General features: G+C 71.6%; 833 protein-coding genes, 8 tRNA genes, 1 other RNA gene, 3 pseudogenes and 2 riboswitches (2 of these 847 only partly in view). Of the genes and pseudogenes, 318 read left to right on the top strand and 527 right to left on the bottom strand.

The window, feature by feature from the left end; genetic code table 11:
• The 4 genes from IW249_RS17360 to IW249_RS17345 all read right to left on the bottom strand — a co-directional run.
• A protein-coding gene (locus tag IW249_RS17360) for a VOC family protein (RefSeq protein ID WP_196921711.1) crosses the window boundary here: on the bottom strand, positions 1 to 85 show its start. 335 nt of this gene lie to the left of the window's left edge; only the first 85 of its 420 coding nucleotides appear in the window; the start codon lies at positions 83 to 85; its stop codon lies beyond the left edge, outside the window.
• Positions 82 to 486 (bottom strand): VOC family protein, encoded by a 405-nt coding sequence (locus IW249_RS17355; protein WP_196921710.1) that lies wholly within the window; start codon positions 484 to 486, stop codon positions 82 to 84. The genes IW249_RS17360 and IW249_RS17355 overlap by 4 nt, the downstream gene beginning before the upstream one ends.
• A gap of 161 nt (positions 487 to 647) precedes the next feature.
• Positions 648 to 1823 (bottom strand): sensor histidine kinase, encoded by a 1176-nt coding sequence (locus IW249_RS17350; RefSeq protein WP_196921709.1) that lies wholly within the window; start codon positions 1821 to 1823, stop codon positions 648 to 650.
• Positions 1820 to 2488, bottom strand: a complete 669-nt coding sequence (locus IW249_RS17345) for a response regulator transcription factor (protein WP_196921708.1) — start codon at positions 2486 to 2488, stop codon at positions 1820 to 1822. The genes IW249_RS17350 and IW249_RS17345 overlap by 4 nt, the downstream gene beginning before the upstream one ends.
• Before the next feature lie 142 nt (positions 2489 to 2630).
• Here IW249_RS17345 and IW249_RS17340 point away from each other — a divergent pair, with 142 nt between their 5' ends.
• Positions 2631 to 3782, top strand: a complete 1152-nt coding sequence (locus IW249_RS17340) for a C39 family peptidase (protein WP_231392557.1) — start codon at positions 2631 to 2633, stop codon at positions 3780 to 3782.
• Here the strand turns inward: IW249_RS17340 and IW249_RS17335 are convergent, their stop codons facing one another.
• Complete coding sequence (locus IW249_RS17335) at positions 3783 to 5066, bottom strand: outer membrane protein assembly factor BamB family protein (protein WP_196921707.1); 1284 nt, start codon at positions 5064 to 5066, stop codon at positions 3783 to 3785.
• Positions 5063 to 6343 (bottom strand): outer membrane protein assembly factor BamB family protein, encoded by a 1281-nt coding sequence (locus tag IW249_RS17330; protein ID WP_196921706.1) that lies wholly within the window; start codon positions 6341 to 6343, stop codon positions 5063 to 5065. The genes IW249_RS17335 and IW249_RS17330 overlap by 4 nt, the downstream gene beginning before the upstream one ends.
• A 126-nt stretch (positions 6344 to 6469) precedes the next feature.
• On the opposite strand from IW249_RS17330, the gene IW249_RS17325 reads away from it, so the two are divergent.
• A complete protein-coding gene (locus IW249_RS17325; protein ID WP_196924826.1) occupies positions 6470 to 8356 on the top strand; it encodes a DUF6311 domain-containing protein in 1887 nt (628 codons plus the stop codon).
• A gap of 24 nt (positions 8357 to 8380) precedes the next feature.
• On the opposite strand, the gene IW249_RS17320 is transcribed toward IW249_RS17325, so the two are convergent.
• Together IW249_RS17320 and IW249_RS17315 are read right to left on the bottom strand one after the other, a co-directional pair.
• On the bottom strand, positions 8381 to 10177 hold the full coding sequence (locus IW249_RS17320) for a DUF6311 domain-containing protein (protein WP_231392556.1): 1797 nt from the start codon (positions 10175 to 10177) through the stop codon (positions 8381 to 8383).
• Positions 10177 to 11952, bottom strand: a complete 1776-nt coding sequence (locus IW249_RS17315) for a DUF6311 domain-containing protein (protein WP_307788820.1) — start codon at positions 11950 to 11952, stop codon at positions 10177 to 10179. The genes IW249_RS17320 and IW249_RS17315 overlap by 1 nt, the downstream gene beginning before the upstream one ends.
• Before the next feature lie 323 nt (positions 11953 to 12275).
• On the opposite strand from IW249_RS17315, the gene IW249_RS17310 reads away from it, so the two are divergent.
• Positions 12276 to 13469 carry a hypothetical protein gene (locus IW249_RS17310; RefSeq protein ID WP_196921704.1) on the top strand — a complete coding sequence of 398 codons (1194 nt, stop codon included), beginning with the start codon at positions 12276 to 12278 and terminating at the stop codon, positions 13467 to 13469.
• A gap of 192 nt (positions 13470 to 13661) precedes the next feature.
• Here IW249_RS17310 and dxs read toward each other — a convergent pair whose 3' ends face one another.
• The 3 genes from dxs to IW249_RS17295 form a co-directional block, all read right to left on the bottom strand.
• Complete coding sequence (gene dxs / locus IW249_RS17305) at positions 13662 to 15608, bottom strand: 1-deoxy-D-xylulose-5-phosphate synthase (RefSeq protein ID WP_196921703.1); 1947 nt, start codon at positions 15606 to 15608, stop codon at positions 13662 to 13664.
• Between the two features lie 125 nt (positions 15609 to 15733).
• Positions 15734 to 16951: a class I SAM-dependent RNA methyltransferase gene (locus tag IW249_RS17300; RefSeq protein WP_196924824.1), complete on the bottom strand. Its 1218-nt coding sequence runs from the start codon at positions 16949 to 16951 to the stop codon at positions 15734 to 15736.
• 70 nt (positions 16952 to 17021) lie between these two features.
• Positions 17022 to 19106 (bottom strand): APC family permease, encoded by a 2085-nt coding sequence (locus tag IW249_RS17295; RefSeq protein ID WP_196921702.1) that lies wholly within the window; start codon positions 19104 to 19106, stop codon positions 17022 to 17024.
• A 163-nt stretch (positions 19107 to 19269) separates the two neighbouring features.
• On the opposite strand from IW249_RS17295, the gene IW249_RS17290 reads away from it, so the two are divergent.
• Both IW249_RS17290 and IW249_RS17285 read left to right on the top strand, forming a co-directional pair.
• Positions 19270 to 19935 carry a potassium channel family protein gene (locus IW249_RS17290; protein ID WP_196921701.1) on the top strand — a complete coding sequence of 222 codons (666 nt, stop codon included), beginning with the start codon at positions 19270 to 19272 and terminating at the stop codon, positions 19933 to 19935.
• Positions 19936 to 19938: 3 nt separating this feature from the next.
• Entirely contained in the window at positions 19939 to 20628 is a 690-nt protein-coding gene (locus IW249_RS17285) for a potassium channel family protein (protein ID WP_196921700.1), read from the top strand.
• A gap of 24 nt (positions 20629 to 20652) precedes the next feature.
• On the opposite strand, the gene IW249_RS17280 is transcribed toward IW249_RS17285, so the two are convergent.
• From IW249_RS17280 to dut, 4 genes are all read right to left on the bottom strand, one after another.
• Complete coding sequence (locus tag IW249_RS17280) at positions 20653 to 21336, bottom strand: DUF3159 domain-containing protein (protein ID WP_196921699.1); 684 nt, start codon at positions 21334 to 21336, stop codon at positions 20653 to 20655.
• 25 nt (positions 21337 to 21361) lie between these two features.
• A complete protein-coding gene (locus IW249_RS17275; RefSeq protein ID WP_030489360.1) occupies positions 21362 to 21742 on the bottom strand; it encodes an OB-fold nucleic acid binding domain-containing protein in 381 nt (126 codons plus the stop codon).
• A gap of 114 nt (positions 21743 to 21856) precedes the next feature.
• The gene (locus IW249_RS17270) at positions 21857 to 22519 is read right to left on the bottom strand and encodes a DUF3710 domain-containing protein (protein WP_196921698.1); all 663 of its coding nucleotides are present in this window, start codon (positions 22517 to 22519) and stop codon (positions 21857 to 21859) included.
• Positions 22520 to 22544: 25 nt separating this feature from the next.
• Positions 22545 to 23081, bottom strand: coding sequence for a dUTP diphosphatase (gene dut, locus IW249_RS17265; protein ID WP_196921697.1), 537 nt, complete (start codon positions 23079 to 23081; stop codon positions 22545 to 22547).
• A gap of 84 nt (positions 23082 to 23165) precedes the next feature.
• On the opposite strand from dut, the gene IW249_RS17260 reads away from it, so the two are divergent.
• Positions 23166 to 23699: a DUF3093 domain-containing protein gene (locus IW249_RS17260; protein ID WP_372432971.1), complete on the top strand. Its 534-nt coding sequence runs from the start codon at positions 23166 to 23168 to the stop codon at positions 23697 to 23699.
• 115 nt (positions 23700 to 23814) lie between these two features.
• Here IW249_RS17260 and IW249_RS17255 read toward each other — a convergent pair whose 3' ends face one another.
• Positions 23815 to 24693 (bottom strand): hypothetical protein, encoded by an 879-nt coding sequence (locus tag IW249_RS17255; RefSeq protein WP_231392555.1) that lies wholly within the window; start codon positions 24691 to 24693, stop codon positions 23815 to 23817.
• Between the two features lie 116 nt (positions 24694 to 24809).
• Positions 24810 to 25106, bottom strand: a complete 297-nt coding sequence (locus IW249_RS17250; RefSeq protein WP_007075406.1) for a DUF4193 domain-containing protein — start codon at positions 25104 to 25106, stop codon at positions 24810 to 24812.
• A gap of 433 nt (positions 25107 to 25539) precedes the next feature.
• Between IW249_RS17250 and IW249_RS17245 the strand changes: the two genes are divergently transcribed.
• Entirely contained in the window at positions 25540 to 26052 is a 513-nt protein-coding gene (locus IW249_RS17245) for a LytR C-terminal domain-containing protein (protein WP_196924823.1), read from the top strand.
• A 114-nt stretch (positions 26053 to 26166) separates the two neighbouring features.
• On the opposite strand, the gene IW249_RS17240 is transcribed toward IW249_RS17245, so the two are convergent.
• Positions 26167 to 26985, bottom strand: coding sequence for an inositol monophosphatase family protein (locus IW249_RS17240; RefSeq protein WP_196921695.1), 819 nt, complete (start codon positions 26983 to 26985; stop codon positions 26167 to 26169).
• A 667-nt stretch (positions 26986 to 27652) separates the two neighbouring features.
• On the opposite strand from IW249_RS17240, the gene IW249_RS17235 reads away from it, so the two are divergent.
• The gene (locus IW249_RS17235; RefSeq protein WP_196921694.1) at positions 27653 to 29263 is read left to right on the top strand and encodes an RNA polymerase sigma factor; all 1611 of its coding nucleotides are present in this window, start codon (positions 27653 to 27655) and stop codon (positions 29261 to 29263) included.
• A gap of 245 nt (positions 29264 to 29508) precedes the next feature.
• Positions 29509 to 29742 carry a DUF7455 domain-containing protein gene (locus IW249_RS17230; RefSeq protein WP_030337431.1) on the top strand — a complete coding sequence of 78 codons (234 nt, stop codon included), beginning with the start codon at positions 29509 to 29511 and terminating at the stop codon, positions 29740 to 29742.
• A 768-nt stretch (positions 29743 to 30510) separates the two neighbouring features.
• On the opposite strand, the gene IW249_RS17225 is transcribed toward IW249_RS17230, so the two are convergent.
• From IW249_RS17225 to IW249_RS17215, 3 genes are all read right to left on the bottom strand, one after another.
• Positions 30511 to 32244, bottom strand: a complete 1734-nt coding sequence (locus tag IW249_RS17225; protein ID WP_196921693.1) for a DEAD/DEAH box helicase — start codon at positions 32242 to 32244, stop codon at positions 30511 to 30513.
• A gap of 190 nt (positions 32245 to 32434) precedes the next feature.
• Entirely contained in the window at positions 32435 to 33097 is a 663-nt protein-coding gene (locus IW249_RS17220) for a trimeric intracellular cation channel family protein (protein WP_196921692.1), read from the bottom strand.
• Between the two features lie 40 nt (positions 33098 to 33137).
• Positions 33138 to 33356 carry a DUF3039 domain-containing protein gene (locus tag IW249_RS17215; RefSeq protein ID WP_007456912.1) on the bottom strand — a complete coding sequence of 73 codons (219 nt, stop codon included), beginning with the start codon at positions 33354 to 33356 and terminating at the stop codon, positions 33138 to 33140.
• Positions 33357 to 33444: 88 nt separating this feature from the next.
• Between IW249_RS17215 and IW249_RS17210 the strand changes: the two genes are divergently transcribed.
• Positions 33445 to 34380 carry a pseudouridine-5'-phosphate glycosidase gene (locus IW249_RS17210; protein WP_196921691.1) on the top strand — a complete coding sequence of 312 codons (936 nt, stop codon included), beginning with the start codon at positions 33445 to 33447 and terminating at the stop codon, positions 34378 to 34380.
• Complete coding sequence (locus IW249_RS17205) at positions 34377 to 35276, top strand: carbohydrate kinase family protein (RefSeq protein WP_196921690.1); 900 nt, start codon at positions 34377 to 34379, stop codon at positions 35274 to 35276. Before IW249_RS17210 ends, IW249_RS17205 begins: the two co-directional genes overlap by 4 nt.
• Before the next feature lie 57 nt (positions 35277 to 35333).
• On the opposite strand, the gene IW249_RS17200 is transcribed toward IW249_RS17205, so the two are convergent.
• Complete coding sequence (locus IW249_RS17200) at positions 35334 to 35693, bottom strand: DUF3099 domain-containing protein (RefSeq protein ID WP_196921689.1); 360 nt, start codon at positions 35691 to 35693, stop codon at positions 35334 to 35336.
• 103 nt (positions 35694 to 35796) lie between these two features.
• Between IW249_RS17200 and IW249_RS17195 the strand changes: the two genes are divergently transcribed.
• Both IW249_RS17195 and IW249_RS17190 read left to right on the top strand, forming a co-directional pair.
• Positions 35797 to 36084 (top strand): hypothetical protein, encoded by a 288-nt coding sequence (locus tag IW249_RS17195; RefSeq protein ID WP_074318059.1) that lies wholly within the window; start codon positions 35797 to 35799, stop codon positions 36082 to 36084.
• 13 nt (positions 36085 to 36097) lie between these two features.
• Complete coding sequence (locus tag IW249_RS17190; RefSeq protein ID WP_196921688.1) at positions 36098 to 36409, top strand: YlcI/YnfO family protein; 312 nt, start codon at positions 36098 to 36100, stop codon at positions 36407 to 36409.
• A gap of 28 nt (positions 36410 to 36437) precedes the next feature.
• On the opposite strand, the gene IW249_RS17185 is transcribed toward IW249_RS17190, so the two are convergent.
• Entirely contained in the window at positions 36438 to 37025 is a 588-nt protein-coding gene (locus IW249_RS17185; protein WP_196921687.1) for an HhH-GPD-type base excision DNA repair protein, read from the bottom strand.
• Positions 37026 to 37120: 95 nt separating this feature from the next.
• Between IW249_RS17185 and IW249_RS17180 the strand changes: the two genes are divergently transcribed.
• Both IW249_RS17180 and dtd read left to right on the top strand, forming a co-directional pair.
• The gene (locus IW249_RS17180; RefSeq protein WP_196921686.1) at positions 37121 to 38605 is read left to right on the top strand and encodes a DUF7782 domain-containing protein; all 1485 of its coding nucleotides are present in this window, start codon (positions 37121 to 37123) and stop codon (positions 38603 to 38605) included.
• Entirely contained in the window at positions 38605 to 39027 is a 423-nt protein-coding gene (dtd, locus tag IW249_RS17175) for a D-aminoacyl-tRNA deacylase (RefSeq protein ID WP_196921685.1), read from the top strand. Before IW249_RS17180 ends, dtd begins: the two co-directional genes overlap by 1 nt.
• On the opposite strand, the gene IW249_RS17170 is transcribed toward dtd, so the two are convergent.
• Positions 39024 to 39812 (bottom strand): sporulation protein, encoded by a 789-nt coding sequence (locus IW249_RS17170; protein WP_196924822.1) that lies wholly within the window; start codon positions 39810 to 39812, stop codon positions 39024 to 39026. The two genes, dtd and IW249_RS17170, sit on opposite strands and share 4 nt — an antisense overlap.
• 232 nt (positions 39813 to 40044) lie before the next feature.
• Between IW249_RS17170 and sigB the strand changes: the two genes are divergently transcribed.
• From sigB to IW249_RS17150, 4 genes are all read left to right on the top strand, one after another.
• Positions 40045 to 41061 carry an RNA polymerase sigma factor SigB gene (sigB, locus tag IW249_RS17165; RefSeq protein WP_269215274.1) on the top strand — a complete coding sequence of 339 codons (1017 nt, stop codon included), beginning with the start codon at positions 40045 to 40047 and terminating at the stop codon, positions 41059 to 41061.
• A gap of 123 nt (positions 41062 to 41184) precedes the next feature.
• The gene (locus IW249_RS17160) at positions 41185 to 41580 is read left to right on the top strand and encodes an ArsR/SmtB family transcription factor (RefSeq protein ID WP_196921683.1); all 396 of its coding nucleotides are present in this window, start codon (positions 41185 to 41187) and stop codon (positions 41578 to 41580) included.
• Complete coding sequence (locus tag IW249_RS17155) at positions 41577 to 42083, top strand: SRPBCC family protein (protein ID WP_196921682.1); 507 nt, start codon at positions 41577 to 41579, stop codon at positions 42081 to 42083. Before IW249_RS17160 ends, IW249_RS17155 begins: the two co-directional genes overlap by 4 nt.
• The gene (locus IW249_RS17150) at positions 42080 to 42487 is read left to right on the top strand and encodes a VOC family protein (RefSeq protein WP_196921681.1); all 408 of its coding nucleotides are present in this window, start codon (positions 42080 to 42082) and stop codon (positions 42485 to 42487) included. Before IW249_RS17155 ends, IW249_RS17150 begins: the two co-directional genes overlap by 4 nt.
• A gap of 10 nt (positions 42488 to 42497) precedes the next feature.
• On the opposite strand, the gene IW249_RS17145 is transcribed toward IW249_RS17150, so the two are convergent.
• Genes IW249_RS17145 through IW249_RS17135 form a run of 3 tightly spaced genes read right to left on the bottom strand, consistent with a single transcriptional unit; the run spans position 42498 to position 47168 of the window.
• The gene (locus IW249_RS17145) at positions 42498 to 45053 is read right to left on the bottom strand and encodes a bifunctional acetate--CoA ligase family protein/GNAT family N-acetyltransferase (protein WP_196921680.1); all 2556 of its coding nucleotides are present in this window, start codon (positions 45051 to 45053) and stop codon (positions 42498 to 42500) included.
• A gap of 24 nt (positions 45054 to 45077) precedes the next feature.
• Complete coding sequence (locus tag IW249_RS17140; protein WP_196921679.1) at positions 45078 to 46259, bottom strand: acetoin utilization protein AcuC; 1182 nt, start codon at positions 46257 to 46259, stop codon at positions 45078 to 45080.
• Positions 46260 to 46307: 48 nt separating this feature from the next.
• Positions 46308 to 47168 carry a sulfurtransferase gene (locus tag IW249_RS17135; protein WP_196921678.1) on the bottom strand — a complete coding sequence of 287 codons (861 nt, stop codon included), beginning with the start codon at positions 47166 to 47168 and terminating at the stop codon, positions 46308 to 46310.
• A gap of 100 nt (positions 47169 to 47268) precedes the next feature.
• On the opposite strand from IW249_RS17135, the gene IW249_RS17130 reads away from it, so the two are divergent.
• Positions 47269 to 47958, top strand: a complete 690-nt coding sequence (locus IW249_RS17130) for an iron-dependent transcriptional repressor DtxR (protein ID WP_196921677.1) — start codon at positions 47269 to 47271, stop codon at positions 47956 to 47958.
• A gap of 19 nt (positions 47959 to 47977) precedes the next feature.
• On the opposite strand, the gene IW249_RS17125 is transcribed toward IW249_RS17130, so the two are convergent.
• Both IW249_RS17125 and IW249_RS17120 read right to left on the bottom strand, forming a co-directional pair.
• Complete coding sequence (locus tag IW249_RS17125; RefSeq protein ID WP_196921676.1) at positions 47978 to 48526, bottom strand: hypothetical protein; 549 nt, start codon at positions 48524 to 48526, stop codon at positions 47978 to 47980.
• Positions 48527 to 48624: 98 nt separating this feature from the next.
• On the bottom strand, positions 48625 to 48879 hold the full coding sequence (locus tag IW249_RS17120; protein WP_196921675.1) for a DUF5522 domain-containing protein: 255 nt from the start codon (positions 48877 to 48879) through the stop codon (positions 48625 to 48627).
• Positions 48880 to 49027: 148 nt separating this feature from the next.
• On the opposite strand from IW249_RS17120, the gene IW249_RS17115 reads away from it, so the two are divergent.
• Genes IW249_RS17115 through IW249_RS17105 form a run of 3 tightly spaced genes read left to right on the top strand, consistent with a single transcriptional unit; the run spans position 49028 to position 51427 of the window.
• Positions 49028 to 49591: a dihydrofolate reductase family protein gene (locus IW249_RS17115; RefSeq protein ID WP_196921674.1), complete on the top strand. Its 564-nt coding sequence runs from the start codon at positions 49028 to 49030 to the stop codon at positions 49589 to 49591.
• A gap of 3 nt (positions 49592 to 49594) precedes the next feature.
• A complete protein-coding gene (locus IW249_RS17110; protein ID WP_231392551.1) occupies positions 49595 to 50452 on the top strand; it encodes an alpha/beta fold hydrolase in 858 nt (285 codons plus the stop codon).
• A 33-nt stretch (positions 50453 to 50485) separates the two neighbouring features.
• Complete coding sequence (locus IW249_RS17105; protein WP_196921673.1) at positions 50486 to 51427, top strand: MerR family transcriptional regulator; 942 nt, start codon at positions 50486 to 50488, stop codon at positions 51425 to 51427.
• A gap of 47 nt (positions 51428 to 51474) precedes the next feature.
• Here IW249_RS17105 and IW249_RS17100 read toward each other — a convergent pair whose 3' ends face one another.
• Positions 51475 to 52410 (bottom strand): DUF2332 domain-containing protein, encoded by a 936-nt coding sequence (locus IW249_RS17100; protein ID WP_196921672.1) that lies wholly within the window; start codon positions 52408 to 52410, stop codon positions 51475 to 51477.
• A gap of 146 nt (positions 52411 to 52556) precedes the next feature.
• On the opposite strand from IW249_RS17100, the gene IW249_RS17095 reads away from it, so the two are divergent.
• Positions 52557 to 53669: an FAD-dependent monooxygenase gene (locus IW249_RS17095; RefSeq protein WP_307788613.1), complete on the top strand. Its 1113-nt coding sequence runs from the start codon at positions 52557 to 52559 to the stop codon at positions 53667 to 53669.
• A gap of 23 nt (positions 53670 to 53692) precedes the next feature.
• On the opposite strand, the gene IW249_RS17090 is transcribed toward IW249_RS17095, so the two are convergent.
• Positions 53693 to 54664 carry a CU044_5270 family protein gene (locus IW249_RS17090; protein WP_196921671.1) on the bottom strand — a complete coding sequence of 324 codons (972 nt, stop codon included), beginning with the start codon at positions 54662 to 54664 and terminating at the stop codon, positions 53693 to 53695.
• Positions 54665 to 54674: 10 nt separating this feature from the next.
• The gene (locus IW249_RS17085) at positions 54675 to 55244 is read right to left on the bottom strand and encodes an RNA polymerase sigma factor (RefSeq protein ID WP_196921670.1); all 570 of its coding nucleotides are present in this window, start codon (positions 55242 to 55244) and stop codon (positions 54675 to 54677) included.
• 131 nt (positions 55245 to 55375) lie between these two features.
• A riboswitch (ZMP/ZTP riboswitch) is annotated at positions 55376 to 55457 on the top strand.
• Between the two features lie 13 nt (positions 55458 to 55470).
• Here IW249_RS17085 and IW249_RS17080 point away from each other — a divergent pair.
• A complete protein-coding gene (locus IW249_RS17080) occupies positions 55471 to 56370 on the top strand; it encodes a bifunctional 5,10-methylenetetrahydrofolate dehydrogenase/5,10-methenyltetrahydrofolate cyclohydrolase (RefSeq protein ID WP_196921669.1) in 900 nt (299 codons plus the stop codon).
• 219 nt (positions 56371 to 56589) lie between these two features.
• Here IW249_RS17080 and IW249_RS17075 read toward each other — a convergent pair whose 3' ends face one another.
• Together IW249_RS17075 and nrdR are read right to left on the bottom strand one after the other, a co-directional pair.
• Entirely contained in the window at positions 56590 to 59451 is a 2862-nt protein-coding gene (locus IW249_RS17075; RefSeq protein ID WP_372432970.1) for a vitamin B12-dependent ribonucleotide reductase, read from the bottom strand.
• A 67-nt stretch (positions 59452 to 59518) separates the two neighbouring features.
• Positions 59519 to 60019: a transcriptional regulator NrdR gene (nrdR, locus tag IW249_RS17070; RefSeq protein ID WP_091400542.1), complete on the bottom strand. Its 501-nt coding sequence runs from the start codon at positions 60017 to 60019 to the stop codon at positions 59519 to 59521.
• 540 nt (positions 60020 to 60559) lie between these two features.
• Here nrdR and lexA point away from each other — a divergent pair.
• Positions 60560 to 61345, top strand: a complete 786-nt coding sequence (lexA, locus tag IW249_RS17065; RefSeq protein WP_112586701.1) for a transcriptional repressor LexA — start codon at positions 60560 to 60562, stop codon at positions 61343 to 61345.
• 73 nt (positions 61346 to 61418) lie between these two features.
• Here lexA and IW249_RS17060 read toward each other — a convergent pair whose 3' ends face one another.
• Together IW249_RS17060 and hflX are read right to left on the bottom strand one after the other, a co-directional pair.
• Positions 61419 to 63173: a hypothetical protein gene (locus tag IW249_RS17060; protein ID WP_196921667.1), complete on the bottom strand. Its 1755-nt coding sequence runs from the start codon at positions 63171 to 63173 to the stop codon at positions 61419 to 61421.
• A gap of 50 nt (positions 63174 to 63223) precedes the next feature.
• Positions 63224 to 64678, bottom strand: coding sequence for a GTPase HflX (gene hflX / locus IW249_RS17055; RefSeq protein ID WP_196921666.1), 1455 nt, complete (start codon positions 64676 to 64678; stop codon positions 63224 to 63226).
• A 183-nt stretch (positions 64679 to 64861) separates the two neighbouring features.
• On the opposite strand from hflX, the gene IW249_RS17050 reads away from it, so the two are divergent.
• Positions 64862 to 66328: an NAD-dependent malic enzyme gene (locus tag IW249_RS17050; RefSeq protein WP_196921665.1), complete on the top strand. Its 1467-nt coding sequence runs from the start codon at positions 64862 to 64864 to the stop codon at positions 66326 to 66328.
• Between the two features lie 222 nt (positions 66329 to 66550).
• Here the strand turns inward: IW249_RS17050 and dapF are convergent, their stop codons facing one another.
• The 3 genes from dapF to IW249_RS17035 are packed head-to-tail and all read right to left on the bottom strand — an operon-like array spanning position 66551 to position 69097.
• Positions 66551 to 67402, bottom strand: a complete 852-nt coding sequence (gene dapF / locus IW249_RS17045) for a diaminopimelate epimerase (RefSeq protein WP_196921664.1) — start codon at positions 67400 to 67402, stop codon at positions 66551 to 66553.
• Positions 67403 to 67409: 7 nt separating this feature from the next.
• Positions 67410 to 68345 (bottom strand): tRNA (adenosine(37)-N6)-dimethylallyltransferase MiaA, encoded by a 936-nt coding sequence (gene miaA / locus IW249_RS17040; protein ID WP_231393645.1) that lies wholly within the window; start codon positions 68343 to 68345, stop codon positions 67410 to 67412.
• Positions 68330 to 69097 carry a class III extradiol ring-cleavage dioxygenase family protein gene (locus IW249_RS17035; protein ID WP_196921662.1) on the bottom strand — a complete coding sequence of 256 codons (768 nt, stop codon included), beginning with the start codon at positions 69095 to 69097 and terminating at the stop codon, positions 68330 to 68332. The genes miaA and IW249_RS17035 overlap by 16 nt, the downstream gene beginning before the upstream one ends.
• 150 nt (positions 69098 to 69247) lie before the next feature.
• Between IW249_RS17035 and IW249_RS17030 the strand changes: the two genes are divergently transcribed.
• The 3 genes from IW249_RS17030 (at position 69248) to IW249_RS17020 (ending at position 74358) form a co-directional block, all read left to right on the top strand.
• Positions 69248 to 70456 (top strand): DUF349 domain-containing protein, encoded by a 1209-nt coding sequence (locus IW249_RS17030; RefSeq protein WP_196921661.1) that lies wholly within the window; start codon positions 69248 to 69250, stop codon positions 70454 to 70456.
• Positions 70457 to 71184: 728 nt separating this feature from the next.
• A complete protein-coding gene (locus tag IW249_RS17025; protein WP_196921660.1) occupies positions 71185 to 72771 on the top strand; it encodes a cellulase family glycosylhydrolase in 1587 nt (528 codons plus the stop codon).
• A 237-nt stretch (positions 72772 to 73008) separates the two neighbouring features.
• Positions 73009 to 74358: a pectate lyase family protein gene (locus IW249_RS17020; RefSeq protein ID WP_196921659.1), complete on the top strand. Its 1350-nt coding sequence runs from the start codon at positions 73009 to 73011 to the stop codon at positions 74356 to 74358.
• 48 nt (positions 74359 to 74406) lie between these two features.
• Here the strand turns inward: IW249_RS17020 and miaB are convergent, their stop codons facing one another.
• Positions 74407 to 75900, bottom strand: coding sequence for a tRNA (N6-isopentenyl adenosine(37)-C2)-methylthiotransferase MiaB (miaB, locus tag IW249_RS17015; protein WP_196921658.1), 1494 nt, complete (start codon positions 75898 to 75900; stop codon positions 74407 to 74409).
• A 220-nt stretch (positions 75901 to 76120) separates the two neighbouring features.
• Here miaB and IW249_RS17010 point away from each other — a divergent pair, with 220 nt between their 5' ends.
• The gene (locus tag IW249_RS17010) at positions 76121 to 77029 is read left to right on the top strand and encodes an alpha/beta fold hydrolase (RefSeq protein ID WP_307788612.1); all 909 of its coding nucleotides are present in this window, start codon (positions 76121 to 76123) and stop codon (positions 77027 to 77029) included.
• A gap of 54 nt (positions 77030 to 77083) precedes the next feature.
• Here the strand turns inward: IW249_RS17010 and fxsT are convergent, their stop codons facing one another.
• From fxsT to IW249_RS16980, 6 genes are all read right to left on the bottom strand, one after another.
• A complete protein-coding gene (fxsT, locus tag IW249_RS17005; RefSeq protein WP_196921656.1) occupies positions 77084 to 80953 on the bottom strand; it encodes an FxSxx-COOH system tetratricopeptide repeat protein in 3870 nt (1289 codons plus the stop codon).
• A complete protein-coding gene (locus IW249_RS17000) occupies positions 80950 to 82221 on the bottom strand; it encodes a TIR-like protein FxsC (RefSeq protein WP_196921655.1) in 1272 nt (423 codons plus the stop codon). The genes fxsT and IW249_RS17000 overlap by 4 nt, the downstream gene beginning before the upstream one ends.
• Positions 82218 to 82877: a TIR-like protein FxsC gene (locus tag IW249_RS16995; RefSeq protein WP_196921654.1), complete on the bottom strand. Its 660-nt coding sequence runs from the start codon at positions 82875 to 82877 to the stop codon at positions 82218 to 82220. Before IW249_RS16995 ends, IW249_RS17000 begins: the two co-directional genes overlap by 4 nt.
• A 52-nt stretch (positions 82878 to 82929) precedes the next feature.
• Positions 82930 to 83754, bottom strand: a complete 825-nt coding sequence (locus IW249_RS16990; protein ID WP_307788611.1) for an AAC(3) family N-acetyltransferase — start codon at positions 83752 to 83754, stop codon at positions 82930 to 82932.
• On the bottom strand, positions 83738 to 86014 hold the full coding sequence (locus IW249_RS16985) for an FxsB family cyclophane-forming radical SAM/SPASM peptide maturase (RefSeq protein WP_307788610.1): 2277 nt from the start codon (positions 86012 to 86014) through the stop codon (positions 83738 to 83740). The genes IW249_RS16990 and IW249_RS16985 overlap by 17 nt, the downstream gene beginning before the upstream one ends.
• Before the next feature lie 63 nt (positions 86015 to 86077).
• The gene (locus IW249_RS16980; protein WP_196921652.1) at positions 86078 to 86266 is read right to left on the bottom strand and encodes a hypothetical protein; all 189 of its coding nucleotides are present in this window, start codon (positions 86264 to 86266) and stop codon (positions 86078 to 86080) included.
• 163 nt (positions 86267 to 86429) lie between these two features.
• Here IW249_RS16980 and IW249_RS16975 point away from each other — a divergent pair, with 163 nt between their 5' ends.
• A complete protein-coding gene (locus tag IW249_RS16975) occupies positions 86430 to 86678 on the top strand; it encodes a DUF2277 family protein (protein ID WP_196921651.1) in 249 nt (82 codons plus the stop codon).
• A 48-nt stretch (positions 86679 to 86726) separates the two neighbouring features.
• Here the strand turns inward: IW249_RS16975 and IW249_RS16970 are convergent, their stop codons facing one another.
• Together IW249_RS16970 and selD are read right to left on the bottom strand one after the other, a co-directional pair.
• Positions 86727 to 87206 carry a hypothetical protein gene (locus IW249_RS16970; RefSeq protein ID WP_196921650.1) on the bottom strand — a complete coding sequence of 160 codons (480 nt, stop codon included), beginning with the start codon at positions 87204 to 87206 and terminating at the stop codon, positions 86727 to 86729.
• A gap of 230 nt (positions 87207 to 87436) precedes the next feature.
• Positions 87437 to 88426, bottom strand: a complete 990-nt coding sequence (selD, locus tag IW249_RS16965; protein ID WP_196921649.1) for a selenide, water dikinase SelD — start codon at positions 88424 to 88426, stop codon at positions 87437 to 87439.
• A 196-nt stretch (positions 88427 to 88622) separates the two neighbouring features.
• Here selD and IW249_RS16960 point away from each other — a divergent pair, with 196 nt between their 5' ends.
• Genes IW249_RS16960 through IW249_RS16945 form a run of 4 tightly spaced genes read left to right on the top strand, consistent with a single transcriptional unit; the run spans position 88623 to position 92039 of the window.
• Complete coding sequence (locus IW249_RS16960) at positions 88623 to 89378, top strand: amino acid ABC transporter ATP-binding protein (RefSeq protein WP_088946762.1); 756 nt, start codon at positions 88623 to 88625, stop codon at positions 89376 to 89378.
• A 56-nt stretch (positions 89379 to 89434) separates the two neighbouring features.
• Positions 89435 to 90310, top strand: a complete 876-nt coding sequence (locus IW249_RS16955) for a glutamate ABC transporter substrate-binding protein (RefSeq protein ID WP_196921648.1) — start codon at positions 89435 to 89437, stop codon at positions 90308 to 90310.
• 41 nt (positions 90311 to 90351) lie between these two features.
• Positions 90352 to 91059 (top strand): amino acid ABC transporter permease, encoded by a 708-nt coding sequence (locus IW249_RS16950; protein WP_196921647.1) that lies wholly within the window; start codon positions 90352 to 90354, stop codon positions 91057 to 91059.
• Positions 91056 to 92039 (top strand): amino acid ABC transporter permease, encoded by a 984-nt coding sequence (locus tag IW249_RS16945; protein ID WP_196921646.1) that lies wholly within the window; start codon positions 91056 to 91058, stop codon positions 92037 to 92039. Before IW249_RS16950 ends, IW249_RS16945 begins: the two co-directional genes overlap by 4 nt.
• 200 nt (positions 92040 to 92239) lie before the next feature.
• Here IW249_RS16945 and rny read toward each other — a convergent pair whose 3' ends face one another.
• From rny to IW249_RS16895, 10 genes are all read right to left on the bottom strand, one after another.
• Positions 92240 to 94006, bottom strand: a complete 1767-nt coding sequence (gene rny, locus IW249_RS16940; RefSeq protein WP_196921645.1) for a ribonuclease Y — start codon at positions 94004 to 94006, stop codon at positions 92240 to 92242.
• A 661-nt stretch (positions 94007 to 94667) separates the two neighbouring features.
• Positions 94668 to 95747 carry an IS110 family RNA-guided transposase gene (locus tag IW249_RS16935; protein WP_196920513.1) on the bottom strand — a complete coding sequence of 360 codons (1080 nt, stop codon included), beginning with the start codon at positions 95745 to 95747 and terminating at the stop codon, positions 94668 to 94670.
• 575 nt (positions 95748 to 96322) lie between these two features.
• Complete coding sequence (locus IW249_RS16930) at positions 96323 to 97021, bottom strand: regulatory protein RecX (RefSeq protein ID WP_196921644.1); 699 nt, start codon at positions 97019 to 97021, stop codon at positions 96323 to 96325.
• A gap of 14 nt (positions 97022 to 97035) precedes the next feature.
• Positions 97036 to 98082, bottom strand: coding sequence for a recombinase RecA (gene recA, locus IW249_RS16925; protein WP_007456801.1), 1047 nt, complete (start codon positions 98080 to 98082; stop codon positions 97036 to 97038).
• A gap of 184 nt (positions 98083 to 98266) precedes the next feature.
• Positions 98267 to 98467 carry a DUF3046 domain-containing protein gene (locus IW249_RS16920; protein WP_030489422.1) on the bottom strand — a complete coding sequence of 67 codons (201 nt, stop codon included), beginning with the start codon at positions 98465 to 98467 and terminating at the stop codon, positions 98267 to 98269.
• A 5-nt stretch (positions 98468 to 98472) separates the two neighbouring features.
• Entirely contained in the window at positions 98473 to 99861 is a 1389-nt protein-coding gene (locus tag IW249_RS16915; protein ID WP_196921643.1) for an MFS transporter, read from the bottom strand.
• A 181-nt stretch (positions 99862 to 100042) separates the two neighbouring features.
• Positions 100043 to 100510, bottom strand: coding sequence for a hypothetical protein (locus IW249_RS16910; protein WP_196921642.1), 468 nt, complete (start codon positions 100508 to 100510; stop codon positions 100043 to 100045).
• Between the two features lie 239 nt (positions 100511 to 100749).
• Entirely contained in the window at positions 100750 to 102354 is a 1605-nt protein-coding gene (locus tag IW249_RS16905) for a flavin monoamine oxidase family protein (protein WP_196921641.1), read from the bottom strand.
• 208 nt (positions 102355 to 102562) lie between these two features.
• Complete coding sequence (locus IW249_RS16900; protein ID WP_196921640.1) at positions 102563 to 103267, bottom strand: UdgX family uracil-DNA binding protein; 705 nt, start codon at positions 103265 to 103267, stop codon at positions 102563 to 102565.
• 250 nt (positions 103268 to 103517) lie between these two features.
• Entirely contained in the window at positions 103518 to 104858 is a 1341-nt protein-coding gene (locus IW249_RS16895) for an aminotransferase class I/II-fold pyridoxal phosphate-dependent enzyme (RefSeq protein WP_196921639.1), read from the bottom strand.
• Between the two features lie 36 nt (positions 104859 to 104894).
• On the opposite strand from IW249_RS16895, the gene IW249_RS16890 reads away from it, so the two are divergent.
• Both IW249_RS16890 and leuE read left to right on the top strand, forming a co-directional pair.
• Complete coding sequence (locus IW249_RS16890) at positions 104895 to 106139, top strand: bifunctional pyridoxamine 5'-phosphate oxidase family protein/GNAT family N-acetyltransferase (protein WP_196921638.1); 1245 nt, start codon at positions 104895 to 104897, stop codon at positions 106137 to 106139.
• On the top strand, positions 106139 to 106810 hold the full coding sequence (leuE, locus tag IW249_RS16885) for a leucine efflux protein LeuE (protein WP_124853315.1): 672 nt from the start codon (positions 106139 to 106141) through the stop codon (positions 106808 to 106810). Before IW249_RS16890 ends, leuE begins: the two co-directional genes overlap by 1 nt.
• 105 nt (positions 106811 to 106915) lie before the next feature.
• On the opposite strand, the gene IW249_RS16880 is transcribed toward leuE, so the two are convergent.
• From IW249_RS16880 to IW249_RS16835, 10 genes are all read right to left on the bottom strand, one after another.
• The gene (locus IW249_RS16880; RefSeq protein ID WP_196921637.1) at positions 106916 to 107845 is read right to left on the bottom strand and encodes a sporulation protein; all 930 of its coding nucleotides are present in this window, start codon (positions 107843 to 107845) and stop codon (positions 106916 to 106918) included.
• A 140-nt stretch (positions 107846 to 107985) separates the two neighbouring features.
• Positions 107986 to 109050, bottom strand: a complete 1065-nt coding sequence (locus IW249_RS16875) for a hemolysin family protein (protein WP_196921636.1) — start codon at positions 109048 to 109050, stop codon at positions 107986 to 107988.
• A 52-nt stretch (positions 109051 to 109102) separates the two neighbouring features.
• Complete coding sequence (locus IW249_RS16870) at positions 109103 to 110458, bottom strand: hemolysin family protein (protein ID WP_196921635.1); 1356 nt, start codon at positions 110456 to 110458, stop codon at positions 109103 to 109105.
• Positions 110459 to 110639: 181 nt separating this feature from the next.
• Positions 110640 to 110999: a monovalent cation/H(+) antiporter subunit G gene (gene mnhG / locus IW249_RS16865; protein ID WP_196924818.1), complete on the bottom strand. Its 360-nt coding sequence runs from the start codon at positions 110997 to 110999 to the stop codon at positions 110640 to 110642.
• Positions 110999 to 111262, bottom strand: a complete 264-nt coding sequence (locus tag IW249_RS16860) for an MrpF/PhaF family protein (RefSeq protein ID WP_112586633.1) — start codon at positions 111260 to 111262, stop codon at positions 110999 to 111001. Before IW249_RS16860 ends, mnhG begins: the two co-directional genes overlap by 1 nt.
• Complete coding sequence (locus IW249_RS16855) at positions 111259 to 111870, bottom strand: Na+/H+ antiporter subunit E (protein WP_196921634.1); 612 nt, start codon at positions 111868 to 111870, stop codon at positions 111259 to 111261. Before IW249_RS16855 ends, IW249_RS16860 begins: the two co-directional genes overlap by 4 nt.
• Positions 111867 to 113372, bottom strand: coding sequence for a Na+/H+ antiporter subunit D (locus tag IW249_RS16850; protein ID WP_196921633.1), 1506 nt, complete (start codon positions 113370 to 113372; stop codon positions 111867 to 111869). Before IW249_RS16850 ends, IW249_RS16855 begins: the two co-directional genes overlap by 4 nt.
• The gene (locus IW249_RS16845) at positions 113372 to 113851 is read right to left on the bottom strand and encodes a Na(+)/H(+) antiporter subunit C (RefSeq protein ID WP_196921632.1); all 480 of its coding nucleotides are present in this window, start codon (positions 113849 to 113851) and stop codon (positions 113372 to 113374) included. The genes IW249_RS16850 and IW249_RS16845 overlap by 1 nt, the downstream gene beginning before the upstream one ends.
• Positions 113848 to 116682, bottom strand: coding sequence for a Na+/H+ antiporter subunit A (locus tag IW249_RS16840; RefSeq protein ID WP_196921631.1), 2835 nt, complete (start codon positions 116680 to 116682; stop codon positions 113848 to 113850). Before IW249_RS16840 ends, IW249_RS16845 begins: the two co-directional genes overlap by 4 nt.
• Before the next feature lie 139 nt (positions 116683 to 116821).
• Positions 116822 to 117208: a hypothetical protein gene (locus IW249_RS16835; protein WP_196921630.1), complete on the bottom strand. Its 387-nt coding sequence runs from the start codon at positions 117206 to 117208 to the stop codon at positions 116822 to 116824.
• 178 nt (positions 117209 to 117386) lie between these two features.
• Between IW249_RS16835 and IW249_RS16830 the strand changes: the two genes are divergently transcribed.
• A complete protein-coding gene (locus IW249_RS16830; protein ID WP_196921629.1) occupies positions 117387 to 122057 on the top strand; it encodes an ATP-dependent helicase in 4671 nt (1556 codons plus the stop codon).
• A 113-nt stretch (positions 122058 to 122170) separates the two neighbouring features.
• On the opposite strand, the gene IW249_RS16825 is transcribed toward IW249_RS16830, so the two are convergent.
• Positions 122171 to 122731 carry a hypothetical protein gene (locus IW249_RS16825; protein WP_196921628.1) on the bottom strand — a complete coding sequence of 187 codons (561 nt, stop codon included), beginning with the start codon at positions 122729 to 122731 and terminating at the stop codon, positions 122171 to 122173.
• A 100-nt stretch (positions 122732 to 122831) separates the two neighbouring features.
• Between IW249_RS16825 and IW249_RS16820 the strand changes: the two genes are divergently transcribed.
• Both IW249_RS16820 and IW249_RS16815 read left to right on the top strand, forming a co-directional pair.
• Positions 122832 to 123332 (top strand): SAM hydrolase/SAM-dependent halogenase family protein, encoded by a 501-nt coding sequence (locus IW249_RS16820; protein WP_196921627.1) that lies wholly within the window; start codon positions 122832 to 122834, stop codon positions 123330 to 123332.
• Between the two features lie 25 nt (positions 123333 to 123357).
• Positions 123358 to 123600 (top strand): CPCC family cysteine-rich protein, encoded by a 243-nt coding sequence (locus tag IW249_RS16815; RefSeq protein WP_238671784.1) that lies wholly within the window; start codon positions 123358 to 123360, stop codon positions 123598 to 123600.
• 33 nt (positions 123601 to 123633) lie between these two features.
• On the opposite strand, the gene IW249_RS16810 is transcribed toward IW249_RS16815, so the two are convergent.
• Positions 123634 to 124896 carry a DUF8814 domain-containing protein gene (locus IW249_RS16810; RefSeq protein WP_196921626.1) on the bottom strand — a complete coding sequence of 421 codons (1263 nt, stop codon included), beginning with the start codon at positions 124894 to 124896 and terminating at the stop codon, positions 123634 to 123636.
• Between the two features lie 109 nt (positions 124897 to 125005).
• On the opposite strand from IW249_RS16810, the gene IW249_RS16805 reads away from it, so the two are divergent.
• Together IW249_RS16805 and IW249_RS16800 are read left to right on the top strand one after the other, a co-directional pair.
• The gene (locus IW249_RS16805) at positions 125006 to 125815 is read left to right on the top strand and encodes a DNA-formamidopyrimidine glycosylase family protein (protein WP_196921625.1); all 810 of its coding nucleotides are present in this window, start codon (positions 125006 to 125008) and stop codon (positions 125813 to 125815) included.
• A 164-nt stretch (positions 125816 to 125979) separates the two neighbouring features.
• On the top strand, positions 125980 to 129591 hold the full coding sequence (locus tag IW249_RS16800; protein WP_196921624.1) for a hypothetical protein: 3612 nt from the start codon (positions 125980 to 125982) through the stop codon (positions 129589 to 129591).
• Between the two features lie 77 nt (positions 129592 to 129668).
• On the opposite strand, the gene pspM is transcribed toward IW249_RS16800, so the two are convergent.
• The 7 genes from pspM to IW249_RS16765 all read right to left on the bottom strand — a co-directional run bounded on the left by pspM (position 129669) and on the right by IW249_RS16765 (position 136132).
• Positions 129669 to 130454: a phage shock envelope stress response protein PspM gene (pspM, locus tag IW249_RS16795; protein WP_196921623.1), complete on the bottom strand. Its 786-nt coding sequence runs from the start codon at positions 130452 to 130454 to the stop codon at positions 129669 to 129671.
• Positions 130455 to 130477: 23 nt separating this feature from the next.
• Positions 130478 to 131350, bottom strand: coding sequence for a PspA/IM30 family protein (locus tag IW249_RS16790; protein ID WP_196921622.1), 873 nt, complete (start codon positions 131348 to 131350; stop codon positions 130478 to 130480).
• 198 nt (positions 131351 to 131548) lie between these two features.
• Positions 131549 to 131983 carry a helix-turn-helix domain-containing protein gene (locus IW249_RS16785; RefSeq protein ID WP_091400451.1) on the bottom strand — a complete coding sequence of 145 codons (435 nt, stop codon included), beginning with the start codon at positions 131981 to 131983 and terminating at the stop codon, positions 131549 to 131551.
• A gap of 209 nt (positions 131984 to 132192) precedes the next feature.
• Positions 132193 to 132687 (bottom strand): CinA family protein, encoded by a 495-nt coding sequence (locus IW249_RS16780; RefSeq protein WP_307788609.1) that lies wholly within the window; start codon positions 132685 to 132687, stop codon positions 132193 to 132195.
• 264 nt (positions 132688 to 132951) lie between these two features.
• The gene (gene pgsA / locus IW249_RS16775) at positions 132952 to 133542 is read right to left on the bottom strand and encodes a CDP-diacylglycerol--glycerol-3-phosphate 3-phosphatidyltransferase (RefSeq protein ID WP_196921620.1); all 591 of its coding nucleotides are present in this window, start codon (positions 133540 to 133542) and stop codon (positions 132952 to 132954) included.
• A 77-nt stretch (positions 133543 to 133619) separates the two neighbouring features.
• On the bottom strand, positions 133620 to 135128 hold the full coding sequence (gene rimO / locus IW249_RS16770) for a 30S ribosomal protein S12 methylthiotransferase RimO (RefSeq protein ID WP_196921619.1): 1509 nt from the start codon (positions 135126 to 135128) through the stop codon (positions 133620 to 133622).
• An 80-nt stretch (positions 135129 to 135208) separates the two neighbouring features.
• The gene (locus IW249_RS16765) at positions 135209 to 136132 is read right to left on the bottom strand and encodes an ornithine cyclodeaminase family protein (protein ID WP_196921618.1); all 924 of its coding nucleotides are present in this window, start codon (positions 136130 to 136132) and stop codon (positions 135209 to 135211) included.
• Between the two features lie 92 nt (positions 136133 to 136224).
• Positions 136225 to 136295, top strand: a riboswitch (guanidine-III (ykkC-III) riboswitch).
• Positions 136296 to 136355: 60 nt separating this feature from the next.
• Between IW249_RS16765 and sugE the strand changes: the two genes are divergently transcribed.
• Both sugE and IW249_RS16755 read left to right on the top strand, forming a co-directional pair.
• Positions 136356 to 136670 (top strand): quaternary ammonium compound efflux SMR transporter SugE, encoded by a 315-nt coding sequence (gene sugE / locus IW249_RS16760; protein ID WP_112586602.1) that lies wholly within the window; start codon positions 136356 to 136358, stop codon positions 136668 to 136670.
• An 82-nt stretch (positions 136671 to 136752) separates the two neighbouring features.
• Entirely contained in the window at positions 136753 to 136998 is a 246-nt protein-coding gene (locus IW249_RS16755; RefSeq protein ID WP_196921617.1) for a hypothetical protein, read from the top strand.
• Between the two features lie 66 nt (positions 136999 to 137064).
• Here the strand turns inward: IW249_RS16755 and IW249_RS16750 are convergent, their stop codons facing one another.
• Positions 137065 to 139524, bottom strand: coding sequence for an FtsK/SpoIIIE family DNA translocase (locus IW249_RS16750; protein WP_196921616.1), 2460 nt, complete (start codon positions 139522 to 139524; stop codon positions 137065 to 137067).
• 113 nt (positions 139525 to 139637) lie between these two features.
• Between IW249_RS16750 and IW249_RS16745 the strand changes: the two genes are divergently transcribed.
• Positions 139638 to 140117, top strand: a complete 480-nt coding sequence (locus tag IW249_RS16745) for a type III secretion system chaperone family protein (protein ID WP_196921615.1) — start codon at positions 139638 to 139640, stop codon at positions 140115 to 140117.
• Entirely contained in the window at positions 140114 to 141778 is a 1665-nt protein-coding gene (locus tag IW249_RS16740) for a type III secretion system chaperone family protein (RefSeq protein WP_196921614.1), read from the top strand. The genes IW249_RS16745 and IW249_RS16740 overlap by 4 nt, the downstream gene beginning before the upstream one ends.
• A 63-nt stretch (positions 141779 to 141841) precedes the next feature.
• Here IW249_RS16740 and IW249_RS16735 read toward each other — a convergent pair whose 3' ends face one another.
• The 5 genes from IW249_RS16735 to IW249_RS16715 all read right to left on the bottom strand — a co-directional run bounded on the left by IW249_RS16735 (position 141842) and on the right by IW249_RS16715 (position 147989).
• Positions 141842 to 143530, bottom strand: a complete 1689-nt coding sequence (locus IW249_RS16735) for a ribonuclease J (protein ID WP_196921613.1) — start codon at positions 143528 to 143530, stop codon at positions 141842 to 141844.
• A gap of 52 nt (positions 143531 to 143582) precedes the next feature.
• The gene (gene dapA / locus IW249_RS16730) at positions 143583 to 144509 is read right to left on the bottom strand and encodes a 4-hydroxy-tetrahydrodipicolinate synthase (protein ID WP_196921612.1); all 927 of its coding nucleotides are present in this window, start codon (positions 144507 to 144509) and stop codon (positions 143583 to 143585) included.
• A 47-nt stretch (positions 144510 to 144556) separates the two neighbouring features.
• On the bottom strand, positions 144557 to 145297 hold the full coding sequence (gene thyX / locus IW249_RS16725; RefSeq protein WP_030336847.1) for an FAD-dependent thymidylate synthase: 741 nt from the start codon (positions 145295 to 145297) through the stop codon (positions 144557 to 144559).
• Positions 145298 to 146092: 795 nt separating this feature from the next.
• Positions 146093 to 146755 carry a DUF2752 domain-containing protein gene (locus IW249_RS16720; protein ID WP_196921611.1) on the bottom strand — a complete coding sequence of 221 codons (663 nt, stop codon included), beginning with the start codon at positions 146753 to 146755 and terminating at the stop codon, positions 146093 to 146095.
• Positions 146756 to 146759: 4 nt separating this feature from the next.
• A complete protein-coding gene (locus IW249_RS16715) occupies positions 146760 to 147989 on the bottom strand; it encodes a winged helix-turn-helix domain-containing protein (protein ID WP_196921610.1) in 1230 nt (409 codons plus the stop codon).
• Positions 147990 to 148068: 79 nt separating this feature from the next.
• Between IW249_RS16715 and IW249_RS16710 the strand changes: the two genes are divergently transcribed.
• Positions 148069 to 148620, top strand: coding sequence for a GNAT family N-acetyltransferase (locus IW249_RS16710; protein WP_196921609.1), 552 nt, complete (start codon positions 148069 to 148071; stop codon positions 148618 to 148620).
• Here IW249_RS16710 and IW249_RS16705 read toward each other — a convergent pair.
• Entirely contained in the window at positions 148519 to 149793 is a 1275-nt protein-coding gene (locus IW249_RS16705; protein ID WP_196921608.1) for a glycosyltransferase 87 family protein, read from the bottom strand. The genes IW249_RS16710 and IW249_RS16705 overlap by 102 nt on opposite strands.
• Before the next feature lie 35 nt (positions 149794 to 149828).
• Here IW249_RS16705 and IW249_RS16700 point away from each other — a divergent pair, with 35 nt between their 5' ends.
• From IW249_RS16700 to IW249_RS16690, 3 genes are all read left to right on the top strand, one after another.
• A complete protein-coding gene (locus IW249_RS16700; RefSeq protein WP_196921607.1) occupies positions 149829 to 150425 on the top strand; it encodes a GNAT family N-acetyltransferase in 597 nt (198 codons plus the stop codon).
• Between the two features lie 92 nt (positions 150426 to 150517).
• On the top strand, positions 150518 to 151489 hold the full coding sequence (locus tag IW249_RS16695) for a sigma-70 family RNA polymerase sigma factor (RefSeq protein WP_196921606.1): 972 nt from the start codon (positions 150518 to 150520) through the stop codon (positions 151487 to 151489).
• 74 nt (positions 151490 to 151563) lie between these two features.
• Positions 151564 to 153138: an MFS transporter gene (locus IW249_RS16690; RefSeq protein WP_196921605.1), complete on the top strand. Its 1575-nt coding sequence runs from the start codon at positions 151564 to 151566 to the stop codon at positions 153136 to 153138.
• A gap of 54 nt (positions 153139 to 153192) precedes the next feature.
• Here the strand turns inward: IW249_RS16690 and IW249_RS16685 are convergent, their stop codons facing one another.
• From IW249_RS16685 to IW249_RS16670, 4 genes are all read right to left on the bottom strand, one after another.
• Positions 153193 to 154080 (bottom strand): carbohydrate ABC transporter permease, encoded by an 888-nt coding sequence (locus IW249_RS16685; protein ID WP_196921604.1) that lies wholly within the window; start codon positions 154078 to 154080, stop codon positions 153193 to 153195.
• A 1-nt stretch (position 154081) separates the two neighbouring features.
• Positions 154082 to 155203, bottom strand: coding sequence for a carbohydrate ABC transporter permease (locus tag IW249_RS16680; protein ID WP_196921603.1), 1122 nt, complete (start codon positions 155201 to 155203; stop codon positions 154082 to 154084).
• 70 nt (positions 155204 to 155273) lie between these two features.
• The gene (locus tag IW249_RS16675) at positions 155274 to 156524 is read right to left on the bottom strand and encodes a sugar ABC transporter substrate-binding protein (RefSeq protein ID WP_196921602.1); all 1251 of its coding nucleotides are present in this window, start codon (positions 156522 to 156524) and stop codon (positions 155274 to 155276) included.
• 25 nt (positions 156525 to 156549) lie between these two features.
• Positions 156550 to 157539 carry a LacI family DNA-binding transcriptional regulator gene (locus IW249_RS16670; protein WP_196921601.1) on the bottom strand — a complete coding sequence of 330 codons (990 nt, stop codon included), beginning with the start codon at positions 157537 to 157539 and terminating at the stop codon, positions 156550 to 156552.
• Between the two features lie 145 nt (positions 157540 to 157684).
• On the opposite strand from IW249_RS16670, the gene IW249_RS16665 reads away from it, so the two are divergent.
• Positions 157685 to 159793, top strand: a complete 2109-nt coding sequence (locus IW249_RS16665) for an amylo-alpha-1,6-glucosidase (RefSeq protein ID WP_196921600.1) — start codon at positions 157685 to 157687, stop codon at positions 159791 to 159793.
• A 256-nt stretch (positions 159794 to 160049) separates the two neighbouring features.
• Here IW249_RS16665 and IW249_RS16660 read toward each other — a convergent pair whose 3' ends face one another.
• The 17 genes from IW249_RS16660 to rimP form a co-directional block, all read right to left on the bottom strand.
• Positions 160050 to 160520 carry a GNAT family N-acetyltransferase gene (locus IW249_RS16660; protein ID WP_196921599.1) on the bottom strand — a complete coding sequence of 157 codons (471 nt, stop codon included), beginning with the start codon at positions 160518 to 160520 and terminating at the stop codon, positions 160050 to 160052.
• Positions 160521 to 160591: 71 nt separating this feature from the next.
• Entirely contained in the window at positions 160592 to 161359 is a 768-nt protein-coding gene (gene dapB / locus IW249_RS16655; RefSeq protein ID WP_196921598.1) for a 4-hydroxy-tetrahydrodipicolinate reductase, read from the bottom strand.
• Between the two features lie 84 nt (positions 161360 to 161443).
• Positions 161444 to 162841 (bottom strand): M16 family metallopeptidase, encoded by a 1398-nt coding sequence (locus tag IW249_RS16650; protein ID WP_196921597.1) that lies wholly within the window; start codon positions 162839 to 162841, stop codon positions 161444 to 161446.
• Positions 162842 to 162888: 47 nt separating this feature from the next.
• On the bottom strand, positions 162889 to 165276 hold the full coding sequence (locus IW249_RS16645) for a polyribonucleotide nucleotidyltransferase (RefSeq protein ID WP_196921596.1): 2388 nt from the start codon (positions 165274 to 165276) through the stop codon (positions 162889 to 162891).
• 227 nt (positions 165277 to 165503) lie between these two features.
• On the bottom strand, positions 165504 to 165773 hold the full coding sequence (rpsO, locus tag IW249_RS16640) for a 30S ribosomal protein S15 (RefSeq protein ID WP_030337594.1): 270 nt from the start codon (positions 165771 to 165773) through the stop codon (positions 165504 to 165506).
• Positions 165774 to 165972: 199 nt separating this feature from the next.
• Entirely contained in the window at positions 165973 to 166902 is a 930-nt protein-coding gene (locus IW249_RS16635) for a bifunctional riboflavin kinase/FAD synthetase (RefSeq protein WP_196921595.1), read from the bottom strand.
• Positions 166903 to 166978: 76 nt separating this feature from the next.
• The gene (truB, locus tag IW249_RS16630; protein ID WP_196921594.1) at positions 166979 to 167863 is read right to left on the bottom strand and encodes a tRNA pseudouridine(55) synthase TruB; all 885 of its coding nucleotides are present in this window, start codon (positions 167861 to 167863) and stop codon (positions 166979 to 166981) included.
• Between the two features lie 104 nt (positions 167864 to 167967).
• Positions 167968 to 169290 carry an MATE family efflux transporter gene (locus tag IW249_RS16625; RefSeq protein ID WP_196921593.1) on the bottom strand — a complete coding sequence of 441 codons (1323 nt, stop codon included), beginning with the start codon at positions 169288 to 169290 and terminating at the stop codon, positions 167968 to 167970.
• A 466-nt stretch (positions 169291 to 169756) separates the two neighbouring features.
• Positions 169757 to 169966, bottom strand: coding sequence for a DUF6186 family protein (locus tag IW249_RS16620; protein WP_030489477.1), 210 nt, complete (start codon positions 169964 to 169966; stop codon positions 169757 to 169759).
• Positions 169966 to 170373 (bottom strand): hypothetical protein, encoded by a 408-nt coding sequence (locus IW249_RS16615; protein WP_196921592.1) that lies wholly within the window; start codon positions 170371 to 170373, stop codon positions 169966 to 169968. Before IW249_RS16615 ends, IW249_RS16620 begins: the two co-directional genes overlap by 1 nt.
• 106 nt (positions 170374 to 170479) lie before the next feature.
• Positions 170480 to 171529, bottom strand: coding sequence for a DHH family phosphoesterase (locus IW249_RS16610; RefSeq protein WP_196921591.1), 1050 nt, complete (start codon positions 171527 to 171529; stop codon positions 170480 to 170482).
• The gene (gene rbfA / locus IW249_RS16605) at positions 171526 to 172026 is read right to left on the bottom strand and encodes a 30S ribosome-binding factor RbfA (protein ID WP_196921590.1); all 501 of its coding nucleotides are present in this window, start codon (positions 172024 to 172026) and stop codon (positions 171526 to 171528) included. The genes IW249_RS16610 and rbfA overlap by 4 nt, the downstream gene beginning before the upstream one ends.
• Before the next feature lie 126 nt (positions 172027 to 172152).
• Positions 172153 to 172449: a DUF503 domain-containing protein gene (locus tag IW249_RS16600; protein ID WP_091400377.1), complete on the bottom strand. Its 297-nt coding sequence runs from the start codon at positions 172447 to 172449 to the stop codon at positions 172153 to 172155.
• A 90-nt stretch (positions 172450 to 172539) separates the two neighbouring features.
• Positions 172540 to 175557: a translation initiation factor IF-2 gene (infB, locus tag IW249_RS16595; RefSeq protein WP_196921589.1), complete on the bottom strand. Its 3018-nt coding sequence runs from the start codon at positions 175555 to 175557 to the stop codon at positions 172540 to 172542.
• 93 nt (positions 175558 to 175650) lie between these two features.
• The gene (locus IW249_RS16590) at positions 175651 to 175983 is read right to left on the bottom strand and encodes a YlxR family protein (RefSeq protein WP_081884157.1); all 333 of its coding nucleotides are present in this window, start codon (positions 175981 to 175983) and stop codon (positions 175651 to 175653) included.
• Positions 175984 to 175999: 16 nt separating this feature from the next.
• Positions 176000 to 177043: a transcription termination factor NusA gene (gene nusA / locus IW249_RS16585; protein ID WP_196921588.1), complete on the bottom strand. Its 1044-nt coding sequence runs from the start codon at positions 177041 to 177043 to the stop codon at positions 176000 to 176002.
• The gene (gene rimP, locus IW249_RS16580; RefSeq protein ID WP_196921587.1) at positions 177040 to 177729 is read right to left on the bottom strand and encodes a ribosome maturation factor RimP; all 690 of its coding nucleotides are present in this window, start codon (positions 177727 to 177729) and stop codon (positions 177040 to 177042) included. Before rimP ends, nusA begins: the two co-directional genes overlap by 4 nt.
• A gap of 155 nt (positions 177730 to 177884) precedes the next feature.
• Here rimP and IW249_RS16575 point away from each other — a divergent pair, with 155 nt between their 5' ends.
• The 7 genes from IW249_RS16575 to IW249_RS16545 all read left to right on the top strand — a co-directional run bounded on the left by IW249_RS16575 (position 177885) and on the right by IW249_RS16545 (position 184417).
• Entirely contained in the window at positions 177885 to 178412 is a 528-nt protein-coding gene (locus IW249_RS16575; protein WP_231392546.1) for a hypothetical protein, read from the top strand.
• Positions 178409 to 178846 (top strand): ferritin-like domain-containing protein, encoded by a 438-nt coding sequence (locus IW249_RS16570; RefSeq protein ID WP_196921585.1) that lies wholly within the window; start codon positions 178409 to 178411, stop codon positions 178844 to 178846. Before IW249_RS16575 ends, IW249_RS16570 begins: the two co-directional genes overlap by 4 nt.
• A 52-nt stretch (positions 178847 to 178898) precedes the next feature.
• Positions 178899 to 179498 carry a PadR family transcriptional regulator gene (locus IW249_RS16565; RefSeq protein ID WP_196921584.1) on the top strand — a complete coding sequence of 200 codons (600 nt, stop codon included), beginning with the start codon at positions 178899 to 178901 and terminating at the stop codon, positions 179496 to 179498.
• Entirely contained in the window at positions 179495 to 180229 is a 735-nt protein-coding gene (locus IW249_RS16560) for an ABC transporter ATP-binding protein (RefSeq protein WP_307788608.1), read from the top strand. The genes IW249_RS16565 and IW249_RS16560 overlap by 4 nt, the downstream gene beginning before the upstream one ends.
• Positions 180226 to 183012, top strand: a complete 2787-nt coding sequence (locus IW249_RS16555) for an FtsX-like permease family protein (RefSeq protein ID WP_307788607.1) — start codon at positions 180226 to 180228, stop codon at positions 183010 to 183012. The genes IW249_RS16560 and IW249_RS16555 overlap by 4 nt, the downstream gene beginning before the upstream one ends.
• A gap of 74 nt (positions 183013 to 183086) precedes the next feature.
• Entirely contained in the window at positions 183087 to 183587 is a 501-nt protein-coding gene (locus tag IW249_RS16550; protein ID WP_196921582.1) for a nitroreductase family deazaflavin-dependent oxidoreductase, read from the top strand.
• Between the two features lie 92 nt (positions 183588 to 183679).
• Complete coding sequence (locus IW249_RS16545; protein WP_196921581.1) at positions 183680 to 184417, top strand: nucleotidyltransferase domain-containing protein; 738 nt, start codon at positions 183680 to 183682, stop codon at positions 184415 to 184417.
• Between the two features lie 6 nt (positions 184418 to 184423).
• Here the strand turns inward: IW249_RS16545 and IW249_RS16540 are convergent, their stop codons facing one another.
• Positions 184424 to 185137, bottom strand: a complete 714-nt coding sequence (locus IW249_RS16540) for a VIT1/CCC1 transporter family protein (protein ID WP_196921580.1) — start codon at positions 185135 to 185137, stop codon at positions 184424 to 184426.
• Entirely contained in the window at positions 185134 to 185991 is an 858-nt protein-coding gene (map, locus tag IW249_RS16535; RefSeq protein ID WP_196921579.1) for a type I methionyl aminopeptidase, read from the bottom strand. The genes IW249_RS16540 and map overlap by 4 nt, the downstream gene beginning before the upstream one ends.
• Before the next feature lie 95 nt (positions 185992 to 186086).
• Between map and IW249_RS16530 the strand changes: the two genes are divergently transcribed.
• Complete coding sequence (locus IW249_RS16530; RefSeq protein WP_196921578.1) at positions 186087 to 186401, top strand: STAS domain-containing protein; 315 nt, start codon at positions 186087 to 186089, stop codon at positions 186399 to 186401.
• 77 nt (positions 186402 to 186478) lie between these two features.
• Here IW249_RS16530 and IW249_RS16525 read toward each other — a convergent pair whose 3' ends face one another.
• The 12 genes from IW249_RS16525 to pcaF form a co-directional block, all read right to left on the bottom strand.
• Positions 186479 to 190138, bottom strand: a complete 3660-nt coding sequence (locus IW249_RS16525; protein WP_196921577.1) for a SpoIIE family protein phosphatase — start codon at positions 190136 to 190138, stop codon at positions 186479 to 186481.
• A gap of 193 nt (positions 190139 to 190331) precedes the next feature.
• Positions 190332 to 190883: a pyridoxamine 5'-phosphate oxidase family protein gene (locus tag IW249_RS16520; protein ID WP_196921576.1), complete on the bottom strand. Its 552-nt coding sequence runs from the start codon at positions 190881 to 190883 to the stop codon at positions 190332 to 190334.
• Between the two features lie 47 nt (positions 190884 to 190930).
• Entirely contained in the window at positions 190931 to 191629 is a 699-nt protein-coding gene (locus IW249_RS16515; RefSeq protein WP_196921575.1) for a gamma-glutamyl-gamma-aminobutyrate hydrolase family protein, read from the bottom strand.
• Positions 191626 to 192393: a 3-oxoacyl-ACP reductase gene (locus IW249_RS16510; protein ID WP_196921574.1), complete on the bottom strand. Its 768-nt coding sequence runs from the start codon at positions 192391 to 192393 to the stop codon at positions 191626 to 191628. Before IW249_RS16510 ends, IW249_RS16515 begins: the two co-directional genes overlap by 4 nt.
• 5 nt (positions 192394 to 192398) lie before the next feature.
• Positions 192399 to 193748, bottom strand: coding sequence for an aldehyde dehydrogenase family protein (locus tag IW249_RS16505; protein ID WP_196924816.1), 1350 nt, complete (start codon positions 193746 to 193748; stop codon positions 192399 to 192401).
• Positions 193749 to 193778: 30 nt separating this feature from the next.
• Positions 193779 to 195143 (bottom strand): glutamine synthetase family protein, encoded by a 1365-nt coding sequence (locus tag IW249_RS16500; RefSeq protein WP_196921573.1) that lies wholly within the window; start codon positions 195141 to 195143, stop codon positions 193779 to 193781.
• A gap of 126 nt (positions 195144 to 195269) precedes the next feature.
• The gene (locus IW249_RS16495; protein ID WP_196921572.1) at positions 195270 to 196856 is read right to left on the bottom strand and encodes an amino acid permease; all 1587 of its coding nucleotides are present in this window, start codon (positions 196854 to 196856) and stop codon (positions 195270 to 195272) included.
• A 351-nt stretch (positions 196857 to 197207) separates the two neighbouring features.
• Entirely contained in the window at positions 197208 to 197900 is a 693-nt protein-coding gene (locus IW249_RS16490) for an MBL fold metallo-hydrolase (RefSeq protein ID WP_196921571.1), read from the bottom strand.
• 66 nt (positions 197901 to 197966) lie between these two features.
• Positions 197967 to 198467: a DUF456 domain-containing protein gene (locus IW249_RS16485; protein WP_196921570.1), complete on the bottom strand. Its 501-nt coding sequence runs from the start codon at positions 198465 to 198467 to the stop codon at positions 197967 to 197969.
• A 109-nt stretch (positions 198468 to 198576) separates the two neighbouring features.
• Entirely contained in the window at positions 198577 to 200772 is a 2196-nt protein-coding gene (locus IW249_RS16480) for a putative bifunctional diguanylate cyclase/phosphodiesterase (protein ID WP_196921569.1), read from the bottom strand.
• A gap of 4 nt (positions 200773 to 200776) precedes the next feature.
• Positions 200777 to 201589 carry an SAM-dependent methyltransferase gene (locus tag IW249_RS16475; protein WP_196921568.1) on the bottom strand — a complete coding sequence of 271 codons (813 nt, stop codon included), beginning with the start codon at positions 201587 to 201589 and terminating at the stop codon, positions 200777 to 200779.
• Between the two features lie 110 nt (positions 201590 to 201699).
• Complete coding sequence (gene pcaF, locus IW249_RS16470) at positions 201700 to 202905, bottom strand: 3-oxoadipyl-CoA thiolase (protein WP_196921567.1); 1206 nt, start codon at positions 202903 to 202905, stop codon at positions 201700 to 201702.
• 106 nt (positions 202906 to 203011) lie between these two features.
• On the opposite strand from pcaF, the gene IW249_RS16465 reads away from it, so the two are divergent.
• The 4 genes from IW249_RS16465 (at position 203012) to IW249_RS16450 (ending at position 207251) form a co-directional block, all read left to right on the top strand.
• Complete coding sequence (locus tag IW249_RS16465; RefSeq protein ID WP_196921566.1) at positions 203012 to 203977, top strand: glutathione S-transferase family protein; 966 nt, start codon at positions 203012 to 203014, stop codon at positions 203975 to 203977.
• Entirely contained in the window at positions 203970 to 204653 is a 684-nt protein-coding gene (locus IW249_RS16460) for a DUF998 domain-containing protein (RefSeq protein ID WP_196921565.1), read from the top strand. The genes IW249_RS16465 and IW249_RS16460 overlap by 8 nt, the downstream gene beginning before the upstream one ends.
• 168 nt (positions 204654 to 204821) lie before the next feature.
• Positions 204822 to 206114, top strand: a complete 1293-nt coding sequence (locus tag IW249_RS16455; protein ID WP_196924815.1) for a dicarboxylate/amino acid:cation symporter — start codon at positions 204822 to 204824, stop codon at positions 206112 to 206114.
• Positions 206115 to 206183: 69 nt separating this feature from the next.
• Entirely contained in the window at positions 206184 to 207251 is a 1068-nt protein-coding gene (locus tag IW249_RS16450; protein ID WP_196921564.1) for an NADH:flavin oxidoreductase/NADH oxidase, read from the top strand.
• A 48-nt stretch (positions 207252 to 207299) separates the two neighbouring features.
• Here IW249_RS16450 and IW249_RS16445 read toward each other — a convergent pair whose 3' ends face one another.
• The gene (locus IW249_RS16445) at positions 207300 to 210887 is read right to left on the bottom strand and encodes an ATP-binding cassette domain-containing protein (protein ID WP_196921563.1); all 3588 of its coding nucleotides are present in this window, start codon (positions 210885 to 210887) and stop codon (positions 207300 to 207302) included.
• A 944-nt stretch (positions 210888 to 211831) separates the two neighbouring features.
• Here IW249_RS16445 and IW249_RS16440 point away from each other — a divergent pair.
• On the top strand, positions 211832 to 212392 hold the full coding sequence (locus IW249_RS16440; protein WP_196921562.1) for a hypothetical protein: 561 nt from the start codon (positions 211832 to 211834) through the stop codon (positions 212390 to 212392).
• Between the two features lie 436 nt (positions 212393 to 212828).
• Here the strand turns inward: IW249_RS16440 and IW249_RS16435 are convergent, their stop codons facing one another.
• Entirely contained in the window at positions 212829 to 213668 is an 840-nt protein-coding gene (locus IW249_RS16435; protein ID WP_196921561.1) for a GNAT family N-acetyltransferase, read from the bottom strand.
• Between the two features lie 5 nt (positions 213669 to 213673).
• Positions 213674 to 214927 carry an MFS transporter gene (locus IW249_RS16430; protein ID WP_196921560.1) on the bottom strand — a complete coding sequence of 418 codons (1254 nt, stop codon included), beginning with the start codon at positions 214925 to 214927 and terminating at the stop codon, positions 213674 to 213676.
• 112 nt (positions 214928 to 215039) lie between these two features.
• On the opposite strand from IW249_RS16430, the gene IW249_RS16425 reads away from it, so the two are divergent.
• Positions 215040 to 215630 carry a PadR family transcriptional regulator gene (locus IW249_RS16425; RefSeq protein WP_196921559.1) on the top strand — a complete coding sequence of 197 codons (591 nt, stop codon included), beginning with the start codon at positions 215040 to 215042 and terminating at the stop codon, positions 215628 to 215630.
• Positions 215631 to 215724: 94 nt separating this feature from the next.
• On the opposite strand, the gene ispG is transcribed toward IW249_RS16425, so the two are convergent.
• The 7 genes from ispG to IW249_RS16390 form a co-directional block, all read right to left on the bottom strand.
• Positions 215725 to 216897: a flavodoxin-dependent (E)-4-hydroxy-3-methylbut-2-enyl-diphosphate synthase gene (gene ispG / locus IW249_RS16420; RefSeq protein WP_112588507.1), complete on the bottom strand. Its 1173-nt coding sequence runs from the start codon at positions 216895 to 216897 to the stop codon at positions 215725 to 215727.
• A gap of 9 nt (positions 216898 to 216906) precedes the next feature.
• Complete coding sequence (locus IW249_RS16415; RefSeq protein ID WP_196921558.1) at positions 216907 to 218157, bottom strand: M50 family metallopeptidase; 1251 nt, start codon at positions 218155 to 218157, stop codon at positions 216907 to 216909.
• Complete coding sequence (gene dxr / locus IW249_RS16410; RefSeq protein ID WP_196921557.1) at positions 218157 to 219368, bottom strand: 1-deoxy-D-xylulose-5-phosphate reductoisomerase; 1212 nt, start codon at positions 219366 to 219368, stop codon at positions 218157 to 218159. The genes IW249_RS16415 and dxr overlap by 1 nt, the downstream gene beginning before the upstream one ends.
• Before the next feature lie 43 nt (positions 219369 to 219411).
• Entirely contained in the window at positions 219412 to 220059 is a 648-nt protein-coding gene (locus IW249_RS16405) for a Uma2 family endonuclease (RefSeq protein ID WP_196921556.1), read from the bottom strand.
• 127 nt (positions 220060 to 220186) lie between these two features.
• A complete protein-coding gene (locus IW249_RS16400) occupies positions 220187 to 220639 on the bottom strand; it encodes an LppU/SCO3897 family protein (RefSeq protein ID WP_196921555.1) in 453 nt (150 codons plus the stop codon).
• A gap of 351 nt (positions 220640 to 220990) precedes the next feature.
• Entirely contained in the window at positions 220991 to 224959 is a 3969-nt protein-coding gene (locus IW249_RS16395) for a CARDB domain-containing protein (RefSeq protein WP_196921554.1), read from the bottom strand.
• 450 nt (positions 224960 to 225409) lie between these two features.
• A complete protein-coding gene (locus IW249_RS16390; protein ID WP_196921553.1) occupies positions 225410 to 225961 on the bottom strand; it encodes a GNAT family N-acetyltransferase in 552 nt (183 codons plus the stop codon).
• A 51-nt stretch (positions 225962 to 226012) separates the two neighbouring features.
• Between IW249_RS16390 and IW249_RS16385 the strand changes: the two genes are divergently transcribed.
• The gene (locus tag IW249_RS16385; RefSeq protein WP_196921552.1) at positions 226013 to 226873 is read left to right on the top strand and encodes a YhjD/YihY/BrkB family envelope integrity protein; all 861 of its coding nucleotides are present in this window, start codon (positions 226013 to 226015) and stop codon (positions 226871 to 226873) included.
• An 81-nt stretch (positions 226874 to 226954) separates the two neighbouring features.
• Here IW249_RS16385 and IW249_RS16380 read toward each other — a convergent pair whose 3' ends face one another.
• The 4 genes from IW249_RS16380 to IW249_RS16365 are packed head-to-tail and all read right to left on the bottom strand — an operon-like array spanning position 226955 to position 230586.
• The gene (locus tag IW249_RS16380) at positions 226955 to 228166 is read right to left on the bottom strand and encodes an ABC transporter permease (protein WP_372432968.1); all 1212 of its coding nucleotides are present in this window, start codon (positions 228164 to 228166) and stop codon (positions 226955 to 226957) included.
• Positions 228163 to 228852 (bottom strand): ABC transporter ATP-binding protein, encoded by a 690-nt coding sequence (locus IW249_RS16375; RefSeq protein ID WP_196924813.1) that lies wholly within the window; start codon positions 228850 to 228852, stop codon positions 228163 to 228165. The genes IW249_RS16380 and IW249_RS16375 overlap by 4 nt, the downstream gene beginning before the upstream one ends.
• On the bottom strand, positions 228852 to 229985 hold the full coding sequence (locus tag IW249_RS16370) for a peptidoglycan-binding domain-containing protein (protein WP_196921551.1): 1134 nt from the start codon (positions 229983 to 229985) through the stop codon (positions 228852 to 228854). The genes IW249_RS16375 and IW249_RS16370 overlap by 1 nt, the downstream gene beginning before the upstream one ends.
• Entirely contained in the window at positions 229972 to 230586 is a 615-nt protein-coding gene (locus IW249_RS16365; RefSeq protein WP_196921550.1) for a hypothetical protein, read from the bottom strand. The genes IW249_RS16370 and IW249_RS16365 overlap by 14 nt, the downstream gene beginning before the upstream one ends.
• A 113-nt stretch (positions 230587 to 230699) precedes the next feature.
• Here IW249_RS16365 and IW249_RS16360 point away from each other — a divergent pair, with 113 nt between their 5' ends.
• The 3 genes from IW249_RS16360 (at position 230700) to IW249_RS16350 (ending at position 234948) form a co-directional block, all read left to right on the top strand.
• A complete protein-coding gene (locus IW249_RS16360) occupies positions 230700 to 231398 on the top strand; it encodes a response regulator transcription factor (protein ID WP_196921549.1) in 699 nt (232 codons plus the stop codon).
• Complete coding sequence (locus tag IW249_RS16355; protein WP_307788606.1) at positions 231388 to 233232, top strand: HAMP domain-containing sensor histidine kinase; 1845 nt, start codon at positions 231388 to 231390, stop codon at positions 233230 to 233232. The genes IW249_RS16360 and IW249_RS16355 overlap by 11 nt, the downstream gene beginning before the upstream one ends.
• 120 nt (positions 233233 to 233352) lie before the next feature.
• Complete coding sequence (locus IW249_RS16350; protein ID WP_196921548.1) at positions 233353 to 234948, top strand: phytoene desaturase family protein; 1596 nt, start codon at positions 233353 to 233355, stop codon at positions 234946 to 234948.
• 100 nt (positions 234949 to 235048) lie between these two features.
• On the opposite strand, the gene IW249_RS16345 is transcribed toward IW249_RS16350, so the two are convergent.
• Positions 235049 to 236629 carry a Rieske 2Fe-2S domain-containing protein gene (locus IW249_RS16345; RefSeq protein WP_196921547.1) on the bottom strand — a complete coding sequence of 527 codons (1581 nt, stop codon included), beginning with the start codon at positions 236627 to 236629 and terminating at the stop codon, positions 235049 to 235051.
• A gap of 197 nt (positions 236630 to 236826) precedes the next feature.
• On the opposite strand from IW249_RS16345, the gene IW249_RS16340 reads away from it, so the two are divergent.
• Positions 236827 to 237048: a DUF2631 domain-containing protein gene (locus tag IW249_RS16340; protein ID WP_130408195.1), complete on the top strand. Its 222-nt coding sequence runs from the start codon at positions 236827 to 236829 to the stop codon at positions 237046 to 237048.
• A gap of 85 nt (positions 237049 to 237133) precedes the next feature.
• Here the strand turns inward: IW249_RS16340 and IW249_RS16335 are convergent, their stop codons facing one another.
• From IW249_RS16335 to IW249_RS16325, 3 genes are all read right to left on the bottom strand, one after another.
• Positions 237134 to 238297, bottom strand: a complete 1164-nt coding sequence (locus IW249_RS16335) for a DivIVA domain-containing protein (protein ID WP_196921546.1) — start codon at positions 238295 to 238297, stop codon at positions 237134 to 237136.
• 31 nt (positions 238298 to 238328) lie between these two features.
• Positions 238329 to 239486 (bottom strand): dual-specificity RNA methyltransferase RlmN, encoded by a 1158-nt coding sequence (gene rlmN, locus IW249_RS16330; RefSeq protein WP_196921545.1) that lies wholly within the window; start codon positions 239484 to 239486, stop codon positions 238329 to 238331.
• 104 nt (positions 239487 to 239590) lie between these two features.
• On the bottom strand, positions 239591 to 240970 hold the full coding sequence (locus IW249_RS16325) for a phosphatidate cytidylyltransferase (protein ID WP_196921544.1): 1380 nt from the start codon (positions 240968 to 240970) through the stop codon (positions 239591 to 239593).
• A gap of 381 nt (positions 240971 to 241351) precedes the next feature.
• Here IW249_RS16325 and IW249_RS16320 point away from each other — a divergent pair, with 381 nt between their 5' ends.
• Positions 241352 to 241795 (top strand): hypothetical protein, encoded by a 444-nt coding sequence (locus IW249_RS16320; RefSeq protein WP_196921543.1) that lies wholly within the window; start codon positions 241352 to 241354, stop codon positions 241793 to 241795.
• 72 nt (positions 241796 to 241867) lie between these two features.
• On the opposite strand, the gene frr is transcribed toward IW249_RS16320, so the two are convergent.
• From frr to IW249_RS16295, 5 genes and pseudogenes are all read right to left on the bottom strand, one after another.
• Complete coding sequence (gene frr, locus IW249_RS16315) at positions 241868 to 242425, bottom strand: ribosome recycling factor (RefSeq protein ID WP_088946658.1); 558 nt, start codon at positions 242423 to 242425, stop codon at positions 241868 to 241870.
• Between the two features lie 86 nt (positions 242426 to 242511).
• The gene (gene pyrH, locus IW249_RS16310) at positions 242512 to 243279 is read right to left on the bottom strand and encodes a UMP kinase (RefSeq protein ID WP_030335195.1); all 768 of its coding nucleotides are present in this window, start codon (positions 243277 to 243279) and stop codon (positions 242512 to 242514) included.
• A 161-nt stretch (positions 243280 to 243440) separates the two neighbouring features.
• A complete protein-coding gene (tsf, locus tag IW249_RS16305) occupies positions 243441 to 244268 on the bottom strand; it encodes a translation elongation factor Ts (RefSeq protein WP_196921542.1) in 828 nt (275 codons plus the stop codon).
• A gap of 134 nt (positions 244269 to 244402) precedes the next feature.
• Complete coding sequence (gene rpsB / locus IW249_RS16300; RefSeq protein ID WP_196921541.1) at positions 244403 to 245305, bottom strand: 30S ribosomal protein S2; 903 nt, start codon at positions 245303 to 245305, stop codon at positions 244403 to 244405.
• Between the two features lie 402 nt (positions 245306 to 245707).
• Positions 245708 to 246809, bottom strand: a pseudogene (locus tag IW249_RS16295) (hypothetical protein).
• 157 nt (positions 246810 to 246966) lie between these two features.
• Here IW249_RS16295 and IW249_RS16290 point away from each other — a divergent pair.
• The 5 genes from IW249_RS16290 to IW249_RS16270 all read left to right on the top strand — a co-directional run bounded on the left by IW249_RS16290 (position 246967) and on the right by IW249_RS16270 (position 252690).
• The gene (locus tag IW249_RS16290; protein WP_196921539.1) at positions 246967 to 247326 is read left to right on the top strand and encodes a YraN family protein; all 360 of its coding nucleotides are present in this window, start codon (positions 246967 to 246969) and stop codon (positions 247324 to 247326) included.
• Between the two features lie 30 nt (positions 247327 to 247356).
• A complete protein-coding gene (locus IW249_RS16285) occupies positions 247357 to 248877 on the top strand; it encodes a YifB family Mg chelatase-like AAA ATPase (protein ID WP_196921538.1) in 1521 nt (506 codons plus the stop codon).
• Positions 248874 to 250091 carry a DNA-processing protein DprA gene (locus tag IW249_RS16280; RefSeq protein WP_196921537.1) on the top strand — a complete coding sequence of 406 codons (1218 nt, stop codon included), beginning with the start codon at positions 248874 to 248876 and terminating at the stop codon, positions 250089 to 250091. The genes IW249_RS16285 and IW249_RS16280 overlap by 4 nt, the downstream gene beginning before the upstream one ends.
• A 332-nt stretch (positions 250092 to 250423) precedes the next feature.
• Positions 250424 to 251464 (top strand): tyrosine recombinase XerC, encoded by a 1041-nt coding sequence (locus tag IW249_RS16275; protein WP_196921536.1) that lies wholly within the window; start codon positions 250424 to 250426, stop codon positions 251462 to 251464.
• 44 nt (positions 251465 to 251508) lie between these two features.
• Positions 251509 to 252690, top strand: a complete 1182-nt coding sequence (locus IW249_RS16270) for an aminotransferase class V-fold PLP-dependent enzyme (RefSeq protein WP_196921535.1) — start codon at positions 251509 to 251511, stop codon at positions 252688 to 252690.
• Here IW249_RS16270 and IW249_RS16265 read toward each other — a convergent pair.
• Positions 252624 to 253310 (bottom strand): murein hydrolase activator EnvC family protein, encoded by a 687-nt coding sequence (locus IW249_RS16265; protein WP_196921534.1) that lies wholly within the window; start codon positions 253308 to 253310, stop codon positions 252624 to 252626. The two genes, IW249_RS16270 and IW249_RS16265, sit on opposite strands and share 67 nt — an antisense overlap.
• Positions 253311 to 253555: 245 nt before the next feature.
• Here IW249_RS16265 and IW249_RS16260 point away from each other — a divergent pair, with 245 nt between their 5' ends.
• Positions 253556 to 254698, top strand: a complete 1143-nt coding sequence (locus IW249_RS16260) for a sulfite oxidase (protein ID WP_196921533.1) — start codon at positions 253556 to 253558, stop codon at positions 254696 to 254698.
• Positions 254699 to 254764: 66 nt separating this feature from the next.
• On the opposite strand, the gene IW249_RS16255 is transcribed toward IW249_RS16260, so the two are convergent.
• The 12 genes from IW249_RS16255 to proS all read right to left on the bottom strand — a co-directional run bounded on the left by IW249_RS16255 (position 254765) and on the right by proS (position 263091).
• Positions 254765 to 255088: a DUF2469 domain-containing protein gene (locus IW249_RS16255; RefSeq protein ID WP_007075222.1), complete on the bottom strand. Its 324-nt coding sequence runs from the start codon at positions 255086 to 255088 to the stop codon at positions 254765 to 254767.
• Positions 255085 to 255897, bottom strand: coding sequence for a ribonuclease HII (locus IW249_RS16250; RefSeq protein WP_196921532.1), 813 nt, complete (start codon positions 255895 to 255897; stop codon positions 255085 to 255087). Before IW249_RS16250 ends, IW249_RS16255 begins: the two co-directional genes overlap by 4 nt.
• Entirely contained in the window at positions 255891 to 256424 is a 534-nt protein-coding gene (locus IW249_RS16245) for an NUDIX hydrolase (protein WP_307788816.1), read from the bottom strand. The genes IW249_RS16250 and IW249_RS16245 overlap by 7 nt, the downstream gene beginning before the upstream one ends.
• Positions 256425 to 256477: 53 nt before the next feature.
• Positions 256478 to 257113, bottom strand: coding sequence for a signal peptidase I (gene lepB, locus IW249_RS16240; protein ID WP_196921530.1), 636 nt, complete (start codon positions 257111 to 257113; stop codon positions 256478 to 256480).
• A 10-nt stretch (positions 257114 to 257123) separates the two neighbouring features.
• Positions 257124 to 257993 carry a signal peptidase I gene (gene lepB / locus IW249_RS16235; RefSeq protein WP_196921529.1) on the bottom strand — a complete coding sequence of 290 codons (870 nt, stop codon included), beginning with the start codon at positions 257991 to 257993 and terminating at the stop codon, positions 257124 to 257126.
• A 181-nt stretch (positions 257994 to 258174) separates the two neighbouring features.
• Complete coding sequence (rplS, locus tag IW249_RS16230) at positions 258175 to 258531, bottom strand: 50S ribosomal protein L19 (RefSeq protein ID WP_030335223.1); 357 nt, start codon at positions 258529 to 258531, stop codon at positions 258175 to 258177.
• Between the two features lie 143 nt (positions 258532 to 258674).
• The gene (trmD, locus tag IW249_RS16225) at positions 258675 to 259448 is read right to left on the bottom strand and encodes a tRNA (guanosine(37)-N1)-methyltransferase TrmD (protein WP_112588424.1); all 774 of its coding nucleotides are present in this window, start codon (positions 259446 to 259448) and stop codon (positions 258675 to 258677) included.
• 11 nt (positions 259449 to 259459) lie between these two features.
• Positions 259460 to 260062, bottom strand: a complete 603-nt coding sequence (rimM, locus tag IW249_RS16220) for a ribosome maturation factor RimM (RefSeq protein ID WP_196921528.1) — start codon at positions 260060 to 260062, stop codon at positions 259460 to 259462.
• Positions 260062 to 260322 (bottom strand): RNA-binding protein, encoded by a 261-nt coding sequence (locus IW249_RS16215; RefSeq protein WP_172862164.1) that lies wholly within the window; start codon positions 260320 to 260322, stop codon positions 260062 to 260064. The genes rimM and IW249_RS16215 overlap by 1 nt, the downstream gene beginning before the upstream one ends.
• Positions 260297 to 260785: a 30S ribosomal protein S16 gene (rpsP, locus tag IW249_RS16210; RefSeq protein WP_196921527.1), complete on the bottom strand. Its 489-nt coding sequence runs from the start codon at positions 260783 to 260785 to the stop codon at positions 260297 to 260299. Before rpsP ends, IW249_RS16215 begins: the two co-directional genes overlap by 26 nt.
• 229 nt (positions 260786 to 261014) lie before the next feature.
• Complete coding sequence (locus tag IW249_RS16205; RefSeq protein WP_196921526.1) at positions 261015 to 261635, bottom strand: ribonuclease FAU-1 family protein; 621 nt, start codon at positions 261633 to 261635, stop codon at positions 261015 to 261017.
• A 49-nt stretch (positions 261636 to 261684) separates the two neighbouring features.
• Positions 261685 to 263091, bottom strand: coding sequence for a proline--tRNA ligase (gene proS / locus IW249_RS16200; protein WP_196921525.1), 1407 nt, complete (start codon positions 263089 to 263091; stop codon positions 261685 to 261687).
• Between the two features lie 206 nt (positions 263092 to 263297).
• Between proS and IW249_RS16195 the strand changes: the two genes are divergently transcribed.
• A complete protein-coding gene (locus tag IW249_RS16195) occupies positions 263298 to 263900 on the top strand; it encodes a TetR/AcrR family transcriptional regulator (protein WP_196921524.1) in 603 nt (200 codons plus the stop codon).
• Positions 263901 to 264082: 182 nt separating this feature from the next.
• Here IW249_RS16195 and IW249_RS16190 read toward each other — a convergent pair whose 3' ends face one another.
• From IW249_RS16190 to ftsY, 10 genes are all read right to left on the bottom strand, one after another.
• Entirely contained in the window at positions 264083 to 265162 is a 1080-nt protein-coding gene (locus IW249_RS16190) for an amidohydrolase family protein (protein WP_196921523.1), read from the bottom strand.
• An 18-nt stretch (positions 265163 to 265180) separates the two neighbouring features.
• The gene (locus tag IW249_RS16185; RefSeq protein WP_196921522.1) at positions 265181 to 265759 is read right to left on the bottom strand and encodes a Uma2 family endonuclease; all 579 of its coding nucleotides are present in this window, start codon (positions 265757 to 265759) and stop codon (positions 265181 to 265183) included.
• A gap of 67 nt (positions 265760 to 265826) precedes the next feature.
• Complete coding sequence (gene ffh, locus IW249_RS16180; RefSeq protein ID WP_196921521.1) at positions 265827 to 267386, bottom strand: signal recognition particle protein; 1560 nt, start codon at positions 267384 to 267386, stop codon at positions 265827 to 265829.
• A 114-nt stretch (positions 267387 to 267500) separates the two neighbouring features.
• A complete protein-coding gene (locus tag IW249_RS16175) occupies positions 267501 to 268157 on the bottom strand; it encodes a response regulator transcription factor (RefSeq protein WP_196921520.1) in 657 nt (218 codons plus the stop codon).
• Positions 268154 to 269308 carry a sensor histidine kinase gene (locus tag IW249_RS16170; RefSeq protein ID WP_231392545.1) on the bottom strand — a complete coding sequence of 385 codons (1155 nt, stop codon included), beginning with the start codon at positions 269306 to 269308 and terminating at the stop codon, positions 268154 to 268156. The genes IW249_RS16175 and IW249_RS16170 overlap by 4 nt, the downstream gene beginning before the upstream one ends.
• 297 nt (positions 269309 to 269605) lie before the next feature.
• Complete coding sequence (locus IW249_RS16165; RefSeq protein WP_196921518.1) at positions 269606 to 271936, bottom strand: [protein-PII] uridylyltransferase; 2331 nt, start codon at positions 271934 to 271936, stop codon at positions 269606 to 269608.
• Positions 271937 to 271953: 17 nt separating this feature from the next.
• Positions 271954 to 272292, bottom strand: coding sequence for a P-II family nitrogen regulator (locus IW249_RS16160; RefSeq protein WP_172862163.1), 339 nt, complete (start codon positions 272290 to 272292; stop codon positions 271954 to 271956).
• A 25-nt stretch (positions 272293 to 272317) separates the two neighbouring features.
• The gene (locus tag IW249_RS16155) at positions 272318 to 273730 is read right to left on the bottom strand and encodes an ammonium transporter (RefSeq protein ID WP_196921517.1); all 1413 of its coding nucleotides are present in this window, start codon (positions 273728 to 273730) and stop codon (positions 272318 to 272320) included.
• Between the two features lie 275 nt (positions 273731 to 274005).
• Positions 274006 to 274869, bottom strand: coding sequence for a phosphotransferase (locus IW249_RS16150; protein WP_196921516.1), 864 nt, complete (start codon positions 274867 to 274869; stop codon positions 274006 to 274008).
• Between the two features lie 6 nt (positions 274870 to 274875).
• On the bottom strand, positions 274876 to 276057 hold the full coding sequence (gene ftsY, locus IW249_RS16145; protein ID WP_196921515.1) for a signal recognition particle-docking protein FtsY: 1182 nt from the start codon (positions 276055 to 276057) through the stop codon (positions 274876 to 274878).
• 152 nt (positions 276058 to 276209) lie between these two features.
• On the opposite strand from ftsY, the gene IW249_RS16140 reads away from it, so the two are divergent.
• The 5 genes from IW249_RS16140 (at position 276210) to IW249_RS16120 (ending at position 281222) form a co-directional block, all read left to right on the top strand.
• Positions 276210 to 277937, top strand: a complete 1728-nt coding sequence (locus tag IW249_RS16140; protein ID WP_196921514.1) for an alkaline phosphatase D family protein — start codon at positions 276210 to 276212, stop codon at positions 277935 to 277937.
• Between the two features lie 9 nt (positions 277938 to 277946).
• A complete protein-coding gene (locus tag IW249_RS16135) occupies positions 277947 to 278387 on the top strand; it encodes a MarR family winged helix-turn-helix transcriptional regulator (protein WP_238661343.1) in 441 nt (146 codons plus the stop codon).
• 145 nt (positions 278388 to 278532) lie between these two features.
• On the top strand, positions 278533 to 280152 hold the full coding sequence (locus IW249_RS16130; RefSeq protein ID WP_196921513.1) for an MDR family MFS transporter: 1620 nt from the start codon (positions 278533 to 278535) through the stop codon (positions 280150 to 280152).
• 9 nt (positions 280153 to 280161) lie between these two features.
• Entirely contained in the window at positions 280162 to 280656 is a 495-nt protein-coding gene (locus IW249_RS16125; RefSeq protein WP_231392544.1) for a universal stress protein, read from the top strand.
• Positions 280657 to 280700: 44 nt separating this feature from the next.
• The gene (locus IW249_RS16120) at positions 280701 to 281222 is read left to right on the top strand and encodes a DinB family protein (RefSeq protein WP_196921512.1); all 522 of its coding nucleotides are present in this window, start codon (positions 280701 to 280703) and stop codon (positions 281220 to 281222) included.
• Between the two features lie 12 nt (positions 281223 to 281234).
• Here IW249_RS16120 and IW249_RS16115 read toward each other — a convergent pair whose 3' ends face one another.
• On the bottom strand, positions 281235 to 282209 hold the full coding sequence (locus IW249_RS16115; protein WP_196921511.1) for an ArsR/SmtB family transcription factor: 975 nt from the start codon (positions 282207 to 282209) through the stop codon (positions 281235 to 281237).
• Positions 282210 to 282285: 76 nt separating this feature from the next.
• On the opposite strand from IW249_RS16115, the gene IW249_RS16110 reads away from it, so the two are divergent.
• A complete protein-coding gene (locus IW249_RS16110; RefSeq protein WP_196921510.1) occupies positions 282286 to 283236 on the top strand; it encodes an SMP-30/gluconolactonase/LRE family protein in 951 nt (316 codons plus the stop codon).
• A gap of 13 nt (positions 283237 to 283249) precedes the next feature.
• Here IW249_RS16110 and IW249_RS16105 read toward each other — a convergent pair whose 3' ends face one another.
• The 3 genes from IW249_RS16105 to IW249_RS16095 form a co-directional block, all read right to left on the bottom strand.
• Positions 283250 to 283870: an HAD family hydrolase gene (locus IW249_RS16105; RefSeq protein ID WP_196921509.1), complete on the bottom strand. Its 621-nt coding sequence runs from the start codon at positions 283868 to 283870 to the stop codon at positions 283250 to 283252.
• Positions 283870 to 287484: a chromosome segregation protein SMC gene (smc, locus tag IW249_RS16100; RefSeq protein WP_196921508.1), complete on the bottom strand. Its 3615-nt coding sequence runs from the start codon at positions 287482 to 287484 to the stop codon at positions 283870 to 283872. The genes IW249_RS16105 and smc overlap by 1 nt, the downstream gene beginning before the upstream one ends.
• Positions 287485 to 287832: 348 nt before the next feature.
• Positions 287833 to 288027 (bottom strand): hypothetical protein, encoded by a 195-nt coding sequence (locus tag IW249_RS16095; protein WP_007456482.1) that lies wholly within the window; start codon positions 288025 to 288027, stop codon positions 287833 to 287835.
• Positions 288028 to 288399: 372 nt separating this feature from the next.
• Here IW249_RS16095 and IW249_RS16090 point away from each other — a divergent pair, with 372 nt between their 5' ends.
• Entirely contained in the window at positions 288400 to 289605 is a 1206-nt protein-coding gene (locus IW249_RS16090) for a CAP domain-containing protein (protein ID WP_307788605.1), read from the top strand.
• A gap of 117 nt (positions 289606 to 289722) precedes the next feature.
• On the top strand, positions 289723 to 290565 hold the full coding sequence (locus IW249_RS16085; protein WP_196921507.1) for an endo alpha-1,4 polygalactosaminidase: 843 nt from the start codon (positions 289723 to 289725) through the stop codon (positions 290563 to 290565).
• Between the two features lie 51 nt (positions 290566 to 290616).
• On the opposite strand, the gene IW249_RS16080 is transcribed toward IW249_RS16085, so the two are convergent.
• The 9 genes from IW249_RS16080 to rsmD all read right to left on the bottom strand — a co-directional run bounded on the left by IW249_RS16080 (position 290617) and on the right by rsmD (position 298589).
• Positions 290617 to 292836, bottom strand: coding sequence for an MMPL family transporter (locus tag IW249_RS16080; RefSeq protein WP_196921506.1), 2220 nt, complete (start codon positions 292834 to 292836; stop codon positions 290617 to 290619).
• 220 nt (positions 292837 to 293056) lie between these two features.
• Positions 293057 to 293914: a bifunctional DNA-formamidopyrimidine glycosylase/DNA-(apurinic or apyrimidinic site) lyase gene (mutM, locus tag IW249_RS16075; protein ID WP_196921505.1), complete on the bottom strand. Its 858-nt coding sequence runs from the start codon at positions 293912 to 293914 to the stop codon at positions 293057 to 293059.
• A complete protein-coding gene (gene rnc / locus IW249_RS16070; RefSeq protein WP_231392543.1) occupies positions 293907 to 294830 on the bottom strand; it encodes a ribonuclease III in 924 nt (307 codons plus the stop codon). Before rnc ends, mutM begins: the two co-directional genes overlap by 8 nt.
• Positions 294827 to 295810 (bottom strand): phosphate acyltransferase, encoded by a 984-nt coding sequence (locus tag IW249_RS16065; protein WP_196921504.1) that lies wholly within the window; start codon positions 295808 to 295810, stop codon positions 294827 to 294829. The genes rnc and IW249_RS16065 overlap by 4 nt, the downstream gene beginning before the upstream one ends.
• 114 nt (positions 295811 to 295924) lie before the next feature.
• Positions 295925 to 296098, bottom strand: a complete 174-nt coding sequence (rpmF, locus tag IW249_RS16060) for a 50S ribosomal protein L32 (RefSeq protein WP_030335284.1) — start codon at positions 296096 to 296098, stop codon at positions 295925 to 295927.
• A 5-nt stretch (positions 296099 to 296103) separates the two neighbouring features.
• Positions 296104 to 296667, bottom strand: coding sequence for a YceD family protein (locus IW249_RS16055; RefSeq protein WP_091393061.1), 564 nt, complete (start codon positions 296665 to 296667; stop codon positions 296104 to 296106).
• A gap of 109 nt (positions 296668 to 296776) precedes the next feature.
• A complete protein-coding gene (locus IW249_RS16050) occupies positions 296777 to 297274 on the bottom strand; it encodes an SPFH domain-containing protein (protein WP_196921503.1) in 498 nt (165 codons plus the stop codon).
• A 272-nt stretch (positions 297275 to 297546) separates the two neighbouring features.
• The gene (gene coaD, locus IW249_RS16045) at positions 297547 to 298029 is read right to left on the bottom strand and encodes a pantetheine-phosphate adenylyltransferase (RefSeq protein ID WP_091393067.1); all 483 of its coding nucleotides are present in this window, start codon (positions 298027 to 298029) and stop codon (positions 297547 to 297549) included.
• Complete coding sequence (gene rsmD, locus IW249_RS16040; RefSeq protein ID WP_196921502.1) at positions 298026 to 298589, bottom strand: 16S rRNA (guanine(966)-N(2))-methyltransferase RsmD; 564 nt, start codon at positions 298587 to 298589, stop codon at positions 298026 to 298028. Before rsmD ends, coaD begins: the two co-directional genes overlap by 4 nt.
• Positions 298590 to 298987: 398 nt before the next feature.
• Between rsmD and IW249_RS16035 the strand changes: the two genes are divergently transcribed.
• Positions 298988 to 300130: an LPXTG cell wall anchor domain-containing protein gene (locus IW249_RS16035; protein ID WP_196921501.1), complete on the top strand. Its 1143-nt coding sequence runs from the start codon at positions 298988 to 298990 to the stop codon at positions 300128 to 300130.
• A gap of 76 nt (positions 300131 to 300206) precedes the next feature.
• On the opposite strand, the gene recG is transcribed toward IW249_RS16035, so the two are convergent.
• Positions 300207 to 302405 (bottom strand): ATP-dependent DNA helicase RecG, encoded by a 2199-nt coding sequence (gene recG / locus IW249_RS16030; protein WP_196921500.1) that lies wholly within the window; start codon positions 302403 to 302405, stop codon positions 300207 to 300209.
• Entirely contained in the window at positions 302402 to 304015 is a 1614-nt protein-coding gene (locus tag IW249_RS16025) for a DAK2 domain-containing protein (protein ID WP_196921499.1), read from the bottom strand. Before IW249_RS16025 ends, recG begins: the two co-directional genes overlap by 4 nt.
• A 287-nt stretch (positions 304016 to 304302) precedes the next feature.
• Here IW249_RS16025 and rpmB point away from each other — a divergent pair, with 287 nt between their 5' ends.
• Positions 304303 to 304494, top strand: a complete 192-nt coding sequence (gene rpmB / locus IW249_RS16020; RefSeq protein ID WP_007456456.1) for a 50S ribosomal protein L28 — start codon at positions 304303 to 304305, stop codon at positions 304492 to 304494.
• 183 nt (positions 304495 to 304677) lie between these two features.
• Here rpmB and IW249_RS16015 read toward each other — a convergent pair whose 3' ends face one another.
• Both IW249_RS16015 and IW249_RS16010 read right to left on the bottom strand, forming a co-directional pair.
• Positions 304678 to 305139 (bottom strand): GNAT family N-acetyltransferase, encoded by a 462-nt coding sequence (locus tag IW249_RS16015; protein WP_196921498.1) that lies wholly within the window; start codon positions 305137 to 305139, stop codon positions 304678 to 304680.
• Between the two features lie 29 nt (positions 305140 to 305168).
• Positions 305169 to 306158 carry a thiamine-phosphate kinase gene (locus IW249_RS16010; protein ID WP_196921497.1) on the bottom strand — a complete coding sequence of 330 codons (990 nt, stop codon included), beginning with the start codon at positions 306156 to 306158 and terminating at the stop codon, positions 305169 to 305171.
• Positions 306159 to 306254: 96 nt separating this feature from the next.
• Here IW249_RS16010 and IW249_RS16005 point away from each other — a divergent pair, with 96 nt between their 5' ends.
• Together IW249_RS16005 and IW249_RS16000 are read left to right on the top strand one after the other, a co-directional pair.
• Positions 306255 to 306488, top strand: a complete 234-nt coding sequence (locus IW249_RS16005) for an Lrp/AsnC ligand binding domain-containing protein (protein WP_030487446.1) — start codon at positions 306255 to 306257, stop codon at positions 306486 to 306488.
• A gap of 9 nt (positions 306489 to 306497) precedes the next feature.
• Positions 306498 to 307181, top strand: a complete 684-nt coding sequence (locus tag IW249_RS16000) for a DUF3515 family protein (protein WP_196921496.1) — start codon at positions 306498 to 306500, stop codon at positions 307179 to 307181.
• Between the two features lie 54 nt (positions 307182 to 307235).
• Here the strand turns inward: IW249_RS16000 and IW249_RS15995 are convergent, their stop codons facing one another.
• Both IW249_RS15995 and IW249_RS15990 read right to left on the bottom strand, forming a co-directional pair.
• On the bottom strand, positions 307236 to 308336 hold the full coding sequence (locus IW249_RS15995; RefSeq protein ID WP_196921495.1) for a D-alanine--D-alanine ligase family protein: 1101 nt from the start codon (positions 308334 to 308336) through the stop codon (positions 307236 to 307238).
• A gap of 195 nt (positions 308337 to 308531) precedes the next feature.
• Positions 308532 to 308750, bottom strand: coding sequence for a hypothetical protein (locus IW249_RS15990; RefSeq protein ID WP_196921494.1), 219 nt, complete (start codon positions 308748 to 308750; stop codon positions 308532 to 308534).
• Between the two features lie 278 nt (positions 308751 to 309028).
• Between IW249_RS15990 and IW249_RS15985 the strand changes: the two genes are divergently transcribed.
• Positions 309029 to 309874 carry a helix-turn-helix domain-containing protein gene (locus IW249_RS15985; RefSeq protein ID WP_196921493.1) on the top strand — a complete coding sequence of 282 codons (846 nt, stop codon included), beginning with the start codon at positions 309029 to 309031 and terminating at the stop codon, positions 309872 to 309874.
• A 5-nt stretch (positions 309875 to 309879) separates the two neighbouring features.
• The gene (locus IW249_RS15980; protein ID WP_112582016.1) at positions 309880 to 310080 is read left to right on the top strand and encodes a DUF397 domain-containing protein; all 201 of its coding nucleotides are present in this window, start codon (positions 309880 to 309882) and stop codon (positions 310078 to 310080) included.
• 41 nt (positions 310081 to 310121) lie between these two features.
• Here the strand turns inward: IW249_RS15980 and IW249_RS15975 are convergent, their stop codons facing one another.
• The 5 genes from IW249_RS15975 to IW249_RS15955 form a co-directional block, all read right to left on the bottom strand.
• Positions 310122 to 311171 (bottom strand): ROK family protein, encoded by a 1050-nt coding sequence (locus IW249_RS15975; protein WP_196921492.1) that lies wholly within the window; start codon positions 311169 to 311171, stop codon positions 310122 to 310124.
• A 171-nt stretch (positions 311172 to 311342) separates the two neighbouring features.
• Positions 311343 to 312128: a putative protein N(5)-glutamine methyltransferase gene (locus IW249_RS15970; RefSeq protein ID WP_196921491.1), complete on the bottom strand. Its 786-nt coding sequence runs from the start codon at positions 312126 to 312128 to the stop codon at positions 311343 to 311345.
• A 144-nt stretch (positions 312129 to 312272) separates the two neighbouring features.
• Positions 312273 to 313391, bottom strand: coding sequence for a cystathionine gamma-lyase (locus IW249_RS15965; RefSeq protein ID WP_196921490.1), 1119 nt, complete (start codon positions 313389 to 313391; stop codon positions 312273 to 312275).
• An 8-nt stretch (positions 313392 to 313399) separates the two neighbouring features.
• Complete coding sequence (locus IW249_RS15960; protein ID WP_196921489.1) at positions 313400 to 314407, bottom strand: NAD(P)H-dependent glycerol-3-phosphate dehydrogenase; 1008 nt, start codon at positions 314405 to 314407, stop codon at positions 313400 to 313402.
• Positions 314408 to 314554: 147 nt separating this feature from the next.
• A complete protein-coding gene (locus IW249_RS15955) occupies positions 314555 to 315292 on the bottom strand; it encodes a lysophospholipid acyltransferase family protein (protein ID WP_196921488.1) in 738 nt (245 codons plus the stop codon).
• A 128-nt stretch (positions 315293 to 315420) separates the two neighbouring features.
• Between IW249_RS15955 and cofC the strand changes: the two genes are divergently transcribed.
• Genes cofC through IW249_RS15930 form a run of 5 tightly spaced genes read left to right on the top strand, consistent with a single transcriptional unit; the run spans position 315421 to position 321145 of the window.
• Positions 315421 to 316068, top strand: coding sequence for a 2-phospho-L-lactate guanylyltransferase (cofC, locus tag IW249_RS15950; RefSeq protein WP_196921487.1), 648 nt, complete (start codon positions 315421 to 315423; stop codon positions 316066 to 316068).
• 50 nt (positions 316069 to 316118) lie between these two features.
• Positions 316119 to 316316 (top strand): cold-shock protein, encoded by a 198-nt coding sequence (locus IW249_RS15945; protein WP_030335323.1) that lies wholly within the window; start codon positions 316119 to 316121, stop codon positions 316314 to 316316.
• 54 nt (positions 316317 to 316370) lie between these two features.
• A complete protein-coding gene (locus tag IW249_RS15940) occupies positions 316371 to 318734 on the top strand; it encodes an RNA degradosome polyphosphate kinase (protein ID WP_196921486.1) in 2364 nt (787 codons plus the stop codon).
• Between the two features lie 24 nt (positions 318735 to 318758).
• Complete coding sequence (locus tag IW249_RS15935) at positions 318759 to 320279, top strand: CYTH and CHAD domain-containing protein (RefSeq protein WP_196921485.1); 1521 nt, start codon at positions 318759 to 318761, stop codon at positions 320277 to 320279.
• The gene (locus IW249_RS15930; RefSeq protein ID WP_196921484.1) at positions 320267 to 321145 is read left to right on the top strand and encodes an NUDIX hydrolase; all 879 of its coding nucleotides are present in this window, start codon (positions 320267 to 320269) and stop codon (positions 321143 to 321145) included. Before IW249_RS15935 ends, IW249_RS15930 begins: the two co-directional genes overlap by 13 nt.
• A gap of 27 nt (positions 321146 to 321172) precedes the next feature.
• Here the strand turns inward: IW249_RS15930 and IW249_RS15925 are convergent, their stop codons facing one another.
• The 4 genes from IW249_RS15925 to leuC all read right to left on the bottom strand — a co-directional run bounded on the left by IW249_RS15925 (position 321173) and on the right by leuC (position 326194).
• Complete coding sequence (locus IW249_RS15925; protein WP_196921483.1) at positions 321173 to 323128, bottom strand: endonuclease/exonuclease/phosphatase family protein; 1956 nt, start codon at positions 323126 to 323128, stop codon at positions 321173 to 321175.
• A 162-nt stretch (positions 323129 to 323290) separates the two neighbouring features.
• Positions 323291 to 323974 (bottom strand): HU family DNA-binding protein, encoded by a 684-nt coding sequence (locus tag IW249_RS15920; protein WP_196921482.1) that lies wholly within the window; start codon positions 323972 to 323974, stop codon positions 323291 to 323293.
• Positions 323975 to 324146: 172 nt separating this feature from the next.
• A complete protein-coding gene (gene leuD, locus IW249_RS15915; RefSeq protein WP_196921481.1) occupies positions 324147 to 324734 on the bottom strand; it encodes a 3-isopropylmalate dehydratase small subunit in 588 nt (195 codons plus the stop codon).
• A 14-nt stretch (positions 324735 to 324748) separates the two neighbouring features.
• Positions 324749 to 326194, bottom strand: a complete 1446-nt coding sequence (gene leuC / locus IW249_RS15910; RefSeq protein ID WP_196921480.1) for a 3-isopropylmalate dehydratase large subunit — start codon at positions 326192 to 326194, stop codon at positions 324749 to 324751.
• Positions 326195 to 326243: 49 nt separating this feature from the next.
• On the opposite strand from leuC, the gene IW249_RS15905 reads away from it, so the two are divergent.
• Entirely contained in the window at positions 326244 to 326930 is a 687-nt protein-coding gene (locus IW249_RS15905; RefSeq protein ID WP_007456408.1) for an IclR family transcriptional regulator, read from the top strand.
• Between the two features lie 155 nt (positions 326931 to 327085).
• Here IW249_RS15905 and IW249_RS15900 read toward each other — a convergent pair.
• The 4 genes from IW249_RS15900 to IW249_RS15885 form a co-directional block, all read right to left on the bottom strand.
• Positions 327086 to 327158 (bottom strand) — tRNA-Glu (locus IW249_RS15900).
• 187 nt (positions 327159 to 327345) lie between these two features.
• Positions 327346 to 327418, bottom strand: a tRNA-Glu gene (locus IW249_RS15895).
• Positions 327419 to 327552: 134 nt separating this feature from the next.
• Positions 327553 to 327624, bottom strand: a tRNA-Gln gene (locus IW249_RS15890).
• Positions 327625 to 327732: 108 nt separating this feature from the next.
• On the bottom strand, positions 327733 to 328536 hold the full coding sequence (locus IW249_RS15885) for a fumarylacetoacetate hydrolase family protein (protein WP_196921479.1): 804 nt from the start codon (positions 328534 to 328536) through the stop codon (positions 327733 to 327735).
• A gap of 174 nt (positions 328537 to 328710) precedes the next feature.
• Between IW249_RS15885 and IW249_RS15880 the strand changes: the two genes are divergently transcribed.
• Together IW249_RS15880 and IW249_RS15875 are read left to right on the top strand one after the other, a co-directional pair.
• On the top strand, positions 328711 to 330150 hold the full coding sequence (locus IW249_RS15880) for a hypothetical protein (RefSeq protein ID WP_196921478.1): 1440 nt from the start codon (positions 328711 to 328713) through the stop codon (positions 330148 to 330150).
• Positions 330151 to 330184: 34 nt separating this feature from the next.
• Positions 330185 to 331051 (top strand): 3-methyladenine DNA glycosylase, encoded by an 867-nt coding sequence (locus tag IW249_RS15875; protein ID WP_196921477.1) that lies wholly within the window; start codon positions 330185 to 330187, stop codon positions 331049 to 331051.
• Positions 331052 to 331081: 30 nt separating this feature from the next.
• Here the strand turns inward: IW249_RS15875 and arfB are convergent, their stop codons facing one another.
• The 7 genes from arfB to IW249_RS15840 form a co-directional block, all read right to left on the bottom strand.
• Positions 331082 to 331507 carry an alternative ribosome rescue aminoacyl-tRNA hydrolase ArfB gene (gene arfB / locus IW249_RS15870; RefSeq protein ID WP_196921476.1) on the bottom strand — a complete coding sequence of 142 codons (426 nt, stop codon included), beginning with the start codon at positions 331505 to 331507 and terminating at the stop codon, positions 331082 to 331084.
• 34 nt (positions 331508 to 331541) lie between these two features.
• Positions 331542 to 331838: a hypothetical protein gene (locus IW249_RS15865; protein WP_196921475.1), complete on the bottom strand. Its 297-nt coding sequence runs from the start codon at positions 331836 to 331838 to the stop codon at positions 331542 to 331544.
• A 98-nt stretch (positions 331839 to 331936) separates the two neighbouring features.
• Positions 331937 to 332806, bottom strand: a complete 870-nt coding sequence (locus IW249_RS15860) for a S1C family serine protease (protein WP_196921474.1) — start codon at positions 332804 to 332806, stop codon at positions 331937 to 331939.
• Between the two features lie 38 nt (positions 332807 to 332844).
• Complete coding sequence (locus IW249_RS15855) at positions 332845 to 333804, bottom strand: VWA domain-containing protein (protein WP_196921473.1); 960 nt, start codon at positions 333802 to 333804, stop codon at positions 332845 to 332847.
• The gene (locus tag IW249_RS15850; protein WP_196921472.1) at positions 333801 to 334814 is read right to left on the bottom strand and encodes a DUF58 domain-containing protein; all 1014 of its coding nucleotides are present in this window, start codon (positions 334812 to 334814) and stop codon (positions 333801 to 333803) included. The genes IW249_RS15855 and IW249_RS15850 overlap by 4 nt, the downstream gene beginning before the upstream one ends.
• Positions 334811 to 335860: an AAA family ATPase gene (locus tag IW249_RS15845; protein ID WP_196921471.1), complete on the bottom strand. Its 1050-nt coding sequence runs from the start codon at positions 335858 to 335860 to the stop codon at positions 334811 to 334813. The genes IW249_RS15850 and IW249_RS15845 overlap by 4 nt, the downstream gene beginning before the upstream one ends.
• A gap of 292 nt (positions 335861 to 336152) precedes the next feature.
• On the bottom strand, positions 336153 to 336662 hold the full coding sequence (locus tag IW249_RS15840) for a hypothetical protein (protein ID WP_196921470.1): 510 nt from the start codon (positions 336660 to 336662) through the stop codon (positions 336153 to 336155).
• Between the two features lie 341 nt (positions 336663 to 337003).
• Between IW249_RS15840 and IW249_RS15835 the strand changes: the two genes are divergently transcribed.
• The gene (locus IW249_RS15835; RefSeq protein WP_372433041.1) at positions 337004 to 337987 is read left to right on the top strand and encodes an endonuclease/exonuclease/phosphatase family protein; all 984 of its coding nucleotides are present in this window, start codon (positions 337004 to 337006) and stop codon (positions 337985 to 337987) included.
• A gap of 145 nt (positions 337988 to 338132) precedes the next feature.
• On the opposite strand, the gene cimA is transcribed toward IW249_RS15835, so the two are convergent.
• Positions 338133 to 339716, bottom strand: coding sequence for a citramalate synthase (cimA, locus tag IW249_RS15830; RefSeq protein WP_196921468.1), 1584 nt, complete (start codon positions 339714 to 339716; stop codon positions 338133 to 338135).
• 315 nt (positions 339717 to 340031) lie between these two features.
• On the opposite strand from cimA, the gene IW249_RS15825 reads away from it, so the two are divergent.
• From IW249_RS15825 to IW249_RS15810, 4 genes are all read left to right on the top strand, one after another.
• Positions 340032 to 340229 carry a hypothetical protein gene (locus IW249_RS15825; protein WP_196921467.1) on the top strand — a complete coding sequence of 66 codons (198 nt, stop codon included), beginning with the start codon at positions 340032 to 340034 and terminating at the stop codon, positions 340227 to 340229.
• A gap of 2 nt (positions 340230 to 340231) precedes the next feature.
• Positions 340232 to 340762, top strand: coding sequence for an alkylhydroperoxidase, AhpD family (gene ahpD, locus IW249_RS15820; protein ID WP_196921466.1), 531 nt, complete (start codon positions 340232 to 340234; stop codon positions 340760 to 340762).
• Positions 340763 to 340845: 83 nt separating this feature from the next.
• Positions 340846 to 341304: a PRC-barrel domain containing protein gene (locus IW249_RS15815; RefSeq protein WP_196921465.1), complete on the top strand. Its 459-nt coding sequence runs from the start codon at positions 340846 to 340848 to the stop codon at positions 341302 to 341304.
• Between the two features lie 19 nt (positions 341305 to 341323).
• The gene (locus IW249_RS15810; protein WP_196921464.1) at positions 341324 to 342130 is read left to right on the top strand and encodes a tyrosine-protein phosphatase; all 807 of its coding nucleotides are present in this window, start codon (positions 341324 to 341326) and stop codon (positions 342128 to 342130) included.
• 50 nt (positions 342131 to 342180) lie between these two features.
• On the opposite strand, the gene IW249_RS15805 is transcribed toward IW249_RS15810, so the two are convergent.
• Positions 342181 to 343278, bottom strand: a complete 1098-nt coding sequence (locus IW249_RS15805; protein ID WP_196921463.1) for a branched-chain amino acid aminotransferase — start codon at positions 343276 to 343278, stop codon at positions 342181 to 342183.
• 162 nt (positions 343279 to 343440) lie between these two features.
• Positions 343441 to 344472, bottom strand: coding sequence for a 3-isopropylmalate dehydrogenase (locus IW249_RS15800; RefSeq protein ID WP_196921462.1), 1032 nt, complete (start codon positions 344470 to 344472; stop codon positions 343441 to 343443).
• A 228-nt stretch (positions 344473 to 344700) separates the two neighbouring features.
• On the opposite strand from IW249_RS15800, the gene IW249_RS15795 reads away from it, so the two are divergent.
• Complete coding sequence (locus IW249_RS15795; protein WP_196921461.1) at positions 344701 to 345543, top strand: FAD:protein FMN transferase; 843 nt, start codon at positions 344701 to 344703, stop codon at positions 345541 to 345543.
• A 309-nt stretch (positions 345544 to 345852) separates the two neighbouring features.
• Positions 345853 to 346209 carry a hypothetical protein gene (locus IW249_RS15790; RefSeq protein ID WP_124774447.1) on the top strand — a complete coding sequence of 119 codons (357 nt, stop codon included), beginning with the start codon at positions 345853 to 345855 and terminating at the stop codon, positions 346207 to 346209.
• A 76-nt stretch (positions 346210 to 346285) separates the two neighbouring features.
• On the opposite strand, the gene serA is transcribed toward IW249_RS15790, so the two are convergent.
• A complete protein-coding gene (serA, locus tag IW249_RS15785; RefSeq protein ID WP_196921460.1) occupies positions 346286 to 347884 on the bottom strand; it encodes a phosphoglycerate dehydrogenase in 1599 nt (532 codons plus the stop codon).
• Positions 347885 to 348151: 267 nt separating this feature from the next.
• On the opposite strand from serA, the gene IW249_RS15780 reads away from it, so the two are divergent.
• Entirely contained in the window at positions 348152 to 349141 is a 990-nt protein-coding gene (locus tag IW249_RS15780; RefSeq protein WP_196921459.1) for a hypothetical protein, read from the top strand.
• An 89-nt stretch (positions 349142 to 349230) separates the two neighbouring features.
• Here the strand turns inward: IW249_RS15780 and ilvC are convergent, their stop codons facing one another.
• From ilvC to IW249_RS15760, 4 genes are all read right to left on the bottom strand, one after another.
• On the bottom strand, positions 349231 to 350244 hold the full coding sequence (gene ilvC / locus IW249_RS15775) for a ketol-acid reductoisomerase (protein ID WP_112625850.1): 1014 nt from the start codon (positions 350242 to 350244) through the stop codon (positions 349231 to 349233).
• Positions 350245 to 350337: 93 nt separating this feature from the next.
• Positions 350338 to 350853 carry an acetolactate synthase small subunit gene (ilvN, locus tag IW249_RS15770; RefSeq protein ID WP_124815780.1) on the bottom strand — a complete coding sequence of 172 codons (516 nt, stop codon included), beginning with the start codon at positions 350851 to 350853 and terminating at the stop codon, positions 350338 to 350340.
• Entirely contained in the window at positions 350853 to 352733 is a 1881-nt protein-coding gene (locus tag IW249_RS15765; RefSeq protein ID WP_196921458.1) for an acetolactate synthase large subunit, read from the bottom strand. The genes ilvN and IW249_RS15765 overlap by 1 nt, the downstream gene beginning before the upstream one ends.
• Before the next feature lie 188 nt (positions 352734 to 352921).
• Positions 352922 to 355276 carry a putative bifunctional diguanylate cyclase/phosphodiesterase gene (locus IW249_RS15760; protein WP_231393572.1) on the bottom strand — a complete coding sequence of 785 codons (2355 nt, stop codon included), beginning with the start codon at positions 355274 to 355276 and terminating at the stop codon, positions 352922 to 352924.
• Between the two features lie 129 nt (positions 355277 to 355405).
• Between IW249_RS15760 and ilvD the strand changes: the two genes are divergently transcribed.
• The gene (ilvD, locus tag IW249_RS15755) at positions 355406 to 357253 is read left to right on the top strand and encodes a dihydroxy-acid dehydratase (protein ID WP_196921456.1); all 1848 of its coding nucleotides are present in this window, start codon (positions 355406 to 355408) and stop codon (positions 357251 to 357253) included.
• A gap of 195 nt (positions 357254 to 357448) precedes the next feature.
• The gene (locus IW249_RS15750) at positions 357449 to 358285 is read left to right on the top strand and encodes an SCO4651 family lipoprotein (RefSeq protein WP_196921455.1); all 837 of its coding nucleotides are present in this window, start codon (positions 357449 to 357451) and stop codon (positions 358283 to 358285) included.
• 184 nt (positions 358286 to 358469) lie between these two features.
• Here IW249_RS15750 and IW249_RS15745 read toward each other — a convergent pair whose 3' ends face one another.
• The 3 genes from IW249_RS15745 to IW249_RS15735 form a co-directional block, all read right to left on the bottom strand.
• On the bottom strand, positions 358470 to 359282 hold the full coding sequence (locus IW249_RS15745) for a DUF4352 domain-containing protein (protein ID WP_196921454.1): 813 nt from the start codon (positions 359280 to 359282) through the stop codon (positions 358470 to 358472).
• A gap of 418 nt (positions 359283 to 359700) precedes the next feature.
• Positions 359701 to 360528 carry a DUF3152 domain-containing protein gene (locus IW249_RS15740; protein ID WP_196921453.1) on the bottom strand — a complete coding sequence of 276 codons (828 nt, stop codon included), beginning with the start codon at positions 360526 to 360528 and terminating at the stop codon, positions 359701 to 359703.
• Between the two features lie 164 nt (positions 360529 to 360692).
• Positions 360693 to 361871: an ROK family transcriptional regulator gene (locus IW249_RS15735; protein WP_196921452.1), complete on the bottom strand. Its 1179-nt coding sequence runs from the start codon at positions 361869 to 361871 to the stop codon at positions 360693 to 360695.
• Positions 361872 to 362034: 163 nt separating this feature from the next.
• Between IW249_RS15735 and IW249_RS15730 the strand changes: the two genes are divergently transcribed.
• Genes IW249_RS15730 through IW249_RS15705 form a run of 6 tightly spaced genes read left to right on the top strand, consistent with a single transcriptional unit; the run spans position 362035 to position 367064 of the window.
• Positions 362035 to 362763, top strand: a complete 729-nt coding sequence (locus IW249_RS15730; protein WP_196921451.1) for an amino acid ABC transporter ATP-binding protein — start codon at positions 362035 to 362037, stop codon at positions 362761 to 362763.
• 19 nt (positions 362764 to 362782) lie between these two features.
• Positions 362783 to 363751 carry a glutamate ABC transporter substrate-binding protein gene (locus tag IW249_RS15725; RefSeq protein WP_196921450.1) on the top strand — a complete coding sequence of 323 codons (969 nt, stop codon included), beginning with the start codon at positions 362783 to 362785 and terminating at the stop codon, positions 363749 to 363751.
• 16 nt (positions 363752 to 363767) lie between these two features.
• The gene (locus IW249_RS15720; protein ID WP_030337216.1) at positions 363768 to 364412 is read left to right on the top strand and encodes an amino acid ABC transporter permease; all 645 of its coding nucleotides are present in this window, start codon (positions 363768 to 363770) and stop codon (positions 364410 to 364412) included.
• Positions 364409 to 365278 carry an amino acid ABC transporter permease gene (locus IW249_RS15715; protein WP_196921449.1) on the top strand — a complete coding sequence of 290 codons (870 nt, stop codon included), beginning with the start codon at positions 364409 to 364411 and terminating at the stop codon, positions 365276 to 365278. The genes IW249_RS15720 and IW249_RS15715 overlap by 4 nt, the downstream gene beginning before the upstream one ends.
• Complete coding sequence (locus IW249_RS15710) at positions 365275 to 366324, top strand: asparaginase (RefSeq protein ID WP_307788602.1); 1050 nt, start codon at positions 365275 to 365277, stop codon at positions 366322 to 366324. The genes IW249_RS15715 and IW249_RS15710 overlap by 4 nt, the downstream gene beginning before the upstream one ends.
• Entirely contained in the window at positions 366321 to 367064 is a 744-nt protein-coding gene (locus IW249_RS15705; RefSeq protein ID WP_196921448.1) for a copper homeostasis protein CutC, read from the top strand. The genes IW249_RS15710 and IW249_RS15705 overlap by 4 nt, the downstream gene beginning before the upstream one ends.
• 80 nt (positions 367065 to 367144) lie before the next feature.
• Here IW249_RS15705 and IW249_RS15700 read toward each other — a convergent pair whose 3' ends face one another.
• From IW249_RS15700 to IW249_RS15690, 3 genes are all read right to left on the bottom strand, one after another.
• Positions 367145 to 368851 carry a SulP family inorganic anion transporter gene (locus IW249_RS15700; protein ID WP_307788601.1) on the bottom strand — a complete coding sequence of 569 codons (1707 nt, stop codon included), beginning with the start codon at positions 368849 to 368851 and terminating at the stop codon, positions 367145 to 367147.
• The gene (locus IW249_RS15695; RefSeq protein WP_196921447.1) at positions 368848 to 369186 is read right to left on the bottom strand and encodes an ArsR/SmtB family transcription factor; all 339 of its coding nucleotides are present in this window, start codon (positions 369184 to 369186) and stop codon (positions 368848 to 368850) included. The genes IW249_RS15700 and IW249_RS15695 overlap by 4 nt, the downstream gene beginning before the upstream one ends.
• A gap of 307 nt (positions 369187 to 369493) precedes the next feature.
• A complete protein-coding gene (locus tag IW249_RS15690) occupies positions 369494 to 371938 on the bottom strand; it encodes a glycoside hydrolase family 2 protein (protein ID WP_307788600.1) in 2445 nt (814 codons plus the stop codon).
• 112 nt (positions 371939 to 372050) lie between these two features.
• Here IW249_RS15690 and IW249_RS15685 point away from each other — a divergent pair, with 112 nt between their 5' ends.
• A complete protein-coding gene (locus tag IW249_RS15685) occupies positions 372051 to 373070 on the top strand; it encodes a LacI family DNA-binding transcriptional regulator (RefSeq protein WP_196921445.1) in 1020 nt (339 codons plus the stop codon).
• Between the two features lie 6 nt (positions 373071 to 373076).
• Here the strand turns inward: IW249_RS15685 and IW249_RS15680 are convergent, their stop codons facing one another.
• The gene (locus IW249_RS15680; RefSeq protein WP_307788599.1) at positions 373077 to 375443 is read right to left on the bottom strand and encodes an EAL domain-containing protein; all 2367 of its coding nucleotides are present in this window, start codon (positions 375441 to 375443) and stop codon (positions 373077 to 373079) included.
• 217 nt (positions 375444 to 375660) lie between these two features.
• Here IW249_RS15680 and IW249_RS15675 point away from each other — a divergent pair, with 217 nt between their 5' ends.
• A complete protein-coding gene (locus tag IW249_RS15675; RefSeq protein ID WP_196921443.1) occupies positions 375661 to 376053 on the top strand; it encodes a PH domain-containing protein in 393 nt (130 codons plus the stop codon).
• On the opposite strand, the gene IW249_RS15670 is transcribed toward IW249_RS15675, so the two are convergent.
• Positions 376047 to 376973, bottom strand: a complete 927-nt coding sequence (locus tag IW249_RS15670; RefSeq protein WP_196921442.1) for a 2-hydroxyacid dehydrogenase — start codon at positions 376971 to 376973, stop codon at positions 376047 to 376049. The two genes, IW249_RS15675 and IW249_RS15670, sit on opposite strands and share 7 nt — an antisense overlap.
• Positions 376974 to 377158: 185 nt before the next feature.
• On the opposite strand from IW249_RS15670, the gene IW249_RS15665 reads away from it, so the two are divergent.
• The 3 genes from IW249_RS15665 to IW249_RS15655 all read left to right on the top strand — a co-directional run bounded on the left by IW249_RS15665 (position 377159) and on the right by IW249_RS15655 (position 381900).
• Positions 377159 to 378976, top strand: coding sequence for a SpoIIE family protein phosphatase (locus IW249_RS15665; protein WP_196921441.1), 1818 nt, complete (start codon positions 377159 to 377161; stop codon positions 378974 to 378976).
• Between the two features lie 92 nt (positions 378977 to 379068).
• Positions 379069 to 380241: a PQQ-dependent sugar dehydrogenase gene (locus tag IW249_RS15660; RefSeq protein WP_196921440.1), complete on the top strand. Its 1173-nt coding sequence runs from the start codon at positions 379069 to 379071 to the stop codon at positions 380239 to 380241.
• 60 nt (positions 380242 to 380301) lie between these two features.
• Complete coding sequence (locus tag IW249_RS15655; protein WP_196921439.1) at positions 380302 to 381900, top strand: metallophosphoesterase; 1599 nt, start codon at positions 380302 to 380304, stop codon at positions 381898 to 381900.
• Between the two features lie 43 nt (positions 381901 to 381943).
• On the opposite strand, the gene IW249_RS15650 is transcribed toward IW249_RS15655, so the two are convergent.
• The 6 genes from IW249_RS15650 to ligA form a co-directional block, all read right to left on the bottom strand.
• On the bottom strand, positions 381944 to 384301 hold the full coding sequence (locus tag IW249_RS15650) for a thiamine pyrophosphate-binding protein (protein ID WP_196921438.1): 2358 nt from the start codon (positions 384299 to 384301) through the stop codon (positions 381944 to 381946).
• A gap of 124 nt (positions 384302 to 384425) precedes the next feature.
• Positions 384426 to 385925, bottom strand: coding sequence for an Asp-tRNA(Asn)/Glu-tRNA(Gln) amidotransferase subunit GatB (gatB, locus tag IW249_RS15645; protein ID WP_196921437.1), 1500 nt, complete (start codon positions 385923 to 385925; stop codon positions 384426 to 384428).
• Positions 385926 to 385938: 13 nt separating this feature from the next.
• Positions 385939 to 387414 (bottom strand): Asp-tRNA(Asn)/Glu-tRNA(Gln) amidotransferase subunit GatA, encoded by a 1476-nt coding sequence (gene gatA, locus IW249_RS15640; RefSeq protein ID WP_196921436.1) that lies wholly within the window; start codon positions 387412 to 387414, stop codon positions 385939 to 385941.
• A gap of 76 nt (positions 387415 to 387490) precedes the next feature.
• Positions 387491 to 387796 (bottom strand): Asp-tRNA(Asn)/Glu-tRNA(Gln) amidotransferase subunit GatC, encoded by a 306-nt coding sequence (gene gatC, locus IW249_RS15635; protein ID WP_091393256.1) that lies wholly within the window; start codon positions 387794 to 387796, stop codon positions 387491 to 387493.
• A gap of 145 nt (positions 387797 to 387941) precedes the next feature.
• Positions 387942 to 390584, bottom strand: coding sequence for a putative bifunctional diguanylate cyclase/phosphodiesterase (locus IW249_RS15630; RefSeq protein ID WP_196921435.1), 2643 nt, complete (start codon positions 390582 to 390584; stop codon positions 387942 to 387944).
• Between the two features lie 155 nt (positions 390585 to 390739).
• A complete protein-coding gene (ligA, locus tag IW249_RS15625; RefSeq protein ID WP_196921434.1) occupies positions 390740 to 392875 on the bottom strand; it encodes an NAD-dependent DNA ligase LigA in 2136 nt (711 codons plus the stop codon).
• Positions 392876 to 393452: 577 nt separating this feature from the next.
• Between ligA and IW249_RS15620 the strand changes: the two genes are divergently transcribed.
• On the top strand, positions 393453 to 393989 hold the full coding sequence (locus IW249_RS15620; protein ID WP_196921433.1) for a type II toxin-antitoxin system PemK/MazF family toxin: 537 nt from the start codon (positions 393453 to 393455) through the stop codon (positions 393987 to 393989).
• A 224-nt stretch (positions 393990 to 394213) separates the two neighbouring features.
• Here the strand turns inward: IW249_RS15620 and IW249_RS15615 are convergent, their stop codons facing one another.
• The 7 genes from IW249_RS15615 to IW249_RS15585 form a co-directional block, all read right to left on the bottom strand.
• Positions 394214 to 395224: an ADP-ribosylglycohydrolase family protein gene (locus IW249_RS15615; protein WP_372433040.1), complete on the bottom strand. Its 1011-nt coding sequence runs from the start codon at positions 395222 to 395224 to the stop codon at positions 394214 to 394216.
• A 196-nt stretch (positions 395225 to 395420) separates the two neighbouring features.
• Positions 395421 to 395786, bottom strand: a complete 366-nt coding sequence (locus IW249_RS15610) for a VOC family protein (RefSeq protein WP_181539234.1) — start codon at positions 395784 to 395786, stop codon at positions 395421 to 395423.
• A 36-nt stretch (positions 395787 to 395822) separates the two neighbouring features.
• On the bottom strand, positions 395823 to 396827 hold the full coding sequence (locus IW249_RS15605; protein WP_196921431.1) for a methionine synthase: 1005 nt from the start codon (positions 396825 to 396827) through the stop codon (positions 395823 to 395825).
• Positions 396828 to 396864: 37 nt separating this feature from the next.
• Positions 396865 to 397938, bottom strand: coding sequence for a tRNA 2-thiouridine(34) synthase MnmA (mnmA, locus tag IW249_RS15600; RefSeq protein WP_196921430.1), 1074 nt, complete (start codon positions 397936 to 397938; stop codon positions 396865 to 396867).
• Positions 397939 to 398116: 178 nt separating this feature from the next.
• On the bottom strand, positions 398117 to 399292 hold the full coding sequence (locus IW249_RS15595; protein ID WP_196921429.1) for a cysteine desulfurase family protein: 1176 nt from the start codon (positions 399290 to 399292) through the stop codon (positions 398117 to 398119).
• A gap of 104 nt (positions 399293 to 399396) precedes the next feature.
• Complete coding sequence (locus tag IW249_RS15590; RefSeq protein WP_196921428.1) at positions 399397 to 400050, bottom strand: class F sortase; 654 nt, start codon at positions 400048 to 400050, stop codon at positions 399397 to 399399.
• Entirely contained in the window at positions 400047 to 400877 is an 831-nt protein-coding gene (locus IW249_RS15585; protein ID WP_196921427.1) for a DUF4397 domain-containing protein, read from the bottom strand. Before IW249_RS15585 ends, IW249_RS15590 begins: the two co-directional genes overlap by 4 nt.
• Before the next feature lie 230 nt (positions 400878 to 401107).
• On the opposite strand from IW249_RS15585, the gene IW249_RS15580 reads away from it, so the two are divergent.
• Complete coding sequence (locus IW249_RS15580; RefSeq protein WP_196921426.1) at positions 401108 to 401710, top strand: RNA polymerase sigma factor; 603 nt, start codon at positions 401108 to 401110, stop codon at positions 401708 to 401710.
• Positions 401664 to 402473, top strand: coding sequence for an anti-sigma factor (locus IW249_RS15575; RefSeq protein ID WP_196921425.1), 810 nt, complete (start codon positions 401664 to 401666; stop codon positions 402471 to 402473). Before IW249_RS15580 ends, IW249_RS15575 begins: the two co-directional genes overlap by 47 nt.
• Positions 402474 to 402568: 95 nt before the next feature.
• Here the strand turns inward: IW249_RS15575 and IW249_RS15570 are convergent, their stop codons facing one another.
• From IW249_RS15570 to IW249_RS15555, 4 genes are all read right to left on the bottom strand, one after another.
• Positions 402569 to 403528, bottom strand: a complete 960-nt coding sequence (locus IW249_RS15570; RefSeq protein ID WP_091393283.1) for an electron transfer flavoprotein subunit alpha/FixB family protein — start codon at positions 403526 to 403528, stop codon at positions 402569 to 402571.
• 15 nt (positions 403529 to 403543) lie between these two features.
• Positions 403544 to 404323, bottom strand: a complete 780-nt coding sequence (locus tag IW249_RS15565) for an electron transfer flavoprotein subunit beta/FixA family protein (protein ID WP_112582103.1) — start codon at positions 404321 to 404323, stop codon at positions 403544 to 403546.
• A gap of 187 nt (positions 404324 to 404510) precedes the next feature.
• Positions 404511 to 404924, bottom strand: a complete 414-nt coding sequence (locus IW249_RS15560) for a hypothetical protein (RefSeq protein ID WP_196921424.1) — start codon at positions 404922 to 404924, stop codon at positions 404511 to 404513.
• Positions 404921 to 405718 (bottom strand): GNAT family N-acetyltransferase, encoded by a 798-nt coding sequence (locus IW249_RS15555; protein ID WP_196921423.1) that lies wholly within the window; start codon positions 405716 to 405718, stop codon positions 404921 to 404923. The genes IW249_RS15560 and IW249_RS15555 overlap by 4 nt, the downstream gene beginning before the upstream one ends.
• A gap of 42 nt (positions 405719 to 405760) precedes the next feature.
• Between IW249_RS15555 and IW249_RS15550 the strand changes: the two genes are divergently transcribed.
• Genes IW249_RS15550 through IW249_RS15540 form a run of 3 tightly spaced genes read left to right on the top strand, consistent with a single transcriptional unit; the run spans position 405761 to position 406896 of the window.
• On the top strand, positions 405761 to 406153 hold the full coding sequence (locus IW249_RS15550) for a YidH family protein (protein ID WP_196921422.1): 393 nt from the start codon (positions 405761 to 405763) through the stop codon (positions 406151 to 406153).
• A complete protein-coding gene (locus IW249_RS15545) occupies positions 406150 to 406455 on the top strand; it encodes a DUF202 domain-containing protein (protein WP_196921421.1) in 306 nt (101 codons plus the stop codon). Before IW249_RS15550 ends, IW249_RS15545 begins: the two co-directional genes overlap by 4 nt.
• A 27-nt stretch (positions 406456 to 406482) precedes the next feature.
• Positions 406483 to 406896: a PLD nuclease N-terminal domain-containing protein gene (locus IW249_RS15540; RefSeq protein WP_196921420.1), complete on the top strand. Its 414-nt coding sequence runs from the start codon at positions 406483 to 406485 to the stop codon at positions 406894 to 406896.
• A gap of 48 nt (positions 406897 to 406944) precedes the next feature.
• Here the strand turns inward: IW249_RS15540 and IW249_RS15535 are convergent, their stop codons facing one another.
• On the bottom strand, positions 406945 to 408567 hold the full coding sequence (locus IW249_RS15535; protein ID WP_196921419.1) for an acetolactate synthase: 1623 nt from the start codon (positions 408565 to 408567) through the stop codon (positions 406945 to 406947).
• Positions 408568 to 408689: 122 nt separating this feature from the next.
• Positions 408690 to 409463 carry an enoyl-CoA hydratase/isomerase family protein gene (locus IW249_RS15530; protein ID WP_196921418.1) on the bottom strand — a complete coding sequence of 258 codons (774 nt, stop codon included), beginning with the start codon at positions 409461 to 409463 and terminating at the stop codon, positions 408690 to 408692.
• Positions 409464 to 409561: 98 nt separating this feature from the next.
• Here IW249_RS15530 and IW249_RS15525 point away from each other — a divergent pair, with 98 nt between their 5' ends.
• From IW249_RS15525 to IW249_RS15510, 4 genes are all read left to right on the top strand, one after another.
• Entirely contained in the window at positions 409562 to 410041 is a 480-nt protein-coding gene (locus IW249_RS15525) for a DUF6232 family protein (RefSeq protein WP_196921417.1), read from the top strand.
• A gap of 359 nt (positions 410042 to 410400) precedes the next feature.
• A complete protein-coding gene (locus tag IW249_RS15520) occupies positions 410401 to 410883 on the top strand; it encodes a DUF6232 family protein (RefSeq protein ID WP_196921416.1) in 483 nt (160 codons plus the stop codon).
• The gene (locus tag IW249_RS15515) at positions 410880 to 411269 is read left to right on the top strand and encodes a DoxX-related protein (RefSeq protein ID WP_196921415.1); all 390 of its coding nucleotides are present in this window, start codon (positions 410880 to 410882) and stop codon (positions 411267 to 411269) included. Before IW249_RS15520 ends, IW249_RS15515 begins: the two co-directional genes overlap by 4 nt.
• A 47-nt stretch (positions 411270 to 411316) precedes the next feature.
• A complete protein-coding gene (locus tag IW249_RS15510) occupies positions 411317 to 412045 on the top strand; it encodes a hypothetical protein (RefSeq protein ID WP_196921414.1) in 729 nt (242 codons plus the stop codon).
• Between the two features lie 24 nt (positions 412046 to 412069).
• Here IW249_RS15510 and IW249_RS15505 read toward each other — a convergent pair whose 3' ends face one another.
• Complete coding sequence (locus IW249_RS15505) at positions 412070 to 412528, bottom strand: rhodanese-like domain-containing protein (RefSeq protein ID WP_196921413.1); 459 nt, start codon at positions 412526 to 412528, stop codon at positions 412070 to 412072.
• 70 nt (positions 412529 to 412598) lie between these two features.
• Here IW249_RS15505 and ftrA point away from each other — a divergent pair, with 70 nt between their 5' ends.
• Positions 412599 to 413627 carry a transcriptional regulator FtrA gene (gene ftrA, locus IW249_RS15500; RefSeq protein WP_196921412.1) on the top strand — a complete coding sequence of 343 codons (1029 nt, stop codon included), beginning with the start codon at positions 412599 to 412601 and terminating at the stop codon, positions 413625 to 413627.
• A gap of 39 nt (positions 413628 to 413666) precedes the next feature.
• Here ftrA and IW249_RS15495 read toward each other — a convergent pair whose 3' ends face one another.
• Both IW249_RS15495 and IW249_RS15490 read right to left on the bottom strand, forming a co-directional pair.
• Positions 413667 to 414563 carry a ribokinase gene (locus IW249_RS15495; RefSeq protein ID WP_196921411.1) on the bottom strand — a complete coding sequence of 299 codons (897 nt, stop codon included), beginning with the start codon at positions 414561 to 414563 and terminating at the stop codon, positions 413667 to 413669.
• 23 nt (positions 414564 to 414586) lie between these two features.
• Positions 414587 to 415429, bottom strand: a complete 843-nt coding sequence (locus IW249_RS15490; protein ID WP_307788598.1) for an ABC transporter ATP-binding protein — start codon at positions 415427 to 415429, stop codon at positions 414587 to 414589.
• Positions 415430 to 415560: 131 nt separating this feature from the next.
• On the opposite strand from IW249_RS15490, the gene IW249_RS15485 reads away from it, so the two are divergent.
• Positions 415561 to 416559 carry an ABC transporter ATP-binding protein gene (locus tag IW249_RS15485; RefSeq protein WP_196921409.1) on the top strand — a complete coding sequence of 333 codons (999 nt, stop codon included), beginning with the start codon at positions 415561 to 415563 and terminating at the stop codon, positions 416557 to 416559.
• Complete coding sequence (locus IW249_RS15480) at positions 416556 to 417566, top strand: ABC transporter permease subunit (RefSeq protein ID WP_196921408.1); 1011 nt, start codon at positions 416556 to 416558, stop codon at positions 417564 to 417566. The genes IW249_RS15485 and IW249_RS15480 overlap by 4 nt, the downstream gene beginning before the upstream one ends.
• Before the next feature lie 124 nt (positions 417567 to 417690).
• Here IW249_RS15480 and IW249_RS15475 read toward each other — a convergent pair whose 3' ends face one another.
• Positions 417691 to 418866, bottom strand: a complete 1176-nt coding sequence (locus IW249_RS15475) for an ROK family transcriptional regulator (protein WP_196921407.1) — start codon at positions 418864 to 418866, stop codon at positions 417691 to 417693.
• A gap of 169 nt (positions 418867 to 419035) precedes the next feature.
• On the opposite strand from IW249_RS15475, the gene IW249_RS15470 reads away from it, so the two are divergent.
• From IW249_RS15470 to IW249_RS15455, 4 genes are all read left to right on the top strand, one after another.
• Complete coding sequence (locus IW249_RS15470; protein ID WP_196921406.1) at positions 419036 to 420490, top strand: glycoside hydrolase family 3 N-terminal domain-containing protein; 1455 nt, start codon at positions 419036 to 419038, stop codon at positions 420488 to 420490.
• 134 nt (positions 420491 to 420624) lie between these two features.
• Positions 420625 to 421194, top strand: coding sequence for a hypothetical protein (locus tag IW249_RS15465; protein WP_231392540.1), 570 nt, complete (start codon positions 420625 to 420627; stop codon positions 421192 to 421194).
• Positions 421191 to 421685 (top strand): thiol-disulfide oxidoreductase DCC family protein, encoded by a 495-nt coding sequence (locus IW249_RS15460; protein ID WP_196921405.1) that lies wholly within the window; start codon positions 421191 to 421193, stop codon positions 421683 to 421685. The genes IW249_RS15465 and IW249_RS15460 overlap by 4 nt, the downstream gene beginning before the upstream one ends.
• Entirely contained in the window at positions 421648 to 422346 is a 699-nt protein-coding gene (locus IW249_RS15455) for a TetR/AcrR family transcriptional regulator (RefSeq protein ID WP_196921404.1), read from the top strand. Before IW249_RS15460 ends, IW249_RS15455 begins: the two co-directional genes overlap by 38 nt.
• A 220-nt stretch (positions 422347 to 422566) precedes the next feature.
• Here IW249_RS15455 and IW249_RS15450 read toward each other — a convergent pair whose 3' ends face one another.
• Positions 422567 to 423229 carry a GNAT family N-acetyltransferase gene (locus IW249_RS15450; protein ID WP_196921403.1) on the bottom strand — a complete coding sequence of 221 codons (663 nt, stop codon included), beginning with the start codon at positions 423227 to 423229 and terminating at the stop codon, positions 422567 to 422569.
• A gap of 170 nt (positions 423230 to 423399) precedes the next feature.
• On the opposite strand from IW249_RS15450, the gene IW249_RS15445 reads away from it, so the two are divergent.
• Positions 423400 to 423591 (top strand): DNA repair protein, encoded by a 192-nt coding sequence (locus tag IW249_RS15445; protein ID WP_196921402.1) that lies wholly within the window; start codon positions 423400 to 423402, stop codon positions 423589 to 423591.
• 149 nt (positions 423592 to 423740) lie between these two features.
• Positions 423741 to 424259, top strand: a complete 519-nt coding sequence (locus IW249_RS15440) for a hypothetical protein (protein WP_112582133.1) — start codon at positions 423741 to 423743, stop codon at positions 424257 to 424259.
• A gap of 10 nt (positions 424260 to 424269) precedes the next feature.
• On the opposite strand, the gene IW249_RS15435 is transcribed toward IW249_RS15440, so the two are convergent.
• A complete protein-coding gene (locus IW249_RS15435) occupies positions 424270 to 424998 on the bottom strand; it encodes a Clp protease N-terminal domain-containing protein (RefSeq protein WP_196921401.1) in 729 nt (242 codons plus the stop codon).
• A gap of 62 nt (positions 424999 to 425060) precedes the next feature.
• Positions 425061 to 426071, bottom strand: coding sequence for a glycosyltransferase (locus IW249_RS15430; protein WP_196921400.1), 1011 nt, complete (start codon positions 426069 to 426071; stop codon positions 425061 to 425063).
• Positions 426072 to 426170: 99 nt separating this feature from the next.
• Between IW249_RS15430 and IW249_RS15425 the strand changes: the two genes are divergently transcribed.
• Positions 426171 to 427010 carry a DUF72 domain-containing protein gene (locus IW249_RS15425; protein ID WP_504871055.1) on the top strand — a complete coding sequence of 280 codons (840 nt, stop codon included), beginning with the start codon at positions 426171 to 426173 and terminating at the stop codon, positions 427008 to 427010.
• Between the two features lie 9 nt (positions 427011 to 427019).
• Here IW249_RS15425 and IW249_RS15420 read toward each other — a convergent pair whose 3' ends face one another.
• Entirely contained in the window at positions 427020 to 428849 is a 1830-nt protein-coding gene (locus tag IW249_RS15420; protein ID WP_196924803.1) for a glycoside hydrolase family 15 protein, read from the bottom strand.
• A gap of 142 nt (positions 428850 to 428991) precedes the next feature.
• Between IW249_RS15420 and IW249_RS15415 the strand changes: the two genes are divergently transcribed.
• Positions 428992 to 429417, top strand: a complete 426-nt coding sequence (locus IW249_RS15415) for a VOC family protein (protein WP_196921399.1) — start codon at positions 428992 to 428994, stop codon at positions 429415 to 429417.
• Between the two features lie 18 nt (positions 429418 to 429435).
• On the opposite strand, the gene IW249_RS15410 is transcribed toward IW249_RS15415, so the two are convergent.
• From IW249_RS15410 to IW249_RS15400, 3 genes are all read right to left on the bottom strand, one after another.
• The gene (locus tag IW249_RS15410; protein WP_196921398.1) at positions 429436 to 430653 is read right to left on the bottom strand and encodes an FUSC family protein; all 1218 of its coding nucleotides are present in this window, start codon (positions 430651 to 430653) and stop codon (positions 429436 to 429438) included.
• A gap of 65 nt (positions 430654 to 430718) precedes the next feature.
• Positions 430719 to 431015 (bottom strand): DUF6582 domain-containing protein, encoded by a 297-nt coding sequence (locus tag IW249_RS15405; protein ID WP_196921397.1) that lies wholly within the window; start codon positions 431013 to 431015, stop codon positions 430719 to 430721.
• 132 nt (positions 431016 to 431147) lie between these two features.
• Positions 431148 to 433367, bottom strand: coding sequence for a M6 family metallopeptidase (locus tag IW249_RS15400; RefSeq protein ID WP_196921396.1), 2220 nt, complete (start codon positions 433365 to 433367; stop codon positions 431148 to 431150).
• 336 nt (positions 433368 to 433703) lie between these two features.
• Between IW249_RS15400 and IW249_RS34285 the strand changes: the two genes are divergently transcribed.
• Positions 433704 to 434891, top strand: coding sequence for a DUF1996 domain-containing protein (locus IW249_RS34285; protein ID WP_196921395.1), 1188 nt, complete (start codon positions 433704 to 433706; stop codon positions 434889 to 434891).
• 43 nt (positions 434892 to 434934) lie between these two features.
• Here the strand turns inward: IW249_RS34285 and IW249_RS15390 are convergent, their stop codons facing one another.
• Entirely contained in the window at positions 434935 to 437610 is a 2676-nt protein-coding gene (locus IW249_RS15390) for an RICIN domain-containing protein (protein WP_372432966.1), read from the bottom strand.
• Positions 437611 to 438328: 718 nt separating this feature from the next.
• On the opposite strand from IW249_RS15390, the gene IW249_RS15385 reads away from it, so the two are divergent.
• Genes IW249_RS15385 through IW249_RS15375 form a run of 3 tightly spaced genes read left to right on the top strand, consistent with a single transcriptional unit; the run spans position 438329 to position 441845 of the window.
• Entirely contained in the window at positions 438329 to 438931 is a 603-nt protein-coding gene (locus IW249_RS15385; protein ID WP_196921393.1) for a DUF4956 domain-containing protein, read from the top strand.
• Positions 438928 to 439749, top strand: a complete 822-nt coding sequence (locus tag IW249_RS15380; RefSeq protein WP_196921392.1) for a polyphosphate polymerase domain-containing protein — start codon at positions 438928 to 438930, stop codon at positions 439747 to 439749. The genes IW249_RS15385 and IW249_RS15380 overlap by 4 nt, the downstream gene beginning before the upstream one ends.
• Positions 439746 to 441845: a CotH kinase family protein gene (locus IW249_RS15375; RefSeq protein WP_196924802.1), complete on the top strand. Its 2100-nt coding sequence runs from the start codon at positions 439746 to 439748 to the stop codon at positions 441843 to 441845. The genes IW249_RS15380 and IW249_RS15375 overlap by 4 nt, the downstream gene beginning before the upstream one ends.
• Before the next feature lie 52 nt (positions 441846 to 441897).
• Here the strand turns inward: IW249_RS15375 and IW249_RS15370 are convergent, their stop codons facing one another.
• Positions 441898 to 444882: a glycoside hydrolase family 3 protein gene (locus IW249_RS15370; protein ID WP_196921391.1), complete on the bottom strand. Its 2985-nt coding sequence runs from the start codon at positions 444880 to 444882 to the stop codon at positions 441898 to 441900.
• 262 nt (positions 444883 to 445144) lie between these two features.
• Between IW249_RS15370 and IW249_RS15365 the strand changes: the two genes are divergently transcribed.
• Both IW249_RS15365 and IW249_RS15360 read left to right on the top strand, forming a co-directional pair.
• The gene (locus tag IW249_RS15365; RefSeq protein WP_196921390.1) at positions 445145 to 448018 is read left to right on the top strand and encodes an FtsX-like permease family protein; all 2874 of its coding nucleotides are present in this window, start codon (positions 445145 to 445147) and stop codon (positions 448016 to 448018) included.
• Positions 448019 to 448038: 20 nt separating this feature from the next.
• Positions 448039 to 448746, top strand: coding sequence for an ABC transporter ATP-binding protein (locus IW249_RS15360; protein WP_269215270.1), 708 nt, complete (start codon positions 448039 to 448041; stop codon positions 448744 to 448746).
• A gap of 8 nt (positions 448747 to 448754) precedes the next feature.
• Here IW249_RS15360 and IW249_RS15355 read toward each other — a convergent pair whose 3' ends face one another.
• A complete protein-coding gene (locus tag IW249_RS15355; protein ID WP_196921389.1) occupies positions 448755 to 449105 on the bottom strand; it encodes a DoxX family protein in 351 nt (116 codons plus the stop codon).
• 76 nt (positions 449106 to 449181) lie between these two features.
• Complete coding sequence (locus IW249_RS15350) at positions 449182 to 450120, bottom strand: oxidoreductase (RefSeq protein WP_196921388.1); 939 nt, start codon at positions 450118 to 450120, stop codon at positions 449182 to 449184.
• A gap of 95 nt (positions 450121 to 450215) precedes the next feature.
• Between IW249_RS15350 and IW249_RS15345 the strand changes: the two genes are divergently transcribed.
• The 6 genes from IW249_RS15345 (at position 450216) to IW249_RS15320 (ending at position 458164) form a co-directional block, all read left to right on the top strand.
• Positions 450216 to 450851 (top strand): acyl-CoA-like ligand-binding transcription factor, encoded by a 636-nt coding sequence (locus IW249_RS15345; protein WP_196921387.1) that lies wholly within the window; start codon positions 450216 to 450218, stop codon positions 450849 to 450851.
• A 64-nt stretch (positions 450852 to 450915) separates the two neighbouring features.
• Positions 450916 to 454038: a hypothetical protein gene (locus tag IW249_RS15340; RefSeq protein WP_196921386.1), complete on the top strand. Its 3123-nt coding sequence runs from the start codon at positions 450916 to 450918 to the stop codon at positions 454036 to 454038.
• Between the two features lie 236 nt (positions 454039 to 454274).
• Positions 454275 to 455450 (top strand): outer membrane protein assembly factor BamB family protein, encoded by a 1176-nt coding sequence (locus IW249_RS15335; protein ID WP_196921385.1) that lies wholly within the window; start codon positions 454275 to 454277, stop codon positions 455448 to 455450.
• 307 nt (positions 455451 to 455757) lie between these two features.
• Positions 455758 to 457257: a SulP family inorganic anion transporter gene (locus tag IW249_RS15330; RefSeq protein ID WP_196921384.1), complete on the top strand. Its 1500-nt coding sequence runs from the start codon at positions 455758 to 455760 to the stop codon at positions 457255 to 457257.
• A complete protein-coding gene (locus tag IW249_RS15325) occupies positions 457257 to 457709 on the top strand; it encodes a MerR family transcriptional regulator (RefSeq protein ID WP_196921383.1) in 453 nt (150 codons plus the stop codon). Before IW249_RS15330 ends, IW249_RS15325 begins: the two co-directional genes overlap by 1 nt.
• A gap of 110 nt (positions 457710 to 457819) precedes the next feature.
• Positions 457820 to 458164 carry a YnfA family protein gene (locus tag IW249_RS15320; RefSeq protein ID WP_196921382.1) on the top strand — a complete coding sequence of 115 codons (345 nt, stop codon included), beginning with the start codon at positions 457820 to 457822 and terminating at the stop codon, positions 458162 to 458164.
• Between the two features lie 257 nt (positions 458165 to 458421).
• Here IW249_RS15320 and IW249_RS15315 read toward each other — a convergent pair whose 3' ends face one another.
• The 5 genes and pseudogenes from IW249_RS15315 to amcA form a co-directional block, all read right to left on the bottom strand.
• Positions 458422 to 458991: a kinase gene (locus IW249_RS15315; protein WP_196921381.1), complete on the bottom strand. Its 570-nt coding sequence runs from the start codon at positions 458989 to 458991 to the stop codon at positions 458422 to 458424.
• A 15-nt stretch (positions 458992 to 459006) separates the two neighbouring features.
• Positions 459007 to 459669, bottom strand: coding sequence for a pentapeptide repeat-containing protein (locus IW249_RS15310; RefSeq protein WP_196921380.1), 663 nt, complete (start codon positions 459667 to 459669; stop codon positions 459007 to 459009).
• Positions 459670 to 459792: 123 nt separating this feature from the next.
• Positions 459793 to 459927: pseudogene (locus IW249_RS15305) on the bottom strand (cyclophane-forming radical SAM peptide maturase AmcB); the annotation flags it as partial.
• Positions 459924 to 460271 (bottom strand): hypothetical protein, encoded by a 348-nt coding sequence (locus tag IW249_RS15300; RefSeq protein WP_196921379.1) that lies wholly within the window; start codon positions 460269 to 460271, stop codon positions 459924 to 459926. The gene IW249_RS15300 and the pseudogene IW249_RS15305, both read right to left, overlap by 4 nt.
• Positions 460268 to 460432, bottom strand: coding sequence for a multiple cyclophane-containing RiPP AmcA (amcA, locus tag IW249_RS15295; RefSeq protein WP_196921378.1), 165 nt, complete (start codon positions 460430 to 460432; stop codon positions 460268 to 460270). The genes IW249_RS15300 and amcA overlap by 4 nt, the downstream gene beginning before the upstream one ends.
• A gap of 371 nt (positions 460433 to 460803) precedes the next feature.
• Between amcA and IW249_RS15290 the strand changes: the two genes are divergently transcribed.
• Complete coding sequence (locus tag IW249_RS15290) at positions 460804 to 462030, top strand: helix-turn-helix domain-containing protein (RefSeq protein WP_196921377.1); 1227 nt, start codon at positions 460804 to 460806, stop codon at positions 462028 to 462030.
• A gap of 6 nt (positions 462031 to 462036) precedes the next feature.
• Here the strand turns inward: IW249_RS15290 and IW249_RS15285 are convergent, their stop codons facing one another.
• Positions 462037 to 462717, bottom strand: a complete 681-nt coding sequence (locus IW249_RS15285; protein WP_196921376.1) for a YdcF family protein — start codon at positions 462715 to 462717, stop codon at positions 462037 to 462039.
• A gap of 179 nt (positions 462718 to 462896) precedes the next feature.
• Positions 462897 to 462972: transfer RNA gene (locus IW249_RS15280), tRNA-Lys, on the bottom strand.
• A 186-nt stretch (positions 462973 to 463158) separates the two neighbouring features.
• Between IW249_RS15280 and IW249_RS15275 the strand changes: the two genes are divergently transcribed.
• On the top strand, positions 463159 to 464421 hold the full coding sequence (locus tag IW249_RS15275) for a L,D-transpeptidase (RefSeq protein WP_196921375.1): 1263 nt from the start codon (positions 463159 to 463161) through the stop codon (positions 464419 to 464421).
• A 248-nt stretch (positions 464422 to 464669) separates the two neighbouring features.
• A complete protein-coding gene (locus IW249_RS15270) occupies positions 464670 to 465962 on the top strand; it encodes a L,D-transpeptidase (RefSeq protein WP_196921374.1) in 1293 nt (430 codons plus the stop codon).
• 116 nt (positions 465963 to 466078) lie between these two features.
• Here IW249_RS15270 and IW249_RS15265 read toward each other — a convergent pair.
• A tRNA-His gene (locus IW249_RS15265) sits at positions 466079 to 466151 on the bottom strand.
• Positions 466152 to 466264: 113 nt separating this feature from the next.
• On the bottom strand, positions 466265 to 466855 hold the full coding sequence (gene orn, locus IW249_RS15260) for an oligoribonuclease (RefSeq protein ID WP_130407816.1): 591 nt from the start codon (positions 466853 to 466855) through the stop codon (positions 466265 to 466267).
• A gap of 72 nt (positions 466856 to 466927) precedes the next feature.
• Here orn and IW249_RS15255 point away from each other — a divergent pair, with 72 nt between their 5' ends.
• Positions 466928 to 468211, top strand: coding sequence for a glycosyltransferase 87 family protein (locus IW249_RS15255; RefSeq protein WP_196921373.1), 1284 nt, complete (start codon positions 466928 to 466930; stop codon positions 468209 to 468211).
• 95 nt (positions 468212 to 468306) lie between these two features.
• Here IW249_RS15255 and IW249_RS35215 read toward each other — a convergent pair whose 3' ends face one another.
• The 3 genes from IW249_RS35215 to IW249_RS15240 form a co-directional block, all read right to left on the bottom strand.
• A complete protein-coding gene (locus IW249_RS35215; RefSeq protein WP_196924800.1) occupies positions 468307 to 469320 on the bottom strand; it encodes a hypothetical protein in 1014 nt (337 codons plus the stop codon).
• 149 nt (positions 469321 to 469469) lie between these two features.
• Entirely contained in the window at positions 469470 to 470204 is a 735-nt protein-coding gene (locus tag IW249_RS15245; RefSeq protein WP_196921372.1) for a YcnI family copper-binding membrane protein, read from the bottom strand.
• A gap of 17 nt (positions 470205 to 470221) precedes the next feature.
• Complete coding sequence (locus tag IW249_RS15240; protein ID WP_196924799.1) at positions 470222 to 471889, bottom strand: copper resistance CopC/CopD family protein; 1668 nt, start codon at positions 471887 to 471889, stop codon at positions 470222 to 470224.
• Between the two features lie 172 nt (positions 471890 to 472061).
• On the opposite strand from IW249_RS15240, the gene IW249_RS15235 reads away from it, so the two are divergent.
• From IW249_RS15235 to IW249_RS15220, 4 genes are read left to right on the top strand one after another with little or no spacing between them, the layout of a single operon-like run.
• Positions 472062 to 472652, top strand: a complete 591-nt coding sequence (locus IW249_RS15235; protein ID WP_196921371.1) for a sigma-70 family RNA polymerase sigma factor — start codon at positions 472062 to 472064, stop codon at positions 472650 to 472652.
• A gap of 33 nt (positions 472653 to 472685) precedes the next feature.
• A complete protein-coding gene (locus IW249_RS15230; protein ID WP_196921370.1) occupies positions 472686 to 473210 on the top strand; it encodes a MauE/DoxX family redox-associated membrane protein in 525 nt (174 codons plus the stop codon).
• Positions 473203 to 473919 carry a DsbA family protein gene (locus tag IW249_RS15225; protein ID WP_196921369.1) on the top strand — a complete coding sequence of 239 codons (717 nt, stop codon included), beginning with the start codon at positions 473203 to 473205 and terminating at the stop codon, positions 473917 to 473919. The genes IW249_RS15230 and IW249_RS15225 overlap by 8 nt, the downstream gene beginning before the upstream one ends.
• Positions 473916 to 475028: a hypothetical protein gene (locus IW249_RS15220; protein ID WP_196921368.1), complete on the top strand. Its 1113-nt coding sequence runs from the start codon at positions 473916 to 473918 to the stop codon at positions 475026 to 475028. Before IW249_RS15225 ends, IW249_RS15220 begins: the two co-directional genes overlap by 4 nt.
• Here the strand turns inward: IW249_RS15220 and IW249_RS15215 are convergent.
• The 4 genes from IW249_RS15215 to IW249_RS15200 are packed head-to-tail and all read right to left on the bottom strand — an operon-like array spanning position 475012 to position 477685.
• Positions 475012 to 475770 carry an energy-coupling factor ABC transporter ATP-binding protein gene (locus IW249_RS15215; RefSeq protein WP_196921367.1) on the bottom strand — a complete coding sequence of 253 codons (759 nt, stop codon included), beginning with the start codon at positions 475768 to 475770 and terminating at the stop codon, positions 475012 to 475014. The two genes, IW249_RS15220 and IW249_RS15215, sit on opposite strands and share 17 nt — an antisense overlap.
• Complete coding sequence (gene cbiQ / locus IW249_RS15210; protein ID WP_196921366.1) at positions 475767 to 476537, bottom strand: cobalt ECF transporter T component CbiQ; 771 nt, start codon at positions 476535 to 476537, stop codon at positions 475767 to 475769. The genes IW249_RS15215 and cbiQ overlap by 4 nt, the downstream gene beginning before the upstream one ends.
• Before the next feature lie 15 nt (positions 476538 to 476552).
• Entirely contained in the window at positions 476553 to 476963 is a 411-nt protein-coding gene (locus IW249_RS15205) for a PDGLE domain-containing protein (RefSeq protein ID WP_196921365.1), read from the bottom strand.
• Positions 476960 to 477685: an energy-coupling factor ABC transporter permease gene (locus IW249_RS15200; RefSeq protein ID WP_196921364.1), complete on the bottom strand. Its 726-nt coding sequence runs from the start codon at positions 477683 to 477685 to the stop codon at positions 476960 to 476962. The genes IW249_RS15205 and IW249_RS15200 overlap by 4 nt, the downstream gene beginning before the upstream one ends.
• Before the next feature lie 220 nt (positions 477686 to 477905).
• On the opposite strand from IW249_RS15200, the gene bcp reads away from it, so the two are divergent.
• From bcp to IW249_RS15180, 4 genes are all read left to right on the top strand, one after another.
• The gene (gene bcp, locus IW249_RS15195) at positions 477906 to 478382 is read left to right on the top strand and encodes a thioredoxin-dependent thiol peroxidase (protein WP_124855233.1); all 477 of its coding nucleotides are present in this window, start codon (positions 477906 to 477908) and stop codon (positions 478380 to 478382) included.
• Positions 478383 to 478914: 532 nt separating this feature from the next.
• Entirely contained in the window at positions 478915 to 479238 is a 324-nt protein-coding gene (locus IW249_RS15190) for a hypothetical protein (protein ID WP_196921363.1), read from the top strand.
• Positions 479224 to 479306, top strand: a tRNA-Leu gene (locus IW249_RS15185). The genes IW249_RS15190 and IW249_RS15185 overlap by 15 nt, the downstream gene beginning before the upstream one ends.
• Positions 479307 to 479427: 121 nt before the next feature.
• Complete coding sequence (locus tag IW249_RS15180) at positions 479428 to 479955, top strand: GNAT family N-acetyltransferase (protein ID WP_196921362.1); 528 nt, start codon at positions 479428 to 479430, stop codon at positions 479953 to 479955.
• A 4-nt stretch (positions 479956 to 479959) separates the two neighbouring features.
• Here the strand turns inward: IW249_RS15180 and IW249_RS15175 are convergent, their stop codons facing one another.
• The 3 genes from IW249_RS15175 to IW249_RS15165 all read right to left on the bottom strand — a co-directional run bounded on the left by IW249_RS15175 (position 479960) and on the right by IW249_RS15165 (position 482718).
• Positions 479960 to 480949: an expansin EXLX1 family cellulose-binding protein gene (locus tag IW249_RS15175; RefSeq protein WP_196921361.1), complete on the bottom strand. Its 990-nt coding sequence runs from the start codon at positions 480947 to 480949 to the stop codon at positions 479960 to 479962.
• 112 nt (positions 480950 to 481061) lie between these two features.
• Entirely contained in the window at positions 481062 to 481880 is an 819-nt protein-coding gene (locus IW249_RS15170; RefSeq protein WP_196921360.1) for an MOSC domain-containing protein, read from the bottom strand.
• 4 nt (positions 481881 to 481884) lie between these two features.
• Positions 481885 to 482718 carry a class I SAM-dependent methyltransferase gene (locus tag IW249_RS15165; RefSeq protein ID WP_196921359.1) on the bottom strand — a complete coding sequence of 278 codons (834 nt, stop codon included), beginning with the start codon at positions 482716 to 482718 and terminating at the stop codon, positions 481885 to 481887.
• Positions 482719 to 482837: 119 nt separating this feature from the next.
• Here IW249_RS15165 and IW249_RS15160 point away from each other — a divergent pair, with 119 nt between their 5' ends.
• Entirely contained in the window at positions 482838 to 483902 is a 1065-nt protein-coding gene (locus IW249_RS15160) for an LCP family protein (protein WP_196921358.1), read from the top strand.
• Between the two features lie 268 nt (positions 483903 to 484170).
• Positions 484171 to 485601 carry a sugar transferase gene (locus IW249_RS15155; protein ID WP_196921357.1) on the top strand — a complete coding sequence of 477 codons (1431 nt, stop codon included), beginning with the start codon at positions 484171 to 484173 and terminating at the stop codon, positions 485599 to 485601.
• Positions 485602 to 485632: 31 nt separating this feature from the next.
• Here IW249_RS15155 and IW249_RS15150 read toward each other — a convergent pair whose 3' ends face one another.
• The 4 genes from IW249_RS15150 to IW249_RS15135 form a co-directional block, all read right to left on the bottom strand.
• The gene (locus IW249_RS15150) at positions 485633 to 486895 is read right to left on the bottom strand and encodes a DUF1501 domain-containing protein (RefSeq protein WP_196921356.1); all 1263 of its coding nucleotides are present in this window, start codon (positions 486893 to 486895) and stop codon (positions 485633 to 485635) included.
• Position 486896: 1 nt separating this feature from the next.
• On the bottom strand, positions 486897 to 488165 hold the full coding sequence (locus tag IW249_RS15145; RefSeq protein ID WP_196921355.1) for a DUF1800 domain-containing protein: 1269 nt from the start codon (positions 488163 to 488165) through the stop codon (positions 486897 to 486899).
• A gap of 99 nt (positions 488166 to 488264) precedes the next feature.
• The gene (locus tag IW249_RS15140) at positions 488265 to 489749 is read right to left on the bottom strand and encodes a glycosyltransferase family 39 protein (RefSeq protein WP_196921354.1); all 1485 of its coding nucleotides are present in this window, start codon (positions 489747 to 489749) and stop codon (positions 488265 to 488267) included.
• Positions 489750 to 489887: 138 nt separating this feature from the next.
• Positions 489888 to 490772, bottom strand: a complete 885-nt coding sequence (locus IW249_RS15135; RefSeq protein WP_196921353.1) for a GH25 family lysozyme — start codon at positions 490770 to 490772, stop codon at positions 489888 to 489890.
• 319 nt (positions 490773 to 491091) lie between these two features.
• Between IW249_RS15135 and IW249_RS15130 the strand changes: the two genes are divergently transcribed.
• On the top strand, positions 491092 to 493140 hold the full coding sequence (locus IW249_RS15130) for a S8 family serine peptidase (RefSeq protein ID WP_196921352.1): 2049 nt from the start codon (positions 491092 to 491094) through the stop codon (positions 493138 to 493140).
• Positions 493141 to 493237: 97 nt separating this feature from the next.
• Here IW249_RS15130 and IW249_RS15125 read toward each other — a convergent pair whose 3' ends face one another.
• Genes IW249_RS15125 through IW249_RS15100 form a run of 6 tightly spaced genes read right to left on the bottom strand, consistent with a single transcriptional unit; the run spans position 493238 to position 500314 of the window.
• Entirely contained in the window at positions 493238 to 494353 is a 1116-nt protein-coding gene (locus tag IW249_RS15125) for a glycosyltransferase (protein WP_196921351.1), read from the bottom strand.
• A gap of 53 nt (positions 494354 to 494406) precedes the next feature.
• Positions 494407 to 495237, bottom strand: coding sequence for a glycosyltransferase family 2 protein (locus IW249_RS15120; protein WP_196921350.1), 831 nt, complete (start codon positions 495235 to 495237; stop codon positions 494407 to 494409).
• On the bottom strand, positions 495234 to 496385 hold the full coding sequence (locus IW249_RS15115) for a glycosyltransferase (RefSeq protein ID WP_196921349.1): 1152 nt from the start codon (positions 496383 to 496385) through the stop codon (positions 495234 to 495236). The genes IW249_RS15120 and IW249_RS15115 overlap by 4 nt, the downstream gene beginning before the upstream one ends.
• Positions 496385 to 497494 carry a polysaccharide pyruvyl transferase family protein gene (locus IW249_RS15110; RefSeq protein ID WP_196921348.1) on the bottom strand — a complete coding sequence of 370 codons (1110 nt, stop codon included), beginning with the start codon at positions 497492 to 497494 and terminating at the stop codon, positions 496385 to 496387. Before IW249_RS15110 ends, IW249_RS15115 begins: the two co-directional genes overlap by 1 nt.
• Entirely contained in the window at positions 497491 to 498930 is a 1440-nt protein-coding gene (locus tag IW249_RS15105; RefSeq protein WP_196921347.1) for an MATE family efflux transporter, read from the bottom strand. Before IW249_RS15105 ends, IW249_RS15110 begins: the two co-directional genes overlap by 4 nt.
• A complete protein-coding gene (locus tag IW249_RS15100) occupies positions 498917 to 500314 on the bottom strand; it encodes an O-antigen ligase family protein (RefSeq protein WP_196921346.1) in 1398 nt (465 codons plus the stop codon). The genes IW249_RS15105 and IW249_RS15100 overlap by 14 nt, the downstream gene beginning before the upstream one ends.
• Before the next feature lie 568 nt (positions 500315 to 500882).
• Here IW249_RS15100 and IW249_RS15095 point away from each other — a divergent pair.
• Positions 500883 to 502130: an acyltransferase family protein gene (locus tag IW249_RS15095; RefSeq protein WP_196921345.1), complete on the top strand. Its 1248-nt coding sequence runs from the start codon at positions 500883 to 500885 to the stop codon at positions 502128 to 502130.
• A gap of 20 nt (positions 502131 to 502150) precedes the next feature.
• On the opposite strand, the gene IW249_RS15090 is transcribed toward IW249_RS15095, so the two are convergent.
• Positions 502151 to 503521: a hypothetical protein gene (locus tag IW249_RS15090; protein ID WP_196921344.1), complete on the bottom strand. Its 1371-nt coding sequence runs from the start codon at positions 503519 to 503521 to the stop codon at positions 502151 to 502153.
• Positions 503522 to 503650: 129 nt separating this feature from the next.
• Between IW249_RS15090 and IW249_RS15085 the strand changes: the two genes are divergently transcribed.
• From IW249_RS15085 to hutH, 6 genes are read left to right on the top strand one after another with little or no spacing between them, the layout of a single operon-like run.
• Positions 503651 to 504502, top strand: a complete 852-nt coding sequence (locus tag IW249_RS15085; protein ID WP_196921343.1) for a MurR/RpiR family transcriptional regulator — start codon at positions 503651 to 503653, stop codon at positions 504500 to 504502.
• A gap of 17 nt (positions 504503 to 504519) precedes the next feature.
• Entirely contained in the window at positions 504520 to 506175 is a 1656-nt protein-coding gene (hutU, locus tag IW249_RS15080) for a urocanate hydratase (RefSeq protein ID WP_196921342.1), read from the top strand.
• On the top strand, positions 506172 to 507374 hold the full coding sequence (locus tag IW249_RS15075; protein ID WP_196921341.1) for an allantoate amidohydrolase: 1203 nt from the start codon (positions 506172 to 506174) through the stop codon (positions 507372 to 507374). Before hutU ends, IW249_RS15075 begins: the two co-directional genes overlap by 4 nt.
• Positions 507365 to 508732: a formimidoylglutamate deiminase gene (locus IW249_RS15070; RefSeq protein WP_196921340.1), complete on the top strand. Its 1368-nt coding sequence runs from the start codon at positions 507365 to 507367 to the stop codon at positions 508730 to 508732. The genes IW249_RS15075 and IW249_RS15070 overlap by 10 nt, the downstream gene beginning before the upstream one ends.
• Entirely contained in the window at positions 508729 to 509913 is a 1185-nt protein-coding gene (gene hutI / locus IW249_RS15065) for an imidazolonepropionase (protein WP_196921339.1), read from the top strand. Before IW249_RS15070 ends, hutI begins: the two co-directional genes overlap by 4 nt.
• Positions 509910 to 511448 (top strand): histidine ammonia-lyase, encoded by a 1539-nt coding sequence (hutH, locus tag IW249_RS15060; RefSeq protein WP_196921338.1) that lies wholly within the window; start codon positions 509910 to 509912, stop codon positions 511446 to 511448. Before hutI ends, hutH begins: the two co-directional genes overlap by 4 nt.
• Positions 511449 to 511511: 63 nt before the next feature.
• Here hutH and rdgB read toward each other — a convergent pair whose 3' ends face one another.
• From rdgB to IW249_RS15005, 11 genes are all read right to left on the bottom strand, one after another.
• Positions 511512 to 512129: an RdgB/HAM1 family non-canonical purine NTP pyrophosphatase gene (gene rdgB / locus IW249_RS15055; protein ID WP_196921337.1), complete on the bottom strand. Its 618-nt coding sequence runs from the start codon at positions 512127 to 512129 to the stop codon at positions 511512 to 511514.
• Positions 512130 to 512181: 52 nt separating this feature from the next.
• A complete protein-coding gene (gene rph / locus IW249_RS15050) occupies positions 512182 to 512907 on the bottom strand; it encodes a ribonuclease PH (RefSeq protein ID WP_196921336.1) in 726 nt (241 codons plus the stop codon).
• A gap of 9 nt (positions 512908 to 512916) precedes the next feature.
• A complete protein-coding gene (locus IW249_RS15045; RefSeq protein ID WP_307788597.1) occupies positions 512917 to 514086 on the bottom strand; it encodes a glycosyltransferase in 1170 nt (389 codons plus the stop codon).
• Positions 514083 to 515225, bottom strand: coding sequence for a glycosyltransferase family 4 protein (locus tag IW249_RS15040; RefSeq protein WP_196921335.1), 1143 nt, complete (start codon positions 515223 to 515225; stop codon positions 514083 to 514085). Before IW249_RS15040 ends, IW249_RS15045 begins: the two co-directional genes overlap by 4 nt.
• A gap of 110 nt (positions 515226 to 515335) precedes the next feature.
• The gene (locus IW249_RS15035) at positions 515336 to 516079 is read right to left on the bottom strand and encodes an MBL fold metallo-hydrolase (protein WP_196921334.1); all 744 of its coding nucleotides are present in this window, start codon (positions 516077 to 516079) and stop codon (positions 515336 to 515338) included.
• Positions 516080 to 516303: 224 nt separating this feature from the next.
• On the bottom strand, positions 516304 to 517269 hold the full coding sequence (locus IW249_RS15030; protein WP_196921333.1) for a PLP-dependent cysteine synthase family protein: 966 nt from the start codon (positions 517267 to 517269) through the stop codon (positions 516304 to 516306).
• Between the two features lie 11 nt (positions 517270 to 517280).
• The gene (locus tag IW249_RS15025) at positions 517281 to 517664 is read right to left on the bottom strand and encodes a MoaD/ThiS family protein (RefSeq protein WP_196921332.1); all 384 of its coding nucleotides are present in this window, start codon (positions 517662 to 517664) and stop codon (positions 517281 to 517283) included.
• A gap of 66 nt (positions 517665 to 517730) precedes the next feature.
• The gene (locus IW249_RS15020) at positions 517731 to 518219 is read right to left on the bottom strand and encodes a M67 family metallopeptidase (protein ID WP_196921331.1); all 489 of its coding nucleotides are present in this window, start codon (positions 518217 to 518219) and stop codon (positions 517731 to 517733) included.
• A gap of 52 nt (positions 518220 to 518271) precedes the next feature.
• Positions 518272 to 518772 (bottom strand): DUF2017 domain-containing protein, encoded by a 501-nt coding sequence (locus IW249_RS15015; protein ID WP_196921330.1) that lies wholly within the window; start codon positions 518770 to 518772, stop codon positions 518272 to 518274.
• Positions 518769 to 519059 (bottom strand): ATP-dependent Clp protease adapter ClpS, encoded by a 291-nt coding sequence (gene clpS, locus IW249_RS15010; protein ID WP_030331276.1) that lies wholly within the window; start codon positions 519057 to 519059, stop codon positions 518769 to 518771. The genes IW249_RS15015 and clpS overlap by 4 nt, the downstream gene beginning before the upstream one ends.
• Positions 519060 to 519207: 148 nt before the next feature.
• Positions 519208 to 520758 carry a P-loop NTPase family protein gene (locus IW249_RS15005; RefSeq protein ID WP_196921329.1) on the bottom strand — a complete coding sequence of 517 codons (1551 nt, stop codon included), beginning with the start codon at positions 520756 to 520758 and terminating at the stop codon, positions 519208 to 519210.
• 194 nt (positions 520759 to 520952) lie between these two features.
• On the opposite strand from IW249_RS15005, the gene IW249_RS15000 reads away from it, so the two are divergent.
• From IW249_RS15000 to IW249_RS14985, 4 genes are read left to right on the top strand one after another with little or no spacing between them, the layout of a single operon-like run.
• Positions 520953 to 523631: a LuxR C-terminal-related transcriptional regulator gene (locus IW249_RS15000; RefSeq protein WP_196921328.1), complete on the top strand. Its 2679-nt coding sequence runs from the start codon at positions 520953 to 520955 to the stop codon at positions 523629 to 523631.
• 16 nt (positions 523632 to 523647) lie between these two features.
• Positions 523648 to 524934: a nicotinate phosphoribosyltransferase gene (locus IW249_RS14995; RefSeq protein ID WP_196921327.1), complete on the top strand. Its 1287-nt coding sequence runs from the start codon at positions 523648 to 523650 to the stop codon at positions 524932 to 524934.
• A gap of 44 nt (positions 524935 to 524978) precedes the next feature.
• A complete protein-coding gene (locus IW249_RS14990) occupies positions 524979 to 525560 on the top strand; it encodes an isochorismatase family protein (protein ID WP_196921326.1) in 582 nt (193 codons plus the stop codon).
• A 40-nt stretch (positions 525561 to 525600) separates the two neighbouring features.
• Complete coding sequence (locus IW249_RS14985) at positions 525601 to 526848, top strand: MFS transporter (protein ID WP_196921325.1); 1248 nt, start codon at positions 525601 to 525603, stop codon at positions 526846 to 526848.
• A 319-nt stretch (positions 526849 to 527167) separates the two neighbouring features.
• On the opposite strand, the gene ctaD is transcribed toward IW249_RS14985, so the two are convergent.
• Both ctaD and IW249_RS14975 read right to left on the bottom strand, forming a co-directional pair.
• Positions 527168 to 528928, bottom strand: coding sequence for an aa3-type cytochrome oxidase subunit I (gene ctaD / locus IW249_RS14980; RefSeq protein ID WP_196921324.1), 1761 nt, complete (start codon positions 528926 to 528928; stop codon positions 527168 to 527170).
• Between the two features lie 130 nt (positions 528929 to 529058).
• Complete coding sequence (locus IW249_RS14975; RefSeq protein ID WP_196921323.1) at positions 529059 to 530165, bottom strand: FAD-dependent monooxygenase; 1107 nt, start codon at positions 530163 to 530165, stop codon at positions 529059 to 529061.
• Positions 530166 to 530465: 300 nt separating this feature from the next.
• On the opposite strand from IW249_RS14975, the gene IW249_RS14970 reads away from it, so the two are divergent.
• Positions 530466 to 531590, top strand: coding sequence for a glycoside hydrolase family 12 protein (locus IW249_RS14970; protein WP_196921322.1), 1125 nt, complete (start codon positions 530466 to 530468; stop codon positions 531588 to 531590).
• Between the two features lie 55 nt (positions 531591 to 531645).
• Here the strand turns inward: IW249_RS14970 and IW249_RS14965 are convergent, their stop codons facing one another.
• From IW249_RS14965 to IW249_RS14955, 3 genes are all read right to left on the bottom strand, one after another.
• Positions 531646 to 532611: a golvesin C-terminal-like domain-containing protein gene (locus IW249_RS14965; protein ID WP_112582243.1), complete on the bottom strand. Its 966-nt coding sequence runs from the start codon at positions 532609 to 532611 to the stop codon at positions 531646 to 531648.
• Positions 532611 to 532763, bottom strand: a complete 153-nt coding sequence (locus IW249_RS14960; protein ID WP_196921321.1) for a hypothetical protein — start codon at positions 532761 to 532763, stop codon at positions 532611 to 532613. Before IW249_RS14960 ends, IW249_RS14965 begins: the two co-directional genes overlap by 1 nt.
• Before the next feature lie 126 nt (positions 532764 to 532889).
• Positions 532890 to 533678, bottom strand: a complete 789-nt coding sequence (locus IW249_RS14955) for an aldo/keto reductase (RefSeq protein WP_196921320.1) — start codon at positions 533676 to 533678, stop codon at positions 532890 to 532892.
• A gap of 94 nt (positions 533679 to 533772) precedes the next feature.
• Here IW249_RS14955 and IW249_RS14950 point away from each other — a divergent pair, with 94 nt between their 5' ends.
• Together IW249_RS14950 and IW249_RS14945 are read left to right on the top strand one after the other, a co-directional pair.
• Complete coding sequence (locus tag IW249_RS14950; RefSeq protein WP_196921319.1) at positions 533773 to 534822, top strand: DNA polymerase ligase N-terminal domain-containing protein; 1050 nt, start codon at positions 533773 to 533775, stop codon at positions 534820 to 534822.
• Positions 534823 to 534836: 14 nt separating this feature from the next.
• A complete protein-coding gene (locus tag IW249_RS14945) occupies positions 534837 to 536027 on the top strand; it encodes a threonine synthase (RefSeq protein WP_196924797.1) in 1191 nt (396 codons plus the stop codon).
• 51 nt (positions 536028 to 536078) lie between these two features.
• On the opposite strand, the gene IW249_RS14940 is transcribed toward IW249_RS14945, so the two are convergent.
• The 4 genes from IW249_RS14940 to IW249_RS14925 all read right to left on the bottom strand — a co-directional run bounded on the left by IW249_RS14940 (position 536079) and on the right by IW249_RS14925 (position 541085).
• Positions 536079 to 537464, bottom strand: coding sequence for a pectate lyase (locus IW249_RS14940; RefSeq protein ID WP_196921318.1), 1386 nt, complete (start codon positions 537462 to 537464; stop codon positions 536079 to 536081).
• 256 nt (positions 537465 to 537720) lie between these two features.
• A complete protein-coding gene (locus tag IW249_RS14935; protein WP_196921317.1) occupies positions 537721 to 539523 on the bottom strand; it encodes a glycoside hydrolase family 15 protein in 1803 nt (600 codons plus the stop codon).
• A gap of 42 nt (positions 539524 to 539565) precedes the next feature.
• On the bottom strand, positions 539566 to 539958 hold the full coding sequence (locus IW249_RS14930; protein ID WP_196921316.1) for a cupin domain-containing protein: 393 nt from the start codon (positions 539956 to 539958) through the stop codon (positions 539566 to 539568).
• 248 nt (positions 539959 to 540206) lie between these two features.
• Positions 540207 to 541085, bottom strand: a complete 879-nt coding sequence (locus IW249_RS14925; RefSeq protein ID WP_196921315.1) for a sulfotransferase domain-containing protein — start codon at positions 541083 to 541085, stop codon at positions 540207 to 540209.
• A 91-nt stretch (positions 541086 to 541176) separates the two neighbouring features.
• Between IW249_RS14925 and IW249_RS14920 the strand changes: the two genes are divergently transcribed.
• Complete coding sequence (locus IW249_RS14920; protein ID WP_196921314.1) at positions 541177 to 542247, top strand: beta family protein; 1071 nt, start codon at positions 541177 to 541179, stop codon at positions 542245 to 542247.
• Positions 542248 to 542256: 9 nt separating this feature from the next.
• Here the strand turns inward: IW249_RS14920 and IW249_RS14915 are convergent, their stop codons facing one another.
• Entirely contained in the window at positions 542257 to 542538 is a 282-nt protein-coding gene (locus IW249_RS14915; RefSeq protein ID WP_091393621.1) for an adhesin, read from the bottom strand.
• 191 nt (positions 542539 to 542729) lie between these two features.
• Positions 542730 to 543803 carry an NAD(P)-binding domain-containing protein gene (locus IW249_RS14910; RefSeq protein ID WP_196921313.1) on the bottom strand — a complete coding sequence of 358 codons (1074 nt, stop codon included), beginning with the start codon at positions 543801 to 543803 and terminating at the stop codon, positions 542730 to 542732.
• 109 nt (positions 543804 to 543912) lie between these two features.
• On the opposite strand from IW249_RS14910, the gene IW249_RS14905 reads away from it, so the two are divergent.
• Positions 543913 to 544629: an MIP/aquaporin family protein gene (locus IW249_RS14905; protein ID WP_196921312.1), complete on the top strand. Its 717-nt coding sequence runs from the start codon at positions 543913 to 543915 to the stop codon at positions 544627 to 544629.
• Between the two features lie 66 nt (positions 544630 to 544695).
• The gene (gene dacB, locus IW249_RS14900) at positions 544696 to 546279 is read left to right on the top strand and encodes a D-alanyl-D-alanine carboxypeptidase/D-alanyl-D-alanine endopeptidase (protein ID WP_196921311.1); all 1584 of its coding nucleotides are present in this window, start codon (positions 544696 to 544698) and stop codon (positions 546277 to 546279) included.
• Positions 546280 to 546324: 45 nt separating this feature from the next.
• Here dacB and IW249_RS14895 read toward each other — a convergent pair whose 3' ends face one another.
• The 3 genes from IW249_RS14895 to IW249_RS14885 form a co-directional block, all read right to left on the bottom strand.
• Complete coding sequence (locus IW249_RS14895) at positions 546325 to 546654, bottom strand: hypothetical protein (RefSeq protein WP_030331319.1); 330 nt, start codon at positions 546652 to 546654, stop codon at positions 546325 to 546327.
• A gap of 117 nt (positions 546655 to 546771) precedes the next feature.
• Positions 546772 to 547629: a hypothetical protein gene (locus tag IW249_RS14890; RefSeq protein WP_307788596.1), complete on the bottom strand. Its 858-nt coding sequence runs from the start codon at positions 547627 to 547629 to the stop codon at positions 546772 to 546774.
• 284 nt (positions 547630 to 547913) lie between these two features.
• The gene (locus IW249_RS14885; RefSeq protein ID WP_196921309.1) at positions 547914 to 548507 is read right to left on the bottom strand and encodes a pentapeptide repeat-containing protein; all 594 of its coding nucleotides are present in this window, start codon (positions 548505 to 548507) and stop codon (positions 547914 to 547916) included.
• 97 nt (positions 548508 to 548604) lie between these two features.
• Between IW249_RS14885 and IW249_RS14880 the strand changes: the two genes are divergently transcribed.
• Positions 548605 to 549837, top strand: a complete 1233-nt coding sequence (locus IW249_RS14880; protein WP_196921308.1) for a serine hydrolase domain-containing protein — start codon at positions 548605 to 548607, stop codon at positions 549835 to 549837.
• Between the two features lie 52 nt (positions 549838 to 549889).
• Positions 549890 to 550531 carry an NAD(P)-dependent oxidoreductase gene (locus tag IW249_RS14875; protein ID WP_196921307.1) on the top strand — a complete coding sequence of 214 codons (642 nt, stop codon included), beginning with the start codon at positions 549890 to 549892 and terminating at the stop codon, positions 550529 to 550531.
• 22 nt (positions 550532 to 550553) lie between these two features.
• Here IW249_RS14875 and IW249_RS14870 read toward each other — a convergent pair whose 3' ends face one another.
• Both IW249_RS14870 and IW249_RS14865 read right to left on the bottom strand, forming a co-directional pair.
• Positions 550554 to 551018, bottom strand: a complete 465-nt coding sequence (locus IW249_RS14870; protein WP_196921306.1) for a PPOX class F420-dependent oxidoreductase — start codon at positions 551016 to 551018, stop codon at positions 550554 to 550556.
• Positions 551019 to 551060: 42 nt separating this feature from the next.
• Complete coding sequence (locus IW249_RS14865; RefSeq protein ID WP_196921305.1) at positions 551061 to 551699, bottom strand: DUF6642 family protein; 639 nt, start codon at positions 551697 to 551699, stop codon at positions 551061 to 551063.
• A 302-nt stretch (positions 551700 to 552001) separates the two neighbouring features.
• Between IW249_RS14865 and IW249_RS14860 the strand changes: the two genes are divergently transcribed.
• A complete protein-coding gene (locus IW249_RS14860; protein WP_196921304.1) occupies positions 552002 to 552781 on the top strand; it encodes a D-Ala-D-Ala carboxypeptidase family metallohydrolase in 780 nt (259 codons plus the stop codon).
• Between the two features lie 102 nt (positions 552782 to 552883).
• Here the strand turns inward: IW249_RS14860 and IW249_RS14855 are convergent, their stop codons facing one another.
• From IW249_RS14855 to IW249_RS14840, 4 genes are all read right to left on the bottom strand, one after another.
• Positions 552884 to 553237 (bottom strand): hypothetical protein, encoded by a 354-nt coding sequence (locus tag IW249_RS14855; protein WP_225855057.1) that lies wholly within the window; start codon positions 553235 to 553237, stop codon positions 552884 to 552886.
• A gap of 145 nt (positions 553238 to 553382) precedes the next feature.
• The gene (locus IW249_RS14850) at positions 553383 to 554807 is read right to left on the bottom strand and encodes a DUF234 domain-containing protein (RefSeq protein WP_307788595.1); all 1425 of its coding nucleotides are present in this window, start codon (positions 554805 to 554807) and stop codon (positions 553383 to 553385) included.
• Positions 554808 to 554903: 96 nt separating this feature from the next.
• Positions 554904 to 555644, bottom strand: a complete 741-nt coding sequence (locus IW249_RS14845) for a response regulator transcription factor (protein WP_196924796.1) — start codon at positions 555642 to 555644, stop codon at positions 554904 to 554906.
• Positions 555623 to 556876, bottom strand: a complete 1254-nt coding sequence (locus IW249_RS14840) for a sensor histidine kinase (protein WP_196921302.1) — start codon at positions 556874 to 556876, stop codon at positions 555623 to 555625. Before IW249_RS14840 ends, IW249_RS14845 begins: the two co-directional genes overlap by 22 nt.
• Before the next feature lie 132 nt (positions 556877 to 557008).
• Here IW249_RS14840 and IW249_RS14835 point away from each other — a divergent pair, with 132 nt between their 5' ends.
• From IW249_RS14835 to IW249_RS14820, 4 genes are read left to right on the top strand one after another with little or no spacing between them, the layout of a single operon-like run.
• Positions 557009 to 557905 (top strand): ABC transporter ATP-binding protein, encoded by an 897-nt coding sequence (locus tag IW249_RS14835; protein ID WP_196921301.1) that lies wholly within the window; start codon positions 557009 to 557011, stop codon positions 557903 to 557905.
• A complete protein-coding gene (locus IW249_RS14830) occupies positions 557902 to 558699 on the top strand; it encodes an ABC-2 transporter permease (RefSeq protein ID WP_196921300.1) in 798 nt (265 codons plus the stop codon). The genes IW249_RS14835 and IW249_RS14830 overlap by 4 nt, the downstream gene beginning before the upstream one ends.
• 2 nt (positions 558700 to 558701) lie before the next feature.
• Complete coding sequence (locus IW249_RS14825; protein ID WP_196921299.1) at positions 558702 to 559451, top strand: YqeB family protein; 750 nt, start codon at positions 558702 to 558704, stop codon at positions 559449 to 559451.
• 32 nt (positions 559452 to 559483) lie between these two features.
• Entirely contained in the window at positions 559484 to 560047 is a 564-nt protein-coding gene (locus IW249_RS14820) for an SOUL family heme-binding protein (protein ID WP_196921298.1), read from the top strand.
• Between the two features lies 1 nt (position 560048).
• Here the strand turns inward: IW249_RS14820 and IW249_RS14815 are convergent, their stop codons facing one another.
• Genes IW249_RS14815 through IW249_RS14805 form a run of 3 tightly spaced genes read right to left on the bottom strand, consistent with a single transcriptional unit; the run spans position 560049 to position 564267 of the window.
• A complete protein-coding gene (locus IW249_RS14815; RefSeq protein ID WP_196921297.1) occupies positions 560049 to 561059 on the bottom strand; it encodes a hypothetical protein in 1011 nt (336 codons plus the stop codon).
• A 41-nt stretch (positions 561060 to 561100) separates the two neighbouring features.
• The gene (locus IW249_RS14810) at positions 561101 to 563524 is read right to left on the bottom strand and encodes an FtsX-like permease family protein (RefSeq protein ID WP_307788594.1); all 2424 of its coding nucleotides are present in this window, start codon (positions 563522 to 563524) and stop codon (positions 561101 to 561103) included.
• The gene (locus tag IW249_RS14805) at positions 563518 to 564267 is read right to left on the bottom strand and encodes an ABC transporter ATP-binding protein (protein ID WP_196921296.1); all 750 of its coding nucleotides are present in this window, start codon (positions 564265 to 564267) and stop codon (positions 563518 to 563520) included. Before IW249_RS14805 ends, IW249_RS14810 begins: the two co-directional genes overlap by 7 nt.
• Positions 564268 to 564435: 168 nt before the next feature.
• On the opposite strand from IW249_RS14805, the gene IW249_RS14800 reads away from it, so the two are divergent.
• The 3 genes from IW249_RS14800 to IW249_RS14790 are packed head-to-tail and all read left to right on the top strand — an operon-like array spanning position 564436 to position 566826.
• Positions 564436 to 565593 (top strand): sensor histidine kinase, encoded by a 1158-nt coding sequence (locus IW249_RS14800; protein ID WP_307788593.1) that lies wholly within the window; start codon positions 564436 to 564438, stop codon positions 565591 to 565593.
• Positions 565590 to 566258 (top strand): response regulator, encoded by a 669-nt coding sequence (locus IW249_RS14795; protein WP_196921294.1) that lies wholly within the window; start codon positions 565590 to 565592, stop codon positions 566256 to 566258. The genes IW249_RS14800 and IW249_RS14795 overlap by 4 nt, the downstream gene beginning before the upstream one ends.
• 28 nt (positions 566259 to 566286) lie before the next feature.
• Positions 566287 to 566826, top strand: a complete 540-nt coding sequence (locus tag IW249_RS14790; protein WP_196921293.1) for a DUF1697 domain-containing protein — start codon at positions 566287 to 566289, stop codon at positions 566824 to 566826.
• 42 nt (positions 566827 to 566868) lie between these two features.
• Here IW249_RS14790 and IW249_RS14785 read toward each other — a convergent pair whose 3' ends face one another.
• Both IW249_RS14785 and IW249_RS14780 read right to left on the bottom strand, forming a co-directional pair.
• The gene (locus IW249_RS14785) at positions 566869 to 567846 is read right to left on the bottom strand and encodes an MBL fold metallo-hydrolase (protein ID WP_196921292.1); all 978 of its coding nucleotides are present in this window, start codon (positions 567844 to 567846) and stop codon (positions 566869 to 566871) included.
• A gap of 154 nt (positions 567847 to 568000) precedes the next feature.
• On the bottom strand, positions 568001 to 568924 hold the full coding sequence (locus IW249_RS14780; RefSeq protein ID WP_196921291.1) for a serine hydrolase: 924 nt from the start codon (positions 568922 to 568924) through the stop codon (positions 568001 to 568003).
• 52 nt (positions 568925 to 568976) lie between these two features.
• Between IW249_RS14780 and IW249_RS14775 the strand changes: the two genes are divergently transcribed.
• From IW249_RS14775 to IW249_RS14765, 3 genes are all read left to right on the top strand, one after another.
• Positions 568977 to 569942, top strand: coding sequence for a LysR family transcriptional regulator (locus IW249_RS14775; RefSeq protein WP_196921290.1), 966 nt, complete (start codon positions 568977 to 568979; stop codon positions 569940 to 569942).
• 97 nt (positions 569943 to 570039) lie between these two features.
• Positions 570040 to 570891, top strand: coding sequence for an aldo/keto reductase (locus IW249_RS14770; protein WP_307788592.1), 852 nt, complete (start codon positions 570040 to 570042; stop codon positions 570889 to 570891).
• 77 nt (positions 570892 to 570968) lie between these two features.
• On the top strand, positions 570969 to 571664 hold the full coding sequence (locus IW249_RS14765; protein ID WP_196921288.1) for a hypothetical protein: 696 nt from the start codon (positions 570969 to 570971) through the stop codon (positions 571662 to 571664).
• Positions 571665 to 571740: 76 nt separating this feature from the next.
• Here IW249_RS14765 and IW249_RS14760 read toward each other — a convergent pair whose 3' ends face one another.
• Positions 571741 to 572271: a nuclear transport factor 2 family protein gene (locus tag IW249_RS14760; RefSeq protein ID WP_196921287.1), complete on the bottom strand. Its 531-nt coding sequence runs from the start codon at positions 572269 to 572271 to the stop codon at positions 571741 to 571743.
• A 130-nt stretch (positions 572272 to 572401) separates the two neighbouring features.
• On the opposite strand from IW249_RS14760, the gene IW249_RS14755 reads away from it, so the two are divergent.
• Positions 572402 to 573409 (top strand): winged helix-turn-helix domain-containing protein, encoded by a 1008-nt coding sequence (locus tag IW249_RS14755; protein ID WP_231393513.1) that lies wholly within the window; start codon positions 572402 to 572404, stop codon positions 573407 to 573409.
• On the opposite strand, the gene IW249_RS14750 is transcribed toward IW249_RS14755, so the two are convergent.
• Positions 573367 to 574209, bottom strand: coding sequence for a helix-turn-helix transcriptional regulator (locus IW249_RS14750; protein ID WP_196921285.1), 843 nt, complete (start codon positions 574207 to 574209; stop codon positions 573367 to 573369). The two genes, IW249_RS14755 and IW249_RS14750, sit on opposite strands and share 43 nt — an antisense overlap.
• Positions 574210 to 574311: 102 nt before the next feature.
• On the opposite strand from IW249_RS14750, the gene IW249_RS14745 reads away from it, so the two are divergent.
• Positions 574312 to 575064, top strand: coding sequence for an SDR family oxidoreductase (locus IW249_RS14745; protein WP_196921284.1), 753 nt, complete (start codon positions 574312 to 574314; stop codon positions 575062 to 575064).
• An 80-nt stretch (positions 575065 to 575144) separates the two neighbouring features.
• Positions 575145 to 576131, top strand: coding sequence for an aldo/keto reductase (locus tag IW249_RS14740; protein ID WP_196921283.1), 987 nt, complete (start codon positions 575145 to 575147; stop codon positions 576129 to 576131).
• Positions 576132 to 576156: 25 nt separating this feature from the next.
• Here IW249_RS14740 and IW249_RS14735 read toward each other — a convergent pair whose 3' ends face one another.
• Positions 576157 to 576672 (bottom strand): GNAT family N-acetyltransferase, encoded by a 516-nt coding sequence (locus IW249_RS14735; RefSeq protein WP_196921282.1) that lies wholly within the window; start codon positions 576670 to 576672, stop codon positions 576157 to 576159.
• A gap of 129 nt (positions 576673 to 576801) precedes the next feature.
• Between IW249_RS14735 and IW249_RS14730 the strand changes: the two genes are divergently transcribed.
• From IW249_RS14730 to IW249_RS14720, 3 genes are read left to right on the top strand one after another with little or no spacing between them, the layout of a single operon-like run.
• Positions 576802 to 577356, top strand: coding sequence for an NADPH-dependent FMN reductase (locus IW249_RS14730; RefSeq protein WP_196921281.1), 555 nt, complete (start codon positions 576802 to 576804; stop codon positions 577354 to 577356).
• A 26-nt stretch (positions 577357 to 577382) separates the two neighbouring features.
• Positions 577383 to 578396 (top strand): ATP-binding cassette domain-containing protein, encoded by a 1014-nt coding sequence (locus IW249_RS14725; protein WP_196921280.1) that lies wholly within the window; start codon positions 577383 to 577385, stop codon positions 578394 to 578396.
• Complete coding sequence (locus IW249_RS14720; protein WP_196921279.1) at positions 578393 to 579250, top strand: ABC transporter permease; 858 nt, start codon at positions 578393 to 578395, stop codon at positions 579248 to 579250. The genes IW249_RS14725 and IW249_RS14720 overlap by 4 nt, the downstream gene beginning before the upstream one ends.
• A gap of 139 nt (positions 579251 to 579389) precedes the next feature.
• Here the strand turns inward: IW249_RS14720 and IW249_RS14715 are convergent, their stop codons facing one another.
• Complete coding sequence (locus tag IW249_RS14715) at positions 579390 to 582785, bottom strand: ATP-binding protein (RefSeq protein ID WP_196921278.1); 3396 nt, start codon at positions 582783 to 582785, stop codon at positions 579390 to 579392.
• Between the two features lie 168 nt (positions 582786 to 582953).
• On the opposite strand from IW249_RS14715, the gene IW249_RS14710 reads away from it, so the two are divergent.
• A complete protein-coding gene (locus IW249_RS14710) occupies positions 582954 to 583406 on the top strand; it encodes a helix-turn-helix domain-containing protein (protein ID WP_196921277.1) in 453 nt (150 codons plus the stop codon).
• On the top strand, positions 583399 to 583767 hold the full coding sequence (locus IW249_RS14705) for a DUF4180 domain-containing protein (protein ID WP_196921276.1): 369 nt from the start codon (positions 583399 to 583401) through the stop codon (positions 583765 to 583767). Before IW249_RS14710 ends, IW249_RS14705 begins: the two co-directional genes overlap by 8 nt.
• A 5-nt stretch (positions 583768 to 583772) precedes the next feature.
• Here IW249_RS14705 and IW249_RS14700 read toward each other — a convergent pair whose 3' ends face one another.
• A complete protein-coding gene (locus IW249_RS14700) occupies positions 583773 to 584408 on the bottom strand; it encodes an 8-oxoguanine DNA glycosylase OGG fold protein (RefSeq protein ID WP_196921275.1) in 636 nt (211 codons plus the stop codon).
• A gap of 333 nt (positions 584409 to 584741) precedes the next feature.
• Between IW249_RS14700 and IW249_RS14695 the strand changes: the two genes are divergently transcribed.
• Positions 584742 to 584963 carry a hypothetical protein gene (locus IW249_RS14695; protein WP_196921274.1) on the top strand — a complete coding sequence of 74 codons (222 nt, stop codon included), beginning with the start codon at positions 584742 to 584744 and terminating at the stop codon, positions 584961 to 584963.
• Between the two features lie 66 nt (positions 584964 to 585029).
• Here IW249_RS14695 and IW249_RS14690 read toward each other — a convergent pair whose 3' ends face one another.
• Positions 585030 to 585935: a hypothetical protein gene (locus IW249_RS14690; RefSeq protein ID WP_196921273.1), complete on the bottom strand. Its 906-nt coding sequence runs from the start codon at positions 585933 to 585935 to the stop codon at positions 585030 to 585032.
• 206 nt (positions 585936 to 586141) lie between these two features.
• On the opposite strand from IW249_RS14690, the gene IW249_RS14685 reads away from it, so the two are divergent.
• Complete coding sequence (locus IW249_RS14685) at positions 586142 to 587023, top strand: cellulose binding domain-containing protein (protein ID WP_196921272.1); 882 nt, start codon at positions 586142 to 586144, stop codon at positions 587021 to 587023.
• A 108-nt stretch (positions 587024 to 587131) separates the two neighbouring features.
• Here IW249_RS14685 and IW249_RS35010 read toward each other — a convergent pair whose 3' ends face one another.
• From IW249_RS35010 to IW249_RS14670, 3 genes are all read right to left on the bottom strand, one after another.
• Positions 587132 to 588556: an HNH endonuclease gene (locus tag IW249_RS35010; RefSeq protein WP_196921271.1), complete on the bottom strand. Its 1425-nt coding sequence runs from the start codon at positions 588554 to 588556 to the stop codon at positions 587132 to 587134.
• Positions 588557 to 588604: 48 nt separating this feature from the next.
• Positions 588605 to 589051, bottom strand: coding sequence for a hypothetical protein (locus IW249_RS14675; protein ID WP_196921270.1), 447 nt, complete (start codon positions 589049 to 589051; stop codon positions 588605 to 588607).
• A 269-nt stretch (positions 589052 to 589320) separates the two neighbouring features.
• Positions 589321 to 590427, bottom strand: a complete 1107-nt coding sequence (locus tag IW249_RS14670; RefSeq protein ID WP_231392535.1) for an FAD-binding oxidoreductase — start codon at positions 590425 to 590427, stop codon at positions 589321 to 589323.
• Positions 590428 to 590642: 215 nt separating this feature from the next.
• On the opposite strand from IW249_RS14670, the gene IW249_RS14665 reads away from it, so the two are divergent.
• From IW249_RS14665 to IW249_RS14655, 3 genes are all read left to right on the top strand, one after another.
• Entirely contained in the window at positions 590643 to 591161 is a 519-nt protein-coding gene (locus IW249_RS14665; protein ID WP_196921269.1) for a flavoprotein, read from the top strand.
• Between the two features lie 82 nt (positions 591162 to 591243).
• The gene (locus IW249_RS35400) at positions 591244 to 592800 is read left to right on the top strand and encodes a helix-turn-helix domain-containing protein (protein ID WP_504871054.1); all 1557 of its coding nucleotides are present in this window, start codon (positions 591244 to 591246) and stop codon (positions 592798 to 592800) included.
• Positions 592797 to 593357 carry a GNAT family N-acetyltransferase gene (locus IW249_RS14655; protein WP_196921267.1) on the top strand — a complete coding sequence of 187 codons (561 nt, stop codon included), beginning with the start codon at positions 592797 to 592799 and terminating at the stop codon, positions 593355 to 593357. The genes IW249_RS35400 and IW249_RS14655 overlap by 4 nt, the downstream gene beginning before the upstream one ends.
• Before the next feature lie 146 nt (positions 593358 to 593503).
• Here the strand turns inward: IW249_RS14655 and IW249_RS14650 are convergent, their stop codons facing one another.
• Both IW249_RS14650 and IW249_RS35005 read right to left on the bottom strand, forming a co-directional pair.
• A complete protein-coding gene (locus IW249_RS14650; RefSeq protein WP_307788591.1) occupies positions 593504 to 594202 on the bottom strand; it encodes an SLATT domain-containing protein in 699 nt (232 codons plus the stop codon).
• A 154-nt stretch (positions 594203 to 594356) separates the two neighbouring features.
• On the bottom strand, positions 594357 to 594800 hold the full coding sequence (locus tag IW249_RS35005) for a cell division protein SepF (protein ID WP_196921266.1): 444 nt from the start codon (positions 594798 to 594800) through the stop codon (positions 594357 to 594359).
• A 651-nt stretch (positions 594801 to 595451) separates the two neighbouring features.
• Between IW249_RS35005 and IW249_RS14640 the strand changes: the two genes are divergently transcribed.
• Positions 595452 to 598535, top strand: a complete 3084-nt coding sequence (locus IW249_RS14640; RefSeq protein ID WP_196921265.1) for a DEAD/DEAH box helicase — start codon at positions 595452 to 595454, stop codon at positions 598533 to 598535.
• Between the two features lie 60 nt (positions 598536 to 598595).
• Here the strand turns inward: IW249_RS14640 and IW249_RS14635 are convergent, their stop codons facing one another.
• Positions 598596 to 599360 carry an alpha/beta fold hydrolase gene (locus IW249_RS14635; protein ID WP_196921264.1) on the bottom strand — a complete coding sequence of 255 codons (765 nt, stop codon included), beginning with the start codon at positions 599358 to 599360 and terminating at the stop codon, positions 598596 to 598598.
• A gap of 97 nt (positions 599361 to 599457) precedes the next feature.
• Between IW249_RS14635 and IW249_RS14630 the strand changes: the two genes are divergently transcribed.
• Positions 599458 to 599886 carry a VOC family protein gene (locus IW249_RS14630; protein ID WP_196921263.1) on the top strand — a complete coding sequence of 143 codons (429 nt, stop codon included), beginning with the start codon at positions 599458 to 599460 and terminating at the stop codon, positions 599884 to 599886.
• Between the two features lie 54 nt (positions 599887 to 599940).
• Here the strand turns inward: IW249_RS14630 and IW249_RS14625 are convergent, their stop codons facing one another.
• A complete protein-coding gene (locus IW249_RS14625; protein ID WP_196921262.1) occupies positions 599941 to 601146 on the bottom strand; it encodes a hypothetical protein in 1206 nt (401 codons plus the stop codon).
• A gap of 151 nt (positions 601147 to 601297) precedes the next feature.
• Between IW249_RS14625 and IW249_RS14620 the strand changes: the two genes are divergently transcribed.
• Positions 601298 to 601990 carry a hypothetical protein gene (locus IW249_RS14620; protein ID WP_196921261.1) on the top strand — a complete coding sequence of 231 codons (693 nt, stop codon included), beginning with the start codon at positions 601298 to 601300 and terminating at the stop codon, positions 601988 to 601990.
• Between the two features lie 9 nt (positions 601991 to 601999).
• On the opposite strand, the gene IW249_RS14615 is transcribed toward IW249_RS14620, so the two are convergent.
• Together IW249_RS14615 and IW249_RS14610 are read right to left on the bottom strand one after the other, a co-directional pair.
• Positions 602000 to 602533: a WapI family immunity protein gene (locus tag IW249_RS14615; protein WP_196921260.1), complete on the bottom strand. Its 534-nt coding sequence runs from the start codon at positions 602531 to 602533 to the stop codon at positions 602000 to 602002.
• Between the two features lie 45 nt (positions 602534 to 602578).
• Complete coding sequence (locus tag IW249_RS14610; RefSeq protein ID WP_196921259.1) at positions 602579 to 603727, bottom strand: hypothetical protein; 1149 nt, start codon at positions 603725 to 603727, stop codon at positions 602579 to 602581.
• A gap of 169 nt (positions 603728 to 603896) precedes the next feature.
• On the opposite strand from IW249_RS14610, the gene IW249_RS14605 reads away from it, so the two are divergent.
• Positions 603897 to 605438, top strand: coding sequence for a gluconokinase (locus IW249_RS14605; protein WP_196921258.1), 1542 nt, complete (start codon positions 603897 to 603899; stop codon positions 605436 to 605438).
• Positions 605439 to 605447: 9 nt separating this feature from the next.
• On the opposite strand, the gene IW249_RS14600 is transcribed toward IW249_RS14605, so the two are convergent.
• Positions 605448 to 605732, bottom strand: coding sequence for a putative quinol monooxygenase (locus IW249_RS14600; RefSeq protein ID WP_196921257.1), 285 nt, complete (start codon positions 605730 to 605732; stop codon positions 605448 to 605450).
• Between the two features lie 156 nt (positions 605733 to 605888).
• On the opposite strand from IW249_RS14600, the gene IW249_RS14595 reads away from it, so the two are divergent.
• Entirely contained in the window at positions 605889 to 607205 is a 1317-nt protein-coding gene (locus IW249_RS14595; RefSeq protein ID WP_196921256.1) for a serine hydrolase, read from the top strand.
• 7 nt (positions 607206 to 607212) lie between these two features.
• Here the strand turns inward: IW249_RS14595 and IW249_RS14590 are convergent, their stop codons facing one another.
• The 8 genes from IW249_RS14590 to IW249_RS14555 form a co-directional block, all read right to left on the bottom strand.
• Entirely contained in the window at positions 607213 to 607983 is a 771-nt protein-coding gene (locus IW249_RS14590; RefSeq protein ID WP_196921255.1) for a hypothetical protein, read from the bottom strand.
• Between the two features lie 52 nt (positions 607984 to 608035).
• A complete protein-coding gene (locus IW249_RS14585) occupies positions 608036 to 608794 on the bottom strand; it encodes a MerR family transcriptional regulator (RefSeq protein ID WP_196921254.1) in 759 nt (252 codons plus the stop codon).
• Positions 608795 to 608844: 50 nt separating this feature from the next.
• On the bottom strand, positions 608845 to 611100 hold the full coding sequence (locus IW249_RS14580; RefSeq protein ID WP_307788590.1) for a putative bifunctional diguanylate cyclase/phosphodiesterase: 2256 nt from the start codon (positions 611098 to 611100) through the stop codon (positions 608845 to 608847).
• 343 nt (positions 611101 to 611443) lie between these two features.
• Positions 611444 to 611677: a zinc-ribbon domain-containing protein gene (locus tag IW249_RS14575; RefSeq protein WP_196921253.1), complete on the bottom strand. Its 234-nt coding sequence runs from the start codon at positions 611675 to 611677 to the stop codon at positions 611444 to 611446.
• Positions 611678 to 611854: 177 nt separating this feature from the next.
• Positions 611855 to 612724: an SRPBCC family protein gene (locus IW249_RS14570; RefSeq protein WP_196921252.1), complete on the bottom strand. Its 870-nt coding sequence runs from the start codon at positions 612722 to 612724 to the stop codon at positions 611855 to 611857.
• Positions 612717 to 613274, bottom strand: a complete 558-nt coding sequence (locus tag IW249_RS14565) for a winged helix-turn-helix domain-containing protein (protein ID WP_030490876.1) — start codon at positions 613272 to 613274, stop codon at positions 612717 to 612719. Before IW249_RS14565 ends, IW249_RS14570 begins: the two co-directional genes overlap by 8 nt.
• Before the next feature lie 101 nt (positions 613275 to 613375).
• Complete coding sequence (locus tag IW249_RS14560; protein ID WP_196921251.1) at positions 613376 to 614719, bottom strand: class I SAM-dependent methyltransferase; 1344 nt, start codon at positions 614717 to 614719, stop codon at positions 613376 to 613378.
• On the bottom strand, positions 614716 to 616113 hold the full coding sequence (locus IW249_RS14555) for an FAD-binding oxidoreductase (protein ID WP_196921250.1): 1398 nt from the start codon (positions 616111 to 616113) through the stop codon (positions 614716 to 614718). The genes IW249_RS14560 and IW249_RS14555 overlap by 4 nt, the downstream gene beginning before the upstream one ends.
• A 93-nt stretch (positions 616114 to 616206) precedes the next feature.
• Between IW249_RS14555 and IW249_RS14550 the strand changes: the two genes are divergently transcribed.
• From IW249_RS14550 to IW249_RS14540, 3 genes are read left to right on the top strand one after another with little or no spacing between them, the layout of a single operon-like run.
• Positions 616207 to 616677, top strand: coding sequence for an aminoacyl-tRNA deacylase (locus tag IW249_RS14550; protein ID WP_196921249.1), 471 nt, complete (start codon positions 616207 to 616209; stop codon positions 616675 to 616677).
• A gap of 52 nt (positions 616678 to 616729) precedes the next feature.
• Positions 616730 to 617014, top strand: coding sequence for a DUF427 domain-containing protein (locus tag IW249_RS14545; RefSeq protein WP_196921248.1), 285 nt, complete (start codon positions 616730 to 616732; stop codon positions 617012 to 617014).
• 46 nt (positions 617015 to 617060) lie between these two features.
• Positions 617061 to 617774 carry an RICIN domain-containing protein gene (locus IW249_RS14540; protein WP_196921247.1) on the top strand — a complete coding sequence of 238 codons (714 nt, stop codon included), beginning with the start codon at positions 617061 to 617063 and terminating at the stop codon, positions 617772 to 617774.
• A gap of 19 nt (positions 617775 to 617793) precedes the next feature.
• Here the strand turns inward: IW249_RS14540 and IW249_RS14535 are convergent, their stop codons facing one another.
• Entirely contained in the window at positions 617794 to 619149 is a 1356-nt protein-coding gene (locus tag IW249_RS14535) for an MFS transporter (RefSeq protein ID WP_231392532.1), read from the bottom strand.
• A 1-nt stretch (position 619150) separates the two neighbouring features.
• Here IW249_RS14535 and IW249_RS14530 point away from each other — a divergent pair, with 1 nt between their 5' ends.
• A complete protein-coding gene (locus tag IW249_RS14530; protein ID WP_196921245.1) occupies positions 619151 to 620158 on the top strand; it encodes a GlxA family transcriptional regulator in 1008 nt (335 codons plus the stop codon).
• Between the two features lie 223 nt (positions 620159 to 620381).
• On the opposite strand, the gene IW249_RS14525 is transcribed toward IW249_RS14530, so the two are convergent.
• From IW249_RS14525 to IW249_RS14490, 8 genes are all read right to left on the bottom strand, one after another.
• Positions 620382 to 620846: a hypothetical protein gene (locus IW249_RS14525; RefSeq protein ID WP_196921244.1), complete on the bottom strand. Its 465-nt coding sequence runs from the start codon at positions 620844 to 620846 to the stop codon at positions 620382 to 620384.
• A 28-nt stretch (positions 620847 to 620874) separates the two neighbouring features.
• Positions 620875 to 622830, bottom strand: coding sequence for a vWA domain-containing protein (locus tag IW249_RS14520; protein WP_196924791.1), 1956 nt, complete (start codon positions 622828 to 622830; stop codon positions 620875 to 620877).
• Positions 622830 to 624290, bottom strand: coding sequence for a magnesium chelatase ATPase subunit I (locus IW249_RS14515; protein WP_196921243.1), 1461 nt, complete (start codon positions 624288 to 624290; stop codon positions 622830 to 622832). The genes IW249_RS14520 and IW249_RS14515 overlap by 1 nt, the downstream gene beginning before the upstream one ends.
• Positions 624291 to 624346: 56 nt before the next feature.
• The gene (locus tag IW249_RS14510; protein ID WP_196921242.1) at positions 624347 to 625423 is read right to left on the bottom strand and encodes a hypothetical protein; all 1077 of its coding nucleotides are present in this window, start codon (positions 625421 to 625423) and stop codon (positions 624347 to 624349) included.
• A gap of 76 nt (positions 625424 to 625499) precedes the next feature.
• The gene (locus tag IW249_RS14505; RefSeq protein WP_196921241.1) at positions 625500 to 626150 is read right to left on the bottom strand and encodes a response regulator transcription factor; all 651 of its coding nucleotides are present in this window, start codon (positions 626148 to 626150) and stop codon (positions 625500 to 625502) included.
• Positions 626147 to 627391: a sensor histidine kinase gene (locus IW249_RS14500; RefSeq protein ID WP_196921240.1), complete on the bottom strand. Its 1245-nt coding sequence runs from the start codon at positions 627389 to 627391 to the stop codon at positions 626147 to 626149. Before IW249_RS14500 ends, IW249_RS14505 begins: the two co-directional genes overlap by 4 nt.
• Positions 627392 to 627446: 55 nt before the next feature.
• Positions 627447 to 627953 (bottom strand): hemerythrin domain-containing protein, encoded by a 507-nt coding sequence (locus IW249_RS14495; RefSeq protein WP_112582361.1) that lies wholly within the window; start codon positions 627951 to 627953, stop codon positions 627447 to 627449.
• A complete protein-coding gene (locus IW249_RS14490; RefSeq protein ID WP_196921239.1) occupies positions 627950 to 628930 on the bottom strand; it encodes an aldo/keto reductase in 981 nt (326 codons plus the stop codon). Before IW249_RS14490 ends, IW249_RS14495 begins: the two co-directional genes overlap by 4 nt.
• Before the next feature lie 70 nt (positions 628931 to 629000).
• On the opposite strand from IW249_RS14490, the gene mgrA reads away from it, so the two are divergent.
• The gene (gene mgrA, locus IW249_RS14485; protein ID WP_196921238.1) at positions 629001 to 629996 is read left to right on the top strand and encodes an L-glyceraldehyde 3-phosphate reductase; all 996 of its coding nucleotides are present in this window, start codon (positions 629001 to 629003) and stop codon (positions 629994 to 629996) included.
• 27 nt (positions 629997 to 630023) lie between these two features.
• On the opposite strand, the gene IW249_RS14480 is transcribed toward mgrA, so the two are convergent.
• Positions 630024 to 630944: a lytic polysaccharide monooxygenase auxiliary activity family 9 protein gene (locus IW249_RS14480; RefSeq protein WP_196921237.1), complete on the bottom strand. Its 921-nt coding sequence runs from the start codon at positions 630942 to 630944 to the stop codon at positions 630024 to 630026.
• Positions 630945 to 631068: 124 nt separating this feature from the next.
• Between IW249_RS14480 and IW249_RS14475 the strand changes: the two genes are divergently transcribed.
• A complete protein-coding gene (locus IW249_RS14475; protein WP_030490864.1) occupies positions 631069 to 631191 on the top strand; it encodes a 50S ribosomal protein L36 in 123 nt (40 codons plus the stop codon).
• 141 nt (positions 631192 to 631332) lie between these two features.
• Complete coding sequence (locus tag IW249_RS14470) at positions 631333 to 631593, top strand: YciI family protein (protein WP_196921236.1); 261 nt, start codon at positions 631333 to 631335, stop codon at positions 631591 to 631593.
• A gap of 146 nt (positions 631594 to 631739) precedes the next feature.
• Here IW249_RS14470 and IW249_RS14465 read toward each other — a convergent pair.
• Together IW249_RS14465 and IW249_RS14460 are read right to left on the bottom strand one after the other, a co-directional pair.
• Positions 631740 to 631812 (bottom strand) — tRNA-Ala (locus IW249_RS14465).
• A gap of 88 nt (positions 631813 to 631900) precedes the next feature.
• A complete protein-coding gene (locus IW249_RS14460; protein ID WP_030490862.1) occupies positions 631901 to 632491 on the bottom strand; it encodes a YqgE/AlgH family protein in 591 nt (196 codons plus the stop codon).
• A gap of 322 nt (positions 632492 to 632813) precedes the next feature.
• On the opposite strand from IW249_RS14460, the gene mdlC reads away from it, so the two are divergent.
• On the top strand, positions 632814 to 634409 hold the full coding sequence (gene mdlC / locus IW249_RS14455) for a benzoylformate decarboxylase (protein WP_196921235.1): 1596 nt from the start codon (positions 632814 to 632816) through the stop codon (positions 634407 to 634409).
• Between the two features lie 6 nt (positions 634410 to 634415).
• On the opposite strand, the gene IW249_RS14450 is transcribed toward mdlC, so the two are convergent.
• From IW249_RS14450 to pruA, 10 genes are all read right to left on the bottom strand, one after another.
• Positions 634416 to 635369, bottom strand: a complete 954-nt coding sequence (locus IW249_RS14450; RefSeq protein ID WP_196921234.1) for a hypothetical protein — start codon at positions 635367 to 635369, stop codon at positions 634416 to 634418.
• Positions 635370 to 635418: 49 nt separating this feature from the next.
• Positions 635419 to 635928, bottom strand: coding sequence for a hypothetical protein (locus IW249_RS14445; RefSeq protein ID WP_231392531.1), 510 nt, complete (start codon positions 635926 to 635928; stop codon positions 635419 to 635421).
• Between the two features lie 173 nt (positions 635929 to 636101).
• Entirely contained in the window at positions 636102 to 636779 is a 678-nt protein-coding gene (locus tag IW249_RS14440; RefSeq protein WP_196921233.1) for a hypothetical protein, read from the bottom strand.
• Positions 636780 to 636850: 71 nt separating this feature from the next.
• Positions 636851 to 637226, bottom strand: a transfer-messenger RNA (tmRNA) gene (gene ssrA / locus IW249_RS14435).
• Between the two features lie 104 nt (positions 637227 to 637330).
• Entirely contained in the window at positions 637331 to 637810 is a 480-nt protein-coding gene (smpB, locus tag IW249_RS14430; protein ID WP_112582503.1) for an SsrA-binding protein SmpB, read from the bottom strand.
• A 148-nt stretch (positions 637811 to 637958) separates the two neighbouring features.
• Positions 637959 to 638834: a permease-like cell division protein FtsX gene (gene ftsX, locus IW249_RS14425; protein WP_196921232.1), complete on the bottom strand. Its 876-nt coding sequence runs from the start codon at positions 638832 to 638834 to the stop codon at positions 637959 to 637961.
• Between the two features lie 67 nt (positions 638835 to 638901).
• Complete coding sequence (gene ftsE, locus IW249_RS14420; protein WP_030331491.1) at positions 638902 to 639582, bottom strand: cell division ATP-binding protein FtsE; 681 nt, start codon at positions 639580 to 639582, stop codon at positions 638902 to 638904.
• A gap of 118 nt (positions 639583 to 639700) precedes the next feature.
• Positions 639701 to 640822: a peptide chain release factor 2 gene (gene prfB, locus IW249_RS14415; RefSeq protein WP_196921231.1), complete on the bottom strand. Its 1122-nt coding sequence runs from the start codon at positions 640820 to 640822 to the stop codon at positions 639701 to 639703.
• 121 nt (positions 640823 to 640943) lie between these two features.
• On the bottom strand, positions 640944 to 641459 hold the full coding sequence (locus IW249_RS14410; RefSeq protein WP_196921230.1) for a PadR family transcriptional regulator: 516 nt from the start codon (positions 641457 to 641459) through the stop codon (positions 640944 to 640946).
• A 176-nt stretch (positions 641460 to 641635) separates the two neighbouring features.
• Complete coding sequence (gene pruA / locus IW249_RS14405; RefSeq protein ID WP_196921229.1) at positions 641636 to 643264, bottom strand: L-glutamate gamma-semialdehyde dehydrogenase; 1629 nt, start codon at positions 643262 to 643264, stop codon at positions 641636 to 641638.
• Positions 643265 to 643555: 291 nt separating this feature from the next.
• Between pruA and IW249_RS14400 the strand changes: the two genes are divergently transcribed.
• Complete coding sequence (locus IW249_RS14400; RefSeq protein ID WP_231392529.1) at positions 643556 to 644704, top strand: hypothetical protein; 1149 nt, start codon at positions 643556 to 643558, stop codon at positions 644702 to 644704.
• A gap of 52 nt (positions 644705 to 644756) precedes the next feature.
• Here IW249_RS14400 and IW249_RS14395 read toward each other — a convergent pair whose 3' ends face one another.
• The gene (locus tag IW249_RS14395) at positions 644757 to 645266 is read right to left on the bottom strand and encodes a DUF6912 family protein (RefSeq protein WP_196921228.1); all 510 of its coding nucleotides are present in this window, start codon (positions 645264 to 645266) and stop codon (positions 644757 to 644759) included.
• A gap of 215 nt (positions 645267 to 645481) precedes the next feature.
• Here IW249_RS14395 and IW249_RS14390 point away from each other — a divergent pair, with 215 nt between their 5' ends.
• Positions 645482 to 645709: a helix-turn-helix domain-containing protein gene (locus tag IW249_RS14390; RefSeq protein ID WP_196921227.1), complete on the top strand. Its 228-nt coding sequence runs from the start codon at positions 645482 to 645484 to the stop codon at positions 645707 to 645709.
• A 417-nt stretch (positions 645710 to 646126) separates the two neighbouring features.
• Complete coding sequence (locus tag IW249_RS14385; RefSeq protein ID WP_196921226.1) at positions 646127 to 646723, top strand: Rv3235 family protein; 597 nt, start codon at positions 646127 to 646129, stop codon at positions 646721 to 646723.
• A gap of 630 nt (positions 646724 to 647353) precedes the next feature.
• On the opposite strand, the gene secA is transcribed toward IW249_RS14385, so the two are convergent.
• A complete protein-coding gene (gene secA, locus IW249_RS14380; RefSeq protein ID WP_196921225.1) occupies positions 647354 to 650281 on the bottom strand; it encodes a preprotein translocase subunit SecA in 2928 nt (975 codons plus the stop codon).
• A 168-nt stretch (positions 650282 to 650449) separates the two neighbouring features.
• Here secA and IW249_RS14375 point away from each other — a divergent pair, with 168 nt between their 5' ends.
• Together IW249_RS14375 and IW249_RS14370 are read left to right on the top strand one after the other, a co-directional pair.
• Positions 650450 to 651601, top strand: coding sequence for a GNAT family N-acetyltransferase (locus IW249_RS14375; RefSeq protein WP_196921224.1), 1152 nt, complete (start codon positions 650450 to 650452; stop codon positions 651599 to 651601).
• On the top strand, positions 651598 to 652710 hold the full coding sequence (locus IW249_RS14370; protein WP_196921223.1) for a GNAT family N-acetyltransferase: 1113 nt from the start codon (positions 651598 to 651600) through the stop codon (positions 652708 to 652710). The genes IW249_RS14375 and IW249_RS14370 overlap by 4 nt, the downstream gene beginning before the upstream one ends.
• A gap of 66 nt (positions 652711 to 652776) precedes the next feature.
• Here the strand turns inward: IW249_RS14370 and hpf are convergent, their stop codons facing one another.
• The 8 genes from hpf to efeU form a co-directional block, all read right to left on the bottom strand.
• On the bottom strand, positions 652777 to 653412 hold the full coding sequence (gene hpf / locus IW249_RS14365; RefSeq protein WP_196921222.1) for a ribosome hibernation-promoting factor, HPF/YfiA family: 636 nt from the start codon (positions 653410 to 653412) through the stop codon (positions 652777 to 652779).
• A gap of 245 nt (positions 653413 to 653657) precedes the next feature.
• The gene (locus IW249_RS14360; protein WP_196921221.1) at positions 653658 to 654365 is read right to left on the bottom strand and encodes a ComF family protein; all 708 of its coding nucleotides are present in this window, start codon (positions 654363 to 654365) and stop codon (positions 653658 to 653660) included.
• 4 nt (positions 654366 to 654369) lie between these two features.
• Complete coding sequence (locus tag IW249_RS14355; RefSeq protein ID WP_196924789.1) at positions 654370 to 656145, bottom strand: LpqB family beta-propeller domain-containing protein; 1776 nt, start codon at positions 656143 to 656145, stop codon at positions 654370 to 654372.
• A 32-nt stretch (positions 656146 to 656177) separates the two neighbouring features.
• Entirely contained in the window at positions 656178 to 657932 is a 1755-nt protein-coding gene (mtrB, locus tag IW249_RS14350; protein WP_196921220.1) for an MtrAB system histidine kinase MtrB, read from the bottom strand.
• 12 nt (positions 657933 to 657944) lie between these two features.
• Positions 657945 to 658634: an MtrAB system response regulator MtrA gene (gene mtrA / locus IW249_RS14345; protein ID WP_030331519.1), complete on the bottom strand. Its 690-nt coding sequence runs from the start codon at positions 658632 to 658634 to the stop codon at positions 657945 to 657947.
• Between the two features lie 132 nt (positions 658635 to 658766).
• Positions 658767 to 660044, bottom strand: coding sequence for an iron uptake transporter deferrochelatase/peroxidase subunit (efeB, locus tag IW249_RS14340; RefSeq protein WP_196921219.1), 1278 nt, complete (start codon positions 660042 to 660044; stop codon positions 658767 to 658769).
• 25 nt (positions 660045 to 660069) lie between these two features.
• Entirely contained in the window at positions 660070 to 661203 is a 1134-nt protein-coding gene (gene efeO / locus IW249_RS14335; RefSeq protein ID WP_196921218.1) for an iron uptake system protein EfeO, read from the bottom strand.
• Between the two features lie 22 nt (positions 661204 to 661225).
• Positions 661226 to 662125: an iron uptake transporter permease EfeU gene (gene efeU, locus IW249_RS14330; RefSeq protein WP_231392528.1), complete on the bottom strand. Its 900-nt coding sequence runs from the start codon at positions 662123 to 662125 to the stop codon at positions 661226 to 661228.
• A gap of 161 nt (positions 662126 to 662286) precedes the next feature.
• On the opposite strand from efeU, the gene IW249_RS14325 reads away from it, so the two are divergent.
• Positions 662287 to 662445 (top strand): hypothetical protein, encoded by a 159-nt coding sequence (locus IW249_RS14325; RefSeq protein ID WP_196921217.1) that lies wholly within the window; start codon positions 662287 to 662289, stop codon positions 662443 to 662445.
• A gap of 93 nt (positions 662446 to 662538) precedes the next feature.
• Here IW249_RS14325 and ahcY read toward each other — a convergent pair whose 3' ends face one another.
• The 14 genes from ahcY to IW249_RS14255 form a co-directional block, all read right to left on the bottom strand.
• The gene (gene ahcY, locus IW249_RS14320) at positions 662539 to 664038 is read right to left on the bottom strand and encodes an adenosylhomocysteinase (protein ID WP_196921216.1); all 1500 of its coding nucleotides are present in this window, start codon (positions 664036 to 664038) and stop codon (positions 662539 to 662541) included.
• A gap of 276 nt (positions 664039 to 664314) precedes the next feature.
• Complete coding sequence (manA, locus tag IW249_RS14315) at positions 664315 to 665478, bottom strand: mannose-6-phosphate isomerase, class I (protein ID WP_196921215.1); 1164 nt, start codon at positions 665476 to 665478, stop codon at positions 664315 to 664317.
• Between the two features lie 3 nt (positions 665479 to 665481).
• Positions 665482 to 666483: a cation diffusion facilitator family transporter gene (locus IW249_RS14310; protein ID WP_196921214.1), complete on the bottom strand. Its 1002-nt coding sequence runs from the start codon at positions 666481 to 666483 to the stop codon at positions 665482 to 665484.
• 67 nt (positions 666484 to 666550) lie between these two features.
• Positions 666551 to 667747: an SIS domain-containing protein gene (locus tag IW249_RS14305; RefSeq protein ID WP_091394020.1), complete on the bottom strand. Its 1197-nt coding sequence runs from the start codon at positions 667745 to 667747 to the stop codon at positions 666551 to 666553.
• Positions 667744 to 667929, bottom strand: a complete 186-nt coding sequence (locus IW249_RS14300; RefSeq protein ID WP_091394023.1) for a Trm112 family protein — start codon at positions 667927 to 667929, stop codon at positions 667744 to 667746. The genes IW249_RS14305 and IW249_RS14300 overlap by 4 nt, the downstream gene beginning before the upstream one ends.
• 61 nt (positions 667930 to 667990) lie before the next feature.
• A complete protein-coding gene (locus IW249_RS14295) occupies positions 667991 to 669376 on the bottom strand; it encodes a phosphomannomutase/phosphoglucomutase (RefSeq protein ID WP_196921213.1) in 1386 nt (461 codons plus the stop codon).
• 70 nt (positions 669377 to 669446) lie between these two features.
• Complete coding sequence (locus tag IW249_RS14290; RefSeq protein WP_196921212.1) at positions 669447 to 670514, bottom strand: hypothetical protein; 1068 nt, start codon at positions 670512 to 670514, stop codon at positions 669447 to 669449.
• Positions 670515 to 670661: 147 nt separating this feature from the next.
• Entirely contained in the window at positions 670662 to 671426 is a 765-nt protein-coding gene (locus IW249_RS14285) for an endonuclease V (protein ID WP_372432963.1), read from the bottom strand.
• A 17-nt stretch (positions 671427 to 671443) separates the two neighbouring features.
• Positions 671444 to 671692: a hypothetical protein gene (locus tag IW249_RS14280; protein WP_196921211.1), complete on the bottom strand. Its 249-nt coding sequence runs from the start codon at positions 671690 to 671692 to the stop codon at positions 671444 to 671446.
• A gap of 233 nt (positions 671693 to 671925) precedes the next feature.
• Positions 671926 to 672255, bottom strand: coding sequence for a hypothetical protein (locus IW249_RS14275; protein WP_196921210.1), 330 nt, complete (start codon positions 672253 to 672255; stop codon positions 671926 to 671928).
• A 53-nt stretch (positions 672256 to 672308) separates the two neighbouring features.
• Entirely contained in the window at positions 672309 to 672593 is a 285-nt protein-coding gene (locus tag IW249_RS14270; protein WP_196921209.1) for a hypothetical protein, read from the bottom strand.
• A gap of 25 nt (positions 672594 to 672618) precedes the next feature.
• Positions 672619 to 676566: a toxin glutamine deamidase domain-containing protein gene (locus IW249_RS14265; RefSeq protein ID WP_196921208.1), complete on the bottom strand. Its 3948-nt coding sequence runs from the start codon at positions 676564 to 676566 to the stop codon at positions 672619 to 672621.
• Between the two features lie 14 nt (positions 676567 to 676580).
• Entirely contained in the window at positions 676581 to 676913 is a 333-nt protein-coding gene (locus IW249_RS14260) for a hypothetical protein (protein ID WP_196921207.1), read from the bottom strand.
• Positions 676910 to 677332 (bottom strand): YbaB/EbfC family nucleoid-associated protein, encoded by a 423-nt coding sequence (locus tag IW249_RS14255; RefSeq protein ID WP_196921206.1) that lies wholly within the window; start codon positions 677330 to 677332, stop codon positions 676910 to 676912. Before IW249_RS14255 ends, IW249_RS14260 begins: the two co-directional genes overlap by 4 nt.
• Before the next feature lie 79 nt (positions 677333 to 677411).
• On the opposite strand from IW249_RS14255, the gene IW249_RS14250 reads away from it, so the two are divergent.
• Positions 677412 to 678653: an SUKH-3 domain-containing protein gene (locus tag IW249_RS14250; protein WP_196921205.1), complete on the top strand. Its 1242-nt coding sequence runs from the start codon at positions 677412 to 677414 to the stop codon at positions 678651 to 678653.
• Between the two features lie 18 nt (positions 678654 to 678671).
• Here IW249_RS14250 and IW249_RS14245 read toward each other — a convergent pair whose 3' ends face one another.
• Positions 678672 to 680111: an aldehyde dehydrogenase family protein gene (locus IW249_RS14245; protein WP_196921204.1), complete on the bottom strand. Its 1440-nt coding sequence runs from the start codon at positions 680109 to 680111 to the stop codon at positions 678672 to 678674.
• A gap of 142 nt (positions 680112 to 680253) precedes the next feature.
• On the opposite strand from IW249_RS14245, the gene IW249_RS14240 reads away from it, so the two are divergent.
• Complete coding sequence (locus IW249_RS14240; RefSeq protein WP_196921203.1) at positions 680254 to 681690, top strand: gamma-aminobutyraldehyde dehydrogenase; 1437 nt, start codon at positions 680254 to 680256, stop codon at positions 681688 to 681690.
• Between the two features lie 27 nt (positions 681691 to 681717).
• On the top strand, positions 681718 to 683025 hold the full coding sequence (gene gabT, locus IW249_RS14235; RefSeq protein ID WP_196924787.1) for a 4-aminobutyrate--2-oxoglutarate transaminase: 1308 nt from the start codon (positions 681718 to 681720) through the stop codon (positions 683023 to 683025).
• 56 nt (positions 683026 to 683081) lie between these two features.
• Here gabT and IW249_RS14230 read toward each other — a convergent pair whose 3' ends face one another.
• From IW249_RS14230 to IW249_RS14170, 13 genes are all read right to left on the bottom strand, one after another.
• A complete protein-coding gene (locus IW249_RS14230; protein WP_196921202.1) occupies positions 683082 to 683756 on the bottom strand; it encodes an RlpA-like double-psi beta-barrel domain-containing protein in 675 nt (224 codons plus the stop codon).
• 56 nt (positions 683757 to 683812) lie between these two features.
• Positions 683813 to 684490, bottom strand: a complete 678-nt coding sequence (locus IW249_RS14225; protein WP_196921201.1) for a M15 family metallopeptidase — start codon at positions 684488 to 684490, stop codon at positions 683813 to 683815.
• Positions 684487 to 685617: a D-alanine--D-alanine ligase family protein gene (locus IW249_RS14220; RefSeq protein ID WP_196921200.1), complete on the bottom strand. Its 1131-nt coding sequence runs from the start codon at positions 685615 to 685617 to the stop codon at positions 684487 to 684489. The genes IW249_RS14225 and IW249_RS14220 overlap by 4 nt, the downstream gene beginning before the upstream one ends.
• Positions 685614 to 686624 carry a threonine ammonia-lyase gene (locus IW249_RS14215; RefSeq protein WP_231392527.1) on the bottom strand — a complete coding sequence of 337 codons (1011 nt, stop codon included), beginning with the start codon at positions 686622 to 686624 and terminating at the stop codon, positions 685614 to 685616. Before IW249_RS14215 ends, IW249_RS14220 begins: the two co-directional genes overlap by 4 nt.
• A gap of 72 nt (positions 686625 to 686696) precedes the next feature.
• On the bottom strand, positions 686697 to 687761 hold the full coding sequence (locus IW249_RS14210) for a sensor histidine kinase (RefSeq protein ID WP_307788588.1): 1065 nt from the start codon (positions 687759 to 687761) through the stop codon (positions 686697 to 686699).
• Positions 687758 to 688423 (bottom strand): response regulator transcription factor, encoded by a 666-nt coding sequence (locus IW249_RS14205; protein ID WP_196921199.1) that lies wholly within the window; start codon positions 688421 to 688423, stop codon positions 687758 to 687760. Before IW249_RS14205 ends, IW249_RS14210 begins: the two co-directional genes overlap by 4 nt.
• Positions 688424 to 688772: 349 nt before the next feature.
• On the bottom strand, positions 688773 to 689585 hold the full coding sequence (locus tag IW249_RS14200) for a type IV toxin-antitoxin system AbiEi family antitoxin (protein ID WP_231392526.1): 813 nt from the start codon (positions 689583 to 689585) through the stop codon (positions 688773 to 688775).
• A 281-nt stretch (positions 689586 to 689866) separates the two neighbouring features.
• Positions 689867 to 691048 (bottom strand): saccharopine dehydrogenase family protein, encoded by a 1182-nt coding sequence (locus IW249_RS14195; RefSeq protein ID WP_196921197.1) that lies wholly within the window; start codon positions 691046 to 691048, stop codon positions 689867 to 689869.
• On the bottom strand, positions 691048 to 692508 hold the full coding sequence (locus IW249_RS14190; protein WP_196921196.1) for an NAD(P)/FAD-dependent oxidoreductase: 1461 nt from the start codon (positions 692506 to 692508) through the stop codon (positions 691048 to 691050). The genes IW249_RS14195 and IW249_RS14190 overlap by 1 nt, the downstream gene beginning before the upstream one ends.
• Complete coding sequence (locus IW249_RS14185; protein WP_196921195.1) at positions 692505 to 693320, bottom strand: ABC transporter permease; 816 nt, start codon at positions 693318 to 693320, stop codon at positions 692505 to 692507. Before IW249_RS14185 ends, IW249_RS14190 begins: the two co-directional genes overlap by 4 nt.
• A complete protein-coding gene (locus IW249_RS14180) occupies positions 693320 to 694228 on the bottom strand; it encodes an ABC transporter permease (protein ID WP_196921194.1) in 909 nt (302 codons plus the stop codon). The genes IW249_RS14185 and IW249_RS14180 overlap by 1 nt, the downstream gene beginning before the upstream one ends.
• Positions 694225 to 695376, bottom strand: coding sequence for an ABC transporter ATP-binding protein (locus IW249_RS14175; protein ID WP_196924785.1), 1152 nt, complete (start codon positions 695374 to 695376; stop codon positions 694225 to 694227). The genes IW249_RS14180 and IW249_RS14175 overlap by 4 nt, the downstream gene beginning before the upstream one ends.
• Before the next feature lie 5 nt (positions 695377 to 695381).
• Positions 695382 to 696566 (bottom strand): polyamine ABC transporter substrate-binding protein, encoded by a 1185-nt coding sequence (locus tag IW249_RS14170; RefSeq protein WP_196921193.1) that lies wholly within the window; start codon positions 696564 to 696566, stop codon positions 695382 to 695384.
• Between the two features lie 215 nt (positions 696567 to 696781).
• Between IW249_RS14170 and IW249_RS14165 the strand changes: the two genes are divergently transcribed.
• Positions 696782 to 697294 (top strand): Lrp/AsnC family transcriptional regulator, encoded by a 513-nt coding sequence (locus IW249_RS14165; protein ID WP_196921192.1) that lies wholly within the window; start codon positions 696782 to 696784, stop codon positions 697292 to 697294.
• A 486-nt stretch (positions 697295 to 697780) separates the two neighbouring features.
• Entirely contained in the window at positions 697781 to 699127 is a 1347-nt protein-coding gene (locus IW249_RS14160) for an aspartate aminotransferase family protein (RefSeq protein WP_196921191.1), read from the top strand.
• 107 nt (positions 699128 to 699234) lie between these two features.
• Here the strand turns inward: IW249_RS14160 and IW249_RS14155 are convergent, their stop codons facing one another.
• Positions 699235 to 699603: a DUF3499 domain-containing protein gene (locus IW249_RS14155; RefSeq protein WP_124822852.1), complete on the bottom strand. Its 369-nt coding sequence runs from the start codon at positions 699601 to 699603 to the stop codon at positions 699235 to 699237.
• A 153-nt stretch (positions 699604 to 699756) separates the two neighbouring features.
• Between IW249_RS14155 and IW249_RS14150 the strand changes: the two genes are divergently transcribed.
• Positions 699757 to 700206 carry a metallopeptidase family protein gene (locus tag IW249_RS14150; protein WP_074316962.1) on the top strand — a complete coding sequence of 150 codons (450 nt, stop codon included), beginning with the start codon at positions 699757 to 699759 and terminating at the stop codon, positions 700204 to 700206.
• A gap of 87 nt (positions 700207 to 700293) precedes the next feature.
• Here IW249_RS14150 and IW249_RS14145 read toward each other — a convergent pair whose 3' ends face one another.
• The 6 genes from IW249_RS14145 to IW249_RS14120 all read right to left on the bottom strand — a co-directional run bounded on the left by IW249_RS14145 (position 700294) and on the right by IW249_RS14120 (position 706833).
• Positions 700294 to 700551 (bottom strand): WhiB family transcriptional regulator, encoded by a 258-nt coding sequence (locus IW249_RS14145; protein ID WP_007455784.1) that lies wholly within the window; start codon positions 700549 to 700551, stop codon positions 700294 to 700296.
• A 458-nt stretch (positions 700552 to 701009) separates the two neighbouring features.
• Complete coding sequence (locus IW249_RS14140; RefSeq protein ID WP_196921190.1) at positions 701010 to 701339, bottom strand: phospholipase; 330 nt, start codon at positions 701337 to 701339, stop codon at positions 701010 to 701012.
• Between the two features lie 19 nt (positions 701340 to 701358).
• Positions 701359 to 702753, bottom strand: a complete 1395-nt coding sequence (locus IW249_RS14135; RefSeq protein WP_196921189.1) for a DUF4331 domain-containing protein — start codon at positions 702751 to 702753, stop codon at positions 701359 to 701361.
• Positions 702754 to 702804: 51 nt separating this feature from the next.
• Complete coding sequence (locus tag IW249_RS14130) at positions 702805 to 703083, bottom strand: hypothetical protein (RefSeq protein ID WP_196921188.1); 279 nt, start codon at positions 703081 to 703083, stop codon at positions 702805 to 702807.
• A 38-nt stretch (positions 703084 to 703121) separates the two neighbouring features.
• A complete protein-coding gene (locus IW249_RS14125; RefSeq protein ID WP_196921186.1) occupies positions 703122 to 705665 on the bottom strand; it encodes a bifunctional FO biosynthesis protein CofGH in 2544 nt (847 codons plus the stop codon).
• Positions 705666 to 705840: 175 nt separating this feature from the next.
• Positions 705841 to 706833 (bottom strand): hypothetical protein, encoded by a 993-nt coding sequence (locus IW249_RS14120; protein ID WP_196921184.1) that lies wholly within the window; start codon positions 706831 to 706833, stop codon positions 705841 to 705843.
• 98 nt (positions 706834 to 706931) lie between these two features.
• Here IW249_RS14120 and cofD point away from each other — a divergent pair, with 98 nt between their 5' ends.
• Both cofD and IW249_RS14110 read left to right on the top strand, forming a co-directional pair.
• Positions 706932 to 707879, top strand: a complete 948-nt coding sequence (gene cofD / locus IW249_RS14115; protein WP_196921182.1) for a 2-phospho-L-lactate transferase — start codon at positions 706932 to 706934, stop codon at positions 707877 to 707879.
• Positions 707876 to 708961 (top strand): coenzyme F420-0:L-glutamate ligase, encoded by a 1086-nt coding sequence (locus IW249_RS14110; RefSeq protein WP_196921180.1) that lies wholly within the window; start codon positions 707876 to 707878, stop codon positions 708959 to 708961. The genes cofD and IW249_RS14110 overlap by 4 nt, the downstream gene beginning before the upstream one ends.
• Positions 708962 to 709073: 112 nt before the next feature.
• Here the strand turns inward: IW249_RS14110 and IW249_RS14105 are convergent, their stop codons facing one another.
• Both IW249_RS14105 and IW249_RS14100 read right to left on the bottom strand, forming a co-directional pair.
• A complete protein-coding gene (locus tag IW249_RS14105; RefSeq protein WP_196921178.1) occupies positions 709074 to 710072 on the bottom strand; it encodes an ArsR/SmtB family transcription factor in 999 nt (332 codons plus the stop codon).
• 278 nt (positions 710073 to 710350) lie between these two features.
• Positions 710351 to 711397 carry a hypothetical protein gene (locus IW249_RS14100; RefSeq protein WP_196921176.1) on the bottom strand — a complete coding sequence of 349 codons (1047 nt, stop codon included), beginning with the start codon at positions 711395 to 711397 and terminating at the stop codon, positions 710351 to 710353.
• A 48-nt stretch (positions 711398 to 711445) separates the two neighbouring features.
• Here IW249_RS14100 and IW249_RS14095 point away from each other — a divergent pair, with 48 nt between their 5' ends.
• On the top strand, positions 711446 to 712054 hold the full coding sequence (locus IW249_RS14095) for an NUDIX hydrolase (protein ID WP_307788814.1): 609 nt from the start codon (positions 711446 to 711448) through the stop codon (positions 712052 to 712054).
• Here IW249_RS14095 and IW249_RS14090 read toward each other — a convergent pair.
• Entirely contained in the window at positions 712023 to 713114 is a 1092-nt protein-coding gene (locus tag IW249_RS14090; protein WP_196921174.1) for a mannose-1-phosphate guanylyltransferase, read from the bottom strand. The genes IW249_RS14095 and IW249_RS14090 overlap by 32 nt on opposite strands.
• Positions 713115 to 713177: 63 nt before the next feature.
• Complete coding sequence (locus tag IW249_RS14085) at positions 713178 to 714323, bottom strand: glycosyltransferase family 4 protein (RefSeq protein WP_196921172.1); 1146 nt, start codon at positions 714321 to 714323, stop codon at positions 713178 to 713180.
• A 154-nt stretch (positions 714324 to 714477) separates the two neighbouring features.
• Between IW249_RS14085 and IW249_RS14080 the strand changes: the two genes are divergently transcribed.
• Entirely contained in the window at positions 714478 to 715167 is a 690-nt protein-coding gene (locus tag IW249_RS14080) for a TIGR03089 family protein (RefSeq protein WP_196921170.1), read from the top strand.
• A 207-nt stretch (positions 715168 to 715374) separates the two neighbouring features.
• Here the strand turns inward: IW249_RS14080 and IW249_RS14075 are convergent, their stop codons facing one another.
• Together IW249_RS14075 and IW249_RS14070 are read right to left on the bottom strand one after the other, a co-directional pair.
• The gene (locus IW249_RS14075) at positions 715375 to 717357 is read right to left on the bottom strand and encodes an acetoacetate--CoA ligase (protein WP_196921169.1); all 1983 of its coding nucleotides are present in this window, start codon (positions 717355 to 717357) and stop codon (positions 715375 to 715377) included.
• A 143-nt stretch (positions 717358 to 717500) separates the two neighbouring features.
• Positions 717501 to 718019 (bottom strand): acyl-CoA thioesterase, encoded by a 519-nt coding sequence (locus IW249_RS14070; protein ID WP_196921167.1) that lies wholly within the window; start codon positions 718017 to 718019, stop codon positions 717501 to 717503.
• Positions 718020 to 718042: 23 nt separating this feature from the next.
• Here IW249_RS14070 and IW249_RS14065 point away from each other — a divergent pair, with 23 nt between their 5' ends.
• A complete protein-coding gene (locus IW249_RS14065; RefSeq protein ID WP_196921165.1) occupies positions 718043 to 718714 on the top strand; it encodes a hypothetical protein in 672 nt (223 codons plus the stop codon).
• A 49-nt stretch (positions 718715 to 718763) separates the two neighbouring features.
• Here IW249_RS14065 and IW249_RS14060 read toward each other — a convergent pair whose 3' ends face one another.
• The gene (locus tag IW249_RS14060; RefSeq protein ID WP_231392525.1) at positions 718764 to 720056 is read right to left on the bottom strand and encodes a multidrug effflux MFS transporter; all 1293 of its coding nucleotides are present in this window, start codon (positions 720054 to 720056) and stop codon (positions 718764 to 718766) included.
• Positions 720057 to 720362: 306 nt separating this feature from the next.
• Between IW249_RS14060 and IW249_RS14055 the strand changes: the two genes are divergently transcribed.
• Genes IW249_RS14055 through IW249_RS14035 form a run of 5 tightly spaced genes read left to right on the top strand, consistent with a single transcriptional unit; the run spans position 720363 to position 724545 of the window.
• A complete protein-coding gene (locus IW249_RS14055) occupies positions 720363 to 720914 on the top strand; it encodes an RNA polymerase sigma factor (RefSeq protein WP_196921164.1) in 552 nt (183 codons plus the stop codon).
• On the top strand, positions 720911 to 721714 hold the full coding sequence (locus IW249_RS14050) for a cupin domain-containing protein (protein WP_196921161.1): 804 nt from the start codon (positions 720911 to 720913) through the stop codon (positions 721712 to 721714). The genes IW249_RS14055 and IW249_RS14050 overlap by 4 nt, the downstream gene beginning before the upstream one ends.
• Before the next feature lie 34 nt (positions 721715 to 721748).
• Entirely contained in the window at positions 721749 to 722549 is an 801-nt protein-coding gene (locus tag IW249_RS14045) for an ABC transporter ATP-binding protein (RefSeq protein WP_196924782.1), read from the top strand.
• The gene (locus IW249_RS14040; RefSeq protein WP_196921159.1) at positions 722546 to 723934 is read left to right on the top strand and encodes a hypothetical protein; all 1389 of its coding nucleotides are present in this window, start codon (positions 722546 to 722548) and stop codon (positions 723932 to 723934) included. Before IW249_RS14045 ends, IW249_RS14040 begins: the two co-directional genes overlap by 4 nt.
• A complete protein-coding gene (locus IW249_RS14035) occupies positions 723931 to 724545 on the top strand; it encodes a hypothetical protein (protein WP_196921157.1) in 615 nt (204 codons plus the stop codon). The genes IW249_RS14040 and IW249_RS14035 overlap by 4 nt, the downstream gene beginning before the upstream one ends.
• Positions 724546 to 724638: 93 nt before the next feature.
• Here IW249_RS14035 and IW249_RS14030 read toward each other — a convergent pair whose 3' ends face one another.
• Positions 724639 to 725805: an acyl-CoA dehydrogenase family protein gene (locus IW249_RS14030; RefSeq protein ID WP_196921155.1), complete on the bottom strand. Its 1167-nt coding sequence runs from the start codon at positions 725803 to 725805 to the stop codon at positions 724639 to 724641.
• Positions 725806 to 726055: 250 nt separating this feature from the next.
• Between IW249_RS14030 and IW249_RS14025 the strand changes: the two genes are divergently transcribed.
• Entirely contained in the window at positions 726056 to 727483 is a 1428-nt protein-coding gene (locus tag IW249_RS14025) for a UDP-glucose dehydrogenase family protein (protein ID WP_196921153.1), read from the top strand.
• A gap of 150 nt (positions 727484 to 727633) precedes the next feature.
• A complete protein-coding gene (locus tag IW249_RS14020; RefSeq protein WP_196921151.1) occupies positions 727634 to 732529 on the top strand; it encodes an SCO7613 C-terminal domain-containing membrane protein in 4896 nt (1631 codons plus the stop codon).
• Positions 732530 to 732707: 178 nt separating this feature from the next.
• On the opposite strand, the gene purE is transcribed toward IW249_RS14020, so the two are convergent.
• The 6 genes from purE to mca form a co-directional block, all read right to left on the bottom strand.
• Positions 732708 to 733199, bottom strand: coding sequence for a 5-(carboxyamino)imidazole ribonucleotide mutase (purE, locus tag IW249_RS14015; protein ID WP_196921149.1), 492 nt, complete (start codon positions 733197 to 733199; stop codon positions 732708 to 732710).
• A 32-nt stretch (positions 733200 to 733231) separates the two neighbouring features.
• Entirely contained in the window at positions 733232 to 734407 is a 1176-nt protein-coding gene (locus IW249_RS14010; RefSeq protein WP_196921147.1) for a 5-(carboxyamino)imidazole ribonucleotide synthase, read from the bottom strand.
• Positions 734408 to 734528: 121 nt separating this feature from the next.
• The gene (locus IW249_RS14005) at positions 734529 to 736565 is read right to left on the bottom strand and encodes a thioredoxin domain-containing protein (protein ID WP_196921145.1); all 2037 of its coding nucleotides are present in this window, start codon (positions 736563 to 736565) and stop codon (positions 734529 to 734531) included.
• A gap of 69 nt (positions 736566 to 736634) precedes the next feature.
• Complete coding sequence (locus tag IW249_RS14000; protein ID WP_196921143.1) at positions 736635 to 739166, bottom strand: putative bifunctional diguanylate cyclase/phosphodiesterase; 2532 nt, start codon at positions 739164 to 739166, stop codon at positions 736635 to 736637.
• 179 nt (positions 739167 to 739345) lie between these two features.
• The gene (locus tag IW249_RS13995; protein WP_091394183.1) at positions 739346 to 739639 is read right to left on the bottom strand and encodes a hypothetical protein; all 294 of its coding nucleotides are present in this window, start codon (positions 739637 to 739639) and stop codon (positions 739346 to 739348) included.
• A gap of 48 nt (positions 739640 to 739687) precedes the next feature.
• Entirely contained in the window at positions 739688 to 740569 is an 882-nt protein-coding gene (mca, locus tag IW249_RS13990) for a mycothiol conjugate amidase Mca (protein WP_124854725.1), read from the bottom strand.
• A 202-nt stretch (positions 740570 to 740771) separates the two neighbouring features.
• Here mca and IW249_RS13985 point away from each other — a divergent pair, with 202 nt between their 5' ends.
• Both IW249_RS13985 and greA read left to right on the top strand, forming a co-directional pair.
• A complete protein-coding gene (locus IW249_RS13985) occupies positions 740772 to 741212 on the top strand; it encodes a DUF4307 domain-containing protein (protein WP_196921141.1) in 441 nt (146 codons plus the stop codon).
• Between the two features lie 156 nt (positions 741213 to 741368).
• A complete protein-coding gene (greA, locus tag IW249_RS13980; protein WP_091394193.1) occupies positions 741369 to 741866 on the top strand; it encodes a transcription elongation factor GreA in 498 nt (165 codons plus the stop codon).
• Positions 741867 to 741958: 92 nt separating this feature from the next.
• On the opposite strand, the gene ilvA is transcribed toward greA, so the two are convergent.
• The 4 genes from ilvA to IW249_RS13960 form a co-directional block, all read right to left on the bottom strand.
• Positions 741959 to 743179 (bottom strand): threonine ammonia-lyase, encoded by a 1221-nt coding sequence (gene ilvA, locus IW249_RS13975; protein ID WP_196921139.1) that lies wholly within the window; start codon positions 743177 to 743179, stop codon positions 741959 to 741961.
• Positions 743180 to 743330: 151 nt separating this feature from the next.
• Entirely contained in the window at positions 743331 to 744272 is a 942-nt protein-coding gene (locus IW249_RS13970) for a DUF4328 domain-containing protein (RefSeq protein WP_231392520.1), read from the bottom strand.
• Positions 744273 to 744345: 73 nt separating this feature from the next.
• Positions 744346 to 745755: an amidase gene (locus tag IW249_RS13965; RefSeq protein WP_196921131.1), complete on the bottom strand. Its 1410-nt coding sequence runs from the start codon at positions 745753 to 745755 to the stop codon at positions 744346 to 744348.
• A 13-nt stretch (positions 745756 to 745768) separates the two neighbouring features.
• Positions 745769 to 746911 carry a cystathionine gamma-synthase gene (locus tag IW249_RS13960; RefSeq protein WP_196921129.1) on the bottom strand — a complete coding sequence of 381 codons (1143 nt, stop codon included), beginning with the start codon at positions 746909 to 746911 and terminating at the stop codon, positions 745769 to 745771.
• 97 nt (positions 746912 to 747008) lie between these two features.
• Between IW249_RS13960 and IW249_RS13955 the strand changes: the two genes are divergently transcribed.
• The 4 genes from IW249_RS13955 (at position 747009) to IW249_RS13940 (ending at position 749981) form a co-directional block, all read left to right on the top strand.
• The gene (locus tag IW249_RS13955; RefSeq protein WP_196921127.1) at positions 747009 to 747431 is read left to right on the top strand and encodes an HIT family protein; all 423 of its coding nucleotides are present in this window, start codon (positions 747009 to 747011) and stop codon (positions 747429 to 747431) included.
• A 76-nt stretch (positions 747432 to 747507) separates the two neighbouring features.
• On the top strand, positions 747508 to 748170 hold the full coding sequence (gene msrA / locus IW249_RS13950) for a peptide-methionine (S)-S-oxide reductase MsrA (RefSeq protein ID WP_124854717.1): 663 nt from the start codon (positions 747508 to 747510) through the stop codon (positions 748168 to 748170).
• A gap of 369 nt (positions 748171 to 748539) precedes the next feature.
• Positions 748540 to 749469 carry a ribonuclease Z gene (locus IW249_RS13945; protein ID WP_196921125.1) on the top strand — a complete coding sequence of 310 codons (930 nt, stop codon included), beginning with the start codon at positions 748540 to 748542 and terminating at the stop codon, positions 749467 to 749469.
• Positions 749466 to 749981 (top strand): GNAT family N-acetyltransferase, encoded by a 516-nt coding sequence (locus IW249_RS13940; protein WP_196921124.1) that lies wholly within the window; start codon positions 749466 to 749468, stop codon positions 749979 to 749981. Before IW249_RS13945 ends, IW249_RS13940 begins: the two co-directional genes overlap by 4 nt.
• Positions 749982 to 749999: 18 nt before the next feature.
• Here IW249_RS13940 and IW249_RS13935 read toward each other — a convergent pair whose 3' ends face one another.
• Positions 750000 to 751370, bottom strand: a complete 1371-nt coding sequence (locus IW249_RS13935; protein ID WP_196921122.1) for a cystathionine beta-synthase — start codon at positions 751368 to 751370, stop codon at positions 750000 to 750002.
• Positions 751371 to 751443: 73 nt separating this feature from the next.
• Positions 751444 to 751800, bottom strand: a complete 357-nt coding sequence (locus IW249_RS13930) for a YkvA family protein (RefSeq protein ID WP_112582466.1) — start codon at positions 751798 to 751800, stop codon at positions 751444 to 751446.
• Positions 751801 to 751950: 150 nt separating this feature from the next.
• Between IW249_RS13930 and IW249_RS13925 the strand changes: the two are divergent.
• From IW249_RS13925 to IW249_RS13915, 3 genes and pseudogenes are all read left to right on the top strand, one after another.
• Positions 751951 to 753014 (top strand): annotated as a pseudogene (locus tag IW249_RS13925) (SGNH/GDSL hydrolase family protein); the annotation flags it as partial.
• Positions 753000 to 753812 carry an SGNH/GDSL hydrolase family protein gene (locus IW249_RS13920; RefSeq protein ID WP_196921119.1) on the top strand — a complete coding sequence of 271 codons (813 nt, stop codon included), beginning with the start codon at positions 753000 to 753002 and terminating at the stop codon, positions 753810 to 753812. The pseudogene IW249_RS13925 and the gene IW249_RS13920, both read left to right, overlap by 15 nt.
• A gap of 78 nt (positions 753813 to 753890) precedes the next feature.
• Complete coding sequence (locus IW249_RS13915; protein WP_196921117.1) at positions 753891 to 755153, top strand: acetyl-CoA C-acetyltransferase; 1263 nt, start codon at positions 753891 to 753893, stop codon at positions 755151 to 755153.
• A gap of 12 nt (positions 755154 to 755165) precedes the next feature.
• Here IW249_RS13915 and IW249_RS13910 read toward each other — a convergent pair whose 3' ends face one another.
• The 4 genes from IW249_RS13910 to IW249_RS13895 form a co-directional block, all read right to left on the bottom strand.
• The gene (locus tag IW249_RS13910; RefSeq protein ID WP_196921116.1) at positions 755166 to 755486 is read right to left on the bottom strand and encodes a hypothetical protein; all 321 of its coding nucleotides are present in this window, start codon (positions 755484 to 755486) and stop codon (positions 755166 to 755168) included.
• A gap of 46 nt (positions 755487 to 755532) precedes the next feature.
• Positions 755533 to 756291, bottom strand: coding sequence for a Bax inhibitor-1/YccA family protein (locus tag IW249_RS13905; RefSeq protein WP_196921114.1), 759 nt, complete (start codon positions 756289 to 756291; stop codon positions 755533 to 755535).
• Between the two features lie 135 nt (positions 756292 to 756426).
• Positions 756427 to 757242, bottom strand: coding sequence for a Bax inhibitor-1/YccA family protein (locus IW249_RS13900; RefSeq protein WP_196921112.1), 816 nt, complete (start codon positions 757240 to 757242; stop codon positions 756427 to 756429).
• Between the two features lie 106 nt (positions 757243 to 757348).
• A tRNA-Leu gene (locus IW249_RS13895) sits at positions 757349 to 757429 on the bottom strand.
• 101 nt (positions 757430 to 757530) lie between these two features.
• On the opposite strand from IW249_RS13895, the gene IW249_RS13890 reads away from it, so the two are divergent.
• Complete coding sequence (locus IW249_RS13890) at positions 757531 to 759390, top strand: hypothetical protein (protein WP_196921110.1); 1860 nt, start codon at positions 757531 to 757533, stop codon at positions 759388 to 759390.
• 73 nt (positions 759391 to 759463) lie between these two features.
• Here the strand turns inward: IW249_RS13890 and IW249_RS13885 are convergent, their stop codons facing one another.
• The 16 genes from IW249_RS13885 to eno form a co-directional block, all read right to left on the bottom strand.
• On the bottom strand, positions 759464 to 760795 hold the full coding sequence (locus IW249_RS13885) for an NAD(P)/FAD-dependent oxidoreductase (protein ID WP_196921108.1): 1332 nt from the start codon (positions 760793 to 760795) through the stop codon (positions 759464 to 759466).
• Between the two features lie 102 nt (positions 760796 to 760897).
• The gene (locus IW249_RS13880; protein ID WP_196921106.1) at positions 760898 to 761458 is read right to left on the bottom strand and encodes a hypothetical protein; all 561 of its coding nucleotides are present in this window, start codon (positions 761456 to 761458) and stop codon (positions 760898 to 760900) included.
• Positions 761459 to 761565: 107 nt separating this feature from the next.
• Positions 761566 to 763008 (bottom strand): DUF58 domain-containing protein, encoded by a 1443-nt coding sequence (locus tag IW249_RS13875; RefSeq protein WP_196921104.1) that lies wholly within the window; start codon positions 763006 to 763008, stop codon positions 761566 to 761568.
• Positions 763008 to 764015: an AAA family ATPase gene (locus tag IW249_RS13870; protein WP_196921102.1), complete on the bottom strand. Its 1008-nt coding sequence runs from the start codon at positions 764013 to 764015 to the stop codon at positions 763008 to 763010. Before IW249_RS13870 ends, IW249_RS13875 begins: the two co-directional genes overlap by 1 nt.
• Positions 764015 to 764599, bottom strand: coding sequence for a hypothetical protein (locus IW249_RS13865; protein WP_196921100.1), 585 nt, complete (start codon positions 764597 to 764599; stop codon positions 764015 to 764017). The genes IW249_RS13870 and IW249_RS13865 overlap by 1 nt, the downstream gene beginning before the upstream one ends.
• Entirely contained in the window at positions 764596 to 765381 is a 786-nt protein-coding gene (locus IW249_RS13860; RefSeq protein ID WP_196921098.1) for a DUF4129 domain-containing protein, read from the bottom strand. Before IW249_RS13860 ends, IW249_RS13865 begins: the two co-directional genes overlap by 4 nt.
• Before the next feature lie 22 nt (positions 765382 to 765403).
• Complete coding sequence (locus tag IW249_RS13855) at positions 765404 to 766117, bottom strand: uracil-DNA glycosylase (protein ID WP_196921096.1); 714 nt, start codon at positions 766115 to 766117, stop codon at positions 765404 to 765406.
• Positions 766118 to 766136: 19 nt separating this feature from the next.
• Entirely contained in the window at positions 766137 to 766823 is a 687-nt protein-coding gene (locus IW249_RS13850) for a dienelactone hydrolase family protein (RefSeq protein ID WP_112671006.1), read from the bottom strand.
• 198 nt (positions 766824 to 767021) lie between these two features.
• Positions 767022 to 767612, bottom strand: a complete 591-nt coding sequence (locus IW249_RS13845) for an LppU/SCO3897 family protein (RefSeq protein ID WP_307788587.1) — start codon at positions 767610 to 767612, stop codon at positions 767022 to 767024.
• A gap of 128 nt (positions 767613 to 767740) precedes the next feature.
• Complete coding sequence (locus IW249_RS13840; protein WP_196921094.1) at positions 767741 to 768742, bottom strand: HAAS signaling domain-containing protein; 1002 nt, start codon at positions 768740 to 768742, stop codon at positions 767741 to 767743.
• Positions 768739 to 769071, bottom strand: coding sequence for a PadR family transcriptional regulator (locus IW249_RS13835; protein WP_196921092.1), 333 nt, complete (start codon positions 769069 to 769071; stop codon positions 768739 to 768741). The genes IW249_RS13840 and IW249_RS13835 overlap by 4 nt, the downstream gene beginning before the upstream one ends.
• A gap of 162 nt (positions 769072 to 769233) precedes the next feature.
• Positions 769234 to 770178: a Ppx/GppA phosphatase family protein gene (locus IW249_RS13830; protein WP_196924780.1), complete on the bottom strand. Its 945-nt coding sequence runs from the start codon at positions 770176 to 770178 to the stop codon at positions 769234 to 769236.
• A 51-nt stretch (positions 770179 to 770229) separates the two neighbouring features.
• On the bottom strand, positions 770230 to 770766 hold the full coding sequence (locus IW249_RS13825) for an amino-acid N-acetyltransferase (protein WP_196921091.1): 537 nt from the start codon (positions 770764 to 770766) through the stop codon (positions 770230 to 770232).
• Positions 770763 to 771320 carry a DUF501 domain-containing protein gene (locus IW249_RS13820; RefSeq protein ID WP_196921089.1) on the bottom strand — a complete coding sequence of 186 codons (558 nt, stop codon included), beginning with the start codon at positions 771318 to 771320 and terminating at the stop codon, positions 770763 to 770765. Before IW249_RS13820 ends, IW249_RS13825 begins: the two co-directional genes overlap by 4 nt.
• A 28-nt stretch (positions 771321 to 771348) precedes the next feature.
• The gene (locus IW249_RS13815; protein WP_196921086.1) at positions 771349 to 771987 is read right to left on the bottom strand and encodes an FtsB family cell division protein; all 639 of its coding nucleotides are present in this window, start codon (positions 771985 to 771987) and stop codon (positions 771349 to 771351) included.
• Positions 771988 to 772017: 30 nt separating this feature from the next.
• Positions 772018 to 773301 (bottom strand): phosphopyruvate hydratase, encoded by a 1284-nt coding sequence (gene eno / locus IW249_RS13810; protein ID WP_196921084.1) that lies wholly within the window; start codon positions 773299 to 773301, stop codon positions 772018 to 772020.
• A 213-nt stretch (positions 773302 to 773514) separates the two neighbouring features.
• On the opposite strand from eno, the gene IW249_RS13805 reads away from it, so the two are divergent.
• Positions 773515 to 774207, top strand: coding sequence for a hypothetical protein (locus tag IW249_RS13805; RefSeq protein ID WP_196921082.1), 693 nt, complete (start codon positions 773515 to 773517; stop codon positions 774205 to 774207).
• Complete coding sequence (nudC, locus tag IW249_RS13800; protein WP_196921081.1) at positions 774204 to 775073, top strand: NAD(+) diphosphatase; 870 nt, start codon at positions 774204 to 774206, stop codon at positions 775071 to 775073. The genes IW249_RS13805 and nudC overlap by 4 nt, the downstream gene beginning before the upstream one ends.
• Before the next feature lie 25 nt (positions 775074 to 775098).
• Here the strand turns inward: nudC and IW249_RS13795 are convergent, their stop codons facing one another.
• The 4 genes from IW249_RS13795 to mfd all read right to left on the bottom strand — a co-directional run bounded on the left by IW249_RS13795 (position 775099) and on the right by mfd (position 782335).
• Entirely contained in the window at positions 775099 to 776718 is a 1620-nt protein-coding gene (locus tag IW249_RS13795; RefSeq protein ID WP_196921079.1) for a DUF885 domain-containing protein, read from the bottom strand.
• Positions 776719 to 776826: 108 nt separating this feature from the next.
• A complete protein-coding gene (locus IW249_RS13790) occupies positions 776827 to 777825 on the bottom strand; it encodes a nucleoside triphosphate pyrophosphohydrolase (protein WP_196921077.1) in 999 nt (332 codons plus the stop codon).
• 2 nt (positions 777826 to 777827) lie between these two features.
• Positions 777828 to 778580 carry a hypothetical protein gene (locus tag IW249_RS13785; RefSeq protein ID WP_196921075.1) on the bottom strand — a complete coding sequence of 251 codons (753 nt, stop codon included), beginning with the start codon at positions 778578 to 778580 and terminating at the stop codon, positions 777828 to 777830.
• Between the two features lie 116 nt (positions 778581 to 778696).
• A complete protein-coding gene (mfd, locus tag IW249_RS13780) occupies positions 778697 to 782335 on the bottom strand; it encodes a transcription-repair coupling factor (protein WP_196921073.1) in 3639 nt (1212 codons plus the stop codon).
• A 301-nt stretch (positions 782336 to 782636) separates the two neighbouring features.
• On the opposite strand from mfd, the gene IW249_RS13775 reads away from it, so the two are divergent.
• From IW249_RS13775 to ppc, 3 genes are all read left to right on the top strand, one after another.
• Complete coding sequence (locus IW249_RS13775; protein ID WP_196921072.1) at positions 782637 to 783551, top strand: cyclase family protein; 915 nt, start codon at positions 782637 to 782639, stop codon at positions 783549 to 783551.
• A gap of 115 nt (positions 783552 to 783666) precedes the next feature.
• On the top strand, positions 783667 to 784719 hold the full coding sequence (locus IW249_RS13770) for a hypothetical protein (RefSeq protein WP_307788586.1): 1053 nt from the start codon (positions 783667 to 783669) through the stop codon (positions 784717 to 784719).
• A 129-nt stretch (positions 784720 to 784848) separates the two neighbouring features.
• Entirely contained in the window at positions 784849 to 787635 is a 2787-nt protein-coding gene (ppc, locus tag IW249_RS13765) for a phosphoenolpyruvate carboxylase (RefSeq protein ID WP_196921071.1), read from the top strand.
• 69 nt (positions 787636 to 787704) lie between these two features.
• On the opposite strand, the gene IW249_RS13760 is transcribed toward ppc, so the two are convergent.
• The gene (locus IW249_RS13760; protein WP_196921070.1) at positions 787705 to 788541 is read right to left on the bottom strand and encodes a hypothetical protein; all 837 of its coding nucleotides are present in this window, start codon (positions 788539 to 788541) and stop codon (positions 787705 to 787707) included.
• Between the two features lie 54 nt (positions 788542 to 788595).
• Between IW249_RS13760 and IW249_RS13755 the strand changes: the two genes are divergently transcribed.
• Both IW249_RS13755 and IW249_RS13750 read left to right on the top strand, forming a co-directional pair.
• Positions 788596 to 789756: a DNA recombination protein RmuC gene (locus IW249_RS13755; RefSeq protein ID WP_112698465.1), complete on the top strand. Its 1161-nt coding sequence runs from the start codon at positions 788596 to 788598 to the stop codon at positions 789754 to 789756.
• Between the two features lie 148 nt (positions 789757 to 789904).
• Positions 789905 to 793207 (top strand): S8 family serine peptidase, encoded by a 3303-nt coding sequence (locus tag IW249_RS13750; protein WP_196921069.1) that lies wholly within the window; start codon positions 789905 to 789907, stop codon positions 793205 to 793207.
• A 70-nt stretch (positions 793208 to 793277) separates the two neighbouring features.
• Here the strand turns inward: IW249_RS13750 and IW249_RS13745 are convergent, their stop codons facing one another.
• Complete coding sequence (locus tag IW249_RS13745) at positions 793278 to 793712, bottom strand: hypothetical protein (protein ID WP_196921068.1); 435 nt, start codon at positions 793710 to 793712, stop codon at positions 793278 to 793280.
• A 40-nt stretch (positions 793713 to 793752) separates the two neighbouring features.
• Positions 793753 to 794739 (bottom strand): 4-hydroxy-3-methylbut-2-enyl diphosphate reductase, encoded by a 987-nt coding sequence (locus IW249_RS13740; protein ID WP_196921067.1) that lies wholly within the window; start codon positions 794737 to 794739, stop codon positions 793753 to 793755.
• Between the two features lie 154 nt (positions 794740 to 794893).
• Between IW249_RS13740 and xseA the strand changes: the two genes are divergently transcribed.
• Together xseA and IW249_RS13730 are read left to right on the top strand one after the other, a co-directional pair.
• Complete coding sequence (xseA, locus tag IW249_RS13735; protein WP_307788585.1) at positions 794894 to 796138, top strand: exodeoxyribonuclease VII large subunit; 1245 nt, start codon at positions 794894 to 794896, stop codon at positions 796136 to 796138.
• Between the two features lie 45 nt (positions 796139 to 796183).
• Positions 796184 to 796405 carry an exodeoxyribonuclease VII small subunit gene (locus tag IW249_RS13730; protein WP_030486721.1) on the top strand — a complete coding sequence of 74 codons (222 nt, stop codon included), beginning with the start codon at positions 796184 to 796186 and terminating at the stop codon, positions 796403 to 796405.
• A gap of 42 nt (positions 796406 to 796447) precedes the next feature.
• Here IW249_RS13730 and IW249_RS13725 read toward each other — a convergent pair whose 3' ends face one another.
• Positions 796448 to 797293 (bottom strand): hypothetical protein, encoded by an 846-nt coding sequence (locus IW249_RS13725; protein WP_196921066.1) that lies wholly within the window; start codon positions 797291 to 797293, stop codon positions 796448 to 796450.
• Positions 797294 to 797500: 207 nt separating this feature from the next.
• Entirely contained in the window at positions 797501 to 798169 is a 669-nt protein-coding gene (locus IW249_RS13720; protein WP_196921065.1) for a DUF4245 domain-containing protein, read from the bottom strand.
• A 159-nt stretch (positions 798170 to 798328) separates the two neighbouring features.
• On the opposite strand from IW249_RS13720, the gene glpX reads away from it, so the two are divergent.
• Complete coding sequence (gene glpX / locus IW249_RS13715; protein ID WP_091394313.1) at positions 798329 to 799360, top strand: class II fructose-bisphosphatase; 1032 nt, start codon at positions 798329 to 798331, stop codon at positions 799358 to 799360.
• The gene (locus IW249_RS13710) at positions 799357 to 800346 is read left to right on the top strand and encodes a DMT family transporter (RefSeq protein WP_307788584.1); all 990 of its coding nucleotides are present in this window, start codon (positions 799357 to 799359) and stop codon (positions 800344 to 800346) included. The genes glpX and IW249_RS13710 overlap by 4 nt, the downstream gene beginning before the upstream one ends.
• 50 nt (positions 800347 to 800396) lie before the next feature.
• Here the strand turns inward: IW249_RS13710 and IW249_RS13705 are convergent, their stop codons facing one another.
• The 7 genes from IW249_RS13705 to IW249_RS13675 all read right to left on the bottom strand — a co-directional run bounded on the left by IW249_RS13705 (position 800397) and on the right by IW249_RS13675 (position 807511).
• A complete protein-coding gene (locus tag IW249_RS13705; protein WP_196921064.1) occupies positions 800397 to 802127 on the bottom strand; it encodes a hypothetical protein in 1731 nt (576 codons plus the stop codon).
• Between the two features lie 65 nt (positions 802128 to 802192).
• Positions 802193 to 803161 (bottom strand): NAD(P)/FAD-dependent oxidoreductase, encoded by a 969-nt coding sequence (locus IW249_RS13700; protein WP_196924777.1) that lies wholly within the window; start codon positions 803159 to 803161, stop codon positions 802193 to 802195.
• A 106-nt stretch (positions 803162 to 803267) separates the two neighbouring features.
• Positions 803268 to 803921, bottom strand: coding sequence for a rhomboid family intramembrane serine protease (locus IW249_RS13695; protein ID WP_196921063.1), 654 nt, complete (start codon positions 803919 to 803921; stop codon positions 803268 to 803270).
• 106 nt (positions 803922 to 804027) lie between these two features.
• Entirely contained in the window at positions 804028 to 804705 is a 678-nt protein-coding gene (locus IW249_RS13690) for an aggregation-promoting factor C-terminal-like domain-containing protein (protein ID WP_196921062.1), read from the bottom strand.
• 277 nt (positions 804706 to 804982) lie between these two features.
• On the bottom strand, positions 804983 to 806398 hold the full coding sequence (gene phoH2, locus IW249_RS13685; RefSeq protein ID WP_196921061.1) for an RNA 5'-3' helicase PhoH2: 1416 nt from the start codon (positions 806396 to 806398) through the stop codon (positions 804983 to 804985).
• Positions 806399 to 806799: 401 nt separating this feature from the next.
• Entirely contained in the window at positions 806800 to 807135 is a 336-nt protein-coding gene (locus tag IW249_RS13680; protein WP_196921060.1) for a hypothetical protein, read from the bottom strand.
• 31 nt (positions 807136 to 807166) lie between these two features.
• Positions 807167 to 807511: a hypothetical protein gene (locus IW249_RS13675; protein ID WP_030328857.1), complete on the bottom strand. Its 345-nt coding sequence runs from the start codon at positions 807509 to 807511 to the stop codon at positions 807167 to 807169.
• A 264-nt stretch (positions 807512 to 807775) separates the two neighbouring features.
• On the opposite strand from IW249_RS13675, the gene IW249_RS13670 reads away from it, so the two are divergent.
• From IW249_RS13670 to otsB, 3 genes are all read left to right on the top strand, one after another.
• Positions 807776 to 808219 carry an XRE family transcriptional regulator gene (locus IW249_RS13670; protein ID WP_030328859.1) on the top strand — a complete coding sequence of 148 codons (444 nt, stop codon included), beginning with the start codon at positions 807776 to 807778 and terminating at the stop codon, positions 808217 to 808219.
• Between the two features lie 162 nt (positions 808220 to 808381).
• The gene (locus IW249_RS13665; RefSeq protein WP_196921059.1) at positions 808382 to 808735 is read left to right on the top strand and encodes a hypothetical protein; all 354 of its coding nucleotides are present in this window, start codon (positions 808382 to 808384) and stop codon (positions 808733 to 808735) included.
• Positions 808736 to 808802: 67 nt separating this feature from the next.
• Positions 808803 to 809627, top strand: coding sequence for a trehalose-phosphatase (gene otsB, locus IW249_RS13660; RefSeq protein ID WP_196921058.1), 825 nt, complete (start codon positions 808803 to 808805; stop codon positions 809625 to 809627).
• 41 nt (positions 809628 to 809668) lie between these two features.
• Here the strand turns inward: otsB and IW249_RS13655 are convergent, their stop codons facing one another.
• The 4 genes from IW249_RS13655 to IW249_RS13640 form a co-directional block, all read right to left on the bottom strand.
• On the bottom strand, positions 809669 to 810439 hold the full coding sequence (locus tag IW249_RS13655; protein WP_196921057.1) for an isoprenyl transferase: 771 nt from the start codon (positions 810437 to 810439) through the stop codon (positions 809669 to 809671).
• A 31-nt stretch (positions 810440 to 810470) separates the two neighbouring features.
• Entirely contained in the window at positions 810471 to 811613 is a 1143-nt protein-coding gene (locus IW249_RS13650; protein WP_196921056.1) for a geranylgeranyl reductase family protein, read from the bottom strand.
• Between the two features lie 337 nt (positions 811614 to 811950).
• Positions 811951 to 812820, bottom strand: coding sequence for a hypothetical protein (locus tag IW249_RS13645; RefSeq protein ID WP_196921055.1), 870 nt, complete (start codon positions 812818 to 812820; stop codon positions 811951 to 811953).
• Positions 812821 to 813022: 202 nt separating this feature from the next.
• Positions 813023 to 814867, bottom strand: coding sequence for a phosphoenolpyruvate carboxykinase (GTP) (locus IW249_RS13640; RefSeq protein WP_196921054.1), 1845 nt, complete (start codon positions 814865 to 814867; stop codon positions 813023 to 813025).
• A gap of 439 nt (positions 814868 to 815306) precedes the next feature.
• On the opposite strand from IW249_RS13640, the gene IW249_RS13635 reads away from it, so the two are divergent.
• From IW249_RS13635 to IW249_RS13625, 3 genes are all read left to right on the top strand, one after another.
• Positions 815307 to 815843, top strand: coding sequence for a GtrA family protein (locus IW249_RS13635; protein WP_196924776.1), 537 nt, complete (start codon positions 815307 to 815309; stop codon positions 815841 to 815843).
• A gap of 63 nt (positions 815844 to 815906) precedes the next feature.
• Positions 815907 to 816614: a GtrA family protein gene (locus IW249_RS13630; RefSeq protein WP_196924775.1), complete on the top strand. Its 708-nt coding sequence runs from the start codon at positions 815907 to 815909 to the stop codon at positions 816612 to 816614.
• The gene (locus IW249_RS13625) at positions 816611 to 817291 is read left to right on the top strand and encodes a MaoC/PaaZ C-terminal domain-containing protein (RefSeq protein ID WP_196921053.1); all 681 of its coding nucleotides are present in this window, start codon (positions 816611 to 816613) and stop codon (positions 817289 to 817291) included. Before IW249_RS13630 ends, IW249_RS13625 begins: the two co-directional genes overlap by 4 nt.
• A gap of 45 nt (positions 817292 to 817336) precedes the next feature.
• Here the strand turns inward: IW249_RS13625 and IW249_RS13620 are convergent, their stop codons facing one another.
• Both IW249_RS13620 and IW249_RS13615 read right to left on the bottom strand, forming a co-directional pair.
• Positions 817337 to 817909, bottom strand: a complete 573-nt coding sequence (locus IW249_RS13620) for a PH domain-containing protein (RefSeq protein ID WP_196921052.1) — start codon at positions 817907 to 817909, stop codon at positions 817337 to 817339.
• Between the two features lie 80 nt (positions 817910 to 817989).
• On the bottom strand, positions 817990 to 818865 hold the full coding sequence (locus tag IW249_RS13615) for a biotin--[acetyl-CoA-carboxylase] ligase (protein WP_196921051.1): 876 nt from the start codon (positions 818863 to 818865) through the stop codon (positions 817990 to 817992).
• 84 nt (positions 818866 to 818949) lie between these two features.
• Between IW249_RS13615 and IW249_RS13610 the strand changes: the two genes are divergently transcribed.
• Positions 818950 to 820533, top strand: a complete 1584-nt coding sequence (locus tag IW249_RS13610; RefSeq protein ID WP_196921050.1) for an acyl-CoA carboxylase subunit beta — start codon at positions 818950 to 818952, stop codon at positions 820531 to 820533.
• Between the two features lie 28 nt (positions 820534 to 820561).
• Here IW249_RS13610 and IW249_RS13605 read toward each other — a convergent pair whose 3' ends face one another.
• From IW249_RS13605 to IW249_RS13590, 4 genes are all read right to left on the bottom strand, one after another.
• A complete protein-coding gene (locus IW249_RS13605; RefSeq protein WP_196921049.1) occupies positions 820562 to 821416 on the bottom strand; it encodes a hypothetical protein in 855 nt (284 codons plus the stop codon).
• A complete protein-coding gene (locus IW249_RS13600) occupies positions 821409 to 821909 on the bottom strand; it encodes a SigE family RNA polymerase sigma factor (protein ID WP_196921048.1) in 501 nt (166 codons plus the stop codon). The genes IW249_RS13605 and IW249_RS13600 overlap by 8 nt, the downstream gene beginning before the upstream one ends.
• A gap of 62 nt (positions 821910 to 821971) precedes the next feature.
• Entirely contained in the window at positions 821972 to 822955 is a 984-nt protein-coding gene (locus IW249_RS13595; RefSeq protein ID WP_196921047.1) for a ketopantoate reductase family protein, read from the bottom strand.
• 160 nt (positions 822956 to 823115) lie between these two features.
• A complete protein-coding gene (locus tag IW249_RS13590) occupies positions 823116 to 823859 on the bottom strand; it encodes a M50 family metallopeptidase (RefSeq protein ID WP_196921046.1) in 744 nt (247 codons plus the stop codon).
• 100 nt (positions 823860 to 823959) lie between these two features.
• On the opposite strand from IW249_RS13590, the gene IW249_RS13585 reads away from it, so the two are divergent.
• Both IW249_RS13585 and IW249_RS13580 read left to right on the top strand, forming a co-directional pair.
• Positions 823960 to 824505 carry a Uma2 family endonuclease gene (locus tag IW249_RS13585; RefSeq protein ID WP_196921045.1) on the top strand — a complete coding sequence of 182 codons (546 nt, stop codon included), beginning with the start codon at positions 823960 to 823962 and terminating at the stop codon, positions 824503 to 824505.
• Positions 824506 to 824634: 129 nt separating this feature from the next.
• Positions 824635 to 825387 (top strand): GH25 family lysozyme, encoded by a 753-nt coding sequence (locus IW249_RS13580; RefSeq protein WP_196921044.1) that lies wholly within the window; start codon positions 824635 to 824637, stop codon positions 825385 to 825387.
• 82 nt (positions 825388 to 825469) lie between these two features.
• Here IW249_RS13580 and IW249_RS13575 read toward each other — a convergent pair whose 3' ends face one another.
• Complete coding sequence (locus IW249_RS13575) at positions 825470 to 825697, bottom strand: hypothetical protein (RefSeq protein ID WP_196921043.1); 228 nt, start codon at positions 825695 to 825697, stop codon at positions 825470 to 825472.
• Positions 825698 to 825762: 65 nt separating this feature from the next.
• Entirely contained in the window at positions 825763 to 827808 is a 2046-nt protein-coding gene (locus IW249_RS13570) for a serine/threonine-protein kinase (protein ID WP_196921042.1), read from the bottom strand.
• 90 nt (positions 827809 to 827898) lie between these two features.
• Here IW249_RS13570 and IW249_RS13565 point away from each other — a divergent pair, with 90 nt between their 5' ends.
• The 5 genes from IW249_RS13565 to IW249_RS13545 all read left to right on the top strand — a co-directional run bounded on the left by IW249_RS13565 (position 827899) and on the right by IW249_RS13545 (position 832735).
• Positions 827899 to 828093, top strand: coding sequence for an acyl-CoA carboxylase subunit epsilon (locus tag IW249_RS13565; RefSeq protein ID WP_196921041.1), 195 nt, complete (start codon positions 827899 to 827901; stop codon positions 828091 to 828093).
• 92 nt (positions 828094 to 828185) lie between these two features.
• On the top strand, positions 828186 to 828644 hold the full coding sequence (locus tag IW249_RS13560) for a hypothetical protein (protein WP_124823398.1): 459 nt from the start codon (positions 828186 to 828188) through the stop codon (positions 828642 to 828644).
• A gap of 1408 nt (positions 828645 to 830052) precedes the next feature.
• Positions 830053 to 831156 carry a type VII secretion-associated serine protease mycosin gene (gene mycP, locus IW249_RS13555; RefSeq protein WP_196921040.1) on the top strand — a complete coding sequence of 368 codons (1104 nt, stop codon included), beginning with the start codon at positions 830053 to 830055 and terminating at the stop codon, positions 831154 to 831156.
• A gap of 260 nt (positions 831157 to 831416) precedes the next feature.
• Entirely contained in the window at positions 831417 to 832085 is a 669-nt protein-coding gene (locus IW249_RS13550) for a Maf family protein (protein ID WP_196921039.1), read from the top strand.
• A complete protein-coding gene (locus tag IW249_RS13545) occupies positions 832082 to 832735 on the top strand; it encodes an O-methyltransferase (protein ID WP_196921038.1) in 654 nt (217 codons plus the stop codon). Before IW249_RS13550 ends, IW249_RS13545 begins: the two co-directional genes overlap by 4 nt.
• 72 nt (positions 832736 to 832807) lie before the next feature.
• Here the strand turns inward: IW249_RS13545 and IW249_RS13540 are convergent, their stop codons facing one another.
• The 3 genes from IW249_RS13540 to IW249_RS13530 all read right to left on the bottom strand — a co-directional run bounded on the left by IW249_RS13540 (position 832808) and on the right by IW249_RS13530 (position 835274).
• Complete coding sequence (locus IW249_RS13540; protein ID WP_091394415.1) at positions 832808 to 833563, bottom strand: ABC transporter permease; 756 nt, start codon at positions 833561 to 833563, stop codon at positions 832808 to 832810.
• A gap of 18 nt (positions 833564 to 833581) precedes the next feature.
• Positions 833582 to 834541 (bottom strand): ATP-binding cassette domain-containing protein, encoded by a 960-nt coding sequence (locus IW249_RS13535; RefSeq protein ID WP_112601935.1) that lies wholly within the window; start codon positions 834539 to 834541, stop codon positions 833582 to 833584.
• 121 nt (positions 834542 to 834662) lie between these two features.
• Positions 834663 to 835274, bottom strand: coding sequence for a PadR family transcriptional regulator (locus IW249_RS13530; protein ID WP_196924774.1), 612 nt, complete (start codon positions 835272 to 835274; stop codon positions 834663 to 834665).
• Between the two features lie 150 nt (positions 835275 to 835424).
• Here IW249_RS13530 and IW249_RS13525 point away from each other — a divergent pair, with 150 nt between their 5' ends.
• Positions 835425 to 837173 (top strand): acetyl/propionyl/methylcrotonyl-CoA carboxylase subunit alpha, encoded by a 1749-nt coding sequence (locus IW249_RS13525; RefSeq protein WP_196921037.1) that lies wholly within the window; start codon positions 835425 to 835427, stop codon positions 837171 to 837173.
• Positions 837174 to 837189: 16 nt separating this feature from the next.
• Here the strand turns inward: IW249_RS13525 and IW249_RS13520 are convergent, their stop codons facing one another.
• Positions 837190 to 838083: a LysR family transcriptional regulator ArgP gene (locus tag IW249_RS13520; protein WP_196921036.1), complete on the bottom strand. Its 894-nt coding sequence runs from the start codon at positions 838081 to 838083 to the stop codon at positions 837190 to 837192.
• Positions 838084 to 838153: 70 nt separating this feature from the next.
• Between IW249_RS13520 and IW249_RS13515 the strand changes: the two genes are divergently transcribed.
• Both IW249_RS13515 and IW249_RS13510 read left to right on the top strand, forming a co-directional pair.
• Positions 838154 to 838750 (top strand): LysE/ArgO family amino acid transporter, encoded by a 597-nt coding sequence (locus IW249_RS13515; protein ID WP_196921035.1) that lies wholly within the window; start codon positions 838154 to 838156, stop codon positions 838748 to 838750.
• Between the two features lie 207 nt (positions 838751 to 838957).
• Positions 838958 to 840397: a GuaB1 family IMP dehydrogenase-related protein gene (locus tag IW249_RS13510; protein WP_196921034.1), complete on the top strand. Its 1440-nt coding sequence runs from the start codon at positions 838958 to 838960 to the stop codon at positions 840395 to 840397.
• Positions 840398 to 840565: 168 nt separating this feature from the next.
• Here the strand turns inward: IW249_RS13510 and IW249_RS13505 are convergent, their stop codons facing one another.
• Positions 840566 to 841126 (bottom strand): TetR/AcrR family transcriptional regulator, encoded by a 561-nt coding sequence (locus IW249_RS13505; RefSeq protein WP_196921033.1) that lies wholly within the window; start codon positions 841124 to 841126, stop codon positions 840566 to 840568.
• 82 nt (positions 841127 to 841208) lie between these two features.
• On the opposite strand from IW249_RS13505, the gene IW249_RS13500 reads away from it, so the two are divergent.
• From IW249_RS13500 to IW249_RS13485, 4 genes are all read left to right on the top strand, one after another.
• Positions 841209 to 841655, top strand: a complete 447-nt coding sequence (locus IW249_RS13500; RefSeq protein WP_196921032.1) for a DoxX family protein — start codon at positions 841209 to 841211, stop codon at positions 841653 to 841655.
• A 25-nt stretch (positions 841656 to 841680) separates the two neighbouring features.
• Positions 841681 to 842163 carry a MarR family winged helix-turn-helix transcriptional regulator gene (locus IW249_RS13495; RefSeq protein ID WP_091394443.1) on the top strand — a complete coding sequence of 161 codons (483 nt, stop codon included), beginning with the start codon at positions 841681 to 841683 and terminating at the stop codon, positions 842161 to 842163.
• Entirely contained in the window at positions 842157 to 843890 is a 1734-nt protein-coding gene (locus IW249_RS13490) for an ABC transporter ATP-binding protein (RefSeq protein ID WP_196921031.1), read from the top strand. The genes IW249_RS13495 and IW249_RS13490 overlap by 7 nt, the downstream gene beginning before the upstream one ends.
• 176 nt (positions 843891 to 844066) lie before the next feature.
• The gene (locus tag IW249_RS13485; RefSeq protein WP_372433039.1) at positions 844067 to 845992 is read left to right on the top strand and encodes an ABC transporter ATP-binding protein; all 1926 of its coding nucleotides are present in this window, start codon (positions 844067 to 844069) and stop codon (positions 845990 to 845992) included.
• Between the two features lie 39 nt (positions 845993 to 846031).
• Here the strand turns inward: IW249_RS13485 and thrS are convergent, their stop codons facing one another.
• Positions 846032 to 847249, bottom strand: coding sequence for a threonine--tRNA ligase (gene thrS / locus IW249_RS13480; RefSeq protein WP_196921030.1), 1218 nt, complete (start codon positions 847247 to 847249; stop codon positions 846032 to 846034).
• Between the two features lie 508 nt (positions 847250 to 847757).
• On the opposite strand from thrS, the gene IW249_RS13475 reads away from it, so the two are divergent.
• From IW249_RS13475 to IW249_RS13465, 3 genes are all read left to right on the top strand, one after another.
• Positions 847758 to 848387 carry a DedA family protein gene (locus tag IW249_RS13475; RefSeq protein WP_196921029.1) on the top strand — a complete coding sequence of 210 codons (630 nt, stop codon included), beginning with the start codon at positions 847758 to 847760 and terminating at the stop codon, positions 848385 to 848387.
• A gap of 149 nt (positions 848388 to 848536) precedes the next feature.
• Entirely contained in the window at positions 848537 to 848869 is a 333-nt protein-coding gene (locus IW249_RS13470; protein ID WP_124823083.1) for a helix-turn-helix domain-containing protein, read from the top strand.
• Positions 848870 to 849045: 176 nt separating this feature from the next.
• The gene (locus IW249_RS13465) at positions 849046 to 849696 is read left to right on the top strand and encodes a DUF998 domain-containing protein (RefSeq protein ID WP_196921028.1); all 651 of its coding nucleotides are present in this window, start codon (positions 849046 to 849048) and stop codon (positions 849694 to 849696) included.
• Between the two features lie 70 nt (positions 849697 to 849766).
• Here IW249_RS13465 and IW249_RS13460 read toward each other — a convergent pair whose 3' ends face one another.
• A complete protein-coding gene (locus IW249_RS13460; protein WP_112588199.1) occupies positions 849767 to 851170 on the bottom strand; it encodes an NAD(P)H-quinone dehydrogenase in 1404 nt (467 codons plus the stop codon).
• 106 nt (positions 851171 to 851276) lie between these two features.
• On the opposite strand from IW249_RS13460, the gene IW249_RS13455 reads away from it, so the two are divergent.
• Positions 851277 to 851732, top strand: a complete 456-nt coding sequence (locus tag IW249_RS13455) for a gamma-glutamylcyclotransferase family protein (protein WP_030486670.1) — start codon at positions 851277 to 851279, stop codon at positions 851730 to 851732.
• 75 nt (positions 851733 to 851807) lie between these two features.
• Here the strand turns inward: IW249_RS13455 and IW249_RS13450 are convergent, their stop codons facing one another.
• The 4 genes from IW249_RS13450 to IW249_RS13435 form a co-directional block, all read right to left on the bottom strand.
• Positions 851808 to 852767 carry a GNAT family N-acetyltransferase gene (locus IW249_RS13450; protein ID WP_196921027.1) on the bottom strand — a complete coding sequence of 320 codons (960 nt, stop codon included), beginning with the start codon at positions 852765 to 852767 and terminating at the stop codon, positions 851808 to 851810.
• A gap of 84 nt (positions 852768 to 852851) precedes the next feature.
• The gene (locus IW249_RS13445; RefSeq protein ID WP_196921026.1) at positions 852852 to 853586 is read right to left on the bottom strand and encodes an SCO6745 family protein; all 735 of its coding nucleotides are present in this window, start codon (positions 853584 to 853586) and stop codon (positions 852852 to 852854) included.
• Between the two features lie 92 nt (positions 853587 to 853678).
• Positions 853679 to 854653, bottom strand: coding sequence for a hypothetical protein (locus IW249_RS13440; RefSeq protein ID WP_196921025.1), 975 nt, complete (start codon positions 854651 to 854653; stop codon positions 853679 to 853681).
• A 4-nt stretch (positions 854654 to 854657) separates the two neighbouring features.
• Positions 854658 to 855290, bottom strand: coding sequence for an MBL fold metallo-hydrolase (locus IW249_RS13435; protein ID WP_196921024.1), 633 nt, complete (start codon positions 855288 to 855290; stop codon positions 854658 to 854660).
• Positions 855291 to 855383: 93 nt separating this feature from the next.
• Between IW249_RS13435 and IW249_RS13430 the strand changes: the two genes are divergently transcribed.
• The gene (locus IW249_RS13430) at positions 855384 to 856349 is read left to right on the top strand and encodes a DUF4349 domain-containing protein (protein ID WP_196921023.1); all 966 of its coding nucleotides are present in this window, start codon (positions 855384 to 855386) and stop codon (positions 856347 to 856349) included.
• Here the strand turns inward: IW249_RS13430 and IW249_RS13425 are convergent.
• A complete protein-coding gene (locus tag IW249_RS13425) occupies positions 856306 to 857565 on the bottom strand; it encodes an amidohydrolase (protein ID WP_196921022.1) in 1260 nt (419 codons plus the stop codon). The genes IW249_RS13430 and IW249_RS13425 overlap by 44 nt on opposite strands.
• A 467-nt stretch (positions 857566 to 858032) precedes the next feature.
• Positions 858033 to 859616, bottom strand: a complete 1584-nt coding sequence (locus IW249_RS13420) for an acyl-CoA mutase large subunit family protein (RefSeq protein WP_196921021.1) — start codon at positions 859614 to 859616, stop codon at positions 858033 to 858035.
• Between the two features lie 206 nt (positions 859617 to 859822).
• On the opposite strand from IW249_RS13420, the gene IW249_RS13415 reads away from it, so the two are divergent.
• Both IW249_RS13415 and IW249_RS13410 read left to right on the top strand, forming a co-directional pair.
• On the top strand, positions 859823 to 861886 hold the full coding sequence (locus IW249_RS13415) for a serine/threonine-protein kinase (RefSeq protein WP_196921020.1): 2064 nt from the start codon (positions 859823 to 859825) through the stop codon (positions 861884 to 861886).
• 48 nt (positions 861887 to 861934) lie between these two features.
• Positions 861935 to 863602 (top strand): phospho-sugar mutase, encoded by a 1668-nt coding sequence (locus IW249_RS13410; RefSeq protein ID WP_196921019.1) that lies wholly within the window; start codon positions 861935 to 861937, stop codon positions 863600 to 863602.
• A 150-nt stretch (positions 863603 to 863752) separates the two neighbouring features.
• On the opposite strand, the gene IW249_RS13405 is transcribed toward IW249_RS13410, so the two are convergent.
• Positions 863753 to 864430, bottom strand: coding sequence for a GOLPH3/VPS74 family protein (locus IW249_RS13405; protein ID WP_112588219.1), 678 nt, complete (start codon positions 864428 to 864430; stop codon positions 863753 to 863755).
• Positions 864431 to 864502: 72 nt separating this feature from the next.
• Positions 864503 to 865135 carry a uracil phosphoribosyltransferase gene (gene upp, locus IW249_RS13400; protein WP_109819875.1) on the bottom strand — a complete coding sequence of 211 codons (633 nt, stop codon included), beginning with the start codon at positions 865133 to 865135 and terminating at the stop codon, positions 864503 to 864505.
• A gap of 133 nt (positions 865136 to 865268) precedes the next feature.
• Here upp and deoC point away from each other — a divergent pair, with 133 nt between their 5' ends.
• The 10 genes from deoC (at position 865269) to IW249_RS13350 (ending at position 876898) form a co-directional block, all read left to right on the top strand.
• Complete coding sequence (deoC, locus tag IW249_RS13395) at positions 865269 to 866228, top strand: deoxyribose-phosphate aldolase (RefSeq protein ID WP_091394490.1); 960 nt, start codon at positions 865269 to 865271, stop codon at positions 866226 to 866228.
• Between the two features lie 6 nt (positions 866229 to 866234).
• Positions 866235 to 867665: an aldehyde dehydrogenase family protein gene (locus IW249_RS13390; protein ID WP_196921018.1), complete on the top strand. Its 1431-nt coding sequence runs from the start codon at positions 866235 to 866237 to the stop codon at positions 867663 to 867665.
• Entirely contained in the window at positions 867658 to 868482 is an 825-nt protein-coding gene (locus tag IW249_RS13385; RefSeq protein ID WP_196921017.1) for an aldehyde dehydrogenase family protein, read from the top strand. Before IW249_RS13390 ends, IW249_RS13385 begins: the two co-directional genes overlap by 8 nt.
• A gap of 281 nt (positions 868483 to 868763) precedes the next feature.
• Positions 868764 to 869237: a BlaI/MecI/CopY family transcriptional regulator gene (locus tag IW249_RS13380; protein WP_091394501.1), complete on the top strand. Its 474-nt coding sequence runs from the start codon at positions 868764 to 868766 to the stop codon at positions 869235 to 869237.
• Between the two features lie 10 nt (positions 869238 to 869247).
• Positions 869248 to 870153: a M56 family metallopeptidase gene (locus tag IW249_RS13375; protein WP_196921016.1), complete on the top strand. Its 906-nt coding sequence runs from the start codon at positions 869248 to 869250 to the stop codon at positions 870151 to 870153.
• Between the two features lie 270 nt (positions 870154 to 870423).
• Complete coding sequence (locus tag IW249_RS13370; RefSeq protein ID WP_196921015.1) at positions 870424 to 871677, top strand: cytochrome ubiquinol oxidase subunit I; 1254 nt, start codon at positions 870424 to 870426, stop codon at positions 871675 to 871677.
• Between the two features lie 10 nt (positions 871678 to 871687).
• The gene (locus tag IW249_RS13365) at positions 871688 to 872695 is read left to right on the top strand and encodes a cytochrome d ubiquinol oxidase subunit II (RefSeq protein WP_196921014.1); all 1008 of its coding nucleotides are present in this window, start codon (positions 871688 to 871690) and stop codon (positions 872693 to 872695) included.
• Positions 872692 to 874368 carry a thiol reductant ABC exporter subunit CydD gene (cydD, locus tag IW249_RS13360; RefSeq protein ID WP_196921013.1) on the top strand — a complete coding sequence of 559 codons (1677 nt, stop codon included), beginning with the start codon at positions 872692 to 872694 and terminating at the stop codon, positions 874366 to 874368. Before IW249_RS13365 ends, cydD begins: the two co-directional genes overlap by 4 nt.
• The gene (cydC, locus tag IW249_RS13355; protein WP_196921012.1) at positions 874365 to 876155 is read left to right on the top strand and encodes a thiol reductant ABC exporter subunit CydC; all 1791 of its coding nucleotides are present in this window, start codon (positions 874365 to 874367) and stop codon (positions 876153 to 876155) included. Before cydD ends, cydC begins: the two co-directional genes overlap by 4 nt.
• A 68-nt stretch (positions 876156 to 876223) precedes the next feature.
• Positions 876224 to 876898, top strand: coding sequence for a permease prefix domain 1-containing protein (locus IW249_RS13350; RefSeq protein WP_196921011.1), 675 nt, complete (start codon positions 876224 to 876226; stop codon positions 876896 to 876898).
• A gap of 22 nt (positions 876899 to 876920) precedes the next feature.
• On the opposite strand, the gene IW249_RS13345 is transcribed toward IW249_RS13350, so the two are convergent.
• Positions 876921 to 877259, bottom strand: coding sequence for a PadR family transcriptional regulator (locus IW249_RS13345; protein ID WP_112680778.1), 339 nt, complete (start codon positions 877257 to 877259; stop codon positions 876921 to 876923).
• Positions 877260 to 877417: 158 nt separating this feature from the next.
• Here IW249_RS13345 and IW249_RS13340 point away from each other — a divergent pair, with 158 nt between their 5' ends.
• Both IW249_RS13340 and IW249_RS13335 read left to right on the top strand, forming a co-directional pair.
• Positions 877418 to 878392 carry a SatS C-terminal domain-containing protein gene (locus IW249_RS13340; RefSeq protein ID WP_196921010.1) on the top strand — a complete coding sequence of 325 codons (975 nt, stop codon included), beginning with the start codon at positions 877418 to 877420 and terminating at the stop codon, positions 878390 to 878392.
• Positions 878393 to 878431: 39 nt separating this feature from the next.
• Positions 878432 to 880876 carry a transposase gene (locus IW249_RS13335; protein ID WP_196924772.1) on the top strand — a complete coding sequence of 815 codons (2445 nt, stop codon included), beginning with the start codon at positions 878432 to 878434 and terminating at the stop codon, positions 880874 to 880876.
• A gap of 271 nt (positions 880877 to 881147) precedes the next feature.
• On the opposite strand, the gene IW249_RS13330 is transcribed toward IW249_RS13335, so the two are convergent.
• The 4 genes from IW249_RS13330 to IW249_RS13315 form a co-directional block, all read right to left on the bottom strand.
• Positions 881148 to 881741 carry a GTP-binding protein gene (locus IW249_RS13330; protein ID WP_007455465.1) on the bottom strand — a complete coding sequence of 198 codons (594 nt, stop codon included), beginning with the start codon at positions 881739 to 881741 and terminating at the stop codon, positions 881148 to 881150.
• Position 881742: 1 nt separating this feature from the next.
• Positions 881743 to 882120, bottom strand: coding sequence for a DUF742 domain-containing protein (locus IW249_RS13325; RefSeq protein ID WP_030329021.1), 378 nt, complete (start codon positions 882118 to 882120; stop codon positions 881743 to 881745).
• Positions 882121 to 882218: 98 nt separating this feature from the next.
• A complete protein-coding gene (locus tag IW249_RS13320) occupies positions 882219 to 882623 on the bottom strand; it encodes a roadblock/LC7 domain-containing protein (RefSeq protein ID WP_030329023.1) in 405 nt (134 codons plus the stop codon).
• Positions 882620 to 886237, bottom strand: coding sequence for a sensor histidine kinase (locus tag IW249_RS13315; RefSeq protein ID WP_196921009.1), 3618 nt, complete (start codon positions 886235 to 886237; stop codon positions 882620 to 882622). Before IW249_RS13315 ends, IW249_RS13320 begins: the two co-directional genes overlap by 4 nt.
• Positions 886238 to 886739: 502 nt before the next feature.
• Here IW249_RS13315 and IW249_RS34255 point away from each other — a divergent pair.
• Positions 886740 to 887033 (top strand): hypothetical protein, encoded by a 294-nt coding sequence (locus tag IW249_RS34255; RefSeq protein ID WP_231392511.1) that lies wholly within the window; start codon positions 886740 to 886742, stop codon positions 887031 to 887033.
• A 2-nt stretch (positions 887034 to 887035) separates the two neighbouring features.
• Here IW249_RS34255 and IW249_RS13305 read toward each other — a convergent pair whose 3' ends face one another.
• Positions 887036 to 888109, bottom strand: coding sequence for an adenosine deaminase (locus IW249_RS13305; RefSeq protein ID WP_196921007.1), 1074 nt, complete (start codon positions 888107 to 888109; stop codon positions 887036 to 887038).
• A gap of 140 nt (positions 888110 to 888249) precedes the next feature.
• Between IW249_RS13305 and IW249_RS13300 the strand changes: the two genes are divergently transcribed.
• Positions 888250 to 889119, top strand: coding sequence for a putative RNA methyltransferase (locus IW249_RS13300; RefSeq protein WP_196921006.1), 870 nt, complete (start codon positions 888250 to 888252; stop codon positions 889117 to 889119).
• A 2-nt stretch (positions 889120 to 889121) separates the two neighbouring features.
• Here IW249_RS13300 and IW249_RS13295 read toward each other — a convergent pair whose 3' ends face one another.
• The 14 genes from IW249_RS13295 to IW249_RS13230 all read right to left on the bottom strand — a co-directional run bounded on the left by IW249_RS13295 (position 889122) and on the right by IW249_RS13230 (position 904963).
• A complete protein-coding gene (locus tag IW249_RS13295; RefSeq protein WP_112677367.1) occupies positions 889122 to 889802 on the bottom strand; it encodes a DUF4272 domain-containing protein in 681 nt (226 codons plus the stop codon).
• A 110-nt stretch (positions 889803 to 889912) separates the two neighbouring features.
• A complete protein-coding gene (locus IW249_RS13290; protein WP_196921005.1) occupies positions 889913 to 891196 on the bottom strand; it encodes a thymidine phosphorylase in 1284 nt (427 codons plus the stop codon).
• 168 nt (positions 891197 to 891364) lie between these two features.
• A complete protein-coding gene (locus IW249_RS13285; RefSeq protein WP_196921004.1) occupies positions 891365 to 892075 on the bottom strand; it encodes a cytidine deaminase in 711 nt (236 codons plus the stop codon).
• 192 nt (positions 892076 to 892267) lie between these two features.
• Positions 892268 to 893548, bottom strand: a complete 1281-nt coding sequence (locus IW249_RS13280) for an ABC transporter permease (RefSeq protein ID WP_196921003.1) — start codon at positions 893546 to 893548, stop codon at positions 892268 to 892270.
• Positions 893549 to 893551: 3 nt separating this feature from the next.
• Entirely contained in the window at positions 893552 to 894925 is a 1374-nt protein-coding gene (locus IW249_RS13275; RefSeq protein ID WP_196921002.1) for an ABC transporter permease, read from the bottom strand.
• Positions 894922 to 896469: an ABC transporter ATP-binding protein gene (locus IW249_RS13270; protein WP_307788813.1), complete on the bottom strand. Its 1548-nt coding sequence runs from the start codon at positions 896467 to 896469 to the stop codon at positions 894922 to 894924. The genes IW249_RS13275 and IW249_RS13270 overlap by 4 nt, the downstream gene beginning before the upstream one ends.
• A 250-nt stretch (positions 896470 to 896719) precedes the next feature.
• Positions 896720 to 897787, bottom strand: coding sequence for a BMP family lipoprotein (locus IW249_RS13265; RefSeq protein ID WP_196924770.1), 1068 nt, complete (start codon positions 897785 to 897787; stop codon positions 896720 to 896722).
• Between the two features lie 276 nt (positions 897788 to 898063).
• Positions 898064 to 898405 (bottom strand): hypothetical protein, encoded by a 342-nt coding sequence (locus tag IW249_RS13260; protein WP_091397247.1) that lies wholly within the window; start codon positions 898403 to 898405, stop codon positions 898064 to 898066.
• Between the two features lie 69 nt (positions 898406 to 898474).
• On the bottom strand, positions 898475 to 899845 hold the full coding sequence (locus tag IW249_RS13255; RefSeq protein ID WP_196921001.1) for a hypothetical protein: 1371 nt from the start codon (positions 899843 to 899845) through the stop codon (positions 898475 to 898477).
• Between the two features lie 4 nt (positions 899846 to 899849).
• On the bottom strand, positions 899850 to 900260 hold the full coding sequence (locus IW249_RS13250) for a hypothetical protein (RefSeq protein ID WP_196921000.1): 411 nt from the start codon (positions 900258 to 900260) through the stop codon (positions 899850 to 899852).
• Entirely contained in the window at positions 900257 to 900979 is a 723-nt protein-coding gene (locus IW249_RS13245) for a glycosyltransferase family 2 protein (protein WP_196920999.1), read from the bottom strand. Before IW249_RS13245 ends, IW249_RS13250 begins: the two co-directional genes overlap by 4 nt.
• A gap of 167 nt (positions 900980 to 901146) precedes the next feature.
• A complete protein-coding gene (locus IW249_RS13240) occupies positions 901147 to 902076 on the bottom strand; it encodes a sugar ABC transporter permease (RefSeq protein ID WP_196920998.1) in 930 nt (309 codons plus the stop codon).
• The gene (locus tag IW249_RS13235) at positions 902073 to 903713 is read right to left on the bottom strand and encodes an ABC transporter permease subunit (protein ID WP_196920997.1); all 1641 of its coding nucleotides are present in this window, start codon (positions 903711 to 903713) and stop codon (positions 902073 to 902075) included. Before IW249_RS13235 ends, IW249_RS13240 begins: the two co-directional genes overlap by 4 nt.
• Positions 903713 to 904963 (bottom strand): sugar ABC transporter substrate-binding protein, encoded by a 1251-nt coding sequence (locus IW249_RS13230; RefSeq protein WP_196920996.1) that lies wholly within the window; start codon positions 904961 to 904963, stop codon positions 903713 to 903715. The genes IW249_RS13235 and IW249_RS13230 overlap by 1 nt, the downstream gene beginning before the upstream one ends.
• A 199-nt stretch (positions 904964 to 905162) precedes the next feature.
• Here IW249_RS13230 and IW249_RS13225 point away from each other — a divergent pair, with 199 nt between their 5' ends.
• From IW249_RS13225 to IW249_RS13215, 3 genes are all read left to right on the top strand, one after another.
• Positions 905163 to 906209, top strand: coding sequence for a LacI family DNA-binding transcriptional regulator (locus tag IW249_RS13225; RefSeq protein ID WP_196920995.1), 1047 nt, complete (start codon positions 905163 to 905165; stop codon positions 906207 to 906209).
• Positions 906210 to 906241: 32 nt separating this feature from the next.
• Positions 906242 to 907876 carry a glycoside hydrolase family 13 protein gene (locus IW249_RS13220; RefSeq protein ID WP_196920994.1) on the top strand — a complete coding sequence of 545 codons (1635 nt, stop codon included), beginning with the start codon at positions 906242 to 906244 and terminating at the stop codon, positions 907874 to 907876.
• A gap of 205 nt (positions 907877 to 908081) precedes the next feature.
• Positions 908082 to 908453, top strand: coding sequence for a VOC family protein (locus IW249_RS13215; protein ID WP_196920993.1), 372 nt, complete (start codon positions 908082 to 908084; stop codon positions 908451 to 908453).
• A gap of 4 nt (positions 908454 to 908457) precedes the next feature.
• On the opposite strand, the gene IW249_RS13210 is transcribed toward IW249_RS13215, so the two are convergent.
• From IW249_RS13210 to IW249_RS13185, 6 genes are all read right to left on the bottom strand, one after another.
• The gene (locus IW249_RS13210; protein ID WP_091394593.1) at positions 908458 to 908895 is read right to left on the bottom strand and encodes a hypothetical protein; all 438 of its coding nucleotides are present in this window, start codon (positions 908893 to 908895) and stop codon (positions 908458 to 908460) included.
• An 81-nt stretch (positions 908896 to 908976) separates the two neighbouring features.
• Complete coding sequence (locus IW249_RS13205; RefSeq protein WP_196920992.1) at positions 908977 to 909363, bottom strand: GntR family transcriptional regulator; 387 nt, start codon at positions 909361 to 909363, stop codon at positions 908977 to 908979.
• On the bottom strand, positions 909363 to 910289 hold the full coding sequence (locus IW249_RS13200; protein ID WP_196920991.1) for a YihY/virulence factor BrkB family protein: 927 nt from the start codon (positions 910287 to 910289) through the stop codon (positions 909363 to 909365). The genes IW249_RS13205 and IW249_RS13200 overlap by 1 nt, the downstream gene beginning before the upstream one ends.
• Positions 910290 to 910368: 79 nt before the next feature.
• Entirely contained in the window at positions 910369 to 910950 is a 582-nt protein-coding gene (locus IW249_RS13195) for a 2'-5' RNA ligase family protein (protein WP_372433038.1), read from the bottom strand.
• A 13-nt stretch (positions 910951 to 910963) separates the two neighbouring features.
• Entirely contained in the window at positions 910964 to 911989 is a 1026-nt protein-coding gene (trpS, locus tag IW249_RS13190) for a tryptophan--tRNA ligase (protein ID WP_196920989.1), read from the bottom strand.
• 33 nt (positions 911990 to 912022) lie between these two features.
• A complete protein-coding gene (locus tag IW249_RS13185) occupies positions 912023 to 913192 on the bottom strand; it encodes a hemolysin family protein (RefSeq protein WP_231392508.1) in 1170 nt (389 codons plus the stop codon).
• 249 nt (positions 913193 to 913441) lie between these two features.
• Here IW249_RS13185 and galE point away from each other — a divergent pair, with 249 nt between their 5' ends.
• Together galE and galK are read left to right on the top strand one after the other, a co-directional pair.
• A complete protein-coding gene (gene galE, locus IW249_RS13180; protein WP_231393443.1) occupies positions 913442 to 914371 on the top strand; it encodes a UDP-glucose 4-epimerase GalE in 930 nt (309 codons plus the stop codon).
• A 115-nt stretch (positions 914372 to 914486) separates the two neighbouring features.
• Positions 914487 to 915656 carry a galactokinase gene (gene galK, locus IW249_RS13175; protein WP_196920987.1) on the top strand — a complete coding sequence of 390 codons (1170 nt, stop codon included), beginning with the start codon at positions 914487 to 914489 and terminating at the stop codon, positions 915654 to 915656.
• Positions 915657 to 915785: 129 nt separating this feature from the next.
• Here galK and IW249_RS13170 read toward each other — a convergent pair whose 3' ends face one another.
• From IW249_RS13170 to glmU, 7 genes are all read right to left on the bottom strand, one after another.
• Positions 915786 to 917039, bottom strand: a complete 1254-nt coding sequence (locus IW249_RS13170; protein ID WP_196924769.1) for a sulfate adenylyltransferase subunit 1 — start codon at positions 917037 to 917039, stop codon at positions 915786 to 915788.
• 74 nt (positions 917040 to 917113) lie between these two features.
• The gene (gene cysD, locus IW249_RS13165; protein ID WP_091394617.1) at positions 917114 to 918025 is read right to left on the bottom strand and encodes a sulfate adenylyltransferase subunit CysD; all 912 of its coding nucleotides are present in this window, start codon (positions 918023 to 918025) and stop codon (positions 917114 to 917116) included.
• Positions 918026 to 918100: 75 nt separating this feature from the next.
• A complete protein-coding gene (locus IW249_RS13160) occupies positions 918101 to 918931 on the bottom strand; it encodes an inositol monophosphatase family protein (RefSeq protein ID WP_124774352.1) in 831 nt (276 codons plus the stop codon).
• 132 nt (positions 918932 to 919063) lie between these two features.
• Positions 919064 to 919654: an aminoacyl-tRNA hydrolase gene (gene pth, locus IW249_RS13155; RefSeq protein ID WP_196920986.1), complete on the bottom strand. Its 591-nt coding sequence runs from the start codon at positions 919652 to 919654 to the stop codon at positions 919064 to 919066.
• 94 nt (positions 919655 to 919748) lie between these two features.
• Positions 919749 to 920444 (bottom strand): 50S ribosomal protein L25/general stress protein Ctc, encoded by a 696-nt coding sequence (locus tag IW249_RS13150; protein ID WP_196920985.1) that lies wholly within the window; start codon positions 920442 to 920444, stop codon positions 919749 to 919751.
• A gap of 332 nt (positions 920445 to 920776) precedes the next feature.
• On the bottom strand, positions 920777 to 921757 hold the full coding sequence (locus IW249_RS13145) for a ribose-phosphate diphosphokinase (RefSeq protein ID WP_030329105.1): 981 nt from the start codon (positions 921755 to 921757) through the stop codon (positions 920777 to 920779).
• A gap of 58 nt (positions 921758 to 921815) precedes the next feature.
• Positions 921816 to 922746, bottom strand: partial view of a bifunctional UDP-N-acetylglucosamine diphosphorylase/glucosamine-1-phosphate N-acetyltransferase GlmU gene (gene glmU / locus IW249_RS13140; RefSeq protein ID WP_196920984.1) — the 3' portion only. 629 nt of this gene lie beyond the right edge of the window; 931 of the gene's 1560 nt are visible here — the last part of the coding sequence; the start codon falls outside the window, past its right edge; it ends in the stop codon at positions 921816 to 921818.

Here is a 922746-nt window from a genome sequence, read left to right as displayed (position 1 = left end):
GGCAGTCGAAGACCTGCGACCAGAAGCCAGCCAGGGCGTACGTGTCGTGACAGTCGATGCTGATGTTGTGGATCGTCGAACTCATGCTTGGTCCTCCACAGTGGTGTCGACCCGCTCCCCGGCGCTGCGGACCACGCAGAACTCGTTCCCCTCCGGGTCGGCGAGAACCGCCCAGCCCGTCCCGTCGGTGCGCCGCTGGTCGGTGATCATGGTGGCCCCGAGGCCGAGAACCCGCTCGATTTCCTCGTCGCGGGTCCGGTCGACCGGTTCCAGGCAGATGTGGACCCGGTTCTTGGTCACCTTGTCCTCGGGCACCGCTTGGAAGAACATGTTCGGCGTGGCACCGTCCGGCGGCAGCAGGGCAGCTTCCGGGTCACCCGGAACGTCCTCCGGGAGCCGGGCGTAGCCGAGCACCGCCGACCAGAAGCCGGCCAGGGCGTACGTGTCGTGACAGTCAAAACTGATGTTGCGGATCCGTGGATACACGGGTGTTCCCTCCGTGCGGGATGGGACGCTCCGCTTCCGGGAGTCAGCCGGCGCAGACCCGGGGTGCGGAGTCATGATTGGCGAACATCGACGCACCCCCCTTCGCTTCTTGGGCTGACGCGGCGATCTTGCCATCGGCCGAGCCTCCTCCGCAACCCCGTTCAGCCGGGGCTGGGCACCGCGCCGTTGACCACCGGGGCGTCCGCCGACGGCAGGGTGACAGTCACCTCCAGACCACCACCCGACTGCGCGATCACCCGCACGGTGCCGCCGTGGGCAGTGCAGACCGCCCGGACGATGGACAACCCCAGGCCGGAGCCACGGGCGCCGGTGCGTTCCCGGCCACCACGGCGGAACGGCTCGAACAGCCCCGGCACGTCGGCCTGGTCCACCTCGAAACCGGTGTTCCCCACCACCAGCCAGGACCGGTCGCCGTCGGTGCCGGTACGCACCCAGAGCCGGCCGTGCAGGTGGTTGTAGCGGACCGCGTTCTCGATCAGGTTTCCGGCCAGCCGGTCGAGCAGCCCCGGGTCGCCGACGACCGGCGCGGACTCCAGCGACGTCTGCACCCGCAGGCCGATCCGTTCCACCTCGCGGCGCATCGCCGACAGCGCGTTGGCGGTGCCCGCGGCCAGATCACACTCGGTACGCCGGCCCAGCTGCCGCCCGGCCTGCGCCTCACTGCGGGCCAGCACCAGCAGCGCGTCCACCAGGCCGTTGGCCCGCTCGGAGGCGTCGCGGACCACTGTGGCCATCCGTCGGTACTCGGCGGCGTCCGCGTCGTCGTCGCTGAGCGTCACGTCGATCTCGGTCCGCATCACCGCGAGGGGGGTACGCAGCTCGTGCGAGGCGTTCGCCACGAAACGCTTCTGGGCCTCGAACGCGGACGCGATCCGGTCCAGCATGGCGTCGAACGTCTTCGCCAGCTCGGCCACCTCGTCGTCGGCGCCCGAGTAACCGATGCGCTGGTCCAGGGTCGCCTCACCGAGCCGCTGCGCGGTCGCTGTGACCTGGTGCAGGGGGCGCAGCGCCCGCCCTGCCACCGCGTACGCGCCGGCCACCCCGACCACGCTGATCGCCAACAGCGCGACCAGGCCCTTGGCCAGCAGCTCCCCGGAGGCGGCGTCGACCAACTGTCGCTGCCACTCAGCGGCGTCCATCTGCCGACCGTCGGAGAGCAACACGATCGTGCCGGGCACCAACTCGTCGGTGGGTCGCAACGCGTCGCGGACCAACAGCCAGGCCAGCACCACCAGGATCGCTCCGGCCCCGACCAGCAGCACGCCGTTGAGCACTGTCAGCCGCAACCGCAGGGTGGGCCGCAACCGGCGGCTCATGCGCCCACCTCGGCGGTGCGGTAGCCCGCCCCGACCACCGTCTCGATCAACGGCGGGTCACCGAGCTTCTTGCGCAACGTCATCACTGTGACCCGGACGATGGTGGTGAACGGGTCGGTGTTGGCGTCCCAGACCCGTTCCAGCAGCTCCTCACTGGAGACCACCGCGCCGCGCGCCTTGAGCAGTTCGCAGAGCACCCCGAACTCCTTGTTGGTGAGGTCCACCGGCACACCGGCGCGGGTGGCCACCCGCCGGGCCGGGTCGAGCACCAGGTCGGCCAGTTCGAGCACCGGCGGCGCGGCCGGGGTGGCCCGCCGTCCCAGCGCCTGCACCCGGGCGACCAACTCGTCGAACGCGAACGGTTTGGGCAGGTAGTCGTCGGCGCCGAGCTGCAACCCCTCCACCCGGTCAGCCACGGTGCCGCTGGCGGTCAGCATCAGCACCCGGGTCAACGCACCGGAGGCCGCCAGGTCGGCACAGATCTGGTCGCCGTGCACGCCGGGCAGGTCGCGGTCGAGCACCACAACGTCGTACCGGGTGATGAAGGCCGCCTCGTGGCCGGCGTCGCCGTCGTACGCCACGTCGACGGCCATCCCCCGCTTGCGCAACCCGCGCGCGATCGCGTCGGCGAGGTTGCGCTCGTCCTCGACCACCAGTACCCGCATCCCGGCCTCCTCGCTGCTGACCACCGACAACCTAGTGCCGGCCGGCAACCATCGTCCCTCGCCGTCCGCGCCGGCCGGCGTTGCGGGCCACCACGGCGTACGCGATGCTGGCCGGCGGCACCGAGCGACGGACGGACCTGGCATGACCACTGCGGCACCACCCACCCGACGGGACATCGCCTACCGGGGTTTCCACCTGCCGGCCGACACGGCCAGCGGCAGCGGCGACGGCCTGCGCGCCAGCGGTCGAGGGCTCGCCCTCGACGGCGTCGCCTCGCGGGGCACCTGGACGTCGCCGCCGGTACCGGTCGGCTTCGCCGTCGCCGAGGTGGTGCCGTCCTGGACGGCGGACACCCCGGACGGCTGCTGGATCGAGGTCGACCTGCGCGGCTGGCACGACGACGCGCCCAGCACCGACTGGTACCGGCTGGCCCGCTGGGCCGCCGGCGACCACACGGTACGACGCACCTCGCTCCCCGGACAGCGCGACGGTGCCGCCCGGGTCGACACCGACACCCTGATCATGACCGGAGCGACGGTCACCGGTTGGCAGGCGCGAGTGACCTTGTGCCGGCCCGCCGGCAGCCCCACCGGCCCGGTGCTGCGCAGCATCGGCGCGGTCGCCACCGGGCCCACGACCCCCGACCACTGGTACGCGCAGGAGCCCACCTCGTCCGCCGCCTGGGGCCGGGTGCTGGACGTGCCCCGCTACTCGCAGCGGCTGCACGCCGGCCAGTATCCGCAGTGGGGTGGTGGCGGCGACTCCTGGTGCAGCCCCACCTGCACCTCGATGGTGCTCGCCTACTGGGGCGCCGGGCCGACCCCGGACCGCTACGCCTGGGTGGAGCCGTCCGGCCCGCGTCCGGTGGTGGTGCACGCCGCCCGACACTGCTACGACCACGCGTACGCCGGGGCCGGCAACTGGCCGTTCAACACCGCGTACGCCGGTCTGCACGGGGTGAACGCGTTCGTCACCCGACTGCGGTCGCTGGCCGAGGCGGAGGCGTTCGTCGCCGCCGGCATCCCCCTGATCGTCTCCGCCGCGTTCCGCGCCGACGAGGTGCCGGGGCTCGGGTACGACACCGGAGGGCACCTGATGGTGCTGGTCGGCTTCACCGCCGACGGCGACCCGGTGCTCAACGACCCGTACGCCTCGGACGACGACGCGGTCCGTCGTACCGTGCCCCGGCGGGGTTTCGAGGCGGTCTGGCAGCGCGGCAGCGGCGGGGTGGCGTACGTGTTGCGACACGACTCGGTGCCGCTGCCCCCGCCGCCCGCCCAGGCCAACTGGTGATCAGTCGGCCAGTTTCCAGAGCTGGTAGGAGCCGGCCGCGGCGGCGCTGCACACCAGGTAACCGGTGATCGCCTGACACTCCCCGGTGGCATCGGGCAGCACGTCCACAATGCGCACCTTTCCGGCGGCGATGTCCAACTCGCTGACGAGCATCCCTCCGTCGGGATGCCGTCGTATGCCGACCAGCCGACCGCCGACATCGAGTTGGTACAGCTCCCACTTGCCCAGGTCGGCCAACTGCCGGCCGGTCAGCGCATCGATCACGACGTACTGCTCCATCGGACCGAAGCCGCTGATGTTGGCCATCAGCCGGCCTCCGTACGGCCAGCCCCACAGCCAGCGGTCACTGCGCCAGCGCACGTCGCCGGTCGCGGGGTCGAGCGCCTGTAGCTCGTTGCCGCCGGTGCGCAGACACACGATGGGCCCACAGTCGAGCGCGAACTCGATCGGGCCGCTCGCGCGTGTCCAACGCCGATCCAGCCGGTCCAACCCGTACGCGTTGATCGTGCCCGAGCCTCTGTCGATGGCCAGCAGCAGGTCGTCGATCAGATCGATCCCGAGCCGCGCCCCGCCGGGTGGGCGCATGTCGGCGTGGGCCAGCGCCGCGCCGGTGGTGGCGTCGCGTACCTCGACCATCCCGTTCTCCTGGTTGAGCACCAGCCGGTCCACCCCGTGCCCGGTGTCCCGGACGCTGACCTCGGCGGTGGTGGGAGGTAGCTGCCAGCGCACGGTCCCGCAGCACGGATCGACAGCGCGCAGATTGGACGGCAGGGTCTCGCCACCGCTCCGCAGCAGCAGGTTGCCGTCGGCCAGCCTGGAGACGCTGCCCGGCTGCTGCCACCGGTACGCCCCGGTCGCCCGGTCCAGGGCGACGGTGAGTATGTCCCGACCCTCCGGGCCGATCTCGAACCCGGTGGCCAGCAGCATGCCGCCCAGCGGCTTCATTCCCCAGTAGCGGGCCTCCGCCGACAGCGGCGCCTGCCAGACCAGCTCGCCGCCGGGCAGCCGGTACGCGGACAGCCGCCCCTGCCGGGTCGAGGTGTTGACCGGCTCCATGACCAGCAGAAGGTCACCGTCGACCATGATGTCGGACCCGCGTTGGGCCTGCAGTGTCACAGGGGTTCGCCGGGGTGGCGACACCGCGGCGGCGGCGAGCGTGACGAGTGCGAGCAGCAGGACCAGCGCGCAGCGCAGCGGGCGACCGTGGCCGCGGGGCGGGCGGGGCATCGGGTCCGGGTCCGAGTCGTGCCGTAGCTCGCCGAGGTCGATCACCGAGTCGCTCACCGCGTCAACCTCCACAGCGCGGTCGTGCCGTCGAGACGCTGGCACAGCAGGACCGGCAGGGACGCCTGGCAACTGCCGGCGATGCCCGGCAGCACGTCGACGATCCGCGATCGGCCGGCCACCAGATCGAGTTCGGCGACGACCATCCCACCGCCGTCGCCCCGCCGCACACCGACAAGCGGATCGTCCGGTCCGAGCACCGGCAGCAGGACCCACGCACCCAACTCGATGCGCACCTGTCCGGTTGCCGCGTCCCGCACCGTGTATCCCCGACCGGGACTGGCCATGAGCAACCGACCGGACCGGACGTCGGCCAGGTTGTCCTGGCCCGCTTCCGACCACCGCACCGCGCCGGTGACCGGGTCGAGCACCTGGAGGCCGCCGGTCTGTGGCACCGCGCAGAGCAGACCACCGCAGGCGAGCACATGCGACACCAGCGTCACCTCGGCCGTCCACCGTGGCTCCAACTGGGCCAGCCCGAAGGCCACCAGCCGGGTGCTGCCGGGCGGAACGAGCAGCAGCAGGTCGTCCACGACCTGCACCCGCTGGTACGCCGACCGGTCACCGGGCAGCGTGTCGACGCTGCGCAGCAGGTCGCCGGTGCCGGCGTCGTGCACCTGCACCTCGCCGGTCGGTTGCAGGAGCACGAACCGGTCGACCTGGCCCTCGGAATCGAGATGGGAGGTGGGATTGGCGGCCGGCGGGATCGGCACCGACCAGAGCACCCGGCCGGTGTCGGGCTCGACCCCGCTAATCGTGCCGGACCCGTCCTCCCGGACGTCGGTCAGCAGCAGGCCGCCGCCGACGGTCGGTTGCAGAGCACCCGGATGCTGCCAGCGTTGCCGGCCCGTGGCGCCGTCGAAGGCGGTGGTCTGGAACAACCGGTTCGGGGCGTTGACCGCCATCGCCAGCACCAACCCCCGTTCGGCCCGGACGTCGAGGTAGTCACCGGTGCGGGCCAGCGACGCCTGCCACCGCCGCCGCACACCGGCGCCGACCGGTGCGGGCTGGGCGTACGCGGTGAGGTACCGGTCGCCGTCGGGTGCCGGCGGGTCGACCACGAAGACGCCGTCCCCGGCCAGGTACGCCGTGGACCTCCGCGACGCCGGCACCTCGCTCACCGTTCGCTGCGGTGGCGGCGTGGCGCCGGCCAGCACCACCAGGCTGAGGACCAGCACCGCCCCGCTGCGCAGCGGGCGACCGGCGGCGCGGGGGCGCCGAACCGCAGGCGCCGACGCGGGCTCGTCCCGGATCTCGCCCAGCTCGATGATCGACAACGACCGTCCTTCCGTCACCAGTAAGGCTGGCCGACGGGTCGCCATCCGGCAAACCGACCGCGAGCGCACCGGGCCGGCAAAAGCGACGGAACCCCGCCTGTACGATGGCGCGTCGTGGCTGTGCCGGTGGTAGACCCTTCGCTGAATTCCCTGACCGACGCCGACCCGGCCGAGGCCGAGTCGACACGGCGGCCTCGACGCCGTCCGGCCCGAGCCGACCTGTTGGCCCTCGGAGCCTATGTGCTGCTGGGCGTCTTCGTCTGCCTCAACTACTGGGGTGACGTCACCGGCCGGGTCTCCTCGCACCTGCCCACCGATCACAGCTGGTTCGAGTGGCTGTTCGCGCACGGCGCGTACTCGGTGCGGCACCTGGAGAACCCGCTGTTCACGGCCCGTCAGAACGCCCCGGACGGGGTGAACATGATGGCCAACACCTCGCTGCTCGGGGTGACCCTGCCGCTGGCCCCGCTGACCATGCTGCTCGGCCCCCAGGTGATGTACGCGCTCTACCTGGGCGCGGCGCTGGCGGCCACCGCCGGCACCGGGTACTGGATGCTCTCCCGCCACCTGGTGCGCTCCCGGGCGGCGGCGTTCGTCGGTGGCGCGTTCCTCGGCTTCGCGCCGGGAATCATCCACCACGCCAACGGCCAACCGAACTTCGTGTCCAACTTCCTGCTCCCGCTGATCGTGGTGCGGGTGCTGAGCCTGGGTGAGCCGGGCCGGTGGCGACGCAACGGGCTCGTGCTCGGTGCGCTGGTGGCGTACCAGATCTTCATCAACGAGGAGATGTTGCTGCTCACCGCGCTGGCCTGCCTGGTCATCGTGCTGGCGTACGCAGTGCAGCGGCCGCGCGCCACCCGGGCCGCCGCCGGCACGTTCCTGGCCGGGCTCGGCGTCGCGGGCGGGCTGGCCCTGGTGCTCACCGCGTATCCGATCTGGTTCCAGTTCAACGGTCCGCAGTCCTACCGGGGTCTGCAGGGTGGTGTGTTCCACAACTGGGGCGAGGATCTGGTCGCCTTCGTCACCTTCGCCCGGGACACCTGGGCCGGTGACCCGGCGGTGGAGAAGACGATCGGCCTGACCGAGCAGAACACCTGGTTCGGTTGGCCGCTGGTGCTGCTCTCGGTGGTGGCTCTGGTGCTGCTCGTACGCCGCTCGCTGGCCACCCGGATCGTCGCGGTGCTCATCGTGGTGTTCAGCGTGGCCGCGATCGGGCCGTGGGTGCGGTTCAACGGCGTGGAGACCGGTGTACGGGGCCCGTGGTCGTACGTGTCGGACGACCTGCCGCTTGTCGAGATGATGATGCCGACCCGGTTGACGCTTGTGGTCGCCGCCGCGGTGGGCGTACTGCTCGCGCTGACCTGGGACGCCGCGCACCGCCAGGGGCGCCCGGTGGCCGACCCGCCGCGGGTGCCGGCCCAGCGCACCGCCGAAGCGGCCACGTCCGCCGAACGGGCCGAGCCCGCCGCGCCGGCCGCGGCGCGCCGTCGGTGGCTGCGTCCGGTGGGGTACGCGGCGGTCGCCCTCGCCGTGCTGCCGCTCTTCCCGCGGCCGCTGCCCGCCCAGCAGATCGACCCGCCGCCGCACTTCATCAGCGCGGGCGGCTGGCGGCCGTACGTGCCGGCGGGTCGGACCCTGGTGCCGGTGCCGATCCCGAGCAACGTGCACGGTCTGCCGACGCTGCGCTGGAGTGCGCTGACCGGGCAGGAGTTCCCCGTTCCGGGCGGCTACTTCATCGGGCCGAACGAGCTGGGTGAGGGGGTCTTCGGTGCGCCGAACCGACCGACCAGCTCCCTCATCTACTCCACCATGGACAGTGGCCTGGTCCCGGCACTCACCGACGAGAACCGCCGCCAGGCCGTCGAGGACCTGCGGTTCTGGCGGGCGTCGGTGGTGGTGCTCGGGGCGCACCCCCGCGAGGCGGTGCTCCGTGAGCTGGTCACCGCCCTGATCGGGCCACCGCAGCGGGTCGACGACGTCTGGGTCTGGGACGTCCGCACCCTGGTGGGCTAGTCGAGGACCGGGCCATCGGTCGGCTCAGCCCACCCGGTCCCGGACGTCCCACAACCATCCGCCGTCGACCGGTCGGCCCGGTCCGATCAGGTCGTCGACGGTGCGGCGGACCGGGTCACCGTGCTCCAGCTGGCCGAGTACGACCACCGCGGCCCGCCAGTGCCGCAGGTCCTCGACGGCCTGACGACGGTCGTCGTCGCTGAGCACCGGCACCGCGCCGGTCTCGGCCACCTGCCGCAGCAGCACCGACGTGGGCCGGTCCGGCGCGCCCCAGCGGGCCGCCGGGTCGTCCGGGCCGCTGGGGCCGATGAAGTAACCGCCCGGCGCGGAGAACCCCAGGCCGGTACGGGCGGACCAGAGCATCACCGGGCTACGCGCGGCACCGGTGACCGGGGGCACCGCGACCACCGTCCGGCCGGGCGGCACCAGTGGACGCCAGCCGCCGGCGGCGACGAACGCCGGCACCGGCGCGACCGGCACCACGCGGATCGGCGTCGGCGTCAGGGGCAGCAACGCGGCGGCGACCGCGCCGGCCCACAGCAGCCGCACCGGTGGGCCCGCCGCCACGTCCGGCCCGCGCGCGGCCCGGACCCGGTCCACTGACAGCGCCACCAGCACGCCCAGCACCGGTACGCAGACCAGCGCGAACCGGGCCGGCACCGCGAGGTCGAGCAGCGGTACCCCGGCGACCAGCCGGTACGGTCCCGGAATGCCTGTGGCTTCACCGTCCAGCCGCAGTTCGCCGCCGAGCGAGAGCACTGCGAAGACCACGCCGCAGGCGGCCAGTGCCCGGACCATGGGTCGTCGCCACTGCCAGATCACGATCACCACGGCGAGCACCAGCAGACCCGGGCCGAAGAACGAGTTCTCCTCGGTCGGGTTCGGCGAGAGCAACCCCGGCAGCCAGTCGTCACCCAGCACTGTCTGCCGGGCCGACGCGGTGAACGAGGCGACGTCCAGCTGAAAACCCTGCGTGGCGAACGCCATCCCGGAGTAGTGCTGCGGGCCGTGGAACTGGAACCACAGCGGATACGCCAGCGGCACCGCCGCCACCCCGGCCGCCACCGCGAGCCGGCCGAACAGGGCCGGCGCGAGCCGCCGCGCGGCCACCCGGTCGGCGAGCGCGTAACCCAGCGCGAAGACGCCGGCCGCGAGCGCCAGGAAGACCAGCACCTCCTCGCCGATGAAGACCTGCCAGACGAGCAGCAGTCCCAGTCCGACGCCGGGGCGCCACACGCCGTGCCGCGTCGTGTCCGAGGCGGGCCGGAACACCAGGGCGAGGATCGCGGGCACCAGGAACTGGGCGGCGATGTGCAGATGGGCGCCCGCCTGAGCGATCATGCCCGGGGCGAAGCCACAGATCAGCCCACCCACCGCGGCTGCGCGCCGGGTGCCGACCAGCCGGCGGCGCAGCAGCACGTACCAGGCGACGGCGGTCCCGGCGAGGCAGCAGACGACCGCCACGCAGAACGCCACCTGCGAGCCGAAGAGCAGTGTGACAGGGGTCAGCGGGACACCCAGGCCGAGCACCGAGGTGTTCGCCATCAGGTTGACCCCGTCGGGCGCGTTCAACCCGGTGCCGAAAAGCGGGTTCTCCCCCTCGACCACGGCATGCGCCGCGTGGGCCAGCATCCACTCGAAGAGGATCTGGTCACCCGCCTGGTGGAACAGCCGCCACGGGCGACCCCACTGCCCGCTGGTCACCATCACGGCGAGGCCCAGATAGCCGACCACCACCAGCGCGTCCCGCAGCCAGGCCGGACGGGACGCGCCGACCGTCGCCGGGCGCGAGATGTTCGGGGACGTCGTCCCGGTGGTCATCAGACCGAACGGTCGGTGAGCGTCCGGACGTCCCAGACCCAGACGTCCAACTCCTGGCGGCCCGGGCCGACCAGCTCCTCGACCGTACGTCGCAGCGGCTCGGCGTTCTGCTGCCGCACCGGCAGGACCAGGATCGCCGCCCGCCAGTGCCGCAGCTCGTCGGTGAAGCGCCGACGCTGCCGGTCGTCGAGCTTGGGCGTACGGCCGGTGGTCGCCACCTCCTCCAGCATCTGACCCACCCCGCTGGGACGACCGCCGAACCGGCCCGCGTCGCCGGTGTTGCCGTTACGGGGTGCGAGGAAGTAACCGCCGGGGATCTTGAAGTCGAGGTTGGTAGCCGCCGCCCAGCGCATGCCGTGCGTGTTGCCCATGCTGGGCACCGGGATCGGCACCAGCGTCTGGTCCGGTCCGACGTACGCCCGCCACCGGTCCGCCGTGATGAAGTCCGGCACCGGCGGCCGGGAGACCATCCGCAGCGGCATCGGTGCGATCGGCAGCAGCGCGAAGGCCAGGCCCGCCGCGGTGAGCACGCGGACGGTGCGGCGGTCGGCCGGGCGGAGCGCCCAGGCCCGCTCGACGGCGAGCGCCAGCAGCAGACCGACCACCACGCTGGTGATCAGCCCGAACCGGGTCGGCACCACCGCGTCCAGCAGCGGCAGGTGCACCAACCACTGCCACGGCCCGGTGATCAGCTCGCGGTCCCACCAGGAGACCCGCTCGCCGAGGGAGAGCACGGCGAAGAACACGCCGGTCACCGCGAGCGCGCGGACGATCAACTCCCGGCGCAGCCAGACCACGATGCCGATGGCCAGCATCGACAGGCTCCAACCGAAGAAGGCGTTCTCCTCCGAGTAGTTCGGCGCCAGGTTGATGTTGGCGCGCTGGTTGCCGCCGAGGGTGGGCGAGCCGGGGGCGAAGAACGCGGCGATGTCGTTGCCGTAGTCCTGCACCGCGTCGCTGAGCCCGTGGTAGGCCATCGGCCCGGCGAACTGCACGTAGAGCGGGTACGCCAGCAGCGCCCCGGCCAGCAGCGCGCAGGTCGCCACGCCGACTCCCAGGGGTCGCCACGCCGCCCGCCACCGGGCCGGCTCCTGGGCGAGCACCGCCAGCAGGAAGACGCCGCACGCCAGCGCCGTGAAGAGCAGGATCTCCTCGTTGATGAACGCCTGCGCGGCGACCAGCAGGGCGAGCAGGGCCCCGTCCCGAACCGGTTTTCCGGACCGTGTGAGCACCAGCACCCGCCACACGATGAACGGCAGCAGGAACTGGCTGATGATGTTCGGGTGCCAGCTGGCGTGCGAGAGCATCGCTGGCGAGAACCCGCAGAACCAGCCGCCGACCGCCGCCGCGAGCGGGGTACGCACCAGATGGCGGGAGAGCATGAGGTACCAGGCCATGGCGGTGCCGGCGAGACCGAGCGTGACCAGCACCACGAAGGAGACCGCCGGCCCGAAGAGCAGCGTCACCGGGACCATCGGGATACCCAGCGCCAGCACGGCCGTGTTGGCCATCAGGTTGACGCCGTCCGGGTAGTTGAACTGCTCGGTGTAGAACGGGTACTCGCCGTGCAGCACCACTCGTACCGAGTGGGCGAGGAAGAACTGCACCTGCGCCGGGTCTCCGGTGTAGAGCGAGGCCACCCGGCCGGACGGGTCCAGCCAGATCCGGCTGGTCACCCAGAGCGCGGCGAGCAGGAACAGCCCGCCCACCGCCAGGTGCTGCCGACGCCGGGTCCACCGACGCCACCGCGACGGCACCGCGCTCTCCGTTGGCACCTCAGGCTCGGCCGGCGCCTCGGGCACGGCTGGTTCCGTGGTGGGGGCGCTCAGCGCGGGCGGGCCGGCGAAGAGGCCGACCGGTGTGCGGTAGCTCACCAGCTCGGCGGAGTCGGCTGCCGCCTCCGTGTGCGGCGCGGGCAGGGCGCGGGACTCGGCAGGCGTCACAGTCGGCGGAGTCTACCGGAGCAACCAAAACGCCCTAAACCCCCGGGGGCGTCCACTGTGGTGGGTCGGGCGCCGGCCAACTGAGGTGGCGCACCGGACATCTCGTACTATGGCGCTTTCCGACAGCGACTGCGAGGCGATCGGGGGCGGGCCAGGTGACTCCAGGCCGTCGGTACGGCAGGGCGCTTCCCGTCCTGCTGAGCGCGCTGCTGGCCGCCACGGCCTGCGGTCCGGTAGCCGAGCGGAAGCCGCAGGACCTCCGGGTCGGGTACGACAGCCTGGACGGCACTCTCGCCGTATGGCCGCCCCGCGGCGACCTCTCCGGGGACGACACGGCGACGTCGGCGGTCACCGCGGCGGTCCGCGACTGGCGGTCGCCGGCCGACGACCGCGCGCACCTGCCCTCGTCCGGCATCCTCTTCTCCGGTCGGGTCGACGGCGCCCCGATGGCGCTGGTGGCCGCCGACGTACCCGGCGAGAGCGCGTCCTGGCTGCTGCAACTGACGCGCGAGGGCGACCGGTACGCGGTGACCCGCGCCACCGAGTACACCGACCCGGGTTACCTCGTCTACTCCGACGTGCTGCCGGTGCAGACGGCCGGCGGCCGGCGCTACCTGGTCTCGGCCCGGGTGCAGACCCTCCTCGGGCCGCAGGACCGGACGCTCGCCATCGCGGACGGCCTCAGCGCACCGGTCGACGTGCCGTCCTGCACTGCCGTCGGGGTGACCGCGACCCTGCGAACCACTGAGTCGCTGCCCCGGGGGCGGGCCGCCGACCGGCTACTCGACCTGGGCACCGGCACCGTCGATCCGCGCTACCCGCTGGTTCGCGACGAGTCCGGCACGGGCCGGCGGGCGCTCACCGGCCTGGACACCTGCGTGCTGGCCGGCGATCGGGGGCCGTTCGGCAGCATTCCACGCCGGATCGGGGACCGGGACGCCCCACGCTCGGTGCCGACGTCCTGGCCGATGGCGAAGCTCACCGTGCGCTCGCTCGGCGAGGTCGCCCTCGGCGGCGGCGAGCCGGCCGAGTTGCAGCAGCTCAGCTGGGACACCGACGCCGGCGCGATGACCGCGGTGATCTATCGACCGGCCGACGGGAGTGCGCCCGTGGTCTCACCCGCCGACCGGGCCACCCCGTTGCAGGCGTACCAACTGCCGGTGCCCGGTCAGCCGCTGGTGGTGCTGAGCTGGCGGGCCACCCGGGACAGCTCCCTGTCCGTCCCACCGGGAACTCCCCTGCTTGTCGAACGGCCCGGCCTGGCGGTCGTCCCCACCCCGTCCCGTTCCCAGACCTACAGCCTCGCCAACACCGACAAGACCCACTACCGCTCGATCTCCCCCCGCTAACCCCCCGGGCAGCGCGCTCCCCACCCACCCCCTGCCCGCGCGATCTTGCACTTTCTGCGCCGACAAATCGGGGCTCAAGGCGCATCACGCCGACCGAAAGTGCAAGATCGGCGAGGCGGGGCGGGGCGGGGCGTTGGGCAGGGATACACGACGGCGGGCGCCCCGAGGGACGCCCGCCGTCGTTCGTTCTCGTTAGTTCTGCGCTGCCGCGTCGCTGGCGGTGAGGCGGTCCGGAGTGGCGTCCAGGCCGGAGATCCAGCCGGTGACGTTGCGGGCCACGTCCTGGGCGGTCAGGCCCAGGTCGGCGAGGATCTGCGCGCGGGTGCCGTGCGGGTGCCAGTCGGCCGGCACACCCAGGTCCTTGAGCGGCACCCGGACGTCGGCGTCACGCATCGCCTGGGCGAGCGCGTCGCCCACCCCGCCGACCCGGACGCCGTCCTCGACGCTGACCACGAGCCGGTGGCGGGCGGCCAGGTCGACCAGCTCCGCCGGGACCGGACGCACCCAGCGCGGGTCGACGACGGTGACCCCGTAGCCCTGCTCGGCGACCCGGGCGGCCACCTCCATGCCCAACTGGCCGAAGGAGCCGACCGCGACGAGCAGCACGTCGGTACGGGCGGACTCGGCCAGCACGTCGACAGTGCCGACCCGGCGCAGCGCCGGCAGGTCCGCGGCGACCGCACCGGTCGGGAACCGCACCACGGTCGGGCCGTTGTCGACGGCAACGGCCTCGCGCAGCTCCTCCCGGAGGGTGGCGGCGTCGCGGGGAGCGGCGATCCGCAGCCCCGGCACCACCCCGAAGACCGACATGTCCCAGATGCCGTAGTGGCTCGGCCCGTCCGGGCCGGTGATGCCCGCCCGGTCCAGCACGAAGGTCACCGGCAGCTTGTGCATCGCCACGTCCAGCAGGACCTGGTCGAAGGCGCGGTTGAGGAAGGTGGCGTAGACCGCGACCACCGGGTGCAGGCCACCGAGCGCCAACCCGGCCGCCGAGGTGGCAGCGTGCTGCTCGGCGATGCCCACGTCGTACACCCGCTCGGGGTACTTGCGGGCGAGCTTGGCGATGCCGGTCGGCTCGGCCATCGCGGCGGTGATGCCCACCACGTCCGGGCGCTCGTCGGCGATGGCCAGCAGCTCGTCGGCGAAGACGTGCGTCCACTTCACCGACGGGGCGGCCAGCAGCGCGCCGGTCTCCACGTCGAAGGCGCTGCCGGGGCCGTGCAGGCAGTCCGCCTCGTCCTCCTCGGCGGGACGGTAGCCGTAGCCTTTGCGGGTGACCGCGTGCACGATGACCGGGCCGCCGAAGTTCTTCGCCGCGCGCAGCGCCGCCTCGACCGCCGTCACGTCGTGCCCGTCCACCGGGCCCACGTACTTGATGCCGAGGTCCTCGAACATGGCCTGCGGGGCGACCGCGTCCTTGATGCCCTTCTTGACCGCGTGCAGCACCTCGTACATCGGCTTGCCGACCAGCGGCGTGGAGCCGAGGGCGTCCTTGACGGTGTCGAGGACCTTCTCGTAGCCGGGGTTGAGCCGCAGCGAGGAGAGGTGGTCCGCCAGGCCACCGATGGTGGGCGAGTAGGAACGGCCGTTGTCGTTGACCACGATCACCAACGAGTTGCCGGCGGTGGCGATGTTGTTCAGCGCCTCCCAGCACATGCCGCCGGTCAGCGCGCCGTCGCCGACCACTGCCACGACGCTGCGCGCCTCACCCCGGAGGGCGTACGCCTTGGCGAGGCCGTCGGCGTAGGACAGCGCGGTCGAGGCGTGCGAGTTCTCGATGAGGTCGTGCTCGCTCTCCGCCTGGCTGGGGTAGCCGGAGAGGCCACCGCGCTGGCGGAGCTTGTCGAAGCCGGCCTGACGTCCGGTGATGATCTTGTGTACGTACGCCTGGTGGCCGGTGTCGAACAGGAGCCGGTCCCGGGGGGAGTCGAAGACGCGATGCATGGCGAGCGTCAGCTCGACCACACCGAGGTTGGGTCCGACGTGCCCGCCGGTGCGGGAGACCTTGGTGATCAGGAAGTCCCGGATCTCGGCGGCGAGGACGTCCAGTTCCTCGCCGGACATCCGCTTGACGTCCTGCGGACCGCGAACCGTCCCCAGCAGCCGGCCGTGGTTGGCCGTGTCCTCTTCAACGCTCATGACCGGAGAGTCTATCGGCCGCCCGGTACTCCGCAGCCCGGCCCGAGCCCCGCCCACCCGGGGTGGGCGGGGAGTCGGCAGCTGAGTAGCCGGTCAGGCGCCGACAAACGCGGACGCGCGGTGTTCTACCTCTCCGGCGGAAGCAGCAGCCCGACCTGCTCGACGTGCTGCGTCATCGGGAAGAGGTCGAAGCCCCGGAGCGCCGCCAACCGCCAACCGAGGTCGGCGAAGGTCCGCACGTCCCGGGCGAAGGCGGCCGGGTCACAGGCCACGTACGCGACCGCCCGCGGGCCGGCGGCGGCCAGCGCGCGCACCACCGGGGCGCCGGCCCCGGAGCGCGGTGGGTCGAGCACCACCACGTCGACCGGGCCGGTGATCCGTCGGCGGGCCAGCGCGGTCTCCACCCGGGCCGACACCACCTCGACGCGGGGCAGGTCGGCGAGGTTCTCCCGGGCGGCGGCGACACCCTGCGCCGCCGCTTCGACAACTGTCACCCGCCCTGTCGCGCCGACCCGTGCGGCCAGCCCGGCGGCGAACAGCCCAGCGCCGCCGTAGAGGTCCCAGGCGATCTCACCCGGCTGCGGGTCCAGCAACTCCAGCACCGCCGCGGAGAGGGCGTCCGCCGCGGCCGGGTGCACCTGCCAGAACGCGGACGCCGGCAGCGCCCAGTCCCGTCCGGCGGCGACCTCGCGGACCTCGGCCGGGCCACTGACCGGGGTGGGCACCCCGTCGCGGATCTCCGTGACGGTCACGTCCCCGCCGGTGCTGGCGACGGTCTCCACCGCCTCGGCGGCCGGCCAGCGCGCACCGGTCGGGGTGAGCACCGGCAGCTGCTGGATGGCCGGGTGGGCGATCCGGCAGCGGTCGATCGGCACCACCTCGTGCGAGCGGTGCTTGAGCAGGCCGGCCCGGTCCGCGGCGTCGACCGCGTAACGGACCCGGGAGCGCCAGCCGAGCAGCCCACCGGGCAGCGCTTCGACACCGACGCCGAGCCGGTCCAGCTCGACGTCGGTCAGCCCGCCGAGGCGGACCAACTGCTCGCGGACCACTGCGGTCTTCCAGGCCAGCTGCGCGGCCGGGGCGACGTGCTGGAGGTCGCAGCCCCCGCAGGCACCCGGCTTCGCGTACGGGCAGGGTGGCTCGACCCGGTCCGGTGAGGGCTCCAGCACGGTCACCGCGTCGGCCCGGACGAACCCCCGGTGCACCTCGGTGACCTCGGCGATGACCCGTTCACCGGGCAGGGCGTGCCGGACGAAGACCACCTGCCCGTCCACCCGGGCCACGCAGTGCCCGCCGGGGGCGACCGCGTCGACGGTCAGCTCGACCCGGTCCGCCTCGGCCAGGCCCCGCTCGAACGCCGACGGGGCCGACGCCGACGGCGTCCGGGGTGTCGCGGTCCGCTGACCGCCCGACTCAGTCACGGGTGTTCCCCATCGTTTCGTTGTTCTCGGGACCACCCTCGCCGGGCGGCGCGGAGACCACCGGCGGGGCGGCGACCAGCGGCGGCACGACGCTGCGTGGCCCTCGCGCCGGGGTCCGGGACAGCGTGGCGTCCAGCCGGTCCAGGTTCTTGCTCGCCGTCGAGGCGAGCTGCCACGGCACGCTGACCACCATCACCCCCGGTTCGAAGAGCAGCCGGCCCTTGAGGCGCAGGGCGCTCTGGTTGTGCAGCAGGTTCTCCCACCAACGGCCGACCACGTACTCCGGGATGAACACGGTGACCACGTCCCGGGGCGACTTGCGGCGGGTGGAGGCGACGAAGTCCAGGATCGGGCGGGTGATCTCCCGGTACGGCGAGTCGATCACGGTGAGCGGGATGGCCATCTCCCGCCGCTCCCAGTCTGCCTGCAGGTCCCGGGTGTCCTTCTCGTCCACGTTCACGGTCACCGCGGTGAGCGTGTCCGGCCGGGTGGCGCGGGCGTAGGCGATGGCCCGCAGCGTCGGCTGGTGCAGCTTGCTGACCAGCACGATGGCGTGGTTGCGGGCCGGCAGCACGGCACGGCCCTCGTCCGGCGGGGTCAGCTCGACGGCGATCCGGTCGTAGTGCCGGCGGATGGCCAGCATCAGCACGTAGATCACCGCCATCGCGGCGATCGCGATCCAGGCGCCGAGCAGGAACTTGGTGATCAGGACGATCACCAGCACCGCGCCGGTCAGGCCCGCGCCGAACGTGTTGATCGCCCGGGAGCGGTGCATCCGGCGACGCGCCTCCGGGTCCCGCTCGGTGCGCAGGTGCCGGTTCCAGTGCCGGATCATGCCGACCTGGGAGACGGTGAACGAGACGAAGACCCCGACGATGTAGAGCTGGATCAGCTTCGTCACCTCGGCCTGGAAGCCGACGATCAGCACGATCGCGAAGAGGGCGAGGAAGGTGATGCCGTTGGAGAAGGCCAGTCGGTCGCCCCGGGTGTGGAACTGGCGGGGCAGGTAGCGGTCCTGGGCGAGGATCGAGCCGAGCACCGGGAAACCGTTGAACGCGGTGTTCGCGGCCAGGAAGAGGATCAGGGCGGTCACCCCGGCCAGCACGTAGAGCAGGACCGACCCGGAACCGAAGACCGTCTCCCCGAGCTGGGTGGTGACCGTCTTCTGCACGTACCCCTCGGGGCCGGAGACGATCTGCAGGCCCGGATCCTCGACGAACTGCAGGTGGGTCAGCCGGGCCAGCCAGATGATCCCGACCAGCATGCTCACCGAGATGGTGCCGAGCAGCAGCAGGGTGGTGGCGGCGTTGCGGCTCTTCGGCGCCTTGAACGCCGGCACCCCGTTGGAGATCGCCTCGACGCCGGTGAGCGCGGCGGCGCCCGAGCTGAACGTCCGCAGCAGCAGGAAGACGAGCGCGAAACCGGTCACGCTGTGCTCGGCCTGGATCACCAGGTCGGCGCTCGGCGCACGGAGTTCGTCACCCAGGACGAAGACCCGGAACAGCCCGGTGAGCAGCATCCCGAGCATCACGATCACGAAGCCGTAGGTGGGGATGGCGAACGCGGTGCCGGACTCGCGCAGGCCGCGCAGGTTGACAGCGGTCAGAAGGACCACCGCGAGCACCGCGATCAGGACCTTGTGGGTGGCCACGAACGGCACCACGGAGCCCAGGTTGGCCACGCCGGAGGAGACCGACACCGCCACCGTGAGCACGTAGTCGACCAGCAGGGCGCTGGCCACCCCGACGCCGAACTTCGGCCCCAGGTTGACAGTGGCCACCTCGTAGTCGCCGCCACCGGACGGGTAGGCGTGCACGTTCTGCCGGTAGCTCGCCACCACAGTGAGCATGACCACGACCACGGCCAGTGCGATCCACGGCGAGAAGAAGTACGCGGACGCACCGGCGATGGAGAGGGTCAGCAGGATCTCGTCAGGCGCGTACGCGACGCTGGACAGCGCGTCGGAAGCGAACACGGGCAGCGCGATGCGCTTCGGCAGGAGGGTGTGTTGGAGCCGGTCGGACCGGAACGGTCGACCGAGAAGAAGCCGCTTCAGCAGCGAGGTGGGACTGGCCACGAACGCCAAGAGTACGACCACCACGGCGGGAGCACGGGGGTGGGCGATCACCGCTGCTCGCGACGGCGGGGTACGGTCGGTCCCCGCTCGCGACCGGGACGTGGCAGGCTCGCACTCGAAGGCCACCGGCAGCGGGAGTGGTACGCACCTTGGGAGGGACAGCGTGCACGTCGTGATCATGGGATGTGGTCGGGTCGGGTCGACCCTCGCCCACAGCCTGGAGTCCCGAGGGCACTCGGTGGCGGTGATCGACCAGGACGCCGACGCGTTCCGCCGGCTCGGCCCCGACTTCGCCGGGATCACGGTGACCGGTGCCGGTTTCGACGGCGAGGTGCTCCGGCAGGCCGGCATCGAGCGCGCGGACGCCTTCGCGGCGGTGTCGAGCGGCGACAACTCCAACATCATCTCGGCCCGGCTGGCCCGCGAGACGTTCGGCGTGTCCCGGGTCGCGGCCCGCATCTACGACCAGCGCCGGGCGCAGGTCTACGAGCGGCTGGGCATCCCCACGGTGGCGACCGTGCGGTGGACCGCGGACCGGATGCTGCGACACCTGGTGCCGGAGGGCAACGTGGAGATCTTCCGCGACCCCACGAGCACTGTGTCGATCGTCGAGGTGCCCGTACACAAGGACTGGATCGGCCGACCGGTGCGGGCGCTGGAGGACACGACCGGCGCGCGCGTGGCCTACCTGATCCGCTTCGGCATCGGCACGCTGCCCACCGGCTCCACAGTCATGCAGGAGGGCGACCAGGTGTTCATGCTGGTCAGCGATGACATCGTGGCGACTGTCACGTCGGTGGCGGCGACGCCGCCGGAAGGAGGGCACTGAGCCATGCGGGTCGCCATCGCGGGCGCGGGCAACGTGGGCCGCTCGATCGCCCAGGAGTTGATCGACAACGGCCACCAGGTGATGCTGATCGAGCGCCAACCGAAGATGCTGCGCCCGGACCGGGTGCCGGCCGCCGAGTGGGTGCTGGCCGACGCGTGCGAGCTGAGCAGCCTGGAAGAGGCCGACGTCGCCGGATGCGACGTGGTGGTCGCGGCGACCGGCGACGACAAGACCAACCTGGTGCTGTCGCTGTTGGCCAAGACCGAGTTCGCGGTGCCCCGGGTGGTCGCCCGGGTCAACCGGGCCGAGAACGAGTGGTTGTTCACCGAGCAGTGGGGCGTGGACGTCGCGGTGAGCAAGCCGCGGGTGATGGCCGCGCTCGTCGAGGAGGCGGTCACCGTCGGCGACCTGGTCCGGCTGATGACCTTCCGACAGGGCGAGGCGAACCTCGTCGAGATCACCCTGCCGCCGACAGCGCCCTACGTCGGCCAGCCGATCCACGCCGTGCCGCTCCCCCGCGACTCCGCCCTGGTGGCGATCCTGCGCGGCAAGCGGGTCCTGGTGCCCAGCCCGGACGACCCGATCGAGGCCGGCGACGAGCTGATCTTCGTCTGCACCGCCGAGGTGGAGGACCAGGTCCGCGCCGTGATCCTCGGACCGGACAGCGTCGAACGGACCCGCGGCTCACGCTGACCGGCCCGGGTGACCCGGCCTCGCTCAGGCGCTGGGCAGCGGGGCCGGCGGCGACTCCCGGGTGACCCGGCGCACCGTCCAGACCGTGATCAGCAACAGCAGCGCGTACGGCGGGTAACCCAGGGCCAGCCGGGCCACGCCCAGCGCGGTGTCCTGGTGGGCCAGGTAGAGCCCGGCCTGCACGCCCACCTTGGCCAGCCAGACCACACCCCAGAGCACTGTCAGCTGGGTGAAGGTGCGCACCAGCTTCGGGTCGGCCCGCCACTCCGAGCGGCCCTTGGCCACCAACACCGACCAGATCCAGCCCACCAGCGGCTGCCGGATCGCGGCCGAGATCAGCAGGGCCACGCCGTACCCGATGCCGTAGAGGATGCCGGGGAGGTAGAAGTCACGCTCGTCGCCGGTACGCCAGGCGATGGCCGCGCCGACGCCGACGCCGAAGAGCCCGTTGACGGCGTGCCGGATCGGCCGACGCTGGGCCAGCCGCAGCCCGGCGATCAGCACGGCGACCGCGATCGACGCGATCACCGCCGGCCGCAGCTCGCCGATGATGTTGGCGACGACGAACACCACGACCGGGATGCTGGACTCGACCAGCCCGCGCCACCCGCCGAGCTGGTCGGCCATCTGCTCGGCGATCGTCGGCAGCGGCTCCTCGCCCTCGGGGTCAATCTCCGGCTGTGCCGCCCGGTCCTGTCCCGTCGTCATCGCCGGCCTTCCGTCCGCAGTGCCGTCACTTGGGCGAGTCCAGCTCGTAGTAGGGGTTGTAGATGACCTTGCGGTCGTCCCGCACGGCCACCCGACCACGGGCGGTCAGGTGCCGGCCCGGCTCGATCCCGGCGATGTGCCGCCGACCCAGCCAGACCAGGGTGACCACGTCACTGCCGTCGTACAGGTCGGCCTCGAGGGTGGGCAGGTTGGTGCGCGGCGTGTAGACCACAGTGCGCAGCCGCCCGGCGACCGAGACCAGCTGGCCCCGGGAGCACTGCTGGGCGGGGATCCCGCCGCACTCGGCGCTCTCCCGACGCAGCTCCTGCGCGTCGATCTCGGCCTCGCTGGCGGTGAACCTCTGCAGGATGCGCCGTAGCGACACCCGGCTCTCGTCGGTCGTCATGACCTCCGCGTCACCCTCTCCACGCTCGCCGTCCCCGGCCGGCCCCGGCGGCGCCGGAACCGTGCCGCCAGCGTACGCCGACGGGGCTGGTTCCGGCGGGCCGGTGCGCGCGGGTCAGACCTGACGCGGCGCGGCGGCGGCGTCGCCCGCCTCGGCCTCGGCCTGGTCGGCGACCTCCCGGGGCAGCCGCAGCGGCAGCGGCTCGCGGACCGGCTTCGCCTCCTGCCCACGGTCGACCACCAGGCCGTCCAGGCACTCGACGAGCGGCCCGGCCATGGCCGGGTCGGTGGCCACCGGGCCCTGGAACACGCCACGGACCATCCAGCGCGGCCCGTCGATCCCGACGAACCGCAGGTTCGTCACCCCGTCCGGGGTACGCACCTGGGCGTGCAGCTCCGGGCCGTACTCCCCGGCGACCTCCTGCGCGCTCGCGCCGTCACGGAGCAGCGACTGTCGGATCTCCTCACGCACCTCGTCCCAGATCCCCTCGGACCGGGGGGCGGCGAAGACGCCCAACTGGAGCGCGTTGTCGCCATGCACCAGCACCACCTGCTGGATCACACCCTGCGGGTCGGCCTGCACCCGCACCTCGACGTCGGCGATCGCCGGGATGTGCAGGCTGCCCAGGTCGAGTCGCTGCACGTCGTCGTAGCTCTCGGAGATGTCGTACGGGCCGCGCTCCAGCGTCGGCGCCGCATCGCCCTGGTCCGGGACCTGGGTGGCCCGCTCGTCACGGGTCTGCCGCTCGGCATCGGCCCGCTTTCGGGAGAAGATCACTGCGCCTGCCCTCCGCTGTTCACACTCACCCTGCCACCTCTTCCGCCTGCCCGCGGCCCAGCTCGCTCGGCCGCCGCTCGACCCGGTCCTGGCCCGTCGGCGACGGCACCAGCCCGGCGTGCCCACCGGTGGACCCGTGCCCACCGGTCCCGCGCCGGGACGCGGGCAGCTCGAGCACCGGCTCGAACCGCGCCCGTGCGACCTGCTGGACCACGAGCTGCGCGATCCGGTCGCCGCGGGAGATCTTCGCCGGCACATCCCGATCATGATTGATCAGGTTGACCAGGATCTCACCCCGATAGCCGGCGTCGACCGTACCGGGCGCGTTGAGCACCGTCACGCCGAGCCTGGCCGCCAGACCGGACCGGGGATGGACCAGGCCCACGTACCCCTCCGGCAACGCGATGGCCACGCCGGTGGGCACCAGGGCACGACCGCCGGGCGGCAACTCCACGTCCGCGGCGGCCACCAGGTCGGCCCCGGCGTCGCCGGGATGGGCGTACGTGGGCAGCGGCAGCTCCGGGTCGAGCAGCTGCACGAGCACGGGTACGACGTCGGTCACGGGTCCCCTCTTCCGTCCGGTTCGCGGGGTGACCCTGCCATCCTGCCGGTTCGTCGAGTCGCCGTGCGCCGTACCCTCGCAGGAGTGAGCATGTCGCCCTCCCCGTCCACCGATCAGCCGCCGGTCGCCGCCCGCTCGGCGTACACCGAGCGGCTGGATCTGCCCTGGTGGCTGTGGCTGGCCGGGCTGGTCGCCGCCGCGTTGCTGGCCGTCGAGATCTGGATGGGCGCCTCCGGCGTCCGCACCTGGCTGCCGTTCGCCGTGCTGGTGCCGCTCACCGCGGCCGGGCTGTGGTGGCTGGGCCGGATCCGGATCGGGGTGGCCGAGGCCGAACTGCGGGTGGACGACGCCCGCCTGCCGGTCCGTTTCGTGGCCGACGTGGTGCCGCTGGACGTGGCCGGCCGACGTGAGGTGCTCGGCGTCGGCGCGGACCCCCTCGCCTTCGTGGTGCAGCGACCGTGGATCGGCGGCGCCGTGCAGGTGATCCTCGACGACCCTGCTGATCCGACCCCGTTCTGGGTGGTGAGCACCCGCCACCCGGTCGAGCTGGCCGAGGCGGTGCTGACCGCACGGGACGCCCTGGCGGCCTCCCAGCCGGCCGCGGGCGAGCCGGGCTGATCCGACGGCCCAGGCCGGCCTGGGCCGGCCCAGGCGCCGGTCCGGCGGTGAAGGTCGTCAGGTGCCGGTCCGGGGCCGCAGGCGCTCAGGTGCCGGTCCGGCGGTGCACGCCCGCTCAGGTGCCGGTCGGCGGGCCCGGGAGGGCGTTCGGTGGCGCGGGCCGGGCGATGCCCCGCCGACGCAGGTCGACCTGGAGTTGGTCGGCCATCTGCTGGGTGGCCCGGCGGTTGAGGAAGCTGGCCACCGCCGCGCCGGTCAGGAACGGCCCGAGCGTGGTGAGGTTGCGACCGAAGCGCCGCAGCAGCATGTCCCGCAGTTCCTTGCGGGCGGCGGTGCCGAGCACCGCTCCCACTCCCACGCCGGGCACCATCGGGTTGACGCCGCGCTGAGTGGCCCAGGAGTGCACCAGTGCGACCGCCCGCTGGCTACCGGTGGCCGGTAGCGCCACTCCATGGATCTCGTGCAGCTCGCCGACCAGCTTCAGCTCCACCGCCACCACGGCCACGGTCTCCGCGGCGAGCAGCACCGGCGCGGAGAGCAGGGTCGGGGCCACCGTCCACTCGACGGCGGCGACGCCTCCACCGGCCGCGCCGATCGCGGCGGTGGTCCTCGACGCGTTGCGGATGAGCCGGTCGGCCAGGGCGGCGTCGTCCAGACCGGGGAAGTGCCGGCGCAGCGTGTCCAGGTCCCGCACCGGCACGTGCGGGGCGATCTCGGTGACGGTGTCGACCATCCACCGTACGGCGGCGCGGGGCTTGAACAGGTCGGAGATGCCACGCGCACGGGCCTGCCCGACCATCCGGGTCAGCAGTTGGCGGCGCCGGGCCGGCTCGATGTCGTCCGCGGTCAACGCCGCAACAGTGGCACCAAGGTCATCCGTACGCGCGGCCGCACCAAGGTCGTCCGTGCCACGGGCGGCGTCAAGGTCGTCCGTGGCACGGGCTGCACCCAGGCCGTCCGTGCCGCCATCGGTGGTGCCGCCTCGATCGCTCATCGGACCTCCCGGTGCTGTGGCTACCCGCTACGAGTCAAGCAGGTACCCACCGCTGCCGCATGCCTACACCGGCAGCGGCGGCCCCGTTCAGGAGGCCGCCGCTGGTGTCATGGCTGTCAGACGCACTCGCGGCAGATCAGCTCGCCGTTACGCTCGACCGCCAGCTGGCTACGGTGGTGGACCAGGAAGCAGCGGGCGCACCGGAACTCGTCCTGCTGCATCGGAAGCACCTTGACCGTGAGCTCCTCGTCGGCCAGATCGGCACCGGGCAGCTCAAAGCTCTCGGCCACCTCGGCCTCGTCGACGTCCACCGCGCCCGACTGTGAGTCGACGCGCCGTGCCTTGAGCTCTTCCAGGCTGTCCTCGCCGAGGTCGACCTCGTCGCGACGCGGGGCGTCGTAGTCGGTGGCCATCGGTTTCACTCTCCCATATCGATGTTGTCGCTTCCGGTTGTAACGCCGGACGACGCTGTTTCGGTTCCGCTGGCCGGCCACCACTTGTGTCGGGCACCCGACCCGAGGACCGAACGGGTCGAGCTCGCCGGGGCGACTCCCCTGCGAGCGCGGAACCTTACCCCCCCTTGGGCGAGGCATGTATACCGCCCTTGCGGCTGAGATGTACGCCCCCGCACGCGAAGTTGTTCCCAATGTGATTCAGGCGACACGAAGATAGGGGTAGTAGTACCCGGTTCGCGGTCGCCGCGCCGGCATGTCGGGCTGTTTCCACGCGACGGCCGGACAACCGTTAACCTCAGCGGCGTATTCGACGGCCGGCGGCCTGAGCGATCGTTTCTGGCCGTCACCACCCACCTGAGGTCCGGGGAGTGCCCTGATGAGTTTTGCGCGCGTGCGAGCACTCGTCGTCGTCGGCCTGCTGGCGGTCATCGCCCTGGTCTTCGTCGTCGTGGCCGTGGTCCGCGACAGCCAGGGCAACGCGGGCACCGCGGCGGGTTGCCCCGAGGGCTGGCCGCTGGCGGATCTGACCCTGCGCGAGCGCAAGGACGTCAAGATCAACGTCTTCAACGCCACGGATCAGCCCGGCCTCGCCTCCACCGTCGCCGACGAGTTCAGCAATCGACAGTTCCAGGTCAAGAAGACCGGGAACGAGAAGAAGGTCAACAGCGTCGCGGTGCTGCGGTACGGCCCGAAGGGCGTCGGGTCCGCGCACCTGCTCCAGGCGTACTTCCTCAACAACGCCACCCCGGGCTACGACCCGAAGCGCACCGACGACACCGTGGACGTGGTGCTGGGCAACAACTTCCAGCAGCTCGCCACCACGACCGAGGTGAACCAGTCACTCGGCGACTCGGGCCCGCCGGAGGCGCCGAAGGGTTCCTGCCCGTCCCCACCCGCCAAGTGACGGCGTAACCGACCCACAGCGGCGCCGGGTCGGCGGCCAGGCCCGGCCAGGCACCGACGTGGTCCGCAGGGTCGTGGCCCGGCCGTTCACGACCCGCTGGTCAGGGCCGGCCGCTCAGGGTCCGCCGGCGGCGTCCAGCGCGGCCAGCCGATCGTGCAACGGCGCGAAGAGAGCGGGCGGGGCCGCGACCACCAGGTCCGGCCCCGGCGGCCGACCGGCCAGGCCGGCGACCCGAACCCCCGCCTCGGCGGCCACCAGCCCGCCCGCCGCCAGGTCCCAGGCCGCAAGACCCTTCTCGAAGTACGCGTCGAGCCGCCCCTCGGCGACCAGGCAGAGGTCCAGCGCGGCGGCGCCGAGCCGGCGAATGTCGCGTACGTGTGCGATCAGCCCGGCCACCACCTGCGCCTGGTGTGACCGACGGGCGGCGTCGTAGCCGAAGCCGGTGCCGACCAGCGCCTGCCCGAGGTCGACCTCACCGGAGCAGCGCAGCCGGTTGCCATCGCGCCAGGCCCCACCACCGGCCGTGGCGGTCCACTCCTCGCCGGTGTTCACGTTGCGCACGACGCCGGCAACCACCGTCCCGTCCACCTCGGCGGCCAGCGAGACCGCGGAGTGCGGCAGCCCGTACAGGTAGTTCACTGTGCCGTCGATCGGGTCGACGATCCAGCGCACCCCGCTGCGTCCCGTGCCGGAGGTCTCCTCGCCGTACTCCTCACCGAGCACCGAGTCGTCCGGGCGCAGCGCGGCCAGCGCGTCGAGGATCTGCCGCTCGACCGCCCGGTCGGCGGCGGTGACCACGTCGGTGACGGTGCTCTTGGTGGCGGCGACAACGACCCCCTCGGCGCGCATCCGGTACGCGGTGTCCGCCGCGTCCCGGGCCACCTGCACCGCGATGCTCAGCAGCTCCGATGACGTCGTCGCCGAGTTGGTCATGATTCGCCTCTTTCCGCACTCCGGGTGCATGTGGATGTGTGGAACTACCGACCCGGCTTTCAAAGATCATCGTTCCGGACAGCGCGCGACGGCGCCAGACCAGGATCTCTGGTGCTCCACATCCCGAGGCCAGGGGTGTGCCGATACCGCCCGCGCGACTCAAGGGGCCAACCTCCGGCAATATGCCCCTTTAGGTCCGGTAATGTGGCTTAAGTGCTTACCACCCCGTCCACGCTCGGCCCGCAACCGTTGCCCAACCGCGACCTGGTGGGGACGCCACCGGCCGGACCACCAGCGACCTCGGTGATCCGCACGCGCTCCCTCGCAGCCGCCCCGCTGACCCGGTACTGGCTGCTCAGACGGCAGTTCGGACACGATCTGCGCACCCTCGGGCTCGACGACGGAAGCCCTTCGCCGGCCCGGCGGCTATCATTACCGCGAAGCCCATACCTCCGCCGCACCGACGGTCCCCACCGGCGGTACGCGGTGCGGAGCAGGATGATCGCCGCAGACGGCGTTACAATTCACCCCTGCCCACGCGGCACGGACCGCCGACCACCGGCCGGACCGTGACACGAGGGTCCCTCAACCACATCGCCCGGCACGGTAACCCTCGCTGCGCCGGACGAACCCGCCGTGCCCGCTCTTCGCCTCCGGAAGGTCATTCGTGACAGAACCCCGCCAGCCCGGCGCCGACGTTCGCTCGCTCACCGACACCCTGATCGCCCACGCGCAGAGCGCCGGTGGTCAGCTCACGTCGGCTCAGCTCGCGCGCACCGTCGAGTCCGCCGAGGTGACTCCGGCCCAGGCCAAGAAGATCCTGCGCGCGCTCTCCGAGGCGGGAGTGACCGTCGTGGTGGACGGCTCGGCGAGCACCCGTCGCCGCGTCGCCGCGGCCCGCTCGACCACGCCAGCGTCCCGGGCCACCACCGCCAAGACCACCAAGAAGGCCGCCGCGCCGGCCCCGAAGCAGGCGCCCTCCCTCGACGACGCCCCGGCGACGTCGGCCCCGCGCAAGGTGGCCGCCCGCAAGGCGACCGGCACCGGCGCTGAGGCTGCCGCCGCGACCCCGGCGAAGGCGACCCGGTCGACCCGCGCCACCAAGGCGACGGTGGCCGCAGCTGCCGGAGCCAAGCCGACCAAGGCTGCCGGCAAGGCCAAGGGCGAGGGCGCCGAGGGCGAGATCGACCCGGAGGAGCTTGCCGCCACGATCGAGGACGTGGTGGTCGAGGAGCCGGCCGAGCTGGCCCAGGCCGCCGAGACCGACGCCGCCGCCTCGGCGACCGACAACGACTTCGAGTGGGACGACGAGGAGTCCGAGGCCCTCAAGCAGGCGCGACGCGACGCCGAGCTGACCGCCTCCGCCGACTCCGTCCGCGCGTACCTGAAGCAGATCGGCAAGGTTCCGCTGCTCAACGCCGAGCAGGAGGTGGAGCTGGCCAAGCGGATCGAGGCCGGGCTCTACGCCGCCGAGCGGCTGCGGGCTGCCGACGAGGGCGAAGAGAAGCTCGTCCGGGACATGGTCCGTGACCTGGGCTGGATCTCCCGCGACGGCGAGCGGGCCAAGAATCACCTCCTGGAGGCGAACCTCCGACTGGTGGTGTCGCTGGCCAAGCGCTACACCGGCCGTGGCATGGCCTTCCTCGACCTGATCCAGGAAGGCAACCTCGGTCTGATCCGGGCCGTGGAGAAGTTCGACTACACCAAGGGCTACAAGTTCTCCACGTACGCCACCTGGTGGATCCGCCAGGCCATCACCCGCGCCATGGCCGACCAGGCCCGCACCATCCGCATCCCGGTGCACATGGTGGAGGTCATCAACAAGCTCGGCCGCATACAGCGTGAGCTGCTCCAGGATCTGGGCCGCGAGCCCACTCCGGAGGAGCTGGCCAAGGAGATGGACATCACACCCGAGAAGGTGCTGGAGATCCAGCAGTACGCTCGGGAGCCCATCTCACTGGACCAGACCATCGGCGACGAGGGCGACAGCCAGCTCGGTGACTTCATCGAAGACTCCGAGGCCGTGGTCGCGGTCGACGCGGTCTCGTTCTCGCTCCTGCAGGACCAGCTCCAGCAGGTGCTGCAGACGCTCTCCGAGCGTGAGGCGGGTGTGGTACGCCTGCGCTTCGGCCTGACCGACGGCCAACCTCGGACGCTCGACGAGATCGGCCAGGTCTACGGGGTGACCCGGGAGCGGATCCGGCAGATCGAGTCCAAGACGATGTCCAAGCTGCGCCACCCGTCCCGGTCGCAGGTCCTCCGGGATTACCTGGACTGAGCGGGTTTCGTCAACCGAACGTGTCGTTTTGACCACCTGGTGTGCAACACCAGATGGTGATCGTCCGGATGCACGAATGTGATCGTTGACGTGGCACCCTGGGTGCACGGCACACTGTCCCTTCCAGGTGTGACCTCGGTCCCCCGCGGGCACACAGGGAAGGCAGTGCCTAGTAAGGGTGTTGCACGATAGGTGAGCAACGACCGAAGAGATTGTTCATCGGTGACGACCAGAGGAGGAAGGCGATGACCCCGACCCTCACGCCGCCGCCCGAGACGGTGGCGCCCCCAGCCGCCGATGAACGGTGCGACCGCTGCAATGCTGCCGGGAAGCTCCGGATCACTCTGGCGGGTGGGAGCGAGCTGGTGTTCTGCGGGCACCACGCGAACAAGTACGCGGAGGATCTCGTGAAGATCACCGAGCGGTTCGCAACGGAGCCCGATTTCAGCTGGCGTGGCGCCGATCTGATGGCGAACTAAATCCGCAAACCGACATAGTCGGCCGGAGGCACCCCGAGGGTGCCTCCGGCCGACTTTTACCTGTCCAAGCCTTCCCGCGCCCCGCGCCCCGCGCCCCGCGCCCCGCGCCCCGCGCCCCGCGCCCCGCGCCCCGCGCCCCGCGCCCCGCGCCCCGCGCCCCGCGCCCCGCGCCCCGCGCCCCGCGCCCCGCGCCCCGCGCCCCGCGCCCCGCGCCCCGCGCCCCGCGCCCCGCGCCCCGCGCCCCGCGCCCCGCGCCCCGCGCCCCGCGCCCCGCGCCCCGCGCCCCGCGCCAGGATCTCCGCAACTTCCCCGAAGTTGCTGCCTCCGACACGCGGGAAGCACCAACATCCCCGAAATTGCGCGGACCTTGACGACGCATACCGCCCCGAGGGACCGGGAACAGGTTGCGAGCGCCCATGAACTCCACGATCGTGCTCGAACCAGGATGTAGTGGTCTCACCGACGCACCGATGCCACTACTTCCCGGATATTGCGCGATCTTGAAGTAGGGGCACCCCGCAGAGGCCCACCAGCGCGGGCGTTTCAGGAAGACAATCCTCGGCCCCACCCCGGACCAAAGCCGTGATCCACTCGGTTTCAAGGAAGTCGCGCCCTCCACGCCGCTCCAAGACCGCGTCTTCAAGCAAACCGAGTGGATCAAACCGCCAGCACGGCCACCGACCCCACCGCAGGCACGGGCGCAGTCAGTGCCTTCCAAGCGGGCGCATACAGGACCACCCACCGGGCAGGACCACCCACCGGGCAGGTCTAGAGGGTTTGCACGGTGGCGATGCGTTCCTCGAGCTGCTCGATCGTGGCCTGGGCGCTCGGCGGGCCGCCGCAGAGTCGGCGCAGTTCGGCATGGATCTTGCCGTGTGGCTGGCCGGTGCGGTGGTGTCGGGCGGCCACCAGAGCGTTCAGTTGGCGCCGGAGGGCCACGCGGCGCTGGGCGGCGCTCATGGGTGCGGGTGGCGCTGCTGTGGCCGCAGCGGCCGGCTGAGCGGCTCCGTCGGCCGTACGGCGGCGTTGGGCGGCGAGTTGTGCGGCCTGCCGCTTGGTCAGCAGGAGCGAAACCTGGTCGGCGGTGAGCAGGCCGGGCAGGCCGAGGTATTCCTCTTCCTCGGGGGTGCCGGCCTGGGCGGCGGTGCCGAACGAGGCGCCGTCGAAGATCACCTGGTCCAGTTCGGCGGTGGCCGAGAGCGCCGCGAACCGCTTCTCCAACTCCCCGCTGGCCTGGTCGTCGCGCTGCGCGCGTTCCAGCAGGTCGTCGTCGAAACCGTCGGCTTCCTTGGGTTTGCCGAGGACGTGGTCGCGCTCGGTCTCCATCTCGCTGGCCAAGCCGAGAAGGTGCGGCACGCTGGGGAGGAAGACCGACGCGGTCTCCCCGGGTCGGCGGGCCCGCACGAACCGGCCGATCGCCTGGGCGAAGTAGAGCGGGGTGCTGGCGCTGGTGGCGTAGACCCCGACCGCCAGTCGGGGGATGTCGACCCCCTCGGACACCATCCGCACCGCGACCAGCCACCGCTGGTCGGACGCCGCGAACGTCGCGATCCGGGCGGACGCGCCCTGGTCGTCGGAGAGCACCACGGCGGCCTTCTCGCCGGTCACCTGCTCGATCAGCTTGGCGTACGAGCGGGCGGTCTGCTGGTCGGTGGCGATGATCAGACCGCCGGCGTCGGCCATGCCCGCGTTGCGCAGCACTGTGAGTCGGGCGTCGGCGGCCCGCAGCACCTGTGGCATCCAGTCGCCGGCCGGGTCCAGGGCGGTACGCCACGCCTGCGCCACCAGGTCCTGGGTCATCGGCTCGCCCAGCCGGGCCGCCAGCTCCTCCCCCGCGTTGGTACGCCAGCGGGTCTCCCCGGAGTACGCCAGGAAGAGCACCGGCCGGACCACGCCGTCGCGCAGCGCGTCGGAGTAGCCGTACACCGAGTCGGCGCGGGAGCGCAGCAGCCCGTCTCCGCCCCGCTCGTAGCTGACGAACGGGATCGGGTTGTCGTCGGAGCGGAACGGCGTCCCGGTGAGCATCAGCCGGCGTACGGCGGGTTCGAAGGCGTTCTTCACCCCGTCGCCCCAGGACCGGGAGTCGCCGGCGTGGTGGATCTCGTCGAGGATGACCAGGGTGCGTCGGGTCATGGTGCGCCGCCGGTGCACCTGCGGGGCCATCCCCACCTGTGCGTAGGTGACCACCGCGCCGTGGAAGTCGGCCGCGGAGTGCAGGTCGGCGTTGCGGAACGCGGCGTCGAGTTGGATGCCCACCCGGGCCGCCGCGTCGGCCCACTGGTTCTTCAGGTGCTCGGTCGGCGCGACGACGGTGACCGCCTCCACGGTGCCGTCACCGAGCAGTTCGGCCGCGATCCGCAGGGCGAAGGTGGTCTTGCCGGCGCCGGGCGTGGCGACAGCGGTGAAGTCGTCGCTGCGGCGACGCAGGTATTCCACCAGCGCCTTGCGCTGCCAGGCGCGCAGCGCCGGGAACGTCTCGAGCACCGGCGTCCGGGCTGCCACGCGAAGCTCCTCTCCGACCGCACGATGGCGGACCCCGGGCGAGGGCCACGAGGATCCGCCGCCCATGAAAACGCCTCCGCGCAGAAGCTGCCGCGAAGGCCGACTCAGCATAACCAGGCCGGGCCGTCGGGCCCAGGCGACGCCACGCTGGTCACAATCCCGCACCCGGTCGAACAGCGGCCCGACCGTCTCACCACTCCCGGTCGGTGCGGGGATCCGCCCCGTCAGCACGCGGTGGGCGCAGGGTGGCCACCGGCGCGGACCAGCGTCGACGCAGCGCGATCAGGCGCAGCCCGAAGACCAGGACGGCGGCGGCGGTGAGCGGTGCGGGCCCGGTCTGCCCGGTGACGTACAGCAGCACCACCAGGACCGCACCGGCCAGTGCGGCCAGCGCGTAGATCTCCCGGCGCAGCACGACAGGGATCTCGGCGGTGAGCAGGTCCCGGCCGAGCCCACCGCCGATCGCGGTGAGCATGCCGATCAGGCAGGCGCCGACCGCGGGCACCCGGGCGTCGAGCGCCTTGAGCGTGCCGGTGACGGTGAACAGCGCCAGGCCGGCCGCGTCGAGCACCAGCACTGTGGTGCGCAGTCGGGCCAGTTGCGGGTGCAGCCAGAAGACGGCGAGTGCGGTGATCGCGGCGGTGGCCACGTACCGCCAGTCGGCGAAGGCCAGCGGCGGCACCTCGTCGATGACCAGGTCCCGGAATATCCCACCGCCGAGGGCTGCCACGAAGCCGACGAAAGCGACGCCGAACAGGTCCAGTCGCTTGGCCACCGCCGCCGAGGCTCCGGACGCGGCGAACACCGCCACCCCGGTCAGGTCGGCGAGGAGCAGGGCGGTGGAGGTGGTCACCGCCGCAGGCTACGTCGCCGGCCGGAGCGCCGGCCGAGGTTCACTCACGGTAGGAGTCGTAGATCTCCTTGCACTTGGGGCAGACCGGCGAACCCGGCTTGGCCGCCTTGGTGACCGGGAAGGTTTCGCCGCAGAGAGCGACGACAAAAGTGCCCATGACGGCACTCTCGGCGATTTTCTCCTTGCGGACGTAGTGGAACATCTCGGGACCGGTGTCGGCGTCCTTCAGCTCCGGACGCTCGAGAACCTCTGTGCTCACGTCTGCACCTCCAACCGACAAGTTTGGCAGGTCATCACGGCCGGGTCCACTTGAGGCCGGCCGAGGCCCCACCCCGTACGGTGCCCGTGTGACTGACTTTCACATCAGCTACGGCACCGAGGTGGCCGAAGCCCTGCGCGACGGCCGGCCCGTCGTCGCCCTGGAGAGCACCATCGTCTCGCACGGCCTGCCGCGACCGGAGAACCTGCGCGTGGCCAGGGAGATCGAGCGGACGGTTCGGGACGCCGGGGCCGTTCCGGCGACGATCGGCATGATCGCCGGCGAGCTGGTGGTCGGCCTGGACGACGCGCAGCTGACCCGGCTGGCCACCGTCGACGGAGTGACCAAGCTCTCCGTCCGTGACCTCGCGGTGGCTGCCGCGACCGGCGCAGACGGCGCGACCACGGTGGCCGCGACCAGCGCGGTGGCCGCCGCCGCCGGTATCGGCGTGTTCGCCACCGGCGGGCTGGGTGGGGTGCACCGGGAGGCCGCGCACACCTTCGACGAGTCGGCGGACCTGGTCACCCTGGCCCAGACCCCGATCGCTGTGGTCTGCGCCGGGGTCAAGTCGATCCTCGACGTGGGCGCGACGCTGGAGCGCCTGGAGACCCTCGGCGTCGCGGTGGTCGGTTACCGCACCCGCCGGTTCCCCGGCTTCTACCTCACCGACGCCGGCTTCGACCTGGACTGGTCGGTGGACTCACCGGAGCAGGTCGCTGCCGTGCTCGCCGCCCGGGACGAGCACGCAGTGCACACCGGCGGACTGCTCATCGCCAACCCGCTGCCGGTCGACGAGCAGCTCGACCCGGAGCTGCACGACCGGACCCTCACCGACGGCCTGGCCCTGCTGGAGCGGGACGGGATCACCGGCAAGGCCGTCACCCCGTACCTGCTCGCGCACTTCCACTCGGCCACCGAGGGCGCGAGCCTGGCGGTGAACGTGCGGATCATCCTCCGCAACGCCGACCTGGCCGCGCGGATCGCGGTCGCCTCGGCGGCCCGCGGCACCGCCGTCCCGGCATGACCCGACCGGCCCGGATGGTCGTCGTCGGGGACGTGATCACCGACGTGGTCGCCGTGCTGTCCGGGCCGCTCGCGGCCGGCTCGGACACCGGGGCCGAGATCAGTCTTGGTGGCGGCGGTCAGGCGGCCAACACCGCCGCGTGGGTCGCCGCGCAGCGGGTGGACGTCACGCTCGTCGGCGCGGTCGGCGACGACGACGCCGGGCGGGACCGGGTGGCCGAACTCGACCGGGCAGGCGTCGACTGCGCGATCGAGCGGGTCGAGGGCGCACCGACCGGCACTGTCATCGTGCTGGCCGCCGACGACGAACGCACCATGGTCAGCCAGCGGGGCGCGAACCTGCGGCTGAGCGCCGCGCACGTCGAGCAGGCCCTCGCGGCGGCGCCCGACGCTGGGCATCTGCACCTGTCCGCGTACACACTGCTGGACGCCGAGTCGCGCGGCGCGGGGCTGCGGGCGCTGGCTGCCGCCCGCGAGCGCGGGCTCACCATCAGCGTCGACGCGGCCTCCGCGGCGCCGCTGCGGCGAGTCGGCGCGGCGGCGTTCCTGAGTTGGGTACGCGACATCGACCTGCTCCTGGTCAACGCGGACGAGGCAACGGTGCTGGCCGGCGGGCTGGACCCGGCGGCGCAGGGGCGGGCGCTGTCGGCGACGGCTCGGCGGGTCGTGGTGAAGCGTGGCGCGGCCGGCGCGGTCTGGGTCGACCGCACCACGCCGGTCTGCGTGGCACCGGCCCGGCGGGTGGCGGTGGTGGATGTCACGGGCGCGGGCGACGCCTTCGCGGCCGGTCTGCTCACCGCGTGGCTCGGCGGTGCCACCCCGACCGCGGCGTTGAGCCGGGCCACCGACCTGGGCGCGCTGGCCGTCTCCACGGCCGGCGCCCGGCCACAGCCGTAACGGCCCGCGCCGGGCCTGGCGCGGTGGGGACGGATGGAACCCTGGCCCGTTCGCGGGTCAGGGTTCGACGTCGATGACCTTGTGCGGGCGCTCCTCGGCGGTGAGGCTCATCGGCGGGGTGTCGTCCGTGTGCCGGCGGTGGAACCGGTTGGCCAGCCGGTGCTCTTCCTTCGGTGGCCGGTCGTTGGCCAGCAGCACGGCCAGCCAGGGGATGAGCACCATGCCGAGGGCGCACAACGGCAGCCAGAGCCAGAGCAGCGGGGCGTTCGCACCGACCAGGATCGCGCCGACGATGATGCAGGCCACCCGGATGCCCATCATCAGGACGTAGCGGCGCTGACGGCTGGTGAGTTGATCACCCTGGCTGCGTGAGGCGTCGGTGATCAGAATCGGCTGGTACGCCTGACGCTTCACCATGGACCTCCTCGAGGGGTTACGCCTCATCCTGTCACCGCAGGCCCGTGATCAGCGAACTTCGACTCATCCCGTCGCGTGTTACGTGCGTGGTACGCTCCGCAACGTGGGCAGCAGGTTCAGCTTCACCGACGAGGCGTTGGCCAACCTGAGGGTCTACGACGTCACACCCGGGGAAGTCTGGGAGGCGCTGCACAGCGCCCGACGGGTCATCCGGCATCTGGGTGACGACGTGATGGTGGTCTACGCCGCCGCCCGTCGGGGCCGCCGGCTGGCGGTGCTGCTCGCCGAGGCCGATGGCACCGACAACGACTGGGACATCCTCTCCGCCCGCGAGTTGAGCGACGTCGAGTCCAAGCGCTACGACGAGGCCGTGCGGAGATCTCGCCGATGAGGAGGCCGTGACGATGCACCGTAACGACGCGACCAAGCAGTTCCACGGCGGCGGCGACCGGATCGCCGACCTGATCGACGAGAGCCCGGCGGCAGACCTGCCCACCCCCGACACCGACGTGCCGATGGTGAGCCGCTCGGTGCGGCTCCCGCTGGACACCTACGAGCGGGTTCGCGCCGCCGCCGACGCCCGGGGCATCGGGGTCACCACGCTGATGCGCCAGTGGATCGAGGCCGGCCTGGCCGACCTGGACGACTCGGCGACCGTCTCGCTCGCCGACGTCCGGCGCGCGCTGGCCTCGCTGGCGCACCCCACCGCCGCCTGAGCAGACCGGCCCTCACCGGGCCGGTCGGTCAGCCGCCGGTCTTCGCCTTGGCCGCCGCCTTCATCTGCTGCTTGAACTCCCGCACCCGGCGCAGCGAGTCGGCGTCCGTGACGTCGGCCACCGACCGGTACGCGCCCGGGTCGCCGTAGTCCCCGGCAGCCTTCCGCCAGTCCTGCGGGGTCACCCCGAACCGCTTGCCGAGCAGGGCCACGAAGATCTGCGCCTTCTGCTTGCCGAAGCCGGGCAGCGCCGAGACGCGGCGCAACAGCTCCGGCCCGTCGGCGACCTCGGCCCAGAGCAGCGCCGCGTCACCGTCGTAGCGCTCCACCAGCACCTGGCAGACCTCCTGCACCCGGGCCGCCATGGCCTTCGGAAACCGGTGCAGCGCGGGCGGCTGGGCGAAGAGCGCGACCAGGGCCTCCGGGTCGTACCCGGCCAGCTCCGCCGCGTCCAGCTCATGGCCGAGCCGCTGCTGGAGCACGTACGGCGACGAGAACGCCTTCTCCATCGGCACCTGCTGGTCGAGGACCATGCCGAGGAGCAGGGCCAGCGGACTGCGCTCCAGCAGCCGGTTGGCCTCCGGGTCGATGGGCAGCACAAGCGTCATGCGGACCATCCTGCCTGGCCCACCGACCCGGGCCGCCACCGACGCTCCGACATGTACCGGCGGGTGACGCTGACCCGGGACGCGACGGCAGGCAGGATGTCGGGGTGGACGAACACGACATGCTGCTCTCCCCCGCCGGTGTCGACGCGCTGCGAACCGCGCTGACCCGGACCGGTTTCACCAGCCACGGCATCGCCGAGCGGCTGGGCGCCCAGGCGACCGCGGCGGTCGCCCGCAACGACTACCGGGCCGCGCTGCGCGCCACCGAGGACGGCGACCCGCTGGGCACCCTGATCCGGGTGTTCATCTGCGACCGGACCGAGCCGGAGGCCGCGGTGGCCACCGCGCTGGCGCCGCTGAGCCTGGACGAGGCCCTGGCCGGCGGGCTGGTCGAGCGGTACGGCGACGGCCTGCGCGCGGGCGTCGACCTCGAGCCGTACGGCGAGGACTGGTGGGTGCTCGCCGATGTGCCGGCCAGCGCCCGACCGGGTCGCCCGTTGCACGCCGAGCACGTCCTCGGCGTCGGCGGGGCGACCCACACCCTGATCGGCGCGACCATGCGCCGGCCGGTCGACACCGCACTGGACCTGGGCACCGGCTCCGGCGTCCAGGCCCTGCACCTGGCCACCCATGCCCGGTCGGTGACCGTCACCGACCTCTCCGAGCGGGCGCTGCGTTTCGCCGCGACCACCGCCGCCCTCAACGGCCAGGACTGGGAGTTGCTCCGCGGCGACATGGTCGCCCCGGTGGCCGGTCGGCGGTTCGACCTGGTGGTGAGCAACCCGCCGTTCGTCGTCGGCCCGGGCACCACCACGCACGTGTACCGCGACTCCGGCCGGGTCGGCGACGCGATCGGCGCCGAACTGGCCGCCGCCGCCCCGGGCCTGCTCACCGAGGGCGGCACCATGCAGTACCTGGCGAACTGGGTCCACGTCGCCGGCGAGGAGTGGGACGAGCGGGTGGCCGGGTGGTTCGCCGGGACCGGCCTGGACGCCTGGGTGATCCAGCGCGAGGTGGCCGACCCGATGGCGTACGTCGACCTGTGGCTCACCGACGTCGGCGAGACCGCCGACCCGCAGCGGATGGCCGCCTGGCTGGACTGGTTCGACGCGCACAAGGTGGAGGGCATCGGCTTCGGCATCGTGTCACTGCGCCGGGGCGGGCACGCCGACCCGGTGGTCCGGGTGGAGGACCTGCGCCAGCGGGTGCAACCACCGCTGGGCGACCAGGTCGCCTCCTGGTTCGACCGCCAGGACTTTCTCCGGGTACGCGACACAGAGGCGTTGCTCGCCGAGCGCTATCGGGCCGCCGAGGGCCTCCAGCTGCGACAGGAGGCCACCATGGGCGACGAGGGCTGGGGGGTGGACCGGCAGGTCCTGGCGATGCCACACGGCCTGCGCTGGACCGAGGAGATCGACCCGCTGGTGCTGGCGCTGGTCGGTGGCGCCGACGGCCGGCTGCCGCTGCGTGACCAGCTCGCCCTGCTCGCCGCAGCGCACGACGTCGAGCCCGACGAGATGGCCGAGGCCGCCGGCCCGATCGTGGCGCACCTGGTGGAACGCGGCTTCATCGAGCCGGTGAGCGCCTGATGCGGGCGGTGGTGCAGACCGTTGGCCGGGCCAGCGTGACGGTCGACGGCGAGGTGGTCGGTGCCATCGAGAACGGCCTGCTGGTGCTGCTGGGGGTGACCCACACCGACACCACGGAGACCGCTCAGACGATGGCCCGCAAGGTGCACGAGGTGCGCATCCTGGACGGTGAACGGTCCGCGGCCGACACCGGCGCGCCGATCCTGGTGGTCAGCCAGTTCACCCTCTACGGCGATGTCCGCAAGGGCCGCCGCCCGAGCTGGACCGCCGCCGCCCCCGCCGAGGTCGCCGAGCCACTGGTGACAGCGGTGGTCGACGCCCTGCGTGAACGAGGAGCCAAGGTCGAGACTGGCCGTTTCCGCACCCATATGCTGGTGGAAAGCACCAACATAGGCCCCCAAACCCTCCTCCTGGACCTCTAACCGAAGAGGCCTCGGCGGGTCAGGGACTGGCGGAGCCAGTTGTCGAGTTCGGCAGTCCAGTCGGTGCGGTCGGCGGTGGCGTGGTCGACAGTGAACCGGCCGAAGGCGTCCCGGCCCTCGGTGAAGACACCGCCGCGCTTGTCGACCTCCAGCACCACCTGCATCTGCTGCGCGTCGGCGATGAAGGTGACCTCCAACTGGTTGATCGAGCGGGCGTACTGCGGCGCCGGGCTGAACTCGATCTCCTGGTAGAACGGCAACGTCTGGCGTACGCCGTAGATGTGACCACGCTCCACGTCGGCGCGGGCGAACCGGAAACCCAGCCGCAGCAACGCGTCCAGTAGTCGCTCCTGCGTCGGCAACGGGTGCACCGACACGGCGTCCAGGTCACCCTTGTCGACAGCGCGGGCGACCTCCAGCTCGGTACGCAGGCCCATCGTCATGCCGTGCAGGTGCTGCCCGTACAGCTCGGTGACCGGTGTCTCCCACGGCACGGCGAAGCGGAACGGGAGGTCGTAGCGCTGCCCCGGCTCCAGCCGGAAAGCGCCGGTGACCTGCTGACGGTGGAACTCCTGAGTGGTGTCGTAGTCGTTGTCGCCGCTCTCGACCTCGACCCGGGTGACCAGGCCGAGGGTGACGTGGTCGATGTCGACCTGGTGGTCGCCGCCCATCACCTGGATGCGTCCCTCCAACTGGCCGCCCGGGCGGCAGTTCGGGTTGGCCAGCACCGTCTCGACCGACGGGCCGCCGACGCCCATCGCCTTCATGAGCCGCTTGAAGACCACACCGTCCTCCATCTGTCGTCCTCGGCCGACCAGAGGTGGCCGGCCGTCCGCAACGTAGCCGGGGCGGGCAACCACTCACCGGGACGACACACCGCACCAGCGATCCGACGCAATTCCTGTCGGGTGCCCGATCGCCTCACTCCCGTTTTACGCCCCGCCCGCCAAGCTGTTGTCACACCGGCACCACTGGGCCGGGAACACGGCACCGACGTGGAAACGGGGAGAGACAGAGATGGTCCTGCAGATGACGGAACACCGGACGCGCCCGGCCACCACGACCAACACCGACGGGGCCTCCGAGGCCCTCGTCGACCTGGACGCCACCGACGAGCGCAGCATCTCCACCGACCTGGTCCGGGCCTACCTCAACGGTATCGGCCGGACGAAGCTGCTGACCGCCGCGCAGGAGGTCGACCTGGCCCGACGCATCGAGGCCGGCCTGTTCGCCGACGAGAAGCTGGCCACCTGCACCCCCGTCTCCGCGGAGCTGCGAGCCGACCTGGAGCTGATCGTCGCGGAGGGTCGGGCGGCCAAGGACCACCTGTTGGAGGCGAACCTGCGGCTGGTCGTCAGCATCGCCAAGCGCTACACGGGCCGTGGCATGGCGTTTCTCGACCTGATCCAGGAGGGCAACCTCGGTCTGATCCGGGCGGTGGAGAAGTTCGACTACGCCAAGGGCTACAAGTTCTCCACGTACGCCACCTGGTGGATCCGCCAGGCCATCACCCGCGCAATGGCCGACCAGGCCCGCACCATCCGCATCCCGGTGCACATGGTCGAGCAGGTCAACCGGATGGTCCGGGCCCGCCGAGAGCTGGCCGTGACGCTGGGCCGCGAACCGACGGTGGCCGAGGTGGCCCGCGCGCTGGAAATCCCCGAGATTCAGGTCATCGAGCTGATCTCCTACGACCGGGAGCCGGTGAGTCTGGACCAGGCCGTCGGCGACGACGGTGAGAGCGCGCTCGGCGACTTCGTGGCCTCGGTGGACCCGCGTAGCGAGCCGGGCGACACCGCCGCTCAGGGCGAGCTGCGCAACGAGGTCAGCATCGTGCTCTCCACCCTGTCCCAGCGGGAGCAGGCGGTCATCCGGCTCCGGTTCGGCCTGGACGACGGCCGGCAGCGCACCCTGGACGAGGTCGGCCGGGAGTTCGGCCTGTCCCGGGAGCGGATCCGGCAGATCGAGAAGGTGACGCTGCTGAAGCTGCGCGCCCCGGAGCGGGCCCAGCGCCTGGAGGCGTACGCCTGCTGACGCACCTGGTTCCCACGGAAGGCCCTGGCGGTTCGCCGGGGCCTTCCGTGCTGTCGGGTGCTTGACGGCGGCCCCCAGCTGCGATAAAACCAAGTGGTTATTTAACCAGGAGGTTATGAGCGAATGGCTGTCGAGTTGTTGGACGCGACCTTCGCAGCGCTGGCCCACCCGACCCGGCGGGCCATCCTCGCCCGGCTCGCGCTGAGCGAGGCCACCGTGACGGAGTTGGCGGAGCCCTTCGAGATGAGTCAGCCGGCCATCTCCAAGCACCTCCGGGTGCTGGAGCGCGCTGGCCTCGTCACCCGGGGGCGGGACGCCCAGCGCCGGCCGTGCCGGTTGGAGGCCCGACCACTACGCGAGGCGACGGCCTGGCTCGCCGACTACCGCGACTACTGGGCGGAGAGCTACCAACGCCTCGACGCCCTGCTCGGTGAGCTCCAGACCAGGGAACGGGCCGACACCACCGTGGAACAGGCCGCCGAGCCCCGGCACGACCGACCGGACGGGACGGGCCGGTGACCGGCCTCGATGACGCGCTCGTCGTGCACGCCCCGAGCGACCGGGAAATAGTGTTGAGTCGGCTGTTCGACGCCCCGGTGGACCTGGTGTTCGCCGCCTTCACCCAACCCGAGCTGCTGATCCGGTGGTACGGCGCACGCGGTTGGCGGCTGGCGGAGTGCGACGTCGACCTGCGGGTCGGCGGGCGGTGGCGGTTCATGTCACTGGGCCCGGCGGGTGCCCGGATGGTCCAGGCTGGGGTCTACCGGCAGATCGAGCCGCCGCACCGGCTGGTCTACACCGAACTCTTCGACGACCAGTCCTACCCCGGCGAGACCCTTGTCGGCCACGAGTTCACCGAGCTGGCCGGTCGGACGACGGTCACCACCACGCTGCTGTACGCCACCGCGGAGGGACGGGACATCGTCTTGCGCTACCCGATGGCTCGGGGCGTCGGGCAGAGCTACCTGCGGCTCGCCGAGTTGCTGCACCTGACAACGACGACACGAGGAGAACAACCATGAACTGGACGTTGGAAGTGGTGATCGTGCCGGTCTCCGATGTGGACCGGGCCAAGAAGTTCTACGCCGACCAGCTCGGGTTCACTGTCGACCACGACACCGTGATCAACGACGAGGCGCGCATCGTCCAGCTGACCCCGCCGGGCTCCGGCTGCTCGATCGTGATCGGCAAGGGCGTCATCCCCGAGATGCCACCCGGCTCAGTCAAGGGCCTGCAACTGGTGGTGCCCGACCTGAAGCGGGCCCACGAGGAACTGGTCGGGCGGGGTGTGGAGGTCAGCGAGATCCAGGTGGTGGGTCAGAACCCCCGGCCGGTGCCGGATCCGCTGGACAACGTCGGCTTCGTCTTCTTCGCCGACCCGGACGGCAACACCTGGGGTGTCCAGCAGATCTCCAGCCGCGCCTGACCGGGCCCGCTCAGAGGCGGCGGGGGCCGGTGTCCGGGCGGGCGACCACGCCACCCACCCCCACCTGGGCGTGCAGGACTGAGATGCCGTCCGGGCGGGCGAGCACCGGGTTGAGGGTCAGCGACCGCACCCGGGGTTGTTCGTCGGCGAGCTGACCCACCCGCAGCAGCAGGTCGGCCAGGGCCGCCCGGTCGACCGGCGCGGCCCCTCGGTGCCCGCGCAGCAACGGCGCCGCCCGGGGCTCGTCGACCAGCTCGGCCGCGTCCCGGTCGGTCAGCGGCACCGCCCGCCAGGCCCGATCGCCGAGCAGTTCGGTGGCGACCCCGCCGAGGCCGAAGCCGACCACCGGCCCGAACGCCGGGTCTTCCACCACCTCCACCACGCAGGCCACCCCGGGCGGGACCATCGGCTGGACCAGGGCGTCCGCGCCGAAGGTCGCCGCCAGGTCGGCGTACGCGCGACGGAGGGTCTGCTCGTCGGACAGGTCGAGCCGGACCGCGCCCAGGTCGAGTCGGTGCCGCAGCCCGGGGGCGGCCGCCTTGAGCGCCACCGGGAAACCCAGCCGCACGGCCGCCTCGACCGCCGCGTCGGCGGAGTCGACGTGCACCGACGCCACCAGGTCGATGCCGTACGCGGCCAGCAGCGGGCCCGGGTCGGTGGTGTCGGCCCGGAGCGCGGCCTGCGCGGCCGTCCGATCGAGGCCGGGCAGCTGCGGTGCCACCCCGGGCGGGCGGCGAAGCCACTCGGCGTACCGGTGGGCGCGGGCGAGCGCGCGGACCGCCTCCTCCACGCCGCCGTACGCCGGCACCCCCGGCGGCAGCCGCCCGACCAGGAACGTCGCCACTGTCGGCTTGCCCAGCGCGAGGGCGGCCGGCAGCGCGGCGGTCACGTCGGCGTCCACCTCGGTCAGCTGGCCGGGCAGCGGTGGGGCGAAGACCACCACCAGCGCGTCCACCCGTTCGTCGGCGGCCGTCTCGGCGAGCGCGGCGGCGAACTCGGCGGCACCGGCGCTCGGCCCGACGTCACGCGGGTAGCCGTCGGCCACGCTGAGGCCGTGCCCGACGCACGCGGTCGCGGCGAGCCCGGTGAGGGCCGAGGAGTTGCCGACCACACCTACCCGGCCGCCGGCCGGCAACGGCTGGTTGGCCAGCAGCACCCCCACGTCGAGCAGCTCCGGCACGGTGTCCACCCGGATCACCCCGGACTGGGCGAAGAGCGCGGCCACCGCCACCTCGTCCGGGCCGGCGGCGTCACCGACCCCCGGCGGGCGGGCCGGCGAGGCGAGCGCGACGACCGGTTTGGCCCGGCCGATCCGTCGGGCCAGCCGGGCGAACTTGCGCGGGTTCCCGAAGGTCTCCAGATAGAGCATGATCACGTCGGTGCCGGGGTCGTCCTGCCAGTACTGCAGAAGGTCGTTGCCGGAGACGTCGGCCCGGTTGCCGGCCGAGACGAAGCTGGACAGCCCGAGGCCCCGCCGGTCCGCCTCGGCGAGTAGCGCCACCCCGAACGCACCGGACTGACTGAAGATGCCCACCCGACCGGCCGGCGGCAGCGCCGGGGCGAGGGTGGCGTTGAGGCGTACCGTCGGGTCGGTGTTTGCCACGCCCAGACAGTTCGGGCCGACGACCCGCATTCCGGCAGCGTGCGCCGCGCGGACCAGCGCCCGCTGGGTGGCCGCGCCCTCCGGGCCGGCCTCGGCGAAGCCGGCCGAGATGACCACCAGGCCGTGCACCCCAGCGGCGGCAGCGTCGGCGACCACCGCTGTCGCCGCCTCCGGCGGAACCGCCACCACGGCCAGGTCCACCGGCGCTCCGGCGTCCACCGCCGACGGGTACGCGGGCAGACCCGCCACCGTCGCCGCGCTCGGATGCACCGGCACCACCGCACCGGTGAACCCGCCGTCGCGCAGGTGCCCGAGCACCGCGGCGCCGACGCCCTGGCCGGTGGCGCTGGCGCCGTAGACGACGATGCCGCGCGGGGCGAGCAGCCGGGCGATCGAGCGGGCCTCGGTGCGGTGCTCCCGGCCCCGCTGCACCTCCAGGCTGGCCTCGGTGGGCGCGATGGGGAAGCTCAGGTGCACCACGCCGTCGGCGTACTCGCGCTGGACCTGGTAGCCGAAGTCGGCGAAGACCCGCAACATCGTCCCGTTGGCCGGCAGCACCTCCGCGACGAAGCTCATGATGTCGTTGCGGCGGGCCGCGTCGGCCAGGTGTTCCATCAGCACCGAGCCGATGCCCCGCCCCTGGTAGGCGTCCTCCACCACGAAGGCCACCTCCGCCTCCGGAGCCTGCGGGCCGAGCCGCTCGTACCGGCCGACCGCGACGATCTGGTCGGCGACCAGCACCACGAACGCCTCCCGGTCGTGGTGGTCCACCGTGACGAAACGGATCAGATCCCGCTCCGGGATGCGCGGGTACGGCGAGAAGTACCGCAGGTAACGGGTGCGCTCGGAGAACCGGCTGTGCATCGCCACGATGCCCGGCGCGTCGGCCGGGTCGATCGGTCGCAACTGGACGGTGCTGCCATCGCTGAGCAGCACGTCGACCGGCTGGCCCACTGTCGTCACCGGAACGCCCTCCCCCGGCCCGGCTCAGTCCCGTGGATCGTGCGGGTCGAGCCCGAGCAGCGGGAAGACCGTCTTGCGGGTGGCCGCGATCGCCCGGTCCACAGCGTTCGGCTCGCCGGTCGGCTGCCACGGCTCGTACGACGGGTCGGCGTCGTCGGTCATCCGCAGTGGCACCTCCCGGCCCAGACGGCGGGAGGCGACCAGGTCCCGCCAGGCGGGTGGGGTGAGCGTGGCCGGGTCGATGGGGTCACCGGTGGCCACGGCCAGCAGGTGACTCCAGGCCCGGGGCACCACCTCGACGAGCGCGTACCCGCCGCCGCCGGTGGCCACCCACCGGCCGTCGCACAACTCGTCGGCGAGCGCCCGCATCGCCAGGTAGGTGGCCCGCTGCCCGTCCACTGTGAGGTTCAGGTCGGCGAGCGGGTCCAGCCGGTGCCCGTCGGCGCCACACTGGCTGAACAGCACCTGCGGCCGGAACGCGCGCAGCACCGACGGCACGATCGCGTGGAACGCCCGCTGCCAGCCGCTGTCGTCGACACCCGGCGGCAACGGCATGTTGACAGCGGTGCCCTGCGCGCGCGGCCCACCCGTCTCGTCCGGGAAACCGGTGCCCGGGAAGAGCGCCAGCGGCGTCTCGTGCAGGCTGACAGTGAGCACCCGAGGGTCGTCCCAGAAGATGTCCTGCACCCCGTCGCCGTGGTGCACGTCGACGTCCACGTACGCGACCCGCTCGGCGCCCAGGTCCAGCAGGCGGGCGATGGCCACCGCGGGATCGTTGTAGACGCAGAAGCCGGAGGCCCGGGCGGCCATCGCGTGGTGCAGCCCGCCGGCCACGTTCACCGCCCGCCGGGCGTCGCCGCGCCAGACCGCCTCGGCGGCGGCCACCGTCGCGCCGGCGATGAGCGCGCTGGACTCGTGCATCCCCTCGAAGACCGGGTTGTCGGAGGTGCCCAACCCGTACCCGGCGAAGAGCGGGTCGCGCGGCGCGTTGCGCACCGCGGCGAGGTAGGCCGGCTCGTGCACCCGGGTGAGCAGGGCGTCGTCTGCGGGCTCTGGCTTGACCACCCGCACCCCTGGCCGGTGCAGGATGCCCAGCTCGCGGGCGAGCGCGATGGTCAGCTCCACCCGGACCGGGTCGAGCGGATGGTCACCCATGTCGTAGGCGAGCAGCGACTCGTCCCACACCACCACCGTGTCGTCGGACATGAGCCCATCGTCGCACGAGGACCGGCGCCGGCCCACCGCACGCGCTGGTCAGCGGCCGGGTGTCGGCCCGGAGGCGACCGGCCGGGCCGGGTCGGCCACCCAGTTGCTCCACGATCCAACGTAGAGCGCGGCGTCCGTGCGGCCGGCCAGGTGCAGCGCGAGCACCGCCTGCGCGGCGGTCACCCCCGAGCCGCAGTACGCCCCGACGGCCCGCCCCTCGGTCACCCCGGCGGCGGCGAACCGCTCGCTCAACACGTCGGCGGCCAGGAACCGGCCGTCCGGTCCGACGTACTCCCCGGAGGGCAGGTTCGCCGCTCCCGGCACGTGCCCGGCGACCGGGTCGATCGGCTCGACCTCACCCCGGTAGCGCGACGCCGCCCGTACGTCGAGCAGCACGGCGTCGTCCGCGGCGGCCAGCGCGGCGGCCTCCCCCGCGTCGAGCACCGGGAGATCACCGGGGCGCACCACGACGTCGCCGGGGCTGGGGGCGGGCGCGTCGGTGGAGACGGGCCGGCCGGCGCCGACCCAGGCCGGGTAGCCGCCGTGCAGCAGGCGCACCTGGCGGTGCCCCGCCCAGCGCAGCGTCCACCAGGCCCGCGCGGCGGCCATGCCGTCGCCGCCGTCGTACACCACCACTGGGTGACCGGCGCGGACGCCGGCGGCCCGGAGCGCGGCCTCCAACGCGGCCGGGTCAGGCAGGGGGTGTCGGCCGCCGGCGCCCGGCGCCCCACAGAGCGCGGTGTCCAGGTCGACGAAGACCGCCCCGGGCAGGTGGCCGGCGAGGTAGTCGTCACGGCCGGGCGGGCCGACGAGCCGCCAGCGGACGTCGAGCAGGGTGGGCGGATCGGCCTGGTCGAACTCGGCGACGAGCCGCTCGACCTCGACCAACGGCCCCTGGGTACCGGACATGGCGACCATCCAACACCATTCGCGTAGACGGCACGCGGTTCGGCGGCGGTCGCCAGTCGTTCACCGAGGTAACATCGTGCACCGGAGGGCCGCTGACCTTATGAAGTCTCACGACCTGGTCGACACGACCGAAATGTACCTGCGCACCATCCTTGAGTTGGAAGAGGAGGGGGTGCCGCCGCTGCGTGCCCGGATCGCCGAGAGGCTGCAGCAGAGTGGCCCCACAGTGAGCCAGACCGTCGCCCGGATGGAGCGCGACGGCCTGCTCACCGTCGAGGGAGACCGGCACCTGACGCTCACCGCCCTGGGTCGCGGCAGCGCCGTCTCGGTGATGCGCAAGCACCGCCTCGCCGAACTGCTGCTGGTCAACGTCATCGGGATGCCCTACGAGGAGGCCCACGAGGAGGCCTGCCGTTGGGAGCACGTGATGAGCGACGCAGTGGAGAAGCGGGTCTACGACCTGCTCAACCGGCCGACCCGTTCCCCGTACGGCAACCCGATCCCCGGGCTCCAGGAGCTGGGTTCGCCCGCTGCGGAGACGACCGACGTCGCTGAGGGCGAGCGCAACCTGGCCTTCCCCGGCCTGTCCGGGCCGGTCGTGGTGCGCCGGATCTGCGAGAGCGTGCAGAAGGACGCCGACGTGCTGCGCCAACTACACGCCGCCGGTGTCGACCCGGGCGCCACTGTGACAGTGGCCCAGGAGCGCGACGGGGTGTCGATCGACCGCTCCGGCGACCGGGTGCGACTGCCCCGCGAGGTCGCCTCCCGGGTCTTCGTCGCCGCCAACTGACCAACCGGGCACCCGGGCGTCACAACGCCCGGGTGTCCACCTTTTTGGCCAATGCGGTCAGATCCCCGGTCAGCTTCTCCACCGCCGAGCGCTCACTGCCCCGGGCCGCGGTCCAACTCACCGTTGCCAGCCGCCCGTCGCCGGCCAGCCAGCCCACCTCGGCGACCGGCCCCCGCCCGCTCGCCGCGGCGGTGGTCCGCTTGTACGCCTGCTGGCCCAGCCCGGTGACCTTCGCCGCCTTGTCCGGCACCACGTCCGCGCTGAAGCTGGCCTTGTCGATCGTGGTCTCGGTCACGCTGAGCGTCAACTCCGGCAGGGTCGCGCCGGAGGCCCGGACCACGCAGGTGTGGGTGTCGCCCTGTTCGCTGGCCGCCGCCACGTCGAAGCGGACCTTCACCACCTGCTCGATCACCGTGAAGTCCAGCAGACGGCAGGCGCCGCCCGAGGAGGCCGCCGCCGCGTCCACCGTGATCGGCACCGGCGGCGGCACCGCCACCGGCTCCGCCTCGTCCGCGCAGCCGCTCACCAGCAACCCGGCCAGCCCGACGACCACGATCCGACCGCGCACGTCCCACCCTCTCGCCGACCGACGGCGGAAGGCGCCCGCCGGATGTCCGTCGGACACCGTACGGGGTGCCGGTGTCGCGCGGAAGTCCTCGTTGACGCCTATTCCGACGGTGGATCGTCCACGTACGGACAGTGCCGGCAGCCGCGCCCGCAGCACGTGCCACGGCGGGCCAGGAAGGCGGCGCTGAGCACGAACAGCCCGCTCTCCGGGTCGAGGTAGCCGGCCTCACCGGCGGCCAGCGCGGCGGTGTGCGCGGCGAGGATCCGGGCCCGGTCGGGATGGTCGGACGGCAGCCGGGACGGGTGCGGCTCGGTGAGCGGCCGGTCGGCCAGGGGTCGTCGCTCTCCGGTCACCCGCAGCAGTCTAGGGACGGTTCGTGGTCGGCCTCCCACCGCCCGGATGTCCGACATGCCCCCGGCGTCGTCGCGGCGGGTGGTCGTTTCGTCGTACGGTCCGACGACGATCGGGTTCGACACCCGTCAACGCGTACGGAGGGGAACCATGCGGAAGATCGTTGTGCAGATGAGCGTGTCGTTGGATGGGTTCTTCGAAGGGCCGGGCGGCGACATCGGTTGGCACCAGGTCGACGAGGAGTTGCACCAGCACTTCAACGACGTGATCGCCCCGATGGGCGGGTTCCTCAGCGGCCGGGTCAGCCACGAGCTGATGGCCGCCTACTGGCCGACCGCCGATCAGGACCCGACCGCCAGCGGCCCCGAGCGCGAGTTCGCCCGCATCTGGCGGGACATGCCGAAGATTGTCTACTCGCGCACGCTCGACCACGCCGACTGGAACGCCACTGTCATGCGCGAGGTCGACGTCGAGCAGGTCCGCAGGCTCACCGCCGAGCCGGGCGGCGACCTGGCGCTCGGCGGGGCCGACCTGGCCGCGACGTTCGCTCGGCACGACCTGATCGACGAGTACCGGATCTACGTCCACCCGGTGCTGGTCGGTCGGGGCCGCCGACTCTTCCCCGAGGCGGACGCCCCGACCGGCCTGCGACTTGTGGAGAGCCGCGTCTTCGGCAACGGCGTGGTCCTGCTCCGTCACGAGCGGGTCCGCTGACCGATGATCACCACCTTCGACGCGATCGACGGGACCACGCTCGCGTACCGGACCGTCGGAACCGGAGACCCACTGGTCTGTCTGCCGGGCGGCCCGATGCGCGACTCCGCGTACCTCGGTGACCTCGGCGGTCTGGGCGCCCACCGGACGCTGGTCATCCTCGATCCGCGGGGCACCGGCCGGTCGGCGGCCCCGGCGGACGTCTCGACGTGCCGCTGCGACCGCCTGGTCGACGATGTGGAGGCGCTTCGCGGGCACCTGGGCCTCGACCGGCTGGATCTGCTCGGGCACTCCGCCGGCGCCAACCTGGCTCTGCGGTACCTGACCGGGCATCCCGATCGGGTGGGCCGACTCGCGCTGGCCACCCCGAGCATCCGAGCGGTCGGGCTGGAGGTGACAGCAGCGCAGCGTCAGGAGGTCACCCAGGCCCGGGCCGGCGAGCCATGGTTTCCGGTGGCAGCAGCAGCGTTGGAGTCCATCCTCGCGGGTCGAGCCGGGCCAGCCGCCGCGCAGGAGATCGCGCCGTTCCTGTACGGCCGGTGGGACACGGCCGCTCGGGTCCACCAGGCCGCCGAGTCCGGCCAGCGCAACGAGGAGCTGGCGCGGGTCTTCAGCTCCGAAGGCGCCTTCGATCCGCCGGCCACTCGTGGGGTGCTCGCCGCACATCGAGGTCCGGTGCTGCTGCTCGCCGGTGCTGTCGACCTGGCCGCACCGCCGGGCCTGGTGGCCCAGTTCGCCGAGCTGAGTCCACGCGCCGAGCTGGTCGTCCAGCCGGGCGCCGGGCACTACCCGTGGCTCGACGACGCCGGGGCGTTCACCGCGACGGTCGCGGCGTTCCTCGCTGGCTCGGATGGTGCTTGAGTCTCCACCGGGGGGAGACACGAGGGTGGGGGCATGAACGGGGAGACGCGTCACACGATCGGCGAGCTGGCCCGGCGGACGGGCCTGAGCGTCAAGACCATCCGGTACTACGCCGACAGCGGGATCGTGCCACCGACGGACCGGAGCCCGGCCGGCTACCGGCGGTACGGCCCGGAGGCCGTGGCCCGGTTGGAGCTGGTCCGGACGCTGCGTGACCTGGGCCTGGACCTTGCCACCATCCGGCGGGTGGTGAACCAGGAGGTGACAGTGCCCGAGGTGGCCGCCGCACACGCCGAGGCGTTGGCCGTGCAGATCCGGGTACTGCGGCTGCGCCAGGCGGTGCTCACCGTCGCGGCGAGGCGCGGTTCCGGCCCGGCCGAGGTGGACGAGCTGCACCGGCTGGCCCGGCTCACCACCCGGGAACGGGGGCAGTTGGTGGCCGACTTCCTGGACAGCGTCTTCGCCGGCCTCGGCGACCAGCCCGCGTACCCGGGTGTGATCGTCTCGATGACACCGGAGCTTCCGGACGATCCCAGCATCGAGCAGGTCGAGGCGTGGCTGGAGCTGGCCGAGCTGTGCCAGGAGCCGGATTTCCGAGCCCGGATGCGGCGGTTGGCCCGACAGCACGCCGCCGACCACGACGTGCCGGGGTTGCCCCGCCCGGGCGCCGTCGCGGTGGTCCGGGACGCGGTGGCCCCCGCCCTCGCGGTCGGTCTCGACCCGACCAGCCCGGACGCCGACCCGGTGGTCGCGGCCGTCACCGGCCGGTACGCGAACCTGCACTGTCACCCGGACGACGCCGACCTGCGTCGACGGTTGCTCGACCGGCTGGTTCCGGCCAACGACCCCCGCCGGGACCGCTACCTCGACCTGTTGGCGGTGGTCAACGGCTGGTCGACCGGCGATGCGACGGCACCGGCGGTGGACTGGTTCATCCGGGCCCTGCGCGCCCGGATGCCCCAGCCGGCTCGTTGAGCTGACCGGGCCCCGGGCGGCTTGGCGGTCGGGCCGGCTTGGCGGCGTCAGCCGAACCAGGTCATCGCCTGACCGTGGCCTCTGGCCCAGGCCAGCGGTTTCCCGTCGAGCGCGAGGACGTTGTGCAGCGCATCGCTCGGCGGGGCGGGCAGCCCGTCGTACCGGAGCACCTCCGGCCCCTCGTTCGCGACCCAGTGCCCGGGCAGCTCGCGGACCAACCGGACGAACGCGTCCCGGCGCGGCGGCGGCACCTGGTAGAGCACTGACGTGTGGAAGACCACAAGCGTCGCGCCGGTCGGCGCCCGCGCGGCCAGCGCCGGCAGGTCGTCCACCAGGTCGCCGCGGACCAGCAGCGGCGGGTCGGCCGCGGCGACCGCCGCCGCGGCCCGCAGCCGGGCCCGACGGTGGCCGTGCTCCGGCCAGATCAACGCGTCCAACCAGGACACGTCTTCGGGGTCGGTCACGTCGAGCGGGTTGAGGTCCAGACCGGCCCGCCACACCACCCGGGGTACGCCTGCCGGCGGCACCAACCCGTTGGCCGCGCAGTCGAGGACCGGCTCACCGGAGCCGACTTCATGATCGCCGTACCGGTACGCGTACCGGTCGGGGTAGAGGCAGAGCCCGGCCGACGCGCCGACCTCCAGTAGGGCCAGGGGCTGCGGCAACGCGGCGAGCACCGGCAGCAGGACCGCGCACCGGCCCGCCTCGTTCGTCTGGGTGGCCCGGGTGAGCAGTTCCGCCTCGATGGCCGGCCAGTGCGTCACCACGAAGTCGTGGAAGGTGACCGGGTCGTTCACCGGGCCGCCGAGCCAGCGGACGACGCCGAACAGCAGATTCGGCTGCCGCTTGGCCGGCGGAAGCCTGTCGAGCAGGGTGAGCAGGTCGTCGTCGCGGGCGACGGCCTGCGACAGTCGCTCGTACGTGGGCGACACCCCGCGCGCCTCGCGGCTGCCGAACTCGGCGTACGTCCCAGCGGTCGTCATGCCCTCATCGTCGCAGCCCATTCCTCGGAAATTCAGCCCCCATTCCCGTGCGCTGACTCACCCGCCTCATAGAGTGCGGCGGCGGTCGGACCGTTGAGCAGCAGCTCAGCGGGGGTTCGGGCCAGGGCAACGGGGAGGAAAGTGTCGTGCGGGGTGACGGTGTACGGGTACTGATCGTCGGCGGAGGTGTCGCCGGCCTGGCGGCGGTGGCCGCGCTGCGCGAGTGGGGCGCGACGATCGACGTCGTCGAGCGGGCGCCCGGGCCGACCGACTCCGGCACCGGGATCTACCTCACCGGAAACGCGACCCGCATGCTCGACGTACTCGGTCTGCGGGAGTCGGTCGCCGACGTCGCCGTGGAGATCAGCCGGCAGCGCAGCGCCAACCAGCGCGGGCGTCGCCTCTTCGACATCGACGTGGCCGCACTGTGGCAGGGCGTCGGGCCGTGCGTGTCGCTGCCCCGGGCGCAGCTGCACCGGGCGTTGCTCGACGGCGTCGGCGACGCCCCGATCCGCTGGGGCCGCCAGCCGGTCGCGCTCCTTCCGGAGGGCGACCAGGTCGCCGTCGAGTTCGACGACAACAACACCCAACGGTACGACCTGGTGCTCGGCGCGGACGGGGTGAACTCGACGGTCCGCCGGCTCGCCTTCGACGGCCAGGCCGCCCGCGACCTCGGCCAGTACGCCTACCGGTGGGTCGCTCCCCGCATCGACGACGAGCCGGTCTGGTCGGTGCAGTTGGGGCGCGGCAGGCAGTTCCTGACCATCCCGATCAGCGATGGGCAGACGTACTGCTACTACAACGACGGCCCGGTGGCCGACCGGCCCGGCTGGCGCGACGAGCTGGCCGCGACGTTCACCGAGCCGGCGGCCACCATGCTCAAGGCCCTCGACTACGACGACAGCACCCTGCACGCCGGGCCGAACCAGGAGGTCGTGCTCGACTCCTGGTCCCGGGGGCCGGTGCTGCTGATCGGCGACGCCGCCCACGCCACCTCACCGAACATGGCCCAGGGCGCGGCGATGGCAGTGGAGGACGCCGTCGTGCTCGCCTCGTCGTTGGCCAACTCCGACTCCGTCGCCGACGCGCTGCGGGGTTTCGAGGCGCGGCGGCGCCCCCGTACGAACTGGGTGCTCAGCCAGACCCACCGCCGCGACAAGGCCACCGGGCTCCCACCCGCGCTGCGCGACCTGGTGATGCGCCGTCTCGGCGAGCAGATGTTCCGCTCGAACTACGGCCCCCTGTTCGCCCAGCCCTGACCGGTCCGCCGTGGCCGGCCCGCTCACGGCAGCTGGCCCGGCCGGTCGACGATGGCGATCCGCAGGAGCGCGGCAGCCGACTCCAGTGACTCCTTGCCGTTACGCACCACCGAATTACGGGTGCCAAGGTAGACGTGGGAGTCCCGATCGAAGATGAGATCCAGATTGCCGCCGATCACACCGGGCATCCGAATCGCCACCCCGTGCCGGCCGGCGACGTCCACCACGTCACCCGATATGACGACCGCTCCGGGCTGCCGTGCCAGCACTTCGAACAGCGCCGCCAGCGCTCGGGGCGGCACGTAGCCGTCGAGCATCGACCACGCGGTGGTGTACGCCATGCTCTCGTCGCCGTACACGGCCTCCTCGTCGGCGCCTTCGGGAAGGTGCAGGTCGACCGGGTGTTCCCGAAGGTATCGAAGCAGCTCGTCCGGATCGGTGGGCAGGTCGCCGTGGTACGCCGGCGGCTGGAACGCGTCGAGCTCCTTCGTGGGATCGGCGGGATCATCGATGCGGAGCACCCTCAGCTCGCCCCACCCGTTCGGATCGGTCTCCGGTCGGTAGCGACCCTGCGTGTACGCGACTCCGCCAGCCGACTGCCACAGTTGGTTCCGGATGGTCTGGTACGGGCCGCTGTCCGGCAACTCCCGGACGGTCGCCAGGGTTTCCGTGAAGACGTACTGCTCGGGCCGGGCGGTGAGTTCCGGCTGCTGTCGGGCCGCGTCGGCCGCCAGATGGAAGATCTCCGACGCGCTGGCCGTCGGCGGCGGCTGATCGCCCAGCCTCATCGTCTGGACCGCCAGACCACCGGCGGTCAGCGCGACCGCCAGCCCGAACGCTCCGGCGAGGCGCCAACCGCGCAGGAAGCGGCTAGGGCGCCCCTCGGGATGGGCCGCCGACGCCATCTCGGCCCGCCCGGCGACGTGTGCGGTCAGATCCCTGAGGAGCCGCTCCTCGAAGCCCTGCGGCGACCGTTCGATCTCGTGCATCGTCATCTCCGTCTCATCAGGCGAGGGTGGTGGCGGGGCGGGCGAGCACGGCGCGGACGACGCGGCGGGCACGATGCAGGCGGACCCGAGCGGCGACCGGCGAAACCCCCAGCACTGTCGCGGCCTCCGCGACGCTGAGGCCGTCCACGGCGACGAGTTCGACAAGGGCCCGGGTGCCCTCCGGCAGCTCGCTCAGCGCCCGATGGGTGCGGCGGGCCGCCGACTCTGCGTCGATCCGCTCCTCGATGCGGGCGATGTCATCGGGGCCCAGGTCCCGCCGTCCGGCCAGGCGGCCGGTCACCCGCAGCCGTTGAGCCGCCCGACGCCGCTCGTCGCCGATGACGTTGCGGGCCACCCCGTACAGCCAGCCGATCTGGCTACCCCGGTCCGGCCGGTAGCCGGCCGCCGACTCGATCACCGCCAGGAACACGTCGGCGGTGAGGTCGGCGGCGAGATGCGGGTCGTCGACCCGCCGCGCCACGAACCGGCCCACCGCCTCCAGGTGCCGCCGGTAGAAGACCTCGAAGGCAACCGGATCGGCTCCGATGCCGCAGATGTCGTCGTCGGCGTGGCTCGGCTCATTCACAGGCCGTCCTCCCTCGTAGCCCTCACACCCCTTCTTCGTCAGACGGAGCACGGGTGTTACCGAACCATCCAGCCCGTATGGGGCGGCACTGCCGGTCCAGTTGGGCAACCGCCCTGGTGATGCGGCATTATCGAAGCACCGGCGACTGGCGGCACGGGGATGGTGGAACCATCGGGGAGCCTCTCGCGGGCGTCGACCGCCTGGGCGCCTGCGTCGAGGAACCGTCATGACCACGACCAGCCAATCCGCGGAACAGCACACCCCGTCGGGCCTTGCCCGGCTCCTGCCGGGTGCACCCGTCGCCGAAGCCGTCCTGGCCGAGACCGCCGACGCGGTCGCCCGCCTGCGCAGCCGCGGCATCACACCGAGCCTCGCCACCATCCTCGTCGGCGACGACGACGCCAGCGCCGGTTACATCGCCATCAAACAGCGTCAGGCCGCCGCGCTCGGGTTCGCCTCCCCGCACGTGCACCTGGCTGCCACCGCCACCCAGGCCGAACTGCACCAGGCCATCGCCCGGTTCAACACCGATCCGGCCGTGCACGGGCTGCTCGTGCAGTACCCCGTGCCGGGGCACCTGGACTACGACGCGGCGCTGCAGACCATCGACCCGGACAAGGACGTCGACGGGATGCATCCGCTGAACATGGGGCGTCTCGCCGTCGGCCTGCCCGGCCCGCTGCCGTGCACCCCCGCCGGCATCGAAGCCCTCCTGGCGTACCACGAGATCCCCGTCGCCGGTCGTGAGGTCGTCATCCTGGGCCGGGGCGCCACTCTCGGACGGCCCCTGGCCATGCTGCTCGCCCAGAAGCGCCCGACCGCCAACGCCGCCGTCACCGTCGTCCACACCGGCGTGCCGGACTGGGCCCGCTACACCCGCCGCGCCGACATCCTCGTCGCCGCCGCCGGCGTACCCGGGATCGTCCAGCCCGAGCACGTCAAGCCCGGCGCCGTCGTCATCGGCGCCGGCGTCCGCTACGAGGGCCGGCGCCTCCTACCGGACGTGGACGAAGCGTGCGCCGCGGTCGCCGGCGCGATCACGCCCCGGGTCGGCGGCGTCGGTCCGACCACCGTCGCGATGCTGTTCCGCAACGCCGTGCGCGCCGCCGAGCGCGCAAGCCAGTAGCCTGGTTCCGCCGCCATCGTCGAGATCACTTGATGCTGAGCTGGCAGCCCCACCGCGCAACACCCTGACGAGTGTGATGCCTGTGAGTCATCAAGATGACTCACAGGCATCACGGCCACCGACAACATGCCCTCCCGCGCGAGCCTCCAGGGGACCCGGAAACAGCGCTGCCCCGGCCTCCGACGAGGGAGACCGGGGCAGCGCCGCGTTTCGCGTACGTCAGCTGCAGCCGCTGGTGGAGCCGCAGCCCTCGCAGACGTAGCAGCTACCGGCGGGGCGCATCTTCGTACCGCAGGTGAAGCAGAGCGGTGCGTCGGCGGCCTTGCCGATGACGGCCTCCAGCAGTTCGGTGCTGGAACCCACGCTCGGAGCCGGCTTGGCGGCGGCCACGTCTGCCATCTCCTGGGCCGGCTGGGCGACAGCCTCCGGCTTGGCCGTCTCCACCGGCGCGGACGACGCCATCGCGGTGAGCTCGACACCGGTGACGGCGGCGGCCTCCGCGTCGGCCTCGGCCCGCAGCTGCGCGGCACGCTCCGAGGCGGTGAAGATGCCCAGCTCGGCGCGGCGCTCGTAGGGCAGGAAGTCCAGCGCCAGGCGACGGAAGATGTAGTCCATCACCGAAGCCGCCATCCGCACGTCCGGGTCGTCGGTCATGCCGGCCGGCTCGAAACGCATGTTGGTGAACTTGCTGACGAACGTCTCCAGCGGCACGCCGTACTGCAGGCCGATGCTGATGGCCACCGAGAAGGCGTCCATCACGCCGGCCAGGGTCGAGCCCTGCTTGGACATCTTCAGGAAGACCTCACCGAGGCCGTCGTCCGGGTAGGACGACGCGGTCAGGTAGCCCTCGGCGCCACCGACGGAGAAGCTGACCGTCTCGGACGGGCGCTTCTTCGGCAGGCGCTTACGCACCGGCCGGTACTCGATGACCTTCTCGACCGCGGCCGGCGCGGTCTCGACGGCGGCCGGCTCGGTGGCCTTGTTGGACTTGGCCACCGAGAGCGGCTGGCCGACCTTGCAGTTGTCCCGGTAGATCGCCAGCGCCTTGAGGCCGAGCTTCCAGCCCTCGAAGTAGATCTTCTCGACGTCCTCGACGGTGGCCGCCTCCGGCATGTTGACCGTCTTGGAGATGGCGCCGGAGACGAACGGCTGGATGGCCGCCATCATCCGCACGTGACCCATCGGGGCGATCGTCCGCTCCCCCATGGCGCAGTCGAAGACCGGGTAGTGCTCCGGCTTGAGGCCCGGGGCGTCCACCACGTGGCCGTGGTCGGCGATGTGCTCGACGATCGCCTCGACCTGCTCCTCGGGGTAGCCGAGGCTGCGCAGGGCGCGCGGCACGGTCTGGTTGACGATCTGCATCGAGCCGCCGCCGACCAGCTTCTTGAACTTGACCAGCGCCAGGTCCGGCTCCACGCCGGTCGTGTCGCAGTCCATCATGAAGCCGATCGTGCCGGTCGGGGCGAGGACGCTCGCCTGCGCGTTGCGCCAACCGTTCTTGTCACCGATCTTGTTGCCCTGGGTCCACTGCTTGGTCGCCTCGCGGACGATCGCGGTGGCCACCGGGCTGGTCGGCTTGATCTCGTCGTTGGCCGCAGCGTGCTTGCGCATGACCCGCTTGTGCGGCTCGGCGTTGCGGGCGTAGCCGTCGTACGGGCCGACGACGCCGGCCAGCTCCGCCGAGCGGCGGTAGGCGGTGCCGGTCATCAGCGACGTGATCGACGCGGCGACCGAGCGGCCCTGGTCCGAGTCGTACGGCAGGCCGGTGGCCATCAGCAGGGCGCCCAGGTTGGCGTAGCCGATGCCGAGCTGCCGGTAGGCGCGGGACGTCTCACCGATCTTCTCGGTCGGGAAGTCCGCGAAGCAGATCGAGATGTCCATCGCGGTGATGACGAACTCGACGGACTTGACGAACTTCTCCACCTCGAAGCCACCGTCGGCGCGGAGGAACTTCATCAGGTTGAGCGAGGCCAGGTTGCACGAGGAGTTGTCCAGGTGCAGGTACTCCGAGCACGGGTTCGAGGCGGTGATCCGCCCGGTCTCCGGGCAGGTGTGCCAGTCGTTGATCGTGTCGTCGTACTGCAGGCCCGGGTCGGCGCACTCCCAGGCGGCCTGGGAGATCGTGCGGAACAGCTTCTTGGCGTCGACGGTGTCGATCACCGAGCCGTCCAGCCGGCCGCGCAGGTCGAAGCCCTTACCGTTCTCGACCGCCGACATGAACTCGTCGGAGACGCGGACCGAGTTGTTGGCGTTCTGGTACTGCACGCTGACGATGTCGGAGCCGCCGAGGTCCATGTCGAACCCGGCGTCGCGCAGCGCGCGGATCTTGTCCTCCTCGCGCGCCTTCGTGACCACGAACTCCTCGATGTCCGGGTGGTCCACGTCGAGGATGACCATCTTGGCCGCCCGGCGGGTCGCGCCACCGGACTTGATGGTGCCGGCGGAGGCGTCCGCGCCACGCATGAAGCTGACCGGGCCGGAGGCGGTGCCACCGGAGGAGAGCAGCTCACGGGACGAGCGGATGCGCGACAGGTTGACCCCGGAGCCGGAGCCGCCCTTGAAGATCAGCCCCTCCTCCTTGTACCAGTCGAGGATCGAGTCCATCGAGTCGTCGACGGCCAGGATGAAGCAGGCGCTGACCTGCTGCGGCGACGGCGTTCCGACGTTGAACCAGACCGGCGAGTTGAAGCTGAACACCTGGTTCAGCAGCATCCAGGTCAGCTCGTGCGCGAACACCTCGGCGTCGGCCGGGCTGGCGAAGTAGCCGTACTCCTCACCCGCGGTGCGGTAGGTGGTGACCACCCGGTCGATCAGCTGCTTGAGCGACCACTCGCGCTCCGGGGTCCCCACCGCGCCCCGGAAGTACTTCGTGGTGACGATGTTGGCCGCGTTGACGCTCCACGACTCCGGGAACTCCACCCCACGCTGCTCGAAGTTGATCGAGCCGTCCCGCCAGTTCGTCATGACGACGTCCCGGCGCTCCCAGGAGACCTCGTCGTACGGGTGGACCCCCTCGGTCGTCCACACCCGGTCGATCTTCAGCCCCGCGCCTGCCTTGCTTCGTGAACGGCTAGTTGTCACGCCGTCGCCCCCCTCGTCTGCGCGGTGCCCCACCGCGCGTCCCAATCTCTCGAAAAACTGTGAAGACTCAGCTGGTACGGCCGGCGGCCTCAACCGCATCGGCCCGGCCCTGCTCCCGGGCTCGCGCCGCGGCCCGCAACGTCTCGATCTCGCGCTCGAAGTCGGCGAGCGAGTCGAACGAGCGGTAGACGCTGGCGAACCGCAGGTAGGCGATCTCGTCCAGGTCGCGTAGCGGACCCAGGATCGCCAGGCCCACGTCGTGGCTGGGGATCTCGGCGGCCCCCTTGGCCCGGACGGTCTCCTCCACCCGCTGCGCGAGCAGCGCGAGTGAGTCGTCGTCCACCGGCCGGCCCTGGCACGCCTTACGCACCCCGCCGATGATCTTCGTGCGACTGAACGGCTCGGTCACCCCGCTGCGCTTGACGACAGCGAGGACCGCCTCCTCGACGGTGGTGAACCGCTTGCCGCACTCCGGGCAGGAACGCCGCCGTCGGATGAGCTGGCCGTCGTCGGCCTCCCGCGAGTCGACCACCCGGGAGTCAGCGTGCCGGCAGTACGGACACCGCATCGCCCACCTCCTAATAAATGATCAACTGCGAGCACACCGGACACCCCCGGGCACGCCTCACCGCGACGGTGCCATCCTCGGATGACGCCCGTCGTGATCGACGTTACGGGAGTGCGGTCGGTAGTCAGACCCAACCTGTAGGCAACTTACGCCCGTGTCACTACTACATCTAGGGGTCGACCGTATGTCGCCGGGGAAGCCGGGTCAAGTTGGCCGGCGTGTCCGGCGCGTCACGGACCATCCGGTCATCCATGCCCCGCACAACGCCCGAAGACCCAACGTCACGACCCCGCCCGGGTTACCGGCCAGCCGGCCGGATCCGGCCGGAAAACGGTCGACGATCGAACACCAGTGCTACCTGACGTACCATTTATCAGAACATCCGTACGACCGGAGTGCTTTTTCACCCCGACACGCCGGTGAGAGGTCGTACAGATGTTTGAAAATGACTGATCTCACCTATACGGTCATGAACAACGTGGCACCACCGCACGCACCACGAGCCGACGAGGCACCCAGCGCCGACCAGGGAGGACGGACGTGACCGAGGACCGGGCCAGCCGGCCGAAGAGCCCGCAGCAGATCACCGAGGCGGGCCCCCCGGCCACCCGACGCCGCAGCGCCGCGCGGAGCCGGACGGGCCAGCCCGCCGTGCGCGCGGTCACCCCGGTGGTCAGCACCTTCCCCGACCCGGCGACGGTCGACCTGACCGCCCGCCAGCGCCGCATCCTGGAGTTCATCCGCAACTGGGTGGAACGACACGGCTACCCGCCGAGCGTGCGCGAGATCGGCGAGGCGGTCGGCCTGGTGTCGCCGTCCAGCGTCGCCTACCAGCTCAAGGAGTTGGAGAAGAAGGGCTTCCTGCGCCGCGACCCGAACCGGCCGCGCGCGGTGGACGTGCGCGCCCCCAGCGAGGCGATCGACGACGAGCTGTCGAGGGCACAGCGACCCACCCCGGCGTACGTGCCGATGCTCGGTCGGATCGCAGCGGGTGGGCCGATCCTCGCCGAGCAGGCCGTGGAGGACATCTTCCCGCTCCCCCGCGAGCTGGTGGGTGAGGGCGAGGTCTTCATGCTCCAGGTCAAGGGCGACTCGATGCTCGACGCGGCGATCTGCGACGGCGACTGGGTGGTCGTCCGGCAGCAGCCGACCGCCGACTCCGGCGAGATCGTGGCCGCCATGCTCGACGGCGAGGCGACAGTGAAGACCTACCGGCGGCGCGACGGGCACGTCTGGCTGATGCCCCAGAACCCGGCCTTCGACCCGATCCCCGGTGATGACGCCACCATCATGGGCCGGGTCGTGGCGGTGCTACGGCGGATCTGACCGATCGGCGGGTGGGTGCCGACAGCGCTCACCCGCACCGCTCGCCCGGGGCAGGTGAGCGCCTCAGCGTCGATCAGTAACGGTCGCCCCGGGGACCACGACCGCCCCCGGGATACTGCCCGTACGGGTCGATGGGCGCGTCGTCGTCACGTCGCCGACCGGGCCGCTGGCCCCGGTAGTCGGGCTCCTGCCCACCCCGCCGGGGCGGCTCCGCGCGACCGGGCTGAACGCCGTCGGCGCCGTACACGCCGCCGCCAGCACGGCCACCGCCACCGGCCGGGGGACGACCACCGCCGCCACCCTGCGGGCGACCGGCGCCACCAGCCGGCGGACGACCGCCACCACTGACCGGAGGACGAGCGGCGCCACCAGCCGGCGGACGACCGCCACCTGCCGGGGGACGTCCCGCGCCACTGGCCGGGGGACGTCCGCCGCCGTAGACACCGGCACCGCCGCCGTCCGGTCGCGCCGCACCGTAGCCGCCGCCACCCGAGGCCGGCCGGCCGCCACCGCCGTACACGGCACCACCCGCCGGGGCCGGGCCGCCGCGGCCCGCACCACCGCCGTAGACCGCACCGCCGGCCGGAGCGCCGCCCCCGTAGACACCACCCCTGAAATCGTCGTCGGCCGGGAAGCCGTCGACGGCACGACCCGCGCGCGGGCCGAACGGCTCGCCATCCGGGTCCGACGTGTCGGACTCGTCAGCGGTCGGCGGCCGACGGCGCGCGCGGACGATGCCGAAGATGCCGGCGGCCACCAACAGCAGGCCGATCAGCCCGACCGCCCCGACCAGGTACGTGATGTCGTCGAGGCTCAGCCCGTCGGTCCAGGATTTCGAGGCGGCCGGCTTGCCGCCCTCCTCCGGCCCCAGGGGCACGGCGGTCGAACTGGACGGGGCGTAGCTGAGGATGTCGAGCGGCTCGTCTTCGGTGAACCGGCCCGCGTCGGAGACGGTGAGGAACGACTTCCCGTCCGAGGTGTAGCTGATGGCCTCGCCGAACGGGTCGGCCAACGGCGTCACCCGCGGCTTGCCGCTGGTGAGCGCGCCCACGATGTCGCCACCGCTCACGTCGAACTCGAAGGCGTCCGCGTAGGTGCGAAGGACCACCCGGGAGCCGTCCGGTGCCCGGGACGCGCCGGTGATGGCGATCCGGCCGAACGTGTTGAGGGTGTTCTCCGTCTGGGTCTTCGGCAGCGTGATCTCGCCGGCCTTACGCATCGGCACCGGGTCGGTGTCACCGGTCTTCAGGGCGGCCGACGGCGTGTAGATCTCGGCTTTTCCGCTGGTCACCTTGGTGATGATCAGCGGTTTTCCGTCGTCGCCGATGAGCAGCGCCTCGGCGTCGTGCGGTTTGGCCTCGGGGTAGGCGAGCCGATGCAGCGTCGGCTGCCTGGCGCCGGTGACCGGCATCGACCAGAGCGCGACGCGGCTGCGGCGCTCCTTCGAGTCGGGGTTGTCACCGGTGTCGGCGATCCAGAGGGTTTTGCCGTCCTTGGACAGGGCGAGATCCTCGGTGTCGAACGGACCCTGCCCCGAGTAGCGGACCGGCTCCTTCGAGATCTTGCACTTGCTGTCCAGGAAGAAGACCCGCTTGCGTGCCGCGTCCTCGGTGCCGTCGTTGACGACGATGAAGCCGCTCTTGGTGGCAACCAGCCCGGACAGCTCCCGCAGGCGCTCATCGGTGATCGTGCAGCGCTTCTTGCCGGGAGTGGCGGCGGGCGGCTCGGACGACCCGGGAGCGGGAGCCGCCACGGCGACTCCGGCGAGCGCCACGGTTGCCCCGAGCAGGCCGAGGGCAACCGTGACCGAGGAAACAACGCGGCGCATTCGGCCAGTGTCGCATGCCACGCGTTTCCGATGGATGACGCCGTGGCCGCTCAGGACCGGCTGCCGGCCGCCTGCCCCTGCCGCTCCACGTCGAACGCCGCCAACTCCGCCGCCAGCTCCGCACCGACGCGGACGTGCACCAGGGTGCCCTCCGGCAGGTGCGACGTGCTGAGCACCTCACCCGTGCGGTGCGCCCGAGCAACCAGGTCACCCCGGTCGTACGGCAGCACGGCCCGGACCTCCACGGCCGGGCTGGGCAGCCGCTCCTCGATCGCCGCGCGCAGCTCGTCCATGCCCCGCCCGGAGTACGCGGAAACGAAGATCGCGTCCGGCCAGAGCCGCTTGAGCCGCAGCAGAGTGTCCTCGTCGGCCGCGTCGGTCTTGTTGACCACCAACAGCTCGGGGAGCCGGTCCGCGCTGACCTCGGCGAGCACCGCGTGAACCGCCCGGACCTGCTCCTCCGGATCCGGGTGGGTGCCGTCGACGACGTGCACCACCAGATCCGCCTCCGCGACCTCCTCCAGCGTCGAGCGGAACGCCTCGACGATCTGGTGCGGCAGGTGCCGGACGAAGCCGACAGTGTCGGAGAGGGTGTAGAGCCGCCCGTCCGAGGCGGTGGCCTTGCGGGTCGTCGGGTCCAGCGTGGCGAACAGAGCGTTCTCCACCAGCACGCCCGCGCCGGTCAGGCGGTTGAGCAGGCTGGACTTGCCGGCGTTGGTGTAGCCGGCGATGGCCACCGCGGGAACGGCGTTGCGGGAACGCCGGGCGCGCTTGGTCACGCGTACCGTCTTCATGCTCTTGATCTCGCGACGCAGCCGGGAGATGCGGTGACGGATGCGTCGCCGGTCGGTCTCCAGCTTTGTCTCACCGGGACCACGAACACCCACACCGCCGCCGGCGCCGCCGCCCCGGCCGGAACCACCGGTCTGCCGGGAGAGCGTCTCACCCCAACCGCGCAGTCGGGGCAGCAGGTATTCGAGCTGGGCCAGCTCGACCTGCGCCTTACCTTCCTTGCTCTTGGCGTGCTGGGCGAAGATGTCGAGGATCAGCGCCGTGCGGTCGACGACCTTGACCTTGGTGCGCTGCTCCAGGTTGCGCAACTGCGACGGGGACAACTCACCGTCACAGATGACGGTGTCGGCGCCGGTGGAGAGCACCACCGCACCGAGGTCGTCGACCTTGCCGCGGCCGATGTACGTGGCCGGGTCGGGTCGGGTACGACGCTGAATGAGCCCTTCGAGCACCTGCGAACCGGCGGTCTCGGCCAGCGCGGCGAGCTCGGTCAGCGAGTTTTCCGCGTCGGTGACTGTGCCTTCGGTCCAGACGCCCACCAGGACGACCCGCTCCAGCCGCAGCTGGCGGTATTCCACCTCGGTGACGTCGGTGAGCTCGGTCGACAGGCCCGGGACGCGTCGAAGGGACTGCCGCTCTGACAGCTCCATCTCGCCGGTGGTGACGTCGTCGAGCTCGTCCTCGACGGGGACAAAGCTCTCCTGGTCTCGCAAGCGGTTCTCCTGTCCGTTTTGATAAGTAGAACGTAATCCTGACATGACACAACGCCGAACGCACCTGCTATATGCCCATGGTGAAGGTCGCCAAAAGTGGGGGCGAATGCTGGTCGGCCGCGACAACCCGGTAGAAATGCGGGCGGCGGCCGAACGGTCGCACAGCCGTTACGGAGGGATCCCGTGGCCATCACCCGACTGCCGAGCGCCGGATTTTCGATCACCATCCGGATCGCCGTGACCGCGGACGCATCCTCGATCGGCCGGCTCACCACCTCCGTCGGCGAGGCCGGTGCGATCGTCACGGCGCTGGACGTGGTGGACTCGGACCCGACCCACGTGATCGTCGACCTGACCTGCGACACCGCCGACGCCGGTCACGCCGACCAGGTGGTCGACGCGCTGACCGCGCTGGACGGCGTTGACGTGCGCAAGGTGTCGGACCGGACGTTCCTCCTGCACCTGGGCGGCAAGATCGAGGTGACCTCGAAGGTCGCGCTGCGCAACCGCGACGAGCTGTCCCGCGCGTACACCCCCGGGGTGGCCCGGGTCTGCATGGCGATCGCCGAGAACCCGGCCGACGCCCGGCGACTGACCATCAAGCGCAACACCGTCGCGGTGGTCAGTGACGGCTCGGCGGTGCTCGGCCTCGGCAACCTCGGCCCGGCCGCGTCGCTGCCGGTGATGGAGGGCAAGGCCGCGCTGTTCAAGCGCTTCGGCGGGGTGGACGCCTGGCCGGTGGTGCTGGACACCCAGGACACCGACGAGATCGTGCAGATCGTGAAGGCGATCGCGCCGGCCTACGGCGGCATCAACCTCGAGGACATCGCCGCGCCGCGCTGCTTCGAGATCGAGGCCCGGCTGCGTGAGGCGCTGGACATCCCGGTCTTCCACGACGACCAGCACGGCACCGCGATCTGCGTGCTGGCCGCGCTGACCAACGCGCTGCGGGTGGTGGGCAAGCGGCTCGAGGACGTCCGGGTGGTCGTCTCCGGAGCCGGCGCGGCCGGCACAGCGATCATGAAGCTGCTGCTGCGCCAGGGCGTCGGCGACATCATCGCGTACGACCGGGAGGGCGCCCTGCACCGTGGGCTGACCGGGCTCAACTCGGCGTGGCAGTGGCTGGCGGAGAACACCAACAAGGAGAACTACTCCGGTGACCTGCCCGGCGCGATCCGGGGCGCCGACGTGTTCATCGGGGTCAGCGCGCCGAACCTGCTCACCGGCGATGACATCGCGCAGATGGCGAAGGACTCGATCGTCTTCGCGCTGGCCAACCCGGACCCGGAGGTCGACCCGCGGGAGGCGCGCAAGCACGCCGCCGTGGTCGCCACCGGCCGCTCGGACCAGCCGAACCAGATCAACAACGTGCTCGCGTTCCCCGGGGTGTTCCGGGGCATGTTGGACGCGCACGCCGAGGAGTTCACCGAGGAGATGGCCATCGCGGCCGCCCGGGCCATCGCGGACGTGGTCGGCGAAGAGAAGATCAACCCGACGGTGATCGTGCCGAGCGTCTTCGACTCCCGGGTCGCCCCGGCGGTTGCCGCCGCCGTCCGCGCCGCCGCGCACAACCCCAGCCCGCTGCCGGCCGCCGACCCCGGCCCCGCCGACCTCCCCGAGATCGCCGCTAACGCCAGCGCCACCCCGTGACGAACAGGCCCGGCATCCGCGTGTGACACCGCGAGCCGCGGAACGGCCGGGCGAACAGGTCGTCTCCCGTCCTTTGCTCTGCTTCAACCAAGGAAACGGCCCGTGTCCGACTACCGGACACCGGGTGTTTCGCGGGCTGAAGCAGAGCAAAGGACGCCAGCGGCAGACGGCCGGCCGACGCGCGCACAGCGCGCACAGACAGACAGCGCAGACAGCGCGGCGTCAGACGTTGGCGGGCAGGGTGGAGAGATCGACCTCGCCCGTGGCCACCAGGACGGCTGGGCCGGAGAGCCAGCAGGAGTCCGACGTGACAGTCACCGTGAGGCGGCCGCCGGGCACGTCCACGGCTACCACGCCGGTGTCCCGGCCGGCGTCGCGCAGCGCCACCGCGCCCACCGCGCAGGCACCGGTACCGCAGGACAGGGTCTCGGCGCTGCCGCGCTCGTACACCCGCATCAGGGAATGTTCGTCGGTGCCGTCGACCGGGTCGCCCGCCACGATGAACTCCACGTTCACCCCGCTCGGGAAGACCGCCGGATCGAACCCCGGCGCGACGGTCAGGTCCAGCGCCGACAACTCCACGCCGGCCGGCAGCACGCAGACCAGATGCGGGTTACCGACGTCCACCACCGCACCGGTCAGGGTCAGCCCGCCGAGGGTGGCGGCGGAACTGTCGTACACCCGGGGTCGGCGCATCTCCACTGACACGGCGTCGCCCTCGACCAGCGCGCGCACGACGCCCGCCCGGGTGGCCACCGGCAGCGCCGCGCCGGCGGGCGTGGCCAGGCCGGTGTCGAGCAGGTAGCGCACGAACACCCGGGCGCCGTTGCCGCACATCTCGGCGAACGAGCCGTCGGCGTTCCAGTAGTCCATGAACCACTCGGCCTCGCCGGCCATGCCCGCGCCGTCCGGGTGCTTGGCCGCGCGGACCACCCGCAGGACGCCGTCCGCGCCGATGCCCCGACGCCGGTCACAGAGCGCCGCGACCAGCCCAGGAGTCAGGTCGAGCTGACCGTCCGGGTCGGGAAGGAGGACGAAGTCGTTGCCGGTGCCGTGGCCCTTGGTGAACTCCACTCCCCCATCATCGCGCAGCGGCCGGCACCAGACGCAGGGCGGCCCCGATCAGGTCCGGGGTCGTCGAGTCCAGCCAGTGGATCCGCGGGTCACGCCGGAACCAGGACCGCTGCCGGCGGACGAAGCGCCGGGTGGCCCGGACCGTCTCGTCGTGCGCCTGCGCCTCGGTCAGCTCACCGGCGAGCAGGCGCAGCACCTGCTGGTAGCCCAGCGCCCGGCTCGCCGTCCGCCCCTCCGGCAGCCCGCGTGCGACCAACTCCCGGGTCTCCGGCACCAGACCGTCGGCCCACATGCGGTCGACCCGCAGCGCGATCCGCTCGTCCAGCACGGCGGTGTCCAGGTCGACGCCGAGCTGCACCGACGGGTAGTACGGCGTGGGCTGCGGCAACGACGCGGCGAACGGCGCTCCGGTGAGCTCGATCACCTCCAGGGCCCGCACGATCCGCCGACCGTTGCCGGGCAGGATGCCCTCGGCGGCGACCGGGTCGGCGGCGCGCAGCCGCGCGTACAGCGGGGCCGGACCGACCTCGGCCAACTCCCGTTCCAGCCGCTCCCGCAGCGCCGCGTCGGTGCCGGGGAACTCGAAGCGCTCCAGCACCGCCCGCACGTACAGCCCGGAGCCTCCGACCAGCAGCGGCACCCGCCCCCGGGACAGGATGTCGTCCACCGCCGCGCGGGCCAGCCGCTGGTACTCCGCGACGCTCGCCGGCTCGGTGACCTCCCAGATGTCCAGCAGGTGATGCGGCACCCCGTCCCGCTCGGCGAGGGTCAGCTTGGCGGTGCCGATGTCCATGCCCCGGTAGAGCTGCATCGAGTCGGCGTTGACTACCTCCCCGTCTAGGGCGTGCGCCAACGCGATGCTCAGCGCCGACTTGCCGGCCGCCGTCGGGCCGACCACCGCGACGACAGTGCCGACCGTGTCGCCTGTCACATCCGCTCCCAGGACGCCACGAAGTAGGCCACCCCGTAGGGGGCGGAGTCGTGCAGCAACTCGCCGCGCCACCCACCACCGGCCGCGCGGGCCGCGCCGGCGAGAACCTGCCAGGGGGCCCGACCGGCGGCCTTCAGCTCCGTCGACACCACCGGGTCGAGGTCGAGCAGGGCATCCAGGTCCGCGTCGGCCAGCGCCGCGGCAACCGCCTGGTCGTACGGGAGGGCGCGCGCGTCGTCGTACCCGGGTGCCTTCTCACCCCGGCAGGCCGACCCGTCCCCGAGCACCAGCGCCGCCACCCGGTCACCGGCGGCGCCGACCTCGTCGGCGAGCGCGGCAAGCTCGGCCGGGCCGGCGTCAGCGGCCACCTGCACGGCGGTCACCGGCGGCCGGGCGTCGTGGCGGGCCAGCAGCCACGCGCCGACGGTCAGGCTCAACGGCAGCACCGCGCCCCGGTCCGGCTGGCCGGGCACCAGCGGCACGTCCAGGTCGACACCCCAGGGCTGGAGGGAACCGGTCGCCGGGGTGCGGATCGGGCCGGTCACCGGGCCGGTGCCCAGCACCAGCAGAATGTCCGGATCGGCGGCCAGCAGCCGGCGTACGGCGGTGTCACAGGCCGCCCGCAGATCATCCAACTCCGGGGCTGCGGAGCCCGCCACCTCGGGCACGAGCAGGGGCGGATGCGGGCAGACTGCGGCGGCGACCAGTGGCACCCGTTCACCGTAGCGGGAATCCCCGGTGCGTCTCCGAGCCGATCCGGTCATTAGGCCCCTAGGACACCGTATGGTCACGGTCGGCGATAGGCGCTCGACGCGGACCGGGTCGGACCTGTGACAATGCCGGAAGCAACTTGGCTGCGCCGTGGCGGCGACGGGGGATCAGTCCCTCGACGCCGGGAGAACGAGGATGGGCACATGAGCGACTGGACTGCCTTCGGACGGGTGGACGCGGACGGCACCGTGTACGTCAAGACCACCGAGGGCGAGCGGGTGGTCGGATCCTGGCAGGCGGGAGCACCGGAGGAGGGCCTGGCTCACTTCGCACGTCGCTTCGCCGACCTGGTGACCGAGGTGGACCTGACCGAGGCGCGACTCAAGTCGGGTGCGGCGGACGCCGGGCACTCGTTGAGCACGATCCGGCGGATCCGCACCACGCTGCCCGAGGCCAACGTGGTCGGCGACATCGACGCGCTGGCCGCACGCCTGGACAAGCTGGCGACCCTCGCCGAGGAGAAGGCCGGCGAAGCACGCGCCGCCCGGGACGCCGCTCGCGGTGAGGCTCTGGCCCGCAAGACCGCGCTGGTCGAGGAGGCCGAGAAGCTGGCCGCCGAATCCACCGGGTGGAAGACCGCCGGCGACCGCCTCAAGGAGATCCTCGACGAGTGGAAGACCATCCGCGGGGTCGACAAGAAGGCCGACGGTGAGCTGTGGAAGCGGTTCGCCGCCGCGCGGGACGGCTTCACCCGCCGCCGCGGCGCCCACTTCGCGTCCCTGGACTCGCAGCGCAAGCAGGCGCAGACGGTCAAGGAGGAGCTGGTCGCCGAGGCGGAGAAGCTTCAGGAATCCACCGACTGGGCGGCCACCGCCAACCAGCTCAAGGACCTGATGACCCAGTGGAAGGCCGCGCCGCGCGCCTCCAAGGAGGCCGAGCAGAAGCTCTGGGAACGGTTCCGGGGTGCCCAGGACGCGTTTTTCAGCCGGCGTAGCGAGGTCTTCTCCGCACGGGACAACGAGCAGCGCGGCAACCTGGAGCGCAAGCAGGCCCTGCTCGCCGAGGCCGAGGCGTTGGACATCGACGCCGACCCCAAGGGCGCCCAGGCCAAGCTGCGCGAGATCCAGGCCCAGTGGCACGAGGCCGGCCGGGTCCCCCGCGAGGCGGCCGCCGGGCTGGAGCGCCGACTGCGCGTCATCGACGACAAGGTCCGTGACGTGATGGACTCGGCGTGGCGCCGCACCACCAAGGAGGACAACCCGCTGCTCGCCCAGATGCGGGCGCAGGTGGCGGAGGCCGAGGACCGGCTGGCCCGGGCGCAGAGCGCCGGGGACGCACGCCGGATCAAGGAGGCTGAGCAGGCCCTCGCCTCCAAGCGGCAGTTCCTCCAACTCGCCGAGCAGGCCGGCTGAGCTGACGACGTCCGGAGCCCCCGGTCCCGCTCGGGACCGGGGGCTCCCGCGTGTCCGCCCCCACGCCCTCGAACGCCCGCACCCCACCTCACGCGCCCCGCGCCCCGCGCCCCTCGGTCCTCGCGCCCTCGCGCCCTCGCGCCAAGATCTGCGCACCTTCCCGGATGTTGCTGCCTCCGACGCGCGAGAGACAGCAACATCCCTGAAACTGCGCGGATCTTGACGACGAACACTGTTCCCGAGCGGCCGGGGCGGGTGTTGGGCGCCTGGGACCGTCAAGGTCACGCTCGAACCTGGATGTAGTGGCCACGAAGCGGCCCGGATGCCACTACATCCATGTTCTAGCGCGATCATCCAGGGGGCACGCGGCGCAAAGGGCTGCGGGGTGGGGCGCGGGGTGGGGGTGGCGCACGGGACGGGCGGGCCGTGGGCGGGTGTGCACCGGTCGGGCCGGACGAGGCGGCGTGCGGCGGCGCGACGGGGCAGGTTGACGCATTGACGCGGGCTGATCAGAATGAGCGACGGAGCCAGGTAGGGCCACCGGCACGAGGGCGACGAAGGCGGAACATCCGCCGTCGAGGGTGGCCGGTGCGCTGCCGCGAGTGACTACGTCCGCGTGACATGGGCCGTCGCGCACTGTCCGCGTACCCATTGGGGACCGTGACGTGCGGACGGCCGCCCGCCGGCGTCGTCTCCGGACGGCGCCGGACCTCCGAAGTGGAGCTCGAATGTTCCGTCCCAAAGCTCTCGGCGGCGCGGTCACCGCGCTCGTCACCGTCGCGGCCGGCGTGTTCCTCGCCGCCGCCGTCAGCACCAGCCCGGCCGTTGCCGCTGGCACCGGTACCGGTTATCTGCATACCAGCGGCAACCAGATCGTGGACAGCACCGGCGCGACGGTCCGGTTGACCGGCATCAACTGGTTCGGCATGGAGACCGACAACAAGACCTTCCACGGGCTGTGGTCGAACAACCCGTGGCGGGGGCAGCTCGACACCATGGCTCGGCTGGGCTACAACACGTTGCGGGTGCCGTACTCGAACGACGCGCTGAAGCCGGGCGCGACCGCCAGTGGGATCAACGACTTCGTCAACCCGGACCTGATCGGGCTGTCGCCGTTGCAGATCCTGGACAAGGTGATCGACTACGCCGGCAGCAAGGGCATGCGGATCATCCTGGACCGGCACCGGCCGACGGCGGCCGGGCAGTCGCCGCTCTGGTACACGTCGACGGTCTCCGAGGCGACCTGGATCAACGACTGGAAGATGCTCGCCCAGCGGTACGCGGGCAACCCGACGGTGATCGGCGCCGACCTGCACAACGAGCCGCACGCGGAGGGCACCAACCCGGCGGCCACCGGGGCGTGCTGGGGCTGTGGTGACACCACCCGGGACTGGCGGCTCGCCGCCGAGCGGGCCGGGAACGCCATCCTCGGTGTCCAGCCCAACTGGTTGATCTTCGTGGAGGGGGTGAGCTGCCCGAGCGGCGGCCTCTCCAACGTGTGGGACGGCGACACCAGCAACGACGAGGACTGCGGTTGGTGGGGTGGCAACCTGTCGAAGGCGGGGCAGTTCCCGGTCCGGTTGACCGTGGCGAACCGGTTGGTCTACTCGCCGCACGAGTACGCCACCTCGGTGTACCGGCAGACCTGGTTCGACGCCCCGGACTACCCGGCGAACATGCCGGCCATCTGGGACAAGTACTTCGGTTACCTGTACAAGCAGAACATCGCGCCGATCATGATGGGCGAGTTCGGCAGCACCCTGGTCGACCCGAAGGACAAGGTGTGGCTGGAGAAGCTGATGGCGTACACCGGGACCGGGGTGACCGGGATGTCCTTCACCTACTGGTCGTGGAACCCCAACTCGGGTGACACCGGCGGTATCGCTCTTGACGACTGGACCAACGTCAACACCGCCAAGCAGGCGATCCTCCAGCCGTACCTGATCGCGCCGTCCGGTGGCGGCGGGCCGACCGGTGGTCCGACGGACCCGCCGACGGACCCGCCGGCCGGCGCCTGCACGGCCACCTACCGGCAGGTCAACGCCTGGCAGGGCGGCTTCCAGGGCGAGTTGACAGTGAAGAACACCGGTTCGGGCGCGGTGAACCCATGGGCGGTCACCTGGAGTTGGCCGTCCGGGGTGACGTTGGGCAGTGGCTGGAACGCCACAGTCACGCAGTCCGGCACGACGGTCACCGCGGCCGCTCCGAGCCACGCTCCGTCGCTGCCGGTGGGCGGATCGGTCACAGTGGGCTTCACTGCCAACGGCACGGCGAGCGCGCCGGGCACTGTGAAACTCAGCGGCGCCAGCTGCTGACCCACCCGGGACGGCCGGTGCGCACCGCATCGGCCGTCCCGGCCATTTACATCAAGGTTCTTCTATGCTTTCATCGGGAAAGCGCTTGCCTCTTCGTCGGTGAGCGCGAGCGCGGGAGCCGCTTTCCTTCACGAACCTGCACTGGCGGGCCCGAGGACCACTGGTCCCGGCCGAGACTCGCCGCCCACGGGCATGGGCGTCGCGACACCTCCGTCCGCCTTCTCGAAAGGAAGCAGCATGCGCACAGGACGGCGTCGAATGACGCTGATCGCCACCACCGCCGCAGCCACCGCCACCCTGGTCACCGCCGGGCTGCTGACCTCCGTGTCCGCCCAGGCGGCCGCCGGCTGCCAGGTGGCCTACACGGTCGCCAGCCAGTGGCCGGGCGGATTCACCGGCAACGTCACAGTCACCAACCTCGGCGACCCGGTCTCCGGATGGACGCTGCGCTGGTTGTACGGGGCCGGTCAGCAGGTCAGCCAGGCGTGGGGCGCCACCGCCTCGCAGAGCGTCAACCAGGTCTCCGCGACAAACGTCGACTACAACGGCAGTCTGGCGACCAACGCCAGCGCCACGTTCGGCTTCAACGCGAGCTGGAACAACTCCAGCAACCCGGCTCCGAGCGGCTTCACACTGAACAACGTCGCCTGCACCGGCAGCACCACCCCGACCACGCCGCCGCCGACCACCCCGCCACCGTCGAGCACTCCCCCGCCCAGCACCCAGCCGCCGTCGACACTGGTCGGGTGGGCCACCCAGAACGGGGGCACCACCGGTGGCGGCACCGCGGCCACCACCACCGTCACCACCGCCTCGGCGCTGACCAGCGCGCTGAACGCGACAGGCGCCGCGGTGATCCGGGTGTCCGGGACGATCACCTGCTCGGGCATGCTGCGGGTCCGGTCCAACAAGACCATCCTCGGCAACTACGGCGCGACCATCGCCGGCTGCGGGCTCAACGTCAGCGGTGACCGCAACGTGATCATCCGCAACCTGACCTTCCGCAGCTGGAACGACGACGCGATCAACGTGCAGGAGTCGGCCACCAACATCTGGATCGACCACAACAGCTTCAGCAACGGGTACGACGGCGCCGTCGACATCAAGCGCGGCTCCGACTTCGTCACCGTCTCATGGAACCGGGTCTCCAGCCACGACAAGACAATGCTGCTCGGCCACAGCGACGACAACGCCAGCCAGGACGTCGGCCACCTGCGGGTGAGCTACCACCACAACTGGTTCGACGGCAGCAACCAGCGCAACCCCCGGGTGCGCTTCGGCAACCCGGTGCACGTGTACAACAACTACTACCGGGCCAACGGCGGCTACGGCGTCGCGTCCACCGAGAACGCCGGGGTGCTCGTCGAGGGCAACTACTTCGAGAACGTCGACGACCCGTACCACCTCGGCGAGGGGGACTCGGGGCCCGGCAGCCTGGTCGCCCGCAACAACCACTTCGTCAACTCGCCCACCGGCCAGGCCGGCGGCAGCGTGGCCAGCATCCCGTACTCCTACCAGCTGGACACCGCGAGCACCGTCAAGTCCATCGTGACGGCGGGCGTCGGCGCCGGCCGGATCACCGTCTGACTCAGCCCTTCACGGAAGGGCCCCTCGTCCGGGGGCCCTTCCGTGCGGTCAGTGGGTGGCGCAGCCAGCGACGGGGGCAGGCGCGACCGGCGGTGCGCCGATCGTCGGCAGACCGAGCAGAACCCCGGGGGTACGCGGGGAGCGACCCGCCTCGGCGGCGTCGCCGGCCCGGGTGCGCCGGTGCGCCACCGGCGGTCCGTCGGCGTTCAGGTGGTGGGGCGCCGCGTACGTGATGGTGGTGTGGACGATGTCGCCCGGCCGGATCTGCCCAGCGAGGGACTCCCCACCGGCGGTCTCGGTCGCGAAGTGCACCAGTCGACCGTCGCGGGCCCGACCCGACATTCGGCCGGTCCGCTCGTCCTTGCGGCCCTCGCCGACCGCTACCAGCACCTCGACGGTCTCCCCGACGAGGCGCTTGTTCTCCGCCCAGGTGATCTCCTCGACGGTAGCGACCAACCGCTCGTAGCGCTCCTGCACGACCTGCTTGGGCAGCTGATCGTCCATGGTCGCGGCGGGGGTGCCGGGCCGCTTCGAGTACTGGAAGGTGAAGGCCGAGGAGAACCGGGCCTCGCGGACCACGTCCAGGGTGCGCTGGAAGTCGGCCTCGGTCTCACCGGGGAAGCCGACGATGATGTCGGTGGTGATCGCCGCGTCCGGCATCGCCGCGCGGACCTTCTCGATGATCCCCAGGTAGCGCTCGGAACGGTAGGACCGGCGCATCGCCCGGAGCACGTCGTCGGAGCCGGACTGCAACGGCATGTGCAGCGAGTGGCAGACGTTCGGCGTCTCGGCCATCGCGGCGATCACGTCGTCGGTGAAGTCCTTCGGGTGCGGGCTGGTGAACCGGACGCGCTCCAGCCCGTCGATGTCGCCGCAGGCCCGCAGCAGCTTGCCGAACGCGTACCGGTCGCCGAACTCCACGCCGTACGAGTTGACGTTCTGCCCGAGCAGGGTCACCTCCAGCACGCCCTCGTCGACCAGGGCGCGCACCTCGGAGAGGATGTCGCCGGGGCGCCGGTCCTTCTCCTTGCCGCGCAGCGCCGGCACGATGCAGAACGTGCAGGTGTTGTTGCACCCCACCGAGATCGACACCCAACCGGCGTAGGTGGACTCGCGGCGGGTGGGCAGCGTGGACGGGAAGACGTCGAGGGACTCCAGGATCTCCACCTCGGCGGCGGCGTTGTGCCGGGCCCGCTCCAGCAGCACCGGCAGCGCGCCGATGTTGTGGGTGCCGAAGACCACGTCCACCCAGGGGGCCTTGCGGACGATGTCGCCCCGGTCCTTCTGGGCCAGGCAGCCGCCGACAGCGATCTGCATCCCGGGGTGCTTGTCCTTCACGGGGCGCAGGCGACCGAGGTTGCCGTAGAGCCGGTTGTCCGCGTTCTCCCGCACCGCGCAGGTGTTGAAGACGACGATGTCCGGGGTGTCGTCGGTCGGCACGGCGCGCACGTAGCCGGCCTGTTCGAGCAGGCCGGAGATCCGCTCAGAATCGTGCACGTTCATCTGGCAGCCGTACGTCACGACGTTGTAGGTCCTAGCCACCCTCTTGGTGCCCCTTCCCCTCGGGCTACCAGGGTAGCGGCCCGTTCGGGTGGCCCAACCCACCGGCATTGACCCGCTGGCCCATGGCGGGCATCCACGACGGGCAGTACGCTGCACAACAAGAATGTGTTCTGGGCGATTTCGGGGGCTTTGCACTCGGCGCCGACGATGCGCGGCTCCGTTCACGGGGGAGCACATGACGACCCGCGGGAGGCCAACCGTGACGCGACAAGATGCGACACAGCGCACCGTCACGACCCCGGACGGACGGCACCTCGCGGTGGAGACTTCGGGATCGCCGGACGGGCCGGCGGTCTTCCTGCTGCACGGCACCCCGGGCAGCCGCAGCGGCCCCCGGCCCCGGGGCATCGTCGTCTACCGCCTCGGTGTGCACCTCGTCTGCTACGACCGACCCGGGTACGGCGACTCCGACCGGCACGAGGGTCGGCGGGTGGCCGACGCCGCGGCCGACGTGGCAGCGATCGCCGACGACCTCGGCATCGACCAGTTCTCGGTGGTGGGCCGGTCCGGTGGCGGGCCGCATGCCCTGGCCTGCGCCGCGCTGCTGCCGGACCGGGTCACCCGGGCCGCCGTGCTGGTGGGGCTCGCCCCGGCCGGCGCGCCTGACCTGGACTGGTACGCGGGCATGGCGGAATCGAACGTGGAGGACTACGGGCAGGCCGACGAGGACCTGGCCGAGCTCACGCTCAACCTGAAGGTTCGCGCGGAGGAGGCCCGCCGGGACCCGATGACGCTGCTGGACTTCCTCCGCCCCCAACTGCCCGACGAGGACATCCGGGTCGTCGACGACGTCGCGATCCGGCGACTGCTGACCGACATGTACTCCGAGGCGCTGCGACACGGCCCCGAGGGTTGGATCGACGACGTGTTGGCGATCCGGCGCGGCTGGGGGTTCGACCTGGGGGCCATCCGCGCGGAGGTCCGGCTCTGGCACGGCGAGCAGGACCGCTTCTCCCCGGTGGAGCACTCCCACTGGCTCGCCTCGCGGATCCCGCGCGCCGAGGTGCAGGTGCAGCCCGGCGCCGCGCACTTCGGGGCGGTGGAGATCCTGCCGCAGACCCTGACCTGGCTGGCCACGCCGGACCTCGCGACCAGCCCGCGGCTCTGAGCGCCCGGCCCGACCGGACCGGCCCGACAACGACCTGCCCGCCGGACGACCCGGTCAGATCGTGTGTGGGTCGATCACCCGGACCACGAACCGCCGTTCGCGCAGGGTCTGCACCGTGGGATGTTCCAGACCGATCACCTCGGCCAGCCGGTCCGCCACGTCGCCCACGTCCTCGCTGGCCGCGCCGTCGCCGGCCCGCCTCGACACCAGGGCGAGATCGCCGAGGCAGCGCAGCGTGTCGGGGTGGTCCGCGCCGATCACCGCGGCCAGCCGGCCGGCGGTCTCCCGCAGCCGGTCCCGCGCCGACTCCCGGTCGCCCTCCTCGGCGAGGCACACCGCCTGGTTGACCTCCGCGGCGAGGGTGTGCGGGTGGTCCGGGCCGAGCACCTTGCGCAACTCCCCGACCGCCCGGGCCGCCGAGGCGAGCGCGTCCGACCTGCGCCCCAATGCGCGCTCCGCCGCCGAGATGTTGCTCACCGTCGCCAGTGTGTGCGGGTGCTCCGGGCCGAGCCGGAGCTGCTCCTCGAACGCCAGGCGCACAGCTGTCATCTCGGTCAGCGCCCGAGCCGCGTCACCGACGGCCAACAGGTTCGCCGCGCGACTCGACCGGCACGCCACCGTGTCCGGGTTGTCCGGACCGAAGCGTTCGTCGAGCTCACGGTAGGCGGTCTCGAACAACGGCGCGGCCTCGCTGCCCCGACCGGAGCTGCGCAGCGACACCGCCAGGTTGACCTGAGCGGCGAGACTCTGGCCGTCGTCCGGCCCGAGCACCTCGCAGTACGTCTCGTACACAGTGCGCAGCAGGGCGGCGGACCGCTCGTACTCGCCGGCTTCCCGCAGGTCGCTGCCGAGCCGCACCGCCGAGACGAGGGTGTACGGGTGTGTGGGGCCGAGCACCAGCCGCCGCCGCTGGTGCACCTCGTCGTCCCATCGTCGGGCCGACCGGTAGTCGCCGACCAGCCGGTACGAGACGGCGAGGTTGTTGGCGGCGCTCAACGTCCGGGGGTGGTCCTCGCCGAACACCTGGAGCCAGGAGGCGTAGGTGGACCGGTCCCGTTCCAGGGCCTCGGCGTAGCGGCCGAGCGCCCGCAGGTCACCGCCGAGGCTGCCGGCGGTCATCAGACTGTGCGGGTGCAGCGGGCCCAGCAGCCGGCGTTGCTCGGCGAGCACCGCCTCGTCCAGGTCCCGCGCCTCGTCGAACCGGCCCAGGCTGCGCAGGATGTTCGCCCGGTTGAACCGCAGGTGCAACAACTGGCGGCCCAGCGGCGACGCCTCGGTCTCCTCGCGCGTGTCGCCGAGCCGCGCGCTCCAGGTGTCGTCCACCTCCTGGCTGAACACGTCGGCCTGGTCCAGACCGCCGCGCTGCCACAGATAACGGACCCGGTCGATGAGCAGCTGACACACCGACTCGTCCGGGCAGGTCAACGCCTCGGAGACCTCCAGGTGCGGCCAGAGCATGCGCAGCCGGGCCCAGGTGGTCGGGTCGTCCACGTCGCCACGGGGTCGGGAGGCTGCCAGCACCAGGTGCACCTGGTGTCGGGCGGCGGTGATCTCGTCGTCGGTCATCCGGTCGCGGACCACCGCCTGCAACAGCCGGTGCACCTGGACCCGACCGCCCTGGACGTCGAGCTTGAGCAGTGCCAGGCGGTTGATCTGCTGGACCAGGGCGCCGCGCACGAGCCGCTCCGACACCGACGGGTCGAACGGCACGAGGGCCGCCGCCATCTCGTCGCTGTAGATGAGTTCGAGGGCGATCTCCGGGGCCAGCACCGAGCAGAGCTGCAACAGCCGGTACGCGGCGGGCGCCCGCTCGAGCAGCCGGTTCAGCGACAGGTCCCAGGTCGCCTCCACGGAGAGGGCGCTGGGGCCGTGCCGTTCGATCTGCCGCAGGTAGTCGGCGACCGACGTGCCGGTGTCGGCGAGCCAGGCACCCGCCGCGGCCACCGCGATCGGCAGGTCGCCGAGCGCCTCGGCAACACGGTCGGCCTCCTCCGGGCTGATCGTGGGCACCCGCTGGGCGAGGTGCGCCACGCTCTCGGTGCGGTCGAAGACGTCCACCTGGATCGGGTTGGCCCGGTCACCCCACGCGCGGTTGCGGGAGGTCAACAGGACGTGCCCGGGGCCCTGCGGCAGGAAGGGCTCGATCTGGTCGAGTTCCTCGGCGTTGTCGAGCACGACCAACCACCGCTCGTACGGCTCACCACGGCCGAGCACCTGCAGCACCGACCGGACCGTGTCGGGCAGGGTGGGACCGACGAGGATGCCGAGGCGACCGGCGAGGTCGGCGAGGGCGGTGTCGACGAACTGCGGCGGGTCCGCCACGATCCACCAGACCACGTCGTACGCGGCCTTGAACCGGTGCACGTATTCCAAGGCCACCTGCGTCTTACCGACGCCGCCCATGCCCTGCAGGGCGACCGGCAGCACCACAGCGCTGCCCCCGCTCTGCAACTGCGCGCGCAGCCGGGCCAGGTCGTCCTCCCGGCCGGTGAACCGGGCGTTCCGGTTGGGGGCGTTGAAGATCAGTGGCTCGGTGCCGGGGTAACGGGTGGCCCCGCCCGCCGGCCCGTCCGCCGACGACGGCACCGGCCGGCCGACCAGCCGCAACACCCGCTCCACGGCGGTCGTGGCGCTCACGTTGACCAGGTTGGTGGAACTCTGGGACGGGAACTCCGCCAGCGGCCGCAGGTCGGCGACGTACACGGCCAGGGCCGTGGAGCCGGTGCTGGTGTCCCGGTCGGGCAGGCCACCGGACGGCGTCGCCACGTAGGCCGGCGAGACCACCGTCAGCGTGCGCGGGGCCGGCGTACCGGCCGACCCCACGGCGGCAGTGGGCTCCACCACCCGCAGCCCGGCCGAGCTGAGCACCCGTTCCAGCCACTCGGCCCAGATGGCGTCCTCCGGCGCGTACCGGAGCACGATCTGGTCGTCGATCGCCTCGGTGCGTCGGCGGAAGCGAGCCTTGCCCCGCTCCCGCACGGACTCGTCCATCAGTGGCAGCGCGGTCACCGCGCCGTCGGTGAGGATCCCGGTCAACGTCTCGAACGCGGCCAGCAGCGACGTCGGTGAGCCCGGCGGGTCGCCGAACGTCGCGAGGGTCTCCTCGTACGCGTAGAACGGCCGGTAGGGGACCTCCACAGCGGCCCAGTACCGCCGCCGTTCCGCCTCGGTCATGCCGGCGGGCAACCCGGCGAACCGGCGCATGGCCAGCAGGCGACCCGCCTCGGCCCGCTCCTTCTCGGCCTGGTCGACGCGCATCGGCACCGGCAGGACCCGGATGTCACGTCGCCGGTACCGGTCCCGTACCGAGTGCGCCACCCGGGCCGCGCCGTCGATGCCCTGGTCGCTGAGGGTGAAGCAGTCGACAAGGGTGTCCGGCAGGTGCAGGGTGCAGATGTCGGCGACGTCGCTCAAGCCCGTCCGGCTGTCGATCAGGGTGAAGTCGTACTGGCGCTTCATGTCCGCCCGCAGCGCCTCGAAGAACTGCGCCCCGCCCAGCCGGTTGTAGAAGTTGTCCCAGTCCAGCCCACTCACCGAGACGGCGTAGTCGCTGTTCTGCCGGCCGGCGGAGAGGAAGTCGAGGCCGCCGCCGTCGGGGAAGTTCCAGCGCAGGGAGAACGCGTGCCGCCCGACCCGGGCGTACTGCTCCATCCAGCGGTCCGGTCGGTCGTCGACCCGGGTGGTCTCCCACTCGTAGTCGCGGATCATGTCGATCACGCCGCTGGTGCCCTGGATCGCCTCGGCGTCGAGGAACGGGTGGAAGAAGCGGTGCAGACCGGGTGACTCGAGGTCCCAGTCGGCGACGAGCACCCGCCGGCCGCTGGCCGCCAGGATCCAGGCCACGTTTGCCAGCGCCATCGTCCGGCCCGTTCCACCCTTGAACGAGTAGAAGGTGACGACCTGGCCTTCGCGATCGTTGTTCATCGGTTTTCTCCGTGGGGACGCGGTGGGGCCGGATCATCAGGCGGGGACGCGGGGTCGGTGGAAACAGTCGAACCGGCGGCGGGCAGGCCGTCACGCAGGCTCGGCACCGGCTCCGGCGGTGGTTCGAAGGGCACGACCGGGCCGTACTTGAGGAACTGCCGGCGAGCCTCGGTGACCAGCGCCGGCATCAGGTCGACGAACTCCGGCATGCTGCACGCGCGCTTCACCTGGGGCAGACCGGCGTCCTGCAACAGCTGGGTGACCTCGGTGGCCCAGCGGGTGGCGTCCTGGCTGTCGTCGTCGTCGGTGACCACCAGCGGAACGACCCACTCCCGCAGGCCGTGCAGCAGGCGGGCGAGGACCCCGGCCGCGTCCGGCGCCGCCGCGATCCACGGGTCGACCAGCAACACGGCCGGCCGCCGGTCGAGCAGCGCGGATGCCTGCGCGAAGTCCTCGGTACGGGCCGACAGCCCGAGCCGCTCGGCGGTGCTGACCGCGTACTCGGCGGCGGGCAGTTGCTGGCTACGCCCGTACGGCCGCCAGAGCCGGCCGCTGGCGGCGTAGCCGGCGGGGTCGCGATCGGCCGGCAGCCGGTCCCGGGTCGGGGCCAGGACGGCGACGACGAAGTCCGGGTCGGTCGGCGCGGGACGGACCACCTCGTCCAGGCCGGGCGCCCGGGACGGGCCCATCGGTCGCCGCTCGGCGGTGTGCACGATCCGGCTCGCCAGGCGGCTCAGCAGCAGCTCGTACTGGGCTCGGTAGGAGGCCAGCATGCAGAATGCGCGCAGGCCGTCGGCGGCGTACTCCGGGACGTCCCTGCCCAGGTCCAGGGCGCCGTCCAGCTCCGGGTGGGCCTCCCACGGGGGGAACGGGATCCACAGCACCGGGGTGAGGTGGCCGGCGGTGAGCCGGGCCGACCCGGCGGCGGCCAGCCGGGCCCGGAAGGACTCCTGCTCTCCCAACGCCCAGGGGCGGCTGAAGTAGCCGGGTGAGTAGAGCGGGACGAAGACCTCGGCGTCACCGAGCGCCTCGGCGAGGGCCGCCTTCCAGTCGGCGCCCAACGGGATGTGCTGGTCGAAGAAGCCGATCCGCATTCCGGCGACCGGGCGCGCCTGCCGCCGCACCTCGTCGGTCAGGTCGGCGAAGAACTGGCCGACCCAGACGTCGGCGTCGGCCCGGGCACCCGGGGGCGGCGCCGAGTGGGCGTAGCTCAGGAAGAAGTACGTTCCGCGCGCCCCGGTTCGGCGCCGGTCCGCCGGCGGGCTCACGTCGACTCCTCGGCGAACCGGTTGCACAGCTCGTCCACGCTCGCCGGCACCCAGGGTTCGACAAGGTACGACCGGTGGATGGCCACGATCCGCTGCGCGAGCCGCCAGACCACCGCCCGGTACGCGTTCTCCCACTGCATGGTCAGCAAGCCGTAGACCCCGTCCCGCTGGTAGTGCACCGCGATGTCGGGATCCGGCATCGCGGTCGGGGTGAAGCGCTGGATGTCGCGGAGCACCCGGGGCAGAACGGTGCCGTTCGTCGGCGACCAGGTCACCGGCACGATCGCCGTCTCGTGGACCGAGGCGGAGCTGTGTCGCGGGGTGATCCGTCGGCGGGAGAACGCGTCCCACTCCCGGCCACACCACTCGCTGCCGAGCAGCGCGCTGGACACCAGCGGAACGAAGACCTGGCAGGTGCCGGCGGCCTGGAGAAGCTCCGGGCTCCAGCGTTCGCCGCCGGCGATGGAGGTGTCCAGGAAGCCGGCGTCCACTCCGGTCACCGGGCCGACCAGCTCGCTGACGTGGACGGAGAGGTCCTCGAAGAAACGGGAGACGTACTCGGCGGGTTTGCCGGTGGCCCGGCCGACCGGTGCCCGCGAATAGCTGATGAAGAAGAGCGGGGCGCGTGCTCTGGAGGGTGCGTCCACTGTGCTCACCGCTGCCCCTCCGCCCTCCCCACGCGGCCGGAACATCAGCGTAGTCCCCGCGTCAACGCCGCGCCGCCAACCGGTTCGTGGCGAACCAACCAGTCGCGAAGTCGACAGCGGCCCGCGCCGGCAGCAGCCGGGCGGTGGCCCGCCCCACCCGACCGCGGCGCACCAACGGCGTCTCGTCGAGCGCGGCCCCGACCATCGGGAAGTCCCTGTCGTCCAGGTCGAGCGCCCGGAAGTCGAGGCGGACCCGCCGCCCGTCGACGAGCCGGAAGCAGTGGTATTCGCGCTCGGGCAACGGCACCGGCAGCCGGTACTCGGCCAGGTGCAGGGCGCTGCACGCCTCGTAGCCGAGGCCGAGCAGCAGGATCTGACCGTCCGCCGCGTAGAGGCCGCCAACCGGTGAGCGTTCCCCCAGGTGGCAGGTGAGGTCATGGCCGTCGGTGAGCTGCCGGGCCCGAGGGCCCAGCGCGGCGAAGGAAGTCTGTGGATGGTCACTGCGCACGGCACCGGGAGTGCACCGGACGTACTCGGCGAGCGCACCCATCCGCTGGGAGGGGGTGGTCCGGCGGTCCCAGCCGGGCAGCGCCGCCTCGTACCGTTCGCGCTGCGCCTGGTCCATGCCGGCGGTGGCTGCCAGGTGGGCTCGGGAGGTGGTCGAGTTGCCATCGGTCTGGGTGGGCACCAGCAGCGTGCCGGCCGGGCCGAGGACGTCGCGCAGCGCGCCGGCGAGGGTCGCCGGGCCGTGCTCCAGCGGGCCGACCCGACGGAGGCCACAGTGCACCAGCAGGCACACCCCCGGGCGTACGCCCAGCGCCCGCAGGTCGTCGGCGAGGCGGGGGCGGCCCAGTCTGGGCAGTGCGTGCTCATCTGGACCCGACACGGGTCTCCTCCAGGGCGTGGCGCAGCTGGCCGACGAACCGCTCACCCGCCGCGGTGAGCGACCGGCTGGCCAGCAGCGCGTCGACGCCGTCCCGGGTCCAGGCCAGGAAGTGGGCCGCGTGCGCCGACGCGTCCCGCTGGTCGGTGGCCGCCCGGGACTGCCAGACCTGGGTGACGGCGAGGTGGGCGTACACCCCCTGGAGCACGCCCTCCGGTGGCCGCGGGTCGGGGCGCCAGGGCACCCGGATCCGGCCTTCCTGCCCGGGTTCGACCAGGTCGTACAGGTCGAGCACCGCACCCAGCTTCGCGTGCTGCCACTCGTGCACGAGCAGCACCGCCATCGCCTCCGGGTCGGGATGCGGGGTGACGGCGACCGCGCCGAACGCGTGCCGGGCGGTCGCGCTCCGCAGGGGTCGCGCCGGGTCGGGCGCCAACGGGACGACGGCACGCAGACCGCCGTCGAGCGCGGCCGCGTGCGCCGGCACGTCCCGGTGCACGACCTGCCAGGCCTCCGCCAGGGTACGGCCCAACGCCCGCGCCGCCGGCACCTCCAGACGGGATTCCACCGGCTGGCCGTAGCAGTCGCGGTACGGGTCGCCGTCCTCCAGGAGCAACCGGCCACCGGGCACCGGCACGTCGCGGGTCGGAAGCCAGCCGGTCGACGGCGACGCCAGCGGATCGAGGAGCACCGTCTGCGCGACCGACCCGCCCCGGATCTGGACCTCGCCGGGCCGGACGGTCACCTCGGCGCTCTCCCCCAGGCCGGGCAGCACCAGGCTGCCGAGCGTGGGCAACGTGATCGTGTCGGCCCGCACCGGGACGGGCATCGCGGCCGGGACGCCGGCCCGCAGCGCCGCCGCGATGGCGAGGGCCGGCAGTGGGTCGACCGCCGCGCCGAGACCGGGCGGGGCCGACGGGTCGAGGCGGTGCACCAGCGCGGGCCGGACGAACGGGTGCGCCAGGACCGCCCGAACCGCCTCCGGCGCCGCCTGGTCGAGGTGGACGAGAAGCTCCCAGGCGGCGCTGGTGCCGGACCGGTCCCGGCAGGCCGCCAGCAGCGCCCGGGTGATGGAGAGCTGGGTGGCGGCGAGCAGCGCGAGCGTCGACGTCGACCCGTGCCCGGTCGCCAGGTCGTCCAGCAACTCGTCGACCGGCGAGGTGGCGGACCATTCGCCCGACGCGGGCGGTGTGGGCGGCGGGTGGGCGTCCACTGTGTCGATCAGGCGGAGCAGGTCGGCGCAGTACACCGAGGGGTTGTCGAAGCCCGACCCGGTGCGCCAGCGGTGGGCGTACAGGCCACCGCCGCACCGGTCGACCACCGGGCAGGACCGGCAGGTCGCGCAGAGCCCGTCCACGCCGTCCTGCCGGACGGCGACCCCGGGGTGCCGCGCGACCTCGTCCACCGGGTGGTCGAACACGTCGAACCCGGTGCCGGCCGCACCGTGGTACGCGGTCTTCAGCGAGTCGACCTGCTCCCAACTGCCGTCCGCCTCGATGACCAGCACGTCGGCCGGCGCGAGGCCGAACGCCTCGGTACCACCGCCGCCCGGGCGCAGCGCCTCGAACATCCGGATCGACATCGGCCGCCCGTCGTCCACCCACCGCCGGTGGATCCGCCCCAGCCAGTCCGCGTACGGGGTGGGGTCCGCGCCGGGGCGCTGCGGGGGGTGGTCCCAGGTGGCGTGGGGCAGCAGCAGGTCGACGCGGGGCGGGCTCTCGGCCAGCAGTGCCTCGTACACCCGGTCCGGGTCGTTGCGGACGTCGATGGTGCAGAGGATGCCGGCGTAGCTGGAGCGGTGCTCCGGTCGCCGGAGCAGAGCCAGCGCCCGCCGGACCTGGTCGTGGCTGCTGCCGCCGTGGGCGAAGACCCGGTGGCGGTCGTTGGCGGCGCGGTCGCCGTCGAAGGAGACCCCGACCCGCACGTCGTACTCGACGAAGAGCCGGCACAGCTCCTCGTCGAGCAGTACGCCGTTGGTCTGCATGCGCAGGTCGAGCCGCGCCCAGGGGGTGATCGTCGTGCGCAGCTCGGCCAGCACCTCCCGCAACCCGGCGGCGCCCAGCAGCAGCGGCTCACCCCCGTGCAGCACCACGTGCACGACCGGCAGGCCGTGCTCGCGGGCGTGTTCGGCGATCCGCCGTGCGGCGGCCTGGACCGTGGCCGGCGGCATCCGCGCCGGGCGGCCACGCCAGGTCTGGTCGGCGTGCTGGTAGACGTAGCAGTGGTCGCAGCTGAGGTCACACCGGCTGTGCACCTTCAGCACGAACTGACTGATCCGCCGGCAGGATCCGCCCACTCCGGGTGCACCGCACCGGCAGGCCATCGCTCAGATGGACGAGTTGAAGGCGGCGACGGCCACGGTGCCGGACGGCACGGAGTCGTTCGTGACGACGCGCCTGCGCACCGCCTCGATCAGATCGGCGTGCTCGACGGGGATCCGGTCCAGCGGGGTGTGCAGGCTACGGGTGAGATTGTCTAGGTCGGGACGGGATGTGCGGGCGGGGGCATGGTCCACAATGAGTCTCCGGGGGCCCGGGGCGCTGGGAGCGCGAGCGGCGGCTGTGGCTCGAACGGCTCTGGTCCGTGACCAGGATAGACAAATATCGACCCAGTGTCACCGTCGGTACCATAGCCGGCACGGCGAGTGGTAGACCGCGTTGGACCGAGGAGGAGCTGACATGTGCCGGAGCATCAAGACGCTGCGGGAACCGTTCACCCCGCAGGTGACCGACGCGGACGTCGAGGCGGCGGCGTTGCAGTACGTCCGGAAGATTTCTGGTTTCCGGGCGCCCGCCGCGCACAACGCCGCCGCGTTCGACGCCGCGGTGGCCGCCGTGGCCGAGGCGACGCGCACCCTGCTCGACCAACTGGTGGTGCGGGGTGCCGGATCGGGCACCCCGGACCGGTCGGCCACCGCCGCCAGCTGACCGCCGCTCACCGGCTCGGCACCCGGCCGGGCCTGACCCTGAAGAGGGTCAGGCCGCGGCGAGCGCTGGGGCGACGGTGTCCGGCGCCCAGCGTGAGCGGTGGCACTGCGACCAGCCCCGACAACCCGGGTCGCCCAGCGAGCAGAGCCGCAGCCTGCTGAGCACCTCACCGTCGTCGGTGTCCCGCACGTCGAAGTGCACCGGACGGACAGTGCCGTCCGGGGCGACGAGCAGGTGCCGGCCCGCGTCGAGCGTGTCGTCGCGCAACAGGCAGTTGCGGCCCAGCAATCGGGCCAGTGCGGCGATGCACGCGTGCTCGGAGAGCTGCTCGGGCACCCCGTAGCAGTCCACCACCGTCGCGAATTCGCCCGGCGCCTCCCAGACGTCACACACCACCGCGTACGCCGGCAGCCGCGCCGGGTCGGCCGCCGCCAACGGCATGACCACCCGACCAAGCGCCTCGGCCAGCGCCGGGTAGACCTCCACGGGTTGAGCCCCGTCGATTCTCCAGTTCCACAGCTCGGTCATTCCGCCTCCTCGCTGCGTTCGTCCCCACCGGCCTCCGGATCGGGCCTTACACACGATGGTGGGGGGCATTTGACCCCAGCCGGGGGCAAGTTACCGGTCTGTGACCATTCCGGGCAAAATTTCCCTGAGCAGCATTGCTCGGAGTAGCGGGAAGGTGACAGTTTATCGGGTATGGTGCGCCCTCCGCACCACCGCCACCGCGTGTCCTCCCGCAGGTCCACCGCCCCCCGTCAGCGCAGGACGACCCGGTGCTCCCCCCGGGGCAGCAGCTCGCCCACCACCGGAGCGCCCGGCACCTCGCCGGCGACCAGCAGGCCACCGGAGGTCTGCGCGTCGGCCAGCAGCAGCCGCTCCGCCTCGTCCGCCACGCCGAAGTCGGTCCACGGGGTCACCCAGTCCAGATTGCGCCGGCTACCGCCGCTGACGAACCCGTCGCGCAGCGCCTCGCGCGCGCCGGCCAGGTAGGGCACCCGGGCGGTGTCGATGGCCACAGTGACCTGGCTGGCCCGCGCCAGCTTCGAGGCGTGCCCGAGCAGCCCGAACCCGGTCACGTCGGTGCCGCACCGGATGCCGGCGGCGACCGCCGCGCGGGCGGCGTCCCGGTTGAGCGCGCTCATCGTGGCCACCGCCTCCGGGAAGCTCTCACCGGTCGCCTTGTGCCGGGTGTTCAGCACGCCGACCCCGAGCGGCTTGGTCAGCGACAACGGCACCCCGGCCCGCCCGGCGTCGAGGGTGATCAGCTCCTCCGGCCGGACCGTGCCGGTGACCGCGAGACCGTACTTCGGGCCGTCGTCGTCCACGCTGTGCCCGCCGGCCAGGTGACAGCCGGCCTCCCGCGCCACGTCCTGACCGCCGCGCAGCACCTCACGGGCCAACTCGAGCGGGAGCACGTCGCGCGGCCAGCAGAGCAGGTTGAGCGCCACCAGCGGGGTGCCGCCCATCGCGTACACGTCGGAGAGCGCGTTGGCCGCGGCGATCCGACCCCAGTCGTACGCGTCGTCGACCACCGGCGTGAAGAAGTCGGCGGTGCTGACCAGACCGGTGCGCTCGTCGAGGCGCACCACCGCCGCGTCGTCGCCGTGGTCCAACCCGACCAGCAACTCGGCGGTGCCGGTCGCCGGACCGAGACCGGCCACCATGATCTCCAGCTCGCCCGGCGGGATCTTGCAGGCGCAGCCACCGCCGCGGGCGTACTTGGTCAACCGTACGGGTTCGGTCATCCCCCCATGATCTCGACAAGGCGCCACGATCGCCACCGCGACCACCCATCCGGTGACCGAAATCGGACGCCCGAGAACGATCGTGACCGGTGTTACCGCTCCGTGACCCGCCGGGTTGCGTTCTGCCACATCAGGCCGCCTACAGTGGCCGCACCGGGGGTCAACCGACCCCGTATCCGGGAGACGACAGGGGACGGTGGACGACGTGACGACGGGCGAACCGCTCATCGTGCTGGACGCGGTCAACAAGTGGTTCGGGCCGCTGCACGTGCTGGACGACGTCTCACTGTCGGTGGGTCGGGGCGAGGTGGTCGTGGTGATCGGCCCGTCCGGCTCCGGCAAGTCGACGCTGTGCCGCACGATCAACCGACTGGAACCGATCAACTCGGGCACCATCACCTTCGACGGTCAGCCTCTGCCGGCCGAGGGTAAGCCCCTCGCGAAGCTGCGCAGCGAGGTGGGCATGGTCTTCCAGTCGTTCAACCTCTTCGCGCACAAGACCATCCTGGAGAACGTCACCCTCGGCCCGATCAAGGTCCGCAAGGAGAAGCCGACCGCCGCCCGCGAGCGCGGCCTGGCCCTGCTGGACCGGGTCGGCATCGCCAACCAGGCGGACAAGTTCCCGGCCCAGCTCTCCGGCGGCCAGCAGCAGCGGGCGGCCATCGCCCGGGCGCTGGCCATGCAGCCCAAGGCGATGCTCTTCGACGAGCCGACCAGCGCCCTGGACCCGGAGATGGTCGGCGAGGTGCTCGACGTGATGACCTCGCTGGCCAGTGACGGCATGACGATGGTCGTGGTGACCCACGAGATGGGCTTCGCCCGGCACGCGGCGAACCGGGTCATCTTCATGGCCGACGGGCAACTGGTCGAGGACGCCCCACCGGCGGAGTTCTTCGCGAACCCGCGCAGCGAGCGGGCCCGAGACTTCCTCTCCAAGATCCTCACGCACTAGGCGTCCGTAGTGGAGCGCGCCGTACTCGGTGGGCTCCGTTGAAGAAGGAGAAGAGTATGCGTATCAAGCGCGTTGCGGCAGTCGCCGCGGTCGCCGCTCTGGCGCTCGGCCTCACCGCCTGTGGTGGCGACGACGGCGGGGACACCGGTGCTGGCAGCAAGTCCTTCACCGCCGGCACCACCATGGAGAAGCTGAACAAGGCCCAGAAGATCAAGGTCGGCACCAAGTTCGACCAGCCCGGCTTCGGCCTGAAGGGCCTCTCCGGCAAGCCGGAGGGCTTCGACGTCGAGATCGCCAAGATCATCGTCAAGGAGCTCGGCATCCCCGAGGACAAGATCGAGTGGGTCGAGGCCCCCTCGAAGGTCCGCGAGGACGTGATCGTCAACGGCACTGTCGACCTGGTCGCCGCCACCTACACGATCAACGACAAGCGCAAGGAGCGGATCGCCTTCGCAGGCCCGTACTACGAGGCCGGCCAGAACATCCTGGTCAAGAAGGACGACACCACCATCACCGGCCCTGACTCGTTCAAGGACGGCACCAAGAAGGTCTGCTCCGTGACCGGCTCCACCCCGGCCGAGACGATCAAGCAGTACGTCAAGGACGTCGGCACCCAGCTGGTGCTCTTCGACACCTACGACAAGTGCCGGGACGCCCTCAAGGGTGGCCAGGTCAACGCCGTCACCACTGACAACGTGATCCTCCTCGGCTACATCGCCAAGGACGAGGCGTCGTTCAAGCTGGCCGGCAGCAACTTCACCAAGGAGCCGTACGGCATCGGGGTGAAGAAGGAGGACGCGGACTTCCGCAGCTTCATCAACGACACGCTGGACAAGGCGGTCGCCGACGGCAGCTGGAAGAAGGCCTGGGACGGCACCGCCGGCAAGTTCGGCGCGGAACTGGGCTCGGCGCCCACCATCAACCGCTACTGATCTGATCCTTCGATCTGGAGGGTGGGGAGGAACACCGACCCGTGAACGTGCTCATCGACAAGTTCGACGTCTTTGCGGGTGGTTTCTGGCTCACCCTCCAGATCTGCATCCTCGCCGCGATCGGTGCCCTCGTCCTGGGCGCCATCGTGGCGGTGCTGCGCATCTCACCGGTGCCCCCGCTCCGCGCGCTCGGCACCGGCTACGTGAACGTCTTCCGCAACATGCCGCTGACAGTGGTGATGTTCTTCGCCGCGTTCGGCCTACCGGCGCTCGGCTCCAACGCGGACTTCCTCCGCATCCCGGTGCTCGACTCGCTGTTCACGCGGCTCGGCACCGACCTGCCGTACTTCCGGTTCGCGTTGATCGCCCTGGTGCTCTACACAGCGGCGTTCGTCTGCGAGGCGCTGCGGTCCGGGGTCAACGCGGTGCCCGCCGGCCAGGCGGAGGCGGCGCGGTCACTGGGCCTGACCTTCGGGCAGAACCTGCGCCACGTGGTGCTGCCACAGTCCTGGAAGGCCTCGATCGTCCCGCTCGGCTCGGTGATCATCGCGATGATCAAGAATTCGGCGCTGGCCGGCTTCTTCGGTGTCGTCGGTGACCTGTCGGCCACGGCCGACCAGCTCACCGGAGCCGAGGGCTACGCCTTCATCCCGGTCGCCATCGGCATCTCGATCGGCTACCTGATCATGACCGTGCCGCTCGGCGCCCTGCTGGACCGGATCGAGAAGCGACAGGCGGTGGCCCGATGAGTCAGCAGACCAGCGTCCTCTACGACGTCCCCGGGCCGCGGCAACGGCGGATCACCCTGATCAGCAGCATCGTCGCCGGAGTCGTCCTGCTCGTCGGGGCCTACTTCCTGATCTACCAGCCCTTGGACGAGAAGGGCCAGCTCTCGATGGAGCTGTGGGGGCCGCTGCTCGACCCCTCCAACGAGAACTTCTCCCAGGTGTGGGACCGGATCGGCCTCGGCTTCAAGAACACCCTGATCGCGGCAGCGCTGGCCATCGTCTCCTCACTGGTGCTGGGCACACTGCTCGCCCTCCTGCGGATCCAGCTCAAGAGCCTGACCCGGCTCCGGTTCACCGGTGTGGCAACGCCGGTGGCCTACCTGCTGCGTGGGCTGAGCACGCTGCTGTCGGCGATCACCCGGGTCTGCGTCGAGGTGTTCCGCGGCCTGCCCGTCGTGATCACCATCTTCTTCGTGGCCCGCGGCTTCCCCGAGTTCGGCCTCTACTTCGACAACCTCTGGTATCTGGTCATCGGCCTCACCATCTACAACTCGGTGGTGATCGGCGAGATCCTCCGCTCCGGCATGGAGGGGCTGCCGGGCGGCCAGGCGGAGGCCGCCGCCGCCATCGGGCTCTCCCCGTCCCAGACCACCCGGATGATCCTGCTGCCGCAGTCCTTCCGGATCATGCTGCCGGCCCTGATCAGCCAACTGGTCGTGGTGCTCAAGGACACCTCGCTGGGGTTCATCATCAGCTACGAGGAGACCCTGAACATCGGCAAGCAGATCATCGGCGTGCTGGGCAACCCGATCCAGGTCTACGTCGTGATCGCCGTGCTCTTCATCGTGGTGAACTACTCGCTGTCCAAGCTCGCCCAGTACGTCCAACGGCGGCTCGCCCGGGGCCGCAAGACCGCCAACACCCCGGCGCAGAACCCGCCGCCCGCGGCCCTGATCTCCCAGGCCGAGGGCGGAGGCGGGGGCGGCGGAGGCGGCGCCTGAGCCACGCCACACCGACCAGAAGGCCCGAAGGCCGCCCCGAGCAATTCGGGGCGGCCTTCGGTCATCTGCACGGGTTGTGCGTGTCGCGCCGCTGCGTGCGCGGACGCTGCGGGAGGGTGATCGACTCGGTTTTCAGGAAATCGCGGTGTCCCGACGCGTGCGACCCACCGACTTCCAGGAAGCCGAGTCGATCAAACGGCTCAGCGGGCGATCTCGGTGACCCGGGACTCGCGAACCACTGTGACCCTGATCTGACCCGGGTAGGTCAGCTCCTCCTCGATCTGCTTGGCCACGTCGCGGGCCAGCACGGCCGCCCCGATGTCGTCGACGTCGTCCGGCTTGACCATCACCCGGATCTCCCGGCCGGCCTGCATGGCGAAGACCTTGTCCACGCCGAGCTTGCCAGCCGCGATCTCCTCGATCCGCTCCAGCCGCTTGACGTACGCCTCCAGGCTCTCCCTGCGCGCGCCCGGCCGACCGCCGGAGCAGGCATCGGAAGCCTGGGTCAGCACGGCCTCGATGGTCTGCGGGGGCACCTCGTTGTGGTGCGCCTCGATGGCGTGCACCACGTCCTCGTGCTCGCCGTACTTGCGGGCGAGGTCCGCGCCGATGATGGCGTGGCTGCCCTCCACCTCGTGGGTGAGCGCCTTGCCGATGTCGTGCAGGAACGCCGACCGTTTGATGATCGGCACGTCCAGCCGCAGCTCGGCGGCCATGATGCCGGCGATGTGGGCGGTCTCGACCAGGTGCTTGAGCACGTTCTGCCCGTACGAGGTGCGGTAGCGCAGCCGGCCGAGCAGGGTCACCAGCTCCGGGTGGATCTCGGTGATGCCGACCTCGACCAGGGCGTCCTCGGCGGCGCGCAGGCAGAGCTGCTCGACCTCCTGCCGGGCCAGGTCGTAGACCTCCTCGATCCGGTGCGGGTGGATGCGGCCGTCCAGGACCAGCTTCTCCAGGGTCACCCGGCCCACCTCGCGGCGGACCGGGTCGAAGCAGGAGAGCAGCACCGCCTCGGGGGTGTCGTCGATGATCAGGTTGACGCCGGTCACCGACTCGAAGGCGCGGATGTTGCGCCCCTCCCGGCCGATGATCCGCCCCTTCATCTCGTCACCGGGCAGGTGCAGGACGCTGACCACACTCTCCGCGGTCTGCTCGCTGGCGACCCGCTGGATCGCGTCCACCACGATGTGTCGGGCGCGCTGCTCGGCCGTGTTGCGCGCGTCGGACTCGATGTCCCGCACGAGCAGTGCCGCTTCCCGCTTGGCCTGCGTCTCGATGGCCTCGATCAGCTCCAGTCGCGCGGAGTCGGCGGTGAGCCCGGCGACCCGCTCCAGCTCGCGGCGACGCAGTTCTTCCGACTCGGTTAGCTCTGCCTCGCGCTGGGCGAGCGCGGCCTCCCGGGCGGCGAGGGCGGCCTTCGCGGCGGTGAGCTGCCGCTCCCGCTCGGCGAACCGCTCCACCTCCTCGGTGTGCATCCGCTCCCGCTCGTCCATCCGGGCTGCCCGACGTTCCACCTCGGCGGCCTGCTCCCGGGTGGTGGCGGCGAGCACCGCGACCTCCCGCTCGCCACTGCGCCGGGCTGCCGTCCGCAACTGTTCGGCGTCCGCCTCGGCCTGCTTGTGGGCGCGCTCCAGGACGGTGTCCGCCTCGGCCCGGGCGTCGTCGAGGACCCGCCGCGCCTCGGCGCGGGCCGCCTTCGCCTCGGCCTTCGCCGCCGCCGCTTCGGTACGGGCTGCGGCGGCCGCTGACTTCGCCACGTCGATCGTGCTGTTCGCCTCGTCGGCCGCGGTCCGCAGGGCGGCCAGGGACTGCTCCTGGCGGTCCTTCTCGGCGATGAAGGCGGGATCCTCCGGAGCCGGCGCGGCGCCCATCCGGCGCATTGTCCGGATGCCGACCAGCACGGCCCCGATCACCACCACCGCGAGGACGAGGACGGCCGCGAGGAGCACGACGTCGAACGCGTTCATGCCGGGACCCCGTCGGGTCTACCGATGAACCTGTGCCGCCGCCCCGCCATGGCCGCCTCCCCTAACGTCGAGACCGCAGCGACCGTGCCGGGGGCACACTCCTGCGGCTGTGGACGCCCGACCGGAGCGGCTGGCCGTGGGTAGCTTTCTCCGCCGGCGGTGCCCGTGGGCAGCGTCGGCGACCGGGTGCAGTTGTCGCAGCGTTCCGGACCGGCCTGTCCGGAACTGCCGCCAAAGGCCGCGGAGTCGGCCAAAGTGATGCTGTTCTGTTACGCGATCTATGTTGTGCGCTTAGCCTGCGCTGGTCGGGCAATGTGAGCCTGTATGGCGAGGCTAGGTCGCCGGGGGTGCTCTGGTCAAGGACTCATGATCAAACCCCCCAAACGGAGCGAAGTTGCGGCGTCACTCAAAGCTGATGTCGTGTCGGACACGGAAGGACAAACACGGCGAGCCGACGGCCTCGATACGGATGTCGTGCCTGTTCAGAGACTGCGGCGCCCCGCGTAAGAGCCGACTTTGTGACACCAGCGACCCCCCGCTCGCGCCCAGCCCTCTCGTCGGGCTCGTCACTTCAAGATCGCGCTCGATCCTGAGAGTCAACACCGTTGCGTGAGGGCTGCAGCCGGGCGAGAAGATCGCACCGATCTGTGAGTGGGGGTTGTCAAGGGGTGCGGTGGTGGGTGGTGATGGTGCGGTAGAGCTGTCGGGCGATGTAGCGCTTGAGGCAGCGGTTGATTTCTCTGGTGGTGCGGCCTTGGGCGCGGCGTCGGTTGATGTAGTCGCGGGTTTCGGGGTGGATGCGGCGGCGGGTCAGGGCGATGGTGTGTAGGGCGCTGTTGAGGGTTCTGTCGCCGCCGCGGTTGAGGCGGTGTCGGTCGGTGCGGCCGCTGGCGACGGGTATGGGGGCGGCGCCGGCGAGGGTGGCGTAGGCGGCTTCGGAGCGGACGCGGCCGGGGTGTGACCAGGCGGTGAGGGCGATCGCGGCGGTGACGGGTCCGACTCCGGGTTGGTCGAGCAGGGGTGGGCAGAGTTCGGTGACGAGGGCGCGGAGGCGTCGGTGGTTGTCGGCCAGTGCGGCGTCGAGGGTGTGGATGTGACGGGCGAGGGTGCCCAGTTCGCGGCGGCGGGTGTGTTCCTCGGTGGGCAGGTGGGTGCTCTCGGGTAGGTCGAGGGCGGCCAGGCGGGCGATCTGGTGGGTGGTGCTCAGCCCGCGTAGGGCGTGGCGCAGGGCGTCGTCGGCGGTCAGGATCAGCGCTTTGACCAGGTTGACCGTGGCGGTGCGCGTGTCGCTGTGGTGGCGGCGGCAGACCAGCAGCAGACGCAGCGCTTCGCGTGGTCCGTCGCTGCGGGGCACAGCGATATGGTCGGTGGACAGTGCCAGCACCGCGTGGGCGGCGGCGACCGCGTCGAGTTGATCGGACTTCCCGCCCCGGCGGCGGGCCGCCGGGGCGGGTTTGGGTGCCTCGCAGACCGGTTCACCGGCAGCGCTCAACAGCCGGCACAGTCCCTGACCGTGCGCCCGGGTGCCCTCTACCGCCCACAACCGGCGCCCGTCCGGCGGGGTGTGCGCGGCGGCGAAGGCCACCAGCTGGCTCAACCCGTCCGGGTCGGTGGACACGGTGACCTGCGCCAGCACCGCCCCGAACCGGTCGAGCACGGCAGCGGTGTGCGTGTCGGTATGGGTGTCCACCCCCACCACCACGTCATAGCGATCCGTGACCCGCTCTACGATCTGTGCCATCTCGGGTTGTTGCTCCTTTGCCAGTGACGACCGGGACAGTCGGCGTCGGCTCGGGATGCAGTCACCTCGGCGGCAAATCTGTGATGGGCCACGTGTGCTCGCACGGGCAGGCTTCTGATCAGGCCAGCAAGGTGGGCCGGGCCGGCGCCGACGACCACCTGGGGACAGGTCTTGCACAAGGCACACCCGCACTCCGAGCGGCCGGATCGGCAATGAGCCACCCAAGCGATCATCGACGCCGAACCTAGCGGCAACCAGCCGAACCGATCACCACATACATAGAAGCGTCTTGCAGTTTCGGTTGTCGATATGGGTGGAATGCCCCTTATATCGGGACAGAAAGTGCAAGATCGCGGAGCAGCGGCGGCGCGAGGTCGAGGATCATGGAGTTGTGGTGCCCGGATTAGTGCTTTACGGGCGTTTGGTTGCCCACCACAACTCCATGATCGGCGAGGCAACGCCGGTTGTTGACTTCCGGTACCGAGCACGATCTTGGCGCCGGTCGCTCGGCGGGCGCCGATGCTCCCCCCGACGGGCGGCCCTCAGCATCGAGGCGACACACCTATCGCGCGCGCTCAGTCGAGCAGACGGTTGTCGCGCTCCAACTCGCCCTCGGCCTCGGCGAGCGCGTCGGCGTCGATCTGCTCGGCGAACTCGGCTGCCTCGGCGCTCTGCGCGGCGAGCGCGTCCTTCACCGCCCGGATGGCCACACCAGGCGGGTAGCCCTTGCGGGCCAACATGCCCACCAGTCGGCGGAAGACCGCGTCCGGCTCGCCTCGGGCGGTGCGTAGCTTGCGCTCCACGAGACTTCGGGCGGTGTCCGCCTCGGTCTCCTCGTCCAGCTCATCCAGCGCCTCGGTGGCCACCTCGCCGTCCACGCCCTTGCGGCGCAACTCGTTGGCGAGCGCCCGGCGAGCGAGGCCGCGCCCGGCGTGCCGGCTGGACACCCAGGCCCGGGCGAACGCGGCGTCGTCGATGATGCCGACCTCGTCGTACCGGTCGAGCACCTCGGCCGAGACCTCCTCGGAGATGCCCCGCTTGGCCAACGCCCCGGCCAACTCGGCCCGGGTGCGGGGCCGGACGGCAAGCTGGCGCAGGCAGATCTCGCGGGCCACCTCGGACTCGTCGCGTGGGGGCGCCGGAGACTCGACGGTGTCGGTCTCCTCGGACCGACCCCGGCGGCCTCGCCGAGGGCGGGGCGGATCGGTGGCGTCGCCCGTACGAGGCGGACTGGCATCCCAGCCCCGCCCCGTACGAGCGCGTCGTCCTGCCATGGGTCAGCGACCGGTCAGAAGTCGACCGGCGGCAGCTCCGGGCCACCGGCGGCGTCACCCGCGCCGACCCCGACGCCGAGCTTCTCCAGGATCTTCTTCTCGATCTCGGCGGCCACGTCCGGGTTTTCCTTCAGGAACTCCCGGGCCTTCTCCTTGCCCTGGCCGAGCTGGTCGCCGTCGTACGTGTACCACGCTCCGGACTTGCGGATGATCGCCTGCTCCACGCCGACGTCGATCAGCGAGCCCTCGCGGGAGATGCCCTTGCCGTACATGATGTCGAACTCGGCCTGCTTGAACGGCGCGGCGACCTTGTTCTTCACGACCTTGACCCGGGTGCGGTTACCGACCACGTCGGTGCCGTCCTTGAGGCTCTCGATGCGTCGCACGTCGAGCCGGACCGAGGCGTAGAACTTCAGCGCCCGACCACCGGTGGTGGTCTCCGGGCTGCCGAACATGACGCCGATCTTTTCCCGCAGCTGGTTGATGAAGATCGCCGTGGTGCCGGTGTTGCTGAGCACACCGGTGATCTTCCGCAGCGCCTGGCTCATCAGCCGGGCCTGGAGGCCCACGTGGCTGTCGCCCATCTCGCCCTCGATCTCGGCGCGCGGCACCAGGGCCGCCACCGAGTCGATCACGATGATGTCCAGAGCGCCGGAGCGGATCAGCATGTCCGCGATCTCCAGCGCCTGCTCGCCGGTGTCCGGCTGGGAGACCAGCATCGCGTCAGTGTCGACGCCGAGGGCCTTCGCGTACTCCGGGTCGAGCGCGTGCTCGGCGTCGATGAAGGCGGCGATGCCGCCGTTGCGCTGGGCGTTGGCCACCGCGTGCAGTGCCACAGTGGTCTTACCGCTGGACTCGGGACCGTAGATCTCGACCACCCGGCCACGGGGCAGGCCGCCAATGCCGAGGGCCACGTCGAGCGCGATGGAGCCGGTCGGAATGATTGCGGTCTGGACGACCGGCCGGTCACCCAGCCGCATCACCGAGCCCTTGCCGAATTGCTTGTCAATCTGAGCGAGAGCAAGGTCGAGTGCCTTCTCCCGGTCAGGCCCTGCTGCCATGGTTGCCACCCCTGCCTTCGCCGGCGTCTTTGCTGAGCTTCGCGTCACGCGGACACGCTAGGCGCTAGGTCCGACAGAAAACCAGCCGACGGGCCGCGAGCTGTGGACGAGCACCCCGCTGTGGACAATAGCCGAACAGGTGTACGACTCGACAAGCGACACGCGGAACCGGCGAAAAGGCTGCTCAGCGTAGTCGAGCAGGCACTCGGTCGGGGTACGCGGCGCAGACCGCCCGCCACACCACGTGCGTCTGCTCCCCCGACGCCAGGGCCTGCTCGATGGTCCGCCCGCCGAGCTGGGACAGCACCTGATCTCGGGCGATGCTGGCCGCGTAGCCGGGCCCGAACGCCTCGTCCAGCCGCGTCCAGAAGTCGGTCAGCCGCACAGTGATCAGCCCTCCTCGTCCGGTACCCCGGTCGGCACCGGGCGCAACGCTAGCGCCACCAGGGGCGCCGCCGCGACCGCCGCGAGCAGGGTGAGCACGGGATAACCGGCGAACTGCATGACAAACCCGCTGACCACGGCGGCCCCGGCACCGGCCAGTCCCATGATCAGATCGGACAGCCCCTGGACGCTCGGCCGCACAGCGGCCGACACCGACTCCGACAGCAGGGTCGAGCCGGCCACCATCGTCCCCGACCAGCCCAACCCGAGCAGGACCAGACCGACCGAGAGCCGAGGCGTGTGGTGCCCGGCGGTTCCGGCGACCGCGCAGGCGGCCAGCAGCAGCCCGACCCCACCGAGGATCACCGCCCGTCGACCGAGCCGGTCGGTGAGCCAACCGACCACCGGGGAGAACGCGTACATGCCGGCGATGTGCAGGCTCAGCACGATGCCGACCAGCCGCAACACGTCGGCGTCGGCGTGCGACTCACCGAGCCGGACCGGAGTCATCGCCATCACCGCCACCATCACCAGGTGACCCACCGCCACGGCGGCGATGCCGAGTCGGGCGGCGGGCTGTCCGCGTACCACCGACCAGGCCGCACGCATCCCGGCGCCGCGCGGCGCGCGCTCCTTGACCGGCGCGGCGGCCGGGGTCGCACCGCCGGCCGCTGGCGCCCCGGCCGCCACCGCGGTCGCCGTCGCGTCGGTGACCGACGGCAGATCGGCTGCCGGCGCCTCGGCGGCCGCGAGCCGCCGCGCGGTGAGCAGCGGGTCGGGCCGGAGCAACCCGAGGAGTACGACGGCAGCCAGCACGAACGCCGCCGCGCTGAACGCGAACGGGCCGGCCAGCGGGGGCAGCCCCCAGCCGGTGGTGACCCGATCGGCCAGCGCGGCGAAGTTCGGCGCGGCCACCGCACCGATGGTGGTGGCCCAGACGATCAGGGAGAGCTGCCGCCCCCGGCGGGCCGGCTCGGCGAGATCCACCGCCGTGTAGCGGGCCTGCAGGTTCGCGGCGGTGCCCCCGCCGAAGAGCAACATGCCGACGAAGAGCAGCGGCACCCAGCGGGTGGCTGCGGCCAGCACCACCAGCAGGCCGCCGACGGCGCCGACCGCGTACGCCAGCACCAGGCCCGGCCGGCGACCGTGCCGCGCCATGATCCGGGTGACCGGGACGGCGAGCAGCGCGGCACCGACCACCCCGGCGCTCTGCGCGACACCGGCCACCGCGGTCCCGGCGATCCGGGCCGCGAGCAGCGCGCCCACGGCGATGCCGATGGTCACGCCGATCCCGCCGATGATCTGGGTGGTGAAGAGCAGCCGCAGGGTTCGCCGCTGGATCGACGCGACGTCGGGTCGGGCGGCGGTACGCGGCGCGGTCAGGTCGGTCGCCATCGGCGCTCCTGTCGGAAGGGGGTGACTCATCCTCGCGCACCCGCACCGACCAGCGGCAGTGGGTTTTGCCGGAACGGGGTCGCTCCCGGCACGACCCACCCCTGTGTGCCCCGGTGAACGGCGCTGTTGGTCGCCGCCAAGGACGTGTTCAGCAAGATCACGGCGGGCAGCCGCGCCGCCCTCACCCTCGCGATAGTGGTGTTTCCGGTGGGTTGGGCGCGGCCAGCAGGGATGCCAGCCGACGGATCCGGGTCAGGGTGCGCGCGGCGACGGCCACACTGGCGGCGGCGACCACGCCGAAGATCACCGCGAAGCCCTCGTTGTCGGCGGCGAGCAGAGCGAGCAGGACCAGCCCGAGGCAGATGCCCAGAATGGCCAGCAGCGCCGCCCAGGTGGCGCGCCGCTGCCCTGCCACGTAGCGGGGCAGCGCGGCCCGCGCCGCGGCGTCCTCGGGCACGGTGCCGGTACGCACTGCCCGGCGCAGCGCATGCCCTTCGGGATCCTGCCGGGCCTCGCCCACAACGCGCTGCCCCAGATAGATCGAGTGGCCGATCCAGACGGTGTTCAGAGCGGCGCGCAGCACGGCTTCGACCAGTGATTCCTGTCGGTCGAAGAGCCAGCGCACCGGCAGCCCGATGAACACCGTCATCGGAACCCAGTAGACGGCCATGAGTTGCAATCCGGTCGCCCGCTCGAGGAGCCGCTTCCCTCTCCCGCGACGCCCGGCGGCCACAGAGGGCGCACCCGCACGACGCTCCTCGTTGTCAACCTCCATCGACACCCGTTACCCACTCGCTCGATCCGCGACGCACCGTCAATCTTGGACAGTCCCCGTTCCGCGGGCGAACGGAAACTGTCCAAGATCTGGCCGGCGCACGGCTGGGTCGGTCAGCCCGCCATCACCCGCTGGTGCAGCGCGGAGACCGCCGAACGCGCCGCGACGAACGCGCCGTGCTGCCAGGCCACCTCGTGGCTGAGCCAGTCCCCGGCGAAGTAGACCCGCCCGGCCGGCTGGAGCAGCAGGTTGTAGCCGGCCGTGCCGTACCGGGGAGACGTCCAGGCGCCCTCGATGTAGCGGGTCCGGTCCCAGGCGTGGGAGTACGAGGTGACCAGCTCACTGCGGTACTTGTCACCGTGGATCTTCACACCCTGGCTGATCGCGCGCTCGCTGCGCTGCTCCGGCGTGAGCCCGCTGTACGCCCTGGCGTTCGCCCCGGTGTTGTAGTAGCCGACGACCAGGCCGCGCTTGCCGTGGAAGCCGTAGGACGGATACCAGATGTGCGACAGGTCCAGGTCGGTCTCGGTGATACCGCCGTAGATCCGCTGATCGGTCTCCCACCAGCGGCTGCGGTACTCCAGGCCGATCTTTCCGGAGGCGGTGACCGGGAAGTCGGCCAGGGCCGCGGTCACCGCCGTGCCGAGATTGTGCGGTACGCGGGCCATCAGGTGTGGCGGTAGCGCCGCCACGCAGTAGTCGGCGGTGATCTGCGACTGCCGACCGCCCTGCCGGTAGGTCACCTCGACCCGACTGCCCCGGTCGGTCACCCCGGTGACCTCGGCGTTGAGTCGGATCCGGTGCGGGCCCACCGCGCGGGCCAGGGCTCGGGGGATCTGGTCCATCCCGCCGACCGGCTGGAACATCAGCATGGCCTGGTCGTAGCCGAACTCGAAGGAGAAGTACCGGCCGATGTTGCTGGCGAACACGTCGGAGAGTGCCGGTGGCGTACCGAGTGGGCTCCCCACGTCGTTGCCCGCCCCCGGGTAGGCGAGGTAGCCGCGACGGTTCGTCCCGGTGTAGGCCCAGTCGCTGGTCCGTCCGCCGATCGCGCCGAAGCTCTGCAGGAACGACAGCAGCCGGTCACGGTCCTCGGTGGTGAGCCGGGCGTCCAGAGCGCCCTGGTCGGTGGCCTTGGCGAGCAGTTCCGAGACGTAGCCGTACACGTCGGCCTTGGCGGTGCGGTACCGCACCGGCTCGGTCATCCCGGCGGACTCGTTGTAGATCCAGGCGTCGGCGTTCTGATTGGTGAAGACCTCGATGGGTACGCCCAGTTCCCGGCAGTAGTCCATCGTGACCATCCACTGTGCGATGCGGCCCGGCCCGGCGTTGAAGTAGACCCCGTCGGAAAAGCTGGCCCGCTGGGTGCGTCCGTCGAGGTCGGTCTCGACGTCGCCGCCCCGAATGGTCAGGTTCCGCCCACCGACGCGGTGCCGCGCCTCCAGGATCGTGCAGTGGTAGCCCGCCTTGCCCAACTCGTACGCCGTGGTGAGCCCGGCGATGCCGCCGCCGAGCACGACCACACTCGCGCCCGACCGTCCGGTGAGAGTGAAGTCGGACCGCTCCGGCGGCCGGAAGGCCGGGGTAACCGACGCCGCCGCGCTGGGGGCCAGCCCCATGGCGCCCATGGTGGCGAGCATCGCTCCGGCACCACCGCTGATTCCGACAGTACGCAGAAACCCACGCCGGCTGACCATCGACTGCGTCTGATCGCTCATAACGGCCTCCCCTACAAGATCGACTCGCATGAGTCTGCAGAGGATCTGTTACGCGGTTCACGCATTGCCGTTTCCGGCGGGTATCGCCTCGCCGCGCGACCCGCGTGGCACTTTCCGCCAACCCGGGACGGGGCGACCGCGTTTCGCCGGCTCCGGGCGGGCCGGCGGCGTTTCGCCCGCTCCGGGCAGGGCGGCTTGCGGTCGCCGGTCAGCCGGGCAGGGCGCGGGTGACGACGGTGAGGTCGGCGACCAGCCCCTCGTACGCCTTGTCCTGGTCATCGGCCCGCAGCACGGCGGACGGGTGGATGGTGGCCAGCAGCCGAGCCTGCGGGGCGTCGGCCCGCTTTCCGGCGTTGTCCACCGGCACCTGCTCGAAGTCCGCGGGGTGCTGCGCCGACTCCGGCCAGGGCAGCAACTCGCCCCGCTGCCGGGTGACCCGGAAGGACGGGCCGAGCAGCGCCTTGGCGGCGGTCGCGCCGAGCACCACCACGATCTCCGGACGCAGCCGGGCGAACTCCGCGACCAACCACGGCCGGCAGGCGGTGATGTGCGCCTGGTCCGGGGTCTGGTGGATCCGCCGCTTGCCACGCAGCTCAAAGCGGAAGTGCTTTACGGCATTCGTCAGATAGAGGTGACCGGGGTCCAGCCCGGCGTCGTCGACCGCGCGGCGCAGCAGGCGACCGGCCGGACCGACGAAGGGCAGCCCCTTCTGGTCCTCCATGTCGCCGGGCTGCTCGCCGACCAGCACCACACGAGCGCTCTCGTCGCCCCGGCCGAAGACCGTCTGCGAGGCGTCCCGGTACAGCTCACAGCCCCGACAGCCGCCGGCGGCGGTGCGCAGGTCGTCAATGGTGTCGGCGTCGGGCGGAATGAACCGCTGGGCGCCCGGAGCGCTCCCGGTCTGCTCGGCCATGCCGACTGTTATATACCCGTTCGATGCTCGCCGCCGGATACGCCCCGGCGCACCGGCATCTTCGCGTCAGTAGCCGTCACCGCCCCCGTCGCCGCCGGACGCGATCGCGATCAGCACGATGACGATGATGATGATCGCCACCGCAATCGCGATCCAGATTCCCTTACGAGCCCCACCAGTAGCCATGTCCCACACCTCCGGGCGCCCGCATACCCGTCCCGACCGTCCCAAATCCCCCCGATGGAGTGGCTCAGGTGGGGAAACCTCGGGAGGGGGGTGGGTTTTCGGCCTGGGCCAGGGCCGCCGCCAGGGGGGCCAGGTCGGTGGGGTCCAGGGAGCTGACGGTGATGCGCAGGGCGGGCGGGGCGGCGATCCGGTAGAGAGCGCCGGGGGCCACCGCCCAGCCGGCGTCGCGGAGCGCGGTCACCGTGCTGGTCTCGTCCGCGACCGGCAACCAGACGTTGATGCCGCTGCGACCGTGTGCGGTCAGGCCGTGCTCGGCCAGCGCGGCGAGCAGCCCTTCGCGCCGCTGCTCGTAGCTCCGCGCCGCCCGCTCCACCAGCCCGGTGACCGCCGGGTCCCGCCACAGGGAGAGCACCAGGCGTTGCAGCACCGTGGAGACCCAGCCGGCGCCGACCCGGGTACGGCCACTCACCCGAGCCACAGTCGTCTCGTCGCCGACCAGCACCGCCAGCCGCAGGTCCGGGCCGAAGGGCTTGCTCACCGAACGGACGAAGGCCCAACTCTCTGTCGCACCGGCGAGCGGGTGCAGGGGTACGCGGGCCAGTTCGGCAGCGTGGTCGTCCTCGATCAGCAGCAGGTCCGGGCGGCCGGCGAGCAGCGTCCGCAGCGCCTCGGCGCGGGCCGCGGAGACGGCGGCGCCGGTCGGATTCTGCGCCCGGCTGGTGACGATCAGCGCCCGCGCTCCGGCGGCGAGCGCCGCGGCCACCCCGGCGACCAGTGGGCCCTCGTCGTCCACCGGTACGCCGATCGGGCGCAACCCCAGCGCGGCGACCAGGTCGAGGAGGTTGGCCCAGCCCGGGTCCTCGACCGCCACCGCGTCGCCGGGGCGCAGGTGGGCGCCGAGCAGCCGTTCGATGCCGTCCAGCGCACCGCCGGTGAGGGTCAGCTCACCGGCCGGTACTCCGTCGGCGCGCAGCCGGGTGCGGGCCGCCTCGGCCAGTTCGGGCAGCACTCCGGCGTCGGAGTAGCCGACCGACGGGCCGTCGTTGGCGGCGAGCGCCGCCAGGTGCGGGCCCAGCGGGGGAAGCAGCCGGGGGTCGGGTTCACCCCGGGACAGGTCTCGGGCGCCGGGCAACGGTGGGGGGCGCAGCGCGGAGCGGCGGGCGGCCACCGGCGGGCGGGGGCGTACCCGGGTGCCGTGCCGACCGGCGGTGGCGAGCAGGCCGCGCTGGCGCAGCTCCTGGTAGGCGCGGGCGACGGTGGCGGGGCTGACGCCCAGCTCGGCGGCGAGAGCCCGCACGGGCGGCAGGGCGGCCCCGGGTGACAGAGCGCCGGTCCGGATGCCCGACTCGATGCTGGCCGAAATCTCGACGGCTGTCGTACCGGTGAGCTGATAGTGTGCTGACACAATTAAGAGATTGTACTAGAACAAAGGGGCGCGCGCATGTATCCACCCACCGCCCGGACCACACCCCACCGTTCCCGCGACAAGATGAGCTACGACCAGGACGCCGCCCACGCCGTGCTCGACGAGGCGTACGACTGCGCGCTCAGCTTCACGGTCGACGGCCAGCCACGGGTGCTTCCCACCCTGCACGTCCGCATCGGTGACACGCTCTACCTGCACGGCTCCACCGGCAGTCGGCCGCTTCTCGCCGCCCGGGGTGACGACGGGCTGCCGGTCTGTGTCGCGGTGACTCTGCTCGACGGGCTGGTCTACGCCCGCTCCCAGTTCCACCACAGCGCCAACTACCGCTCGGTCGTCGCGCACGGCACCGCCCGGCTCGTCACCGACGAGCGGGAGAAGCTCGCCATGCTCACCGCGCTGGTCGAGAAGGTCGGTGCGGGACGCAGCGCCGCCACCCGTCCGCCCAGTCGTCGCGAGTTGGCCGAGACCGCCGTACTGGCGCTGCCACTGCGTGAGGTGTCCGTCCGGGCCCGCACCGGCGGAGTGCGCGAGGACGAGGCCGACCTGCACCTGCCGCACTGGGCCGGCGTGCTGCCGCTGCGACTGACCGCCGGGCCACCCGAGCCGGACGCCGGGGTCACCGCGCCGCTGCCGGCGTACCTGCGGACGCCCCGCACGCCCTGGCACGACCCGGTGCCGCTGCACGGCGAGCACGTTCGGCTGGAGCCGCTGGAGATGGCGCACACCGACGAGTTGCACGCCGCCACCGCGGACCCGGAGGTGTGGCGGCACCTCAGCGTCGCGCCGCCCACCGCGCCCGCCGAAACCGCCGAGGTGATCGGCACCGCCCTGGCCGCCCAGCACCGGGGCGAGCGGGTGGCCTGGGTGCAGCGGTGCGCGGCGACCGGGGCGGTGGTGGGCAGCACCTCCTACTACGACATCGACCCGGAGCGGCGGGCGGTGGCGATCGGGCACACCTTCCTCGGCCGGCCCTGGTGGCGTACCGGGATCAACACCGAGGCGAAGTTGCTGCTGCTCAGTCGGGCCTTCGACGACCTGGGCGCGGTACGGGTCGCCTGGCACACCGACATCCGCAACGTTCGCTCCCAGGCCGCCATCGAACGGCTCGGCGCCACCCGGGAAGGGGTGCTGCGGATGCACCGGCAACGCCCGGACGGCTCCTGGCGGGACACCGTGCAGTACGCGATGACCGTCGACGAGTGGCCGAACGCACAGGCCAGGCTGCGAGAAAGACTTCTGCGGACGGCACCGGTGGCGTGATGATGGCGGGCGTGCTGGGGATCACCGACATCTGGACGTACGTGCTGGGCACCGTGGCCATCATTCTGCTGCCCGGGCCCAACTCACTCTTCGTGCTTTCCACCGCGGCGAAGCGGGGCGTCGCGGTCGGCTACCGGGCCGCCGCTGGCGTGTTCGTCGGCGACGGGGTGCTGATGTTCCTCTCCGCCGCCGGGGTGGCGTCGCTGCTCAAGGCGTACCCGCCGCTGTTCATGGTGATCAAGTACGCCGGCGCCGCGTACCTCGGTTATGTCGGGGTGACAATGCTGCTCGGCGCCGTGCGGCGCTGGCGTGACCGCAACGACCCGAGCACGCCGCGGCTCATCGACGCCGCGGAGCCGGCGGCGATGCGCAGCCCGTTCCGCAAGGCGCTGGTGATCAGCCTGCTGAACCCGAAGGCGATCCTGTTCTTCATCTCGTTCTTCATCCAGTTCGTCGACCCCGGCTACGCCTGGCCGGCGCTGTCGTTCCTGCTGCTCGGGCTGATCGCGCAGGTGACCAGCGCGCTCTACCTGACCGCGTTGATCTTCGCGGGCACCTTCCTGGCCGCCCAGTTCCGCCAACGCCGGCGCCTGGCGGCCGGCGGCACCACCGCCGTGGCAGCCCTCTTCCTGGCCTTCAGCCTCAAGCTGGCCACCGCCAGCGCGGGCTGACACCCAACGGCGCGTCGATCATGGAGTTGTGGCGCCTCACAAAAGGTGTAGTACGGGATATTCATCCCACCACGACTCCATGATCGACGCGGGCCGGGCGGACGGTCAGGTGCCGTCGCCGCCGGAGCCGCCGCCTCCCACGCCGGCGCCGCCGGCGGTGCCGCCGAGGCCGTAGCCGGGTCGGATCGGCTCGTCGGGATGGCGGCTCACGTGGGCCGACCCGGCGATCTGCGCGGACCAGTCGGCGTGCGCGGCCGCGGCGGCGTGCCGGTTGATCGCCTGGCGGATCCAGCCGTCCACCGTGGCGACCCAGTCCCGCCGGCCGGCGTCCTCGTGCCAGAGCCGGAACCGGCTGATGCTCTGGTGGGTGATTCCGGCCAGGGCCAGCCGGCGATCCATCCAGAGGATCGCCTCCAGGCCCGCCGAGTTGGTCACGAAGATCACCTCCAGCTCGGTGATCGGGCCGGCGTAGAGCGGCCCCACCCAGTAGCCCCAACGCTGGTGCAACGGCAGCGTGTGCTCCACCCCCGGCAACCCGCCCTCCTGCAACCCGGACTGGCGGATCATGAAGCCCAGCGTGTCCAGCGCCGCCAGCACGTGCTGCTGCGTGGGGAGCGGGTGCACGAAGACCGGCACCATGGCCCCCTGGTCGAGGTCGGGGTCGAGGGACACCTCGGTCCGCAGGCCCATCCGCAGGCTCAGCAGCGGCACACCGCCGAAGGTGGTCACCGGGGTCTCCCACGGCAGCGGGAACGCGAAGTCGACCGCCCGCCGCCGACCGGCCGGTACGACGAACCGGCCGGCGATCGGCAGGTGGTGGAACTGCACGAGACGTCGGGCCTTGGCCGGATCATCCGGCTCGACAGTGGTGACGAGGCCGAGCCGGATGTGCCGCACCAGCACGTCGTCCGGGCCGGCCGCGAGGGTCACCCGCCCGGGCAGGCGCAGGCCCGGCCGGGTGCTCGGGTTGGGGAGCGTGGTCTGCACGGAGAGCCCGGTCCCACCGGACTCCGGTGACACTCCCGTCAACCGCACCGCGCGCCCCCTCCCGGAACGGGGACAGCACGCCCCGCACCAGCCGCGCCTACCCCGTCGAGGTGATCTCAAGCCCGCCGACGTCGAACAGCGCCGGCGCTGACCCGGCCGCACTTCGTCAGTGCGGCCGGGTCGGGCGGTCAGCGCAACCGACGCCCGCGCGGCACCGTGTCGGTTTCGTCGTCGAACTCCCCGATGACCTCCTCCAGGAGGTCCTCCAGGGCCACGAAGCCGATCGGCCGGGCCGGGCCACCGCCGTTGCGGACCAACGCGAGCTGCGACTGCCGGGCCCGCATCGCCGCCACCGCCTCGGTGACCGTGGACGTCGCGGGCAGGGTGAACGCCGGCGTCATCAGCTCGCCCGCGGTGGCGACCCGGCCGGTGGTGACCACCCGTACCGCCTCCCGCACGTGCACGAGCCCACACACGTCGCCCGCCTCGTCGAGCACCGCGAGCCGGGATCGGCCGCTGTCCCGGCTGACCTCCTCGATCCGCCCGGCCGAGTCGTCCCGGCGGACGGTGACCATGGTGGCGAACGGTTCCATCACCTGCGCCACCGACGTGCCCTGCAACTCCAGCATGCTGGTCAGCAACTGGTGCTGCTCGGCGCCGAGCAGCCCGTGCTCACGGGACTGTTCCAGCAGGATCCGCAGCTCGTCCGGGCCGTGCACCTGGGCGAGCTGGTCCTGCTGGTTGACGCCGAACAGCCGCAGGATCGCGTTGGCCAGGGCGTTCAGCGCGGAGAGCACCGGCCGGGAGACCCGGGCGAAGGCGCGGAACGGCAACGCGAGCAGCGTCGCCGAGCGCTCCGCGTCGGTGATCGCCCACGACTTCGGCGCCATCTCCCCCACCACCAGGTGCAGGAAGGTCACCACGCCGAGGGCGAAGACCAGGGCGACCAGGTGACTGGCCGCGTCCGGTAGGCCCACCGCGTGCAGCAGGGGGCTGAGCAGGTGCTCGATCGCCGGCTCGGCCAGCGCGCCGAGACCCAGGGTGCACAGCGTGATCCCCAACTGCGCGCCGGCCAGCATCAGCGACAGTTCGCGGACGCCGTCGAGCGCGGCCCGGGCCGCCCGACCACCGTTCGCCGCCGCCTGCTCCAGGCGGTAGCGCTTGCTGGCCACCAGGGCGAACTCGGCGGCCACGAAGAACCCGTTCAACGCCAGCAGGATCCCCGAACTGAACAGTGCGATCCCGGGGCTCATCGGTGCTGTCCTTCGTTCGCGACTGCGGGGCTCGCAAGCTCACTCCTCGCGCTCATGCGATCACCTCGGGTTTGGTCAGCTGCAACCGCACCGAGTCGGCCACGTGCCGGTCCACGGCCAGCACCTCGACAAGGGCCCGGGGCTCCGCCTCGCCGTCCTCGCCGTCCGCCCCCTCGGGTTGCAGGCTGATCTCCAGCCGGTCGCCGACCTCCGGCACCCGGCCCAACTCCCGCATCACCAACCCGGAGAGGGTGTCGTACTCCGGGGCCTCGGGTAGGGCGATGCCGGTGCTGTCGGCGACCTCGTCGATCCGCCAGCGGGCCGGCACCACCCAGGACCCGTCGTCCTGCCGGGCCGGTGCCCGCTCCGGTGGGTCGTCCTCGTCGCGGATCGGGCCGACGAGTTCCTCGGCGATGTCCTCCAGCGTGATGACACCGGCGAAGCCGCCGTACTCGTCGACCACGCACGCCATCTGCCGGTGCCCGGACCGCAGGCGGTCGAGCACCGTGGGCAGGGGCAACGTCTCCGGTACGAGCAGCGGCGGCCCGGCCACCGCACTCACCGGGGTGGTGGCCCGCTCCCCCGGGGGTACGCCGAGCACGTCGGCGATGCCGACGATGCCGAGCAGGTCGTCGACGCCCTCCGCGCCGCGTACCGGGAAGCGGGAGTGGCCGGTGTCCAGCAGCTCGACCACCCGACTGACCGGCTCGTGCGCCCGGACGGTGTGCACGTCGACGCGCGGCACCATGGCCTCACCGGCGGTGAGTTCGCGGAAGTCCAGACCTCGGTCGAGCAGCGTCGACATCTCGGCGTCGAGGCTGCCCTCCTCGCGGGACTCGGCGATGATCTGTTCCAGGTCCGCCGGGGTGGCGCCGCTGGGCAGTTCCTCGATCGGCTCGATGCCGATGCGGCGCAGCAGCCGCACCGAGGCCCGGTCGAAGAGCCGGATCAGCGGCCCGGCGACGGCCAGGTAGAGCAGGGTGGATCGGCTCAGCGCCCGGGCCAGTTGCTCGGCCCGGGCGATGGCCAGGTTCTTCGGGGCCAGCTCACCGAGGACCATCTGCACGATGGTGGCGATGACCAGGGCCAACGCCACCGACAGCGGCAGGCTGACCGCTTCGCTGACGCCGGCCACGCCGAGCAGTTCGGCGAGACCACCGCCCAGGTACGGCTCGGCGACGTAGCCGACCAGCAGCGCGGTGACGGTGATGCCGAGTTGGGCGCCGGAGAGCATGAAGGAGAGCCGGCTGGTGACGGTCAGGGCCCGGGCGGCGGCCTGATCGCCGTCATCGGCGAGCTGGCGCAGCTTGCCCCGGTCCACGGCGACGTAGCCGAACTCCTGCGCCACGAAGTATCCGGTGGCGGCAGTGAGAAGAATGATCAGAAGGAGACCAACGACGATCAACACGGGTCGCTCAGGGCTCCCGGGGTCGTCGGTACGGGGATATGCCGGGCACGACCCGGCTGGCTACTGCTGCCCTCCTGGGCAGAAGAGTCGATCATGCCCTCATTTTATCGGCGCTGGCTGGGACTCCGCTGGGGGTGGGCCGAAGGAGCGCAACGTCCGGTTCGGCGGGCGCCGCCGGTCGTCACGCCGGCCCCGTCGACCCGCCGCCCGGCCCGCGTTCGGCCAGCTCATCGGCATCGAGCAGGCTCCGGTCGAGCCGCCCCGACCGGTACGCGGCCCGCCCGATCATCTGCGCCGCGACCGGCGCTGTCGCCAACTGGAAGACAGCCACCAGCAGGATCATGCCGAGGTCCGCCGGGGCCCTCAGCCGCAACGCGATGCCCAGCAGCAGCAGGAGCACCCCCAGCACCTGAGGCTTGGTGGCCGCGTGCATCCGGGACAGCGCGTCCGGGAAGCGCAGGACGCCGATCCCGGCGGCCAGGCCGAGCAGCGCGCCGGCCACCAGGCAAGCGGCGCCGAGCCAGTCCAGGATCGTCGCGATCACTGCTGCTCCCGGACAGCGAAGCGAACCAGCGACACCGAGCCCACAAAGCCGAGCAGGGAGAGCACCACCAGCACGGGCAGCGTGGTGGCGTGCCGGTTGACAGCCGCCTCGGCGCCCACCGCGCCGACCATCGTGGCGAGCAGCATGTCCGCGGCGATCACCCGGTCCACCAGCGACGGGCCACGGTAGAGGCGGGTCAGCGCGAGGAGCGCGGTGACCGACAGCAGTGCGGTGAGGACGACGGCCAGGAACGTGGTCACGGACGGGTTCCCTTCTCGGGTGAGGTGACGTCGAGGTGGCGCAGTTCGGCGGTGGAACCCACCGCGCGGACGATCCGCCGCTCGACGGCGAGGGTGCGGTCCCGGGACACGTCCAGGTCCCCCGGGCCGTGGGTGTCCAGGACGTGCAGGTAGAGCGTTCCGGAGTCCCGGTCCACCTCGAGGATCAGCGTGCCCGGCACCAACGAGACCGCCTCGGCGGTGAGCGCCAGGTTCAGGTCGGTGGACACCCGCAACCGGACCGCGATGATCGCGCCGCGCGGCCGGTAGCCGGGCTGCACGGCGATCCGGGCGACGTGCAGGCTCGCGCGGACCAACTCGACGGCGAACCGGCCCGCGAACACCAGCAGCGCCCGCGGTCGCAACCGGCCACCGAAGCTGACCGCCGGCAGCGGGAAGAACACCAGCACGGCCGCGCCCACCAGCAGGCCACCGATCAGGTTGGTCCAGTTGATGTCGCCCCAGAGCAGGTTCCAGACCACCACCAGCCACCCGAGCGCCACCGCCTGGTCCCGCCAGCGCCCGAGCCGGCCCCGCCCCACCACGGCGGTCCGGGGGGCGTCGGGAGCCGGCTCGGGGGAACCGGTCACGGCACACCGCCCGGCAGCACGGCACGCACGTACGGGGTGCGCAGCCGCAGGTCCGCGGCCGCGTCAGCGGTGACGTCGAAGAGCGGACCGGCCAGCACTGTCAGCGCCAGCCCGAGGGCGACCAGGGCCACTGTGGCGCCCACCATCAGCCTCGGCAACTGGACGACCGGCTCGCTGGTGGCCAGCCGGGGCGCGCGCCAGAAGGCGATGTTCCAGACCCGCGACGCCACGTACAGGGTCAGCAGGCTGGTCAGCGTGCCGGCCGCGACCAGCACCCCGGGCAGCGGCCCACCGGCCGCCACCCCGGCCTGGAGCAGGCCGAGCTTGCCGAGGAAACCGGAGAACGGTGGCACTCCGGCGAGGTTCATGGCCGGGACGAAGAAGAGCACACCCAGCAGCGGCGCCACCCGGGCCAGCCCGCCGATACGACGCAGGTCGGTGCTCCCGGCGCGCTCCTCGACCAGGCCGGCGACGAGGAACAGCGTGGTCTGGATGGTGATGTGGTGCACCACGTAGAAGATCGCGCCGGAGAGGCCGGCGGCGGTGCTCAACGCCACCCCGAAGATCATGTAGCCGATGTGACTGACCAGGGTGAACGAGAAGAGTCGCTTCAGGTCGGACTGGGCCACCGCACCGAGGATGCCGATCACCATGGTCAACCCGGCGACGACCATGAGCAGCACGTGGGCACGCCCACCGGGAAACAGCAACGTCTCGGTGCGGATGATCGCGTAGACGCCCACCTTGGTGAGCAGACCCGCGAAGACGGCAGTGACCGGGGCCGGCGCGGTGGGATAGCTGTCCGGCAGCCAGGCCGACAGGGGGAAGACCGCCGCCTTGATCGCGAAGGCCAGCAGCAACATCAGCTCCAGGGCCAGTCGGACGCCGTCGGGCAGGTCGTCGAGGCGCTGGGCGAGCTGGGCGAGGTTGAGCGTGCCGGTGGCCGCGTACACCAGACCCACCGAGGTCAGGAAGATCATCGAGGAGAGGATGCTGACCACCACGTACGTCGACCCGGTCCGGATCCGGGTCTCGGTACCTCCCAGGGTGATCAGCACGAAGCTGGCGGCCAGCAGGATCTCGAACCCGACGAAGAGGTTGAACAGGTCACCGGCCAGGAACGCGTTGGTGACGCCCGCGGTGAGCACCAGGTACGTCGGGTGGAAGATCGACACCGGCGAGCTCTCGCTCGTGTCGCTGCGCCCCTGCCCGATCGAGTACAGCAGCACGCAGAGGGTCACCGCCGAGGAAACCACCAGCATCAGCGCGGCCAACTGGTCGGCCACCAGGACGATGCCGACCGGCGCCGGCCAGCCTCCGACCGCCACCACCACAGGCCCGTGCCGGTACGCCTGCACCAGCAGCAGCACCGCCACGGTGAGCGTGCCGCTCAGGCACAGCACACTGATCGCCCGCTGGAGTCGGGGCTTCCCGGCCAGCAGCAGGGTCAGGGCCGCGCCGAGCAACGGCACCACCACCGGCAGCGGCACCAACGTGCTCATCACGAGTCACCCCCGCGACGTAGCCGTCGGCGGGCCGGCTCGGGATCGACCTGTTCCGGGTCACCGTTCGGGCCCTCGCCACCGCGATCGACGGCGCCCACCTCGTTACGCTCGGCCCGGCCGATGATCTGCCGGTCCTCCAGGTCGTCGGGGACCTCGTCGTCGCCGGAGAGATACCAGCTGCGGTACGCCACCGCGAGCAGGAACGCGGTGAACCCGAAGGTGATCACGATCGAGGTCAACACCATCGCCTGCGGCAGCGGGTCACTCATCCGTTCCACCGGCCCGGTGCCGACGACCGGCGCCCCACCCGCACGCCCGCCCAACAGGATCAACAGGTTCACCCCGTTGCCGAGCATGACCACCCCGAGCAGGATCCGGGTCAGGCTGCGCTCCAACAGCAGGATCACCCCGCACCCGACCAGCACCGCGACGGCCAGCACCAGCACCAACGTCGGCCCCGCACCGCTCCGCGTCATGCCCGGTCCCCCTTGTCGACGGCCAACCCGCCGGTGGCCGGTGCGGTGGCCTCGATGTGCCGGTCCACCTCGGCACCGAGGCTGCGCAGGATGTCCAGCACCAACCCGATCACGACCAGGTACACGCCGATGTCGAAGAAGAGCGACGTGACCAGGTGGGCGTCGCCGATCAGTGGCAGGGCCTGGTCGACCTTCGCGCTCTCGAGGACCGACCCGCCGATCAGCAGCGCCACCACGCCGGTGCCCACCGACAGGGCCAGCCCGGCGCCGAGAATCGCGCCGGCGCCGATCGGGGCCGCCTCGGTCAGCTCGTACCGCCCGCCGGCCAGATAGCGGACCACCAGGGCGAGACCGGCCACCAGCCCACCGGCGAACCCGCCGCCCGGCGCGTTGTGCCCGGAGAAGAGCAGGAACAGGGAGAACAGCACCACGGTGTGGAAGATCAGTCGGATGACCACCTCCAACACGATCGAACGGCGCTCCTCGTAGAGGGTCGGGCCACCGCGCAGCCACACCGGCCGGCCGCGTGCACCCACCCGTTGGTCCGACTCGGGCCGACGCGGTCGCGGCCCGGTGCGGGAACGCTCGAAGATCAGGCTGGCCACCCCGGTCGCGGCCACCACCAGCACCGCCAGCTCGCCCATCGTGTCCCAGGCCCGGATGTCGACAAGGGTCACGTTGACCACGTTGCGGCCGTACCCTTGCGCCACCGCCAGATCCGGGAAGGCTGCGGAGATGTCCGGCGCCCGGCGGGCGCCGACGGCGGTGAGGGCCAGCCCGGCGGCCACCACCCCCGCGCCCACCCCGATCGCCCGACGGACCCACCGGGTACGGCGCAGCGGGCGGGCCGAGAACCGCTCCGGCAGGCGACGCAGCACCAGCACGAAGACGGCGATCGTCGAGGTCTCCACCAGGAACTGGGTGAGCGCCAGGTCGGGCGCTCCGTGCAGCACGAACAGCATCGCCGTGCCGTAGCCGGTCATGCCCACCAGCAGCATCGCGGTCAGCCGGCGACGGGCACCCACCGCCAGCACCGCCGCCACCGTGATCACCAGCACGACCACCGGTTGCAGCGGGCTGTCCCAGAGCGGAATCCGCGCCCTCCAGGGGCTGGCGGAGAGCATCGCCGTGCCGGGCACCAGCACCAGGGTGACCAGGATGATGCCCAGGTACTGCGGCAGGGAACCGCGCTGGGTCGCGCCGGTGACGTCGATGGCGAGCCGGTCGAACCGGCCGATGACCCACTCGTAGCCCTGGTTGCCCCCCACGGGTGACCGGAGCCGGGTCAGCACCGGGGCGAGCGGCCCGCGCACGGCGAAGAGCAGGCCACCGCCGACGAGCGCCAGCACGGACAGGCCGAGCGCCGGGGTCGGTCCGGCCCAGAGCGCCAGGTGCGCGTCGACCCCGCCGAGCAGATCGGCGTACGGGCGCAGCAGGTGGTCCAGCACGCTCGCGGCCGGGCCGGCGAGCAGACCGGCACCGGCGAGGACCGCGGGCGGCACCAGCAGCGACGCGGCGATCGACCCCGGCGGGACCGGTGCCACGCCCGGCCGGTCAGCGAACGCGCCCCAGAGGAAGCGGGCGCTGTACGCCACGGTGAGCACCGTCCCGGCGACGAGGCCGGCGAGGAGCACCGGTTGGTCGGTGAACGCCCCGAACACCGCCTCCTTGGCCACGAAGCCGACCAGCGGCGGCACCCCGGCCATCGACGCCGCGGCCAGTACGGCGACCACGAACAGCGGCCGGGACCAGTGCCGCAGCCCGGACAGCTCGCGCAGGTCACGGGTGCCGGCACTGTGATCGATGATGCCGACGACCAGGAACAGCGCCGCCTTGAACAGGGCGTGCGCCAGCAGCATCGCGGTACCGGCCAGCGCGGCGTCCGGGGTGCCCGACCCGGTCACCGCGACCAGCAGGCCGAGCTGACTGACCGTCCCGTACGCCAGCAGCAGCTTGAGGTCGGTCTGGCGCAGCGCGGCCCAACCGCCGAGCAGCATCGTCGCCACACCGGCGACCTGCACCACCGGCCGCCACGGGCCGACAGTGGCGAGCACCGGCGCGAGCAGCCCGACCAGGTAGACGCCGGCCTTGACCATGGCGGCGGCGTGCAGGTAGGCGCTGACCGGCGTGGGAGCCGCCATCGCGACCGGCAGCCACGAACTGAACGGCAGCACCGCCGACTTGGACAGCGCGCCGGCCAGGATCAGCAGCACGGCGCCCACCAGGTACCCGCCGCCGGGCAGCGACTGTGCGCTGATCTCCGACCAGCGGTAGGTGCCGGCGTGCTCGCCCAGCATGATGAAGCCGACCAGCATGGCGAGGCCGCCCAGCGTGGTGACTGTCAACGCCTGCGCCGCCGCCCAGCGACTGGACCGCCGTTCGGTGCTGTGGCCGATCAGCAGGTACGAGAAGATCGTGGTCAGCTCCCAGCCGACGTAGAGCAGCAGCAGGTCGTCGGCGAAGACCAGGACGAGCATCGCGCCCGCGAACGCGACCAGGACCGCGGCGAACCGCGCCAGCCCGGTGGAGCCGGCGCTGAAGTAGCGGGCGCTGTAGACCAGCACGAGCGCGCCGACGCCGCCGATCAGCAGCGTCATCAGCCAGGAGAGCGTGGTGAGCCGGAACGCGATGTCGAGGCCCAACTGCCGGATCCACGGGTACGTCTCGACCACCGCACCGCCGTGCGCGACGGCCGGGGTACGGGCCACCGCCCAGCAGAACGCGGCGGCCGGCGCGAGCGCCAGCGGGTAGCACGCGCGCGGACCCCACCAGCGGACGAGCAGGGGCGCGGCGAGAGCCGCCACGAGGTGGAGGATGAGCAGTACCAGCACCTGCGCTCCCGATCGACATGGCCGACGCCCGTGGCAGCGGTGGCGCCTAGCAGCGATCAGACGCCAGTTCGTTCCGCGCCGGGCGGTTTTGCCGGAATTCGCCCGGTAGCCGCCGTGCGGTGCCTGTGGCGGAAGGTGGTCAGCGCAGCAGGGCGTTGTTGAGGGGTTGCGCGTCGTCGGGTGTGGGGCGGTCGTGGCGCAGCTCGGCCAGCAGGTCGGAGCGGCCGAGTTGGCGGGCGACCCGGTCGACCACCCGCTCGGCGGCGGTCAGCGACCGCACCGACAGCAGGCGGCCGCGGCTCTCGCGACGCAGCACGAAGTAGTGGACGGCGACACGTACCTGACCCCGGTCGGCGGCGCTGGCCTGGGCGGTGCAGAGGACCAACTCGCGCAGGCAGCGGGCGAGGCGTTCGGCGAGCTCGAGTTCGGGGCCGTGCAGGCCGGAGCGGAGCGCGGCGAGGTGGCTGTCGACCTTGCGAATCAGCACGTCGGTGCCCGGTTCGACGGTGCGCTGCTCGCCGGCCATCACATCCCCTCACCCCGGTTCGCGTTGCGGGTGAAGTTACTTTATGTTGCTCCTTAGAAGCAAGCAGTTAAGTGAGACTTAACGTATTAAGCGCACGTTCCACGCTTTTTGCCTTTTGCTGGTTCATTCCGTCGTGAGGTCGTTCGTGGATGTCGGACCGGCGGGGCACGATGGACCGGTGACCGGGGCAGACGCAGACGCCGGCGCGGTGCTCGCCGGGTTCGGCCCGGCCACCCGCGCCTGGTTCGACAACGCCTTCGCCGCCCCGACCGCCGCGCAGACCGGCGCCTGGCGGTCCGTCGCCGCCGGTCGCAACGCCCTCGTGGTGGCGCCCACCGGCTCGGGCAAGACGCTCGCGGCCTTCCTCTGGTCACTGGACCGACTCGCCCGCGAGCCGGCGCCGGCCGAGGCCCGCCAGCGGTGCCGGGTGCTCTACGTCAGCCCCCTCAAGGCCCTCGCCGTCGACGTGGAACGCAACCTGCGCGCTCCGCTGGCCGGCATCAGGCAGGCGGCCACCCGGCTGGGCGTCGCGCCGCCGGACATCACCGTCGGGATGCGCACCGGCGACACCCCCGCCGACGAGCGACGAGCCTTCGCCCGCACCCCACCGGACATCCTCATCACCACGCCCGAGTCACTGTTCCTGCTGCTCACGTCCGCGGCGCGCGACTCGCTGCGTGGCATCCAGACGGTGATCGTCGACGAGGTGCACGCGGTGGCCGGCAGCAAACGCGGCGCCCACCTCGCCCTCTCCCTCGAACGCCTCGACGAGCTGCTTCCCGCCCCGGCCCAGCGCATCGGCCTCTCGGCCACCGTCCGACCGATCGACGCCTGCGCGCAGTTCCTCGGCGGCGCCCGCCCGGTCGACGTGGTCCAGCCGGCCACTCCGAAGACCATCGAAGTCAGCGTGCAGGTCCCGGTGGAGGACATGACCCGCCTGGACGAGCAGGAGCAGCCACCGGAGGACGACCTCGGCGGCCCCGGCCCCCGGCGGGCGTCGATCTGGCCGGCCGTGGAGGAGCGGGTCTTCACCCTCATCGGGCAGCACCGCTCGACGATCGTCTTCACCAACTCCCGGCGCAGTGCCGAGCGCCTCTGCGCCCGGCTCAACGAGCTGGCCGCCGAGGCGGTGGCCGCCTCCGCGTCGGACGAGGAGGCGATCGGCGTACCGGAGGGGTTGCCGGCGGGCGACGACCCGGCAGGCGACGGTGACCCGGCGTCCGGCGCGCAACGTTGGGGTGGCCCCGCCGGTCCGGTGCGCAACCGGCCGCCGGCCGAGGTGATGGCCCAGTCCGGCGCGGCCACCGGCGCGGCGCCCGTGATCGCCCGCGCCCACCACGGCAGCGTCTCCCGGGAGGAGCGCAAGCACATCGAGGAGGCACTCAAGTCCGGTCAGCTCCCGGCGGTGGTGGCCACCTCCAGCCTGGAGCTGGGCATCGACATGGGCGCCGTCGATCTGGTGGTGCAGATCGAGGCCCCACCGAGCGTGGCCGCCGGGCTGCAACGGGTCGGCCGGGCCGGGCACCAGGTGGGCGCCGTCTCCCGTGGGGTGGTCTTTCCCAAGCACCGCGGCGATCTGCTCTCCTGTGCGGTGGTCGCGGAACGGATGACCGACGGCGCGATCGAGGAGCTGCACTACCCGCGCAACCCACTGGACGTGCTGGCCCAGCAGATCGTCGCGATGGTGGCGCTGGAGCCGTGGGCGCTCGGCGACCTGGCCGTGCTGGTCCGCCGGGCCGCGCCCTTCGCCGAGCTGCCCGACTCGGCGCTGCACGCCGTGCTGGACATGCTCTCCGGCCGCTACCCGTCCACCGCCTTCGCCGAGCTGCGCCCCCGCCTGGTCTGGGACCGGGCCACCGACGTGCTCACCGGCCGGCCCGGCGCGCAGCGACTCGCGGTGACCAGCGGCGGCACCATCCCCGACCGGGGCCTGTTCGGGGTCTTCCTGGCCGGCGCCGAGCGGGCCGCCCGGGTCGGCGAGCTGGACGAGGAGATGGTCTACGAGTCCCGGGTCGGCGACGTCTTCCTGCTCGGCTCGTCCTCCTGGCGGATCGAGGAGATCACTCCGGACCGGGTGCTGGTCTCGCCCGCTCCGGGGCAGGCCGCGCGCATGCCGTTCTGGAAGGGCGACCAGTTGGGTCGTCCGGTGGAGCTGGGCCGGGCCATCGGCGCCCGGGTGCGCACCCTGCTGCGACAGACCGACGAGGCGGCACTGGCCGCGCTGCGCGACGGCGGGCTGGACGACTGGGCCGCCGGCAACCTGATGGCCTACCTGCGCGAGCAGCGGGAGGCCACCCGCTCGTTGCCCGACGACCGCACGGTGGTGGTCGAACGGTTCCGCGACGAGCTGGGTGACTGGCGGCTGGCCGTGCACAGCGTGCTCGGCGCCCGGGTCAACGGGCCGTGGGCCCTCGCGGTGGGCCGCCGGCTGGCCGAGCGGTACGGGGTGGACGCCCAGGTGATGCCCTCCGACGACGGCATCGTGGTGCGACTACCGGACACCGCCGACGAGCCCCCCGGCGCCGACGTGGTGGTCTTTGAGCCCGACGAGATAACCCAGCTCGTGGAGGAGTCGGTCGGCACCTCCGCCCTCTTCGCCGCCCGTTTCCGGGAGTGCGCCGCCCGGTCACTGCTGCTGCCGCGCCGCGACCCGCGCCGCCGTCAACCGCTCTGGCAGCAACGGCAACGCGCCGCGCAGCTGCTCGACGTCGCCCGCGAGTACGCGGACTTCCCGGTCACCCTGGAGGCCGCACGGGAGTGCCTTCAGGACGTCTTCGACCAGCCGGCGCTGGCCGGGCTGATGCGCGACCTGGCCACCCGCAAGGTGCGGCTGGTCGAGGTGGAGACCAGCGCCCCGTCCCCGTTCGCGCGGTCGCTGCTCTTCGGCTACGTCGGCGCGTTCCTCTACGAGGGCGACGCCCCGCTCGCCGAGCGCCGCGCCGCCGCGCTCGCCCTCGACTCCACGCTCCTCGGCGAGCTGCTCGGCCGCGTCGACCTGCGGGAGTTGCTCGACCCGGCGGTGCTCAGCGAGACCGACCGGCAGCTGCGGTGGCTGACCGAGCAGCGCCGCCCCCGCGACGCCGAGGACGTCGTCGAGCTGCTGCGTGTGCTCGGTGACCTGAGCGACGCCGAGTTGACCGAGCGCGGGGTGCCGGAGACGTGGCTCGGCGAGCTGGAGGCGACCCGCCGGGTGCTGCGGGTCCGGATCGCGGGCGAGCAGCGCTGGGTGGGCGTCGAGGACGCCGCCCGCCTGCGCGACGCCCTCGGCGTGGCGCTGCCGATGGGTGTGGCCGAGGCGTACCTCGCCCCGGTGGCCGACCCGCTCGGTGATCTGGTGGCCCGCTACGCCCGCACCCACGGGCCGTTCGCGGCTGCCAGCTGCGCGGCCCGATTCGGGCTCGGCGTGTTCGTCGTCGAGCAGGCGCTACGCCGGCTCGGCGCCACCGGGCGGGTGGTCTCCGGGGAGTTCACCCCGGACTCGGCCGGTGCCCAGTGGTGCGACGCCGAGGTGCTGCGGATGCTGCGCCGCCGCTCCCTCGCCGCGCTGCGCCGGGAGATCGAGCCGGTGCCGCCCCGGGCGCTGGCGACGTTCCTGCCCCGCTGGCAGCAGGTCGGCTCGTCCGCCCGAGGTGTGGAGGCGCTCGCCGCCACTGTGGAGCAGTTGCAGGGTGCGGCGGTGCCGGCGTCCGCCCTGGAGCGGTTGGTGCTGCCCGCCCGGGTCGCGGACTACTCCCCCGCCCAGCTCGACGAGCTGTGCGCGAGTGGGGAGGTGCTCTGGGCCGGGTCGGGCGCGATCTCCGGGGGCGACGGCTGGGTCACCCTGGCGTACGCGGACGCCGCGCCACTGCTGCTGCCACCGCCCGACGAGGCGTTGACCCGTACCCCGCTGCACGACGCGGTGCTCGACGCGCTCGGCGACGGGCAGGCGCTGTTCTTCCGCCCACTGGCCGACCGGGTCGGCTCGACCGACGACGCCGCACTGACCGGGGTGATCTGGGACCTGGTCTGGGCGGGGCACCTCAGCAACGACACCCTTGCCCCGCTGCGCGCGGTGCTCGGCGCCGGCGGGGCGCACCGCTCCCGGCCGTCCGCGCCCCGCACCCGTTACCGGCGGCCCGGTCGGGTGGCGCTGCCGACCCGGGGTGGCCCGCCGACCGTCGCCGGCCGCTGGTCACGTCTCCCGGAGCGGGATCTCGACCCGACCCGGCGGGCCGCCGCGCTCGCCGACCTGCTGCTGGAACGGCACGGGGTGGTCACTCGGGGGGCGGTGATGGCCGAGCAGGTGGTCGGCGGGTTCTCGGCGGTCTACCCGGTGCTGTCGGCGCTGGAGGAGCGTGGCGCGGCCCGCCGGGGTTACTTCGTCGAAGGGCTCGGCGCGGCGCAGTTCGCCGTACCCGGTGCGGTGGACCGGCTGCGCGCGCTCGCCGAGCCGAGCGACGGTTCCCGGGGGCGGGGCGCGGCGGCCACGGTGCTCGCCGCGACCGACCCGGCCAACCCGTACGGCGCGGCGCTGCCCTGGCCGGAACGGGTTGTCGACTCCGGCGACGGCGCCACCCCGGCGACCGGGCACCGGGCCGGCCGCAAGGCGGGCGCCTTGGTGGTGCAGGTCGGCGGTGACCTCGTTCTCTACGTCGAACGCGGCGGTCGGACGCTGCTGTCCTTCAGCGACGACACCGACACACTCGCCGCGGCCGGCAAGGCGCTCGCCGACGCCGTCCACTCCGGGGCGTTGGGTGCGATGTCGGTAGAGCGGGCCGACGGCGAGGCGGTGCACTCCTCGCCGCTGCGCGACGCGCTGACCACCGCCGGCTTCCGGGCCACCCCCCGCGGCCTGCGCCTGCGCGGCTGACGCCGGGGCCCCGCCGAGGGCAATCCCGCACAGAGCCTGATGTCTGTGAGTCATCACGATGACGCACAGACATCAGAGTCAAGAGAACGACATGCTTCGGCCACGCCGACGCCTCAGCGCAGGCCGTTGAGCACCTTCTCGTAGCGGGGGCGGTCGGCGGCGGGGGTCTTCGCCTCCAGGTAGTTCAGCACCACCGCGCCCCGCTGGTACGACTGGCCGCCCCAGGTCTCGGCGATGTCGCTGGCGCTGGTCTCGTCCGGGAACACGTAGACAGTGACGGCGTCGGTGGCCATCAGCTCGGAACAGCCCAGGCCGAGACCGTCCGGCCCACAGTCGACCGAGCGGTCCTTCGGGTGCGGCACCTTCAGGCCGGCGGCCCGGAACGCATCGATAACCTGCTTCGCGCCGGGCGCACTGGTCGGGCGCTTGGGCAGCACCACCGGCGGCGGGCTGGCCGGCCGCCGCTCCGTCGTGCCCTGCGCGGCGGCGGAGGGCGGGGACGCAGCATCGGCGGAGGGTGAGGTCTGGGGCGTCGGCAGGCCGGTCGGAGCCGCCTCGGAGGAGACGGTTGGGGTCGCCGCGTTCGGGCTGCCGTCGTCGTCACTGCCACAACCGGCGCTGAGGGCGACGGCGACCAGCAGGATTCCGAGTGCGGGGAGGTTCCGAGTTGTCACCAGGGCAGTCTGCCCAACGTCCTCCGGCGACGGGAGGGGCCGGTCGGCCACTGCGCTGTCCCGTATCCGCCAGCACCCGCGGTTCCACTAGCCTGCGGGCATGTCCGCCGTGCCCTGGATCTCGCTGACCACCGACTACGGCCTCACCGACGGCTTCGTGGCCGCCTGTCACGGGGTGATCGCCCGGATCGCACCGGCCGCCCGGGTGATCGACGTGACACACCTGGTGCCGCCGGCGGATGTCCGGCGGGGGGCCGCAGTGCTGGCGCAGACCGTGCCGTACCTGCCGGTGGGAGTGCACGTGACCCGGGACGCCGAGGGCTTCACCGCCGAGGTGCTGACAGTGGACCACTTCGGCAACGTCCAACTGGCCGCACCGGCCGAGTTGCTCGATCCGCTGCCGGCCGACCTTCGGGTGGGTCCGCCCGGACCGACACCGGCCCTCGCGGCGGTGCACGGGCGGACCTTCGGCGACGCCCCGGCCGGTGGCCTGGTGGCGTACGTCGACTCGGCCGGTCTGGTCGCTGTCGCTGTCAACGGCGGGCGGGCCGCGGACCTCCTCGCGGCGTCCCCGGGGGACCTCCTGCGGGTATCGGGCTGATGTTCGACTGTGGAATGCTTCTCCGGTGGGTGAGCATGTGGTTCCTGTGGGCTGTCCCTGCTGTGCATCCCGGACCGGCGGGGGGACCTGCCCCGTCTGTTTCTGGACCGACGACGGCCAGACCGACGCTGACGCCGACGCCGTCCGGGGCGGCCCCAACGGCGACCTGAGCCTCACCCACGCCCGCCTCAACTACGCCGTCTACGGTGCCAGCCACCCGCGCTACCAGGACATGGTGCGCACGGCTCGCCCCGACGAGCGCCCCTGACACCGACGGGGCGCCCGACGGGGTGGGCGTGGCTCAGCAGGCCGGCACGCTGCCGCCGTACACGGTGGAGATGTACGCGTGGCTGACGTACTGGCCACTGGCCAGGCGGTTCCAGCGGGTGGTGGTCCGGTAGGGGCCGGCCACCGACTGACCGGTGACGTAGCACTGGATCGGCACGTGGGCCAGCCGGGCGGCGAGGCCACGGGTCGCGTACGACGTGCTGGCCCCGGTGCGGATGTTGAGCGGTCCGTCGCCGACCACGCCGCGCGGGCCGCCTCCGGTCCACAGATAGGCGACGTCGACCCAGGCATTGGTGGTCAGCCGCAGCCCGTCCCAGAACGTGCCGTCGGCCAGGTCGATGCCGGCCGGGTTGAGCACTGTCCGCCCGAACTGGTCGCGTCCGCCGTTGTAGCCGGACTGGTACGCGGCCTGCGCCTCGGGCCGGCCCTGCGGCAGGTTCTTCCAGTTCTCCCGCACCGATGACGGGTTCCAGTAGTCGTCGCGGGTGTTCCACGGCCCGACGTCCCAGACCGGGGCGTACTCGCAGCGGGAGCCGCTGGTGGTGCAGACCCGCACTGTGTAGTCGCCGGTGTTGAGCGGGGAGAGACCCCGCCGCGACGGCAACGCCGCGAAGTGGTCCCGGGGTTGCACGGTACGGCCGTTGGCGGTCAGTTCACCGACCAGCCCGATGCGGGTGGCGTACACCCGGTAGGTGCGGCCGGGCGTGGCGGCGGACACGGCGGCGTTCGCGTCGGCGGTGAGCCGCACGCCCCGGACAGTCGCCGTGGCGCCGCCGTTCGGGGTGGTGAGCACCACCCGGGTCTGCACCCGGGTGACGGGCCGGTCGAAGACCGCGCCGGCGGTGGCCGCCCGCCACTCCGTCCAGCCGGCGGCCCGCCAGCCGCGGACCTGCGCCTCCACTGTCGCCCCGGCCGGAACTGCGGCGCTGACCTCGGCGTGGACCCGGGTGGCTGGTCGGGCGAGGGTGCGGGGAGCGGTCACCAGCATCCCCTCGGCGACAGCGCTGTGCGGGCTGCGGGCGCCGCGCCCGGTGGGCCGGGCCTCCCGCAGGCGTAGGCCGGCGGCGGTGCGCCGGACGTTGACGTCGTCGCGGTCGACGATGGTGAGGTCGGCGCTCCACCGTTCGTCGCCGGGCGCGGCGGCGACGAGGCTGATCGGGGCGCCGCTGGACGCGGCCGGAACCGGGCCGGCGGCGGGTAGGAGCGCTGCGGTGAGCAGGAGGGCGAGGGTGGCGATGAGGGCGACGGATGGGATACGACAACGCGGTCGCGTCATGGGCATTCTCCTCAGAACCCCCTGACCTTCGCATGTCAGGAGATCATGAGGAACCTGAGTACAAATAGCGACACATGCGAATCTTGCTCGAAAGAGGGAGGATGGCAGGGTGCCCGAAGGCGACACCGTCTGGAACACCGCGCGCGTGCTGCACCGCGCGCTGGCCGGCGCGCGGATCACCAGCAGTGACTTCCGGGTGCCACAGCTGGCGACCACGGACCTCGCTGGCTGGACCGTCCGCGAGTCGGCCAGCCGGGGCAAGCACCTGCTGCTGCGGCTCGACGCCCCGACCGCGGAGCACTGGACCCTCCACTCCCACCTGCGGATGGACGGCGCCTGGCGGGCGTACGCCCCGGGGGAACGCTGGAGCGGCCGGCCCGCGCACCTGATCCGGGTGGTGCTGCGCAGCCCCGGCGCGGTCGCGGTCGGCTACCACCTGCACGACCTGACCCTGGTGCCGACCGCCGAGGAGGACCAACTGGTCGGCCACCTCGGCCCCGACCTGCTCGGCTCGGACTGGGACCCGGCCGAGGCGGTCCGTCGGCTCGCCGACCACCCGGAGCAGACCATCGGCGAGGCGCTGCTCGACCAACGCAACCTGGCCGGTGTGGGCAACCTCTACAAGTGCGAGGTGCTGTTCCTGCGCGGCGTGTCACCGTGGACCCCGGTCGGCGGGGTGCCCGACCTGCCGGGCCTGGTGGCCCTCGCACAGCGTCTGCTCGCCGCCAACCGGGGTCGGTGGACGCAGAGCAGCACCGGCTCGCTGCACCGGGGGCAGACCAGCTACGTGTACGGCCGCCGCGCCCAGCCCTGCCGCCGCTGCGGCACCGCCATCCGCAAGGAGGAGCTGGGTGAACGGGTCACCTACTGGTGCCCGGTCTGCCAGCCCGAGCGTCCGGGTCCGCCGTCATCCGGCTGACCAGGCTCTCGCCAGACGAGACACATGGCAGAAACGGACGATTGGGTAATTCCTAACCGGCCGCCGGAGTCGCATGCTGCGGTTGAGCGCTCACCGACCGTCAGCAGAGTGCCGAGGTTCCCACGCCGGGGTGGCGGACCTCGCGCCCCGAACCGGGGAGAGTCATGGCGATGTTCCGCAGACTCCGCTCCACCTTCTTCGAGCGGACCACCAGCGACACCGACGCCAACGGCCGGGCGGCGTCCGTGCCGGCCGCGCGTACCGCCGAGGAGGCCGTTGTCACGCCGAGCCTGGACCCGGCCGTCGTGCCCCGCTACTTCGGCCCGGTGCCGAACTTCGCCCACAGCCCCCGCCCGGGGTGGGACCCCGACGGGCGGGTCGCGGCCGGGACCGGGCTGCGCAAGTTCATCGACCCGCTGCCCCTCCCCGGCCAGCCGGGCCACGGCGATCTCGGCAGTCACCTGCCGGTGGCAGCGCCGGACACCATCAGCTACCCGGGCTGCGACTACTACGAGATCGGCCTCCAGGAGTACGCCCAGCGGCTGCACCGGGACCTGCCGGCCACCCGGCTGCGCGGCTACCGGCAACTCAACCTGGGCACAGACCCGGCCGGGCACAACACCGTGGTGCCTCCGGAACGGCAGTGGCACCTCGGGCCGATGATCCGCGCCCGTCGGGGTCGACCGGTCCGGGTGAAGTTCATCAACCAGCTCCCCACCGGTCGGGCCGGCGAGCTGTTCCTGCCTGTCGACGACACCATCGAGGGGGCCGGCCTCGGCCCACTGGACGGGCCGGCGCCGTACCCGCAGAACCGGGCCGTGCTGCACCTGGCCGGGGCGCAGACCGGCTGGACCAGCGCGGGCAACCCGGGGCAGTGGATCACCCCGGCCGGGGAGATCACCCCGTACCCGACCGGGCCCGGCCTGGCCCACGTGCCGGACATGCCGGCCCCCGGCGCCGGGGCCACCACGCTCTACTTCCCGAACGAGCAGAGCGGCCGACTGCTGTGGTTCCACGACAACACCCTCGGCCTGGCCCGGCTCACCGTCTACGGCGGACAGCTCGCGCTCTACCTGCTCACCGACCCGGCCGAGGACCAACTCGTCGCCGACGCGGTGCTACCGGCCGACCAGGTACCGCTGGTGATCGAGGACAAGACGTTCGTTCCGGACGACACCCAACTCGCCGCCGAGGACCCGACCTGGGACCGGGAACGCTGGGGCGCCCGGGGCAGCCTCTGGCACCCGCACGTCTACCAACCCCGGCAGAACCCGTACTCCTCCGGCGGACGCAACCCGACCGGCCGGTGGGACTACGGCCCCTGGTCCCACAACTCCGCCCCGGACGATGCCCACGCCGACGGCTGGGTGCCGAACCCGTACCACGACCCCGTCGGCGCGCCGGACGAGCCGCCGCTGAGCCCCGGCGTACCGCACCCGTCGGCCGTCCCCGAGGCGTACGGCGACACCCCGCTCGTCAACGGCGTCGCCTACCCGTACCTGGAGGTGGGGCCGCGCGCGTACCGGTTCCGGATCCTCAACGCCTGCCTGGACCGCAGCCTCAACCTCCAGCTCTACCGCGCCTGCTCCGACGCGCCCATGTGGACGGCCGACGGGGCCCTCGCCGACCCCGACGCCGGTGAGGTGCCGATGGTGCCCGCCGCACGGGCGGCGGACCGTCCAGCCTGGTGGCCGACCGACGGACGCGACGGCGGGGTGCCGGACCCGCGCGCCGCCGGACCGGAGTTCATCCAGATCGGCAACGAGGCCGGCCTCCTGCCGGCGCCCGTGGTGCTGCCGAACCGACCGGTCGGCTACCGCTACGACAGGCTCGACCCGACAGTGCTGAACGTCGACGGGCACACACTGCTGCTCGCCCCGGGCGAACGGGCCGACGTGCTCGTCGACTTCTCCGCCGTGCCGCCGGGCAGCACGCTGATCCTCTACAACGACGCCCCGGCCCCCCTGCCCGGCTTCGACGCCCGCTACGACCAGCACACCGATGCCCCGGACCGCAGCGCCGAGGGCGGCCCGCCCCCCACCGAACCGGGGTACGGCCCGAACACCCGCACCCTGCTCCAGTTCCGGGTCACCGGGACGCCGGCGCCGCCGTACGACCTGGACCGGCTGCGCGAACGGCTACCCCAGGCGTACGCGGCCAGCCAGCGCCCGCCGATCGTCCCGCAGCCGGCGTACGACCCGGCGTTCGGCACCCGGACTCCGGCGCAGACGACGGTGCCGGTGCACGCCACCACTGTGACGTTCACGCCGACGGCCGGCACGGGACCGGTGACAGTGCCGATCGCGGTCAAGGCCGCACAGCAGATCTTCGAACCAGATCACGGTCGGTTGGCGGGTCGGCTCGGCGTCGGGCACCCGCACGCCGGGCCGCTCAACCCGACGACGCTGCCGCTCGGCGCGACCGACCCGGTCACCGAGGTGCTCTTCGCCACCGACTCCGCCGTGCCGGTGGGTACGCCCACCGACGGCACGCAGCTCTGGCGGATCAGCGGCAACGTCCGGCAGACCGAGCCGTTGCACGTGGGCGGCTGCGACGTGCAGGTGATCAACCGGGTTGGCTGGGACGGCACGCTGCGACTCCCGCACGGCACGGAGTTGGGCTGGAAGGGGATCATCCGGGTCAACCCCCGGGAGGACGTGGTGGTGGCGCTGCGCCCGGTCGCGCCGGCACTGCCGTTCAAGCTGGGTGACAGCGTCCGGCTGCTCGACCCCTGTCGCCCGGCCGGAGCGCGGACCGGGTCGACGCCGGTCAGCCCGGCCGACGGGCGACCCGCCACTGTGGTCAACCAACTGGTCAACCTGGGCTGGGAGTACCGCTGGCACAGCCAGCTCGCCGGCCACCGCGACGGTGGGATGAGTCGCCCGCTGGTGCTGCGGGTGGCACCGAAGGCACCGACCGGGCTGACCGCCACCCCGGTGCCCGGCTCCGCCACCGCGCTACCCGCGATCGCGCTGGCCTGGACCAGCAACGGTGGGCGTCCACCCGCCACCAGCCACCTGCTGCAACGGGCCACGGACGCGACCTTCGGCGGTGAGGTCACCACGATCACCGTCGCGGCCGCCGCCACCCGGTACACCGACGCGACAGTCACCCCCGGCGTGACCTACCACTACCGGATCCGGGCGGAGAACGCGGTCAGCTACTCGTCCTGGTCGAACGGGGTACCCGCCTCGGTGCACCTGGCCGCGCCGAGCGGTCTGGTCGCGACGCTCCCGCCGGCCGCGCCGCTGCGCGTGGCGCTGCGCTGGACGAACCGCTCCTTCGCCACCGGCATCGACGTGCAGCGGGCCACCAACCCGACGTTCACCAGCGGCCCGGGCACCACGGCGATCGGGGTCGGCGACAACCACCTGGACGCGACTGTGGCACCGGACACCACGTACTACTACCGGGTGCGGACCACCTACCTGGGTGCCGCCTCGGCGTGGTCGACTGTCGCCACGGTGACCTCGCCTCCAGCGCCGGGCACCCCGACCGCGGTGACCGCCACCGCCAGCGCGCCGGGCCCGGACACCGCGACGGTGATCCTGGCCTGGGCGGCGAGCACACCCGGCGGCCCGGGGTCCGGGTTCACAGTGCAGCGGGCGCTCGACCCGGCCTTCGAGCACGAGGTGGCCACCTTCACGGTGACCGGCCGCGGCTTCACCAACACGGGGTTGGCCCGGGGTGTGACCTACCACTACCGGATCCGGTCGTTCAACGTCGTGGGCACCTCGCCGTACACCGGGCTGGTCCCGGTGACGACACCACAGTGACCGGCCGGGGTCGGCGCGCGGTCTCGCGGGACGCGAGCTGTCAGCGCGTGGCGCGCGGTCTCTCGGGGCGTGTGCCGTCAGCGGGTCGGCGCGCGCAGCGGGGTGCCGACGGCGCGCAGCTCGGCAAGGGCCCCGGCCACCCCGTGCAGGAGGTCGGTCGCCTCGGTGAGCCGGTCGGCGGCCGGGTGGGCGGTCTCCGGTCGGGAGTCCTCGGCCAGATAGCCGGCGGCGGCCACCACCAGCCGCTCGTACGCCGCCACCCCGCCCACCAGTTGAGCGGTCAGCGCGGCGTGCGCCTCGGCCAGCGGCGGCCGGGCGTCGGCCGGGGCCAGCCGCAGGGCGCGTTCGACGCTGGCCACCCGTGTGGCCAGGTCACGCAGCGAGCGGTCCGCGGCGGCGGCTTCCAGCACCGCCGGCTCGGCCAGCCCGGTGAGCCGGGGGGCCATCCCGGCCAGGGTGAGCGCCGCCCGGTCCAGTCGGGCCCACTGCTCCCCGGCGCTGGTGCCACGCAGGGCGATCCGGGAACGGACCCGACGCACCTCGGCCAGCACGCCCGGGCCGACCGGCAGCCGCTCGACGGCGGCGATCAACCGGGCCCGCGACCGGGCCGCCGCCTCGGCCGGGTCGAGAGCGGGAGGCGCCGGCTGGGCGGCCAGCGCGCGCACGTCGACCCAGCGCCAGGCGGCGAGCGCCACCGCACTGCCCGCGGCGCCGGCCCAGGCCGCGTCGGGCAGACCAAGGCCGGCGTACGGAGTCAGCACCGCCGCCGCACCGCCGAGCCCGCCGGCCAGCACACTCCACCGTCGGGCCGACCGGCGCAGCCGACCCAACCTTCGGAAGTAGCGTGTCCGCTCGTCTGCCACAGTGACCCCCTCGATCCGGTCGTTCAGCCGGCGGCGGTCGGGTCGCCGGTGCCCCGCTCGCGAGCCATGCTGGCGCGCAGCTCGTCCAGGCGGGCGGCGGCCGTCGGGTCGTTGGCCGGACCGGCCTTCTCGGCCTGCGGCACGGCCGGTCGCTGGGCCGCGCCGCCGAGCTGCTCCCCCGCCATGCTGGACCGGATCTGCTCGAGCCGGGCGGAGCCGGCCGAGTCGATCGTGGCCTTCTGAATTTCCAACATACGGCCCTCGACGGAGTTGCCGGCCAGTTCGGCGCGACCCATCGCGTTGGCGTACCGCCGCTCGATGCGGTCGCGCACCTCGTCCAGAGACGGGGTGTTGGTGGGCGCGGTCAGCGACGACATCGACTCCAGCGAGCGGGCCACCGTCTCCTGCATCTTGGCCTGCTCCAGCTGGCTGAGCAGTTTGGTGCGCTCGGCGAGCTTCTGCTGAAGGATCATCGAATTGTTCTCGACCGCTCGGCGGGCCTGGGCTGCGGCGCCCAGCGCCTGGTCGTGCAGGGTCTTCAGGTCCTCGGTGGCCTGCTCGGCGGAGACGAGCTGGCTGGCCAGCGTCTGCGCGGACTGCTCGAACCGCACCGCCTCGGCCTCGTCGCCCTTGGCCCGGGCCTGGTCGGAGAGCACCAGCGCCTGCCGGGCGTTGCCCTGCAACCGCTCGACCTCGGTCATCTGCCGGGACAGCTTCATCTCCAGCTGACGCTGGTTGCCGATCACGGCGGCCGCCTGCTGAACCAGCGCCTGGTGCTGCCGCTGGGCATCCTCGATGGCCTGCTGGATCTGCACCTTGGGATCGGCATGCTCGTCGATCTTCGCACCGAAGAGCGCCATCAGGTAGTTCCAACCCTTGACGAACGGGTTCGCCATCTCCGTGGTATCCCCTCAGTAGCGTCGCTCCACCACGGCCGGGCCGGCTGAACCGACCGACCGTGACCGGCCGGTCTCCATCGTCCCAGCCGAACGCCAATGGGGCATCCGTACCGGGCGGTCGACAGCACCGGCGGCTCCTGCGAGCAACCCTACGCGGCCGGGGCCAGCCCGCCCACGGTCAACCGGATCGGCGGCTCAGGCCGCGCAGACCACGTCCCGGTCGCGCTCGGTCGGGCGGACCCGGGTGCTGCGCAGGGTCGCCTTGAGCGGCGAGTCCTGGCGGACCGAGACAGCGACCTTGCCGTCGGAGGTGACCTGACGGACACCCCGGTTGGTGCTCTTGGCTGCGGCGTCGGCCGGCTCGTCCTGCATCGAGACCAGCACCCCGGGCATCTGCTCGGCGAGCGCCACGGTGTCGCTCACCTCACGCAGCAGCTCGGACAGGCGGGCACCGAGGGCGTCACAGATCGCGGCGAGCAGCTCGCTCGACGGCTCCTTGTGCCCCCGTTCGATCTCGGAGAGGTAGCCGAGGCTGACGTTGGCGGCGGTGGAGACCTCACGCAGCGTGCGCTGCTGGCCCTGCCGGCGCGCTCGCAGTGCGTCACCGATCACCCGGCGTAGCAGGATCATCGCACCTCCCCCTGAGGGATACCTCGCGCCCGCCGCTGGGCAGCCGGTCGCGGCGGACCGCGCCGACCCCGAACGTCGGAGCCTTCCCGCAACCGTACCCGTTGCGGGCCCGGGCGACATCCCGCCCCGCCCGTCGGTTCGCCGGGACGGGCCCACCTGGTCGCGTGTGGCGTCGGCTTGGGTGGCTCTGACCGCTTCGGCCCTGGCCTTCATGACGTCGTGGCGGCGAGCTGTTCGGCGAGCAGCCGCAACGCCTCGACAACCGCTTCCGCCCGGACGTGGTCCCGCCCGGTACCCAGGTCGAGCTGGCGGACCTCACCGCCGTTCGGGCCGGCGACCGCGACGTAGACCAGGCCCACCGGTTTCCCGTCCTGCGGCTCCGGGCCGGCGACGCCGGTGGTGGCCAGCCCCCAGTCCGCACCGCACCGCTGCCGGCCCCCCTCGGCGAGCGCCGCCGCCACCTCCGGGTCCACCGGCCCCCGCTCGGAGAGCAGGTCGGCGGGGACGCCAGCCAGGGTCGACTTCAACTCGGTGGCGTAGACCACGAGGCCACCCCGGTAGATCCCGCTGACCCCGGCGATGTTCACGATCGCAGCGGCCAGCGACCCACCGGTGAGCGATTCGACGGTGGCCAGGGTCTCGTGCCGCTCGGCGAGCCGGTGCACGACCGCTGCCGCCGCACTACCCACCTCGGAGCCGTCCACGTCAGCACCATTCACCCCAGCACCACCCACCGCAGTACCACCCACCCCAGCACCGTCCGCCCGGCCACCGTTCCCCGACATCCCAACCCCCGTCGCACAAACCAGTCCTTCCCCACCCACCAATCCCCAACCCACCTGCCCCCAACCTCGCCCCAATCGCGGCGATCATGGAGTTGGCGGCACGACACGCCGTCCCGACGGGCAATAACCTCATGATCAACCGCAGGAGGTGGCCGGGAGGCCCGAAGGGCCGGTAGGGGTGGTTCAGCGGGGGCGGCGGAGACGGAGGGCTTGGGCTATGTAGTCGAAGCCGGTGGCGACCGTGACCAGGACGGCGGCGGCCATGATCCAGGGGCCGACGGCGGCGAGCGCGGCCGGCATCGGCCAGAGGTACCAGGCGATGGCCAGGATCTGGAGCGCGGTCTTGACCTTGCCGCCTCGGCTGGCGGCGATCACGCCGTGGCGGATCACCCAGAACCGCAGCCCGGTGATGCCCAGCTCGCGGACGAGGATCAGCGCGGTCACCCACCAGGGCAGTTGGTCGTACCAGGAGAGCAGCACCAGCGCCGCGCCGGTGAGCGCCTTGTCGGCGATCGGGTCGGCCACCTTGCCGACCGAGGTCACCAGCCCGAAGCGGCGGGCGATCCAGCCGTCCACCAGGTCGGTCGCCGAGGCCACCGCGAAGATCAGGCAGGCCGCCATCCGCCAACCGGCGTGCGTCATCCCGGACACGATCACCGAGGCGGCGAAGACCGGCACCAGCACCAGCCGCAGGGCGGTCAGCGCGTTTGCCGCATTGACCACGGGCACCACTGCCACCACCCGGGCCGGCGTCGACTCCGTCGCCCCGGTCACCGCCGCACTCCGCTCGGGCCGCCGTGGCGTTCCCGGCACCGCACCACCTGGGTCCCCCGCTCCGCTCGGGCCCGCCGTCACCGTGCCGCGCCGGGCGCCGCCGAGATCATCTCATCCGGCACGGCGAGCAGGTCCACCCCTTCGGTGCCGGTCACCGTTGCGCGTACCAGATCGCCGGGGCGCAGCGCGGCCAGGTCGACCCCGCCCTCGGCCGGGGCGACCAGTGTGGTGGAACCGTCCACCTCCGGCGCCTGGTGGGCCGCCCGGCCCTCCACGACGCCGTCCTCGATCGAGTCGACGAGCACCTCGACGGTGGAGCCGAGCCGGTCCTCGGCCCGCTGCGAGCAGAGCTCGTCGGCGAGGGCGCTGAGCCGGTCGTAGCGCCGCTTGATCGTCGCGGCGGAGACCTTGCCGGGCAGGCCGGCGGCCTCGGTGCCGTCCTCGTCGCTGTAGTCGAACATGCCGATCGCGTCGAGCCGGGCCTCGGTCAGGAACCGGACCAGCTCGTCGACGTCGGCGCGGGTCTCGCCGGGGAAACCGACGATGAAGTTGCTCCGGGCCCCCGCATCCGGAGCCAGGGCGCGGGCACCGGCCAGCAGCTCCAGGAAACGGTCGGTGGAGCCGAAACGCCGCATCCGGCGCAGCACCGGCTCGCTGGAGTGCTGGAACGACAGGTCGAAGTACGGGGCCACGCCCGGGGTGTTGGCGATCGCCTCGACCAGCCCGGGTCGGGTCTCGGCCGGCTGAAGGTAGCTGGCCCGCACCCGGACGATGCCGGTCACCGCGGCGAGCTGCGGCAGCAGCTTCTCCAGGGCGCGCGGGTCACCCAGGTCCTTGCCGTACGAGGTGGAGTTCTCGCTGACCAGCACCAGCTCCCGTACGCCGGTCTTGGCCAGCCACTCCGCCTCGGCGAGCAGCTCGTCCGGCGTACGCGAGACGAAGGCCCCCCGGAAGGCCGGGATGGCGCAGAACGCGCAGCGGCGGTCGCAGCCGCTGGCCAGCTTCAGCGACGCCACCGGGCCGGTGTCGAGCCGTCGGCGCAGCACCTGGCGCAGGTGTGCCGGGGTGTGCTCGTCGGTGTCGACGACGGTACGGCTCACCGTGCCGTGGCCGGGCAGCGACACGGTGCTGTCGCGGCGCTGCACCGGGGTCAGCGGCAGCAGCTCGCGCCGGTCCCGCGGGGTGTGCGCGGTGATCTGCTCACCGGCGACGACGGCGTTCAGCCGGGCGGCGATGTCGGGGTAGTCGTCGAAGCTCAACACCGCCTGCGCCTCGGGCAGGCTGTCGGCCAGCTCCCGGCCGTACCGCTCGGCCATGCAGCCCGCGGCGACCACCTTGGCGCCCGTCCCGGCGGCGGCGAGCAGGGTCTGGATGGAGTCCTGCTTGGCCTTCTCCACGAAACCGCAGGTGTTGACGACCACCACGTCGGCGCCCTCGCCGTCGGTGGTCACCTGCCAGCCGTCGGCGTGCAGGCGGGCGGCCAGCTCCTCCGAGTCGACCTCGTTGCGGGCACAGCCCAGGGTCAGCAGGGCGACGCGACGGCCCTCGGCGTGGTCAGCGGGAGAAGGAGAGGTTGCAGACACCATCCGAGGGTACCGGGCCGACCGGGGAAGCCCACGCACGCGGGCTGCGGAGACGGTTGACAGGGAGGCGAACGTCATTCCGGTCAGCGCGCCTCGGCGCCGACCCGGGTGAGCGCGTCGAGCAGGAACACCTCGGTGCCGGCCAGGCCGGTGGAGCAGAAGACGGAGATCTGGTCCGCGGTGGTCCGGCCGGGGACCGCCCCGGCCAGGATGCCGCCCAGGTCGCGCAACCGCCCGGCGTACGGGGGTGTGGCCGCGAGCATCGGCGGTTGGTAGTCCGCCGCCTGGGCCGGTGAATCGGTGACCAGCAGGTCGGCGGTGTCCAGCAGGTCGGTGCCGAACTCGCTGCGGTCGCGCTGCTTGAAGCCGACCGCGTTGACGTGCGTGCCGGGGCTGAGGTCGGCGGCGCAGAGCACCGGGGTCGGGCTGGTGGTCGCCAGCACCACCAGGTCACGCCCGGCGACGGCCGAGCCCGGGTCGGCCACCACACGGGCCGGCACACCCAGTTCGGCACGGACCCGGGCGGCGAAGGCCTCCCGGCGGGCGGCGGAGCGGCTGTGCACCACCACCTCGCGCAGCGGACGGACCGCGGCGGCTGCCCACACCTGGGTCCACGCCTGCCGGCCGGAGCCGATCACCCCGAGGGTGGCGGCGTCGGGACGGGCCAGCGCGTCGACAGCGAGGCCTCCCAACCCTCCGGTACGACGGGAGCCCAACTCCTCGCCGACCGCGACGGCCCGGATCGCCCCGGTCCGGGCGTCGTGCAGCACGACCAACTGCTCGCCCTGCGGATGGCCGAAGGTGTCGTACGAGCGGAAGCCGTACCACTCGCCGACCAGGTGCCCGGCGGTGAGCACCATCCGCCCGCCGCCCAACGGTGCGGCGGCCCGGGGAGGCGCGATCAGGCGTCCCTCGTACGCGGCCAGGAGGGCGGCGCGCATGGCGTCGACAGTGGTGGCGGCGTCCAGCGCGGCGGCGACCTCCGGGTCGGCGTAGAGCATGGTCATGCTGGCGATACTGCAAGTTGAAGTCAGGTAGAGGTCAACGGACCGTGGCGGTGGTCACCGCCCCGCCACCGGGGTCGGTGCTAGCGTCGGCACCGGCGGCCGGATGCTCGTGGCCGCTCCGGACGAGTGGTGGGCGTACCCGGTCAGGCCAAGACGCCCCGCGTGACGTGCAGACTCGACTCGTCCCGGCGCGGCAGCCCGGGCGCTTCCGGTGAGGTGAACGATGGCCTGGCTCGTACTGGTGATCTCGGGACTGTTGGAGACGGCCTGGGCGATCGCCCTGGACCGCAGCGCCGGTTTCAGCCGGCTGGTCCCGTCCGTGGTGTTCGTGGTGACCCTGCTGCTGAGCATGGCCGGGCTGTCGTACGCGCTCCGGGACATCCCCGTCGGCACCGGCTACGCGGTCTGGGTCGGCATCGGCGCGGTCGGCACGGCGCTGGTCGGGATGCTGGCGCTCGGCGAGTCGGCGAGCCTGCCCCGGATCCTCTGCCTCCTGCTGGTGGTCGCCGGCGTGATCGGTTTGAAGATCTTCCACTGAGTTGCCCCGTCGGCAGGCGTGACCAGCGCCCACAGTGGGTAGTGATCGATTCGTCACGACAGGCTCTCACCCGGAGGAAGACATGGCCGACATGCCGAGCACCGCCCGTCCCCGCAGCAACGCCGCCCGCATCCTCACCATCGTGGGCTTCGTCTTCGCGGTCCTGGCCCTGCTGCTCAACCCGATCATCTTCGGCGTGCTCGGCGTCATCGCGGGCGTCGTCGGCGCGGTGCTCGGTGACAAGCCGCTGGGCTGGTACGCCGCCGCGGCCAGCGTCGTCGCCGCGATCATCAGCCTGGTGATCTTCTCCGCGCTGATCAACAACTGACCACTCCCCCGTCGCGGGCCCGCCGGATACCGGCGGGCCCGTCGTGCGTCCGGGGTCGACTGTCGTTCAGTCCACGTCGCCGCGCAGGCCGGCCAGGACCTCGTCCAGCTCGTCCGGTTTGACCAGCACGTCGCGCGCCTTCGACCCCTCGGACGGCCCGACCACTCCCCGGGTCTCCATCAGGTCCATCAGGCGGCCCGCCTTGGCGAAACCGACCCGCAGCTTGCGTTGCAGCATCGAGGTGGAGCCGAACTGCGAGGTGACCACCAGCTCCACCGCCTGCACCAACAGGTCCAGGTCGTCGCCGATGTCCTCGTCGATCTTCTTCTTGTTCTCCTGCGCAGGGGCCAGCACGTCCTTGCGGAACTCCGGCTCACGCTGGTCCTTGCAGAACTTCACCACGTCGGCGATCTCGCGCTCGGTGACCCAGGCGCCCTGGATGCGGACCGGCTTGGAGGCGCCCATCGGCAGGAAGAGCCCGTCACCTCGGCCGAGCAGCTTCTCCGCGCCCGGTTGGTCGAGGATGACCCGGGAGTCCGCCAGGGAGGAGGTGGCGAACGCCAGCCGGGACGGCACGTTCGCCTTGATCAGACCGGTCACCACGTCGACCGAGGGGCGCTGGGTGGCCAGCACCAGGTGGATGCCGGCGGCCCGGGCCAACTGGGTGATCCGGACGACCGAGTCCTCCACGTCGCGCGGCGCGACCATCATCAGGTCGGCCAGCTCGTCCACGATCACCAGCAGGTACGGGTACGGACGCATCTCGCGTTCGCTGCCCGGCGGGGCCTTGATCTCGCCGTTGCGGACCTTGCGGTTGAAATCGTCGATGTGCCGCACCCCGTTGGCGGCGAGGTCGTCGTAGCGCATGTCCATCTCGCGGACCACCCAGTCCAGCGAGTCGGCCGCCTTCTTGGCGTTCGTCACAATCGGGGTGACCAGGTGCGGGATGCCCTCGTAGCCGGTCATCTCGACCCGCTTCGGGTCGATCAGCAACAGCCGTACCTCGTCCGGGGTGGCCCGGGTGAGGATGGAGACCAGCAGGGTGTTGAGGCAGCTCGACTTGCCTGCGCCGGTGGCGCCGGCGATCAGGATGTGCGGCATCTTGGCGAGGTTGGCCACCACGTAGCCGCCCTCGATGTCCTTGCCGAGCGCCACCACCATCGGGTGGTGGTCACTGGTCGCCGCCCGCGAGCGCAGCACGTCGCCGAGGGCGACGTTCTCCGGGTCGGTGTTCGGGATCTCCACGCCGACGGCGCTCTTGCCCGGGATCGGACTGAGGATCCGCACGTCCGGCGACTTCACCGCGTACGCGATGTTGCGGGACAGTTGGGTGATCCGCTCGACCTTGACCCCGTGCCCCAGCTCCACCTCGTAGCGGGTGACGGTCGGGCCGCGGGTGAAGCCGGTGACCGCGGCGTCCACGTCGAACTGGTCGAACACGCCGGTCAGCGCGGCGATCACCTCGTCGTTGGCCTTGCTGCGGGTCTTCGCGGCCGCCCCGGCGCTGAGCATGTTGGCCGGCGGCAACGTGTAGTCCCCGGCCAACCCGGTCAACGCGAGCTGCTCGGCCCGGGTCGGGGCGGGTGAGTGCTCCGGCGGGTCGACCGGCGGCTTGCGGCTCGCCGGCACCTTCGCCGGAGACTTGCGCGGCAGCACCATGGTCTCCTGGAGGTCCGCGCCCTCCAGGTCCTCGAAGTCGTCCGGGTCCAGTGGCGCGGGCATCCGCTTCGGCTGCCGCTTGCGCGCCGGCTTGGCGGCCGGTTCGTCCGTCTCCTCGTCGGCCTCCGGTGCGCTGACCAGCCCACCGGCGAGCAGGCCCAGCCGCTCGGGGATCTTGTTGATCGGCGTCGCGGTCACCACGAGCAGACCGAAGAGCAGCAGCAGGATGAGCAGCGGCACCGCCACCCAGGCGGTCACGGCCCGCTCCAGCAGCCCGCCGACGCCCGCGCCGACCAGGCCACCGGCGAAGTCACGCTCCAGCGTGTCGGCCGGGTTCTGACCGATCTGGAGCAGCGCGGCGGTCGACACCAGCAGCGAACCCCAGCCGATCAGCCCACGGCCCCGGTGCTCCGGATCCGCCGGCTGACGCATCAGCCGCCACGCCCCGATCATCAGCAGCACCGGTACGACCACCGAGATCGCGCCCAGGAACAGCCGGATCGTGTCGGCAAGTTGTGCGCCCACCGGCCCCGCCCCGGACAGCCAGAGCGCCACGGCGGAGAGCAGGGCGAGCCCGAACATGAGCAGGCCCGCGCCATCGCGACGGTGCTCCGGGTCGAGGTCGCGGGCCGAGGCGGCCTGCCGGCCGGCGGCGCGCACCGCCCAGCCCATGCCGTGCGCCAGCCCCATCCACAGTGCACCGACCGCACGGCCGACGTAGACCGCCGGGCTGGGCCGGGGCGGCGTGGTGCGACGTCGGACCGGTGCCCGGGTGGTCTTCTTCGCCGGTTGACGGGCACGACTGTTGGTGCCACCGCGCGGCGACGCGCCGCGCCGCCGGCTCGCCTGAGAGGTACGGCCCGCCATAGAGTCACGGTAACGGTGGGGCCGGGCAGAACCCCGCTTTTCCGGGTCGTGTCCGCGCGTCGTAACACGAACCCCACCGCCGGTCGTGATATCCGCCTCAGAAGGGATGCCCCATGGCGTCGCCGGAGATCGAGGGTGATCCGGACGATCCGCTGGCCGGCCACCCTGGCGCACTGCGTCCGCTGACCGGCGAACTGGTCGCCGCGGTGCTCGCTGCCCGCGGCCGGTCCGCCGACCCGACAGTGGACGGCGAGCTGGTGGGCAACTTCGACGACAACCTGATCTGGTTCCTCCGCGTCGGCGGCGACGGGGAGCTGCTCCAGATCCGCACCATGGTCGATCCGACCTTCGGCATCGAACGGGTGCCCGACCTGTACGCGTTCTGCAACTCCTGGAACCACGACCGGCTCTGGCCGAAGGCGTTCGTGCACGTCGACGACAACGGGCGGGCCCGGGTGTACGGAGAGGTGATCACCGACCTGGAACGCGGCGTGACCCCACACCAGCTCGACCAACTGCTCGACTGTGGCATCTCCACCGGCTGCCAGCTGGCCGTGGCGGTCCGCCGACTGCCCGGCGCGGTGCCGTCGTGACCGGCCGGGACGAGTTCACCGGCAGCCGCACCGGCACGCCACCCACCGGCACCGGTGACCGCCCGGGGCGGGGCCGCATACCGGCGTTGGAGGCCGCGCTCGCCGACGCCCGGGACCTCCCCGACGGCCCGGCGCGGCAGGTGGCCCTGGAACGGCTCGCCGAGCGCGCCGACGCGGCCGGCGACGTCCGGTCCGGGATGGACGCGCGGTTCGCGCTGATCGAGGCGTACCTGCTGCACGGGGAGCGGTGGCGTCTGGTCGAGCCGGTCCGGCGCTGCCGGGCCGCCGCCGACCACCGGCCCGACCTGCTCACCGACCCGGAGACCGGGCTGCTGCTGCGCTACCAGCGGTACGCGGTGGAGGCGCTGCTCGGCACCCCCCGGGTGGGGCTGGACCAGACCCGGTCCCTGCTGCACGACCTGGCCCACCGGGTCGGCGCGGACGGTCCGGACACACCGACCGTCGCGGAGCTGCACTGCCGCATCGCCGACCACCTGGGCGACGAGCCCACCGCCCGGCACTGGTACGAGCGATGGGCCGGCAAACGGCCCGGCCCGGCCGGCGGCTGCCCGGGCTGCGCCTCGGCCCGGCGCGCCGAGCTGCTGGCCGGCTGGGGCGAGTGGACCGCGGCGCTCACCGAGCTCGCGGAATCCGACGGCGACCCGCGGTCCTGCACCGACCAGCCCGAGCGGGACCTGGTCGCCGGTCTACTGCCGGCACTGCGCACCGGCGAGTCGGCGCGCGCGGCGGCGGCACACGTGCGGGCGTACCGCCGACACCGGCACGAGCGTGCGGCGTTCCCGCACCTCGCCGCGCACCTGCGGTTCTGCGCGCTGGGCGGGCACCTGGAACGCGGGCTGGCCATTCTGGCCGAGCAGCTGCCCCGGTTGGACCGGCCGACCGACGACCTCGCCGCGATGGAGTTCGCCGCCGCCGGGGCACTGGTCTGCGGGCTGGCCGCCGACGCCGGGCTGGGCGGGCGGACGATGCCCCGCCCGGCGTACGGCGAGCGGACGGCCACCGAGGTGGACGTCGACACGCTCGGGGCGCTGCTGCTCGGGGTGGCCAGCGAGCTGGCCGGCAGCTTCGACGCGCGCAACGGCACCGGGCACCACTCCGGACGGATGGCCGCCTGGCTGGCCGAGCGCCCGCTCGCGGCACCCGTTCCGTTGCCCACCGACGACGAACCCGACGGGCTCGACGAGCCCGACACCGACCACTCCGACGCGGAGGCCGAGGCCGAACTGGGTGAACGCGAGCTGTCGGCGCTGTCCCTCGCCATGATCACCGCGATCCTGGACGGGCGCGGCGACAAGTACCTGATGGACGAGGGCGGCACCGTGGTCGGCCACTGGGAGGGTGCGGTGATCCAGTTCCGGCGGGCCGGTGAACGCGGTGAGGTGTTGCACGCCCGCGCCATGGCCAACCGCCGGCTGCCGGCGGCCCGCCGCGCCGAGGCGTACGCCTTCTGCAACGCGTGGAACCACGACCGGCTGCTGCCCAAGGCGTACGCGCACGACCTCGGCGACGAGTTGGTGCTGGCCGGCGACGTGGCCACCGACCTGGCGCACGGGGTCGCCCCGGCGCAGCTGCGGATCCTCATGGACGCCGCCATCGCCACCGGCGTCGCGTACGCCGAGGCCGTCGCCGCCCTGCCCTGACCTCCCGGGTACGGCGGACGCCGGCCCACCCCGTTCGGGTGGACCGGCGTCAGCGGGAGTTGCTCAGACCTCGACGACGGTGGGCACGATCATCGGCCGGCGACGGTACTTGTCGTTGACCCACCGCCCCACGGTCCGCCGGACGATCTGCTGGAGCTGGTGCGGGTCGGTGATGCCGTCCGCCGCGGCCCGGTTGAGCGCCTCGGTGACCAGCGGCACCACCGGGTTGAACGCCTCCGGGTCCTCGGAGAAGCCCTTCGCGGAGAGCGTCGGGCCGGCGACCACCTTGCCGGTGACCGAGTCGACGACAACGGTCGTGGCGATGAAACCGCCGTCACCGAGGATCCGCCGTTCGGTGAGCAGCGACTCGCTGACGTCACCGACGGCGAGGCCGTCCACGTAGACGTACCGGCTCTTCACGTGCCCGACCAGGCTGGCGCGGCCCTCGACCAGGTCGACGACGTCGCCGTCCTCGCAGAGCACCACCCGGTCGGCGGCGACCCCGGATTCGATGCCGAGCCGGGCGTGGGCGCGCAGGTGACGCCACTCGCCGTGCACCGGCATCAGGTTGCTGGGCCGGACCACGTTGAGCAGGTAGAGCAGTTCCCCGGCGGGGGCGTGCCCGGAGACGTGCACCTTGGCCACGTCCTTGTGCACGACCACCGCGCCGGCCCGAGCGAGCCGGTTGATCACCCGGTAGACCGAGGTCTCGTTGCCCGGCACCAGCGACGAGGCCAGCACGACGGTGTCACCGGGGGCGATGGTGATGTGCCGGTGGTCGCCGCTGGCCATCCGGCCCAGGGCGCTCATCGGCTCACCCTGGGACCCGGTGGACATCAGCACGATCTCATCCGGCGGCAGCGTGGTCGCCTCGTCGATGCTGATGACCAGGCCGGCCGGGATGTTGAGCAGGCCGAGGTCCCGGGCGATGCCCATGTTGCGGACCATGGACCGGCCGATCAGCGCGACCTTGCGGCCGTGTTCGGCGGCGGAGTCGAAGACCTGCTGCACGCGGTGCACGTGCGAGGCGAACGAGGCCACGATGATCCGGCCCTTGGCCTTCGCGAAGATCGAGTCGAGCACCGGCCCGATCTCCCGCTCCGGGGTGACGAAGCCGGGGATCTCCGCGTTGGTGGAGTCGGACAGCAGCAGGTCGACGCCTTCGGCGCCGAGCCGGGCGAAGCCGGCCAGGTCGGTGATCCGACCGTCCAGCGGCAGCTGGTCCATCTTGAAGTCGCCGGTGTGCAGCACCAGGCCGGCGGGGGTCCGGATGGCCACCGCGAGGGCGTCCGGGATCGAGTGGTTGACCGCGAAGAACTCACACTCGAACGGGCCGAGCCGCTCGCGGCCGCCCTCCCGCACGGTAAGCGTGTACGGCTGGATGCGCCGCTCGGCCAACTTCGCCTCGACCAGGGCGAGGGTGAACTGTGAGCCGACCAGCGGGATGTCGGGCTTGTGGGCGAGCAGGTACGGCACCGCGCCGATGTGGTCCTCGTGACCGTGCGTCAGCACGATCGCCTGCACGTCGGCCAGCCGGTCCAGGATCGGACCGAAGTCGGGCAGGATCAGATCCACACCCGGCTGCTCGACGTCGGGGAACAGGACCCCGCAGTCGACGATCAGCAACTTGCCGTCGTACTCGAAGACGGTCATGTTCCGACCGATGGCGCCGAGCCCGCCGAGCGGGATGATCCGCAGGCCACCTTCCGGCAGCGGCGGGGGTAGTTCCGCCTCGATGTGCGCCTCGGTCACGCGTCCACCTCATTCTGCGACGCCGTCACTCGGCGCCCATCGTGTCGTTCGTTCATTCGGGCAGCTCCAGGCCCGCTGCCGCGAAGTCCGCGCGCAGCTGGGCGATCTCGTCGTCGGTGGCGTCCACGAGCGGGGGCCGCACCGGGCCGGCCGGCAGGCCCAGCGACGCCAGGCCCGCCTTCACCAGGATGGTGCCCTGGGTACGGAAGATGCCGGTGAACAGCGGCAGCAGCCGCCGGTGCAGGGCCAGCGCGGTCGGCATGTCCCCCGCGTCGTACGCCTCGATCATCTGTGCGGTCAGCGCCCCGGTGAAGTGCGTCGAGGTGCCGACCACGCCCACGGACCCGACGGCCAGCGCCGGCAGGGTGAGGGCGTCCTCGCCGCAGTAGAAGGCGAGGGCGGTCCGGCTGGTGACCCAGCTGGTGGCGGTCAGGTCGCTCTTGGCGTCCTTGACCGCGACGATCCGGCCGTGCTCGGCGAGCCGGACCAGCGTCTCGGTGTCGATCGGTACGCCCGAGCGGTGCGGGATGTCGTACAGCATCACCGGCAGGCCGCTGGCGTCGGCCACCGCTGTGAAGTGGCGCAGCAACCCACTCTGCGGCGGCTTGTTGTAGTACGGGGTGACCACCAGCAGGCCGTGCGCACCCGCCTTCTCGGCGGCGGCGGCCAGCTCGATGGTGTGCCGGGTGTCGTTGGTGCCGACGCCCGCGACCACCTTGGCGCGGTCACCGACGGCCTCCACCACGGCCCGGATCAGGTGCTCCTTCTCCGCGTCGGTGGTGGTCGGCGACTCGCCGGTGGTGCCGTTGACCACCAACGCGTCGTTGCCCTGCTCGTCGACCAGGTGGCTCGCCAGCCGGGCGGCGCCGTCGAGATCGAGGGAACCGTCGGGGGTGAACGGGCTCACCATGGCGGTGAGCATCCGGCCGAAGGGGCGGGACGCCGGTCGGGCCGCGGCGTCGAGGTGGTCGTGCGTCATACCCTCCAACCTAGCGGACGACCAGCCGGGGCCCGTCGGGGAAGGGCTCAGGACGCCTCGTGCGGGCTGGCCGCCACTTCGGTGCCGTCCGGCAGCGTGGAGATCACGAAGTCGGCGAACACGTTCGGGGCGACGCCCTGGAGCTGGCGAAGGCACTCCACGGCCAGCTCACGGATCTCCACGTCGGCGTGCTCGGTGGCCCGCATCGCGACGAAGTGCCGCCAGGCCCGGTAGTTGCCGGAGACCACGATCCGCGTCTCGGTGGCGTTGGGCAGCACCGCCCGGGCCGCCTGCCGGGCCTGCTTGCGGCGCAGCGTCGGGTTCGGCTCGTCGGAGAAGCGCTGCTCCAGGCCCTCCAGCAACTCGGTGTACGCCCGAACGCTCGCCTCGGCGGCCTCCACGAACTTCTTGTGCAGCTCCGGGTCGTCGGCGATGACGGCCGGCTCGACCATGGCCGCGTCCCGCTCCGGGACGTACCGCTGAGAGAGCTGGGAGTACGAGAAGTGCCGGTGCCGGATCAGCTCGTGGGTGAAGGAGCGGGACACCCCGGTGAAGTAGAAGGTGACCGACCCGTGCTCCAGCACGCTCAGGTGACCCACTTCGAGGATGTGCGCCAGGTAGCCGGCGTTGGTGGCGGTCGCCGGGTTCGGCTTCTTCCACGACTGGTAGCAGGCCCGGCCGGCGAACTCGGCGAGCGCCTGGCCACCCTCCGCGTCGGTCGACCACGGCACGTCGTCCGGGGCCGCGAATTGGGTCCACGCGATCAACTTGACCTGGGGCTGCACCATGTCCGGCATTCCTGGGACTTTAGTGGTGGGGTGCCGCCCGGCCCAACTCAGGCGCGCCCCGTGCAATGTCGATCACTCAGCAGCGGTGAAGTCGCCGAAACCCCGGGCGAGGTCCGGGGCTTGGGGCCCGGGGCTTGGGGTCGGGCGCTTGGGATCCCGGGCCCGGGCGTGGGGTCCCGGGCCCGGCGTCCGGCGCCCGGCGTCCGGCGCCCGGCGTGATCGTTGTCGAGGCCGGGGCGGACAGTCCCATCGGCGTCCTTTGGAGCTGAATCGTTTGCGACATCAGCCCGACGGATGGGGCTCTCCATCAGGCACGTCTCTCTGCGGAGGATGGGCCCTCCCAACCCGACGAGCGTGGCCCGAGCCTCGCCCAGGCGTCCAAGCGCCCCGAACAATTCAAGCGCGACCCGAGCGACCCGGCAGCCGCTTCCGCCCGCAAGATCGCGCAACATCCCGGATGTAGTGGGATCCGCCGCGCCCGACACCACTACATCCAGGATCGAGCACGATCTTGGGGCGAAATGCGTCGGCCGCGGTGCGCCGCGAGGCGTGGGCGTCCGGCTGCCTACTGGGTGATCGACTCGCGTTCCTGCAAGTCGGGGTATCCGGGTCGGGTGGATGGCCCGGTTTCCTGAATGCCGAGTCGGGCATGAAGTGGCGGCGGAGGAGGCCCGTGATGTCGTAAACGAATCAGCTCCAAAGGACGCCGAACAGAGCATGCCGGCCGAGCCCCGCATCGCGCGCCGGCGCACTCGGTTACCAGCGAGGCGGGGGCGGCAGTCGGCGGCAGGGCGGTCAGACGTAGAGCGACGTGAACGGCGCCCAGGGCAGGTTGCGGAGCACCGAGAAGGCCAGCCACGCGGCCAGGAAGCCGCCGATGACCTTCGAGCTGATCCGCAGTTCGGGCAGTCGCCAACCGAACGCCTGGCTGCCGGCCCAGGCCACGAAGAGGTACGCGAGGAACGGCAGCGCGAAGATGAAGACGAAGTGGTGCCGGGCGGCGGCCGGCAGGTCACCGTGCAGCACGTACCAGAGTGCGCGGGTGCCACCACAGCCCGGGCAGTCCAGCCCGGTGGTCAACTTGAGCAGGCAGGTGGGCGCGGCGTCCGGGTCGGCGTGGGTCGGGTTGCTGAGCAGCGCGTAGCTCATGCCGATGGCGACGCAGCCGAGCGCGGCCAGCGGCACCGCCCAGCGCGGGGATCGTTCGTAGAGCCGCAGCACGAACCGGGTGAGCCGGTCCGGCTCAGGAGCCGCATAGCCACCAGGCGGGGTCGTCGGCCAACCCTCCGGCGCCGAGCCACCGAAAGCCGCGCCACCGGGACCAGAGCCACCAGGACCCGCGCCACCGGGACCGAACCCACCGGGACCCGCGCCGCTGGGAACAGAGTCCGCGGGCGCCGTGTGGACCGCCCCGGGGGCGGGCTGCGGCTGGTCGACCGGTCCGGGAGCGCTCGTCACGCGCTCACGGTACACCGGACACGCCGGCCAACGCGGCGGTGAGCGGACCGGCCAGGTCGCCGGCGGCGGGCGGTGCCACCGCGTCCAGGCCGAGCCAGCCGGCGAGCCGGTACAGCTCGGCGGCGAGCGCCACCGCGGTCTCCCCCGGGTCGGCGCCGGGTTCGAGCCAGGCGGCCGGGACGAGCAGCACCCCGGCCTTGCGATCGGCCTTCAGATCGACCCGGGCGGTGAACCGGTCGCCCTGTAGGAATGGCAACACGTAGTAGCCGTAGACCCGCTGTGGTGCCGGGACGTAGATCTCGATCCGGTAGTTGAAGCCGAACAGCCGCTCGGTGCGGGCCCGTTCCCAGATCAGCGGATCGAAGGGGCTGACCAGTGTGTTGCCCCGCACCCAGCGGGGCAGCCGGGCGGACGCGTGCAGCCAGGCGGGCTGGCGCCAGCCCGCCACGGTGACCGGCACCAGCTCACCGGCCTCGGCCAGCTCGGCGACGGCCTGCCGGGCACCGGCCAGCGGCAACCGGAAGTAGTCGCGCAGCTCCGGCTCCGCGGCCACCCCGAGCGACCGTGCCGCGAGGGCCACCAACGTGCGGTACGCCTCGGCGTCGGTCGGGGTGGGTGCGGCCAGCACCGCCGCGGGCAGCACCCGCTCGGGCAGGTCGTAGCGGCGCGCGAAGGAGGTGCTGCGCTCGGCGGCGGCCACCTCCCCGGCCCAGAACAGGAACTCCAACGCCCGCTTGACCGCCGACCAGTTCCACCCCCAGTTGCCGGTCTCCCGGGGCGCGTCGTGCTCGATCTCGGCGGCGGTCAGCGGCCCCCGGGCGGCCACCTCGTCCCGGACCCAGGCGACCAGTTCCGGCTGCTCCTGGGCGATCCGCCGCATGCCGCCCCAGGATTCGCTGTGCGCGCGGGCCATCCGCCAGCGCAGCATCGGGTGCAGCTCGACGGGGACCAGCGACGCCTCGTGGCCCCAGTATTCGAACAGCTCGCGCGGGCGTCGGTAGGCGGCCTGGTCGAGCAGGGTGGTCGGGTAGGGCCCGAGTCGGCTGTAGAGCGGCAGGTAGTGCGCGCGTTGCAGCACGTTGACCGAGTCCATCTGGATCAGCCCGACCCGGCCCAGCACCCGACGGAGGTGCCGGCGGGTGGGCACGCCCGTCGGCGCCGGGTCGGCGAAGCCCTGGGCGGCGAGCGCCGCGCGGCGGGCCTGGGCGAGCGAGAGTGATTCCGGTGCGGTCATCGTCGGCGACCTTAATTCATCGGTACGACGCCGGTGCGGGAAGCTGGACGTGACGACCAACGAGGCATAGAACGGTGCAATGCTGACCATCCGTCGGGAGGAGCCGGACGACGCCGAGGCGGTCGCCCGGGTACACGTACACGGCTGGCAGGCGGGCTATGCCGGCTTCATGCCGGACGAGGTGCTCGGACGGCTCAACGTGGTGGCCTGGGCGCAGCGTCGCCGCGACGTCGGCACCGCCGACCTAGAGCACCCGTTCACCACTCTGCTCGGCGAGGTGGACGGGTCGGTCGTGGGTTTCACCACTTTCGGGCCGTACCGCCGCAACCAGGACCGGGACGACCTGGACCCGACGGTCGGCGAGGTGGTGGCGCTCTACGTGGAGCCGGCCTACTGGGGTGACGGGACCGCCGCGGCGTTGCTGGACGCCGCCCGGATCGGGCTCACCGAGCGGGGCTGGGCCGGGTACCGGGCGTGGGTGCTGGCGGACAACCGGCGGGCCCGGCGGTTCTGCGAGCGGGCCGGCCTGTCACCGGACGGTGAGGAGTCGACCTACCAGGTGCCGTTGGCCGGTGGGGGCCCGCCGGTCGGGCTGGTCGAGCTGCGGTACGCCGGACGCCTCGACCGTTGAACCGTCCGGGGTCAGCCACCGGCGGATCGGCAGGAAGGCCAGCAGCGCCAGACTGACCCACACGTAGGCGTTGCTGCCCAGGAAGCCGTCGACGCCGGTGAAGTCCTTCTCCCAGAGCCAGACGGTCCGGCTGATCAGCAGCGCGTACCCGATGGTCGCGGCGACCAGCAGGACCTGCCGGCGGCGGCCGGCCGGCGCGGCCATCGCGTTGTCGACCAGCAAAATCAGCGCGGGCAGCAGCCAGACCAGGTGGTGCACCCAGGTGACCGGGCTGACCAGGCACATCACCGCGCCGGTCAGCGCCAGGCCGGTCGCCTCGTCGCCGGCCGCGACGGCGGCCCGGGACCGCCAGGCCCAGAGCGCCAGGGTGCCGAGCACCAGCAGCAGCCACAGCAGGGTGCTCGGGTGCTCCGGGTCGAGCCGGGCGACCACCCCGCGCAGCGACTGGTTGGAGACGAAGGCCAGCTCACCCACCCGCCCGGTGTTCCACAGCGCCTCGGTCCAGAACTCCCGGGACGCGTCGGGGAAGAGCGCCGCGGCCAGCAGCGACACAGCGGCGGCCGTACCGCTGGCGGTGAGCGCCGCCCGCCACCGACCGGTCACCAGCAGGTAGACGATGAACACGCCAGGGGTCAGTTTGATCGCCGTGGCGAGGCCGATGCCCACCCCGGTCCACCGGTTGCCGGCCGGAAGCAGCCGCAGCAGGTCCACGGCCACCAGGAAGAGCAGCAGCGTGTTGACCTGGCCGAAGTTGACCGTCTCCCGCATCGGCTCGAACGCGGCGGCCAGGCAGAGCGCCACGGCGAGGGCGAACCACCGGGTCCAGCCGGCGCGGCGGGCGATCGGGTCGACCAGCCACCAGATCAGCACCGTGGTGGTGGCCACGCTGGCGAGCACGCTCACCACGATCGCCGCCGTCCACGGCAGGTACGCCATCGGCAGCATGACCAGCGCGGCGAACGGCGGATAGGTGAAGCCGTACTGGGTGCCCGGCTTGAGGTAGTCGTAGATCTCCCCGCCGTCGTGCACCCACCACGTCAACGCGCCGTAGTAGACCTTCAGGTCGAAGAAGCCGTGCCGGACGGCGGCGACGGCGAGGAACCCGGCGACCGCCGCGGCGAGCACCACCACCCCGACGACCTGCGCTGTCGTCCTGTTGGCACCCTGCGCCACCGTCGTCTCCCTCGCCCTGCGTAGGCTTCCGTCCCATGGCTCTCGGGTACGTCCGCCCGGCGCGTCCCGAGGACGCCGGCGAGATCGCACGCATCCAGCTCGCGACCTGGCGGGTCGCGTACCGCCGGATCCTGCCTCGGCATGTGCTCGACAACCTGGACGAGGCGTTCCTCGCCCGGCGGTGGAGCGCCGCGGTTCTGGAGCCGCCCTCGGGCGCGCACCGGGTGCTGGTCGCCGTCGAACAGGCCGAGCAATCGTATCTGGTGGGGTTCGCCGCCTCCGGCCCGGCCGACGCCGAGGCGTTGGCCCCGGGTGAGCCGGCCGACGCGCTCGGCCCGGACGTGGCGGCGGTGACCGACCTGCTGGTCGAGCCTCGGTGGGGCCGGCGCGGGCACGGCAGTCGGCTGCTCGCCGCCGCCGTCGACCTGTGGCGGGAGGACGGGATGAGTCGGGCGGTGGCCTGGGCGTTCGACGGTGACGAGGCGACCCGCAAGTTCCTCACCAGCACGGGGTGGGAGCTCGACGGCGCGGCCCGGGCGCTGGACGTCGACGACATGCTGGTGCCTCAGGTGCGCCTGCACGTGGGCGTGCCGACCGAGAAGGTGCCGGTCGACGACGAGCCCGTTGGCTGACCCGCGCTGACGCCCGGACCGATACCGGCACGGGTCGGCGCGCCCCGGCCAGAGTGGGCGCCGATGTCCGACCGGTCGCCTACGGTCGGCCCATGAGCTCAGCCACCGCGCCGCTGTCGACGCCGACCGCCGAGGGTCACCTGGAGGAGTTCCGGGTCGAGCTGACCGGCTACTGCTACCGGATGCTCGGTTCGCTGTTCGACGCCGAGGACGCGGTGCAGGAGACTCTGCTGCGGGCCTGGCGCGGGTGGAGCGGCTTCGACGGCCGCTCCAGCACGCGCACCTGGCTGTATCGGATCGCCACCAATGTCTGCCTGGATCTGCTGAGGGGTCACCGGCGGCGGGCCCTGCCGACGGATTTCGGTGACCCGTCGCCGCCGGTGGCCCCGAGCCTCGGTGAGGCGGAGGCGGGTTGGGTGGGGCCGGCGGCGGACGCGGCGGTGCTGCCCACTGCGGATCCGGCGGAGCTGGCCGTGCTGCGGGATTCGGTCCGGTTGGCGTTCGTCGCCGCACTCCAGCACCTGCCTGCCCGGCAGCGCGCGGTGCTGATCCTGCGGGACGTGCTGAGCTGGCATGCCGACGAGGTCGCCGGTCTGCTCGAGACCAGCGTGCCCGCCGTCAACAGTGCGCTGCAACGTGCCCGGGCCACGCTGGCCGAGCGTCCCGGTGCGACGCCCGGCCCGGCCCTGGACGAGGAGCATCGCGACCTGCTGGACCGCTACGTGCGGGTGTTCGAGCGCTACGACATCGACGCTCTCGTGGGTCTGCTGCGCGAGGACGCGGTGCACAGCATGCCTCCGTACCGGATGTGGTTGTCCGGGGCGGCCGACATCGGCCGGTGGATGGCTTCCTGGCCGGCGTCCGGCTGCCAAGGTTCCCGGCTGGTGCCGGTCTCGGCCAACGGCGGTCCGGCGCTGGCGCAGTACCGCCCTGACGAGGCTGGGGGGCGGCGAGCGTTCTCCATCCAGCTCGTCGACGTCGCCGACGGCCGGATCACCCGGCTCACCCACTTCCTGGAGCCGGCGCTCTTCGCCCGCTTCGGCCTGCCCGACAGAATCGCCTGACCGTCGACCGATGAGTTCGGGGCCGGTCCGTCGTCCACCCTCCGACACCAGCCGTCACCAGAAGGGTGAGACCCATGCGGACAGCACACCCCGCAGCCGGGCGTCGGGAGTGGATTGGGCTAGCCGTGTTGGCCCTGCCCACCCTGCTGCTGGCACTCGACCTGAGCGTGCTCTACCTGGCTCTGCCGAGCCTCAGCGCGGACCTCGGCGCCGACAGCACGCAGCAGTTGTGGATCACCGATGCGTACGGTTTCCTGGTGGCCGGTTTCCTGGTCACGATGGGCACCCTGGGCGATCGGATCGGTCGTCGGCGCCTGTTGTTGATCGGGGCCGGTGCCTTCGCCGTGGTCTCGGTGGTGGCCGCCTACGCACCGAACCCGCCGCTGCTGATCGCCGCGCGGGCCCTGCTCGGTGTCGCCGGGGCCACGCTGATGCCCTCCACGCTGGCCCTGATCAGCAACATGTTCCAGATCCCGGCTCAGCGCGCGGTAGCGGTCGGGGTCTGGATGAGCTGCTTCATGGGCGGGATGGCGGTCGGGCCGGTGATCGGCGGGGTGCTGCTGGAGAATTTCTGGTGGGGCTCGGCGTTCCTGCTGGGTGTGCCGGTGATGGCGGTGTTGCTGGTGGTCGCGCCGCTGCTGCTTCCGGAGTTCCGCGACCCGCACCCCGGCCGACTGGACCTGGTCAGCGTCGCGTTGTCGCTCGCCACCATCCTGCCGGCGGTCTACGGCGTCAAGGAACTGGCCCGGCATGGATGGCGGCCGCTGGCCGTGCTGGCGATCGTGACCGGCCTGCTGGTCGGGGTGGTCTTCGTGCGGCGGCAGCGCCGACTGCCTCACCCGCTGCTGGACGTGGGCCTCTTCAACAACCGCACGTTCACCGCCGCACTGCTGGTGTTCCTGCTCAACGGTCTGTTGATGGGCGGCACCTTCCTGCTGGTCAGCCAGTGGCTGCAACTGGTCGAAGGGCTGACCCCGCTACGCGCCGGGCTGCTACTGGTGCCGCAGGCGGTGGCGATGATCGGCGCGACCACACTGGCTCCGTTGCTGGCCCGGCGGTTCCGACCGGGGCACGTGATGGCCGTCGGGCAACTGGTCACGGCGGCGGGCTTCCTGCTCCTCACCGGCGCGGATGGCGACCACGCCCTGTTTGTCGTCCTGGTCGCCTTCGTCGTCACCTCCGCCGGGATCGCGTTGCCGTCGGCCCTGGTCACCGACCTGATCGTCGGGTCGGCGCCACCGGAACGGGCCGGCTCGGCAGCGTCGCTCTCGGAGACCAGCGGCGAGTTGGGCATCGCCCTGGGTGTGGCGGTCCTGGGTAGCGTGGGCGCCGCCGTCTACCGCTCCGAGCTGGGTCCGGCGCTGCCCGCGGGGCTGCCCGCCGAGGCGGCGGCCCGTGCCCGCGACGGGCTGGCCGGGGCGGTGACGGTGGCCGGTGAGCTGCCGGGCGGGGTGGGCGGCCCGCTGGTCGAAGCCGCCCGGGCGGCGTACACGAGTGGGCTGGTCGTGACGGCCGCCGTGGGCGCCGTCGTGCTGCTCGGGCTGGCCGTGGTCGCCGCGTTGGCGTTCCGGTCGGTGCCGCCCTATGCGCCGGTCGGTGCCGAGCCGGCGCAGCCCGAGGAGTCCGCGCCGACCGCCACCCGACACTGACGCCCGCTGCCGACCGGTGTGGCGGCCCCGGTCGGGGCCGCCACACCGGGCCGGTCAGCCCTTGTCCGAGCCGTCGTTGGCGTCGCGGACGAAGTACCGCTGGAACACCACGAAGATGATCGCCACCGGGATGGTGGCCAGCAGCGCGGCACCGAGCTTGAGCGGGTACTGGGTGCCCTTGCCGAGCGAGCCGCTGACCAGGTCGGCCAGGCCGCGTGGCAGGGTGAACAGGTCCGGGTCCTGCACCGACACCAGGCTGTGCGGGAACTCGTTCCAGGAGCTCTGGAACGACAGGATGGTGAGGGTGATCAGCGCCGGTTTCGCCATCGGCAGCACCACCGACCAGAAGGTACGGAAGATGCTCGCCCCGTCGATCCGGGCGGCCTCCTCGACACTCACCGGGATCGACTCGAAGAACTGTTTCATGATGAACACGCCCGCCGCGTCGGCCAGCAGCGGCACCACCAGACCGGCGTAGCTGTTGTAGAGGCCGAGCTGGTTGAGCACCAGGAACTTCGGGATCAGCAGCACCACCCCGGGGACCGCCATCACCGCGATGACGGCGGCGAACAGCCCGCTGCGGCCCCGGAACCGCAGCCGGGCCAGCGCGTACCCGGCGAGCGAGTCGAAGAAGACCCGGCCGATGGTGACCAGCACCGTCACCAGCAGCGAGTTGCCCAGCCAGAGCGGGAAGTTGGTGCCGGCGAAGATCCGTTCGAAGCCGGCCAGCGTGAGCGGGTCCGGGAACGGTGACAGGGGGTTCGCCGCCGCGTCGGGTTCGGTCTTGAGCGCGTTGCCGATCTGGATGACGAACGGGTAGAGGAACACCAGCCCGAAGAAGACCAGCGTGGCGTACCCCAGGAAGCGGGTGGCCAGGGTGCGGGCCGCGCGCTCGTTGCGCCGCGCGGGCGCCGCCGCCGGGCGGTCGGTGAGCACGGCCATCTCAGGACCTCTCCGGTACGCGTCGACGCCACCAGCCGCGGCGCGGTCGGTCGGTGTCCCGCTCGGCCAGCGCCCGGCGCTGGATCAGTGTGAGCACGATGATGATCAGGAACAGCACGAAGGAGATCGCGGCGCCGGAGCCGTAGTCGAAGTCGGCGAAGGCGGTCCGGTACGACAGGTACGCCGGGGTGAGTGTGGTCTTGGCCGGGTCGCCCTGGCTCATCACGTACACCTGGTCGAAGACCTGCCAGGAGCCGATCATGCCGAGGGTGAGCACCAGGAACATGGTGGGTCTGATCATCGGCAGGGTGACGTAGCGGAAGCGCTGCCACCGGGAGGCGCCGTCGAGGTTGCTCGCCTCGTCGAGGGTGACCGGCACGTTCTGCAGGCCGGCCAGGAACATCAGCATGAACGTGCCGGAGGTGGTCCAGACGACCAACGTGATGATCGAGATCATCGCCACGCTCGGGCCGGCCAGCCAGTCCCACCAGGTCAACCCGAACGGGCCGCCGTCGGTCAGTGCCGCCGGTGGCGAGTCGACGCCGACAGCGCCGAACAGCAGGTGCAGCACGCCCCGGGAATCGGCGAACCACTCCGGGCCGTCGATCCCGACGAAGCCGAGCAGCGCGTTCACCGCGCCCGAGTTGGCGAAGAGGAAGAGAAACACCACGCTGATCGCGACCGAGCTGGTCACCGAGGGGAAGTAGAAGGCGCTGCGGAAGAAGCTCTTGCCCTTGAGCATCCGGTTGTTGACGACCAACGCCAGTCCGAGCGCGAGCACTGTCTGCGCCGGCACCACGATCGCCACGTAGTAGATGTTGTTGCGGATGCTGGTCATGAAGTCGCGGCGGGCCAGCCCGTCCTCGGTGAACAACTGGGTGTAGTTGTGCGCGCCGACGAACGGGACGTTGCCGGTGAACGGGCTGCCCTGGCCGTTCCAGTCGGTCAGGCTGACCCAGAGCGCCATCAGGATCGGCAGCAGCAGGAACAGCCCCAGAATGACGATCACCGGCGCGACGAAGAGCCAGCCGGCGAGGTTCTCGTTGCTCCGGATGCCGCCCCTGCTGCGGCGGGGGCCCGCCCCGCCCGCGGTCGCCACGGCGGTCAGTGTCTCGGTTGCCATCTTCCCTCCCTTCCTCTCTCCGGCCGACGTGCGGCGGGGCCCCGGTGGTCGCCGGGGCCCCGCCCTCACCTCAGCTGCCGCCGAGCGCGGCCTTGGCGTTCTTGTCGAAGTTCTGCAGCACGGTCTTCGGGTCGCCGTTGGCGAGCCCCTGCAGACCGGTGTCGAGGTCCTTGAGGACGCTGTCCATCTTCGGAGCGTTCACCGGGCCCTGGGCGTACGCGACGCCGTCGACGAACACCTTGTCCGCCGGGAACGCGGCGGTGTACTGGTCACGCGCCGACTGGCGGGACGGCATGACACCGAACGCCTTCGCGAAGGTCATCTGCTGCTCGCCGCTGGTCATCGCCTCGACGAACTTGATCGCCTGATCCTTGTACTTGCTCTTCGCGGCGATGCCCCAGCACTGGGTGAAGGAGAGCGTGCCCTGCCCCTTGGGGCCGGCCGGCAGCGCCACGACCTTGTACTTCACGTTCGGGAAGTCGTTCTGGAGGGCACCCTTGATCCAGTTGCCCTCGATGGTCATCACGGCCTTGCCCTTGCCGAACGCCTCACCGGACCAGCCGGAGTCGAGCTGCTTCGGGTACTTGGCCAGGCCGGTGCTGAGCATGGTCTTGACGTACTGGAGGGCGGCGAGGTTCTCCGGGGTGTCGGCGGTGGGCTGCTTGCCGTCCTTGCTCACCAGCCAGCCGCCGTTCTGCACCATGAAGGCGCCGATCCGGTCCCGGGTGTCACCGAGGGCCAGCGGGACCTGCCCCTTGGCCTTGATCTTCTGGGCGGCGGCGGTGAGCTGCTCCCAGGTCGTCGGCACGTCGGCGTCGGTCAGCCCGGCCTTGGCCCACAGTTCGGTGTTGATCTGCAGGGCCAGGGTCGAGAAGTCCTTGGGCGCGCAGTAGAGCTTGCCGTCGTACGTGAAGGCGCTGCGCAGGCTCTCGTAGAAGTCGCCCGAGTTGCTGACCTTGTCGCCGTACGGCTCGAGGGCGCCGACGCTGGCGTAGTTGGCGAACTGGGCCGCGTCCACGTAGAAGACGTCCGGCGGGGTGCCGCCGGCCAGGCCCTGGCCGAGCTGCTGGGTGAGGTCCTGCGCCGGGGTGACCGTCGCGGTGTTGCCGGAGCTGGTGGCCCACTTCGCGGCGGCGTCCTGCACGGCCTTGGTCTCGGCGTCACCGGACGAGCCGATCAGGATCTGCAGGCTCGCGGGGCCACTGGACTGGGCGGTGTCGCCGGACGAGTCGTCGAAGCCGCTGCCGCAGGCGGCGGAGCCGAGGAGGGCGACGGCGGCGAGGCCGGCCACCGCTGCCCGGGTGATTGTTCGGGGTGCCATGGTTTCTCCTGGTGGGGGGGTGGGACTACGCGGTGTGCCGCAGCGCCAACGAGGGCTGAAGCAGCACGGGGGTGGGGGTCTCGTGGTCGCCGTCGAGGACCCCGGTGAGCAGGTCCACGCAGCGGGCGGCGGCTTCGCCGAGCGGTTGGCTGACGCTGGTCAGCCCGACCGCGGCGGCCACCGGCGTGTCGTCGAAGCCGATCACCGACACGGGCGGGTCGACGCCGCGGATGGCCTGGAGGGCGCCGAGGGCGAGCGAGTCACTGGCGCAGACCACGGCGCTCGGCGCCACGTCGACCAGCAGGTCACGCATCAGGCGTTCGCCCTCGGCGATGCCGTCCTCGGTCTCCCGGTGCAGCCCGGTCGGGTCGACGCCGGCCGCGTGCAGCGCGTCGCGCCAGCCGGCGCGCCGGTCGTCGCCGACGCCGGAGCCGACCGGCCAGCCGAGAAAGGCGATCCGCCGGTGGCCGGCGTCGAGCAGGCGCCGGGTGGCCTGGGCGGTGCCGGCGGCGCCGTCCACGTCCACCCAGGGGTGCGCGTCGAGCGCGTCCCACGGGCGACCGAAGGTCACGAACGGTACGTCCCGGTCGGCGAGCCATTCGGTACGCGGGTCGCCGTACTTGGTGCCCACCAACACGAACGCGTCCAACTCGTAGGTGCCGAGCAGGTCGCCGTAGGTGGCGATCTCCCGGTCGTCGTCGGTGGCGGTGTAGAGCAGCACCCGGTAGCCGGCGGCGTCGGCGGTCTCGGTGAGGCCGTGCAGGAAGCGGTCGAGCACGGAGCCGTTGATGCCGTCGCGGGTCGGTTCGATCCGGGCGGCGATGAGGCGGGAGCGGCCGGTGCGCATCTGCCGGGCGGCCTGGTTGGCCCGGTAGCCGAGCGCGTTGATCGCGTCCTCGACCCGCTGACGGGTCTCCTGCCGCACGATGTGCGGGGCGTTGAGCACGTTGGACACCGTCTGCCGGCTGACTCGGGCGTGCCGGGCCACCGTCGCGATGGTCACCTTTTCGGCCACTTAATCCCTCTCGCCGTCTTGAACGATCCAATTTGGATAAGGCAGGATTGGATCGTTCAAGTTTCTGGAATGTTTCGCACTTTGCACCGCCAGGGGCGCGTTGTCAAGATGGCCGCCCCGCACCCCGAGGATCTGGAGCCACACCGTGACCGAACGCCAGCTGCAACCCCTCCTGCACGAGCTGGTCGGGGTGGTCTTCGCCCCGACCAGCGCGCTGGGGGACGCGACCGGGCAGATCCGCCCCACCGGCGTCCAGGGCGTCTTCCACGCCGACGCCCGGGTGCTCTCCCGCGCCGAGCTGCGGGTCGACGAACGGGAGCTCGAAGGGCTGACCCGCGGCGACGACGGCCCGCACGGCGCACACTTCGTGAGCCTGGCCCGCTGGCTCGGTGACACCACCCCCGACCCCACCGTCCGCGTCGACCGACTCCGGCGGGCCACCCGCAACGGCCTCACCGAGGAACTGCGGATCGCCTCCACCGCCACTGTCGACGTACAGGCCACAGTCACCGTCGACCTCGGCTGCGACCTGGCACCCATCGAGGTCGTCAAGTCCGGCGGCACCACCGACGCGCTGGCGGCCACGACCGGCCAGCCGGGCACGCTCACCTGGTCGGGCACCGGAATCACCGTCACCGTCAGCGCGCCGGGCGCCGACGTGCTCGCCGACGGCGAGCGGGCCACCACGCCCCGGCTGGTCTGGCCGGTCGACCTGCCCCCCGGCGGCGAGACCGTGCTGCGCTGGCAGGTGACAGTCGACGACCCGCGCGCCGTCGTCGTCGGCCCGGCCGGCGAGCCCGAGTGGTCCCGGCCCGAGGTGACCGCCGACGACCGACGCCTCGTCCGACTGCTCGACCGCAGCCTGGACGACCTGCGCGGCCTCCGACTGGCCGAGACCGGCGCACCCGGCGACGTGTTCCTCGGCGCCGGGGTGCCCTGGTTCCTCACCCTGTTCGGCCGGGACAGCCTCTGGGCCGCCCGGATGATGCTGCCGCTCGGCACCGACCTGGCCGCCGGCACCCTGCGCGTGCTCGCCCGTCGGCAGGGCACCCGCGTCGACCCGGCGACCGGCGAGGCCCCCGGCAAGATCCTGCACGAGCTGCGCCGCCACGCGTTCGCCCTGCCCGACAACGGCCTGCGCCTGCCGCCGGCGTACTACGGCACCGTCGACGCCACGATGCTCTGGGTCAACCTGCTGCATGACGCGTGGCGTTGGGGAATGCCCGCCGAGCAGATCGAGCCCCTGCTGCCGCACCTGGAGGCGGCGCTGCGCTGGCTCGGCGAGCACGCCGACCCGGACGGCGACGGCCTCGTCGAGTACATCGACACCACCGGCCACGGCCTGTCCAACCAGGGCTGGAAGGACTCCGGCGACGCCGTCCGCTTCCACGACGGGTCCCTGGCCACCGCGCCGATCGTGCTCGCCGAGGTGCAGGGGTACGCGCACGAGGCCGCCGTCAACGGCGCCGCCCTGCTGGACGCCTTCGGCCGGCCGGGCGCCGACCGCTGGCGCGAACACGCCGCCGCACTGGTCGGCCGGTTCCGCAAGAGCTTCTGGGTCGACGGTCGCCACGGCCCGCAACCGGCGCTGGCCCTCGACCGCGACAAGCGCCCGGTCGACTCGCTGACCAGCAACATCGGCCACCTGCTCGGCACCGGCCTGCTCGACCGGGACGAGGAGGCCCAGGTCGCGCACCTACTCACCACCGACACGATGGCCGCCGGGTTCGGGCTACGCACCATGTCCAGCGACGACGCCGGCTTCAGCCCGTTGTCGTACCACTGTGGCTCGATCTGGACCCACGACACAGCGATCGTGCTCGGCGGGCTGGCCCGCGCCGGGCACCGCGAGGCCGCGCTCGGCCTGGCCGACGGGCTGCTCAGCGCGGCCGAGGCGTTCGACTACCGGATGCCGGAGTTGTACGGCGGCGACGACCGGGCACAGGTGAGCCGCCCGGTGCCGTACCCGGCCTCGTGCCGGCCGCAGGCGTGGGCCGCGACGGGCGCGGTGCTGCTGCTCCAGGCCGCCACCGGGCTCTACCCGGACGTACCGGGCGGCACGGTCCGGCTGGCGCCCCTGGCGGGAGCGGAACTCGGCGCCGTAGCGGTCGACGGCCTCCGGGTGGCCAACACCCCGGTGCACGTCACTGTCGACAGCACCGGCGAAGCCACAGTCACCGGCCTCCCCACCCCACTGACAGTGACCCCGATCCTCCCCACCCAACGCCGCCCCACAACCCCCCTCCCCCACTAATCCCCAAACCCCGCCCGCCCCGCCCCACCCGCCCCACCCGCCCCGTCCCGTCCCGTCCCGTCCCGTCCCGTCCCGTCCCATCGATCATGGAGTTGTGGTGGGCGACAGCTCCACGTGTGCCCCTTATGTAGGGCACCACAACTCCATGATCGACGCGGGCCAGACCCGGTGCGTCGGCGATCTTGCGGTTTCGGTTGCCCGGATGGGTGGGATGTTCTTTATGTCGCCGCAGAAAGTGCAAGATCGCGGGACCGGTTCAGGGGGTTTGTTCGGCGATCAGCTCGTCGTCGTCCATGGCGCCGGTGGGGTGGAAGCCCAGCGTGGCGTATAGGGCGGCGGCCGCTGTGTTGTCGGGGTGGTACGAGAGGCGGACCGGGGGGTTGCCATCCCGGGTCGCCAGCCAGGGGGCCAGCGTCTGCACCGTGGCCCGGCCGACGCCCTGGCCCTGCTCTGCGGCGTCGATCAGCATCCCGCCGATCCAGTGCGAGCCGTCGTCGTCCACGCCCCACATGACGTGGCCGACGACGGTTTCGTCGGCGTACACCGCGAGCGAGTTCCACACCTCGGAGCGCATGCTGAGCAGCAGATAACGCGCGCCCAACGCGGCCACGAACCGGCGCTGGTCGTCACGCGGGGCGACGTCGGCCACCGCCCGCCAGTTGTCGTCGTCGACCGGCCGCAGCGTCACTCGCCGCCCGACCCGGTCACCGTGTCCACCATCGATCATCGGGGCAGCCTAGGGGCGGCCAGGCCCGCGCCGCGACCAGGTTTCACCCCGGGGGGAAGGACCCGGCCCGGTCAGTCGAGCAGGGCGTCCAGGCCGACGGTGAGGCCGGGGCGGTTGCGCACCGCGCGGACGGCCAGCAGCACGCCCGGCATGAACGACACCCTGTCGTACGAGTCGTGCCGGATGGTCAGCGTCTCGCCGGTGCCGCCGAACAGCACCTCCTGGTGGGCGACCAGGCCGGTGGCGCGCACCGCGTGGACGCGTACCCCCTCGATGTCGGCGCCGCGCGCACCCGGCACCTCGTCCTTGGTGGCGTCCGGCACCGGGCCGAGGCCGGCTTCGGCGCGGGCCTGGGCGATCTGCCGGGCGGTGTGGGTGGCGGTGCCGCTCGGGGCGTCCAGCTTGCGCGGGTGGTGCTGCTCGATGATCTCGACGGACTCGAAGTGTCGGGCGGCGCGCGCGGCGAACTGCATCATCAGCACCGCGCCGATGCCGAAGTTCGGGGCGATGACCACGCCCACCTCGGGCCTGTCGGCCAGCCAGCCGCGCACCTGCTCCAGCCGCTGCTCGGTGAAGCCGGTCGTGCCGACCACCGCGCTGATGCCCTGCTCGATGCACCACCGGAGGTTGTCCATGACGACGTCCGGCGTGGTGAAGTCGACGACCACCTCGGCGGTGGAGACGGCGGAGCGGCTGTCGCCCTGGTCGATCGCCGCGGCGAGGGCGAGATCGTCGGCGGCGTCGACCGCCTTGCAGACCTCGACGCCCATCCGGCCACGCGCACCAAAAACGCCGACCCGCAGCTGCTGGGCCGGTGCCTTTCCCTGCTCGTCAGTCACGGGGCACAACCTATCCCAATCGGGACGGGCCCTTCCGGCCGGATGCGGTGTGCTCCACCGGCCGGGACACCCGGGCGGCAGACCTCAGACCGCGAAGTCGCCGGCGCCGAACGGGCCCACCACGGCCAGCGACATCGGCCGGCTGAGCAGCTCGGCGGCGAGGACGTTCACGTCCTCCACGGTGACCTCGTCGACCCGGCGGAGCAGCTCGTCGACAGGCATCAGGTCGCCGTAGAGCAGCTCACCCTTGGCCAGCCGGCTCATCCGGGAACCGGTGTCCTCCAGGCCGAGGACGAAGGAGCCCTTGCTCATCCCCTTGCCCCGGGCCACCTCGGCCTCGGTCAACCCGTCGGCGGCCACCCGGGCCAGCTCGGCACGGGTCAGGGCGAGCACCTCGTCCACCTTGCCCGGCGCGCAGCCGGCGTAGACGGCGAAGAGGCCGGTGTCGGCGTACTGGCTGGCGTAGGAGTAGACCGAGTACGCCAGGCCGCGCTGCTCGCGGATCTCCTGGAACAGGCGGCTGGACATGCCGCCGCCCAGCACGTTGTTGAGCACCCCGAGGGCGAACCGGCGATCGTCGAGCCGGTCGATGCCGGGGCAGCCGAGGATGACGTGCGCCTGCTCGGTCTCCTTCGGCTCCACCAGCGTGGTCGCCGGCTTGGTGCGTACCGCCGGGGTCGCCGCGCGGTGCGGCGCCGGGCTGGCCGGGTCGCTGTCCAGCGGGGTGCCGCGCACTGCCTGGCGGACCAGCTTGACCACCGCAGCGTGGTCGAGGTTGCCGGCGGCGGCGATGACGATCTGCGGCGCGGTGTAGCGACCCCGGTAGAAGCTCTGGATCTGCCGGCGGGTCATCGGCGTGACGGTCTCGGCCGTGCCGGAGATCAGCCGGCCCAGCGGGTGATCGCCGTAGACGGCCTGGACGAAGAGGTCGTGCACCTCGTCACCCGGCTCGTCGTCGTGCATGGCGATCTCTTCCAGGATCACGCCACGCTCGGTCTCGACGTCGGCCGGCTCCAACAGCGAGTCGGCGACCAGGTCGCACATCACGTCGATCGCCAGCGGCAGGTCCTCGTCCAGCACGCGGGCGTAGTAGCAGGTGTATTCCTTCGTGGTGAAGGCGTTGGTCTCACCACCCACCGCCTCGATCTGCGAGGAGATCTCCAGTGCGGTGCGCTTGTGGGTGCCCTTGAAGAGCAGGTGCTCGAGGAAGTGCGCGGCACCGGCCTGCGGGCCGGTCTCGTCGCGCGAGCCGACCGCCACCCAGATGCCGAACGAGACGCTGCGCATCGCCGGAATCGCCTCGGTGAGGACGCGCAGGCCGCTGGGCAGCACGGTACGACGTACCGTGCCGCCCAGCGGGTCGTCGCTGAGCGTCCGGGTCACCGCGCGGGCGGTGCCGCCGGAGCGGCCCGCCCCGGTGTCCCGAGACGCAGCCACCCCCCGTCGATCCGGTGGAAACGGCGCGCTGATGGCCCGACTCACGTCTTGCTCCCGGTTCGACGAGGGGTGGGTGATGCGTTGTACGACGGTCAGCTGTGCCGGGTCCGACGGCGCGGACGCTCGCCGCCCTCGCCACCCTCGCCGCCGCCGTTGCCGCCCTCGCCGCCGCGCTCCGGGCCACGCCCGCCACGGTCGCCGCCACGCTCACGGTCGCCGCGGTCACGCGGAGCCCGGTCGCCGCGGTCACGGCCAGCCGGCCGGTCGCCAGCGGCGGCCTCACCGGCGGCCGGAGCCTCGGTGCCCTCCGGGCGGACCTTGTCGAGGTAGATCTTGCCGCGGGCGTCGATGTCCGCGATCTCGACCTCGACCCGGTCACCGACGTTGAGGAAGTCCTCGACGCGCTCGACCCGCTTGCCGTCGCCCACCTTGGAGATGTGCAGCAGGCCGTCACGGCCCGGCAGGAGCGAGATGAACGCACCGAACGCGGCGGTCTTGACCACAGTGCCGAGGAACCGCTCGCCCTGCTTCGGCAGCGTCGGGTTGGCGATGCCGTTGATCCGGTCGACGGCCGCCTGGGCCGACGGGCCGTTGGTGGCGCCGACGTAGATCGTGCCGTCGTCCTCGATGGAGATCTCGGCGCCGGTCTCGTCCTGGATCGCGTTGATGGTCTGCCCCTTCGGGCCGATCACCATGCCGATCTTGTCGACCGGGATCTTGACGGTGGTGACCCGCGGCGCGTAGTCGGACATCTCGGCCGGAGCCTCGATCGCCGCCTTCATCACGCCGAGGATGACCTGCCGGGCCTCGTTCGCCTGCTGCAACGCGGCGGCCAGCACGTCCGACGGGATGCCGTTGAGCTTGGTGTCGAGCTGGAGCGCGGTGACGAACTCCGGGGTGCCGGCGACCTTGAAGTCCATGTCACCGAACGCGTCCTCGGCACCGAGGATGTCGGTCAGCGTCACGTACTGGGTCTTGCCGTCCACCTCGTCGGAGATGAGCCCCATCGCGATGCCGGCGACCGGCGCCTTCAGCGGGACACCCGCGGAGAGCAGGCCCAGCGTCGACGCGCAGACCGAACCCATCGAGGTGGAGCCGTTGGAGCCGAGCGCCTCCGACACCTGCCGGATGGCGTACGGGAACTCCTCGCGCGACGGCAGCACCGGGATCAGCGCACGCTCGGCGAGCGCGCCGTGGCCGATCTCGCGACGCTTCGGCGAGCCGACCCGGCCGGTCTCACCGGTCGAGTACGGCGGGAAGTTGTAGTTGTGCATGTAGCGCTTGCGGTTCTCGGGGGACAGCGTGTCCACCATCTGCTCCATGCGGAGCATGTTCAGCGTGGTGACGCCCAGGATCTGGGTCTCGCCCCGCTCGAACAGCGCCGAACCGTGCACCCGGGGCAGCACGCCGACCTCGGCGGTCAGCGACCGGATGTCACGCGGGCCACGCCCGTCCATGCGGACCTGCTCGCGCAGCACGCGGTTGCGCACCTCGGACTTGGTCAGCGACCGGAAGGCAGCGCTGAGCTCCTTCTCCCGACCCTCGAACCGGGCGCCCAACTCCTCGGCGACCCGGGCCTTGACCCGGTCCAGGGCCTCCTCGCGGTCGGCCTTGCCGGCGATGGTGATCGCCTCGGCCACCTCGCCACGGGCCAGCTCGGAGACGGCGTCGTACACGTCGTCCTGGTAGTCCAGGAAGACCGGGAACTCGGTGACCGGCTTGGCGGCGACCTCGGCCAGCTCGCTCTGCGCGCGGCACAGCTCACGGATCGCCGGCTTGGCGGCCTCCAGGCCGCTGGCGACGACCTCCTCGGTCGGGGCGGTGGCACCGGCCGAGATGAGGGCGACGGCGTTCGGGGTGGCCTCGGCCTCGACCATCATGATCGCGACGTCGCCGTCTTCGAGCGTGCGGCCGGCCACGACCATGTCGAAGGTGGCGCGAGCCAGCTCCTCCAGGGTCGGGAAGGCGACCCACTGGCCGTCGATGTGGGCGACGCGGGTCGCACCGATCGGGCCGGAGAACGGCAGGCCGGAGAGCTTGGTCGACATCGAGGCGGCGTTGATCGCCACGACGTCGTACGGGTGCTGCGGGTCGAGCGCGAGGATGGTCTCGACGACCTGGACCTCGTTGCGCAGGCCCTTGACGAACGACGGGCGCAGCGGCCGGTCGATCAGCCGGCAGGTGAGGATCGCGTCCTCGCTGGGCCGACCCTCACGGCGGAAGAACGAGCCGGGGATGCGGCCCGCGGCGTACATCCGCTCCTCGACGTCGACGGTCAGCGGGAAGAAGTCGAACTGCTCCTTCGGGTGCTTACCGGCGGTCGTGGCGGAGAGAACCACCGTCTCGCCCAGCTGGGCGATGACGGAACCGGCGGCCTGGCGAGCCAGCCGACCGGTGGAGAAGGTGATCTCGCGGGTGCCGAAGGACCCGTTGTCGATCACGGCGGTGCGGGATTCGGTGCCGAGTTTGGTCTCGGTCATGTGCTGTCGTGCTCCTTCGCGTCGTGGGCCCACGACATCGGGGAGCTGCTCAGCCGGCCGGTCTTCGATCGAAGCGCCCGGGTGGCCGGCATGATGCCGGGGTTCCCGGGGGCCACTACCGGAGACCGGTACGCTGACCGGCTCCCTCTCGGGTGGTCGCGCGGCCCGTGTTTCCTCAGGTGGGACGCGGTACGGGGGAGCGGCCGTCCGGCCACTCCCCCGTCACGTCACCGGCGCAGACCGAGCCGCTCGATGAGCGACCGGTAGCGGGCAATGTCCTTCTTCTGGACGTAGTTGAGCAACCGACGGCGCCGGCCGACCAGCAGCAGCAGCCCACGGCGGCTGTGGTGGTCGTGCTTGTGCACCTTCAGGTGCTCGGTCAGCTCGGCGATCCGCTTGGTGAGGACCGCTACCTGGACCTCCGGCGAACCGGTGTCGCCCTCGGCGGTCGCGTACTCCGCGCGGATGCTGGCCTTGGCTTCCTGATCGAGCGCCATGTTCTCCCTGTTTCGATGGGTTGATCAAGTGGGTGTCCGTCGTCCCGGTGGACCGGGAACGGACCGGTTCCTCGCACCCGCGGCGTCGAGCAGGCACGCGAGGCCCCACGCCGGTCACCCGACGTCCCGGCAAGACTACCAGCACTCGCCGGTAACACCCGGCGAAGGGCCTCGGTGGCGGCCCGTCACCCCACCACGATCAGGCCAGTACGCGCCGGGTGCGCTCGACGTCCTGATTCATCTGGGCGATCAACGGCTCGATCGAGTCGTACCGGATCTGACCACGCAGGTGCGCCACGAAGTCCAAGGCCAGCCGCTCGCCGTACAGGTCGCCGGAGAAGTCCAGCGCGTACGCCTCCACCCGCCGTTCCCGGCCGGAGAAGGTCGGGTTGGTACCCACGGAGACCGCCGCCAGCAGCGGCTCGTGCTGGCCCCGGCGGATCAGCCGGGCCGCGTACACGCCGTCGGCGGGCACCGCCGCGTACCGGTGGCAGAGCAGGTTGGCAGTGGGGAAGCCCAGCTCCCGGCCCCGCTGGTCGCCACGGACCACGACGCCCTCCACCCGGTGCGGGCGGCCCAGCGCGGCAGCCGCCGCCCCCACGTCGCCCGCGTCGACGCAGGACCTGATGTACGTGGAGGAGAAGACGGTGCCGGCCTCGGCGACCAGCGGGGCGCCCTCCACGCCGAAGCCGAACGTCTGACCCAGCCGTTCCAGCAACGCCACGTCGCCGGCAGCCCGGTGCCCGAAGCGGAAGTTGCCGCCGACCACCACCAACGCCGCGTGCAGGTGCTCGACCAGGACGTCGTGCACGAACTGTTCGGCCGGCACCCGGGAGAACTCCGGGGTGAACGGCACCACGCAGAGCACGTCGACGCCGAGCGCCTCGATCAGCTCAGCCTTGCGGGCCGGCTCGGTGAGCACCGCCGGGTGCGAACCGGGGCGGACCACCTCGGCCGGGTGCGGGTCGAAGGTGACCACCACCGACTGCACGCCCAACTCGCGGGCCCGGGCCACTGCGTGCCCGATCGTCGCCTGGTGCCCCTTGTGCACGCCGTCGAAGACGCCGATGGTGACCACCGAGCGTCCCCACCCGCCGGGCGCCGCGTCGTAGCCCCGCCACCGCTGCATGCCGTTCCTCTCTGCTGTCCCGCCGGCCGGCGGGTCGACACCGCCGGCTGCGGGCCGACGGACCTGCGTCCCGCGGTCAGGCCGGGGCGAGCACGATCTCCGCGCGGGCCCGTCCGTCCCGCTCGCTGACGATAGCGATCAGGCCGCCGGCCGGCCCGAAGACGGCGTACGGCCCGGTGAGGCCGGCCGGGTCCAGCGGCCCCCCGTGGGCGAGCACCCGGGCCTCGTCGGGTGTCGCCTCCCGGCGCGCGAAGAACCGGTCGGCAGCCGCGTCCAGCGGCAGGTTCACCACGTCCGGCGCGCGCTGCTCCAACTCGTCGAGGGTCGCCGCCTCGGCGAGGGTGAAGCCACCCACAGCGGTGCGCCGCAGCGCCGTGAGGTGCCCGCCGACGCCGAGCGCCAGGCCGGCGTCCCGGGCGATGGCCCGGATGTACGTACCGGAGGAGCAGGTCACGTCCACGTCCACGTCCACCACGTCCGGCTCGGTACGGCGGATCGCCAGCACCTCCAACCGGGAGATGGTGACCCGCCGGGCCGGCAGCTCGACGCTCTCCCCGTCGCGGACCCGCTTGTACGCCCGCTGCCCGTCGATCTTGATGGCGCTGACCGCGCTCGGCACCTGGTCGACCTCGCCGCTCAGCCCGGCCAGCGCCGCCCGGATCGCCTCGTCCGTCACCTGCCCGGCGGGCACTGTGGCGGTCACGTCGCCCTCGGCGTCGTCGGTGACGGTGGTCTGGCCGAGCCGGATGGTGCCGGCGTAGCTCTTGCCGGCACCGATCACGTACGTCAGCAGCCGGGTGGCCCGGCCGACACCGATCACCAGCACGCCTGTCGCCATCGGGTCGAGGGTGCCGCCGTGCCCGACCCGTCGCGTCTTCGCCAGTCGGCGGATGCGTGCCACCACGTCGTGCGACGTCATGCCGCCGGGCTTGTCGACCACGATCAGACCATCGGTGCTCACGTCGGCCAAGCCTGCCAGATGGGCCGTACTCCGTAGTGCGTGGGCACGCCCGGCGTGACCCCAGCCTCCGCGCCGACCACCACGCGCTGCTGATGGCGAGCCGGTCAGCGGACCGCGCCGGTCACCGCCCAACGGCCGTTGCGCAGTCGCAGCAGCAGGGCGACCAGCCGGATCACCACGAACACTGTGAGCCCGGCCCAGATCCCGCCCAGCCCGAGGTTGAGCGCGTACGCCAGCCAGATGGCCGGCAGGAAACCGCCGAGCGCCGCCACGATGGTGAGGTTGCGCAGGTAACGCACGTCGCCGGCGCCGATCAGCACGCCGTCGAGGGCGAACACCACCCCGGCCAGCGGCAGCATGACGACGAACCACGGCCAGGCCACCATGGCCTGCTCGCGTACCCCCTGATCGGAGCTGAACCACGACGGCACGACGCCGGCGCCGGCGGCGACGAGCAGCGCGAAGGCCACGCCGCAGACGCCGCCGAGCAGGCCGATCCGGCGGGCGAGCGCCCGCGCCCCCGCGTCGTCGCCGGCCCCGAGCGCGGCGCCGACCAGGGACTGCGCGGCGATGGCGAGGGCGTCGAGCACCAGCGCGGTGAAGAACCAGAGTTGCAGGGCGATCTGGTGGGCGCCGACGGCGGCGGCGCCGAAACGGGCGGCGACGGCGGTCGCGGACAGGAAACTGGCCTGGAACGCCAGCCCACGGATCAGCAGGTCCCGACTGAGCACGAGTTGCTGGCGGATCACGCGGGGTTGGGGTCGCAGTGACACGCGCTCGCCGACCAGGGCGGCGGCGAAGAGCACCCCGCAGAGCGTCTGCGCGACGACGTTCGCCACCGCCGAGCCGACCAGACCCAGCCCGCCGGGGTAGACCAGCAGCGGGCAGAGCAGCGCGGAGAGCAGGTTGGGGCCGAGCACGAAGAACAACGGGCGGCGAGTGTCCTGCACACCGCGCAGCCAGCCGTTGCCGGCGGCGGCCAGCAGCAGGCCAGGAGCGCCGAGGGCCGCGATCCGCAGCCACTGCGCGGCGGCGTCGGCCACCTCGCCACCACCCCCGGCGAGGGTACGCGCGAGCGCGCCGCCGCCGACCTGCATGCCGATCGCGATCAGCAGACCGACACCGAACGCCAACCAGGACGACTGGACGCCCTCCGCGACTGCGGCAGCGCGGTCACCGGCGCCGAAGCGGCGGGCCGCGCGGCCGGTGGTGCCGTAGGCGACCACGGTGCCCACCCAGGCGGTGAGCGTCATGACCGTGCCGCCGACGGCGAGCGCGGCGAGCGGCACCCGGCCGAGGTGACCGACCACCGCGGTGTCGACAAGCACGTAGAGCGGCTCGGCGGCGAGCACTACGAGGGCCGGCAGGGCGAGCGCGGCGATCCGCCGGGGCGAGGCGGGTCGGTGGGCGGTGGCGGCGTGGTTCATCGCCGCCGATCCTGGCACGGCTGCGGTAAGGATCGCAATCCAGGCGACTGCTTACGTCGCCAGCGAGCGCGGGCTCGGTCGCGGCCCGCGCGGTCCCTAACTCACTGGCGGGTGTCCATCGACGTCTGCAGCGCGCGGCGGGCCTGCTCGCGGGCGTCGTCGGTGGTGGTCTCGGGCTTGGGCTTGTTCGGCATGGTGGCGCTCCTCTTCCCAGGGCGTGAGCCGCCGACACGCGGCGGCCCTCACGGGCGGTCGTGCTGAGCGCCCCACGGCGGTCCGGGGTTACCGGAGCAGCCGACTGGGCAGCGTGAGCCCGGGTCGATCCGACCCTGGAGGGAGGCGGTACGGGGTGTGGCACCACCGCCCATGACCTGCACCGCCAGGCGGTACCGGCCTTCTCCCAAGTTATCGTTCAGGTCCACATACTGCTCACGGTTCCCGCCATCTGGACAGTCGACAACCCGGCTCAGCGAGCCAGGAAGTGCCAGCCCAACCACCACCAGAACCCGAACAGACCGATCCGGCCCACCGGCACCGAACCGACCTCGTAGCGCATCACGTAGGCGCAGACCTCGCCCAGCGTGGGGATCCGCGACCCCTCCCGCCGGGCCATCCACTCGACCACAGCGAAGAGGACCAGCGCGGTGAGGAAGCCGCCGATCGCGAGCGCTCGCATCATCGCCGCACCAGCCCCCAGAAGGCGGCCAACCAGGCGAACCAGACCGCCGACCGGGTCAGGTGATCCTCCAGGAGAGGGTCGGCCAACCGGGAGAAGGTGGGGAAGTCATCGCCGGCGGCCAGCACGAAGGTCGCGCCCTCGAAGACCCCGAAGACCACCACCGGCACCGCCCACCAGGCCGCACCCGCGCCCAGCCGGCGCGGCGCCGGCCGACGGGGCACCCGGTTGCTCAGACCGAGCCAGATCAGCACCCCGCCGGTGCCGACGGTGAACAGATTCGCCTCAGTGGAGAAGGACGCGAACCGGCCACCGACGAGCGACAGGCAGACGAGGACGGGAACGGAGACGGCGGGCCGGTCCCAGGCGCGGGGGGCCTCCACGGTGAGGTCGTGCGGCTGCTCCATCCCGCAATTCTTCCCGGTCTCACGGAGCGCGGGAAGACCGACACTCCCCGGAGCTGACCCTGATCTTCGGGACCGCCCGATCGATGGCCGCCGATCAGGGCCGGCGTCAGCCGATCAGCGCCGCGTCCAGCTGACCGCGAATCGACTCGACCACCTGCTCGACGGTGCCCCGACCGGTGAACCCGGCCGCGAACGTGTGCCCACCACCGCCCAGCGCGACAGCCACCCGACTGACGTCCACCGCGCCCTTGCTGCGCATCGACACCGCCCACTCGGCCGGTTTGGTCTGCTTCACCACACAGCTCACATCCGCCTCGGCCGTGCAGCGCACCGAGTCGATCAGCGCCTCCAGCACGTACGGCCGCTGGTCGTGCCGGGCCAGGTCGTCCAGCGTGGCGAAGGTCCAGACCAGCCCCCGACCCCCGGCCGCGGCCGGCTCCAGCCGAGCCCGGCCGAGCACCTCACCGAAGAGGCGGACCGCGCCGAACGGCCGGGTGTCGAAGACCCGCCGGGAGATGTCACCCGGCGAGATGCCGGTCGCCAGCAACCGGGCGGCCATCTGATGCACCGCCGGAGTGGTCGCCTCGAACCGGAACGAGCCGGTGTCAGTGGTCAGCGCCACGTAGAGGCACTCGGCGATGGCCTCATCCACCACCACCCCGAGCCGGGCCAGCAACTGTTCGGCCACGACCGACGTGGCCGCCGCCCCCGGGTCGACCAGGTTGACAGTGCCGAAACCGGGGTTGGAGGCGTGGTGGTCCAACACCAGCGCCGCACCCGCCGACGACAACCGCCCGGCCAGCTCGCCGAGGCGCGACTCGCTGGCCGCGTCGAAGCAGATCACCAGATCGGGCGCCGGGTCGGCGGCCTCCGCCGGGACCAGCAGGTCCAGCCCCGGCAGCCCACGGAACGGCTCCGGCACCTCCGGCGGCCCGGGAAAGGTCGCCTGCAGCTCGCGTACGCCGAACTGCCGCAGGCCCAGACCGAAGCCGAGCATGCTGCCCAGCGCGTCGCCGTCCGGGTTGATGTGGCAGATCAGCAGAACCCGGCCGCTCGGCGGGAGAGCCCGCACCAACGCCTCGGCCGCAGCCCAGTCCGCCTCGGCGGGACCGAGCCCGGCAGCCCCGGCGAGCGGGGCGCTGGCGGTGCTGGTCACCGCGTTTCCCCACCCCGCGGGGTCTCCTTGACGTCGGAGGCCTCGTCGGCCTCGTCCGTCTCGTCGGCCTCATCGGTCTCGTCGTCCACCCGGTACGGCTGGGCCTCGCCCGCGTACTTCGCCTGGGCGGCGAGCCGCTGCACCTCGGCGTCGGCGTTCCGGGCGGCCGCGAGCAGGTCGTCGATGTGCTTGACCTGGTCCTGCACGTCGTCGAGGACGAACGTGAGGGTCGGCGAGTGGCGCAGCCCGAGCGCCTTGCCGACAGTGCTGCGCAGCAAACCCTTGGCGCTCTCCAGAGCCGCCGCGGTGTCCGCCTGGGCCACCGAGTCACCGAGCACCGTGTAGAACACCGTCGCGTCGCGCAGGTCAGCGGTAATCCGGGCATCGGTGATGGTGATCATCCCGAGCCGCGGGTCCTTGATCTGGCTCCGCACCACCGACGCGACCAGCTCACGCACCCGTTCCGCGTGCCGGCGTACCTTGGCCGGATCAGACATCTCGCCACCTCCACGGCGTCCTGCTCCCGGTCGAGCCGGCGGCCCGGAGGCCGCCGGCCGACCGGCCAACATCTCGAACATTACCTTCGGGGCCGCTCCGGTCGCCCGGCACAGCCGGCACCATGGTCAGTCGTCGTCCACGCCGTAGAGCCGGCGTCGGACCGACAGCAACTCGACCTCGGGGCGATTGGCCACCAGGCGCTCACAGGAGTCGAGCACCTCGCGGACGTGCGCCGTCTCGGCGGCCACCACGGCCACCGCCAGCTGCGCTCGACCATGCAGGTCGAGCGCACCCACCTCGGCGGCCGACACCTCGAAGCGGCGCAGCGCCGCCACGATCGGCCGTACATATGATCTCTTGGCTTTGAGCGACCTGGAGTCGCCCGGCAGCAGCAGGTCGAAGACCGCGGTTCCGGTGAACATCGCCCCGGACGATACCGCCAACCCGCCCCGCATGATCAAGGGGTTTACGCCGAGTGGCGTAAACCCCTTGATCAGCGTGTCACTGCCGGATCAGGCGCGAACCTTCTCCCGCATCTCGAAGGTCTCGATGACGTCGCCGACCTGGACGTTGTTGTAACCACCCAGGGTCAGACCGCACTCGAAGCCCTCGCGGACCTCGGTGGCGTCGTCCTTGAACCGCTTGAGCGAGGTGATCGTGAGGTTGTCCGCCACGACCGTCCCGTCCCGAAGCAGGCGAGCCTTCGCGTTGCGCCGGATGACGCCCGACCGGACGATGCAACCGGAGATGTTGCCGATCTTGGACGAGCGGAAGACGTCGCGGATCTCCGCGCTGCCCAGCTCGGCCTCCTCGTACTCCGGCTTGAGCAGGCCCTTGAGCGCTGCCTCGATCTCCTCGATGGCCTGGTAGATGACGGTGTAGTACCGGATCTCCACACCCTCGCGGTCGGCCATCTCACGGACCTTGTTCGAGGCCCGCACGTTGAAGCCGATGATCGTGACCGGCTCCGACGAGGCACTCGCGAGCATGACGTTGCTCTCGGTGATCGCGCCGACGCCCCGGTCGAGGACCTTGAGCTGGACCTCCTCGGGGATGTCGAGGTTGAACAGCGCGTCCTCCAGGGCCTCCACCGAACCGGAGACATCGCCCTTGAGGATGAGGTTGAGCGAGGTCTTCTCGCCCTCCTTGAGCTGCTCCATGAGCGTCTCGAGGGTGGCCCGACCACGGGAGTTGGCGAATGCCGCCGCCCGCCGCCGTGCCTGTCGCTGCTCGGCGATCTGCCGCACCGTGCGGTCGTCCGCCGCGGCGAGGAACGTGTCACCCGCACCGGGCGGCGCGGTCAGACCCAGAACCATGACCGGACGCGCCGGACCAGCCTCGGAGAGCTGGTTGCCGTTCTCGTCGAGCATGGCCCGGACCCGGCCGTGCGCCCCACCGGCGACGATCGAGTCGCCCGCCCGCAGGGTGCCCTTCTGCACCAGCACCGTCGCCACCGCACCGCGGCCCTTGTCCAGGTGCGCCTCGATGGCCACACCCTGCGCCGGCCCGTCGATCGGAGCGGTCAGCTCCAGCGACGCGTCGGCGGTCAGCAGGACAGCCTCGAGCAACTCCTCGATGCCGATGCCGGGCTTGGCTGCCACGTTGACGAACATGGTCTCGCCGCCGTACTCCTCGGCGACCAGGCCGTACTCGGTCAGCTGCTGGCGGACCTTGTCCGGGTTGGCCTCCGGCTTGTCGACCTTGTTGACCGCGACCACGATCGGCACGTCGGCCGCCTTGGCGTGGTTCAACGCCTCGATGGTCTGCGGCATCACGCCGTCGTCGGCCGCGACGACCAGGATCACGATGTCAGTCACCTGGGCACCACGAGCACGCATGGCGGTGAACGCCTCGTGACCCGGGGTGTCGATGAAGGTCACCGCGCGGTCCACACCATCGTGCGGAACGTGCACCTGGTACGCACCGATGTGCTGGGTGATGCCACCCGCCTCACCAGCGACGACGTTCGCCTTACGGATGGCGTCGAGCAGCTTGGTCTTACCGTGGTCGACGTGACCCATGACGGTCACGACCGGCGCACGGCTGACCAGACGCTCCTCGGCCACCTCCGCGTCGAGGTCGATGTTGAACTGCGCAAGCAGCTCGCGGTCCTCGTCCTCCGGGCTGACGATCTGGATGTCGAAGCCCAGGTGCTCACCCAGCAGCTGCAGGGTGTCGTCAGAACAGGACTGGGTCGCGGTGACCATCTCGCCCAGGTTGAACATCTCCTGGACCAGCGAACCCGGGTTGGCGTTGATCTTGTCGGCGAAGTCCGACAGCGAGGCGCCACGGGAGAGCCGGACGACCTGACCCTGACCCCGGGGAGCACCCGAGCTCATGGTCGGAGCCGACAGGTTGTCGAACTCCTGTCTGCGCTGCTTCTTGGACTTGCGACCGCGCGTCGGCCGGCCACCCGGACGCCCGAAGGCACCCGCGGCACCGCCGCCACGGCCACGACCACCGGCACCCGGACGACCGCCACCGCCGGACGGAGCACCCGGACGGAAACCGCCACCGGGAGCACCGCCACCGCCGCCGGGACCGCCACGGTAGCCACCGCCACCGCCGGCACCCGCGCCGCCACCGGGGCCGCCGCGGTAACCGCCACCGCCACCGGCGCCACCGCCGGGACCGCCACGGAAACCGCCGCCACCGCCACCGGGGCGACCAGCGCCACCACCGGGACGACCAGCGCCACCGGGACCGGGGCGACCGGCAGCCGGACGCTGGCTCGGCATGGACGCCGGGCTGGGCCGCGGCGGCATGGAGTTCGGGCTCGGCCGCGGCGGCATGCCCGCCGGGCTGTTCGGACGAGGGCCACCCGCACCGGCGGCCGGGGGCCGCTGCTGCTGGCCACCCTGGATGCCGAACGGGTTGTTACCGGCACCGCGCGCCGGCGGACGACCGCCCGGCCGGGCACCCGGACCGGGAGCCGGCGTGCTCGGACGAGCTGCCGGCGAACCGGGACGGGGCGGCATCGCCGCAGGACCCGGCCGAGGGCCGGGGCGGTTGCCACCGTCTGCCGGAGGCTCCCGGCGAACGGGGTTGTCCCGCTGCTGCTGGCGGGCGGCCTGCGCGGCCTTGACCGCGGCCTCCTGCTCAGCCTTCAGCGCGGCGGCACGCGCCTCCGCGGCCGCCACCTCGATGTCGTGGGCACTCGCCGGCTTGGCGACCGGGGTCGCCGTCTGCGGCGCACCGGGAACCGGACCCTTGGGCTTCGGACCGGGTGCCGGCGCGGCCGGCCGCCGAGGCGGCATCGGCTTGGCCGAGACCCGGGGCGCGCCCGGGGTCGGGGTTGGCGTCGGGGTCGGGTTTGAAGCCGGCGTCGACGCGGGCGCCGACGGGGCGGCCGGAGCCGGGGCTCCGGCGGACGCGACGAATGCGTTCCGCAGCCGACGGGCGACGGGCGCCTCGACGGTGCTGGACGCGGACTTCACGAACTCGCCCATTTCCTTCAGCTTGGCGAGAACGGTCTTACTCTCGACCCCGAGCTCTTTTGCAAGCTCGTGTACGCGGGCCTTGCCTGCCACTGCACTCCTCACTCCGAGGTCGTGCGGGCAGCACCCGCAGCGACCTCACTCGTGCACTTGAAGCCTGGTCATTTCAGGGACTTCATCGTGTGCTCATGTCGGTCGTCCTACCCTGCTAGCGACCCTCGCCCGGTCGGGCTGACCGGACGTAGTGGTTGGCGCATCGACGTGCTCCGCCAGCACACCGTGGTCGAGGACCTCGGTGCTGCGCAGCGCACGCCCGAAGGCGCGGCGCCGCACCGCCAGCGCGAAGCAGGCCGGATCCGGGTGCATGTTCGCTCCCCGACCCGGCAGCCTGCGGAGCGGATCAGGCCGGAGGCTGTGACCAGCCTCGTCCCTGACCGCGACGATCCGCAGCAATTCGCTGGCCGGCGCACGTTGCCGGCAACCCACACAGGTGCGCTCCGGCTGCGCGCGTCGTACCACTGGAGGAAGTCTACCCCTAGCTGCCCGAGATCGCGCCGCCCGGCTCCCGCACGTGATCAGTTCCCCCACGCGCTGCCGGCGCCGTCTGCTCCGCATCGGACCGAATGTCGATTCGCCAACCGGTCAATCGGGCCGCGAGTCGGGCATTCTGCCCCTCCCGACCGATCGCGAGCGAGAGCTGAAAGTCGGGAACGGTCACCCGGGCGGCTCGACCGGCCAGGTCGACAACCTCGACCCGCAGCGCCTTGGCCGGCGACAGAGCGTTACCGACGAAGGTGGCCGGGTCGTCCGACCAGTCGATGATGTCGATCTTCTCACCGTGCAGCTCGCTCATCACGGCACGCACCCGCTGACCCATCGGGCCGATGCAGGCGCCCTTGGCGTTCACCCCGGGGGTGGTGGAGCGGACGGCGATCTTCGTGCGATGGCCCGCCTCACGGGCGATCGCACCGATCTCCACGGTGCCGTCGGCGATCTCCGGCACCTCCAGCGCGAACAGCTTCTTGACCAGAGCCGGGTGCGACCGGGACAGGGTGATCTGCGGCCCGCGCATGCCCTTGGCCACGTGCACCACGACGCAGCGGACCCGCTCGCCGTGCGCGTACCGCTCACCGGGCACCTGCTCGGACTGCGGCAGCACGCCCTCCAGCTTGCCCAGGTCGACGCTGACGATGCCCTTCTCGGTACGCGTCTCGTGCGCCTGCACCACGCCGGTGACCAGGTCACCCTCGCGGCCGACGTACTCACCGAAGTGCACCTCGTCGGTGGCCTCCCGCAACCGCTGGAGGATCACCTGCTTGGCGGTCATGGCGGCGATCCGGCCGAAGTCGTGCGGGGTGTCGTCCCACTCCCGCACCAGGCTGCCGTCGGCGTCCATCTCCTGCGCGTACACCAGGGCGGCGCCCGACTTGCGGTCGATCTCCACCCGGGCGTGGGGTTCGGCACCGTCGGTGTGCCGGTAGGCGGTCAGCAACGCGGTCTCGATCGCCGCGAGAATCGTGTCGAACGGGATCTCCCGCTCGCGCTCGAGTGCGCGCAGCGCCGCGAGGTCGATGTTCACCTCTCCTCGTCCTCCACATCATCTTCGTCGTCGATGTCGTCTGAATCGTCGATCTCGTCGGAATCATCCGCGTCGTCGAACTCGTCGTCCGGCTCACCGAGCTCGGCGAGCCGGGTGAACTCGACCTGCACGCGGCCGGGGCCCAGCTGGGCGTACGCCCAGGCGGCGCGGCCGTCGTCGGTCTCCAGGTGCACGCCCTCGTCGTCGGCCGCGACCACCCGGCCGGTCAGCTGACGGTCACCGGCGGGCTGCTCGCCACGCTGGCCGGGCAGCGCGGCCGCGCCCCTGACGGTGACCTTGACCAGCCGGCCCACGTTGCGCCGCCAGTGGCGGGGAAGGGTGAGCGGCCGGTCGACGCCGGGCGAGCTGACCTCCAGTTGGTACTCGCCGGCGACGATGTCGCCACCGGTCTCCTCCGCGGCGTCCAGCGCGGCCGAGACCGCGCGGGAGACGTCCGCGACGGCGTCCAGGTCGATCCCGCCGTCGGTGTCCACCATCACCCGCACCACGTGCCGGCGGCCGGCCCGGGAAACCGACAGGTCCTCCAGGTCGTAGCCGGCGCCGTTGACCACCGGCTCGATCACGGCCCGCAGTCGGTCCCGCCGCGCGGCGAGGTCACCACCGCGGGGACCCGCGGCACCGCGGGGTCGACCCGTCGGCCTGGTGGCACGGCCACGCTGCGTCATCTCCGCACCCTCTCCCTGGTCGACGGGGACCGTTCGTCCCGCCATGCCGGCACGCCACCGGAGTGGACACGCCGGTGGTTGCGCAGAGCGTAACGCGCCTGCCCGGCGGCGGACCGGGCGGCGCACCGACGCCGGTGGCCCCCGGAGCGGCGCGCATGGTGTTGACTTGGCCGGTGGGGATCGGCAGAACGACGCAGCGCGACCAAGCATCCGGACATTCCCGGCGAAAGCTCCTGAGTGCCGGGGCGCTGCTGGTGCTCGGCGGCGCCGTGACGCCGCTGACCGGCTGTGATCTTTTCGACCGCGACGATCAACCAGCCCCACCGCCCGACCCACTGCGGCCGATGGTGGACGAGTCGCTCGCGCTGGCCGCCGCGTACCGGGCGAGCGCCACCGCGCACCCCGAACTCGCCGACCGGCTCAACCCGATCGCCGAGACACACACCGCGCACGCCACCGAGCTGGCCCGGGTGATCGGCGTGACAGTGCCGTCGGGGGCCTCCGCCGCGCCGACCGCCGCCCCGGCGGCCGATCCGAACGGCGCGCGTGCCGCCCTGCGGGCACTGGAGAAGACCGCCCAGAAGTCCGCCACCGCCGCCTGCGCCGCAGCGCCCGCGGAGCGGGCCGCACTGCTCGGGTCGATCGTCGCCGCCCGGGCCACCCATCAGGAGGCACTGAAGTGAGGCAGCCGTCCGCCGGGGAGGCGCTCGCCTCCGCCCTCTCCGCCGAGTACGCGGCCATCTACGCCTACGGACGGATCGGTGTCCGGCTCAGCGGAGCGGCCCGGGACGCGGCACGCCAGGCGGAGGCCGCACACCGACGCCGGCGCGACGCGCTGGTGGTGCAGCTCACCACGGCCGGCGGGGTGGTCCCGGCGGACCGCGCGGGGTACGCGCTGCCGTTCCCGGTCATCGACCGGGCGAGCGCCCTGCGGCTCGCCGCCGAGGTGGAGGAGCGCACGGCCGCGCACTGGCGGGCGGCCCTGGCGTCCACCACGGGCGCCGACCGGGACCAGGCGCTGGCCGCCCTGGTCGAGTACGCCGTGCGGGCCACCCGATGGCGGAAGACCGCCGGCCTGACCCCGCTGACTGTCCCGTTTCCCGGTCGGCCGGCCTGAACCGATCCGCCCCGGTTGCGGTACGCATACCAGGTATGCATACTCCGTTGCCATGTCCATCCGTCACGGGTTGCTCGCCCTGCTCGAACGCGGTCAGATGTACGGCTACCAGCTGCGCGCCGCGTTCGAGGAGTCGACCGGCTCGACCTGGCCGCTGAACATCGGGCAGGTCTACACCACGCTGTCCCGACTGGAACGTGACGGGCTGGTGCGCCCGCTGCCGGAGAGCGAGGCCGGGCAGCGCCCGTACGAGATCACCGACGCCGGCCGGGCGGACCTGGCGCTGTGGTTCGCCACCCCGATCAGCCGTACCGACCGGCCCCGCGACGAGCTGGCGATCAAGCTGGCGCTGGCGCTGACCACCCCGGGGGTCGACGTCCGGTCGGTGGTGCAGGCCCAACGCAGCGCGACGATGCGGGCCCTGCAGGAGCTGACCCGGTTGAAGTACGGCAGCAACCGGCCGGAGGACCTCCCCTGGCGTCTCGTGCTGGACTCGATGGTGTTCCAGGCCGAGGCCGAGGTGCGGTGGCTGGACCACTGCGAGACCAGTCTGGTCCGGCACCAGCCCAGCGGCCCGGCACCTCCCCCTCCCCGGCCCGGTGACGACGTGCGGGACGCGGCTCGATGGGCCGGCGAGGAGGCGCGACGGTGAGCGGGCCGGACGACGCGGTGCTGGAGCTACGCGCCGTCCACCGCACCCACGGCGCCGGGCCGGCGGCGGTGCACGCGCTGCGCGGCGTCAGCCTGGTCGTCCGGCCCGGCGAGCTGGTCGCCGTGATGGGGCCCTCCGGCTCCGGCAAGTCGACCCTGCTGGCTCTCGCCGGTGGGTTGGACCGCCCGACCGGCGGCGAGGTCCGGGTCGAGGGGCAACCACTGGGGGCACTGGACCGGCGTGGGCTGGCCCAGCTGCGTCGCCGCCGGATCGGCTACATCTTCCAGCAACTCAACCTGCTGGGCAGTCTCAGCGCACTGGAGAACGTGGCGCTCCCGTTGGAACTCGACGGCACCAGTGGACGTCGGGCCCGCGCACTGGCCATGGCCGCGCTCACCGAGGTGGGTCTGCCCGCGTTGGGCGACCGCTTCCCGGACCAACTCTCCGGCGGGCAGCAGCAGCGGGTGGCGATCGCGCGGGCGCTGGTGGGCGAACGCCGGCTGGTCCTCGCAGACGAGCCCACCGGGGCGTTGGACTCCCAGACCGGTGAGGCGGTGCTGCACCTGCTGCGCCGCCGGATCGACGCGGGTGCCGCCGGAGTGCTGGTCACCCACGAGGCGCGGCACGCCGGCTGGGCCGACCGGGTGGTGTTTCTCCGCGACGGCGTCCTGGTCGACACGACGGCGCCGCTGGGCAGCGTCGAGCAACTGCTGTCCGGCAGCGAACGGTGACCATCCGCCGCCCGACGCGGGCCCCCGGTCGGGCCGACACCGCGTCGCCGCGGCTGGTCACACCGCCCGCCCCGGTCGGCCGACGGCGGTTCGCCGAGCTGACCGGCTCCTGGCGGGCGGCGCTACGGATCGCCCGGCGGGAGTCACGCCGGTCGCGACGGCGCACCGCCCTGGTGCTCGCGATGATCGCCATGCCGGTCGCGGCGCTGGCCTTCCTGGCGGCGAGCTACGACATGGCCGAGCTGACCCCGGAGGAACGCGTCGACCGCCGGCTCGGGGTGGCCGACGCGCAGTTGCAGTGGATCGCCAACGCCCCGGTGGGGCAGGACGAGTGGGGTGAGGGCTGGTACACCCGCGACGGCAAACTCCCCGCGAAGGTCACCGCGGCACAGCTGACCGCACTGCTCGGGCCGGGCAGCCGGGTCACCGAGGTGCGTCAGCGCGTTCCGCTGACACTGCGCGGCCCACACCGCGACGAGGTCGTGAACGGTCGCGTGCTGGACCTCACCGATCCGCTGGCCCGCGGGCTGGTGCGGTTCCGGGCCGGCCGGGCACCGCAGCAGCCCGGTGAGGTCGCCGTCAGTCCGGTGGCGCTGCGCCGCCTCGACCTGCGCCTCGGCCGCGCCGTGGCCGCCGCCGACGGGAGCAGGGCGTACACAGTGGTGGGGGTGGTCGAGTTTCCCGACGACCTCGGACCGGTCGTGGCGCTGCATCCGGGTGCCGTGCCGTCGACCGGTCCGGGGCCGGACCCGGACGGTGTCTGGCTGGCGGACGTGCCGGGCACCGTCGACGCTGCGCTGGTGTCCCGGCTCAACGACCGTGGGGTGGTGGTCACCGCGCGACACGGGATCGGCCCGGCGACCGGAGCGGACCGGACGTGGCTCGGTTCGATCGTGGGAGACAACCCCAACGACCTGGGCACCGGCGTCCTGATCGCCGGCCTCGGGCTGCTGGAGGTCGTCCTGCTGGTCGGGCCGGCCTTCGCCGTCGGCGTCCGTCGCCGCCGACGGGATCTGGCGCTGGTCGCGGTGGCGGGAGGGGACGCCGCCCAGCTCCGCCGGGTCGTACTGGCCGACGGTGTGGTGCTGGGGGTGCTGGGGGCCGCCGCCGGCCTGCTGGTCGGCGTCGGCGCGGCGTTCGCCGGTCGCCCGCTGATGGAGCAGTACGTCTTCAGCGCCCGCTTCGGCGGCTACCGCTGCTGGCCGAGCGCGCTGGTCCTGCTCGGTGGCGTCGCGGTGCTGGCCGGGGTGCTCGCCGCGCTGGCACCGGCCTGGACCGCCGCCCGGCAGGACGTCACCGCCGGGCTCGCCGGGCGACGCACCCCGGCGAAATCCCAGGGCCGGTGGTTGGCCCTCGGACTGGCGCTGGTGGCCGGCGGGGCGGGGCTGGCGGCGTTCGGGGCCACCCAGACCTCCCCGGCGGTGATCCTCACCGGGCTGATCCTCGGCGAGTTGGGCCTTGTCTGCTGCACACCCACGCTGCTCGGGGCGCTCGCCCGCCTCGGCCGGGTGTTGCCGCTGGCACCACGGATCGCACTGCGCGATGCCAGCCGCAACCGGGCCGCCGCGGCACCGGCCATCTGCGCCGTGATGGCCGCCGTCGCCAGCAGTGTCGCTCTCGGCGGATACCTGGCCAGTGACGGCGCCCGCGACGCGCGCGCCTACCGGCCGGCGCTGCCGACCGGCCACGTGCTGGTCTACCCGATCGGAACGACCGGGCAGCCCACGCTGGCCCAGATCACCGACGCGGCCCGCAATCAGCTCGGAGTCGGCGCGGTCGCCCCGGTGCAGACACCGAACTGCGGGACGGCGCGCACCGGCTACTGCGACATCGCGCCAGTGCTCCCGCTGACCCGGGCCTGCCCCTGGCAGCCCGGTGTTCAACTCCCGGAGGCGCAGCGCCAGCAGGCCCGCGCGGATCCCCGCTGCCAGATCCGCGAGATCGACCACCTGGGCGGCTACGTGGAGACCGGAGTCGACGACGGGACGGCGCTCCCCCTGCTCACCGGCGTGGACCCGGCCGCGGCCGCCGCCGCCGCGGCGGTGCTGCGGGCCGGCGGCGTGGTGGTGACCGACCCGCGCTACCTGCACGACGGCCTGGTGACCGTCCGGGTCCGCGAGGTGGAGGCCGCCCCGGACCGGGAGACGAGCACCGTCCGGGACCTTCCGGGGTACGCGCTGCCTGGGGCGACCGGCCAGTCGCGCCTGCTGCTGTCCACCACCGCGGCCCGACAACTCGACCTGAACTGGTCCCCGACCGGCTGGGTGATCGGCACCACGACCCCGCCCGACGAGGAGCAACAGGCACGGTTCGCCGCCGCCCTGCGGCCCTTCGGCACGCTCTCGCTGAGCGTGGAGAACGGCGGCCCGCCACGCGACGTCTCACCGCTGCTCCTGCTGCTCGCGGCGGCGGCCGGGCTGATCACGGTGGGGGCGGCCGGGGTCGCCACCGCGCTCGCCGCCGCCGAGGGGCGTGCCGAGCTGACCACCCTCGCGGCCGTCGGCGCGGCCCCCGCGGTACGCCGGCTGCTGGCGATCTGCCAGGCCGGGGTCATCGCCGGTCTCGGTTCGGTGCTCGGCATCGTGGCCGGTCTCGGCACCGCCGCGATCGTGCTGGTCTCGGTGAACCGGCAGTACGCCAGTGACTGGCCGGTGTCCGACCCGTACCCCTTCCTGGTGCCGTGGCCCGCGCTCGGGGTCCTGGTGCTGGTGCCGGTGGTGGCGATGCTCGGGGCGGGCCTGTTCACCCGGGCCCGACTGCCCATCGAACGGCGGCTGGACTGACCGATCCGCCGGACGATCGAAAGGGGACCGCGCGGGGGTGCCGCCGAGGCTGGGCAGCCGGCAGACTGATCCGCGTGTCAGTGCTCAGGAATGTCGTCCGTCGAGTCGGTCATCATCGCTGGTTCGGCGCCACCGCGCGCCTGCTGGTTCCGGCCGATCGGATGGTTGGTCGACTCACCCGGGGCCGGGTGGTCGCGCTCGGCCTGCTCCCCTCCCTGCTGATCACCACAACGGGCCGCCGCTCCGGCAAGCCCCGCAGCAATCCGCTGCTCTACGTGCCCGACGGCGACGCGTACGTGGTGATCGGCTCCAACTGGGGGCAGACCCACCACCCCGCCTGGGCGATGAACCTGCTCGCCGAGCCCACCGCCGAGGTGGACGTGAAGGGCCAGCGGGTCGCGGTGCGGGCCGAGCGGGCCTCCGGCGCCGAACGGGACCGGTTGTGGCAGCTGCTGGTCACCGCCTGGCCCGCGTACCACACGTACGTGCAGCGGGCCGGTGGCCGGGAGATCCACATCTTCCGGCTGGCCCCGACCGGGCGCGGCGCGCCCGAAGCTCCGCCGTCGGCTGGCTAGGCTGACGCTCGGTAGCCAAGGCGAGGTGGTCCCGTGAGCGCGAGGAGTGAGCCGGGGTTGCGAGCCCCGCAGCCGCGAACAAAGGCGGTCCCGTGAGCGCGAGGAGTGAGCCGGCCGGTGTCGACCGGGGCCTCGACGATCGACGGTGGACGGTCGCCGAGCGGGTGGCCGAGGCGGTCCGGCGGCGGTTCCCGGCCGATGCGCTCGCGATCGCGGTGCACGGGCCCCTGGCGCACGGTGACGACGACGGCGGCGGGGACCGCGAGGCGGGAATGCTGGTGGTCACCTATCGGCCCGGGACCGGGCCGCCGCCGGCGACCCGGCGGGTGGACGGGGTGCTCGTCGATCTGACCGTGGCCGCCGCCGAGGACTACCTGGCCCAGGCCCGGGTGCTCTCCCCGCTCTGGCCGTTGACCGCCGACAGGTACGTCACCACACAGCCGCTGCACGATCCGACGGGCTGGTTGCGGACGTTGCGCGACGAGCATCTGGGCCGGCTGGCCCGGGCCCGGCCGGCGGAGTTCAGCACCGCGGCCCGGCAGGCGTGGTACCGGGGCAGCGCGGCGCACTCCCGGGCGGCCCGGCTCGCCGAGTGGTACGAGACCGATCAGGCTCTGCTGATGCTCGGTGAGGCCCGGCTGGCTGCGGCCACTGTGACCGGCCTGCTGAGTCGCACCTACTTCCGTGACCCGGGGGACGCGGTGCGGCGCACCGGGTTGGCCGGGGCGGACATGACCGAGGTGGGTGTGGTGCTGGCCCGGCAGGCCGAGGAGTTGGCGGCCCGTGGTCGTGCGGTCGACGGCACTGTGGACGAACTGCTCAGCGCCTGAGCCGCGTCACAGCCCGCCCGGTACGCCGATCAGCGAGCCGATCAGGTAGGTGGCACCGGCCGCCGCGGCGCCCAGCAGCAGCTGACGCATCCCACTGGTCCACCAGGGACGGCGGGTGAACCGGGCCACCACGGCACCGGCGGCGAACAGCCCGAGCCCGCCGACGGCGAGCGCCAGCCACAGTTCGGTGGCGCCCAGCAGGTACGGCAACAGCGGGACCAGCGCGCCGACGGAGAAGAACAGGAACGACGAGATCGCTGCGGCCCACGGGCTGGGCTGGTCGTCGGGGTCGACGCCCAACTCCTCCCGGACGTGCACCCGCAGCGCCTCCTCCGGGTCGCGCCGCACCGCCTCGGCGACCTGGGTGGCGAGGTCCCGGGGCAGGCCCCGGGCCACCCACGCGTCGGCCAACTCCCGGGCCTCCGCCTCGGGGTGCCGTTCCAGTTCCCGTCGCTCCTTGGCCACCTCGGCGGCGACCTGCTCGTTGGCGGAGCGCACGCTGGTGTACTCGCCGAGCCCCATCGAGATGGCCCCGGCCACCAGGCCGGCGCTGCCGGTGAGCACGATGCTGCGCGGCGACACCCCGCCACCGCCGACGCCTGCGATCAGGGCGATGTTGGTGACCAGGCCGTCCATCGCGCCGAAGACGGCCGGCCGTAGCCAGCCGCCGGAGACGTCCGCGTGGTGTGCCTCGCGCAGTGCCGCTGGGGTGTCGGTCACGGCAGGGTCAGGATCTCGTGGCCGTCGTCGGTCACCACGATGGTGTGCTCGAACTGCGCCGTCCACTTCCGGTCCTTGGTGACCACTGTCCACCCGTCGTCCCACATGTCGTACTGGTAGGTGCCGAGGGTGATCATCGGCTCGATGGTGAACGTCATGCCCGGCTCCATGATGTCAGTGGGGCGCGGGCTGTCGTAGTGCGGCACGTAGAGGCCGCTGTGGAAGGCCTCGCCGATGCCGTGGCCGGTGAAGTCGCGGACCACGCCGTAGCCGAACCGCTTGGCGTACGACTCGATGACCCGGCCCACCACGTTGATCTGCCGGCCCGGGGCGACGGCGCGGATGCCGCGCATCATCGCCTCGTGGGTCCGTTCGACAAGCAGCCGGGCCTCGTCGCTGACCTCGCCGACGCAGAAGGTGGCGTCGGTGTCACCGTGCACCCCACCGATGTACGCGGTCACGTCGACGTTGATGATGTCGCCGTCCTCCAGGACGGTGGAGTCCGGGATGCCGTGGCAGATGACCTCGTTGAGGCTGGTGCAGCAGGACTTTGGGAAGCCCTTGTAACCAAGCGTCGACGGGTACGCGCCGTGGTCGCAGAGGAACTCGTGCACCACCTTGTCGATCTCGTCGGTGGTCACGCCCGGCTTGCAGTGCTCACCGGCGAGCTGGGTCGCCTGGGCGGCGAGCCGGCTGGCGATCCGCATCTTCTCGATGGTCTCCGGCGTCTGCACGTGCGAGCCACGCCACTCCTGCGGGCGCTTCTTGCCCACGTACTCCGGTCGGGCGATCTGGGATGGCACCGGTCGCATCGGGGAGAGCGTGCCTGGTGTCAGCGGCGGACGGACGGTCATGCCACAAGCCTATCGCCGGGACCGCTGGTGACCCGCGCCACGGCCGCCCGGTGGAGGTTGTTGCCCTGGCAGGGTGGCTGTGCCATGGTGTCTGCGTGGATCAAGGGGGAGCACCGCCCGTCTTCTCCGCCAGCGCCGAGATCGACGGTGACCACCTCCATGTCGTGGTGGCCGGCGAAGTCGACATGGCGACCGCGGACACGATGCTCCAGACGGCGCTGCGCGAGCCCGCCGGGAAGATCACTCTCGACCTGAGCGCTGTCACCTTCTTCGACTCGGCCGCCATCCACGCAGTGGTCCGGCTCGCCCAGCAGTTCCCGGGCATGCTCACCGTCCGTCCGTCCCGGCAGGTCCGTCGGGTGCTGGAGATCTCCGGCCTCGGCGAGCAGAGTTGGCTGGACCCGGCCTAGGGCCGGCGTCGCACACTCCTCGACCGGCCGGGCAGAGCCCAGGCCAGGCCCGAAGGCCCGCGCCGCCGGGCGCGCGGTCAGTCCTGCAGCTGCCGGCGCAGCGTCACCTCGGTGCCCTCATCGGTACGCCGTACCGACAGCTCGCCCAGCGCCTTGATCAGGGCCAGGCCGCGGCCCCGGAAGCCGGCGCCGGTCGACTCCCGCCACTGCCCGCTGTCACGCACAGTGGCCGTCACCGTCCGATCCTCGATGGCCACCTCCACACTGATCATGGCCTCGGCGGGGTGGATCGGGTGCTCGATGGCGTTGGCGGCAGCCTCGGAGACGGCGACGGTCAGGTCGAACAGGTCGGTCTCGCCGACGGAGTGCGCGACAAGGAAATCCTCCAGCCGCTTCCGCAGCACGCTGAGCCGGGTCGGGTCCGCCGGTAGCCGCAGCGCGAAGCGGTTCAGCTCCGCCGCCTCCAGGGCGAGGACCGCCACGTCGTCGCGGCGCGGCCGTCCGGTGACCCGCTCGACGACCGCGTCGATCAGGTCCACCACGTGCTCACTCGGGACGGCCGCGTCGATGCGGAGCTGGGCCAGGGAGGCGTCGATGCCGAGCTGGCGGTCCTCGATCAGCCCGTCGGTGTAGAGCAGCAGTCGGGTGCCGGCCGGCAACTCGCCCTCGACCGACTCGTAGGTCGCGCCGGGGAGGGCGCCGACCGGTGGACCGAGCGCTCGGTCGTGCAGGAACGCCACGTCGCCTCCGGTGATCAACAGTGGGGACGGGTGACCGGCGCTCGCGTACCGCAGCCGACCGGTGCGGGGGTTGAACAGCAGGCAGACCACTGTCGCGAAGGAGCGGCCCTCGGTGGAGCCGACCAGCCGGTTGAGCCGGGTCAGCGACTCACCCGGATCGAAACCCTCCAGCACGTACGCCCGCAGCGCGTTGCGCAGTTGCCCCATCGCCGCGGCGGCCCGGACGCCCTTGCCGACCACGTCGCCGATGACCAGCACCAGCTCGTCGCCGTTCAGCGCGATCGCGTCGTACCAGTCGCCGCCGACCTCGACGTCGGCGCTGCCGGGCAGGTAGCGGCTGGCCACCACCGCGCCGGGCAGTTGGGGCAACGACCGGGGCAGCAGGCTGTGTTGCAGGGTGGTGGCGATGCGGTGTTCGGCTTCGTAGAGCTGCGCGTTCTCCAGTCGCACCCCGACGAGCCGGGCCAGCTGGGTCAGCGCGGCGTCGTCGGCCTGCGCCTCGTCGCCATCCGCCCGCCAGACCTGCAGCTCACCGAGCTGCTTGCCGGTGGTGCCAGTCAGCTCGGCCACGAAGGACGGGTCGGCGGCGGTGGTGCCACCGCCGTCCGCCTCGAAGCGCGCCTCGGCCGCGGTGACCACCACCCGAGCCGCCTCGGCGAGGCTCAACGCGTGCCGGGCGGCGACCTGGAGCACGTCGGCGGTGGATCGGGCGGTGTTCACCGCCACCGCCGCGTCGGCGAGCGCGCGGAGACGGCGGATGATCTGCCCGCGCAGCTGGCCCAGTTCCACGTTTGCCCGTACCCGGGCGATCAGCTCCTGCGCGGAGAACGGCTTGGTGAGGTAGTCGTCGGCGCCGACGGCGAGACCGGCGACGGCCTCCGCGGAGCCGGCGCGGGCGGAGAGCAGCACGATCGGCACATGCCGGGTACGCGGGTCCGCGCGCAGCGCGCTCACCAGCCCGAACCCGTCCAGCCGGGGCATCATCACGTCGGTGAGCACCAGGTCGAAGCCGCCCTCGCGGGCCAGCGGCAGGGCATCGAGCCCGTCGTTCGCGGTGACCACGTCCCAGGTCGGGGAGAGTAGCCGGCTGACGTGCTCCTGTAGGTCGGCGTTGTCGTCGACGACCAGGATCCGGCCCGCCGAACTGGTCTTCGCCGGCTGACCGTCGAACTCGGGCGTCGGCGCGACACCGGCCCAGAGCGCGGTCTCCGCCACGAAGAGCCGGGCCTGCTCCGGTTCACCCACGGGCAGCGGGTCGAACGCCGCCACCCGGTCCGCCGGCAGGTGCGCCGAGCCGAACGGAATGGTGACCGTGAAGGTGCTGCCCTCGTCGACCTGGCTGGTCAACCCGACCTCACCGCCGTGCATCTCGACCAGTTCCCGGACCAGCGCGAGGCCGATGCCGGTGCCCTCGTGGGTGCGCGCGCGCACCCCGGGCACCCGGTGGAACCGTTCGAAGACGTGCGGCAGCTCGTCCGGCACGATGCCGACGCCGGTGTCCGTCACCTCCAGCCGGGCCGCGCCCTCCACGGCCCGGATCCGCACCCGGATCTCGCCGTCGAAGGTGAACTTGACTGCGTTCGACACCAGGTTGAGGACGATCTTCTCCCACATGTCCCGGTCGACGAAACCCGGCGTCGGCAGCGGCGGACAGTCCACCACCAGTCGCAACCCGGCCCGTTCGGTGGCCGAGCGGAAGGTGCTGGCCAGTCGGGCGGTGTAGCCGGCGAGGTCGGTGGGCTGGTAGCGGGCGGCGAGCCGACCGGACTCCAGCCGGGAGAAGTCCAGCACGGTGTTGACCAGCTTGAGCAGGCGCAGTGCGTTGCGGTGCATCATGGTGAGCCGGTCGGTTTCGGTGGCGGGCAGCTCCGGATCGGCCAGCATGTCCTCCAGCGGGCCGAGCACCAGGGTCAGTGGAGTGCGGAACTCGTGGCTGACGTTGGCGAAGAAGTTGGTCTTCGCCCGGTCCAGCGCGGCCAGTTCTGCGGCACGGGCCCGTTCCTGCTCGTACGCCCGCTGAGCGCCGACCGCCCGGGAGATCTGGGCGGCGACCAGGCCGAGGAAGTCGCGGTAGTCGTGGCTGAGCGGCAGCTGACGGGCCACGCCGACGACCAGCGCGCCAACCGTCTGGTTGGTCGCCGCGAGCGGCAGCACGAGGGCCTGGTCGGCGGCGTCGACCGGCAGCGCGTCGAGCAGAGCGGCCACCTCGACCGTGGCGGGCGTGCCATCGGCGGTCAACCGGGCCAGCAGCTGCGACGTGACGTCGGTGACGGGCGGGGTGGTGCCGGTGTGACCGGCCAGGGTGAGCTGGCCGCTGTCGTCAGCCAGATAGATCAGGGCGAACGGCACGTCCGCCCGGTGCCGGCCGAGCACCCCGGCGGCGGTCCGGCCCAGTTCCCCGGCGCTGCCGATGTCGCTCAGCTCGGCACCCAACTCGGATAGCGCCCGTAGCCGGCGCTCGCCGAGCACCCGCCCTGTGGTCTCGCTGACGATGCAGTAGACGCCACTGACCGAGCCGTCGTCACCTCGGATCGGGTCGTACGAGACGTTGAAGTAGGTCTGCTCGACGAAGCCGTAACGGTCCAGCATAAAGGGATGGTCCTCGCCCCGGTAGGAGCGGCCGGTGCTCCGGACGTCGTCGAGCAGCGGGCCGAGCACCGCCCAGGTCTCCGCCCACCAGAAGCGGGCCGGTTGGCCGATCACGTCCGGGTGTTTGCCACCGATGGTCGGCCGGTAGGCGTCGTTGTAGAAGGCCAACTGCTCGTCGCCCCAGAACATGACGATCGGCGCGCTGGAGGCGAGCATCATCCCGACCGCGTTTGTCAACGCCGGGGGCCACTGGCCGGGCTCACCGAGCGGGCCGGAGGACCAGTCGAAGGTGGCCAGCCGCTCGCCCATCTCGCCGCCGGCCGCGAACGCGGCCGCCAGCATCGGCGGGGTCTCCCGGCTGGACAGGGCGGCATGCCCGATGTCCGCGCCCCCCTGGGCCGAGCTCATGCAGCCTCCCGCTCCGGCCGTACCCCTCGACCGTTGATCTTCACCCGCCGTGCTCCGACTTGTACCCCAGCGGACCAGCAACGTAACGCATTACGAGCGATGGACGCTGGTTACGTACGCCGGAGCCGTCGCGCACCGGACAGTGCGGGTGGACGGCGGCGTCGGGCAGCGGTGGCCGGAGCGCCCTGACGAGTCAGAAGACCGGCAGCCCGTCGATGCTCGCCGCGTTCCTGGTGGCCCGGTAGTCGACAAGGTCGTCGGTGCTGCGGCGGGAGTGTGAGGTGAGTAACAAGTCGCGCTCGGCCCGGAAGTCCATCAGCGGCACCGCATATCCGCAGGAGTCACTGACCCGCTCCACCTCGACAGTGATGACCGCCCGGACGGCGTGCACGTCCGGAGGCGCGGGAAACTCGGCGAGTCGATCGGCGAAGGCGTCCTCGGTGACCGCGACGCTGCTCCCCCGTCCGTGCAACCGGACGATCTTCGGCGGGCCGTCGAAGGCGCAGAACATCAGCGTGATCCGGCCGTTGTCCCGCAGGTGGGCAATGGTCTCGGCTCCGCTGCCGTGATAGTCGAGGTAGGCCACCCGGTGCGCGTCGAGGATCACGAACGTGCCACGCATGCCCTTCGGCGACACGTTGATGTGCCCCTCGGCACCGGACGGGGCGGTCGCCACGAAGAACAGCGGCTGCGCCACGATGAAGTCACGCAGTCGTCCGTCGATCTCCGGATAAACCTTGCCCATGCGCCGATCCTCCCACCGGTGCCGCCTGCGGGCGGGGGCGATCTCAGTCACACCCGCTTGCCGGCAGCCCGCACCAGCGCCGTGATCGGGCGGGGATCCGACTCGTTCTCCGGATGCCACTGCACCCCCAGCACGAACGGCAGGGCCGGATCCTCGACCGCCTCGACCACGCCGTCCCCCGCCCAACCGGTCACCGTGAGCCGGCCCGGATCGGCGACCGCCTGGTGGTGGTACGAGTTGACCTGCTCGACCCCCGCCAGGACCGAGGCGGCGAGGCTCCCCGGCGCGAACCGCACCGCGTGCGCCCCGTACACGCCGGGCGCTGGACGGTGCTCCTCGTGACCGACCACGTCGGGCAGGTGCTGATGCAGGGTGCCGCCGTACGCGACAGCGAGCAACTGCATCCCCCGGCACACGCCCAGCACCGGCACCTGGCCCGCAAGCGCGGCGGCCAACAGGGCCAGCTCGCCAGCGTCCCGGTCCGGCCGGTCCTCGGTCCGCGGGTCGGGCGGCTGGCCGTACCGCACCGAGCCGACGTCCGCGCCACCGGCCAACAGCAACCCGTCGAGGACGGCCACCACGTCCGCGTCCACGTCGTCCGGCGGCAGCACCACCGCCCGGCCACCCGCGGCCGTCACCGCCCGCGAGTACGCCTCCGGGACCAGCACCGCCCGCACCCCCCGCCAGACGGCCCAGTCGGCGGGTTCGACGTACGCGCTGACCCCGATCAGCGGGCGTCGGCTCATAGAGGCGTGACGTAGGCGCCCGTGATGCCACCGTCGACCACGAACTGCGCGGCGGTCATGAACGAGGCGTCGTCGCTGGCCAGGAACGCCACCGCGGCGGCGATCTCCTCCGGTTGCCCGAAGCGACCCATCGGCACGTGCACCAGCCGACGGGCGGCCCGCTCCGGGTCGGCGGCGAAGAGTTCCAGCAGCAACGGGGTGGCCACCGGGCCGGGGCAGAGGGCGTTGACCCGGATGCCCTCGCGGGCGAACTGCACACCCAACTCCCGGGTCATCGCGAGCACCCCGCCCTTGCTCGCGGTGTACGCGATCTGCGACGTCGCCGCGCCCATCAACGCCACGAACGAGGCGGTGTTGATGATCGACCCCTTGCCCTGTCGCCGCATGTGCGGAATGGCGTACTTGCAGCACAGGTAGACGCTCGTGGTGTTGACCCGCAGCACCCGTTCCCATGCGTCCAGGCCGGTGTCCAGGATGGAGTCGTCGTCCGGCGGTGAGATGCCGGCGTTGTTGAACGCGATGTCCACCCGGCCGTGCCGGTCGGCCACCCCGTCGAACAGCTCACGCACCGCCGACTCGTCGGCCACGTCGGTGGCCACGAACTCGCCGCCGCACTCCTCGGCGGCCTTCGTACCGGCCGCCGCGTCGATGTCCACGCAGACCACTCGGGCCCCCTCGGCGGCGAACCGCCGCACGGTGGCCAACCCGATGCCGCTGCCCGCTCCGGTGACCACGGCCACCCGGTCTTGCAACCGACCCTGCACTGGCGTCACTCCTCCGTCGCGATGAACACGTTCTTGACGTCCGTGAAGGAGTGCAGCGCGTCCGGGCCCAGCTCACGACCGAGCCCGGAGCGCTTCATCCCGCCGAACGGGGTCCAGTAGCGCACCGAGGAGTGCGAGTTGACGCTGAGGTTGCCCGAGTCGACGGCACGGGCCAGGCGCAGGGCCCGCCCCACGTCCCGGGTCCAGATCGAGCCGGAGAGGCCGTACTCGGTGTCGTTGGCGAGCCGGACCGCGTCCGCCTCGTCGTCGAACGGCAGCACCGAGACCACCGGGCCGAAGATCTCCTCCCGCCAGTGCCGGTCGGCCGGCGAGTCGGCCAGCAGCACTGTGGGTGCGTGCCAGAACCCGGGGCCGTCGGGGCAGGAGCCGGTGAAGGCGACAGCCGCCCCGGCGAGGTAGCCGGCGACCCGGTCCCGTTGGGCGGCGGAGATCAGCGGGCCCATCTCGGCGGTGTCCCGGGACGGGTCCTCGACGCGTACCGCGCGTACCGCCGGTTCGAGCAGTTCCAGGAACCGGTCGTACACCGAACGCTGGACCAGGATCCGCGACCGGGCGCAGCAGTCCTGGCCGGCGTTGTCGAAGACCGCGCCCGGCGCGGTCGCGGCGGCGCGTTCCAGGTCGGCGTCGGCGAACACGATGTTCGCGCTCTTGCCGCCCAGCTCCAGGGTGAGTCGCTTCACCTGGGCGGCGCAGCCGGCCATGATCCGGGTGCCGACCTCGGTGGAGCCGGTGAAGCAGATCTTGCGGACCGCCGGGTGGCTGACGAACCGCTCCCCCACCACCGAGCCCTGGCCCGGGACGACGGTGAAGACGCCGTCGGGCAGGCCCGCCTCGCGGGCCAGCTCGGCCAGTCGCAGCGCGGTGAGCGGGGTCAACTCGGCGGGCTTGAGCACCACTGTGTTGCCGGCGGCGAGCGCCGGGACGAACCCCCAGGCGGCGATGGGCATCGGGAAGTTCCACGGCACGATCACGCCGACCACACCGAGTGGCTCGTGGAAGGTGACGTCCAACCCGCCGGGCACCGGGATCTGCCGCCCGGTCAACCGCTCGGGCGCGCCGGCGTAGTAGTCCAGGACGTCGCGGACGTTGCCCGCCTCCCACCGGGCGTTGCCGATGGTGTGCCCGGAGTTGCGCACCTCCAGCGCGGCCAACTCGTCCAGGTGCGCGTCGACCACGGCGGCGAACCGCCGCAGCATCCGCGCCCGGTCCCCCGGCCCCACCCGACGCCAGGTCTCGAAGGCCGTGGCGGCGGCAGCGATCGCCGCGTCCACGTCCTCGATCGAGGCCCCCGCAACCTCCCGGAACCCCACCCCGCTAGCGGGATCCACCACCATGGTCACGCCGCCACCCCCATCTTCACGTGGTCAGAGGCGTTCGAAGCCACGGGTCAGCTCCCAGTCGGTTACCGCGGCGTCGAAGGCGGCCAGCTCGACTCGCGCCTGGTTGGCGTAGTGGGCCACCACCTCGGGGCCGAACGCCTCCCGCGCCGCCGTGGAGTTCTCCCAGAGGGCCAGGGCGTCGCGCAGGGTGCGGGGGACGCGCTCGGCCTCCGGGTCGTCGTACGCGTTGCCGGTGCACTCCTCGGCCAACTCCAGCTCACCGTCGATGCCGTGCAACGCCCCGGCGACCAGCCCGGCGATCGCCAGGTACGGGTTGACGTCCGCGCCGGGCACCCGGTTCTCCACCCGCATGCCCTGCCCGTGCCCGACCACCCGCAGCGCGCAGGTGCGGTTGTCCACCCCCCAGCGCAGCGCCGTCGGGGCGAACGACCCCGGTTGGTAGCGCTTGTAGGAGTTGATGTTCGGGGCGAAGAGCAGGCTGAACTCCCGCATGGTGGCGAGCAGCCCGGCGAGCACCCGCTGCCCGGTCTGCGACAGGTGCGCCGGCCCGTCGCCGAGCATCGCCGACGAGCCGGACGAGTCCCGTAGTGAGAAGTGGATGTGGCAGGAGTTGCCCTCCCGCTCGTTCGGCTTGGCCATGAAGGTGATCGCCATCCCCTCCTGGGCGGCGATCTCCTTGGCGCCGTTCTTGTAGATCACGTGGTGGTCCGCGCAGGCCACCGCCTCGTCGTACCGGAAGGCGATCTCGTGTTGCCCGAGGTTGCACTCGCCCTTGGCGCTCTCCGGGGTGAGCCCGGCGCCGGCCATCTCCACGCGGATGCGGCGCAGCAGCGGCTCCACCCGGGCGGTGCCGAGCAGTGAGTAGTCGACGTTGTACTGGTTGGCCGGGGTGAGGTCACGGTAGCCGCGCTGCCAGGCGTCCTCGTACGAGTCGCGGAACAGCACGAACTCCAACTCGGTGCCGGCGTACGCGGTCAGCCCGTGCTCGGCCAGCCGGTCCAGCTGCCGGCGCAGGATCTGCCGGGGTGAGGCGACCACGTCGCCCGAGCCGTCGAGCCAGGTCAGGTCGGCCAGCAGTAGCGCGGTGCCGGGCTGCCAGGGCACCCGGCGCAACGTGGCGAAGTCCGGCACCATCGCGAAGTCGCCGTAGCCGCGTTCCCAACTCGACATCGCGTACCCGTCGACGGTGTTCATGTCGACGTCCACGGCGAGCAGGTAGTTGCAGCCCTCGCTGCCGTTGGCCACCACCTGGTCGAGGAAGAACGGCGCGTGGAACCGCTTGCCCTGCAACCGGCCCTGCATGTCGACGAGGGCCAGCACCACGGTGTCGATCTCGCCCTCGGCGACGGCGACCCGCAGTTGTTCCAGCGTGAGCGGAGCTTTCCTCATTCGCGGGCCTCCATCACCAAGGTCTACTGGCAAACCGGATCACCGTCAATGCCCCCGGCGCCACGTGCGGCAAACCCGACCGCCGGCCGGCGGGACGGCAGCACCGCCCGTCCCGCCGGGTGCCGATCAGACCGGGCCGTCGGCCGGCGCCGGGTCGGCCGCCGCCGCGGGTTCCTCGACGGTACGAACCGGACCGGTGAACCACTTGCGGGCCGAGGCGTACCACCAGACGGCGACCAGCAGCAGCACCCCGCCGACGGCGAGTGGCGCGTAGTTCACCGCCGACCAGGTGAACCCGTCGTTGCCGGGCACCCCGGCGGGCACGATCGGCAGCACGAAGTAGACGGCGATGATCGCGATCTCGATCACCGCGATCCAGCCGAGCAGCTTGTACTTGCGGCCCAGCGTCCACGGCCCGGGGACGAACCGGTCGCCCATCCGCAGCCGGAGCGCGATCGGGATGAGGAACGACAGGTAGAGCCCGAGCACCGCGACGGAGACGACAGCGTAGAAGGCGATCGGGATACCGGCGGAGCTCTCGTAGAGCGCCGGCAGGGTCAGCACCAGGCCGGCCACTGTGGCGCCGATGATCGCGTTGACCGGGGTGCCGTTGCGGTCGACAGTCGACCACAGCCGCCAGCCCGGCACCGCACGGTCCCGGCTGAACGCGTACGCCATGCGGCTCATCGAGGTCACGCAACTCATGCCGCAGAAGAACTGCCCGATTGTCGAGATGATGATGACGATCTTGAAGAAGACCGGGGTCAGCGCGGACTCGAAGATCGCGCCGGAGAAGCCGCCCGCGGCGTTGACCGCCTCGACGTCGGTGGCAGCGAAGAGGAACGCCAGCAGCAGGATCCACCCACCGACCGCCGAGTAGAAGATCGACTGCCAGAGTCCGCGGGCCGCCGCCTGAGAGGCACCCCGGGTCTCCTCGGAGACGTGCGCGCAGGCGTCGAAGCCGGTGATCGTGTACTGGGTCAGCAGGAAGCCCAGCGGCAGCACGTAGAACCAGAACGTCAGCCCGCCGATGTCCCCGTCACCGAAGCCGGAGTTGTTGAACCGCTCGGTGAACACGAACTGGAAGCTCTGGTGGTTGTCGGGCACGAAGACCAGGATGGCCACCACGACGGCCGCGCCGGCCACGTGCCACCAGACCGAGACGTTCTGGAGTACGTCGATGATCCGGTGCCCGAAGATGTTGATCAGCCCGTGCAGCACCAGGATGATCACGAAGAGGACGAACGCCTGACGCAGCGTCCCGGCCCAACCGTCGAAGAGCGCCGACAGAGTGAGGTTGAGGAACGTCGCGCAGCCGTAGTCGACCGAGGCGGTGACCGCCACCAGACCGATCAGGTTCAGCCAGCCGGTGAACCAGCCGTGCACCGGACGGCCCATGGTGGCCGCCCACCAGTAGATCCCGCCCGCAGTCGGGTACGCCGACACCAGCTCCGCCATGCAGAAACCGATGATCAGGATGAACAGCGAGATCAGTGGCCAACCCCAGGAGATGGCGACCGGCCCGCCGTTGTTCCACGCCTGACCGAAGGTGGTGAAGCAACCGGCCAGAATCGAGATGATCGAGAAGGAGATGGCGAAGTTGGAGAAGCCACTCCACTTGCGGCGCAACTCCTGTTTGTAGCCGAGTTCAGCGAGCCGTCGGGCATCCTCGTCCATCGGTTGCTCGGCGGTCGGCACGGGCGTCGTGGCCACTGCACACCTCCCTGAGGTGGTTCCGCGTGCGAGTGGGCAAAGTGTCGTCCCGGCCGATCAAGGCGGTCAATACGTAGTCGGTGGGAATCTCACCGACGTCGCGGCTAATTGTGTTGCCACCCCGGCCACCCCGGCCGCATCCTTGACCACGTGACCAGCCCGTTCGCGACGGGCCTACCCGGGCACTCGGACCGCCCGGACCGCGGCGGCGCGGGGCACAGCCTCTCTCTCAGTACGGCGATCCGCCGTGCCCGACAAGTGCCCCGCGCCCCCGACCCGTCAGGACGGGACCTGACGTCCGGCGGGCAGATCGACCAGCAGGCCCGACCGGGCCACGGCGACCGGACCGCCCTACGCCCGCCGTGCCGCCGCGACCGCCGCGTCGGGGTCCGTGCCCGGCCACAGGTGCGTCAGCAGAACCGCACTGGTCCGTGCCGCAGTGGCGTAGCGACCCACCTCGGCGGCGCTCGACAAGAATCCGACATGCCGGTCCGGGATCTCGTCGACATACGTGGCGTCGGCGATCAGCAGGTCGGCGTCGCGGGCCAACTCGACGAGCATCGGGCTCGGCCCGGTGTCCCCGGTGTAGGCCAACACCGTTCCGCCAGCGGAGAAACGCACACCGGCGTTCGGCACCCAGTGCGGCAGTGACCAGGTCCGCACGGCGAACGGGCCGACATCGAAGTTGTCGCCGGGGCTGAACGCGTGCAGTCGGTACGCCGTGTCGACCAGCCCTGACTCGTCGATCGCGAGCAGCGCGTCGAGGCCGCCGGTCGGCGCGTACACCGGCAGGGCCGGCGCGAAGCGGTCGGACAACACCCGTGCCCGCAGCAGTGGCTGGAGGTCGGCGCAGTGGTCGGGATGGCCGTGGCTGACATACACCGCGTCGACAGCCGAAGCGGGCAGCCGACTCAGCAGCGGTTGCACCGTCGCGTAGCCAGGATCGATCAACAGCCGAAAGCCGTGGTGCTCGACCAGAAACCCCGCACACCCCTGTTCGGCGGAGGGCCAGGCACCACGACCGCCGAGCACCACGACGCGCATGGGACCGACCCTAGCCGCAGCGGCTCCGCCGTCCCGCCCCGAACTCGTCCGACCGAGGGCGGCGGGTCACGTCATCAGCAGACCGGCCACCCACAGTGCGGCAATGACCAGGCCGGCGGCGAACTCGACAAGCATCGACAGGCCGGCGGCCTTCAGAGCCTGCACGGTGGACGGCCAGGCCAACTGGTTGCTGCCCAACCGGAGGCGTTCGGCCGCCCACACCCCGGCCACGAAGCCGAGCACCAGGCCGACCACCGGCACCACGAAGAACCCGATGACGCCGAGCACCCCGCCGGCGAGCAGCGTGGAGGTCGGCACACCGGTGCGCTTCAGGTTCCGGCCCGGCCACGCGTACTTGATCACGGCGCCGCCCCCAGCGACCACTGTGGCGGCGGCGAACACCGCCCAGCCACCCAGGCCGGCGCCGCCGAAGACCGCCCAGAGCAGCACGCCGCCCCAGCACAACGGCAGCGCCGGCAGGCCGGGCACCACCACTCCTGCCAACCCGGCCAGGATGGCCAGCCCGGCCACCACTGTCACCGCCGTCTGCGAGTCCGTCAGGTCCACGTCGCCACCCTCCGTCGCCACCCTCCGGACCGGAACGGTCCCCCGCTCCGCCGCGTGCCGTCGCTTCGCGCCACGCTGCTGTGCCAGCCGGTTCGCTCGCTGCGCTCGCTCACGCCGCCGCCGCCCCGCCGCCGCGCAGCCGGGCGGTGATCGCCTCGGCCGGCGCGGGCGCGCCGAAGTACCGGCCCTGCCCGGTGTCGCAGCGCAGCGCCCGCAGCCGTTCCGCCTGCACGCCCGTCTCCACCGCCTCGGCTGTGACCCACAACTCCAACGCGTGCGCCAACCGGACCAACGCGTCGACGATCCGTTCGTCGCGGTGGTCGGCTGCCTGGTCGGTCCCGTCCGCGCGGATGCCCTCGACGAACGGGCCGGCGAGCTTCAGGCAGTGGATCGGCAACCGACGCAGGTACGCCAGATTGGAGTACCCGGTGCCGAAGTCGTCCACGGCCAGCCGGACGCCGAGCGCGGCGAGCCGGTGCAGGCTGCGCAGGGGTTCACCGGCGCTGCCCATCACGGCGCTCTCGGTCAGCTCCAGTTGCAGCAGCTCGGCGGGCAGCCCGCTGGTCTGCAACGCGTCGGCGACAGTGTCCACGATGGCCGGTTCGTCGGCCTGCCGGGCGGCCAGGTTGACGCTGACCACCAGCCTGGCGTCCGGGAACTCCCGCCACCACCGTTCGGCGTCGGCGCAGGCCTGCCGCAGCACCCACTCGCCGAGCCGGACGATCAGGCCGGTCTCCTCGGCCAGGCCGATGAACCGGTCCGGCCCGATCAGGCCCAGCTCCGGGTGCTCCCAACGGACCAGCGCCTCCACGGCGAGCATGGTCCCCTCCAGCAGCGACACGATCGGCTGGTAATGCAGCACGAACTCGCCCCGGTCCAGTGCGGCGGGCAGCCCGGCCACCAGCGCCGATCGGGCGATGTCCCGGGCGCCGCGCTCCGGGTCGTAGACCGCCCACCGGCCCCGACCCGCCGCCTTGGCCCAGTACAGCGTGGTGTCCGCCGCCTTCATCAGCTCGGACGCGGTGGTCTCCGAGGCGGGACAGTGCACGATGCCCACACTGGCCGAGACTGCCAACTGGTGCTCACCGACGTGGACCGGGGCGGCGACGGCGGCCAGCGCGGCCTCCGCGACGGCGACCGGGTCGTCGGTGTCGTCCCCTCCGTCGACGAGGATCACGAACTCGTCGCCCCCCATCCGGGCGACCAGGTGGCCGTGGTCGGCCACGCACGCGGCCAGCCGGCGGCCGATCATCACGAGCAGTCGGTCACCGAGGTCGTGGCCGAGGCTGTCGTTGATCGCCTTGAAGCCGTCCAGGTCGAGGAAGCACACCCCGACCCGCTGGCCGACGCCCGCGGTGTCGAGCACCCGTCCCAACGTCTCGAAGAACAGCGTCCGATTGGGCAGCCCGGTCAGCGGGTCGTGCAGCGCCTGGAAGCGCAGCCGCTGCTGGAGTTCGTACCGCTCGGTGATGTCCTCGATCATCGCGACGGTGAATCGGGGTCGCCCCTCGTGTCGGATCAGCGAGACGGCCAGGTCCGTCCAGACCACGCTGCCGTCCTTGCGGTGGTAGCGCTTCTCCACCCGGGCCGCGTCGTGCTTGCCCTCGATCAGCTCCTGGTAGAGCTCCCACATCCCGGCGGCGTCGTCGGCGTGGAACAGCGCCGCCACGTTGATCTCGCGCAACTCCTCGATCGTGTAGCCGAGCATCTCGGCGAACGCCTGGTTGACGTCGATGATCCGGCCGTCCACGCCTGCGATCCCGATCCCGATCGCGGCACCGGTGAACACCGCCCGGAACCGCGCCTCGCTCTCGCGCAGCGCCTGCTCGACCTCGTCGCGCGCCTGCCAGGCCGACCGGGCGATCCGCTCCTGCTGACTGAAGGTGCGGTCGCGCAGCGCGCGGGCGAACCCGGCGGCCAGGCCGCCCTGCATCGCCGCGATCCGCTCGGCGAGATCCGCCGGCCGGTCACCGTCGCCCAGGACCCGCCGCCCGAAGGTCGCACCGAGCGCCTGCAGCGTCCACTCCAGGGCCTGCGGCTCGGTGAGGTGCGCCTCCACCAGGGCCCGCCCGACCTCCTCGGCCGGGCGGGTGGTGAACGGCTCCGCCCGGACCGCCTGGGCCAGCCGGATCGTGTGCGCCAGCAGCAGCCGCTCGGTCTCGGCCACGCTGAGTGGCACGAAACCGAGGCGGCGCACCGCGCGCGCCCAGTCGGCGGCGTACCCCTGAGGGTCGGCCCGGCCGGCGACGACCCCGGCGGGGTCCCGGCCGGCATCGACCCCGGCGGGGTCCGGGACGGCGACCACGGGATCAGCCGGCGGGCTGGTCGTACCGGGCGACGCCCCCGAAGGCGCCGAACCGCTCCGGGTGCTCGTCCACGTCGGACGGTGAGTCGGGGCGCCAGAGCGGCATGTGCACCACTCCCGGCTCCAGCACTGTCCAGTCGCCGAAGAAGCCGGTGACCTGCGCCCGGGAGCGCAGGGTGATCTCGGTGGCGGTGCGGGCGGAGAGCCGCTGGGCGTCCAGCATCTCCTGCGGCTGGTCCTCGAATGTGGAGTGCGAGACGACCAGGAAGCTGCCCGGCGCGGCGGCGTCCCGCAGGGTGGCCAGGATCGCCTCGGGTCGGTCGGCGTCCGGGATGAAGTGCACCACCCCGGCCAGCAGGATGCCCATCGGTCGGCTGAAGTCGATCAGGCCGAGCCGTCGGGTCTCGGCGAGGATCCGCTCCGGCTCACGCAGGTCGGCGTGGATGACCCCGGTCAGCTCGTTGCCGGCCAACAGCTCCCGGCTGTGCGCGACGGCCACCGGGTCGATGTCGACGTACACCACGCGGGCCTTGGGGTTCACGCCCTGCGCCACCTCGTGCACGTTGCCCACTGTGGGAATTCCGGAGCCGATGTCGAGGAACTGGTCGATGCCGGCGTCGAGCAGCACCCGGACGGCCCGACGCAGGAACTCCCGACCGGAACGCATGGTGGCGGCGAGATTCGGGGTCATGCTGGCGATCTGCTCGGCCAACTGCCTGTCGATCTCGAAGTTGTGCGCCCCGCCCAGGAAGTAGTCGTACACCCGGGCCGCGCTCGGCCTGGTCAGATCGATCTCGGTCGGCAGTCCGTCCGGCATCAGTGTGCTCCCCAGTTCATCGCCGCGGCGCGGGACGGCACCGGCGAATGGGCGTGCCCCGGGCACGCGCGAGCACCGGTCGACCCGCGGGTCGTGTGGTGTGGACCACTCTAGGCGGCTGACTCCAGCAACAGCGAGATGCCTTGACCAACGCCGATGCACATGGTGGCCAACGCCCGCCGGCCACCTCGACGGCGCAGTTCCAGCGCGGCGGTCAGCGCCAGCCGCGCGCCGCTGGCACCCAGCGGATGCCCGAGCGCGATGGCCCCACCGTTCGGGTTGACGTGGTCGGCGTCAACGGGCAGCCCCAGCTCCCGCAGCACCGCCACGGACTGCGCGGCGAATGCCTCGTTCAGCTCCACCACGTCCACCGCACCCAACTCGACGCCGACGCGGTCGAGCAGCTTGCGGGTGGCCGGCACCGGGCCGATCCCCATGATCCGGGGCGGCACACCGGCCGCCGCCGCGCCGACGATCCGGGCCAGCGGGGTCAGGCCGTACCGGGCGACCGCCGCCTCGCTGGCCACCAGCAACGCCACAGCGCCGTCGTTGACGCCCGAGGAGTTGCCGGCGGTCACCGTGCCGCCGTCGCGGAACGGGGTGGGCAGCGAGGCCAGTTTGTCCAGCGAGGTCTCCCGGGGATGCTCGTCGACCTCGACCAGCCGGGTCTCCCGACGACCGGCCGGCACGGACACCGACACGATCTCCTCGGCGAACCGACCGTCGGCCTGCGCCTTGGCCGCACGCTGCTGCGAGCGGTACGCGAAGGCGTCCTGCTCGGCGCGGCTGACGCCGTACTCGGCGGCCACGTTCTCCGCCGTCTCCGGCATCGAGTCGACCCCCCACCCGTCGCGCATCAACGGGTTCACCAACCGCCAGCCCAGTGTGGTGTCGTACACCTCGGCCGAGCGGGAGTACGCCGACGTCGCCTTCGGCATGACGAACGGCGCCCGGCTCATGCTCTCCACCCCGCCGGCGATCACCAGCTCCGCGTCCCCGGCGACGATGGACCGGGCGGCGGTGGCGAGCGCGTCCAGGCCCGAGCCGCAGAGCCGGTTGACAGTGCTGCCCGGCACCTCCTCGGGCAGGCCGGCCAGCAGCGCCGCCATCCGGGCCACGTTGCGGTTGTCCTCGCCGGCCTGGTTGGCGCAGCCGAGCACGACGTCGTCGACCCGCGCCCAGTCCACCGACGGATGACGGGCGACCAGTTCACGGATCACGTGCGCGGCCAGGTCGTCGGGGCGGACGCCGGCCAGCGCGCCCGCGTACCGGCCGATCGGGGTGCGGACACCGGCCACCAGGTATGCCACGGTCATCGCGAGTCCTTAGGGGGTGCAGACGGCGGGGGTGGGGCACGCCCACCGGGTCACGAGGGCTGCTGGCCGCCAGGATATCCGCGCCCGTAGCGGATAGGTTGACGGCATGGCCCGGGCCCAGTTCAGCGCAGAGACCAGCGGCGGCGGCGCGTTCGTCCGCCAGCCGAACCGGTTCACCGGTCGGGTCACCGCCGACTCCACCTCGCCACCCGGTGGCGGCCCGGACGAGCAGGACCGCTGGCCGCTGGAGGCCGGCCGTTACCGGCTGATCTGGTGCCGGGCCTGCCCGTGGGCACACCGGGCGAGGATCGTGCGGGGCCTGCTCGGGCTGGACGACGCGATCTCGCTGGGCACCGTCGACCCGATCCGGGACGAGCGGGGCTGGGCGTTCGCCCTCGACCCGGACGGTTTCGACCCGGTCCTCGGCGTAAGCTTCCTCTCCGAGGCGTACCTGGCCACCGACCCGGACTACACCGGCCGGGTGACAGTGCCGGCGCTCGTCGACACCCTGACCGGCCGGGTGGTCACGAACGACTATCCGCAGCTCACCCTCGACTTCTCCACCGAGTGGCGGTCGCTGCACGGTGCGGGGGCGCCGGACCTGTACCCGGTCGAACTGCGCCCCGAGATGGACGCGCTGATGGCCGAGATCCACACCGACGTGAACAACGGCGTCTACCGCTGCGGGTTCGCCACCTCCCAGGCGGCGTACGACGAGGCGTTCCGGGCGCTCTTCGCCCGGCTGGACGCGCTCTCCGAGCGGCTGGCCGGGCAGCGTTACCTGATGGGTGACGCGATCACCGAGGCGGACGTGCGGCTGTTCACCACGCTGGTCCGCTTCGACGCCGCGTACCACGGGCACTTCAAGTGCAACCGCAACAAGCTGACCGAGATGCCGGTGCTGTGGGCGTACGCCCGCGACCTGTTCCAGACGCCGGGTTTCGGCGAGACGGTGGACTTCGACCACATCAAGCGTCACTACTACGGCACACACCGGGAGATCAATCCCAGCGGCATCGTGCCACTCGGGCCGGACGAGTCGGGCTGGCACACCCCGCACGGGCGTGGCTGAGCAGGGTCGGCCGGCCACCCCGACCGCGCCGAGGGCCCGCGGCGACGTCGCCCGCCGGGTCGCCGGGTCCGCAGCGGCCGGCTGCACCCTGGCCGGTGCGCTGGCGGTGACGCTCGCCGTGGTCGCCGGTCCCGGTCCAGGGTTCACCGGGTACGTCAGTGAGGCGGGCATCGCCGGCAGCGCCCACGCCACGACGTACCGGATCGGGATCCTGGCCCTCGCCGGCGCGTTGCTGCTGATCGGCGCGGCGCTTCCCCCCGGGGTGTGGGCGGCGGCCCCGGCGCTGCTCGCCGCCGGGGCCGTGTTCACCGCCGTGTCCGGGGCGGTGACCTGCTCCGACGGCTGCCCGTTGCCACCGTTCGAGCGCGCGACGACGGCGGACCTGGTGCACGGCGGCGCGAGCATAGCGGCGACCGCTGCCGTGGTCTTCGCCATGATCACGCTGGCGGTCTCCGGGTCGGCCGGCCTCACGGTGCGCCGGCTGGCCGGCGCGGCCGCCACGCTGGCCCTGCCGCTCTGCGCCACTGTGGGGCTGGCGATGCTCGTCGTCGGCCGGGGTCCGGTGGTGGGGGTGCTGGAACGGCTGATCCTCGCCCTCGCGGTGCTGTGGGGCGTGAGCACCGCCACCGCGCTGGCTCTCTGTAAGGAGCCTCACGCCGTCCGGTCCTTCCGATGAGCGGGAATCGGCGTAACGTCGGCCAGCGATGACCAATGTCTGGGGCCTCACTGTCCGCCTGTATGTCGATCTCCGACTGCAGGCCAGTGGCATCTGTCCGGGCTAGCCGCGTTCCCACGCCTGCCCCGATCGGACCGGACAATTGGATACATCTCAATGCCCTTCAGCCTGCGCAAAATTCCCTTCTCCGTGCAGATCCTGCTCGGCCTCGTGCTCGGCGTCGCGCTCGGCTTCCTCGCCCGCAGCAACGACCTGAGCTGGCTGACCAGCACCCTGCACACAGTCGGCAGCCTCTTCGTCCAACTGCTCAAACTGGCCGTGCCGCCACTGGTCTTCACCGCCATCGTGGTCAGCGTGGTCAGCCTGCGCGGGGTCGCCAACGCCGCCCGGCTCGCCCTCAAGACCCTGCTGTGGTTCGGCATCACCGCGCTGATCGCGGTGAGCATCGGCATCGGCCTCGGCCTGCTCACCAACCCCGGCAAGGGCGTGACCCTCGACCTGGGCGGAGCGGCCCCGCCGAAGAACACCGGCTCGTGGACCGACTTCCTCACCGGCATCGTGCCCACCAACCCGGTCGGCGCGTTCGTCGAGGGCAACGTCCTCCAGATCGTCTTCCTCGCCATCGTCATCGGTGCCGCGGCCCTGCTGGTCGGCGAACCCGCCGAACCGTTCGTGGCGCTCAACCGCTCCCTGCTGGAAATCGTCCAGAAGGCGCTCTGGTGGGTCATCCGGCTCGCCCCGATCGGCACCCTCGGCCTCATCGGCAACGCCGTCGCCTCGTACGGCTGGGACCTGCTGGCCCCCCTCGCGAAGTTCACCACAGCCGTCTACGTCGGCTGCGCCATCGTGCTGTTCGTGGTCTACCCGCTGGTGCTGATCCTCGCCGGCCGCCTCAACCCGCTGCGCTTCTTCGCCGGCGCGTGGCCGGCGATCGAGCTGGCCTTCGTGTCCCGCTCCTCGGTCGGCACCATGCCGGTGACCCAGCGCTCCGTCGAGCGTCTCGGTGTGCCCCGCGAGTACGCCTCGTTCGCGGTGCCGTTCGGCGCCACCACGAAGATGGACGGTTGCGCCGCCATCTACCCGGCCCTCGCCGCGATCTTCGTGGCCCAGGTGTTCGGCGTGGACCTCGGCATCGGCGACTACCTGCTGATCGCCTTCGTGTCGGTGGTCGGCTCGGCGGCCACCGCCGGCCTGACCGGCGCGATCGTGATGCTCACCCTGACCCTCAGCACGCTGGGCCTGCCGCTGGCCGGCGCCGGCCTGCTGCTGGCCATCGACCCGATCCTGGACATGATCCGCACCGCCACCAACGTCGCGGGGCAGGCCCTGGTGCCGACGGTGGTCGCCGCCCGCGAGGGCACCCTCGACCGCGCCGCGTACGAGTCCGCCGGCCGGCGTGACCTGACCGACCCGGAGCCGGTCGCCGACACCCGGCCCGAGCTCACCCCCGTTCCTGCCTGACCGGTTCACCAGTACGGCGACGGGCCCCTCTCCCCGGGGGCCCGTCGCCGTGTCGGAGAGGATGACCCCATGAGTTCCCTGTTCACTCCCCTGGCCCTGCGCGGGGTCACAGTGCCCAACCGGGTCGCCATGGCGCCGATGTGCCAGTACTCCGCCGGCCCCGACGGCCTGCCCACCGACTGGCACCTGATCCACCTCGGCAGCCGCGCGGTGGGCGGCGCCGGCCTGGTGCTGACCGAGGCGACCGCCGTACTTCCCGAAGGCCGGATCAGCCCCCAGGACACCGGCCTCTGGTCGGGTGCCCACGTCGACGCCTGGCGGCCGGTGACCGCGTTCGTCGCCGCCCACGGCGCGGTGCCGGCCGTGCAGCTCGCGCATGCCGGCTTCAAGGCCTCCACCTACCGGCCGTGGGCGCCCGAGCGCGGTGGCGTGCCGGACGCCGAGGGCGGCTGGACGCCCGTCGCCCCCGGTTCGGAGCCCTTCACCACCGGCTACCGGACACCGACCAGCCTCGACGAGGCCGGCATCGCCGGTGTGGTCGAGGCGTTCGCGGCCGGCGCCCAACGCGCGCTGGACGCCGGCTTCGCCGCCGTGGAGATCCACGCCGCCCACGGTTACCTGCTCAACGAGTTCCTCTCGCCGCTGACCAACCACCGCACCGACGCGTACGGCGGCGACCGGGCCGGCCGGATGCGACTCACACTGGAGGTGGCCCGCGCGGTCCGTGCCGCGGTCGGCGAGGACGTGCCGGTGCTGACCCGGATCTCCGCCACCGACTGGGTCGACGGCGGCTGGACGATCGAGGACAGCGTGGTGCTCGCCGGCGAGCTGGCCGGCGTCGGCGTCGACCTGGTCGACGCGTCCTCCGGTGGCGTGAGCGTGGACCAGCGCATCCCGCTCGGCCCCGGCTACCAGGTGCCGCTGGCCGCCCAGATCCGCCGCGAGGCCGGCGTGCCGACCGGCGCGGTGGGCCTGATCGTGGAGCCCGAGCACGCCGAGCAGATCGTCGCCAGCGGCGAGGCCGACCTGGTGCTGCTGGGCCGGGAGTTGCTGCGCGACCCGTACTGGCCGCGCCGGGCCGCCGCGAAGCTCGGCGTCGCGTACTCCGGGCCCGCCCAGTACGCCCGCGCCTCCTGATCCCGGCCGGTCGGGCGGCCGCTCACGCGGCGGCCGCCCGACCGTCGGTCAACCGGCCAGGTGCGACCAGTCGCCCTCCAGGTCCTGCCAGGTGCCCTGGGCCGCCACAGTGCCGCCGAGCAGAACCACCACGTGGTCGGCCCGGACCAACGCGGCACGCTTCGCGGTCGAGCCGACCACCGTCACCCCGTGGCCGCGCAACGCCTGCCACAACGCCAGCTCGGTGGTGACGTCCAGCGCCGACGACACGTCGTCGGCGACCAGCAGCTCGGTACGCGGAGCCAACGCCCGGGCCAACGCCAACCGCTGCAACTGCCCGCCAGAGAGCCGGGTGCCCTTGTGCCCGATGAGCAGGCCCAGCCCACCACCGGCGGCGGCCAGGTCATGGTCGAGCTGGGCGGTGCTGACCGCCCCGGCCGCGTCCACCTGGTGCCCGAGGGCGATGTTGTCGGCGACAGTGCCGGACAGCACCCGGGGCAACTGACCGACGTAGCCCACCTGGTTGGGACGCAGGAACAGCTCCGGCTCGGTGACCGGGTCACCGTTCCAGGCCAGCTCGCCGGTGTGGTGCACGATCCCGGCCAGCCCGCGCAGCAACGACGACTTGCCCGACCCCACCGGCCCGACGACCAGCACCAACTGCCCCCGCTGCACGGTCAGGTCCACGTCCCGGACGGCCACCGTCCCGTCGGAGTGCACCACCCCGAAGCGACGCAACTCCAGCCGGCGCAGCGGATGCCGCGGCGGCATGGTCGGCGCGGGGGCCGTCCCGGCCGTCAGGTCGACCTCCGGCACCCCCGCGGAGTACGCGCTCACCCCGGTCATCGCCGCCGTGCGCCGGGTCCAGACCCGCGCCGAGGGCAACTGCGAGATCAACGACGCCGTCGTCCAGGCGAACCAGCGGGCCGCGCCCAGGGTAGAGACGGCCACCAGCACCGCCCCGGCGGAGAGCGAGCCGTTCAGGTAGAGCGCCCACGCGCCGATCGGCAACAATCCACTGGCCATCGACGGCGTGGAACGCGCCCACACCTGCACCGAGATCTCCCGCCGCTGCCGGTCGCTGCGCAGCACGTCCAGGCCCGCCAGGTGGCGCAGCACCGCCGTGGTCGCGCCGGCGAGCTTCACCGTCCGCGCCGCGGAGAGCGCGGAGACCAGCGCCGTGGCGAAGGACGCCCGCGCCGCCACCGTCGCCCGGGCGGCACGCTCCAGCTTCGGCCCGAACAATGTCGCGGCCAGCCCGGAGACGACCATCGTGCCGAGGAAGAACAGCCCCGGTACGACGCTGCCGGTGACCGCCGTCATGGCGACCACGAGCACCAGCGCGACGGTCTGGTCCAGCACGTTGTCGGCGAGCTGGACCACCCGCTCGGTGTCCCCACCCTGCGCCACCACCTCCGCGGGGGTGTGCGAGCTGACCCGACGCGGCCCGGTCTGGCCGTGCACCAGGCGAAGGCCGATCCGCAGCATCTGCCGCACCCACCACTGCGGAAACCAGACGTGGGTGTAGAACGGCAGCGGCAGGGTCACCAGCAAGCCGGCGACGATCCCCACCGCCGGCAGGTACGGGTTGCCCGTCCCGTCGACCAGGTCCGCCCAGAGCCAGGGCAGCACCGGGCCGTCCAGCCCCAAGAGGCTGAGCCCGAGGAACAGCACGATCGCGGCCGCCCCGTACCGGGGGTCGTTGGTGCAGAGGCGGAAGATCTCCCGCAGCGTCCGGGCCGGCGGCACCGGCGGCAGTGGCGGCGGGTCGGCCCGGGTCGGCGCGACCGCGCCCTGCGTGCCGTCCGACGGTGTCGCCGGCTCGGCCCGCGTGGGTGCCGGCTCGGTCGGCCAGGCGGCGGCCTGCTCGTCCGCCGCGTCCGGCCCGGCCCGCGTCGGCGCCGGCTCGGTCGGCCAGGGGTCGGCCGGGCCGGGCCCGACCAGCAGGTCGGTGCCGACGCCGGTGCGGCCGGCCGGCGCCACCGTCGCGTACGCGGCGGCGTGGCTGGTCGCCAACAGTTCGGCGAAGCGCGTCGACGTCTCCAACGGACCGGCCTCGACCACCGCGCCGTCGGCCAGGACGACCACCTCGTCACAGCGGCGCACCGAGGAGAGTCGGTGCGCGATGACGATGCCGATCCGGTCGCGCAGCAGGCGTTCGGTGGCCCGTTGCACCCGCGCCTCGGTGACCGGGTCCAGCCGTGCGGTGGCCTCGTCGAGGATCACCACGTGCGGCTCCCGCACCAGGATCCGCGCGAACGCCACCAGCTGCTCCTGACCGGCGGACAGCACATGCCCGCCCTCCCCCAGCCGGGTTGTCAACCCGTCCGGCAGCTCGGCGATCCAACCGGCCAGGCCCAACTCGTCGAGCGCCCGAGCCGCGGCGTCGAGCAGTTCCCTGTCGAAGAGCGCCACGTTCTCGGCGAGCGTGCCGGCCAGGATCTCGGTGCGCTGCGGCACCAACGCCACCCAACGGCGCAGCTGCTCGACGTCCAGGTCGCACAGGTCGGTGCCGCCGAGGAAGACAGTGCCCGGCGGCACGTCGACCGCCCTGGTGAGCACCTTCGCCAACGTCGACTTGCCCGAACCGGTCCGCCCGATCAGCGCGTACGAGCGACCACGGGCGAAGGTGAGGCTGAGCCCGCGCAGCGCGGCCCCCCTGTCACTCTCCCCGTACCCGAAGGTCAGATCCCGGATGCGCAGGTCACCCTCGCTGGGACTGGCCCCGCCGACCGGCTCCTGCCGGGCCTGGTAGAGCAACTGCACCCGCGCCCACGCGCCGAGCGCCTCCTGGATCTCCGGCACCATCCGGCTGACGTGTTCCGCGGTCGCCCCGAAGGCCAGGGCGAGCAGCCAGATGGCGGTGAGCCGGGCGGCGTCGATCCGGTCGGTGGCCAACGCCCACGCCCCACCGAGCACCACCACGCCGATGCCCGCGCGGATCGTCGCGGTGGCCACCGTCGCCACGCGGGCGGACAGCACCCAGACCACCAGGCCACGGGACAGCACGGCGGAGGCCCGCCGGGCATACAACCGCAGCACGTACGGCCGCGCCAGACTGGTGCGGACGTCGTCCTGGCCGTGCACCGCCTCCTCCATCACGGCCGCCAGGTCGGACCACGCCTCCTCCTCGGCCATCCGCGCCGGGCCGATCCGCGCCGTGGGCCGGCGCAGACCGACCGCGAGCACCACAGTGAGCAGCAGCATCGCGATCCCCGCCGGCCACCACACGAACAGCGCCACGACCATCGACAACAGACCGACGCAGAGGCCCTGGGCCAGCCGGGTGCCCTGGTTACGGATCGCCGACGCCACCTGGTAGACATCCCCGTCGATCCGGTCCAGCAGCTCACCCACCGGGGTGGTCTCCAGGGTCGGCAGGTCCTGCCCGAGAGCGACGCGACAGAGCCGTCGACGCACGTCGGCCGACCAGTCGGCGGTCAGGCCGGCCATCAGCAGACTCACCGCGAGGTCACTGAGGACCACGGCGACCAGAGCCGCAGCCAGCACCGCGAAGAAGCCAGCCGAACGATGCACCAACACCGCGCCGGCCAGCGCCGACGCGCCCGCCTGCCCCGCAGCGCCCAACACGATCAGGACGGCCACGATCGTCATTCGGCGGGTCGACGTGTCCCACAGATCACGGAGCAAGCGCATGGAAAGTCCTCCGGGACGTGGGTGGCGGAGACCTCAGCCTGCCGGCACCAAACCTCCAACTCAACCGATTTTCCGGTCCTGAGCAGGGCATCCATCGGTTCAGGCAGCAGCGGCGGCGGACCTGCTCGACGCCGCCCAATGCCTGAACCAGACCCTGGGACACCGAGCCGGCGGTTCCCGCGTCAGCGCCGCCAGCGGCCGACCAGCGCGGCAACGGCCGGGGCATGGCCGGCGCGGTGGGCGCGGGTCACGGCCGACGGTTCGGGCAGTCCGCCACGGTGGGCAGATCAGGGCCGACTAGCTCGGTCAGAGCCGGAAGACCTGGCGGTGCAGCTGACCCCATAGGCGTTTTGACCGATTTGATGCGACCTATCCACTCGGCGACACCCTCGGAGTTTTTGGTCGACTCGGGTTCCTTGATGTCGCGGTGTCCTGCCGTCCCGGATGCCCCGACTTCCGCAAACCCGAGTGAATCACCCCGGTGAGGGGTGGATTGACGCCGTAGGCCGCGTGCCCGTGTGGGCGGTTTGGTCGCTGGTGGGCGGTGTGGGTTGTGACCGGGTGCACCGGTGGGCTGGAATCGTGGGCGGGCGGGGGTCGTTACATACCCTGACGATCGCAGCACCACGACCCGCCGCCCGGGCCCGCACGGGGTTGGGATGCAGGTCGCGCAGGTTGGAATGCCAGCCTCCGCCCGGTCGTTACAGTCCCCACGAACGACCGCAGGCACCGCCACGATGAGGGTGCCGATGGATGGGCCAAACCCCGGAATGACCCCGGCCCGCCGGTCGTTACACAGGGTCCCGGCGCCACGAGCCCCCGCTCGCCAGGTCGCCGACCCCCCAGACTTTTCCCCTTTGTACGTGCAGCGCCGGACGAGGTGCTCACACCCTGCCGCCGCCCCCTGGTGGTTCGGGTGTTCCTACCCCCGAAGGAGCTACCCCATGAACACGATCTTCCGCAAGAGCATGCTGTCCGTTGCTGGTCTCGCGTTCGCCGGTGGTGTGTTCGCCGGTCCGATCGCCGCCCACGCCAACCCGGTCGACGCCAAGCCCGTCGCCGTGGCCGTGCAGACCAACGCGCCGAAGCCGCAGGGCGACCAGTCCCACATCAGCCTCAACGATGAGCAGACCGCCAACGTCAAGGCGATCATCGCCGCCACGAAGAAGGCCGGTCTCCCGGAGCGGGCCGCGGTCATCTCGATCGCGACGAGCCTGCAGGAGTCGAAGCTGGAGAACCTCGGCCACCTCGGCGATATGAATGACCACGACTCGCTGGGCCTGTTCCAGCAGCGCCCGAGCTCGGGTTGGGGCACCCCGGAACAGATCACGAACCCGGAGTACTCGACCACCGCGTTCCTCAAGGGTCTGAAGCAGGTCGACGGGTGGCAGGACATGGCCCTGACCGACGCCGCGCAGACCGTCCAGGTGTCGGCGTACCCGGACGCGTACGCCCAGTGGGAGCAGCAGGCCACCGACCTCGTCGCCCAGCACTGGAACAGCTGACCCACACCACAGCACCACAGCAGAACAGCACGACACCGACCGCTGGCCGGCACCCGCAACCCGGGGTGCCGGCCAGCGGCATTCCTGCTGCCACCGATCGCCACCCGCCACGCCACCCGCCAGCCACCGATCGCCAGCCGCCACCCGCCACCCGCCGTTCTTCGGTCGCCGACCGCCGTTCGCCACACGCTGGCCGCTGTCAGCTGACCGCCGTTCGCCATTCGTTGGCCCGGGCCGCTCACGGCCTGCCGCCTGGGCTGGGGACGCCGATCTCCCCCAACGGAGGCGGATGGCGTCGACCAACCGGAGCCCGCCTACAGATCTTGGACACTTCCCGTTCCGCGGGCGGGCCGCGTGAACGGAAACTGTCCAAGATCTACAGAGATAGGGGCACCCGCACTGCCGGGACAGGGCACCCGCACCCACCCCGCAGCGGTCAGAAGAGGACGGTGGCCAGGGTGCCGATCGGCTGGAAGCCGCAGCGCTCGTAGACGCGGCGGGCCGGGAGGTTGAAGTCGTTGACGTACAGGCTGACGGTGGGGGCGACCCGCAGCAGCGCGTCGCGGACCACCGCTGCCATGGCGGCGGTGGCGATCCCCCGGCCGCGCCACTCCGGTGCGACCCAGACGCCCTGGATCTGCGCCGTGCGTTTGGTGACCACGGCCAGTTCGGCCTTGAACACGACCTTGCCATCGATGATGCGGGCGTACGCGCGACCGGTCCGGACCAGGTCGTTGACCCGTCGGCGGTAGCTGCGTCCGCCGTCCTCGGCCAGCGGGGAGACACCGACTTCTTCGGTGTACATGGCCACCGCCGCCGGGAAGAGCCGGTCGACCTCGCCGGATCGAACCTGGCGTACCTCCGGGTCGGCCGGTACGGGTGGCAGCGTGTCGGTGACCAGCAGTGGCTGGTTGGGGCGGACGTCTCGCGCTGGCCCCCAGGTGTCGGAGAGCCGGTCCCAGAGCCCGAGTACGGCGTCGGCCCGGCCGACGATGGAGGAGCAGAGCCGTTCCTCGCCGGCGAGCAGGTCGGCGAAGGCAGCCACCGCGGCGTCGCTGGCCAGCACCGGGGTCAGGTTGCCGCCGAGCCAGCAGAGTGATTCGAGGTTGCGGCGGGCCCCGTACCCCAGGATTCTGCCCTCGGCCCGCCACCAGGAGAGTCCGCGCGCGGCGATCCGCTCGGCGACCTGCGCGCCCGCGAACGGGTCATGGTCGAGCAGTCGCTCGACCGCGCGGCGCTCCGATTCCCCCAGTTGGCGTACCGGCACCGTCAGCACGACTATCAGCCTGCCAGATCGACCCCCCGCTCCGCCGGTCGAGTGACAAGGCCGGCACAGGCTTCACGGGGCGGCGTCCGCCCGGCCCACCGGACGACCGGGGGCACCAGGGCTCCGAGCAGGAGGAACAGGGCACCGAGCAGGAGCCAGCCCGGTACGCCCCAACCGAGGGCGAGGGTGGTCACCACCACCGGTGCGAGCATCTTGCCCAGTTCGTAGCCCATGCCGTACGCCCCCTGGTACTGCCCCTGGGCGTCCGCTGGTGCCAGCCCGAAGGAGATTCCCCAGCCGGCGGCGGAGTGCCACAGTTCCCCGGTGACGTGCGCGACCGCCCCGAGGCCGAGCAGGCTCACCGCGCCGGCGGTGGGAAGCTCGCCGCTGGCGGCGAAGAGTACGCAGGCCAGGGCGATGGCCACGCCCGCTCGCCGGGCGGCGCGGGCGGCTCCGGGCACTGTGGCGGCGGAGTTCGCGGCGCGTACCTGGAGGAGTACCACGAGCACCGTGTTGACCAGCGTCAACGCGGAGATCATCCAGGCGGGGGCCCGGGTGTGACCGGCGATCCACAGCGGCAGGGCGATGGTGAGCAGGCTGAAGTGCATCGACATCAGCCCGTCGACCACTGTGAAGGCGAGGAACGGGCGGTCCCGTAGGGCGATCAGCCGAGGGCCGTGCGTGGGCGCGGCGACCGGGGCGATGGCGGGCAGTCGGAGGAAGACCACCGCTGCGGCCAGTGACGTCGCCGCCGAGGCCAGGATCAGCGCGACGTATCCGGCTCGGGTGTCGGCGGCGATGGCGAAGCCGCCGAGGACGGCGCCGACGGAGATCCCGACGTTGGTGGTGGCTCGCAGGTACGCGCGGGTGCGGACCCGCTGGTCGGCCGGGATCGCTCCGGCGATCAGCGCGCCGCGGGCGCCGCGCTCGACCGCGTCGGCGAGCGCGGTGGCCGCTCCCACCAGCACGAACGTGGGGAACGACCGGACGGTGATCAGGCCGATGGTCAGGGTGCCGGCGACGAACAGCGCACCGACCTGCACTCCGCGCGGGCCGACGCGGTCGGCCAGGTAGCCGCTCGGGGTGCTGGCCAGCACGCCGACCAGGGCCGAGATGGTCAGCCCGATGCCCACCTGGGTCGCCGACAGGCCGACCGACCGGGTGAGGAAGAGCGCGCTGGCGACGAGCCAGAGGCCCCTCCCGACGGTCTTGACCAGGGTGCCGAGGGTGAGGACCCGGGCCGGGCCCGGTGCGGGAAGCAGGCGCATGACCGACACCCTAACAAGACGTACGTACGGTTTGGTAAATCAGAGTTGTCGCCGATGCATTGCCGATATATCGTTGATGCATCAGCGATAGTCCCACGGAAGGAAGAACCCGATGAGGTTCCACCGACAGCACCACCCGATGCACGAGGCCCGGATGCGGGGGTTCGGCTTCCCGCCGGTCCCGCCCGGTCCGCACGGCGGCCACGAGCACGGACACGGCGGCCCCTGGGGCGGCCGAGGCCGTGGACGGGGTCGGGGCCGACGCCCCAACGTCCGATCCTCGGTGTTGGCCCTGCTCACCGAGCGGCCGATGCACGGCTACGAGATGATCCAGGAGATCGACTCCCGCACCGGCGGTGCGTGGCGGCCGAGCCCAGGCTCGATCTACCCCACCCTCCAGCTACTGGAGGACGAGGGAGTGATCGTCGCCAGCACCGAGGAGTCCGGTGGTGGGCGGAAGCGGTTCACTGTCACCGAGGCCGGTCAGGCCGAGGCCACCGAAGCCGCGCAGACCCCGCCGTGGGCGGACGTCGCCCAGGGCACGGTGAGCAGCTGGCACGACATCCGCGACTCCGGCGCGCAGGCGATGAACGCCCTGCGCCAGGTCATGATGAATGGCACCGACGACCAGCGCGAGCGGGCCGCCCAGGTGCTCGACGAGACCCGGCGCAAGCTGTACGCGATCCTCGCCGAATCCGAGTGACGCCAGCCCGCACCACAGCGCCACAGCGAGATCAGCACAAACGCACAGCGGCCGTTCCCCACATGGGGAACGGCCGCTTTTTCCAAACGGAAAATCAGTGCACTGTGACGGTCGGGCCGGTGACCAGACCGCGCAGCTCCTCGGGGAGCTCGGCGCCCATCTCGTCGGCGATCCGCAGCGCCTCCTCGATCAGCGTCTCGACGATCTGCGCCTCGGGCACCGTCTTGACGACCTGACCCTTGACGAAGATCTGGCCCTTGCCATTGCCGGAGGCGACCCCGAGGTCGGCTTCCCGGGCCTCGCCCGGACCGTTCACCACGCAGCCCATGACGGCGACCCGCAGCGGCACCGGCAGCCCTTCCAGGCCGGCGGTGACCTCCTCGGCGAGCTTGTAGACGTCCACCTGGGCCCGCCCGCAGGACGGGCACGAGACGATCTCCAGGCCCCGCTCGCGCAGACCGAGGGACTCCAGGATCTGGTTGCCGACCTTGATCTCCTCGACCGGCGGGGCGGACAGCGACACCCGGATCGTGTCGCCGATCCCCTCGGCCAGCAGCGCGCCGAACGCGACAGCCGACTTGATGGTGCCCTGGAACGCCGGCCCGGCCTCGGTGACGCCGAGGTGCAGCGGGTAGTCGCACTGCTCGGCGAGCTGCCGGTACGCCCGGATCATCACGACCGGGTCGTTGTGCTTGACCGAGATCTTGATGTCACGGAAGCCGTGCTCCTCGAAGAGCGAGCACTCCCACAGCGCCGACTCGACCAGCGCTTCGGCGGTGGCCTTGCCGTACTTGCTCAGCAGGCGCTTGTCCAGCGACCCGGCGTTGACGCCGATCCGGATCGGCACCCCCGCCGCCCCGGCGGCCCGAGCGATCTCCTTGACCTTGTCGTCGAACTGCCGGATGTTGCCCGGGTTGACCCGGACCGCCGCGCAGCCGGCGTCGATCGCGGCGAAGACGTACTTGGGCTGGAAGTGGATGTCGGCGATCACCGGGATCTGCGACTTCTTGGCGATCGCGGGCAGCGCCTCGACGTCGTCCTGGGACGGCACCGCCACCCGCACGATCTGGCAACCGGACGCGGTCAGCTCGGCGATCTGCTGGAGGGTCGCGTTGATGTCGGAGGTGAGGGTCGTGGTCATCGACTGCACCGACACCGGCGCACCACCACCCACCGGGACCGAACCGACCATGATCTGGCGGCTGGCCCGACGGGGAGCGAGCGGCGGGGGCGGCACGGCTGGCATACCGAGACTGATAGCTGTCACTTCAGGCACTCACCTTGAGAAGAGCGTGATGGGGTTGACGACGTCCGCGGCGATGGTCAGCAGCGTGAACGCGCCGCCGATCAGGATCACCACGTACGTGAAGGGCATCAGTTTGAGGTAGTCCACCCGGCCTGGGTCGGTCCGGCCGATCCGCGCGTAGACCCAGGAGCGGGCCCGTTCGAACCAGGCGATGGCGATGTGGCCGCCGTCCACCGGGAGCAGCGGCAGCAGGTTGAACACGCCGATGAAGAAGTTCAGCGACACGAAGAGCATGAAGAAGACCAGCCAGGCGTTGTTCTCCACCGCCTCGCCGCCGAGCCGGCTGGCGCCGACGACGCTGATCGGGGTGTCGACGTCCCGCTCGCCGCCGGTCAGGGCGGTCCACAGGGCGGGGACCTTCTGCGGGAGGCGCTGGAGCGCCTGGGCGGTGCCGACGGCCAGCTGACCGGTGAAGTCGGCGGTGGCGCCGAAGGCGCCGACCGGGCCGTACGTCACACGGGTCGGGGTGCTCGGGACGAGCCCGACGCCGAGCGCGGCGACCGGCGCGGCGGCGCCGTTGGGGTCGTTCAGCGGCGGACGCTGGGTCTGCGCGAGCACCGTGCTGGTGGTGGCCGACTGCCCGTCGCGGACGTACGCGATCTGTGCGGTGTCGCCCGGCTTGAGCCCGCGCAGCGTGGTGAGCAGGTCGCCGTAGGAGTTGATCGGGGTGCCGTTGACCGAGGTGATCCGGTCCCCGTTGCGCAGTTGCCCCTGGGCGGCCGGGCTGGCCGCGTCGGCGGGGGTGCACGCCCGCACCGCGTTCTCCGGGACCACGCACTCACTGAGCTGGATGACGGCCGGCTCCTGGCGGGCCTGCGCGTCCGTGGTCGGGAAGTCGGGGTTGGGCAGGCCGGCGGAGACGGCGAGGATCCAGATCGTGACCAGGGCGAGCGCGAAGTGCGTGATCGACCCGGCGGCCATCACGATCGTCCGCTTCCAGACCGGGTAGCGCCACATCACGCGTGACTCGTCGCCCGGCTCGACGTCGTCGTCCTGCGGCGTCATCCCGACGATCTTGCAGAAACCGCCGAGGGGAATGCCCTTGAGGCCGTACTCGGTCTCACCCCGCCGGAACGACCAGATGGTGGGGCCGAAACCGACGAAGTACTTGGTGACCTTCATCCCGAACATCTTGGCGGTCAGCAGGTGACCCGCCTCGTGCAGACTCACCGAGATGAGAATGGCCAGGGCGAAGAGGACCACCCCGAGCAGGTACGACATCAAGCTCCTTCCACCGAACCCGCGATGATCTCCTGCGCGTGCGTGCGTGCCCACGACTCGGCCGCGAGCACGTCCTCGACGGTACCTGGTTCGTCGAAGTCCGGAGCCTCCTCCAACACCCGTTCGAGGGTGTCGACGATGCCGAGGAACGGCAGCCGGCCCGCCACGAACGCGGCCACGCACTCTTCGTTCGCCGCGTTGTAGATCGCCGGTCGGCAGCGCCCGGTCTCCCCGGCGGCCTTGGCCAGGGCGACGGCCGGGAACGCCTCGTCGTCGAGCGGCGCGAACTCCCAGGTGTGCGCGGCCGTCCAGTCGACGGCGGAGGCGGCCTCGGGCACCCGGTCCGGCCAGCCGATGCCGAGCGCGATCGGCAGCCGCATGTCCGGTGGGCTGGCCTGGGCGATCGTCGACCCGTCGACGAACTCGACCATCGAGTGGATCACCGACTGCGGGTGCACCATCACTGTGATGTCGGCGTAGGGCACGTCGAACAGCTCGTGCGCCTCGATCACCTCAAGGGCCTTGTTGACCATGGTGGCCGAGTTGATCGTGACGACCGGACCCATGTTCCAGGTCGGGTGCGCGAGCGCCTGCTCGGGTGTGACCTGCGTCAACTCGTCGCGCCGCCGCCCCCGGAACGGGCCACCGCTGGCCGTGACGATCAACCGGCGCACCTCACCGCGCGTCCCGGAGCGCAGGCACTGCGCCAGCGCCGAGTGCTCCGAGTCGACCGGGACGATCTGCCCCGGCCGCGTCACGGCAGCCCTGACCAGCGGGCCGCCGGCGACGAGGGACTCCTTGTTGGCCAACGCGAGAGTACGACCACCGCGCAGCGCGGCCAGCGTAGGAGCGAGGCCCAGCGAGCCGACCACCCCGTTGAGCACGATGTCGCACGGCCACTGGGCCAGCTCGGTCATGGCGTCCGGGCCGGCCACGATCTTGGGAAGCTTGAAGTCTCCGGTGGCCCACCCGCGCCGGCTCGCCTCGGCGTAGAACGCGAGTTGCAGGTCCTGTGCGGCGGACGCCTTGGCCACCCCGACCGCCTCGACGCCCAGTTCGAGGGCCTGCGCGGCGAGCAGTTCGACGTTGCCGCCGCCGGCACCCACGGCGACCACCCGGAACCGGTCCGGGTTACGCCGGACGATGTCGATGGCCTGGGTGCCGATCGAGCCGGTGGACCCGAGCAGAACAAGGTCGCGGGGGGAAGTCACCCGGCCATTCTCTCCCACCGTCACTGAACGCCCGCTGGGAGCCTCAGCCCTCCCCGTCCGCCGACGCTTCCGGCAGCGCCTCCTCGCCCAGCAGGTCGGCCGGATCAATGGAGAACTCGAACGGCTCCCGCATGACGAAGCGCGTCCCGGCCGCAGCGGCAGCCACCGGCCGGTACTCCCCCTCGGTCAACTCGTACAAGGCGATGGTGGGCACCCGATTGCGCAGGTCAACCCGGAGGAAGAAGGGCACGCGGGCGGCAGCGTACTCACGCGGGCGGTCGATGATGTCCTTGCGCCGGTTTCCGGGCGAGACGATCTCCCCGAGAAGCACAGCGTGCCTGATGTCCATCGTCGTTCGACCGCCGCCGGGAGCGTCGAGAATGACGATGTCCGGGATGAAGAGATCCGGGCCCGAGACGATGTTCGTCTCAAGATAGAGCCACAGCTTCGCCCGACGGGCCGCCTGCTTGAGGAGATAGGCGAGGCCCAGCTCCGCGTCCTGATGGTCGTACCCGGCATGTGGTGTCACGATCACGCTTCCGCTCAGGACCTCAACCTTGGGGCCGTTGGTCTCCGGCAACAGGTCGAGGGCGAGCTGCGCGGTCCACGGCTCGTCGTGCCACCGCAGCACGTCGAACGACGGCTCGGTGTGCTGCGGCGCCGGTTCCGGCGCGAACGCTGCCTGGGCCATCCGGGCTCACCCCCTCAGCGGACCATCCTGCTCAGCTCAGCCTAGTCGCGCCGCCCCGCCCGGCACGGCATCGCACACGCGGTGCGACAGATCGGGATATCGGCCCGACCCCGGGTGCTGGCGGCGTTCAGGCCGGGGCGACGCAGAACACGACGTCGAGGTAGTCGGAGCGTTTTGTCCAGTTCGAGTAGTGGTAGTCGATGAAGCCGGGCGCCTGGGCCTCGCACACCGCGTCGGCCTGCGCCTCGTCGACGACGACCTGTTCGATGCGAGCCAGCACCCGCCATGTCCCGCGATCGCACGGGGCGATCTTGTACACCACGCTGGCCGCGTCACCGGCGTTACGCACACACTGCCCGGCCTGCACGAACTGCTCATCGCCGTTCGCCTTGGCGGCGGGGGTGGCGACGGTCGGGCTCGCTCCCGCGCTGGGCTTCGCCGTTGGCGTGGCGCGGGAACCGGCCCATTCGATCACCTGGAACACCACGCCCACGATGCCGGCGATCGCGGCAGCGGCACCCAACCAGGGCAGTAGGGCACGCAGCGGCCGGCTTGCGGTGGACCCGGTTTCGTCATCCATTCTCGCCTCCGACCCGTTGTGGTGCAGCCCTCCGCGGTCGCGGCGCCGATCCACCCTCCACATTGACAGGTCGCCACGAGGCACGTCACGCACCCTGGATCGCCAACAGGGGGCCGCACGATCTCCGCTACCCACCCTGTCGAACCAGGCCAACGGCCGTCCTCGGCGATCAGGACCGGTCCGAACCGTCGGCGGTGGCGTCGGATGTCCGACTGACGCCACTCGCCGGCGATCGACTCGGGCTTACGGAAATCGGGGCGTCCGCGGCATGCGGACACCCCGACTTCACTGAAACCGTGCTGATCGTGCGGGATCGTCGACCGGGGGCCGCCGGAGCGGCCCCGGTCGGGGTCAGCCGCCGTTGATGACGAACTGCGAGCCCGGCTGGATGACGATGTTGCCGTCGGCCGAGTTGGTGATGGTCACGTTGGTCAGGTTGGCGTTGCCGCGCGCCCCGCTCATCGCGAGGATGCCGGCACCGTTGACGGACCTGTCGATCCGTACGTTGGTGATGGCGACGTTCGGCATGTTGCCACCGCCGTTCTTGAACTGGAGGCCGTCGTACGTGGAGTCGATGATGTCGGTGTCGCGGATGGTGACCCCGACGATGTCCCTGGTGGAGGGGAAGAGGGTGATGGCACCGAACTCCTGGTCCTCGTTCCAGAACGCGCCGCCGGTGCGGTAGAGCCCGTTGTTGGCGATCAGCGTCGTGCCGGAGAACGGCAGCGGGTCGTGGTCGGTCGCCAGCATGATGCCCGGGTAATTGGCGGTGTCGTAGATCAGGTTGTTCTCGATCGAGTTGTCGTAGCCGCCGTAGATGGCGATGCCGTTGGCCCGCCAGGGCAGTTGGATGGTGTTGTTGACGAAGTGGTTGTCGTGGGCGATGTCGACGGTGCGGTCCTTGACGTACGGGTTGGCCCAGACGGCGAGCGCGTCGTCACCGGTGGTCCGGAAGGACGAGTTGAACACCCGCGAGTTACGCGTGCCGTTGCTGAAGTTGATGCCGTCGGCGTACGTGTTGCGGATCCGCATGCCGCTGAAGTCCAGCCCGTCGGCCGGCCCCCACAGGTCGGGGATGTTGTCGTAGTCGCGGCCCACCCAGACGCCCACGTTGGCGTGCTCGATCCAGACGTTGCTGATCCGGGTGCCGGTGCCGAAGCGACCGTTCAGACCGACGCCGCCCTCGGCGTTGCCGTCACCGCCGCGGATCCGGCCGGAGCCGAAGATGGCGATGTCGGAGATCTGGGTGTTCTTGTCGATGTCGAAGCCGAAGTTGCCCTCGTGCGGGTGGTTGATGCCGCCCACCACGTTCTGCGGTTCGGTCAACGTGTAGAGCTGCGAGTGCCACATGCCGGCGCCCCGGATGGTGACGTTGCTGATGCCGACCTGGTTGTGCGTGCCCCGGTTCAGCGGGTCGTCGGTCAGGATCTTCTGCTCCTGCCGCCACTGCCCGGCGGGGATCCAGACGCAGCTGATGACACCGTTCTGGTCGTCGGTCACCGCCCGCTGGATGGCGGCGGTGTCGTCGAGCCCGTCGTTCGGGACCGCACCGTACGAGGTGATCGAGGTGCAACCGGTCGGCTGGCTCGCCGCCGGCGCCACCTGCTCCAGATCGATCATGTCGATGACGTAGAAGGAGGCAGTGTCACCCGAGTCGCGCTGCAACTTGAACCGGGTGCCGGCCGGGTACGACTGCGCCAGCAAGGCGTTCGACTCGTCGAAGAGCCGTCGGGCGTCGGCCTGCGGGGTGTTGGTCAGCGCCTCCGGACCGTCGGTGTTGCCGTAGAGCCAGCTGTGCTTGGACGACAGTGTCAACTTCCGGGAGAAGACGTCGTTGACGTAGAGGCTGATGGTCGCCTCGATGCCGCCGCCACCGGGCGCGTCCGGGATGGAGTTACGCACCACTATGGAGTTGGCCTGGTTGGCCGAGGTGAACTCGACGAACTGGCCGGTGCTGGCGAGTCGTACCGACTTGCGCCCCGAGGACTCGCTGGCGAAGTTGGTGTGCCCGAAGGTGCGCAGCGGGTCGGTCTCCAGCAGCGTGCCCTGGTAACGGCCGGCCTCGGCCTCGTAGGAGACGTACGGGACGGCAGCTCCGCGGCCGACCACGATCGACTGGCTGAACGCGTTGTTTGTCTCGTTGGTCTCGGTGACCACGTTCGTGGCGTCGGCGGTGGCGGTGATGGTGGCGCCGCCGCTGGTGGCGGTCCAGCTGCCGCTGACGGCCACTGTGACCGTCGCGCCGGCCGCGATCGAGGCGGTGTTGGTGTTGAGCGTGGTGCTGCCCGCGACCAGCCGGGTGACTGTGGTCGCGCCGGTCGCGGTGGTGCCCCGGTTGCGGACCGTCACGGTGAAGGTGACGGACGCCCCGACGGCCGGGTTCGGCGGGTTCGAGGCGATGCTGAGCACCTGGAGGTCGGGGCCGGGGGCCTGCGCCACCACCAGCGGTGACGCGGCCGTGAAGCTGTTGTTGCCGTTGTTCTGCTCGACGATCGTGTTCGCCGGGTCGACCACCGCCGAGACGGCGTAGCTGCCCATCGGCCGGGTGCCGGCGTTGAACGAAACCGTGGTCGAGGCGCCCGCGGCGAGCGCGCCCACCGAGGCGCTGCCGACGACAGCGCCGGCCAGGCTGAAGTTCACTGTGGTCGCGCCGGCGGCGGCGGAGCCGATGTTCTGCACCACGGCGGAGAGGGTGACCGGGGAGACCTCGCTGGGCGACGTGGGCGACCAGGTCACCGAGCTGACGACCAGGTCCGGGTTGGGCGCCGGGGTGCCGCACACCTCCAGCTCGGCGACCTGGCCGGACGGGGCGCCGGTGTTGCCGGTGAACCGCAACTGCACGTCAGCGGTGGTGGCGGTGACCGGGATGGTCACCACGTTGCTGCCCTGGGCGAACTGGTAGGCCGCCGCCGACACCAGGCTGGTGTACGAGGACGACGCCTGGTCGCGACCGAGGACCTGGATGGTCTGGGTACGGGTGCCCCAGGCCGGGTCCGGGTTGAGCTTCACCGTGACACCGGAGATGGAGTGGTTCGCGCCCAGCGCCACTGTCAGGTTCTGCGGGTAGCTCGCCGCGCCCTCCCAGTAGGTGGTCAGCTGCCCGTCGTTCGCCTTGTCCGGGGTGAAGCTGAAGGTGGAGCCACTCGCCGTCATGCTCTTGCCCTGCGCCACGTTGGTGCAGGCGGGCGGGTTGCTGCCGGTCCGGGTGACGGTGTTGCTGTTGCCGGAGAGGTTGCCGGCGCCGTCGCGGGCGCGGACGTAATAGGACACGGTCGCCGTCGCCGGTTGGGTGTCCTGGTAGGTGAGGACGGTGCCCAGCGTGGCGATCAGGTTGCCGCCCCGGTAGACGTTGTAGCCGGCGAGACCGCTGCCGCCGGAGTCGGTGGAGGCCCCCCAGTTGAGCGTGATCGTGCTGCCCGACGTGCTCTGCGACAGCGTCCCGGGGACGCTCGGCGCGGTGGTGTCACCGCTGCCGGTACGGGTCACCGTGTTGCTGTTGCCGGAGAGGTTGCCAGCGGCGTCGCGCGCCCGGACGTGATACGACACGGTCGCCGTCGCCGGCTGGGTGTCGTTGAAGGTGGTCACGTTGCCGATTGACTGGAGGAACGCGCCGTTGCGGTAGACGTCGTAGCCGGCGATGCCGCTGCCGCCCGCGTTGTCGGTGGACGCGACCCAGTTGAGGCTGATGGTGGTGCCCGACTGGGTGTACGAGAGGTTGCCCGGCACGCTCGGCGCGGTGGTGTCCGGGGTGGTGCCGCCGCTGCCGTACACCTCCAGCTCGGAGAGCTGCCCGGCCGGCCAGCCGCTGTTGGCGGTGATGGTGATGCGGACGTAGCGGGTGGAGGTCGAGCTGAAGTTGATCGTGGCGGTGCTGCCGCTCGCCGGGTTGAAGGTGTACGTCTGTGACCCGACCAGGTCGATGAAGGACGAACCGTTGGCACTGCCTCGCACGCTCAGCGTCTGCGTCCGGGTCCCCCAACCGGAGGTCGGCAGCTTCAGCACTACCTGGTTGACGCTCTGCGACGCGCCGAGATCGACCTGCACCCACTGCGGGAACGCGTTGTTGACGCTCTCCCAGTAGCTGCCCGCGTTGCCGTCGACGACCTTCGACGAGTCGTAGACGTCGGCGTGGCCGCTCTCCTGGGTGGGACGGCCCTGGGCGAGGTTGGTGGCCGCCGGGGCGAAGCCGGCGCTCGGTGCTGCTGCCGACTCGGCGGGGCCGGCGGCGGCCGGGTTCGCGACGGCGGTCGCCCCGGCCGTGGCGATCAGCGCGGCGGCGGCCGTGGCCGCCACCATCCTGAACAGATTCGTTCGTCTCATCACTGTCCTTGTCGTCGGGGGACGGTTGCCGCGGTGGCTGGACCACGGGGGTGGGGGTGCGGCGGTGCAGCGCCGGCCGACGCGAACGGGCCGGTGTCGAGAGAGACGGGGTGGCACGGGCGGCGCGGGGGCGCCGCTCGTCCCGGAAACACCAGATGGGTACGACCATCAACGGGCCTCCCCAGGAGGCCCGTTGAATCTTCCGAGAGCGTGCGCAGAACCATGCACGCCTTTGTCAAAATCTTGCGTTACTTTGGCCCAAAGGTTACTGACGTGCTACGGGAGCGTCAACACTTCGACACCCGTGACTATTGACGGACTTGTCTGCCCTGATGGCCGTCGTCCCCGCTGAACTGCCCACAATTTCGGGGAAGGTGCCACCTCCCGACGACTGGAGGCCACACCTTCCCCGAAGTTGCGCGGATCTTGCGTCAGGTCGTACGGGAACGATCAGGCATCTGGAGCCGTCAAAACGAAGGTCTCCAGCAGCTCTCCGCCGTACCAGTCGGTGCGCTGGCCCACATGGGTCATGCCCAGCCTCCGAGCGACAGCCATCGACGGCTCGTTGCCCGGCGACACGACCGCGTAGATCTCCCGGGTGCCGGCGGCGAACTCCCGCGCGACGAGCACACGAGCGGCTTCGGTGGCGTAGCCGTGACCCCACGAGTCGGGGTGCAGGTGCCACCCCGTCTCGATGTCCTCGGTACGCACCGCCTCGTCCCGCCCCGGCAGCGGCTTGAGCAGCGCCGTACCGACCACCTGACCGGTCTCACGTACCTCGACCGCCCAGGTGCCGTACCGGCCACCGTCGTCGGCGTGCCGGTCCTGCCAGATCCGCAGCCGCTCGACGGCCTGGGCCGGGTCCGTCATCGGCAGGCCCGGCGAGGCGCCCAACCAGCGGGTGATCTCCGGACGGCGGTAGATGTCGTAGATCCGGGCCAGGTCGGCCGGATCGTCGGTCCAGTCACGCAGGATCAGGCGTTCGGTGGTGAGAACAGTCATGGTCGGCGATCTTAAGGAGTGGCGGGGCCGACGACAGGGAAGGAGGACCCGATGGGCAACGGCTGGCAGCGCGCGAAACGGATCACCAGTGCCGCGTTCCGTCCGGTGCGCGGACGGGACCTGTCGCTGCACGCCGCCGCGATCACCTTCTACGGGGCGATCGCTGTGGTGCCGGTCGCCCTGCTGGCGATCTGGCTCACCGCACTGGTGGCCGGGGCCGACCGGGTACGCCGGCTCACCTCGTACGCCGTGGAGGCCCTGCCCACCGCGATCGGCGCGCCCCGCGCGGTGGAGGCGCTGGTCGACGCCGGGGTGGGGTTGACCCCGCTGCTGGCGCTGGCCTCCCTGCTGCCCGCCTCGCTCTACGGCGAGGGCCTGCGGCGGGCTTTCGTCTCGGTGGCCGCTCCCCTTTCCGACGAGCACCTGGTCGGCTGGCGGGGTCGGCTCCTGCTGTTGCCACTGCTCGCACCGGCCCCCGCGCTGCTGCTGTCGATCCTGCTGGCGCTCCCGCTCACCACCCGCCTCGTCCGCCAGGGCGGGTGGCTCGGTGTGCTCGGCGTGGTGCTGTCGTTCCTGGCGGTCTGGCTGGTGCTCACGCCGGTGCTGGTGTGGGTGTTCCGGGTCGTCGGGCCGGCCTCACCGGACTGGCTTTCCACCCTCGGCATCGGGTCGTTCACCGCGGCGAACCTCTCCGGTTTCCTGCACGGCTTCGTGCTCTTCGCCTCCCTCCCACTGGACCTGGGCGTGCCGTTCGGCGGCTTCGACGAGATCGGCGGCGGCGTCGCCGTCCTCCTCTGGCTCTACCTGTTCCACGTGATCGTCCTGGCCGGCTACTCCGCCACCCTGGCCCTCTCCCGCTGGCGCACCACCCACCCCAACACCCCCACCCCCACCCCCACCCCGCCGGGTTGATCAAGAGGTTGGCGTCACCGCGAGGCCATTCCTTGACGAAAACCTCTTGATCATCGGGAGGGGTGAGGCGGGGGCAGGGGGTTAGGGGGTGGAGAGGGCTTCGGTAGGGGTTAGGCGGGCGGCTCGGATGGACGGGTAGACGCCGGCGATCACCCCTACCAGGAGGGCGCCGGCTATCCCGCCTACCACCGCGGTCAGCGGGATGGTGGGCGGCCAGCCCTGGTAGCTGGCGTAGCCGACAGTCGCGAGCACTCCGAGGGCTGCCCCGGCCGTGCCGCCGAGCACGCTGAGCAACACCGACTCGGTGAGGAACTGCACCCGGATCTGGCCACGGTTCGCGCCGAGCGCCCGGCGCAGGCCGATCTCCCGACGGCGCTCCAACACCGAGATGACCATCGTGTTGGCCACGCCGATCCCACCGACCAGAAGGGCGACCGCCGCCAACCCGAGGAACAGCGCGGAGAAGCTGTCCTCGGTGGCCCGTTTCGCGGCGAGCGCGTCGGAGGGGCGGCTGACCTGGACCAGCCCGGGCAGCTGCGGGTTGAGGGTGGCCGGCAGCACGGCACGGACGTCCTCCAACGCGTCCTCTCTCGCCCGCAGGTAGACGACTGTGGGGTGACCGTCGAAGCCGAGCATGGCCTTGGCGGCGTCCCAGCCGACCAGCACCGATCGGTCGAGATCCGGGGAGAGCGGCAACGGGTCCAGGATGCCGATCACTGTGAACCAGCGCTCGCCGATGAACACCTGGGGTGGTTGCCGGGGATCCACTGTGGCGAAGCCGAGCCTGCTCGCCGCGACGTAGCCGAGGACGGCGGTCGGGAGCCGGGCCGTCCCGGCGTCGAGGGCCCGGCCGCTGCGGATCCGGCCGTTGACGGTCCCCAACAGGTCCGGCCGGGACGCGAGCACACTGAGCCCGGACGTGTCGTACCGGTCGAGCAGGTCGTTGCGGCGTACGGCGGTGTGGGTGTTCGCGACCGCGCTCGCCGTGTGGACCGGCCCGATCCGCGACGCCATGGCGGCGGCGTCCTCCGGCAGGAGGACCGGCGGGTTCTGATCCGGCACGGGCTCGGCCCGCAGCAGGTTGGTGCCGAGGGCGGAGAGCTGGTCCATCAGGTCGCGCTGGCTGGACGCGGGGATCCCCACCACGACGACCAACGTGGCGATGCCGATGGAGATGCCCAGAGCGGAGAGGACGGCCCGCATCCGGCGGGTGGTCAGCCCGAGCAATCCAAGCCGGAGTACGTCCGCCGGGGCGAGCCGGGTCGACCGGGCGACACCCGGGCGGGCGCTCACGCCCCGCTCCCGGCAACGGTGTCGGCGACGATCCGGCCGTCGCGGATCTCCACCTGTCGAGGCGTACGGGCGGCGAGATCGCGGTCGTGGGTGATCACGGCGATGGTGGTGCCCTCCGCGTTGAGGTCCGTGAGCAGGGCCAGAACCGCCTCCCCGTTGACCGTGTCGAGGGCGCCGGTCGGCTCGTCGGCCAGCACCAGCGCCGGCTCGTTGACGAGTGCCCGAGCTATCGCCACCCGCTGCCGCTCCCCGCCGGAGAGCTGCTGCGGCAGGTGGTCGACCCGGTGCGCCAGGCCGACCCGGGCCAACGCCTCGATGGCGGTTCGGCGGCGGCGACGGCGGGGCACCCCGGCGTAGAGCAGGCCGGTGGCGACGTTCTCGGCGGCATCCAGCCCGTCGGTGAGGTGGAACTGTTGGAAGACGAAGCCCAGCCAGCGGCCCCGCAGCGCGGAGAGCCGACGGTCTGACAGCGCGGTGACCTCCTGCCCGGCCACGCGCACGCGGCCGCTGGTCGGCAGGTCGAGGGTGCCCATGATGTTCAGCAACGTGGACTTGCCGGACCCGGAGGGCCCGACGATGGCGAGCATCTCGCCAGCGCGCACGGTCAGTGAGACGTCGTCCAGCGCGGTCACCCCGCCGGGGTACGTCCTACTGACCCCCTCGACGTTCAGCACCGGCTCGGCGATCACGATGCCGTCACCACGTCGAGGCCCTCGGTCACGCCGGTGCCGCTGATCTCGACCAGACCCCTGGCGAACATCCCGGTCTCCACGGCCACCAACCCACCGTCGGGCAGTTGCAGCGCATGCCCGCCCTCGCGGAGCGCCACCAGCGCGCCGACCGGCACCGCCAGCACGTCCTTGTGGACGGAGGTGGTGAACCGGACCTGGACCGCGGCCGCGTCCAGCTTGGCCACGTCCGCCGCCCGGGTCGGGGCGACGAGGACGTCCACCGTCGGGGGGCTGCCCTGCCCGGTGCCGCCGTCCGGGCCACCGCCACGCACCGTCTGGGAGATCGAGGCGACTTTGGCCGGGATCTCGGAGCTGTCGGGCAGGGCGACGACCACGGCGGCGCCGACCGTGATGGTGCCGACCTCGGTGGCCCCGACCGGCACGGTGACCAGCTTGACCTTCTCGGTGACGGCAAGCAGCTCACCGGCGACCGGGTCACCGGGCAGCGCCTTCACCGCGCTGACCCGGGCCGGCCCGCTCAGCACCGCGACCTGCCCGACCCCGATCGTGCCGGTGGGATCCAGGCCGACGGCCTTCTGCCACTTCTTGATCGCGGCGACGAGGCTTCCGGTGAGCACTGCCTGACCCGTGCCGATCTTCGTGCCGTCGGTGCCCCGGGACGGCTGCGAGCCGGTGTGGTAGCCCAGCGCCGTCAGGTTGTCCCACACGATCCGTACGTCGCTGCCCACCAGTCCGGGTTTGTCGAGCGTGCGAAAGAGCGGGGTCCCGCCGAACAGCACCGGCACGGGTCGGTCGTTGACCCGGTAGAGCGGCTTGCCCCGGGCCACAGTGTCGCCCACCTTCGGCAGCCGGGTGACGACACCCTCCCCGGCGCCCTTCACCACCCGTTCCGGGCCGAAGCCGAGCGTGCCGTTGAGCGAGCGGGTGTCCGACAGGTCGGCCCGGGTCACAGTCGTCGTGGCCACCGATGGTGGGGTGCTCGCAACGTCGCCGTCGGCGTGACGTCGCAGCGCCAGCACCCCGACGCCGGCACCCACGGCGATCACCAGGGTCACCGTCGCCACCACGATCGCGGTACGCCGGGTCGTCCGCCGACCACGATCGTCGGTCGGACTACTTCTTGGCACCGAAGATCTCCATCGTGCATTCCCTCTCGGCCTTGTCCAGCGCGGGACCCTCAAGGCCGCCGGCCGGGTCGGCGACCCCGTCGTCGTAGGTCCAGCCGGAGCCGTCCGGCAGCGAGTGGATCTTCATACCGCGTCCACGTAGGCACTGGACGTAGTCGTTCCACTGGCTCACGTAGTTCGGGTTCTTCTCCGGGTCCAGCTCCGGCGGCTGGAGCGGCAGTTTGTTCGCGCACGCCACGTACGCCGCCTTCGGTTCCCCGCTCTGGTCGAGGGACAGACCCGTACCGTCCCCCACCGGGCCGGGTTGTGACCGGCCCTCGTTCAGCTTCACGCCGTTGTCATGCAGGCAGATGTTGTACGTCCCCCAGAGCCGCTCCTCCTCCTCGTCGGTCATGTCCAGGCGTAACTGCGGCCGACCGTTCGCGGCACCACCGGCGGGGGTGGTGTTCACCGGGGCGGACGGGGTGGTGAGCGACGCGACGTCACCGCTGGCGGTGCCCTTGTCGGCGTTGGACGCGCCGCCGCCGCAGCCGGTGAGGGCGACCGCGAGCACTGTGACCGCGGCGAGCCCGGCCGCGACCCGATGGGTTGAGTTGGTCATGACGTGGAGCTTCACGCCCACCTGTCAGAGACCTGTCAGGAACCGGTCGTCATCCGATAGCCCCAGCTCAGCGGCCGCGCTGGAACCGGCGGGTGCCACGTACAGTCGCTGCCGTGTGTGCGTACGTGCTGGTAGCCGAGGACGACCCGAAGCAGGCGGAGTTGGCGCGCCGGTATCTGGAACGCGAGGGGCACGAGGTGGTCGTGGTGTCCGACGGGCGGGCCGCCCTGGAGCGGATCCGGCAGCGGCCCCCGGAGCTGCTGGTCCTCGACGTGATGATGCCGAAGGTCGACGGCCTGGACGTCTGTCGCATCCTGCGCCGGGAGTCCGACCTTCCGGTGCTCATGCTGACCGCCCGGTCGACCGAGGACGACCTGCTACTCGGACTCGACCTGGGCGCCGACGACTACATGACGAAGCCGTACAGCCCGCGTGAACTGGTTGCCCGGGCCCGCAGCCTGCTGCGCCGGGGCCAGCGGACGGCGCAGGCGGACCCTGTGCTGCGGGTCGGCGCCGTGCACGTCGACCCGGTGCGCCACGAGGTACGCAGCGACGGACGCCTCGTCGACTGCACCCCCGGCGAGTTCCAACTGCTCCAGGCGATGGCCGCCCAGCCCGCCCGGGCGTTCACCCGGGATCAGCTCCTGGGCTACCTGCACGGGTTCGACAGGTACATCACCAACCGGACCGTGGACGTGCACGTCATGAACCTCCGCCGGAAGATCGAACCGAACCCGCGCAAGCCGGCCCGGCTGGTGACCGTGTACGGCGTTGGATACAAGTTGGTCGAAGAGTCATCCCGTGTCGGGTGAGGTTCCGCTGCGCCGCAGCCTGCTGCTGCGACTGCTGGCGCTGGCCATCCTCATCGCCATCGGCTCGATCGCGGCTACCGCGTGGCTGGCCGTCCGCACCACCACCGGAGCGATCCGACAGGAGCAGGGGCAGGCGCTCGCCGACGACGCCCGCATCTACGACACAGTGCTCGCGTACGCGGCGACCCACCCGAACTGGGACGGGGTCGACGCGGCCCTTCGGCCGCTCGCCCAGGACGTCGGCCGCCGGATCGCCCTGACCACCGACACCGGTGCGCCGATCGCGGACTCGGCACCCGGCGCGGGCCCGCTGCCGACGACGTCGTCGGCGACCGTCGACGCGCTGGCCGTCGACACCGCCCTGATGCCCGGGACCACCCCGCCGACCGGCGGTGACGGCGGCACCAGCCGCATCGACCCGCGCACCACCGGGCCGTACCTGCTGCCGCCCGAGGAACGCGCGGCGCTGCGCGACAGGGCGGCCCAAGCGGTCCAGTGTCTCCGGATGCGAGCGCAGATCGACGCCAGCGTCGTGGACGGGCCCACCGGCCGCCCACGGATCGACACCCCCGGCACCGACCTCGCCGACAGTGCCGCCTGTGTCCAGCTGAGAGAGGACCTCGCGGCTCACACGGCCACCGAGGGGAAGGCGCTCGCCCAGCTCAACGCCCTGGTGAACACCTGCCTGGCGCGGCGGCGACTGCCCGCCGTGCAGGTGGACCTGAACTGGACCTGGACGAGGCAGCCGGCGGCCAGCGCACCAGACTCCCGGAGCGCGGCCGGCGTCGACCAGGAGCACAACCGTGCGGTCAGCGCCTGCGTCGGCACCAGTCGACGTGAACAGCTCATCCCGTACGTCGCCCCGGCCGCGACCCTCTTCGTCACCGACCCGGGCGGCCACCCCTCGACCACCTTCGACCTCTCCCCTGCCAACCAGACCCGCATCGTCGCGGTCGCCGGTCTCGTCCTGCTGGTGACGATCGGCTTCACCGTCCTCGCCGGCATCCGGCTGACCCGCCCGCTGCACGCCCTGACCGGGGCGGCCCAGCGGATGCGCGACGGCGACGGGTCCGCCCGGGTCCGGGTGACCGGTCGCGACGAGATCGCCCGGCTGGCCGAGGTCTTCAACGACATGGCCGAACGGCGCGAGCGGCTGGAGCAGCTGCGCCGGGCCATGGTCAGCGACATCGCCCACGAGATGCGTACGCCGGTGAGCAACATCCGGGGCTGGCTCGAAGCGGTCGAGGACGGCGTCGCGGCCCCCGACCGGCGGCTGCTCTCCTCACTGCTGGAGGAAGCGACAGTGCTCCAGCACGTGATCACCGACCTGCAGGACCTGGCCGAGGCAGACGCGGGCGCGCTGCGGCTGCACCGCGAACGGGTCTACCTCACCGACCTGCTCGCCCAGGTCGGTGAGGCGCACCGGGTCCAGGCCGACCGGGTCGGCGTCACCATCACGGTACGTACGGAGGCCGACCCGCAGGTGGACGCCGACCCGGTGCGACTCCGTCAGGCCGTCGGCAACCTGGTTGCCAACGCGGTACGGCACACCCCGTCGGGCGGGCGCGTGACGATCAGCGCCAGCGCGACCGACGCCGAGATCGTCGTCTCCGTGACCGACACCGGCAGCGGCATCAGCGCCGAGGACCTGCCCCGGGTCTTCGACCGCTTCTGGCGGGCCGAGAAGTCCCGGAGCCGGCAGACCGGCGGCAGTGGCCTGGGCCTCGCCATCGTGCGCAAACTCATCGAAGCCCACGGCGGCACGGTCACTGCCACCAGCACCCCCACCCAAGGGTCCACCTTCGCCCTCCACCTACCCCCTCCCCACCCCTGAACCGGTGATCAAGAGGTTTGCGTCACCGGAGGGCCGTCGAACGACGCAAACCTCTTGATCACCGAGGACGCGCGCGGAAGGGCTGACCTGGCCGGGCGGCGCGGACTAGGCTGCCGCGGCATGAGCAGTGAGATTCCGGCCCGCGCCGATGTCGTGATCGTCGGTGCCGGGCACAACGGTCTGGTCTCCGCGGTCCTGCTGGCCCGCGCCGGCCTGGACGTCCTCGTGTTGGAGGCCGCCGACGTGATCGGCGGCGCGACGCGCACCGAGAACCCGTTTCCGAAGGTGCCGGGGCTACGCCACTCCACCGGCTCGTACCTGCTCGGGCTGATGCCCCCGGAGCTGCTCGCCACGCTCGACGTACGGATCCCGGTGCTGCGCCGCGACCCGCACTACTTCCTGCCCACCCCGGGCGGCCTCGGCTCGCCGTACCTGCTCTTCGGCAGTGACACCGCCGCCACCCGGGCGCAGCTCGCCGAGTTCTTCTCCCCCGCCGACGTGGCCGCCGACGATGCCATGCAGGCCGAGTTGGCCGCGCTGCGCGAAGACCTCGCCCCGGCCTGGTTGGCGGAGCCGCTGAGCGTCGAGGAGACCGCCGAGCGGCACGTCCGCCCGGCGTTGCGCCAGGTCTTCGTCGACCTCGTGCAGGGCTCGGTCGCCGACTACCTGGCCCGGTTCGAGTTCCGCTCGGAGCTGCTGGTCAGCATGTACGCGGTCACCGACGGGCTGTCCGGGCTCAACGCCGGCCCCGACGACCCCGGCACCGGTCACAACTTCCTCGTGCACAACATGTGCAGACTGCCCGGCTCCGGCGGCACCTGGATGATCGCCGAGGGTGGGATGGGCACGGTCTCCCGGACGTTCGCCGAGGCCGCGCGCGCCGCCGGAGCGACGATTCTGACCGGTACGCCGGTGCACGCGGTGACACTGGACGGCGGCGCGGCGAGCGGAGTGGTACTGGCCGACGGCCGGGAGGTCGCCGCCCGGGTGGTGCTCGGCGCGTGCGACCCGTACCGCTTGATGGACCTGTTGCCCGACGGCGCGTTGCCGGCGCGGCTCGGCGAACGGATGGCGGCGGTCCGCCGGCCCGGCACCACGCTCAAGCTCAACCTGGCGCTCACCGGCCTGCCGAACTTCTCCTGCCTGCCGGCCGGTACGCCGAGCCCGTTCGGCTCGACCATCCACCTGCTGCCCGGGTCCGCGTCGCTGGTCGGCGGGGCGGAGGCGTCGCCGATGACCGCGCTGCGCGCGATGTGGGCGGACGTGCAGGCCGGGCTGCTGCCCTCGGAGCCCACCATCGAGTGGTACCTGCACACCACCGTCGACCCGTCGCTCTCCGACGCCGCCGGGCACCACTCCTCGGCGCTCTTCGTGCAGTCCGTCCCCTACGAGCTGGCCGGCACCACCTGGGACGCGGAGCTGCCCGGCTACGTCGACCGGCTCGTCGGGATCGTCGAGCGGTACGCGCCCGGGACCGCCGACCTGATCGCCGACGCGGTGCCGCTGCCGCCACCCGGCATCGAGGAGCACTTCGGCATCACCGGCGGGCACATCCACCACGTCGACAACACCGTCTCGTTCACCGACCGGATGCCCTACGCCACCGGCATCGACGGCGTGTACGCCGGCAGCGCCGGCTGCCACCCGGCCGGCAGCGTCATCGGCGCGGCCGGCCACAACGCCGCCCGCAAAATCCTCACCGACCTGGGCAGCTAACCCGAACTCCCCCGCGATCTTGCACTCTCGGCCGCCGCCATGGGTGGTATGCCCTGGTTCGGCGGGACAGAAAGTGCAAGATCGCGGCGGTGAGGTGGGGTCAGATCACGGCCTCGCCTGCGGGGGCCGGGGTCTCCGCGTCCACGCGGTGGGCTCTCACCTTGTGGCCGACGCTGGTCAGGCAGCGGCCGCTGGGCAGGTCGAAGCGCCAGCCGTGCAACTGGCAGGTGAGCTGGTCGCCGTCGACGATGCCGAATCGGGTCAGGTCCGCCTTCAGGTGCGGGCAGCGCCGCTGCACCACCCAGTCGCCCAACGTGATGTCCTCGGCGTCGGTGCTGCGCTCGTGCTCGTCGTACCAGCCCTCGGCGTACTGGAGCCGCTCCTCGGAAAGGCACTTGAAGAACGCGTAGACGAACTCGTTGTACTGGCCGATCCGGGCCGCCGAGAACCGGCAGGACAGGAAGAGCGAGTTGACCCAGTCCACCTCGTCGATGAAGAGCAGGTGCTCGATCAGCGACCGCTCGGTCCGGAACCGGTAGCGCACCTTCTCGTCCGCGTACGGCCGGACCTCCTTGCCCGGGAAGTCCACCACGATCGACTCGACGCTCTCACCGTCATACCCCACCAGGTCGAAGCGGACCGGGCCGCCGACCCCCTTGGCCAGGTAGATCGACTCGTCGAGCAGCGGCTCGATCCGACGCTTCATCTCGCCGAGCACGTCCACCTCGGGGTGCCGCCAGGACGCCTTCTCCGCCTCGATGATCGGGCGCTTGCGCTCCCGCATCTCCTCCAGGTGGGCGACCTTGTTCGCGAAGAACTCCTCCACCGGCACCGGGTGGGTGGTGCTCGCGCCCTCTGTGGTGACCTCGGCGACGCTGCCCGGCAGCAGGACGATCCCGTTGGTGCCGCCGACCTTGGCGTACTCCGACAGGAAGACGGACTGGTCGGGGAAGATGTTGCCCTCGTCGCCGTGGATGTCGTTGAACTGCCACAGGGCGTCGTCGAGGAAGCACGGCGGACCGGCGATCGGGAAGACGTGCGACGCCTTCAGGTCGTCGATGTACCGCCAGGTCCGGTCGAACTGCCGGTCCCGCTTCTGCTTGCCGAACGCGGTCTTCGCCGCCTGCGGCAGTTCGTAGACCATCGGGTACCAGATCGCACCGGAGAACTGGAGCAGGTGCGCGTGCACGTGCCCCAACTCGGCGAAGACGCTCAGGTCGGTGGGGCGGGCGTCGTTCTGGTTGAGCAGCCGCACACCCTCGTACTCCACCCAGAGCGAGGAGTCGCCGATCGGCCCGTCGGTCGGGCTGGTCAACGCCTGAATCATGATCTTCAGGCCGCCGGGCAACTCCACCACCTGCTCGTTGGGCGCCTTCAGGAACTTGGTGAAGCCCAGCGCCCGGAACTCGTCCTCCATCTCCGAGGTCGGGAACTCGGGGAGCAGGACCGTGGCGTCCTTGGAAACGAAGTCGCGCAGGTGCTTCGCGTCGAAGTGGTCCCGGTGCAGGTGGGAGACGTACAGGTAGTCGACCTGCCCCAGGGTTTCCCAGTCCAACAGTGAATTGTCCGGGAACGGGAACCACGACGCGAAGTAGGCCGGATTCACCCACGGGTCGCACAGGATGCTGCCCGCGGCCGTGTCGATCCGCATGCTGGCGTGCCCGGTTCCGGTCACTCGCACCGCACAGTCCCCCTCAAACAGACAATCAGGTGTACGCCAAACGCTACCGGAGCGAGTCTGACCACCACCCCGCGACGCCGGTAGTGCCGTTCAGCCCGGGTAGGCAGGGCCGATGGCCAGGAAACCCCCACCCCACCGCGCCGCGCACGAGGCGTGCCAGACTAACCAAAGATCCGATCGCGAGGGAAGGACCGACAGTGGCAGGAAGCGAGCCGGTAACGTCGCCAGACCAGCACAAGCCCGGGCACCGCAAGGCCGGGCAGATCGGCGCCGTGCTGTCCGCACTGGCGCTGCTGGCGATGATCTGCGGCAACCACGAGGGCAGGGTCGAGGACATCTGGCTGATCGGCCTGGCCGCACTGCTGCTGATCATCGTGATCGGCGACATCGTGCTGCGGCGCAACGGTCTGCGCTCCTGACCCGACCCACCGCCGGACGACCGGCCGAGAACGCCGAGGGCCCGCCCCCACCCGGGGGACGGGCCCTCGTCCGTACGCGTCGGGGTCAGCGCCCGAAGAGGATGTCCTGCACGTCCTTGAGCGCGGCGTCGACCTCGGCCTCGAAGTAGCCACCCGGCACCAGGCCGAACCGGAGCGTGTCCAGGTCCTTCGGGTCGACCGGCATCGGGTTACGGCGCTGCATGCCACCGAGCAGGGTGTCGAAGAAGCGGTCCACCTGGTCGGGGTCGTACCCGCTGCCGAACCGGCGCACCTGGAAGCTGCGGCGGATCTGGTCGACCCGGTACAGGTCGCTGCCGGGCGGACCGGCCATCGGCGGGCCACCCATCGGGGGACCACCCATCGGCGGGCCGGCGACCGCGGGCGGGCCGGCCATCGGCGGACCACCCATGCCCTGCTGCGGCAGCGGAGGCGGACCGGCCGGACCACGGCGCATGTCGCGCAGGTCCCGCTCCGGCATCCGGATCTCGGCGGTCATGTCGGCGCGACCGTGCCGCCCGGCCTCGAAGCCGTCGAAACGCGGCTCCTCCGGCGGCGGCGGATAACCGCCGGGGGTGCGCTGGTCGTCGGGGCCGTACCCGCCGCGCTGATCATCCGGGCCGTACCCGCCGGGTGAGCGCTGGTCGTCCGGGGGGCCGTACCCACTGGGGCCGGCGGGCAGGCCGCGCTGCGGCATGCCCTGGCCACCCATCGGGCCGGGGCCCATCGGGCCACCGGGACCCATCGGCGGGCCGGCCGGGCCACGTGGCGCGTCGTAACCACCACCGCGGGGGGCGTCGTACCCACCGGCGAAGGCACCGGTCGGCTCGTCGTAGCGACCGTAGGGCGGGCCGGCCTGCGCGGGCATCGCCCGGGGCGGCATCGGCTGCGGCACCATGCCCCGGTCGTCACGCATGGGCGGACCCATGCGGTCCGGTGGGCCCATCCGGTCACCCATCCGGGGGTCGCCACCGCGCCCGGCGCTGTTGCGCTCCTCCAGCTCGGCCAGCTGCCGCTCGACCCGGTCCAGGTGAAGGTCGACCTGCCACTCGTCGTAGCCGTTGAAGCGGACCCGGAAGACGACGTCATGAACCTCCTGGGAGGCCACCGGGGCACCGACCTGTCGGCCGTCGAGCGTCGACTCGACCCGGTCGAGGAAGGCATCCACCTCGTCGACCTTGTATCCCCGGCGGAGCGCCTTGCGCCGGAAACGCTGACCCTGACTCGCCACTATGTCTCCTGGTCTCGTTCGCCACGCCCGGTCACGCCGGTGCCTCTCCGGCGCGGTCGGTGTTGGTGTCGTTGTCCTCGGCGGCGGCGAGTTGGCCACACGCGCCGTCGATCTCGCGACCCCGGGTGTCCCGAACTGTGGTGGACACCCCGGCGTCGCGCAACCGCCGGACGAACTCCCGCTCGACCGGCTTCGGGCTGGCGTCCCAACGACTGCCCGGCGTCGGATTGAGCGGAATGAGGTTCACGTGGGCCAATTTGCCGGCCAGCAGCCGCCCGAGCAGGTCGGCTCGCCACGGCTGGTCGTTCACGTCCTTGATCATCGCGTATTCGATCGACACGCGACGGCCCGTCCGGGCGGCGTAGTCCCACGCTGCGTCCAGCACCTCGGCTACCTTCCAGCGCTGGTTTACCGGCACGAGTTCGTCGCGCAGATCATCATCGGGCGCGTGCAACGACAGCGCAAGGGTCACTGAGAGGTCTTCGCTGGCCAGTCGGTGGATGGCCGGAACCAGGCCGACCGTGGAAACGGTGATGTGCCGCTGGGACAGGCCGAGCCCCTCCGGAGCCGGGCTGACCAGCCGACGGATCGCCGCGATTACCCGGTTGTAGTTGGCCAGCGGCTCGCCCATGCCCATGAAGACGACGCGCGACAGCCTCGGCGGGGAACCCGCGACCACGCCGGAGGCAGCCACCCCGGCCATGTACACCGCCTGGTCGACGATCTCCGCCGTCGACAGGTTGCGGGTCAGCCCGGCCTGGCCGGTCGCGCAGAACGGACACGCCATGCCGCAGCCCGCCTGGCTGGAGATGCAGACGGTCACCCGGTCCGGGTAGCCCATCAGCACGCTCTCCACCAGCGCACCGTCGTGCAGCCGCCAGAGCGCCTTGCGGGTCGCACCGTCGTCGCAGGCCAGCTCGCGCACCGGGTTGAGCAACGTCGGCAGCAACTGGTCGGCCAGCCGCTCCCGGGTAGCCGCAGGCAGATCGGTCATCTCCTGCGGGTCGCGGACCAACCGCCCGAAGTAGTGGTTGGAGATCTGCTTGGCGCGGAAGGCCGGCTCACCCAGCCCGGTGACCAACGCCTGGCGGCCGGCCAGGTCCAGGTCAGCGAGGTGCTGAGGGGGCATGGAGGCCCGGCGCGCGGCGGGGGCGACCGAGATGGCGGGGATCAGGGGCAGGCTCGTCATGGCTGGTCCAGTGTGTCACGCCGTCGGCGGCGGCTGCCGGTCCGGAGGTGTCGAACGGGCCGCGAGCGCCGGAGCCGGATGACCAGGTCGCCGTGATTCATACCTCAGCTCACCACCGGTACGAAGACCGCCAGCAGCAGGTAGGCCGTCGGCACCGCGAACAGGATCGAGTCGAGCCGGTCCATCAGACCGCCGTGGCCGGGCAGCAGGTTGCTCATGTCCTTCACGCCGAGATCCCGCTTGATCATCGACTCGGCCAGGTCGCCGAGGACCGCCGCGCAGGAGACGGCCACCCCGAACAGCGCGCCCCACCAGGGGGCCACCTCGAACATCAGCCACAGCAGCACCGCGCTGCCCAGGGCCGCCGCGGTGACCGAGCCGGCGAAGCCCTCCCAGGACTTCTTCGGGCTAATCGACGGGGCCATCGGGTGACGGCCGAAGGAGACACCGGCCGCGTACCCACCGGTGTCGGAGAGGACCACCCCGATCAGCGTGGCCAGGATGCGCAGGTGGCCGTCGTCGGGGGCCGCCGCCAGCAACGCCGCGAAACCGGCGAGGAACGGCACGTAGACGGCGATCAGCGTGGCCGCGGTGATATCCCGCTGGAAGCCGGCCGGCCCGTCACCCAACCGCCAGATCATGGTGCCGAGCACTGTGACCAGCAGCCCCAGGCTGAGCGCGTCCGGGCCGGCGTACCAGGCCAGACCCACCGTCAACACGCCACCGGCGATCAACGGCACCAGCGGCGGGTGCGCGCCGCTGCGTCGAACCGCGCGGGCCATCTCCCAGATGCCGATGGCGACCGCTGCGGCGATCACCGGCAGGAACGCCAACGGGTAGACCAGCAGCGGCACCACGATCAGCGCGCCGAGGCCGAGCCCGACCCCGATCGCCGCGGGAAGGTTGCGCCCCGCCCGCCCGGTGCCCACCTGCTGGGTGGCCGGTCGGTCGAGGCTGGCCCGACGGCGCCCCTTCGCCCGTCGACCGGTCGTCGGAGCCTCGTCCGGCACCACCTCGGCCCGCACGGGCGCGAGCTGCTCGGTCGGGTACCCCGGGTCGTCGAGGCGGGCGGGAGGGCCCGGCTCGACGAAGTGCCCACGGTCCGGGCCGTCGTAACGGGGCGGCCCGTCGCCAGCCGCGGGAGGTCGACCCGGGTACCGGTCACCGCGCCCCCGGTCGTCGTACCGGTCGGGCTGGTTGCGGTCGTCCACGTGCCGGTCCCGGTCGTCGAAACGATCGTGCCGGTCCCGGTCGTCGAAGCGGTCGTCCGGACGGACCGGGCGGCCGCGCTCGTCGAACGGGTCCGCGGAATGCGGGTCGGCGTACGGCCGGGCGTGCGGGTCGGCGTACAGCTCAGGGCCAGCGGCCGGACGCCGGATCCACTGGCCGGCCTCCAGCTCCTGCTCCGGCCAGGGCAGCGCCACCGGGCGCTCCGGCCGGTCCCAGCCGCGAGGCTCGCTGCCGTAGGGGTCGGGGTGGGACATCACGCACCGCGACGCGGCACGAGAACCACCACATGACGCAAGACCACAAGCATCCCCTACACGTGCGATGTTCCTCCGATTGACCGCCCCGACGGTCGGTCGATCCCCGGTGTTCACCACCCGGTGGCCGGGAATCCTGCCGAGCCTACTGCACACACCGGACCGGCACGGCGGACGAGGCACGCCGACGGACGTCACCCTCGCCGCCAGGCCGTCGGCCAGCGGCGCCCACCCGTCCGGTACGGCAGACCGCAGCCGATCCGCAGCCGTCGATCCGACTCGTCCGGTGCGCGATCGAGTACTGAGCGAACACGTCCCGCGTGGTCCGCTGGTGCCGCGCTGGCACCCGCCCGCGCGTCGGAACGGGGGAAGGGCACTCACATGTACAACTTCGGTCTCGCGGTGCTGACGGTGGCCGCCATGGTCCTGGGAGCAGGGTCACCGGCCGCCGCCACCACGGCACGGACCAGGATCACCATCGACCGCCACACCAGCGAACTGTTCCCCTTCGAGCCGCCCGTCGGCGAGCCGGGAGTGACGTACCCGGCGGCGGGGGTCACCGCCACCGCCCGGCACTGCCCGGCCGGCATCGTCCTCATGTCGGCCTCGCTGGTGCAGGACGGCCTGCCGACCCTCTGGGCCACCGGCGGACACGGCGCCGGCGAGATCCTCTGCGACGGCGGCACCGTCGAACTCGGGATGGCGTTCGCCCGGATCGCCCCGGCGCTGCACCCCGGCCGGGCCACCGCACACTTCTCGCTGCGCGACTCGGCCACCGGCGAGCAGTTCGCCGAGAGCACCAGGACCGTCTGGATTCCCTGCTGACCTACCCAACGAGGCCCGTTCCCGACGTCGGGAACGGGCCTCGGCGCAGCTCAGCCGCCCAGCCGGGGGCGGTCACACCTCGAGCAGCTCGGTTTCCTTGTGCTTCACCAGGTCGTCGATGCTGGCCACGTACCGCTGGGTCAGGTCGTCGAGTTCCTTCTCGGCGCGGCGACCGTCGTCCTCGCCGGCCTCGCCGTCCTTGACGATGCGGTCCAGCTCCTCCTTGCCACGGCGGCGGACGTTGCGGATCGCCACCTTGGCCTCCTCGCCCTTGTGCCGAGCCACCTTGATCATGTCGCGGCGGCGTTCCTCGGTCATCTGCGGGAGCAGGATGCGCAGCTGGTTGCCCTCGTTGTTCGGGTTCACCCCGAGGTCCGAGTCGCGGATCGCCTTCTCCATGGCGTTGATCTGCGAGTTGTCGTACGGCTTGATGATGGCCATCCGCGGCTCGGGGACCGCGATGGACGCCATCTGCGTCAGCGGCGTGGGCGTGCCGTAGTAGTCGATGATGACCTTGGAGAACATGGCGGCGTTGGCGCGACCGGTACGGATGGCGCCGAACTCCTCCTTGGCGTGCTCAACCGCACGCTCCATCTTCTCCTCGGCCTCGAGGAGGGTGTCGTCGATCACCGGTCTCCTCGCCTCCTTCTGTGCTCGTCGTGGGCTCTGCTGAAAGTCGTCAGACCCGCTGCTGCTGTCGTCGCCGTCGGCGCGACTCAGGCGGTGATCAGGGTGCCGATCTTGTCGCCACCCACCGCGCGGATGATGGTGTCGTCACCCTGCGCGCCGAAGACCAGCATCGGCAGGCCGTTCTCCATGCAGAGGCTGAACGCCGCCGCATCCGCCACCCGCAGGTTGCGGCGCAGCACCTCGGAGAAGGTGATCGAGTCGAGCTTGCTGGCGGTGGGGTCGATCCGGGGGTCGGCGGTGTAGACGCCGTCCACGCCGTTCTTGCTCATCAGCACCACGTCGGCCCGGATCTCCAGCGCCCGCTGGGCGGCCACCGTGTCCGTGGAGAAGTACGGCATTCCGGCGCCGGCGCCGAAGATGACCACGCGGCCCTTCTCCAGGTGCCGGATGGCCCGCAGCGGAATGTACGGCTCGGCGACCTGGGCCATGGTGATGGCGCTCTGCACCCGGGTCTCGATGCCCTCCTTCTCCAGGAAGTCCTGGAGCGCGAGGCAGTTCATCACGGTGCCGAGCATGCCCATGTAGTCGGCGCGGGCCCGGTCCATCCCACGCTTCTGCAGCTCCGCCCCGCGGAAGAAGTTGCCGCCGCCGACCACCACGGAGACCTGCACACCGCGGCGGACCACTGTGGCGATCTGCCGGGCGATGGCCTGGACGACGTCCGGGTCGACGCCGATCGCGCCGCCACCGAAGACCTCACCGGAGAGCTTCAGCACCACCCGGCGGGCACGCCCCGGCGGCGGTGCCGTCGGATCGTCCAGCTCCAGCGTCCGGTCACTCACAACCTGCGTCATCCGCCCCGCCCTTCCCCACGCGCACGCCCCGTGCGGCGCGTACCGCGAACCTGCCGCTGCCGACCCTATGTGACGAGGAGGCCGCGGTGCCTGTCACGTACACCGGCGGCCTCCTCGTTGATGTCTCCTGCCCACGGGCGCCAGCGGCGCCCGGTGGCGGCTCAGGCCTGGCCGACCTCGAACCGCACGAAGCGGGTGACCTCGATGCCGGCCTCGGCCAGCAGCTGCTTCACCGACTTCTTGTTGTCAGAGACGGACGACTGCTCGATCAGGACGAAGTCCTTGAAGAAGGAGTTCACCCGACCCTCGATGATCTTCGGCAGGGCCGCCTCGGGCTTGTTCTCCTCGCGGGCGGTCTGCTCGGCGATGCGCCGCTCGGACTCGACGACCTCAGCCGGAACCTCGTCCCGGGTGAGGTACTTCGGCCGCATCGCGGCGATCTGCATGGCCACACCACGGGCGTCGGCGTCGCCAGCCTCGTCGGTCTTGCCGGTGTACGACACCAGCACGCCAACCGCCGGCGGCAGGTCCTGGGCCTTGCGGTGCAGGTAGACGGCGGTGGTGCCCTCGACCCGGGCGAACCGGTTGAGCACCAGCTTCTCGCCGATCTTGGCGGACTGCTCCTGGATCAGGTCCGCGACGACCTTGCCGTCGAGCTCGGAGGCGAGCAGTTCCTCGGCGGAGTTCACGCCGGCGCGCTCACCGTGCTCGACCAACTGCTGGCCCAGCGCGATGAACGACTCGGTCTTGGCGACGAAGTCGGTCTCGCAGTTGAGCTCGAGCAGCGCCTTGCCGGAGTGGGCGACCAGGCCGTTCGCGGCCGTACGGCCGGCCCGCTTGCCAACATCCTTGGCGCCCTTGACGCGCAGGATCTCGACGGCCTTGTCGAAGTCGCCCTCGGCCTCGGTCAGCGCCTTCTTGCTGTCCATCATGCCGGCGCCGGTGAGGTCGCGGAGCTTCTTGACGTCCGCGGCGGTGATTTGGGACATGGCTCTCTCTTCGGTGTTGAGACGGCGTGTGGATGGTCAGAGATGCCGGTTACCCGGATCCGGGCGGATCGTGCCCGGCGTACCGTCGCTGCCCGCCGTTCGCGAAAACGGACGGCGGGGCAGCGACGGTGCGATCACTCCGCGGTGGCGGCTGCCGGCTGCTCGGTGGCGGCCTGCGCCGGCTGCTCCGGGGTGGCGGGCTGCTCGGCGGCGGCAGCGGCGGGCTGCTCGGCCGGGGCGGCCGACTCGTCGGCCTTCTTCGGCTCGAGCAGCTCGCGCTCCCACTCGGTCAGCGGCTCGTCGCTGGCGACACCCTCGGGCTTCTCGTCGTTGCCCCGGCGGCGGCCGGAACGCGCGATCAGACCATCCGCGACGGCGGCGGCGACGACCTTGGTCAGCAGCTCGGCCGAGCGGATCGCGTCGTCGTTACCCGGGATCGGGAAGTCGACCTCGTCCGGGTCGCAGTTGGTGTCCAGCACCGCGATCACCGGGATGCCCAGCTTGCGGGCCTCGTCGACGGCGATGTGCTCCTTCTTGGTGTCGACGATCCAGACCGCGGCGGGAAGCTTCTGCATGTCCCGCAGGCCACCGAGGGTGCGGGTCAGCTTGATCTTCTCGCGGGAGAGCTGCAGGGTCTCCTTCTTGGTGTAACCGGCGGCGGTGCCGCTCAGGTCACCCAGACCCTCCAGCTCCTTCATCCGCTGGAGCCGCTTGTACACGGTCTGGAAGTTGGTCAGCATGCCACCGAGCCAGCGGTGGTTGACGTACGGCTGGCCGACCCGGGTCGCCTGCTCGGCAATCGCCTCCTGGGCCTGCTTCTTGGTGCCGACGAACAGGATGCTGCCACCCTCGGCGACGGTCCCACGCACGAACTCGTACGCCTTCTCGATGTACTCGAGGGTCTGGCGCAGGTCGATGATGTAGATGCCGTTGCGCTCGGTCATGATGAAGCGCTTCATCTTCGGGTTCCAGCGCCGGGTCTGGTGCCCGAAGTGGACACCGCTCTCCAGCAGCTGACGCATGGTCACGACGGCCATGGTTGGGGTACTCCTCAAGGTCCCTGGTTGTCACGCCCGGCCGGTGGCCGGGCGTCCTGGCGCCTGGTCGCCGACCCATGGTGGACCCGATCAAGATCGGGACCAGGGAGGCCGTCGCTCCACGACGATTCGTGAAGAGGGCGCGCGAGGTCGACCGCACGAGGCGGTCGCCAGTTGGCCAGTGTACGCCCCTCACCTGTTCAGCCGCCCCGGGGTGCGCGTGGCGTGCTGCTCCGCCGCTCCGCCGCTCCCAGCCCCGTCGCTTCCGGCTCCCGGCGCGAGTTGCTTGGCAAGATCGCGCTACTTCATGGAAATGGTGGCCTCCGCGTCGCCGGAGGCCACCATTTCCTGGTTGTTGTCCGAATCATCAGCGCGGGTCGGGCAGCGGCGGGTGCTCGCGGGTCAGCCGGCGGCGAGCGCGGCGGCGACGAAGAGCACCAGGCCGACGGTCAGGTAGGCCGTCGGTGGGCGCAGCCAGCCCCGGCCGTTGTCGGCGAGCGCCAGACCTCCGGTTCGTAGCCCGTACAGCCCAGTCGCGAAGATCGGCAGTCCGGCGACCAGGGCGATACCCACCACCACGTTCCCGGCGTCCACCGGGTCGCCGGTCACGCCTGCCAGCAACACCCGCAGCGCGGGGACCTCGAAGATCAACACCAGCAGAGCGAAGAGTACGGCCAGCACCGGTCGACGGGTCCGATAGACGCCGTCGGCGGCCGGCGGGTACACCGGCGGCTCGGCTGCGGGCAGGTCAGGTCGAGGACCGATCCCCGGCATCGGGCCGGTCGGCATCTCCAGCGGATGCGGTGTGTCGCCGCCGCCCCGGGTCGGCTCGATGATCGGGTACCCGGCGAGCGGAGCGGGACGGGCCTGATCGGCGAGCACGCTGGCCGGCGCTGTCGATGTGCTGTCGCGGGACGTCTCCGGCACCGCGCTGCTCACCGGAGATCCCGCTGCCGTCGCTTCGCGGGCGGCTCGGCGTCCGGGCAGCTCACCGGAGGTCTCCGAGGGGTCCCGGTCCGCCCGCCGCGACCGGGTGGCCCGGTAACCGTCCACCTCCGGTCGCGCGGCACCCAACGGGTCGACCGCGCCGAAACGCCCCGAATCTGCCTCACTCGCCCCGAACCGGCCGGTCTGATCGTCCAGGGCGCCGAAGCGACCCGAGTCCGGCTCCGACGCACCGAACCGACCCGCGTCGACGGCGCTCAGGCGACCCGAGTCCGACTCCGGCGTACCGAACCGGCCCGCGTCGACGGCGCCGAAGCGTCCCGAGTCCGGCTCGCGGCGGCGGCCGACGCCGGTGTCCTCGACGGAGCGGCCGTCTTCCGCGCCACGCTGCTCGGGGATCTCGCTGTCCCGGTACCGCGATTCGCCCGCGCCGCGCCACTCCGACTCGCCGTAACCGCGACCCCGCTCGTCGGGGTACCAGCGCGACTCCTGATCTTCCGGAAAACTCCGTCGTCCGTCCACGTCAGGCACCGTATGCGACCGGCCACGCGCGCGCCATTTCAGCCCGGAGCGCGGCCGGCCGCGCTACCGGCCGCGGTCGGAGGCCCTAGCACACCGTGAGCATGATCGTCCGACTGTCCACAGCAACCCTGTTGTCCACAGTTGGGCCGCCGCCGGGTCGCGGCGATCGCCCTCCGGCGGGCACCGTGCCGGCCATGACGAAGCGGAACCAGGCGGTTGGCGCGTACGGCGAGCGGTGCGCGGCCCGGCATCTGACCGAGGCGGGGCTGCGCCCGATCGCCCGAAACTGGCGCTGCTCGGCCGGGGAGATCGACATCATCGCGTGGGACGGGCCGGTGCTCGCCTTCTGCGAGGTGAAGACCCGGCGGGGTGAGAGCTTCGGCACCCCGGCCGAGGCGGTCGTGCCGGCCAAGGCCCGCCGACTGCGAGGGCTCGCCGCCCGGTGGCTGACCGAGACCGGTACGACCGCCGAGGAGGTGCGTTTCGACGTGCTGTCGGTGCGGCTGCCCGACGTCGGGCCGGCGCAGGTCGACCACCTCAAGGGCGCGTTCTGACATGCGTACCCGAAGGACCGGTGACGCGCGGTGAGCTACGCGAAGGTGCTCTGCGTGGGGCTGGTCGGGGTGACCGGCCACCTCGTCGAGGTGGAGGCGGACCTGTCCGCCGGGCTGCCGGCGGTGGTGATCTCCGGTCTGCCGGACACGGCCCTGCATGAGGCCCGCGACCGGGTCCGGGCCGCCGTGGTCAACTCCGGCCAGCGCTGGCCCAACCGGAGGATCACCCTCAACCTGCTGCCCGCAACGCTGCCGAAGTTCGGCTCGGCCTTCGATCTGGCCATCGCCGCGGCGCTGCTGGGCGGCTCGGGTGAGTTGCCATTGCTCCCGCTGGAGGGGGTGGTGGTCCTCGGCGAGCTGGGGCTCGACGGGACGGTCCGGCCGGTGCGCGGCGTACTCCCGATGGTCGCCGCCGCGGCCCAGGCCGGCGTCGCGCGGGTGATCGTCCCGGTCGGCAACGCCGCCGAGGCCGCCGTCATCCCCGGGGTACGGGTGCGAGCGGTGGACACCCTGCACCGGCTCGTCGCCTTCGTTCGGGACGGGACCCCGCTGATCGAACCACCGGCGGACATCCCGGAGCCACAGGCCGGTGGGCCGGATCTCGCCGACGTCGCCGGTCAGCAGCTGGGTCGGCGCGCCCTGGAGGTCGCCGCGGCCGGCGGGCACCACGTGGCACTGCTCGGCCCTCCGGGCGCCGGCAAGACGATGCTCGCCGAACGACTGCCGTCGATCCTGCCCGAGCTGGACGACGACGCGGCGCTGGAGGTCACCGCGCTGCACTCGGTCGCCGGGCTGCTGCCGCCGGGCGGTCGGTTGCTGCGTCGCCCGCCGTTCCAGGCGCCGCACCACACCGCGACCGTGCCGTCGCTGGTCGGTGGCGGCTCGGGGCTGGCCCGACCCGGGGCGGTGTCACTGGCCCATCGCGGGGTGCTCTTCCTGGATGAGGCTCCCGAATTCAGCAAGGGTGCGCTGGAGGCGCTGCGCCAGCCGTTGGAGCACGGCCGCATCCAGCTGAACCGCAGCGGAGGCGGCACCGTGTACCCGGCCCGCACCCAGTTGGTGCTGGCGGCCAACCCGTGTCCGTGCGCGAAACCGGCCGGCGATGCGAACTGCGAGTGTTCGCCGCTGGTCCGCCGCCGCTACCTGGGAAGACTCTCCGGGCCGCTGCTCGACCGGATCGACGTCCAGGTGCGCCTGATGCCGGTGCGGGCGGCCGAGCTGATGGCGACCGACGGCGATGTCGAGCCCTCGGCGACCGTCGCCGCCCGGGTGGCGGCGGCCCGGCAGGCGGCGGCCAGCCGCTGGGCCGACCTCGGCCGGCGGCTCAACGCCGAGGTGGAAGGCCCACACCTGCGCCGACCGCCGTGGCGGCTACCGGCCCGGGTCACCGTCGAGCTGCGGGGCCGGCTCGACTCCGGCTCGCTGTCGGCGCGCGGCTTCGACCGGGTGATCCGGATGGCCTGGACCATCGCTGATCTGGACGGTCGCGACCGACCGGATCGGGACGACGTCCGGGAAGCGCTTCAACTACGGACGGGGGAGGCGACATGAGCGCCGAGGAGGAACGCAGACTGGCCCGGGTCGCCCTGACCTGGCTGGCGGAACCGGGTACGCGGGCGGTGCATCACCTGGTGGAACGGCACGGCCCGGTGGCCACCCTGGATCTGCTGCTCGACGGCGGCAGCCCGGACGGCTGGCTGCACACCACTGTCGCCGCACGCTCGGCGGCCGGCGACGCGCGGGCGGTGGCGGCGGAGGCCCTGGAGCGGGCGGAACGACTGGGTGCCCGGCTGGTCACGCCGGACGACGAGGAGTGGCCGGCCCAGGTTGCCGGCCTGGCGACGTTGCGCCTGCCGGACGTCAGCCGCCGGGTGGACGGTGAGACCGCCCCGCCGCTCTGCTTCTGGGTACGCGGGAGCTGGCCGCTCGGCGAAGCTCTGGATCGCTCGGTGGCAGTGGTGGGGGCGCGGGCGGCCACCGGTTATGGGCAGCACGTCGCGACCGAGCTGGGGTACGGCCTGGCGGAGCGGGACTGGACGGTCGTGTCCGGTGGCGCGTTCGGCATCGACGCCGCCGCCCACCGGGGTGCCCTCACCGCGGGCGGTCTGACAGTGGCGGTGCTCGCCTGCGGGCTCGACCGCCCGTACCCGATGGGCAACACCGCGCTCTTCGACCGGATCGCTGAGACGGGGTTGCTGGTCAGCGAGTGGCCGCCCGGTGCCGAGCCGCTGCGGCCCCGGTTCCTGATCCGCAACCGGGTGATCGCCGTGGGCACCCGGGGCACCGTCCTGGTGGAGGCGGCGGCGCGCAGTGGCGCGACGCAGACCGCGCGGCGAGCCATTCACGCCAATCGGGTGGCCATGGTGGTGCCGGGGCCGGTGACTTCGGCGATGTCCGTCGGCGCGCACGAGTTCCTGCGCGAGCACCCCGACAAGGCCCGGCTGGTGACCGGGGTGGCGCACGTGCTGGAGGAGGTCGGCCGGATCGGGGCGGACCTGGCCCCGCTGGCGCGTGGACCACAGCGGGCCACCGACGCGCTGGACGACGACGCGCGGTCGCTGCTGGAGGCGCTGCCCCGTCGGGGCGCGATGGGCGTGGACCGGCTCTCCGCGCGCGCCGGTGTCGACGTACGGACCGCGTTGCGCAAGCTGTCACTGCTGGAGGAGCTGTCCATGGTGGTCCGTCGCGACGACGGCTATGCCCTTGCCCCGCCCGCCAAACTGAAGCGTGCAGCGGCGGAGACATCTGGCCGGGCTGGCACCTGAGCGGATGTGTCACCGCCGTCCGGCCGGCGTGGCCGTCCGGACGCCCCTCGCGCTCGGGTCCTCGGCCGACCGGCACTGCCGGTACCGTGCCCGGTCATGGGTGCAATCAAGCCGTGGCACATCAGCGTGCTCTGCTGTCTCGTCGTGACCGCCGTGCTCGTTGTCGGCCTGGTCGTGGTCCTGACGAAGAGGAGCAACCGCCGATAGTCGGGGTGGAGACCGGCGCCGTCGTGGCCGGTGGCGTACCTGTACCGGCCGTAGGCTGGTGCCGTGCCAGCCGACAGTGAGGGTGACCGGGCCGTGGGACCGGCCGGCACGCCGGCGCGGCCACGATGAGCCGGCCAGACCGGGGCACCCGGGCCATGCACCAGGCACTGCCGCCAGCGCTGCGCGACGCGGTCGACGATTTCGCCGAGCACCTGTCCCGGGTTCGTAACCGGTCGGCGCACACCGTCCGCGCGTACGTCACCGATCTGGTCTCGCTGCTCGACCACGCCGTCCGGATGGGCTGCGTCGACCTCGCCGAGCTGGACCTGTCCGTGCTGCGCAGTTGGCTGGCGCGACAGCGCACCACGGGGGCGGCCCGCACCTCGTTGGCCCGGCGGGCCGCGTCGGCGCGGGCGTTCAGCGCCTGGGCACACCGGGCCGGGCTGCTCCCCGCCGACGTGGGCGCCGCGCTGGCCAGCCCTCGTGCACACCGGGACCTACCCAGCGTGCTGCGCGCCGACCAGGCCGCCGCTCTGGTCGAGGCACCGTCCCGGCAGACACCGCCACCCACGAACCCAGCCCGCACGGACCAAGCCCGACCGGACGCCGAGCCCGCGGACACAGCAGCCGAATCAGCGCAGGGCGCAGCGGAAGGATCCGAGGCGGTGCCGCTGCGGGACCGGGTGCTGCTGGAACTGCTCTACGCCACCGGCGTACGGGTCAGCGAGGCGTGCGGGTTGGACGTCGGGGATGTCGACCACGGCCGGCGGGTGATCCGGGTGTTCGGCAAGGGTGGGCGGGAACGCTCGGTGCCGTACGGGGTGCCCGCCCAGCGGGCGTTGGACGACTGGCTGCGCCGGGGCCGCCCGGCGATGGTGGGCGCCCGCTCGGGCGACGCGCTGCTGCTGGGCGCGCGGGGTGGTCGGCTCAACCCGACGACCGCGCGTCAGATCGTCGGTGCGTACGCCGAGGCCGCCGGGCTGCCCCGGACCAGCCCGCACGATCTACGGCACTCCGCGGCAACCCACCTCCTGGAGGGTGGCGCGGACCTGCGCGCCGTGCAGGAGCTGCTCGGTCACTCGTCGTTGGCGAGCACGCAGATCTACACCCACGTGTCGGTCGAGCGGCTGCGTGCCGCGTACCGACAGGCGCACCCACGCGCCTGATCGAGCACCGGAGGGCGCGCACGGGCGGCGGTTACGATCATCAAGTGAGCGTCCCGAATCCCCCTGAGCCGATCCCGGGCGCCCGCCTGCTCTTCTCCCTGGACCCGGCGGTCAGCCACCTCAACCATGGTTCGTTCGGTGCGGTGCCGATCGGCGTGCAGCGCGCCCAGCAGCGGCTGCGCGACGAGATGGAGGCGAACCCGCTGCGCTTCTTCACCCAGGGGCTGGTGGACCGGATCGCGCACACCCGCCGGCACCTCGCCGGGTTCCTGGGCGCCGACCCGGACGGCAGCGCCCTGGTGGGCAACACGACCACCGGCGTCGCAGTGGTGCTCCAGTCGGTGGGCCTCAAGGCCGGCGACGAGGTGTTGAGCACCGACCACGGGTACGGGGCGGTGAGCCTGGCCATCCAGCGCGAGTGCCGCCGGACCGGCGCGGTCAGCCGGGTCCTGCCGGTCCCACTGGCCGCCACCGACGAGCAGATCGTGCAGAGCATCCGCGCCGGCCTTCGCCCCGGGCGGACCCGACTGCTCGTCGTCGACCAGCTCACCTCGGCAACCGCGAAGCTCTTCCCGACCGCCGCGATCGTCGGGGTGGCCCGCGAGCATGGCGTGCCGGTCCTGGTGGACGCCGCGCACGCCCCGGGCATGCTGCCCATCCCGGTGGGCAGCATCGACGCGGACTTCTGGGTGGGCAACCTGCACAAGTGGGCGTACGCCCCGCGCGGGACCGCCCTGCTGTCCGTGGCACCGCAGTGGCGGGATCGGATCGAGCCGCTTGTGGTGTCCTGGGAGCAGGAGTCGGGTTTCCCGGCCCGGCTCGAGTGGCAGGCGACTCTGGACTACACGCCCTGGCTTGCCGCCCCGGCGGGCCTGTTCACGATGCGCAGTCTCGGCGTCGACCGGGTGCGGGCGCACAACGCGGCGCTCGCCGCGTACGGCCAGCGGGTGGTGGGGGACGCTCTGGGGGTGGCCCCCGCCGACCTGCCGGAGCCCGGCGGACCGGGGGTGGCGCTGCGCCTCATTCCCCTGCCGCTCGGCACGGGCACCACCATCGACGCGGCGCGGGCGTTGCAGGCGCGGATCGGTGAGCGGCTCGCCGCCGAGGTGGCGGTGATGAGCTGGAACGGCCGGGGGTGGCTGCGGCTCACCGGCCAGGTCTACAACGCCGCCGACGAGTACGAGCGGCTGGCCGCACGGCTGCCGGCACTGCTCGCCCAGCGCTGACCGGACGGCCGGGAGCGGGCATCGGAAGCGGACACCGGGAGCAGGCGCACCGGGCCGAGGCCGAGCAGGGCCAGCGGGTCGAGATACTCCTCGCCCCGGCGCAGGCCCCAGTGCAGGCACGCCTCGGTCGGGCAACCCGGATGCCCGGACAGCAGCTCGCCCAGCGGCGCGCCGGCGGTGACCGGCTGGCCGGGGTGTACGGCGGGTTGGACCGGCTCGTGGGTTGTCCGCAGCCCGTCGGCGTGGCCCACTGTGACCACCGGTCGACCGGCCACCAGGCCGGCGAAAAGCACTGTGCCCGGCCCGGCGCTGCGGACCACCGCTCGGGCCGGGGCGGCCAGGTCGACGCCGCGATGACCGGGCAGCCAGGGTCGGGGCGGCCTGTCGAACCGGCGTACCGGACGGGGTGGCCCGTCGAGCGGCCAGCGGAACCGCCCGGCGGGCGCCGGGTCGACGACCTGCTCTGCCAGGGCCGCGACCGGCACTGTCGGCGTCGGTGGTTGGCCGGGCACCGCAGCGACCAGCACCGCCAGCCCGCAGAGCTGGACGGTCAGTGTGAGCGGGAGCGCGGTGCAGAGCAGCACCGTGCGGCGGATCGAACGGACGGATGGCTGTCGCATGACGGCAGCCTCCGGCCGACGCCGGGTCGCCCACCAGCCCGGCCGACGCAGCTGTGGACAACCGGAGGTGCTGTGGACGACCACCCAACGGCGTCGATGATCTGTTATGCCCGGGACGGCGGGAGGCTGTCCACGGCCCGCCGCGCGAACGCCGCCGTACCTCCGGTGGCGTTTTCGGGCCACCCGGGAGGGCCTAGGCTGGGCCGCGTACGGCGGGTGCCGCCGTCTGCACCGGGGAGGCCCGCATGACCACTCTCGATGACCGGACGTCGTCCCCCACCGGGCCAACGGTGGCCGACGTGAGCGGCCCGTCCCGGCTCGCGGAGCCGGACGAGACGATCAGCGCCGAGGAGTTGCAGCTCGCGGCCCGCAACCACGGCATCCCACTGGAGGCGCTCCGCTACGACGTCACCCCGGCCGGGCTGCACTACCTGCTGATCCACTACGACATCCCGGAGCTCGACCCGGCGACGCACACGCTGACCATCGGCGGCGCGGTGGAGCGTCCGCTGACGGTCACCCTCGCCGACCTGCGCGAGCGGCCCCGGATCACCCGGCAGGTGACCCTGGAGTGCGCCGGCAACGGGCGGGCCCTGCTGCACCCCCGGCCGGTCAGCCAGCCCTGGCTGGTCGAAGCGGTCGGCAACGCGGAGTGGACCGGCACTCCCCTCGCTCCGCTGCTGCGGGAGGCGGGCATCGACCCGGACGCGGTGGACGTGGTCTTCACCGGCGCCGATCACGGCGTGGAGCGCGGGATCGAGCAGGACTACCAGCGGGCGCTTCCGGTCGCCGACGCGCTGCGCGAGGAGGTGCTGCTGGCGTACGAGATGAACGGCGCTCCCCTGCTGCCGCAGCACGGCGCGCCGCTGCGGCTGATCGTGCCGGGCTGGTACGGCATGGCGCACGTGAAGTGGGTCCACTCCATCGAGCTTCGGACCGAGCCGTTCGAGGGGTACCAGAACGCGGTGGCCTACCGGGTACGCCGCGACGCTGACGACCCGGGCGTGCCGGTGACGCGGATCGAGCCGCGTGCCCTGGTCCGCCCGCCCGGCTTCCCCGACTTCATGTCCCGCCGTCGGGTGCTGCGGCCCGGCCCGTGCACCCTGGACGGTCGGGCCTGGTCGGGGCACGCGCCGGTGGTTGCCGTGGAGGTCACCACCGACGGCGGGCAGAGCTGGACACCGGCCGAACTGGACCCGACGGACGCTGGGGACTTCGCCTGGCGGCGTTGGCGGCACGAGTGGGTCGCCACCCCCGGCCGGTACGTGCTCGGCGCGCGGGCGACCGACGCGTCCGGGCGGACCCAGCCGGTCGAGCAACAGTGGAATCGTGGCGGCTTCGCCAACAACATGGTGCAGCGGGTCGAGGTAGTGGTGCCGGCCGAGTGATCGGCGGCCCGTGTCACGCCACGGGTGGGGGGCCCGTGGCACGGCCCAGCAGTGGCTGGGGTGAGCTCAGCCGCCGAAGCCGGAGTCGGCCGGCAGCGAGATGTCGGGCTTCTCCAACTCCTCGACGTTGACGTCCTTGAAGGTCATCACTCGGACGTTCTTCACGAAGCGGGCGGGACGGTACATGTCCCACACCCAGGCGTCGTGCATCTCGACCTCGAAGTAGACCTCGCCGTCGGAGTTACGCACGTGCAGGTCGACCTGGTTGGCCAGGTAGAACCGGCGCTCCGTCTCCACCACGTAGGAGAATTGGCGGACAATGTCGCGGTACTCCCGGTAGAGCTGCAGCTCCATCTCGGTCTCGTACTTCTCGAGATCTTCCGCGCTCATCGCACTCCGCCTTCCATGGCCACATCTTCCCCCACCGGCGTCGGAGGCCGAGGCTGCTCGCCCAACGCCACGCCGACGGTACCCCCTGACGCCCACGAGCGCTCCATCGGCTCATCCGAGCCGTGGCCGCCGGGCCGTCGAGCGCGCGGCGGCCGGCCGTCGCGGCCGGAGACCGCGGCGACATTGACGTACGAGAACCGGTGCTCCCGGCACGGCCCGTGCTCCCGCAGCGCCGCCGAGTGCTCCGGGGTGATGTAGCCCTTGTGCTCGGCGAAGCCGTACGCCGGGTACACCCCGTCCAACTCCACCATGAGCCGGTCCCGCGTGACCTTGGCCAGCACGCTGGCCGCCGCCACACACGCGGCCACCCGGTCGCCCTTCCACACCGCCAGCCCGGGCACACCCAGGCCGTCCACGCCGAAGCCGTCGGTCAGCACGTACTCCGGGCGGGTGGTGAGCGAGGCGAGCGCCCGGCGCATCGCGGCCAGGTTGCACACGTGCAGGCCCCGGGCGTCGACCTCGTCGGCCGGGATGACCACCACGGCGTACGCGAGCGCGCGGTCCACGACCTCCGCGTACACCCGTTCCCGGCTGGCCGGGGTGAGCAGCTTCGAGTCGGCCAGCCCCTCGATTTCGCCGCGCCGCCCCTCGGGCAGCACTGCCGCGGCGGCGACCAGCGGACCGGCGCACGCCCCCCGGCCCGCCTCGTCGGCACCGGCGACGTGCCGGAAGCCACGCCGCTGCAACGCCCGCTCCAGGGCGTACAGGCCGGCCTCGCGACGCACCACTGTGCGCGGCGGGGTCAGCACGACGCCTCGCCCTGGCCGGCGGTGGTCGGCAACCCCAGCCGGGTCAGCAGGGCGGGCAGCTCCGGGGGGTAGAACCGGTCGCCACTGGCCACCAACTCGTCGGGAAGCCACCAGCGGTGGTCGGCGATGCTGCGCCGCTCGACGTCGTTGAAGCCCGTGGTGTCCACCCGCCAGGATTCCACCCGGAAGAGGAAGAAATCCTGCTCCTGGCGGTACCAGACGCCGTCGAACGAGAACTCGGTCGCGTCGGACCAGACCGGCTCGCCCAACTCGGCCGGGTCGAGCCGCAGGCCGGTCTCCTCGGCCAACTCCCGGGCGGCACCCGACGCCGGGGACTCCAGCGGATCGAGCCCGCCGCCCGGAGTGAACCAGTATCGGTGCCCGGGTCGGGCCGGGTCGAAGCCCTCGAAGAGCAGGACCCGGCCGGCCGCGTCGACGAGCAGCACGCGGGCCGCGCGTCGAGGGGTGTAGGCACGGTCGCCACTGCTCGCGCCTGCGGGGCTCGCAAGCTCACTCCTCGCGCTCACGGTCACCGCACCAGCCTGCCAGACCGACGCCGGATCGCCCACGCCCCGTCGGCCTACGGCTTGGGAATGCCGTCGAACCCGTCGGGCACTGTCAGCCAGGTGGCCCGGTTGACCGGCCAGAAGACGGTGAACGCCCGCCCGACCACGTCGTCCTCGGGGATGGTGGCCTCGGTGATGTTCTGCCCGGACTGCTGCCAGTGCTCCAGTGAGTCACCGGAGGCCGAACGGTGGTCGCCCATCACCCACAGCCGACCCTCGGGCACTGTGATGTCGAACTCCTGGTCGGCGGGCTTGTCGCGAATCCCGTCCATGGAGAAGATGTACGGCTCGTCCAGCGACTTGCCGTTGATCATCAACCGCTCCTCCGGGTCGCAGCAGACCACGTGGTCCCCGGGGATGCCGATCACCCGCTTGATGAAGTCCTCACCGTCGGGGTTACCGCTCCACTCGGTCGGAGCCTTGAACACGATCACCTCGCCGCGGTGCGGTGACCGGAAGTCGTAGACCAGCTTGTTGACCAGCACCCGGTCGTCGATCTTGAGGGTGTTTTCCATGGACGGGGAGGGGATGAAGAAGGTCTGCAGCACGAAGGCGCGGACCAGCACCGCGACCAGGATCGCCACACCCAGCAGGATCGGCAGCTCCTTCCAGAAGGAGCTGCGCGGCTTGTCGGTCTGCTCGTCAATCACGCCAAGGAGCCTACGTTGCCCGGCTGGACGGCACCGTCCGGAACGCGCGGGAAGCACGTAGCGCGGCTGCCAACGGAAGCATCAGCAGCACACCGCCCTGCGGAGTCGGTCGCACCGGAGGCGCGCCGGGGGACGCGGTGGCTGGGCCGGAGACGTCCTCGAACGTCGACGGCACCGACAGCCCGCTCCACCGCGACGAGGGCCAGACCACCATGAAGGCCCGGCCGACCACGTTGTCGATCGGCACCGGCCCCTGGCACCGCGCGTCCTGGGAGACCTCACGGTGGTCACCCATCACGAAGATCTGACCGGGCGGCACGACGATCTCGTCGAAGCGTCGGGAGCGACACTCCGCCGGGTTGGGTGGCAGGTCCAGTGGTGAGTCCCGCAGGACGTACGGCTCGTTGAGCGGGGTGCCGTTGACTGTCACCCGCCCCTGGCTGTCGCAGCACTTGACCCGGTCGCCGGGGAGACCGATCACCCGCTTGATGAAGTCCTTCTCACCGGGGCGGCTCACCCCGACCAGGTCGCCGACGGTGCGGGCGAGCCGGCCGGCTACACCGGGCTTCGGCTGCTCGTCGACCTGCGGCGCCCAACGGTCGGTGCCCCGGAACACCACCACCTCGCCGCGCAGCGGGTCACGAACGTCGTAGACGACCTTGTTGACCAGCACCCGGTCACCGACGAGGAGAGTGTCCTCCATCGAGCCGGACGGGATGAAGAACGCCTGGAGCAGGAAGGTGCGGATCAGCACCGCGAGGCAGAACGCGACCACCAGCAGCAGCGGCAACTCCTGCCAGAGGGGCATCTGCCGGCGGGTACGGCGAGCCCGTCGGCGCCACGGATCGACGGTGCCGTCCTCGTCAAGCGTCTGCACCACGCCACTCCCCGGTCCGCAGAAACACCACCGCCCGGGAGCCTCGTCGAGGCTCCACGGGCGGTAGTGGACAGCTGCCCGCCACGTGGGCGGGACCGCCGCCTCGCTGCGCCCGTACGACCAGGGTAGTGCGCTCTGGTCGGTACGGCATACGCGCAGCTCGGGCGGCGTGGCGAGCGGGAAGTCAGCTGGGCTGCTTCTCCCGCTTCTCCTTGATCTTGGCCTTCTTGCCGCGCAGCTCGCGCAGGTAGTAGAGCTTGGCGCGACGCACGTCACCGCGGGTCACGACCTCGATCCGGTCGATGCCCGGGCCGTTGAGCGGGTAGGTCCGCTCGACGCCGACACCGAAGCTGACCTTGCGGACCGAGAAGGTCTCGCGCAGACCGTCACCCTGGCGGCGGATCACGACGCCCTGGAAGATCTGGACACGGGACCGGTTGCCCTCGACGACGCGGGCGTGCACCTTGACGGTGTCACCGGCCCGGAAGTCGGGAAGGTCGGTCCGCTTCGACTGGGCGTCAAGGGCGTCCAGGATGTTCATCGCTGCGTCCTCGTAAGGCTCACGGCGCACCGTCACTCGGTGCGCGGGTGGGTGATTCTGATTCCCGGGTGGTGATCGGCGGACCGACCCCGGTCGGGGATCCTCGCAGCCGACCGCGGGCGCGGACGGATGCGGCAACCCCCCTACTTTGCCACATCCCCCGGTGGAGGTTGAAATCCGGCCTGGTCCAGGGCCGCGATGTCCCGTTTGTCGAGCCGATCGGCCGGCAACGCGGCCAGCAGGTCCGGACGGCGGGCTGCGGTCCGCAGCAGACCCTCCTCGCGCCGCCAGCGGGCGATCTTGCCGTGGTCGCCGGAGCGGAGAACCTCCGGCACGTCGTGCCCACGCCAACTCGGCGGCTTGGTGTAGATCGGCGCCTCCAGCAGCCCGTGCGCGTGCGACTCCTCGTCCAACGAGCCCGCGTTACCCAGCACCCCCGGCAGCAACCGGGTGACCGCCTCCAGCATCACCAGGACCGCGACCTCACCGCCGAAGAGCACGTAGTCACCGAGGGACACCTCGGTGACCGGCATCCGGGTGGCGGCGTGCGCCAGGACCCGCTGGTCGATCCCCTCGTAACGACCGCAGGCGAAGAGCAGGTGCGACTCGGCCGCCAACTCGTACGCCATGGCCTGGGTGAACGGGGCACCGGCCGGCGACGGCACCAGCAGCCTTGGCGGCGGGGCGTCGAGCGGCGCGAGGGCATCCAGTGCCTCACCCCACGGCTCCGGGCGCATCACCATCCCCGGCCCGCCACCGTAGGGGGTGTCGTCGACGGTGCGGTGCACGTCGTGGGTCCAGGTCCGCAGGTCGTGCACGGCGAGCTGGAGTACGCCGTTGGCCCGCGCCCGTCCGATCAGCGACAGGTCCAGCGGGGCGAAGTACTCCGGAAAGATCGACACGACGTCGACGCGCATGCGGGCTGGTCCTAAAGGTCGAGCAGTCCGGCTGGCGGGTCGACGATCACACGTCCACCGGCCAGGTCGACCTCCGGAACGATCGCCCGGACGAACGGGATCAACGCGGTACGCCCCTCGGGGCGGCGCAGCACCAGCAGGTCGGACGAGGGTGCGTGGTCGATGCGGGCGACCTCGCCCAGGCGTTCGCCGGCCGGAGTCACCACGGCCAACCCGACCAGCTGGTGGTCGTGGAACTCCTCCGGGTCGTCCGGTGGGGCCACGTCGGCGCTGTCCACCACGAGCAGCGTCCCGCGCAACGCCTCGGCGGTGTTGCGGTCCAGAATGCCGTCGAACGCGATCAGCACCCGGCCCTGGTGGAAACGGGCTTCCTCGATGGTCAGCTCCGCCGGAACCCGGAACGGCATGCCGGGCTCGTCGGTGGTTGGAGGGGGCGTCGCCCCCGGCTCAGCGCCCGGCACAGTGTTGCGCGCAGGCGGGGGCGTCGCCCCCGGCGCAGTGCGCAGCACTGTGCCGGGGGCGAACCGTGCCTCGGGCTCGTCGGTCCGCACTTCCACGGTGACCTCACCGCGGACACCGTGCGGCTTGCCGATCCTGCCGACGACGAGCTGCATCAGTACGAGTCGACGATGTCGACGCGAACCCCGCGGCCGCCGATGGAGCCGATCACCTGGCGCAGCGCCTTGGCGGTCCGGCCGGACCGCCCGATCACAGTGCCGAGGTCCTCGGGGTGCACGCGGACTTCGAGCCGCTTGCCCCGACGGGAATCGACCATCCGCACCCGGACGTCATCCGGGTGGTCGACGATGCCCTTGACCAGGTGCTCCAACGCCGGACGCAGTGGCATGTCAGGCCTGCTCACCGGCGTCGGCAGCGGCCGGAGCCTCGGTCTTCGGCGCCTCGGCGGCCGGAGCCTCAGCCGGAGCCTCGGTCTTCGGAGCCTCGGCAGCCTTGGCGGCCTTCTTGGCCGGCTTGGCCGGGGTCTCCGGGGCGAGCCCGGCGGCGGCCTTCGCCTCAGCCTCGTACGCCGCCTTGCGGTCGGCCCGCTCGGGGGCAACCAGGAGCGGCGGCGGGGCCGGCAGGCCCTTGTACTTCTGCCAGTCACCGGTCAGCTCCAGCAGCCGCTGCACCGCCTCGCTCGGCTGAGCGCCGACGGACAGCCAGTACTGGACCCGCTCCGACTTGACCTCGATGATCGAGGGGTCTTCCTTGGGCTGGTAAACCCCGACGAACTCGATCGCCCGACCGTCACGCTTGGTGCGCGAGTCGGCGATGACGATGCGGTACTGCGGGTTGCGGATCTTGCCCATCCGCAGGAGCCGGATCTTTACGGCCACAGTTGTTTCGCTCCTGTTGCGATCTCACCGGCCCAGGCGGGCGGTGTGCATGGGTGAGCGCCGACCGGACCCGTGGGGTTGGGCCGGAGACTACTCGGTGGACTGGCGACGTGCCCGGGTTAGAGGGCGCCGGACGCGCGCCGGATACCAGCGACCCATTCTGCCAGATCCGCTGCCGATCGCACGCATCGGACCCGTACCCCGCATTGTCGGTGACCGGGAACACCGCTCAACGCACCGGCGGACGGTCCCATCCCGGCGGAAGCTTGTCCGGTACGCCCCATTTCGACGGGGCTACGAAGTCACACCAGGTGCCGTCGAACGGGAACTCGCCGGCCTCGGCGAGCGCGATCACCCGCTCCCCCTCGGCGCGAACCGCCTTCTCGTCGGTCACCCAGTAGTCGGCGCCGAAGGCGAGCCGCTCGACGAACTCGTCCTCGTCCTTCCACTCCCACCTGCGGTCCGGCCACACCACCACGTCCAGGTCCTGGTCCACCACGTCGACGCCGGCCACCGGGCCGTCGTCCCAGCGGACACCGGGCTCCTCCAGGTTGACGTACCAGTGGGCGAACCGGCCCTGGGCGTCGGAGAACCACCAGACGGAGTGCGCCGCCCCGGTGGGCAGGAACTTCAACAGCGGCGGGCCGTTCCAGCGCCCCTCCGCCAACCGGTACGTCGACGAGATCCACTCGGCGAACGGCATCGCCCGCATCCCCAGCCCGGCCTCGGTCACCTCGTGGGCGACCGGCGAGTCCCGGGCGATCCAGACCAGCAACCCTCGATCGTCGTCGCTGACCACGCGGGCCGGCCGGACCCACCCGATCCGGCCGTGCCGCACGTTCCGATGCATGATCAGCCGACCCGGCTCGAACCGGTCGACGGGGTTGCCCGGCCGCACCTCAGTAGGCGCGGGCGAGGATGGCGATCAGATCCGGCTCGTCCTCCGAGTCCGGTACCGAACCGTCGGCGCGCAGCAGGCAGCGCACCGTGACGCCCTGACCGTTCGCCTCCGCCTCGCCGGCCACGCCCACCGCCGACCACGGCACCCGTGCCCAGCCGGTCGCGGCGGCCTCGATCGCCTCGGCCAGGGTGGCCACCTCCACGGTGCGGGACTCGCGGTTGGCCAGCGCCTGGTCGTGCAGCACCTGCTGGTCGGTCTCCAGGGCGGCCAGTACCGCGGTGACCACGTCGGCCACCGGGGTGGGGGTCTTCGAACCGTCGGTCCGACGCACCACCGTCGCGTTGCCCACGGCCAGGTCACGGGGGCCGACCTCGACGCGTACCGGATAGCCGCGCAGCTCGGCGTCGACGGCCCGGCGGCCGAACGGGGTGTCGGTCCGATCGTCGAGCGCGACCCGGACACCGGCGTCGCGCAGGCCGTCGCGCAGCTTGGCCGCCGCCTCGCCGACGCCGTCGCCGTCCTTGACGATCATGACGTACGCCTGGATCGGCGCCAGCCTCGGCGGCACGCGCAGCCCGTTGTCGTCGCCGTGCGCCATGATCAGACCACCGAGCATCCGGGTGGACGTGCCCCAGGAGGTGGTCCAGGCATGCTCCCGGCCGCCCTCCTTGGAGGAGTAGCTGATGTCGAACGCCTTGGCGAAGTTCTGACCCAGCTCGTGGCTGGTGCCCAGCTGCAACGCCTTGCCGTCGCCCATCATGCCTTCGCAGGTGTACGTGGCCGTCGCGCCCGCGAACCGCTCACGCGCCGTCTTCAGGCCGACCACCACCGGAATGCCGATCACGTTGACCATCAGGTCCTCGTACGCCTCGTGCAGGATCCGCCGCGCGTACGCCCGGGCGTCCTCACGGGTGGCGTGCGCGGTGTGCCCCTCCTGCCAGAGGAACTCGCTGGTACGCAGGAAGATCCGCGGACGGAGCTCCCACCGGACCACGTTCGCCCACTGGTTGAGCAGCAGCGGCAGGTCCCGGTACGAGTCGATCCACTTGGCCATGAACTCGCCGATGACCGTCTCGCTGGTCGGACGCACCACGATCGGCTCGGCCAGGGGCTTGCCACCACCGTGGGTGACGACCGCCAGCTCCGGCGAGAAGCCCTCGACGTGCTGCGCCTCGCGCTTGAGGTAACTCTCCGGGATGAACAACGGGAAGTACGCGTTCTCCGCACCCGCCGCCTTGATCCGAGCGTCCATCTCAGCCTGCATACGCTCCCAGATGGCGTAGCCGGCCGGTCGGATGACCATGGTGCCGCGAACCGGGCCGTTGTCGGCCAGCTTCGCCTTGGCGATCAGGTCCTGGTACCAGCGGGGGAAATCCTCCGCACGGGGAGTGAGCACGCGTGCCATGACCGCACATCCTATGCGCCACGCGGGCGGACACCGCGTCCGGGAGTCGCCACGCCATGCCGTGCCCCTCCGCCGACGGGCCGCGACGACGCCGGGCAGGTCGACGAAGCCGACGGACCGACGGTGCCGGACGGACCGACGGTGCGGCCGGGCGGGCGACGACGACGCTGGGCGGGCCGAGGGTGCGGCCGTAGAATTCGACCACCATGGCTACATCGACGGACTCCCCCCGCCAGCGGCTGCGGGACACGATCGTGGACGCCGCCCGCGCGCGGACCATCGCCGCCGGGTGGGACGCGGTCCGGATGGGCGGGGTGGCCACCATGGCCGGGGTGAGCCGGCAGACCGTCTACAACGAGTTCGGTAGCAAGGCGGGCCTCGCCGAAGCGCTCGCCCGCGCCGAGGTGGACCGGTTCGTCGGCGACGTTCGCGACGCGCTGCTCGCACACGGCTCCGACGTACGGGCCGGCGCATACGCCGCCATCGCGCGCACCCTCTTCACGGCGTCGGACAACCCGCTGGTCAAGGCGATCCTGACCAGCGCCCGAGGTGGGTCGGACGAGCTACTGCCGTACCTCACCACCCGCGCCGAGGTGGTCCTCACCGAGGCGTCCGGCGCGCTGATCGACTGGGCCGGCGACCACCTGCCCGGGGCGGACCAGGCCGCGCTGGCCTTCGCCGCCGACACCATCGTCCGCCTGGTGGTCAGCCACATCGTGCTCCCCCGCGAACCGATCGAGCAGACCGCGACGGCCCTCGCCGACCTTGCCGTACGCCTCTTCAGCGCCGCCGCCCGCCCAGCCCTCTGACCCTCCGCGCCCCTCCACGCCCCGCCCCGCCCCAAGATCCGAGCAACTTCTCGGATGTTGCTGCCTCAGGCGCGCGGGAGGCAGCAACATCCCCGATGTTGCGCGGATCTTCGTCGTCGATCTCGCCGCACACCACGATCGTGCTCGATCCTGGATGTCGTGGCATCCCCCGAACGCCGAGGTCAGCGGATGACGCGGCCGCGGAGGATCGTGCGGGACGGGGCCCGGACGACGCGCAGGTCGCTACGGGGGTCTTCGGGGTAGACGGTCAGGTCGGCGAGGCCGCCTTCGACCAGGCCGGGGAAGCCGAGCCATTCGCGGGCGCCCCAGGAGGCGGCGGCGAGGACGTCGGTGGGTGCCATGCCGGCCTGTTCGTGCAGCAGCAGCATCTCCTCGGCGGCCAGCCCGTGGTCGATGCCGCCTCCGGCGTCGGTGCCCACGTAGATCGGCACCCCAGCCTCGTGCGCGGCACGCACCACCTCGGGGAAGCCGTCGCGCAGCGCGAGCATGTGCTCGGCGTACCCGGGGAACTTGCCCCGCGCCTGCTCGGCGATCCCCCCGAAGGTGGCAATGTTGATCATTGTGGGGACCAGCGCGGTGCCCTGGCGGGCCATCTCGTCGATCAGGTCGAGGCTGAGCCCGGTGCCGTGCTCCACCGAGTCGACGCCGGCCCGCACCATGATCTCGACGGCCGACTCGGAGAAGGTGTGCACCGCGGCGCGTACCCCGGCTTTGTGCGCGGCCTGGACTGCCGCGGTGAGGGTGTCCGCGTCCCAGGCCGGCGCGAGGTCACCAACGCCCCGGTCGATCCAGTCGCCGACCAGCTTGACCCAGCCGTTGCCGGCCCGCGCCTGCGCGGCCACCGTCGCCGCCACGTCGGTGGCGTCGACCTCCACGCCGATGTCGCGCAGATAGCGCTTCGGCGGGGCGACATGCTGGCCCGCGCGGGCCAGTCGCGGTAGGTCCGGCTCGTCGTCGAGTTCCGGGTACGGGTACGGCGAGCCGGCGTCCCGGATCGCCAGCACCCCGGCGTCCCGGTCGACGTGGGCCAACTCGCGGGCCTGGTCGAGCGAGGTGATCGGGGCACCACCTCGGGCGATGCCGATGTGGCAGTGCGCGTCGACAAGCCCGGGCAGGACGAAGCCACCGTCGACGACTGTCTCCGCACCGGGCACCGGGGTGAAGGTCACCCGGTCGCCGACCAGCCAGAGATCCCGGACCTCGTCGTCGGGGAGCAGCACACAGCGCACGTGAAGAGCCATGCGCACAGTCCTACCCGATCACTCCTCGTCGGGGGCGAGCAGGTCGTTCTTCCGGGTGGTCAGGGCGGGCAGGTCCACGGAGACCTTCCACGGCTGCTCGGTGACGAACAGGTCCTCGGTGTGGGCGACCTGCTCGTACTCCCGGTTGGCGCCAAGGGTGTACTCGGTGAGCGTGACGCGCTCCTGGAGCGGGTCCACCACCCAGTAGGACCGGACGCCGGCGTGCGCGTAGACCTTCGCCTTGTCGTACATGTCGCGGAAGGTGGAGGTCGGCGAAACGACCTCCACGGCGAGCAGGGCGTCCTCGACCGGGACGGGTGACCGGCCGGCGTGCTTGCGGCGGATGACCACCACGTCGGGGCGCGGCTCGTTACGCCGGTCGACCCGCATCGACAGGTCGATGCTGACCAGATACTCCGGCGGGCAGTTGACGCGGAGCGTGAGCAGCATTTCGACGCACAGCTCTTGATGCACCGCAGTTGGGGACGGCACGATCAACCTTCCGTTGATCAGTTCGTACGGAAGGTCCTTCGGCAGTTCGCCGAGGTCGTCGACCGTCCACTCGTGCCGTTCGGGCAGGATCGGGGCCGCGGTCATGACACCTCCTTCCCGCGGGGACATCACCCTAAGCGCCGGATCAGTCGCCCGCCGTCACCGACACGCGTCAGCGCGGGCCCTTGTCGCCGCCCTTGCCGAGCTTGTTGAAGTCGATCTTCGGGAGCTTGAAGCCGGGCGGCAGGCCCTGACCGCCGGCAAGATCGTTCGGGTCCATCCCCGGCGGGAGCTGCGGCATGCCACCTGGGAACCCGGCGGGCATCCCGGCGCCGGCGCCGGTACGCGGCCGACCGCCGCCCTTGGTGCCCTTGCGCTTGTTCTTCGGCGACTTGGTCGCCTTGCGGCGGCCACCACCGGGCAGGCCCATCATGCCGCCCATCTGCTTCATCATCTTCTGCGCGTCGGCGAAGCGGTTGAGCAGCTGGTTGACGTCCATCACGGTGACCCCGGAACCGTTGGCGATGCGCGCCCGGCGGGAGCCGTTGATGATCTTCGGGTTGGTCCGCTCGCCCGGGGTCATCGACCGGATGATCGCGGTGACCCGGTCGAAGTGGCTGTCGTCCAGCTCGGAAAGCTGGTCCTTCATCTGCCCCATGCCGGGCATCATGGCCAGCACGTTTGCGATCGGGCCCATCCGCCGCACCGCGATGAGCTGGTCGAGGAAGTCGTCCAGGGTGAACTGCTCACCGCCCATCAGCTTGGCGGTCATCTTCTCCTTCTGATCGGAGTCGAAGGCCTGCTCGGCCTGCTCGATCAGAGTGAGGACGTCGCCCATGCCGAGGATCCGGCTGGCCATCCGGTCGGGGTGGAAGACGTCGAAGTCTTCCAACTTCTCACCGGTGGAGGCGAACAGGATCGGCTGCCCGGTGACCTCGCGGACCGACAGCGCGGCACCACCACGGGCGTCGCCGTCGAGCTTGGAGAGCACCACACCGGTGATGCCGACGCCGTCGCGGAACGCCTCGGCGGTGCGGACGGCGTCCTGACCGACCATCGCGTCGATGACGAAGATGACCTCGTCCGGCGAGACGGCGTCGCGGATGTCGGCGGCCTGCTGCATCATCTCGGCGTCGATGCCCAGGCGGCCGGCGGTGTCGACGATGACGATGTCGCGGGCGGCGCGCTTCGCGTGCTCGATCGACGCGCGGGCCACCTGCACCGGGTCACCGGTGCCGTTGCCGGGCTCCGGGGCGTACACCTCGACACCGGCCCGGCCACCGAGCACCTGGAGCTGCCCGACGGCGTTGGGGCGCTGGAGGTCGGCGGCGACGAGCAGCGGCTGGTGGCCCTGGCCCTTGAGCCAGCGGGCCAGCTTGCCGGCGAGGGTCGTCTTACCGGAACCCTGGAGGCCGGCCAGCATGATCACCGTAGGCGGCTGCTTGGCGAACTGGAGCCGTCGCCCCTCGCCGCCGAGCACCTTGATCAGCTCTTCGTTGACGATCTTGATGATCTGCTGGGCCGGGTTCAGCGCCTGGGAGACCTCGGCGCTGCGTGCGCGCTCCTTGACGGCCGCGATGAAGCCCTTGACCACCGGCAGCGCGACGTCCGCCTCCAGCAGCGCGAGGCGGATCTCGCGCGCGGTGGCGTCGATGTCGGCGTCGGTGAGCCGACCCTTGCCGCGGAGCTTGGTGAAGATCCCGGACAGGCGGTCACTCAAGGTGTCAAACACGCGAACATCCCGTTTGTCAGTGTTCCGGCGGGCACAACGCGGCCGGCACTGCGGAGTCCGGCCACCGCTAGGGTAACCGCCCGGCCGTAGGGCCGCTGTCGCCCGGCCCGGGCCTCACCCCGACACCAACCCCGACTGGTACGCGAACACCACGAGCTGGGCCCGATCCCGGGCTCCCAGCTTGCCCATCGCCCGGCTGACGTGGGTCCGCGCGGTCGCCGGGCTGACCACCAACTGTGCGGCGATCTCCTCGTTGTTCAGGCCCTCACCGACCAGGCCGACGACCTGACGTTCCCGGTCGGTCAGGGTGTCCAGCCGGGGGTGCGGGCGAAGCACCCGGGACGGCCGGGTGGCGAACTCGCGCACCACCCGACGGGTCACCGACGGCGACAGCAGCGCCTCCCCCTCGGCGACGAGCCGGATGGCGCGCAGCAGCTCAGCGGGCCTGGTGTCCTTGGTGAGGAACCCGCTCGCACCGTGCCGCAGTGCGTCGAAGACGTACTCGTCCAGCTCGAAGGTGGTGAGCACCACCACCCGGGTACCGGTCAGGTCGGGGTCGGCGACGATACGACGGGTCGCCTCGATGCCGTCGATGCCGGGCATCCGGATGTCCATCAGCACCACGTCCGGCCGCTCCTGACGGGCCAACTCGACCGCCCGCAGCCCGTCGGACGCCTCGCCGGCCAGCGCCAGGTCGTCCTCGCTCTCCACCAGCGCGCGCAGCCCGAGCCGGACCAGGTCCTGGTCGTCGGCGATCAGCACCCGGATCACGTGGCCGGCTCCACGGGCAGACCGGCGTACACCCGGAACCCGCCTCCGGCGCGCGGCCCGGTGGTCAACCGTCCGCCCAGCGCCGCGACCCGCTCGCGCATCCCGGCCAGACCGTGACCGCCCTCGTCGTCCGTCGGACCTGTCGTGGCACCCGCCCCCTGGTCGGTGACCTCGACGGTCAGCTCGTCGGCGCGGTAGTCCACTGTCACCTCAGCGCTCGCCACCCCCGCGTGACGCAGCACGTTTGTCAACGCCTCCTGCACCACCCGGTACGCGGCCAGGTCGACAGCGGCCGGCAACTCCCGGGGGTCACCGACCACGCGCACCTCGACGGCGAGCCCCGCCCCGGCGAGCCGGTCGCGCAACGCGGGGAGCCGGGCCAGGCCGGGTACCGGCTCACGCTCGGCACCCCGCCGCACCGCACCCAGGGTGACCCGCAGCTCGTCCAACGCCTCGCGGCTGGTCCGGCTGATCGCGGTCAGTGCCACCTCCGCCTGCTCCGGGCGCTTCGGCAGCAGGTGCAGGGCGATCTCCGCCTGCATGCTGATCGCGGCGAGCCCGTGCCCGACCACGTCATGCACCTCCTGCGCGATGCGCAGCCGCTCCTCGTCGGCCTGCCGTCGCGCCTGTTCCGCACGGCCGCGGGCCTCTTCGGCACGGGTCCGCGCGGCCGCCTCACGACTCACCCGTACCACCACCCCCACCGCGAACGGTACGACCACCCAGGCCGACGCGGGCAGCACTCCCGTCCAACCCGGGGCCGGCCCCCGGCCGAGGAAGACGTGCGCCAACAACAGGACGAACGCGCCACCGGTGGCGAGCGCCGCCGGGCGTACCGGCAACCAGACGGCCACTGTGTACACAGCGACCAGGAACGCGATCAGGATCGGTCCGTACGGGTAACCGATCAGCAGGTACGTCGAGGTCGCCACGGTGACCACCGCGAGGGTGGCGACCGGGGCGCGTCGCCGGACCAGCAGGGCGAGCGCGGCGACGGCGATCAGCGCCCGACAGGCGGCGTCCACCGGCCTCGACCCCGGCTGGTTGTCCGCGGCCAGACCGGTGGCGAGCAGCCCGAACCCGAGCAGCACCAGGGCGAGCGCGGCATCCGCCGCCGCCTCCGGCCACCGCCACCGCCCACCTCGTCGCATGGCCGTCATTCTGCCCGCGCCAACGCCACTCGACGTGCGTCCACGAGCGGCACCGCCCCTACGCCCCCGGACGTACCCCGCCGCCCCGTCTCATCCCACCCCTCGACCCCTCGGCCCCGCGACCCCGCGACCCCGCGACCCCGCGACCCCGCGACCCCGCGACCCCGCGACCCCGCGACCCCGCGATCTTGCACTTTGCGTCGCCACTATGCGGCTTTTGCACGGTACGCGGGGACACTAAGTGCAAGATCGACGCGGGAGTGCGGGGGCGGGGCGCGGGAGGGCGGGGCGGGGCGGTTAGACGGCGGCTAGGACCGCGGCCTCCAGGCGGGCCCGGGTGGCGTCGTCCGGCCAGCCGCCGACCAGGTAGAAGGCGTCGACCACGTCGGCGCCGAGGGTGGAGATGCGGGCCGCGCGGACCAGGGCGCCGGCCTCGTCGAGCGCGCAGGCGACCCGGTAGAGCAACCCGGCGGCGTCGGCGGCGCGCAGTTCCAGCAGTACGGCGTCGGTGGCCGCCTCGCGGTGCCAGACCACCCGGGGAGCCGCGCCGCCGCCCCGGCTGGCGAGCGCACGGCCGCGCAGCCGTTGGGTGACCGACACGTCGCCGGCGACCGCCCGGCGCAGGTCGGCGCGGAGCGGGACCGGGTCCGGCGGGAGGCCGTAGCGGGGCTGTACCCGGCACTCGACCAGGGCCCGGCCGTCGACGGCGGAGGCGTCCGCGGAGATCACTTCCAGTCGGTGCAGCGCCAGGCAGCCGGCCACAGTGGCGAGCAGACCCCGCCGGTCGGCCGCCGCGACCGACACCCGGTCGCCGGTCAGGTGGACGACCGGCAATGGCCCGGCCAGCAGCTCCGGGTCCGGGGCGGGCGGCTCGGGGAGTACGCCGGTGTCCAGCGCGGTACGTACCCGGGCGACCAGTTCGGCGACGAGTCGGCCCTTCCAGTCGGACCAGGCAGCCGGCCCGGTCGCCGCCGCGTCGGCGCGGACCAGGGCGTGCAGCAGGTCGAGGGTGCCGGTGTCGCCGACCGCCTCGGCCACCGAGGCGATGGTGACCGGGTCGCTCAGGTCCCGGCGGGTGGCCACGTCGGGCAGCAGCAGGTGCAGTCGGACCAGCTTGCCGATCAGCTCGACCTCCGGGGCGGGCAGACCGACCCTGGTGGCCACCGCCTGGGCAACCGGCACACCGACGGTGCTGTGGTCACCGGGGAGGCCCTTGCCGATGTCGTGCAGGAGGGCGCCGAGCAGCAGCAGGTCGGGGCGTTCCACCTCGCGGGCGTGCCGGCTGGCCTCGTGCGCGGCCTGCACGAGGTGCCGGTCGAGGGTGAAGCGGTGCACCGGGTTGTGCTGCGGCAGGCTGCGCAGCCGGGTCCACTCGGGGAGCCAGCCGTCGACCAGCCCGTACCGGTCGCTGGTCTCCCAGGCCGGCACCAGGCCGGCACCGGCGCCGAGCAGGGTGATCAGCGCGGCCCGGGCCTCGGCCGGCCAGGGGGCGGGCAGCGGCGGGCAGTACGCGGCCAGCCACTCGCAGGTGGCCCGCGCGATGGGGATTCGGGTCGTGGCGGACGCGGCGGCCACCCGCAGCGAGAGGCTCGGGTCGGGGCGCGCGCCGATCGCCGTGCGGGCGAGCACCAACTCGCCGTCGTGTTCGACCACGTCGCGGGCGACCGGGCGGCGGGCCGGGCGACCGTTCCCGCCCCGCGACCGGCCGGAGCGCAGCCGGTCGGCGGCGCGGAAGGCGTCGTCCAGGGCGTGGCTGACCGTACGGGCGTCACCGGCGACCCGACGCAGCAGCGCGTCGCCGTCTTCCACGACGGCTCCAGGCCGCCGCGCGGCGTCAGACGCGCCGGGCTGGAGTCGTCGCAGGTCGAGCAGTGTGGCCACTCCGTCGCGTTCCTGGGCGACCAGCCGGTCGACCCGTCGGCCGACCTGCTGGTGCAGCGCGTCGCGGGTGTCCAACAAACGCAGGTGGGCGGCGCGTACGGCGGGACGCAGCGCGTCGGTGATGCCGGCGGCGGAGATCGCCCGCAGCAGCCCCACGTCGCGCAGACCTCCGGCGGCCTCCTTGAGGTCGCCCTCCAGCAGGAACGCCAACTCGCCGTGGGCCTGCCAGCGGGCCTCGGTGACCTCCCGCAGGCCGGGCAGGTGCCGGACGGCGGTGCGCCGCCAGTGATCGGCGGCGGTACGGATCAGCGCGTCGGCCAGCGCCTGGTCCCCCACGACAAGCCGGGCGTCGAGCAGCCCGAGGGCCACCTTGACGTCGTCCTGCGCCACCGAGAGCGCCTCGGCGACGGTGCGGACGGAATGGTCGAGCCGCAGGCCGGCGTCCCAGATCGGGTACCAGACGGAGGCGGCCAACTCGTCGGTGCCGGGCACCCCGGCGTGCACCAGCACCAGGTCGAGGTCGCCGTACGGGGCGCACTGCCGCCGGCCCAACCCCCCGACCGCCAGCAGCGCCACCCCGTCCCGCTCCGGCAGCAAACCCCGCAGAAACGAGTCGTACGCGGCAGCGCGCCCCCGCCGAGCGGCTTCCCCGATCCCCCCGGGAACGCCGACGACCTCGTTGATCAAGAGGTTCGCGTCGCCGTCATCGGCGGGTCCTGACGCGTTCTTCTTGATCAACGAGGTCATGTCGGTAGTGGTCGCGGTCAGAGGGCGTCGAGGCCGCGTTCGCCGGTACGTACCCGGACGACCTCTTCGACACCGGTGACCCAGACCTTGCCGTCACCGATCTTGCCCGTGCGGGCCGCTCCGACGATGGCGTCCACCACCTTGTCGACGTCGATCTCGTCGGTGAGCACCTCTACCCGGATCTTGGGCAGGAACTCGACCGTGTACTCGGCACCCCGGTAGACCTCGGTGTGCCCCTTCTGCCGCCCGTACCCCTGAACCTCGCTGACGGTCAGCCCGGCCACCCCGAGGGCGTGCAGGGCCTCCTTCACAGCGTCCAGTTGGTACGGCTTGATGACTGCGGTCACCAGCTTCATGTCCAACCCCTCCATCCCAGGAACGTTAACCGGCGACCTTTTCGCTGACCGGCTCGGCGGGCTCCGCCTCCGGCTTGGCGCCGCTCGTCGTGCTGCCACCGGGGGTGCCGATGCCGGCCATCGCGAACGCGCCGCCCGTGCCGCCACCGGCCGGGGACAGGTCGTAGCTGCTCTCGGCGTGCTCGCCGATGTCGATGCCCTCGACTTCGGCCTCGGCCTTGACCCGGAACCCGATGGTCTTCTCGATGACGAAGGCGAGCACCCAGGCGATGCCGAACGACCAGACGGTGACGATCAGGCCGGCGAGGGCCTGCCGCCCGAGCTGGGTCGCGCCGCCGCCGTAGAAGAGACCGTCGGAGGCGCCCACCACGTCGGTGATCGCGGCGTTAACCGAGTTGGTGGCGAAGAGACCGAGCCAGAGCGAGCCGATCCAACCACCGACGAAGTGCACGCCGACCACGTCGAGCGAGTCGTCGTAGCCGAGCTTGTACTTGAGGCTGACGGCGAGCGCGCACACCACGCCGGCGACGATGCCGAGCAGGACGGACGCCCACGGTGCGATGAAGCCACAGGCCGGGGTGATGGCGACCAGACCGGCGACTGCGCCGGACGAGGCGCCGACCATCGTCGGCTTACGGTCCTTGACCCACTCGACTGCGATCCAGCCGAGCACCGCCGCCGCCGTGGCGAGCTGGGTGTTGATGAAGGCGAGGCCGGCGACCGAGTCGACGGTCAGCTCCGAGCCGGCGTTGAACCCGAACCAGCCGAACCACAGCAGACCCGCACCGAGCGCGACCAGCGGGATGTTGTGCGGCTTCATGCCCTCACGCGGCCAACCGAGCCGCTTGCCGAGGACCAGGGCCACGGCCAGGGCCGCCGCACCGGCGTTGATGTGCACAGCGGTGCCACCGGCGAAGTCCAGCGCGTGGATGTCGGCGCCGATGATGCCGCCGCCCCACACCCAGTGCGCGACCGGGAAGTAGACCAGGGTGGCCCAGCCGAAGGCGAACAGCAGCCAGCCGGCGAACTTGGCCCGGTCGGCGATGGCACCGCTGATCAGCGCGACGGTGATCACCGCGAAGACCATCTGGAAGGCCATGAACACGTAGAGCGGGACCCCGATGCCGCTGGGGTTCTCCGCCGTGGCACCCCACAGGTCGGTCTCGGCGAGGAAGGTCTTGGTGCCGAGGTACGCGCCCGGGTCACCCCAGAAGCCGTTCACGTCGGTCCCGAAGGCGACGCTGAAACCGTAGAACCACCACAGAATAGAGATGAGCCCGATAGCCGAGAAGCTCATCATCATCATGTTGAGTACGCCCTTGGCCCGGTTGAGGCCGCCGTAGAACAGCGCCAGTCCGGGGGTCATGAGCAGCACGAGCGCGGTCGAAACCAGCAGCCACGTGGTATTGGCGCCGTCGATCGTCGGTGCTTCAGGCACGCTGGCCTCCTAAAGGTGAAGTCCTCCTTCGCGGCTTTCCGGGGCAGCGTCGCCCGTAGGCCGGTTGCGCGGAAGCTTCGCGGCCGGCTGTTTCACTTTGGGTCCCGTGCGGGTTTCCGTTTCGTGACGGGTTGTTTCGGACGTGTCACCAACTCCGCACAGTCAGCAGCATGGACGACTGTGGATCGACCGGACGGCGCGCGTCGATGGCTGACCGGTCAGCGGCATCGACCGGTGCGCTCGACGGGACCGGCCGAGCATCGACCGAAAGGCACTCAGCGGAGGGCGTTCTCCAGAGCGTGCCGCTCGTAGTCGAGCAGCCGCAGATCGCGCATCGGCCGACGCAGGTGGCCCTTGTGCACGATTCGGACGAACGCCGGCTCACCGGCGGCGGCCATCCGGCGGATCCCCTCGACGTGGTCCACGATCCGTTTGCGGATGGTCCGGATCAGCCGGTGCCGGTCCCGGGGGATCAGCCCGTACGCGTCGGCGAAGAGCCGGAGCCGGCGCGGCCGGTCCGGGTGCTTCCAGCCCAGGGTGATCGAGTCGCGGTCCGCGAAGATCGGCACCCAGGTCCAGGCCGCGTACGCCACGTCGTAGATGCGGGCCCCGGGCGAGGCGAGGTCGAAGTCGATCAGCCCGAGGGTGCCGTCCGGACGCCAGATGACGTTGTGCGGCGCGGCGTCGTGGTGGCAGATCACCTCGGTGTCCGGTGGTGGGGGCCCGAACGAGCGCCAGACCGCCGACTGCGGAGGGGTGAAGCCGTACTGCGCGTCGTGGAACATCCGCAGCATGGTGGCGACGGTGACCAGGGCCTCGTCGGTCACCCAGTGCGGGGCGAGCGGATATTCTCCGCACTCCCCCTCCAGGTACGACAGCACCTCACGGTTGCGCTCGTCCATCCCGAGCGCCCGGGGGGCGCCGGTGAACCCCACGTACTCCAGGTGGCGCAGCAGCGCGTGCACGGACGGGGTCCACGGTCCGGCGTTGCGCCGGACCGTGTCACCCACGCGGACAACGGTGCTCACGTTGCCGCCGTGCAGCGGGATCTCCTGCGAAGTCACGTACGGTCTCCCGAGGCGCTGCGAAGGATGGCCGGGGTCGCGCCAGCCCGCGTACGCGCGATCGTCAGTGGTCACCCGAGACTACGCGTCCCGGCCGGTGGCCTCGGTCCCCAGCAACGCGTCGACGAACTGCGCCGGGTCGAACGGGGCCAGGTCGTCCTTGCCTTCGCCGAGGCCGACCAGCTTCACGGGGATGCCGAGCTTGCGCTGTACGGCGATCACGATGCCGCCCTTGGCGGTGCCGTCGAGCTTGGTCAGCACCACTCCGGTCACGTTGACCACGTCGGTGAAGACCCGGGCCTGCTCCAGGCCGTTCTGCCCGGTGGTGGCGTCCAGGATGAGCAGTGTCTCGTCGATCGGGCCCTGCTTCTCCACCACGCGCTTGACCTTGCCCAGCTCGTCCATCAGGCCGACCTTGTTCTGCAGGCGGCCGGCGGTGTCGATGAGCACGGTGTCCACGCCGGTGTCGATGCCACGCTTGACGGCGTCGAAGGCGACGCTGGCCGGGTCGGCGGCCTCGGGTCCGCGGACGGTCTCCGCGCCGACGCGCGAGCCCCAGGTCTCGAGCTGGTCTGCCGCGGCGGCCCGGAAGGTGTCCGCCGCGCCGAGCAGCACGCTGCGACCGTCGGCCACCAGCACCCGGGCGATCTTGCCGCAGGTGGTGGTCTTGCCGGCGCCGTTGACGCCGACGACCAGGACCACCGCCGGCACGCCGTCCTTGGGGGCGGTCCGCAACGAGCGGTCCAGGCTCGGGTCGAGCGCGTTGACCAGTTCGGCGGCGAGCAGTGCCCGCAGCTCGGAGGCCGAGCGGGTGCCGAGCACCCGGGTGCGCTCGCGGAGCCGGTCGACGATGTCGCGGGTGGCGTCGACGCCCACGTCGGCGGTGATCAGGCTGTCCTCGATCTCCTCCCAGACGTCCTCGTCGAGGTGGTCGCGGGCGAGCAGGCCGAGCAGGCCCTTGCCGAACACGTTCTGTGAGCGGGACAGCCGCGAGCGGAGCCGGACCAGCCGCCCGGCGGTCGGCTCGGGGACCTCGACCTGCGGTTCGAACACCGGCGGCGGCTCGACCAGGACGCCGGTGGACAGATCGGACTCCGGTGCCTCGACCGGCGGTCCGGCGAGATCCTCCTCGGCCCTGGTGTCGACCTCGGTGCGCGGCAGCGGGGGCTCGGGCCGCCGCCGCAAGCGCGGCACGACCAGCCCGACTGTGCCGGCGATCAGCACACCGAGCAGGACCAGAGCGAGGACGAGATATTCGGCCATGCCGGAATCCTGTCAGATGCGGACGGCGGCGTCCCAGCCACCGCACCCCGAGCCGCGCCCGGAGCCTCAGCCCACCGCTCCCAGGTGCGGTGCTGGGGGGTCTCAGCACCGCACCCGGCCGGCACCGTCGAACCGGCGGTAGGCTCGGCCGCATGCCCGCCGCACACCTCCTCATCGGCCCACTTCTGCGGCGAGTGGTGGACACCCGGGCGACGATCTGGGTGGAGACGGCGGCGCCCGCCGTGGTCACCGTCCGCACCGCCGGCGGCGCCACCGGCACCGCGCCCACCTTCTCGGCGTACGACCACCACTACGCCCTCGTGGTGGTGGAGGGGCTCACTCCGGACAGCGAGACCACCTACGAGGTGCTGGTCGACGACGAGATCGTCTGGCCGGTGCCGAGCAGCGGGTTCCCGCCGAGCGTGATCCGCACCCGGGCAGCCGACGATCGGGACCAGCCGGTCAGTCTGATCTTCGGCTCGTGCCGGGAGACCACCCAGCACGCCACCACCCGCAAGCTGCCGCCGGACGCGCTGGACGCGTACGCCCGGCGGTTGATGGCCGACCCGGAGTCGAACCCGCTGCCGGACCTGCTGGTGCTGCTCGGTGACCAGGTCTACGCCGACGTCACCTCGCCCACGGTGCGGCGGCTGCTGCGTCGACGGCGGCGGCGGCCGAAGGGCGCCCCTGCCGACCAGGTGGTGAGCTTCGACGAGTACACCAAGCTCTACCTGGAGTCCTGGCGTGATCCGGAGATCCGCTGGCTGCTCTCCACGGTGCCGAGCGTGATGATCTTCGACGATCACGAGATCATCGACGACTGGAACACCTCGGCGGCGTGGCGGGCCGAGGTGCGCGAGCAGCCGTGGTGGCAGGAGCGGATCGGCAGTGGGCTCGCCTCGTACTGGGTCTACCAGCACCTGGGCAACCTCTCCCCCGACGAGATCGTCGCCGATCCGGTCTTCGCGAAGGTCGCCGCCGCCGAGGACGCCACCGGCGTGCTGCGCGAGTTCGGCCACCGGGTCGACCAGGAGTCCGACCTGGCGCACGACACCGAGCGTTGGCGCGCGGTGCAGTATCAGTGGAGCTACGCGCTGGACCTGGGCCGGACCCGGCTGGTCATGCTGGACAACCGGTGCAGCCGGGTGCTCGAGTCCAACAGCCGGGCGATGCTGCCGCCCGGCGAGTGGGCCTGGTTCCTCGACCAGGCGCACGGGGTCTACGACCACCTCGTGGTGGGCGCCTCGCTGCCCTGGTTGCTGCCGCAGGGCATCCACCACATCGAAGCGTGGAACGAGAAACTGGCGGACTCGCGCCGACAGTGGGTGGCGCGCGGGGCGGAGAAGCTGCGCCGCGCCCTGGACCTGGAGCACTGGGCGGCGTTCCGGCGGTCCTTCGAGGCACTCGCGGAGACGTTCGCCCGCATCGGCACCGGCACGCCGCGGCAGTCCGGCGCGCGGATCGGGGCCGGCCCGGCGTACGCGCCACCGGCGTCGATCAGCGTGCTCTCCGGTGACGTGCACCACTCGTACGTGGCGCGGGCCCGGTTCGCCGACCCGGCGGTGGTCACTCCGGTGCACCAGCTCACCTGTTCGCCGATCCACAACCAGGTGCCGGCGGGTATCCGTCCGCTGATGCGGTTGGGGTGGTCGCCCGGTCCGGCCGGGGCCACCCGGGCGCTGGCCCGTTCGGCGGGCGTACGCCGGCCGGGGGTGCGTTGGCGCAAGCTGGCCGGTCCCTACTTCGGTAACGCGGTCGCCACTCTGACCCATCAGGGGCGCGGGGCCGACGTGGTGATCGAGGGCACCACGAAGGACGGGCACCTACGCCCGGTGATGCGGCGTCGACTCTCCGGCGGCGGCGAGCCGACCGCGCCGTAGTCTCTACGCGTGGACGAGCACCTGCCGGAGCCGATCCGGGCGGTCGAGCACGAGTTGACCGCTCTGCTGCGCCGTGGTCGGGCGGTCTCCTGGGAGATCGCCCGGGAGGTGCACCCGAACCTGGAGCCGAACACCTACGGGTTGCTGCTCTGGTTGCGCCGTAGCGGGTCGATCCGGTTGACGGAGTTGGCGGCGCGGCTGGGCGTGGGCAAGGGGACGCTGAGCCGGCAGATCAACGCGTTGGAGGTCCTCGGCCTGGTCCACCGCGATCCCGATCCGAGTGACCGGCGGGCCGCGCAGATCAGCCTCACCGAGGAGGGGCAGCGCCGGTTCGACGTGGCGCGCGCGGCCCGGCTGGGCGAGTTCCTGCGTGCCCTCGACGGCTGGCCGGAGCGGGACGTCGAGGAGTTCGCCCGGCTGCTCGGCCGGTTCAACGACTCCTGGCAGTAGCGGCTGAGGCGAGGGAATAGGGCGTCGGTCCGACAAGTTGTTGCTTCAGGCAACCAAGGCTTACGGTTGCCTCAGGCAACTCACAGGCGGCTCGTGCGTACCAGCCCCGCCGTTCCACCTCGACTCCGCTCGGAGGCAACAAACGATGAGCCAGGCGACAGTGCCTCCCCAGGCGACCGCCGTGACCATGACCCACCGGCAGATCCTGGAAGCACTCTCCGGCCTGCTGCTGGGCCTGTTCGTCGCGATCCTCTCCTCCACTGTCATCTCGAACGCGCTGCCGCGGATCATCACCGAACTGCACGGCGGCCAGTCCGCGTACACCTGGGTGGTGACCTCGGCCCTGCTCGCGACCACCGCGACCACCCCCATCTGGGGCAAGCTGGCCGACCTGACCAGCAAGAAGACCCTGGTCCAGCTCGCCCTGGGGATCTACGTGCTGGGCTCGGTGCTCGCCGGTCTCGCCCAGGGCACCGGTGAGCTGATCGCCTGCCGGGTGCTCCAGGGCGTCGGCGCCGGCGGCCTCACCGCCCTGGCCCAGGTGATCATGGCCACGATGATCGCGCCCCGCGAACGCGGTCGCTACAGCGGCTACCTCGGCGCCGTGATGGCAGTGGGCACCATCGGCGGCCCGCTGATCGGCGGCGTCATCGTGGACACCTCCTGGCTCGGCTGGCGCTGGTGCTTCTACGTCGGCGTGCCGTTCGCCATCCTCGCGCTGATCGTGCTCCAGAAGACCCTGCACCTGCCGGTGGTCAAGCGGAAGGCCCAGATCGACTGGTGGGGCGCCACCCTGATCACCGCGGCCGTCTCGGTGCTGCTGATCTGGGTCTCGCTCGCCGGCGACCAGTTCGCCTGGACCTCCTGGCAGACCGCCGTCATGGTCGTCGGCGCGCTGGTCCTCGGCGCGCTGGCGATCCGGGTCGAGACCCGGGCCGCCGAGCCGATGATCCCGCCGCGGCTGTTCCGCAACCGCACCATCACCCTCGCCGTCGTCGCCAGCATCGCGGTCGGCGTGGGCATGTTCGGCGCGTCGATCTTCCTGGGCCAGTACTTCCAGATCAGCCGCGGTCAGAGCCCGACCATGTCCGGTCTGATGACCCTGCCGATGATCCTCGGCCTGCTGGTCGCGTCCACCGTCATCGGGCGGGTCATCACCAGGACCGGCCTCTGGAAGCGGTACCTGGTGATCGGGTCGGCGCTGCTCACCATCGGCTTCGCGCTGATGGGCACCCTCCGCGCCGACACCAGCTTCACACTGCTCAGCGTCTACATGCTGCTGATCGGCGTCGGCCTGGGCATGACCATGCAGAACCTGGTCCTCGCCGTACAGAACACCGTCGGCCCGCACGAACTCGGCGCGGCCAGCTCGGTGGTGGCGTTCTTCCGCAGCCTGGGTGGGGCGATCGGCGTCTCCGCCCTCGGCGCGGTCCTCGCCCACAAGGTGAAGGACTACACCGCCGACGGGCTGGCCCAGCTCGGTATCCCGGCCTCCAGCTCCGGCAGCGGCGGCGCCCTGCCCGACGTGCACACCCTGCCCGGCCCGCTGCGGGCCGTTGTGGAGAGCGCGTACGGCCACGGCGCCGGTGACATCTTCCTGGCCGCCGCCCCGTTCGCGCTGATCGCGCTGATCGCGGTGTCCTTCATCAAGGAGGTGCCGCTGCGCCAGCACAACGGCAACCCGGTTTCCGACGAGGTCGAGCGGGAATCGACTCTCGCCGCCGGCGCTGGCGCACCCGTGATCCGTACCGGCGAGCAGAGGTGAGGTAGAGCCATGGGCGTGGGAGCACCGGACCGCGAGGAGTACGGTCCCCGGACCCGACCGTTGCCCTTCGAGCGCGGCACGGACGGACCACGGGTGATCATGGTGGGCATCGACGGCACCCGCACCTCCGAGCGGGCCGGCTCCTACGCCGCCGGCCTGGCCCGTCGGCAGAGCGCCGCACTGGTGGTGGTCTTCGTCAGCTCACCCAGCGGGCTGACCGCCCTGGTGCCCGGGATGGACGCCGGCGCGGTCCAGCGCACCCACGACGAGTTGGCCGACGAGCTGCGCCGGGAGTGCCGGCGCGGGGCCGAGCAGTGGGGCATCCCGGTGACCCTGCTGGTGCGCCGCGGCGACGCGTACGGCGAACTGTGCGCGGCGGCCGACGAATTCCAGGCCGACATGCTGGTGGTCGGCGCCTCCGAGCAGGCCGGACACCGGCTGGTCGGCTCGGTCGCCACCCGGCTGGTCCGCGCCGGCCGCTGGCCCGTCGTCGTGGTGCCCTGATAACCCGTCGCGCAGTGTCCGAGGTGCCGGGCAGGATGCGCGGCATGACCTGGATCGCACCGGAGATCACCCGGACCCCCGAACCGTACGTCGGCGACGAGCGCACCATGCTCGACGGCTGGCTCGACTACCACCGACAGACACTGCTACTCAAGTGCGCCGGCCTGACCGAGGAGCAGTTGCGGACCCCGAGCGTGGAACCGTCCGGGCTGACCCTGCTCGGTCTGGTCCGGCACCTGGCCGAGGTCGAGGCCTGGTGGTTCCGGGAGAACTTCGCCGGCGAGCGTGTCGACTACCCGTACTTCACCCCGGAGAACCCGGACGCCGACCACGACGTCAGCGCCGCGAACGCCGAGGCCGACTTCGCCACCTTCCACAGCGAGGTGGCGCTGGCCCGCGAGGCCGCCGCCGGCCACTCGCTCGACGAGACGTTCACCGAGGTCGGCGCGAAGAAGCGCACCTTCAACCTGCGCTGGGTCTACGTGCACATGATCGAGGAGTACGCCCGGCACAACGGTCACGCCGACCTGATCCGGGAACGCATCGACGGCGTCACCGGCGAGTGACGAGCGGTCCCGTCACCCGGTGTGCCCGGCGCGGAGCAGGTGCTCGCCCAGCGGGGTGAGCGTGTGCCGCACCGCCGGGCCCGCCCGGTGGGTGGTGACCAGCCCGGCCGACCGGAGGACGGAGGCGTGCTGGCTGGCCGAGGCGAGGGAGATGCCGACCGCCCGGGCCACCTGTGAGGTGCTCGGGCCGTCAGCGATCGCACCCAACACCGCCGCTCGGGTCCGCCCCAGCAGGTCAGCCAGGGGTTTGCTGCTCACCAGCGCCCGCTGGGCGGTGGGACGGATCGGATAGGCCAGCACCAGCGGGCCGGCCGGGTCGTCCAGCACGCAGGGCCGGGGCAGCAGGTACGACGGCACCAGGGTGACGCCTCGGCCGGCCGGCGCCAGGACGATCCCGTCAGCGAATCCACACTCGTACGACAACTCGTACCGCTCGCCGTACGGCTTCCAGAACAGGTACGGGCTCAGGTCACGCAGGACGCGGTCGATCCCGGCGTCCACCATGGTGTGTGCCCGCACGGCGCGGTCGCCGCGAACCGCTGCCGTGATCGTCTGCTGGTACGGCGCGACCGCGATCTGGTGGAACGCCCGCATCGCCACGCAGAGTCGCTGCCGGGCGGCCGTGTCGCCAGAGGCGAGGGCACCGACCCGGGCCGGCAGGTCGCCGGCGGCGATCCGGGGTCGTAGCTCCGCCGCCAGCGTCGCCGTCGGGGTGGCCAGCACCTCGTCCAGGGCTGCCGGCAGGTCGCTGCCGAGGCTGGGCGGGGTGAGGAAGTCCGGAAACCACCCGGGCAGCCGGCACAGGTCGAGGTACGGACGCATCTCCGGACGCAGCGCCGCCCGGGTGCGTGCCCGCCAGGCCGCGAGGTGTTCCGGTGCGGCCTCGAACAGCCGCTGGCCGGCCGCCCCGAGTTCGAGCAGCACAGCGGGTTCGGGGCGCAGGACGGTGCGGCTCAGATCCGTCGCGGTGAGCTGCAACGTCAGCATGAGCCGACGCTAGCCACAGTTCGGCCCTGCCTGAAAGGGCATGGAGCAGGCCGCGACCGGACCGGATCCTCGTCGCATGAACACCTTCCTTGTCCTGGCCACCAGCGTGGTCCTGCTCGCCGGCACCTCTGGCGCCCCAGCCCACGCCGCCGTCGAGCGTGCCGACACCTACGTCGTCTCCACTGAACCGGGCGTGTTGCCCGAGGGCATAGCCGTCACCCGCGCCGGCACCATGTACGTCACCAGCCTCGCCACCGGGGCCGTCTACCGCGGTGACGTCCGGCACCGGCGGCTGCGTCCGTTCCTCCCCGCGGGCTCGGACGGGCGAACCCACGCCGCCGGGGTCCACGTCGATCGCGCCGGCCGGCTCTTCGTGGCCGGTTACGACACCGCGACCCTCTTCGTGTACGACCCGGACGGGCGCCTGCTGGCGAAGCGGAGCGCGGTGACCGGTGCAGCTCTCAACGACCTGGTGATCACCGACCACGCCGTGTACGTGACCGACTCGGTCGGCGGCACGATCTGGCGGGCCACGCTGGACGGTGGGCGCGTGGGCCCGCTCGAACCGTCGCTGCGGCCGTCCGACTTCCCGACCGCCCCTGGCTTCCTCAACGGCATCGTCGCCAGCGCCGGCGATCGGCTCGCGCTCGTCGCCGACCAGGGCACCGGGGCGCCGGGCACCGAACGTCTCTGGCGCATCGACCTCGCCGACGCCACGGCCAGCGAGGTCCGGGTGTCGGGTGGACAGCTCGGTGCCGACGGGCTGTTGCTGGAGGGCAACCGCCTCTACGGTGTGGTCAACTTCCCCGACCCCGCTGACGGGTACCGCTTCGCGGTGAACCTGGCGGTGCTGGACGGTGACCTTCGGGCCGCCCGGGTGGTCCGGCAGTCCCGCACCGCCGGCCTGGAGCAGTCCCCGACCACCCTGGCCCGCGACCGCGACCGGCTGCTGTGGGTCAACAGCCAGCTCAACGCGACCGCGCCGGCGCCACCGTTCACGGTGACCGAGGTCCCCGGCCTGAACTGAGAGGCGGCCCGACTCAGTAGTCCAGGGCGGCCCGGAGGTAACGCAGGTCGGCGTGGCCGCCCCAGCGGTGCGCCGACAGCCCGGCGGCGCGGGCGCCCCGCACGGCCCAGTCCTCGTCGTCGACGAAGAGGACCCGGGCCGGCGGGGTGGCCAGGGCCACGCAGGCGGCCTTGAAGTATTCCGGGGCGGGCTTGTGCACGCCGATCACCGAGGAGTTGACCACCACGTCCAGCTCGCCGACCAGGCCGAGCGCGGTCAGGTCGGCGTCGAGCAGGTCGGTGGCGTTGGTGCCCAGCCCGACCCGGATGCCCGCCGCACGGACCTCCCGGACGAACGCCAACACCTCCTGGTCGACCTCGCCCCGGTAGCTCTGCCACTGCTCCACAGCGGCGCGGGCCCGTTCCGGGCTGCCCACCGATTCGGTCAGGGCGTCCGCCACGCTGCTCATCCACTCGGCGTGGTTGACCTGGCCGGTGAGCACCGGCTGGAGCCGCCCCCACTGCATGGCGATCTCGCCGAGCACACCCTCGGAGAGGCCGTACTCCCGCTCGACAACGGCGGCCACCGCCGGGTCCCACCGGCGCAGTACGCCGTCGAAGTCCAGCAGGAGCGCCGTCGCGCGTTCCCGAGCCACTACCCGTTCTCCTCGCCGCGGCCAGGCCGCTGGTCGTCCTCGTCGGCCCGGTTGAGCCGTTGGCTGATCACCTGAGTGACCCCGCTGCGCATCGTCACGCCGTAGAGCGCGTCGGCGATCTCCATCGTCCGCTTCTGGTGCGTGATGACGATCAGCTGACTCTTCTCCCGCAACTGTGCCAGCAAGGTGATCAGCCGGCCCAGGTTGACGTCGTCCAGGGCCGCCTCCACCTCGTCCATGATGTAGAACGGGCTGGGTCGGGCGCGGAAGATCGCCACCAGCATGGCCACCGCGGTCAGCGACCGCTCACCACCGGAGAGCAGCGACAGCCGCTTGATCTTCTTGCCCGGCGGGCGGGCCTCCACCTCGACGCCGGTGGTGAGCAGGTCGTCCGGTTCGGTGAGGATCAGCCGCCCCTCGCCGCCGGGGAAGAGCACTGTGAACACCTGCTCGAACTCGCGGGCGGTGTCCTCGAAGGCGCTGGCGAAGACCTCCAGGATCCGCTCGTCCACGTCCTTGACGACGGTGAGCAGGTCCCGGCGGGTGGCCTTGAGGTCCTCCAACTGCTCGGAGAGGAACTTGAAGCGCTCCTCCAGCGCGGCGAACTCCTCCAGCGCGAGCGGGTTGACCTTGCCGAGCAGGGCGAGTTCGCGTTCCGCCTTCGCGGCCCGCTTCTCCTGCACCGGCCGCTCGTAGCGCACCGGCTCGGGCACCGGCAGACCGTCACGTTCAGCAGCCGCGACGTCGACAGGGGTCGGCGGAACGGGCTGGGTGGGGCCGTACTCGGCGACCAGCGTCTCCACGTCCAGCCCGAAGTCCTCGGCGGCCTTCGCCTCCAACTGCTCGATGCGCAGCCGCTGCTCCGCCCGGGCCACCTCGTCGCGGTGCACCTGACTGGTCAGCCGCTCCAGCTCCGCGCCGAGCCGCTTGGCGGCCCCGCGTACCTCCTGAAGCTCTGCCTCGCGCGCGGCGCGCTCCAGGGCGACCGCGTCGCGGTGTTCCTCGGCCGTAGCGATCGAGGTGGTCAGCCGGGTCAGCGCCTCCCGGGCGCCGCCGGCGACGGACCGGGCGATGCCCGCCCCCCGGGCGCGGGCGGCCCGCCGGGCCGCCGCGCGTTCCCGGGCGGCCCGTTCCGCGATGGCCTGCCGGGCGAGCGAGTCGGCCCGGCCGGCGATCGAGGAGACCCGCTCCTCGGCGGTACGCACGGCGAGCCGGACTTCCATCTCGTTCTGCCGGGCCTGCGGCACCATGGCCGCCAGTTGATCGCGTTCCTCGGTGGAGGGCTCGGCGTCGACCGGGGTCTCCTCGGCCAGCCGCAGCCGCTCCTCCAGCTCGGCGAGCGCGGTGAGGTCCCGTTGCCGGGCGGCCTCGGCGCGGGAGCGGGAGTCGCCGAGCCGGTCGGTCTCGGCCTTCGCGGACCGGGCCGCCGCGCCCAGCTCGGCCAGCCGGCGAGCGGCGGCGTTGCGGTGGCTCTCCGCCTCGCGCTTCTCGGCGGCGGCGTGCTGTACGGCCTCCTTGGCGGCGGCCACCTCGGCGCGCGCCTCGACCAACTGATCCCGCAGCTCCAGCCCAGCGCGTTCGGCGGTGAGCCGGTTGGCGCGGGCCTCCTCGACGGCGGCCTGCACCTCGATGTAGCTGGGGGCCTTGGCCGACCCGCCCGCCGCCGCGTACGCCCCGACCACGTCACCGTCCGGGGTGACCGCCCGCAGCTCGGGGTTGCTGGCGACCAGCTCGGCGGCGGCGGCCAGGTCGTCGACGAGTGCCACGTCCCGCAGGGCACGGTGCACCGCCGGACGCAGCTCGGCGCTGCACTCCACCAGGTCGGGCGCCCACCGGGCGTCGTCGGGGAGCTTCGGGCGCAGCGCGTTCGCGGAGCCGGTCATGCCGGGCCCCGCCGGGCTGCCGACCAGCAGGCCGGCCCGGCCGGCGTCGGAGATCTTCAGCAGCCGCATCGCCTCGACGGCCTCGTCCACCCCGCTGACGGCGACCGCGTCGGCGAGGCCGCCGAGCGCGGCGGCCAGCGCGGCCTCGTGGCCCGGCGCGACGGTGAGCAGGCCGGCGAGGCTGCCGAGCAGGCCGGGCACGTCCCCGGCGCGGGCGAGCAGTGCCCCGGCCCCGTCCTTGCGCCGCAGCCCCAGGGCGAGCGCTTCCTCCCGGGCCTTCCAGGTGGCGGCGTCCTTCTCCGCCGCCCGCTCGGCGTCGGCCAGCGACCGGACGCTGGCCTGCGCCCGCTCCTGCACGGCGACCGCCTCGGCGTGCCGGGCGTCCAGGTCCGCGTTGTCCCTGTCCGCCTCGGTGGACTGGGCGGCGACCGCGTCCAGCTCGGCCTGCGCCTGCTCGGCGCGGCCCAGTGCGTCGGCGTGCGCGACCGCGAGGCGTTCGATCTCCTCACCGGCACTGGTGGTCCGGGCCCGTGCGGAGTTGACCTGGCCGGTGAGCCGGGCCATCCCCTCCCGCCGATCGGCGATGGCCTTGGCCGCGGCGACCAGCTCCCGCTCGGCGGCGGCGAGCTGCCGCTCCAGCTCCTGGCGGTGCTCGACCGCCTCGGCGAGGCGGATCTGGTCGTCGGTGAGCGCGCCGCGCAGCTCCTCCTCCTGCTCGCGGACGCGTTCGGCCTCGGCCTCCAGCTGGTCCGGGTCGCGGCCGGGTCGCTCGTCGTCACCGGTGGCGCTGAGGTGCCGCAGCCGCTCCCGGGCCAACTGCTCGATCGAGCGGAACCGTTCCTGGAGGGCGGAGAGCTTGTACCAGGTGTCCTGGGCGGCGGCGAGCAGCGGAGCGTCCTCCGCGAGGGCGGCCTCCAACTCGCCGAGCCGACCCTGCACCTCGGCGTGCTCACCCTCGATCTGCTCGCGCCGCTCACGCAGCGCGGTCTCGTCGGCGATCTCCCGGTCCAGGGTGGTCCGCAGCGTGGCCAGGTCGTCGGCGAGCAGGCGCAGCCGGGCGTCACGCAGGTTGGCCTGGATGGCGGCGGCGCGCCGGGCCACCTCGGCCTGCCGGCCCAGCGGCTTGAGCTGACGACGCAGCTCGGCCGTGAGGTCGGTCAGGCGATTGAGATTCACCTGCATCGCGTCGAGCTTGCGCAGCGCCTTTTCCTTGCGCTTGCGGTGCTTGAGGACGCCGGCCGCCTCCTCGATGAACGCCCGGCGGTCCTCCGGCTTTGCGTGCAGCATGCCGTCGAGTCGGCCCTGCCCGACGATGATGTGCATCTCCCGGCCGATGCCGGAGTCGGACAGCAACTCCTGGATGTCGAGCAACCGGCAGGAGTTGCCGTTGATCTCGTACTCACTCTCGCCGGAGCGGAACATCCGGCGGGTGATGGAGACCTCGGTGTACTCGATCGGCAGCGCGCCGTCGGTGTTGTCGATGGTGAGGGTGACCTCGGCACGGCCCAGCGGTGCCCGGCCGGCGGTGCCGGCGAAGATGACGTCCTCCATCTTGCCGCCACGGAGGGCCTTGGCGCCCTGCTCGCCGAGGACCCAGGCGATGGCGTCGACGACGTTGGACTTGCCCGAGCCGTTCGGGCCCACCACACAGGTGATCCCGGGCTCCAGCTTCAACGTCGTCGCAGAGGCGAAGGACTTGAACCCCTTCACCGTCAGGCTCTTGAGATACACCTACTCGATCCTCGTCCGGTGGCCGCCGTACCGTCGCCGGCTGTGGGGACCTGGGTGAACTCGCAGACTAACCCGGCGGTGGGAGCGGGCCGCCACGCGACCCGCCCCGGGTCGCGTCGACAGTGGGCGCGCTGTGGCTCCGTCGACCGCGGGAAAGACAAGCGCCTTTCATGATCGGCTTCATCAGTCGGCGCGCTTTCCGGTAACTGTGCGGTGCGCTTCCCACACCATCGACCACAAGATCATGAATCGTCGGCACCGAAAAGGCGCCGGACAGTGTTACGCGCCGGCACAGAGGTGTCGGCGCGCATTTTTGCGATGGTGCGATTCAGTTTTACGACCTGAAGATCAGGTCAGCGCCGGCTCGGCCAGACGGAGCAGATCGTCTGCCTCCGCCGCAGCCGCCGCGAGCCGATCATTGTCGGCACGCAGACGCGTGATCTCGAACTCCAGTGCCTGAACCCTGGCACGCAGTCGGGTGACCTCGTCGAGCAGACGCCGGTCGGGCGCTGCACCTACGTGGCCGTAGAGGGCCTTCGCCATGCTGACTCCTTGATATGCGCTGCCGGAAAGGCCGGCCAACGCGCGCCCATTTGTACGCGGCTGTCATTCCAGGCTGTATCTGGGCATGACCGGGCGCGACTGGCGACACCTATATATTGAGCCGCAAACCCCTCCTTCGTCAAGTTCTCGCAGGCCGTAGATCATCTCTACGTCGACCTGTCCACTTGTCGGGGGGGCTGCCGCAAGGCACGGACACTCTCTGTCCGGACGCCTTTACTGTACGCCCGGATCCGCGGAAGTCCGCACCCTGGCGTCCGACTTCCCCTTAACTCTTTCTTAGCCACGTTGCCGCAGGTCGTAGGCGCGCCGTAGCGTCACCCCGGCCCGCAACCGACCCCTGGAGGCATAGGCGTGTACGGCTGGACCGATCCGATGGACCCGAACGGCGCCCCCCGGCGCGCCGAGGGACCGACCGACGAGCCGGCCTGGCTGCACGACCGCCCGGAGCCCCGCTCGGCCTACCTCTTCGGCGACGAGCCCGGTCAGCCGGGCGACGAGTGGCACCCGCAGCAGCCCACCGGCGGCCGGCAGACCGACCCGGGAACCCGCGCCGAGGCGGCCGACGCCCACACCGCCGCCTGGCCGGCCCACCAGCCGGAAGGCGAGACCGGCGGTTGGGGCGACAACCGCCCGGCCCAGGACACCGCCGCTGGTTGGGGCGACAACCGCCCGGCCCGGGACACCACCGACGGCTGGCGCACCGAGGCGCCCGGCGGCTGGCACACCGACACCGACCCGGAGACCACCGCCGACGGCTGGCGCGGCGCCGCCGAGACCGGACGGCCCGGCGAGGGACGGCACCGCTCCCCACGCCGCTGGCGCCGACCGCTGATGATCGGAGGCGCCGCCGCGGCCGCCACCCTCGTGGTGAGCTTCGGCGTCGGCGCGCTCACCCTGCCCGGCGGTGACGACGGAGGTGCGCAGCCGACGGCCGTCGACGACACCTTCGCCCAGTCGGCCGCGCCGACCGAGGAAGCGGCGCTGGACACCCTCGCCGCGCCCTCCCCGTCCGCCACCCCCAGCCCGACGTCTCCGAGCCCGACGCCGAGCAAGGTCGTCAAGCCCACGCCGGCGTCGTCGCGGAGCACCGCCGCGTCGCGCCGCAGCGTCGAGCGCAGCAGCGCGCCGAGCAACACCGGCACCTCCACCGGTTCCAACGGTTCCAGCGGCACCGTGAGCGCCCAGGCCCGCGAGGTGGTGGACCTGGTCAACGCCGAGCGGGCCAAGGCCGGCTGCAAGGCGCTGAGCATCGACACCAAGCTGATGACCGCCGCCCAGCGGCACAGCCAGGACCAGGCCGACCACAAGAACATGTCGCACACCGGCAGTGACGGCAGCAACGCCGGAACCCGGCTGGACCGGGTCGGCTACACCTGGCGTACGTACGGCGAGAACGTGGCCTGGAACCAGCAGACCCCGGCCGCGGTGATGGACGCCTGGATGAACAGCTCCGGCCACCGGGCCAACATCCTGAACTGCGCGTTCACCGAGATCGGCGTCGGCATCGCCAACAGCAACGGGCCGTACTGGACGCAGGTCTTCGCGGCACCGCGCTGACCGCGCGTCGTTCCCGCCCCCGCGCTCGTTTGACCCGGTGAGGTACGTCGGGCCGGAGCGTGCGGGCCGCGTACCGGTGCGGACGGCGACCGGCCGTCCGGGACCCGGGAGCTGCCGATGCGGATCCGGCCGCGGCGACACGTCGCCGTACGCCCACTGCGACGCGTCCTGTCCGCTGGCGTCGTCCTCGTGCTGGTGGTGCCGGCGTACGGGTGCCGGCCCACGCTGACCCCGCCCGGCGCGCCCACCGCGTGGCCGGCGGCCCAGGCCCGGCACTGGCAGTGGCAGTGGCAGGTCAGCGGCCCGCTCGACCCGATGGTGGACGCCGACGTCTTCCTGCTCGACCCGGTGGCCACCACCGCCGCGCAGACCGCTGAGCTGCGCTCCCGGGACCGCCGGTTGATCTGCCAGGTCAACGTGGGGTCGGTCCGCTCCGACGACCCGGACGCCAGCCGGTTCCCGGAGGTCGTCCGGGGCGCGGCCGGACGTCGACCCGACAGCCGGTGGCTGGACGTCCGCAGTTGGGACGCGCTCCGACCGGTACTGACCGACCGGTTCCGGCTCTGCCGGGGCAAGGGATTCGGCGCGGTGGCGCTCTTCGACGCCGACGGGTACGCGGCGCGCACCGGCTTTCCGCTCGACTTCGACGACCAGCTGCTGTTCAACCGCCGGCTGGCCGAACTGGCCCGCTCGTTGAGCCTCTCGCCCGGGCTGGTCAACGACGTGCCGCAGCTCGCCGCACTGGCCCCGGACTTCGACTTCGCTGTCAACGAGGAGTGCGTCCGGCTGGCCCAGTGCGCCAAGCTGCTGCCGTTCAGCGACGCCGACAAGCCGGTCTTCCACGTCGAGTACACCGGCTCGACCGACGACTTCTGTGTCACCACCGTCGGCTACGGCTTCGCGTCGATCCGCAAGGACCGCACGCTGGACGCGTCCCGAGAAGCCTGCCCACTCCCCTGAGCCCGCTGGACCGGGCCTCGATTCGTGGCCTGGCCCAGCGGGTTCGGGCGGTCAGGGGACCGGCACCAGCTCCGGGGCGGGGGCGGGTGGGTCGGTGGGCGCGGGCGCCGGGCGAGGTCGCAGGAAGCGCGGGGCCCACCAGTTGGCGTCGCCGAGCATGGTCATCAACGCCGGCAGCACCACGCCGCGGATGATCGTGGCATCCAGCAGGATCGCCGCCGCCAGACCGATGCCGAGCTGCTTCATGTCGATGGTGCTCAGCGTGGCGAAGATCGAGAAGACCCCGACCATCACGATGGCCGCGCTGGTCACCACCCCGGCCGACGAGGTGATCCCGTACGACACGGCCTCGCGGTTGGGCAGGCCGGACCGGACTCCCTCGCGGATCCGACTGACCACGAAGACGTGGTAGTCCATCGAGAGGCCGAAGAGCACCACGAAGAGGAACAGCGGCAGCCAGGACACGATGGCGCCCATCGACGTGAAGCCGAGCAGTCCCTCCGCCCACTCACCCTGGAAGATCAGCACCAGCAGGCCGTACGCGGCGCCGGCGGAGAGCAGGTTCAGCGCGATCGAGCTTGCCGCGATCACCACCGACCGGAAGGTGAACGCCATGACCAGGAACGTCAGCACCAGCACGAAGCCCATGACCAGCGGCAACTTGTCCCGGACGTGCTGCGCGTAGTCCTCGCTGTCGGCCACGCCGCCGCCCACCGCGTACTCGATGCCGGGGATGCCGCGCAGCTCGGCCGGGACCAGGCCGCCGCGCAGCTTCTCCAACGACTGCACCGACCGGTCGTCCCGACTGGCGTACGGGGTGGGGACGTCCAGCACCGAGACCCGCCGGTCGGCCGACACCTCGATCTTCGGGCCGTCCGCCTCGGCCGGGGCGAACAGCGGATCACCGGCCGCCCGGGTGGACAGGTCGGTGAGGGCGGCGCGTACCCGGTCGGCCTGGTCGGCCGGCGCCCGGACGGCCACCACGTGATTGGTGCCGGCGCTCGGGAAGGCGGCGGTGAGCCTGTCGTACGCCTGCATCGCCGGAGTCGTGCGGGGCAGGTCCTCCATGCCGGGGAACTTCAGCTTCATGCCGAGCGCCGGTGCGGCCAGCGCGAGCAGCAGCCCGACCGAGATGACGAGCGTCGCCACCGGCGCGCGCAGCGCGGGCCGGAGCACCGCCGGCCACAGCCGGGGCGCGCGGGGCTCACCGTGCCGGCCGGTACGCGGGGCGGTCAGTCGCCAGAGCAGCGGCACCCGGGGCCGGTCCACCCAACGGCCGAGCCGGGCCAGCAGGGCGGGCAGGACGGTCAGCGAACCGGTCACCGCGACGGCCACCACGAGGATCGAGCCGATGGCGAGGGACGAGAAGACCACGTCACCGGCGAGCAGCAGCCCGGCCATCGAGATGATCACCGCGAAGCCGGAGACCACAACGGCGTGTCCGGAGGTCTCCGCGGCGATCTCCACAGCGTCCAGACCGGACCGGCCCTTGGCGCGTTCCTCCCGCTCCCGGCGGATGTAGAACAGCGAGTAGTCGACGCCGACCGCCATGCCGATCAGCAGGATCACCGGTGCGGTGGTGTCGGTGGCCGGCACCAGGTGCGAGGCGAGAGTGGACAGACCCATCGCGGCGGCCACCGAGGAGAGCGCCAGCAGCACAGGCACGCTCGCCGCGATCAGCGCGCCGAACGCGATGATCAGGATTGCCAGGGTGACCGGCAGGCTGAGCAGCTCGGCGCGCTTGAAGTCCTTGCCCAGGGTGTCGTCGAGGGCCTGACCGATCGACGGCCCGCCGACCTGCTCGACGCGCAGCTCGGGGTGCGCGGCCTGCACGGTGGCGGTGGCGTCCCGCAACGGTTGCACCCGCTCCGAGGCCGTCTCCGGGTCACCCGACATGGTGATCGGCAACAGCAGTGCCGATCCGTCGCGCGCGGTGACCGGCTGGCCCACCCCGGCCACCCCGGTGACCGTACGCAGCCGTGCCGCCGCGTCGTCGGCCGCCGCCTTCGCCGCCGCCTGGTCCAACGTGCCACCCCGGGAGGTGATGAGGACGTTGTCCTCGGCCGGGTCGTCGAAGTCACCGGCGTCCACGATCAGGCTGGCCCGCCCCGCCTCGCCGATCGCCTGGTCACCGCTCGTGGCCTCGTTGAGTCCGGCGGCGTTGCCGCCGACGAAGCACACCGCCACGAACACGGCCCACAGTGCGATCGCCCGCCACGGGTGCTCGGCGCTCCACCGCGCCAGCCGCACCGTCACCGGTCTTCTGCCCATCTCGGGTCCCCCTGTCACGTCAACCCCCTGTCAACGGTGCTGACGCTAGGTGCGTGACGAGGCGGTCACATCGGGGATCGACCCGGGCCCACCCTGGAACCACCGGACCGGGCGCGGGGGTGCGTTCGTCGGACGTCAGCCCGCGATCCGGACGTACACCGGGGTCCTGCCCGGAGCGACCCGCCGCGACCCGCCGGTATCGCCCCGAGCCGGCTCCGGGTCATCCCCGAAGGGAACCCCGGGGCCGTGGCTGACAGTGCGGGCAGCTGTACGAGGAGCGGTTCATGAACGCCTCGCGGCGGATGGGCGCGCCGCACCGCCGGCACGGCTCGCCCTCGCGGCCGTAGGCGTTCAGCGCCCGGTCGAAGTAGCCACTCTCGCCGTTGACGTTGACGTAGAGGGCGTCGAAGCTGGTGCCGCCCTCGCTGATCGCCTCGGCCAGCACGTCGCGGACGTGTCCGAGCAGGCGCTGCGCGGCCGGGCCGGTCAGCGCGTCGGTGGGTCGGCCGCCGTGCAGCTTGGCGCGCCAGAGCGCCTCGTCGGCGTAGATGTTGCCCACCCCGGAGATCAGGGTCTGGTCGAGCAGCGCCCGCTTCACCTCGGTGTGCCGGCGGCGCAGCGCCGCGACGAACGCCTCGTCGGAGAACTCCGGGTCCATCGGGTCGCGGGCGATGTGCGCGATCTCGTCGGGCAGCTCGGCACCGCCCTCGCTCACCGAGAGCCCACCGAACGTGCGCTGGTCGACGAAGCGCAACTCCGGGCCGTCGTCGGCGAACCGGAACCGGACCCGCAGATGGGTCTCGTCGGTCGTGCCGGGTGGCTGGAGCAGCAGCTGACCCGACATACCGAGATGCCCGACGATCGCGTCACCGCTGTCCAGTGGCAGCCACAGGTACTTGCCGCGACGGCGGGCGTCCAGCACCGTCCGGCCGGCGAGCACGTCGGCGAAGTGCACGTCGCCCGGACCATGTCGGCGGACCGCACGCGGGTGACGAACCTCGACCGAGGCGATCCGCCGGCCGACGACCCACTGGGCCACCCCCTGCCGGACGGTCTCCACCTCGGGCAGCTCAGGCACGCCGCCGACCCGTCTCGTGGCCGTCGGCACCCCCGGCCGGCAGTGCCTGCGCCAGGTGGTCGGCCTGCTCGGCCTGGGCCGCCCGCTCGGCGCGCTCCAGCGGCCCGAACGGTTCGTCCCGGTCGGCCGAGTCGTCCCGGACGTCTGACTGGTCCTGGCGGTCGTCGCCGGCCCGACCATCCTGGCCCTCGTCGCCGTTCTGGCCGTTCTGCTCGGCGAGCGTCCGCCAGGCGGCCTCGGCGGCCCGCTGCTCGGCCTCCTTCTTGCTGCGCCCCTCGGCGCCGCCGTACCGGTTGCCGGCCACCACCACCCAGGCGGTGAACGTCTTGAGGTGATCCGGGCCGGTGCCCTCGATCCGGTACTCCGGCACGCCGAGCCCAAGCGCCGCCGTCAGCTCCTGGAGGCTGGTCTTCCAGTCCAGGGCGGCCCCGCGACCAGCCGACTCGGCCATCAGCGGGTCGAAGAGCCGGTGGATGACGATCCCCGTGGTGTCCAGGCCGTACTGGAGGTAGATCGCGCCGAGCAGCGCCTCCAGCGTGTCGGCCAGGATGCTCGCCTTGTCCCGACCCCCGGTCGTCTCCTCACCCTTACCGAGCAGCAGGTACGCGCCCAGCCCGTCCGGGCCCAGACCGCGGGCCACGTCGGCGAGCGCGCGCATGTTGACCACGCTGGCCCGCAGCTTGGCCAACTGCCCCTCGGGCAGATCCGGGTGGTTGTGGAAGAGCGCCGTGGTGATAACCACGCCGAGCACCGAGTCGCCGAGGAACTCCAGCCGCTCGTTGGTCGGCAGCCCGCCGTTCTCGTACGCGTACGACCGGTGGGTCAACGCGCGCTGGAGCAGCTCGGGTTCCAGGCTCACTCCGAAGGCGGCTTCCAGGTGACCGACGGACGCCCGCCGCCGCTTGTCGTTGCTCATGTGCGTACCTCGGTGTCGGTGGAGCAATCGGTGCGATCCGTCGCGGCGTCGCGGTCGAGCAACGCGGAGACCAGATCGGTGGCGCGCCGCCGCCACAGGTGGGCGGCGAGAGCTATGCCGGAGGCGACGTCGTCGGCGCGGGCGGACCCGTGGCACACGACCACCGTCCCCGCGACGCCCAACAGGGCCGCCGCGCGAGGCGCGCCGCCCTGGGCGGGTGGGCCGCCGGCCATCGCGTACGCGCCCTCAATGGCCTTGAGCAGCACGTTACCGGTGAAGCCGTCGGTGACGACCACATCGGCGCGCGCGCCGAGGGCCACGTCGTACCCCTCGACCAGACCGACGTAGCGCGCCCCACCGGGCAGCGGTTCGACGGCGAGCAGCGGGTCGGTGGCGCGGCGGACCCGGTCACCCTTGCCGGCCTCGGTGCCGACCGACAGCAGCCCGACCCGGGGCGCGGCGATCGAGTGGGCCACCGCCGCGTAGGCGGCGCCGAGCACGGCGTGGCGGGCGAGGGTGGCCGGGCGGGGTTCCAGGGAGCCGCCGACGTCGAGCAGCACGACCGGCCCCGCCACGGCGGGCAGGGTGGCGGCCAGCGCGGGTTGGCGGATCTCCGGCGAGCGGCCGAGGCCGAGCACGGCGGCGGTGACCGTGGCACCGGTGGCGCCGGCGGAGACCAGGGCGTCGGCGGTCCCGTCACGGACGGCGGTGACCGCGGCCCGGACGGTGCTCTCGGAGCGGGCGGCGCTGGGATGGTCGGCCATGCCGACGACATCGCGGACGGGCCGCACCGTGATCCGGGCGCGTTGCGCCGGATCGAGGGCAGCAATCAACTCGTCGGCGACCTCGGTCGGACCGACGAGAAGCAGATGCAGGTCAGGGTCGGCGCGCATGGCCCGCAGAGCGCCGTCAACCACGACGGCGGGAGCGTCGTCCCCGCCGAGGAGGTCAACGGCGATCCGCGCGGCGCCCGGCTCCACCGGAACGCCGGCCGGATTGGGCCGGCCGGCGTCGGAGGGAGCCGGAGCACCGGGCGAATGCCAGGATGCGCGCGCCGCCCGACCTGGGGTCGGGGGCGTCACTCGGCGTCCAGGTCAGACCTCGAGAACCTGGCGGCCGTTGTAGGTGCCGCAGACGGAGCAGGCGGCGTGCGGCAGCTTCGGGGACTTGCACTGCGGGCACGCAACGGTCGCGACCACTGTCGCCTTCCAGTTCGCCCGGCGGGACCGGGTGTTGCTGCGCGACATCTTGCGCTTCGGGACGGCCACGGTTCTTACTCCTCTGTAACGGTCAGTTGCGACAGGCCCGCCCAACGCGGGTCGATCTGCTGGTGACTGTGGTCGGCCGGCAGATCGTCCCAGTGCGCCCCGCATTCGGGGCACAGTCCTGGGCAGTCCTCCCGGCAGAGCGGGTTGGTCGGCAGCGTGAGCACCAACGCGTCCCGCAGCGCCGGCTCCAGGTCGATCAGATCGCCCTGCATCCGGCCCACCTCGTCCTCGTCGGTCGTGGCGTCCGTGGTGCTGTCCTCGTACGCGTACAGCTCCTGGATCGTCACGCCCATCGAGTCGTTGATCTCGCGCAGGCAACGGCCGCACTCGCCCCGGACGGGACCGGTGATGGTCCCGGAGACGAGCACGCCCTCGGACACCGACTGCAACCTCAGATCGAGGTCGAGGTCCGCGCCCTCCGGCACGCCGATCAACTCCACACCGAGGTCCGCCGGTGCCGGCACGACCCGCCGGACCTCACGCAACGCGCCAGGGCGACGCGGGAGGTCCCTCGTGTCGAGGACCAACGGCGACCTGGGGTTGAGTGTCGATGGCGAGTGCTTGGGCATAGTTAGACTCCGGCCGGTGAGAGGCCGACAAAAAAGGTTACCTGGACGACCACCGGACCGTCGAACCGGGGGCGACGCCCGCCTGAGAAGTCGGCTGGTGAGGTGCCGCTCAGAAGGGTAGCGGGCGTTCCGCCTCATCCCCAGCGAAGGTGCCGATCTCCCGCAGCGCGTGCATCTTGTCCCGGCCGCGCTCTATCGAGGCCAGCGCCCGGGTGAGGAACTGCTCGAAGTTGGCCAGCGCGGTGTCGACGTAGTCGTCGACCTCCTCACGCAGGCGCTGCGCCTCGGCACGGGCCTCGCCGATGATCCGGGCGCCCTCGTGCTCGGCCGACACGGTGATCTCGTTCACCGAGACCAGGCGGGCGTGTTCTGCCTCACCCTCGCTGATGATCCGGTCCGCCTCACGCTTGCCGGCGTCCATGATCTTGTCGCGCTCCTCCAGGAGTGCGGCGGCGCGACGCAGGTCGGCGGGGAGATCGGCACGCATCTCATCGAGGGCAGCGATCATCTCACCCCGGTCGACCATGCAGTTGTTGCGCGACATCGGGACGGAGCGGGCCTGCTCCAGGATGGCGATCAGTTCGTCGATGCGATCGAGCGGGTCCACCGGCTACCTCACTCCTGTCGTTCGTCGGCCGACCTCCATGATGCGGGCTACGGCCGTTCCCCGCGCCACCAATCATGTCGTGCCCGCCCCACCACCGCCCCACTCACCCCAACCCGGCGAGTCGCGACATAGTCACCCCTGGCTCTCCCGCGCCACCATCCCGGCCTCCCATTCCGTCGATCTTGCACTTTCGGTTGCGCCAAACCGCGCCGAAAGGGGCGATCCGGGAACCACAAGTGCAAGATCGCGGGGTGGGAGGGAGGCAGGGCGGGTCAGGGGCGAGGGCCCAGGCGGGCCTGGAGGGCTTCGCGGACCGGGTCGGGGACGTGGGCGGAGATGTCGCCACCCCACTTGGCCACATCCTTGACCAGGCTCGACGAGAGGAACGAGTAGAGCGGGTTGGTCGGCATGAAGAGCGTCTCGACACCAGCCAGCCCGATGTTCATCTGGGCCATCTGCAACTCGTAGTCGAAGTCACTGACCGCCCGCAGCCCCTTGATCAGCACACTGGCCTGCTGGGCCCGGCAGAAGTCCACCAGCAGCCCTCGGAACGACTCGACCCGCACGTTGCCGTACGACGAGGTCACCTCGCGGAGCATCTCGATGCGCTCCTCGACGGTGAACAGGCCACTCTTCGACTGATTCACCAACACACCGACGATCACCTCATCGAAGAGCCGACTGGCCCTTCCGATGATGTCGAGGTGTCCGTTGGTGACCGGGTCGAACGAACCGGGACACACCGCACGTCTCATGATCGGCGACCGTACCAAAGGGTGGTCTCGCCGTAACGGCGACTGCGCTCGGCGGTGATCCCCTCCACCCAGTCGAACTCCCTGGTCCGGCGGGAACGCTCCACCACCACCAGCGCGTCGGGCGCCAACCAGCCCCCGTCGGCCAGCGCGGCCAACATCGCGGTGATCTCCTCGTCCGGCACCGCGTACGGCGGGTCGGCGAAGACCACGTCGTACGGCTCGCCGTCCGGCCCGGAGGCCAGCACCGTCGCCACCTTGCCGGTGACCAGACGGGCCGCCGGACCGGCGCGGAGGGTCGCCACGTTCTCCCGGATCACCCGAGCCGCCCGCGGGTCGGACTCGACAAGCAACACGTGCCGGGCCCCCCGGGACAGCGCCTCCAGCCCGACCGCGCCGGAGCCGGCGTACAGGTCGGCGAAGCGGGCGCCGTCGAGATCGACCTCGGCCTGGACGGCACTGAACAGCGCCTCCCGGACCCGGTCCGAGGTGGGTCGGGTGCCGGCGCCGGGCGGCGCGGCGATCCGCCGGCCACCGAGCGTCCCGGCCACGATCCGGGTCACCGTTTCCTCCTGCTCATGCCCGCGACGCTACGCGATGCGGCACGGACCCGGTCAGCACGGCGCGGATCCGAGGAGCCGGCCGGCCGGCGAAGACGCGGAGCACCTGAGCAGCCCCGACGGTGCGGTATCCACCGTGGAGCCCGCAGCGGACGCACCGTCCCCAGTGACCGGACAGACACCTTCGGTATATCAAAGATCACGAATCGACTACATTGCCGGATGGCAATGATCTGAACTCCCCTCATTAACCACCCATCAGTACAGTCTCCCCCTGTCCCCGCTTTCGCCGCGGGAACACCGCCGCGTCGCGCGACGCCCCGGTGAGCAGGTGACCCCCCGGTCACGATGCCTCCCGGCCTCCCGCCACGCGATCCGTACCCCCCTCACCAGGAGCAGGCGTGAACCCTCCCAAGTCTCCGTTCCGGCGCGTCGCGGCCATCGCCGCAGGCGCGCTGATCGGCCTCGCCGGCGTCGTGACGTTCGCCGCACCCGCCAGCGCCCACCACAGCGAGATCCAGGTCAAGGCCGACTGTGACACCGCCACCGGCGAGTGGGTGGCCACCTGGACCGTCAAGACCTTCGCCCCGGGCGACGTCACCAGCTACAAGTTCAGCGAGGTCTCGGCGAAGACGTACGTCGGCGACACCGCCAGCGACGCCACCATCGACGGCATCGCGGCGACCGAGGACAAGGTCTACCCGTACGCCGTCAGCGACGCGGTGACCGCCACCCAGCGCCTGGACGCGAAGACCACCAAGGCCACCCTGTCGGTGCGGGCCATGTGGAACAACGAGTTCGAGGACAAGGAGCTGCGCTCCGCGTCGATCGAGTTCAGTGGCACCTGCGCCAAGGAGCAGCCCCCGGTTCCGGCCACCCCCAAGCCGACCGCCAACGTGGCCGCGGACTGTGACGGCGTCGTCGTCGTCAAGCTCGGCAACGCCGAGGACGCCACCGCGCCGGCGAAGTTCACCATCACCGGTGCCGGCGACTTCACCAAGGACGCCACCGTCGCACCCGGCGAGAGCAAGTCGGTGAAGGTGCCCGCCAAGAACGCCACCTCCATCAAGGTGGTCGCCGACGGGCTGGACAAGCCGCTCTTCGAGGGCACGCCCGCCACCGCTGAGAACTGCGTCGAGCCCGGCGAGCCGGCCGGCAGCTACAAGTCGACCTGCACCGAGCTGATCTTCGACATCGCCAACCCGGCGGATGGCAAGACGATCACCATCACCTTCACCCCGAACAAGGGCAAGGCCCAGACGCTGACCGTCGAGCCGGGCAAGAGCGGCACCGTCACCTTCCCGGCTGAGGAGGGTCTGACCGTGACCCCGACCGCCGAGGGTCTCGACGACAGCAGCCCGATCGCCTGGGAGAAGCCCGCCGACTGCACCCCGGGTCAGGGTGGCGGCGACAAGGACGAGCCGGCCCTGCCGCTGACCGGTGCTGCCACCGGCGGCATCATCGCCGGCGCGGCGGTCCTGCTGGCCGCCGGCGTGGCGCTGTTCATGGTGGCGCGTCGTCGTCGGGTTCGCTTCACCGCCTGAGACAACACGCTCTGACACCTGAGGGCGCGTCGACCACCCGGTCGGCGCGCCCTCAGCCATGTGATGGCCCTGCTGGTCAGCCCTTTTCCAGGTACTCCGCGCGGTCCTCGTCCACCAGGGCGGCCACCGAGGCGGCCAGCGCCGGGCTACGGGTCAACTCGGGGTCGTCCTCGATCAGGGTGATCGCCTCGGCGCGGGCGTCGCGGATCAGATCGGCGTCGCGTCGCAGGGACAGCAACCGCAGGTGCGAGCGGTGCCCGGACTGGGTGGCACCCAGCACGTCGCCCTCGCGGCGCTGCTCCAGATCCAGTTCGGCGAGCTTGAAACCGTCGCCCGTGGACGCCACCGCGTCCAGTCGCTCCCGCGCCGACGACCCCTCGGCCGCCTCGCTGACCAGCAGGCACAGCCCGGCGGCAGCGCCCCGGCCCACCCGGCCCCGCAGCTGGTGCAGCTGGGAGACGCCGAACCGGTCGGCGTCCAACACGATCATCACTGTCGCGTTCGGCACGTCGACGCCAACCTCGATCACTGTCGTCGCCACCAGCACGTCCAGGTCACCGGCTGCGAAGGAACGCATCACCGCGTCCTTCTCGTCGGCCGGCAGTCGACCGTGCAGCACCCCGATCCGCAGGCCGTGCAGCGGGCCCTCGGCGAGCAGCGGAGCAACCTCGGTGACCGCCAGCGGTGGCCGCCGGCCGTTGTCGTCCTCCGGTGGCGGTTCCTCGTCCGACGCAGGTCCGTCACCAATTCGCGGGCACACCACGTACGCCTGGTGGCCGGCGGTCACCTCCTCGCGCAGCCGCCGCCAGGCCCGCTCCAGGTAGGCCGGTTTCTCGGCGGCCGGCACCACGTGCGAGGCGATCGGCGACCGCCCCCGGGGCAACTGGGAGAGGGTGGAGACCTCCAGGTCGCCGTAGACGGTCATCGCCACCGTGCGCGGGATCGGGGTGGCCGTCATCACCAGCACGTGCGGCGGCTGGGCCGCCTTGGCCCGCAGGGCGTCGCGCTGCTCCACGCCGAAGCGGTGCTGCTCGTCGACCACCACCAGGCCCAGGTCGGCGAAGTCGACCCCCTCGTAGAGCAGGGCGTGGGTGCCGAGCACGATGCCGGCGGCGCCGCTGGCCACCTCTCCGAGCGCCCGGCGGCGGGCTGCCGCGCCCAGCGAGCCGGTGACCAGCTCGACCCGGGTGGCGTGCTCGGCGGAGCCCAGCTCACCGGCCCGCCCGAGCGGCCCGAGCAGGTCGAGCATGCCGCGGTGGTGCTGGGCGGCCAGCACCTCGGTGGGCGCCAGCAGCGCGGCCTGTCCGCCCGCGTCGACCACCTGGAGCATCGCCCGCAGCGCCACCACCGTCTTGCCCGAGCCGACCTCGCCCTGCAACAGGCGGTGCATGGGGTGCGGGGTGGCCAGGTCCGCAGCGATCTCCACACCCACCTCCCGCTGACCGGCCGTCAGTTCGTACGGGAGTCGGGCGTCGAAGGCTTCCAGCAGCCCACCCGGGCGCGCCGGGCGGGGGCGGGCCGGCCAGTCGGCCGCCCGGTGTTTGCGCTGCACCAGTGTCACCTGGACGGCGAAGGCCTCATCCCACTTGAGTCGCCGGCGCGCCTGGTGCAGCGCCTCCTTGCTGGACGGCCGGTGGATCTCGGTCAGCGCGGCGCCGAGCCCGACCAGCTTGCGGCTGGCCCGCACGGCGCTCGGCAGTGGATCGTCCGGTGGGGTGAAGGTGTCCAGTACGACGCGCACGCAGCGCGCGATCACCCACGTCGGCACGGCCGCGGCGGCCGGGTAGACGGGGATCAGCGCCCCGGCGAACTCCTCGATGTCGTCGCTGACCGCCGCCTCGCCGTCGCCACCCTCGCCGAGCAGGACGTACTCCGGGCCGTTGAGCTGCCGCTTGCCCCGGAACTCGGTGACCTTTCCGGCGAACAGGCCCCACCGGCCGGGTCGCAGCTCCCGCTCGCGCCACGCCTGGTTGCCGAAGAAGGTCAACGTCAGGACCCCGCCGGAGCCGTCGCCGACTGTCACCTCCAGCAGGTTGCCCCGCCGCTGACGCATCGGACGCACCGCTGTGCGCTGCACCTGGGCCATTACGGTGACCTGCTCACCGACGTCCAGTGAGCGGATGTCGGTGTGCTCACCACGCTCGTCGTAGCGACGCGGGAAGTGGTAGACCATGTCACCCGCGGTGTGCAGGTCGAGGTGCGAGGCCAACGCCTTGGCTGTCTTGTCCCCGACCAGCTTCTTCAGCGGAGTGTCCACCGTGGCTGGTTCGCTCATTCGATCCCTACCAGGAGCGGATAAAACGGCTGACCGCCCGGGTACGCGTGCACCTCGACGAACGGCCAACGTCGCGCGACGTGCGCGCGGACGGCATCGGTGAGCCCGGCCGGAGCGTCCAGCCCGGCCAGCAGGGTGACCATCTCGCCGCCACCTCCGAGCATCCGGTCGACAACTGCCGCGCAGGTGTCGGTGAGGTCGGTGCCGATGAGGTGCACCTCCCCCTCCACCAGCGCCAGCACGTCACCGGGACGGCACGGACCGGCCACTGTCAGCGCTTCCCGGCTGGCGTGGCAGACCTCGGCGTAACGGCAGGCACCGGCCGCCTCGGCCATCGCGATGACGTCGTCCTCGAAACGGCGGTCACCGTCGCGGACCGCGAGGGCGGCCAGTGCCTGCACCGGCGAGCGGGTCGGCACCACGCTCACCTTGATGCCGTAGCGGTGGGCCTCGCGGGCGGCCGCGCTCGCCACCGCCTCGGTGTTGGCGTCGTTGGGCAGCACCACCACCCGGGCCGCCCCGGTGCCGCGGACGGCGTCCAGCAACTCGCCAGTGGACGGGTTGCCCGGCACCACTGTGGCGCCCTCCGCGGCGAACAGGTCGGCGATGCCGCCGCCGGTGGCCACCACCACCGCGGCCCGGCCGGCCACCACCGGGCCGGAGGGCGACTCAGACTGGTCGGCGAAACGGGTCACCGAGATCCGGTACGGGCGGCCGGCGGCGACACCGGCCTCGACCGCCGCGCCCACATCGTTGACGTGCACGTGCACGTTCCAGGTGCCTTCCGGCTCACGCCCGTCGCCGACGACGACGAGCGAGTCGCCCAGGGCGTCGAGTGCCCGCCGCAACCCGTCGACCGCCTCGGCGCGGGCGTCGAGCAGGAACTGCACCTCGTAGGCGTATTCATCCGAACCGGTCTCGCGGGCGACGGTGGCCGCCGGGCGGGCGGAGCGCGGTGTCGGCGCGGGCCGGGCCGTGCTCTCCCCGGTGAGCACCTCGACCAGGGCGTCGAGCAGCACGCAGAGCCCTCGGCCACCGGCGTCGACCACGCCCGCGCGGGCCAGCGCCGGCAACTGCTCCGGCGTGCGGGCGAGCGCCTCGGCCGCCGCCCGGGCCGCGACGGCGGCCACCGTCGGCAGGTCGTCGCTGGCCGCGCCCTCGGCAGCGGTGGCGGCGGCCGCGACCACGGTGAGCAGTGTGCCCTCGACCGGCCGGGAGACCGCGGTGTACGCCGCTGTGGTGCCGGACCGCAGCGCGGCGGCCAGCTCACGGCCGCGCACCGCCGGCACCCCGGCGGCCTGGTCGGCGAAACCACGCAGGATCTGCGAGAGGATCACCCCGGAGTTGCCCCGCGCGCCGAGCAACGCGCCCTGGGCCATCAGCCGCAGCGCGTGCCCGTGCGCGGTCGGCCCGCTGTCGGGGAGAGTGTCCAGATCCATGGCGAGGGCCTGCTGGGCCGAGGTGAGGGTCAGCACCAGGTTGGTGCCGGTGTCGCCGTCGGGCACCGGATAGACGTTGAGCTGGTCGATCTCGCCCTGGTGGCGCTTCAGTGCGGCCAACCCGCTCGCACACCAGCGGCGGACCGCTGCGGCGTCGAGGGTGTCCAGCACGGGCAGAAGCCTACTGGCGCGCACCGACACCCGTCGGACTCGTCCGGCGTGTCCCCCGCGCCCCAGGCCGGCGCTGGCCGCGGCGGGGACGACCCACTCCGGTACCCTTGCCGCCGGGCCGGCCCACCGTCGGGCGGACGGGCCCACGACCAGGCGTGAGCCGGGGCACGGGCGAGCGCCGGACCGGGCCGGTTGGCCGGGTCGGCGAGTCATCGGGTAACCTGACCAGGTTGCCCGGGCAGCACCTGCCGGCGACCTCATGAACGTATCAATCCCAGGAGTATCCCGTGGCTAGCGTGTGCGACGTCTGTGGCAAGGGACCGGGCTTCGGCCACAACGTGTCCCACTCGCACCGGCGGACCAACCGCCGCTGGAACCCGAACATCCAGTCGGTGCGTACCCCGGCCGGTGGCGGTAACACCAAGAAGTTGCAGGTCTGCACCTCGTGCATCAAGGCCGGCAAGGTCACCCGCGCCTGACGCGGTAGCACCCACCTTCTCGTTCGGCTCAGCCGGCGGACCCCGAGGGTCCGCCGGCTGAGTCGTGTCCGTGGGCCGATGCCGCACGCCGGCCCGCCAACGCCTGGCGCGGAGGCCTCTCCGGGCCCGACCGTGACCTGGCACACCGACCGGTCGGGCGCCCGGCAAGGGCTGACCCGCAGGTCAGAGGGTGCGGCCGAAGGAGACGCAGCCCTCCGCGTCCTTGTAGAAGCCGAAGTTCGGGATCCGCTCGTACCCGGCGGAGCCGTACATGGCGATCGCCTCGGGCTGCTTGTCGCCGCACTCCAGGACCACCCGCTTGCGGCAGTGCTCGCGGGCTGAGCGCTCGACGGCCGCCAGCACCGCGCGGGCCACCCCCCGCCCCCGCGCCGCCGGCGCCGTGTACATCCGCTTCAGCTCCGCGGTGTCGGCGCCGTGGCTGCGCCAGCCGCCGCAGCCCACCGGCTCCCCGGCCAGGTAGGCCACGAGGAACGCGCCATCGGGCGGCTCGAACTCGGCCGCGTCCACCGGGGTGTCGTCGCCGGTGCCGCCGTAGCGGGCACCGAGGTCGGCCAGTGCGGCGTGGATCAGGTGCTGCGCCACCGGTGCGTCGAACCGCACCGCCCGGATCTCGATCTCACTCACGGTATCCAGGGTACGGCGACGCGCCGGCCTCACCGGAAGTGGTCCCAGCCGGCCGGGCCGTCGTAGGCGACGCCATCGACAGTCACGCCGGCACCGTCGGTGACCAGGCCGATCCGCCGCCAGCCCGACGGCAGCGCCACCGCCGGGGGGAAGGTCGCGGCCAGCGCGTGGTCGTCGCCACCGGCGAGGATCCAGGTGTACGGGTCGACGCCGAGTGCCTGCGCCGCGTCGGCCATCTGCCGGGGCACCTCGAACCCGTCCCGGCGTACGTCGATCGCCACCCCGCTGGCCGCCGAGACGTGCCCGAGGTCGGCGAGGAGCCCGTCCGACACGTCGATCATGGAGGTGGCGCCGAGCTGGGCGGCCTGCGGGCCGGCCGGGTAGGGCACCTGCGGCCGCCGGTACGCCTCGACCAGCAGCCGGGGGGTCCGGAAGCCCCGGGTCAGCACTGTCAGCCCGGCTGCCGCGTACCCGGTGCGCCCGGCCAGGGCGAGCACGTCCCCGGGGCGGGCGCCGGACCGCAGCACGGGCGGACGGCCAGCCAGGTCGCCCAGTGCGGTGACCGCGACGGTCAGGGTGGGGCTGGCGGACATGTCGCCGCCGACGACGCTCGCGCCGACCGTCGCGGCCTCCGCGGCGAGCCCGTCGGCCAACTCCTCGGCCCAACTGGTGTCCAGGTCCGCCGGCATGCAGAGAGCCACCAGCAGGGCGGTCGGCGTGGCACCCATCGCCGCGATGTCCGCCAGGTTCGCCGCTGCCGCCCGGTGCCCGACGTCGCGGGCCGAGGACCAGTCCCGCCGGAAGTGCCGGCCGTCGACCAGCACGTCGGTGGAGGCCGCCACCCGGCCGTCCGGCGCGGCCACCACCGCCGCGTCGTCGCCCGGGCCGAGCAGGGTCGTCGGTCCGTACGACAGCCGAGCGGTGATCTTCCCGATCAGCCCGAACTCCCCGATCCCGGACACGCCGACGCCACCGCGGGCGTTCCGCCCGTGCTGCCCGGCTCCGCCGTGCTCGCTCACCGCTGCTCCTTGACGACCGATAGGGATCAGACCTGGTCCGTAAGGTAGTTTCACCCTTCGGGCCGCTCCCGGGCGGCGACGGACGGAGGTCGAGTCGTGGTACAGGCGTACATCCTCATCCAGACCGAGGTCGGCCGCGCACGTGACGTGGCGGGTCTCATCGCGGACATCCCCGGCGTGGTACGCGTCGACGCCGTCACCGGGCCGTACGACGTGGTCGTCCTCACCGAGGCGAACACCGTCGACGAGCTCGGCAAACTCATCGTCAGCAAGGTGCAGATGGTGCCCGGCATCACCCGCACCCTCACGTGTTCGGTGGTGCGGCTGTAAGTGGACGAGATGACGACCTCCTCCTCGGCCCTGGACGACGACGGGCCGCGCGACGCGGCCGACGGGACGCCCGAGCCGGCTGACGGTAACCGTGAGTCGACCGATCCCGCGGCCGCCGCGCCGGCCGGCCGCGATCGGACCATGCGTGGCGCGGCCCTGCTCGCCACGTTGATCGCGCTGCCGATCACGCTGCTGGTGGCCGTGCTGGCCTTCAGCAAGCTCAGCCCGGACACGCCGGCCGCCGCCCCGACACCCTCGGCGACCACCGCCCGGGTGCAGTCCACCACCCCGGTGGAGATGGCCGCCCCGGCGCTGGCCGCCCGCCCGGCCACCGTCTGCCGGGCGCTGCTCTCCCAGCTTCCGGCGAGCATCCGCGACCTGGCCCAGCGGCCGGTCACCGCCGGTCCGGAGCAGAACGCCGCGTACGGCGACCCCGCGCTCACCGTCGCCTGCGGCGGCACCGAGCCCGCCTTCCCCAGCACCGACGAGGTCTGGACGGTCAACCAGGTCTGCTGGCACCTGGCCGAGCAGGCCGACGCGGCGGTCCTCTCCACTGTCGACCGGGAGACGCTGATCACCGTGCGCGTCCCGCGCTCGTACGAGCAGCCGTTGCAGTGGTTGCCGACGATCTCCAGCACGATCGTGGCGAGCGTTCCCTCCGGCGGTGCCATCCCGTCCGGCTGCCAGCACTGAACGCGAACCGACTCCGCCCGCGCCGGCTGACCGGCGCGGGCGGGGCCGGACTGCTCAGTGCAGGCCGACGCCGCGCCGCTGGGCGGTACGGATCAGCCGGTTGACCAGCTTCGGGTACTCCAGGCCGGAGGCCGCCCACATCCGCGGGAACATCGACGTCGGGGTGAAGCCGGGCATCGTGTTGATCTCGTTGAGGTAGACGTCCAGCTCGGGGGTGACGAAGAAGTCGGCCCGGGCCAGACCGGCGCAGTCCAGCGCGGTGAACGCGCGGACCGCGTACTCCTGCACCTGGCGGGTCACCTTCTCCGGCAGGTTGGCCGGAATGTCGTACTCGCAGGAGTCGTCGAGGTACTTCGCCTCGAAGTCGTAGAAGTCGTGGTCGGCGACGACCCGCACCTCGGCCAGCACGGACGCCTCGGGCGCACCACCGGCCTCGCCCTCCAGCACACCGCACTCGATCTCGCGGCCGACGATCGCGGCCTCGATGATGACCTTCGGGTCGAACTGCCGGGCGCCGGCGACCGCCGCGTCCAGCTGCGCCCAGTCGGTGACCTTGCTGACGCCGAACGACGACCCGGCCCGGGACGGCTTGACGAAGACCGGCAGGCCGAGCCGCTCCTTGTCCTGCTCGCTGAGCGTCATTCCGTTGCGCAGCACGGCGTACGTGCCGACCGGGATGCCCTCGACGGCACAGAGCTTCTTGGTGAACTCCTTGTCCATGGCGGCCGCGGAGGCGAACACGTTCGCCCCGACGTAGGGGATGCCGGCCATCTCCAGCATTCCCTGGATGGTGCCGTCCTCGCCGTACGTGCCGTGCAGCACCGGGAAGACCACGTCCACGTCGGCCAACGCCCGGGGACCCTCGGTCGGGTCGAGCACCATCAGCCCGTTGCCGGTGGGGTCGGCACGCAGCACGATGTCGTCGCCGGAGTCGGCGGTGATCTCCGGCAGCTGACGGGCGTTGATCGCGAGCTGGGCGGGGTCCCCGTTGGTCAGCACCCATTGGCCGGCCCGGGTGATGCCCACCGGCACCACCTCGAACTCGTCCGGGTCGAGTGCGCCGAACACGCTGCCGGCGCTGACGCAGGAGATGCCGTGCTCCGGGCTGCGGCCGCCGAAGACGATCGCCACGCGGGTCTTGCCTGGGGTGGTCACTCCGGTCACCTCTTCGTACGCGACTGCGGCTGGTCGTGCTCGCCGGTGGCGCTCACCCGGTTGACCTTACTGTGCGTGGCCGCGGGGCGAGGCGATACCCGGCGAGCCACGGCACGACACGGCAATCGGTCATCGGAGGATATACGGTGCGTGATCGGACGGTGGCGGCGTCGTGGGCCGCTGACCTGGGTCTGCTCAGTCCCGGGAGTGCCGGCGACCGACCGCTATCACCTTCACCCGCTGCCGTCCGGCCCGCACCATGCCCAGCGCCATGAACGCTCCGGCGATGCGGTCGGCGGCCTCCCGGCTGCTGGCGCCGACGACCTGCCGGCGTCGTTCCGGCGCGACCCGCTCGTTGCGGTTGATTCCCTCGACGGGGCGCACGTCGGTGAGCACCACGAGGAAGCGGGTCATTGCGTGCCGCCCGAGGGTACGGCGGGGGGCTCCGGGCGGGTTCGCACGTCGTCTCCTTCCGGCAGGCCGGGGTGGCGGGGCGGCACGCGACGATCGGGTACGGGGGAGAAACCCGATCGCCGCGCGCCCCATCCCCTCCGGTCGCTCACCACCACCGTCGCCACGACAACCGGCGGTGAGGACGCCATAACAGATTGACACGTGTACAGCCGTGAATGCAACTCTCATCGACGTTCTCTCATGCAGACGTTCCCGCAAATGTGTGCGACCATCGATGCATGGCTCCGAAGACCGCCCGTGCCCGCCGGCTCGGCATCGCCCTGCGTCACCACCGGGAAGCCGCCGGGCTGACGCTGGAGACCGCGGCGGATGAGATCAACAGCACCCGCAGCACCCTCTCCCGGTACGAGAACGCCCAGACCCTGATCACCCCGGCGACCGTGCGCGCCCTGCTCACGTCGTACGGGGTGGGCGCCGACGAGGTGGCCGCGGCGGTGCAGCTCGCCAAGGACGCCCGCAAGCCGGGCTGGTGGGTGTCGTACTCCTACGTGCTGGATCGGCGCACCATCGACTTCATCGCGCTGGAGGCCGAGGCGACCGCCATCGCCAACTTCGAGCCTTCGGTGGTGCCCGGCCTGCTACAGACCGCCGACTACGTCCGGGGCGTGATGCGGGGCGGGCCGCACACCCTCAGCGACGACATGGTGGAGCAGCGGGTCAAGGTCCGCCTCGACCGGCAACAGCGACTCACCGGCGAGAACCCTGCCATCTTCGACGCGATCATCGACGAGGGCGCGCTGCTACGCCCGGTCGGTGAGCAGTCGGTGATGAACGGGCAACTGCGGCACCTGGTCAAGATGGCCGAGCTGCCGAACATCAGCGTCCAGGTGATCCCACTCTCCGCCGGCTACCACCGGGGCACCCGGGGTTCCCTGCACATTCTCGAGTTCGCCGACCCGGAGGACCCGATCATCGCGTCGGTGGAGACCGTCGCGGGTCAGATGATCCTCGACCGCGCCGGTGAGACGCGTACCTGCACCAAGATCATGGAGCATCTCCGAAGCGTGGCGCTCAGCCCGGCGGACAGCCGCGAGATGCTCCTGTCAGTCCTGAAGGGACGGTAGGACCGATGACCCCGATGATCACAGCGGCCTTGGCCGCGGCGCGGTGGCGCAAGAGCAGCCGCAGCGGCGACGAAGGCGCCTGCGTGGAGGTGGCCGCGATCCCGCGGCTCGTGGCCGTCCGCGACTCCAAGGACCCGGCCGGCCCGGCCCTGCTGTTCCCAACGGCGGCCTGGGCCGCCTTCGCCCAGGCGCCGCCCCAGCGCTGACCAGAGACGCCGAGCCGGCGCGGGTCGTGGCCCGCGCCGGCTCAGGCAACCAGCGGGCGGGGCTCCGGAACGGCGCGCAGCGCCTCCAGCGCGGCGATCGCGACGCCCCGGGCACCGGCCATGTCCCGGTCCGGCACCAACGCGAAGGTGGCCACCGCCGCCTGCTCCTCGCGGAGCACCGTGTGCTCGCGAACCGTCGCCAGGAACCAGTCGCGGAACTCCGGTGCCGCCTCCACCACCCCGCCGCCGACGAAGTACGCGTGCGGGTCGGTGAAGTTCGCAGCGACTGTGAACAGCCGCCCCAACGCCATCGCCTGCTGGGTGAAGAGCTCCCGCGCGAGGGCGTCCTTCCGCTCGCCGTACCCCCGGACCAGCTTGGCCGCCCGGGCCACCGGCTCGGCGGCGAGCGGGTGGTCCGGGTACCGGGTCAGCCAGTACGGCAGCAGGTTGCGTTCGATGCCGGTCAGCGAGGCGACGCTCTCGACATCACCGGTGAAGCCGCAGGCGCAGGTGGGTTCCGGCTGACCCGGACCGAGCAGCCCGCTCAGCGGGATGTGCACGTGGCCCAACTCCCCCGCCATCCCGGCCGCACCGGCGATCACCCGACCGCTCTCGACCACACCCCCGCCGAGGCCGGTGCCCACGATCGCGGACACCGACGAGCGGTTCATCGCGTCGGCGCCGAAGTGGAGGTGGTGCGCGTACAGCGCTGCCGCGTTGCCGTCGTTGTGATAGATCACCGGCAGACCGAGCCGCCGTTCCAGCGCCCCTCGTACGTCGAAGCCGCGCCAGGCCGGCTGGGAGAAGTTGGTGGAGCCCCGCGACGAGATGACGCCCTCGGCGCTGGCCGGGCCGGGCGTGTCCAACCCGACCGCCTGGACCAGGTCACGCGGCACGCCGGTCTGCGCCAGGGCGCCGTCCAGCGCCCGCGCCAACGCCTCGATCGCCGCCTCCGGCCCGGACCGCACCTCGCTGGGGATCTCCAACAGCCCGTCCACCAGGAAGCGGCCGTCCACCGTCAGCACGGTGGCGTTGTTGCTGGTGCCGCCGTTGTCCAGCCCGACGACCACCGGCACCCCTGCGCTGCCCACCGAAACCACCTCCCGCCGTCGTGAGTGTGAGCCGAGGCTAGTGCCAACCCCTCTCCCCCGCCACGCCTGGCCCGCCCGGCAGCTCCCAACCGTCGATCAAGGAGTTGTGGTGGGGGATGAAATACCTGGTATGGCGCTTATCGGGCACCACAACTCCATGATCGACTCGGGTCAGGGGAGGCGGGCGAAGACGGCGGTGGCGTCCAGGTCTTCGTCGTGGCGCACTGTTGGCAGCAGGCCGGCCGCGCCGAACGCGTTGCAGAGTGTGTCGACCTGGGTGGTGCCGGCCTCGACCACCAGGTGACCGCCGGGGGCCAGCCAACCGGCCGCGTCGACACCCACCCGGCGCAGCACGGAGAGCCCGTCCGGGCCGCCGTCGAGCGCCACCGGGGCCTCGTGCAGTCGCGCCTCCGGCGGCATCAGCGCGACCGCGTCGGTCGGCACGTACGGGGCGTTGGCGACCACCAGATCCAGCCGACCCCGCCACCGCCGGGGCAGCGGCGCGAAGAGGTCACCCTCGTACACCTCGGCGTTCAACCCGGCGACGTTGCGGCGCGCGCAGGCCACCGCCGCCGGATCGATGTCGGCGGCGGCCAGCCAGCGCGGCGCGAGCCGGTGCGCCAGCGCGACAGTGGTGGCCCCGGAGCCGCAGCACAGGTCGACAACGGCCGGCGCCGCGCCGGTCAGCTCGGCCGCCACCTCGACCAGCAGGGCGGTGCGGGCCCGGGGCACGAAGACGCCCTCGTCGACGGCGATCCGCAGGCCGCAGAACTCCGCCCAGCCGAGCAGGTACTCCAACGGTTCACCGGCCACCCGGCGGTCGGTCAGCTCGACCAACGCCGCCGGGGTGTGCGCGGCGGCCAGCAGCAGCTCGGCCTCGTCCTCGGCGTAGACGCAACCGGCGGCGCGCAGCCGGCGTACGAGGGCAGGACGGTCGGTGGGGAACGGTGGTGCCATGGGAATCCTCCGGGGAACGCTCGCCGGCGCTCCCGCGGCCGCTATCGCGGCAGGGACACGGGAGGAAGCGCCGGTCCTGTCTGTTGGCGGATCGGACTCACCTCCTCCGGTCGTGGCCGCCGGTGCGGCCGCCGACACCCTAACTCAGACCGGGCCGGTGGCGTCGAGCGCGGCGGCGATGTCAGCCACCAGGTCCGCGGTGTCCTCCGCGCCGCAGGAGAGCCGGACGAAGCCGGGAGCGGTGTCGTCGCCCCACTGCGCCCGCCGGTCCGCAGTGGTGTGCAGGCCACCGAAGGAGGTCGCGGCCGCCACCAGCCGGGCGGCCTCGACGAACCGGCCCACCCGGTCGGCGTCGCCCAGGTCGAACGAGAGCACCCCCGGTATCCGGCGCATCTGCGCCGAGGCCACCGGGTACGCGGGGTCGTCCGTCCGCCCCGGCCACCGCAGGCCGGTCACGTCCGACCGGCCGGCGAGCAGGTCGACGACCGCGGCGGCGTTCGCGCTCTGCCGGGCCAGCCGCAGGTCGAGAGTGGCCAGTGACCGGTGGGCCAGCCAGGCGTCGAACGCGCCCGGAACCGCCCCGGTGGTGGTCCGCCAGGTCGTCACCGCGTCGATCAGCTCGGCGGACCGGCTGGCCAGGTAGCCCAGCAGCAGGTCGGAGTGGCCGGTGAGCGCCTTCGTGCCGGAGGCGACCACCAGGTCGGCACCGAGATCCAGCGGGCGCTGACCGAGCGGGGTGGCGGTGGTGTTGTCCACAGCGAGCAGCGCGCCGTCGGCGTGCGCCCGCTCGGCCAGGGCCGCCACGTCGACGACGTCCAGGCCCGGGTTGGCGGGCGTCTCCACCAGCACCAGCCGGACGCCCTCGAAAGACGGGTACGGCCCGACGGTCGGCACGAACAGCACCCGGACGCCGATCGCCTCCAGCACATTGGTGGCGAACGCCCGGACCGGGAAGTATCCGTCGGTGGGGAGCACCACCGTGTCCCCCGGCCGCAGCAGTGTGAGCAGCAGGCCGGTGATGGCCGCCTGACCGGTCGAGAAGACCCGGCAGTCACCGCCCTCCAACTCGCCCACCGCCGCCTCCAGCAGCCGCCGGGTCGGGTTGTCGGGGCGGCCGTAGCCGTTCGGCGACGTGCCCTGACCCTCGAACGGGTCGAGGTGGTACGGCGCGGCGAAGACCGGCCCGGGCAGGAACGGGTCCCCCGGTGCCGGCTCGGGCAGGCCGGCGCGGACGCAGCGGGTGCCGTCTCCCCACTCGTTCATCGGGTTCCTCACTCGTACGACTCGGGTTTGGCGGTGCGGCTCATCAGGGTCTCCACGGCGAGGCGCGGGTCCATCCCCTCGTGGCAGATCCGCTCGACGTGCTCGGTGATCGGCATCTCCACGCCGTGCGCCCGGGCCAGGTCGCGGATCGCCAGGCAGCTCTTCACGCCCTCGGCGGTCTGCCGGGTGGCGGTCTGGGCCTGCTCCAGCGTCTCGCCCCGGCCAAGGTGCTCCCCGAAGGTGCGGTTGCGGGCCAGCGGGGACGAGCAGGACGCGACCAGGTCACCCATACCGGCGAGGCCGGCGAAGGTGATCGGGTCCGCGCCGAGCGCCACGCCCAGCCGGGCCGTCTCGGCCAGCCCACGGGTCATCAGCATGGCCCGGGTGTTGTCGCCGAAACCCATCGCGGTGGCGATGCCGTACGACAGGGCGATCACGTTCTTGACCGCCCCGCCCAGCTCACAGCCGATCACGTCGTCGTTGGTGTAGGGGCGCAGGTACGGCGTCCGGATCGACGACTGGACGAGCGTGGCGCGGGCACTGTTCGTGCCGGCGACCACTGTCGCGGCGGGCTGCTCGGCGGCGATCTCCGGGGCCAGGTTCGGGCCGGACACGACGACCACCCGGTCCGCGGCGACCCCGGCGGTCTCCACGATGACCTCGCTCATCCGCTTGGTGGTGCCCAGCTCGATGCCCTTCATGAGCGACACCAGGGTGGAATCCGGGTGGAGGTGCCCGGCCCATTCGGCGAGGTTGCCGCGCAGGGTCTGCGACGGCACGGCCAGCACCACCACCTCGGCGCCGGTGATCGCCTCGGCGGCGTCGGCGGTGGCGGTGACGCGCGCCGGCAACAGCAGGTCTGGCAGGTACTCCGGATTGCGGCGCTCGGTCCGGATGCACTCGGCGACCGGCGCCCGGCGGGCCCACACCGTCACGTCCCGCCCCGCGTCCGCGAGGATCTTGGCGAACGCGGTGCCCCAGGAACCGGCACCGAGCACCGCGACGTGACCGTTCATGCCACCGCTCCGCTTCGCTCCGCGGCGGCCTGAGCGACACCGCTACTGAGCCGGATGCTTCGCTCGCTCATGCCACCGCTCCGCTTCGCTTCGCGGCGGCCTGAACGGCACCACTGCCGAGCCCGATGATTCGCTCGCTTCGCTCGCTCATGCCGCTTCGTCCCGCGGCTCGCGGCCGACGGAGGACCGGGCCGGTCGCTCCCACAGTGGCGGCGGGGTACCGCCACGGATCTCGGCGAGCATGTCCCGCAGCCGCAACATGATGGTGTCCGTCATCTCCTCGAGGGTGGCCCGGGTCGGCTGGGCGTCCGCCCACCGGCTCAGGTCGATCGGCTCCCCGGCGGCAACGGTCACCGGGATCCGGGGGCGCAGGCTGACACGGGTCGTCCGCGGGTCGAAGATCCGTTCCGGCCCCCACATCACCACCGGTACGACCGGGGCGCCGGTGGCCAGGGCCAGCCGGGCCGCACCGGTCTTGGCCTTCATCGGCCAGAGCTCCGGCTGTCGTGTGGTGGTGCCTTCAGGGTAGATCACGACCGCGCCGCCCTCGTCGAGCGCGGCGACCAGTGCGTCCAGCGAGCGGACGGCGTCCACGCTGCCCCGCTCGACCGGGATCTGCCGGCACCGGTGCAGAATCCAGCCGACCACCGGCACCCGGAACACGCTGGCCTTGCCCAGGTACTGCGGCCAGCGCCCGGAGTCGTAGATGAAGTGCGCAGACACCAGCGGGTCGGCGTGTGAGATGTGGTTCGCCACGATGATCACGCCACCGTCGCGGTGGAGATGCTCCTGACCACGCCAGGTACGCCGGGTCCAGACGGTCATCACCGGCTTCACCAGCCCCACGGCGAACCGTTGCCAGAACCCCAGCCTCCGCCGTGCCACTGTGCCTCCTCGTCGCGCCCCAACCCCGCCGCGAAATCCCGCCCGCGACACCCGCAGCGGAAATCATGCCTGCTCGCCCCCGGTACGGCCAGCGAGGGGCCCGTCGTCCGGCTGGCAGGATTGCGGACGTGAGTCAGCCGAGGTGGGCCGTGGTGGTGCCGGTGAAGCGGCTGGCCGTGGCCAAGAGCCGGCTGCGGGGCGCGCTGCCCGGCGTACCGCATGAGGAGTTGGCGCTGGCCCTGGCAGCCGACACGCTCCGCGCGGTGCTGGCCTGCCCGGCGGTCGCCGAGGCCCTGGTGGTGACCGACGACGACCGGGTGGCGGCGGCGGCGCGGGCCGCCGGCGCGCGGGTGCTGCCGGACGAACCGGACGCCGGCCTGAACGCCGCGTTCCGGCACGGGGCGGCGGGGGCCGCCGCCGGATGGGTGGCCGGGATCACCGCAGACGTGCCGGCGCTGCGCCCGGCCGAGCTGGCCGGCGCGCTGCTCGCGGCGCAGAACGGCCGACCCGGGGTACGCCGGTTCCTGCCGGACGCACCCGGCGGGGGCACTGTGCTGCTCACCGCCGGGCCGGGCGTGCCGCTGGATCCGCGCTTCGGGGTGGGCTCGGCGGTCGCGCACGCGGCGAGCGGGGCGCTGCCGCTCGACGGCGACTGGCCCAGCCTGCGCCGGGACGTGGACACCGCAGCGGACCTGGCCGCCGCCGCCCGCCTCGGGCTGGGACCGCGCACCGCCGCCCTCGTGGCCGCCGGTCGCCCCGCCCGCGCCGCCGGCTGAGCTTGCCTGGCCCGCTCCGCGGGCTGAACCCCCGGGTGTACGGTGCCAGCATGCAGGGCACGGTGGCCAGCTACGACGCGGCGACGCGCAGCGGTGTCCTGCTGCTCGACGACGGCACCGAGATGCGCTTCCCCGCCCGGGCCTTCGACGCCTCCGGGCTGCGACTTCTCCGGCTCGGCCAGCGGGTCCGCATCGACACCGATCCCGACGGCGAGGTCGTCCGGGTGACATTGCCGACGATGATCTGACCCGGCGAGCCCAAGTTCATTTTGCGTTTACCGTAATCGGGTGATTATGAGCGGGTGAGCACCCCTCGCGAGCAACCCGCCCACCCGCCCGCCACCGACCTCCGCAACGGCTCCCGTACGCGCGGCACCGATGGGCGCTTCCGCCCGTCCCGCGCCGAACACGCCAGCGCCGCCCGCGCCGACACGCTCGCCGACGATCCCGGCGCCGCCTCCTCCGGGCTGGACGAGGTCATCGACCCCGCCCCGACGATCGAGTCGGACGGCCCTGCCGCCGGTGACGTCCACCCGGTCCTGCCGGACGACCTGCCGGCCAGCGCCGGGCAGGAGGACGACGACGAGCCCTCGGCGGCCCCGCCGCTGCCGGAGGACCGGTTCCTCAACCGGGAGCTGTCCTGGCTCGACTTCAACGCCCGGGTGCTCACCCTGGCCGAGGACCAGCGCACCCCCCTGCTGGAACGGGCCAAGTTCCTGGCCATCTTCGCGAGCAACCTCGACGAGTTCTACATGGTGCGCATCGCCGGGCTGAAACGGCGGCTCTCCGCCGGCCTGCCGGTGCGCGGCGGGGACCGGCTGCCGCTGCGTACGCAGCTGGAGCGGATCGCCGAGCGGACCGCCGCCCTGGGTGCCCGGCACGCCGCCTGCTTCGTCGACGACGTGCTGCCCAAGCTGGCCGACGAGGGCATCCGCATCCTGCGCTGGGGCGAGTTGGGCGACGGCGAGCGGGAGCGGCTGCGCACCTACTTCCGGGAACACATCTTCCCGGTGCTGACCCCGCTCGCTGTGGACCCGGCGCACCCGTTCCCGTACATCTCGGGTCGGTCGCTGAACCTGGCGGTGGCGGTCCGTGACCCGGACGGCGGTTCGGAGCTGTTCGCCCGGGTGAAGGTGCCCAACAACGTCCCCCGCTTCGTCCGGGTGGACCGGGACCAGCCGGGCGTCCGGATGTTGCCGGTGGAGGACCTGATCTCGGTGCACCTGGGGCAGCTGTTCAGTGGCATGCAGGTGGTCGAGTGCCACCTGTTCCGGGTCACCCGCAACGCCGAGGTGGAGGTCGACGAGGACCGCGACGAGGATCTGCTCCAGGCCCTGGAGCGGGAGCTGGCCCGGCGACGGTTCGGCCCCCCGGTCCGGCTGGAGGTGGCCGCGTCCATCTCCGACCACATGTTGGAGCTGCTCGTCCGCGAGTTGGACATGGACGACCAGGACGTGCTGCGGGTGCCCGGCCTGCTGGACCTGTCCGCGCTGTGGCAGGTCTACGGCGAGGCGGACCGGCCGGACCTGAAGGACCCGCCGTTCGTGCCGGCCACCCACCCCCGGCTCGCCGAGGGTGAGGTGCCGCGCAGCGTCTTCTCCACACTGCGCGACGGGGACATCCTGGTGCACCACCCGTACCACTCGTTCGCCACCAGCGTGCAGCGCTTCATCGAGCAGGCAGCGGCCGACCCGAACGTGCTGGCCATCAAGCAGACCCTCTACCGGACCAGCGGCGATTCCCCGATCGTCGACGCGCTCGTCGACGCGGCCGCCGCCGGCAAGCAGGTGGTGGTGCTGGTGGAGGTGAAGGCCCGCTTCGACGAGGTGGCCAACATCGGCTGGGCCCGCACGCTGGAACGCGCCGGCTGCCACGTGGTGTACGGCCTGGTCGGCTTGAAGACGCACTGCAAGACCGCGCTGGTGGTCCGGCAGGAGGGCAACCAGATCCGTCGCTACTGCCACATCGGCACCGGCAACTACCACCCGAAGACGGCCCGACTGTACGAGGACTTCGGCATGCTCACCGCCGACCCGGAGATCGGCGCCGACCTCACCGACCTGTTCAACGTGCTCACCGGGTACAGCCGGCAGACCGCGTACCGGCGGTTGCTGGTCGCCCCGCAGGGCATCCGCAGCGGCCTCATCGAGCGGATCGAGCGGGAGATCTCGCACGTCCGCCTGGGCATGCCCGGCCTGGTCCAGTTCAAGGTCAACTCTCTGGTCGACGAGGGGGTGACCGACGCGCTGTACCGCGCCTCCCAGGCCGGCGTCCACGTCGACCTGCTCATCCGGGGCATGTGCACGCTGCGCCCCGGGGTGCCGGGGTTGTCGGAGAACATCCGGGTCCGCTCGATTCTCGGCCGGTTCCTGGAACACTCCCGGGTCTTCCGGTTCGGCAACAACGGCGCGGCCGAGTTCTGGATGGGCTCGGCCGACCTCATGCACCGCAACCTGGACCGTCGGGTGGAGGCGCTGGTGCAGGTGACCGACCCGATCGCCCGCGCCGAACTGGACCATGTGCTCACCGCCGCGATGAGCCCCGACGTGGACGCGTTCGAGCTGGCCGGCGACGGGACCTGGACCCGGCGTACCGGCGGTGACAACGCCCCCCGGGCCCATCTGCAGGAACTGCTGCTGCGCCGCGTCGGTGGCACGGCCAGCTGACCGCGCAGCGCATAGGCTGAGCTGATGGTCGAGGAGGAGCAGAAGTACGAGGTGGACGACGCCTACGTGCTGCCGGACCTGGCCGGCACGGCCCCGGCCGGCGGCCGGGTCCGGGCCCTGCCACCGGTGACGCTTGTCGCCCGCTACCTCGACACTGTCGACCTGCGACTGGCGCGGGCCGGTGCCTCGCTGCGCCACCGCCGGGGTGACGAGCTGCCCTGGACTGTGAAACTGCCGACCGGGACGCCGGGCGTCCGGCACGAGATCTCCCGTCCCGGGCCGAAGGGGCAGCCGCCTCCGGAGCTGGTGGAGTTGGTCACCGTCCTGCACCGGGGAGCGCCGCTGGCCCCGGTGACAGTGGTGCGGACGGTGCGGCACGCGTACGAGGTGTGTGACCGGGCCGGCACCGTCCTGGCCGAGGTGGTGGACGACCGGGTCACGGTGCTCGACGACGCCGGCGCCACCACCGACACGTTCCGCGAGGTGGAGGTGGAGCTGAAGGCCGGCGACCGGAAGCTGCTCGACCGGGTCGGCGAGGTGCTGCGCGAGGCCGGCGCCCAGGGCGGGTCGTTCACGCCGAAGCACGTACGGGCGCTGGGCGCGACCGCGCAGGCCGATCCGGACCTGGTCGCGCCGGCCGGGCTGCCCGACGAGCCGACCGCCGGTGACGTGGTGACCGAGGCGGTCCGCAAGGAGATCCGCCGGCTGTTGGCGCACGACCCGCTGGTCCGGCTGCGCGCCCCGGCCGCCGGCGGCGACACCGCCGTGCACCAGATGCGCGTGGCCTGTCGACGCCTGCGCAGTGATCTGCGCACCTTCAAACCGTTGCTGCGCAAGACCTGGTCCGGCCCGCTGCGCACCGAGCTGCGCTGGTTGGCCGGTGTTCTCGGCGCGGCCCGCGACGCCGAGGTGCTGCGCGCACGACTGCGTCGCACCGCCGACGCCGATCCGCTGAGCCCGCTGGACCGGGGCGCTGTGGACCGGCTCGACGAGGTGCTCGCCGCACGGCAGCGGCAGGCGCTCGCCGCCATCGACGAGACGCTGCGCTCCGCGCGCTACCTGGCCCTGGTGGATTCTCTGGTGCTGGCCGCCCGCGCCCCCCGACTCACCCGCCGGGCGTCCGCCCCCGCGGCGGAGGCGCTACCCGCGCTGGTGGCGCGCCCGTGGCGGCGGTTGACCGGGCCGGACGGCGTCGACGGGCTCGACGCGCAGTCGCCGGACGACCACTGGCACGCCGTTCGCAAGGAGGGCAAGCAGGCCCGGTACGCGGTCAACGCGGTGGCCCCGACGGTCGGCAAGGCGGCACGCCGGCTGTCCCGCGCCCTCGCCCAGGTGCAGGACGTGCTCGGCGAGCACCAGGACGCGGCGGTGGCGGCGGACACCTGGCTGGAGATCGCCGCCGAGCGACCGGACGACCACGAGCTGGCGGTCACCGCCGGGCGGCTGGCCGAGCGGGAACGCCTGTCGGTACGCCGGACGCGGGCTCTCCTCCCGGCCGCCTGGCACCGGGCCACCCGACGCCGGCGCACCAGTTGGCTGCCGTGACGGGGATCCGGGCGGCCGGCGGGGTGGCCTGGCGGCCGACCGCCGACGGCGTGCACGTCTGCGTGGTGCACCGCCCCCGCTACGGCGACTGGACGCTGCCGAAGGGCAAGCTGGAGCCGGGCGAGCACGCGCTGGCCGCGGCGGTCCGTGAGGTGGCCGAGGAGGCCGACGTGCGGGGCGTGCCGCAGGTGCGGCTGCCGTCGGTGCGGTACCGCAGCGAGGGGCAGCCCAAGCTTGTCGACTACTGGTCGATGCTCGCGGTGGCCAGTGGCGGTTTTCAACCGGGCACCGAGGTGGACGACATCCGCTGGCTCGCTGTGGACGACGCGATCCGGTTGGTCAGCTACCCCCACGACGCCGAGGTGCTGGCGGCGTTCGCCGCGCTGCCGTCGGTCACGGCGACTGTCGCGGTGGTCCGGCACGCGCACGCCGGTAAGCGGGCCACCTGGTCCGGCCCGGACGTCGGACGCCCCCTCGACGCCGAGGGGTGGGCCCAGGCGAGCACGCTGGCCGGGCTGATCGCCCTGATCCGACCGGCCCGGCTGGTGTCGGCGTCGCCGCGACGGTGCGTGCAGACACTCGACCCGGCCGCCACGTTGCTCGACCTGCCGATCGAGGTCTGCGGCGACCTGGACGAGCCACAACCCGGCCAGCAGAGCGACGAGCAGATCCTGGCCACCGCAGCCCGGCTGCTGGAGTTGGCCGGCACCGGTGGGCAGTCGGCGGTGTGCAGCCAGGGCAAGGTCCTGCCGGGCGCCCTGGAGCGGCTGACCGGCCGCACCGACGAGGACTTCACCACGCCGAAGGGCGGCGGCTGGCTGCTCGCCTTCGCCGCCGACCGGCTGCTGGCCACCGATCGCCTGTAGGGCCCCGGTTCGACGGGCCCGGCTCCGTCAGCGGGGCGGCAGGGTCACTGTGACCGCGACCGGCAGGTGGTCGCTGGCCGTGCTGCGCGGCGCGACCGGATCGCCGGGGGTCAGGCCGGGCGAGACGAAGATGTGGTCGATCTGCTGGCGCGGGTCGTCCGCCGGGCTGGTCGCCAGCGGTCGGGCGGCCGCCAACGCGTCGACCAGGCCGGCGTCGGCGAACTCCGCGAACGCCTCGTCGCCCGGCTCGGTGTTCAGGTCACCCGCCACCACCAACGGCCGACCGGCCGCGTACCGGGTGGCGAAGTCGGCGACCGCGCGGGCCTGGACCACCGGACCCTTGCCGGGCGGCGGTTGCAGATGGGTGCTGACCACTGCGGTACGGACACCGTCGCCGAGGTCCAGTGTCACGGCGAGGGCCTGCGCCCCGGTGGGCGCGCCGACGGCGGCCAGCGGCAGGGTCCGCGGATCGCGTACCGGCCAACGGCTGAGCACCGCGTCACCCCAGACGGGATCGGCGGCCGGCCCGAAGACGTACGGCATACCGAGCCGGTCGGCCAACAGGTCCAGGGTGTCGTGCCCGCCGTTGAGCAGCCAGGCCCGGTCCACCTCGCTGAGCAGCACCACGTCGGGCCGTTGCCGCTCGACGACCTCGGCGAGGCCGGTCAGGTCGAACCGGCCGTCCAGCCCGAACCCCATCCGGATGTTGTACGCCACCACTGTCAACCGTTCCGGCGGGCCGTCCCGGTTGCTGGCCACCGGCACCTCGTCGGCGAGCACCGGTGCCAGCAGGGCCAGCGCGGTGACCGCGGCGGCTGCCCGGAGCGGCGGAAACGGCCCGGGAAGCCGGTGGACGACGGGACGGGCGGTGAACGCCACGGCGGCGATCAGCACGGCCACCACCACCGGCACCACCGCGTTGGGGTAGCCGAGATCGTAGGCCGAGTAGTACCCGACGGCCCCCAGCGCGAAGACGAGCATGCCGGCGGTGACCGCGTACCCCCGCCGGGAGGCGCTGGTGCCGGCGCTCGCGGTGTCGCTGTCCGGGTGGTTGCCGTCGTCGGTCAGGGCCAGGCAGGCGCCGAGGCCCACCGCAGCGAGCAGGACGGCGGGCAGGAGCAGGTCGCCCCGGTCGCTGGCGAACAGCACCGCGCCAGCGATCAGTGCCACCGGTCCGTACGCTCGGCCCCACCCGCGAGGCGGCCGGGTCAGCGCGGCGCCCAGGAACCCGGCGACCGCCACCGGCACCGGTGCCAGGCCGAACAGCGGCGACCGAGCCACACCGTCCCCGGCGACCAGGTACGACATCCCGGTCCGGGCCAGTGCCGGTGACAGCGCCACCATTCCGGCCAGCAGCAGCGCCGGCCCGGCCAACAGCCAGGCCCGACCACCACCAGGGCCGGCAGGGGCGTCAGCGGGGCCCACAGGGGCGTCAACGGGGCCAGCGAGGGCGTTACCCGCACCGCCGTGCCGGCCGGATCGCGCCGCCGTGCCGGCCAGGAACACCGCCACCGCGACGGCGCTGAGCAGCCACGCCACCCAGTCACCCCGCCAGACCAGGTCGACGGTGTCCAGCACCGCGTGCACTGCCGCGTTGACAGCCAACCCCAACGCCAACCCCGGGACCGGGCGGTCGGTGTCGGCGGCGACGCCGACCAGCCAGACCAGCCCGGCGAGCAGACCGGCGGTAGCCAGCCAGAGCTGCGTACGTCCGCCGGGGGCGGCGGTGAGCGTGAGCCGTGCGACGGCGAGCGCGACAGCGGCGGCGACAGTGACCGGGCGTGCTCCGACCCGGCGGACCACGGCGGGTGCGCCCATCGCGAGCACGAACCAGCCGAGGGCGAACGCCCCCATCAGCTCGGCCGGGGTGGACGCCGCCTGACCGAAGATGGTGATGATGCCGGGTAGCCAGACCCGCAGCACGTCGATGAGGAGGAGCACACCCAGCGCGAGCGTGCCGGTGGTGACCTGGCGGTAGCGCACCGGCGCCCCATTTCCCGTCGGCGTGCCGGCGGAGGGGTGGCCGGCACGGCGATTCTGCGCGAGCACGGCAACCCGGTCAACGGTTCCCGTACGCCGAGAGACCGTTCCGGTACGCCGCAAGGGCGCCCACCCACTGGTGGACGCCCTTGCGGTACGGGTCGGTCAGCGCTTGCTGGCCGCCTTCTTGGCCGGAGCCTTCTTCGCCGGCGCCTTCTTGGCCGCCGTGCTCTTGCTCGCCGCCGCGGTGGTCTTCTTCGCCGCGGTCGACCGGGTCGCGGCGGTGGTCTTCTTCGCCGCGGTGGTCTTCTTGCTGGCGGCCGTCTTGGTCGCCGTGGTGCTCTTGCTCGCCTTGGCCGGGGCGGTCTTCTTGCTGGCGGCCGTCTTGGTCGCCGTGGCGGTCTTGCTCGCCTTGGCCGGGGCGGTCTTCTTGCTGGCCGCCTTCGCCGTGGTCGCCTTGGTGCCCGCCGCCTTCGCGGTGGCCGCCTTGGTGCCGGTCGCCTTCGTGCCCGCCGCCTTGGCCGTGGCGGTGCTGGTGGTGGCCTTCTTCGTCGCCACCGTGGCCTTCGGCACCTTGCCGCTGGCCACCATTTCCTTGAACCCGGCGCCGGGGCGGAAGGTCGGGACTGACGTCTTCTTGACCTTCACCGCCTCGCCGGTACGCGGGTTGCGCGCTGTTCGCGCGCCACGCACACGCTTTTCGAATGCTCCGAATCCGGTGATCGCCACCTTCTCGCCCTTGGTGACCGCCGCCTGGACCTCGGTGAGGACCGCGTCGAGCGCGGCCGTCGCCATCTTCCGGTCCCCCAGGCGAACGGCGAGCGCCTCGATGAGCTCGGCCTTGTTCACGACTTCCTCCCGATTGTGCAACTGACTCGTCGCGAGCCATTCTGCGCGCACGGTATGCCCTGTGCTGCCGGGACACAAACATTCGGTAGAAAAAAGCCCTTGTGTCGCAACGGATTCACCCCCACCGGATGGCCCGATGGGGGTGAAATCCGCTGTGCGAGCGGCCTAACGGCTATGCCACGGAGGGCAGGAACGGCAGTCTGCGCGCCTCGTAGGAGTCGATGTCGGCGGCGTGGCGGAGGGTGAGTCCAATGTCGTCGAGGCCCTCCAGGAGGCGCCAACGGCTGAAGTCGTCCAGCGGGAACGACCAGCTCGCGTCCCCCGCCCGCAGTTGGCGGGCGGTCAGGTCGACGGTCACCGGAGTCGTCGGATCCGCCTCGATCAGGTCCCACAACTCTTCGACGGCTTTCAATTCCAACTCGACCGGCAACAGACCTTCCTTGAGGGCGTTGCCGCGGAAGATGTCACCGAAGCGCGGGGCCACCACCGCGCGGAAGCCCCAGTCCCGTAGCGCCCAGACGGCGTGCTCCCGGGAGGAGCCGGTGCCGAACTCCGGACCGGCGATGAGGATCGACGCCCCGGAATAGTTTTCATCGTTGAGCACGAATGCCGGATCTTCCCGCCAGGCGCTGAACAGCCCGTCGGCGAAGCCCGTCCGGGTCACCCGCTTGAGGTACACGGCGGGGATGATCTGATCGGTGTCCACGTTGGACCGGCGCAGCGGCACGGCGGTGCCGGTGTGGGTGGTGAACTTGTCCATCTCGTCGGTCCCTTCTACAGGTCGGCGGGGGCGGCCAGCCGGCCGACCACGGCGGTGGCGGCGGCCACCGGCGGCGAGACCAGGTGGGTACGCCCACCCCGGCCCTGACGGCCCTCGAAGTTGCGGTTCGAGGTGGAGGCGGAGCGCTCGCCCGGCTTCAGCGTGTCGGGGTTCATCCCCAGACACATGGAGCAGCCGGCGAACCGCCACTCCGCCCCAGCGTCGGCGAAGACCTTGTCCAGCCCTTCGGCCTCGGCGGCCTCGCGCACGGCGGCGGAGCCGGGCACCACGAGCATCCGGACACCGTCGGCGACCCGGTGGCCCCGCAACACGTCCGCGGCGGCCCGCAGGTCCTCCAGGCGGCCGTTGGTGCAGGACCCCACGAAGACCACGTCGATGGGCAGCTCCCGCAGCGGGGTGCCGGGGCGCAGGTCCATGTACTCCAGGGCCCGGCGGGCGGCGGTGCGCTCCGAGTCGGTGGTGAACTCCTCCGGGTCCGGCACCGGGGCGCTCAGCGGGGCGCCCTGCCCGGGGTTGGTGCCCCAGGTGACGAACGGGGTGATCCGGCTGGCGTCCAGGGTCACCTCGGCGTCGAAGCGCGCGCCCTCGTCGGTGGGCAGCGTCCGCCACCACGCCACCGCCGCGTCCCAGTCCGCGCCCTGCGGCGCGTTCGGTCGACCCTTGAGGTACGCGAAGGTGGTCTCGTCCGGCGCGATCATGCCGGCCTTGGCGCCCCACTCGATGGACATGTTGGCGATGGTCATCCGCCCCTCCATGGAGAGGGCGCGGATCGCCTCGCCGCGGTACTCGACGATGTGCCCGCGACCGCCACCCGTGCCGACCTGCGTGATCAGCGCGAGCACCAGGTCCTTGGCGGTCACGCCGGGCGCGAGGCGGCCGGTGACGTTCACGGCCATCGTCTTCGGCCGGCTCTGCGGCAGCGTCTGGGTGGCCAGTACGTGCTCCACCTCGCTGGTGCCGATGCCGAAGGCGAGAGCGCCGAAGGCGCCGTGGGTGGCGGTGTGCGAGTCGCCACAGACGATCGTCAGGCCCGGCTGGGTGAGACCGAGCTGCGGGCCGATCACGTGCACGATGCCCTGGTTGTCGTCGCCGAGCGGGTGCAGCCGCACCCCGAACTCGGCGCAGTTGCGGCGCAACGTCTCGATCTGCGTACGCGACGTGGGGTCCGCGATGGTGAGCAGGTCACCACGGCGGAGGCGGAACGCCGGGTCGGCGTACCCGGTCGGGGTGTTGTGGTCCTCGGTCGCGAGGGTCAGGTCGGTACGACGCACCCGGCGCCCGGCGAGCCGCAGCCCGTCGAACGCCTGCGGGCTGGTCACCTCGTGCAGCAGGTGCAGGTCGATGAAGAGCAGGTCCGGCTCACCGGCGGCGGACCGTACGACGTGCGCGTCCCAGACCTTCTCGGCCAGGGTCCTCGGCTCAGGAGTGACTCCCACCATCTGGACATCCTAAATTCTGGGAGGTAAGTTTCGGCTTGTGGGACACAGTATGAGCGGTGTCGGCGTTCTCGACAAGGCGGTGGTCATCCTGGCCGCCTGCGTGGACGGCGCCAGCCTGGCCGAACTCGTCGAACGCACCAAGCTGCCCCGGGCCACAGCACATCGCCTGGCCCAGGCCCTGGAGATCCACCGAATGCTGGTGCGGGACACCCAGGGCAGATGGCGGCCCGGCCCCCGCCTGGGCGAGCTGGCCAACGCCGCACCGGACGTTCTGCTGACCGCCGCCGAGCCACTGCTGGCCGCGCTGCGCGACGCCACCGGTGAGAGCGCCCAGCTCTACCTGCGCCGCGCGGACGAGCGGATCTGCGTGGCGGCGGCGGAACGCGCCAGCGGTCTACGGGACACAGTTCCGGTCGGTTCGGTGCTGCCGATGACTGCAGGCTCCGCGGCCCAGATCCTGCTCGCCTGGGAGCCGCCCGAGGCGGTGATGCCGCTGCTGCCGCGCAGCAAGTTCACCGGCCGCACCCTCGCCGAGGTACGCCGTCGCGGCTGGGCGCAGAGCGTCGCCGAGCGGGAGGCCGGTGTGGCGAGCGTCTCCGCCCCGATCCGCGACCGTACCGGCCGGGTCATCGCCTCGGTCAGCATCTCGGGCCCGATCGAGCGCCTGGGCCGCCGCCCCGGCGAACGCCACGCCATGGCCGTAGTAAGAGCCGGCCAACGCCTATCCGGCCTCTAACCCCGCCCCCGGTCCCCCCACCCGCTTTTCCCCGGTTGATCATGAGGTTAACGCCAGCGACATCGGCGTGTCGTGACCGCTAACCTCATGATCAACGGGAGGTGTGTGGGCAACGAGAAAGGCTCATCTCGCTTGGCGAGATGAGCCTTTGGTTGTAGCCCCGACCGGATTCGAACCGGCGCTACCGCCTTGAGAGGGCGGCGTCCTGGGCCGCTAGACGACGGGGCCAGAACTTTTCCGTTCACCACCCTCGCGGGCGGTGCGACTGTAGTCTAGCGGCACCGTACCCGGGCACGAGCGCGGGGTGCGCCGTCGCCCGAGGGCCCGGCAGCAGACCGGAACGACCCCGGCGGCGGACCCGGGACGCGGACACGAAACAGCCCGCCTCACCAGGTGAGACGGGCTGTACACGATGTAGCCCCGACCGGATTCGAACCGGCGCTACCGCCTTGAGAGGGCGGCGTCCTGGGCCGCTAGACGACGGGGCCAGAACAACTTTTGCTCCCCCACCTCAGCGGCGGAGGAGCTGTACTCTACCGAAGACCGCCCTCCGCCCCCGAAGGGGCGGAGTCGAACTCCGTCAGAATCCAGCGTCTGGAAATTCTCGCGAATTCCAGCAGCGCTGGGGTACCAGGACTCGAACCTAGACTAACTGAACCAGAATCAGTCGGGCTGCCAATTACCCCATACCCCATTGGCCCCTTGCGGCGCCGGGAGTGAACTTTACCCTCCCGGTGCCGGCAGGCCAAATCCGATCCCCCCGAACCACCCGTGAGCTGCGGAAACAGGGGCATCAGACGGATCAGGCGACGGGAACCACCGGGTTGGTGAGCTCGCCGATGCCGTCGATCCGCACGGTGACCGTATCCCCCTCGACAAGCTGGCTAACCCCGGCCGGAGTGCCGGTGAGAACGACGTCGCCGGGCAGCAGGGTCATCACGTGCGAGATGTACGACACCAGACCCGGCACGTCGAAGACCATGTCCTTCGTCCGGCCGAGTTGGCGTACCTCCATCTCCTCCGGGTTGCGACCCACCTCACAGCGGATCTCCAGGTCGGAGACGTCCAGCCCGGTGGTGATCCACGGGCCGATCGGGCAGAACGAGTCGAAGCCCTTGGCCCGGGTCCACTGCCCGTCCGAACGCTGGAGGTCCCGAGCGGTGACGTCGTTGGCGCAGGTGTAGCCGAAGATGGCGCGTTCGGCGGCGGCCCGGTCGGCGCGGCGCGCACCCGGCGCCCCGATCACGACCGCCAGTTCCGCCTCGTGCTCGACCTGCTTCGAGAAGATCGGCAGTCGGATGGCGTCCCGGGGACCGATCACCGAGGTGGACGGCTTGAGGAACAGCAGCGGCTCCCTGGGCACCTCGTTGCCGAGTTCGGCGGCGTGGTCGGCGTAGTTGCGACCGACGCAGACGACCTTGCTGGGCAGGATCGGCGAGAGCAGCCGGACGTCGGAGAGGGCCCAGCGGGCCCCACTGAAGGAGAGGTTGCCGAACGGGTGGCCCTCGATCTCGGCGATGGTCAGGCCCTGCGGCCCGGCCTCCGGTTCGCCTTCGACGGCACCGAACGACATTCCCTTGGCATGGGCAAAACGAGCGATACGCACCCGGCCAATCTAGCCCCGCCGGCGCCCCAACCGGCCAGGACCGGCGGTCCGGTGTGCTCAACCCGTCACCGCGCGGCACCCTACCGGAGCTGGAGGTGACCGGGGCGGACTTCTCGACTTCGTACCCGCACGGAGGCGACTCGCCCCTAGCGTCGGCTCCGGAGGTTCGTTCGTATGCCTGCATCGACACGACACCACAGAGCCCTCGCAGTGTTCGTGCACTGCCTCGGCATCCTCGCCGCCGTGCCGGCCCTGCCGACGGCGGCTCCGGAGGCGGCGGCCGCGCCACGACCACCGGCCGCCACGCCACGACCAACGGCCGCCGCACCAGGGCCACCGGCCGCCACAGCAGCACCAGCGGCCACCCGGCCGCCGGTGGCGATGGTCGCTCGGGTGACCGAGCCCACCCCGCCCTCGGCGCCGCCGGCGATCGCACCGCCTTCCCGGGCACCGGCGTCGGCGCCCCCGCAACAGGTCACGGTGGCGGTCGCGACGGAGAGCAGCCCGGCACCGAGGTACCGGATCCAGGTGCGCAACGTGAGCAACTCGCCGCTGGAGACCACAGTGCGTCAGGAACTGCCGCCCGGTTCGTCGACGACGGCGATCAGCGGTGGTGGCCGGTCCACCCCGGCCGGCGGATCGGCCACCGAGGTCACCTGGCGGTTGCGACTGCCCGCGCACAGCACCACCACGCTGGGCACCGCGCTCACCGCTACCGCGCCGGGCCGCCCGCTGACCGCGCCGACCTGTGCGTTCACCAGTGACGGCAGCCGGCCGTACGACTGCGCCACGGCCACCTGGCAGGCGGCAGCGGCACCAGCGGCCGAGGTGACCGAGGCGCCGCCGTGGCGCCGCTACCCGGTGCTGCTCGCCGGACTGGCGGCCCTGCTGCTGATCAGCGCCGCCCTGGTGTGGGTGTGGCGACGTCGGCGCGGGCGTCGGGTGACGGCTGCCGCACTCGCCACCGGCGGCGGAGCCGAGCGTGGCCCCGGAGCCGAGGTTGGCCGCGGGACGATCTATCCCCGACCGGCGGCCCCGAGCCCGGTGCGGCGTCGGCGTACCCCGCCGGTCTGGATGTTGGTGGGCGCCGCCGTCGTGGTGCTGGCCGGTGTGGTCGGCACCGCGGGTTGGACGGCGACCCGGCAGGTCGCGGCGATCGACACGCAGAAGCAACCCACCAGCGGCGCGTGGAGGGGCACCGGGGTCACCGGGTCGCTGGGCGTGCCGTTGCGCGAGTCGGCGTTCGAGTTCACCGTGTACCGGATGACCTGCGGCGCGCCCGGCACCGCAAGGAAGGCCGACGGTGGCGGTGCCGCACCGGCCAACGGCCGACGCTGCGAGGCCACCGTTGGCGTGCGCAACGTCACCGGCGACCACCAGCCCTGGCACAGCGAGCTGCAACGGGCGTACCTGCCGGGCGGCCGCTGGGTGAGCACCGACGAGTCGGCCACCCGGATGGCGAACCTGGGCCGGGACGTCTTCGCCGACCCGATGGCGGCGGGCACCCGGATGGTGCTCCCGCTGGTCTTCACAGTCGACGGGCGGGATCCGCCCCGGCAGTTGGAGCTGCGCAGCGGGGTGTTCTCCGCCGGAGTCCGGGTGCAGATGCCCTGACCGGTGTGCGGGCGGCGGTCGTACCCTGGGGTGCGTGACCGCCGCCCTTGCCCCCGCCGTGCTCGACGCGGCGCAGTGGCAGGCCCGCCGGCGGGCCCACGAGGAGCGGGTGGACGTCTGGCTGACCCCGCACCTGGCCCGGCGACGACGCGGTGAGCGGCATCCGGTGGCCGACTTCCTGTTCACCTACTACTCGCACCGCCCGGCCCAGCTGCGTCGCTGGCATCCGGGGCCGGGGGTCGAGCTGCGGGACGCCGATCCGGCCGAGTTCGGCCGCGACTACCGCGCCGGCACCGCAGGGGTCACCCTCGACACCGATGGGGTACGCGCGCGGCGCGGCGAGTCGATCGCCTGGATCCGCTCCCTGCTGGCGGCGACGCGGGGACGGGCGCCGCACTTCGGCTGCTTCGGGATGCACGAGTGGGCGATGGTCTACCGGCAGACCCGGGAGGAGCTGCGGCACAACGCCTGGCCGCTGCGGCTGAGCGCGGAGCGCACCGCCGAGGTCGTCGAGGAACGGGGCGTGCGGTGCAGCCACTTCGACGCGTTCCGGTTCTTCACCCCGCCGGCCCGCCCGTTGAACCTGCTCACCCCGACCCGGGAGACGCAGCACGCGCACGAGCAGCCGGGCTGCCTGCACGCCAACATGGATCTGTACAAGTGGGCGTACAAGTTGTCGCCGTTGGTCTCCTCGGAGCTGGTGGCCGATGCCTTCGACCTGGCCCGGGACATCCGCACGCTGGACATGCGGGCCAGCCCGTACGACCTGGCGGCACTCGGCTACCCGCCGGTGCGTGTGGAGACTCCGGACGGCCGGGCGGAGTACGCGGCGGCGCAGCGCGGGTTCGCCGAGCGGGCCGCGGTGCTGCGCGACCGGCTGCTCGCCGCCGTCCCGGACTAGTCGCCGTCCCGGGCTGGTCGTCGTCCCGGATCAGTCGTCGTCGGCGCGGCGGTCCCGTTTGCGCTGGGACTGGCGTTTCTTCTCGGCGAGCCGGCGTTCCTTGGCCCCACGGGACGGGCGGGTCGCCCGGCGGGCCGGCGGTGGTGGTGCCGCGGCCTCTCGCAGCAGGGCGGTCATCCGGGCCCGGGCCGCCTCCCGGTTGGCAAGCTGGGCCCGGTGTTCGCTGGCGGCGATCGTCAGCACCCCGTCGACCAGGCGGTTGGCCAGCCGGGCCAGCGCCCGCGGCCGCAGCCAGTCGGGCACCGCTGGGGAGTTGGCCACGTCGTAGCTCAGCTCGACCCGGGAGTCCGCGGTGTTGACCCCCTGCCCGCCCGGCCCTGACGAGCGGGAGAAGCGCTCCCGTAGCTCTCCGGCGGGGACGACCCACCGGTCGGTCACCCGCAGTCCGTCGTCCACGCCCCGAGGCTAACCCGCGACGACCCGCCGGGGGCTATCGGTGCGGAGGCTCACTCTGCGTCGGCGACTGGCTGGGCGCCGGCCCGGCGGTCTCGTCGTCGGAGCCGACGGCCGCGTACGCCACGGCGCCGAAGAGCAGCACCCCGATCACCGCGGCCTTCACGGCGACGCCGCGGATCAGGGACCAGGCGCCCCGGCGGGCGCCTGGCACCGATTTCTTGACGGTCTGGTAATCGTTCCACCCGCGTCGTGCCCGGGCGTACGCCGACCCCACTGCACATCCGATGACCAGGCCCACCAGCAGGAGGACCGTGAGAAGAGGACGCTCCACCTCCGCCAGTATCCATACCGAGCGTAATATTTCCATGCTCCGATGCTGTCCGGCCGGATATCTGACAGTGGCAGCCCCGGTCAGGGCGTTCGGGCAGCTCAGCCGCCCTTGCCGATGATGGTGTCGGCGGTCTGCTGCACCTGGTCGATCGGGATGGCGAACCCGATGCCGATCGAGCCGTTTCCGTCGATGGTGGCGATGGCGGTGTTCACCCCGACCACCTCCCCGCGAGCGTTGACCAGTGGCCCACCGGAGTTGCCGGGGTTGATGGACGCGTCGGTCTGCACCGCGCTGTGCCGGTTGTTGCCGAGCCGTACCTCCCGGTCGAGCGCGCTGACGATGCCCGCGGTGACCGTTCCGGCCAGACCGAGCGGCGAACCGACCGCGAGCACCGGCTCACCGACCCGGGTCGCACCCGGCTTGGCCAGGGGCAGCGGGGTGAGACCGGCCGATGCCGGCACCTTCAGCACCGCCAGGTCGCTGCGCGGCTCCCGTCCGACCACCTCGGCGGCGAACCGGCGGCCGTCGGGCAGTTCCACTGTCACCGGCCCGCCACCCCCCTTGGCCAGGATGTGGTCGTTGGTGATGAGGTGCTGCTGGTCGTCGACGGCGAAGCCGGAGCCGGTCGCTGACCCGCTGGTCGCTGACCCGCTGGTCGCGCCGCCGGCCAGCACCGACACCACCCCGGGTACGGTCCGCTCGGCCGCCGTGACCAGTTCGGCCGGCACCGGGGCGGCGGACGCGGCGGCCGGGCCACCAACCCCGTCCCGGCTGGCCACCACGCCACCGGCGAGGGCACCGGAGACGGCCGAGACCGCCACCACCGCCAGCACGGCGAGCAGCCGCCCGGGCCGTCGCCCGCCCGGGTCGCGCTCGGGCGCGTCCCACCATCCGCGCCCGTCCGGGTCGAGTTCCGGCGAGATGAACCAGGGACCGCGCGGTTCGCCCAGTCCGGTCTGCACTGCCATGCGTACTCCTCACTGTCGACGTCGGTTGTGCGCGGCGGTCAGGGCAGTCGGGAGAACCAGCGCATCGAGCCGGCGGCGGCGCCCATCGCGAACACCAGTCCGAGGCCGATGAACCGGGCCGAGACGTCCTGCCGCTCCGTGCGGTAACCGACCGAGCTACCGATGTCTTCGTAGACGGCCCGCAGTTCGTCGGTGGTGCTGGCCTCGTGGAACATGCCGCCGGTCTCCTCGGCGACCGCCTTGAGGGTCTGTCCGTCCACCGGCACCTGGATGGGCCGCCCACCGCGGTCGACGAACCCGGACGGTGTGCCGAACGAGATCGAGTGCACCGGCACCTCCGCCTTCACCGCTTCCGCGGCCGCCTCCATCGGGTCCATCCCGGAGGTGTTGGCGCCGTCGGAGAGCAGGATGACCCGGGCGGGTGGGGTCTCCTTCGCGGCTTCGCTGTCCAGGCTCTTGACCGCGCCGAGTGAGGTGTTGATGGCCTCGCCGATCGCGGTGCCCTGGACGCCGGTGATGCCCTCGGCGAGCCGGTCGATCCCCTCGTCGAGGGCGCCCCGGTCGGTGCCTGGGGGCACCAGCACGGCGGCGCTGCCGGCGAAGGCGACGAGACCCACGTTGAACTCGTCGGGCAGGCCCTCGACGAAGCGCCGGGCGGCCTCCTTCGCCGCGGCCAACCGGTCCGGTTCGACGTCGGTGGCGAGCATCGACGTGGAGACGTCCACCGCCACCATCACGGTGGCCCGTTCCCTGGGCACCCGGACCTCGGCGCTCGGGCGGGCGAAGCCGACCACGAGCAGCGCCAGCATGGCCAGGAAGAGCCCGGCCGGTACGTGCCGACGCCAGGCTGGCCGCTGCGGCGCCACCCGGTCCAGCAGTCGCAGGTTGGTGAAGCGGACCGCGTACCGGCTGCGCCGCCGCTGCATCACCAGGTACGCGACGACCAGGGCGAGCACGCCGAGCAGCAGCCAGAGTCGCAGCGGCGACTGCCAGATCACGCGGCACCTCCCCGGGGCTGGCCGGCCGGCGCGGCGGCCAACCGACGTTGGGCGTGCACGTGCCGGACGATGTCAGCGCTCCAGTCCCCGTCGGTGCGCAGCGGCAGGTGGGTGGCCCCACTGCGTCGCAACGCCTGGTGGACCTGTTCGCGCTGGGCGGCGGCGGCCTCCGCGTACCGCTCGCGCAGCCCACGGTCCGATGTGCACACCTCGCGGTGCCGGCCGGTCTCCGGGTCGACGAGCGTGATCAGGCCGACGTCCGGCAGTTCCAGCTCACGCGGGTCGGTCACCTCGATCGCCAGCACCTGGTGTCGGACGGCCAGCCGGCGCATGGTCCGCTCCCAGGGCGCGGTCAGGCCGGGGTCGTCGGGCAGTCCGTCGAGGAAGTCGGAGACCACCACGACCAGCCCACGCCGGTTGGCGATCCGGTGCAGCGCGTCGAGCCCGTCGGCCAGATCGGGCGGTCGGGCCGCCGGCTCACGCCCCGGCCGGTCGGTGGGCGCGGTGGCCCGCGGGGCGGCGAGCAGCGCGCGGAGCAGTGCGAGCAGATGGGTACGACCGCTGCGGGCCGGGAAGCGGCGTACCCCGTCGGCGCGCAGCACCTGGGCGCCGAGGCGGTTGCCGACGCCCGCGGTCAGGAAACCGACCGCCGCGACGGCGGCCACCGCCAGTTCCCGTTTGTCCAGCTCGGCGGTGCCGAACTCCATGCTGGCGCTGCCGTCGACGAGCAGCCAGGTGGTCAGTTCCCGGTCGGCGTCGACCTGCCGGACGTGTGGCACCGCGGTCCGGGCCGTCACCGCCCAGTCCATCCGGCGGACCTCGTCCTCGCCCGGCCGGTACTCGCGACTGCCGGACGGTTCACTGCCGGGGCCGGGCAGCAGGCCGCGGTACTGGCCGTGCAGCAGGCCGTTCAGTCGACGGGTGACGGTCAGCTCCAGGCGGCGCAGGCGCTGGTCCGGGGCCAGGTCGGCCAGGCCGGGGTCGGCGGGCGCGGTGGTGGCGCGTCTCATGCCGCCGCCAGATCCGGTGTCTGCTGCGGGTGTCCGGTGGCCAGCCGGGGCGGCGGCACCGCCTCGACGAGTCGTCGCACAAGGCTCTCGGCCGACACCCCGTCGGCCACCGCGTCGAAGGAGAGCACCAGACGGTGGGCGAGCACGTCGACGGCCAGCTCACGGACGTCCTCGGGCAGCACGTACTCCCGCCCCCGCAGCAGGGCCTGTGCCCGGGCGGCCGCGACCAGGCCCAGGGTGGCCCGGGGGCTGGCCCCGTACGCCAACAGTGGGGCGATCTCCGGCAGCCCGAACCGGCCCGGGTCGCGGGTGGCGAGGATCAGCCGCACCACGTACTCGGCCAGCGCGTGGTGGACGAAGACCCGCTCGGCGTGGAGCTGGAGGTCCCGCAGCCGTTGCGCGTCGAGCACCGGGCGCGGGGTCGGCCGGTCGGTGCTCATCCGGTAGAGGATGGCCAGTTCGTCGGCGTCGCTGGGGTAGTCGACCACCACCTTCATCAGGAACCGGTCGCGCTGCGCCTCCGGGAGCTGGTAGACCCCCTCGGACTCGATCGGGTTCTGGGTGGCCAACACCAGGAACGGCTCCGGGACCGGCCAGCTGCGCCCGCCGATCGAGACCTGCCGTTCGGCCATCGCCTCCAGCAGCGCCGACTGGACCTTGGCCGGGGCCCGGTTGATCTCGTCGGCCAGCACCAGGTTGGCCATGATCGGGCCCAGCTCGATGTCGAAGGTCTCCTTCGACGCCCGGTAGATCCGGGTGCCGACGATGTCGGAGGGCACCAGGTCCGGGGTGAACTGGATCCGGGAGAAGGTGCCGCCGACCACTGTCGCGAGGGTCTGCGCGGCCAGTGTCTTGGCCACGCCGGGTACCCCCTCCAGGAGGCAGTGTCCGTTGGCGACCAGGGCGGTGAGCAGGCGTTCGACGAGGCGATCCTGCCCGACGATCACGCGTTTGACCTCGAAGAGGGTCTGTTCCAGCTCGATGCCGGTCGGCTCCGGATCGACCGGGCTGGGCATGCTGGCCAGGGTGTCCGAGATGTCCGTCACGGTGCTTGCTTCCCTGGCACACGCTCGGCAAACGTCGGATTGTGCGGGCCGGACCGGCCCGGAGTGGCCGGAATGGGGATGAGCCGCGCGGAAGGGTGACGACCGTCGCGAGTCTGTCGAGGAGCGCTCAAGGGTCAAGCGACCGGCCAGTGAGCGCTCGACCGGCACGAACCGCTCGAGGAGGCATGCCCCCCCGTGGACCGCCGACCCGGCCGGGCAGCCCGCGCCGGGCGGACAGGGTCCGGCCCCCGCGCCGGAGGCGACGGGGGCCGGGTGTCAGGTGTCGGTTCGGTCAGGGTGTGTGGGTGAGCAGTGTGAAGCCCAGGTTGGCCGGGGTCCCGAAGGAGTTGCGGGTCTGCACGAAGACCGCGTTGGGTGTCAGGATCCGCGGGGCGACCGAGACCTCGCCACCGGGCGGGATGCAGCAGGAGCCGGACAGGGAAAGGGTGGCCAGGAAGGCGCCGGCCGAGACGGTGTGGCCGAAGATCACCTCGTACTCCCCGACGCCGTACTTGACCACGGTGCCGCCGCCGCGCGCTTTGGTGCCGTTGGAGTTGACGACGGTGAAGACGTTGGTGGCCACCAGTGGGGTGGCCGCACCCGCCTTCAGCGCGGCTTTCGCGATGCGCGCCGACTCGGCGCTGACCGGCGGCTGGGCGTTCGTGCCGCGTGCCGCCGGCTGGACCGCTTCCTGCGGCGCTTTCGCCGACGGCTGGGCGATAGCGATGCCCCCACCGGCGAGACTGAGCCCCAGGACAGCGAACGTGACCGCCGCCACCTTACGTCGGAAGGATGTGCTCATGACAGGTCCCCCTTGTGTGACCGTGCGAATTCGGCCGACCCGCGGGGCGGGACGGATGACTGCCCATGAATAGGCGTACGACGACGGCTGGGCGAGGTAAAGCTGCCTCGCTCACACCCGAAGAGATTGGTTTCTCAACAATCTGCATCCCCTCTGAGCTGCGGATACTACTCAGAGTTGCGTCGTTTAAGCCAGATGGAACGTAGCACCGGAAAAAGCCGCCAGTCAATAGTTGATCTCGCTTTTCCGGACTGTCAACCAGCCGTCAGATAATTGTGAAATGTGAGCGCACCACCATTCATGAAATGGCTTCGCCGGGCCCGACTACGATCATTCTCGTGATCATCGACGCTCCGCCCGCGCGCCGGAACGCTCGGCTCGGCACGGTGCTCTGCTGGCTTGCCGTCGTACCCACCGCCCTCTGGGCAGTGGCCCGACTGCTCGGCCTGGACCGGGGACCGTTGGTGCAGGCGTTCGCCTTCACGCCGTACGTCGCGGGGGCCAGCGTGCTGGTCCTGGCCCTCACGCTCGCCCTGCGGCGCTGGTGGCCGGCGGCGCTCGCGGCCCTGGCGGCGGTGGCGTTGCTCGGCACCGTCACACCTCGGGCGCTGGCGAGCCCGCAGCCGACGGCGGCCGGGCCGACAGTGCGGCTGCTCACCGCCAATCTGCTCGCCGGCGCCGGTGACGCGGGAACGCTTGTGGAGCTGGTCCGCCGACACCAGGTGGACGTGCTCACCGTGCAGGAGTTCACCCCGGACGCGCAGGCCGCACTGGATCGGCTCGGCCTGGACACGCTGCTGCCGCACCGGCAGCTCAACGCGGAGGTCGGCACCGCCGGCTCCGGGCTCTACTCACGGTGGCCGCTCACCGACGTCGGCGTCCGACGCAACCTTGAGGGGTGGGGCTTCAGCCAGGCGTACGCGACGGTGTCCGTCCCCGGCGGGCCCCCGGTCCGCGTCGAGTCGGCCCACCCCTCGGCGCCGTACGCGCTGGACCAGGTGGGCGCCTGGCGTGCCGACCTGACCGCCCAACCACCGGCCACCCCGGACGGTGGCCTGCGGATCCTCGCCGGAGACTTCAACGCGACCCTCGACCACAGTCCACTGCGGGCCCTGCTGCGCACTGGTTACGTCGACGCCGCCGACGCCACCGGGCAGGGCCTGACCGGCACCTGGGGTCCGTACGACGGCGACCTCATCCCACCCGTCACCATCGACCACGTCCTGGTCGACCACCGCATAGCGGTCCACTCGGTGAAGGTGCTGAACCTCCCCGGCAGCGACCACCGCCCCGTCCAAGCCACCCTCACCCTCCCCACCCCCTGACCACTCACCACCCCCACCCCGCCCCCGCCCCCACCCCGTCGATCTTGCACTTACTGTCCCGACATCAGCGACATAAGCCGCATCCCGTCGACACAAAGTGCAAGATCGCGAGGGCGGGGTGGGCGGGGGAAGGGAGGGGGTGGGGTTAGACGGAGGCGGGGGCCAGGCCGTAGGTGAGGGCGTCCACCAGGGCGTGCCAGCTGGCCTCGACGACGTTGGGGTGGACGCCGACGGTGGTCCAGTCCCGACCGCTGCCGTCGGAGGTTTCCAGCAGCACCCGGGTGACCGCGCCGGTGCCGTGGCTGCCCTCCAGGATGCGCACCTTGTAGTCGGCCAACTCGAAGTCACGCAGCTGCGGATAGTGCCGCGTCAGCCCCACCCGCAGCGCCTCGTCGAGGGCGTTGACCGGGCCGTTGCCCTCGGCGGTGGCGATCACCCGCTCACCGCGAACCCGGATCTTGACGGTCGCCTCGGAGACCACCGCGCCGTCCTCGCGGTGCTCGACCAACACCCGGTACGACTCCAGGGTGAACGGTCGAGCGGGGCTGCCCTCCGGCAGCTCGGAGCGGACCAGCAACTCGAAGGAGGCATCGGCCGCCTCGAAGGACCAGCCCCCCGCCTCCAACTCCTTGACCCGCTTGGTGACCCGGGTCAGGGCTTCCGGGCTGCCGGCCAGGTCCAGGCCGAGCTCACGACTCTTGAGCTCGACGCTGGCCCGACCGGCCATCTCGGTGACCAGGATCCGCATGTCGTTGCCCACCACCGACGGGTCCACGTGGTTGTAGAGCAACGGGTCGACCTTGATCGCGCTCGCGTGCAACCCCGCCTTGTGGGCGAAGGCAGCGGCCCCGGCGTACGCCTGGTGGGTGTCGGGGGCGATGTTGGCGATCTCGGCGATGGCGTGCGAGACCCGCACCATCTGCGCCAGGCAGCCCTCCGGTAGGACGGGCATGCCGAGCTTGAGTTGGAGGTTGGCGACGACAGCGAAGATGTCGGCGTTGCCCGGGCGTTCGCCGTACCCGTTGGCGGTGCCCTGCACGTGGCGGACGCCCGCCTCCACCGCGGCGATCGTGTTGGCCACCGCGCAGGCGGTGTCGTTCTGGGCGTGCATACCGAGCAGCGCGGCGTCGATCCCCAGCCGGTCGGTCAGGTCGCGGATCACTGCGGTCACCTGGGACGGCAGCATGCCGCCGTTGGTGTCGCAGAGCACCATCCGCTCGGCGCCGGCGGCGAGCGCGGTCTGCACCACTGCCGCGCCGTACGCGGGGTCGTGCCGGTAGCCGTCGAAGAAGTGTTCGCCGTCGACGAAGACCCGTCGGCCCTCGCGGACGAGATGGTTGACGGTGTCGTGGATCATCGCGAGGTTCTCCGCGCCGGTGGTGCGCAGCGCGCGCTCGACATGCCGGGTGTCGGCCTTGGCGACCAGGGCCACCGCCGGCGTCTGCGCATCCAGCAGGGCGCGCACCTGGGGGTCGTCCGCGACCGGAACCCCGGCCTTGCGGGTGGCGCCGAACGCGACGAGTACGGCGTGCCGCAGGTCCAGTTCGGTGCGGGCGCGGCGGAAGAACTCGGTGTCCTTGGGTACCGCGCCCGGCCAGCCGCCCTCGATGAAGCCGACGCCGAACTCGTCGAGCAGTCGGGCCACTGCCAGCTTGTCGACCACCGAGTAGGTGAGCCCCTCGCGCTGGGCGCCGTCGCGCAACGTGGTGTCGAAGACCTGGAACGTCATCAGGATCCTTTCTCGGAGCAACAAAAAGACCTCCCGCGGATGCGGGAGGTCTGCGCGCTCGGCAGAGGGGAGAGCCGGCGCGCTAGGTCGCAATAATCAGGGCGGTGCTGGTCACGGTGGCTACTCTGCCACCCCTCCCCTGTTTTGGGAGAAACAATCCACATAGCGGGATGGTGACGGAGAGTTCGTTCGCACCGGGCCGCCGCTCGTGATCGGCTTCACAAGCCAACGGGCCACTCATTGGCGGAAACTGCCGTGCGGAAGCATCTGGAACGGATCCGATGACGGCCACCGCGTCGTCTGCAAGGAGGACCTGTGCTCACCGTCAGTGACCGCTTACCTGAGCACGGACTCGCCGCCTGCGTATCGCTGGGCGCCAACAACGCGTCCAAGACGATCAACCACACGTCCCACGAGGGCACGTGGTGTGTGGTCTTCGTCGGGCCGATGGACTTCACCTCCATCAGCCCGACGAAGATCGCCGACGAGACCCTCTGCGCCGCCGGGGTCTGACCATGGGCCTGGACGCGATCACGGCAGCCCTGCCTGAGTACGCCACTGACATCAGGCTCAACCTGGGCTCCACCATCGGCACCTCGGCGTTGACCCCGGCGCAGAGCTGGGGCACCGCGCTGGCCTGTGCGGTGACCGCCCGCAACCCGGTGGTGCTGCGGGAGATCGCGGCCGAGGCTCTCGGGCACCTCGGGCCGGAGGGTGTCGAGGCGGCCAAGGGCGCTGCGGCGATCATGGCGATGAACAACATCTACTACCGGGCCAAGCACCTGATCGGCGACGAGCAGTACGCCTCGATGCCGGCCCGACTGCGGATGCAGATCATCGCGAGGCCGGGGGTGGACAAGGGCGACTTCGAGCTCTGGTGCCTCGCCGTGTCGGCCATCGCCGGCTGCGGGGTGTGCCTGGAGTTGCACGAGAAGAAGCTGCGCAGCATCGGCTTCACCCGGGAGCAGCTGCACGAGGCTCTGCGGATCTCCGCAGTGGTGCACGCCGCGGCGGTCACCCTGGACGCCGAGGCCGCACTGGCCTGAGCCGGTCGCCGTTTCCGGCCCCCGACGGCCGGGTAGCTCCTGCGGAGACATGAGTTGATCGGTGACAGTCAGGAGTGAACGGCATGGACAGGATCGATCCGCACGCCACCCACGCCGGGCCGGACCCGCTGCGCGGCGGCGACCAGGGCGCGGTGCCCGGCGGCGCGCCGGCCGGCACGTTCGACCCCTGGCGCTACCGGGACCAGGCCGGCGTGGCCGACGCCGACCTGGTCGGCTACAAGGTCGAGGCCACCGACGGCGGCATCGGCAAGATCGACAGCGCCAGTCACGAGGTGGGCGGCAGCTATCTGGTCGTGGACACCGGGCCCTGGATCTTCGGCAAGAAGGTGATGTTGCCGGCCGGCACCGTCAACCAGGTCGACCACGACCAGCGCACCGTCTCCGTCGACCGAACGCGGGACCAGATCAAGGCCGCCCCCGAGTACGACGAGGCCAGCCACAGCGACCCGAGCTACCGGGATCAGCTGGGTGGCTACTACGACGAGACGTACGGCGCGCTCCCACCCGGCACCGCACGGTGACTGTTCGGCCCGACGGCCGGTGGGACGCTGTCCCACCGGCCGTTACCGTGTGAGCGTGGACGTCACCGAGAACGACCCCCAGCTCTCGCTTCCTGCCACCTTCAACTTCCGCGACGTCGGTGGCTACGTCGGCCACGACGACCGACCCGTACGCCGAGGCCGGCTCTACCGCTCCGACTCGCTGCACCGCCTCACCGAGCAGGACCGGGACGCGTTCGCCGCGATCGGGATCCGCACCGTCATCGACCTGCGCCGCCCCACCGAGGTGGAGCGGGACGGCCGGGTGCCGGCGTACCAGGGACTGACCTACCGGCACATCCACCCGGAGCACGCCGACTGGGCGGGTACGCCGCACGAGGAGGGCGCGAGCCTGGCCCGGTACCTCGCGGACCGGTACGCCGACCTGGCCCAGACCGGCACCGCCGGGCTGGCCGAGGCGGTCGGGCTGATCGCCGACTCCACCAACGCCCCGGCGGTGGTGCACTGTGTCGCCGGCAAGGACCGCACCGGCATCGTCTGCGCGCTGACCCTCGCCGTGCTCGGCGTCGACGACGCGGACATCACCGCTGACTACGCGTTGAGCAGTGCGGCGTCGGCCCGGTACAGCGCCTGGCTGGCCTCAGTCACCCCGGGCGGGGTGGACGTGCCGGCGCCGTTCCTGAGCTCACCCGCCGAGGCGATGCAGATCTTCCTCGACGAGCTGCGCGCGGGGCACGGCTCGGTCGAGGCGTACCTGCGTCACGCGGGGGTGACCGACGAGCAGCTCGCCGCGCTCCGTGACCACCTGCTCGACGAGCCCGCCCAGGAGCAGCCCACCGACGCGTAGGCCGACCGCGGCGGCCCGTCCGGGTGGACGGGCCGGCGCGGTGACTGAGGTCAGAAGACCCGCTGCACCCAGCCGTGCGGGTCGGCCGCCTTGCCCCGCTGGATGTCGACCAGCTGCTGACGCAGGGCCATGGTGACCCGGCCGGGTTCGCCACCACCGATCAGGAACTCGCCGTCCGGGAAGCGGACCCCGCCGATCGGGGTGACCACCGCTGCGGTGCCGCAGGCGAACACCTCACGGAGGCGACCGCTGGCGGCGTCGGCCTGCCAGTCGGCGAAGCTGACCGGCCGCTCCTCGACCTGGTGCCCGGCCGCGCCGGCCAGCGTGAGGACGGCGTCGCGGGTGATGCCCGGCAGGATCGTGCCGGTCAACGGTGGGGTGACCACAGTGCCGTCGTCGTAGACGAAGAAGACGTTCATGCCGCCCAGTTCGTCGACGAAGCGACGCTCCACCGCGTCCAGGAAGACCACCTGGTCACAGCCGGCCTCGATGGCCTCCGCCTGGGCCGCCAGCGACGCGGCGTAGTTGCCGCCGCACTTGGCGGCGCCGGTGCCACCGGGCGCGGCCCGGGTGTAGTCCGGGGAGACCCAGACGGTGACCGGCTTGACGCCACCGGTGAAGTACGCCCCGACCGGTGAGGCGATCACCATGTAGAGGTACTCGTTGGCCGGGCGGACGCCGAGGAAGACCTCGCTGGCGAACATGAACGGCCGCAGGTAGAGGCTGCCGTCCTCGCCGGTGGGGATCCACTCCCGGTCGATCTCGATGAGCTTGTGCAGCGAGTCGACGAACACCTCCGGCGGCAGCACCGGCATCGCCATCCGCTGCGCGGAGGTGGCGAAGCGGGCGGCGTTGGCGTCCGGCCGGAACATCGTCACGCCACCGTCGGCCGTGCGGTACGCCTTGAGCCCCTCGAAGATCTCCTGCGCGTAGTGCAGCACCGCGCTGGCCGGGTCCATCGGGATCGGGCCTCGCGCCTCCACCCGTGCGTCGTACCAGCCCTTGCCGTCGGCGTAGCGGACGGTGACCATGTGGTCGGTGAAGACGCGGCCGAAACCGGGGTTGGCCATCAGGGCGGCCCGGTCGGCAGCGGATACCGGCGCGGCATTCGGACGGATCTCGAAGTCGAGCTTGTCACCACCGCTCATCGCGCGGACCTCCCTGCGGAACAACGGCATGCGGGACCGCACACCGACATGGCTGTGCCAGAAACTTACCCCGAACGGTCGTTCAGCCGGTAGCGCCGGTCCGGTGGGCCGGTCCGCCCGGGCAGACCGGCCGCGGGCCGGTCGCCACTCGGGTCGGGAAGGTCAGGCTACGGCGTGGGCGGCAAGCCGGTCGCCTACCTCTTCGGTACGCAGCGTCACGCCCGGAACCCGGCTGGCCAGCTCGGCGGCGACCGCCGCATTGACCCGGGCGGCGGACTCGCTGTGCCCGAGCTGCTCCAGCAGCAACGCGGCGGAGAGCACCGCGGCGACCGGGTCGGCGATGCCCTGCCCGGCGATGTCCGGCGCCGAGCCGTGCACCGGCTCGAACATCGAGGGGTACGCCCCCTCGGGGTTGATGCAGCCGCTGGCGGCCAGCCCGATGCCCCCGGTGACGGCCGCGGCGATGTCGGTGAGGATGTCGCCGAAGAGGTTGTCGGTGACCACCACGTCGTAGCGCTGCGGCTGGGTGACCAGGAACATGGCCGCCGCGTCGACGTGCTGGTACTCGGTGGCGACGTCCGGGTGCTCGGCGGCGACCGCGTCGAACGTGCGCGCCCAGAGCGACCCGGCGTGGGTCAGCACGTTGGTCTTGTGCACGAGGGTGACCTTGCGCCGCTCCCGGCGGCCGGCGCGGGCGAACGCGTCGCGGATCACCCGCTCCACGCCGTGCCGGGTGTTCAGGCTCTCCTCGGTGGCGACCTCGGCCGGGGTGTCCCGGTGCAGGGAACCACCGGCACCGGCGTAGAGCCCCTCGGTGCCCTCGCGCACCACCACGAGGTCGACCTCGCCCGGCTTCACGTTGCCCAGCGGGCCGGCGACCCCGGGCCAGAGCCGGGACGGGCGCAGGTTGACGTACTGGTCGAAGGCGAAGCGGAGCTTGAGCAGCAGGCCCCGCTCCAGCACACCCGGTGGGACCGTCGGGTCACCGACCGCGCCGAGCAGGATCGCGTCGTGCCCGGCCAGCTCGGCCAGCACCGAGTCGGGCAGCACCTCTCCGGTACGGTGCCAGCGGGCGGCACCGAGGTCGTACTCGGTGGCCTGCACGTCGGGCAGCACCGCGTCGAGGACCTTGCGGGCCTGCGCGACCACCTCGGGCCCGATGCCGTCTCCGGCCACCACCGCGATCCGCGCCACGACCGCACTCCTCTGCTCAACGGTTCCGTTCGGGCAACGGTACGTCGCCGTCCCGCCTCCCGGTACGCTGCGTCCACGATATGGGACGCGGGAATGCACAGCACCCTCTCAGCTGGGACTCATGGGGCGGTCATCTCCGCTGCCTACGGTAGTACCCAGCGGGTCGCGGGGGCCCGCTGAGCAACGGGGTCGCGAGGACGCGGCGCCACGTGCGAGGGGGCAGATGCGATGCGCATCGACGAGCAGCCACGGACCCGCTGGCCGGACCCGTCCGCGTTCCGCAACCGTCGGCCGGATTTTCGACTCGGCAGCCGCCGGCACCGGATCGACCCGGCCGCCGCCACCGAGGGCCGGATCGCGGTGCAGCACACCGTACGCACCGCGACCGCCGAGTACACCCTGCTACTCAACGCACCCGAGTGGCTCGGCCGCCGGGGGGTGGGCGAGGCGCTGCGGGACAGCGTCGCCGAGCTGCGCGCCATCGACCTCACCTACGGCCCCAACCGCCCGGAGAGCCTGGTCTCCCGGCTGCGTCGGGACGAGATCAGCCCCGAGTCGTACCCGCCGCTCGCCGATCTCGTGGACCGCTGCGCCGCGATGCGGGCGGCCACCGACGGGTGGTTCGACGCCTGGGCAGTGCCCGGCGGCTTCGATCCGGGCGGCCTGCTCGGCGGTTGGGCGGTGGAACGCGCAGCGGAGCGACTGCGCGCCGCCGGCATCCACGACTACGCCGTACTCGCTGGCGCTGACCTCGTCGTCCGGGGTCGCGCGCCGCACGGCGGGCCCTGGCGGGTCGCGGTGCACCACCCGACCGCACCCGAGCGCGCGCCGCTGGTGCTGGAGATGACCGCCGGCGCGGTCGGCACCTCCGGGGTGACCGGGCGGCAGGGGCACGTGGTGGACCCGCACACCGGCGAGCCGGCCGATCACCTCGTCGCCGCCACCGTTGTGGGCCCCGATCTGGCGATCGCCGACGCCTACGCCACAGCGCTCTACGCGGCCGGCCCCACCGGCCTGGCGTGGTTCCGGGGCAACTCCGACTATCGCGCGCTCTTCGCACACCGTCGCTGATCTGGTCGGGCGCGCGATCGGCCCCCACCGTCTCGGCAACGACAGTGGGGGCCGGTCAGCGACGAGTGCGCGTGGCTCGCACAACCGAGGGGTGCGGACCGGTCGGGCCGGACGTCGACCGCGCCACCCGAAGACGGGCCGGCGCCTCGAACTCGGCCAGTGACCGCAGTGCGTACGCTAGCGAATCGACGCAACTCGACGCAAGAGTCTCCACACCGGACCGTCCCGGCCGGAGCCCGCGGTGATCGACGGTTGACCGGCGGCGAGGCAGTTTCGACATGGTGAACGGCGGATGGCACGCTATCGGCCGTGAGTTTCGATCTGAGCGTGTGGGCCCTGGAGGACGGGGCGACGCCCGAGGACGTGCGGACAGCGGTCGACGGTTGCCGACAGGGACGGCACGTGGACCGCTACCCCGACCCGCGGGTGGTCAGCTTCTACCGGGCGATCACCGCGTCCTATCCGGACCGTCACCCCGGCCCGAACAGCCCGTGGGCGGTGGCGCCGCTGCACGCGGCCCACGACCACGTCGAGCTGAACCTGCATCCGACCTGCGCGGATCAGGTGCTACTGGACATCGAGCGGCTGGCCGGCGAGCACGGGCTGATGCTGTTCGACCCGCAGGACGGCTCGGTCTACCCGCCGCCGGCGCGACTGCCCGGCTGACAAGACCGGCGGCACCAACGGGGAAATGACGAGGGGCCCGGCGAATCGCCAGGCCCCCCACGGTGCTTGTCGTCTACTACTCGTCGCGCAGGTCGGCGGCGCTGGCCGCCGTGGCGCCGATCGACTCGGCGGCCGAGGTGAGCAGCTCAGCGCCGAGCGCCTGGTCGACGGTGAGCGTCATCAGCGTCTCACCGCCCGCCTCCCGACGAGCCACCTGCATGGCGGCGATGTTGATGCCCGACTCGCCGAGCAGGGTCCCGACGGTGCCGACCACACCGGGCCGGTCGGCGTAGCGCAGGAAGAGCAGGATGCCCTCCGCGCCGATCTCCACGTCGAAGCCGTCCACCTCGGTCAGCTTCAGGACGTCCCGAGCGCCGGAGTGGGTGACAGTGCCCGAGACACTGACCGTCCGACCGTCAGGCAGCGCGCCGCGCACCGTGACCAGGGTCGGCTGCTCGGCCGTCTCGGCCAGGGCGGCAAGGGTGACCTCGACGCCACGCTCGGCGGCCAGGTGCGGGGCGTTGACGTAGGTGACCTGCTCCTCGACCACGGAGCTGAACAGGCCCTTGGTGGCGGCGAGCTTGAGCACCGACACGTCGTGGCTGACGATCTCACCGCGGACCTCGACAGTGACGCTCGCCGCGACCCCACCGGCGACAGCGGTGAACGCCCGGCCCAGCTTCTCCGCCAGCGGCAGCAGCGGCCGAACGTCCTCGGCGACCACACCGCCGGCCTGCACGTTCACCGCGTCCGGGACGAACTCGCCCTGCAACGCCAGCTTGACGCTCTTGGCCACGGCGAGACCGGCCTTGTCCTGTGCCTCGTGGGTGGAGGCGCCCAGGTGCGGGGTGGCCACCACGTTGTCGAAGGCGAACAGCGGCGACGAGGTGCACGGCTCCTTGCTGTACACGTCGACACCGGCGCCGGCGACCCGGCCCTCGGCGATCGCGTCCGCGAGCGCCTGCTCGTCGACCAGCCCGCCACGGGCGGCGTTGACGATGCGAACGCCGGGCTTGACGATCGCCAGCTCCTTCTCACCGATCAGGCCCACCGTCTCCGGCGTCTTCGGCAGGTGGATGGAGATGAAGTCGCTCTCCCGCAGCAGCTCCTCCAGCCCGACAAGGCGGACGCCGAGCTGCGCCGCACGGGCCGGCTGGATGTACGGGTCGTACGCGATCAGCCGGGTGCCGAACGCGGCGATGCGCTGCGCGAAGAGCACCCCGATACGACCAAGCCCCACCACGCCGACGGTCTTGCCCTGCACCTCGACGCCTGTGTACTTCGACCGCTTCCACTCCCCCGCCTTGAGCGCGGAGCTGGCGCTCGCCGTGTTACGGGCGACGGCGAGCAGCAGCGCGACGGCCTGCTCGGCGGCGGAGACGATGTTGGAGGTGGGCGCGTTGACGACCATGACGCCCCGCGCGGTGGCGGCCGGCACCTCGACGTTGTCCAGCCCGACGCCCGCCCGGGCGACCACCTTGAGTCGCGGCGCGGCGGCGACCGCTTCGGCGTCGATCTGGGTCGCGCTGCGCACGATGACGGCGTCGGCCTCGGAGAGCGCCGAGAGCAGGGCCGGACGGTCGGTGCCGTCGACGTGACGGACGTCGAAGTCGTGGGCGAGCACCTCGATGGCGGCGGGGGCGAGTTCTTCGGCGATCAGTACGACAGGATTCATCGGTCCTCGTAGAGGTCGTGTTTGCGATCGGCCCGGGCGGCGGGGGGCGCCGCACTGCGCCCTGCGCTGATCCGTGCCGTGGCCGTCAGGTGCCGGCTGCTGCACCTACAGGCGATCGTAGGGGCCACGCTGGTCGGCGTGTTCCGGTCTTCGGGGTGAGTGCCCTCACACGCCCGGTCGGTCGACGGACATCGGCCGTTCACCGGACCGACACGGTTGCTCGCGCCCACTACAACCGGAGGTACACCCCTGCGGGAGGATCCGCCCTTGTCGCTCGCCGTGCGCATCACGCTGCTCCGACAGCTGACCCGCGTCGATCTCGCGCGGTTCGGTCCGAAGCTGGCCGAGGCGTTGGTCACCCGGTCCCATCAGGTGAAAATCCGACGCAGCTTCGTGCCCCGGCGCACCGCCGCCGCGGACGATGCGGTCGCGCTCTACCGGCGGCTGGTCCAGGACCGGCCGGGCCGGCACGAGGTGGGGTTGGCGCGGGCGCTCGTCGCGCAGGGTTCGGTCCCGGACGACAGCACCGTGGGATCCGCGCTCGCGCAGGGCCGGGAGGCGATCGGGTACGTCGAGGACGCGACCGACCGGGACGGCCTCGTCGTCCTGGCCGCGGCGCAGCTGATGGTGGCCATGCAACTCCGCTCCGACGCACCCCGCGACGCGCTGCCGCTCGCCGACCAGGCCCGAGAGACCTGGCTACGGTGCGCGCCACTCGGTGCCCGTGAGCGGGTGGAGTTGGCCCGGTCCCTCACCGTGCTCGGCTACTGCCGGGCGGTGCTGGGCGAGCCGGCCGAGGCGCTCGCCGCCCGGGAGGAGGCGGTCGAGTTGTTCCGGCGGCTTCCCCTCTGGAAACGGCTGAAGTACATGCCCGCCCGACTCGAGGCGATGAGCGGGCTGGCGGACTCCCTCGCCTCCCATCGTCGGTTCGCCGAAGCGCTGACGCTGGCCACGGGTGCCCGCGAGGACCTGACCTACATGAGCCGTGTGGAGCCACTGCGGTTCCGACCGACGCTCGGCAATCTGTTGTTCGTGATCGCCCGGTGCCACCTGGGGCTTCGCGAACAGGACGCGGCAGTGGCGGCGGTCGAGGAGGCCGTCGGGCACTACCGCTGGCTGGCCAAGCACGACCCCGTTCGGTATCAGCCACGGCTGGTCGTCGCGCTACGCACGCTCGCCGGCACTCTCAAGGCCCTCGGGCTGTACGAGAAGGCCGCCTGGGCCACCTCTGAGGCCGAGGCGATGGAAAGCCGCTGACGGAAGGGCTGCGGCCAGCGGCCGGCGACCCGCGCTGGGGAGAGCGCTGGATCGCCGGCCGCTGGTGGACCGTTCCCTTGTCGAACGGGTCAGGCGGTCTCGGTGATCGGGCGGTCCACCCAGCTCATCATGCCGCGCAGCTTCTTGCCGGTCTCCTCGATCGGGTGCGCCGCACCCTCGGCCTGCCACTTGGTGAAGTTGGGCCGGCCGGCCTCGTCCTCGGCGACCCACTCGCGGGCGAACTCGCCGGACTGGATCTCACCCAGGATCTTGCGCATCTCGTCCTTGACCCGGGAGTCGATGATGCGCGAGCCGCGGGAGAGGTCGCCGTACTCGGCGGTGTCGGAGATGCTGTAGCGCATCTTCGCGATGCCGCCCTCGTACATGAGGTCGACGATCAGCTTCAGCTCGTGCAGGCACTCGAAGTAGGCGACCTCCGGGGCGTAGCCCGCCTCGGTGAGCACCTCGAAACCGGTCTGCACCAGCGCCGAGGCGCCGCCGCAGAGCACCGCCTGCTCGCCGAAGAGGTCGGTCTCGGTCTCCTCGGTGAAGGTGGTCTTGATCGCGCCCGCGCGGGTGCCGCCGATCCCCTTCGCGTACGCGAGGGCGAGCGCGAGCGCGTTGCCGCTGGCGTCCTGCTCGACGGCGACGAGACAGGGCACGCCCTTGCCGTCGCTGTACTGGCGGCGGACCAGGTGGCCGGGGCCCTTGGGCGCGACCATGGCGACGTCCACCTCGGCCGGCGGCTTGATCAGGCCGTACCGGATGTTGAAGCCGTGGCCGAAGAAGATGGCCTTGCCGGGGGCGAGGTGCGGGGCGATCGACTCCGCGTAGATCCCGCGCTGGGCGGTGTCCGGTGCGAGCACCATGATCACATCGGCCTCGGCGGCGGCCTGCGCCGGCGTGACCACCCGCAGGCCCTGCTCCTCAGCCTTGGGACGGCTCTTCGAGCCCTCCGGCAGACCGATCACCACGTCGACGCCGGAGTCCCGCAGCGACAGCGCGTGGGCGTGGCCCTGGCTGCCGTAACCGATCACCGCGACCTTCTTGGCCTGGATCAGGCCGAGGTCGGCATCGTCGTCGTAGTACACCTCAACGCTCATGAGAACTTCCCTTTCGTACGACGGCCGGGGCGGCCCGTCGTGGTCTGTGCGGATGGATTCCGGGACGGCCCGCAGGGGCCGACCGGTGGCAGGTCAGGCGGCCCGCAGCGCGGGACCGGCGGTGATCGAACGCGAGCCGCGCCCGATGGCCACCAGCCCGGACTGCACCATTTCCTTGATGCCGAAGGACTCGAGGTCGCGCAGGAGCGCGTCGAGCTTGTCCGGGGTGCCGGTGGCCTCGATGGTCAGCGTGTCCGGTGCGACGTCGACCACCCGGGCGCGGAACAGGTTGACGGTCTCCAGCACCTGCGACCGCGCGGACCGGTCGGCGCGAACCTTCACCAGCAGCAACTCCCGGGCAACCGAGACCTGCGGATCCAGTTCGACGATCTTGAGCACGTTGACCAGCTTGTTCAGCTGCTTGGTGACCTGCTCCAGCGGGGACGACTCCGCGTTGACAACGATGGTGATCCGGGAGACGTCCGGGTTCTCGGTCTCGCCGACGGCGAGGCTGTCGATGTTGAACCCGCGCCGGGAGAACAGGCCGGAGACTCGGGCGAGCACGCCCGGCTTGTTCTCCACCAGCACGGACAGGGTGTGCATGGTCATTAAATGTCATCCTCGTCGAAGACCGGGCGGACGCCACGGGCGAACATGATCTCGTCGTTGCTGGTGCCGGCGGCGACCATCGGCCAGACCATCGCGTCCTTGCCGACCACGAAGTCGATCACCACGGGCGCGTCGTTGATCTCCATGGCAGCGGCGATGGTCTTGTCCACGTCAGCCGCGGTCTCACACCGCAGCCCGACGCAGCCCAGGGCCTCGGCGAGCTTGACGAAGTCGGGGATGCGGTGCTTGTGGGTGCCGAGCTCGGTGTTGGAGTAGCGCTCGTTGTAGAACAGCGTCTGCCACTGTCGGACCATACCGAGATTGCCGTTGTTGATAACGGCGATCTTGACCGGGATGCCCTCCAACGCGCAGGTGGCCAACTCCTGGTTGGTCATCTGGAAGCAGCCGTCCCCGTCCACCGCCCAGACCACCGTGTCGGGCTTGCCGACCTTGGCGCCCATCGCCGCCGGGACCGCGTAGCCCATCGTGCCGAGGCCGCCGGAATTCAACCAGGTGTACGGCTTCTCGTAGGAGATGAACTGCGACGCCCACATCTGGTGCTGGCCCACCCCGGCCACGAAGATCGCGTCCGGGCCGACGATCTCGCCCAGCCGCTTGATCACGTACTGCGGGGACAGGGTCCCGTCGACCGGCTCGTCGTAGCCCAGCGGGTAACGGTTGCGCAGGTCGTCGAGCTGCGTCCACCAGTCACCGAGGTCGGCGGTGCGCCCCGTCGACCGCTCGGCGGTGACCGCGGTGATCAGCTCGTCGATGACGTGCTTGGCGTCGCCGACGATCGGCACGTCCACGTGCCGGTTCTTGCCGATCTCGGCAGGGTCGATGTCCGCGTGGACCACCGCCGCGTCCGGGGCGAACGAGTCCAGTTTGCCGGTGACCCGGTCGTCGAAACGTGCGCCCAGCGCGACGATCAGGTCCGCCTTCTGCAGGCCGTAGACCGCGGCGACAGTGCCGTGCATGCCGGGCATCCCCAGGTGCTGCTGGTGCGAGTCGGGGAACGCCCCGAGCGCCATCAGCGTGGTGACGACCGGGATGCCGGTCAGCTCGGCCAGCCGGCGCAGCCCGTCGGTGGCACCGGCCTTGAGCACCCCGCCACCGACGTAGAGGACCGGCCGCCGGGCCGCGGCCATCAACCGCGCCGCCTCCCGGATCTGCTTGCCGTGCGGGTGCAGGGTGGGCCGGTAGCCGGGCAGGTCCAACGTGGGCGGCCAGGAGAACGTGGTCGACGCCTGGAGCACGTCCTTGGGGATGTCGACAAGCACCGGGCCGGGTCGCCCCGTGCTGGCCAGGTGGAACGCCTCGGCCAGCACCCGGGGGATCTCCTCGGCGTTCTGCACGAGGAAGTTGTGCTTGGTGATCGGCAGGGTGATGCCCTGGATGTCGGCCTCCTGGAAGCCGTCGGTGCCGATCAACGGGCTGGCCACCTGCCCGGTGATCGCCACCATCGCCACCGAGTCCATGTACGCGTCGGCGATCGGTGTGACCAGGTTCGTCGCGCCCGGGCCGGAGGTGGCGATGCAGACACCGACCTTGCCGGTGGCCTGCGCGTAGCCGGTCGCCGCGTGCCCCGCCCCCTGCTCGTGCCGCACCAGGATGTGCCGGACCGTCGAGTCGTAGAGCGGGTCGTACGCCGGCAGGATCGCGCCGCCCGGAATGCCGAAGACGACGTCGACCTCGAGTGCCTCAAGGGACCGCACGAGCGAGCCGGCCCCGGAGATCGGGGTCGCGGCGGCGGGCCGTACCGCCGGGACGGCCGGGGTGGCCGTGCGCGTGGCGGCCTGGTCGACGTCGACGGTCGGGTCGGCGGCCGCGCGGGCCCGGCGGGCGGTGTGGGCGAGGGTCTCGGGCGTGGGTCTCGTCATGGCGGTTCTGGCCTTCGGCTGGAGTGGCTGGTGGCTAGTCAAGCGATGCGAGGCGGGCGAGGCCCGCTTCGCCAGGTTCCGATGGCAATAAAAACGGCCCTCGTGCAGATGCACGGGGCCAGCGCACTCTCGGTGAGGGAGAGTGCGCTCAGGTAAGTACTCGCAGCGACCGGTACGACGACATGCGGCTAAGCCTGACGCATCTCACGCGATGAGTCAACTGATCCCACATGTTGGTTAACGGAGGTCGGCGCGTCGGCCTGCGACGCGCCATCGGCAGGCGGGGTGAGCTGCCCAGACCCGCGCGGAACCCGACGTGGCGGGGGCACCTGAGCGGGACGCGCACCCGGTGACGTGGCCGCCTCCAGCATCGCCTCCAGGTGCTCGGCCGGCACCCCCCAGCCGAAGAGCGCGCCCTGGCCGAACCGGCATCCGGCGGCCACCACGGCGGCCAACTCGGTCGGGGTGGTCACCCCCTCGGCGATCACCTCCAGCCCCAGCTGGTGACCCAGTCGCATCACGATGTCGACCATCGGGGCGAACGCCGGACCGTCCTGGCCGACCGGGCGGACCGGCTCGTGCTCGGCGACCAGACTGTGGTCGATCTTGAGGATGTCGATCGGCAACCGGCGCAGATGCCCCAGCGACGAGTAGCCGGCCCCGAAGTCGTCCAGCGCGATCCGTACACCGGTCAACCGCAGCGCGGTGAGCCGCCGGATCAGCTCGTCCAGGTCGGTGGCGACGGCGTGCTCGGTGACCTCCAGCACCAGCCGCTGCGGCGGCACGTGGTGGGCGCGCAGCGCCTCGGCGACCTGGACCACGTACTCCGGGGCGTGCAGCTCGCGCGGGGAGACGTTCACCGACACCCAGACGTCGTGCCCGTCCGCCAACCAGCGGGAGAGCTGGTAGCAGGCCTGGTGCAGCACCCAGGCGCCGAGCGGGGCGATCATGCCGCACTCCTCGGCGAGCGGGATGAACTCGTCCGGACGCACGTTGCCCAGCTCGGGATGGTGCCAACGGAGCAGCGCCTCGGCGCCGACCGGCCGCACCGACGGCAGCGACGCCACCGGCTGGAACGCCAACCGCAGCTCGTCGCGGTCGATGGCCCCGCGCAACTCGTGCTCCACTGTCGTACGGCGGCGCAGCAGCTGGTCGTACGCGGCGTCGTACCGCTCGATCCGGTTCTTGCCGCGCTGCTTGGCGTAGCGCAGCGCCAGGTCGGCGTGGCGTAGAAGCAACTCCACGTCCGGCTCGTCTGCCCAGTCGGCCACCCCGATGCTCACCGACAGGAAGACCGGCCCCTCCGGCTGGTCGTACGGCCGGTTGAGCACCCCGAGGAGCCGTTCGGCGACCCGGTCCGCCTCGACCGCGCGGCCCTGCATGAGTACGGCGAACTCGTCGCCGCCCAACCGGGCGGCCACGTCACCGGGGCGCAGGTTGCCACGCAGCCGCCGGCCCACCTCGGCCAGCACGGCGTCGCCCACGTCGTGGCCGCGCATGTCGTTGACGTTCTTGAAGCCGTCCAGGTCGAGGCCGAGCAGCACACAGGGTTTGCGGTCCGCGGCGTTCTGGTGCAGGGCTCGGAGCAGGCCGCGCCGGTTGGCCAACGACGTCAGCGGATCGGTGTGCGCCAGCTCACGGAAGTGCGCCTCCCGCTCGACCAGCCGGCCCGCGTATCCCCGCACGTCGCGAAGGGTGAGGTACTGCCGTGCCACCAGGGCGAACCCCTCCACGCTGCCGGCCACGATGCCGGCGGCGGTGAACCGGCCGTCCTGGGCGAGGTGGTACATCGCCGAGGCGGCCATCGCCAGCATCGGGGCGACGGCGTACTCGCCGTCGCTACCGACCAGGTCCAGGTCGACCTGCCCCGGCCGGTCGGCCCGGTACACGACGAGCGCGACGGTCAGCAGGCCGGCGGCGAGCACCACCGCACCGGTCAGGGCCATGGTCGGCCCGGCCTGGCAGAGCCCGGCGCTGAGACCCAGCCCGCCGAAGGTCACCGCGCTGATGCCGGTGCCCAGCGCGGCCAGCCGTCGACGTGGTGTGGCGGCCCGGAAGACGACGATCACGACGAGCCCGGCGCCGAGCGCGGCGCTCACAGTGGCCACCAGAATCGCCGGGCAGGCCATCGGGGTGGCGGCACCGAGCAACCGGGTGGGCTCGGAGAAGAGCACCCAGCCGACGAACCACAGCGCCGCCGCCATGACCAACCCGTCCAGGGCCAGCCGGGCGGTTCCCGCGGCGGTGGCGGCCACCCCGGGCAGCCGGAGCAGACCAGCGGCGAAGGCCAGCCCGGCCACCGCCGTGCCGATCGCCACCGCTGTCGCCCAACCGGTGCGCTGCCCCTGCTCGTGGGCCCAGTGGTCGTTCGCACTGAGGGCGGCGAGCACCCCGGCCAGGAGGCTGAGCAGGGCGACCCCGGCGGCCGCCGCGAGCAGCACGTGCGCCGGGCGGCGCGGCCTCGTCCGCCGCCGGGCGACGAGGGTCAGCAGTACAGCGGCCACCGCGGCGACGAGGCCGCTGAGCGCCGCGACAGCGACCATGCCCGGTGGAAAATGCACGCCTCCAAGAGTGCCGGATGGGCGCACCTCATGGGGGGTTGAGTGTGCATCTGTTGGGACACGGGAGATAGCCGGGTGGCCCGGCGGGTCGATGGTGTCATGCTGGTATGCATGCCTGAGCTGCGGTCGAGGACCTCCACACACGGTCGGACGATGGCCGGCGCCCGGGCCCTCTGGCGGGCCACCGGGATGACCGACGACGATTTCGGCAAGCCGATCGTCGCCATCGCCAACAGTTTCACCCAGTTCGTGCCTGGTCACGTACACCTCAAGGACATGGGTGGCCTGGTCGCCGACGCGGTCGCCGAGGCCGGCGGGGTGGGCCGGGAGTTCAACACCATCGCTGTCGACGACGGCATCGCGATGGGCCACGGCGGCATGCTCTACTCGCTGCCCAGCCGTGAGCTGATCGCCGACGCTGTCGAATACATGGTCAACGCGCACTGCGCGGACGCCCTGGTCTGCATCTCCAACTGCGACAAGATCACCCCCGGGATGCTGCTGGCCGCGCTGCGGCTCAACATCCCCACCGTCTTCGTCTCCGGCGGCCCGATGGAGGCCGGCAAGACGATGGCGATCGAGGGCGTCGTCCACAGCAAGATCGACCTGATCGACGCGATGATCGCCTCCTCGAACGAGGCGGTCACCGACGAACAGCTCGGTGAGATCGAGCGCTCCGCCTGCCCGACCTGCGGCTCCTGCTCCGGCATGTTCACCGCCAACTCGATGAACTGCCTCACCGAGGCTATCGGGCTCGCGCTGCCCGGCAACGGTTCCACGCTGGCCACCCACGCCGCCCGCCGGTCACTCTTCGTCGAGGCCGGCCGGACCGTCGTGGAGATCTCCAAGCGGTGGTACGACGGCGACGACGACTCGGTGCTGCCGCGCACTGTCGCCTCCAAGGCCGCCTTCGAGAACGCGGTCGCCCTGGACGTGGCGATGGGCGGCTCCACCAACACGGTGCTGCACCTGCTCGCCGCCGCCCGCGAGGCGGAGATGGACTTCGGCGTCAGCGACATCGACGCGATCTCCCGGCGCGTGCCGTGCCTGGCCAAGGTCGCACCGAACTCGCCGAACTACCACATGGAGGACGTGCACCGGGCCGGCGGCATCCCGGCGATCCTCGGCGAACTGGACCGGGCCGGGCAGCTCAACCGCGACGTGCACGCCGTGCACTCCCCCTCCCTCGCGCAGTGGCTGACCGACTGGGACGTGCGCGGTGGCTCCCCCACCCCGACGGCCGTCGAGCTGTTCCACGCCGCACCCGGTGGGGTGCGCACCACCGAACCGTTCTCCACCACCAACCGGTGGTCGTCGCTGGACACCGACGCGGCCGGCGGTTGCATCCGGGACCGCGAGCACGCCTACTCCGCCGACGGTGGGCTGGCCATCCTGCACGGCAACCTGGCGCCCGAGGGCAGCGTGGTGAAGACCGCCGGCGTGCCGGACGACTGCCTGACCTTCCGTGGCCCGGCCAAGGTCTACGAGTCGCAGGACGACGCCGTGACCGCGATCCTCGCCAAGCAGGTGGTCGCCGGGGACGTCGTGGTGATCCGCTACGAGGGGCCCAAGGGCGGCCCCGGCATGCAGGAGATGCTCTACCCCACCTCGTTCCTGAAGGGCCGCGGGCTGGGCCGTTCCTGTGCGCTGCTCACCGACGGCCGTTTCTCCGGCGGCACCTCCGGGCTCTCCATCGGGCACGTCTCCCCCGAGGCGGCGTCCGGCGGGCTGATCGCCCTGGTCCGCGACGGCGACGAGGTCGTCATCGACATCCCCAGCCGGTCGATCGAGCTGAACGTGCCCGCCGAGGAGTTGGAGGCGCGCCGGGTGGCCGAGGAGAAGCGCGACAAGCCGTACACCCCGACCGATCGGCAGCGCCCGGTGTCGGCGGCGCTGCGCGCGTACGCCTCGATGGCCACCTCGGCCAGCGACGGCGCCTACCGCCGCGTCCCGGAGTAACCACCCGCTCCCGCCCGTACCGCCGACATCCGCGATGTCGGGGTGTCCCGTCGACCCGGATACCCCGACATCAACGATCGCGTCTCGATCAGGGCGGATCGGCGAAAACGCGGTGCCCCCGCATCGACCGCGTGGGCTAGCGTGTCGTCGGTCTACTGGGGATCGCCCCAGATTCTTACGGGGGAAGGCGTGTACGTGTCTTTTTGGAAGAAGCCGGCTCTGGTGGCGGTCTCGGCGCTCACCGCGTTCGCCGTCTCCGCCTGCGGTGTGACGTCCGGCGCGTCGGACGAGCCGAAGCAGCCGAAGCAGCCCAGCGTCCTGGAGTTGCTGGCCAGTGATCTCAAGGGATCGCTGCTGAAGACGGCCGAGACCACCGACAAGACCGACTCGGTGACCGTGACGATGACGGGCACGATGGGCGGCGAGAAGATCTCTATGCAGGGCGTCCTCGACCTGGGTGACCCGCTCAAGGCCGAGATGAAGATGACCGACGCGAAGGGCGACACGACCACCGTCCGGATGATCGGTGCCGTGATCTTCGCCGAGATTCCAGCGGAAAACCGCACGGGTACGGGTGGGAAGCGCTGGATGAAGATGGACCTGACCGGACTGAGCAAGATGGCAGGCACGGACTTCACCAAGCAGTTCGAGGACGCCGACCCGGTCAAGCAGGTCAAGACGCTGCTCGCCATCGACGGCACGACGGTGGTGGGGCAGGAGACGGTGAACGGGGTGCCAACGGTCCACTACACCGTCACCACTCCGGTGGCGACCTACCTCAAGCAGATCGATGCCAGGCGCCGGGACGCCACCGAGCAGACGCTGGCGACGCAGGGCGTCAAGGAGTTGAAGGTCGACCTGTGGGTCGACGAGCAGTACCGCCCACGTCGGGCCGGCCTGGTGATGGGCACGATGGGCGACATGGTGATCGACTACACCGACTACGACAAGGCGGTGGCCATCGAGACGCCACCACCGGCAGAGACCACCGATCTCGCCGAGATGCTGGAGGGCCTGACCACCACCCGCTGATCAGTTGCCGGTGGCTGGCTGCCCCGCAGCGCCGTAACGACGAGGCCCCCGGCGTGTGCCGGGGGCCTCGCTCTTCACTGAGGCGCGACCAAGCGCGACGGTCGGTTGGGCACTTCAATGGACGGGCCGGACGTCAAGCGCATCGTGACAGCGGTCGGGGCGTCGTCGCCGGGAAGTTTGGCGATCACAGGGTGACGACGGCGTCCTCGGCGAGGGTGAACAGCCCGGCGTCCAAGGTGATCGTCTTGAGCTTGGTGCCCTTCGGAACGTCGAAGAAGACGTTCGCGGTCACCGAGTTGCCCGGATTGATCTCATCGAGGAATCCTTGCCCGTCATCATTGCCGTAGATCCCGGCCTCTCCGTCGACCTCGTATTTCCGGCCACTCCCGTCCTGCGCGGAAATACTGCCGTCGGCGTGGAAGCTGTGCGCCTTCTTAGTAACGTTCTTGACCGTCACGCTGACTCTGCAGAACGTGCCCTGCGCCTTGGTGTTGAGGAACTCGCTGCCCACCTTCGCGATCCCACACTTCACGCTCTTGACGGTGAATTCGAAATCACCGCCGCGTACCTTGTCGCCGATGCCGGCCGCCTTGGGCTTCGTCTCTGCGGGAGCCGCCGAAGTCTTGGCCGGTGTGGGTGCGACCGCCTCGTCTGCGAGTGGCGCTGCGCTCGCGGCAACGCTGTTCGTGGCGGCGGGTGCGCCACTGCTAACGGCGGCGGCGTCAACCTTGTTGTCATCAGCGGTAAGACTGACCACCACGGCACTACCACAGCAGAGCACCACGACGGCGCCGATCCCGATGAGAGTGGGCAGTAGCCAGGATGCACGCTTCTTGGGGGTGGGCGACGGCGGGAACTGGTTGGGCGGCAGCGGAGACTGACCTGCCGGGGCCGGCGGGAACTGCCCGGCGGGCACCTGCGAGAACTGAGCCGTCGGCGGCATCGGCGACTGGCCGGCGGGGAACTGATTCTGGGCAGGCTCGTTGGGTACCGTCATCGAGTGGTGTCTCCCGGGTCTTGACTGGCGCTGGTGCGCAGAGAACCAAAGCGCTTCGCACAGTGCCATAGGCACACTCGGAAATTAGTCCTCCGGCCAGGCGGAAACCACATGACGAGGCAGCTCAGAACGCACCCACTCTGACAGTTCAATGTCAGCCGTTCAGGCAATTCTTGAACTCGGTCCAGCAAATATCGAATGCCTCCACGCTCAGCTCTGTCAGATATCCTACAAAAGGCCTCTTTGTCTGACGGCTGGCCTGTTGATTCCCCGATCAGGGGCCGAAGGAAAGAGCGCCTTCGCCGCAGAGCCGGCACAGCTGGGAGGACATCGACTGCGGCACCCATTCTCGAGCATGCGACCCCATGGAAACCGTCCAATTCGGTGGACCGCAGGCCATCAGGTCCGGATCATCAGGTCAGGACGGCGCCCAGGGTCCGCTGACGAACTGCCCGTTGCCGACGAACGGGCTGACGTTGGGCACGCACCCGCCCAGGCCCATCGTCTGGGTCATCATGACCGGGGCCGGCTTGCCGCGACCGCCGCACTTCATGTGGGCGAAGCCGAGGAAGTGACCGAACTCGTGATTGATCACGCCGGCGTGGTACTCGTCGATGCTGACCGGATATCCCGGTGAGCCCTGGAGCCACCGCCGCAGGTTGATCATGATGGTCTTGCCGTACTTGCAGGAGTAGACGCCCTCGGTGTCGACGCCGCTCGCGCCGCAGAGTCGGTCCACCGCCCTCGGTGTCGCGAGCCGCACGTCGACGTCGACAGTCGAGCTGCCGACCCGCTGGAAGGACCACGACGCCCGGGTCAGGTTCACCGCGGAGTTGGTGACCGGGTGCTGTGCCGACGTGGCCCACCCGTTCGGCGCCGCCAACACCTGCTCAATGCTCGCAGCGAACCGGTCCGGCTTCCAGGCCGGGATGTCACCCCAGGCGATGCCCTTCTCCACCGAGACGCTGTACCGCACTCGCTTCTTGCCCTTGCCGATCACGCGACCGTTGCCGCTTGCGGTGGTGAAGGTGCCGGCGGCCCTGGTGGGGATCTGCGCGTCGGTCGGAATCTTCGGAGTCGGGCTGGAGGTCGGGGTGTCGCTGCGGCTCGGAGCCGAGCTCTGCGCACTCGGGCCGGTGTGTGGGACCTCGACCTGCCCGGACGCCGGTGTGGACAGGCCACAGGCGGCGGTCGCCAGCACCGCTGACAACGAGATCGGCACGAGCAGCCGTCCGTTGATCCGCACGTCGAAACCTCCAGGAGGGATCACGGGTCAGTGAGAACACCGGGAGGTTACGTGACTGCCTGTAAGGAAAATGTCAGGACGATGTGCGGCGGGAACCGGCCGATAGCTCACATATCTGGCTTGCTGCCCAGGACGGATCACGCTGGGTATCGGAGCAGGCGAGGTCAGGCGGCCGCTACGACGTGATCGATCACCAGGTGGGCGGCACCGGTGATGCCGACGTCCTGGCCGGCGGCGACCCGCTCGATGAGCAGGGTCTGGGTGGCCAGCGGGAGACACCGCTCGTAGAGGGTGGCGCGCATGCTGGCCAGCAGCGGCTCACAGTCGGCGAGCCGACCGCCGATGGCCACCACCTGCGGGTTGAAGAAGTTGACCACCACGGCCAGGATCTCGCCGACGGCACGGCCGGCCTGTCGGGCGAGGGCCGTGGCCTGCCGGTCACCGTCGTCGATCAGGCGGATCACACCGGTCAGGTCGGACACCGGTACGCCCTGACCACGGAGCGCGGTGACCAGTGCGGCGCCGCTGGCCACCGCCTCCAGACAGCCGGCGTTTCCACAGGTGCACGGTGGCGCGGGATCGGCCACCACCCGGCAGTGGCTGATGTCCCCGGCCGAGCCCTGCGCGCCCCGGTGCAACCGTCCACTGGAGATCACACCGGAGCCGATCCCGGTGCCAGCCTTGATGTAGACGGCGTGGTCCAACTCGGGGTGCGCGGTGCGGTGCGCGCCGAGCGCCATCAGGTTGGCGTCGTTGTCCACGATGACGGGCACGTCGACCCGGCCGGCGCAGAACGCGGCGACGTCGAAGCCGTTCCAGCCGGGCATCCGCGACGGGCTGACGATCCGCCCGGTGGCGTGCTGGACCGGGCCGGGGATCCCGATGCCGACGCCGCGGAGCGCGCCTGTCGCCGAACCGCCGGACGAGGCCGCCGGTTCGCCGTCCACCAGGGTGGCGACCTCGGTGAGGAGCGCACCGAGCACCGCCTCCGGGCCGTCCTCGATGCGGACCGGCAGGGTGCGGGCCTGGACCACCCGCCCGGAGAGATCCAGTGCGCCGACGCGGGCGTGATGGGCGCCGAGGTCGATGGCGCCGACCACGGCACCGCCGGTGGGCACGGCGAGCTGGCGGGGTCGCCGCCCGCCCCGGGACCGCCCGGCGCCGGTCTCCTCCAGCAACCCCTGGCTGATCAACGCCTCGACCCGCTGGGACACCGTCGACGGGGAGAGCCCGGAGAGGCGGGACAGGTCGGCCCGACTGACGGCCGCACCGGTGGCCACCCAGCGCAGTAGCTCCCGGGGGCCGCCCCGGAGGGCTTCGCGTGGCGCGTCGTCAATCGTCACGTCAGCTTCTTAGCACCCGCAGTTTGTTCAAGCAACCGGTTGACTTAGTTTCCTGGCTACTTTTAGATGGCGCTGTTGGTTCGATATGAAGCTGACTTAGTTTTGCAGTCGAAGGAAGTGGGGCCGTCTGGTGGCACCGGAGACGACGGGTGCGAACCGACCGATGGTGTCGGTACGCGGCCTGAACAAGTGGTTCGGTCCGCTGCACGTGCTCAAGGACATCGACCTCACCGTGGCCGCCGGCGAGGTGGTCGTCGTCGTGGGGCCCTCCGGCTCCGGCAAGTCGACACTGTGCCGCTGCCTCAACCGGCTGGAGACCGCCGGGCAGGGCAGCATCGAGATCGACGGTGAGCCGCTGCCCGCCGAGGGCCGCGCCCTCGCCCGGCTGCGCGCCGACGTCGGCATGGTCTTCCAGTCCTTCAACCTCTTCGGCCACAAGACGGTGCTGGACAACATCACCCTCGGCCCCACCCGGGTCCGCCGGATCGCTCGACCCGAGGCGCGGCAGCAGGCGATGGCCCTGCTGGAGCGCGTCGGTATCGCCGACAAGGCGGACCACCACCCGGCCCAACTCTCCGGCGGGCAGCAGCAGCGGGCCGCGATCGCCCGGGCCCTGGCGATGCAGCCGAAGGTGCTGCTCTTCGACGAGCCGACCTCGGCCCTCGACCCGGAAATGGTCAACGAGGTGCTCGACGTGATGGTCTCCCTCGCCGCCGAGGGGATGACCATGATCGTGGTGACCCACGAGATGGGTTTCGCCCGTCGCGCCGCCGACCGGGTGGTCTTCATGGACGACGGCCGGATCGTCGAATCCGGCGCTCCCGACGAATTCTTCGCAGCTCCGCGCACCGAGCGGGCCCGCGACTTCCTATCCAAGATCCTCCAGCACTAGCCCCCAACGGGAGGGTGTCATGTCAATCCTCAAGATGAGCTTCACCGGGCGGCGGTCGCTCGCCCTCACCGCCACCGCGGTGGCGGTGACCCTCGCCGCCGCCGGCTGCGGCGGCGACAGCGGCGGCGGCGCACCGACGTTGCCCGGCAACCCCGGCCTGGGCGGGGACGGCGTGGTCGCCCAGTCGGTGTACGACGCCGCACCGGTCGCCACCGACGCGGACATCCCGGCGGGTTCGACGATGGAGGCGATCCGCAAGCGCGGCTACCTGAACATCGGTGGTTCCCTGGACGCGCCGCTGCTCGCCCAGCAGAACCCGGTCAGCGGCACCATCGAGGGCTTCGACGCCGACATGGCGAAGCTGCTGGCGAAGTACATCATCGGCAAGCCCGAGGTGAAGACGACGACCATCGGCACCCAGACCCGGGAGGCCATGCTCCAGGCCAAGTCGGTGGACGCGGTCTTCCAGACGTACACGATCACCCCGCAGCGGGCCACCCAGGTCGCCTTCGCCGGGCCGTACCTCACCTCCGGCCTCGCCGTCGGGGTCCGCAAGGACGACACCTCGATCAAGAGCGTCAAGGACCTCGCCGGCAAGACCGTGATCGTCGGGGCGAACACCCCCGCCGTCACCGCGCTGCCCTCGGCCGCGCCCGGCTCGAAGCAGATCGCCTTCGGCACCGACCCGCAGGCGTTGCAGGCGCTGCTCCAGAAGCGCGGCGACGCGTACGTGCAGGACTTCACGCTGCTCGCCTCGGGCGCCAAGGCGAACCCGGGGATGAAGGTGGTCGGCGAGCCGTTCACCACCGAGGCGTACGGCATCGGCCTCAACAAGGAGGACGCGCAGTTCAAGGAGTTCGTCAACAACTGGCTGAAGAAGATCCAGGCCGACGGCACGTGGGCGAAGGTCTGGGAGGGCACCCTCGGCTCGGTGGTGGAGGGTGGCGCGCCCACCCCGCCCGCCCTCGGTTCCGCCGACGGCTCCTGAGCAGTCTCCCGTACCGATGGAAGCCCTCACCGCCCACCTGAGTCAGCTTGGCCACGGCCTGGTCACGACGGTCGAACTGACCGTCGTGACCACCGTCGGCGCGATGCTGCTGGGCATCGTCGTGGCCACCCTGCGGATCGCTCCCGTCCCGCTGCTGCGTGCCATCGGCACCGCTTACGTCGAGGTGTTCCAGAACCTGCCGCTGCTGGCGCTGCTGGTGCTCTTCGTGTTCGCGCTGCCGACCATCGGCATCACGTTCCCGCTGTTCACCTCCGCCGCCATCGTCATCGCGGTGTACGAGGGGGCGTACCTGGCCGAGGCGATCCGCGCCGGGATCAACACGGTCGGTGTGGGCCAGGCCGAGGCAGCCCGTGCCATCGGGCTCACCTTCGGCCAGTCCCTGCGGCACGTGATCCTGCCGCAGGGACTCCGGGCGGTGATCCAGCCGATCGGCAACATCTGCATCGCGCTGCTGATGAACACCTCGCTTGCCGCCGCCGTCGGCGTGGTCGAGCTGACCCAGGCGGCCAACAACGTGAACCTGGTCGAGGCCCAACCGATCGCCGTCTTCACCGGCGCGGGCCTCGCCTACATGCTGCTGGCGCTGATCATCGGTCAGGTCACCGGCCTGCTCGAACGAAGGCTGGCGATCGTCCGATGAACAAGACGCAACAGATCCTCTTCGACGAGCCCGGCCCCCGCGCCCAGCGGCGGATCCGGATCGCCACAGTGCTGGGCGCGATCCTCCTGGTCGGCGCCCTGGTCGCGGCCGTCTACCAGTTCGCCAGCCACGGCGAGTTGGCCGCCGCCCGGTGGGAGCCGTTCACCACCTGGCCGATCTGGCGGTACCTGCTCAACGGTCTGTGGGCCACGCTGCGCGCCGCCGCCGCGACAGCAGTGCTCAGCGCCGCGCTCGGGCTGCTGCTGGCGCTCGGTCGGCTGTCTACGCATCGACCGCTGCGCTGGCTGGCCGGCGCGTACGTGGAGATCTTCCGGACCGTACCCACCCTGCTGCTGATCTACGTGACGCTGTTCGCCCTGCCGCAGTACGGGCTGAACTTCCCGCTGTTCTGGAAGCTCGTGGTGCCGCTGGTGGTCTCCAACTCGGCGGCGTTCGCGGAGATCTTCCGGTCCGGCATCCTGGCGCTGGACCGTGGCCAGACCGAGGCCGGCCTCGCGATCGGCCTGCGCCGTGGGCAGGTGATGGCGCTGGTGGTCCTGCCGCAGGCGCTGCTCCAACTCGCCCCGTCCCTGGTCAGCCAGCTGGTCGGGCTGCTCAAGGACACCTCGCTCGGCTTCGTGGTCAGCTACACCGAGCTGCTCTACAGCGGGCAGGTGCTCGCCTCGTACACCCACCTGCTGATCCAGACGTTCCTGGTGGTGGCGCTGATCTACCTGGTGGTCAACGCCTCGCTGTCGAAGTTCGCCCGCGTACTCCAGGCCCGCAACGGCCGCTTCGGCGGCCGGCGCGGACGGCGGACCGCTGAGCTGCCCCCGCCGCTTCTCGAAGGGAACACCCCCCGGTGACCATCTTCCGCTACGCCGAACTGGCCCGGGTCGTGCGCAACGGCTTCGTCGAGAGCCGGCACTACGGCAGCGTCGTGGTGCTCGCCCCGGACGGGACTGCCGCCCTCTCCGCCGGCGTACCCGACGAGCCGGTGCTCCCCCGCTCCACCCTCAAGCCGGTGCAGGCGTTGGCCTGCCGGATCGCCGCCGGCGACGAGCTGACCGGCCCGGCGCTGGCGCTCGCCGCCGGTAGTCACACCGGCGACGACCGGCACGTCGAGGTGGTTCGGGCGATGCTTGCCCGGGCCGGCCTGACCGAGGACGCGCTCGGCTGCCCGGAGGACTGGCCGGAGGACGAACCGACCCGGGATCGGCTGATCCGCGCCAACGGACAGCGCGACCGGATCCGGATGAACTGCTCCGGCAAGCACGCCGCGATGCTCGTCGCCTGCGTCGCCCGGTCCTGGAGCACCCACGACTACCTCGACCCGAACCATCCGCTCCAGCGGGAGACCGCCGCCGCCGTCGCCCGGCTGGCCGGCGCGCCGATCGCGCACCACGCTGTCGACGGCTGCGGCGCACCGCTGTTCGGCCTGTCGCTGACCGGCCTGGCCCGCACCTTCCAGGCGTTGGTCAACGCGCCCGCCGGGAGCGACGAGGCACTGGTGGCGCAGGCCATGCGCGAACACCCGGAGTACGTCGGCGGCTGGCACGGGCACCCGAACACCGACCTGATGCGGGCGCTGCCCGGCGTCCTCGCCAAGGGTGGGGCCGAGGGCGTGCTCGGGGTGGCCGCACCGGACGGTCACGCGGTGGCGGTGAAGGCGATCGACGGTTCACCCCGAGCCACCACTGCCATCGCCCTCGCCGCCCTCGCCGCCCTCGACGCCGTGGGCGTACCGGTGGGTGGGGCCGACGCGCTGCGCCAGGTGCCGGTGCTCGGCGGCGGCGTACCGGTCGGTGCCGTCACGGCCGTCATCGACTGGACCACAGCATCGTCTCGGACCGAAGCGGCATCGTCTCGCACGGAGGCGGCATCGCCTCGCACGGAAAAGGAAGAATCATGAACACATTCGAGATCTGCATCGACAGCGTCGAGGGCGCGGTCGCCGCCGAGGAGGCCGGCGCCGACCGGGTGGAGCTGTGCTCCGCGCTCTTCGACGGCGGGCTGACCCCCAGCCTGGGCACCATCGAGACGACGCTGCGCGCGGTCAGCCGGATCCGGGTACACGTGATCGTCCGCCCCCGGGCCGGCGACTTCATCTACTCGCCGTTCGAGATCGAGGCCATGGAGCGGGACGTGCGGGCCGCTGTGGCGGCCGGCGCGCACGGCATCGTGATCGGCGCGTTGACCGCCGAGGGCGACGTCGACGTGCCGACCACCCGCCGGCTGATCGCCGCCGCGGGCGACGCCAGCATCACCTTCCACCGGGCGTTCGACATGACCCGCGACCCGCACGCGGCGCTCGAGCAGCTGATCGAGCTGGGCGTGCACCGGGTGCTCACCTCGGGTCAGGAGGTCAGCGTGCTGGAGGGTGCTCCGCTCATCGCCGACCTGGTGCGCCGGGCCGCTGGCCGGATCGTCATCATGCCGGGCGGTGGCATCACCCCGCGCAACATCGCCCGGATCGTCGAGGCGACCGGCGCCGACGAGTACCACTTCGCGGCCCTGGTCAGCTCGGACAGCCCGGCCGTGCACCGCAACCCGGCGCCGCTGATGGGTGGCAGCCTGAACCGGCCCGAGTACGAGCGCTCCGGCACCTCCGGCGCCCTGGTCGGCCAGGTGCTCGCCGCCGCCCGCGCCTGACCGCCGCATCGCGCCCCCGGGCGTGATGATCGTGCGCGAACATGGAAGTAGTGGCCTCCCCAGCGTGGGAGGCCACTACTTCATGGATCGAGCACGATCGTGGCAGCAGTCTCCGCCCCGGTTCGTCCGCCGCCTAGCGCGACGGTGCGGGCGTACCGGATGGCGGCGGGCGTGTCCGGGAAGAGCAACTCCTCGCTGCGCAGGTCGTCAGCCACCCCCAGTGTGGCCAGCACCTGGTCGTGTGCGGGGGTGATGCCGGAGAGCAGGACGACGATCCCGCGTCCGCGTAGCCGCCGGATCGCATCGCCGAGGACGTGCGCGCCGGTGGCGTCCATGGTGGTCACCCGGGACATTCGCAGGATGACGACACGGACGTCGGTGACCTCGGAGAGTTCGAGGAGGAAGGTGTGGGCCGCAGCGAAGAAGAGCGGCCCGTCCAGCCGGTACGCGACGATGTGTTCAGTGAGCAGCGCGTACTCCTCGGCGCTGTGTTCCCCTGGGTCGAGGGGCACCTGTTCCAGCCGGGCGCTGCGGGCCACCGCGCGCAGGGCGAGCACCACGGCGACGCCGACGCCGACCGCGACGGCGGTGACGAGGTCCCAGATCACCGTGACGGCGAAGGTGAGTACCAGCACGACGGCGTCACCCCGGGTGGCCCGGGCCAGCGCCCACAGCGAACCAGCCTCCACCATGCGGACGGTGGTGGCCAGCAGCACCCCGGCCAGGGCGGCGAGCGGGATCCGGCCGACCAACGGCGCGGCGGCCAGCACGATGGCCGCGAGGGCGACGGCGTGGGTGAGGGCCGCCAGCTTCGAGGCCGCCCCGGCGCGGACGTTGACAGCCGTCCGGGCGATGGCGGCGGTCGCCGGGATGCCGCCGAAGAGGGGGGCGGCGAGGTTGGCCATCCCCTGACCGAAGAGTTCCCGGTCCGGGTCGTGCCGCTCGCCGACGGTCATGCCATCGGCGACGGTGGCGGACAGCAGGCTCTCCAGGGCGGCGAGCGCGGCGACGGCGAGGGCGCTGGGAAGCAGCACGCCCAGTGCGCCGAGGTCGAGGAAGCTGAGCGAGGGCGCGGGCAGGCCCTGCGGCAACGCGCCGATCCGGATCAGATCGACCGGGATGACCTCGGCGAGGACGGTGGCGGCCCCCACACCGAGCAGCGAGAACGGCAGGCCGGGTCGCCACCGGCCACCCAGCAGCATCAGCGCCGCGACGGCGAGGGCCACCGCGAGCGCGGCCGGCCGCGGGTGTACGACGAAACGGGCGACCGCGTCGAAGGCGACGGCCCAGACCTTTTCCCCGTGCGCGTCGCTGACGCCGAGTGCGGCGGGCACCTGTTGCAGCGCGATGACCACGGCGATGCCGGCGGTGAAGCCCTCCAGCACCGGGGTGGGCAGGTAGCGGACGTACCGGCCCAGGCGGGCCACGGCGAGCGCGATCAGCACCAGGCCGGCCATCGCCCCGACCATCAGCACGCCGGTGGCTCCGAACTGCTGCACCACCGGCACCAGCACCACCGTCATCGCCCCGGTCGGCCCGGAAACCTGGAGGTTGGAGCCCCCGAAGACAGCAGCCACCGCACCGGCGATCACGGCGGTGATCAACCCGGCCTGGGCGCCCAGGCCGGAGGTGACACCGAACGCCAGGGCCAACGGCAGCGCCACCACCGCCACGGTGAGCCCGGCCAGCAGGTCCCGGCGCGGTGAGCGGTGGACCGCGGCCCAGTCGGCCCGGCCGGGCAGCAGCCCGAGCAGCCGCTCTCGGGCCACCGGGATGGCGCTGCTCACCTGTCCGCGCCGGTGGAGCGCAGCTCCCCGAGGAGGCCGTCCCGGTCGGTGAGGACCGCGCCGAGGATCCGCCGCCCGGCGGCCAGCAGGTCGGCCACGTCCGGGGTGCTGAGCGCGTACATGACGAGGGGACCGTCGCGGTGTGAGGTGACCATCCCGGCGCGGCGCAGCACGGCGAGCTGCTGGGAGAGGTTGGAGGCCTCGACCTCGATGACGGCGAGCAGGTCCCGGACCGGCTTCGGGCCGTCCTGGAGCAGTTCGAGGACCCGGATACGCACCGGGTGCCCGAGCGTGCGGAACAGTTCCGCCTTGGCCTGGTACAGCGGCACCGACATGAGATCCCCCCCTCGACGCGAAGACTTTATCACTTGAACAAGTCTTCAACTTGATGTCACGACGCTGTCCCAGGCAAAACCGGCGGGATGGAGCGCACCATAGTGCCGACCTTGATCAGCAGCCGGCCCCTCGCCCTGGTGAGGGCGCACAGGCCACCCCCACCCCCTTTGCTCTGCACCCCAATAAGCACCAGCCGCAGACCGTAGCCGTCGCGCCCGCGGGTGCAGAGCAAAGGACATCAGGAAGTAGTGGCCTCCGCAGCCACGGGAGGCCACTACTCCATCGATCGAGCACGATCTTGGAACGTCAGGCGAGGTCGTTGACGCAGCGCAGCACCGGGCGGGCGACGAGGGCCGCCGGGTCCAGCAACCCGTCCGCGTGCACGGTGAAGGTCGTCGACTCGCCGTGCAGCAGAGTGACCAGGGCTGTGTCCACAGTGGCCGACGCATCCAGCCGGTCCGGGAAGAGCGTCAGGTCGCGCAGCACCGTGCGCGCCGTGACCCTGACCCGCTGCCCACCGTCGACCGGCTCGACCGTCGCGTCCCAGGCCGCCGCCGGCCACTCCACCTCCCGGTCCTCGGCGAAGAACCACAGGGCGCGCTCCGCGGTGCCACCGGCCTCCGCGACGAGCAACTCGCGCCGGGCATCCTCCGGCCGCACCAGGTCCGCCGGCAGCGCCAGCACCACCGAGGAGTACGCCGGGACGTCGAGGTCGACCGAGGTCTTCGCCCTCGGCTCCCCGGTGAGCGTGAACCGGGTGACCGAGACCGGCGCGGTCCATGGCTCGGCGGTCTCGTTGACAGCGACCAGGGCCAGCCCACCGTCGCGGGGCTGCACGGTGAGCAACCGGTCGGCGTACGCGTGGCGCAGCGCGTACCACAGGGGTTTGCGGCGGCCGTCGCCGTCGACGGCCGACCAGGAGGTCACCGGCCAGCAGTCGTTGAGCTGCCAGACGATGGTGCCCGCGCAGACGTCCCGGTGGGAGCGGAAGTGCTCCACGCCGAGCCGGATCGCCCGGGCCTGGTTGAGCTGCGTCAGGTAGTGCCAGTCGTCGAAGTCCGCCGGTGCGGGCAGGTGCGCGTCGAGGCCCCGCTGGAGCTTGACGTCACCGCCGGCCGCCTTCTGGTGGTGCGCCATGCCCGGTGAGTCGTGGGCGAGGGGTTCGTCGCTCAACGCCCGGCGCAGCGTCGCGTACGCCGGTGGGGCCTGGTAGCCGAACTCGGCGACGAAGCGCGGGACGTACTCCCGGTATTTGGTGTAGTCGTCGGTGTTCCACACGTCCCAGATGTGGGTGGTGCCGTGCGCCGGGTCGTTGGGGTGGATCGCCTCGCTGCCCGACCAGGGGCTGCCCGGCCAGTACGGGCGGGTCGGGTCCAGCTCTCCGACGATCCGGGGCAGCACGTCGAGGTAGTAGCCGCGCCCCCAGGTGCGCCCGGCGAGGGCCTGCTGCCAGTCCCAGTCGTGCCAGCCCCAGATGTTCTCGTTGTTGCCGGTCCAGAGCACCAGCGACGGGTACGGCGCGAGCCGGGTCACCTGCTCGGCGGCCTCGGCGGCCACCTCGGTGCCGAACGGCTCCTCCTCCGGGTACGCGGCGCAGGCGAAGAGGAAGTCCTGCTGGACGAGGAGACCGCGTTCGTCGGCGAGGTCGTAGAAGTCCGCCGACTCGTACCGGCCGCCGCCCCAGACCCGCAGCAGGTTGACGTTGGCCGCGACCGCCTGGTCGAAGCGTTCGGCCAGCCGGGCCCGGGTGATCCGGGTGGGGAACGCGTCGTCCGGGATCCAGTTGACCCCGCGCACGAAGACCGGGACGTCGTTGACCGACAACGCGAACGGGGTGCCGTGCTCGTCGGGTGTGGTGTCGATCCCTACCGAGCGGAAGCCGATGCGGTGCGACCAGGCGTCCACTGTGTCGCCGTCCGGTGCGTGCAGAGTCACCTCGATGGGGTGACGGGTCTGGTCGCCGTACCCCCGGGGCCACCACAGCGCGGGCTCGCGGACGGTGAGGGTCAGCACGGCCGTGCGCTGCCCGGCCGGGACGACCACCTCGGCGCGGACGTCGGCCACGGCGGCCCGGACGGTCAGCGGGACGTCCGCGACCCGGTCGACCTCGACGTGCACCTCGACCCGGCCGTCGCGACCGTCCATTGTGACAAGTGGGCGGACGGTGGCCAGTCGGGCGGTCGACCAGGCGTGCAGGCTGATCTCCTGCCAGATGCCGGCGGTGACCACTGTCGGCCCCCAGTCCCAGCCGAAGTTGCAGGCCATCTTGCGGATGAAGTGGAACGGCTCCGGGTAGGCGTTGGGCCGGTCGCCCAGCCGCTCCTGCTGCGCCTCGGCGTAGCGGTACGCGGAGTCGAACGTGACGACCAGGTCGTTGTCCCCGTCCCGCAGCAGCGCTCGGACGTCGAAGCGGTAGCCGCGGTGCATGTTCGCGGTGCGGCCGACCTCGACCCCGTTGACTGTGAGCGTGGCGACGGTGTCCAGGCCGGCGCAGACCAGGTCGACGCGCTCGTCGTCGCCCGTCCGGTGGACGAAGGTGGTCTGGTAGACCCAGTCGGTGCGCCCGATCCACGCCACCGCCCGCTCGTTGTCGTCGAGGTAGGGGTCGGGGATCAGCCCGGCGTCCAGCAGATCGGTGTGCACGCAGCCAGGTACTGTCGCCGGAACGGACCGGCCGGCGACAGCCTCCGGCACCTGCGCTCCGGGGACCGCTCGCACTGTCCAACCGTCGTAGAGTGCCTGTCGGCTCACGATTTCCCCGCACCTTCTGCATCGAAAGATGCTGACTGAACCGGATAAGCTGAGCCACCGTACGGTTCGGAAATCCGGGCTGTCAACGGCCACAGAGCGAAGGAGCACGCCGGTGAAGCGGCCGACCATCGCCGACGTCGCCCAACGCGCCGGGGTGTCCAAGGGCGCCGTGTCGTACGCGCTGAACGGGCAGCCCGGCGTCTCCGAGGCCACCCGGCAGCGCATCCTGGCCATCGCCGCCGAGATCGGGTTCAGCCGCAGCAGCGCCGCCCGCGCCCTGTCGGCCGCCGCCGCCGGGGCGATCGGTCTGGCCCTGTGCCGACCGGCCCGGACCCTCGGCGTCGAGCCCTTCTTCATGGCTCTGATCAGTGGCGTCGAGGCCGAACTCTCCGCCCGCTCGTACGCGCTGACCCTCCAGGTGGTGGCCGACCACGACGCCGAGATCGCCGTCTACCGGCGCTGGTGGGGCGAACGGCGCGTGGACGGGGTGCTCGTCTGCGACCTGCGCACCGACGACCGGCGCATCCCCGCACTCGAACAGCTGCAACTGCCGGCGGTGGTGATCGGCGGCCCCGGCGGCACCGGTGAGCTGGCGAGTCTCTGGTCCGACGACGCCGCCGCGCTGACCGAGACGGTGGAGTACCTGGTCGCGCTCGGGCACCGGCGCATCGCCCGGGTCGCCGGCCTGCCCGACCTGCGGCACACCGAGATCCGCACCGACGCCTTCGCGGCGGTCCGCCAACGGCTCGGCCTGGTCGACGCGGTCACCGTCTGGTCCGACTACACCGGCGAGGAGGGCGGCCGGGCCACCCGCCGGTTGCTCAGCTCGGCCAACCGGCCCACAGCTGTCATCTACGACAACGACGTGATGGCCATCGCCGGGCTCTCCGTCGCCCAGGAGATGGGCCTCACGGTGCCCGGCGACCTGTCCATCGTGGCCTGGGACGACTCGCCGCTGTGCCGCCTGGTGCACCCGCCGTTGACCGCGCTGGGCCGGGACATCCCGGCGTACGGGGCGCACGCCGCTCGGCAACTGCTCGCCGTCGTCGCCGGGCAGCCCGCCGGCCGGGTGCAGGACGAGACGCCCCACCTCACGCCGCGCGGCAGCACCGCACCGCCCCGCGACAGATGAACCGGTTCAGCGCGACGCTGAGGGAAACTCCTCGAAGTACGCCTCGACCCGCTCGGCCGTCGCCGGACGGGCCAGCGCGAACCCCTGCCCGTACCGGCAACCACCCCGGCGCGCCCCCTCGACCTGGGTCGACGACTCCAACTCCTCGGCGACGATCTCGACGCCCAGCCGCTCGCCCACGTTGACCACCACGTCGATCAGCGGCGGTTGCCCGTCCGGCCGGGCGCCCACCAACTCCGGGCCCACCTTCAGCAGGTCGATCGGCAGTCGGCGAAGCTGGGCCAGTGAGGCGTGCTCGGCCCGGAAGTCGTCCAACGCCGTGCGGACGCCCAGCGACCGGAGCCCGGCCAGCCGAGCCACCACTGTCGGCAGGTCACCGGCGACCCGCGGCTCACTCACCTCCACCACCAGTCGCTCCGGCGGCACCCCGTACGCGGCCAGCACGGCCGCGAGCCGCTGGACGAAGTCCGGAGTGGTCAGCTCCCGGGTCGTCACGTTGACCGCCATCCACAGCTCCCGGACGCCCACCGACCAGTCGGACAACTGCCGGCAGGCCCGGTCCAGCACCCACCACTCCAACTCGCCGACCAGGTCCAGGTCCTCGGCGACCGGCAGCAACTCGGCCGGGAGCACCGTCCCGAGCACCGGGCTGCGCCAGCGCAGCAGCGCCTCCGCGCCCACCGGCTGCCCGTCGGCCAGGTCGACCACCGGCTGGTAGACGAGGTCCAGCTCGCCGCGCGCCACCGCACCGGGCAGCTCGCGCTCCAGGTCGAGGCGGCGCACCAGCTGTTCCTCCAGGAACGCGTCGTACCACTCCACCCGGTCCCGGCCCAGCTGCACGGCTCGGCGTCGGGCCAGCTCGGCCTGCCGGAGCACGTCCGCCGGCCCGGCGCCGCTCACCTCGGCCAACCCGACGCTCGTCTGCACGCGCAGCATCGCGCCGGCCAGCCGGTAGGGCGGGCTGAGCGCGGTCAACAGTCGGGTGCCCAGCGCGTACGCCAGCACCGGGCCGGCGGCGGTGACCACCGCGAAGCCGGTACCCGTGCAGCCGGTGACCAGATCGTCAGGAGCGATGACCGCGCGGGCCCGGTGCACCGCCTCGGCCAGCACGTCCTCCCGGGCCGTCGGGCCGACCCCCTCGGTGCCGTGCAGGTCCACCAGCAGCAACGCGCCGGCCGGTGCCGGAACGTCGCCGATCGCGGCCAGGGCGTCCAGCAGGGCGGCCCGGTCACCGCGGCTCCCCGCCGCGGGCCGCCGGTTGAGCCCCGACCACGCGGAATCGTGATCAGGCGACCAGGTCGAGCCGGCACCCATCGTGGTGGCCGCGCCCTCCCGGGGGGCGGGCCCCCGCTCGGGCGGCGACTCCGGCGTGCCCGGCCAGCGTCCCGGGGCCGCCCGGCGGTGCCGCAGCGACCGGCCGGCCGGTCGCCGGTGGGCGGCCCGTCGACCGGACACGGGCGCGTCATTCGCCCGCAGCAGCTCGCGCAGCACCAGGGGTGGCACCGCCGCCAGGGCCAACAGCACGCTCGTGGGGTCCGGTGCGCGGCCGGCCCCCAGATGCAGACCCGACGCCAGCAGCAGCACCGCCGCGGGGAGCACCAGACGGGGCCAGGCCGCGGCGACCGGCTCCGCAGGCTCCGCGTCGTCCACCGCATCCGCCGCACCGACCGCGACGAGCAACATCCCGAACACCAACGGGGGTACGGCCAGCAGGGCCGCCCGCCCGCCCGGCGCGGACGGCAACGTGGCCAGCAGCACCAGCCCACCCATTGTGAGCAGGACGCCGCCCCGGCAGACCGCCGCACCGGAGCGCCGCCGCGGCCCCGCGAACGCGTTCAGTGCGGCCATGCCCAACCCGCCGAGCGCCAACGCGCAGACCAGCCGAACCGGGACCGGCGGGCCGCCCTCGGGCAGCAGCAGCCAGCCGGCGAGGGCCAGACCGACGGCCGGACCTGTCGACTCGACCAGCCACCGCAGCCGGACCGAGGCCGCCGGCCGGGAACGGCCGGGGAGTCGGTACAGGCCGGTCGTCGAGAGGGCCGCCACGACCAGTGACCCGATCAGCACGGCCAGGGTGTGCCCGATGCCGGCCAGGGGCAGCACGACGGCGGTGAGGCCCGCCGTGACCACCGCCGCGTCGAGCAGCACACCCGCCGCACGCGGTGTCGGGTCGGCGCCGCGCCGGGCGGCCAGTCGGGAGAGGCGCAGCCCGGCGAGCGTGGCGCCGGCACCGGCGGCCAGCGCGATCACCACCGACGTCGGGACCAGGTCGACGGCACCGGCGAGGAGGAGCAGCGCCACCGCCACGGACGTGGCGGCCTCGGGTGCCGCACGACGGGGGACGAGGACGCGGAACGGGTACGCGAGGAGCACGGCGGTCGCCTTCGTGAGGGGGCACGGGGGCGGTGCGGCGGTGCGGGACATCGGACGTTGCGAGTCCGCTACCCACGATTGGCAACGATGGACGGCCGAATTGGTTACTTGCCGGTCACTCAGAGGAGACAACGACCTGTGTCACTGTACGGCGTGCCGCGCGCTGCTGGCACCGCCCGCCGCGAGCCGAAACGACAGGGAGTGGGATCATCGGAGGGTGAGTAAGCCCGACACGGTCCGCTTCCGGTACAACCAAGCCATCCTGGTGGCCGCGATCATCGCCTTCGTCGGCGCCCTGCCGTTGGCGAACGCCTCGGTCTACCTGCTGCCGGTGCTGCTCGTCCCGCTCGCCGTCGCGATCTGGGCCTGGCGGGCCGGCACCGACGCCGACGCGCGGGAGCTGCGCATCCGGGCGCTGGTCGGGCAGCGTCGGATCGGTTGGGACCAGGTCCTCGAGCTGACCACCGACCAGCGCGGGCGCGCTGTCGCCCGGCTCGACGACGGCCGCCAGGTCATCCTGCCGGCCGTCCGTGGGACGGATCTGCCCCGGCTGGTCGAGGCAACCGGCCAGACACTGCCCGACGCCCCGGCGGACGCGACCGGTCAGTAGCCGTCGACCACCGTGTTGATCAGCGGTTGCCCGGCGGCGAAGCGGCGTACCTGATCGCCCACCAGTCGGTAGGCCCGTGGCAACAAGCCACGCACCGACCCAGCCACGTGCGGGGTGAGCAGCACGTTCGGCATGGCCCACAGCGGCGAGTCGGCGGGCAGCGGCTCCGGGTCGGTGACGTCCAACGCCGCCATGATCCGACCGGTGCCCAACTCGGCGACGAGCGCCTCGGTGTGCGCCACCGGGCCCCGGGCCCCGTTGACCAGCAGTGCCCCGTCCGGCATCGCGGCCAGGAACGCCTTGTCGATCAGGCCACGGGTCTGGTCGGTGAGCGGCACCAGCACCACCACCACGTCCGCGTCCGGCAGCAGCCGGGGCAGTTCCTCGACGGCGTGCACCCCCTGCTCCGGACGGGCCGTCCTGGCGACCAGGGTGAAGCTCACGTCGAACGGGGCGAGCCGGTCACGCACCGCGGTGCCGATCGAGCCGGCGCCGATGATGAGCACCCGCTTGCCGGTCAGCTCGTCGGTCGGGGTGTTCTCCGCGAACGTCCAGCGCCGCTCGGCCTGCGCGCGAACGAACGCCGGGAACGCCCGCAGCTGGGTGAGGATCGCGGTGACGACCCACTCGGCGGTGGACGGGTCGTGCACACCCCGGGCGTCGCAGAGCGTCACCGTCGGCGGTGTCCGGCCGGCCCAGGCGTCCGCCCCGGCCGAGAGCAACTGCACCACCGCCAGGTCGGGCAGCTCCCGCAGCACCGTCGTCGCGTCCGAGCCACCCAGGAAGGGCGGCACCCAGAAGCGGACGTCGGCCGCCTCCGACGGCATCCGGTCGGTGTGCTCGAAGACCTCCACTGTCACGTCCGCGGGCAGCTCGCCCACGAGGTTCAGGCCGGCCTGGTGCGGAATCCATACCTTCACGTCCGTCGACGATAGTCCCCGACGCCGAGGCCGGTGGAGGCACGGCGGCGAACCGGCGCCCCAGGGGATGGCGCGTGGGGCCGGGGCGGGCGAGACTCAGCACACCGATGTTCGACTCCGACCCCAACGAGGTATAACGAGGGTCGGAGGGCCGGTCGGCCTCCGCCCCGGCAGACAGGTGCTCGATGACCGACGGCTCCCCCGGCCCCGCCCGGCGTTCGATCGCGCCACCTTCGGTGCTCGGCGACCCGGACCGGCTGCGCGCGCTCTCCGACACCGGGCTGGACGCCGCCCCGGACGAGGCGTTCGACCGGTTCGCCCGGCTGGTCAGTGACCTGCTGGACGTGCCTGTCGCGCTGGTCTCCCTGGTCTCCGCCGACCGGCAGTTCTTCCCGGGTGCGGTCGGGTTGCCGCAGCCCTGGTCGGAACACCGGCAGACCCCGCTGAGCCACTCGTTCTGTCAGCACGTGGTGGACATCGAGGTGCCGATGGTGCTGCCGGACGCCCGGCTCTACCCCCGCGTCCGGGACAACCTGGCCATCGACGACCTCGGCGTGGTCGCGTACGCCGGGATGCCGCTGACCGACCTCTCCGGCCGGGTGCTCGGCTCGCTCTGCGCCATCGACAGCAAACCTCGCGCCTGGACGGCCGCGCAGCTGCGAACCCTGGCCGACCTGGCCGCCGCCTGCTCGTCGGAGCTGCGACTGCGGATCGCGCTCGACGGCGCGCAGGAGGCCCGGCGGCGGGTCGTGCAGGCGCACGAGCGGCTGGAGCTGTTGGCCGGGGTGAGCGAGACCCTCGCTGGCACCCTGGACGTGGGCACCGCGCTGCGCCGGCTCGCCGCCACCATGGTGCCGCTGCTCGCCGACTGGTGCCTACTCACCCTGATCGGGCCGAACGGCCTGCCCCGCGAGGTGGTCTCGGTGCACCGGGACCCGGCCCGCGCGGCGGACGTCGACCGCTTCGGCGAGCTGCTGCGCACCGGGCTGAGTTCCGAGTCGAGCATCCGGGCGGTGCTCCGGACCGGCCAGCCCCGGCTCGGCAGCGTGGCGTCCCTGGCCGACGTGACAAGGGGCACCACAGACCCGGAGATGGCCTCCATCGCCAGTCGGCTGGGCATCGCCTCCTACCTGAGCGTGCCGGTGCGGGGCGTCGGCGGCACGGTGCTGGGGGCGATCACCCTCGTCAACGGCGGCCAACGTCAGCAGTTCGACGACCGGGACCTGCTCACCGCTGTCGACATCGGCCGCCGGGCCGGTCAGGCCGTCGGCAACAGCTCGATGTACGGCGAGCAGCGGCACGTCGCCGAGGTCCTGCAACACAGCATGCTGCCCCGACTGCCGGTGGTGGCGGAGCTGGAGTTGGCGGCCCGCTACCAACCGGCGGCCGACCGTGTCGAGGTGGGCGGTGACTGGTACGACGCCTTCGTGCAACCCGACGGCGACGTGATCGCCGCGATCGGGGATGTGGCCGGGCACGACATCGAGGCGGCGGCGACCATGGGTCAGCTGCGCAACCTGGTGCGGGGCAACGCCTTCGGCCGCCCGGACGCGGTCGGGTCACTGATGAGCAACCTGGATGGCGCCATCCGTGGCCTGCGGCTACCGATCGCCGCCACCGCGACGCTGGTCCGGATCTGTCCGCAGCGCTCCGGCGTGCACGAGGTGACCTGGTCCAACGCCGGGCACCCGCCGGCCCTGGTGGTCCGCGTCGGCGGGGCGGTCGAGGCCCTGGAGGCGACACCGGAGCCGCTGCTCGGCCTGGCCCGCCCGTCGCCCCGGAGCAGCCGGTCGACCAGCCTGGCCACCGGCGACACCCTGCTGCTCTACACCGACGGGCTGATCGAACGGCGGGACCGCTCGATCGACGAGGGATTGGCCGAGCTGGTGGGCCGGCTCACCGGCACCGACACGCTGCCCCTCGATGACCTGTGCGACCTGCTGCTCACCTCGATCGGCCACCGCGAGGACGACACCGCGCTGCTGGCCGTCCGGGCACGGTGAGTGGTCCACCGGGGGCCATCGGGCGGGTGCATCGGCACCCGTTGGACCTCGACGGGCCCGGCTGGGCCGCGCGGCGGGCTACCCTGGGCCGGGTGAGCGCCCGTCCCCCGTACCCTCGCATCCGCCGCCTCCGGGTGGCCCTCGCGGCGTCCTGCGCGGCGCTGCTGTTCACCGCCGGTTGCAGCTTCGGTGAGCCGGATCCCGACCCGGCGGGTGAACCGCCCAACCTGCCGACCCCGTCCGCGTCGGCGAGCCCCGGCGGCGCCGGCCAGCAGGCGGTGGCGACAGTGCTCGCCAAGAATCTGCGGGTGCCCTGGGCCATCGCCTTCCTGCCGGACGGCGGCGCGCTGGTCACCGAACGGGACAACGGCAGGGTCCTCCAGGTCGGGCCCGAGTCCGGTCCGGACGGGCTGCGGGTCCGCCCGGTGCAGACCATCCCGGACGTGGCGGCGGCGGGCGAGGGTGGCCTGCTCGGCATCGCCGTCTCCCCCGACTACGCCCGCGACCGCACGGTGTTCGTCTACTACACCACCGAGCGGGACAACCGGGTCGCCCGGCTGCAACTCGGCGGGCAGCCCACACCGATCCTCACCGGCATCCCCAAGGCCAATGTGCACAACGGCGGGGGGCTGGGCTTCGGCCCGGACAAGCAGCTCTACGTCAGCACGGGTGACGCCGGTCAGCGTCCCCTCTCGCAGGACGTGAAGAGCCTCGGCGGCAAGATCCTCCGGATCACCCCGGACGGCAAGCCCGCCGCCGGCAATCCGTACCCCAACTCCCCGGTCTGGTCGATGGGGCACCGCAACGTCCAGGGTCTCGCCTGGGACGCCGCGAAGCGGATGTACGCCGTCGAGTTCGGCCAGAACACCTGGGACGAGATCAACCAGATCACCAAGGGCGGCAACTACGGGTGGCCGGAGGTCGAGGGCCAGGCCGGCGACAAGCGGTTCACCGACCCGATCGCGCAGTGGGCGACGTCTGACGCGTCCTGCTCCGGTCTGGCCGCCACGGACCGACTGCTGGTCACCGGCTGCCTGCGCGGCAAGCGCCTCTGGGTGATGGAGTTAACCGACACCGGCACGTTGCTCGGTCAGCCCAGTGAGCTGCTCACCAACCGCTACGGTCGACTGCGGGCGGTGGCCGCCGCGCCGGACGGGTCGCTCTGGGTGAGCACCTCCAACCACGACGGGCGGGGCAACCCGGCGGGCGACGACGACCGGCTCCTGCGGGTGGTCTTCGCGGGCGGTGACGGCGGGCGCAGCTGACTTCGTCACCATCCGTTCAGGTTTGCCAAGATCTTCCGACGGGCAGGTCAGACTTTCAGCATGGACGGCCAACGCGACGAGCGGCACGACGACGCCGATGACCGGGACGACCCGGTGACCGGCGACGATCGGCCGCGCCCGGCGGGCTGGCGGGCCGGTGCGGCCGGCCCGCTGCGCCGCCTCGGCCTGATCGTCGCCGTCCTCGCCGTGGCCCTGGGCGGGGCGGTGCTCGGGGTGCTGGCCGGCGGTCAGGTGAGCACCGACATCGGCCCGTTCCGGGCCAACCTCAGCATCTCCCCCGCCCGGGACGGCGGCACCACCGTCGACATCCCGCCGCTCGGCGCGCTGCTGCTCGACAGCCACGACGGGCCGACTCACCTCACCGTCCGGCTGGGCGCGCTCGACCAGGGACGCACCGAGGCGCTAATCGACGACCCGGCCAGCATCAGCCGGGCCAGCCAAAGCGCCGTGGAGGACGTCCGCTCCGGGGTGATGCGCCTCGGCCTGCGTACCCTCGGCGCGTCGGTGCTGGTCACGTTGATCCTGGCCGGGCTGATCTTCCGCGACGTCCGGCGCACCGCCTGGGCGGGTGGGCTGGCGCTGCTGGTCACCGCCGGCAGCCTCGGCACGGCTGCGGCGACACTTCGTCCGCAGGCCATCGAGGAACCCCGCTACGAGGGGCTGCTGGTCAACGCGCCGGCCATCGTCGGTGACGCCCGGCGGATCGCCAACGACTACACCAAGTACGCGGAGCAGTTGCAGCGCCTGGTCGGCAACGTCAGCCAGCTCTACACCACCGTCTCGGCACTTCCGCTGTTGGAGCCGACCCCGGGCACCACGCGGGTGCTGCACGTCTCCGACATGCACCTCAACCCGACCGGCTGGCAACTGATCCGGACGGTCGTGGAGCAGTTCGGCATCGACGTGGTGATCGACACCGGGGACATCACCGACTGGGGCAGCGAACCGGAAGCCTCCTTCGTCGCCTCGATCGGCCTGCTGAAGAAGCCGTACGTCTTCATCCGGGGCAACCACGACTCCGGCAAGACCGCCGCCGCGGTGGCCCGCCAGCCGAACGCGATCGTGTTGAACAACACGACCACCACTGTCGCCGGGCTGACCATCGCCGGCATCGGCGACCCGCGCTTCACCCCGGACAAGAACACCTCCCCGGCCGGCAGCGGGTTGACCCAGCAGGTGGCCGACCAGGTGATCGGGGCCGGCAACCAGCTCGCCGCGACGATCCGCAGCTCACCCCGACCGGTCAACATCGCTCTCGTGCACGACCCGGCGTCGGCCGGGCCGCTCGCCGGCACCTGCCCGCTGGTGCTTGCCGGGCACACCCACTCCCGGCAGGTCTCCGAGCTGCCGCAGACACCCGGGCAGCAGCGCACCACTCTGATGGTGGAGGGCTCCACCGGCGGTGCCGGGCTGCGCGGCCTGGAGGGCGAGAAGCCCACCCCGCTGTCGATGAGCGTGCTCTACTTCGACCAGCAGAAGCTGCTCCAGGCGTACGACACCATCACCGTCGGCGGCACCGGCCAGGCCCAGGTCAACCTGGAACGACGCCTGGTGGAGAACCCGACCGCCACCGCCACACCCACGCCCACGCCGACCGGCGGTGTCCCCGCCACGCCCACGCCCACGCCGACCGGCTGACCCGACGCCGACACCCGCCGGCGGACCGGCGGGCACCGACGGGTCAGCGCAGGGCGATGGCGGCCAGGGCGGCGTTGACGATGCTGCCGGGCAGCAGGTCGTGCAGTTCGTACAGCTCGGCGACGCTGCCGGACTGGCCGAACTCGTCCACACCGAGCGGCACCGCCGGCGCGCCGACCGCCGAACCGAGCCAGGCCATCGCGTGCGACGCGGCGTCGTGCACCGTCACCACCGGCACCCGGTCGGCGAACGCGGACCGCAGTGCACCCGGCACGCTGGGCACCGTGGCCGTCCGTACGCCCTGGCGCAGGGTGCGCTGCCAGGCCCGGTAGAGCCGGTCCAGCGAGGTCACGTCCACCACGTGCGCGGCGATGCCCTCGTCGGCCAGCTCCGCCGCGGCGGCCAGCACCTCGGGCAGCACAGCGCCCGAGGCGGCCAACTGCACCACCGGGGCGTCGACCAGGTGCGGGTACGCCTGGTGCGCGTCGACCAGCCGGTACGCCCCGGCGACGACCTGCCGGCGCAGCACCGCGTCGCCGAGGCGGGCCCGGGCCGCCTCGAACGGCGCCTGGTCCAGCGGTCGGGTGCTCAACCGGAAGTAGTACGCGCCGTCCTCGGCGGGTGCGGCGGTCGCGGCCGGGGACGACCCGCCGGCGATCTGACCAAGCGCGTCGCAGAGCAGCCAGTCGAGGGTTGCCGCGTACGCCGGCTCGACGAAGGTCACCCCGGGCAGCTCCAGGCCGACCGACGCGGTGATCGTGGACTGGTGGGCGCCACCCTCCGGGGCGAGGGTGATGCCGGACGGGGTGCCGGCCACCACGAACCGGGAGCCGGAGTAGGTGCCGTACAGGAACGCGTCGAGGCCGCGCAGCACGAACGGGTCGTAGACAGTGCCCACCGGCAGCAGCGGCTGCCCGGACAGGTCCCAGGAGAGCCCGAGCTGGCCGAGCAGCAGGAACAGGTTCATCTCCGAGATGCCCAGTTCGATGTGCTGCCCGGCCGGGCTCTCCGTCCAGCGCAGCATCCGGTCCTCGGTCCAGGAACGCTGCTCGGTGGGGGCGAACACCCCGGTCTTGTTGATGAACCCGGCGAGGTTGGTGGAGGTGGCCACGTCCGGGGCGGTGGTGACCAGGTAGCGGCCCACCTCCCGGTCCCGCGCCAGGTCCACCAGCACCCGACCGAAGGCCTCCTGCGTGGAGATCGGCTTGTTGGCGCGTACTCCCGTGCTCTCCGGAACGGTGACCCCCAGCGCACGCTCGCGCGGCGCGCGGGACAGCGCCTCCCGGCGGGCGCCGGCCTGGATGCCGGCGGGTGACGCCGGGTCGAGGCGATCCCACTCGGTCTCGGTGGTCAACCCCTGCGCGGCGCGCAGCGTGTCGACCTGCTCCGAGCTGAGCAGCGCGGAATGGTTGCGCGGATTGCCGGCGATGGGCAACCCCCAACCCTTCACCGTGTACGCGAAGACGACGCTGGGCCGGTCGGTGACCGCGTCGCACTGGGCGTACGCGTCCAGCATCGCCTGAAGGTCGTGCCCGCCCAGGTCGGTGACGAGCGGGCCCAACTCCTCGTCGTCGACGTGGGCGATCAGCTCGTCGATGCCGGCCGGAGCGCCGTCCAGGAACTGCTTGCGCAGCGCCGGCCCGGTCAACCCGAACAGCGACTGGTACTGCTCGTTGGGCATCGCGTCGATCCAGTCGCGCAGCGCCTCGCCGCCCGGCCGGGCGTACGCCTCGGCGAGCCGGCGGCCGTACTTGACCTCCACGACGTGCCAGCCGGCCGCCTCGAACTGGCCCCGCCACTGGTTGATCCGGATGCCGGGGACCACCCGGTCCAGCGACTGGCGGTTGAAGTCGACGAGCCACATGACGTTGCCCAGCCCGGTGGTCGCCGGGTCGGCCACCGCCTCCCAGATATTGCCCTCGTCCAGCTCGGCGTCGCCGATCAGCGCCACGAACCGGGAGTGCGGGCGGGCCCCGAAGTGCGCGTCGACGTACCGCCGGGTGGCGGCGGCGAAGAGCGGCGCCGCCGCGCCCAGGCCGACCGAACCGGTGGAGAAGTCCACAGCGTCCGGGTCCTTCGTGCGCGACGGGTACGACTGGAGGCCGCCACGGGCCCGCAGCCTGGGCAGGTACGAGCGGTCCAGGTTGCCGAGCAGGTACTGGATGGCGTGGAACACCGGGGACGCGTGCGGCTTCACGGCGACCCGGTCCTCGGCGTCCAGGTGCGCGAACCAGAGCGCGGTCATGGCCGTGACCAGGGAGGCGCTGGACGCCTGGTGGCCGCCGACCTTCACACCGTCGCCGGTGGCCCGGTCATGGTTGGCGGCGTCCACGATCCGGGTGGCGAGCCAGAGCACCCGCCGCTGGATCTCGTCGAGGACATCGAGGTCGTGCTCGGTCACGGTGGCTCCATCCAGGCGTCGTCGTTGACGCCCTCGCGAGGGGTGCGGGGTGGCCGCGTAGTCGGCAGGGGGTTACGGAAGGCCGCCGCCGGGTCGCGGCGGCGGCCTGCTCCGGGTGGGTCTCTCAGCCCTGGACGCCGAGGCGCTCCAGGATCAGCTCACGCAGGGTCTTCGCGTCGGCCTGACCCCGGGTGGTCTTCATGACCGCGCCGACCAGCGCGCCGACCGCAGCGACCTTGCCGCTGCGGATCTTGTCGGCGATGCCCGGGTTCGCGGCGATCGCCTCGTCCACGGCGGCGGTGAGCGCGCCGGTGTCCGACACGACCTCCAGGCCCCGGTTGGTCATGATCTCGGTGGGCGAGCCCTCACCGTCGACCACGCCCTCCAGCACCGTGCGGGCCATCTTGTCGTTGAGCTTGCCGGCGTCGACAAGCCCCTGCAGCTCGGCGACCTGGGCGGGGGTGGCACCGATCTCGGCCAGCTCCACGCCGCTCTCGTTGGCCCGGCGAGACAGCTCACCCAGCCACCACTTGCGGGCCGCGGCCGGGGTGGTGCCAGCGGCCACGGTGGCCTCGATCAGCTCGACCGCGCCAGCGTTCAGCACCGACTGCATGTCCAGGTCGGAGAGGCCCCACTGCTCCTGGAGCCGACGCCGGTGCACCCGGGGCAGCTCCGGCAGGGCGGCCTTCAGCTCGGCAACCCAGGCCCGGTCCGGGGCGATCGGCACCAGATCCGGCTCCGGGAAGTACCGGTAGTCGGTGGCCGTCTCCTTCGAGCGACCCGGGGTGGTGTCGCCGGTGTCCTCGTGGAAGTGACGCGTCTCCTGGGTGATCCGGCCGCCCGCGTCGAGCACCGACGCCTGCCGCAGCATCTCCGAGCGAACCGCCCGCTCCACCGACCGCAGCGAGTTGACGTTCTTGGTCTCGGTACGGGTGCCCCACTCCGCGCCCGGCAGGTTGAGCGAGGTGTTCACGTCGCAGCGCAGCGAACCCTCCTCCATCCGCACGTCGGAGACGCCGAGGGTGCGGATCACGTCGCGCAGCTCGGCGACGTACGCCTTCGCCACGTCGGGGGCGAGCGCGCCGGTGCCCGTGATCGGCTTGGTGACGATCTCGACCAGCGGGATGCCGGCACGGTTGTAGTCGACAAGCGACTCCGTCGCGCCGTGGATGCGGCCGGTGGCGCCACCGACGTGCAGCGTCTTGCCGGTGTCCTCCTCGAGGTGCACCCGCTCGATCTCGATCCGCACCGTCTCGCCGCCCACCTCGACGTCCAGGTAACCGTCGACGCAGATCGGCTCGTCGTACTGGCTGATCTGGAAGTTCTTCGGCATGTCCGGGTAGAAGTAGTTCTTCCGGGCGAAGCGGCACCACTCGGCGATCGAGCAGTTCAACGCCAGGCCGATCCGGATGATCGCCTCGATGGCCGCCTTGTTGGCCACCGGCAGCGAACCGGGCAGACCCAGGCACACCGGGCAGACCCGGGTGTTCGGCTCGCCACCGAAGTCGGTCGGGCAACCGCAGAACATCTTGGTGTTCGTGCCCAGCTCGACGTGGGTCTCCAGGCCGATCACCGGTTCGAAGCGCGCAACGACCTCGTCGTACGCGGGCAGTGTCGTGGTCATCGGGGCTCCTGCCTCACAGCGTCGGTGGGGTGAACGTGCCGACGGCGGACTCCAACGCGGCGGCGACCCGGTACATCCGGTCGTCGGCCATCGTCGGGGCCATCACCTGCAGACCGACCGGCAGCCCCTCAGAGAGCCCGCAGGGCACCGAGATGCCCGGCCCGCCGTACAGGTTCGTCGGGATCGTGTACAGGTCGGCCAGGTACATCTGGTACGGGTCGGCGGTCCGCGCGCCCATCGGGAACGCCACCGACGGGGTGGTCGGCGAGATCAGCGCGTCGACCCGCTCGAACGCGGCGGTGAAGTCCCGGGTGATCAGCGTCCGGACCTTCTGCGCCTGCCCGTAGTACGCGTCGTAGTAACCCGACGACAGCGCGTACGTGCCGATCATGATGCGGCGCTTGACCTCCGGGCCGAAGCCGGCCTCGCGGGTCAGCGACATGACCTCCTCCAGCGACCGGTTGCCGTCGTCGCCGACCCGCAGGCCGAACCGGACGCCGTCGAACCGGGCCAGGTTGGAGGAGCACTCGCTCGGGGCGATCAGGTAGTACGCCGGCAGCGCGTACGCGAACGTCGGGCAGGACACCTCGACGACCTCGGCGCCCATCTTGGTCAGCGCGTCCACCGACTCGCGGAACGCGGCCATCACGCCCGGTTCGGCGCCCTCGCCGACGAACTCGCTCACGATGCCGAGCCGCACACCGGTCAGGTCACCGGTCGCGCCGAGCTTCGCCGCCGCAACCACGTCCGGCACCGGCTGCGGGATGGAGGTGGAGTCGCGCGGGTCGTGCCCACCGATCACCTGGTGCAGCAGGGCCGCGTCGAGCACCGTCCGGGCACACGGGCCGGGGGTGTCGAGCGACGAGGAGAAGGCGACCAGCCCGTAACGGGAGGTGCCGCCGTAGGTGGGCTTGGCGCCCACGGTGCCGGTGACCGCGCCGGGCTGGCGGATCGAGCCGCCGGTGTCCGAGCCGATCGCCAGCGGCGCCTCGTACGCGGCCAGCGCGGCGGCGCTGCCACCACCCGAGCCACCGGGGATCCGGCTCAGGTCCCACGGGTTGTGCGTCGGGCCGTACGCCGAGTATTCGGTGGAGGAGCCCATGGCGAACTCGTCCATGTTGGTCTTGCCGAGCATCACCGTGCCGGCCTCCCGCAGCCGTTGCACGATCGTCGCGTCGTACGGCGGGCGCCAGCCCTCCAGGATCTTCGACCCGACGGTGGTCGGTACGCCCCGGGTGGCGAGCACGTCCTTGACCGCGACCGGCACACCCGCGAGCGGGCCCAACTCCTCGCCGGCGGCCCGGCGCTCGTCCACCGCGCGGGCCGCGGCGAGCGCGCCGTCGGCGTCGACGTGCAGGAAGGCGTGCACCCGGTCGTCGACCGCGGCGATCCGGTCCAGGTGCGCCTGGGTCACCTCGACGGCCGAGGTCTCGCCCCCGGCGACCAGGGCCGCGATCTCCGTCGCGGTCATCTTGATCAGGTCGCTCATGCCGTCACTCCGCTTCGCTCCGCGACGCCATGAGGCACCACGGCGCTGCACTGCTGATTCGCTCGCTGGCGCTCGCTCATGAGGCCACATCCTCGGTCAGGATCCGCGGTACGCGGAACCGCTGGTCCTCGGCGTCGGGCGCGCCCGACAGCGCTTCCTCCGGGGTCAGGCACGGCGTGACGACGTCCTCGCGGAAGATGTTGGTCAGCGGCACCGAGTGCGAGGTCGGCGGGATGTCCGCGGCGGCGACCTCGCCGACCTGGGCGACCGCCTGGAGGATCACGTCGAGCTGGCCGGCGAACGTGTCCAGCTCCTCCTCGGTGACGGCGAGCCGCGACAGGCGCGCCAGGTGCGCGACCTCCTCGCGGGAGATGGCGGCCATCCGTGCCCCCTTCTGAATTCCTGCTGGTCGGGCGGTGTGCCGGCCGCGCGACAGGTGGAGCGTGACACGCGGTGACCGGAGCGAGTCTATTGTTCCGCTCCGGTGCCGCGTCCCCGACTCCCCCTCTGGCGGCCCTCGTACCGGGTCAGCGGGTGGGGCGGCGGGCGACATCCGGCTGTGGGAGACCGCCGGTCGGGCGGACCGGCCGGTACCGGGCCAGCCAGGTGACCAACTCCTCGGCCGGCATCGGCCGGGCGTAGAACCAGCCCTGAGCGGCATCGCAGCCGGCGGCGTGCAGCATCCGCCAGGTCCGCTCGTCCTCGACACCCTCGGCGACCACCCGCAGCCCCAGCGCGCCGGCCAGCTCGATCATCGACCGGACGATCGCCGCGTCGTCTGCGTCTTCGGCCATGCCGAGGACGAACGACCGGTCCACCTTCACCTCGGACAGCGGCAGGCGGCGCAGGTGCTGGAGGGAGGAGTAACCGGTGCCGAAGTCGTCCAGCGCGATGGCCACCCCGATCCGGTGCAGTCGGGAGATGGTGGCCAGCACCCGGCGCGGGTCGGCCATCAACGCGCCTTCGGTGATCTCGACCTGCAGCCGTTCGGCTGGCACCCCGTAGCGGGCCAGCCGGTCGGCGATCTGGTCGGCGATCTCACCGGTGTGCAGGTCGCGCACGCTCACGTTCAGGGCCGCGCGCAGGCCGATGCCGGCCGCCGACCACTTGGCGAGTTGCTCCACCACGTCGTCGACGACGCGTCGGGTGAGCAGCCGCATCACGGCGCTCTGCTCGGCGACCCGGATGAGTTCCTCCGGGTCGACCATGCCCCGCCGGGGGTGCCGCCACCGCAGCAGCGCCTCGACGCCGACCACCTCGCCGGTCGCGATGGCGATCTGCGGCTGGTAGTACATGGTGATCTCGCCGGCGTCGTCGGCCGGCTCGTCGTCCGCGTGCGCCCACCCGGTCGGTTCCAGGGGCTGCGCGGGCGTACCCGGCCCGACGTCCCGCCGCGCCCCGGTGCGACCCCTGCCCGCCGCGCTCGCGTTCGGGGACCGCCGACCGTTCCCACCCCCGGCGCGCCGCTCCCGGGCGGAACGGGTGCCGGCGACCGTGGCACGGGCGTTCCGCCCCCGGATCGGGTCAGCTCCGGTGGCGATCCGGTTGATCAGCTCATCGGGGTGCGCCAACTCGGCGTCGGTGCGCCGACGACGTGCCCACCACCGACCAGCTCCCGGCGGTGCCGTGGCGACCGTCGGCGCCGGGTCCGCCGCTGGCGCGGGGCGGCCCGGCGCTGCGGTGGGCAGCGCGGCACCGTCACCGCCGCGCACCTCCGCCGACGCGACGAGGGGTACGTCGACAGTCCGCTCGGCGTCGCTCGGCACGCCGTGCCGGCCGTTCCCATCCGGCTGCGCGACCGCACCCTCGCTCTGGCCCTGACCTGCCGGCTCGGCGTCGGCATCGAGTGGCACCTCGGACGATGGGCTGGCCTCCAGGACGCGGCGCAGGTCGGCGAGGAGGCCGAGCCGCTCGGCGGAGTTGTGGTCGGACTCCGGGGCGTACACGGCCACCGTGTCGTTGCGGTGCTTGGCGTCGTACATCGCCACGTCCGCGTGGCGCATCAGGGTGGCGAAGTCCTCGCCGTGCTCCGGGAAGAGGGCGATCCCGATCGACCCGCCCACGTCCAACGGCAGCCCGTCGAGCGGCACCGGCTCGGCCAGCGCCTCGACCACCCGGTCGGCCAACTCCCGCGCCTGGCCGACGTCGGTCAGCCCGGTCATCACGATGGCGAACTCGTCACCGCCGAGCCGGGCGATCATCTGTGGTCGGGGCTGCACGTCGGTGAGCCGGGCACTGACCTCGACCAGCAGCCGGTCGCCCACGGCGTGCCCGAGGGCGTCGTTGACGTTCTTGAAGCGGTCCAGGTCGATCAGCAGCAGCGCCAGCTGCCCGTAGGGTTCACCCCGGGCGGTCCGCTCGGCATGCAGGTGCACCTGTTCGGCCACCTCGGCCAGCAGGGCCTTGCGGTTGGGCAGCCCGGTCAGCGGGTCGGCGGCGGCGAGGTGCTGCTGTTCGTTCGTCAACCGCGCCATCCGGTAGACCGCGAAGAGCGGCACCAGCACCAGCGGGATCAGCGCGGCACTGACCCGGGCCGCGGCGACCAGCACCGGGGCGAGCAGCAGCAGTGAGCCGGTGGAGAGCAGTTCGAAGCCGAGGCCCTGGCGGACGGTGGGCCACCAGCGATCCCCGAAACGCAGCCGCACCGCCCAGCTGACCAACCCGTAGTTGACGACGAACCAGGCCAGCGCGGCGCCGCCGACGGCGGCCACGTCCGTCCAGTGCAACCTCCCGCCGGAGAAGATGGTGCCCGAGCCGAGCTGGATCACCCCGTACGCGGCGGCGAGGGCGCACGCGTACTGACCGACGTTGAAGGCCGTGCGCCAGGCGGCGTGCCGCATCCGCCAGCCGGACACGACCACTCCCACCGCCTGCACCACCACCGCCGGGCCGAGACCCCAGCCGAGCAGGATCGCGAAGGTGAAGCAGGTGGACGGGAACACCGCCGACGTCTGCCGGCGCCCCGGTGGCACGAACGGGCGGGCGTCGCAGATCACGGCGAGCGCGGCCATCGTCCAGAACGCCACCGGCAACTCGGACAACTCACCGGGGAGCGTCGCGAGTGGAACGGCAGCGGTCAGCGCGGCGACCGCCAGGATGCCGGCGACGAAGGCGGCGAACGGTGCGACCCGTCCCGCAGGAAGCGAGTTGCGTGGGTCGGCGACCTCCACCACACCTCCCGACCGACCATCGGCGTGCCGGTGCGCGCCGTGACCCAATGAAACGCCCTCGGCCCCCAGTTTCCCGGTATGACAGTCACGAATCGGTCGTAGTCGTAATTAAGTTGGTATACGCGGCCAGTCGCCGTGCCCGGCCGCCGGCGGGGTCAGCCGCCCAGCTGGGCGACCTCCCGGGCGGCGTCCGGGCCGGCGTCCAGCAGGAGCCGGAACCCGTCCTCGTCGAGCACCGGCACCTTGAGACTGGCGGCCTTGTCGGCCTTCGACCCGGGGTTGTCCCCCACCACCACGAAGCTCGTCTTCTTGGAGACCGACCCGCTGACCTTGCCGCCCCGACTCTGCACGGCCTCGGCCGCCTGGTCGCGGGAGAACCCGGCGAGGGTGCCGGTCACCACCACCGTCAACCCCTCCAGCGGGCGCGGCCCCTCGTCGACCGCCTCCTCGGCCATCCGTACGCCGGCCTCGGCCCACTTGCGGACCACCTCGCGGTGCCAGTCCACCGCGAACCACTCCCGGATGCTGGCGGCGATGGTCGGCCCGACCCCGTCGACGGAGGACAGCTCCTCCTCGGTGGCCGCGTCGATGGCGTCCATCGAGCGGAAGTGCCGGGCGAGCGCCTGGGCGGCGGTCGGGCCGACGTGCCGGATGGAGAGCGCCACCAGCACCCGCCACAGGTCCCGTTCCCGGGCGACCGCGAGATTGTCCAGCAACTTGGTGGCGTTGCTGCCCAGGCTGCCGTCCTTGTTGACGAAGAACGGCGACCGGGACAGCTGCTCGGCGTCGAGGTGGAAGAGGTCGCCCTCGTCGCCGATGATCTCCGCGTCGAGCAGGGCAGCCGCGCCCTTGTAGCCGAGCACCTCGATGTCGAACGCGCCCCGGCCGGCGAGATGGAACACCCGCTCCCGCAACTGCGCCGGGCAGCTGCGGGTGTTGGGGCAACGGATGTCGACGTCGCCCTCCTTCGACGGGGCGAGCGGGGTGCCGCAGGCGGGGCAGCTGGTCGGCATGACGAATGGCCGGGCATCGGCGGGCCGAAGGTCGACCACCGGACCGAGCACTTCGGGAATCACGTCGCCGGCCTTGCGCAGCACCACCGTGTCGCCGATCAGCACGCCCTTGCGCTCCACCTCGCGGGCGTTGTGCAGGGTGGCGAGCGCGACTGTGGAACCGGCCACGCGCACCGGCTCGAGCACGGCGAACGGGGTGACCCGGCCGGTACGCCCCACGTTGACGTCGATGTCGAGCAGCTTGGTGGTGACCTCCTCCGGCGGGTACTTGAAGGCGATCGCCCAGCGCGGGGCACGACTGGTCGACCCGAGCCGTCCCTGGATGGAGACCGGGTCGACCTTGACCACCACGCCGTCGATCTCGTGCTCGACGTCGTGCCGGTGCTCGGCGTAGTAGGCGATGAACTCCGCCACGCCGGCCAGGTCCGGGACGACCCGCCACCGGTCGCTGGTCGGCAACCCCCACGACTTCAGTGCGGCGTACGACTCGGACTGCGCCCTGGGCTGGAACCCACGACGGGCGCCGATGCCGTGCACCACCAGGCGCAGCGGCCGGGTGGCGGTGATCCGTGGATCCTTCTGTCGCAGACTGCCGGCGGCGGCGTTGCGGGGGTTGGCGAAGGGCGCCTTGCCCTGCTCCACCAGGCCGGCGTTGAGATCGGCGAACGCGGCGATCGGGAAGTAGATCTCGCCCCGGACCTCCACCAGCTCGGGAATGTCCGGGAATTCGGCGGAAGGGGTGAGCTGGCTGGGCACGTCCCGGATGCTGCGCACGTTTGCGGTGACGTCCTCACCGGTGCGCCCGTCGCCCCGGGTGGCGGCCCGGACCAGCCGGCCGTTCTCGTAGGTCAGGTTGATCGCCAGCCCGTCGACCTTCAGCTCGCACAGGTAGGGCACGGGACCGCCCGCGTCCCGTTCGACACGGTCGGCCCAGGCCGCCAACTCCTCGTCGGCGAAGGCGTTGTCGAGCGAGAGCATCCGTTCGGCGTGGGTGACCGCTGTGAAGTCGGTGGAGAAGGTGCCGCCCACCCGTTGGGTCGGCGAGTCGGGCGTCCGCAGCGCCGGAAACTCCTCCTCCAGTGCCTCCAGCTCGCGCAACTGCCTGTCGAAATCGGCGTCGGGGATGGTCGGCGCGTCCAGCACGTAGTAGCGGTACTGGTGCTCGGTCAACTCCTGGCTGAGCGCGGCATGCCGCTCCCGGGCCTGCGGCGTCGGCTCAGCCCCGGCCGCCGCCTCCTGCGCCGGGCTGACCTGCTGACCGATCTGCTCCTCGGACACACCGCCACCTTCGGACACGCCTGCGACCTCCCTGATCACGCTACTCCGGCACGGTATCGGGCCGGTGGGACAATCCGCCGCCCGCCCGCGCCCGGAGCGACCTCGCCCTCAGCCGCCTGCCCTGATCACTTGATGCTGAGTAGCTCGACACCGGCGCGTCACACAGAGTGACTCTTCGTCAACCCCCCGCCCTGCCCCCCGCCCCGCCCCGTCGATCATGGAGTAGTGGTGGGCGGCAAAGCGCGCCGATCATGCCAAAACAGGCACCACAAGTCCATGATCGACGAAGCCGGACCGCCCTCCTCCGCGATCTTGCGTTTCCTGTCGCGACATTAGGTGGCATTCCCCGCATAACGGCGATCGAAAGTGCAAGATCGGCGCGGGCGGGTCCTTCGCCCACCAACCGGGCCGCTGACCCAACGGTTCTGAGCTACTCAGCGTCAAGTGATCGAGGGCGACGGTGGGGTGGCTCGGGGCGGCGAGGCAGCTGCGGTGTGGTTGGCGGGCGGCACCGGCGGCGGCGTGCAAGGATCGCCGGACGGTGCGACCGGCGGGTCGCCGGGACGCGGAGGTACGGATGCGCGAGGCACTGCTCTGGGCGGTGGCGATCCTGCTGACCGTGGCCGCTGGCTGGGCGTGGAACAGCTGGCGGCACCGGGTGGCCAACCGGCGTCCGGAAACCCGCCCGAATCGGGGCAGCACCGGTGGCCGTCGTCCCGCCCCGCCACGGCCCCGTGGCGCCGAGAGGCCGTCCACCAAACCCCGCTCACGCGACACCGACCGACACGACGGCACCCCCGCGCCCGGTGAGATCTGGTGGGCCGACGTGCCGTACGCCGACGGCAGCGGGTCGAAGGTGCGCCCGTGTCTGGTGCTGCGGGCCGACTCCCGGGGTGCCGACGTCCTGAAGATCACCAGCCAGGACAAGAGCGACCGGGACGACCACGTCCGCATTCCCACCCGAGACTGGGACCCGGGTGCGGAGCACGACAGTTACCTCAGCCTCACCGAGCCGATCCGACTCAGCTCGGCCGCCTTCGCCGACCACGCCGGCCGCTGCGACGCCGACCTGTGGCGAAAGGTCCGCAGCCTGCGCCACCTCCCCACCTCCTGACCGCCCGCCGGCCGCCCTCGACCGCCGCTGACCATCCTCGTGGCCGGCCGCCGACCTTGATCGACTCGCGTTCCTGAAAGTCGCGGTGCCCCAAGGACCCGGACACCCCAACTTTCAGAACCCCGAGTCGATCATGGGGGCCGGGCCGGCCGGGCCGGGCCAGGTCGGTCCCAGCCGCGCCCGGTCGGTCCCAGCCGCGCCCGGTCGGTCCCAGCCGCGCCCGGTCAGTCCCAGGTCGCGCCGAGCGTGGCGAGTTGGTCCGCGTACTCGATGCGGTCGGCCCACTCGCGCGGCCAGGCGGTCATGCCGACGGCCGCGCCCACGAAGGCGCCGGCCAGGGCGGCGATCGAGTCGGAGTCACCGGCGGTCGTCGCGCCCCGGGCCAACGCCGCGACCGGGTCGTCGGCGTGCCGTACGGCGCAGAGCAGCGCGGTGGCCAGCGCCTCCTCGGCCACCCAGCCCTCGCCGGTGGCCTGACACGGGTCACCGCCGTCGTCCGGCTGCGTCAGGGTGTTCGTCAGTCGGCCCAGCACCGTCAGGCACTCGTCCCAGCCCTGGGCGATGAACTCCTCCGGTGTGCCGGAACCGGCACGCCGCCAGAGGTCGCCCAGCCACCGCTCCCGGTAGACCAGCCGCTGGGACAGTGCCCGCTCGCTGAGCACCGCCGGCAGGTCGGGCAGCGGAACGCCCCCGCGCAGCGCGAAGACGGCGTACGCGGTGAGTTCGCTGGCGGCCAGACCGGTCGGGTGGCCGTGGGTCAGCCCGGCCTGCAACTGGGCCAACCCGGCGAGTGTGTCGAGGTCCACGTCGAGCAACCCGACCGGGGTGACCCGCATGTTGGCCCCGCAGCCCTTCGAGCCGACCACTGTCGCCTCCTGCCAGGGCAGCCCACGGCTCAGCTCGGCGCAGGCGCGCAGGCAGGTCATGCCCGGGGCGCGGTTGTTGTCCGGGCTGACCGCCCAGGCCAGGAAGCGTCGCCGCAGCAGCGGCTCCACCGCCTCCGGGGTTAACGACGGCGCCTCGTGCAGCGCCCAACCCACCGCCAGCGCCATCTGGGTGTCGTCGGTGACCAGCGCGGGCTCGCCGGACAGCTCACGGGGGCCGGCCGGGCCGTACCGGCGCTCGATCTCGGCGACGGTCAGGAACTCGGTCGGCTTGCCCAGCGCGTCACCGTAGGCGAGGCCGAAGAGCGAACCGGAGGCGCGCAGCGCGGAGGTGTGGATCACGGCGGCCATCATGCCCGGCCGCCGCAACCCACGGCGGGCTCAGGGCGGGTTTCGGAAGTGCTGGCCGGCCTGCGGCGGAGTCCGGACGACGACCGGCGGCGTTGCGGTTTCGTCCGGATACAACACCGGTATCCGGACGAAACCGCGCCTTGCCGGATCGCCGCCCGGACTCCGCCTCGGCTCGACCGCCCTTATGAAACAGGCCCTAGTCCCAGCAGAGGCAGAACGGATGGCCGGCGGGATCGGCGTAGACCCGGAAGCCCTCGCCCTCGCCGGGCAGCCGCCGAGCCCCCAGCGCGAGCGCCGCCTTCTCGGCGGCCTCGATGTCGTCCACCGTCACGTCGAGGTGGAACTGCTGTGGGCGCTCGGGATCCGGCCAGGCGGGCGGGCGCAGGTTGAGCGCCTGCTGGAAGGCGAGGCGCGGCTGGTGACCGGGCGGGCCGCCCAGCACCACCCAGTCGTCGTCGGAGTCGCCCTCGGCGAGCGGCACGCCGAGCAGCTCGGCGTAGAACGCCGCCAACGCCCGCGGATCGGGGCAGTCGATCACCACTGAACGCAGCTGTCCAATCATGGCCGTCATCCTGCCCACCGGGTACGACAGGAAACCTCACGCCTCGGCGAGCCGCCGGCCCGCGTCCCGGCACGCGGCGAGCACCGCCCGCGCGTACTCCGGGGTGGCACCGGCGAGACCGCAGGCCGGGGTGACGACCACCTGCTCGGCGAGCTGCCGACGGGGAAAGCCGAGGCGGTCCCAGACCTGGCGTACCCGGTCGGCGATCTGTGCGGAGGTCGGCGCGGCACCGGCCGATGGCGGCCGGGTCGGCGCGGCCCCGGCCAACAGCCCAAGGCCGGCGTCGATCGCCTCGCCCAGCGGGTCGAGCTTGGTGACGAGGTCCAGGTCGAGGGCGACCGCGACGGCGCCGGTGGAGCGGATCAGCTCCAGCGGCACGTCCGGGGCGCAACAGTGCACCAGCGTCGGTACGCCGACCGCGTCGACGATCGTGCGCAGCAGTGCGGCGGCGTCCACCGACTCGACCGCCCGGTACGCGCCCAGCCCGCTCTCGGTCGGCACCCGCCCGGCCAGCACTGTCGGCAGTGACGGTTCATCCAGTTGCAGCAGTACCGACGCCCCGGGCAGCCGGCGGGCGACCGCCGCGACGTGCGCGCGCAGCCCCTCGGCGAGGGAGCCGGTGAGGTCGCGGACCGCGCCGGGATCGCGCAACAGTCGGCCACCGATCGGCAGCTCCAGCGAGGCTGCCAGCGTGAGCGGGCCGGCGGCCTGCACCTTGATCGGCCCGGCGTACCCCTCGGCCTGCTCGGCGAGCTGGTCCAGGTCGCGTTCCATCAGGTCACGGGCCCGGCGCAGGTCACGGCCCGGGCGTGGGGCGACCCGCCACCGCCCCGCGTACACCTCGACGGGCAGCTCGACGAGCAGCCCGGCGGATCGGCCGATCATGTCCGCCCCGGGGCCACGGGCCGGCAACTCGGGCAGGTGGGGCAGCTCGGGCAGCTCACCGAGGACCACCCGCTGAGCCTCGCCGATGTCGGTGCCGGGCAGCGAACCAATTCCGGTTGCCGCGCCGGCCGGCCAGGGCCACGCCTGATCTGTCACGGGCGAAGGCTATCCCGCGAACACCCGGGCCGTGCGGTCAGCCGGTGATGGTCGCGGAGCCGAGGACCACGTCGCCGGCCGGGTCCGGTCGGTACGCCACCACGGCCTGACCGGCGGCGACGCCGCGCACCGGTCGGCGCAGCTCGGCGTGCAGCCGGTCACCGTCGAGTGCGACGGTCGCCGGCACCACGTCGCCGTGCGCGCGCAACTGCACCTCGCACTCGACCGGCGCGTCGGGGCGGGCGCCGCCGGTCCAGACCGGACGTACGGCGTGCACGTCGGACACCTCCAGCGCCTCGGCCGGGCCGACGGTCACCGTGTTGGTCTTCGGGGTGATGGAGAGCACGTAGCGTGGCCGCCCGTCCGGGGCGGGCCGGTCCAGGTGCAGCCCGCGACGCTGCCCCACCGTGTACGCGTACGCGCCGCTGTGACTGCCGACGACCGCGCCGGTGGCGGCGTCCACCACGTCGCCGGGCGCCTCGCCGAGCCGGCCGGCGAGGAAGCCGCGGGTGTCCCCGTCGGCGATGAAGCAGATGTCGTGTGAGTCCGGCTTGTCGGCCACGGCCAGGCCACGCTCGGCGGCCTCGGCGCGGACCTGCGCCTTCGTCGAGTCGCCCAGCGGGAAGATCGAGCGGTCCAGCTGTTCGCGGGTGAGCACGGCGAGCACGTACGACTGGTCCTTGGCGAGGTCGACGCTGCGTCGCAGCAGCCCGTCCGCGCCGAGGCGGGCGTGGTGCCCGGTCACCACCGCGTCGAAGCCCAGGGCCACCGCCCGGTCCAGCACCGCCGCGAACTTGATCTTCTCGTTGCAGCGCAGGCAGGGGTTCGGCGTACGGCCGGCGGCGTACTCGGCGACGAAGTCGTCGACCACGTCCTCGTGGAAGCGGTCGGCCATGTCCCACACGTAGAACGGGATGCCGATCACGTCGGCGGCCCGCCGGGCGTCCCGGGAATCCTCCAGCGTGCAGCAGCCGCGCGCGCCGGTCCGATAGGTCTGTGGGTTGCGAGCCAGCGCCAGGTGCACGCCGGTCACGTCGTGCCCGGCCGCCACCGCCCGTGCCGCCGCCACGGCCGAGTCAACCCCACCCGACATCGCCGCCAGAACCCTCACCGACCCACTCCCCTTCCCCGCCCTCACCACAACCCTATCCACCAGCCCCGCAAACCCTCCGAACCCGTGCCCGCCCCGCCCACCCGCCTTCGCGATCTTGCAGTTGCTGTGGCGACATATGCCGCGCATGACGCGAACCGCCAACCGAAAGTGCAAGATCGCGGGGGCTGGACCCGGGTCAGCGGGGGGTGCGCAGGGCGGCGGCTCGGCGGGCTCGGTCGACAGCCGCCGGGAGGGCCGCGATGAGGGCGTCGATGTCGGCCTGGGTGCTGGTGTGGCCCAGCGTGAAGCGCAGCGAGGAGCGGGCACGGTCGTCGTCGGCGCCCATCGCGAGCAGCACGTGCGAGGGCTGGGCCACCCCGGCCGAGCAGGCGGAGCCGGTCGAGCAGGCGATCCCCTGCGCGTCGAGCAGGAGCAGCAGCGCGTCGCCCTCGCAGCCGGGGAAGGAGAAGTGCGCGTTGCCGGGCAGCCGATCGGTCGGGTCACCGTTGTAGATCACCTCGGGCACCGCCTGACGGACCCGCTCGATCAGGTCGTCGCGGAGCGCGGCCACCCGGGCCGCGTACTCCTGCTGGCCCTTCACGGCCGTCTCCACGGCGACCGCGAAGGCGACGATGCCGGCGGTGTCCAGGGTGCCGGAGCGGATGTCGCGTTCCTGGCCGCCGCCGTGCAGCAGCGGCGTGGCCGGCACGTCCCGGGCGAGCAGCAGCGCGCCCACCCCGGTCGGGCCGCCCAACTTGTGCCCGGTGACGGTCAACGCGGCGACTCCGCTGGCCCCGAAGTCGACCGGCACCTGACCGACCGCCTGGATGGCGTCGGTGTGGAAGGGCACACCGTGTTCGGCGGCGACGGCGGCCAGTTCGGCCACCGGCTGGACGGTGCCCACCTCGTTGTTCGCCCACATCGCGGTGACCACGGCCACCTGGTCGGCGTGCGCGGCCAGCTCGGCGCGCAGGGTCTGCGGGTCGAGTCGACCGACGGCGTCCACCGGCAGCCAGCCGACCTCGGCGCCCTCGTGCTGGGCCAGCCAGTCGACAGCGTCCAGCACCGCGTGGTGCTCGACGGCGCTGGAGACCACCCGGCGGCGGTCGGGCCGGGCTCCCCGGCGGGCCCAGAAGATGCCCTTGACCGCGAGGTTGTCGCTCTCCGTGCCACCACCCGTGAAGATCACCTCAGAGGGCCGGGCGCCCAGCACCGCGGCCACCTGCTCGCGTGACTCTTCGACCCGGCGGCGGGCACGACGGCCCGCCGCGTGCAGGGAGGACGCGTTGCCGACCTCGCGGGCGGTAGCGACGTACGCCTCCAGTGCCTCGTCGAGCATCGGAGTCGTCGCCGCGTGATCCAGGTAAGCCATCGTCGTTCAGCGTACGGCCGACACCTTGGGGACCGGATGCCGGAGGGGACCGCACGCAAAGGCCGGGGTGGAACTCCACCCCGGCCCGACGCGCGCGGACCCGGTCAGGCGGGCACCGCGGTGACGACGATGTTGTCGCGGTACTTGCGCGCCTTGGCGTCGAACGGCCCACCACAGGTGATCAGGGTCAGCCGCGGCTTGCCGTCGCGGGCGAAGTACCGGTCCAGCGGGATCTTGGTCTTGGCGTACTCCTCCCGGGCGACGACCCGGTAGCGCCGCGCCTCACCGTCGCTGCCGGTCGCTGTCAACGTGTCGCCCTGGTCCAGCTCACGCAGCCGGAAGAACGCCCCCTTGCCCTGCGTGGCGCTGTCCACGTGACCGGCGATGACCACCGAGCCGGCCTCCGCCTCCAGGCCGGGGCCGTAGCGGTACCAGCCGATCTGGTCGACGCTCGGCGGCACCTCGAACTCGTTGGTCCGCTCGTTGATGCCGACCGCGTTGACGGTGGCGGTGACGTCGATCTCCGGGATCAGCAGCCGTACCGGCGGGATGATCTTCGGACCGGCGGGCAGCTCACCCGCTGTCACCGGCACCGACGGGACACTGGCGGCGGTCGGTGCGGGGCTGGCCAGCGTGCTCGCCTCCTCGGCCCCCACGGTCCCGGCCGGCTGGTTGGCGCACGCCACCAGAGCGGCGACGGTTAGCGCGGCAACGCCGGCGGCCACTGCCGCCAGCGCGCCGCGGTTGCGCACCGTCACTCGCGGCCGGTCCGTGCGGTCGCCATCCGCACCCCACCACCAAGCAGCAGGAGTACGCCGGCACCGGTGAGCACGTACCACCAGGTGTTCACGCCCGTGCCGGCCTGGCCGCCGTCACCGCTGGGCACGCCACCCGGGGCGGAGTGCAGGCCGGTGATGGTCTGGGCCACCACGTCGAGGGTCTTGCCCTCGGCGGAGCCGATCGCGTAGACGATCGTGGCGGTGCCCTCCTTGAGGTTGAGGTCCGCCGGGCCGATGGCCACGGTGTCGGTGCCGGCCAGCACCACGTCCGCCTTCACGTCGCCCGCGTCGACGTCGCCCTTGGCCTCGTTCGGGTTGGTGAGGTTCTCGAAGACCGGGGTGCCACCGGCGCGGACGTCGACCGCCGGGGCGGCGGCGGTGTGCCGGACGATGAGCCGGGCCTTGCCGGCGTCGACCTTCGAGACGTCGTTCACGAACGGGGTGATCTTCGGCTGGCCGGCGGCGTCGAGGTGGGCCGCGATGCTGATGTTCGCACCGCCCGGCACCGCCGCGTTGTCGACAGTGAGGATCGCGCTGCCGATCGGCTCGCCCGGCTTGGTGAGCGCGATGTCGTAGTCGCCCTCCTCCAGGTTCAGCGGGCCGGCGACGTCGCCGGGCTTGAAGTTCTCCAGCGTCTTCTTGCCGTTGACGTAGACGTCGACGGGGGTGTCCGGGATGCCGTGCACGACGGAGACCTTCGACGTGGCGGCGTACGCGGGGCCGGCGGTGAGGGCACCGACGCCGGCGAAGGCCAGCGCGGCGACCGCGCCGCCCGCGGCGACCCGACGGAAGTACGAGAGCTGCATGTCTGCCTCCTGGTATTTGGTGCTGATTCGTCAGGCCTGGCTTGCAGAACGGGTTACGCCGGCTCTCGGACGGGCGGATGCGCCCCGGAGGCACTTTTCTTTTTCGACCCCGACTGCATCCGGAACGGGGTCGGGGGGCGAAGAGCTGGTGAGATGACATCGACCGGGGAAGTGGGGCGGAGACTGTGGCAGCTACAGTCGGGCATGCCCCATCGAAGGCGAGCCGCCCGATGACGGCGCTACGACAGGAACCGGACCCTCCGGTGGACGACCTCGACCGCAGGTTCCGCGACGGTGACGACGTGGCGCTCCGCGAGGCGTACGACCGCTACGGTCGTGCGGTGCTCCACCTGGCCACGTCCATGCTGGCGAACCGCAGCGACGCCGAGGACGTCACCCAGGCGACGTTCGTCGCCGCCTGGCTGGGTCGCGACACGTTCGACCCGGCCAAGGGGTCGCTGATCGGTTGGTTGCTCGGTATCGGCCGGCGGAAGGTGATCGACCGGATGCGCGCCTCGGCCCGGGAGACCCGGGTGGTGGAGACGGTCCGGCAGCTGCCCGAGCCGGCGCAGACCCAGCCGGACCCGGACCGCGTGGTGGACCGGTTGGTGATCGCCGACGAGCTGGCTCGTCTCCCGGACGACCAGCGACGGATGCTGGAGTTGGCGTTCTACGACGACCTGACACACCAGCAGATAGCCACTGTGACCGGCGTGCCGTTGGGCACCGTGAAGAGTCACATTCGACGCGGCATGGCGAGCTTGAAGCGCAGATGGGAGGTGGACGGTGCAGCACCTGGACCACGACCGGCTGGTATTTCTGGCGCTCGGTGAGAGCGAGGCGGACGACGGGGAGAGCACCCACCTCGGCACCTGCGCGCTCTGCCGCGCGGAGGTGGCGAGCCTTCAGCAGGTGGCAGGGCTCGGCACCGAGACGCAGGGCCTGGCCGATCTGCCCGACCCGCCGGAGCACATCTGGCAGGGCATCGAAGCCCAGGTCAGGGCCGCGGAAGCCGGGCCGTTGCTGACGGAGACCCGCCGACACCGGGTGCCCGAGCAGGCCGACACCACGACGGCCGAAGCGGCCCCGGGCGCGGTGGCCGAGTCGACTGTGACGCGACTGGACCCGACGCGGCGGTCCCGCCGGGGTCGTGGCTGGTCCCGTTGGGCGGCCACCGCGGTGACCGCGGCAGCCGCTGCGGCGGTCGGGGTGGTGGGCACCGTCTCGGTGCTCCGACCGGACGACCCGACGCCCACCCCGAAGCCGGTGGTGGTGGCGAGCGCGCCGCTGGCGGCGTACGGGGCGACACCGCCGACGGCCAAGGGCGACGCCCGGGTTTTCCAGGACGGCCAACTACATCTGCATGTGGCGAATCTCCCGAGCGTCGCGGGGTACTACGAGGTCTGGCTCATCAATCCGACGACGATGGAGATGTTCTCGGTCGGCACCCTGGGTGGCGGCCCGGACGCGCTGCTACCCCTGCCCCCAAACGTCGACCTCAAGAGCTACTCGGTGGTCGACGTCTCCGCCGAGCGGTACGACAACAACACCGACCACTCCGGCGACAGCCTGTTGAGGGGCTCCCTGACGGGCTGATCGGCGGGCCGGCTCAGCTCCCCGGCTCGCCGATCAGCTCCCCATACGGCAGTGGCCGCCCGTGCGAACGGGCGGCCACTGACGTATCGCAGGTGTCACTTGCGCTTGCGGATCTCCTCGGCGGCCTGCGGGACGATCTTGAAGAGGTCGCCCACCACCCCGAAGTCGGCCAGCTCGAAGATCGGCGCCTCGCCGTCCTTGTTGACCGCGACGATGGTCTTCGAGGTCTGCATGCCGGCCCGGTGCTGGATGGCACCGGAGATGCCGAGGGCGACGTAGAGCTGCGGGGAGACCGTCTTGCCGGTCTGGCCCACCTGGAACTGGTGCGGGTAGAAGCCGGAGTCGACGGCCGCGCGGGAGGCGCCGACGGCACCGCCGAGCAGGTCGGCCAGCTCCTCGACCAGCTTGAAGTTGTCGGCGTTTCCGACGCCCCGGCCGCCGGAGACGACCACGCCGGCCTCGGTCAGCTCGGGGCGGGAGCCCTTCTGCTCGGCGACCCGCTCGACGACAGTGGCCAGCTTGTCGGTGTCGGTGACCGAGACGCTGAGCTGCTCGATCGCCGGGGTGGCCGCCGCCGGGGCGGGGGTGACCGAGTTGGGCCGGACGGTGACCAGCGGCAGGCCCTTGGTGACCTTGGACTTGACGATGGTGGAGCCGGCGAAGGCGACCTGGGTCGCGGTGCCGTCGGCGTCCAGGCCGACCACGTCGGTCAGGATGCCGTTGTCGAGCTTGACGGCGAGCCGGGCGGCGATCTCCTTGCCCTCCTGGGCCGACGCCAGCAGCACGGCGGCCGGCTGCACCCGCTTGACCAACTCGGCCAGCACTGTCGCCTTGGGGGCCACCAGGTAGCCGTCGATCTCGTCACCCTCGGCGGCGTAGATCTTCTCCGCGCCGTACTCGCCCAGCTTGCCGCTCAGCGCCTCGGCGGCGCCGGCGCCACCGAGCACCACCGCGCTCGGGGTGCCCAGCTCACGCGCGAGGGTGAGCATTTCCAGGGTGACCTTCTTGACGCCGAATTCCTTGGTGGCTTCGACGACGACGAGAACCTCAGACATGTCAGAACCCCCCTCTCACACGAACTTCTCGGTGGCGAGGAACTCGACCAGCTTGACGCCGCCCTCGCCCTCATCAGTGATCTTGGCGCCGCCGGAGCGCGGGGGGCGCTTGGTGTGCTCGACAACGGCACTGGTGGCGCCGTCGAAGCCCACCTCGTCGGCAGCGACCCCGAGGTCGGCCAGCGAGAGCGTCTGCACCGGCTTCTTCTTGGCGGCCATGATGCCCTTGAAGGAGGGGTAGCGCGGCTCGTTGATGGTGTCCCAGACGGAGACCACGGCGGGGGTGGCGGCGGTGACCACCTCGTAGCCCTCCTCGGTCTGCCGCTCGACGGTCAGCGTCGCGCCGTCGACGGTGAGCTTGCGGGCACCGGTGAGGGCCGCGACGCCCAGCCGCTCGGCGATCATGTGCGGCATGACCTGGACCCGACCGTCGGTGGACTCGGCACCGCAGATGACCAGGTCGGCATTGAGCTGACCGAGCGCGGCGGCGAGCACCTTCGAGGTGGCGACGGCGCACGAGCCGTGCAGGGCGTCGTCGAGCACGTGCACGGCCTTGTCCGGGCCCATGGAGAGCGCCTTGCGGATCGACTCGGTCGCCCGGTCCGGACCCATGGTCAGGATGGTGACCTCGCCGCCGTGCGCCTCCTTGATCTTGAGGGCCTCCTCGATGGCGTACTCGTCCATCTCGTTGATCACGTTGTTCGCCGAACCGCGGTCGACGGTGTTGTCGTCATTGCGCAGGTTGCGGTCCGCGCCCGAATCAGGCACCTGCTTGACGAGTACGACGATGTTCATCGCGCTTCGACGACCCTCCTGTGTGGTGTTGCGATTCGCTCGCCCGGTCTGGGGCGCAGCGTCGCGCGTCGGTCGACGCCAGGTCAACCGCGGGCGGTTGTGCAGTTGCCCACGGCGCAATGTTACCTGCCAGTAGGTTGCGCCCCCGCAGCACTCAGGGTGACACAGCTCACCGACGCGCGGCCGGTCAGGCCGGCTCGGCCAACGCGACCCGGATCTGGTCGATGGCCGCCGCCTCGGCGGGCGCCACCCCGTCGTGCGCCCGGGCCACCCGGTCCGCCGCGGCCAACACCAGTTCGCGGTACGCGTCCACGTCGTGTGGGCACTTCTCGCGCAGGATCCGCACCGCCTGTCCCAGCGCCGGCAGCACCACCGACTCGATCTCCAGCTGCGAGTCCCGGGGAAGTCGCGGCAGCGGACCGGTGGTCAGCGCCTCCTTGACCGTGCCACTGGCGTCGGCCAGCGCGTCGGACGCGGCGATGCTCTCCCGGATCACCCCCAGGACTCCCGGGTCGGCGTTGGAGACCAGGAAGACAGCGCCGAAGGCACCGGTCTTGAGGGTCAGCCGCTCCTCGTCCGTCAACCGCTGCTCCATGATCACGGAGTGTAGACGTACGGGGTGGTGGTGGTGACCGCGACGAGGCCGAGCCGCTGGAGGATCGGCCGGCTGTCCTCGGAACAGTCGACCTGCATGAGCGTCCGACCTCGCTGCTCGGCCAGTCGCGCCCGGTAGTTGACCAACGCCCGGTAGATGCCCTTGCGCCGCCACTGCGGCAGGGTGGAGCCGCCCCACAGGGTGGCGAAGCCGGTGTTCGCCGGGAACCGCACCCAGCCGGCACTCACCACAGTCCCGTCCGCCTCGGCCACCACGATGGTGATCGAGTTCGGATCGGCGTCGATCTCCTTGGCCAGGCCCCACACGAGGTGCGAGCGGTCCTCCTGCCAGACCTCCTCCTCCATGGCGGCGATCCGCTCCAGGTCCTCCCGGGAGGTCACCTCACGCAGGCGTACCCCCTCGGGGGCGGCCGGCAACGCGGCGGCCAGCGGCGCGACCGGGCCGACCACGACGGTCTCCCGGTCCGCCGGCACGAAGCCGGCCGCGCGCAGGCGGTCCGCCAGGTCCGCCGGTTCGTCGTGCTCGTTGAGCTTCCACTCCGCCGACTCGCCCCGCTCACGGCACAACCGCACCTGCCGGGCGATCAGCTCGTCCAGCGCGTCGCCGGTCAACCCGCCCAGGTCGCGGTAGGTGATGAACCCGCCGGAATCGAGCCCGGTGATCCGGACCAGCGGCCCGTCCCGCTCCACGGTCACCCCGGCCGGAACCGGGTCGGGGATCTCCGGGCGGAGTTGGTTGTCGTAGGCGGTCCGCAGCGTCTGTACGTCGAGATCAGTCACCGGCCCAGGCTAAGCGGGATGGGAAGCGGATAATCTCCCACTGTGTGGGAGGCGATCAGGCGGTGGTTCGACCCGGCGGAGCTGGGCTCGGTCGGTGAGACACCGGACTACCGCTTCTCCCTGGCCAACGAACGGACCTTCCTCGCCTGGCTGCGCACCGGGTTGGCGCTGGTCGGTGGCGGGTTGGCCGCCGCCCAGTTCCTGCCACCGCTGCCGATGAGCCACCTGCGTGAGGTGATCGCTGTGGCGTTGCTGCTGCTCGGCGCGGCGGTCGCGATCCGCGCGGTGGACCACTGGGCGCGTACCGAGCGGGCCATCCGCCTCGGTCAGGAGCTGCCCGCCTCCCGGTTCCCCGCCATCCTCGCGCTCGCCGTCGGCGTCGGCGCGCTGCTGCTGGTGGCCGCCGTCCTGATGCGGGCGGTCGGCGGACGGTGAGCACCGGACGCGACCCGGGGCTGCAACCGGAGCGGACCCGGCTGGCCTGGCGGCGCACCCTGCTCACCGTGACCGTGGTGACAGTGCTCGCCGTCCGGCTGGCATCGACAGGCGACACGACAGGTGCGCTGATCGCCGGCGGGACCGTGCTGGTGTGGGGCGCCCTGCTGGTGCTCTGCTGGCCCCGCGGCACCGGCACCGGTCCGGCCCGCACCGGCGGCCGGACACTGCCCCTGGCCACGGCGGGCACTGTGGTCCTGGCGTTACTGGGAGTGCTGCTGGTGCTGCGCGGACTGTGGTGACGCGAACCGGTGCGTCATCATGGGTGCATGGCCCGGCTTGGCGTACTCCTCTTCCTGGTGCAGATTGTCCTCGCCGTCTGCGCGCTGATCAGCTGTCTCTCCGCCGAGGAGGGCCAGATCCGTGCCCTTCCCCGGATCGCCTGGGTGCTGATCATCCTGTTCTTCCCGCTGGTCGGCTCGATCGCCTGGTTCATCGTCGGCCGGGAGCCCAACCCCGGCGCCCGCAAGGGCTGGCCGGGCGGCACCGGCGCCGAGCGGCAGCGCCCACGACCGGTGGCCCCCGACGACGACCCGGAGTTCCTGCGCTCCGTGGAGGAACGCGCCCAGCAGCAGGACCAGGAGCTCTTCCAGCGCTGGGAGGAAGACCTGCGGCGGCGCGAGGACGACCTGCGCCGCCGGGACGGCGAGCCGCCGCGCGAGGGCGACCGACCGGAGGTGTGAACGCGCCGCCGCCGCCGGCGCAGGAGCGACGGCGGCGGCGGGTGCGACTCAGGCCAGGTTCGACGACCGGGGGTACGCGTCGGTCGGGTCGGTGAGCACGTTCACCAGGTACGGCACTCCGGAGTCGAACGCCCGCTGGAGCGCCGGGCCGAGGTCGGCTGCCTTGGCGACCGTCTCCCCCGCCCCGCCGAGCGCGCTGACCACCGTGTCGTACCGCAACTCGGGCTGGAGGTCGGCGGCCACGTCGTAGCCGTACATGGCTCGCATCGGGTGCTTCTCCAGCCCCCAGATGCCGTTGTTGCCGACGACGATCACCACCGGCAGCTTCTGGCGGACCAGCGACTCGACGTCCATCAGCGAGAAGCCGGCAGCGCCGTCGCCCATCAGCACGCAGATCTGCCGGTCCGGGTGACTGACCCGGGCGCCCATCGCGTAACCCATGCCGGTGCCCAGGCAGCCGTACGGGCCCGGGTCCAGCCACGTGCCGGGCTGGGCCGGCTCCAGGTACCGCCCGGCGTACGACACGAAGTCGCCGCCGTCGCCGATGGTGATCGCGTCCGGGGCGAGCGCCCGACGCAGCTCGCCGTAGATCCGGGCCGGGCGGATCGGGTCGGTCTCGGCGGCCATCTCCGCGGCGTCCCGAGCCTTCGCCGCGTCCTCGGCGACACGCAGGTCGGCGATCCAGTCGGCGTGGTCGGCCCGGTCACCGGAGTGATCGGCCAGCGCGGACAGGATCAGGCGCAGGTCACCGGCGGGGGCGGCGGTCGGCTGCACGTGCGTCGCCCGTTGGCTGGGGGCGTCGACGATGTGCACCACCTTGGCGTCACCGAAGTCACCGAAGCTGAGCCGGAAGTCCAGCGGGGTGCCCACCACCACGACCACGTCGGCGCCGGAGAGCGCGGCCCGACGGGCCTTGGCGAACGCGAGCGGGTGCTGCGGCGGGAGCGAGCCGCGACCCATGCCGTTGGTGAAGACCGGCACCTGCAACGCCTCGGCCGCCTCGCGCAGGGCCGCGACCGCGTCGCCCGCGTACACGTCCGAGCCGGCGATGATGACCGGCCGCTGGGCCCCGGCGATGAGCAGCGCGGCGCGACCGACCTCGTCCGGGTCCGGTGCGATCGGGTCGACACCCGTCACGGTGGGCAGCTCGGTCTCGGCGACCGAGAAGACCGTCTCCAGCGGAAAGTCGAGGAAGGCCGGGCCGCGGTGCGGGGTGAGCGCGGCGTGCAGCGCCGCACCGACCGCACGCGGGATGTCGTCGGTGCTGAACACCGTCTCGGCGTGCTTGGTGACCGGGGCGACCAGCGGCAGGTGGTCCATTTCCTGGAGGCTGCCGGAGCCCCAGCGGAACGCTGGCGCGCGGCCCCCGAGCACCAGCACCGGCGAGGCGTTGAAGAACGCGCTGGTCATGCCGGAGATGCCGTTGGTGACACCGGGCCCGGCGGTGAGCACCGCGAGGCCGGGGCGGCGCTGGAGCTTGGCCACCGCCTCGGCGGCGAAGACCGCGGACTGCTCGTGCCGGACGTCGTAGATCGGAAAGTCGGTCTTGTACGCGGCGTCGTACAGCGGAAAGACGTGCCCGCCGGACAGCGTGAACATCTCCCGTACGCCGTGCGCGCGAAGTGCCGCGAGCGCCAACTCGCCGCCGTGACCCTCGATCCGCTCCGTCATGTCGCTCCCATCGTCCGTGGCCGGGATCACAGGTTACCGGCCAGTCACTTGACCCTTCGACCGTGGCCCCGGCCAGTGGACGTTGCCGAGGTCAGGAGGCCGGCGGGCCGGGAAGCGACGGATCAGCGGCCGGTGAAGCCCGGCTTGCGCTTCTCGACGAAGGCGTTCATGCCCTCCCGCCGGTCGTCGGTGGCGAACAGCGCCGCGAAGAGCTGACTCTCCCAGGCCAGGCCCGAGTTCAGGTCCATGTCCAGGCCGCCGTCGACGGCCAGCTTCGCCGCACGCAGCGCCTGCACCGGCCCGGTCAGGTACGGCGTGATCAGCGCGACGGCCGTGTCGTACACCTCGGCGGCCGGGGCGACCCGGTCGGCCAGGCCGATCCGCAGCGCCTCCTGCGCGTCCACCATCCGCCCCGACATGATCAGGTCCTTGGCGCGGGCCGGGCCGACCAGGCGGGCCAGCCGCTGGGTGCCGCCCGCACCCGGGATGATGCCCAGCTTGATCTCCGGCTGGCCGAGCTTGGCGTCCTCGGCGACCACCCGCCAGTCACAGGCCAACGCCAGCTCACAGCCGCCACCGAGGGCGTACCCGGTGATCGCGGCGACCACCGGCTTGGGGATCCGGGCGATCGCGCCGAGCGCGCTGGACAGGTTCGCGGCCCGGTCGGCCATGTCCACGTAGGACATCTCGGCCATCTGCTTGATGTCGGCGCCGGCCGCGAAGACCTTCTCCCCGCCGTACACGATGACGGCGCGGACGTCGGGATCGGCGGTGGCCGCCGTGGCGGCGGCGCGCAACTCCTCCTGCACCTGGGTGTTGAGCGCGTTCATCGGCGGCCGCTCCAGCCGGATCGTGCCGATGCCGTCAGTGGTCTCCAGCCGAACGAACTCGCCCACGCTGCCCTCACTTCCTCGTCGAAGTCGCGTGCCAACCTTACGACCCGGCTCGTTTGGGTAAGTAGTGTGGTGTCAGCCCCGCGGGCGGGAGTCCAGCCATGATCACTTATTACGACGACAGGTCGGTGCAGGTCACCTCCACCACCGTTCGCGTCGACGGCCGCAGCTACGCGCTGGCCGACATCACCATGATCTGGCACCGTCGGGGCACCCGTTCCTGGCGGGTGCTGGTGGGGCGGGGCGCGATCGGTGCAGCGCTCGCCGGTCCGCTGGTCGCGGCGGTGCTCGGCATCGGCGTGGCCGTCTGGTTGCACCGCTCCCCCACCGTGACGATCGCGATCGTCGGCGCGTCGGTGCTGGTCGGCCTGGCCGTCGGGCCGGTCGCCGACTTCCTCTTCGAACACCTGGACCGCTCGTACTCCCGGGGCAGCCGCCAACTGGAGATCTGGGCCCGCTGGCGGGGTCAGCCGGTGCGCCTGCTGCGTACCGGTGACGCGCTGCGCTTCGGGCAGATCTACCGGGCGGTGCAGCGCGCCGTCGAGCACAGCCAGCCCGCGCGCCCCGGCAGCCGCCGCTAGGCGGCCTGGTCCCGCTTCACATCCCGACCTGACCAGGGCCCGTCGCCACCGATGGGACCTGCGCATCGACTGCACTCGCCACCGGGCGCGGCAGGCGCGGCAGCGGCGAGCGCGGCAGGCGGGTCGTTCCTGCAGTGCCGCCTGTGGAGCTGATATCGCAAACGAATCGGACCGGGACCGCGACGAGGCGCGTGATAACGCAGACGATTCAGCTCCAAAGGACCGCCACCACCACCTGTAGTACCCGCCGGGCGGCCGCCGTCGAATCCTCCGCGACGAAGGGCCGATCCGCTGCGAAGACGGCCGAGTGCCGAGGTCCGAGCGAGGCGAGGGTTGCCTGTCGGTGGTTAGGCTTAGTGATGACCCTCTATTACCGGGACGACGCGGTGCAGGTGACCTCCGAGTCGATCCGGGCGGGCGGTCATGTGATCGCCCTGTCCGACGTGACGTTCGTCTGGCACGACCGGGGGCCGAAAACTCTTGCCGTCCGGGGCCGTGTGCTGGGGCGCGGCGTCCTGGTGCTGCTGCTCTCGCTGCCGCCGCTGGTCGCCGTGGTCTGCGTGCTGTCACTGGCCTGGTCGGCGCAGGACCGGGGCAACTGGCAGCTGGCGTTGATCATTCTGGCCGCCTGTGCGGTGGGAGCGTTGGCGTTGATGCCGTTCCTGGAAATCCCGTTGGGTTGGCTGGACCGCTCCTACGAGCGCGGCAACCATGTGCACGAGCTGTGGGTGCAGCACCACGGCCGGGAGGACCTGCTGGTGCGCACCCCGGACGCGCTACGGTTCGGGCAGATCTACCGGGCCGTGCAGCGCGCCGTCGAACAGCAGGGGGACCATCGATGACCACCCGCCGCGGCGAGGCCGTCGCCCTGGCCGGCCTGCTCGCCGCGGCCGGCGTCACCCATCTGGTACGCCCCGGCGTCTACGACCCGATCGTGCCGCGCGCGTTGCCCGGCCCGGCCCGGTTCTGGACGTACGCCAGTGGGGTGGCCGAACTCGCTGTGGCGGCGGCGGTCGCGCACCCGGCCACACGGCGGGCCGGCGGTCGGGCCGCCGCCGCGCTCTTCGTCGCCGTCCTGCCGGCCAACGTGAAGATGGCGGTGGACTGGCGACACCGACGGCCGACGAAGCGGGCCATCGCGTACGGCCGGGTGCCGTTGCAGGCGCCGCTGATCTGGTGGGCGCTGCGGGTGGCCCGCGCCGACACCGCCGGCCGACGGTCACGCTGACCGGCTCCGTCGGGCGGTTGTGGCACAGCCGACGCACACTTGACCCCATGGCGATTCCCCTCCCCACCCCGGCCGCCGTGGTCGGCCTGACCCGCTCCGCTCTCGACCAGGCGCTCGGCTCGGCCACCTCGATGGCCGCCGTGCCCGCCCGCGCGTTCGCGGTGCTGGACGGGGTGGAGGCGCTGCTGGCCCGGATCAACGGCGTGGTCGACCGGATCGAGACGACACTGGACCGGACCGACCAGGTGCTCACCGACGCCGAGGCCGCGGTTCGCGAGGTGGCAGTCATCAGCGCCGCCGCGACCACCGCCATCGACACGGCCACCGAGGTGGCCACCGCCGCCGCGGTGGTGGTCGCCGAGGCCGACCGGGTCTCCCGGGCGGCGAGCACGGTGGTCGCCGAGGCCGACCGGGTGGCGGGCCGCGCCGCCGCCACAGTGGGCACCGCGGCGGAGGCCGCCGCCACGGCGGCCGAGCTGCTGGCCGCGTACGAGCCGGCGCTGCGCCGGGCCGCGCCGATGGCCGGGCGGTTCGTCGAAGAGCTGAGTCACGAGGAGATCAGCGCGGCGATCCACCTGATCGACGAGTTGCCCAAGCTCAAGGAACACCTGACGGCCGACATCCTGCCGATCCTGGCCACGCTGGACCGGGTCGGCCCCGACCTGCACGACCTGCTGGACGTGACCCGCGACCTCAAACTCGCCGTGGCCGGCATCCCCGGGCTGGGCATGCTGCGACGACGCGGCGAGAAGCTCGCCGACGAGCCCGTCGGCTGAGCCCTCACCCGCCCGAGCTGTGACTCAGCAGTCGCAGGTGATCGTCGTGGTCGGCGCGGTGAGGTCGTCGACCGGTCGCCGGGTCAGCCCGGCCTCCGTCACCACCGGCAGCCCCTCCCGCGCCCAGTACTCGAACCCGCCGAGCATCTCCTTCACCGGATGGCCGAGCCGGGCGAACTCCAGCGCCGCCCGGGTCGCGCCGTTGCAGCCCGGACCCCAGCAGTAGGTCACCACCGCCGACCCCGGCGGGATCAGGTCCGCCGCCCGGCTCGCGATCTCGGCGGTGGGCAGGTGCACCGCGCCGGGGAGGTGCCCCTGCGCCCAGGCGGCCGCGCCCCGGGAGTCGACGACCACCAGGCCCGGGGTACCTGCCGACAGGTCGGCGTGCACATCACTGACGTCGGTCTCGACGCTGAGCCGATTGTGGAAGTGGGCGGCGGCGGTGGCCGGATCGGCCGGCGGAACGGCGAAGGCGAAGGTCATGCACCGATCCTCACCGGCACGCCACCTCGGGACGAGTGGCGCGAACGACGTCCTGCGCTAACATCCCGCCATGCCGATCCCGGCCACGACAACCGGCCCGCGCCCGCTACCAGCGCCCCGACGGCCAGCGGCCGCGCACCCTGTCGCCGTGCTCGCGTACCCGGGAATGTCGGTGTTCGAGACCGGCATCGTCACCGAGGTCTTCGGGCTGGCCCGACCCGAGTTCGACGTCGACTGGTACGACCTGGTGCTCTGCGCCGAGCAGCCGGGGCCGGTGCCGGTGGTCGGCGGAGCCACCCTGCACACCCCGTACGGTCTGGCCGAGCTGGCGGCGGCGCGGACGGTGATCGTGCCCGGCGTACCGGACGTGACCGCTGACCCGTCGCCCGAGCTGATCACCGCGCTCCGTCGGGCGCACCGGCGCGGCGCCCGGATCATGTCGATCTGCTCCGGGGCGTTCGCGCTGGCCGGAGCGGGCCTGCTGGACGGTCGGCGGGCCACTACCCACTGGCGGTACGCGGAACTGCTGGCGCGCCGCTACCCCCGGGTCGAGGTGCACCCGGACGTGCTCTACCTCGACGACGGTGACCTGCTCACCAGTGCCGGCAGCGCGGCCGGGCTGGACCTCTGCGTACACGTGATCCGGCGCGACCACGGCGCGGCGATCGCCAACGCGGTCGCCCGACGGCTGGTGATCCCCCCGCACCGCGACGGCGGGCAGGCCCAGTTCGTCGAGGCACCGGTACCCGCCGACCCGGACGACGACCGGATCGCGGGCAGCATCGACTGGGCCCTCGCCCATCTCGCCGAGCCGCTGAGCGTGGCCCAGCTCGCCGGGCGGGCGCACATGTCGTCCCGCACCTACCTGCGGCACTTCGCCCGGGCCACCGGGACCAGCCCGATCCGTTGGCTCATCGACCAGCGGATCCGCGCCAGCCTGACCCTGCTGGAGGAGACCGACGCCCCGGTCGAGCAGGTCGCCCGCGCGGTGGGCTTCGACACGCCAGTGACCTACCGGCACCACTTCGGCCGGGTCATGCTGACCTCACCGTCGGCGTACCGCCGGGCCTTCCGCACGGGCGCGGGTCAGCGGACGTAACCCGCCGACGCGCTCAGGCCGGTTCAGCGCGGGACGCGCTCAGGCTGCTACGTACAGCTCGTCGATCTCGGCGCGTCGCGGTAGCGCCACCGACGCGCCGAGCTTGCGGACGCAGGCGGCGCCGGCCGCCGACGCCCAGCGCACCGCGTCGACCACGTCGCGCCCCTCGCCCCAGCCGACGGCCAGCGCCGCGGTGAACGCGTCACCGGCGGCGGTGGAGTCGACCACGTCGACCGGTACCGCCGGCACGTGCACCTCGGTGCCGTCCCGGTCGACGTACCAGGCGCCCTCACCGCCGAGGGTGAGCACGGCCCGGGGGGCCAGGTCGAGCAGCGCGCGGGGTTCCTCCCGACCTCGGCCGGCGAGCGCCTGCGCCTCGCCCTCGTTGACGACCAGCAGGTCCACGGCGGCGAGCAGTTCGGGTGGGAGGTCCCGCGCCGGGGCGGCGTTCAGAATGACCCTGGTGCCGGCGTCGCGGGCGGCCACCGCGGCGGCGGTCACTGTCTGCACCGGGATCTCCAGTTGGGCGACAAGGACGTCCGCCGCGCGCACCGTGGCCAGCTCATCCTCGGTGAGGTCGACCAGGGCCTCGTTGGCGCCGGGGGTGACCACTATGGCGTTCTCCCCCTGGGCGTTGACCATCACGAGCGCCACCCCGGACGCGCCGTAGACCACGCGAAGTTGACTGGTGTCCACGCCGGCCGCGGTGATGCGGGCCTTGAGGGTGACGCCGAAGGCGTCCGAGCCGATGGCGCCGAGGAAGACGCAGGAGGCGCCGGCCCGGACCGCGGCCACTGCCTGGTTGGCGCCCTTGCCGCCGGGCACCATCACGAAGTCGGTGCCGAGCATGGTCTCGCCCTGTCGCGGCAGCGCGGGTGCCATCGCGACCAGGTCCATGTTGGCGCTGCCCACCACGGCGACCCGGGTCTGCGGCACTGTCGTCTCCGTCTCTCCGACGCTCAGGCGGCGCGAGCCGTGAAGCGGTCGCCGGACCGCTCGACCACCAGTGGCAGCCCGAAGGTCTTGGAGAGGTTGTCACCGGTCAGCGTCTCGGTGAGCAGACCCTGGGCGACCACCCCACCTTCGCGCAGCAGCAGCGCGTGGGTGAACCCGGGCGGGATCTCCTCGACGTGGTGGGTGACCAGCACCATCGCCGGGGCGTCCGGGTCGTGGGCCAGCTCGGCCAGTCGGGCGACCAGGTCTTCCCGACCACCCAGGTCGAGCCCGGCGGCGGGCTCGTCGAGCAGCAGCAACTCTGGGTCGGTCATCAGGGCACGGGCGATCTGCACGCGCTTGCGCTCGCCCTCGGAGAGGGTGCCGTAGCGGCGCTCGGCGAGGCCACCGACGCCGAGTTGGCTCAGCAGCGCTCGCGCCCGCGCCTCGTCGCCACGGTCGTAGTTCTCCCGCCAGCGGCCGACCACCGACCAGGCGGCGGTCACCACCACGTCGCTGACCCGCTCGTCGGCGGGGAGTCGCTCGGCGATCGCGGCGGTGGTGAGGCCGATCCGGGTACGCAGCTCGTTGACGTCGGTGCGGCCGATCCGCTCGCCGAGCACGTGCGCGACACCCGTGGTGGGGTGCAGCCGGCCGGCGGCGAGGTTGAGCAGTGTGGTCTTGCCTGCGCCGTTGGAGCCGAGCACGACCCACCGCTCGTCCAGTTCGACGCGCCAGGTCAGGTCCTGTAGGAGGGCGGTGCCAGAGCGGCGTACGCCGACGCCGTCGAGGCTGACCACCAGATCCGGGTCCACGAAAGCGGCGGCAGGCGCGGCGCCGGCAGCGCCGGGGATCAGGTCACCAGTCACCGCACCATCCAACCACGCAGCGCCGGGGCGCCCCCCATGGGCGGCACCTCAGCCATAGGCTGAAGCGCCGTGTCGTTGATCACCAAGCCCGAAGGACGGCCCATGCCCCATCGACGTACGGAGCCGCGCGGATGAGCGCGGTCATCGAGATCGAGGGTCTGCGCAAGACCTTCCACAGCATGCGCAGCGGCCGACGGGTGGCGGTGGACGGGTTCGACCTGCTGGTCGAGGCGGGCCAGGTCCACGGTTTCCTGGGCCCCAACGGCTCGGGCAAGACCACCACGCTGCGGGCCCTGCTCGGGTTGGTACGCGCCGACAGCGGTCGGATGACAGTGCTCGGTGAACCGTCGCCGGAGTTGCTGACCCGGGTGGCCGGCCAGGTCGGCGCCATCGTGGAGAGCCCGCAGTTCTTCGGCAACTTCACCGGCTACCGCACGCTGCGGTTGCTGGCCCGCGCGGGTGGAGTGCCGGTCTCGCGGGTGGACCAGGTGCTGGAGCTGGTGGGCCTGGACGACCGGGGCGACGAGCGGGTGAAGGGTTACTCGCTGGGCATGAAGCAGCGCCTCGCGGTGGCGTCCGCGCTGTTGAAGGACCCGCGGTTGCTCATCCTGGACGAGCCGGCGAACGGGCTGGACCCGGCGGGCATCCGGGAGATGCGGGACCTGATGCGGTCGCTGGCGGCCAGCGGGGTGACGGTGCTGGTGTCCAGTCACATCCTGGGCGAGATCCAGCTGATCTGCGACCACGTCACGATCATTTCCCGGGGTCGGCGGGTGGCGACCGGCCGGGTGGACGAGGTGCTGGCGGGTCACGACCGGCACGAGTTCCTGGTCCGGGTGGCCGAGCCGGAGCGCGCCGTCGAGTTGCTGCACGCGGCCGAGCTGACGGCTGTCGTGGACGGGGACGCGTTGGTGGTGGGTGGGGTGAGCGACCCGACAGTGGTCAGCCGGGTGCTCGGTGAGCAGGGTCTGTGGGTGGGCGAGCTGACGCCGCTGCGGCCGGATCTGGAGAGCGTCTTCCTGGAGCTGACCGGCGCGTACGAGCATCCGTCGGTGCCGCGGCAGGTCGACGACTCGTCGCTGCCGCAGGGCGAAGCTGTGATCGACCTCGATCGGGGAGTGGACGCGTGAACCTGGTGCGTGCCGAGTTGGAGCGACTGTCCGCGCGTCGCTTCGTGCAGCTCATGGTGGTCCTGTTGGTGTTGGCGTTCGCCGTGACGGCGGCGACCACGATGGCCGGCTCCCACAAACCGACAGCGAGTGAACTGAACTCGGCGCGGGAGCAGGCCGCCGACGCGCGGCGCGACCTGGAGGCCACCCACCAGGAGTGCCTGGCCCGCCAGGCCGGCACCTTGCCGGCCGACACGGACAGGTACCTTCCCAGCGACTGTTCGGCGGTCGACCCGATCCGGCAGGACCGACTGCCGATCGCCGCCGACTATCTGCCGGGTGTGTTCACCTTCGCCGAGCAGGCCGAGCCGCTGCTCTATTTCCTGATCGCGTTCCTGGTGCTCTTCGGGTTCCTGGTCGGCGCCTCCTACATCGGCGCTGACCTGAACTCGGGCGGTGTGGTGAACCTGCTGCTCTGGCGACCGCGCCGGGTGACGGTGCTCGCGGCCAAGTTGGGCACCCTGCTCGGCACGGTGTTGGTGCTGGCCCTGCTGGCGTCGGTGGCCTACCTCGCCGCGTTCTGGGTTATCGGGCAGACCGCCGGGTTGCCGGGCAGGCTGGACGGCGACTTCTGGCGTTCGCTCGGCGTGGTGCACGGCCGTGGCCTGGTGTTGGTGCTGCTGGCCTCAGCGTTGGGCTTCGCGATCGCCACGCTCGGTCGGCACACGTCGGCGGCGCTCGGCGCGTTCGCCGCGTACGCGGTGGTCTGGGAGTTGGGCGCCCGGCTGGTCCTGGAGATCGTCGACGCGCGGAAGTCGGACCTGTTCATGCTTTCCAGCCACATCGGGGCGTGGCTCAACGGCGGTGCGCGGTTCTACGACGAACGGCTGTGCACGGGCGGCCCCGGCCTCAACTGCGACCCGTTCTACACGATTACCTCGGGGGCGTCGCTGCTGGTGCTGCTCGTGCTGGCTGGCGGGCTGACCGCTGCGGCGTTCGCCGTGTTCCGCCGCCGCGACCTGATCTGAATCGAGGCCGTCGGGTCGCCCGGTCCGGGCGGCCCGACGGAACAGTCCAGGCCAGCGTCCGGCAAGAGCTTGCAAGCTACGGATGCTCGGTGAAATATTCCTTCACATGACCCCCGCAGCGGGCTCAGCCGACGGTGGAGCCGAACACCTCGTCGCGCACCGCGTCCAGGGCGGTGCGCAGCGCGCCGTGCAGGATCGGCTCCTCGGTCAGCCCGGTCGGCACCACTCGCGGCCGGACCAGGGTGATCGCCGCGACCTCCTGCTGCACCCGGTCGGCGAGCGCCGCGCCACCGGCCTGACCCACCTCGCCGGCGAGCACCACCAGCGGTGGGTCCAGCACCACACAGGTGCTGGCCACGCCGAGCGCGAGCCGACGGGCCAGCTCGTCGAGCATCGGGCCGCCGTCGGCGCCCGCCGCTACGGCCGCGCGGACCGCCTCGGCGGCGTCGGCGTCCGGGTAGCCGTGCTCGCGGGCCACCGCGCGCACCGAGTCCGCGCCGACCAGCTGCTGGAAGGCCGGCTTGGCGCGACGGGAGACGTCGCGCGGGATGGGCGCGCCGGGCACCGGCAGGTAGCCGATCTCGCCGGCCGCACCGCTGCTGCCATGGTGCAACCGCCCGCCCAGCATGATCGCCAGGCCGACGCCCGCGCCCACCCAGACCAGCACGAAGTCCGCCAGCCCCTGCGCGGCACCGGACTGCGCCTCGGCCACCGCGGCGAGATTGACGTCGTTCTCGAAGACCACCGGCGTGTGCAGGTCGTCCCGCAGCGCGGCGAGCAGACCGCTGTGCCAGCGCGGCAGGTTGAAGGCGAAGGTGATGTCGCCGGTGCCGGGGTCGACCAGACCCGGGGTGCCGAGCACGATCCGTCGTACGCTGCTCAGCTGCGCCTGGGCGCTGCTCGCCGCCTGCACGACGGCGTTGTGCACCACGCCCACCGGGTCGTCGGTGTCCCGGGTCGACTGCTCCACCCGGCCGATGACCGCACCGGTGATGTCGGCGCACGCGGCCACCACCCGGTCCGGCCCGACGTCCACGCCGACCACGTGCGCGCTGCCCGGGCGGACGGCGTAGAGCTGGGCGTTCGGCCCTCGCCCGCCGGCCTGCTCGCCGACCCGCGCGACGAGGCCGCGCTCCTCCAGCCGCTCGACCAGTTGCGAGGCGGTGACCTTCGACAGGCCGGTCAGCTCGCCGAGTCGAGCCCGGGTCAGCGGGCCGCGTTCGAGGAGCAACTCCAGCGCGGCACGGTCGTTGAGCGCCCGCAACAGGCGGGGGGTGCCGGGCAGCCGGGTCGCACTCATGACACGTCCTCTAGTTTTAGTAAACTTTGCTAACTGTAAACCGACCTGCGAACGGGTAGCCGTAGCGTAACGGCCACTCGACGGTGGGACGCTCCGCCGACTCGGCAGGGCCAGGACCACCACCGGTACGACGTTTCGTACCCGCGGGACACCGAAGGGGGAAGATCACGTGGGGTTGGATCCAGGACTGCGCCGGCTCGCGCTGGGCACGCTGCTGGCCGCGTACCCGGGACCGGTCCCGCCGGACTGGGCGGTCGACCTGCTGGCCGAGGGGCTGGCCGGGCACACCCTGTTCGGCACCAACGTGCACGACCCCGCGCAGGTGGCGGCGAGCACCGCCGCGCTGCGCGCCGGTCGGCCGGACGCGCTGATCGCCATCGACGAGGAGGGTGGCGACGTGACCCGACTGGCGCACGCCACCGGCAGCCCGTACCCCGGCAATGCCGCCCTGGGCGCGATCGGCGACGTGGCCCTCACCCGACGGGTCTACCAGTCGATCGGCGCGGAGCTGGCCGCGCTCGGCATCACCGTCAACCTCGCCCCCACTGTCGACGTCAACACCGCAGACGACAACCCGGTGATCGGCACCCGGTCCTTCGGCGCGGATCCGGTACGGGTCGCCGCCCACTCGGCCGCCGCCGTGGCCGGGTTGCAGGCCGCCGGCGTGGCCGCCTGCGCCAAGCACTTCCCCGGGCACGGCGCCACAGTCACCGACTCCCACCACGAACTGCCCACAGTGGACGCTCCGCTGGCCCTGCTGCGCCAGCGGGACCTACCGCCGTTCGCGGCCGTCGTCGCCGCCGGGGCGCGCGCCGTGATGACCGCGCACATCCGGGTGCCGGCGCTCACCGGCGCAGATCCCGCCACCTTCAGCCGGGCCGTCCTGGTCGACCTGCTGCGCACGGAGTACGGCTTCACCGGCACCGTCATCACCGACGCGCTGGAGATGAAGGGTGCCGCAGTGGCCGCCGGCGGGGTCGGGCCGGCCGCGGTCCGGGCCCTGGGCGCCGGCGCCGACCTGCTCTGCATCGGCGCGAAGGTCGACGCCGAGCTGGTCGAGCGGGTGGCCGCCGAGATCGTCGACGCGCTCACTGACGGCCGGCTGGCGAGGGCGCGGGTCGAGGAGGCGGCCGGCCGCGCCGCCGACCTCGCCGCCTGGGCCCGGGCCGCCGCCGGGTCACCGGCCACCGAGGATACCGAGCTGGGGTACGCCGCGGCGCGCCGCGCGGTTCGGGTGGACGGCCTGCTCACCGGCCTGAACCAGCCACTGGTGGTGCAACTGCACACCGAATCGACGATGGCCGAGGGTCGGGTGCCGTGGGGCCTCGGTCCACACCTGGACGGGGTGCCGGAGATCCGGGTGATCGCCACCGAGACCGACGCGACCACGCTGCGCGGCTTGGCCGGCGACCGTCCCATCGTGCTGGTCGGGCGGCACCTTCACCGGCTGCCGGGCGGCCCGGAGCTGATCGCCGACCTGGCGGCGGCGCACCCGGTGACAGTGGTCGAGATGGGCTGGCCGGCGCAGTGGCGACCAGCGGGCGTCCGCGCCTTCGTCACCACCTACGGCGCGAGCCACGCCAACGGTCGCGCGGCGGCCGAGGTGCTGGGCCTGGCCGGCTGAGCCACGGCGTTTCTCGGCCGGGCGTGACGCTCGGCCGGGTAACGGCTCTCGGCGCCGCACCAGAGTGTCCACAGTCACTGGTCGCCCTTTCTTGAACATGTTCAATATTCACCCTAGGCTGACGGCGTCGGTAGTTGAACACGTTCAAGAAGGGCGTCCACATGGACATCAAGGTCTGGATGTACGTGATCTACCTCGCGGTCAGCGTCGGCCTGACCATCTGGGTGGCTCGAGCACTGTCCCGCAACGGGCAGGTCTTCCTGGAGGAGGTGTTCGCCGAGGAACGGCTCGCCCGAGCGGTCAACAGCCTCCTGGTGGTCGGCTTCTATCTGCTCAACCTCGGCTACGTCACGGTGGCCATGAAGCACGCCGACCCGGTGGAATCGACCAGCCAGGCCATGGAGGAGCTGTCTCTCAAGATCGGCCTCGTGCTGCTGGTGCTCGGCGCGCTGCACTTCTTCAACGTCTTCGCACTCGGCCGCTACCGCCGGAACCGGCTCCGCCAGCTCGCCACCCACCCCCCGCTCGCCCCGATCGGCCGACTCCCCATGCAGTCCACCCCACCCGGGTCGCAGCTGGTCGACGCTTATCCGGCGGGACCGCAGCCGACCGGCGTGTACCCGGCCGGACCCCAGCCAACCGGTCCGCAGGCGGCCGGACCGCAGCCGGGCGCCGGACCGACGAGCAACCCGCCGACCCGATGACCGTGTCCCCGACCGGTGGCGTCGGTCGGCTCCCGGATCCCACCGCTCACTCCGGCGGTGGGGTCCGGGGGTTCACCGTCCTGTTCGACGCGGCCTGCCCGCTCTGCCGGGCCGCCCGCCGCTGGTTGTCGTCCCGCGCCCAACTCGTACCCCTGGAGTTCGTGCCGGCCGGGTCCGCCGAGGCCCGGCGGCGCTTCCCCGGCCTGGACCACGACGCGACGCTGCGCGACCTCACAGTGATCGCCGACACCGGCGAGGTGTACGCGGGCGACGGCGCCTGGTTCGCCTGCCTCTGGGCACTGGCCGACCATCGGTCCACGGCCGAGCGGCTGGCCCGACCGGCCCTGCTGCCCCTCGCCCGGCAGACGGTGGCCGCCGCCTCGGCGATCCGGGAACGGATCCGCGACCCGTCGGCCGAGCCGGCCGACGAAACGGCGGGATACGGTGGCCCCGATGACCGAGCAGCCTGCGCAGACGACCGCTGCGGGTGACCCTGCCACCGCCCGAGGCGAGCAGACCCGGCAGCTGATCCGGGACACCGCGATGCGGCTGTTCCGCGAACGCGGCTACGCCCAGACCACCATGCGGGCGATCGCGCAGGAGGCCGGCGTGGCGGTCGGCAACGCCTACTACTACTTCGGTTCCAAGGACCACCTGATCCAGGAGTTCTACGCCCAGTCCCAGGTCGAGCACCGGGCCGCCGCGCAGCCCGTGCTCGACCGGGAGGAGGCGTTCGGTCCCCGGCTCGCCGGAGTGCTGCACGCGGGGATCGACGTGTTGACGCCCTCGCACGGATTCGCGGCGACCTTCTTCAAGACGGCGGCGGAGCCCACCTCACCGTTGAGCCCCTTCTCGGCGGAGTCGTCCGGCCCCCGACAGTCGGCCATCGACCTCTTCGGCGAGGTGTTGACGGGCTCGACGGCGAAGGTCGACGCCGAGCTGCGCCCACAGCTGCCCGAGCTGCTCTGGCTCGCGTACATGGGCGTGATCCTCTACTGGGTGCACGACCGGTCGCCGGGCCAGACCAAGACTCGTCAGCTGATCGACGGGGCCGTACCACTGATCGACCGGCTCGTGGCGCTGTCCCGGCTCCGGGTCCTGCGGCCGGTGACCCGACAGGTACTCGACCTGATTCGCACGCTCCGTCACTGACAGGGCCGACACCAACGACCGGCGAAGAAGCAGGTCAAGTCCGCTTTTCGACACTCCGAACCGACAGCTTCAGCCTTGCCCCGAGCCGGTTCGATACGTAGCGTGATCGACACGTAGCGGCTCGCCCCCAGCGGCGGCCGTTACACCCGGAATCGGGGCCTGGGGGGAGGTTGCGGACCGTGGATCCGGCCCGGGATCCACGGTCCGCGCCCAATGCCGCTCAGCGCGGATAGACCCCGTACGCGCGCCAGCCCCGGTCCGGGAAACCCGCCGCGTCGGCAACCCGGGCCGAGGCGTGATTGTCCCGCTCGTGCAGGTAGGTGGGGACCGCCCCCTCGTCGAGCACCCGCCGTGCCGCCTGGGCCACCAGTCGGCGGGCGAGGCCGCGCCCCTGGGCGGCCGGCACGGTGCCGACGGCCAACTCGTGCCCGTACGCGTCGTGCCGCTTGATCCCGGCACCGGCCAGGTAGGTGCCGTCCGGGTCACGGACCACCAGCACCGGCCGGTCGAAGAGTCGCAGCCACGGCGGCAGCCCAGGGGCGGTCGGCTCGGTCCACTCCCCCACGTCGGGCAGCGGCGCGGGTGCCAGGCTCCACCGGAAGGGACCGTCGTGTACGCAGAACTCTGGCCGGCCGACGGCCTCCGGCAACGCGGCGAGCAGCCGGGTCGGCGTACGGCGAACCAACTCGCGGATCGCCGCCACGCGGTCCGGCGCGACGGAGAGCACGGCACTCCGCCCGGTGTCCACGGCGAGCGCGGGGCGCAGCCGGCCATCCCAGGCCGGTGCGGCCCGCCGGTGCGAGGCGACCACGTGCAACCCCGGCCCGGCCGGCCACTGGCCGAGCCAGGTGGCCAGGTGCAGGTGCAGCCGCCGGTCGAGCATGCGCACCTCCCCGTCACCCCGACCCGTCGTGGATCACCGTACGCCGGACGGCAGGGCCGGGCGCAGGATACGTCGGGGCCGAACGGGCCAGGGGTGCGGGAACCAACCGCACGAATCGACCGTCATATGTATTTCTATATCTGGACACCTTTGTTTGGGACGGTGAACGCATGCCGATTCAGCCGAGCGACCACTACCAGCAGGACCCCGAGCGACTCTGGCAGGCGGCGGAGGCCGTCGGAGGCAATCCACCCCAGCCGCGCTACCGGAACCCCAGGACCATCGGCGGCGCCCTGTCGTGGGCCGGGCTGAACAAGCTGCCCGTCGGCAGCTCCAGTCGGCACCGCCTGAACACCCACTGACGCAGCACCGGGTGGGTGGCACCGAAGGGGAGCCTCCGACGGTCGCCCGGGGCGACACACCGGAGGAGGTCCAGCGGGGGCTTTCGCACACCTGTCGGGTAATTTCTTGTGGTCCGCCATCCCGGCCTACGACAGGAGAAGCTCCGCGCATGGGCAAGAAGACGATCCACGTCTCCGACTTCACCGGCACGGTTCTGCAGCAGGACGACGAGGTGGTCCGCGTCGTCGTGCTGGAGCACCCGGACCTGGTCGCCGGGCCCGTGCAGTTGGACGCCACCCCGGGCGAGGTGGAGAACATCGACGATGCCGCGCTGGACGTGGCGGTGGTGGAGATCCACGACCGGCACGGTGGCGGTGAGCCCCGCCGGGTGGTGTTGACCGCCAGCGAGTTCGACGCGATGGCCACCGACGTGCCGATGGCGCAACTGTTGAAGACGGCCGAGCGGGTCCGCCCACCCAAGGCCCGCAAGACCACCGAGAAGATCGACTACGGCACGTTGGAGCACGCCGGCAAGCCACACCGGGGCCGGGTCACGGAGGAGGAGGCCCGCCTGGTGCGCGAGCAACTCGACGAGGTCAACAAGCGCCTCGCCGACGCGGGCGTACGCCAGATCGACCCGGCCGATCCGGAGCACGCCCTGCGTTACGGCTTTCCTGAGGCCCCCTGACCCCGGGTTCTCACTTCTTCCCGACGGCGGCGGCGAGGGCGGCGGCCAGGTCGCCCTCGACCGTCGCCTTGTCCAGGCCAAGGTTGGTGAGCACGCCGGCGCCGTCCTCCTGCTCGAGCAGGGCGAGCAGCATGTGCTCGGTGCCGATGTAGTTGTGCCCGAGGCGCAGCGCCTCCCGGAAGGTCAACTCCAACGCCTTCTTGCCCCGCGCGTCGTACGGGATGAGGTCCGGAACCTGCTCGGCCCGTGGTGGGAGGACGGCACCGACCGCCTCCCGTACCGCCTCGGGGGTGGCGCCCCGACCAGCCATCACCCTGGCGGCCAGCCCTTCCGGCTCGGCCAGCAGGCCCAGCACCAGGTGCTCGGGGCCGATCTCGGCGTTGCCGCTGGCCCGGGCCTCCTCCTGCGAGGCCATCACCACGTTGCGGGCGCGAGGGGTGAACCGGCCGAAGCCTGCGTTGGGGTCGAGCGCTGCCGCCTCGGTCGCCTTCGGCACGAAGCGCTTCTGGGCGGCCTGCTTGGTGACCCCCATGCTGCGGCCGATGTCGGTCCAGGAGGCGCCCGAGCGTCGGGCCTGGTCCACGAAGTGCCCGATCAGATGATCGGCCACCTCGCCGAGGTGGTCGGCGGCGATGACCGCGTCGGTGAGTTGGTCGAGCGCGTCCGTGTGCGCCGTCTTGATCGCCTGGATCAGGTCGTCGAGCTTGACGGGGTTACCCATCTGGAGAGGATCTGTCATGCGTCAACCATAGGTTGACGCATCTCGTCGCGTCAACCCTGAGTTGACGACTTCGGCTCGCCTCAGGCGGCGTACTCCGGCAGGAGCCGAGCGACGGCCGCCGGCGAGGGCATGCCGGCGATCTCCTCGGCGATCAGGCGGGCCGCGTCGCGCTGCTCGACGCTGCCGCGCTGCGGCAGCAGCCGGTGGACCTGCTCGGCGATGGCGCCCGCGTCCACCTCGCCGGGCAGGAGCCGCACTGCGACACCGGCGGCGGCAAGCGTGTCGGCGTTGGCGAACTGGTCCGCGCCCTGTGGCAGCAGCAACTGCGGTACGCCCACCGCGAGCGCGCCGAGGGTGGTGCCGCTGCCACCGTGGTGCACCACCAGGTCGACGAGCGGCAACAGTTCCGCCTGCGACACCCACTGGTGCACGCTGACGTGGGCGGGGATCTCGCCCAACTGTTCGACGGGCACCCGGCCCGCCGCGACCACCACGTCGGCGTCCAGCGTCGCCAGAGCGGCGATGGCGGTGCGCATCAACTCCGGCGTGCCGAACGCGGTGCCGAGGGTCAGATAGATCAACGGTCGAGACGTGCGACGGCTCACCCGTTCGGGCAGCGGGGCCGGGGTGGAGAAGGCGACCGGTCGCAGCTCGATCCGACGTTCGGTGGCGAGGAAGTCCTTGTCCTGGAGCGAGGGCGGCCAGATGTCCAGGTGCGGCCGGCCGACGACCTCGGCGTTCCTGGTGGGCAGTTCCAGGCCGATGCCCTCGGGAAACATCCGGCCGAACCCGTGCCACAGGCCCGGGATCCCGGCCCGGTGCGCCGCCACGGCCGCCCCCGGCAGCCCCCACTCGTGCACCACCAGGTCGGGCCGCAGCCGCGCCAGCTCCGGTGCGAGATCCTCGGCGTACACCTCGTAGAAGGCGTCGCCGGGACGGAACGGCCGCAGGCCGTGCGCGGCGAGGGGCGCGTGCACCTCCGGACCGGCGGCGAAGTGGACCTCGTGCCCGGCGTCCCGGGCGGCGATCGCCAGCGGGATCAGCGGATAGGTGTGACCGACGGACGCAAGACTGGCGAACAGCACACGCATGGCGTCGGACCCTACCTGCCGCACCGTGGGCCGGCCGGGTCCGCTGGCCCGTATACGGTGGGCTCCGGTCGAGCGCGGTCACCGGCGGAAAGGGCGGTCATGCGTCTGCACGTGGGGTGCGCGATGTGGAGTCACCGGTCGTGGCCGGGCCACCGGCTGCCGCCCACCGAGCGCCTGCGGCACTACGCCAGCTGGTGCGACGCAGTGGAGGGCAACACCACGTTCTACGCGACCCCGGCCCGGGACACAGTGGCCTCCTGGGCCGCGCAGACGGATCCCGACTTCCGGTTCGTCCTCAAACTTCCCAAGGTCATCACGCACGAACGTCGGCTCACCGACGTCGACCAACCGCTGCGCGCCTTCCTGGACGCCATCGAGCCGCTCGGCCCGCGCGCCCACGCCCTCTGGATCCAGCTACCCGGCTCGTTCGCGCCCGCCGACGTCCCGGCCCTGGGCCGTTTCCTGGAACAGCTTCCGCGGTCCCACCGGTACGCGGTGGAGGTCCGCCATCCCGCGTTCTTCACCGACGCCCGAGCGGCCCGAATGCTCGGGGCGACCCTCGCCGCCGCCCGCGCCGAGTGGATCCCCTTCGACACGACCGCCTTCTTCACGAGCCCGCCGACCAGCGACGCGGAGCGGGACGCCTGGACCAAGAAGCCACGCCTGCCGCTCCGGTCCCTCGCGCTGACCGACCGGCCGATCGTCCGCTACCTCGGTCGCGACGACCCGACGCGCACTGTCGAGGGGTGGCAGCGGTGGGTCGACCTGACAGTCACCTGGCTACGCGAGGGACGCTCGCCGACGATGTTCATCCACACCCCTGACAACGCCGACGCGCCGGCGCTCGCCCGCCGGTTCCACGACGAGGTACGGGCACGCGTACCCGGGCTCGACGCGTTGCCCGAGCCGATCCCGGTCGAGCCGTTGACGCTGTTCTGAGCGGACCGGTCAGCCCTGCCGGTCGAGCAGGTCGTCGAGATGGGCCGCCGTGCTGATCAGCGAGAGGTGGCTGAACGCCTGCGGGAAGTTGCCGATCTGCTCACCGGTCGGTGCGATCTCCTCGGAGTAGAGGCCGAGCGGGCTGCTGTAGGTGAGCATCTTCTCGAAGGTCAACCGGGCGTCGTCGATCCGGCCGGCCAGGGCGAGCGCCTGCACGTACCAGAAGGTGCACATGTTGAAGGTGCCCTCGGTGCCGGCGAGGCCGTCCGGCGAGGCTTTCGGGTCGTAGCGGTAGACCAGGCTGTCGGAGACCAGGCCGGTGTCCATGGCCCGCAGCGTCGACTCCCACATCGGGTCGGTCGGCGAGATGAAGTTCAGCCCCGGCATCGCCAGGAGCGAGGCGTCCAGGATGTCGGAGCCGTAGTGCTGCACGAACGCGCGGCGCTCCTGATTGAACCCACGAGTCATCACCTGCTCGTAGATGGCGTCACGTTGGGCGGACCAGCGGGCGATGTCACCGGGGCGGCCCCGACGGCGGGCGATGCGGATGGCCCGGTCCAGCGCCACCCAGGACAACACCCGACCGTAGGTGAAGTCCTGCCGGCCGGACCGGGTCTCCCAGATGCCGTCCTCGGGTTGGTCCCAGTGCTCGCAGAGCCAGTCCATCAACCCGGCCGTCTTGCGCCACCCCTCGTACGGCGCGATCAGCCCGTTGCGGTCCGCGAGCTCCAACGAGACGAGCGCCTCGCCGTAGATGTCCAGTTGGAGTTGGCCGGCCGCGCCGTTGCCGATCCGCACCGGCGCGGAGCCGCGGTACCCCTCCAGGTGGCCCAGCACCTCCTCGGGAAGGTCCGGTGAGCCGTCGATGCGATACATGATCTGCAGGGGCAGGTTGCCGTCCCGTGCCTCCCGGATGCGCGCGTCGAGCCAGAGCAGATACTTCTCGGCCTCGTCGGTGAAGCCGAGGCGCAGCAACGCGTGCACGGAGAAGGACGCATCCCGGATCCAGGTGTAGCGGTAGTCCCAGTTCCGCTGCCCGCCGATCTGCTCGGGCAGCCCGGCGGTGGGTGCGGCGACCAGGGCGCCCGTCGGCGCGTACGTCATCAGCTTGAGGGTCATCGCCGAACGCTCGACCACCTCCCGCCAGCGGCCCTTGTAGCGGGAACCGCCCACCCACCTCCGCCAGTGGTCGCGGGTCTCGGCGAGCAGCTCGCACGCCTCGTCGGTGGTGAGCGCTCGGGGCGCGTGCGGGCAGGCCGTCTCCAGGGTCACTCCGCCGATGTCGCCGGCGTGCAGGGTGAACGACGCGGACACACCGTCGGTGTCCCGTTTGATGTCCTTCATGTCGAACTCGCGGAGCGAGTTCTTGAAGGCGGCGAGGGTGAGGCTCATCGTCGCGCTGCGGAAGACGTCGCCCTCGGGGTGCACCTCCAGCTCGTACGGGTCGCGCCCGTAGTTGAACCGTGGGTGGCAGTGGAAGCGGAACTGCATGCTCCCCCGGACCATCCGCACCAGTCGGATCAACCGGTGCCGGTCGGTGGCCTCGGCCCCGGTGACGGGCATGAAGTCCAACAGCTCACCGACGCCGTCGGCGCTGTGGAAGCGGGTGATCAGGATCGGCGTACCGGGCAGGTAGAGCTGCTTGCTCGTGTAGTCGACGCCGTCCGGCGAGAGCTGGAAGTGGCCGCCGTTGCGGCGGTCCAGCAGCGCGCCGAAGACGCTCGGCGAGTCGAAGCGGGGCGCGCAGAACCAGTCGACAGTGCCGTCCGTGCTGATCAGTGCCGCGGTCTGTAGATCACCGATCAGACCGTGGTTCTCGACTGCCGGGTAGCTGTCCACGCTGTCCCCCGCCACTCGTACTGGCAATGGCGGCGACTACCCGGGAACCGACGAAAGATGCGGGCCGCAGCTCATTGCGGAAGCAGAGCTTCCGCAATCGTCGATAGCGTCGATACCAACGACATCGACGAGAGGACACCTGATGAGCCTGCGAGGATTCGCCACCCTGAACATCTGGGCGGACGACGTGGAAGCGGCCACGGCCTGGTACGCGGACTTCCTCGGCATCGAGGCGTACTTCATGCGCCCCGGCCCCGACGGACGCCCGGCTTACACGGAGTTTCGCATCGGGGACTACCAGGCCGAACTGGGCATCATCGACAGCAGGTACGCACCGCCCGGGGCCGCGACGGGGCCCGGCGGCGCGGTGATGCACTGGTGCGTCGACGACCTCGACGCCACCGTCGAGCGACTGCTGGCGATGGGTGCCACGGAGTACCAGCCGATCACTCCGCACGGAGACGAGGGGTTCATCACCGCGGCGGTGGTCGACCCGTTCGGCAACGTGCTGGGGGTCATGCGGAACCCGCACTACCTCGACGTCCTCGCCTCGCTGAAGACCACCTGACGGGCGTGCTGGGGCGGTTCAGTCCCACTCGTCCCGGTCCGCCGTCCGCCGCACCAACGCTGCCGCCTCGTCGGTGTCCAACCCGCTGGCGATGAGCAAATCGTGAGCGGCCGTGCGGAATTCACCCACGGCGATCATTCCCGAATAGCCCAACCGGTGGGAGTGGGGACGGGTGGGATCCGGGGTGGCGGGCCCCTGCGCCTCTCCGACCAGCTTGAGAGCGGTCAGGATCTGCTGGCGCGCCTCCTGCGGATCCGCCCGCTCGGGGGTGGTGGTGCGTCTCAGCGTATGCATGCTGGTGGCCAGCAGCTCGATGGCTGCCGCAAACTCCTCCGGTATCGGCTCATCCTCCCGGAGAGCCTTGGTGAGTCTCCGCGCAACGGCCCGACAGCCGTAGAGGCTCCGCTCGAGATGTTTGATGGCCTGGGTGGAGCGGGCCAGGAACCTGCGTTGGTGCCACCGTAGCGGCGCCAGTCGCACCACCTCCTGGGCAGCCCCGAGCCCCTCGTCCAGCGCGGTCACCCGAGACCCGAGGATCCGCAGGCCGGTCAGACTCTGCTCGGTGGCGTCATGGTCCCGACGACGCAACGCCCCGCCCAGGCTGTGCAGGGCGGCGATAGCCGGATCGAGGACGGGTTCGGCCAGACGCTGCACGGTCCGCTGCGGGTGGATGGGCACCACCAGCAGACCGACCGCCAACCCGACCAGTCCGCCGACCGCGGCATCGACGAAGCGAGGAACGGACAGGTCACGCACTGGCGGTTCCAGGGTGGCGATGAGCACCGCGGTGCCACCGGCCTGGGTGAGTAGGGAGCCACCGCCTTTGAGCAGAATGGCGACGATGATCGCCAGCACGACGACCAAGCCGGTCTGCCAGGCCCCGATGCCGAACAGCGGCATGACCGCGTCACCGACGGCGAGCCCGAGAACGACACCGACCAGCAGTTCGATGGTGCGCCGCAGGCGTGTGCCCATCGAGGCGGCCACGATGCCGACAGCTGTGGTGGGCGCGAGGACCGGCGAGGGATTGTCCAGGAACTGGGCCCCCACGAACCAGGCGATCGTCGCCGCGACGCCGGCCTGCACGGCGAGCAGTCCGAAGAGGCGGAACCGCCAGGCGCGGGAGCGCAGCCCGTGCCGCACCCGCTCGGGCACTCTGGACCAGGTTCGGTCGACCCGGGACACCCCGTGCGGGGGCGGGTCGTTGTCGGCTGCCGGCTCCTGCTTGGCGGGCATCCGCGCCGCTTACCCGGCGGAGGCGAACCTATCCGGCGAGCGCGCCGAAACGTGCGAGCATCCCGTCAGTGGGCGGGATTCGGAGTGTGCGGGAGCTTGCCGAGTTGACGCCAGTTCGTCTCGGCGACGTCGACACCGTAGTGCTTGGCTGCGGCGAGGATGTTCTGGAAGGCCAGGTCCCGGTCCTTGTCGGTGACGCCCTGGACCTGATCGAACCGGGCGATGGCGTTGCGGACGTGGCTGGCATCGGTCATCGGTTCCTTGCGTTTGCCGGGGAACGCGAAGACGGTCTCCGGCAGCTCGCGCTTGTCCTTGTCCGACAGGCCGCCGTGCTTCTCGTGCGGCTTCCAGGTTGATGTCATCGCCCTGCAATACCCGCGCGCTTTCCGGCAGCACCTTCCCGGCCGACATTTTCCGGCCGAGCCGACCCGGCCCCAGCGTGGGGGCACCCGACGTCGACATCGACGGCGAGTGCCCCCGCAACCGGGGTGTAATCAGCTCAGCGAGTTGCTACCACCGGGCTGGACCACACCGTTCACAGTGAGCTTGTACGGTGCGTACTGCCGCACCTGCTCGGTCGGCTCGTCGTACGCCACCACGGCGACGACCTTCGGGAAGGCGTCCAGCACGGCCAGCTCAAGCTTGCCGATCGTGACCTCGGAGCGACCGTTCTTCTCGAACTGCCAGGCGATCGAGTGCTTCTCGTCGATGCCGATGAGCCGCAGGTTCCAGTTGTTGATCTGGGTCGGCCGGATCTCCGTGGGCGAGTCGAACGGTGCCAGGCTGGCGCCGTCGCTGAGCAGGTTCCCGCCGACGGTGATGTCGTCGAGCAGCAGGCCGCCCTCGTTGGTGCCGCCATCGCTGATGTACTGGAAGCCGAGCAGCACGCTCTTCCCGGCGTACGCCGACAGGTCGTACGAGCGGGCCTCGAAGCCGCTCGTCGTGCCGTTGAGCGCCGGACCGCGCGGCCCGTCGACCGTCTTGTCACCGGGGATCGCGGTGTACGTGGCGCCGCCGTCGGTCGACACGGTGACGTAGCCGTAGTCGTAGCCGAGCTCCGCGCCGTACTTGGCCTGGAACCGCAGCGTCGGGTCGGCGGTCGGCACGGCGACGGAGGTGACCGCCGTCGAGTCGAGGCTGTTGGCGTTGCCGGAGAAGAGAACCGCGTTGCCCGGCCGGTCCGGGTCCTGTGTGGTGGTCGTCCACGACAGCGGGAGCGCGGGCAGGGTCTTCGCGCCCTGGAACTGCACCGATCGCAGGTCACGACCGCTGAGCACCTTGCCCTTGGCCGCGGCCAACTGCACGTAGTCGGCACCGTTCGGCGCGGCGCCCGGCGTACCGTTGGCCGCCGCGCTGGCCAGGTTGACGGTAGAGCGCAGGCTCGGCGTGGTGACCCGGCTCTTGGCGACGCCGAGGGTGATGCCGAACTTCGACTCGCCGACGAGCTTGTCGAGCAGCGTCATCGACTGGAAGTCGTGGATGACCTGGTAGACGTCGTGGACTCCGACCGTCTCCAGCTCGGCGTCCAGGCTCGCGAGGCCCTGCCGGGCACCGTCGCGGTGCAACCGGGACATGAAGTCGGCACCGTAGCGGTCGTACAGGAAGAGCATCAACGAGTACGCGTTGCCGTAGTCGGCGAGGACCGCGTTCGGGTTGGGGCTCTCGTCCCAGAGGGTGAGGGAGTTCTCCGGCCCGCCGCAGTCCCGCGGATTGGTGTTGTACGGCGTCTGGACCGTGCCGAACCCCTGGTAGCAGTAGAGGTGACCGTCGGCTCCCCGGTCGAAGACCGTGGCCTTCGAGTCGCTGTATCCGGTCAACGACATGGCGAAGTCCGAGAGACCCTCGTTGATCCAGTTACCCTCGAACGGGTCCGCGTAGTAGTGGGCGAGGTGCTGCCACTCGTGCGCGAACGTGCCCTCGTAGCTGTTCGGCCGGGCGCCCCGACTGGTGCACAGGTCGCTGGTCGGCTCGTCCGGCGGGTTCGCCGTCATGCGGTGGAGCCAGTCGAACGCGTCGACGGTCATCACGTTGCGGTCGAGCAACTCGTTGAACTGCGCGGAGAAGAACCCGGCGATGTACGTCGGTGCCGCCGGGAACGTGTAGTAGTTGTCGTCCCGCACGTTGTCGACGAGGGTGACGGTCTTGTTGCCGGCGCCGGTGTAGACCCCACCATTGCCGTTGGCGTCCGGACCGATCTGGGCGTTGGTGCCGTCCCGGTCCGGCGGGGTGCTGAAGGCGTTGGTTTCCTTCGGGTACATGTTCGTGTCGAACTCGTCGACGAGGTGCTTCACCTGCGCGTCGGTGATCTGCGTCGAGGACGGCACCTGGGCGCGGCAGTCACCGGCCGGGAAGGACAGGTCGTTGGCGACCCAGACCTCGATGTGCTCACCGACCGCCCGCAATGTGTAGTCCTTGCGGTAGACCGAGCCCTGGACGTCGTCGAGGCCGAGCCACTGACGGACCGTGCCGACCGCCGGCGTCTCGACCGACTGCGCCTGCCTCCGCGCGCTCGTGCGCGGCTGGTACCGCGAGGGCGTCTCGATCGGTCGACCGTCCAGCGTGAAGTCCTTCCGGGTGAGCTCACGCATGTCACTCGGCGGGGCGACCTTCGGCGCGGCGGCTTGCGCCGACGCCGGCGACGTCACGGCTGTGACAGTGAGAGCCGGTAGGACGAGGACAGCGGCAAACGCCCCAATCATGCGGGTGCGAGCCATGGAACCTCCTTCGGGTATGCAACCCGGTTCCCGTGAGTCCGGTCGGGGGTCGACCGCTCACGATGATCACTTGAACCGGGGACACGGTAGCCCGAGGCAACCTTCACCTTCGACGGATTGGGAAAGCGATACATATCACCCAGCGAGAACGGTAATCCGCAACATTCGGCTGCTCTGCGTCCGTGGCCAGGCGCGACCCACTGACCAGTGTGGACACCAGGGGCCGCGCACTTTAAGGAAGGTATAAGGAACTGTCGAGTACGGGCGGTGGGCGCCTACCATTCGGCGGCCGTGGCCATTCGGGTCAGCCTCATGTCGGCTCGTTGGGAGTGACAGGTGTCGTACGAGAGCCCGCCGCCGTCCCGTCATCGCCTTCCGGGGTGGCCGGCCCGCAACAAACTCGGCGTGGCCGCCGGAGTGGCAGTCCTGCTCGTCGTCGCGGCCGGGGGCGTGTACCTGGGCAACGGTGGGGTGACGCCCGAGCCGTCGAACGCGGCCAACGCCCTGCAATACCCGTCGCCGTCGGCCGGGCAGCCACGGTCCGACGCGGCGACGTCGGAATCCGCGCCGCCGACGGTTCCCCCGACCCCATCGACCGGCACGACACCGTCGACAGCCGTCGCGCCGAAGATCCCCGCTACCGGCTGGATTCCCGTCGACCGGGCGGCCTGGAAGGCGCAGGCCGACGCGTACCGGGCGTTGAAGGTCGACCCCGTCCCGTCCGGTGTGGGCAACCTGCCGGAGTTCCGGGCGGACTGCCAGTACAGCCACCGGCTACCTGACGACCCGATCGTGGCCCCCGGCCTACCGGGCGCGTCACACATGCACTCGTTCGTCGGCAACAAGGCCGTCGACGCGAACACCGTCGCCGGCGACCTGACGACGTTCACTGCCACCTCCTGCAAGCCCGTCCAGGACCACTCCGCCTACTGGGTGCCCACGCTCTACGACAACGCGACCGGAAAGCCTGTCGAGACCACCGGATTCCGGGTCTACTACCGCTCGCTCGCAAAGAACTCGACCGGCCAGATGCCGATGCCCAACGGCCTGCGCATGATCTCCGGTGACGCCAAGAAGAAGAAGCCGACGCCGCGCGGCGCGACCGGCCAGTTCTACTGCGCCTTCTACGGCCCCGGTGACCTCGACGGCATCGCCCGCAGCACCAACGGCAACTGGCCCATCTGCGGAGGCGACGCGACGCTGCACTTCATGATGCAGTTCCCGGACTGCTGGGACGGCAAGCACCTGGACAGCCCCAACCACAAGGACCATGTGGCGTACGGCAGCGGCAACTCCTGCCCGACCAGCCACCCGGTGCGGATCCCGGCGATCACCTTCGACATCCAGTACCCGGCCAAGGGCACCCCGGCCGGTTACTACCTCTCCTCCGACAAGGAGGGTAAGAGCGCCTCGTCGATGCACGGCGACGCGTTCGTGATGTGGGATGTCAACACCATGAACAAGCGCACCAGGAACTGCGTCCAGGGACGCCGGACCTGCGACAACTACGGCTACCAGAAATAGCCGGGGCCAGGCCCGTGTCGGCCTGGCCCCGGGGTCTTGCCGGTCAGCTACGCAGCGTCCACCGCTGGTTCGTGCCGCCGTTGCAGGACCAGAGGATGAGTTTCGTGCCGTTGGCGGTGGCGGCACCGTTGGCGTCGAGGCAGAGCCCCGACTGGGCGTTCGTCACCGTGCCGTTGGCGTTGACGTTCCACTGCTGGTTGAGCCCGCCGTGGCAGTCCCAGATGATGACCGCGGTGCCGTTGGCAGTGCCCGCCCCGGAAGCGTCCAGGCACTTGTTGCCGTACACGGTCAGCTGCTTGCTGGCGGTGTGGGTCCACCGCTGGTTGGCGCCGGTGGAGCAGTCCCAGAGTTGGGTCTGGGTGCCGTTGGTGGTCGAGGAGTTGGGCACCTCGGCACAGCGGCCGGACTGGCCACCCACGAGTTGCCCGCTCCCCGTACCGCTGCCACCGCCCTGCTGCTGCCGGACGATCGATGTCGACTCGGCCGACCGGTTGCCCTGTGCGTCGACGACGAAGAGCCGGTACTCGCCCTGAGTGGCCGGCACGGCGATGGACGTGGCGGTGCCGGCCGCCCTGGTCATCGTCGCCCCGGCGGTGAAGGTGGTCGTGCCGGACGGAGCCAACCAGACCGACCTGGTGGCGTCGCCGATGCTCCGGATCGGGATCGACGCGGTGGCACTGGCGACGAAGGTGCTGGCCGGCAGCACATAGTTCGGTGCGGAGAGATTGCTCGCCGGAATGATGTCCCGGTACGCGTCCTCAAGGCCGGAATTCGCGGCGATGCCGTACGCCGCCGCCGGCCAGACGTAGTCGGAGGAGACGAGGATGTCGGCGACGGTGCTGTTCGGCAGGTTCTTGTTCGAGACCTTGTTGATCGGGCCGTAGATCTGCGTGATGCTCAGATCGTGCTTCCGGCCGAAGTCGTCCGAGTTGATCATCCAGGTGACGTTCTTGTCGATACTCAGCACGTTGTCGCGGAACGTGATGAACGCCGATCCCTCGTCCGGGTGCAGTCCGTACTTGTGGCCCGACGGAACCCCCTGGAGATAGTTGTTGGTGATGGTGGTCCCGGGCTGACTTCCGAGCGTGTAGATGGGGGCCGTGTCGCTGAGGCGCTGCACCGTGTCGATGATGTGGTTGTAACTGATGGTGTTGTTCCTCGCCGTCGTGGTCGGCCGGTTCGGCACGATCGAGCCCGACGACCCGTCGAAGTTCCACCAGCCCCAGCCGAGCGTGATGCCGGACCACGGGGTCTTCTCGATCCGGTTTCGCTGGATGGTGAGGGTGTCGGCGAAGTACGCGGAGATGGGGCTGTGCCCGTTGAACAGAACCGCGCTGTCGTAGAGGTAGTTGTTCTTGATGTCGATGTTCTTCGGTAGCCCCTCGACCGACGCCGAGTACTTCTCCCGGTTGGTCGACGTGCCGTCCCCGATGTAGACGTGCTGGGGATGGCCGATGAGGATCGCGGACCCGGCGATGTCGTTGGTGTGGTTGCCGATCAACTGTGTGCCCTGCACGTCGTTGACCATGCTGATCCCGTCGGCACCGGTGTGTTGGATCCGGTTGCGTTGCAGGAGGATCCCGTCGGCGTTCTGCACCTGGACGATGCCGGGAACCACGTCGACGTTGCGGTAGTGGTAGACGTGGAAGTTGCCCTTTGCGTACACGTTCGCGCTCAGGTTGCCCTGCTGCGCCTGCTTGAGGACCGAGCCTGCGACGTTGACCAGGTTCCAGTCGGAGTGCTGCACCGTCAGGCCGGAGAAGGTGATGTTGCGCGCGTGGCTGCTCGTCGAGGTGCCGGCGACCCGCAGCACGGTGGAGACGTTGTTCGGCGCGTAGACCGTCGCTGTCGACATGTTCTCGGAACTGGCCTTGTAGTAGTAGAGCGTCCGGGTGCCCTTGTCGAAGTAGAACTCACCGGGGGCGTCCAGGAACTCGTACGCGTTCATGAGCTTGTGGGTTCCACCGACCTGGGCATTGCCGTTGAACGCGCCCTGCGCGATGGCCGCGCCTGGTTGCTGGAAGAGGGCGACCCGGTTCGCGCCGTCGGAACTCGTGGTCACCTGGCGGACGCCCACGATGGCAGTGGTCCAGGTCGTGCCCGTCTCGATCTCGATGTCGTCCTGGTTGCGGGCGACGGCAGGGAAATCGTTCAGGCTGTATTTTGCGCCGTCGCACTGCGAGCCAGATTCCCAGGCCCACGCGGCCTGATTGGCAGTGATGTTGTACGTCCCGTAACAGCCCGCCGAGCTGATCGTCTTCGACGCCATGAACGCGCGCTTGTCATTGACGTAGAGCGCCCGCAGTTTGTTGGCGCGGTCGAGCGGCGCCTTCCAGATATTGCCGGTGTGCTGGGACCATCCGGTCACCGGGACGCCGCCGTCGAGGACCGGCGTCTCGCCGGGGTAGGCGGCGTAGGCGACCCGGAACCCGTTGTTTCCGGAGTCGCTGGCACCGAACTCGACGGTGCTGGTGACCGGGTATCTCCCGCCGCGGAGATACACGTTGATGTCACCACTCATTGTCGAATTTATCGTGCGAACCACGTCCCGCGCGCGTTCAACCGTCTTGAACGGCGATTGAATGGTCCCCGGATTGGCGTCATTACCGTCCGGGGCAACATAGTAGGTTGCCTGGACTGCGGCCGAGGCCGGTAGTTGGTTCGTCAGCACTGCCGGCAGCATGGCGGCGACAAGCGCCGCCGCCGCCAACACTGACATTCGAGCGGTGGATATGGCTGACTTCACGTCTGTTCCTCTCACTGGTCGTCGATGTGGTGCCCACAGTGCGTATCGAGCGACGAGTACGGAACAGCGACGCCACTAAGGGCCGGCGGGGACTTCCGTCGCCCCGACCGCACTCTTTGTTAACCGCCCCGAAATTCTTACTGGGAGCGTAGGTCACACGTCTGACCAATGCAACCGGCAATTGGAGGGCGTCTATGCCGAAATGCCCCCGGATCGGGCAGATCAACCATGCCGACCGCCCACCCCTGCCCCCGTCGTCCGACGAATCCGCGGCGACGAGGCTGGGCTAGCCGCCAAGGCCTTCGCCTGATTCGTTTGCGGCATCAGCTCCAAAGGAACCGCGGTTAATGAGCCCCGCCCACGCCTGGGTCAAGAGAGAGCGAGCGGCCAGCCGAAGACTCAGCCGCGACGCCCGGAAGACTCCGAAAGTTTCGGCGGCCTCATGAGCCGAGGCGCCGCCCCGGGCCTGCCCACGTCAGCCGCACCAAACCCATGCCAGGCGGCTCAGTGACCCGACTGTGCGCACGGATCACACATTGACTTACGTTAATGTTCTGCTTACAGTCACCACCGAAATACCGAAAGTTTACCGAAAAGTAGCCCGGAGGCCCGGCCCCCTCTCGCAGGTCGCCACGCGGCGATGGCGTCGGCGTCGGTCCCCTCCGGCGGTGAACCAGGAGGAACCCCAGCGATGTCGCAGCTCGTCCTGTTCGCGATCGACATCTGCGCGGTGGCGCTGCTCGTCTTCGGGCTCTACTTCCCCCGGCACCGCCGACGTGACCTGGTCGTCGCCTACCTGGGGGTCAACGTCGGCGTCCTCGCGGTTGCGAGCGCGCTGAGCGCCAGCGACGTGGGTGCCGGGCTCGGGCTGGGGCTGGCGCTGTTCGGGGTGCTCTCCATCATCCGACTGCGGTCGACGGAGCTCGACCAGCACGAGGTCGCGTACTACTTCTCCGCTCTCGCACTGGGCATCCTCGGCGCACTCAGCACCACCTCGGTCTGGCTCAGCGGAGGCCTGATGGCACTCATCGTCGCCGTGATGTTCGTCGGTGATCACCGACGGCTGCTCCGGCACTACCGGCACCAGATCATGGTGCTCGACTCCGCCGTCACCGATCACGTCGCTCTCGTGGCCCAGCTGGAGCAACTGCTCAATGCCCGGGTGCACAACGCCATCGTCCAGCGACTCGACATGGTCAACGAGACCACAGTGGTCGACGTCCGGTACTCGGTCGCCCGGCGCAGCACGGCGGCCGGCACCAGCAAGTCGGTCCGGGCCGGGGCGCTCCGATGAGCGCCGAACCACTGGCGAGGCTGGCGCCGATCGCACTCGCCGAGGTGATCGACCGTGCGGCGCTGCAGAGCAGGGTGGACCGCAAGTACGTGATCGCGGTGGACGAGTTGCCGCCCCTGCTGGACCAGCTCACCCCGTACGCCCGGGTGCTGGACATCGATGGTGGGCGCAGCTTCCGGTACGAGTCCGTGTACTTCGACACGCCCTGCCTGGCCAGCTACCACTGCGCCGCGTACCGGCGGCGCAGGCGCTTCAAGGTGCGGACCCGGACCTACCTCGACTCGGCGCAGTGCTGGCTGGAAGTGAAGATCAGCGGAGCGCGGGGACGGGTGACCAAGCACCGACTGCCGTATCTCGCCGAGGAGCGCCGCACCGTCCGGTCCGGGCGCGGGTTCGTCAACGAGGTGCTCGATCGGGAGTCGATCCTGTCCAATCTCATCGGCAGTCCGCTCGAGCCGGTGCTGGTCACCAGCTATCGCCGCTCCACTCTGCTGCTGCCGGCGACTGCGAGCCGGGTCACCATCGACACCGGGCTCACCTGGCAGGACGGTGACCGCACCCTGCGACTGCCCGGCATCGCCGTGGTCGAGACCAAGACCAGCTCGGCCCCTTCGCCTGTCGACCGCGCGCTGTGGCAACGCGGGACCCGGCCCGTACGCATCTCGAAGTACGCCACCGGTCTCGCGGCTCTCCGCCTGGACCTTCCCGATGTGCCGTGGCGGCGGACGCTACGCCGCCATTTCCGCGCCGACCCGTCCTCGGCGCTCCTGGAGTTGACAGTTCCCACCCGATCAGAACAGGAGGCATCGTGCGCATGACCACCCGCAACACCGGTCTTCCGGTGGCGGCCCTTCGTGCCGCCGGGATCGCCGCCACCGCCGTGTTCGTCGCAGGTCTCCTCGTGGTGTCGTCGCCACCGGCCGGCGCCGAAACCGTCGCCGCAACCGCCGCCGCCCAGGCCGCCCCACCCGTCGCCGAACTCCTCTCCGGCACCCCTGCCGCCGATGCCGCACCGGCCGCAGCCGACGACCTGGTCGGCGACATCACCTTCTCCGTGCCCAGCGGCACCTTCCAGGGGGAGGTGGCGGTGACGCTGAGCAGTACGGTCAGCGGTGCCCAGATCCGCTACACCACCAACGGGCAGCCGCCCACCGCCCAGTCGTCGCTCTATTCGGGGCCGGCGCTGCGCTTCACCCGCACCACCCAGTTGCGGGCACAGGCGTTCGTCGGGCAGACACCGACGGGTGCGCCCGGCACCGCCATGTACGCCGCCCAGAACGTCACCACCGCCCACGACCTGCCGGTGGTACTGATCGACTCGTACGGTGCGGGCCGGCCCAACCGTGAGTACTTTGACGCGACGACCATGATCTTCGAACCGGAGGGCGGCGGCACCACGTCACTGTCGGCCGCACCAACGCTCAGCACCCGGGCGGGATTCCGGCTGCGCGGCAACTCGTCGGCGACGTTCGAGAAGACGCCGTTCCGCGTCGAGTTCTGGGACAACGAGAACGACGACGCCGACTACCCGGTGCTGGGCATGCCCGCCGACTCCGACTGGGTGTTGCGCGGCCCGTTCCCCGACAAGGCGCTGATCCGTGAGGCGCTCGTCTACGACCTCGGGCGGGAGATGGGGCTGCCCGCCCCTCGCTACGCGTTCGCCGAGTTCTACCTCAACACGGACGCCGCACCGGTGGGTGCCAACGACTACATGGGCGTCTACATGTTCATGGAGACGATCAAGAACTCGAAGGACCGCCTCGACCTCAAGCAGTTGGACGAGGACGACGTGACAGTGCCGAAGATCCAGGGCGGCTACATCTGGAAATTCGAGTGGATGGCTGCCGAGGAGCCGACACTGCCGTGCACCGGGCCGGCGGCCACCTGCTGGAACTACCTTGAGGTCGCCGACCCGTCGCCCCTGCAACCGCAGCAACGGGAATGGCTACGCGGTCACCTCCAGGAGTTCAACGACGTGCTGCACTCGTCGAACTTCGCCGACCCGACCACCGGATACCGCAAGTACATCGACGTCGACTCCTTCATCAACCTCATGATCGTCAACGAGCTGAGCCGGGAGATGGACGCCTACGTCCGCAGCTCACACTTCTACAAGGACCGGGACAGCAAGATCTTCGCGGGGCCGCTGTGGGACTTCGACCTCAGCTTCGGCGTCGGTGGATTCTTCGCCAACGACCAGGTGTCGGGGTGGCAGCACCAGCAGACCCGGCAGCCGTCGGCCAACGACTGGTTCGCCCAGTTGCTGCGCGACCCCGCGTTCGTCAACCAGGCCCGATCGCGCTGGCAGACGCTGCGACGGGGCCTGCTCTCCGACGCCGCGCTCCAGACCCGGATCAACGCTCTGGCGACCCCGCTGACCAACGCGGCCCAGCGCAACTTCCAACGCTGGCCGAACCTGACGGCACCGACGGTCAGTTTCTTCCGCACCCCGACCTCACCCACCTGGCAGGGCCAGGTCCAGGTCATGCGGGACTGGATGCTGCGACGTGCCGCCTGGCTGGACTCCACCGCCGGTTGGGGCGGTGCCGTCACCACGCCGCCACCCACCACACCGCCACCCACCACCCCACCGCCGACCACCCCACCGCCGGCGGCCGGCTGCACCGCGACGTACGCGGTGACCAGCCAGTGGACCGGCGGCTTCCAGGGTGAGGTGCGGGTCACCGCGGGGACCGCGGCGATCAGCAACTGGACCGTGACGTGGACCTTCGCCGGCGGGCAGAGCGTCACCCAGGCCTGGAACGCGACAGTCACGAGCCAGGGATCCGCGGTCACCGCCCGCAACGTCGCCTACAACGGGGCACTCGGTGCCGGCGCCAGCACGGCGTTCGGGTTCCTCGGCTCGTCCACCGGCACGCCCAGCACGCCGACGTTGACCTGCACCGCGAGTTGACCAGCCGCAGGCCCGGGGCCGGGTCGACGATCGACCCGGCCCCGGGCTCCGGTCACCTGATGGAGAATTCCGCCAGCCGCAGCGGGGAGTCGAACACCAGGAACACGTCATGGTTGCCGACGGCCCGGGCCAACTGGGTGCTGGTGCTGACGTACCGGTAGTCGTCGCCGGTGCTGGGCACTGTGGCCGTGCCGAGCAGCCGACCGGTGGGCGACCCCAACCGGATCTGGACGGTGCCGGCGCCCGCACCGGCCCTGGCGACAGTCGCGGTGAAGGTGCGCGCGCCGGCACGCAGCGCGGAACCGTCGAAGGAGATCCACTGACCGGCCGCGGTGGCGCCGACCGCCGTACCGCTGGGTTTCGTCTCGTCGACGAGCCTGACCCCCGCGTACCTGTCGAAGTTCTCCGCCCTGGTGGGCCGGGACAGGTCGCGGGCCGGGATGGTCTCACCGCGGACCCGGACCGCGGCGCGGGCCCGGATGTCCTCGACGGACGCCCCGACCATCAGGTCGTGGACGGACGACTCGACAACCCACCTGCTGCGGGTGACGTCCCAGTGCGCCAGGTCGGCGGCGGGCAGGCGCAGGGTCACCGTACGGGTCTCCCCGGGGGCGAGTTTCACCTGCTGGAACGCCTTGAGCTGGCGGATCGGGGTGGTGTCCCGCGACGTGCGCTGGTGGGTGTAGAGCTGGACGACCTCGGTCCCGGCCCGGCTGCCGACGTTTGTCACGTCGACACTGGCCGTGATGGTGCCGTCGGCCGCGACCGACTGGGCACCGGCACGTAGCTGGCCGTACCGGAAGCGGGTGTACGACAGCCCGTGGCCGAACGGGTAGAGCGGCTTCGCGCGGCTGTACAGGTAGGTCTGCCCGGACGAGATGATGTCGTACTCCAGCAGGTCCGGTGGCAGTTGCGAATCCGAGCGGTACCAGGTCTGGGTGAGCCGGCCGGACGGGTTGCGGTCGCCGAAGAGGACGTCGGCGATGGCGTGACCGGTCTCCGCGCCCGCGTGGGTGGTCCAGACGATGGCCGGCACGTGCTCCTGCTCCCACCGGATGGTGACCGGGTAGCTGGTCTGGAGCACGAGCACGGTCCGCGGGTTGGCCCTGGCCACGGCCTTGACCAGCGCCTCCTGGCCGGCGCTCAGCGCGGTGGAGGTCCGGTCGTGTGCCTCGCGGCCGTTGATGAACGGGTTGCTGCCGACCACCAGCACGGCGGTGTCGGCGGCCTTGGCCGCCGCCACCGCCCGGTCGATCCCGCTGCTAATCACCTCGCGACTGAAGTGGGTCGCGGCGGCCGGGGTGGATGCGCCGAGCTTGAGGGCACCGTCGTCACCGACCGTCACGTACGTGTCGGCGCCGAACCAGCTCTCCTTGGTCTCGTAGCCCACGTAGCGCAGCACCACAGTGCCGTCGGCCTGCGGCTCCAGCTTGAACTGCTGCTGGACGTACCAGCCGTTCGGCTGCTCGTCGCGGGTGAGGAACGGCCCCCAGTTGTAGCCGAGGTAGCGGCCGTTCGCGGCGTTGCGCAGCGTCACCACGTCCTGCCCCCAGTCGACCACGTCGAACTGGGCGACGAGCGCCGGGGTGGCACCGGTCCCGAGGACGCGGTCGGCGTCGGTGGTGCCGGTGGCCGAGACGTACCGGCCGGTCGACACGTCCTTCAGAGCGATCCGGTCCGCCCCGTCCAGCCCGCTCACACTGGCCGAGCTGCCCAGCCGTTCGCGGATGCCGCCGAGTGCGGTCACCTGGTACGGCAGGTCGCCGCCGTACCAGTCCGAGTAGAGGGTGTCGGCCAGCGGGCCGAGCACTGCCACCTTGCGGGTCCGGGCGGGATCCAGCGGCAGCGCCTGCTGCTGGTTCTTCAGCAGCACCATCGCCTCACCGGCGGCCTGCCGGGCGAGTCGCTGGTGTTCGGGGCTGTTGATGACGTCCGGGGTGATGCCGCCGTACCGGCCGCCGCCCGGGTCGAACTCACCCAGCCGGAACCGGACGTTCAGGATCTCGCGGATCCGGGCGTCGATGTCCCCCTGGGTGAGCAGGCCGGTGGCGAGGGCCTGCTTGATGGCGGTGATGGTCGGCTGGGCGTTGGTGTCGTCGGTGATGAAGCTGTTCAGGCCGGCCTTGATGATCGCCGCGTTGCCCTCGGCCTGGGTGGCGTAGTACCCCTGCGAGGCGACGAGGTTGTTCGGCGCCCAGGCGTCCGTGACGTTCATCAGCGGTTGGTCGGTCCAACCGCGTACGACAGTGGCCAGGTCCGGGTCCACTGTGGCCGGACGGCCGTTGACCAGGTTGTACGCGGCCATCATCCCGGTCGCCGCGTCGGCGGCGATGGCCGGCTCGAAGGCGGCCCGGTCGTACTCGTTGAGCACCCGAGGCGGCACGTTCGAGGAGGTCACGTCACGCCGGACCTCATTGTTGTAGGCCAGGTAGTGCTTGAGGGTCGGAGCACTCTTCAGGTGGTTCGGGTCACCGCCGGTCATCCCCGAGCCGTACGCCGTGGAGATCGCCGCGGTGAGCAGCGGGTCCTCCGAGTAGCCCTCCTCGTTGCGGCCCCACCGGGGGTCACGCAGCAGGTTGACCACCGGCGCCCAGAGGTTGAGCCCCCAGACCCGGGGGTTCTGCGCGTGGTAGCCACGCGCCTCGTCGCCGACGGCAGAGCCGACCTGCTGGATCAGGTCGGTGTTCCAGGTGCTCGCCATACCCACCGGCTGCGGGAAGACGGTGCCCCGGGCCTTGACCACCGCGCCGTTGTTGTCGATGTCGGTGGACCACGCCACCCCGTGCAGCGCCTCGGTGCCGGTCTTGAACAGGCCGATGCCCAGCCGGGGAATGGCCGGCTGGTACTGGTGCAACCACGAGATCTTCTCGTCCTGGGTGAGACGGCCGAGCAGGTCGTCGACCCGGGCGTTCACGGGCAGGTGGGGATCTCGGAACGGGTAGGTGGGTTCGGCGAGCGCGGTGCCGGGAACGGCCGGTAGGGCTAGCAGGGCGAGCGCGAGCGCGGTGATTCCGCGCCGGAGGCGCCAGTTCCGCATGCGGTTCTCCTCATGTCGTACGACAGACGCCCAGCGGGGCGCCGAGACCGGCGTGACCAGGCTCGACACCCGGCTGACGGGCCTGAAACGACGAATCGTCGAAGCGCTTCGACGACCCGGCCGCGTCACCACGGCCATGATTGTTGTGGTCCGCGAACTATAGATGCGCGCCAATGACTCGGCAATGCCCTGCTCGCTCCGTCGACAACCGTCGCACCCGCGGAGAAGGAGAAAGGTCGTATGATTTCCCACAGGAGGACCAATGATGCGGGGCGGGGCGTCGATGCTGGGGATAGCCGCGTCGCAGTGGCGCGTACGGCTGCGCCGGTCGCTGGCTCTGCTCTCGATGATCGCCGTCGCGGTAGCCGGGTTCACAGTGCTCACCGGGGCCGCTGTAACCTCCCGGCTGGATGCGGTGGGCGCGGTCAGCGCCAACTACCGCCCGGTCTACGACCTGCTGGTACGCCCCAAGGATGCGGTGCTGCCGCTGGAGCAGGAGCGCAATCTGGTCCAGTCGGGCCAGTTGGCGGGCATGCGTGGCGGCATCACCCACGATCAGTGGCGCGAGATCGAGGCGGTGCGCGGGGTGTCGGTGGCGGCACCGGTCGCGATGATCGGGTACGTGATGCGCACAGTGCCCGTGACGGTCGACCTGTCGGATCACCTTGACCCGACCGCCGAGCGTCAGGTCTTGCGGGTCCAGCCGACCTGGGCGACGGACGCGGGGCTGAGCCAGATCCCGGACGGGCCGGCGTTCCTCTACGCGACGCGGAACCGGCTGGACGTGGTGCCGAACAGCGAACTGAAGAGCGGCGGGGGCCTGCCGCCGCCGGAGGAGGTCGACGCCGACGGCCAGCGGGTGAAGATCTGCCCAGCAGCTCCGGCCATCACCGCGGAGGAGTGGCTCGCACCGACCGACCTCCGAGCCCGATCGTCGTTGACGTGCGTCGGCGGCATGGGCTCGACGGATCGCGAGGGAAAATCGACGCGGCCGACAGTCACGTTGGCGTGGACGGTGCCGTTCCTGATGGCCGCGGTCGACCCGGAGTCGGAGGCCGCGCTGGCCGGGCTGGACCAGGCCGTCACCTCGGGCCGATACTTCACCTCGGCCGAAGCGCCGACCTCACGGCGGCTGGACGGAATGCCGTACCCCTACTCGGTGCTCCCGATCCTCGTCGCGGACCGACCCCAGGTCGACAGGACGCTCAACGTCACAGTGCAGCGCCTGAACTCCGACGCGCCCGAGCTGGTCCGGAGATCCGCCGACGACCAGCGGCTCCGCGCCGCTCTGGTCAACGAGTCCGGCACGCCGGTCGCCCAACGGACGATGTCGTTCGAAGAGCCGTACCAGAACCTGCTCGACCGGATGCTCCGCCCCGACGACCTCGGCGTCGAGTACGACCTGGCAACGTCGAACACCAGGTGGCTCGACCAGTTCTGGACCGTCGGACCGCCGAAGAGGGTACGGGCCGGGGACGGTCTGCGGGCCCAGCCAGATCCGTACGACCTGAAGATCTGGGGTCAGGGCGCCGACGACGGCGGGTCGTCCCGGCACGTGCCGATGGAGTTCGCCGACACCAGCGTGCGCAGCGAGGTGGCCGTCCATCGGAACCTGGCGCACGGTTACGAGGAGCAGCCGGGGGACGTGAGCATGCCCGATGCCGCGCTGGGCGCGGTGGGCACCTTCGACCCCGCCAAGGTTTCGCTGGGCAGCGCGCTGTCGGCCGTGCCCATGGACACGTACTTCAACCCGGGCGCCGAGGGCGCCGACGAAACGTCACGGCAGGCGCTGGGCGGCCGACGGCTGGCCCCGAATTCGAACGTCACCGGCCTGCTCAGCCAACCTCCGCTGATGCTCACCACCATGGCGGCCCTGCCGGCCATCTTCGATCCCGGCGCGTACAGCACCGAGCCCAGCTACCCGGAGTACCAGCTCAACACCAGCGCACCGATCAGCGTGGTGCGAGTCCGGCTGGCCGGAGAGGTCGGCATCGACCCGGTCTCTCGGGAGCGGGTCCGGTTGATCGCCGAGGAGATCGCGCAACGCACCGGCCTGCAGGTCGACATAACCCTGGGGTCGTCACCCACCGCGGTGACCGTGCACTATCCGGCGGGTAACTACGGCCGGCCCGATCTCGCCGTGGCCGAGCCCTGGGTGCAGAAGGGCGTCGCTTCGGTGCTCGTCCGCGCGGCCGACCGCAAGAGCGTGCTGCTGTCCGTCCTGGTGCTCGCGGTGTGCGCGCTGGCGGTGCTCAACGCCAACACCGCCGCCATCCGCGCCAGACGCACCGAGTTCGGCATCCTCACCTGCCTCGGCTGGGGCCGACGGCACCTACTCCAGTTGATGTTCATCGAGATCGTCGGCATCGGTCTCGCCGCGGGCATCGTGGGCACCGGGCTGGCGCTCGGGATCGCGTTCGGTCTCGGGCTCAACATCGCCTGGATCCACACGCTGCTCGCCGTACCCGCAGCGGTGGCCCTTGCCCTGCTCGCCGGCGGCTGGCCGGCCTGGCGGGCCGCCCGGCCGGACCCCGGCGAGATCATCCGCCCCGCCGTCGCGGGTTTCGCCCTCCGCCGGCAGGCGCCGCGCCGGCTGGTCACCCTCGCCCTGGCCAACCTTGCCCGCACACCCGGTCGGACCGCGCTCGGGGCGCTGAGTCTGATGATCGGGGTGGCCGCACTGACCATGTTGTTGGCCGTCACGTTCGCGTTCCGTGGGGCGATCACCGGCACCCTGCTCGGTGACGCCATCACCCTCCAGGCCCGCACCATCGATCACATCGCGGTGGCGGTCACGATCATGCTGGGCATCGTCTCGGTCGCTGACGTGCTCTATCTCAACATCTCCGAGCGCGCCGCCGAGTTCGCCCTGTTCGGTGCCGTCGGCTGGACCGACGCAATGCTGAACCGGCTGGTCATCATCGAGGCCATCGGGATGGGTGCCATCGGCGGCACGCTCGGTGCCGCTGCCGGCCTTGGCGCGGCGGCGGCCTTCACCGGGGGCGTCACCGCTTCGATCCTCTGGTGTTCTGGAGCCGCCCTGGTGTTCGGCGTTGCCGTCTCCGCCCTGTCGGTGGTGGTGCCGATCGCCGTGCTCCGCCGACTGCCCACCGCCCACCTGCTCGCCGAGGGGTGAGCGGCAAAGGAGTAGGTCCGATGGAACGGACGTCAGCTGCGGCGTCGAGCACTGTCACCATGCCGCTTGTGTGTCTCACCCGGGTACGGAAGTCCTTCCCGCTGCCCGACGGTGCACCGCTGGTGGCGGTGAACGACGTCAGCCTCGCGATCGCCGCCGGCACCGCTATCGCGTTGACCGGGCCGAGCGGCTCTGGCAAGTCGACGCTCCTGCACCTGATCGGCGCCATCGAACGGTGTGACGGTGGCACCATCGAGGTCGGCGGTCAGGAGGTGACCGGCCTGTCCGGCCGGGGGTTGGCGGCCTACCGGCGGCGGGTCGGCTTCGTGTTCCAACGGTTCCACCTGCTGCCCACGCTCACTGCCCTGGACAACGTCATGGCACCGCTGATTCCGTTCCGCACCGATTTCGACAAGGTCGCCCGTGCACAGGAGCTGCTGGCGATGGTGGGGCTCGCCGACCGGGCCGCCGCCCTGCCGTCGCGGCTCTCCGGTGGGCAGCAGCAACGGGTCGCAATCGCCCGCGCGCTGATCAACCAACCTGCCCTGTTGCTGGCCGACGAACCCACTGGCAATCTCGACAGTCAGACCGGCACCGCGATCGTCGACCTCTTGCTGAGGTTGCGCGATGAGCAGGGCACGACTCTCATCATGGCCACCCATGACACAGCTATCGCCGCACGCTGCGACCGAGCCGTCCAGATGCGCGACGGCTGCCTCACGTCATAGCTGACGGTTCACCAGTGGTGGAGCACATTCACCGTCAGTGCGGCCACCACGGTGACGAAGAATACGGCCCAACCCACCAGCTGGCGGGAGCCGACGCGCAGGTGCGCGATGAGCGCGCCGATGAAATACAGCACCAGCCCGGAGGCGGCGAGAGTGCCCAGCAGCGGTACGGCGAAGCCGGCCAGCAGCCCCAACGACCCTGCCGCCAGCGCCACGCCCAACCGCGGTACCCAAGAGCGCGGCACGCCCTTCATGTCCGCCTGTGCCTTCGGGTAGTCGTGGCCGATCAGATAGGTGGCAGCGGCGAAGCCGGTGAAGACCGACGCCAGAATGGTGACCGTGACGTAGGCAGCGAACATCTTTCCTCCGTTGTGGTTGCTCGCCCCTTGGACGATCTGACGCGGCGGAATGTGACGACTGTGGGATGGTCCGCGATCAGTCCGCTGGTAGCAGCGAGCCGAACCGCACGCCGGTGGCCTGCTCGGACAGCTCCCACAGAAGGCGGCCGTGCTCCGGGTCCGTCGCCGCCGCGGAGAGTTTCGCCGGCGCGGGATGGCCGCGCAGTTCGCCCGGCCCACCGGGGGCGACGAGTTGGCCCGGCTGCGCCCCCGGGTCGGTGGCGGCGAACAGTTGCGGCCAGACGCCGCGGTCGACCGGCTGGGCGAGGAGCGGGTTGCCGATGCGGCCCAGCAGCAGCCGCCAGATCGGTGTGGTGCCACTGCTCTGCAGGTTCGTCGCGGTGTAGCCGGGGTGGGCGAGGAAGCTGCGCAGCGGGCTGGCCACGGCGCTGAGCCGCCGGTGCAGTTCGTAGCCGAAGATGGCGTTGGCCAGCTTGGACGTGTTGTAGAAGCCCATCGGGGAGTAGCCCCGCTCGCCGGTCGGGTCGGCGAAGCGGACCTTGGCCTGCCGATGGTTGACCGAGGTGACAGTGACAACCCGCGGGTCCCGGCCGGCCAGCAGGAGGTCGAGCAGGAGCCCGGTGAGAGCGAAGTGCCCGAGGTGGTTGGTGGCGAACTGCACCTCGTGCCCCTGCGGGCTGAGGGTACGGGGCAGGGCCATCACCCCCGCGTTGTTGACCAGCACGTCCACCCGGCTGTGGTCGGTGTGCATACGGTCGGCGAACATGCGTACCGAGTCGAGGTCGGCCAGGTCGATCCGCCGGACTTCCAGGTCGACGCCCGGGTGGGCGGCGGTGATGTCGGCCGCCACCCGGCGGCCCCGCTCCTCGTCGCGGACCGCCAGCACGACGCGCGCGCCGCGGACGGCGAGCGCCCGGGTGGTGACCAGGCCGAGGCCGGCTGTGGCACCGGTGACGACGAAGGTACGGCCGCTCAGGTCGGGGATCTGCTCAGTGGACCAGCCATCGACAGTCATGCGACCCACTGTGCTATCGATGGCACTGAGTGTCAAGCAGTGCGCGCGATGCCAACACGGGCATGAGGGGGCACCGGATGACGTAGCATCGGCGGATGAGATCTCGTGCGGACAACAGCCTGGCCGAACGCAAACGCCAGCTCGTTGCCGACGAACTGCGGGACGCCGCCCTGATGCTGCTCGCCACCAAGGGTTTCGACGTGGTGACGGTCGACGACATCGTGGCGGCCGCCGGGATGTCCCGGCGTACCTTCTTCCGTTACTTCGCGTCCAAAGAAGACGTCGTCGTCCGGTTCCTGGCCGACACCAGCGCGGACATCATCACCGAACTCACCGCCCGGCCGCCCGCCGAGCCACAGTCGGTCGCGCTGCGCCACGCCCTGTGGGTGCCGCTCGCCGCCTGCAACGACCACCCGGAACACTCCGAGCGAGCCCGAGTCGTCGTCCGTCTCATCCTGGACACCCCTGCCCTGCACGCCCGCTGGCTGGAACGCCAGATCGAGTGGCGCGCCGAGTTGGCCGCCGAGCTGGCCAACCGCTGCGGCCTCGACCCGCACACCGACCCCTACCCGCGGATGGCCGCCGGGATGGCCCTGCTGGCACTCGACACGGTGCTCCAGCGGTGGCAGCCGGGCGACGACGAGCAGCACCTGGCCGAACTGATGGACCAGGCGTTCGCCGTCGTGGCGCCGGCCCTCGACGTGCCCGCCGCGTCACAGGCCGCCGGCTGAGCGGCACCCTGCGCGGGTCAGCGCGGTTTCAGCGCCCTTTCAGGCTGCTCAATACGTTCGCGGCATGACAATAAAACGTTCCACGCGCACCAGGCGCGGGACCGCCGTGCTGACGATGATCGCGGTAACGGCGGCAAGCGTGCTCTTCGGCGAACCCGCGTCCGCCGATCCCGCCCCCGTCCCCGTCCCTCAGGCGACGCTCACCGACCGGGCCTTCGGCCAGGTCGCCGAACTCCATCTCATCGGTGCCGCCCGGATCACTACCGTCGTGCTGTCTGCCGAATTCGTCCAGTGGCACCGGCTGCACCCGAACGCCACAGCCAAACAGGCACAGATCCAGCTCACCGAACGCCAGCAACTGCTCGACAGCTCGCTGACCACGTTCGACCTCCTGCTGCCCGAGCAGGACCTGCTGCTCAAGTCCGTCGACGTCCTGCTCGGCACTGCCGGCGGTGAGACCCGGACCTCGCCGGAGATCACCGGCCTGGTCGGGGCCGTGATCGGCAAGACTGTCGAACCGTGGGACACCCGCGAGGAACTCGCGTCCGGCGCGTTGCGGACCGCCCAGTGGCTGCGCGGCCGTGACGACGCTCTCGCCGCGGTGTGGTCCGCGGTCCGGCAGGCGGGGGCAGCCAGCGCGCCTGTCGCCACCGCGTGGAACGCCGTCCTCGGTGAGCCGTTCGGGGTGGACGTCACCAGCACCTACGAGGAACTCAGCCAGGACCCGGGCCTTTCACACGTGGACCTCGACGCGATCCTGGCGCTGCGCGATGACTCGGTGGCGTACGTCGCGGCCGCCAAGCAGCAGTTGGCCTCCCTGCACGCGCAACTGCTCGGCCTGAGCCTGGAGATCCGTCTCGAGATCGGCGAGAACAACCGCAAGTGCCCTCCCGAGGGGCCGCCGAGCGCCGCGTGCACAGCGGCGGCCAAGAAGGCCGCCGAGGACCGGGACAAGGACCGCCAGCAGACGATCTCCGACGTCAAGGCCGGGGTGGGCATGGTCTCGACCCTCATCGGGTTCGCCGACCCTGATGCCGGCAAGAAGTCCAAGGTGATCGGCGAGGCGGTCCTCACCACGATCAGCGCGATCTCCAAGTACGCGGCGGCGATCACCGGACGCGGACTGGCGGGCTCGATCTTCAGCACCGCCACGTTGGCGATGACCGGCAACGTCTTCGGTGCCGTGATGTCGATCGTCGGGCTCTTCGGCAGCAGCGGACCGTCGCTGGACGCGCAGATCCTCGCCCAGGTCAAAGCGCTGCGCGACGAGGTGCGGGCCCTGGGCGACGAGATGCGCGCCAGCTTCGCGCGGGTCGAGGCCCAGATCAACACGGTGTACGCGAACATGATGGCCCAGTTCGACAAACTGAACGCGGCGATCGCCGGCAACACCGCGCAGATCACCCTCGTCCAGCAGCAGGTCGCCCAGCTCGGCCTGCGCCTGGAGGACATCGCCGCCACAGTGCTGGCCGCGATCGGCGACGCCACCCTGCACGACGCCCGCGCCGACATCAACCAGTACATCGGCTACCTGGAGAACTTCGGTCAACCCATCCCGACGTACGGCGAGTTCGTCGGCCCGGAGAACGAGTTCCACCTGACCTCGACGCAGCTGGCCAGCGGTGCCGCCTTCGTGGTGCCCGGTACCGACGCGGACAACCCGGCGGTCGACCCGACCACCGTACTGAACAGCTTCGGCGAGGCCAGGTCGATCAACTACCTGGCCCGGGTCGCCAGCGGACGCGACCCGTCGATGGTCGAACCGTCGACGCCGGTCGGCAACCCGACGGTGTGGAACCTCGGCGCGCAGGCGTACGCCATGTTGATGCTGCAGAACCCGACGTACGCCGCCCAGGTCAGCGCCGGTCGGGCGGCGCAGATCGAGGCGGAGGGCACCCGCATCGCCGACGTCGCGGCCAGCTTCGGTCGGCCGGCCAACGGCAACGCCAACGCCCTGATCACCGGGCTCGTCCACGAGTACGTCGGCGCCACCAACGAGCTGTCGACAGCGCTCGCCGCCCTCCGGACCAACGAGGTCCAGGCCCGCTGGGAGCCGGACGCCAATGGCGTACAGGTGAAGACGCTCAAGAACTACGACCTGTTCTGGGACACGGACAAACCCCTCGCCCCGGCGCCGGCCAAGGCCGACGAGGCGACGGTGCCGTCGTGTGAGGGCAGCAGGCAGATCGACCGACCCAGCAACGTTCGCTACGAGCTGATGTCGAACATGGTGCGGGCACTCCACCACGCGTACACACCGCGACCCGACGAGCCGCCGGCCGGTGTTCGGGAGCTGCCCGAGGTCGGCTACTGCTACACCCCGAGCTGGGTCTACACGCGTACGACGGGCTACGGCACCGGGGTGATCCGCCACTACGGCAAGCTGCGGTTGCAGATCCACAGCCGGTTCCGGCTGAACTCGAACACGACCTGGCAGAACTCACGGACCGCCGACTACACCTGGCCAGACGAGCAGGTCTACCAGGTCGACTGCGAGTTCTTCAACTGTGACAGCGAGACCACACCCGAGCAGGGCCTGACCCAGAAGTGGCCGTCCGGGCGGTACAACTTCGCGAGCGGCGCGACGGCCGTGAACAACACCGCGCTGGACGCCACGCTGACGCCGACCCTGCGCGGCTTCCTCCAGGCCCGGCAGAAGTTCATGTACGACCGGGTCCGGGACCAGAGCACCCAGGTCAGCGGGCCGGTGCCGACCGCCCTGAAGAAGGTGAACACGGCGGCCCGGCTGCTTCAGGCGTACACCCGGTTGGGTCTGCCCAACGCCCTCGACTCGGACGACGTGTTGTCCGCGAACCTGTTCGGGCAGTACCAGATCCCGGTGAACATGCCGACGGATGCCAAGATCGGCAATGCCTACGCCAGGGCGAGCGCGAACTACACCCTCTGCGGGCCGACGCCGTGCTCGCTCGACCCCAGCCGCCCGCTGCGCGACCAGGTCAGCCTCAAGGTGCCCTGCGAGCCCGCTGTCGACTCGTCCAACCTGCCCGGCGACCCGTTGGGCGACTGTCTGATCACCAGCGCACGGTCCCGCGCCAACGCGCTGATGCAGCGGTACGAGGTCTGGGCCGACCAGATGACCGCCGGTCTGCACCGCGAGCGGGTGCCGTGGATGAACGACACCCTCCTGGGCCTGCGCATCACCACCCGCCTGACCCACGCCAACTGACACAGCGTTGCCGGCGCCCCCACAGGCGCCGGCAACGTGGCAATCCACAACGGACCTACGCATGCCACTCGGTTGCCTCCCTCAGGCTCAGACGGCCGTTGAAAAGGGGGCCACCCTGGACACCGTGGCCGCCATAGGATCACCGGCACGGCAGCCCGGAGCAGTAGAGGGCGCATTCCGCCGTGAGGTAATCACGCGCGGCGTTCTTCGACGTCGCGCCAACGGGGGAGGTACGAGTGAGGCACACAGTGAAGGCGCTGACCGCTGCCGCGGTGCTCGCGGCGACGGTGGCGGTCCCGGCGACGCCGGCCGCAGCGGCCGGCACGGGCTGGTGGTCCATGTCCGGCTACCTGGTCAGCAACAGCGCGTTCAACCCCAACGAGACGAGCGTGACGGTCCCGACCGTCGCGAACCTCAAGCTCAAGCACACCGGCAGCCCGGCCCGGACCGGCCAGCGCGCACCTGTCGTCGCCGACGGACTGGTCTACACCCTGGACAGCCTCGGTGTCACGGCCACCGACGAGGTGACCGGCGCGCAGAAGTGGCGCTTCGAGCTGGACCCCGAGAGGTTCGCGCTACCTACGGAACTCGTCCACACGGCCGGCCAGCTCGTCTTCGCGGCGATCGTCATTGGCCAGCCTGGCCTCGACGTCTCACGGATCTTCGTGCTCGACGCCCCGACCGGCGCGCTGGTTCGGGACATCCGCGACGACGGCGCGGTCGGGCAGATCCTCGTCGACCGGGGTGTCGTCGTGGTCAGCGCTTTTGGGCGCTACAGCGCGGACGCGCGCGCCTACCGCGTCGCCGACGGGCAACTGCTGTGGGAGCAGGACGTCACAATGGATCAGCCGGTTTCGGCGAACGGTCACGTCCTCCTCTCCGGATACGCCGGAAATGGCGGTCCCCTGACCAGCGCCGTCGTCGACATCACCACCGGCGACTCCATCAACGCCATCGCGGGCCGCGACTACCGGCCGCTCGCGACGGACGAGACGGGAACCAAGTTCTACGTCGGATGGGGACACAGCCTGCAGATCCTCGATCCGACGACCGGCAACCTGACCTGGCTCGCGTCGAACCTGTACCCGAAGTTCGCGGTGGTCACCCCGACCCGGCTCTACGTCACCTCCGCCTCCACCACCTCCTCCTCAGGCACGGTGTACGCGTTGAACCGCAGCACCGGCGCCATCATCTGGAGTAAGCGCATTCCGGGAAGCGAGGACCAGCGGGCGATCATGGCCGGTGGCGTCCTGTACGTCACGGCCAAGGGCAACCGCGTCTACGCCCTGAACCCCGTCGACGGCGCCCCGCTGAACGCACCGCCGTTCACCGGCACAACCGACCAGCTCGTGGTCACCTACGGCAGGGTGTACGCCACCGACGGCACGAAACTGACCGTCTACGGCCTCTGACCCAGCGGCGCTTCCACGGCGGTTGACCGGATGTCCCGGTCGACCGCCGTCGCCGTTTCCAGGGTGGGGAACGCTGCGGGTGCCATCAAGCGGCTGGGCGGGCACGCGTGGGAACCGGAGCGACCCGGTGATGATCACCACGTTCGGTGAACTCTCCCCTCACGAAAGGGTAGGTTCGCTGTCGGCTATCCGGGCGAGGCCCGTGGCTCCCGTGGCGACCACGCGTCCGGGCAGTGGTCGATGAGTAGCTGCCCGGTCCTGAGCGAAACTGTGCGCGCCCACGGGACGCCCGAGTGGAAATGGCTGTATGTCTTCTGTGCTGTCCGCGGTCAACCGACCGCGTCTGTCCCGTCCGTCCTGGCTGTCGCCGAAGGTGTTCCGCACCGAGGTTCTCGCCGGCCTGGTCGTCGCCCTGGCGTTGATCCCGGAGGCGATCTCCTTCTCGATCCTCGCCGGCGTCGACCCCCGCGTGGGGCTGTTCGCGTCGTTCACCATGGCCGTCACCATCGCGATCTGCGGAGGCCGTCCGGCGATGATCTCCGCCGCGACCGGGGCCATCGCCCTCGTCGTCGGGCCACTGGCGAAGGAACACGGGCTGGACTACCTGATAGCGGCGGTGATCCTCGGCGGCGCGATCCAGATCCTGCTCGCCGTGCTCGGCGTGGCGAAGCTGATGCGCTTCATCCCCCGCAGCGTCATGGTGGGTTTCGTCAACGCTCTGGCCATCCTCATCTTCGCCGCCCAGGTCCCGCACCTGCTCGGCGTGCCGTGGCTGGTCTACCCGCTCGTCGCCGTCGCCCTGGCGATCATGGTGGGGCTTCCCCGGCTCACCCGCGCCATCCCGGCGCCGCTGGTCGCCATCGTGGTCCTGACCCTGGTCACCGTCTTCGCCAGCGTGGCGGTGCCGACCGTCGGCGACGAGGGAGCCCTGCCGGACAGCCTGCCCACCCTCGGGATGCCGCAGATCCCCTGGACCATGGACACCCTCACCCTCGTCGCCCCCTACGCCCTGGGGATCGCGCTGGTCGGGCTGATGGAGTCGCTGATGACCGCCAAGCTGGTCGACGACATCACCGACACCCCCTCCAGCAAGACCCGCGAGTCCTGGGGCCAGGGCGTGGCCAACATCGTCACCGGTTTCTTCGGGGGCATGGGTGGCTGCGCCATGATCGGTCAGACGATGATCAACGTTAAGGCGTCGGGCGCCCGTACCCGGCTGTCGACGTTCCTGGCCGGCGTATTCCTGCTGGTCCTGGTCGTTGCGCTCGGCGACGTGGTAGCGGTGATTCCGATGGCCGCTCTGGTCGCCGTGATGATCATTGTGGCGGTGTCGACGTTCGACTGGCACTCCGTCGCCCCGGCCACCCTCAAGCGGATGCCGTACGGCGAGACCATCGTCATGGTGGCCACCGTCGTCACCACCCTGGCCACCCACAACCTCGCCATCGGCGTCGTGGTCGGCGTCCTCACCGCCATGGTGATCTTTGCCCGACGGGTCGCCCACCTGGTCGAGGTCACCAGCGTCCTGGACCCGGACGGCACCACGCGGATCTACTCGGTGCGCGGTGAGCTGTTCTTCGCCTCCAGCAACGACCTGGTGGGCCAGTTCGACTACGCGAACGACCCCGAGACGGTGGTCATCGACATGACCCACGCCCACGTCTGGGACGCCTCCTCCGTGGCCGCCCTTGACGCCATCACGCAGAAGTACGCCACCCGCGGCAAGACCGTCGAGATCATCGAGCTGAACAAGCCCAGCGCCCGCATCCACGGCACCCTCGCCGGTCAGCTCGGCGTCGGCCACTGATGGCCACCACCAGCCGGGACATCGGTGCGGAGCAGCACGTCTCCGGCCCGGCCACCGGTCGCCTCATGCAGATCGGCGAGGCCGCCGAACGGGTCGGGTTGAGCATCCGCACCATTCGCCACTACGAGGAAGCCGGCCTGATCGTGCCCTCCGCCCGTAGCGAAGGCGGCTTCCGCCTCTACACCGGGCCCGACCTCGACCGCCTCGCCGTCGTCAAGCGCATGAAACCGCTCGGCTTCACCCTCGACGAGATGCGCGACCTCCTCGCCGTCCTCGACGCCCTCGGCACCGCCACCGGCACCGACCGCGCCGCCCTGCTCGACCGGCTCGCCATGTTCCACACCGCCGCAACCACCCGCGTCACGGCCCTCCGCGACCAACTCGCCATGGCCGAAGGCTTCGCCGACACACTCCGCGCCGAACTCGACCACCACAAAGGCCCCCCTGTCTGAGCCCTCCCACATCGGTGGCAGTGAACTGTGGCGACTGATCGGCGAGCTTGCTGAGCGGGCAACGGTACGCCGCGCCTCGACGTGCAGGTGCCGGCCGTTACGGTCCACAGATGACCGTCGTCCGCTCTGTTCTGCTGTTCATCGTCGCCGCAGTGTTCGAGATCGGCGGGGCGTGGCTGATCTGGCAGGGCTGGCGCGAGCACCGCGGCCTGTGGTGGATCGCCGCCGGCGTCATCGCCCTCGGTGCGTACGGATTCGTCGCCACCTTCCAGCCCGACCCGAACTTCGGACGCATCCTCGCCGCCTACGGCGGCGTGTTCGTCGCAGGCTCCCTCGCCTGGGGCGTGATCGTCGACAAGTTCCGACCCGACCGGTGGGACGTCATCGGCGCCGGCATCTGCCTGATCGGCGTCGCCCTGATCATGTACGCGCCGCGTTCGGCGGGCGGCTCCTGACATGATTCAGGGGACATGACCAACTGGTCATGTCCCCTGAATATCGCTGGTGCGCCGCCAGGGACTCGAACCCCGAACCCGCGGATTAAGAGCTTGATCTTGGCCAACTCTTGGATTCCCAGCAATATCCACCGGTCCAACCGGTGCACGTCGATCGCTGGTCACCCGCCGTACCCGTCCATGCCGTCCCGGCAGCGGTCGGCCCGTCCATGGCGGTCGAGCAGCCGTGGAGCACCCGGGCGCGGAGCTGAGCTGCTCTACGGGGACGGAACGCTTGGTAGCGGGTCGTCGTCGCGTCCGGTCTGGGGTAGCCCAGCCACAGCGGCGATGGCGTTGACAGCTTCGTTCAGTCCCGTGGTCTCGGGTAGGACGAGTTCGTCGGGCCAGTCCAGGACGTCATGGGCGGCGTACCAGCCGCTCATGTGCTCGGCGGTGAACTCACTGGCCTGCGGGCGGGTGAGGTGCCGGCGCAGGGTCTCGGCCAGGGACACATCGAGATAGCAGAACAGCGACCGGCCGCGGTGGTCGTCCCGCAGGGAGGTCAGCATGCTGCGGTAGCGGCTGCTGTGCATGATGCCCTCCAGCACGACGTGATAGCCGTGGTCGAGGGCGAACCGAACGGTCTGCCCGATCAACGCCGGTGCCGCACCGCCGGGCTTGTCCCGCTCACGCAGCACGATGCGGCGCAGGTAGTCCTGCTCGACCAGGGCGCAACCCCGGCCGTGCCGGCGTCGTAGCTCGCGGGCGATGCTGCTCTTGCCTGAGCCGGAGTTGCCCCGGATGCAGACGAGGATCGTGTCCGGGCTGCCAGTGGGTTCAGCGAGCACGACGCCTCCTCGGCTTCAGTCGTTGCGCACGGTGAGGCCGAGGGCGGCCACGGTCAGCTGGGTGAGGTCAGGGAGTTGGTCCTCGCCGAGGGTGACGCCGCGCAGGTTGTCCAGCGGCGTCTTGAGGCCTTGCAGCCGGCTGCCCCGCAGGTCGGTGCCGTCGAGCTGGCAGGAGTCCAATTCCAGTCCGGCGAGGTCACATGACCGCAGCGCGATGCGAGGTAGTCGGCAGGAGGACCACGCGCCGTTGGTGAGAGTGCAGTCAGTGAAGGCGACCGAGCCGGCGGCGGTGACGCGTTGGAAGGTGGCGTAGTCGAAGCGGCAGCCGTCGAACAGGACGTCCTTGAGGCGTACGTCGGTGAGCCTGGTGCCGGTGAACCGGGAGCCGGTAATGGCGCAGCGTTCGATGGTGATGCCGGTCAGGGTCGCGCCGGAGAAGTCGGTGCGGGTGATTTCGCAGCCGTAGAGGCTGCCCGCTTCCCAGGTGCTCTCGCTCAGGTCCACGCCGGTGATCAGACTGCTGCGGATGTGGGCGTCCTCCAGGTGCGAGCCGTGCCACGCTGCGCCCTCGACGAGGGCCTCGGTGAGGCCGCCGTCAAGGTCCGTCGTGGTGTCGAGGTCGTCCGGTTCGAGGTCCGGCAGCAGGACCTTCACGTCGCCGATCGTGGTGGTGCGCATGTGTCCTCAACCTGTGTGGACGCGGGGTGGGCACGCAACCCCGCGCGTCCCGTGGTGGGGCTCCTTCTTCTTGTTCCAGTTGTCCCAGCCGGGTCGACTGTCGAACTTACCCTTGTTATCCCAGAGGGATCTCCGGTCGGGCAGGTAGCAGTAGGTGCAGTCGAGGTTGCAAAAGCTCGTCGGCTGCACGACCAGGGTGTGGAAGCTGCCGGCAATCGCCGGCTGGCCGGTGGCGTTGATGAGGCCGATGCCGTTCACGAGGAGGCCTCTTCGATGCTGGCGGCCGTGGTGGTACTGACGCGGTAGGCGTGGGTGTGGCGTGCGGGCCAGCCGAGGAACCGGTCGAACATGTCGGCGGCGCTGCCCGTGACGCTCGGGTTGAGCCGATGCAGGTCGTCGATCGCATCGTGCAGGCAGCCGGCCAGGTAGAGGAACAGGCTCACCGGCTCTTCCCGGTACTCGGCGAGGAGCGCGAGCTTCGCCGCGCCGCAGGGCCATGGCTGCCCGCACCGGCGGCACAGCCACAGCGGGCGCATCGGCAGATGTTCCACCTCGGCTGGCGCGAGCCGGTTCGCCGCGAGACGGCGTTGCTGCCCGGTCACCGGCGACCGCCCTCGCGGGCCTGCTGCTCGAACAGCCGACGCCACACGAAGGTGAGCAGCGGAGGATCAGCGCGCCGCACCTGACCCTGTGAGGACGTCCACCTGGGCTCGGGGCGCCGGGACTGGCTGGCTATCGCGTTACGCGAGACGTACACCGTCATGCCTCCACCCCCACCAGGAACGATGAGCGGCGGGCTCGCCGAGGGAATGGCGAGCCCGCCGCCGCATCACGGCGGCTGGGAGCAGGCCGCCGATCACCCACCCACGCAGCCCTCATGGCGGTACGCAGGCGGGGAGAACGCCGAGACAGTTCGTTCCAGGACGGGCCGAGCCAGCGGCCCAAGCCGTGGTGTGGTGCACCGCCCATCGATCCCTCCATTTGCAGCTCCCTGTTAGGTCATCCCCGACACCGGCATCGACACGCGCCGGTGATCTGGGGTGAACTGAACGTAGGGGCGGTCCGTACGGAGGACCGGGAAAATCCGTACCGGGTCCGGCGGCCTTCAGCGGGCAGGGTGATGGTGTGCGAGGGATGACGGAAGACATGACCATCGGCCAGCGCGTCGCCTTCTACCGGCGTCGACGAGGCCTCTCCCAGGAGGTGCTAGCCGGTCTGGTCGGCAAGACCCAGGAGTGGTTACGCAAGGTCGAGACGAACCGGGCCGACCTCGACCGGCTGTCAGTCATACGCGCGATCGCCAAAGCCCTCGATGTGTCCCTCGGCGACCTGATCGGTGCACCGAGCCTGTTCGAGTGGTCGGACGACTCAGGGCGCGAGACCATCCCGGCCTTGCGGGCCGCGCTTCACGACTATCGTCACCTCGCGCCGACGCTGGCCAGCACGGGGGACGTCGAAGCGCCCGCCCTGCGCGAGATCGAGAACGACGTCGCCGAGATCTGGTCCGCCTACCAGCACTCGCGATACGGCACCCTTGCCCGCCGGCTGCCCTACCTCATCCATGACTGCCTCACCGCCACTGAGGCGTACGACGGAGACGATGGCCAGCGAGCGCACGCGATGACCGCCTACGCCCACCAGCTCGCTGCGTTGTTCCTCACCAAGCTCGGCGAAGGTGACCTCGCGTGGACCGCCGCCAGCCGTGGGCTGGCGGCCGCCAACGCCAGCCACGACCACGTCGTCATCGGCTCGCTCAGCCGCTCCGCCGCGCACTCGCTGGCGTCCATCGGCGAATATGCGCAGGCTCGTGGCCTCGCAGCCACGGCGGCGCAGTTCCTGGAACCACGGCTCACCAAACCCACTCCGCAGCTGCTGTCGGTCTACGGCAGCCTGCACCTCGTCTGCGCGCTGGCCGCCGCCCGAGACGACGACCGCGCCTCCGCCGACACCCACATCGCCGAGGCCGATGCCGCCGCACAGCGGCTCGGCGCCGATGGCAACCACGTCTGGACCGCTTTCGGGCCGACCAACGTGTCGATCCACAAGACGACCGTGGCGATGGAACTCGGCGATGTGCAACGCGCCATCGCTATCGGCGCCACACTCGACACCAGCACCGTGCCCGTCGAGCGGCAGGTTCGGCATGCCATCGAAACCGCCCGGGCCCTCGCCCGGTGGAACCGCATCGACGACGCGCTCGCGGCGCTCCTGGAGGCCGAGGTCATCGGCCCTGACCAGGTGCGCTACCACCAGCTCTCCCGCGACCTCGTCCGCGACATCCTCACCCGCCCTCGGCCACCTCGACTGGCCGTCGAACTCAGCGACCGGATGGGCGTCCGGTCGGGAGGACCGCGCTGGTAGCTGGGCTCAAATTAGCCGGCTCGTGTAGCCAGCCGCGACCAGGCGCTCGAACGCCGTCCGCACCTCGTCCGGAATTTCCTGCGGGATCGCGAACCCGCGCTCCGCGTACACCTCGATCCGCTGCGTGTCGCCTACCAGCATGTCCACCACCCGCCGCGGATCGCCGATGCTGCTCACGTAGTCGTCCAGTTCGAGTGGGTTCGACGCGCACACCACATCGACCTCCGGCCACATCAGCCTGCAGGTGGCGTAGGCCCGACGCTGTTGGTAGGGCCGCGACATGATCAGCACCGACTTCACCGGGATCCGGTGTTCGGTCAGGAGCTGACGCGAGTACTCCAGGTTCTGGGCGGTGTTCGTGGCATGCGGCTCCACGAGAATCGCTTTCGCGGGTACGCCCTGCTCAACGGCGTACTCGCGGTAGTGGACTGCTTCTCCGCGCGGGAACCGCTCAACGGTCGTTGGGGCGTTCGCGCCGGTGAACACGATCCTTGGGAACAGGCCCTCATGAAACAAGCGCGTCGCGATGACGGCCACACCGAGATCGTGACTGCCCAACCCGATCCCCACGTCGCACGGGCGCAACTCGTGGCGCATGTCGTGGTATCGCCACAGCGTCTCCACGTCCGCCCGGATCGTGTCAGGGATCGCCTCGGCAGGTGCCGCTGCATGTCGGTTCATCAGCACCTACCAGGTCCGGTCCGCGCTGGGTTTCCTCATGCCGCCAGCGTAGGGCTAGCAGGGCAGCACGACGCTGCTGACTCCAGCACTACACCGCTGACCCCGGACCGAGCGACCGCCCACCACCGGTGTACACGAAAAAGGCCCTGACCCAGTGTGAACCACTAGGTCAGGACCTTGATCGTTGGTGCGCCGCCAGGGACTCGAACCCCGAACCCGCGGATTAAGAGTCCGCTGCTCTGCCAGTTGAGCTAGCGGCGCTCGTCGGCAACGGAGAGAACATTAGCACCCCTGGAACGTGGGCTCCAATTCGGTTACCCGGGTCCCCCCTTCGGTCGAGCTTTGCCGGCAAAAGCCCCAAACCGACCACCGTCACCAAGATCGGGGCGTGGGTTGCGGTGGTGATGCGGCACGATGTCCGCCAGGTACGCGAGAACAGAGGTGGGCATGGCACGGTTCACGCGAGCCGGGGCGGTGGTGGGCGCCCTGACTCTGGTGGCGTCGCTGGCACTGACCGGATGCGGCGGCGACGACAAGAAGCCGGAATTCGTTGGCGGAACGTCCTCGGACGCGAGCGCCACACCCGGCTCGGCCGCACCTTCGACGCCGAGCACGCCGAGCGGGCCGGCGCTCACGCTGAGCCCGGCGAACGGCACGAAGAACCGGCCGGTGAGCACGGAGATCAGCGCGAAGCTCCCGGGCGGCGGGAAGGTGTCAGCTGTCACCCTGACGGCGGACGGCGGCGGCTCGGTCGAGGGCAAGCTGCGTACCGATGGTTCGTCCTGGGTGCCGTCCGCTCCCCTGAAGTGGGGCACCCGCTACACGGCCACTGTGACGGCGAGCGCGTCGGACGGCACGAGCAGCCAGGGCACCAGCAGCTTCACCACGATGGCCAAGCCGAAGTCGACGATCGGGTCGGGCCTGTACCTCTTCGACGACAAGAGTTACGGCGTGGCCATGCCGGTGGTCACCGAGTTCCACCCGGGCATCCCGAAGAAGGACCGGGCGGCGGTGCAGAAGCGGATGTTCGTCCGCACCGACCCGCCGCAGCCGGGCGCGTGGCACTGGGTCAGCAACGGCACGCAGGCCTACTACCGGGCCCCGGAGTACTGGAAGCCGGGCACCACCATCACCGTGCGGATCGCCCTGGCGGGTGTGCCGCTGAGCAACGGCAAGTACGGCGACGTCGACCGCAAGGCCACCGCCAAGATCGGCCGGGCGTTCGAGATGAAGGTCGACAACGCCAACAAGAAGATGACCGTGTACGAGAACGGCGCGCCGGTACGCACCATTCCGGTGAGCCTGGGCAAGAAGAGCACGCCGTCGTCGAGCGGCACGATGGTCGTGATGGAGAAGAAGGAAGCCACTGTCTTCGACACCCGCGACGACCCGGACCCGGCCAACCGCTACGTGACCGACATCCAGTTCGCCCAGCGGCTCACCTGGGGCGGCGAGTACATCCACGCGGCGCCCTGGTCGGAGCACGTGCAGGGGCGGCAGAACGTCTCGCACGGCTGTGTGAACGTGTCGATGGCGAACGCCAAGTGGCTGTTCAGCAAGACCCGGATCGGTGACCCGATCACGATCAAGGGCACCGAGCGCAGGATCACCGCCGGCAACGGTTGGACGGCGTGGAGCCTGAGCTGGTCGGAGTTCATCAAGGGCAGCGCGTTGCCGGTGCCCGGTGGTGGGGCCGGCCCGGCCGTCTGAGCCGTCGGCCTCGTTGCGCCGGCCCGGCCGTTGGCCGGGTCGGCGTACCCTTGCACTCCCGCCGCTCAATGCGGCGCGGCGACCCCCGCACTCCCGGTACGGGCATGAACCAGGCTCACGAAACGCCGGATAGTAGCAGAATTCGGGCACTATTGATGACGTGTTTCGGTTCACCCTCGGCAACCGGGGCCGGCTCTGGCGCGTCAGTAGGAGACGATGGGGCAGCGACCACGACTGTGAGGGAATTCATGCGAGCTAGCCAGGACCAGCTGATCAGGCCCGGCGGGCGACGCCGCGTGTTCGCGGCGGGGCTCCTCGCCGTGGCGCTGGCCTTCACCTCGGCCTGCACCGACGGCGACGGCGGTAAGCCGTCCTCGTGGCACGGCGGCGGCGAGAACCCGGCACCGAAGGCCGCCGCGACGATCAGTGAGCCGGCGGCCGACGCCAAGGACGTGCCGGCGTCCACCGGCATCACCTTCACCACGAAGGACGCCGTGGAGACCGCTGTCGAGCTGAAGGACGCCGCCGGCAAGGCGGTCGAGGGCGCCCTCGCCAAGGACGGCAAGTCGTGGCTGCCGGCCGGCGCGCTGGCGTACGGCACGAGCTACACGGCCACCGTGACCGCCAAGGGCGACGACGGGCTTCCCGCCACCGCGACCAGCACCTTCACCACAATGGCCAAGCCCGGCAACCAGGTTCGGGTGAGCAGCTTCCTCGGCGACAACCAGGTGGTCGGGGTGGGCATGCCGCTGATCGTGAAGTTCAGCCGGAACATCCCGGAGGACTACCGCGACGACGTGCAGCGCCGGATGACAGTCACCTCGACCCCGGCGCAGGAGGGCATCTGGCACTGGGTCAGCCCCACCGAGATCCGGTACCGGCCGAAGGAGTTCTGGAAGCCCAACAGCAAGGTCTCCTACCGGGTGCAGGCGGGTGGCCTGCCGATGGGTGCGGGTTGGTACGGCCGCGCCGACCTCTCGGTGGACGTCAAGATCGGCGCTGCGGTGGTCATGACTGTCGACAACAAGACCAAGCGGATGACGGTGACCCGCAACGGCTCCGTGATCAAGACCATCCCGGTCAGCCTGGGCAAGAAGAGCACCCCGTCGTCCAGCGGCACCATGGTCGTGATCGAGAAGCTGCGCAAGACGGTCTTCGACACGTTCGAGGAGCTGGGCCCGGAGGAGGGCTACCGCACCAAAATCGACTTCGCGCAGCGCCTCACCTGGGGCGGCGAGTTCATCCACGCGGCACCCTGGTCCGAGGGCCAGCAGGGCAGCGTGAACGTGTCGCACGGTTGCGTGAACGTGTCGATGGCCAACGGCGACTGGCTCTTCAAGAACACGCAGATCGGCGACCCGATCACGGTCAAGGGCACTGAGCGCAAGCTGCAGAACGGCAACGGCTGGACCGACTGGAACATGAGCTGGGACGAGTACGTCAAGGGCAGCGCCCTTCCGTACGAGCCTCCGGCCGACCCGGACGCCACCACCCCGACCCCGGACGGGACGGTCACCCCGTCCCCCACGCCGACCGCCTGAGTCACCCGACGAGAGCCCCCTCTTCGGAGGGGGCTCTCGCGTATGCGCCCCTGTCTCGCCCCCGACAACGACTCAGGCCCCCTCCGAGGAGGGGGCCTGAGTCGTGAAACCAACTGGGTGACTGATGGGAATTGAACCCACGACAACCGGGACCACAACCCGGTGCTCTGCCAACTGAGCTACAGCCACCATGCCGCCGTCGCCCGGTCGATCGCTCCGGGCGGGGTGCGGACCAATAATAGCCACACCGTGGCGCGCCTCGTCCAGCGGGTTCCCTGCTCCCCCGGGACGAGCTGCCGCGGTCAGAGTTCGGCGGCGATGGCCTTGGCGGTCTCGACATCCGGGCCGGGCAGCGGAACGAAGACAGTGCGCCGGTAGTACTCCAACTCCCGGATGCTCTCCCGGATGTCGGCCAGCGCCCGGTGCGCGAGACCCTTCTGCGGCTGGCCGAAGTACACCCGGGGGTACCAGCGGCGGCAGAGTTCCTTGATCGACGACACGTCGATCATCCGGTAGTGCAGGTGCGCGTCGAGGCGGGGCATGTCCCGGGCGATGAAGCCCCGGTCGGTGGCGATCGAGTTGCCGCAGAGCGGTGCCGTACGCGGATCCTTGACGAAGGTGCGGACGTACTCCAGGACCAGGTCTTCGGCCTCGGCGAGGGTGACCGCCGAACGACGGACCTCCTCGGTGAGACCGGACTTGGCGTGCATGGTCTGCACGATCTCCGGCATCCCCTCCAGTGCCGCCTCGTCGGCGTGGATGACCACGTCGACACCATCACCCAGCACGTTGAGGTCGGGATCGGTGACCAGTGCCGCAACCTCGATCAGTTTGTCCCTGCCGAGGTCCAACCCAGTCATCTCACAGTCGATCCAGACGAGGAGATCAGCCACCGGGACAGCCTACGCGCAGCCCACGCCCTGCGGCTGCGCGCTCTCGGGGGACCGGCCCGCTAGGGTTTCGGGGTGCCAGCAGAACCCGTCGCACCGCCCGCCGTCACCGAAGACGATCCCGGCGGCCGTACGGTCCGTCGCCTGGTCGCGGTGGTGGCCCTCGGCGCTGTGCTGCCAGCGCTCTACCTGCCCGGCCTCGTGCACAACTTCTTCGACCTCAAGATCTACATGTCCGCGATGGACTGGTGGCGCGTCGGCCACCCGCTCTACGACTACGTCCAACCCGACCGGGTGCAGGGCGAGCTGTACTTCACCTACCCACCATTCAGCGCGCTGCTGCTGTGGCCGTTCGGTCTGCTGCGGCTCGGCGCCACCGTGGCGATCTTCACGGCGCTCACCGTGTTGGCAGTGGTGCTGACCACCCGGTGGCTGGTGGCGCCGGTGATCGCCCGACACGACCTGCCCCGGACGTTCACCCTGATCGCCGCCGTTCTGCTGGTGCTGGCGGTGGAGAGCATCCGCGAGACGATCACCTTCGGCCAGATCAACATGCTGCTGGTCGTGCTGATCCTGGCCGATCTGCTGTTCGCGGTGCCGCAGGCGCGACGCTGGGCCGGGGTGGGCGTGGGGCTGGCGACGGCGCTCAAGCTCTTTCCCGGCATCTTCATCGTGTACCTGCTGGCCACCCGGCGGTGGCGGGCCGCCGCGGTGGCGAGCGCGACGGCGGCGGCGGCGACCCTGCTCGCGGCGGCGATCGCCCCGCGCGACTCGTGGCGGTTCTGGACGCACGAGCTGTGGACCACCGAGCGGGTCGGACGCACCGACATCGTCGGCAACCAGTCGCTGTTCGGCCTGCTCAGCCGGTTCACCGAGCCGGCGAAGCCGGACCGGCTGCTCTGGCTGCTGGTGGTCGCCGTGGTCGCCGTCTACGGGCTGTGGCGGGCCGCCCGCGCGGCGCGGGCCGGTGACCCGTTGACGGGGCTGACGTTGACCGGGTTGGTGGGCGCCCTGGCGAGCCCGATCACCTGGACCCATCACATCTACTGGTTCGTGCCAGCTGTGGTGTTGCTCGCCGACGCGGCGTTGAGCGCCGACCGCCCGGACGAGGTACGCCGGCGTCGGTGGCTGGCCGGGCTCGCGCTGGGCATCACCGCCGTGACCATCTACGGCGTGGTGACGTTCCAGGCCTGGGGCGCGGGACCGGTCCGCACGCACGACCCGGTGGACTTCGTCGTACAGAACACCTACGTGCTGCTCAGCCTGCTGCTGCTGGCGGTGTTGCCGGTGCGGTCAAGGCTCAGTGCGGAAAATCGCACCAATTGGACAGACCTCCCGAGTAGCCATCATCGGCGCTAACCTGTCCTCATCTACCTCAAGCGTCGCTCGGGTAGCACCGATCCCCCGGTGAGAGTGGCCCTCCGCGTCGGCAGCGCGGAGGGCCACTCGCCGTCTCACCCGCCGCCACCGGGCGGGCCGTCACCCGGCGGGACCGCCACCGGCCGGGCCGTGGGCTCGTCCGTGTCGGCGGGCGGCCAGGCGAGACTCAGCGTCACCTCCGGCGGGCGGGGCAGCCGGACCTGCTCGTCCAGGTCGGCGAGGGTGGCGGCGCGCGTGGCGCCGATCGCCGACCGGGAGCGTTCCGGCGCTCCGGAGCCGACCGGGGCGAGTTGTCGCGCCGGCAACGACGGGGTCGGGTCGGGTTGCCGGGGACCCAGGCCACTCAGTGAGGTGACCCCGAGCCGGCCGGCGAGCACCGGCACCTGGTCCGGCTCGACCACGAAGATCACCTCGCGCGGGCGCACCGGTCGCAGCAGGAGCAGCGCGGCGCCCACCATCAGCAGCACGCCGATCGCCAGCAGACCCCAGGTGGCCGGGCCGGTCCACCCGGCCCGCAGCTCCGCGCGCAGGTCCAGGGCCAGGTCGGCGCCGCCGTCGGGGCGCATCACCACCAGGCTCATCGGTTCACCGGCCAGGTCGTCCGCGCTCCACTCCAGCGAGCCGATCCCCTCGCGTACCCAGAAGGGCCGGCCCAGCGGCGTGACCGGCCCGTCGGCCGTCGCGACGCCCGGGGTGTCGGCTGCCGGGCCGGCCGGATCGAGCCGGACGGGCAGCGGGCCCCGGGCCAGCGCCACCCGGCGGACCGTGGCGTGCGGCACCGCCTCCAGCCAGCCACGCACCTCGGCAGTGGGCGCCAGTCCGACGAAGGCCGGCCCGCCAGTCGTGCGGGCGTCCACCCGCAGTCGGGTCTGCGCGGAACGCGCGAAGGGCGCCTCCTGTCGCAGCAACCGGTCGAGGTCGGTGACCACTACCGCGTGACCGGGCGTGCGGACCGTCTCGAAGCGGGCGGCGAAGGCCCCGCCGGGGTCGGCGTGTCGGGTCACCAGCCACAGCCCGCCACCGGCGAACAGCGCCGGAATTCCCACGACCAACAGCACCACTCCGGCGATCACCCGCACGAACCGCATCCGCACCGTCCCCCTCCGTAGCCAAATACCCGGCCGACCTTACCGACGTACACCGTCTGATCAGGGGATATCCACGGCACGGTCGGTGTCGACTCCGGAAAGCACGCTGGCCCGCCGGATCATCCGGCGGGCCAGCGGACGGGAAAGGGTCAGGCCTTGGCGACCGGCTCCCGGCGGGTACGCGCGAACGCCAGCCCGCCCAGCGCCAGGCCGGCCAGACCGGCGACGAGACCGGCCACACCGAGACCGACAGCGAGCCCGTTGCCGTCGTCGTCATCGTCGTCGTCCGGCGATGCGACGGCAGCGGTCGGCGTGGCCGAACCCGCCGGCGCCGCCGCGGCGGCCAGGGTGAGCACCGGCGCGGGGTGCTCCGGCTCCTCGGCGCCCGGCGCCGGCTCGTCGATCCACCGCGAGATGTTGCCGTCCGAGTAGGTCTGCAGGGTCTTGAAGACCATCGAGTCGACCTGCGGCAGCGGCCCCAGCGAGACCGGGAACTCCTGGAACTGCCCCGGCTTCACTCCCGCGCCACCCGAGGCCGTCCAGGTGATCTTGGAGACGGCCTCGGTGAGCTGACTGCCGTGCACCTCGATCGGCGGGTCCACCTTGCGCTTCTCCGTGGCGACCGTCCAGCCGGGCACCGGCATCGTCGACACCGAACCGACCGGGGCGTTCTCCGGGAGCACCACCTCGAGCTTGACCGTCGACGCGCTGTCGCTCTCGTTCGGCACCCGGAACGCCACCCGGGCGTAGCCGCCCTGGGCCGCCTCCTTCGGGTTCACAGTGACGTGCGCGGACGCCGGTCCGGCGAAGCCGAGCACAGCGGTGGCGGCGGCGGTGAACGCCAGGGCGGCAGCGGCGGTTGCGGTGCGCCGGAATCGGGTCATGGGTTTCGCGAACCTTCCTAACGGATGGGCACGGTGGCGGTCACCGTGGCCTGGTCGATGTCGGTCGTTCGGGCGGTGATCTTCAGTTGCCACTCGCCGGCGGTCGGCAGGCTGATGTCGCCGTAGGCGTGACTGTCCGTCAACCGCAGCAACGGCACCTCGATCGGCTCGATCCCGGCCGAGGGCAGCGCCACTGTCGCCTTCCACTCCGCGACCAGCAGTGGCTGGTTGTCAGTGCCGTACGCGTACAGGTGCACCGAGTTGTTGCCCCGCTCGGCCGGGCTCACCTCGACCTCGACGGTCAGCAGCGGGCTGGACAGCCTGGTACTGAAGAGACCGGCCTCGGCCCCGGCGGAGGGGGTTGCCGCGGCGGTGCGGGCGGGCGTGGTCTGCACGAGCGTGGCGGACACGGCCAGCACCACCACGGTGACGACCAACTCCACCAGGACGGCGCGGCGCACCGGCACCGGGCGTTGCGCCGCGACCCGGCTGCGCACCAGGTGCCGGGAGTACGCGGCCACGGCGATGACCAGTGCGAACAGCGCGATCTTGGCGAGCAGCAGACGCCCGTACGTGGTGTCGAAGAGCGCCTGCAGGGTGGCCACCTCGATCAGCGCCTGGACGGTGCCGGCCAGCAGCAGCGCCGAGACGGCGAGCGCCGCCCAGCGCGACCAGATCGGCAGGATCGCACCCAGCTCCCGCTCGTCGGCCTGGCGCAGCAGGAAGACGGCGAGCATGAGCAGACCGCCCAGCCAGACCGCCATGCTGCCCAGGTGGACCGCGTCGACCACCACGGAGACCGCCGGCGCCGGGGAGGCCGCCGCGTGCCCGGCCAGCGGCCAGGTCAACAGGGCGGCGCCGCCGAGGACGGCCAGGATGATCGCGTCCGCGCGGCCGGCGGGCCGGGCCAGCAGCGGTCGGAGCAGGAAGACGGACGCCGCCAGCAGGCCGAGCCGGACCAGGTGGGCGGCACCGAAGGCGCTGCCGAACACAGTGCCGAACCCCTCGCCGGTGACGTCGAAGAGACCACCACCGGCCGTGTAGGGCACCTGCAACCACAGGTCGGCGAGGGTGGCGACGGCCACCAGACCGAGGCCCGTCCAGGCCAGCCGGGTCGGCCCCCGCCGGGAGAGCCGTCGCGGCCAGAGCGCGGCGAGCACCAGCGCCGGCCCCACCAGCAGCACCAGGCCGGTGTAGCCGAGGAAGCGGGCCACCTTCACCGCCGTCTCCACCACCGGGTTGGCGCGGCTGTCAGTACCCGAGTCGACGGGTGGGGTCGAGGGAGCGCCGACCGAGTAGGTGAACGCCCCGGAGACCGGGTGACTGTCGGCGGAGATCACCCGGAAGCTGACCAGGTAGGTGCCACGGGCGCCGGCCGGATCCACCGGGATGGTCACGACAGTGCTGCTGAACGACGGTTCGCCCCGGTCGGCCCGGGAGCCGTCCGGCGCGATGACCCGGATCTTGCCGGGCACCTTGCGGACCCCCTCACTGAAGGTGAGAACCACCTCGGACGGCCCGCTCGGCACGATGGACGAGGCGGCCGGACTGCTGCTCTCCAGCACCGCGTGGGCGCTGGCGGAGGTGGCTGGCGCGATCAACAAGGCGACGACGGTGACCAGGAGGCCGGCGGCTGCGGCCAGCCGGGCAGCCCAGCGGCGGGGGGCGACAGTCATGCCGGCCATGGTCGCCGATGGGTGTCCCATTCGGCGACCCGAGGGGGGTGGTCGCTTCTGTGGTCGCACGTCATGATCTGGTAGTCGGCCCGGTTCGGGGAAAAGTTCCCGACGTGGCGCAGACCATCCAAGGGCCGAACGACCCTGTCGCCCCGCCGTCAGCCGCGTAACCTGGTCTGTCGTGATCCCTGTCCCGCGTGACTCCGGTGCCGCCGGTCCGGCGGAGCCGGTCGACGAGGTCGCCCGGGACCCGGCAACCGAGTGGGCACTGACCGCCCGTGACGGTGACCCCACCGCCCAGGCGGCGTTCGTCCGGCTGACCCAGGCCGAGGTCTGGCGGTTCGCCGCCGCCCTGGTCGACACGGACAGCGCCGACGACCTGACCCAGGAGACCTACCTGCGGGCGTTTCGGGCCCTGCCCGCGTTCGAGGGGCGCTCCAGCGCCCGCACCTGGCTGCTCGGCATCGCCCGGCGGGCCTGCGCCGACCACCTCCGCACTGTCGTCCGGCGTCGTCGACTCGACGAGCGCCTGGCGGCGAACGCGTACACCGACCGTCCGCACCCGGACCCGGCCGGCCAGTTCGGTGCCACCGACCTGGTCCGCCGCCTCGGCCCCGAGCGGCGGTCCGCGTTCGTGCTCACCCAACTGCTCGGCCTGTCGTACGCCGAGGCCGCCGCCGTCGAGGGGGTGCCGGTGGGCACCATCCGGTCCCGGGTCGCCCGGGCCCGTGACGACCTGGTCGAGGCGGTCGGCGACGCCCTGGCCGGCTGAACCCTGGAACTTCCGGCGCGGACGGGACGACAAATGAGCGTGACAGCACCTTCCACCCGGGGCGCCCGTTGGCCAGTGGTACGCCCCTGGCTCGGCATCGCGGCCCGGCTCGGCCTCGCCGCCGTCTGGCTGGTCGCCGGCGCGTCGAAGGTCAGTGATCTCGCCGCCTCCGGGCGGGCGGTCAACGCGTACCAGGTGCTGCCGTACGACGTGGCGACAGTGATCGGCGCGGCCCTGCCCTTCGTCGAGTTGGCGTTGGGCGTGCTGCTGCTGCTCGGGCTGGCCACCCGGCTCGTCGCCGGCGTGTCCGCCGCACTGCTGGTGGTCTTCATCGCGGGGATCGCCTCGGCCTGGGCGCGTGGGCTGGCCATCGACTGCGGTTGCTTCGGCAGCGGCGGGCAACTGGCGGCGGGGCAGGCCCCCAGTTACCTCCCGGAGATCCTCCGGGACCTGGGATTCTTGGTTCTGGCCGGTTTTCTGCTGGTCTGGCCGCGTACGCCGGTATCGGTGGACGGGTGGTTGTCCGGCGAACCCGTTGTGGAGGACGAGGATGAGTAGTCGCAAGGGGCAGCGGGACGCCGCCCGGGTGGTCCGCGAGCAGTTGGCCCGCGAGCGGCGCCGCCGCCGCACGATCTGGGTCTCCGCCGCCGCGGTCGTCGTCCTGGTCATCGCCGGCGTCATCGGCTGGGCCGTCTGGTCCAGCCAGCGCTCCGACGACTTCACCACCCCACCCGGCGCCAACGCGGCCGGCACCGGCATCGTCACCGGCGGCGGCCCGGTCACCATCGACGTCTACGAGGACTTCCTCTGCCCGGCCTGCAAGCAGTTCGAGCAGACCAGCGGGTCGACGCTCGAACAGTTGGTGGCCGAGAACAAGGCGACTGTGGTCTACCACCCGGTCGCGTACCTCAACCGCTTCTCCACCACCGAGTACTCCACCCGCTCCTCGGCCGCCTCCGGCTGCGCGGCGGCGGGCGGCAAGTACCACGAGTACGCGAAGGCGCTCTTCGCCGAGCAGCCGCCGGAGGGCAGCGCCGGGCTCACCGACGACAAGCTCATCGACATCGGCACCAGCGTGGGCCTCGACCGGGGCTCCTTCGGCAGCTGCGTGAAGGACAAGACGTACCGGACCTGGACCGAGCACGTCACCGACGACGCCAGCCGGAGCAACGTCACCGGCACGCCGACCGTCAAGATCAATGGTCAGCCCCTCGAGAACCCCACCCCGGACGCTCTCACCGCAGCAGTGGCGGCGGCCGGCAAGTGATCCGTACCCTGCTGGGCCGTGCCGGCCTGGTCGTCGCCGCAGCCGGCCTGGTGACAGTGACCAGCGCGGCGCCCGCCGCCGCGCACGGCGCGGACGCGCCGGACGGCACCGACTACCGCACCCGCGCCACAGGGGTCGCACCGGCGCGGCCAGGGCTTGAGGTACGCGTCATCGAGGCGGGTGCCCGACTGGAGCTGACCAACCGCACCGGCCGCGCCATCGAGGTCATCGGCTACTCCGGCGAGCCGTACCTGCGCGTCGGCCCGGACGGGGTCTTCGAGAACAGCCACTCCCCCGCCACGTACCTGAACCGCACCATCGCCGGGGACACCGCGCTCCCCGCCGACGCCGACCCGGCCGCCGCACCGTCCTGGCGCCGGATCGCCGACGGCACCACCGCCAGGTGGCACGACCAACGCGCTTTGTGGCAGGAGGCGGCGCCACCGGCCGCGGTACGCGCCGCGCCGGACCGCGAGCACCGGGTCCGGGACTGGACCATCCCGCTGCGCGACGGCACCGACCCGGTGGTGATCGGCGGAACGCTGGACTGGGTGCCGCCGCCGGACGCGTACACCTGGTGGGCGGTGACCATCGTGGGGCTGCTCGCGGTGGGCGCGCTCGGCCTGCTCGCCGCCACCGCCCCGGCCGGCGCCCGCGCGCTCTCCGCGCTGGGCGTGTCGCTGATCGTCGGCGGCGCGCTGGCCGTCGCGTACCCGGTGGGACGGGAACTGGACGCGGGCGCTCAGGGCGTGGGTGGGGTGCTGGTCGGGTTGCTGTCCGGGCAGATCTGGTCCCTGCTCACCGGCGTCGGCGCGATCGCCGCCGGTTGGTACGCGTTGAGCCGCCGCCCGGGTGCGGACTTCGTGGTCGCGCTGGCCGGCGCCTGCCTGGCGCTCTTCGCCGGAGCGGCGAACGCCGCCGTGTTCGCCAACGCCATCGCCCCTGTGCCCTGGTCCCCCGCGGCGGCCCGGGTGATGGTGGCGCTCTTCCTGATCACCGGCGCCGGTGCGACAGCCGCCGGCGTCCTGCGCCTGCACGCCGCCTCCCGCACCACTGCGGCGGCACCACGGGTCGTGGCCGCCGAGAGTGGGTCTACGGCTGCGGGGTGAAGCCGTAGGGCAGTTCCAGGCGGTGTCTCGCCAGCAGGGGGGCGTCGTTGAGCAGGGTGCGGGTGGGGGCGTCGGCGACGATCCGGCCGTCGTCCAGGATCACCGACCGCTCGCACAGCTCCGCCGCGTACGGCAGGTCGTGCGTGACCATCAGCAGGGTCACCGGCAGGCCGCGCAGGATCTCGGCGAGTTCCCGACGGGCCGCCGGGTCCAGGTTCGACGACGGCTCGTCGAGCACCAGGATCTCCGGGTGCATGGCGAGCACCGTGGCCACCGCCACCCGGCGGCGCTGCCCGAACGACAGGTGCTGCGGGGCCCGGTCCCGGTGCTCACCCATCCCCACCGCGGCGAGCGCCTCGTCCACCCGGGCGGCCAGCTCGGCCCCGCGCAGACCCAGGTTCGCCGGCCCGAACGCCACGTCCTCCGCCACGGTGGGCAGGAACAACTGGTCGTCCGGGTCCTGGAAGACGATGCCCACCCGACGGCGTACCTCGGCCAGGGTGGGCCGGTCCGGGGTGACAGTCAGCCCGCCGACGCTCACGCTGCCCTCGGTCGGGGCGAGGATGCCGTTGAGGTGCAGCACCAGAGTGGTCTTGCCGGCGCCGTTGGGCCCGAGCAGCGCCACCCGGTCGCCCCGCGGCACATTCAGGTCGACCCCCCGCAGGGCGACGTGCCCGTCCGGGTACGCGTAACGAACACCCCGAACGTCCAGCGAGACAGCGGTCTGCACGACACCGATCATGACAGCACGACGGCGGTGGCGGCGATGGAGGCCGCCAACACCGGCACTGTCGCCGCGACCAGCCACTGCCCGGCGCTCGCCGCACCCTCGCCCTGCCACACGGCGGGCATCCGCCCGGTGTAACCCCGGGACAGCATCGCCAGATAGACCCGCTCGCCGCGCTCGAAGGCGCGCAGGAACAACGCCCCGATCCCGGCGGCGAACCCGCGCAGCTGCCACAGGAAGCGCGGGTCGTCACCCCGGGAGATCCGGGCCACCCGCATCCGCCGCGCCTCGCCGACCAGCACGTCGAGGTAGCGCAGCATGAACGTGGCGATCTGGGTGAGCACCTGCGGACAGTGCAGCCGGTCCAACCCCACGATCAGGTCCCGGGTGGTGGTGGTCGCCGCGAGCAGCAGCGACACGAGCACCCCCAGGGTGCCCTTCGCCAGGATGTTCCACGCGCCGTGCAGCCCGTCCTCGGACAGCCGCAGGCCCAGCACCTCGACCCGGTCGCCGCTGCCGAGGAACGGCAGGGCAACGGCGAACAGCACGAACGGCAGCTCGATCAACGCTCGGCTGAGCAACCACCGCGGCCCCACCCGGGCCAGCGCCGCCACCACCGCCACCAGCACGGCGTACGCGCCGAAGGCCCAGAACGCCTCGCGTGGAGTGGCCACCACGGCGATGGTGAAGACCACCATCGCCACGATCTTGACCTCGGGCGGGAGCCGGTGCACCGGCGAGTCCGACTCGCGGTACAGCACGTGCCCGTGACCGGCTCCCATCCGCTTATCCCCTGCTCAGCTGGCCGTGCCGGCGCGCGACGCCACAGCGTCACCCTCGGCGGGCGTCGTCGCGTCACTGTCGGTCGGCGTGCTGCCTCGACGGCGCAGCAGCCAGAACCCGCCGGCCCCGATCGCGAAGGTGACAAGCACCCCGAGCACCCCGGAGAGGCCGGTGGAGACGAAGCTGTTCCGCACACCCCGCACGCCGTAGTCGGCCAGCGGGCTGTCGGCCAACTCGTGGTCGCGGGCCTGCTGGGCTGGGCAGCTCCCCCCGACGATGGTGTCGTCGGCGTCGACGGTGCAACCCTTGAGCAGTGACGAGTCCAACCCGTCCGGGTGGGACGAGGCGTAGTTGCTCACCACACCGGCGAGCAGCAGGGCGACCAGCAGGCCGCCGGCCAGGAAGGCCCAGGACCGGTTCTTCATCGGGCACCTCCGGCGACCGGGACGGCGGGGGCGGCGGGGGCGGCGGGCGTGCGCAGGGAGCGCAGCGCGTACACCAGGTCGGGGCGCACCTTCGCGACGGTGAGCACCGTGGTCGCGGTGATCAGGCCCTCGCCGATGCCGATCAGCAGGTGGACGCCGGCCATCGTGCCCGCCAGACCACCCAGGTTGTTGCCCAGGTCGGTGGTGCCACCCAGCCAGTACTGCAGGACGAAGCCCTGCGACGCCACCACCACGCTGACCGTCGCGGCGACGAACGCGGTCACTGCCAGACCGGCCCGCGTGCGGGGCAGCACCCGCAACAGCAGCGCGATCAGCGCGTACGCTGCGGCGGTGCCGAGCAACGCCATGTTCGTGATGTTGAGGCCGAGCATCGCCACACCGCCGTCGCCGAAGATCAGTGCCTGTACGACAAGCACCACGGCCACGCAGAGCGCGCCGACCCACGGGCCGACCAGCATGGCGGCGAGCGCGCCACCGAGCAGGTGGCCGCTGACACCGGCCGTGAAGATCGGGAAGTTGAGCATCTGGACGGCGAAGATGAACGCCGCCACCAGGCCGGCCATCGGGGCCAGCCGGTCGTCCAGGTCGCGCCGACCGCGCAGGACGCAGGCGGTGAGCGCGGCAAGAGCGAGCGCAGCGAAGATCGCTGCCACAGGACCGTCGATGATCCCGTTCGAGATGTGCATCGCCAGTGTCTCCACGCGACCTCCCACGCGTCAGCAGGCCCGACCGGGCCGGCGTGGGTCAGCTTATTTCCCAACCATCGTTGTTGCCAGACTCTGGCAACAACGCATGGGCTTGATCACTCCCAGCGGCAGGCTCAGCCCGACCGCCTCCCGGTGACCAAGCCCCGACGCGCCGCCCGACGCGCCGCGTCTCGTCGGCGACGGCGCTCAGCGGCTCGACGGTAGGGTCGGGGCCATGACCTCGCCCGACCGCCTCTCCCCCGGTGACCCCGCGCCCGAGTTCACCCTCGCCACCGACACCGGCGACCAGCTCTCCCTCGCCGACCTGCGAGGCCGCAAGGTCGTCCTGTACGCCTACCCGGCCGCGATGACCCCCGGCTGCACCAAGCAGGCCTGCGACTTCCGCGACTCACTCGCCTCACTCCAGGCCGCCGGCTACGAGGTCGTCGGCATCTCCCCGGACAAGCCGGAGAAGCTGGCGAAGTTCCGCGAGCGCGACGCCATCACCTTCCCGCTGGTGTCGGACCCGGACAAGGCCGTGCTGACCGCCTACGGCGCGTACGGCGAGAAGCAGCTCTACGGCAAGACCGTCACCGGCGTGATCCGCTCGACGTTCGTGATCGACGCCGACGGCAAGGTCGAGCGGGCGCTCTACAACGTCAAGGCCACCGGGCACGTCGCCAAGCTCCGCCGCGACCTCGGCCTGGACTGACTGTCGCACCGGATCGCTACGGTCCGTCAGTGGTCCGATACAAGTACACACCCGAAGCGCTGGCCGCCGCTGCCGCCGTCGCCCGCAACATCACCGAGGTGATGCGGCTGCTCGGCGTACGCGTCAGCGGTGGCTCGCACGCTCACATCAGCCGGCAGCTCAAGCGGTTCGGCATCGACACCTCGCACTTCACGAGGCAGGCACACAACAAGGGCCGCAGCGGCGAACGGCGCATCACATCGGCCCAGCTCCTGGTTGTGCGACCTAACGGGTCCCGCCGGACGCCCGGCGCGCGGTTGAAGTGGGCGCTGGGCACCCTCGGCGTGCCGGAGGAGTGCGAGGGGTGTGGGACAGGGCCGGTGTGGCGAGGCGCGTCCCTCATCCTGCACGGGGAAAACGGGCCTCCGACCTCCCCATCCTCGCGCCGCCGACCGATGGGGAGGGACGCTACGGCGGGACGGCCGGGTCCGATCGCCGACCGGCCACCCGTGCGGAACTCGTCGACCTGTTCGGTCGGGTCGACGCACAGCAGGTGACGGCCCTGGAGGCGGCACGACAGTGGGGCTGGACCCCGGCGTACCTGCACAAGGTTCGGCGAAGGCTGGAGCAGGATGGCGTGTTGAAGCCGCGCCCGAGCCGCAGTTGGCGTTCGATGGCTCATCGCGACGCGGTAATAGAACAGGCACTGGCGCACCCGGATGTCGGACCGAAGCGACTGTCCGGCATTCTCCGCAATCTGCCTGGCAGCGGATGCCGAGTTGGTCACGGCACGATCTCCACCATCCTCAAGGAGGCCGGGCTCAACACCGCCGAAGCCAGACACTCTAAACTCAGGGAGTTGGCGGGAGTGGCGTAACGGCAGCCGCGCAGGTCTTAGGAACCTGTATCCGGAAGGATGTGGGGGTTCGAATCCCCTCTCCCGCACAGGTCAACACGCACCGAGTGCCGGCGCGCGGCGCTCGGGCTCGTCACTGTCGCGGGCCTGGTTGTCGGGCGCGTCACTGTCGCGGGTCTTGGGCCTGGTCCTCGGGTCAGGATGGCGAGCGTGAGTCTGCGCTTCGTCCTCGACCCCGACCTGACCCCGCAGCTGCGTGCCGAGATCGTCGACCTCTGGGTGGACGTCAGCAACGCAGGCGGCGCTGTCGGTTTCGTGCCTCCGGTCACCGCCGCCGATGTGCACGTCACCGCCGATCCGACCTTCGCCGGTATCGCCGACGGACCGGACCGCCTGCTCGTCGGCTACTCCGGGGACCGACTGGCGGCCATGTTGATCTTCGGTGACAACCGGTTCCCACTCAAGGCGCACTGGTGTGTGGTGAAGCGGGTGATGGTCCGTCCAGACACCCAGGGCACCGGCTACGGCTCGGCGCTGATGGTGGAGGCCGCCCGGCTCGGCAGGGCGTTCGGTTACGAGGCGCTGCACGTCACGGTGCGCGACGGCCTGGGGTTGGACAAGTTCTACGGTCGCCTCGGGTACCGGGAGATCGGCCGACTGCCGGGCGCGTTGCGGGTGGCCCCCGATGACGACCGGGACGAGATTCTGATGTGGTTCGATCTGACGGTGGCCGACTGAGCGGTCAGCCCGCGCACCACCGGGCGTTCGCCCGGGCCGAGCTGGTGGTCGGCGGGTCGGTGGCCGGCGGGCTCGTCCGGGCCACCTCGACCGGGCGACGGGTCGGCGTCGGCGTGACGGCGGGTCGGTTGCTCGGTGGCCGGGTCGACGCGGACGAACGCCGAGTGCCCGCCCCGCCGCCCGGTGTGTACATCCGGACCGTGCTGTTCTGCACCTTGCCCGGTGCCATCCGAATGCCGCCGACGGTGGCCCGGTTGCCGTACACGTCGGTGACCCGGATGGTGAACGGGCCCGGCCCGGCGCCGGAGGCGATCAGCCAGTAGTTGTAGTCCTGCCGGGCGGCCGACTGCCAGGGGTCGCTGTCACCCTGCCGGACCTCGACGGACCGCAGCGGGTTGCCGTGGTTGCCGACGCGCACGGCGAACCACCACTGCGACGCGCCCTCCTTGATCCGGAAGGTGAGTGGTCCGGGCAGCGGCGGGTTGACCACAGCACGGTAGGTGACCGGCACGAGGCCCTGGACCGGGTCGGCGATCCGGGCGAACGCCTCGCGGGACAGGTCGAGGTGGCCAGGCTCGCACTCCGGGCACTGGTCCATGATGAGCACCCGGACGGTGCCCTTCGGGCCGACGACGTCGAGGAATCCGCCGCAGGCGGCACCGGCGGAGTATTCCGTCGGACCGAGCGCGACGTAGAGCCGGTTGGCCGGGGCCGCCGGGTTGGAGCAGTTGCCGCCGGCGCCCTTGGAGTCGTAGAAGGTGGCCTTGCCGCTGTGTGTGGCGTTGCCGGTGGGCGGGGCGGCGGCGAGCGTCCGGCCGGCGGCGCAGGCCGGGGTGGAGCCGGAGCGCAGGGTGAGGGTGAGCCCCAGCGTCGCCGCGAGGACTGTGACGCCGGTGGCGATCAGCCAGGGCTTCGCGCCGGACGGCGGCGCGGGCCGGTCCTCTGGAGGGTGGTCCAGGTCGATGTTGATGTCGACAGCGCTTCCGTCCGTCACGACGGCGATGCTGCCGGACCTGGGCGCGTACCGACAAGCGGGCTAAGCCAAAGCTAAGACAGCATCGACGGACGGTGACCGCCGGGTGCGGATTTGCCGGTCGGTGTGTCGGTCAGGGCGCGAGAACGATCGGGGCGTCGACGGCCAGGGGTCCACTGTCGAGTGGCACCAGGTTCAGTCCGAAGAGGAGTTTCTGCTTGACGTTGCGGTGCCGCCCGAGGGTACGCAGTGGCTCTTTGGTGCGTACCCCGGTCTCCTGGTCGGTGGTGGTCACCACGCAGCGGTCGCACGGTCCGGCGGCCCGGAACAGTCGGTCGCCGATGCGCAGCGGCCGGCCGACCCAGTCGTCCTCGGCCCAGGCCGGCGCACCGCTGACCACCAGGTTGGGTCGGAACCGGGTCATCGGCACCGGTTCCTCCCCCGCCTCGGCCAGCCAGTCGTTGAGGCCGTCGAGGGAGGCGGCGTTGGCCAGCAGCACCGGGTAGGCGTCGGCGAAACTGACCTGGTCACCGGTGTCGTGCTCGCGGGTTCCGGCGGCCAGGTGACGGGTCGGCTGGGCCAGCCAGACCAGCCGGACCGGCCGGCCGAGCAGGGCGCCGAGCCAGTCGTCGGCCGCCTGGCCGGCCGGCAGCGCGGGCACCGGGAACGTGCGGCTGCGGAAGGTTCGCACCCCCACGGGTTCACCGCCGGCCGGTTCCGGCACGTCGAGGTCGGGTTGCCCGTCGGCACGCAGCCACAAACCCCCGGGGCGCACCGAGGCGCGCAGGCCGACGAGCCGGGTCGTTTCCCGTTGGGTGACGCCGACGCCGTCGGCGTCCACGACCATCCAGCGTCGGTCGCCGGCCAGGCCCCACTGGTGCACGAACGCGCCGTCGTGGTCGAGCCGGTGACAACCCTTGATGGGGTACGTGTGAATCGAGGTCAGCCGCACCCGGCTACCATGCCACGCCGATCCCGTCGCCCGGGTACCAGTGGTTGGCCGGGCTCTCCCGGTAGGCGAGGAACCGCCGGCCGGTGCGTTCGGCGTGCTCGGCGAGCACGTTGGTGCTGGTGACGTTGTCGGTGAGCAGGATGGCGCCGGGGGCGAGCTGGGGCTCCACGGCGTCGAACTCACGCTTCTCGTGGGCGCGGCTGTGGTCGCTGTCGTGCAGGAACAGGTCGACCGGGCGGTCCAGCGCGCCGATCGAGGCGATCGAGTCGCCGATCACCAGGTCGACGACGTTCGACCACGGTGCGACCTGGGCGAGGTAGCCGGCCTCGGGGTTGATGTCCAGCGAGGTGACCCGGCCCGGGTGCCCCTCCTGTGCGTTGCGCAGCAGGGCGGACGCGAGGACGCAGGTGCCCAACCCCTTGTCCACGCCGGTTTCCACCACGTGCGTGGGGTGGGTGGCCCGGACGATCGCGTACCAGCCGACGCGTCGGGCGTAGCGGACCTTCTTGTCGGCGAGGCCACGGCGGGCGGCTGTGGCGGTGGCCTGCTCGATGTGGTGTCGCAGCACGTCGTCGGACTCGATCTCGGCGACGTAGCCACGGGCCTGCTGGACCGGGATGTCGCAGACGACGCTGACGAACCAGGTCAGGTGGTGGCGGCTGAGTTTGGTCAGCTCGTACGTGTAGTTGTGATGTTCACGGGAGGTGACCAACCACCGGGCCGAGGCGCGCAGCACCTTGGCGTCGTGGCGGGCGACCCGGGCGAGGCGCTTGGGAAATGCGGCGACGGGTGCGAGTGGGGTACGGGCGATGGCTCGGCGCAGCTTCGTGGCGTCCACCGCTGCTTCATATCAGGTTCAGGCATTCGTTGGTGGAAAAAGCCTTTTGGCCAGGATGTGCGACCGGATGGGCCGGACGGGGGTACGTGCCTGTAACCCAGAATCAGTAGCATCGCGGCATGCAGTATCGCCAGGAGTACGTGGAACCCCAGACCGAGTTCTTTGACCCGCAGTCGCAGCCTGAGCCGACTGAGGCGCCCCGATCGCGGCGTCGCCGCCCCCGGTGGCAGAAGGTCGCCCTGATCACCTTTCTGGTGATGGCGCTGCTCGGCGGTGGCGGTCTCATCGCGGGCGGGCTTTACTTCCGCTCGATCAATTCCGGGATCGACCGGGTCGACGCGTTCGCTGACGTACCCGAAGAGGGCCGTCCGCAGGCGGCTGCCAAGGGCGCTCTGAACATGCTGATTCTGGGTAGCGATTCCCGTGATCCGGAGGGCACGACCGGCTCGCGTACCGACAGCATCATCCTGGCCCACATCCCGAAGGACCGATCGAGCGCTCAGCTCGTCTCGATCCCCCGCGACACGTGGGTGCCGGTGCCGCGTTCCAAGGACGGCAACAACGGCGGCCGGGATGCCAAGATCAATGCAGCCTACGCCTGGGGTGGTGTGCCGTTGATGGTGCAGACCGTGGAGAAGTTCACCGACGTCCGGATCGATCACGTCATGATCGTTGACTTCGCTGGATTCGTCGAGATCATCGACGCACTGGGTGGCGTCGATATCGACTCGGAGAAGTCGTTCACCTCGATCCACCCGCCGTTCCGCAACTTCAAGCAGGGCATGCAGCGGATGGACGGCGAGGCCGCGCTGGACTATTCGCGGCAGCGTAAGCAGTTTGCCGACGGCGACTTCGCCCGGATCCGGCACCAGCAGCAGGTCATCAGGGCAATCATGGACAAGGCGGCGTCCGGCGGCATCCTCACCAACCCGAGCCGGCTCAACTCGTTCGTCAAGGCCTCGTCCAGCGCGGTCGCGGTCGACGAGAAGATGTCCCTGCTGGACATGGCGACCGACCTGCGCAACCTGCGCGGCGGCAACATGACCTTCCTGACCAGCCCGACGAAGGGCACCGGTCGGGTCGGCAGCGAGAGCGTCGTCTTCGCCAACACCGAGAAGGCCAAGTCGTTCTACGGCGCGGTCCGACGCGACGCGGTACCGGAGATTCTGGCCGCCGGGAAGTAGGGCATCCAACTGTCCATCCGGCTCTGGCGGCGCAGCTGAGCGGCTCATATCCTGCGATCGCCCGAAGGCGCGACATGTAAGGCCGAGGGTAGTCACGGGGGAGGAATCGATCATGTCACGCCATTCGGCGGTCAGTTATTCGAGCACGCCTGAGGGGGCCGCGCAGCAACCTGTGGTGCCGCAGCAACAGGCGGCGCCACTACAGGCGACTCCACAACGGGCGGCAGCAGGGGACGAGCCGGCGAACGACGCGCCAACAGTCGCCGCCATGCCCCGCGTCGAGCGACCCGACCCGGCGGTCAAGGCGGCGATGGTCCCCGGTCTCGACACGACAGCGGTGCTGCCCTACGCCAGCTCCAGGGCCTCGACCGGCACTCGTTTCCTGCGCGCCTGGATGATGACGGCTCCCGTCGATGTCGTGGCGCTGCTGACTCCGCTGCTGCTGACCCAGAACTACTGGCGCGGGACGCTGGCAAACGCCGCGCTCACGGTGGCGATCTTCGCGGCGGGCGGGCTCTACCGGGCCCGCCGGCACGTCAGCATCCTCGACGAACTGCCGATCCTCTGCGGGCGACTGCTGGCTTCGGCCGCGGTGGTGGCCATCATCGCGGCCGAACGGCACGCCTCGGTGGAGTACGTGACCAGCTTCATGCGTGGGGTCGCGCTCTCCGCGGCGTTGGTGATCGCTGGTCGTGCGCTCAGCCGGAAGTTCACCATCGTCGCGCGTCGGCGGCGGTGGGTGGAGCACAACGCCATCATCATCGGCAGCGGTCCGATCGGCGTGGAGCTGGCCCGACTGCTGCGGCGCTACCCCCAGTACGGTCTGCGCTTCGTCGGTTGCGTCGACGCGGCGTCCCGTCAGGACTCCGGCGCGGTCCCGCTGCTCGGCACCCTCGACAACGTCGAACAACTGGTTCGGCTGCTGAACTGCGACGTCCTGGTCATCGCCGACCCGGACTGCACGGAGTCCACCCTGATCGCGACACTGCTCCAGCCCAACACCTCGCGCTGCGACCTCTGGGTGGTGCCGCGGCTGTGGGGGTCCCGGTCCCAGGCCGGATACCCCGACCACATCGGTGCCATCCCGATCGCCAAGATCGGCGACACGACCCTGTCCGGGCCGCGCTGGGCCATCAAGCGGGCCTCCGACGTCCTCGTCGCCACGCTGGCGCTCATCCTTCTGAGCCCGGTGCTGCTGCTCTGCGCCATCGCCACGTTCATCGACGGCGGTCGCGGCATCTTCTTCTACCAGGAGCGGATCGGCCGGTACGGCAAGCCGTTCAACGTCATCAAGTTCCGGTCGATGCGCCCGGTGGACGAGCAGGAGTCGCAGACCAACTGGTCCATCGCGCACGACCGGCGGGTCGGCCCGATCGGGCGGTTCATGCGCCGTACGTCCCTGGACGAGCTGCCGCAGCTGTGGAACATCGTGCGCGGTGAGATGAGCGTGGTCGGGCCCCGACCGGAGCGGCCGCACTTCGTGGAGAAGTTCTCCGCCGAGTACCCGAACTACGCGATGCGGCACCGGGTGCCCGTCGGCCTCACCGGGCTCGCGCAGGTCAGTGGCCTCCGCGGCGACACCCCGATCTCCGACCGGGCGAGGTTCGACAACTACTACATCGAGAACTGGTCGCTCTGGCTCGACGTCAAGGTGGTGCTCCGGACTGTCGCTGAGGTGTTCCGCGGTGGTGGCCGCTGACGGCCACCAACGGCCGGCCCGGTCGTGACAGTCAGTCGCGGACGAGGAACGGGAGCATCCTCGGCTGGTATCCGCCGCCGACGTAGCGCGCCGGATCGGCCTGCAACACCGAGGCCAGCAGGGTGCCGATGACGTCTCGGAAGTCCGTCGTCGCCTTGAGGTCACCGTCGTCCAGGTCGGTCAGGCTCGGCTGCTCCCCGTAGAGCCCGCCGGCGACCTGGGAACCCAGCACGAGAACAGGGCCGGCGGTTCCGTGGTCGGTGCCGTCAGAGGCATTCGCCCGGACCCGCCGGCCGAACTCGCTGTAGACGACAGTGGTGACCTGTCGACCGGCCTCGGTGCCCGACAGCCGACGAGCGAAGCTGGCCAGCGCCTGGTCGAGTTGACGCAGCAGGAACTCGTGCCCGACCCGCTCCGAGGCGTGCGTGTCGAACCCACCGAGGCTCACCGAGTACACCCGGGTGGGGACCCCGGCCTCGACACACTGCGCCACCCGCGACAGCTGTGCGGAGAGGACGTTCGACCCACCCGTACTCGTCGCGGGGCTGTCGGGTTGGACGGTGGCCTCCGGCGGAGCGCTGACGGCCTCGGCATGTTGGATGAGCTTGTCGATGTTGATGAGGTTGGCGTAGGCGTCCGCGGCCCGCGCCTGCAGCTCCGACTCGTTCGGCTCCCGGTGCCCCAGCGCCCCGACCATGTCCGCTGTTACTCCGGGCGGCAGCTTGAGCCCGCCGACGCTCACGCAGGCCCCCGTACGGGTCTCACCGGCGAGGAGGGGCGGAAGCATGGGCTCGAAGCTGACCGCGGCCTCGGGCGCGGCCTTGGTGCCGTCCAACCATCGGCCCACCCACCCCGAACTGGTCGGACCGCTGGGCGACGCGCTCTGCCAGATGTCCATGGAGCGGAAGTGACTGCGATCCGGTTTCGGGTAGCCCGCTCCGAGGACGACCGCCAACCGCTGCTCACCCCACAGCGAACTCAAGCCCTTGAGCATCGGGTTCAGCCCCAGCGCGTCGTCGAGACGAAGCACCCGCTCCGGCTCGTAGGCCAGTTCGGGGCGGGCCGCGTAGTAGGCCGGGCTTGCGTACGGGACGACCGTGTTGAGGCCGTCGTTGCCGCCGTAGAGCGTGACGATGACCAGCTTGGACGTTTTTCGGTGGTCTTCGCTGGCGGACGCCTCACTGGCGGTCCGCAGCAGACCTCCCAGGCTCAATTTCGCCGCACCGGCGACCAGGGCGCTGCCGCCGGCAACCCCCGAGGCCAGCAGGAATCTGCGCCGGGTCACTGCATCCATGTCACGTCACCAGGTATTCCGGGCTCGCCAACCCGAGGGTCAACAGCCGCTGCGGGTCGGTGGTGGCCTTCAGGACCGAGTACGTCCTGTTGGTCCAGGTCTCGATGGTGAGCACGTGCGCCACGTCCTCCGGGGTCAGCCGTTGGGCCGGCACCAACTGGGCGATCCGACCTGCGAAGTTCAGGCGGGCCTGCGCCGCCCCCACGGTCAGCCACTCCGCGCCGGCCGGCCAACCCTCGACGCTGGGAGGCGCGAACGGCAGCTGGCCCAACCGCTCGAGACCATTGAGGACGTATGTCGACATCTCGTCGGACAGTTCCCCTGGCCGCAGCCCCAGATGCCGCATCGCGCCGACGAACCACTCGGTCGGCTGCTTCACCAGCTTGCCGGCGGTGGCGCGGAACGCCTCATCCTCGAAGAGTTTCCGCAGCATCGACATCGAGTTGGGAAAGACGGCCACCATGGCGTCCCGGGTGGACTTCGGAATCGGGTCGCTCGACGAGGCGTAGCGGAACCACAGCCGCTCGGCGATATAGGCGGCGCACCGGTCCTGCTTGAGCAGGAAGTCGACGAGCGAGTGGGCGTTGAAGTTCTTCGTCTCGCCGAGAATCGTCTTCGCCCCGTTGTCGTGCCAGGCGGGGCTGAAGTAAGTGCGGGCGCCGTCGTAATCGATCCGCCAGCCGGTCAGCGCACGACCCGCGGCCTTCACGTCCCGTTCGGAGTACCGGCCGATGCCGAGCATGAAGAGTTCCATCAACTCGCGGCCGAGGTTCTCGTTGGGGGCGGTCCGTGTGTTGGATTCGCCGTCGAGCCAGAAGACGAGGGCCGGGTCCGTGATCATCTTGTGCGCCATCACGGCGAAGTCGAGCGAGCTGCGCAGATTCCGGTGCTGCAACAGCATCAGTTGTGGCCGCATCACCTTCCGCACCGAGGTGGCCCAGTGTCCGTGCCAGAAGAACCACAGCTTCTCGCGGGTCTGGTGATCGGCCACCGTGAGGCGGTCCAGCCACCACTGGGTGATCCGCTGCGTCTGCTCCCAACGCTCCTCGCTCGCCTTGGCGCGCTGCGCGGCGGTCGGGTTCGACAGCCTGAAGAAGGGATCCGGGCCCAGAACGGGCACGGGGGCCAGCGAGGCTCCCACGTCCGGCGCTGTCGGCGCCGTGAGCGCGGCGAGTGTCGCTTCGTACCCTGCCTTCTTCGCCGCGGCCAACTCAGCGGCGGTGGGGCCGAAACCGGCGCGGCGCAGTAGCAACGCGAGATCGTCGGCCATGGCAACAAATGTATGCGACGTCGATGACACGGTCGAGCCACGGGTCTGATTTCCACCCATACCTCGCGGAGCCCGAGCCGGCGTGGGTGAGGGCCGGCCCTACTGGGTGACGGTCGACCCGCCGCGCGCCCCGAGCAGCACCGCTCGACCGGTCTCGAACGTGTAGGTCTGCCGCACCTCGTAGTGCTGCCGGATGTACTTGATCTTCCAACCGGGGGCGGAGAGGGGGTCCTCTGCCGCCCCGTAGACACCAGCGGCCGGACCGATGAGCCAGATGCGGTCGGCCTTGGCCAGCCTGCCCTGAATGTCGATGAACTCGGTCGCCTCCAGCGTCCCGTTGCTGGCCGCCGTCTGCTTCATCAGGATGTCCGGCGGCTGGACCGCCGGCGCCCAGTCCAGCTGGCTCAGGTAGTGGGTGAGCGTCGGCCGCATCGACCAGGCGAAGTCGGTGTAGACGACGACATCACCGCTGGCAACGTTGTCGTGGATGGCGGCGGCCATGCCGCGGGTGTCCGGCGCGTCGTGCGTCTGCCGCACCGACTTCTGCACCGGCAGGGAGAGGAGCACCAGCGCTGCCACGACCGCCACCGCGCGGACGACCCACGGCAGCACGGCCACCGCACGCAGGCGCGAGGTGGTGACGGTCGCGGCCGCCAGCACCGCAACCGGCGCGAGCAGGAAGATGCCGTACCGCGGCACCCACACCGGTGCGATCAGCGAAGCCCCGATGACCACCACGACCGGCACCGTGCTGAGGACGACCAGCTCGACGTACCGGCGGGTCGGCACGGCGAAGTAGGCAGCGGCGGCGAGCAGCACCAGCAGGTAACCCACCACCGGACTGAAGGCGACGTCACCGGGCAGCGCGCCGACCGTCTTCCAGGTCGGTGTCTGCACCCAGTGCAGCTGGGAGTACCGCTGGCTGCGGCCCAGCCAAATGAGCGGTGACACGACCACCAGAGCGGCGGCTATCGCCGGAACCGCCCGCCACAGCCGGCGATCCCGCTCCGGCCACCACGCCAGCGCCAGGATCACCGCGTGTGCGGCCAGCACGGAGAGCGCGACCAGGTGGAAGACCCCGGTGAGCGCCAGACAGAGCCCGTACCCCGCCCACCGCCACCGGGAGGGCGACGCCACGGCAGTGAGCAGCAGCAGGGACGAGAGCGTCGCGAAGAGGAAGGCGAACGCGTACGGCCGGGCCGTGTGGGCGAAGAACACCAGGCTGGGGATCGCCGAGCAGATGATGCCGGCCAGGATTCCGGCGGCCGGCCCGGCCACCCGCCGACCGATCTCGGCGGTCACGCCGGCGCCGAGGGCCATCGCCAGGAGCGAGGGCAGGCGCAGGACCACATCGGACTCGCCGAAGACCGTGACCAGCACGTGGAGCACCAGGTAGAAGGGCGTGATGACCGCGTCCTTGTAGCTGGCCAGCTCGAGCAGCTCGCCGAACGACCGGGTCGCCGCGGAAAGCGTCGCGCCCTCGTCCCAGTCGAGCGGAACACTTGTCAACGAATAACCGGCAACCACCAGCATCACGGCAAAACCGATGCTGAAGGGAGCCACCTCGTTCTTTCCGGCGCGCACCAATTCTCCCACCCCTGATGTTGCGTGGAGACTAGCGGACAGGCTGGTCGGACCCGCCGGCGCAGGCTCGCAATTGCCCGACGGCAAAGTGTCGGGGTAATGAATTGGTGGCGACGTTCCGGACCGTTGTCGCGCCGATCAACGAAGCTTCGGCGCGATCGGCCGGCGAGGCATCCGTGGGCCGGGAGGCGCGATACTGACCTCGGGGCTGGTGAGCCGGGTCAGGCTCGCGTAGTCGCCCTTGAGGACGTTCTTGCTGTAGTTGCCGGGCTGGGACGGATCGCCGGGCGCGTACTGCCAGATGGTCTCGGTGGCCCAGCCGGCGGGCAGCGGAGGCCGGCTCGTGGTGTAGCCGGCGATGTCCAACAGGAGACCGCCGAAGGAGGCGTCGCTGTTGGTGCACGGGTTCCAGAAGTTGGTGTTCGTGTAGATCATCATCGGTCGACCGATACGGGCCTTGACCTGGTCGGTGAACACCCGCACCCAGTTGGTCAACTCCGCCGGGGTCAGCCCGTAGCAGGTCGGGGCGCCGGCCCAGTACGGCCACTCGAAGTCGAGCATCGGCACCAGCGTGCGGGAGTCCTTCGCCCACCGCATGTTGTCGATGAAGTAGTTGGCCTCACCCACCGGGTCGCGCCCGTCCGGGCGGGCGAAGTGGTAGGCGCCGACGAAGAGACCCGCCGCCTTCGCCGCTGTGTAGTCACCGTTGAAGAACGGATTGAGGTAGTCGTTTCCCTCGGTGGCCTTGATGTAGACGAACTTGTTTCCCTCGGCCACCACCCCGGCCCAGTTGATCGGCCCGAGGTTGTGGTCGTGGCTGGACACGTCGATGCCCTGGATCGTGTAGCCGGCAGGCGGGCTGGCCAGCGCGGACACCGCGCTCTGCCGGACTGCCGGAGTGCCGCCGGCGATGGCCCGACCACCACCGTCGGGGGAGGTCGCCGCGCCCGCCGCCGGCGGGGTGCCGAGCAGGTTGACCGCCAGCGTCGAGGCGACCAGCACCGGAATCCATTTCCGTGACATGAGTGTCCCGAATCTCCTTGCTCAGGAGCCGACGTCTCGCGGTTCGTCAGCGAACGTCGACATCGCGCGGACCGGCGGATGAACCGGTGCGAAAGTACTGTCGCACTTTACGCAGTTGAGGCCGCTTCGCGCTGCCCCGCTCCGCAGAAGTGAATGGAATCGATCCGGCGCATCAGCCCGCCGATGCGTTCACCATCAATCAGTCCGAACGGCTGAGCCATCGATGGCACGGGTCAACGAGGATGGGCTGCGTCTCTGCCGAAAGGCGGGGACCTTCAAGTGCGTCCGTTCTGGACGCTGACCCCACGGGGAGTCTCACGTGTTCCAACTTCGCCGAGCTGGTCGCTCGGTCACGGCAGGGCTCGCCCTCGCCGTAGTCGCAGCCGCAACGATCTCCAGTGGCGGTGCCGCGTACGCCGCGCCGTCGGACGGGCAGAAGCTGCCGCGGGCCCTCAAGTCCGCCGACAAGGGTGCCATCAAGGACAGCTACATCGTGGTCCTGAAGGACACCAAGGCCGACCCGGCCGAAGTCGGCGCCAGCGCCAAGGCTCTCACCAGGCAGTACGGCGGCGCCGTCTCCCACACGTACAGCCGAACGATCCGGGGCTTCGCCGCCCGGATGAACGAGGCGCAGGCCAAGAAGCTGGCCGCCAGCTCCTCGGTCGCGTACGTGGAGCAGAACCGCAAGATGTCGAAGAGCGACACCCAGCTCAACACGCCGTCGTGGGGCCTGGACCGCCTGGACCAGATCTTCGCGCCGTTGAACAAGCGCTACACCTACCCGAACACGGCGAGCAACGTGCACGCCTACGTCATCGACACCGGCATCCGCATCAGCCACCAGGAGTTCGGTGGGCGGGCCAGCAACGGGTACGACTTCGTCGACAACGACACGGTCGCGAACGACTGCAACGGGCACGGCACGCACGTCGCCGGCACCATCGGCGGCACCAACTACGGTGTGGCCAAGGCCGTCAAGCTGGTTGGCGTGCGGGTGCTCGACTGCGAGGGCAACGGCAGCTACGCCGGTGTGCTGGCCGGCATCGACTGGGTCACCGCCAACGCGGTGAAGCCGGCCGTCGCCAACATGAGCCTCGGCGGCGCCGCCAACGCCACGATCGACGCCGCGGTGGAGGCCTCCATCGCCTCCGGCGTGTCGTACTCCGTCGCCGCTGGCAACGACAACGAGGACGCCTGCCTCCAGTCACCCGCCCGGGCGGCCTCGGCGATCACTGTGGGAGCGACCGACGAGGTCGACTTCCGGGCGTTCTTCTCCAACTACGGCCAGTGCGTGGACATCCACGCGCCGGGCCACAACATCCCGTCGTCGGTGGCCAGCAGCGACACGGCAACCGACAAGTACAGCGGCACCTCGATGGCGAGCCCGCACGTCGCGGGCGCCGCCGCGCTCGCGCTGTCGGCGAACCCGACCTGGACGCCCCTGCAGGTGCGTAACAATCTCGTCTACGGCGGCACCCGCCGGGTCGTCCGCAACACGGCGTACACCGGTACGAGCGACGTGATGCTGCGCATCGGCACCACTGCGGTGCCGCAGGTCACCGGCCTGCGTTCCCTGGCCAACGGTAAGACCGTCTCGGTGGGGTCGGGCGGCAACCAGCCGCTGACCGCCAGCCAGCCTCCGGCTCAGATCGGCGACCTGGAGAAGTTCACCATCGTGAGCGCCGGGACCGGCTACATCGCCTTCGGGTCCTGGGCAAACGGCAAGTACGTCAGCGCCACCTCCGGTGGCGCCGGCTCATTGATCGCCAACGCCAGCACCATCACCGACGCGGAGCGATTCCAGGTGGTGATGAACGGCGACGGCACGACAACCCTGATCGCCAAGATCAACGGCAAGTACGTCACCGCACCGTCGGGCGGCAACCTGCCGCTCGTCGCGAGCGCCACCGCGATCGGTGGAGCGGAGAAGTTCATCTGGGCGTCGCCGGCGGCTGTCGTCGTCCTGAACTCGGTGAAGAACAGCCGGATCGTGACCGCGCCGGGCGCCACGTCGCCGGTGATCGCCAACGGCACCACGGTCGGCAACCCACAGAAGTTCGACATGCTCGACCTCGGAGATGACGCCGTCGCGCTGCGGGCCCACGTCAACTGGCGCTACGTCACCAGCGCGGTCAACGGCAGCGGCAACCCGACCGCGTTGATCGCCAACTCCACCACGCTCGGCACGCCGCAGTCGTTCTGGCTCTATCACTGGGGCGATGGCACCATGGGGCTGCAGTCGCAGACCAGTTACAACTTCGTGGTGGCACCGAGCACCACCTCGCCGCTGATCGCCAGCTTCGACCCCGAGTCTGGGGCGTGGACCACGGCGACGGACTTCACCCACGTCGTTCAGACCGTGGGCTAAGCACCAGCGCCTGACCGTCGCGTCCTGACGCGACAGACCCGGAAGGGGCCGCCGAGACATCCGTCTCGGCGGCCCCTTCTGCATTCCCTGGCTCGGCTCAGCGGCCGGGTCCGGCGTCCACCCCTGATCGCCTGGGGAGCGAGGCGTAGGCCGCCTGGAGCTGCTGGCGGACCGCCGCCGAACTGTGGTGCGCCACGACCCATTCCCGCCCGTTGACGGCCATCCGCTCGGCGGTCTCCGGCGAGGACAACAGCGCCGCGACCTTCGCGATCCAACCGGCGCTGTCGTCGGCGACGCTGACGTGCACGCCGTCCTGCACACCGGCGCGGTCGGCCACCATGCTGGTCGTCACGCTCGGCACCCCGGCGGACATCGCCTGGATGAGCTTCAGCTGCACCCCGGTACCCCGGAAGATCGGCGCGATGGCGACCGCAGCGTCCGAGTAGTAGGGCTCGACCGCTGGCGCGTTGGCGTGCAGCTCGATGCCGTTCCCGACCAGCGCCTGGACCGCCTTCGGCGGGTCCGTGCCGACGATCCGCAGCCGGGCGTCCGGGACCGCGTCGCGAATACCCTGCCAGCACTCGCGCACGAACCACATGAGGCCGTTGACGTTCGCCTCGTAGCTGAGCCGACCGACGAACAACACTGTCGGTGCGATCGGGCCCTGCTGCCGCTGCACGGAGAAGTCGCAGGGGCTGCGGACCAGGTAGGTGTTGGGCCGCTCCTGGCCGGGCAGGGACGGCGCCGAGAGCATCAGCGGCACCCCCTTGCGGACCAGCTCGTCCTCCCGCGCCCGCATCCGGCTCCCCTCGACCCGGCCCAACGCCCGCCAGGCGAGGTTGGGCCCGTGGGAGGCCAACTGCTCGTAGTACTCGCTGCGGAACTCGTCCAGGTCGACGATGACCGGCGTGTCACCGCAGGCCTCGACCAGGTGGACGGTGCGGAAGACGTTGAGGTGCACCACGTCCGGTTGGAACTCGTCCAACTGCTGCCGCAGGGCGTCGGTGAGCGCCTTCGGGCTCGCGTACCCCGTCTGCAGGGAGACACCGGTACCGAGCGCACGTGCGGAGCGCAGCATGGAACCCGCGAACGGGTTGGCGACGAGCGTCCGATCCTTGACCGGCAGTTGCTCGGCCAGCTGCACCTCCTTGTCATCGTGCGTCAGCGCGAGGAAGCGGACATCGTGCTCGGCGGCGAGCATCTCCAGGATCACCAGGCTTCGTGGACGAACCGATGCCGGGATCCAGGGCGCTACGAACAAAATCTTCAAATCGGCAGCCTCCTTAGGGCGGACGCGAGGAGTCGCTGGGCTCGCGTGCCGTGCTTCGCGAAATAGACCTGCATGCCGGCCCGGTACAGGTTGTTCTTGCCGACCGCAGCGGTGCTGGTGCTCTCCTTGTGCTCGGCGACGCTCGTCCCCACCGACACGACACCCCAGCCAGCGGCGGAGAGCCGGGTGCAGAGGTCGACGTCCTCGAAGTAGAGGAAGAAGTCGCGATCGAAACCGCCGATGGCCCGGAAGGCATCGCCGCGGACGAGCATGCAGAAGCCCGACACCCACGCGGCTTCGCGCACCTGACCGGTCGGCTCGACGTCGAGATACTCGAGCATCTTGATCTTCTTCCGCAACGGCCCCACCCGCGCCAGCGACCGCTTCAGACCGCTGGGCACGAGGTCGTCGACCCGGAGGGCGGCCAGCCACTCCTTCGCCATGCTCGGCGCCGGCCCGGCCGAGATGCCGAAGCGCCCGTCGGGGTAACGCATCAGCGGTGCGACCACCCCCCGCTTCGGGTCGGCCCGCAGCGCCTCGGCGAGGTGCGCGAAGGACTCGGCGGTGATGTGGCAGTCGGGGTTGAGCAGGAAGTAGGCGTCAGCGTCGGGAACGGTCTCCGCGGCGGCGTTGATGGCCTTGCCGAATCCGACGTTCGGCAGCGAGATGACCTGGTAGCCGAAGGACTTCGCGACCTCGACGCTGTCGTCGGTGGAGGAGTTGTCCACGACCACCACGTGGTCGATCGGCAGGGCACCCAGGCAGCCCAGGCTGAGGGGAAGCTCCTTGGCCGAGTTGTAGGAGACGATGATGGCTGCGATCTTCACTGTCGACCCGCAATCGCGTAGGCGTCGAGGTACGAGCGGACCGTGTCGTCCCACCGGAACGTCCGCTCGATGTGTGCGCGGGCACGCCGACCGCGCTGGGCGGCGTCCTCCGGTGATTCGACGGCGGTCCGGACGGCCGCCGCGATCTCGTCCGCCGTGGACGCGACGAACAGCATCGAGTCGTCGCCCCGGACCGATTCGGCCGGGCCGCTGGACGTGATGACGGGACAGCCGAGGGCCATGGCGTGTGCCACCTTCATCAGCACGCCGCCACCCACGATCGACGGCACGACAACGGCGTGGGCGCCGAGCATCTCCGACTGGAAGTCGGGCACCGCACCGGTCACCACCACCCGGCTGTCGTTCTCGCCGAGACCGATCACGTCGGGGGTGGGATCCGCTCCGACGATCCTGAGCTCGGCGTCCGGCAGGCTCTGCCACACGATCGGCATCACCTCGCGGGCGAGAAGCTCGGCGACGAGGACGTTCGCCCGCCGCCACATCGCCCCGGCGAACACCAGCCGCGGTCGGCCGGTCACCGGCGGCGGCGACCAGGACCGCTCCCCCACGTGGATGCCCGGCCGGGCGAGGACGGTGTTGGGGTTGTACTCCCTGGCCACCGCGAAGTCGGCGTCGGACAGGGTGATGACGGCCGCCGCCTGCCGGATCGCCGCCCGCTCGAAGCGGCGCGTGCGCACCAGCTCGGCGAGGCGGTACGGCCGTTCCAGGCCGGACGACGCCCGGTACGACTCCAGCATGACCTTCTCGGTGATGTCGTGCAGGCCCAGCACCGAGGCCCGGCTGAGCCCGACGACCTCGGCGGACTGCAGGTACTCCGCGTGCACCACGTCGGGCTGGATCCGGCGGATCAGCTCGGCAGCCTCCTGGGTCGCCTCCCGTGGCCACGCCTGGCGCAGCCAAGCTGGTTCGACCCGGAGACGGTCCAGGTGGCTCGGGCGCGCGACGACGTTGGACGGCAGCAACGTGTACTTCAGGTCGTCCCGCTCGGACGCCGCGGTGGTTCCCGGTGAGTACACGAAGAGGTCGACCTGCTCGGCCAGCCGCGGCGTGAGCTGCACGATCGTGTCGGCCGCGGCATGGTTGTGCTGGCCGTTGGGCGCGAATGGGGTGAGCAGCAGGACGCGCATCAGTCCAGCCGCTTCAACAGCGTCGTGACGAATCCCTGCGCGACGCGGCCCTGGGCGGCGACCCGGCCGGCGGCCTGCCGGAACTCCTCGGTCGCCGCCGCGGCCTGGGTGGCCTTCCGGTAGAGGGTGTCGGCGTCGACGTCCGGCGGCACCACGTACTCGCTGAGCCCCAGATCGACGAAGGCGTCCTGGACCTTCCGTTCGTAGGCGATGGCCACGGTGGGAACGCCGATCGCCACGGCCAGGAGGGCCGCGTGCAGGCGGGTGCCGAGGACGAGCTGATTCGTCGAGAGCGCCTGCAACCAGGTACGGAGCGCCCCGGCGAGCGGCTGACTGCCGTCCAACGGGGTCGGGTCCAGGGCCAGCAGGTCACGGAAGGCCCGCTCGTAGATGACCCGGTCGTCCTCGCCGTGCGCTCCCCGGCCGAAGGCCATCGGAAGGAAGGTGCCCGACCATCCCTCCTGCCGCAGCCGGGCGGCACACCCGGAGGTCGCCGCCAGCAGCGGGCCCTCCAACTCGGGTGCGAGCGGCCGCATCGACAGCGCGAAGCGCCGACCGGGGCCGACCCGCTCCAGGTCGGGCAGCGGCAGGGTGTACGCCATGTCGCCGATGACCTCGGCGCTGGAGCCGAAGTGCGACGCGGTCCGCTCGTCGCGCACTCCGACGCCGACACACGCGGCGCCGATGACCCGGAGCAACTGGCGACCGAACGGCGTTCCGCCCTCGCGGACGCCGACGCCGACAGTGGCGACGGGCGTCCCGGCAATCTTGGCCATCGCGATGATCCGGGCGAACATCGGCAGGGTGCCGGGCCAGGACAGGTTGGGCGAACGCTCCTGGAAGACCGTTCCGGGGCCGAGGAGCAGCAGGTCACACGACTTGATCGACCGTTGGACCGCGACCTGACGCTCGGAGGCGCCACGAGCCCGCAGCACGGGCATGTTCTCCGTGTCCACGCCGTGCAGTTCGGCGACCCGGTCCGGGTTGGGGCAGAAGACCACGAACGTCGCGTTCTCCTTGACCGCGCGGACGCAGGTAATGAGCGAGTGGAGGAGGATCTCGTCTCCGAGATTGTCCGATCCGAACCACCCGACTATTCCGACCCTCACATGTCCTCCGTCGTCGCGGCCTGCAGGTGACCTGCGGCCCTCCGTTGAGCCAACAATTTGGCGGTAGCCAGAACGAGAATGACGCCGCCCAGGATGAAGGACGCCAGGGCGGGTTCCAGGACGGCCAGCAGTACGGCGAGCGCACCGACCGCCGCCGCCACGACCACGACCGAGATCACGACCGGACGTACCAGTTCCTTAATCCGCAGGAACCAGAGCAGTGACCCTGCCACGACCAGCTCGTTCAGCACCATCGCCGTAGCGGACCCAAAGGCGCCGTACGTTCCGTCGAGTGCGACATTCAGCCCGACGCTGCCGCAGATGCTCAACGCCAGCACGATCAGCCGGCTGGAGGCGCGGCCCTGGGAGAGCAGAATGGCGGACAGGCCGAAGTTGCCGAATCGGAGAACGAGGAAGAAGGTCAGCACCATGGCCAGCGTCGGAATGTTGCCGGCGTGGTCACCGAACAGCACAGCGGTGCCGATCGGGATTCCGATGAACATGACGCCGGCGGCGGCCTGGCCCGCGAGCCCGAAGAACCGGAAGATCGTGAGCGGATCGTTCGACTGGGCGGCCCCGGACGCGCGGCGCGGCGCGGCGTAGGCGAGCGCCCCGACGCCCATGGACGCCGCGACCTGGACCACCGGTCCGACGATCGCCGCCGCCGACACGTATTCGCCGACTTCCGCGGCGGCGACGAAGAACGCGAGGACGAACACGTCGCCGCGGAAGTAGAAGAGACCGAACAGGTCGGCGGCGAAGTACGGCAGGGCCTGCCGGACGTGCTGGACCGCGCGGATACCCCGGGAGTCACGCAGCGCCGGCAGGATGCGCACGATGAGGAACGCGGCAGCGGACCGGAGGACGGCCGCGATCGACATGTAGACGGCAGCGTCGCCCAGGGTGAGCCCGTCCAGCAGCCACACGTCGACCGCGCAGGCGCCGACCAGCAGGAGACCGGCGGACACGTTCGTGAGCGGCTCGGCCCAGGCCGAGGGAGTGCCTCGGATGAGGACCCACGCCGTCTCGTTCCACTGCTCCAGCAGGCTGGCCACGAAGATCAGGAAGAAGGCGAACTGCGCTTCCGGGGGAAGCACCGCGCCGATCAGGGGGTACGCGACGGCGGCGGCCACCATCAACGCGCCGAAGCGCCCACAGTGGATCCGCGCGACCACCGGCGGTGACACCGTTCCCGCGGCGGCTTCCCTGGTCAGGTAGGTCGGCAGGCCGAGGGAGAGGGCAGCGGCGGTGAACGACGCGATGAGCGTGGCGAGACCGTAGAAGCCGACCGCCTCGGTGCCGGCGCCCCTGGTCAGGAACGCCATCACCACCAGGGTGGTGGACCGGGTCGCCAGGGTGGAGATGCCCAGCAGCCCCGACACGATGGTCAGAGACGGTCGCCGTCGCTCCGGCGTGGTGACCTCAGTCGCGACCATAGCCACTCGCCACCCGTACGTATCGCGACCGAGCGTAGAAGTAGCCGGCGATCAGCGCGAACATCAGGAAGTACGGTCCCTGCATCAGTCCCCATCCCGTCATGCCGATCAGGACGAGACCCGGCAACGCGCTGACCAGAACCCGGGGCGCCAGTTCGGCGGTCCGCACCCGGAACACGGAGTGGATCGCTGTCGTCGCGGCCATCGCGAACGGCAGCCAGAGCAGCAGTGCGCCGATGATGCCCAGCTCCGCCGCGCTGAGCAACAGCACGTTGTGCACGGGCACGCCGCTGGCGGTGAGGGGATCGGAGGCGCCGGCGATGGCGACGTAGCTGTTGGGGCCCACCCCGGCCCACGGGTGCTCCCGGATCACGTCGAAGGCGACCTGGAGCAGGTGCCCACGGTCGCCACCCTCGGGGTCGGCCGTGAACCGCTCGATCAGCCACGGCACCGACACCAGGCCGAGCAGGCCGGTGATCCCGAGGACGACGAAGTACTTCTTCTGCCAGCGCCCAGTCACGAACTCGAGCACCACCAGGATGAGGATCATGGAGACGACTGCGGCGAGGACCGAGCGGCTCTGGGTGAGGGAGACGCCGAGGAAGACGGCGCCGAGCGTGGTCCAGGCCACCCAGCGTTGCCGCACCGTCTTCTGCGGCAGGGTCAACGCGCACATCCCGCAGAAGAACAGCAGCTTCGCCAGCTCGCCCGGATGGCTGGTCAGGCCGGTGGCGCGGCCGAGCACGTCGAGCGCCTGTTGGCCGGCGATGCGGCGCAGCGGAAAGCCGATGACCGCCATCATGATCGCGAAGAGCTGCAACCACGCCACCGCCGCGAAGGCCCAGAGCAGGAAGGAGTTCCGCCGGTCGGCTCGTTCGGCGGTGGCCCCGATGGCGAACACGATCGTCACCAGGCTGAAGTGCACCAGGCCGCTCACGGTGCGCAGGGACGAGTCCCAGGCGAGCACGGCGAACAGGAGCATCCAGCCGAGGAACGGCACCCACGGGAAGAAGGCACGGGCCAGTTGGCGCCGCGTCTGGATCCCGATCACGACCACGGCAGCCACGATGGCGATCGTGTACGTGTACAGCATCGGCGTGCCGGTGGCGACGCCGCTGTAGATCACCACCTCGGACGGGGCGAGGGCAATCGGCGCCAGACCGAGTGACGCCACGAGCACTGCCAGCACGGCGACGATGCGTTGATCCGGATCGGATCGCAGGCCCTCGACGAGCGCCCGCCCGGCCGAGGTCAGCTGCGTGATGACGCTCGGGCCTCGATGGCGGCCCGACGAGTGCGGCCCGGACGCCGCGTCGGCGGGTACCACAGCCGGGTCGACGTTCCGCTGGGCCAGCACCTCGCTGGGGTTGAGCCGTGTCGTCACGGCATGGCTTGGATCATCCTGGGGATGACCACCGCCTGTGCCGGGGAACATGGCATCTCCGAGTCAGCGTTGGTCGGCCAGTCACTGCCAGGGCTGCGCTGGTCGTGCGGGGGTTTAGCTCACGCCTTGAAGCCAGGTCAGTGAGCTCGGATTCCAGAACCGATGACAATCGGCTCGGCCGAAGCTGTGCTTCGCGGGCTCATCATAGAGGGGCGTGTGAGCGACCAACCAGCGGTCCCGGGCCGCTGTGTGACACGACTGTCCTCCACGGTCGACTGCGGCGGGCGTAATAGAACGGGGCGGTCAAGGTGCTCCAATTCCCCTTTTTGTCATTTGCGGCGCATATCGCCAACCCCTCGTCCCGGGTACAGGACCACATAGTCATCGAGGGTCTCGGTAAGCTGAGTTGGCGGTCTTCTTCCTCTGGTGACCGCGGAGTCAGGCCCGCCTCTATCGCCGGCGGCAGACGTGGCATCCGAAGTGTCCTGAAGCGCGTCCCGTTCCGGGTCGTCGAGGGCCGGTACGTATCCTACGTTCCCCCGATCACCTCTCTCGCCAGGGCGTTGACATGAACCTCACGCACGCGGACCGCTCGACGCTCAAGGACCAGACCGTCGAGTTGCCGATCCAAGCGGCGCTCGATCGGCCGCCCGCGCCGGCCACTTCGCGTACACCGCGGCTCTATGTGCTGGACCTGCTGCGTTTCCTCGCCGCGATGGCGGTCGTCGCATACCACCTGCTGTTCGCCGATGCCAGGGAGTCCTGGGCAGCCGACACTGCAAATTTGTTCGGCGCCCCACTGCGGCAGGCCGCCAGTTACGGGTGGCTGGGGGTGGAACTCTTCTTCATGATCAGCGGCTTCGTGATCTGCATGAGTTCGTGGGGCCGGTCCCTGAGTGACTTCTTCACCTCACGGGTCACCCGACTGATGCCGGCATATCTGTTCGCGGTCGTCCTGACCGCGTCAGTCCTCGTGCTGTGGCCACACCCCGGGGAGAAGGCGCCCGACCTGCGGCAGGTCATCGGCAACCTCACCATGACGCAGAACCTGCTGCAGTTGAACAACCTCGACGAGCCGTACTGGACGCTGCTGATCGAACTGAAGTTCTATCTGCTGTTCCTGATCGTGGTCGCCTTCGGCGTCACGTACCGCCGAGTCCTCATGTTCTGCATGATCTGGACCACGCTCGCGCTCATCGCGCACAGCTCCGACTTCAGGTTTCTGACGTTGGTGGTCGAGCCACGATTCGCGTCGTACTTCGTCGCGGGAATGGCGCTCTACCTCATCCACCGGTTCGGGCAGAGTCTCCTACTCTGGTGCATTGTCGGCTTCTCCTTCGCGATCAATGCCGTCATGTTGGACGCACGGGTCGCCCCGTTCGTGAAGGCCGGTCTGCCGATGTCGTGGAAAGTGTCGCTGGCCCTGGTGGCCTTCTTCTATCTCCTGATGATCGGCATCGCGCTCGGTTGGTTCGCACGGCTCCAATGGCGAGGGTTGGCGACCATCGGCGCTCTCACCTACCCGCTCTATCTGATCCACTCGGCCAACGGGCGCACCGTCATCCGTCATCTGCGCGACGATGTGCCCCCGTGGCTGCTTCTGGGCGTCGTCGTCGGCGGAGCACTGTTACTGGCCTACGTCGTGCACCGTTTCGTGGAACGTCCGCTGAGCCGAGCGTTGCGAGACGGCCTGAAGGACAGTTTTCAGAAGGTTCGTGCCGCATCGGAGTCCAGAAAGGACGCCGTCGATCCGGTCCCACCCCCCGGGCGTTCAGCTCGTCCGCCGGCAGCCTCACCCACTCCCGTGATCCGCTGATCACCGCGACCCGCGGCTCCTCAGAAGCGCGCGTTGTCACGAACAGAGTTGATCACACGCCGAACGGTGTCCATATATGCCGTCGGCGCGGTCATTCGCAGGACGAGTTGGCGGTCGACCGCACCGTCCGGATCCGACCGCCAGAATGCGACCACAACGACGCCGTACCTCTCAGCGCCGTTCAGCTTCACGGTTTCGACCAGGACGACGTACTGCCCAGCGGCGCGCCACTGCAGCCCCCACGCCTCCTCCGCCTTGCGCAGGGCGGTGCGCCGCTCCTCGTTGCATTCTCGGCAATCACGGACAATCAGCTGGCCGCCGATCTCCGAGTTTTCGCCGATCGAGGCGCCGCAGTTGTACTCGACCTGTCCTTCGGCGCTGCCTCCGGGCGCGCACTCCCAGTCAGCTGGCACCGCGAACTTGAAGCCCACACCATCAGGGCTGAGTGTTCGTGCCGCTTCACCGCTAGCGAAGGCTGGCCACCTGGGCCAGTCGCCGGGTCGGGGCGGCTCCAGGCCCGGCTGCTGCGGCGGGCTGGTGGGCAGCGAGGCCGTCGGACCGGACTGAGCCACGCCGGTGGGCGCGGGGCTCGCCGTCGGGGTGTCGGACGGCCCCCCGGAGCTGCGCCACGCGACGGCACCCACACCACCGACGAGCACCACCACCAGGGCGGCGATCCCGATCCAGAGCCCGGTACGGCTCTTGCGGGGCGGAGAAGGCCGGATCCGTTGGGTCGGCGAGCTGAACGGGTCGTGCGGCGGTGCCGCGAAGGTGTCGGGGCCCGGCCCACTGACCGGGGAAATGTGCGCGGCCGGCGGTGACGAGGTGACCGGCCCCGGCGAGGTGGGTACGCCGGAGACGGAGTGCGGGGCCGCGGAGACCAGCTGACCGGGGATCGGGCCGGACTGCACCGCCCACGGGGCCTGCGGACCGCCGGAAACCGGCGGCGCGGACACCGAGGGCGGGGCGGAGACCGAAGGCGGGGCCGACACCGAGGGCGGGGCGGAGACCGAAGGCGGGGCCGACACCGAGGGCGGCGCGGAGACCGAGGGCGGCGCGGACGTCGGTGGGGCAACCGTCGGGGCGGGGATGTAGTCGACACCGAGGGCCCGGAACAGTTTCTCGGCGCCGGGGCCCGCCTCGGCCGGGTAGGCCACCCACGGCGCGGCAGCGGAGAAGTCGGCGTACGTGTAAGGCATCGGGTCGGCCGACTTGGCCAGCAGGTCGGCGGCCCCGGCGAACGCCTCGCGCCAGCCGGGTGTGGCCGCCACGGCGGCGTCGAGCACCGCGACGGTGACGAAACGGCCGTGCTCGTCGATCGCGGCCCATGCTTTCCCCACCGGAGACCCGCCGAGCGCGTGGGTGTACCTGTAGGGGCCTTCCGGCTGCATGCGCACTCCTCCGTTGAACCGCCGTGCGGATAGTACCGACCGTCGGCCAACCCGGCCTGCCCCGCCCGGGGCCGCCGACGACGGCCCAGGTCGCTTGCCAGTGAAAGTTCTCATGCATAGAGTCGGCCCATGAATGAAGGAGCTGTCGAGGCACCCGCTGACCGGGTGCTCGACCTGTTCCAGGGCGTGCGACTCACCCCCACCCAGCGCCGGATCGCGCACTGTCTGGTGCAGCACGCCCCCACCGTTGCCTACCTGTCCGCCGCCGAGGTCGCCGAACTGGCCGGGGTCAGCCAGCCGTCGGTCACCCGGTTCGCCGTCGCGCTCGGCCACGACGGCTACCCGGCGCTACGGCGCCGCCTGCGCGACCTGACCACCGCGACGCCGGGCGGACCGACGGACGTTGGCAACGAACTCCAGCAGGCGGTACGCGCCGAAATGGACAACCTGGACCGACTGGCCGGTCAGCTCGCCGACCGGGATCGGATCGCCGAGACCGGGCGGCTGCTCGCCGCGAGTCGCCCACTACCGGTGCTGGGCCTGCGCGCCGCCGCGCCACTGGCCGCGTACTTCGCCTACTTCGCGGCCAAGGTGCACCCGGACGTACGGGTCCTCGACGACGGCGGCAGCCTGCTCACCGACCGTCTGGAGCAGGCCGCCGAGGCCGGCGCGTCCGCCGTGCTGGCATTCGTGCTGCCCCGCTACCCCCGGGAGACCCTGGACGCGCTGCGCGACGCCCGCCGCGCCGGGTTGACAGTGGTGGCGATCACCGACTCGCCGGTCAGCCCGGCCACCGAGCACGCCGACGTGGTGCTCGCCGCCGCGGTCGGCGCGCAGCTCGTCTTCGACCTGCACACCGCCCCGATGACCCTGGCCATGGTGCTGTTGCAGGCGATCTGCGATGCCGCGCCGGCCGACACCCAGCGCCGACTGGAGGCGTTCGAAGCCTCCGCGGCCCGCCGACAGTTGTTCCTCGGTTGACCGGAGGAGAACCAGAGATGACCCAGCCCATTCGTGCCGCACGGGGCAGCCAGCTCACCACCCGCGGGTGGCAGCAGGAGGCCGCCCTGCGGATGTTGATGAACAACCTCGACCCCGAGGTCGCCGAACGCCCCGACGACCTGGTGGTCTACGGCGGGACCGGCAAGGCGGCGCGGGACTGGCCGTCGTACCACGCGTTGGTCCGCACGCTGACCGACCTGCGCGAGGACGAGACGATGCTGGTGCAGTCGGGCCGCCCGGTCGGGGTCATGCGCACCCACGAGTGGGCTCCTCGGGTGCTGCTGGCCAACTCGAACCTGGTCGGCGACTGGGCGACGTGGCCGGAGTTCCGCCGCCTCGAACAGCTCGGCCTGACCATGTACGGACAGATGACCGCCGGTTCGTGGATCTACATCGGAACGCAGGGCATCCTCCAGGGCACCTACGAGACGTTCGCGGCAGTCGCCGCCAAGAGATTCGAAGGCACCCTGGCCGGCACGCTGACGCTGACCGCCGGCTGCGGCGGAATGGGCGGGGCGCAGCCACTCGCGGTCACCATGAACGGTGGCGTGTGCCTGATCGTGGACGTGGACCGCACCCGGCTCGACCGTCGGGTGCACGACCGCTACCTGGATGAGGTCGCCGACTCCCTGGACGACGCGATCGCTCGGGTCCGCGCGGCGAAGCGGGAGCGCCGGGCGCTGAGCGTCGGCGTGGTCGGCAACGCCGCCGAGGTCTTCCCGGATCTGCTGACCCGGGGCGTCGAGATCGACATCGTGACCGACCAGACCAGCGCGCACGACCCACTGGCGTACCTGCCGGTGGGGGTGGAGCTGGCCGAGGCCCGGGACTACGCCGCCGCGAAGCCGGCCGAGTTCACCGACCGGGCGCGTGCGTCGATGGCGAAGCACGTCGAGGCGATGGTCGGCTTCCTCGACGCCGGCGCGGAGGTGTTCGACTACGGCAACTCGATCCGGGGTGAGGCGCAGCTCGGCGGCTACCAGCGCGCCTTCGACTTCCCGGGCTTCGTGCCCGCGTACATCCGGCCGTTGTTCTGTGAGGGTCGGGGTCCGTTCCGGTGGGCGGCGCTCTCCGGTGACCCGGCGGACATCGCGGCCACCGACCGGGCCATCCTCGACCTGTTCCCGGAGAACGAGTCGCTGGCCCGTTGGATCAAGCTGGCCGGTGAGCGGGTCGCGTTCCAGGGCCTGCCGGCCCGGATCTGCTGGCTCGGCCAGGGCGAACGGGACCGGGCGGGCGTCCGGTTCAACGACATGGTCGCCTCCGGTGAACTCTCCGCCCCGGTGGTGATCGGCCGCGACCACCTGGACACCGGCAGCGTCGCGAGCCCGTACCGGGAGACCGAGGGGATGGCCGACGGCTCCGATGCCATCGCCGACTGGCCGCTGCTCAACGCCCTGGTGAACACGGCGAGCGGCGCCTCCTGGGTGTCCATCCACCACGGTGGTGGCGTGGGCATCGGCCGGTCGATCCACGCCGGGCAGGTGTGCGTGGCCGACGGCACAGCCCTCGCCGGTCAGAAGATCGAGCGGGTGCTCACCAACGACCCGGCGATGGGCGTCATCCGGCACGTCGACGCCGGCTACGAGAGCGCCCGCGAGGTCGCCGACCGCACCGGGGTCCGGGTGCCCATGACCGAGGGTGCCGTATGAGCGACGACCTTTCCGCCCGGTTCCGGGCGCTGTGGGACGAGATCGCGCCGGTCGGGCGGGACGCCGGCAGCGGCGGGTATCTGCGGTACGCGTTGACCGAGCCGGAGCGGGAGCTGCGCGCCTGGTTCCGCGCGCAGGCCGAGCGCCGTGCCATGCCGGTCACCGAGGACGGCAACGGCAACCTCTTCGCCCACTGGGGTGACCCGGAGGCGTCCGACGCGGTGCTCACCGGCAGCCACTTCGACTCGGTGCCGCACGGCGGGGCGTACGACGGGCCGCTCGGCATCGTCAGCGCGTTCCTCGCCGTGGACGAGCTGCGCGCCGCCGGCGTCACCCCGGACCGGCCGCTGGTTCTGGGTGCCTTCGTCGAGGAGGAGGGTGCGCGCTTCGGCGTACCGTGTCTGGGTTCGCGGCTGCTCACCGGGGCGCTGTCGGCCGACCGTGCGGCCGGCCTGCGCGACGCGGCCGGGGTGAGCTTCGCCGAGGCGCTCGGCGACCGGCCGGCGGGCGCCCGCCCGGAGCTGCTGGGCCGGTTCGGCGCCTTCGTCGAGTTGCACGTCGAGCAGGGCCGGGCGCTCGTCGACACGGACGCGCCGGTCGCGGTGGCCAGCGCGATCTGGCCGCACGGCCGGTGGCGCTTCGACGTGGTCGGCGAGGGCAACCACGCGGGTACCACCCGGATGGCCGACCGGCGTGACCCGATGCTGACCTACGCGTTCATGGTGCTGGCGGCCAACAAGGAGGCCCGGCTGCGCGGCGCGCACGCCACAGTGGGCCGGGTCGCCGTCGAACCCAACGCCACAAACGCGATCCCGTCGAAGGTGACCGGCTGGCTGGACGCCCGGGCCGCCGACCCGGAGACGCTGACCGGGCTTGTCGACGCGGTGCGCGGCAAGCTCGCCGAGCGGTCCCGCCGCGACGGTACGACGGTGACCGTCACCGAGGAGTCGGCCACCCCGGTGGTCGCCTTCGACGGCGGGCTGGCCAAACGGCTGGCCACGCTGCTCGACGCGCCGGTGCTGCCCACCGGCGCGGGGCACGACGCCGGAGTGCTCGCCGCGTACCTGCCCACAGCGATGCTCTTCGTGCGTAACCCGACCGGTGTCTCCCACTCCCCCGCCGAGGCGGCCACCGACGACGACTGCGCCGCCGGGGTGCGAGCGCTGGCCCGGGTGTTGGAGGAGCTGACATGCCGGTGACACCGACCCGCTGGCTCGCTGAATACGCCTGGCTGCCCGAGCACGCCGAACCCACCCCTGACGTGCTCATCGAGGTTGAGGACGGGCGGATCGCCGCACTCACACCGCTGGCGGGGGCTGGCGGCCCGGCCGCCGGCGTGGAGGTGTTGGGCGACGCCACCCGGCTGCCCGGCCTGACCCTGCCCGGCCTCGCGAACGCACACTCGCACGCCTTCCACAGGGCGCTGCGCGGGCGTACCCACGGCGGGCGGGGCGACTTCTGGACCTGGCGGGACCAGATGTACGCCGTCGCGGACCGGCTTGACCCGGACACGTACCTCGCCCTGGCCCGGGCCGTCTACGCCGAGATGGCGCTCGCCGGAATCACCTGCGTGGGCGAGTTCCACTACCTGCACCACCGGCCGGACGGTGGCGCGTACGACGACCCGAACGCGATGGGCGCCGCGCTGGTGGAGGCCGCCGCGCACGCCGGGATCCGACTCACACTGCTGGACACCTGCTACCTGACCTCCAGCGTGGACGGTCGGCCCCTCGCCGGTCCACAGCGCCGCTTCGGCGACGGTGACGCCGGCCGCTGGGCCGGACGGGCGGCGGCGTTCCAGCCGACGGACCCACACGCCCGGGTGGGCGCGGCAGTGCACTCGGCGCGGGCCGTCCCCGCCGACCAGTTGCGCACTGTCGCCGACTGGGCCCGCGACCGGCAGGCACCGCTGCACGTGCACCTCTCCGAGCAGCCCGCCGAGAACGACGAGTGCCGGGCCGTGCACGGGCGCACGCCCACCGCGCTGCTCGCCGAGCACGGCGTGCTCGGGCCGGACACCACAGCCGTCCACGCCACCCACCCCACCAGCGCGGACCTGACGCTGCTCGGTGACAGCCGGACCGGGGTGTGCCTCTGCCCGACCACCGAACGGGACCTCGCCGACGGCATCGGCCCGGCCCGGCGGATGGCCGACGCGGGCATCCGGCTGAGCCTCGGCAGCGACAGCCACGCCGTGATCGACCTGTTCGAGGAGGCTCGGGCGGTGGAGCTGGACGAGCGGCTGCGTACCCGCCGGCGCGGTCACTTCGCGCCACTCGACCTGCTGAACGCGGCCAGCGTCGCCGGGCACGCCGCGCTGGGCTGGGCCAACGCCGGGAGGATCGCCGTGGGGGCCCGCGCCGACCTGGTGACGGTACGCCTGGACAGCGCCCGCACCGCCGGGGTGCCGCCGGTCGGCGCGTTCTTCGCTGCCGGCGCGGCCGACGTCGAGCAGGTGGTGGTGGACGGCCGCGTGGTGGTCGCCGAGGGCCGACACCTGACCGTCGACGTGCCGGCCGAGCTGTCGGCGGCCATCGAGGCGGTGATTCCCTCATGAGCAGCCTGCTGGTCGACAACATCGGGGAGCTGGTCACCAACGGTGCCGGCGAGGGCCCGCTCGGCATCCGCCGCAACGCCGCCGTACTGGTCGAGGAGGGCCGGGTGGTGTGGGTCGGGCCGTCCGCGTACGCGCCGGCCGCCGACCACCACGTCGACGCCGGTGGGGCCGCCGTGCTGCCCGGTTTCGTGGACAGCCACGCCCACCTGGTCTTCGCCGGGGACCGGGCCGCCGAGTTCGCCGCTCGGATGGCCGGTCAGCCCTACACCGGCGGAGGCATCCGGACCACTGTCGGCGCTACCCGGGCCGCCACCGACGACGAGCTTCGGGTCACCGTGCGCCGACTGCGCGGGGAGGCGCTGCGCCAGGGCACCACGACCATGGAGATCAAGAGTGGGTACGGCCTGACCGTCGCCGACGAGGCCCGCTCGCTGCGGATCGCCGCCGAGACCAGCACCGAGACCACCTTCCTGGGCGCGCACGTGGTGCCCGCCGAGTACGCCGACCGCCCGGACGACTACGTCGGACTGGTCTGCGGGCCGATGCTGGCCGCCGCCGCTCCGTACGCGAAGTGGATCGACGTGTTCTGCGAGCGGGGCGCCTTCGACGTGGACCACGCCCGCGCCATCCTGGCCTGCGGTCAGGCCGCCGGGCTGGGCGTACGACTGCACGCCAACCAGCTCGGCCCCGGCCCCGGGGTGCAGCTGGGCGTGGAGTTGGACGCGGCCAGCGTCGACCACTGCACCCATTTGAGCGACGCCGACGTGGCCGCACTGGCCGACACGGCCCACAGCGACGGGTCGGGCACCCGCACGGTGGCGACCCTGCTGCCCGGCGCGGAGTTCTCCACCCGCTCGTCGTACCCGGACGCCCGCCGGCTGCTCGACGCCGGGGTCACAGTGGCGCTGGCGACGGACTGCAACCCCGGCTCGTCGTACACCTCGTCGATGCCGTTCTGCGTGGCCCTGGCGGTCCGCGAGATGCGGATGACCCCGGCGGAGGCGGTCTGGGCCGCCACCGCCGGTGGCGCGCGGGCGCTGCGCCGCGACGACATCGGTGTCCTCACCCCCGGCGCGCGGGCCGACCTCGTCGTCCTCGACGCGCCGTCACACCTGCACCTGGCCTACCGGCCCGGTGTCCCCCTGATCCGCCAGGTAATACGCAACGGAGTACCGCAATGACGAACGTGACCATCCAGCCCACCGGGATCACCGCCGACGACGTGCTCGCGGTGGCCCGCGGAACCGCCACGGTCGTCCTCGCCCCGGCCACCATCGACGCGATGGCGACCAGCCGGGCCATCGTGGACGGCATCGAGTCGTCGGGCCGTCCCGTCTACGGGGTCTCCACCGGGTTCGGCGCGTTGGCCAACACCTTCATCGCCCCGGACCGGCGGGCCGAGCTGCAACACGCGCTGATCCGTTCGCACGCCGCCGGGGTGGGCGCCCCGATGCCGCGCGAGGTGGTCCGGGCCATGATGCTGCTGCGGGTCCGGTCCCTCGCCCTGGGCTGTTCCGGGGTCCGGCCGCTGGTCGCGGAGGCCCTGGTCGACCTGCTCAACCACGACATCACCCCGTGGGTGCCGGAGCATGGCTCGCTGGGCGCCTCCGGCGACCTGGCGCCGCTGGCGCACTGCGCGCTGGTGCTGCTGGGTGAGGGTTGGGTGCTCGGCCCGGCCGGTGAGCGGCAGGACGCGGCCGACGCGCTGACCGCCGCCGGGCTCAAGCCGATCGAGCTGGCCGCCAAGGAGGGGCTGGCGCTGATCAACGGCACCGACGGCATGCTCGGCATGCTGCTGCTGGCCATCCACGATTCGGCGCACCTGTTCGCCATGGCCGACGTGACGGCGGCGCTGGCCATCGAGGCGATGCTCGGCTCGGAGCGGCCGTTCCTGCCCGAGCTGCACGCGATCCGCCCGCACCCCGGTCAGGCGGCGTCGGCGGCGAACATCCACCTGTTGTTGCAGGACTCCCGGGTGATGGACTCGCACCGCGACGACCTGGCGCACGCCGTGCAGGACGCGTACTCGATGCGGTGTGCCCCGCAGGTGGCCGGCGCGGCCCGCGACACACTGGACTTCGTCCGCACCGTCGCGGCCCGGGAGCTGGTGTCCGTTGTGGACAACCCGGTGGTGCTGCCGGACGGCCGGGTCGAGTCGACAGGTAACTTCCACGGCGCGCCGCTCGGCTTCGCCGCGGACTTCCTGGCCATCGCCGCCGCCGAGGTGGGCGCGATCGCCGAGCGGCGGGTGGACCGGCTGCTCGACGTCACCCGCTCCCGGGAGCTGCCGGCGTTCCTCTCCCCCGACGCCGGGGTCAACTCCGGGCTGATGATCGCCCAGTACACGGCGGCCGGGATCGTCGCCGAGAACCGTCGGCTGGCCGCCCCCGCCTCGGTGGACTCGCTGCCCACCAGCGGCATGCAGGAGGACCACGTCTCGATGGGCTGGGCGGCGGCCAAGAAGCTGCGGACCGTGCTGGACAACCTGACCAGCCTGCTCGCTGTGGAGCTGCTCGCCGGCGTACGCGGCTTGCAGTTGCGCGCCCCGCTGGAGCCGTCCCCGGCCGGCCGGGCGGCCGTCGCCGCACTCGGTGCGGCAGCCGGCGAGCCCGGCCCGGACGTGTTCCTCGCCCCGGTGATGGAGGCAGCCCGTGCCGTGGTCGCCGGGCCGGAGTTGCGCGCCGCCATCGAACGGGAGGTCGGCCCGCTGGGCTGATCTCCCGTCGGGTCGCTGTCGTCCACCGCGGGTCAGGCGGCGGGCGGCAGCACCTCCCGCCCGTCAGGCGGCGGGCGGCAGAACCTTCGCGACAAGCTTGGCCAGCTCGCGCAGCGCCTTGCCCCGGTGGCTGATGGCGTCCTTCTCCGCCGGGGTCAGCTCGGCGTTGGTCCGGTCCTGTCCGTCGCCCAGGAAGATCGGGTCGTAGCCGAACCCGCCGTCGCCGCGCGGCGCGCGCAGCACCCGCCCGGACTGCCGGCCGTCGACGAGGTGCTCCTTGCCGCCGGGCAGCACCAACGCCACAGTGCAGACGAACGAGGCGGCCCGCTGCTCGTCCGGCACGTCGGCGATCTGGTCCAGCACCAGCTGAAGGTTGGCCCGGTCGTCGCCGTGCCGGCCGGACCAGCGGGCGCTGAACACCCCCGGCATCCCGTTGAGCGCGTCCACCGCGAGCCCCGAGTCGTCGGCGATGGTGGGCAGCCCGCTCTGCCGGCAACCCTCCCGCGCCTTGATCAGCGCGTTCTCGCCGAAGGTCAGGCCGGTCTCCGGCAGCTCCGCGTACTGCTCGACGTCGTCCAGGCCGAGCAGGGCGATCCGGTGCGCGCCGAGGGCGCCGTCCAGGATCCGCTGCAGCTCGACCAGCTTCTTGCGGTTACGGGTGGCGAGTAGGACCTTGTTCATGCTGAGTCACCTCTGTTCGCGACTGCGGGGCTCGCAAGCTCACTCCTCGCGCTCACGCGAGAGCCTTCCGCTGGGCTTCGGCCAACTCGGCGCAGCCGGCGACGGCCAGGTCGAGCAGGGCGTCGAGCTGGTCGCGGGCGAACACGCCCGCCTCGCCGGTGCCCTGCACCTCGACGAAGTCTCCCTCCCCGGTGCACACCACGTTCATGTCCACCTCGGCGGCGACGTCCTCCTCGTAGCAGAGGTCGAGCCGGGCCTCCCCGGCGATGATCCCCACGCTGACCGCGGACACCGAGCGGTGCATCACCTTCTCCGGCTTGCCGGCCAACGACTTCCGGGCGGCGAGCCAGCCCACCGCGTCGTGCAACGCGACGTACGCGCCGGTGATCGCGGCCGTGCGGGTGCCGCCGTCGGCCTGGAGCACGTCGCAGTCGAGCACTATCGAGTTCTCGCCGAGCGCCTTGAGGTCGATGCTGGCCCGCAGGCTGCGGCCGATCAGCCGGGAGATCTCGTGGGTACGGCCACCGACCCGACCCTTGACGCTCTCCCGGTCGGAGCGGGTGTTGGTGGCCCGCGGCAGCATCGCGTACTCGGCGGTCACCCAGCCGAGCCCGGAGCCCTTGCGCCAGCGGGGCACCCCCTCGGTGACGCTCGCCGTGCAGAGCACCCGCGTGCCGCCGAACTCGACGAGCACCGAGCCCTCCGGATGGGTGCTCCAGCCACGGGTCAGGGTCACCGGTCGAAGTTGAGAGGGCCCTCGCCCGTCAGGTCGCACCATGCCTGCACCCTATGCGGTGCGGCGATCCACCTCCGCCGGGGTGCCCCGACCAGCGTCCGCGCCGTGCACACCGAGGAACCCGGCGACCGCCGCCGGCCAGCCGAACTCCTCGGCCCGCGCCCGCGCGGCCCGCCGCCGCTGCGCCTCCGGGCGGGCCGCCAGGCGGCTCACCGCCGCCGCCATCGACACCCCCGAGCCGTACGCCGCCAGCCCGGCCTCGCCGACCACCTCGGGCAGCGCGCTGGCCGCGTTGACCACCACCGGAGTGCCGCAGGCCAGCGCCTCCAGGCCGGCGAGGCCGAAGGTCTCCACCGGGCCCGGTGCCAGCACCACGTCCGCGCTGGCCAGCAACGCGGCCACCGCGGCGCGGTCCGGCAGGAAACCGGTGAACGTGACCGGCAGCCCCGCAGCCCGTCGGGCCAGGGCGCCGCGCAACGGGCCGTCACCGGCCATCACCAGCACCGCCGGTACGCCCGCCCGGCGCAGTTCGGCGAGGGTCTGCACCGCCAACTCGGGTCGCTTCTCCGGGGACAGCCGGGCGCAGTGCACCAGCAGCAACTCGGTGGCGTCGGCGTACCGCTCGCGCACCCGTGGGTCGGCCCGCTGCGGGGCGAAGGTGTCCAGGTCCACCCCGAGAGGCACCAGGTCCACGTTGCCGGCGCCGATCCGGTCGAACTCCTCGGCAGCCCACCGGGTCGTGCAGACGATCCGGTCGTACGCCCGGCTGGTCGCCCGGTTCAGCCGGTCGGCGGTCGGGCGGCGCAGCGGGTCCGGCACACCCCACTGGCCGAGCAGCCCGGTCAGCGACTCGTGCGACACCATCACCGACGGCACCCCGTGCGCCCGCGCCCACCGGCCGGTCCAGCGCAGCGACGACCGGTCGGAGACCTCCAACCGGTCCGGTGCCAGGTCGCTGAGGAGCCGGGCCAACCGGCGTCGGCCGGCGAGCAGCCGGTAGCCACCGCTGCCCGGCAGCCGCGGTCCGGGCACTGTGACCACCCGCCCCCACGGGTACGTCTCGTCGGCGGCCCGCTGACCGGGTATCACCAGCACCGGATCGTGCCCGGCCGCCCGGTAACCGGCACCGAGGTGCCGCAGCGCGGTACGCAGGCCGCCGGAGCGTTCCGTGACGAAGTTGGCGAGCCGCGCGATCCGCAGCCCTCCGGCGGCCCCGGTCACGAGGCGGCCGGCAGGCCGGCGGTGGCGGCGACGGCGCGTACCGCGTGGTAGTGCCCGATCAGCTCGTCGCCGACCGCCGCCCAGCTGCGGCGACTGACCGCGACCCGGGCGGCCAGCCCGTAGGCCCGCCGCCGATCGGCGTCACCGGTCAGCTCGGCCACCGCCGCGGCGAGCGCGTCGCCGTCGTTCGGTGCCACCAGCAGTCCGGTCACGCCCTGGTCGACCAGGTCGACCGGGCCGCCGCTGGCCGGGGCCACCACCGGCACCCCGGAGGCCAGCGCCTCCTGGATGGTCTGGCCGAAGGTCTCGTGCGGTCCGGTGTGCACGAACAGGTCCAGGCTGGCGTAGAGCCGCGCCAGATCCTCGCCCTGTTGCACGCCCAGGAAGGTCACCCCGGGCAGTTCGCGGGCCAACTGGCGGCGGGTCGGGCCGTCTCCGGCCACCACCACCCGCACCCCGGGCAGTCGCGACGTCGCCGCCAGCAACTCCACCCGCTTCTCCGGGGCGAGCCGCCCGACGTAGCCGACCAGCAGCTCACCGCCGGGCGCCAGCTGGTCCCGCAACGCCGCGCACCGCTTGGCCGGATCGAAGCGAACGGCGTCCACGCCGCGCCGCCACAGCCAGATCCGCTGCACCCCGTTGGCGATCAGGTCGGCGGCGGCCCGGGTGGAGGGGGCGAGGGTGCGCTGCGCCGAATTGTGGATCTCGCGGATCCGCCGCCAGGCCGCCGCCTCGCCCCAACTCACCCGGTACGCCCGGGCGTACGCCGCCACATCGGTCTGGTACACGGCCACCGTGGGCAGCCGGTTCCGGCTGGCCAGCGTGGCCGCCCGGGCGCCCAGGACGAACGGACTGGCCAGGTGCACCACGTCCGGCTCGGCCGAGAGCAGCGCCCCGGTCAGTCGGGCGTTGGTCGGCACACCCAGCCGGAAGCCCTGGTAGCGGGGCAGCGGCACGCTCGGGATGCGCACCACCGGGTACGGCAGCCGGTCCACGCCCTGCCGGCCACCGGGCGGGGCGGGCGCGATGACCACCGGCTCATGGCCCCGGTCGAGCAGGTGCTCCGCCGTCCGCACCACGGAGTGCGCGACGCCGTTCACATCCGGTGGGAACGACTCGGTCACGATGGCGATCCGCATGCCCACACCGTGCGGGTGCCACGGGTGCGCCAGACGACCGTCCGCTGACCGGCCGGCGAACAGTACGGCACAACACCGCGGCCCGGCCCGGCGAACCGGGACTCGGCGCGTCAGACGTCGTAGCTGGCGCCGGGCCGGACCACCTCGAGCGGCCCGGTGTACGCGGAGGCGGCCGACTCCAGCGTGTGGGCCTCGCTGCCCCAGGCGGGCACCAGGTGGGTGAGCAACAGCCGGCCGACAGCGGCCTTGGTCGCCGCCTCACCGGCCTCCCGACCGGTCAGGTGCAGATCCGGCGGATTGTCCACGCCGTCGAGGTAACTGGCCTCGCAGAGGAACACGTCGGCGTTCTGGGCCAGCCGCAGCAGCGCCTCACAGGGCGCGGTGTCCGACGAGTAGCACAGCGAACGGCCGTCGTGCTCCAGTCGCACGCCGTACGTCTCGACGGGGTGGTTGACCCGGTCGACGGTGACGCTGAACGGGCCGATCGGGAAGGTGCCCGGCTGAAGCGCGTAGAACTGGTACACGTCCTCCACCGAACTGTCCTCGCCGTACGCGGCGCTGAGCCGGTCCGGCGCACCGGCGGGCGCGTACACCGGCAGCGCCGGGTAGGGGCCGTCCGGGGCCCACCGGCGCACCACCACGTACAGCACGGCGTCGAACATGTGGTCGCAGTGCAGGTGGGTCAGCAGGATCGCATCCGGGGCGTGCAACCCCGCGTACCGCTGAAGGCTGGACAGCGACCCCGAGCCGAAGTCGACCAGGAGCCGGAAGCCGTCGGCCTCGACGAGATAGGCCGAGCAGGGGGATTCGGGGCCAGGAAAACTGCCGGCGCTTCCCAGAACGGTCAGTCGCATCGAGTGGTCTCGCTGTCACTATCAGTAGCACCCGTGCCGGCGATGGTCCCAGCCATGATCTCTACCGACGCGTACGCCACGCTGCGCAGCCTACGCTGGCGCACCCGGCGGCAAGAATCATCCAACGGAAGTTGTCACGAACGTGACACCCGCTCGCGGTACGCCGGGCAGCGAACGGGCCGTCGACGAATGTCGACGGCCCGTAGTCGGCAGACCAAAATCGGTCACGCCCAGAGCTGCCCCTCCAGGGCGTCCTCGGCATCGGCGAGCGTGCCGCCGTACGCGCCGGTGGACAGGTACTTCCAACCGCCGTCGCAGACCACGAACGCCACATCGGCCCGCCGGCCGTCGCGCACCGCCTCGTGCGCCACCGCCAGCGCGGCATGCAGGATGGCACCGGTGGAGAACCCGGCGAAGATGCCCTCCACCTCCACCAGCTGACGGGTACGCAACACCGCGTCCCGGGTGCCGACCGAGAACCGCCGGGAGAGCACCGAGGCGTCGTAGAGCTCCGGAACGTACCCCTCGTCGATGTTGCGCAGGCCGTAGACCAACTCGCCGTAGCGCGGCTCGGCGGCCACCACCTGAATGCCCTCGACCTTTTCCCGCAGGTAACGCCCGGTGCCCATCAGGGTGCCGGTGGTGCCCAGCCCGGCCACGAAGTGCGTGATGCTGGGCAGGTCGTGCAGCAGCTCCGGCCCGGTCGTCTCGTAGTGCGCCCGCGCGTTCGCCTCGTTGCCGTACTGGTAGAGCATCACCCAGTCGGGGTGCTCGGCGGCGATCTGCTTGGCGGTGGCGACCGCCTGGTTGGAACCGCCCGCCGCCGGCGAGAAGATGATCTCGGCCCCGTACATCCGGAGCAGCTGGATCCGCTCGGTGGAGACGTTCTCCGGCATCACGCAGACCAGCCGGTAGCCGCGCAGCTTGGCCACCATCGCCAACGAGATGCCGGTGTTGCCACTCGTCGGTTCGAGGATGGTGTCACCCGCGCGGAGCCGGCCAGCCTCCTCCGCAGCCCGGACCATGAACAGCGCCGCGCGGTCCTTGATGCTGCCGGTCGGGTTGCGGTCCTCCAGCTTGGCCCAGAGCCGCACCGGAGGAGCCCCGTCGGGCACCGTCGGGGAGAGCCGGGGCAGGCCGACCAGCGGCGTACCCCCGCAGGCGTCGAGCAGGCTGTCGTACCGCGCCATGGCGGCCGACCTCAGCGAGCCGCGACGGCGTCGCGGGCCACCGCGGCGGCGCTGTGCGAACTGATCGCCGCTGCGGCGGCGCTGTGCGAGCTGATCGCCGCGGCGGCGGCGAAGCCGAACGCGCCGCCGGCCACAGCCGGCAGGATGGTGACGCTGTCGCCGTCGGAGAGCTTCGCGTCCAGCGCGCCGAGGAAGCGGACATCCTCGTCGTTGACGTAGACGTTGACGAAGCGGTGCAGCGTGCCCGCGTCGGTGATCAGCCGGCCGCGCAGACCGCCGTGCCGGGAATCCAGGTCGGTGAGCAGATCGGCGAGCGTGTCGCCGGTGCCGTCGACGACCTTGGCGCCGCCGGTGTAGCTGCGCAGGATGGTGGGGATGCGAACCTCAATGGCCATGATGTCGAACTCCTCGATCGGGTGTGCCTACGGTGACGGGACGAAACGGGCTGCGGCGCTGACAGGTCAGCGGCCGGAACACTCGTAATCGACAGTCGCCGGGCTCTGCCCGAACATGTAGGACTGGACGGCGTGCGGGTCGACGCCGGCCTCCACGACCTGGACCGGCTCCTCGGTGACCACGCCGTCGACGATCCGGAACGACCGGATCTCCTCCGAGTCGGGCTCACGGGTCGAGACGAGCAGGTAGTGCGCCCCCGGCTCACCGGCGAAGGAGACATCCGTCCGCGACGGGTACGCCTCGGTGGCGGTGTGCGAGTGGTAGATGACGATGGGCTCCTCGTCCCGGTCGTCCATCTCCCGCCACACGCGCAGGTGCTCCATCGAGTCGAACTCGTAGAAGGTCATCGACCGCGCGGCATTGTCCATCGGGATGTGCCGGGTCGGGGTGTCGCTGCCGACGGGACCGGCGACCACGCCGCACGCCTCGTCGGGGTGATCCCGGCGCGCGTGGGCGACGATCGCGTCGATGATCGACCGGTCGATGCTCAGCACGTGCACCAGCCTAACGCCTGCCGGGCACGGGCCGAAGTGGTGCCGGTCACCCCTAGTCGATCAAGGCGTTGAGCAGCGACTCCTGTAGATACCCGAGATAGGCGTAGACCGAAAGCTGGAACACCCGGCTGGAACCCGGGTCCTCGGCGACCGCGTCGTCCAGCTCCTCGCCCAGATCCGTGCCGTCCTTGATCTCCAGGCGGACGCCCATCGCGAGCCGGGCGTCGTTGAGCGCCCGCAACCACGCCTCGGCGGCCTCGGCGTCCAACCGCACCTCGCCACCGGCGTCGTCCGGCAACGCGGCCAGGATCGCCCCCGCCTGATCGATCTTCGCGGTCTTCAGGTCACCCTCGGTGTAGCGGCGGAACTCGGCGGTGCCCGGAGCGTCCTGCGGGTAGACCGCCGGAAAGAGCCGACCGACGACCGGGTCGGTGTGGTCGAAGCCATCGGTGAGCAGACCCACCACCTCGGAGGCGACCTTGCGCAGCACCCGCACCTCGTCAACGGCGAAGACGGCGACGTAGCGACCCGCCTGGCGATGGAACATGCTCATGATCTGTCCACCGTCGCCCACAGCCCGTACGCGTGCAGCTGCGACGCGTCGTGCTCCATCCGCTCGCGGGCACCGGTGGAGACCACGGCGCGACCCTTGTGGTGCACGTCCAGCATCAGCTGTTCGGCCCTCTCCCGGCTGTAGCCGAAAAGCTTCTGGAAGACCCAGGTCACGTACGTCATCAGATTGACCGGGTCGTCCCACACGATCGTCACCCACTGCCGGTCGGACGCCGGCACCTCGTCAGTGTCCGGCGTCTCGACCGGTACAACCTGCGGAGCTGCCATGCCCCCCATCGTGCCACCGGTTTCCCGGAACCGAGGAACCGGAACGCCGGCCCGGCGCGGATCACCCACCCCGGGCACTCCCGACCCGCCCCGGACGCCCTCGGAGGCGGGGTCCGGCCCGGACCCGGACGCACCGGTGGGCGCGCCGTCAGGCGAGCAGAATGCCGTGATCGACTGCATCGGAGAGCACCACGCCCAGCGAGAGGCGGATCACCTCGAACCGTCGGGAGATCTCCCTGGACAACCCCAACTCGACCTCGCGCACCGCCCGTTGGGACCAGGACCGCGCCGCGCTGTGGTCGGCGTTGCCGGGCGTACGCCACTGCTGCCAGCACCCGCCGGAGAGTGCCACAGCGACCGGCGGGAGCACCTCGTCACGGGACGCCGTCGGATAGCTGGCGGCGGCGTCGATCGCCTCCGAGCCGGTCAGCTCGGCCACGCCGGCCGTACTGGTGATCAACAGCACCTTGTCCAATTCCTGGCCGGGCCGATGATCGGAAAGTCCGTACTGCACGGCCCGGGTGATCCGGCGTCGCACGCCTTCGGTCGGCGGCACGCCGAGCACCTGGGACGCGACGTCGGTCACGATGCCGCGCACCGCCTGGTCGCACTGCGCGGTCGCCAACAGCGACAACGCCGCCATCTCCCGGTCGAGGAGATCCGGTAGGCCGGCACAGCCGACTCCGAACACGATCTCCTGAACGGCCCGCAGGTGGATGTTCGCCAACTCCAGGGCGAGGTGCTGGCGGATCCGCTGAGCACACGAGCGGGCGTGGCGGTCGAGCCGTTCGGACCAGTCACCCGGGTCGGCGGCCACAGCGACGCGACAGTGCTGACCCGGCAGGACCGGTGGGTCGACGCTCGCCCGCTGCAACCCCTCACGCGACGCCCAGCCCACCAGCGCCCGCCGCAGGTCGGCGGCGGTGTCGGCGTCGTCGACCGGAAACCACCGCGCGCCGGCCAGCGCCGGCACCGCAGCCAGGAGCACCGCCCGATGTGCCTCCACCGTCACCGCGACCGCATCCACCTCGGTCTCCGCACCCCCGACCGGCGGGACGGACGCCCCCGCGCCCTCCGTAGTCGCCGTGCCGTCGCCCAGCGGAGCCCAACCTGCCGCACCCGGGGTGACCGCGAAGACGACCTCCACCGAGGTCGGAGCGACTTCGGCGAGCAGGTTCAACTCGGCGGCGGTGAAAGCCTGGTCGGCGGCGATCACGAAGAGCAGCGCGCCGGCTCTGCCCACCGCTTCGAGCAGCACCCGGGTGCCGGACACGCCGAGGGTGGCGGTGTCCGGTACGTCGATCAGGGTGAAGTGCCGCAGCAGCGGCTCGGGCACGCTCAACTCGACACGTCGAGGCGGGCGGGCCAACGCCGGACCGGCGGCATCCCGGTCCGCGCCGTACGAGTGCGGCTGGCGGTAGCCCGGCACGAACGCAGCCCGGGTGGGCACCTTGGCGTCGCGCACCACCAACCAACTGCCGGCCGGCACGGTGAGCATGACCGGGTCGAGCCCGAGCACTGTGGCGAGCACGGCCCGCCGTTCGGCACCGGCCGGACCGACGGCGACCACACCGAGCGGCTCGTCCGGGGCGGCGCCGGACACGCCGACCCGGCTGGGGAGGGGGCCGCAGGTGGGTAGGTCGGTTGGGCCGGTCATGTCGTCCGGCGAGTCGACCGAGGGGAGAGGGCCCTGCTTCATCAGGTGCCTCCCGTTGCAGGTGACCGTGGGTCCGGTCGCGAAAGTTCCGGAACGCAAACCCGGATGTCGGAAGACTACGGGCGGGCTGGCGACCGGGCGGGACACCTCAAATACTCACCGGTAATTGTGCGGTTACTCAACTTCGCACGGTGACGGTGCGGGCGCGGACGGATTCCGGTCGATATGCTGCGCGAATGAGTCGATGGGAGTTCGTCGGCCGCACGGATGAGCTCAACCGCCTGTTGGAGGCGGTGACCGGTGAGGCCGGCCGCGGGCTCTTCTTCAGCGGCAGCGCTGGCATCGGCAAGAGTCGGTTGCTGCGCGAGGGCGTCGGTGGGTTGCCCACCGACCGGTTCGCGATCTGGTCCATCGCCGCCAGCGCCACCACCGCCGCGCTGCCGTTCGGCGGGCTGGTCCAGGTCCTGCCCGCCGAACAACCCCAGGGCCTCTCCCCCGCCGGGATCCTGCGCTGGGCGCTCAACCTGCTGCAACAGCAGGCGGCTGGCCGCCGGATCGTGCTCGCCATCGACGACGCCCACCTCCTCGATCCACCCTCGGCCGCGCTCGTGCACCTGGTTGCCCGCGCCGAGAACGCCACAGTGGTCGGCACCCTGCGCGACGGCGAGCAGATCCCGCTGCCGATCCGCGCACTCTGGACCGACGACCTGGTCGAACACGTCGAGCTGACCCCGATGCCGCAGGAGCAGACCTCCGATCTGCTGGCGGCGATCCTGGGCGGCCCGGTCGACGCCGGCTCCGCCGACCGGCTCGGCCGTCTGTCGGCCGGCAACCCGCTGCTGCTGCGCGAGTTGGTGCACGCCGCCAGCGGCAGCGCGGAGTTGAAGCGCACGTACGGGATCTGGAAGTGGACCGGACGACTGGAGCTGGCGCCCAACCTGACCGACCTCATCGACACCCGGGTCGGCAAGCTCACCGACGGCGTCCGCGCTGTCGTCGAGCTGGTCGCGTTCGGCGAACCGCTGGGCCTGCACCTCCTGAGGCAGGCCGCCGAGCAGTCGGACGTGGAGACCGCCGAGGAACGCGGGCTGATCTCCGTGGTCCAACACGACCGGCGCACAAACGTCCGGCTGGCGCACCCGCTCTACGGCGAGGTGATGCGCCGGCGCTGTCCGGTGAGCCGCACCCGCCGACTCCAGGCACACCTCGCCGAGCTGCTTGAGCAGGTCGGCAAACGCCGCCGTGACGACCTGCTGCGGGTTGCCGTCTGGCGACTCGACTCGGGCACGGCACAGGATCCGGCCCTGCTGCTGGACGCCGCGGTGCAGGCGTTCACCCGCTACGACGTACCGCTGGCGACCCGGCTGGCGCGGGCCGCGCTGAACGCCGACGGCGGCTACGACGCGGCGGAGCTGCTGGCCACCATCCTGATGTTCGCCGACCGGCCCGAAGAGGCGATCGAGGTCCTCGACGCGGTGACGCCCGAGCCCGGCGACGAGCGGCGGCTCTGCCGCTGGCTGACCGTTCGCGGGATGGTCAGTTACTGGGGGTTGAGCCGGGAGTCCACTGTGGAGGAGATCGCGAGCCGGGTCGAGCAGCTCAGCGACTCCGCCGACCGGTCCCGGGTGCACGCCTTCGAGGCGATCATGCGCCTGCACCGACTGGACACGGCCACCGCGCTGCAGCTCAGCCGACAGGTGTTGGACCGGCCGGCGGCCGGCGTCGCCGCCCGCGAGCTGGCCCGCTCCACCATCGCGTACGTCCAGGCCGCGCAGGGCGAGCTGACCCGCAGCGGTACGGCGATCGCCCAGGTGCACTCGGCCGCGGCCAGTTGGCGCACCGACATGCCGTACCTCCAGTTGGCCCTGGAGCTGGCCCGGGGCACCCGGCTCATGCTCACCGGCGACCTGGCCGGGATCGACGCGATCGTGGCCGACGAGTTCGCCGACCTCGCCGGCGCCGGCGACTTCCGCCTCGGCACCGGCTACCTGGCCATCCTCCAGGCGTACGCGGCCCGGCTGCGCGGGCAGAGCGACTCGGCCATGCGGGCGTCCCTGGGCGCCTGCGCGGTGCTGGCCACGAGTCGGGTCTACGCCGGTCTGGCCCAGGCCGAACGCGCCCAGTCCGCGGCGCTGCGGGGTGACGCCGCGCAGGCGGTTGCGGCGATGGCCGAAGCCGACCGCACCCACGCGCCGGGCATGGCGGTGCTCTACCCGTGGCTGGAGCAGGCTCGGGGCGCGACGCTCGCCGCGACGGGAGACCTGCCGGGCGCTGTCAAACACCTCGGCGACCTGGTGGACCGGCTGCGTTCGGACGGCTTCGCCGGGCACGAGGTGCACGTCCTGCACGACCTCGTCCGACTGGACCAGGCTGGCATGGCGGTCGGGCCCACCTGCTCCGATGGCGGCCGGCGCACCGTCGCGCAGCGCCTCGCCGAACTCTCCGAGCGGGTCGACGGGGTGCTCCCGCCGCTGCTGGCCCGGCACGCCCGCGCCGCGGTCACCGACTCCCCCACCGACCTGCTCGCGGTCGCCGACGACTACGCGGCCCTGGAGTTGACCGTGTACGCCGCCGAGGCCACCTCCCAGGCCGTCCAGCGGTTGCGCAGGCAGCACTCGGCCGCGGCCAACGACGCCCGGGAGCGCCTCGCCGGGTTGCTCGGCCGCTGTGACCTGATCCGGACGGCGGCGCTCCAGGCCGGCGCGCCCGTGCTCACCGAGCGGGAGTGGCAGGTGGCACGCCTCGCCGCGCACGGCGCCCCCAGTCGGGCCATCGCCGAACGGCTCTACCTCTCGGCGCGCACTGTGGAAAACCACCTCCAACGGATCTACGCCAAGCTCGGCGTCACCGGTCGGGCCGAGCTGTGGGCGGCGTTACGCTCGATCCCGGGCCACGACGGCGGCGACACGAGCTGAACCTTAGGCTGGGGCGGTGAGCATCCACCGCCCCGCGCTCCTGACCGACCACTACGAGCTGACCATGGTCAGCGCGGCACTGAAGGACGGCACCGCCGATCGCCGGTGTGTCTTCGAGGTGTTCAGCCGCCGGCTGCCGAGCGGCCGCCGGTACGGCGTGGTCGCCGGGACGACCCGGCTGATCGAGCTGATCCGCGACTTCCGGTTCGACAGCGCTGAGGTCGAGTTCCTGCTGCGTACCGGGGTGGTCGACGAGACGGCGGCGGCGTGGCTCACCGACTACCGCTTCACCGGCGACGTCGACGGGTACGCCGAGGGTGAGCTGTTCTTCCCCGGTTCACCGATCCTCACCGTCTCCGGCGGCTTCGCCGAGTGTGTGGTGTTGGAGACGCTGGCGCTGTCCGTCCTCAACCACGACAGCGCGGTGGCGGCCGCAGCGGCCCGGATGGTGACCGCGGCGCGGGGCCGGGCACTGATCGAGATGGGGTCGCGTCGGGCACACGAGGAGGCGGCGGTGGCCGCGGCGCGGGCCGCGTACCTGGCCGGGTTCCGGTTCACGTCCAACCTCGCCGCAGGTGAGCGCTACGGCATCCCGACGGCGGGCACCGCGGCGCACGCGTTCACACTGCTGCACGACGACGAGCGGGCGGCGTTCGCCTCGCAGGTCGCCACGCTGGGCAAGGACACCACGCTGCTGGTCGACACGTACGACATCAGCCAGGGCATCCGCAACGCGATAGCGGTGGCCGGGCCGGAACTGCGGGCGGTACGGATCGACTCCGGTGACCTCGCGGTGATCGCTCAACAGTCCCGGGAGCTGCTCGATTCGCTGGGCGCCACCGAGACCAAGATCATCGTTTCCGGTGACCTGGACGAGTACGCGATCGCCGCGCTGGCCGCCGAACCGGTGGACATGTACGGCGCCGGCACGGCAGTGGTCACCGGCTCCGGGGCACCGACCGCGGGGCTGGTCTACAAGCTGGTCGAGGTCGAGGGACGGCCGGTGGTGAAGCGCTCCGAGCACAAGGCGACGATCGGCGGCCGGAAGGTCGCGGTCCGCCGGCACAAGCCGACCGGCACCGCCACCGAGGAGGTCATCGTCCCGCAGGGCGTTCCGGACCGGCAGCCCAACGACCGCCTGCTCCAGCAGTCGTACGTGGTGGCCGGTGAGCCGGTGACGTTGCCCACCCTCGACGAGTCGCGGGAGCACCTGCGGGAGTGTCTGATCTCCATCCCGTGGGAGGGGCTGAAGCTGTCGGCTGGCGACCCGGCCGTGCCGGTCACCGTCGTACCCGCAGGCTGAGGCACCCCCGAGCGCCACCGACCGCACGGAGAGAGGAAACCCCGATGGCCAACGCGCTGATCATCGTGGACGTGCAGAACGACTTCTGCGAGGGCGGCTCGCTGGCTGTCGCCGGCGGCGCAGGGGTGGCCGCCGGGATCTCCCGGTTGCTCGCCGCCGAGCCGGACCGGTGGGCGCACGTGGTCGCCACCAAGGACTACCACGTCGACCCGGGTGCCCACTTCGGCGATCCGCCGGACTTCGTGGAGTCCTGGCCCCGGCACTGCGTGGTCGGCACCAGCGGTTCGGAGTTCCACCCGGAACTCGACACGGACCGGGTCGAGGCGATCTTCCACAAGGGCGAGCACGCGGCGGCGTACTCCGGTTTCGAGGGGCATGCGGGCGACGGCGAGTGCCTGGCCGACTGGCTGCGCCGACACGACGTGGACAGGGTCGACCTGGTCGGCATCGCCACTGACCATTGCGTCCGGGCGACCGCGCTGGACGCCGCCCGGGAGGGCTTCGCCACCACAGTGCTGCTCGAGTTGACCGCCGCCGTCGCCCCGGCGACCACCGACGTGGCCCTCCGGGCGATGGAAGGCGCCGGGGTGGTCATGCAAGGCCAGCCTGTGATCAGGGCCGCATGAGGCGTTAATTGGTTGGCCAAGGGGCCGCCGCCGGTCGAGGATGTCGCCGGAGGTACGGACCCACGTGAACATGAAGCCTTACCGGCGGGCGCTCGCCCTGCCCGGCCTGCGGTCGCTGCTGGTGGTCGCCGTCCTCGCCCGCATCCCGCTCACCGCGACCGGGGTGACGCTGACCTTCCATGTGGTGCTCGACCTCGATCGGGGCTACGGGGCGGCCGGCCTGGTGGGTGCGGCTGTCACAGTGGGCGCGGCGATCGGCGGGCCGCTGCTCGGTCGACTCGTGGATCGGCGAGGGCTGCGCCCGGTCCTGGTACTCACCGGGATCGCCGAGGCGATCTTCTGGTCCACCGCGCCCTCACTGACGTACCCCGTGCTCCTGCCGGCCGCCTTCGTGGCCGGCTCCCTGGCCCTGCCCATCTTCTCCGTGGTCCGTCAGTCGATCGCCGCGCTGGTCCCCGATGACCAACGCCGCCCGGCCTACGCACTGGACTCGATGTCGGTGGAGCTGTCCTTCATGATCGGCCCGGCGTTGGCGGTGGCCCTGGTCACCGCGATCTCGGCGCAGACCACCATGTATCTGGTCGGTGGCGGTATCGTCGCCGCCGGGATCGCCCTGTGGGTGGTCAACCCACCGATCCGGGAGGCCACCGAGCCCACCGGCCCACAACGCCGGGTGCCGCGCCGGGAGTGGCTGTCACCCCGGCTGCTCGCCGTCCTGGCGCTCAGCGCCGCGGCGACCCTGGTGCTCGGTGGCACCGACGTCGCGGTGGTCGCCGTCCTGCGGGCCAGCGGCGAGGTCGGCTGGACCGGCGCGGTCCTGGCCATCTGGGCGGTCGCCTCGCTGGCCGGCGGTTTCGCCTACGGGGCCGTGCACCGCTCGTTCTCCCCGCTGGCACTGACCGCCGCGCTGGCCGTGTGCACCATCCCGGTAGGGCTGGGCGGTGCGCACTGGTGGCTGCTGTGCCTGGCGCTGATCCCCGCCGGCGCGCTCTGCGCGCCGACCATCGCGGCCGGCTCGGACGCGGTCAGCCGCCTGGTTCCGGCCGAGGTACGCGGTGAGGCGATGGGCCTGCACGGCTCCGCCGTGACCGTGGGCATCGCGATCGGCGCGCCACTCGCCGGCGCGGTGATCGACGCCAGCGCACCGCTCTGGGGCTTCGTGGTGACCGGCGCGCTCGGCGCTCTGGTCACCCTGGTGGTGCTCCCGATCGAACTGCGCCGTCGCCGCAACGCCGACGCGGCCACCCCGCCGCCCGTCGAGGCCGACCTCACCCCCGCCGCCCGCTGACGGCTGCACCCACACCGGAACTGGTGGTCCGCGTCCCTTACCGGTCGCCGCACGGCGCTGTCTGACCGCGACGGCGACGCTGCGTCCGGTCGGGGCGCTCCGCCGGTAGGCATACATGTTGATGAGCGTGATGTCTGTGAGTCATCGTGATGACTCACAGACATCACGCTCACTAGGGACATGCCTTGCCTGGAGCCGAGCAGACGCCGAGCCAGGCCGAAACGAGGCGAGGCGCGGGAGTGGCAGTGGCTCGACATGGCGACGGGCGCCGCTCCCGGTGTCCCGGGGGCGGCGCCCGTCGTACTGCTGAGCTTGAGCGTCAGTGCCTGTCGACGTCGCTCGCGGTGTCCTCGCGGTAGCTGGCGCCGCCGTCCGACTCGCTGGTGAGCGGCTTGGCGCCACCCTCCGGCGGGCCGGCCAGGCTCTGACCACCGGCGGCCAACTCCGGGAACTTCGCGTCGAACGCCGGCCGCTCGGAGCGGATCCGGGGCATCCGGTCGAAGTTGCGCAGCGGCGGCGGGCTGCTGGTCGCCCACTCCAGCGAGTTGCCGTGACCCCAGGGGTCGTTCACCTCGACCACCGGGCCGGTCTTGTACGACTTCCAGCAGTTGTAGATGAACGGCAGCGTGGAGATACCGGTGATGAACGCGCCGATCGTGGAGATCGTGTTCAGCGTGGTGAAGCCGTCGCTGGGCAGGTAGTCGGCGTACCGACGGGGCATGCCCTCGTTACCGAGCCAGTGCTGCACCAGGAACGTGGTGTGGAAGCCGATCATGGTGAGCCAGAAGTGCACCTTGCCCAGGCGCTCGTCGAGCATCCGGCCGAACATCTTCGGGAACCAGAAGTAGATGCCCGCGAAGACCGCGAACACGATGGTGCCGAAGAGCACGTAGTGGAAGTGCGCCACCACGAAGTACGAGTCCGACACGTGGAAGTCGATCGGCGGGCTGGCCAGCAGCACACCGGTGAGACCACCGAAGAGGAAGGTGACCAGGAAGCCGACCGCCCAGAGCATGGGCGTCTCGAAGCTGATCTGGCCCCGCCACATGGTGCCGATCCAGTTGAAGAACTTCATACCGGTCGGCACGGCGATCAGGTAGCTCAGGAAGCTGAAGAACGGCAGCAGCACCTGACCGGTGGCGAACATGTGGTGCGCCCAGACGCTCATGGAGAGCGCGGCGATCGCGACGGTCGCGGCGACCAGACCCTTGTAGCCGAAGATCGGCTTGCGGGAGAAGACCGGGATGACCTCGCTGATGATGCCGAAGAACGGCAGCGCCACGATGTAGACCTCGGGGTGCCCGAAGAACCAGAACAGGTGCTGCCAGAGCATTGGCCCACCGGTTGCCGGGTCGTACACGTGCGCACCGAGGATGCGGTCCGCGGCGAGCGCGAACAGCGCGGCGGCCAGCAGCGGGAAGACCAGGATCACCAGGAGGCTGGTGACCAGGATGTTCCACGTGAAGATCGGCATCCGGAACATGGTCATGCCGGGCGCGCGCAGGGTCAGCACCGTGGTGATCATGTTCACGGCGCCGAGGATGGTGCCCAGACCGGAGATGGCCAGACCCATGATCCACATGTTGGCGCCGACGCCGGGCGAGTGCTCGACGCTGCTCAGCGGCGCGTAAGCGAACCAGCCGAAGTCGGCGGCGCCACCCGGGGTGAGGAACCCGGCCGTCGCCATCGTGCCGCCGAACAGGTACAGCCAGTAGGCGAAGCTGTTCAGTCGGGGGAAGGAGACGTCGGGCGCGCCGATCTGGATCGGCACGATGTAGTTCGCGAACGCGAACACGATCGGCGTCGCGAAGAACAGCAACATGATCGTGCCGTGCATGGTGAACAGCTGGTTGTACTGCTCGGGCGACAGGAACTGCAGCCCGGGTCGGGCCAGCTCAGCCCGCATGACCAGGGCCATCAGGCCGCCGATCATGAAGAACACGAACGCGGTGACCATGTACATGATCCCGATTTGCTTCGCGTCCGTGGTTCGCAGCAGCCGCGCGATGGCCGACCCCTTGACCGGCTCCCGGACCGGCCAGGGCCGGGTCACGACCGGCTTGGGTGCGACGGTGGTCACGAGTGGCCTCCGGTTCTCGGTTGTCCCGCTCGGCACACGCTGGTTATCGGCGGGCCGTCATCCGCAAGGAGGATAGTCCCCGGCAGGTCGCAGCGCCGCGTGGGGTGGCGTGACACGATCTACTACGGGCCTACAGCGGGCCGAGCAGGAGGCGGTAGTGCTCTCCGAAGATACGGTCGCCGCGTCCGCGCAGCAGCGGGTCGCGCAGCGCCGGCGGCACGTCCCTGGTCCGGTTGCGGTCCCGGGTCCGGTCCCGCACCCATCGGGTACGCGGACGGCGACGACTCTCGTACGCCATGAGCGCCGCCTCCACGCTGTTGGCGGCCCGTAGCGACTCGGCCAGCACCACGGCGTCCTCCAACGCCATGGCCGCACCCTGCGACAGCGTCGGCGCGGTGGCGTGGGCGGCGTCGCCGACCAGCAGGACGCGTCCCCGGTACCAGCGGCCCAGCTCCACCTCGTCGGTGATCCCGACGTGGACTTCGTCGAGCGCCGCCAGCACCTCGGGGACCGGGCCGCGGTAGTCGGCGAAGAGCTCCCGCAGCCGCGCGAGGGGGTCGGCGGGTTCCTCGGTGCCGGCCTCGTCGGCGTAGAGGTGCAGTCGACCGGCACCGATCGGCACCATCAGGAACCCGGACCGCTGGCCGAGCAGTGCGGTCCACTCGGTGACCGGTGGACCGTCGCGCAGGACGGCCCGGTAGACCACCTGCCCGACCGGGCGGGGCGGCCCACCGAGCGCCGCCAGCGCACGAACCGACGAGCGCGGCCCGTCGGCGCCGATGACCAGGTCGTACTCGGCGGTGGTGCCGTCGGTGAAGGTGACGCCGACCGCGCCCGGGAGGAGGTCAAGGGTGCGGACCTCGGCGCCGTGTCGGACGGCGCCGCCGGCACCGCTGAGCAGCACCCGGTGCAGGTCGGCCCGGGGCAGTGCGCGGCACTCGCCGACGCCGGCCCAGAGGGCGTCGAGGTCGACCTCGCAGAGTTGCGCGCCTGCGGCGTCGAAGAACCGCTGCCGGTGGATCACCTGCCCGGTCGGCCGGACCGGGTCGTGCAGGTCGAGGCGGTGCAGTGCGCGGGCGGCGTTGCCGGGGAGGTAGAGGCCGGTCTCGGTGGACTCCCCCGGTGGCAGCTTGTCGGTGACGTCGGGCCGGAAGCCCGCCAGGCGCAGCGCCCGGGCTACGGCCAGGCCGGCGATGCCCGCGCCGACGACGAGGATGCGCAGGGGGGAGCCACCCATGGTGGTGTACGCCTCCGGAGGGGGAGCGGCACGCGTTGGAGGCAACACGCTACTCGGAGCGATCGGCGCACACCAGGCCCGATCGGTCCGCACCCCGCCGCTCGTCGGCGGCCCGCACCGCTTGGCTGGCCGTCCGTCGCCATCCGTCCGGCGGGGGCATGGCAATCCTCACAATTCACCAGTTCGACGCGGACGGTTGCGTAGCAGTTTCAGACATGTAAATGTGTCGTTGAGCGTGGGAGCGCTCCCGCAGTACCCCACCACATCCGGCGCCCGGCACGCGCCGAGTCAAGGAGCGTCATGAAACGTCAACTTCGGGCCCTGGCCGCCGCCGGGTTGCTGGTCGCCAGTTCGCTGGTGGCAGTGGCCCTCGGCGGCAGCGCCTCCGCCGACACCCTGATCTGCGAACAGTACGGCTCGACCACCATCCAGGGCCGCTACGTGGTGCAGAACAACCGCTGGGGCACCACCGCCCAGCAGTGCATCAACGCCACCAGCAACGGCTTCGAGATCACCACCCTGAACGGCAGCAGCCCCACCAACGGGGCGCCCACGGCGTACCCCTCGGTGTTCTTCGGTTGTCACTACACCAACTGCTCCCCCGGCACGAACCTGCCGATGCAGGTGAGCCAGATCAGCAGCGCCACCAGCAGCATCTCCTACCGTTACGTCAGCGGCGCCACCTACAACGCGTCGTACGACATCTGGCTGGACCCGTCGCCCAAGCGGGACGGGGTGAACCAGATGGAGATCATGATCTGGCTCAACCGGCAGGGCCCGATCCAGCCCATCGGCTCGGTCGTCGGCACCACGAACCTGGCCGGCCGCACCTGGGAGGTCTGGCGGGGCAGCAACGGCTCCAACAACGTCATCTCCTACGTCGCGTCGTCGGCGGTCTCCAGCCTGAACTTCAGCGTGCTGGACTTCATCAACGACACCCGCAACCGAGGCGCGATCACCAACTCCTGGTACCTGACCAGCATCCAGGCCGGCTTCGAGCCCTGGCAGGGTGGCGTCGGCCTCGCGGTGACCTCGTTCTCGGCCAACGTCAACGGTGGCGGTAACCCGACCACGCCGCCGCCGACCACGCCGCCGCCGGGCGGTGGCGCGAGCTGCGCGGTGAAGTACACGGCGAACTCGTGGAACAACGGCTTCACGGCCGACGTGCAGATCACCAACACCGGCTCCAGCGCGATCAACGGTTGGACGCTGACCTACGGCCTGCCCGGCGGGCAGCAGGTCACCAACGCCTGGAACGCCACTGTGAGCCAGAGCGGGTCGACGGTGACCGCCCGGAACGTCGGCCACAACGGGTCGGTCGCACCCGGCGGCACGGCCAGCTTCGGCTACCAGGGAACGCTGAGCGGGGGCTACTCGTCCCCGACCAGCTTCTCGCTCAACGGGGCGACCTGCTCCCGCTCCTGACCTGTCGTGGGGGCGCGACCACGCGGTCGCGCCCCCACCACTCACGAGATCACTGTCAGACGCGGGTGAGGCGTACGGCGTCGGCGACGACCAGGCCGGTGGCGTTGCTCCACCGGCTCACGCCCACCCGGTTGGCGTCGCCCGCCGGGAGTGTGAACGTGCCGAGGATGCGCCACTGCCCGCCGGTGGCCCGCTGGTCGACGCGGACGGTCTGGTTGCCGGTACTGGTGGCGACGATGTAGGGCGCCGCGCTGTTGTAGCCCGAGTTCGCCGGCCACCAGGCCTCGACGCGGTAGTTGGCGGTGGCCGGGACGTTGAACCGGTACCAGGCGACATCGCTGGCGGCGACCGGGTCCGCGTACCGGTAGTCGGCGCCGTAGCGCTGACTGGAGTACGACGACACGCCCCAGTTGGCGCTGGCGGTGAACCGGCCGCTGGTGGTGTTGTCCACGGTGGAGGACCAGGCGGTGCCGCCGCCGGCCATCCTCGCCGCCACGTCGGCGCGCATGACGTTCAGGTCGATGAAGGACGGGTCGATCTTGCCGGTGGTGCTGGTCTCCCGGTGGCCCCGGGCGTAGCTGCTGTCCCGGCCGAGCCGGGTGAGCACGGCGGCGGTGGCGGCGAGCGACGCGTTGTACTGCGCGGCGGTCATCTCCTGGTTGACGCCGTTGTAGTCGATCTCCCACCCGATCATCAGGGTGTTGCCGTCCCCGGCCGGGATCGGCCCGCTGCCGCCGCTGACCCCGGCGTGGTTGCACCGGCCGGCGGAGATGACGTGGAAGACGCCGTTGTAGTCGACGAGCGCCTGGCACAGCGGCCCCGGCAGGTCGGACCGGCCGTTGATGCAGATGCCGAGCGCCGGGTGCGGGTTGCTGGCGCTGGAGGTCGAGGCGGTGTGGTGCCAGAGGACACCGATCGGGTCGAAGGAGCCGGGCCGCATCCGGTTGAGCCAGTCCCCCTCGACCACGACCTGGACCCCGGCGGCGCGCAGCACGTCCACCAGCCAGGGAATCGTCGCCATCAGGCGTCCTGAAGCAGGTCGGCGAGGCACTCGGCCTTCGGCGCGGCGTTCGCCGCGGCGGGTCGGGCGACGACGGTCAGTGCGGCGACGACCAGGGCGGGGATGCCGAGCACCCCACGGCGGCGCAGACGGATGGACGGGGTTCGGGTCATGGCGATCCTCCAGCGACGGCGGGTACGAACGGATCGACGAACGTGATGACGGGCACGCTATACCGTCACGTACGTCGATGTCGATACCCTTCATCGCCGGGTCGCCGGCTGAAGAAAACCGCCGAATCAGACCTCGCCGAGCTCGTCGATGTCGCGCATCTCCTCGGCCGTGAGCGAGAAGTGGAAGACGTCGAAGTTGGCGGTGATCCGCTCCGGGGTCACCGACTTCGGGATCACCACGATCTCGTGGTCGATGTGCCACCGCAGCACCACCTGCGCCGGGGAGACGCCGTGCGCGCTGGCGATCCTGGTCAGCACCGGGTCACTGAGGTCGCTGGTCTTGAACGGGCTGTACCCCTCCAGCACCACCCCCCGGTCCCGGTGCTCGGCGTGCCGCTGCCTGTCGTACAGCGACGGGCTCCACCGGATCTGGTTGACCGCCGGGTTCTCCTCGGTGGACTGGATCAGCTCGTCGATCTCGGGGGTGCTGTAGTTGCTCACCCCGACCGCCCGCGCCAGGTTCTCGTCCCGGGCGGCGAGCAGCTCGCGCCAGAGCGGGATGCTGTCCCCCGGCGACGACGGCGGCCAGTGGATCAGCCAGAGGTCCACGTGCTCGACGCCGAGCGCCTCCAGGCTGGCCTCCAGCGTCGCGCGCTCCCGGCCCACCCGGTCCGGCGGGAGCTTGGTGGTGATGAAGAGGTCCTCCCGACGCAGCCCGCTCTCGCGCACCGCCCGGCCGACCTCCCGCTCGTTGCCGTACACGGTGGCGGTGTCGACGTGCCGGTAGCCGGTGTCCAGCGCGGCCAGCACGGCGTCGTAACCGGCCTGGCCGGTGGCCTGCCAGGTGCCGAAGCCGAGCAGGGGTATCCGCACGTCACCGGGGAGCAGGACGGTGGGCTGGTCGGTGAGGTCCATGAGGTCCGTTCTACCCCGCCGCGCCCCCGGCCGCCGAGCGAACCGGACACTCCGGCGTCCAGCGCACCGGTCCGGTTTGCCGGAGAATGTGGTTGTGACCGACCGGCTGGAGGAGTACCGGCGACGGCGGGACGCGGCCCGCACGCCCGAGCCGGTGCCGGCGGAGCGCCCGCTGCCGGCCGGCCCCGACGGCGGCGTCGCCCGCTTCGTCATCCAGCAGCACCACGCCCGCAGCCTGCACTGGGACCTGCGCCTGGAGCGCGAAGGGGTGCTCGCGTCCTGGGCGGTGCCACGCGGTCTGCCCCGCGATCCGGGTCGCAACCACCTCGCCGTGCACACCGAGGACCACCCGATGGAGTACCTCGACTTCGCCGGCGAGATCCCCGCCGGCGAGTACGGCGGCGGCCGGATGCTGATCCACGACCGGGGCACCTACCGCTGCGAGAAGTGGCGCGACGACGAGGTGATCGTGACGCTCTCCGGTGAGCGGACCGCCGGCCGTTACGTCCTCTTCGCCACGGGCGGGCGGGACTGGATGGTCCGCCGCACCGACCCCGCGCCGCCGGGCTGGACAGCGATGCCGGATCTGGTCCGACCGATGCACGCCACGCCCGCCGCCGGGCTCCCCCGCGACCGGGCCGCGTGGGGGTACGAGCTGCGCTGGGACGGTGTCCGGGCGATGGCGTACGTCTCCGGCGGGCGGCTGCGGCTGCTCTCCGAGACCGACGAGGAGATCACCGGCGGGTACCCGTGGCTGCGCGCGATGGCCGAGGCCCTCGCGCCCACCGAGGCGGTGCTCGACGGTGTTCTGGTCCGCATCGACGGTGCCGGGCGGGTCCGCCCGGTCCGGCCGGCCACCGGCAGCAGGGTCCCGGCCGGCGCCCAGTACCTGATCGTCGACCTGCTCTGGTTGGAGGGTGTGAGCAGTGTCGGCGTGCCGTACGCGCAACGCCGGGAGCTGCTCGATGGGCTGGTCCTGGCCGGTACGCACTGGCAGACTCCGCCGTGGTTCCCGGGCGCGGGCGACGAGGCCCTGCGTGCCGGGCAGGAACAGGGCCTGCCAGGTGTGCTCGCCAAGCGACTGGACTCGGTCTACCAGCCGGGGCGGCGCAGCCGGCACTGGCTGAGCATCGACGCGACGTGACGGCGAGGAGCGACGTGTACCTGACCCACCTGGACTGCCCGCGCTGCGGCAAGGAGTACGCCGCCGACCGGTTACAGAACCTCTGCGAGTGCGGATCACCGCTGCTGGCCCACTACGACCTGGCGGCAGTGGCGAAGGCGGTCACCCCGGAACGCTTTCCGCTGCGCCCGGCCGACCTGTGGCGTTACCGGGAGCTGCTGCCGGTCGCCGACCCTCGGCACGTCACCACGCTGGGTGAGGGCTGGACGCCGCTGCTGCGCGCCCCGTCGTACGGCACCGAGATCGGCATCGCGGACCTGATGGTCAAGGACGAGGGGCTGATCCCGACCGGCTCGTTCAAGGCCCGGGGCGCGGCGGTCGGGGTGAGCCGGGCCCGTGAGCTGGGCGTCGAGCGGATCGCGATGCCCACCAACGGCAACGCCGGGTCGGCCTGGGCAACCTACGCCGCGCGGGCCGGGATGGGCGCCACCATCGTCATGCCGCTGGCGGCACCGAGCATCTGCCGGCGCGAGTGTGTCGCCGCCGGTGCCGACCTGCGCCTGATCGACGGGTTGATCGGCGACGCCGGTCGGCGGGTGGCCGAGCTGATCGCGGAGTCGAACGGGGCGATCTTCGACGCCGGCACGCTGCGCGAGCCCTACCGGCTGGAGGGCAAGAAGACGATGGGGTACGAGATCGTCGAGCAGCTCGGCTGGCAGGCGCCCGACGTGATCATCTATCCGACCGGTGGTGGGGTCGACCTGATCGGCATCCACAAGGCGCTGCACGAGCTGCGCGAGCTGGGGTGGATCGGCGACAAGCTGCCCCGGTTGGTGGCGGTGCAGTCCACCGGCTGCGCGCCGATCGTGCGGGCGTTCGCCGCCGGTGAGGATCGGGCGCAGCCGTGGGCGGACGCGCACACTGTGGCGTTCGGCATCACCGTGCCGGCCCCGCTGGGTGACGAGTTGATCCTGGCTGCGCTGCGGGAGTCCTCCGGCACGGCCGTCGCCGTCGACGACGCGGACATCCTGGCCGACCTGCGGGACTTCGCCACCCGGGAGGGGCTGCTGCTCTGCCCGGAGGGGGCGGCCTGCCTCACCGCGGCACGGCAGCTGCGCGCGGGCGGGTGGATCCGGGCCGGCGAGCGGGTGGTGGTGCTCAACACCGGCGCCGGGCTGAAGTATCCGGACACTGTCGACGTCTCCGGCGTACCCCTGATGGGGTGACCTGGCGGCACCCCGCGGGCCGGGCGGTCCGCGGGGTGCCGTCGTGCCGGTCTACTGGTAGGTGATGTCCGAGGGTGAGTAGAGGCAGTTGACGCCGTCGGCGCCCTCGCCGATCTCGGTCGGCTCGCTGCCCTTCGGCACGCCCTTGTACTTCACGCAGATCGAGGTCTCCCGGTCCGGGTCGCCGACGATGGTGATCCGGCTGAACCGGGCGGTGTCGCCCCAGTTGGTGTTGATGCCGGCGATCGCGTCGGTGTTCCGGACGGTCACGTTGTCGATCACCACGTGCCGTTGGTACGAGGTGGAGCAGTTGCCGCAGGCGCGGTAGAGCTTGCCGGCGTTCTCCACCCGGAAGTTCTTGATGTAGACGGTGCCCGAGCCGTTGTGCTGGAAGACCTTGTCACTGGCGGAGCGGGCCCCGCCGCCGTCGACTGTGTACGTGGTGCCGCCGCGGAAGGTCGCCGCGTCCTCGCCGACGTCCTCCCACCAGACGTTGATCAGGGTGCAGTTGCCCTCGCAGTGCACGCCGTCGCCGGCCGGGGCGCCGATGATGACGTTGCGCAGGGTGGCGCCGGCGGCCAGTTCGAACATCGGGTCCTGGCTCTCGCTCTGCCCGCCGTCACCGATGCCGTAGTAGCGCTTGAGCCCACCGTCGAACGAGCCGGAGACCGGGATCGTGGCGTCCACCTTCTGGCTGCCGGTGGGCGTCGGCCAGCCAGCCGGCGGAGGTGTGGTGGTCGGCGGAGGTGTGGTGGTCGGCGGCGGTGTGGTGGGTGGCGGAGTGGTGGTCGGTGGCGGTGTGGTCGGGTTGCCGCCGCCGGACGAGTCGACCACCACGTCGTCGAAGCCGCCGCTGGCGTACGCGGTGACCAGGCCGATCCGGCCCGCGCCGGCCAGGCTGTTGCTGCCGGACGCGATCTGGGTGCCGTTGACGAAGCCGCGGATGGTGCTGCCGCTCGTCTCGATGCGCAGTGTGTACCAGGTGCCGGCGCCGACGCCGATCGAGGCGGAACCGATCGCCGTGACGGAGCTGCCGTTGACCGCCTGGAGTTCGGCCCGGCCGGAGCCGAGCAGGGCCAGCCGGTACATCTTGGTGCTGCTGGTGGAGCGGGCGGCGAGCCCGACCAGGGCGCTGGACGAGCCGAAGCTCGTCGGCCGGACCCGGGCCTGCACCGAGTAGTTGGTCCAACTGGTCTGGCCGGCGAACTGCCGGGCCAGCTCGCTGCCGGCGTTGGACTGGTTGAGCACGCCCGACCCGTCGACGGTCCAGGTGCCACCGGACTTGGACCAGCCGGAGGTGTCGCCGTCGGTGAAGTCGTCGCTGAAGACGGTGGCCGCAAAGGCCGAGGTCATACCGGCGGCGAGGGCCGCAACTGTCACCCCGGCACCCACCGCCAGCAGGAGTGGTCGGCGGCCGGAGAGTCGTCTTTTCTGCACAGGTGTCCTCCTTGACGCATGTGGTGGTGATCCCTCGGCGGCCGTACCGAGACGTGTCGGCACGGCGTGCTGCGCTGAACGGGATCGGTGTGCGCCCCCGCCGGACGCCCGGATCCGAAGCGGGGTGAAGCGGGATCAAAGCCCTGGGGAAAGGGCTTTCCCGCTCCTTCGAGGCTAGGACCGCCCAAGCATCAACGTCAATGCCTGGCGCTTGCAGGTCTGTTGCAGGATTCCGGCCGGGCCGCCCGCCGACCGATCAGTAGCTCTCCGGCTCGGTGATCCGCCAGGCCGCGTTGATCAGCCCGATGTGCGAGAGCGCCTGCGGAGTGTTGCCCAGCTGCGCGCCGGTGGTGAGGTCGATCTGCTCGCTGAACAACCCCACGTCGTTGGAGTGCCCGACGACCCGCTCGAAGAGCGCCTCGGCCCGCTGCTGCTCACCCATCATCACCAGGCACTCCACCAGCCAGAACGAGCACAGCAGGAATCCGGCCGGGTCGGTGGTCCAGCGTCGCAGCAGGCCGTCCTCGGTGCCCAGCTCGCGCTCGACCATCGCGATGGTCGAGCGCATCCGAGGGTCGGTGGCCGGCAGGAAGTGCGTGACCGGCAGGGCGAGCACCGAGGCATCCAGCTCCGCCGACCCGAACGCGCCGGTGAACGCCCCGATCCGGTCGTTCCACCCCTCGCGCAGCACTGTCTCACGGATCTCGTCGCGCACCCGGGCCCAGCGACGGGGGTCGGCCCCATCACCGAGCCGGTCGGCGAGCCCCACCGCCCGGTCCATCGTCAGCCAGCAGGACACCTTGGACGAGACGTAGTGGCGCTCCTCGTCGCGGGTCTCCCAGATGCCCCGGTCCGGCAGGTGCCACGTCGCAGCCACCTGCTCGGTCAGCCCGAGCACCATCTCCCGCAGCTCGTCCTCGAACCGCGCGCCCAGGTAGTCGCGCAGCCGCCACACCGCCGACATCACCTCACCCGGCACGTCGAGCTGCCGCTGCCGCCAGGCGTCGTTGCCGACCCGCACCGGTCGACTGCCGCGGTAGCCGCGCAGGTGGTTGCAGTGATGCTCGGAGAGGTCGCGCTCGCCCTCCAGCCCGAAGAGCACCGGCACGGGTTCATCGCCGAACCGGCCGATCGAGCGGGTCACCCAGGCGAACAGCCGGGACGCCTCGTCGGGGCAGGCGGCCACCCAGAGCGCCCGCATCGTCAACGAGAAGTCCCGCAGCCAGGAGTAGCGGTAGTCGTAGTTCCGGTCGCCGCCGATCCGCTCCGGCAGCGATGAGGTGAGCGCGGCGGCGACAGCGCCACTGCGGGCGTACGTGAGGCCGGTCAGGACCGTCGAGCTGTGTTTGACGAGTTCGGGGTAGCGGCCGGAGTACCCGTGCGTCTCCCGGAACGCCTGCCACGCCTGTGTCGTCTCGGCGAGGGTGGTCAGCGGGTCCATCCGGGCCGGCGGGTCGCCGTACGCCTCGCCGAACGCGAGGTCCATCCCGATCACCTGACCGGCGGAGACCTCGAACTCGTGGCTCACCCGGTCGGTGCCCGCCCGCAGATGCAGACCTCCGGCGCGCAACACCAGCACCACCGGGCCGGCCCCGGCCAGCACCCCGCCGTCCGGCTGCTCGTGCAGGTACGGCGTGAGCAGGCCATACTCCGGGCGGGGCGCGAAGTCCAACGCCATCCGTACCCGCCCGGAGAGCCCCTCGACCACCCGGATCAGCACGGCGGGTGAGTTCTTGCCCAGCTCGTGGGCGCGGGCGCCGACCTCGGCGGCCAGGGCGTCGGTGACCGCCACGCTGCCGTGCGGGGTGTGGTGCACGGTCCGCAGCACCAACGTGTCCGGCAGGTACGCGCGCTCCACCCGGTGACCCCGGCCGCCGACCCCGACCGGCGCCAGCCGGAAGTGGCCGGCTCCCGGGTCGAGCAGCCGCGCGAACACTGACGACCCGTCGAACCGGTGCGGGCACCACCAGTCGATCGAGCCGTCCTTGCCGACCAGGGCACCCGAACGAGAGTCCGAGAGGAACCCGTAGTCGGAGATCGCCGGCTGCTGCTCCTCCACCCGCTGGGGGTACCCGGATCGGCCCGGATCAGGCGGGACAGCTCACTCGGTCGGTGGCTCGTCCTCGCCCGCCGCCTCGGCGGCGTCGGCCTCTTCCTTGGTCTTGTGCACGGCCTGGTCGGCGTGCTCCGGCGGCCCGTAGACCGTGTACAGCACCAGCGGGTTGGGGCCGGTGTTGACGAAGTTGTGCTTGGTGCCCGCCGGGACCACGACCAGGTCACCTGCGGCGACCTTCCGCTTCGCACCGGCGACCCGGGCCTCTCCGACGCCGCTGACGAAGGTCAGGATCTGGTCGATGTCCTCGTGCACCTCCTCGCCGATCTCTCCATCCGCGGGGATGGTCATGATGACCAGCTGGGTGTGCTCACCGGTCCACAGCACCCGCCGGAAATCCGGGCTCTTCTCGGCGACGGTCGCGATAGTGAAATGCTCCATGTCCACGCTCATACCCCGTCCGGCGGCACACCACGCCGGGACTGGCGAATGGTGGAATTCCCCACGGTCAGTGGGTTTGGATTCGTCCCGACCGGGGATCGAGAGCGCAGACCGGCATGAAGGGCCGGTCGAGCCAGGTCCCCGCCGACGTACCGCCGAACGGCTGCGGTGGTGGGAGACGGCCAGAGCACGGCGACGTTCCGACCACTGTCGAAACGGCGCCGTGCGCTCTTGTGCGCTGGCAGGCCCTAGCGGTGCAGCCAGGTGAGCAGGTCGGGCGGGGCCAGCGCCGCGACCCGTTCCTGGTAGCGGGCCCGCGCGGCCTCGTCCAGCAGATCACGCCCCTGACCCGAGCCTCCCCGACGGAAGAACGCCCGCCGGTCCCGCAGCACGCCGAGCGTGTCCGGTGCGAGCCGGTCGGCGCGCTCCCGCATGCGACCGAAGGTGGCCGCCGCAACCAACTCCGGCCCCGGGCTCGGGAGTTTCCATCTGTCGGCGAGCCGGCGCATCTCACCACCCAGATCGGCCAGCAGGTCGTCGTAGTGCACCAGCTCGACGTTCGGCTCGTGCCGACGGGCCCACGCGTCGCCGAGGTGCATCAGCACGCCGGGCAGCGAATCCAGTTCGGCGCGGGGATCCGCCTCGCGGTCGACCCAGTTCAGCAACCACTCCCGCACCGCGGGCCGCTCACCGGGTGAACCGGTCGAGGCGGGTTGGCCGGTCAACTCGGCGATGCGTTCCCGATCCAGGTTGGCGCCCTGGTGGTAGAGGGAGACCGCCATGTCCAGCGGATGCCGCGCCACCACCACGTAGTGCACCCGAGGGTGGAGCGGCACCCCGTCCAGTGGGGTGTGCGTCTTGATGAACCGCCGGTGCGGCTGTGCGGCCAGCCGGTCGTACACCGCGTCCCGCGGCTCAACCAACCAGTCCAGCCAGGGCGACAGCACTGTCAGCGGCGCCGGCAAGTCCGGGGTGCCCAGCACCAGGAGCGCACAGATCATCTGCATCCAGGTGGTACCGCTCTTGGACCGGGTGCTGATCACGATGTCGCCGTCGCGAAACGGAAAGCCGGTCCACCGTGCGCTGTCCTCGTCGTCGGACCGGTAACGGTGACGTGGCGTGGGCATCGGTGGATGGTAGTCGTCGAACCGACAGTGCAGCAGCCGAATTCCGGCTTACATCAGTGGGGGATGTGCGTATGCCTGGCTAGATTGAACTATGGTGCCCGCCCACGGGGACCGGGCGGCCGCACCGGTCTACCGTCCCATCCTCGCCAGCCGACGAGGCGAGCTTGAGGCCCTGAGCCACCTCGATCCCGCACACGCCGCACTGGTCGCCCCGATCCTGGAGATCGGCGCGATCGACCGGTCCATGATGGACACCATCCGGCGGTTACCAGTCGGGCTGCTGCCCGCCATCGACGTCAGCGCGCTGCCCGACATCCCCGATGCGGAACTGACCCGCTGGGGCGTACCCGTGGTGCCGGTCATCGGGCTCACCGAGAGCGACCACCGGCTGGTCGCGCACGGCGCGGCGGCGCGGGCGTACGGCCGGCGCGCGCTCGTCCGGCTGCGGGCCGGCCACGACCGGGCCGGGCCGGACGCGAGCACCACCGCCGTGGAACGGATCTGGCGGTTCACCGACCTCGCCCCTGAAGAGTGCGACCTGCTGGTGGACGCGGGGGACGTGTGCTGCCCGGCGGACGTGCGGACCGCCGAGCCCCGGGTACGCCACCTGCTCGACTGGGCGCGCCGACACGCCTGGCGGTCGGTGACGGTGGCGGCGGGTGGCATGCCGCCGACGCTGTCCCGGCTGCCCACCGACGAGCCGGTCCAGCTGGACCGTTGGGACTGGCAACTGTGGCGACGGCTGGCCGACACCGGGGTCGACTACGGCGACTACGGCGTCCACCCGGCCGCACCGGGCACCGGTGACCCCGGCGACCGGTTGCCGACGGTGCGATACACCGACGACGGCAGTTGGTGGGTCTACCGCTGGGCGCGACGCGGTGGCCGGGGCGACGACCGCTTCGCCGACCTGTGTCGCACGCTGGTGTCGGCACCGCACTGGCCAACCGCCGGGGCGGCGTTCTCCTGGGGCGACCATGAGCTGCTGCGCCGGGCCCGCAGGGGTGCCGGCGCCGGCTCGGCCGCCAACTGGGCGGCCTGGAGCACCTCGCACCACCTGGCCCACGTGCTCGGAACTCTGCTGCACCCGGCCGGCGACGGCGCGTCGAAGTGGCACCCCGGGCAGGGTCCGCCGCCGCAGCGGGGACGATCGCTGCGGTGAGGGTCGGGTCTACTGCTTCTCGGTGAAGCCGAACTGGATGATGCCCTCGTCGTCGACGGTGGCGTCCACCGACGCGTCGCCGAGCAGTTCGGCGGCGTCCTCGTCCAGGAAGATCCGGGCGCCCTGGTTGTCCACCACCCGATCGCCCTGTACCGGTTCGGGCACCAACTCGACGGTGAGCGAGCCGGCCTCGGTGTCGGCGGCGATCCGCACCCCGCCGTCCTGGGCGACGTCCTGTTGGTTGGCGAGGTCTCGAATGACGAGCACGGCGTTATCGGTCATGGTGAGCATGTGTGGAACTCCTCGTGGATTCTCGGCTCGCGGTCGGATACCGCGCGGACCGGACAGTCGGCCCGCGTACGAGCACACGTGGGAGGCGACAGAGGGCGAACGGTCGTCGCCGTCGCATCGAATCGGGGCAGCTGACGGCCCCGTCTCTCCCACCGTGCCCGCTCACCGGGCATCCGTCAAATAGAGCCAGGTCAGTGGAGAGCGGCGGCCGGGGCCAGCCAGGCGCGAATCTCGGTGACCGCCGCGCGGCCGGCCCGGTTGGCCCCGATCGTGCTGGCCGAGGGGCCGTACCCGACCAGGTGAACCCGCGCGTCGGCGGCCACGCGGGTGCCGTCCATCGTGATACCGCCGCCCGGCGTGCGCAGGCCCAGCGGGGCGAGATGGTCGATGGCTGCCCGGAATCCGGTGCACCAGAGAATCACGTCCGCCGGCACGAACCGCCCGTCCGTCCAGGCCACCCCGTCGGGCGTGATCCGGTCGAACATGGGTAGCCGGTCGAGGACGCCGCGCTCGCGAAGTCGGCGTACCTCGGGGGTGACCGGCAGCCCAGTCACGCCCACCACGCTGCCCGGCGGTCGGCCGGCCCGGACCGCCTCGTCCACCCGGGCCACCGCGGCGCGGCCCAGCTCCGGGCCGAACTCCTCGTCGTTGAACGTCGGCGGTCGCCGGGTCACCCAGGTGGTGGCCGCCGCGACGGTGGAGACCTCGCCGAGCAGTTGCACGGCCGAGGTGCCGCCACCGACCACCACCACGCGAAGGCCGGTGAACTCGGCCGGCCCTCGGTAGTCGGCGGTGTGCAGCTGCCGTCCCCGGAACGTCGACCGGCCCGGGTAGTGGGGCCAGAACGGTCGGGTCCAGGTGCCGGTGGCGTTGATCAGAGCCCGGGCGGTCCAGGTGCCCCGGTCGGTGTGCACATCCAGCCGGCCGTCGGGGCGGGAGCGCACCGCCCGGACCCGCACCGGCCGCCGTACCGGCAGGTCGAAGGCTCTCTCGTACGCGGCGAAGTAGGCGCGGACCTGCTCGGAGGCCGGGCGTTGTGGCTCGGTGGGTGGGAGTGGCAGCCCGGGCAGGTCGTGGAAGCCGTGCACCCGGTCGAAGACCAGCGTCGGCCAGCGGTGCTGCCAGGCGCCGCCGGGCCCGTTGTCGGCGTCGAGGATGACGAAGCCGCTGTCGGGCGCGAAGCCGGTGCGGTGCAGGTGATAACCGGCGCTCAGGCCGGCCTGCCCGGCGCCGATCACCACGACGTCCGCGGAGTGCGTGTCCACGTGGGCTGCAACGCGCCGGACGTCACCGCTGTGCCCGCCCTGGACCGTCGCGCCGATCACAGACGGCCGTTTCGGCTTCGACCACCTGACCTGCGCTTACGGTGAGTGAATGAGCGACTTCCGTCGGTATGCGGCCGAGTTCCTCGGCACCCTGTTGTTGGTGTTCTTCGGTGTGGGCAGCGCCGTCGCCGCACGGGTTCAGGGCGGCGTGGTGGTGGTGGCGCTGGCCTTCGGGTTCGTGATGGTGGCCCTCGTCTACACGATCGGCCCACTCTCCGGCAGCCACGTCAACCCAGCGGTGACGCTCGGTGTGCTGCTCTCCGGAAAGATCTCACTGGTCGGGGCGGTGGCCTACTGGATCGCGCAGTTCGTCGGAGCGACAGTGGCGGGCTTCGTACTCTGGGCGCTCACCCGTTGGGGTGACGTCGCGGACCAGACCGGGGCCTTGGGCACCAACGGTTACGGCGCGCACATCAACCGGGGCGGCGCGGCAGTGCTGGAAGTCGTCCTGACCTTCCTCTTCGTGCTGGTCGTGCTGGTGGTGACCAGTCGGAGTGAAAATCCGGGCACCGCCGGGCTGGCCATCGGCCTGGCCCTCGCCGTGACCCAACTGGTGGGTGTGACGCTGACCGGCGCGGCGGTCAATCCGGCCCGCGCGTTCGGCCCGGCGGTCTTCGAGGGCGGCGTGGCCCTGCGGCAGCTCTGGGTGTTCATCGTCTTCCCGCTGCTCGGCGGGGCGCTCGCCGCGTTGGTCGCGCCGATGGTCATGGGGGCGCAGCGGCACTACTGGGGTGGTCACGAGAAATCGGTCGGCGGGCCGAAATAACCCAGACGGCAATATCTTTCGCCAGAGGCCCTTCTCCGGCGAATATCTCCGTGGCAGCATCAGCGAATGCATCGCCGTCACTTTCCCCGGGCCCTCGCGCTGCTCGCACTGGTCGCCACCGCGGCCACCGCCGGAGCGCCCGGTGCCACGGCCGAGTCGCCCACCCCCGCGACGACCCACCTGCGCGCCACCATCGACACGATCCTCGCCGACACCCGGCTGACCGGTGCGCAGGCGTCGGTGGTCGTGGTCGACACCAGCACGGGACAGACGCTCTACGACCGCAACGGCGACCGCCGGCTGGTGCCGGCGTCCAACACCAAGCTGCTGACCTCGACCGCGGCCCTTGAGCTGCTCGGCCCCGGCCACCGCTTCAGCACCGACGTACGCACCAGCGGCAAACGCCGCGCGGGCCTGCTCTCCGGCAACCTCTACCTGCGCGGTGGGGGCGACCCGACCATGCTCGCCGCCGACTACGACGCGCTCGCCGCGAAGGTCGCCGCCGACGGCGTCCGGGTGGTCACCGGAAACCTGGTCGCCGACGACACCCGCTACGACCGCGCCCGACTCGGGCCCGACTGGACCTGGGACGACGAGCCCTACTACTACGCCGCCCAGGTCTCCGCCCTGACCGTCGCCCCGGACACCGACTACGACGCGGGCACGCTGATCGTGCACGCCGCACCGGCCGACCGCGCCGGCGCCCCGCCGGTGGTCACCACCACCCCCGCCACCGGGTACGTCCGCGTCGACAACCGCGCCCAGACGGTCAGCGACGGCGAGACCTCGATCTCCATCGAGCGCGAGCACGGCGGCAACACCGTCGTGGTGACCGGTCAGATCGCCGTCGGCGACGAGCCGGCCAGCGACTGGGTCACCGTCTGGGAACCCACCGGCTACGCGGCCGACGTGTTCCGGGCGGCGCTGCACCGACACGGCGTGCGGGTGCTCGGCCGGACCGTGCTCGGCCAGCCCACCCCGGAGACGGCCCACCCGGTGGCGCGCCACGACTCGATGAGCCTGGGTGAGCTGATGACGCCGTTCCTCAAGCTGTCCAACAACGGGCACGCCGAGGTGTTGACCAAGGAGATCGGTCGGGTGCTCTCCGGCTCGGGCACCTGGACGGCCGGACTCACCGCGATCAGCGAGTACGTCGCCGACACGGGAATGGACACCGGAAGACTGCGGCAGCGTGACGGCTCAGGGTTGTCCCGACGCAACCTGGTCCCGGCGGCGGAGTTCGTCGACCTGCTGAGCGCCGTCCGCGCCGAACCGTGGTTCGCGACCTGGTACGCGGCACTGCCGATCGCCGGCCAGCCTGAGCGGTTCGTCGGCGGCACCCTGCGCAGCCGGATGGCCGGCACCCCCGCCGCGGGCAACGTGCACGCCAAGACCGGCAGCCTGACGGGTGTCTCCGGGCTCTCCGGCTACGTCACCAGCGCCGATGGTCGCCTGCTGGCGTTCTCCATCCTGCTGAACAACTACCTGACGGCGTCGGTGAAGCCGCTGGAGGACCAGATCGCCGTGGCGCTGGCCGGTTTCCGCGAGGGTGCGGCGTCGACGGCACGGGTGGCCGCGCCGACGGTGCCCGCGACGCCGCGCACCCCGGAGGGCGTCGAGTGTTCCTGGGTCAAACCGATCACCTGCTGAGCGGCGGCCGGGAGGCGCGTGCGCGCCTCCCGGCCCGGCGAGCGCTCAGGCCGGACGGTCCGGTGGGGGGACCACCGCCGTCGGGTCACCACGCTCGATGAGCGCGGCGATCTCAGCGGCCCGCAGCCCGCGCAGCGCCAGCACCCGGGTGCCCCAGCGGTGCAGGCGGCACGGGTGCGGGCTGGCATCGTTGCGGCAGACCACACCCCCGGACCACCGCCGGGGGGCGTGCACCACCACCGCCCGTACGGCGAACTGGGTGTCCTCGCCCGTCACGTACGGCGGCAGGGGAATGTCGCGAAGAACCTCCCCGGACGCCTCACCGGTGCCGGACGAAGCGGCACGACGGACGCGGTGGGCGGTGCTGCTACTCATCTCCGCTGCCTCCACACTGGATGGTCGGATGGGGACAGCAGAAAGTTACGACGTGTTCGACGGTCCGCGACGGACAAACTGTCCCGCCACCCGCGGGCGCAGCGACCGGTCAGTCAGTCAGCGCACCGTCACTGCCTGCAGACCGACGTTGCCGCAGTGCGGCGTGAAGACCTTCTCGACGGTCCAGTTCAGCAGCAGTCGGGCGCCCTTCGGCACTGTGAAGCGGATGGTGAACTGGGCACTCTGACTGTTGTAGGGGTCTTCCAGTCGAGCGGTGCTGGCCGGTCCGCCGGTCGACAACCGCGCTTCCAGTCGCCCCCGAGCCATCCAGATGCCGCCGTACAGCTGGACGGTGCGCGGCTCGCCGCTGCCGGCGATGGCGATCCTGAACCCGTTCCCCGCACCGCAGGTGTAGACGCCGTTGGAGCTGCCGTTCGTCGACCGCTCCGGCGCGCCGTCGGACCAGCGCACGTACTCCTGGTTGCCGTCCCAGCCGACCCGGCTGCCGGCGCCGCCCCCGTCGATGATCTCGCCGGAGCCGGAGCGCTTGCGGTTCGTCGACCTACCCCCATGCTCCCCCCAGTGCACCCAGTCCCGGGTGCCCACGGCGGTGAGGTCGACGGCGGCGGGCATCTCCCCCCGGCTCACCGACAGCGCCGGCGAACCGGGCTTGGCCGGCGGCGGGGCAGGCGCGCTGGCCGACGGCGTCGGGTCCGGCGAGGGTGGGCGCTGGCGCGGACGCAGACCGGGCGTCGCCGGTCCGGCCTCGCCGGTGCGCCCGTCGGCGGCCGGTAGACCGGGGGAACGGGCGGACCCGGCGGGCAGGCCACCCGGGCCCGCCTGGCCGTCATCCGGCTCCGGACCGGACCGGGTGCCGAGGTACGAGATCAACACCACCAGGCAGGCGAGTACGGCGGCTCCCTCCACCGCCCAGCGCCGCCGCTGCCGGGCCCGGCGCAACACGCCGCGGGTCACCCCGGCGGTAATGGCACGCGGACGGTGCCTCGGCGGCGCGTCGCCAGCCCTCGAACCAGCCCGCGTGCGGTCTTCGTCCGCCACCGACCCCTCCAACTCCACCGCCCGGCCGTTCTGGACCGCCGCGGACCACACCGTCCACTGTGGGCCGTTTCACGTTTGCAACGGGCGTGGACGACACGCTAGATCCGGACTGCCGGACGTGTCCAGCCCACAATGGGACGCTGTCGGACAACCTGGTCCGCTCGGACGGACACTTCGGCAGACCACGAGCGCTGTGCGCGTCAGCCGATCCGGAAGCCCAGCAACTGCGCGACGACCACTGCCTGCTCGACGTCGATGATGGCGCCGGCCCGTTCGACGACCGTCGGGTCGAGCGCGGTGAGATCACTGCCCCGCAGGTCGGCGCCGCCGAGCCGGACGTTGGTCAGCTGCGCGCCGGAAAGATCGACACTGGTGACGGTAGCACCGGTGAGGTTGGCCCGGGTGAGGTCCACCTCGCGCATGCGCACCCCGGTCAGCCGAACGCCACGCAGGTCGGCACCGGGCAGCGCGGCGAAGGACCAGTCACCGCCGTCCACCGTCAACGGACGCAGATCGCACTCGGTGAAGGTGCTGCCGACCATCTTGCAGCCGGTGAACTCGGCCTCGAAGAAGTTGCACCGCCGAAAGACGCAACGGGTGAAGGCGGAGTCGACGTGCCGGGAGGCGTTGAACGCCACGTTGCCGAACGTGCACCCGGTGAAGACCGCGCCTCTGCTCAGCGCCTCGGTCAGGTCCACCCTGAAGAACTCGCAGCCCACGAAGTGCCGGTCGGTCAACTCCTCGCCGTACCAGTCCTCGTCGCGGAAGGTCACGTCCTCGGTCAACTCCGGCATCCGGCCAGGCTAGTGGGCGCCGCCGACAGCCGACTGCCGGCGTGGCCGGTACCGGCCCCCTTCCAGTGGCGGCGTACCGGCGAGTAGGTTCGGCGACGTGAGTGTGGCTCGGAGCAAGGACCCGGATCAGATCGGTTTCGACGCGGCGCGGCTGGCGCGGATCGACGAGCACTTCGGTCGGTACGTCGACGACGGCCGGCTGGCCGGTTGGCAGGTGGTGGTCACCCGTGGCGGCGAGGTGGCGCACTCCTCGACGTACGGGCTGCGCGACAGGGAGTCGGGCGCACCGGTCGAGGCCGACACCCTCTGGCGGATCTACTCGATGACCAAGCCGGTCACCTCGGTCGCGGCGATGATGCTGTGGGAGGAGGGCCGGTTCGAGCTGACCGACGAGATCAGCCGCTGGCTCCCCGAGTTCGCCGACGTGCGGGTCTACTCCAAGGGGTCGGCGCTCAAGCCGTACACGGTTCCGGCGGTCGAGCCGATCCGGGTCTGGCACCTGCTCACCCACACCGCCGGCCTGACGTACGGCTTCATGCAGACCTCGGTGGTCGACGGGCTCTACCGGGCCGCCGGCTACGACCTGTACCCGCCGGCGGACGTCGACCTGGCCAGCGCCTGCGCGGCATTCGGCGAGTTGCCGCTGTTGTTCCAGCCCGGCTCGGCGTGGGGCTACTCCGTCGCCACCGACGTGCTCGGCCGACTCGTCGAGGTGATCTCCGGGCAGAGCCTCGACGCGTTCTTCGCCGACCGGATCTTCGGCCCGCTGGGCATGACCGACACCCGCTGGTGGGTGGAGGGCGACGAGGCCGACCGGCTGGCCGCGCTCTACGTCCCGGAACCGCGCAGTGGCCGGGCCGTCCGCTACGACAGCCTCGGGTCGCTCGCGTTCAGCAAGCCGGCGCTGCTCTCCGGCGGCGGCGGGTTGATCTCCAGTGCCGCCGACTACCACCGCTTCACGTCGATGCTGTTGCGTGGCGGCGAACTGGACGGCGTCCGCCTACTCGGGCCGCGCACCGTGCGGTTCATGACCCGCAACCACCTGCCCGGCGGTCAGGACCTGGGCACCCTCTCCACCGGCGGCTTCGCCGAGACCACCCTGGACGGGATCGGCTTCGGCCTCGGCTTCGCGGTGGTCGACGACCCGATCCCCAGCCGGGTGCCGAGCAGCGTCGGCGAGTTCTACTGGGGCGGGGTGGCCAGCACCGCGTTCTGGGTCGACCCGGCCGAGGAGATCACCGCGCTGCTGTTCACGCAGCTGATGCCGTCGAGCACCTATCCGCTCCGCTCCCAGCTGCGCCAGCTCGTCTACGCCGCCCTGGTCGACTGACGGGATCGTCGTTCCACCGACGGGCAGCCGGCCCAGTCCCTAGCCTGAGCTGGTGAGCACCATCGTCGTGTTTGGCGCGGGCGGCACCGCCGGTTCGCGGGTCGTTGCCGAAGCGGTCGACCGGGGGCACCGGGTGATCGCCGCCGTCCGCCGCCCGGAGGCCACCTCGTACCTGCCGGCCGGGGTGCGGACGGTCACCGGCGACGCGACCAGCGAGCGGAGTGTCCGGGAGCTGGCGCCGGACGCCGACGCGCTGGTCGTGGCGATCGGCGGCGGCGAGCGCGAGCTGTGGCGGAACGCGGCGGAGAACCTGGTGACCACGCTGCGCGGGATGCCGGCCGCACCGCGGATCATCCACTTGGGCGGCGGGTCCACCCTGCTCACCCCCGGTGGCACCCGCATCCTCGACGAGCCGGACTTCCCAGCGGAGTACCGGGATTCGGCGCTCGGTCAGGCGGACGCGCTGGACTATTACCGCACCGCCGCCGACGGGGTGAGCTGGACGTACGTCTCGCCACCCCCGCTGGAGTTCCACCCCGGCGCGCGTACCGGGCACTACCGCACCGGCACCGACCAGCCGGTCACCGATGCTCAGGGCCGCTCGGTGCTCACCTACGAGGACCTGGCGGTGGCGATCATCGACGAGATCGAGCAGCCGCAGCACCAGAACGCCCGCTTTACCGCCGCGTACTGACCGGGGTGCGGGCCAGCCGTGGTCAGTCGGCGAGGCGGGCCGGGAAGCCGCCGGTGGCGATCGGACCCCAGGCGTCGATGGTGACCCGGATCAACGACTTGCCCTGGCGCACCATCGCCGCCCGGTAGTCGTCCCAGTCCGGGTGCTCGCCGGAGATGCTGCGGAAGTACTCGACCAGCGGCTCCAACGCCTCGGGCAGGTCCAGCACCTCGGCGGTGCCGTCGAGCTGCACCCAGGGGCCGTTCCAGTCGTCGCTGAGCACGCAGGCCGAGACCCGGGGGTCGCGGCGGATGTTGCTCACCTTTGCCCGCTCGGGGTAGGTGGAGACGACCAGCCGCCCCTGGCTGTCGACCCCGGCGGAGACCGGGGAGGACTGCGGGCGCCCGTCGGCCCGGGTGGTCATCAGCAGGACGCGGTGTCGCGGCCGGACGAAGTCGAGCAGGCCATCCCGGTCGACCCGGGTGTTCCTTGCGATGCTGCGTGCCATTCCCCGTTCCTACCAGGGCGCGGGCGCGGCGGTGGCGGCGGGTCAGCGGGGTCGGACCGCGGCGCGGCGCACCGCCTGGGTCGGCACCCGTGGGCGACCGGACGGACGCCAGGCCCGACCGTTGGCGTAGATGACCCGAAAACCGAGGTACGACGCGAGCGGCGCCCAGTGGGCGGAGCCCATCCGCAGCTCGGCGGCGTTGTGTCGCTGGCCGTTGGCGAGCACGTCGAGAAGGACGGTTTCGAAGGCAGCCGATTCGACCCAGTCGACTTCCCGGGTGAAACCGCAGATCAGAGCGGCCCCGGTGACCTCCAGGAACTCGCGCAGCACCGCATCCGAGGCGCGCAGCACCGAGCAGCTACCGAAATAGAGTCGACGCCCCTCGGCGCGGCCGGCCATCAGCTCAGCCACCTCGTTCAACTCCACCGACTGCCAGTCGGTGAGGCAGAGCCGGCTCGGCTCGCCGTGCATGGCGAAGAAGCCGACCCGGTGGTCGGCGTACTGCTTGAGCAGCCAACGGTCCAGGAAGTAGAACAGCTCGTCGCGGGTGGCCGCGTCCTTGTGGATGAAGCGGATCTTGCCCAGCCGCTCCAGCAGCTCCAGGGTGGGCAGCACCGAACCCCGCTCGTTGAGGTCACGGTGCCACTGACCCTCGACACAGAAGACGCCACCGCGTGCCACGCGCACCTCCGCCAGTTCACCACCGCGGCTGACGTTACCGGCCGTCATCCCCCCGGGAACATCACCCTCGGTGTGGCAGATTGCGACGTTCGGTGCGCTTGGCCGCAGGAGGGGTGAACGGCGGGAATGACTGTTTCGCAAATCAGCTGAATTCCCAGCCAATACCCAGGGACGACGGATTGTGAGCACAATTCTCGTTAACCACCTCCAACGGCACGGATCAGTGCGAGGGTGGAAATCACGGGACTTCTCGGTCGATGTCCCGAAGCCACCCCATTCGCTCTCCTATCGGGAGGACTTCTGTGCGCGTAAACACCTTGAAGCGGGTCGCCGTCGCATTCGCCCTGGCACTGCCCGGGGCCGCAATCGCCACGGTGATCGCCGCACCGGCGGCGCACGCGGACGGCTGTTACACCTGGAACCGCACCCTCACCCAGGGGCGCTCCGGCGACGACGTCCGCCAGTTGCAGATCCGGGTCGCCGGGTGGGCCGGCAACCGGGACATCGTGGAGAACGACGGGCGCTATGGGCCGAAGACCGCGGCCGCGGTCAAGCGGTTCCAGCAGGCGTACGGGCTGCGCGCCGACGGCATCGCCGGCCCACAGACCTTCGCCAAGCTGTACCAACTCCAGGACAACGACTGCACACCCGCGCACTTCAGCTACGGCGAGCTGGACAACGGGTGCGGCGGGAGCGGGTGGAGCGGCGGCCCGCTGTCGGCGAACCAGACCAAGCAGAACGCGCTGCGCACCATGTGGAAGCTCGAGGCGCTGCGCAAGAGCCTCGGCGACAAGCCGCTCAACGTGTCCAGCGGATTCCGCAGTCGCGCCTGCAACAACCAGGTCGGCGGTGCGTCCGACAGCCAACACCTGTACGGCAACGCGGCCGACGTGACCTCACGGACGTCCTCGCTGTGCCAGGTCGCCCGCAACGCCCGCAACAACGGCTTCAGCGGTATCTACGGGCCGGGCTACCCCGACCACGACGACCACGTGCACGTCGACTCGCGTCGGGAGAACAACAGCGACCGCAGCTCGAACACGACGAGTTGGTCCGCCCCGGACTGCGGCGTCGGCAACTGAGCCGCACGTTCAAAGCGACGTCGGTCCGACGCGGAGGGGGAATCTCCGCGCCGGGCCGACGTCGTGTCGCCCCGGGTCTGGCGGGCGGAGGGGATAGCGCGCTCAGCTCGCCCGGGGCCAGCGCGGCGCGGTGACGGGGGGAGTCACCGGCCGGCCAGCAGCGGTGGGCCGTACCCCCTGGGGGACGACCCGCGCGGCCTGTTGCCGCGACGGCCCGGTGGCCGTGAACGGGAAGGGCACGTGCACGAACGGATTACCGTGCCGGATCAACGCCTCGATCTGCCGCTCGTTGAGCCCGTGTGTCTCCAACACCCGTCGCCCCCAGCGGTGCAGCCGGCACGGGTAGGAGGCCCCGTCGTTACGGCACAGCGGCCCGGTGGGCCACTCCTCGGCGGTGTGCACCACCACCGCCCGGACCGCGAGCCGGACATCCTCCGGGGTCAACGGTGCCGGCATTGGCACCTCACCCAGTACCTGATCGATGGGATCCGTCGACTGCTCACCAACGCGCACGGCAGGCCTCCCGCAGTTCGGCAGCGGTACGGCGGACCCACCGCACCGACATCCTCGGCCATGGGTACGGCGGACACCGGACGAAAGTTCAATTCCGGTACGCGGTAAGCAGATCCTCCGCCGACAGCACCCGGATGCCGTCGACGGCAGTGCCGCTGCGCGACACCGCGACGACCGGCACCGATTCGTCGGCGCCGGGAAGCTGGGACCGGTGCAGGAGCAGTCGGCCCAGGTCATGCGCGTCAAAGGGTCGGTTCTCCTGCCACTTGACTGATCCGACGAAGCTGATGCTCCGAGCGACGGGTGCACGGTCGGCGCCGACTATGTCGATCTCCGGGTCGTTGGTCCGGGTCCAGTAGCCGCCGATCGTCGCCGCCTCCGCCGGTAGATGGTCACTGGGCAGCCGGCGCAGCGCCTCCCGGACGACAGGTTCGATGGCTCGCCCTCGCCAGGACGTCCACGACCGGTCGATCCGGTCCAGGGTCAGGTCACCCCGTCCCCGCTCGATCTCGGAGAGGTGTGGCCCCAGGAACGACAACCAGAAACGCAGGTACGGATCGGCCACCGCGTACCGGGTCTCCCGCGACAGCTTGGTCGACAGCGGAACGGTGACCTCCACGGCCCGTTTCTGGGTCAGCAGGCGCAGGGCGCGGTTGAGGGACGCCTGCGGAAGGTCCCCTGCCGCGCGGGAGATCAGCGAGAAGGTCCGCTCACCGGAGCCGATGGCCCGCAGCACCAGACCCGCCTGGGACTGGGGCGGGAACTCCGCCGCCAGTGCCCGCTCGCCGCTGACCAGCAGGGCAGAGGTCGGATCCCGTACCGCGTCGGTCAGATACTCGTGGACGGATGCACCGGTCGGCCACTCGTCGAGGATCAGCGGCAGACCGCCGGACACCAGGTAGGCGTCGAACGCGTCGGCGGCGGACAGGCCGAGCATGTCGCTGACGTCGGCCGGGCTCAGCGGCGGAATGACCATCTCCGTGGCTCGCTGGTGGAACGGCCGGCCGTAGTCGTTGAGGGCTTCCATCATGGCCAGGTCCGATCCGACGCAGATCAGGAGGACCGGTCGCCGGGACAACTCGCGATCGAAGACCTTCTGCAACGTTCCCTCGAAACCCGGGTCGCCCGCGACGAGGTACGGCATCTCGTCCAGGACGACGACGCTCGGCCGGTCGGACGGCAGCGCGGCGGCGAGCAGGGTCAGCGCGGCGTCCCAGGTCTGTGGTTGCTGCTCCCGAAGGATCTGCGCACCCGACAGTGTCGAGGCGGCCGCCTCCTCCACGAAGAGGGCGAGCTCGGCTGCGACGGTCGGCTGCGCCGAGGCGGTGAAGAAGAGGTACGGCACCTCGGCCCGCTCCACGAACTCCTCGACCAGTCGGGACTTGCCCACCCGCCGCCGACCGCGCATGAGAAGGGCCCGCCCAGGCCGACCAGCACGGCCACCCCGTCGCACCCGAGAAAGCATGCCGCCCAGGAGGTCGAGTTCACGGTCCCGTCCGACAAAGCCGTCCACGATCACTCCTGACACAACCAACGATGGAACAACCAAAAATGAGTGTAACCTCATCCGCGTTGGTGTGTCCGGCCATTGACCCCGGCGAACGCCTCGTCAGACGAGGCCGGCGTCGTGCACGAGCAGCGCCACCTGGACCCGGTTGTTGAGTTCCAGTCGGGTCAGCAGCCGGGAGACGTACGCCTTCACCGTCGCCACGCTCATGAACAACTCCCCCGCGATCTCCGCGTTGGTGTGGCCGCGCCCCAGCGCGACCGCCACCTGCCGCTCCCGCTCACTGAGCCCGGTGAGCAGCCGAAGCGCCCGTTCCCGACGCGGGTCCGGGCCGACCGGGCCGGGGGCGGCCGCTGTCACGTGGGCGATCAGCGTCCGGGTCACCGTCGGGGAGAGCGTCGCCTCGCCCGCCGCGACCCGACGTACGGCGCGCACGATCTCCGCCGGTGGGGTGTCCTTGAGCAGGAACCCGGCCGCCCCGGCACGGAGCGCCCGCAACACCTGCTCGTCGGCGTCGAAGGTGGTCAGCACCAGCACCTCCGGCGGGTGCGGCTGGGCACGCAGCGCCTCGGTGGCGCTCAGCCCGTCGACCCGGGGCATTCGGATGTCCATCAGCACCACGTCCGGGGCGTACGCGGTGACGGCCGCCGGCACTTCGCCACCGTCGGCCGCCTCGCCGACCACGATCAGGTCCGGCAGTCCGCCGAGGATCATTGAGAGCCCGGCCCGGACCAACGCGTCGTCGTCCACGATCAGCACGCGCACCGGCGGCCCGGCTGCGCCGGTGGGCCCGGTCGGGTCCGGCGGCCCGGCAGTGTTGTTCACGCCGGCCACGGCAACCAGGCGGCCAGCCGGAAGTCACCGCTGTCGTCCCGACCGTAGGCGAGCCGCCCGCCGGCCAGGGTCACCCGTTCACTGATGCCGACCAGGCCGGTGCCAGCACCCGGCAGCGTGCCGCCGGCCGGTGCGCCGACCGGCCACCGGTTGCCGATCGCCACTGTCAGACCGTTGCCCGGCCCGCCGGCCACGTCCACGGTGACGGCCGCGCCGGCCGCGTGCTTACGGGCGTTGGTCAGCCCCTCCTGCACGATCCGGTACGCGGCCCGGCCCAGCGCCGCCGGGACCTGCCCCGGGCTGGCGACGCTGTCGCTGACGTTCACCCGCACCCCGGCCGACCGCGACTCGGCGATCAGGGCCGGCAGGTCGGCGAGGGTGGGCTGCGGCGGCTCGGGGGCGTCGCCGGCACCGTCGTCCTCGGCTCGGAGCACCCCGATCACCTCCCGCAGGTCCTGAAGGGCGGCGTGCGCGCTGCCCCGGATCACCCCGGCGGCTCGGGCCACCTCGTCGGCCGGCGCGTCCGGGCGGAACTCCAGCGCACCCGCGTGCAGGCTGAGCAGCGAGATCCGGTGGGCCAGCACGTCGTGCATCTCCCGGGCGATCCGGGTGCGTTCGAGGTGGCGGGCCTGGGTGACCCGCAGCTGCTGCTCCGCCTCGGCCCGCTCGGCCCGCTCGCGCAACGACACGATCAACTGCCGGCGGGCCCGGACGAACATCCCCCAGGCCAGCACGGCGAGGCTGAGCACCACGCCCCACGACATCGTGGCCCAGTACGGCCAGTTCGGGTCCGGGCGCAGCCAACTGAAGACCATGTTGGTGACCAGACCCGCACCGGTGACCGCGATCGCGATGGCGGTCCGCCGGTGCACCACCACAGTGAAGTAGAAGATCAACAGCGGGATGGCGGCGGCCAGCGAGAACAGGGTCAGCGGTGTCGTCGCCACCACCAGCCCGAGCGGCCACCGTCGGCGCAACCAGAGCAGCCCGCAGCAGACCAGCCCGATCAGGGCGTCGGCGCCGGTCATCCAGTCGTGCGGGAGCGGAGTGGCCATCGCCGGGTCGGGCGACAGGGCGTCGGCGGTGGCGAACAGCACCCAGAGCAGGGAGACCAGGAACGCCAGGCTGTCCACGATCCAGTCGCGGGTGGTGCGACGCGGACGCGGACGCCCAGGGTCGGCCGGCACCACCAGCTCCCCTGGCAGCAGCCAGGGGTGCTCCGGGACGGCGACGCTGGTCACGACGCCATGCTAGGCAGCCGACGGGCGACACGACCAGCTACCAAAGTCGAGACCCCGCGGTCGACCAAGGTCGACGCGGCACCGACCGGTGGCCGCAGCGGATGGCCGGGCGGCACGGGCAGGCTCGACGACATGATCACCGTGGAGAACCTCACCAAGCGATACGGGCCACACCCGGCCGTGGACGACGTGTCGTTCCAGTGCGAGCCGGGCACCGTCACCGGCTTCCTCGGCCCCAACGGCGCCGGCAAGTCGACGACCATGCGCATGATCTGCGGGCTGACCGCGCCGACCGCCGGCCGCGCCACCGTCTCCGGGCACCCGTACCGGGAGCTGCCCAACCCGGGACGGGAGGTCGGGGTGCTGCTGGACGCCTCCGCCCAGCACGCCGGGCGCACCGGCCGCGAGGCGTTGACGCTGTCCGCGTACACAATGGGTCTGGACCGGCGCGAGGTCGCCGCGAAGCTCGACCTGGTCGGGTTGAACGCGGTGGCCGCGAAGCGTCGGGTACGGGCCTACTCGTTGGGCATGCGTCAGCGGCTCGGGCTGGCGCACGCGCTGCTCGGCGACCCCCGGGTGCTGATCCTCGACGAGCCGGCCAACGGCCTGGACCCGGAGGGGATCTTCTGGATGCGCGGCCTGCTGCGCGACTTCGCCGACCGGGGCGGCACCGTGCTGCTCTCCTCCCACCTGCTGCGCGAGGTGGAGGCGGTCGCGGACCGGCTGGTGGTGATCGGGGGTGGCCGGATCGTGGCCCAGGGCGACAAGAACGAGTTGCTGGCCGGCGGCGGCACTGTGGTCCGGGCCCGCGACGGTGCAGCGCTTCGTCGGGCGCTGGAGGTGGCCAACCTGAGCGCCGCCGACAGCTCGGAGGGGCTGCTCGTGCAGGCCGACGCCGAGGCGGTCGGCCAGGCCGCCGCCGATGCCGGCGTCGCGTTGGCCGAGCTGCGCCCCGCCAGCGGTGGCGGCCTCGAACAGCTCTTCCTCACCCTGACCGCTGGCGAATCGACCAAGGAGGCCGTCCGATGACCACCACCACCGCGCCCGCCGCCGGCGCCGTCGCGCCCCGGCACCACACTCCGGTACGCCGACCGTCGCTGCTCCGGCTCACCGGCGTGGAGCTGCGCAAGCTCGTCGACACCCGGGCCGGTCGCTGGCTGCTGATCACCATCGGCCTGGTCGCCGCCGCGATCGTCACCCTCCAGTTGATCTACGCGCCGGACGCCGACCAGACGTTCAACAACTTCTTCGTCCCCTCACTGCTGCCGATCGGGGTGCTACTGCCGGTGCTCGGCATCCTGTCGATCACCAGCGAGTGGTCCCAACGGACCGCCCTCACCACGTACGCCCTGGTGCCCCGCCGCGAGCGGGTGGTGGCCGCGAAGCTCTTCGCCGTCGTGCTCGCCGCGCTCGCCTCGGTGCTGGCCAGCCTGGCCCTCGCCGCGGTCGGGACGCTTGTGGCGTCCGCCACCGGAGGCGCGGGCACGTGGGGTCTGGATGCTTCGTTGCTCGTGAACGCGGTAATCCTCCAGGTCACCAACGTTGTGATTGGCGCCGCCTTCGGTCTGCTGCTGCTCAACCCGCCGCTGGCCATCGTCGGCTACTTCCTGTTGCCCACCCTCTGGGGGGTGCTCGGCGAGATGGTCAAGCCGCTGCGCGGTCCGTCCGAATGGCTGGACACCAGCAAGACCATGGAACCGCTGTTCAGCAGCGACGCCCTCACCGGCGAGCAGTGGGGGCGGATCGTCGTGTCCCTACTGGTCTGGATGGTCCTCCCGCTGGCCGCCGGGCTGTTCCGGACGCTGCGCCGCGAGGTGTCCTGACCATGGAGATGGCCAGCTACCGTCCGCGCACCGTGGTCAGCGGCGGCCCGCTGGAGCTGGCGGTCCTCTGGGGTGGCTTCCCACTGCTCGGCGCGGGCGCCGGATGGCTCCTCGCGGCGGCGACGGGCTGGCTCGCCCGGCTGCCCTGGAAGCCGTTCGGCGACCTGATCGAGTGGCTGGACCGGCTGCCCGAGCCGCAGGCCACCGCCGGCACCATTGCGGCGGGCGTCCTTGCCGGCCTGGTCATCGCCGGGATCGGCACCGCCGAACGGCTGATCGTCACCGTCGACGGGGCGCAGGTCCAGCTGCGCCGCTCCGATGAGAACCGGACAATCGCCCGGGTCGACACCCGGGTGGTCTTCCTCGCCGACAAACACCTCGTGCTGCTCGACGCCGACGGCGCGGAACTGGTCCGGGAGTCCACTGACCTGCCGTCCGCGAAACTGGCGGCGGCGTTCCGGGAGCACGGTTGGGGTTGGGCGGACGACGACCCGCACCGGTCGGCGTACCGGCTGTGGGTTCCGGACCTGCCTGGGTTGCCGGCCGGCGCGGACGCGCTGCTGCGCGCCCGGGAACGGGCGATCCAGCGGGACCGCCGCGACGACGCCCGGGAGCTGCGCCGCGAGCTGGGCCAGATCGGTGTGGTGCTGCGCGACGAGGGCAAGCGGCAGTACTGGCGGTTGACCACCAGGGCCCTCGCCTCCGGGCCGGAGCGGCCGACTTCGGCAGAGCGGGAGGCGGACGGGCGGTAGCGTCTGTCCCAGTAGACCCTGGGAGCCGCGCGATGACCGAACAGCAGCCGTACCGGGTGGTGTCCCGACACCCCGGCTTCGAGCTGCGCCGGTACCCCGCCCACCTGGTGGCCGAGATGCAGATCCAGGCGTCGTTCACCCGGGCGCCGATCGAGGCGTTCCGGCCGCTGGCCGCGTACATCGGTGGTGCCAATCGGGCGCGGCACCCGATCGGCTCCGCCGCGCCGGCGATGGCGGCGGCCAGCGACTCGGAGAAGATCGCCATGACCGTGCCGGTGGTGCAGATCGAGGGTGAGTGGCCGGGCGCGTACCTGATCCAGTTCGTCATGCCGGCCACCTTCACCACCGCCACCCTGCCCGAGCCGGTGGATGCCCGGGTACGGATCCGTGCGGTTCCGGCCCGGCTGGCGGCGGCGATGCGGTTCTCCGGGCGGTGGACGGAGCAGGCGTTCAGCCAGCGGGCCACCATGCTCGGCCGGTCGGTGACCGCGGCCGGCCTGCAACCGACCGGCGCCATCCGGTACGCGCGCTTCGACCCGCCGTGGAAGCCGTGGTTCCTGCGCCGCAACGAGGTGGTGCTGCCGGTCGTCGAGTGAGCTAGCGGAGCTTCCGGCGGTCCTCGACGGTCGGCCGGGCCAACAGCAGTGCCATTCCCAGCCCGGCGATCAGGCCGACCAGGGAGACCAGCAGGTCGGAGTCGGCGGCGTGGATCGGGCTGTTGCCGGCCAGCTCGGTGAACGTCGAGCCGATCGGCAGCATGATCATCATGGGGACGGCCGTGGCCACCAGGAACACCACCGGGCCCACCAACGCGATGAGCGCGGCCAGGGCGTGGTGCCACCAGATCGGTCGACCGCCCGGCCAGTCCCAGGCCAGCAGTGTGACCCCGGTGAGCAGCACCGCCCCGAGAGCGGCCTCCGGCAGGAGTCGTTCGCCGGGCGCGGCGGCACGGACCAGCCCGACGCCGAGCAGGCCCGCCACTGTGAGGCCGGCCGCCAGGCCGACCCGGGCCCGGGTCCGCGCCGGAGCCGCCGCCAGCGCGGCGCCGACGGCCAGGACCACCAGCAGCGCCGCGGTGGCCAGGGCACCCTGGTTCAGCTCCGGCTCCCGGTCGGTCGGTGACTCCATCCCGGCCGCCACCAGTGTCAGCACCCCGGCCACGCAGGCCGCGCCGGTCAGCACCCGCCGGTCGGCCGCCGGAGGCGTGCCAGGCTCCCGCGTCTGCGGCGTGCGGCGCTCCCACCAGAGCAGAATCGCCGCGACCACGCCGAGCACGGCGCAGCCGGCGACGGCGAGCCGCACCGTCGCGTCGACGCCGATCAGGTCGGCCCGGTCGATCGCCACGTCGGCGGCGATCCAGCAGCCGCCCAGCACCACCGCCGGGCCGCTCCACCGCACCTGCCCGCGCCCGGCCAGCACCAACCCGAGCGGCACCGCCATGATCGCCATGAACCGCAGGTCACGCGCCCAGTAGGCGTTGTTGCCCGGCAGGTGCTCCGACCACGGGCCGAGTGGCTCGGTCAGCGGTTGCCACGTGGTCATGCCGTACGCCCAGAGCACGACGGCGGCGGCGGAGAGGAGCAGCCCGACCGGGCGCGCGGATCGCATCAGTGGACGGTAGCGGCCCGACCGCCCACGCGGGGGCGCGGTCATCCGCCGACCGGTGACCGGGCGGGACGGTGACGCAGCAGCCGCCACGTCGGCAGCACACTGGACAGCACCGCGAGCAGCAGGCACAGCCCCACCACCCCGGCGACCACCGGCCACGGCACCACCAGGTCGACGGGGGCGCCGACCTGCTCGGCGAGGCCGGCCCTGATGCTGAGCAGACCGACGAACGCGACAGCACCACCCAGCAAAGCGCCGATCAGGACCACCAGTGCGGACTCCGCAGTGACCAGCCAGATGACCTGCCGTCGGGTCGCCCCGGCCATCCGGATCAGCCGCAGGTCCGCGGCGCGGCCGGCGGCGGCCAGCAGCAGCGTGTTGGCCACCGCGATGGCCCCGTAGCCGGCGGACACCCCGATCAGCAGCACTGTGAAGAGCCAGACGAGGCGGTCCTCGGCGGCATCCGCCTCGGCCGCCCAGCCCGGGACGTCGACGATCCGCGCGCCGACCGGCGGATCGATCCGGTCCCGGACGTACACGGTGGACGTCAGCGCCGACGGGTCGTGGGCTCGCACCACGGCCCGGGGCACGAGCAGGTCGCCGGGGATCGACGTGTCGGTGACCACGGCGACGACGCGCAACGACACCGACGTCCCGTCGGCGAAGACCACCGGGTACGGCTCGGACGGCAGCCGGTTCGCCGACGCGGTGACCACCACCGTGTCGTCACCTCTCAGGTCGTCGAGCGAGCCGGCGACGACGGTGAGCACCCGGTTCGCGGCGGCGAAGCCCTCCGGGTCCACGCCGAGCGCGGTCATCGGCCGGTCCGGCGGCGACATTCCGGGGTCGGTGCGGTAGACGGTGGTCGGCAGGAGGGCGGTGCCACCGGTCGCGGCGACGGCCCGGTCGGACAGGCCGGGCGCGCGGTCCGGCACGACGATCCAGCCGGCGTTCACGTTGTCCGCCCGACCTGCCGCGTACGCGGCGGTGGTGGTGCGCACCATCCCGGACACCAGCACCGCGAACGCGACAGTGAGCAGCACCGGCGCGGCGATGGCGGCGGTCCGCCGGGTCGCTGTCAACGCCCCGCCCCGGACCAGCATCCCGATCGCGCCACCGGGCCGACGCACCGGGGAACGCAGCAGCCACACCAGCGGCCCGACCACCACCGGGGCGAGCACTGTGGCGCCGGCCACCAACGCCATCACCGCGTAGAGCGCGTACTGCGCCCCCACCCGCGCCTCGTCCGCGGTCGCCGCGCCCACGCTGAGCGCGGCGCCCGCCGCGACGAGCAGCACCCCGGCGGCGGCGCGCAGCCGCCCGATCGAGCGCTGCTCCACAGCGGCGTCGCGTAACGCCTCCAACGGGCGGACCCGCGCCGCCCGGCGGGACGCCGACCAGACGGCCAGCAGCGCGATCACCGGCCCGGCGGCGAGCGAGACCGCGACCGGCCAGAGTTCGTAGCGGACCCGGAAGGTCGACGGTTCGTAGCCGACGTCGACGAGCAGCCGACCCAGCAGCGGGGCGAGCGCCGCGCCCACCAGCAGGCCGACGAGCCCCGCCGAGACGCCGACGGTGAGCGCCTCGGCGTACACCATGCGGCGGACCTGGCGCCCGGTGGCGCCGACGGCGCGCAGCAGGCCAAGCTCACGGCGGCGCTGCGCAATGGTGAACGCGAAGGTGGAGGCGACCACGAACACAGTGACGAAACCGGCGAGGGCCGCCGTGGCGGTGAGCACCTGCATGCCGATCCACCGGGTACGGGCGTCGCCGCGCGGCTCCAGAGCACCCCGGGCGGCACCGCTGAGCACCCGACCGTCGTCGCCGACGACTCCGCGAGCCGCCGTGGCGACCCGCTCGGGATCGGCGCCCGGGGCGAGCACCAGCCCGATGGCCCGCACGCCGGGCGCGAGCGCGGCGGCGACAGCGTCCGCGACATGGACGCCGGGCCCGTCGACCAGACCGGTGACGGTGTACGACTCCGGGCCCCCGGCGGTCAGCACTGTGACCGGCGCGCCGGCGCGCAGCCCGAGCGCGCTGTCGACGACCACCTCGCCGAGCCGGCGGGGTGGTTCGCCGGCCGTGAGGCGCAGCCCACCCAACTGGGCGCTGGACCAGCCGTGCCCCTGGTAGGCGTCCTCCCGCCCGGTGTCGGAGGCCGAGGGCCGGCCGTCCACGAGCGGCTGCGCGTAGAAGGTGCGGTCCGGCACCGCCGCCACCACGTCCGGCAGACCGGCCAGCCTGCCGACCAACTCCGCCGCAACGCTGGCGGACCACGGCCGGGTCGGCACGAACTCGTCCGGGGACGCGCCCGCCTCGGGGCTCTGCACCACTACCGCCGCCCGCGCCAACCGGTCCGGCACCTGCGGACGCCCGGAGGCGAGCAGCAGAGTGGCCGCCGCGACCAGCATGACCCCGATGGCGACGGCCACGAACGCGCTGGCCGACCGCCGGACGCTCAGCACGACGACTCCGCGACGGTTTCCCGCTCGGCGATCCGCGCGGCGACGACGGCGGCGGTGATCGGGCCGGTCAACTCGTCGACGACGCGACCGTCGGCCAGCAGGACGACCCGATCGGCGTACGCGGCGGCGGCGGGATCGTGGGTCACCATCACCACTGTCTGCCCGTGGTCGTCGACGAGCGCCCGCAGCAGTCGAAGCACCTGCCGGGAGGCGGCGCTGTCCAACGCCCCGGTCGGCTCGTCGGCGAAGACCACCGCCGGACGGGTGATCAACGCTCGGGCCACTGCGACGCGCTGCTGCTCGCCACCGGACAGCTCACTTGGCCGGTGTCCGGCCCGGTCGGCGAGTCCGACGGCGTCGAGGGCGGCAGCCACGTCCCGGGCCGGCGCGCGGCGGCGGGCCAGGCGCGACGGCAACTCGACGTTCTGCGCGGCGGTCAGCGTGGACACGAGGTTGAACGCCTGAAACACGAAGCCGATCCGGTCCCGCCGCAGCCGGGTCAGCTCGTCCTCGCCCAGGTCGTTGAGGCTGGTGCCGTCGATCGTGACGATCCCCTCGGTCGGGCGGTCCAGCCCCGCCGCGCAGTGCAGCAGTGTGGACTTCCCCGAACCCGAGGGGCCCATCACCGCCGTGAACGTGCCGCCGGCGAAGCCGGTGGTCACGCCGTCGAGCGCCGTCACCCGCCGGGTTCCGGTGCCGTACACCGCGCGCAGCCCCGTCAGGGTCACCGTGTCTGTGGTCATGACCGTTACGGTGCCGAACGCCGGGGATGCGGCGCGTCGGGCCGGGGCGGGCACTTTCCGGCCCTCCCCCGGGTGGAGTCGACGGCCGCACACGCCGTTACGTCGTCCTACGGGATGACGACCCGCAGGCGGACGCGGCCGTCCCTGCCGGCCGCTACCGTTCGACGGGTGACCGCTCTCCTGCTGACCCGACGGATGCGGCCGGTGGACCTGTACATCGTGGACGCCGTGCTGGCGGTGGCCGTCGGTGGGCTGCTCTGCCCGTACGCGGCGCTGGAGTCGCCGCTGCACGGCGGCGTGGACGAGCCGCTCTGGGTGTCCGTGCTGGTCGGGATGGCCATCGGGCTGCCGTTGGCGGTCCGGCGACGGTGGCCGATGACGGTGGCCGTCGTGATCAGCTCCATCACCACCGTCACCCTGATCACCGGGGTGATACCCAACTTCGCGGCCGCCGCGCCGGCGTTCGCCATCGGCCTGTCCTTCTACACGGTGGCGGTGGCGACACCCACCCGCCGGTCGATGCTCTGCGCCGCCGGCTGTCTCGCGCTGGTGAGCGTCGGCCTGGTGCTGACAGCGGGCGACCTCTGGTCGCGCACCGGCGCTGTCGTCTACGCCGCCGTCATGGTCGCGCCGGCCTGGGTGATCGGTTGGCTGATCCGGGAGCGACGCGCCCTCGCCACCCGGCAGAGCGACCAGCTGGTCCGTCAGGCGGCCACCGAGGAGCGGTTGCGGGTGGCGCGCGAGCTGCACGACGTGGTCGCGCACACGCTGAGCCTCATCGTGGTGAAGGCGGCCGTCGCCAACCACGTCGCCGAGGCCGACCCCCGTGAGGCGGGCGCCGCGCTCCGGGTCATCGAGGAGACCGGCCGCACCGCGCTGACCGACGTGCGGCGGGTGCTCGGTGTGCTGCGCGAGGACAGCCCGTACGCGCCGACGCCGGGGCTGGACGAGTTGCCGGCCCTCGCCCGGCAGGCGGCGATCGGCGGCGTCGACGTGCGGCTCGACGTGCGGCGGGACGAGCCGGCCGGCGCGGTGCCGGAGTCGGTGGGCCTCGCTGTGTACCGGATCGTGCAGGAGGCGGTGACGAACGTGGTGAAACACGCGGCGCCAGCCGCCTGCCGGGCTACGGTGACCGTCCTGCCCGACGAGGTGCGCGTGGAGGTGACCGACGACGGCCAGCGGCCGGTCCTGCTCGGCGGGGAGGGGCACGGTTTGATCGGCATGCGGGAACGGGTGGCGTTGCACGGCGGGGAGTTCCGCGCCGGCCCCCGCTCCGACGGTGGTTTCGCGGTGACGGCCAGCCTGCCCTACCGGGTGGCCGCGTGATCCGCGTGCTGATCGCCGACGACCAGGCGTTGCTGCGCGGCAGTTTCCGGCTGCTGGTCGACCTCAGCCCGGACTGCACAACGGTCGGCGAGGCGGGCACCGGCGTGCAGGCGGTCGCGTTGACCGGGCAGCACCGGCCGGATGTGGTGCTGATGGACGTCCGGATGCCCGAGATGGACGGCATCGAGGCGACCCGGCGGATCTGCGGCGACCCGGCGACGGCCGACACCCGGGTCATCATCCTGACCACGTTCGACCTCGACGAGTACGTCTACGGGGCGCTGCGCGCCGGGGCGAGCGGGTTCCTGCTCAAGGACACCCCACCGGCGGACCTGCTGACCGGGATCCGGGTGGTCGCCGCCGGGGAGGGGCTGCTCGCGCCGACGGTGACCCGTCGGCTGATCGACGAGTTCGCCCGGCAGCCGGAGCCGACCCGGCCGCTGCCACGGCAGCTGGACGGGGTGACCGATCGGGAACGGGAGGTGCTCGCGCTGATCGCCCGGGGCCTGTCCAACGCGGAGTTGGCCGCGCACCTCAACCTCAGCCAGGCCACCGTCAAGACGCACGTCGGGCGGCTGCTGACCAAGCTGGCGGTACGCGACAGGGCGCAACTGGTCATCGTCGCGTACGAGACGGGCCTGGTGGGGCCGGGCGGCCTACGCTGAGCGGGTCGTCCGCACCCGAGGAGGAGCCATGACCCGGTACGTCGCCCTGCTGCGCGGGGTCAACGTCGGCACCACCCGGCTGGCGATGGCCGACCTGCGCCAGATCGTCACCGACCTCGGGCACGAGGACGTCACGACGTACCTGCAGAGCGGCAACGTGGCATTCGGCAGCTCGGTGCGTGACGCGGAGAAGCTGGCCGCCGGGATCGCGCGGGCGCTCACCGACGAGCTGGCGCTGACAGTGCCGGTGCTGGTGCGCAGCGGTCGGGAGTTGGCGGCGATCGCCGGCGGCAACCCGTACGCCGACCGGGAGGACGACCCGACGCGACTGCTGGTGGCCTTCCTCGCCACCGCACCGCAGAAGTCGACTGTGGACGCCCTCACCGTGCCCGGCGGCGAGAACGTGTCGTTCACGGTGACCGGCCGGGAGGTGTTCCTGCACTACGTCGACGGCGGTTACGGGCGGTCGAAGTTCACGAACGCGTACCTGGAGAAGAAGCTGGGCGTGGTGGCCACCTCCCGCAACTGGAAGTCGGTGCGGGCCCTGGCGGAGATGACCGCCTCCTGACCGGGGTGGGGGTCGCCGCCCGGCGACCCCCACCGGAGCTGGTCAGAAGTGGTACGCGGTCTCGTACTCGGGCACCAGCACCCGGCTGCGCGGTGAGATCCGGCGCACCGCCGCGATCATCTCGTTCAGCCGGGTGCGGTCGGTCGGGGCGACCGCCGGTGGGTTCTGCAATGCCGTCTCGAAGTTGTCGTAGTGCACAGGCACCACGACCTTCGGGTAGTCGAGACCGGCCAGCAGGCGGGGCAGGTAGTCGCCGGTGGTGGTGGCGCTCTGCATGGCCACCATCGCCACGTCCGGCGCGAGGCCGGTGAGGTTCCGCTCGGCGACGTCGCTGGCCCCGGTGAAGTAGACCGACGGACCGCTGTCGACCCGCAGCAGGTAGCCCAGCGTGTCACCCTCCGGCAGGTCCGCGATGGTGGCCGGCTGCGGCGGCTGGGTCACCCGCACCCCGGGAAAGGCGACCGAGTACGACGGGTTGCGGCTGTGCAGCGAGCCGACCACCTCGACGCTGTGGTCGCCGAAGTCCAGCACCTCCCCACCCTTCACGGCGCTGAGCTGCGTCGACGGCAGCCCGTAGGCCAACCCCAGGTGGTACGCGGTCAGCGTGCCGAACACCCGCGCGCCGGTGCGCTCGGCGATGTACGGCACGTCCATGAAGTGGTCCCAGTGGGTGTGCGTGACCAGCACCGTCATGGCCCGGTCGACGCGTGGGTCGATCACGTCGGTGCGCACTGTCAACGGGGTGTCCGTCCGGAACGCGCCGGTGAACAGCCCGGTGTCGATCCGGCTGAGGAACGGGTCGACGAGAACGGTGCGGTCGCCGATGTCGACGCGCCAGCCGGCCGTACCCCACCAGCGGAAGCTGACCGCCCCCTTGCGGCGAGCGGTCGGCGCGGACGCGGCGGTGGTGGGCGCGGCCTGGGCCGGGGTGGCGACTCCGGCGGCGAGGCCACCGGCGGAGACCAGGGCGGTGGTGGCGGCGGCGTCGCGCAGGAAGCGTCGGCGGTCGAGACTGGGCATACGGATCTACTCCCCGTGGTCGGGCGATGTGTCGACCACGAGCCAACCAGCGGCAGTGGGGGCCGGTCCAAGATCAAGGACCGTCGGATTCGATACGCCAGCGGATATCGGTCCTGCTCAGCAGGCGTGCGGCGACGCTCGGAGGTGCGCGAAATCAGTCGCCGCGCAGCGCCTCGACGGCTGTCCGGGCGGCCTCCCCCATGGCCAGGTCCACGTCGATGCGGCGCGGGGTCAACTGTTCGGCGCGGGCGAAGACGGCGATCGCGTACCGGCCGCCGTCGGGATATTCGGCGACGCCGGCCTCCAGGTGGAACCCGGGCAGGGTGCCGGTCTTCCCGGAGACGCGGACGCCGGGCGGGAAACCGGCGGCCAGCCGGGTCCAGAAGATCTGCCGGGCCATCCAGGTGCGCACCATCGCGCAGGCCGCCGCCGGCCCGGCCTCGTCCCGCCAGATCAGCGTGAGCAGCCGGGTGATCTCCCGGGCGGTGCTGGACGTGGTGTGCGCGGGGTCGAAGACCCGCATGGCCCTTACCCGGTCCGCCGGCAGCGTGGGGAAGATCCGGGCGAACTCCGCCTCGGTCCGGGCGCCCACGTCCGCGAGCATCGTCTCGACCAGCTCCCGAGGACCACCGAGGACGCGGGTACGGGTCAGCCCCAGCTCGACGGCGAGCATCGGCAGCAGGTCCGGGCCGACCCGGCGCAGCAGCAGGTCGGCTGCCGTGTTGTCGGTGACCGACATGGCGAAGTACGCGAGGTCGCGCAGCGACACCTCGGCGTCGTCGGTGCAACCGGCCAGACCCCACCCACCGAGCCGGTCGGCGGCGGTGACCAGTACCCGCTCGGTCGGGTCCAGCTGACCGGCCTCGACCTGCCGGGCGAACTCCAACACCAACAGGATCTTGAAGATCGAGGCGATCACGACCTGCTCGTCGGCCCGCACCCCGACCTCACGAAGGCCCCCGACCGGGCCGCCACCACCCTCGGCGCCCAGGTCGACGGCGTCCACGTCCACGACGTGCAGGCTGGCCGTCACCCCGACGGCGGCGAAGATGGCCCCGATCCGTTCCTCCACGTCCACGCCAGCACGGTATCCAGCGCCGCCCTGGTGGCGCTGGCGTAGGGTCCCGGCCGTGGATCTGCTCCGGCACCTGCGGCACTTCGTGGTGGTCGCACACGAACTGCACTTCGGGCGGGCCGCGGAGCTGCTCGGGATGGCCCAGCCGCCGCTGAGCCAGTCGATCCAGCGGCTGGAACGGGAGCTGACTGTCGAGCTGTTCGACAGGTCCCGCCGCCAGGTACGCCTCACCACCGCCGGTGAGCTGCTGCTCGGCGAGGCGGAGGAACTGCTTGCCGGCGAGGGTCGACTCCGCAGCCTGATGGGGCAGATCCGCGCCGGTGAGCTGGGCGTACTCCGGGCCGGGGTGCCACCGGAGACGCCCGCCGTGACGTTGCGCTCGCTGCTGGACGGGCTCACCACCCGGGCGCCCGGCCTCGACGTGGAGCTGCACGAGCTGACCACTGCCGAGCAGGTGCGGATGCTCGCCGAGCGGACCCTCGACGTGGGGCTCGTGCACCACCCGGTGGCGGCGGACGGGCTGCGGTTCGGCGCCCCTGTCGACGTACCCCTGGGGGTGCTGCTGCCGCGGACCTCGCCGCTGGCCCGCGGCCGCGAGGTGACGCTCGCGTCGCTGGCAGGTCTGGATCTGGTGGCCGCGCCCCGCGCCACCGCCCCCGGCTGGCACGACCACCTGCTCACTGTGTGCCGACAGCACGGTTGGCGCCCGGCCCGGGTGCGCCCGGCCCGCAACCCGGAATTTCTCTTCGGACTGGTGCTGGCCGGAGGCGGGGTGGCTGTGGAACCGGCGGCGGTGGCCCGCCGGGAACCCCGGATGGCCTGGCGGCCGATCAGCGACGCGCCGCTGGCCAAGCGCACCTCGGCGGCCTGGCCGGACCGGTCGGCGCACCCGGCGGCGGCGATGTTCGGCCAACTCGCCGCGGAGGTGCTGGCCGACGCCGAGCCCTCCGCCCCCGCGACGTCAGCGACGTCGGTGCCGGCGGCACGGCCGTGGCCGGTGCTGTTCGACACGACCGGGTGAACCGACCGGCCGTTGCGTTCGTCACCCCCGATTGGGCGGTGGATCGCCCACCCACCCGGGTATGGATGACAGGAAACGAAGACGCGAAGGAGCCGCAGTGGCACTCACGATTCCCGACATCAGCCTGAACGACGGCACCACCATTCCGCAGCTCGGCTTCGGGGTGTTCCAGATCGAGCCGAAGGACACCGTCGCGGCGGTGACCACCGCCTTCGAGGTGGGCTACCGGCACATCGACACCGCCGAGATGTACGGCAACGAGGCCGAAGTCGGCGAGGCGGTACGCGTGTCCGGCCTCGACCGGAGTTCGGTCTACGTGACCAGCAAGCTGAACAACGCCTTCCACCGTCCCGACGACGCCCGCAGGGCGTTCGACTCGACGCTGGCGGCGCTGAAGATGGACTACATCGACCTGTTCCTGATCCACTGGCCGCTGCCGACCCTGTACGACGGCGACTACGTCTCGACCTGGAAGGTGCTGGAGGAGTTCCAGCGCGACGGCCGGGCCCGCTCGATCGGCGTGTCGAACTTCCAGGTGTCGCACCTGGAGCGGCTGGCCGCCGAGGCGAGCGTCGTGCCGGCGGTCAACCAGATCGAGGCACACCCGTACTTCACAAACGACGAGGTCCGCGCCTACGGCCGGGAGCACAACATCCTCACCGAGGCGTGGTCGCCCATCGCCCAGGGCAAGGTGCTCGACGACCCGACCGTGGTCGACATCGCCGAGCAGCTCGACCGGACCCCGGCGCAGGTGGTGCTCCGCTGGCACGTGCAGCGCGGGGACATCATCTTCCCGAAGTCGACCACCCCGAAGCGGATCGAGGAGAACACCCGGATCTTCGACTTCGAGCTGGACGACGCAGCGATGGAGCGGATCACCGCGCTGGACAAGGGCGAGGCCGGCCGGCAGGGCCCGAACCCGGACACCTTCGCCTACCTGCCCGCGTAACGCGTGGGCCGGCGACGGCGCTCGGAGAAAGGGGGCCCGGTCGGGCCCCCTTTCGCGTGAAAGGACCGTCCCCGGCAATGTCGTTCCGCCGCACCACACTGGCTCTGCTGTCGCTGCTTCTCCTCGGGCCGGCGGCCTGCGCGCCGAGCCAGGCCGCCGAGGCCCCCCGCTGGTACGCGCCGGCAGTGTCGGCCTCGCCCACTCCGCCGAAGCCACGCCCGGCGCCGGCCTCCACCGGCGAGGTCCGCAGCCGGGTGACGGCGGCGATGTTGAACCTGGACGCCCGGTTCCATCCGGAGACTGCGCAGTACACCGACGAGAACACCGAGGCGTGGAAGCTGATATCCCTGTGCAGGGCGAGCCTGCCGTCGGACATCAAGCGCACCGCCTACCGGGAGCGGATCTGGGACGGCGATTCCGTGTGGGTCCGGCAGTACGTGGTCGGCTACCTGAAGGTGCCCGGCCGCAAGCTCGCCGACGAACTGCGGTCGGTCCTCGCGACCTGCAAGCGGTACGAGGTGCCCGACGACGGGCGCACGTCGACGGTCCTGCGGCCGTCGCCCCCGCCGCTGCCGGACGGCCCGGACGTGATCACCTTCTGCGAGCGGCTGAGCGGGAAGGCGACCCGGCACCAGTGCACCCTCGTCCTGGTGCGCGGCAACTTCGTCATGGAGGTGGACGCCGCGGCGAGCAACGGCGACCTGGCGGCCGGCAGCGCGCTGATCGCGAAGATCGCTCCACTCGCGGTGGCCGCCCTCGAGAAGGCCGCCTGAACGCCGCCGCGGGGCGGTCGCCGCTGCTGGCGCGCCCGCCCCTCCCCCGGCTGACGACCCTTGCCAGCCTCCGTGGTCAGACGCGGCCCACGGAGTCCTGGTTCTGCAGCACCAGCCACCGGCCGTGCTGGTAGGTGTAGCTGACCCCGATCAGCAGCGGCACCCTGGTGCCGGTGGCCGGCACCGCGTAGACGGAGTCGAACAGCACGAAGCCCGTCCGGCAGCCCACCACAGTTTGCTTCGCCACGCTGAAGGACTGGGTCCACGAGTCGTCGGCGAAGAACCCGCGCAGCCAGTCCACTGTGGCCCGTTTGCCGTCGAGCACCTCCCCGTCGGAGGCGAAGACGGAGGTGACCTCGGGGTGCAGCAGCGCGGCGAAGCCGTCCAGGTCGCGCCGTTCGGTGGTCTCCACGTACGCCCGGACGGCGCGGTCGAAGGCCCGCTCGCAGCCGCGGTCCGCCGCGTCCCCGGTTGTGGTGTCTCCCGGACCGGGGGTGGCGGCCGACACCGCGGCCGGAGCGGCGGCGAGCAGGCCGGCGGTGAGCCCGAGCAGGGCGATCGTGCGGCCGAGCCGGCCGGTGGAACGGGCGGAGGCGGGTGGAGGCATCGCGGTTCTCCTTCGGACGAGTGGTTGTGCAGCGCAGCCAACCCGGCCCGCCACGCGGTCGGCCACTGATTCGAACCAGCTCGAATGCGGACGGCGCATCGATGCCACCGCTTGTACGATCCGCGCTGTGATGGTCACGCATCTGGACGGCCCGAGCCTTGCCCGGCTCCGGTTGGCGATCTCGCCGGCCTGGGAGGTGACGTCCTGGCTGCGGGCCGCGCTCTCGAGGTTCGGGCATCCGGTGCACGGCGATCCCGGGCCGGCCGCCCGCGCCGCGCTGCGACACCCCGACGTGGCCCTGGTCGCGGAGCTGGTGACCCCGCCCGGCCGGCTCGGCTACACGCCGGACCTGCTCACGCCGAAGCCGCCGCTGGGCCCCCTCGATGCGATCTTCGAGCAGCAGTTGGCGGTCACGGCCGCGACCCCGGCCAACGAGGTGGCGACGCAGGTGACCGAGCGGTTCCCGGCGGGCCCGCTGCCGACGCGGGTCCGCGCGGCCGTCGAGGACGGCACCCTCGCCCGGCGGGTCGCCGATGGGCTGCGGCACTTCTGGCAGACCTCGCTCGCCGAGCAGTGGCCGGCGGTGCGGGCCACGCTGGAGGCCGAACTGGCCGTGCGGGCCACCGCGATGGCCACCGCCGGGGTGGGCAGCATGCTGAACGGCCTGCACCCGAAGGTCGGCTGGACCGGCAGGTCGCTGACCATCGACAGCTCGTACCGGATCACCACGGCGCTGACCGGCGCGGAGCTCGTGCTCGCGCCGTCGGCGCTGGCCTGGCCCCAGGTGTCCACCCAGCTCTGCGACGAGGGCAACGCCGTGCTGGTCTACCCGGTCGGCGCCGGGCCAACGGACCAGCGCCGGGCGGGTCGGCTCGGTGACCTGGTCGGTGCGAGCCGGGCGGCGATCCTGGCGGACCTGGACGTGCCCCGGTCCACCGGGCAGCTCAGCGAGCGGCACCGGCTGGCACCGGCCACCGTCTCCTACCACCTGGGGGTGCTGCTGCGCTCCGGCCTGGTGGTGCGCAGCAGGGAGCGGCACAGCGTGCTCTACCGGCGGTCCGACCACGGGGACGGGCTGGTCGGCTGCCGGTCAGGTCAGGGCGCGACGCGCTCGGCGAGCCGGCGGAACACCGCCTGAGTGGGCGAGCCGGGCTCGGGGACGTAGACGATCATCCGCTGGTCGGTCTCCGGAACGTGCAGCACCCGGCACTCGAACTCCAACGATCCCAGCTCGGGGTGCGGCACCCGCTTGACGATGGGGCGGCGTTCTTCGACGTCGTGCTCCGCCCAGAGCCGCGCGAACCGGGGCGACGTGCCGAGCAGCTCGGTGACCAGCTCGCGGATCGCCGGGTCGGCCGGGTAACGGCCGTAGGCGGCCCGCAGGTCCGCCACTGTGCTGCGGACGAAGCAGATGGTCTCGGCGTCGTTCCAGTGGCTGTCGGTCACCGGACGCCGGAAGGTCCAGCGGATCATGTTGCGGTCCGCGTCCGGCACGGTCGAGAGGTCGCCCATGAAGTACGTGGCCAGCCGGTTCCAGGCCAACACCTGGTACGCGGCGTCGACGAGGTACGCCGGAGTCTCGGTCATCGCGTCCATCAGGTGCCGCAGCCCGGGGGTCACCTCCCGGCTCGGCCCGCCGGCCGGCAGCGGATTCTCCCCGGCGATCCGGAACAGATACTCGCGCTCGTCCCGACTGAGCAGCAGCGCCCGGGCCATCGCGGCAAGCACCTGCCGCGACGGGTGCGGCCCGCGGCCCTGCTCCAGCCGGATGTAGTAGTCGATCGACATCCCGGCGAGCTGGGCCACCTCCTGCCGGCGCAGCCCCGGGGTGCGTCGGCGTTCGCCCTCTGGGAGCCCGACCTCGGCGGGACTCAGGCGGGCGCGGCGGGTGCGCAGGAACGCCGCCAGTTCGTCACGACGCAGGCCGCTGTTCGTCATGCCCCCAGCATGCCCCGGGCCGGGCCGGTGAGGGTGGTACCGCCGGTCCCAGCCTCGGCCCGTCTCTCCCGGGGCGCGGCCAGCCCGGCGAGGCTCGACGGCATGACGAACATGATCGCCCTGATCACCGGGGCCAACAAGGGGATCGGCTTCGCCACCGCCCGGCAGCTCGGCGCCCTCGGGATGACAGTGCTGGTGGGCGCCCGGGACGCCGAGCGGGGGCGGGCGGCGGAGCGGGAGCTGCGCGACGGCGGCGCGGACGCCGTGTTCCTGCCGCTCGATGTCACCGACGCCGAGTCGGTGACGGCCGCCGCGAAGCGGGTGGAGACGGAGTACGGCCGGCTGGACGTGCTGGTCAACAACGCCGGCATCATCCTCGCCGACGGCGCACGGGGGCTGCCGAGCGAGACGACAGTGGAGACGCTGCGCCGGCTGTACGAGACGAACGTCTTCGGGGTGGTGGCGGTGACCAACGCGCTGCTGCCGCTGCTACGCCGGGCACCGGCCGCCCGGATCGTCAACGTCTCCAGCGAGGTCGGCTCGATCGCGGTGATGACCGACCCGAACGGAGCGCTGTTCGAGCTGACCTCAGTGCCGTACCCGTCGTCGAAGGCGGCGCTGAACATGCTCACCGCGATGTACGCCAAGGAGTTGCGCGACACCCCGATCACTGTGAACGCGGCGAACCCTGGCTACTGCGCCACCGACCTGAACGGCAACAGCGGCTTCCGCACCGCCGAGCAGGGCGCCGAGGTGAGCGTGCACCTGGCCACCCTGCCGGCCGACGGGCCGAACGGGCTGCTCTGGGGCTTCCAGATGGACGCCGGCGGCGGGTACGGCGTGCTGCCCTGGTGACTGGGCGCTTGACCTGGAGTGCGCTCCAGCCGGCAGTCTGAGTCGTGCGCCCACCGGTAGGGCGCACGAGAGGAGACACCATGCGGTACCGCACGATCGGCGCCGACCCGGCGACCCGGCGCGAGGTCAGCGTGCTCAGCCTCGGCGCGATGCTCTTCGGCAGTGCCACCGACGAGGCCACCTCGTACGCGATCCTCGACCGGTACGTCGAGGCCGGCGGCACGTTCATCGACACGTCGGACAACTACGCGTTCTGGGTGGACGGCGGGCAGGGCGGGCAGAGTGAGGAGTTGCTCGGCCGGTGGCGGCGCAGCCGGGGCGTCGGCGCCGAGATCGTCATCGCCACGAAGCTGGGCGCCCGACCGCTGGCCCCGGGGACCAGCTACCTGGACAACGCCGAGGGCCTCTCCGCCAAGGTGATCCGCGAGTCCGCGGAGCGCAGCCGGGAACGGCTCGGGGTGGAGCGGCTGGACCTGCTCTACGCGCACATCGAGGACCGGACCGTGCCCCTCCAGGAAACCGTGGAGGGCTTCGCCGAACTGGTCGCCGAAGGCACCGTGGGTCTGCTGGGCGCCAGCAACCACCGGGCCTGGCGGGTGGAGCGGGCCCGGGCGTTGGCCGCTGCCGCCGGCCTGCCCGGGTACGAGGTGCTCCAGTACCACCGCAGCTACCTGCCGAACCGCACCGACCTGACCAGCGAACTGGACCCGGACGGCGAGCCGGGCGGCGTCAGCGGTGACCTGCTCAGCTACCTGCGAGCCGAGCCCACACTGACCCTGGTGGCGTACTCACCGCTGCTCAAGGGGGCGTTCACCCGGGCGGACAAGCCGCTCAGCTCGGCGTACGACCTGCCGAGCGCGCCCCGACGGCTGGCCGCGCTGCGGGAGGTGGCCGGGCAGAGCGGCGCCACTGTCAACCAGGTGGTGCTCGCCTGGCTGCTGGGCGGTGAACTGCCGTCCATCCCGCTGGTGGGCGCCTCGTCAGTGGCGCAACTGGAGGAGAGCCTGGCAGCGGTCGACCTGGAGCTGACCGCCGAGCAACGGCACCGCCTCGACACCACCTGGTGACCTGCCAGCAGCCGCCCCGCCGGCCTCAGCTCCCGGCCGGTGGGGCGGTCAGGTCGAGCTGCCAGTCGTTGGCACGCATCATCTGCCCCGGCGGGTACTCGAAACCGGTCTCGCCGAGCAGCGTGAAGCCGGCCTTGCGGCACACCGCGTTCGAGGCGGGATTGTCGACGGAAGGGTAGGCGTGGGCGTAGTGCCGGTCCCGTCGCGCGCGGGCGACGTCCAGCACCGCGCGCACCGCCGCCGTGGCCAGGCCCCTCCCCCGGTACGCGGGCAGCACCGCCCAGCCCAGCTCGTACACCGGCTGGTCGCGCCACTCGCGGGCCCAGTAGCCGACGCTGCCCGCCCGCGCCCCGTCCGGCAGCACCATCGTGAACATGCAGCCCTGCTCGGTGCCGGAGAAGTGCACGTACCGGTCGTGCCGGGCGAGCACCTGCTCGTCGGTCTCCGGGCCGCCGGTGTGCCTGCGGGTGTCCGGTGAGTTGAGCTGCCGCAGCAGGTCGAGGTCGTCCTCGTGCCACGGCTCGATGCGTACCTGTGCCATTCCGCCCCCCGTTCGTCGACCCCAGTCAAGCCGATCCCACCGACATTCCGCCCCGAAACCGGGCCCGCTAGATCGGATCTAGCGGGCGCGTGTCGTCACCTCGCGCCTTCAGGATGGAAGGGGGTGGCCATGACACCGTTGCGGATCGCCGTGATCGTCGGCAGCACCCGGGAGGGGCGGGTCGGCGACCGGCTCGCCCACTGGTTCGTCGAGCAGGCGGCGCGGCACGACGACCTGACGGTGACGGTCGTTGACCTGACCGAGTACGACTTCCCGGCCGCCTACCCCGCCGAGCCGACCGCGTCCATCCGGGCGTTCGTCCGCGAGGTGGGCCGGGCGGACGCGTTCGTCGTGGTCACCCCCGAGTACAACCACAGCTTCCCGGCACCCCTGAAAGAAGCCATCGACTACGCGTACGACGAGTGGCAGGCCAAACCGGTCGGCTTCGTGTCGTACGGCTGCCGGTCCACCGGACTGCACGCGGTCGACCAGTTACGTACCGTCTTCACCGCACTGCACGCGACGACTGTGCGCGACGTCGTCGGGATCGACCTGCTCGGCGGCGAACCGACCGCCCAGTGCACCGACGAGCTGGGGCGCGACGTCGGCGTCCTGCTCGACCAGTTGCGCTGGTGGGGTCTGGCGCTACGCGACGGCCGGGCGGCACGGCCCTACGTCTCCTGAACACGCCCACACGAAAGGTAAGGATCATGAGTAGACGCACCACCGGTCTGGCCATCGAGGCCGAGGGGCTCACCCGCTCGTTCGGGGACACCCGGGCGCTGGCCGGCATCGACCTCCAGGTGCCCGCCGGCACCGTCTACGGCCTGCTCGGCCCGAACGGCGCGGGCAAGACCACAGCGGTCCGGGTGCTCGCCACGTTGCTGCGACCCGACGGCGGCTCGGCCCGGGTCTTCGGACACGACGTGGTCACCGAGGCCGACAAGGTCCGTTCCCGGGTCAGCCTCACCGGCCAGTACGCCTCCGTCGACGAGGACCTGACCGGTACGGAGAACCTGGTGCTCCTCGCCCGCCTCCTCGGCCTGCGCAAGCCGGCCGCTCGGGAGCGCGCGGCGGCCCTGCTGGCCGCCTTCGGTCTGACCGAGGCGAGTGACCGCCAGGTGAAGAAGTACTCAGGTGGGATGCGGCGACGCATCGACATCGCCGCCAGCATCCTGAACACCCCGGACCTGCTCTTCCTCGACGAGCCGACGACCGGTCTCGACCCGCGCAGCCGCAACCAGGTGTGGGAGATCGTCCGGGCGGTGGTGTCGCACGGCACGACGGTGCTGCTGACCACCCAGTACCTCGACGAGGCCGACCAGCTCGCCGGGCGGATCGCGGTCGTCGACCACGGCCGGGTGATCGCGGAGGGCACCCCTGGTGAGTTGAAGTCGTCGATCGGCTCCGGCACCGTCCACCTGCGCCTGCGCGACCCCGCACAGCGCCCCGAGGCGGAGCGGGTGCTCCGGGAGGCGCTCGACGTACCGGTGCAGCTCGCCGCCGATCCGGTGGCGTTGACCGCCCGCGTCGGCGAGGCCGGCACCGACCTCGACGCCAGCGCCCAGGCCGCTCGGGCGCTCAGCGACCTGGCCCGTGCCGGCATCGTGGTCGACAACTTCTCCCTCGGCCAGCCGAGCCTGGACGAGGTCTTCCTGGCCCTGACCGACCACCCCGCCGTGCCGACCGACGAGCGCGACGACGAGCTGGAGGCAGCCCGATGAGCGACACCACGACCGCCACTACCGAACGGGCGCCGTCCGTCTACGTCCCGTCCGCCGAGGCGCTGGCGACGGTGCTCGCGCCCGGTGCCCGCCCGCCCCGGCCGAGCGCGCTGGGCGCGTCGCTCACCTTCGGCTGGCGGGCCATGCTGAAGATCAAGCACGTGCCGGAGCAACTCTTCGACGTGACCGCGTTCCCGATCATCATGGTGCTGATGTTCACGTACCTGTTCGGTGGCGCCCTCGCCGGCAGCCCGCGCGAGTACCTTCAGTTCTTCCTGCCCGGCATCATGGTGACCAGCGTCGTCATGATCACCATGTACACCGGCATCGGCCTCAACACCGACATCGAGAAGGGCATCTTCGACCGGTTCCGGACGCTGCCCGTCTGGCGCCCGGCCGCCCTGGTCGGCATGATCTTCGGCGACGTGTTGCGCTACATCCTCGCCGCCGTGGTGATCCTGGGCCTCGGGCTGGTCCTCGGGTTCCGCCCCGAGGGCGGCGTGGTCGGGGTCGCCACCGGGATCGGCCTGCTGGTGATCTTCTCGTTCGCGTTCTCCTGGGTGTGGACCTTCTTCGGGCTGATCCTGCGCAGCGAGAAGTCGGTGATGGGGGTCAGCATGATGGTGCTGTTCCCGTTGACGTTCCTGAGCAACGTCTTCGTCGAGCCGAGCACCATGCCCGGCTGGCTCCAGGCGTTCGTGAAGGTCAACCCGGTGACGCAGCTGGTGGCAGCGATCCGCGGAGCGATGAGCGGCGACTCGGACCCGTCGGCCACGATGTGGCTGCTGCTGTGGAGCGCCGGCTTCGTCCTAGTCTTCGGCACCCTGACGATGTACAGGTACAACCGCCGCTAACCCCCACCCCGCTCCCCCGCTCCCCCGCTCCCGCTCCCGCTCCCGCTCCCGCGATCTTGCACTTGCTGTCCCGACAGATGTGGCAAACCCACCTCAACCGGCGACCGAAAGTGCAAGATCGCGGAGGGCTGGGGCGGGGTTAGAGCCGCCAGGGCAGCGGCCCGGGGGGCAGGTAGCGGCAGGTGGTGCCGGTGGAGACGGCGTCGCGCAGGTGGCTCGCCAGTGCCGGGTGTCGGTCGTCGAGCTTGCGGAGCGTGTCGCGGATACGCGCGGTCACCGTCTTGCGGGCCCGCTCGGCCTCGTCACCCAGGCGGCGGCTCCGGCCAGCCAGCCCTGCTGCAGCACGCAGCTCGTCGAGCAGCGCACCCCGTTCGGCGTCCAGCTTGGACACCTTCTGGTCGTCGTCACGGGCGGCGGCCCGGTCGATCTCCTCGTCGAGGCGGGCCAGGTGCCGCCGGTAGCGGGCCTTCGCCTCGTCGTCGAGGACCGGGTCGGCGCCCATCCGGCGGGCGGCGACCAACTCCGGCCCGGCCGCCGGGTCGAGCAACTCGACAGCCGGAACGTCGCTGCCCGGGCGGCTCAGCAGCAGGTGCAGGTCGTGCAGGCCCTTGGCGTCGGGCAGGTGCACGACCACACCCTCGTACGCGAGCTGCCAGACCGGCCCGTCGCGCCGAAACTCGCACCCCTCGCCGGCTGGCTTGACCGCCGCGGCCTGGCTGGACCCGAAAGCCTGGCCTGGCCCGACGTTGGCCAGCCCGACGCCCTGGCCTGGCGCGGCGAGCTGGCCCGACGCGACACCCTGGCCTGGCCCGGCGGCTGCGACGGGACCGCGAGCCTGGCCCGACGCGACAGCCTGGCCCGGCGCAACAGCCTGGCGTGCGGTGGCGGTCTGCTCGGCCGCGTCGGTGGGGGTCGGCTCGGCGATCCGGTGCAGCACCTGCGTCATACCGACGGCCGCTGCCTGCTGGGCGGTGGTGGCGCGCAGCGCGGCCAGTGCTGCGGCGTCGCCCGGGTGGCCCCGGCCGGCGAGGGCGTTCACGAGGCCGGCACAGGCGATGATCGACCAGGTACGGGAGCCCAGCCGGTCGGCGGACTCACGGGCGGCCGTGAAGCCGGCGATGGCGTCGTCCCAGCGTTGCTGGGCGGCGTCGATCAGTGCCAGCCAGTGGTCGACCGGACCGCTGACGTCGCAGCCGAAGAGTGCCACCATCCACTCTCCCCGGTGCGGGGCGAGCGCGGCCCGTGCGGCGTCGCAGCGCTGTGGGTCGGCGGACGCGGCGGCGGCCTGCGCGCGTAGCCGCAGCCAGAGCGGTGACACCGGGCGCGGGTACCGGATGGCGGCGGCTTCGATGCCGGCGGTCAGCCGGACCGCCGTCTCGCCGTCGCCCCGCTCGGCCGCGGTGACCGCCCGCAGCAACTCCCGGTAGGGGTAGTCGATCGGGGCCAGCCCGTCCACCAGCGCGGCGGCCTCGTCGACCCGGCCCTGAAGCAGCAGCCGGGACCAGCGCAGGTGGTGGCCCATGAACCCGAACTCGATGTGGCCCGGGTCGGTCTGGTCGGTGAGGACGGCGAACCGCTCGTCGGCAGTGGCGAAGTCGCCCCGGAACGCCGCGATGATCCCGCTGTCGACGGCCGCGGCCATCCGGTGCCGGGCGAAGTCGCCCTGCCGTTCGGCGTCGACGAAGGTGGTGAGCTCGTCGGTGAAGCGGGGGTCGCCCAGCTCCAGCAGCGCCACCCAGCGCAGCGAGGTGGCCCACAGCTCGGTCTCCCGGTCGCCCGTCCGACGGGCCACGTCCCGGATCTCGGCGGTGAGCGCGGCTCGGGTCGCGGCGGTGCCGAGCCCCCAGGTCGTGTCGTGGCGGGCCCAGAGGCTGAAGGTGAGCGCTTCGTCGTCCTGTCCTCGACGGGCGATCGTTTCGCTGGCGGTGATCAGGTCGGCGACCAGAACGCCGACCGTCGCGGTGGCGTCCGGTTCGCCGATCAACCGGCGGTACGCCTCGCGCACCAGCTCTGCCGCCTCGACCGACTGGCCGGTGTCCACCTGGCGGGAGCGGTTGACTGTGAGCGCGACCCGGGCCAGCAGCACCGGGTCGTCGAGGGAACGGGCCAGCCTGGCGGCTTCGGCCAGTAGTCGCGTGACCTCTTCCCGGCCGGCGTGGTGATAGTGCGACTCGGCGAACTCGATCAGGATCCGCACTCGTTGTGCCTGGTCTTCGACCACCTCCAGGGCTCGACGGAAGTGCACCGCCGCCTCGTCGCCGGCCAGCCGGGCGAACGCGTCCCGACCGGCGGCGACCAGCAGCGTGGCCACGCGGGCCCGGTCGAGCGCGGGGCCGGCCAGGTAGGCGTGGCGGGCGAGGTCGGCCGGGATCAGCCGGTCGGTGAGCTCCCGCAGGTCGTCGACCGCCCGGACGACAGCGCCGTGGCGGGCCTTCCGGTCGTCGTCGGTCAGCCCGTCGTAGAGGGTTTCGCGGACCAGGTCGTGGGCGAAGGCGAAGCGGCCACCGCCCCGGGCGACCACCAGTCGGGCGGTCACCGCCCGGTCGAGCAGCCGGTCGATCTGTGCCGCCGGGGCGGCCACGCAGGCCGCGAGGACCTGACGGTGGAACTCGCGACCGAGCACGGCGGCGACGGTCAGCGCCTCGACCACGGGGGCGGGCAGTTGGGCCAGGCGGCGGCGCACCGCCTCCCGTACGCCGGGTGCGATAGTGCCGACCGCGTCGTCGGCGTGCCACAGCCGCGCGGTCTGTTCGACGAAGAACGGGTTGCCGCCGGTGCGCCGGTGCACCTCGTCGACCAGGTCGGCCTCGGGCTCCCGGCCGGCGGTCCGGGTCATCAGTGCGGCCACCTCGTCGCGGGTGAAACCGGTGAGGGTGATCGTTGTGGCCTTCGCGACCAGCGGCATCAGCAGCGGGCGCAGCGGATGCTCGCCCGACTCGACCTCGGCGTCGCGGTAGGTGCCGATCAGCAGGAGCCGCTCGAACCAGGTGTGTTGCGCGGCGAAGCTCAGCAACCGCAGTGAGGCCGGGTCGGCCCAGTGCAGGTCGTCGAGGACGACCACGACCGGCCGCTGCTGGGAGACGGCTACCAGTGCGGCGGTGACCGCGTCGTACAGCGCGAACGCCTCCTGGTCGGCGGCGTCCGGGCCGCTGTCGATTCCAGCCCAACTGGCGAGGCGACCGGCCTGCTCGCCGCCGGCGCCGGACTGGCCGAGCAGGGCGGCGAGGGCCGGCTCCGCGGACTGTCGCGCTGCCAGCCAGTCATCGGCGGAGCGCCGCAGGGCACGCAGCACCTGCACCCACGGCCAGTAACCGGGGGCGCTGTCGGAATCCCAGCAGGCGGCGCCGAGCACCAGTGCGCCGCGTTGCCGGGCCTCGCGGGCCGCCGACGTGACGAGGGTCGTCTTGCCGATGCCCGGCTCGCCGGTGACCAGGACGAGACCGCCGTGGCTGGTGGCGGCGCGATCCAACTCGGCGCGCAACAGGCCCGCAGGATGATCCCGCCCGATGATGGCGTCGCCGCGCCGCGCGTCCATGGTTTCCAGACGGTACTGCAACCGTCCGACAGCGCGAGCGAGTTAGCCGGCCGAACGCCTGGCGGGGCCCCCGCCGGTCCAGGTGGGTTCGGAGCCTTTGGAGCTGATGTCGCCAACGAGTCGGCCCATAACTCCCTATGCTTCCCTATTGAGGTAGGGTAGGGAACGATGAAGGAAGAAATGTACTCGGTCGAGCAGGTGGCCGACCGGCTCAACCTGCACGTACGCACCGTGCGCAGCTACATCCGCTCGGGCCGGCTTCGGGCCGTGCGGATCGGCAAGCAGTACCGGATCGCCGCCAGCGACCTCGATGCGCTCACCGGACAGGCCCCGCCCGCGGCCAGCGTCACCAGGCAGGCGGAGGTGTCGAGCATCGTCCAGATCGACGGCGTCGACCGAGCCGCCGCCGACCGACTCGGCACGCTCGTGCTCACCAGCGCCAACACCGGCCACGACCAGGCCAACCCCCTGCGGGTGCAGACCGTGTACGACGAGCAACGCCACCGCATGAAGATCATCATCCTGGGTGACCCGGCCGCCACCGGCGAGCTGCTGCACCTGCTCGACGCCGTGCTCAACGCCGACAACGGCCTGCTCGACCCGGAGGTCCACGATGTCTGACGAAATCCAGGAACGCGCCGGAGTGCCGGTGCTGGTCTGCGACCCCGACGGCCCGCCGGTGGCCACCGAGCAGGACGCGCTGGACCTGATCGGGGCGGCGTTCCTCGGCGCCCAGGTGGTCGCCGTGCCGGCCAACCGGCTCGACGACCGCTTCTTCTCGTTGGGCACCCGCTTCGCCGGCGACGTGATGCAGAAGTTCGTCAACTACCGGGTGCGGCTGGCCGTCGTCGGCGACATTTCGGCGCACCTCGCGGAGAGTTCCGCGTTGCGCGCCCTGGTGCACGAGTCGAACCAGGGCGGGCAGATCTGGTTCGTCCCCGACCTCGACGCGCTCGACGCCCGCCTCCGCGCCGCCCGATAGCCACCTCACCGGTCGGGCACGACCGCCATCTGCACCGCGTCCGGCTCCACTCCCCTGATCCGAGCCTGCTCGGCCGCCCACCGCAGGTAGGTCAGCCACTCCTCGGACGACCAGCCGTTACTCCGGCCGACACCCGCCTCGGCAGGGAGTTGGCCGGCCACGACACGGTCGAGGATCAGGGGCTGCACGCCGCCCACCCCGCGCCGGTAGCCGACGAAGTAGAGGACCTTCGTGAACAGGCCCGGCCCCAACCAGGGCAGGCGAGCGTGATCGGGGTCGCGGAAGCGGCGGTACGCCGTAGACAGCGAGTCCTCGTCGGGCGCTGGCCTGGACACCTCTTCCAACGCGTACGCCAGGCGTTTGCCGTCCGGATCGGCGTCGAGCGACCTGGTGGCGCGCCACGCGCCGTACCCGATGGGCCCGTAAGCCCAGACCAGCACGGCCGTCAGTAGGTGCCGTGGGCTCGCAGTGCCCGCCCGGTACGCGTCGGCCACCGCGAAGACGTCGCGCCGCCAGAGCTCCCCGCTCGCTGGCAGGGAGTCGGGCCATGCCTCCGGTGGTAGCCCCGCCCGCCAGCGGTAGACGTTCACTGTGACCGGGGCCCGCTCGCCCGGTAATTCCACACCTCTGGTCGTCTGCATTGTCGCCTCCCTCGGAGCGCGCGCTCGCGGGACTCCGTGGCTCGGACGCTATGGTCGTGCGCTTCCCCCTGCCGCCCGCCGACGGCAAATCGCGGTATCGACTGCAGGGAACTCCTGCTTCCGGGCAGCCGGCATCCGGCGGGGTCGTTGATGCTCCCGGCCGACGGCCACCTGCTGTTGTTCGGCTGGCCCGAGGAAAGCGGCTGGGGCGAGGTCAGGTATGTGCCGGCGGGCGTGGCCGTCGAGAATCCGTGACTCCGCTCGCTCCCGGAGCGGCACTGGAGCTGACGGGGGCTCAGGACTAGCCGCACAGTGACCGGGTACGCGCGGTCCATGGGTAGCCACAAGCAGAACAAACACGACAACGGCGGCGAGTCGGCGCGAGGCCGGCGGCATCCGGGCAGCGGCGCTCCCGGCCGCCAGGGCTCGACCGTGGAGCACTCGCCCGACCAACGGCACCGCCGTACCGCTACCGGCCCGGCCGGCACCGAACGCGACCTGGGCCGGGCCAAGGTCTCGGGCGACGGGCGGATCCAGCGTCAGGGCGGCTCCTGAGCCGACCACTCAGCCGGTGCAGCGGCTCCCGCGTTTCGCAGGGCGGCTGCACCGGCTGACTGGGTTCTACGGCGTGGCGCAGATGGCGTACGCCGTGTCTGACCAGTTTCCGGCGAAGGCGTCCTCCTCGTACGCGCCGGACGCTGCGGACGTCGGGGCGGTCGCGGGGCCACCGTTGGGGCGGAAGTCGTCCACGATGCCCTCGCCGGTCACCCCGTTCAGCTCGTAGCCGGCACCGGTCAGCACCTTCCCGACCGGGCAGGTGGCCGTGACGCTGCGGAAGTCGAGGGAGGTGCTGGCCCCCACGGCCGAGGTGCGCACCAGGCCCGCGAGGGGGTTGGCGCAGATCGCGTACGCGGTGGCGGACCAGTTCAGGGCCGTGGCGTCCGACTCGTACGCGCCGACGGTGACCGCGGTCGGCGCCGAGGCGACGCCACCGTTGGGCCGGAAGTCGTCAACGACACCTTCGCCGGTGACCCCGTTCAGCTCGTAGCCGGTGCCGGTCAGCACCTTCCCGACGGGGCACGTCGCGGTGACGCTGCGGAAGTCGACCGAGTTGCTGACGCTGGTAGTGGCCACCCGGACCAGGCCGGCCACCGGGTTGGCGCAGATCGCGTACGCCGTCACCGACCAGTTCCCCGCGAACGCCTCGGTCTCGTAGGCGCCGACGGTGACCGCGGTCGGTGCCGTGGCGACGCCGCCGTTGGGGCGCAGGTCGTCGACCACACCTTCACCGGTCACGCCGTTGAGTTCGTAGCCGGTGCCGGTCAGCACCTTCCCGACCGGGCAGGTCGCCGTGACGCTGTGGAAGTCGGCCGAGTTGTTGACGCTGGTCGCGGCGACCCGCACCAGACCGGGGACCGCGGCGGACGCCGGGTTCGCCGGGACGAGCACCGCTCCGGTCGCGACAAGACCGAGCACGAGTACGGACACTCGGGCGCCGAACCGGCGGGTTTCGTTCTGAGCACGCATGTGTTTCTCCCGTCTGAGGCCGGACGGGGCGGCAGGTGCGACGCCGACGTCAAGGCCGTTCGTAATGACGGGTTCACGCTATGTAGCCGCGCGACCAGGCATTATCTCCAAGCCGACTACGTCGCGTAACGGACTGGATCCGTTCCCGGCGTCACTGGCCTGACGGACGATGCACGTACATCGATGCCCGTGCATACCATTCGCCTATGCCTGCTCGCCGCGTCACCGCCACCATCGCCCTCGCCGCGCTGGCGAGCCTGCTCGCCGTGAACGCCGCCCGCGCCGACGGCCCGGCGATCAGCACCCCCGGCACCCCGGTGGTGGTCGCCAATGATCCCCATCAGCTCACGCTCAGCTGGGCACCCTCCGCCTGGGTCGAGCCCGGGTCGGAGCAGCCGATCAACTACGAGGTGCAGGTGCCGCTGGGGCCGAACACGTACCGCTTCCTCGGCTTCACCACCGACACCACGATCACGCTGACCGACCTTGCACCCGGCACCACGTACCGGATCGGGATTGCCGCCCGCGCACTCGGCGGCTACTCGGACACCTCGCCCACCACCACCGTGCGGACCGCGGCCGGCCGCGCGACGGTCAGCTACCTCAACCTGGACTGGTCACCGACGAACAACCAGATCCAGCATCTCCTGAAGGTGACAAACACCGGCACCGGGCCGCTCGACCTGACCACGGTGCAGGTGCGCTACCACCTGCGCTTCGAGGGCGGCAACACCTCGCTGGTGCCGAACTGCGACTGGGCCGCACTGGGCTGCGACCGGATCCAGCAGAGCGTGCAGTTCTTCATTCCACCAGGCGGGCCACCCGGCGGCATGACGACGCCGGCGCCGCCGTACCCGGTCCCGGGAACGCCGGTCCCCGGTTGGGTCGAGCTGACCTTCACCGACGGCACGCTCGCGCCGGGCCAGTCGACCGGGCCGATCCAGCTACGACACCACCGGCACAGCTGGAGCGCCATCGACGAACGCGACGACCCGAGCTGGCTCGCCGCGACCAGCCAGTGGAGAGAGAACGACCGGATCACCCTGGACGTCAACGGGGTCCGCGAGTTCGGCGACACCTACTCCTGACCACTCCCGACCAGGCGCTGGGCGACCGACGTGCCCCAGGTCCGGCCGGCCTTGTCCCGACGAGCGTGATGTCTGTGAGTCATCATGATGACTCACAGACATCACGCTTCAAGGGGAACTACTCCCGGCCGTCCTGCGCCCTGGGTCTGGCTCGTGGCCTTCTACGACGTCATGGAACCCATGCCACGCGCGTCGGTGCCGAAGCAGCGCCTCCGGGTCTGGCAGGTCATCGGCCCTCTCCGGTAGGCGGATTCGCTGGCCGTGGTAGCTGGAGTAGTGCGCGATGCCCGCCACCACATGCAAGACGTACGACTCGTCAATCCAGATCAACCCTCGGTCGAGCAGGTTGTGCAGGTCAGCGCGGAGCAGGAGGCCGTTGTTGACCTGGTTGGTGGCCGGCCCGTCGTACGGGTCGATGTGTGCAGCCTGGAGCGCGGCCTCGGTATCACAGCCGGTGATCGCGCAGCGGTTGCCGTACGCCTTCATGAGCCGGCGGCGAAAGTCCGCCTGGCCCTGCCGCGCGGTGACCTCGGCCAGCCTCCTGCGCCGCCCCTCGGACGCGGCCTCCGGCTCAATCGCCCTGCTGTCGTCCGGGGAGTTCGCCAGGTTGTCGACCTTCAACACCTGCTCGGTGAGTTGATCGTTGTGTCCTGCGGTCTGCATCGTTCGGACTTTCAGCAGCGGCTCGGTGAGATCACGTACGGCTGCGGCGAAGCGGTCGTCGCGGAAAGCGGCTATCAGGTCGTGGTGCCAGCCATCGACCCGAACCTGGTCCGGCCCGGGATCAGCGTAATCGGAGTGGTAGATGGTCAGATCGGGGAAGGCGTCAGTGAACGCCTGGAACGTCGGCCAGTGCTGACGCAGGGCAGACCATCTGACAATGACAAAGCAGGTGATCACCGGGTGTTCGTTCTGCTCGGCGGGCTCGGCCAGAACGAACGTCTCCATCCGCTTCATGCTGACTGCGGCGAGCCTTCCGGCATGCGTCGCCGGCAGGCAGGACAGCGTCCAGTAATCGCGCTCCTTGTCAGCGGCATCGGGCACGGCGACGTGCAAGTACGCGCGGACCGCGTCGAGCACCCCACCGTAGTATCGGCCGGACTTCAGGCGATCGAACTGGCGCTGCTTTGCGGAGACCTCGGGCAACCCCGATTCCTTCGGCACGTGCCTGTTGAATCGAGGTCCAAGGGTCGCGACCAACGCCTCCTTCACTCCCTGCGTATCGTCGGTCTTGAGCCAGCGGAGGTCGCAGTGAGCCAACCAATCGGCGATGTCAGCAGCCGCCGCCGGAGCACCGGGCTGGTCGAGCAGCCGGCCGACCTGATCGTGCAGGACCGATGAGCCCCGATTGCCGGTCAGGTGCTGGCAGAGACGTCGACGTAGATCCCCAGTCGAACCGACGTAGACGACCACGCCGCTCTCGACAACCACGTGCACACCGGGCGTTCGAGGAGCGTCACCGGCGGCGTCCCGCGTGTAGGGACGCGCAGGACTGAAGCCGGACAGCGGATCACCGGAGGGAGTGTCGGGCACGCCCAGACGCTACTGACCTGAATCATTTTTCGCGGTCCCGCGAAGCTGTCATCGTCCTCGCGCGACTGGCAGGTCTTCGAGGTGGCCCCACTTGAGTTCGGTGCCACCAAGCAGAGCCGCCTCCCCCCAGGAAACCCGGAGCAGACCTTCGTCAGAGTTGCAGGCGAACCCGACCAGCAGCACCCTCGGCTCGTCGGCCAACTGCTCCACGGCCTCCCGAAGAGCCGAACGGTCGCGGGCTTCCTCCGGCGTGAGCGGCATCAACGGCAGAGTGACCTCCTCGTGGCTCGGCTCAGGCCCAAAGAGGATCAACAGGTCTCGGATCAGCCGGTTGAGGTCACGCCCGGGGCGGGCGTCGCGCATGTCCAGGTCACTCCGGGTCGCGTATCGCCAGGGCAGCAGAAGATGCCCCCTGCAAATGGTGACCCGCACCTGGGCGCCCGGTGGGTGCACGTCTGCCACGTCGGGGAGGTCACGCAGGTACTCGTGCAACACCTCGTACTGCTGCTTCCATCGGACAGGGCCGAAGGCATGATCGGTATCCAACTCCGAGGCTTCGCGAGCATCCTGAGCCAGCTCGACCGCACGGCGCAGCGCCGCCGGGACAAGTGTGCGGAGAGTGGTTGCCAGCGGCAGCCCAAACTTTTCGATCGACCACCGGGACGGACCGTCAGCACCTTCCACTGCTTACCCCCCGCACTGAGACGAACACGCTCAGGCGTTTAAGCCTCTCATGGCGATCGATCAATGAGAAGGCGCAGCCATCAGTGGGTGAAGCCTTTGGGCAGGTGGATGCGTGCGGCGGGGATGCCGAGGGCGCGCATCCGTGGCCACGCGTTCGCCAGCATCGCGGGTGGGCCGCAGAGGTAGAGGTCCTGGCCGGGCTGGTGGTGGTTGAGAGCGATGGTCAGGGCGTCGCCCCGCTCGGTCGGCTCGGCGCAGGGGTCGTCGGAGAGGGCCGGCACGACGGTCAGCCAGTCGTGGGCGCATTGCAGCTTGTCGAGGGCGATCGCGTCATACAGGTCGGTGAAGGTGCATGCGCCGACGACCAGCGTCACCCGCCGACCGTCCGGTGCGGCGGCGACCTGCTCGACCAGGGCGCGCAGCGGCGCCAGACCGGTGCCACCAGCGACGAGCAGCAGATCGTTCGTGCTCGCCGGGTCGAGGCTCAGGCCGGTGTCGTCGGGTGGGCCGAGCCAGAGCAGCTCGCCGGGGCGTACCTCATGGACCAGGCGGTGGGAGACGGTGCCGGCGGGTACGGCGCGGACGTGCAGCTCGAAGGTGCCGTCCGCGCGTGGGGCGTTGGCCGGCGAGAGCCAGCGCCAGTGCCCGGGCAGGCGCGGTGTGCAGACCGGCACGGCCTGACCTGGCTGGAAGGGCAGTCGCCGCCAGGGACGTACCGTCAGGATGGCGATGCTGGGCGACGGCCGGTCGTGGCCGATCACCTCGACGTGCCACCAGGCCCGGCCGTCGCCGGCCTGCGCGGCGGCGCGGCGGATGGCGTGCGTGGCGCGGTACAGGGCGCGCTCGGCGGCGATGGTGACCTGCGCCGTCCACAGTGGGCGGGCGTGGCGGGCAACGGTGGCGAGCAGCGCGTCGCCGATGGTGGTGGCTTGCGGGAGCAGGTCGAAATGACGGTACGCGTGGCCGAGCACCCGGAGCAGCGCCGCCCGGTTCGCCGGGTCGTCGCCGCCAACCAGGAGGCGGCCCAGCGCGGTGAAGAACAGCGGCGCGTCGCGCTGTGGGAGCAGCCCGGGTCGGCGGTCTTCGACTGTGCACCAGAAGTCGGCGGCGGCCCGCGCGTCGACCGACTCCCAGGCGGCGGCCAGGTCCACGTGGGCCGGGTGGTCGTCGTCGATCACGGTGGGCATGCCGGCTCCAAGACGTTGATGGGCTGGCACCGGGGCGGGCGGGAGGAGCTGCGCCGTTGAGGGCCGGCGCAGTTCCGGGACAAGGCACCAGCCCCGGGCCATGCGTCGACTGTCGCGGCTGACCAGGCCCAACGGCATGTCGCGGTGATCATGGGCGGCATGCGTGATCGGTATGCGCTCGACGTGGCGACTGTCGGATCGGGCAGACTGCGGGCATGACGGAACGTCCGGTGCTGTATCTGGTCGTCTGCGCCGCGGGTCCGGCGGAACACATCGACGAGCTGGTCGACCTCCTGATCGCCGACGGGTGGCAGGTGTGCATGATCGTCAGCCCGACCGCCGCGCCGTGGCTCGACCGGGCGGCGTTGCAAAACAAGACCGGCTATCTCGTACGCGTGGAGTGGCGGATGCCCGGCGACCCCGAGCCGCACCCGCCCGCTGATGTGGTGCTGGCCGCGCCGGTCACGTTCAACACGGTGACGAAGTGGGCGCTGGGCATCAACGACACCCTGGCGCTCGGCGTCCTCAACGAGTCGCTGGGGGCGAGGTTGCCGATCATCGCGTTTCCGCACACCAAGGCGGAGTTGGCCGCTCATCCGGCGTACGCGGGTCACCTGGCGGTGCTGCGCGCTGCCGGCGTGGTCGTGGCGGACGGGAAGCCGCTGGACTCGATGAACGGGCCAGGGCGTTGGGACGTGGTCGTCGAGGCGCTGCGGACGGCGCGCCCGGCCTGAGCAGTTGCCGTCCGTTCCCCTGTCCGGCGGTCCTTTGACGATATGCGTCGCGCGTATACCAGCGCTCCACGCAGCGTGTTCAATGGATACGCTCGATGAGGCGAGACGGACGGAGCCGCCGGTGACCCACTCGAACTGCCCTCGGTGCGGCGGACGGCTGGCCCGGGACAACGACAGCGGACGGTGTGCGCCCTGCCAGGCCGCCGAGCGGGACCGGTTGAGCGCACCACCGGAGGTGCCGGCGAGCTTCTGGGACCACGAGCCGGTGCGACAGGCCCTCGCCGAGCGACATCTGGGGCGGGTGATCCGGGCGTACCGGTGCCATCCCTACCACGGGCGGGCCGCATTGCCACAGACGGTGGTGGCGGAATGGCTGGGGATCACGCAGGCGCAGCTGAGTCGGGTGGAAAACGGTCCACCGCTGGTGCATCTGGACCGGCTGGCGCACTGGGCACAGCTTCTGCGGGTACCCGCAGAACACCTTTGGTTCCGCCTTCCTGGTCGGCCCTGCTGGACCGATACGAGCCTCATCCCAGACGGCACCGACCGCGCAGATGGTGAGGATCTGCCAACCGAGCGAGGCGGGCGGGCCGCCGTGGCGGTTAGCGTGGAGGAGGCATCAAGCCAAGGGGGTGGCGCTACGGACCGCCGACGATTCAATGTACTGGCCGCGCTCACGGGACTCGCTGCTAGCGGTCACACGTACCTACTCGCAGGGCCCGTCGAGGTGCCCAAGACAATCGGCATGGAGCAGGTGCAGCTCGCCAGCTCCCTGGTTGATGACCTCCGGCGGGCAGACGCGGTAGCCGGTGCCGACCTGCTCTGCGACGTCGCCATCCAAGTCCACACCAGGCTGTCGGCTTGGGCGGCGCGGGCCAGCTACAGCAGAGAGGTCGGCGACGCGCTCCAAAGCGCCCTGGCCGACCTTTCCATCGAGGCGGCCTGGCTGGCCATCGACGCCGAACGTCGGTCTGAGGCGAGGCCGTACCTCAATGAGGCAATCACTCGTGCCCGAATCGCGGATGACCCACGAGTGGAAGTTCGCGCCCTCACGCATCTGTCCCTATTGATCCGCGAGAGCCAACCTGGCGAGTCGTTGCACTGCGCCGAAGCCGCTCTACGGGTGTCCGCCGGTTGGGCAACACCTCGGCTCACCACCTTGCTGCACCTGCGCAGGGCGCACGCCTACGCCGTCCTCAGGGATGCCAGTGGCTTCAGTCGGGAGATGACCAAGGCACGCCGGGAGTTGGACCGGGGCACTCACGAGGATGACCAGGGTTTCGTCCACTTCGTGAACCACCAAGAGTTGATCGGGATCGAAGGGCTTTCTTATCTGGCCCTCGACAAACCCGAGCGCACTGTTCAGTCGTTACGCGCGATCACCGACAACCCGTCACCTGGCCATCGGCGAAACCAGGTCTACTACGCGGTGCGGCTCTCAGAGGCGGCGTACCAGCAGGGCGACGTCAACGAGGCGGCACGTATCGCTCTCGACGTCCTGCCCGCGGTGCGCCAGATCAGCTCAAAGCGAGTGAGCCAGCATCTCGCGCAGGTGCGCGGAAGTCTGGCGACGCCACGGCAGGCGACCACGACGACCCGCCAGTTCGTCGACGCCTACGACCAGGAGGTGAGCCTGTGATCGAGGGCCTGCAACTTCGTCATTACAGCGCCGACGAGGCTAAGGAAATCCTCGATCAGCTCGTGGGTCTCTACCTGAAGGTCTACGCGGGTGGCGGCGAGTTCCACAGCGAGGACCGCTACCGACGTCAGCTTGACCTACACATGCAGCGAGTTGGATGGGAATTGATTACCGCATCGGTCGATGAGGCCCTGGTCGGCTACATCTATGGCTTTCCGCTACCTTCGCAGACACGGTGGTGGGAGGGCATCCATGAGCCCGTGCCGCCCGGGTTCACCGAGGAGGACGGGAAACGCACCTTTGCGATCAGCGAGCTGCTGGTACACCGTGCCTGGCGACGTAAGGGCATTGCGGCGGCGCTGCACGACGAGCTGGTCGCGGGCCGGGCTGAACCGCGGTCCACGCTCTTGGTCCGTCCCGAAAATGCTGCCGCCCAGATGGCGTACCGCTCCTGGGGCTGGAACAAGGTCACCAGGCTGCGCCCCAACTGGGAAACTGCACCAACCTTCGATGTCATGGTCCGCACCGCCCCAATTTGCCCTCGTCCTTTTAGCTAACGTGGTGGCCGACTCTGAAGACAGTCTGCACAGAACCGTCCTGAGATCGCATACACAAGCAACACGACCCGCCCAGCGGATTTTCCGCCGAGCCCCAGGGCTTATGCACTGCCCTAGCAGCGCAGTGCCGACGATAGAACAGAGGATCACTCGCCCTGATTTCGCGACTCTGGAGGCTGTTCAAGGTTCTGCTGACGCTTCTTTTGTTCCGATTTTAGGCGATGCACTTCCTCAACAAACTCGGCCAACTGCTCCTCCTCCGAGGGGATGCGCTTGTACCTCCCGACACCAACTTCGACAGCCTCCCACTCTGCCTCAATCGCATCGGCGGTTTGCTGCAAGTAAAAGCTACGTTCTTTGTATTTGAAGTAACCCATGAAGCCGCTCGCAGTACCGACAAGGAAGGTGATACCGAGCACCGTCCAACGGTCCCACGTCATCTTCTCGGAGATTCCTGCGATTCCCGTCGCCGCCAGGGATCCAATAATTAGAAAGCCTTGAAAGATGTTGTTGACGAGCCTATATTGCCTACTCTCACTCCTCAGTTGATCGATATCGAAATAGGCGTCCTCCTTATATGCGACTCGGCGGACCTTTAGGTCGCCTTCCAGACTAGCCACCACGAGCTTCCGCTCGTCACGCAAGCGGGCCAATTTGAGCTCGAGGTCGCTTTCCGACGGACGAGGTGCACGAATTGAGGCACCCTTCGATACATACCCGCCGGGATACCGCTTGAGTAAGTAGGCCGCAACGCCGAACAGGATGGCAACAATGAATGCGGGCGTAAGGACGACCCTCTTCGTACTGCCAGTTAGCCAGGGCAGCCAATACAAGGCGTAGAGCACGACAAGCAGTACTGGACCGAAGGCCATTGATAGGTTCGACCATCGGTGGCGCATTCGCGCGTACTCTAGCTCATGCTCCGTCTGCCGAATAGCATGGTTCAGTACCAACACTTGCTCTTGCTGGCTAGGCGTAGGCAAGGAAGCTCCTTCTACCTCAAGAACCGGGAGTTATAACAATTACGCTTTGAGCCAGGCGAAAAATCCAGCCATTTGCCATGACCGTCAAGCCATGGCAATAGTTCACCAGACGCGCTGCCTCGTACTGCTCCATTTGAGACAGGTCGATGGAAGCGACTCGTCCCGCCTGAAGGATTTCAGCGATCTCAGCAGCACCGGTAGCGAAGTCGCCCGGTGTCACGCGTAAAGCCGCTTCCAAACGCACACCGGGAGCCGCATCGCGATCGACCCTATATGAATTTGCCCGTACCGCCGAATCCAAAGAGCGTTCTAGCTCTGAAGCATGATCTCGGCGGCACACACCGCGAAGATCTGCACTTCGCCCCCGAGTCACCACGGGACGAGCACCCAACCGATAAGCAGCAATGGCCAGCGCAGCCAGCGCGACAAACGCAATTAATTCGACAGACCGCTCTGTCACAGTGCCGAGCTCTCAATCGTTGGGATAATTCGAAAACACTTGATCCAATACAGAATCCAGGGAAGGCGCACGAGTGGTCCCAGCTCGTACCGACGGAAGAGTGACATCGAGCCATCAGATCCAGAGAGGAGAGGTTGTGTTGGGCTGATGTCCGGTCCCAGACTCACGCGCACTACCAGGTTGGGCGTTATGGCTCCGCACATCGAGCCAGCCCCGTGCCGTGGTCGCTACCCGAGTACAGGACAGGCCGCAGCGGTTGTCACAGATGACACTTCAGCAAGTGGCACCTCCCCTAACCCAACAAGCATCGGCCCAACCTCTCCAAAGAGGTGCTCGGGGAGATTACCGGCCAGAGCGCAGCAGCGGGAGTCCCATTGATCACTCCGTTCAGCCAAGCGAGCCGCCCGTCTTCGCTGCCCATTACCTAGGAAGTCGAAGCCAATGATTTAATGAGCTTCGACTGAGGAGTCGTTTGCGCAGGTAGCGACCTTGCCGCGCGGACTTCAAGGGCTGCAGCGCGCACCGGCTGGCCCAAGGCACCGGTTCCATCATGCTTGCACACCGATTTGCTCATCTGTCAGCGACCCGACACTTGGAATTCGACGCCTAGTCAGGGCAACGCGTCAGCGTCGCGACGATTAGATTGCGTGGATGACGGATCTTGAGCGGGGTGTCTACGAACACTTGATCACACGCGAGCTTGCCGACCGGCTCCAGCATGTCGATCCCGCCCTGATCCAACACCACAAACTCGACTCCGCCGACGCCCACCAAACCCTCGCCCGCCACATCGCCACCCTGGCTGCCCGAGCCCTCCAGTCCCTCCCCAGCGGCGATGACAAGCTTCACCACCAGATCGCAATGGCGAACCAGATCGCCGAAGCCATCGCGACCCTGAGCCCCAAGGCAGCGACCGATCAGGACCAGGTAATCGACGCGAAGCACCTGCTCCACGCCATCGCCGCCCCACCAACACCACCCGCGGAGCCCACCTTTCCGCAGCGCCCCACCACTCCCCTCTCCACTGGCGCGTTGCTGGTCAACGGCCGCCACCAGCCGCGCATCGGCCACGAGGTCAACCACGAGATGGCCTCCGCTGACCAGGTAGACCTGCTGTGCGCGTTCATCAAGTGGTACGGCCTCCGCATCGTCGAGCCAGCCATCCGCGAGCTGATTGCCCGAGGCGGCAAGGTCCGCGTCATCACCACCACCTACCTCGGGGCAACCGATCAGCGAGCGCTAGACCGGCTCGCCGAGCTGGGCGCCGAGATCAAGGTGTCGTACGAAACGAGGACCACCCGCCTGCACGCCAAGGCGTGGCTCTTCCGCCGCAACAACGGCACCACCACCGCGTACGTCGGCTCGTCGAACCTGTCGAAGACCGCGCTGGTGGACGGCGTGGAGTGGAACGTGCGCATCTCGAACATGGAGCAGCCGCACGTCATCGACACCTTCACGGCGACGTTCGAGGACTACTGGAACGATCCGGCGTTCGAGGCGTACGACGCGGCCCGGGACGCCGAACGGCTACGACAGGCGTTGAGCGGGGAGCGCCGCGACGATGCCCCGACCGCGATCTCGAATCTGGACGTGCGCCCGTACCCGTATCAGGCCGAGATCCTGGCCGACCTGGATGCCGAGCGCCTGGTGCACGGGCGCTGGCGCAACCTGGTGGTGATGGCGACCGGCACCGGCAAGACCGTGGTCGCCGCCCTCGACTACCGCCGGCTGCACAAGGCGAAACGAGCTGACTCGCTGCTCTTCGTCGCTCATCAGGAGCAGATCCTGCGGCAGAGCCTGTCCACGTTCCGGCAGGTCATGGGCGACGGTAGCTTCGGCGAGACGCTGGTCGCGGGCGAGAAGCCGAACGGTTGGAAGCACGTCTTCGCCTCCATTCAGTCCCTGCACCGCCGGGAGGTCGATCCCGAGGCGTACGACATGGTGATCGTGGACGAGTTCCACCACGCGGAAGCGCCGACGTACACGCGGCTGTTGGAGCGGCTGCGTCCCCGCGTACTCCTGGGCTTGACCGCGACCCCCGACCGGGCCGACGGCGGCGACGTGCGCCGGTGGTTCGACGGGCGCGCGGCCGTCGAGCTGCACCTGTGGGACGCGTTGGAGCGGCAGTTATTGGCGCCGTTCCAGTATTTCGGGCTGCACGACGACGTGGATCTGTCGCACGTCACCTGGAGGCGCGGGCAGGGCTACGACCCGACGCAGCTGAGCACCATTTACACCGGCAATGATGCTCGGGCGCGGACGGTGCTGCGGGCGGTCCGCGAGAAGGTGGACGTCGGGCGGATGCGCGCGCTCGGGTTCTGCGTCAGCATCGGGCACGCCGAGTTCATGGCCGCCTGGTTCAGAAAGCACGGTGTCGAGGCGGCGGCGGTGACCTCAAAGGCCGGCACCGATCGGGCCGCGCTGTTGCGGGACTTCAAGGCCGGCAAGCTGCGGGTGCTCTTCACCGTGGACCTGTTCAACGAGGGCGTCGACCTGCCGATGGTCGACACGATCCTGATGCTGCGGCCCACCGAGAGCGCAACGATCTTCCTGCAACAGCTCGGCCGTGGCCTGCGCCTGGACGACGACAAGCCCTGCCTCACGGTGCTCGACTTCATCGGTGGGCAGCACGCGAACTTCCGCTTCGACCTGCGGTGGCGTGCCCTGACCGGGGTCAGCCGGCGGGCGATCACCGAGGCGGTCCGCGACGACTTCCCGAGCCTGCCGAGCGGCTGCCACGTCGAACTGGACCGGGTGGCGAAGGAGGTAGTGCTCGCCAACCTGCGATCGGCGCTGCCCACCTCGAAGGCCGGGCTCGTCTCTGAGCTGCGGCAGCTCGGCGACGTCAGCCTGGCGACATTCCTGCGGGAGACCGGCCTGGAGATCGAGGACGTGTACCGATCGGCCAGCGTCGGCGGCTGGACCGGCCTGCGGCGGCTCGCCGGCATCGAGACGTCCACAACCGGCCCCGATGACCGTGAGTTGGGCCGGGCCATCGGTCGCATGCTGCACACCGACGACATCGACCGGCTAGAGCTGCTGACGAGGGTCGCGGCCGGACCGCCCGCGCCAGGCCAGCAGGTGTACGCGGGGAACGGCCGGCTGCTGGACATGCTGCACTTCAGCCTCTGGGGACCGAACGTCCCCCTCGCGACGCGGGACGAGCGGCTGGCGCGGCTGTGGAAGGAGCCGGCCCGCTGCGCCGAGTTGCGGCAGGTCGCCGAGGTGTTGCGGGACCGCATCCACCGGGTCACGCCGACCGCCGCGCCCGGTGCGGTGCCCCTGCGCGTGCACGCCCGGTACAGCCGCAACGAGGCATGCGCGGCCTTCGGGATGACCAACCCCGGGTCGCTGCGCGAGGGGGTGAAGTGGCTGCCCGACGCCCAGGCCGACCTCTTCTTCGTCACCCTGGTCAAGTCGGAGGCCCATTACTCCCCCACCACCATGTACGCCGACCGGGCCATCACCGACACCCTGTTCCAATGGGAGTCGCAGAGCACCACATCTGCGGCGTCGACGACCGGGCAGCGGTACACCTCGGGCGGCTCGACCGTGCACCTCTTCGTTCGGGAAACCCGCATCGCCGACCGCGACCTGGGCGCACCGCCGTACCTCTACGCCGGCACCATGACCTACGACTCGCACACCGGCGACCGACCCATGCGCGTCCTGTGGCAGCTCCGTCACGCCCTACCCGCCGACGTGTACGCCACCGCCCGGACCATCGCCGCTTAATGCTCCTCGCGGGCCTCGACCGTCTCGCAGCTCACGAGGCAGGGCTGAAACTTCCCTGACTCAAACGAGCTCGGACAGGAAGGCACCGACCGCAGCGGGGAACTGCGCCTGAGCATCGTGATGCACGACGTGACCTGCTGGCAGGTCGACGAGCCGAGCCTGGCCGCGGCGACGGGCGATCATCTCGCGAGCGTGATCGGCCGTCAGCTCGTCACTGCGTGTTCCGCGAATCAGAAGGGTAGGGCAGGACACCGCTGTCCAGTCCTTCCAGTGGTCACCGTTGAGCGCTTTCTGGGACGCCACAGTGTCATCGATCTCGAACGAGAAGCCCCAGCCGTCCTTCGATTGGCGGAAGGAGCACTCCAGATAGGGAGCCGCCCCGCCCAGGGCCGAGGCCAGTGCATCGCGGGATGGCGCGCGGCGAGGAAGGCTGGTGGTGAACGACCAGTCGCAGTCCACGACCGCGCCGATGTCCTCGACGATCAGCGCGGTGACCCGATCCGGGTGCCGGCTGGCGTACTGGTAGGCGTTCACCCCGCCCAGTGAGTGACCCAGCACCACGGCGGGGCCGACCTTCAGATGCTGGTGGAACGCGGCGACGTCGGCAACGTAATCGTCTCGCTCATAGCTTTCGGCACGGTCGGACTCTCCATGCCCACGCTGGTCGAGCGCGATCACCCGCCATTGCGGTGCCAACGCCTCAGCCAGCGACGCGAATGCCGACGCTTCGTTGTAGTGCCCGTGCAGAGCAAGGAGCGGGTTTCCCGGACCGCCAAAATCGAGATAGGAAAGACTCCGGCCGCCGACCGTGAAGAACTCCCGCATGACCTGGAATCCTAGATCAACAGCCATCGGCTGCCGCTAAGGTCGGCACGGTCCTGCCTGCCTCGAAGCGGAATGATCGCGCGTTAGGTTGAAGACCATGGAGCAGCGGATCAGCCTGATCACCCTCGGCGTCTCGGACGTAGCGCGCGCGAAGGCGTTCTACGAGCAGCTCGGCTGGCAGGGCCAGGAGGTCGAGGAGACGGTCTTCTTCCAGGCCGGCGGCCTGGCCCTCGTCCTGTGGGGCCGCGACAAGCTAGCCGACGACGCCGGCATCGAAGGGCCGGGCACCGGCGCGATGACCCTCGCTCAAAACGTCCGCTCCCGGGCAGAGGTCGACGAGGTCATCGCCACGGCGACCAAGGCTGGTGCCACGGTCACCAAGCCGGCCCGGGAGACCTTCTACGGCGGCTACGCCGGCTACTTCGCCGACCCGGACGGCCACCTCTGGGAGATCGCCTGGAACCCGGGCTTCACCCTCGCGGATGACGGCTCCCTCACCGTCCCCGACTTCAGCGCCATGAACTGAGGCGCAACGAACTGAGGCACCACGAACTGAGCCGCGCAGGGAAGAGGACGATGATCAGGGCGCCGGAGACGGGCAGAGCAGCGGGTCCAGCAACGGCAGTTGAAGAGGGTCCAGGCAGATCGCCAGCAGTCCCGGATCCGGCGAAGGTGTCGCCGTAACAGTCGGGGTCGGCGTCGGCGAGACCGACGCGACGGGCGGCGTCGGCAAGACTGACGCGGGCGGCTCCGTGGCGGGAACCGGACCAGGCGAACTGGCCGACGGGGTCGGGGCGACCGACGCCGCAGCGGTCGGCGGCAGGGCCACCGCGACAGCGGCTTCCGCCACTGTGGAGACAGCCGACGGCCGGGCAGTCGGGGCGTGCGGCGGGCTCCATACGGCACTGTCGGCCGAGCCGACCCGCGACCTGGGTGGCACCGGCCCGACGGGACCGATCGGAACGAGGACGGCGCCAGCCCTCGGCACCTCTATAGCGACGATCTCCGCCGTGGGAACCGGCCCGCGAGGACCCCACGCGCCAGGACCCAGAGCAGCCGGGCCGAGCGTCACGAACACCACTGCCGCGACGGCGGCAGCGCCGAGTGCCCGCCGGTCGGGCCGTACCGCCGTCAGCGGTGCGTCGTCGGGGTCCACCAACACAACGGGTGCAGGCCGGGCGGCCCGGTGCGCGGCCAGCAACCCGTCGACTTGCGCGATGACGGCAGCGCGATCGTCGGCAGCGGCGAGTGTGAGATAGAAGCGGAAGTTCACCACGGCACCCGCCGGGACCAGGAGGCCGGAAAGTCGTCCGCGGTCGGGCAGCAGGGTGACCGGAACACTGGGGTGGTGGGCCGGGCCGACCAGGTCGTCGTACCGCCACTCGCGCCGGTGTTCACCACCGTCGAAGGCCACCCGTCGGCTGGTCACCACGGCCATGCCGGTGTCGACGACACGCAGGCCCGCCGGCAGGGCCTCTGAAGAAGTCTCGGCGAAGGAACTGAAGCCGCCCGGCCTGGGCAGGCCGGGGATGTGTCGCGCCTCGGCCTCGACGAGCGTGGCGACGGGGAGGACGCGGAAGACGAGTTCGTCGTCGTCGAGCTCCACCGGTAGGCCGGTGCGGGGCTGCGTACACCCGAGGAAGCTGGCGGCTTCGATGCGGAGTCGGGCCAGGTGGTCGTCGCGGTGCCGCCAGGCGTCGGTGGCGTCGCGGTACGCGCGCTGCCGGCGCTCGTTCTCGCGCTCGGCCCAGGCGATCCGCCAGGGGGCGCAGGCCACAGAGGTCACGGTCACACGCGGTACAACCGCTCACGTACGTGACAGGCAACGCGACCGGGATCGATGCATCCCGTTGCGCCCGAAAGGAGAGATTTGACGGACGCCGAAGCGGGCGCTGCCGGGCTAGCCTGCGCTTGCCCCCCAGCCGAGGAGTTTCCTGGTGCTCGATGACATGGGCGTGCTGCGTGACGCGGTACGCGACTATCGCCTGGCGGCGACGGCCGCCGGCCTCGACTGGCCGGACTACGGCGAGTCGCCGGCCGGGCAGCCACCGGAGGTGGTCTACCGGATCTTCGGCGTGGAGCGTGTCGCCGAGCAGTTGACCTGGTTGCAGGCGCAGCCATGGCCCGACCGGCAGGTGTTGCCCGACGTGGGGTGGCGGATGCCATGGCCGGAGGACGAGGACGCCCTGCACTATCTGGGTTTGTCGATCGGCACGCCGTTCCCCTGGCGGCACCAACTGCCCCTGTTCTTCTTCGATGTCGTCCTCTACACGTTCGTGCTGGCCGGCGAGCACGAGGGTGAGATCTGGCGCTACGAGATCTCACCCGACGCGTGGGACTCGGTGCGTGCCGCCACCAGCCTGGCCACGCTCTTCGATCAGTGGACCAGGGGAATCGTCGCCGGGGTGGTCGTCTACGACGAGCAGAGCAAGTGGCTCCTGGTCCGCGACCTGGGCTCCGCTCCCGATCTCGACCCGCTGGCCTTCCCGATCGCCCCGGTGGAGGAGACGCTGCTGCGAGCGCGGCAGCGCGAATGCGGGGTCGACATGGCCATCGTCGAGGACGGCTTCACGTACACCGAGGAGTTGTCCGACGCCATCGACGCCGCCAAGGCGTCGCTGCGGCGTTGACGCAGGTGATCAGCCGGCCCGCCGCCGGTACGGCTGCGGGCCGTGGGTCGGAAACCGCGACTGGGTACGCGGTGGGTACGCCTCGCAGTGCTCGGCCCAGTGTTCGGCGGCGGTGGCCAGGGCGTCCGCGGAGACGGTGAGGATCAGCGGGTAGATCGCTGTGGACGGGCGGCGCATCCACGGTGGCAATGACTCGGCGGAGAACTCCACGATCAGCTCCAGCCTGCGGCGGCGTAGTACCCGGCTGCGCACTGCCAGGTTGGGTTCGGTGAACCGGACCATCGCCGGTGGCGCGCTCAGCCCGAGGGCGGCGGTGGCCTGCCCGTGCAGCCAGCCGCCGAGTGCGCGGGCCTCCTCCACCATGAGGCTCGGGTAGTGGTGTGACCAGGTCTGGCCGTCGGCGGTGCGGGCGTCCACCTCGATGAGCAGCCAGTCGTGCCAGCCGGGCGCTGCCGCGTCGAGGTCGTCGGGCGGGTCGACGCCGGGCTGGTAGCCGACGGGGCGTATCCGCACCCGGGCGCCATCGTCAGACCGGATCTCCACTCGATCATTCTGGCCGAGCGAAGCGGACTTCAGACCCCGAATCGGTCACTTCGTGATGGTCCGCCGCACGCCCTGGTGGGTGGCGCAGGCCTTGGACCCGCCGCCGGCCAGGCTCACCGAACCGTCGCGGCACTGCACGAGGTAACCGCGACCGGCCCAGAACTGCGGTACGCAGTCGAACCAGTCGCACACCTCGGCGGCCGGCTTGCGGATCCGGGTGCCGCCACAGAAGCCGTACCCCAGCGGGTTCTCCGGTGCCCCGCAGCGCGGGCCCTGGGTGGTGCTGGGCGACGGGCGTGGTGACTTGGTCGGCTTGGGCGGCGGGCTCTTCAGCGCGAGCGCCGGGCCGGCGGGGCGGATCAGCGCCGGTGCCACGCTGGTGGTGGGCGCCGGGGTGGCGGCGACGGCGACCTCCGCCCCACCGGTCGGGTCGGACGGGTCCGACTCGATCAACGCCGCCGGCACCAGCAGCGCGATGGCAGCCGCCACAGCGATGGTCCTGCGGCCACCAGGCACGAACGATGACAGCCGGGCCTGCCCGGGGGTGGCCGCTGCCGGCCGGAACGGCTTGAGCTGGGCGTGCTCGTCGATCAGCTCGTCGAGTTGGGCGATCACCGCGGCGCGCTGTTCGATCGCGTCGGCGAAGGCCAGCGTGAGCTTGAACCGGAAGTCCGGCGCGGCGTCGGTGGGCAGCAACAACCCGGAGGTACGCCGCCGGTCCAGCACCTGGATCAGGGTGACCGGCGCCGCCTGGTCGTGGGCCAGGCCGGTTATTCGGCCGTACGCCCAGTCGCGCCGACCCCGCCCGCCGAGCAGCACGAGTCGACGGCTGGTGATCACGGCCATGCCGGCGTCGGTGACGCGTACGCCGTCGGGGCGGCGCGGGCGCAGCGGCCCGGTTCGGGCGACAGTGAGGTCGGGTGCTGGCAGCACTGTGGTGTGCCGTACCTCGACCAGTTGCGCGGCGGGTAGTGCCCAGAGCACCACCTCGTCGGCGGCCAACTCCAACGCCAGACCGGCGCCGGCGGCCGCCGAGCCCTGGAAGTCGGCGGCGAGGGCGCGTAGCCGCCGCAACTCGTCGTCGCGTCGCCGCCACGCCGCCTCGGCGCCGCGGTACGTGCTGACCCGCCGCACGTTCTGCCGGTGCGCCCACCGGTACCGCCAAGTGGAACCCGTCGAATCAGTCTTTGCCACGCCGACTCCTTCGCCGCGCTGGCCACCAATCTGGGTGTCACGAGGTTTAACAGGTGCGGCGCGGCGCCCGGACACGCCGAAACGGGCGAAGTACCCGATCGGCGGACCAACTAGCACGATAGGGCGATACGCTTGCGTCGATTCACGTTTCCTGAGGGGGGTGGCGGTCGTGCCGGCAGTCACGCTGCCCGGGGTCGTGATCGGGGTCGACATCGGCACCACCAGCACGAAGGCCGTCGCGTACGACACCGACGGTCGGCAGCTCGGCAGTCACCTGGTCGGCTACCCGCTGAACAACCCGCAACCCGGCTACGCCGAGCAGGACCCGCAGCTCATCCTCGAAGCGGTGTTCAAGTCGATCAGCATGGTCGTGGCCGAGCTGGTCCAGCCGGTGGCCGGGCTGTCGTTCGGCTCTGCCATGCACAGCCTGATCGGGCTGGACCCTGACGGCAATCCGCTCACCCCGTCGGTGACCTGGGCCGACTCGCGGTCGACGCGGCAGGCCGAGCGGTTGCGGGCGGTGCCGTCGGGGCTGGCGCTGCACCGGCGCACCGGCACGCCGATGCATCCGATGTCGCCGCTGCCCAAGCTGCTCTGGTTCGCCGAGCAGGAGCCGAAACTCTTCGAGCGGGTGGCGCACTGGGTGGGCATCAAGGACTGGGTGTTGCTGCGGATCTGCGGCACGCTGGTCACCGACCATTCGATCGCCTCGGCCACCGGCCTGCTCGACATCCACACGCTGGAGTGGGACAGCGAGGCGCTGGGCATCGCCGGCATCACGCAGGAAAAGCTTCCACAACTGGTCGCCACCACGGCCGTGCTGCCCAACCTCACCCCGCAGGCCGCGGCCGAGACCGGCCTGCCGGAGCGCACCCCGGTGGTGGTCGGCGCGGGCGACGGACCGCTGGCGAACCTGGGCCTGGGCGCCGTGCACCCCGGCATGGTGGCCTGCTCGATCGGCACCAGCGGCGCGATGCGGGTGATGGTCGAGCGGCCCGGGGTGGACCCGCTCGGTGGGGTGTTCTGCTACGCGCTGACCGAGCATCGCTGGGCGGTCGGTGGCGCGATCAACAACGGCGGCATCGTGCTCAAGTGGGCCGGCGCGGCGCTCGCCCCGGATCTGGGTGAGCACGCCGAGGAGGACCTTGTCGCCCTGGCGGCCCGCGCGCCGGTGGGCTCGGGCGGGCTCATCATGCTGCCGTACCTGCACAGCGAACGGGCACCACACTGGAGCGCCCTGCCGCGCGGCGCGTACGTGGGGTTGACCCACGCACACCGCCGCGAGCATCTGGTGCGGGCGGCGCTGGAGGGCGTCTGCCAGCAGCTCGCGCTGGTGCTCAGTTCGGTGCGCGCGGCCGGCAACGAGGTTCGGGAGGTCCGGGCCGGTGGCGGTTTCGCCCGCAGCGGCCTGTGGCGGCAGATGCTGGCCGACGCCCTCGGTCTGCCGGTGAGTTTCCCAGCCGCGCACGAGGGGTCGAGCTTCGGCGCGGCGCTGCTCGGCATGGAGGCGCTCGGGCTGATCCCCAGCATCGACGTCGCGGCCGACCTGGTGCGGATCGAGGAGACGGTCCGCCCGGACCCGGCCGCCGCCGCCACCTACGCGGCGCTGCTGCCGCTCTTCGCCGAGCTGTACGAGGCCCTCACGCCCGCCTTCGCCTCGATCCGCCGGATGGCGCCCGGCCTGCCCACCGGCCCCTTGCCACCGACCTGAGCGGCGGGGTCAGGGTGCCTCGACGCCGGCGATCAGGTAGCGCTGCACGTCGGCGTCGAGGATGGCCGCTTCCTGCGCGTCGTCCGGCCCGGAGCCACGGAACGCGGCCAGCTGCTCCGCGGACTCCCAGCGCTCGTAGACGTGGATCCGGTCGGGCTCCAACGGGTCGGCCGCCAGCAGGAAGTCGAGGCAGCCGGCGGTGGCGCGCGCCCGCGCGATGACCTGCTGGCAGTCGGACAGGTAGGCGTCGCGGGTTTCCGGTTCGACGCGCAAGCTGCCTGCGATGATCAACATGGTGGGCCTCCAGGAGTCGAGGTTGCTGATGAGCATGATGCCTGTGAGTCATCGTGATGTCTCTGTGTCATCACGCTCGTCAGGACATCGCCGCCCAGACGGGTGACACCGGTCCCGCCGGCCTCACCCGCCACCAGCGCTCCATATCGTGCAAACGTGAGAAAAAGCGACAAGAGGCGCTCATCTTCCCTGCTCGGGAACTCTGCCCGCGTACCCCTGAAGTGGCTGTCGGCGGCGGTCGCGCTCGCGGTGGTCGCGACGACCGGGCCGGCCACCGCGGACGGTCCGGGACGCGAGCCCGCCGCGGAAAGCCACGAGCCCGGGGTGGAACCGACGCCGGAGCGCCCGCCGACCAGCGAGGTGTCCTGGCTGTCGTTTCCCGGCGGGGTGTTCGCGGTGGACTCGCTCGGGCACACGGTGCGCTACCGCGCCTGCGACGGCGACACCGGTCGGGTCGCCGACCCGACCATGCGGGTCGCCGCCGGGGTGGCCAGCGGGGCGGTCGTCGTCGGAGGGACCGCCTACCGCTACCGGGTGCCGCTGATCGGGCGCAGCGAGGGCACGCTGGAGGTGATCCAGCGGAACCGCCCGCCAGCGACGCTGACCGGCGTGGTGGTCACCAGCCCGCAGCCGCCCACCGACCCGGTCGCCGGGGCCCGACTGTTCCCGCTCAGCGGGCAGCTCGCCCGGGTGGTCGCCGACGCGAGCCTCAACCCGGCCGGGGTCACCGTCCGCGACCTGTCCGGCCGCTACGGCGACCAGCAGATCGCCGTCAACGGCTCGCTGCGCCCCAAGGCGGCCAGCGTCATCAAACTGTGGATCCTCGTCGAGCTGCTGCGCCGGGTTGACTGTGGACAGGTGTTTCTCGACGACGGGGTGCTGGTCACCCCGGAGGACGTGGTCGGCGGCACCGGCCAGTTGCAGTTCGAGACGTTCCCGCAGGTGGTCACGCTGCGCCGGCTCGCCCAGTACCTGATCAAGTACAGCGACAACGTGGCCGCGAACGTGCTGATCACCTACCTGGGTGGGTTCGCCCCGGTCAACGCGCTGATCGACTCGATGAACCAACGCTCCACCATCCTGGCCCGCCGGATGCTCGACAGTGCTGCGGCGCAACGCGGCGAGGAGAACTACACGAGCCCGGACGACGTGGTGTCAGTGCTCGGCGCGGTCTGGGACGGCGAGATCCTCACCCCCGCCTCCCGCGACCTGATGATCGGGTTCATGCGGGAACAGACCCTGAACACGAAGATCCCGGCGGCGTTGCCACCCGGTGTGCCGGTGGCCCACAAGACCGGTGACCTGCCGGACGCCTCACACGACGTCGGTTACTACCTGATCCCCGGCACCGAGACCGCCGTCGCGTTCCTCACCGCCGGACCCATGGCCACCGGCGACGAGACGGTCCGGCGGATGGCCCGCACCGTCTACGACTTCCTGGTCACCCCGGCCGAGGGGGCGGTCGAGGAGTGAACCGACGTCACGCGCCGGGAATGTTCGCCGGCGGGTCCTCGCCGACCAGGTCAGCCGCCGGCGGGTCCGCCGACACCGACAACCCGAAGTCCGAGTACGTGAGGTCGAGCTGGGCGGTCTGCGACTGCTCGCTGGCCAACTCGATGCGGTAGCGGACCAGCCGACCCTGCTCGTCCACGGCCGCGGTGAACGGCACCGCCCCGGCCCGGTCACCGAGCACGTTACCGACCCCGCTGCCCAGCACCGCGCCGCTCTGACGCAGGTCCAGCGTGCCCGCGTACTCCCGCTCCGCGGTCTGCCGCACCCCAGCCGGCGCGCCCAGCGTGCTGGCCAGCCGGGTGTTGTCCAGGCCCTGCTTGGCCGCCGGGTCACCCGGGGCGCCGACGTGCCACCAGGTCTTGCCGTCCCAGACCGGGACGCGGCGGTCCGGGGCGCTGACCCGCACATACACGTCGGGTCCGGTGGTCAACCGCTCGATCTTCACCACACCGGTGGGCACCTTCAACGAGGTGGTCTCCAGACCACGCTTCGCCTTCGGGTCCCACAGCAGCACCGTGGCGTCCCCGTCCGCGCCGCCGGTGCCCACTGTCAGCTTGTACGGCTGCTCGTCGGCCTTCGCGGCGGCGGCCTTCAGCACCCCGACCGGGTCGGTACTCGCCGACGCCGCCGGACGACCCGCATCCGGTTCGTCGTCGCCGGCGGCGACCAGCGCCCACGCCCCGGCACCGACCGCCACCACGAGCACGGCGACAGCGGCGATCAGCTTCGGTTTCTGCACTGTCATCTCCCCGGGCGGTGCGGTCCGGCCAGAGTAGCCGGACCGCACCCCGTCACGCCCGGCTGATCGCGTTGGCGTGGATCGCCTCGTGCAGATAGGCGGCCAGCCCCGGGGCGATGTTCTCGAAGTACGCGGTGAACCGCTCGTCGGCCAGGTACATGTCGGCCAACCCGGTCTGCACCTCGTACGAGCACTCGTAGAACCAGCGGCTGATGAGCTGCCGGTGCTCCTCGGCCAGGTCCATCGCCTCCGTGCTGTCGGCCGGGGCGCCCGAGGCCATCAGCGCGACGATCCGCCGGCCCCAGTCCTCGTTCTCCGCCTTGATCCGCAGCCAGTCGTCCTTGGTGTAGCGGGAGGCCCGCCGGTTCGACTCCCGGTACGCGTCGGTGCCGCCCCACCGCTGCTCCGCCTCGGCCTCGTGCTCTTCCGGGCTGAAGTCGCCGAAGACCTCGAACCGCTCCTCCGGCGTGAGTTGGATGTTCAACTTGCTCGCCTCCATCGCGAACTCGATCGCCGCGACCATCTCCTGCAACCGCTTGAGCCGTACCGTCAGCAGTTCGTGCTGCCGGCGCAGGTGCGCGGCCGGATCGGCCGCCGGGTCGTCGATGATCGCGGTGATCTCCTCAAGCGGGAAACCAAGCTCCCGGTAGTACAGGACGAGTTGCAGCCGTTGCAGGTCCGCGTCGTCGTAGCGGCGGTAACCGGCCGAGGTGCGCCCGCTGGGCGAGAGCAACCCGATCTCGTCGTAGTGGTGCAGCGTCCGCACCGTCACGCCGGCGACCTTCGCCACCTGACCCACCGTGTACGCCATGGTCCCCCTCCCTTCCGGGAACCAGGCTCCTGCCTGCCGTTACGTGAGAGTCAACTCCGATTCTGGCCCACCATGGCGGGGGCGTCCGGCCGCCCGTACAGATAGCCCTGGCCCCGCGGGCAGCCGATCGCGGTGACCGCCTCGTGCTGACGCTCGGTCTCCACCCCCTCGGCGACCACCGCCAGGTCGAACGCGCCGGCCAGGCGGGTGACCATCTCCACAGTGGCGTACGCCCGGTCGTCGGTGCCCAGCCGGGCCACGAACGACCTGTCGATCTTCAGCTCGGTGGCCGGGATGCGGTGCAGGTAGCTCAGCGACGAGTAGCCGGTGCCGAAGTCGTCGATGGCGATCCGGATGCCCAGCTCCCGGAGCTGGTGCAGCCGCTCCAGCACCGCCTCGGTGCCCTCGATCAGCGCGGACTCGGTCAACTCCAGGGTCAACGCCCGTGGTGCCAACCCGGCGGCGCTGGTGGCAGCTGTGACAGTGGCGATCAGGTCCGGCCGACGCAGGTGCGCGGCAGCGATGTTCACAGCGACTGTCGCCTCCGGCACCCGGCCCCGCCAGGTCGCGGCGGCCCGGCACGCCTCGTGGATCACCCAGCGGTCGATCGGCAGGATCAGCCCGGTCTCCTCGGCCAGCGGCAGGAACTTCGCCGGTGGCAACATCCCCAGCCGGGGGTGCCGCCAGCGCACCAGCGCCTCGGCGCTGCGCACCGCGCCGGTGGTCAGGTCGACGATGGGTTGGAACTCCAGGTGCAGCTGGTCCTCGTCGACCGCCCGGCGCAGGTCGGCGATCAACTCGGCGCGGGAGACTGCCGACTCGCGCAGCGCGGGTGTGCACGTCCGGTACGCGGACTTCCCGGCGGCCTTGGCCGCGTACATGGCGATGTCGGCGTCGCGCAGCAGGTCGCTGTGGGAGGCGTGCTGCGGGCCGTACTCGGCGATGCCGATGCTCGCCGACGGGTGCACCCCGACGTCCTCCTCGTCGTCGGAGGGCCGCAACGCGTCCAACAGCCGCTCGGCGAGGCGTTCGGGTGACACCGGCCGGTCGCCGTCGACAAGCACCGCGAACTCGTCACCGCCGAGCCGGGCGATGGTGCCGTCGCCGTTCACGGCAGTGTGCATCCGGGCCGCGAGCCCGGTCAGCAGGGTGTCACCGGTGGCATGCCCGAACCGGTCGTTGACCTGCTTGAACCCGTCCAGGTCGAGCAGCAGCACGGCCACCGGTCGCCCGTCACGCAGGGCCAGGCGCAACCGCCGGTTGAACAACAGCCGGTTGGGCAGCCCGGTGAGCTGGTCGCCGTACGCGAGCCGGCGCAGCCGCGCCACCAACCGGAGGTTCTCGTTGGCGGCCAACCCCTGCCGGACGGCGAGGGCCGCCAGCAACACCATCATGGTCACGAACACCAGCTGCGGGGTCTGCCCGGTGGGCCGACGGGCCAGCACCACCGCGATGATCGCCCCACCCACCGGCAGGTACGGCAACGCCACCCGCCACCAGGGCGGCAGCGGTGACTCGGCGGTGTCGTCGGTGCCGTCGCAGTCCGGTGGTGGCGGGTTCCGGGTGGCCAGGCCGATCAGCAGGTAACTCAACGGCCAGCACAGGTCGATCGGGTGACCGGCCGCGTAGTCGGCGCGGGCGACAAGCGACACGTAGACGACGTCGGCGACGACCCGCAGGGTGAGGCTCGCCGCGAGGACGGTCATCGGCCGCCACATCGGCCGGGCTGGGCCGGAAACCGCGACCAGGATGGTGAGCTGCATCAGGTCGAACATCGGGAAGAGCAGCCCCAGCGTGCGCGCCGGGTCGGCCAGCTCGGCGGCGGCGACCCCACGGAAGACCAGCACCCACCCGATCGGCACCAGGGCCAGGGCGACAATCACCCCGTCCAGCAACGTACGGGCCCGCCCGACAGCGGTCCGTGGCGCGGACGGCGAGCTGAGCAGCGCGGCCGTGCCGGTGAGGATGCCGGCGGTGAAGACCACCCCGACCACCGGCGTGTGCGGCAGGTCACCGCCGACGAGCCGCTGCACCGTCCAGACCGCCCGGCCGATCGCGGCGAGGGCCATGGTGACGGCGAGCAGCGTCCAGAACCGGCGCAGCGGCGCGGGATGCCGACGGGCCACCCCGACGCACGCGAACATCGCCCAACCGGCGACCAGCATCGCGCCCACGTCGCTGACCAGCGCGGCACCGGGCAACGCCGCGACCAGCCAACCCGCCTCCAACAGGATCACCGCAGCCGCGACGAACGCACCGGCGGGGCTGAGCGTCCCCACAGCCTGCTTGCCGTCCTGTCGGGACACGGTCGCTCCGGCTCTTTCGTCGTGCGTGCACCCTCGGCGGCGCCGGTCCACGGCAAACCCCGAAAGCCTAACCAGCGCCCAGAGACGCCGCCAGAGCCGAACGTGCACCCCGCTGCGCTCGGTGCGGCCCCTGCGCGCTGAGCGTCCTCGCGCGTTCGGTCAGCGGCCGGCGGATCGGTTCCAGGGTGAGCGGGGCAGCGCGGTGCCGGCCATCGGACGACGTGCGCGGCGGCGTCTGCGCCGGCCAGGGGTGCAGGGCGGGCGGGCAACGGTGTGCACGGCCACGTCGGCCGAGAACGTCGGTCGGCCGATCAGCCAGCAGAGGAAGCGTTCCATCGTCGGATCAGCCGACCGGGAGGCGCTCGGCGTCGGACTTGGAGATCTCGTACTCGGCCCCGCAGAACGTGCACTGCTGCGCGTACCGGGTGCGGATCGGAACGAGAGGAATGAAGAAGAGTGTGAATTTCGTCGAGCGGCGGGTGATCACCTGCGCGGCCTGGTTGCCGCAGTGGCGGCAGACCTGCTGCACGACACCGGACCGGTCGACCTTGGTACGCAGACCAAAGATGAAGAACATCGCCCGCCAGTACCCACTCGACAGCGAAAAGTCACCAGATCCTGCCATCGGATCCCCCGGACCCGCCCCGACACACACAAGATCGTGCTCGATCCAGGATGTAGTGGTCTCCGCGGTGAACGAGGCCACTACATCCCTGATCGAGCACGATCAAGCGAACCGATCAAGGCGAAACCCTCAGTTGGACGGCGCGGGCTCCAGGCCGGGGATCTCCTCGGAGAGCCAGATCGGCTGCCAGTTCGGCACCTCGTGGAAGCGGCGCAGCTCGAACAGCCCGGCAACCGAGCCACTCCAGGCCCCGTACGGGGGGTTGGCCTGGTCGAAGCCGCTCTGCACGAAGGTCAGCGTGGTCCGGCCACCGGACTCGGCCAGCTCCCAGTTCGTCACGCCGGTCGGTCCCCAGTCGACGGACAACCGCCGGCCGGGCTCCAGGTCGACGATCTTGGCGGCGTAGCCGTTCTCGAAGCCGCCCATGGCGTACCGGCCGCCGACCCAGGGCTCGATGCCGATCGGGTAGCCGAACCAGGCGGTGGCCTGCTCGGAGTTGGTCAGCGACTCCCACACCTTGTCGGCGGGGGCGGCGATGACAAGTTCGCCGCGCAGGTCGGCGGAGGTGAAGTCGGTGCGGGGCAGCAGCGGCTTGCCCTCCAGGTGGGCGGCCAGGTTGGCGATGGACAGCGCCCAGAACGTCTGGAGCACCCCCCGGATGCTGGAGCCGCTCATCGCCTCGGCGAAGTCGAAGTGGCTCTGGGTCAGCGTGAGCACTGTGCTGTCGGTGCCCTCGGCGGTCAACTGGAGTTCGGTGGTGGTCTCCACCCCGTCGAGCAGCCAGCTGAAGCGCAGCGTGTCGTCGTCGGCGTGCAGCAGCCGCTGGTGCGGCGCGTCGCCCTCGGGCGTGTAGCGGCCCCAGAACTCGTACCGCTGAGGCAGCTCGACCTCGGCGTGCTCGGCCAGCCAGACACGCAGCTCGGCCGGGTCGGTCAGGGCCTGGCGGACGCGCCCGACCGGCGCGGAGAGACGGGCCTGGACCTTCATCGGCTCACTCATTGTCGTTCCCTTTCGGATAGCAGGCGACGGCCAGCTTGAAGGCATCTCCTTCGCTGCCGCCGTAGCGGGTGAACAGGTCCTGAAGTGCGGTTTGCAGGTCGTGCAGGAACTGCTGGCGCTGCTCGGCGGGCACCCGGATCTCGCCGGAGACCCCGATCGAGGGCAGCTCGGGTGCCGCCCGGTCCAGGCCGGCGATGTCGGCCTGGACCTCCTCCATCAGGTCGAGCAGGTAGCCGAGGCTCAGCTCGTCGCGGGCCCGGCGCAGGCCGATTCGGCCGACGAGCCGCGGGGAGAGCCAGTAGGACCGGGCGGCGGCCTGGTAGATGCCTTCGGTGATGCCGCGGACCTTGCGTTCGTTGACCAGCTCGACGAGGCCAGCCGCGACGAGCTGCTTGACGTGGTAGTAGACGCGCTGTGGCGTCTGGTCGAGTCGGGCCGCCACCTCGGTGCAGGTGCGCGGCTCGGCCAGTTGCCGCAGCACCTCGACGCGCTGCGGCTTGAGCAGGACTTCGGCCTGCTCGATCTGCTCCAGGTACAGGACGTCTCTCATGGCAAAATCAGTTTGTACGTACAAAACTTCTTTGTCAATCGCTTCGCGAGAAGCCGCGCCGACTTTTTTCGACGCGGCTTCAGGCGACGGTCAGCAGGTGATCAGGGCAACCAGTCCGGTCGCAGCGGGTAGCCACTCACACCGTTCGGGCCGTTGTGGGTGGCCAACACCTGGTGCAGCTGGATGCCGTTGCGTTCGAACGCCATCCGCGACCCGGCCATGTAGAGCCCCCACACCCGGGCGGTGCCCGCACCCACCTCCGAGACGCAGAAGTCCCAGTGCTCGACCAGGTTGCGGCACCAGGCGGCCAGCGTCAGCGCGTAGTGCTGGCGCAGGTTCTCCTCGTGCTGCACCTCGAACCCGGCGTCGTGCACCTCACTGATCAACCGGCCCGGACCGGCCAGCTCACCGTCCGGGAAGACGTACCTGTCGATGAACGCCCCGGAGCGGTGCGGCGCCCGGTTGTCCGCCCGGGTGATGCAGTGGTTCAGCAGCCGCCCGCCCTGCCGTAGCCGGCTGCGCAGCGCCCCGAAGTAGGCCGGGTAGTTGCGCACCCCGATGTGCTCGGTCAACCCGATCGAGGAGATGGCGTCGAACTGCTCGGCCGGTGCGTCCCGGTAATCCAGGTGCCGCACCTCCGCCAACTCGGTCAACCCCTCCCGCTCGATCGCGGCCTGCGCCCACTGCGCCTGCGCCTTCGACAGGGTCACCCCGAGCGCCTTGACGCCGTACTCGCGGGCGGCGTGGCGCACCATGCCACCCCAGCCGCACCCGACATCGAGCAGCCGCATCCCCTTCTTCAGCGCCAGCTTTCCGGCGACCAGGTCGTACTTCGCCGCCTGGGCCTGCTCCAACGTGTCGTCCGGAGAACGGAAGACCGCGCAGGTGTACGTCATCGACGGGCCGAGCACCTTCTCGTAGAAGGCGTTGGAGACGTCGTAGTGGTGCGAGATGGCCGCGCCGTCACGCACCCGCGAGTGCCGCAGCCCGTTCATCACCCGCTTCCAGCGCGGCTGCGCCTCCTGCGGCGGTGCCGGCGGCGGCATCAGCCGCTCCCAGCCCAGCCCACGGACCAGCGCCAACCCCTCGGCCAGCGACGGTGGGCGTAACCGCAGCTCGTCCTTGAGCACCCGCAACGCCTCGTACGGGTCACCCGGGTGCACGCCCTGCAACGCCAGGTCACCGCTGACGTACGCCCGGGCCATGCCCAGGTCGCCGGGTGCGGTGAGCAGGTACGACAACCCACGCTCGGATTGGATCGCCAGGGTGATGCCGGCGTCGGACGGGCCGACGGCGCTGCCGTCGTACCCGGTGATCCGCACCGGCAACGGCCCCGTGGTGACCGCGCGGACGACATCCGCGACGGTCGGACCCGTGTGCCGGCCCCCCGCCGGCGGGGTGGCGGGGACGCTCGCCGCCCCCTGATCTCTGTCGGTCAGGCTCATGCTCGTGCTACCGCCTTTTCGTACAGTCCCGTCAGCCGGTGGTCCGGGTCGTAGCGGTCTTTCACCGCGCGCCACGTGTCGCCGCCGTACAGGCGATCGAAGGCGTCCCGGTCGTAGTACGCATCGGAGTAGAGCGACTTGTGCCCGCCCGACTCCGACACCCTGCGTTCGATCGTGCGGTTGACGTCGCCGTCGGCGGCGCCCGGCGCGATCGGCACGCTCCCCCAGAACCCAATGTTGACGTAGTCCTCCCCCGGCCGGAGCGGATATAACGGCCAGGACCGCGCCGAGCCGGGCCCCGCCGGCTCACGCAGCCGCAACGGGCACAGCCACACCGGGTTCATTCCCACCGCGCCGGCGAACCAGCGCAGAAAGTCGGCCGTCCGGTCCAGCGGGATCTCCACGTCCTGCACGACCCGCTCGCGGGCCGGTTGCCCGCGCAGCCGGTCGATCCGGGCCGCCACCTGGTGGCGGTGCTCCAACCGGACCAGTCGGTGGTAGAAGTCGCTGCGCCGGTAACGCGCCGGCCAGAGCCTGCGCACGACCGGGTGCTGGGCGCCGAAAGCCGACGAGCACCAGAACCAGTCGGTGTCCCAGCGCCACAGATAGTCGTACGCGGTGAGCACGTCACGGGTGCGCCGTCGCAGCGACCGGTAGTAGATCCCCTGACCCGTGTAGTCGCTGGGCGGGCCGGCCCCGTCGGTGAACGTGGCGAAGACCAGGTACGCCTCGCCGGGGCTGAACATCACCCCGTCCATCGCGTCCACCGGCTCGCCGGCCCAGGACCGGGTGGCGGTCACCTCGGCGATCGCGTCGGTGAGCGCCTCCAGTTGGGTGAACCGGACGTTGCGCAACGCCACGTACCGGCCGACCGGTTGCAGCTCGATCCGCAACCGGGTGGCGTAACCGAGGCTGCCCAGCGAGTTGGGAAACGCGGTGAACAGGTCGGCGTGCTCGCCGTCGGGTCGGGCGGTGACGATCTCGCCGGAGCCGGTGAGCACGTCCAGCTCCCGGACCGACTCGTGCGGCAGGCCGTTACGGAACGAGGTCGACTCGATCCCGAGGCCGGTCACCGCGCCGCCCAGCGTGATGGTGCGCAACTGCGGCACCACCAGCGGCATCAGCCCGTGCGGCAGCGTCGCGTCGACCAGGTCCTCGTAGGTGCACATGCCCTGCACGTCGGCGGTACGGCCGGCCGGGTCGACCGACAGCACGCCGTTCAGGCCACTCACGTCGAGCCCCGGGGTCCGGGGAGCGGACCGGGGGCGGAACAGGTTGGAGGTGCGTTTGGCCAGCCGGACAGGCTCGCCCGTGGGCACCGCGGCGTACGACCGCCGCAGCGTGTCCACCGCTTGATCATGGTCAATCGGTTGATCCACACGCTCAGCGCGCATGTGATCACCTTACGCTCGCCGTTTGGAAACCGTGGGATGTCGGCGCTGGCAGTTTCCCGTCCGGTGGCAGGCCCGACGGCTACCGTGGCGGGCATGCCATCGCCAGCGATCACCGCCCTGGACGCCGCCAAACTGCCGTATCGGCTGGTCAGCCACGGTGCGGTCGGCAGTCTCGCGGAGGCCGCCGCCGTCCGGGGCGTGGCCGTCCCCGACGTGGTCAAGACGATAGTGGTCCGCCGAAGTGAAGACGATCACCTGTTCGTGCTCACCCCCGGCGACCGGGTCATCTCCTGGCCCAAGCTGCGCGCCCTGCTCGGGGTGCACCGTCTCTCCATGCCGGACGCGGCGGGCGCCCTGGCCGCCACCGGCTACGAACGCGGCACCATCACCCCGTTCGGCGCGAGCACTGCCTGGCCGGTGGTCGCCGACGAGCGACTGCGCGGCCGGGAGATCACCCTGGGTGCCGGCGAGCGAGGCCTCGCCATCGCGATCGACGCCGACACCGCGATCGCCGCCCTCGACGCCACGGTGGCCGACGTCACCGACCCGCAGCCCACCCGCTGAGCGGCAGCACCAACCACTGCCAACGTCGGTGGCCCGGCCTAGTCTTGGTTCCATGCCGAAAGCCGTCTGGAAAGACCTGGTCGTCGCCGAGAGCGACGACACCGTGCTGGTGGAGGGCAACCACTACTTCCCCCGGTCGGCGCTGCGCGACGACCTGATCCAGGAGTCCGCGACCCACACCGTCTGCCCGTGGAAGGGCACCGCCTCGTACTACACCCTCACGCACGAAGGCAACACCAGCGAGGACGCCGTCTGGTACTACCCGGAGCCCAAGCCGGACGCCGAGATGGTGCGCGACCGGGTGGCGTTCTGGAAGGACGTCCGGGTCGTCGACTGACCGCCGGGCTGGCTCCGGCGCGACGTCGTGGGTGAGGATGACGCGTATGTCCGCGCCCGAGGAACGCTCCGACCCCGCCGGCACCGTCTACGGCGGTCACCGGGCGCCGCGCTCCGGGCCGCTGGCCGACCCGTTGCTGCGGGTCGCGGTGGCGGTCGGGGTCGTCGGCGTACTCCTGGGGGTCGTCTTCGCCACCGGGCTGTTCGACGGTGACGACGAGCCGGCCGTGCCGGCGTCGGTCGGCACGCCGTCCAGCCCGGCCCAGCCCAGCGACCCGGCCGGCGAGCCGAGCCCGACCGTACCGGCCGAGCCGTCACCGACCCCGTCGGCCAGCACGCCGGCCGCCCCGCCCACCGGACCCCGGGTGCTGCGCGCCGGCTCGGGCCTCTGCCTGGGGCTCGACGGTGACGGTGAGAAGGCCGAGGCCGAGTTGGCAGTGTGCACCGGCGCCCCGGAGCAGCAGTGGGTGGTCAGCCCGGTCGGCGCGGACGTCGTGTCGTTGACCAACGCCAAGTACGGGCAGTGCCTCGACGTCGAGGGTGGCAGTCGGGACGACGGCGCGCGGTTGCAGCAGTTCCCCTGCCACGGCGAGGCCAACCAGCGGTGGCGACTCGCGGCGACCGGCACCGGCCCGGTGCTGCTCGTCGCCGCGCACAGCGGCAGGTGCGCCCAGGCCGACGACGACGCCGTCGAGGCCGGCGAGGACATCCGGCAGCGGCAGTGCGACGGCCGGCCCGCCCAGCAGTGGACAGTGAGCTGACCGGCCGACGCGTCGCGGTTCAACCCCGGAAGCTCCACGCCCTGGGCGCGGTCGCGGCGACCAGCACGGCCTCCGGGACTCCTCGGCCCGGTCGTCGGCGCAGCAGCAACGACAGCCCGGCCGCGCCGATCGACAGCGCGCCCGCCACGTACCAGGCCATCGCGTAGTCACCCAGCCGGTCCCGGACCAGCCCCGCCCCGGTAGCGGCGACCGCCGCGCCGAGTTGGTGCGCGGCGAACACCCAGCCGAACACCACCGCTCCGGCGCCACCGAAGTACTCCCGGCACAGCGCCACTGTCGGTGGCACGGTGGCCACCCAGTCCAGGCCGTAGAAGACGATGAACACCAGCATGCTCGGCTCGGCGGTGCCGGAGAAGAGGCTCGGCAGCACCAGCAGGGACAACCCGCGCAGCGCGTAGTACATGCCGAGCAGCAGGCGGCTGTCCACCCGGTCGGTGAGCCAGCCGGAGGCGATCGTGCCGACGATGTCGAAGAGCCCCACCAGGGCGAGCAACCCGGCCGCCGTGGTCTGGGCCATGCCGTGGTCGTGCGCGGCCGGCACGAAGTGCGTACCGACGAGGCCGTTCGTGGTCGCCCCACAGATCGCGAACCCTCCGGCCAGCAGCCAGAACGGTCGGGTCCGGGCCGCGGTGGCCAGCGCGCCGAGCGCCCGGGTCGCGGCGCCGCCGGTCGCCGGCGGCGCCGCGACGACAGCGGTCGCCCCGTAGGCGGGCAGGCCAAGATCCGCCGGGTGCTCGCGCAGCAGCCACACCACGAGGGGTACGACCGCCAGCGCCGCCGCGGCCACCACGAGCGCGGCGGTACGCCAGCCGTGGTCGCGTACCAGGATGGCGATCAGTGGCAGGAACACCAGTTGGCCGGCCGCCCCGCCGGCGGTGAGCACTCCGGTGACCAGGCCCCGTCGGTGGACGAACCACCGTCCGGTGACGGTGGCCACGAACGCCAGGGCCATCGAGCCGGTGCCCAGCCCCACCAGCACACCCCAGCAGAGCAGAAGCTGCCAACTGGCGGTCATGAAGACCGTCAGCCCGCTGCCCGCGGCGACCAGCAGCAGTGCCACCGAGACCACCCGGCGGATGCCGAACCGGTCCATCAGGGCGGCCGCGAACGGCGCGGTGAGCCCGTAGAGCAGCAGGTTGACCGAGACGGCCGCGGAGATCGTGGCCAGCGGCCAGCCGAACTCCTCGTGCAGCGGGTGCAGCAGCACCGACGGGGTGGCGCGGAAGCCGGCAGCGCCGACCAGCGCCACGAAGGCGACGGCGGCGACCAGCCAGGCGGGATGCAGACGGCGGTTCTTGGTCACGGGACAAGTCTGAGGTGGCCCACTCACCTCGACGAGTGGCCGGAAAGCCATCATGCGCAATAATCGGGCCATGAGCGTTCGCCCGCACCGGATCGCCGTACTCGCGCTGCACCAGGTGGTTGGCCTGGACCTCGGCACCCCGTCCCAGGTCTTCAGCACCGCCCGGGCCACGGACGGGACACCCTTCTACGACGTCCGGGTGTGCACCCCCGGCGGGCAGCCGGTACGCAGCACCGCCGGCTTCCAACTGGTCCCCGACCACGGTCTGGAGTTGCTGGACACCGCCGACACGGTGATCGTCCCGGGCATCCACGACGGCACCTCGTTGACAGCGGGCACCGTCGAGCCGGAGGTCACCGCGGCGCTGCGCGCGGCGTACGAGCGGGGCGCCCGGATCATGTCGATCTGCACCGGGGCATTCGTGCTCGCCGCCGCCGGGCTCCTCGACGGGCGGCGGGCGACCACCCACTGGGCGTACGCCGAGCGGTTCCGCCGTCTGCACGCCCGGGTGGACCTCGACCCGGGTGTGCTCTTCATCGCCGACGACCGGGTGCTCACCTCGGCCGGAGTCGCCGCCGGCATCGACCTCTGCCTGCACGTCATCCGCCTCGACCACGGCAGTGAGGTGGCCAACCGGGCGGCCCGGCGCTGCGTGATGCCGCCGTGGCGCGACGGCGGTCAGGCGCAGTACATCGAGCAGCCGGTGCCGAAGGCGACCGACACCAGCACGGCGGGCGCCCGGGAGTGGGCGCGGCAGCGGCTGCACGAGCCGATCGCGCTGCGCGACCTGGCCGAGCAGGCGCGGATGAGCGTGCGCACCTTCACCCGGCGCTTCCGGTCGGAGACCGGCCTGAGCCCGGCCCAGTGGTTGCTGCAACAGCGCACCGACCACGCGAGGCTGCTGCTGGAGACCACCGACCTCACAGTCGACCAGATCGCCCACCGCTCAGGCTTCGGCACCCCCGCCGCTCTCCGCCAGCAACTCCACCAACGCATCGGCGTGGCCCCGTCCACCTACCGCCGCACCTTCCACCCCCGCCCAGCCCTAGCCAAAACCTGACCCCGCCCCGACGCTTCCCCGCCCCGCGATCTTGCACTTACTGTTGCCGACTTGCCCTTTTATGCCACTTTCGTCGGGACAGAAAGTGCAAGATCCGCGGAGGGCTTGGGGCGGGGTGGGCAACACTAGTGCGAGCCTGATGTCTGTGGGTCATCGTGATGACTCACAGACATCACGCTCAATTGGGCAAGACCTGCGACGCTGACCGGCCGATCGGCGTCGCTCAGGACCGGAGGACGTGCAGTTGGGACTGGTGCTTGGGCAGGTGCACCCGGGTGTGCAGGTCCAGGGTGCGCGACCAGGGCAGCGGCTCGTCGACGATGAGGTCGAAGCCCTCGCGTAGGTGCGTCTCGACCGGGGTCTCCGCAGCCAGGCCGAGTTGGTCGACCAGCCCGCACAGCCGGTCGCTGGTGCCGTGCAGCAACGCGGTCAGGCCACGCAGACCACCCTGCTCGGCGGCGAGCGCGTCGAGCTGCGGGCGGTGCATGGCCTCTTCCAGTTCGTAGTAGGCGAACGGCGACCCGGCCAGCAACGCCTCGGTGGCCTGGATCATCAGCTCGTCGTTGGCGACCAGATGCGCGACGATCTGCTCGGCACTGAGCTGTCCCTCCGGAGCCGGACCGAACCCGCCAGCGTCGACCTCCGCGAACAGGGCACCGTAAGCCCGCCGCAATCCCCCGCTCTCCATCCCCCCAGTCAACCCGCCCCACCGCGAGTTAGCGGCGGGATTGGCGGGAGCGGAGGTAGTCGCTGACCACGTACTCGCCCAGGTCGTCGGTGTCCGGGGTGAACATGCGGCCCCGGCTGCGGCGGGCCACCGCGTCGACGAAGCGCCGCAGGCCAGGGTCGTCGCCGAGCATGAACAGGTTGAGCGTGGCGCCGTAGCGGCTCAGCCGGTCCACCTCGCGCACCGTCGCCTCGATCGTCTCCGGCAGCGGCGGCCAGTGGAACAGCGCCTCCCCGTCGTCCGGGTCCAGGTGGGCGGTCGGCTCGCCGTCGGTGACCACCAGCACGATCGGCTCGGCGTCCGGGTGCCGGCGCAGGTGCCGGCCCGCCAACCGCAGCGCGTGCTGAAGGTTGGTGCCCTGCTCCATGTCCGGCTCCACGGCCGCCAACTCCTGCTGGGTGAGCGCCATCGCCTCCCGGCCGAAGCCCACGATCTGCAGGGCGTCCTGCGGGAAGCGGGTCTCCATCAGGTGTGCCAGCGCCAGCGCCGTCTGCTTCATCGGCCCCCAACGACCCTGAGAGATCATCGAGTACGACAGGTCGACGCAGAGCACCACAGCGGCCGAGGCCCGCCTCTCGGTCTCCACCACCTCGAAGTCGTCGACCGCGAGCTGCACCGGAACCGTCGGCCCGGCCCGACTGACCGCCCGGGTCAGCGTCCGGACCACGTCCAACGGTTGCTCATCGCCGTACTCCCAGGGTCTGGACCCGCCGCTGACCTCGCCCGCCGCACCGGCCGAGCGCAGGTCGTGCTGGCCGCGCGGCCCGGCGGTCAACTCGGCGAAGACCTGCCGCAGCGCGGTCCCGCCGAGCCGGCGCAGCGCCTTCGGGCTCAGGGTGAGACCCTCCGCGTCCCGGCTCACCCAACCCTGGCGGCGCAGTTCCCGCTCCAGGTCGCGCAACCGGCGAACGTCGTCGGCCGCGTCCCGGCCCAGCGTGCGGGCCACCGCGTCGACGTCCACGTCGTCGAGGGTCGCCCCCGGGTGTTCCTGGTCGAGCTGGTCCAGCAGGTCGTCCAGTTCGCCGATCTCACCCAGCGCGCCGGCCGCGTCGGCGTAGTCCAGCGGCTGGTCGCCACGGACCCGCTCGCCCCGCCCCCAGCGCAGATCGGGCCGCAGTGCCCGCAGGTTCGCGTCGAGCGCTGACAACTCCCCCGCGAGGCGGTCGCCGAGCGACTGCTGCATGAGGCCGGCCAGCTCGGCGCGCTGCCGCTCGGAGAGCGAGTTCATCAGCCGCTCACCGGCCGCCGCCCGGCGGGCCAGGACGTCGATCAACTCGTCGACGGTCTCCGGCTTCTCCGGGAAGAAGTCGCCGTGTCGGCGCATGAACTCGGCGAACGCGTCGGTGGTGTCCTCCGCGCGACCGTGCCGGGCGAGCAGGTCGTTCAGGTCGCCCATCATCTCGGCGAGCCGCTGCTGGGCGGCCGGGTCGGCGGAGGCGCGCACCGCGTCGCGCAGCCCGGCGAAGCGCTGGCCGAGCACGTCGTCGCGGAGCTGGTCGAGGATCTGCTGGTACGAGCGGCGGGCATCGTCGCTGGCCCACTGGTAGCCGGACAGCTCCTCCACCGCCCGCGCGGTCGAGCGGGGCAGGTTGTCCAGTACCGCCTCGGCGAACCGGGCGTCGTCGTCGTCGCGACCCCGCAGCTCGTCCCGCTCGGCGGCGAGGGCCTGGTCGAGCAACGCCCGGGCCCGGGTCACCGCGCCGTCCAGGTCACCCCTGCGCATCGCCTCCCGGCGCAACCGCCGCGCCCGGGCGGCCAGGTCGTCCAGGCCGCCCCGCCCCTGCGGGCCCCGGCGCAACAGGTCGCGCAGCGCCTCCCGCAGGCTGCCGCCGGCCAGCACCTCGGCGCCGACCGCGTCCACCGCCTCGCGCACGTCGTACGGGGGTGCCAGCGGGTCGGGCCCGCCGTTCCACTGCCCGTAACGGAACCGGTTGCCGGCCACGATCAGCCCCGGCCGCCGTAGACGGTGCGCCCCGAGTCGGTGACGTCCTTGCCGAGCCGGCGGGTCAGGTGCAGCCCTTCCAGCACGAACTCGACGGCGGCGGCAGCCTCCTCCGAGGTGGGCGCGTCGCCCAGGTCGAGCCGGTCCAGGACCTTCGCCAGCCCAGGTACGGTGCCGACCTGGCGCAGCAGCTCGGCGGCGCTGACCAACTCACCGGTCTCGATCGCGGCGCCGTCGTCGACCAGGGCGGTGAAACCGGACAGGTCCAGCCCGGCCAGGTGTGCCCGGAACGTCTCGGCGGTCGCGGTACGCAGCAGATGCGCGAGGATCTCGATCTCCCGGCCTTCCTCGCCGCTCTCGAACTCGACCTTGCCGCGCAGCGTGCTGGTCACCGACACCGCGTCGCCGACGCGGGCGACGGCGGCCTCGGAGCGCCCGTCCGGGGTGTCGGAAGCGGCGAGCAGCCCGGCGCGACGCAGCGCGGCACCGGCGACAGTCTCGGCGGCGGCGATGGCGAATCGGGCGGAGACACCGGAGCGCGGGTCCACCGACGGCGACTCCCGCACGGCGCGGGCGAAGCGGGCCAGCACCTCCAGGACGTGCTCCGGCACCTCGGCGACCAGGTCGGCCTCCTGGCGGATCAGCGCCAGCTCCAACTCCAGGTCGACCGGGTAGTGGGTGCGGATCTCCGCACCGAACCGGTCCTTGAGCGGGGTGATGATCCGGCCCCGGTTGGTGTAGTCCTCCGGGTTGGCGCTGGCCACCAGGAGCAGGTCCAGTGGCAGGCGCAGCTGGTAGCCGCGAACCTGGATGTCCCGCTCCTCCAACACGTTGAGCAGCGCCACCTGGATGCGCTCGGCCAGGTCGGGCAGCTCGTTCACGGCGAAGATGCCCCGGTTGGTGCGCGGCACCAACCCGAAGTGGATGGTCTCCGGGTCGCCGAGGGTACGACCCTGGGCGATGCGGATCGGGTCGACGTCACCGATCAGGTCGCCGACGCTGGTGTCCGGGGTGGCCAACTTCTCGCCGTAGCGCATCGAGCGGTGCAGCCAGCCGATGGGCAGTTCGTCACCGGCCTCGGCGACCTGGGCGCGGGACGCCGGGGTGAGCGGGTGCATCGGATGCTCGTTGAGCACCGAGCCGGGCAGAACGGGGGTCCACTCGTCGAGCAACGCGCCCAGCGAGCGGATCAGCCGGGTCTTGCCCTGGCCGCGCTCGCCGAGCAGCACCATGTCGTGCCCGGCGAGCAGGGCCCGCTCGACCTCGGGCAGCACGCTGTCGTCGTAGCCGACGATGCCGGGGAAACGGGTCTCGCCGGAACGCATCCGGGCGAGGAGGTTGTCGCGGAGTTCCTGCTTGACGGTGCGGTACTGGTGACCGGCCGCCCGAAGCGCGCCGAGCGTGCCGGGCAGGTCGGCCGGTGGAACCGGGATTACCGGGGTAGGCGCAGTCACCCGACCCACGCTAGCTCACATTCGCGGGGGCGCCCCGGGCATCAGGGGCACCCCCGCCACCACCCTCAGCCCCGGTCGCACCGCTGGCAGGTGCCGCGGCGGCGCAGGTGGTACGCGTAGGTGGCCGCGCCGAGCGCCACGCCCCACACCGGCCAGAGCAGCATCGGCGCCCCGGTGATGCTCAACCCGCCGGTCAGCTCCCAGAACTTCGGATTGCTGAGCAGCCCCAGCGAGGCCGCGGTCACGGAGATGGCGACCAGGGTGGCCGGTACCACGGCCAGCTTCACCGGCACCCGACGGCCGGCGAGCCCGAGCATCCAGCGCGGGAACCGCTCGCCCCAGCGCTGCACCAGTCCGAGGGTGAGGATCGCGCCGACGGTGGCGAACGCGGCCAGCCCGAACCCGGCCCAGACCAGCCCGCTGTCCTGCATCTCGGTCAGGAACTCCCGGGAGATGCCCAGCGGGAAGCCGGCCGCCCAGGCGAACCTGGTCAACGCGTACGTGAAGGGGATGGCCGCGGCGATGCCGGCGGCCCAGCGGCCCCAGCGGGTGGCGGCGGCCGGGGTGGTCCACCGCTGGCCGGCGTCGGCGCGGCCGCAGCCGACGCAGGCCCCGGCGGTACGCCGCTGCCAGGCGAGCACCGCCCCGACCAGCAGCAGCCCGCCGGCCAGCGCCGCGAACCGGCCGAACAGCGCCCAGTTGAAGACGTCGGAGTAGTCGATCGGTGGCCAGCCGAACGGCGCGCCGACGATCAGGATTGGCAGGTAGCCGAGAACGATCAGCACTCGGACATCCGGCACGACCATGACGAGCACGAACGCGACCGCCCAGCCGTAGCCGGCGAGCAGCGCCCGCAGCGGGCCGGGTGGGCGCGCCGCCGGACGGCTCATGGCCAGGGCGGCCACCGCGGCGGTGAGCAGTACGCCGGCGAAGAGCGGGGTGGCCACCTCCACCGGCACCAGACGCAGCAAACTGACGTCGCCGCCATGCGGGTCGTTCGGGCCGAACGGGTAGCCGGCGCCGGTGAGGGTGCCGATCAGGGCGAGCACGCCCCACAGGCCGAGCCAACCAGCGGCCAGTGGGGCGAGCCGGTCCGGCCAGCGGGAGTCGGCACGGGGTCGGGAGGCAGTGATCGTTGTCATGCTCTCAGCCTGGTCCGACGGCCGATCGGTTCCCTCCCGGCAGGCGGTGAACCCACTCCCTCGGTGGAGGGACCGATCAGCCCGACGGGGTGACGAAGCCGGACTCGTAGGCGGCGATGACCGCCTGCGTACGGTCGCGGACGCCCAGCTTGGCCAGCACGTTGCCGACGTGCGTCTTCACCGTCTCCACCCCGACCACCAGGTGCGCGGCGATCTCCGGGTTGGACCGTCCGGTGGTCATCAACCGCAGCACCTCGGCCTCCCGTTCGGTGAGCCGGGCGGCGGTCAACCGGTCGCCGCCCGCCGGACCGTACGCCCCGACCAGTTGGCGGATCGCGGCCGGGAAGAGCAGCGACTCACCGGCAGCGACCACCCGGACCGCCTCCACCACCTCGGCGGGCCGGGACCGTTTGAGCAGGAACCCCGAGGCGCCGGCGCGCAGCGCCTCGTAGACGTACTCGTCGTTGGCGAACGTGGTGACCACCAGCACCCGGGGCGGGTCGGCGGAGGTGGCCAGCAGGTGCCGGGTGGCCTGGATGCCGTCGATGCCGGGCATCCGCACGTCCATCAGCACCACGTCGGGCCTGTGCCGGGCGACCAGCGGCGGCACCTCGGCACCGTCGGCGGCCTCGGCGAGCACGTGCAGGTCGGGTTGGGCGTCGATGATCGCTCGCAGCCCGATCCGGATCAGCTCGTCGTCGTCGACGATGAGCACCCCAGTGGTCATCGGGTCTCCTCGTAGGGCAGGCGGGCACGGATCAGCCACCGGTCGCCGTCCGGGCCCACTGTGATCCGGCCGCCGAGCAGCAGCACCCGCTCCCGCATGCCGTCCAGGCCTCGACCGCCCCGCCCCGGCCGGACCCGTCCGGGGCGGCTCATCGCGTTCACCAATTCCAACTCCAGGGCGTCGCTGTGCAGGTCCAGGCGTACCGTCACCGGCCCGTGGCCGTGCCGGGCCGCGTTGGTCAGTCCTTCCTGGACGATCCGGTAGCCCTCCCGGGAGACCACCGCGGGCACCCGGGCCGGGTCGCCGGCGCGGTGCGCGTCCACGGCCAGGCCGGCCGCGCGGGCGTCGGTGACCAACCGGTCCAGGTCGGCGAGGGTACGCTGCGGCGCCACCACGGGCCTGTCGCGTCCGTTCTCCCGGAGCAGCCCGAGCACGTGGTCGAGGTCGTCCATCGCGGTCCGCCCGACGTCCTCGATGGCGGTGAGCGCCCGCCTGACGAACTCCGGGTCGGTGTCGAGGACCTCGCGGGCGGCCCCGGCCTGGAGGGTGGCCACTGTCAGCGCGTGTCCGACCGAGTCGTGCAGCTCCCGGGCCAGTCGGTTGCGTTCGGCGAGCCGGGTGGCCTGTGCTTCGAGGGCGGCGATCCGTTCCGCCTGAGCCGGGCCGAGCAGCACCGGTGCCATGGACCCGGCGAGCGCGCCGAGCCCGGCGACGACGTAGCCGAGGCCGACCAGCAGGAGCACCCCGGTCACTGTCAGCCATCCGCTGTCCTGCCCGTCCAGCGGCCCGAACTGTTCCCGGCTGGTCAGCTCGGTGCCGACGCCGAACTGTTGGGCGATGAACGCCAGCGCCATCGGCAGGGCGCTGAACAGTGCGATCATCACCAGCGCGCCGACGATGAGGTGGGTGGCGATCCAGAGCGCGCTGCGCAGCCGGGTCTCCCGGTCGCCGTGGTGTCCGGGCGCGGGTTCGGGCAGGTCGACACCGAGCAGGGCCCGGACGGCGGCGATCTCCAGGGCCCGGCTGCCGTCCAGCAGCAACGGGACCACGGCGATCAGCACCGCGATGAGCAGCAGGACGTAGACCAGTGGGCGCGGAATCGCCGAGTCGGCGAGCAGTTGGCCGAAGGTCACCGCGAGCAGTCCGTACGGCAGCGCCAGCACGCCTCCGAGCAGCAGGAACACGCCGCGTCGCCAGGTGGTGCCGGCGACCAGCGGGGCCAGCGCCGCTCGGAGGTTCACCTCGCCATTCTGCTGCCCGGACCGGTCCCGGCAACTCCCCCGCGTCGGGGAGATGTCAGCGGTGGTCGGCGACGTACTGCTGCGGGTCCTTGTCGCGGAAGGGCAGGTTGCGGCCGTTCTTGTGCTCGCCGTAGAAGGTCAGCCAGCGTTGGCCCAGCTCGGCGCGGAGTTCGGTGCTGGCGTGCCGGCGGAAGTCGGGCAGCGCCTCGTCTTCCTCCTCGGCCAGGTGCTCGCTGTTCTCCCGGCGGGCCGTGCCGACCGCTTCCCACCACTGGTCCGAGCCGACCGGGTGCAGCTTCGCCTCGGCGATGGCGTCGCGGATCTTGTTGTGGTCGCCGATCGCGTCGGCGGTCTCGTCCTCGCCGTCGTCGCCGTGCTTGACCAGGTGCGGGTAGAGGATCGCCTCCTCCGCCTCGGCGTGGATGTCCAGGTGCAGGGCGAGGGCGTCCCAGATGGCAAGCATCTCCTGCTCGTCGCGGGCGTCGTCGAGGCGGGCGAAGCCACGCCGGAAGGCGGCGTGGTCGTCCAGGATCAGCGCGGTGATGTCGTCCACTGTGCTCACTTTCCGGTGGTGTTGGCGAACCGGGCACGCAGCATCGCCGGCATCGCGGCGAGTCCGGTGATCGGGCGGAAGCGTTTCGCGGCCTCGGCCAGCGCCGTGTACTCGTCGTCGGCGAGGTCGATGTCGGCGGCGGCGGCGTTGCGTTCCATCTGCTCGACTCCGGACGCGCCGGGGATGGCGAGCACGTTGGGGTGGCGCAGCAGGTAGGCCAGTGCAATCTGGCTGGGGGTTGCGTCGTGGGCGTCGGCGACCTGGCGCACTGTGTCGATCAGCGCCGCGCCGCGCTCCAGGTTCTCCGGCAGGAAGTACGGGTTGGCGCGCCGGACCGCGCCGGTGGGCGGGTTCCTGGCGTCGTAGCGGCCGGAGAGGAAGCCCTGCGCGAGCGGGCTGTACGCGATGACCACCCGACCGGCCTGGCGCGCGTACGGCAGCAGGTCCTGCTCGGGTGCGCGGTCCAGCATGCTGTAGCGGACCTGGTTGCTGAGCACCCGCCGGCCGAGCGCCGCTTCGGCGACCTGCCAGCGGCGCAGCCCGTAGTTGCTCACCCCGACCTCGCCGACCAGCCCGACGTCCTGCAGGGTCCGCATGCCGCGCATTGTGGTGTGGTCGGCGACCAGCGGGTTGGGCTGGTGCACCTGGTAGAGGTCGATGCTGGTGACGCCGAGCCGGGCCGCCGAGGCGACCGCCCGCTGCTGCACCACCGCTGCGACCGGCAGCACCGGCAGGATCTTGCTGGCGACCACCACCTTGGGCCGGTCGTCGCCGAGGGCCGCGCCGAGGATGCGTTCGCTGCGCCCGAAGCCGTAGACCTCTGCGCTGTCGAAGACCGTCACGCCCAGCTCGACGGCCCGCCGGACGATCTGCGCCGCCTGCTTCTCGAAGTCCGGGCCGTAGCCCCACTCCCGGGAGCCGAACTGCCAGGTGCCCAACCCGATCTTGGACAGCGGTTTCGGGGTGTCGAGCGCAATGAAACGCATGGCGTCGAAACTACCCCGATGTCCCGGTTTCCACGCCCGATCCGCGCCAGGCTGAGCCGGAGCTAGGCTCATGATCGTGACCTACCTCGCCGCGGATGACCGCTACGACACCATGACCTATCGGCGCAGCGGGCGCAGTGGCCTGCGGCTGCCCGCCGTCTCGCTCGGCCTGTGGCACAACTTCGGTCCGGACCGCCCGTTCGAACGGCAGCGCGACATCGTGCGCCGCGCCTTCGACCTGGGTGTCACCCACTTCGACCTGGCCAACAACTACGGCCCGCCGCCCGGTTCGGCGGAGGAGAACTTCGGCCGGATGCTCGCCACCGACCTGAAGCCGTACCGGGACGAGTTGGTCATCTCCAGCAAGGCCGGGTACCTGATGTGGCCCGGCCCGTACGGGGAGTGGGGCTCGCGCAAGAACCTCATCTCGTCGCTGGACCAGTCACTGGGCCGGATGGGGCTGGACTACGTAGACATCTTCTACTCGCACCGGTTCGACCCGGACACCCCGCTGGAGGAGACGATGGGGGCGCTCGACGCCGTCGTCCGCTCCGGCAAGGCGCTCTACGTCGGCATCTCGAACTACAACTCGGAGCAGACCGCGCGGGCCGCCGCGATCCTGCGTGACCTGGGTACGCCGCTGCTGATCAACCAGCCGTCGTACTCGATGCTCAACCGCTGGACCGAGTCCGACGGCCTGCTCGACACGCTGGAGCAGGTCGGCGCGGGCTGCATCGCGTACAGCCCGTTGGCTCAGGGCCTGCTGACCGACCGTTACCTGGGCGGCATCCCGGCCGACTCGCGGGTGCGCACCAGCGTCTTCCTCAACGAGAGCGACCTCAGCGAGGAGAAGATGGCCACCATCCGTGGGCTCGGCGCTGTCGCCCAGCGGCGCGGCCAGTCCCTCGCTCAGCTCGCGTTGGCCTGGGCGCTGCGTGACCCGCGGATGACCAGCCTGATCATCGGGGCGAGCAGTGTGGAGCAGTTGGAGACGAACATCGCCGCGCTGGGCAACCTCGACTTCACCGCCGACGAGTTGGCCGAGATCGAGCGTCACCTGGGCTGAGCCCGGCCGGGCCCCGGGCGGGCCGGGTCACCAGATCCGGCGCCGCCCGGCCCGGTGGTTGCGGACCTCGCACTGCCTGCCGACCGGTGCGGCGGCGCTGCGGCGGCGCCGTCCGGCGCCGATCAGCAGCGCCAGGACCAGCACGGCGGCGGCGCCGGCCAGCACCGGCCACCGACGGCCGAGGTCGGTCACCGACGCCACCGGCACGCCCGGGTCGGCCGCCGCCGCCACCGCGGACTCGGTGGGGGTTGGCCCACTGGCAGCGGTACGCGGCGCAGCCGCCGCGCTCTTCTTCGCGGCGGCCTTCGACGGGGCGGCGGTGGCCTTGGCGCCCCGGAACACCACGTCCGAGCAGGAGTAGTAGGTGTCCGGGGTGTTGGAGTTCTGCCAGATCGTGTAGATCAGGTGTCGGCCGCTGCGGCCCGCCGGCAGCCGACCCGCCAACTGGTACGCCCCGGCCCGCACGGGCGGGTCGGTCAGCGTCAGAAACGGACGCGACTCCAGATCAGCCCAGGTGAGCTTCCTGCGCGGGTCGTAGTCGGCTGTGGTGACGTAGAGCCGAAAGGTGCCCCGGTGCTCGATGGTGGTCCGGTACCGGAAGGTGAACTTCGCTCCGGCGGTCAGCTCGGTGCTCGGCCAGTCGGTGCGGGGCAGATCCAACCCCCGGTACGCGGACAGTCCGCCGCTGCACAACTCACCGTCCGGGATCCGTTCCCGATCTCGCCCGTTGATCGCCGCGACGCGTACGTTGTCCCATTCGCGCACCGCCGCGCCGGCCTCGATCGCCGCCCGGCAGGCGCTGGTGGCCGCGTACCGGCCCACGGGGCCGCAGGCCGCCGCGCGACTGACCGGGTCGGTCGGGGCACCGTGGGCGGCTGCGGGTGTGGCGGCCAGGGGCACTGTCGCGGCAGCGACCAGCACCGTGGCGAGGAGCCGGCGTACGGGCATGAGGATGACCTCCGCCCACTGGTACGGCTGCGGGGCGGCAAAGGTTCGACGCTGACCGGTCGGGAATCCCGCAGGTGGGTGTGGCGTTTCGATACTCGGAACCGCTTGCACCGAGGAGGCAGAGATGAAGGTACGTAGCTCGTTGCGTGCACTGAAGCAGAAGCCGGGTTCGGTGGTGGTCCGCCGTCGCGGCCGGGTGGTCGTGGTGAACCGCGCCAACCCGCAGTGGAAGAGCCGTCAGGGCTGATTTAGCCCTTACCGGACATCTAGTCGCCAACGCCCTGACCGGGTCATCCGGTCGGGGCGTTTTCGCGTACGTCTCACCGCGGGAGGGTCTCTGGCGGATCGACTAGGGTGCTTGGAGAGGCCGCCCCGATGAGGAGGAACCGTGTTCGTCTTGGAGTTGTCCTTCGGCGACGAACCCGACCGGCTCGCCGCCCGACCGGCGCACCGGGAGCGTCTCCAGGCCCTGCACCAGGAAGGCCGGCTGGTCATGGCCGGGCCGTTCGCCGACGACTCCGGAGCACTGCTGGTCTTCGACGTCCCGGACGCCGAAGCGTTTGCCGCGATCGTCGCCGCCGACCCCTATTACCGCACCCCTGGGGTGACGATCGCCGGCCAGCGGGAGTGGTCACCGATCGTCAGGTAGCCGGTCAGTCTCATGATCGCGGTGGTCGGCACCCCGGGACTGCGGGGTGCCGGTCCACCGAGGGCCGCAGGGACGGCCCTTGACGGCACCGCCAGAAACAGCAAACGCCCTGGTCAGATTGTCCCGACCAGGGCGTTTCTCAAGGGTGGAGCCGAGGGGACTCGAACCCCTGACCCCCACACTGCCAGTGTGGTGCGCTACCAGCTGCGCCACGGCCCCTTGCTGTTGTCCCGGTCGCCCGGGCACTGGGAAACTATACACAGACGGGCCCGCATGGTCATCTCGCGGGGTCCCTCGCCGAGCCGGGTCAGTTGAGTGCCACGTCCGGCGGGAAGTGTGCGACGGCGGCCATCATCCCGCCCTGCCGGCGCAGCACCATCGGCCACAGGTCGTCGGGTCGGTCGACGAAGGCGTCCCCGGGCAGCCCGTCCAGCACGAACCAGGACCCGTCGGCGATCTCCTGCTCCAATTGGCCGCTGCCCCAGCCGGAGTAGCCGGCGAAGACCCGGATGCCGCCGATGCTCTCCCGCAGCCGCTCCGGGTCGACCGAGAGGTCGATCGTGCCGACCGCCCCGGAAACCTGGTGGAAGCCCTTCAGCCGGCGCATCGGGTGCCGCATCCGGGCGAGGCAGATGGCCGAGTCGGGCTGCACCGGGCCACCCTCGAAGAGCACCGCCGGGTGGCGGGCCAGGTCGCTCCAGTCACCGAGCACCTCGGCCACCGGCACTTCGGTGGCCCGGTTCAGCACCACGCCGAGCGCGCCGCCCGGCTCGTGGGCGACCAGCAGCACCACCGTACGGTCGAAGTTCGGGTCCTTGAGCGCCGGAGTCGCGACCAGCAGCCGCCCGGTCATCGACTCCATCGCTCGTCCGCCGATCGCCTGGCCCTCTCCCTGCATGCCACACACCCGTCAACCGTGAGCCCGCGCCGAGGGCCGGTCATCGACCGGATCCGCCCACCGCATCGGGTTCAGCCGCGCTGTCAACGCCATGCCTGGCACCATAGCCTGCGTCCTGGGTGCTGGCTAAGGTCTGACCGGCGGGTGATCGGACAGTTAAGACGAAGGGCCGCTGCACCCGGCTACAGACCTCCCGATGATCGACGGATCGGGACCACCGACGGCTGAGAAACGCCCGAAAGGTCCGTCACATCCCGATAGATTCGGCTGATCGGGAGGGCGACCGCGGTCGCCCCTGCCCGCGACACGGAGGCGGGTGGCGATGGCAACTGTCCGGGACGCGACGTACGACGTGCTCCGCACCCTCGGCATGACCACTGTCTTCGGCAACCCCGGCTCCACCGAAGAGCCGTTCCTCCAGGACTTCCCCGCCGACTTCCACTACGTCCACGCGCTGCAGGAGGCGACGGCCGTCGCGATGGCCGACGGCTACGCCCAGGCCAGCGGATTGCCCGCCCACGTCAACCTGCACACCGCCCCGGGCACCGGCAACGGCATGGGCAACCTGGTCACCGCCTGGCACAACAAGACCGCGCTGATCGTCACCGCCGGCCAGCAGACCCGGGAGATGCTGCTCCTGGAACCCCGGCTGGCCAGCCGCCGACCCACCGAGCTTCCACAGCCCTACGTGAAGTGGGCCTACGAGCCGGCCCGCGCGCAGGACATCCCCGCGGCGATGCTGCGGGCCTACGCGACGGCGGTGCAGCCACCGGCCGGGCCGGTCTTCCTCTCCCTGCCGATGGACGACTGGGCCCAGCCCGCCGACCCGCCGCCCGCGCCGCGGACGGTGGCCACCCGGTTCGCGCCGGACCCCCAACGGATGGAGGAGTTCGTCCGGGTGCTGGCCGGCAGCCGCAACCCGGTGCTCGTGTACGGGCCGGGGGTGGACCGCTCCGGAGGCTGGCCGACCGCTGTCGCGCTGGCGGAGCGGCTCGCCGCGCCGGTCTGGTCGGCTCCCGCCCCCGAGCGGGCGGTGTTCCCCGAGGACCACCCGCACTTCCGCGGCGTGCTCCCGTACGCGATCGGCCCGCTCGCCGAGGCGCTGCGCGGGCACGACACGGTCCTGGTCATCGGCGCCCCGGTGTTCCGCTACTACCCGTACGTGCCGGGTGGGCACCTGCCCGACGGCGCCCGACTGCTGCACATCACCGACGACCCGGACGAGGCCGCGCGAGCCCCGGTCGGTGACAGCCTGCTCAGCGATCCGGGGCTGGCCCTGGCTGAGCTTGTCGAACGGGTGCCGCCGAGCGACCGGCCGGCGCCCACGCGACGGGAAGCACTGCCGCCGCCGGAGGTCGGCACCCCGCTGAGCGCCGACGCCCTGTTCGCCGCCCTGGCCGCGCACTGGCCCACCGACGGCGTGCTGGTCCAGGAGTCACCCTCCAACCTGTCCGCGCTGCGTCGTCAGCTGCGGATCACCCGCCCCGCGTCGTACTTCACGATGGCCAGCGGCGGCCTCGGCTACGGCCTGCCGGCAGCGGTCGGCATCGCACTGGCCGAGCGGAACGCCGGGCGCGGTCGTCCGGTGGTGGCGGTGATCGGCGACGGCTCCTTCCACTACTCGGTGCAGGCGCTCTGGACGGCCGCGCGCCTGGCACTGCCGGTGGTGGTCGTCGTCCCGGTCAACCAGCAGTACGCGATCCTCAAGGCGTTCGCCGAGCTGAAGCACACTCCCGGGGTGCCCGGCCTGGACCTGCCGGGTTTGGACATCATCGCGATCGCGGCCGGCTACGGCTGTGCCACGCAGGTGGTGGAGACCCCCGACCAGCTCGGCGCGGCGCTCGCCGCCGGGCTGCGCGCCGACCGGCCCACTGTGCTGCCGGTGCCGATCAGCACCGACGTGCCCCGCATCCTCTGAACCGCGTCAGCGCGGTGCTATCGACAGCGGGGCACCGGTGAAGACGTCCAGCACCGGCCGGCTGCCCAGCGGCGCCGCGAGGGTGACGGTGACCGGCTCCACTTTCAGCAGGGCGATGCACTCGCCGGTGGCCCGGGTGACGCCGCCACCGACCACCACGACGTCGGGCCCTTCCCACACCAACGGCGTGATCCCGGTGTCGCAGGCGCCGACGCCGAGCCGCACTGTCAGCCGGGCGCCGTCGACAGCTGCCAGGTCCTGGGCCGCCACCAACCCGTCCGGCAGCGGCCGGGCCGGCGCGATCGGCTCGGGGACGGGAGTGATCGCCGTGGGCGCGACGGCGAGCCGGACCACCGGCGTGGCCAGCTCCTTGATGGTGAACAGCCAGGCGGGGACCTGCGCCACACCGCGGCTCGTGCGGACCGGCGCGGCGCCGAACGTGACAGCGGTGACGGTGAGCGGGAGACAGGCGGTCTGTGTGCTGCTCGTGGCCCACCCGTCCGGCCCTGGTTCGACGGTGGGGCCGCCGGGGGTGGGTCGGCCGGGCCGCTTGGGCCGCCCCGGGCAGGGCAGCGGGTCACCCTGGTCGAGCTGCCGGTACGCCTCGGCGGCGCTGACCAACGGCAGCCTCAGCCGTCCGTCCGGGAACTGGATCTCGCCGCCGACCCGGGTGGGCGGGATTCCGACCTGCGCGCGGTACCACCCGGCCCGGAAGGCCGCCTCGGTGTCGGGGGTGAAGCCCGGGTCACCGGTGAGCAGTGTCGGCCCCTCCAACGGCACGTAGCCCGCGCGCCAGTCGGGACCGGGCCGCCACGCCTCGGCGACCTGACCGGCCCGCTGGTCGAACGCGTCCGCGCCGCGCGTGGGGCTGCGCGGGCCGTCGGCCGGGCCAGCGTCGGTCGCGGCACAGCCCGCCGTGAGCAGGAACGGGAGTACGAGCAACAGAGCCGATCGACGCATGTACGGTTCGACGCGTCCGCCGACCGGCCGGTTCCCGACCTGGGCCCACTCAGGTCTCGCCACCCAGATCCGTCTGGTACGCCTCCCAGAGCAGGTCGGCGCCCCGCCGCCGGTGCCGGGCCAACCTCCGCAGCAGGTGCCCGGCCCGATGCCGCAGCTCGTCGGGGTGCGCCTCGGGCCGCTCGGCGATCTGCTGGACCGCCAGGATCGCGGCGACTATCGCCACGTGCTCCCGGGTCAGCAGCCGCACGCCGTGGTCCAGTCGCGGCGACTGGTTGAGCAACTCCCGGTAGAGGCCGGTGGGGCCCTCGGTGGCCCGGACGTGCTCGGCGAAGCCCTGTCGCACCGGGCGCAGCCGAAGGAGAACGTCTTCGCGCCAGCGCGGTTCGGTGACGGCGACGGCGACGGCCCGGCCGAGGGCGTGCACGTCACCGGCGAGGCCGGCCGGGCGCGGCTCGCCGGGCAGACCGAGGGAATGTGGATCGGCGGGGAGCCCCGCCGGCTGCGCGACGCGCGGTCGGGCGACGAGTGACGGCTGCTGGACCGGACCGGTGACCATGGCACCTCCCGCGCGGCGGCTCTGCTATCCCATACCGCGATGGTGAGGCTGCCCGGCCCGCCCTGTCCAGGGCCCCGCACCGCCTCATCTGCCCCGTTGGCCCCAACGGCCCCACCAGCCGCACTGGTGCGACCCCTGGGCGCCGCACAGACCCCGCGGGACGTACGCCCGGTTCAGTCGCTCGACGGGCGCTCCGCCAGGCGGCGCAGGTGGTCGGCCACGGCGTGCGCGTCGGTGTCCCGACCGTCGCCCGGCCGACCGGTCGTGATCGCCTCGGCCAGCGCCCGCAGCTCGGGGGGCGGCAGGCTGGGCAGTCCCATGCCGCGCAGGGGGATGGTGACCCCCCGCGTACTCCCCCTGTTGGTGGCGAGGATGGCCCGCACCCGCGCTCCGCCGCCCGGACCATCGTCGTCCGCCTCGCGGTACGACACCACGCCGGACTCGATCCGGGCGGTGGCGAGGTCGACGGTGCGGGTGCGCAGCGCACCGCGTACCCGCGCGCGGCTGCCGTCCAGCCAGGCGGCCGTGCGGAGCACCCGCAGCACGAGGTAGAGGCCGAGCAGGACGAACGGCAGACCACACAGGCCGATGAAAGGGCTGGGACCGGACTGGTTCGGGTCGGCGGAGTCGCGTAGCCCGGGCGGCAGCAACCCCGGTGGCAGGTCGCGAGCCTCCTCATAGGAGGCGAACGCGTCACCCGGGCCGGTCAGCCGACGCAGCAGCCCGTCGGCGACGAGGGGCAGCGCCACGAACGCCGCGCCGACCGCCGCGAGGAGGACGCCGGCCACCACCGCCACGACGCGCTGACCGGGCGACGCGCCGACCGACAGGCGCAGCTCCTGGTTGGTCACAGGAGGCAGCGTAAGACCCGCCCGACACAACGAAGCGCCCCGGCTGGTGGGCCGGGGCGCTTCGTTCGAGGTGGTGGAGGTGCCGGGAATCGAACCCGGGTCCTTCGCCGGTTTGTCAGGGCTTCTCCGAGCGCAGCTCGCTGTGCCTCTACTCGGCCCCACCGCTCACGCGAGCAAGTTGGTGTGACGGGCCCAGTCGCTGATTAATCTCGCCGCACGGACCCCGCGACCGGGTCCGATTGGCCAGCCTCCTAGCTGATGCCGGCTACTGGGACGAAGGCGTTCCCAGGCCGACAGACTTAGCTACTCGCCTCAGGCGGCGAGAGCGAAGTCAGCGCGATTGTTCTTGGCGCTTATAAGTTTCCGACGACCGATTCTCGAGACGACGTCGGCTTCCTCGGCTCGCTTCCCCTGTCGCTGCGTACGAAGTCGAAACCAGTCACCCCCTCGACAGGCCGCCGATGTGGCGGCACTGACAAGACTAACGCCTGCCGCAACAGCTTTCATCCCGAGCCCCGGGCCGGCTCGCCGACCCGGACAAACGGGATGAACTAGTCGTCCATGCCCTTGCCGCGTCGACCGGACACCCGGGCGATCTCCCGGTCCGCGTCCCGCTTGGCGAGGTCCTGACGCTTGTCGTACGACTTCTTGCCCTTGGCCAGGGCGATCTCGACCTTGGCCCAGCCGTCCGAGAAGTAGACCTGCAACGGGACGATCGTGTAACCGCCCTCGCGGGTCTTGCCGAGGAGCTTGTCGATCTCGGCCCGGTTGAGCAGCAACTTGCGGGTACGCCGGGGCTCATGGTTGGTCCAGGTGCCCTGGGTGTACTCCGGGATGTGCATCGAGTGCAGATAGAGCTCGCCGTCACGTTCCTGCGCGAACGCGTCGACCAGCGACGCTCGCCCGGCCCGCAGCGACTTGACCTCGGTGCCGGTCAGCGCCATGCCCGCCTCGTACGTGTCGAGGACGGCGTAGTCGTGGCGCGCCTTCTTGTTGGAGGCGACCACCTTGCGCCCCTTTTCCCGTGGCATCGGTGCCACCCCCTCTCCTTCGTCAACGGCCGGGTTCACCCCGGCCGGACAACCGATCATGCTACCTGAACGACAAGGACCCTCCCGCGCCGTTTATTTCCGGCCGCGGGAGGGTCCCCGGGAGATGACGGGACGACCCGTACGGTGCCTAGACCCGCAGGTAGAAGCGCAGGGTGATCCAGGCGGTGCCCGCGCTGACCAGACCACCGACGCCGGCCATCAACGGGAAGATGAACAGGATGTCGCCCCAGGTGATCGGCGAGAGCAGACCCTGCAACGCGCTCAACGACCCGTCGAAGAGCAGATACTTCGCCGCGACCAGAGCCACCAGGCCGAGCAGTGAACCGATCAGGCCGGCCACCACGGCCTCCAACACGAACGGCGCCTGGATGAACCAGTTGGACGCGCCGACCAGCTTCATGACCGCTACCTCACGCCGCTTGCTGTACGCGGCCACCTGAATGGTGTTCGCGACAAGCAGCAGGGCGGCGATCGCCATCACGATGGCGGCAGCCAGGGCGATGTTCTGGATCGAGGTGAGGATGTTGAAGATCTTGTCGAGCAGTCGACTCTGGTCGATGATCTCCTCGACGCCCGCCGTGTCCTTGTACTGGTCGTAGACGTCCTTGTACTGCTCCGGGTTGTTCAGCTTGAGCCGGAACGCCTCGGGCAGCTGGTCCGGCTTCACGGCGTTCACCAGGTCCGGCGCGTCCTGGTACATCTCCTTGAAGCGCTTGTACGCCTCGTCCTTGTTGACGTAGAGGACGTCCTTGACCAGGGGGTCACTGTCGAGCTTGGTCTGCAGTTCGGTGCGCTCCTGCTCGGTCACCTCCTGGGTCAAGAAGATCGAGACTTCGATGTTCTTGTAGTAGAGGTCCTTCATGTCGTCGACCTGGCGGTACATGAGACCGCTGGCGCCGAGCATGGTCAGCGAGACCGCCATCGTGATGATCATCGCGATGGACATGGTCACGTTGCGCCACAGTCCGACCAGTACCTCGGACAGGACGTATTTCACGCGCATCGGGATTTCCTCCGGGTCTCCGGCATGAGGTGTTCGTCGTCAGGCTGCGCAGGGGTGGAGCGCCGGCTCACCCGTAGACGCCGCGGGCCTGGTCACGCACGATGCGACCGCTCTCAATCTCAACGACGCGGCGGCGCATCTGGTTCACGATGTTGGAGTCGTGGGTGACCATCACGACGGTCGTGCCGGTGCGATTGATCCGGTCCAGCAGACGCATGATCTCGATCGAGGTGTCCGGGTCCAGGTTTCCGGTGGGCTCGTCCGCCAGCAGGATCAGCGGACGGTTCACGAACGCCCGGGCGACGGCGACCCGCTGCTGCTCACCACCGGAGAGCTCGTGCGGGTAGCGGTGCTCCTTGCCACCGAGCCCGACCAGCTCCAGCACCTCCGGCACGACCCGGCGGGCAACCGCCTTCGTCTTGCCGATCACCTCGAGGGCGAACGCCACGTTCTCGTAGGCGGTGCGGTTGGGCAGCAGCCGGAAGTCCTGGAAGACACAGCCGATCGAACGCCGGAAGTGGGGTCGCTTCCAGGAGCGCATCGACGTGACGTCCTTGCCGTTGACGACGACGCGCCCCTTGTTGGGGGCCACCTCGTGCAGCAGCATTTTGATGATCGTGGACTTGCCGGAGCCGGATGGACCGATGAAGAAGACGAACTCGCCCTTCTCGATCGAGACGGACACGTTGTCGAGCGAAGGCCGGGACGCCTTCGGGTACGTCTTCGTCACTTGCTCAAGCTGAATCACGGGTGGTGAGTCTACGCGGTGTAACAACTGAGCCAAGCCCCACGCCCCGCCGATCCGGCGCGAGTCGTCGAATCAGGCTTCTACCTGGAGATCGACGAAGCGCTCCGCCCGCACCCCGTCACGCACCGTCGCCGGCGAGCTGCCGCTGCTTACGCCAACGGATTCCCGCTTCGATGAAACCGTCCAACTCGCCATCGAAGACCGCGCTCGGATTGCCGGTCTCCTGCTCAGTTCGGAGATCCTTCACCATCTGATACGGGTGCAGGACGTAGGAGCGCATCTGGTCGCCCCACGAGCCGGCCGCGTTCTCCTTGAGCCCTTCGAGCTTGGCCTGCTCCTCCTGGCGCTTGCGCTCCAACAGCCGGGCCTGGAGCACCCGCAGCGCGGAGGCCTTGTTCTGCAGCTGGGACTTCTCGTTCTGGCAGGTCACCACGATGCCGGTCGGGATGTGGGTCAGCCGCACCGCCGAGTCGGTGGTGTTGACGCTCTGCCCACCCGGTCCGGAGGAGCGGTAGACGTCGACCCGTACCTCGTTCTCCGGGATGTCGATGTGGTCGGTCTGCTCGGTGACCGGCAGGACCTCGACGCCCGCGAAGCTGGTCTGCCGACGGCCCTGGTTGTCGAACGGGCTGATCCGGACCAGCCGGTGGGTGCCCGACTCGACGCTGAGCGTGCCGTAGGCGTACGGCACCTTGACCGCGAAGGTGGCCGACTTCAGGCCCGCCTCCTCGGCGTACGAGGTCTCGTAGACCTCGGTCGGGTAGCCGTGCCGCTCCGCCCAGCGCAGGTACATGCGCAGCAGCATCTCGGCGAAGTCCGCCGCGTCCACGCCACCCGCGCCGGCCCGGATGGCGACCAGCGCCTCCCGGGAGTCGTACTCGCCGGAGAGCAGGGTGCGGACCTCCATCTCCTGGATGGCCTTGGTCAGCCCGGTGATCTCCGACTCGACCTCGGTCAGCACGCCCGGGTCGGCCTCCGCCTCGGCAAGCTCCAGCAGCACCTGGGCGTCGTCGAGGCCGGAACGCAGGCTGCCCAGCTTGCTGATCTCGCCGTTGACGTACGACAGCTGCGAGGTCACCGCCTGGGCCTTGGCCTGGTCGTCCCACAGGTCGGGGGCGGAGGCCTCCTGCTCAAGGCGGGCCTTGTCCTCGTGCAGACGGTCGATGTTGAGGACGGCCTCGATGTTTCGCAGGGTCGCGTCGAGTTCCTTGAGCTGTTCGGCGTAATCGGCAGCGGTCACGACAGACAAGCGTACTGCGCGGACGAGGAGTGAGCTTGCGAGCCCCGCAGGTCCGCGCCAAATCGGCCCTGGGCCCTCGGGCGCGGCGCAGCTCGTTCCCTATGCGGGAACCTGTTGATCGTCACCCGACGGGGGCGGACTTCAGCCACGACAGGGCAGCCCGGTGGTAGGCGACGGCGAACTCCAGCGCGCTGGCGTCGTACGTCTCGCCGTCCCGTTTGGCGTTCTTCACCTGCTCCCGGACCTGCGCGAGGGCCTCGGTGTGGTATTCGTTGGCCGAGGCGTACAGGCCCTTGAGCTGGCTGGCGGAGTGCAGGTTGCCGAACGCCATCCGCAGCGCGATCGGGTTGCGGATGGTGTCCTTCCCCGGGTTCTCCGCGAGCCAGCGGGAAAACGTCCGTTTTCCGCTGGCGGTCAGTGAGTACGGCTGGCTCATCCGCGGACCCGGCTTGCCGAGCCGCACGAAACCCCGCTCAGCCAGCACCGGCAACTCGCGGTACACCTGACTGCGGGTCATCGACCAGTACGGCGCCAGACGGCGCTCAGCGGCGGCCATCAACTGACCGCCTGTCATCGGGCCCTCGTGGAGGAGGCCGAGCAGGGCCGCCGCCGTAGGGTTGACTCCGGAATCCGCCATGCCCACTACGCTGCCACTTTGCGCACCCGGCGTCCAGGATTTGCCAGTTTGCCACCCAACAGGACTTCCTAAGTGCACTGTCGGCGACAGACTGTCCGTTGAGGACTATCGATGGGTTGCGACATTCCGGGCGTCCGCCGGCGGCGCCACGCGCGCCGCCGGCGGGTCGTCGCCGGTCAGCCCATGTGCGGGTACGTGTGGTCGGTCGGCGGCACGAAGGTCTCCTTGATCGTCCGCGGGGAGACCCAGCGGACCAGGTTGAGCCAGGAGCCGGCCTTGTCGTTGGTGCCGCTGGCGCGGGCGCCACCGAAGGGCTGCTGCCCGACCACCGCGCCGGTCGGCTTGTCGTTGATGTAGAAGTTGCCGGCCGCGTACCGCATCCGCTCGCCGACCGACTCGACGACCCGGCGGTCGGTGGCGAACACCGAGCCGGTCAGCGCGTACGGGGCGATCGACTCGGCCTGCGCGACCACCTCGTCGAAACGGGCGTCGTCGAACACGTGCACGCCCAGGATCGGCCCGAAGTACTCGGTGGTGAAGGTCTCGTGGGCGGCGTCGCCGCACTCGAAGAGCGTCGGCCGCACGAAGTAGCCGACCGAGTCGTCGGCGGTGCCACCGGCCAGCACCCGGCAGCTGTCGTCGCCGGCGATCAGCTCCAGCGCGGCGGTGTGCCGGGCGAACGCCTTGTCGTCGATCACGGCGCCGCCGAAGTTGCTGAAGTCGGCCACGTCGCCGTAGGTCAGCGAGTCGGCGGTGGCGGCCAGGCGGTCCCGCAGCCCACCCTCCCAGATCGAGCGCGGCACGTACGCCCGGGAGGCCGCCGAGCACTTCTGGCCCTGGTACTCGTACGCGCCACGGATCAGCGCGGTGTGCAGAGCGTCCACGTCGGCGCTGGTGTGCGCGACGACGAAGTCCTTGCCGCCGGTCTCGCCGACCAGACGCGGGTAGCCCCGGTACCGGGCGATGTTGTCGCCCACCGTCCGCCACAACTGCTGGAAGACCTTCGTCGAACCGGTGAAGTGGATGCCGGCCAGCTCCGGGTCGGCGAGCACGACATCGGAGACCTCCTCGCCCCGGCCGGTGACCATGTTGATCACGCCGGGCGGCAGGCCGGCGGCCTCGAACAGCCGCATGGTGAAGTGCGCGGCGAACTGCTGGGTCGGGCCCGGCTTCCAGACCACAGTGTTGCCCAGCAGGGCCGGCGCCGACGGCAGGTTGCCGGCGATGGCGGTGAAGTTGAACGGGGTCACCGCGTAGACGAAGCCCTCCAGCGGGCGGTGGTCGAAACGGTTCCACACGCCGGGCGAGGACGCCGGCTGCTCCTCGAGCAGGCGACGCGCGAAGTGCACGTTGAACCGCAGGAAGTCGATGAACTCGCACGCCGCGTCGATCTCCGCCTGGATCGCGGTCTTCGACTGGCCGAGCATCGTGGCGGCGTTGAGGGTGTCGCGCCATGGCCCGGCGAGCAGCTCGGCGGCACGCAGGAAGATCGCGGCGCGCTCCTCGAAGGGCAGCGCCCGCCACATCGGCGCGGCGTCCTTGGCGGCCTTGGTGGCGGCACGCGCGTCGTCGTGGGTGGCGTGCCCGGTCACACCCAGCACGTGGGCGTGCTTGTGCGGCTGCACCACGTTGATCGGGTCACCGCCGGCCATCCGCTGCTCACCGCCGATGGTCATCGGCAGGTCGATGCGCTCGGCGGCGAGCTCGGTCAGCCGCCGCTGGAGCCGGTCCCGGTCGGGGCTGCCCGGCTCGTAGTTGCGAACCGGCTCGTTGCGCGGCTCGGGAACGGAGAACACGGCATCCATCAAGGCTCCTGGCGATCTCGACAGCAGTGGCGAAACCGGACCCGCGGGCACCGACCGGACGGCCGGACACCGGACGCCGCACGGGAGGCCGAGCAGCGGCGGGACCTCCCGTGATTCTCCCATGACGGGCCGCACGGCCCACCTCCGCCACCGCCCTGCGCCAAGGACCGCCCCACCCCTCCTCCCCTTACCGACCGGTCTCGATCCGTCCCGCCGTCCCGGGGCGACAGGCAGCCCAGCGGGCCCGCGTACCCTGAATGGTCGGTGACCTGCCGCCTCGAAGGGGAGACGATGACCAAGCAGCCCGGCCGCGTCCCGGCCGCCGAGTCGGACGAGCCCGCGGTCGACGCGGCCAGTACCGGCAGTCGGCCGTTGCCCGCGCCCGGCGCCGCAGTGCTCGCGCTGCTGGCGCTCGGCTGGCTGGCCGCCATGCTCTGGTCCACCCGGGAGGCCATCACCTCGGCGGCGGCCGGGGTCACCGCGATCAGCCTCTCCGCGTTCGCCCTGCCCGGCGTGATCTCGGCCGCGCTGGTGGCCGGGGCGGCCGTCGCGCTGGCCGGTGGAAACCTGCTGGCCCGCCGGTACGGCGACTGGGCCACCCTGCGATTCGCCGGGGCGATCGGCGGCGGAATGCTGGTCGGCCTCGCTGCCGCGGTGGCGATCAACCTCACCTACTTCGACACGTCCACCACCAACGTGATCGCCGGCACCACGGCCGCCGCGGCGATCATCGGTGGCGCGCTGGCCGGTGCGCGGACCGCCCCGGCGATCGGCGCCGTGGTCACCGCCGCGCTGGGCACGCTGATCTTCGTGGTCGCGTTCAGCCGCGCCCGGGACCCGCTGTTCGACCTCTTCGGTGCTGGCGACAGCCAAGAATCGTTGATCAACGCGGCCAAGTGGGTGTCCCGCACCGAATCGCTCGTCGCCGGGCTACTGGCTGGGCTCCTGGCCTTCGGCTACCTGACCTGGGCACGGCGTCGAGCCGTCCGCCGCGATCCCGAGACCCCGGCGCTGCGCTGGCCGGCGTACCTGCTCGCCGGCGCCGGCCCTGGGCTCCTCCTGCTGCTCGCCGAGGTGATCATCCGGATCGGCGGCCGGTCCCTGCTCGACCTCGCCAGCGCGCTCAGCGAGGCGGACGCGGTGGCGCAGACCTCGCTGGGCACCTCGCGGGTGGACAATGGGATCTGGGTGCTCTTCGTGGGGGCGCTGACCGCGCTCATCGCGTTCGGCCGCACGCTCAGCCCGGCCCAGACCGACGACGACGAACCAGTCGACAGCCCGAGCCCCGTCGCAGACCAGGTCGACCCGGAGGACGACAAGCCGGGCTACGCCAAGGCGTTCGACGCGGAGCCAGCCGAGACGTTCGACGCCGACCCGGCCGAGACGTTCGACGCCGACCCTGCCAAGGCGAAGCCCGCCAAGGCGGATCCGACCCGCTGACGACGGGCCGGGGCCGGTGTCCGGCTCAGGCTGCCGGGGCCGGGTGTCCGGCTCAGTCGCTCGCGCGTAGCAGCTGGTCCAGCTCCGTCACGTCGTACCACTCCAACTCGTGGTCCTCGGCGCTGTCGACGGTGAACTGGGCGTCCGGGTCACCGGCTGCCGCCTCGGCCACCACGTCGGCCGCCGCGCCGACCTCGTCGACCGCGTCAACGCCGTCCACGTGGATGGCCGCGACGGCACCCACCGGCACGGTGTCGATCAGCGACACCGTGCTGGAGCCCAGCTCACCGTCACCGCGTCCGACCGCGCCCGACGGCAGGTCGACCGAGACGACGACGCGACGGCGGGGAGCCTTCGGGTCGGCGCGGAGAAGGTGCAGGGCGTCCTGGGCAGCCCGGGTGAACGCGACGTACTCCAACTCCTCCTCGTCACCCTCGGCGTACCACTCGCGCAGCGCCGGGGTGACGGCGTGCGCCTGCTCGGCGGCCAGCCCTTCGTCACGCAGCCGGGCCAGCATCGGTACGGTCGCCGGCACGTACACCCGGACAAGCTCGTCGGTCACCGGTCGTCTCCCCGCGTCGTCCTCCACCGGCGGCCGCCGGCACGGGCGCAGATCATGCCGCACGCCGTGACCGTCATACACCCCGCCTCCGGCCGGAGGAAGTTCCCAGCCGGTGTGTCCCCGTGGTTGGCCTGCCACCGACCCGGGCTGGATGCTGGGCGGTCGGGGCTGTCGGTGGCAAACTGAGCCAAACGACATCAACCCCGGGAGTTCCTGTGGAGCCGAGGTTCCTGCTGCTCTCCGACGTGGCCACTGAGCTCAACGTGTCGGACTCGCAGGTCTACCACATGGTGCGCAGCGGCGAACTGCCGGCGATCAAGATCGGCGGGCGCGGTCAGTGGCGCGTCGAGCGCGCTCGCCTGGAAGAGTACATAGCGCGCAAATACCACGAAACCGCAGACTGGGTGCAGAGCAACCCGCTGGTCGACCGCGACCCCGAGTAGCAGAGCCCAGCCCACCGGCCTTACGTTGCCCGGCCCGCCTGGCCTTGGCCTACCCGACTGGCCTTGGCCTACCCGCCGGGCCTTGACCTGCCCGACCGGCCGGCCCGCCCGACTGACCTTGACCTGCCCGCCGGGCCGGCCCGCCCGACTGGGACCCGCTGCGCCTCGCCCGCCCCGCCTGGCCTTGTCCGGTCGCCCGGCCCAGGTCCGCCCACTCGCCAGCCCGCGCATGATCCACTCGGCTGCGCGGAAGTCGGGGTGTCGGGGCTGCTCGGATACCACGACATCAAGGAACGCGAGTGGATCATGCGCCTTGCCGCACGTCGGCCGCCACGAAGCCATTGACCGAGGCCGCTCCGTCACTCAGAATCGAGCTTGTCGGAGGCAAACGAAGGTAAACGCAAGATCGAGGGGGCCATGATGAGCGGAGCGCGACCCGGTCCTTCCCGACCGCCCGTACGGCTGCGCCCCGTCCCGCCCTTCGACCCGCCATACCTTGACGAGACCGACGGGTCGTACTGGCCGGCACTGACCGACGGTCAGCTCGCCCTCGACCTGTTCGCTGCCACCCGAGCCGACCCGGTCCGGCCGCCAGTGCGGCGAGCAGTGCTGCGACCAGTGCCTGACCGGTCCCCCACCACCCACCCGGCCGCCTCGTTGCCGCCAGCAACCGCTCCGGAAACCACCCGAGCCGCCCACCGCTTCGTCGGCACCTGCGTGGAGGTGGTCAACGGCTACCGTTCGCCGGCTCAGGTGCGAGCGCTGCTCGACCCGGCCCGAGCGGGCGACCTGCTGACCGAACTCGCCCGCGCGTCCGGCCGGGCCGGAACATCGCGCCGCCGTACCGGCCGGCCACTGGTCCGCCTCCTACGCCTGCGAGTCTGCGAGCCCCGGGAAGCCGCGGTGGAGGCGGCAGCTGTCCTCACCGGTGCGGGCGGTCGAAGTTGGGCGATGGCCCTGCGCCTCGAGCATCGCCGGGGTCGCTGGCTATGCACTGCCCTACACGTGCTCTGACCACACCACCCGGGCCGATCATCCCGGCCAGGCCCAGCCTGCCGGAACACCCCGGACCGAGCCGGGCCGAGCCCGGGCCGGGCCGAGCCCGGGCCGGGCCGAGCCGAGCCGAGCCGAGCCCGAGCCGAGCCGAGCCCGAGCCGAGCCGAGCCCGAGCCGGGCCGAGCCCGAGCCGGGCCGAGCCCGAGCCGGGCCGAGCCCGGGCCGGGCCGAGCCCGAGCCGGGCCGAGCCGAGCCCGAGCCGGGCCGAGCCGAGCCCGAGCCCGAGCCGGGCCGAGCCCGAGCCCGAGCCCGAGCCGGAGCAAAGCCGGGCCGAGCCGGGCCCGACCGGACCGGCGCGGACCGAGCCGCACCGCACAGCACCGGGCCGAGCCGGACCGCACCGGGCCGAGCCGGAGCGGCGAGACCGGTTGATCCACTCCGGTTTCAGGAAAGCGCCCTATCCGGCTGCCGCTGACGCCGCGCTTTCCTGAAAGGCGAGTTGATCTGGGGTGCCGGCCTCCGCGCATGCCAGGAAAAGCGCCGAGATGGGCGGTTTGTCAGGCAGGTGGGGCTGGAAGACACCGACGGGCCCCGGCCTGTTCGGCCGGGACCCGTCGGTGCAGACGCTGTCAGTGCAGACGCTGTTGGTCAGTTGCCGCCATTGGGAGCGCCGTGGCAGCGCTTGTACTTGCGGCCCGAGCCACACGGGCACGGCGCGTTGCGGGACGGGCCGTTGCTCGCCTCCGCCTGGTTCGGTGCCGGGCGACGGGCGGCGGCCGACGGAACAGCCGGGCCACGCAGGCCCGAGGCCGGCCGCTGCGGGGCGGACGGTGCGGTCCGCCCCGGTGCCGCCGGGGCACCCGGAGCCGGGCGACCCACACCGAGCGCCGGAGCCTGCTGCTCGGCCTGCTCCACAGCGACGGCACCCGGGCTGGCCTCACCGTCGATGGTGGGCGCGGAGTACTGCAGCCCCTGCCGACGCGGTGCCTGGTTGAGGCCCTTGGCGCGGATCTCCACCGGCTTGTCGAGCAGCGTGACCTCGTCGGCGCCCGCCTCCGGCTCGGGTTCGGTCACCTGGACGTCGACGTTGTAGAGGAAGCCGACGGTCTCCTCCTTGATGCCGTCCATCATGGTGGCGAACATGTCGAAGCCCTCGCGCTGGTATTCCACCACCGGGTCGCGCTGGGCGTACGCCCGGAGGTTGATGCCCTCCTGGAGGTAGTCCATCTCGTAGAGGTGCTCGCGCCACTTACGGTCGATGACCTGGAGCAGCACCATCCGCTCGAGCTGGCGCACCCCCTCGGTGCCGAGCTGCTCCTCACGCCGGTCGTACGCGGCGTTGGCGTCCTCCTTGAGGCGGGCCACCAGGAAGTCGGCGTCCATGCCGGCCCGCGAGCCGCCGGCCTCCTCCTCCAACTCCTCGATCGTCACACCGACCGGGTAGAGCTGCTTGAGGCTGGACCAGAGCTGCTCAAGGTCCCAGTCTTCGCCGTAGCCGTCGGAGGTGGCCCCCCGCACGTACGCCTCGACGGTGTCGTCGATCATGTTGCGGACCTGGTCGGAGAGGTCCTCCCCGTTGAGCACCCGGAGCCGCTCGGCGTAGACGACCTGGCGCTGCTTGTTGAGCACCTCGTCGTACTTGAGGACGTTCTTGCGGATCTCGGCGTTCTGGCCCTCGATCTGGGCCTGGGCGCTCTTGATCTGCCGGGTGACCATCTTCGACTCGATGGGCACGTCCTCCGGGATGTTGAAGCGCTCCATCACCGCCTCGACCGCCCCGGCCCGGAAGCGCCGCATCAGCTCGTCCTGCAGGGACAGGTAGAAACGGGACTCGCCCGGGTCACCCTGTCGGCCGGCGCGACCGCGCAGCTGGTTGTCGATCCGCCGGGACTCGTGCCGCTCGGTGCCCAGCACGTAGAGGCCACCGGCGGCGGAGACCTCGTCCGCCTCGGCGTCGCAGGCCTGCTTCCAGGTGGGAAGGACCTCCTCCATCGCCTTGGCGTACTCTTCCTCGTTTTCCAGCGGGTCGAGGCCGCGCTGGCGCAGCTCGTTCGCGGCGAGGAACTCGGCGTTGCCGCCGAGCAGGATGTCGGTGCCACGGCCGGCCATGTTGGTCGCCACGGTGACCGCGCCCTTACGCCCGGCCTGGGCGACGATCTCGGCCTCCCGCGCGTGGAACTTGGCGTTCAGCACGTTGTGCGGGATGCCGCGGCGGCGCAGCAACTGGGAGAGGATCTCGGAGTTTTCCACCGAGACGGTGCCCACCAGCACCGGCTGGCCCATCTGGTGCCGCTCGGCGATGTCCTCGATGACGGCGTTGAACTTGGCCTTCTCCGTCTTGTAGATGACGTCCGGCCGGTCCTCGCGAACCATCGGGCGGTGGGTCGGAATGGTCACGACGCCGACCTTGTAGACCTTGTTGAACTCGCTCGCCTCGGTCTGCGCCGTACCGGTCATGCCGGACAGCTTCTCGTAGAGGCGGAAGTAGTTCTGGAGGGTGATGGTGGCCAGGGTCTGGTTCTCCTGCTTGATCTCCACCCCCTCCTTGGCCTCGATCGCCTGGTGCATGCCCTCGTTGTAGCGACGGCCGTGCAGGATGCGGCCGGTGAACTCGTCGACGATCAGGACCTCACCGTCGCTGACGATGTAGTCCTTGTCGCGCTTGTAGAGCTCCTTGGCCTTGATGGCGTTGTTGAGGTAGCCGACCAGCGGGGTGTTCACCGACTCGTACAGGTTGTCGATGCCGAGCCGGTCCTCGACCTTGGCGACGCCCCGCTCGGTCACCGCGATGGTGCGCTTGGAGTGGTCGACCTCGTAGTCGCCCTCGCCGTCGGTGCCGGGCTGGAGCCGGGCCACCACGCCGGCGAACTCGCCGTACCAGCGGGCCGAGTGCTCGGCCGGGCCGGAGATGATCAGCGGGGTGCGGGCCTCGTCGATCAGGATGGAGTCGACCTCGTCGACCACAGCGAAGTTGTGCCCGCGCTGCACCAGCTCGTCCTTCGACCAGGCCATGTTGTCGCGCAGGTAGTCGAAGCCGAACTCGTTGTTGGTGCCGTAGGTGATGTCGCACTCGTAGGCGGCCTTGTGCTCGCTGGCCGGCCGGTTGGGCAGCACCACGCCGACGGTCAGCCCGAGGAACTCGTGCACCCGGCCCATCCACGCCGCGTCACGCTGGGCGAGGTAGTCGTTGACCGTGATCACGTGGACGCCCTTGCCGGAGAGCGCGTTGAGGTAGACGGCCATGACCGAGGTCAGCGTCTTACCCTCACCGGTCTTCATCTCGGCGATGTTGCCGAAGTGCAGCGCCGCGCCGCCCATCACCTGGACGTCGTACGGGCGCTGGCCGAGCACCCTGGCGGCCGCCTCGCGGGCCACCGCGAACGCCTCCGGCAGCAGGTCATCGAGGGTTTCGCCCTCGTCGAGCCGCTCCCGGAACTGTTCGGTCATGCCGGCCAGTTCCTCGTCGGTGAGGTTGACGTAGTCGTCCTCGATCGAGCTGACGGCGGCGGCGATGGCCTTGAGCCGGCGCACCATGCGGCCCTCGCCCGCGTTAAGGACCTTTTCCAGAATCGACACGGATCAACGCTCCCCTAGACAGTCTCGAACCATCGTAGGCGCTCCATCGGCGCGATGGTCACTGGTGGCGGTGCTCGACCCCGCAGAACCCGACATAAGTCGCGTCCCTCGCCCGCCCCGAACGTTATCCGGTTACGCCGTCGGCGAACGCTGCGGCAGGATGCACGAGTGGAGCCCGTGGAGATCATCGAGGACGGCGTGCTGCTGCGGCCCTGGCGAGAGACGGATGCCGAGGCCGTGCACCGAGCCTGCCAGGACCCGGACATTCAGCGCTGGACCACCGTACCGCGCCCGTACCTACCGGAACACGCTCACGGATTTGTCACCGAGATGAGCCGGAGCGCCTGGGCCGAGGGGACCGGGGCACCGTTCGCTGTGTGCGACCCGGGCACCGGGGAACTGCTGGGCTCCTGCGGACTGATCTCGATCGACGAGAACGGCACCGGTGAGGTCGGCTACTGGACGGCGCCCTGGGCACGGCGTCGGGGCCTAATGGTCCGGGCCACCCGGGCGGTGGCCCGCTGGTCCTTCGACACCCTCGGGCTTCGCCGGCTTCTCTGGCAGGCCGAGGTGGGCAACCACGCCTCGCGGTTGGTGGCCCTCCGGGCCGGTTTCCGGATCGACGGCCGGTTGCGGCTGGCCAACCCGGCACTGCACGGCGGCGCGGACGGCTGGATCGGCTCGCTGCTGCCCGGCGAGGTGCCGGCCGCCGGTTCGACCGGGCCGGCCGGACCGGGCACCCTCGCCGCCCGGCGGGCCGCCGTCTTCGGCCGCCCGCAGCCCGTTCTGTTCGCCGAATCCAAGGCCGGCGAGCTGCGTCTGCGGCCCATGGAGGAGCAGGATCTGGACGCCGTGGTGCAGACCTCCCGGGATCCGGAAACCATCCGCTGGACGACAGTGCCGGACCCGTACGAGCGCGCGGACGCGCAGGGCTACCAGGCTTACGGGCGGGACGCCTGGGCTCGGGGGGACGCCGCCTGCTTCGTGATCGCCGACCCCGACGACCGGTACGCGGGCACGCTCGACCTGCGGCTCTCCCCCGCCGACCCGCTGGTGGCCGACGTCGGCTTCGTGACCGCGCCGACGGCCCGGGGTCGGGGCTATCTACCCGCCGCGCTGGTCGCGCTCAGCGCCTGGGGCTTCAGCACGTTGGGCCTGGCGCGGATCGAGTGGAAGGCGAACGTGGGCAACACCGCCTCCCGCCGGGCGGCGGAGAAGGCGGGCTTCCTGATCGAGGGGACCGCCCGGGGCGCTGTGCAGCACCGGGGCGAACGGGTGGACGTGTGGGTCGGTGCGCTTCTCGCGAAGGATCTGGGATGAATCTGCGGCCCGTCGTCGAGACGCACGGCGTGCGCCTGCGCCCGTTCCGCGCGCAGGACAGCGCCGACGTGGTCGACGGCTGCGCGGACCCGCTGACTCAACGGTTCGTGTCCAACCTGCCGACGCCGTACACCGAGACCGATGCCCGCTGGTGGATCGACGTCGGCGCCCCGGCGGCCTGGACCGGTGGTGGCACGGCGTACGCCGTCGCGGATCCCGCGACCGATCGCCTGCTCGGCGCTGTGGGGTTGAACAACCCGGTGCCCGCCCGGGGTCAGTTGGAGATCGGCTACTGGATGCGGCCGGTGGCGCGCGGGCGCGGGGTGGCCACCGCGGCGACCCGCGCGCTGAGCGAGCACGCGTTCGCCGCCGGAACGGCCCGGCTGGAGTTGCTCACCGAACCGGAGAACGGCCCGAGCCAGCGGGTCGCGTTGGCCGCCGGCTTCCGCTACGAGGGTCTGCGCCGGTCGGCCGGTGCGTCCCGCGACGGGGGCCGGCACGATCTGCTGGCCTGGGTACGCGTCGCCGGTGACCCGTCCGGCCCGACCGCCCGACTGCTGCCTGACCTGCCCGGCGGGGTGCTCACCGACGAGGTGGTGGCGCTGCGCCCGCTCGCGGCGGACGACGCGGCGCTGATGTACCGGCTGCACAGCCGACCCGAGGTGGTGGCGAACCAGGCGCCGCCGGTGCCGCCGACGCGCGAGGCGATGGAGCGGCGTTGTCGTCTCGCGGAGAGCGGGTGGCTGACCGGCGACATCGCCCGGCTGCTGATCACCGACGTGGCCAGCGGGGAGCCCGTGGGCAGTTGCGGCTTGTCGTACACCGATGTGGCCGCTGGCGAGGCGTCGGTGGGCTACGCGTTGCTGCCCGAGTGGCGCGGCCGGGGGTACGCGACGCGGGCGGTCCGCCTGCTCGCGGAGTGGGCGTTCGGCGCGGCAGGTGTCGCCCGGCTCTCGGCCGGCACGGTGCCGGACAACACCGCGTCGCACCGGGTGCTGGAGCGGGTCGGTTTCCGGCGCGAGGCCCTTCAGCGCGGCCGGCTGCCCGGTTTGGCCGGCGCCCGTCTGGACGATCTGACCTTCGCGCTGCTCCCCGCCGACCTCCGTTGACGGATCATGGAGTTGTGGTGGGAGTACCCCACCACAACTCCATGATCGACGAGGGTTGGCTACCGGTCAGGTGGCGAGGGAGATGATGCCGTAGTCGTACGCGTGGCGCCGGTAGACGACGCTGGGGCGGCCGGACTCCTTGTCCTGGAAAAGGTAGAAGTCGTGGCCGACCAGTTCCATCTCGAACAGCGCGTCGTCGATGGTCATCGGCTCCGCCGGGTGCACCTTCTCCCGGGCGATGTGCCACGGTTGGTCGTCGTGTTCCTCTTCGACCCGCTCGGCGACAGCGGTGCCGGCGCGGGCGCCGTCGCTCGGCGCGCTCAGTGCGGATGGCACCAGGTCCGCGACCGGCAGGCCCGCGGTGGCCTCGGCGACGGAGATCGGCGCGTGCCGACCCCGGTGTACGCGGCGGCGGTCGGCCGCGCGGCGCAGCCGGGTGTCGAGCTTCGCGATGGCCGCGTCGAGCGCGCTGTAGAAGTCGTTCGTGCAGGCTTCGGCCCGAATCACCGGGCCCCGGGAAACGCAGGTGATCTCCACCCGCTGGCAGTGGTCGGCCTGGCGCGGATTGCGCTCGTGAAACAGCTCGACATCGACGCGAATAAGTTTGTGGTCGTAGCGTTCGATCTTCGCGAGTTTCTCGGCTACGTGTACCCGGTAATGGTCCGGCACTTCGACGTTTCGGCCCTTGACCACGATGTCCACGTGACCTCCCTTGTTCGGACGGTCTTCGATCCGGTTACCCGGCCGCGCGCCGTGGGGAGACCCGCTGGCGTCGACCGGTTGGTACGGCTACGCCTCCTCTCACCGCCAGGGGCGGTTGGAACGACCTCCTACCCCCGACAGCGAAACGCTAACTCCTGTTTGCCCGGCAGTCACCCCATGTTGCCGAGACGGCCCAGGATTTTTCGCAGCTCATACACCAACGGGTGAAACGGAAACACGATCGGTTACGACTGGTGTCTTTTCTCGGTCGCCGCGAGCACCGCGGCGACACTCGGTGCCCATCCCGTCGCGGTCAGCACCCTGCTCGCGGCGGCGAGGGTCACACCCGTGGTGACGATGTCGTCGAGCAGCACCACGACCGGGGCCGCACCAGCGGCACCACCCCGCAACGGCCCCGCCGAGCGGGGCTGGAAGGCCGCCTCGGCCGCCGCCGCCCGCCCAGCGCTGTCCAGGCTGACCGAGTCAGGTCGGGGCAGCGCCCGCAGCGGACGGCGCACCTGCACCGCCCAACCGCCCCGGTTGAGCCGGGCCGCGCAGTGCCGGGCCAGCCGGTCGAGGTGGTCCCCGTAACGGGACCGGGCCGCCGCCGCGGTGTCCGGGACGGGAACCAACGCCAGCGGACGAGCCGCACCGACCGCCGCCGCGACGACCTCGGCGAGCAGGGCGCCGAGCGGGCGGGCCAGCCCATGTCGGCCGTGTTCCTTGTACGCCAGCAGCGCCTCACGCAGCGGGCCCGCGTACGGGCCGAGGGCGACGCAGGGCGGCAGGCCCGGCGGAGCGGGGGTGGGGCGGACCGCCAGTGGCCGCAGTTCGCCCAGCACCGCGACGCAGGCGGGGCAGACCCCGTGCCGCAGTCCGGGTCGGCGCTCCCGACAACCGGCACAGTCGGCGGGCAGCACCAGGTCGGCGAGGTCCGCCCAGAGCCCGCTCACCGTGTCAGTAGAGGAAGAACGGCGCCGACGGGTTGCTCGGCCGCACCCCGGCCGGCACCGGGGCGATGTCGCGTACCCGGCCGGGCTCGATCCGTTCGAACGGGCTGCTGCGGTAGGCCACCCCGTTCGCCTCGTACATGTAGGCCCCGCTGGGCGTCCGCACGCTGCGGTTGGTCGGGTACGAGGTCAGGTGGTTGACCTTGGCGCCGAGGTCGATCCGCAGCGGCGTCTCCAGAGCGCCGTCGAGACTGACCTCGTAGATCGCCGGCTGGCCGACAGACCCCGCGACCACCAGTTGGTCCTCGCTGCCCCAGTCGACAGCCGTCGGGTTGGTCAGCGAGGTGACCAACTCCCGGGGCGGGCCGATGGACACCCCGCCGCCGTCGAGGTTGACCGCGGCGACGTAGAGCCGGCCGCCGACGATCAGCGCGACCCGCTGGCCGTCCAACGCGGCGGCCACCGCCGTGACCGCAGCGGAGGGCAGGTTGAGCGGCACGGGATACATCCGGGCTGCCTCGTCGAACCGGTAGAGCTGCCCGTCGGCCACCACCAGGCCGCGGCTGGGGCGGGAGTCGACAGTACGCAGCCAGACCGGCCGGCCGATCGCGGAGTACTCCGTGCTGCTGCGGCTGAACACGGAGACCGGGTCGGCGCCCGTGCCCACGGCGAGTCGGTACCGGTTCTTGCTGCTGCCGGTGACCGCCATCGCGGCGAGAATCCGGTCCTTGGCCAGCCCGAGGCTGGCGGAGACGACGTTACGGTTGGCCTCGGGTGTCAACGGTACCCTGCCGCTGGGCTCGCCTTCGAAGTCGAGTGGGTGGATCGCGCCGTCGTACACGCCAAACCGCTGTGGGCTGGCGGTATGCGGGTAGAGCGCTCGGCTGTTTCGTCGCTCGCCCAGGTCGACAACGGGTTGCGCGTTGTTGCGGATCTTCAACTCGAGTTGGCCGGGCAGGTCGCCCAACGACCAGGCGATCTGCGTGATCAACTGGTCGATCCCGTTCTGGTCGTCACCGGACATGTCCAGATTGACCTCCCATCGACCGTTCCCGCCGGTGGCGTTGTTGATCAGCTCGGTGCCGTCCGGCAGCCCGACGACACCTGGGCGCAGCCAGTCGGAGGGGCCGCCGACCAGCCACTTCACCACCTCGTTGACCCGCCGCTCGACAGGCACCGCCTGCGGCCGGTAGCGCTGGTCGGGCACCAGGCGGCTGCGGTCCGAACTCCAGAAGTAGATCGTCTCGTCCTGGTAATACTGACGGAGGGCTGTGTCGCTGAGCAGCAGCACGTTGGGCGGGTTGATGACGTACAGGCCGGCCCGATCATCGTTGACGTCGCCGTTGAAGGACGCGCTGCGCAGGCCGAACTCGTACTCCGTCTCGGTCGCCACCGGTGGGGCGAGGGTGCCGTTGGTGCGCAGCACACCGACCTGCTGCACGGCGATCTTCACGGTCGTGGTCGAGTCGCTGTTGAGGGTGTAGACCGCCCCGCGCACCCGGACCACGTTCAGCGCGACCTCGCTGCCCTTCTTGTCCTGTAGCCGGATCTTGTCCTCCGGGGCGATGAACGCCTTGACCCGCTCGTACGCCCGATCCGGCTCGCCAGCGGCGGCGGACAGGAAGTTGGAGACGAACGCCTCGTTGACGCTGCCACTGGCCGTCCGCGTCGGTGGCTCACTGCCCCGACTGATCACACCGGCCTCGGTAGCGGCGCCGCCCTTGCCGTCCACCCGGACGTCGGATGCCGCCGGGATGCCACAGCCGGCGCCCAGCAGCACCATCACGCCGAGGGCCCCGAGCAGAGTCGGCCGTCTCACGAGCGCACCTCCGTCCGCTGCCCGTCCCCGGCGGGAGCCGGGCTGATCGCCAGTGCCCCGCCGGTGCCGGGCCCGATGGCCAGTGGGCCGCCGTCACGGGGGCCGCCGAACGGCAGCGCGGCGTCGGCCGGCACCAGCCGCAGCGGCGAGGTGGTCAACCGGTCGCCCGCTCGGGCCGGCAGGGTGAGCCGGAACTGCGCGCCCTGCCCGGGAGCACCCCACGCCTCCAGCCAGCCGCCGTGCAGCCGAGCGTCCTCCAGGCTGATCGACAGGCCCAGACCGGTGCCTCCGGTCTGCCGAGCCCGGGACGGGTCCGCCCGCCAGAACCGGTTGAACACCAGCTTCTCCTCGCCCACCTTCAGCCCCACGCCGTGGTCGCGGACGGTGATCGCCACGGCGGTGTCGTCGATGCCGAGCGTGATCAGCACCGGGCGGGCCTCACCGTGCTCGACCGCGTTGCCGACCAGGTTGCGCAACACCCGCTCGACCCGGCGCGGGTCGACCTCGGCGATCACCGGCGTGCCGGGCAGGTCGAGTTCGATCGGTACGCCCACCCGCTCGGCGAGGCCAGCCAGCCGGTCGACCACCCGGTGCACCACCGGCACCAGGTCGGTCGGCTCGGAATCCAGCATGGCGAAGCCGGCGTCGAACCGACTGATCTCCAGCAGGTCGGTGAGCAGCTCCTCGAATCGGTCCAGCTCGGCCTGGAGCAGCTCGGCGCTGCGGGCGACCGCCGGGTCGAACTCGTCGCGCTCAGCGAAGATCAGGTCAGCGGCCATCCGGACCGTGGTCAGCGGGGTACGCAGCTCGTGGGAGACGTCGGAGGTGAAGCGGCGCTGCAACCGGGACATCTCTTCCAGGCGCAGGATCTGCCGTTGCAGGTTGGTGGCCATCTGGTTGAACGACGCGGCGAGCAGGGCCAGGTCGTCCTCGCCGTTGACCACCATCCGCTGGTCGAGCAGGCCCGCGGAGAGCCGTTGGGCGGTTCGTGCGGCGACCCGGACCGGGTTGACCACCAGCCGGGTGACCAGCGCCGCGAGCAACCCGAGCAGGATCACCAGCGCGACCCCGGTGGCCACCACTGTCGCTCGGGCGTCGGCGGCGGTGACGTCCTGCCGGCCCAGCGGCACCAGGTAGTAGAGCTCGATGTGCCCGAAGCTGGTGGGCACCGGCGAGCCGTAGACCAGGTACTTGGTGGTCTCGCCGGTGAGTCGCCCGGTGCGGATCTGGCTGGCCACCTTGCCGTCGGCGATCGCGGCCCGCAGCTCGGGGCTGATCAGCGACTGGACGTTCGCAGACGGCGAGGTGCGCGTCTGGATGTCGTTGGGATAGTCGTCGGCGGTGATCGCCACCACCACCCCGCTGGTCTGCTGGGGGTCGCCGCCGGCCAGGTAGTTGACAGTGCCGTCGATGGTCTCCTGGAGCTGCGCCTCCTGCGGCTGCCCGTACAGGGAGACCTGCTTGGCCGCGTAGCTGGCACCGCTGGTCACCCGCTGCCGGACGTCGCTGCGAGCGCTGTCGAGCAGGATGGTGGTGATCTTGTCAGCGATCAGGAACGCGAACCCGCCGACCAGCAGGCTGGACGCGACAAGCGTGATGGTCACGACCCGGACCTGGAGCGAGCGGCGCCAGGTCTGGTGCGCCCGACCCACCACCCGGGCGACCCGACCGCACACCGCACGCCAGAACTCCCCGCCGGCGCTGGGCCGGCGGGCCGTGTTCGGGGAGGGTGGGGGCGGCGAGGTCGACACAGTGCGACCAGGCTATCCGGTCCCCGCCTTGTAGCCCACGCCCCGCACGGTGAGGATGATTTCCGGTCGCTCCGGATCCGGCTCGATCTTGGCCCGCAACCGCTGGACGTGCACGTTGACCAGGCGGGTGTCGGCCGCGTGCCGGTAGCCCCAGACCTGCTCGAGCAGCACCTCACGGGTGAAGACCTGACGTGGCTTGCGGGCGAGCGCGACCAGCAGGTCGAACTCCAGCGGAGTCAGCTTCACCTCCTCGTCGTTGCGGCTCACCGTGTGCGCCGGCACGTCGATGGTGATCTGGTTGTCGGGCGGCCCGATGGTGAGCATCTCGGGGGCCACGTCCTCGCCTCGGCGCAGTCGGGCCCGCATCCGGGCCACCAGCTCCTTGGGCTTGAACGGTTTGACCACGTAGTCGTCGGCGCCGGACTCCAGGCCGAGCACGACATCCACGGTGTCGCTCTTGGCGGTCAGCATGACGATGGGCACGCCGGACTCCGCCCGGATCGACCGGGCGACGTCGATACCGCTCATGCCGGGAAGCATCAGGTCAAGTAGCACAATATCGGGACGGCTGTCGCGAAAAGCGGCCAACGCCCGCTCGCCGTCCGCCACAAACGAGGGCAGGAAACCCTCACTGCGCAGCACGATGCCGAGCATCTCGGCGAGCGCGGGGTCGTCGTCGACCACCAGTACGCGGGCTCTCATGGGATTAATATTGCATCCTCATTCAGTTCGGTGGGACCGGCGTCCGCCGGTAACGCTTCCATGATCCCCCTTCGGCGCCGCCCGGCGCCACCGCAGGTCGGGCCGATCCGGCTGTCGCCATCCGGACGACGGTCAGCCGAACAGCCCACGCCCCCAGTGGTCCCCGCCGTCGCGTACCCCGGGCGGGCAGGCGAACACCCCGCTGGAGACGTGTCGCAGGTACTCGTTCATCACGTCGTGTCGCGCCAACTGGGTCTGGATCGGCACGAACTGACGGCGTGGATCGCGCTGGTAGGCGATGAAGAAGAGGCCCGCGTCGAGCCGGCCGAGGCCGTCCGAGCCGTCGACGAAGTTGTAACCCCGCCGTAGCAGCTGGGCTCCGCCGTTCCGACTCGGGTGGGCCAGCGTGACATGGGCGTGCTCGGCGATCACCGGCTTCCCGTCCGCGCCACGGGCGGCGAAGTCGGGCTCGTCGAACTCGTCGCTCCGACCCAGCGGCGCGCCGCTGCCCTTGGTCCGGCCGACGATCTCCTCCTGCTCGGCGAGGGAGGTCCGGTCCCAGGTTTCCACGAGCATCCGGATCTTGCGGGTGACCAGGTACGAGCCTCCGGCCATCCAGTCCGGTCCGTCACCCGGCTGCACCCACAACTGGTCGCGCAACAGGTCGGTGTCCTCGGCCTTGAGGTTGGCCGTGCCGTCCTTGAACCCGAAGAGGTTGCGGGCGGTGGCCTGTTCCCGGGAGGTCGACGAGGTGCGGCCGAAGCCCAACTGCGACCAGCGGACGCTCACCACGCCCATGCCGAGCCGGGCCAGGTTACGGATCGCGTGCACCGCCACCTGCGGGTCGTTGGCGCAGGCCTGGACGCAGAGGTCGCCGCCGGAGAGCTGCGGCTGCAACGCGTCGCCGGGGAACTTCGGCAGCTCGGCGAGGGCGGCGGGCCGCCGGTCGGCGAGGCCGAAGCGGTCCCGCCCGTCGGCGTCACGGAACAGCGTCGGCCCGAACCCGATGGTGAGGGTGAGCTGCGAGGGAGGCAGGCCGAGCGCTTCGCCGGTGTCGTCCGGTGGGGCCTCCGGCATCCCGCCGACCGCACCCAGCACCCCGGCGTCGCGTCCCGCTGTCATCCGGGCGGCGGCGGCCGTCCACTCCTCCAGCAGTTCGACAAGCCGGGCCCGGTCCTTGGTGATCACGTCGAAGGCCACGAAGTGCAGCCGGTCCTGCGCCGGGGTGACGATGCCGGCCTGGTGCTCACCGTGGAACGGCACCGCCCCGGCCGGGTGGTCGTTCGCCGCGGCCGGGTCATGGGAGCCCTTCAGCAGCGCCCCCGCGCCGGCCGCCACCCCGGCGACCCCGGCCACTCCGGCGCCGGCCAGGGTGATGGCCCGGCGCCGGGTCAACCTGCTCCCGCTCATCGATTCGACTCTTTCTGCCAGGTGGTCACTTCGCGACGGCTGCGGCGACCTTGCTGATCGGCTCGGCGAGCGCGTTGATCCCGTCGGAGAGATCCTTCAGCTCAGCCTTGCTCAGCGCGGTGTGCAGCTTCCAGCCGTCGCCGTCACGGTGCTTGCCGAGCAGTCCCTCGACGTTGGCGAACTCGGTGTCCAACTGGGTGACCAGTTCCGGCGAGCGCTGCTGCAACGCGGGGCGCAGGGCGGACACGGCGGCCTTGGAACCTTCGAGGTTGGCGGCGAAGTCCCACAGGTCGGTGTGCGAGTAGCGGTCCTCCTCGCCGGTGATCTTGCCGCTGGCGACCTCGTCGAGCAGCTCCTTGGCACCGTTGGCGAGCTGGAGCGGGGAGAGCTTCTCGGCGTTCGCCTTGGCGACGATCTCCTTGACGTCGACCAGCAGCCGATCGGCGATCGGGCCGTCCTTGCTGATGTCACCGGACTGCCAGAGGTCCTTCTCGATCCGGTGGAAGCCGGTGAACTCCATCCCCTCCTCGATGACCTCCTCGCGGCCGTCGATCTTGGGGTCGAGGTCGCCGAAGATCTCGGCAACCGGCTCGATCCGCTCCCAGTAGGTGCGGGCGACCGGGTAGAGCGCCTTGGACTTCGCCACATCGCCGGCCTTGACCGCGGCGACGAACTCCTCGGTCTTGTCCAGCAGCGCGGCGGTCTGACTCTTGACGTAGCGCTGGTAGTTGTCGGTGGCGTCACCCAGCGCGGCGTCGGCCGTGAGCGGCTGCGCCGACCCGCTGACCTTGAGCGCACCCCGGATGCCCTTGCCACTCATCCCTGGCTTGCAGGCCGTCTGGTACGTGCCGGCCGGCAACTCCACGTGCAGCTCGCGGCTCAGCCCGGGGGCGATGTTCTCCACCTCGCCCATCACGCGGTCGCCGTCGGCGTACACGTAGAACTCGGTCACCTTCGCGCCCGAATTGGTGATCTTGAAGGTGGCGGTACCGGCACCCAGGTCGGTCGAGCCGACCTCACAGGCGGTGTCGCTGGCCTTGACCACGATCGGTCCGCCGGACGCTGCCGAGTCACCCTTGTCGGAGTCGGAGCAGGCGGCCAGACCGGCCGTCGCCAGCACGCCGGCGGCGGCCAGCGCGAAGAACTGGGTGGTACGCATCTGGGCTGTCTCTCCTCGTGGGTCAGGCACGCTGCGGCGTCGACGCCGCCTCGGCCTCGGCGCCGGTGTCGGCCCCGCGCTCGGTGACGGTGGTGGTGGTCGCGGCGGGTGCCGGCTTGCGCCGGGCCGGTCGCAGGAAGAGCAGGAGCACCGGTACGGCGTACGCGACCCAGGCGATCATCTCCAGCACGGTGGGCGCGGGAGTCACGTTGAACATGCCGGCGAGCAGCGCCGCGTACCAGGTGGTCGGATCGAGCACGCCGGTGATGTCGAAGGCCAGGTTGTTCAGGCCAGGCAGGACGCCGGCCTCCTGGAAGTCGTGCACGCCGTACTTGAGGATGCCGGCGGCGACCAGGATCAGCAGCGCGCCGGTCCAGGTGAAGAACTTGCTGAGGTTGATGCGCAGGGCGCTGGCGTAGAGCAGCACGCCGAGGACCACGGCGGTGACGATGCCGCCGATCAACGCGAGCAGCGGGCCGCTGTCGCCGGCCGCGCCCTGGGCGGCCGAGTAGAAGATCAGCGCGGTCTCCAGGCCCTCGCGGATCACCGCGAGGAAGGCCATTCCGGCGACGGCAAGGGACCCGACGGCCAGCGCCTCGGTGAGCTTGCCCCGCAGTTCGCCGGCGATGGTCCGGGCGGCCCGGCGCATCCAGAAGATCATCCAGGTCACGAAGACCACGGCGGCGACCGAGGTGATCGCCTCGAACAACTCACGATCCTCGGAGCGGGACAGCAGCGAGGTCGACGTGTACTCGATCAGCCAGCCGAAGAGCACCGAGAGCGCCACGGCCAGGCCGACGCCGGCCCAGACCTGCGGCAACCGGTCCCGGCGCTGCGACTTCACCAGGAAGGCGACCAGGATGCTGACCACCAGGGTGGCTTCGAGCCCTTCCCGCAGGCCGATCAGGTAGGTGGCGAACATCCGGGCTCCGAGTAGGTTAGGCACGCCTTGGCTGACTTAGGGCAGGCATACCTTCCTCCCTGCTCACGGCCCTCGTCAAGTCGTTCACGACAAGCTCACTGAGCCCGTCACAAGGACCGGCAGCCGGCCCGCCGGCGCTCGGCTGTGGAAGGATCCCCGACGTGAGGGGATTCCTGCCGTGGTTGGCAGTGCTGGCAGTGGTGCTGCTGCTCAGTGCGCTACGCCTGCGGGCGCTGGCCACCGTCGTGTCGGTCACCTGGCTGATCTGGTGCGTCTGGACGTGGTTCCGGCCCACCCGGCGCGGCCCTCGCTCGGGCTGAACCGGCGGCGGAGACACTGCGCCGCGCCGAACCAGCGGCGGAGACGACGAACCGGGCCGGCTGCGAACAGCCGACCCGGTCCGGAGATGCCGATCAGTAGCGGTAGTGGTCCGGCTTGAACGGACCCTCGGTGGAGACGCCGAGGTAGGCGGCCTGCTCCTTGGTCAGCGTGCTCAGCTTGGCGCCGAGCGCGCCGAGGTGCAGCCGGGCGACCTTCTCGTCCAGGTGCTTGGGCAGCACGTAGACGCCGATTGGGTATTCCTCGGTCTTGGTGAAGAGCTCGATCTGGGCGATCGTCTGGTTGGCGAACGAGTTCGACATGACGAAGCTCGGGTGCCCGGTCGCGTTGCCCAGGTTCAGCAGGCGGCCCTCGGAGAGCACGATGATGGCGTGCCCGTCGGCGAAGCGCCACAGGTCGACCTGCGGCTTGATGTTGATCCGCTCGACGTCGGAGCGCTTGGCCAGCCCGGCCATGTCGATCTCGTTGTCGAAGTGGCCGATGTTGCCGACGATGGCCTGGTGCTTCATCCGGGCCATGTGCTCGTTGGTGATGACGTCGAAGCAACCGGTGGCGGTGATGAAGATGTCCGCCTGCTCGACCACGTCGTCCAGGGTGGCGACCTGGTAGCCGTCCATCGCGGCCTGCAACGCGCAGATCGGGTCCACCTCGGTCACCACGACCCGGGCGCCCTGGCCGCGCAGCGACTCGGCGCAGCCCTTGCCCACGTCGCCGTAGCCCATGACGACCGCCATCTTGCCGCCGATCAGCACGTCGGTGGCGCGGTTGATGCCGTCGATGAGCGAGTGCCGGCAACCGTACTTGTTGTCGAACTTGCTCTTGGTCACCGAGTCGTTGACGTTGATGGCCGGGAACTGCAGGGTGCCCGCCCGGTGCATCTCGTAGAGGCGGTGCACGCCGGTGGTGGTCTCCTCGGTCACGCCCTTGATGCCGGCGGCGATCCCGGTCCAGCGCTGGCCGTCCTCGGCGAGCGAGCGGTGCAGCACCTCGAGGATGACCGCGTACTCCTCGGAGTCGGCGGACTCGACCGGCGGGACGACACCGGCCTTCTCGAACTCGGCGCCCTTGTGCACCAGCAGGGTGGCGTCACCGCCGTCGTCGAGGATCATGTTCGGGCCCTGGCCGTCCGGCCACACCAGCACCTGCTCGGTGCACCACCAGTACTCCTGCAGGCTCTCGCCCTTCCAGGCGTACACCGGGACACCGGCGGGGGCCTCGGGGGTGCCGTCCGGGCCGACGACGATCGCCGCGGCGGCGTGGTCCTGGGTGGAGAAGATGTTGCAGGACGCCCAGCGCACCTGCGCGCCGAGCGCGACCAGCGTCTCGATGAGGACGGCGGTCTGGATGGTCATGTGCAGTGAGCCGGTGATCCGCGCGCCGGCGAGCGGCTGCGCCTCGGCGAATTCCCGACGGATCGCCATCAGGCCGGGCATCTCGTGCTCGGCGAGCTGGATCTCTTTACGCCCGAACTCGGCGAGCGAGAGATCCGCCACCTTGAAGTCGCCATCGGCGAGCGTGCTCGGCCGGGCCTCGGACGGCGTACCGCTGGCGGACGCCGGGAGGGTGCTGGTCATGAAAGCTCCTGTCGAACGATGTCTGCGCCGACCCTCCACCTTACGCGCGTCGGTGACGGGCGGCAGGCACGGTCCACACACAGCGCACGGGGCGGTCGGTGATGGACGGACTTTCCCGCCCACGTCCCGCCCGCCCCGTGCATCCCCCCGGTTTGGTTCCCCCGCACGTTCTCGGACCGTCGTCGCGATAACGCTGCGTACTCATAGAGTCACACTCAGGCAGGGTGACGTCAAGCTATTCCGGGAAAGTCGGACTTGTGTCGTTGGGCGGAGCGGTCAGCGCAACCCGGACGTCGCCACGAACGCCACCCCGGCGCCGTCGATGCGCAGCGCCGCGCCGGACGACGTACCGATCGCCGCCTCGCCCGAGGCCAGCGTCAACGCGCCGGCACCGTCGTCCACGGTGATCGAGCCGCCGGCGCAGAGAACCACCCGGGGGCCGGGCAGCGGCAGCGTCACCGAGGGCACCGCCGCGTCGACCCGCACCCGGTGCAGCGCGAAATCGTCCACCGGCACGGGCCACCAGTCCACACCCGGGCCGACCGGCTGCGGCGCCCGCACCGGATCGTCGAGCACCTCGAAGCGCAGAACCCGCAGCAACTCGTCGACGTCCACCCGCTTCGGGGTCAGCCCGCCCCGCAGCACGTTGTCGCTGGCCGCCATGATCTCCACTCCGCAGCCGCTCAGGTAGGCGTGCAGGTTGCCGGCGGGCATCCAGATCCCCTCCCCCGCCACCAGCCGCACGTGGTGCAGCAGCAGCGCGACCAGCGCACCCGGATCGCCCGGGTACGCCTTGGCCAGCCGGCGGGTCAGCTCCGCGTCCGGGCCGTCGGTCGGTGATGCCACCGCGGCAGCCAGTAGCCGGTGCCGGTCGGCGACCGGCCAGCCGAGCAGCGTCCGCACCGCCGTCCGCAGCCCCGCCGGTCCGGCCCGCAACGCGGCGACCACCGGCGCCAACGCCGGTACGCCGAACGCGGCGAGCGCCTCGGCGGACTCCGCCGGATCCCGGAACCCGCAGAGCGCCTCGAACGGGGTGAGCGCGACCAGCAACTCCGGCTTGTGGTGCGGGTCGGAGTAGTTGCGCTGCCCCTCGGGGCGCCCCGCCTCCGCCGCGTAGCCGGCCTGCGCCTGCTCGGCGTCCGGGTGGGCCTGCAGGCTCAGCGGGGCGTCGGCCGCGAGCACCTTGAGCAGGAACGGCAGCCGACTACCGAACCGCTCGGAGACCCGTTGGCCGAGCCACTGCCCTGGTTCGTCCCGCACAAGGTCACAGAGGCTCACCCGCAGACCGGCGCGATCCACGTGCGCCGGGGCGCCCGGATGGGCCCCCAACCACAGCTCCGCCTCCGGGCCCGCGCTCGGCACCGAGCGCCCCTGGAGGAGGGCGATGGCCGAGCGGGAGCCCCAGGCGTAGTCCCGGATCGGCCCGTACAGTGGCTCCACCCGTCAGCCCCCGGGCCGCCCGGCCGCCTCGCCCGACGCGTCCTGCGGCACGGCGGTGTCGGCGGCGGCGCCCGTGCCGGCCTCGGCGGCAGCGACGCTGTAGACGTCCGGCTCCAGGTAGATCACCCGGGCGATCGGCACCGCGGCGCGGATCCGCGCCTCCACGGCGTTGATGCCGCGCGCCAGGTCGTGGGCGCTCTTCCACTCCGGAACGGCGATCTTGGCGGCCACCATCAGCTCTTCCGGGCCCAGGTAGAGCGTCTTCATGTGGATGATCCGCTCCACCTCGGGACCGTCGGTGACGGCCCGCTCGATGGCGGCCAGGTCGGACGCCTCGGCGCCCTCACCGAGCAGCAGGCTCTTCGTCTCGATGGCCAGCACGACGGCGATGACGACCAGCAGGACGCCGATCATCGCGGTGCCGGCAGCGTCCCACTCGCCGTTGCCGGTGATCAGCGTCATGGTGACGCCGAACAGGGCGAACACCAGACCGACAAGCGCGCCGAAGTCCTCCAGGAGCACCACCGGCAGCTCCGGGGCCTTGGCCCGGCGGATGAAACGCACCCAGGACTGGTTGCCCCGGACGTGGTTGGACTCCTTGATGGCGGTCCGGAACGAGAACGACTCCATGATGATCGCCGAAACCAGCACGGCCACCGGCAGCCACTGCCAGGAGTCGATGCCGCCCTTGTGATGCCACTTGTGGTAGGCCTCGTAGAGCGCGAACAGGCCACCGATGCTGAACAGCACGATGGACACGATGAACGCGTAGATGTAGCGCTCCCGGCCGTACCCGAACGGGTGTTCCGGGGTGGCCGCGCGCTTCGCCCGCTTGCCGCCGAGCAGCAGGAGGCCCTGGTTGCCGGAGTCGGCGACCGAGTGGACCGCCTCGGCCAGCATCGACGACGAGCCGGAGAGCAGGAACGCAATGAACTTGGTGACGGCGATGCCGACGTTGGCCAGCAGGGCGGCGACAATCGCCTTCGTCCCACCGTTGGCGCTCATGCCACCGCTCCGCTTCGCCGCACGAAGCCGACCGGTCCGCGCATGACGCGCCGCCCCCTACGTTCGTTCACTGGTTCGACAGCTCCTTCATCTCGGTGATGGCCGGAACGGCCATCGGGTCCAGCCCATGTGCCAGAGCAAGGTAGATCGAGGCGAAATCCGGAACGGCGATCAGCGACGCCAGCCGCTCCAGGGCGGAGCCGCCCTCGGCGGTCACCACGTCGCACCGCACGCCACGGCGCTCCGCGAGGGTCTGCACCGCGTCCGCACGGCGCTCCTCGACGGCGAGCGGCTCGTCGGTGTCGTCCTCGGCGTTGAGCCCGCCGTCACGCAGCAGCACCAGCCGTAGCCGGGTGCCCTCGCCGTCGTCCTCGGCCGGGTCGGCGAAGATGTCCCGCTCCCCCTCGGCCAGGCCCCCGAAGACGCCGTCGAGCAGCCCGACGCGACCCCGCCCGGCCTCACCCAGCGCCCCGGTGACCACCGGGTAGCGGGCGTTCGCCGACAGTGTGTCGCCGAACCGGCGGGCCGCCACAGTGGCCAGCGGGGACGAGCCCCAGACGATCGGGATCGAGCCGGCCAGACCCAGCGCCAGTGACTTCGCCGGGTTGACGAAGGACTCGGCTGCGGAACGGCAGCGGTCGGCGTCCGCGTCGAGCCGGGCAGCGGTCTCCGCCAGGTCCGCCTCGTTGACCTTCACGAGCCCGAGGGAACGGGCGGCGAGCAGGACCGGCACGGTGAGCGCCCAGAGGCTGGCCCGTGCCGGGGCACGCCGGGGCACCGGAATGAACGGCGCCCGGGCCTGCTCGGCGATCGACTGCAACTGCGAGTCCGGTGCGCCCACGGCGACGAGTCGGGCACCACGCCGGTGGGCCGCCTCGGCGGCGCCGAGCGCCTCCGGGCTACGCCCCGACGCGCTCACCGCGATCACCACGTCGGCCGCACCCACCCAACCGGGTACGCCGGCGGAGCGGTGCCCGATGATCGGGACCGGGCAGCGCGGCCCGGCGACAGTGGCCAGCACGTCCCCGGTACGCCCCGCCGTGCCGATGCCGGCGATCACGACGGCTCGGGGCCGCCCGTCGTCGGCGAGCACCGCGAGGTTCGCCTCAGCCGCCAGTGCGGCGCTCTCCCGAACCTGCGCGCCTGCCGACGCGGTGTGCCGGAGCATGCCGCCCGGGTCGGCCTCGGCCAACGCCTGCGGGTTGTCGAGCAGGGCCTCGTCGGCGTCACGACGCCCGCTGACCCCGGCCGTACCGTCGATCATGAGGACTGCCCGGGGCCGCCGCGCGCCTCGTCGAGCAGCAGCACCGGCACGTCGTCGCGGACCTCGAAGATCCGGCCGCACTCCGTGCAGGTCAACGTCTGCGCCTCGGCATCGTAGGTGAGCGGGGCGTGGTGCGTGTCCGGACAGGCAAGGATCTCGAGCAACTGCGGATCCAGGGCCATGGCACGGCTCCTTCCACGTGTGCGGCTTGACCGACGGCGGTGCCGACCGGCGCAGGCGATCTTATCGGCGAACGCGGTCGAGCACGTCGTCCCGGAGCGAGACCATCCGATCCCGGGTGGGCGCCTCGACGTTGAGCCGCAGCAGCGGCTCCGTGTTGGAGGCGCGCAGGTTGAACCACGCGCCGTCGGGGAAACGCAGGGTGAGCCCGTCCATCTCGTCGGCCACCGCGTCGGGGTACGCCTCGCGAACCTCGGCCACCGCCGCCGCCTGGTCGACCACCGTCGAGTTGATCTCGCCGGAGGCGATGTAGCGCTCGTACTCACCGGCCAACACGGAGAGCGGCAGCGACTGCTCGCCCAGCGCGGCCAGCGTGTGCATCGCCGCGAGCATCCCGGTGTCGGCGAACCAGAAGTCCCGGAAGTAATAGTGCGCGGAGTGCTCGCCGCCGAAGACGGCGTTGGTGCGGGCCATCTCCGCCTTGATGAAGGAGTGCCCGACCCGGGCCACGACCGGCTTCCCACCGTGCTCTCGGATGATCTCCGCGACCGCGCTGGAGGTGATCAGGCCGTGGATCACAGTGGAACCCGGGTGCTTGGCCAGCTCACGGGCGGCGACGAGGGCGGTGATCGCCGATGGCGAGACCGGCTCGCCGCGCTCGTCCACCACGAAGCACCGGTCGGCGTCACCGTCGAACGCCAACCCGATGTCGGCCCCGTGCTCGACCACAGCGCGCTGGAGGTCGACCAGGTTCGCCGGGTCCAGAGGGTTGGCCTCGTGGTTGGGGAAACTGCCGTCCAACTCGAAGTAGAGCGGCACGATCTCCAGCGGCAACGGCGACAGGGCCGCGTCGCCCAGCACTGTCGGAACGGTGAAGCCGCCCATGCCGTTACCGGCGTCGACGACCACCTTCAACGGCCGGATGCCCGAGAGGTCGACCAGCTTGCGCAGGTAGCCGGCGTAGTCGGGGAGCAGGTCGCGCCGCTCGGCGGGCCGGGTCGGCGCACCGGCGGGACGGGCGTCGCCCGAATCCAGGAGGGCCTGGGCCCGCTCCCGGATCTCGGCCAGACCGCTCTCCTGGCCGATCGGGCGGGCACCGGAGCGGCACATCTTGATGCCGTTGTACTGCGCGGGGTTGTGACTGGCCGTGAACATCGCGCCGGGCAGGTCGAGCGAGCCGGACGCGTAGTAGAGCAGGTCGGTGGAGGCGAGGCCGATCTCGATCACCGAGCGCCCCTCGGCGCGTACGCCAGCGGCGAACGCGGCGGCCAAGCCGGGCGAGGTGGCCCGCATGTCGTACCCGACGACGACAGCGTCGCCCGGCTCGTCGGTGGAGTTGAGGAGTTGGGTGAAGGCGGCACCCAGCGCCTCGGCGGCCCGTTCGTCCCACTGGTCCGGCACCGTCCCGCGGACGTCGTACGCCTTCACGATCTGGGACAGATCAGACACGTGTTCCACTCCTTGGCCGCAGGTTAGACACCGATCCTGAGCGTAACGGAGGGGCCGGGCCCTGCTCCGCTCAGCCGGGGAGCCGGGGAATGAACACGGTGTGGCCCCCGCCGTCGGTGGGCGGGTCACCCGGCAACCGGCGACCGTCGGGCCCACCCGGCATCGGCTGGGTCGCCTCCGGCGCCGGAGCGGGAGTGTCCGGCCGGGCACCGTAGACCCCGCCGGTGGCGGGACGCGGGGACGGCACCGGACCACCCCAGGCGGCGGCCGGCGGCTGCTGGCCGTACACCTGGCCGGGGCGACCGGGCGCGGCCGGCAACCCACCCCCGGCGCGGTAGGTGGTGCCGCCGGGGTTGCCCGGCAGGGCGGCCGGCTCGTCGTCGGACGGTTTCCGGTCCTGCCGCGAACGACGAACGAGCAGCACGATGAGCAGCAGCCCAACCGCCACCAGCACAATGCCGAAGTACATCACCGGTGATCCTCCTCCGGACGATTCGGCGGCGGTCGCCGTGGTGTCCGGTGCGCCGGACACCCCGCCCAACGCCGCCGGGTTCACCGCGTCGTCGGCTGTCGCGACCTCGGTCGGGCTCGGGGTGGGCGTCGGCTTCTTCGACGGCGACGGAGTCGGCGACGGGGTCACCCGCCCTCCGGTCAGCCGGGCCGCGTCGGTGGCGTGACCCAGCGTCTGGCCGGCGGCGCTGATGCCCGCACCGGTGACCAGGAGACGGCCGCCGGGCGCACCCGCCGCGAACCCCACCCGGTAACGCACCGTGATGCCCTTGCCCTTGCACAGCGTCGGCTTCAACGGTGACGTCTGCGCGGTCGACACGTTTCCAGCACCGCCGGTGACGGCCACCGGGAACCAGCGCCCACCCGCGTTGACCTCGACCGCCACCTGGTTCGGCTGAAGACCCTGAAGGCGGAAGCTCAGCGCGGTACGCAGCAGGACGCACCCGTCGGTGCGCTTACGCACCGCGACGTTCACCCCCTGCGCGGAACCACCGGCGGCGAAGCTGCTGGCCGCGCCCACCCGGACCGAGTCCTCGTCGGCGAGCGCCGGCGACGCGCCGAGCATCACCAGGCCGCCCGCCAGGCCGCAGACCGCCACGAGCCGTGCCACGCGTCGACGCACCGTCATCACCTCGCCGTTCTCCCCGGGTGGGGTCCGCGGGTCAGGCTACTACCGGCCCACCTGTCCCATCGGTCATAGAGCGGCCCGGATGTGCGCGGCGTTACGGTTTACGACCCTGCCCGCGACCTGCTGGTGGCCGCACTGACCCGCCGGTCAGCCGGCCTGCTCCGCCTCGGCGAGCGCATCGCGGCAGAGTCGGTCGGCGGTGCGGGTGGTCTCCGGCAGCCGGTAGCGCGGGGTCAACGCGAGCACCTGCGCTGTCGCGTTCTCCAGGCTCATCCGATGGCCCACGCTGACGAAGACCGGCTTCACCCCGTCCCGGGTCCGCAACACCCGACCGACGACGTCACCACCGTCGCGCAGCGACGACCAGGAACCCCGCTCGGCCGACGGCGGATCCCACGTCCCGACCAGCGGCGTCTTCCCCACCCCGATCGACGGCAACCCGGTCACCACCCCGAGGTGGCACGCGAGCCCGAACCGGCGCGGATGGGCCAGCCCGTGCCCGTCGCAGACCAGCAGGTCCGGAAGGGTGGTCAGGCGGTCGAGCGCACCGAGCAGCGCCGGCAGCTCACGGAGGGCGAACAACCCCGGCACATAGTCGAACGCGGGTCGCCCCACACCGACCGCGGAGTCCACCACCGCCAGGGTCCGGGCATCCAGGACCGTCACGGCCGCCGCCAGCAGGTCACCACCCTCGGCGTACGCGACGTCCAGGCCGGCCACCGTCGCGGGCGCGCTCGGCCCCGGCCCGACCAGGTCCACCAATGGCCGCAACTCCTCCTGTACGGCCACCGCCTCCGCGACACTGCCCGGCGTGCTGCTCGCCCCCGGCGTGCCCGGCGTGCCCGGCGTGCGCCATGATCCACTCGGTTTCACGGAAGTCGGGCCTTCCTCCGGAGCGGGATGCCCCGACATCAAGGAACCGGAGTCGATCACCCTCGGCCCGGGGCGCCGGCGCCATCCCCGGCGGCCCTGTCATCCGGGCCACCCCGGGCACTGTCACCGTCGGCCCGGCCCCTGATCGCACCCAGGCCGAGCGCGAAGGCGATGCCGAGGGCGACTCCGAAGGCGACGCCACCCTTCGCACCGAACACGGGAATGCCGATCGCCAGGCCGATCAAAATGCCAACCGGCCAGGCCCAGACAGCGGACCTGACACTCTGCGTACCGGATTTCGCCATGTGTCGATCTTATTCGGCCCGCCTCGTCCAACGACTTCGCGTCGCCACCGAAGACCGCCTGCTCGTACCGCACCTGCGCCCGTACCAACCGAGCGTCCAGCCCTTCGGTCGTCACCGGCCATCCCTCCATCGGCGAAGCACGCCTACGCCGCTCTCGCTATGTCGGGGGTCCGCGCCCGGATCACCGGCCGCGCGAAGCTGCTCCTCGAACATGACGAACGTCCGCTGCCGGATCACTGCCGACCGGATGACTGCGGGCCACTGGCGCTGGCACCAGGCGGGAACATGGCTCGAATGCCATCCTCGTCGGGCAGCGCGGTACCCCCGCTGACGGTCTCGGCCACTCTCTCGGCCGTAGCTCGATCAACAGTTTCGTAGCGGTCGAGGTTGCGATAGTCGTCGACAAAGCGCACCACCAGAGCTGGATCGAAGGCCCAGTGCCCGCTGCGGTGATCCCAGAGGATGGCGTTACCTGCGCCTACGTCCATTACGAAGAGTCCGGCCGGACCTCCGGTCCTCTCATCATTCCGGTAGATCACGTAGTAGGTCAGCTTGCGGCCCATCTGATTCGTCACCAATCCCGGGGGCACACCCGAATCTGCGTCGACTTTGATACCTATCGGCGACTCGCGATCGAGGCGACCTGTACGCCCGCCGCTTCGACCTCCGCCCGGACCGCAGCCAACAGGCCCTGCGCGTCCGAGTCGCCCGACTCCGCCAGCAGGTCGATGTCGAGGCGCCATCCTCGGCTGTCCACGTCGCGCCAGAGGCCAACGTTCGCAGATACTCCTGCGATTGTCCGTTTGACCTCGCCGAACAACTCGTCCCAGTCGTCACCCAGACGCCCGGCCTCACTCAGGCCGAGCACTGCCCGCAGACGACCCAATGTGGCCCGATCCATCTGCCCCTGTAGATCAATTACCCAACTAGCTGACATTCGGTTCCCCAACAATCCAGTCCGAATCTTGGAAGTGGGACGACACTCCGGTTCCGGCTCGATCCGGCGGACCGGACCCAGGAAAAATTGCCGGTACCACGTCGCGGCCCAGATCACGGGCGTGCCGTTCCGCCCAATCGAACAAACGAGGGAAGCACTCTCGCGCCACTTTCTTCGTCACGAACCCGTACCTAGCGTTGACGACACGAAGGCCAGGATATTTCTCGGCCGCGTGTCGCTGAGCCCGCTCCACCATCTCATCCGAGGAGATTTGGAAGTCGTAGTCACTCGGCTCTTCCAGGCCCAGTCTGTACATGGAGTCGAACGGCCTACGCAGTGGCAGCGGCGCCCCCTGCGACCAGCTCTGCAGACGCGCAAACGCCTCCGGGTTGTCGATCAACTCGGACTCCGTCGGCATTTGCTTGTGGGGACCCGAGAAAAAGCGAGCCGATGAGCCTTGAAGCCGAATGTCGACAGTTGACAGGTCAAGGCCATCCTCCCGCAGCGCATCGAGGAGATCGGCCGTCATCCGTGCGAACTGCTCCCGGGTAACTCCAAGAGGCGCCGACCTTTCGGCCCAGGCCAGGACGGCATCGGGTGTGATGCCGAGGAACTCGCAATCCATCGGGTTCAGCTGCCGGCCAGATTCATCCGCAGGCAACAGCGGACCGGCAGCCTGCCAGCCGCGGTCGCCCCGCATTTCGGCCGCAATCTCCTCCCCGGCCTGGACTCGGTTCTGCCCGCCATCGGCGTCAGGGGCCGATCCCGGGCCGTCGAGGAGCAGGTACATCCGGTTGATGTACGGGTCGCCGTGGCCGCCCTCGTCGTGCGTCGGCGGGTGATCCGGCAGGTCGGGTCGCTCGCTGAACCGGCCCCGGGGCAGCCCGCCGAGGGGCATCGGCCGGCCGTCCCCGCTCAACACCAGTGCGTCGATGCCGACCACGTTGGGGTAGAGCGGCCGATCGCGGACCACGCCGTTCTGCGGGTCCACGTAGAGCACCGTGCCGTTCTGGTTGAGTGCCACCCAGGCGTGGGATCCACCGTGCGCCCACTCGGTGACCAGGAACGAGTAGCTGCCGTGGCCGCCCAGCAGCAGTTGGTCGTGCAGGTTGCGGTAGCCCCGGTCGGCGGCCTGCTGAGCCTGCGCGGCGTTCTTAGGTTGACCGGGGGCGAGGAGTTGCTGGAAGCGTCCGCCCGTCACGTCCTCGACCCGGCCCGGGCCGCCGGCCTCACCTCGGATGGGGCGCCGGATGTCACCGTCCAGGTAACCGTCGAAGGTACGTGGCGCTGACACGCGGGGGCGCCCGTGCACCCACGTCTCGAACAGCGACAGCGTGCAGTCCAGGCAGTTGATGCCCCGGGTGGCGTCGGCCGCCGGCCCGCCGTCGTTGAGGAGCCCGAACCAGCCGCCCTGTCGGGGGTCGGCGGTGCGGGTGACGGCGCCGTCCGGCTCGCGGGGCATCTGCCGTTCGACGTCGACCTGGTGCAGGGCGAGCGGTGGCCGGAGCCCGCCGGGCTGCCCGTACGGCCGGGAGTCGTCGATCGGCGGCGGATCGTCGTCGCCGGTGAGCCTGGACGGGCCGGCGGTTTCCACAGCGCCGAGCGCGAGCGCGCCCACGTCCCGGTTGGCGTGTTCGAAGGTGGCGCTGATGTCCACGACCGGCGGGGCAGTGCTGCCGGCCAGCACCGCGTCTGCCAGGTCACGCCATTCGGAGTACGCCCGGGATTCCTCGTTCGCGGCGCGCTGCCAGCCGTCAGCCCACTGCCGGTTGCCGGCCTGGTGCAGCTGCCGGGCGTAGGTGGCGTACTCGACGGCTCGGCGATCGTGTTCCACGGCACGGGTGCGCAGTCGGGTGGCCTCGGCCTGCCTGCGGTTGTTTTCGAACCCGATGCGCAGCGACTCGTAGTGGTCCTGGTAGCGCCGCCGCTCGGCGGCTTCCGCGGCGGCGGCCCACTGCGCCGCGTACGAGTCGTTGGTCTCGGGCTCGCGCACCGGCGGTGCCCCGAACGCGGCCACGTCGACGGGGATCGACGCCCTTCCCCGGGCCGGATGGTCGGGCGCGCGCACCGGTGCGGGCGTCTCCCGCGTCGGAGCACGCGACGGCACGGCGAACCGCCCCACCACCGGCGGGGTGGAGGCGACCGGCAGCGGGCCGTTGGTGGTGGTCGGGACGCCGAAGGTGACCGGCGCCGCCGGGCCGGGGGTGATCGTCGGTGTGGCTGGTCCGGTCGCCGGGGACCAGGCGGTCGGTCCCGGGTTGGTGACGTGCGGTGAGCTGCCGGGCTGGGCCGACGGCACACCGGTGGCAGCCGGTCCGCCGCCCGATTCGAGGGGACCGGCCACCGGCGCGGCCACCGACGAAAGCCTCGGACCAGCACCCACCGCCGACGTGGCCGGATCAGCACCCACCGCTGACGTGGCCGGACCGGCACCCACCGCCGATGTCGTCGGATCAGCACCTGCCGTCGAGAGCGTCGGGTCGGCCGTGACCTGGTGCGGTATGCCCGCAGTTTCCCCGAGCTGTCCGTCCGTCGACGAGGTCAGCTCGGACGCGCCGACGGAACGGCCCTCGACGTCCACACCGGACAGTGCGCCAACCGGTGTCGGTGACGACGTGTCGACGTCTGCCGCGACCGGAGACGCCAGCCCGGCTCCCCGTGACTGCTCGATGCCCGGTGCCGTCGGCGCAGCCAACTGGTCCGGCGTCGACGCGGCGACGGCCGTCGTCGCCTGTACCGGAACGCCCCCGGACGTCATCGGGACGCCCGAGGCCACGCCACCGACAGCCTCCACAGAGGCAGACCCCGCTGCGGACGAAACCGCCGCAGACGGAACCCCGAGGGCAGAAGACGCGGCCGCGTCCCCCGCGACGGGCAGCACGGACGGAAGGGACGGACCCGCGTACGACGCTCCGGCGAGGGCGTTGGCCTGCGCGTCGAGCCGGGCGCGTAGCGCGTGGTCGGTCTGGCCGGTCGCCGAACCGGTGGCACCGGACGCGGCGGCGCGTGCCACGTCCTCCATCGAGGTCAGGCCCTGACCGGTGGCCAGGCTGGCGGCGCTCTCGGCGAGCACCTCGCCGGTCATCTCCCGCCCCAGGTGTTCGCCGACCTTCGCCGCTCGCCCGGTCGCGTGCCGGCCCAGGCCAGCCAGCGGTGCCACCGCCCCGCCGGCCAGCCCGCCGACCGCCGAGGCGCCGAGATCGGTCAGGTCCAGGCCGTGGGCCCGCCCGGTGGAGTTCTGGTACGCCTGGGTGGCCAGGGTGACCCCGGCCTCCTCGGTGGCCTCCTCCAACCCTCCCCGGGCGGCCCGCTTGGCGAGCCCGCGTGCACCACCTCGGGCGACCTCCTTGGCGGCCCGCTCGCCGGCTTCCTTGAGCCCGTGTTTGAGGGACTTGCTGGCCAGTTGGCCCATCAGCCGTTTGAAGATCTGTTGAACCAGCAGCCGGGTCGCGGTGATCGCCGCGCCGGCCGCCGGGGTTGCCGCCCCGGCGGTCAGCACCGCCGCCACCGCCACGGTGAGCAACTCGATGACCAGGATGCCCAGCTCGATCCAGACTTCCAGCTTGGCGCCCTCGATGTCGCAACCGCACTCCTCGACCAGTCGGCCCAGGTCGGCCGTGACGGCGAGCAGCACGGGCAGCGGGGCGTCGGTGCCCTCGGCGATCCTCCGCCAGGCCGCCTCGAACGCCGCGTCGACCGCCCCGACACCGCCGTACCCGTTGTGCACCTCGGCGGCGGCCGTGGCGGCGTCGGCGTGCGGCCCGGCGAGCACGGAGGCGACCGCGTACCACTGGTCGGCGACGTCCCAGACGGCCCGTTCGTTGCCCTCCGGCCACTGCACGCCGACCACCCAGTCGAGGGCCTCGTAGATCCAGCCGGGCACGTCCCACGGCGCGTAGTCCAGGGGGTGCGGGATGGGGCTCGGCAGCACGCTCATCGGATCGTCGGCCGTCAGCGCCGGTCGGCTGCCCGACCGACCCGGGCGGCGCTGGCCCCGTCGGTCTGCACGCTCGCGTCGACCGCCTCGACCACGTCGCTGCCCAGCTCGGTGAGCCGGTGCCCGACACCGGCCCAGGCTCGCAGAACGGTCTGCTCGAACCCGCGGTAGTTGCGCTCGAAGGCGGCGCCGATGTCGTCGCGGCCCCAGGGCCGGGCACCGCTGGCGGCCTCGATCGTGCCGCCCTCCGCCGCACGCCGGGCCGTCACGGCCTCGCCGGCGAGCGCCAGGTCGGCACCGCCCCGGCGGGCCCTGGTCGGATCAAGCCAGAGCTGCCCGTCGGTCATGCCTTCGCCTCACCTTTGCCGAGGACGGCGTCGGCGCGACCGAGCAGCGCCGCGTAATCACCGGTCTTGAGGAAGTCCGTGGCCCCGGAGCCGGCCGGCATGCTCTCGGCGACGAGGTCGCGGGTGGCGTCGGCGGCGGCGGTCGCGGCGGCCCGGATCGTTTCGGTGACCTTTCGGCCGAGCGCCTCGGCGTCGCGGTCCCGGTAGATGGCCGACGTCAGCTCGACCTCGATCAACTGGCCCTGCGCGCCCACTGTCGCCGTCACCTGTCCGTCGGCCGACCGGCGCGTCACCCGTAGTGCGGCGAGTCGCGTCTGGAGGGTGTCCAAACCGGATCTGAGCTGCTGGTATTGACCGTACACGTCGTCGAATCGGGCCCGTAGCTCGCGATTGACGCCCCGGTCCGCCTGTTCGTCCACCGCCGCCCCTCCCGTCACCGTCGGTAGAGCGAAACAATACCGGCCGCCATCGATCCGTGTAGTCCGGTAGTTTCAACGTGTGATCGACCGTCAACAGGCCGAGCAGCTCGCGGCCACGTGGGCCCGGCGTGACTCGCAGCGCCTCGGCCACGAGTGCACCCCGATGGTCGACGAGTTCGACCTGGGTTGGGTCATCACGTCCGTCGTGCCCACCGAGGTGCGCACGGTGCCGGGTGACCTGCCGACGACAGTCATCGACAAGCAGACCGGCACTGTCACGACCTGGCCCCGAGTGCCGAGCACTGTGGTGGCGGAGCTGTACCGGCGTAGCCAACCCTCGGGGCCGACCGCTCCCCGCACTGTCGATCCGTCGAGCCTGCTGGTTCGGGAGATCCACCGTGGCGCCACCCCGAACACCGCCGCGCACCTGACCATCGACGGGCGGATCTGGACGGCTCAGGGCACGAAGGCCGACGTGCCGCTCAACCACCACCCGCTGGTGAGTGACTATCTGCGCCAGTTGCCTCCCGGCGAGCTGGTTCGCGGCGGGGCGGCGCACGCCGAGCTGATCGTGGTCTCCGACGTCCTGCACGAGTACGACCACCGCCGCGCCGCCGAGGGCATCGCGCCGATGGGGCGGGCCGAGGCGGCGGCGCTGCTGGAGGGCGCCCGCTTCGAGATCTTCCGGATCCGTGAGCCGGGTGATCCCGCCGGTGGGCCCGCCGAGCGGCCCTGCGACTCGTGCATCGACTTCCTGGTGCGGGCGAACGTCCTGCCGGAGTCTGCTCGCGCCTACAGCGAGACCTGGCTCGCGCCGGAGGCACCCGACCCCGACCCTGGGCGGTTCCCGGCGGAGGTGGCGAACGCGCTGGTCGCGGCTGGCTGGCGACCACACATCGGGGATCAGATCATGGCCGCCGCCGCCGTACGGGACGTCACGTCGGTGCCGGGGCGCAACCACCAGCACGAGGTCTTTCCCGCCGCCGTGGAGGCGCTCACCGCGTTCCCCAGCCTGGTCGGCGCGCGCCGCGGCCGGGGCGAGCAGGTGTGGATCTCCCGTTTCGACATCCGTCCGCACACCATCGCGCACACCGCCGACACCCTCGCGGACTTCGGCGCGGTGCTCGGCGTACGTCTCTTTCCGATCGGCACCGAGCAGCAGGACAGCATCCTGGCGGTGGACGAACGTGGTCGGGTGTTCGCGCTCGACCAGGCCGGCGAGTGGTTCCTCGGCGACACCATCGACGCCGCGCTGACCACCCTCCTGCTCGGCCGCGCCCCCGCCCGGGTTCGCGACGACGGCACCTGGCAGGCCGACTGACCCGGCCGCGTTGCCGGCTTACAGCGCGAGGCCGGTCAGCACCATGACCCGGGGCTCGGTGTAGTCGTCCATCGCGCTGCGCAGCCCTTCCCGGCCGACGCCGCTGCCCTTCACTCCGCCGTACGGCATCTGGTCGGCGCGGTACGACGGCACGTCACCGACGATCACGCCGCCCACCTCCAGCGCGCGGGCGGCGGCGAAGGCCACGTCCAGGCGTCGGGTGAAGACGCCGGCCTGCAGGCCGTACGCCGAGTCGTTGACGGCGGCGAACGCGGCCTGGTCGTCGGCGACCGGGGCGACCACCAGCACCGGCCCGAACACCTCCTCGGCCACGACCTTGGCGTTCGCCGGCACGCCGGTGAGGACTGTCGGGGGGTAGGTAGCGCCGTCGCGGAGGCCGCCCACCTCGACGGTGCCACCTGCGGAGACGGCTTCGGCGACCCACGTCTCGACCCGGCGGGCCGCGTCCTCGGACACCATCGGCCCGACGTCCGTCAGGTCGGACGCCGGGTCTCCGGTACGCAGGCCCCGCACCGCCGCCACCAGCCGGGGCAGGAAGTCGGCGTACCGGGCGTGGTGCACGTACACCCGCTGGACGGCGATGCACGACTGGCCGGCCTGGTAGTTGGCGAACGTCGCGATGCGCTGTGCGGCGAAGTCCAGGTCCTCGTCGGTGGTCCAGTCCGCGCAGAGCACCGCGGCGGCGTTGCCGCCCAGCTCCAGCGTCACGTGTTTCTCCGGCGCGGCGCGACGGATGGCCGCGCCGACCGGCCCGGAGCCGGTGAACGACACCACCGGCAGCCGGGGGTCGGTGACCAGGTCGGCGGCGCGGTCGTTGGGCAGCGGCAGCACCGAGAACATCCCGGCCGGGAGGTCGGTCTCGGCCAGCAGTTCACCGAGCAGCAGCGCGGACAGGGGTGTCGCGGGCGCGGGCTTGACGATGATCGGTGCGCCGACGGCGACGGCGGGTGCCACCTTGTGGGCGACCAGGTTGAGCGGGAAGTTGAACGGCGTGATGCCCAGCACCGGGCCTCTCGGCACCCGCCGGACCAGCGCGATCCGGCCGCCGGCGGCCGGGTCGGTGTCGAGTCGTTGCAACTCGCCGGAGAAGCGCCGGGCCTCCTCGGCGGCCCAGCGGAAGGTCGACACCGCACGCCCGACCTCGGCGCGGGCCCACTTGAGCGGCTTGCCGTTCTCCGCGGTGATCAGGGCGGCGATCTCGCCCGCGCGCTCGGCGAGCCGCCGGGACACGTGGTCGAGGGCCGCCGCGCGGGCGTGCGCGGGCAGCGCCGCGGCCTGCGCGGCCACGCCGGCCGCCGCGGCGACGGCGGCGTCGACCTGGTCGGGCGTGGCAACCGTGGTACGCCCGACCGGGCGGCCGTCGTACGGGTGGTGGACGGTCAGCTCGCCCTCGCCGGTGGCGGGGCGGGAGGCGACGAAGAAGGGTGCGGGCTCCACGCCGAGCAGAGTAACCGAGGGATCAACCGACGGAAACAGTCGCGATAGCCCTTGTCTGCCGCGAATTCAGTAGCGAAGATGGCAGAGAGATTGCGATAACCGCCGCAGAACCGCCCCCGGCCCCCTTCGGAGTGATCCCGCCATGAGTGACCAGCAGCAGCTGCGCAACTTCGTCAACGGCTCCTACGTCGACCCGGCCGATGGCGGTTACGCCGACCTGGTCGACCCCTGCACGGGTGAGGTGTTCGCCCAGGCCCCGGTCTCCGGCCCCGCCGACGTGGACGCGGCGATGAGCGCCGCCGCCACCGCCTTCGAGAGCTGGCGGGAGGTCACCCCCGCCGAGCGGCAGCGGGCGCTGCTCAAACTCGCCGACGCCGTGGAGGCGCGCGCCGCCGAGCTGGTCGACGCCGAGGTCCGTAACACCGGCAAGCCCCGCCAGCTCACCGCCGAGGAGGAGCTTCCCCCGGCGGTGGACCAGTTCCGGTTCTTCGCCGGCGCCGCCCGGATGTTGGAGGGGCGGTCCGCCGGGGAGTACCTGGCCGGACACACCTCCTACGTGCGGCGGGAGCCGATCGGCGTCTGCGCGCAGGTCACCCCCTGGAACTACCCGCTGATGATGGCGGTCTGGAAGATCGCCCCCGCGCTCGCCGCCGGCAACACTGTGGTGCTCAAGCCGTCGGACACCACCCCGGTGTCGACGCTGCTGCTCGCCGAGATCGCCGCCGAGTTCTTCCCGCCGGGGGTGTTCAACGTGGTCTGCGGCGACCGGGACACCGGTCGTACCCTCGTGTCGCACCCGACCCCGCAGCTGGTGTCGATCACCGGCTCGACCCGCGCGGGCATGGAGGTCGCCGCCGCGGCGGCCCCCGACCTGAAGCGGACCCACCTGGAGCTGGGCGGCAAGGCCCCGGTGGTGATCTTCGACGACGCGGACGTGGCGGCGGCCGCCGAGGCCATCGCGTTGGGTGGCTACTTCAACGCCGGGCAGGACTGCACGGCGGCCACCCGGGTGCTGGCCGGCCCTGGCGTCCACGACGACTTCGTGGCGGCGCTCGCCGAGCAGGCCCGCAACACGAAGACCGGCGCCCCGGACGACGCCGACGTGCTCTACGGCCCGTTAAACAACGCCAACCAGCTCACCCGGGTCAGCGGCTTCGTGGACCGCCTGCCGGACCACGCGGCGATCCAGACGGGCGGGTCCCGGCAGGGCGAACGCGGTTACTTCTACGCGCCGACTGTGGTCTCCGGGCTGCGTCAGGCCGACGAGATCATCCAGGACGAGGTGTTCGGGCCGGTCATCACCGTGCAGCGCTTCTCCGACGAGGACGAGGCGGTGCGCTGGGCCAACGGTGTCGACTACGGCCTGTCCGCGTCGGTGTGGACGCGGGACCACGGCCGGGCCATGCGGATGACCCGCCGCCTGGACTTCGGGTGTGTCTGGGTCAACACGCACATCCCGTTCGTCTCGGAGATGCCGCACGGTGGCTTCAAGCACTCCGGGCACGGTAAGGACCTCTCGGTCTACAGCCTGGAGGACTACACCCGGATCAAGCACGTCATGCACAACCTGGGGAGCTGAACCGTGAGCGCGAGGAGTGAGCCGGGTTTGCGAGCCCCGCAGTCGCGAACGAAGAGCGGCGCTGCGCCGTCGAGCGAGGAGCTGCACAAGCGGCGCGGCGGTGCGGTCGCCCGGGGTGTCGGCAGCGTGATCACGTCCTACGTGGACCACGCGTCGGGCGGGACGATCACCGACGTCGACGGCCGGGAGTGGATCGACTTCGCCGCCGGCATCGCCGTGACCAGTGTGGGCAACTCGGCCCCGAGGGTGGTCGAGGCGGTCCGGGCGCAGGTGGAGCGGTTCACCCACACCTGCTTCATGGTCGCGCCGTACGAGTCGTACGTGGCCGTGTGCGAGCAGCTCAACGCGTTGACGCCCGGCGGGTTCGAGAAGCGGTCGGCGTTGTTCAACTCCGGTGCCGAGGCGGTGGAGAACGCCGTGAAGGTCGCCCGCCACGCCACCGGGCGGCCGGCGGTCGTGGTGTTCGACCACGCGTACCACGGCCGGACCAACCTGACCATGGCGTTGACCGCGAAGAACATGCCGTACAAGCACCGGTTCGGGCCGTTCGCCGGGGAGATCTACCGGGTGCCGATGTCGTACCCGCTGCGCGACGGCGGGCTCCCCGGCGCGGAGGCGGCGACCCGGGCCATCGAGATGATCGAGAAGCAGGTCGGCGCGGAGAACGTCGCCGCGCTGCTCATCGAGCCGATCCAGGGCGAGGGCGGCTTCGTCGTACCCGCGCCGGGTTTCCTGCCAGCGCTGCGGGCCTGGGCGACGGCGGCCGGGGTGGTCTTCGTCGCCGACGAGATCCAGACCGGTTTCTGCCGTACCGGTGACTGGTTCGCCTGTCAGCACGAGGGCGTCGAACCCGACCTGGTGACAGTGGCGAAGGGCATCGCCGGTGGTCTGCCACTGGCCGCGGTGACCGGTCGGGCCGAACTGATGGACGCGGTGCACGTGGGTGGGCTCGGCGGCACGTACGGCGGCAACCCCATCGCCTGCGCCGCCGCGCTGGCCACCATCGAGACCATGCACGAGTTGGACCTGGCCGGCGCGGCCCGACGGATCGAGTCGCTGCTGGTTCCCCGGCTCCGGGCCATCGCCGAGCGAGATCCCCGGGTCGCCGAGGTACGCGGCCGGGGCGCGATGCTCGCCATCGAACTGGTGCTGCCGGGCACGCTCACCCCCGACCCGGTCGCCACTGCGGCGATCTCGGCGGCCTGTCACGCCGCCGGCCTGCTCACCCTGACCTGCGGCACGTACGGAAACGTGCTGCGTTTCCTGCCCCCACTGGTGATCCCCGACGGGCAGCTCAGCCGGGGCGCGGACGTCCTCGACGCCGCCTTCGGCTGAGCGGCGGAGCAGGCTGAGCGGCGGAGGGGCCCGGTGCGCGGGCCCCTCCGCCGACGTCAGCGAAGCACCTCGACAGTGTTGCGGCGCACCAGGTTCTTGCCCGGCTCCCGGATCTGCTCCATGGCCGCGGAGTTCAGCAGCACACAACTGCCGGACGGGCCGGTCACCGTCACAGTGGTCGCCCGGTTGTTATCCAGGTTGGTCACCCGCAGCCGGGTGCCCACCGGGAACTGCCCGCTGGTCGCCGCCGGCCCGGCCGCCTCCTCGAAGAAGGTGATCGCCCCCGAGCACGCCGACCGGGGTGCCGGGCCGGGCGCGCCGGGCGACGCGGCACCGGGACGGACCGTGCCGGGGGCCGGAGCGGCGGCGGGCGGTGCCGCGCCGTCGACGCGTTCCACCACGTTGCGGCGGATCACGTTCTTCCCCGGCTCGCGGACCAACTCCATGGCCGCCGCGTTGAGCAGCACGCAACTGCCCGACGGGCCGGTGACGGTCACAGTGGCCGCCCGGTTGTTGTCCAGGTTCGTCACCCGCAGCCGCGTACCCACCGGGAATCGGTCGCTGGTCGCCGCCGGCGCACCGCCCTCCGCGGAGAAGGTGACCGAGCCGGAGCAGACCGACGACCGCGCCGGGGCCGTGTCGGCGAACCCGAAGCTGGTCCCCACCGACACGCCCACCACGGCGAGCACCGCCACACCCGCCGCCAGCACGTGCCTGCGCTGAACCCTCATCGCCGTCACTCCCGTCCTCGGTGGTGTCTTCACCCACCGGTACGGACCGGAGCGCCCTACCGTTCAGCCGGTACGGGTATCGATCGTGCGGCGGTCAGGTCCACGGGTCCGTACCGGGTGCGCGGAGCACCGGTGATTAGCGCCCAGTAACGGTCGCCGTACGACCAGTGCCACCACTCGGTCGGGTAGTTGACCATCCCCGCGCCACCGAGGGCGTCCACCATGATCTGCCGGTGCCGACGGGCGGTGCCGACGATCGCCGGCGCGTCGGTGAAGCAGGCGTCGGCGCTGTCCTCAGGGGTGGCGTCGATGGCCGTGCCCAGGTCCAGCTCCACACCGTCGTCGGTGCAGAGCGTCAGGTCCACAGCGCCGCCCGTGCTGTGCGGGGCCACCTCGACCGGTGAGACGAACTTCGTGGTCTCCCGGTGCAGCCGCTGCGGCGACCAGTCCGGGTGCCGTCGCCGCAGCTCGTCCCGGTAGCCGGTGAAGATGGCCAGTTGCGCCTGGTACGGCCGGTAGCCCTCGACCACCAGCAGGCGCAGCCCACCGGGCAGGGCACGCTGCGCGGCCAGCAGACGGTCCACGACACCGGCGCGCAACCGGGCGTACGCCCCGGCCGGGTCGGCGGCCCGTCCGTCCAGCCGCAGCTCCGGCAGCTCACGCAGATCCACGAACTCCTCGCCGTCGTCGGCGCTGGGCACCGCCGCCACCCGGGGATCGGAGAGCAGGATCATCGGACGCTCCCCGCCGTGCTCGCGGACCGTTCCGCGTGCCGCACCCGGGCCAACTCGACGAGCCGGTCCACCACCTCCCGATAGCTGACCCCGGCGGCGGCCCACACCTTCGGGTACATCGAGTGCGCGGTGAAGCCGGGCATCGTGTTCAGCTCGTTGACGTACAGCTCACCGGTCGTCTCGTCGTAGAAGAAGTCGACCCGGGCCAGACCCCACCCGCCGATCGCGGCGAACGCGCGCAGCGACAGCTCACGTACCCGCGCGGTCACCTCGTCCGGCAGAACGGCGGGGACGATCATCGGGTCGGCGTCGCCGAAGTACTTCTGCTGGTAGTCGAACCAGCCGCCGCTGACCCGCACCTCACCGACCGCCGACGCCTCGGGGCGCCAGCCACCGAGCACCGCGCACTCCAACTCCCGGCCGGCGACACCCTGCTCGACCATGACGAGCTGGTCGTGGCGAAGCGCCTCCTCCACGGCGGCGGCCAGGTCGTCACCCTCGCCGACCCGGGAAATGCCGATGGACGAGCCCATGCTGGCCGGCTTGACGAAGAGTGGCCTACTCAGCCCGGTCACCAGCTTCTCCGGGTCGTCGACAGCCCGGTAGGTGTGCGCGTCGAACGCCACGTACGGGGTGACGGGGATGCCCTCGGCGCGCAGCGCCCGCTTCATCGCCACCTTGTTCATGCCCACCGCCGAGGCGAGGATGCCGCACCCGACATACGGCACGTTCAACGACTCCAGCAGCCCCTGCACCACACCGTCCTCGCCGTAGGGGCCGTGCAGCACCGGGAAGACCACGTCCAGCTCGGCGTGCACCGCGCCGGGTGCGTTACCGGCGGACACCTGCACGACGCCCGGACGCGGACCGGCCCGCAACTCGACGGCCGGCCCGGTCACCACCAACTGGTCGTCGATGGCCCGCTCGCCGGCCGGCCGGTCGCGTAACTCGGCCAACAGCGCGTCGGGCATCAGGCGAAACCCACCGCTGCGGGTGACGCCGATGGCGACAGTGCGGTAGCCGCCGCCGGCGAGCGCCCGGGCCACCCCGAGCGCGGAGGCACAGGAGACCTCGTGCTCCGCCGACGGTCCACCGAACAGGATTCCGATCCGAACCGGCGCGCTCACGCCGCCACCCCTTCCCCGGTGAGGTCGGCGGATCGCGGGGTCATCAACTGGGCCACCAGCGCCGCTTCCACGTTTCCGCCGGTCAGCACCACGCCGACCGTCCGCTGCCGGTCACGTGCCGGCGGAAGCCGGAGGGCGCCGGCCAGGCCGGCCGCCCCGGACGGTTCGGCGAGCACCTTGAGCTCCGTCAGGATCAGCCGGAACGCCGCCGCGATCTCCTCGTCGTCGACCCGGACGACCCCGCGCAGCGTGTCCCGCACGATGGCGAACGGCAGCTCACCCACGCACGACGGCCGCAGCCCGTCCGCGATGGTGGGCGCCGGCGCGACCGGCACGCGTTCACCGGCCGCCAGGCTGCGGGCGAGCGAGTCGCAACCCACCGGCTCCACGCCGTACACCTCGATGGCGGAGCCGGCGGCGGCCAGGCACGCGCCGGCCACCCCGCCACCACCACCCACCGGTACGACCAGCGTGTCCAACGGCGTGCCCGCGCGCTCGGCGTCCTCGATCAGTTCCAGGCTCGCGGTGCCCTGCCCGGCGACGACGTCCGGGTGGTCGTACGCGTCGATGACGGGGTGACCGCTCTCGTCGCTGAGCCCGTTGGCCACCGCCACCCGCTCCTCGACGCCGGTGCCGGCGAAGACCACCCGCGCCCCCGCCGCGCGCGCCCGGTCGACCTTCGTCGGTGCCGCGTCGACCGGCAGCACCACTGTCGCCGCAAGCCCGTTCTTCCGGGCCGCCAACGCCACCGCCACCGCGTGGTTGCCGGTGCTCTGCGCGATCACCCCGGTGTGGCCGGCCGCGGCGAGGCGGCCGACCGCGCGCAGCGCGCCCCGCATCTTGTACGAGCCGCCGTCCTGCAGGTTCTCCGCCTTGAGCAGGACCCGCGCCCCGGCGAGTTCGTCGATCACCGGGGACCGCAGCACGGGTGTGCGGACCACCCGGCCGGCGAGCCAGCGGCTGGCCTCCTCGACATCGGCCCGGACCTGGCCAACGGTGCGTGTCATCGTCTCTCCTTTTTCGGGCACACCACAGGCGGGATCCAGCAGCACGTGGACCCCGGTGAGTGGGTGGAGGTGTCAGGTCAGAGTGGGTAGCTGGACGTCGACCCGCAGGCCGCCGTACTCGGCGGGCCGGGCCGCGATGATGCCGTCGTGCGCCTGGGTGATCGAGCGGGCGATGGCCAGGCCCAGGCCGGCCCCGCCGCCCTGCGATGTCCGGTCCCGGGCGAGTCGGCGGAACGGCTCGAACAGACCGGCCACCGCCTCCGCCGGCACGGGCTGGCCGGTGTTGACCACTGACAGCGCGGGCACGCCGCTGACCACGACCGTCAGCGAACCGCCCGGCCGGTTGTACTTGATCCCGTTCTCCACCAGGTTGGTGACCAGGCGCTCCAGGAGCACCCGCTCACCGACGACGACCCGGGGTTCGAGATGGGTCTCCACTGTGACCCCGGCCTCCCGGGCCCGGTCCACGTATCCGGCCAGCACCGCCTCGACGATCGCGTCCAACCGCTGCGGTATCCGCGAACGGAGTCCCTGGTCGCTCTCGCTGAGCGCGAGCAGGCCCTCGATCAGGCGTTCGTTGCGCTCGTTGGTCTCCAGCAGCTGACTGGTCAACAACTCCAACTGCTCACCGGTGAGCGTCCTGGCCATGCCGACCTCGATGAGCGTCCGCTGCACCGCGAGGGGCGTCCGCAGCTCGTGCGAGGCGTTCGCGGCGAACCGCCGCTGCCCCTCGTACCCGGCGGAGACGCGTTCCATCATCTCGTCGATCGCCCGGGACAGCCGGGCCAGCTCGTCGCGGCCCCGGGGCCGGATCCGGTGGCCGAGGTTCTGCGGGCCCAGGTGCCCGATCGGCCCGGCCAGGTCAGCGACCGGGCGCAGGCACCACACGGCGGCGAACCAGAGCCCCACCAGGACGGCCACTGTCACGAGCAGGACGGCCGCCAAGGGCAGCAGGTACGCCCCCGGTCGCACGTCGCGGCATACCGTCGACAACCCGGGCATGGGCAGGTCGCAGAACTGCTGCCCCCAGGTCCAGGCCACCCCGGCCACCCACTTGCCCATCGCCGGCAGCACCGGCCCGGCCAGCAGCGCCAGCAGACCCACCAGCAGCACCCGACGTCGGGGCGTCCAGCTCACGCCGTGCCGCCGATGCGGTAGCCGGCCTTCGGAACGGTGTGGATGATCGCGGGATCGCCGAGCTTCTTGCGCAGGGTCATCACCGTGACCCGTACGGCGTTGGTGAACGGGTCAGCGAACTCGTCCCAGGCCTGTTCCAGCAGCTCCTCGGCGCTGACCACCTGGCCCTCCGCGCGCAGCAGCACGTGCAGCACCGCGAACTCCTTCGGGCTCAACGCGAGCGGGCGGCCGTCCCGGGTGGCCAGGTGCCGGCCCACGTCCAGCGCCAAGCCGTCCTGGGCGAGCACCGGTGGCAGCGCCGGCGTCGACCGTCGCCCGAGGGCCTGCACCCGGGCCACCAACTCGGCGAACGCGAACGGCTTGGTCAGGTAGTCGTCCGCGCCGAGGCCGAGGCCCTCCACCCGGTCCCGGATGCCGGCCGCCGCGGTGAGCAGCAGAACCCGGGTGCCGACCTGGGAGTCGGCGATGCTGCGGCACACCTCGTCGCCGGTGTGCCCGGGCATGTCCCGGTCCAGCACCGCGACGTCGTACCGGTTCACCCCGACCCGCTCCAGCGCACCGTCACCGTCGTAGCAGACGTCGACGGCCATCGACAGGCGGCGCAACCCTTCGGCCACCGTGTCCGCCAACAACCGCTCGTCGTCCGCCACCAGCACCCGCACGTTTCCGCTCCCCCGAGTTCGGCTTGCCCGGCATACCGTCGCAGGCCAGGGTTAAGGGTTCTGTAAGCACCCGCCGCAGCCATCCTCCACGCGAGTGTCCAGCGGGCAAACCATCGCAAGCCCGTGGATGTCGACTTCACACCCATGTCACACCAGCTGCGTCGTCCGTTCCCACCGAGGGTCACGCGTTTGGCCCGCGAGGGTGAGCGGCATCACGGAGACTCCCCCAGCCCCCACCCCACCCCGTCCCACCCCCGTCGATCTTGCACTTTCTGTTACGACAAATAGTGCCTTAGAGACATTTGTGCGGCACAAAGTGCAAGATCGACGGAATGGGGGGTGGGGATGGCTACGAGAGGGCTGCGCGGATGGTGGCTTTGATGTGTTGGGGGCGGCGATAAAGGTCAAGGTCGGTGAAATAGCGCATTCGCCAACCGGCTGCGTCCAGCCAGCTGACCCGCTCCCGGTCGTACCTGAGCCGGTCACGGTCCAGGTGCGACAGCCCGTCGTACTCGATGCCGATTCGGCGTTCGCGGTAGCCCAGATCGAGCCGGTACAGAGGGATGCCATTGCGGTCGGCCACCCATAGTTGTGGCTCCGGTGGGGGCAGCCCGCCGTCGATCAGGATCAGTCGCAACTGGCTTTCCTGTCGGCACTCCGCCCTACCGTCCGCCAGCGGTATGAGTTGCCGGGCCTGCCGGACACCACGCAATGCGTTGTGGGCCGCGACCTCGGCCATCAGCTCATCCTGGGTGATCAAGCCCGACCGGAGCGCAGCGTCGAGCACCGGGAGTGCGTCGAGCCGCCGAACGGCGCGAGCAAGGTCGACTGCACAGCGCGCCGCCGGTACGCAGGGCAGACCTCTGACGAAGACCGGCCGAGCGGGTAGAACCGTCCGGTGAACGACCACCCCGGGCAGACGGGGCTTTGGCACCTCGGCGGGCAACTGGATGTGGATCAGATCGTCGCGCAGCACCCCGAAGCCGTATCGGCGAGCGGCACTCTGCCTCGCCAACATCGCACCATCGGGTAGCCGGAGCATCAGGGCACGCAGTTCGTCATCGTCGTCGCAGGGCTTGTTCGCATAGACCCCTCTGCGTACGCGGTGCAATTCCTCGCGATCGAGCCGGGTACGGATCCGTCCAACGGTGAGCTCCCGCATCAGCGCGTCGGTACGCCACAGTTGAGTAGCCATAGGAGCAAGCTGACCATTTCAGGACCCCGACGACGCCCTGCAATGACTACCTGTGGAAAACCCACCCCCCTGTGGACAATCCCCAACCCCAACCCCTCCCGTGCTAGGGCCTACACCCCAGAATCCGCGCTCCGCGATCCCCACTCCGCGATCTTGCAGATCCTGTCGCCGAAATGCCCGATAAGCGGGGAAAAGTGAGTACAGAAAGTGCAAGATCGCGGGGGGCGGGGGCGGGGGCCGGGGCACGTTCACCGCTCCTCCATGCCCCAGGGCGAGCCGTAGCCGGTGAGCAGGTCGAGGAAGGGCATCGGGGGTAGCGCCTCCGGCCCGAGCACCCCGACACCGGCCCACGCGCCGGTGGCGAGCAACTCCAACGCGACGACCGGGTTGACGGCGGTCTGCCAGACCACCGCCTGGTGCCCGTACTCCCGCATCGACCACTCGTTGTCGACCACGTGGTACAGGTAGACCTCCCGGGGTTGCCCGTCCGGGCCGAGGCCGCGTACCCAGGTGCCGGCGCAGGTCTTGCCGCGCATCCGGGCGCCGAGCGTGGCCGGGTCGGGCAGGCTCGCGGCCACCACGTCACGCGGGGAGACGTCGACGCCGCGGACCCGCACCGGGGAGACCGCGTCCAGGCCGAGCTTGTGCAGCGTCTTGAGCACGTCGATGAACTCGTCGCCGAGGCCGTACTTGAAGGTGACCCGCCGGGCCTTGACCCAGCGCGGGATGAGCAGCACCTCCTCGTGTTCGACGTTGACGCACTCGACCGGCCCGATTCCCTCGGGGAAGTGGAAGACCTCCGGCTCGGAGAACGGTTCGGTGGTGAACCAGCCCCGGTCCCTCTCCCAGACGACCGGTGGGTTGAGGCACTCCTCGATGGTGGTCCAGATGGAGAACGAGGGGGCGAAGTCGTACCCGTCGACTGTGAGGTTCGCCCCGTCCCGGACGCCGATCTCGTCGATCTCGGAGAAGAGTTCGTCGGCGGCGTACCGGGCGAACACGTCCGACAGGCCGGGCTCGACGCCGATGCCGCACAGCGCCAGCCGACCGGCCGCCGACCAGGTGTCGGCCACCGCGAACTGTTCGTCGCCGAGCTTCACCCCGGTTTCGGCGTGCGACAGGGACATCGCCATGTCCAGGTAGTCGGCGCCGGCCGCGAACGCGCCGTCGAAGATCGGCATGACGAACCGCGGGTCGACGGCGTTCAGCACGTGCGTGATCCGGTGCTCCCGGCACAGCGCGGTGACCGCATCGGCCGAGGAGGCGTCCACCTGGGCGGCGACGAACCGGTCACCGTGCCCGGCGACCGCGCGCTGTGCGCGAACGGGGTCGTGGTCGGCGACCACGATGGTCTCGAAGAAGGTCCGTCGGGCGGCGATGGCTACGGCGGCGGAGCCGACGCCACCGGCGCCGACGAGGAGGACACGCATCAGGAATCAAACCCCAAACCGAAACGATCGAGAGTACGGAGCCAGAGGTCGCGCCGGCCCTCGCGCGCGTCGGCGCGGGCCAGTGACCAGCGGGTGAGATTGATGCCGACCGCGCGGACGGGTTCCGGTGGGAACGGCAGTGGCTTGCGGCGAACCAGATCGAGGCCGGTCAGCGGGGTGTTCCCACCGTCGAGCAGGTCGAGCAGCACCCGGGCCCCGAAGCGGGTGGCTCCGACGCCGAGGCCGGTGTACCCGGCCGCGTACGCCAGCCGGCCGCCGTAGGCGGTGCCGAAGAACGGGCAGAACCGGGTGCAGGTGTCGATGACCCCGCCCCAACGGTGGCTGAACCGCACGTCGGCGAGCTGCGGGAACGTGGTGAAGAAGTGGCGGGCGAGGGTGGTGAAGGTGGCCGGTCGTTGTTCCAGCTCGGGCGCGACCCGGTTGCCGTAGTGGTAGACGGCGTCGTAGCCGCCGAAGAGGATCCGCCCGTCGGCGGTGATCCGGTAGTAGTGGAACTGGTTGGCGGTGTCGGCGAGCCCCTGTCGGTTGCGCCAACCGATGGCGTCGCGCTGGGCCGGGGTGAGCGGTTCGGTCATCAGCACGTGGTCGTAGACGGGCACCAGGTACGCCCGTAGCCGGCGCAGCAGCGGCGGGAACGCGTTGGTGGCCAGCACGACCCGCCGTGCCCGTACCGAGCCGGGCAGACCGGCGGCCCGGGTGTCGGCCCGGTCGGCCGGCACGGCGGCGGGGTCGGTGCCCACTGTGCTGGCGTGCAGGGCCGGGCCGTCGGCGCGCAGGCCGGTGACCCTTGTGTGCTCGTGCACCCGTACGCCGAGGTCGAGGCAGGCGCGGCGCAGACCCCAGGCCAGCTTCGCCGGGTCGACCATGGCCACCCAGTCGGCGTCGAACATCCCACCCAGGTACGTCGGCGAGTGCACCTCGGCGCGCACCTCGTCCCGGTCGAGCAGGCGCACGCGGTGGCCGTACCGGCGGGCCAGGTCCGCGTCGGCGGCCAGCCCGTCGAGCTGGTACGGCTCGACGGCGACGGCCAACTCGCCGGTGCGCTCGAAGTCGCAGTCGATGTCGAACTTGGCGACTGTGGCGGCGATGGCGTCCAGGTTCTCCCGGCCGAGGCGTTCCAACTCGCCGACCTCGTCGGGGAACCGGTCCACGCCGTTGGCGAGGCCGTGGGTCAGCGAGGCGGCGCAGAACCCGCCGTTGCGCCCGGACGCGGCCCAACCGCAGGTCCCGGCGTCGACGAGCAGCACGTCCCGGTCCGGGTCCGCCTGTTTCGCCAACAACGCGGTCCACAGCCCGCTGTAACCACCGCCGATCACCAGCAGGTCGGCGGAGTGCCGACCAGCCAGTGGCGGCAGCGGGTCGGGGCGGTCCGGGCGATCGAGCCAGTACGGCACGGGTGCCGCGTCGGCCAGCGCCCGGCCGGTATGCGGGAGCGTCATGACGGGCCGGCCAGCAGGTTGGCACGGCGGGCCCGTCGACCGCGTAGCGAGCTGAGCCCCACGAGCAGCAGCGCGACAGCGAACATCGCGGTGCCGATCACGTTGACCTGCGGGGGGATGCCACGCTGGGCGGCGCCCCAGACGTACATCGGGAACGTGACTGTGGTGCCGGCGTTGAAGTTCGTGATGATGAAGTCGTCGAAGCTCAGCGAGAAGGCCAGCAACGCGGCGGCCACGATGCCGGGCAGCACCAGCGGCAGGGTGATCCGCCGGAAGGTCTGCCACTCGCTGGCGTAGAGGTCCATGGCGGCCTCCTCCAGCCGCCGGTCCATCCCGGCGAGCCGCGCCTTCACTGTGACCACCACGAACGACACGCAGAACATCACGTGCGCGATCACGATGGTCCAGAACCCCTGCGGTACGCCCGCCGACACGAACAGGGCCAGCAACGACGTGCCCATCACCAGCTCGGGGGTGGCCATCGGCAGGAAGATCAGCACGTTGATCCCGGACCGCCCACGGAAGCGGTGCCGGACCAGCGCGAACGCCATCAGGGTGCCGAGCACTGTGGCGACCACTGTGGCGATGAAGCCGATCTGCACGCTGCGGACCACGGCGTCACACATGTCCGAGGTGGCACACGGCTGCCGCCAGTTGTCCAGCGTGAACTCGTTGAAGTCGTACGACAGCCGGCTCGACGGGCGGTTGAACGACAACGCGGCCACCACCAGGATCGGCAGCGCCAGGTAGCCGAGCACCAGCAGCGCCACGATCATCACCCAGCGGTCCGCCAACCAGCGCGAAAGTCGCATTAGAGGACCTCCTCCGTGCCGGCTCGACGGAGGTAGCCGAAGACCACCGCGAGGATCGCCGCCATCAGTAGGAACGACAGCGCGGCGCCCTGCGGGTAGTCCAGTCGGACCAGGAACGCCGAGTCGATGACGTTGCCGATCATGTATTCGTTCGGGGTGCCGAGCAGTTCGGCGTTGATGTAGTCGCCGCTGGCCGGGATGAAGAACAGCAGCGTGCCGGCGACCAGACCGGGCATGGAGAGCGGAAGTGTCACCCGACGGAACGCCTGCACGGGGCTCGCGTACAGGTCGGTGGCCGCCTCCAGCAACCGGTGGTCCAGCCGCTCCAGGCTGGCGTACAGCGGCAGCACCAGGAACGGCAGGAAGTTGTACGTCAGGCCGAGGACCACAGCGAACGGGGTGGCCAGCAGCCGACCGTCCGGGGCGAGCAGGTGCACGTCGCGCAGCAGCCCGACGAGAGCGCCGTTGTCCGACAGGATCGTCTTCCAGGCCAGCGTCCGGACCAGGAAGCTGGTGAACATCGGCGCGACGACGCACACCAGCAGCAGGTTCTTCCAACGGCCGGCCTTCTGCGCGATCGCGTACGCCAGCGGGTAGCCCAGCAGCAGCGCCAGCACCAGGGCCAACCCGGCGTAGCCGAACGAGCGCAGGAACTGCGGCCAGTACGCCTGCACCACGTCCGGGTAGTTGCCGACCGCCCAGGTCATCGCGTACCCGGTGGAGAGCGAGCCGCTGGGGTCGTACAGGCTGGCCGCCGCCAACTGCAGCAGCGGCACGCCGAAGAAGATGAGCAGCCAGGCCGCGCCGGGCAACAACAGCAGGTACGGCAGGAGTCGGCGCCGCCCGGACCGGGCTGCCGGTGGCGCGGGTGGCGGGTGCCCCGCTCCGGTGGGAGCCAGGAGGGTCACGACGACGCACCCACCGGCTCGTCGAGCACCGGCGACGTCCGGTCGCTGTCGGCGGCGTCACGGGGCAGCAGGAACGCGTGCCGTGGATCCCAGTACGCGACGGCCTCGCTGCCGACCGCCACCCGCGTCGACGTTCCGCTGTTGGCGGCGAAGACCGACAACTCGGTGCCCCAGCTGGTGCGCAGCAGGTACTGCGTGCTGACTCCCACGTAGGAGGCGTCGGTGACCACTCCGGTGACGTGCTGATGCCCGGCGGGCACCTGGTCGGCGGAGCCGACCAGTATCAGCTTCTCGGGGCGTACCCCCAGGTGGACAGGGCCGTGGTCGGCCCGTGACCGGCCGGCGGGCACCGAGAGGCGCGTGCCGTGCGCCGTCACCGCGACGTCGCCGCCGCTGACGCCGGTGGCCTCGCCGGCGAGCAGGTTGGACTGGCCGAGGAAGTTCGCGACGAAGGCGGTGGCGGGAAACTCGTAGATGTCGGCGGGTGCACCCAACTGTTCGATCCGGCCGGCGTTCATCACCGCGACGGTGTCGGCCATGGTCATGGCCTCCTCCTGGTCGTGGGTGACGTGGACGAAGGTGATGCCGACCTCGGTCTGGATGCGCTTCAGCTCGATCTGCATCTGTCGGCGCAGCTTGAGGTCGAGGGCGCCCAGCGGCTCATCGAGCAGCAGCACCTGCGGTCGGTTGATGAGGGCGCGGGCCAGTGCGACCCGCTGCTGCTGACCGCCGGAGAGCTGGGCAGGGCGGCGGTTGCCGTAGCCGTCGAGTTGCACGAGCGACAGCATCCGGGTGACCTCGTCGTCGACCGAGCGGATGCCGCGTCGGCGCAGCCCGAAGGCGACGTTCTCGAAGATGTCGAGGTGCGGGAAGAGCGCGTAGCTCTGGAAGACGGTGTTGACAGGCCGCTTGTACGGCCGCAGCCGGGCGATGTCCCGGTCACCGAGCAGCACCTGGCCGCTGGTCGGCTCCTCCAGACCGGCGATCATCCGCAACGTGGTGGTCTTGCCGCAGCCGGACGCGCCGAGCAGTGCGAAGAACGAGCCCTGCTCGATGGTCAGGCTCAGGTCGTCGACAGCTGTGAAGACGCCGAACCGTTTGGTGAGGTTGGCCAGGCGCAGGTCGCCGGCGGGTGTCTCGCGCGCCATCCTCGTCACGCCCCGATGACCTGTTGGAACTTGCCCTCGTACTCCTTCTCCTGCTTCTCGTCCAGGGCCATGAACACCTTGGACTTGGACAGCAGCGCCTCGTCGGGGAAGATCAGCGGGTTGGCGGCCAGCTCGGGGTCGATCTTCTCCATCTCGGCCTGGGCGCCCTTGACCGGGCAGATGTAGTTGACGTACGCGGCGAGCTTCGCCGCGACCGCCGGCTCGTAGTAGTAGTTGATCAGCGCTTCGGCGTTGCCCTTGTGGGTGGCCTTGTTGGGGACCATCATGTTGTCGCTGTAGAGCATCACGCCGGAGTCCGGCGCGACGAACCGCACCTTCTCGTCCTCACCGGACAGTTGGATGACGTCGCCGGACCAGCCGATGCACGCGGCAATGTCACCCTTGGCCAGGTCGGGCGCGTAGTCGTTGCCGGTGAACTTGCGGATCTGCCCGGAGTCGACGGCCTTCTTGAGCTTGTTGAGGGCGTCGTCGAACTGGGCGGCGGTGAAGTTCGCCGGGTCGTGCCCGTTCGACCCGAGCAGCAGACCCATGGTGTCGCGCATCTCGCTGAGCGCTGTCACCTTGCCCTTGAGGTCGGGGCGGGTGAGCAGTTCGTCGACAGTCCGCAGCTCCTTTGTGACGTTGCCGTTGTACGCAAGGCCGGCGAGGCCGGACTGCCACGGAATGGAGATCCGGTTCTCGGCGTCGAAGGGGCGGTTGAGCAGCGACGGAAGCAGGTTGGCCTGCACGTTCGGGATCTTCGCCGGGTCCAGCTTCTGGATCCAACCGAGCCGGATCATCCGGGCCGCCATCCAGTCGGTCAGCACGATGATGTCCCGGTCGGTGCTCTGACAGGCGGCGAGCTGGTTCTGCACCTTGCCGAAGAACTCGTTGTTGTCGTTGATGTCCTCGGTGTAGGTCACCTGAATGCCGGTCTTCGTGATGAACTCGTCGAGGCTCGGCCGCTTGGACTCGTCAGTGTCGTCCACGTCCATGTACTGCGGCCAGTTGGCGAAGGCGAGTTTCTTCTCGGTGCCGGAGAGGTCCTCGCTGACGCAGCCGGCTTCGGTCTGCTGCGCGCCCTTGGTGCCGCAGCCCGCGAGGCTGCCGCCCATGCTGAGCAGGGCAGCCGAACCGAGAGTGCCGGTGAGCAGTCCACGCCGGGAGAGGGGCCGGAGGGGAGTACGCATGACGACTCCTAGGGGGTCATCGTCGGCGGGCGGGACGGGGAGGCACGCCGGCGGGAATGTCGGGAGGGTCAAGTGCCATGGACGACTGATCCTGACATGAGGTGACCTCCCTTACAAGGGATTCCGTTGCGGGAATAGCGATGCACGACGAAATACGCCAGACTACGCGGGGGATACACGCGCGACATCACGATTCGGGATATGGGGAGCGGGCAATGACAAACCGGCAGCACGAGAACAGCAACGGCGGTCGACGCGTCGCTGTCCGTGAAGGCGCCAATCACGCTCTGCTGGATGACGTGGCCAAGCAGATCATCGAGCAACTCCAGGAGGACGGCCGCCGCCCGTACGCCACGATCGGCAAGGCGGTGGGGCTGTCCGAGGCCGCGGTCCGCCAGCGGGTGCAGCGGCTGATCGACTCCGGCGTGATGCAGATCGTGGCGGTGACCGATCCGCTCCAGCTCGGCTTCAACCGGCAGGCGATGATCGGCCTACGCACCGACGGCGACCTGGAGGCGGTCGCCGACCGGCTGGCCGAGCTGGACGAGGTCGACTACGTGGTGATCACGGCCGGGTCGTTCGACCTGCTCACCGAGGTGGTCTGCCGCAACGACGACCACCTGCTGGAGATCCTGCAACGACTGCGCGCGGTGCCCGGGGTGCTCTCCACCGAGGCGTTCGTCTATCTCAAGCTCCGCAAGCAGACCTACACCTGGGGTACGGCCTGACCCTCGCTTGTCGCGCCCGGCGTTCGCGCCGGCGTTCGTGCTTGATCCACTCGACTTCACCGATAACGCGGTATCAATCACGTCCGGACACCGCGATCTCGGCGAACCGGGGTGGATTGAGCCGGCAGCCGAAGGAGGCGCTTCCCCCGAGCAGGCCCTGTGGAGCTGATGTCGCAAACGATTCGGCGGCCGGCAGGCACTACCTGGGCAGCCGAGCGCCATCCCGACCGGCTGCTGTGATGCCGTAAACGATTCAGCTCGAAAGGGCGGCCACCAGCACACCGCCGGCTCCTGCCGACCGCCAACGAAGCAGCCAACGACAGTACGGATTCCGTTGCGTCTGTGACGCGTGTGCGCTAAATCCGTCGCCAACTGACCGTGATACCGCCGATAACACTTGCCCCGGAGGCTGAGACTGTGCGATAACCGTTGACAGAGCGGCCGGCCTCACCCCTTGAACCGGCCCGACGACCGATGGGGCTCGACATGGCCAACGCCACCGACCACCTCTGGATGCACTTCACCCGGATGGCGAGCTACTCCGCCGGTGAGGTGCCGACCATCGTGCGCGGCGAGGGAGCGTACGTGTGGGACGCGCAGGGTCGCCGCTACCTGGACGGGCTCGCCGGGCTCTTCGTGGTCAACGCCGGCCACGGCCGCACCGAACTGGCCGAGGCTGCCGCCAAGCAGGCCGGTGAACTGGCCTACTTCCCGCTCTGGTCGTACGCCCACCCGAAGGCCATCGAACTGGCCGAGCGGATCGCCGCGCTCACCCCTGGCGACCTCAACCGGATCTTCTTCACCACCGGAGGCTCCGAGGCAGTCGAGGCTGCGTGGAAGCTGGCCCGCGCCTACTTCAAGCGCACCGGAAAGCCCAACAAGTACAAGGTGATCAGCCGGTACATCGCCTACCACGGCACCTCCATGGGAGCCCTGTCGATCACCGGCCTGCCGGGCATCAAGAGCGACTTCGAGCCACTGGTGCCGGGTGCGATCAAGGTGCCGAACACGAACTTCTACCGGGCGCCCGAGCACGGCGACGACCCCGAGGCGTTCGGCCGCTGGGCCGCCGACGAGATCGGTCGGGCCATCGAGCGGGAGGGTCCGGACACTGTCGCCGCGGTGTTCCTGGAGCCCGTGCAGAACTCCGGCGGGTGCTTCCCGCCGCCGCCCGGCTACTTCGAGCGGGTACGGGAGATCTGCGACGCGTACGACGTGCTGCTCGTCTCGGACGAGGTGATCTGCTCGTGGGGGCGGCTGGGCGAGTACTTCGGCGCGGTGCGCTACGGCTACCAGCCGGACATCATCACCACCGCCAAGGGCATCACCTCCGGCTACGCCCCGCTCGGCGCGATGATCGCCAGCGACCGGCTGATGGAACCGTTCCTCACCGAGACCGGCATGTTCGCCCACGGGGTGACCTTCGGTGGGCACCCGGTCTCCTGCGCGGTGGCCCTGGCCAACCTGGAGGTCTTCGCCCGCGAGGACCTGGTCGGGCACGTCCGCGCCAACGAGGACGCCTTCCGGGCCACCCTGGAGAAGCTGCACGACCTGCCGATCGTCGGCGACGTCCGCGGCGACGGCTACTTCTACGGGATCGAACTGGTCAAGGACAAGGCCACCCGGGAGACCTTCGACGAGGCCGAGTCGGAGCGCCTGCTGCGGGGCTTCCTCTCCACCGCCCTGTTCCAGGCGGGCCTCTACTGCCGGGCCGACGACCGGGGCGACCCCGTCATCCAACTGGCCCCGCCACTGATCGCCGAGCAGCAGCACTTCGACGAGATCGAGCAGATCCTCCGCACAGTCCTAACCGAAGCCTGGACCAAGCTCTAACGCACCCACCCACTGGTGTTGATCAAGAGGTTTGCGTCAAAAACGCGCCGGCTGATGACCGAAACCTCTTGATCAACGCCGGAAAGAGGGGAGCGCTGGGGGCCCGGTTAGTGGTTGGGGGGGATTACTCGGAGGTGGCCTCGGCGGCCCGTCTGGTGGGGGTTCTCGGGGCGGCTCTGGTCCGGCTCCGGGGGGCGGGGGGCCGGGCGGGCGGCTTCGCGAACCGCCTCGGCCAGCGCGACCAGGTCGTCGGTCGTGGGCGGCGGCGGCTCGAATTCGCCCTCGTGCCGGACGACGTCCCAGCCCCGCGGGGCGGTCAGGCTGCGGGCGTGCGGCTCGCACAGGTCGTACGTGTGCGGCTCGGCGAACGCCGCCAACGGCCCCACCACCGCTGTCGACTCGTTGTAGACATAGGTCAATGTGGCGACCGCTTGCCGGGGGCAGCCGTTACGGGAGCAGCGCCGTGGTGACCTCACGTGCGGCAGGGTATCTCCATTACCGGGTCCGGCGCATCGCTTCGCGTTGCGACACGCCCGTCATGGTGATCACAGTCGACCGTCCTGGGCGCGCCGCGCCACGGGATCGGCGCTGCCGCTGGCCAGCCCGACACGGGCGCTACCCTTTGCCTCATGACGAGCCCGGAACACCGCCGCCCCGGCTCCGGCCGGCGTGCGCATCGTGACCGGCACGGGCGCGGCCTGCGCGGGCGGCTGGTGCCGGCCACCGTGCCGCTGGCGCGGACCAAGGCCGAGGTCTTCGACGACCTGGTCCTGGACACCGTCGAGACGCTGGAGCGTCGGTTCGCCAAGGAGCTGGCCGGGGTCGAGTTCGCGGTCGAGGACGTCCCGCCGGACCTGAACGTCTACGACTCCGATGTGCTGGAGGACGGCGAGGTCCCGCTGGCCCGGCTGCTGCCCGGTCGCCCGGGCCGGCAGGAGGTGCCGCCGCGGATCGTGCTGTACCGGCGGCCCCTGGAGTTCCGGGCGATGGACCGTGAGGACCTCGCCGATCTCGTCCACGACGTGATCATCGAACAGGTGGCGAACCTTCTCGGGGTGGACCCGGACGAGCTCGCCTGAGCCAACCCCCGAGCGGAGAGTCGGGCGGCCCCCACCGCCTCGACCTCACACCGCCCAGGCGGGCCCCCCGGCCCAGACCTGCACCGCTCAGGCGGCCCGCCGCTTCAACTTGCGCCGCTCCCGCTCGGAGAGCCCACCCCAGATGCCGAACCGCTCGTCGTGCCCGAGAGCGTATTCAAGGCACTCGGTCTTGACCTCGCAACGCGAACAGATCCGCTTCGCCTCGCGGGTCGAGCCGCCCTTCTCGGGAAAGAACGCCTCGGGGTCGGTCTGCGAGCACAACGCCCGCTCCTGCCACTCCGGCGCGTTTCCGAGCAGGTCGGCCACCTCAAGCTGGCCGTCCATCAAATGCCTCCTTGTCGCGCACCGGCGTCATCGCCGCTGCAACCCCCCACGCGAAAGGCGTGCTTGTCCGTCCGGTCCCGTTTTGTTGCGTTCCGTGCGAACAACCCCATTCAAATTACACGCGTGTAATGCGTGCGCCGTCAAGCCAAACTTGATAATGGAGTCGCCCTCCCGACACCCCCGGCCGGCCACTCGGGCCGTCCAGCCTCGCAACCTGCCCTATCGATTCAGACCCCGGCCGAGTAACGCCCTCTCCGGCGAGTTGCCCGACTTTTCTGCCGTGGCGCTTCCCCGAAGAGTCGCCGACCGGACGGCACCAGAGACCTCCACCCCTAAGCTGATCTTGGTGGGGGACAGGTTAACGCGGCGCGGCGCAGACCGCCCGTCGAGCCGTGGACAGCACTCGCGCCCCGTCCACAATGTGGACGGGGCGCGGCGGTGAAACCGATGCGTCGAGGTCAGCCAGCGACCCCAAAACCGCTGCTGGGCCAGGCAAACTCGGCTATCGCTCCACCATGGACAGAAATCGTGCCGGCGGGCGTACGGTCGTCCCACCAGACGGTATAGATCCCGCTTGGCAGATCCGGATAGACCGCACTGTGGAACGAGCCGTCCCGCACCCGGCGCTCGCGCACCGCCGAGTGCACCCGCCGATCATCGTCGCGACTGATCTCAATCTCCCGGCCGTGCAGATCACGACCCGTGTAGACGATCAGGGCACCGGTGTCGCCGCCCAGATCGAGGACGACGCTCCCGGTCTCCGACGGCCCGTACGTGTGCTCGTGCATCCGCTCGCCCCCGCGCCGATCAGGACCCCGCCGGCGGGTTGTTGAACCCGTCGTACGGCGTACCCAGGTAGGGGAAGTTTCCGAGGAACGGCGCTGTCACGTCGGCGGCGCTCAGCCCCGGGGTGACAGCGGCGGCCGCCGCGTCCGGTTCGAACGTCTTGTCCACCAGCGGGACGGTGACCCCGGCGATCGCCCGCAACGCGATGCTGACCACGTCGTCACCGACCCGTCGCCCGTTCGGGAACCCGGCCAGGTCCCCGCCGAGCACCCCGAACCGGTCCGGACGCCTGGTCGGCGGGATAGCGGTGTTCAGTCGCAGCATGTCGGCCTGCACGTCGCCGGTGGCGTTGGTGAAGCCGTCGATCAGCCCGGCCGGCACGCCGGTGAGCAGGATCGCCACCAGGTCGGCTCGGGCCTTCTTGGCCTTGGTGAGCTTGTCCAGGTTGGGGAAGACGTCCGGGTAGAGCGCCGGCAGCAACGCGGCCAGCTCCGGCTGCTCGACGAACTGGGCGAACCGCTTGTCCTCCGACGGGGGCAGCGAGTTCCACAGGTCCTTCTTGGACATCGGCACGATGACCTCGTTGAACAGTGGATTTCCCAACCGCGAGACCTGGGTGAACGGGCCGGTGGAGGTGTCCGCCCCACCCCGGTCACCGAGTACCCGCACCTGCCGACGCGACGCCGACGTCCACACCCCGATCACCGACGCCCGGTCGCCGGCGCCGTACCGGTTGGCGCGCCGGCGCACCCGCTCCAGCGGCACCTGCACCGCGATGCTGTGCACGTTCATCCGGTCGGTGGCGTTGACCGGGTCCCCCTCGGCCTTGAAGATCTTCTTCCCGGCGACGTGCAGCTGCTGGAACGGCCGCAACGTGCCGAGGTCGAAGATCGCCCCGAGGTCGACGAAGAACCCGTCGGCGCGCTGCCCGGCGAACACCCGCTCCCCTGTGGAGAGCGAGTAGGTCGCCTGTCGCACCAGGTCGGCGTACTTCGGGGTGGACAGCGGGCCGACGTTGCACGGCGGGCAGGCCAGCTTGTGCGCCAGCCGGTGCTCGCGGCCGTCGGCCACCCGGGTCAGGCTGTAGAACTGCCGCCGGTTCCAGTTCTTGCTGTCCAGCGAATCGATCGGCCCGGTGTTGTAGAGAAAACTGTTCGGGTTGGTGATCTCGGTGGTGAATTCGAACCGGTAGGTGACATCTGGACGACCGTCGCCGTCGTTGTCGATATGGATCTCGTACCGCACGTCGTCGCCGAACTCGAAGAAGTTCGGGCCCCCGGAAGGGAGCTGCAACGGCACATAGTTGGCGATCAACGTGACAGTGTCGCGTTTGTCGGGGCTGACGAACGCGTACAGGTCGGAGCTGTCGGCGACCGGATCCTTGGCTATCTCCGGGGCCTCGCGGTGGGAAGACATGACTGACCAACCTCACTGGGCGGGGACAGGATGGCGGGGCGGAGGGTCGGGTCAGCGCCGGGCGGCGCGCCGCAACCGGTCCGCCAGGCCGCGGTCGCGTACCTCGATCCGCGTCTCACCGACGAAGACGTCCATCGTTCCGGAGTCGGCGTCACGCAGGTGCACGACGATCGGTTCGTCGGCTCGACCGGCCGCGCCGGGGGCGTTCTGCGCGGCCGACAGGCCCGGCACTGTGAGCGCGGCGGCGCCGAGGGTGGCGCTGGCCGCGGCGGTCAACGTCTGCCGGCGGGTCAGTCGCGGCCACTGCCGCTTCCGCTGATCACTGGTCATGCCGCGTGGTACGGCCGGTGGCGGGGAAAGGTTCGACGTCAGGGCCGGGCGTGACCGTACGCAGTCGAACGCTTGCGCGCCGGACGGCCGGCGGCCTTCGCGATGGCCCGCAACTGCTCCTCGGTACGCGCCGACCCGTTGTCGGAACCGGCCATCCTGGAGATCGTCTCCTCCATCAGCGTGCCCCCGAGGTCGTTGCAGCCGCCCTGGAGCATCGCGACTGTGCCCTCGTCGCCGAGCTTCACCCACGAGCACTGGATGTTGTCGATCCGGCCGTGCAGCAGCAACCGGGACATGGCGTGCACCACCCGGTTCTCCCGCCAGGTCGGCCCGGGCCGGGCGATACCCGCCAGATAGATCGGCGCATTGGTGTGCACGAACGGCAGCGCCACGAACTCGGTGAACCCGCCCGTACGGTCCTGCACCCCGGCCAGCACCCGGAAGTGCGCCAGCCACTGCCCGGGATGGTCGACGTGGCCGTACATCATCGTGGAGCTGGACCGGATGCCCAGCTCGTGGGCGGTGCTGACCACCTCGACCCAGGCGGCGGCCGGGAGCTTGCCCTTGGTCAGCACCCAGCGCACGTCGTCGTCGAGGATCTCGGCGGCGGTGCCCGGGATGGTGTCCAGCCCGGCCTCGCGCAGTTGGAGCAACCACTCACGCACCGGCACCCCGGCCTTCGCGGCGGCGGTGACGATCTCCATGGGCGAGAACGCGTGCACGTGCATCTCGGGCACCCGGGCCTTGATGGCGCGCACGATGTCGGCGTACCCGGTGACCGGCATCTTCGGGTCGATGCCACCCTGGAGGCACACCTCGCTGGCACCGGCCGCCCACGCCTGCTCGGCCCGATCCGCGACCTGCTCCACCGAGAGCCGGTACGCGTCGGCGTCCCGCTCACGCTGCGCGAAGGCACAGAACCGGCAGCCCACGTAGCAGACGTTGCTGAAGTTGATGTTGCGGTTGACCACGTAGGTGACGTCGTCGCCGACCGCCGCGCGACGCACGTCGTCGGCGAGGCGGCACAACTCGTCGAGCGCCGGCCCGTCCGCCCCGAACAGCGCCAGCGCGGCGTCGGTGTGCCGGGGGTCGAGCAGCGCCGCCGGGTCGTCGGCGGCCAGCTTGAGCCCGGCCGCCAGGTCACGGTCCGCACCACTCCCGGCCGGTGCCACGGGTACGCCCGCACGGCGCGCGGTCGCCTCCGGGGTGACCTTGCCGGCGACCTCGGACCAGTCGCCGTAGACGCTGTCGAAGTCGCCGCGCCGGTCGTCGGTGCGGCCGGTGGTGTCGATGGTGGCGTGCAGGTCGACCCGCCCGCCGAACACCTCCTCCGGCTCCTGCCACGGTCGTCCCTGCGGCATCGCCGACTCGACCGCCATGCCCGTCGCCGGGTCGGCCAGGGCACCGACGTGCGGCAACAGCCGTGGGTCGAGCCACGGGTCGCCCGCCCGCACGTACTCCGGGTAGATCGTCAGCCGCTCCCGCAGCGTGAACCCGGCCAACTCGGTGTGCCGGGCCAACTCGTCGATCTGCGGCCAGGGCCGCTCCGGGTTGACGTGGTCGGGAGTCAGCGGGGAGACGCCGCCCCAGTCGTCGATGCCGGCGCGCAGCAGCAGGTCGTACTCGCCGGCGATGAGGTTCGGCGGGGCCTGGATCCGGGCCTTCGGGCCGAGCAGCAACCGGGCCACCGCCACAGTGGCGGCCAGGTCGTGCAGCTCCGCGTCCGGCATGCCGCGCATCGCCGTGTCCGGCTTGGCGCGGAAGTTCTGCACGATCACCTCCTGGAGGTGGCCGTACTCCCGGTGGGCACGGCGGATCGCGAAGAGCGCGTCCACCCGCTCCGCCGGGGTCTCCCCGATGCCGATCAGGATGCCGGTGGTGAACGGCACCCCGACCCGGCCCGCGTCCTCGAGCACCCGCAACCGGACCGCCGGCTCCTTGTCCGGTGAGCCGAAGTGCGGGCCACCCGGCTCGGACCAGAGCCGGGTAGCGGTCGTCTCCAGCATCATGCCCATGCTCGGCGCGACCGGCTTGAGCCGTTGCAGCTCCGACCAGGACAGCACCCCGGGGTTGAGGTGCGGCAGCAGACCCGTCTCCTCCAGCACCGCGACCGCGCAGGCGCGCAGGTAGTCCAGGGTCGAGTCGTAGCCGCGTTCGTCCAACCAGGTCCGGGCCGCCGGCCACCGTTCCTCCGGCCGGTCGCCAAGGGTGAACAGCGCCTCCTTGCAACCCTGCGCGGCACCGGCCCGGGCGATCGCGAGGACCTCGTCGCGGTCCAGGAACGGCGCCGGCAGCCGGTGCGGCACTGTGGCGAAGGTGCAGTAGTGGCAGCGGTCCCGGCAGAGCCGGGTCAGCGGGATGAAGACCTTCTTGGAGTACGTGACCACACCCGGCCGCCCGGCGTCCCGCAGCCCGGCGTCGCGGATCCCACCGGCGATCCGGAGCAGTTCGTCGAGCGCGTCTCCGCGGGCGGCGAGCAGCGCGGTCGCCTCGTCGACATCCAGCGCCCGCCCGTTCGCGGCCCGGCCCAGGGCCCGCCGCACGCTCGCATCGCTCGGGCCGGAGTGGGTGCGATCAACCATCCACTCACCCTATGCGCAGTGCGAGCCTGGCCCACCGCCCCCAGCCCCACCGTGGGAAACGGCACTGAACGATCGCGGCAGCGCCGCCAGGCCGTTCACACCTCCCGCAGCTGGCAATCTTGGACACTTTCCGTCAACTCGGAACGGAAAGTGTCCAAGATCTACCGGTGCGGACTCAGCGGGGCTGGTCGGGGTGGTCGTTGGGCTTGATGTGTTGGGTCCGGTCGGTGTCCGGGTCGGTGGGGTGGGAGATGACCTCGGTCGGGTCGGCGGACTGACGCGGAATGGCCTGAGTGGGGTCGGCCGACGGCGGCTGCCCGAACGGCGGCGCGGCCGGGGACGGCGGCGCCGACTGCGGGGCGGGGTTCGCCGGGGGCCCGGACTGCGGGAACGGCGGCGCGGACTGCGGTGCCTGGAACGGCGGCACGGACTGCGGGTGCGGCGGAGCCGACTGCGGTGCCTGGAACGGCGGCGCGGACTGCGGTGCCTGGAACGGCGGCGACGGCTGGCCGTACTGGCCGGCCTGCGGGTAACCACCCGCCTGCGGGTAGCCGCCCGGCTGGCCGGGGGCGGGCCATCCACCCTGCGGCTGGCCGCCGGGCTGACCCGGGGCCGGCCACCCACCCTGCTGCTGCGGCCAGCCCGGCTGCGGCTGGCCGTAGACGCCCGGCTGGGGCTTGGGTCGCGGCACGTAGTAGTGGGCGCGCCAGATGGTGTAGACCACCCAGGCGGCGACCGCGAAGATCACCATCCAGGCGAACCGGGTGAGCACACCGAGCAGCGCGTCGAGCACCTCGGCCTCGGCCAGTCGGCCCACCGTCCAGATCAGCATGGTCAGCGTGCCGAACAGGGCGCTGACCGCGTACTCGACGACAGCTGCCTGCGTGATCAGCTTCGCCTTCGCCAGCACCGGCGAGATGTGCGTGGCCAGCAGCACCGCCAGCAGTGGCAGACCCACCGCCTCCACCCCGATGAACGCGTAGAAGGCGCTGCCCGCCCGGTCGGTGAAGGAGCTGTAGTCGTTCGGGGCGATCAGCCGGAGCAGGCCCACGAAGAGGAACACGGCGTTGGCACCAAGCAGCGCGAGCGCGGCGAGCTCCCGTAGTGGCTTGGTCAGCTGGCGGGCCTGCGACGCGTCGGCGGACGCGGGCTCGGCGGGGCTGGTCACGAGTTCCCCCTCGGGGCATCAACGGACAGGGTGCACGTGAGCCTAGTCTCGCGGGCCACCCACGGATCGGAGGCGTCACGTGCGCGAGGATGGTCGACATGCGCATCGTGGTTCTGGCCGGCGGCATCGGCGGCGCCCGGTTCCTGCTCGGGGTCCGGGCGTACGCCCGTGACGTCGGCGCGGAGGTGACCGCCGTGGTCAACGTCGGCGACGACCTGTGGTTACACGGGTTGAAGATCTGCCCCGACCTGGACAGCGTGATGTACACGCTCGGTGGGGGCGCCGACCCGGAACGGGGCTGGGGTCGGGTCGGCGAGAGTTGGACCGTCAAGCAGGAGTTGGCCGCGTACGGGGCACAGCCGACCTGGTTCGGCCTCGGTGACAAGGACATCGCCACCCACCTGGTCCGCAGCACCATGCTCAACGGCGGTTACCCGTTGAGCGCGGTCACCGAGGCGTTGGCCAGCCGCTGGGAGCCGGGCGTACGCCTGTTGCCGGCGACGGACGACCGTCTGGAGACCCATGCCGTGGTCGACGACGACGAGGGTCAGCGGGCGATCCACTTCCAGGAGTGGTGGGTGCGGTACCGGGCCGACATCCCCACTCAGCGGTTCGTGTTCGTCGGCGCGGAGACGGCGAAGCCGGCACCCGGGGTGCTGGACGCGATCGCCTCGGCCGACCTGGTGCTGATCGCACCGAGCAACCCGGTGGTGAGCGTCGCGCCGGTGCTGGCCGTACCGGGGCTGCGTGAGGCCGTGGCGGACGGCCCGGCGCCGGTGGTGGGTGTCTCCCCGATCATCGGCGGCGCCCCGGTACGGGGGATGGCCGACCGTTGTCTGGCAGTGCTCGGTGTCGAGTGCAGCGCGGCGGGGGTGGGTCGCCTCTACGGCGGCAGGGCCAGCGGCGGTCTGCTCGACGGTTGGCTGGTGGCCGAGGAGGACGCGGGCACTGTTGTGCCCGAGGTGACGGTCCGCGCGGTGCCGCTGCGGATGACCGACGAGGCGGCGACGGCGGCCATGGTCCGCGCCGCGGTGGAGTTGACGTGAGGCTGGAGATTCTGCCGGTGCTCGGCATCGGCCACGTGACCGAGGGCGACGACCTGGCCGCGGTGATCGCGACCGCCGCGCCGTGGCTGCGCAACGGCGACGTGCTGGTGGTGACCAGCAAGATCGTTTCCAAGGCGGAGGGGCGACTGGTCGACGTGCCGGCGGACGGGCCGGAACGGCTGGCCGCACGGGACGACGTCCTGGCCGGTGAGACCGCCCGGGTGGTCGCCAGCCGGGGTGCGACCCGGATCGTGCAGACCCATCACGGCTTCGTGATGGCCTCGGCGGGGATCGACGCGTCGAACGTGGACAAGACCCAGCTGGTGCTGCTGCCTGTCGACCCGGATGCCTCGGCGCGGGCTCTGCGGGACGCGCTGCGGGAACGCTACGACCTGGACCTGGCCGTGATCATCAGCGACACGATGGGTCGGCCCTGGCGCAACGGACTCACCGACGTGGCGCTCGGCGTGGCCGGGATGCCGGCCATCCGCGACCACCGGGGCGAGATCGACCCGTACGGCAACGAGTTGCAGTTGACCCAGATGGCCGTGGTGGACGAGCTGGCGGGCGCCGGCGAGCTGATCAAGGGCAAGTGCGATCAGGTGCCCGTCGCTGTGGTGCGGGGCTACCTGCCCGCCACCGACTCGGACGACGCCGGTGGCGCGCGGGCGCTGATCCGCGACGCGGCACAGGACCTGTTCTCACTCGGTACCGCCGAGGCCCGCGCCGCCGGGCTGTCCGACGCCGCCACCCTGGCCGACGGTCCCGGCCCGACGCCGGCCGACCTGGGCGCGGTGCGACGGGCGATCGACGCGGTCGCCGAGGTGGTCGCCCCCGGCACTGTCTTCACAGTGGTCGACGAGGCCGAGGTACGCGCCGGCCTGGTCGCCGAGATGCCCGGCTGGCCGGACGGCGCCGCCCTGCTGCTCGGCTCGGCCCCGACACCCGTCGAGCCGATCGGGCTGGTCCGCTTCGGCGCCGACCTGCACCGGCTGCGCGCCGCCCTGGCCGCCGAGGGCGTCGGGTCGACCCTGCTGCCGCCACCGCCCGGCAGCCCGGCAAGCGCCGCGCTCGCGCTCTGAAGCCCGGCGAGCGCCGCGCTCGCGCTCTGAAGCCCGGCGAGCGCCCTGAAGCCCAGCGCACGCTCCGAAGCCCGGCGCACGCCGCGGCCCCGCCCGGTGTGGAACGGCCGGGTCACGCGTCAAGCATGGCCCGGCCCAGCGGGGTCAACGTGTGCAGCACGCTGTTGCGTTCGCGGTGGCTGACCAGCAGGCCAGCGTTGCGCAGCACAGTGGCGTGCTGGCTCGCCGCCGCCGGTGAGATGTTGAGCTGGCGGGCGACCTCGCCGGTGGTGCAGCCCTCGTCGCTGGCCTGCAACACCGCCGCCCTGGTTCGGCCCAGCAGCGCGGCGAGTGACTCGCGGGCGGCACCGGACGCGGACCCGCCGCCGGCGTCGGGCGACACCAGCGCGCCCAGCCGGTCCACCGGGTAGACCAGCACCGGTGGCAGCGCCGGGTCGAGCAGTGCGACAGGGGTGGCCGCGCAGAAGAACGACGGCACCAGCAGCAACCCACGGCCGTCCAGGTGCAGCTCCCGGCTGTGCGGATAACTGCGGACCTCCAGCACCCCGCTCTCCCAGCGCATCGCCGGTCGGAGGCTGGTGAGCAGGCCCTCGACACCGCCGTCGAGCAGCGCCCGCGCCCGCCGGGCGCGGTCCGCCGCCACCGCGGCCTGGATCCGACTCCAGTACGGGCTGATCGCCAGGGACCGGTACTGCTCCATCGAGTCGGCCAGGTGGTGCAGCGCCGACGCCTCACCCCGGGCCAGCGCGGCCGCCGAGGAGGGCAGCTGATTCTCGGCGGCCAGCACGCTCAGGTCGCGGTGCAGCAGCTCGGCGGGCGTACGGCGCAGCGCGTCCAGCCCGGCCTCGAAGCCCTCGACGCTGGCGTACGGGGTGAGGAAGTCGGGGAAGTAGCCACGCGGTGGGTTCAACGCGAAGAGCAGGCGGAGTTGCTCCGAGGCGGAGTCCTGGCGCAGATCCCGGGCCACGGTGCGCCGCCAGTTGGCCGTCAACGGGTCGCGGCTGCGGCCGCGCAGCACGTGCAGGCTGAGGACCAGCTCCCAGACCGGGTCCGCCGCCGGCGCCACCCGGGTTCGGAGGATGTCCTCCCCAGAAAAGTGGATCTTCAGCATGGAGCGCTCCCGTGTCGCCGGCAGGGGGATGCCGGATGACCGTTCGACTCTACCTGGCCGGCAGTAATCTCCATCTTTAAGCCTGGACTGAAAAACCTCGACGCCTCCGGGGCCGGTTCGGCATGCTTCCCATGCCCGAACACGGCGCCGCGCGTCCTGGACGCCCGCGCTGCCGGGGCACCGGGACCGGGGAGGCCCCGGTGATCGGACGGCACCACGAGGGTCTGCGGCCCTTGGTCCGCGGAGGTGCCGTCCGGTCATCCGCCCCCCGCGCCGACTCAGCCGACCCAGAGCGCGACCCGATGGTCCTCGTCGGTGACGTAGAACGGTCGCCCGTCCAGCTCCGCCACCCCCTCGACGTGATGGAACGGCGCCAGGTCCGCCACCTCCTCCCCGACGAGCCGACGCTCCTCGCCGGTCTCGCCGGCGGGAAGCCGGAAACGGACGTGCCGGGAGGTGACCTCACCCCCACCCGGGTGGTCGTCGAGCAGGACCGACCCCTTGCCCAGCGCGTCGATCGAGCCGATCACGGCCGCGTACCCGCCGTCCACCGTCGGGGTGATCGCGCGGAAGCCGGTCAGCTGCCCCGGCGGGGTGACCCCGGTCAACACGTACGCCCCCACCGCCCGCGGCCACGTCGGGTCGGCCGTGAACATGCCCGGCACACCGGCCACCTCGACCAGGATCGGCTCACCGGCGTCGGTGACCGGGAAACGCAGCCCGAGCAGCACCGTCCCGGCCGGGGTGAAGGCCGCCGCCTCCACGTTCAACGGCAGGTCGTCCGGGGCCAGCCGACTCACCCAGCTCTTCTCCCGGGCGGTCCCCCGCGCCAGCGTCTCCACGATGAACCGTTCCCGCACCCGCTCCCCCGCCGGCAGGAGGGTGAACGGGGACGCGGCCAGGGCGTCGTTCACCGCCCGGTGCAGTCGGAACGAGTTGCGCACCACGTGCACCGGCACCGGCCCGGTGGCCGCGTCGTCCTCCCGGAACCGGGCCACGAAGGCGCGCCGAGGTCGCAGCGGACCAGCTTTCGAGCCGAAGTGGGAGCCGAAGACGTACACCCAGCCGTCGTGGTGGGCCAGCGCCTCCCCGTCCTCGGTCCGCCCGTTCTCCACACCGGCATCCGCCCGCACGTGCAGGTCCGTCCACTCGCCGTCAACGCGCTCCAGCAGCAGTGCGAGGCAGCGCTCCACCGGCCCCTCGTCCAGCACCGTCCAGAAGCCCCTTCGGGCACCGTACGCGCGCAGCAGCGCCGCCGACCGCACCGGCAACAGATCGCTGGCCTCGTTACCGGCCACCACGAATTCGACGAGTCGCAAGGTCACCGCGCCAGCGTACGGAGCACACGCTCGTACAGTGGCGGGGTGCCTGACATCGTGATCACCAGCCCGAACGGCCAGACGACCGACGCCGAGGCGTACGCGGCGCTGCACGCCGACGCCACAGCGTTGCTGGAGGGCTGGCAGCCCACCAGCCCGGATGCGGCCAGCGCGCGGGACCGGACCCTCGCGCTGCTCACCGCCGGCCCGGTCGCGATGAGCCGGCAACACCGCCCGGGGCACGTCACCGCCAGCGCGTTGGTGCTGGACTCCACCGGCTCCCGGGTGCTGCTCTGCCTGCACGTCAAGTTCGGGCGTTGGGTGCAGCTCGGCGGGCACTGCGAGCCGACCGACCAGACCCTGGTCGCCGCCGCGCTCCGCGAGGCCACCGAGGAGTCCGGAATCGCCGGCCTGCACATCGACCCGGTGCCGATCGACGTGGACGTGCACCAGGTGCAGTGTCAGGGCGGCTCGGCGCACTACGACGTCCGGTTCGCCGTGCTCGCCCCGCCGTCGGCGGTGGAGCAGGTCAGCGACGAGGCCGAGGCGCTGGGCTGGTTCCCGACGGACCAGCTGCCCGAGCCGCTGGCCAGCGGGACCGTGCAACTGGTCGCACCGGCCCTCGCCGCCCTCAGACGTAGCCCTCTTCGCCTCGCTCCTTGAGCTCGTCGACCAGGGACTTGACGTCCTGCGCCCGGTCACGTGGGCAGACCAGCACCGCGTCCGGGGTGTCCACCACGATCAGGTCGCGCAGACCGAGGACGGCCACCAACCGACCCGACTGCGGCACGACCACGAGGTTGCTGCTGTCCCGCAGCAGCACACCCGGCTTGGCCTCCGTGCCGAGCACCACGTTGCCCGCCTCGTCGGCGGGCAGCACGTCGCCGAGGGTGTGGAAGTCACCGACGTCGTTCCAGCCGAAGTCGCCCGGCACCGTCGCGACGCGACCCGCCGTGGCCGCGCCCTCCATGACCGCGTAGTCGACGGAGATCTTCGGCAGGGTCGGCCAGATCGCGCCCAGGACCTCGTCCTGCTCCGGGGTGCCCCAGGCGGCGGCGATCGCCGCGACACCGGCGTGCAGCGCCGGCTGCTGGCGGGCCAGCTCGGCGAGGAAGACGTCGACCCGCCACACGAACATGCTGGCGTTCCACAGGTGCCGGCCCGAACGGACGTACGCCTCGGCGACCTCGGTGGCCGGCTTCTCCTTGAACTCGGCCACCGGCCGCCACGGCACACCCTCGGTCGGATCGCCGGTCTCCAGGTAGCCGTAGCCGGTCTCCGCGCGGGTCGGGGTGATGCCAACGGTCATCAGCATGCCCTGCTCGGCGCCGCGGACCGCCTCCTGGACCGTGCAGACCCAGCTGTCCGGGTCGCGGATCAGGTGGTCGGCCGCGAAGCTGCCCATCACCGCGTTCGGGTCGCGCGCCGCGATCACCGCGGCGGCCAACGCGATCGCCGCGCAGGAATCCCGGGGAGAGGGCTCGACCAGGATGTTCTCCTCCGGCAGCACGGTCAACTGCCGGGCCACCGCCGCGACGTGCGCGGCACCGGTGACCACAAGGGTCCGATCCGGTGTGGTCAGCGGCGCGAGCCGTTCCACTGTCGCCTGGAGCAGCGAGGCGCTGGTGCCGGTCAGTGGATGGAGGAACTTGGGATGGCCAGCGCGGGACAACGGCCACAACCTCGTGCCACTGCCACCTGCCGGAATGACCGCATAGAGCATCCGCACATCATGCCCGACGTACCTGCAGGAAGTGGCACGGGTCACCGGCAGCGGCACTGGCGGTCAGGAGCGGGCGCGACTCCATGCGGCGATGTGCACCTCGGCGCTGGACTCCCAGGTGAACTCCTTGGCCCGGTCGAACCCGGCCTTCGCCAGCGACAACCGCCGCTGCTCGTCGTCGAGCAGGGCGGCCAGGTCGGTGGCGATCTGCTCCGGGTCCTCCGAGGTGTACGCGACCGCGTCGCCGCCCACCTCGGGCAGCGAGAGCCGGGGCGTGGTCAGCACCGGGGCGGCGCACGCCATCGCCTCCAGGATCGGCAGCCCGAACCCCTCGCCGTAGGACGGGTACGCGGCGACCAGGGCACCGCCGAGGAAACCCGGCAGGTCGGCGTAGCGCAGGTAACCGGGACGCAGCAGACGCAGGTGCGACGGGACCTCGGCCACCGCCCGGTCGATGTCTTCGTCGTGCCCCTGCCCACCGGCGATCACCAGGGCCGGCGGGTCGACCCGGTCGGCCACCGCCCGCGCCCACCCACGGATCAGGTTGGGCACGTTCTTCCGCGGCTCCTTGGCCCCGAGGAAGGCGACGTAGCTGCTGTTGCCCAGCCCCAGACGCGCGCGCACCCGGGCCTTCTCCTCCTCGGTGGGAGCGTGGAAGGCAGCCTGGTCGACGCCGTGGTAGGCCACGTCGATGCGGGTCGGGTCGGCGTCGAGCAGCCGGATCAGCTCGTCACGGGTGGCCTTGCTGGGCACGATCACCCGGTTGGCGCGCCGCATCGAGGTCTTGATGGCGCTGCGGAAGAACGTGCGGCGGGACTTGTCGTAGTGCTCCGGCTCGGTGAAGAACGTCGCGTCGTGCACGGTGACAGTGACCGGGCACCCGGCCCGCAGCGGGCAGGTGTAGAAGGGCGAGTGCAGCACCTGCGCGCCGACCTGCTGGGCGAGCAGCGGCAGGCCGGTCTGCTCCCAGGCGAGCCGGGCCGGACGGTGCGCCACGGCGGCCGGGGCGGGGATGATCTCCGCGCCGGGCAGCATGCGGGTGTAACGCTCCAGGTCGGTGCGGAGGCTGACCACTGCCAGCTCCACCCCCGACCCGCACACCTTGCCGAGGGCACCGAGCAGACCGTCGACGTATCGACCGACACCACCACGGTCGGCGGGGACACTCGTGGCGTCGATGAGCACGCGGGGCGGGCGACCGGCGGTCACGGGGCGACTCCTTGTAATGACGGATCTGTGGGGAACAACACTCCGGGGCTCAAGCCTACGCCGGGGCGCGGGGCCGACGCTGACTGCGACCCGACGGTACGCCGACTTGTCATCGTCATCGAGTACGGCCCACAGGGGCGTATCGTTCGCGCCGATGGCCGACAACATTGCCCGGGTGTTCGCCGACGCGATCGCGACCGACCCGACCCGACCGCTGCTCACCTGGTACGACGACGCCACCGGCGACCGCACCGAACTTTCCGGCGCCACCCTGGCCAACTGGGTGGCGAAGACCGCCAACCTTCTCGTCGACGAGGTCGGCCTCGCGCCGGGCACTCCGGCCGGGGTGCTGCTGCCGCCACACTGGCAGACCGCTGCGGTGCTGCTGGGCTGCTGGTCGGCCAAGCTGAGCGTGGTCGACACGCCGGGCGACGTGGGGGTACTCTTCGCCGCCGTCGACCAGTTCGACGAGGCGCAGTCCTGGTCCGCCGACGAGCGGTACGCGCTCGGGCTGGCCCCGCTCGCCGCCCCGCTACGGCAGGTGCCGCCGGGGTTCGCCGACTACGTCGTCGAGGTACGCGGCCACGGCGACCACTTCACGCCGCAGTCCGGCCCGGGCCCCTCCGACGCGCACCTGCTGGGCCGCGCCGAGTCCCGCGCCACCGAGCTGGGCATCCTCCCCGGCGCCCGGGTCCTCATCGACGCCGCCCGGCACCCCGATCCGGTCGACTGGCTGCTGGCCCCGCTGACCCGGGCCGCCACAGTGGTCCTCTGCGGGAGTCTCGACCCGACCCGTCTGGCCAGCCGCCAGGCCACCGAAAAGGTCACCCACACCCTCCCCTGAGCGGGCCGCCCGCCGTGTCCGGTTGGGCGCCCGGCGGCGTCGGGGGCCGATGGGTGTGAGCGCCCTTTGCTCTGCTTCACCGGACGCAACGCTCCGAGACCCAAACTGTTGCGTCTGTTGAAGCAGAGCAAAGGGGTCGCGACAGCCCATGGCCCCGACTCTCGCCATGCCCGGCCCGCGCACCAGCGCGCCGCCACGCGGTTGCTGTCAGGCGGGCGTGCTGTCGGTGGCTCGGCGCTGGGCCAGGGCGACGAAGGCGGTCAGGGACTCGGGGTTGGCCAGGGCGCCCTTGGCCGCCGCCTGGTCCAGCGGGGTGCCGGTGAGGATCTTCTTGACCGGCACCTCCAGCTTCTTCGCCGAGAGGGTACGGGGCACCGAACGCACCTGGTGGATCTCGTCGGGCACGTGCCGGGGTGAGAGCGCCGTCCGCAGTTCACGGCAGATCTTCGCGCGCATCGGGTCGTCCAACTCCAGACCCTCGGCCAGCACCACGAAGAGCAGCAGCTCACCGGCGCCGCCCTCGTCGTCCTCCAGGTGGACGACGACCGAGTCGAGTACCTCGTCGAGCCCTTCCACCACCGAGTAGAACTCGGCGGTGCCCAGGCGTACCCCGCCTCGGTTGAGGGTGGCGTCGGAGCGCCCGGTGATCACGCAGCCACCGCGCTCGTTGATGGTGATCCAGTCACCGTGCCGCCAGACGCCCGGGTAGACGTCGAAGTACGCCTCGCGGTAGCGGGTGCCGTCCGGGTCGTTCCAGAAGCCCACCGGCATGCTCGGCATCGGTTCGGTGATCACCAGTTCGCCCAGCTCGCCGATGACCGGGGTGCCGTCGGCGGAACGGGCCTCCACCTTGGCGCCCAACGCCCGGCAGGCGATCTCACCGGCGTACACCGGCAGCAGCGGCACCCCACCGACGAAACCGGTGCACACGTCGGTGCCACCGGAGAGCGACTGGAGCTGGAGGTGGTCGCCGACGGTCTCGTACACCCAGCGGAAGCCCTCGGCGGGCAGCGGCGCGCCGGTGGAACCCACACCGCGCAGCGCCGACAGGTCGGCGACGTCCCGGGGGACCAACCCGGCCTTGCGGCAGGCCAGCAGGTACGGCGCGGAGGTGCCGAAGTACGTCGTACCGGTCTGCGCCGCCAGCCGCCACAGCCCGCCGAGGTCCGGGTGGCCTGGGTTGCCGTCGAAGAGCACGATGGCCGCGCCCACCGCCGGGCCGGAGACCAGGAAGTTCCACATCATCCAACCGGTGGTGGTGAACCAGAAGAACCGGTCGGCCGGGCCCAGGTCGTGGTGCAGGGCGAGCATCTTCAGGTGCTCCAGCAGGATGCCGCCGTGGCCGTGCACGATCGGCTTGGGCAGCCCGGTGGTGCCCGAGGAGTAGAGCACGTAGAGCGGGTGGTCGAACGGCACCGGCGTGAACGTCGACGGCTCGTCGGTGGGCGCGGCCAGCTCGGCCCAGCTCAACGCGCCCTCGGGCGCGGGGCCGGCCGGGTCGAGGTAGCCGATGCTGACGGTGTGTCGCAGCGACGGCAGGGCGGCCCGGATCGCGGCGACCTCGGCACGCCGGTCCACCGGCTTGTCGCCGTACCGGTAGCCGTCCACGGCGACCAGCACTGTCGGTTCGATCTGCTGCCAGCGGTCGGTGACGCTGCGGGTGCCGAACTCGGGCGCGCAGGACGAGAAGATCGCCCCCAGGCTGGCGGTGGCCAGCAGCAGGACGTACGTCTCGGCGATGTTCGGGGCGTACGCCGCCACCCGGTCACCGGCGGTGACGCCGAGCCGGCGCAGCCCGGCCGACACCCGGCGGACCTGCTCGCGCAGCTCCCCGGCGGTCAGCGTGACCGGCGCTCGGGTCTGCCCGTGTGAGATCACCACCGGGTCGTCGTCGGCCCGCCCCGGCATCCGCAGCACGTTCTCGGCGTAGTTGAGCGTGGCGCCGGGGAACCAGCGGGCGCCGGGCATCCCCCGCTCGGCCAGGGTGGCGGTCGGCGGGGTGTGCGCGATCACCTCGAAGTGGTCCCAGATCGAGCTCCAGAACCCGTCCAGGTCGGTGGTGGACCAGCGCCACAGCGCGTCGTAGTCGGCGAAGTCCAACCCGCGGTGCTCCCGCAGCCAGCGCAGGTAGGCGCCGATCCGGGACCGCTCGCGTACGTCCGCCGGCGGCGCCCACAGCATGTCACCCACTGCTCCACCCTCCCCCTGGCCCGACACGACACTGTGACTGGGCCGTGGCGCCATCTTGCCCTACCTCGAAGCGCCATTCTGCGCACCGGGTAGGCCAACCGACGCGTGCCCGACCCACACTCCACCCCGCCATCTCATGTGGGTCAGCCAGCGCGGTGAGCCTGGATGGCGCGGCGGCGGGCGAGGCGGTGCGCCCGGCGGATCTCCGCCTCCCGGTACCGGCGCTCGTCCTCCGCCGTCTCCGGCAGCACCGGGCGGACCACCCGCGGCGCCCCACCCACGTCCACACCGACGAACACCAGGTACGCGGTGGCCACCCGGACCGGCGCGTCCTCGGCCGAGTCCCACCGCTCGGCGACCACCCGCACACCCACCTCCATGGAGGTCTGGCCGGTCCAGTTGACCTGAGCGTGCGCGTGCACCAGGTCGCCGACCCGGACCGCCTCAGAGAAGACGATCTCGTCGATCGCCGCGGTCACCGCGGTTCCGCCGCTGTGCCGGGCGGCTGCGGCCCCGGCCACGTCGTCGACGAACTTCATCAGAACCCCGCCGTGCACGGTGCCGTAGAGGTTCACGTCCACCGCGGTCATGATCTTGCTGAGAGTGACGCGCGAGTACGACGTCGGCTTGCCGTTCGGAGCGGCGGAGAGGTGCTCAGTCATGGCGAAAACGGTACGGTGCGCGGATGCGACATCTCTGGAGCTTCCTCGCCGGGCTGGTGGTGGCGCCCATCACCTGGGTGCTGGTCACACTCGGGCAGGACGGGTCGAGCCGGACGGTCGACCGCTGGGTGGAGATCGGCACGTTCAACACCGCCAACCTGATCGAGCCGGCCGTCTACCTCGGTGTCGGCGGTGTCCTGCTGGGCCTGCTCGGCACGCTGCGCTTCTCACCGCTGGGCCCGTTGGTGGCCGGTGCGCTGCTGGTCACCCCGTACATCGGGATGTTCGTGGCGCCCTTCTCCGTGCGGGACGCGATCCCGCACGAGTGGAAGGTGTTCGGCGATCCACTGCCGCTGCGGCTGCCCGTGGAGAACGGCACGCTCTTCCTGATCGGCCTGCTGCTGCTGATGGCCACGTTCAGCCAACAGCGTTGGCGGCAGTGGCCGACCCCGGCGACCGAGCCGACCACGGCACCCACCCCCGCGTCGGACGGAGGCCCCCGCGACGACGACTTCACAATGACCGACTGGCCGGCCCCCGCACCCGCCGAGCGCGACACCGCGCCCCTCACTCTGGGTTACCCGGCCGACTCGACACCGACCGACCCGTTGCCCCGCAGGGTGGGTGGCGAGTCACCCTGGTCCGCCCCACCGCGCGGTCAGCCGCGCCCCGAGGACACCACCGAGATCCGCTGATCGTCGGGGCGGGCCGGTGGACCGGCCCGCCCCTTTCGTCCCTTCCGGGCTAGTGCAGCGCGACCGCCAGGTCGCTGTCGACAGTGCCGAGGGTGGCGCGGGGTACGACGAGGAGCATGACGATCAGCGCGGCGGCCATGCCGCCCGCGATGACGATCGCCATCGGTACGCTCCCGGTGCCGAACAGACCGGCCAGTGGCGCCGACACCGCTCCGATGCCGAACTGCACCGCGCCGAGCAGCGCCGCGGCGGTGCCAGCGGCCTCGCTGTGCCGACTCATGGCCAGCGCCGGTGCGTTCGGCAGGGCGAGGCCGGCGGCGGCCAGGACCAGCCACAGGGACGCGAGCAGGGTGCCCAGGCCACCGAAGCCGGTCGCCGCGAACATGACCAGCAGCAGGCCGGCCGCCGTGCCGGCGATCAGGGCGCTGACCAGGATCTGCTGCGGCGTGCAGCGGCGCAGCAGCCGCACGTTGAACTGGGTGGCCCCGATCAGGCCCACCGCCCCGGCCCCGAAGGCGATGCCGAACTGCTGCTCGTCGAGGCCGTACTCCTGCTGGAGCACGAACGACGAACCCGAGACGTACGCGAACAGGGCGGCCATTGCCAGCCCGGCGACCAGCACCAGGCCGACGAACGCCCGGTCGTTGACCAGTCCCCGGTAGTCGCGCACTGTGGCGCGCACCCCACCGTGCCGCCGACGCGCCACCGGAAGGGTCTCCGGGAGCCGGACCGCGGCCACGACGATCAGCAACGCGCCCAGCACCGCCAACGCCGCGAAGACACCCCGCCAGTCGGTCCAGCTCAGCAGGCCACTGCCCAGCGTGGGCGCGAGGATGGGCGCCAGGCCCATGACGAGCATCAGCCGGGAGAAGATCCGGGCGAAGGAGGCCCCGCTGAACAGGTCGCGGACCACTGCCGTCGCGACCACGGTGGCCGCCGCGACGCCGAGCCCCTGGAGTACGCGCAGCCCGCCGAGCACCGCGATGTTGGGCGCGAAGACGCACAGCACGGAGGCCACGATGTGCGCGGCCAACCCGGCCAGCAACGGCACCCGCCGCCCGACCACGTCGGAGAGCGGCCCGATCAGCAACTGGCCCAACGCAAGGCCGACCAGCGTGCCGGTCAGCGTCAACTGCACAGCGGTCTCGGTGGTCTGCAGGCCCGCCGTGATGGCGGGCAGCGCGGGCAGGTACATGTCGATGGTCAACGGGCCGATCGCGATCAACGCGCCCAGCACGAGGACGAGCTGCGCCCGCTGACGGTTGGTCATCAGGTCGCCGGGCAGAACCTCGTGCGCGACGTCGGAATCGGGTCCGGTCTTCTCCACCAGCTGCTTCATCATCTCGATCTCTCTGCGGGTGCGTCGTCACGCGCGGCGGCGCGGGGCGTCACCGGGACCGCGGGGAGCGGCGGCATGGCGTGGGTGCCCGACGGTGGGCATCGTTGGACGTGACGAGGCAGGGGTCGTGGCGGGGGTGGCCGGGTGGGGCGATCATCCGAGGGTGATCCTCTCGCTCGGCAACACCTCCGCGGCGGGCGACGTTCCCGGTGTGGGGGGAGTCACCCCGACCCACCCGGCCGCACCGTGTGTGACCTGAATCACAGAAGAACCAGAACCGGGGTCGGGGTACGCGTCGTCTTGCCTGGTGTGAAACGAAGTCTGGACGGGCTCGACGAGGGTGAACTTCTTCGCCGCGTCGCGCGGGGCGACCGGAGCGCGTTCGACGCGCTGTACCGGCGTACCGCCCCGTGGCTGACCGCGCGACTGCGTCGGCGCTGCGCCGACGAGGACGTGGTGGCCGAGGTGCTGCAGGAGACGTACCTGGCGGTCTGGCGATCGGCCGGCAGCCAGGCACAGTCCTCCGCCTCCGGCAGCGCTGTGGGTTGGTTGTGGACGATCGCCGCGCACCGGCTGATCGACGCGTTCCGCCACCGGGCCCGACGGGAGCGGATCCCTTCGGTGCGGACCTTCGAGACCGTGGCCCCGGCCGCCGAGGACGAGGCGCTGGCCGGCGGGATGGACGCCAACCTGGAGCGGGCCCTGCACGAACTGCCGGCGGAACTCCGCCAGGTGCTGCGCTCGATGGTCCTGGACGGGTTGACCGCGCGGGAGACCGCACTGCTGCTCGGCATGCCGGAGGGGACCGTGAAGACGCGGGCCCGCCGGGCCCGAATCGCCCTCCGGGAGGCGCTGTCATGACCACTCACCCGACGCCCACCCTCATCTCCCAGTACGCCTCCGGCGGCACCGACGTCGACGACACGACCGTCTGGGCGGTCGAGGCGCACCTGGAAACCTGCGCCGCCTGCCGAGCGGTGCTGGCCGACGCCGTCGACCCGGGCACGCGGGACCTGCTGGACCGGGTGGCGGACGACATCGCCACCGGCATCGCCACCGGCCCGGGCCCGGTACGCCGTCACCGGCTGCGACGCACCGGGGTCGCCGCCCGGGTCCTGCCCTGGCTGGTCACCGCCACCGGGCTGATGCTGGCCGCCGCCCTGTTCGAGTGGACGTTCGACAGCCTGCCGTCGCTGGTGCTGCTGGTAGCGCCGGTGGCGCCGCTGCTGCCGGTGGCCGCGGTCTGGAGCCGCCGCCTCGATCCGGCCTGGGAGTTGACAACCACCATGCCCCGCACCGGCCTGGCGCTGCTGATGCGCCGCACGTTGGGGGTGCTGTCGGCTGTCATACCGGTGCTGGCGGTGGCGGGCTGGGTCACCGGCCACTCCCCCGGCCTCTGGTTGCTGCCCGTCCTGGGATTCACCGCCGGCGCATTGGCGCTGGGCACTGTGGTGGGGGTCGACCGGGCCGCACTCGCGTTGACCGTCGCCTGGTCCGCCGGTGTGGTCGTACCGAGCCTCGCCGACGGGCGACTGCCGGCGATCCTGACCGGCGGCAGCCTGCCCTGGTGGGCGCTGGCCACCGTGGCGTTGACGGCCGTCGCGCTGGTTCAGGGCCGGCGCCGGCCGTACGAACCGCACCAGAACCTTCTGCACCGATGACGGCGTCGAGCCACTGCCGAATGGAGAGATCATGATGCGTACGGTCAGCGTGGCGGAGACCGCTCCGTCCACCTATCCGTGGGCGGTGCACGCCGAGAAGTTGCAGGTCCGGGCCGGCCGACACCTCGCGGTCAACGAGCTCGACCTGAGGTTGGGCACCGGTGTGCACGGGCTGCTCGGCCCCAACGGCGCCGGAAAGACGACGTTGATGCGCGCCCTGGCCACTGTGGTGAAGCCGGCCGGTGGACGGCTGACACTGCTCGGCGGCGAGGTCACCGGCAACGCCGACCTGCGCCAGGTACGCCGGGGCCTGGGCTACCTGCCGCAGCACTTCGGCTTCTACCCGCGCTTCACGGTCCGGGAGTTCGTCGAGTACATCGCCTGGCTCAAGGAGATGCCGAAGGCGGCCATCCCCGGCGCTGTGCAACGGGCCGTCGAACGGGTGGGGCTGGCGGACCGCGCCGACTCCCGGATGAAGACGCTGTCCGGCGGGATGCTGCGCCGCGCCGGCATCGCCCAGGCGATCGTCAACGATCCGGCGGTGCTGCTGCTCGACGAGCCGACGGTCGGCCTGGACCCGGAGCAGCGCCTCGACTTCCGCGAGCTGCTGCGGGAGATCGGCCTGGACAGTTGCGTACTCGTCTCCACCCACCTGGTCGAGGACGTCGCGGTGGCCTGCTCCGACGTGGTGCTGGTCAGTGAGGGCCGGCTGGTGTGGCAGGGCACCACCGGGCAGCTCACCGAGCAGGGTGCCGCGGGCGACGCCGGTGACAGCGCCGCCGAACGTGGCTACTCGTCGGTGCTGCGCGCCTACCGAGAGCGGGTGTCGGCATGACGGGACGCATCCTCCGCATCGAGCTGCGCCGCTCGGCGGCGCTGGGCACCGCCCTGTTGATACTGGTGACCGGCGCGGCGCTGCTGCTGTCGTCCACCCAGTTCTTCGCGGGGCGGTGGATGCAACTGGCGGTGATGGCCCGGTCGCTGCTGATGGTGCTGTTGCCGCTCGCGCTGGCCGGTGGGGCGTGGATGGGGCGGCGCGACGCGCGCCACCGCGTCAACGAGTTGTTCGCCAGCACCGTCCGACCACGGTGGCAGCGCGTCGCCCCGACCGCCGGCGCTCTCGCGGTCTCGGTGGTGACCGCGTACCTCCTGGTCTTCCTCATCGCGGCCGGATGGGTGGTGCCGACCTCGAACTACTTCCCGAACGCGACGATCATCGTCGTCGCGGTCGGCGTTCCGGCGCTGATCGCCGCGGGTTGGCTGGGCATGGCCGCCGGCCGGGCCGTGCCCCGCGTGATCACCGCACCGGTCCTCGCCGTGGTCGGGTTCGTCCTGGTGGGGTTGGTGCCGGAGTTGGCGATGGCACCCGACACGGGCGCGGAGATCGCACAATTCCGGCCGGAGCCGGCGGCGGTGCTGCTCGTCCCGGCGATCACCGGTCTGGACGACTTCCAGACGATCGCGACGAAGGTCAGCCTGCTCCAGGCGCTGTGGTTGGGGTCCCTGGCCGCGACCGGCCTGCTGCTGCTCGGCGCGGTCCGTCGCCGCGCCATCGCGTTCGCCGTGCTCCCGGCGGTGCTCGGTCTCGCGGTCGCCCTCCCGCTCCTGCCCATCGGCGGAGCCCGCGGGGCGGCGGTCGTCGACCCGGTCGCCATCGAACTGGTCTGCGACAACGACGGTCCGCAGGTCTGCGTGACGCGGGCGCACGCCGCGCTGCTGCCCGACGTCGTCGGCCCCGCCCGCCAGGCGCTCGGCATGATGGCGGCGAAGTTGCCCAACGCACCGGTCCGGGCGGTGGAGACCCAACAGGTCACCTACTGGGCACGACTGGACCCGGACCCGGCACCGGCCCGGCACTCCGCCGACACCGTCGTCTTCGACACCCCGACGATCGACCGCCTCGGCCACGCCGACCTGTCCGACGACTACTTCCTGCCGTCCCTGCTGGAGGCCGCCTGGCAGCAGGAGTGCGGCGAACAGTCGGTACGGGGCGACGTGTACCGGGCCCGGATGGTCGCCGCCGCCTGGCTGACCGGTCGACCACCGGCCCCGCAGCCCGGATGGGCACCTGAGGAGATGGCGCTGCAGGAGAGCGCGTACCAGGCGCTGGTGAGTCTGCCGGAGGCCGAGCAGCGACGCCGGATGGCAGCCGCCCGCGAGGGCGTACTGGCCTGCCGGGACGACGAGTTGGTGGCGATCCTGCCGAAGGGTCAGCCGTGAGGGAGCTTCAGCTCCACCTGCGCTCGCGCCGGGTCCCGCTCGCCCTGGCCACAGTGACCACCTCGATCGCGCTGGCGTGGGCGCTGTCACTGGCGTTCACCGACTCGGCGACCATCAACGCCCGGACGGCCAGCCTCGCCATCATGCTGGCGGTGGTCGCGGTCGGCACCACCCTCAGCGGCGCCGACGGCGCCCTCGACCACACCATGGCGGTCAACTGGCCGGTACGCCGTGTCGGGCACCTGCTGCTCGCCGCCGCCACGATCACCGCGCTGCTGTCCCTCAGCATGATCACCGACACGCGCTACGAACCGTTCGCCCTGGTGCTGCGCAACACCGCGGGGCTACTCGGGCTCACCGCGCTCGGCGCCACGGTGCTGGGCGCCGCCCTGTCCTGGATCGCCCCGCTGACCTGGACCCTCATCGCGGTACTGCCGATGATGGGGTCCAGCCGGGACCTGAGGATGCAGGTCGCCGGCTGGCTGGTCCAACCCGCCGGCACCGCCGCCGCCACCACCTGCGCCGCCATCCTGGCGGCGACCGGTCTGCTCGCGTACGCCCTGCGGGGTTGCCCCGTGCGGCCGGTGAGCGAGACCGCCCCCGACCGGTGACGGACGTTCCGGTGCTCCGGGATCCCGGAGCACCGGAACCCGTCCTAGGGCCTGTTTCATAAGAACTGGCCGGCCGCCCTTATGAAACAGGCCCTAGACGACGCCGGCCAACAGTTGCCGCGCCATCACGATCCGCTGCACCTGGTTGGTGCCCTCGTAGATCTGGGTGATCTTGGCGTCCCGCATCATCCGCTCCACCGGGTAGTCCCGCGTGTAGCCGTAACCACCGAGCAGCTGCACCGCGTCGGTGGTGATCTCCATGGCGGCGTCGGAGGCGAAGCACTTCGCCGCCGCGCCGAAGTAGGTCAGGTCCGCGTCGCCGCGCTCGGACTTGCCGGCAGCCGCGTACGTGAGCTGGCGGGCCGCCTCAAGCTTCATGCCCATGTCCGCGAGCATGAACTGGATCCCCTGGAACTCGGCGACCGCCTTGCCGAACTGCCGGCGCTCGGCCACGTACCCCTTGGCGTAGTCGAGCGCGCCCTGCGCGATCCCGACGGCCTGGGCGGCGATGGTGACCCGGGTGTGGTCCAGGGTCTTCATCGCGGTCGCGAAGCCGGCGCCCTCCGCGCCGATCATCCGGTCGGCCGGGATCCGCACGTTGTCGAGGTAGACCTCGCGGGTGGGCGAGCCCTTGATGCCGAGCTTCTTCTCCGGCGCCCCGAAGCTCACCCCGGCATCGGACTTCTCGACCACGAAGGCCGAGATGCCCCGGGACCGGGCGGACGGGTCGGTGACGGCGAAGACGGTGTAGAACTCCGACACACCGGCGTTCGTGATCCAGCGCTTCACACCGTTGAGCACCCAGTGATCCCCGTCACGTACCGCCCTGGTGGTCATCGACGCCGCGTCGCTGCCCGCCTCCGGCTCGGAGAGGCAGTACGAGAACATCGCGTCACCGGCCGCGACCGGCGTCAGGTAACGACTCTTGAGGTCGGCGGAACCGGACAAAAGCAGTGGCATCGTGCCGAGTTTGTTCACCGCCGGGATCAGCGAGGAGGACGCGCAGGCGCGGGCCACCTCTTCGATGACGATGGCGGTGGCCAGCGCATCAGCGCCCGCGCCGCCGTACTCCTCGGGGATGTGCGGGGCGTGGAAGTCGGCCGCCCGCAGCGCGTCGTAGGACGCCTTGGGGAACTCCCCGGTCTCGTCGGCCTCCGCGGCGTGCGGAGCCACCTTCGCGGCGCAGACCTCACGCACCGCTTCCCGGATCGCCTGGTGCTCGTCGGGCAACCGGTAGACGTCGAACTCCCCTGCGGCCATCTCGGCCCTCCCCTTCACCACTATCATGCGCAGTCTGTGACGACTCCTGACCGCCGACCGCGCAGACTGAAGACTAGCGACTGCAGTTCAGGTGATGTTACCGGCGCGTAGGTATGGGCAAGATGGTGCACCTAACGCGCTGGGCGATGATGGAGACCGAGACAGTGAGCCACCCTCCGGTGCCCCGCCCAGGCGCCGCAGCAGAATGCGACGCGACGACGCGACGCCAGTGCGAGCGGAGAAGACAGGCGTGACGATCCCCTACCCCACCATCCAGCCGACCCCCGCCATCGCCGCGGTGACACCGCCCTCAGGCGCACCCCGGCCGCGGGTGACGTTCCTGGGGACTGGTTACCTCGGTGCGACGTACGCCATCTGCTACGCCGAACTGGGGTACGAGGTACTCGGATTCGACGTCGACGCGGACAAGATCGCCATGCTGAACGCCGGTCAGGTGCCGATCCACGAGCCCGGCCTGGACGAGCTGCTCCGGCGCAACCTCGCCGCCGGCCGTCTCCGGTTCAGCACCGACATCGCCGAAACCGCCGAGTTCGGTGACGTGCACTTCATCTGCGTCGGCACCCCCCAGCGGGCCGACGGCATGGGCGCCGACCTGTCGTACGTCGAGGCGTCGGTGACCAGCCTCGCGCAGCACCTGACCCGCAAGGCGTTGATCGTCGGCAAGTCCACCGTGCCGGTCGGCACCGCCGAGTGGGTGGAGCAGCTCGTCGGCAAGCACACCCCCCACGACCTGGACGTCGAGGTGGCCTGGAGCCCCGAGTTCCTCCAGGAGGGCTTCGCCGTCGACGACGTCCTGCGACCCAACCGGATCGTGGTCGGCGTCAAGAGCGAGTGGGCCAACGGCATGCTCTACGCCGCGCACAAGGGCGTGTTCGACCTGGCCGCCACGGAGGACCGCGAGGTGCCCCTGGTGGTCACCGACTTCTCCACCGCCGAGCTGGTCAAGGTCGCCGCGAACGCCTTCCTGGCCACCAAGATCTCGTTCATCAACGCGATGGCCGAGGTCTGCGAGGCCTCCGGTGGCGACGTCACCCAGCTGGCCCGCGCGATCGGCTACGACCCGCGGATCGGCAACCGGTTCCTCCAGGCCGGCCTCGGCTTCGGAGGCGCCTGCCTGCCGAAGGACATTCGGGCCTTCCAGGCCCGCGCGCAGGAGCTGGGCGCCGGTGAGGCGCTGCGCTTCCTGCACGAGGTCGACCTGATCAACCTGCGCCGGCGTACCCGGGTGCTCCAGCTCGCCGCGGACCTGCTCGGCCGGCGCTCCGGCCCGGCCGGCCCGGACTTCTCCGGCACCCGGATCGCCGTGCTCGGTGCCACCTTCAAGCCCAACACCGACGACGTCCGCGACGCCCCGGCGCTCGCCGTCGCCGCCCTGTTGCAGAAGGCCGGCGCCGACGTGCACGTGTACGACCCGCAGGGCACCGAGAACGCCCGCCGCGCGGTTCCCGAGTTGACCTACGAGGCCAGCATCAACGAGGCGGTCAGCGACGCCGACCTGGTCTGCGTTCTCACCGAGTGGGCCGACTTCCGCAACGCCGACCCGGTCGCCCTCGGCGAGTTGGTCAAGGGCCGCAAGGTCGTCGACGGCCGCAACTGCCTCGACCCGGCACTGTGGACCCAGGCCGGCTGGGAGTACCGGGGCATGGGTCGCCCCTGACGAAACCGACGCCCACCGGCCGGTCATCGAGCATCTCGATGGCCGGCCGGTGACGTTGTTTGCCCCGGACCCGCCGACAAGAGTCGAAATCCGCGCCAGCTTTGGGCATGCTGCGACAGTGGGAGTCCACAGTGCGGGTGGAGGGGTGTCGTGGCGACCTTTCAATGCTCCTCGTGCGGCCGGGAGATCAAGCCGGCCGTTCGATGCCCGCACTGTGGGGCAGATCAACCACAGTGGGTCGAGCACCTGGCCGACATCGAGCGTTCGATAGCGGAGATGAAGGCGCGCGACGCCGCCATCGCGCGTGAGCAGCGGCAGATCGCCGCCAAGATGCAGGCCGCGCTCTTCCAGCGGGACATCCTCGCCCACGCCGGCGAGGAGCGGATCAAGCAGGCCACCCGACCCCGCCGGGTGCTCCGCCGCCGCCCCGGCCGGCGGCCACCGACCGCCACCATGGGAGCGCCGCCCCGGGTGCCCCGCCAGGGCACCCCACCCGCCCCGGATGATCCGCCGCCGCCCCCGCCCCGGGCCGCCTGGCTGGACGCGGACGACCCGGAGCACCCGCCGGAGGCGTCCTCGCGTGAGGTGCAGAACATCCCCCTCGGGCTGGGCGCGCTGCTGCTCGGAGTGGCCGCTGTGGTCTTCGCCGCGGTGGCCACCAGCTCGATGGACGCGCTGGCCCGGCTCGGCATCCTGCTCCTGGCCACGGTGCTGATGCTGCTCGCCCCACCGGCCCTGGCCCGGCGCGGGCTCACCTCGACCGCCGAGACCATCGCCGCTGTCGGCCTGCTGTTGGTGCCGCTCGCCGGCAACGCCCTCTGGGCGGTGGACCGGATCGGCACCGGCAGCGGCTCCGGCACCGTCTTCGCCGGGGTGATCTTCGCCGTCACCGCCGCCGTCGCCTTCGGGTACGCCGGTTGGACGGGTCTGCGCGCGCCCCGCTTCGCCACAGTGCTCGCCGCGCAGCCGGTGCTGCCGCTGCTGGCGTACGACCAGATCACCGGCCCGGGCGGCTGGGCGCTGGTGCTGGCCCTGGTCGCCCTCGTCGACCTCGGCCTGGCCCGCTCCGGCGTGACGGTCGAACGCCCCGTCCGGCAGGACCTGCCAACACCGGGCACGCCGTCCGCGCCGCGCCAACGTGACGACGAGAGCAGGCCGGAGGGCGACCCGGAGGAGGCCGCCGAGCTGATCGACGCCAGCGCGGGCTCCACACAGCCGCAGCCGACCCGCCCGGTCCCGGGCCTGCGTGAGCTGACCTGGTTGCTGCACGCCCTGGCCGTCGCCGTCTCACTGGCGTACGCGGTCACCGCCCTGCTGCGGGCCGAGACCGTGCCGACCGCGTCCGGCGCCGGGGTGGTGCTGCTGCTGGCCGCAGTGATCGGGCTGGCCGGCGCGCTGGTGCTGCGTCGCCCGCCGCTGCCCGACGTGGCGGCCGGCATCGTCACCCTGGCCGTGATCGGCGCGCTCAGCCGAATCGCCTCGGTGGCACTCCCCGGCCGGGCGCTGCTGCTGATCGCGGCGGTCATCACGGTCACCGGGCTGGCGGTGCGCGCGGTCCCGGAGGCGGCCCGACGCGGCCCACAGATCGCCTCCGCTGTGGCGCTGACCGTCAGCGGTCTGGTGGTCGCCGGCGGCGCGCTGCGCGCCGGGGTGGCACCGGTCCGGGCGGCACTACCCGCCTGGGATCCCGACCTCAGCCGGTACCAAAGCGAGTTGGCCGCCGCGGTCGGGCCGACCACCTGGCAGCTCGCGGGTGCCGCGTTCCTGCTCACCATCGCGGCGGTGCTGGCACTCCCCACCGAGATCCGCCGGGAGTTCGCTGTCGCCGGCGCGGCGCTGACCGCGCTCGCCGTCCCGGCGTCGTTCGGTCTCGGCTGGGCGGCGGCACCCTGGCCGATGGTGATCACCGCGATCGGCATCGGAGTCATCGGGCTGTCCGCCCGCACCGACCGGGCCGCTGTGGCGCACGCCATCGGGGCGGCAGTGGTCGGCCTGTTCGGCGCGGGTGCCAGCCTGTCCAGCCCCACCCTCACGGCCGCCGTCCTGATCACACTGTTCGTGGCCGGCACGCTTGTCGCGCTGGCGCCCCGGATCCGGATCGCCTCGGCCGCCTCCGACACGGTCACCGCCTGGGCCGCCGGTGGCGCCGCGTTCGCGCTGCCCGGAGCGGTGGCCGCGTTCGTGGCCGCCACCATGCCGAGCGACCCGACCCCCACCCCGGCGAGCCTCCGCGAGGTGACCGTCCCGGTCCTGGCGGCCAGCTTCCTGGCGGTCTGCGTGACCCTCGGCTACGCCGCCGTCGTGCAGGTCTCCCAGCGCCACATCCCCGCGCCGCTGTCGGTCGGCACCGGGCTGGGCGCGCTGATGGTCACCGCCGCCGCATTCGGGGCGCCCGGCGCGACGGTCGCCGACGCCTGGGTCGGCGCGCTGCTGCTGGTCGCGGCGGTGCTGCTCTTCCTGGCCCCCTCCATCGACGCCGGCCGGCGCGCCGACCTCACCCTCGACGGCTCGGACCTGGCCGCCGCGGCGGTCACCACCGCCCTGATCGCCACGCTGGTACGGATCGGGGCGGTACTCGCCCCGGGCGGGCAGCTGGCGGTGGCCGCCGCCCTGCTCCTGGTTGTCGCCGTGGCCGCCCGCAGCATGCCGGAGGAGTGGCGACGCGGGCCGATCCTGGGCCTCACCGTCGGCGGTGCCCTGATCGGTGTCCTCGCCGGTTGGACGGCGGTGCGCGGTGGGGTCGGCGTGCTGGCCACCCCCGGCCCGATCTGGCGGGGCGACCTGAGCGACTGGCCGGCCGCCCCCGTCGGCGGTGCCACCTGGCAGGCGCCGGTCGCGCTGGCGCTGCTGGCCCTCGCCGCCGGCATCCTGCTCCCGCCACCCTGGCGCTGGGACGTGTCCGGGGTGGCGGTGGTGCTCGCCACGATCGGCGCCCCGGCCGCGTTCGATCTGGCCTGGTGGTCGCCGGTCCTGGTCGGCGGAATGGTGGCCACCGTGTTCGGCATGGCCGCGGTCGCCACGGAGGAGGCGCGCGCCGGGCTGTCCCGGGCCACAGTGGCCGGGGTCGTCGCGCTGCACGCCGCCGGAGCCGGACTGGTCCGCCCGTGGACGACGGCCCTGGCGCTGGGCAGCATCGCCCTGATCGGCGTGGTGGTGGCCACGCTGGCCCGCGTCCTCGCCCGCCCACAGGTCACCGACATCGACACCGAGGGAATGCCGCCGCACCTGGCGCAGATCGGTGGCGCGGCGATCGGTGCCGCCCTGCTGGCCCTCCCCGGTGCGGTGGCGGCACTGGCCGCCGAGTTCGAACACTCGGCGCAGGTGGTGCTGACCGCCCCGCTGGCGGCGACCAGCCTCGGCCTGGCCGCCGTGGCCGCGGTCCGCCGGCAAGTGCCGCAATATCTGCCCTGGGTCAGCGTGGCGGTGGTCGGCGGGGCCACCATCAGCGCCCTCGCCGCGATCCCCACCGGCCTCGCCGCGGGCGTCTACGCGGCCGCCGCCGCCCTGCTCGGCGTACTGGCCGAGCTGATCCGCGCGGCCACCGTGCCGCCCACCGGCGCGGCCCAGCCGGTCCGGCGTTGGGCGGTACGACTCGACGGCGCCCTACGGCGGCTGCCGGACGACCCGGAGCGACGGCGGTGGCGGGTCAACCCCGCCGCGGGTGCGCTGGCCGCGGCGGCGCTTCCGACCGCCCTGGCGCTCGCCTCGATCGCACCCGCGCTGGTCACCGCCCTGGTCGAGCCGCACCGCACCCTGACCCGGATCTGGCAGGGCCCGCCGCCGGAGCTGCTCACCCCGCCGGCGGACGTGGTCAACCCGACCCACGTGCTGACGGCGCTGCTGCTCACCGCTACCGCTGCGCTGGCCGCCACCGGCTTCAGCGGTGGGCGGCGGTCCCGGGCCGTCCCGGTGGTGCTGCCCGGGGCAGCCGTCACGCTGCTGATCGCACCCATCGCGCTGGGCCAGGGCTGGCCCGCCAGCACCGTGGGCGCGCTCTCCGTCTTCACCATCGCGATGCTCGGTCTCGCACTGACCCCACCGCCGCCGCTGGCCGAGCGGGCCCGCTCGCTGCGGCTGGCCCGGGTGCTGGTGTTCGCCATCGGTCTGGCCGGTGGCAGCGCCGGGCTCGCCGGCAGCCTCGCCGACCGGCAGATGACAGTGTTCACCCTCGGCAGCGCCGTCGGGGTGGGCGCGGTGGCGGCGCTGTTCGGCACCACCCAGCGAGCGCGAATCCTCGGCTGGCTCTTCGCCTCACTGATGGCGCAGCTCTTCGTGCTCACCGCCGGTCTGGTCGCCGGGCTGGCGGCGGTCTGGTCCGCGTTCGGGGTGCTGGCCGTCGGCGCGGTCCTCCAGGTGCTCGCCGCGACCCTGCCCCGGCTGCGCCGCCCCGAGGCGCAGCGGGAGGCCTCCACCGTGGAGTGGAGCGGGTACGCTGCCGCGCTCATCGCGTTGGCCCTCGCCTTCGACTCACCCCGCCACATCGCCGCCCTGCTGGCCGCCTGGGGCGCTGTCCTCGGGGTGGCGGCGACCCGACCCGGCCGCCGGCCGGTGGAACGCCGGATCCTGTTCTGGGCGGTGGTGGTCTGTGAGATCACCGCGTGGTGGGTCCTGATGCGAGTCGCCGACGTGGCGCTGCCCGAGGCGTACACGCTGCCGTTCGCCGCGTTGGCCCTCCTCGTCGGCGTCCTGGAGCTACGCCACCGACCCGACATGAGCAGTTGGGTGGCGTACGGGCCGGCGTTGGTCGCGGCCTTCGTACCGACGCTGGCCATCGTGCTGGCCACCGAGTCCAGCACGATGCGGCAGATGCTGCTGTTGCTCGGCGCGGTCGCGGTGCTGATCTTCGGCTCGTCCAGTCGGCAGCAGGCGCCGGTGATCGTCGGCGCGTCGGTCACCGCGATCGCGGCGATCCACGCTCTGTTCAGCCTGGGCCCCTGGCTGGCGCTGATCCCGGTGGGCATCCTGCTGCTGGTGCTCGGCGCGAGCAACGAACGCCGCCGCCGCGCCCAGGAACGCCTACAGACCGCCCTGCGCGGCATGAGATAGACCGGAGGGTCCCTGCGGCGTGGGGTGAGTGGGCGCGGTGAGTGGGCCGGGTTCGCGGGCCGGCCCGCGTTGCCGCGCGCGATCTTGCACTTTCTGTTGCGGCATAAGGGGCAAAAGCCGCGAAGCAGCGACCGAAAGTGCCAGATCGCGGGTGAGGTGGGGTGGGGACTCGCGGGGGCTAGCGGAGGGCGGCGTGGAGGGCGGCTTCCTTGTCTGCCACCAGCTTCTCCAGGTCCTGCTGGTACGTCGCCATCTTGGCGCGCAGGCCCTCGTCGCTCGCCCCGAGGATCCGCACGGCGAGCAGCCCGGCGTTGCGGGCGTTGCCGATCGACACGGTGGCGACCGGGACACCGGCCGGCATCTGCACGATGGACAGCAGCGAGTCCATGCCGTCGAGGTGCTTCAGCGGCACCGGCACACCGATCACCGGCAGCGGCGTCACCGAGGCGACCATGCCGGGCAGCGCGGCGGCACCCCCGGCCCCCGCGATGATCACCTTGAGGCCCCGGTCGGCGGCGTCGCGCCCGTACTCGATCATCGCGACCGGAGTCCGATGCGCCGAGATCACGCGCACCTCGTACGCCACGCCGAAGTCGTCCAACACCTCGGCTGCGGCCCGCATGGTCGGCCAGTCCGAGTCGCTACCCATGATCAAGCCAACAGTGCTCACTGCCGCCCTTTCGTCGTTCCCGAAACCGTGGCTCACTCGTGGCCCTCGCGCAGCCAACGCGCGGCCCGTGCGGCCCGGGCCCGCAGGTCGTCCAGGTCGTCACCGAGCACCGTGACGTGCCCGATCTTGCGGCCAGGTCGCACCTGCTTGCCGTACAGGTGCACCTTGGCGCCCGGCTCGGCGGCGAAGAGGTGGTGCAACCGCTCGTCGATCGACATCCCGCCCGGCTCACCGCCGAGCACGTTCGCCGACACCACCACCGGGGCGGTCAGCGCCGTGTCACCCATCGGGTAGTCGAGCACCGCCCGCAGGTGCTGCTCGAACTGTGAGGTCCGGGCACCCTCGATGGTCCAGTGCCCGGAGTTGTGCGGACGCATCGCCAGCTCGTTGACCACGATCGCGGGCCGGCCGGCGTCGTCGCGCACCTCGAACAGCTCCACGGCCAGCAGGCCGATCACACCGAGGGCGGTGGCCAGGTCGATGGCGAGCTGCTGCGCGGAGACCGCCAACTCCTCGTCCAGGCCGGGCGCCGGGGCCAGCACCTCGACGTTGATGCCGTCGCGCTGCACGGTCTCGACCACCGGGTACGCGGCCACCTGACCGAACGGCGAACGGGCCACCTGCACTGCCAACTCCCGCCGCAGCGGCACCCGCTCTTCGACGATCAGCCGGGTGCCGCCAGCGAGCAGCGTGGTCGCCAGCTCGCTGGCCTGGGCGGCGTCGTCGACCATCCAGACGCCCCGGCCGTCGTAGCCACCCCGGGCCGCCTTCAGCACCACCGGCCAGCCGACCTGCTCGCCGAAGCCGACGAGGTCGGCGGGCTCGCCGACCGGCCGCCAGGCCGGATTGGGCGCACCCAGCTCGGTCAGGCGTTCCCGCATGACCTGCTTGTCCTGGGCGTGCAGCAGCGCGTCCGCCGGCGGGTAGAGGGGTACCCCTTCCGCCGCCAGCGTGCGGATGTGCTCGGAGGGCACGTGCTCGTGGTCGAACGTGACGACGTCGCAGCCCTTGGCGAAGGTGCGCAGGGCGGACAGGTCGGTGTGGTCGCCGTACTGGACGTCGGCGGCGACCAGCGCCGCACCGTCGTCGGGGGCGGTCGCGAGCACACGCAGTGACTGGCCGAGGGCGATCGCGGCCTGGTGGGTCATCCGGGCCAACTGGCCGCCACCCACCATGCCGACAACTGGCAGACCGGTACGGGAATCCATAGCGCGGCCAGCCTATCCGGGCCGCCGACGTGCCCAGCCGGAGGGCTGGCGACCCGCCTGGGAAGCGCTGGCGGGACCACCCGGCGGGCGGCGCGGACGACTACCGGGCGTGGTGGTGCGCTCAGCCCAGTTCGGCGACCAGGTCCTCGACCGAGGTGACCGGCCGCTGGCAGACGAAACCCCGGCAGACGTACGCGGCGGACCGCCCCTCGACCAGCGGACGGTCGGCGAGCAGCGGCACACCCGGCTGGTCCGGGCGCCCCGCGACGACCACCGCTCCGGGCGGCGCGTGCCGGCGGGCGGCGGTCACCAGGGGGTCGCCGGCCGGGTCGTCGGTGACGACGGCGATCTCGTACGGCCCGGACAGCAACGCCTCGCCGACCATGGCCGCGTACCCGGTGAACCGGGGGTGCTTACCGACGATCGGCGCGACAGTCCCGAGGGCCGCTTCGGCAGCCTCCCGGTAGCGCGTCTCCCCGGTCAACGCCGAGTACGCCACCAGCCCGGCGATCAACGCCGACCGGCCGGACGGGGTGGCGTTGTCGGTCGGGTCGGCCGGGCGGGCGACGAGCCGCTCCGCGTCGTCGGCGGTGTCGTAGAAGGCGCCACCGGGCGCGGCGAAGTGCGCCAGGGCGGTGTCCAGCAGTTCGCCGGCCATTGTGAGCCAACGGCCCTCGCCGGTGAGCTGGTGCAGCGCGCAGAACGCCTCGGCCACACAGCCGTAGTCCTCCAGGACACCGGCCGGCTCGCCGACCTTGCCATCCCGGGAGACCCGGCGCAGCCGGCCGTCCACCAGGTGCACGGTGGCCAGGTGTTCGGCGGCCTGGCGCATCGCCCCGTCGGCGACGATGGTGACGCCGTCCATCAGGTTGGCATCCTCGTCCTGCGGGGAGGCGTACACGGCGGCGACCTGCTGGAACTCGGCGATGGCGGTGATCGCCAGGCCGTTCCAGGCGGCCACCACCTTGTCGTCGAGGGCCGGCTGCGGGCGGGTGTCCCGGGCCGCGAGCAGCCGCCCGACCACCTGCTGCCACCGGGCACGGACCTCGGGCGCGGCGTCGTCCACGTCCCGGGCAAGCTTGAGAACGCTCATGCCATGTTCAAAGGTGCCCTGCTCGGTGACGGTGAACAGGTCGGCGGCGAACCGGCCGTCCTCCTCGCCCAGCGCCTCGACGAGTTGGGCGGGCGTCCAGGCGTAGGTGAGCCCCTCGACGCCCTCGGTGTCGGCGTCCAGCGCGGACGCGAACCCCTGCCCCGGCCGGTGCAGCTCGTCGGCGAGGAACCGGGCGGTGTCCCGGGCCACCCGGCGGGCCAGCGGGTCCCCGGTGAGTCGCCACAGCTGGGTGTAGACCCGCAGCAGCAGCGCGTTGTCGTAGAGCATCTTCTCGAAGTGCGGCACCGTCCAGTGCGCGTCCACCGAATACCGGGCGAAGCCGCCCGCGAGCTGGTCGTAGATGCCGCCCCGGGCCATCGCCTCGGCGGTGTGCCGGGTGATCTCCAGGCTGCCCGTGTCGCCGGTGCGCTGGTGGTGGCGCAGCAGGAAGAGCAGGTTCATGTGCGGCGGAAACTTCGGCGCGCCACCGAACCCGCCGTTCGTGGCGTCGTACTCGCTGGCCAGCTTTGTGGCCGCCGCGTCGAGCAGCGGGGCGTCCAGCGGCGCGGTGGGGCCGCCCACGGCCTGCGCGCCGCCGATCGCCTCGACCACTGCGGCGCCCTGGCCCAGGACCGCCTCGCGCTGCTCCCGCCAGGCGGTGGCGACCGACTGGAGCAACTGGACGAAGTTGGGTCGCGGGAAGTAGGTGCCGCAGAAGAACGGGGTGCCGTCCGGGGTGGCGAAGACGGTCATCGGCCAACCACCCTGGCCGGTCATCGCCTGGGTCGCGGTCATGTAGACCGCGTCCACGTCCGGGCGCTCCTCACGATCCACCTTGATCGACACGAAGTTGTCGTTCATCAGGGCGCCGACCTGCGCGTTCTCGAACGACTCGTGCGCCATGACGTGGCACCAGTGGCAGGCCGCGTAGCCCACCGAGATGAGCACCGGAACGTCCCGCCGCTTCGCCTCGGCGAACGCCTCGTCCGACCAGGGCCACCAGTCGACCGGGTTGTCGGCGTGCTGGAGCAGGTACGGGCTGGTGGCGTCGACGAGTCGGTTCACCTGACGACCATAGCCAGCCCCGGCGCGGACCACGCGGGCTCCACCCGGACGGTCAACCGCCCGCCACGTTCAGGAGGCGCCGTCGGCGCGGAGCCGGAAGACGTTCGACTCCGCCGAGTCGCGCAGCGACCCCAGCACCGCGCCGATCTTGTCCGCCGGCATGGGCTTGAAGAAGTGGTAGCCCTGCGCGGAGGTGCAACCCAGCTCGGCCAGGGCCATCCGCTGCTCGGCGGTCTCCACCCCTTCGGCGACCACCCGCAACCCCAACTCGTGGGCGAGACCCACTGTCGTCCGGACGATCGCGGCGGCCTCCGGCGAGTCGGCCATCCGGATGACGAACGAGCGGTCCACCTTCAACTCGTCCACGGCGATCCGGGTGAGGAAGGTCAGCGACGAGAAGCCGGTGCCGAAGTCGTCGACAGCGAGTTGCACGCCCATCGACCGGAGCGTCGCCAGCACCTCGTCGATGACCTCCAGCTCGCTCATCACCACCGTCTCGGTGATCTCCAGGACGAGCCGGTGCGGCGGCACCTGGTGGCGGCGCAACGCTTCGGCGATCTCCGCCGGCAGCCGGGGGTCGAGCAGGCTGCGCGCCGAGAGGTTGACCGAGATCGGAACGTCCAACCCCTCCCGGGCCCAGCTGGCGGCCACGCTGAGCGCCTTGTTCAGCACGTAGCGGGTGAACGTGCCGAGCTGCTCGCTGTTCTCCACCGGCCGGATGAAGTCGGCCGGGTTCAGCCACCCACGCCGGGGGTGTTGCCAACGGATCAGCGCCTCCACCCCGGTGGGGGCACCAGTGGCCAGGTCGACCGCCGGCTGCAACGCCAGCACCAGCTGATCGTCGACCTTCAACGCCTCACGCAGCTCGGCCAGCAGGGCGAGCTGGTCGGTGCTGGCCGCGTCACGCGCGCCGTCGTACGCGGCGACGTTGCCGCCACCCTCCTTGGCCTGGTACATCGCGATGTCGGCCCGACGCAGCAGCTCGGTCAGGTCCGCGGTGCCGGCGGCGGCCACCACCACCCCGACCGAGACCTCGATGGACATCCGTACGCCGGCCACCTCGGTCGGTGCGGCCAGCCGCTCGGCGATCTCGCGGGCCTGGCGCAGCGCATGGGCCATCGGGGCGGCCCGGTCGCCGAGCACCGGCACCGCCGTGAGCAGCAGGGCGAACTCGTCGCCGCCGAGTCGGCCGAGCAGGTCACCGCTGCGGACCAGCGCGTTGAGTCGGTTCGCGGTCAACCGCAGCAGCTGGTCACCCGCCGCATGGCCGAGGGTGTCGTTGACTTCCTTGAACTGGTTGATGTCCAGCAGCAGCAGCGCCACCGGGTGATCGTGGCTGAGCTGTCGCAGCGACTGGTCGCCCTTGCTCAGCATCGCCGCCCGGTTGACGAGGCCGGTGAGCGGGTCGTGCACCGCCTCGTACGACGAACGGGCGGTCACCAGCCGCAGTTCGTGGTGGGTCGCGGCGTCGTGCAGCGCGGCGGCGAGCGCGTCGCCGAACGCGGCCACCGCGTCGCGTTCCCGGGCGGTGGGCGGGGCCGAGCGGGGGAACCGCACCCGCAGCCGACCGACCGGCGCGGCGCCGACCGACAGCGCCCGACTCAGCTCGTGCTCGTCCAGCTCCGACTGGTCCGGCGGCCCGGTCTCCCGGTCGACCAGCTGACCGCTGGCGTCGCCCCGGTAGCGGTGCCACCGGCCGTCGGCCCGGGCCACGTCCACGTCCACCAGTTCGGCGTTGAACAGCGTGAGCGCCCCGGTGACGGCAGCGCTGGCCACGCCCCGCTCGTCCAGCTGGTTGAGGGCCGCGGTGGCCTCGGCGAAGGCACGCCAGGTGCGGCGCTCCTGATCGGAGCGCAGCCGGTAACGGTAGGTCTGCTGGAGCAGCCACAACAGCGGCGGCAGCAACAGCAACCAGCGCGGGTCCAGCTCCAGCAGGGCGACCACCACGAGGCCGACCGCCACGTTGCCGACGAACATCAGCAGCTTGCCGCGCAGCGCGGCGAGCAACGGTGGCCCGATCGGCAGCCCGTGCCGCAGACCCAGCGTCACCCCACCCAGCCAGGCGGTCACCAGGAGGTACGTCACCGAACCGGCGATGACGGCGAGCGCCAGCATCGGGGTGGGCGGAGAGAGCAGCGGCCGACCGAGCGCGGTGGTCACGGAGACGGCCAGCGCCGACGCGGCGGCCAGCGACGCGGCGATCCGGACGATCTCCAGGGCGGGACGGCGGTCGTTGTGCAGTGACAGCAGGGTCCAGGCCAGCCCGGTGCCGAGCAGCGTGGCGGACGGGAGCCAGCCGGCCGGGGTCAGGTAGAGGCAGACGATCAGGGCGGCCTCGCCCCAGGTGATGCTGACCATGCCGGCGGCCGAGCGGAACCGCAGCCGGGCGAGCTGGGCGAGGGCCAGGACGGCGACGGCGATGCCGAAGCGGGCCGGACCGCCGAGGGGGTCGTCGGCCGGCAGCCGGACCGGAAGGGTCAACCCGACCGCGGCGGCGGCCAGGGCGGTCAGCGTGACGGCTGCGGTGAGCACCAGCAACCGGCCCGGTGTGCCACGCACCCCGAGCCGATCGAACGGGTCGTCGGCCGCACCGGAGGTCATCGACCTCCCCCGTCAGCCGACCGACCGACGTCGCGGCGGGCGGCCGGTGCTGTGCTGGTCATCGGCGCCCCCTCCCGCACACGGCTCGGAGACTTTTGGTCCCCCCGGCGGAAGGCTAAGCCAAACCGGGTGGCCGCAACAGGGGGCGACCAACCGGTTCGGCGTGATTCATGCGCGGACTACCCGTTCAGGTGCTGCTGGTGCCCGTTGGGAGCGGGCGTGGATGAATCACGCCCCCCGGTCCCGTCTGTCGGATCGACGACTGCCGCATCGGCCCTGGTGGGGTCGGTCGGCCCGGACTGCTGAGGGAAACGGTCCGGCAGTCGGCGCAGCCGAGCGTTCATGTTGCGGATCAGCAGGATGGTCGCGGTGGCCAGCAGCAGGATGAGGAAGAGGCCCATCGGCCCGGCCAGACCACCCGTGCGGGTGTCCCCGAAGTTGTTCTCCGCGAGCACCTGGGCAGCGGTCAGCATGGCGTTCCTCCGATGTGCGGTTGGTAACCAGGGTAGCGCCGCCGGGAATCAGCGCGCGTGCGCCGTCTCCCGCACTCCCGCGAAGAGGTCGGACTCGGGCAGCGGGCTGTCGACCATCGAGCGGGCCAGCTCGTAGTCCTCGGTCGGCCAGGCGCGCTTCTGGAGCTCCATCGGCACGTGGAACCAGAAGCCGTCCGGGTCGACCTGGGTGGCGTGGGCCCGCAGCGCGTCGTCGCGGACCGGGAAGTATTCGGCGCACTCCACCCGGGTGGTGATCCGAGGGCCCTTGTCGGGACGGTCCTCCCACCGCTTGAGCCACTCCTCGTAGGGCGACTCCAGCCCGGCGGCCAGCATGCCCTCGTGCAAGGCCATGATCTTGCCCTTGGAGAAGCCGATGTCGTAGTAGAGCTTCAGCGGCTGCCAGGGCGCGCCCAGCTCCGGGTAGCGCTCCGGGTCACCGGCGGCCTCGAACGCGGCCACACTCACCTTGTGGCACATGATGTGGTCCGGGTGCGGGTAGCCGCCCTCTTCGTCGTACGTGGTCACCACGTGCGGACGGAACTCGCGCATCAGCCGCACCAGCGGGCCCGCGGCGACCTCGACGTCCTGGAGGGCGAAACAACCCTCGGGCAGCGGCGGCAGCGGATCGCCCTCGGGCAGACCCGAGTCGACGAAGCCCAGCCAGGCCTGGTCGACGCCGAGGATCGCCCGCGCGGCGTCCATCTCGGCACGCCGGATCTCGCCGATGTTCGCCCACACGTCGGGCCGGTCGAGCTTGGGGTTGAGCACGCTCCCGCGCTCGCCGCCGGTGCACGTCACGACCAGGACGTCCACCCCCTGAGCGACATACTTCGCCGTCGTCGCCGCGCCCTTGCTCGACTCGTCGTCCGGGTGCGCGTGCACGGCCATGAGACGCAGTTGCTCTGCCAACTTCGGCGCTCCTCGTCTGTGCCGGACGGTGGACCCGACCGGGCTCGACCGGCTGACCTGCCGGGATCTTCCTCGCCGCACCCTGTCACCGGCCATCAGCGCTGGGCATGACCTGCCATTCCTGCCGCTGGACCGGGTGGGAGGATGGGGCTCTGTCATTCTTGCCGATGCCGCCGACAACAACGCCAGGAGATACCCGCCGGTGACCGAGACGCACGCCACAATTTCACCAGGCGCGCCGGTGTTCCCGGCCGGGCGCTACGGCCGCCGTCGGGCGCCGGGCGGCAAGCGCCGCCGTACGCTGCTGGCCGCGCTGGCGCTGCTGGCGCTCGTGGCCACGCTGACCGTGATCTCGGTCCGCCTCTACCGCCAGTACGGCGACCCGGCCTACGACGCCCAGGTGATCACGTACACCGACATCACGGACAAGCAGGTGCTTGTCGACTTTCGGGTGACCGTGCCGCCGGGTGGATCAGCGGTCTGCGTGCTGCGCGCCCGGGACCGTGCCGGCGCCGAGGTGGGCCGCGAACAGGTCACCGTGACCGCCGACCCCGGGGACCGGCACGTCACGACCCGGCACCGCCTGGCCACCACCGCACGGCCGTTCATCGGCGAGGTTCTGCGCTGCCGACCACCGTCCTGACCTGCCCTAACAGCACCAAAAGCGGGGCTGGCCGAGCGCCTACCGCGGGTGTCGGATCCGGACACCGGCGGTGATGGCCGACACGCTGTGTCGTACCGCACTGGTAACTTGGTAGTTCACCTGTCAGCCAGCCACGCACAACTGAGGAGAACGCCTGTGTCCACTGGCAACGAGGCGCCCGCCACCTGGCTGTCCCAGGACGCGTACGACCGCCTCCAGGCCGAGCTCGACGAGCACATCGCCAACCGCCCGGCGATCGCAGCTGAGATCAACGCTCGGCGCGAGGAGGGCGACCTGCGGGAGAACGGCGGCTACCACGCCGCCCGCGAGGAGCAGGGCAAGGCCGAGGGTCGCATCCGCTACCTGCAGGAGCTGCTGCGCACCGCGAAGGTCGGCGAGGCTCCGACCGCCGACGCGGTGTCGCCGGGCATGGTGGTGACGATCTACTTCGACGACGACACCAACGACACCGAGACCTTCCTTCTCGGCTCTCGGGAGATCGCGGCCACCACCGACCTGACCGTCTACAGCCCGGAGTCCGCGCTGGGCAAGGCGATCCTGGGTGGCCGGGCCGGGCAGACCTGCACCTACACGGCCCCCAGCGGCGCCGACATCAAGGTGACAGTGGTCAGCTTCGAGCCGTTCTCCGGCTGACAGTCGCCGACCGCGTCACCAGGGGCCGGGTCGAGCGACGCCGGCACCCACAGTCGAAACACAGCGCATCCGAGGCGTGGCACCCACAGGTGTCACGCCTCGGCCGCGAAGACGACCTGATAGCCGCTGGCCCGCAGGGCGCTGATCAGCGTGTCCGAGTGCTCGACGCCCCGGGTCTCCACCGACAGCGCCACCTCCACCTCGCCGAGGCTGAGGTGCGGGTTGGCCCGCTGGTGCTCCACGTCCACCACGTTGGCCCGGTGCTCGGCGATCTGGCTGAGCAGCGACGCGAGCTGCCCCGGCCGGTCCGAACAGCGGACGGTCACCCGCAGGTAGCGACCCGCCGCGGCCAACCCGTGCTCGATCACCCGCATCATCAGCAACGGATCGATGTTGCCGCCGGAGAGCACCGCGACCACCGGGGTCTCCACCTCGACCACCCCGGCCAGCAGCGCGGCGACACCGACCGCCCCGGCCGGCTCGACCACCTGCTTGCCGCGCTCCAACAGCATCAGCAGGGCCCGGGAGATGTCCTCCTCGGAGACCGTGACGATCTCGTCGACCAGCTTGCGTACGTGGTTGAAGGTGATCTCGCCCGGCCGGCCGACCGCGATGCCGTCGGCGATGGTGGAGAAGACGGGCAGCCGGACCGGTTCCCCGGCCACCAGTGAGGGCGGGAACGCCGCAGCCCCGGCCGCCTGCACGCCGATGATCCGAACGTCCGGCCGCAACGCCTTCGCGGCCACCGCCATGCCCGAGATCAGACCGCCGCCACCCACCCCGGTGATGATCGTCTTCACGTCCGGGCACTGTTCGAGGATCTCCAGCGCCACAGTGCCCTGCCCGGCGATCACATCGGGGTGGTCGAACGGGTGGATCAGCACGGCGCCGGTGCGCTCGGCGTACGTGTGCGCGGCCACCAGCGACTCGTCGACGGTGTTCCCGGCCAACTCGACCTGCGCGCCGTACCCCTTGGTGGCGGCCACCTTCGGCAGCGGCGCGTTGACCGGCATGAAGACGGTGGCGTGCGTGCCGACCAGGCCGGCGGCGAGGGCCACGCCCTGCGCGTGGTTGCCCGCGCTCGCCGCGACCACGCCGCGCTCCCGCTCCGCCGCCGACAACCGGGAGATCCGCACGTACGCGCCCCGCACCTTGTACGAGCCGGCGCGCTGCACGTTCTCGCACTTGAGCCACGTCGGCCCGCCCAGCGCCGCGCTGAGCGGCCGGGACGGCTCCAGCGGTGTGGTGCGGGTGACGCCAGCGAGCAACTCCCGTGCGGCCCGCACGTCGTCGAGACCGACCAGTTCCGTCATGCCCCGATCGTGCCACCCGCGCTCCCCGACCAACCCGCGGGCCAGGCCGACCGGGGCGCAGGCCGACCGGACCGGGTTGATCCACTCGATATCCCGGAAAGCGCGGTATCCGGGCCGCTCGGACCCCCCGACTTCAATGATCCCGAGTGAATCACGAAGCTGGCGCGACCCCCGGCACCTCAAGGGCGGGCTGCGCCGCCGGCGCGGGCTGCGCCGCCGGGGCGGGCTGCGCCGCCGGGGCGGGCTGCGCCGCCGGGGCGGGCTGCGCCGCCAGAGCCGGCTGCTCCGCCGGAGCGGACTGGGCAGGCCGGGCGGCGGGCCAGGTCTGGGCCGGCCAGACCGGGGCGGTCGGCCACTGGCGGGTGGCGCTGGCGATCCGGGCCTCCTGGGCAGCGGAGATCCGTTGGATCAGCAGGATCAGCGTCACCGCCGCGATCACGCAGCCCAGCGCGGGCAGCGTGGTGCGGAGCAGGGAATCCTGGTACAGGTCGGAGTACGCCTGGTAGCCGGCGTCGTCGACCGGGATCTCCGCCAGCTTCTCGTACGCCCGGTCGTCGGCGCGGCTGGCGAGCCGCTCACCGATGCTGAACACCAGCCAGGAGCACCACCAGACGGCCACGAGCGCCGGCGTGGCCCGCCGCCAGAGGCTGTCCCGGGCCACTCCCGCCACGACTCGGGCCGGCACCACGAAGTTCGCGAAGGGCACCAGCCAGCCGGCGATCGCCCAGCCGGGCCCGAAGGCCGGCTCGGCGCCGGGGAAGGCGTCGGTGTTCTTGCGAGCCCGCCAGGTCCAGATGATCACCAGTACGGCGGCGGTGAGGTGTACCACCGTCATGATCAGCGCCACCACTGCGACGATGATCCCCGCGCCGATAAGGAGGTCCGGGTCGTCGTTGGCCCTGGCCCGGCGGGCCAGCACCATGCCGACCAGCGAGGACAGCGCCACCGCCAGGTAGAGCACGGCGGTCGCGCCGACGGCGACGTTCGCCGCCAGGCCGATCCCGCGTACCCGGTAGGTCGGCAGCCCCGGCGTGACGGCGGGCTGGCCGAGCGGCGTGAAGCACCGCGGGCAGTAGTCGTTTTCGGGGGACATCGCGTCCCCGCAGGTCTGGCAGCGCACTGGTGTCCCCCGTGGTCGCGTGTAGGTGCGCGCACACGCTAGACGATCATGCGGTGGCTGGTGACCCCGTGCCGACCCGGGGGTAGCCGGGAGCGTGGCGCGTCCACGGGGCCGCCATCTCGAACTGGCCGGCCACACCGAGCAGGAGCAGCTCCGAGCCGGGCGGGCCGACCAGCTGCACGGCGACGGGCAGGCCGTCCGGGCGGCGGCCGACCGGCACGACGACCGCCGGCAGGCCGGCGATGTTCCAGGGTGCGGCGTACGGGGCGTACCGGATGTTGGCCGTCATGTTCGCCCGCCAGGACCGCTCCGACCAGCGGGCCGCCTCCGGTGGCGCGCTCGCCAGCGCCGGGGTGAGCAGCAGGTCGACCGAGTGGTCGGTGAAGAAGTCGACGGACCGTTGCCGCCAGGCGGCCCGGTCCGCCTCCCGCACGTAGCCGCGACGTTGCGCCCACTCGCCCAACGCGACGTGCCGCCGGGTACGCCGTTGCAGACCACGCCGGTCCAGCCCGGAGGCCCGGACGTCGGTGGCGGCGGCGGCGAACCAGGTGGCGATGCCCTGCAGGCCGAGCGCGGTCGGGTAGACCGGATCGGCGGGCACCGTGTCGTGCCCGGCGGCGGCGAGGAGCCGGCCGGCGGCGGCGACCGCGTCCCGGTTGGGCGCGTCCGGTGTGACACCGCGGACCGGGGAGCGCAGCGAGACGCCCACCCGCAGGCGCTGCGGGGGGACCAGTTTCTCCGGACGCCGGCCGGCGAGCACCGAGAAGCCGACCGCCGCGTCGGCGACAGTGCTGGTCAGCAGGCCGTGCTCGGTGAGGCCGAACCAGTCGTCCGCCCCGAGCTGGCAGGGGACCACACCCCGACCGGGCTTGAGCCCGACGAGTCCGCAGCAGGCCGCCGGAATCCGGATCGAGCCGAGCCCGTCGTTGGCGTGCGCGATCGGCACCAGCCCGGCGGCGACAGCGGCGGCGGCACCACCCGAAGACCCACCCGGGGTACGCGTGCTGTCCCACGGGTTGCGGGTCACCGCGCTGTCGTCGTCGGTGAGGGCCCACAGGCCGAGCTCCGGCATCCGGGTCACGCCGAGGATCACCGCGCCGGCGCCGCGCAGCCGACGCACCACCTCGTGGTCGGCCTCCGCGACGTCGGTGCGGGCGGCGGCCGACCCGTTCCAGGTGGGCAGGCCGGCGACCGGGGTGTTCTCCTTGACCGCCACCGGTACCCCGGCCAGCGGCAGGTTGGCCAGGTCCTCCTGCTCGTCGACCTTCTCCGCCTCGGTGATCGCCTCACCGCCGCGAACGGCGCGGAACGCGGCCAGCTCACGGTCGGCGCGGGAGATGTACTCGAGGTGGTCGGCGACGACCTGGGTCGCCGAGACGTCACCTCGGCGTACGCCTCGGGCGATCTGCTTGGCGGTCGCTCCGACCCAGGTCGCCATGATGTCCTGCACGGCCATCCTCCCCCAGCGGTCAGCCCAGCGCCTGCTCCAGATCGGCGAGTAGGTCGTCGACCGTCTCGATGCCGACAGACAGTCGCACGAGATCGCCGGGAACTTCAAGCGGCGAGCCGGCAGCACTTGCGTGTGTCATCCGACCCGGGTGCTCGATCAGGGATTCCACGCCGCCCAGCGACTCGGCGAGCACGAAGAGCTTTGCCCGGTTGCAGATGTCCACGGCGTGGTCCTCACCACCGGCGGCGCGGAACGAGATCATGCCGCCGAACCGGCGCATCTGCTTGGCGGCCACCTCGTGACCGGGGTGCGAGGGCAACCCCGGATAGATCACCTGGGCGACCTTGGCGTGCCCGTCGAGGTACGCGGCGAGCCGCTCGGCGTTGTCGCAGTGCCGGTCCATGCGTACCCCGAGGGTCTTGATGCCCCGCAGGGTGAGCCAGGCGTCGAACGGGCCGTTGATCGCTCCCATCGCGTTCTGGTGGTAGCGCAACTCCTCGCCGAGCCCGGCGTCGGCGACCACGAGCGCGCCGCCAACCACGTCGGAGTGCCCACCGATGTACTTGGTGGTGGAGTGCACCACCACGTCCGCGCCGAAGGCGATCGGCTGCTGGAGGTACGGCGAGGCGAAGGTGTTGTCCACCACCAGCAGGGCGCCGGCGTCGTGTGCCACGGCGGCCAGGGCGGCGATGTCGGCGATGCCGAGCAGCGGGTTGGTCGGCGTCTCCACCCAGACGATCTTCGTGCGGCCGGGCTGCACGGCCGCCCGGATCGCGGCCGGGTCGGAGACCTTGGCCGGGCTGAACTCCAGGCCCCAGCGCTGGGCGACCCGGGCGAAGAGCCGGTACGTGCCGCCGTACGCGTCGTCCGGGATCACCACGTGGTCGCCGGGCTGGCACACGGCCCGCAGCAGGGTGTCCTCCGCGGCCAGGCCACTGGCGAAGGCGAGCCCCACCGGCCCGCCCTCCAGCGCCGCCAGGCACTCCTGGAGCGCGTCACGAGTCGGGTTGCCGGAGCGGCTGTACTCGTAGCCGAGGCGGGGTGCGCCGACGGCGTCCTGGGCGTACGTGCTGGTCTGGTAGATCGGTGGGATCACCGCGCCGGTGCGGGCCTCGGGGTCCTGACCGGCGTGGATGGCGAGCGTCTCGAAGCCGTGACTCATTCTGGTGAGGCTAGTGCCCCGTCCCGAGGGCTGGAACGGAACCCGTGCTCCCGGGCGGAGCCGGACCGCCCGGGAGCCGCCGGCATAGCCTGGCCCGATGAGCGGTTGCGTGTTCTGCGGGATCGTGACGGGCGAGGTGCCGGCGTTCCGGGTGGCCGACACCCCGGACGGGGTGGCGTTCCTGGACACCCGGCCGGTGTTCAAGGGGCACGTGCTGGTGGTGCCCCGGGTGCACCTGGTGACCCTGGCCGAGTTGCCGGCCGACCTGCTGCCCGACTACTTCGCCATGGTCCAACGGCTGGCGGTGGCGGTGGAGACCGCTCTCGGCGCCGGTGGGACGTTCGTGGCGATGAACAACAAGGTGTCCCAATCGGTGCCACACCTGCACACCCACGTGGTCCCGCGCACCAAGGGCGACGGGTTGCGGGGCTTCTTCTGGCCGCGCACCCGGTACGAGGACGACACCGAGGCCCAGACGTACGCGGACCGGATCGCGGCGGCGCTGCTCGGTGGGGCCTGACTGACGGTCACGCGGGTAAGGAAGCTGGACCCTCCGGTGTTACACGCTGGGAGTGGTACGAGAGGAGATCCCCACCGTGTTTTTGCGCCGTATGAACGCCGATATGGTCTCGCCCGACCAGGCCCTGCCGGGCCGCCCGATCGCCATGCCGGTCGCCGACCGCCACGAGGTGCTGGGCACCCCGTTGAAGGGCCCCTTCCCGGAGGGCCTCCAGGTAGCGGTCTTTGGCATGGGCTGTTTCTGGGGTGCCGAGCGGCTGTTCTGGACGCTTCCCGGCGTCTACACCACCTCCGCCGGCTACGCGGGTGGCATCACCAAGAACCCGACGTACGAGGAGACGTGCTCCGGCCGGACCGGGCACGCCGAGGTCGTCCAGGTGGTGTACGACCCCAGCAAGATCAACTATGAGGACCTGCTGAAGGTCTTCTGGGAGAACCACGACCCGACCCAGGGCATGCGCCAGGGCAACGACGTGGGCACCCAGTACCGCTCGGCGATCTACACGACCACCGACGAGCAGCGGACCATCGCCGAGTCGTCCCGGGACGCGTTCCAGCCGATCGTGACGCGGGCCGGCAAGGGTGAGATCACCACCGAGATCGCCCCGCTCGGCAGCTACTACTTCGCCGAGGACTACCACCAGCAGTACCTCGCCCCGACCAAGAACCCGAACGGGTACTGCAACCACGGCCCGAACGGCCTGAGCTGCCCGGTCGGCGTGGCCCGAGTCGGCGGCTGACCACCAGACACCAAACCCGCGTGATGCCCGGCTGCCTGAGGAAGGTGGCCGGGCATTCCCGTTCGGCCCTGTGATCGAAATCCGTTGCCGAGCCCGACGAGAACTCGATAACGTGGCCGTACACGTGAAAGGAGGTGGTCCAGACTTGTATAGCAATCGGACTCGTGAGGTGGCTGTCAGCTAGCCGCTGTCCTCGACAGTGATCGGCTCGCCGCGAGGCGGGCAAGAAGCACCATCGTCGAGACCGTGTGGCAGCGGTGCGGCGAATCCACGACAGCCACCCGACCCCCGGGGTGCCGGCCAAGTCCAGCCGGCCCGCGCACATGCGCGGAGCGCCCCGGGGGTCGCTCCATATCCGCGGGAGTGGCGATGTCCATGCGCGAGCTGGTGGTGCTGGGGACGGCCAGCCAGGCGCCGACCCGTCAGCGCAACCACAACGGGTACGTGCTGCGCTGGGACGACGAGGTGATCCTCTTCGACCCGGGCGAGGGCAGCCAACGTCAGCTCCTGCACACCACTGTCACCGCCACCGACCTGACCCGGATCTGCGTCACCCACTTCCACGGCGACCACTGCCTCGGTCTGCCCGGCACCATCCAGCGACTCTCCCTGGACCGGGTGGCGCACCCGGTCGCCGTGCACTTCCCCGCCGGCGGCGCCGAATACTTCGCCCGGCTGCGGTACGCCACCTCCTTCTACGAGACGGCCGAGCTGCGGGTCGAGCCCATCGAGGCCGACGGGCAGCGGATCGCCCTGCGCTGCGGCACGCTGGAGGCACGCCGGCTCCGGCACCCCATCGAGACGTACGGCTACCGGCTGGTCGAGCCGGACGGGCACCGGATGCTGCCGGAGAAGCTGGCCGCGTACGGCATCGCCGGGCCGGCCGTCGGTGAGCTGATCCGCGTCGGGCACCTGGACCTCGACGGACGCCGCGTCACCCGGGCCGAGGTGAGCGTGCCCCGGCCGGGGCAGCGGTTCGCGTTCGTGATGGACACCGGCCTCTGCGACGGGGTGTACGCCCTCGCCGAGCACGCCGACCTGCTGGTCATCGAGTCGACGTTCCTGGAGTCGGAGGCCGCGCTCGCCGCCGAGGTCGGGCATCTCACGGCGGCGCAGGCCGCCCGGGTGGCGACCGAGTCCGGGGTACGCCGCCTCGTGCTCACCCACTTCTCCCAGCGCTACCCCGACCCGCGCCGGTTCCACGACGAGGCGCGGGCGCACTTTGACGGTGATCTGATCATCGCCGAGGATCTGACCACGGTGCAGCTTCCGCCACGCCGGGTAGATTCGGCTGGGTGACCGTCACGCTCCGCCCCGCGACCGAAGGCGACCTGACGGCGGTGGGTGCCCTGCACCAGCGCTCCCGGGTCGCCGCGTACTCCTCCTTCCTGCCGGCCGAGGCGCTGGCCGACCCGACACCGGAGGCGATGGGGCGTTACTGGGTCGAGCGGTGGATCTGGGAGCGGGACACCCACCGGATGACAGTGGCCGAGCGGGCCGGGGCGGTGGTCGGGTTCAGCCACCTGGGCCCGGACGACGAGGACGACCCGGCCACCGGGTTGCTCAACGCGATCCACCTCGACCCGGCCGAGCAGGGCCGCGGCGTCGGCCGCACCCTGATGGTGGACGCGTTGGACGCCATGCGGGCGCAGGGCTGGCGACGCGCCGCGCTCTGGGTGCTGCGGGACAACGCCCACGCCCGCTCGTTCTACGAGCGCGGCGGCTGGGCCCCGACCGGAGCGGAGCGTGAGGAGCACATCGGTACCGCCCTCACGCCCCAACTCCGCTACGCCCGTCCGCTGGATGCCTGAACCAGGCCTCCAGCAGGCTCAGTGGGCGCCCAGGTGGGACAGGAGGTCCTGGCGGGTGAGCACACCCTTGGGCTTGCCGTCGACCAGGACGAGCGCGGCGTCGGACTTCTCCAGCATTCCCACCGCCTCGCTCACCGGCTGACCACCACCGATCATCGGCAGAGGGTCGCCCATGTGCCGCTCGATCGTGTCGTGCAGGTGGGCCTGACCGGTGAACAGCGCGTCGAGCAGGTCCCGCTCGGCGATCGAGCCGGCGACCTCACCGGTCACCACGGGCGGCTCGGCCTTGAGCACCGGCAGCTGCGAGACGCCGTACTCGCGCATGTAGTCGATCGCGTCGCGGACGGTCTCGGTCGGGTGCACGTGCACCAGCTCGGGCAGCCCGCCCGGCTTGCTGGCCAGCGCGTCGGCCACCGTCGGCTCGGCGCCGGAGTTGTCGAGGAAGCCGTACCGGGCCATCCACGAGTCGTTGAAGATCTTGGAGAGGTAGCCACGACCACCGTCGGGCAGCAGCACCACCACCACGTCGTCCGGGCCGGCCCGGCGGGCGACCTCCAGTGCGGCCACCACCGCCATACCGCAGGAGCCGCCGACCAGCAGCCCCTCCTCGCGGGCCAGTCGCCGGGTCATCTCGAAGGACGCCTTGTCGGAGACCTCCACGATCTCGTCGGCGACACCCCTGTCGTACGTCTCCGGCCAGAAGTCCTCGCCGACGCCCTCCACCAGGTACGGCCGGCCGGTGCCACCGGAGTAGACCGAGCCCTCCGGGTCGGCCCCCACGACGCGCACCCGACCCTCGGAGGCCTCCTTGAGGTACCGGCCGATGCCGGAGATGGTGCCGCCGGTGCCCACGCCGGTCACGAAGTGGGTGAGCTGGCCGTCGGTCTGCTTCCACAGCTCCGGGCCGGTGGTCTCGTAGTGCGAGCGTGGGTTGGCCGGGTTGCTGTACTGGTTGGGCTTCCAGGCGCCGGGGATCTCCCGGGTCAGCCGGTCGGAGACGTTGTAGTACGAGCGCGGGTCCTCCGGCGCGACGGCGGTCGGGCAGACCACCACCTCGGCGCCGTACGCCCGGAGCACGTCCTGCTTGTCCTGGCTGACCTTGTCGGGGCAGACGAAGACACACTTGTAGCCCTTGAGCTGGGCCACCAGGGCCAGCCCGACACCGGTGTTGCCGCTGGTCGGCTCGACGATGGTGCCGCCGGGCTTGAGCAGGCCGGCGGCCTCGGCGTCCTCCACCATCCGCAGCGCGATCCGGTCCTTCACCGAGCCGCCCGGGTTGACGTACTCCACCTTCGCCAGCACTGTGGCCTGGATGCCCTTGGTGACGTTACGCAGACGCACCAGCGGGGTGTTTCCGATCATGTCGACGACGTTGTCGTAGTACTGCACGGTGTGCCCTTCGTTGCGGCGCCGGCGGTGGGCGGCCGGGAAGACTTTTCCTCGCCGCCCAGCGTACGTGTCGTCAGGGCACCAGCCCCCCGGGGATGACCGAGCTGCGGCGGGCCTCCCACTCCAGGAACCGATCGGTCTCGGCGAGGACGCTGCCGGCCAACCAGGTGACCATGACCGCGTCGTCGGCCAGCCCGAAGATCGCCAACGGGATCTCCGGGAGCAGGTCGATCGGCGAGACGATGTACGCCGTCGCCGCGGTCATCAGGGCCAGCCGGAGGCCGCCGTCGTACTCCCCCTTGGTCGTGGCTCGGATCATCCGGGGCAACGCGGCCAACCGCGTGCCGATCGACGGCCCGTTGCGCGCCCCGGCCGCCAGGGCCCGCGCCAGGGCCGTGAACGCCGCGCTGCGCTTCAGTGTCTTACCCATCGTCGCGCTCCTCTCCGCCGGATCAGCGTGGCGGGTCGGCGCAAGTAGGCCGGCCTCTGGAACCCTGGTACCCCGTCGCGTCGGTTTCCAGGCACCCGGGTGCCGTCACGACGACAGCGGTGTGTCGGGCCAGCGCGATAATGTCGCGGTATGGGGGTGGCACATTCCGTCGTACCCGGTGGTGAGCGCTGGCGACAGGCCCGGCGGTTCCTTCGGCTGGCAGCCATCGGGACAGGCGCCACCGCGGCGGCCGCGGTGGCGACCGGCGGGGTGCTTGTCGGTCAGGCCCGCCAGGCTCGACGGACCATCCCGATGGCCGAGGCGCCGCCGCCCCGCTGCGACGGGATGTACGGCGCGAAGTTCCCCGGCCCGGCGCTCACCATGGTCGTGCTCGGTGACTCGTCAGCGGCCGGTTACGGGGTGCACCGCCGTCGGGAGACGCCCGGGGCGCTGCTCGCCACCGGCCTGTCCCGTCGACTGCACCGGCCGGTGCAGCTGCACCGCTTCGCGGTGGTCGGCGCCATCTCGGCGGCGCTGCGCCACCAGGTGGAGGCGGCGCTGGAGTGCCGACCCGACATCGCGGTGATCCTCATCGGCGGCAACGACATCACCAACCGCACCCCACGGGGCCTCGCGGTGCGCTATCTGGTCGAGGCGGTGCACACCCTGCGCGACGCGGGCTGCGAGGTGGTCGTCGGCACCTGCCCCGACCTGGGCGCGATCCGCCCGATCCAGCCACCCCTGCGCTGGCTGGCGCACCGCTGGAGCCGCCAGCTCGCTGCGGCCCAGACGGTGGCCGTGGTCGAAGCGGGCGGCTGGACGGTCTCCCTCGGCGACCTGCTCGGCCCCCGGTTCGCCGCCGAGCCGACCCGGATGTTCGCCTGGGACCGGTTCCATCCCTCCGCCGAGGGGTACGCGATGGCCGCCGCCGCGCTCCTGCCGACGATGCTCTCCGCCCTCGGCGCGACCCCGGAACGACGGGCCACACCGACCCGCGGCGACGGCGTACGGTCGCTGCCGAAGGCCGCGCAGGAGGCGGCTCGACACGCTGGCACCGAGGTCAGCGGCGTCCAGGTCCGGGGCCGCGACCGAGGGCCCGCCGGCCGGTGGGCGCAGCTGCGCCGACGGGCGTTCTTCGGTGTCGGCGCGGTGCCGCAACACGGGTCCGCCTCGGACACCTCGACAGTGGAGGGACTGGCATGAACGAGCGCAGCGCGCGGAGCGTGACCTCCGGCGTCGCCGGCCGACTGGGTCGGGCGGCGGCGTTCTCGCTGCTCGCCGGCACCGTCGGGGGCGCCGCCGTCCTGGCCGGTGAGGCGTTCGTCGCGCGGCACCGACGCTACGCCCAACCGGAGCTGGGCCTGGCCCTGCGCGCCACGATCGGCCGGGCGGGCGCTGCTCCGCTGCGACTGGTGCTGCTGGGCGACTCGTCGGCGTTGGGCGTGGGTGTCGACCGGCTGGAGGACACCATCGGTGGGCAGTTGGCCAACCTGCTCGCCGAGGGCCCGACCGGCCGTCGGGTGCACCTGTCCAGCGTCGGTGTCTCCGGGTCCCGCTCGACGGACCTCGCCACCCAGGTGGCTCGGGCCCTGCTCGGTGAGCGGCCCGACGTGGCGTTGATCCTGATCGGCGCGAACGACGCCACCGGGCTGCGCCGACCGTCCGACGCGGCGGCCTATCTCGGCGCGGCGGTGCACCGGCTGCGGGAGGCGCGCGTCGAGGTGGTGGTGGGCACCTGCCCGGACCTCGGGGCGGTGCGGGCCATCGCGCCTCCGCTGCGCCAGGTGGTCGGCTGGTCCGGGCGTCGGGTGGCCCGCGCGCAGACCACTGCCGTGCTGGAGGCGGGCGGCTCGGTGGTCGATCTGGCCACCGAGACCGGGCCGGTGTTCCGGGCCGACGCCGGCACGCTCTGCCAGGACGGCTTCCATCCCTCCGCCGACGGCTACCGGGTGTGGGCGCACGCGCTGCTGCCCGCCATCGTCGCCGCGGCGGCGGCCACCACCCGCCGCTAGATCGTCCCGGCCAGGGGTGACATTTCCCGCCGCGTCCGCTTCTTCCGCGCCATGTTACTGGCGGGTTAACGTTGGCCCATGCCGATTGAGTCGTCCCGCGACGCCGTCATCGTCGCCACCGCCCGCTCCCCCATCGGCCGGGCGCACAAGGGGTCCCTGCGCGACGTCCGCTCCGACGACCTCGCCGCCACCATCGTCCAGGCCGCGCTGGACAAAATCCCCGCGCTCGATCCGAACACCATCGACGACCTCTACCTCGGGTGCGGCCTGCCCGGCGGCGAGCAGGGCTTCAACATGGCCCGGGTGGTGTCCACCCTCCTCGGTCTGGACACTGTCCCCGGCGCCACGCTGACCCGCTACTGCGCCTCGTCGTTGCAGACCACCCGCATGGCGATGCACGCGATCCGGGCCGGCGAGGGCGACGTGTTCGTCTCCGCCGGAGTGGAGATGGTCTCCCGCTACGCCCGAGGCAGCTCCGACGGGCTGCCGCCCGAGGCGCAGGCCCTGGTCGGCGGCGGCTGGGAGAACCCCCGCTTCGGCCCGGCCGGCGACCGCTCGAAGCAGCGCGCGCAGGGCGGCGCCGAGGTGTGGACCGACCCGCGCGAGGCCGGTGAGCTGCCCGACATCTACCTGACCATGGGGCAGACCGCAGAGAACCTGGCCCAGGTGTACGACGTCACCCGCGCCGACATGGACGAGTTCGGCGTACGCAGCCAGAACCTCGCCGAGAAGGCCATCGCCGACGGCTTCTGGGCCCGGGAGATCACCCCGGTCACCACGCCGGACGGCACTGTGGTGAGCACCGACGACGGGCCCCGGGCCGGCGTCACCCTCGACGCGGTCGCCGGCCTGAAGCCGGTGTTCCGCCCGGACGGTCGGATCACCGCCGGCAACTGCTGCCCGCTCAACGACGGCGCGGCGGCCGTGGTGGTGATGAGCGCCCAGCGGGCCGAGGAGCTCGGGCTCACCCCGCTGGCCCGGATCGTCTCGACCGGTGTGACAGCACTGTCGCCGGAGATCATGGGCCTCGGGCCGGTCGAGGCGTCCCGGCAGGCGCTGCGCCGCGCCGGCATGACAATCGACGACGTCGACCTCGTCGAGATCAACGAGGCGTTCGCCGCGCAGGTCATCCCCTCCTACCGCCAGCTGGGCATCCCGGAGGAGAAGCTGAACGTGATGGGCGGAGCCATCGCGGTCGGTCACCCGTTCGGCATGACCGGCGCCCGGATCACCGGCACCCTGCTCAACGCACTCGAGTGGCACGACAAGACCATCGGTCTGGAGACCATGTGCGTGGGCGGTGGCCAGGGCATGGCCATGGTGCTCGAACGGCTCAACTGAGCCGAGCTGCCCTCAGAGCGCGCTACGGGTCGCCGTCACCTCGGCGGCGGCCCGGGCCAGCGCCTCGGGCCCCGGGTCGGCGGCCAGCAGGTCCGCCGTGACCACCCGCAGTTGGTCCGGCAGAGCCAGGTCGTTGTCGAGCCGGGGCACGACCCGGCGCGGCTCCCCCTCGGCGTCGGCGGACAGGTTGGCCACCTCCTGCACCAGGCGGTGCACCAGGTCGGCGCGGGACACGTTGCCGGCGGTCGCGACCGCCGCCCACCGGGGCTGCTGCCAGTGCGCTATCTGACGGACCAGCAACTGCACGGCCTTGTCCAACTCCGCTGCGCTCATCGCCGCCGAGTCTACGGCCGACACCGACCGCGCCGGGTCGGGCCGGTCAGCGGCGCAGGTAGCTGAGCAGCCGCAGCAGCTGCCAGTAGAGGAAGACCAGCCCGGTGAGCAGGCCGAACGCGCTCAGCCACGCGTACCGGCGGGCTCGACCGTCGCGCACCGAGCGCTCGACGAGGTCGAAGTCGAGGATGAAACTGAACGCCCCGGCGATGATGGCCACCACCGAGAACGCGTACGGCAGCCAGCCGACCTCCCCGCTGACGCTGTAGACCGCCAGACCCGGTCGCCCGGTGATCAGGTACGACACCAGGTTGACCACGCTGAGCACGGCGATGCCGAGCAGGGTGCCGATCACCAGGCGGGCCAACCGGGGCGTTGCCCGGATCACCCGGGCCCGGTAGAGCGCCGCCATGCCGAGGAAGACGCCGAAGGTGCCTGCCACCGCCTGCACCACGATGCCCGGGTAAACCTGCTCGAAGGTGCGGCTAGCCACCCCCAGCAGCAGGCCCTGGAGGATCGCGTAGCCGACGATCGGCACCGGGTTGGTGATCGCCCGCAACGAGATGACCAGGACCAGCGCGATCGAGGCGAGAGCGCTGCCGGCCAGCGCGGCACCCAGCCACACGGCGTCGGGGATCACCGCCCAGGACACCGCGGCGGCCGCGCCGGTCACGAGCAGCAACCCGACGGTACGGACCACCACGTCGTCGACTGTCATCGGCTCGACGTCACGGGCGCCGAGCACCCGGGCCTCCACCCGGCCGGCCTCGTCCAGTCGGTTGAGCACCGGGTTGTTGCTGCGCACCGCCGCCTCCTTCGCCCGCGTCCCCCCGACGTCACTCTGCCCCGGGCGGACCGGCGGCGGCGGGCAAACGGCGCGGACGACGGCGCCCGCCCCCACCGGAGTGGGGACGGGCGCCGGTCGGCAGTGCGGACGAGGTCAGTCGTCGCCCTGGAAATAGCTCAGCAGGCGCAGGATCTCGATGTAGAGCCAGACCAGGCTGACCAGGATGCCGAACGCGGCCGTCCAGGAGTAGCGCTGCGGCAGGCCCATCCGGACGCCGTCCTCGATCTCCTTGAAGCTGAGCACGAAGCTCAGCGAGGCGACCACGATGCAGACCAGGCTGAAGCCGATGGCCAGCGGGCTGCCGTCACGCAGACCGGTGTTGACGCCGAACAGCGCCAGCACCAGGTTGATCATCATGACGGCGAAGAGGCCGACCATCACCGCGATCATGCCCTTGACGAAGGCCGGGGTGGCCCGGATGACCTTCGCCTTGTAGAGCATCGCCATCAGGAAGAAGATGCCGAAGCTGGCTACGGCGGCCTGGAGCACGATGCCGTCGTAGCGCGTCTCGAACGCCTTGCTGACCATGCCGACGAAGACACCCTCGACGACCGCGTACGCGATCACGAGCGCCGGGTTGGCCATCCGGGAGAACGAGATGATCAAGCCGAGGACCAGGCCGACCACCGCCGCGCCGATCCAGGCGGTACCGACCAGCGCGTCGGGCACGAGCACCCAGGCGGCCGCGGCGGTGATGCCGAGGATGCCGAGCAGAGCGACAGTCTTGACGACCACGTCGTCGACGGTCATCGGCGCCACGGTCGGCGGCGCGGCCGGGTAACCGGCCTGGGACGGGTACTGCTGGGGAATGCCGGGCTGTCCGTACGGCCCGGCCGGGGCGTACCCGGCGGAGCGCTCCCGCTCGGCCGCTTGGCCGAGCCGGGCGAGCACCGGGTTCGAGGTCTTCACTGTCTGGCCTCCCTCAGGGGGTCGTTTGCACGTGAACGTGCCCTCCAAGAGTAAACGGCGCAGCCAAGTCCTGGAGATCACGAATGAGAATGTGTGAGCCGACCGGTGCCCGGGGCGGGGGTCGAACCCGCACGCCTCTCGGCAGCCGCTTTTAAGGCGGCCGTGTCTGCCTTTCCACCACCCGGGCGAGTGGCACCGGCGCGCCGACACGCCTGGTGCAGTGTCACCGTAGCCGGTCTGCGGCGACCCGGCGTACCCCGCCGCCCAGGCCACATTAGGGTCGATGCCGTGAGCAGCGCAGCCCCCACGGCCCCCGACGCCGCCCCTGAGCAGGCATTCCGCCTCGCCGATCAGGTCAACCGCCGACCCCGGGCCACCCGGCTGCTGGCCGCCGTCCGCCGACACCGGGCGGATCTGCTGGCCGCGTTGATCTTCGCGATGCTGGCCGGCTGGCTCACCCACGGGCTGTGGCCCGACCCGGGAGGCCGCATCCTGGCGCTCAATCCGGAGGACCAGACCCTCTACGAGTGGTTCCTGGCGGTGGACGCCCGCGCGCTGCTCGGCGACTTCGACCTGCTCACCGACCGGCTCAACGCTCCCGACGGCGTCAACCTGATGGCCAACACCACCGTGATCGCACTCGGCATCCTCTTCGCGCCGGTCACCCTGCTGCTGGGCGCGCCGGTCACCTTCGCGCTCCTCGCCGCCGCCAACCTCGCCGGCACCGCCCTCGCCTGGTACCTGCTGTTCCACCGGACGCTGCGCACCCGCCGGGTCGCCGCCGCACTCGGCGGCGGGCTGTGCGGATTCGGACCCGGCATGGTCTCGCAGACCAACAGCCACCTGCACATGACCGCCCAGTGGCTGGTGCCGGTGATCGTCTGGCTGGTGGTCCGGCTGCTGCGAGCGGCCGACCCGGGGCCCGGGACAACCGACGAGACCGGTCACACCCGAACCACCGGGCCGGACCGGCGGCGGATGCTCACCTCCGCCGCAGGGCTGGCCGGCACGGTCACCGCGCAGGTCTTCATCGGCGAGGAGGTGCTCTTCCTCGCCGCGATCACGCTGCTGGTGATGGCGATCAGCTATGCCGTGGCGGACCGGGACCTGGCCCGCAGGGCGCTTCCCGGGTTCGTCGGCGGGTTGGCGATCGCCGCCGGGCTCGCCCTGCTGGTGCTCGGCTATCCGCTGTGGTTCCAGTTCGCCGGGCCGCAGGGCGTCGCGGACGGGATGTTCACCCCGGCCTACTTCTCCGCCGACCTGAGCAGTTGGTGGACGCTCTCCCCACTGTCGGTGGCGGGCAGCGACGAATCCGCCCGGCTGACCACCGGCCCCGCCGAGTACAACACCTTCCTCGGCTGGCCACTGCTGCTGGTCGCCGCGGTCTGCGCGGTCCGGGCCGGCCGACGCCGGCTGGTCTTCGCCTGCGTCGTGGCGGGTCTGGTGATGGGAGCCCTGTCGCTCGGCCCGGAGGTGGTGCTCGGCGGCACCCGGACGGCGATCCCCGGCCCGTACGCCCTGATCGGTGGGCTGCCGGTGGTGGACGGGGCGTTGCCGATGCGCTTCGCGCTGGCGTTGCTGCCGATCGTCGCGACGCTGCTGGTGCTCGCTGTCGACCGGGCCCTGCGCAGCTCCGGTCGGGCGCGGCGGCTGGTGCCACTGGCCGTCGGCGTGGCGCTGCTGCCGATCTTCCCGACCCCCCTGCCGACCGCCGGGCGACCGGCAGTGCCGGAGTTCATCACCGGCGGCCACTGGCGGCAGTGCGTAACCCCGGGCGGGGTGCTGGTCCCGGTGCCGCTGCCCACCCCGAAGGAGCCCTGGCCAATGCGCTGGGCGACCGCCGCCGACGCCGGTTTCGGGCTGCCGGAAGGCTTCTTCATCGGCCCGTACGGCAGGGGCGGCACCGCGGCGATGGGCACCTTCAAGCAGCCCACCTCCGCGCTACTGGCGGATGTCGCCCGGCGCGGCGACCAACCGGCCATCGGCGACGAGCAGCGCCGCCAGGCCGCCCGCGACGCCGACTTCTGGGGCGCCTCCTGCGTGGCGCTCACCGACGACGCCCCCCACGCCGACAGCCTGCGCGCCACCCTGGAACAGCTCTACGGCCCACCCACCCGCATCGCCGACGCCTGGACCTGGCGCGTCTGACCAGGACAACGGACACGACAAGGGCCCCCTCCCACCGGAACGGCGGGAAGGGGCCCTTTCGTGCAGTTGGCCGTCAGACGCGGGGCGCGCCGACCGGCTGGGAGGCCTCGACGAACTCCTCGCGCGGGTCGTGCAACTGGCCCAGTGCGACCACCTCACGCTTGAGGAAGAACGCCAACGACCAGTCCACCACCACGCGGACCTTGCGGTTGAACGACGGGATCCGGCTCATGTGGTACGTCCGGTGCATCACCCACGCCGGCCAACCGGTCATCTTGATCCCGTACACCTGGGCCACGCCCTTGTGCAGGCCGAGGCTCGCCACGCTGCCGACGTGCTTGTGCTTGTAGTCCACCGGCTCGCGACCCCGGATCACGGCCGTGATGTTGTCGGCCATCCGGGCGGCCTGGCGCACCGCGTGCTGAGCGCTCGGCGAGCAGAAGTTGCCCGGCTCCTTGGTCAGGTCCGGCACGGCGGCGCAGTCGCCCGCGCTCCAGGCACCCTCGAGCACCTGGTCACCGTCGACCACCTGGAGCGTGGGCAGGCAGGTGATCCGACGACGGTCGTCACGCGGGAAGTCGGTCGAGTCCAGCATCGGCGACGGCTTCACGCCGGCCGTCCAGACGATCGTGTCGGAGCGGAAGCTGTCACCGTCGGAGAGCTTGACCACCCCGTCGACGCAGGACTCGAGCCGGGTGTCCAGCCGGATGTCCATGTTCCGCTTCATCAGCTGCTGCACGGTGTAGGCGCCCATGTCCCGGTCGACCTCGGGCAGCACCCGCTGGGTGGCCTCGACCAGCACCCAACGGACCTCGTCCTGCTTGAGCTCCGGGTAGTAGCGCAGGGCGTCGCGAGCCATGTCCTCCATCTCGGCGAGCGCCTCGATGCCGGCGTACCCACCGCCGACGAAGGTGAAGGTCAGCGCCGAACGGCGGACGTCCGGATCCGGAGTGGCGGCCGCCACGTCGAGCCGATCCAGCACGTGGTTACGCAGGTAGATCGCCTCGCCGATGGTCTTGAACCCGATGCCCTGCTCGTGCAGGCCAGGGATCGGCAGGGTGCGGGAGACCGAACCCGGCGCCACGATCACGTGGTCGTAGGTGATCTCCCGGGCCGGGCCGCTGATCGGCTGCACGGTGGCCACCTTGCGGTCGTGCTCGATGCGCGTGACCGTGCCGGCCACCATCTTGCACCGGCGCAACTCCCGCCGCAGCGGCACCACGGAGTGCCGCGGGGAGATGTTGCCCGCCGCAGCCTCGGGCAGGAACGGCTGGTAGGTCATGTGGGGTTGGGGGTCAACCACCATGACCTCAGCCTCACGGGAGCTGAGCTTCTTCGACAGGCGCAGGGCCGCGTACAGACCGACGTGCCCGGCACCAACCACAAGGATCCGCTTCGGATTCACGTTGTCTATCTTTCCCCGGCCGGCTCAGGTAATCCCGCTCGCGCCCCCCATCTGTGACGGAGCACAACCCATGTGACCTGCGTAACCCTCAGATCGCACTGGTCACCGGCGTCGCAGCAGCCAGCCCAGCAACGCTGCCATCGCCACCGCCACCAGCAGCCCCAGCACTGTCACCCACTGGTGTCCGGCTCCCCCACCCGTCCCCGCCGCCTGCAACAACAGCACGCCGAGTACGGCGGCACCCAACAACACGGCGCCCGACCGCACCAACCAACGGCTGATCAGGTCGGGGTCCACCGCCGCGTCGTAGGGCAACAGGGCGGCCAGCGCGCAGAGGGTGTGAGCCAGGTAGAGCAGGGCCGCGACGGCGAGCAGCCGCCACAGGGCCACCGGACGGCCGTACCCGTCGGTGGCGAGCAGCCAACCGCCGACAGTTACCAACGCCGTGAAGGTCGCCCAGATCCGACGCGGACCGATAGCGGGCAACAGTGCGGCAACCGCCAGGAAGAGGATCGGCCGGCCGGAGAGCACCTCAGACGGAAAGGCCAGGGCGAACCCGGCAAGGACGATGACGAAGATCGCGGCCCGGACCAGCAGCGGGGCCACACTGACCCGAGCGATGGCGTACTGCGCCGCCCGAACCCGCTCCACGACGGTGTTCACCGCACCCGCCTTCCGTTCGCGACTGCGGGGCTCGCAAGCTCACTCCTCGCGCTCACCGCGCCGCCTTTCGTTCGCGACTGCGGGGCTCGCAAGCTCACTCCTCGCGCTCACCGGCCACCCACCCTTGGGGCCGACGCCAAGCGGGCCACGTCCCGCAGCACCAGGTCCAGGCTGCCGGCGCCGGCCCAACGCACCACCGGCACGCCGTGCTCCCGGAGCTGCCCGATCATGATCTCCCGATCCAGGCGCCACAGCCGGTACGCCACCTCGGCCCAACCCCGGTCCTTCGGCGACGCCAGGTCGGTCGGCAACGTGTCGACCGCCACCACGAACCGCCCACCGCGGGCCAACCGGGCGAGCATCTGCGCCGACCGTTCGTCCAGCAACGGGGTGAGCACCACCACCAACGCGTCCGAGGAGAGCAACTGCGGGCCGAAAACCTGGTCGTACGGCTCGTGCGCGGACGCGTGCACCCGGACGTCGAGCAGCCACTCCAGGACGGTCAGGTACTGCCGCCGCCCCGCGGCCGGCCGGAGCCGGCGGGCTCCCGGCCCGTACTCCAGCAGTGAGACCCGATCACCCCGGTGCAGGTAGTGCTCGGCGATGGCTGCGGTGGCCCGGACGGTGGTGTCCAGCACCGACGCGGCGCCGTCCACCCCACCGGAGCGGCCCGCCTCGGCGAGCACGTCGAGCAGCACCACCACCTCCGCGTCCCGGTCGGAGAGGGTGGCCGCCACGTGCAGTTGCCGGGCCCGCAACGAGACCCGCCAGTCGATCCGGCGCAACCGGTCGCCGGGGGCGAACACCCGTACGCCGGCCAACTCGCCGCCCTCGCCGGGCCGGCGGGAGTGGTGCGCCCCGACCAGGCCGGCGGCGCGGGGCATCGCCTCCACCGCCTCGAACGGCTCGGTACGCGGGTACACCCGCACCCGGACCGGCTCGATGATCACCGCCCGGGAGACCAGCAGACCGCCCGCCGCGGCGGCCCGGGCACCGGCGGGGCCGATCGGGTGCCGGCCCCAGCGCAGAGCCTTGCCGGCCAACTCCAGGTCGACTGCGGCACCGATCGGCGCCGAGGTCACGAACGGCCGGTCCGCGACGGAACGACGTCCGCCGCTGCCCGCAGCCGCCGCACCGGTCGCCGGGAGGGTGCCTGTCGCTCCGTCGTCGACGGCCTCGTCTCGGGCGAAGCCGGCCCGGTCGATCCGCAGCCACGGCGACACGCGGGAACGCATCACCACCAGGTCGTAGTCGACAGTGTCCAGGTTGCCGACGCTCACCGCCGCCGTCACGTCACCGCCCTCGACCAGCGGCCCGCCGTCACCCTGGCTGATCCACACCTCGGGCAGGGCCGTGGGCCGTCGACGCAGCGCGTACGCGGTGCCCAGCGCGAACGGCGCGGCGAGCACGACCAGGTCCACCCGACCCAGCAGCACGCCGGCCACCAGCAGCAGGCCGGCGAGCAGCACCGCGCGGCCGAGCGCCGGGGTGGGCGCCCAGCCGGCAGCCGGTTCCGCTTCGGTGGCCCTCGGCACTGTCGGTCCGGTCATCAGTGCCGGGGCCCGCCGGCGGCGTAGCTGGGCAGGGCGCCACTGGCCGGAGCGGGAGTCGCCTCCAGCACCTCGCCCACCACGAACGCCGGGTCGACCCGGCGCAACCACATCTCCGGGCGCAGGGTGATCCGGTGCGCCAGGGCGGGCGCCGCCACCGACTTGACGTCCTCCGGCACCACGTAGTCCCGCCCGCCGAACACCGCGCGGACCCGGGCCAGCAGCAACAGCGCCAGCGAACCGCGAGGTGAGGCTCCGACCAGCACCGACGGGTGCTCCCGGGTGGCCGCCGTGAGCGACACGATGTAGCGGCCGATGGAGTCCTCCACCACCACGTCCTCCAGGGCGGCCTGCATGGCCCGCAGCGTCGCCGCGTCGACCACCGCCTTGATGTCCGCCTCCTCCCGGCGACGGCTCATCCGACGGCGCAGCACCTCCCACTCCTCCTCGTGCTGGGGGTAGCCGAACGAGACCCGCAGCAGGAACCGGTCCAGCTGCGCCTCGGGCAGCGGGTAGGTGCCCTCGTACTCGATGGGGTTGGCGGTGGCCAGCACGTGGAACGGCTCGTCCAGCTTGTAGGTGACCCCCTCCACCGACACCTGCTTCTCCTGCATCGCCTCCAGGAGCGCGGACTGGGTCTTCGGCGGTGTCCGGTTGATCTCGTCGGCGAGGAGCAGGTTGGTGAAGACCGGGCCGGCCCGGAAGGTGAAGTCGCCGTTGCGCTGGTCGTAGAGGAAGGAACCGGTGACGTCGGCGGGAAGCAGGTCGGGGGTGAACTGCAACCGACGGAAGTCCAACCCGAGGGCCTGGGCGAACGAGCGGGCGGTCAGCGTCTTACCAAGCCCTGGCAGGTCCTCCAGGAGGACGTGTCCGCCCGCGAGGATGCCGGCGAGGACCAGCTCCAACGCGTCCCGCTTGCCGACCACGACCGTGCCGACCGCGTCCAGGACCGCCCGAGCCAGCTGCCCGACCTCGGCGGGGGCAATGCTCCGGTCGACGTCGTTCATCAGATGCTCTCCAGTTCGGCGACGATCACCGCGAGTTCGCGCGGCGACGGGGTGCGGCGAGGCGGGGTCTCCAGGAACGTCCACAGGCGGTCACCCAGCAGGACGCGAGCGCGGGCGGGATCCAACTCACGGGTGACGCCGTGTTTCAGCCGCATCCGCTCGTCGGCCAGCTCACCGATCCGGGGCAGGACCGTGCCGCTGAACCGTTCGGGACGGGTCGAGGACCAGTCCAGGGGCCATTCCCACCGGTTGATCGCGCTCCGCAGCGCGTCCCGGGCATCCCAGTTGTAGCTGCCGTCCTCCTCGCCCGTGCCGACCCGACCACCACCCGGCGGGGGTGGCGGCGGCGCGAGCAGGGCGGTGACCCGGCGCACCGCCAGCACGGCGAGCACCCCGGCGATCAGTACGGGCAACGAGACCTGGAGGCCCACCGCGCGGAGGCCGACGAGCAGGACCGCGACCAATGCGGCCGCCCACGCGAGGGAGCGCAGCACCGGACGCCACCGGGAGGCGCGCGCCTGCGGACCGACAGGCGCCGCCTCCTCCTCGAACGCGAGCAGATCGTCGATGCTGGTGCTGCTCATGAGGTCACCACCGCGGTGAGCTCTCCGCGCAGTCGGCCGAGCGCGGCGCGGGCCTGGTCCCGGGTGCGTTCACCCACCGGGTGGGTGGCGTACCGGGCCTCCCGGTAGACGTGCGCGAACTCCGCCAGCACGTCGGTGCTGGCGATGGCCGGCACGCCCGCCTCCGGATCACCCTGCAACAGCCGGCTGACCAGGTCGGTGGGGGTGTCCCCGGCGAGCCTCGGCACGCCGGCCGCGGCGGCGGTCTCCTCCAGACGCACCCAGCAGGCGATCACCGCCACCCGGGGGTCGGTGTCCCGGTCGTCGAGCTCCACCAGGCCGGCGTCGAGGGCGGCCACCACCTCGCGGGCGGTGCCCTCGGCGGTGCGACGGGCCCGCTGCGCCGGCACCGCCCGGGTGGTGCGGCGCAGCGCGCCCCGGATCAGGACCCAGCTGAGGTAGCCGAGCGCGGCGAGGATGGCCAGCCCGAGCAGGACCACCGCCACCGTGCCGACCCACTGCGGAATGTGCGCCTGAGTGGCCTCGCCGGCGTCACGTGGCTCGATCGGGATGGACGGTGACGGCTCGACGGTCGGGTACTCGGGAACCCACGGAACGTTGTCCGCCGCCGGCGGGATCCGACTGGCCCCGATCGACGAGTGGGCGGACGCCAGCGCGGCACCGGCGAGCAGGGCGGCGACCACACCGACCGGCCACCATCGGCGGAGCAGGCCGAGCACCGGAGGCAGCACACCCGGCTCGGCGGATGCTGCCGGTGTGGGCGGGCGTGTTCCGTCTGTCATCGCCACCACCCCACGCGTCGTCTCAGTCCACTCCGGCCAGCTGTTTAGCCTGGCCGAAGACGTCGTCCAACATCCCTGGTGTCAACCGCCCCGTGAAGGTGTTCTGCTGACTGACGTGGTAGCAGCCGAGCACGTCCGGAGCGTTCGTGCCGGACCAGTGTGCCCCATGACCGAACGCCGGTCGCGGGCTGGGCGGGCGCTGCCCGTACACCGCCCGGAGCACCGGCCACCACGCCGCCCAGGCGAACGCGCCCAGCGCGACGACGACCCGCAGCGTGGGCCGGATCAGCGCGACCTCGCGGTGCAGCCAGGGTGCGCAGGTGTCCCGTTCCGCAGGGGTCGGCTTGTTGTCCGGAGGCGCACACCGGACGGCCGAGAAGACCCGCAGGTCCCGCACTGTCAGCCCGTCGTCGGCGGCGACGCTGGTCGGCTGGTTGGCCAGCCCGGCCCGGTGCAGCGCGGCGAACAACACGTCACCCGACCGGTCACCGGTGAAGATCCGGCCGGTGCGGTTGCCACCGTGCGCGGCGGGCGCCAGCCCGAGGATGGCGATCCGGGCGTCACCGGTGCCGAACCCCGGCACCGGCCGACCCCAGTACTCCTGGTCGCGGAAGGCGGCCCGCCGGGTGCGGGCGACCTCCTCCCGCCATTCGACCAGCCGTGGGCAGGCGAAACAGTCGCTCACCGCCGCGTCGAGGTCGGCCAGGTCGGTCGCCCGCGCTGCGCGGGCGACCACCTGTTCCGGGGTACGCGTCTCAGCCAAGCTTCGCCCGGAAGAGTTCCAGGGTGCGGGCCCAGGCGCTGGCGGCGGCGCGCTGGTCGAACGCCTCCGGCCGGTCGTCGTTGAAGAAGGCGTGCGAGGTGCCCGGGTAGTCGTAGAGGTGGCAGTCGCCGCCGGCCTCCTCGATCGCCCGACGAGCGGTCTGTACGCCCTCGTCGGCCGAGGTGCCGTCCTCTTCGGAGCAGTGGATGACGGCGGCCTTGCCGGCGTAGTCGGCCCAGTCGGGGCGCATCGACTCCCAGGGGAGCACCGGATAGAAACCGGCGGTGGCGACGATCCGCTCGGAGATGGTGGCCGACCAGAGGGCCAGGCTGCCACCGGCGCAGAAGCCTACGGCACCGACCTTACCGGTGACCTCGGGTCGCCCGGCGAGATAGTCGGCCGCTCCGGCGATGTCCTTCGCCGCCTCGTCCATCCGCATGGCCAGCAGGAGCCGCTGCGCCTCGTCCGGCTCGCTTGTCGTCTCACCGTGGTAGAAGTCCGGGGCGAGGGCCACGAAACCGGCCTCGGCGAACCGGTCCGCCACCGACCGGATGTGCGGGACCAGGCCCCACCATTCCTGGATGACGATGACGGCGGGGCTGGCCGTGCCGCTGGCGGGTATCGCGAGATACCCCTCGCTCGTGCCCCCGTTGCTGCGGTAGCTCACCATTTCGCCCATGGGCCGTCCTCCTAGCGGTCAGTCATCGTTGGCTGGTCGCCCAGTGGTCCTACGTGCCGGTAGCCTGCCACGCCACGGGGCCGTCGGGAAGACGCCGGAACAGTGGCATTCACCTCCTGTTCGCACCCCGGTGACTCCGGGTACGCCGACGGCGGCGGGTCTGCTCCCGCCGCCGTCGATGCCGATCTACCGCTGTGGTCAGACCTTCTTGGTCAGGCAGAGCACGTAGCCCGTCTTGCCCGGCTCGATGCTGGAGAAGATGTACCCCTCCTCGTCCTCCTTGAAGAACTGGGTGCAGGTGGTGTCGGCCTTGGCCTGAGCCTCGCTCTGGCCGTCCACCCGACCGACCACGTTGTACGCCGCGTCGGTGGAGGTGCATTCGACGACCTTGGCGCCGTCGACCTCCTCCTGCTCGGTGCCGGTGACCTCGGGCAGCTCGGCGATGCAGTCGCCGGTCTTGGCGTCCGCGGTCTCGTCCTTGTTGAAGTAGTTGCCGATCGCCGAGGCGACGCCGAACTTCAGGCCGGCGATGACGACGACGGCGAGGATCGCACCGACGATGCCGAGGGCCTTCTTCCCGCCGGACTTCTCCGCCTTCGGCTCGGCCGCCGGCAGCGGGTCGGCGGCCTGCGGCGTCTCGGCGGCCGACTCCGACTCGGCCGGCTGCTGCGGCGTCTCGGCGGCCGACTCCGGCTTGGCCTGCTGCGGCGCTGCCGCTTGCGGCGTCTCGACGGCCGGCTCAGGGGTTGCGGCGTCGGGCGCGGGGGGCGGTGCGACCTGCTCTGGCACGGGGGTTCCTTCCGAGGGGTTGATGAGCAGACGACACCGTAACGATCATTGATTTCCGGTGCCGTCCCGCTCGCCTCGTCCGTTCAGCCATTTCCCAGCTTCACCCGCATGATCCAGTTCACACCGGCCTAACTGGTCGGGGTCGGGGTCGGTGCGCCACTCGGCGTCGCGGTCGGGCTCGCCGGACTCGTGGTCGGCGTCGGCGTCCCGGCCGGCTCCGGCGTCCCGGTCGGCTCCGGCATGCTGGTCGGCTCCGGCGGTGCGACGGGCACACCCGGCCCTCGGGGCCCGAAGGGCGCCTCGCCCGGACAGAACGGGTACGTCCGCAGCGCCGGCTTGTCGTCGACGTTGAGAGCCTCGTCGCAATTCGGGTAGCCGAGGCGGATCGGGTTGCCGTTCTGGTCGAAGAGCCGGGCGTTCTCCACCAGGCGGCCCTCGCTGTCGTAGACGAAGACGTCAGTGATCCGGTCGTACGGGTTGTCCACCGAGGTCTGGTCGTAGCCGTAGTAGCCGTAGCGCATCCGGTCCTCGGCCTGAATCAGGGCGGCGAACGCGAAGACTGCCAGCACCGCACTGCCGACCTGCACCGCCGAGCGCGGCCAACCGGTCAGCTGGGCCGAACGGCGACCGATCCAGATGGAGGCGAGCACGAAGCCGATCAGCATGATCAGGCCGGCGAGCAGTTCACCGCCGAACCTCGGCAGCAGCCCGAATTCGCCACCGGTGGTGACCACGGTGACCAGCATCGCCGCCAGATAACCGCGCAGCACCCACCAGGCCGGGCGCAACAGTCGGAGGAAGTCGCTGGCCGTCGCGTACCCCAGGGGTGGGCCGAGTCGGGTGTCGAGCGTGCGCAGCCGGCCGCGGACCTGGGCCATCGCGCTCGCCACCCGCTGGTCGAGATTGCGCCCACCGCCCGAGGCGGCACCGGCCGCGGCGCGCAACTCGGCGGCGTACGTCTCGGGCTCGCCCAACCGCTCGAGCAGGGTGCCCTCGGACTCGGCTGCGACCTCGGTGAGGTGGTCGGCGAGATCCTCGGTCAGCTCGTCGCGTTGCCCGGTCGGCAGGTCGGCCAGTGCGGCCCGGACCCGCGCCACGTAGTCGGTGATCTCCTGCTCCGTGACGGTCATGCCGCCAGCCCCCGATCGTCGAGCAGCGTGTCCATTGTGGTGGCGAACGAGCGCCAGATCTTGCCGGAGCGGGTCAGTTGGTCGCGCCCCGCGGCGTTGAGTGAGTAGTACTTGCGGTGCGGCCCGGATTCGCTCGGCACGACGTAGGTGGTGAGCAGGCCGGCGGCGAAGAGGCGGCGCAGCGTCCCGTAGACCGAGGCGTCGCCGACCTCCTCCAGGCCGGCCTCGCGTAGCCGGCGCAGGATGTCGTAACCGTAACCGTCCTCCTCCCGGAGCACGGCCAGGACGGCCAGGTCAAGCACGCCCTTCAGTAACTGTGTGGTGTCCACGCATTGCACACTAGTGCGTAATGCGCAGTAGCGTCAACGAATCCGCCCCGACACGCCGACCAGTCCGGCGCGCAGAAGGTTGATCGACTCGGTTTTCAGGAAGTCGGGACGTCCACGCTGCGCGGACACCGCGGTTTCAACGACGGCGAGTTGATCAAGCCGTCAGCGCGCGGTGGCTGACTGGAGGCTCCAGGCGATGCCGTCGAGGATGTCGTGCTCCGACGCGACCACCGACGGCATCCCGGCCCGCTCCATGATCACGCGAAGCACCAGCGCACCCGCGCCGATCACGTCGGCCCGGCCCGGGTGCATCACCGGGTTCGCCAACCGCTGCGCGCGGGTCTGACCCAGCAGCTCCGCTGTCACCCGGGCGACCTCCTCGTACGACACCCGGGCGTGGTGGATGCGCTCCGGCTCGTACTCCCGCAGGCCCCGGGCGAGCGCGACCACTGTGGTGACCGACCCGGCGAGGCCGACCAGGGTGGCCGCCTCGCGACCGGGCACCACGGCGAGCGCCCGGTCCACCACCGCCGCAATGTCGGCCTCCGCCGCCGCGACCTGCTCGGACGTCGGCGGGTCGCCGGGCAGGTGCCGCTCGGTCATCCGGACGCAGCCGATGTCCACCGAGATCGCCGACCGCACCCCGGCGGCCCGGTCACCGACCACGAACTCGGTGGAACCACCACCGATGTCGACGACCAGGAACGGCTCCTTCGCGTCGGTGGGCAGCCCGCGCACCGCGCCGGTGAACGACAGCCGGGCCTCCTCGTCGCCGCTGACCACCTCGGGCGCGACACCGAGGGTGGCCTGCACCATCTCGGTGAATTCGTCGGCGTTGGCGGCGTCGCGGGAGGCCGAGGTGGCGCACATCCGCACCCGCTGGGCACCCAGCTTCTCGATGTCGGCGGCGTACGACGCCAACGCCACCCGGGTCCGCTCGATGGCCTCCGGCGCCATCCGGCCGGTGCGGTCCACGCCCTGCCCCAACCGGACGATCTCCATCCGCCGGACCAGGTCGACAAGCGGCGCCTGCGGCCCGGCCGAGGCGTCGGGCAGGTCGGCGACCAGCAGTCGGATCGAGTTGGTCCCGCAGTCGATGGCCGCCACACGCGTCGTCACGGCAGCAACCTTACGGCAGCCCGCCCAGCTGACTCCCTGTCACAGGCGCAGCAGCATCCGGGTGTTGCCCAGCGTGTTCGGCTTGACCCGCTCCAGGTCCAGGAACTCCGCGACGCCCTCGTCGTACGAGCGCAGCAGCTGCTCGTAGACCGGCTGCGGCACCGGAGCGCCGTCGATCTCGCGGAAGCCGAACGAGCCGAAGAACCTGGTCTCGAAGGTGAGCACGAAGATCCGCGCCACGCCCAACTCCCGGGCCGCGTCGATCAGCTCACCGACCAACCGGTGACCGATCCGCCGGCCCCGGCAGGACGGGTCCACGGCCACCGTGCGGATCTCGGCCAGGTCTTCCCACATGACGTGCAGCGCGCCACAGCCCACCACGACGTCGTCCTCGGCCCGGACCGCGACCCGGAACTCCTGCACGTCCTCGAAGAGGGTGACGGTGGCCTTGCTCAGCAGCCGCCGGTCGTCGGTGTAGGTGTCGACGAGTCGCCGGATGCCCCGCACATCCCCGGTGCGGGCCCGCCGTACCAGGATCTGACTCTCGGGTGCCTCGGACCCGGCCTGGGGACTCATTCGCCCGCCGACACGTCCACGCACGGCCCCGCCGACCACCAGGGCTCGACCAGTTCCAACGTCTCGTCACCGAACGGGTTCACCCCGGGGCCGGCACCCAACGCGTGACCCAGGTGCACGTGCAGGCACTTCACCCGGCCCGGCATCCCACCGGCCGAGATGCCGGCGATCTCCGGCACCTCACCGATCGCCTCCCGGCGGGCCAGGTAGTCCTCGTGCGCGGCACGGTAGTGGGCGGCGAGCTCCGGGTCCGTCGTCAGCCGGTCCGCCATCTCCTTCATCAGCCCCGCCGACTCCAGTCGACTGCACGCGGCCGTGGCCCGGGGGCAGGTCAGGTAGTAGAGGGTCGGAAACGGGGTGCCATCGGCGAGGCGGGGGGTCGTCTCCACCACGTCCGGAAGGCCGCACGGGCACCGGTGGGCCACCGCGCGGGTGCCCCGGGGCGTGCGGCCGAGCTGCGCGGCCACCGCGGCCAGGTCGGCCTCGGTGGCCGGCTCGCGCTGCGGCAGGGGTACGGAATCCGCCGCCGGCTCCGACGGTGGTACGACAGTCACTGTCTCTCCTGGTGCGCTGATCGGTGGATCACTTGCCCGGCTGCTGGCTGTCCGCTGCCCGCACGCTCGACCAGAGCGTGTCGTACCAGGTCGATGGCCCCGCCGGGGCGGCCGAACCGGCCGACTTCCCGGCGTCCCGGGCGGCGCCCTCCGGGTCGTGCAGCACCACCATCATCTTCTCGCCCGGCCGGCCCATGAAGAACCGTTCCCGAGCCTGCGTCTTGATGTACTCGTCGTCTTTCCACTTCGCGGCCTCGGCGGCGAGCTTCGCGATCTCCTGCTCCTGCACCGCCTGCGCGGCCTCCATCCGCTCGATGTCGGCCTGCTGGTCCAGGTAGACCCGGACCGGGTAGGTGTAGGCCAGGGCGAGCGCGATCAGGACCGCGAACAGCACCGTGGCGCGACCGGTGAAGCGACGGGGGTTGGGTGCGGCGAGCCGCTTCACGGCACCACCGGCGGCGGTACGCCGAGCGGCGGCCGGACGATTCGCGGAGCGGACGCCCTCGGCGCCCCGGGCAGCACCCGGCGCGCGACCGGCGGCCCGCGGCTCGGCGCGTACGCCGGCCTCCCGGACCGATCCCCGCGTGGCGCGCCCACCGCCCGGCCGACCGGACTGACCCGGCCGGCGGGCGGGACGCTGACCACCCGGTGTGCGGCGCTGCTGCATCGTCACACCCCTCCCCCGAGGCTTCGTGGCTCAGGCCGAACGGTAGCGCGGGAACGCGCCAGCGCCGGCGTAGCGCGCCGCGTCGGCCAGCTCCTCCTCGATCCGGAGCAGCTGGTTGTACTTGGCGACGCGGTCCGAGCGGGCCGGCGCGCCGGTCTTGATCTGGCCGCAGCCGGTGGCCACAGCCAGGTCGGCGATGGTGGTGTCCTCGGTCTCGCCGGAGCGGTGGCTCATCATGCACTTGAAGCCGGCCCGGTGGGCCAGGTCCACCGCGTCGAGGGTCTCGGTCAGCGAGCCGATCTGGTTGACCTTGACGAGAACCGCGTTCGCCGCCTTCTCCGCGATACCGCGGGCGATGCGCTGCGGGTTGGTCACGAACAGGTCGTCACCGACGATCTGCACCCGGTCGCCGATCGAGGCGGTCAGCGTCTGCCAGCCACTCCAGTCGTCCTCCGCCAGCGGGTCCTCGATCGACACGATCGGGTACTCGTCGGCCAGCTTGGTGTAGTAGGTGCTCATCTCCTCGGCGGACTTCGCGGCACCCTCGAACGTGTAGGTGCCGTTGTCGAAGAACTCGGTGGCCGCCACGTCGAGCGCGAACACGATGTCGGTGCCGAGCCGGTAACCGGCCTTCTCGACCGCCTCGGCGATCAGGTCCAGGGCTGCCGCGTTCGTCGGCAGGTTCGGCGCGAAGCCGCCCTCGTCGCCGAGCCCGGTGGAGAGGCCCTTCTTCTTCAGCACCGACTTCAGCGCGTGGTAGACCTCCGCGCCCGAGCGCAGCGCCTCACGGAAGGTGGGCGCGCCGATCGGCGCGATCATGAACTCCTGGATGTCGACGTTCGAGTCGGCGTGCGCGCCACCGTTGAGGATGTTCATCATCGGCACCGGCAGCAGGTGCGCGTTCGGGCCGCCCAGGTAGCGGAAGAGGCTCAGCTCGGCGCTGCCGGCAGCGGCCTTCGCCACCGCCAGGGAGACCCCCAGGATGGCGTTCGCGCCCAGCTCCGACTTGCCCTCCGTGCCGTCGATGTCGAGCATCTTCTGGTCGATCAGCCGCTGCTCGCTGGCCTCGTACCCGATGATCTGGTCGACGATCTTGTCTTCGACGTTGGAGACCGCCTTCTCCACGCCCTTGCCCTGGTAGCGGTCGTCGTCACCGTCGCGCAGCTCGATCGCCTCGAAGGCGCCGGTGGAGGCGCCGGACGGCACGGCGGCGCGGGCGACCGTGCCGTCGTCCAGACCGACCTCGACCTCGACCGTCGGGTTGCCCCGCGAGTCGAGAATCTCCCGGGCGACGATTCCCTCGATGGTTGCCACTAAGTCGCTCCTCGTTGTTGTGATCCGGTCCGTGGGTGGGCCGCGACGGTGCGGCTGAGGCAGGTGTTGAACGCAGCGTATCGGGCGGCGCGAACGGGCACGGCGTCGCCCGCGCACCCGGGTCACCCCGCGTTGACGGACATTCCCGGATTTCCGGGCGTCAACCGGCAACGGGTTTGCGCTGCGCGGACCGAATCGACCAGGCTGGTCGCCATGCCCGCCGCCTCGACCACCCTCCGCATGCTCGCCGTGTCGGTCATCGCGTCGCTCACGGTCACCGGCTGTCAGACATTCGAGGACGCCGGAGTCGCCATGGGCCGCTCGGAACTCGTCAACGACCTCGCCGCCCGGCTCGATCGGGCCCTGGAGTTGACCTACTCGGCCGACTACCAGTTGCCCGGCGGCCAACGCGCCGCGATCGTGCAGGCACAGGACCCGGCGCGATCCACGTACGCCTACCCGGGCGGTCGACTCATCGTCACCCCGGAGGCCATCACCCGGTGCACGACGACCGGCGCACGCCCGGAGTGCACGCTTGTCGCCCCGCCCACCCCGGGCAGCAAGCCCACAGTGACGTTGTTCGGCGAGGCCAACCGGCAGGGCCTCGTCACGCCGCCGGTGGTGGTCGGGCTGCTCACCGCCGCCGCGCTCGACCCGCAGGCGGTCATCAAACAGAGCGACACCACGGTCGCCGGGCACCACGCCGCCTGCGTCGCCGTGGAGAGCTCGTCCGGCGACTTCACCGCCTGCGTGACCACCGAGGGCGTGCTCGGCAGCTTCACCGGGCCGGTCGACGGCAAGCCGATGGAGCTGGCGTTGAGTGACTACTCAGCGACTGTCGACGAGGGCGCGTTCGAGCCGCCCGCCGGCGCCGGCGTGGTGGACCGCCGCCCCGGCGGCTCGTGACCGACCCGTCGACCGGACCCACCTCCACCGGGCCGCCCGGCGGGTTCCTGCCGGGGGCCGATCGGAGCCGGCCGCCCGGCCCCGGCGACCTGGCCCTGCCGGTGACCGGCGCGAAGCTGCTGACCGGCGTCGACGGCCAGCCCCTCCGCGTCGCCGACCTGCCCGCCGACACCGACTGGGTGCCGCTGGGCACGCTCGACGGGGTGCCCGCGTGGGGCACCGACCTGACCACCACCGTCGACGGCCTTCCCGGCCGGGCGCGGGGCTGGGCGTCGCTCGCCGCCGAGGTGCCGGAACCGCACGCCACGCTCGCCGGCCGGGCGTTGGCGGTGCTGACGTGGCGGCGTACCCACCGGTGGTGCGGCGCCTGCCGGGCGGAACTGACCGACCAGCCCGGCGAGACCGCCCGCCGGTGCCCCGACTGCGGCCTGTACGTGCCGATGCAGCTCTCCGCCGCCGTACTGGTGGCGATCACCAGGCCCGGCCCGCCCGGGCACGCTGACGAGCTGCTGCTGGTCCGACACGCCACCGGGCCGACCGGCCTGTGGGCGCTGGTGGCCGGCTTCGTCGAGGCCGGCGAGACGCTTGAGGCGGCGGTGCACCGGGAGGTCGGCGAGGAGGTCGGGCTGCCCGTCGACCGGCTGGCCTACTTCGGCAGCCAACCATGGGCGATCTCCGGCCCGGGCGTGCTGCTCGCCGGCTTCACCGCCCGTGCCGCCGACCCGCGGGTCGAACCGGTGGTCGACGGGCGCGAACTGACCAGCGCCCAGTGGTTCGGCCTGGATGCGCTGCCGGCGCAACTGCCGCCCGCGTACTCCATCTCGCGCTGGCTCATCGACGCGACGGTGACCGCCGCGCGGCGCTGAGCCCGCGCGGCCCGGCGTTTCTCCTCTAGAGGCCGAGCAGGGTGCGCAGGTGGCGCGGGGGCGGGCAGTCGTGGGCGAGCATCGCGTCGTGCCAGTCACGGACCGACACCCCGTCCGGGCGGGCTGCGGCGATCTCGGCCATCTCGCTGTACCCGACGAAGTAGGTGGAGAGCTGGGTGGAGGTGAGCTGCGCGCGCCGCCACTTGCCGGCCGCCTCACCCTCCTCCTGGAAGCCGCGCCCGGTCATCAACGCCATCGCGTCGGCCTCGGGCAGGTCCTCGGCGTGCACCAACTGGTCGAGCAGCGCGTTGATGGTCATCCGCAGTTGCATCTTGAGCTGCTGCAACCGCACCGGCAGACCGCCGAAGCCGAGCCCCGTCATCACCTCCTCCGCGTAGACCGCCCAGCCCTCGATGAACGGGCCGGACTCGGCCAGCGCGCGGACCCGCGTGCCACCGACGTAGCGGCGGGCGTGGGCGAGTTGGAGGAAGTGCCCCGGCATCGCCTCGTGCACCGTCAGGTTCCGGATCATGTGGTCGTTGTACTCGCGGTAGAACGACTCGACCCGCTGCGCCGGCCAGTCCGACGGGGTGGGCGCGATGCAGTAGAAGGTCGGCAGGGCGGCGGTCTCCAGCGGGCCGGGCGCGTCGCAGTACGCCACCGCGACCCCCCGGGCAAACTCCGGCATCTCCTGGATCACGCACCGGTCGTCCACCAGGGTGACCAGGTCGTGCGCGCGGACGAAGTCGGTCGCCTCGTCCAGTGACACCCCGGCCAGGTCGACGATCGTCGCGTCGTTCGGGTGCTCGGCGGCGAGAAGGTCCAGCGCCCGGCGTACGGATGCGTCGTCGGCCGGGCCGCCGACCAGCTCGACGGCCGCCTCGCGGATCTCCGCGGTGACCCGGTCCAGGTTGGCCCACGCGCGACGCTGGATCTCGGCCGCGCCCAGCTCGGTGTCGAGGGTGTGCCAGAGTCGGGCCTCCCAGCGGCGCCGGCCCAGTCGCGGGTCACGGCCGGGGCCGGCATCGTTGGCCAGGCCGACGCGTAGCCAGGCGACGAACTCCTCCAGCGCGGCGATCGCAGCGGTGGCCGCCGGCTCGACCCGGTCGAGGTGGCTCGGCGCCTGAGCGAGCAGCGCCGGCAGCTCGTCGCGGATCAGCGCGGCCGTGCCGGTGAACTGCCCGACCGCCGTCTCCGCGTGGATCCGCGGCATGTCCCGCAGCGTGGCGCGGGCGGTGGCGAGAGCGTCCGGTACGGCGGCGAGCCGGCCGGCCAGTTGGGTCAGCCGCACCTCCGCGGGGGCGTACGGGCGGGCCAGCAGCGGGTGCAGCAGCGGGCCCGGGTTGTGCCGCAGCGGATCCCACTCGTGCGACCGGATCTCGGTCAGCTCGAACAGCTCCCGGTCCACGAATGAGGTGAGCAGCGCGTGGTCGACCTGCTCCTCGACGTCGAGCGAGTCCGGGTCCAGTTCGGACAGTGCGTTGGCCGCGTCGGAGAGCATCGCCCGATCGGCGGCCAACCCGTCGACGGACAGGTCCGGCAGCCGGTCGTCGAACCGGTGGTCACCGGCCGCGGTGGCAACCCCCGGCCGCGACTCCAACAGCGCCTCGACAACCCGCTCAGCCAGCACCCCAAACGCTTCCACCCGCCCCACCCTACCGACAGGGGTGCGCTCCGCCGCCGGTTCCACCCACTCCGTCGATCATGAAGTTGTTGCCATCGACCTCGGCGTGTCGGGGCAACAACTTCATGATCACGGCAGGTTGGCGGGTGGGGATTGGAGGTTGGACTCGGCTTGGCGGATGGCTTCGGCGTAGGCGAGGGTGGCACGACGAAGGGCTGCTTCCGGGTCGATTCCCGCCTCGCGGGCTGCCGCGACCGTTGCCAGGAGGCTGGCGCCCAGCCGTGCCTCCGGGTCTACCTGGGTGTCGGCCAGCGGCGGCGGGGCTGCTCGCCCGGCGCGGGCGGCGCGGCCCAGGATCTGCGCGGCCAGGGCCAGCGCGGGTTGGCTCAGGGCCACACCGTCCAGCACCGAGTGCCGTGCCTTCTCCGCGCGCTTGATCCGCTCCCAGTTCTCGGTGATCTCTTCCAGGGTGCCCGCCTCGGCACCGGCGAAGACGTGCGGATTGCGCCGGATCATCTTGTCGACCAGGCCACCGGCCACGTCGTCGATGGTCCACCGCTCATCCTCGGGCAACTCCTCGGCGAGCCGCGCGTGCAGCACCACCTGCAACAGGACGTCGCCCAACTCCTCGCGCAGCGCGTCGGTGTCGTCGGCGCTGATCGCGTCGTACGCCTCGTAGCTCTCTTCCAGCAGGTAGCCGGCGAGGCTGCGGTGCGTCTGCGCCCGTTTCCACGGGTCGCCACCCGGAGAGGCGAGCCGATCCAGCACGGCCACCGCGTCGAGCAGCCGGGCACCCGGCGGATCCCACGAGCCGTACATCAGCTCCATCTCGGCCAACCCCGGCTGCCGGGCCAACCGCAGACCCAACTCCCGGGCCAGCGCCTCGTCACCCGCCGGACCGGCCAACCACACCACAGTGCCGTGCGTCGCCACCGCGTCCAGCAACGGCTGCGTCGCCGGGCCGTCCACCACGGTGACCTCGGCGCCCGCCTGGCGCACGGCCGTGACCAACTCGCCGTCCGCGCCGGTCAGCACCGGATGCTGGCGTACGACGTCCCAGGCCGCGGAGGTCAACAGGCCGGCCGGCAACCGGGGTGAGGTGACCAGGAGGACGATCCGTGCGGTCATGCTCAGCTGGCCGTGCCCTCGGCCTCCGGCGTCGCGGTCGGCCCCTCCGGGGTGGAAATGTCGGTGACCGCGTCGGAGGCCGGCTCACCCAGCGGCACACTCACCGCAGGGGCGTCGTCGGCGAAGCTGAGCAGCGGGAACTCGAGCGGACGGTACCGGGGGCTGACGGTGACGTCGTAACGACCGGCCGCCTCGGCCAGGATCCTCTTGGTCGCCAGCGCACCGCGCAGCTGCTCACCGTCGAGCTGCTGGGCGGCGTCCGCGTCGCTCAACTCGGCGGGGATCTTGCCGGCCGCACGCCCGGCGGCGATCACGTCGGCGATCTCCTCCTTGGACGGCTCGGCCGGCTCGGCCGGCAACCCGGACAGGCAGGTGAAGAGCTTCGCCACCTCCCGCACGTGCCCGGTCTCCGGGTCGAGGCCGAGCTGCTGGGCGGCCTGGTCGACCGCCACCTGGCCGCGCGGCTGGTAGTTCTTCTCGGCGGAGAGCTTCTCGCACACCCTGGTCAGCACCATGGTCCGGACCACGTCCGCCACCTCGGGCACCGTGGGTTGCGGCGCCGCAGGCTGCCCGCTGGCGGAGGTCTCCGGTGCCGGGTTCTTCGTCCGCAGATCCTTCATCGCGGCGGTGACCTGAACCTCGGTGATGCGCTGGTCACCGATGTAAGCGGCGATACCAGGCTCAGCACGGCAACCGGAGAGGGCGACGAGGCCGAGCGCCACAGTGGCGACGGCGGCAAGACGGCGAGCACGCATAGCCGTCACTCTCTCACGCCGTCACCCGAGGTTGTGACGCCCCCCACCTTCGCCCGACCCACGACCAGGGACGGCGTCGACGCGCTACCGCCCCTGGTCGAGAACACACCGCCAGCTCAGCTGCTCGCGCCCGCGGCGACGGCGAGTGGGGCGGGGGCACCGAGCACATCGGAGAGCAGTTGCGCGCACCACTGGAGCAGCGCCTGGTCACGCAGCGGCTCACCACCGATCCGACGGGTGGTCGGTCGGGGCACGCTGACCTGGTCGGTGGCCTGCTTGTAGACGGCATCCGGGTGGTAGCGCTTGAGCCGCAACTGCTTCGAATCCGGCAGGGGCAGCGGGCCGAACCGTACGTGCTTGCCCTGCATGGACACGTCGGTCAGGCCGTAGCGGCGGGCCAGCAGACGGAACCGGGCCACCTCCACCAGGTTCTGCACCGGGGCCGGCGGCTCGCCGTACCGGTCGGTCATCTCGGCGATCACCTCGCCCAGCCGCTCCTCGTCGCGCGCCTCGGCCAGCTTGCGGTACATCTCCAGGCGCAGCCGCTCCACGCTCACGTAGTCGTGTGGCAGGTGCGCGTCGACCGGCAGGTCGATCTTGACGTCGGCCTCTTCCTCCGGCCGCTCACCCTTGAAGGCGGAGACCGCCTCACCGACCATCCGCACGTACAGGTCGAAGCCGACGCCCTCGATGTGCCCGGACTGCTCGCCACCGAGCAGGTTGCCGGCGCCCCGGATCTCCAGGTCCTTCATCGCCACGTACATGCCGGCACCCAACTCGGTGTGCTGGGCGATGGTCGCCAACCGCTCGTGGGCGTGCTCGGTGAGCGGCTTCTCCGGCGGGTAGAGGAAGTAGGCGTACGCCCGCTCCCGGCCCCGGCCGACCCGGCCCCGGATCTGGTGCAGCTGGGCCAGGCCGAGCAGGTCGGCCCGCTCCACGATCAGCGTGTTGGCGTTCGGGATGTCGATACCCGACTCGACGATCGTGGTGCAGACCAGGACGTCGAACTCCTTCTCCCAGAAGCCGACCATGACCTTCTCCAGGGCGTCCTCGCCCATCTGGCCGTGCGCCACCGCCACCCGCGCCTCGGGCACCAGTTCCCGCAGCCGCCGTGCCGCCCGGTCGATCGACTCGACCCGGTTGTGCAGGTAGAAGACCTGCCCGTCGCGGAGCAGCTCACGGTGGATGGACGCGGCCACCTGCCGGTCGTCCTGCGCGCCGACGAAGGTGAGCACCGGGTGTCGCTCCTCTGGCGGGGTGGCGATGGTGGACATCTCCCGGATGCCGGTGATCGCCATCTCCAGGGTCCGCGGGATCGGGGTGGCCGACATGCTCAGCACGTCCACCGAGGCGCGCAGCGTCTTCAGGTGCTCCTTGTGCTCGACACCGAAGCGCTGCTCCTCGTCGACGATCACCAGGCCCAGCTGCTTGAAGCGGGTCGCCGTCTGCAACAACCGGTGCGTACCGATGACGATGTCGACGGTGCCGTCGGCGACCATCTCCAGCGTCCGCTCGGTCTCCTTCGCCGTCTGGAACCGGGACAGCTGCCGGATCTGCACCGGGAACTGGCTCATCCTCTCCGCGAACGTGTTGTAGTGCTGCTGCACCAGCAGGGTGGTCGGCACCAGCACCGCCACCTGCTTACCGTCCTGCACCGCCTTGAACGCCGCCCGGACCGCGATCTCGGTCTTGCCGTAGCCGACGTCGCCGCAGATCAGCCGGTCCATCGGAACGGTCTGCTCCATGTCCCGCTTGACCTCGTCGATCGCGGCGAGCTGGTCCGGCGTCTCCTGCCAGGGGAAGGCGTCCTCCAGCTCGCGCTGCCACGGGGTGTCCGGGCCGAACGAGTGCCCCTTGGACGCCTTGCGGGCGGCGTAGAGCTGGATGAGCTGCGCGGCGATCTCGCGGACCGCCTTGCGGGCCCGGGCCTTGGACTTCTGCCAGTCCGAGCCGCCCATCTTGTGCAGGGTCGGCTGCTCGCCACCCACGTAGCGGGAGAGCTGGTCGAGCTGGTCGGTCGGAACGAACAACCGGTCGCCGGGCTGGCCCCGCTTGCTGGCCGCGTACTCGATGACGAGGTATTCCCGGCTGGCGCCGTTGACGGTGCGCTGCACCAGCTCGACGTACCGGCCGATGCCGTGCTGCTCGTGCACCACGTGGTCGCCGGCCTTCAACTCCAGCGGGTCGATGGTGTTGCGCCGCCGGCTCGGCATCTTGCGCATGTCCCGCGTCGAGGTGCCCCGACCGCCGGTCACGTCGTTGCCGGTGAGCAGCACGAAACGGGACGCCTCGTCGACGAACCCGCTGCTCAGCGCACCACAGGTGACCACCAGCTCGCCGGGGACGGGCGCCGTCGGCACCTCCTCGGTCAACCGGGCACCCAGGCCGGCGTCGCGCAGCACCTCCACCGCCCGCTGGGCGGGGCCGTGCCCCTCGAAGACCAGCGCGATCGACCAGCCCTCGCCGGCCCAGCGCTTGAGGTCCTCGACCACCCGCGAGGTCTCGCCGTGATAGAGCGGCGCCGGCTGGGCGGACAGGGTCACCGCGATGGCGTCGTCCGGGGTGACGGCGGCCTGCTCCGGCGCGTCCTCCCAGGGCTGCCGCGTCTCGGCGGCCTCCCCCTCCACCAGACCGAACGGGGACAGCGTCCACCACGGCTGGCCGAGCTTGCCCGCGGCGGCGCGCACCTCGCCGAGGGTGCGGAAGGCGGCGGCGCCGACGTCCACCGGGGCCTGGCCGCCGACCGCGGCGGCGGCCCAGCTGGCCTGCAAGAACTCCTCCGAGGTACGCACCAGATCGTGCGCCCGAGTGCGGATCCGCTCCGGGTCGCAGAGCAGCACGTGGGTGCCGGCCGGCATGGCGTCCAGCAGCAGTTCCAGCGAGTCGGGGCCGACCAGCACCGGGGCCAGCGACTCCATCCCCTCCACCGGAATGCCCTCGGCCAGCTTGTCGAGGATCTCGGCCAGCTCGGGGTGCTGCTCGGCCAGCGCGGCGGCCCGGTCGCGCACCGCCGGAGTGAGCAGCAACTCCCGGCAGGGCGGTGCCCAGAGCAGCGGAACCTGCTCGATGGTCCGCTGGTCGGCGACGGCGAAGGTGCGGATCTCCTCCACCTCGTCGCCCCAGAACTCGACCCGGGACGGGTGCTCGTCGGTGGGCGGGAAGACGTCCAGGATGCCGCCGCGCACCGCGAACTCGCCGCGCTTGGTGACAAGGTCGACCCGGGCGTACGCCATGTCGATCAGCCGGCGGGCGACCTCCTCCAGGTCCGCCTCCTCGCCGGCGGCGAGCTGCACCGGCTCCAGGTCACCGAGCCCTTTGAGCTGCGGCTGCAGCAGCGAACGGACCGGGGCCACCACCACTCGCAGCGGCCCGGTGCCGCCGTGTGCGTCGGTCGCCTCCGGGTGCGCCAGCCGGCGCAGCACGGCCAGCCGCCGACCGACCGTGTCGGAGCGGGGGGACAGCCGCTCGTGCGGCAGCGTCTCCCAGGAGGGGAAGACCACTACCTGCTCGGCCGGCAGCAACCCACCGAGCGCGGCGGCCAGGTCGTCGGCCTCCCGGGTGGTGGCGGTCACCGCCAGCACCGGTCGACCGGCCCCGTCGTTGTCCGCGGCGACCGCAGCGACGGCGAACGGGCGCAGCGCCGCTGGGGCGGTGATGTCGAGGCCGTCGACCTGGGCGGCACCGGAGCGCGCCAGGTCACGCGCCCGGGCCAGCCCGGGGTCGGCCAGGGCGGCGGTAAAGAGACCGGTGAGCAAGGGAATCCTTCCAGGGGAGTCGACGCACACGACGGCGGCCCCTCGTCCAGTCGGACGGGGGGTGCACGACAACAAGCCTAGCCCCGTCGACCGACAGCCACCCCCTTCCGTCCAGGTCCGCGCCGCTCCGGCGCGCCACCGCGCGCCGCCCCACGCCAAGATCGTGCTCGATCCAGGATGTAGTGGTCTCATCGACGCACCGAGGCCACTACATCCTGGATGTTGCGCGATCTTGAGACCGAGCCCGGCCGCCGAGCAGGGGATCTTGACCACCGCGAGCCGCGCATGGTCGGGTTTCGGTATGGGTGAGCAGTGGCGGGCACAGTTCGACGCGGAGGTGAGCTTCGCCAACGGCGGCGGGCTGCGTACCGAGGGGTTCCGGCTGGACATTCCCGGCCGGGAGATCACCGACGGTGACCTGGCGGCGTTGTTCGTCCGGCACCTGGGGCTGCTGATGGTCGCCGACGTCCGGATCAGCGCCAAGACGATCATCGAGGAGCCGCACAAGGGCGGCCGGGGTGTCGCGGTCGAGGGCTCCGGCGCCGACCGTCGGCTGGTCGAGCTGAGCCATGTGATCAGCGACGGGATGACCACGCTGCCGGGTTGGCCGGGTCCCCGGATCACCGACTGGCTGACCTTCGCGGCGTCCCGCGAGCGGTACGCCCCGGGCACCGAGTTCCACGTGGCCCGCATCGACATGATCGCCAACACCGGCACGTACCTGGACACGCCCGCCCACCGCTGGGCCGACCGGGCCGACCTGACCGGGGTGTCGCTGGACCGTCTCGCCGACCTGCCGGGGGTGGTGGTCCGGGTGCCGGCCGGCATCCGCGCGGTGGACCGGCTGATGCTGGCCGCGTACGAGGTCGCCGGCCGGGCGGTGCTGCTGTACACCGGGTGGGACGCGCACTTCGGCACCGAGCGGTATGGGGCGCCGGAAGCGCCGTACCTGACCGGGGACGCCGCCCAGGCGCTTGTCGACGCGGGGGCGGCAGTGGTCGGCATCGACTCGATCAACATCGACGACATGAGCCCGGCGGCCGCCGGGGTGCGCCCCGCGCACAGCACGCTGCTCGCCGCCGGCATCCCGATCGTGGAGCACCTGACCGGTCTGGACGCGTTGCCGCCGACCGGGTTCCGGTTCACCGCGGCCCCGCCGATGGTGGCCGGCATGGGCACCTTCCCGGTCCGCGCCTTCGCCGTGATCAACGCCTGACGCCACTGGCGACGCCACCACCACCCGGCCAGCGGCCGCTGCCTGCCCGTCCGCAGGGGCGCGCGGCCAACTGGTTCCGCCCTGCGGTCCGCAAAACGGACCATAGGCTAACAACGTGGACAAGAAACCGCGCGGCACAGCTCACGACTGGGCGCCGCGCAGCATCGGACTGCTCGTCGGCACCCTCGTGCTGGCCACGGCGTTCATCGCGGCCTACGTCGGCGCGTTGCACCAGCCCACACCCCGCGACGTGCCGATCGGCGTCGTCTCCAGCGACGAACGCGCCCGGGCGACGCTCGACGCCGTGCGCGGCCAGACCACCATTCTCAAACCCATCGAGTACGACGACCCGGGCGCCGCCGAGCACGGGCTGCTCAGCCGCGCCGTGTACGCCGTGCTCAGCACCGGACCCGACAACGGCCTGCTCCTCACCGTGGCGAGCGCCTCCGGCCCCTCCGCCACCAGCGCGATCAAGGAGGTCCTCGGCACCGCCACCGGCCGCACCGGCACCCCGCTCCAGATCGTCGACGAGGTTCCGGTCACCTCGGCCGACCCGCGCGGGGTGGTGCCCTTCTACCTGAACGTCGGGTACGTGCTCGGCGGCTACCTGGGCTCGACAGTGCTCGGGATATCCGCCGGCACCACCCCCCGTACGGCGCGTCGGGCCGGACTGCGGATCGCCGCCCTGGCGGTCTACAGCGTGCTGCTCGGCATCGCCGGCGCGCTCGTGGTCGGACCCGTCCTGGACATCTGGCACCACGACGTACCGACGATCGCCGCCATCGGCGCGCTGGCCGTCTTCGCCGCCGCCATGTTCGCCAGCGCCATCCAGGGCTGGCTCGGCGTCGCGGGTACCGCGCTGGTCATCCTGCTGCTGGTGGTGCTCGGCAACCCGGGCTCCGGCGGCATCTACGCGCCCGAGTTCCTGCCCGGGGTGCTGCGCGGCATGCACCGCTGGAACATCCCCGGGCTCGCCAACGACCTGACCAAGGCCGCCGTGTACTTCGACTGGCGGTCGGCCGGCTGGCCGGCTGCCGCCCTCGGGATCTGGACGGTGCTCGGAGGGCTCGGGCTGGTCAGCGCGAGCCTGGTCCGCGGTCGCCGGACCGCCGCCTCCGGCCCCGGGACGACAGGCCCCGACTCCGCGCCGGCCCGCGACGGTGGTTGAGATCACCCCGGAAAACACCCTCCCGGGGGCAGTGGATCACCAGGGGGCCCTCCAGACACCCCCGGCGCGCGGATACCATCCAGTAAGTCGGACAGCGCTGTCCTTCGTACCCACGTAAGGGAGCGCATCGTGACCGACCAGCATGACCATGACGGCCCGGACGCCGCACTGCGCGCCGACATCCGCCGACTCGGCACCCTGCTCGGCCAGACCCTGGCCCGCCAGGAGGGTCGCCCGCTGCTCGACCTCGTCGAGGAGATCCGGGCCCAGGTCCGCTCCGACGCACCGGCGGCCGCCCAGCGCCTCGGCGGGCTCGACGTGACCACCGGCACCAAGCTGGCCCGCGCCTTCTCCACCTACTTCCACCTGGCCAACATCACCGAGCAGGTGCACCGTGCGCGGGACCTGCGCCGCCGCCGCGCGGTGCAGGGCGGCTGGCTGGACCAGGCCGCCAAGATGATCGCCGAGCGCGGGGTGCCGGCGGAGGAGATCGCCAACGCGGCTCGCCGGCTGGCGGTGCGACCGGTCTTCACCGCGCACCCGACCGAGGCGGCCCGCCGCTCGATCCTGTCCAAGCTGCGGGCGATCGCCGACGAGTTGGACACCGAGACCGCCAACGCGATCCTCTACGGCGCCAGCGACGAGGGCCCGGCCAACCGCCGGCTGGCCGAGTTGCTGGACCTGATGTGGCAGACCGACGAGCTGCGGCTGGACCGGCCGGACCCGACCGACGAGGCCCGCAACGCGATCTACTACCTGCGCGACCTGTACGCCGAGGCCGCCCCGCAGGTGCTCGACGACCTGGCCGACACGTTGCGCACGCTCGGCGTGGAGACCTCACCGACGGCCCGGCCGTTGAGCTTCGGCACCTGGATCGGCGGCGACCGCGACGGCAACCCGTTCGTCACCCCGGCGGTCACCCGCGAGGTGCTGACCATCCAGCACGAGCACGGCATCGCGGCCACCGAGAAGGCGATGGACCATCTCATCAACGAGGTCTCGGTGTCCCGCCGACTGCGCGGGGTGTCCCTTGACCTCTCCGCCAGCCTCGCCGCCGACCTGGACGCGCTGCCCGAGGTGGCGCAGCGCTTCCGCCGGGTCAACGCCGAGGAGCCGTACCGGCTCAAGGCGCGCTGCGTGAAGGCGAAGCTCGCCAACACCCGGCTGAGGTTGCGTCAGGGCACCGCGCACGTGCCCGGACGGGACTACCGGGGCTCCGCCGAGCTGATCGCCGACCTGGACCTGCTGCGCGCCTCGCTGGCGCGCAACTCCGGGCAGCTCACCGCGGTCGGCCGGCTGGCCTCCACCATCCGTACGGTCTCCGCGTTCGGCCTGCACCTGGCCACCATGGACGTCCGGGAACACGCCGAGGCGCACCACGCGGTGCTCGCGCAGCTCTACGAGGCGGTCGGCGAGGTCTCCGACTACCCGGCGCTGACCCGGCTGGAACGCACCAAGCTGCTCGCCGACGAGCTGACCGGCCGCCGCCCCCTGTCGACAGTGGACACCTCGTTGTCCGAGCCGGCCCGCAAGACGTTCGACGTGTTCGGGACGATCCGGGAGGCCCAGGACCGGTTCGGCGCCGAGGTGATCGAGTCGTACATCATCTCGATGACACTGGGTGTCGACGACGTGCTGGCCGCCGTGGTGCTGGCCCGCGAGGCCGGCCTGGTGGACGTGCACAGCGGGCGGGCCCGCGTCGGCTTCGTACCGCTCCTGGAGACCCCGGCCGAGCTGAACGCCGGCGGTGAACTCCTCGACGAACTGCTGTCGCTGCCCGCGTACCGGGCGCTGGTGACGGCCCGGGGCGACGTGCAGGAGGTCATGCTCGGCTACTCCGACTCGAACAAGGAGGCCGGGATCACCACCAGCCAGTGGTCGATCCACCGGGCGCAGCGCGCGCTGCGTGACGTGGCCGCCCGGCACGGCGTGCACCTGCGGCTGTTCCACGGCCGGGGCGGCACTGTCGGGCGCGGCGGAGGGCCGACGCACGAGGCGATCCTGGCGCAGCCGTACGGCACCATGGACGGCGCGATCAAGGTGACCGAGCAGGGCGAGGTGATCTCCGACAAGTACACCCTGCCCTCGCTGGCCCGGGAGAACCTGGAGCTCACCCTCGCCGCGGTGCTCCAGGCGACCCTGTTGCACACCGCGCCCCGGCAGCCGGCCGAGATGTTGGAGCGCTGGGACGCGACGATGGACGTGGTCTCTGAGTCGGCGTTCCGGTCCTACCGGTCGCTCGTCGAGGACCCGGACCTGCCGGCGTACTTCTGGGCGTCCACCCCCACCGAACTGCTCGGTGCGCTGAACATCGGCTCCCGGCCGGCGAAGCGTCCGAACACCGGTGCCGGGCTGTCCGGGCTGCGGGCCATCCCGTGGGTGTTCGGCTGGACGCAGACCCGGCAGATCGTGCCGGGCTGGTTCGGCGTCGGCTCCGGGCTGGCCGCCGCCCGGGAGGCCGGGCTGGCGGACGTGCTGGCCGAGATGCACCGCAACTGGCACTTCTTCCGCACGTTCCTGTCGAACGTCGAGATGATGCTGACCAAGACCGACCTGAGCATCGCCCGCCGGTACGTCGAGACGCTGGTGCCGAAGAAGCTGCACCCGATCTTCGAGCAGATCGAGCAGGAGTACGAGCTGACCAAGCGGGAGGTGCTGGCGGTCACCGCCTCACCGGCCCTGCTGGAGAACTCGCCGGTGCTCCAGCGCACGCTGGCCGTCCGCGACACCTACCTGGAGCCGCTGCACCACCTTCAGGTGGCGCTGCTGCGGCAGTACCGGGAGTCGGGCGCCGCCGGGCGGGCGATCGCTACCGCCCCGGGCGGCCGACGGGCACCGAGCGACGGCACCGCCCTGGAACGCGCTCTGCTCACCACCGTGAACGGCATCGCCGCCGGAATGCGCAACACCGGCTGATCGACAGGTACGAGAACGGGCCCCGGTCGTCGCGACCGGGGCCCGTCGTCGTAGGTCTGCGCACGGCGGTCAGAAGTCGCCGCCGCCGAAATCCCCGCCCCCGAAGTCACCGCCGCCGAAGCCGCCACCACCGAAGTCCCCACCGGCGTAGTCGCCGCCGCCGAAGTCCCCACCCTGGTCGCCCCCGCCGAAGTCGCCGCCCTGGTCGCCGCCGCCCTGGTCGCCGCCGCCGTCGCCGCCCTGGTCGACACCGTCGCCGAAGCCCTCCTGGTAGCCGGCGTCGTAGCCGTACCCGGGGTCGGCGAAGGCGGGCGAGAAGAGCGCGTCGGCGATCAGGATGCCGCCGAGCACCCCGGCGCCGGCACCCAGTGCCGTCTTCCACCACGGCGTCGAATACCAGCCGGCGGGCACCGGTCGACCCTGATAACGCCCACCGGGGTAGTAGTAGGGCGTTTCCCGGCCGGGTTGCGGCCCGGCCCGGAAGGTCTGCCCCTGCACGTCGACCTCGCGCTCCTTGGTGAGCTGCCCCACGCCGCGAGCCGCGGCCAGGGTGGGCAGCTCGGGGCCCGGATCGATGCCCAGCGCCGTCCGCGCCGCCCGGATGTACGCCAAACCCTCCAGCGCGGTCTCCCGGGCCAGCCCGAACTGGTGCGGGGTGGACGCCTGCTCCAGCTGGGAGCCGGCCGCGTTGTACCGCTCGCCGGCGTCGGCCAACGCCTGGCGTACCGCCGGCTCGTCGCCCTGCAGGTTCATCAACTGGCCGCCGAGGCGCTCGTACCACCGCTGCGCCTCCGCGCGGGCGTCGCCGAGCTCGGTGCGCCGACGGGCACCGGCCTGAGCGCGGATGAGCGCCGCGGCGCCCAGCGCGCCGACCAGCACAACGGCGAGGCAGAGCACAAGTTCCATGTCATCGAACGTACCCCCGGGTGTCCCGTCGTATCCGTCTGGCAAGCTCCGGTGATGGACGTCTCGACGCTGCTCCTGGTGATCGTGTGCCTCGGTGCCGGCGGGGCGGTGGGCTGGCTCGCGGCCCGGTCCCGGTCGGCGGCCGACATCGCCCGCCTGGATGCCACCCTGGCCGCCACCCGGGAGGGTGAGGGCCGACTGGAGCAGTCCATGCGGGCGTTGAGCTACGAGGCCACCGCGCAGTCCCAGGAGGCGGTGGCCCGGGCGGTCGCGCCGCTGCACGACACCCTGCGCCGCTACGAGCAGCGGGTGGCCGAGCTGGAGCACGACCGCGTCGACGCGTACGCCGAGCTGCGTGAGCAGGTCCGCTCGATGAACGCGGTCTCCGGTGAGCTGCGCACCGAGACCAAGCAGTTGGTGGCGGCGCTGCGCGCACCGCAGGTGCGGGGTCGGTGGGGCGAGCACCAGTTGCGCCGGATCGTCGAGGCGGCCGGCATGCTGGAGCACTGCGACTTCTCCGAGCAGGTCACCGCCGCCACCGACCAGCAGGTCGTCCGACCGGACCTGGTGGTCCGACTGCACGGCGGTCGCTCGGTGGTGGTGGACGCCAAGGCCCCGTTCGACGCGTACCTGACAGCCATGGAGGCCCGCGACGAGCGCGGCCGGGACACCCACCTCGACGCGCACGCGCGGCACCTGCGGGGGCACGTCGACGCACTGGCCGCCAAGTCGTACTGGTCGGCGTTCGACAACTCACCCGAGTTCGTGGTGCTGTTCGTCCCCGCCGACCCGTTCCTCGACGTCGCCCTCCAGCGAGACCCGACGCTGCTGGAGCACGCCTTCACCCGCAACGTGGTGCTCGCCACGCCGGCCACGCTGGTCGCCCTGCTCCGCACTGTCGCCTACTCCTGGCGGCAGGAGGCACTGGCGCGCAACGCGCTCGCTGTGCACACCCTCGCCCGGGAGCTGTACGGCCGGCTCTCCACACTGGGCGACCACGTGGGCAAGCTCGGGTCCTCGCTGGCCGGTGCGGTGACCGCCTACAACCGGGCGGTCGGCTCGTTGGAGGCCCGGGTGCTGGTCAGCGCCCGCAAGCTCGCCGAGTTGGGTGTCTCGGACGACGAGTTGGCCACCCCGGCCCAGGTCGAGTTGACGCCCCGGCAGCCGCAGGCACCCGAGCTGGCCGATCCGGCCGACGAGGTCTCGGCCCGCTAGCCATCTATGTGACAGTGCGTATGCCTGCATATCACGAAGTGGTCACAAGGAACTGGCCACTAGTGACAGTGCTCGCCGACACCCCGAAAGATTCTGCTCACCCGAGCGCCCTTCTCTGAGGGCCCTGTTCTCTGGAGGAAAAGAGAACGTGAGCAGACTCCCCAACCTGAGCAGGCGAACCTCAGCCGCGCTCTTCGCATCGGTCCTGGCGGCCAGCGCCGTGACCGTCGTGGGTGGTGCCGCCACAGCGGCCGCCGCTCCCACGACCACAGCGGACACTTCCCCGGCCACCGCCGCCGAGACGCTGGGCGCCCACGACGCCAAACTGCTCAGCGAAGCCCGCGCGAAGAAGGCCCCGACCGTCACCCTGATCGTCGCCACCGAGAAGGGTGAGGCGGGGGACGTCGCCGACAGCCTCACCAAGCTCGGCGGCACTGTCAGTCAGCGACAGGACCGGGTCGGCTTCGTGCTGGCCAAGGTCCCGACCGACCGGGTCCTCAAGGCGGCGCGGCTGCCCGGTGTCTCCGCCGTCGACCTGGACGAGGTCATCCAACTGCCGGACCCGGCCCCGGAGCGCACGCCCACCGGCACCGCTGGCGCGCGGCAGGCCACCGTCGCGGCGCCGGGAGAGACCACCCCGGCCGACAACCCCTACATGCCGACGAACGAGACCGGCGCTGTGGCATTCACCGCGGCCCACCCGGAGTGGGACGGCCGGGGCGTCACGATCGGCATCATGGACTCCGGTGTGGACCTTGCCCACCCGGCGTTGCAGCAGACCACCACCGGCGAGCGCAAGATCGTCGACTGGGTCACCGCGACCGACCCGCTGGAGGACAGGACGTGGCGGGCGATGCAGGCCGAGGTCGCCGGGCCGTCGTTCACCATCGCGGGCGGCACCTGGACGGCGCCGGCAGGCACGTACCGGTTCAACCTGTTCAGCGAGTCCGTCACCGCCGCGAGCGACGCCCGGGGTGACGTCAACCGCGACGGCGACACGACCGACACCTGGGGGGTGCTCTACGACCCGGCCACCAACAACATCTGGGTGGACGCCAACCAGAACCGCAACTTCACCGACGAGCCGATGATGCGGCCGTACAAGGAGAAGTACGACGTCGGATACTTCGGAACCGACAACCCGGCGACCGCCGTCGCCGAGCGGCAGCCGTTCGTCGTCGAGTACCGCAAGAACGTCGACGTCGAACCGGGTGACGGGCAGGCCGGCCCCTACTACGACTTCGTCAACATCGGCATCGTCGAGAGCACCCACGGCACCCACGTCGCCGGCATCACCGCCGCCAACGACATGCTCGGCAACGGGGCCTTCGACGGTGCCGCGCCCGGTGCCAAGCTGGTCTCCGCCCGCGCCTGCTCCTGGGGTGGCGGCTGCACCGCTGCGGCCCTCACCACCGGCATGATCGATCTGGTGGCCAACCGTGGCGTCGACATCGTCAACATGTCGATCGGTGGCCTTCCGGGCCTGAACGACGGCAACAACGCGCGGACGAACCTCTACAACGAACTGATCGAGACGTACGGCGTGCAGTTGGTCATCTCGGCCGGCAACTCCGGCCCGGGTCTCAACACCGTCGGCGACCCGTCGGTGGCCAGCAACGTGGTCAGCGTTGCCGCCAACATCAGCAAGGACACCTGGCTGGCCAACTACGGCTCGGTCGTCAAGAAGAAGAACGCCCTGTTCAACTTCTCCTCCCGTGGCCCGCGTGAGGACGGCGGCTTCAAGCCGAACATCGCCGCCCCCGGCTCGGCCATCTCCACCGCACCGACCTGGCAGCTCGGCGCCCCGGTGCCCGAGGCCGGATACGCGCTGCCCCCGGGCTACGCGATGCTCAACGGCACCTCGATGGCGTCCCCGCAGACCGCCGGCGCCGGCGCGTTGCTGCTCTCGGCCGCCAAGGCCACCGACCGGGGCGTCAGCCCGGCGGCGCTGCGGCGCGCGATGTTCAGCTCGGCCAAGCCGATCGCGGACGTGCCGACGTACGCGCAGGGCTACGGCATGGTCAACGTGCCGGGCGCCTGGCAGCTGCTGCGCCAGGGCGTCGAAACCCGGTCGTACGTCTCCGACGCGCCGGTCTGCAGCCCGCTGGCGGACCAGCTGACCATCTGGAACGGTGTGAAGTTCGTGCCGAACCCTGGTCGGGGCACCGGCGTCTACAACCGCTGCACCTCGTCCGAGGGCGGCCACAAGGTCGGCCAGAGCAAGACCTACCCGGTCAAGCTGACCCGCACCAGCGGGCCGGCCGGCACCATCAAGCACGACGTCACGCTCCAGGGCAACGACGGCACCTTCAAGGCACCGAAGACCGTCGCGTTGCCGCTCAACAAGGCCGTCACCATCAGCGTCACCGCCAAGCCGGCCACCGAGGGCGCGCACGGCGCGATCGTGCGGATCGACGATCCGGCCACCAACGTGGTCGACTTCGAGGTGTCCACAGTGGTGGTGGCCTCGAACGACGTGAAGAAGCCCACCTTCTCGTACGCCAACGAGGGCTCGGTCGACCGGAACGGCTTCACGTCGTACTTCGTCACGGTGCCGGAGGGTGCCAAGGCGCTCCAGGTGAACCTCTCCGGGATCGCCACCGGTTCGCAGACCCGCTTCATCGCGATCAACCCGCTGGGTGTGCCGGTGGAGGCGACCACGAGCACCGTCTGCTACACCAACTTCTCCGACGTCAACGTCTGCAAGCCGCAGGAGCGTGACTACCAGAACCCGCTTCCCGGGGTCTGGGAGATCGAGGTGGAGTCGCGGCGCACGTCCCCGGCGCTGAACAACCCGTTCAAGCTCCAGGCGCGGGTGCAGGGCCTGACGGTCGAGCCGGCGCTGGTCGAGCTGCCCAGTGTCGAGGCCGGCGAGCCGACCCCGGTGAGCTGGAAGGTCACCAACGCCTTCGGCCCGGTCTCGGTCAGCGGCCGCAGCGGCGCGCTGACCGGTGTGCGGACCGAGCGTCCGACCATCACCGAGGGCGGTCCCAACCAGGAGTGGACCGTCGAGATCCCGGCGGGTACGTCGACGTTCACCGCCCGGATCGGCAACCCCGCGAACGCGGGCGCCGACCTGGACCTGTTCGTCTACCGGGGTACCACCGAGGTCGGCCGGGCGGCCGACGGTGACTCGGAGGAGGCGGTCACGCTGAACAACCCGCCGGCCGGCACCTACCGCGTCGTGGTGGAGCCGTACGGGGTCGACGGGCCGGGGACCAGCACCGCCTACGACTACTACGACGCGTTCGCGTCCGCGTCGCTGGGCACGATCACCGCTCCGGCCGTCGCGGTGCCGCTGATGCACGGCGAGTCGGCCACCATCACCGGCACGGTGACCGCGGTGGCCGTTCCGGCCGACGGGCGTCAGCTCTCCGGTGAGCTGGCGATCGTCACCACCGAGGGTGCGATCGTGGGTCGCGGCAACGTGTCCATCGGGGCTGTGAACTGATCCGCTCGTAAAACCGGCAGGAGCCCGTCCCCACGTTCGGGGCGGGCTCCCGCATGTCAGGGGTGAGTGGTCAGGACCGGCGGGCGCTCTCCACCACGAACGGGGTGCCCTGCTGGCAGGTGGTCATCATGCCGGGCTCCACCCGACCGGTGACCTCGACCCGTGCGCCCGGCGTCAGCACGTCACGCGGGCCACCGAGCAGCAGGTATTCGTCGAGCAGTACGCAGCCGGGCTCCACGCCGCCCTGCACGGTGCCGCTCAGGGTGGTGGCCCCGACGCCCGGCGGCGTGCTCGGGCCGCCCGGTTTCGGAGTCTTCGCCCCGGGCGGCGGGGTGGGGGTGAGGGGTGCCGGCGAGAGGGTCGGGTCGGGCGTGGGCTGGCTGGTCACCGGCTGCGCTCCCGTCGGTGTCGCTGTGGATGTGCCGCCCCCGCCACCCTGGCTGCCGCAGGCGCTCAGCGCCACGCAGACGGCCAGCGCGGGGACGGCGAGCCGAAGAGTCCTCATGCCGGATCTGACGTACGCCGACCCGAGTTCGTTCCCGTGCTCAGCCGCGCGCCGCGGCGGCCTTCATGTCCCGCCTCAGCTCCTGCGGCAGCGAGAACGTGAGCCGCTCGTTGGCGGTGGTGATCTCCTCGACGTCGGCGAAGCCGCGCGCGGCGAGGTGGACCAGCACCTCCTGGACCAGGTCGTCCGGGACGCTCGCGCCCGAGGTCAGGCCGACCGTGGTGGCCCCCTCCAGCCAGGCGTCGTCGATCTCGTGCGCGAAGTCGACCAGGTGACCGGCGCGGGCGCCGGCGTCCAGGGCGACCTCGACCAGGCGGACGGAGTTGGAGGAGTTCGTGGAGCCGACCACGATCACCACGTCACACTCGGCGGCGATCTCCTTGACCACGTGCTGCCGGTTGGAGGTGGCGTAGCAGATGTCGTCGCTGGGCGGGGACTGCAACAGCGGCAGCCGCTGCTTGAGCCGGGCCACCGTCTCCAGCGTCTCGTCGACCGAGAGCGTGGTCTGGGAGAGCCAGACCACCTTCTCCGGATCCCGTACGGTGATCTTGTCGGCGTCGTCCGGGCCGTCCACCAGCTGGATGTGCGCGGGGGCCTCACCGGCGGTGCCGATGACCTCTTCGTGCCCCTCGTGGCCGATGAGCAGGATGTCGTAGTCCTCGGCCGCGAAGCGCCGCGCCTCGTGGTGCACCTTGGTGACCAGCGGGCAGGTCGCGTCGATCGCCTTCAGCGAACGCGCCTTGGCCTGCTCGTAGACCTCCGGCGCCACGCCGTGCGCGGAGAAGATGACTGTGGCGCCCTCCGGCACCTCCTCGTTCTCCTCCACGAAGATCGCGCCCTGGGCCTCCAGGGTCTGCACCACGTGCTTGTTGTGCACGATCTGCTTGCGCACGTAGATCGGGGCGCCGTAGAGCTTCAGCGCCTCCTCCACTGTCTGCACCGCGCGGTCGACACCCGCGCAGTAGCCGCGGGGCTTGGCCAGGAGCACGCGCTTGCCGGTCCGGTGAGTCGCCTGAGCCTCAGTCACCACCCCATCGTACGTGCCACCCCGGAACCCGGCACCGGGCCGCGACCGCCCCCAACCCCACCCCAGCCCTCGGTGATCAAGAGATTTGCGTCAGGAACGCGCCCGGCGCTGACGCAAATCTCTTGATCACCGGGGAGGTCCGTAGGGTGGGCGGGTGAGCGAGGGTGGGCGGGTGGGGAGCGGCGGGGCCAGTAGTGGGGCCAGCAGTGCTGAGGAGCCTTGGCCGGTACGGGTGGTCAGCCAGAAGGTGGGGGCCTGGATCGCCAAGCTGGGCTGGGTCTGGGTGGACGGACAGGTGGCCCAGATCAGCCGTCGCCCCGGAGCCAGCACGGTCTTCCTCACCCTGCGCGACCCGTCGGCCGACCTGAGCCTGACCGTCACCACCAACCGGGACGTCCTGGACTCCGGCGCGCCGGAGCTGCGCGAGGGCGCCCGCGTGGTGCTGCACGCCAAGCCGGAGTTCTACGCCGCCCGGGGCACGCTGAGCCTGCGGGCCGACGAGATCCGCCAGGTGGGGCTGGGCGAGCTGCTGGCCCGACTGGAGAAGCTGAAGAAGCTGCTCGCCGCCGAAGGGCTCTTCGACCGCGCCCGCAAGCGTCGCCTGCCGTTCCTGCCCGGCCGGATCGGGCTCATCACCGGTCGCGCGTCGGCCGCGGAGCGGGACGTGCTGACCAACGCCCGACGGCGCTGGCCGGCGGTGGAGTTCCGGACGGTCAACGTGGCGGTGCAGGGCCCGTCGGCGGTGCCACAGATCGTCGACGCGCTCAAGGTGCTGGACGCCGACCCGAGCATCGACGTGATCATCATTGCCCGGGGTGGCGGCGGCATCGAGGACCTGCTGCCCTTCTCCGACGAGGCGCTCTGCCGGGCGGTGTTCGGCTGTCGTACACCGGTGGTCAGCGCGATCGGCCACGAGACGGACGCCCCACTGATCGACTACGTGGCCGACGTCCGTGCCTCCACCCCGACCGACGCGGCCAAGCGGGTCGTCCCCGACCTCACCGAGGAGGTACGCCTCATCGGTCAGGCCCGGCACCGCCTCGAACGGGCGGTGCGCAACCTGGTCGACCGGGAGACGCACCGGCTCGACGGGCTGCGTTCCCGGCCGGTGCTGGCCCGGCCCCAGGTGATGGTGGAGCATCGGGCGACCGAACTGACCGCGTTGCGCCAGCGGGCCGGCCGCTGCCTGGAGCACCGGCTCGCCGCCGCCGAGGATGACCTGCGGCACACCCTCGCGCGGCTGCGCGCCCTCTCCCCCGCCGCCACCCTCGACCGGGGGTACGCGATCGTGCAGCGCGCGGACGGCCACGTGGTCCGCGCTGCGGCGGAGGTCGGCAAGGGCGACCCGCTGCGGGTGCGACTGGCCGACGGCGAGTTGGCCGCCACTGTCGATGGCTGAGTGGCGACGCGGCGCGGCGGGGAGTGGTGTGCTGAGATGAACGCGATGACTGACGACACGAAGGCCGGGCCGGACGAGCGGCTCAGTTACGAGCAGGCCCGGGCCGAGCTGGCCTCGGTGGTGGAGCGGCTGGAGGCCGGCGGCACGTCCCTGGAGGAGTCGCTGGCGCTCTGGGAACGCGGCGAGGCGCTGGCGGTGATCTGTCAACGCTGGCTGGATGGTGCGCGGGCGCGGATCGACGCCGCCCGGCAGGAGCCGACTTCCTGACCGTGGCCGGTGGGGCGGCCGGAGCCGCCCCACCCGGGCACGTCAGTTGAACAGGCTGTACAGCTCGGCCGGCGCCTCGACGACCTGGTCCGCCGGCGGCTTCTGCGCGGCGGTGGCGACACCGTAGTCGGAGTACGTCATCTTGATCTCCTGGGCGGCGGTCTGCCCGGCGGCCGGCAGCTGCAACACCAGCTCGCTGAGCCGGCCCTGCGGGTCCACCTTCGCGGTGAACGGGACGGTCTTCGCCTGGGTGCCCAGCGCGGCGATCGTGGCGGCGTTCAACGAGCCCGCCTCGGCGGCCTTGGTGACGTCGATGGTGCCGGCGTACGCGCCGGTGCCGGTGCTGCGGACCTCGGTGATGCCCTGGGTGAGCACCGCGCTACCAGCCGGGTCGACCTTCTCGAAGTCGAAGCCGAGGTTGCGGTTGCCCTTGATCCGGTTCTGGTCGAGGTGCTGGTACTTGCCGAGGTTGAGCTGCTTGATGGCGGGCAGGCTGTCGGCGGTGGGGCCGGCCAGCTCCAGCTTGACCCAGCTGTCCGGCTTGTAGTGGACCACGTCGAGCTTCATCGCCAGGTCGGACGAGGGGCCACCGATCGCGATCTTCATCGCCGCGCTCTGGCTCGGCTGGTGCACCAGCCCCTCCGCCGTCGAGCCGGCGCCGGCCAGGGTGAACCGGAAGTTCCCGTTGCTGATCTCCTTGGTGGAGTCGAGCAGGGCCTGCTTGGCGTCACCCGCCACCGGTGCACCGGACGCGCTCGCCGTGCCGGAGGCGCTCACCGTCGGGGACGGCGTCGATCCGGCGGTGCCGGTTCCGCTGGCGCAGGCGGCCAGTGCGGGCGTGATCAGAGCGGCGGCTACCAGGCCGGCGCCGAGTCGTCGAACAGTCATACGTGTCTCCCAAGGGGGTCACCCGACGACCTGGACGGCGCCGGAAACCGGGCGACGCAGCAGCACCGTCGGCTGCGTCGCGCGACCCGGGCCGAGCAGCGCGCCCGGATCACTCCCTCTTTGTTCCCTGTCGACGCCTCGGACAATCACCCTTCGGCCTGGTTGCCCAGATTCGTCGCCGGCGGGACCATCGACCAGCGGGTCCGGTCAGCTCAGCGAGCTGGCCAGTTCGCGGAGTTCGTTGTCCCGGGCGTCGCCGACGACGATCACAGTGCGGGTGGGCTCCAGCAGGACCAGCGCCTGCTGGTTCCCCCGGGCCGTGTAGAGCTGCCAGGTGCGCCCGGCCAGCTCGGTGGGGCCCTGCGGCTGGCCCTGACTGGTCAGCTCGGCGGGGAGCAGACGGTCCGCCGGGACGCTGCTCTGCAGTAGTTGGACGCCCCGCCCCTCCGGAGTGAGGTAGCCGAGTCGCAGGTTCGCACCGCCCTCGACGGTCTGGTAGCGGGCGCTGACCGTCTTCCAGTCGGCGCCGAGCCCCTGCGGCTGGCTCACCGGAAAGACGTTCGCCGAACGGGCCTGCTCGATGGCGGGCGCCGGATCGACTGTGGTGGCCTGGTCGCCGCCGAGGAATCCCCGGTAGAACGCCAGCAGGAGCGCGATCGGGACGAGCAGCACCAGCAGCGAGATCGCCATGTCCTTCGGCGACCGCTCGGACTTGCCGGCCGCCGCCGGTGACCGGTCGGACCTGCCGGGCACCGCTGGCGGCGGTGGGGTCGGATCGGTCGCGGAGGGCTCGCCGACGGGGACGTCGGCCGGCGGCTGACCGTCGGGCGGCGTGCGGTCGGTGGGTACGCGGTCGGCTGGCTGTGCGGGTTCCACCCCGCTATCTTCGCAGCCGCCCGACCGGCGGTATCCGGGCCATCACCGCCCCGCGCCGACGCCCGGTCGGCCATCGTGTGAGGATCAGCGACAAAGCCGGCAGTGGGGGCTTCCCCGCCGCCGGCCGTCCCCGCACCGTCGCGAGGAGGAGTAGCCGTCATGACGAACACCAGGACGCGGATCCCGCAGGATCTCGACCGAAACCTTGCCCTCGACCTGGTCCGGGTCACCGAGGCCGCGGCGATGGCCGCCGGCCGGTGGGTCGGTCGAGGCGACAAGGAGGGCGGCGACGGGGCCGCTGTCGACGCGATGCGCAAGCTGATCAACTCGATCCAGATGCGCGGCGTGGTGGTGATCGGCGAGGGCGAGAAGGACAACGCCCCGATGCTCTTCAACGGCGAACACGTCGGCGACGGCACCGGCCCGGAGGTGGACGTCGCCGTCGACCCTGTGGACGGCACCACCCTGATGAGCAAGGGCATGCCGAACGCCGTGGCGGTCCTCGCCGTCTCCGAGCGGGGTGCGATGTTCGACCCCAGCGCCGTGTTCTACATGGAGAAGCTCGCCGTCGGGCCGGCGTACGCCGACGTGATCGACATCAACGCCGGTGTGGCGGAGAACCTGCGCCGCATCGCCAAGGTCAAGGGCACCGACGTCTCCGAGGTGACCGTCTGCGTACTCGACCGGAGCCGCCACGACGACCTGGTCGCGCAGATCCGCCGGACCGGGGCGGGGATCCGGTTCATCTCCGACGGTGACATCGCGGGATCCATCGCGGCGGCCCGGGGTGAGTCGGACGTCGACGTGCTGATGGGCATCGGCGGCACCCCGGAGGGCATCATTTCCGCGTGCGCGCTGAAGTGCATGGGCGGGGCGATGCAGGCAAAGCTCTGGCCGCGCGACGAGCAGGAGCGGGAGAAGGCGATCGCTGCCGGGCACGACCTGGACCGGGTGCTGGGCACCGATGATCTTGTCACCGGCGACAACTGCTTCTTCGTGGCGACCGGGGTCACCTCCGGCGACCTGCTGCGCGGGGTGCGCTACCGGGCGGGCGGCGCGTACACCCAGTCGATCGTGATGCGCTCGAAGAGCGGCACGATCCGAGTGATCGACTCGTACCACCGGCTGGAGAAGCTGGCGCTCTACTCCGCTGTCGACTTCGATGGTCGTCCGCTGGCCGAGCAGGAGTGACAGCGGCCGACACGGCGACCCCGCAGACCCTGTCGGCCGCGCGCCGGATCACCGGCGTCGCGCTCGCGTCGGCCTCCGGGGTCGCGGTGGCGGTGCAGTCACGCATCAACGGCGAGCTGGGGGTACGCCTCGACGACGGTTTCGCCGCCGCGGTGGTCTCGTTCGGCGTCGGCCTGCTGGTGCTGCTGGTGCTGGTGCCCGCGACCCCCGGTGGTCGGCGAGGGCTGGCCGCGACGCGGCAGGCCCTGCGGACGGGCACGCTGCGGCCGTGGCAGTGCCTCGGCGGCATGTGCGGGGCGTTCCTGGTCGCCACCCAGGGGCTCACCATCGGCACGTTGGGCGTGGCGGTCTTCACAGTGGCGGTGGTGGCCGGCCAGAGCGGGAGCAGCCTCGCCGTGGACCGGGCGGGGATCGGGCCGACCGGCCGACAGCCGGTCACCCGGCAGCGGCTGGCCGGCGCGGTGCTCACCGTGCTGGCTGTCGGCCTGGCGGTCGGCGACCGACTTGGCGACCCGGGCGCGCTGGCGCTGGCCCTGCTGCCGCTGCTCGCCGGTGTGGGCATCGCCTGGCAGCAGGCCGTCAACGGTCGGGTCCGGGCGGCGGCCGACAGCGCGTTGACCGCCACGCTCGTCAACTTCGCCGTCGGCACTGTCACCCTGCTCGTCGCGTTCGCGATCGACATCGCGGTACGCGGCTGGCCCGGCGGCCAACTGCCGACCGAGCCGTGGCTCTACCTGGGCGGCCCGATCGGCATCGTGTTCATCGCGATCGCCGCGGCGATCGTGCGCTTCACCGGTGTGCTGCTGCTCGGGCTGGCCACCATCGCCGGGCAGATCGTGGGCGCTGTCCTGCTGGACCTGATCCTGCCCACGGCGGCCTCGCACCCCGGTGTGAACACCCTGCTCGGGGCGGCGCTGACCATGGTGGCCGTGCTGGTCGCCGCGCTGGCGCCACCGGCCCCCCGCGCCGACCGACCCGCGCGCTGAGCGCCCCGCGCACCGGACCAAACCCGCGCTGGCGGCTCCGCGCCTGACGCTCAGCCCGGTGGGAGCTGCGACGGGTAGGGCGGCCGGAGCTGCGATGGCGTGGGCGGGTCAGGCGCCGCCTGCGGGCGCGAAGGGTAGGGGGCGTTCGGGTAGGGCGGGTCAGGCACCGCCTGCGGGCGCGGAGGGTAGGACGCATTCGGGTAGGGCGGGCGCGGCGGGTACCTGTTCTCGAACGCGCGGGCCGGGTCGACCAGCCCGGCGATCCGGATGGCCAACAGCACGCCGGGCACCGTGCCCAACAGGGCGAGCGCCACCGCGAAGCGGGTCTGTGGTGGGGTGCCGTGCAGCCAACCGACGAGCGGCAGCCCGGCCAGGACGACGGTGAGCAGGAGCCCGGCCAGCGCCCCTCCGATCCACCGACCCGTTGCCCCCTGGTAGGAGGCTCGGACGACCAGGCTCACCGCCGTCAGGAGACAGGCTGGCAGAACGACGACCAGCAGGGCGTTGAACGTCGAGTAGTCGTCGTTGCGCTCCCAGGCCAAGGCCAGCACGATCCCCGCGGTCAGCATCACCCCGCTGCCGGCGACTGACCACCAGCGTGGGCCTTTGCCGCGCCGGATCGCCAGGTGGGCGGCGAGCAGGGTGACCGTGACACCGAGGGTCAGCGAGAGCGCGAAGGCGAGAAAGACGTCGGTGTCGCGGTCGCCGGGTCCACCGGGGCCGAGTACGGGTGGATCGTCCGAGCGGACGTCCGGGGTGTCCCGCTCGCTGGGGAAGCCGGCACGTCGCCAGCCGCCGTCCGACCCTCGGCGCAGGAGGCCGTCGCGGCCGTTGGCGACCAGCACCTCATGGCCGCCGTCGGCGACGGGATAGACGATCAGATCACGGGAGGCGAAGTGTCGACGGATGTCGCCCGGACTGTCGAATCGACGGGCAAACGCCTCGCGGCGCGCGTCCGACACCTCCCAGGCCACCCGCCACGTCGCACCGGCGTCGTCGCTCTGCTCCACCCGCAGGTGACCGCGGACCGCCCGGTAGCACCGCTGCGGCTCGGTCGGCACGCACGCCTGCCGCTGCCCGACGTTCGGACCGGACAACCGCTGTTCCTCGGCGGCCCCGGCGGGTCGCCAGGTGGTCCCCCCGTCCGCACTTACCGACCACCTGCCGTCGGCCGGCTTGGCCGGCCAGCTCCGGTCGTCGTAGCCCGAGCCGATCGAGATCGCCGGCTGGCCGTCGAGCAGGGCGGTGCCAACGGCGTAGGGGTAGCGCACCACGCTTGTCGCGGCCACCGCCAGCACCGCCGGTGGCAGCACCACCAGCAGCCGGACCAGCCGGGCGGTGCGTCGACGCACCGGGCGGTGACGCGAGCGGGTCCAGCTCCACCAGGCCAGGCCGAGAGCCGGCAGAGTGAGCAGGTCGGTCAAGTCGGCCCGGACCAGCGACGGCCCGGCCAGCACGGTCCAGGCCGAGGAGGCGAGTTCGGCCGCGTACCCGCTGGATTTGACGACAGCGAACCCGGCGCCCACCGTGACCAGGCCGGCCAGCGCGGCGGCCCGGGCCGGCAGCCGTGACACCAGGAGGGTCAGCAGCACCGCGACCAGCGGTGGAGCGAGCACCAGGCCGGCAACGTCGCTCAGCTTGCCGGTCACCAGGCCGGGGTGGGCCGCCTTCAGCACATGGTCGTTGACCAGCAGCAGGACCAGCGCGAGCACCGTGGCGGGATGGCAGAGCCAGGACAACGTGATGGGTGCGCCGTCCTGCGGTGTCGCGGAACCCGTCATCCTCACAGGATCCGGTCGACCCGTCTCGATCCGGACTCAGGTCGGCCTGGGTCCGATACCGACGGTCAGCCGGCGTCGGAGGAGTGCCCGGGGAACAGGTGGGCGCTCGGGTCGATGGCCACCGCCGCGTTGTTGACGGCCGTCGCCGCCTCACCGAAGCCGGTGGCGATCAGCCGGACCTTGCCCGGGTATTCGGTGATGTCACCCGCCGCGAAGACCCGGGGCAGGTTGGTGGCCATGGCGCTGTCCACCAGGATGTGCCGGCGGTCCAGTTCCAGCCCCCACTCGGCGAGGGGGCCCAGGTCGGCGGTGAAGCCGAGGGCGGCCACCACGGTGTCCACCGGCAACGTCTCGGTCGCCCCGCCGCGCACTGTCACCTCGGCGCCGGTCACCGCGCTGTCCCCGAGCAACCTGGTGACCTCGGCGTTGACCACGACCCGCACCGGCAGGGAGAGCACCCGGGCGACCGTCGAGGCGTGGGCCCGGAACTTCTCCCGCCGATGCACGAGGGTCACCGACCGGGCCAGCGGTTGCAGGGCCAGCGCCCAGTCGAAGGCGGAGTCGCCGCCACCGACGATCAGCACGTCCCGATCGGTCAACTCGGTCGGCTCGGTCACGAAGTAGACGATCCCCGAGCCGGGGGCGCCGTCGGCGCACGGCAACGGCCGAGGGCTGAAGCTGCCGAGCCCACCGGTGACCACGATCGCGCCGCAGGCCAGTTGCTCGCCACCGGCCAGGCCGAGCACCGGGTTGCCGTCGGCGTACGAGAGCTTCTCCGCCCGGGTGCCGAGCAGGTACTGCGGATTGAACGGGGCCGCCTGGGCCACCAGGTTGGCCACCAGGTCACGGCCCTTGACCGCGGGAAAGCCGGCGACGTCGAGGATCAGCTTCTCCGGGTACATGGCGGTGACCTGGCCGCCCGGCTCGGGCAACGCGTCGATCACCGCCACCGACAGCCCTCGGAACCCGGCGTAGTACGCGGCGAAGAGGCCGGCCGGACCGGCCCCGATCACGGCGACATCGACCTCGCGCATGGCGTACCGTCGCTTTCCGCTCACGGATCAACGCGTGCTGATCTCGACCGTAGGCGGGTGGTGACGGTCGGGCAAGCACGTCCCAGAGGCGCGCCGGAGAATCGCCTCAGGGCAGGCTGAGTGGGGAACCCGAGTAGTCCGGGCCGTCCACGCTCGGTCGCCGCCGACGGAACAGGATCGCCGCCACCACCCCGCCGAGCAGGCCGAACAGGTGGCCCTGCCAGGAGATCCGCTCGTCGGTGGGGAGGATGCCGACCAACTGCCAGCCGTAGAGCAGACCGACCAGGAGGAAGACCGCGAAGTTCCACCAACTGCGCTCGACGATGCCCCGGGTGAGCAGGATGCCCAGGTAGCCGAAGATGACGCCGCTGGCGCCGACCACCACCGAGTTGGGTGAGCCGGTGAACCACACACCGAGCCCGCTGACCAGGATGATGACCAGGGTCGACCAGAGGAACCGGCGGGCGCCGGCGGCGAGGACGAAGGTGCCCAGCAGGATCAGCGGGATGCTGTTGCTGTAGAGGTGGTCGAAGCCGTGGTGCAGGAACGGGGAGAAGAAGACCCCGTCCAGCCCGTCGATGCGTTGCGGGATGATGCCGGCGGTGGCGTCCAGACCGAAGGCGAGCCCCTGGTCGACGGCCTCGATGAGGAAGAGGAACGGGACCACCGCACACATGGCGACGAACGCCCGGCCGAGCGCGGCGTAGAACGCCTCGGTGCCGAACCGGTACGGGTCGCCGCTTGACGGGTGCAGGGTCACTCCACAACTGCTATCAGCAAAAGCGGCCGACCGCCACTCACGTCCCGTTCGACGTACGTGCGAAGGCGGGGCGGTGGAGAGTCACCTGCCCCGCCTTCGACAGCCGTCAGTAGTGGTTGTTGTTCTGGAAGAAGGTCCATGCGCCGCAGGGCGTCTTGTACCTGCCCTTGATGTAGCCCAACCCCCACTTGATCTGCGTGGCCGGGTTGGTCCGCCAGTCGGACGCGACGGAGCCCATCTTGCTGCCCGGCAACGACTGGGGAATGCCGTACGCACCGGACGAGGAGTTGCTGGCCTTGTGGTTCCAGCCGCTCTCCTTGGTCCAGAGCTTCTCCAGACAGGGGAACTCGGCGATCCCGAACCCCGCGCTGATCATCAGCGCGCAGCCGGTCTTGCGGTTTCCGCTGTACTCGGCGCAGGACGCCGGGATCGGCCCGTCGTACGGCTTGGCGGCCGCGTTGGCGGCGGCGCGCTCGCGCTTGCGGGACGCCGCGGCGGCTTCGGCCCGGCGGGCCCGCTCGGCGGCTTCCTTGGCGGCCTGCGCCGCCCGCAGCTTGGCCTGGTACTCGGCGGCCCGCTGCTTGGAGAGCTGCACCTGGTGGGCGGCCTGCCGCTCGCGCTGGTACGCGAGGTCGGCCCGGTCGACCTCGAGGCTGACCTGATCGGTCAGACCCTGTTGCTGGGTTTCCCGGTCTTCGCCCAGGTAGAAGCCACCGGCAACGCCCACGGAGAGCAGCGCTACGGCAGCCGTACGGGCGCCCAACCGGCTCCACAGCCGACTCACGAAGTGGTCCCTTCGTCGGGAGCAAGGACGTGGCGCGGCGCAGACCACAGGTGGGCCGTCAGCCGTGCCACGAGCGCCCCGACCGGTTGCCGGTCGCGCCGCCGCACCTACCGTCGCCGATGTCGTCCGTTTCAGGACGAACGATCACCAACGATTCCCGTGGTGCGTGGACGCTCGTGGGACACGATTGCGCACAGTGAGGCTGATGGGAAACCAACCGGGCCGTTTGTGATCTGCACCACACGTAAAATGCGGACAAAGTCCCACATAAGCACCGTCAGATTGGGATGTCCTCCAGGAGGTCGGTCACCATCGCGGCGATCGGCGACCGCTCCGAACGGCTGAGGGTGACGTGCGCGAAGAGCGGATGGCCCTTGAGCGCCTCGATGACGGCCGTCACCCCGTCGTGCCGGCCGACCCGCAGATTGTCCCGCTGGGCCACGTCGTGGGTGAGCACCACCCGGGAGCCCTGCCCGATCCGGGACAGCACTGTCAACAGCACCCCGCGCTCCAACGACTGGGCCTCGTCCACGATCACGTAGGCGTCGTGCAGGCTGCGCCCCCGGATGTGGGTCAGCGGCAGCACCTCCAGGATGCCCCGCGAGGTGACCTCCTCCAGCACGTTCTCGTGCACCACGGCGCCGAGCGTGTCGAAGACCGCCTGGGCCCACGGCGACATCTTCTCCGACTCCGAGCCCGGCAGGTAGCCCAACTCCTGCCCGCCGACGGCGTACAGCGGGCGGAACACGATGACCTTCTTGTGCCGGCGGCGCTCCATCACCGCCTCCAGCCCGGCGCAGAGCGCCAGCGCCGACTTTCCGGTGCCGGCCCGGCCACCCAGCGAGACGATCCCGATCGACTCGTCCAGCAGCAGGTCGAGAGCGATCCGCTGTTCGGCGGAGCGGCCGTGCAGCCCGAACGCCTCCCGGTCGCCCCGGACCAGTCGCACCGACTTGTCCGGCAGCACCCGACCGAGCGCGGAGCCACGCGCCGAGTGCAGCACCAGGCCGGTGTGGCAGGGCAGCCCGGCCGCCTCGTCGAGGTCGAGCGTCTCGCCCGCGTACAGCTGGCCGATCTGCTCCTCGCTCAACTGCATCTCCGACATGCCGGTCCAGGTCGGGTCGCTGGCCTGGCCGTGGCGGTACTCGTCGGCGCGCAGGCCCACCGAGGCCGCCTTGACCCGCAGCGGCATGTCCTTGCTGACCAGGGTCACCTCCCGCCCCTCGCCGGCGAGGTTGAGCGCGACGGAGAGGATCCGGGCGTCGTTGCTCTCGGTGCGGAACCCGGGCGGCAGGACACCGTCGTCGGTGTGGTTGAGCTCCACCCGCAGGGTGCCGCCGACGTCGTTGGCGGGCACCGGACGGTCGAGCCGGCCGTGCCGGACCCGCAGGTCGTCGAGCATCCGCAGCGACTGCCGGGCGAACCAGCCCAGCTCCGGATGGTGCCGCTTGCCCTCCAGCTCGGTGATGACCACCAGAGGTAGCACCACTTCATGCTCCGCGAACCGGTGGAACGCCGCCGGATCGGAGAGCAGCACCGACGTGTCCAGGACGAAGGCCTGGCCGGCTGGTCGTGGCTCCTTGGGGTCGGCCGGCGCGGCGGCCGCCGAACGGCGGCTCCTGGTGGCGCGGCGGGTCGTGGCAGTCGCGGCCGGGGTCTGGTCGGCACCGGCGGTGGTACGGCGAGTCGTCACAGGCCTGCTCCGACGGATGGGCACCCGCCACCCGTGTTCCGCCTCCTCCGGTGCCCGGGGACACGGGGTCGGATGCGGAACCCCATGCGCGAGGTCGCAGATCCGGGCGGACCGGCTGGCTCGGGAGAACCCCGTGCCATGCCTAGACGCTAGCCCCGCCGGACCTTCCCGGCTAGTGGCCGAACGTGGATCTCCCAAGACGTGCTCGTGAACGGCGCTCCGGCCAGCCCTGGGGCAGGTGGAGAACGCGGCGGAACCGGCCGGGATGCATGCCCCCTGCGCGCATCCCGGCCGGTGGGGCCACCGTCACCGGTCTGACGTGACCCCGACGGTGCGTGTCCGCCGCGGACGACGCACCGCGTTCGTGGTGCCGGTCGGCGAGTTGACCTCGCCGACCGACGTCAACCGGTACGTCGGACGAGCGTGCCGGTCGGGTGCCGCCCGGTGATCGGTGCGGCCGGCGCGCTGAACGACGAGCCGGTGTACGTGGTGCCGGGGCGTTCGACCACCCCGGCGGAGCGGACCACCCCCGCGGGCGAGACCGACAGGGCCGAGGCGATCGCCGCCTGGGCGTCTCGACGACGCCGGTTCCAGGCGCCCCGGTCACCGTCGAAGTAGCCCTGCCGGTAACCGAAGCGGTAGCCGATGCGGTAGCTGAGCTGACCGTGCAACCGCCCGGCCGCGTAGCTGGTGGCGCCGAGCACCAGGACGAGGAACACCGCGAGGAACGGGCTCATCGGGCAGCTCCGGCCCAGCCGGGACGCCAGGTCATCGCTCCTCCGGCTCGATCGTGGTGGGGTCGGCGACGAGCAGCCGGTCCAGGTCGTCGGTGCTGACCTCCTCGACCAGCTCGACGCTGATCCGGCAGCCGTCCAGCACGACTTCGGCCACCGAGGACCGGCGGATCTCGCCGCCGGCGTCGTAGACCCGGACGCTCAGCTCAGGGCAGCCGAGATGGGTACGCCAGGCGTTCCACTCGGCACGATCGCCGACGCTCAATGACAGGTAGCGGCAGCCTCGGGCGAGGTAGAGGCGCCAGGGGGCGGTCAGCCCCGCGGCGACCCCCTCGGCGATCAGCCCGAAGGCCTGGGCGCGGGTGGCGAGCTCGGTCACCACGACCCCCTGGCACCGGGGGCGTGACGCATGTGAGCACCAATCGTCTCATGCACGTGACACACCGTAGATTGTCCCATGGGCGTGACAGTATCAGCTTTTCGTCCGCTTACGTTTGCCACTACGTTCATCTATTCTGCCCGCGTGACACCCCTCAACAGTGGCACTGACTCGTTTACCGGAAATCCGAACCCCTCGTCACGTCCGCGTGACAGTGGCGAGCCGGGGCACGCACCCGCACTCGGCTGGCCGTACCGTCACGGAGTGACCGAGACGGCCAATGCGCGGAAGATCGCCTTCGCCACCTTCGTCCGGCGAGCCCTGGACGAGGCACGGGCGACCCGAGCCTGGAGCGGCACCGAGGTGTCCCGGCGCACCGGCGTCTCCCGGCAGACCATCAACCGTTGGGTGCGGGGCGACTGGGCCAGCGACCCGGAGGCCGAGCGGGTGGTCGCCTTCTGCGAGGGCCTGGGGTTGAACCCGGCCGCCGCCTTCGCCGCGCTCGGCTGGGACCGCACCGCGACCGGCCCCCGCACCGGCCAGGCCGCCCCTCCGATGGACCCCGACGTGGAGGCGTTGCTGCGCCGCCTGGTCGATCCGCAGGTGTCGGACGCGGAGAAGTTCCACATCCGGGAAACCATCAGATACCTCGCATACCGCCCAACGTTGCCGGTCGATGTCCGAAAAAGGGGCAATCAGGCAGGCTAGTTCCTCAGATAGCGAAAGAACGCCTGGTCAGGTTCATTCGTTTGCCTCCGGGGCTGGAACGGGCACGCTAGCGTCCCTATTCGTACTGCTTGGGCTCGTCATCGGCGGGGGGACGGGACAAGGCCGAACCCAGCCCTGCGGGACAGAAGGAGGGGTCTGTCCATGACCCTGAAGTGGTTGGCAGTCGTGGTCGCAACGGTGTCGATGACACTGTGGGCGACCGGCAACACAGTGACCCTCGCGGTCGACGGCGGGCAGCTTCCGCTGCTCGTCAACCTCTTTGCGCTCATCACCGCCGGCACCGCGGTCGTCGTGGCCGTCGTCGCCGAGCTGCAGGAGCGTCTGAACAACCGGATCAGCGCGCTCACCGAGTTCCTGGTGGCACGGCTCAACGAGATCGAGAACCACACCGGCGATCGCAACACCGGATTCGTGGAGGGCTACCTGTTGAGCCACGGCCAGGATGCGGCGGTGGTGCCGTTCGGCCGGCGCGGACGAGGAGCCGCCGAACGCTGATCGCCTACCGCTCAACGGGTCCACTCGGCCAGGAATGAGCCTGGATCGCCGGGGTACGCTGACGCGCGTGCCGCCGTTGAATCTGGGAAATCAGCAGCCGAGGACCCCGTTGAACGCCGACCAGGCCTGGCGGACAACCGCCGGTCGGGCGGCCGGGACCGTGCTCTTCTTCGACTTCGACGGCACGCTCGCGCCCGTCGACGACGATCCGACCGCGGTACGCCCGGCTCCCAAGGCGTTGGCCGCGATCGAGGCGCTCGCCCCGATCGTGCAGCGGGTCGCGATCGTGTCCGCCCGACCCGTCGAGTTCCTTCGGGATCAGCTCGGCGGGCTCGTCGGCGTGGACCTCTACGGCCTCTACGGGCTGGAACACAGCCACTCCGGCGGTGAGACGGTCACCGAACCGGCCGCGCTGCCGTGGGTGCCGACCATGGCGGAGCTGGCCGACCTGGCTCGGGCGGAGCTGCCACCGGGCACGCTTGTGGAGTACAAGCGGCTCTCGGTCGCGCTGCACTGGCGTACCGCCCCGCAACTCGGCTCGACAGTGCAGCAGTGGGGGCAGGCGCAGGCCGACCGCCTCGGGTTGCGGTCGCAGGCCGGGCGGATGGTGCTCGAGCTCAAGCCCCCGGTCGACCGGGACAAGGGCATGGTGATCGGCGAGGCGATCAAGGGCGCCACCGGCGCCTGGTACTTCGGCGACGACGTCTCCGACATCAAGGCCTTCGCCGCGCTGCGCGCTCGCGCCGCCGCCGACCCGGACTTTCTCGGCGTCTGCGTGGCGGTGGCCAACCCGGAGACCGGCCAGGAGGTGGCGAACGCCGCCGACCTGACGATCGAGTCGCCGGCTGCCCTGGGCGACTTCCTCACGCGGGCGCTGACCCACCTGCCCTGAACTGCCAGGCCCCGGCGGCGACCAACGGCGTCGCCGCCGGGTCAGGCGCCGTAGCGGCGTTGCCTGGTGGCGTACGAGCGCAGGGCCCGCAGGAAGTCGATGTGCCGGAAATCCGGCCAGTTGAGCTCGCAGAAGTAGAACTCCGAGTGCGCGGACTGCCAGAGCATGAACCCGGACAGCCGCTGCTCGCCGCTGGTGCGGATGACCAGGTCCGGATCCGGCTGGCCCCGGGTGTAGAGGTGCTCGGCGATGTGCTCGACGTCCAGCACCTCGGCCAACTCCTCGATCGTGCCGCCGGTGGCGGCGTGCTCCAGCAGCAGCGAACGGACCGCGTCGGTGATCTCCCGGCGACCGCCGTAGCCCACCGCGATGTTGACCTCCGCGCCGCCGGTGCGCTCGCGGGTGCGCTCCTCGGCGCCCTTGAGTGCCGCCGCGGTCTGCGCCGGCAGCAGGTCGAGCGCCCCCACGATGCGCAGCCGCCAGGGGTTGCCCTCCTCGGCCAACTCCACCACCAGATCCTCAATGATCTTGAGGAGCGGGTCCAGCTCACTGGCTGGACGGCGCAGGTTGTCGGTGGCCAGCAGGTAGAGGGTCACGTGCCCGACACCGGCCTGGTCACACCAGCCGAGGACATGCTTGATCTTCGCCGCGCCAACCCGGTGCCCGTCGTTCGGGTCGACGAAGCCCATCTCCCTCGCCCATCGGCGGTTGCCGTCGCACATCACCCCGACGTGTCGGGGCACCGGCTTACCCGCGAGCTTCGCCGTGAGCCGGCGCTCGTACACGGAGTAGATAAGGTTCCGCAGCGTCATCACCTAGCAGCGTAGCGACCCTTCAGCCCGTTCACTGCCTCGGAGCCCCATCCCCGCCACCCAGACCGATGCCGATCATTGCGAGCGTACGAGCGGTGAGGCGTCCGTCACCCAGTCCCAGCTCGACCACGTCGTAGAACACCCGGTCGTCCCGACGGGCCGCCCGGACCGCCGCGTCCACCACCCGGCGTCGCCGGGCCAACCAGGCCGCGACCGAGCTGTGCCGCAGGTGCGTGCCGAGGCGACGACGCAACCCGTGGGCGTAGCGGCCAGCCGCGCCCTCGGGCGACCGGGCCGCCGCCGACCCGGCGAGCGCGCCGGAGAGCAGCGCGTAGAAGATCCCCTCCCCGGTGAACGGATTGATCAGTGACAGCGCGTCCCCGGCCAGCAACGTGCGCCCCCGCCCCGGCGACGGCCGGTGGGTGGAGAGCGGCAGGTGATGGGCGCGCAACGCGGTAACTGTCGCCAGGTCGGTGCCGGGCAGCAGCGCGGCCAGCCGGTCCAGCAGGTACGCGCGGCTCAACGGCTCACCGCGCAGCACCTCCCCGTACCCGACGTTCGCCCGGCCGTCCCCGATCGGAAACGACCAGGCGTACGCCGGCCAGCGCGCCTTCGAGGTGACGATGAGCTGCTCGGACGGGCCGGGCAGAGCCGGGGCGTACCCCCGGATTGCCAGCGCGAGGTGCCGGTCGGGGTTCTGCGGGTGGCCGAGCGCCCGGCGCACCACCGAGCCGGCGCCGTCCGCGCCGATCACCACCCGGCCGGACACCTGCCCGTCGAGCACCACCCGGTCGGCGCGCGGCTCGACCTGGCGCACCGTGTGCCGACGCAGCTGCGCGCCGGCGGCCACGGCGGCCTCCACCAGCCGCGCGTCGAAGACCTCCCGGGGCACTGTGTAGGCGGGTCGGGGCAGCGCCCGAGCCACCGCGCCGCCACCCGGCGAGATCATGCGTAACGCCGGCAGCGGCGCGTAGCCCGCCACCGCCTCGGTCACCCCCAGCTCGGCGAGCACGTCCACCGAGTGCGCGGCGATCCCGTCACCGCACGCCTTGTCCCGGGGAAAGTCGGCCCGGTCCAGCAGCAGCACGCTGGCCCCCGCCCGGCGCGCCGTCAGCGCGGCAGCCGCACCGGCCGGCCCCGCCCCCACCACCACCACGTCGAACTCGTCACCCACCGCGCGCCTCCCTCCAGCCCGACGCGACGCGGCCGCTCCCGCCGGGCAACCCGGTCGGCCTTGCGGCCGGCCGCCCCGACGATCTCCGCAGCCGCCCCGACGCCGGCCACTGTGACCGACGCCACCCGCCATCCTGCCCCCTGCCCGCCCGCAAAGACCGCTCCCGCAATGGGCCGGCCTGTCTCACCCACCCTTTGCTCTGCACCCGCGGACGCGACGGTTACCGTCCGCGACTGTCGCCTATCGGGGTGCAGAGCAAAGGAAGGCATGGGCAGGGCTGGGCCGTGGTCGGCCGGCGGGCCGGCACCCAGCGATGTCGGTGTGGGCAGCGCCGCGGTCAGGGTTGGGGTTCCGGTTGGGCGGCGTCGGGAGCACGGGCAGCGCGGCGTAGGCCGTAGAGGGCCAGCCCGGCGGCCGCAACCAGGGGTGCGCCGTCGCGGACCAGGCCGTCCACGCCGAGCAGCCACCAGCACAGCGGCAGGTCCACGGCGAGTACGGCCACAGTGACGACGACCAGCAGGCCACGTGCCCAGTCCTTGCCCCGCATCAGGAACGCTGTGCAGAACAGCACCGCGTAGCTGGCCGTGATGCCCGCGCCGAACCAGAACAGCACGGCCGGTACCGCGGTCAGCCGACCATCCAGGATGGAACCCCCGGCCACCAGGGCCGGCACCAGCATCAGCGGGCTGTAGGTGAAGGCCGCCACCCGGCTGGTCAACAACCAGGCGCTGGCCTGCGGTCGGCGGGGAGGGGTTTCCCGCCAGGAGATGCCGTCCCGGTCGATGACGAGGCGGGGACGGTGCCGGACCAGGTGCCCGGCCAACGCCGACGAGCGGTAGAGCAGCCAGACCACCGCGACACAGAGCGCCGTGAGGATCGCGAAGCCGAGCAGGCCGGGCAGCGGTGGCACTCCCTGCCGGGGCACGATGAGCCGGCCGACCGCGAAGATCGTGGTGACCGCGAGGATCAGCCCGAACGGGCGGGCCACCGTACGACCCCGTCGCACGTGCCCGATCAGCAGCAGGAAACCGAACGAGCGCAGCATGGCCCAGCCGGTCCGTACGGCCAGCCCGAAACCCTGCTCCGGGGCGTACCACCAGTTGAGCAGTTCGACCACGATGGTGGCCGCCGCCGTCGTCGCCAACAGGGTGGTCAGCACCCGGACGGCGGACGGCCGCCGGACCTGGGTCTCGGCGGCCGTCCTCATGGGATCCGACATTGCCCGCAGGGGGCCGTCTTCACACCTAGGGCGTGTTTCGGAGGTGCTGGCCGGCCTGCGCCGGGTCCAGCCGCCGCCCGGCGGCGTTGTCGCACTGTCCGGATACAACACCGGTATCCGGACACCGCTCCGCCTTGCCGGACGACGCCTGGACTCCGGCTCGGCTCGACCGACACCCCCGAAACACGCCCTAGCGCTGCGGCTGTACGGCGTCGAGGCGCGCGCGCAGCGCGTCCAACTCGGCCCAGAGCACGCCGGGCAGCTTGTCACCGAACTTCTCGAACCACTCGGTGATCATCGGCAGCTCGTTACGCCACTCGTCCGGGTCGACCTTCAGTGCGATCCGAACGTCCTCCGGGGTCATGTCCAGGCCCTCGACGTCCAGGGCGTCCGGCGCGGGGACCATGCCGACCGGCGTCTCCACCGCGTCGGCAGTGCCCTCGATCCGCTCGACGACCCACTTGAGCACCCGGGAGTTCTCCCCGAAGCCCGGCCAGAGGAACGAGCCGTCCGGGTCCTTGCGGAACCAGTTGACGTAGTAGATCTTCGGCAGCTTCGCCTCATCGCCGTCGGCGCCCTTGCCCATCTCGATCCAGTGCCGGAAGTAGTCCCCGGCGTTGTAGCCGATGAAGGGCAGCATCGCCATCGGGTCCCGTCGGACCACGCCGACGGCGCCGGACGCGGCGGCGGTGGTCTCCGAGGAGAGCGTCGCGCCCATGTAGACGCCGTGCACCCAGTCGCGGGCCTCGGTCACCAGCGGGACGGTGTCCTTGCGGCGTCCGCCGAAGAGGATCGCGTCGATCGGCACGCCGTTCGGGTCGAAGTACTCGTCGGCGAGGATCGGGCACTGGGTGATCGGGGTGCAGAACCGGCTGTTCGCGTGGGAGGACAGGCTGTCGCTCTCCGGCGTCCAGTCGTTGCCCTTCCAGTCGATCAGGTGCGCCGGCGGCTCACCCATGCCCTCCCACCAGACGTCGCCGTCGTCGGTGAGGCCGACGTTGGTGAAGACGGAGTTGCCCCGGTCCAGGGTGCGCATGGCGTTGGCGTTGGTCTTCCAGTCGGTGCCGGGCGCGACGCCGAACAGGCCGTACTCGGGGTTGACCGCGTAGAGGCGGCCATCCGGGCCGAACCGCATCCAGGCGATGTCGTCGCCGATGGTCTCGACCTTCCAGCCGGGAATCGTCGGCTCCACCATGGCGAGGTTGGTCTTGCCGCAGGCGGACGGGAACGCCCCGGCGATGTGGTAGACCCGACCCTCCGGAGAGGTGATCTTGAGGATCAGCATGTGCTCGGCGAGCCAGCCCTCGTCCCGGCCCATCACGCTGGCGATACGCAGCGAGTAGCACTTCTTGCCCAGCAGCGAGTTGCCGCCGTAACCCGAGCCGTACGACCAGATCTCCCGGCTCTCCGGGAAGTGCGAGATGTACTTGGTGTCGTTGCACGGCCAGGCGACATCCTCCTGGCCGGGCGCGAGCGGGGCGCCGATCGAGTGCAGCGCGTGCACGAAGTCCGCGTCGTCACCCATGGCCTCGAGGACCCGGGTGCCCATCCGCGTCATGATCCGCATCGAGGCGACCACGTACGGGCTGTCGGTGATCTCGACACCGAACATCGGGGACTCGGCCTCGACCGGGCCCATGACGAACGGGATGACGTACATGGTGCGACCGCGCATGGAGCCCCGGTACAGCTCCGTCATCGTCCGCTTCATCTCGGCCGGCGCCATCCAGTTGTTGGTGGGGCCGGCGTCCGCCTCGTCGACGGAACAGATGTAGGTGCGCTCCTCGACCCGGGCGACGTCCGTCGGGTCGGTGCGCGCGTAGAACGAGTTGGGCTTCTTCTCCGGGTTGAGCCGGATCAGGGTGCCGGCCTCGACCAGCTCGTCAGTGAGGCGGCGCCACTCCTCGTCGGACCCGTCCACCCAGACGACACGGTCGGGGGTGGTCAGTTCCGCGACCTCACGGACCCAGGCGAGCAGTTTCGGATGGGACGTCGGGGCCTGATCGATACCCCGCACAACAGCCGGAGCAACCATGACACATCTCCTTGTGGTCGACGCTGACCGATCTATGGGATGCACGAGACTCAGCGGCGCGATGCGTCGCCTTCGTGGAAACCTGGGATTGGCCTCAGCGTAAACCGGGCAGCCTTCCGAGTCAGTGGGACAGGTTGTGAAGAACTGCACAAGCTACGGCCTCGCTGCGGCATCACGAGCTGATACCCGCTTTCCCGCGCAGTTTCACGCAAATCTTGTTGTGCACCCCGGCGGACGCTTGTTGCGGTCGGGCCGTGGACCTGCCCCGCCGACCGGTGCGGGGATTCCCGTTCCACGGCGGCTCAGTCCTCCCAATTGGCTACGCTCTGTGCAACGGCTACACACACGGCGATGGGCCCCTCCGGGAGACCACGCCCGCGTGCCGTAGCTACCCCTCCGACTGGCCGGCAGCCGGTAGGCTCCCTCCGTGGCCGCCACGATGACCGGGGAACAACCGGGTCCCCGGCAGACCCGACAGGGTCTCGTCGGCAAACTCCTCGACCGCTTCGGTCACCTGCTGCGCGAGATGAGCAAGTTCGCCACAGTGGGTGGTTTCGCCTTCCTCGTCGACTTCGCGCTCTTCAACTACCTGACGAGCAAGCACGGCGTCGAAGAGCTGACGGCGAAGACGATCTCCACCGTGATCGCGGCCTCCGTCGCCTTCGTGGGCAACCGGTTCTGGACCTGGCGGCACCGCCAGCGCAACAACGCGGCCCGCGAGTACGCGCTCTTCTTCTTCTTCAACGCCGTCGGCCTCGGCATCACCGTGGCCTGCCTCGCGCTCAGCCGCTACGGCCTCGGGGCCATCTGGCCGGCCGTGTTCCAGACCCGCCTGGCGGACAATCTCGCCAGCTACATCGTCGGCACCGGGTTCGCCACGCTGTTTCGATTCTGGTCGTACCGGCGGTTCGTCTTCGTCGAAGCGGGAACCCCGCCCCTTCCGCAGGTGAATCCCGACCGTGACCACGAGGCGTGACCTGCCGCCCATCTCGTTCGGCCGGTGATCGCCGGCCGCACCGACTGCCCTAAGGTGTTTCGCATGCGTCTTGTCCGCCTGCTGCCTGAGCGCTGGCAAAAGTTCATCCACGAGGCGCTCAAGTTCGGCATCGTCGGCGGCATCAACACCGTCATCAATTACGCGGTGTTCAATGCCCTTGCACTGACCGTTTTCGTCAATGGTCAGTTGAAGGCGACCGTGATCGCGACCATCGTCGCGACCATCACGTCGTACCTGATGAATCGGCACTGGACCTACCGCGATCGCCCGAAGTCGGCGCTTCGCCGGGAATATCTCCTTTTCTTCCTGTTCAACGGCGCTGGCCTGCTCATTGAACTGGGTGCCGTGGCGGCGGCCAAGTACGGCCTCGGCCTACACGGTCTGCTGGCGCTGAACCTGGCCAAGACGGTCGGCGTCATGCTGGCCACACTGTTCCGGTTCTGGTCATACCGCACCTTCGTCTTCCAACCCGTCGCACCGGCCGAGGACGAGGCCGCGAAGCCCGACTCCACCTGGCACGACATTCCCCGCGACGAGTGGGACACCATGGCGGAGATGGACCCGGTCGCCGAGCTGGCGGAATCCGTGTCCGAGCTGGAGGAGGCGGAGTCCGCGCAACGCGTCGACTCGCCACCCGGCGCACCCACCCAGGGTCGGCCCACCCGGCTGAGCGTCAGCCCCGCCGTCGACCTGGACGCGGAACTCGCCGCGGAGCTGCACGTCAGCACCCGCCGCGCGCCCCGCCGGTGACGGCGCCCGACGCCCGCTCCGGCACGGGGCGACCGGCCGAGCTGTTCTTCGAGGATCTCGTGCCGGGGCTCACCGTCGACCTCGGCGTGGTCACCGTGGACGCCGACGAGATGGTCGCCTTCGCCCGCCGCTTCGACCCGCAGTGGTACCACGTCGACCCCGACCTGGCCGCCGCGAGCCGGCACGGCGGTCTGATCGCCAGCGGCTTCTACACGGTCAGCCTGTTCATGCGCGCGTACGTCGACCACCTGCTGTCCCGGGCCGCCGCGGACGCGTCCCCCGGCCTGGAGGAGCTGCGCTGGCTCGCCCCCGTACGGGCCGGCGACCGGCTCGCGGTCCGGGTCGACGTGATGGGCGCCCGACCGTCGACCGCCCGCCCCGGGCTCGGCACTGTCAGCCTCACCGGCACCATGCTGCGCCTCGGCCCGGACGACCGGCCCGAGCAGGAGGTGCTGCGGACCCGCTTCCGTGGCTGGTTCGCCGTACGCCCGGTCGAAGTCGACCCCGCCGAAGCCGAGACCGCCGAGACCGCCGAAGCCGCCCCGACCGACGGCGACCGGCCCGAGGCTGACCGGCCCGACAGCGGCCTGACCGCTACGGACCCGTCCACCGCCGGGTCGTCCGACGGCACACCGACGGTGAGCAGCGACTCCGCCGAGCCTCAACGAAACGACTGACCCGCCCCCGACGCAACGGCAGGGGCGGGTCTCCACCGGCCCGGATCAGGTAGTGGTGTCGCGCAGCGGCTTGCCGTCCTGCATGTCGGCGAGCATGTCGCGCATCTCGCCATCGCCCAGCGAGTGCTTGTCGTGCTGTGCCTCGACCAACTCGTACAGGGTGGTCTGCACCTTTCCGACATCCGGCACGTCGGCGAGCACCGACTGGCCGCGCTCACCGGCCGACTCGATGGTGAGCGTCCCGCAGCCCAGCAGGCGCTCGACGAAACGCTGGTTCATCGAGTGGTCGTTGACCCGGGCGAGCGGGAGGTCCCGCCGGTCGCGGGAGAACACACCCTGCTGGAGCAGGACTCGCTCGTTCGTGAACAGGTAGTGGGTGGTGCGCCAGACCAGGAACGGCCACAGACCGAGCCAGACCACCGCGACCAGGGCGATCGCCCCGATCACCGCCAGCGCTATCGAACCGCCGCCACTCTCCGGCAACAGGAGCACGCCGACCACCACCGCGGCGATGGCCAGCACCAGCACCGCGATCGGCCGGATCAACGCCTTCCAGTGCGGGTGCAGGTGCAGCACGACGTGCTCGTCCTCGGTGAGCACGTCTTCAGGAAACGCCACGGGAACCTCCAACGCGATTTTCTAGACGCGCAGACGGTAAACCCCCCAAGCCCCACCACAACATCCGCCACGCGGCCCCCTCAGCGGAGGTGCAGCACGTCTCCTGCGGCCAGGGTTCGGGTGCCGGTGGGGGTGGTGACGATCAGTTGGCCGTCGGGGTCCACTCCGGTGGCGGTGCCGGTCAGGGACTCGCCGGTGGGGAGCAGGACGCGTACCTCGCGGCCGATCGTCGCGCAGGCCTCCAGGTAGGCGTCACGCAGGCCGCTGGCCACGGCGTCGCCGCCCGCCGAACGCCACCTGTCGTACCAGTCGGCGACCGCGCGCAGCAGCGCCCGCAGCAGCGGATCCCGGTCGGTGGCCACCGCGCCGGCCAACTGGAGCGAGGTGGCCGGCAGCCCGGTCGGATTCACCGGCAGCTCGTCGGCGCGCAGCGTCACGTTGAGCCCGATACCCAGCACGATGGCCGGCGGTTGGTCCGGCGCACGTCCGGGCACCGCCTCGGCCAGCACCCCCGCGCACTTCGCGTCGCCGATCAGCAGGTCGTTCGGCCACTTGAGGGTGGCCTCCAGCTCGGCCAGCCGGGCCACCGCCTCGACCAGCGCCACGCCGGCCAGCAACGGCAGCCACCCGTACCCTGTGGGTGCCGCCGGCAGCCAGCCGCGGTCCGGCACGGCCTCGCCGGGCCGCAGCAGCACACTCGTCGCGATGCCGGCCCGCGCCGGAGACTGCCAGACCCGACCCCGCCGGCCCCGACCCGCGGTCTGCCGTTCGGCGACCACGACCAGGCCCTCGGGCTCGTCGGCCCGGGCGGCCTCGGCCACGTCGGCGTTCGTGGAGCCGGTCTCGGCACGCAGCTCCAGCCGGGTCCACGGCCCGTTCGGCGCGATCAACGCGCGGCGCAGCCGGGCCGCCGACAGCGGCGGCCGGTCCAGATCGGTGTACGGGGAGCCCGACATTCCGCCAGCCTACGACGGTGCCCCGGTCGACACTGAGGCGTACTGCACAGCCGCACCCACCTGAACCATCGTTATATTCCCTGGGTGACTACCGAGACCGGGACCAACATCCACAGCACCGCGGGCAAGCTGGCGGACCTGGAGCGCCGGGTCGACGAGGCGGTGCACGCCGGGTCGGCCCGCGCGGTGGAGAAGCAGCACGCGCGCGGCAAGAAGACCGCCCGCGAGCGGATCGAGATGCTCCTCGACGAGGGCTCCTTCGTCGAACTCGACGAACTGGCCCGGCACCGGTCCACGGCCTTCGGCCTGGAACGGAACCGCCCGTACGGCGACGGTGTGGTCACCGGCTACGGGACGGTGGACGGCCGGCAGGTGTGTGTCTTCGCGCAGGACTTCACGGTCTTCGGCGGCTCGCTCGGCGAGGTCTTCGGCGAGAAGATCGTCAAGGTGATGGACCTGGCCATGAAGATCGGTTGCCCGGTGGTCGGCATCAACGACTCCGGCGGCGCGCGCATCCAGGAGGGCGTCGTCTCGCTCGGCCTCTACGGCGAGATCTTCTTCCGCAACGTGCGGGCCTCCGGCGTCATCCCGCAGATCTCCCTGGTCATGGGGCCCTGCGCCGGCGGCGCGGTCTACTCCCCGGCGGTCACCGACTTCACTGTGATGGTCGACCAGACCTCGCACATGTTCATCACCGGGCCGGACGTGATCAAGACGGTGACCGGCGAGGACGTCGGCATGGAGGAGCTGGGCGGCGCCCGTACGCACAACTCCCGCAGCGGCAACGCGCACTACCTCGCCAGCGACGAGGAGGACGCTGTCGACTACGTCAAGGCGCTGCTGTCGTACCTGCCGTCGAACAACCTCGACGAGCCGGTCGTGGTCGAGGCCCCCGCTTCGCTTGAGGTCACCGACGAGGACCGGGAGTTGGACACCCTGATCCCGGACTCAGCCAACCAGCCGTACGACATCCACACGGTGATCGAGCACGTCCTCGACGACGGGGAGTTCCTGGAGGTCCAGCCGCTCTACGCGCAGAACATCGTGGTCGGCTACGGCCGGGTCGAGGGGCGACCGGTCGGTGTGGTGGCCAACCAGCCGATGCACTTCGCCGGCACCCTGGACATCGCCGCCTCGGAGAAGGCCGCCCGGTTCGTCCGCACCTGCGACGCGTTCAACATCCCGGTGCTGACCTTCGTGGACGTGCCCGGCTTCCTGCCCGGCACCGGTCAGGAGTGGGACGGGATCATCCGCCGGGGCGCGAAGCTCATCTACGCGTACGCCGAGGCGACCGTCCCCAAGGTCACCGTGATCACCCGCAAGGCGTACGGCGGGGCGTACGACGTGATGGGCTCCAAGCACCTCGGCGCGGACCTGAACTTCGCCTGGCCGACCGCGCAGATCGCGGTGATGGGCGCCCAGGGCGCTGTCAACATCCTCTACCGCTCCGAGCTGGCCGGCGCCGAGGACCCGGCGGCGGTCCGGGCCGAGAAGATCGCCGAGTACGAGGACACCCTGGCCAACCCGTACGTGGCGGCCGAGCGCGGGTACATCGACTCGGTGATCCCGCCGCACGAGACGCGCACCCAGATCGTCCGGGCGCTGCGCGTCCTGCGCACCAAGCGGGAGACCCTGCCGCCCAAGAAGCACGGCAACATCCCGCTCTGATCTCGGTCCCTTGATCGCCCCGGCGGCGTCAGCAGGGCGGGTTGGCGGCCGCACACATCCGCGCTGCCGCCGCCACTGCGAGCTGGACAAGTTCGGCCTCGGTGCCGTCGTAGCCGAGGCGGAGTACCGAGACGGTGTCGCCGACCCGGACGACCGCCACCAGGATCGGCGACGGCTGGTCGCCGAGCGGCTGCCCGGTCTCCAGGTCCCGGGTGAGGGTGAGCGAGTCCCGCAGGATGGCGGCGTCGTCCCCGGCGAAGCCCCGCTGCACCACCGACCACCGGTGCAGCGCTTCCCCCGTGCGGGTCCCCCCTGCCGTCAGGATCGGCCCAACGCTCAGCCATTCGGCACACGGAGCGACCAGGTCGTCCAAACTGGCGAAGAGCTGTCTGGCCGTCTCGGGTACTAGCCGGAAAAGATCCTGCGTGACCAGACCATCCGACTGGGTGAGGATCGGCGCAGCGCGCTTGGGCACAAACGTCTGTGAACGGGACAGGATTGACGTCTGCCAGCCCTCCGACCGTCCCTGGCTCGTCCGGCAGTAGCTGAGCATGTCCGCCAGCCGGACCGGCTCGCCCAGCCCCGACTGGCTGAGCTGCACATCGACCTGCTGCGGCAGGTCGGCTGGCTGCAACAGGGCGTCGGTGGTGATCTCGTGCCGGGTCGGCGAGGCCGAGGCGGCTGGCTGAGCCGGTGGCGACGACGTTCTCGGCGCCGCGACCGCCACCGCCGAAACCCCGGCCAGGGCCAGCACGACGGTGGCCACCACGATCTTGCGCTGGCTGCGGCGACGGGCCCGGGAACGGATCTCCTCCGGGCCGAGCCAGCGCACGTCCTGCAGGTCCCGCTGGATCTGCTCGACGAACGTCGGGTCGTCACGCATCGGTTGCCTCCTCCAGGTCAGAGACGGCGAGCAGGCCGGCGAGCGCAGTGCGCCCCCGGGAGAGACGGGCCTTGACGGTGCCCACCGGGGCCGCGGTCTCCCGCGCGACCTCGGCGACCGGCATACCCACCAGGTAGTAGAGGGCGATGGCGACGCGTTGCTCCTCGGGTAGTCGACGCAGGGCGGCGACCACCGCGACGGTGTCGGTTCCCGGCCCGGGAACGGTCTCGGTAGCTCCGTGTCGCAGGTAGGCGCGGGCACGGCTGCGTAGGCTGCGCCACCGGCTGACAGCGATCCGGCTGGCCACCACCCGCACCCACGCCTCCGGGTCGTCGTACTCGCTGACCGTCGACCAACGCTGCCACGCCCGGACGTACGCCTCCTGCACGGCGTCCTGCGCCTCTCCCCGATCGCCGGTGAGGGCGTAGACGAACCCGAGGAGTCGTTGCCGACTCCCCCGGTAGAACTCGTCGAACCCGTCGACGTCCGGCACCCGCTACCTCCCCGTGTCGGTCGCTGGGAACACGCACCGGGCAGGGTCGTCGGTTGCCCCGGTCAGGCGATCATCTTCTGCAACTCGGCGAGCGGGAACGCGCCGGCCGCGATCCGCTCCCGGACCGCCCGGCGTACGGCCCGCTGCACGGCGACGTTGACCGGCGTCGGTACGCCGTGCAGCCGACCGAGCAGCGCGATCTCGCCGTTGAGGTGGTCGACCTCGGTGGAGCCGGTACCCCGGGCCAGGCTCTGCCAGGTGGAGCCGCCGGAGCGGGCCTCGCCGCCGACCGGACGCTGCCCGACCAGGTCGCCGCGTTCGGCCTTCTCCTCCTCCGGCGAGGTGTGCGCGATGCCGGCGGCGGCGAGCACGGCGACGCCCTCGGCGCGTACCTGCTCCACCAGCGCGTCCGGGATGTCCCCGCCGAGCAGCGCCTGGAGGCCGTTGCCAAGGTTGCTGAGCAGCTTGCCGTACTTCCAGCGCAGCACATCGGTGCGGACCGGGGCGACGAAACCGGCGGCGGTCAGGTCGGCGGCGATCGCCCGGTCGGTGTCGTCGGCGCCCCCTGGGTACCGCCCGATGTGGAGCATCCCGGGATGCGGGTAGCCGTTGGCGACCACCACGCCCGGTTCCAGGTGGGTGGCCGGCAGCCAGACACAGACCGCGTGAACGTCGGCGAAGAGGCGCAGCGCGGCCCGCTCGTTGGCCACCCCGTTCTGCGCGGTCACCAGCGGCAGACGTTCGCCCGCCGTGCCGCCGCCGACCACCGGCGCGTCCACCCAGGCGGCCAACGCTCCGGCGGTGTCCTGCGACTTCACGGTGAGGACCAGCACGGTGTCCGCTGGCAGCGGCTGGTCAGTGGGCCCGTCCACCGCCGCGAGCCGGGCGGTGACCGCACCGTCGGGCTGCCGCACTGTCAGACCCCGCGTGCGGATCGCGTCCAGGTGGGCGCCGCGGGCCACCAGTGTCACGTCCCGGTCGGTCTGGGCCAGCCGTACGCCGATCGTCCCGCCGACCGCGCCCGCCCCGATGATCACGTATCGCATGGCCTCATTCTGCCCGCCCACACCTCTCCAGCCCGTGCCCCTCCCGCCCCTCCCGCCACCCCTCCCACCGTCGATCATGGAGTTGTGGTGCCTGGCTGCGGGGGTATTGCGGCTTTCGCGGCCCACCACAACTCCTTGATCGACCCGGGCGGAGGCGGGGTTAGAGCGTCAGGCCGGCGCTTGCGAGGATCGGGCCGGCGAGCAGCAGCGCGCCGGCGATCAGCGCCGCCAGGTTGACGAGCGCGAAGACGCTCACCCAGAAGAGCGGCGGGAACGGGGTGAGTCCGGCGAGTTGGTCGGCGTCGGAGGCGGGCATCCGGCCGCGCGAACGCAGCCGTTGCAGCTCGACCACCGGCCGCACCCCACCGAGCAGCAGAAACCACACCCCGGCGTACGCGAACGCGGCCTGGACCTGCGGCGTCGCGTACCACGAGACGGCGAACACCAGCGCGCCGGTGACCAGCAGCGACACCACGCCGAAGACGTTGCGGATCATGACGAGCATGGCCAGCAGCAGCGCCACTGCCACCCAGAGCAGCAGGGTGATCCGGTTACCGCCGAGCAGCCAGGCGCCGGCCAGCCCGACCAGCGGCGGCGCGACGTACCCGGCGAGCAGGGTGAGGATCATGCCCGGCCCGGTGGGACGGCCGGCGGAGAGCGTCAGCCCGGACGTGTCCGAGTGCAGCCGGATGCCCCGCAGCTTGCGGCCGGTGAGCAGGGCGACCAGGGCGTGCCCACCCTCGTGCGCGATGGTGATGGCGTTACGGGCGATCCGCCACGGCAGCCGGGTGGAGACCACCACCAGCGCGACGGCCCCGGTGAGCAGCACCAGCAGCGCGGGCGGGTCCGGCTGCGCGCCGAACAGCGTGTCCCACAGGTCGCCCAGCCCGTCGATCGACATCATGGGGCGCGAGCCTACCGGCGGCGTTCCGTGTCGCTCCCGAGGCACCGGCTCGTAGTGCCTGAGACGGTTCGGTTGGTCATGAAGGCAGAGGTGATTACAGATGAGGTTGTTGCCCTTGGAACACCACATCGGGCTCTGGACCGAGGCCGACTACTTCGCCCTCGGTGAAACCCCGGACCGGATTGAGTTGCTCGACGGGAGCCTGCTTCTGAGCCCGGTCCCGAGTAAGCGCCACCAGTTGGTGTCACGCCGACTGGCCGACCATGTCGAGCGCGCGGCAGATGGCCTCGTCGTCTTCGCAGCGGTCAACGTGCGGCTCGGGGTGGATCGGATCGCCATCCCGGATGTGGTCGTCGCGGACACCGACGACGAGGGCACGGTGGTGGAGGCCGCCGAGGTGGTGCTGGTCTGCGAGGTCGTCTCGCGGGGCAATGCGGCAGCCGACCGGCTGGTCAAGATGCAGCTCTACGCCATCGCGCGAATCCCCTGGTATCTGCTGGTCGAGCAGGACGGCGACGGTCACTCGCTGCGGCTCTACCGGCTCGACGGCGAGCACTACGTCGAGGACCAGGTTGCCAAGGCAGGCGAGGCCATGACCATCGTCGAGCCGTTCCGCTGGCAGCTCGACCCGGCCGCCCTGGGCTGATCCGTTCCACTTCAGCCACCGGGACGACGACTCACGCCCGCCGATGAAGCTTTTTTCAATCACTCTTGTGATCTAGGGCACTTACCTCCAAAGATGGGTGTCGATAGAGCGACGTCCTTGGAGGCACTCATGGCCCGTACCTCATCATCGCTGCGCCGCGCGCTCGCGGCCGGCCTCACCGTCCTCGCCACCGCGGCGGCGGCCCTGGTCGCGACCGCCGGACCGGCGGCCGCCGCCACCACACCCGGTGTCGACGTCTCCCGCTACCAGGGCACCATCAACTGGACCAGCGTCCGCAACGCGGGCATCCAGTTCGCCTTCATCAAGGCGACCGAGGGCACCAGCTACAAGGACCCGAACTTCAACGCCAACTACGTCAACTCGTACAACGCCGGGGTGATCCGCGGGGCGTACCACTTCGCCCGCCCGAACATCTCCGCCGGCTCCACCCAGGCCAACTACCTGGCCTCCAATGGCGGCGCCTGGTCCGCTGACAGCCGCACCCTGCCCGCCGCCCTCGACATCGAGGGCAACCCGTACAGCGGCGGCTACTGCTACGGGCTCAGCACCACCGGGATGCGCAATTGGGTGCAGGACTTCCTGAACACCTACCGCTCCCGCACCGGCCGGTACGCGGTCATCTACACCACCACGAGCTGGTGGAACCAGTGCACCGGCAGCTGGACCGGCCCGTGGGCGAACCACCCGCTGTGGCTGGCCCGCTGGTCGAGCACCCCCGGCGCCCTGCCGGCCGGCGCGTCGGTATGGAGCTTCTGGCAGTACACAAGCACCGGCGCGGTCTCCGGGATCAGCGGCAACGTGGACCGCAACTACTGGAACGGCGACCGGAGCCGCCTGATCGCGTTGGCCAACAACACCTGACCGGGCCGTTGGCGGCAGCGGGATCGACGGTCACCACACGGTCGACAATCGGTCCGGCTGCCGCCACACCACCGGGTACGGGTCAGGCCCGCCGCCGACTCAGGGCCGGCACCACAGCACCCTCACGAGCCAGCGCGCCCCTGCGGGTCAACCGCCAAGCAGCCACGCCGAAGCCGGCAACGATCACGACGCCGAGCAGTGCGACGAGCACCGAAACCCCCGCGCTGACCAGCAGCAGGATCGCGTCGCCGAGCGCCACGAGCATCCACAGTGCCAGCCGGGGCCGAGCGTCCCTCCGTCGGTAACCCATGTCGTGCCTCCTTCCGTCGTCGACTGTCAATTACCCACGACGACGGCAGGTCATGCGAATGAGTTTCAGTCCTTACGGTCGGGCACGAAACCCTTGGCGATCCGGTCGAAGTTCGGCAGGTTGGCCTGCCAGTCCTTCTCCGCGATCTCCCACCGCAGGGCGTAACCGCGGTTGCTGGCCGTCACGAAACCGCGGTTACGGACGTGGATCCGCTGCCCGTCCCGGGTCTCCAGCCACTCCCAGTCCGCGCAGGTCTTCCAGAAGGTGCAGCGCTCGATGCTGAGGTACTGGTAGTTGTTAACTTCGTCCTTGCGGCCGCCCTCGATGCTCTTCCAGTCGGCGTACGCGTCCTTCTTCGGGGTGTTGGTCCACTGCACAAGCAGCTCCCCCGGCCCGTTCTTCTCGTCGAACACGACAGTGTTCCGACCAGCGTCGCGGCGCACCCAACCGTCGGGGATCGGCAGGGCGAAGCCTTCCGGGTCCCGGTGCAGCTTCCAGCCGGCCGGCAGCGCGGTCGGGTCGGCCGAGGGAGTGGCCGAGGCCGACGGGCTCGGGGCACCGGTGGTGGGCGACGCTGGCGCGGAAGCGGAGGTCGGCGCGGGCGCCGACGTCGCTGCGGCACCGGTCGGGTTGGCCTGCGGGCTCTTGTTGTCGTCGTCCTTCGTCAGCATCGGCACGACAACCACGAGGCCGATCAGCAACAGGGCGACCACGGCACCGATCAGCAGGTTACGTCGGGTGTTGTTCGGCTTCGTGCCATCCGACGGCGGCACCGCCGCACGACCGGCCGGGCTCACCGGCGGCATGAGCGACGTCGGCGTGGTCGGCTTGCGCTGCTCCGGGGCCACCGGCGGACCGTCGACAACGGTCGGCTCGTCGTCGACGTTCGTCGTACCGTCGCCGCTCGTGTCGGGCGCGCCGCTCGTGTCGGGCGCGGCCGTGACCTTCGCGGTCGGCTCGGCATCCGTCGGCTCGGCATCGGTCGGGCGGTCGATCGTGGCGGTCGGCTCGGCCGGCGCCTCTGCGGTCGACTCGCCCGACACCAGGGCGGTCGGGTCGGCGGCCTTGGTGTCGGAGGAGACGACGGCCGTGGGCGTGGCATCGGCGGCGGGGGTCGCCGCGGCAGCGGAGGTGGCGGCGGAGGTGGTCGCGGCAGCGGCCGGCGGCGGCGACACCGGCCGGTCCGCACTCTCGGCCGGTCGCGGGGCCGGCACCACAGGCAGGCGCGGCTCGCGCGGCCCGTTCGGCCCAGGCCGGCGTACGCCATCGAGCAGTGAAATCCCGCGCGACCGCTTGCCGGCGGCGCGGCGCAGCAAGCGCTCCGCCACCTCGGCGGTGATGCGCTCGTTCGGGTCCTTGCGCAGCAGCCCATTGAGCACGGCCTTGAGCGGACCGGCGTTCTTCGGCGGCGGAATCGGCTCGGTGGCCAACGCGGCCAGGGTGCCGATCGCCGACGGCCGGGCGTACGGCGACTTACCCTCGACCGCCGCGTAGAGCGTCGCGCCCAGCGACCACAGGTCGGCCTCCGGCCCGGCGGTGCCGTCCCGGGCCCGCTCCGGCGAGATGTACGCGGGTGAGCCGAGCACCATGCCAGTGCGGGTCACGTTGGGGTCGCCCGGGATCGTGGCGAGACCGAAATCGGTCAGCACCACCCGGCCGTCGTCGCCGAGCAACACGTTGCCGGGCTTCACGTCGCGGTGCATGACGCCGGCCTTGTGCGCGGCGCTCAGCGCGCCCAGCACGCCCAGGCCGATCTCCACCGTGCGGGCCACCGACACGGGGCCGTCCTCGGCGAGAGTGTCCTGCAAGGACTTCGACGCCACGTACTCCATGACGATCCACGGGTCGCCGTCGGTGCGCAGCACGTCGAAGATGCGGACGACGTTGGCGTGGTTGAGTCGGGCGATGGCCCGCGCCTCCCGCAACGAGCGCTCGCGCATCTCGCGGCGTTCCTCATCGGTGAGACCGGGCGGCGGCACCAACTCCTTGATGGCGACGTCCCGGTGCAGCACCTCGTCGCGCGCCTTCCACACCCGGCCCATGCCGCCCTGGCCGAGCGGCGACAGAAGCCGGTATCGGTCAGCGACGAGTTGGGGAAGCGCGTTCGACATCGGTGAGACGGTACCCGGACCCGCTGACGCTCACACCGCCGGCACGCCACTGTGCGCTTCGGGTAACTTCGCGCCGCGTACCCTGGCGGCATGTCTGCCGAAGAGCCGCTGTTCCGGGTCGTCCGCGGCGTGCCCACCGCCGAGGAGTTGGCCGCTCTGGTGGGGGCGATCATCGTCCGGACCCGCCCGGCCACCGCCCCCGCCCCAACGACCGCGTCCGCCTGGGCGCGCAGCGGCCGGCCGGGCAACTCCAGTGGGTGGCGCGCCGCCGGCCTGCCCCGCTGACCCGAGACCCACCACGCACGGGGGCTGCCAGGGTGGCGTTGAGCCGTTAACCTCACTCAGGGAAACGGTGCCGCTACGGGTAGGGAGGATCCATGATCCCCGAAGAGGACCGGCCAGCACCCTGGCTACGCGGTTACGGCGGCATCGAAGCCGACATCAGCCAGCTCAGAGAGTTCGCCGACCGGCTCGCCGCCGAGGTCGAGAGCAACTACGCGCCGCACCTGTCGTACATCGCCGAAGACATGTCCGCGAAGCTGCCCAACCCCTGCGACGCCTTCATCGAGTTGGTCACCTTCCTGCACGCCCACCACGAGACGCAGCAGGCCACCGCCGACATGGTGTACGCCGTCCGAGGCGCCACCGGCCACCTCGCCGCCGCCGCCGATCAGGTCGCCACCCACTACGCCGACAGTGACGCCTTCACCGCCGCCCGGGTGGTGGACGTGCAACGAGCCCTCGCCAACCCGGCCAGCGTCCTCCCCGGCGGCCCGACGCCGACACTGACCGACCCGACCAGCCCCGACGCCCAAGGGCCGGTGGTGCTGCCGTGATCGAACGGGGCTCCGGCCGCACCTCCGGCCTCACCGACTGGCACCTCATGGACGTCAACAGCATGTGGGCCTGCCTCCAGGACCACGACACCGCCAACCACTGGAAGCAGGTCGCCGGCTGGCGCAAGGTCTGCGACCTGGCGCAAACCCACCTCGGCCGCCTCCAGCAGTACCGACGCGGACTCGCCGAGGCATGGCCGCCCGAAACCAGCGCCGCCTCCCGCACGTACCTCGCCGAACTCGACGAACTCATCGACAAGGTCCAACGCACCCACGACGCCGCCGCCGCGAACTACACCGCGCTCTCCGCCGCAACCCAGGCCATCGGCACCACCCGCGCCGCGCTCCGCAAAATCTACGAGGAGTACGCGACCAAGTTCCAACAGAAGCAGGCGTACGAGTCGATGGTCGCCGACCCGAAAGCGGTGATGGGCAACCGGGCAACCCAGCCGCCTGTTGCTGATGGCGAATTGGAACGGCTGAACGTGCAGGCCCGGTCCATGATGTTCAGCCTGAGCGGCGAACTCCAACAAGCCCAAGCAACCCTCCAAAAACCACCCCCTCGACCCGCCCCTCGCGTCGACGAAGAAGCTGCTACCACGACAGCAGCTGCAGCCCCCATTATTCCCCCAATCGTGCCGGTTCCCATTCAAACAACCGCGCGAATCTCGACGTCCAGCGGCTCTCTTGCCGACCCACCAGGCGACCGAATGCCCATCGCAAGAGGAATTGGTCCTGTTCTTGGCGGGGCAACCGCAATGCCAGTCCCCGCGGTCCAAGACTTGCCACGCGTCCAACAGATAGGTCACGCCAACCAGCCACCTGGTATGGGAATACCGCCGAGCCTCGGACCCGTTCCTAACACGTCGAAGATCCTAGGGCCGCCAATTGAGCAGCGTGGGCCGGCGGGTCGGTCATTACCCGAGGAACCGAGAGTCAATGGGGCTAATTCGGCTCCAACACCTCGGCCAATGCCACCAAGCGGCTTGATCGGTGGAACGCCCGGTCTTGGCCTTGGGCAACCTACCAGCGGTCAGACTGCGCCCCGCCGGGTGAATCCCATTGGGGGCGTCATCGGCGGTGGTAGCGCTGGGACAGCGCCGACGGGTGGCGCGGGCTCACGGCCGAGCGCGCCGCGCGCATCCGGGAGTGTCGGTGGCATGTCCCCCATTGGCGGCGCCCCTGGAAATGGGGCAAATTGGCACGCAGGCGCACTGCCTACTCGACCTAATCGGTGGATTCAGAGTGGCGGCGATGGCGAGCCCGACCGGTGGGACCCCGATCACCCATGGCGAACGGAGCAAGGAGTCGCACCGGTGGTACTCCCGCGCGACGAGGATGGCCCAATCGACCCGGGCCCCGCTCTCGGCCTTCCTCGGTGAGGTCATACCTCGCCTTCCCCCTCCTGATGGCCTTGAGTCTTGCGGGAGGGATTCCAGGGCCTGCATTAGAAGCACGCGTCAATTACGCCCGCACCGACCAATGGCACCTCAATTTCTTGAGGGTCACTGACGCCCACAAGGTCAGCCAAGGCGATGGGATAACGGTTGCGCTTCCCGATAGCGGCGTAGATCAGCATCCGGACCTCAAGGGAAACCTCCTCAATGGCAAGGATGTAATCGCTGGAGGTAGCGGTGACGGGCTGACCGACAAAGACGGCCACGGCACGGGGATGGCTGGTCTCATTGTCGCTCACGGCGACGAGCGTTCAGGTGCACTCGGCATCGCACCAAAAGCGAAAATCCTGCCGATATTTTGTTCGCCACCCGGCAAGGATGGCGATTCAGAAACATTGGCAGCGGCAATAGAATTTGCTATCAGTGGGGGCGCTGATGTCATTAGCATCTCAATCGCCGGTGGGGTGAGCGCTCGCCTGCAACAGGCGGTCAGAATGGCCTTACAAGCTGACATCTTAGTTGTTGCTGCCGCCGGCAACGCGCCTTGGACACAAGTGGTGGGATATCCAGCACGCTACCCGGAAGTTATCGCTGTCGGTGGAGTCGACCGAGACGGGAAACGTGCTGCCGTCTCCGTCACTGGGCCGGAGATTGACGTGGTTGCGCCTGCGGTGGACATCTACAGCACGAGCATCGACGGCAAGTACCGCAAAGGCACCGGAACCTCTGACGCGACGGCGATCGTGGCGGGTGCGGCTGCGTTGATCAGGTCCAAGTACCCGTATCTGCCGGCCCGGGAGGTGGCGCACCGGCTCACGGCTACCGCCGTCGACAAAGGCCCTCCCGGGCGTGACGACGAGTACGGGTATGGAGTGATCGATCTTGTGGCGGCGCTGACGGCAGACGTACCGCCGCTGGGGTTTGAATCGGTGAGCGCTCCGGCCGGTACTGGCTCGACCACGGCGGCTGGTGCTCAGCCGGGCGATGGGAGCGATGGTGCGACAGCGCGCGGCTTGGCCACCCTCGGGGTGATCGTGGCTGCCGGGGTCGGGTGGGCGGTGATAGCGCGGCGACGTCGGCGTGGTGATGATCCGCCGCCCAGGATCAGTCGCTGATCGACGAACGAGCGGGAGTCCGGGACGGCGGGACAGCCCGACATTGCCGACACTGCGCCGACCCTCGCGCTGGGCGAGGGCCGTTACGCGGTGATCCACTCGCCTTTCAGGAAAACGCGGTGTCCGGGGCGAGGGGATACCGCGGTTTCCTGCAAGGCGAGTGGATCAAGAACGCCAAGAACGCCAAGGACGCCATGGGGCATGCGAGGGCTGGGCGGGGTGTCGGACTTGGTGAGGGGTTGGGCGGTAACGTCGGGCTCGTGTCTGAGACCTTGCCGCTCCGCCTCGTGCTCGCTTCGGCGAGTCCTGCCCGTCGTAAGTTGCTCCAGGCTGCCGGCGTCGAGCCGGAGGTGCTGGTCAGCGGGGTGGATGAGTCCCTCGTGGTGACCGAGCGGGCCGAGGAGTTGTGTCTGGAGTTGGCTCGCCTGAAGGCGCAGGCGGTGTTGACCCGGCTGAGCCCGGCCGCCGACCAGCGGACGTTGGTGATCGGCTGCGACTCGGTGCTCGCCTTCGAGGGGGACATCCTCGGCAAGCCGGCGGATGCGGCCGACGCGACGAAGCGGTGGCAGCGGATGCGGGGGCGCAGTGGCGTCCTGCACAGCGGGCACTGTCTGGTCGACGTTGCCGCGGGGCGGCGCGCGGAGGCGGTCGCCTCGACCACCGTCCACTTCGCTGACATCAGTGACGACGAGATCGCCGCGTACGTGGCCACTGGTGAGCCGCTGGCGGTGGCCGGCGCGTTCACGATCGACGGGCTGGGTGGGCCGTTCGTGGAGCGGATCGAGGGTGACCCGGGGACGGTGGTCGGGCTGTCGATGCCACTGCTGCGTCGGCTCCTCGCCGAGCTGGATCTGCGGATCACCGACCTGTGGACGAAGGTCGCGCCGGGCGGCCAATCCGTCGAGCCGCTCGGTAACGTCCGGTCATGACCACCAAGTCGATCCCGCTCACCAACGAGCTGCACGCCTATCTGGTCGCACACGGCTCGCCGCCGGACGAGATCATCCGGGACCTGGCCGAGGAGACCCGGTCGGTGCTGCCGGAGCACGCCACCATGCAGGTGGCTCCGGAGCAGGCCGCGTTCCTGACGTTCCTCACCCGGCTGCTCGGCGTGCGGCAGGCCGTCGAGGTCGGCACGTTCACCGGGCTCTCGTCGCTGGCGATCGCCCGCGGGTTGACGGAGGGTGGGCGACTGACCTGCTTCGACATCTCCGAGGAGTTCACCGGCATCGCCCGGCGTTACTGGGAGCGCGCCGGCGTGCAGGATCTGATCGACCTGCGCATCGGCCCGGCCGCGGACGGGCTGCGGGAGTTGCCGCACGAACGGCACCTGGACTTCGCGTTCATCGACGCGGACAAGACCGGCTACCCGATCTACTGGGCCGAGTTGGTGCCCCGGATGCGTCCGGGTGGGGTGATCGCCGTCGACAACGTGTTGCGGGGCGGGCGGGTGATCGCCCCGCAGGACGCCAATGACCGCGCCATCGCCGCGTTCAACGACGAGGTCCTCGCCGACGTACGGGTGGACCCGGTGATGCTCCCGATCGCGGACGGCCTCACCCTCGCCCGGGTCCGCTGACCGTCGGCAACCGCCGAACACGGATGTTGGGGTGCCCCCTACCAGGGGACACCCCAATATCAAACGCCAGCGTCAGCGGACGCTGCGGGCGAACTGGCGAGCGGCCCAGTAGACGCCCAGCGCGGCGAGGACCGCGGTGATGCTCAGGCCCTGCCAGACCTTGTCGCTGCCCAGGTCACCGGCGAACAGTGCCCGGGTGCCGTCGACCGCCCAGGAGAACGGGTTCCAGTTGGCGATGCCCTGCAACCAGCCGGGCGCGAAGGTCAGCGGCAGCAGGATGCCGGAGAGCAGCAGCACCGGCTGCGCCACGGTGTTCATCAGCGGGGCCAGCGCGTCCTCGCTCTTGACCTTGAGGGCGACGCCGTAGGAGACGGCCGAGGTCATGAGGGCGATCAGGGCGAGCATCAGGTACGCCAGAAGCAGGTCCCCGATGAACACCCGCAGGTCGAAGATGAGCGCCAGCAGTGTGATGATGACCGCCTGCACCATGAGCGAGACCACGTCGCGCAGGGAGCGGCCGAGCAGCAGGGCGAGCCGGCTGATCGGGGTGACCCGGGAGCGTTCGATGACGCCGGCTCGCAGCTCGGCGATCAGGCCGAAGCCCTGGAACAGGCCACCGAAGATGGCCAGCAGCACCAGCAGACCCGGCACGAAGATCTTGTAGGCGGCGGCCTGGGTGGGCGCGTTCAGTGCGGGTTTGAGCAGCGGGGCGAAGAGCAGCAGGTACATGACCGGCTGGAACACGCCGACGAAGACCCAGACCGGGTTGCGCAGCAGGAGTTGGGTCTGGCGCTGGAAGATCAGCCACGTGTCACGGGCGAATTTCATGAGAGTCGTCTCCGGTGGTCAGGACTCGCGCAGCGAGCGGCCGGTCTTGGTGAGGAAGACGTCGTCCAGGCTGGGCCGGTGCAGCTCGATCGAGCGCAGCTCCAGCCCGGCGTGGTCGAGTCGGCGCAGCACCTGCGGGATGGCGGTGGCGCCCTCGTCGACGTAGAGGCGCAGGCCGCCCTCGTCGACCGTCTCCAGCTTGTTGACGTACGGCTCGCCGTCGAGCGTCTGGGCGGCCTGTGGGGTGGCGGCCAGGTCGAGACCGACAAGCACCACGTCGCCGGAGATCTCGCGCTTGAGCTCGGTTGGGGTGCCCTCGGCCACCACCTCGCCGTTGTCCATGATCGCGATGCGGTCGCAGAGCGCGTCGGCCTCGTCCAGGTAGTGCGTGGTGATGAAGACGGTCATCCCGTCGGCGCGTAGCCGCCGGATCTCGTCCCACATGTGGGCGCGGCTCTGCGGGTCGAGGCCGGTGGTCGGCTCGTCCAGGAAGACGATCTTCGGCTCGTGGATGATGCCGAGGGCGATCTCCACCCGGCGACGCTGGCCGCCGGAGTAGGTCTTGCACTTGCGGTCGGCGTACTCGGTGAGCTGGAAGGCGTCCAGCGCGCGAGCGGCGCGCCTCTGCGCGTCGGCCTTGCTGATGCCGTACATCCGGGCGTGCAGCACCAGCTCTTCGCGGGCGGTGGACTCGTCCCAGGTGCTGCCGCCCTGCGGGACGTACCCGATGCGGCGGCGCACCTCGGCCGGGTCCTTGCGCAGGTCGGCGCCCGCGATGGTGGCCTCGCCGCCGTCCGGCTCGATCAGCGTGGCGAGCATCCGCAGCGTGGTGGTCTTGCCGGCGCCGTTCGGGCCGAGGAAGCCGAAGATCTCGCCCTTGGCAACGTCAAGGTCGACGCCCCGCACGGCGTCCACCGTCTTCGTCTCTCGACCCGCGCGGGAGCGGAACGACTTCCGCAGCCCCCTGGTCTCGATCATTTCTGCTCCTGGTCGTTCGGGCCGGTCGGGCCGGCCGTCGAGTGGGACGACGCCGGACGGCGCACTCCCCCGCTGTGCCGCCAGCAGGCTAACGCGATATAGCTTTTTTAGTCAACGTTGATTATTCCGCGTCGGTGCCGGACGGCTCCACCCCGTCCCTCCACCCCGACCAACCCTGCGCTTCATCCAGCTCAGCAGGCAGGTACGACACTCCGGAATCGATCCGTTCGGCGATCCGCTCGCACCAGGTCATCTCCGCCTCCGCCCGCGCCGACCACAGCTCGAACATCCAGCCCACGTGCGCCGGCTTGCGGTTGCGCACCCAGTCCGACTCCAGCGAGGCGCGCATCGACTCGACGCCGGCGCGCAGCAGGTTGGCCCGGTTGCGCAGGGCGGCGGCCGCCTCGGCGCGCGGCATGGCCGGCAGGAAGGAGAACGCCGCCACGAACGGGTCGGCGGGCTCGGTGATGGTCCACCAGGAGTTGCGCAGCAGCGTCTCGAACTCGTCCTCACCCTTGACCGTCACCTCGTACGTGGTGCGCGCCGGACGGGCACCCACCTGCTCGGTCGCGACGGCGCGGAGCAGCCCTTCCTCGGTGAGCTTGCGCAGGGCGTGATAGATCGATCCGGGTTGTATGTTCGCCCACTTGTCGGCGCTCCAGCTCAGCAGCTCGCGGCGCACGTCGTAGCCGTGCACGGGCTGCATCCACCGCACCAGACCGAGAATCATCATCCGAGTCGAAGACACCCGACAAGCGTAATAGCCAAGTTTGACTAAACCGTGGCGGGTGCAGTGCGGCATCCCACACTGAGCGATCGTTAGGGCCGCCGTGGGTGGCCGATACACTCCCCGTCAGTAACCTGCCCGGGAGGAGCCACGAAGGTGCGCAAGGTACTCATCGCCAACCGCGGCGAGATCGCCGTCCGGGTGATCCGCGCGTGCCGCGACGCCGGCCTGGGCAGCGTCGCCGTGTACGCGGACTCCGACCGCGACGCCCTGCACGCCACCCTCGCGGACGAGGCGTACGCGCTCGGCGGGGACAGCGCGACCGAGACCTACCTGCGCATCGACAAGCTGCTCGACGTCGCCGCCCGGGCCGGCGCCGACGCCGTACACCCGGGTTATGGCTTCCTCAGTGAGAACGCCGACTTCGCCCAGGCCGTCACCGACGCCGGGCTGACCTGGATCGGCCCCACCCCGCAGGCGATCCGCGACCTGGGCGACAAGGTCACCGCCCGGCACATCGCCCAGCGGGCCGGCGCGCCACTGGTCCCCGGCACCCCGGACCCGGTGGCCAGCCCGGACGAGGTGATGGCGTTCGCCGTCGACCACGGCCTTCCGGTCGCCATCAAGGCCGCCTTCGGTGGCGGTGGGCGCGGCCTCAAGGTCGCCCGCACCATGGAGGAGATCCCCCAGCTGTTCGAGTCGGCCACCCGGGAGGCGGTCGCGGCGTTCGGTCGGGGCGAGTGCTTCGTCGAGCGGTACCTCGACAAGCCCCGGCACGTCGAGGCTCAGGTCCTCGCCGACCAGCACGGCAACGTGATCGTGGTGGGCACCCGGGACTGCTCGTTGCAGCGACGCCACCAGAAGCTCGTCGAGGAGGCACCCGCGCCGTTCCTCACCGACGCCCAGCGCGCGCAGATCCACGAGAGCGCCAAGGCGATCTGCCGCGAGGCCGGCTACCACGGCGCCGGCACCGTGGAGTACCTGGTCGGCATGGACGGCACCATCTCCTTCCTGGAGGTCAACACCCGGCTCCAGGTCGAGCACCCGGTCACCGAGGAGACCGCCGGCATCGACCTGGTCCGGGAGCAGTTCCGGATCGCGGACGGCGAGAAGCTGCGGATCACCGAGGACCCGACGCCGCGCGGGCACGCGATCGAGTTCCGGATCAACGGCGAGGACCCGGGCCGCAACTTCCTGCCCGCGCCGGGCACTGTCACCGCGCTGCGCCTGCCCAACGGGCCGGGTGTGCGGGTCGACACCGGCATCTCGGCCGGCGACGTGATCGGCGGCAACTTCGACTCGCTGCTCGCCAAGGTGATCATCACGGGTGAGACGCGCACCGAGGCGCTGGAGCGCGCCCGCCGCGCGCTGGACGAGATGGTCCTCGACGGGATGGCCACCGCGCTGCCGTTCCACCGGCTCGTGGTGCGGGACGAGGCGTTCACCGCCGAGCCGTTCACAGTGCACACCCGGTGGATCGAGACCGACTTCCACAACACAGTGCCGCCGTTCACCGCCGCCGCCGGCACCGCCGAGGCGCCGGCCGAACGCGACACCGTCGTGGTCGAGGTGGGCGGCAAGCGCCTCGAGGTCAGCCTCCCCGCCGGCTTCGGCGGGAGTACGACCACCGCGGCACCCGCCTCCCGTAAGCCGACCCGGCGCGGTGGCGCCAAGGCCGGCACCCCGGTCAGCGGTGACGCGCTCACCTCACCGATGCAGGGCACCATCGTCAAGATCGCAGTGGCGGACGGCGACACAGTGGCCGAGGGTGACCTGGTCGTGGTGTTGGAGGCGATGAAGATGGAGCAGCCGCTGCACGCGCACAAGGCGGGCACGGTCAGCGGTCTCAGCGCCGAGGTCGGCGCCGTCATCACCGCCGGCGCTCCCATCTGCACCATCGCCTGACCCGCCCGGCGGGCGGTCAGCGCAACGTCTCGCTGGCGACCGCTCGGACGGCGGCGGTCAGGGAGCTCAACACGTCCGACTCCAGCCGCCAGTGCTGCCAGTACAGCGGGACGTCGAGGTGTCGACCCGGCGCGAGGTCGACACAGCGACCGGCGGTCAGGTCGTCCCGGGCGATCTGCTCCGGCACCAGACTCCAGCCCAACCCGAGCCTGATCGCCTCGCTCAACGCCGGCACCGACGGCACGTAGTGCACCGGCGGGTCGAGCGACCGACCGGCCACCGCCCGGATGAACCGGTGCTGCACCCGGTCCTTCCGGTCGAAGACGAGGAGCGGGGTGCTCACCAGCGCGGCTGCGGTGAGTCCTCCGGCGAAGTGGGATGCCGCGAATTCCGGGGTGGCCAGCGCGCAGTAGCGCATGGCCCCGAGCCGCAGCACCCGGCAGCCCTGCACTGCCTCCCGCTGTGCGGTCACCGCCGCCGTCACCGAACCGTCGCGAAGCAGCTCGGCGGTGTGATCCTGATCGTCCTGCCGCAGGTCGAACGAGAGCCCGGCCCGCTGCGGCAACCGGGCCAGCGCGGCGGGGAACCAGGTGGCCAGCGAGTCCGCGTTGACCACCACGGCGACCCGGGTGCGGCCACCGCCGGCCAGCGGGCCGCGGGCGTCGGCCAGCGCCTCCCGTTCGAGCAGCGTGAGCTGGCCCGCCAGGCGCAGCAGCGGGCGGCCGGCGTCGGTCGCCACGCACGGACGGGCCCGGCGGACCAGCACCTGGCCGACGGTCTCCTCCAGCGCCTTGATCCGTTGGCTGACCGCCGACGGCGTGACGTGCAGCAGCCGGGCCGCCGCGTCGAAGCTGCCCTCCGCCACCACCGCCGCGAGCGTCCGCAGCTGGGCCGAGTCGAGACCGTCCATTAGCTGAGCTTAAGTTACGTCAGAATCTTTAGTTGGACTGGTGGCTGGCGGCAGACCTAGCGTCGAGTCCGTGCTCACCTCCGCCGTCGCCGGCTTCTCGATCTCCATCGCGCTCATCGTCGCCATCGGCGCCCAGAACGCCTTCGTCCTCCGCCAGGGCCTGCGACGCGAACACGTCGTACCAGTGGTGCTGACCTGCGCCGCGTCGGACGCGCTGCTGATCATGGCGGGGGTGGCCGGGGTCGGTTCGCTGGTGACCGGCCGACCGGGCCTCCTGACGGCGATCCGCTGGGGCGGCGCTGCCTTCCTGCTCTGCTACGCGGCGCTCGCCGCCCGCCGCGCCCTGCGTCCCGGCGCCCTGCTCCCCACCGACCGGCCGCCGGCCACGCTGGGGGCGACCCTGCTCGCCTGCGCCGCCTTCACCTACCTGAACCCCCACGTCTACCTGGACACCGTGCTGCTCCTCGGCGGCGTGGCCCAACAACACCCACACCGGTGGGTCTTCGGCGCCGGCGCCGTCCTGGCCAGTGTGGTGTGGTTCACCGCGCTCGGCGTCGGCGCGCAGCGCCTCGCGCCGCTGCTCGCCCGCGCCGGGGCCTGGCGGGTGCTGGACGCGGTCATCGCCGTCGTGATGGCCGGGCTCGCCATGGCACTCCTGCTGGGCTGACCGGTTCGCGCCCAGGCGGGCTCGCCGTGGCACTCCTGCTGGGCTGACCGGTTCGCGCCCAGGCGGGCTCGCCGTGGCACTCCTGCTGGGCTGACCGGTTCGCCCGGCGGGCACCGACGACGCCGCCGGGACCGGGACCGACGGCGGTGCGAGTGTTTTCCGCGACCACCGGCGGTGGAATCGACCGCGAGCGGGAATGATTGCCGGGTGCAGTTCCTTCACGGCGCGGCTCCCGCGCACGACCTGACCTATACCGACGTGTTCATGGCGCCGGGCCGCTCCGATCTGGGCTCCCGGCTCGACGTCGACCTCTCCACCGGCGACGGCACCGGCACCACCATTCCGTTGGTGGTGTCGAACATGACAGCGGTCGCCGGACGGCGGATGGCGGAGACGGTCGCTCGCCGGGGTGCCATCGCGGTGATCCCGCAGGACATTCCGATCGAGGTGGTGGCGAACGTCGTCGCCTGGGTCAAGCAGCGCCACCTGGTCTACGACACGCCGATCACGCTCGGCCCGACCGAGACCGTGGGCGACGCCATCCACCTGTTGCCCAAGCGCTCGCACGGTGCGGTGATCGTGGTCGACGACGCCGGCCGGCCGATGGGTGTGGTCACCGAGGCGGACACCGCGGGCGTGGACCGGTTCGCTCAGCTGCGGCACGTGATGTCCACCGAGCTGCACACCGTCCCGGCGGACGCGGACCCGCGTACCGGGTTCGACCTGCTCTCGGCAGGCCGTCGCCGGCTCGCCCCGGTAGTGGACGCCGAGGGCCGGCTGGTAGGGGTGCTGACCAGGCAGGGCGCGCTGCGGGCGACCCTCTACACGCCGGCCGTGGACGATCGGGGCCGGCTCCGGATCGCGGCGGCCGTGGGGATCAACGGTGACGTGACAGGCAAGGCCGCTGCGCTGCTGGAGGCGGGGGTGGACACGTTGGTCGTGGACACCGCGCACGGCCACCAGGCACGGATGATCTCCGCACTCCAGGCGGTCCGCAAGCTGGACCCGGGGGTGCCGGTGGCGGCCGGCAACGTGGTCACCGCCGAGGGCGTACGCGACCTGGTGGAGGCGGGGGCGGACATCATCAAGGTCGGCGTCGGCCCCGGCGCGATGTGCACCACCCGGATGATGACCGGGGTGGGTCGACCGCAGTTCTCCGCCGTACTCGACTGCGCGGCCGCCGCCCGCCAACTGGGCCGGCACGTGTGGGCCGACGGTGGGGTGCGGCACCCTCGGGACGTGGCGCTCGCGCTCGCCGCCGGCGCGTCGAACGTGATGGTCGGCTCGTGGTTCGCCGGCACCTACGAGTCCCCCGGTGACCTCTACACCGACGCGGACGGCCGGCGGTACAAGGAAAGTTTCGGGATGGCCTCGGCTCGGGCGGTCAGCGCCCGGACCGCCGACGACAGCCCGTACGACAGGGCCCGCAAGGCGGTGTTCGAGGAGGGCATCTCCTCGGCCCGGATGCACCTGGACCCGGCCCGCCCCGGTGTCGAGGACCTGATCGACGAGATCATCGCGGGGGTCCGCAGCGCCTTCACCTACGCCGGCGCACGGAACCTGACCCAGTTCCACGAGCGGGCGATCGTCGGCGTGCAGAGCGCCGCCGGCTTCACCGAAGGAATGCCCCTCCCCACCAGCTGGTAACCCACCCACCCACCCACCGTCCCGGCCCCGACGCGCCCCGTCCCCGCCCCGACGCGTCGATCATGGAGTTGTGGTGCCTCACAAAAGGTGCAGTGGTGGGTGAACCGCCCACCACCATTCCATGATCGACGCCGGGGGGAGGGTCGGGGGCGGGAAGGGCTGGAGGGGTTAGGTGGCCAGCCGGCGCAGGACGGCGCGGGCTGCCTCTCGGGGGTTGTCGCCCACTCGGTCGGGTAGTGCGCCGGCCAGCCAGAGGGTGGCGAAGCCGTGCGCGATCGACCAGGCCGCGAGCGCGTCCCGGTCGGTGTCGGCGGGCGCGCCGCCGGTGGGTAGCGCCGCCACCCCGGAGCGGAGTGCGGCGCCGGCCCGACCACGGGCTGCGATCAGCTCGCCGTCGTCGGCCCGGTAGAGCTCCGGCCGGAACATCACCTCGAAGTACGCCCGATGGGTGACCGCGAAGTCGACGTACGCGACGCCGGCCTCCAACAGGTCGTCATCCGCCTCGGTCAACGTCTGGGCCAGCAGGTCGAAGCCCTGCGCGGCGAGCGCGGTGAGCAGGCCCGCCTTGTCGCCGAAGTGGTGTGCGGGCGCGGCGTGCGAGACACCGGCCCGGCGGGCCAGGTCGCGCAGGCTCAGCGCGGCGGGCCCCACCTCCTCGATGGCCTCCAGCGCGGCGGCGAGCAGGGTGCGGCGCAGGTCGCCGTGGTGGTAGGCGCGCGTGTCGGTCATGCCCGAATCCTATCTTGTCATTGACAAGATGCACCTCCGACGCGCAATCTTGTCACTGGCAAGTTTCCCCGAGGAGGATTCGATGGCACCCTTGATCGCCCTGATCGTCGGCACCGCCCTGGCCCGACTCGCCGGCCTGGCCGGCTTCTCCGCACTGGACGGCTGGATCCCCGCGCTGCGCGTCGGGCTCGCAGTGATGTTCACGCTGACCGCCGTCGCGCACTTCGCCGGCCAGCGCCGCACCGACCTGATCGCAATGGTTCCGCCCCGACTACCCCGGCCGGATCTGCTGGTCACCGCCACCGGCGTGCTGGAGCTGGTCGGCGCGGTGGGCCTCCTCGTGCCGGCGACCGCCCGGGTCGCGGCGGCCGGGCTCGGCCTGCTCACGCTCGCCATGTTCCCGGCCAACGTCTCGGCCGCCCGCCGGAAGCTGACCCTCGCCGGACGTCCGGTGACCCCGCTGGCCCAGCGAACGATTCTGCAGATCGTGTTCGTGGCCACCGCTGCGGCAATTTCGTTTGGCCCCTGACTATCAGGGAGCTAATCTACCTGGCGTGGAACTCGTGACCCTCCAGGACGTGCCGCTCGGCCGGCTCCTGGTGGTGGCCGGGCACCTCGTGGGGCAACGGTGGAACCGTTACCTCGCCGAGGAGCACGGCCTCACCCAGGCCGGCATGATCACCCTGATGACGCTCGCCCGCCACGGCGAGCTACCCCACCGGGCGGTCGCCGAGAAGGGGTTCGTCCGGCCGGCGACCCTGACCGGCATCGTCGACACGCTCGAGCGCGACGGTCTGGTCGAGCGGCAGCGCGACGACAACGACCGACGCAGCATCCGACTCGCCATCACCCCCGCCGGGCGGGAGAGGGTGGCCGCGCTCGGCGCGCTCATGCACTCCGGACGGCCCCTCACCTCGGTCGACGCCGACCCGGCGAAGGCCCAGGTGATCCGGGAGTTCCTGCTTGAGGTCATCGGCAGCGGAGACGACCCGCGGATGACCGGACGCCCTACCGAAACGAAGGACCCGGCGTGCTGATCCGACTCCTGCGCGGCCAACTGCGCACCTATCAGAGACCGTTGCTGGCGGTCGTGCTGCTCCAGTTCGTGGGCACCATGGCCTCGCTCTACCTGCCCAGCCTCAACGCCGACATCATCGACCAGGGCGTGGCCCGGGGCGACACCGACTACATCGTGCGCACCGGCGGCTGGATGCTGCTGGTCAGCCTCATCCAGATCGTCTGTTCGATCGCCGCCGTCTATTTGGGCGCCCGGGTCGCGATGGGCTTCGGTCGCGACGTACGCGCCGAACTGTTCGGGCACGTCAACCGCTTCTCCGCCCGCGAGGTGGCCCGGTTCGGAGCACCGTCGCTGATCACCCGCAACACCAACGACGTGCAGCAGGTGCAGATGCTCGTGCTGATGAGCTGCACGATGCTGGTCGCCGCACCGATCATGAGCGTCGGCGGCGTGTTCATGGCACTGCGCGAGGACGTCGGGCTGTCCTGGCTGATGCTGGTCAGCGTGCCGGTGTTGGCCATCGCGCTCGGCGCGATCATCCGTCGGATGGTGCCGGGCTTCCGGCTGATGCAGACCCGCATCGACACTGTCAACCGGGTGCTGCGGGAGCAGATCACCGGCATCCGGGTGGTCCGCGCGTTCGTCCGCGAGCCGTACGAGACGGACCGCTTCGCCGTCGCCAACGCCGACCTGACCGCCACCGCGCTGCGTACCGGTCGGTTGCTGGCGTTGATCTTCCCGGTGGTCATGCTGGTGCTGAACGTCTCCAGCGTGGCGGTGCTCTGGTTCGGCGCGCAGCGGGTGGACGCCGGCGCGATCCAGGTCGGCGCGCTGACCGCGTTCCTCCAGTACCTGATGCAGATCCTGATGGCGGTCATGATGGCCACCTTCATGTTGATGATGGTGCCGAGGGCGGCGGTCTGCGCCGAGCGGATCGTCGAGGTGCTGGACACCGACTCCTCGGTGGTTCCGGCCGCCGCGCCGGTCACCGAACTGCCCACCCGAGCCGAGTTGGAGCTGCGCGGAGTGCGCTTCCAGTACCCGGGCGCGGTGGAGCCGGTGCTGCGCGACATCTCCTTCCGGGCGACCCCGGGTACCACCACGGCGATCATCGGCAGCACCGGCGCGGGCAAGACGACGCTGCTGTCGCTGATTCCCCGCCTGGTCGACGTCACCGGCGGCGCGGTGCTTGTCGACGGGGTGGACGTGCGGGAGTTGGCGCCGGACGAGCTGTGGCGACGCATCGGCCTGGTGCCGCAACGGCCATACCTGTTCACCGGGACGGTCGCGAGCAACCTGCGCTACGGCAACCCGGACGCCACCGACGAGGAACTGTGGACAGCGCTGGAGATCGCTCAGGCCCGCGACTTCGTGGCCCAGATGCCCGGCGGGCTGGACGCCCCGATCGCACAGGGCGGCACCACCGTCTCCGGTGGGCAGCGGCAGCGCCTGGCCATCGCCCGCGCCCTGGTCCGGCAGCCGGAGATCTACCTCTTCGACGACTCGTTCTCCGCCCTCGACCTGGGCACCGACGCGCGGCTGAGAGCGGCACTGCGGCCGGTCACCGCGCAGTCCGCGGTGGTCATCGTGGCCCAGCGGGTCTCCACGATCATCGACGCCGACCAGATCATCGTTCTTGAAAACGGAGGGGTCGTCGGAGTGGGACGACATGCGGAGCTGTTAGACACCTGCCCGACGTACGCCGAGATCGTGGCCTCGCAGCAGACCACGGAGGTGGCGGCATGAGCGAGCGTGACGAGCCGCGCACCGCGGCCGTACCCAGTCAGAAGCCGGCCGGCGACGGACGGACACCGGATGACACAGCGCAGCAACCCGGCGGGGAAACCGCGCCGGAGACCGACAGTGGCGCGGCGACGCCGAAGCGGCTGCCGCCCGGCCGTCAGGGCGGCGGCCCGGGATGGATGAGCGCCGGGATGCCCGCCGAGAAGTCGATGAACTTCGGGCCCTCGGCCCGGCGGCTACTCGGCCGGCTGCGCTCGCACCGACTGCACCTGGCCGCGATCATCACCCTCGCGGTGGTGAGCGTCGGGTTCAGCGTGGCCGGGCCGAAGATCCTCGGCCACGCCACCGACCTGATCTTCAGCGGGGTGATCGGTCGGCAACTGCCCGCCGGCACCACCGCCGAGCAGGCCGTCGCGGCGGCCCGGGCCAGCGGCAACGACAGCTTCGCCGACATGCTGGCCCGGATGGACGTGGTGCCCGGGGTGGGCATCGACTTCAGCGCCCTGAGTCGGGTGCTGCTGCTGGCGCTCGGGCTCTACCTGGCGGCGAGCCTGCTGTCCTGGTGGCAGGGCTGGCTGCTCAACGGCGTGGTCCAGCGCACAGTGCTGCGGCTGCGCGCCGAGGTGGAGGAGAAGCTCAACCGGCTGCCGCTGCCCTACTTCGACAGGCAACCGCGCGGTGAGCTGCTCAGCCGGGTCACCAACGACATCGACAACATCTCCACAAGCCTCCAGCAGACCCTCAGCCAGCTGCTCACCTCGCTGCTGACAGTCGTCGGCGTGCTGGCCGTGATGTTCTGGATCTCGCCGGTGCTGGCCCTGGTGGCCCTGGTCGCGGTGCCGTTGTCGGTGCTGGTCACCCAGCGCATCGCCAAGCGCTCACAGAAGCAGTTCATCGCCCAGTGGACACACACGGGCGAGTTGAACGGCCAGATCGAGGAGGCGTACACCGGTCACGAACTGGTGAAGGTCTTCGGCCGGCAGCGTGAGGTCGAGGCCGCCTTCCACGCGAAGAACGAGGAGTTGTTCCGGGCCAGCTTCGGGGCGCAGTTCATCTCCGGAATCATCATGCCGTCGATGATGTTCATCGGAAACCTGAGCTACGTGGCGATCGCCGTGGTCGGTGGGCTGCGGGTCGCCTCCGGCACGATGAGCCTCGGTGACGTGCAGGCGTTCATCCAGTACTCCCGCCAGTTCACCCAGCCGCTCACCCAACTCGCCTCGATGGCCAACCTGCTCCAGTCCGGGGTGGCCTCGGCCGAGCGGGTCTTCGCGGTGCTCGACGCGGACGAGCAGACCCCCGACCCGGTCGCGCCGGCCCGGGTCACCGACCCACACGGTCGGGTCGAGTTCGAGCACGTCTCGTTCCGCTACGAGCCGGACAAGCCCCTGATCGACGACCTGTCGCTGGTAGCCGAGCCCGGGCACACGGTGGCCATCGTCGGCCCGACCGGCGCCGGCAAGACCACGCTGGTCAACCTGGTGATGCGGTTCTACGAGCTGGACGCCGGCCGGATCACGCTCGACGGGGTGGACATCACCACGATGCGCCGCGACGACCTGCGCGGCCGGATCGGCATGGTGCTCCAGGACACCTGGCTGTTCGGCGGCACCATCCGGGACAACATCGCCTACGGGCGACCGGACGCCACCGAGGAGGAGATCCTCGCCGCGGCCCAGGCCACCTTCGTGGACCGGTTCGTGCGCAGCCTGCCGGACGGCTACGACACGGTCATCGACGAGGAGGGGAGCAACGTCAGCGCCGGTGAGAAGCAGCTCATCACCATCGCGCGGGCGTTCCTCGCCGAGCCGTCGCTGCTGATCCTCGACGAGGCCACCAGTTCGGTGGACACCCGCACCGAGGTGCTGCTGCAACGGGCGATGGCCGCGCTGCGCTCGGACCGGACCAGCTTCGTCATCGCGCACCGGCTCTCCACCATCCGCGACGCCGACCTGATCCTCATGATGGAGAACGGTCGGATCGTCGAGCAGGGCACCCACGAGCAGTTGCTCGCCGCCCAGGGCGCGTACCACCGGCTCTACCGCTCACAGTTCACCGGAGCGGTGGTCGACGAGGAACCGGCCGCCCAACCGGCGTCGGTCTGAGGTCGGGCGGCCGTGCGCGCGAGACGATCGGTGGGCGGGTCAGTCCGACGGCAGCAGGTCGGTCGCCCGGGCGGCGACCTGCCCGCCGATCAGGGCGAGCGCGGCGTCGGCGGGCATCGGGGCCAGGGCGCGGCCGCCGCGCAGACGCAGCGCGAGGCGCCCGTCGGCCACCTCCCGGGCACCCAACACCCCGAGGTACGGGACGCGGCGGTGGGCCGCGTCCCGTACCCGGGCGCCCAGCGAGCCGGTGGCGTCCACCTCCACCCGCAGGCCGGCGTCGCCCGCCCGCCGGGCCAGGTCGGCCGCCGCGTCGGCCTGGCCGTCGTCGACAGGCAGCAGCACCAACTGGACGGGCGCGTACCAGGCCGGGAAGGCACCCTCGTGCACCTCGATGAGGTACGCGAACAGCCGCTCCATGCTGCCGACCAGGCTGCGGTGCACCATCACCGGGCGACGCCGGCTGCCGTCCGAGTCGGTGTACGACAGGTCGAACCGTTCCGGCTTGTCGAAGTCCAGTTGGATGGTGGAGATGGTCGACTCCCGGCCGGCGGCGTCGACGATCTGAATGTCGATCTTCGGGCCGTAGAAGGCGGCCTCCCCCGGTGCCTCGACGTACTCCACCCCGGCCAGCGCCTCCCGGAGCAACTGCTCGGCGGCGGCCCACTGGGCGTCGTCGCCCACGTACTTCTCGCCCGGCCCGCGCAGCGACAGCCGGAACCCGGCCGGCCGGACGCCGAGCGCGGCGTGCGCTTCACGGATCAGCCGGAGGATCTCGACGACCTCCGCGCCGACCTGCTCTGGCGCGCAGAAGGTGTGCGCGTCGTTGAGCGAGATGGCTCGGACCCGGGACAGCCCGCCGAGCACGCCCGAGCGCTCCGAGCGGTACATCCCGCCCAGCTCGGCGATGCGCAACGGCAGCTCCCGGTAGGAACGGCCCCGCGCCCGGAAGACCAACGCGTGGTGCGGGCAGAGCGCCGGCCGGAGCACGAACTCGTCGTCCGCGCTCAGCCGCATCGGCGGGAACATGTCGTCGGCGAAGTAACCGAGATGGCCGGAGAGTTCGAAGAGTTCCCGCTTACCCAGCGGCGGCGAGTAGACGTGCTGGTGGCCGGAGCGGCGCTCCAACTCCCTGACGTACTCCTCGACGGCGTGCCGGGCGGCGGCACCGGCCGGCAGCCAGATCGGCAGGCCGGCACCGGCCAGCGGGTCGGAGACGAAGAGGTCCAGCTCACGGCCGAGCCTACGGTGGTCGATCATGTCGGGCTCCTGGATCGGGTACGACCCGGAGGCGACCTCAGCTCCGAACGGCGCGCTGCCCTCGGGGGCGGATCGCCCCGGGGCCTGGTCGACTGTGGTTACGTCAGAGCGGCACGCCGGGGACACCCGGCGTCGTGGTCATCACTACCGCGCTGCGCATACGGCGACCGTACCCGCGCGACGACCGGGAATGCACCCGGATTTGCGGCGGAGGGGTGGGCCGCCGGCGCGGGACCCGCCGGCGGCCCTGGCGGCCGAATCGTCAGGAACGGGGGACCCGACGGGCGTGGCCGCGCCGACAACGGTACGCCGCCGAACGCCGTTCTGCCGCCCGCCTCGGACGGGTGGAACCTCCTCCGAACCCGTCACCTGGCAACGATCGGCCTCGTTGTAGCTGGGTGGCCCAGTCGTGTCGACGGTCACGACGGGCCGGGGCCGTCCACCGTGACGCCGGACACGACGTCAGGCTCAAGACACCCAATCGGCCGCATCCGGCGAGGTGGCAGGCGTGCCCGAACTTCTGACTGACGTCGCGTCGCCGACGTGGGCGTACCTGGTGCTGCTCGCTCTGCTGATCGCGGACGCCTTCGTACCGGTGATCCCCACCCAGATCGTCATGATCACCAGTGGTGCGCTCACCGTCTACGGCGGGCTCAGCCTGCCGGTCACCATCGCCGTCGGCGCGCTCGGCGTATTCGCCGGCGACCTGGCCTGCTACCTGCTCGGACGCAGCGCGCCGGACCGGCGGCCACCCAAGCACGCCGAGTTGAGCCGCGCCCGCCGGGTGGCCAGCCGGGTCACCCAGGGCCTGCGACAACCCGGGCCGCTGGTCATCCTGCTCTGCCGGTTCGTGCCCGGCGGCCGGATGGCGGCCTGCTTCTCGGCCGGGCGTAGCCGCTACCCGTACCGACTGTTCGTGCTCTACGAGGCCGTCGCCGCGCTGGGCTGGGCCACCTACGGCGCGCTGGTCGGGCACCTGGGCGGGACCGCACTGACCGAGTCGGCCTGGCGGCTGGCCATCATCGCCACCGCCGCGGCGGCCGGCTTCGCGGCGGCCGGGTGGGCGATGACAGTGGTCAGCGCCCGCCACGCCCGCGCCGCCGCCGCCGCCGCCGTCGTCGACGTCCCCATCGACTGAGTGTCGTTGGATCTTGATCCCGTTCGAGAAGCTGTTTTTCTGGTCGCTGGCGACAAGTCGGGCCAGTGGCAGACTTGGTACAAGATGGCGGTCCCGTTGGCGGACGACCGGTTTCAGGAGCACGTCTCCAGGCTGAGGGAAACACAGAGATGACCGATGGAGCTGACTGGCAGGACGTCAAGGCGAAGGCCCGCGCGCTCGATCCATCCTGGGCAGATCCGGACCGGGTCTCCCGGCGCGCTCAGCACCGTGAGCAGATGCTGGCAGCGGTCAGCGGGGCGCAGCTGGCAGAGATCCGCAAGCACCTGGGTATGACTCAGGTGCAACTGGCCGAGGCGGCGGGGCTGACGCAGGCGAGAATCAGCCAGATCGAGAATGGCGAGCACACCAGCCTGGAATCACTCCGCGCCTACGTCACCGGCCTGGGTGGTCATCTCGACGTCGTCGCCCGCATTGGGAACATCCAACTGAACGTCGCCTGACCTGGTGAACGCGCTTCCGCCCGCGCGATCTTGCACTTTCTGTCGCCGCGATTGGTGTGAACCACGCGTAACGGCGTCCGAAAGTGCAAGATCGCGAGGGCTTAGGGGTTGTTGCGGGGGGTAACTCGGTGGCTGTCCCGGATTCGACTGGGGTGTCCGCGGCGACAGGCTGAGGTATGCCTGTTACCCGGAGTACCGGCCTGCTGGCCCTGGGCGGGATCGCCCTGGCGGCGCTGCTCACCGTGATCGGCCACCTCGAAGTCAACGACGACCTCAACCCGTGGGCGTTGACCATCAGCGACTTCGCGGTCTCCGACCGGGGCGGCGTCATCGACATCGCCATGGTGGTGCTCGCGCTCGCCACAGTGGCGTTGCTGTACGGACTGCGCCGCGCCAGCCCACCCCGGCCGCGCTCCGGTCGAACGGCCGAGCTGCTGCTCGGCGCATGGGTGGGTGGGCTGCTGCTGGCCGCCGTGGTGCCGACGAACGAGCCGGGCACCGCAATGACCACCGCCGCCTACCTGCACCGGTACGCCTCAGTGATCGCCTTCCTGGCGTTGCCGGCGGCCGGTTGGTTGCTCGCCCGCCGACCCGACCTGACGCCCGCCGCCCGGACGCTACGCGCCCTGGTCCTGCTGAGCCTGGCCCTCGCGGCGGCGATGATCTGGTCCGCCTATCCCGGTGACCGGATGCTCATCGGCTTGGCCGAACGCCTCCTGATCCTCACCGAGGTCGCGGTCCTAGCCACGATAGCGATGATCCAAACCCGACCGTCACCCGTCGATCATGCAGTTGTGGTGCCTCACAAAGAGGGCGTCGCGGCGTAGAACGGCCACCACAACTCCATGATCGACGAGGTCGGGGTGGGGGTGGGGCGGGCGGCACAGGCCGCAGCCGTCACTCCAGCTCGTGCAGCATGAGCTGGCGGGCCGCCTCGGTTATCGAGCCGGAGAGACTCGGGTAGATGGTGATGGTCTGGGCCAGCTCGTTGACGGTGAGGTTGTTCTCCACCGCCATGGTGATGGGCAGGATCAGCTCGCTGGCCTTCGGAGCGACCACCACACCGCCGATGACCTGACCGCTGGCCGGCCGGCAGAACAGCTTCACGAAACCGTCGGAGAGGTCGTCCATCTTGGCCCGGGCATTGCCGGACAGCGGCAGCATCACCTGCCGGGCCGGCACCTTGCCCGCGTCCACCTCGTCCTGCGAGACACCCACGGTGGCCAGCTCCGGGTCGGTGAAGACGTTCGCCGCGACGGTACGCAGCCGCAGCGGGCGGACCGCCTCGCCGAGCGCGTGCCACATGGCGATCCGGCCCTGCATGGCGGCGACACTGGCCAGCAGCAGCACGCCGGTGCAGTCGCCAGCGGCGTAGATGCCGGGCACGTTGGTCCGGGAGGCCCGGTCGACGGTCAGGTAGCCGCCCCGGCCCAGCTCCACCCCGTACTCGGTCAGACCCAGGTTCGCGGTGTTCGGGATCGAACCGACGGTGATCAGCGCGTGCGAGCCGGTCACCTTACGGCCGTCGGAGAGCTCCACCTCGACGCCGTCGGCGGTACGCCGGACCGCGTCGGCCCGGGAGTTGTTGAGGATCTCCATGCCCCGGTTGCGGAACACCCGCTCGATGGCGGAGGCGGCGTCGGCGTCCTCGTGCGGCATCACCCGGTCCCGGCTGGAGACCAGGGTCACCTCGACCCCCATCGCCAGGTAGGCGCTGGCGAACTCCGCGCCGGTCACACCGGACCCGACCACGATCAGGTGTTCGGGCAGCTCCGGCAGGTCGTACACCTGTCGCCAGGTCAGGATGCGCTCACCGTCCGGTACGGCGGTGGGCAGCTGGCGGGGGGTCGAGCCGGTGGCCACCAGCACGGTGGACGCGTCGATCGAGTACTCCTCGCCGCCGTCGGCGGGGGTGACGACGACCCGGTGGGTGTGCCCGAGGGAGTCCTCGCCGAGCCGGGCGGTGCCGGCCACGAAGGTGACCCCCGCCTTCAGCAGCTTGGCGTGGATGTCCGCGGACTGCGCCAGGGCCAACCGCTTGACCCGCCCGTGCACCGCCCGGGCGTCGACGGTGACCGCCTCCAGGCCGTCCGAGTGCACCCCGAACTCCTCGGTGTCGCGGTATCCGGTGACCACCCCGGAGCTGGCGATGAAGGTCTTCGACGGCACGCAGTCGGAGAGCACGCAGGCGCCGCCGGCACCGTCGGCCTCCACCACTGTGACATCGGCGTCCAGCTGGGCGGCGACCAGAGCCGCCTCGTACCCGGCCGGCCCCCCACCGATGATCACGATCCGGCTCACAGCGTTCGCCCTTCGTCCATGCTCACAGTGACTTTCTTCTCCCGAGCGCATTCGACACGCACTGTCGTATTCTCCCCCACCCGTCGGCCGGGCTATCGTCATCGCCGTGCGTCATCACGCCGCCTACGGCTCAAATCTCGACCCTGCCCGGATGCGCGCCTACTGTCCGCATTCGCCGATGGTGGGCACCGGCTGGCTGGAGGGCTGGCGGCTGACCTTCGCCGGGGCGGACGTGATCGGCTGGGAGGGTGCGGTGAGCACCCTTGTCGAGTCCCCCGGTGACCGGGTCTTCGTGGCGCTCTACGACATCCACCCGTACGACGCGGGCCAGCTCGACGAACTCGAGGGGGTGACTGCCGGCACGTACCGCAAGCTGCACGTGCGGGTCTCCACCCTCGACGGCGACGTGACCGCGTGGATCTACGTCTTCAACGGCTACGAGGGTGGCCTGCCGACCTCGTGGTATCTGTCGGAGATCGCGAACGCCGCCGAGAAGGCGGGCGCCCCGGACGACTACGTCACCGAACTGCGGGCCCGCCCCACCGGCACCGCGTCGGCGTAGCAGCGCGTATCGCACGCCCCCAGTCTGCTACCGCCGTCGACCGGAGCGCCGGCCGGGGAGGACCGGGGTCGTCAATCACACACCGGCCGCCGGAACGGAAAGTTCGTACATGTCGGTCCACTGGGTCTCCCGCAGGCCCACCGCCCGGTAGAGCGACAGCGGGGCGGTCGGGTTGGTGAGGTCGACGCCCAGGCCGGCCGCCCGCCGACCCTTCTCGGCGTAGCGGGCGAAGGCGCGGCGCAGCAGCGCCGCACCCACCCCCCGACGCCGGTACGCGGACAGCACCGACAGGCTCTTCACCCAGCCGGACTGCTGGTCGAGCGCCTGATCCGAGGACTGCAACGCGCCGACCGTCACCCCGTCCACCTCGGCGACGAACCACTCGTCCCAGGCGGTCAGGTCGCCGATCCGGGCACGCCACCGCTCGTACGTCAGCGGCTCGTGGTCCGGGGTGTCGCCGAAGGCGGCCTCGTAGATCCGGTGGAACTCCACCAGGTCGGCCTCGTCGTCAGGGCGGACCGGCCGCACCGTCACGTCCGACGGCCCGGCCGGCTCGTCGGGCAGGTCGTCCAACGGCCGGCTCATCCGGACGTACCGCTTGACGAGGGCGAACCCGAGCCCGCGCAGGGCGCGTTCCCAGTCACGTTCCGGGGCGAAGACCGCGCAGCGGACGGTGAGCGACGGCAGCCCTCGCTCGGCGGCGCGCTCGGCGACCCGGTCGAGTTGGCGGACCAGCAACGGCGCGCGGACGGCGGCGGCCCGTACCGGATCGACGTAGACCTCCACGAACTCCCGGCCCACAGCGGTCGGGTTGTCCACCGTCGCCCAGCCGACAACTGTGTCGTCCGGGTCGATGGCCAGCCAGGAGTCCCGGGTCCTGTCGAAGTGGGGGGCGGTCAGCGACGCCGCGACATCCTCGGCGTCGAAGTCGGGATGGCCGATGGCGAAGGTGTCGGCGGCGTGCACCACCGCGAGGATCGCCGGCACGTCGTCGAGGGTGGGCCGGCGCGTCGTCCAACCAGCGGGAAGGGTCACGGCAGGACATCCTGGCAGCCGATCAGCTCGGCCGCCGCCCATTTTCTGGCCGGCGGGAAGCTCAGCTCTCTGGCGGCGGGAGGCTCAGCCGAGCTCGACGCGGGTGCGGTGCAGCAGCTCCACAAGCTCCGCGCCGTCGGCGGGACCGAGGGCCGTGAACGCCGGCGCGGCCAACCGGTTGGTCACCGCCTCCGCCCACAGCCGGCGGCGCACCAGCGGCCCGATCGGCGGGTACGGCGGCTGCCAGCCGCAGGCCACCGCCCCGGCCTCGCCCTCCGGCCCGGCCAGCACGGCCTCCAGCGGGGTCATCCCGGCGGCGCGTACCGCCAGCAGGTAGGCGCCGGTGAAGTGTTCCCGGAGCAGCCGCAGCCCGGCGGCGCTGCGGGCCCCGGGCGAGAGGTCCGGAAGCGGCATGGCCCGCCACGCGGCGAAGAGCGGCATCCCACTGGCCTCCGCCGCCACCACGGCCCGCTCGACGAGCGCCGACAGGCGCTCGGTGCCGGGCAGGGGGCCGAGCTGCTGGGCGCCCCACCGGCAGCATTCGGCGAGGCTCGCGGCGGCCACCTCGAACGGCGGGACGACCCGGGCGGCGGCGTCCCAGCCGTCGGCGACCGCGTCCGGGGCGATGAACCCGAGGGCGGCGGCGGCCGTCTCGGCCCGCACACCGCCGAGCGCACCGGCCCGGCCGCTGATGTAGAAGGCCCAGCCGGAGATGCCCAGCAGTCGGGCCCGGCGCAACGTGGTCGGGTCCCGGCTGAAGGCGTCGCCCAGGTCGAGCACGACGGGCTTACTGGCGGCCGCGACCTGCTCCGGAGTCACAGCGGTGCCCCGCTCGGGCAACCCGACCCGCCGACCACGACCACGCCCCGACCCCGGTTACGACCCGCACACTCGTCGTCGTCCATCGATGGTCAGTCTGCCGCGCCGCCGCCCGCGTCCGCATTCCCCTCTTCGGCCGCCAGTGCCTCGACCGCCGCCTCGACCTCACCGGCGCGCCGCCGGGCCACTGTGACCGCCCGCTCGGCGGCGCGCCGGGCCAGCTTGGCCCGGCTGAGATCCTGCTCGGCGACCGCGCGCCGCCGCTCCAGCTCGGCCAGCTCGGCCTCGAGACCATCGAGTACGGCCGCGCCGTCGCGCTCCTGCCCGGTCGCCTCGGTCAGCTCGGCCTCGGCCCGCTCCTGGTCCGCCTGGGCCTTCGCCAACTCCCGGTCCAGGGCGCGGCGCTGCCGGGCCCGCTCGACTCGGGCCGCCCGCTGGGCAGCCTGCTCGGCGCGCTCGGCCGCCCGGTCCGGGCGGGGTGCCGCCTCGGGACGGCCCCGCTGCGGGCCGGGTCGGCGGGCCGGGCGTTCCGCCTCGCGTTCTTCCTCATCGCCGGTGACCAGCCGCAGTTGTGGCCGGGGCACCTCACCGAAGCCGGCGTAGCTGGCCGCCCGCAACAGGCGACCGGCCCGCACCTGCTCGGCGACCTCGACGTCGGAGAACGCCGCATTCAGCGTCTCCTCCACCTCGGCCAGCGGCAGCCGGTTCGCCGATGGCGCGTCCGGCTCGGCCGCGGCGAGCTTGCGGACCTCGGCGACCAGGGCGCCGACCACCGCCCGCCGCTGCGCGGACAGCTCCCGCAGTCGAGGCCCGCGCAGCTCCCGCTGGGCGACCCGCAGGGCGTCGGCGAGCTGCACCAGGTCGGCGACCAGCTCCGGGCGTCGGATGGCGAGCAGGTTCACCAGCCAGGCGGCCACCGTCGGGCGACGCAGCCGGGCCAGTTGTCGGGCGGTGGTCGGGTCGCCGGCCCGCCGGGCGTCGGCCACGGCGGCGTCCCGGGCGGCCACGAACCGGTCCGGTGGGGTGCGGTAGAGCTGCTGCACCAGCTCCGCGGAGAGGCCGGGCATCGGGTCAGACGTCCACCCGGCTACCGGGCTCCAGTCGCTGGTACTCGGTGCCGGACAGCGCTGTGTACTGCCTGTCGAGCACGCCCAGCCCGTTGTCGTTGAGCAACGCGTCGTGCACTGCGTACGCGCGCCGCGGTGCGACCGCGCGGATGAAGTCGACCACCTCGGAGAACTTCGACCAGGGGGCGTGGATCGGCGCGAAGAGCGTGTCGACGGGTGTCTCGTCGGGCACCACCAGGGAGTCGCCCGGGTGGTAGACCACGTCGTTGATCAGGTAACCGAGGTTGTCGATCACCGGGATGTCGGGGTGGATCACGGCGTGCCGCCCCCCGTACGCGCGCACGGCGACCCCGGCGGCGGTGAATGACTCACCGACGCTGACCGGGCGCAGCACGTCCGCCGCGTCGCCCAGGGTGTCGGCGAGCGAGGCGGGCCCGTGGATCGGGAACGGTTGCCGGTCGAGCTGAAGGCGTACCGCTGCCAGGTCGAGGTGGTCGGGGTGTTGGTGGGTGATCAGCACCGCGTCCGCACCGTCCAGCGCCGCCTCGGCGTCGCCGAACACCCCGGGGTCGACGACGAGCACTCCCCCGTCGTGTTCCACCCGGAGACAGGAGTGGGCGTACTTGGTGAGCCGCATCGTGACTCCTCGATTATCGAATCGTGACGTCCTCAGCGCAGTCTGCCGGAACCAGCCGGCGTGCGCGTCGCGTCCGAGCTATCGCCACACCGGTTGACGACGATGGGAGCGGGGATGGACGGACAGGTGGGACGACGCCGCAGTGCGCTGCTGGCGGCGACGACACTGGCGGCGGCGTTGGCGCTGACGGGATGCGGTGCCGGCGACAGCGGGTCGAAGGACACCGCTGGCTCGGCGGCAGAGGCGCCAGCGGCCAACGGTGGCGAGGCGGGCCGGGACGCCGCCGCCGGCGCACCGGAGGGGGCCGGGGCCGGAGCACCGGACCTGCGGGTCGACCAGCGGGCGATCATCTACACCGGAACGATGCGGGTGCAGGTGGACGATGTGGACTCGGCCGCCCGCGAGGCCACCGCCGTGGTCACCCGGGCCGGTGGCTTCGTCGGCGGCGACCAGCGGCGCAGTGCCGACGACGACGACGCGGTGGCGGAGCTGGAGCTACGGGTGCCGGCGGCGAAGTTCACCGACGTGGTGGAGGAGATGGCGAAGCTCGGTCGGCAGCAGAGCCGGGAGATCGACACTCAGGACGTCACCGAGGAGACCGTCGACCTGGACGCCCGGATCGCCAGCCAGCGCGCGCGGGTGGAGAGCGCCCGCCGGTTGCTGGCCCGGGCTTCCTCGATCACCGACCTGGTGTCGCTGGAGAACGAGTTGGGTCGCCGGGAGGCCGACCTGGCATCGCTGGAGGCCAAGAAGCGACGCCTGGCCGACCTGACCGCCCTCTCCACGATCACCGTGTCGCTGGCCGGGCCGAGGGCGAAGGCCACCGAGGAGAAGGCCGAGACCGGCTTCCTGGTCGGACTCAGGGGCGGTTGGAAGGCGTTCGTCGTCTCGATGACCGTCCTGCTCACGGTGCTGGGCGCGTTGCTGCCCTGGCTGGTGGCGCTCGGCGTACCGCTGGCGGTGCTGCTTGTGGTGTTGCGCCGGCGGCGCAAGGCCCCGGCTCTGGTCGCGCCGGTCAGCGCGCCGCCGCCAGTGCCCGCAGCGCGGTCTGCACCATGACGCGGACGCCCACCGCGATGGCCCGCTCGTCCACGTCGAAGCTCGCGCGGTGCAGGTCGACGTTGGGGCCGGAGCGACCCACGCCGAGCCGGGCGAGGGCGCCGGGGACGTACTCCAGGTACCAGGAGAAGTCCTCGCCGCCCATGCTCTGCGGTGTCTCGGCGATCCCGTCCGGGCCGAGCGCGGCGGCGGTGGCGGCGGTCAGCACCTGGATGGCACGGGAGTCGTTGCACACCGGCGGCCGGCCGCGCAGGTATTCCAGGTCGACAGTGGCGCCGGTCGGTGCGATCACGTCCCGCACCACCTGAGCGACGATCTTGGGAGCCCGCTCCCAGGTGTCGCGGTCCATCACCCGGAGGGTGCCGGAGGCGCTGGCCTCGGACGGGATGACGTTGTAGCGGGTGCCGGCCGAGGCGTGGCCGAAGACCAACAGCAGGCCGCTGTTGGCCGGCACCCGGCGGCTGACCAGGGCGGGCACCTCGGTGATCAGCCGACCGAGCGCGTCGACCATGTCGACGGTCAGGTGCGGGCGGGCGGTGTGCCCGCCCGGGCCGGACAGCCGGACGGTCACGTTGTCGGCGGCCGCGGTGATCGGGCCGACCCGCAGGCCGACCTTGCCCACCGGCAGGTTCGGGTCGCAGTGCAGCGCGAAGATCTGCACCACGTCGTCCAGGCCGCCGGCCTCGATGACCTCCAGCGAACCGCAGGGCAGGATCTCCTCGGCCGGCTGGAAGATGAGCCGGACCCGGCCGTCCAGCTCGCCGAGGTCGGCGAGCTGGGCCAGCAGCATGCCGACGCCGAGCAGGATCGAGGTGTGCACGTCGTGCCCGCAGGCGTGGCAGACGCCCTCCACTGTCGACCGGTACGGGACGTCCTTGGGATCGTCGAGCGGCAGGGCGTCGATGTCGGCGCGCAGCGCCACGACCGGGCCGTCCGGCACGCCGTTGACGTCGCAGATCACGCCGTTGCCCTTGGGCAGCAGGCGCGGGTTCAACCCGGCCAGCGACAGCTCCCGGGCGATCAGCGCGGCCGTCTCGAACTCGTTGCCGGAGAGCTCAGGGTGCGAGTGGAGGTGACGGCGCGTAGCGATCAGCCCCGGTACCCGGAGCGCGAGAAGGTGGTCCAGCTCGCGGGGCAGGGGCTGGGATCCCGGTGGCGTCTCCGGCCAGGACGACGCCAGCTGGCCACTTGTGGGCAGCGTCAACGCACTCGTCACGTCGAATTCTCGATCACTAGGAATGGATGGATCATCGGGGACAGCAGACAGCCTAGACCTCCGACGGTGACGCTGCGCAACCTCGTTACGGTAATGATCGGACCGCGCAGAGTCACGTATGCCCTGCTGAGGGCGCTCGTCAAGGCGGGGGACAGCAGGTAGATCACGGTCGAACGCCGTCATCAGCCCCTCACCTCCTACAACGCGTAACCGATCGCGGCGGTCACGAATCCCGGCGCCAGTCGGAGCCCCGTTGCCAAATTGTCGCATTAGTCGGGGTGGTGAACTGACACTCCGACAATTAACCGACCACACTCCGCAACGAGCCGGATAAGGACGCTCACATGCACTCACCCTCCGTGGGCGCACACGGTGTGCGTCCCGGCTCAACCGACCGGGTACCCGCTGAGCCCGCCGGACACACCGCGCCCCGGGCCCCGGACGGGATCGGGCGCTCAGAAGCGCGCTCAGAAGCGGTCGGTGGGCCGGTACAGCCCCCACACCTCACGCAGCGTCCCGCAGACCTCGCCCACCGTCGCCCGGGCCCGCAGCGCCTCCTTCATCGGATACAGCACGTTGTCAGTGCCCTCGGCGGCGGCCCGGAGATCGGCGAGCGCCCGCGCCACAGCGTCGGCGTCCCGCTCGGCGCGCAGCCGGGCCAGCCGCTCGGCCTGGGCCGCCTCGATCGTCGGGTCGACGCGCAGCGGCTCGTACGGCTCCTCCTCGTCCACGGTGAACCGGTTGAGCCCGACCACCACCCGCTCCCCCGAGTCGATCTCCTGGGCGATCCGGTACGCGGACTGCTCGATCTCCCGCTTCTGGAACCCGGCCTCGATCGCGTCCACCGCCGAGCCGTGGTCGGCCACCCGCTCCATCAACTCGACGGCGGCGGCCTCGATCTCGGCGGTCATCGCCTCCACCACGTACGAGCCGGCGAACGGGTCGACGGTGGCGGTCAGGTCCGTCTCGTAGGCCAGCACCTGCTGGGTACGCAGTGCGAGCCGGGCCGCCTTCTCGGTGGGCAGCGCGATCGCCTCGTCGAAGCTGTTGGTGTGCAGCGACTGGGTGCCGCCGAGCACGGCGGCCAACCCCTGCACCGCCACCCGGACCAGGTTCACCTCCGGCTGCTGCGCGGTCAGTTGCACGCCGGCGGTCTGGGTGTGGAACCGCAGCATCATCGACTTCGGGTCCTTGGCGCCGAAGTCGTCACGCATCAGGCGGGCCCAGATCCGCCGGGCCGCGCGGAACTTCGCCACCTCCTCCAGCAGCGTGGTGCGGGCCACGAAGAAGAACGACAGCCGGGGCGCGAAGTCGTCGACGGCGAGCCCGGCGGCCAGCGCCGCCCGCACGTACTCCACACCGTTGGCCAGGGTGAACGCGATCTCCTGCGCGGGCGTCGCGCCGGCCTCCGCCATGTGGTAGCCGGAGATGGAGATGGTGTTCCACTTCGGCACCTCCTTGCGGCAGTACGCGAACGTGTCGGCCACCAGGCGCAGCGACGGCTTCGGCGGGAAGATGTACGTCCCCCGGGCGATGTACTCCTTGAGGATGTCGTTCTGGATGGTGCCGTTGAGTGCCGTGCCCGGCACGCCGTTCTCCTCGGCGACGAGCTGGTAGAGCAGCAGCAGCACCGAGCCGGGCGCGTTGATGGTCATCGAGGTGGACACCTTGTCCAGCGGGATGTCGGCGAAGAGCAGCCGCATGTCCTCGATGGAGTCGATGGCGACGCCCACCTTGCCGACCTCACCGTGCGCGATCGGTTCGTCGGAGTCGTAGCCCATCTGGGTCGGCAGGTCGAACGCGACCGAGAGACCCATCGTGCCGGCCCGCAACAGCTGGTGGTACCGCGCGTTGGACTCGGTGGCGGTACCGAAGCCGGCGTACTGGCGCATCGTCCACGGGCGGGAGGTGTACATGGTGGGGTAGACACCCCGGGTGTACGGGAACTCGCCCGGGCTGCCGAGCCGGGAGTCCAGGTCCTCCGGAAGGTCGGCCTCCGTGTAGACGCCGTTGATCGGGAAACCGGACTCACTTGACCGCCGTTGGTTCATCCCCGGATGGTAGGACGCCTGGCCACGTCGTCGGGTGAGGGATACCGCACAGTGCGTCCCGACCGGTCGACTCGTGGTGAACGACAGGGCACGTTCTGTCGACTTCGATAAACGTCCGTCGCGTCGGCTTTCGCATCGGGCGTCGGAACCAGCAAGATAGGGGGGTTGTGTCCCAGCCCCCCTCGATTTCCCCCGGTGGCTTTTCTGTGACTCAGATCCCGACGTGGAGCGGCGGACCAGTTAGTCCCGCCAACGGACGAGCGGCGCCCGGCACCACCATTGGTGGCCGGTACTCGCTGCGGTCCTCGGTGGGCAACGGCGGCATGGGCACGGTGTGGCGCGCCACAGACACACTGCTGCGCCGTGACGTGGCGGTGAAGGAGGTCGTCCTGCCCCCGGGGCTGGCCCCCAGCGACCGCGACGCGATGTACGAACGCACCCTGCGCGAGGCCCGCGCCGCCGCCGCCATCCAGCACCCCGCGGTGGTGCAGGTGTACGACGTGGTCACCGAGGCCGGTCGGCCGTGGATCGTGATGGAACTGCTGGACGCCCGCAGCCTCGCCGACATGGTGATCGAGGACGGGCCTGTCGCGCCCCGCGCCGTCGCCAAGATCGGCATCGCGCTGCTGGGCGCGTTGGAGGTCGCGCACGCGATCGGCGTGCTGCACCGCGACGTCAAACCCGCCAACGTGCTGATCTGCACCGACGGGCGCTGCGTGCTGACCGACTTCGGGGTCGCCCGGATGCCCACCGACGTGCAGCTCACCACCCCCGGCATGGTGCTCGGCTCACCGCACTTCATCTCGCCCGAGCGGGCCATGGGCCAGGAGTTCGGCCCGCCCAGCGACCTCTTCTCACTGGGTGTGACGCTCTACACGGCGGTCGAGGGGCGGCCCCCGTTCGACAAGGGCGACCCGATCGAGACCATGCACGCCGTGGTGGAGGACCCACCCGCCCCGCCGCAGCGCAGCGGCCCGCTGACCCGGGTGCTGATGGGCCTGCTGGAGAAGGACCCCGCGCGCCGGCTCGACGTGCACACCTCCCGGGCCATGCTGCGCGAGCTGCTCGCCGGCCCGCTGGGCAGCACGGCGACGGCCGTGCACTCGGTCACCGACCCGTACGCCGTGGTGCCGGTGCAGCAGCGTCCCATTCCCGTCCTCCCGCCGCCCCAGCCGGAGCCGAAGCCGGACAGCCAGATCGGTGGCAAGGCGATGCTGGCCCCGGGTGAGTCCCTGACCGACCGGCTGGCCGCGCTGCGCCGCGGCGAACGCCCACAGGCGGCTCCCCCGGCCGGCACCACCGGGGGCCTCGACGAGACCAGCGCCGACGCGTTGGCCGGTCCACTGCACACGCCGACCGGCGCGATGCCGGCACCTGGCCGACCGGCGGCCGGGCGCACCTACGGCGGCAACGCGGACGCCACCCAACGGGTGGACGCCGGCGGGCACCCCGACGCCACCCAGCGGGTCAGCTACGGCAGCCCGGCCGACGCCACCCAGCAGGTCGGGTACGGCGGCGCACCGGAGGCCACCCAGCGCATCGGCGGCACCTACGGCGGCGGCAACCAGTGGTCGGTGCCGGGCACCGGCCAGCCCTGGGCCACCGCACCCGCCGCTTCGGGCGGCAGCGCGCTGGACAAGGTCCGGGCCACCGGTGGTCAGCTCGTCACCACGGTCAAGGGCTGGCCGCGCAAGGTGCAGCTCGCCGCGGCCGGCGGGCTGGTCGTGGTGCTGCTGCTCACCGCTGTGGCGCTCTCCGGCGGCGAGGACGCCCCGCCGAACACCCCCGCGGCGCAGCCCAGCGCGTCCGCCCCGGCGGCACCCACGCTCGAGATGCAGGAGCACACCGCCCGCGGGATCCAGGTCATGGTGCCGAAGGGCTGGAAGAAGGCCACCGGCGGCTCGTACACCGACTACATCGACCCGGCGGACAGCGGCCGCAAGGTCCGCATCATCACCGAGAAGTGGACAAGCAGCTCCACCCGGTGGGCCGAGACGGCCGAGAACGGCCTCAAGACCCGGAGCACCTCCTGCGTCAAGCCGTACAACCAGATCTCCTCCGCCGAGACGGAGTTGGCCAGCAAGCCGGCCGCCGAATTCGAGTACACCTGCGGCGAGGGTGACGCGATGCGGCACGGCGTCTGGCGGGGCGTGGCGCAGGACGGCAAGGCGTACTCGTTCTACCTCACCGCCACGGACGCCAAGTTCGCGGAGAGCAAGCCGATCTTCGACGAGATGGCGCGGACGTTCCAGCTCACCGGGAACGGCTGAGCCGGAGGGAACCCGCAGCGATGATCCGTCGCCGTGCTATCAAGGGGCATGGCGGCGGACACCACTGACATCGACGACATTCGCGAGCAAGCCCGGCGCTGGCTGGCCGACGACCCCGACCCGGCCAGCCGGGACGAGCTGACGGCCGTGCTCGACGGGCTGCCGGCGAGCGCCCCGGAGCTGGCCGACCGGTTCGCCGGCCCGCTGACCTTCGGCACGGCGGGCCTGCGCGGCCCGTTGCGCGCCGGCCCGAACGGCATGAACCTCGCCGTTGTCACCCAGGCCGCTGCCGGCCTGGTCACCTGGCTCGCGGCCCAGGGCGGCACCGGCCCGCTGGTGATCGGGTACGACGCCCGGCACGGCTCCCGGGAGTTCGCCGAGCGCACCGCCGAGGTGGCCACCGGCGCTGGCCGCCCGGCGCTGCTGCTGCCCCGCCCGCTGCCCACCCCGGTGCTGGCGTACGCCGTGCGGCACCTCGGCGGTGTCGCCGGGGTGATGGTCACGGCCAGCCACAACCCGCCGCAGGACAACGGCTACAAGGTCTATCTGGGCGCGGAGCTGGGCGGCGAGTTGGGCGCTGGCGCGCAGATCGTGCCACCCGCCGACGCCGGCATCGAGGCGGCCATCCGATCGGTCGGGCCGCTGACCCAGGTGCCGCTGGGCGAGCCCGGTCAGGTGCTCGGCGACGACCTGGTCGCCTCGTACGTCGAACGGGCCACAGCCGTGATCGACCCGGACGGGCCACGGGACCTGACGGTGGCGTACACGCCGCTGCACGGGGTGGGCGCGGCGGTGCTCACCGCCGCCTTCGCCCGCGCCGGCTTCCCGACCCCCGGGGTGGTGCCCGACCAGGCCGAACCGGACCCGGCGTTTCCCACCGTGTCGTTCCCCAACCCGGAGGAGCCGGGTGCGGTGGACCGGCTGATCGCGCTGGCCGACTCGACCGGCGCGGACCTCGCCATCGCCAACGACCCGGACGCCGACCGTTGCGCCGTGGTCGTCCGGGACGACCGCGACGGCTGGCGGATGCTGCGCGGCGACGAGGTGGGCGTCCTGCTCGCCGACCACCTGATGCGCCGGGGCGTCACCGGGCTGTACGCCACCACCATCGTGTCGTCGTCACTGCTGCGGGCGATGTGCGCGGCCCGGGGCCTGCCGTACGACGAGACGCTGACCGGCTTCAAGTGGATCGTGCGGGCCGGAGGTGGAAGCGCGCCGCTGGTCTTCGGCTACGAGGAGGCGCTCGGCTACTGCGTCGCCCCGGAACACGTCCGGGACAAGGACGGCATCACCGCCGCGCTGACGGTGGCCGAGCTGGCCGCCGGCCTGAAGGCGCAGGGTCGCACGCTGACGGACCGGCTGGACGAGCTGGCCGCGGAGTTCGGCGTGCACCACACCGACCAGCTCTCCGTCCGGGTGGACGACCTGCGGGTCATCGCCGACGCGATGGCCCGGATCCGGGCACACACCCCTGCCACCCTGCTCGGGCAGTCGGTGGACAGCGCCCGGGACCTGCTGCCCGAGTCGGACGTGGTGATCCTGCGGACCGCGACGGCCCGGGTGGTGATCCGCCCGTCCGGCACCGAGCCGAAGCTCAAGGCGTACCTCGAGGTGGTGGAACCGGTCGTGGACGGTGACGTCCGGACGGCCCGCAGCAGGGCGGCGTCGGCCGTTGCCGCGCTCCGCGCTGAGGTCAGCGCGGCCCTTGGCATCTGAACCCCGCAGCACCCACCCACAACAGGTCCGCCCTTTGCTCTGCACCCGCAGAAGCGCCATTCCACTGTCGGTCGGTGGCGCCTGGGCGGGTGCAGAGCAAAGGGCACGCCGAGCGGGGTCGACCCGACGGTCAGCGGCGCGGGCCGAGAGTCAGCGGCGAGGGCCGAGGGCCTGGTCGACGGCCCGGGCCAGGGCGGCGACGACCAGGCCGACCGACGGGCGGACCACCGAGTCGTCGGTGCTCACCTCGCCGGAGAACCCGGCGCCGGTGGCGATCTCCGTCAACCGGCGGCGGGCGTCGGCGGCGGCCTCTCCGCTCACCCCGAGCGCGGACTCCATCCGGAGCACCACGACGAGGGTGGCCAGCGCGGCGGTCCGCTCGTCCGGGGCTGCCGCGCCGGTCAGCGCCTCGGCCAGCCGCTGGCGGGTCTCCGCCTCGACGGAGGTGTCCACGACCGGGTAACGGTGCACGTGGATGAAGCCCAGCTCGGTCTCGTCGATGTCCCGGACGACGCCCTGCCGGCACAGGTCGGCGAGGATCCGGTCGCGCAGGCCGTGCCGCAGACGCTGCACCCAGGACGCCGGGGTGTGCGGGGTGTCGGCGGCGATCCGGCTGAGGACGTCGTCGCTGAACGGCTCGCCGGTCGGCGTCGGGTCGATCACCGTCAGGGACCCGTCGGCGTACGCGATCCGGCCGGCCAGGGCCAGCTCGACCAGCACCGCGGCGGCCATGCCCAGATCCAGGCTGATCCGCGGCATGGTCGCCTTGCCGGTCGTGTCGTCGTAGGCGAGGAGCAGCAACTCCTCGGCGAGCGCAACACCAGTCATGGCCGGAGACGGTAGCCGGTCCGCGCACCCCGCGCACGGACCCGCCGGACCCGGCACCGACCGGGTATCGCCTCAGAAGCGGGGCATGCCACCGAACTGGCGGTCACCGGCGTCGCCGAGCCCGGGGACGATGAACATGCGGTCGTTGAGCCCCTCGTCGATCGAGGCCGTGACCAGGCGCAGCGGCAGGCCGGAGCGCTCCAGCCGCTCGATGCCGACCGGGGCGGCGAGCACACAGAGCACCGTGATGTCGGTGCAACCGCGGTCGGCCAGCAGCTGGCAGCAGTGCTCCAGCGAACCGCCGGTGGCCAGCATCGGGTCGAGCACCAGCACCGGCAGCCCGGCCAGGTCGCGCGGCAGCGACTCCATGTACGCGCGGGGCTCGTAGGTCGCCTCGTCGCGGGCTAGGCCCACGAATCCCATCGAGGACTCGGGCAGCAGGCCCAGCGCGGCGTCCGCCATGCCCAGCCCGGCGCGCAGCACCGGGACCAGCAGCGGCGGGTTGGCCAGCCGGGTGCCCTCGGTGCCGGTGACCGGCGTCTGCACCGGGTACCGCTCGACGGGGAAGGAGCGCGCCGCCTCGTACACCAGCATGGTGGTCAGTTCGTGCAGCGCCGCCCGGAACGTCGAGGAATCGGTGCGCGCGTCCCGCATGGCAGTCAACCTGGACTGGGCCAGCGGGTGGTCAATGACGTGTACGTCCACGATCGCTCAACCTACCGGTCCGTACGGCGCGGCGGTGCGGGTGCGGTCGGACCAGGGACGCCGCTCACGTCGAAGCGTCACTGCGCGCTCGTGAGCAAGATCACTCGGCGGTCCGGTGCGTAGACTTCTCGCCATGACGGCGACAACGACGTCGGCCCGGTCGGAGCTCTCCGAGCTGGGACGATCCGAGACCGCTCTGCGGACCTTCCTGCACGGCCTGCCCGGCGTGGACCAGGTCGGCGCGGAGCAGCGGGCGGCACAACTCGGCACCCGCTCCATCAAGACCACCGCCAAGGCCCAGGCGATCGACCTGGCGATCCGGATGGTCGACCTGACCACCCTGGAAGGGGCGGACACCCCGGGCAAGGTGCGCGCGCTCGCCGCGAAGGCCCTTCGTCCGGACCCGGCCGACCCGTCCTGCCCGCACGTCGGCGCGGTCTGCGTCTACCCGGCGATGGTCCCCTACGTGGCCGAGGTGCTGCGCGGAAGCGCCGTGCACCTGGCCAGCGTGGCGACCGCGTTCCCGTCGGGTCAGGCGCCGTTGGAGATCAAGCTGGCCGACACCCGGGCCGCCGTCGCGGCCGGCGCCGACGAGATCGACATGGTGATCAACCGAGGTGCGTTCCTGGCCGGGCGGTACAAGGAGGTCTACGACGAGATCGTGGCCACCAAGGAAGCCTCCGGCGATGCCCACCTCAAGGTGATCCTGGAGACCGGCGAGCTGGCCACCTACGACAACGTCCGGCGGGCCTCCTGGCTGGCCATGCTGGCCGGCGGCGACTTCATCAAGACCTCCACCGGCAAGGTCCCGATCGCGGCGACGATGCCGGTGAGCCTGGTGATGCTGGAAGCGGTCCGTGACTTCCGCGAGGCGACCGGGCGGCAGGTGGGCGTGAAGCCCGCCGGTGGCATCAAGACCACCAAGGACGCGATCAAGTACCTGGTGATGGTCAACGAGACCGTCGGCCCGGACTGGCTCGACCCGGACTGGTTCCGCTTCGGCGCGTCCAGCCTGCTCAACGACCTGCTGATGCAGCGCACCAAGCTGACGACCGGCACCTACTCCGGTCCCGACTACTTCACCCTGGACTGATAGCCGATGTTCGAATACGCCCCCGCCCCCGAGTCCCGCTCGGTGGTGGAAATCAAAAACGCCTCTGGGTTGTATATCGGTGGGGAGTTCGTCGACCCTGCCGACGGTGGCAGCTTCAAGTCGATCAACCCCGCCTCCGAGGAGGTGCTGGCCGAGGTCGCCGAGGCCGGCGCCCAGGACGTGGAACGCGCGGTGCGCGCCGCCCGCAAGGCGTACGACAAGGTCTGGGGTCCGATGCCGGGCCGGGACCGGGCGAAGTACCTGTACCGGATCGCCCGGCTCATCCAGGAGCGCTCCCGCGAGCTGGCCGTCCTGGAATCGCTCGACAACGGCAAGCCGATCCGCGAGTCCCGCGACGTCGACCTGCCGCTGGTCGCCGCGCACTTCTTCTACTACGCCGGCTGGGCCGACAAGCTGGGCCATGCCGGCTTCGGGCCGAACCCACAGCCGGTCGGCGTGGCCGCGCAGGTCATCCCGTGGAACTTCCCGCTGCTCATGCTCGCCTGGAAGATCGCCCCGGCGCTCGCCGCCGGCAACACCGTGGTGCTGAAGCCGGCCGAGACCACCCCGCTGACCGCGCTGCTCTTCGCCGAGATCTGCCAGCAGGCCGAGCTGCCGGCCGGTGTGGTCAACATCCTTACCGGCGCCGGCGACACCGGTCGGGCGCTGGTCGAGCACCCCGGCGTGGACAAGGTGGCCTTCACCGGCTCCACCGAGGTGGGCCGGGCCATCGCCCGGTCGATCGCCGGCACCCGCAAGAAGCTCACCCTGGAGCTGGGCGGCAAGGCCGCCAACATCGTCTTCGACGACGCCCCCATCGACCAGGCCGTCGAGGGCATCGTCAACGGCATCTTCTTCAACCAGGGGCACGTCTGCTGCGCCGGCTCCCGACTGCTGGTCCAGGAGAACGTGGCCGACCGGGTGCTGGAGTCGCTGAAGCGACGGATGGCCCAGCTCCGCGTCGGTGACCCGCTGGACAAGAACACCGACGTCGGCGCGATCAACTCGGCCGCCCAGTTGGAGCGGATCCGCGAGCTGTCCGACGCCGGCTCGGCCGAGGGCGCCGAGCGCTGGTCACCGCCGTGCGACCTACCCGACCGGGGCTTCTGGTTCGCGCCGACCATCTTCACGGGCGTCACCCAGGCACACCGGATCGCCCGCGAGGAGATCTTCGGCCCGGTGCTGTCGGTGCTCACCTTCCGCACCCCGGCCGAGGCCGTGGAGAAGGCCAACAACACGCCGTACGGGCTGTCGGCCGGGATCTGGACCGACAAGGGCTCCCGGATCCTGTGGATGGCCGACCGGCTGCGCGCCGGCGTCGTCTGGGCCAACACCTTCAACAAGTTCGACCCCACCTCGCCGTTCGGTGGGTACAAGGAGTCGGGCTACGGTCGCGAGGGCGGCCGGCACGGGCTGGAGGGCTACCTCAATGTCTGAGCGGGTCGCGGTACGCAAGACGTACAAGCTCTTCATCGGCGGGAAGTTCCCGCGCAGCGAGTCGGGACGGTCGTATCTCGTGCAGTCCTCGAATGTGTCACTGGCCTCCCGCAAGGACGCCCGGGACGCGGTGGTCGCCGCCCGCGCCGCCGTCAAGGGCTGGGCCGGCGCTACCGCGTACAACCGGGGTCAGATCCTCTACCGGGCCGCCGAGATGCTGGAGGGCCGCCGCGAGCAGTTCGTCGCCCTGGGCATCCCCGGCGACGAGGTGGACGCCGCGGTCGACCGCTGGGTCTGGTACGCCGGCTGGGCCGACAAGCTGGCCCAGGTGTACGGCGGCGCCAACCCGGTCGCCGGCCCGTACTTCAACATCTCCGCGCCCGAGCCGACCGGCGTGGTCGCGGTGGTCGCCCCGGACCGCCCGGCGCTGCTCGGCCTGGTCAGCGTGATCGCCCCGGCGATCGTCAGCGGCAACGCGGTGGTGGTGGCGGCGTCCCCGAGTGAGCCGCTGGCGGCGGTGACGCTGGCCGAGGTGCTGGCCACGTCCGACCTGCCGGGCGGTGTGGTCAACATCCTCACCGGCGCGATCACCGAGACCGCGCCGACGTTGGCCTCGCACATGGATGTCAACGCGATCGACCTGACCGGGGTCACCGACGCCGCGCTCGCCACCGACCTGGAGGTCAAGGCGGCGGAGAACCTCAAGCGGGTGCTCCGACCGGCCCTGGCCGACCACGACTGGTCGGTCGACCCGGGCCTGGATCGGATGACGGCGCTGCTGGAGACGAAGACGGTGTGGCACCCCAAGGGGGTGTGATCGTCTTTGCTCGGCCTTTGGGGTTTTCCGGGGGAGCCCGCCCACTCCGGGCGGTCAGGCTTGATCCCTGCGTGGGCGGGCTCCCCCGGAAAACCTGACGTGGGCCGGGTTCGTCGGGTGGGTCAGCTCAGGGGTACTGCCTCGGGTTGGGTTGCCGGTCGGCGCGGTGATCATGGGGTTGGCGGGGGTGTTGATTTCCTGGGGGCCGGTCAACCTCATGATCAACCTGGTGGGTGGGTGAGGGCGGGTGGGGGGTCTACTACCGGGGGTAGGATTGGCTCGTGACTCGGTTGGGCGATCTTGAGCGTGCGGTGATGGACGTGCTGTGGGACGTGGTTCCCGGCACGTCGGACGGTGTGACCGTGCGCGAGGTGGCCGACGCGCTCGATGGCCGCGAGTTGGCGTACACCACGGTGATGACCGTGCTGGACCGGCTCGCCGGCAAGGGCATGGTGCAACGGGAACGGGAGGGTCGGGCCTGGCGGTACCGGCCGGCCGCCAGCCGCGAGGCGCACATCGCCCAACTCATGCTCGACGCCCTCGACCTGGGCGGCAGCCGGGACGCCGCGCTGGTGCGATTCGCCCGCTCGGTGACCGGCACCGAGGCCGAGGTGCTGCGGGCGGCCCTGGGCAGCGAGGCCGGCCTGACCGGGCCGGGCTCCACCGGCGGCGACGCGGGCGGGGCCGACGCCCTGACCGACCGGGTGGACGGGCCGGCGGGCCGACGACCCGCTGGCGAGGCTGCGGAGCGGTAGGGCGTACGCCATGGCCTACGCCGTGCACTTCGCCGCCACGATGCTGGCCTGCTATCTGACCGCCCAGGTGTTGGCCCGCTCCACCTGGACGTGGCGCAGCCCCCGGGTGGCGATCGTCTGCTGGCAGGCCGTCGGGCTGGCGTTGGGCCTCTCCGCGATGGGCCTGCCGATGGCGCTCGGGTTGAGCGCGTACGACCGGCCGACCGGTAGCGCCCTGCTCGCCCTGGCCAACGACCTCGCCCACGGCGCTCTGCCGGTCGAGGTGGGCACCTTCCACCTGGCCGGCGTCGGCGTGGGCTTCGGCATCGGGGCGGTGCTGGTCACGACGACAGTGCGCAGCATCCACGGCACCGTACGCGCCCAGCGTCGCCACCGGGACCTGCTCTCCCTGGTCGCCCGGAACGACCCGGCCGCCCCGGGCGCGCTGGTGCTGGATCATCCGAGTGCCGCCGCGTACTGCCTGCCGGGAGTGAAGCCGCAGGTGGTGGTCAGCGCCGGCACCCTGAGCCTGTTGGACCGGGCCGAGCTGGCCGCGGTGCTCAGTCACGAGCGTGCGCACGCCCACGAGCGGCACGACCTGGTGCTGCTCCCGTTCACCGCGCTGTGCCGGGCGCTGCCGTGGTTCGGCTGGGTGCGCGACGCGCACGAGCGGGTCGCCCTGCTGGTCGAGATGCGCGCCGACGACAAGGCCCGCGAGCTGCACGCCGACGCCCCGTTGGCGGGGGCGCTACGCCGGTTCGCGGCCGCCGGGCACCGGATCACCCCGGCCGGCGCGCTCGGCATGGGCGACCGGGATCTCGACGTACGGGTGCAGCGCCTGCTGGTCGACGACCGGCCGCCCCGGGTGCTCGGTGCCACCGCTCTCGCTGTCGCCACCACCCTGGTCGCCCTCCCGGTCACCCTCTTCCTGAGCTGACACCCACAAGGCGCCACTGAGCCCGCGCGGGCAGAACCGCGCGGGCGACGCCTCGTGCGCCCCTGCCCCCTCGCAAGATCGCACTCGATCCAGGATCGAGGGGCATCGCGGGGGCCGCGAGACCAGTGCATCCACGATCGAGCGCGATCTCCCCTACGTACTACATGGCGTAGTAGAGTTTTCTACGACAGGGCGTAGTAGTTCTTATCAGTAGGCAAACTACGTGTAGGGTGGCTACGACAAGGGAGCCAACGCTATGGAGGGCTGGTCATGGACACCCTGCTCCTCGCCCGCCTGCAGTTCGCCACCACGACCTCGATCCACTTCCTGTTCGTGGTCGTCACGCTCGGGCTGGTCACCCTGCTGGTCGGCATGCAGACCGCCTGGGTGCTCACCGGCAACCCGAAATGGGAGCGGCTGACCCGCTACTGGGGCCAGCTCTACGTGATCAACTACGTGCTCGGCATCGCCACCGGGATCGTGATGGAGTTCCAGTTCGGGCTGAACTGGAGTGGCCTGTCGCGCTACGTCGGCAACGTCTTCGGCGCACCGCTGGCCATCGAGACGCTTGTGGCGTTCTTCCTGGAGTCCACGTTCCTCGGAATGTGGATCTTCGGCTGGCACCGGCTCGGCAAGGGCGTCCACCTCGCGCTGCTCTGGGGCGTGGCGATCACCGCGTACGCCTCGGCGTTCTGGATCATGGTGGCCAACTCCTGGCTGCAGAACCCGGTCGGCTACGAGGTCCGCGACGGGATCGCCCACCTCACCGACTTCGGCGCGCTGCTCACCAACCCCAGCCTCGGCATGGCCTTCGGGCACGTGGTCTCGGCGGCGCTGCTGGTCGGCGGGATGCTGATGGCGGCGGTCAGCGCCGGGCACCTGCTCCGGCGTACCCCGGACTTCGCGCTCTTCCGCACCTCGCTGCGGATCGGCCTGGTCACCGCGGCACTGGCCATCACGATGGTGCAGGGCTTCGGTTTCGCCCAGTTCGGCCCGGTGGGCTCGGTGCAGCCGACCAAGTTCGGCGGCGACGGTCCGGAGAGCCAGGCGCTGATCGCCGAATGGACCGCCCGGTTCGGCCCCGGCGACTACACCCCGCCGGTGCTGGCCAGCGTCGGGCTCGGCTTCATGATTTTGATCGGCTTCACCCTGGGCTGCCTCTGGCTCCTGCTGCCCCTGCTCTTCCGGGACTGGATCATCCGACTGCGCTTCCCGCTCTGGCTGATCCTGCTCGCCCTGCCGCTGCCGTTCGTCGCGGTGATCCTCGGCTGGATCTCGCGGGAGGTCGGCCGTCAACCCTGGGTGGCGTACGGGCTGCTCCCCACCGAGCAGGCCGTCTCCCCGGTCAGCGCACCGCTGATGCTGACCTCGCTGATCGGGTTCAGCCTGCTGCTGGGCACCCTCGCCGTCACCAACTGGGTGCTGCTCGCCCGGCACGCGCGGCGAGGCGCGGCCGACCCGGCGCTCGGCCGCCCGCCGGCACCGCCCAGCGAGCCGGCCCACCCCGAACCCGCCCTCGTCTGAGGAGTAGACAGTGGACCTCGCCTGGTACGCAGTGCTCGGCCTCTTCTTCGCCAGTTACCTGGTGCTCGCCGGCTACGACTACGGCGTCGGGCTGCTGCTCGCCCGCGGCGTCGGTCCGGACGGGCGGCGGGAGGCGCTCACCGCCCTCGGCCCGTTCTTCCTCGGCAACGAGGTCTGGCTGGTGGCCGCCATGGGCATCCTCTTCGGGGCGTTCCCCCTTCTGGAGGGCGAGTTGCTCGCCGGCTGCTATCCGGCCGTCGTCGGCGCCCTGGTCGGCGTCATCCTGGTCACCGTCGGGGTGCAGCTGCGGAGCCGACCCGACGACGAGCGGATTCGCGCCCGCTGGGACCGCGTCGTGATGATCGGCAGCGCCCTCGCCGCGCTGGGCTGGGGGGTGCTGCTCGCCGCGCTGTTGCAGGGCGTGCCCCTGCAGGCCGACGGGCACGTCGCCGGGGTGACGCACCTGGTCACCCCGTTCGCGGCAGCCGCCGGGCTGGCCATGGTCGCCCTGGTCGCTGTGCACGGGGCGACCTTCCTCACAGTGCGCCTCTCCGCCGAGGCCGCCGCCGTGGTCGGCCGTACCGCCCGCCGGTTGGTGCCGGTGGCGCTCACCGCTGTCGCCCTGGCCACCGTCGTGGGCCTGCTCTCCGCCCGGGTACACGACGCCGTGCAGCGGCCGGCGGTGGCCGTACTCCTGCCGGTGCTGCTCGTGGTGGCGCTGCTGGCGGCCCGCGCGGCGCTGGCACGGCGGCGGCCCGGGTGGGCCCTGGTCGCCACCGGCGCGGCCCTGGCGCTGCCGGTGGTGCTGGTCGGAGCCGCTCTCTGGCCCTACGTGCTGGTGTCCACGACCGACCCGGACGCCTCGCTGCGGGTGGCCGACGCGGCCGCCAGCGCGCCGACCCTGCGGCTGCTGGGCTGGGTGGCGCTGCCGCTACTTCCGGCCCTACTAGGCTTCCAGGCGATGTGCTGGTGGGTTTTCCGAGGACGGACCGACGGTAGGGCACCGGTGTACTGGTGAGCCGCCGTCCGTTCGACCCGCGTCTGCTGCGCCGGGTCCCTGCGGCCCGGGGCGACCTTGCCGTGCTCGGGCTCCTGGGCGTGCTGGCCGCCGGGTTGATCGTGGCGCAGGCCACCGCGCTCGCGTCGCTGCTCGCCACCGCCATCGACGGTCGGCTGGACCGACCGGCGCTGGCCGGTTTCGTCGTCGCGGTCGCCGCCCGCTCGGCAGTGGTCTGGGCGCAGGGCACTGTCTCGGCGCGGGTCGCCGCCACCGTCAAGGCCACGCTGCGGGCCGACCTGCTCGGCGCGGTGGGCCGGCACGGGCCCGGCTGGGTGGCCGGGCAGCGGGCCGGTGAGATCGCCACCCTGGCCGGGCGTGGGTTGGACGCGCTGGACGCGTACTTCACCGGGTACCTGCCGCAGCTGGTGCTCAGCGTGACGGTGCCCCTGGCGGTGCTGGCCCGGGTCGTCTTCGCCGACTGGAGCTCGGCGGTGATCATCGCGCTGACCCTGCCGTTGATCCCGGTCTTCGGTGCGCTGCTCGGCTGGCAGGCGCAGGCCGCCACCGAACGGCAGTGGCGGCGGCTCGCGCTGCTCGGCGGGCACTTCCTCGACATGGTGGCCGGGCTGCCCACGTTGCGCGCGTTCGGGCGGGCCCGGGCACAGACCGACGTGGTGCGCCGGATGGCCGACGGTCACCGCGTCGCCACCATGAAGACGTTGCGGATCGCGTTCCTCTCCGCGCTGGTGCTGGAGTTGGTCGCCACCCTCTCGGTGGCGCTGGTCGCGGTGCCGGTCGGCATCCGGTTGCTCGGCGGCGGGCTGGCCCTCCAGACCGCGCTGCTGGTGCTGCTGCTGACCCCGGAGGCGTACCTGCCGCTGAGGGCCGCCGGCAGCCGGTTCCACGCCAGCATGGAAGGTCTGGCCGCGCTGGACGAGGCGTTGACCGTCTCCGCCGCACCGGTCGCGCCCCGGGCCGCCGAGGGCGCCTCCGCCCCGGACGCGCGGGCCGAGATCCGGTTCGAGGGGGTGACAGTGGCGTACGAGCGCACCACAGCGCTGCGCGACGTGACACTGACCATCCGACCCGGTGAACGGATCGCCATCATCGGGCCCAGCGGCGCCGGCAAGAGCACACTGCTCGGCCTGCTGCTCGGCTTCGTGGTGCCGACCAGCGGCCGGATCACAGTGGGCGGGGTCGACCTCGCCACCGCCGACCCGGACGCCTGGCGCCGGCAGCTCGCCTGGGTGCCGCAGCGGGCGCACCTCTTCGCCGCCTCGCTGGCCGACAACATCCGCCTCGGCGCGCCGGACACTCCGGCCGACGCGCTCACCGCCGCGGTGCACGACGCCGCCCTGGACGACGTGGTGGCCGGGCTGCCCGACGGCTTGGACACCCTGCTCGGCGAGCGCGGCCACGGGCTGTCCAGCGGGCAGCGGCAGCGGGTGGCGCTGGCCCGGGCGTTCCTGCGGGCCGCCCCGGTGGTGCTGCTCGACGAACCCACCGCCCGACTCGACACGGCGGCCGAGGCGGTGGTGCTCGACGCCACCCGTCGCCTGGTCGCCGGGCGGACCGCGCTGTTGGTAGCGCACCGACCGGCGTTGCTCGCCGACGCCGACCGGATCCTGCGCATCGAGGACGGGCGGGTCACCGAGTTGACGCCCGAACCGACCGGGAAGGCCAGCCGATGACCGCCGAACACGGGCCGGCGGCGGTGGCCGATCCGACGCCGGCCGGGCGGGTCTCCGCCGAGCGGGCCGTGCTGCGACTGGCCCGGCCGTACCTGGGCCGCCTGGTCGGAGCCGGGCTGCTGGCAGCCGCCACCGAGTTCGCCGGGCTCGCCCTGATGGCCACCGCCACCTGGCTGCTGATGAGCGCCGCCGGTCAGCCTCCGCTGGACCGCCTCACCGTGGCGATCGTCGCGGTCCGGGCGCTGGCGATCAGCCGGGGCGTCTTCCGCTACACCGAACGGCTCGCCGGGCACGACGCGGTGCTTCGCATGATCACCGACGTCCGGGCCCGGGTCTTCGCCACCCTGGCGGCTCGCCGTGGCACGGCGCACCGCTCGGGGGACGTGCTGAGCCGCCTGGTCTCCGACGTGGAGGCCGTCCAGGACCTGTTGCTGCGGGTGCTGGTGCCCGCTTCGGCGGCGGCAGTGGTCGGTGTGTTGGCGGTGGCCGTGGCGGCGCTGATCTCGGCACCGGCCGCCGGCGCGCTCGCCGTCGGGCTGCTGGTCGCCGGGGTGGCGCTGCCCGCACTGGCCACCGCTGTCACCCGACGCAGCGCCGCCGAGGTGGCCCCCCTGCGGGGCGCGCTGGCCACCGACGCGATCGACCTCACCCACGGCGCGGCCGACCTGGCCGCGTTCGGGGCGACCGCCAGCACGCTGCGCGCCGCCGAGCAGCGCGCCCACCGGCTGGCCCGACTGGAACGTCGGCTGGCCGCCACCGGGTTCGCTGTGGACGCGGCCGGCGTGCTGACCGCCGGCGTGACCGCCGCGGCGGTGGTGCTGGTCGCGCTCGCCACCGACGTGTCGGGGGTGCTGGTGGGCGTCCTCGCCGTCGGCGCACTGGCCGCCGTCGAGGTGACCCTGGCGCTGGTCACGGCGGCCCGGCAGTGGACGCAGCTGCGGCAGGGCCTGACCCGGGTGGCCGACCTGCTCGACACCGACCCGCCGACCCCGTCGCCCGCGACCGGTCCAACGGACCTGAGCGGCCCGCACGACCTGCGCTTCGTCGACGTGACAGTGCGGTACCGGGCCGGCGCGGCACCCGCCCTGGACGGGGTCAGCCTGGACCTGCCGGCGGGACGCCGGATCGCTGTCGTCGGCCCGAGCGGCGCCGGTAAGAGCACCCTGGCCGCCGTGCTGACCGGCACCGTCCAGCCGGCGTCCGGCCGGGTCACACTGGACGGCCACGACCTCTCGACGTACGCCGAGGAGGCGCTGCCCCGCGCGGTCGGCGGGCTGCTGGCCGAGGCGTACGTCTTCCACGCCACAGTGCGGGAGAACCTGCTGCTCGGACGGGCCGGAGCGGGCGAGGAGGAGCTGACCGGGGCGGTCGACGCCGCCGGCCTGCTGGACTGGGTCCGCGCCCAGCCGGCGGGCTGGGACACGCTGGTCGGCGAGGAGGGCGGGCAGCTCTCCGGCGGGCAGCGGCAGCGGCTTGCGCTCGCCCGGGCCCTGCTGGCCGCGCCGGCGGTGCTGGTGCTCGACGAGCCCACCGAAGGTCTGGACCCGACCGCTGCGGACGCGGTGCTCGCGTCCGCCCTCGCCGCCACCCCCGCCGGGCACTCGGTGGTGCTGATCAGCCACCGGCTCAGCGGGCTGGACGAGCTGGACGAGATCGTGGTCCTGGACGGCGGCCGGGTGATCCAGCGCGGTCGGCACGCCGAGCTGGTCGCCGCCCCGGGCTGGTACCGGGACCAGTGGCAGCTCCAGGCCGCTGCCGAACGGGGTTACCTGGCGCTCGCCCCCTGACCCGCCTCGGGGGCGGACCAGGGTTGTCCCGGACGTCGAGCCGCCGCAGTCCATGGCACTGTGGTGCCATGGCGCGCGGTGAGGACGTGATGGTCGACGAGCACCTGCGGGAGCTGGCGGCTCGGTTGCAGGGGCCGGCGCGACTCAAGTCCGACCTGCTGACCGAGGCCCGGCATGGGTTGCTGGACGCCGTCGAGGCGTACCGCGAGAGCGGGGTGCCACCCACCGAGGCGCAGCGTCGGGCGGTGGTCGAGTTCGGTTCACCGGCGCAGCTGCTCCCGTCCTGGCAGGCCGAGCTGGCGGTGGGCGCCCTGCGCGGGCTCTCCCTGCGGATGCTGGCGATCGCCGGGGTGGGGGTGGTCGCCGGTGATCTGACCTGGCGGGGGTCGAGCTGGAGTGGTGGCCCGCGTCCCCCGGCCGGCTACCTGCTGCTCTCCAACTCGGTCGACTGGATCTGGATGAGCGCGCTGCTGCTCTCGGTGGCCGGCCTGCTGGTGGTGTGGGCGAGCGCGCGGGCGCCACGGCCGGGCCTGGCCCTGGCGCAGCGTGCGGTGGGCGCCGGCCTGACCGGCGTCCTGGCCCTCGGCATGATCGCTGGCTGCGCCCTCTTCACCTGGTCACTCAACCTCTGGGACGCGGCGCTGCACTGGCCCCCAATGATCATCGGGGCGGTGTTGGTGGGCGGCGGATACTTCTCGCTGACCCGCGCGGCACGCGGTTGGCTGCTGGCCACCACCCGCTGATCGGCGGCCCGCCCCGCGCGGCTCAGGCCGGGGTGGGCGGGCTGCCGGGGTCGAGGAACCGCCCGACGGTCAGTTGGAACTCGCGCCAACCCGCGCGCTCCCCGGCCAGCGCCCGTCGGCCGGAGTCGGTGAGCTGGTACGTCCGCCGTTCCCGACCGCTGACAGTGCTCCAGGTGCTCGCCACGTGGCCGGCGCGTTCCAGGCGACGGAGCGCCGGATAGATGGTGCCGGTGGGCAGATCGAGATTGCCGTCACTGCGGGCGCGCAGCGCCTCGATGATCGCGTAGCCGTGCAACGCGCCCTGTTCGAGAACGGCGAGCAGCAGAGCGTCGAGATGGCCGTGCAGCGCCTGGGCCTTCATACGTAGCTACGCTACTTGTCGAACGGCCGCTTCGCCAGCGCTGACGACCAGCAGGTCGGACCCGTGCACCAACCGGCCACCGGGGTGCGGGCATCGGTCACCCAGCGCCGCCGACTAGGGTATGTGCCCAGAGTCACTCGCCGGCCAGACCCCGGCGGGTGGGCAACCCGAAGCACACGGAGGTCAGCGTGGCCCGCCAGTCGCCCCAACGGCCCGACGCCGACGAGCCCGAGCTCGACGACACCACCGGCGCGGCCGAGCCAGACGAGACCGAGGAGACCGACCGCCCGTCGGCGTCGATCGACCGTTCGCTCTGGGACGAGCTGCGCATCGACCCAGTGGAGATCGCCCTGCCCGCCGGCACCGGCTTCACGCTCCGGGCGTACCGGCCGGCCAGCTCGCTGACCCCCACCGACGTGACCGAGCGCGACCAGGACGACCCGTTCCTCGCCCGCCGCCAGGCGATCGAGGAGGAAGAGGACGACGAGACCGTCGTCATCCTCGACGAGGAACTGGCCGGGGAGTTCGCCGCCGAGGACGAGGACGAGGAGTCCACGCGCCGCCGCCGCGACGGCGCCGCAGACACCGACGACGAGTCCGACGAGTCCGACGAGGCCGTCACTGACGAGGCGGACGAGGCGGACGACGAGGAGGTGCCGGTCTTCCTCAGCAACCAGGGCAAGCTGCTGCTGTTCAAGACCCCCGAGTCGCTCGTCAGTTTCATCCGATCCGGTGCGCCAAACGATCTGTCCCAACTGGACAGCTGGAATGAATTGTCCGAACGGGTGGAGCCGGCAGATATCGCTCCGCTGGACGAGGACACCTACGAGCTCGACCTGGTCGTGGAGAACCTGCGCGGCGGGCACGACACGTGGGATTCGACTCTGCTGATCGAGGCGGGCGAGGTCGCGCGTGACCTCTCGTACGCATTGCGGCTGCCTGCGGTACTCGACATGCTCTCCGCCGGCTCCAGCCTCGACGACCTGGACGAGGCGCTGCGTGCCACCGCGAACGGTGGGATCGGCGCGTTCATGGGTCGGCGACGGCTGAAGAAGATCGGTGCGCAGACCGCGAGTTTGGGTTGGCGCACCATTGTCGGCAAGATCTCTGCGGTGGTGGACTGGCGCGACTGACCCGTACCGGGGAGCATCAGTTGCTGGCAGAGGAAAGACCTGTCCCGGGAGGAGGACGACGCCGTGGCGCTCGTGCGCGTTTACTGCGGTCTGGCCTCGGCGGATCCGGCTGACCGACCGGCCTCCGCCGGTTCGACGCTGACGTCCGCTGTGGTCGACGACGCAGGCCGTCTGCTGCATGTCTGCGAGATCAGCGATGACGCCGCTGGCTACGCCCAGCTCGTCTCGCTGCTCGTGGAGCGGTCGGGCGGGCCGAGCGGTGCGGCCATCGCCGCCGACAGCGACGACCACACGGTCACCTCGCTGCTGAGCGCGGCGGGGCGGCCCCTGGCGATCGCCGACGACGACTCGGTGGACGACTTCGCCGAGCGGTTCGCCGATGACGACTCCCTTGAGGAGATGCAGTCACCTCCGGCCGAACGACGGGCGGTCGGTCTGGCCCGCGCGTTGCAGGCCGGGGCGCTCTCCGCCGTCACCCTGCCGGCACCCCGGGATCTCGCCGGCTACAAGCAGGTGCTGTCCGCGCACGCCGCGCTGACCAGTGGTCGGCACTCCGCCGCCGTGGCGCTGCGCGAGGTGCTGCGCGAGCTCTACCCGGCGGCTCTCCGCGCCTACCCGGACCCAGCCGAGCCGGTCTCTCTGGCCGTGCTGGACGCGCTGCCCGAGCCGGGCATGCTCGGCGGCACAGTGGCCCGGGGCCGCGAGGTGTCGGTCGCGGCGGACGCCATCGCCGCGCACCTCGCCGCGGACGGGGTCGCCGATGCCGAGGAGATCAACGAGGCGGTCACCGCCCTGCGGGTCGCCATCTCCGAGACACCCCGACGCGCCGCGGTCAACCGTGCGCTCACGTCCGCGGTGGCCGAGACGGTCCGCCAGGCCGTTGCCTCGGTCCGGGCCTGCGACGCCGGGTGTGAGGCGTTGGTCAGCGCGCTCAGCTCACGCGTCAGCACTCCTGTCCAAGCACCCGGCCGCCGGGCCGCTGCCCGCCGTGGCGAGTCCGTCGGTGAGCTGACCGGCCTGGCCGGCACCAACGCCGGTCTGACCGGCCTGGCCGGCACCAACGCCGGGTTGCGGTCGGTCCGACCCGCCCCGTCGGGCGCCGAGCCAGCACCCGCCGTCGGGCGGCGCAGCCGTCCCGAGCCGGTCCCCGGTAACGCGCCGCTGGCGTCGCCCCGCCCGCTCGGGCCACCGCCGGTCGCCCCGGCGCCGGTCACGCCACCGCCTGTCGCACCCGCACCGATGACCCCGGCGGCGATGGCTGGTCCGCCAGCGTCCACGCTGCCCACCCGCAGCGAGCCGCTCCCCAGCCGGATCGACGGCCCGACCAACCGGCCGGTCTCCGCGCCGCCGCCCCCGCCCCCCGGGATCACCCCGATCGCGCCGGCACAGCGCGGCATGGTGCCCCCGGCCGAGGCCGGCGAGCCGTTCCGGCCGACGCTGACCACCGCCGCGATCAACCACGCGCGGGCCGAGCGGCAGCGTACTGTCATTCCGCCCCGCCCCAAGACCAACGGCGAGCCCCGGCCGAGCCACCAGCAACGCCCGGTCGACGAGCCACCCACCGGCGGGTTCAGCGCCACCGATCTCAGCATTCCGGTGCCGACCCCCCGCCCCGGGCAGGAGACCGCACCGCCCGGCTCCCGGGCCAACTGGCCGCTGGTCAACAACCCGGAGGACCCGTCCGACAGCTCACCGAACAACCCGGTGGCCTACTCGTACGGCGGCAGCCGCGGTGTCGACGCCCCGACCGACCCGGGTCGGGCCGACGGTCGGGTCACCCCGCCCTGGTTGGCGGACGACCTGCCGCCGGAGCCACCGATGCTGCGGCTGGTGGAGCCGCCGCCGCTGGCCGACCGGGCGCTGCGCGAAGGGCCCAACCCTCCCGCGGACCAGCACCTGGAGACGCCGCCGCTGCGCCTGGTCGACCGCGAGCAGGCCGCTCGCAACGGTCGGGCGGCCGCCCGCACCGAGCGTGCCGCCGAGCACCGGCCGTCGCCCCCGGTCGAGCACCGGCCACCGCCGATGGAGCACCGGCCGCCGCCGGTCGCCGACGAGGGCGACGGCGATTTGCTGATCTTCGCGCAGGCCAAGTCGGCCTGGTTCGTCGGCCAGGCCGAGGAGTCCGACCTGGACTGGTCGACCACTGCCGACACCGGCTGGCAGGCCGCTGAGCAGGCCGCCCGCCCGGCGGTGGGCGCCGAGACCAACGCCGGGCTGCCGAAGCGCGTACCGCAGGCCAACCTGGTGCCCGGTTCGCCGCTACGCGAGGAGCGCCCATTGCGCATAGTGCGTGATGCGGCAAGCCTCGCGGAGAACACGACCGGCTACTTCCGTGGCTGGCGTCGCGGCCAGGAGATCGGCGGTTTCGCTGTGGGCGGTCGGCCCGGTCGCGAGGCGGCCGGCGGCTGGGACTTCAGCCGCGACCACGGGGACCGCGACGACGACCGGGAGTACGAGTACCGCTCGGCCGGCTACCAGTCCTGACCCTCTTCACACGCAGAAGCGCCCCCAGCCAGTTGGCTGGGGGCGCTTCTGCGTCAGCAGGGCGATCCCCGGGCACGCAGAAGCCGCCTCGCGAGGACAGTGGGTGAGCTCGTGCCCCGGGGGAAGGGGCTGACAGCTTCCAGGTCGTCAGGAGGCGGCTCGGCGGCGCGCCGGCTCGTCTGGGCGACGAGCCAGCGCGGAGGCACTCATCGGGGCGGCCGGCAGCGCCCGATGGCGGCCGGAGCCACCACCGGGGCGTGCAGCGCCGCGATCAGGCCGGGGCGACGGCGCGCGTACGGCGCATGGTGAGCACGTACTCGACCAGCGAGATCAGCACGTGCTTCGTCGACTCCCGGTTACGGGCGTCGCAGGCCACCACCGGCACGTCGCTCGAGATCGCCAAGGCGTCCCGGACGTCCTGCGGGTCGTGGTACTGCATCCCGTCGAAGCAGTTGATCGCCACCAGGTACGGCAGGCGTCGGTGCTCGAAGAAGTCGATCGCCGCGAAGCAGTCGGCCAGCCGGCGAGTGTCCACCAGCACGACCGCACCGATCGCACCCCGCACCAGTTCGTCCCACATGAACCAGAAACGGGTCTGACCCGGCGTACCGAACAGGTACAGGATCAGGTCACGGTCGATCGAGATCCGGCCGAAGTCCATGGCCACCGTGGTCGTCGTCTTGCCCGGCACCTGCCGGGTGTCGTCGACGCCCACGCCAGCGGAGGTCATGATGGCCTCGGTGGTCAGCGGCGTGATCTCCGAGACCGAGCCGACCAGCGTCGTCTTACCGACGCCGAATCCACCGGCGATAACGATCTTCGCCGACGTCACGCGGCCGCTCGGGTTCGGCGGGCGGTGCGACATGTCAGAGCCTGCGAAGTCCACTCAGCACCCTCTCCAGCAGTTCAGTGCCCACCGCGTCGTCGGAGTCGTCCAAAATGGTCGGCTCGTGGACCGCGACCAGGCCGTCCGTCGCCATGTCGGCGATGAGCACCCGGGCCACACCGAGCGGGAGCTGCATCCGCGCCGCGATCTCCGCGAGCGATTGCACGCGTCCGTCACACAGCGCGGCGATGTACTGGTGTTCGCGGCCCTGGCCGCCGTTGCCATTGGCAGCGGCCCGGCCGCGCACCGTCGTCTCGACGAGCGCCTCCAGCGCGATGTCGAGCCGGGGACGGGTGCGACCACGGGTCACGGCGTATGGACGGACCAACGCTCCGGTTGGTTCGTCACGATCGGCCATCTCGCCGCTCACCTCCTTCGCACCCGTTACCGGCTCCCACCGGTGAAACCCGTCGTTGTCGTTGTTGCAGTCGTGCCGACCTCACGATCGGCGAAACGTCAGCCCAGCATGCCCGCAGCCGCGCGCGGCTGCGGGGTCAGTGCGTCGCCCACCCGGTCGACCAGCAGCGCCATCTCGTAGCCAACCTGGCCCACGTCGGAGCTGCGGGCTGCCAGCACGGCGAAGGACGAGCCGTCCGAGATGGACATCAGGAACAGGAAGCCATTGTCCATCTCCACGACGGTCTGCAACACCGCGCCTCCCTCGAAGCAGCGTGCTGCCCCCTGGGTCAGGCTGACCAGACCCGACGAGATCGCGGCGAGCTGATCTGCCCGGTCGCGCGGCAGATCCCGTGACGACGCGAGGAGTAGGCCGTCCGCCGATACGGCGACCGCGTGCGCGACGCCGGGCACCCGGTCGGCGAAGTTGGCCAGCAGCCAACCAAGATCCTGCGTAGTTGTCATCCTTCTTGCTCCTTCTGCCCGCTCCCGGCCACCGGGCCTGAGCCAGACTGCGAGGATTGCCCTCCCGGAGTCGCCTCCGGGCTGGTCGGGGTGTCCGAGGTGCTACGCCCTCGCTGCACGCCCCGGTGGTAGGCGGAGAGCAGGCCACGAACCGCCTCCGGGGAGCGCCGCTGGACCGAGGTGGTGGGCTTCTCCACCGCACCGGGCACCAACTGCGCCATCGGCTTGCGTTTCGGCAGACCGGTAGTGGTGGTCTCGTTCACCGGCACCGCACCGGCCGCCGCGGAGGCAGCACGCCAGCCGTCGTCGGCAGCGGTCTGCCAGCCGTTGCTCTGCGGTTGGGGCCGGCGGTTCGGCAGGCTCTCGGCGAGGCTGGGGCGGCTGCCCTCGTTCGCTGTGGAGCCGTTGTTCCGCGGCGCTCCTCCGACCGTCGGAGTGTCTGCCATCGGTGTGTTACCTGTCGTCCCGGGTGGTGTCTTGTGGACTGCCCGACCGCTGGCCTCGACCGTGGCGAACTGCTGGGTCGCGGAGTCGCCGTTCGTCGCTGGCTGGCCGCCGGCCGCGGTCTCCTCGGAGCCCGGGCGACGGGTACGGAACCAGGCCGACTCGAGCTCCCGGAAGATCGGCAGCTCCATCGTCTCGTCCGCGTACCGCTGACGGTTCTGCGCCTGCGGCTGCTGCGGCGTCGGCCGAGTCTGCGGGGCCGGAGCCGGCGCTGCTGCCGGGGTCGGCGCTGGTGCCGGAGGTTGGGCCGCGGCCGGCTGCTCGCCGGGGCGCGGCACCCGCGGCAACTCCGTCGTCATGTCCAGCGCGGCGGCGAGCCGCTCGGGCACCGGCGGGGTGGCAGTGTCCCGGTCGCTGCCCGGCACTGGCGGCCAGGCCGGCGGCGCCGGAGCGCTGGCTGCCTGTGCGGGCGGGGCGGACCGGGGCGCGAACCCGCTGAACGACTGGCTGGACGCGGGCGGTGCCGAGTACGGCTGGCCCGAGTACGGCTGCCCGGACGCCGGCGAGGCCGAGACCGGCGACGCCGACACCGGCGGACCGGCGTACGGCTGCCCGGAGGCCGGGGCTGCGGAGACCGGCGCGCCGCCGTACGGGGCACCCGAGTAGGGATGACCCGAGTAGGGCTGGCCGGAGGCCGGCGAGGCGGAGACCGGCGCACCGGAGTAGGGCTGCGCGGAGACCGGCGGCGCCGAGTACGGGTGCGCCTCAGGGCTGCTCGGCAGCTGACGCGGGATGGACGGCTGCTGGCCGGTGGTCGGGGTCTCGTCCCCGGCCCGGCGCTGCGGCAGCGGGTCGGTTCCCGGGCCGTTGGCCGACCGGGGGGTGAACCCGTCGCCGCCGTTGACGCCGTTCGTCCCGGCCGCGCCGGTCAGGTCGGACCAGGCCGGCATCGAGCGGTAGGCACCACCGTTGGCGGGGGTGCTGGCACCGTTGCGCGAAGCGGGGTCGAACGGACGACCGCCCAGGGTGACCTGGTTGCCGGACTCGCTCGGGCGGGGGCCGTTGCCCAGTGCGGGCAGCGCGCCGAAGACCGGCGCGGGCCCACCGGACTGCGGACCACCGAACTGGGGAGCACCGGCCGCCGGCAGCGCCGGAGGCTGCTGCACCCGACCGGACAGTGCCCGGGGCACCAGCACCGAGGTGGGCAGGCTCACTTCGGCGACAGTGCCGCGGTCGCTGCCGGGGCGCAGCTCGACCCGGACACCGTGCCGGGACGCCAGCCGGGCGACCACGACCAGGCCCATCATCCGGGACACGGCCACATCGACCTGCGGCGGCGTCGCGAGCCGCTCGTTGAGGTCGTGCAGCTGCTCGGCGCTGATGCCGATGCCACGGTCCTCGACGTACAGCGAGGAACGGTCACCGACCCGGCGGGCCTCGACCATGACCTGCGAGTCGGGCGGGGAGAACGCTGTGGCGTTGTCGAACAGCTCCGCGACGAGGTGCACCAGGTCGTTGACCGCGTGCGCGGCGACCTCGATGTCGCGGTCGATGACCCCGAACTCGATCCGGGTGTAGTGCTCGACCTCGGACTGCGCGGCGCGCAGCACGTCGATGAGAGCGGCCGGCTCGCGCTGCACACGGGTGGAGTCGGCACCGGCGAGCACCAGCAGGTTCTCGTCGTTACGGCGCATCCGGGTGGCCAGGTGGTCGAGCTGGAACAGCTCGGCCAGCCGGTCCGGGTCCTCTTCGCCGCGCTCCAACCGGTCGAGGTGCCCGATGAGGCGGTCGACCAGGATCTGCGAACGGCGGGCCAGGTTGACGAACATGGTCGCGACGGAGGCACGCAGTGCCGCCTGCTCGGCGGCCGTGCGGACGGCCTCCAGGTGGACGGCGTTGAACGCCTCGGTCACCTGGCCGAACTCGTCCTTGCTGCGCACCGGCAGCGGTTCGGCGATCTGGTTGGCCAGCTGCACCGGGGAGAGCTGCCCGACGACCTGCGGGTCGCGCAGTCGGGCCACCGCCTGTGGCAGGCCGTACTGGGCCACGGAGAGCGCGCCCTGCCGCAGCTCACGGAGCGAGCGGGCCATCGAGCGGGCCACCAGGTACGCGAAGAGGATGGCCAGCAGCAGCATGCTGAGCAGCAGGCCGGTCTCCAGGAAGACCTGGCGCTGGACGTCCGAGCGGAGGGTGTCGGCCTGGTTGACCACTTCACTGTCGAGCTTCCGCTCGACGGTGCGGATCAGCTTGGCGTTGGCCGTCATGGCGGCTTCCCACTGGTCCGGGCCGAACGGCGCACCGCGCATGTTGCCGGTGGTGTTGCCGTCGATCCAGCCGGTGTAGTTCTGTGCCTGCCGGCGGTCGCCGCCCGCGACCGTCTGGTCGTGGAACTTCGCGTCGTCCGGGGTGGCGACGGCCTTGAAGCTCTGCAGGGCCTGCTGCTGGCCGGTGTCGCTGGCGACGTAGTCCCTGCGCAGTGCCGGGGTCAGGCGTTGTCCGCCCTTCACGCCCAGCGCGCGGTGCACCACGACCCGGCGTACGGCGAGGAACTCCTTCTCCCGGGCGACAGCCGCAGCGGCGCGCATCCGGTCGCTGAGTTGGTTGTCACCGGCGAGCTGCGTGGACGAGTCGCGGATGGCGAGCAGGTCACTGATCAGACCCTCGTACGCCTGCACGGTCTCGGTGAGCGCGAGCTTCCCGTTGAACACCTGGCTGCGGACGCCCGACAGGTCCTGGAGGTTCTGGTCGATGCTGTCCAGCAGCCCTTCCAGGCTGCTCGGCAGGTCCTCGATCTCGGTCCGCTGCTGCCGGTAGGGGATCGCATCCTGGTCCACCCGGGAGTTCACCCGGTTGTATGCCTCCTGGTACTGCGCCGTCGGCTGCGTCCCGTCCGCGCCCAGCAGCAGCACGGCGGCGGTCCGCTCGTCCTGCAGGCTGTCGACCAGGTCACCCGAATAGCTCGACAGATTCGCCAGGTCGCCAGCTCGGTTGGCATTGTTGAGCGTCTCCACGTGGTCGATGAGACCACTGGTGCCCACCACGACCGTGGCGATGGTCGGCACGATCATGATGAGACCGAGCTTGGACCAGATCGGCATGTCCCGGAGCCGGCTGGCCGGCCGGCGCAGCCGCGACAGGAAGGAGCCCGCCGTCTTTGGCCGTTTGCTCACGTCACCGCCCTCGCGATTACAGCTTGAACGCGTTGCCCCGGGCAACGCCCAGCGACCGACCCGGCGGGTCGGACCCCCGAGATTCCATCACGCCGGTCGACAAGAAGAAAGCCCAGGTTGTCCCCGACCGAAGGTGTGATGAGATGTTGATGCGATTTGATAGCAGTCTGTCTGGCCGGAGTAACTGAAGGTAATGAAACATCCGCACCGTGTTGTCCTACTGGCCGGCCCATCGGGGTCCGGAAAGTCGTACATAGCGCAGCAAACCGGCTTGCCGGTGCTCTGCTTGGACGACTTCTACAAAGACGGCGATGACCCTACGTTGCCCCGACGAAACGGCCAGGTGGATTGGGAATCGCCGCAGTCCTGGGACGCCTCCAGTGCGGTGGAAATCATTGCCCGACTTGCCCGCGAGGGTCGAGCCGATGTGCCGGTTTATGCGATCGGCGCCGATCGACGGGTGGCCACCCGGCCATTTGATGTCGCCGGATCGCCACTTTTCGTGGCCGAAGGGATCTTCGCCGCCGAGATCGTCGAGGAGTGCCGTCGCCGTGGCCTGCTCGCCGGGGCGTACGCGCTGCGCCGCCCGCGTGGGGCGACCTTCCTGCGTCGACTCGCCCGTGACCTGTCCGAGCAGCGCAAGGCACCCCGGGTGCTGGTTCGGCGCGGGGTGGCGTTGCTGCGGGCCGAGCCGGCCGTGCTGCGCCGGCAGATGGGCCTGGGCGCGGAGGCGGCCCGAGCCCGGGAGGTGCTGCGCCGGGTGGCCGGCCTGCTCGCCGGCCACCCGCATGGCTGAACTCAGGCCAGCAACTTCGCGTACGCCGGCTTGATCACCTCATCGATGATCCGCAGCCGCTCGTCGAACGGGATGAAGGCGCTCTTCATCGCGTTGATGGTGAACCACTGCAACTCCTTCCAGCCGTAGCCGAACGTCTCCACCAGCAGCGACATCTCCCGCGACATCGAGGTGCCGCTCATCAGCCGGTTGTCGGTGTTGACGGTGGCCCGGAAGCGCAGGTCCCGCAGCAGGCCGATCGGGTGGTCCGCGATCGAGGCCACCGCGCCGGTCTGCACGTTCGACGAGGGGCACAGCTCCAGGGGGATCCGCTTGTCCCGGACGTACGCGGCCAGCCGGCCGAGCGAGCCGTCGGGGGCGATGTCGTCGACGATCCGCACCCCGTGGCCGAGCCGGTCCGCTCCGCACCACTGGATCGCCTGCCAGATCGACGGCAGACCGAACGCCTCACCGGCGTGGATGGTGAAGTGGAAGTTCTCCCGTTGCAGGTACTCGAAGGCGTCCAGGTGCCGGGTGGGCGGGAAGCCCGCCTCGGCGCCGGCGATGTCGAAGCCGACCACCCCGGCGTCCCGGTGCCGCACGGCCAACTCGGCGATCTCCTGCGAGCGGGCGGCGTGCCGCATCGCGGTGAGAAGGGTGCCCACCCGGATGGTCAGGCCCGCCTCGACCGCCTGGGCGGTGCCCTCGGCGAACCCGGCCAGCACCGCCTCGACCACCTCGTCCAGGCTGAGGTCCCGTTCCAGGTGCTGCTCGGGGGCGAAGCGCACCTCGGCGTAGACCACTCCGTCGGCGGCCAGGTCCAGCGCGCACTCGCGGGCCACCCGACGCAGCGCGGGCCCGGTCTGCATGACCGCCACTGTGTGCGCGAACGTCTCGAGGTAGCGCTCCAGGGAGCCGGAGTCCGCCGCGTCCGCGAACCAGCGTCCGAGCGCCTCCGGGTCGGTGGTGGGCAGTTCGTGGCCCACCTCGGCGGCCAGGTCGACGATCGTCGCCGGCCGCAGCCCGCCGTCGAGGTGGTCGTGCAGCAGCGCCTTCGGGACCTTGACGATGTCCTCGTACCGGATAGTTGCGACCATGCTCAGACCCTAGTCAGCCAGCTCAGGCCCGCCGAGCCAGGCCACTAGGCTGGACCGTATGGACGCGCCACGGTGGCTGGACGAACGGGACGACCCCGGCGGGTGGGTCCACCACCGCCGACGCGGCCCGGCGGCCTGACGTGGACCCCCGCATCCTCGACCGGCTGCGCTGCCCGGTCTGCGGCGAGCCGCTGGCCGAGGCGACCGCCGGCACCACAAGTGCGCTGCGCTGCCCGCGCCGGCACAGCTTCGACATCGCACGGCAGGGGTACGTCAACCTCCTCGCTGGGCGCGCCCCGCACGTCGGCGACAGCGCCGAGATGGTGGCCGCCCGGGCGGACTTCCTCGCCGCCGGGCACTACGACCTCATCTCGGCCGCCCTCTCCGAGGCCGCGACGGAAGCCGTCGGTCGGCTGCCGACGTCGGGCTTCGGGGCGTACCCCCTGGTGGTGGATGCCGGCGCAGGCACCGGCCGGTACCTCGGCGCGGTGCTGGCGGCGCTGCCGGACGCCGTGGGCCTGGCCCTGGACGTGTCCAAGCCGGCGCTGCGCCGCGCGGCCCGCGCGCATCCCCGGGCCGCCGCCGCGCTCGCCGACACCTGGCAGCGGCTGCCGCTCGCGGACGCCTCGACCGCCGTGCTGCTGAACGTGTTCGCCCCGCGCAACGGCCCGGAGTTCCACCGGGTGCTCGACCCGGCCGGCACGTTGCTGGTGGTCACGCCCGACACCGACCACCTGGCCGAGTTGGTGGACGCCCTCGGCCTGCTGCGGGTCGACCCGGACAAGGCCGACCGGGTGTCCGGCAGCCTGGGCGGGCACTTCACGCCTGCCAGCTCGGCCGTGCACCGGGCGGAGCTGACAATGACCCGGCCGGAGGTCGCCACACTGGTCGGGATGGGCCCCAGCGCCTGGCACACCGACCCCGCCGCCCTCGACACCCGGCTGGGCGCGCTGCCCGAACCGGTCCGGGTCACCATGGCGGTCCGACTCGACGTCCTGCGACCTCGCTGACCTCAGGTGGAGAGGTCGACCTCTTCCCAACCGGGCGGTTCGTCGTGGTACGGCCCGCGCAGGATCACCGCCCACTCCAGCGCCCACCGCCGCTGCCCGATCGCGTTCGCGTCGACCAGGCCCGGCGCACGCCGGCCGCCGCGCTCGGTCTCCAGGTACGCCCAGTCCAGGCAGTAGTGCAGGTCGAGTAGGGCGGCCGCGTCGGCCGGGTGCTGCGGTGCCGTGAGGATCCGGGAGCGCCAGTGCGGAAAGGTCTCCCCCTCGGCGATGTGCGGCAGCCGCTCGACCAGCCGCTCGTCGACGGCCAACGTCGGGTCGAGCTGCTTGCTCAGCCCGAGCACCCAGGCCAGCGCGAAGAGCGCGTCGTGGTGCAGCACGAACGACCGGTGGTCGCCCTTGCCGCCCATCACGAACTGCCACTCCGGCGGGGTGACCATGTCGACGAGGTGCGAGCCGAGCAGCCAGCTCATCGCCGCCTGCGGGGGCATCCCGAAGCAGCGGGCCAGGATCAGGTGCAGCACCGCGATCCGCGCCTCGATCTCCACGGTCGGGCGCAGGTCGATCTGGTCACCCGGCTCCCAGACGAGGGGAAACTGGGCCGGCGGCAACGGCAGGCCCAGCCGGGAAAGCTCGTCAAGGCTCGCCTCGCGCACCTCACGTGGGTCGGGGGCAGCAACGGTCACGGCGGATCTTCCTGTCTGCTCGCGCCGGCGCAAGGCCGGTTGTCCCCCCTTGGCCTGCGACAATAGCGCTCCCAGGTGACCGGCACCACGCCAGGGCAACCCCGGATCGGTCAGCCGATGCGTTCGATGACCAACGACGTCGCCGCCGGGGCCGTCGACGCGATCCGCACCGCGCCGGCGGCCTCGGTCAGCGCTGCCGGAATCCGCGTCGCGTCCTCGGCCCGCAGCTCGTAGAGCGGGTCACCGGCCCGCACCTCGTCACCCGGCCGCTTGTGCAACACCACACCGGCCGGCACGCTGACCGGGTCCTCCTTGCGCGCCCGACCCGCGCCGAGCCGCCACGCCGCAACCCCCATGGCGTACGCGTCGACGGCCGCGACGTACCCGTCCCGCTCGGCGCGGACCACCTCCACCTCGGCGGCCGTCGGCATCGGCGCGTCCGGGTCGCCGCCCTGCGCCCGGATCATCGCCCGCCAGGAGTCCATGGCCCGGCCGTCGCGCAGCGCCGCCGCCGGGTCGGCGTCCGGCAGACCGGCGGCGTCGAGCATCTCCCGGGCCAGGGCGAGGGTCAGCTCCACCACGTCGGCCGGTCCACCACCGGCCAGCACCTCGACCGATTCGGTCACCTCGACCGCGTTGCCGATCGCCAGGCCGAGCGGGGTGGACATGTCGGTGAGCAGGGCGACAGTCCGCACACCGTGCGCACCGCCCAGCTCCACCATGGTGCGCGCCAACTCGCGGGCCTGGTCGACGGACTTCATGAAGGCGCCCGAGCCGACCTTGACGTCGAGGACCAGCGCGCCGGTCCCCTCGGCGATCTTCTTGCTCATGATTGAGCTGGCGATCAGCGGGATCGCCTCCACGGTGCCCGTCACGTCGCGCAACGCGTACAGCTTGCGGTCGGCGGGGGCGAGCCCGGCACCCGCCGCGCAGATCACCGCGCCGACCTCGTCCAGCTGGGCGATGAACTCGTCGTTGCTCACAGTGGCCCGCCAGCCCGGAATGGACTCCAACTTGTCCAGCGTGCCACCGGTGTGCCCGAGGCCCCGGCCGCTCAGCTGCGGTACGGCGGCGCCACACGCCGCCACCAGCGGGGTGAGCGGCAGAGTGATCTTGTCGCCGACGCCGCCGGTGGAGTGCTTGTCGACAGTCGGCCGACGTACCGCCGACAGGTCCAACCGCTCACCACTGGCGATCATCGCGGCGGTCCACCGGGCGATCTCCGGCCCGGTCATGCCGTTGAGCAGGATCGCCATCGCCAACGCGGACATCTGCTCGTCGGCGACGACCCCCCGGGTGTACGCGTCGACCACCCAGTCGATCTGCGCGTCCGACAGAACCCCCCCGTCCCGCTTCACCCGAATAACGTCAACAGCAGCAAACCCACTACTCATCACAAGATCTTTCTTAGTCGAATGGAGATACCGCCCCGCAACCGTGCCCTGGGACGGCGGGTGCCCACGACGGGGCCGGGGCCGACCGTGCCCGGCGGAGGGATCAAGCCTGACCGCCCGGAGCCGGGCACGGTCGGCCCCGGCCCTCAACCGCAACCAATCCCGAGCTCAACCAGCAGCCCACCGCACCGGGATCTCCAACGGCGGCTCACCCTCGCCGGCCCAGAAGATGGTGCCGGTCTCGTCGACCACGACCACCCGGGGCGTCCGGGCCAGGCCCCAGGTGATCGCCTCGGCCGGGTCGTCCCAGCTCGGCGCCTCCTCCAGCACGCCGGTCTCGGCGTCGGCGTCGTCGCCGGCCGACCGCTCCCAGTACGCCGTCCAGACCTGCTGGCCGGCGGACATGTCCGGGTGCACGAAGACGGTGCCGCGCCCGCGCCAGGCGGCGAGCCGCTCCGGGACCACCGGCACCGGCGTCTCGCCGGTGACCGCCTCCAGGTCCTCCACGCCGAAGGCGTGCGGCAGCAGCTCGGCCATCCGCAGTGGCCGGGTCTTGCTCTCGATCAGGCAGTCCGGCCCGCCGTGCTCCCAGAGCAGCTGCCGGCAGCGGCCGCACGGCATCAACGGCTCGCCTGTCGCGTCGACGCAGGAGAGCGCGACGAGCCGACCGCCGCCGGTGGCGTGCAGGCTGGACACGACGCCGCACTCGGCGCAGAGCGTCACACCGTACGCGGCGTTCTCCACGTTGCAGCCGACCACCACCCGGCCGTCGTCGACCAGCGCGGCCGCGCCGACCGGGAACGTCGAGTACGGCGCGTACGCGTGCCGCATCGCCTCGGTGGCGGCGGCGCGCAACTGCGCCCAGTCAATGTCCGTCATGCCATCATCCTGCCGAAGTAGCCCAGTTCAGAAGCCGCCAGGGTCCCGCGACCGTTACGTCCACCCCCGCAGGAGCGCGCCGGCCCGCCGGCCCGCCGGCTTCGTCGATCATGCAGTTGTGGTGGGTGACAGGTGCAACTTTGCGACTTTTGTGAGGCACCACAACTCCATGATCGACGGACCAGTGGTCGGTCAGCCCTTGATGTACGGCTTGCCGTCGGCGGCCGGTGCCCGGACCCGGCCGACCAGCCCGGCGACGGCCAGGATGGTCGCCAGGTAGGGCAGCATGGCCAGGAACTGGCTGGGGATGGAGCTGCTGATCGCGCCCAGGTAGGTGGCGAGCTGGTCGGCGAAGCCGAAGAAGAGCGCGGCGAGCAGCGCCCCGGTCGGGTTCCACCGGCCGAAGATCAGCGCGGCCAGGGCGATGAAGCCCTTACCGCCGATCATGTTCTTGGTGAACGAGTAGAGCGCCAGCGTGTAGGACGCCCCGCCGATGCCGGCGACCACGCCGGCCAGCAGCACGTTGCGGTAGCGGACCCGCAGCACCTTGACGCCGAGAGTGTCGGCGGCGATCGGGTGCTCGCCGACCGATCGGGTCCGCAGCCCCCACCGGGTACGGAACAACCCGATGTGGATCACCAGCACCAGGACCAGCCCGAGGTAGAGGAAGATGTTGCCGCGGAACAGCGCCGGCCCGAGCACCGGGATGTCCTTCAGCAGCGGGATCTCCCAGTTGCTGAAGCGGGGCGCACTGTTGTACTTCTCCGCGTCGGTCTGCATCAGCCGCTCGTAGAGGAAGCCGGTGACGCCGACAGCCAGCAGGTTCAGCACGATGCCCATGACGACCTGGTCGACCAGGTAGCGGATCGCGAAGACGGCCAGCAGCAGCGAGATGAACGCGCCGCCGATGGCGGCGGCGACCAGGCCGACCCAGACGCTGCCGGAGATGCTGCCGAACAGGGCCCCGCTGAACGCGCCCATCAGCAGCTGGCCCTCGATGGCCACGTTGACCACGCCGGAGCGTTCGCAGAGCACCCCGGCGAGCGCGCCGAAGATCAGCGGCAGGGCCAGGATGAACGTGCCCCGGATGATGTTGACCAGTGGCATGAAGTTCTGCCCGGCCGGCGCGGCGGAGACCTGCCAGCAGAGGAACGACAGCACGAAACCGACGAGCCCGACGCCGAGCACCGGAAGGAACCAGCGCTTCGGCACCCCGGCGAGCAGCGCCGCGCCGGCGGCGATCGTGATGATCCCGAACAGGATCGCCCCGATCGTGCCGTTGATCTCCAGTGCGGCGCCGGCCGCGTCGTCGCTGAGCGTGAACCGGGCCTGCTGGTCGGTGGCGAGTGCGCCGAAGAGCACCGCGGACAGCAGGCCGAGCCCCAGCAACGTGAGGCCGACCTTGCGGCTGCGGGTCCAGAAGCCCTCGTCGACCGGGGCGACGGCGATGTCGGGGACAGCCATGGTGGACATGAGTTACCAGCCCTTCGCCAGGCTCGTCTGCAACCGGGCGGCACGTGCGGCCCGGAGCTGGAAGATCGCCTTCACCAGTGCCGGCGCGGCGATGAAGATGACGATCAGCGCCTGGAGCACTGTCACCAACTCCAGCGAGATCCCGGAGTACGACTGCATCCGGTTACCACCGGCCTGCAGCGCCCCGAACAGCAGCGCGGCGAGCAGCACCCCCCAGGGCTTCACCCGCCCGAGCAGCGCCACCAGGATGCCGTCGAAGCCGATCTGCGCGACCACCAGCGGGGTCAACGCGCTGGCGGTCGAGCCGAGCACCATGTTCGAGCCGCCGAGGCCGGCCAGGATTCCGGCGAAGACCATGATCAGTATGTACGTCCGGGTGACGCTGATGCCGGCGGTCCGGGCGGCGTCCGGGTTGGCGCCGACCGCGCGCAGCTCGAAGCCGAGCGTCGAGCGGTTGAGCAGCCAGGCGACCGCCCAGGTGGCCAGCACGGCGAGCAGGATGCCGGCGTGCACCCGCAGGTTGTCGCCGAGCAGTCGGGGCAGCTGGGCGGAGGTGTCCACCGCCTTGCTGATCGCGTCGGTACGGTTCGGGTCCTGCACGCCGTTCTGCACGATCAGCCAGGTGAGGAAGTACGTGGCGACGTAGTTGAGCATGATCGTGTTGATCACCTCGTGCGCGCCGGCACGGGCCTTGAGGATGCCGGGGATGAAACCCCAGATCGCTCCACCCAGCGCGCCGGCCAGCACCGCCACCAGCAGGTGCAGGCCGGGCGGCAGCGGCAGCAGGAAGCCGGCCAGCGCCGCCATGATCACGCCGATGGTGGCCTGGCCCTGGGCACCGATGTTGAACAGGCCGCCCCGGAAGGCCAGCGCCACCGACAGACCGGTGAAGACCAGCGGCGCCGCGTAGGTCAGCGTCTCCGAGATCGGCGCGAGCACTGGCTGCCAGCCGTTGGCGCCGTCCAACCAGCCGGAGAACGCCTCGGGGTCGAAGACCGAGCCCTTGAACAGGTTCGCGTACGCCTCGCTGACGAGCGTCCAGCTGGAGTTGAGCGCGTCGGACGGCCGGGAGGTGATGTACGAGTAGGTGGAGAGCACCTCAGGATCAGAGATGATCATCAGCACCGCGCCGACCACGATCGCCAGCACCAGCGACAGCAGGGTCACAGTGAAGGTGTTGGCCGCCCAGAGGTTGTCCAGGAACAACCGGCCGAGGCTCGGCTCCGGCTCCGGCTCCGGGCCCGGCTTCGCCACCGAGCGGTCCGGCTCGGTCGCCACCTCGGCCCGTTCGGTGTTGCCGAGCGCGTTCTGCGCGGCCTGCGCCTCGCTCGCCGGCTCCTTGTCCGGCGAGCCGGACTGCGGATTGGGGTTGGTCATGCCTCGTCCTCGCTCGCGGAGCCCGGGTCGCTCGCCGGGCTCCCGTCGGTGGCCGGCCCGTCGCCGGGCACGGCGTCCGTGTTGCGCTCGTGGGCCGCGTCCGGGCTGATGCCGGCCATCAGCAGGCCGATCTCCTCACGCGGGGTGTCCGGGCCGACGATGCCGATGATCCGACCGCGGTACATCACCGCGATCCGGTCGGCCAACCCGATCACCTCGTCGAGTTCGCTGGAGACCACCATGACGGCGGTGCCGATGTCCCGTTCGTGGATGATCTGACTGTGGATGAACTCGATCGACCCGACGTCGACGCCACGGGTCGGCTGGGCGGCGATGAGGAGCTTCAGTGGCCGGGACAGCTCCCGGGCCACGATCACTTTCTGCTGGTTGCCGCCGGAGAGGGTGCCCACCGCCGCGTCGGCCGATGAGGTGCGGACGTCGAACTGCTCGATCCGCTCCTTCGCCGAGGCGGCGATCGCGTCCGGCTTCAGCGCGAGCCCGGCACCGAACGGCGGCCGGTCGTAGATGTCCAGCACCAGGTTCTCCGCGACGCTGAACTCCTTGACCAGGCCGTCCACGCTGCGGTCCTCGGGCACGTAGCCGACGCCCGCCCGGAGCACCTTCTTGGGCTTCCAGCCGTCGATCCGGTCACCGGCCAGGCTGATCGTGCCGGCGAGCACCGGGCGCAGCCCCATGACCGCCTCGATCAGCTCGGTCTGACCGTTGCCCTGTACGCCCGCCACGCCGAGCACCTCACCCGCGCGCACGGTCAGGTCCACACCGTCGACCGCGCGGATCTGCCGGTCGTCGTCGACCACGAGCCCGGCCACCTCCAGCACGGGCTCGCCCGGCGTGGCCGGGGTCTTGTCCACTGTGAGCCGGACGTTGCGCCCGACCATCAGGGCGGCCAGCTCGTCCCGGCTGGCCTCGGGCGAGGCGGTGCCGACGGTCTTTCCGCGTCGGATCACGGTGATCCGGTCGGCGATGGCCTTGACCTCGCCGAGCTTGTGGGTGATGAAGACGATCGACTTGCCGGCCGCCTTGAGCGACCGCATGACAGTCAGCAGCTCCTCGGTCTCCTGGGGGGTGAGCACCGCGGTCGGCTCGTCCAGGATGAGCAGGTCGACGTCGCGGGTGAGCGCCTTGACGATCTCGACTCGTTGCTGGATGCCGACCGGCAGGTCTTCGATCACCGCGTCCGGGTCGACCCGCAGGTTGTAGCGCTCGGACACCTCGGTGACCTCGCGCCGGGCCCGCCGCCGGTCCAGGAAGCCGGCGATGCCGCCCCGGACCTGTTCGGCGCCGAGCATGATGTTCTCGGCGACGGTGAACACCGGCACCAGCATGAAGTGCTGGTGCACCATGCCGATCCCGGCCCCGATCGCGTCGGAAGGGCCCTTCAGCTTCAGCGGCTTGCCGTCGACCAGGATCTCGCCCTCGTCGGGCTGGTAGAGCCCGTAGAGCACGTTCATCAGGGTCGACTTGCCCGCGCCGTTCTCGCCGAGGAGGGCGTGAATCTCTCCAGGCTCCACCGTCAGGTCGATGTGATCGTTGGCGACCAGATCACCGAACCGCTTGGTGATGCCGCGCAGTTCGAGTCTCAGCGCAACCTCCTGGAGTGCGAGCGATGGTGCAGCCTAGCTGCCGTGGACCGGCCGGACCGGGCCGGCCGCCGTGGTGCGCGATCGGCCGCTCCGACTCGGCGGGAGTATCCGCAGAGCCGGAGCGGCCGATCGGTCGTACCTGTCCCCCGCCGACCCTCCCGATGATCTCACCGGAGGGGCCGGCTGGTTGTCACTTGGTCGGCTGGGCCTTCGAGGTGACGGTGATGGTGCCGGCGGCGATGTCCGCCTTGATCTTGTCGACCTCGGCCTTCAGCTCGGCCGGAACCTTGCTGTCGAAGTCGTGGTACGGGGCGATCGAGACACCGGTGTTGGCCAGGGTGCCGACGAAGCCCGGCTTGGCCTCCAGCTTCTCGCCCCCGGCGGCCTTGATCACGGCCTCCTTGACGGCCTCCGGGATGTTCTTGACGACCGTGGTGATGATCGCCGAGCAGTCCGGGGTGCTCTCGCAGCCGTCGACGTCCACCCAGATGGTGCTGTACTTGCCACCGGACGCCTTGGCGGCGGCGGTGGTGCCGAGGCCGGAGCCGCCGGCGACCGGCATGATGATGTCCGCGCCCTGGGCGACCAGCGCGTCGGAGACCTTCTTGCCCTCGTCCTGCTTGGCGAAGTCGTTGGTGAAGGAGCCCTTCTGGGTCTCCTTGTTCCAACCCAGCGCCTGGACGTTCTTGCCCTTGGTGGTGTTGAAGTACTTCACACCGTCGACGAAGCCGTCCATGAAGATGGTGACCGGCGGGATCGGCAGACCACCGTAGGTGCCCACCTTGCCGCTCTTGCTCATCCCGGCGGCCAGGTAGCCGGCCTGGAACGCGGCCTGGGCGGTGTCGAACTGCATCGGGTAGACGTTGGCGTCACCCGGGTTGGCGTCGACGATGCCGAACTGCTGGTTCGGGTTCGCCTTGGCGATCTTCGAGGTGGCGTCGCCCATCAGGCCACCGACCGCCAGGATGAAGTCGCACTTCTGGTTGACGTACTGCGTCAGGTTCGGCTCGTAGTCGGCCTCGGCCTTCGACGCGACGAACTTGATGTCGATGTTGTCGTTGGCGGCCTTGGCCTCCTGCAGACCCTTCCAGGCCGAGGTGTTGAACGACTTGTCGTCGATGCCGCCGACGTCGGTCACCATGCAGGCGCTGAACTTCTTGGCGCCACTGCCGGCGTTGTTGTCATCCTTGGGGGCCTCGCCACAAGCGGCGGCGGTGAGCGCGAGCCCACCCACCGCGAAGATCGAGGCGATCCGCATCCCACGCACCGAGCGCAAGACGTCTCCTTCCCATTGCACACCGCGCCTAATGCGGTGGCAGCCCATCAGCCGACCTGCGGTATGCCGCCGGCTGTCCCACGTTACGGACGGGAGCGTACGCCCGCGCCCACCCACCGGCCGACAATCGTGCACGACTGTTGAGCGCCTGTTACCCGGGTGTAACCCTTGCGTGGGGCACGTCACTCTTCGTGCTGGTAACCGAGCGCCGTGGCGTCCGCAACGTCCGTTTTCTGGAGGCGTTTTCCTCCTCGGACGTTACCGCCAAAAGACCGCGACCGCCGCGTTGACCAGGGTCAGACCGACGATCGCGAGGAAATGACCGCGGTTGACCACGTCCCGCTTACGGGAGAAGAAGACCATGACGAAGATCAGCAGCGCGATCACCAACTTCGTCACAAGTTTTGCCGGTGCCGGCTCGTCGCCGTCGCGCAGCGGCGCGGACAGGCCCAGCCCGGTCAGCAACTGGATCACCGCGCCCCACAGCATGGCCGGGTTGATCCGCAGCCGACCGCTGGCGTACTGGGCGATCGAGCCACCTAGCAGCAGGGCGAACCCGATCAGATGGACGTAGAGGAGGATGAGTCTGAGAGCTTCCACGGTCGCCATACTTCCCTATGAACGACGGATCGTAGTAGTGGGAATCGCCGACGGGCGCGGATCAGTCGATCAACCTGTCGACGTCGGGGTGGCACCCGACAGGGCCGGCTCGCGGGGCTGGTCCAGCACCGGTCGCGACTCCGCCCGGCTGTCACCGCCGAATGCGACGGCCACCCATCCGGCAAGGCTCACCGCCGACAGGAGCGTCACCGGCAGCGTCACCCGGTCCACCGAGGTCGCCAGCCACCACTCGATGTCGTTCGGGCCGGAGACGTAGGTCCCGATCAGAACAACCAGGTAGTAGCCGTTGACCGCCCACACCCAGCCGTCCGCCGCCAACCCGGCGGCTTGCCGTCGCCCCCGCAGGAACAGGGTGCCGAGCAGCGCCACCACAGCGGCACCCACCACCAGCTGACCAACCACGTCCCACATCGCCGCGATGGTGAAGTCGAACCGCTCCACCGCCCCCGCGCCCCGGTCGCCCGAGCTGCCGTTGGTGATGTCCGACTGGGCATCCAGTAGGCGGACCAGCACCGCCCAGGCACCCCCGGCCAGCACCGGCAGCCAGACCAGCGCGGCTCGCCGCAGGTCGGCGCGGGCCCGCACGGTGACCAACAGGGCGAGGCCCACGGCGGCGATCAGCCCCTCGTTCTTGCTGAGCGTCGCCACGGTCAGCAGCAACAGCGGCAGCAGCGGTCGGCGCAGCGGATCCGCACTGAGCAGCAGGGCCACCACCGCTCCGGCGAAGGCGGCGGACCAGAGCGCGTCGGCGAGCCCGCCGGTCACCCCGTACGTGACGCCCGACCAGGTTGCCAGGCCCAGCGCGATGGCCAGCACCCAGGCCAGCCGCGCGGACACCCGGCTCAGCGCCCGCCGGACCAGGTAGACCAGCATCGCGACAGCGGAGACGGTGACCAGCGCGCCAATGACCTGGGCGGTACGGAAGTCCGGCTCGACGACGCTCCACACGGCGGCGACGGGCGCGGACGCGAGTGGTGGGTAGTCGGTGTGTGAGAAGACGAAGGCGGGACTGCCGATCGCCGCCCGCGCGTACTCGCTCCCGTTGGCGAAGTAGCCGGCGTGCAGCCACCAGATGGAGTGGGCGTCCCAGCGGGAGGCCGGTTCGAAGATCATGAGGCACGGCGGGAGCAGAGGTAGCGCGATCAACAGCGCGTGCGACCACCTCCCGTACGGCACCGGCTCGCCGGGGCGGCGCAACAGCCACCACGCGCAGGCCGCCCCGGCGGCCACCACCAGGGCGAGCCAGAGCAGCAGGGGGCCGCCGACGACCAGCATCAGGACCACCGCGACAGAGCTCAGGAGCGCCGCCATGAGCGGCGCGAGGAGCAGGGCGAGGAAGGGACTACGCAGTATCGCGAAGGCCAGCGGGAAACCGGCGACGATGAGGGCGAGTATGGCGAGGACCGGAGTGAAATCCATGTCGTCAGCCGACCTTCCGTACGACCAGCCGCACGCCGGCGCTGGTCGGCCGCTTGCGCTGCACCGAGGCGACGCTCACCGAGTAGTCCTGCGGTGCCCCCTGGACGACCACACATCCGTGCAGCGCGGCGAACTCACTCAACCGCTGATGCCACAGGTCCTTGTTCGTCCGGGTCGGGATGAGCGAGACCCGACTGCCGGTGGGCACCTGCTCGGCGAACTGGCGCCAGAGCGTCTCCACGTCCACGTGGCGCTGGAGTGCGTGCAGGTCGTGTTCCCGGTCGCTCATCAGGGCGACGCCCTGGCTGGTGGCCTGCACGGCGCCCTGAACGGCCAGGAGCAGGCAGCCCACCCCGACGAGCGCGACGACGACCCGGGCGATCATGCTCGGGTTCCGGTGCTTCGTGGTCGTCATCGGTCAGCGAGCGCCTTGGCGGGGATGCTGCCGGGACGACGTCGGGCTCGTTCCCGGCCCAGGATCCACAACGCCTCCACCCCGTCCCGCCAGGTGATCTTCTTGCCCTCGTCGCGACCCCGCGCCCGGTAGGTGATCGGCACGTCGTAGGGGCGGATCCGCCGTCGCAGCAGCTTGCCCGTCACCTCGGCCTCCATGCCGAACCCACGGGACCGGATGTCCAGCGATCGGTACAGCTCCACCGGCATCAGTTTGAAGCACGTCTCCAGGTCGCCGATGTAGGAGTTGAACAAAACGTTCGCCGCGGTGGTGACACCCCGGTTTCCGACCACGTACCAGAAGCTGTAGGCGCTGTGGCTGCCGAAGGTGCGGTTGCCGTAGACGACTGTCGCGTGCCCCTCCAGCACCGGCGCCAGCAGCTTCGGAATGTCCTGGGGGTCGTACTCCAGGTCGGCGTCCAGGATCACCATGTACTCGCCCCGGGCGCTGTCCACTGCCGTTTTGATCGCCGCGCCCTTGCCCGCGTTGCGCGGGTGCGTCACCACCCGCAGCCGCGGGTCGTCCATCCGGGCGAGGATCTCCGCGGTCTCGTCCGTACTGCCGTCGTCGACCACCACGATCTCGATCTCACACGGGTACGGCACGGCGAGGGCCTGCTTGAGGGCCTCCGCGACGCGTTCCGCTTCGTTGTAGACCGGCATCAAGATCGACAGTTGCACGAGAGTCTCCCCGGGAACGGCACCGGACGGCGGATGAAGGGCAGCCGACCACCAGCGGCTAGTGAAGCAGGCGCGCCACGCGTTCGCTGACCCGCTCCCGCGAAGCAGCGCCGACGCGACGCCGAAGCACCCTACCTCGCACCGCCGGGGATCGGCCGCCCCCGGTCTCAACCCTTGACGGCTCCCGAGGTCAACCCGGAGACGATGTACCGCTGGAGGAACTGGAAGACCAGCACCGTCGGGATCGCGGTCAACAGGGTGCCGGCCGCGAAGATCCCGAAGTTGGTGTTCCGCTCGCCGCCCTGCAACATGCCCCGCATGCCGACCGCGAGAGTCTTGGCATCAGTGTCGGTGAGGAAGACGCTCGCCATCAGGAACTCGTTGATGGTGTTGATGAAGGCGAGCAGCCCGGTCACCGCGAGGATCGGCGCCACCAACGGCAGCATGATCCGGAAGAAGACCTGGGCGTGTGAGGCGCCGTCCACGGTGGCCGACTCGTCCAACTCCCGGGGCAGGGTGTCGAAGAAGCCCTTCATCAGCCAGGTGTTCACGCCCAGCGCGCCACCCAGGTAGAGCAGCAACAGACCCCACGGGGTGTTGAAGCCGATGGCCGGCCACAGGTCGGTGATCGTGCCGAAGATCAAGAAGATCGCAACGATCGCCAGGAACTGCGGGAACATCTGGATCAACAGCAGTGACAGCAACCCCACCCGTCGGCCCTGGAACCGCATCCGGGAGAAGGCGTACGCCGCGAGCGCGGAGAGGAAGACCGAGGCGAACGCGGCCCCACCGGCGACGAGCAGCGAGTTCAGGAACCAGTCAGCGAACTCGGTGCGCGCGAACAGATTCCCGAAGTTCTCCAACGACACCCCGCCGGTCGGCACCAACTCGGTGGACGACAGGGTGCCGAGCGGATTGAGCGCCGCCGAGACGACGAACACGAGCGGAAAGAGACTGAACAGCACGCCGAGCAGGCCGACCAGGTGCCGCCAGCCGACCTCGGCGAACCATCGCTTCCTACGCTTGCCCGGGTTGCGGTTGACCGCCGCCGGGCCGTTCGCGCCGCCCGTGACGGCGGCACCGGTGAGCATGGTCATGCATACACCTCCTCCTGTTGGCGGGTCCGCCGGAAGCTGACCACCGACACCACCGCGACGATGGCGAAGATGAACAGCGAGATGGCCGCGGCGAAGCCGAACTGTGCGGCCTGCCCACCGAACGCCAGCCGGTAGGTGTAGGTGATCAGCAGGTCGGTGGCGCCGTTGCTGGGGTTGTCCGCGGGGAACGGCGCGCCCTCGGTGGTCAGGTAGATCGCGTTGAAGTTGTTGAAGTTGAACGCGAACGACGAGATCAGCAGCGGCGAGAGCGCGACCAGCAGCAGTGGCAGGGTGACCGCCCGGAACGACTGCCAGCGCGACGCCCCGTCGACCGAGGTGGCCTCTGTCAACTCCCGTGGGATGGCCTGTAGCGCGCCGGTGGCCACCAGGAACATGTACGGGTAGCCGAGCCAGAGCTGCACCAGGATCACCGCGGCGCGGGCGGACCAGTCCTGCCCGAACCAGTCGACGCTGAGCCCGAACAGATTGTTGATCAGCCCGAAGTCGGTGTTGAACATGTCCCGCCAGACCAGCAGCATCGCGAAGGACGGCATGGCGTACGGCAGGATCAGCAACATCCGGTAGAGGTTGGTGCCCCGCATTCGGGGCGAGTGCAGCGCCAGGGCGATCAGCATGCCGAGGATGAACGTGCTGCCGGTGGAGCCGATGGCGAAGGCGAAGTTCCAGATCAGCGTGCCGAGGAACGGCCCGGAGATCCGCTCGTCGGTGAGCACCCGGGTGAAGTTGGACAGCCCGACGTTCACCTTCCAACCCTGGGCCAGCCGCTCGCCGTCGGCGGCGACGAACGCGCCGACCTCGCCGTCCGCGGTCCAGGTCTTGCCGCTGTCGCTGTCCTTGACGCAGTCGCAGCCGGCGTCGTACGCCCGGACGGCCTTGCCCTCGTACGCCCGAGACAGGCCGGACGAGCGCAGCGCGCCTCCGGCGGTCGGCACCACCAGGTCCGTGATGTCCTTGCTGCGGGCGCTGGCCTGGCCGAAGTTCAGCACGGTGTAGCCGTCGGCCGCGGTGACCTTCCCGCCGGCGCCGACGGTGGCCGCGCCGGGCTCGAGCGGGCGCAGGCCCCCGGCGTCGCCGACGGAGACCGTGTCGGTTCCTGGCTTGGTGATCAGGAAGACCAGGGCACCGGTGGCCGGGTCGCCCTTGGTGGCGACCGACAACGGGTACTGGGTGGACCCCGGGACCTGCCTGACCGAGGAGGTCTGGATCGCGACGATCGCGTCGTCCTTGCTGCCGCGGTGGCCGTCGCCGAAGTTGGTGAAGGCCGTACTAGCGGTGTAGAGCACCGGCACGACCTGGAAGGCGATCAGGAAGAGCGTGCCGGGGATGAGGTACTTCGCCGGGACGTGCCGGCGGCCCAGGTACAGATAGAACAGTGCGGCGGTGGTCAGCACCAGCACTGCCAGCCCGACCCACTTCTCGGCCGCCACGAGCGGGAAGGCCGCCCAGATCGCGATCCCGGCCACCAGGCCGAGCAGGATCACCTTCGCGGCAAGGCCGGCCGCGGTGATCGGCGCGTGGTTCCGCGCGGTACGGGAGGTGCGCGGGGACCCGGTGCGGACGGGCCCCCGGCCCGGGGCCTGCTGGGCAGACCCCGGGCCGGACAGCGGTGTGCTCATTACTTGATCGAACCGGCGATCGTCTTGCCGGCTGCGGTAACCGTGCTGGTCGGGTCGGCGCCGCCGATGACGGCGGCCTCGGCCTTGCCGAACGGGTCCCAGATCGCGGCCATGGCCGGGATGGCCGGGAGCACCTGGCCGTTCTTGCCGGCCTCGATGAACTTGGCCAGGTCCGGGTCGCTGCTCTTGACCTGGTCCAGCGCGGCGGTCAGCGCCGGCGGGCGCGGGTCGGCCTGGTAGAGCGCCACGGCCAGGTCCGGCTTGGTGACGTGGTTGGCGACGAACTCCTGGGCGAGAGCCTTGTTCTTGCCCTTGGCCGCCACGTAGAAGGATTGGACGCCCACGAACGGCGCGGCCGGCTTGCCGCCGGCGAAGCCGGGAACGGCGGAGATGTCGTACGTGATGCCGGCCTTCTTCACGTCGGCGGTGGCCCACGGCCCGGAGACCAGGAACGCGCACTTCTTGCCGGTGAAGGTGGCGGTCGAGTTGGTGTCGGCGATCGAGCGCTTCAGCACGCCCTCGCCCTTCTCGCCGAGCGCGGCGATCTTCTTGAACGCGGCGATCGACTCGGGCTTGCCCACGCCCAGGTCCTTCGGGTCGTAGTCGCCGTTGGCGGTGGTGCCGAAGAGGTAACCGCCGGCCGAGGTGTACAGCGGGTAGATGTGGTACGCGTCGCCCTTCTGGCCGACCTGGAGGCAGAGCGTCTCGGTGACCTTCTTCTGCGCCTTGAGCTGCTTGCCGGTGGCGACCAGGTCCTCGATCGTCTTCGGTGCCTCGGGGGCCAGTTCGGTGTTGCGGATCAGGGCCAGGTTCTCCTGGGCATAGGGCACGCCGTAGAGCTGGCCGTTGAACGTGACGGCCTTGACGGCGGTCTCGTTGAAGGCGGCCTTCTGCTCGTCGGACAGCTGCACCGGGTCGATGGCACCGTTCTGGACCAGGTTGCCGATCCAGTCGTGCGCGCCGATCACCACGTCCGGGCCGCCGCCCTGGCTCGACACGGTCACGAAGTTTTTCTGGAGGTCCTCGTTCGGGACGGCCTGGACCTCGACGCTGACGCCGTTCTCCTGGCCGAACTTCTCGGCGAACGGCTTGAGGGCGGCGGTCCGTTTGTCGTCCGCCCAGATCACCAGCTTGCCGCCGGCGGCCTTGGGGGTGTCCTTCGCGGCCGGCTCGTCGCTGTCGCCACCGCAGCCTGAGGCGGCGAGCGCCAGGGCGAAGAGGGCGACCACACCCGCGGTACGGATGCGCATCGGTGCTCCTGTCGTCATGGCGGGTCCGCCGGGGGAAGGGCGGCCCGCCAGTGGAAACCTCTGGAAGTTCTTGCCAACCGGCGCAGGGATGCTGCGCCGCTGCTCTCGCATGTCGCGGGGACGTTAGCAAGACGTTGCAAGTAATGGAAGGGCTTGCAGAGGACCCCGCAAGAACTTGCCGGTGGGCTAAAGTGCCGCCATGCGCGCTCGACTGTCCGACATCGCCCAGCAGGCCGAAGTCAGCGAGGCCACGGTGTCGCGGGTGCTCAACGACCGCCCCGGCGTGGCCCCGGAGACCCGGCAGGCCGTCCTCACCGCCCTCGACGTGCTCGGGTACGAGCGCCCGGCCCGGCTGCGTAAGCGCAGCGCCGGGCTGGTCGGCCTGGTGGTGCCGGAGCTGGACAATCCGATCTTCCCCGCCTTCGCCCAGGTCATCGAGTCCACCCTGGCGCAGAGCGGGTTCACCCCGGTGCTCTGCACCCAGACCGCCGGAGGCGTGACCGAGGACGAGTACGTGGAGATGCTGCTGGACCGGCAGGTCTCCGGGATCGTCTTCGTCTCCGGCCTGCACGCCGACACCGCCGCCAACCACGACCGCTACCGGGCGCTGCTCGCCCGGCCGTTGCCGGTCGTGATGATCAACGGCTACGTGCCCGGCATCGGCGCGCCCTTCGTCTCCTGCGACGACCGGGAGGCGGCCGAGCTGGCCGTCGCCCACCTGGTCGCCCTCGGGCACCGGCGGATCGGCCTGATCACCGGCCCGGACCGGTTCGTCCCGGTGCAGCGCAAGGTGGCCGGCTGGCGCTCCGCGATGACCCGGCTGGCCGGCGTCGCCGAGGCCGACCTGGGCCCACTGGCCGAGCTGTCACTGTTCGGAGTGGAGGGTGGCGAGGCGGCGGCGGGCCGACTGCTGGACCGGGGCGTCACCGGGGTGGTCTGCGGCTCCGACCTGATGGCGCTCGGCGCCGTCCGGGCTGCCCGCCAACGCGGTCTCACCGTGCCCGAGGGCCTCTCCGTGGTCGGCTACGACGACTCCCCGCTGATGGCCTTCACCGACCCGCCGCTGACCACAATGCGGCAGCCGGTCACCGCGATGGCGGTGGCCGCCGTCCGCGCCCTGGTCGACGAGATCAACGGGCACGGCGCCCCGCACTCGGAGTACCTGTTCCGCCCGGAGCTGGTGGTACGCGGCTCCACAGCTGTCGCGCCGAGCTCCGCCCGCCTTTCTTACGCAAGATCTGCTTGACTCTTGCAGCGACGGGCCGGCATATTGCTCCAATGATCAGCACCGCCGCCCCGCCGCATGCCACCGACGACGACTGGTGGCGCTCCGCAGTCGTCTACCAGGTGTACGTCCGCAGCTTCGCCGACAGCGACGGCGACGGCACCGGCGACCTCCAGGGCATCCGGCAGCGCCTGCCCTACCTGCGCGACCTCGGGGTGGACGCGCTCTGGCTGACCCCCTTCTACACCTCGCCGATGATCGACGGCGGGTACGACGTGGCCGACTACCGGGACGTCGACCCGATGTTCGGCACCCTCGACGACTTCGACGCGATGATCACCGACGCGCACGCCCACGGCCTGCGGATCATCGTCGACCTGGTGCCCAACCACACCTCCAGCGCGCACCACTGGTTCACCGCCGCGCTCGCCGCCGGCCCCGGCTCACCGGAGCGTGCCCGCTACCTCTTCGCCGACGGCCAGGGCGCGAACGGCGAGTTGCCCCCGAACGACTGGGAGAGCATCTTCGGCGGCCCCGCCTGGACCCGGATCGCCGATGGTCAGTGGTACCTGCACCTGTTCGACAGCTCGCAGCCGGACCTGAACTGGCGCCACCCGGAGGTCCGCGCCGAGTTCGAGGACGTGCTGCGGTTCTGGCTGGACCGGGGCGTGGACGGATTCCGCATCGACGTCGCGCACGGCATGATCAAGGCGGAAGGGCTGCCGGACGTCGGCTTCAGCTCGATGACCACCGGCCAGCGCCAGGTCGAACTGCTCGGCAAGGGTCGGCTGCCCTACTTCGACCAGGACGAGGTGCACGAGATCTACCGGGCCTGGCGGCCCATCCTGGACAGCTACCCGGGCGGTCGGATGGCGGTCGCCGAGGCGTGGGCCGAGACACCGCAGCGCCTGGCCCGCTACATCGGCCCGGACGAGCTGCACCAGGCGTTCAGCTTCGACTTCCTCGACGCCACCTGGTCGGCCGACTCGTTCCGCAAGGTGATCGACACAGCGTTGGCCGAGGCGACAGTGGTCGGGGCGCCGACCACGTGGGTGCTCTCCAACCACGACAAGCAGCGGCACGTCACCCGCTACGGCGACGGTGCCGAAGGGCTGCGCCGGGCCCGCGCCGCCAGTCTGCTGATGCTCGCCCTGCCCGGCTGCGCCTACCTCTACCAGGGCGAGGAGCTGGGCCTGCCGGAGGTCCTCGACCTCCCCGACGAGCTACGCCAGGATCCGGCGTTCCTGCGCACCGGCGAGAGCCGCGACGGCTGCCGGGTGCCCATCCCGTGGAGCGGCGAGTTGGCCCCGTACGGCTTCGGGCCGGCCGGCAGCGAGCTGAGCTGGCTCCCCGCCCCGGCGGTCTGGCAGGCGCTCTCCGTCACGGCGCAGACCGACGTGCCGGGCTCCACCCTGGAGCTGTACCGGGCCGCGCTGCGGATCCGCCACGTTCACCCCGCGCTCGCCCTCGACGCCGGCGGGGTCACCTGGCGGGAGAGTGAGCCGGGCGTGCTGGCCTTCTCCCGCACCTCCGGCGCGACCGTGCTGACCTGCGTGGTCAACCTCAGCGGCGCGCCGGTCCTGATCGACGGGTACGGTCAGCCGCTCGTCGCCAGCGACGAGCTCACCGAACAGGGCTCCGGCCAGTTGCTGCCAATTGACGCGGCAGTCTGGTTGGAACAGCGCTGAACGGGTAACTCGTTCTCGACCTGGTCGTTCGTCGTGCCCCGCGCCGACGGGCGACTGGGCTACCAGCCCCTTGTGGTGGGGGGTGAGGTGCCACCGGCGCCGCGCGGAGTCCGCTCCGTGTGGCGCCGGTGTCCGTAATCCGCCGGTGGTTGGACCCAGGCGTCGTGGGTACCGCATCGGGCACCATCGCTACGGAGGTGACCCCATGGTGGCACGGATCGCCCAGTGCACGCTCGACGTCGAGGACCTGGACCTGATGGTCTCGTTCTGGTCGGCGGCGCTCGGCTACGAGGTGGAGCAGGGCGACGACGGCAGCGCCAAGCTCTGGCCGCCGGGGCAGCCGTCCGCCGCCGCGCCCACAGTGTGGTTGCAGGGCTCGGGCACCGCCAAGCGGGGCAAGAACCGGCTGCACCTCGACCTGGTCGCGGACGGCGACCCGCAGGCAGAGGTGGGGCGGCTGCTGAGCCTCGGCGCCCGGCAGGTCGACGTCGGGCAGACCGGGGCCGAGCGGTTCACCGTGCTCGCCGATCCCGAGGGCAACGAGTTCTGCGTGCTGGACCGCGCGCCGACCCGCTGACGTCTCACTTCGCGGTGAGCAACGCCGCGATCCGGGTGAAGCCGGCGCGGACCTCGGCCTCGTCCGGCGGTTCGGCGGGCTCACCGTGGCCGGCCTCGTCGGCTGCCGCGTCCAACTCCTCGTCGATCACGTCCTCGAAGTCCCCGTACAGGTCGGCCCCCTCCACCTGACGGGCCTCGTCCTCGGCGGCGACCTGCGCGGCGGCGATCTCGCTGCGGATCTCGTCGGCGGACAGCGCCGGCAGCAACGGCTCCACCACCGCCATCAGCTGCTCCTCGGCCACCACCGCCTCGGCCAGGGCCAACGCGTGCGGTCGCTCGTACGGCCCACAGACCACCGGCTCCCACTCGTCGAGGTCACCGAGCGGACCGAAGGTGATGATCCACGGCAGGCCGAGGAGCGGTGAGTCCGCCGGCAGGTCCAGTGTCATGAGTGCGCCCACCGGCTCATCATGGTCCGCGAACGCGAGCGCCGGCGCCGTTCTCCTCAGTTATCGCCCGTCCGACTGTCGATCGGCGACCGGTCAGCCGGGGCGGACGGCGTCCAGGGCGGCCCGGACCAGGGCGAGCGCGGTGGACGGCGGCACACCGAGCCGGGCCGCCTCCGCCGCGTAGCCGGCCGCCGCCCGCTGCAACCTGTCGACGGCGTCGTCCCGCCCGGGGGCGACGAAGGTGCCGTTGCGCCCCCGGGTCTCCAGCAACCCGGCCGCTTCCAACTCCCGGTAGGCGCGGGCCACCGTGTTCGCAGCCAACCGCAGGTCGGCGGCGAGCTGCCGGACGGTGGGCAGTCGGCTGCCCACCGGCAGCCGGCCGTCGCCGATCAGCTCGGCGAGCTGCACCCGCACCTGCTCGTACGGGGGCACCGACGAGTCCGGATCGACCGAGATCAGCACCTGCGCGCCTTCCGTCATCAGCCCGCACCGCCCGGCGTGCCGGGATCGATGCCCTCGTCGACATCCTTCGGTGGGGCCGGGGTCTCCGCCAGATCCACCACTCGGCCGTTCGTACTGGTCGCCAGGAGTGCCGCGCCGAACAGCACCAGCTGGTTGAGCAGGTAGAGGTAGAGCAGCAGACCGACGGCGCCGGCCACCACCGTGTACGCCGGATTCCGCTCGGTCCGTACCACGTAGTACCGCCCGACGGTGTTCAACAGCGTGATACCGATCGCCACCAGCACCACCACCGGGCGCAGCCGGGACCGGCTCATCCGCAGCCGGGGCACGGCGAGCAGCAGCGCGGTGGCGAGCACGGTGTTGACCAGCACGCTGAGCACCGCGCTGATCGTGGTCAGCCCGACCGACCCGGTGCTGCGCAGCAGGAACCGCAGCAACGACTCCAACGCGTCCACCGCCGCGACCGAGACGCCGAGCAGCACGAAGACACCGATCATCACGCCCAGGTCGACGAGCCGCCGCACCACCAGATTGCCCGGCTGCTGGTTGAGCTGGTACATCAGCCGCTGCGAGGACCGGATTGCCTCCACCCAGCCGATCCCGGTGAAGACCAGGATGACCAGGCCGACCACACCGACAGTGCCGCTGGAGTTGGCGATCTGCTCGGCGTCCAGGAACGGCAGATTCTCCTTGAGGAAGTCGGCCGCCGCCGCGCTCACCTCGTCGTTGTCCTCAAGGATCGCGCCGAAGATGGAGAACGCCACCAGGGCGAGGGCGAACACCGCGAAGAAGCCGTAGTAGGCGATGGCGGCGGCCAATCGGCCGGCCAGCACCTCGCCGTACAGCACGCCGGCCCGCCACACATGATCGAAGAGCCCCGACCGGTGGCGCGCGCCGCTCACCCAGCGGTCGATGCCCGCCTCGATCCGGCCGATCACGTTCACGCGATCATCCTCGCCGATCTCCCACCGCTGTAGGGGCAACCGGCTTCCGATGCTCGCCGGCCGGCGCGTCGCCGACGGTTCAGTCGCCGAGGCAGAAGTCGCGACGCGGCTGCCACCTGGCCTGCCCGCTGTGCGAGAAGAGGGTGAACGCGTCGACCTCGAACATCGCGGAGAAGTCGGCCAGATCCTCGTACACCCTGTCCAGCGCCTCCGGTGCCACGTCCTGAGCCACTGTGACGTGCGGATGGTACGGGAAGCGGAGCTCGCGGTGCAGGCCCGGCGCCGCGGCGATGGCCGCCGCCAGCAACTCGCATTCGCTGATCCCGGCGGCCACCGCGACGAACACCACCTGGGTGACCGGACGGAACGTGCCGGTGCCCCGCAGGTGCAGCGTGAACGGCAGGTGCGCGGCGGCGACGGCGGCCAGGTGCCGCTCGATCGCTGGCAGGTTCGCCGTCCGGATCTCGGTGGGACCGAGCAATGTCACGTGCGCGGGCACCGCCAGCGGATCACCGGCCTCGACCCGCCGCCGGGTGAGCTGGGCACCCCACGGCTCGGGGATGTCCACCGCGATGCCGATCTGGATGGTGTCGCCGGTCGGCGGCACCCCGCCACTGCGATCCACGCTGCGCGCCGCCCCTCCGAGCACCGACCCGTCCACAGGTATCGCGGCGCTACTCGCCACGCACGGGCGGGAAGAACCCGACCCGCTCGTACGCGGACCGCAGGGTCGTCGCGGCCACGGCACGAGCCTTCTCCGCGCCGGCCGCGAGCAGCTTGTCCAGCTGCGCCGGATCGTCGAGGTAGGCGCGGGTGCGCTCCTGGATCGGGCGGACGAAGTCCGTCACCACCTCGGCCAGTTCCTTCTTCAGATCGCCGTAACCGCGACCCGCGTACGCGGCCACCAGCTCGTCGATGCTGCGGCCGCTGAGCGCCGAGTGGATGGTCAACAGGTTGGACACACCCGGCTTGGTCTCGGCGTCGAAGACGATCTCCCGACCGGTGTCGGTCACCGCCGAACGGATCTTCTTCGCGGACCGGGCCGGATCTTCGAGCAGGTCGATGATGCCGGCCGGCGAGGACGAAGACTTCGACATCTTCGCTGTCGGGTCCTGGAGGTCGGTGATCTTGGCAGTGTCCTTCACGATGTGAGGGGCGGGCACCGTGAACGTCGCACCGAACAGCGAGTTGAACCGCTGGGCCAGATCTCGCGAGAGCTCCAGGTGCTGGCGCTGGTCCTCGCCGACCGGCACCGCGTTGGCCTGGTAGAGCAGGATGTCGGCGGCCTGAAGGACCGGATAGGTGAACAGCCCGACGCTGGCCCGCTCGTTGCCCTGCTTCTGCGACTTGTCCTTGAACTGGGTCATCCGGCTGGCCTCGCCGAAGCCGGTGATGCAGCCGAGCACCCAGGCCAACTGCGGGTGCTCGGGCACCTGCGACTGGACGAACAGGGTGCTGCGTTCCGGATCGAGCCCGACCGCGAAGAGCTGGGCAGCGGCCACCCTGGTCCGTTGGCGCAGCAGCGCCGGGTCGTGCCCCGCAGTGATGGCGTGCAGGTCCACCACGCAGTAAAACGCGTCGTGGGTGTCCTGTAGTGCCACCCAGTGCCGCACCGCGCCCAGATAGTTGCCGAGGTGGAACGAGTCGGCTGTCGGCTGGATGCCGGAGAAGACGCGGGGCCGGGCGGGTACGTCGGACATGGCGATAATTCTGTCAGCAAGCAACCCGGTCCGTCATGACGGGCCGGCGGGTCGGCTCCGGCCCGCCGGTGCCGGGGTGCTGACCTCGCGTGGTTCGCCCGCGCCGACCCGGCGCGTCGGGCCGACAGTGACCCGGCGGTGCTGCCCCGCCACCGCCTCCCGGGCCTGCCCGGAACCGCCCGCCGAGGCCAGCTCGGCGTCGTACTCGCGGCGCTGCTCGGTGCGCGGCTCGGTGCGCGGCTCGGCGGCGCGGGCGGCGGAGACGGCGAGTTGGGCCACCCGGCGGCCGTCCAACGCGAGCACCCGCAGCAGCCAGCCGGCTGGCAGGTCGGCCGGATCGGGCGCGCCGACCTCGGCGGGCTCACCCGGCACCGGCACCTCGTCGCCGGTCACCGGAAGCCGGCCCAGCGCGGCCATGACGAACCCGCCCACCGTCTCGTACGGCCCGGCGGGAAGTGCCACACCGGTCCGCTCGGCGAAGTCAGCGAGGTTGAGGCGACCGTCCACCACGGCGGGCAGGCCGTCGTGCACCGGGTCCGGGGCGGCGTCGTACTCGTCGTGGATCTCACCGATCAACTCCTCGATGAGGTCCTCCAGGGTGACGATCCCGGCCGTGCCGCCGTACTCGTCGACCACCACCGCGAGGTGCTGGCCCTCCCGGCGCATCTCGGTCAGCGTCGCGAGCACCCGTTTGCTGCCCGGGAGCCGCTTCACCTCCCGGGCCAACTCGCCGACGGTGACGCACGGGTCGGCGTCCGGGCGCAGCAGTACGTCACGGAGATGCACGAAGCCGACCACGTCGTCGTGGGTGCCGTCGGTGACCGGGTAGCGGGTGTGGGTTTCGGCGCGGACCAGTCGGGCGGCTTCGACGATGGTCAGCCGCGCCGGGAGAAAGACCACCTCGGTGCGCGGCATCATCACCTCGCGGATCAGGCTGGCACCGGCCACCAGGACCTCGTCGATGATCCGCCGCTCGTCCGGGTCGAGCACGGTGTTCGCCGCGACGAGGTCCCGCAGATCGGCCTCTGAGATGCGCTCCCGGCCGGCCGCCGGACCGGTCCCGAGCAGATCGGTGACGAGTCGGGTGGCGCCGTCCGCGGCGCGGACCAGCACCCGGGCGACGGCCCGGGCGAGCGGGCCGGGGTCGCGGCGGGGGTGTACCCGCGCGCGTCGCCGGAGCCCGGTACGGGCCACTTCCCGCATGACAGAGATGGTAGACACCGTGTGCCCACCGCACCGGGGATCACGCGGAGCGGCGCCCGAATGTTCGGCTCTGTTTAATCATGAGAGATTATGATGGAATGGGGTTGACGGTGGCGTCGGCGAGCGTGCCGGCCACCGCCCTAGTGTGATCACCGAAGGGCCACGTCCCGGGCGGGCCAGGCAGGAGGCAAGGACGTGAAACTGCTCGTCACCGGAGGCGCCGGCTTCATCGGAAGCGTGGTCACCCGGATGCTGCTCGACGCGGGTCACCAGGTGGTCATCCTGGACGACCTGCGCACCGGCCACCGCGAGGCCCTCGCCCCGGACGCCACCCACGTGGAGGCGTCCATCCACGACGCCGCCCGCGTCATCACCGCGGACGCCGGGTTCGACGGGGTGCTGCACTTCGCCGCCCTGATCGCTGCCGGCGAGTCGATGGTCAAGCCGGAGCTGTACTGGCAGAACAACACCATCGGCACGCTCGCCCTGATCGACGCGGTCCGGGCCGCCGGGGTGCCCCGGATGGTCTTCTCCTCCACCGCCGCCGTCTACGGCAACCCCACCGAACTGCCCATCACCGAGAACGCGGTGAAGGCGCCCACCAACACGTACGGCGCCACCAAACTCGCCGTCGACATGGCACTCACCTCCGAGGCGATCGCGCACGGGCTGGCCGCCGTGTCGCTGCGCTACTTCAACGTCGCCGGCGCCCACCTCGACGGCGACATCACGCTCGGCGAGCGACACGACCCGGAGACGCACCTCATCCCGATCGCGCTGGACGTCGCCGCCGGCCGCCGGGAGAAGCTCCAGCTCTTCGGGGACGACTACCCCACAGTGGACGGCACCTGCGTCCGCGACTACATCCACGTCGCCGACCTGGCCCGCGCGCACCTGCTGGCGCTGGACGCGGCCACCGGCGGCCAGCACCGGATCTACAACCTGGGCAACGGCAACGGCTTCACCAACCGCCAGGTCGTCGACGTGGTCCGCGAGGTGACCGGGCACCAACTGCCCGTCGAGGTCGCCCCGCGCCGCGAGGGCGACCCGGCCGAGCTGGTCGCGTCCTCCGCGCTGGCCCGCGAGGAGCTGGGCTGGGTGCCGCAGAAGCCGACCCTGCACGACATGGTCGGAGATGCCTGGGCGTTCTACCGCACGCACATCCTGGGGCAACGGTGAGCGCGAGGAGTGAGCCGGGTTTGCGAGCCCCGCAGTCGCGAACAAAGGAGGCACGGTGAGCGCGAGGAGTGAGCCGGGTTTGCGAGCCCCGCAGTCGCGAACAAAGGGAGACACCGTGACCCACTCGAGCGGTGACGTCGCCGAGCGGGCCGCCGCCGGCTTCTCCGCGCAGTTCGGTGGCCAGGCCTCCGGCCGCTGGGCGGCCCCGGGCCGGGTCAACCTGATCGGTGAGCACACCGACTACAACGACGGCTTCGTGCTGCCGTTCGCGCTGCCGATGCGCACCGTCGTCGCGGCCGACCGGCAGGACGGGGAGCACTGGACGGTCTGGTCCGAGCTCTCCGGCGAGGCGATCACCTTCGGCGCGGACGACGTCGCCGAGCCGGGTCGGGTCACCGGCTGGGGCGCGTACGTCGCAGGGGTGGTCTGGGCGCTGCGCGAGGCGGGTCACCCGGTGTCGGGCGCCCGGCTGGCGATCGCCTCCGACGTGCCACTGGGCGCCGGGCTCTCCTCCTCGGCCGCGCTGGAGTCGGCCGTGCTGGCGGCCCTGCTCGACCTCGGCGAGCTGGAGCTCGCCCCGGAACTGCAACCCCGGCTGGCCCAGCGTGCGGAGAACGTCTACGTGGGCGCGCCGACAGGCATCATGGACCAGTCCGCGGCGATCCGGTGCCGCGCTGGGCACGCCCTCTTCCTGGACTGCCGCGACGAGTCGGTCGAGCACATCCCGTTCGACCTGGACGCCGCCGGGCTGGCGGTACTGGTCATCGACAGCCGGGCACCGCACCGCCACGCCGACGGGGAGTACGCGGCCCGCCGACGCTCCTGTGAGGCCGGGGCCACCACGCTCGGCGTCGCCGCCCTGCGCGACGTGGGCGTCGACCAGCTCGACGCCGCGTTGGCGCAGCTCGACGACGAGGAGACCCGGCGGCGGGTCCGACACGTGGTGACCGAGGACCAACGCGTACTGGACACCGTGGCGCTGCTCCGCGCCGCCCGGGTCCGCGACATCGGCCCGCTGCTGACCGCCTCCCACGTCTCGATGCGCGACGACTTCGAGATCACCGTGCCGGAGATCGACACCGCGGTCGAGGCGGCGTTGGCGGCCGGCGCCCTGGGCGCCCGGATGACCGGCGGCGGTTTCGGCGGATGCGTGCTCGCGCTGGTCGAGGCCGACCGGGCCGATGCGATTGCCGCCGCGGTGACCGACGCGTACGCCGAACGTGGCTTCACCGCCCCCGGTACCGTCACCGTCCTCCCCTCCCCCGGCGCCACCCGCCTGCAGTGACCCCCACCCACCCCAGCCGGTGATCAAGAGGGCTGCGTCAGGATTCGGGCTCGAATTGACGCAAGCCTCTTGATCACCGCTCGGGGTGGGGTGGGGTGGGGGCTGGGCTGGGGCTGGGCTGGCAGGCGGTTAGCCGGCTTCGACGATCATGGCGGCACCTACCGTGCGGTTGGTCGCCTCGTCGATGATGACGAAGCCGCCGGTGGTGCGGTTGCGGCGGTACTCGTCGGCCAGCAGCGGCACAGTGGTGCGCAGACGCACCCGGCCGATCTCGTTGAGCCGCAACTCGTCGGCCGACTCGTCGCGGTGCAGCGAGTTGATGTCCAGCCGGTAGTGCAGCCCGCGCACGATGGCCCGAGCCGACCGGGTGGTGTGCTTGATCGCGTACCGGCCGCCGACCCGCAGCGGGGCCGTCTCGTCCATCCAGCAGACCATCGCCTCGATGTCCTGGGCCACCGCCGGTGCGTTGTTAGGCCGGCAGATCAGGTCACCGCGCGAGATGTCGATCTCGTCGGCCAGTCGTACCGTCACCGACATCGGCGGGAACGCCTCCGGGACCGGCCCGTCGGCGGTTTCCACGGCGGCGATCCGGCTGGTGAAGCCGGAGGGCAGCACCATCACCTCGTCACCCGGCTTCAGCACGCCGGAGGCGACCTGGCCGGCGTAGCCGCGGTAGTCGGTGACAGTGGTGGACTGCGGACGGATCACGTACTGCACCGGGAACCGGACGTCGACCAGATTGCGGTCGCTGGCGATGTGCACCCGCTCCAGGTGGTGCAGCAGCGACGGGCCCTCGTACCAGGGCATGTTGTCCGACCGGGTGACGATGTTGTCGCCGCGCAACGCGGAGACCGGCACCACGGTCAGGTCCGGTACGTCGAGCTTCGCCGCGAACGCGGTGAACTCGTCGGCGATCCGCTCGTAGACCTCCTGCGACCAGTCGACCAGGTCCATCTTGTTGACACAGAGGACCAGGTGCGGCACCCGCAGCAGGGAGCAGAGGAACGCGTGCCGGCGGGACTGCTCGACGAGGCCCTTGCGCGCGTCCACCAGGATCAACGCCAGGTCCGCTGTCGATGCCCCGGTGACCATGTTGCGGGTGTACTGGATGTGGCCCGGGGTGTCGGCGATGATGAACTTGCGCCGGGGAGTGGCGAAGTACCGGTACGCCACGTCGATCGTGATGCCCTGCTCCCGCTCGGCGCGCAGACCGTCGGTGAGCAGGGCCAGGTTGGTGTATTCGTCACCGCGGGCCGCGCTGACCGCCTCCACGGCGGCCAACTGGTCGGTGAAGAGCGACTTGGTGTCGTAGAGCAGCCGGCCGATCAGGGTCGACTTCCCGTCGTCCACGCTGCCGGCGGTGGCGAACCGCAGCAGGTCCATCGGCCGGGCCTCCGGCCCGGCCCCGGTAACAGCCCGCGGCTCCGCATTCGCGGACGCCACGATCTCGGTGCTCATCAGAAGTAGCCCTCCCGCTTGCGGTCCTCCATGGCGGCCTCACTGACCCGGTCGTCACCGCGGGTGGCGCCGCGCTCGGTGATCCGGGTGGCCGCCACCTCCTCGATGACCTTCTCCACGGTGTCCGCGTCGGAACGGACGGCCGCAGTGCAGGAGGCGTCGCCGACGGTGCGGTAGCGCACCTGCGCCTTGAACCGCTCCTCACCCGCGCGGGGGCGGAAGAACTCGTTGACGGCGTAGAACATGCCGTCCCGCTCGATCACCTCGCGCTCGTGCGCGTAGTAGATCGACGGCAGTGGGATGCGTTCCCGGGCGATGTAGTGCCAGACGTCCAGCTCGGTCCAGTTGGACAGCGGGAAGACCCGGATCGACTCGCCCGGGTGGTGCCGGCCGTTGTACAGCGACCACAGCTCCGGCCGCTGGTTCTTCGGGTCCCACTGACCGAACTCGTCGCGGAAGCTGAACACCCGCTCCTTGGCCCGGGCCTTCTCCTCGTCGCGGCGGGCGCCACCGAACAGCGCGTCGAAGCGGTGCTTCTCCACAGCGTCCAGCAGCACAGGTGTCTGGATCCGGTTGCGCATGCCGTCGCCGGACTCGCGGACCATGCCGCTGGCCAGGGCCTCCGGCACGCTCGCCACCACCAGCTGCAACCCCAGCTCGGCGACCCGTTGGTCGCGGTATTCGAGGACCTCGGGGAAGTTGTGCCCGGTGTCGACGTGCATGACCGGGAAGGGGACGTTGGCCGGGGCGAACGCCTTCTGCGCGAGCCGCAGCATGACGATCGAGTCCTTGCCACCGGAGAAGAGCATCACCGGGCGTTCCATCTCGGCGACCACCTCGCGCATCACGAAGATGCTCTCGGCTTCCAGGGCGTCCAGGTGGGAGACCTGGTACGCCGCGGGGGTGGTCATGACACCGGCTCGATTCGCTCGCTCATCCGATTTCCAGACCTTTCCGGTCGGGCATGTCAAGAAAGTTCGCTCAGGCTACCCGGAATGTTTCTGCAGCGCTGCAAGCAACCGGGTGGCGAGATCCTTGCGGCAGACCAGAAGGTCGGGCAGGCGCGGATCCGCCTCGTTGTATTTCAGCGCAGAACCGTCGATCCGGGAAGCGTGCAGTCCGGTGGCCGTCGCCACAGCGACCGGGGCCGCCGAGTCCCACTCGTACTGCCCACCTGCGTGGATGTACGCGTCCACCTCGCCGGTGACCACTGCGGCGATTTTCGCTCCGGCCGACCCCATCGGCACCAGGTGCGCCCCGACGTCCTCGGCCAGATCGGTCAGGAAGACCGGCGGTCGGCTCCGGCTCGCGGCCAGGCGGATCTTCCGCTCGCCGGCCGTCGCCGCCTCCACAGTCATCGGCGGGTACGCCGGCGGGTAGTCAGTGCCCAGCACCCGGTGCTGCGCCGGCAGCCCCACCGCCCCGGCGACCAGCCCGTGCGGGCTCGGCGCGTTGCGCGCCCAGAGTGCCACGTGCACCGCCCAGTCGGAGCGGCCCTCCTCGGAGAACTCGCGGGTGCCGTCCAACGGGTCGACGATCCACACCCGGTCGGCGTTCAGCCTCGACACCGCTCCGGTGTTCACCTCCGCGGCCCAGGCCAACCGCGAGCCCTCGTCCTCCTCGGAGAGCACCGCGTCACCCGGACGCCACTTCGCCAACTCCGTGCGGATCAGGTCGTGCGACACCTTGTCCCCGGCCGACTTCAGCGCGCCGGTGTCGGCGAAACCCATCTCCGTGCGCAGGTCGAGCAGCGCCTGCCCCGCCCGGGACGCCAGCCATCGGGCGAACGCGCCATCGATCATCGGAGGACTGCTCATCTGTCCGCTCCCGTCGCCTCGCCGCGCTGCCCGCACGGGCCGATCCGCCGCGACTCGCGTCGCCGGTCGCGGCACGCCGAAAGGCGCAGACTACCGGCCCGCCGTTTCCGATTCGGGTACGCCCCGCCCGGCTCAGCTGCCGTGGTAGAGGTTCTGGGTCGGCTCCACGCCCCTGGTGATCACCGACTCCACCACGTCAGCGGCCCGGTCCACCAGGAAATCCAACTCCTTACGCTCGGCCGCGCCGAAATCCGACAGCACGTAGTCCGCCGGATCCTGCCGCCCCGGCGGTCGACCGACGCCGAACCGCACCCGGGCGTAGTCCTTGGTGCCCAACGACTTCGACATCGAGCGCAGGCCGTTGTGCCCGCCCTCGCCGCCGCCGAACTTGACCCGTACCTGGCCGAACTCGATGTCCAACTCGTCGTGCACCGCGATCACCTGATTCGTCGGCACCTTGTAGAACTGCGCCAGCGCCGCGACCGGCCCGCCGGAGAGGTTCATGTACGTCAGTGGCTTCACCAGCACCAGCTTCGGCCCACCGAACCCCAGCCGCGCCTCGGCCACCTCGGCCACCGCCCGCTTGTGCCGGCCGAAACGCGCGCTCACCCGCTTGGCCAGCAGCTCGGCCACCATGAACCCGACGTTGTGCCGGTTGCCGGCGTACTCCCGGCCCGGGTTGCCCAGGCCGACCACCAGCCACGGCCCCGCCTCGTCCGTCACGACCCGTCCCTTCCGACGCCCATCCCACCGACTCCCGATATGCCGACAGGCGCCCCCGAACATCCGGGGACGCCTGTCGCACAGTACGAACCGATCAGGCCTCGGTGCGCGCCTCGGTCGTCTCGCCACCCTCGGCCGGGGCAGCGTCCGCGCCCTCGGAGCCCTCGGTGGTCTCGCCGACCTCGGCCTCGGCCTCGTCGGTAGCGGCCTCGACCTCGGGCAGCGTCGCCTCGAGCTGCTCGGCGGTCGGGGCGGCGGTCACCGACGCGACGGTCAGGTCCGAGTCGGCGGCCAGCTCGACGCCGGCCGGCAGCTCGACATCGCCGGCGGTCACCAGGGTGCCCGCCTCCAGGCCCTCGATCGACGCCTCGAGGTGGTCCGGGACCTTGGTGGCGTCCGCGGTCACCGAGAGGGTGTCGTGGTCGTGCACGATCAGGGTGTCCCGGGCGGCCTCGCCGGTCAGCTGGACCGGGACCTCGACGGTGACCTTCTCGCCCCGGCGGACCAGGATGAGGTCGACGTGCTCGAAGGTGTCGCGGATCGGGTCACGCTGGATCGCCTTCGGCAGCGCCAGCACCTGGGTGCCGTCGGTGATGTCGATCGCGAAGAGCTGGTTGGCACCGCCCTTGCGGATCGCGGCGGCGAACTCCCGCGACGGCAGCGCGATGTGCTTGGGCTTCTCGCCGTGGCCGTACAGCACGGCGGGCACCTTGCCGGCCCGGCGGGTACGGCGGGCACCACCCTTGCCGAACTCGGTACGGGGCTCGGCGCTGATCTTTACCTCGGACACGGGGAAACTCCTGATGCTTTTCGCTGCGGCGGCTTGTCGTCTAACGGTGCTGGGGCGAGGGGCTCGCTGGGGCTCATGCGTCATGAACGACTGCCCGGAGCACCGCGTCGATGACGGTGCCTCCGTGCGGCGCTTTTCAGCGGCCCGCCGGGCACCCTCGCCGTGGCAACCGCACCAGTCTACCCGAGCTGTTTCCAGGGTTTCCGGCAGTCCCCGATCACGGCTCGGAACCGGCCCGTCGGTGGTGCTCCCACCAGCGTGCCAGCCCCGTTTCCGTCAGTTTGCCAGCCCCGCTCCCGCCAGCGTGTCGAGTGGCGGAAACGGGGCTCGGCTCAGCTCAGGCCACCGAAGAGGGTGGTCACCGAGCCGTCGTCGAAGACCTCCCGGATCGCCCGTGCCAGCAGCGGCGCGATCGACAACACGGTGAGCTTGTCCAGCTGCTTCTCCGGCGGGAGAGGCAGCGTGTTCGTCACCACGATCTCGCTGATCGAGCTGTTCTTCAGCCGCTCGGTGGCCGGGTCGGAGAGCAGCGCGTGGGTGGACGCGACGACGATCTCCGCCGCGCCCGACTCCTTGAGGATGTCGGCGGCCTTGGCGATGGTGCCCCCGGTGTCGATCATGTCGTCGACGATCAGGCAGACCCGACCCTCGACCTCACCGACCACCCGGTTCGCCACGACCTGATTCGGCTTCATCGGGTCACGGGTCTTGTGGATGAACGCCAGCGGGCAGCCGCCCAGCCGGTCGGTCCACCGCTCGGCCACCCGCACCCGGCCCGAGTCCGGTGCCACCACTGTCATCGGCCGGCCCGCGTACTTGTGCTCCACGTACTCGGCCAGGATGTCCATCGCGAAGAGGTGGTCCACCGGGCCGTCGAAGAAGCCCTGGATCTGCGCGGTGTGCAGGTCGACGGTGAGGATGCGGTTCGCGCCGGCGGTCTTCAGCAGGTCCGCCACCAGGCGGGCCGAGATCGGCTCCCGACCGCGGTGCTTCTTGTCCTGGCGCGCGTACGGGTAGAACGGCAGCACCACGGTGATCCGCTTGGCCGACCCCCGCTTCAGCGCGTCCACCATGATCAGGGTCTCCATGACCCAGGTGTTCACTCCGTGCGTGACGGACTGCACCACGAAGGCGTCCGAACCACGTACCGAGTCCTTGAACCGTACGAAGATCTCACCGTTGGCGAACTCGTACGCGTCGGCCGGGGTCGGCGCGACGCCGAGCACCTCGCCGATCTCCTTGGCCAACTCCGGAAAGCCACGTCCGGAAAAGAGCATCAGGCTTTTGCGGTTTTCGGCGACGATGCTGCCCATGGGCCCGTCTGCTCCCGTTATGTCGGCGGTACCCGACCCGGTGGTGGTGGGTCAGGGACTATTCGGTTGCAGTATCTCCCGAGCCGGATGCGCCGCCCACCGTCTCGGTCGCCCCGTGGATTGCCTCACTGTGGCTTGCGGCACCTGTCGTACCGGACGCACCCTTCGCGTCGCCGGCCGGCTGCGCATCCTTCGCGTCGCGGGCCCGCTGCGCGGCCTCCGCCGCGGCGGTGCCGGCGCGCCGCATGACCACCCAGCCCTCGATGTTGCGCTGGCGCGCCCGGGCGACGCCCATCGCCCCTGCCGGCACGTCGTCGACGATCACCGAACCAGCCGCCGTGTACGCCCCGTCGCCCACCTCGACCGGCGCCACGAACATGTTGTCCGCCCCGGTCCGCGCGTGGCTGCCGATCACCGTGCGGTGCTTGTTGACCCCGTCGTAGTTCACGAAGACCGACGCGGCGCCGATGTTCGTCTGCTCGCCGATCGTCGCGTCGCCGACGTACGTCAGGTGCGGCACCTTCGCGCCGGCGCCGATCTGCGAGTTCTTCACCTCGACGAACGTGCCGACCTTCGCCTTCTCGGCCAACTGTGCGGCCGGCCGCAGGTACGCGTACGGCCCGACGGTCGCGCCAGCGCCCACCTCGGCGCCGACGGCGTGGCTGCGGATCACCGACGCGGCGGGGCCGACGACGGTGTCGATCAGGGTGACGTCCGGCCCGATCAGTGCGCCGGCGCCGACCACGGTGCCGCCGCGCAACTGGGTGTTCTGGTCGACCACGGCGTCCCGGTCCAGTGCGACCGTCACGTCGATCCAGGTGGTGGCGGGGTCGAGCAGGCTGACCCCGGTGCGCATCCAGGCCTCGTTGATCCGGTCGCGCAGCAGCCCGCGCAGCGTGGCCAGTTCCACCCGGTCGTTGCAGCCCAGAGTCTCGACGTGGTCCACGGCGACGTGCACCGCCACCGGCTCACCGGCCGAGCGGAGCAGG

It is taken from the genome of Micromonospora vinacea (assembly GCF_015751785.1).
GTDB lineage: Bacteria > Actinomycetota > Actinomycetes > Mycobacteriales > Micromonosporaceae > Micromonospora > Micromonospora vinacea.
The sequence above is the reverse complement of the archived record's forward strand: the minus strand, read 5'-3'. Positions and strand labels throughout refer to the sequence as shown.

What these genes read in the sequence shown, in the direction of transcription:
- IW249_RS17350 (WP_196921709.1), bottom strand. Translation starts at nt 1,823, where the DNA reads ATGAGCCGCCGGTTGCGGCCCACCCTGCGGTTGCGGCTGACAGTGCTC.
- IW249_RS17345 (WP_196921708.1), bottom strand. Translation starts at nt 2,488, where the DNA reads ATGCGGGTACTGGTGGTCGAGGACGAGCGCAACCTCGCCGACGCGATC.
- IW249_RS17340 (WP_231392557.1), top strand. Translation starts at nt 2,631, where the DNA reads ATGACCACTGCGGCACCACCCACCCGACGGGACATCGCCTACCGGGGT.
- IW249_RS17320 (WP_231392556.1), bottom strand. Translation starts at nt 10,177, where the DNA reads ATGACCACCGGGACGACGTCCCCGAACATCTCGCGCCCGGCGACGGTC.
- dxs (WP_196921703.1), bottom strand. Translation starts at nt 15,608, where the DNA reads ATGAGCGTTGAAGAGGACACGGCCAACCACGGCCGGCTGCTGGGGACG.
- IW249_RS17285 (WP_196921700.1), top strand. Translation starts at nt 19,939, where the DNA reads ATGCGGGTCGCCATCGCGGGCGCGGGCAACGTGGGCCGCTCGATCGCC.
- IW249_RS17280 (WP_196921699.1), bottom strand. Translation starts at nt 21,336, where the DNA reads ATGACGACGGGACAGGACCGGGCGGCACAGCCGGAGATTGACCCCGAG.
- IW249_RS17275 (WP_030489360.1), bottom strand. Translation starts at nt 21,742, where the DNA reads ATGACGACCGACGAGAGCCGGGTGTCGCTACGGCGCATCCTGCAGAGG.
- IW249_RS17255 (WP_231392555.1), bottom strand. Translation starts at nt 24,693, where the DNA reads ATGAGCGATCGAGGCGGCACCACCGATGGCGGCACGGACGGCCTGGGT.
- IW249_RS17250 (WP_007075406.1), bottom strand. Translation starts at nt 25,106, where the DNA reads ATGGCCACCGACTACGACGCCCCGCGTCGCGACGAGGTCGACCTCGGC.
- IW249_RS17240 (WP_196921695.1), bottom strand. Translation starts at nt 26,985, where the DNA reads ATGACCAACTCGGCGACGACGTCATCGGAGCTGCTGAGCATCGCGGTG.
- IW249_RS17230 (WP_030337431.1), top strand. Translation starts at nt 29,509, where the DNA reads ATGACCCCGACCCTCACGCCGCCGCCCGAGACGGTGGCGCCCCCAGCC.
- IW249_RS17205 (WP_196921690.1), top strand. Translation starts at nt 34,377, where the DNA reads ATGACCCGACCGGCCCGGATGGTCGTCGTCGGGGACGTGATCACCGAC.
- IW249_RS17200 (WP_196921689.1), bottom strand. Translation starts at nt 35,693, where the DNA reads ATGGTGAAGCGTCAGGCGTACCAGCCGATTCTGATCACCGACGCCTCA.
- IW249_RS17190 (WP_196921688.1), top strand. Translation starts at nt 36,098, where the DNA reads ATGCACCGTAACGACGCGACCAAGCAGTTCCACGGCGGCGGCGACCGG.
- IW249_RS17185 (WP_196921687.1), bottom strand. Translation starts at nt 37,025, where the DNA reads ATGGTCCGCATGACGCTTGTGCTGCCCATCGACCCGGAGGCCAACCGG.
- dtd (WP_196921685.1), top strand. Translation starts at nt 38,605, where the DNA reads ATGCGGGCGGTGGTGCAGACCGTTGGCCGGGCCAGCGTGACGGTCGAC.
- sigB (WP_269215274.1), top strand. Translation starts at nt 40,045, where the DNA reads ATGGTCCTGCAGATGACGGAACACCGGACGCGCCCGGCCACCACGACC.
- IW249_RS17160 (WP_196921683.1), top strand. Translation starts at nt 41,185, where the DNA reads ATGGCTGTCGAGTTGTTGGACGCGACCTTCGCAGCGCTGGCCCACCCG.
- IW249_RS17150 (WP_196921681.1), top strand. Translation starts at nt 42,080, where the DNA reads ATGAACTGGACGTTGGAAGTGGTGATCGTGCCGGTCTCCGATGTGGAC.
- IW249_RS17140 (WP_196921679.1), bottom strand. Translation starts at nt 46,259, where the DNA reads ATGTCCGACGACACGGTGGTGGTGTGGGACGAGTCGCTGCTCGCCTAC.
- IW249_RS17135 (WP_196921678.1), bottom strand. Translation starts at nt 47,168, where the DNA reads ATGTCCGGTACCCAGGGGCCGTTGGTCGAGGTCGAGCGGCTCGTCGCC.
- IW249_RS17130 (WP_196921677.1), top strand. Translation starts at nt 47,269, where the DNA reads ATGAAGTCTCACGACCTGGTCGACACGACCGAAATGTACCTGCGCACC.
- IW249_RS17115 (WP_196921674.1), top strand. Translation starts at nt 49,028, where the DNA reads ATGCGGAAGATCGTTGTGCAGATGAGCGTGTCGTTGGATGGGTTCTTC.
- IW249_RS17110 (WP_231392551.1), top strand. Translation starts at nt 49,595, where the DNA reads ATGATCACCACCTTCGACGCGATCGACGGGACCACGCTCGCGTACCGG.
- IW249_RS17105 (WP_196921673.1), top strand. Translation starts at nt 50,486, where the DNA reads ATGAACGGGGAGACGCGTCACACGATCGGCGAGCTGGCCCGGCGGACG.
- IW249_RS17100 (WP_196921672.1), bottom strand. Translation starts at nt 52,410, where the DNA reads ATGACGACCGCTGGGACGTACGCCGAGTTCGGCAGCCGCGAGGCGCGC.
- IW249_RS17090 (WP_196921671.1), bottom strand. Translation starts at nt 54,664, where the DNA reads ATGACGATGCACGAGATCGAACGGTCGCCGCAGGGCTTCGAGGAGCGG.
- IW249_RS17080 (WP_196921669.1), top strand. Translation starts at nt 55,471, where the DNA reads ATGACCACGACCAGCCAATCCGCGGAACAGCACACCCCGTCGGGCCTT.
- nrdR (WP_091400542.1), bottom strand. Translation starts at nt 60,019, where the DNA reads ATGCGGTGTCCGTACTGCCGGCACGCTGACTCCCGGGTGGTCGACTCG.
- IW249_RS17060 (WP_196921667.1), bottom strand. Translation starts at nt 63,173, where the DNA reads ATGCGCCGCGTTGTTTCCTCGGTCACGGTTGCCCTCGGCCTGCTCGGG.
- IW249_RS17035 (WP_196921662.1), bottom strand. Translation starts at nt 69,097, where the DNA reads ATGACCGGATCGGCTCGGAGACGCACCGGGGATTCCCGCTACGGTGAA.
- IW249_RS17030 (WP_196921661.1), top strand. Translation starts at nt 69,248, where the DNA reads ATGAGCGACTGGACTGCCTTCGGACGGGTGGACGCGGACGGCACCGTG.
- IW249_RS17025 (WP_196921660.1), top strand. Translation starts at nt 71,185, where the DNA reads ATGTTCCGTCCCAAAGCTCTCGGCGGCGCGGTCACCGCGCTCGTCACC.
- IW249_RS17020 (WP_196921659.1), top strand. Translation starts at nt 73,009, where the DNA reads ATGCGCACAGGACGGCGTCGAATGACGCTGATCGCCACCACCGCCGCA.
- fxsT (WP_196921656.1), bottom strand. Translation starts at nt 80,953, where the DNA reads ATGAACAACGATCGCGAAGGCCAGGTCGTCACCTTCTACTCGTTCAAG.
- IW249_RS16975 (WP_196921651.1), top strand. Translation starts at nt 86,430, where the DNA reads ATGTGCCGGAGCATCAAGACGCTGCGGGAACCGTTCACCCCGCAGGTG.
- IW249_RS16970 (WP_196921650.1), bottom strand. Translation starts at nt 87,206, where the DNA reads ATGACCGAGCTGTGGAACTGGAGAATCGACGGGGCTCAACCCGTGGAG.
- selD (WP_196921649.1), bottom strand. Translation starts at nt 88,426, where the DNA reads ATGACCGAACCCGTACGGTTGACCAAGTACGCCCGCGGCGGTGGCTGC.
- IW249_RS16955 (WP_196921648.1), top strand. Translation starts at nt 89,435, where the DNA reads ATGCGTATCAAGCGCGTTGCGGCAGTCGCCGCGGTCGCCGCTCTGGCG.
- IW249_RS16945 (WP_196921646.1), top strand. Translation starts at nt 91,056, where the DNA reads ATGAGTCAGCAGACCAGCGTCCTCTACGACGTCCCCGGGCCGCGGCAA.
- rny (WP_196921645.1), bottom strand. Translation starts at nt 94,006, where the DNA reads ATGAACGCGTTCGACGTCGTGCTCCTCGCGGCCGTCCTCGTCCTCGCG.
- IW249_RS16935 (WP_196920513.1), bottom strand. Translation starts at nt 95,747, where the DNA reads ATGGCACAGATCGTAGAGCGGGTCACGGATCGCTATGACGTGGTGGTG.
- IW249_RS16930 (WP_196921644.1), bottom strand. Translation starts at nt 97,021, where the DNA reads ATGGCAGGACGACGCGCTCGTACGGGGCGGGGCTGGGATGCCAGTCCG.
- recA (WP_007456801.1), bottom strand. Translation starts at nt 98,082, where the DNA reads ATGGCAGCAGGGCCTGACCGGGAGAAGGCACTCGACCTTGCTCTCGCT.
- IW249_RS16915 (WP_196921643.1), bottom strand. Translation starts at nt 99,861, where the DNA reads ATGGCGACCGACCTGACCGCGCCGCGTACCGCCGCCCGACCCGACGTC.
- IW249_RS16910 (WP_196921642.1), bottom strand. Translation starts at nt 100,510, where the DNA reads ATGACGGTGTTCATCGGGCTGCCGGTGCGCTGGCTCTTCGACCGACAG.
- IW249_RS16905 (WP_196921641.1), bottom strand. Translation starts at nt 102,354, where the DNA reads ATGAGCGATCAGACGCAGTCGATGGTCAGCCGGCGTGGGTTTCTGCGT.
- IW249_RS16900 (WP_196921640.1), bottom strand. Translation starts at nt 103,267, where the DNA reads ATGGCCGAGCAGACCGGGAGCGCTCCGGGCGCCCAGCGGTTCATTCCG.
- IW249_RS16890 (WP_196921638.1), top strand. Translation starts at nt 104,895, where the DNA reads ATGTATCCACCCACCGCCCGGACCACACCCCACCGTTCCCGCGACAAG.
- leuE (WP_124853315.1), top strand. Translation starts at nt 106,139, where the DNA reads ATGATGGCGGGCGTGCTGGGGATCACCGACATCTGGACGTACGTGCTG.
- IW249_RS16875 (WP_196921636.1), bottom strand. Translation starts at nt 109,050, where the DNA reads ATGAGCCCCGGGATCGCACTGTTCAGTTCGGGGATCCTGCTGGCGTTG.
- IW249_RS16850 (WP_196921633.1), bottom strand. Translation starts at nt 113,372, where the DNA reads ATGAGCACGTTGGTGCCGCTGCCGGTGGTGGTGCCGTTGCTCGGCGCG.
- IW249_RS16845 (WP_196921632.1), bottom strand. Translation starts at nt 113,851, where the DNA reads ATGACGCGGAGCGGTGCGGGGCCGACGTTGGTGCTGGTGCTGGCCGTC.
- IW249_RS16835 (WP_196921630.1), bottom strand. Translation starts at nt 117,208, where the DNA reads ATGGCCGGCGAGCAGCGCACCGTCGAACCGGGCACCGACGTGCTGATT.
- IW249_RS16820 (WP_196921627.1), top strand. Translation starts at nt 122,832, where the DNA reads ATGTCCGCCGTGCCCTGGATCTCGCTGACCACCGACTACGGCCTCACC.
- IW249_RS16810 (WP_196921626.1), bottom strand. Translation starts at nt 124,896, where the DNA reads ATGACGCGACCGCGTTGTCGTATCCCATCCGTCGCCCTCATCGCCACC.
- IW249_RS16800 (WP_196921624.1), top strand. Translation starts at nt 125,980, where the DNA reads ATGGCGATGTTCCGCAGACTCCGCTCCACCTTCTTCGAGCGGACCACC.
- IW249_RS16790 (WP_196921622.1), bottom strand. Translation starts at nt 131,350, where the DNA reads ATGGCGAACCCGTTCGTCAAGGGTTGGAACTACCTGATGGCGCTCTTC.
- IW249_RS16785 (WP_091400451.1), bottom strand. Translation starts at nt 131,983, where the DNA reads ATGATCCTGCTACGCCGGGTGATCGGTGACGCACTGCGAGCGCGCCGG.
- rimO (WP_196921619.1), bottom strand. Translation starts at nt 135,128, where the DNA reads ATGGTGTCTGCAACCTCTCCTTCTCCCGCTGACCACGCCGAGGGCCGT.
- IW249_RS16765 (WP_196921618.1), bottom strand. Translation starts at nt 136,132, where the DNA reads ATGACCATGCTCTACGCCGACCCGGAGGTCGCCGCCGCGCTGGACGCC.
- sugE (WP_112586602.1), top strand. Translation starts at nt 136,356, where the DNA reads ATGGCCTGGCTCGTACTGGTGATCTCGGGACTGTTGGAGACGGCCTGG.
- IW249_RS16755 (WP_196921617.1), top strand. Translation starts at nt 136,753, where the DNA reads ATGGCCGACATGCCGAGCACCGCCCGTCCCCGCAGCAACGCCGCCCGC.
- IW249_RS16750 (WP_196921616.1), bottom strand. Translation starts at nt 139,524, where the DNA reads ATGGCGGGCCGTACCTCTCAGGCGAGCCGGCGGCGCGGCGCGTCGCCG.
- IW249_RS16745 (WP_196921615.1), top strand. Translation starts at nt 139,638, where the DNA reads ATGGCGTCGCCGGAGATCGAGGGTGATCCGGACGATCCGCTGGCCGGC.
- dapA (WP_196921612.1), bottom strand. Translation starts at nt 144,509, where the DNA reads ATGACGCACGACCACCTCGACGCCGCGGCCCGACCGGCGTCCCGCCCC.
- thyX (WP_030336847.1), bottom strand. Translation starts at nt 145,297, where the DNA reads ATGGTGCAGCCCCAGGTCAAGTTGATCGCGTGGACCCAATTCGCGGCC.
- IW249_RS16715 (WP_196921610.1), bottom strand. Translation starts at nt 147,989, where the DNA reads ATGACCGCACCGGAATCACTCTCGCTCGCCCAGGCCCGCCGCGCGGCG.
- IW249_RS16710 (WP_196921609.1), top strand. Translation starts at nt 148,069, where the DNA reads ATGCTGACCATCCGTCGGGAGGAGCCGGACGACGCCGAGGCGGTCGCC.
- IW249_RS16700 (WP_196921607.1), top strand. Translation starts at nt 149,829, where the DNA reads ATGGCTCTCGGGTACGTCCGCCCGGCGCGTCCCGAGGACGCCGGCGAG.
- IW249_RS16695 (WP_196921606.1), top strand. Translation starts at nt 150,518, where the DNA reads ATGAGCTCAGCCACCGCGCCGCTGTCGACGCCGACCGCCGAGGGTCAC.
- IW249_RS16690 (WP_196921605.1), top strand. Translation starts at nt 151,564, where the DNA reads ATGCGGACAGCACACCCCGCAGCCGGGCGTCGGGAGTGGATTGGGCTA.
- IW249_RS16685 (WP_196921604.1), bottom strand. Translation starts at nt 154,080, where the DNA reads ATGGCCGTGCTCACCGACCGCCCGGCGGCGGCGCCCGCGCGGCGCAAC.
- IW249_RS16680 (WP_196921603.1), bottom strand. Translation starts at nt 155,203, where the DNA reads ATGGCAACCGAGACACTGACCGCCGTGGCGACCGCGGGCGGGGCGGGC.
- IW249_RS16675 (WP_196921602.1), bottom strand. Translation starts at nt 156,524, where the DNA reads ATGGCACCCCGAACAATCACCCGGGCAGCGGTGGCCGGCCTCGCCGCC.
- IW249_RS16660 (WP_196921599.1), bottom strand. Translation starts at nt 160,520, where the DNA reads ATGATCGATGGTGGACACGGTGACCGGGTCGGGCGGCGAGTGACGCTG.
- IW249_RS16645 (WP_196921596.1), bottom strand. Translation starts at nt 165,276, where the DNA reads ATGACCGAGACCAAACTCGGCACCGAATCCCGCACCGCCGTGATCGAC.
- rpsO (WP_030337594.1), bottom strand. Translation starts at nt 165,773, where the DNA reads ATGGCGCTCGATCAGGAAGCCAAGGCCAGCATCCGCGCGGAGTACGCG.
- IW249_RS16635 (WP_196921595.1), bottom strand. Translation starts at nt 166,902, where the DNA reads ATGCAGCGGTGGCGGGGCTACGACGCGGCGCCCGGCGGGTGGGGACGC.
- IW249_RS16625 (WP_196921593.1), bottom strand. Translation starts at nt 169,290, where the DNA reads ATGAACCACGCCGCCACCGCCCACCGACCCGCCTCGCCCCGGCGGATC.
- IW249_RS16620 (WP_030489477.1), bottom strand. Translation starts at nt 169,966, where the DNA reads ATGCGAGCGCTCGCGATCGGCGGCTTCCTCACCGCGCTGGTCCTCTTC.
- IW249_RS16615 (WP_196921592.1), bottom strand. Translation starts at nt 170,373, where the DNA reads ATGGAGCAGCCGCACGACCTCACCGTGGAGGCCCCCCGCGCCTGGGAC.
- rbfA (WP_196921590.1), bottom strand. Translation starts at nt 172,026, where the DNA reads ATGTCTGATCCGGCCAAGGTACGCCGGCACGCGGAACGGGTGCGTGAG.
- IW249_RS16600 (WP_091400377.1), bottom strand. Translation starts at nt 172,449, where the DNA reads ATGTTCACCGGAACCGCGGTCTTCGACCTGCTGCTGCCGGGCGACTCC.
- rimP (WP_196921587.1), bottom strand. Translation starts at nt 177,729, where the DNA reads ATGACGCAGCGTGGCCGTGCCACCAGGCCGACGGGTCGACCCCGCGGT.
- IW249_RS16575 (WP_231392546.1), top strand. Translation starts at nt 177,885, where the DNA reads ATGGTGTTGACTTGGCCGGTGGGGATCGGCAGAACGACGCAGCGCGAC.
- IW249_RS16565 (WP_196921584.1), top strand. Translation starts at nt 178,899, where the DNA reads ATGTCCATCCGTCACGGGTTGCTCGCCCTGCTCGAACGCGGTCAGATG.
- map (WP_196921579.1), bottom strand. Translation starts at nt 185,991, where the DNA reads ATGACCGTCCGTCCGCCGCTGACACCAGGCACGCTCTCCCCGATGCGA.
- IW249_RS16525 (WP_196921577.1), bottom strand. Translation starts at nt 190,138, where the DNA reads ATGAGCTCGGCCCAGGGGGGCGCGGACATCGGGCATGCCGCCCTGTCC.
- IW249_RS16520 (WP_196921576.1), bottom strand. Translation starts at nt 190,883, where the DNA reads ATGGGCAAGGTTTATCCGGAGATCGACGGACGACTGCGTGACTTCATC.
- IW249_RS16515 (WP_196921575.1), bottom strand. Translation starts at nt 191,629, where the DNA reads ATGAGCCGACGCCCGCTGATCGGGGTCAGCGCGTACGTCGAACCCGCC.
- IW249_RS16505 (WP_196924816.1), bottom strand. Translation starts at nt 193,748, where the DNA reads ATGGTGGTGGATCCCGCTAGCGGGGTGGGGTTCCGGGAGGTTGCGGGG.
- IW249_RS16500 (WP_196921573.1), bottom strand. Translation starts at nt 195,143, where the DNA reads ATGAGGAAAGCTCCGCTCACGCTGGAACAACTGCGGGTCGCCGTCGCC.
- IW249_RS16490 (WP_196921571.1), bottom strand. Translation starts at nt 197,900, where the DNA reads ATGCGCGTCGTGGTGCTCGGCGGTCGTGGTGCCTGGCCCTCCGCCGAA.
- IW249_RS16475 (WP_196921568.1), bottom strand. Translation starts at nt 201,589, where the DNA reads ATGCCGGACGGACTGCCGACCGAGATCGATCTGACCAGGCCGAGCGCG.
- pcaF (WP_196921567.1), bottom strand. Translation starts at nt 202,905, where the DNA reads ATGACCGTGGCATACCTGGTGGCCGGTGTCCGCACCCCGATCGGCCGG.
- IW249_RS16465 (WP_196921566.1), top strand. Translation starts at nt 203,012, where the DNA reads ATGGCCCGGGCCCAGTTCAGCGCAGAGACCAGCGGCGGCGGCGCGTTC.
- IW249_RS16450 (WP_196921564.1), top strand. Translation starts at nt 206,184, where the DNA reads ATGAGTTCCCTGTTCACTCCCCTGGCCCTGCGCGGGGTCACAGTGCCC.
- IW249_RS16445 (WP_196921563.1), bottom strand. Translation starts at nt 210,887, where the DNA reads ATGCGCTTGCTCCGTGATCTGTGGGACACGTCGACCCGCCGAATGACG.
- IW249_RS16440 (WP_196921562.1), top strand. Translation starts at nt 211,832, where the DNA reads ATGAACACGATCTTCCGCAAGAGCATGCTGTCCGTTGCTGGTCTCGCG.
- IW249_RS16430 (WP_196921560.1), bottom strand. Translation starts at nt 214,927, where the DNA reads ATGCGCCTGCTTCCCGCACCGGGCCCGGCCCGGGTCCTCACCCTCGGC.
- IW249_RS16425 (WP_196921559.1), top strand. Translation starts at nt 215,040, where the DNA reads ATGAGGTTCCACCGACAGCACCACCCGATGCACGAGGCCCGGATGCGG.
- IW249_RS16415 (WP_196921558.1), bottom strand. Translation starts at nt 218,157, where the DNA reads ATGTCGTACCTGCTCGGGGTGGTCCTCTTCGCCCTGGCCATTCTCATC.
- IW249_RS16405 (WP_196921556.1), bottom strand. Translation starts at nt 220,059, where the DNA reads ATGGCCCAGGCAGCGTTCGCGCCGGAACCGGCGCCGCAGCACACCGAG.
- IW249_RS16400 (WP_196921555.1), bottom strand. Translation starts at nt 220,639, where the DNA reads ATGGATGACGAAACCGGGTCCACCGCAAGCCGGCCGCTGCGTGCCCTA.
- IW249_RS16395 (WP_196921554.1), bottom strand. Translation starts at nt 224,959, where the DNA reads ATGAGACGAACGAATCTGTTCAGGATGGTGGCGGCCACGGCCGCCGCC.
- IW249_RS16390 (WP_196921553.1), bottom strand. Translation starts at nt 225,961, where the DNA reads ATGACTGTTCTCACCACCGAACGCCTGATCCTGCGTGACTGGACCGAC.
- IW249_RS16385 (WP_196921552.1), top strand. Translation starts at nt 226,013, where the DNA reads ATGGGCAACGGCTGGCAGCGCGCGAAACGGATCACCAGTGCCGCGTTC.
- IW249_RS16365 (WP_196921550.1), bottom strand. Translation starts at nt 230,586, where the DNA reads ATGACCAACTCAACCCATCGGGTCGCGGCCGGGCTCGCCGCGGTCACA.
- IW249_RS16350 (WP_196921548.1), top strand. Translation starts at nt 233,353, where the DNA reads ATGAGCAGTGAGATTCCGGCCCGCGCCGATGTCGTGATCGTCGGTGCC.
- rlmN (WP_196921545.1), bottom strand. Translation starts at nt 239,486, where the DNA reads ATGACGAGCCTGCCCCTGATCCCCGCCATCTCGGTCGCCCCCGCCGCG.
- IW249_RS16325 (WP_196921544.1), bottom strand. Translation starts at nt 240,970, where the DNA reads ATGTCCCACCCCGACCCCTACGGCAGCGAGCCTCGCGGCTGGGACCGG.
- IW249_RS16320 (WP_196921543.1), top strand. Translation starts at nt 241,352, where the DNA reads ATGTACAACTTCGGTCTCGCGGTGCTGACGGTGGCCGCCATGGTCCTG.
- pyrH (WP_030335195.1), bottom strand. Translation starts at nt 243,279, where the DNA reads ATGACGCAGGTTGTGAGTGACCGGACGCTGGAGCTGGACGATCCGACG.
- tsf (WP_196921542.1), bottom strand. Translation starts at nt 244,268, where the DNA reads ATGTCCCAAATCACCGCCGCGGACGTCAAGAAGCTCCGCGACCTCACC.
- rpsB (WP_196921541.1), bottom strand. Translation starts at nt 245,305, where the DNA reads ATGGCCGTCGTGACCATGCGTCAGCTGCTGGAGAGCGGTGTCCACTTC.
- IW249_RS16290 (WP_196921539.1), top strand. Translation starts at nt 246,967, where the DNA reads ATGACGAAGCGGAACCAGGCGGTTGGCGCGTACGGCGAGCGGTGCGCG.
- IW249_RS16280 (WP_196921537.1), top strand. Translation starts at nt 248,874, where the DNA reads ATGAGCGCCGAGGAGGAACGCAGACTGGCCCGGGTCGCCCTGACCTGG.
- IW249_RS16275 (WP_196921536.1), top strand. Translation starts at nt 250,424, where the DNA reads ATGAGCCGGCCAGACCGGGGCACCCGGGCCATGCACCAGGCACTGCCG.
- IW249_RS16265 (WP_196921534.1), bottom strand. Translation starts at nt 253,310, where the DNA reads ATGCGACAGCCATCCGTCCGTTCGATCCGCCGCACGGTGCTGCTCTGC.
- IW249_RS16260 (WP_196921533.1), top strand. Translation starts at nt 253,556, where the DNA reads ATGACCACTCTCGATGACCGGACGTCGTCCCCCACCGGGCCAACGGTG.
- IW249_RS16255 (WP_007075222.1), bottom strand. Translation starts at nt 255,088, where the DNA reads ATGAGCGCGGAAGATCTCGAGAAGTACGAGACCGAGATGGAGCTGCAG.
- rplS (WP_030335223.1), bottom strand. Translation starts at nt 258,531, where the DNA reads ATGAACATCCTGGACGCCCTTGACGCCCAGTCGAAGCGGACCGACCTT.
- trmD (WP_112588424.1), bottom strand. Translation starts at nt 259,448, where the DNA reads ATGCGCGTCGACGTCGTGTCGATCTTTCCGGAGTACTTCGCCCCGCTG.
- rimM (WP_196921528.1), bottom strand. Translation starts at nt 260,062, where the DNA reads ATGCAGCTCGTCGTCGGCAGGATCGGCAAGCCGCACGGTGTCCGCGGT.
- IW249_RS16205 (WP_196921526.1), bottom strand. Translation starts at nt 261,635, where the DNA reads ATGCATCGGAACGTGCGGCACGGCCGGATCGGGTGGGTCCGGCCGGCC.
- proS (WP_196921525.1), bottom strand. Translation starts at nt 263,091, where the DNA reads ATGGCACGCGTGCTCACTCCCCGTGCGGAGGATTTCCCCCGCTGGTAC.
- IW249_RS16195 (WP_196921524.1), top strand. Translation starts at nt 263,298, where the DNA reads ATGGCTACATCGACGGACTCCCCCCGCCAGCGGCTGCGGGACACGATC.
- IW249_RS16190 (WP_196921523.1), bottom strand. Translation starts at nt 265,162, where the DNA reads ATGGCTCTTCACGTGCGCTGTGTGCTGCTCCCCGACGACGAGGTCCGG.
- IW249_RS16185 (WP_196921522.1), bottom strand. Translation starts at nt 265,759, where the DNA reads ATGACCGCGGCCCCGATCCTGCCCGAACGGCACGAGTGGACGGTCGAC.
- IW249_RS16170 (WP_231392545.1), bottom strand. Translation starts at nt 269,308, where the DNA reads ATGCGACGAGGTGGGCGGTGGCGGTGGCCGGAGGCGGCGGCGGATGCC.
- IW249_RS16165 (WP_196921518.1), bottom strand. Translation starts at nt 271,936, where the DNA reads ATGACCTCGTTGATCAAGAAGAACGCGTCAGGACCCGCCGATGACGGC.
- IW249_RS16160 (WP_172862163.1), bottom strand. Translation starts at nt 272,292, where the DNA reads ATGAAGCTGGTGACCGCAGTCATCAAGCCGTACCAACTGGACGCTGTG.
- ftsY (WP_196921515.1), bottom strand. Translation starts at nt 276,057, where the DNA reads ATGGCCGAATATCTCGTCCTCGCTCTGGTCCTGCTCGGTGTGCTGATC.
- IW249_RS16140 (WP_196921514.1), top strand. Translation starts at nt 276,210, where the DNA reads ATGCCCGCCGCACACCTCCTCATCGGCCCACTTCTGCGGCGAGTGGTG.
- IW249_RS16130 (WP_196921513.1), top strand. Translation starts at nt 278,533, where the DNA reads ATGAGCCAGGCGACAGTGCCTCCCCAGGCGACCGCCGTGACCATGACC.
- IW249_RS16125 (WP_231392544.1), top strand. Translation starts at nt 280,162, where the DNA reads ATGGGCGTGGGAGCACCGGACCGCGAGGAGTACGGTCCCCGGACCCGA.
- IW249_RS16120 (WP_196921512.1), top strand. Translation starts at nt 280,701, where the DNA reads ATGACCTGGATCGCACCGGAGATCACCCGGACCCCCGAACCGTACGTC.
- IW249_RS16115 (WP_196921511.1), bottom strand. Translation starts at nt 282,209, where the DNA reads ATGCTGACGTTGCAGCTCACCGCGACGGATCTGAGCCGCACCGTCCTG.
- IW249_RS16110 (WP_196921510.1), top strand. Translation starts at nt 282,286, where the DNA reads ATGAACACCTTCCTTGTCCTGGCCACCAGCGTGGTCCTGCTCGCCGGC.
- IW249_RS16095 (WP_007456482.1), bottom strand. Translation starts at nt 288,027, where the DNA reads ATGGCGAAGGCCCTCTACGGCCACGTAGGTGCAGCGCCCGACCGGCGT.
- IW249_RS16085 (WP_196921507.1), top strand. Translation starts at nt 289,723, where the DNA reads ATGCGGATCCGGCCGCGGCGACACGTCGCCGTACGCCCACTGCGACGC.
- IW249_RS16080 (WP_196921506.1), bottom strand. Translation starts at nt 292,836, where the DNA reads ATGGGCAGAAGACCGGTGACGGTGCGGCTGGCGCGGTGGAGCGCCGAG.
- rnc (WP_231392543.1), bottom strand. Translation starts at nt 294,830, where the DNA reads ATGAGCAACGACAAGCGGCGGCGGGCGTCCGTCGGTCACCTGGAAGCC.
- IW249_RS16055 (WP_091393061.1), bottom strand. Translation starts at nt 296,667, where the DNA reads ATGCCCAAGCACTCGCCATCGACACTCAACCCCAGGTCGCCGTTGGTC.
- coaD (WP_091393067.1), bottom strand. Translation starts at nt 298,029, where the DNA reads ATGAGACGTGCGGTGTGTCCCGGTTCGTTCGACCCGGTCACCAACGGA.
- recG (WP_196921500.1), bottom strand. Translation starts at nt 302,405, where the DNA reads ATGAGCGAACCAGCCACGGTGGACACTCCGCTGAAGAAGCTGGTCGGG.
- IW249_RS16000 (WP_196921496.1), top strand. Translation starts at nt 306,498, where the DNA reads ATGACGACCTCCTCCTCGGCCCTGGACGACGACGGGCCGCGCGACGCG.
- IW249_RS15990 (WP_196921494.1), bottom strand. Translation starts at nt 308,750, where the DNA reads ATGACCCGCTTCCTCGTGGTGCTCACCGACGTGCGCCCCGTCGAGGGA.
- IW249_RS15985 (WP_196921493.1), top strand. Translation starts at nt 309,029, where the DNA reads ATGGCTCCGAAGACCGCCCGTGCCCGCCGGCTCGGCATCGCCCTGCGT.
- IW249_RS15980 (WP_112582016.1), top strand. Translation starts at nt 309,880, where the DNA reads ATGACCCCGATGATCACAGCGGCCTTGGCCGCGGCGCGGTGGCGCAAG.
- IW249_RS15970 (WP_196921491.1), bottom strand. Translation starts at nt 312,128, where the DNA reads ATGGCACCACCGTTCCCCACCGACCGTCCTGCCCTCGTACGCCGGCTG.
- IW249_RS15965 (WP_196921490.1), bottom strand. Translation starts at nt 313,391, where the DNA reads ATGAACGAGTGGGGAGACGGCACCCGCTGCGTCCGCGCCGGCCTGCCC.
- IW249_RS15960 (WP_196921489.1), bottom strand. Translation starts at nt 314,407, where the DNA reads ATGAACGGTCACGTCGCGGTGCTCGGTGCCGGTTCCTGGGGCACCGCG.
- IW249_RS15945 (WP_030335323.1), top strand. Translation starts at nt 316,119, where the DNA reads ATGCAGGGCACGGTGGCCAGCTACGACGCGGCGACGCGCAGCGGTGTC.
- IW249_RS15935 (WP_196921485.1), top strand. Translation starts at nt 318,759, where the DNA reads ATGGTCGAGGAGGAGCAGAAGTACGAGGTGGACGACGCCTACGTGCTG.
- leuD (WP_196921481.1), bottom strand. Translation starts at nt 324,734, where the DNA reads ATGGACAAGTTCACCACCCACACCGGCACCGCCGTGCCGCTGCGCCGG.
- leuC (WP_196921480.1), bottom strand. Translation starts at nt 326,194, where the DNA reads ATGGTGGGAGTCACTCCTGAGCCGAGGACCCTGGCCGAGAAGGTCTGG.
- IW249_RS15905 (WP_007456408.1), top strand. Translation starts at nt 326,244, where the DNA reads ATGAGCGGTGTCGGCGTTCTCGACAAGGCGGTGGTCATCCTGGCCGCC.
- IW249_RS15880 (WP_196921478.1), top strand. Translation starts at nt 328,711, where the DNA reads ATGCCTGCATCGACACGACACCACAGAGCCCTCGCAGTGTTCGTGCAC.
- IW249_RS15860 (WP_196921474.1), bottom strand. Translation starts at nt 332,806, where the DNA reads ATGGCAGTGCAGACCGGACTGGGCGAACCGCGCGGTCCCTGGTTCATC.
- IW249_RS15850 (WP_196921472.1), bottom strand. Translation starts at nt 334,814, where the DNA reads ATGAGACGCGCCACCACCGCGCCCGCCGACCCCGGCCTGGCCGACCTG.
- IW249_RS15840 (WP_196921470.1), bottom strand. Translation starts at nt 336,662, where the DNA reads ATGAGCACATCCTTCCGACGTAAGGTGGCGGCGGTCACGTTCGCTGTC.
- cimA (WP_196921468.1), bottom strand. Translation starts at nt 339,716, where the DNA reads ATGACGTTCCAGGTCTTCGACACCACGTTGCGCGACGGCGCCCAGCGC.
- ahpD (WP_196921466.1), top strand. Translation starts at nt 340,232, where the DNA reads ATGGGCCTGGACGCGATCACGGCAGCCCTGCCTGAGTACGCCACTGAC.
- IW249_RS15815 (WP_196921465.1), top strand. Translation starts at nt 340,846, where the DNA reads ATGGACAGGATCGATCCGCACGCCACCCACGCCGGGCCGGACCCGCTG.
- IW249_RS15805 (WP_196921463.1), bottom strand. Translation starts at nt 343,278, where the DNA reads ATGAGCGGTGGTGACAAGCTCGACTTCGAGATCCGTCCGAATGCCGCG.
- IW249_RS15795 (WP_196921461.1), top strand. Translation starts at nt 344,701, where the DNA reads ATGCGCATCGACGAGCAGCCACGGACCCGCTGGCCGGACCCGTCCGCG.
- serA (WP_196921460.1), bottom strand. Translation starts at nt 347,884, where the DNA reads ATGAATCCTGTCGTACTGATCGCCGAAGAACTCGCCCCCGCCGCCATC.
- ilvC (WP_112625850.1), bottom strand. Translation starts at nt 350,244, where the DNA reads ATGAGCGTTGAGGTGTACTACGACGACGATGCCGACCTCGGCCTGATC.
- ilvN (WP_124815780.1), bottom strand. Translation starts at nt 350,853, where the DNA reads ATGACCATGCACACCCTGTCCGTGCTGGTGGAGAACAAGCCGGGCGTG.
- IW249_RS15765 (WP_196921458.1), bottom strand. Translation starts at nt 352,733, where the DNA reads ATGACGAGACCCACGCCCGAGACCCTCGCCCACACCGCCCGCCGGGCC.
- IW249_RS15760 (WP_231393572.1), bottom strand. Translation starts at nt 355,276, where the DNA reads ATGGTCGCTGTCGCGGCGCTCAGCGGCCTCGTCGCCGCGGTGGCCGCT.
- ilvD (WP_196921456.1), top strand. Translation starts at nt 355,406, where the DNA reads ATGCCTGAGCTGCGGTCGAGGACCTCCACACACGGTCGGACGATGGCC.
- IW249_RS15745 (WP_196921454.1), bottom strand. Translation starts at nt 359,282, where the DNA reads ATGACGGTACCCAACGAGCCTGCCCAGAATCAGTTCCCCGCCGGCCAG.
- IW249_RS15730 (WP_196921451.1), top strand. Translation starts at nt 362,035, where the DNA reads ATGGTGTCGGTACGCGGCCTGAACAAGTGGTTCGGTCCGCTGCACGTG.
- IW249_RS15725 (WP_196921450.1), top strand. Translation starts at nt 362,783, where the DNA reads ATGTCAATCCTCAAGATGAGCTTCACCGGGCGGCGGTCGCTCGCCCTC.
- IW249_RS15720 (WP_030337216.1), top strand. Translation starts at nt 363,768, where the DNA reads ATGGAAGCCCTCACCGCCCACCTGAGTCAGCTTGGCCACGGCCTGGTC.
- IW249_RS15715 (WP_196921449.1), top strand. Translation starts at nt 364,409, where the DNA reads ATGAACAAGACGCAACAGATCCTCTTCGACGAGCCCGGCCCCCGCGCC.
- IW249_RS15705 (WP_196921448.1), top strand. Translation starts at nt 366,321, where the DNA reads ATGAACACATTCGAGATCTGCATCGACAGCGTCGAGGGCGCGGTCGCC.
- IW249_RS15695 (WP_196921447.1), bottom strand. Translation starts at nt 369,186, where the DNA reads ATGTCGGTGCCGCTGTACCAGGCCAAGGCGGAACTGTTCCGCACGCTC.
- IW249_RS15665 (WP_196921441.1), top strand. Translation starts at nt 377,159, where the DNA reads ATGACCGACGGCTCCCCCGGCCCCGCCCGGCGTTCGATCGCGCCACCT.
- IW249_RS15655 (WP_196921439.1), top strand. Translation starts at nt 380,302, where the DNA reads ATGGACGGCCAACGCGACGAGCGGCACGACGACGCCGATGACCGGGAC.
- gatB (WP_196921437.1), bottom strand. Translation starts at nt 385,925, where the DNA reads ATGACCACGACACTGCCCGCGTACGACGAGGTCGTTGCGCGCTTCGAA.
- gatA (WP_196921436.1), bottom strand. Translation starts at nt 387,414, where the DNA reads ATGAGCGACCTGATCAAGATGACCGCGACGGAGATCGCGGCCCTGGTC.
- gatC (WP_091393256.1), bottom strand. Translation starts at nt 387,796, where the DNA reads ATGGCCGCCATCTCCCGCGAGGAGGTCGCGCACCTGGCGCGCCTGTCG.
- IW249_RS15620 (WP_196921433.1), top strand. Translation starts at nt 393,453, where the DNA reads ATGCGCGAGGCACTGCTCTGGGCGGTGGCGATCCTGCTGACCGTGGCC.
- IW249_RS15615 (WP_372433040.1), bottom strand. Translation starts at nt 395,224, where the DNA reads ATGGCCGCCGTGATCCACACCTCCGCGCTGCGCGCCTCCGGTTCGCTC.
- IW249_RS15610 (WP_181539234.1), bottom strand. Translation starts at nt 395,786, where the DNA reads ATGATTGGACAGCTGCGTTCAGTGGTGATCGACTGCCCCGATCCGCGG.
- IW249_RS15595 (WP_196921429.1), bottom strand. Translation starts at nt 399,292, where the DNA reads ATGGCTTACCTGGATCACGCGGCGACGACTCCGATGCTCGACGAGGCA.
- IW249_RS15585 (WP_196921427.1), bottom strand. Translation starts at nt 400,877, where the DNA reads ATGCAGCTCTCGTACTTCCGTCGGGTCGCCGCGGGCGGCGCGGTCGCC.
- IW249_RS15580 (WP_196921426.1), top strand. Translation starts at nt 401,108, where the DNA reads ATGACGGCGCTACGACAGGAACCGGACCCTCCGGTGGACGACCTCGAC.
- IW249_RS15570 (WP_091393283.1), bottom strand. Translation starts at nt 403,528, where the DNA reads ATGTCTGAGGTTCTCGTCGTCGTCGAAGCCACCAAGGAATTCGGCGTC.
- IW249_RS15565 (WP_112582103.1), bottom strand. Translation starts at nt 404,323, where the DNA reads ATGAACATCGTCGTACTCGTCAAGCAGGTGCCTGATTCGGGCGCGGAC.
- IW249_RS15540 (WP_196921420.1), top strand. Translation starts at nt 406,483, where the DNA reads ATGGCCCGGCTTGGCGTACTCCTCTTCCTGGTGCAGATTGTCCTCGCC.
- IW249_RS15535 (WP_196921419.1), bottom strand. Translation starts at nt 408,567, where the DNA reads ATGACGGAGCGGATCGAGGGTCACGGCGGCGAGTTGGCGCTCGCGGCA.
- IW249_RS15525 (WP_196921417.1), top strand. Translation starts at nt 409,562, where the DNA reads ATGATCACTTATTACGACGACAGGTCGGTGCAGGTCACCTCCACCACC.
- IW249_RS15520 (WP_196921416.1), top strand. Translation starts at nt 410,401, where the DNA reads ATGACCCTCTATTACCGGGACGACGCGGTGCAGGTGACCTCCGAGTCG.
- IW249_RS15515 (WP_196921415.1), top strand. Translation starts at nt 410,880, where the DNA reads ATGACCACCCGCCGCGGCGAGGCCGTCGCCCTGGCCGGCCTGCTCGCC.
- IW249_RS15510 (WP_196921414.1), top strand. Translation starts at nt 411,317, where the DNA reads ATGGCGATTCCCCTCCCCACCCCGGCCGCCGTGGTCGGCCTGACCCGC.
- IW249_RS15505 (WP_196921413.1), bottom strand. Translation starts at nt 412,528, where the DNA reads ATGACCTTCGCCTTCGCCGTTCCGCCGGCCGATCCGGCCACCGCCGCC.
- ftrA (WP_196921412.1), top strand. Translation starts at nt 412,599, where the DNA reads ATGCCGATCCCGGCCACGACAACCGGCCCGCGCCCGCTACCAGCGCCC.
- IW249_RS15485 (WP_196921409.1), top strand. Translation starts at nt 415,561, where the DNA reads ATGAGCGCGGTCATCGAGATCGAGGGTCTGCGCAAGACCTTCCACAGC.
- IW249_RS15475 (WP_196921407.1), bottom strand. Translation starts at nt 418,866, where the DNA reads ATGAGTGCGACCCGGCTGCCCGGCACCCCCCGCCTGTTGCGGGCGCTC.
- IW249_RS15460 (WP_196921405.1), top strand. Translation starts at nt 421,191, where the DNA reads ATGACCGTGTCCCCGACCGGTGGCGTCGGTCGGCTCCCGGATCCCACC.
- IW249_RS15455 (WP_196921404.1), top strand. Translation starts at nt 421,648, where the DNA reads ATGACCGAGCAGCCTGCGCAGACGACCGCTGCGGGTGACCCTGCCACC.
- IW249_RS15450 (WP_196921403.1), bottom strand. Translation starts at nt 423,229, where the DNA reads ATGCTCGACCGGCGGCTGCACCTGCACCTGGCCACCTGGCTCGGCCAG.
- IW249_RS15445 (WP_196921402.1), top strand. Translation starts at nt 423,400, where the DNA reads ATGCCGATTCAGCCGAGCGACCACTACCAGCAGGACCCCGAGCGACTC.
- IW249_RS15440 (WP_112582133.1), top strand. Translation starts at nt 423,741, where the DNA reads ATGGGCAAGAAGACGATCCACGTCTCCGACTTCACCGGCACGGTTCTG.
- IW249_RS15435 (WP_196921401.1), bottom strand. Translation starts at nt 424,998, where the DNA reads ATGACAGATCCTCTCCAGATGGGTAACCCCGTCAAGCTCGACGACCTG.
- IW249_RS15430 (WP_196921400.1), bottom strand. Translation starts at nt 426,071, where the DNA reads ATGCGTGTGCTGTTCGCCAGTCTTGCGTCCGTCGGTCACACCTATCCG.
- IW249_RS15425 (WP_504871055.1), top strand. Translation starts at nt 426,171, where the DNA reads ATGCGTCTGCACGTGGGGTGCGCGATGTGGAGTCACCGGTCGTGGCCG.
- IW249_RS15415 (WP_196921399.1), top strand. Translation starts at nt 428,992, where the DNA reads ATGAGCCTGCGAGGATTCGCCACCCTGAACATCTGGGCGGACGACGTG.
- IW249_RS15410 (WP_196921398.1), bottom strand. Translation starts at nt 430,653, where the DNA reads ATGCCCGCCAAGCAGGAGCCGGCAGCCGACAACGACCCGCCCCCGCAC.
- IW249_RS15405 (WP_196921397.1), bottom strand. Translation starts at nt 431,015, where the DNA reads ATGACATCAACCTGGAAGCCGCACGAGAAGCACGGCGGCCTGTCGGAC.
- IW249_RS15400 (WP_196921396.1), bottom strand. Translation starts at nt 433,367, where the DNA reads ATGGCTCGCACCCGCATGATTGGGGCGTTTGCCGCTGTCCTCGTCCTA.
- IW249_RS15390 (WP_372432966.1), bottom strand. Translation starts at nt 437,610, where the DNA reads ATGTCAGTGTTGGCGGCGGCGGCGCTTGTCGCCGCCATGCTGCCGGCA.
- IW249_RS15385 (WP_196921393.1), top strand. Translation starts at nt 438,329, where the DNA reads ATGTCGCAGCTCGTCCTGTTCGCGATCGACATCTGCGCGGTGGCGCTG.
- IW249_RS15380 (WP_196921392.1), top strand. Translation starts at nt 438,928, where the DNA reads ATGAGCGCCGAACCACTGGCGAGGCTGGCGCCGATCGCACTCGCCGAG.
- IW249_RS15375 (WP_196924802.1), top strand. Translation starts at nt 439,746, where the DNA reads ATGACCACCCGCAACACCGGTCTTCCGGTGGCGGCCCTTCGTGCCGCC.
- IW249_RS15370 (WP_196921391.1), bottom strand. Translation starts at nt 444,882, where the DNA reads ATGCGGAACTGGCGCCTCCGGCGCGGAATCACCGCGCTCGCGCTCGCC.
- IW249_RS15365 (WP_196921390.1), top strand. Translation starts at nt 445,145, where the DNA reads ATGATGCGGGGCGGGGCGTCGATGCTGGGGATAGCCGCGTCGCAGTGG.
- IW249_RS15360 (WP_269215270.1), top strand. Translation starts at nt 448,039, where the DNA reads ATGGAACGGACGTCAGCTGCGGCGTCGAGCACTGTCACCATGCCGCTT.
- IW249_RS15355 (WP_196921389.1), bottom strand. Translation starts at nt 449,105, where the DNA reads ATGTTCGCTGCCTACGTCACGGTCACCATTCTGGCGTCGGTCTTCACC.
- IW249_RS15350 (WP_196921388.1), bottom strand. Translation starts at nt 450,120, where the DNA reads ATGACTGTCGATGGCTGGTCCACTGAGCAGATCCCCGACCTGAGCGGC.
- IW249_RS15345 (WP_196921387.1), top strand. Translation starts at nt 450,216, where the DNA reads ATGAGATCTCGTGCGGACAACAGCCTGGCCGAACGCAAACGCCAGCTC.
- IW249_RS15340 (WP_196921386.1), top strand. Translation starts at nt 450,916, where the DNA reads ATGACAATAAAACGTTCCACGCGCACCAGGCGCGGGACCGCCGTGCTG.
- IW249_RS15330 (WP_196921384.1), top strand. Translation starts at nt 455,758, where the DNA reads ATGTCTTCTGTGCTGTCCGCGGTCAACCGACCGCGTCTGTCCCGTCCG.
- IW249_RS15325 (WP_196921383.1), top strand. Translation starts at nt 457,257, where the DNA reads ATGGCCACCACCAGCCGGGACATCGGTGCGGAGCAGCACGTCTCCGGC.
- IW249_RS15320 (WP_196921382.1), top strand. Translation starts at nt 457,820, where the DNA reads ATGACCGTCGTCCGCTCTGTTCTGCTGTTCATCGTCGCCGCAGTGTTC.
- IW249_RS15310 (WP_196921380.1), bottom strand. Translation starts at nt 459,669, where the DNA reads ATGCGCACCACCACGATCGGCGACGTGAAGGTCCTGCTGCCGGACCTC.
- amcA (WP_196921378.1), bottom strand. Translation starts at nt 460,432, where the DNA reads ATGACGGTGTACGTCTCGCGTAACGCGATAGCCAGCCAGTCCCGGCGC.
- IW249_RS15290 (WP_196921377.1), top strand. Translation starts at nt 460,804, where the DNA reads ATGACGGAAGACATGACCATCGGCCAGCGCGTCGCCTTCTACCGGCGT.
- IW249_RS15275 (WP_196921375.1), top strand. Translation starts at nt 463,159, where the DNA reads ATGGCACGGTTCACGCGAGCCGGGGCGGTGGTGGGCGCCCTGACTCTG.
- IW249_RS15270 (WP_196921374.1), top strand. Translation starts at nt 464,670, where the DNA reads ATGCGAGCTAGCCAGGACCAGCTGATCAGGCCCGGCGGGCGACGCCGC.
- IW249_RS35215 (WP_196924800.1), bottom strand. Translation starts at nt 469,320, where the DNA reads ATGCGGTTCGTGCGGGTGATCGCCGGAGTGGTGCTGTTGGTCGTGGGA.
- IW249_RS15245 (WP_196921372.1), bottom strand. Translation starts at nt 470,204, where the DNA reads ATGACCCGATTCCGGCGCACCGCAACCGCCGCTGCCGCCCTGGCGTTC.
- IW249_RS15240 (WP_196924799.1), bottom strand. Translation starts at nt 471,889, where the DNA reads ATGGCCGGCATGACTGTCGCCCCCCGCCGCTGGGCTGCCCGGCTGGCC.
- IW249_RS15230 (WP_196921370.1), top strand. Translation starts at nt 472,686, where the DNA reads ATGAGCGTGACAGCACCTTCCACCCGGGGCGCCCGTTGGCCAGTGGTA.
- IW249_RS15225 (WP_196921369.1), top strand. Translation starts at nt 473,203, where the DNA reads ATGAGTAGTCGCAAGGGGCAGCGGGACGCCGCCCGGGTGGTCCGCGAG.
- IW249_RS15215 (WP_196921367.1), bottom strand. Translation starts at nt 475,770, where the DNA reads ATGATCGGTGTCGTGCAGACCGCTGTCTCGCTGGACGTTCGGGGTGTT.
- cbiQ (WP_196921366.1), bottom strand. Translation starts at nt 476,537, where the DNA reads ATGGGAGCCGGTCACGGGCACGTGCTGTACCGCGAGTCGGACTCGCCG.
- IW249_RS15205 (WP_196921365.1), bottom strand. Translation starts at nt 476,963, where the DNA reads ATGAAGAACCGGTCCTGGGCCTTCCTGGCCGGCGGCCTGCTGGTCGCC.
- bcp (WP_124855233.1), top strand. Translation starts at nt 477,906, where the DNA reads ATGACCTCGCCCGACCGCCTCTCCCCCGGTGACCCCGCGCCCGAGTTC.
- IW249_RS15160 (WP_196921358.1), top strand. Translation starts at nt 482,838, where the DNA reads ATGCAGTATCGCCAGGAGTACGTGGAACCCCAGACCGAGTTCTTTGAC.
- IW249_RS15155 (WP_196921357.1), top strand. Translation starts at nt 484,171, where the DNA reads ATGCCCCGCGTCGAGCGACCCGACCCGGCGGTCAAGGCGGCGATGGTC.
- IW249_RS15150 (WP_196921356.1), bottom strand. Translation starts at nt 486,895, where the DNA reads ATGGATGCAGTGACCCGGCGCAGATTCCTGCTGGCCTCGGGGGTTGCC.
- IW249_RS15145 (WP_196921355.1), bottom strand. Translation starts at nt 488,165, where the DNA reads ATGGCCGACGATCTCGCGTTGCTACTGCGCCGCGCCGGTTTCGGCCCC.
- IW249_RS15135 (WP_196921353.1), bottom strand. Translation starts at nt 490,772, where the DNA reads ATGTCACGGAAATGGATTCCGGTGCTGGTCGCCTCGACGCTGGCGGTC.
- IW249_RS15115 (WP_196921349.1), bottom strand. Translation starts at nt 496,385, where the DNA reads ATGCGCGTCCTGCTGCTCACCCCATTCGCGCCCAACGGCCAGCACAAC.
- IW249_RS15105 (WP_196921347.1), bottom strand. Translation starts at nt 498,930, where the DNA reads ATGGTCGCGACTGAGGTCACCACGCCGGAGCGACGGCGACCGTCTCTG.
- IW249_RS15095 (WP_196921345.1), top strand. Translation starts at nt 500,883, where the DNA reads ATGAACCTCACGCACGCGGACCGCTCGACGCTCAAGGACCAGACCGTC.
- IW249_RS15090 (WP_196921344.1), bottom strand. Translation starts at nt 503,521, where the DNA reads ATGCAGCCGGAAGGCCCCTACAGGTACACCCACGCGCTCGGCGGGTCT.
- IW249_RS15085 (WP_196921343.1), top strand. Translation starts at nt 503,651, where the DNA reads ATGAATGAAGGAGCTGTCGAGGCACCCGCTGACCGGGTGCTCGACCTG.
- hutU (WP_196921342.1), top strand. Translation starts at nt 504,520, where the DNA reads ATGACCCAGCCCATTCGTGCCGCACGGGGCAGCCAGCTCACCACCCGC.
- IW249_RS15075 (WP_196921341.1), top strand. Translation starts at nt 506,172, where the DNA reads ATGAGCGACGACCTTTCCGCCCGGTTCCGGGCGCTGTGGGACGAGATC.
- IW249_RS15070 (WP_196921340.1), top strand. Translation starts at nt 507,365, where the DNA reads ATGCCGGTGACACCGACCCGCTGGCTCGCTGAATACGCCTGGCTGCCC.
- hutI (WP_196921339.1), top strand. Translation starts at nt 508,729, where the DNA reads ATGAGCAGCCTGCTGGTCGACAACATCGGGGAGCTGGTCACCAACGGT.
- hutH (WP_196921338.1), top strand. Translation starts at nt 509,910, where the DNA reads ATGACGAACGTGACCATCCAGCCCACCGGGATCACCGCCGACGACGTG.
- rdgB (WP_196921337.1), bottom strand. Translation starts at nt 512,129, where the DNA reads ATGAACAAGGTCCTACTCGCCACCCGTAACCGCAAGAAGCTGGTCGAG.
- rph (WP_196921336.1), bottom strand. Translation starts at nt 512,907, where the DNA reads ATGGTGCGACCTGACGGGCGAGGGCCCTCTCAACTTCGACCGGTGACC.
- IW249_RS15040 (WP_196921335.1), bottom strand. Translation starts at nt 515,225, where the DNA reads ATGCGGATCGCCATCGTGACCGAGTCGTTCCCACCGGATGTGAACGGC.
- IW249_RS15035 (WP_196921334.1), bottom strand. Translation starts at nt 516,079, where the DNA reads ATGCGACTGACCGTTCTGGGAAGCGCCGGCAGTTTTCCTGGCCCCGAA.
- IW249_RS15030 (WP_196921333.1), bottom strand. Translation starts at nt 517,269, where the DNA reads ATGGCGCGGTACGACAGCCTGCTCGACGCCTGCGGGGGTACGCCGCTG.
- IW249_RS15025 (WP_196921332.1), bottom strand. Translation starts at nt 517,664, where the DNA reads ATGGCCATTGAGGTTCGCATCCCCACCATCCTGCGCAGCTACACCGGC.
- IW249_RS15015 (WP_196921330.1), bottom strand. Translation starts at nt 518,772, where the DNA reads ATGAGCATGTTCCATCGCCAGGCGGGTCGCTACGTCGCCGTCTTCGCC.
- clpS (WP_030331276.1), bottom strand. Translation starts at nt 519,059, where the DNA reads ATGGCAGCTCCGCAGGTTGTACCGGTCGAGACGCCGGACACTGACGAG.
- IW249_RS15005 (WP_196921329.1), bottom strand. Translation starts at nt 520,758, where the DNA reads ATGAAGCAGGGCCCTCTCCCCTCGGTCGACTCGCCGGACGACATGACC.
- IW249_RS15000 (WP_196921328.1), top strand. Translation starts at nt 520,953, where the DNA reads ATGAGTCGATGGGAGTTCGTCGGCCGCACGGATGAGCTCAACCGCCTG.
- IW249_RS14990 (WP_196921326.1), top strand. Translation starts at nt 524,979, where the DNA reads ATGGCCAACGCGCTGATCATCGTGGACGTGCAGAACGACTTCTGCGAG.
- IW249_RS14985 (WP_196921325.1), top strand. Translation starts at nt 525,601, where the DNA reads ATGTCGCCGGAGGTACGGACCCACGTGAACATGAAGCCTTACCGGCGG.
- IW249_RS14975 (WP_196921323.1), bottom strand. Translation starts at nt 530,165, where the DNA reads ATGGGTGGCTCCCCCCTGCGCATCCTCGTCGTCGGCGCGGGCATCGCC.
- IW249_RS14970 (WP_196921322.1), top strand. Translation starts at nt 530,466, where the DNA reads ATGAAACGTCAACTTCGGGCCCTGGCCGCCGCCGGGTTGCTGGTCGCC.
- IW249_RS14965 (WP_112582243.1), bottom strand. Translation starts at nt 532,611, where the DNA reads ATGGCGACGATTCCCTGGCTGGTGGACGTGCTGCGCGCCGCCGGGGTC.
- IW249_RS14960 (WP_196921321.1), bottom strand. Translation starts at nt 532,763, where the DNA reads ATGACCCGAACCCCGTCCATCCGTCTGCGCCGCCGTGGGGTGCTCGGC.
- IW249_RS14955 (WP_196921320.1), bottom strand. Translation starts at nt 533,678, where the DNA reads ATGGACCTCACCGACCAGCCCACCGTCCTGCTCCCCGGTGACGTGCGG.
- IW249_RS14930 (WP_196921316.1), bottom strand. Translation starts at nt 539,958, where the DNA reads ATGGAGCATTTCACTATCGCGACCGTCGCCGAGAAGAGCCCGGATTTC.
- IW249_RS14925 (WP_196921315.1), bottom strand. Translation starts at nt 541,085, where the DNA reads ATGCCCACGCCACGTCACCGTTACCGGTCCGACGACGAGGACAGCGCA.
- IW249_RS14920 (WP_196921314.1), top strand. Translation starts at nt 541,177, where the DNA reads ATGGTGCCCGCCCACGGGGACCGGGCGGCCGCACCGGTCTACCGTCCC.
- IW249_RS14915 (WP_091393621.1), bottom strand. Translation starts at nt 542,538, where the DNA reads ATGCTCACCATGACCGATAACGCCGTGCTCGTCATTCGAGACCTCGCC.
- IW249_RS14905 (WP_196921312.1), top strand. Translation starts at nt 543,913, where the DNA reads ATGAGCGACTTCCGTCGGTATGCGGCCGAGTTCCTCGGCACCCTGTTG.
- dacB (WP_196921311.1), top strand. Translation starts at nt 544,696, where the DNA reads ATGCATCGCCGTCACTTTCCCCGGGCCCTCGCGCTGCTCGCACTGGTC.
- IW249_RS14895 (WP_030331319.1), bottom strand. Translation starts at nt 546,654, where the DNA reads ATGAGTAGCAGCACCGCCCACCGCGTCCGTCGTGCCGCTTCGTCCGGC.
- IW249_RS14885 (WP_196921309.1), bottom strand. Translation starts at nt 548,507, where the DNA reads ATGCCGGAGTTGACCGAGGACGTGACCTTCCGCGACGAGGACTGGTAC.
- IW249_RS14870 (WP_196921306.1), bottom strand. Translation starts at nt 551,018, where the DNA reads ATGGCACGCAGCATCGCAAGGAACACCCGGGTCGACCGGGATGGCCTG.
- IW249_RS14855 (WP_225855057.1), bottom strand. Translation starts at nt 553,237, where the DNA reads ATGCCGGCACCGTTGACCCCGGAGGATGTCCGGCTCGCGGTCCGGGCG.
- IW249_RS14835 (WP_196921301.1), top strand. Translation starts at nt 557,009, where the DNA reads ATGATCACCGTGGAGAACCTCACCAAGCGATACGGGCCACACCCGGCC.
- IW249_RS14830 (WP_196921300.1), top strand. Translation starts at nt 557,902, where the DNA reads ATGACCACCACCACCGCGCCCGCCGCCGGCGCCGTCGCGCCCCGGCAC.
- IW249_RS14825 (WP_196921299.1), top strand. Translation starts at nt 558,702, where the DNA reads ATGGAGATGGCCAGCTACCGTCCGCGCACCGTGGTCAGCGGCGGCCCG.
- IW249_RS14820 (WP_196921298.1), top strand. Translation starts at nt 559,484, where the DNA reads ATGACCGAACAGCAGCCGTACCGGGTGGTGTCCCGACACCCCGGCTTC.
- IW249_RS14815 (WP_196921297.1), bottom strand. Translation starts at nt 561,059, where the DNA reads ATGCGATCCGCGCGCCCGGTCGGGCTGCTCCTCTCCGCCGCCGCCGTC.
- IW249_RS14805 (WP_196921296.1), bottom strand. Translation starts at nt 564,267, where the DNA reads ATGACCACAGACACGGTGACCCTGACGGGGCTGCGCGCGGTGTACGGC.
- IW249_RS14790 (WP_196921293.1), top strand. Translation starts at nt 566,287, where the DNA reads ATGACCCGGTACGTCGCCCTGCTGCGCGGGGTCAACGTCGGCACCACC.
- IW249_RS14785 (WP_196921292.1), bottom strand. Translation starts at nt 567,846, where the DNA reads ATGCCCAGTCTCGACCGCCGACGCTTCCTGCGCGACGCCGCCGCCACC.
- IW249_RS14765 (WP_196921288.1), top strand. Translation starts at nt 570,969, where the DNA reads ATGTCGTTCCGCCGCACCACACTGGCTCTGCTGTCGCTGCTTCTCCTC.
- IW249_RS14760 (WP_196921287.1), bottom strand. Translation starts at nt 572,271, where the DNA reads ATGCCTCCACCCGCCTCCGCCCGTTCCACCGGCCGGCTCGGCCGCACG.
- IW249_RS14755 (WP_231393513.1), top strand. Translation starts at nt 572,402, where the DNA reads ATGGTCACGCATCTGGACGGCCCGAGCCTTGCCCGGCTCCGGTTGGCG.
- IW249_RS14750 (WP_196921285.1), bottom strand. Translation starts at nt 574,209, where the DNA reads ATGACGAACAGCGGCCTGCGTCGTGACGAACTGGCGGCGTTCCTGCGC.
- IW249_RS14745 (WP_196921284.1), top strand. Translation starts at nt 574,312, where the DNA reads ATGACGAACATGATCGCCCTGATCACCGGGGCCAACAAGGGGATCGGC.
- IW249_RS14740 (WP_196921283.1), top strand. Translation starts at nt 575,145, where the DNA reads ATGCGGTACCGCACGATCGGCGCCGACCCGGCGACCCGGCGCGAGGTC.
- IW249_RS14735 (WP_196921282.1), bottom strand. Translation starts at nt 576,672, where the DNA reads ATGGCACAGGTACGCATCGAGCCGTGGCACGAGGACGACCTCGACCTG.
- IW249_RS14730 (WP_196921281.1), top strand. Translation starts at nt 576,802, where the DNA reads ATGACACCGTTGCGGATCGCCGTGATCGTCGGCAGCACCCGGGAGGGG.
- IW249_RS14725 (WP_196921280.1), top strand. Translation starts at nt 577,383, where the DNA reads ATGAGTAGACGCACCACCGGTCTGGCCATCGAGGCCGAGGGGCTCACC.
- IW249_RS14720 (WP_196921279.1), top strand. Translation starts at nt 578,393, where the DNA reads ATGAGCGACACCACGACCGCCACTACCGAACGGGCGCCGTCCGTCTAC.
- IW249_RS14715 (WP_196921278.1), bottom strand. Translation starts at nt 582,785, where the DNA reads ATGGACGCGCGGCGCGGCGACGCCATCATCGGGCGGGATCATCCTGCG.
- IW249_RS14710 (WP_196921277.1), top strand. Translation starts at nt 582,954, where the DNA reads ATGAAGGAAGAAATGTACTCGGTCGAGCAGGTGGCCGACCGGCTCAAC.
- IW249_RS14705 (WP_196921276.1), top strand. Translation starts at nt 583,399, where the DNA reads ATGTCTGACGAAATCCAGGAACGCGCCGGAGTGCCGGTGCTGGTCTGC.
- IW249_RS14700 (WP_196921275.1), bottom strand. Translation starts at nt 584,408, where the DNA reads ATGCAGACGACCAGAGGTGTGGAATTACCGGGCGAGCGGGCCCCGGTC.
- IW249_RS14695 (WP_196921274.1), top strand. Translation starts at nt 584,742, where the DNA reads ATGGGTAGCCACAAGCAGAACAAACACGACAACGGCGGCGAGTCGGCG.
- IW249_RS14690 (WP_196921273.1), bottom strand. Translation starts at nt 585,935, where the DNA reads ATGCGTGCTCAGAACGAAACCCGCCGGTTCGGCGCCCGAGTGTCCGTA.
- IW249_RS14685 (WP_196921272.1), top strand. Translation starts at nt 586,142, where the DNA reads ATGCCTGCTCGCCGCGTCACCGCCACCATCGCCCTCGCCGCGCTGGCG.
- IW249_RS14670 (WP_231392535.1), bottom strand. Translation starts at nt 590,427, where the DNA reads ATGCCCACCGTGATCGACGACGACCACCCGGCCCACGTGGACCTGGCC.
- IW249_RS14665 (WP_196921269.1), top strand. Translation starts at nt 590,643, where the DNA reads ATGACGGAACGTCCGGTGCTGTATCTGGTCGTCTGCGCCGCGGGTCCG.
- IW249_RS35400 (WP_504871054.1), top strand. Translation starts at nt 591,244, where the DNA reads ATGGATACGCTCGATGAGGCGAGACGGACGGAGCCGCCGGTGACCCAC.
- IW249_RS14640 (WP_196921265.1), top strand. Translation starts at nt 595,452, where the DNA reads ATGACGGATCTTGAGCGGGGTGTCTACGAACACTTGATCACACGCGAG.
- IW249_RS14635 (WP_196921264.1), bottom strand. Translation starts at nt 599,360, where the DNA reads ATGCGGGAGTTCTTCACGGTCGGCGGCCGGAGTCTTTCCTATCTCGAT.
- IW249_RS14630 (WP_196921263.1), top strand. Translation starts at nt 599,458, where the DNA reads ATGGAGCAGCGGATCAGCCTGATCACCCTCGGCGTCTCGGACGTAGCG.
- IW249_RS14600 (WP_196921257.1), bottom strand. Translation starts at nt 605,732, where the DNA reads ATGTTGATCATCGCAGGCAGCTTGCGCGTCGAACCGGAAACCCGCGAC.
- IW249_RS14585 (WP_196921254.1), bottom strand. Translation starts at nt 608,794, where the DNA reads ATGGCGTACACGGTGGGTCAGGTGGCGAAGGTCGCCGGCGTGACGGTG.
- IW249_RS14575 (WP_196921253.1), bottom strand. Translation starts at nt 611,677, where the DNA reads ATGTTCTTCATCTTTGGTCTGCGTACCAAGGTCGACCGGTCCGGTGTC.
- IW249_RS14570 (WP_196921252.1), bottom strand. Translation starts at nt 612,724, where the DNA reads ATGAGTGAGCCGATGAAGGTCCAGGCCCGTCTCTCCGCGCCGGTCGGG.
- IW249_RS14565 (WP_030490876.1), bottom strand. Translation starts at nt 613,274, where the DNA reads ATGAGAGACGTCCTGTACCTGGAGCAGATCGAGCAGGCCGAAGTCCTG.
- IW249_RS14560 (WP_196921251.1), bottom strand. Translation starts at nt 614,719, where the DNA reads ATGAGCCTGACCGACAGAGATCAGGGGGCGGCGAGCGTCCCCGCCACC.
- IW249_RS14555 (WP_196921250.1), bottom strand. Translation starts at nt 616,113, where the DNA reads ATGCGCGCTGAGCGTGTGGATCAACCGATTGACCATGATCAAGCGGTG.
- IW249_RS14550 (WP_196921249.1), top strand. Translation starts at nt 616,207, where the DNA reads ATGCCATCGCCAGCGATCACCGCCCTGGACGCCGCCAAACTGCCGTAT.
- IW249_RS14545 (WP_196921248.1), top strand. Translation starts at nt 616,730, where the DNA reads ATGCCGAAAGCCGTCTGGAAAGACCTGGTCGTCGCCGAGAGCGACGAC.
- IW249_RS14540 (WP_196921247.1), top strand. Translation starts at nt 617,061, where the DNA reads ATGTCCGCGCCCGAGGAACGCTCCGACCCCGCCGGCACCGTCTACGGC.
- IW249_RS14535 (WP_231392532.1), bottom strand. Translation starts at nt 619,149, where the DNA reads ATGGCTTTCCGGCCACTCGTCGAGGTGAGTGGGCCACCTCAGACTTGT.
- IW249_RS14530 (WP_196921245.1), top strand. Translation starts at nt 619,151, where the DNA reads ATGCGCAATAATCGGGCCATGAGCGTTCGCCCGCACCGGATCGCCGTA.
- IW249_RS14525 (WP_196921244.1), bottom strand. Translation starts at nt 620,846, where the DNA reads ATGGAGAGCGGGGGATTGCGGCGGGCTTACGGTGCCCTGTTCGCGGAG.
- IW249_RS14510 (WP_196921242.1), bottom strand. Translation starts at nt 625,423, where the DNA reads ATGACAACGATCACTGCCTCCCGACCCCGTGCCGACTCCCGCTGGCCG.
- IW249_RS14505 (WP_196921241.1), bottom strand. Translation starts at nt 626,150, where the DNA reads ATGACCACTGGGGTGCTCATCGTCGACGACGACGAGCTGATCCGGATC.
- IW249_RS14490 (WP_196921239.1), bottom strand. Translation starts at nt 628,930, where the DNA reads ATGCGTTTCATTGCGCTCGACACCCCGAAACCGCTGTCCAAGATCGGG.
- mgrA (WP_196921238.1), top strand. Translation starts at nt 629,001, where the DNA reads ATGATCGTGACCTACCTCGCCGCGGATGACCGCTACGACACCATGACC.
- IW249_RS14480 (WP_196921237.1), bottom strand. Translation starts at nt 630,944, where the DNA reads ATGCCCGTACGCCGGCTCCTCGCCACGGTGCTGGTCGCTGCCGCGACA.
- IW249_RS14475 (WP_030490864.1), top strand. Translation starts at nt 631,069, where the DNA reads ATGAAGGTACGTAGCTCGTTGCGTGCACTGAAGCAGAAGCCGGGTTCG.
- IW249_RS14460 (WP_030490862.1), bottom strand. Translation starts at nt 632,491, where the DNA reads ATGCAGGGAGAGGGCCAGGCGATCGGCGGACGAGCGATGGAGTCGATG.
- mdlC (WP_196921235.1), top strand. Translation starts at nt 632,814, where the DNA reads ATGGCAACTGTCCGGGACGCGACGTACGACGTGCTCCGCACCCTCGGC.
- IW249_RS14450 (WP_196921234.1), bottom strand. Translation starts at nt 635,369, where the DNA reads ATGCGTCGATCGGCTCTGTTGCTCGTACTCCCGTTCCTGCTCACGGCG.
- IW249_RS14445 (WP_231392531.1), bottom strand. Translation starts at nt 635,928, where the DNA reads ATGGTCACCGGTCCGGTCCAGCAGCCGTCACTCGTCGCCCGACCGCGC.
- smpB (WP_112582503.1), bottom strand. Translation starts at nt 637,810, where the DNA reads ATGCCACGGGAAAAGGGGCGCAAGGTGGTCGCCTCCAACAAGAAGGCG.
- ftsX (WP_196921232.1), bottom strand. Translation starts at nt 638,834, where the DNA reads ATGCGCGTGAAATACGTCCTGTCCGAGGTACTGGTCGGACTGTGGCGC.
- IW249_RS14410 (WP_196921230.1), bottom strand. Translation starts at nt 641,459, where the DNA reads ATGGCGGATTCCGGAGTCAACCCTACGGCGGCGGCCCTGCTCGGCCTC.
- pruA (WP_196921229.1), bottom strand. Translation starts at nt 643,264, where the DNA reads ATGGATGCCGTGTTCTCCGTTCCCGAGCCGCGCAACGAGCCGGTTCGC.
- IW249_RS14400 (WP_231392529.1), top strand. Translation starts at nt 643,556, where the DNA reads ATGACCAAGCAGCCCGGCCGCGTCCCGGCCGCCGAGTCGGACGAGCCC.
- IW249_RS14385 (WP_196921226.1), top strand. Translation starts at nt 646,127, where the DNA reads ATGATGAGCGGAGCGCGACCCGGTCCTTCCCGACCGCCCGTACGGCTG.
- IW249_RS14370 (WP_196921223.1), top strand. Translation starts at nt 651,598, where the DNA reads ATGAATCTGCGGCCCGTCGTCGAGACGCACGGCGTGCGCCTGCGCCCG.
- IW249_RS14355 (WP_196924789.1), bottom strand. Translation starts at nt 656,145, where the DNA reads ATGGTGCTGCTGGGCGCCGGCTGTGGCATCCCGGCGGCATCCGACGTC.
- mtrA (WP_030331519.1), bottom strand. Translation starts at nt 658,634, where the DNA reads ATGAGAGCCCGCGTACTGGTGGTCGACGACGACCCCGCGCTCGCCGAG.
- efeB (WP_196921219.1), bottom strand. Translation starts at nt 660,044, where the DNA reads ATGAGCGGGAGCAGGTTGACCCGGCGCCGGGCCATCACCCTGGCCGGC.
- efeO (WP_196921218.1), bottom strand. Translation starts at nt 661,203, where the DNA reads ATGCGTACCACCCAGTTCTTCGCGCTGGCCGCCGCCGGCGTGCTGGCG.
- efeU (WP_231392528.1), bottom strand. Translation starts at nt 662,125, where the DNA reads ATGTTCGCCACCTACCTGATCGGCCTGCGGGAAGGGCTCGAAGCCACC.
- ahcY (WP_196921216.1), bottom strand. Translation starts at nt 664,038, where the DNA reads ATGACCAGCACCCTCCCGGCGTCCGCCAGCGGTACGCCGTCCGAGGCC.
- IW249_RS14310 (WP_196921214.1), bottom strand. Translation starts at nt 666,483, where the DNA reads ATGAGCGCCAACGGTGGGACGAAGGCGATTGTCGCCGCCCTGCTGGCC.
- IW249_RS14305 (WP_091394020.1), bottom strand. Translation starts at nt 667,747, where the DNA reads ATGATCGACGGTACGGCCGGGGTCAGCGGGCGTCGTGACGCCGACGAG.
- IW249_RS14300 (WP_091394023.1), bottom strand. Translation starts at nt 667,929, where the DNA reads ATGGCCCTGGATCCGCAGTTGCTCGAGATCCTTGCCTGTCCGGACACG.
- IW249_RS14290 (WP_196921212.1), bottom strand. Translation starts at nt 670,514, where the DNA reads ATGACGGTGCGTCGACGCGTGGCACGGCTCGTGGCGGTCTGCGGCCTG.
- IW249_RS14285 (WP_372432963.1), bottom strand. Translation starts at nt 671,426, where the DNA reads ATGTCGGGGCATCCCGCTCCGGAGGAAGGCCCGACTTCCGTGAAACCG.
- IW249_RS14280 (WP_196921211.1), bottom strand. Translation starts at nt 671,692, where the DNA reads ATGGCGAAATCCGGTACGCAGAGTGTCAGGTCCGCTGTCTGGGCCTGG.
- IW249_RS14275 (WP_196921210.1), bottom strand. Translation starts at nt 672,255, where the DNA reads ATGGGCCGCAAGCTGACCTACTACGTGATCTACCGGAATGATGAGAGG.
- IW249_RS14270 (WP_196921209.1), bottom strand. Translation starts at nt 672,593, where the DNA reads ATGGATCGGGCCACATTGGGTCGTCTGCGGGCAGTGCTCGGCCTGAGT.
- IW249_RS14265 (WP_196921208.1), bottom strand. Translation starts at nt 676,566, where the DNA reads ATGAGCGTGCTGCCGAGCCCCATCCCGCACCCCCTGGACTACGCGCCG.
- IW249_RS14260 (WP_196921207.1), bottom strand. Translation starts at nt 676,913, where the DNA reads ATGACCGACGGGCAGCTCTGGCTTGATCCGACCAGGGCCCGCCGGGGC.
- IW249_RS14240 (WP_196921203.1), top strand. Translation starts at nt 680,254, where the DNA reads ATGAGTGACCAGCAGCAGCTGCGCAACTTCGTCAACGGCTCCTACGTC.
- IW249_RS14230 (WP_196921202.1), bottom strand. Translation starts at nt 683,756, where the DNA reads ATGAGGGTTCAGCGCAGGCACGTGCTGGCGGCGGGTGTGGCGGTGCTC.
- IW249_RS14225 (WP_196921201.1), bottom strand. Translation starts at nt 684,490, where the DNA reads ATGATCCTGCTCTCCGATCCCCGGGTGGCGGCGGTGCCCAGCGCCGAC.
- IW249_RS14215 (WP_231392527.1), bottom strand. Translation starts at nt 686,624, where the DNA reads ATGACACGCACCGTTGGCCAGGTCCGGGCCGATGTCGAGGAGGCCAGC.
- IW249_RS14200 (WP_231392526.1), bottom strand. Translation starts at nt 689,585, where the DNA reads ATGCGGGAGCTCACCGTTGGACGGATCCGTACCCGGCTCGATCGCGAG.
- IW249_RS14195 (WP_196921197.1), bottom strand. Translation starts at nt 691,048, where the DNA reads ATGCGTGTCCTCCTCGTCGGCGCCGGTGGCGTCGGCTCCGCCGCCGTA.
- IW249_RS14190 (WP_196921196.1), bottom strand. Translation starts at nt 692,508, where the DNA reads ATGACGCTCCCGCATACCGGCCGGGCGCTGGCCGACGCGGCACCCGTG.
- IW249_RS14185 (WP_196921195.1), bottom strand. Translation starts at nt 693,320, where the DNA reads ATGCGACTTTCGCGCTGGTTGGCGGACCGCTGGGTGATGATCGTGGCG.
- IW249_RS14175 (WP_196924785.1), bottom strand. Translation starts at nt 695,376, where the DNA reads ATGGCGCGCGAGACACCCGCCGGCGACCTGCGCCTGGCCAACCTCACC.
- IW249_RS14170 (WP_196921193.1), bottom strand. Translation starts at nt 696,566, where the DNA reads ATGCGTACTCCCCTCCGGCCCCTCTCCCGGCGTGGACTGCTCACCGGC.
- IW249_RS14165 (WP_196921192.1), top strand. Translation starts at nt 696,782, where the DNA reads ATGACAAACCGGCAGCACGAGAACAGCAACGGCGGTCGACGCGTCGCT.
- IW249_RS14160 (WP_196921191.1), top strand. Translation starts at nt 697,781, where the DNA reads ATGGCCAACGCCACCGACCACCTCTGGATGCACTTCACCCGGATGGCG.
- IW249_RS14150 (WP_074316962.1), top strand. Translation starts at nt 699,757, where the DNA reads ATGACGAGCCCGGAACACCGCCGCCCCGGCTCCGGCCGGCGTGCGCAT.
- IW249_RS14145 (WP_007455784.1), bottom strand. Translation starts at nt 700,551, where the DNA reads ATGGACGGCCAGCTTGAGGTGGCCGACCTGCTCGGAAACGCGCCGGAG.
- IW249_RS14140 (WP_196921190.1), bottom strand. Translation starts at nt 701,339, where the DNA reads ATGCACGAGCACACGTACGGGCCGTCGGAGACCGGGAGCGTCGTCCTC.
- IW249_RS14135 (WP_196921189.1), bottom strand. Translation starts at nt 702,753, where the DNA reads ATGTCTTCCCACCGCGAGGCCCCGGAGATAGCCAAGGATCCGGTCGCC.
- IW249_RS14130 (WP_196921188.1), bottom strand. Translation starts at nt 703,083, where the DNA reads ATGACCAGTGATCAGCGGAAGCGGCAGTGGCCGCGACTGACCCGCCGG.
- IW249_RS14125 (WP_196921186.1), bottom strand. Translation starts at nt 705,665, where the DNA reads ATGGTTGATCGCACCCACTCCGGCCCGAGCGATGCGAGCGTGCGGCGG.
- cofD (WP_196921182.1), top strand. Translation starts at nt 706,932, where the DNA reads ATGCGCATCGTGGTTCTGGCCGGCGGCATCGGCGGCGCCCGGTTCCTG.
- IW249_RS14105 (WP_196921178.1), bottom strand. Translation starts at nt 710,072, where the DNA reads ATGCTGAAGATCCACTTTTCTGGGGAGGACATCCTCCGAACCCGGGTG.
- IW249_RS14090 (WP_196921174.1), bottom strand. Translation starts at nt 713,114, where the DNA reads ATGCTCTATGCGGTCATTCCGGCAGGTGGCAGTGGCACGAGGTTGTGG.
- IW249_RS14080 (WP_196921170.1), top strand. Translation starts at nt 714,478, where the DNA reads ATGGCCGACAACATTGCCCGGGTGTTCGCCGACGCGATCGCGACCGAC.
- IW249_RS14070 (WP_196921167.1), bottom strand. Translation starts at nt 718,019, where the DNA reads ATGACTGAGCACCTCTCCGCCGCTCCGAACGGCAAGCCGACGTCGTAC.
- IW249_RS14065 (WP_196921165.1), top strand. Translation starts at nt 718,043, where the DNA reads ATGCGACATCTCTGGAGCTTCCTCGCCGGGCTGGTGGTGGCGCCCATC.
- IW249_RS14060 (WP_231392525.1), bottom strand. Translation starts at nt 720,056, where the DNA reads ATGATGAAGCAGCTGGTGGAGAAGACCGGACCCGATTCCGACGTCGCG.
- IW249_RS14050 (WP_196921161.1), top strand. Translation starts at nt 720,911, where the DNA reads ATGACCACTCACCCGACGCCCACCCTCATCTCCCAGTACGCCTCCGGC.
- IW249_RS14045 (WP_196924782.1), top strand. Translation starts at nt 721,749, where the DNA reads ATGCGTACGGTCAGCGTGGCGGAGACCGCTCCGTCCACCTATCCGTGG.
- IW249_RS14040 (WP_196921159.1), top strand. Translation starts at nt 722,546, where the DNA reads ATGACGGGACGCATCCTCCGCATCGAGCTGCGCCGCTCGGCGGCGCTG.
- IW249_RS14030 (WP_196921155.1), bottom strand. Translation starts at nt 725,805, where the DNA reads ATGGCCGCAGGGGAGTTCGACGTCTACCGGTTGCCCGACGAGCACCAG.
- IW249_RS14010 (WP_196921147.1), bottom strand. Translation starts at nt 734,407, where the DNA reads ATGGATTCCCGTACCGGTCTGCCAGTTGTCGGCATGGTGGGTGGCGGC.
- IW249_RS14000 (WP_196921143.1), bottom strand. Translation starts at nt 739,166, where the DNA reads ATGACCTCCGGTGCGGCCGACGACCCGTTCGATCGGCTCGGGGTGCGT.
- IW249_RS13995 (WP_091394183.1), bottom strand. Translation starts at nt 739,639, where the DNA reads ATGCTGACCGCTGCCCAGGTGCTCGCGGAGAACAACTTCGGGGACACC.
- ilvA (WP_196921139.1), bottom strand. Translation starts at nt 743,179, where the DNA reads ATGACGGAACTGGTCGGTCTCGACGACGTGCGGGCCGCACGGGAGTTG.
- IW249_RS13970 (WP_231392520.1), bottom strand. Translation starts at nt 744,272, where the DNA reads ATGTCCCCCGAAAACGACTACTGCCCGCGGTGCTTCACGCCGCTCGGC.
- IW249_RS13965 (WP_196921131.1), bottom strand. Translation starts at nt 745,755, where the DNA reads ATGGCCGTGCAGGACATCATGGCGACCTGGGTCGGAGCGACCGCCAAG.
- IW249_RS13960 (WP_196921129.1), bottom strand. Translation starts at nt 746,911, where the DNA reads ATGAGTCACGGCTTCGAGACGCTCGCCATCCACGCCGGTCAGGACCCC.
- IW249_RS13955 (WP_196921127.1), top strand. Translation starts at nt 747,009, where the DNA reads ATGAGCGGTTGCGTGTTCTGCGGGATCGTGACGGGCGAGGTGCCGGCG.
- IW249_RS13945 (WP_196921125.1), top strand. Translation starts at nt 748,540, where the DNA reads ATGTCCATGCGCGAGCTGGTGGTGCTGGGGACGGCCAGCCAGGCGCCG.
- IW249_RS13930 (WP_112582466.1), bottom strand. Translation starts at nt 751,800, where the DNA reads ATGGGTAAGACACTGAAGCGCAGCGCGGCGTTCACGGCCCTGGCGCGG.
- IW249_RS13920 (WP_196921119.1), top strand. Translation starts at nt 753,000, where the DNA reads ATGAACGAGCGCAGCGCGCGGAGCGTGACCTCCGGCGTCGCCGGCCGA.
- IW249_RS13915 (WP_196921117.1), top strand. Translation starts at nt 753,891, where the DNA reads ATGCCGATTGAGTCGTCCCGCGACGCCGTCATCGTCGCCACCGCCCGC.
- IW249_RS13910 (WP_196921116.1), bottom strand. Translation starts at nt 755,486, where the DNA reads ATGAGCGCAGCGGAGTTGGACAAGGCCGTGCAGTTGCTGGTCCGTCAG.
- IW249_RS13875 (WP_196921104.1), bottom strand. Translation starts at nt 763,008, where the DNA reads ATGACCGGACCGACAGTGCCGAGGGCCACCGAAGCGGAACCGGCTGCC.
- IW249_RS13870 (WP_196921102.1), bottom strand. Translation starts at nt 764,015, where the DNA reads ATGAACGACGTCGACCGGAGCATTGCCCCCGCCGAGGTCGGGCAGCTG.
- IW249_RS13865 (WP_196921100.1), bottom strand. Translation starts at nt 764,599, where the DNA reads ATGAGCAGCACCAGCATCGACGATCTGCTCGCGTTCGAGGAGGAGGCG.
- IW249_RS13860 (WP_196921098.1), bottom strand. Translation starts at nt 765,381, where the DNA reads ATGACAGACGGAACACGCCCGCCCACACCGGCAGCATCCGCCGAGCCG.
- IW249_RS13850 (WP_112671006.1), bottom strand. Translation starts at nt 766,823, where the DNA reads ATGGGCGAAATGGTGAGCTACCGCAGCAACGGGGGCACGAGCGAGGGG.
- IW249_RS13840 (WP_196921094.1), bottom strand. Translation starts at nt 768,742, where the DNA reads ATGACCGTCACGGAGCAGGAGATCACCGACTACGTGGCGCGGGTCCGG.
- IW249_RS13825 (WP_196921091.1), bottom strand. Translation starts at nt 770,766, where the DNA reads ATGAGTCCCCAGGCCGGGTCCGAGGCACCCGAGAGTCAGATCCTGGTA.
- IW249_RS13815 (WP_196921086.1), bottom strand. Translation starts at nt 771,987, where the DNA reads ATGCAGCAGCGCCGCACACCGGGTGGTCAGCGTCCCGCCCGCCGGCCG.
- IW249_RS13805 (WP_196921082.1), top strand. Translation starts at nt 773,515, where the DNA reads ATGCCCGCCGCCTCGACCACCCTCCGCATGCTCGCCGTGTCGGTCATC.
- IW249_RS13790 (WP_196921077.1), bottom strand. Translation starts at nt 777,825, where the DNA reads ATGACCGCACGGATCGTCCTCCTGGTCACCTCACCCCGGTTGCCGGCC.
- IW249_RS13785 (WP_196921075.1), bottom strand. Translation starts at nt 778,580, where the DNA reads ATGCGTGCTCGCCGTCTTGCCGCCGTCGCCACTGTGGCGCTCGGCCTC.
- IW249_RS13775 (WP_196921072.1), top strand. Translation starts at nt 782,637, where the DNA reads ATGGGTGAGCAGTGGCGGGCACAGTTCGACGCGGAGGTGAGCTTCGCC.
- IW249_RS13760 (WP_196921070.1), bottom strand. Translation starts at nt 788,541, where the DNA reads ATGGAACTTGTGCTCTGCCTCGCCGTTGTGCTGGTCGGCGCGCTGGGC.
- IW249_RS13755 (WP_112698465.1), top strand. Translation starts at nt 788,596, where the DNA reads ATGGACGTCTCGACGCTGCTCCTGGTGATCGTGTGCCTCGGTGCCGGC.
- IW249_RS13745 (WP_196921068.1), bottom strand. Translation starts at nt 793,712, where the DNA reads ATGAGGACTCTTCGGCTCGCCGTCCCCGCGCTGGCCGTCTGCGTGGCG.
- IW249_RS13730 (WP_030486721.1), top strand. Translation starts at nt 796,184, where the DNA reads ATGACTGACGACACGAAGGCCGGGCCGGACGAGCGGCTCAGTTACGAG.
- IW249_RS13725 (WP_196921066.1), bottom strand. Translation starts at nt 797,293, where the DNA reads ATGACTGTTCGACGACTCGGCGCCGGCCTGGTAGCCGCCGCTCTGATC.
- glpX (WP_091394313.1), top strand. Translation starts at nt 798,329, where the DNA reads ATGACGAACACCAGGACGCGGATCCCGCAGGATCTCGACCGAAACCTT.
- IW249_RS13705 (WP_196921064.1), bottom strand. Translation starts at nt 802,127, where the DNA reads ATGACGGGTTCCGCGACACCGCAGGACGGCGCACCCATCACGTTGTCC.
- IW249_RS13700 (WP_196924777.1), bottom strand. Translation starts at nt 803,161, where the DNA reads ATGCGCGAGGTCGATGTCGCCGTGATCGGGGCCGGTCCGGCCGGCCTC.
- IW249_RS13680 (WP_196921060.1), bottom strand. Translation starts at nt 807,135, where the DNA reads ATGAGCCCGTTCCTCGCGGTGTTCCTCGTCCTGGTGCTCGGCGCCACC.
- IW249_RS13665 (WP_196921059.1), top strand. Translation starts at nt 808,382, where the DNA reads ATGACCCTGAAGTGGTTGGCAGTCGTGGTCGCAACGGTGTCGATGACA.
- IW249_RS13655 (WP_196921057.1), bottom strand. Translation starts at nt 810,439, where the DNA reads ATGACGCTGCGGAACCTTATCTACTCCGTGTACGAGCGCCGGCTCACG.
- IW249_RS13645 (WP_196921055.1), bottom strand. Translation starts at nt 812,820, where the DNA reads ATGAGGACGGCCGCCGAGACCCAGGTCCGGCGGCCGTCCGCCGTCCGG.
- IW249_RS13640 (WP_196921054.1), bottom strand. Translation starts at nt 814,867, where the DNA reads ATGGTTGCTCCGGCTGTTGTGCGGGGTATCGATCAGGCCCCGACGTCC.
- IW249_RS13635 (WP_196924776.1), top strand. Translation starts at nt 815,307, where the DNA reads ATGACCGGGGAACAACCGGGTCCCCGGCAGACCCGACAGGGTCTCGTC.
- IW249_RS13630 (WP_196924775.1), top strand. Translation starts at nt 815,907, where the DNA reads ATGCGTCTTGTCCGCCTGCTGCCTGAGCGCTGGCAAAAGTTCATCCAC.
- IW249_RS13615 (WP_196921051.1), bottom strand. Translation starts at nt 818,865, where the DNA reads ATGTCGGGCTCCCCGTACACCGATCTGGACCGGCCGCCGCTGTCGGCG.
- IW249_RS13605 (WP_196921049.1), bottom strand. Translation starts at nt 821,416, where the DNA reads ATGCGTGACGACCCGACGTTCGTCGAGCAGATCCAGCGGGACCTGCAG.
- IW249_RS13595 (WP_196921047.1), bottom strand. Translation starts at nt 822,955, where the DNA reads ATGCGATACGTGATCATCGGGGCGGGCGCGGTCGGCGGGACGATCGGC.
- IW249_RS13590 (WP_196921046.1), bottom strand. Translation starts at nt 823,859, where the DNA reads ATGATGTCGATCGACGGGCTGGGCGACCTGTGGGACACGCTGTTCGGC.
- IW249_RS13585 (WP_196921045.1), top strand. Translation starts at nt 823,960, where the DNA reads ATGAGGTTGTTGCCCTTGGAACACCACATCGGGCTCTGGACCGAGGCC.
- IW249_RS13580 (WP_196921044.1), top strand. Translation starts at nt 824,635, where the DNA reads ATGGCCCGTACCTCATCATCGCTGCGCCGCGCGCTCGCGGCCGGCCTC.
- IW249_RS13575 (WP_196921043.1), bottom strand. Translation starts at nt 825,697, where the DNA reads ATGGGTTACCGACGGAGGGACGCTCGGCCCCGGCTGGCACTGTGGATG.
- IW249_RS13570 (WP_196921042.1), bottom strand. Translation starts at nt 827,808, where the DNA reads ATGTCGAACGCGCTTCCCCAACTCGTCGCTGACCGATACCGGCTTCTG.
- IW249_RS13565 (WP_196921041.1), top strand. Translation starts at nt 827,899, where the DNA reads ATGTCTGCCGAAGAGCCGCTGTTCCGGGTCGTCCGCGGCGTGCCCACC.
- IW249_RS13560 (WP_124823398.1), top strand. Translation starts at nt 828,186, where the DNA reads ATGATCCCCGAAGAGGACCGGCCAGCACCCTGGCTACGCGGTTACGGC.
- mycP (WP_196921040.1), top strand. Translation starts at nt 830,053, where the DNA reads ATGGCCTTGAGTCTTGCGGGAGGGATTCCAGGGCCTGCATTAGAAGCA.
- IW249_RS13545 (WP_196921038.1), top strand. Translation starts at nt 832,082, where the DNA reads ATGACCACCAAGTCGATCCCGCTCACCAACGAGCTGCACGCCTATCTG.
- IW249_RS13540 (WP_091394415.1), bottom strand. Translation starts at nt 833,563, where the DNA reads ATGAAATTCGCCCGTGACACGTGGCTGATCTTCCAGCGCCAGACCCAA.
- IW249_RS13535 (WP_112601935.1), bottom strand. Translation starts at nt 834,541, where the DNA reads ATGATCGAGACCAGGGGGCTGCGGAAGTCGTTCCGCTCCCGCGCGGGT.
- IW249_RS13530 (WP_196924774.1), bottom strand. Translation starts at nt 835,274, where the DNA reads ATGATGATTCTCGGTCTGGTGCGGTGGATGCAGCCCGTGCACGGCTAC.
- IW249_RS13520 (WP_196921036.1), bottom strand. Translation starts at nt 838,083, where the DNA reads ATGGACGGTCTCGACTCGGCCCAGCTGCGGACGCTCGCGGCGGTGGTG.
- IW249_RS13505 (WP_196921033.1), bottom strand. Translation starts at nt 841,126, where the DNA reads ATGACCGACACGCGCGCCTACCACCACGGCGACCTGCGCCGCACCCTG.
- IW249_RS13500 (WP_196921032.1), top strand. Translation starts at nt 841,209, where the DNA reads ATGGCACCCTTGATCGCCCTGATCGTCGGCACCGCCCTGGCCCGACTC.
- IW249_RS13485 (WP_372433039.1), top strand. Translation starts at nt 844,067, where the DNA reads ATGAGCGCCGGGATGCCCGCCGAGAAGTCGATGAACTTCGGGCCCTCG.
- thrS (WP_196921030.1), bottom strand. Translation starts at nt 847,249, where the DNA reads ATGATCGACCACCGTAGGCTCGGCCGTGAGCTGGACCTCTTCGTCTCC.
- IW249_RS13470 (WP_124823083.1), top strand. Translation starts at nt 848,537, where the DNA reads ATGACCGATGGAGCTGACTGGCAGGACGTCAAGGCGAAGGCCCGCGCG.
- IW249_RS13465 (WP_196921028.1), top strand. Translation starts at nt 849,046, where the DNA reads ATGCCTGTTACCCGGAGTACCGGCCTGCTGGCCCTGGGCGGGATCGCC.
- IW249_RS13440 (WP_196921025.1), bottom strand. Translation starts at nt 854,653, where the DNA reads ATGCCCGGCCTCTCCGCGGAGCTGGTGCAGCAGCTCTACCGCACCCCA.
- IW249_RS13435 (WP_196921024.1), bottom strand. Translation starts at nt 855,290, where the DNA reads ATGCGGCTCACCAAGTACGCCCACTCCTGTCTCCGGGTGGAACACGAC.
- IW249_RS13420 (WP_196921021.1), bottom strand. Translation starts at nt 859,616, where the DNA reads ATGAACCAACGGCGGTCAAGTGAGTCCGGTTTCCCGATCAACGGCGTC.
- IW249_RS13410 (WP_196921019.1), top strand. Translation starts at nt 861,935, where the DNA reads ATGGCGGCGGACACCACTGACATCGACGACATTCGCGAGCAAGCCCGG.
- IW249_RS13405 (WP_112588219.1), bottom strand. Translation starts at nt 864,430, where the DNA reads ATGACTGGTGTTGCGCTCGCCGAGGAGTTGCTGCTCCTCGCCTACGAC.
- deoC (WP_091394490.1), top strand. Translation starts at nt 865,269, where the DNA reads ATGACGGCGACAACGACGTCGGCCCGGTCGGAGCTCTCCGAGCTGGGA.
- IW249_RS13390 (WP_196921018.1), top strand. Translation starts at nt 866,235, where the DNA reads ATGTTCGAATACGCCCCCGCCCCCGAGTCCCGCTCGGTGGTGGAAATC.
- IW249_RS13385 (WP_196921017.1), top strand. Translation starts at nt 867,658, where the DNA reads ATGTCTGAGCGGGTCGCGGTACGCAAGACGTACAAGCTCTTCATCGGC.
- IW249_RS13375 (WP_196921016.1), top strand. Translation starts at nt 869,248, where the DNA reads ATGGCCTACGCCGTGCACTTCGCCGCCACGATGCTGGCCTGCTATCTG.
- IW249_RS13370 (WP_196921015.1), top strand. Translation starts at nt 870,424, where the DNA reads ATGGACACCCTGCTCCTCGCCCGCCTGCAGTTCGCCACCACGACCTCG.
- cydC (WP_196921012.1), top strand. Translation starts at nt 874,365, where the DNA reads ATGACCGCCGAACACGGGCCGGCGGCGGTGGCCGATCCGACGCCGGCC.
- IW249_RS13350 (WP_196921011.1), top strand. Translation starts at nt 876,224, where the DNA reads ATGGCGCGCGGTGAGGACGTGATGGTCGACGAGCACCTGCGGGAGCTG.
- IW249_RS13345 (WP_112680778.1), bottom strand. Translation starts at nt 877,259, where the DNA reads ATGAAGGCCCAGGCGCTGCACGGCCATCTCGACGCTCTGCTGCTCGCC.
- IW249_RS13330 (WP_007455465.1), bottom strand. Translation starts at nt 881,741, where the DNA reads ATGTCGCACCGCCCGCCGAACCCGAGCGGCCGCGTGACGTCGGCGAAG.
- IW249_RS13325 (WP_030329021.1), bottom strand. Translation starts at nt 882,120, where the DNA reads ATGGCCGATCGTGACGAACCAACCGGAGCGTTGGTCCGTCCATACGCC.
- IW249_RS13320 (WP_030329023.1), bottom strand. Translation starts at nt 882,623, where the DNA reads ATGACAACTACGCAGGATCTTGGTTGGCTGCTGGCCAACTTCGCCGAC.
- IW249_RS13305 (WP_196921007.1), bottom strand. Translation starts at nt 888,109, where the DNA reads ATGGTCGCAACTATCCGGTACGAGGACATCGTCAAGGTCCCGAAGGCG.
- IW249_RS13290 (WP_196921005.1), bottom strand. Translation starts at nt 891,196, where the DNA reads ATGAGTAGTGGGTTTGCTGCTGTTGACGTTATTCGGGTGAAGCGGGAC.
- IW249_RS13285 (WP_196921004.1), bottom strand. Translation starts at nt 892,075, where the DNA reads ATGACGGACATTGACTGGGCGCAGTTGCGCGCCGCCGCCACCGAGGCG.
- IW249_RS13280 (WP_196921003.1), bottom strand. Translation starts at nt 893,548, where the DNA reads ATGTCCACCATGGCTGTCCCCGACATCGCCGTCGCCCCGGTCGACGAG.
- IW249_RS13275 (WP_196921002.1), bottom strand. Translation starts at nt 894,925, where the DNA reads ATGACCAACCCCAATCCGCAGTCCGGCTCGCCGGACAAGGAGCCGGCG.
- IW249_RS13265 (WP_196924770.1), bottom strand. Translation starts at nt 897,787, where the DNA reads ATGCGGATCGCCTCGATCTTCGCGGTGGGTGGGCTCGCGCTCACCGCC.
- IW249_RS13255 (WP_196921001.1), bottom strand. Translation starts at nt 899,845, where the DNA reads ATGGATTTCACTCCGGTCCTCGCCATACTCGCCCTCATCGTCGCCGGT.
- IW249_RS13250 (WP_196921000.1), bottom strand. Translation starts at nt 900,260, where the DNA reads ATGACGACCACGAAGCACCGGAACCCGAGCATGATCGCCCGGGTCGTC.
- IW249_RS13240 (WP_196920998.1), bottom strand. Translation starts at nt 902,076, where the DNA reads ATGACCATGCTCACCGGTGCCGCCGTCACGGGCGGCGCGAACGGCCCG.
- IW249_RS13235 (WP_196920997.1), bottom strand. Translation starts at nt 903,713, where the DNA reads ATGAGCACACCGCTGTCCGGCCCGGGGTCTGCCCAGCAGGCCCCGGGC.
- IW249_RS13230 (WP_196920996.1), bottom strand. Translation starts at nt 904,963, where the DNA reads ATGCGCATCCGTACCGCGGGTGTGGTCGCCCTCTTCGCCCTGGCGCTC.
- IW249_RS13225 (WP_196920995.1), top strand. Translation starts at nt 905,163, where the DNA reads ATGCGCGCTCGACTGTCCGACATCGCCCAGCAGGCCGAAGTCAGCGAG.
- IW249_RS13220 (WP_196920994.1), top strand. Translation starts at nt 906,242, where the DNA reads ATGATCAGCACCGCCGCCCCGCCGCATGCCACCGACGACGACTGGTGG.
- IW249_RS13215 (WP_196920993.1), top strand. Translation starts at nt 908,082, where the DNA reads ATGGTGGCACGGATCGCCCAGTGCACGCTCGACGTCGAGGACCTGGAC.
- IW249_RS13205 (WP_196920992.1), bottom strand. Translation starts at nt 909,363, where the DNA reads ATGACGGAAGGCGCGCAGGTGCTGATCTCGGTCGATCCGGACTCGTCG.
- trpS (WP_196920989.1), bottom strand. Translation starts at nt 911,989, where the DNA reads ATGTCCGACGTACCCGCCCGGCCCCGCGTCTTCTCCGGCATCCAGCCG.
- IW249_RS13185 (WP_231392508.1), bottom strand. Translation starts at nt 913,192, where the DNA reads ATGCGGGAAGTGGCCCGTACCGGGCTCCGGCGACGCGCGCGGGTACAC.
- galE (WP_231393443.1), top strand. Translation starts at nt 913,442, where the DNA reads ATGCTGCTCGACGCGGGTCACCAGGTGGTCATCCTGGACGACCTGCGC.
- IW249_RS13170 (WP_196924769.1), bottom strand. Translation starts at nt 917,039, where the DNA reads ATGGACCTGCTGCGGTTCGCCACCGCCGGCAGCGTGGACGACGGGAAG.
- cysD (WP_091394617.1), bottom strand. Translation starts at nt 918,025, where the DNA reads ATGACCACCCCCGCGGCGTACCAGGTCTCCCACCTGGACGCCCTGGAA.
- IW249_RS13160 (WP_124774352.1), bottom strand. Translation starts at nt 918,931, where the DNA reads ATGAGCAGTCCTCCGATGATCGATGGCGCGTTCGCCCGATGGCTGGCG.
- IW249_RS13145 (WP_030329105.1), bottom strand. Translation starts at nt 921,757, where the DNA reads ATGGGCAGCATCGTCGCCGAAAACCGCAAAAGCCTGATGCTCTTTTCC.